Consider the following 736,753-nt stretch of genomic DNA (forward strand, 5'->3'; position numbering starts at 1 on the left):
ACTTTCCGGGCGCCATAATAGCGGCATGGTATTGGCCAGGCAGTGGGAGATGCTGGGATCGCTTTCATGCAGGCGTTCCGATACATACAGCGCGCGCCAGGACGGCGGATAGTTGCTCACGACAAAGGACGCCTCCGGTGCCGGCCAGTGAAAAGCCACCGTCTTTTCCGGCGCGACGCCGTAATACACATGCTCGTAGCCGCATTGTGCGCCGATGCTGAACAGGAGACGGGTCCAGTCCGCTTCGGTTTGGCATCGCACCAGGCTAAACAGGTCATCCAGCAGCAGCATGGAATACTCCTCGGGTTGATGATGGTGGTTCGTAACGCCAACATGCAAGACGCGTCCCGGCGATCACGGTGTCGTCGCAATCGCTGCCTGTCATCAGGCGCGGTGGCAGGGGCGGGCGCAGCATCACAATACGAAGGTTAAACGAAGGGCAGATTTGTATGTTGCAGGATTTGAGCATTAGCAACACCTAGTAAAAATAATAGTTTTCTAGCAATCGTTACATTGTCACAAGCAGAGGCCGTATAAGGTTTCTGATGATGCAAGTAATGCGGAGAAACCCCTCTTTTTGTCCCGCTCGCCGGTGAGAAAGCGTGATTATCTGGCCCATCGCCGGCCAGGCTCGCGCGGCGTGTCGCGGATACACCAAAGCCATGCCAGCGCAAACTGGCACATTTGTCAGGTGACTCGTGCCGCGCCAGCGTGGCTTAATGTCATTGCTGACCAATGCATTGTCAGTCGACTTGAAAAAACGGACGCGTGCAGTTCAACGAATTTTCACTCTTAGAGGAATGCATCATGACATCTGACTACAAGTACGCCACGGCGGAAATCAGTGTGCAAAACGCCCAGCCTGGCCAGCGCATCTCGGTCACACTGGACATCGAAACGAAATCGGACACCCTGTGCTGGAGCACCGGCGATCCATCGGAAGACAGCAATTCGGGTATCACCATTAACGCCTCGGGCGGCGTGGCCCTGCCGTTGAGCAGCCTGAGCGTCAATGGCGTCCTGATCGACCTGCAGATCAGCGCCGGCGGTTCGGATTCGGTAACCTTCAACATTTCGCCTTGCCTGACGGCCAATGGCAGCCTGTCGCTGCTGAAGATCAAGTCGACCAGCGATAGCGGTCCCGTGCTGACCTTCAATTTCGATGGCAAGAAGCCGATCACGCTGAGCCAGAACTTTGTCATCCTGGAGTGGCCGAATTAAGCCTTGCTGAAGCTGGCGCATCGGCACCCGTGTGAATGCCCGCCCGCGGCAGGGCATTCATCTTTTTTGGCTCTTCGAGGAATTACCGTGCAAGAATATTCGATCGCATTCATCTTTGAAGTCAGGTCCGACAATACGGTCCCGCTGAACGCCGTCCTGTCGATCACCGATGCCAACAGGATTTCGCTAACCGGAACACCGGTGCAGATCCAGCCCTGGGGCGGCGCGCCTGCCACGCCTCCGCTGGTCTACCTGAACGTGAAGGAAAATGGCATCAACCTGCAGGCAGGCGCCAATCCATCGGGCGACCAGCAAGCGCTGGAAGTGGTGGTCGGCGTGGTCCCGGCCGGCGCCAGCATGACCGTCAACTTCACCTATGTCGATGTGACCGTGCTGGGCTATTACAAATTTCTCGGCGGCAGTAGCCAGGTGCCCTTGAAAGTGGGCAAGAACACCATCACCTTCCCGGAATAAACGCGCGATGAGCAAGCGGACTACGGGCGGTACCGACCTGGCGGCGACGACGCTTGCGGAGCATACGCCGGCCGCCGCGCCGCGCAAGCGCTCCGCGTCCGTCAGCAAGCCGGCCGGCCAGGCGCTGGCGCAGGCCGAGGCAAAGCTGGTCATGGCGCGCATCCAGATCGATGCCCTGGCCTTGAATCCGCATGAATTGCAGCACCTGCAATCGCACCTGCTGAGCAACCCGCTGCACGCGCTCAACGAGCAGTGCTACCACGAGGTGACGACGTTTCGCCAGCTGAGCATCCGTTTTTTCCAGTTGCGTGCCAACAGCAAGGCCTTCCTGACCATCCGCCCCGACCAGAAGGCGATCTGGAGCGAAGGCGGCGAGGACAGCCGCATGGTGGGACTGTGCATGTCCAGCAACGCGCCCGCCATGTATCTGAGCAGCTTGCTCATCAATGCGCGCGAAATCATCCTCGAAACCTACCAGGACTGCGACGAGGTCAGCATCGAACTGTACGTGCAGACCAGCCAGCCGCAACTGCAGGGCCGGGTCGACCTGCCGCCCGGTGCCAGCGTCTGCCTGCAATCGCGCGGCGACCGCAGCACGGTCATCGGCCTGAGTTCATTTGCGATCGATCTTGCCTGATGAATACTCCAACGCTCCAGCTTGACACCGCACACGGTCAGCGCATGCAAGGCGACCCCTTGCCGGTCGTGCTGATATTCAAGAATATCGCGGCCGACTCGAACATCAATTTCACGTTCACCACTGCCGGCACCGAATGGTCGCTGGGCGCGCGCTCGGGCGACAGCATGGGTTTCACGGTGGTGGCCGATCAGAACGGCGGCCAGCGCCAGTCATGCATCCGCTCGGTTGAATTTTCCGGCGGCTTGCTGGCCATCCGCACCGCCAGCGGCGGCGCCGCGCTCAATGCCTTCACCATGACCCTGTTCCTGCGCGTGGCCCCCGGCGTCGATTATCTGCAAGGCTATTGCACGCTCAATAACGAAGCGAGCGTGATGGCGTTTTTCGGTTCGCAGCGCGCGATGGAGTGGCGCAACGGGCGCATCAGCGCAGTCCTGCGCGATCCCGACGCCAATTCGCGCAGCGTGATCGTGTCGGTGCAGAATGCCTATCCGGGCGACCGCATCGCCCTCGAACTGTCGACCAAGAAAGGTCTGGGACTGGCCACCTGGTGCCTGGGACCGGGAGGAGAAGAGTCGGGTGGCATCCGCCTGGCCGGCGCCCAGCCCAGCGTGCCGCTCAAGTTCTTTGCGTACGGCACCCGCGTGCTGGAATTCGAGACGAGCCAGAGCGCCGACGCCGGCGCCACGCTGGACTTTTTCATGCAGGCTTACCTGAGCTGGCAGCCGCACGATCTGCCGTACATCTACCTCAAGGCCACCTGCGACCCCAACGTGAGCCTGTTTGCCCACATCGGCAACCGCCAGCCGCAACTGGTCAGCCAGACCTTCACCGTGTTTACGCTCTAGCCATGGGACCGGCGACCATCGATTCCGGACAGGTGCTGCGCTGCGTGAGCGAGTCGCTGCGCTCGCTGATCCGCGCGCATATCCCGGAATTCGCAAACGAATCGGCGGTCGTGTTCGACTCGCCCGCCGAGATCGACAGCCAGGGCGCGACCATGCTCTCGCTCTACCTCTACAACATCGAGATTAATCCCTACCTGCGCAACCTGCCGCCCACGCTCAAGCGCAGCCAGGGCAGGGGCGGGCCGAACTCGCTGGCCGTGACGCCGCCGCCGCTGGTGTCGGACCTGCTCTACATGATGGTGCCGTATGCGCGCTCGGCCGAACTCGAACTGGTGCTGGTGGACAAGCTGGTGCGCCTGTTCCACGACGTGCCGGCGCTCGCGGGCGCCTGGCTGCACCCCCAGCTCAAGGCCAGCGGTAACGAATCGATCGCCATCGTGCCCGACGCCAGTCCGATCCTGACCTTGCACAATATCTGGAGCGGCTTTCCGAACAAACCCTACAAGCTTACCAAGCTGTACACGCTGTCGCCGGTGCGCATCGCCTCGTCCCTGCAGCCGAGCGCCGAGATGGTTGCCGACAGCACGCTGGACACGACGCGGCGCGCCATCGCCGGGGCGGGAGCGGCATGAAGCTGAGCGCCGTGATCCAGCTGATCGACGGTTTCAGCATGGCGCCGGCAGTGGGCGCGCGCGCGCATTTCCTGCTGAACGACAAACCGATTGTGCCGCAGGACAAGGCGCAGGCCTTTTACGCCTTTGCCGGCCTCGACGACGGCAGCTACCGGCTCGACGTGCTCAGTGCCGACCACCGCTACTTCGACCAGCAGCTGACGTTCGAGGTGCCGCTCAAGGAGCCGCTGGCGGACGCCATCGTCGCCTGCGTGCTGGCGCCCAGTCCCCTCTATCCGTATCCCGAGGGGACCACGCTGATCCGCGGCAAGATCGTCGACGCCGCCGCGCAACCGCTGGCCCAGGTCGCCATCAGTGCCGGCTACCAGGGCGCGCGCGCCAAGGCGCAGGCAGTGGCGGGCGAATCGTCCGGCTATGGCCGCTATGCGGGCCGCTACGCGCTGGCGCTGCGGGGTAAACTGGACGAGCCGACCACGGTCGCGCTTGGCTTTAGCAAGGCCGGCCACGCCAAGGTCAGCAGGCAGGTCAGCGTGCAACCAGGTTCCATGCTGTTCCTTGACATCGAGATGCCGTAATTCACACGAGAGACTTATTTTGGCCACTTATAACCATCCCGGTATTTATATTCAGGAAGTGCCAGGCACCCGCAGCATCCAGGGCGCTTCCACATCGACCCCGGCTTTCGTCGGCGTGACGGAAACGGGGCCGTACATGCAGCCCATCCTGCTCACCAGCTGGGCCGCCTACCAGCGCACGTTCGGCCAGCTGGCCTGGTATGCGATGGTGTCGTGGTCGGTCTACGAGTTTTTTAATGAAGGAGGGGCCGCCTGCTACGTGGTGCGCGCCAGCGACAAGGCAAGCGCCAAGTGCGCCAGCGCCAAACAGCCGCTGGCCGTCACGGCCGTCACACCGGGACCCTGGGGCAACGCCATCAGCATCATGATCAGCAACGCCAGCGCGACCGACCCGAGCATCACGCCGGCGCCCACCACGCCCGTCTTCAATGTCACCGTGATGGTGGCGGCGGCGCTGATGGGCACGCCCGCCGCGCCCGTGGTGGCGACCATGCCGAACCTGTTGCTGCAGCAATACGTCGTGCAAAACAGCCTCAGCCCGCAAACCTTCGGCACGGCCTCCTATTACGTACTGGAGCAGTTCAACGGCTTCACGGCCAACAGCATGATCAACGAGGCCAACAAGCCCAGCGCGCTGGCGACGCAGATCAACGCCAATTCCATGTTCATTCGCGTGGCGGTCAACAGCACCGCTTCGCCCACGCCGCCAGTGCGGCCACCGAATGGCGGGCCGACGGCGCTGAGCAACGGCGGCAATCCGAATTACGATCTGACCGATGCCACCAAGCTGCTCGACAAGGTGCAGGGCCTGAGCCTGCTGTCCGTGCCCGACACCGTCACGGCCACCGACAACAGCGGCAAGCAGTCGCTGGCGCTGCAGGGCACCCTGATCAATGCCGGCCTGATGTTCTGCATCGACAAACGCAACCTGTTCTATGTGATCGATCCGCCATTCGGCCAGAGCGTGCAGGACATCCTGTCATTCAAGTCCGGCCAGGGCCAGGCGCCGAAAGGCAATCCGAACGCGCTCAACTCCGACTTCGGCGCGCTGTATTACCCATGGGTCTACATCTACAATCCGATCGCCGGGGCCAACGTGCCGATCCCGCCGTCCGGTCCGGTGCTCGGCCGCTACGCGTATACCGATATCAATGTGGGGGTGTTCAAGTCGCCTGCCGGGGTCAATGACGGCGCCCTGATGAGCGCGGTGCTGCTCGACCAGTCCCTGACCGATGCCGACCAGGACTTGCTGAACCCCGAAGGCATCAACGCGGTGCGCAATTTCATCAACTACGGCAACGTGATCTGGGGCGCGCGCACGCTGGCGCTCAACACGGAATGGACCTATGTGAGCGTGCGGCGCCTGTTCATCTATGTCGAGCAAAGCCTGCGCCAAAGCCTGATGTGGGTGGTGTTCGAACCCAACGACCAGCAACTCTGGTCATCCATCTCGCGCGACGTCAGCGCTTTCCTGACCACCCTGTGGCAGCAGGGCGGCCTGTTCGGCGCGACGGCCGCCGAAGCGTTTTTCGTCACCTGCGACGAATCGAACAATCCGCTCGAGACGCGCATGCTGGGGCAGCTGTACATCGACATCGGCCTGGCGGCAGTGTATCCGGCCGAGTTCGTCATCCTGCGCCTGACCCAAAAAACCAGCGCGCCCGATTCCGGCAGCTGACCCCATCCACACCGATTGATTGCGGAGAACGCGCATGGCCACACAATTAACCGATCCCTACCGGGGATTCCGCTTCCGGGTCGAGATTGCCGGCATCCAGATCGCCGCGTTTTCCGAGGCGAGCGTACCCGACAGTACGATCGAGGCGGTCGAATACCGCGAAGGCACCGACCCGGTCTACAAGCGTTCGTTGTCGGGGCTCACCAGCTACGGCAAGCTGAGCCTGAAGAAGGGCCTGACCGACTCGATGGACCTGTACAACTGGTACCAGCTGGTGTCGACCCAGGGTTCGGGCGCGAAGGGGGCGCAAAAGAACGTTTCGCTGATACTCATGGATGCAGGCGGCGCCGACAAGGCGCGCTGGAACGTGATCAGCGCCTGGGCCAGCAAATACGAAAGCTCGGGCCTCAACGCGGCCAGCAGCGACGTGATGATCGAGACGTTCGAACTGACGATGCAATACATGACGCGCGTGTCGTAACGCGCACAAGGGGAAGCGGCAATGAGCGTGATCTGTACCGAAATCGAATTTATCCTGCCCTTGGGTTACCGCGACGGCGACGGCAACCTGCACCGCAATGGCGTGATGCGCCTGGCCACCGCCGGCGACGAGATCCTGCCGCTCAAGGACCACCGTGTCCAGAGCAACCCGGCCTACCTGATCATCATCGTGCTGTCGCGCGTGATCGTGCGACTGGGCAGCCTTGAAATGGTCAGCACCAAGGTGGTCGAGGAGCTGTTCGCGGCCGATTTCTTCCACCTGCAGCAGGTGTACAACAAGATCAACCAGGTCGACACCGACGACGCCGGCTTGCCGGGGGAGGCGCAGGGCGCCCTGGGAAAGCCGGGCTTGCTCCAGTTTCCGACCAGCTTTACGCAGAGATAGCCTTCCTCGCTTATCACTTTCACTGGTCCCATGAGGACCTGATGGCGATGGAACACGCCGAGCGGCGCCGCTGGTGCGGCGAAATCAGCAAGATCAACCAGACGATGAATGCCGATGAGCGGCACAAGTCGATGCATAACCTGGGAGCATGAGATGGTGGTCGGTGTCAATGCAGTCATGGGTGCCGCGCAGCGCCAGCTGGGCCTGCGTATCGACCCGTTCAAGGCCTACAATTTTTTCGTCGAAGTCGAAGGCATCCTGGTGGGCGGCTTCATGTCCGTCGATGGGCTCGAATCGAAGACCGAGGTGCGCACCGTGCGCCAGGGCGGCGTCAACGACATCGAGTACAAGCTGCCCGGCCAGGTGACCTGTTCCGACTTGGTGCTCAAGGCCGGCATCACGGCGCTCGACCCGATGTGGCTGTGGTACCAGTCGACGCTGAGCGGCGCCATCCGGCGCCGGAACGGCTCCATCTACCTGTTGGATGACCGCGGCTTGCCCAGCGTCTGGTGGGATTTCTACAATGCCTGGCCGGTGCAGTGGCAGGGGCCAAGCCTGGATGCGGGCGGCAGCCTGGTGGCATGCCAGTCGTTTACGCTGGCGCACGAAGGCATACGCAAGAGCCTCGCGAGCAGCGTGTATTCGGCAGCGGCGGGGATACTCTGATGCGCGCCATGCGCCTTGGCTGCGCCGGCCTGGCACAGCGCTTCCATGCGGCGCGCGGCGCGCCCCTGTGGCGTTTCGCCCATTCCGGCGCGCCGCTACAGCTGCGCATGGCACATGGCGGAGGGGCAGGCCGGCACACGACGTCGGTGTTGCACTATTGGCAGCAATTCCGTTCGGCCATGGGGCTGGTGGTGCGCATGCAGGGCATGGCGCGCAAGGCGGACATGGCCGAACGCATCGAGGTACGCCTGCTGGAATTGCGGGCCAAGCTGATGCAGGCGCACGCGCGGCAGCAAACCCTCGTGCGCCTGGTGCTGCCGCGCCTGGAGCGCGGCGTGGCGCAGGCGCAGCAGGCCAGGGCCGCGACCATCGCCTGGCTGACGCGCGGCGCGGAGCAGCCAGCCCTGGCGCTGGCCGTGCGCCATTTCACCGCGCAGCCGGCAGCGGGGCAGCGGGGCGCTGCAGCGTTGGCGCGTGCCGTCGCGCGTTGCGCCGGCCTGCGCGCCGTAGCGGCGGTGTCTTCGCCGGTGCCGGCCCGGACAGCCATCCGGCGCGCGCAGCCGGCGGCACACAGGGCGGCTTCGCAACCGGCCGCTGGCGGCATGACCAGACGTGCGCCGGCCCGCAATGGCGTTGCCGGGCCCGGCACGCCGTTCCTGCGTCCGGTATCGCATCCGGCAGCGTTTCCGCGCGCAACGCGCCCGGCCGCGCCAGCCCGGCAGGCAGGCGCCTGGCGCTCCCCGGTGCAGGCCGTGCCGGCGCCATTGCCAGCGCCGGCCGCGCGCGCTGCCATCGTCCTTGGACGCTACCAGGCCCGCCAGCCCGTGCGGCGCGACATGCGCCAGGCGCCGCCCGCTGCCGTGGCCGAGCTGCAAAGCCGCGTCGAGCACATTGTCGATACGCGCATGCTGGGCGTGGAACGCGCGGTGCAGACCCGGGTGGTGCATGAAATCGTCCATGGCGGGCAGTCGCAGGAGCAGTTGCGCAAGGTGCTGGCCGAGACGCTGTTTTCCGCGCCAGTGCTGGCCTCGCTGACCGACCGCATGGCAAGCGCCATGGCGCGCCGCAGCGCCACCGAACGCTATCGCCGGGGAGGCGCCTGATGCTGGAAATGGCCAAGATCGTCGTGCATGCGACGCGCGAGGAAATTCCCGTGATGTACAACCCGACCGAACTGTCGCTGAACAAGACCGTGATGGTGCAGGGCGAGGGCTCGAACATCCAGTTCCAGCGGGTCAATAATGACGATCTGACCGTGTCGCTGTTTTTCGATACCTACGAGCGCCAGGTCGACGTGCGCAGCAAGACCAACAAGATCGTCGCGCTCACCGTGCCCAGCGTGGGCACGAATGTGCGCAAGGAGCCGCCGGTGCTGGTGTTTACCTGGGCCGGCCCGCTGTTTACGGGCATTATCGTCAAGCTCGACCAGAAATTCACGATGTTCCTCAGTTCCGGCATTCCCGTGCGCGCCGAGCTGAACGTGACGTTCAAGTCGGTGCTGACGGAAGAGGAGGACTTGCAGTCGCGCGGCTATTTCAATTGCCGCCAGCTGTGGCAGGTCAAGCAGGGCGACCGCCTGTACCTGATCGCGCAAGCGACCCTGGGCGACCCGAACCAGTGGCGCCTGATCGCCGCCCAGAACAGCATCGAGGATGCCTTGAATTTCCCGCAGCGCAAGGATATCGGCCGCAATCTGGTCATTCCCGACGTGCATGCCGGTACCGCGGGAGCCGTGTATGCTTAGCGTCCAGACCGGGGCATTCAAGATACTGAAGAACCGCAGCCCCTTGCCATCCTCGATCGTAGCCGCCATCCACAACGTGCGCGTGCACGATGAAATCAATGTGCCGGCCATGTTCAGCTTCACGCTCGACATGGTGAAGGCGGACGGCGCCTGGCAGGACGTCGACCTCGACGTATTCAAGCCGGGCGACCAGATCACGATTTTCCTGGGCCTGAACCAGTTGCATCAACTGATCAGCGGCGATATCACGGCCATCGAACCGAGTTTCAGCACGGCATCCTCGGCCGCCACGATACGCGGTTTCGACCGCATGTACCGGCTCAAGTTCGGTACCCGCACCAAGACCTACAGCTTGCTCAACGATAACGAGATCGTCAGCGACGTGGCGCGCGCGGCACGTTTGCCTGTGAGCCTGGAGGGCCAGCCGGACACCATCAACCAGTACGTCATCCAGAACAATGTCTCCAACTACGCCTTCCTGATGGAGCGCTGCAAGCAGCTCGACTACGAACTTCTCATGGCCGACACGACGCTCGTGTTCCGTCCCTCGGCCGAGGGCAACGGCGCCATCAAGACGCTCAGTTATCCGCGCGACCTGAGTGCGGTGAGCCTGAACCTGAAAGTGCCGACCATGGGCCAGAAGGTGACGGCCATCGGCTACGACGTCGAAACGAATGCCGTCATCACGGCCGTGGCGCAGTCCGGCACCAGCCAGGACAAGATGGGCGGCAGCGAAACGGGCTACGAGGCGGCGGAAGACTTTCCCAGTTCGGAAATGACGCTGCAATGTCCCGGCATCAGCGACCCGGCCGCGCTGCAGGCGGTGGCCGACGCGCAGTTCCAGAGCCAGCTGCAAAGCTTTATCGAAGGCCAGGCCAGCCTGGTGGGCGACAGCGACCTGGTGGCTGGCGTGAACATCAAGATCACCGGACTGAGCGAGCGTTTTGACGGCACCTATTACGTCACCTCGAGCACCCACGACTATGACGACAGCAGCGGCTACAAGACGGACATCAACGTGCGCAGGACGGGTATATGAACGGCAACGCATCCGGGGTCGCGCTCGGCAAGGTCAGCAACACCGAAGACCCCAAGGGCCTGGGACGCATCCGTGTTTTTTTGACGCTGAGTGGCGTCACCATCGAGTCGGACTGGCTGCAGGTGATCAGCTTTTTCGCCGGCCCCGGCTATGGCGCCTTTTTCCTGCCCAGGAAAGACGATTCGGCCCTGCTGGCCTTCGCCGACGGCGACCCGAACCAGCCGTATGTGCTGGGCTTCCTGTGGAACGGCGTGCAAAAGCCGCCCGTCGAGGCGGCCCGGCAGCAGGAAGTGCGCATGCTCAGGACGCAGTTGGGCAAGACCATCGTGCTCGACGATAGTACGCAGGGCAAGATCACCATCATCGACGAAAAGAACAACCAGATCGAGCTCGATACCGCCAACAACAAGATCAGCATCAGCAGCGAAGGCGACCTGGCGATCAGCGCCAAGGGCACGCTGACCATCAGCGCGCCCCACGTCGTGCTGCAGACCACGGACGGCAGCGTCAAGGCCGATTTGTCGGCCGAGGGCATGCAGTTGCAGGGCGCAAAGGCGCTCAAGCTGCAAGCCGCCATGATCGATCTGAACTGATGGGCATGGGCGCAGCCAAGGCGGGCGACAGTATCGTCAACGCCGCCGACATCCACATCGTACTGGTGCCTAGCCCGGGCGGACCGGTGCCGACCCCGCAGCCGTTCCCGTTTTCCGGCAAGATCGCCAGCAATACCAGTCTGAACGTGCGCATCAACGGCAGGCCTGCGGCGACCGTCGGTTCGATGGCCAACAATGTGCCGCCGCATATTGCCGCCAGCGGCCAGTTCCAGGTGCCGCCCACCAATCTCGGGCAGGTGATGCTTGGCAGCTTGACGGTCCGCATCAACGGCAAGGGCGCCGCGCGCGCGGGCGACCTGTGCGAAACCTGCCACGACCTGCCGCCGGCCGGTCCGCAGGCGCCGCCGCCGACCGTGCAGGTGGCCGGCATGAGCACCGTGAGGATGGGCTAGCGATGGCCACCGGCGCCGATTTCCTGGGCCAGGGCTGGGTGTTCCCCGTGCAGACCAGCGGCGGGCGCGTGCTGTTCGCGGCCGGCGCCGACGACATCGCCGAAGCCATCCTGATCATCTTGCAGACGGCGCCAGGCGAACGAGTGATGCTGCCGGCCTTCGGCTGCCGCATCAATGAGCTGGTGTTCTCGGCCGGCAATGCCAGCGCCAGCAGCCTGGCGCAGCTGTACGTGAAGCAGGCGCTGGACCGCTGGGAGCCGCGCATCCAGGTCACCGGCGTGGCCGCCCTCATCGACGCGCAACAGCCCAATTGCCTGCAGGTGTCGGTCGATTACCTGATCCGCTCGCACAACCAGCCGGCCAATCTGGTCTACCCATTCTTTCTCAAATAAGCCAGGACATACGCATGGACATACAATTGATCAACGACCGTCTTGCCGAATTAAAAAGCAACGAGAGTGCGGGACAGGCGCAGCTGCAGGCGCTGCAGGACGAATTCAACGAGCGCAAACGCCAGCTCCAGGCAACCTTGCTGCGGATCAGCGGCGCCATCCAGGTGCTTGAAGAGCTGCGCGCGGAAGCGGCAGGCGAGCCGCGTCCATGACTTCCCCGACGCTCGACTTCCGCGATGCCGAGCAGTTTTATGCGCAGACGCTGGCGCTGGCCAAGGCCTACGTGCCCGAATGGAGCGGCTACTGGAATACGCTGCCGCCAAGTGCGTCGGACGTCGACCAGGATCCGGGACTGGTGCTGCTGAAGCTGTTTTCGCAGCTGGCCGCGTACACGGCCGATATCGAGAACGCCATGCCGGAGCAGCGCCGCCTGGGGTTTTTCCAGTTCATGAACATGCAGTTGCGCGCGCCGCTGGCGGCGCAGGCGCCGCTGCGCTTCCTGCTCAAGGCAGGCCAGCCGGCGGCGACGGTGCCGGCCCAGTGCGCGGTGCTCGATGCGCAAGACCAGACGATCCGCTTCCAGACCAACGAGACCCTGCTGGTGCTGCCCGCCACGCTGTCGGCGGCGCTGACGGTCATTCCGGCGCAGGACCAGTTCATCGATGCTTTGCCCAGCCTGCTCGGGGACCAGGCCGGGGTGCCGATCTTCGTGGCCAGCCAGCTGGTCGATCCGGCCGAACAGCCGCTCGGGCACTGGTTCATGATGGGCGATCCGACCCTGTTCAAGCCTGATGACGCGCTGCAGAGCATCACCGTCACTCTGACCGGCAAGCAGCTGTACCCTGAATATTTCGGACAATGGTTCGATGGCGCGCTGACGCCGCTGACGACACAGTTGACCAGTTCATCGTCGGAGCGGCAGCTCGACATCGTGCTGGGCATGCCGCCGCGCGCGGCCGCCGTGCCGCTGGCGCAGCTCCAGCGGCAGTTGTACCGGGCGGGCGAGCCGGGCGCCGGTTTCGACGCCGCACCCTTGAGCGGGCAGGATGGGGAAGCGCAATACTGGCTGCTGGTCAAGCCCGCGCCGCAAGTCAAGGTGCTGGCCTCGCTGGCCCAGCAATTGCCCGTCATCACGGGGTTGAACTGCACCTTCAAGGGCAAGGCCATCGTGCCGCAGCAGGCCGCCTGCAATGGCGTGCTGCTCGATATCGCGAATGGCGCCTATCCGTTCGGCGAAACGCCGAAAACCAACGATGCGTTCTATCTGCGCTCGGACAGCGTGTTCGCCAGGACCGGTGCCCTGGTGACGATCTATTTCACACTGACGACCTTGGAATACACCTTTCCGGTACGGCTGGTCTGGCAATTCTGGGACGGCTTGCAATGGAGCGCCTTCAACGCCACCACCACGGACGCCAGCACCTACCAGTTCGTCGACAGGATCAATAATTTTCAGTCCGATAGCCCGGACGGCCCCACCTGCATCCAGTTCGCCTGCCCGAAGTTCGGCCCGGGCACCGTGGCCGGTTCCGACGGGCTGTGGATACGCTGCGTGATCGCCGAAGGCGGTTACGGGCAGCAGGGCGGCATTTCCAGCACCAGCGTCAGCACCACCATCGACGCCATCCCCGCGGATGTGCTGGGCCAGGCGCAAAAACTGGGGGTGAGCAAATACCTCAACGACGTGGCCGGCGTCAATTTCAGCTACACGATTTCCCAGCCGAGCTACTACCCGCCGTTCGTGCTGTCGGCGCGTATCGAATACAGCTTCGCGGCCAAGCCGCAGAGCTTCTGGAGCTACAACGCCTTCACCCTGAGCCGTTTCCTGTTCAGCCCGTTCAAACCGGTCGACGCGCTGCTGACCGGCTTCTATTTTGCCTTCGACGATGCGGGATTCGCCGCCGCCTGCGTCGGCAACAAGCTGGTCCTGTATTTCTATCTGCAGCAGGAACAGGCCGCCCCCGGGCGCACCCTGCAGTGGGAATACCACGACGGCCAGCAGTGGCGGGCGCTGGCGGTGGACGATGCCACCTACGGCTTGAGCCGCTCTGGCCTGGTCGGCTTCGTGGTTCCGGCCGCGATGCAGGCGGCCTACCTGTTTTCGCAGATGGCATTCTGGTTCCGCATCAACAATGCCCATGTCGACCGTACCATCCGTCTGTATGGCATGTATCCGAACACGGTCATGGCGTCGAACCTGACCACCCTGGTCGATGAAGTGCTCGGATCGAGCAACGAGCAGATGTTTCAGCAGTTCACGCTCGACTATCCCCCCGTGCTGGCCGACCTGCTGCTGTGCGTGATCGAACCTGCCGGGCTGATGGCGGGGCAGGACCCTGGCGCGGCCGAATTTGCCGATGCGGAGCTGGCGGACGTGCGCGTGGGCGCCGGCGAGGTGGCGCGGCGCTGGACCCAGGTCGAGAACTTCGCCTTCAGCGGCCCGACCGACCGCGTGTATACGCTCGACTATGCAAACGGGCTGCTGACCTTTGGCGATGGCTACAACGGCATGATCCCGCCGCCTGGCCACAATAATATCGTCGCCATCCGCTACCACCATACGCAAGGGCTGGCGGGCAATGTGGGCGCTGGCGCGCTGACGGTGTTGCGTCCCGGCATCGCCAGCATCGCCGCAGTGGCCAATCCGGCCCCGGCGGCCGGCGGGGTCGGCTGCGCTACGCGGGCAGAACTGGCGGCCACCAGTCCCGCGCTGGTGCGTGCGGGTGGCTGGGCCGTGCAACTGCAGGATTTCACGGCCCTGGCCGGCGCCGCCAGCGCCCAGGTGGCACAGGCGCGCGCCGTGGAGGCCGAAGGCAATACCATCCGCATCGCGGTGCTGCCCCTGTCCACCGATCCGCTGCCGTACGCCAGCCCGGCGCTGCTGGACCAGGTGGGCGCGTATGTCAGGCAATACTGCCTGGCGGCGCTGGTCGGACGCATCGGCATCGAGGCGGCGCGCTATGTGCCGGTGTCCGTCACGGCGCAGCTGGTGGCCCGCATCGCGCCCGACCAGGTACAAGCCGAACAGGCGCGCATCGCGGCGCTGCTGCGCGCCTATTTCCAGCCGGTGTATGGCGGTCCTCCCGGGCAGGGCTGGCGTTTCGGCCAGACCGTGCAGGCGTCCGCCATCCATGTGCTGCTGCGCAGCCTGCCTGGCGTGACCGGCGTGCTTGGCCTGAACGTGAATGGGCGCCAGGATGGCAATGTCGTGCTGGCGCCCACCGAGCTGCCCGTCGCTGGCAGCATGCTCGTGTATATCTCGGCGGTGTAGCCATGGCCTTCGAGCTACCCGACCTCGACCGCAAGAGCTACCAGGAACTGGCAGCCGACCTGGTGCGCCGAATCCCGCAGTACACGCGCCAGTGGACGGACTACAACGATAGCGATCCGGGCATCACCCTGCTGCAATTGCTGGCCTGGCTGGACGAGTCGCTGCTGTACCAGGCCAATGCGATTCCCGTGCAGACGGACGAGAACTACCTGCGCTGGGTGCTGGGCCTGGCCTTTTCCGGCAACCAGACCGCCTACAGCCTGGCCGCCAAGGCCAACCATGACGCCGCCTTCCTGGCCTTGCAGCAAGTGCTGGCGCAGATCGAACAGGGCGCCGTGCTGAACAAGCCGACGCTGCAGCAATATGTGCTGGCCTATGTCGGCCGTCCCTACATGGCGCTGACCCTGCCGAACATTGACACGCTGGCGCTGGAAACCAACCAGGTCATCGCGCAGCAGGCTGCCGGCGGCACGGGCGCCACGCCGCTGCTGGTGCGGCGCGCATATGCGCAAAGCGCGGGGGAGGGCAGCGTTGCCTGGATACTCAGCGATGCGCAATGGCGCTACCAGTATCCGCCGTATCCGAACCAGGCCGGCAACGGCAAAAGCAATAGCGCCACGCGGCGCAAGGTGCTGATGATCGAGGCCGCCGACGACGCGGCCGCAGAGCGTACCTTGCTCGCGGCCGTGAACAAATACCTGGCCCCGCGCGTGATCGCCGGCAACCGGGTGCAGGCGCGTGCGGCGCAGTTCACCGACATCAACGTGACGCTGGTCGCCGGCTGCGTGCCGACGGTGCGCCTGGATGTCACGCTGGGCCTGCTGTTCGCGCGCCTCTTCGCCTACTTTCTGCCCTGCGAGGGAGGGCCGGCAGGCCAGGGCTGGCCATATGACGAGGCGCCCACCGAAGCGGCGCTGCGCCAGCTGGTCCTGGGCATGCCGGGCATCGATGCCATCGACGAGCTGGTCTTCGATTTCATCCCCACCCTGGCGCTCGATCGGATGGCCGTGCTGGACGTCAACGCCCAGCTTGCCGATCTGCCGCCCGGCACGCCCGCGATGTTTTACCGGGGATTGCCGCGCCTGCGCTGCCTCGATGTCAGCGTCAGGAGCAATGCCGCATGAGCGCGCCGTCAAGCTACCTGCGCTACCTGCCTGCCGTGTACAGCACCACGCAGCCGGCTTTTCTGGCGCAGTACCTGAAGATTTTCGAAAAAATATTGACCGGCATCGGCGACGCGGAGCTGGGCGGGCGCAAGGGCATCCATGAGCTGCTGCAGGCGGACGTCATCGGCAACCTGTTCTATCCGCGCCTGAGTTTCCTGTTTTCCCCCTCGGACACGAGTTTCATTCCGCCCATCTCAGACGCGTCGGCAAAGCAGGAAACGGCCATCCTGGCCGACCTCGACGCCTATATCCAGGTGCCCGCGCCCAACGATCCGCTGGCCGGCTACGTGGCCGCCGCGCCGGGTGCATCGGACCCGAACGCACCCATCGAAGCCTGGCTCGACGATTTTCTCGACTGGCTCGGCGGCTGGGTCGCGCTGGCCGTCGACAACGACTGGGACATCGACCAGAAGCGCACCGTGATCGCGGAAATCATGGCCCTGTACCGCATGCGCGGGACCTTGCAGGGCTTGAGCATGCTGGCCAACCTGCTGCTCGGGCTGCCCATGGCCATGCACGGCCAGCAACTGGACGACAGTGGCAAGTGGATTGCCATCGACGGCACCGTCTCGGTAAACATCAGCGCGCCGGCCGCGCCCGACATCGTGGCAAGCGACCTGGCCGGCAGCGCCTTCATCGTGCGCGACGCTTACGTTAGCGGCGCGCCCGTCGTGGCGGGCTACCTGCCGTGGCTGTTCAACGTGCAGATGGTGCTGCCGAACGCGCACAACCCGCTGTTCATCCTGACGGCTTCCAACGTGGCGCAGATCCAGGCGCTGTACGGCCGGCTCGAGCAGTTCCTGCGCGTCATGAAGCCTGCCGCCAGCAACTACATCATCACGATCGTGCCCAGCATGCAGTTGCAGGCGCAAGGCTATGCCAGCGCGCTGGGCGTCAATACCTTACTCGGCCAACAAGGAATCAATACATGAGCACCATCATCAAGGCGGACGTCGCCGACCACCTGAACTACCATACCGGCATGTTCCTCACGTCGGACTACATGACGCTCGAGCAGAATTACTTCAGCAACTGGTTCTGGCTGCAAAACCAGTACCTGTTCTCGTCCGGTGTGCTGAACGGCATGCTGGTGAGCCAGGCCGGCAATACGCTGGCCGTCAGCCAGGGCGTGGCCTTCGACGATGCAGGCCGTTTCCTGATCCTGCCGTCCGGCGGGACGCCGCTCACGCTGCCGTCGGATGCCAGCAGCCCCATGCTGGTGTACGCCTATTATCCCGACACCAGCGCGTCGACCGCCAACGTGGTAAGCGAGGCGGCCCAGCTGCTTGCCGCGAAGAGGGTGCCCGACAACGGCGTGCTGCTGGCCACCGTCACGCTCGACGCCCACAAGGCCATCGTCAGCGTGACGGACAGCCGGGTTCCGGTGACGAGCCTGCTGCCGGCCGCGCTGGGGGAGGTGAAGGCGAACGCCGCGCCCGACACCTTCCTGCAGGGCACGCTGACGGTGCCGGCGGCCCAGTTGCAAGGCGCGGGCGCCAGCACCAGCGTCACCGTCCATTTCTATGATACGCAACAGGATGCCTTCAGCGCGCCGCCCACCGTGATGGTGACGGTGGGCGGCAGCGTTCCGTACGCCACCGCCGTTGCCTCCGGCACGGCGCAGTTCGTCGTCACGCTGCTGGCGCTGCAGGCCGCTGGCGGTGGTGGCGATATCGCATTGTCGTGGATCGCTATTCCCGGCACCAGTTCCGTGTCCAGCGCCAGCATCCGGGAAAAACCATGAAACAGCCACGTGTCGAACGGCCCAACTATTTTTCGGGCGAAGCCTTGCTGACGGACGATTTCCGCTGCGAGCAGCAATATCAGATGGAGATGCTGGCGGCGCGCAATGTCAGCCTGTACCTGTACGGCATCGCGCATGGCCTCGAGGTTGCCGCCTCGGCGGATGGGCAGCCGAGCCAGCTGGAAGTGTCGCGCGGCATGGCGATCGACGCCCTGGGCCGGCAGATCATCCTGCTCGAGCCGGCCGTGCTGACGTTCGACAAGCTGGCCCCCGGCGCGACCTATTTCATTACCATTAACTATTTCGAGGTGTTCGCCGACCTCAGCGACGAGAGCGGCACGGCCGGCTACAAGCGCATCGTGCAGCAACCGCAGATCCAGTACTTGCGCAATCTCGACCAGCCCGGCACGAACATTTTACTGGCGGTCATTTCCCTGACCACCGAGGGCAGCATCAACAGCCTGACCTACAAATCCGGGCGCAACGAGCGCCGCTATGTGGGCAGCAGCGTCGGTTCGGTCAATTTCGTCACAGAAGGGGCGGGCGTGAACCAGGCCTTTTCCGCGCCATCCAACATTGCCGGCGCCACGGTGCCGGCGGACTACGCCAGCATCAGCGCGCGCCGCGAAGGCAGCCGCGCCGATGACTATTACCTGGAGTTCGACGCCCCGCGCGGGCAGTTCATGGGTTTGCTGACGGCGCGCAACAACCTCGGCGTGGGGACCGACAATCCGGTCGCCAACCTGCAGGTCGACGCCGTGACCATCAAGGGCAAGGGCACGATCAGCTGGGACAACCAGCTGGTCACCTTCTCGGATGCGCCCGCGCCGTTCCTGCAAGTGGGCGACCAGCTCATCGCGGACCCCTCGGTGCGCATGGGGACGGCCCAGTGGCGCACCGTCAGCAAGATCGTCCAGGATGGTTTGCAAGTCGAGATCGACGCTGCGTTTTCGCCCACCACGATGCCGGCGCCCGGATCGGGCTACACCTACATGCGTTCGGCCCTGGCCCGTTTTTCGCGCAGCGACGGCACCTTGCTGCAGGTAAGCCTGGACGGCACCGTCGGCCTGGGGGTGCAGGCGCTGGCCAAGGGGGGCTCCGCCAGCGCCGGGCCGAATGCGCTGGTCATCGGGCGGGACCGCAACGTCGGCATCGGCTTGAACGAAGGCGCGCCGCGCGCCGCCCTCGACGTGCAGGGGCAGATCCTGGCCGACAGCCTGACTGCCAGCGGCGCCATCAAGGCCCAGAGTTTCGAGGGTAACGGCTCCAAGCTGCAGGGCATGGCCATGCTCAGCTACTGGACCAAGGAGTCGCCGGGGCAGGCGGCGAGCCGGCTGTTCTACGATGGCGGCAACGTCGGCATCTTCGACCGCAGCCCGGCCGCCTCGCTGAGCGTGGGCGGCGGCAGCGCCTTTATCGGCAATGGCGTCATCAGCTCGATCAGCGCCGATGTCGTGCAGGGTTACAACACCACGTTCCAGGACCAGGTCAAGGTGGGTGACCTGATCGCCATCGGCACCCTGAACCAGCAGCAGGCGGTGCTGGCCAAGACGCCTGCCAGCGATACGGAACTGGTCCTGACGACGCAGTTTGAAATCCCCGTCATCAATTCGCCCTACAGCTACCTGGTGTCGGGCACGGTTGAACCGGTCACCGGCCCCGGCAAGGTCAGCAGTAACGGCACGACCATCACCGGCACAGAGGGCACCAAGTTTACCGCCTTGTCGGCCGGCGATACCCTGCTGATTCCCCGTTTCACTCCGGCGGCAGTGCAGGTACAGAGCGTCGCGCAGGTTGCCAGCGATACGCAACTGACCTTGTCCGCGCCGTACGCGGGGAAGGTCGACAGCCTGCCTTACCAGCTACAGGGGGCCGACGGCGTGAAGACGGACGGGGCAGGGACCATCAGTATCGATCCCGCCACGCCGACCGTGGTCACGGGTACTGGCACCGCCTTCCTGAGCGCGGCGAAGGCGGGCGACCAGCTGTTTGCCGCGGCCGATCCGCAGACACTGCCGCGGCTGCTGCGCGTCAAGTCGGTCGATAGCCAGACCCAGCTGACCTTGCTGGAAGGCGGTGCCGCCACGTCCCCGTTCGCGGCTGCCACGTCGGCCTACATGGTCAGCGCGGGCCTGCTGGCCCAGTTCAAGGCCAACGACGACAATGCCATCCTGGCACCCGCAGAAGAGGCGGGGCTGCCGCCGGCCATGCTCATCGTCAGCAATAGCGAGCCGCCCAACTACAACACGGTCGCCATCAATCTCGCGCTCACCGACGTCGACACGCAATACGCCCTGCAGGTAAACGGCCCCGTCAGTTTTGCCAGCGGCGCGGCGACCTTCAGCGATTTGACGGCCGACACCATCTGGGCCCAGGAGTCGGTGGCGATCGGTGGCACCGGCTTTGTCGCCGGCGCCAATCTGCTCAGCGTGGCTGCGGTGGGCGGCGCGGCGCCCACGCTGGCCGTTACGCCTGCGGAAGTGGCGGTGACTGGCAATATCAATGTCGCCGGCAACGTCACGGCGACGGGCACGCTGCAGGCGGGCATCCTGGCGGGCGAAATGCTCGGTGAGCGCGTGCAGTATCACAATCCGTCGTTTCCTTTCAAACAGCTTGCGGCGAGCGACGGCATCCTGATGGCTTTCATGGGAACACTGACGTTCGATCCGCGCCTACCGGCATTTTTTGGCATCTTGCAGGGCGCGACGGTTGACGCCAGCGGTCAATCGACCAGCGCCACCTATGTAACGGCTTTTACCCAGCCCGTGACCGTGAAAACCGGAAAAAAGGGCGTCACGACGTACCACGTTCCCGTTCCTGGCGTGTTTACGCTGCCGGTGAGGCAGGGCGAGACGTGGCAGGTCACGTTGGTCACCAATCAAGATGCAGGCGAAGCGCCGCCTGATGTCGTGCTGACCTGGGTACCAGCCGGTGCAGGCGCAGGGGCATTGGGCGCCGTCATGGCGGGGCCGGACATCAATCCGAACCGGCTGATGGCCGACTCGTTCCTGAACCTGCAGGAGCGCATGGCCAGCGGCCAGGTGCCAGGCACGGTCACCGCCACGGCCCAGGAAGTGATCGATGGGCGCGTCAACGACCTGACCCAGGTCTTTGGCGACCTTACCCACATGAGCGCGGACGAGGAAGAGCGGGCGCAGTTCGTGCGCGACCTGCAAAAGATCGTCTGCTCGCCAGCCTTGCCTGGCGAAGCGGAAGTCGTCAAGCCGCTCGATCCGCAGGCGGTCCAGGATTTGATCGACACCTTCGGCAAGGCCAGCGGCCACAGCTTTACCGACGAGCAACGCGGCCTGCTCCAGGCCGGCGTCGAGGCGCTGGTGCAAATCAATGACAGCGAGGCCAGCCGCGCCGACCTGGGATTGATCAAGAAGAATATCGGCATGTTCATCGGCAACGTGCAGCAGGTGCTGGGCATCGAGTTCAGCAGCACCGACACGCGGCTGCTGACACGGGCGCTGGTACGGCTGGTCGGCGATGGCAGCCAGAACGATATGTGAAGCATTTTCGCACTTGCCTGACAGGGCAAGACATTTTGATGTTGCATCCAACCATGGAGTTGTCATGAACCGTAAGCATAAACATAGCAATGACTTTGGCGCGCGCACCACTTATTCGCAGGCCGACCTGGTCGAAGGCGTTTTCAGCACGGTGGCCATCAGCGACGGCTTCGTCATGGCCAGCATCGGTCAGCCGACCATCACCGCCGCCTACCTGGGCATGCTCGAGGGTAGCACCATCGACGCTGGCGGCAGCGTGACCAGCCAGACCTATGCCACCGGTTGCACTCAGGCGGTCACCGCATCGTCCGGCAAGAAAGGAGCGCACACGTATTTCATCCCCATGCCAGGGAACTTCACGATGACGGTGCGGGCCGGCGAAACCTGGAAGATCCAGTTGACGGCCGAACCGGCGATCGGTCCCGCACCCCTGGTGGAGTTCGTCTGGACGCCGGAAAACGCCAGCTCCATCGCGCTGGAGACGCGTCCCAGCCCCGCGGCTGCGGCAATGGCGCAGTTGCGCGAGGAAGTCGCGTCGGGGCGCTTGCAGGAAAACCTGCTGGCCTCGGCCCAGCGCACGATCGATGAACGGGTGGGCGATTTTGCCCATGTGTTCGGCGACGCCACGAAGATGAGCAATGACGAGGGCGACCGGACGCGCTTCGTGCAAGGCCTGCAAAAAATCGTCTGCAGCGCCAGGCCGGCGGGCCAGCCCGTCGATAACCGGGTCGACGAGGCCGATCTGGTGGGTCTGGTCGCCGCCTTCGGGCAGGCTACCGGGCGCAACTTCGGCGTGGAACAGCAGGAATTGCTCAAGGACGGCATCCGCGCGCTGGTGAAAATCAATGAAAATGCGGCCAACCGGGGCGACCTGGGCCTGATCGATGCGAATGTCCGCCTGTTCCTCGACAATGTGCAGCACGCCACGGATATCAGCCTCGGCAATGCCGACCGGCGCTTGCTCACACGTGCCCTGGTACGCCTGGTAGGCGACGGACGCCACGGCTGATGCCCGTTCCGGCCTTCCCCTTGCTGGACGAGGCCGCCTGCGACGATTGGGTCTTGCGGGTGTCGCTGCTGGCCCGCCACTGGCGGCGGCGCCATGCCGAAGTGCCCTTTTACTCATTGGGACTGGCGGCCTACCTCGACGCCGGCGCGGGGCCGGCCGGCCTCTACTGGGACCGGCCGGAGCGCGAACGCAGCAACCGCCTGCTCGCGGCCCATTTTGGCGCGCTGCTGCAACTGGTGCTCGATTGCCTGGAGTTCCATTGCGGGCTGCCGGCCCGGTTGGCGCCCGAGGCCGCCTGGCCCGGCTTTCATATCTACCTGCCGCACCCGGCATTCGCCGAGCCGGTGGCCAGCGTGCACCGCGACTTGCAATACCGCGACGTGTTTGCAGGGCGGCATTTTGGCGCGCAGGACTTGCTGAGCTTTACCCTGCCGCTGAGCGTGCCGGCGGGCAGCGGCCTGCATCTGTGGCGGCGCGAGGATGGTCAACCCGACTTCATCGCCTACCGCCACGGACAGATGATCGTGCACGACGGGCTGGCGATACACCAGGCGGTGCTGGCCTGCGGCAAAGGCGGCCTCGAGCGCATCACCATGCAGGGCCATGCCGTCCGCCTGGATGGACAACTTCTTTTGTATTGGTAAGAGCATGAATCCTGACCACAGCGCTGAAGAGATCGCATCGTTCCACCTGCCCGTGCTGACGCAGCAGCAATGCGCGGACGTCGTCGAGCGCCTGCTTGACCTGGAACCGTTCTGGCTCAGGCGCACCCGGCATTTCCCGATCCACACCCTGGGCGCCACGTATTACTACGATATCGTGGGCATGCCGGCGCGTCCCTACGAGCGGCTGGCCCGCCAATATAATCCTTTTCTGCTGGATAATTTCGGCGAAGTCTATGACGCCTTGCTGGCATCCCTGGGCGCCGCGCTGGGCCAGCCTGTTGTTTACCATCCGGCGCTCGCCTTGCCCGGCTTTCACATGTTCGGCGGCCATCCCGCCCTGCGTGCCTCGGAAGACCTCGACCTGGTGCACGAGCAATGGCAGGGCGGGCGCGAGACGACCGACTTTCCGGGCAATCCCATCCACCTCGACCGCGGCCACCTGGCTGTCGGCCTGGGCGCGGCGCCGACGCTATCGGTAACCTTGCTGATCGCCGCTGCGGGGCGGGGCGCCGGCATGAAAATGTGGCCGTTCGGACTCGAACGCACGGGCAATCTGGATGAAAGCGAGATCCTGGCGCTGCTGCAGCGCGAACCGTTCGAGCAGATCCATTACCAGACGGGGGCCGCTTTCATCCATTCCGGCCGTCGCTATCACCAGGCCCGCGGCTTCGACGGCGCGCCCGGAGACTATCGCATCACCTTGCAGGGCCATGCCGTTTGGCAGGGCGGGCAATGGCAACTTTTCTGGTGACACCATGTTCTTTCGCAATGACCAGTTCTCCTTTACGGCCCGCCTCGAGCAAGGCTGGGAAAGCGTGCTTGACGAATGCCTGGCGCTGCCGCATGCCGAGTTCGACGCCTGGCCTGAAACGGGGCTGTACAACCGCGGCTGGGATGTCTACGGCCTGGTGCTCGAAGGCCGTCCGATGCTCGAGAACGCCATCTTCTGTCCGCGCACGCTGGCCTTGCTCGGCTGCATTCCGGGTCTGGTGACAGCGGGTTTTTCGCGCCTGGCGCCCGGCACCGAGATCGCGCCGCACGTCGGTTATACGGACCGGGTGCTGCGCCTGCACCTGGGCCTGCGCAGTTCTCCCGACTGCGCCTTGCGGGTGGGTACTGCCGTGCGCCATTGGCAGCCCGGGCGCTGCCTGGTCTTCGACGACACGCAGGAACATGCTGCCTGGAACCGGGGCGCCAGCGACCGCCTGGTGCTGCTCGCCGATTTCACCAAGCCGGACGGGGTGTGAAACGATGAGCGCCCAGCCAGCCACGGCCGCCACCGACAGCGGCGCCTATGCGGACAACGCGGCCCTGCTGCAGGCGCTGCGCACGCTGGCCGACAATATGATCGAGCTGGCCCTGCTGGCACGCCAGGCGGAGGCGTCCGCACCACCCGAAGCGGCGTCCGGCGCCACCCTCGAGCGCCTGTACAGGCAAGCCAGCCAGCTGGGCGCGGGGAGCGCGGGCGGCGCCGATGCGGCCGCGCGGCTGGGCGCGCGCATCGAACAGCAGTGGCAATCGCTGGGCCAGCGTGCGGCAGCCACCGTCGAGGCGCAGATTTTCATTCCCTGGATCCATGTCTGCGCGCTGTTCAACCTGGACCGGCCGCAACAGGAAGTCTTGCTGTTCGGTTTGCTCAGCGAAATCGAATGGCGCTATGGCGCCATCGTGCGCGCTTTTGGCAGCGCCGCCAGCGCCGAGGACAGCGAAGGCTGGATCGACCTGGCCGGCCTGGATGCCATGCTCGCCGCGTGCCGCGGCACGCGCCCGGGCTTGCAGCGCTGTCTGCTGGCCGATGCCGCCTTGATGCACTGGGAACTGATCGTGCTGGCGCCCAACACCAGCCTGGCCGGACTGGACGGCGGCTATCGCCTGAGCGAGCCGATTGCCGCGTATCTGCTGGCCCAGTCCGCGCCGCGCCTGTGTCTCGAGCGCCCGCTGACCAGTCTGGACAGTACGCTGGCGCTCGACGAGCACCTGGCCGATGCCCAGGCCCTCGCGCAGCTGGCGCGTTTCATCGGGCACTGCGGCCCGGCGCAGGCGCGCGCGGCCAGCCATGTGCTGCAATTGCAAGGGCCGGACCTGTGGCTGGCCCGCAGCCTGTGCGCGGCGACGTTTGCGACGATGGGCATGGCATGCGTCGAACTCGACGGCAAGGAAATCTGGCAAGCCTATCTGAATGGGCAAAAGAACCGCCGCACCTTGCTGGCGCGCCTGCGCCTGCTGTGTCGCGACGCGTTGTTGTGCAACCGCATTTTCGTGCTCCTGCATTGCCACTGGCTCGGCACGCAGGAGGGCGCCGACGACGACCTGCTCGACGAGGTCATGCAGGTACTGTTCGAGAGCCAGCCCTACCTGGCGGTCTTGAACGGTCCCGCGCGGCGGCTGTCCGACCTTGCTTTTCGGTATGCCCGGCACGAGGTGGCGGCCGTCCTGGTGCGCATCCCGGCGCCGGACAGCCGCTTGCGGCGCGCCAGCTGGCAGCGCCACGCGGGTACTTTCGGCGTGGACATCGACGATGCCTTGCTCGCCAGGCTGGTCAATCAATATCTGCTGACGCAGGAGCAGATCGTGCTGGCGCTGAAGGAAACGGCGAGCCGGCGCATGCTGCAGGACGAGGGTGAAGAGGGAAGCGCCGGCGAAATGCTGCTCGACGCCTGCCGCGCGCAGAGCAACCGTGAACAGATGAGCGTTGCGCATGAAGTCAAGACCACCTACCGCTTCGGCGATATCGTCCTGCCGGATGCCACGCGGCAGTGGCTGCAGGAAGTACTGCAATATGCGCAGCAGCGCCATCAGGTCATCGAGGAATGGGGTTTCAACCGCAAGAACGAGCATGGCAGCAACCTGTGCATCCTGTTCTATGGTCCGTCCGGGACCGGCAAGACCATGGCCGCGTCGATCGTCGCCAATGAACTGGGACTGGGCCTGTACCGCATCGACCTGGCCAGCATCGTCAGCAAATACATCGGCGAGACGGAAAAGCACCTGGCCCAATTGTTCGACCAGGCCGAGGCGATGAACATCGTGCTGTTCTTCGACGAGGCCGAAAGCCTGTTTTCGAAACGCACGGAAACGAAGGATGCGCACGACCGCTATGCCAACCTGCAAACCGGTTATTTGTTGCAGCGTATAGAAAGCTACACGGGGATCGTCATCCTGTCGACCAACCTGATGGCGAATATGGACAAGGCCTTTACGCGGCGCTTCAAGTTCATGATCGAATATCCGTTTCCCGGAGGCGCGCAGCGCCTGCAATTGTGGCGCAGCGCCTTTCCACCCGCCGTGCCGCTGGCCGGCGACATCGATTTCGAGCTGCTGGCCGAACGCGCGCCCCTGAGCGGCGCAAATATCAACAGCATCGCCGTGAGCGCCGCCTTTCTCGCGGCGGCCGAGCAGCAGGCGGTGGGGCAGCGGCACTTGCTCAAGGCGACGGAGCGCGAGTACCACAAGCTGGGCAAGGTGTTTGCGCCCGATGATTTTCGCTGGGACGATGATGCGTAGCGCGAGGGCGCCTGCGCGCGGGCGGCTGCCTGCCGGCATGCCGGAAGGGGGCGCAGCCGATGGAGCATGAGCGCCCGCGGCATAAACCGCGTTCGACGGCGCACACGGCAGCGCACGACAGGCCGGACACGCCGCAACTGCGCGTTGCCGATGGCGGCACGCCGATGCAGCAGTACCGCTATGCGCGCAGCCCGGCCAGCCTGCCACGGCAGCCAGGCCAGGCGGCGTCCATGGGGGCGCAGGGATCGTCCGCATTCCGGGCCATCGCGGCGGCGATGGGCGAGCAGCATGGCGTCGACACCTCGACGCTGCGCGCCACGCATAATTCCCCGTTTCCCGCCACCGTGGAGGCCGATGCAACCTTGCAGGGTAACAAGGTCCATTTCGCGCCCGGCAAGGATAGCGAGCCGAACATCAAGCACGAGGTCGGGCATCACATCATCAATGTCTTGCGGGGGACGCCGCCCCGGACCGATGGCCGCGTCAATGGGCAAGCCGTCAATACCAGCGATGAAGCCGGCGCTGATCGCCTGATGCGGCAGCCGCTGCAACGCAAGGCAGCGCCGCCCCAGCCGCTCGCAGCAAGCGGCCAGGAGCATGATAACGGCCCCGTGCAGCGCACCATCGGCTCTGCGAACCGCTACATCAGTGACAACGAGCTGTGGCGGAATGGCCGCAACGACGTGTTTTCCCTGCTGGCAGAGCTGTACTGGGAAGGATCTGACGAGTATGACGAAATCTACCGGGAGTTGATGCAGGACCTGCCTGAATTTCCCGGTCCGGCGACGGATGGCTGGGATCCCGTGACCTCTGTTGACGCGGAAATGTTCTTGGCGGAGGAAATCGAGAAATTGGGTGCCATGTATGGCGACATGCCGGAAGGCGTGCGCGACAGAGTCATTGAATGGAATGGCAAGGTTTCGCGGCAGGGACTGGCACGCAGGAAAGAAAAGAGCTCGGATGCCGCCAGAAAACGCTCCAAGGTGATGAATGCCGCAGGCGACAGCCTGAAGCTATACCATGCCAAGACCGCCCCGACGAAGAACAAGCAGCCGCCGGGAGGCCAGGGGAAGAGCGTTTTTTTCAATCAGAATCAGTTCGATTACTTCCGTTCCAGCGCAGCCAATGTACAAAGGGATATTCTTGGACTGACAGGAGATACCAAGCGTGGTGACGCAGCGTTTGTTAATCAGTTGAGTCAGATCTACAAACCCGCCAGTTCGACGCTTGCAAATGAAGAGGAAGAGCAATCGGCACTGCTGAAAGATGATGTCGAGCCGGATGAGGGCAGTCCGCTCGGTACCATCGTGTATCGGAATTCGGGTGGGCAAGGACATCCCGGTCCCAAATTGGGCGCCGAGGTCAACAGCTTTACTTACAATCTGCTGCTGAAAAACTCGACAACCAGGACTTACGCACCCGCGAAAAAAATCGGCGTTCCCAAGCAGTACCTTAATTCCAAAAAATACCGTACTGAGGCAAGGAAGCTGGTGCATCACGACTTCGATACTCCAGAAGACTATGAGGCGGAGTTGTTCAGGCATTATCGGCAAATCGTGTCCGGGGCAAAGCGGATTTACGGGGATAACGAGTGCATGTTCGATTCATATGCGTTGAAACTGGTGTATGCCGGCATGGCTGGCGAGACGAGTTTCTTTACTTATCCGGCCCTTATTTTTGAAATTCAGGACAAGAACAACCTTGGTATCGATGTTCCAAAGATCAAACAGGGGATTCTTGATAAATGGAATGCTGTCAGCGCTGTAACAATGACCGAGCGGCAAAGTTTTGGTTTTTTGTATCCCGCCATCAGCGACCTCGAAAAATCGATCCGGATATGGCCAGGGCAGTATGACATCGAGGCGTTTCTCGCCACGCTGCAGAAGGTGATATCACCTCACGCCGATGTGGCGCGCAGCCGCCGCAGGCGGGGCGGCCGCTTGTCTCTGCTGCAAAACACGCTCAAGCGCAGCATGAATCTTGCAAAGGGCGCAGTAAATCGGGTGGCAGTGGAAAACGACAAGGTCAAAGTTTTGCTCAATCGTATAGCGAGTAACTATGGCAAAGGATTGCAAATATTGCAGCAGTGGCGCAGCTGGCGGACCGACGTGTTGTTTGCAGAGGCGACGCAAGTCATTGAAAACCTCAATGAGGCGGCACTCCACCTGTCGACGGAGTATGAGCAGAGCGAGGCCAGGGGAAAAATGGAAGCCGCTGTCTTGCGCCATTACACGGGCCCCGTCCAGGGTGCTGGCTATACCATTGCATCGTTCTACCTTACCCACAGCGGGCAGCAAGGTTCGAGCAGCGCGATGATGTTTCACGGGGCCGACGCGGCCTTCGTGAAAAAAAAGGTCAAGGACAGGGGGCCGGTGTACTTTGAAACCATGACCTCCACGGCGGGCACCAAGTCGCTCAGCCTGGTCGATCCTGCCTATAACTTTACCACCAGAGAAGAACTGGCTGACTTTGGCAAGCAAAAAACCGGTGATGCGCAGATCTACGACATGACGAATATGGAGCCTGCCGCGCTGCCTGGCCTGTTGGGGAAAAATACGCATGCCAAGGTCACGCTGTATGCAAGCCTTTCGAAACACTTCCAGTTCGGAACCGACAGCACCAATCTGGGCTTCGTTATGCATTTGCAAAAGGCCGGGGATGAAGCGCCAGTCGGCAGCTATTTGCCGAAGGGCGCGGTGTGGGACATGGGGGCAACAAGGGTGTCAAAAAAACCAGCCTATGTGCCAGCCGTGCCGTCTGCGCTCTACCATCATGCATCGTTATTGCTCGATGCACAAACCGGCACGAGTAAGGTCGCAGGCAAGCGCAAGCGCAAGGAGGATTCGTGAAAATGCCCGCCAGCAAAGCTGACCATGACGCATGAACCATTGCGGCACAGGCCGCCCACGCAGCCCGCCACGGACACGCGCCGCGCGCTTCCTGTCGTCCAGCGGCACGGTGGGCACGGCGGCACCGCCATGGCGAACTTTCGCTATGTGCGCAGCCCGGCCGGCGGGCCTGCGCCCGATGCCAGGCGCGCGCCGCTGCCATCGGCGCTCAGGACCGGCATAGAGCAGCTGTCGGGCATGGCGATGGACCGGGTAACGGTCCACTATAATTCGCACCAGCCTGGCCTGGTGCAGGCGCATGCCTATGCGCAAGGCGGCGACATTCATCTGGGACCTGGCCAGGAAAGACACTTGCCGCATGAAGCCTGGCATGTGCTGCAGCAAAGGCAAGGCAGGGTGAAGCCCACGATGGCGGCGCATGGCATGGCGCTCAACGATGACCGCGCGCTCGAGCAGGAGGCAGACCGGATGGGAAGCCGGGCCATGAACGCGATGCCCGCGCGATCGGCAAGCCTGCAGGTTCCCGCGCCAGCCACCGCCGCGCCGGGGGCAATGGTGGCGCAACGGGTCATCTTCAATGGCACCGATTACAAGGACGATCCGAAACACAATAATAGAACGATCATCAGCGATGCGCTGGACGCCATCATCGAGGCACAAAATGGCACGGTGCTCGATCCGGACAGCTGGATCAGCTGGGTCGATTCGATCAATGTCAAGCTGCAGGCCAGTGGCCCGACCAAGGCGATATTGAAGGAAATCTCGCAGTTTTATCAGCAAGTGGCGGAGCTCAGCTTCAAGGTCAATCCGGTGCTGGCCGAGGCATGGCGGCGTTGCCGGGACGCCACGTCGAACTGGAAAGATTACAGCTTGGTGGGCGGAAAATTCAAGGACAAGTTTACTGAGTTGCTGGACGAAATCAGCACGGACTTCCCTACGCTGGCGGCCAAGGCAAGCACCGTCACGACCTTCAAGGTCAACAAGGAGCACATGGTCAACAAGGGCGCGAAATTCGGTGGCGGGCAAACCGATTTCGATAACCTGATGTATGCGGCCGCTCCACCAACAGGCTCGACAGCGACCTTGTCGGAGTTTCACAAGTCCCTCCATGCGATGAAACCAGGCACCGGGAAGGTGAACTACAATGCGCTGCATCCGGATATCCGCAAGGTGATCGAGGATGAACAAAAGAAATACAATGAACATCTGATGGGCAAATTTATTTAGATCGATTGGAAAGCGGCCTAGCCATGAACACCATCCCTTCTGACGTGGCGCTGGCGCGCCTGGATCGTTCGGTTCGTCATCTGACATCATTGGGCCTGCCGCTTCCCCCAGGCCAATTGCCTTTGCCACCGACATTGAGCGGTGCCGTGCGCAGCGCACGCGACACGGCAGGGCGCGCCATTTGCCTGTGCATGTGCGCCTCGCGCGCCGAAGGACTCGCGACGGAGCTTGCCTCCGACCTGATCGCGGACCTGGGCGCCGCGTCCGCATTACGTCCCCTCGAAGCCGCATTTCTCGACCCGCAGACCGATCCGGCACAGCGGGGACCCGTGTTCCAGTGGGGCTTCGAAGCGTGCTGGGCGCTGTTATGGGCCTTGGGCAAGGCTGGCAGTCTGGAGACGCCGACGGCCACTTGCGACCCGCAGCGCATCGCGGCCATGATCACGGGAGCCGGCTCGATCGATGCGCTGGCTGAGCCATTGCGCGGCGATGGGGAACTTCTCGATGCGCTTGACCTGAACACGCGCCTGCTGGCCGTGTGCCAGCAAGCGCGCTTCGTCGACGTGCCAGGGGGATTGATCGGGCAGGTCATCGCGCAGCGCCAGTTTGCCTTGCTGTGGCTGCTGGATCCGGCAGCTGTGCCGTGGGAGGAGATCGAAGTGGCTGTTTGACGTGGCTCACAGGCGCTTGCCTCAAGCGTCCGGTGAAACGCTTGCTCCATGGCGCCACGCCCGGCACCGCTGTTTTGAAACTGCAGCCCTGTTTCTAGCGGGCTTTTTTTATGGCATCCATTCCGGCTGCCATTGCCTGTTCTCCTGTCATGATACCGCCTGCTTGTTTTACTAGTGGTAATTGGATAGTTGAAAGACAGTTACCAAAGAGGTAAAGTTCTCAAGAAATAAATAAAGTTGCCGTGTAGAAATAATTAATTTATAATTTCCTTATGTAAATAATTATTTAAGGCAACATATGCACCTGCGCTTGACGCCATGGTGCGGTGTATTTTTGTTTAGCAGCACCCTGTGTGCCGCCGTGTCCGCGCAGACCCGTCCTGAAATCGCGCCGCCCCTTTCCAATACGCCTGGCAGCAGCCAGCGCGACGATGCCAGCCAAGAACTGATACGCCAGCAAGAACGCGAGCGCTTCCTGCGCCAGCAGCAGGAACGCACGCCCGACGTGCGCCTGCTCGAGGCGCCCGCGGCCGCGGCCGCCAACCGTCTGCCCGCAGGCGAGTCGCCATGCTTTACCATCGACCACCTGCAATTGCGGGGCGAGGACGCCGAATTATTCCAATGGGCGCTGGGCGCCGCCAGCCGCGATGACCTGGGTGCGCCGGACTCTGCGCTGGGTCGCTGCCTGGGCACGCAGGCCATCAATGTGCTGATGGGGCGGTTGCAGAACGCCATCATCGCGCGCGGCTATGTCACCACGCGCGTGCTGGCCGAGCCGCAGGATTTAAGCAAGGGTACTTTAACCCTGACCTTGATGCCGGGGCGCATCCGCCAGATCGGCTTTGCGCCCGGCACGAATCCCCGCGCCACCTGGTGGAATGCCATGCCGGCGCGCCCGGGCGATTTGCTCAATGTGCGCGATACGGAACAGGCGCTGGAAAACTTCAAGCGCGTGCCGACGGCCGAAGCCGATATCCAGATCATGCCGGCCGAGGGTGGCAATGCCAAACCGGGCGAGAGCGACCTGCAGATCCAGTGGAAGCAGGGCTTGCCATTCCGCCTGGCGCTGGGCCTCGACGATGGCGGCTCGCGCTCGACAGGCAAGCTGCAGGGCAGCGTGACCCTGTCGTATGACCATTGGCTGACTCTGAATGATCTGTTTTATCTGAGTCTGAACCAGAACGTCGACGGCGACCGCAACGGTCCGCGCGGCACTGCCGGCATGGTGGCCCATTATTCGATTCCCTACGCCTACTGGCTGCTGGCCTTCACGGCCAGCGACAGCCATTACCACCAGTCCGTGGCCGGCATCAATCAAGACTACAACTACAGCGGCGCGAGCCAGAATCGCGAAGTGAAACTGTCGCGCCTGGTCTACCGCGATGCGTCGCGCAAGACCACCGTGTCCCTGCGCGGCTGGCAGCGCGCCGCGCAGAACTCCATCGACGACACGGAAGTGGAAGTGCAACGCCGCCGCATGGCCGGTTGGGAACTCGGCATCGGCCACCGTGAATTCATGGGCCAGGCCACGTTTGACGTCAATCTGCAGTACCGGCGCGGCACGGGCGCGATGGATGCGCTGGCTGCGCCCGAGGAAGCGTTCGGCGAAGGTACTTCGCGCATGCGTTTGCTGCTGGCCGATGCGGCCCTGTCTGCGCCGTTCACGCTGGCTGGCCAGCCACTGCGCTACACAGGCAGCTGGCGCACGCAGCACAACCGCACGCCGCTGGTGCCGCAAGACCGCTTCGCCATCGGCGGGCGCTACACGGTACGCGGCTACGACGGCGAAAGCAGTCTGTCGGCTGAACGCGGCTGGCTGCTGCGCAACGAGCTCGGCGTGCCGCTGGGCAGCAGCGGCCAGGAAGCCTATGCGGGCCTGGATCACGGCGAAGTATCGGGGCCATCCGCCGAATGGTTGATCGCGCGCCGCCTGACGGGCGGCTTTGTCGGCTTGCGGGGGCAATGGCTGGGCGTGCAGTACGACGCCTTTGTCGGCTGGCCTGTGCACAAGCCTGAACTCTTTCGCACGGCCAGCCATACGGCCGGCTTCAGCTTGAACGCCAGTTACTAAGACGCAGCTACCCGCCAGCCGTTCTTTCTCCCTTTATCGCATCATTTAATTGTCATTAGGACATTTCATGAACAAGAACCTGTACCGCATCATCTTCAACAAACGCCGTGGCCAGTTGATGGTCGTCGCCGAAAACGCTTCCTCGCAAGGCAAGGCGGCCAAGGGCGAGGGCAGCCTGGCCTGCGGCGTGTTTGAAGGCGATGGCGGCGGCGGGCCAAGTTTCAGTGTGAATGGCCGCTTGCGGCCGCTGGCGCTGGCCGTGTTTGGCGCGCTGGGCATGGTGACTTTTGTGGCAGGGCCGGCCTTGGGACAGATCGTGGCCGATCCGAATGCGCCTGGGCGCCAGCGCCCGACCGTGGTGCAAAGCGCCAATGGCGTAACACAGGTGAATATCCAGACGCCGAGCGCGGCGGGCGTATCGCGCAATACTTATAGCCAGTTCGACGTGACGGCGAGTGGCGCCATCCTGAACAATAGCCGCGGCAATGTGCAGACGCAGACGGGCGGCTGGGTACAAGGCAATCCGTGGCTGGCGGGCGGCAGCGCGCGCGTAATCTTGAATGAAGTCAATTCGGCCAACCCCAGCCAGCTGCGCGGCTATGTCGAGGTGGCGGGGCAGCGGGCCGAAGTCGTCATTGCCAACCCTGCCGGCGTGAGCGTCGATGGCGGCGGTTTCATCAATGCCAGCCGGGTCGTGCTGACGACGGGCACGCCGATGCTCAACGACGGCAGCCTGGACGGCTACATGGTGCAGCGCGGCGTAGTGACCATCAACGGCCGTGGCCTGGATACGTCGCTGAGCGACTACACGGCCATCCTGGCGCGCGCCGCGCAGATCAACGGCGGCATCTGGGCGCAGGAATTGAAGGTGGTGACGGGCGCGAATCAGATCGATGCGGCGCATGGCGTGGCGGGCGCCGCGGCTGGCGTAGGGCCGGCCCCGGCATATGCGCTGGACGTGGCGCAGCTGGGCGGCATGTACGCGGGCAAGATTACCCTGATCGGCACGGAAGCGGGTCTGGGAGTGCGCAACGCGGGCGTGTTGGCGGCCACGGCCGGCAACCTGGTGCTGCAATCGAATGGTTGGTTGAGCAACAGCGGCAATATCCAGTCGGCCGGCAGCGGTAGCCAGACCAGCATTGCGGTGACGGGCGACGTGGCCAACAGCGGCACCGTGTATGCAGGCGGCGACAGCCAGGTGCAGGCGCAGGGCAATATCGCCAACAGCGGCGTGATCGGCGCGCAGAACAATGTCGAGGTGCACGCCACGGGCGCCGCCGCGCGCATCGACGGGGCGGCGGATTCCGTGCTGGCCGCAGGCCTGAATCTGGACAACACCTTGACGGCCAGCGGCAAGCTGAACGTTTCCGCTGGCGACACCATTGCCGTGCACGGCACGGCCGTGGCTGGCGGCGACAGCAGCCTGGCGGCGCGCCAGCTGGATATTACTGGGGCGCAGGTCTCGGGCGCGAATGTCGGCCTGGGCGCCAGCGCGGGCGACCTCGACGCCAGCCGGGCGCAGGTCAGTGCGCGCGAACGCTTGCAGCTGGACGCGGCACGGACCGTGCGCAGTGATGCGGCGCAACTGACGGGCCAGCAATTGGGCGTGAACGCGCACGACTTGTCGAACGTGGGCGGCCAGATCACGCAGCTGGGCGCCGGCGATCTGGCGATTCAATTGCCGGGTAGCCTGGACAACACGCGCGGCCTCATCGCCACGAATAGCCAGGCCTTGCGCCTGCAGGCGGCCAGTCTGAGCAACCAGGATGGGCACATTCAGCATGCGGGCACTGGCGTGCTGGAGATCGGTGCTGCCCAAATCAACTTGCAGCGCGGCAGCATCGTCAGCAATGGCTCCATGGCGCTGAGCGGGGAGCAGATCGACCACCGCGACGCCCGCACGGTGGCGGGGCAATTGAACATCGACGCAGGCAGCCTCGATAACCGGGGCGGCAGCCTGGCGCAGAGCGGCCAGGGCGACACGCGCGTACAGGTGCGCGGTGAGCTGGACAATCGCAGTGGCGCGCTGGAAGGCAATGGCGCCTTGAGCGTGCAAGCGGGCAATGTACAAAACCAGAAGGGTCGCATAGTCTCGGCCACGGATGTGGCGCTGTCGACTGGCGCGCTGGACAACACTGAGGCGATCTTGGCTGCCGGCGGCAAGTTGCGCCTCGACAGTGGCGACGTCGACAATACGCGCGGCCAGATCCAGGCGCTGGCGGGCGATGCGGCCTTGACGGTCGCAAAGTTGAACAATACGGCCGGCAGCGTGTTTGCTGGTGGCAATCTTACTACCAAGGCCAGCGAGGTACTCAACAGCGGCAACGTGTATGCGGCCGGCAGCCACGCGCTGCAGGTGAGCGGCGCGATCAGCAACAGCGGCGTCATCGCGGCGCAGGGCGATAACCGCATCGACGCCGACCGCATCGATAGCGCGACCGGCAGCCTGCTGGGCGCGGGCGTCCGCGCCGACGGCAGCCTGGCCGGTAGCGGCCAGTTGGCGCTGACGGCCACGCAAGCGATCAGCGCCCATGGCCAGAATTTGGCGGCAGGGAAAAGCAGCATGCACGGCACCGCTATCGACCTGAGCGGCAGCCAGACGGGCGGCGCGGCGATTACCCTGAACGCCAGTACCGGCCATGTCGTCACTGATAACGCACTGGTGACGACCACGGGTTTGCTGTCCGTGACGGCGGCCGGCAGCGGCCAGTCCCTGTCGAACGTGCGCGGCACCCTGAGCGCGGGCCAGCTGGAAGTGAAAACGGGATCGCTGGACAACCGCGGCGGCACTGTGATCCAGACGGGCACCGGCGATACGCAGTTAACAGGCAGCACCCTGGACAACACGGGCGGACGCATCGCCGTCAACAGTGCGAATCTGGCGTTGACGGCCGAACAGCTGGCCAACCGCGACGGCAGCATCGAACACGCGGGCACGGGCAGCTTGCATATTGAAGCAACGCGCTTCGATGATGAGCGCGGCAAGGTGACGGGCAATGGGCTAGTCGACATTCAGGCGGGCACGATCGATCACCGCCATGCCGTCACGTCCGGGCAGCAGGTCACCGTGCAAGCAGGCAATCTGGACAACCGCGACGGCACCGTGCAGCAGACGGGACCAGGACAGATGCGCGTGGACGTGGTGCAGGCGCTGGACAATACGCGCGGCAGCATTGCCGGCAATGGCGGCGTGCAGGTGCAGGCTGGCGTGCTGGACAACAGCAAGGGCCGCATCACCTCGGCGGCGGCCGCTTCTGTCGTCAGCAAAGATGCGCTGAATAATACCGACGGCGTTATTGCCGCAACCACTGGCCTGCAAGTGAGCGGTACTGCGTTGGACAACACGCGCGGCGTCTTGCAGGCGGACATGTTGAGTCTCGATGCGACATCCTTGCTGAACCGGCAGGGGACAGTGAGCGTCGGCACGGATTTGACGGCGCGCATCAGCGGTGATTTAACGAATGCTGGCCTGCTGTACGCGGGCCGCAACCAGCAACTGACGGTCGGTGGCTTGCTGAACAACAGCGGCTCCATTGCTTCCGTCAACAACACCCATATTGCCGCTGGTAAAGTCACCAGCAGCGGCCTGCTGGGCGCTGGCGTGAAAGCGGACGGCAGCCTGGGTACGGCAGGCGATCTGACGATTAATGCCGATGGCGTGTTGCAGGCGAGCGGACAGAACCTGGCGGCGGGCAGTGCGACGCTGATGGGTTCCAGTGTGGATCTGTCGGGTAGCCAGACGGGCGCGGCAAACATCACCATCACGGCAGCTACTGGTGATGTACTGACGAGTAAAGCCGTCATCTCGGCCAGCAATCTGCTGGCCATCACGGCCAACGCAAATAACGCCCAGTCACTGGTGAACAGCCAGGGCCAGCTGGTGGCCGGCCAGCTGCAGCTGAACGTGGCTAACCTGAACAACGCCGGCGGCGAGATCGTGCAAACGGGCAGCGGCGACACCGTCATCACTACAGGCAAACTGGACAACACGGCGGGCCGCATCGCCGCCAACAGCGCGAACCTGGCCCTGAACGCGTCGGTGCTGACGAACGTCAATGGCAAGCTGGAGCACGCGGGTGCCGGCGTGCTGGCCATCAACGCGGGCCAGTTCAACAACCAGTCCGGCAAGATCACGGGCAATGGCAAGCTGGATATCACGGCAGCCGCCTTCGACCACCGCAATGCAACGACGGTGGCCAATCAGCTGACCATCAATGCCAGCAGCCTGGACAACCGAGCCGGCAGCCTGGCGCAGACAGGAACCGGCCTGATGACGGTCGCGGCCAAAGGCCAGCTCGACAACACGGGCGGCAAGATCGAGGGCAACGGTGATGCGCTGGTCAAAGCGGGTACCTTGCTGAACAACACGGGCCGCATCGTGGCGGCGCAGGATGCCGAGCTTACAGTCGGTAGCCTGGACAATACGGAAGGCACGGTGGCAGCCGGGCGCCATCTGCAGCTGTCCGGTGGCGACATTGACAATACCAAGGGCCAGTTACAAGCCGTGGCCGGCAACGCCACCCTGAACGTGGCTGACCTGAACAACACCGCAGGCAACGTGTTTGCCGGCACCAACCTGAACGCGACACTGGCCAGCCTGAACAATACGGGCAGCCTGTATGCGGCAGGCAATCAAGCCTTGACCGCAACAGGTGCTATCACGAACACAGGCGTGATCGCCGCGCAGGGCAACACCAGCCTGACGGCGAAAACCCTCGACAGCAGCGCAAGCAGCTTGCTCGGTGCCGGCATGCAGGCTGATGGCAAACTGGGCACGGCCGGTGACCTGACGATCAGCACTACACAAACATTGGCCGCGCATGGCCAGAACCTGGCGGCGGGCAGCGCCAACTTGACAGGCGGCAGCGTGGATCTGGCAGGTAGCCAGACCAGCGCCGCGAATATCGGCCTGACGGCAACAACGGGTGACGTCAGCACGCACAAGGCGGTCGTCACGACGCCAGGCATGCTCAACATCACGAGCAATGCCACCCTGCACAACACGGAAGGTACGTTGCAGGCAGGCCAGCTCGACCTGCACGTGGGCAATCTGGATAACGTCAAGGGCACTATCTTGCAGACCGGCACGGGTGACACGGCCATCGTCACCGGCAATCTGGACAATACAGCGGGCCGCATCGCGGTCAACAGCCAGAACCTGAACATCGATGCCGTCACCGTTACCAACAAGGACGGCAAGATCGAGCACGCGGGTACGGGCCTCTTGAATCTGCAGGCAGGCGTGCTGGACAACAGCAATGGCCGCATTACGTCCGCCGCATCGGCTGACATCGTCAGTAAAAGCACACTGAATAATACCGATGGCGTGATGGCAGCGACTGCCGACTTGCATGTGGGTGGTGTGAATATCGACAACACGCGCGGCGTCTTGCAGGCGGATAATTTGCACCTCGATGCCGCTACCTTGCTGAACCAGCAGGGAACTGTGAGTGCTGGCACGGACCTGACGGCGAAAGTGAGCGGTGACCTGAACAACGCCAGTCTGCTGTATGCGGGCCACAACCAGCAACTGACGGTGGGTGGCGTGCTGAACAACAGCGGCTCCATTGCTTCCGTCAACAACACCCATATTACGGCAAGTAAAGTCACCAGCAGCGGCTTGCTGGGCGCTGGCGTGAAAGCGGACGGCAGCCTGGGCACTGCAGGTGACTTGACCATCAACACGGATGGCGTGTTGCAGGCGAGCGGACAGAATCTGGCGGCAGGTAGTGCGACGCTGACGGGTTCCAGTGTGGATCTGTCGGGTAGCCAGACGGGCGCAGCAAACATCGCCATCACGGCAGCTACTGGCGATGTCGTGACGAACAAGGCCGTGATTTCCGCCAGCAATGTGCTGGCCATCACCGCCAACGCAAACAACGCCCAGTCACTGGTGAACAGCCAGGGCCAGCTGGTGGCCGGCCAGCTGCAGCTGAACGTGGCCAACCTGAACAACGCCAGCGGCGAGATCGTGCAGACGGGCAGCGGCGACACCGTCATCACCACGGGTAAACTCGACAACACGGCAGGCCGTATCGCCGTCAACAGCGCGAACCTGGCCCTGAACGCGTCGGTGCTGACGAACGTCAATGGCAAGCTGGAGCATGCAGGCGCCGGCATCCTGGCGATTAACGCAGGGCAGTTCAACAACCAGTCCGGCAAGATCACGGGCAATGGCAAGCTGGATATCACGGCCGCCACCTTCGACCACCGTAATGCCACGACCGTGGCAAATCAGCTGACCATCAACGCTGGCAGCCTGGATAACCGCGCCGGCAGCCTGGCGCAGACAGGAACCGGCCTGATGACGGTCGCGGCCACGGGCCAGCTCGACAACACGGGCGGCAAGATCGAGGGCAATGGCGATGCGCTGGTCAAAGCTCAGGTATTACTGAACAGCACGGGTCGCATCGTGGCGGCGCAGGATGCCACATTGAACGTGGGTAGCCTGGACAACACGGAGGGCACCGTGGCGGCAGGACGCCATCTGCAACTGTCCGGTGGCGATATCGATAATACCAAGGGCCAGTTGCAAGCCGTGGCCGGCAATGCCACCTTGAATGTGGCGAACTTGAATAATACCGCAGGCAATGTGTTTGCCGGCGCCAACCTGAACGCGACACTGGCCAGTCTGAACAACACGGGCAGCCTGTACGCAGCCGGTAACCAGACCTTGACCGCCAGCGGCGCCATCGTCAACACGGGCGTCATCGCGGCACAAGGCAACAACAGCATCACGGCAAAGACGCTCGACAGCAGCGCCAGCAGCTTGCTCGGTGCCGGCATGCAGGCCGATGGCAAGCTGGGCACAAGTGGCGACCTGACGATCAGCACAACACAAACGCTGGCTGCGCATGGCCAAAACCTGGCGGCGGGCAGCGCAAATCTGACAGGTGCCAGCGTGGATCTGTCAGGCAGCCAGACCAGCGCCGCCAACATCGGCCTGACGGCAACCCAAGGTGACGTCAGCACGAACAAGGCGGTCGTGACAACGGCGGGCACGCTAAATGTGACGACGAGCACCTCCCTGCACAACACGGAAGGCACGGTGCAGGCGGGCCAGCTCGACCTGTATTTGGGCAACCTGGACAATGCCAAGGGTACGCTGCTGCAGACGGGCACGGGCGATACCGTCATCAATACAAGTAGTCTCGACAACACGGCTGGCCGCATTGCCGTTAATAGCAAGAACCTGAACATCGATGCCGTCAGCGTTACGAACAAGGACGGCAAGATCGAGCATGCAGGCGCGGGTACGTTGAATCTGCAGGCGGGCGTGCTGGACAACAGCAAGGGCCGCATCACGTCCGCTGCGGCGGCGGACATCGTCAGCAAAGGCGTACTGAACAATACCGACGGCGTGATTGCCGCGACTGCTGACTTGCACGTCGGCGGCACCGCGCTGGACAACACCCGAGGCGTATTGCAAGCGGATACCTTGCGTCTGGATGCGACGACCTTGCTGAACCAGCAAGGCACGGTGAGTGCCGGCACGGACTTGACGGCGAAAGTGAGCGGTGACCTGAACAACGCTGGTCTGCTGTATGCGGGCCGCAACCAGCAACTAACGGTCGGTGGCTTGCTGAACAACACGGGATCGATTGCCTCCGTCAACAACACCCATATTACCGCTGGCAAAGTCACAAGCAGCGGCTTGCTGGGCGCCGGCGTGAAAGCGGACGGTAGCCTAGGCACGGCAGGTGATCTGACGATTAATGCCGATGGCGTGCTGCAAGCAAGCGGACAGAACTTGGCGGCGGGCAGCGCCGTGCTGAAAGGCGATGCCATTGATTTGTCGAACAGCCAGACGGGCGCGGCAAACATCGCCATCACGGCAAATACTGGTGATGTACTGACGAACAAGGCGGTGATTTCTGCCAGCAACGTGCTGGCCATCACGGCCAATGCGAACAACGGTCAGTCGCTGATCAATAACCAAGGCCAAATGGTGGGCGGCCAGTTGCAACTGAACGTGGCGAACCTGAATAACGCCAGCGGCGAAATCGTGCAGACGGGCACCGGCGACACAGTCATCACGACAGGCAAGTTGGACAACACGGCTGGCCGCATAGCCGCCAACAGCCATAATCTGGCACTGAACGCGACGGTGCTGACGAACGTCAATGGCAAGCTGGAGCACGCGGGTGCGGGTCTGCTGGCCATCAACGCGGGCCAGTTCCTTAATCAATCTGGCAAGATCACGGGCAATGGCAAGCTCGATATCACGACAGTCACCTTGGACCACCGCAATGCGACGACGGTGGCCAATCAGCTGACCGTCAACGCCGGCAGCCTGGATAACCGCGCCGGCAGCCTGGCGCAGACGGGCACCGGACTGATGACGGTGAGCGCTACCGGCCAGCTGGACAACACGGGCGGCAAGATCGAGGGCAATGGCGATGCGCTGGTGAAGGCCACCACCTTGCTGAACAGCACGGGCCGCATCGTGGCGGCGCAGGATGCCACATTGAACGTGAGCAGCCTGGACAATACGGAAGGGACGGTGGCGGCAGGACGCAACCTGGTATTGACCGGTGGCGATATCGACAATACCAAGGGCCAGTTGCAAGCCGTGACGGGCAACGCCGCCTTGAATGTGGCGAACCTGAACAACACCGCAGGCAACGTGTTTGCTGGCGCCAACTTGAACGCCACCTTGGCTAGCCTGGACAACACCGGCAGCCTGTATGCGGCCGGCAACCAGACCTTGATCGCCAGCGGCGCCATCTCGAACACGGGCGTCATCGCGGCGCTGGGCAATACCAGCCTCACGGCGAAGACGCTCGACAGCGGCGCAAGCAGCCTGATCGGCGCGGGAATGCAGGCCGATGGCAAGCTGGGCGCGGCTGGTGACTTGACGATCAACACCACGCAAACGCTGGCCGCGCATGGCCAGAACCTGGCGGCGGGCAAGGCGACGCTGACGGGCGGTAACGTGGATCTGGCAGGCAGCCAGACCAGCGCCGCCAACATCGGCCTGACGGCAACTGAAGGCGATGTCAGCACGAACAAGGCGGTCGTCACGACGCCAGGCACGTTGAACGTCACGAGCAACGCGACCCTACACAATACGGAAGGCACCTTGCAGGCGGGCCAGCTCGACCTGCATGTGGGCAGTCTGGACAACGCCAAGGGTACTATCTTGCAGACGGGTACGGGTGACACGAGCATCGTTACAGGTAATCTGGACAATACGGCTGGGCGCATCGCCGTCAATAGTCAGGACCTGAACATCGATGCTGTCAGCGCCACGAACCAGGAAGGCAAGATCGAGCATGCCGGCACGGGTACGTTGAATCTGCAGGCGGGCGTGCTGGACAACAGCAAGGGCCGTATCACGTCCGCTGCCTCGGCGGAGATCGTCAGCAAGGGCGTGCTGAACAATACCGATGGCGTGATTGCGGGTACCCGCGACTTGCACCTCGGCGGGGTCACTGTCGACAACACGCGCGGCGTGTTGCAAGCGGATAATCTGCACCTCGATGCCGCTACCTTGCTGAATCAGCAGGGCACAGTGAGTGCAGGAACAGACTTGACGGCGCGTATCGGCGATACGCTGAACAACGCTGGCCTGCTATACGCGGGCCGCAACCAGCAACTGACGGTGGACGGAGTGCTGAACAACAGCGGTTCCATCGCCTCCGTTGGCAACACCAATATATCGGCTGGCAAAGTGACCAGCAGCGGCCTGCTGGGCGCCGGTGTCAAGGCGGACGGCAGCCTGGGCACTGCGGGTGATCTGACCATCAATGCGGATGGCGTCTTGCAGGCGAGCGGCCAGAACCTGGCAGCGGGCAATGCCGTGCTGACAGGCGCCAACGTAGACCTGTCTGGCAGCCAGATGGGCGCGGCGAACATCGCCACTACTGCGCGCAGCGGCGACGTACTGACAAATAAAGCCGTCATCTCGGCCAGCAATGTACTGGCCATCACCGCCAACGCAAACAGCGCCCAGTCACTGGTGAACAACCAGGGTCAGCTGGTGGCAGGTCAGTTGCAGCTGAACGTGGCCAACCTGAACAACGCCAGCGGCGACATCGTGCAGACGGGCACGGGTGACACCGTCATCACCATGGGTAAACTCGACAACACAGCGGGCCGCATCGCCGCCAACAGCGCGAACCTGGCCCTGAACGCGTCGGTGCTGACGAACGTCAATGGCAAGCTGGAGCATGCAGGCGCCGGCATCCTGGCGATTAACGCAGGGCAGTTCAACAACCAGTACGGCAAGATCACGGGCAATGGCAAGCTCGATATCACGGCAGCCGCCTTCGACCACCGCAATGCCACGACGGTGGCGAACCAGCTGACCATCAACGCTGGCAGCCTGGACAACCGAGCCGGCAGCCTGGCGCAGACGGGCACCGGCTTGATGACGGTCGCGGCTACCGGCCAGCTGGACAACACGGGCGGCAAGATCGAGGGCAATGGTGATGCGCTGGTGAAAGCGCAGACTTTGCTGAATAACACGGGCCGCATCGTGGCGGCGCAGGATGCCGAGCTTATAGTGGGTCGTCTGGACAACACGGAAGGGATAGTAGCCGCAGGCCGCAATCTGGCATTGAGCGGCGGCGATATCGGTAATGCCAAGGGCCAATTGCAGGCCGTGGCGGGCAACGCCACCTTGAATGTGACGAACTTGAACAATGCGGCAGGTAGCTTGTTTGCCGGTGCTAACCTGAACGCCACGCTCGACACCTTGAATAATAATACTGGCAGCCTGTATGCAGCCAGCAACCAAATCCTGAACGCCACCGGCGCCATCGTGAACACGGGCGTCATCGCGGCACAGGGCAACAACAGCATCACGGCAAAGACCCTCGACAGCAGTGCAAGCAGTCTGATCGGTGCGGGCGTGCAGGCCGATGGCAAGCTGGGCACGGTTGGCGACCTGACGATTAGCACTACAGAAACGCTGGCCGCGCATGGCCAGAATCTGGCGGCGGGCAAGGCCGCCCTGACGGGCGCCAGCGTGGACTTGTCTGGCAGCCAGACAAGTGCGACCAGCATTGCCCTGACGGCAATACAGGGCGACGTCAGCACACATAAAGCCGTGGTGAGTACGCCCGGCGCCTTGACAATCCATGCGCAAAACACCTTGCGCAATACGGAAGGACAACTCAGCGCCGGTCAACTCGATCTGCACGTGGGTAACCTGAACAACGCCAAAGGCACCGTGATCCAGACGGGAACGGGCGATACCGTCATCCAGACGGGCAATCTCGACAACAGTGCCGGGCGCCTCGCCGTCAATAGTAACAATTTGTCCCTGGGCGCGGCCACCTTGACGAATGCAGGCGGCAAGATCGAACATGCGGGTGCAGGTACCCTGGCTATTACGGCGGTCAATTTGCAAGGCGCCGGCGGAAGCATCGTCGGCAATGGCGCTGTCGATCTCAAGGCGAGTCTGTTAGACCACGCCAACGCCACCACCACGGGGCGCTCCCTGAGCGTGCAGGCAGACAGCCTGAGCAACCGGGGCGGCCATCTGCTGCAAACAGGAGCGGGCGGCATGACGGTCGCCGTCACAGGATTGCTGGACAATACGAGTGGCGAGATGGCCGGCAACGGCACCTTGTCGGTGCAGACCGGCAGCCTGGACAATACTAAAGGCAAGATCACCTCGGCCACATCCGCCGACATTGTCAGCAGCGGCGCACTCGTCAATACAGATGGCGTGATTGCGGCGGCAACCGATCTGCACCTGGGCGGCGCCATCGACAATACGCGCGGCTTGCTACAGGCGGGCACTGGCGCCTTGCGTCTGGATGCGGCCAGCGTGCGCAATGCGCAGGGCACGCTCAGCGCGGGCACGGATATCGCGGCCAAGGTCAGCGGCGACGTGCTCAACGCGGGCGTGCTGTATGCGGGACGTAACCAGAGCCTGGACATCGGCGGATTGCTGAGCAATACGGGTTCGCTGGCCGCCCTGGGCAATACGACGATTACGGCGGGCAGTCTGAGCGGCAATGGCGTGCTGGCGGCCGGCATGCGTGCCGATGGCAGCTTTGCCTCGGCCGGTGATTTGAGCGTGACGGCCCGTGGCGTCTTGCAGGCCGGCGGCCAGAACATGGCGGCCGGTCAGCTGCAGATGACGGGCGCGTCGGTCGACGTGGGCGGCAGCCAGACCAGCGCGGCGAATGTCGGCTTGACGGCTTTGACAGGCAATGTGACGACCAGCAAGGCGGTCGTGTCGACCAATGACCTATTGAGCATCACGGCCAATGCCGCCAATGGACAGGCACTGGTCAACCAGGGCGGCAGCCTGAGTGCTGGGCAATTGTCCCTGCGCGTTGCCAACATGGACAATGCCAAAGGCACCTTGATACAGACGGGTACAGGCGACACCGTCATCGAGACGGGCAAGCTGGACAACACGGGCGGGCGCATCGCCGTCAATAGCGCCAACTTGCGCTTGCAGGCGGGCGACCTGACGAATACGGATGGCAAGATCGAACATGCAGGCAAGGGTGTGCTGGAGATCCGCGCCACGAATCTGTATGGGCAGCGGGGCCAGCTCACGGGCAATGGCGCGCTGCAAGTGGCGGCCAATTACCTCGATCACCGCAATGCTAGCCTGCTGGCGCAGCAAGTGAACGTCTCTGCCGGCATCCTGGACAACCGCCAGGGGCAGATCACGCAGCTGGGCACGAGCGCGGCAACAGTGCTGGCCAGCACGCGTCTGGACAATAGCGGCGGCAAGATCGAGGCAAATGGCAATGTGCGCGTGGAAACGGGCGCCTTGCTGAACGACCATGGCCGTATTGCGTCCGCGCAAGATGTCAATGTGGCGGCGACGGGCAAGCTGGACAATACTTCCGGCGTGATCATTGCCGGGCGCGATCTGACGGTCGCTGGCGGCACGGTGGACAACACCCTGGGCCAGCTGCAAGCGGCGGGCGGCAATGCGCAATTGACGATGGACGAGCTGCTCAATGCACAGGGCAGTATCGTTGCCAGCGCTAATCTGACGACGACGGCGGGCAGCGTTCGCAACAGCGGCAGCCTGTTTGCTGGTGCAGAGCAGGTACTGACCGTGACGGGGGCGCTGGAGAACACCGGCGTGATCCTGGCCCAGGGCAACAACACGATCAGCGCCAATAGCGTCAATAGCAGCGCGGCCAGCCTGATCGGCGCGGGCGTGAAAGCCGATGGCAGCCTGCAGACGAGCGGCAACTTGCAAGTCACGGCGCAGCAGGTGCTGGGCGCCCATGGCCAAGTATTGGCGGCAGGCAATGCTTTCTTGGCCGGCGGCAGCGTCGACCTCGGCGGCAGCCGCAGCAGTGCTGGAAATATCAGCCTGACGGCCAGCGCAGGCGACGTCAGCACCAGCGGCGCCGTGGTCACCACGCCGGGAGGCTTGACGATCACGGCCGGTGCGAATGGCCAGACGTGGAACAACCAGCGCGGCGATATCAGCGCTGGTCAGCTGGCCGTTGGCGTGGGCAACCTGAACAACCAGCAAGGCAGCATCGTGCAAACGGGCACGGGCAACACCGTCATCGAGCTGACATCGCCAGCGGGCGTGCTGGACAACACGGGTGGACGCATCGCCGTCAACAGCGCCAACCTGAGCCTGAAAGCGGGTACGCTGACGAATACGGATGGCAAGATCGAGCATGCGGGTAGCGGTACCTTGAGCCTGCAAGCCGCGCAGTTGAACGACCTGCGCGGCCAGATCACGGGCAATGGCGCCCTGGTCGTCACAGCCGGCGCCATCGACCACCGCAACGCCAGCACCATCGCGCAACAACTGAGCGTGACGGCCGCTACCCTGGACAATGGAGGAGGCAACCTGACGCAGCTGGGTAAAGGTGATACCAGCATTCAATTGACGACCAGCCTGGATAACAGTGGCGGCACGATCGCCAGCAATGGCAACACCAGCATCGTGGCGCCGAGCCTGAACAACCAGGGCGGCAAGCTGCAGGCGGCTGGCACGGCCAACCTGACGGTGACGGCAAGCAATGTGCTCGACAACCGCCATGGCGGCGCCATCGCCGGCGGCGGCAATGTCGTGCTGGGTGCCGGAAATCTGCTGAACCAGGGCGGCAGCGCCACGGCAGGTGGCCAGTTGACGGCGAACGTGGCGCAGGCATTGAACAATGCGGGCGGCTTGCTGGCCGCCACGGGCAATATGACCGTGAACGCAGCCAGCGTCGACAACAGCGCCGGCGGCAAGCTGGCCTCGGTACAGGGCCAGTTGCAGGTGATTTCCACGGGCGCGACCCTCAACAATGGCGGCACCATGCAAGCGGGTGGCGATATCACCCTGCGCAATGGCGGCCTGTGGAACGCGCAGGGTACCATTGCCGGTGCGAACGTCACGCTCGACACGCATGGCCAAGTCTTCAACAACACCCAAGGCACGCTGGCGGGCACAGGAATCGTCAACCTGCAGACGGGCATCCTGGATAACGATGGTGGCTTGCTGCAGTCGGGCGGCGCCATGACCATCGACACGCACGGCAATGCTTTGCTCAACACCAATGCGGGCGCGTATGCCGTGCGCCATCCTGGCAGTGCCGGCGGCATCAGCAGCGGCGCAGGATTGACCCTGCAAACGGGCAGCTGGAACAATGCGGGCGGCTATCTGGGCGCGGCAGGCAACATCACGGGCAGCGTGGGCCAGCTGGACAATCGCGGCGGCCAGGTCGTCGGCAAATCGGCGCTGGACCTGACCCTGAGCGGCTTGCAGAACCAGGGCGGACAAATCCAGGTGCTGGGCAATATCGGCTTGAACGCGGGTGGCGGCAGTATCAACAACCAGCAAGGCTTGATCCGTTCCGGCGCGGCCGTCACCGTGAGCGGCGGCGCCATCGACAATGCCAGCACTCTGGGCGCCAACCAGGGCATCGAAGGCGTGCATGTGACCCTCAATAGCGCCAATGTCAGCAATGTGCAGGGCGCGGTGCGCGCCGATGGCAACCTGGCGATCAACAGCGCGGGCAGCGTCAACAATACCCTGGGCATGTTGAGTGCCGGCAGCACGCTGTCGTTGCAGGATAACGGCCCCGGCCGTGGTCTGGCCATCACCAACACGGACGGCACCATCATCGGCGGCCAGCGCACCGACATCCGCGCGGGTAGCCTGACCGGCGACGGCATGCTGCTGTCGCAGCAAGACTTGGCGCTGGACCTGGCCGGCAACTTTACGCTGAACGCGGGCGCCGAGATCATGGCCAATGGCAATGCCGGTATCACTATCGGCGGATTGCTGACCAATGCTGGCAAGATCCAGGCGCGCAGCACCCTGACCCTGGGTGCCGCCAATTTCGACAATACCAGCACGGGCGACATCAATGCGGGTACGACGCGCGTCAACGTCGGCGGCGTATTGAACAACCGTGGCGTGATCGACGGCATCAACACGGAACTGAACGTGGGGACGCTGAACAACGCGGGCACGGGCCGCATCTATGGCGACCATCTGAGCATAGCCGGCGGCACCGTCAACAACGACGTGGAAGGCGGTGTGGCGGCCACCATCGCGGCGCGCACCCGCCTCGATATCGGCGTCACCACACTCAACAACCGTGAGCACGGTCTGATTTTCAGCGGCGGCGATATGGCCATTGGTGGCTATCTGGACGGCAACCGCATCGCCACGGGCTGGGCGGGATCGGTGACGAACGCCAGCGCGACGATCGAGGCGTTGGGGAATCTGGATCTGGCGACTGGGCAGTTCAGAAACCTGAATACACATTTCAGGATCGAGACGCTCGATAGAGGGACTGAAAGTGTCATAGAGTACGGGAGTCTGCTCCCCGGCGAAAAAGACAAGCGCTTTCGAAGCGTAGGAGGTCAGGTTGTTGATGCAAATGGGATAGTGCAAAAAGAGTACGTAATCTACCGGCTGACGCGTACCTCACGTACAGAAACCGTGGTGGATACCGATCCGGCGAAGCTGCTGGCGGGTGGCAATGTGACGATTCGCTCCAGCGATGCGCGCAACGAGCAAAGCCATGTTATTGCGGGCGGGAGGCTGTTCATGGAAGGGGGCGCGCTTGTCAATCCGTCAATTGATCTGCATACCTACTCGAAGGAGACGGGAACATCCGAGAATGTCTTGTATATGCCTTCGAGCGCCTCGGGTGGTTATGTTCAGAAACCGATGGGAGAGCAAACCCTGACTCCGGTCGAACATAGCTCGGTGGATCCGGTCAAACAGATTTATCAAAAAACGCCAAACGCATCGCCATCGTCGGCAGGCGTGAGCGGCGTCAATGGCGGCACCAGTGGCGCCGGCGCCACCAGTGCAAATGTGATGCACACGGCAGTGAATGGTACACCTGGCAGCGTTGCAGGTGTAAATGCTGCTGGGGGGGCAGGCGCCGGGACAGCCAGTGGCACGGGGGCATTGAACGGCGCCAGCGGCACGGGCAATGTGGGGCAGGCGGGCAATGTCGGCGTGCTCAGCGGTTCGGCCGTCGCCGGTGCCACCGGTGCGGGCGGACAAACGGTAACGTCGGGTATCGACACTGGCCGTGCCACGATAGGTGTCGATGGCAAGAGCGCGGACGCCGTGGCAGTACAGGGCACCCAAGATGGCAGTGATCGGATTGGCAACGCGGGGAAAACAGCCGGTCATGGCGCGGTACAGGGCGGTTCCGCCGGCGCGGCCACAGGAAGCGGCGCCGTCAGCACGGTCGATTCGACCTTGCTGGCGCGTGACGCGCAGGGTGCTCCCGCCGTAGTCGGAGGGGGGGGCAGCTTGCAAGGTAGTGGGCGTCTCGGTAATGCCGGCCAGTCGGCTGGGCACGGGGGCGTACAGGGCGGCTCTGTTGCTACCGTTGGGGGTGCCGCTGGGGCTGGCACGGTCGATCCCGCCTTGCTTGCAGGTGGGACGCAAGGCGGACCCGATGCGGTAGGGGGGATCGGCGGCTTGCAAGGTAGCGGACGCCTTGGCAGCGGTGCCCAGGCAGCAGGCCATGGCAGTGTGCAAGATGGGGGCGTCGCCGCCGTCGGTGGAGTGGCTGGCGCCGGCAAGGTGGATGCGGGCTTGCTGGCGAAAAATACGCAAGGTGGCCCTGCCTCCGTGGACGGCGGCAACGGCTTGCAGGGGAGCGAGCGTGCCGGCAATGCTGGCCAAGCGCTCAGCCTGGAGGGCGTCAAGCAGGAATTTGCGGCAGGCGTGACGGGGCCGGGCAAGGCCACACAGTCCGGCATGGCCGCAGCGCATGGCGTCACAGTTTCGAGCGCCACCGGCGGCGCGGCGCAGGTTGCCGGAGTCGGCGGCGCGTCCGCGGGACGCATGACGGTCATCGGTCAGGTGGCCTTGGCGAACCCTTCCGGCCGCGCGCAAGTCGTGCGTACGACATCGCCTTCCACGCAAATTCCGAATGCCAGCCTGTTCAGGACGAGTCCCGGACCTGCATCGCGCTTCCTCGTTGAAACGGATCCACGTTTTGCCAATTACAAGGATTGGACGGGATCGGACTACCTGACCAGCAAGGTCCAGCTCGATCCGACGGTGACGCAAAAGCGCCTGGGCGACGGCTTTTACGAGCAGCGCCTGGTGCGCGAGCAGATCGCGGAACTGACGGGACAGCGCTTTGCTGGCGATTATTCCAACGATGACCAGCAGTATCGCGGGCTGATGGATGCCGGTGCCGCCTTTGCCCAAACCTGGGACCTGCGTCCCGGCCTGGCGCTGACGGCCGAGCAGATGGCGGCCCTGACCAACGATATCGTCTGGCTGGTGGAAAAGGACGTGACCCTCGCCGATGGTTCCACGCAAAAGGTGCTCGTGCCGCAAGTCTATGTGCGCGTGCGTGAAGACGACCTTGACGGCGCAGGCAGTCTGTTGGCAGGCAAAGAGGTCGATATCCGCTTGTCGGGAGACCTGGTGAATGGCGGCACCATTGCCGGCCGTGAAGTCGTATTGCTGAATGCCGAGAATGTCAGCAATCTTGGCGGCCGTGTCGGCGCCGATAACGTCGGCATCGCGGCGCGCAACGACTTGAATAATATCGGCGGCACTATCACGGCCAATAGCACACTGCAGGCGAGCGCGGGACGCGACATTCATATTTCCACCAATACGCTGGAAGACGGGCGCTATCTGGGGCGGGTGGCAGGGCTGTACGTGAGCGGCGATGCCGCCAGTGGCAGCAGCCTGGTGCTGTCTGCGGGAAGGGATGTCAGTATCGTCGGCGGTATTGTCAGCAATACCGGCCAGGGCGGCGTCACGGCAATCTCTGCCGGGCGCGACCTGAGCGTCGATACGGTGGTGGCCACTTCCGGTAGCGGCTTGTCCGCCAAACGTATTGAACAACAGGCGGGCGAAGTACATGGCGACAAAGTAGCGTTGATCGCCGGCAATGACATCAATAACCACGGTGGCAGTATTGTGGCGGAATCCCAGTTGCTGGCCAGTGCCGGCCGCGATATCAACGTGGTAAGCACCACCGTCAGCAATGCCAGCCAGGAAGGGGCGGGCTACACGTCGACCAGCACCACCATCGGTTCGACGGCAGGCATGTACGTGACGGGCACGGACCAAGGCAATGCCCTCGTCGTCCAGGCAGGGCGCGATGTGACGGTGACGGGCGGCGTCATCGCCAACGCGGGCGTGAATGGCCAGACCAGCGTGATTGCTGGCAATGACCTGACCCTCAATACCGTCACCGTGGCCTCAACCCAGAATGACATACGCAACGCCGATAATTACAGCAAGCAGAGCAAGACCAGCGAGATAGGCAGCCAGATCATGGGCGCCGGCAACGTCAATCTGCAGGCGGGCCATGATCTGACGGCGCGTGCGGCGGATGTGCAGGCGGGTGGAACACTGGGATTGTTGGCGGGCAATGACATCAGCCTGGTCAATGGTTTCCAGAATGAAGTGAGCGATGTCGCCAGCAAGTCGACGAAAAAGGGTTTCTGGAACAAGACCACGACGACCAAGCATGACGTGGTCGATACCACCACGGCAATCGGCACCTCGCTTGGCGGCAGCAGCGTGGTGGTGCAGGCAGGGCGCGATCTGCAAGTCACCGGTTCGAGCATCTTGAGCGACGATGCGACGCGATTACTCGCGGGTAACAACATCACGATCGACGCGGCCACCAATACCGTGTACGAACTGCACCATTCCAGCACCAAGAAAAGCGGTTTCATGAGCAGCGGTGGCATCGGCTTCAGCTACGGTACCAAGACCACCACGGTGGACCAGGAGCGCGACGCCACCTTGCAAAGCGGCGAGGCGCGCAGCTCGATCGGCGCCACGGGCGGTGCGCTGACGATGGTTGCCGGCAATAACGTGACGATAGGCGGCAGCGATATTCTTGCCGCCACCGATCTCGACATCATCGGCAAGAGCGTCACCATCAAGCCGGGCCAGGACAATGAGAAGGGGAAATTTGAAGTCAAGACGACGCAGGATGGTTTGACCCTGGCTCTGGGCGGCAGCGTGATCAGCGCCATCCAGACCCTGCAAACCATGAGCACGGCGGCCAGTACGGCCAAGGATGGCCGCGTCACAGCCATGGCGGCGGCCACGGCGGCCATGGCCGCCAACGACGCAGCCAAGGACATGATGAAGGAAGGCGGTCCAAGCATCAGCATCAGCTTGACGGCGGGCCATTCGGAAAGTATCCAGACGCAAAATACGGCCAGCACCACGCATAGCGGCAGTGTATTGACCGGCAATAATATCAACATCACGGCCCTGGGCGGCGGCAAGGATAGCAACATCAATATCCTGGGCAGCGACCTGAACGCGAAGAACGATATCCGCCTGCATGCCGATAACAACGTCAATCTGCTGGCCGCGCAGGACACGGAAAGCCAGCATAGCAAGAGCTCGAGCCTGAGCGCGTCGGCTGGCGTCGCGGCCAGCGTCAGCAGCAAGGGCATGTCCTTCGGTTTCACAGCCAGCGTCAGCGGCAGCAAGGGGCACGAGGACGGCGATGGCACGACGCAGCTCAATACGCATGTGAATGCGGGCGACAAGCTGGTCATCAGCAGCGGTGGCGATACAAACATCAAGGGTGCCGTGGCCAGCGCCAACCAGGTGATTGCCGACATCAAGGGTAATCTGAACCTGGAAAGCCTGCAGGACACGGCCAAGTTCGACAGCAAGAGCCAGAGTTTCTCCGCCAGCGGCACAGTCGGCTACGGTGCCAGTTTCAGCGCCAGTTACAGCCAGAGCAATATGCATAACGACTATGCCAGTGTGCAGGAGCAAAGCGGCATCAAGGCAGGCGATGGCGGTTTTCAGATCAAGGTGGGCGGCAATACGGACTTGAAGGGCGCCGTCATCAGCGCCACGGAGGCGGGCAAGCTGAACAGCAGTCTGATTACGTCGACTTTGACGCACAGCGATATTGCCAATCATGCGATATCGAAGGGGAGTAGTGTTGGGGTATCTGGTGGGATGTCCTTTGCTGGCACGGGAACGCGAAATGAGAACCTGACGGATGTCGCTGGCAAAAAAGATGCTACTACAGCGGGTCTGCCAGCGATCGTTTCCCTCAGCGAGAACGCTAGCAGTACTACGCGTAGCGGCATCAGTGGCGGCACTCTGGTCATCACCGATGATGCGGCTCAGCGCGCGGCGACGGGCAAGGGAGCGGACGAAGCTGTTGTTGGCTTGAATCGTGATGTGACGACCGGGGTGGATAGCAGTGGCAAGATCGGTAATAATTTCGATAAAGCCAAGTTGCAGGCGACGATGGATGTGACGGCGGCGTTTGCGGCTGCTGCTGCAGAGAAGCTGGGGACTTATGCTTCCGAGAAGCTGGACGAAGCGACTGCATTGGCAGCTGAAGCACATGATCTCCGTGAAACCGATCCTGAAAGAAGTAAAGAGTTGCAACGTCAGAGTGATGAGCTAACACAAAATTGGAAAGAGGGTGGGCTCGCGCGGGTCGCGTTGCACACGGCGATTGGCGGGCTTGCCGGCGGCACCAACGGCGCATTGGGTGCTGGCGCGGCGGCGTTGTCGACGGATAGCATCGCCAAGCAGTTGAAGCAACTAGATATGCCTGAAACGCTGCGTGATGCGTTGACGCTGGCCGCGGGCGCTGTGGTGGGGGCAGCCGCTGGTGGGGCGACGGGAGCGGCTACTGCGGCAAATGAGGTGGCGAATAATTATCTGAAGCATGCCGAAATTCTCGAAAAAGACAAACTGGCGGATGCATGTCGCGGAGGCGACAAAAGTTCTTGCAAAAAAGGTGAAGCTTTGGCGGCAAAAAGCGACGCGCGTGACGCAGAACTTCTTGCATGCAAAGGGGTGACTAGTGCTGCCTGTGAAAGCCTGTTCACGGAAGCACGGCGGGCATCTGTGCAAATTGCACAAGAAGGTCCAACTCGTCCAAACTTAAATTATTTGAATGAGAGCGACAGGACTTTTGACATGGCGTATGGTTACGATACGACGCCTGACACCAGTTTTGCCGGTTTATGGGCTAGGGAGCAACGCTACGGGGCGACAAATTCGATGAGCTTGTTGAATCCCAACACTTCGACAGTTGGTGGCTGGCTCGGGAGTATGCTTAAAAGTGGTTATGAAAACGTGGTTACTGGTATCCCAGACACCTTGGGATTTTTAGCCGAGGGAGCGGCTAACGCAAATCATATCGAGAGAATGGGTCGTACACCTGTGGTATCGCCAGGCTCGACATTCGGGAAGTTTCTGGCTGATGAACAGATATCCCTTGGGGAAAAAATTCTGATGGTCGGACGCGCGCCCTTGGATGCTCTGAATGGGGTATTGAAGGGTGATCCTGAAGCTGTTGGAAGTGTTTTGGCTGGCTGGGCTATTGGGAAACTTGTTATAGAGGTGGGAGGGCTGCCACGTAATAATTTTGGTGGCAATGGGGCAAAAACGTCGATAAATTCTACTGGAGTCGATGGATTAAAATTAGATTCGTTAAATACATCTGAACGTGGCCTAGGCAGTACTAGCGGGCATCAATTTACCACCGTCACCGAGGGTGGTAGTGGACAAGCATTGGCTGGGCATGGCGTAATGGAGTCAAATGCTACTATACTTGGTAATGGTCAATACGTTTCCCCACCAGGAACTACAGTAATTACGCCACGACCTGGAATTAAAATTGCGGATTCAACTGGCCAAATTTTGGAAAATGTTAAGTCTGTTGAGCATCTGGAAAGTATTTTGAGATCTGGAGTCGGCCCGAATGGACAAATCTTAGTGCCTCGAAATTTTGAAGATCTAGCCGGTTATAATGTTGTTGTTCCCGGCCAGACGGGATTTAATTACACGCTACTAAATCCTGCCTATGAAAATAAGCTATTGAATATTTTTAGTAATTCTACGACTACTAACGTTCCAACTCATCTTTCTGCCTTCTTAGAGCCAAACATGGGTTGTGTCTTTTGGGCCGCTTGCACGCAAGTTGTTCCGTTTATTCCGAGAAAGTGAAAATGACTGAAAAAAAATACTTTGAAGATTTGACAAACTATACGCATCAAATTACTCCATTTGTTATGGATGGAGTAAGAAATGTGGGTTGGTTAAATATTTTTGAGAAATTTCCAGTTGGGGATGTGCCTACATCGACGCTTCGAAAGCTAAAATTAGTGGCTGGCGGCATTGGTACATTTCAACCTCTAGTTGATCCGATTCGTGAATCGCCGATTTGTCAGCTTTGCGGGGAATTGGAATTGTTGGACGCAAATGGTAGAGTGTTGCCAAATGCGGAGATTTGGATTCCTTCTGATAAATGTATTTATGCATCACCCATTGAAATAATGCATCTGATTGAAGTTCATAAATATTGCCCGCCTGAAGAATATATTGCTGCTATTGATTCATTGGATGTAAATTCGTATTTTTTTGCGGATGCAGTCTACAGGGAAAAGCTGATAGAAAGCGGTTGGTTTAATAGGGTGAGATAAAAGAGGGGCTGCGGGACCCGGGGCAGGTCCGTCATTCGTACACGATCTCAGCCTTGGCCGTCTCGATTCTCAGTAAGTTGCGCTGAATTAAATGCAGATACGGCCCGACTCACTGTCCTGCTCGAGACGTGAAAAGCGGCGGCGATGTGAGGCATGGTAAAGCGGTAGGCAAATAAGCGTGTGCCATTGCCTCGTCTCTGTCGCTATAGAGGGCCTGAGATTGCGCTAGTGATAGCGCGACAGCGCGCGGCGTTGCTGCCTTGGCATATCCCTGAATGCTGCGGAACGCTGCGATTGCTGATGTGCCGAAACGAAGGCGTCGTCGCCCAGAAGAATCTGATGACAGGTGTGAGTGAGTGGACTTTCCTCTTCCATCCCGCCCGCGATAAACCGGCAATAAACAGGAATTGCCTCGTCACGGGTAACGCCAAATTGGATCAAGAGCCAGTCACGTGCCAACCAGTATGGAGGTACCGCGTCGTCCAAAAAAGTACCGATGACTGCTCCAGTACCAGTCATCGGGTAATGCCACCATGTGCGCCCTGACTGGACCTGTCAGGCAATGCGGTCAGTATCGCCCCGGTAATGGGGCCACGCTGATCAACACCATCCGCACCAGCATCGTCTTACTCATCTTTTTCAAAGATGCGGATCTTCGCGCCGCCCTGGTAGTCCTGCAGCTCCGCTTCGCCATCGATGCGTATGTCGCCCTTCAATATCACTTCCACGCTGATATCGACTTTTTTGATGCGAAACGTTTCAATGTCGGTTGGATGCACGTCGATTTCCATGGAAATCGAGGCGCCTGGCGCAATCGTGGTGAATTGCGTTTTCAGCGCCGGATTGGCCAGGCCACGGCGGGCGTAGGTGACGGCGCCGGTATCGGTATCGATGAATTTGACGATCGGGCCGGACTTGCGCAGGTAGTCGAGCGGAAAACCGATATCGCGGCTGCCATCGTTGCGGATGGTAACCAGCAGGTCGATCGGCTTGCGCTCATAGACGCAGCCAGCGTTGCCCAGGCATTGCAGGGAGATGGAGAGGGGCGCGTGGGTGCTCGTCATGGTGTTTGCTTTCAATGGTAGTGCCATCAGCATGGCATAGATAAGCAGGGTCAGACAATATCGCATCGTATTTTCCTGCCGATTTTTTTGCTCAGTAATTCCTGCGCCTCAATCGCGATATTCCAGCCGTGGCGTTTCAGGATCCGCGCACCTTCTGCGTACGACATGATCGATTGCGTCAGGTCTTCCGGCGAGGTGCCGTTGACGTGGCAGACGATGGGCTCGTCGAGCGTGCCGTCCGGCTTGAAATAGCGTACCGTTTCTTCGAATTCCGTGTACGAGTATTCGTCGGGCATGCCGACGCAATGCCCGAATTCATGCGCATACGTGGTCAGTGCCGTTGCCAGCGACACGTTCATCACGTCGCCGGTCACGTTTTCGCGGTCATAGCGCTTGTGGATCTGCAGCGTGTAATGCTGATTCTCGTCGACCCAGAGGACGCGGAAAACCACGGGCAACACTTTTTGTCCGCATTGCGGATCATTGATTTCAAGCCGGAACTTGTTGTTCCAGTTGCCTTCGATGCCGGCCGTCGCGTTTTTCTTCGCCAGCGCCACCACGTTGGCGCGCTGCTTGACGCGCAGCGCCGCCGATTCCGTACCCTTGTCGCTCTCTTCCAGCGCCTGTCCTGCGGCGTCCAGTACCGTGATGGCCTTGAAGCGCACTTCCACCACCACCGGACCGTCCGATTTTGACGGCACGTACAGCTTGAACCAGATCCTGTCCTTATATTTGTGCGGCGTGCCGTCGTGCTGGTAAGGCTGCGCATAGCGGCCATACGAGGGACCGGCGATTTCCTTTTCGTAGTCCTCGATCCAGCAGGCCGGCAGCTTGACCAGCACTTCCTTGCGGCGCTTGTTGGCCACCGGCGTGGTGCTGGAGTCGCCTGCCGGCTTGTATTTCGGTTCCGGCGGGGTGCTGGCCCTGGCTGCCGGCAGCCCTGGCGAACCTGGCACCGGCGCCGGTGCGGAAGAGGGGGCGGATGCCGGTGCCGGTGTCGAACCCTGGCCGCCCACGGTTTTCAGCAGCTCGATCACCAGCGCCTCGGTGGCGGCGGCCGCAATCACATGCGTCAAGCCCTTTTCGTCGGTCATGCCGCTCTCATAGCTGCCATCTTCGCGCTTGATGCGGTAGGGCTGGCGGGGCATCGCTTCGCCCGTGTCGCGGTCGCGGAGCACAAAGCCTTCATCGAACAGCTTGATGCGCGTGTCCGGCAGCGCCGGCAGCACGCCAGCCGCGCTGGCGCCGCCGTTGAACACGTGCTGGCCACCCTTCACCGTGAAGTTGCCGGGACACGTAAACGTGATATTGCCGCCTTCAAGCGTGATCGACGATTGCCCGGCCTGCAGCGTGATCTTCTGATTGGCCTTGATGTCGATGCAGTCGTTGACCGAGATCACGGTAATGGCCTTGTCGGCCAGGATTTCCAGTTGCCCCGTATGCGCCTGCAGCGATACGGGGCCGTTCGCGGCAATCGCCTGGATGCCGCCGGCGTGGGTAAACAGTCCTTGGGCGCTGGCCGACACGGATGAATAGGTGTGGCCGGCCGTCATGTGCAAGTCCGCTTGCGTCGTCCAGTGCAACTGCTGGGCGGCAAACACCACGGTCGAGCCGGGCGTGGCCCAGTTGATGCTGGCAGGCGCTTCCATCAGTACCAGCGGCTGGCCGAACTTTTCCACCGGCTGGTCGGCGGCCAGCTTGCGCTCGCCTGCACTGGCCTTCAGTGCTTCCTGACCGCCCACGCTCGCTTGGTATTTGCCATCCTGCTGCGGATCGATCTGCTTGATCAAGTCCAGCTGGGCCTGTTTCGCGTCCTGGCTGAACAGGGCGGTTTGTTGCTGTGCGGCCTCTGCCAGCGACGTGTTCAGTTCGGCCGCGCCTTTCAGCTGGGCCAGCGCTTCCATGGTGTCGAGCTGGGTAGAAGCAACGCCCGCGCCAGTCTGTGCGCGGGCGGTGGTCGAGATGAGCACGCCTTCGCCGCCGCGCAGCACCGTCCAGGCATCGGTGCGCAGTTCGAAACCGCTGCCGCGATAGCTGCCGCGCTGGGCCGTGTTGGGGCCCTGCTGTACCAGGTAGCCGAGGTTCAGCTGCGTGGCCGCGCTGCTTGTCGCCAGGCGGGTGCGCAACTGGCCCGGCGTGTCGTCGATCACCCACTGGTTATAGCCGCCGCCATCGAAATTGTGGCTGTGGATGCCGGAAATGACGCCGGCGTGATTGACGTCCGAGCCGACGCCGGCCGCATACGGCGGCGCGTCGCTGCCGGTATAGAGCTGGGCCACTACCAGCGGACGGTCCATGTCGCCTTCGATGAAGTCGACCAGCACTTCGGTGCCGATGCGCGGCGTAAATTGCGAACCCCAGTTCGGGCCGGCCAAGGCTTCGGCAACGCGCACCCAGGTGCCTGACGCTTCATTGCCGGGTGCGTTGCCCTGTTGATCCGTGTTGTGCGCCATGCCGCCCGGATTGGCGGCGCCGCCCCGTTGCCAGGCGAACTGGATGCGTACCTGATGGTCGCGCCCGGTGGTCGCCACGCTGTCGGGCAGGCCGACCACCAGCGCCGTTTGCGGCCCCAGCGCGCTGCTGGCCACGCGCGCGGCGGTGGCGAGCGGCACGATGGCCACGCTGGTCCGCGCGCAAGCAAAGGTATTGCGGTAGGTGCCGGCCTCGAGCTGGCCATCGAGCAGGCTGGCGACGTCGCTCAGGCTGGCCACTGCCGACAGTTTCGACAGTAGCGACGTCAGCGCGCCGCCGGCCGGCCCCAGGTTGTTGCGTGCCTCGTGCTCGACCCAGAGCACGGTGAACTGGTTGGCGCCATCGGCATAGTGTTCGTGCTGCAGCAGGTCAAAGGCGTGGCCGGCCGCCATGCGCCGCACCGCGCCAGCGCCCGTGAATTGCTTGTTCTCCAGTTCCAGCGCCTGCAGCATGCGCAGGCCGTGCGGATCGGCCGCCGTGCTGTCGGCATAGCGCCGTTCGCCGGAGCCGTCGTACAGGGGCAGGGGCGGCAGCTCGCCCGCCTGCAGGCTCGAACTGTGTTCGGCGGCCGGCGCCGCCAGTTGCTGCGGGTCCCAGCTGCTGATGCCGACCGCATTGGGCCGCACCTGGCGCCGCGCGCTGAAGCTGTCGATGGCGTCATCGGTATCGCTGGCGCGCACGCCGTGAAAGCGCAGGCCAGCCACGCCCGGCGTCGGCGGCGCGACTGCCTTGCTGTCGAAAATCACGAGCTTGTGTTTTGCCTGCTGCGCGTTCTGTTGTTCGCCTTGTTGCGCCGCGCCATTCTCCTGTTCGTGCTCGAAGCGCCAGTTCAGGCCTTCGAAGGCCAGCACGCGGGTCAGGAAGGCCAGGTCGCTTTCGCGGTATTGGGTCCAGACGGGGCGTGGCGCCAGTTCCTGGCTGACGTCGAATTCGAAACGGACCTGCGGATAGTCGCCGAGCAGCTCCGTGATGAGGTCGCGCGCGTTCTTGTCCTGGAAGATATAGCTGTCGCGGCGCAAGCCCAGCAAGGCCAGGGCAGGCTCGAGGCGCAGCCGGTAGCGCGCCACGCCGCCGTCGGCGCCGGCAAAGCCGCAGTCGGTGCACAGTCCGTGCCAGGCGCGCCAACTGCCGTCGGGCTGCAGCAGCTTGAGCGTGATTTCTTCCCCGAGAAAACTGGCCAGGTCCAGGCCCGCCGCCGTGCTCAAGGCATCGACCTCGAAGCGGAACAGCTCATTGATCGCCTCGCGGCCCGTCATCCGCTCGGCCATCAGCGATTCGGGCAGGTTCGATTCCTGCGCCGTGGCAAGCGTGATCAGCCGCGCATGCTGGGACAGGCCGGTGCCGAACACCCCCAGGGCGGCCTCTGTCGTTGCCGGGCCGCTCATTAAGGCAACGTGATGGTCAGGTTGGCCGTGCGCGGCGCCAGTTTGACGATATCGCTGTAGGCGTTCATCTGCTGTTCGGTGTTTTTGGCCAGCATGGTGCGCAGGCCCAGGTAACCGAGTGCACAGATCAGCGCGAATATCGAGCACAGCACCCACAGCGGCACGTCGTTGCGCAACTTGTGCGCAATCTGGTCGGGGCGTTCCGCATGTGGCGCAAAGCCGGCTTTCTTGCCCTTCATCTGGGCGATCTCGTCACCCAGGCGGGCCGTCAGGTAGGCCAGTTTTTCCGAGCCTTCCAGGATGTACCGCCCCTGGAAGCCGAGCAGCAGGCACATGTGAAACACTTCCAACGCCTGCAGGTGGGCGATGCCGCGCGCGCGCAGGGCTTCGAGACGGATGAAGAAATTCTCGCCGGCCAGCTGGTCGCCGAACAGCACCAGTTGCAGCGGGCGGCGCGCCCAGTCGTCGCGGATGGCATACGGCGAGCGCAGGATGATTTCGTCGACCGCCGCACAAAATGCATATTTGGCGGCATCGATATCGTCGGCCGAGGCCGCATGTTTTTTCGCCGCGTGCCCGAATTCGTCGAGAAACTGCGTCATCTTTCTGATGAAGTCGGCATTGTCTTGCGGGCCGCTGCCGTTTTTCAGCATGAACAGCGCGTAGAAACCGTCGTACATCAGGTCCGTCAGCGTGTGTTCCGTGCCCGGACCGGCAGGTACGCTCGATGCGTAAGCGGCGGAGCCGCCGGACATCAGGGAGGGGGCGTTTGCATTCATCGTTTATCTTCAGGAAGTAATGGCGACAAGTTCAAGTTTCAGATCCCGCATGCCGGACGGAACGTAGATCGAAATCGACTGGGCCTGCAGCATGCGGTCGTACATCTGGCCCTTCGCTTCGATGGTGAAGTAGTACGTATCGGGCCGCACGGGCACGGCGGCCGGCACTTGCGGCGTGTGCTGCAGGCGCACGCCGGGCAGGGCCGACAGCACGAATTTTTCCACATCGTCGGGCGCGCCGATCTTGAAGCGCAGCGGCACCACATCCACCAGTTCCACGCCCGGCAGGTCGGCCGAGACGCCCAGGTAAAACGCGGTCTTGTCGTCGATCTTGCCCGAATCGAGCTTGCCGTGATGGTAAGACGGCTTGATTTCGGTCAATGCAATGGCGAAATATTTTGACGAGATCACCGTGTCGAGCAGTTCGCGGATGATCGCGTGCAGGCGCGCGAACGACGGCCCCGGATCGGTGTGCTGATAAGCCGGCAGGTCGGCCAGCGCATGGGTTTTCGAGAACGTCATCAGCGCGCCGGCCAGGGCCAGCAGCGCTTCGTACAGGCGCTCCGGGTGCAGCGCCGGATGATGGAAATAATGGCTGAGCGAGGCGAAGGCCGAACTGGCCGTGTGCAGCAGCCAGAACGAGGACATGTCGCCGGAGCGAAATTCGATCACATTCTTGCTCGGCTCGCGGTGGTGGCCGTACAGGGCGTTGACCTTTGCCTGCAGCGCATCGATCAGGCGGCGCAGTTGCAGGAACAGCAGCGGGGCACTGCGGATCGACAGGCTCGGCGGCACGAACGACGGGTCCGGCTCGAAGCCGCCGGTCGACAGGCGCCGCAGGCGCAGCAACGGAAAATTCACATACGAATCGCGCGGTTCCGATTCGGCCACCAGGCGCAGCGATTTTTGCAGGTAGGCCAGTTCGGCCTGCGCCGCATGGGTGTACAGGTCGGGCGTTTCCAGGTTGGTCTGACCGTAGCGGGCTGCGCTGTTGGTTTGGTCGGGCGCGGCAAAGTTGCCGCCGAAGTGTTTGAAGGCGGGCAGGGCGGCATAAAACGTGACGGTTTGCTGTGATTGCAGCAGCTTGCTCAGGTCCAGGGCTTCGGGCAACTCGTCGGCGCCGGGCGCGTTGTAGATTTCGCCATCCTGGAACACCAGCGACAGTTCCAGCAGCCGCAGCGTGTTATTGCTCAGCGCATCGCGGTCGATCTGCACGTGGTTGACACCCCAGGCGTAGGGATGCAGCGCCTTGATGCTTTCGTGCAGGCGATGTTCATGGTACCGGTCTTGCTGCTGGAAGTGCTGGGGGCGCAGAAACAGGCCTTCACCCCATAACAATTTGCTTGTAATGCTCATCGATTGCCCTTTTTCCCGAGGAAGTAAAAGCGCGGAGAACGCTGCCGCTCCCGGGCTCTTTTGCAGCGCGATCGGCGCCTTGCAGGTGCATCCGATCATTCAATCTTTGCAATAAGAAATTATGTGCTTTTTTCGCAACTGCAACAACATTAACATTATCTGGAAGAAAGGCGCGTACGGTACGTTTCCCGCATGGTGCCTGCCTTTGCGGCCGATCGGATTGTGAGTTTTCGCGTATTTTCTATTGAACGGAGTCAATATTCAATCCGTGTTAGTCTCGCAAAAATAAGAATTTGGCAACTATAAATTGCAAGTTTTTTAATGACCGCGTCATCTTTTTTTTTGAGGGAAATCAGACCATGTCTCGCCAATTCACACTCCATTTTTTTGCCGCAGTCGCTTGCGCATTGACGCTCAGTGCCTGCAGCACCGCACCAGCGGTCAAGACGGCGGCGCCGCCGCCCTCGCTCGACGAGCTGATGGCAAAGGCGACCCAGGCTGCCAGTTCGGGCAACAACGAGGCGGCCATGGGTTTGTGGAAACAAGCCGCTGTCGAATTCCCAGCCGATAAGAATCCATGGGCCCGCATGGCGCAGACCCGCTATGAGGCGGGCCAGTACGGCGACGCCATCATCAATGCCCAGGAAGTGCTGGTGCGCGACCCCGCCGACAAACTGGCCAACAGCGTCATTGCGATCAGCGGACTGCGCCTGTCGACGCGTGCATTGGCCGACCTGAGCCGACAGAACAACCTGTCCGGCCCGCTGCGCACCGAATCGCAGGATCTGGCCAAGCTGTTGCGCGAAAGCCTGGGCGAAACCGTGCTGGTACCGGCACCGGCCGCGGCGCAGGCGCGCGACAAGCAGCCGGCGCGTCCGCCGCGCAAGGGACAGAGCAAGACTGCTGACAGCAGTGCCAATCCCTTCGATGGTTTGAAGTGAAGCTGAGGCAGTAGCAATCTACCAGGGCATCGCGGATGCCGCCGATTACTCGTGAAGGGATGTGTCATGTCAAAAAAAGAAAGTGTTCAAAAACGCCTGCAAAAGGTCCGGCCGCCACGCGTGCAGATGACGTATGACGTGGAAATCGGCGATGCGATTGAAAACAAGGAACTGCCCTTCGTGATGGGCGTCGTGGGCGACTTCGGCGGCAATTCGGAAGTCGAGCAGAAACGGCTGAAGGACCGCAAGTTCATCGGCATCGACCGCGACAATTTCGACGAGGTGCTTAAGGGCGTCGAGCCGCGCGCCGCGTTTGGCGTCAGCAATGAGCTCAGCGATGAAGGCGGCCAGTTGCGCGTCGACCTGCGCTTCAAGTCGCTCAATGACTTCCGTCCCGAGGCGGTGGTGGAGCAGGTGGCGCCATTGCGCCGCCTGCTCGAGGCGCGCACCAAGCTGGCCGACCTGCGCAACAAGCTGGCCGGTAACGACAAGCTGGAAGATATCCTGAACGACGTGCTCAACAGCACGGAAAAGCTGGCCCAGCTGGAACAACAATCCACCGCCAAGAAAGACTGATCCCATGTCCGCTCAACTGACCCCCGCGTCCGGCGCTGCCGCGACCACCGATATCGGCTTGCTTGACCAGATCGTCGAACAAAGCAAGGTTGCCAAATCCAGCGTCGAGCATGCTCGCGCCAAGGACCTGATTTCAGAACTGGTCAGCCAGGTGATGGAGGGCACCGTGGTGGTGTCGGACAACCTGGCGGCCACCATCGATGCGCGTGTTGCCGAGCTGGACAGACTCATTTCGCGCCAGCTCAGCGTCATCATGCATGCGCCCGAATTCCAGAAGCTGGAAAGCAGCTGGACCGGCCTGCATCACCTGGTCGATAACACGCCCACCGGCACCAACCTGAAGATCAAGCTGCTCAACGCCACCAAGCGCGAGCTGGTGCGCGATTTCCAGAGCGCGCTGGAATTCGATCAGTCGACCATGTTCAAGAAAGTGTATGAGGAAGAGTTCGGCACTTTCGGCGGTGCTCCATTCGGCGCGCTGCTGGGCGACTTCGAATTCACGCGCCAGCCCGAAGACATGTATTTCCTCGAACAGATGTCGCATGTGGCCGCTGCCGCCCACGCGCCCTTCATTTCGGCCGCATCGCCCGAGCTGTTCGGCCTCGAGAGCTATTCCGACCTCGGCAAGCCGCGCGACCTGGCCAAGGTGTTCGATACGGTCGAATATGCGAAGTGGAAGTCGTTCCGCGAATCGGAAGATGCGCGCTACGTCGGCCTCACGCTGCCGCGCTACCTGGGGCGGCTGCCGTTCAATCCGGCCGACGGCGCCACCGTCGACGGCTTCAACTTCGTCGAGGATGTCGATGGCACCAACCACCAGAAATACCTGTGGTGTAATGCCGCCTATGCCTTCGGCGCCAAGCTGACGGCGGCCTTCGACGATTACGGCTGGTGCGCGGCGATCCGCGGCGTGGAAGGCGGCGGCCTGGTCGAAGACTTGCCGACCCATACCTTCAAGACCGACGAGGGCGAAGTGGCGCTGAAATGCCCGACCGAGATTGCGATTACCGACCGCCGCGAAAAAGAGCTGAGCGACCTGGGTTTCATTTCGCTGGTGCATTGCAAAAACACGGATTACGCGGCGTTCTTCGGCGCCCAGTCGGCGCAGAAGGCCAAGAAGTACAACACCGATTCCGCCAACGCGAATGCGGTGCTGTCGTCGCAGCTGCAATACATCTTTGCCGTCTCGCGCATCGCCCATTACATGAAGGCGATGATGCGCGACAAGATCGGCAGCTTTGCCGCCGCGTCCAACGTCGAAGACTTCCTCAACCGCTGGCTGATGCAATACGTGCTGCTCGACGATAACGCCAGCCAGGAGCAGAAGGCCCAGTTTCCATTGCGTGAAGCATCGGTGCAGGTGTCGGAGGTGCCTGGCCGCCCCGGCGTCTACCGCGCCATTTCCTTCTTGCGTCCCCATTTCCAGCTCGATGAGCTGTCCGTTTCACTCCGTTTGGTCGCGGAGCTGCCGCAATCGACCAAATCCTGATTTTTTTAAACCACCGAAAGGAATGACATGGCAATCGACGTTTACTTGCAAATTGATGGTATCAAAGGCGAATCCACCGACACCTCCCACAAAGATTGGATCGAATGCAAGTCGGTCCAGTGGGAAGTACTGCAGCCGAAGTCCGCCACCGCCTCGACCGGCGGCGGGCATACCGCCGAACGTACCGAGCACAAGGATATCGTGGTCGCCAAGCTGGCCGACCTCGCCACGCCCCTGCTGCTGCAAAATTGCTCATCCGGTAAAACGATCCCGAAAGCCAAATTCGAATTCCTGCGTGCTGACGGCCAGGGCGAGCGCATCAAGTACTTCGAGATCGAACTGGAAAACGTGCTGATCAGCAGCGTGGCGCCGTCCGTCGCCGCTGGCGACATCCTCGGCGAAAATGTGTCGATCAAGTATTCCAAGGTCAAGTGGAAATACACGCAGCAAAAAGTCGGTGGCGGCTCAGGCGGCAATACCTCTGGCGGCTGGGACCTGTCGGCCAACAAGACGATTTGATCGGCAACGGCCCTTGCCGGATGAAGCCGTTCCGGCTAGCCGCCGACGGTGACTCCGGCTTGTGCCTGCGTGACTGATGCTCCTGAATCAAAGGGCCGCCGCAGGCCGCCCTTTTGTTCCTTCCCACTGCCAATGACGGGATACCGATGAAGGGTTTTACGCCGGGATTGTTCGACCGCCTGATGGACACGCCTGTCCAGGGCGCTTCCAGTAGCACCGTCTCGCGCCTGTCGCTGGAGGATTTGAAAGACACCGTGGCGCGCGACCTGGAGGCGCTGCTCAACACGCGCACCGTAATACCGGAAGCGCTGCTGAAAAAATTTCCCGAATGCGGCCGCTCGATTGTCACCTACGGCCTCAATGATTTCGCCGGCCTGAGCCTGTCGAGTTCCGATGACCGCGCATATATCTGCCAGTGCCTGGAAAAGGCCATCGCGCGCCATGAGCCGCGCCTGCGCAGCGTGCGCGCTTCGCTGGAAATCCAGGAAGGCTCGATCAACCGCCTCAATTTCGCCATCACCGCGCTATTGGTGGTGCACTCGGCCCAGGAACCCGTCAACTTCGACGCCATCCTGCAGCCGTCCAGCCTGCATTACACGATCAGCAAGGCGCGCCGTGCGGCGCAAGGAGCCTGAACTTGGAAGAATTATTGCCGTATTACGAACGTGAACTGGGTTTCCTGCGCCGCTATTCGCGCGAGTTCTCCGAGCGCTACCCGAAGATCGCGGGACGGCTGCTGATCGGCGGCGAAGTCTGCGAAGACCCGCATATCGAGCGCATGATCCAGTCCTTCGCGCTGCTCAATTCGCGCATTTCGAAACGCCTCGATGACGATTACCCTGAATTCACCGAGGCGCTGTTCGAGGTACTGTATCCGCATTACCTGCGGCCGTTTCCTTCGTGCTCGATCGCGCGTCTCGACTACAGCGGCGCGGCGGCGCAATTGACGGCCGCCACCGAGATTGCGCGCGGCACCGAACTGGCGACGCGCCCCGTCAAGGGCGTCGCGTGCACCTTCCGCACCGCGTATCCCGTCACCGTGGCGCCGCTGGCGCTGACGCATGCGGCGTTTGCCGCCATCATCGACGCGCCCGAGCAGGTGCAACTGCCGCCCAACGCCACCTCCAGCGTCAGCATCGTCATCGAAGCGACCGCCGATCAGATCAGTCTGGCGCAACTGGGTGTCAAAAAGCTGCGCGTGTTCATCGACGGCGAGCCTTCGTTTTGCGCGGCGCTGCGCGACGCGCTGTTCATGCGCACGCTCAAGGCCTATGTGGAAGCGGACGACAGCGGACGCTGGAGCGCGCTGGCGCAGATCCCCGTCAGCGCCGCCGGCTATGCCGAGGACGATGCGCTGATCCCGTTTTCGGCCCGTTCGCATCCGGCCTACCGGCTGCTGACCGAATACTTCTGCTTTCCCGAAAAATTCAATTTTTTCGACATCGACCTGGCCGCGCTGTGTGCGCCGCTGCCGTCCGGCTGCCGGCGCATCACCTTGCACCTGGCCCTGGCCGGGCTGCGCACGGATTCGAATACGGCGCGCATGCTGGGCACCATGTCGACGAATAACCTGCTGCTGGGCTGCACGCCGGTGGTCAACCTGTTCCGCCTGCGCGGCGAGCCGATCCGGCTGACGCATACGGCAGCCAGCTATCCGGTGCTGGCCGATGCGCGCCGCGCCTACGCCTTCGAGGTGCAGGCCATCGAATCGGTCAAGCTGGTGCGCCAGACCCCGCAAGGGGAGTCGATCACGGAATTTCGCCCATTCTATTCGCTGCGCCACGGCCAGATGCCGGCCAAGGATGGCCATTACTGGGTGATGCGGCGCGATGACACCATCAGCGAGAAAAGCCCCGGTTACGAGACCGAGATTTCCATCGTCGACATCGATTTCGATCCCGCCGCGATTGAAACCGATACCCTCAGCCTGGAGCTGAGCTGCACCAACCGCGACCTGCCGGCGCAACTTACCTATGGCCTGCGCGGCGGCGACCTGTTCCTGGAAGGCGGATCGAGCGTGCGCAGCATCCACTTCCTGCGCAAGCCGACGGAATCGCACCGCTTCGAGCGGGGGCGCGGCGCGCACTGGCGCCTGATCTCGCACCTGTCGCTGAACCATCTGTCGCTGTCGGGCAGCGGCCTGGAAGCGTTCCAGGAAATGCTGACCCTGTATGACTTGCCCCGCTCGGCGACCTCGCAACGGCAGATCAGCGGCATTGCTGCAATCGACCACAAGGCGGCCAACGCCTGGCTGCCCGGCAATCCCTTCGCCTGCCTGGTGCGCGGCCTGGAAGTGCGGCTGACGCTCGACGAGGAAGCGTTTGTGGGCAGCGGCATCCATGCGTTTGCCCATATCGTCGAGTGTTTTCTCGGCCTGTACGTGCATGCCAACAGTTTTACTCAACTGGTGGTGCTGTCGAAAAAATCGGGAGAGGAGTTGTTGCGATGCAAACCACGCAGCGGCGATTTGAGCCTAGTGTAATCGAGCGCCTGTTCGCCGAGCCTTACCGCTTCCAGTACTTCCAGGCGGTGCGCATGCTCGAACTCTGGCTGGTTCGCAACGGCATGGCGCGCGAGGGCGCGGTGGCCAACTACCTGCGCTTTCAAAATTCGGTGTCGCTCAATTTTGCGCCCAGCCAGCTTGAAGCGGTGCAGGCGGAACCGCGCGAGCTGGGCGCCCTGGCGGCCGACATGCGCGCGCTGGGCGAGGCCGTGCGGGGCGGCGAACTGAAATACGTCCGCATCACGCCTGCCTTTATGGGCTTTCTCGGCGTGGCCGGCGCGCTGCCGGCCCACTACACCGAACGCATCGCCGCGCACCAGCTGTACGAAAAGGACGACGGACCGCGCGCCTTTCTCGACACGTTTTCCAGCCGGGCGCTGGCGCTGTTCTACGAAGCGTGGCGCAAGTACCGCCTGGAACTCAAATACCAGCTCGATGGCAGGGACAAGTTCCTGCCGCTGCTGCTGTCGCTGGCGGGCCTGGGCCATGCGTCGCTGCGCCAGCGCCTGTACGACGATGGCGATGGCGTGCTCGACGAGTCGGTGGGGTTTTTTGCGGCCGCCATGCGGCACCGGCCGCCATCGGCGGTGGCGATCGGCCAGGTATTGTCGGCCTATTTCGGCCAGACCATCAAGGTGACCCAGTTTGTCGGCTGCTGGTACGACGTGCCGCCCGACCAGCAAAGCAGCCTGGGTGGCATGAACGCCATGCTGGGTTCGACCGCGCTGGTCGGCGCGCGCGTCTGGCAGCGCGACTTGCGTATGCGGCTGGTGGTCGGACCGCTGGCGCGCATGCATTTCGACGCCTTTCTGCCGGGCGGCGCGGCGGCGCGTGCGCTGGAAAAAATGCTCACCATGTTTACCGGCCTGTGCCTTGAATACGAAGTGCAGCTGGTGTTGCGCGCCGAGGATGTGCATGGCGTCACGCTGGAGCAGCCGCGCAGCGGCGGGCGGCTGGGCTGGGACAGCTTCCTGATCACCTCCGGCGCCGCGCAGGACCGTGGCGACGTGCGCTACGAACTGCATGCGCTGGCATGAACCATCTTTCTTTTTTATCCGTTTCCACACAAGGACCTTTGCCCCATGAGCATCAACCTCAAGACGCTGATCAGCAAGCTCAATGACACCAGCCGCACCGCCGCCACCCGCGCCGCCGGCATCTGCGTCGGCCTCGGACAGTACGAGGTCGACCTGGAACACCTGTTCCTGGCCCTGCTGGAACAGCCGGCCAGCGACTTTGCGCTGATCGCCCGCCACAGCGGCATCAGCGTCAGCATGCTCGAAGCGGACCTGCAGGCCGAAGTGGCGCGCCTGCAGACCGGCAATGCGCGCACCCCCGTGTTTTCGCCCAGGCTGCCGAAGCTGTTTGAAAACGCCTGGCTGATCGCGTCGCTCGACGTGCAGGCCGGCCGCCAGGCCAGCATCCGCAGCGCCCATCTGCTGCAGGCGTTGCTGACCGACCCGGAGCTGGCGCAGCTGGCTTACCGCGGCTCGAAACTGTTCAACAAATTCAAGCTCGACGACCTGAAGCACAACCTCGGCAAGATCACGCAAGGTTCGCAGGAAGCTGCAGGCGCCCCGGCTGCCGATGGCGAGGCGGGGGAGGGCGGCGATCCGGTCGGCGAACTGGAAGGGCGCGCGGCCGCGTCGAAAACCCCGGCGCTGGACCAGTTCACCACCAACCTGACGGCGCGCGCGCGCGACGGCAAGGTCGACCCGGTGATCGGGCGCGATGCCGAGATCCGCCAGGCGATCGATATCCTGATGCGCCGCCGCCAGAACAATCCCATCCTGACGGGCGAGGCGGGCGTGGGCAAGACGGCCGTGGTCGAAGGGCTGGCGCTGCGCATCGCGCAGGACGACGTGCCCGATGTGTTGAAGGACGTCGAGATCCATACGCTGGACATGGGCCTGCTGCAGGCTGGCGCCAGCGTCAAGGGCGAGTTCGAGAACCGCCTGAAAAACGTCATCGACGAAGTCAAGAAAAGCCCGCACGCCATCATCCTGTTCATCGACGAAGCGCACACCATGATCGGCGCCGGCGGCACGGCCGGCCAGAACGACGCGGCCAACCTGCTCAAGCCGGCCTTGGCGCGCGGCGAGCTGCGCACGATCGCCGCCACCACCTGGGGCGAGTACAAGAAATATTTTGAAAAGGACGCCGCGCTGGCGCGCCGCTTCCAGGTCGTCAAGATCGAGGAGCCGAGCGAGGAACTGGCCTGCGCCATGTTGCGCGGCATGGCGCCGCTGATGGAAAAGCATTTCAATGTGCGCATCTACGACGAAGCCATCACCGAAGCGGTACGGCTGTCGCACCGCTACATCATGGGCCGGCAGCTGCCCGACAAGGCCATCAGCGTGCTCGATACCGCCTGCGCCAAGGTGGCGTTGGGCCAGAACGCCACGCCGGCCCTGCTGGAAAACCTGGTCAAAAAGCTCGACCGCATCGACGCCGAAGTCGCCACGCTCGAGCGCGAGGAAAAGAGCGGCGGGAATCACCCGGTGCGCCTGAAAGACTTGCGCGCGCAGCGCAGCACGGCTGCCGGCGAGCATGCGTCGCTGGCCGCGCGCTGGGAAAATGAAAAGACCCTGACCGGGAAGGTCAGGGCGGCGCGCGAGGAGCTGGAAAGCGCCGGTGCGAAACCCGATGCCAGCCAGGCCGGCGACCTGCAGGCCTTGCTGAAGGATTTGCGCGCGCTGCAGGGCGAAACGCCGATGGTGCCGGTGCAGGTCGACGGCCACGTGGTGGCGGAAATCGTCGCCGGCTGGACCGGCATCCCGCTCGGCAAGATGGTCAAGGATGAAATCCGCACGGTGCTCAAGCTGAAGGATATGCTGGAAGAGCGCGTGCTGGGGCAGTCGCATGCGATCGAGGCGGTGGCGCAGCGCGTGCGCACCTCGCGCGCCAACCTGGACGACCCGAACAAGCCGAAGGGCGTGTTCCTGTTCGTCGGCCCGTCCGGCGTGGGCAAGACGGAAACGGCGCTGGCGCTGGCCGACGTGCTGTATGGCGGCGAACGCAAGCTGATCACCATCAACATGAGCGAATACCAGGAAGCGCACAGCGTATCGGGCTTGAAAGGCTCGCCGCCCGGCTATGTCGGTTACGGCGAAGGCGGCGTGCTGACCGAGGCCGTGCGGCGCAACCCGTACAGCGTGGTGCTGCTCGACGAAGTGGAAAAAGCCCACCCGGACGTGCTCGAACTGTTCTTCCAGGTCTTCGACAAGGGCGTGATGGAGGATGCCGAAGGGCGCGAGATCGACTTTAAAAACACCATCATCATCCTCACCTCGAACGTCGGTTCGAGCATCCTGATGCAAGCCTGCCTGAATGTGGCGGCGGCTGACCTGCCGACGCCGGAACAGCTGGAGGAAAAGATCCGTCCGCAACTGGTGAAGACCTTCAAGCCGGCCTTCCTGGGACGCTTGAAAGTGATCCCGTTCTATCCGATCTCGGACGATGTGCTGGTCAATATCATCGGCCTGAAACTGGGCAAGATCGCCCAGCGCATCGCGGCCAATCACAAGGCCGAATTCAGCCACGACGAGGCGCTGGTCGAGGCCGTGCTGGCGCGCTGCACCGAAGTCGATTCGGGCGCGCGCAACGTCGACAATATCCTCAACGGCACCGTGCTGCCCGAGATCGCCGAGTCGGTGCTGGCCAAAATGGCCGAAGGCGCAGCGATCACGAAAATCAAGGTCAGCGCCAGCAAGCAGGGGCAGTTCAAGTACACCATCAAGTAAGCATGCGCACGCGAAGCAATATGGCTGCGCCGGCAGGCGCAGCGTCACTCAAGGGAATGGACATGCATGGCTAATCCGGAGCAGGGAACAGACAATCTGTTTGCAGGGATCGGACAGCACGCCCGGCTGCTCAAGCTGGACACACCGCTGGGCGCCGATGTCTTGCTGGCGCAGCGCGTCCATGCGGTCGACTGCGTGAGCCAGGGATACGACTATGTCGTCGATCTGCTGTCGCTCGACGATGCGGTGGAACTCAAGCAGCTGATCGCCCAGGAAGTGACCTTGTGGGTATTGCAGCCCGACGCCAGCTACAGCCCCATCCACGGTTACGTGCATACGGCCAGGAAGCTGGGCAGCGATGGGCAGCTGTCGGCCTACCAGATCGCTTTTGCCAGCTGCCTGCACTTCCTCAAGTTCCGCAAGGATGCGCGCATCTGGCAGAACAAGGGCGCCGACGACATCATCGCCGACGTGCTGGGCGGTCATCCGCAATGCCAGGGCAAGTTCAGGTTCGACCTGAACCAGGCGGTGCGCCAGCGCTCGTATTGCACGCAATACGAGACGGACTGGCAATTCGTCATGCGCATGCTGGAAAGCGAAGGCTGGTACGGCTATGTCGAACAGGCGGCCGATGGCAGCGGCCATCAGTGGATCATCACCGATTCGGTACAATCGCTCAAGCCGCTGCAGCCCGGGCAGATTGCCTTTCACCGCGCAGCTGGCACCGAGGAACTGGACAAGATCGTCCAGTGGGGCGGCGCCCGCACGCTGTCGAACAGCCAGCTGGCGACCCGCACCTATGATTACAAGGCGCCCCGCAGCAATCACCAGGACGCCGTGCAGATATTGCCCGGGCACGGCAGCATTCCGTCGCAGCTCGAGGTCTACGAATATACGGGCGCCTACAGCAGCGCCGACACCGAGCATGGCGCGGAACAATCGCGCCTCAGGGTGCAGGAGTGGGAATCGCGCATCAAGCGGTTTTTTGGCACCTCGGGCGTGCGCCGGCTGCCGGTAGGCTGCTGGTTTACGCTGCTCGACCATCCGGCCCACGCCGAAGAGGCGGCCGAGGAGCGCCAGTTCGTCGTGCTGGGCGTGGAATGGGCGATCGAAAACAACCTGCCGCTGTCCAGCATGCAACAGGATTTTTCGGGCAGCCTGAAAGGCCGGCTGCAGCAGTTCAAGGAAGAGGCGGGCTTGAACCGTGCCGACCTGGCCCCGACCGGTACCGGCGATGAGCGCACCGGCCACTGCTTCAACCGCTTCGAAGTGCAGCGCCGCAGCGTGGAATACCGCAGTGCCTTTGTGCACGCCAAGCCGGCCATGCATCCGCAAACGGCCACCGTGGTCGGCCCGGCCGGCGAGGAAATCCATACCGATACCCTGAACCGCGTGAAGGTGCGCTTCCATTGGGACCGCCTCAATCCCGGCGATGAAAAGGCCTCGTGCTGGGTGCGCGTGAGCTATCCGAATGCCGGCGAGGGATATGGCGCCGTGCATGTGCCGCGCGTCGGCCAGGAAGTGATCATCACCTTTCTCGACGGGGACGTGGACCGGCCCATCATTACGGGCCGCATCTACAACGGCGAACAAGCGCCGCAGTGGCATACCGATGGGCGCATGTCGGGCTACAAATCGAAAGAATACAAGGGCGCGGGCTTCAACCAGCTGGTGATGGACGATAACACCGAGCAGAACCGGGTGCAGTTGTACAGCAGCAATACCCATGCACAGCTCAACCTGGGCTATCTGGTGGGGCAGCAGGGCAATCAGCGCGACGGCTTTTTCGGTTCCGGCTTCGCCCTCAATTCGGATGCGTATGGCGCCATCACCACGCAAAAGGGACTGTACATCAGCACCTACGGCCGGCCCGGCGGGCGCGGCTCCCAGCTCGACGTGCGCGAGGCGTACGATCAGCTGACGCAGGCGCACGAGCTGGCGCAAAACCTGTCGGACGTGGCGGAAAAGTCCAGTGCCGAGGCGTTGCCGGGGCAGCAGGCGTTCCAGCAATTCATCGACGCGACCCAGGCGCAATACGACGGCGCCGGCCAGCAGGGCGCCAACCGCTTCGCCGAGCCGGTACTGCTGGCGGCGTCGCCGGCCGGCATCGGTCTCGCCACGCCGAAGAGCACGCACCTGCACAGCGGCGAACAGCTCACGATGTCGACGGGCGAGGATGCCAACCTGGCTGTCGGTAAAAGCCTGATCGCCAGCGTCAAGGAAAAGATCAGCCTGTTTGCATACAACGCGGGCATCAAGCTGTTCGCCGCGAAAGGAAAGGTCGAGATCCAGGCGCACGGCGGCGACATCGACATCATCGCCGAAAAGGTATTGCGCCTGCTGTCAGCCACCGACCGCATTGAAATTTTCGCCAAGAAGGAAATCATCCTCGGTGCCGATGGCTCGGCCATCAGGATCAACGGCGCGGGCATTACCGACATGACGAGTGGCCAGCGCATCAGCCATAACGCCGACTTCTCGATGCCAGGCCCCAAGACGATGCCGTATGCGCTGCCGGTGCTGCCCAAGGAAGTCTGCCTGGAATGCCTGAAAAAGCGCGCAAAACAGCGTACCGCCTTCGTCAACAAAGGGTCGCAGCGATGACTTTTTCATCGCTGGAGTACATAAAGGATAGAACATTGTGAGGAACGACAAACGAGATCGGCTCGAGAAGTCATTGCAGCCACTGTTGTCAGGCCGGCGCAGTGTGCTGGGCTTGATCGGCCTGGGTGCGCTGATGCCGCTTGCTGCTTTCGGACAAAAAAATAAAACCACGAAAAAGGCGGCCGCAGCGTATGGGGGAGTACGGCGCCAGGAAGTTTGCCGTGAATGCCTGCAAAAGCGCGCAAAACAGCGCTCCGCCTTCGTCAACAAAGGACCTCAACGATGAAATTTTTACCTCTGGATCAGGCTTCGTTTGCAGCAAACCTGGCAAGCGCGCTCGACAATCGTGAACTGAGCTGTTATGCCATTGTCGACCAGGCGCAGGACGGCACGCTGCTGGCGCGCTTTGAAAAAGAGCAGATCAGCGTGCACAGCAAGTGCCTGCTGCCGGCGGCGCTCGGGTCCGATACGGAAGCGTACGCGCCCCATCTGGTGGCGTTGTCGCCACTGGCTGCCGATACCGAAGCGTGGCCGGACATCGTGCAAGGCGCCGCCAGTCATCCTGCCAGCTTTACGCTGCTTGCAAGTACTGATGATTTTGACACGCTGTGGGAAAGCCTGGCGGCGTTTACCGAGATATTGCTGCCGGACGGCACCGACATGATTTTTGCCTTCTGGGACCCGGCCATCCTGGGCACCCTGACGGGACAGAAAAGCGACCTGACTTTGCACGTGGGGGTGCAGGCGCTGACCGTTTCCCAGCGCGAGCGCCTGCTGCAAGGCATAGCAGCATGGTGGTACTGGGACCGCGACGGCCATCCCCAGCAGGTGCTGCCAGGGGAAAACGATCACGGCCTGCCTCCCCACCGGGTGACCTTGCCGCTCAAGCTGGCCCAGGTGCAGGTCGACATGCTGGTCGAAGCGGGCATGCCGGACCAGCTTTTGTCGATGCTGCAGGAAAATCAGCCGCAGCTGCTGATGGACATTCCACCCGCGCAACACTACCGCCTCGTGCAAAAATACCTGTTGGCCGCGCGCAAACTGAAGCTGTCCGGTATGCGCGACATTCTTAACTATACCTGCGCCGCTCTGATCTACGGCGACAAACTCCAGACCAACCCGGTCATTGCGTCACTGCTGGCGCAGGTCAAGGCCGGCGATATCAGCTTTGAGGCTGCCATGGACCAGTTTCCATGAGCATATGGGAACAGGAAGCAACGAAGTCAGGCCGGCGGCTGGCGCTCGGATTGATGGCGTGCGGTTTGCTACTGCCGCTGGCGGCTTGCGGCCAGAGAGTGCAAAAAGAAACAGCATTGAATGTAGAAGTGTTCTCCTACGTTGATCGGGTCATTACCGATATTTCTTTTAACGGCACCGGCCTGGGCGTGATGAACAGGTATGGTGGCACTGGGACCATTACTGATGTTTATATTCCGTTCGGGATTCAGGCATTGAAATGGACTTTGGGCGGGCCAAAAGGAACGCCACGCAATGGCGAGCGTATGACTCCGAAGAATCAACTTGTGATTTCGCCGGAGCAGATACCGCCGGGAACGCGTTATCTCGGCATACATCTTTACCCCGATGATACGGTCGAGCTCACCTTTGCGGATTCCGTACCTGAACGAACAGCTCTAGGAGAGAAAATTCTGGCAGCGAGGAAGAAATAACATGCGTGGCAAGGACGAAAAAAATTCAACCAGTAAAAAATTTGCACTTTCGTCGCCAGACAGGCGCCACACCATCAGGTTGATTGCGCTGGGTCTGTCAATGCCGCTGGTCGCGTGCGGTAGAGCGGTGCCGAAATATATAGTATTGGACGTGGTCATGTATTCGTATGTGGACAGAGTTATTACCGATATTATTTTTAACGACACTGATTTGGGTGTGATGAACAGGTATGGTAGTACTGGAACCATTGTCGGTGTCGGTATTCCATTCGGACTCCAGACATTGCAATGGACATTGGGTGGTCCCAAAGGTACACCACGCAATGGCGAGGTTGTTTATATTAATAGCAAATTAGCAATATCTCAACAGCAGATACCCGAAGGAACTCGATATCTTGGTTTACATCTTTATCCGGACGATACCGCTGAAGTTACATTCGATGCATTTCTCCCACAGAGAAAACAGCGTGAGAAGAAATATCATTAAAGAGAAATACAAATGAATGAGGATAATGAGCTGTTTAAGCTTGGATGCGTATTTCAATGCTGGTGGAAAGCAGTGATAGAACGAAAATGCTAAAACAGGCAGTTAATAAATAAAAAATAAGGATGCGTCATGAAATGCGATAAAGGTTACGGTTTGGGGAATGAAAAAATTTCCCCACATGCAACGCGGAGAAGTGTGCTTGGTTTTTTTGGATTAGTTCTTTTAATGCCGCTGGTGGCATGTGGGCAAGGAAAAAGAAAAATGAAGAATGAAATAGTGTTGAATGTAGTGATGAACTCTTACGTTGATCAGATTCATACTAATATTATTTTTAACAATACTGATTTGGGTGTGACAACCAAATTTGGAACTACCGGGACCATTGTGGGGGTTCGTATTCCGTTTGGGGCTCAGACATTGCGATGGGAGTTGGATGGCCCGAAGGGAACGCCACGTATTGGAGAGGTTGTGACTGTAAGGAATCAGTTGGTTATTCTGCCGGAGAAAATACCGCCTGGAACCAGGTATCTTGGTTTGCATCTCTACCCTGATGACACAGCCGAGATCACCTTCTCGGAATCTATTCCTGACATTAGTGCACGTGGTAAACAACTTCTTGCAGAGAGGAGATAACATGGCCGAGGTCGACAAGCTGGTTGCGGCCCGCGCCTGCAATCGTGATGCGCGCGTCGGTAAGCCTAATGCGGAACAAATTTGTTCTGATATCTTGAATATCAGTATATTCTTTGATGGAACTGGCAATAATAGGGATGAGGATGCTAAGACTGCTAGTTGGGCCAACCCTGCGCGAATGTGGCGATCGGCACAGTTTATCGCTCCCATCGGTGGCTCAAATTACGCCATTTATGTTTCCGGGGTGGGAACGCGCTTCAACAATGAAGCGACGGATTGGATAGATAGGAAGTTGATGAAATTGCAGGATACAGGCGCCGCTGGAGGCGGTCTCGGTGCTGGCGGAACACGTCGAACCGAGTTCGGACAAACTAGCGTTGATGATAGTTTACGTGCCGTCCTCATAAAAAATGCCAAGAAACTGAATATTCCGTTAACAGCTTACGCAAAAAAAGGAAAGCCGGAGAATATCAACGGCCTCGCTGCCGCGATCGAGGCGCATGGATTGATTAACATAATCAATCTCTCTATTTTCGGTTTTTCGCGCGGTGCAGCGCTTGCCCGGGCATTCAGCAACGATATGATGAAAGAGTGCACTACTGGAAAAGATGGCGTACTGCGTTACAAAGGGGTGCCCATACGCCTGCACTTTATGGGGTTGTTCGATACGGTCGCTTCGTTTGGCTTGCCATCGCTGAACGTCGATACACCCTTTAAGGAAAAGAACCTGGTGGTGCCGCATGCGATCGAGCGTTGCGTGCATTATGTAGCGGCCCATGAATTGCGCTTTTCATTTCCCGTCGATCTGATCCGAAAGAACGGTGTACTCAGGTCTGGTTGGACCGAAACTGTCTACCCGGGTGCACATTCCGATGTGGGGGGAGGGTACGAACCGAAAAACCAGAATATCTTGAATAACTATGCGCGTCTTCCCATGCGCGACATGATGCGCGAGGCTTTCAAAAGCGGCGTTCGTCTGGTTGACTATGACGATATTCCTAAGCATGGAATAAAATTATTTGAAGATCATTTTGAACTCAAGCCTGAAGTCGAAGCGTCTTATAAGCAATACATGGCAGCAATTGGTGCTCCCGCCACCGTCGAGCAAGCTGTTACGGCACACATGAAAGCCCTGTATTCCACATGGGGCACCATGACCAAGCGAAAAATCAAGACGCCGGACCTGATTGAAGCCGAGAGCGCAGGTGGCAGCAAAAAAGGTCATCCCGGCATTGCGCGTGAAGCCGAGTTGTTGCTGGATGCCGCCAAAGCAAAAGAATTTGCCGTGTCGCATATTCTGCCCACGGTATCGGCAGCAACGCTGCAGGTCATCGGCATGAAGTACAGCATGATCGTGCGCCCGGAAAAGTGGCGGCTCGATGCCTGGCAAGCGACGGCATCCGATCCCGTACTCAATTTCATCAAATCCGCGGTGCATGATTCCAAGGCCGGCTTCATGGGCGGCGTGGAACCGTTCAGTTATTTCCGTCCGCGCGGCATGACAGAATCATCGCGCAATGTGCTGGCGCAAGGCTTGGACTGGCTGGACGATACCGTCACTGCCATCAAGAAGGGCGTGATCAAGGTGTATCACCGGGCCGAGGGCGTGGTGGTGGAAACCTGGGAAGGCGGCAAGCGGGTGGCCACGCATACGTACAAGGTGGGTGAAAAATTTGTCGTCGATACCGTGCGTGCTGGCGTCACCTATACGGTGGAGGTGTATCAGAGCGGCAAGCAGGTCGTCATCGCTGCCGTGAAGCGCGGCCAGCAGATGGTCATTACCTCGGTCAACGTCGTCAAGAAAGAAATCACCGATGCCGCGACGGCCGTGCAGAAAAAGGCCGGCGAGGTGGCGGACGCAACCCAGGAGCTGGCGGCGGAGGCCGGGCGCAAGGTGCAAAGCGGCGTCAACCAGGCCAAGGACATGGCCACCGAAGCCGGGCGCAAGGTGCAGAGCGGCGCCAGCCAGGCCCGGGACATGGCCACCGAGGCCGCACGCAAGGTGCAGGGCGGCGCCAGCAAGGCGGCCAAGGCCATCAGCGACGGCGTCGATACGCAGGTAAAAGCGATTGAAGATGGCTGGAGTGCCTTCCGGCGCAATCAGCTGGGATTCTGACATGGCGCTCGCAATCATCCGGCTCGGCGACAAGACGACCCACGGCGGCGTCGTGGCAAGCGCCTCTCCCGTGCATACGATCCGCGGCATCGGCATCGCCAGGGTGGGCGACATGGTCGCGTGTCCATTGCCGGGCCATGGCAGCAATCCGATCATCGAGGGCAGTGCCGTATTCAGTATCGGCGGACGCAAGGTGGCGCTGCATGGGCATAAAAGCGCTTGCGGCTGCGCGCTGATCGCCAGCCTGCCCGTGGCCACGATAGGGTAGGCGGAGCATGAGCGATATTTCCTTGCCGCAAGCACCGCCCGTACACCGTCCGCGCCGCCGGCTGGTGTTCAGGATAATCTTGTGGATACTTGTGTTGGCAATTGTCGGCATTGCCTGGATTGCTCTGCTGGCAAGCGTGGCGCCATCGCGCCTGGATTTGTCAGGTGGGCGCGCGATACTGATGCTCTGCGCACCGCCCGTGCTGCTGGCCTTTCTGGGCTGGACAGGCCTGCAATTTCTGGCAACCCCAGGACCCGTGCCGTCTTTGCCTGCCAGCACGGCGATCCCGGCGCCGGCGCAGGAGCTGCCGCAGGAACCGCCGGCGCCGCCGATTCCCCTGGTGCGCCTGCATATCGGTGCCTGGAGCGCGCTGACGCCCCATGGCGCCGTGACCGAAACGGCCGAAGGCAGCAAGGCGCGCAAGCAAGTCTTCAAGCCTGACAAGGCCATCCTGCACCCGTCCGGCTACCCGGCCCATGCCGGTATCGTCGATCCCCTTGACCTCGGTGCGATGGGGCATGCCGCTGGTACGCGCCTGCGTGTCCCGCGCGTGATGACCCTGCTCGCCGCCATCCTTGACGACCTGCATGCGCAGCAGGGCAGCCTGGTTCGCCGCATCGATGGCCCGGTGAGCGTGTATTGGCTGGCGCCCGATGCGATATCCGGCGACGCGGCGCAGGGCGCAGTCTTTGCACGGGCATGGCAGCATTCGGCCTGGCGTGACATGCCCTATGTCTTGCAGCCGATGGCGGCCGGCGAAGCCTGTCTTTTCACCGTGCTGTCGGCCCTGCAGCACGGCATTCGCCAGCCTGCCGTTTGCGCGATCATCGTCGGCGCCGACAGCTTGCTGGACCCCGAGGAACTGGCGCCTGCCTTGGCGCTGGGACAGGTGTTTGCCGCCAGTGCGCCGCAGGGCTTCATTCCTGCCGAAGGCGCGGGCGGCATCGTGCTGTGGAACCCGGACAGGGCGCCGGAGCAGGGTTGGGCGCATGCCGCAATACTGGGACCGGTCAGCACCGTGCAGGGTGCCGCGACGCACGCCGCCGTGCATGGCGTGATGTCCGCCGCGCTCATGGCGTCGGGCATGGACGCCGCCGATATCGCCCATGTTGTCAGCGATGCCGATCACCGCCCGCAGGCAAGCATGGCCGTGGTTGCCGCCATGTTGCAGCTGCTGGCCGGTCTCGACCCGCTGGAACAGCGGATGAGCCCCATGGAATCGGCAGGCAGTTTCGGCGCTGCAGCCGATTTGGTCCATCTTGCGCTGGCGGTAGAACTGGCCAGTGAAAAACCGGCGCTGGCGCTCGGCACCACCGGTGGACAGTGCGCTGGCGTCGTGGTAATGCCCGCCTGAGCGGCAAGGGCGTACATGCAATGGTTTCAATCGCGCTCCTGCGATATACATTCCTCGCTACAATAATTGCAAAATATGCAAATCGTGGTAAACGACTGACGGGAATCGCATGTCATCCACCTCGACCGACAAGATTGCTGACGCACTGGCCGCTTTCACGAGCGCCACGCGGCTGTACGAGTTGACCTTCGGCGAGGACGCGGACAGCGGCTTGCTGGTCGAAGCCTTTGCCGCCGACGAACGGCTGCAGGAGGTCGGCGCGCGCGACATCATCGCCTTGTCCACCAGCGCCCATGTTGCGCTGGCGTCCCTGCTGGGCCAGCCGGCCAGCCTGCATATCAGCCTGGCGGATGGCACGCGCACGCAGTTTTCCGGCTATGTCAGCGAAGCGGCCATGCTGGGCGGCAATGGCGGACTGGCGCGCTACCGGTTGCGCATCACGCCTTGGTTGTTTCTGCTGACGCAGGTGCGTAACAGCCGCGTCTGGCAAGATCGGAGCGTGACGGCCATCGTCGACGAGGTATTGCAGGCGTATGCGCCATATGCGCTGTGGCGCTGGAGCGACGAGGTCGCATCTTTCATGCAGGAACTGGGCGAACGCAGCTATTGCTGCCAGTACCGCGAATCCGATTTCGATTTTATCCGCCGCCTGCTGACGGAAGAGGGCATCGCCTGGCGCTTCGAGGCGCACACACTGGTCCTGTTCGCCGATAGCAGCCAGCCCTGCGCCACGCCCGAGGACGCCAGCAGCGCACAGGCGGGCGGACTGCGCTTTCATGGCGCGCGCGTCGGCGAGCCGGGCGACAGCGTGCAAGCCTTGAGCGCGCGGCGCAGTCTGCAGGTGGGCCTGAGCAGCGTGCTCAGCTATGACTACAAGGCGAAAAAGGCCGTGGCCGCCAGCGTGCCGGCCAACATCGCGCTTGGCGGCAAGAACGCGCCGGTGCTGGAAAGCTACGACACACCGGGCCAGTACTGGTATGCGAACGGCGCTCTGGCGCAGCGTTACGCGCAGTTGCAGATGCAAGCCCATGAAGCGCGCGCCCAGCTGTGGCAGGCGCGTTCGACCGTGCGCACCCTGCGCGCCGGCACGCGCTTTACCCTGACGCAGGGACCGTTACCGCAGGCCGATGGTGCCGCGTCCGAATATGTCGTGCTGCGCGTGGCCAGCATCGGCGTCAACAACCTGCCGGCGCCGGCCCTGCAGGGATTGGCGGAACTGTTCGGCCCGATACCGGAATTGCTGGAAGAAACCGTGGCGGAGTGGGGCGCAGGATTTCCCGATGTCGCTGCCGCGATCGCCCAGGCGCAAACCAGCGGTTACGCCAACTGCATCGAGATGATCACCGCAAGCACCCCGTGGCGTCCGGTGCATGACAGCAACGATGCGCGCCAGCACGCCACGCCGACTGCCCTGGGCAGTCAGAGCGCCATCGTGGTCGGCGCCGATGGCAATGACGCGGCCGGCGGCGCCGATGAAATTTACTGCGACAGGCTGGGCCGGGTGCGCATCCGCTTTCACTGGCAACAGGAGACTGGCGCGACTTGCTGGGTGCGCGTGGCGCAGCGCGGCCGGCGGCGGCATGGGCAGCCAGTTCCTGCCGCGCATCGGCCAGGAAGTACTGGTGCAATTCCTGGAAAACGATATCGACCGGCCCGTCATCATCGGCGCGCTGTACAACGGGCAGGGCGAGGGCGGCACCAAACCGACCCCGGGCGGCGTCGGGGGCGAGCCAGGCGACGCCGGCGTGTTCCAGCCGGCACACGATCATGCGGTAGCGGGCCAGGGTAATCTGGCGGGCGGCAACAGTCCGCTGTGGCATGGCGCCGCAGGGGCCAGCGCGGCGCATCGGAATGCCAGCGCGCAATGGGGCATCCGCAGCAAGGAGTTCGGCAAGGCGGGCGGCATGGCCGGTTACAACCAGCTGCTGTTCGACGACACCGACAGCCAGGGTCGGGTGCAGCTGAAAAGCAGCCATGCGGCCAGCGAACTGAGCCTGGGGCATCTGATCCACGGTGCCGACAATTACCGCGGCAGCCTGCGCGGCGCCGGCGCCGAGTTGCGCACCGATGCGTATGGCGCGGTGCGCGCCAGGGCGGGCTTGCTGGTGACCAGCTATCTGCTCGGGCACGACGCGTCGCAACGCGATCCGGCCGGTGACAATGCCGGCGGCATCGCGCTATTGAAGCAGGCCGTGATGCTGGGCGACACCTTCAGCGCTGCCGCCAAAACGCACGAAACGGTCGCCTACGCCAGCCATGTGGGCGTCACCGCACCGAATGCCAGCGAACTCGACGAGCAGGCGGCGCCCCTGAAAGCCGTGCAGGCCAGCGTGGCGGGCATGCACGAACAATTGCCGCACACCAAGGACTCGCTGATCGCGATTGCCGCCAAGGCTGACCTGGGCCTGATCGCCGGGCAAGACCTGCAACTGGCCAATGGCGAGAGCGTCGTCCTGATGAGCGGGCAGGACACGCAATGGAGCAGCGGCGGCCAGTGGCGCCTGCACACGGGCCAGGCCATCGGCATGTTGGCCGGCGCCGTCAAGGCCGGGGAGGGGGATGCCGGGGTGCAACTGATCGCCGCCCAGGGCATCATCGACACGCAGGCGCAAGGCGATACCTTGCGGCTCCAGGCGCGCGACGAGGTCAGCGTCATCAGCGCCAACGCGCATGTCGACTGGGCGGCGGCCAAAAGCATCCGCCTGTCGACGGCGGGCGGGGCCAACATCACCATCGAGAGCGGGAACATCACCATCCAGTGTCCTGGCAAGATCACCGTGTTTGCAGGCAAGAAGAGTTTTGTCGGCCCCACGCGCGCACCGTATGTGATGCCGCCGCTGCCATCGAGCACGTGTAAAAGCTGCATTTTGAGCGCCATGCAACAGGGCGCAGCGGGAGTGCTGCGGTGACGCCCGGCAGCGTTTCGACATTGCACCACTGGGTCCGAGCCAGTCTTGAGCGGCAACGCCTGCCTTATCTGCTGCTCGACAGTGCGCAAGCCGAAGACAGCCACCTGACGCTGCAGCGCTGGAAAGTGCCTTATGCGTCGCTGTTCGAGGAAACCCACGAAGCGAGCCTGCCCGAGATCGCGCCCCTGCTGATACGGCTGTCCGGCCTTGCGCCGGCCATGCTGGAAAAAGTCTGCGACTGGGCCGAAAAGCTCGGTTATGGCGCGCCTTGCCTGAGCTGGATGGAAAGTCCATGGCCCTTGCCTGAACTGGCGCGGCATTTGCGCCAGTTTCACGCCGTCGGCCTGAGCGACGAGCAGCAGATGATGCTGCGCTGGTATGACACGCGCATCCTGCCGGTCTGGCTGGCCTGCCTGGAGCCGCTGCAGCGCGAGCAGTTCGTGGCTGGGCTGTTGAGCTTGCAGTACATCAACCGTTTTGGCGACGTTGCCGTCCTGCTGGAGGTCGATACTGCCGGTGCTGCACCGGACGCTGCGCTCATGGACTCGCCGCTCATCCACCTTGACGATGCGCAATACGGCATGCTGGTCGATGCCGGCGACGCCGATACGCTGATCAGTCATTTGCGGCGGGTGATCACGGACGAAACCAGCGATACCCCGCCCCGGCTGCTGTACGAGTTCGTTGCCCGCTACCAGCAGCGCGCGCTGGCCGCCGGCATCGACGACCTGGACCGCCAGACGCAATACCTGTTGCTGGCCCTGTATACGTCCGGCGCCGGCATTGAACATCCCGATTTCATCGCCCTGATGCAAGACCCACCCACCTCTATCGAAAGTTTTTATGAAGCCATGCAAGCCTTGTCCGACGACATATGGGAAGCCGGCCCACCTTTATGGGGCATACAAGTTGAAGCTTGACCGGCTGCCGGCGCTGTGCCTGAGTTTGGCCTTGGCCTTGGCGTTTGCTTGCGGCAACGTCGTGGCGCAGACAACGGTAAAAGCCGGGCCGCAAGCGTCAAGCACGGAGAAGCACGCCAAGCTGAAACCGGCCGACACCGCCAACCTGGTCAGCCATTTGCGGCGCGTGATCACCGATGAAACCAATGACACGCCGCCGCGCGTGCTGAACGCCTTTGTCGCGAAATACCAGCAGAGGGCGCTCGATGCCGGGATCGATGACCTCGACCGGCAAACGCAGTACGTCTTGCTGGCGCTATATACCTCCGGCAAGGCCATGGAACAGCCCTTGTTTATTGCATTCATGAAAAACCCACCCGCATCGCTCGATGCTTTTTACGACGCGCTGCAAGCCTTGCCGAAAACCGTTTGGGAAGCGGGGCCACCGTTGTGGGAGTCGTATGAGCCAAAGGGATAATGATTCTTGAAATTGATTTCATGTAATTTGAATCACAAGATTTATTTGGCCGGCGAATTTCAGGAGATCACATGATAAAAAAACTAATGCCGAAAAATTTACTCAATGTATTTTTATGTATTTTTATGGCATTTTCAAATATTGCTTGTAGCAAGGAATCAATGAAAACTAGCGTGAGTTTGACGGCATATAACCATACTGAGAGCGGCGTCGGAAGTTATATTGTGACACTGGCAGATGGAACTTCAGTAGAGGCTGGCTACCTGGCTCCTGGCGAAGGGGGGGGCGGGGAAACTTGCTGTCTTTCAATTCCTTCAGTATGGAAGCCCGGCATGAAAGCGACGATATCTATGCAAATATTAAAAAATGGTAAGCCGATTCGAGTGGAAAAGACTGTCTCTGTACCTCGTTACAATTCGTCCGATGCCGGCAGGTTTGTCGTTCATTTTCTTCACGATGGCAGCTTAAAGGTTTTTGTAACTAAATACTCGTTGGGACATCGAAAATATCCACTTTCTGGCAAGGAGGCGGAACTGGAGCCTGGCGTTCCACTAGAAATAATATGGGAATAGAAATTATAAATAATTCAGAGGTTTTGTAAAAATGTCTATTGTTTATACAGGAAGAAAAGCTCCTCTCGATGGGCGACGCAGGCTCACTCCCAAAGAATCGTCACAGCGTGCCAAGGCGATGGCTTGCGTCAGGTCGCCTCATAAAACAGAATGTCAGGGGCAGATTTATATCGGACTGTTTTATGATGGCAGTGGAAATAATCATGATTGGAAGCAGAAAGATCCGCTAGTCAATCCCAAGAACTTGACACAAAGGCAAAGAAACAAGCACAGCAATGTTGCCCGGCTTTGGGATGCACATCTTGATGAAGAAAAAAATGGATTCTTTCGTGCATATATGCCAGGTGTTGGTACGCCGTTCAAGGAGATTGGCGATACGGTCGAGGCATTAACTGATAATGCGGGTGGTGGCTTCGGTTACATGGGTGCCGATCGTATCAATTGGGGTATCACTTCATTGCTCAATGCAGTGCACCGTTATTTGACAGGTACACCTATGCTAGGTCGGGACGAGCAAAGGCTGCTGGTTAATTTGATGAGTTCGCAAATGCTGCTTGGGTTGGAAGGCGTGCAGCGTTGGACAATGCTGACGTCGCTTGAAGAAAAACTGGCGCGTGTCGTCAAAAATCATCAGCGCAAGCTCAAGCAAATCAACGTATCCATCTTCGGTTTTTCTCGTGGCGCGGCCGAAGCGCGCGCCAGCGCGCACTGGCTGCATCAGGTGTTCGAACGGGAAACCGGCGCATTTGAGCTGGCAGGCGTCCCCATACGCATAGGCTTCCTGGGAATTTTTGATACCGTCGCCGCCGTTGGCGTCGGTGACGTAACGCCGGTGACCTTCGGGCATATGGTCTGGGGAAATGGAACCCAGAGCATTCATCCCGTAGTTGAAGAGTGCACGCATTTCATCGCTTTGCATGAACAGCGCGCCAGTTTTCCGTTGGAATCGGCAACGGGACGGGGCAATGTTGGTTACCCCGGCATGCATTCTGACGTAGGTGGGGGATATTACCCTGGCGAGCAGGGCCGTTCCATGCCGGGCTGGGGGCCTTCGCCGCATCTGTCGCAGATTCCCTTGATCGACATGCATTTCGCCGCCCTGAAAGCCGGTGTGCCCTTGCGCACCCTGAATGAGATGAAAGAGGCCAGGCACAGTTTGCTATTGCTTTCCTTTGCCACCGACCCAAGACTGATCGCCTCCTATAACAACTGGCTGACCCATAACGGCATCAAGGGCGCAGACGTGAAGACCTTTACCGAGGCGCATACAAAACAATATCTGCGCTGGCGCGGCATGTTGCACGCGCAGGGAAAAACGCAATTGAAGAGCAAGCGCTTTTTCAAGGAGTCGGATAAGCCGGGCCAGAAAGACTTGCTGGAGGCCGACACCGATCTGGGGATATATTTGCGCTCCTGGCGCGAACGAAAGAAGGCCAACGCAACCGTGGCAGGGTGGCTCAATGAACGTGCCAAGAGTGTCTTGAATCGCGTCAGCCCGGCTGGCATGCTGTTTGTCGAAGACGGCAAAGACCCGTTAAGCGACTAGGAAGAGCGGTTTTTGAAAATCATGACGGAAGGCGCGCAGCCGCCGGCCGGCTGCGTCACGCTGTTTGAAGATTATGTGCACGATTCGCGCGCCGGCTTTCGCATCCTGGGCAAGCACGAACCGGTATGGCTGACCGGCGGCTATGGCCGCTTCCGCAACGTTTTCGTGCAAAGCGATGATTATTCGAACATGTCGAATATCGCCAATGAATCTTTGAAGGCCGTCAAAGCAGCAGGCGACGCGGCCGTGATCTACTTCCAGAAGCTGTATGGCTATACGGTCAGCACTTACCGGGCGGCGCGCAGAAAGGTTGCCGCGACCGCGAAGGCGGTGGCCGAGGCCGAAAAACGGCTGGAGCGGCAGGCGGTGGCAACGTACAGGGAAACGAGCCGGATGATCGTTGATGGCGCCACCCGCGCCGGTCACGAAGTGCATGATGCCGGGGTGGAGGCGGAAAAGAAATTGGACCGCGCAGTCAAGACCGCGAAAAACGCCATGCAGCAAGCCAGCCAGGAAGCCCGGCTTTACTATCAGGCCGAAAAAAAGGTCATCTTGAAATATGCGAAGGCAGAGGCCGAGTGGAAGGCGCAGCTGGAAAAGCGCTGGCGCGAGGAAGAGCGGGAAAAAGCGAAATAAGACCGCGCCAGGCACAACACCCTCGGCGACGGCAGATGCGCCGCCAAGGGGGAGGGGGCATCCGCTTAGCCATTGCCGGGCGGTTGCACGCCCAGCAGTTCTTCGATATGCGCGAGCGAATGGGGATCCTTGACCACCGTGCGCAGCCAGCTGTGCAAATCCTGGTCGGCCGCATTGGCGGCCTTGTCGGCAAAATAGGAGACGGGGCTGTGCGGCTCGCTGCGGCGGAAGAATTGCGCCACGGCGCGCAGTTGCTCGATCGCCTGCGCGCGCGTGGCGATGGCGCCGGGCGGGCCGGCCGGGACTGCAGGCAGGGCCGGCGCCATCGCGCTTTCTGCAATGGCCGTGCCGCCCGCCGCTGCGGCAGGCACGGCAGGCGCCGCGCCGGCACTGGCGGGCATCACGCGCAGCATCGCTTCGACGGCTTCGCGCGCCGTGGAGAAGGCCGGACTGTCGTTGCCCAGCCGGGCGTCGACGGCTCTTTCAAGCTTGCGCAGCGCTTCCAGGCAATCTTGCGCGTCGACGGCGAAGCTGGCGCAGAAGGCGGCCGAGTTGTTGCGCCGCGCCGCTTCCATATCGGACAACTTGACGCCCTCATGCTGTCTGGCGGAATCACCCGGGGCGGCCTGGCGCCGCGCCGTCTCGAAATCGATGGTGGAAAAGGCGCCGCCCGGGCCGCCCGTGACGGGCACCTCGCGCAGCAGCGCAGGAATGCGCGAGAGTATCCAGCTGAGGTTGCCAATGCGCTGCTCCTGGTCGCCATCTTCGGCTTCCGGGAACAGGCCCCGGTCCCAGAATTTTTCGCACAGCCCCGCCAGTACCAGCAAGCCTTCGGCCATGCCGCGCAAGTGGTGGCGCTTGGTTCCCGCTTCCGTCAGCCAGACGGCCAGGCGCAGATCCTTGCTGCTGCCGGCGAGCAAGCCGGCGCAGCTGCGCACGACGAAGTCCCAGTCGGCCTCTTTCAGGTCGGCGACCCATTCGCCCTGGTCGAGCGTGGGATCGTCGAACTTGCGCGCCAGGGTAATGGCGTCGAGTTCGGGCGAAAACGCCAGGTCCACGCCTGCCGGTTGTTCATTGCTAATTGGAAGTAATAATTGTTCGGCTGAAAACATGTGGTCCCCTGATGGATGATTATTGCGCCATGCGAAATTCAATGCGCCGGTTGCGGGCGCGCCCGTCCGCCGTGTCATTGCTGGCGATCGGCCGGTCGGAGCCCTGGCCCGACGCCGTCAGCAGGTCGCCGTGGATGCCTTTCGATGCCAGGTAGAATTTGACGGCCTCGGCCCGCGCCTGGCTCAGGCTCTGGTTACTGGCGCGCAAGCCCTGGTTATCGGTATGGCCGATGATTTCGACCTTGCGGCCGGCCAGCTTTTGCATGGCTGCCGCCATTTCATCGAGGATGGCGCGGCCCGATGGCGTCAAGGTGGCTTTGCCGCTTTCAAACTCGATGGTGCGGTTGGCCAGGGTGGTGTCGAGCACGCCTTGCTCGCTGGCCGACACGCGCAGGCCATTGTTGACGCTGTAGGTGGGATTGAGGCTGGTGGCGATGTCGCTGGCGATTTTTTGCCGCTGCGCCTCGTTGGCCACTTCGCCGCGCACGCTGACGACGCTGCCGTCGATTTTCAGCTGGCCGCGGCTGATCTGCTTGAGGTTGGGCGACAGCAGCTTTTGCACATAGGCGTTCCAGTTGGCAGGCAGCACCACCTGGCCGACGGCGATCTGGTCGACCACCTTGTCGGCGCCGTACAGTTCGCGCAGGCGCGCCAGCACGGCGGCCTTGCTCGCTTCGTCAGGCACGGTGCCAGCGGCCAGCACCTGGCCTGGTTGCGGCGTGGCGGCCGTGGGTACCGAGATGGGCGCTTGCGCTGAAGCGGACATGGCGGCCAGCGCCATGCCGAGGAAGAGAACGATCCGGGATACGCGCATGGTCAGGTTCCGATAAAGGCGGCGCGCAGGGAATCGTGCGCCGATTTGAGCGAGAGGTTGGCTTGCGCCAGATAGGTCGACACTTTCTTGATCGCGTAGTCGTTGCCGACGTGTTCCTCGACCCACTCCAGGTCGTCGAACGCGATATGGTGTTCCAGTGCCGCTTGCGGGTTCATCAGTACATGCAGGGTCTGCGCCGACGCGCCGGAAAATCCCAGCACCAGCGTCTGCCGGCCGCGCAGCCGCGTGATGAACAGCGCCAGCTCGAAGTCGGCACGCGCCAGGAACGGCGTGATCAGGTGCATCCAGAAAGCCGCCACCATGTTGCGGTACAGCGGGTCGGCCGGCAGCGGCAATTCGAGACTTTTCTCCAGCCGGCTGGAACTGCTGGCCATTACCGGCTGCAGCAGCAGGCCCAGTGCCAGCAGCACCTGCCGCACCGTCCCTGTGAACCCGGTGGGCGCCAGCAGCGCGTCGAGTTCGCCCACGGTCTGCATGTCGAGGAAATCGTTGAAGGTGGCTTCATAGGCGGCGGCACGCAGGTCGAGGTCGATGCTGGCATGGCTGGCCGCGTGCAGCGCGTTGCCCGCATCGGGGCCGCGCATGTCGTTGCTGAGCGCCTCGCAACGGTTCCACAGGCGCGACAGCACCAGCGGACTGTTGGCGACAAACGCGGCCGGCTGGTCCACTTCCATGGTGCTCATCATCAGGAAGGGGAAACGGCGCGACGACGCATCGCTGCTGGCGGCGATATGGCCGGCGATGGCGCGTCCCCTGCGCGGGCCGATGAAGGCGAAATGCATGGGCGGCAACGCATCGTAGGTCAGCTTCCAGCGCGCGTCGGCGCTGAGCAGGTCCATCGCCTGCGCCAGCCAGTCGTCGAGGATCTTCAACAGGGCCGGGTTGTCGCTGGCCTTGACGAAGTCGCCGCGGCTGGGCAGCTTGCCGAAATAGCCGATCGGGGTGGCGGTGGTGCGGCTCATGGCGCGACGGCGGCGCTGGCCGCATTGCCGGTGGCGGTGGGGGCGGCGCCAGGCGCATTCACGGCCGGTACGCTCTGGGCCACGACTTCCGGCAGCTTCAGGCCGCGGAAGCCCGCGGCGCCCGAGGCGGTGGCCGGTGCCGCGGGCGGCGCCGGCGTGGCGACGATCTTCAGGTTGGCCGCCACGCTCACGCCGCTGTTTTCCCAGCTCAATTCGAATACGCCGCCATCCTTGCGCTTGCGCTTGGCCGAATCGATCATTTTCTTCAGGCCGAAATGGCCGGGCTCGTTGAGCAACACGACCGTGCGGCCCTCCGGCGTGATGGCGCTGATGCGTGCGCCTGGCGTGCCTTGCGGATTCGGCCAGACCATATGGATCCACGGCTGCGGCTGGCCGCGCCAGCGCAGCGCCTGGCCATCGATCTCGATCGTGTACTCGGTGGCGCCGGTGGCAGCCAGCGCCTGCAGGTCGAAACGGGTTTGCGCTTCGCCGGCGCCGGCCGCCGTGGCCACGCCGTTGGCGCTGAGCGGAGCGATCCAGCCGGGGAAGCTGGCGACCACCGACGGCGCCAGGCCGATGCCCATGTTGGCCCAGGTCTTGGCGCTGAGTGAATCGCCGCGGCGCACCACCAGCGGGCCGATGGTGGTATTGAAGAACTTGGCGATGCTGCCTTCCGGTCCGAATACCTGGCCGATGTCGGCATTGCTGGCCTCGCTACCCGAGGCGGGCGCGAACGGATACTTGGGCGCCAGGGTTTTCTGGAACGGTTCGAGCACCTGCGCCAGCCAGACCTTGTTGATTTCCGTTTCGGTCGGCTTGATGATGACGGCGAACGTCTGCATCAGCGGACGCACCAGCAGCGGCCGGATCGCCTGCTTTTGCGCATCGGTCATGCCGGTCAGCATCTGTTCATCCACGTATTTGAGCGCATCGGCCAGTTCCGAGCCGGTGCCGTCCAGCGTCTGCTGCATGAACTGCTTGGCGCCGGGACCCGTATCGCCCTGGTTCTTGATCTGGTTGAAGCGGGCGCGCAGCTTCGATAGCGCTTCCATGTAGCCGCGCATCAGCGAAGCGTCCTTGTCCTTGGTAACCACCAGGCGGGCCACGCCGGAGAATTCGCGGCCCACCGGCCCCATCGGCAAGGCGCCGGCGGCGGGCGCGCCGCTGCCGATGTTGACGTTGATGCCGGAGGGTTTCTGGCGCAGGATGGTTTCCTTGAACCAGCCCATCACGCCGCGCTGGGCGCGCTGCAAGCCCTGGCCCAGCAGTGACGGGTTGTCCCACGAGGTTTCCTTGTACACGGTTTCGATCAGCTTGTTGATCGGCGAGGTTTGCGGATCGCCGAGCCGGTTCATGGCCGCCGCCGCATTGTCGAAGCCGTTCAACTCGCGGATGCTGACGCCCTGGATGAATTTCTGCCATTCCTTGGCGTAGTCCGTCTTGTACAGTTCGACCAGCGCTTTCTGGATCTGCTCCGGGCTGCCTTCCAGCGTCAGGTCGTCCTTCGACGCCGTTTTCAGCACCCAGTCGGCGCTTTGCAGTTCGCGGTTGGCCGCCTCCTGGAACGCTTGCTGGATGAATTGTTCCCATGCGTCGCGCGTGAAGGTGCCGGGAATGGCGTAGCTGCCCAGCACCAGTTCCTTGTCCTGCTCGCCGACGATGCGCGCCACCGTCATCGAGGCGAAGCGCGTGGCGGCGCGTGCCTTGACGTCGGCGTACACGCGTTCGCGCGCCGGCATGCCCCGCACCACGCGGCGCAGGCTGTCGCGCGACTGGTCGACCAGCGCCAGCTTGCTGTCGATCTGCGGCCAGGACGGGTCGTTGATCTGGGTGAGGTAAAACGAAATCATGCGTTCGGCGCTGCGTATCATCTGTTCGCGCGGCATGCTGCCGCGGTTGCTGTCGAGCCAGACTCTCCAGAAGCGGGTCAGCTGGTCATTCAAGTGGCTCGCTTCGGCGCGCGACTTGTCGCTCAGCATCAGATAGGTTTTCAGGGCGTTATAGGCGTCTTCCACATTCGCCGGCGAGGCATCCTTGAACTGCTGCGCGCCGAGGTTGACGGCGGCGGCCGTGGCTGGCGGCGCGGCGGCCGGGGCGCTGGCCAGGGCCGCCGTCGGCGTGGCGGCTACCGGTGCCGCCAGGGTGCCGGCCGGCGCGGGCAGGGTGGCGGCCGCGCTGGCCGACACCGCGCCCGACTGCGGCGTGCTGGCCATCGGCTGCAAGCGGCTGGCGCCGGCATTGACCTCGGCCAGGAAGGCTTCCAGCGATTGCGACACCGGTGCCAGCATCACTTCACGCACGCCCGAAAAATACTCTTCGCGCAGTTTGCGTTCCAGCAGGTCCCCCTGGTACAGGCCCAGGCCCAGCGAGACAGGCCGGCTGTTGCGGTAGGAATCGAGCTGCTCGATCCGGTCCTGCATGATTTCCAGCGCTTCGAAACGCGATTGCAGGTCGAGCCGCTTGTCCTGCACCTTGATCGCCTGATCCAGGTCGGCCTGCACGTTGGCCACGAGCTGGCGGTTGGCCATGTAAGACCAGCTCCAGCCGGCCAGCGCCAGGCCCACCAGCGCGGTGGCGGCAAAGAAAGTGGCGTAGCGCACGCGGGTCTTGGCCGGACTGGCGTACTGGGCGACCAGTTCCTTGTCGGCGAAGATCACCTTGCGGAACAGATTGAGCAGGAAATAGCCGTGCTGGTCCTGTACCGCGTTCTGTTGCTGCGGCTGCAATTTCAAATCGAAGCGCTGCGCCACCCGTTCCGACGAGGCCGATACCGACATGCCTTCCTGCAGCGCGCTGGTGAAATAGAAGCCGCGCATGACGGGCTTGAACTGGAACGGGTTTTCCTCGAACAGGGTAGCGATGAAGGCGCGCAGCGACCCCTTGATCGCGCTGAACTCGAGCGGGAAGGTAAACACGCCCGGCGGCATGCGTTCCTGCTGCTGCAGCGCCATGCTGGCCAGGCTCAGCTCTTTCAAGCCGTCATACAGTTCGTCGAAACGCTGGTCGAACTGCTCCAGCACGTCCTGCCTGGAACTGGTCTGGCTGTAGGGCAGGGTGGCGCCCCATACCCGGTCGCGTTCGCCCCGTTCCGTGTCCTGGAAAAATTCGTTAAAACCGGTAATCAGGTCGGCCTTGGTGAACACCACGTAGACGGGCGCGTGCACTTCCAGTTTTTCCGTCAGCTCCTGCACCCGCTGGCGCAGGTTCTTGGCCAGGTTGATGGCGAATTCGGGCCGGCTGCCGGTCAGTTCGGCAATGCTGACGGCGATGATGATGCCGTTGATCGGCGCGCGCTTGCGGTGTTTTTTCAGCAGCGCCAGGAAGCCGAACCATTCGGCACGGTCTTCGTCGTTGACGGAATAACGGCCAGCCGTGTCGAGCAGGATGCCGTCGGTGGTGAAGAACCAGTCGCAATTGCGGGTGCCGCCGATGCCTTGCACGATCTTGCTGTCGGCAAAAGGAAACTGCAGGCCGGAATTGGCGATCGCCGTGCTCTTGCCGGCCGCCGGATTGCCGATGACCATATACCAGGGCAACTCGTACAGGGCGGCGTCGCCCGACAGCTGGCCCAGTTTGGACGTCTTGATGGTGCCGATCGCTTCGAGCATGCGTTTGCGGATGGCTTCGGTTTCCTCGCGCTGCGTGGGCCCCGCCTTGGGTACCGCGCCGGCCGTCTGCTGTTCCAGCATGCCGCCGAAGCTGGCGGCGTCGCGCTGGCGGCGCCTGCGCTGCAGCCACCATACCGCGCTGGCGACCAGCAGGACCAGCGCCAGCGGCGGCACGATCCATACCAGCGGCCATTCAAAGATGACGGCGCAACTGACCAGCAGCGCGGCCAGCGCCAAGAAGCCGATGGCGAACAGGCTGAAACGGGTAGTAATGGAATGCCAGAATCGTTGCATCATAGTATGAGGGGCGAGAGGTTGATAGGCATGGTGGAGGAAGGGGTCATGTCGCGGCGAGGGATTCAGGGGCAAGGGCTTTTGGGCCCACCACCACGGCGGCCCGGTGGAAGGCGTCGAGGTTGCTCAGGCATAGCACCTGGCTGGCATTCTCGCCCGCCTCGTGCCGCGCCAGCACCAGCGCCGCCAGGGTGGCTACATGGCCACTCTGGCCGCAGGCCGCCGCCACGCTGAGTACATCGTTGCTGAGATCGATATCGGGCAGCAGCGTGCCGGCATTGTTCATCAGTTCGATCATGCGGCTGGAGCGCTGGTCGGCATCGGCGTAGAGCCGCGTGATCGCGTCCGGGGCGACAGACGCCGCCGACATCGCCTTGCCGCCCAGCTCGGCCAGCAAGGTGGCATCGCCATGGCCGCGGCCATCCGCCGACTGGCCGCGCACGGCCATGCTGGCATGGTGCAGCAGTACCGGCGTGTCCGCCTGCAGCGCCGCCGCCTGGGCCGCATCGGCCAGCAGCAGGCCGGCCGCGCCTTCGCCGGGAATCTGCCCGCCCGGCTGGCCGGTATTGAACAGCAGCCCGCGCGAGGTCCAGTCATGCACGGTCAGCTCGCCGATATGTGAACCGCAGGCCAGCACGATGGCCAGGCACGGCAGCTCCTGCAAGGCCGCCTGCGCGGCCAGCTGTTCGATCAGCGCCAGCGGCCCGCTGTCGCCGGCCAGGTGCACGCTGAGCTTGTCGGCAGGCCAGCCTTGCTGTTGCGCCTGCCCGTGCAGCCAGGCGGCGCCCGTGTCGCGCTGCGGCTTGTTCCAATCGGTCGGCAACAGCAGATGCAGTTGCAGGGTCGGCAACGGCAGCGCGGCGCGCGATCCCGGTTGTGCCGCCTGGTAGTCGTCGAGCTGCGCGTGCATCGCCGCTTCCTGCATCAGTTCGGTCAATACCTCGGCGCCCAGCGCCAGTGCGCGCAAGTGTTCGGCATCGAAATGCGGTGCTGCGCCCGGCGCCGTATCGGCCGGACGGGTCTGTAGCCAGTCGTCCAGCAGGGCTTTCTGGCCATGTTCATCGAGGTCCGCCACGCGGGCGCTCATCACCGGGTAGCCTTGCGCGTCGGTCAGTTCCGGATCGAGTTCGGGACGCTGCTGCTTGTCCAGCAGCGCGGCCGCCAGTTCCGGCGCCGAGGCGCCGCCCGGCATGCGCAGTGCGGCGGCGGCCAGGTGCAGCGGCGCGCGCGGCGCAGGGTCATTGCCGGGCGCCCCGGCGTCGCCGTCGGCGGCGTCAACCAGCGCCGGCACCGCAGCCGGCGCGGCCAGCCTCGTTACCAGTTTCTTGCCCAGCCACCAGCTGATGAGCAGCGCCAGCGGCAATGCCAGCATGCTGCCGGCCAGGTCGCCCGTCGATGGCATGCGCGTGCTGGTGCGCCAGTACCAGATCGCGCCGCCCCAGCATAAGGCGAACACGGCCAGTATCAGCAGGCTGCGCCGCAGCCACGGGCGCATCAGTGCGCTCCCTTGCAGTGGCGACCGGAGGTCATAGCTGATCCGTGGTGGCTTGCTGGCTGGCGATCAGCACCGCGCCACAACTGGTCTTGTCGCCCTGGCGGGCCACCGGCTTGCCATCGACGATCCAGCTGGCGTCGCCGCTGACGATGGGACAGATGCCATGGCCTGGCCGCGGGCACGACACCTTGTCGCCTACGCGCGCGATGCCGATGCCGCCGCTGTCCGTCACCGCCGAGGCCTCCAGCACGCTGCCGCCATGCGATGTCTTGTCGCCCAATCTGATTACGGGACCAGCCATGTGTGCTCCTTCCAGTCATCGTTGCTTTTTCATTACACCAGGCACGCGCAGTTCGGTGTGGCCGAAGTCCATCATTTTCCAGCGGCCACCCCACGTCATGCCGACCGATTCGGCCACTTCGCCATACAGCTGATAGCCGCGCATGGCCCACGGATCTTTCTCTGATATCACCAGCTTGCCGTCGCGCAAAAAGGCGCAATCGGCGGCCAGGCCATACTGATGCCAGCTCTGGAACGCGGCCGCATTGGTGACATTGCTGCCCATGCCGGCCAACATGTTTTGCCGTTCCGGACTGCGGTAACCTTCCAGGATGGCCATGTCGTAGCCATGTTTTTCCTTCATGATCTTGAACACCAGCAGCAGCCTTTGCGCGTATTCGGCATTGAGCAGCGTCCAGTTGCGGCTGGCCGATACCAGCATCGGCCGCACTTGCTGCACTTCCTCGGTGGCAAACACCAGCGGCGGCAGATCCACCGGCGGCACCAGCTGTTCCCCTTGCAGCAGGGCCGACACTTGCGTATTCATTTCGCGCGTCGAGACCTCGTAGCCGCCCAACACGTTCTTGCTGCCTGCCAGCAAGGCGATCGCCGGTGGCAGGCACATCACTGCCGCACCGCCCAGAAACAGCAGGTAATGGCGGCGCACGAACGCCGCGCTGCCGAGCAAGGTGCTGGCGCCGCCACGGCGCAGCGTGTCCAGTCCGGCGTTCCTGCGCCGGGCCAGCCGCTCGAGCCGCGCCCCGATGCCCCGTTCGGCCGTCGCCAGCGCCCGCATCACCAGTTCGCGGCCGGATGGAAACAGCACGAGCCAGCTGATCAGGCATGCGAGTAAAAAATAGAGTGCCACCGCCAGTAGAAACACGCCCACCCCGTTCCAAAAAAGGCGCCAGGCATGGGCAGTTGAATGCCGCTGTGCCAGCGTTTGCGCTAATATTGCCGCTGAGTATATCTTACTAACTTGCTAATTACGGGGGCTTAGTTTCAATTGTGCGCCGGGTGCACACTGTTGATTTCCTAACATGCGTCACGCTTTTTTTTATTGTCGTAAGGTATTGCAAATATTGACAGGAGTTAAGATTTTGCCAAGCAATGACGACAGCCCGCGGCCATCGACACGGCCCAGCTTATTGACGCCCGCGCAACAGGCCGAGGCGGACCGTAGCCGTATCCTCAACCATCTCGAAGGCGGCAAGCGGCCTGCGCCCGTGCCGCTTGGCGGCAGGCGCGCCAGCCGGTGGCCGGTCTGGGGTGGCATGCTGGCCGGCGCCTTGCTGTTGCTGGCCACCGGCGCCTGGCTGGGGCAACGCGAGACGGCGGCGGTGGAGGACCCGGTGTTGCGCAGCACGGCGCCAGCAGCGGAAACCCCGGCCGCGGCCACCGCTCCCGTCACCGCCGCGGCCAGCATACGCGAAGAGGAACAGCCGGCGCCGCCGCGGCAGAGCTTGAGCGAAATGCTGGGCGCCGACCTGCCAGCTCCCGTCCCGGCGCCGGTGCCCGGTCCCAGGGATGTGCTGAGCAAGGCACTGGAAAGCCCGCAGAAGAGTGCGCCCAAGCCGGCGCGCACGCCGCAGAAAAAACCGCCAGCCAAACCGCTCAATCCCGCTGATAAGGCCAAACCCGCCGCCACGCCGGAACAGGAAAGCGACGTAGCCCTCCTGGCCGCGCTGGTGTCGCATGCCCAGGCTGGCACGCCGCCCAAAAAAGCGCCGTCCAGCCTGCAAGCCCAGTTACAGCAATGCAGCAAGTTGAAACCGGCCGCCGCCGATAGCTGCCGGCAGAGAACTTGCGCCGGCCGTACCGGCAAGCCGCTATGCAAGGCCGCCAGGGCTGCGTCGAAAGGCGCGCAATGAGCGCAGCGCAGCTGGACCAGGTGGGCGCCGCGCTGGGAGCGTTCTCCAGCATCACGCGCTTGTACGAAATCAAGTTTGAAGGCGACAGCGCGCAGGATGCGGCCCCGCTGCTGGTGGAAGCGTTCGCCTGCGACGAGCAATTGCAGACGCCCGGCGCGCGCGATGTCATCGTGCTGTCGACCAGCGCGCAGCTGGCGCTGGCACCCATGCTGGGCAAGCTGGCCACGCTGCAAGTGAGCTTGTTTGATGGCAGCCGCGCCAGCTTCAGCGGTCATGTCAGCGAGGCGGCCATGCTGGGCAGCATGGGCGGCCTGGCGCGCTACCGGCTGCGCCTGACGCCCTGGTTGTGGCGGCTGGGCCAGGTGCGTAACAGCAGAGTCTGGCAAGACAAGAGCGTGATCGAGATCGTCGAGTCCGTGTTCCAGTCCTACGCGCCGGCGGCGCGGTGGCGCTGGAGCGATGACACGCGTCCGTTCATGGATGGCGTCGCTGCGCGCAGCTATTGCTGCCAGTACCGCGAGTCGGACCTCGATTTCGTCAGCCGCCTGCTGACCGAAGAAGGGCTGGCGTGGCGCTTCGAGGAACAGGACGGCGGCCATTGCCTGGTGCTGTTTGCCGACAGCAGCAGCGACAGCGCGGTGCCGGAAGACGCGTCCAGCGCGGCCGGCGGCGGCATCCGCTTTCATGGCGCGCGCGCCGGCGAGCAGGGCGACACGCTGCAGGCGTTCACCACGGCGCGTTCGCTGAACACGGCGCTGGCGACCGTGCTCAGTTATGACTACAAGGCCAAGCAGGCGGTCACGGCCAGCGTGCCGACCCGGACGGCGGTGGGCGGCCAACATGTGCCGTTGCTGGAAAGCTACGATACGCCGGGCCAGTATTACTATGCCGACTCAGCCCAGGCCAGCCGCTACGCGCTGTTGCGGATGCAATCGATCGAAGCGCGCAGCGAGCGCTGCGTTGCCCGTTCGACGGTGCGCACCTTGCGCGCCGGCACGCGCTTCAGCCTGACGCAGGGACCGCTGCAGGCGGCGGGCGGCGACGCGCCGGCCCCCGCTTATACGGTGCTGCGCGTTTGCAGCGTGGGCGTCAACAACCTGCCGGCGCCGGCCAGGCAAGGTCTGGCCGAACTGTTCGGGCCGATCCCGGAACTGCTGCAGGAAAGCCTGGGCACGCTGAACCTGGGCCCGCGCCACATCGAACATTTCGAGCAGGTGATCGCCCAGGCGGTGGCCAGCGGCTACGCCAATCATCTGGAAGCGATTCCCGCCGCTACGCCGTGGCGCCCGGTGCTGGGTGAGAACGGATTGCGCCAGCATCCGAAACCGACCGCCTTCGGCAGCCAGAGCGCCATCGTCGTGGGAGCCGATGGCAATGACGCGGCCAGCGGCGCCGATGAAATATATTGCGACAGCCTGGGCCGGGTGCGCATCCGCTTTCACTGGCAGCAGGAGACTGGCGCAACTTGCTGGGTGCGGGTCGCGCAGCGCGCGGCCGGCGGCGGCATGGGCAGCCAGTTCCTGCCGCGCATCGGCCAGGAAGTGCTGGTGCAGTTCCTGGAAAACGATATCGACCGGCCCATCATCGTCGGCGCGCTGTACAACGGCCAGGGCGAGGGTGGCGGTGCGCCCACGCCGGGCGGCGCCGCCGCTGCCCAGGCCGACACAGACAAACTGTTCGCGCCAGCCCACGACCATGGCGTCACGGCCCAGGGCAACTTGGCGGGCGGCAATAGCCCGCTGTGGCATGGCGCCGCCGGGGCCAGCGCGGCGCACCGCAATGCCAGCGCGCAATGGGGCATCCGCAGCAAGGAGTTCGGCAAGGCGGGCAGCATGGCCGGCTACAACCAGCTGCTGTTCGACGACACCGACAGCCAGGGCCGGGTGCAGCTGAAAAGCAGCCATGCGGCCAGCGAACTGAGCCTGGGCCATCTGATCCACGCGGCCGACAATTACCGCGGCAGCCTGCGCGGCGCCGGCGCCGAGCTGCGTACGGACGCGTATGGTGCGGTGCGGGCGGGCGCAGGCCTGCTGGTATCCAGTTATGTACTCAACCATGGCGCCGGCGCGCGCGACCCGGCCGGCGACAATGCGCCCGGCATGGCGCTGCTCAAGCAGGCCGCCAAGCTGGGCGAGACCTTCAGCGCGGCGGCCGTCACGCACCAGGGCGTGGCCTATGCGGCGCACCTGGGGGCGACGGCGCCCGGCAGCAGTACGCTCGATGCGAAGGCCGCGCCGTTGCCGGCTTTCCTGACTACTGCCTCGGGCATGCTGAGCCGCGACAGCGTGGCGGCCGCCAAGAACGATGCAGCCGGCAAGCCCGTCGCGCCGGCCGACGACAAGCTGCCGCACAGCAGCGACGCCATCATCGCCGTGGCGGCCAAGGGGGGCCTGGGCGTGGTGGCTGGCCAGGATATGCAATTGTCGAATGGCGAAACGGTAACAGTGATGAGCGGGCTCGATACGCAGTTCGCCGGCGGCGGCAAGTGGCGATTGCACACGGGCCAGGCGATCGGTCTGCTGGGCGGCGTGGTCAAGCCGGGTGAGGGCGAGCTGGGCATGCAGCTGGTGGCGGCCAGCCAGCCCATCGAGGTGCAAGCCCAGTCCGACGAGATCAAGGTGCAGGCGCGCGAAGAGGTCAATGTCGTCAGCGCCAACGCGCATATCGACTGGGCGGCGGCAAAAAGCATCCGCCTGTCCACGGCGGGCGGCGCCAACATCACCATCGAGGGCGGCAATATCACGATCCAGTGCCCCGGGAAGATCACGGTGTTTGCAGGCAAGAAAAGTTTTCTGGGGCCGACAGGACTCGGTTATCCATTGCCCCGCCTGCCGCGTTCCGAACTGGCGTTGCGGCCGTTGAAATTCTTGCTGCGCCTGGCCGACACGCCGGGGCTGAAAGGCCATGCGCTGGCGCACACGCCGTGGAAGATCACCCATGGCGCGCAGCCCGACGGCATGGATTTCATCGACGACGACAAGCTGGTGGCGCAGGGCAAGACCGATGCATCGGGGAATATCAAGCTCAGCGATGCGGAGGAAGAAAAGCTTGCCGCCGTCTATGCGAGCAATCCGGACCATACCTGGATCGTGTATCCGGGCCACAGCGTGCGGCTGAACGTGGAAACCGAATCGCCCGACTGGACCGACAAGGAAAAGCTGTTCCATGCGATGCAGGCGGCGGATTTCAGCGCCGGGCGCTATGCCACCATCTTCGAGGCGGCAGCCGCGCCGCAGGCGCGCTATGCGAAAGAAGCGCTGGCCTCGCTTACCCTGAAAAACATCCTGCCGAAGGTGAAAGTCTGATGCTGACGTTTTCCTTCCATGCAAGCCAACCGGCGACACACTGCGACATGCGTCATGACAAATAAAAATATCTCCCAGCTGACGGGCAAGGACGGTACGCCGAGCGCGCCGGCCACGTCGGCGCCTGGCTGTTTCGTGCACGATGGCGAAGAACTGCCGAATTTCCCCGAGCAAAAGTGGGGCAGCATCTTTTCTGAACAGCAAAAGGGCAACCAGGTCGAATTCTATGTCACCGGCGAAGAGTATTTCACGGCAGTGGCGAAAGCGATCGAAGGCGCCAAGAAATCGATTTTTATTACGGGCTGGCAAGTCAATTTCGATGTCGAACTGACGGCGGGCAAGACCTTGTTCGAATGCCTGGAAACGGCGATAAGCAATCGCCACCATCCGAAAGTGTATGTGATGCCGTGGCTGTCTCCCAAGGTCGGGGTCGATACGGGCGACTTCGAAACCGTGCTGGCGATCTTCCAGCTCAATGCAGGCGTCGGCGGCCCCGCCAAGGCGTTCGCCTTGCCGGCGATCGCCCAGAGCGACATGGAAGGCATGCTGGGCATCGGCTTTTCCCATCACCAGAAACTCGTGGTGATCGACAATGAGCGCGCGTTTGTCGGCGGCATCGACCTTGCCTACGGCCGCCGCGACAACGGCAAGTTCGCCCTCAGCCACGGCACGCGCAAGGGCAACGAGGTGTACAACACCTGCATCCCGGCCATCGAGCCGATGAACCATGAAGCGCAAACGGCCTACCTGACGCGCGCCGAACTGCTGGCCGGCTGCATCGGCGGAAAAGTCGGTGGCGCGGCCACGTTTGCCACCTCGGCCACGATCAGGCCGATCGCCGTCGCGCTCGACGTGGTGCAGGACGCCAAGGACGGCATCGCGCGGATATCGAGGAATATTTCCGCCAAATGGGATGCGATCGACCTGATGCCCGACTTTATCGGCAAGCTGCAAGACATACCGATCGATGTTGCGCAGGATATATCGCGCTGGGCTTACGGCCAGCTCGACAAAGGCTTGCGCGACAAGGTCGATGCCGTGCGCACCACGGGCAGCGCGCATGTGATTGACGGTGGCACGGCGCTGATGTCCTGGCTGAACGCCGGCTCGCTGAACAAGCTGCCGCCCGAATTGCGCAGCGGCACGGTCAAGCTGATCGAGACCTTCGTGATCGGCGTCCTCACTTATCTGTCGACCTTGGCCGACGCGCGTCCCACGCGCTATGAAAACCTGAAAAAATTGCGCAAGATCATGCCGACCGGGGCCAAGACCTTCGCCGCCACGCAGCCGCGCATGCCATGGCACGATGTGCATGCGGCCATCGTCGGGCCGTCGGTCAGCGACTTGAGCCGCAATTTCATCGAGCGCTGGAACGGCATTGCCCAGCGATATGAAAAATCGTACCAGGCCAGCATGCCGCCTTCGCTGATCAAGATGTTCCAGGCGCTGGGCATGTCCGGCACGCCCAGGCTGGTCTTGCAGCGCATCGCCGCCGCGCCGCCGCCCAAAACGCCTGCGAAGCCGGCGGGAGATGCTTGGGTGCAAGTGTTGCGCAGCGCGCCGATGAGGTTGCTCAATGACGAGCTGGCCGCACATGCGCGCGGCAGCAAACCCGCGGCCAGGCCGGAATGGCCGCAGAACAACTGTCTGAAGGCGATGTTGACGGCAATTAATGGGGCGCAGAAGTTCATCTACATCGAAGGCCAGTTTTTCCAGTCGGAATATGGCAGCGATGCGAGCAAGACCAGGCCGCTGTCCGGTCCGATGGCGGCGCTGCTCGACATCAGCAAGTCGCCGGCCTATGAAAAGTATGCGCGGCAGCTCGGCGTGTATGGCGTGCCGCCGGCAGACATGATCGACAAGCTGATCTGGTCGCAGATCGACGATGTCAAGGCCGACATTACCGGTGGCGGCAGCGATTTCATGGCCGATCTGTTCAATGTGATGAGCAACTACGCCGATATCACCTCAACCCGCATGATGGGCAAGGAAGAGCCAGGCATTCTCAATCCGATCGGCCTGGCATTGTCGCAGCGCATCGAGCGGGCCATCAACGATGGCTTGCCCTTCCATGTCTACATGGTGCTGCCGGTGCATCCGGAAGGCACGCTCGACACCCTCAATATCATGACGCAGCTGCATTTGACGATGCAGTCGCTGGTGTTCGGCAAGGATAGCCTGGTCAACCGGATCCGGCGCGCCATCCTGGTGCGGGATCTGCGCAAGAGCAAAAAACTGGGGGCGGAAGAGGCCAGGAAAACCGTTGCCGGCTACGCGCCGGACCGGCTGGCCGAACTGGCCGGCGACAAGTGGACCAGCTACCTGACCTTGCTCAACTTGCGTTCCTGGGAAACCCTGGGCACGCGTCACGTGACGGAGCAGATTTATGTGCACTCCAAGCTGTTGATCGCCGACGACAGGGTGGCGATCCTGGGCAGCGCCAATATCAACGACCGCAGCCAGCTGGGCGGGCGCGATTCGGAACTGGCGGTCGTCGTCAGGGATGACAATCAGACCGATGTCGAGCTCGATGGTGTCGATAGCGACAAGGTCAGCGTCAACGTGCATGACTTGCGGGTGCGCCTGTGGAAAAAACTGTTCGGCCTGACCGATGGCGCCACCCCGGCCAAGGGCTTGATCAAGCACCTGTTGCGTCCGGCGGCTCCGGACACCTGGGAGGCGATTCAAAAATTGGCGCTGGCCAATGCGGAAGCGTATGCCAAGGCCTTCGCTTTCCTGGCCCGTCCAAGCGGCAAGCCCAGTTCGATCTGGCCCACCTGGAATGCCAGGACGCGCAGCCTGGAGCACCACATGCCGTTCCACGAGCGCTTCTGGCGCGATGCCGATATCTTGCGCGACAAATCGCATTCCTGGGAGGCGCAAACGCGCGCGCCCGAATCGGCGCCGGTGGGTGTCGAGGGATTTATCGTGGCCTTGCCGGTCACCTGGACGGCCGGCGAAAACAATATTTCAGGCATGAATCTGACCCTGCTGGCCCATCAGGAGAAGAAACCGCCGCGCGATGCAGACCATCCATTGCCGCAAGAAACCTACGCCCAGGTTGAATCAGGCAAGCGCCCGCCAGCCGGGCAGGGCGAAAGCTCGGCCTGAAGAACAGTGTTTTTTTTGATTGGTAGCCATGATGATAGTTTGTCTTCCGCGTTTTGCCGCATGCCATCTCGCCACTCTCCTGCTGTTTGCCGGTGCGTATGGCGAGGGCATGGCTGCCAACCAGGCCGATCCGGCGGCGCCATCGCGCAAGCCCACGGCGCAGGAACTGATGCAGGCGACCGCGCCCGGGTACGCGACGCCGGCCGGCATGGCGCGCGAGTGCCTGGGGCGGCTGGTGTTCGACGTGCATGCACCGGTACAGTGGCCGACCCGCTACAAGGACGCGTCCGACACGGGCATCTTTTACCGGTCTTTCAGCGAAGACGTATTTCACCAGGGTGATGAGATACAGGTTGGAAATGTCCGCATCGGCGTGCTGGGGCCGCTAGACAAGGAAGATATGGCCGCCTTGCGGGAAGCCATGCCGCAACCCAGGATCGACCGCCTGCAGGCGCTGCTCAAGGACGATGAGGCGGAACTGGCCGCATTGAAAGGCCAGCCCGCCAACGCGAAGACCCGCCAGGCGAGCTATCTGGCGCAAAAGGCGCTCACCGGCCGGCAGGCGCAGATCAAGGAACTGCAAAGCAACTACCAGACATTTGATTCCGGCCTGCCCGACAGTGACGGTTACCGCAGCAGCGAAGGTTCGGGAACGGCTAACCCCACCCGCTATTCCATCTATCGCAGCCACCTGCAGCGCGGCGAGTATGTGTATGTGTTTGAATCCATGCAAGAAATTCGCGACAACAATAGCGAGGCGGCGCATGGCCAGCAGTTCATCCGCTTCCTGAAAAGCTTCCGCCCGCGCGCCGCCAATGAAGTGCCGAAAGAGCTGGGCCTGTGCATTCCGCATGGTTTTATCGCTGACGATGGCAAGACGGTCAGCGCTATCAAGCAGTCCTTGCGCTGGCCCGACGCGCCCGGCGTGTTATATACGATCAGCACCGGCAACGTCGATCCGCGCGCCTTGAAGGTGCCGCTGGTCCAGGCGGCCGCCACCGGCGGCATCGGCCAGTTCGGCAGCCGCGGCGAGCAGGAGGCCAAGCCTTTCATTGTCGAACGCATCGCGCCCCGTAGCGTCCGCATCGGCGCGCTGACGGCGCAGCAGGGCGGCGTGGCGCTGAAAGTGGAGCGGCCAGGCAGCGCGCCGTTTGAAACCTATACGGTATTCACCGGTTACGCGGGATGGCTGGGCACGGCGGTGCTGCCCTACATCCTGATCGAACTAGGCAGCCGCAGCATGGAGCAGGCACCGGAACTGAAGCAGAATCCGCCGCCTTTCAAGAGCAGCTACGCGCGCCTGGAAACCTTGTTGAAGAGTACGCATTTGCGGCCCACCGAACCGGCCATGCCGGAGTTGCGCGGTCTGAGCGGCACGCAATGATTGCTGAGCCGAAATTTCAATCGAAACACTCTTGCTATAAAAAAATTTCTAGGGTGTAATGGCTTCGATAAAAATGCTTATTTACTAATTTTATGCGGGAAGCCGCGTGATGGAGTTCCGGATGTCGATGTCCTTGCCCGCCAGTTTCACGCAAGCCAGCAGATTGCTACAGCTGACCACGCCCCTCGGTGCTGACCGCCTGTTGGCCGAATGCGTGCGCGGCGAGGAAGGCTTGAGCACGGGCTTCGTGTTCCAGATTGCGGCCTTGTCGACGGACGCCGCCATTTCCTTGCGTACCCTGATTGGCCAGCCGGCCCTGCTGCAATTGCTGACCGCTACCAGTGCCGACGCGCTGCGCCCGTTCCACGGCCATATCACCGCCGTCGAGCTGGTTGGCGCGAACGGCGGCATGGCGCGCTATCACCTGACCCTGGAACCCTGGAGCGCGTTTCTTGCCCACGGCCGCGACAGCCGCGTGTTCCAGGACATGACGGTATTCGACATCCTCGATGCGCTGTTTGCCGCTTACCAGGCGCAAGGCAAGCTGGCGCCGGTCTGGCGTTTCGATATCCTTGACCGCGCGGCATACCCGAAGCGCAGCCTGAGCACCCAGTACCAGGAAAGCGACTGGGCCTACGCGCAGCGCCTGATGCACGAGGAAGGGCTGTTCTATTACTACGAACACGGCGGCGATCCCGGCAGCCCCAGTCTGGGCAGCCACTGCCTGGTGATCGCGGACCATAACGGCGCGTTCAAGCCGAATGCCCAGAGCAGCATCAATTTCACGCAGCCGGGCGCCGTCATGAAGGTTGACAGCATCGACCGCTGGCGCACCGAATTGCGCCAGCAGACCAATGCCATCGAACTGGGCAGCTGGGATTACCGCTCGCTCGACCAGCGCGTCGCCAGCGCGGCAGGTCCGGTGCAGGGCGTGGAGCTGCTCAGCCGCGACGCGCCCGGGGCCTATGCCTATGCCTCGCGCGAGCAGGGCCAGCGCATCGCGCGCAACCAGTTGCAGGCGCTGGAAGCGGGCAAGGAAGTCCACGTGGCGGCCGGTACCGTGCGTACCTTGTCGCCGGGCACCACGTTTAGCTTGCAGGGGCAGCCGGTGTTCGACCAGGCGGGCAGCGACGACGAGCGCAGCTTCCTGATCGTGCGCACGGTCCACCTGATGCACAACAACCTGAGCGCGGATCTGCAGTCGTCCATTGTGCAAACGCTCAAGACGGGCTTGCTCGATGCGGCCATCCGCAAGGAGCAAGCCGGCAGCCTGCACCGCATGCCCGCGCTGCTGGGCGCCATTGCCGAGCGGCCCCTGTACCGCAACCGCATCGATGCCATCCGCAGTAATATTCCTTATCGCGCCAGCGGCAAGGACCAGCATGGCCAGCTGCTGCATCCGCGCCCGACCGTGCATGGCCAGCAGACGGCTGTCGTGGTGGGTCCGGCCGGCGCCGTGATTCACACCGACCGCGACCACCGCATCAAGGTGCAATTTCACTGGCAGCGCGGCGTCATGAGCCACAGCCGCCTCGACCATCCGCAAGGCGGCAAGCATACCGGCGCGCCAGGCGACGACAGTGCCGGCACCTGGGTGCGCGTGGCCTCCACGATGGCGCCGGTGGCGGGCGCCAACTGGGGCGGCCATGCCTTGCCGCGCATCGGCCAGGAAGTATTGATCGATTTCCTGGAAGGCAATATCGACCGGCCGCTGGTGATCGGTACCGTCTACAACGGCCAAGGCACGGCCGACGCCCAGAATAACCGCGTGGCCCATGGCGCCGGGCCGGCCACCGGCAATGCGCCGGCCTGGTTTCCGGGGGAAGCGGGCGCGCATGCCCACCCGGCCGCACTGTCCGGCATCAAGAGCCAGGCCATGCAAGCCAGCCAGCAGGGCGGCGCGGCGTACAGCCAGCTGGTATTCGACGACAGCCCGGGCCAGCCGCGCGTGGCCCTGCAGCGCCATGCCGGCGCACACCAGGGCACTGCCGAGCTGAACCTGGGACACTTGCGCCATCAGACGGACAACCAGCGGCTGGCCGCCGCCGGCTTTGGCGCGGAACTGAAAACCGAGCACAGTGCCGCGCTGCGTGCAGGGCAGGGGCTGCTGCTGTCGACCGACGGACGCACCAATGCCAGCGGCACGCAGATGGATACCAAGGAAGCCACGGCCCAGATCGAACAGAGCCTGGCCTTGCTGACTTCGCTTGCCGAGACGGCGCAAAAGCACAAGGCTGTGTTAGGCGGTGGGCAAGGCCAGGCCGAAGCGTCGCCCGATACGCTGCCGGCGCTGAAGCAATTGGCGAACAGCATCGAAATGCTCAAGGGCACGACGGGCACGGGCGACGGCCAGGTGACGGCCTATGGCGCGCCGCAGCTGCAATTGTCCAGTCCGGCCGGCATCGCCGCCACCACGCCGCTCAACGCCCTTTTCGCCGCCGGCAATACCAGCAGCATCGCGGCAGGGCAGGACATCAATTTCGGCGCGCAAGGCAACCATTTCCATGCGATCAGTTCCGGCATCAGCCTGTTTACTTATGGCAAGGCCAGCAAGCCCGACAAACCCAACCAGGAAACGGGCATCCGCCTGCACGCGGCCAGCGGCAAGGTCAGCAGCCAGAGCCAGTCCGATGAAACAAAATTAACCGCAGACAAGGCCGTGACCGTGGCCAGCGTCAGCAAAAGCGTCAACATCAGCGGCAAGCAGCATGTGCTGATGACGGTGCAGGGCGCCTATATCAAGCTCGAAGGCGGCAATATCGAGATTCATGGACCCGGCAAGATGGAATTCAAGGCCGGCATGAAGGAGCTCACGGGGCCGGCCAGCAGTAGCGCGGTAAAGCAATTGCCGGCGGGTGAGCTCAAGGGGTGCGAACAAGCAAGTAAGAATGCCAGCGCCACTCAGGCCGGATCACAAACATTGTAGCTCGGGGAATTTGTATGGAATCGACGGTCGAGGTCATTGTCAGCCAAGCATGGGAAGCACCACTTCAACTGCTCCATAAACAATTTCATGAAACGGCAAATGACCGATGTTTGTTATGGGTAAATCCTGCACAAGGAGATCCGTTTTCTTCGCATGCGATTGTGCAGCAACGAAAAATAGTCGTGCCCATTGCACATCCCCGTTTCGATCAGCAGTTCGCGCCATATCTGATCGAGTTGGCGCTGGATGAATATGCCGGCGCTGAACTATTCAAAATGAGTGTCGAACTTGCCTGGAACTCTTGGACAAAGGACAGTCTGTGGGCTGGTAACGGTCAAGCGATCGCTGGATGGGTTATCAGTGACGAAGCGCCGGAAAACATAGCACGCCATTGGGCCAGCCATTGCCATATTCATGCAGTTCAAGGCCTGGAGAAATTGCTCAGATTCCATGACCCGGGTGTCCGCGAATGGTTATGGCCGGCGATGACTGTCGAACAGCAGCGTCAGATGCTGGGGCCAGTAAGCAGTGTGATCGCATTTGACCGGCAGCAAAACCTGATGCGACATGGTCTGGATGACACCCATGCGCTTTTTCCTCATGCAGCGCTTGAACAGCGGCTGATCTTGAGTTCATCGCAGTGGGCGCAAGTGAATGATTATTCCACGCTTCATGCCGCGTGGCTAACGTGGGGAGAATCTGGGCCGAAGCAATGGGAACAGGCGGTTTTTTCAGCATTGGCACGCGCTACGCAATATGGCATCGTCGATAAAAAAGACCGTGAGTTATTTGCTTTGCATGTTTTGCAGCTAGGCAGTGATTTCCATGATGATCAGCGTCTACAGGCAGTGTGGAGCATGACCGGCGCCGGCGAATTTTATGGCGGTGCACTCGAAGAGGTGACTGGATGCCATGCTGATCAATTACAAGATTATTTTTCTAAAAAATAAGATAAAGACGCTCAGGAAAATTTATGGCTTGTACTAATCCCAAAAACCCAGAATGCGAAAACTGCAATAAGTCTGGACTGGCTATTCTGCCTGTTCGATATGCCGTTGTGCCAAATGATGTTGATGCAACACTACCCGATCCGCTAGGAAATAAAGTCACGGACGTGAAACTCAAGCATCACAAGTATGCATTGCGCACCTTGCGTAAAGGTTTTGTCTATCTTTTTTATGAAAAACATGCGCGTGGAAGTCAAATCAAATGGGAAGTGTATAGCGTCTCTGAGGCAGGGACATTGTGGAAACAATATTTTAACAGCGGTCTCAAGCCAATTAGCGTTGAGCCGGCCTGTTCGCGCGACGGGCATAATATACCTGCTTCAATCATATCAATCGAAAAACCCGAAAAATGTGGCAAAGTCTGGCTGGCATTTTCAGACCATGCATGGAGTAAAGAAACTTTCACTTTGTTTGCCAGCGACGAAAAATTGCGCGACAAACGTATGCAAACTTTTTTACCTTCGATATGGGTGACAGCTGGAGGTTACCGACACGGCCTTCCCGCTACCAAGAAAAATATCGAAAAGGTCATTGAGTATCAAGAGAATTTCAATTCAATAAGTCTCAGCGGGCTGCCACTTGGCGAAATCAGCAAGGTGGATGGTAGCTACAACGCTACAAAACTGAAAATGGAAAGTACTTGCCATGCTTTGCATCTGAGAAAGGGTGAAAGCGAAAAACTGGCTGGATTGATGAAAACAGTCGGTGAGGGAAAAAATACCAAGGGTAATGCTCCTGTCATTATCGCCCTATGGGATGCATTTGGCATTACCCATGAGCTCAACGGTTTCCGGAATGAACCTGCAGGTTGGATAAAAAAATACAGTGAAGAACGAGAACTGGAACTGACTGCATTGCAAGGTATAGAAGGCGTCAGAAAAACTCTGGAAAATACGGCTGTTGCGAACGAAGAGCAGCATCAGGAAGACACGCGAAATAATGCTCCTCAAATAAGCTCCACGCAGGAACGCCGTGATCGGGCATTAAAACTGGCGGAACCGCAAAGAGGCCGTGAAACCGAAGTATGTGATTTGTTGGACCAATGGGCTCGGGAGAAAGTGCCGGTTACCATGGGTTTTAGTGCGCGTCTTAATGATGCAAATGCGTATCCGGAGCCGTCGCGCAGCATCAAGATGGCCAAGGTAAAAGCCGATGCGGACAGCTTTATTGCGAGGAGAAGAGAAAATTCTCCAGCGATGATCGCCAAAGAAAAAGAACTATCTTGGGCGAAGTATGAGGAGATGCTGGAGCCAGGAGCTTATCAGGACTTCCGGAAGAAATATGATGCGATGCTGGATAACGCAAAAAATATTATCGACGAAAGAACACATGATCTGATCATGTGGTTGGAATCAAAATCATTGATTAATTACTTGAGCGAATTTAATGAGGAAAGTATCGAAGATGGCGTTGCCTTTGAGGATAAGATTGGTAGCGCAATAAACGGCATGAATTCAAGTATTCAAGGACAGAATAAAATTACCGAATGGGTAAAAGAAATGAAGGCGCATGAGCCGAATCTTCTTTGGCGAGCGCTGTCTTTGAATCAGAAAGCGCTTGGTGAACAATTTAATACTGCGCTGGCAGAAGCAGGAACAAGTTTCAGCGAGGTCGGTAAGGCCAGTATGGATTTTTTGGCAGTGCATATCAGAAAGGCCTGCGATATCTACAAGAAGGTCAATACCATGCAAAATACCTTGCTGAAAGCTGCAGATGCCTCCGAGGGTATTAAGGTCATAAAGGTGGTGGATCTTGATCGCTTGTTCATGACAATTGGAGATTTGCTGTTCAGGCCTTTTTTGAAGAGAGGCGCAGATTCCACCGCTGAATATGCTGTTCGAGGTTTGATGATGGCGCGTGCCGGAGTTGAACCTGGTCGCATCATCAGCGCAATAGAAATTCAGGCAAGGCAGGAAGGTTTAGCCAGAGCCGATATTGTACGTCGCTTGTCGACAGCAAAAAGCTTCATCGGATCGGGGAATGATTTAAAAAGCGAAAAATATGCAGCACTGGAAAAGAAATGGATGGAGGTAAAGGGGGATGCTACCAAAGGACCTACGGCACTGAAAGAAAATCGTTTATCGTTGCTTGTCGCGACACTTGAAGTTATTAATTTGGTAAAGATTGCTTGGGAATTCAAGGATGACAAAAAAACCTTGGGTGAATTGTGTGCGGCCATATGCTCGACGACTGCCGCGATTCTTGATATTGGCGCCAATGCAGCGAAACATTTGGTTGGCGACAAGGTGTCTGTGACATTTCAATATCTAAAAGTGTATGGTGGCGTTCTAAGTGCAGCAGCTGGTTATTACTCAGCAGCTAAAGAGGCGGAAACTGGAAGAAAGTATTTGGATAAGGAAAATTACAATCTTGCAGCTCTTTACTTTTTAAAATCCGTAGTGCAATTTATTGCGGTTACATTTGGATTGCTTTCGAGTTTATCTTACGCGGCACCGCTACTAAAAACTAGTAGTCAGAAAATCGTACAATGGACAGGAACGAGACTTTTATATTACCGGTTATTTAGCATGACTTGGGCAGTTCGCCTTAATATGGTGGGACTGGCTGTTACTCTAATTATATGGCTAGTAGTGCCAAATGCCTTAAAAGAATGGTGTGAGACATGTCCTTTTGGGAGGGATAAGGTAAAAGGTACAAAAAATCCGCAGGTATTATTGGAGGAACTTGGAGATGCTTATCAAAAAATATCATGAGGAAAAATATGCATGAATTATCTTATCAGCTAATTAGTGGAATTGTTGGTGGTTTGAAAACGTCTAACGTGAACGTGAATTATTTGAGGAATGGCGAGTCGTTCAAAAAAATGTCCAGCTTGACTGCGGTAGTTCAGGCGGCGGCGGGTGAGCCAGGAGCTGTTCATAGTGCGCAAGCGGCAGCAAGTGACGGAGATCCTGTCACAGGCTTCACTATGAATGTGGGCGGTAAGTTAGTTGCCGGAAGTTTTTGGGAGGTTGATTTTAGAGACGGAGACGAGGTTCAGGTTGTGGGGTATGAAAAAGGCAATGAGTTTTTCGCTGTCGCAGTCGTTGATGTAAAGGAAGAAAAAATATGGATGCAGCCACATTGTGAACGTGGAACAATTGCAAAAAAATATCATCTTTTAAAATGCTGTGGATATTCTTTTATTGGATTATGTATTTTTGAAATTTTATTGGGATTTTTTACTGGGTTTCCAATTTGGTTTGTTTTGATTTGCTCTGCTTTTATTAATCCAATTATTTTGTTTGTAACTGTTGGATTAAGCTGGAAGGATTTTATGAATTTTGCAAAAGAAATGAACAGGGTAGGAAAGGCGCTAGTGATCACTGAGCCGGAAAAAATTGATCTTTTTAAAAGTACGAGGAAATCCAGAAAATCAGGAAAGCCAGCTTTGCCGATGGGTGTGTATTATCTTTAAGCGCGAGGGCGCTACTCTGTAGAGATATTTGCAGACACCTTAGATATTGATGTAAATTTCATCCGTCGGTCAGCTCAGCCGACCGGACGCTTGTGTTTGCAAGTCATCTTTTCGATGCGCGACAGGAATCGAATCGACTACCTGTTGATACATGAATGGTCAACTGATACGTCGGCCTCTCCATCAATTATTGAAGATGGATATCTGATGTGGATCAGGAATGACGAATTGGCGAACCGGTTTCAAGCATGCAACTGGAGGAAAAGACGAGAGTGGCTTGACGAATGGCCTTTTGATTCTGTTGAGAAAATTGATGCAATTGCAGAAGGCCTTAAAGACGGTTCAACCATAATTCTTAGGAAGCGCATGGTGGCTGAAGAGAATAATGAAAATACATCTTCCGATAAGGATTTTTTCATAGTGGAAGGAAAAATCACAGAATTTCATATGGCTGCAACAAATGTGAATTTACTTAGTAAAATCGAAAGCAGCCTTGCGGAAAAGAATCTGGCTGGCGGCGTTGCCGCCGTCATCAATGGCATGCCAGGGGCATTGGCAAATGCAGCCATGCTGAGTTTTTACGATGGCGAAGATATGTACAATTTTGCCGGGTTGGTCAACGGGAAAGTAGTATGCGGTGTTTTTAGAGACGCTGACAAGATCAAGGATGGCGATATCGTCAAATTGGTGGTGACACAGAGAAAGGATGTACTGTATGTGCATAGTTTGCTCCGTATTGACGATAGTTTGTTGCTGATGCCACTGAATACCTATTGCGGAGAGCGAGCCTTTTTTTGGAATTGCATGAAATTTGCACGGAATATGATATTGTTTATGTGGGTTATGGCTTTTGCTGCATTTTTTTCCTATGTTGATATATCTGTTGAAAAAAAAGAATATATAATTTTGGCATGTAGCACTATACTCCTGGTTCCTTTGATTTTCTGGATTCCTTTCGAATATTGGAGCTTCAGAACCATGCGTGATTATTCGATATGTGCGACGGAAATTTTCGCTGCCCATGGTTTTCCAAGGCCAAGTGACTTTGATATGCGCGCTGGCGCTACTTTATTCAAGGATCATAGCGATGGTTTTATTGGATATAGTTGTGAATTGGCCTTGAAAAAACACATGTCGAAATACAAAATTCAATCTGCTTGATAATTTCCTCGATACATTTCCGTTACTTTTCAAGTTGGATCTGAGTCGCTTCCTCCCCGAAATTGATGGCATTGCTGTAAAGATATTGCCAGTTCAGCGATCGAGAAAATCATATGCATGAATTCTCCTATAAGTTGGTCAGCGGTGTTGTTGAGGATTTAAGAACTTCCGACATGCATGTGAATTATTTGAAGAGTGCCGAATCGTTCAAAAAAATGTCCGGTTTGACCTCGATCGTGCAGGCTGCCACGGGCGAATCAGGCGCTGTTCACAGTGCGCAGGCGGCCACAAGTGACGGAGATCCTGTCACAGGCTTCAGCATGAGCGTGGGCGGCAAGTGGGTTAGCGGGAGTTTTTGGGAAGTTGGTTTTAGAGCCGGGGACGAGGTTCAGGTTGTCGGCTATCAAAAAGGCAATGACTTCATCGCTGTCGCAGTCATTGATGTAAAGGAAAACAAGATATGGATGCAGCCACATTCTGAACGTGGCACTACCGCAAAAAAATATCATCTATTAATATGTGGTGGGTATTTTTGCATAGGATTATACATCCTTACTCTTGGAATGGGTTTTTTTGGGAATATTCCATTATGGTTGATGCTGATTACTGCGACTATAACAGCGCCGATTATTTTATTTGTAACAGTGGGATTGAGTTGGTCAGATTTTATGGATTTTTCAAAAGAAATGGATAGAGTAGGGAAGGCACTTGGGATCGCTGAGCCGGAAAAAATTGATCTTTTTAAAAGTATGAGAAAATCCAGAAAATCAGGAAAGCCCGCTTTGCCGATGGGCGTGTACTATCTTTAAATTAGATAAGTAAAATGTACGATCCCATTGATGTTCCTGATGAGCTGCTCCTCTCTGGGGTAGAAATGAAGCATCTTCATTTTTCTAGACAAGGATGGCGGCAGGTACTTAGAGTTCGATGCTCTGTCGGTCGTAATCGCGCGCCATCCCCCGCGATGCTGTAGCGCGATTACTGGCAGACAGTACCCCTGTTTATTCCGCTTGGCCCAGGCTGACCAGCCGTGCCAGGGTCTCTTGCGCGTTCATGCTCTTGGCCAGCGAGACGGCAGTCATGCCGCGGCTGTCCAAGGCATCGATGCGGGCGCCGTGCTGCAGCAGCAGGTCGAGGATGGCCAGGCGGTTGAACATGGCTGCCATCATCAACGGGGTCTTGCCGTCCGGGCTGGCGCCGTCCACCCTGGCGCCGTGCTGTAGCAGCAGCACGGCGATGTCCAGGTAGCCTTTATAGGCCACGCCGGCCAGCGGCGTCTGGCCCTGGTCGTTGGGGACGTTGGCGTCGGCGCCCGCTTCGAGCAGCAGGCGCGATGTTTCCAGGTGACCATGGTAGCTGGCCAGCATGATCAGGCTGTCGCCTTTTTCGTTGCGGAAGTTGACTGGCACGCCTTGGGCCACCATGGCGCCCAGCTGCTGCGTATCGCCTTCGCGTACCAGGGCAAACAGGCCCTGGATGAATTCCAGCGTTTCGGCATCCATCGTTGCGGGGATTTTTCGTGCATCGGTGTTCATCGTCTTCTTTCCTCGAGGGGGGGCTATGCCTGTAGTCTACTATGCGGCCGGCGCCAGCGCCTTTTGCCGCGAGGCCAGCGCCGCTCCGATGAAGAGGGCGATGGCCGAGGCGATCAAGCCCCGTTCCAGTCCGGCCGGGCCGTCGGCGATCCAGCCGACCACGATGGGGCCGACGATCTGCCCCAGCGCAAAGACCGTCGTGTAGGCGCTGATGCCGGCCGTCCAGGATTGCTGCGGCAGGTTATGCCGCACCAGGGCCGTGGTCGACGCTACCACCGACAGGAATACGGCGCCGAAGACCAGGCCGGAGAGGAACACGACGGGTGTGAAGCTCGTCAGCGCGGGCAGGATGGTCACCACGCCCAGCACGCCATTCAATATCGCCAGCGATTCGCCGCCCCTGTAGCGGTCCAGCATGCGCGCCCAGATGCGCGATGACGCCACCACCGCCAGGCCCAATAAAGTGTAGAACACGGTGACCAGGGTGGGCGGCATGCCTTGCTGCTTGAGCAGCGCGATGACAAAGGTCATGTAGCCGATGTAGCCGACGCCGAACATGAAGTAGCCGGCCAGGCTGGGGGTAAAGTCGCGCCAGGCGAAGCGCCGCGGCGTGTCGAGGGCGCGTGGCGCTTCGCCGATCGCTTTGGCCGGCAAGGCCATGATGGCGGTGGCCAGCAGGCAGGCGATGCCCAGTGCCAACCAGGGCCATTGCCACGCATGCGTGGCGCCGTGTTCCCGGGCGGACGCCAGCGCGGCCGGCACCAGCAGGGCCGACAAGGCAATGCCAAAGCCCGTGCCGCCGTAATACAGGCCGATGTAAAAGCCGGCGCGCTGGCTGTGCATGGAACCGAGCCGCGCCGCCAGCACGCCGCCGGCGATGAACATGAAGGCGCTGGCCACGCCCGCGCACACGCGCTGCAGGAACAGGGTGGTCGTGTCGCTGACCAGGCCCGACATCAGCATGAAGATGCTGGCCAGCACGGAACCGACGATCAGCAAGCGCCACACGCCCAGCCGGCGCATCAGGGCCGGCGTGGCCAGTGCGCCGAGAAAATAGCCGAGCGCATTGAAGGTGTTCATGGCCCCGGCCAGCAGGTAGGACCAGCCCAGGTCGGCACGCATGGGCGGCAGCAGCAAGCCATAGGAAAAGCGCGACAGGCCCAGGGCGACGGCAGCACCCAGCGAAAGCGCCAGCGCCGTGGCCAGCGGATGGGCCGGGGAATGATCGTGTGTCGGCATGGCCTGGAGACGCATCTATGTGAAAAGCTGCAGTGGAGTGGGCGCCGGGGTGAGGCAGGCCGGCGGGCAAGGTCTGTCGGTGGCAGTGGCATACGGCCTTCAACCCCGACCGTTTTTTACTGTCAAGTTAATGAATCGGCCCTGATAAGTCAAGCGGGCACCGCCTGAACAGCACTGGCAATAATGCAATCTTGTTATTGTTACTTTTGGATAGAATTGTGAGACATGCAATACCATATAATTGCAATTAGGAAATTAACTTGCCTAAAATCAATTTCGCAAGTTGCTCCTGATCCTCCATATCATAAGGGCACTATGAACAAGAATAAACCCGGCGCGTTGTTGATTGCAGCGCTGATTGGCGCGGCCTTGGCTGGCTGCGCTTCCGAAACCTCGCAAGCCGTGGCAGTCCCCACGGTTGCCAGTGCAGCCCGTCCCTACGTTGGTCCGCGCACCCTGATCGCTGTCGGAAAGTTCGACAACCGCTCGAACTTCATGCGCGGCATCTTTTCCGATGGCGTCGACCGCCTGGGCAGCCAGTCGAAAACGATCCTGATTTCGCACCTGCAAACGTCCAACCGTTTCAACGTGCTCGACCGCGATAACATGGCGGAACTCAAGCAGGAAGCCGAGTTCAAGAAGCAGGGCCAGAATATCAAGGGCGCCGATTTCGTCGTCACGGGCGACGTGACCGAATTCGGCCGCAAGGAAGTGGGCGACAAGCAATTGTTCGGCATCATGGGCCGCGGCAAGACGCAAGTGGCCTATGCCAAGGTCACCTTGAACGTCGTCAATATCGCTACGTCTGAAGTCGTGTTTTCGGCCGCCGGCGCCGGCGAATACAGCCTGTCCAACCGCGAAGTGCTGGGTTTTGGCGGCACCGCCAGCTATGACGCCACCCTCAACGGCAAGGTGCTGGACCTGGCCATGCGCGAAGCGGTCGAGCGCCTGGTGGCTGGTGTCGAAGCGGGCGCAATGCGCAAACAATAAGGTATCCCATGAAAACAATGATGAACAAGGGCGCAGCCCTGCTGGCGCTGCTCGCCTGTGCCGCCCTGACCGGTTGCGCCACGCAATCGAAGACCCTGTACCAATGGGAAGGCTACGAGCCGCAAGTGTACGAATACCTGAAGGGTGAAAGCCCTGAACAGCAGATCGCCGCCATGGAAAAAGACTTGCAAGTGATTGGCGCGAAGGGCAACCACGCGCCGCCGGGTTTCCATGCCCACCTGGGCATGCTGTACTCGATCGCGGGCAAGCCGGAACAGGTCGAAGCGCAGTTCGAAGACGAGAAAAAACTGTTCCCGGAATCGACGCCGTACATGGACTTCCTGTTGGGTAAAATGAAAAAAGGCGAGAAATTATGATGTCGCGCATGTTGAAAATGGCCTTGTGCCTGGGTCCCGCCATCTTCATGGTCGGTTGCGCCACCAAGCAGGCGGCCTACGATTACACCGCCTTCAAGGCGGCCAAGCCCCGCTCCATCGTGGTCTTGCCGCCGTTGAACAACTCGCCGGAAGTCAATGCCGGCAACAGCGTCTACGCGCAAGTGACGTATCCGCTGGCCGAAGCGGGATACTATGTGCTGCCGGTGGCCGTGGTCGGTGAAACCTTCAAGCAGAACGGCTTGACGAACGCTGCCGATATCCACGGCGTCGACGCGAAAAAGCTCAACGAGATCTTTGGCGCCGATGCGGGCCTGTACGTGACGATCTCCAAGTACGGCACGACCTATGCCGTGATCGACAGCGTGACGGTGGTGTCGGTCGATGCCAAGCTGGTCGACCTGAAGACGGGCGCCTTGCTGTGGCAGGGCGCGGCCAGCGCATCCAGCAACGAAGGCAACAACAGCGGTGGCGGCGGCCTGGTCGGCATGCTGGTGACGGCGGCCGTCAAGCAGATCATCAACACCAGCACCGATGCCAGCCATCCGCTCGCTGGCACGGCAAATGCGCGCATGCTGTCGGCCGGCGTGCCGAATGGCTTGCTGTACGGTCCCCGTTCGGAACGCTACCTGGCGCAGTAATCGTTCGCGAGTAGCGTGCCCAGGCCCTGCATCAGCCAGGGCATGAGCAGTGACAACCGGCGCCGGAGGAAATCGCGGACTCGTCCTCCGGCGCTGTCTTTCCTGAGTTCGTGCAGATTCCAGGCAGGGAGCAAGCGATGGGCATTCAATTCAACGTCCGCTACAACGTGGAAACAGACGATTTGCAAGGCAACTCCGTGCTGGTTTTCCTGAAGCTGCAAAACCCGCAGGGCCATTACCACAGCCATGCCTGGCAAGTGTTGACGGGGTCGGCTGGCGCCACCGAATCGTTTCACTACGAGGACAGGATCTCGACCGATGTGAACAGTTTCGGCATCACCGGGAACACCATCGTCTCGGGCCGCCAGGTCATCGCGCCGGGCCAGCTGCTGTCGGCAGTGAGCCCGCATGGCTTGTCGCCGCTGCTGCAGCCGGCCGCCGCCTCGCTGGCGCAATCGAAGCTGACGCCGGCGCAATGCGGCGTCATGAACGAGACCAGCCCATTCATCCCATTCAGTTGCAACTGGTACGTGAACGACCGGCCGGTCGCGACCATGCCCGATGTCGACGCCAACATGACGGTCGGTTTCGAATACCTGCCCAGCCTTTATTTTGTGGTCGCCATGCGGCCGGCAGCGGACCAGACCTACAGCCTGGAGAGTTTCCAGGACATGACGCAGTATGCGATGCCGGTTTCGGCTACCGAAGTGGACGTGACCTTGCACCGCAGCCAGGAAGCGTGGCGCTTCGACTTCGCCGCCCGCTAGCGCGCGCCGCGACCGGCACGGCTCACACTTCGACGGCCAGGTCGTCGAAGTCGGCCAGGGTGCCGCCATTGGCGATCAGCTGCTCGAAGCTGTGCTTGCGGCGCGCGTCGATGTGCGTATTGCTGACGCCGCGTTTCCAGTAGCCGGCCACCAGCACCTGTTCCTTGTCCAGGCCTGCATCGATGCGGAAGTGCTGGCGGATGGCGCGCATTTCATCGCGTTCGCCGGCGCCCCAGATTGCGTAACCGTGTGGATCTTGTAACGCCCTGGCCTGGGCGGCCAGCGGCCCGTCCGGCGCCACGTGGGCCGTGCCGAGGCGCTGCAATGCCAGGCCCGGCACCTTGGGCAATTCCTGGAACGCCGCTTCATCATCGGTCACCACCCAGCCGATGCCGCTCGCGTTGGCGGGCCATTGCTGCAACATGGCATACAGCGCGGGTATGCCCGTCTCGTCGAGGAAGAGGGCGAGCTTGCGCCCGCTGCCGCCTGGAACGGTGAATTGCGGGCGCGGCCCCGTCAGTCGGAATGCGTCGCCCACGCGCAGGCTGTCGCCCCAGCGCATCATGGGGCTGGCATGTTCATGCAGCACGATATCGAAGGTAAACGCTGACGCCGCCGCGTCATAGCTGCGTACGGTGTAGATGCGCGACGCGCCGCCATCGACGGCGCCGTCGAGATGGATGCGGAAGGCCACGTTGGGCAGCGCCCAGTGCGGATCGTCGCCCGAGCGGGCCAGGCCGGCCGTGACGCGCAGCACGCTGGGAACGGGGCGCACGATGGTGGCGACGGTGGCCGTGACTGCATGCAGGCTGCGGTCATGTTCGGCATTGCGCAAGGGGCCGCCCGATTGCGGTTCTGGGGGTGTTGCCATGGTAAGTACTCCTGTGTCTTGGGTAATTAGTTTCATCATGCTAAACTAATTGCTGAAAAACGACAACGCAGCAGCCGCCACGGAAAATAATGATGACTATCGCCACCGATACACCGCGCCCCGGGCGTCCCCCCAGCATCACGCGCGCGCGCATTGCCGACGCCGGCATCGCCATGGGCTTGCCCGCCATGACCTTTACGGGCGTGGCCGCCTTGCTCGGCGTCAGCCACGTGGCGCTGTACAAGCACGTGGCACACCTGGCCGCGCTCAAGCTGCTGGTAGCCGAGGAGATTTTTGCGCACTGGCAATTGCCCGCGCCCGGAGAGGATGACCTGGAGCACTACCTGCTGCGTTTCAGCGCTTCGCTGCGCCAGCTGGTCAAATTGCATCCCGGCCTGGCGCCCTATCTGCTGCGCCGGAAAGCGACGCCGCCGACCATGCTGGCGCGCATCGAGGCCCACCAGGCGCAGGTGGCGCACGGCTACCAGCTGCCGCTGGAGCGCACCCGCTGGCTGCTGTCGACCGTGGCGTTTCACTGCGTGGCCCTGGCCGACACCGTGTATGCGCCGGCCGGCGACGCCTGGGAAGCAGAGGACGATGCGCTCATCGAGGCCGAGTTCGACCTGGGCATGCGCGCGCTGGTCATCGGGGTGCTGACGATGCGGCCGTAATGGCGCGCAATCTTGCCATAGTTGCAACCTTGTCAGGCTCAGCTTGCTTGCATGGCCGACCTGCGCCGGCGCCAGAACGGCGCTGACGGCCAGCGCGTTTCCTGGCCGTAGCAGTACGCCAGGTGGCGTTCGTACGCCGCGCCGATGGCTGTCAGTTCCCCATTGTATTTATGATAGGCATTCACGTCGCCGTGCAGCGTGCGGTCGGCGGCCTCGGCCGCGGCCAGGCCCGTGTACAGGGCATTGAAGATGCCTTGCGATGACAGCGGATCGAAGCTCAGCGCGGCGTCGCCGACGGCGAACCAGCCTGGGCCGGCGCCGGCGTCCAGGGTCGCCGTATGCGCGGGCGTGGCCATGGCGAGTGTCTCGGCCGTGTAGCCTTGCTGCTCCAGCAATTCCCGCGTGGCGGGCAGGCGCCGCGCCGCTGCTTCCAGCCAGCCGGCATCGCGCAAGATGTTGGTGTCGAGCAAGTCCGCATCCGTATGCAGGGCCAGCACGCGGCGCTGGCCGGGCAGGGGCGCGCTGTACCACCAGCCGTCTTCGCACGCCTCGATGTGGGCAAAGCCCCGCGCGGAGGGCGTGCGATCCTGCCCGTATTGCCATACTGATACCAGCCGGTCGCTGCGCTGGCGCCGCGCCCCGATTCTGCGGGCCAGCCGGGCGTTGCGTCCCGTGGCGTCGATGATGATGCGCGCCGCCGCGTCGCAGGGGCCGTGCTGTGTTACCAGGCGTACTTTCCAGCCGCCGTCATCCGGAGTGATGCCCGTGACCTTGGCCGAGGCCAGCAGGGCGGCGCCGCGCCGGCGCGCCTCGTCGCGCAGCCACAGGTCGAAGGTGCCGCGCGCCAGGTGCCAGCCGTGCCCGTCGGGATCGCTGAGAAAATGGTGTTCCGTCCAGGCGCCGTTCCACCAGGCGCGGTTGCCGTGGTAGGGCGCATGGCCCTGGCGCAGGAAGGCGTCAAGCAAGCCCATGTCCTGCAACAGGCGCGCGGCGGCCGGCGGCAGCGATTCGCCGATGCGTGCCAGCGGCGCGGCCAGGCGCTCGACCAGCAAGACCCGGTGCCGCCCCGCCAGGTTCAGGGCGGCCGTGGCGCCGGCCGGACCGGAGCCGACGATGAGCACGTCGGCCTGCAGCAGGGTCACAAGCGGTGCCGTTGCAGATGGCGCGCTTTTTCCGTGCCTTCCAGGTCGACGTCGACGAACTCGTCCGGTATGCCCGCCGCCGCGTGCAACTGGTGCTTGCCGGCTATCGGTTGCGGCAGGTTTTCCACCTGCAGGAAGGCAGGGAAGCCCGTCACGTCCGTGGGGCCGGGGCGTACTTCCACCACGCCCACTTGCGCCAGGTCGGCGATCATGTTGTTGATCTGCTCTTCATAGCTGATGTTGCCCAGCGGACGTATCCACGCGGCGCGCCGGGCGAAGGCGGCCAGGCGGTCGTCGACGGGAACTTCGCGGTTCATCACCGTGTCGTAGGCGAGCTTGCTCATCACCTGGTTGGGCACGCGCGCGGGCCAGAACGTGGGCACGTAGGGATCGTAGTCGGACTGGTAGCCGGAGCGGCAGCTGGCCGTGTCTGTCTGCCATGGCACGGCCATCCAACGCGTCACGCCGCCGGCGATCTGCGCCGAGCAGGGGCTGCTGATATTGTCCGGTGTCAAGACGGCGCCGTAGTCGGGCTCCACCCAGCCGGGCGGCCGGTGCGCCAGGCGGAACGGTGCGCTGTACATGCTGGCCTGGCGCATGGGCCAGGTCATTTCGCAGCCGGGGTGGAAGGCGTCGGCCAGGCAGAATTCCATGGCCGCGCGCAGCAGGGTGTCCGGTTGCTGCGCCAGTTCCACGTCGGCCAGGCTTTGCGGCGGCGTCTTGCCGGGCGCGTAGTCGTCCGTGAACTTGCCGTCGGCCCATTGCTTGAGGAAGCGCAACTGCAAATTGCTCAGCGCGCAGTTCTGGCGTGGCGTGTCTGCCGGCGGGATGGCCATCGCATCGCCATACAGCCATGGCCACGGCGATGGCGCCCAGGCGTCGCGCTCGAACTGGCGGAACTGGTTATAGATGACGTTGCGCCACTCCTTGCGGTTGTCGGACGGGCTGGCCAGGCGCGCCATCCATTCGTCGCGGCTGAACGGCGTGCTGCCGTCCCAGCCAAAGGCGGCCGCAAAGCCGGCATTCACCCATTGCAGGTTGGACAGGCGCTCGAAAATGGGGCGGATATCGTCCTGGAACGAGGGAACGGCAGGCGCGGCAATTTTGCCTTCGGAAACAAACAAGTCGCGCATCAAGTCCCACATGGTGCGCACCGACTTTTGCTGCGGCGCATAGTCGGGCGGCGCGACGACCACCCAGGCCATGTCGACCGGCAAGGCATGGCCCTGGTAGTGCACCTTGGCGCAGACGGGGCCGTCGGCCGTGTCGTCATGCCAGCCTTCGTTGTTGGCAAAGGTGATGGCGCGCGCGCCATTCCACGAGGCCGACTTGCCATGGCCGCCCAGCACGATCAGCCGTCCCATGGCATCCGTGCGCAATTCGCCCAGGTAGACGGGCGTGCCCATGAAGCGGCCGCTGTCGAAGGCCACGCCTTGGCTGTCGCTGCCGCTGATCTTGCGCTCGCCCGGCGTGATGGACAGTTGCGCGCGGTCGGTGACGGCCATGTTGCGCAGGAACGAGGGCTGGGTGACATTCGCCTCGGGAATATCGAGCGCGATCTGGAACTGGTACCACGCCGCCTTCGTGTTGGCCAGGGTGACGGACCATTCGATGTCGGCATTGCCGGCGTTCAATTCGGCCACCGCCACGCCGGCCGCGTTCAGGCCGTAGATGCGAAAGCTGGCCGCCTGGCGCTTGATGGCTCCGGACGCATCGCGGTAATAACCGGCCGGCCGCGCCGCCGGTTCCGGCACCTCCGGTCCCAGAAAGTACTCGCTGGGGCTGTTGCCCACGCGTGCAATGCCGATGGGCGGATAAATCGCGGCCTTGACGATGACGGTATCCAAAGTGGGGGTGGACATGGCGGGCCTTTCCAGATGCGTGGAGGGAAGGAAAATATACCGCATAAAAAATGCGCCAAATGCGCACATAGTCACGCTGGCGTGAAATCGGGCGCCAGGCCGGGCAATTCAGTTGCTGCGGAGATTGACTTGTTGCCGGCACGCAGGTATCTTGGATCGGCATTGCCTGTTTATCAATATATAAGATAATGTATTGATCCGATATTTTTCTATGCAACCTTTGAGGAATGATATGAAAATCAAGGCTATTTTCTGTGTTGGCGCGCTATCCCTGCTGGCTTTTCTGCCGGTATCGCAAGCGGCCCAGCCTGGCGAGGCGCTCGCTGCGGCGGTACCGCTTGCGAAAGGCGTGGCCCTGTTTCCGCAAGAAGGCAATATCCCGCCGTTCCGCGGGTCCGGGCCCAGGTAAGGCCAACGCGGCAGCTTATGCGGCGCGGCGCCAGTCGAGGTAAGATGGCGGCTATTTCAAGACATTGAGAGGCCCGGGTGCGCGTGTTGCTGGTGGAAGACGATCCGATGATCGGGGAAAGCCTGGTCGAGGGCTTGCGCGGCGAGTGCTATGCCGTGGACTGGGTGCGCGATGGCCACGATGCGGAGCTGGCGCTGGCCGGCTTCGCCTACGATTTGATGCTGCTGGACCTGGGCTTGCCCGGCAAGGAGGGCATGGACGTGCTGCGCACCATGCGTGCGCGGGGCGCCGAGTTGCCCGTGCTGATCATCACGGCGCGCGACGGTACGCCGGCCCGCGTCGATGGGCTCGACAGCGGCGCCGACGATTACCTGGTCAAGCCGTTTGACCTCGACGAGCTGCTGGCGCGCATCCGCGCGCTGCTGCGCCGCCGGGTCAGCCGTTCGCGCTCCGTCATCGAGCACGGCGCGCTGATCCTCGACCTGGCCAGCCACGAGGTCACCTTCGAGGGCGAATTGATCAAGCTGCCGCCGCGCGAGTTTTCCGTGCTGCGCGCCTTGCTCGACCATCCGGGCAAGGTGGTGTCGAAGCGCCAGCTGAGCGAAAAGCTGTATGGCTGGGATTGCGAAGTGGAAAGCAATACTGTCGATGTGTACGTGTACCAGCTGCGCAAGAAGCTCGGTGCCGACTGCATCCAGACCGTGCGCGGCGTGGGCTACAAGATGCGGGTAGCATCTTGCTGACCATCCGCCGCCAATTGCTGCTCGGTTTGCTGGCCGCCACCTTGCTGTGCGTGCTCGGCGCCGGCATTTCGCTGTTCCGTTCGCTGCTGGAAGAAACCAATGAACTGGCCGATCTGCAGCTGCGCCAGCTGGCCGTGGCCTTGCCCGACGAATTCGAGACGCAGACGGGCCTGGCCGCCGCGCAAGACCCGGAAGAAGCGTTCGTGCTGCAGGCCTGGGACGAGGATGGCCAGCCATTGCCCGTCCTGCAGGGCCAGCCGGCACTGCCGCGCTATGCGCTGGCCGGTTTTGCCGATGTCGTGCTGCACGGCGAGGACTGGCGCCTGTACGGCGAAACGCGGCGCGGCCGCTACGTGCAGGTGGCGCAGGCGCAGGCCGTGCGCGACCAGCTGGCCTGGCAGATGACCATGCGCGCCGGCGCGCCCCTGCTGGTATTCGCGCTGATCCTGGCGCTGCTGATCGTCGCCGTCGTGGGGCGGGCGCTGGCGCCGCTGCACCGGCTGGCCGAATCCGTGGCGGGCCGTTCGCCGGACGCGCTCACGCCGCTGGCGGCCGACGACATGCCGCCCGAACTGCGGCCCGTGGCGCTGGCGTTGAATAGCCTGATGGGGCAGTTTGAAGCGGCGCTGACGGCGCAGCGCACCTTTGTTGCCGATGCGGCGCATGAATTGCGCTCGCCGCTGACGGCGCTGAAACTGCAGCTGCAGGTGGCCGAGCGGGCCGCCAGCGAGGAAGAGCGCCGCGTGGCGCTGGCGCGGCTGCATGAGCGGCTGGACCGCAGCACGCACCTCGTGCGTCAGTTGCTCAGCCTGGCGCGCCATGAAACGGCGCTGGCGGCCAGCCAGCTGCACACGGTGGACCTGGGACAATTGCTGGAAGCGGCCGTGGCCGACCACAGCGCGCTGGCCGACAGCCGGGAGATCGACCTAGGCGTGGTGGAAACGTTGCCGGCCAGGGTGCTGGTACAGGCCGATCCCGATGGCTTGCAAGTGTTGCTGAATAACCTGATCGACAACGCCTTGCGCTACACGCAGCAGGGTGGCAGGGTCGACTTGCAGGCGGCCGTGGAAGAGGGCCGGCCCCTGCTGCGCGTGTCCGACAACGGCCCAGGTGTTCCGCAACAGCACCACGCGCGCCTGTTCGACCGCTTCTTCCGCCCCGACGGCAACGACGCCTGGGGCTGCGGCCTGGGCCTGTCCATCGTGCGCCACATCGCCGAGCACCACCAGGCCGATATCGCGCTGGCCGAGGGGGGCGAGGGACGGGGCCTGCAGGTGACGGTGCGCTTTCCGCAAGCGGCCTGAACGGACAAAAAAAAGCGGATGCCGGCGAGGGCATCCGCTTTTCAATCACTGGCGAGGCGCTTACGCCAGCTCGGTGATGAATTGCTCGCGCGCAGGGCGCACTTTTTTCAAGTCCACCAGCCAGTCGCCTGCGTCGGCGCGGTAGCCGAGCGGCAGCATGACGACGGAACGCAGGCCTTTTTCACGCAGATTCAGGATTTCATCGACCTTGGCTGGATCAAACCCTTCCATTGGCGTCGAATCGACCTTTTCCTGGGCCGCGGCGATCAGCGCCGTGCCGACGCCGATATATGCCTGGCGCGCCGCGTGCTGGTAGTTGGTTTCCGCATCGCGTTGCGGATACGTGGCCAGGATTTGCTGGCGGTAGGCTTCCCAGCCTTCATTCTTGAAGCCGCGCACGGTGTTGACCAGGTCAAAGCGCGCGTTGATGCGTTCTGCCGTGTAATTGTCCCAGGCGGCGAACACCAGCAGGTGCGAGGCGTCCGTCACTTGCGACTGGTTCCATGCATGCGGCTTGATCTGTTCGCGCAGGGCCGGATTCGTCACGACGAAGACTTCATAAGGATGCAGTCCGCTGGAGCTGGCCGTCAGGCGCACGGCTTCCAGGATGCGCTCGACCTTGTCTTGCGGCACCGTTTTCGTCGGGTCCATCTTCTTGGTGGCGTAGCGCCATTGCAGTGTTTCGAGCAGTGCGGACATATAAATCCCTTTCATAATGAATAGTTCAGATTGGAAATGATAGCGGATTCAGGCATTTCAAGTGCGGCGGGCAAAAGAACTTGTATAGCCGAGCCAGGCACGGTTGTCTACAGGCCAAGCATGGCAAGCTCATGCTGCGGGTAGCGCGCGCCCTGCACGGCGGCGGGAGCGATGGCGGCGCCGATGGCGCCCAGCTCGGCTTTGCTCAGGGTGATACGCGCGGCGGCCACATTCTCTTCCAGGTGCGCCAGGCTGCGGGCGCCCGGTATCGGCACGATATCGCTGCCTTGGGCCAGCAGCCAGGCCAGGGCCAGCTGTGCTGCCGTGGCGCCGCGCGCCGCCGCCAGGCGCTGCAGTTCAGCCACCAGCTTCGCGTTGGCTGCCATCGCCTGCGGCTGGAAACGGGGCAGGCTGTGGCGGTAGTCGTCTGGCGCCAGTGCGGCGCTGGATGCGAGCCGGCCCGTCAGGAAGCCCCGGCCCAGCGGGCTGTACGGCACGAAGCCGATACCGAGCGCGCGGCAAGCGGGCAGCACCTCGGCTTCCACATCGCGGCTCCACAGCGAATACTCGGACTGGACGGCCGCAATCGGATGCACGGCGTGGGCGCGGCGCAGGGTGGCGGCCGACACTTCCGACAGCCCCAGGTGGCGCACCTTGCCGGCCCGCACCAGATCCGCCATGGCGCCGACGACGTCTTCGATGGGCACGGCGGGGTCCACGCGGTGCTGGTACAGCAAGTCGATGCAATCGATGCCCAGCCGGGACAGCGACGCTTCCACGGCCCGGACGATGTGTTCGGGGCGGCTGTCGACGCCCGCCATGCGTTCCACGCCCTGGCCGTGGGGCAAGATTCTGAAGCCGAACTTGGTGGCGATGCTGACCTTGCCACGCAGTTGCTTCAAGGCGCGGGCCACCAATTCCTCGTTGGCGTAGGGGCCGTAGACTTCTGCCGTATCGATCAGGGTCACGCCCAGTTCCACGGCGCGGTGCAGCACGCGCAGCGAGGTGGCCTCGTCCGCGCCGCCGTAGGCAAAGCTCATGCCCATGCAGCCCAGGCCGATGGGGGCGACGCGCAAGCCGGAGTTGCCCAGTGTTCTGTGTTCCATTTTTCACTCCTCTTCAAAAAAGATGCAAGGAGTATGGATGAAGCAACAGCATGCGATAAGATGGCTTATCCTGCATGCATTACTGAATTTTGTTCATGAATAATGGCTGACCTCAATGAATTGACGGCCTTTGCCGCCGTCGCCCGCCTGCGCAGCTTTCGCAAGGCGGCCCTTGAACGGGGCGTGTCCGCTTCCGCCCTCAGCCATGCGCTGCGGGCGCTGGAAGAGCGCCTGGGCGTGCGCCTGCTGAACCGTACCACGCGCAGCGTCACGCCGACCGAGGCGGGGCAGCAGTTGCTGGCGCGGCTGGCGCCGGCCATGCGCGAAATCGATGATGCCTTGCTGGACTTGAGCGCCTTGCAGGATGTGCCCGCAGGCAAGCTGCGCCTGAACGTGCCCCGTCCGGCCGCCCGGCTGCTGCTGGCGCCCATGCTGGCCAACTTCGTCGCCCGTTATCCGCGCGTGCAGGTCGAACTGGTCACCGACGACGGCATGATCGATATCGTGCGCGACGGTTTTGACGCGGGCATCCGCTTCGGCGAGCAGGTGGCGGCCGACATGATCGCCGTGCCCGTGGGCGCGCGCCAGCCTTTCGTGGTGGTGGCGTCGCCCGCCTATCTGGCGGCGCATGGGGCGCCAAGCACGCCGCGCGCGCTGCTCGAGCATGCCTGCATCGGCCGGCGTTTTCCCAGCGGGCGCCAGTATGCGTGGGAGTTCGAGCAGGCAGGCGAGGGTGTCAGCATCGCCGTCGGCGGGCCGCTGGTGTTCGACGACGATGAACTGATGCTGCGCGCGGCCCGCGATGGCGCGGGACTGGCGTATGTGTACGAAGCCGATGCGCGCGCCGATATCGCGGCGGGACGCCTGGCGTGCGTGCTGGAACGCTGCCTGCCGCCGCCGCCCCGTTACTTCCTGTACTACCCGAGCCGGCGCCAGATGCCGCCCGTGCTGCGCGCCTTTGTCGACATGCTGCGCGCGCCGGCGATATAGTCAGCCGGCGTGCGGCGGCGCGGCGTGTTCGACCGGCCACTTGATGGTGAACAGGCTGCCGCCCGCCTTGCCACGCGTGCAGACGGCGCTGCCGCCATGCGCGCGCGCAATGGCTTCGACCACGGCCAGGCCCAGGCCGCTGCCCGCGTTCAAGTCGACCCTGTCGCTGTCGCCGCGGCGGAATGCTTCGAACACGTGCGGCGCCAGCTCCTCGGCAATGCCGGGGCCTGCATCTTCGACGCTCAGGTAGTACTGGCCGGCCTGCACGCGGGTGCGCACGCGCAGCAGGCCCGGATGCGCATAGCGGCGCGCGTTGTCGAGCAGGGCCAGCACGATTTGCCGGATGCGCGCCGCGTCGCAGCAGACGGGATGGTCGGACAGGTGCAATCGCAGGGTGAAGCCGGCTGCTTCCATCTCTTGCGCCAGCAGCCGGCCCACTTCCTCGATTTCCAGGGTCAGGTCCGTCCATGCCATGCGCAGCTGCATGTGGCCGCTGTCGGCCAGGCTCAGGGTGCGCAAGTCCTCGATCAGGCGGCCCAGGTCTTCCACTTGCGACAGCAGGCTGGAAAACGGCACTTCCTCTGGCTTGAAGACGCCATCGACGACGCCTTGCAGGGTGCCGCGCAGTATGGTCACGGGCGTGCGCAGCTCGTGCGCGATGGCTGCATTCCACGTCAGGCTTTCCTGCGCCCCCCGCTGCAGGCGCTCGGCCATGCTGTTGAAATCGTCGACCAGCATGGCCGTTTCACCCAGGGTGCGGTCGCCGGCGAAGGCGCGCGCGGACAGGTCGCCATGGGCCACGCGGCGCACGCTGTCCATCACGGAATTGATCGGTTTCAAGATGCGCGCGGCCAGCTTGATGGCGAAGAAGGCGGCCAGGGCCAGGCCGAAGATGGTGATGGCAAAGATCCACAGCCACTCGACGGTGCTGGGCGACCAGTCGTCCGGCTCGGACAGCATGCCGGGATCGATCTTGAAGGCGATGGCGAAAAAGGTCCAGGAACCGATCCAGATGATCAGGATGCTGCACACCATCAGCACGGACATCGACAGGATGATCTGCCGGTTCAAGCCTGTGAAGCGCATCAGAGGTCGCTTTCCAGGCGGTAGCCCACGCCGCGCAGGCTGGCCGGCATGTTCATCACGCCTGCTTCTTCCAGCTTCTTGCGCAGCTTGCTGACGTGGCTGTCCACCGTGCGCTCCATCGAATTGCTCTCCGGCATGCACGACTCCAGCAATTCCAGGCGGCTGCAGACGCGGCGCGGCGTGCGCGCCAGGTGGGCCAGCAGGCGGAATTCCGTCAACGTCAGGCTGAGTGGCACGGGCGCGCCGTCGCGCAGCACGCTGGCCACGTACGTTTCCTGGTCGATCTCGATGGGGCCGCAGCGCAGGCGCTGGCCGCCGACGGGATGGTGGCGCACGCGCGAGCGGCGCAGTACGGCCGCCACGCGGGCCACCACTTCGGCCGGATTGAAGGGCTTGATGATGTAGTCGTCCGCACCCACGCGCAGGGCGGCCAGTTTATCGGCATCCTGGTCGCGCGCCGTCAGCATGATGACGGGCGTCTCGCCGCGCCGCCGTACTTCCGTCAGCACGCCCCAGCCATCGACACGGGGCATTTGCACGTCGAGCAGCAGCAGGTCCGGCGCCAGCGCCAGGTGCTGCTGCAGCGCTTCCTGGCCATCGATCGCGAAGGCCGTGCGGTAGCCGTCGCGCTCCAGGTAGCCGGCGAGGATGCGGGCGATTTGCGGTTCATCTTCGGCGATCAGGACGAGGGCGGAAGGCGGCGTGGTGGCAAGGAAGGAGGGCTGGCTGGCGCTGTGATGATAGTTCATATAAATAGTCTAGCATTCTTCGCCGTCTCCATCGAATCTCCACATTTCTTTGACGGAACATCCATCTTGGCCTTCTATGCTCCTGTTATCTGTCGACCGGACCGCCGGTTGGGATCTGCCATAGAGAAAGACCATGCATCCGAGCCACCTCACCAAGAAAAACATGTTGATCGCCGCGGCACTGCTCAGCCTTGCCGCCTGTTCCAAACCCGCGCCGGAAGAAGGTGCCGCGCCACCCGCCGCCGTTACTGTGCTCAAGCTGCAAGCGGCGCCTGTCGTCCTCAGCGATGAATTGCCGGGCAGGGTGGCCGCTTTCCGCACGGCTGACATCCGCCCGCAAGTGGGCGGCATCGTGCTGCGCCGCCAGTTCGAGCAGGGCGCCGAAGTGAAAGCGGGGCAGAAGCTGTTCCAGCTGAACCCGGCGCCATTCCAGGCGGACGTCGATTCGGCCGCCGCCGCCCTGCAGCATGCGGTGGCCACGGCGAACCGCGCCAGCAGCCAGGCCGACAGGTTGAAGCCGCTGGTGGAAGCGGACGCCATCAGCCGCCAGGCGTATGACGATGCCGTGGCCCAGCGCGAGCAAGCCGTGGCCACCGTGGCCCAGGCGCGCGCGGCCCTGGCGCGCCGCCGCCTGGACCTGGCCTTTGCCAGCATCGAGGCGCCCATTGCCGGGCGCATCGGCTCCGAACTGGTGACGGAAGGCGCGCTCGTGGGCCTGGCCGATGCCACGCCGATGGCGCGCATCCAGCAGATCGACAAGGTGTATGTCGACGTGCGCCAGCCGGCCGCCGCGCTGGCCGCGCTGCAAGCCTCCGGCACCGGCGGCGCGGACAAGCTGCCCGTGACCATTTTAGGCGCCGATGGCCAGCCGCATCCCGTCACGGGCCGCATCCTGTTCTCGGGCATCAGCGTCGATGCGGGCACGGGCGACGCCGTCATCCGCGTGCTGGTCGACAATCCGCAGCGCCAACTGCTGCCGGGCATGTTCGTGCGCGCCCGCATCGCCCGCGCCGTGCAGGCAGATGGCATGCTGCTGCCGCAGCAAGCCGTCTTGCACAGCAGCGGCGGCCAGGCGCAGGCCTGGGTGCTCGATGGCACGAACAAAGCAAGCCTTAAACCCATCAGCGTGGGCGACGTGATCGACCACCAGTACGTGGTCAACGGCGGCTTGAAGGCTGGCGAAACCGTCGTCATCGAAGGCCAGGAACGCTTGCAGCCGGGCGCCACCGCCGCACCGCAGCCATGGAAGCGCGCCGCAGCCGTTGCCGCCGCACCTGCCGTCAGCGCCGTGCGCTGACCCGTACATATTGAAAGTGTAACGACATGCCTCAATTTTTCATCAACCGCCCCGTCTTTGCGTGGGTGGTGGCGGTCTTCATCGTCCTGTTCGGACTGATCGCCATACCGCAATTGCCGATTGCGCGCTTCCCTTCGGTGGCGCCGCCCAGCGTCAGCATCAGCGCCAACTATCCTGGCGCCACGCCGCAAACCATGAACGATTCCGTGGTGGGTCTGATCGAACGCGAACTGTCGGGCGTCAAGCACCTGCTGTATTTCGAGTCGTCCACCGATACCTCGGGTTCGGCCTCGATCACCGTCACCTTCCAGCCGGGAACGAACCCGGAAATGGCGCAGGTGGACGTGCAAAACCGCCTGAAAGCCATCGAACCGCGCCTGCCGCAAGCCGTGCGGCAAAATGGCTTGACGGTGGAGTCGGCATCGTCCGGCTTCCTGATGATCGTCAGCCTGATTTCCGAGAATGGCCAGCATGACGAAGTGGCGCTGGGCGACTACCTGGCGCGCAACGTGACGGAAGAACTGCGCCGCATTCCCGGCGTGGGCAAGGTGCAGCTGTTCGGCTCCGAGCGGGCCATGCGCATCTGGGTCGATCCGGCCAAGCTGGTGTCGTACAACATCGCCATGGGCGAGCTGACGGCCGCCATCGCGCAGCAAAATGCGCAGATCGCCCCGGGCCGCCTGGGCGATTCGCCCGCCGTGCACGGCCAGCGCGTCACGATTCCGCTGACGGTGCAGGGCCAGCTGCAAACGCCGGCCGAATTTGCCGCCATCGTCCTGCGCGCGAATGCGGATGGCTCGAAAGTGACCATCGGCGACGTGGCGAAAGTGTCGCTGGGCGCGCAAAGCTTCAATTTCAGCATCCGCGAAAACGGCCAGGCCGCTTCGGGCGCCGCCATCATGCTGTCGCCGGGCGCCAACGCCGTGCAGACGGCCAGCGCCGTGCGCGCGCGCATGGCCGAACTGGCGCACACGATGCCGGCCGGGATCAAGTATTCGGTGCCGTTCGATACGGCGCCGTTCGTGAAGATCTCGATCGAAAAGGTCGTCGTTACCCTGCTGGAAGCGATGGTGCTGGTGTTCCTCGTCATGTATCTGTTCCTGCAAAAGATACGCTACACGCTGATTCCCGCCATCGTCGCGCCGATTGCCCTGATGGGCACCTTCACGGTGATGCTGATGGCCGGCTATTCCGTCAACGTGCTGACCATGTTCGGCATGGTGCTGGCGATCGGCATCATCGTCGACGATGCCATCGTCGTGGTGGAAGCCGTCGAGCGCCTGATGGCGACCGAAGGCTTGTCGCCGAAGGAGGCGACGTCGAAGGCCATGCGCGAAATCACCGGTGCCGTCGTCGGCATCACCCTGGTGCTGACGGCCGTGTTCATCCCGATGGCGCTGGCCAGCGGCTCCGTGGGCGCCATCTACCGCCAGTTCACCCTGGCCATGGCCGTGTCGATCCTGTTCTCGGCGTTTTTGGCGCTGACCCTGACGCCGGCCCTGTGCGCCACCATGTTGAAACCGATCGGTCCGCACGACCATGACAAGAAGGGCTTCTTCCTGTGGTTCGACCGCCAGTTCGAGCGCATGACGGCCCGCTATGAAAAGGGCGTGGTGGCGATGCTCAAACGCGCGGGCCGTTCGATGGTCGTGTATGGCGCCATCGTCGCGGCCCTGGGCGTGGCCTTCATGCAGCTGCCTTCGGCCTTTTTGCCGGAAGAAGACCAGGGCTACTTCATCACCTCGATCCAGCTGCCGTCCGACGCCACCATGGAGCGCACGCTCGATGTCGTCAAACTGTACGAGCAGCACGTGGCCACGCGGCCCGGCATCGAGGTGAATCAGTCGATCCTCGGCTTCAGCTTTTCCGGCGCGGGACCGAACGCGGGCCTGGCGTTCACCATGCTGAAGGATTGGAAACAGCGCAACGGCGCCACGGCGCAGGAAGAAGTGGCGCTGGCGCAGGAAGCCATGTCGCAGGCGAAGGAGGGCGTGATCATGAGCCTGATGCCGCCCGCCATCGATGAACTGGGCAACTCGTCCGGCTTTTCCATGCGCTTGCAAGACCGCGCCAACCAGGGTATCGCTGCCCTGCAGGCGGCGCAGAACCAGCTGCTGGGCCTGGCCGCGCAAAGCAGCAAGGTGGCGGGCGTGTATCCGGACGGCTTGCCGCCGGGCGCCAGCGTGCGCCTCGATATCGACCGCACCAAGGCGGAAGCGCTGGGCGTGTCGTTTACGGCCATTGCCGACATGCTGACGGCAGCCATGGGCTCGACCTATGTCAACGATTTCCCGAATGCGGGTCGCATGCAGCAGGTGATCATCCAGGCCGATGCGCCGTCGCGCATGCAGTTGAACGACGTGCTGGCCCTGCGCATCCGCAATAACGCGGGCGGCATGGTGGCCTTGGGCGAACTGGTACGCCCCGTGTGGAGCGAGTCGCCGCTGCAACTGGTGCGCTACCAGGGTTATCCTGCGGCGCGCATTTCGGGCAGCGCGGCGCCGGGCGTATCGAGCGGCGACGCCATGCTGGAAATGGAGCGCCTGGTGAAACAGCTGCCGCCCGGCTTCGCGCTGGCGTGGACGGGGCAGTCGCTGCAAGAGAAGGAATCGGCGTCGCAAGCGCCCATGCTGATGGCGCTGTCGATGCTGGTGGTCTTCCTCGTGCTGGCGGCCCTGTATGAAAGTTGGAGCATTCCCGTCTCCGTGATGCTGGTCGTGCCTTTGGGCTTGCTGGGCGCCGTGCTGGCCGTGATGATGCGCGGCATGCCGAACGATGTGTTCTTCAAGGTGGGCATGATCACGATCATCGGCCTGTCGGCGAAGAATGCGATCCTGATCGTCGAATATGCGCGCCAGCTGCAGGCGCAGGGCAAGGGACTGGTCGAGGCGACGGTGGAAGCGGCCCGCTTGCGTTTGCGTCCGATCTTGATGACGTCCTTGGCCTTCGCGCTGGGCGTCGTGCCGCTGATGCTGGCCACGGGCGCCAGCGCCGAAACGCAGCATGCGATCGGCACGGGCGTGTTCGGCGGCATGATTACCGCCACCGTGCTAGCCGTGTTTTTCGTGCCCGTGTTCTTTGTCGTGGTGCTGGGCGCCGTCGACAAGATGGGCAGCTATTTCAACAAACGCAGTAATCGCATCGCCGTCAAGGCGGTGGAAGGGGAGTTGTAATGCGTTGGTTTCATCTGTTACCGATCGCCGGGCTGTTGTCGGCGTGTTCATTGACGCCGCCGCTGGTCAAGCCGGCGGCGCCGATACCGGCCAGCTATGGCGCGGTTGCCGCGCCAGGCATGGTCGACACTGCGGCCGATCTGGGCTGGCGCCAGATGCTGCTCGATGCGCGCCTGCAGCGCCTGGTCGACATCGCACTGGAAAACAACCGCGACTTGCGCGCGGCGTCCCTTAACGTGGAAGCCGTGCGGGCGCAGTACCAGATCCAGGATGCGGGCCGCTATCCGGCCATCGGCGCGAATGCGGGCGGCGTGCGCCAGCGCGGCGCCGACGCGGTGACCCAAAACCAGTTCACTTCCGGCATCGCCATGAGCGCGTTCGAGATCGACCTGTTCGGCCGCCTGCGCTCCTTGTCGGACGCGGCGTTTGCGCGCTACCTGGCCACGCAGCAGGGCCAGCGCGCCGCGCACATGGCCCTGATCGGCGCCGTCGCCGATGCGTACCTGGAACAGCGGCTGGCCGAGGAGCAGCTGGCACTGGCGCGGCAAACCCTGCTTGACTGGCGCCAGGCTTTGACCCTGACGCAGCGCCTGCACGGCGCGCAGCAGGGCAGCGGCCTGGACGTGGCGCAAGCGGAAGGACAGGCGGCCACGGCGGAAGCGGACGTACAGGCCCGCGAGCGGGCCAGCGCCTTGGCCCGCAACAGCCTGGAACTGCTGCTGGGCGCGCCGTTGCCAACGGACTTGCCGGCGGGCCGGCCGCTCGATGGCCAGCCCGTGCTGACGCAGCTGCCGCCCGGCCTGCCGTCGGACTTGCTGGCGCGCCGTCCTGACATCCTGCAAGCGGAATACGCGCTGGTGGCGGCGAATGCGGAAATCGGCGCCGCCCGCGCCGCCTTCTTCCCCCGACTGTCGCTGACAGCGTCGCTGGGCTTTGCCAGCCCTGAGCTCGGCGACCTGTTCCGTGGCAGCGCGCGCAGCTGGTCGTTCGCGCCGCAAGTGACGCAGCCGCTATTCCAGGGCGGCCAGCTGCGCGCGGAATTGCAACTGTCGCGCCTGCGCAAGGACGTGGCCGTGCTGCAATACGAGCAGGCCATCCAGGCGGCCTTCCGCGACGTGCGCGACGGGCTGGCCGGCAGCGCCACGTATGCGCAGCAGATCGATGCGCAGCAGCGCGTGGTGGTTGCGGCGCAGCAGCGTCAGCGGCTGTCGCAACTGCGCTACGACGCGGGCCAGGACAGCCGCCTGGAATTGCTTGACGCGCAGCGCCAGTCGTATGCTGCCCAGCAAACCCTGCTCGACGTGCGGCGCGACCAGTTCAAGTCGTCCGTGGCCCTGTACAAGGCGCTGGGGGGAGGGCTGGAGGAGTAGCCCGCCTTGCGGGGGGCGGCCAGCCGGGCGTGGGCTTGCCAGGCTACGCGCCGGGCCAGTCGATCAACAGCGGTTGCGGCATCCACGGGTGCCGGATGGCAGCCAGGTTCCACGGCAAGCGGCTCAGCAGTACATCGAAGGGATTGCGCGCGACAGCCAGCGTGCATTTCCCGTCGCCTTTTTGCAGTCGGCCTTCGCGCTGCAGAAAGACCTGGCGCAATCCCTCGGGCGAGGTTTGTCCCACCGCTGGCCAATGGCGCATCACGGCGGCCAGCACTTGTTCGCACAGGGCCCTTTCTTCTTCTCCGAGGTCGACGGGTGGAGCAGGGAAGTCCGGTTCCAGGCCGCACAGCAGCTTGTTCAGCAGCAATTGCTGCTCCGGTGCATCGCTCCTGCCATCGACCAGGTATTGCAGCAAGTGAACGGCGTGCGCGCCGTGTTCGCCGCGCAGCTGCGGCCTGCCATCGCCGCCAGTGGCGAGCAAGTCCAGCCGCTGGAACATTGCCGGCAGGAACGGGTGGAGCAGCACCAGGCCGGCGTTCCTGATGCCGGCGATGTCAGGCGAATTTGCAGCGTCGTTCATGCGTTTATCCCGTCTGTTACGCTGTAAACGCCCCGATCGGGCGGTTGCGCGCCAGGCTCCAGCCTGTCGTGTGCTGGGTGCCGGGCTGGCCATCCGCCTGCTGCACGCTGTGGCTCCAGAGTATTTCCGTAAAGCTCAGCTTGAACTGCTCGGTGGGCATGTCGTCGGGATGGGTTTGCAGCTGGATTTCGCTGATCATGGCGTCGCGCAGGGCAATGGTGATGATGTTGGCCGTCTTGCCGCTCGAATAACGGGCGATGTACAGCCTGGTCGGCTGGGCCGCACCCCTGCCCAGTGGCTCGGCGCGCAGGCACAGTTCATACAGCTTGATGGACGTCTGGTCGACATATTTGACGCAGGTAAATTCCGTGATCACGGGCCGCCCTGACGTGCGCGCCGAATTGCTGACGTCCGTCGTCATTTGCTGTTTCATACCCTGGTGCAGCGAGACCAGCTCGATGCACGGGCCCAAGTCCTGCAGGGCGCCGGCATCGCGCCAGATGGCGTCGATGCCGGCGCTGCCACCGTCCGGCATCTTGCCGAACACGAGTTCCGGGTTGCCGGGTTCCAGCAAGATCAAATCCATGGCGATGCTTCCTTCAAGTCAGTGTACACGGGCCTTCATGCGCTACAGGTGGATATTGCGCGGGCGTCGCCCTTGCCAACCCTCCTCGCCATCGTCGTCGACAAGACAGACTTTTACCTGCGCCGTATTCGGTGACGTGAAGCGCACGATGACGGTGGCGCTCTGGCGGTCATGGGTGATGTACCACAGGGCGTCGCCTTGCGCCTGGCCGATGCTGTCCACGCGGCGCACCAGCAGGTCAGCCTGGCTGCGTTCCACCAGTGCCACGCTCAGCTGCGCTTCCTCCAACTTTGTTGTCTGATACACGATTGCCACGGTCCGCTCCATGTTGTTGATTTTCCTGCCCAAGACTATACACCGAAAAAGTTGCCTAAACACAACCAAAAATCGAGCCGAAATAACTTTTTTTGTGCCACTGCATCCAAACGCCGGCACGGCGCGTAGTACAGGGGTGCGCTCACCGCAACGGCGGCACGAGCGGCACTTCCACTCTTTCAGGGGCCACGATCATGCCGATATTACCGACCTTGCCATTTGCCAAGCTGCTGCTTGTTTCCGCCGTCGCCATGTCGCTCGCCGCTTGCGGCGGCGATGACCATGATGATGTCGTCGTCACGCCACCGCTGCCCGTGGTGGTGGCCGGCGATGTCTTCGTGCTCACCGCCAGCAACAAGCTGCTGTCGTTCGACCGCGCCACGCCAGCCACCATCCGCACCACGGCCACCGTGACGGGCTTGCAGGCCGGCGAAAACCTGCTGGGCATCGATGTCCGTCCCGCCGATGGCCAGCTGTATGGCGTCGGCAGCACGGGGCGCATCTATACCCTGAATGGCGTGACGGGCGCCGCCACCGTGAAAGCCACCCTGGCGGCCGATGCGGGCGACGCGACGGCGCCCTATACGGCGCTGGCCGGCACGGAATTCGGCGTCGATTTCAACCCCGCCGCCGACCGCTTGCGCATCGTCAGCAATACGGGGCAAAGCCTGCGCATCAATGTCGATACGGGCGCGACCACGACGGATGGCAGCATCAACGGCGGCGTGGCCAGCACCGCCATCACGGCCGCCGCCTATACCAACAGCTTCGCCGGCACGGCCAGTACCACTTTATTTGTCATCGACGCTGCCAACGCCACCCTGTACACGCAAAATCCGCCCAACAAAGGCACCCTGGCCAGTGCCGTGCCGCTGGGCGTGGCGGCGACCGGCGTGGCCGGTTTCGACATCGATGCACGCACGAATACGGGCTACGCCGTCATGACGGTGGCCGGCGTGCGCAACCTGTACACCCTGAACCTGGCGGCGGCTGCTGCGCCGGCGACCCTGGTGGCGGCCATCGGCGTGACGGAAGACCTGCGCGGCATCGCCTTGAACGCGCCGGCCGCGCCCATCGTCTATGGCTTGACGGACGACGCCCGCATCGTGACCTTCAAGACGGCCACGCCGAACACCCTGGACGCCAATGTGGCCGTCACGGGCCTGGCTGCGGGCGAACACCTGCTGGGTTTTGACATCCGTCCCAAGGATGGCCTGCTGTACGGGATTTCCTCGGCGGGGCGCATCGTCACCATCGATCCGGCCACTGGCGCGGCCACGGTCAAGGCGACGCTGGCCGCCGATGCGGCGGACGCCACCGCGCCCTACACGGCCATTGCGGGCACGGCCTTTGGCGTGGACTTCAATCCCGTCGCCGACCGCCTGCGCGTGATCGGCAACACGGGGCAAAGCTTGCGCATCAATGTCGATACGGGCGCCACCACCACCGATGGCGCCGTCAACCGCGCGGGCGCGACGCCGGCCGTGACGGCGGCGGCCTACACCAACAGCTTTGCCGGCACGACGGCCACCATGCTGTTCGATATCGACACGGCCAGCGCCAGTCTCGCCCTGCAAAATCCGCCGAATGACGGTACCCTCGTGAATGTGGGGCTGCTGGGCGTGGCTGTGGCGGGCGACGTGGGCTTCGATATCGCGGGCGGCGCCAACGGCCTGGCGCTGGCGGCCCTGCGCACTGCCGCCACGGGCCCCAGTTCCCTGTACCGCATCGATCTGGCGACAGGCGCGGCGGTGCTGAGCGGCGGCGCGGCCACGCCGGCGGCGTCCGTCATCGGCAACGGCACGGTGGGACTGGTGGATATCGCCATCGCGCTCAAGTAAGAAAATGCGCCGCAGCTTTGCTTTGATTCAATAATTCCAGTATTATGGAAATATTGTTGACATACGCAGGCTGCGGCGCACGGTGCCCGCGACGCCGCATCGAACGGGACCTCACCGCATGCTGACCGCTTTCCTGATCTTTCTTGCTACATTAACCCTCGTCATCTGGCAGCCGCGCGGGCTGGGCATCGGCTGGAGCGCTGTCATCGGCGCCTGTGTCGCCTTGCTGGCCGGCGTGATCCACTGGGGCGACATCCCCGTCGTCTGGCATATCGTGTGGAACGCGACCGGCACCTTCATCGCCGTGATCATCATCAGCCTGCTGCTGGACGCGGCCGGCTTCTTCGAATGGGCCGCGCTGCACGTGGCGCGCTGGGGCGGCGGCAGCGGACGAAAACTGTTCGTGCTGCTGGTCTTGCTGGGCGCGCTCGTTTCCGCCGTGTTCGCCAATGACGGCGCCGCGCTGATCCTGACGCCCATCGTCATCGCCATGCTGCGGGCGCTGAAGTTTTCCGCCAAGGCCACGCTGGCCTACGTGATGGCGGCCGGCTTCATCGCCGACACGGCCAGCCTGCCGCTGGTGGTGTCGAACCTGGTGAACATCGTCTCGGCCGATTTCTTCAAGATCGGCTTTGCCGAATATGCATCCGTGATGGTGCCCGTCAACGTCGTCGCCGTGGCCGCCACCCTGGGGGCCTTGCTGCTCTTTTTCCACCGGGATATTCCCCGCGACTATGCAGTGGCGCAACTGAAGCGCCCGGACGCCGCCATCCGCGACCTGGGCACCTTCCGCGCCGGCTGGCTGGTGCTGGCGCTGCTGCTGGTGGGATTCTTCTCGCAAGAACACCTGGGCGTGCCCATCAGCCTGATCGCCGCCGTGGGCGCCGCGCTGTTGCTGGGCGTGGCCGGCAAGGGCCACGTGATTTCCACGCGCCACGTGCTGCGCCATGCGCCGTGGCACATCGTCGTTTTTTCGCTGGGCATGTACCTGGTCGTGTACGGCTTGCGCAATGCGGGTTTGACGGCTTACCTGACGGACATGCTGAACCACTTTGCGCAGTACGGCGTGTGGGGCGCGGCCATGGGCACGGGCGTGCTGACGGCCTTGCTGTCGTCCGTGATGAACAATCTGCCGACGGTGCTCGTCGGCGCGCTGGCCATCGACCCGACGACGGCGCAGGGGGCCGTGCGCGAGGCGATGATCTACGCGAACGTCATCGGCAGCGACCTGGGTCCGAAGATCACGCCCATCGGCAGCCTGGCCACCTTGCTGTGGTTGCATGTGCTCGACAGCAAGAACATCCACATTTCCTGGGGATACTATTTCCGCGTCGGCATCGTGCTGACCGTGCCCGTGCTGCTGGTGACCCTGGCCGCGCTGGCGTTGCGCCTGGGGTGATGTCAGAGGGGAAGATAGTTAACTAGACGACCGGTCAGATTTTTTGCTATACTGGCTGCATGAGCAAAAAATCTTCCGCCGACATGCGCCAGCACCTGATCGACATCGCCAAGGCTTTGATGGCCGAGAAGGGCTATACGGCCGTGGGCCTGGCCGAACTGGTGGCGGCGGCCGGCGTGCCGAAGGGTTCCTTCTACTATTACTTCAAGTCGAAGGAAGAGTTTGGCCAAGCCTTGCTCGATGACTATTTCACCACCTATCTACAGACGGTCGACGCCTTGCTGGCGGGGCCTGGCAATGCCCGCGAGCGGCTGCTGGCCTATTTTGACTACTGGCGCGCGACGCAGGCCAGCAGCGCGCCGGAAGGCAAGTGTCTGGTGGTCAAGCTGGGCGCTGAAGTGTGCGACTTGTCCGTGGACATGGGCGCCGTGCTGCAGCAGGGCACGGGCGCCATCCTGGATCGCCTGACGCAGTGCGTGGAAGCGGGCCATCTCGACGGTTCCTTGGCGGCGGCAATGCCGGCGCGCGTGCTGGCCGAATCCCTTTACCAGTTGTGGCTGGGCGCGTCCCTGATGGTCAAGGTGGCCAGGAGCGGCGGACCGTTCGACGCTGCCATGGCGACCACGCAACGGCTGCTGTCTTAGCCGTTTTTTTGACCATTAACTAGACGACCGGTCAGTTATTTCCGGTTTTTTCTGACTTAACATGAAAGCAATACGATGACCGAACAGCATGAAAGCGATTTATTTTCCCCGGTCGATCTTGGCGCGCTGGCATTGGCCAACCGCATCGTCATGGCGCCGCTCACGCGCAGCCGCATGGGCGACGATGGCGTGCCGAACGCCTTGCACGCCGAGTATTACGCCCAGCGCGCCAGCGCCGGCCTGATCATCAGCGAAGCGACGAATATTTCGGCCCAGGGCCGCGGCTATGCCCTGACCCCGGGGATATGGACGGACGAGCAGGTGGCCGGCTGGAAGCTGGTCACCGATGCCGTGCATGCGGCCGGCGGCAAGATCGTTTGCCAGCTGTGGCATGTGGGACGGTTTTCGCATGCCAGCCTGCAGCCCGATGGCGCCGCGCCCGTCGCGCCATCCGCCATCCGGGCCGAGGGCAGCACCTACACGGCCAGCGGCATGCAGCCCGTGTCCATGCCGCGCGCGCTGGCAACGGGGGAAATCGCCGGCATCGTCGCGCAGTATGCGCATGCGGCCGCATGCGCGCTGCGCGCCGGTTTCGATGGCGTCGAAGTGCATTCGGCCAACAGCTACCTGCTCGACCAGTTCTTGCGCGACTCGACCAACCGGCGCACGGACGCTTATGGCGGCAGCATCGAAAACCGCGCGCGGCTGACGCTCGAAGTGACGCACGCCGTGGTGAACGTGTGCGGCGCGGCGCGGGTCGGCATCCGCCTGTCTCCCGTCACGCCCGACGCGGGCAACACGCCGATCGACAGCGACGTGATGGCCACCTATGGCTATCTGATCGAACGGTTGAACAGGCATGGACTGGCGTACCTGCACTTCGTCGAGGGCGCCACGGCCACCTCGCGCGATGTGCCCGATGGCGTCGACCTCGATGCGCTGCGGGCGCTGTTCAACGGCCCCTACATCGGTAACAACCACTATGACCTGCCGCTGGCGCAGGCGCGCCGCGCGCAAGGCAAGGTCGATGCGGTGGCGTTTGGCCGTCCCTTCATCGCCAACCCGGATCTGGTGGCGCGACTGCGCCATGGCGTGGCGCTGGCCATGGCGCCGCGCGAGGCGTATTACGGCGGTGGCGCCAATGGCTACACCGACTGGCCCGCCAGCCAGTTCTGATTTCTCTTCACCCACCCAAGGAGCGCAACATGAACAACCCTACGTATGTGCAGGATTACCAGGCGATTGTCGCCGTGCTGAATCAATACAATGCGGGCGGCGCGCAGGCCGACAGCAGCATCATGCGCCCGGCTTTCAGCAGCCAGGCCACCATTTTCGGCGTCGATGGCGGCGATAAACTGACGGGCGGGCCCATCGAAGGCCTGTTCGAAATCATCGACAGCGCCTTCCGGCCATCGCCGCAGGCGAAGGCGGCCATCGTACGCGTCGACATCGTGGGCACCGCGGCCAGCGCGCGCGTCGATACGGACGATATCTCGGGTTTCCGCTTTACCGACTTTTTCAATTTGCTCAAGGTGCAGGGCGAGTGGACCATCGTCAGCAAGATCTATCACACGCACGCGGGCGCCTGATGCACTGGCTGGGCGCCCGATGCTGTATCGTGTGGCGTCCAGCATGCGGGGAGAAGCAATGAAACTGATACTGATAGGCGCCACGGGCCTGGTGGGCCGCGAAGTGCTGCGCCTGGCGCTGAGTGACGCGCGCGTCACGGCCATCGTCGCGCCCGTGCGCAAAGCCTTGCCGGCGCATCCCAAGCTGGACGCGCCCCTTGCCGATTTCGACCGCTTGCCGGCGGATGCGCCCTGGTGGCAGGCCGACGCCGTCATCTGCACCCTGGGCACGACCATGAAGGTGGCGGGCACGCGGCAGGCCTTCCGGCGGGTCGATCATGGCTATCCGCTGGCCGCGGCGCGGCTGGCGCTGGCGGCCGGCACGCCCACGTATGCGCTCAATTCCGCCGCCGGCGCCAACGCGGCCTCGCGTTTCTTCTATAACCGCGTCAAGGGCGAGCTGGAACGCGACCTGGAAGCACTGGGTTTCAGATCGCTCACGCACGTGCGGCCGGGCCTGATCGGCGGCGAACGCGATGAAGCGCGGGCGGGCGAGGGCGCCGCCTTGCGCATCCTGCGCGTGCTGGCTCCCGTGCTGCCGCGCCGCTGGCGCATCAATCCGGCGCCGCGCATCGCCAGCGCCTTGCTGGAAGCGGCGATTGCCGCCGCCCCGGGCGTGCACATGGTGACGTCCGAGCACCTTTTGTGAACGCGCGCCCGTATAATTCTCGTTCATCTACTTGCGAGTACAGACAATGCAGACAGTACGTGTTTACCAGGCCAGCGACCGCGACGCCTGCCTGGCCCTCTTCGACGGCAATACGCCGCGCTTTTTCGACCCTTCGGAGCGCGTTCGCTTTGCCGCCTGGATCGATGCAGCGGCGCAGCCCTATCTTGTCATCGAGCGCGTCATCGATGGTGACGTGCGCATCGTCGCCTGCGGCGGCCACGCCATCGAGGCGGATGGCATGACTGCCAGCCTGTCCTGGGGCATGGTGGCGCAGGATCTGCACGGCCAGGGGCTGGGCCAGGCACTGACGCAGGCGCGCCTCGATGCGATCAGCGCCATGCCGCAGCTGACCAGTGTGACCATGAATACCAGCCAGTACACGCAGGGTTTTTATGCGCGCTTCGGCTTCGTGGCCGTGAAGGTGACGCCGGATGGCATCGGACCCGGCCTCGATCAATGGGATATGGTTTTGCCGCTGCCGCGCGCCGGGGGCGTTGATGGAAGCCGCTGACCACCATATCGCCCCGGTGCCGCTGGAAAAAGCCTACCGCCTGCTCAATCACGGTCCGTCCATCCTCGTTTCGGCCCGCCACGCCGGCATCGATAACGTGATGGCCGCCGCCTGGGCCTGCGCCCTCGATTTCGCGCCGCCGAAACTGACCGTGGTGCTGGACAAGGCAACGCGCACGCGCGCGCTGGTCGAAGGCAGCGGCACGTTTGTCATCCAGGTGCCGACGGCGGCGCAGTTGCAACTGACCCACGCCGTCGGCACGCACAGCCTCGATGCGCAGCCCGATAAGCTGGCGCGCGCTGGCGTGCAGCTGTTTCACTTGGACGGCGTTGATGTGCCGTTCGTGGCCGGCTGTTCCGCCTGGCTGGCCTGCCGTTTGATCCCCGAACCGCACAACCAGACGGCGTATGACCTGTTCATCGGCGAAGTGGTGGGCGCCTGGGCCGACACGCGCGTGTTCCGCGACGGGCACTGGCATTTCGAACAGGCCGATCCATCCTGGCGCAGCCTGCACTACATCGCCGGCGGGCGCTTCTATGCGATCGGCGAGGCGCTCGATGCTGCCCCGCGCTGACCCGCTGGCGGATCAGGCCACCACCGCGCCGCTCGTCATCGTCGCCAGCAGCGGCACCGGCGGCGACATGCAGCCGTTTATCGCACTGGCGCAGGGTTTGCAGCAACGGGGCCGGCGCGTGCTGCTGCTGGTGCCGGGCTGGCAGGAAGCGGCCGCGCAAGCCTCGCGGCTGCCATATCGCACCTTCGGCAGCGCGGCAGAGGGCCAGGCCATGCTGGGCGACCCAGGCCTGTGGGATGAGCGCAAGGGCTGGGGCGCGGTGTGGAATGGCCTCGTGCCGCACCTGGGCGCCGTGCGCGACGTCGTGCAAGGCTTGCCGGCCGATGAGGCTTGCGTGGTGCTGTGCCATCCCATCCTCGTGCCGATGGCGGCCCTGGCGCGCTCCGTGCGGCCGGACCTGCGCATCGTCGCGGCGTATCTGGCGCCATCGAACCTGTGCAGCAGCCATGATTTCCTGACGGCCGGCTCCTTGCGCATTCCCGCCTGGGTGCCGCTGGCCTGGCGCCAGGCCTTGTGGCGCATGATCCACCGCGGCATGATCGATCCGGTGATGCTGCCTGGCCTGAACGGAGCGCGCGCGCAGCACGGCTTGCCACCGGAAGCGCATTTTTTTGCACATATGCTGGCCGCGCCGGACGCGTCGCTCGGCTTGTTTCCCGCGTGGTTCGCCGCCCCGCAGGCGGACTGGCCGCCGCATTTCGCGCAAGCCGATTTCGCCGGCGCCGCCACGCATGGCGCTGCAGCGCTGCCACCGGAGCTGGAACGTTTTCTGGGCGAGGGCGAGCCGCCCATCGTGTTTACGCCCGGTACCGGGCACCAGCACGCGCAGCGCTATTTCAGCATCGCCCTCGCAGTCTTGCGGCGGCTGGGGCGGCGCGGCCTGTTCCTCACGCCCCATGCGGCGCAACTGCCGCAGCACATGCCGGCCAGCGTCATGTGGCAGGCGCACGCACCGTTTGCGGCGCTATTGCCGCGCGTGGCGGCCGTGGTGCACCATGGCGGCATCGGCACCAGCGCGGACGCCTTCCGCGCGGGTATCCCGCAGCTGATCGTGCCGTTCGCGTACGACCAGTTCGATAATGGCTGGCGCGCCAAACGGCTCGGTGTGGGGGATGTCTTGCTGGCCAGGCGCCTGTCGGCGGGGCGCATGCGGCGGCAGCTGGCGCGCCTGCTCGCCGCGCCCGAGGTCAAGCTGGCGTGTGGCGAGGTGGCCCGCCAGATGGGGCAGGGGCTCGAATCAGCGCGCCTGCTGGATCACGTCGAAGCGGCCCTGGCCGCTTAGTCTGCCTGGGGAATGCTGCGCTAGGTATCGTCGAGGGCGATGACCCGGTCGTTTGCGCCGGGCACGCAGCCGTCGGCGATCGGTTCCCAGCCCCGGTGCACCACCACCTGCTTGCCATCGTGGCAGATTTCCACGCGCTCGCTGGCCGGCAGGCGCTGGCGCGCGAACGCTTCCAGGCTGGCCGGCAGGCTCGTTTCCAGCTGCATCGTGCCGATGGCTTCCGGCGGGTGGTCATCCATGTGCACGAGCGGCACGAAGATCGAACCGAGCATCAGCCAGCGCGCACCCACGTCGACGGGGGCGGGTACATAGGGCGCGGCGCGCAGCCAGTCCTGGGCGCGCGCGCGCAAGTCGCTGCCGGCGGCCAGCTCACCCCAGGCCGAGGCCAGCAATTCCACCACCCACTGATTGCAATTCTGGTATTTCAGGCTGAAGGCATATGCATTGGCGCTGTAGCGGCCTGCCAGCAACTGCTGCACGCGCACGGGGTCGAGCAGGGCGCGGCGCAGGGGCGGCACGGTTTCGGCCGGCAGTTTCACGAGCGAGATGTAGCCCAGCGCCGGGTTTTCCGTGCCCATGGCGAAACCGGCCGTGCCCTGGTCGAAGATGCGTGGGCGGCCCTCGTCGCAGGCGTAGTACAGCTGGCGCGCGGACCAGCCGCTGTCGTTGTCGTGGCGCCAGGCCAGTGCCGCATGCGAATAGCGGATGCCGAAGCGGGCCAGGTCCAGGCCGGAGCGGCTGATCAGGGCCACGCTGCCTTCGCTGGCGGCCAGTTCCTCGCGCACGACGGCGGCAAAGCGCAACAGGCGATCCTGTTCCGTGGCCGTGAGCTCCTGTGCGCGGTCGCAAAAACGCGAGGAGGCGAGCGAGGTGCCCGCCTGGGCGGCGCCCATGCTGAAGATGGCGCAAACGCCCAGCAGCAGTGCCGGGCGGCGCGGGAGAAAACGAATCAAAGGCTGACGGGACGCGTGGCCATTTCGCCGTACCAGTCGTCGGCCAGCACGAGGAAGAAGGCGGCGCGCGTGTCGTTGCGCGAGAATTCGATGCCGTAGGCGCGGTTTTGCGCATGCACCACGTCGCCCTGCGCCAGCTGCTGCTTGTCGAGCGCCGCTTGTGGCAAGTCCAGCACCAGCGGCGTTGCCGTGGCGTCGGCCTGCATGGTCAGGCGCGTCATGCCGTCGCGGCCCGGCACGGCGGCCACGTCGATGATGCGGTAGGGGCCATTGGCCACCTTGTTGTCGCGCGAGGAGCTGTTGCTCGAACCGTTGAGCGAGTCGGAAATGCTGCCGCTCGACTGGGAGCCGGCGCTGGAGGCCGAGGAAACGAAGCTGTCGGCGTTGGCGTTGCACGCCATGGTCAGAGCTGCGGCCAGGCCGAGCATGCGTAAGGTGGAGGTAGTCAAGGCAGTTTTCCAGTGGACATCAATGAAAGCGGACCGGGTCCATCCCGGCCCGCGCCATCATAGCAGATCGGCCATCAGCTGAGCAGTACCTCGATCAGGCCCTTTGCTTCGGCCGAAGGCTGCGTGCGCAGCGCCTGCAGCACGGGATCGTGTTCCAGGTAGGCTTGCAGCTGCGCGCTGACGGTGATGCCGGCCTGCGGCAGCGGCGAAGGGACGGGGGCCAGCGCCTTGGCCAGCAGCAGGGTGTCGCGCAAGCCCTCGGGCGGCAGCATGATGGTCGAGCCTGGCAAGGCATTGACGGCATCGGCCACCGGCTGCGGCACGCCCAGCTGGCGCATCAGCGAGCGGCCTATCACTTCCAGGGCGGACGCCATCTGCGTTTCCAAGTGGGCGTACAGGCCCGGGGTCTTGTCGGCCTGGGCCAGCAAATAAAAGCCGGCCACTTCATGCACGATGCCGGCAAACAGCGCCGTATCGGCATCCGTATGCGTGACGGCGCTGGCCAGTCCATGCGCCAGCGCCGCCACGTGCACGGTGTGCGCCCACAGCTGGGTGGCGCGGGCGCGCAAGGCTTCGTCGCGGATGCCCGCGTTCAGCTGGCGGATGACGGCCGCCGTCGCCAGCGAATACAGGTTGCGGTGTCCCAGCCGCTCGACGGCGGCGCGCACGCTGGTGATGGCGGGCGTATGGCCGGGCGAGAACAGGGCCGAATTGGCCAGCGCCACAGCGCGCGCCGACAAGGTCGGTTCGCACAGCAGCAGCCGGCTGATGTCGGCCGAGTGGCAATCCGGGTTGGCCAGTTCCTTTTGCAGGAGCAGTGCCGTATTGATGCTGGTGGGAAAGGCCAGGGTTTCCGTTTCGGCGCTGGCCAAAAGTTGCGCCAGGCTGCTGAGCGTGTTGACGTGCATGGATAGGGGAGCGAGAAGTAGCAATGTCTGCATATTATCAGGCAATGCGGCCTGCATGGCGTCCGCCTGCCTTTCCTGCGAAACAAGTTGCGCATCGGCCGCGCATCGGTCCATTCATCAGCCCAGCTTATAGGCCCTAGTGGCTTTGTGCCGCTAATCAGCGCGGGCCAGCGCTGTTAAGCTTGGATTGCCAGGACAGGCGAAGCCGGCTGCCCGGCGGCACGCCCATTCTGGGAGCCGATCTTACCGGCAAGAAAGGAAAACACCCATGCATCGATACGCCGCGGCACTCTTGCCGCTTTGCCTGCCCGCCGGGGCCGTCTCTGCCTCCGCGTCTGCCGAGGCCGCTGCCACACGCGCCGCCGTCACCGTCACGCGCGCCGCCGCCATGCCCACCATTACGGGCGACGCCGCCTATTTCACGGGCACGGTCGAAGTCGACGCCATGTTCCAGCGGCCGTCTCCGGCCCGCGTGGGCGGCGGCATCGTCACCTTTGCGCCCGGCGCCCGCACGGCCTGGCATACGCATCCATTGGGTCAGACCCTGATCGTCACGCAAGGCAGTGGCTGGGTGCAGCACTGGCAGGGCCCGCTGCAGGCGCTGGCGGTCGGTGACGTGGCGTGGATACCGCCCGGCGTCAAGCACTGGCATGGCGCCACGGCCACGTCCGCCATGCGGCATGTTGCGATTGCGGAGGCGCAAGATGGCACGGCGGTGACGTGGCTGGAGCAGGTGGCGGATGACAGCTACCCCAGATAGTCAGGGCTGCCCGCCGGGCAGCAGTGCACGATGGCGAAGCTGCTAGCGCGGCTTTGGCGCGGGCTCGGCCGTGTCACTGCTTGGGGTGAGCGCCGTGCCGGCGAAGCGCGCCTCGCCGGAGACCAGCTTTTGGCCTATGCCGACGAAGCCGCGGATCTGCTCATCCGAATGGCCTTTCAGGTCGGAAAAGACAGCGCGCATCTGCTGCGGAGAGACGCCGGCTTTATCTGCCCGGTTGAGCGTGCTGAAGCCTTCGAGCAAGCGTGCCGTTCCCAGGGGACTGCGCAGTGAATCGATCAGTGTATCTAACATATTTGCCTCCTTATGGCGTTGGCGTTGAGACGGTGGACTACCGAGCAAAGTGTAGCGGCCCTGGCATCGGAAACTGGACCCGCATAATGCTAGAATTACGTACCTTGACATGGCGAGCAAAGACTGATAGTAAATATGATTGCAAAAAAAGAATTATTTCCAGGGCGCATACAGGCGGATCAAATTCTTGTGCATCAGTGCGCGATACGCCGCTTTCAGTCGCGGCACGGGCAGCAATTCCAGGAGCTGAGGAACTTGCGGAACAGCGTCATGGCGGCGATCGACGTGCGACCAAGTATGTGGCGCCTATTGTCAAACCAACGTGACAGGCACTTTGCCTTGCTCGATATCATGCACGTGCTGAATACGAGGAATGGACGAGCGGCCTTGCGGGAAGGGGCGTTGATGCCATTTGAGGATGCAATGCAGATGCCGCAGCTGGCGGCCTTCACGGCGCTGCATGAGGAATCAGCGAGAGAAGTATTGGACTTATTGCTGGCGAATCTGGATTTCATCGACGGTCTGGTTGAGACGTGTCGCATCTTCGAGATTTATAGTGTGCTTGCCGTGAGTGTGCGGGTGGATGCCCTGGAGCTCGTCAAGCGTTACTATCATACATACCACCGGGCAAGGAACTGTTCCCGCATCGAAAATTATTCTGATGTGGCGGAGGCGGACACCCGCTGGGCATTCATGCTGGAGACGGACGAGGCCACTGACGACCTGGCGCTGCTGCTGGGCACAGGCGTCATCACGCCTTATTTCCGCGGTGCTGGCATCGATATTTTTGATGATGACGCCAATTACGTGGTGCTTAATAATACAAAACAGAATGATGGCATCTATTTGCGCATAAAAATTGGCGACGAGGCTCCGCATCAGATTGACGCGGCCCTTATCTATTTAAGGGAAGCGTTATTGGGTAAGGCGCGCGACAAGGGGTTTGCCAGAGCGAATTATGCAAGGCGCCGTTTCGACGAGTCCAATTTCGTGAACGGACTGCGCCATCCGCTATTCTTTGATGTCAAGCGGGGCAGCTATCTGGCGCCATTGATGGGTCTTGCATGCTGGGATGAAAAAGAGTCGGGCGCCACAGTGGATCAGGTCTGCTTCAAGGTTGTTGCAGATGCCGAGGGGTATCGTCTCGACAATAAACTGCAGGGCACGGTGTATGAGGTTGATACCGTCAAAAAACATTATCAACACATCGCGGCTGCGATCAAGGCGCCGCTGGCAAAAAAAGCCGGACGCCTTGATGTCTTTCTCGCGGGCGTTACGGATGGCCCCGCTTTCTAGACCCGGGAAAAGCAAAGGCCGACAGCCGGCTCGATGGTGCGCGTGGCAACAAACTAGGGCAGCAGCAACGCATGCTGGCTGGCCGTATGGAAATCGCGCCACACGCGGTTGATGGCGCTGTCTTCGCGGGCCGCGTACAGGCCGCAATAGGGGTACAGACCATCGACGGCGGCGCGGCACACGGCGACCACATCCAGCGAACGGTCTTGCACGGCCTGCATGGCGTCCGCGTCGAGCGCCGCGCCGGCGGCAACCGTTGCCCAGCTGTCATCCAGCACGGCATAAAAACGGGCGCGGGCGGCAGCGCAGGCGTCTTGCTTGCCTAGCAGGAATGCGGCTACTTCCGGCACGTCCAGCAGCGGCAAGCCGGCGCGCGCATGGCGGCGGTGGCGCATGCATTCCTCTGCCAGTTGCATGAAATGCGCGGCCATGCCGGCCACGTTGGCGGCCAGGGTCACGTAGGCCAGCGAGTAAAACGGGTAGCGGTACAGGGGGCCGTCGGCCGTCGCGGTGTCGGGACTGATCGTAAAGCCATGTTCCTTGCTGAGCCACTGGCCGTCGATGCGGTAGCTGTGCGAGGCGCTGGCGCGCATGCCGATGCTGTTCCACGAGGGCACCAGTTGCACCAGCGCGGCGGGCACGAGGAAGGCGCGGATGCGCGGCTTGCCATCCGCATCGAGCAGGGGCTGGCCATCGCGCTGCAGCCGGGCGTTCAGGGTGAAGTGGGTGGCCATCGGCGCGCCGCTGGCGTAGTCCCAGCTGCCCGAGATGCGGTAGCCGTCGCCTTCCTCTTCCGCATCACCGGTGGCCGCGCCGCTGCCGCCCAGGCAGACCCGGGGCGTGCCGATGATGGCGCGCGCCATGTCGGGCGCCAGAAAGCCGGCGAACCAGCCGGCGCCCGCGCACAGGGTCAGCACCCAGCCCATGCTGCCATCGACGGCCGCCACGGCTTCTTCCAGACGCACCACTTGCGGCAAGGGCAGCTCGGCGCCGCCCGCGCTGCGCGGCGCCAGCATCGTCAGCCAGCCGCGCCGGTGCAGCAAGGCTTGCTGGGCCGGATGCAGGAAGCGGGCGGCGTCGGCCGCCGGCGCATGGCGCGCGATGCGGCGCGCATCGCGCCCGGAAAGGGTGGCAAGGGTAGCGAGGACAGCGTGCGGCATGGGCGGAATCCGGCAATGGCAGAGGCGGGCATTTTCGCACAGCGGGCACGCTTGCGGGGGAAGGACGAGTTCGGCTAGGTGCTGCGCCGCCGGTACTCGTCCGGCGTCTCTCCCGTCACCTTGCGGAACATGGTGATGAAGGCCGAGGAGCTGGCATACGCCAGGTCGAACGCGATGCTTTCGACTGTCTGGCCCGCTTCCAGCATGGCCATGGCCTTGATGACGCGCAGCCGCGCGCGCCATTGGGCAAAGCTCATGCCCAGGTCGCGCTGGCAGCGGCGCATCAGGGTGCGCTCGGTGGTGTTGACGGCCTGTGCCAGAGCTGCCAGCGGGCGGTGGTCGCCGGGGTTGCTGTCGAGCATGGCCAGTACCTTGCCCAGCATGGGGTCATCCGAGCTGGGCAAGTAACTGCCCACGGGCGTGGCGCGCGCCAGCTGGTCCAGCAAGACCTGCAAGAGGCGCTCTTCATGGATAGTCTGCGGCAAGCCGGGCGGGTGGGCGCGCAAGTGCTCGTGCATGGCGCGCACGAAGGGCGTGACGGCCAGCGCGCAGGGCGCGGGAGGCAGCGCCCGGCACAGTTCTTCGCTTACATACAGCGAACTGTGGAAGGCGGGATGGCGGTTTTGTCCCGTATGCGCCACGCGCGGCGGCAGCCAGATGCCGTACTGGGGCGGCACCAAATAGTGTTTTCCTGCCACCAGCACCTCCACCACGCCACCAAGCGCATAGACGAATTCGCCCCAGGAATGGCTGTGGCTGGGATACATGGCCGCAGCGGGCATGGCTGCGCTGCGAAAGCAGATGGGAGCGGGCAGGGCGCCGCTGTAGGGCGCGGTCAGCAAGTGTTTGGTAGCGGACATGAAAATGTTTGCGGGTGGCTGTATTGCGCGAGGTGCTGTCGGTTTCTCACTATATCAAGAAAAGCTGCACCCGCCATACTACCTGCTGCCGACTATCTGAAGGAATACTGTGGAAACGCGCAAGGCAATGGATGGGCAGGCAGTGGTCGTCATGACCCTGCTGTGCCTCGTATGGAGTTTGCAGCAGGTGGGTATCAAGGCGGCCGCGCATGACATGGCGCCCGTACTGCAGATCGCGCTGCGTTCGGGCCTGGCGGCCATGCTGGTGGGCCTGCTGATGCTGGCGCGCCGCGAAAACCTGGCGCAAGCGCGCGCCGCCTGGCGCCCGGGCTTGCTGGCCGGCAGCCTGTTCGCGCTCGAATACGTGCTGCTGGGAGCTGGATTGCAATATACGAGCGCCGCGCATGCCGTGGTGTTTCTCTACACGGGTCCGCTGTTTGTGGCGCTGGGCCTGCATTTCAGGCTGGCGTCGGAGCGCCTTACCCCGCTGCAATGGGCTGGCGTAGCGCTGGCGTTTGCCGGAATCGTCGTCGCCTTTTTGCCCGGCACCGCGCCAGCGGGCGCGCCGGTCAACCCGCGCGGCTTGCTGGGCGACCTGCTGTGCCTGGCCGCTGGCGCGGCCTGGGGCGCGACGACCCTGGTGGTGCGCTGTTCACGCCTGGCGCACGTGCCTGCCACGCAGGTGGTGCTGTACCAGTTGACGGCGGGCTGCGTGCTGTTGCTGGGCGCGGCAGCGTTGCTCGGCCAGCTGGACTTCGCGGCCACGCCCTTGGTGATCGGCAACCTGGTGTTCCAGTCCGTGATCGTCTCGTTTGCCAGCCTGCTGGCGTGGTTTCATTTGCTGCGCCGCTACCTGGCATCGCGCCTGGGCATTTTTTCCTTCCTGACGCCGCTGTTCGGCGTGCTGCTGGGCGCCATGTTGCTGGACGAGCATGTGTCGATGGCTTTTCTCCTCGGCGCGGCGCTGGTGCTGGCTGGCATCGTGCTGGTCAGTGCAAGCGGCCCGCTGACGCTGTTGTTCGCAGCGCGTCAGAAGCAGGGTAGAGTGGAGCCGTAGTCATTTTTCCCTGTTCACTTGAGAAAGCAGTCCGCCATGACCCGACTTCCCGATCCGCAATTCGCCGACAAAGTTCGCGCCAGTTTTGATTTGCAAAACGCCATGACCTTGATCCAGGCCAGCCTGCCCGTGGTGGCGCATGGCAGCACGGAAATCCATGTGCCGCATTGGAGCGGCATCGAGCAGCAGCATGGCTTCGTGCATGGCGGCGTGGTGGGCATGATCGCGGACTCGGCCGCTGGCTACGCGGCCATGACCATGGTGGCTGACGGCGCATCCGTGCTGACGGTGGAATACAAGATGAACCTGCTGGCGCCCGCCGACGGCGAGAAACTGATCGCGCGCGGCAAGGTGGTGCGCCCTGGGCGCACCTTGATCGTCACGCAAGCCGAAGTGTTCGCCGTGCGCGATGGCAAGGAAACCTTGTGCGCGCTGATGCAGCAAACCATCATGGTGATGCACGGCAAGTCCGAAAAAACTTAACTTAATGAAATGAGAAAGCATGCCCGCGCCAGACCACAATGCACACTTGCTGCACAGTAAACCGTTGACGGCGCCAGCCTTGCTGGCCATGCGCGATGCGGGGCAAAAGATTGCCGCACTGACTTGTTATGACGCCAGTTTCGCCAGCCTGATGAACGCTTGCGGCGTGGAGCTGCTGCTGGTCGGCGATTCGCTTGGGAATGTGGTGCAGGGGCAGAGCACGACCTTGCCTGTCAGCGTGGCCGACATTGCTTACCATACGGCAAGCGTTGCGCGCGGCAACCGTACGGCCGTGCTGGCGGCCGACATGCCGTTCGGCAGCTATGCCACGCCGCAAGCGGCGTATGCCAACGCCGTCCAGTTGATGCAGGCGGGCGCACATATGGTCAAGCTGGAGGGCGGCAGCTGGCTGTGCGACACGGTGCGTTTCCTGACCGAGCGGGGCATACCCGTGTTCGCCCACTTGGGCTTGACGCCGCAATCCGTGCATCAGCTGGGCGGCTTCAAGGTGCAGGGCAAGACGGCGGAAGGCGCGGCGGCGTTGAAAGCCGACGCACTGGCCCTGCAGGCGGCTGGCGCTGCGCTATTGCTGCTCGAAGCCATCCCTGCCACGCTGGGCCGGGAAGTGTCGGCACTGCTGGCCATTCCCACTATCGGCATCGGCGCCGGGCCCGATTGCTCGGGCCAGATCCTCGTCATGCACGATATGCTCAACGTGTTTCCCGGCAAGAAGGCGCGCTTCGTGCGCGACTTCATGACGGGGCAGGCCAGCATCGGCGGCGCTTTCACGGCCTATGTCGGCGCCGTCAAGGAGCGGTCTTTCCCCGCCCCGCAACACTGCTTTTAAGACGGCCGGGTCTATGCTTCCGCTGCCTGCGCCGCCTTGACGCTGTCGCGCTGGCCCACTCTCGCCAGGAAAGCTTGTACCTGCGCCAGCGCGGACAAATCCACGCCTACGCCTGGCGCCCAGCCCGTGATGACGAACAGGTAGGCGTCGGCGACCGTGAACGTGTCGCCGGTCAGGTAAGCCTGGCCTTCCAGGCGGCTGTCCACCCACTTGTATTTCTTGCCCAGTTGCTTGATGAACAGTGCCTTGGTGGCGGCGTCGATGCGGGGATCGAACAGGGGGCTGAACGATTTGTGCAGCTCGGACGTGATGTAGTTCTGCCATTCCAGCACCTTGTAGCGGGCAAAACTGCCCACGGGCGGCAGCAGGTCCTGTCTGCCGGCCTGTTCGGCGACGTACTGGGCGATGACGGGGCCTTCGCTCAAGGTCGTGCCATCGTCGAGCGCCAGCAGTGGCACCTGGCCTTTCGGGTTGAGTTCGTAGTAATTGCCGCCTTCCTGCGTCTTGTGCTGGCCCAGGTCGACCTTGACCAGGGTGAACGGCGTGCCCGTTTCGCGCAGGATGATGTGCGGTGCCTGCGAGCAGGCGCCCGGCGAGTAAAAGAGTTTCATGGCGATCCTTGAACAGGTGGGAAAGCAGCCACTATAGTCCTGCGCAGCCGCACGGTAAACGCGTGTTCGTTTGGTGACTGCGCATGCCCGGTGCGGGATTGCGCTGGCTCAAACCCGGGGATAGCGCAAGGTGTCGAGCAGCAAGGTAAACGCGGGAGAAGGGTGGCGCCGGCTCGGGTAATACAGCTTGTAGCCCGCGTATGTGGGGCACCAGTCGTCCAGCACGCGGACCAGGCGGCCATCGGCCACGTAAGGCAGCACCACGTCTTCGGCCATGCAAGCCACGCCCAGTCCATCGAGCGCCGAATGCAGGCGCATGGCCATGTTGTTGTAGATCATCTGTCCTTCCACCCGTACCTTTAGTTCCTGCCCATGCTTGGCAAACTCCCAGGCAAACAGGCCGCCCAGGGTGGGCAGGCGCATGTTGATGCAGTTGTGCGCCATTAAGTCCTGCGGCGTGGCGGGCGGCGCATGGCGGCTGAAATACGCGGGCGAAGCGACGATGGCCATGCGGAAATCGGGACCGATGGGCATGGCGATCATGTCCTTGGCCACTTGCTCGCCCAGGCGCACGCCCGCGTCGCAGCGCGCGGCCACGATGTCGGTCATGCCGTTGTCGACAACGACTTCGATGTTGATATCGGGATAGTCCGGCAGCAAACGGGCGATGGCCGGCTGCAGCACCGTCAGCGCCGAGTGTTCTCCCGCGCTGATGCGGATGTTGCCGGCCGGTTTGTCGCGCCGCTCGCTGAGCAGGGCCAGTTCCGCCTCGATCTCGTCGAAGCGGGGCGCCACCGTGCGCAGCAGCTGTTCGCCCGCTTCCGTGGGCGAGACGCTGCGCGTGGTGCGCACCAGCAGGCGCAAGTCGAGCCGTTCTTCCAGCGCGCGCACGGTCTGGCTCAAGGCCGACTGCGACACGCCCAGCTTGGCTGCCGCGCGGGTGAAACTGCCTTCGCGGGCCACGGCCACGAAGGCGAGGATGTCGTTGAAGTTGGTTTGTGCCAGGGCGGATGTCTTTCCAATTCATTAGTTGCGCTAATAAGTTCATGCGGACTTTAGCATCTATTCACGGTAATGCATACGCTTTACAGTGGTGGCATGAAAAATGTTTCCGCTCCCGCTATCCCCGCCGCGCCGCACAAGGCGGCCATCCTTGCCATCATCCTCGTCAGCTATGTGATGATCGTGCTCGACACGTCCATCGTGCTGACGGGCTTGCCGAAAATTCACCAGGAACTGGGCTTTACGGATACGGGCCTGGCCTGGGTGCAAAGCGCCTACACCTTGACGTTTGGCGGCTTGCTGCTGCTGGCCGCGCGCGCCGGCGATGCGTATGGCCGGCGCCGCCTGTTGCAGCTGGGCCTGGCGCTGTTCACGCTGGCGTCGCTGGCCATCGGTCTGGCGCAGTCGCCGGCCATGATGATTGCCGCGCGCGCCATCCAGGGCGTGGGCGCGGCCATCCTGGCGCCGTCGACCCTGGCCTTGCTGCAAACCACGTTTGCGGAGGGACGCGAACGCACGCGGGCCATCGCCCTGTACAGCGCCGTGGCGGGGATCGCCGCCAGTGTGGGGCTGGTGCTGGGCGGCGTGCTGGCCGAATGGCTGTCGTGGCGGGTCGGTTTCTTCATCAATCTGCCGATTGGCGCCGCCATGCTGGTGGCCGCGCGCCGCTATATCGCCGAAAGTGAAACCACCCGGGGCCGCTTTGACGTGGCCGGCGCGGCCAGCTCCACCCTCGCCATGTTGGCCCTCGTGTACGGCTTGATCCGCTCGGCCGGCGCCGGCTGGGGCGATGCCTTGACGCAGGGTGCCTTGGCGGCGGGTGTGCTGCTGCTGGCCGCTTTCATCCTGATCGAACGGCGCGCCGCGCAAGCGATCCTGCCGCTGCGCCTGTTTGCCGATGCGCAGCGCAATGCGGCGTACGGAGCCAGGGTGCTGTTCCTGGGCGCCATGATCGGGTTTTTCTTTTTCACCACGCAATTCCTGCAAGTGGTGCTTGGTTATTCGCCATCATTGACTGGCCTGGCTTTTCTGCCCATGACCCTGGTCAACTTCGGCGTCGCCCTGTGCGTGCCGCGTTTGACGCGCCGCCTGGGCAATGCGCGCCTGCTGGCCATGGGACTGGGATTGACCCTGCTGGGCATGGCATGGCTGAGCCGCGTCGATGCGGGCACGGCTTACTGGCTGGGGGTGGCCTTGCCCATGGTGCTGATCGGCGCGGGGCAGGGCATGGCCTTGAGCCCCCTGACGGCGGCCGGCGTGGCTGGCGTGCCGGCGCGGGATGCGGGCGCCGCCTCGGGCATCGTCAACGTGGCGCACCAGCTGGGCAGTTCGCTGGGGCTGGCGGCGCTGGTGGCCGTGGCCGGCCTGGGCGCGGGCCAGCTGGCAGGCGTGCCCCTGCTGGCGCACCGCGTGACGGTGGCCCTGGGGAGCGCGGCCGCCATGCTGGCGCTGGCCTTGCTGCTGGTGCTGACTTGTCAGGCGCGGCCACCCAAGCTGCCGCCCCCATCCACCGCCAGCACCTGACCTGTCACGTAACTGGCTTGTTCCGATAGCAGGAAGCCGACGGCGGCGGCAATTTCATGGGGCTGTCCCAGCCGCCGCATCGGGATTGTTCCAAGAATCTGGCGTTCCATCTCGCTGCCGACGGGACGGGTCTTGCGGAACAGTTCCGTTTCCACGGGGCCTGGCGCGACCGCATTGACCGTCACGCCGTGTTCGGCCAATTCCAGGGCCCAGGTTCTCGTGCAGCCGACCAGGGCGCTTTTGGCGGCGGAATAGGCCGTGCGGTTCACACTGCCGTGGATGGCACGGCTGCAGATATTGACTATCCGGCCATACCGGCGCTGCTTCATCGCCTCCACGAATTGCTGCGTCACCTGGATGGCGGCGCGCACGTTCAGATCGAAGACGTTCTGCAACGTGGCAAAGTCGATTTGGCCCAGTGGCTGGGGCGAGGCAATGCCTGCATTGTTCACGATGCCATCGATATCAAACTGTTGTTCAAGCGTCTTGAGAACATCCGCCGTCTGCGCCAGATCGGACAGATCGCAGGCCACCAGCGTGCCCGGAAAGTCCATGTCTTCGATGTGCCGCGCGATGCCGACGACCCGATGGCCTTGCTGATGCAGCAAGGTGCTGATGGCATAACCGATGCCGCGGGTCGCGCCAGTGACTAGAAAAGTACGAGGTTGCATGGGGGAGGATTTCCTTAGGCCAGAAAATGCAGCTTGAAAGGGTACACTTTTTTGCCATTGCATGCTTCGCTGCTGGGCTTGTTGTCTGCGCTGTCATGCCGCCGCAGCGCCTGACCACTCGCGCAGCAATTGTCCGAAAGCGTCGGCCGCCGCCGTGCTGCCGGCGGCGCGCCACAGCAGCTGGAACTGGGCGGCGGGCAGGGCGGGCAAGCCATGCTGGCCATCGATGACCACCATGCCCGCTTCCAGGTCGCCCTGTGGCAAGGCCGTGATGGCCAGCCCGGCCAGCACGGCGGCGCGCAAGCCCTGCTGGCTGGGCGAGGTGAACGCCACGCGCCAGTCGAGTCCGGCGCCATCGAGGGCGTCGACGCCCACTTGCCGGTGCATACAGGGCGCCGGTGAAAACGCCAGCGGCAGGGGCAGCGCGCCGTCATGCCGGAAGTCATGCGCCGCGGCCCAGACGAAGCGCGTGCGGCGCAGCACGGCCGCCTCATCTTGCCCGTCCGCCAGGACCATGACGACGGCCAGGTCCAGCGCATCGGCCGCGACCAGTTTTTGCAAGTCAAGATAGGTACCCACCGTGACATCCAGGCGCACGGACGGAAACAGGTGCGCGAACTGCGCCAGCAGGGCCGGCAGGCGCGCGCCCATGAAATTTTCCGGCACGCCAAAGCGCACGGCGCCCGCAATCGAGGAGCGCTGGAAGCGCCGCGACAGCGCATCCTGGGCCGCCAGGATCTGCCGCGCGTGGCGCAGAAAATCTGCACCATCTTCCGTCAGGCTCAGGCTGCGCGTCGTGCGCACCAGCAGCGCGGCGCCCGCTTGCTCTTCCAGGCGGCGGATCTGGTGGCTGATGGCGGACTGGCTCAGGTGCAGCCGTTCGGCGGCACGCGTAAAGCCGCCCGTTTCCTGGACGGCCACAAAGGCGCGCAGCAGGGCGGTGTCGAAGTCCATGGGGTTCCTGTGATTCATGATGAAAATGAATGAATTGTACAAAATTTTATCATTTCCCTCATGAGACGAGGCTTTCTAGAATGGCGGCTCGCAGTGCGCCGCCTTTACGCGCCCCTCCATGACTACCGATAACAAGGTTTCGATGTTACTGACTCATTCGCAACAAAATGCACTGACCCTGGCCACCGTCTGCCTGGCCTCGCTCATGTTCGGCCTGGAAATTTCCAGCGTGCCCGTCATCCTGCCCACGCTGGAAACCTTGCTGCATGGCGACTTCAAGGACTTGCAGTGGATCATGAACGCCTACACCCTGGCCTGCACCACCGTGCTGATGGCAACAGGTACCCTGGCTGACCGCTATGGCCGCAAGCGATTGCTGCTCGCCAGCCTGGCCCTGTTCGGCGTCAGCTCCCTCGCATGCGGCTGGTCCGGCAGCACGGGCGTGCTGATCGCCGCGCGCGCGCTGCAGGGCATGGCTGGCGGTGCCATGCTGATTTGCCAGGTGGCCGTGCTGTCGCAGCAGTTCCCGGCCGGCGCGGCGCGGGGCAGGGCGTTTGGCGCCTGGGGCATCGTGTTTGGCCTGGGCCTGGGCTTCGGCCCCATCATCGGCGCGGCCATCGTCGCGCTGTCAAACTGGCAATGGGTATTTCTCGTGCACGGCCCGCTTACCGTCGTTGCGCTGCTGCTGGCGGGCCTGGGCGTGAGCGAGTCGCGCGACCCGCAGCGGCGCAAGCTGGACGTGGCGGGCATCGCTACCCTGTCGCTGGCCGTGTTCAGTCTGGCGTGGTGCATCACGCAGGGGCCGGCGCTGGGTTTCAGCGATCCCCGTACGGTGGCCAGCCTGGCCGTGGCGCTAACCGGTTTTGCCGCGTTTGCCGTCATCGAACGGCGCCAGGCCGAACCGATGATCGACTTTTCCGTGTTCCGCATCCGCCGCTTCTCGGGTGCGCTGCTCGGTTCGGCGGGCATGAACTGCAGTTTCTGGCCCCTCATGATTTATCTGCCCCTGTACGTGCAGCACGGCCTCGGCTATAGCAGCCTGGGGACGGGCCTGACCTTGCTGGCCTACACCTTGCCCACCTTGCTCGTGCCGCCGCTGGCCGAGCGGCTGACGCTGCGCTACCGGGCCGATGCGGTGATCCCTGCTGGCCTGCTGGCCATCGGCACGGGCTTGCTGCTGATGTGCTGGGGCAGCCATGCAGACGCCGCCAGCTGGCTGACGATCCTGCCCGGCTGCCTGCTGGCTGGCACGGGCCTGGGCTTGACCAATACGCCCGTCACCAACACGACGACGGGTGCCGTGCCGGGCGAACGGGCCGGCATGGCGTCCAGCATCGACATCAGCGTGCGCATGGTCAGCCTGTCCATCAATATCGCGCTGATGGGCTTTATCCTCGTCGAAGCCATCCAGTCCGCCTTGCGGCAGCACTTGCCCGGGGGACTGGACGTGGCCACCTTGCGCGCCATGGCGGAGAATTTTTCGGCAGGCAAGGGCGCCGCCGCGCTGCCGGATGGCGTGGCGAAGCTTGCGCTGGCACAAGGTTTTGGCGCCGTGATGCTGTACGGCGGCGTGGCTGCCTGCCTGTTCGCCGTGGCCAGCTGGCTGGTGTTTGGCGCTGGACGGTCGCGGCAGGCTGCCGGCATGCCGGCGCGCTGAGATACAGGGGCAGGGGAGGCTATAATCTGGGCACGTTGACAAGTGTTGCTCAACGTCATTACGAGGCCGCCCATGCATAAACTGATTTCTGAACTCACCCGCCTGTATCTGTTCGATGAACAGCAGCAATACGTCGATGCGGACGGCGGCGCGCAGCCGCTGACGCCGGCCGTGCTGGCGCGCCATCTGTCGGGCGAGCAGACGGTAGCGGTGCAACTCGTGACCGGGAGTGGCCTGGCGCGCGCGCTGGTGCTGGAGTTTGGCGGCAAGGGCGGCGGTGAGTCGCACTGGAGCGCGCTGTGCACGATCGCCAACGCCGTGCAGCACGAGCTGGACTTGCCGGCGCCCGCCGTCAGCATCTCGGGTACGGCGTTCCAGTTATGGCTGTCACTGGCCACGCCCGTGCCCGCCGCCCAGGCGCGCCAGTTCGTGCAGCTGCTGCGTTCAACTTTTTTGCCTGCCTCGACCGACATTCTCGCCGTGGCGCCGCCCGCTTACGTGGAGCAGGTGGCGCTGCCGCCAAGCCTGCAGCCGTCCGGCAAGTGGGCCGCCTTCATCCACTCCAGCATGGGCGCCGCCTTCGTCGACGAACCGGGCCTGGACATGCCGCCGCCGCCAGCCGCCCAGCTGGGCTTCCTGGAAAGCTTGCGCAGCATCAACCCGGGACAATTCGCGCAGGCGCTGGCGCAGTTGCAGGGACATGCGGGCCTTTCGGAGTCTTCGCCAGCGCCTGTTCCCGTGGCCGCATCGCCTGTTACATCTTCCGCCACCGCGCCAGGCTTGCTGTTGCAGGACGCCACCCTGGAAGACATCGTGCGCTGGCTGCATGCGCGCAACATCGAACCGACGTTCCGGCACCGGCTGCCGTAGCCACGGCATGGCTGGCTTGAGGTGAACAAGCAATATATATCGACATTCAGAACAATTGAAATTTCGGATGAAAGGCAGCATTCAATGGATTTCCATGTAGTCGCAAATTCCTATAATTGCTACGGCGGTCACACAACGTTGTCTCCGATCGGGGATTTTCTTCTCGCGGGCAGCGGCAATTTTGGCGGCGCGATTCAGGAAATTGCAGTCACGCTTCACTTCAGGGACTCTGGTCCGGCAAAGAAGACGCTGGAATCTCTGTTGGAGACGCACAACAATTTCCGCGCAACGCTGCCCAAGGTCACTTATCGAAGAGCAAAGGGCAAGGTCGAGATTGCCATCGCCAGCGAATTGATGGAAGGCCGGGACTGGACGCATTCTTCAACATTATCTTTGCCACTTTTTAAAGCAGGTGTGGATGAAGTCATCCATGCATTAGGGCTATTGAGCAAACGATTGAAGCGCACTGATGATTTTAGCCTGGAGAAATTTCTGGACCACTGTGAAGCTGCGAGGAAACGCGTCCCGGATTCCGAGGAAGCCCTTCAACTCCTGGCATCAGGGCTGAAGGCAGCGGCACAAGCCAAGCGCGATGGCATGTCAGCCTGGGAGCAGTTGGGAATCGACTGGGAAGACTTTCATCCCAAGGCACGCGAGATGCTGGATGATCCATTTTTTTGGAACTGCACGGATGATTTCTCGCCGAACGGCAATGATACTGGAGCCGATCTTCTGGAGAGCTATCGCGAGTGGCACAAGACGCACAAGGATGTTACGCCAATTCGATTCCTCGAGAAACTGGCAAAGCAGTGGGGATACGCCGACATACACGCCATGGACGATGATGTGCGCTGCGAAGCGTCGATTGCTCTCGCATTTGCGGAGATAAAGTTAAGAGCGGCATGCAACCAACAGGCGCGACAACTGGCATTGGACGCTATCGGGCAGCAAAGAGCCCAGGCGCTGGCCGCCGGGGACTGGTCTCATCGCGAAGAAAAGCTACATGCTTTGAATCAGATCGAAGCAAAGTTGAAGCAAATGGATCACACCATGGTGCATTTGACGGACTGAGGCGCAGCGATTACTTTGACGTTGAATGTGATTTCGAGCGGCACAATGGGGCGGAAGCTGCCAACGACAGCGGTCGGCCAGAAGCGGTCATCCGAGATTCATGTTGATTTCTAATGAAAAGTATAAATACCTATGCCACTTTATTATGCGCACTTTGTAATCGTAGAGGAGGGCGTCTGGTGGAATCACAGCGCACCGAATGAAGTGGTTCGGAAGGAGGCACGGCATCGTGTTGCAACACATCTCTTCCTGGCTTTAGACGCACAGCATGCATACGTACGCGCTGTAGAGATGAGCGGCGGTTTCCACGATGCGCACAATGACGGTCCGGGGGACAGGACAAACCTCATGTGCCTTGGAATTCATGACCTAGATGAAGTCTATTTGGGAAGCGGAGCATTAACCGAAGAGTTAGCAGGTCCCTATGGAGTTGATGTCGGTATGGTGGACTTTGATGTCGGCGTGCCGAAAATAGTACCGCGCGAGTTACTATCCCTGTTTCGTTAAGTTACGCCCTAATTCGGGTGGCTGAATGACACAAATGTAGGCATATGCAGGCTGATAGCAGCAACCGGCCAAAAGCGGACTATCGATTGACACTACCCTAGATGAACCACCATGAAAATTCAGCGTTCAGTGTTCTACCGATACCAACACGTTACCGGCCCGGCATGTGTACTTGTTTCGCTGAAGTTTGGAATGATGCCTCCGGATGGTCCGCATATCCTACGGGTGCTTTCAGAAAAAACAGTCGATCCGGTTCCTAAGTTCGATGTGAAAAACCATGTCGAGGAGATCTTGGCAGGTGTGGAACGTGCAAACAGCGAGCTCAATGGCAACCTGCAAGTCGAGGCTATTGAAGTAGTCCCCCACGATTACCCAAGTAAGCTTCAGGCTAACCACGTTGCCTACAAGATCGCCTGTGCGGTTCTCAACAACGAGGTCTGAATGTCTGCATTGGGGCGGAAGCCACCAACGACAGCAGCGGGCCAAAAACGGACATTCTCCTTAGCAAAAATATTTTGTCGCTACCTGGAACTTGATGGTAGCGTTTTTCCCCTTTTACCTAAAGCGATGCACTAATGTTTCAGAAAATACTTGCCGCTTTCGGCATGTCTGCACTAAAGACACCTGCAGTAGCAACGGATCGCACAGCGATGGAATTCATTGAGGCCGCGAAACACGGCTTGATGCAGCAGACTTCAGCTCATGCAACTACCTGGCACCTAGGGGAGGAGGACCGTTGGTCTGCTGATCTGGATGACGGTACGATCACATTGCATTTTAAAAACGGTATGGTCGCGAGCGCGTCGATTCAGGTCGTTGGCACCTATAACAGGTCGGATGGGACGTTCCTTTGGGGATGGGATCATCCGTCGGTTCCCGAAAATTTACGTCACCACGCACAACTCGTGCAGGCGTGGGGCGATGAAAATAAAATAACGGCCTTTACTACACGGACAGTACAGTGCTCCGAAGACGACGCCTGGGCCTTTGCGGCAGTAGCGAACCGCTTAGGGAACGCCAATGGCGTATATCGTGGCCCAGATGACACCGCATTGGTCTTTATGACTTTCGGAGAAATCCAGCTTAAAACTTCTGATCCCTGTTAATTCATGAACTGGCTGTAGCCGGCCACAAGCGGACGTAGTGAGAATGAGGACAGATGGTTATGCTTCCAGCTATACAGATCTTCACAGCCATCATCAGTGCAGCGTGCGCCGTTATGATCGCCTTGTATGCAACGTGGTTGTTGATGCATCGGCTGAGGCAACGAGAGTCCAAACGCCTCGCGTTTAGAAATTGGCTTCGTCATCTCTTCGAGGCTGTTATGGGCCTCTAAGATTTATAGTGCTTGCAGCGGGGTGAATGGCCGCACGCGGAACCTGGTAACGGCGGCAACCGGCCGGAAGCGGGCATTCATTTACACGAGGATTTATGATTTATCTTGCAATTAGCGCCAATGGATTTCGTGAAATTTGCAAAGTTGCAAGCGACATTGGGGCAGTCGTATGGTGTGGTTGTGACGCGGTGACGGATGCTGATTTCGCTGAGCAGACAGATATCAATATATCTCGCTTCACGTATCCACTTGAAGGTGTAACCGAGGCAGTACTTCAGCGCGCGATTGACACCATAAGAGAGCATCATCCTGGAAAGTCGATTTGGGTAGAATCGAGTAGTTAGGTTCACATCAGCCGCTACCGGCCAAGAGCGGCCACTTGAAATTTTTGGAAAAAAGCGATGCATTTTAGTACCTTATTAATACACGACGCTACGCTTTCAGCCATCTACGTCAGCTGGGAGGCCGCCCGATGCGATATACGTTTACTGCCAGTTGGCTTGCCGCCTCATATGCTTGTATTTGAAGGATTTACAAGCATTGAACTTCCAAGACGCGAGAGTTGGGGACCGTCCTCATCTGTCAATAGTTCTGCGGAGTTAAAGACTGGGCAATTTGAAATAGAGCTGCAATCTGGCGATACGCTTAGGATTAAAGCTGCCCATTGGTCATTTCGGCCGGAAGTCGGCTGACGGCAAGCGGCCAGAAGCGGTCTTTCAACGTTCGAGGATTAAGAGCCACATGAAGAACATCATCCTTGAAAAAACTAGTCAAGTTCGCTGGTACACGAACATGCGCGACGTGTTCGAGGCCGCCAACATTGCGCCGCAAGACTATGACTGGTACGTCAGCGACATCGAAACTAACTGGAAGCCACCGGGGTTTGAGCTGGATGATCAATGGTTCACCGGCGACGAACTCGCAGGCTTTCTGCTTGCCAACGAGATTCAGTTTATCTGGGCGGTGTTTAGTGCGGTACCGAAGGGGCTTCGTCCGATAACTGCTCCGGCGCCATGCGTTGAGGACAACCCGCGATATTGGGACGGCACGGAACCGGGGCCGCAGCTAGAAGGCGCTTTGTTCGAAATTGCTTGCTGGGATAGTAGTGGAACGATTCTGATTAATCTGCCAGCGCGGGCCATCGATTCGTTCGTTACCCGATATCCAGACGCCAAGCCATTGCCCGCCGCCCGTTCCTAATGGATGCTGGAAGGTCCGCTTTGGGGCGAAAGCCGACGGTCGCCCAAGCTCCGAGTCTGCCTGCAGGCTGTGTCAACATTGTATTGAAACAGGGAAACGCCTGCGATGAAGAATCTCGTACTTTCCGTTGCGCTGTGTCTGGCTAACGGCGTTTCGCCAGCGGCGCTTGCCGCCGATGCCGCGCCCGTGGTCACCATCGAGAATGCGTTTTCTCCCGATGGCGGGGCGGAGGCGCTGGTGCTCAAGGTCATCGATAGTGCGGCATTGAGCATCCGGCTGGCGGCCTATTCGTTCAGCTCGCCCCATGTGGTCGAGGCCTTGCTGCGGGCGCGGCAGCGGGGCGTGGATGTCAGGGTGCTGGCCGATACGCGGCGCAACGCGCGCAAGAATAGCCGGGCCGCGCTGGACCGGCTTGTCGGCGCAGGCATTCCCACGCGCCTGATTTCCCGCTATGCCTTGCATCACGACAAGTACATCGTGGCCGATGGCGTGACCGTGCAGAATGGCAGCTTCAATTACACGGCCGATGCCGCCACCGCCAACAGCGAAAATGTGATCGTCGTGTGGCACAGTGCGCGCCTGGCGCAGTCGTACCTGGCGCACTGGGAAAACCGCTGGGCCAGCGGCATCGACTATGCGCGCGTGCCGCGGCCCTGATCATTGCCCCTGCGCCGCACCTTGCGCGCGCAGCCAGTCGAATACTTGCCCGACGATGGGCGAACGCGGGTGTTCCGCCACGCCCGACAGCCACCAGGTGGCGCCGGGCACGCGCGGATAATCGGGCAGGACGTGCAACTGGCCACGCGCCAGGCTGGCATCGGCCAGCAAGCGGGGCAGGCAGGCGATGCCGCGTCCATCCAGGGTGGCGTCGAGCAGCAGGCGCGCATCGTCATAGATGGCCCGCTTGCGAAAGCGCGCCAGCGGCCCCAGGAACAGGGGCGCCGTGGCGTCGCCCGTCAGGCTTTCTTCCAGGCAAACCAGATCCGCGTGCAGGTGATGCGCATCCTGCGGCACGCCGGCCAGCCGCGCAGCCAGCTCGCTGTTGGCGACCAGCAGCCATTCATCGCGCAGCAAGGGGATTTCCTGCAAGTCCGCTTGCAGGAGGGGGCGGTCGCTGATGGCGATATCGACGTCGATCTCATCGACGAAGCGGGCGCTTTCATCCACCGACAGCAGCAGACACAATTCGGGCAGCTGCGCTTCCAGCGCGCGCAGCCGGGGCTGCAGCCAGCCGTGCAGCACGGGCGCCGGACACACCAGCACGACCAATCCCGGATCGAGATAGGTGGCGATGCGCCCCAGGCCGCTGCGCAGTACGGTCATCGAGCGCTGCACGCTGCGCAGCAGCACTTCGCCCGCCACCGTCAGCTCCACGCCCCGTCCCGCGCGGCGGAACAGCGGCTGCTTGACCTGTTCTTCCAGCAATTGCACCTGGTGGCTGATGGCCGACTGCGTCACGTGCAGCTCGTCGGCCGCGCGCGAGAAATTGCCGTGGCGGGCCGCTGCCTCAAAGCCCATTAACAACTTCAGCGAAGGAATGCGATGCTCTGGCATATGAGAAAACATAATGAATTAAGGCAAATCATATCATTTGTTTTCATATCTTGATCCCGCCACAATGCCGTGCATGCCAACGCGCCGGCAAACGGTGCGCGGCACTCTGACTAACTAATCAAGGATGGATATGAATACACGTCGATATTTCTTGCGTCATTGCATGGTGGGTGGCAGCGCGCTGGCCATGGGCGGCATGCTGGCCGCGTGTGGCGGCGGTGCTTCGGAAGCTGGCCCCGTTACGCCCACGCCGCCCAGCATTAGCGGCGGTGGCGTCAATCAGGCCGACGGCTGGCGCATGCCCGACGAGGCCGAAGCGCACAAGGCGACATGGATGGCGTATGGCGCATCCAGCGCTGTGTGGACCCGCGCCCAAGTGCCGCAGGTGCAGCTGGCGCTGGTGCGCATCGCCAATGCCATCGCCGCGCATGAACCCGTCAACATGCTGGTGCGCCCGGACGAGCTGGCCAGCGCGCGGCCCTTGTTCGATGCGCGCGTGAACCTGATTCCCGCCGAGATGGATGATGTGTGGATGCGCGACACGGGGCCCGTCTTCGTGCGCAAGCCGAACGGCGAGCGGGCCGGCGTGAAGTTCAACTTCAATGGCTGGGGCAACAAGCAGCAGTCCGGCAAGGATGGGCAGGTGGCCGACGTGGTGGTGGCCCAGGCCCGGGTGCCGCTGCTGGCCACGCGCCTGGTGCTGGAAGGGGGCGCGTTGGAAGTCGATGGCAAGGGCACGGCCATCATCACGGAAAGTTGCGTGCTGAACAGCAACCGCAACCCGGGCTGGAGCAAGGCCGATTGCGAAGCGGAATTGCTGCGCCTGCTGGGCATCCGCAAGGTGATCTGGCTGCCTGGCATCAAGAACCAGGACATCACGGATGCCCACACGGACTTTTACGCGCGCTTCGTGCGCCCCGGCGTGGTGGTCGCGCACCGCGAGATGGACCCGGAATCGTACGATTACGCGCTGACCCGGCGCCACTTGGAGATCTTGCGCGGTGCCACCGATGCGGACGGCCAGCCGCTGCAGATCGTCGTCATCGACGGCCCCGAAAAAATTCGGCCTGGAAACAACCCGAACACCTTCGCCGCCGGCTACATCAATTACTATGCCACCAGCAACGCCATTTTCCTGCCGGAATTCGGCGATGCGCAGGCGGACGCCAGCGCCAGGGCGCAGTATGCGCAACTGTATCCGGGGCGCGCCGTGATCCAGATCAATATCGATCCCATCGCGGCCGGTGGCGGTGGCATCCATTGCACCACGCAACAGGAAATTGCATAAAGGAGATCAGCATGCAACGACGACTTTTTCTCTCTGGCGCCCTGGGCTTGGCGGCCGGCGCCGCAGCCGGTTTTCCGGCCCTGGCGGCGGGCGCGGGCTGGCGCATGCCCGACGAAGGCGAGCGCCACGCCGCCACCTGGATGGCCTTCGGCGCGAATGACGAGGTATGGGGCAAGCGCCTGAAGGCGGGCGCGCAGGCGGACCTGGCGCGCATCGCGCAGGCGATTGCCAGCGTCGAACCCGTGCACATGCTGGTCAACGAGGAAGATTACGACGTGGCGGCTCGCCTGTGCGGCAACAAGGTCAAGCTGCTGGTGCAGCCCATCGACGACTTGTGGATGCGCGACACGGGCCCCGTCTTCGTCAGGAAGGCGGGCGGGGCGCTGGCCGGCGTGAATTTCAATTTCAATGGCTGGGGTGAAAAGCAGGACTATGACGACGATGCGCTGGTGGCCCCTTTCGTGGCCGGACGCGCCGGCGTTGCCGTGCTGGAAAGCAGCCTGGTGCTGGAAGGGGGCGGCATCGAAGTCGATGGGCAGGGCACGGCCATCATCACGGAAAGCTGCGTGCTGAATGCCAACCGCAATCCCGGCGTCGGCAAGGCAAAGTGCGAGCTGGAATTGCGCCGGCTGCTGGGCATCGAGAAAGTCATCTGGCTGCCCGGCATCGCCGGCCAGGACATCACCGATGGCCACACGGACTTTTATGCCCGCTTCTGCACTCCCGGCGTCGTCGCGGCCGGCTTCGACAGCGACCCATCCTCGCCCGAGCACGCCGTTACCCGGCGCCACCTCGACATCCTGCGCAAGGCCACGGATGCGCGCGGCCGTGCGCTGCAGGTGGTGGCCTTGCCCGGACCTGGTTCAGTTCGTCCTCGCTATGAAAACAAGGATTTCGCCGCCGGCTACATCAATTTTTATGTCTGCAACGGCGCCGTGCTATGCCCGGAATTCGGCGATGCGACAGCCGACCGCAACACCAAAGCCATCCTGCGCGAACAATTCCCCGGGCGCGACATCGTGCAGCTGAACATCGACGCCATCGCGGCCGGTGGCGGCGGCATCCACTGCACCACGCAGCAGCAGCCGGCGTAGGCGCGGACAGCTGAGGGAAATTCGCTGCTTTCCTGACGCGCGCCTCGTGTAAGATTGGCCAGCCGCGCGCATGCGCTCACAAGAATGGGAAGAAAATGAATAGCTGGTCTCCTCGCACCGTCCGCGGACTGCTTTTTTTGGGTATCGGCATGTGTGCCTTTAAATTGCAGCCGGTGATGACCGCAGCCCTGGCCAGCTCATTGTTCTGGTCCGGCTTGTCGCAAGCGGGATTGAGCTTGGTCGGCATGGTCTGCCTGGCTGCTGGCGTTTATTTGCTGGCGACGCGGTATAAAAAATAGGACACGGGGCAGTCATCCGTCCACTGCCAGCCGTGCGAGGCAAGCCCACAGGCTGTCCTTGTAGTACGTCACCTCAACGCCATCCTGGAATCAGCGGGCCATTTCCCGCGCCAGTGTGGTCACCAGCTGCGCCGCCCCCATTTCCCGCGCCAGCGGCGCGCCCTGGCCAGCCCACTGGGCGGCAAATTCACTGTTGCCGTGCTGGCTGGCTGCCGCGTTCAATTGCTTGGCGGCATCGTAGGCGACGGGATAGTCGGCCGGCGGCGGGCTGCCCGGCGCTTCGCCATGTTCGATCAGGCGGTTCACCATGCCCCGCGCCAGGCGTCCCGAGAGGGCCGCCGTCAAACGCGTGGCCGCCGCCCGCTCGCTCTTGAGGTTGGCGCGGTAGCTGGCGTTGGCCGAGGATTCCGGGCACAGCACGAACGCCGTGCCCAGCTGGGCGGCAGCCGCGCCCAGGTCCAGCGCGGCACGGATGCCTTGTCCATCCATGATGCCGCCGGCGGCGATCAGGGGCAGGGCGGTGCGGCCCGCCAGCAGGCGCAGCAGCACGGTGGTGCTGTGGCGCTCGTCCGGCGCCTGCGGGTCGAAGACGCCGCGATGTCCGCCCGCTTCCACGCCTTGCGCCACGATGGCGTCGATGCCCGCCTGTTCGATGAGCAGCGCTTCGCGCAGATTGGTGGCCGTGGCCAGCGTGTAGATGCCGGCCTGGCGCAGGGCGGCAATCTGCTGCTGCGTCGGCAAGCCGAAGTGGAAGCTGACGGCAGCAGGGCGCAGTTCCAGCAACAGGGCAAACGCCGCCTCATTGCCGATAAACGTTTGATATATCTCGTCGAGTTGCACTGGCACGGCCGCGCCCAGCTCCGCAAACAGGGGCGCCAGGTGGGCCAGCCAGGCCGCTTCGCGCCGCGCATCCCTGACGGCTGGCGCATGGCAGAACACATTGATATTGAAGGGCTTGTCCGTCAGCGCGCGCGTGTCCACGATCATCTGGCGCGCCTGCGCCACCGTGCCGGCGCCGATGGCCAGGGATCCCAGGCCACCCGCGTTCGAGACGGCGGCGGCCATGCGAGGCGTGGAGACGCCCGCCATCGGCGCCTGGATGATGGGGCATTGCAGGCCGAGGCGGTCGAGGAAGGGCTGGGACGCGGTCATGGTATTTCCTTCACGAAGTTGAGGACGCTTGAGGATGCTGTGCATTATTCGTATTTGAAGAATATAATAGCATAATCATTTTTAAAAAGAGAATACGATGGAGTCGGAATCATTGCGGATTTTTTGCTCGGTCGCCGGTGAACTGAGCGTCACCCAGGCCGCCGCCCGGCTGGGCCGCGCGCCGTCCAGCGTCACCACGCGCATCCAGCAACTGGAAGCCGATATCGGCACCGAACTGTTCGTGCGCACAAATAAACGCATGGCCCTGACGGCGGCGGGCGGGCGTTTTCTCGAGTATGCGCAGCGTTTGCTTGCGCTGGAGGAAGAAGCCCGGCACGTCGTCACGGGCGGGCGCGAGGGGGGCACCTTGCGCATCGGCAGCATGGAAAGCACGGCGGCCAGCCGCTTGCCGGCGCTGCTGGCCGCCTATCACGCCCGCTATCCGGGGACGCGCCTGGAGTTGAGCACGGGGCCGTCGCGCCCCCTGATCGAGCAGGTGCGCACGGGCTTGCTCGACTGCGCCTTCGTGGCCTTGCCGCCGTCGTTCGGCGGCGCCGCCGCCCTGGCGGAGCTGGGCCTGGCATCGAGGGCCGTGTGGCACGAGGAGCTGTGCCTGCTGCTGCCGGCCAGCGAAGCGTCCGTGCGGCATGCCGCAGACGTGCGCACGCGCTCGCTGGCGGCCTTCCCGCAGGGCTGCACCTACCGCGGCATCGCGGAAGAGTTGCTGGGCGTGGCCGGCAGCACGCAGTGGCGGGTGCAGGAGCTGAGTTCGTATCACATCATGATCGCCTGCGTGGCGGCCGGCGCCTGCGTGACCTTGCTGCCGGCCAGCGTGCTGGCGCTGTCCGACGCGCCTGCCACCTTGACAACGCTGCCCGCAGGGCAAATTGACACTGTGCTGGTGTGGCGCGCGGGCTTCGACGTGCCCGCGTTCCAGCACTTGCTGGCGCAAGTCGCCAAGGCGGCGTGATGAGTGCGCCGGCCAGGCTGCGCGCGGCCCTCGCCGCAGCCGTCATCCTCGCCATCGGCATGGGCTTTGGCCGCTTCGCCTTCACGGCCATCTACCCGCATATGGTCAAGGAAGGCGTCTTGAGCTTGCGCGACGGCAGCCTGGCCGCCTCGGCCAACTATGCGGGCTATCTGCTGGGCGCCATCCTGGCCATGCGCGCGCGGGCCCACAGCGCACACCGGCTGAGCCTATGGTCGGTGGCCGGCACGGCCCTGTGCCTGGGCGTGCTGGCCTTGACTATGCCCGTCTGGCTCTTCGTGACGGTGCGGGGCGTGGCGGGCGTGTTCAGCGCCCTGGCCATGGTGGCCGCCTCGCTGTGGCTGCTGGAACAACGACGGCAGGCGCGCGGCGCGCCGCTACTGTACGCTGGCGTGGGCGCCGGCATCGCCGTCTCGGCCGAGTTGCTGGTGCTGGCTTCGCAGCTGGGCTGGCACAGCGCGGGCATGTGGTTGCTGCTGGCCGGCGTCACCGTGCTGGCGGGGCTGGCGGCCGCGCCCGTCATTGCCGCCGGCGGCCAGGCAACGCCGGATGCGCCGGCGCAACCGGCCGCATCGGTCTTGGCGCCCGTGGCGCCCTGGCCGCTGGTGCTGATCTACGGACTGGCGGGACTCGGCTACATCGTCACGGCCACGTATCTTCCCGTGCTGGTCAAGACGGCCTTGCCCGGGCTGAATTCCGCCCATGTGTGGGCCGTGTTCGGCCTGGGCGCGGCGCCATCGTGTTTCCTGTGGTACCGGCTGCATGAGCGCCTGGGCACGCGCCAGGCGCTGCGGCTGAACTTGCTGCTGCAGGCGCTGGGCGTGGCCTTGCCCGTGCTGGCCCCATCGGCCACCGGTTATTTGCTCAGCGCCATCCTCGTCGGCGGCACGTTTGTCGGTACGGTGACCATCGCCATGCCGGCCGCGCAGCGGGCGGCAGTCAAGGCGGGCAAGTTTGGTTCGAACATGATGGCCATCATGACGGTGGTGTATGGCATCGGACAGATCATCGGCCCCGTGCTGGCCGGCAGCCTGTATGCCCAGTCGCACAGTTTCAACAGCGCATTATTGGCGGCGGCCGGCGCGTTGCTGCTGGCCATCGTGGTGAGCCTGCGCCTGTAAACCTCAGAGGCCGAATGCGCAACGCATGAAGTCGCGCCGCAGTTCGTTGACCCGGGCGGAATCGCGCGTGTAGTACAGCTTGTTTGTCAGCAGCACCGCATAGCGGCCGCGCCGGGGGCTGAGCCACATGGCCGTGCCGGTGAAACCCTGGTGACACCAGACGTCGTCTTGCGGCCCGCTGCCTGCCGCAGGGTGCCAGAACAGGCCGCGTGACGGCTGCAGCGCACCCGTCTGCAGCGTCAGCGAATCACGCACCCAGCCGGCATCGAGTACAGCGCCATGCAGGCCCGGCGCCAGCATGGCCCGCAGGAAGCGTTGCAAGTCGGGCACATTGGAAAACAGCCCGGAGATGCCGCATACGCCGCCCAGCAGACGGGCCGAAAAATCATGCACTACGCCGCAAAGGTGGGCGCCCGCCTGCTCGCAATACTCGGTGGGCGCGACCAGCTGGCCGTGCCGTGCCGTCACAGGGCCGAATCCCGTGGCGGCCATGCCCAGCGGCCGCAGCACATGCTCGGCCAGGGCCTGGTCCAGGGGCATGCCCAGCAGCCGCTCGATGACAAAGCCGAGGATCAGGGCGGCGCGGTCCGTGTATTCGACAGCCTGGCCCGGCGTGCCTTCCAGCGGTTCGCGCAGCACGCCGCGCACGATATCGTCGTACACCTCGCCATAGCTGGCGCGCAGGCGGGCGCGCAGCGGCAATCCGGCCGTATGGGTAAGCAGCTGGAAAATCGTGATGGGCGCCAGTGCATGCCCCTGCGTGCCGGGCAACACGTCGGCCAACTGGCTGTCCAGGCGCAGGCGTTTCTGGCCCACCAGCCTGCCGATCAGCGACCAGACGCTGATGATCTTGGTCAGCGAAGCGATGTCGAACAGGGTGCCGATCTGCATCGCGGCGCTGGCGGGCTCGGGCGTGAGCCGCCCGGCCGCGCCCGCCTCGCCGTGGTGGACGGTGCCCATGGCCCAGGCCGCACCTGGAAAAATCTGTTCGTGCACGCCGGCTTGCACCAGTTCTGCCAGCTGTTCCGTTATCTGCATGATGATTGCGCTGTGTGTGTGCTGTCATGGCTTGTCGTTTCCACGCCCAGCCAACGCGCCACCGACTGCGCCACCCATGCCCCCTCGTCGAGCGGCAAATCGTGGCCCGCGTCGCGGTGGATCAGGCAATCGGCCTGCCAGGCGCGCGCCAGGCGCTGCGAGCAGCGGTGGTCGACCAATAGGTCTTGCGCGCCGGCCATCACCAGCACGGGCATGGGCGGGTGGATGAGGGGCGCGCGGTAGCGGGCGGCCGACAGCAGCTGGCGCAAGGCGTTGCGGCGGCTGACGGGGTATTCCTGCTGGAAACGGAGCCAGTCGGCCAGCAGCGCAGGGTTGCCGCCAGCATGCCGGCGGCTGGTCAGGCGCAATATCAGCGCTTCCTGGCTACTTTGGTTGCCCAGCAGCAGCTGGCGCAGCAGGGCGCCGTAGTTTTGCCAGCGCAGGCGCCGGTAAAACGGGCTATATGGCCGCATGCTGGTGTTGATGAGCACGCAGCGGGCGATTTCCTGCGGGTAGCGGTGAGCCCATTCCACGGCCACCATGCCGCCCAGCGACAGGGCCAGCAGGTGGTAGGGCGTAGGGATGCCCCGCGCCAGCAACTCCCGGCGGCAGTCTTCCACCATGGCGGCCACGCGGGTGGCGCTGTCGTGCGCGTGGCGCGTGCCATTGCCGGGCAAGTCGGGCGTGACGATACTGGCGCCGGGCAGGGCGCGCGCGAGGGTGGCGGGAAAGCTTCCCCAGTGGCGCTGTTCGCGCATCAGGCCGCGCAGCAGGACCCAGGTGGACGATCCGCTCATGATTCATACCATTGCGCCAGCGCGCGCCGGCGCTGGGCCTTGCGCAGCAAGCCTTCCGGCATCCAGCGGCCGTGGCTGCTGGCGGCGCGCATGAGGAAATCGAACCACACCAGGTGCCGGCGCAGCACGCGCTGCAGGCGGTGCGCGGCCGTGGGGTTGAAGATGCTGACCCGGTTGAACAGCTGGCGCGGGTTTTTCTTGACCCACAGCCACGAACCCATTTCCAGGGTCAGCGGCAGGAACACGCGCCCGCTGTAGCTGGTGCCGTTCAGGTACAGATAGTCCCACAGGTCGCCATGCGTGCGGTATTGCCGGCTTTGCGGCTCGAACACATAGTTGTGGTTCGGGTAGCTCTGGCTGAACAGCTCTTCCAGCGCGCTGATCTCGGCCAGGTGGGCTATCGGCACCTTGGTATGCGCATGGGGAAACCAGATGCGGTCGCGCAAGCCGAAGCCGGAATGGCAATCGAGGGCGATGCTGAACTGGCGCGACAGCAGTTCGCGCTCGACCAGGTCGCACACGGCCTGGCTTTCCTGCTCCATCGGGCCATCCGCCGCGCCCCGGTACCAGGGCAGGCGGGCACTGTAGCGCTGTCCGCCGAGCATGAACGGCACTTTTTCGCGCGCACTCAGCGGCGCATTGCGCATCAGGTCCACGCCCTGCGGATTGCAGCGCGTGGCTTGCCACATGCCGCCCGGATTAACCAGCGGCATGAACACGAGGCGCATGCTTTCCAGCTGCTGGTGCAGGGTGGCATCCCAGCGCAGGCGCGCGACCAGGCTTTCCAGGAAAGACAGGATGACTTGCGTGCCGATGCGTTCGAGGCCGTGAATGCCGCCGAAAAAGCCCAGCACGGGCACGTCGGGACTCGGATTGCCTAGCGCAATTGAGTACACGGGAAACTCGCGTCCATCCATGGCGATGCTGCAGGGCGCGGCCACTTCCAGGTGGCTGCCGCCCTCGTCGATGAGGCGCTTCAGCATGACCAGCTCGGGCAGATTCTTTTCGATCATCAGGCGTCTGAAAGGGAAAGTGACAGCCAGTGTAGCCGAAATCACTGCCGCGCCAGACGTCCCGCATGGCGAAATTTGCGCACGCTGGCCATGTCACGAAGCCGTCATTTTTTGTGTGTAGGCTATTGCAGTTGATACAAGAATTATCACTTGGCAATACCTCGTTTCCGCATATTTTCACCCTCACACGATAGCGACACGATAGCGATATGACAGGCAGCCCGGCATCCGTTCATGTGCTAGCGCTGGCCGGATACCTGGTACTGCTGGGTTTCCTGGCCGCGGTGGGACCCGTACGGGCGCAGCCGGCCGATGGCCCCGTGCTGCAGTTCGATATCGCCGCGCAAAACCTCGGCGACGCGCTGGACCTGTACAGCCGCCGCACGGGCATCGCCGTGCTGATGGACCAGCGCTACGCGCAGCGCCAGTCAGCCGCCGTGCGCGGCGCCCATGCGGCCGGCGCGGCCCTGCAATCCTTGCTGGAGGGTACTGGCCTGCAATCGCGCCTGTCCGATGCGCAAGCCGTCATCGTGTATGCCCCGGCGGGGACGGCCGCTGTGTCAGTGGACTTGCCGCAGGCCGCCGTCGTGGCCGCCGCCGACATACCGGGTGCCACGCAGGGCGGCGGCGACCATGCGGCCTATGTGAGCCGCTTGCAGCACGTACTGCTGGGGCTGCTGTGCCGCGCGGCGCAGACGCGTCCCGGCGGCTACCGCCTGGCGCTGCAGCTGTATCTGAACCGTGCCGGCGTGGTGGACCGCGTGCACCTGCTCGACAGCACCGGCTTGCGCGCGCGCGACACGGCCATCGCTCGCGTGGTGCTGGGCATGCGCGTGGGCGCGGCGCCGCTGCCGTCGATGCCGCAGCCCGTTTCCATCCTGCTGCTGCCGCAAGGGCCGGGCAGCGAAGTCGATTGCGCCTCCAGCATGCTGGGTAGCAACGCGCCATGAGCATGCCCGACCTGCGCACCAGGCTGAAACGCCATCTCAGTTCGCGCTATGCCGTGCTGCGCTGGCGCCTCGAACGGGTGGTCGGCTGCAAGCACCATGCGGCCGATGCGCTGCAGGAAACCTGGCTGCGCCTCGAAGCGATGGTGGCGCCTGGCCCCGCTGCCGCGCCCGTCCACAATCCCGACGCCTATCTGCTGCGCATGGCGGCCAATATCGCCACCGACGCGTATCGCCGCGACCGCATCATCGTCACCGAGCGCGAACGCGAAGAGCTGATGCACATGGCCGACGAGGCCGGCGACGACATCAGCGACCCGGCGCGCATCGTCTCGGCGCGGCTCGACGTGCAGGCGCTCGACGCGGCCCTGGCAGGCCTGTCGCCGCGCCGCCGCGCCATCCTGACGGCGGCGCGCATCGACGGCATGCTCAACGCGGAAATCGCCCAGCGCTTCGGCATTTCCGTGGCGATGGTGAAGAAAGAATTGCAGGCCGCCATGCAACACTGTAAAACGTGCATGGCCGATGCCGATGCCGCCCAGCGCAGCGATGTGTCGGGCCGCCGTAAATATTGATGAATCCCATGACTGCTCCTGACCGCGATCCACGCGACGTTTTTGAACCTGCCGACACGGCCATCGGCCAGCAAGCCGCTGCCTGGTGGGCGCGGCTGCGTGCCGACGATTTTACGCAGGCCGACGCCGACGCCTTGCGCGCCTGGTGCGCGCGCAGCCCTGCGCATGCGCGCGCCTGGCGCGAACTGCAACAGCTGTGGCAGGCGCTCGATCCCGCCCTGACCCGCGCCGCCGCTGCGCCACAGCGGGAGAATGTGCTGGCGTTCCCGGTGCGCCCCGGGCGGCGGGCTTTTCTGGGCGGCGCGCTGGCGGCCGGCGTGGCCGTGCTGGCCTTGCGTCCACCGCTGGGCGCCTGGCCTTCGCTGCAGGAATGGAGCGCCGACTACCGCACGGGCACGGGCGAGCAGCGGCAAGTGGCCCTGTCGCAGCAGATGACGGTGCAGATGAATACGCAGACGCGCATCAATGTGCGGGCGCCGGAAGCGATCGAGCTGCTGGGCGGCGAGGCGGAAATCCTCGCCAGCGGCGCGCGCCAGCCCGTGACGGTGGTGGCGGGCGCGGGGCGCTTGCTGGCGCAGTCGGCCCGCTTCAATGTGCGCCACACGGACGATGCCGTTTGCGTCACCTGCCTGGCGGGCGCCGTGGACGTCGTCTGGCAACAGCGCCGCCAGACTCTCGATGCGGGGCAGCAACTGGTCTACGACGACCGGGGCGTGCAGGCGGCCACGGCCGCACCAAAGGGCGAAGCGAACGCGTGGCGCACGGGCGCGCTGTCGTTCGTCGGCCAGCCGCTGGCCGTCGTCGTCGATGAAATCAACCGCTACCGTCCGGGCCGTGTCGTGCTGCGTAATGCCGAGCTGGGCCGCCGCCTCGTGCGCATGCGTTTTTCCATCGGGCAAACCGATGGCGCGCTGGCGATGATACGCGACCTGTACGGCGCGCAAATGACCAGTCTGCCAGGCGGCATCGTGCTGCTCAGCTGATTTCAGCTGATCCCGGTTTTCCCAGCGGCAGGGGATTGAAAATATTTTTCAAAAAACATTATCCCTTCCGCCGCCCAGCTACGTCATGGAGGCATGGACGCTTGCGCTACCGCCAGGCTCCGTTCCCTTCTCTCTAGCCAGGAAACCATTGCCATGACCAAGCTTCACACTGCCCAGCGCCCAGTCCCCACCGTTGACACGGGCGCGCAGCGGTCCTCCACGCTGGGCAGCCGCTTGCGGCTCACGCCGCTCGCCTACGCACTGACCACCATGCTGATGGCGGGCGCCTTTACCACGCCGGCGCGCGCGCAGCAGGCATTCAGCGGCGGCTGGTTCGCGGCCAAGGGCGCGGCGCAAAATACGGCGGCCACCTCGGGCCGCCTGCCGAATGGCCAGCCGCTGCCGCTGGGCAGCCGTCCCGAGGGCCAGCAACAGCAGGCGAACCAGCAGTTGCAGCGCTCGCTCAACAACCTGAACCTGGCTGCGCGCGCCATCGCCGCGCAGCAAGCGGCCCAGGCGCAGGCGCGCCAGGCGGCGAGCGGCGTGCCCGGCGCACCCGATGGTCTCGTAAAAGGCGGCTTGCAGGTCGACACCAACAGCCTGACGGCTGGCTGGCTCAACGCCCAGGGTCCCGTGCAGACAGTCGCGAACGGCAAGACGGCCGTGGTGGTGCAGCAGACGGCGGACAAGGCTATCCTGAACTGGGAAACATTCAACGTGGGCAAGGATACGACCCTGACGTTCCAGCAGCAGAAGGATTGGGCCGTGCTGAACCGGGTCAACGATCCGCAAGCGCGTCCCAGCCAGATCCAGGGCCTGATCAAGGCCGACGGCACGCTGTTGCTGGTCAACCGCAACGGCATCGTCTTCAACGGCACGAGCCAGGTCGACACGCGCAGCCTGGTGGCGGCCGCGGCGCGCATCAGCGATGCGCAATTCCAGAAGAACGGCATCTACAGTCCCGGCACGGCCGGCGCCACGACGTTCACGGATGCGGCCGGCAAGGTGCAGGTGCAGGCCGGTGCGCGCATCGCCTCCAATGCGCCCAAGGGCAGCACGGAAGGCGGCGGTTACGTAATGCTGCTGGGTAAAGAGGTGCACAATGCGGGCGAGATCGGCACGCCCAAGGGCCAGGCCCTGCTGGCCGCCGGCGACAGTTTCAGCATTAAAAAAGGCGTGGGCACGGATGGCAATCCGCTGTCGACCACGCGCGGCAGCGAAGTCACGCCGCAGTTCGCGGCCGGCAGCACGGCGGGCAAGGTCGTCAACACGGGCCTGATCCAGGCGCGCGAAGGCGACGTCACCCTGGCCGGGCGCACGGTGCAGCAGTACGGCGTGCTGCTCGCCACCACCACCACGGCCACGCGCGGCACCATCCACCTGAATGCCCTGGGCAGCGACGCTGCCGTTACCGTGGGACGCGGCGCCACCACGGCCATCCTGGTCGAGGATGACGGCAAGACGACGGCGCTCGACAGCCAGCGCGACGCCATGCGCGGCCCCGCCGTGACGTCCACGGAAAACATCCTTGCCGTGAACGACCGCCGCGACCAGTCGCGCATCGAGATCGGCAGCGCCGGCACGGTGGACTTCATGGGCGACTCGCTGACCCTGGCCACGGGCGGCCAGATCGCCGTCAACGCGGCCAGCCGCAGCCTCGTGCGCGACGGCGCCCAGCTCGACGTTTCCGGCGCCGTCGGCGTGAAGGTGGCGATGGAGGCGAACAATGTCGAGATCAACGTGCAGGGCAACGAACAGCGCGATGCGCCCGTCAACCGCGACGGCAAGGCCTTGATCAACAACAATATCTGGGTGGACCGCCGCAAGCTCGTGTTGGTTCCGAAAGGCACGAACGGCTACGACAGCGACCGCTGGTACACGGCCGGCGGCTTGCTGGAAGTGGCCGGCTACCTGGGCACGCAGGGCCACTCCGTCAGCGAATGGATGGCGCAGGGCGGCACGGTCAGCTTCGGCGGCAAGGATGTCGTCACGCAGCTTGGCTCCAGCATCAACCTGTCGGGCGGCACCCTGGACGTGCAGACGGGCGCGCTGCGCCAGACCTGGCTGAAGGGCGCGGACGGCAAGCTGTATGAAGCGGGCAGCGCGCCCGCCGACTTGCCTTACGCGGGCGTGTACAAGGGTTACGAGGAAGAACATGCGCGCTGGGGCAAGGATGCCAGCGCCTTCTATGCCAATCCATTGATCGCCGCGCAAAAGCGCCTTGAAAACGGCTACACGGTGGGCCGCGACGCGGGCAAGCTGGTGGTGGCGACGGGGTCGGCCGTGCTGGAAGGGGGCATCGCGGGCGACGTCTTCCAGGGCGAACGCCAGGCGCAGGCGCCGCAGGCGCTGCTGGACGGCTACCAGCAGTCGCAGCTCGCGGCCGCGCAGCGGGGGCAATTGATCGTCGGCCAGTATCAGCCGATGTTCGACAAGCGCACGGGCGTGCTGCAGCATGCGTTGTCGGCCGTCATGGACGAGGTGCGACTGACGCACGTGCAGGACGGCATCGCCGCCGGCCTCGACGTGGCCGACGTGTTGGCTGCAGAGCGTCAGGGCAAGCTGCTGCTCGATACCAATTTACTCAACAGCCAGCAACTGGGCGCCGTCCGCATCGCCGCGAAAGGCGCGATCACCGTCGACAGCGCGCTGCAGGTGGCCGATGGCGGCAATATCACCCTGTTCGGCAAGGACGTGGCCATCAATGCCAGCCTGCGCAGCCATGGCGGCAGCATCGCGGCCGGCAACGTGCTGAGTCAGATCGGCCCGCTGGGCATGCTCGATACCTACGTCAATCCGGGTGCGCCCCCGGGCAAACTGGTGCTGGCCGACGGCGTCACGCTCGATGCCAGCGGCTTGTTCAGCAACGTGCTGCGCGATCCGTTGGCCGCCGCCGGCCTGCCTTACGTGAACGGCGGCAGCGTGTCCCTGCGCGCGTTTGGCGACGTGCGCATCGGCAATGGCAGCCTGTTCGACGTGAGCTCGGGCGCAGCCATCCTGGCGCAGGCGAAACAGCAGGGCGGCAAGGGCGGCAACGTGACCCTGGCCAGCTATGGCGCCAAGGCCGACCTGGCGCTGGGCGAAGGCGCGCAAGTGCGCGGCCATGGCGTGCAGGGTGGTGGCAAGCTGGAATTGCAGGCCAACAAGATCCTGATCGGCCACATTGAAAAACCCGAGGCAGGAACCGTGCAGCTGGACGGCGGCTTCTTCGACAAGGGTTTTTCCACCTATAGCCTGGTCGGCAAGCAGGGCGTGACGGTGGCGGACGGCACGCAGGTGGACGTGCGCATGCCCGTGCTGCGCGTGGTGGAGAATGAAAAACTGGCCCTGTGGATGCCGGAACAGGTCACGGAAAATCCGCTCAAGGGTACCTTGACGCAGCGCAAGGGCGCCAGCCTGGCCCTGCAGGTGGGCGATATGCAGTCCGGCGCGGCCGACATGGCCACCGCCGAGCTGCTGGTGGGCAAGAATGCCGTGGTGAGCGTCGATGCGGGCCAGTCCATCAAGCTGTCCAGCGTGGGCCAGCTGACGGTGGAAGGCCGGCTGAACGCGTGGGGCGGCAAGATCAGCCTCGGTGGCGTGGGCGTCGACAAGCCCGTGTCCGAGGCGGTGGAGGCGGCCGGCCATGGCCGCTCCATCTGGATCGGCGACAACGCCGTGCTGGACGTGGCCGCGCGCGCCGTCAGCGCCACGGATACGCAGGGCCGGCGCTACGGCAAGGTGCTCGATGGCGGCAGCATCGTCGTCGGCGGCGAGATCGACCATGCACAGGGCAGCACTTCGGCGGCCAGCCTGTTCGTCGTCGTGCGCGACGGCGCCGTGCTCGATGCGTCCGGCGCGCACGCCGTGCTCGACGTAAATGGCGATGCCATCGACGTGGCCAGCGCGGGCGGCAGCATCGCGCTGGCGTCGAACAATGGCCTGTACCTCGATGGCCAGCTGCGGGCCAGGGCGGGTGGCGCGGGCGCGGCGGGCGGCACCCTGTCCGTGGCCACGGGCACACCCGAATACCTGAAAGTGCTGGCCACGCCCAAGGTGCTGCAGGGCCGCCAGCTGCGGCTGACGCAGCGCCAGGCGGCCAGCGACCTGGCTGACAATGTGACGGCCCGGGACGGGGCGCAGACGCTGCAGTACGGTCATGGCCGTTTTTCCGTGGAGCAGGTGGAGGCGGGCGGTTTCGGCAACCTGGCCCTGCTGGGCGCCGCCAGCTTCGATGGCGACGTGTCGCTGACGATGCGGCAAAGCTTCCAACTGTACGGTGCGCCGCTGCTGTCGCCCGGCAGTGAGCCCGGCGCGAAAGTCAGCGTGGCGGCGCCGTATGTGCGCCTGGCCAGCATCAAGCCGGCCGGCCGCGATTTCTATACGACGCCCGGCAGCGCGGGGGAGTCGCCGGTCGCCAGCCAGATCAGCATAGCGGGCGACTTGATCGACGTGCGCGGCATGGTCGACATCGTGGCCAAGGACGTGCGCCTGACCAGCAGCGGCGACCTGCGCTTCCTGCTGTCGCCGCTGGGCTGGGATGGCAACCAGCCGTCGACGGTGCTGTCTTCGCCTGGCGACATGACCCTCACCGCGGCCCAGCTGTATCCGGCCACGGGCGCCGGCGCCGCCGTGCGCGTGGGCATGGGCATAAAAGACGGCAATATCGTCTACGACCCCGAGCGCAGCCTGACCATCGCGCGCAGCACGGACAGCATTCCCGCCGTGCCGTACTCGGCTTTTGGCATGCTGCAGCTGGGCGCCGCCCACATCGAGCAGGGCGGCATCGTGCGCGCGCCGCTGGGCCTGCTTAACCTGGGCCTCAGCCTGCGCGCGGACGAGAATAGCCTGAGCATCAATTTCTTGCCTGGCAGTATCACTTCCGTCAGCGCCGCCGGCATGACCATGCCGTATGGCGGCACGGCCGATGGCCAGAACTGGAACGTCGACGGCAAGAAGACGGAGTTTCTCGGCGTCGGCGGCAGCAGCGCCAACGGCACCATGCGTATCGGCGTCGATATCGCCAGCGTGGCCGTGGCCGTCAAGCCGGGCGCGCTGCTGGACTTGTCGGGCGGCGGCGAACTGACGGGCGCCGGTTTCGTCGCGGGCCGCGGCGGCTCCACCGATGCGCGCTACCATCCGCTGCTGCAGGTAGGGGCGAACGGCGGCTTTGTCCTGCCGGGCCTGGCGACGAATCCCGTGTACGCCATCGTGCCGGGCGTGCAGGCGCCGCAGGCGCCCGTGGGCGGCGACCAGGGCGCTTCCGACCCGGCCGTGGGCCGGCAGGTGACGCTAGGCAGCGGCGTGCCGGGCTTGCCCGCCGGCACCTATACGTTGATGCCATCGACCTACGCCTTGCTGCCGGGCGCCTTCCGCGTGGAACTGAACGGCCTGGCGGGGCAGGCGAGTGGCGGCGCACCGGCGCAGCCGCTGCGCAACGGTTCCTGGGCCGCGCCCGGCACACTGTCGATCGCGGGCACGGATATCCGCGCGCCGCTGGCCAGCCAGCTGCTACTCACGCCGGCCAAGGTCTTGCGCACGTATTCGCAGTACAACGAAATGGGCTATACGGCGTTTGCCCTGGCCGACGCGCAAACGCGGGGCATTCCCCGCCCGCTGCTGCCGGCCGATGCGAAGACGTTCAAGCTGCAACTGGCGCCCGGCGCCGGCACCGACTCCTTCCATTTCGAGGGCACGGGCAAGTTCGGCGCGGCCACGGGCGGCTTCGGTGGCACCGTGTCGGTGATCGCGGGCGGCCCCGAGGATATTGAAATCATCGCCGACGGCGCGTCCGCCACGCCGGGTTTTGGCGGCGTCACGCTGCATGCCGGCAGTCTGAACGCGATCGGCGCGGCGCGCATCGTCATCGGTTCCACGCCCATCATCAATTACGGACAGGGCGGCAACTACATCAGTTTTGGCACAGAGCAGGCACATAATATCTACCTGCGGCGCGGCGCCATCCTGGCGGCGCCGGAAGTGATGCTGCTGGCGCGCGATCCCTGGAATACGGAATGGACCGCCGGCCTGATCGATGTTGCACCCGGCGCGGGCATCAACACGGTGGGACGCGGCAAGGCCGCCTATGACTCCAGCGACGGTTTTATCTACCAGAGCAACGAGGGCATCCACATGCTGGCCGCTTCGAACGGCTTGATGAATGTGGCTCCGGTCGGCGGTTCGGCGCGCGGCGGCATCAGCATCGGCGTGTGCGGCGACGCCTGCGCCGGCACGGCCAGCCTGTACTCGGAAGGCACCTTGCTGATGTCGACGAATGGCAGTTTCGAGCTGGACAACTCGGCCCGCTACGGCACGCGCAACCTGAGCCTGGCGGTGGGCGCCATCAACATGGGCAGCAGCGAGGCGCTGGCGGCGGCCCAGGCCAGCGGCACGCGTTCCAGCGGCCTGGCCATGAACCAGGGCGTGCTGGACCGCCTGCTGCGCGGCGACACCAGCACGGGCGCGCCGGCCCTGCAGGCGCTGATGCTGAGCGCGGCCGACAGCGTCAATTTCTATGGCGACGTGGTGCTCGATACCTACGACAAGACGACGGGCAAGTCCACCCTGGAGCGCCTGGTGCTGACCACGCCGGCCATGTACGGCCAGGGCGGCGACGGCGCGGTGGCCACCATCCGCACGGCCAACCTGATCTGGGGCGGCGCCCTGTCGCCGGCCGGCAATGTGATTACGCATGGCGCCGGCACGGGCAGCGGCACGCTGAACCTGGAAGCGGAGCGCATCGATTTCGGCTTCGGTCCGTTCACGCAGCCGGCCGGTGTCGCCTCGTTCGACCGCCTGGCGCAGGGCTTTGCCAATGTTAACCTGAAGGCCAGCGGGCAAGTCACGGCCAACCACAAGGGCAGCCTGTCCGTCTACCAGGCGCAGGACGGCTACGAGGCGGGCAAGGGCTACCAGTACAGCGGCGGCAAGCTGAACATCACCACGCCGCTGCTGACGGGCGACGCCGGTTCCACGCACAGCTACACGGCGGGCGGCGCGCTGACGGTGGCAGCGCCGGCCGGCGTGACGCCGGCCGCGTCCGTCAAGAACAACGATGGGCTTGGTGCTCAGCTGAGCTTGAAGGGCGACAGCGTGAGCGTGGCCACGGCCGTGGTGCTGCCGAGCGGCAAGCTCACCGTCAGCGCACAGCACGACATCACCGTAGCCGACGGGGCACGCATCGACATGGCCGGCCGCAAGAGCACCTTCTTCGACGTGGATAAGTACAGCTGGGGCGGCGACGTCACCCTGGACAGCCGCGCCGGCGACATCCGCCAGGCTGCGGGCGCCGTGATCGACCTGTCGGCCGAGCACAACCGCGCCGGCAGCCTGAAGGCCGTGGCGCTCGATGGCGCGGCCGGCATGGTGGATTTGCAGGGCAAGATATTGGGCGGCGCCAGCGGCAGCTACGACGCGGGCGGCACCATGGTGCCGTACAAGCCGGGCAGCGTGGACGTGCGCGCGCAAACCCTGGGCGCGGGCGGCAACCTGGACAGCCAGTTCGCGTCGCTGAACCAGCGCCTGACGGCAGGCGGCGTGACGGGCGGGCGCAGCTTCCAGCTGAAACGGGGCGACTTGACCATCGGCAATGAGGTCAAGGCGGGCGAGGTGCAGGTGTCCGTCGACAACGGCCGTCTCGCCGTCGCTGGCGTGATCGACGCCAGCGGCGAGCGCGTGGGCAGCATCCGCCTGGCCGGCAAGCATGGATTGACGTTGGCCGGCAACGCCGTGCTCGACGCGCATGGCACGGTCTTGCGCGTCGACAGCTATGGCAAGATCATCGACAGCCCGAACCGGGCCATGGTGGAATTGAACTCGGGCGAGGGCGCATTGAACCTGGCCGGCGGCGCGCAGATCGACGTGCGCCACGGCACGGCCGCCGTGGCCGGCAAGGGCAAGGGCGAACACGACGGCGCCGCGCGCGGCACGGTGGAACTGAGCGCGCCGCGCCTGGGCAGCGGCGGCGCGCGCACGGATATTGACGCTGCCACCTTTGGCGACATCGCCATCGCCGCCGGCGGCGGCTTGACCATCCGCGGCGCGAAATCCATCGCCGTCAATGCCATGCAGCGCTATGACGACGCGGCCTACGCCATGGCGCCCGACGCCAATGGCGTGCCGGTGCCCGACCTGTCGGTCGGCGGCCGCCCCTACCAGGTGATCAACCAGGCGTATCTCGACAGCAAGCACGGGGACAGCGCAGCCTTCATCGATGCGGCGCTGGCGAATACGGCCTTGCGCAACGGCAAGCTGGCTGGCCTGGCCACGGCCGCGTATGCCGATGCGCTGCACTTGCGTCCCGGCGTCGATATCGTCAGCAAGACGGCGGACGGCGACCTGGTGGTGCAGGGCGACCTGGATTTGTCGGGCATGCGCTATGCCAGCCTGAACCCCCGCTTCCAGCGGACGAGCGTGCGCGGTTCGGGCGAGGTGGGCAGCCTGCTGCTGCGCGCCGGCGGCGACCTGAGCATCTACGGCAGCATCAACGACGGCTTCGCGCCGCCGCCCGCCACCAAGGACGAAAACGGCTGGCGCCTGCTGCCGGGGCGCGACATCAATGGCAGCGACGTCATCGTGCCGGGCAAGGGCGTGACCGTGGCCGATGGCACGCTGTTCCCGGGCGGAATCGCGCTCAATTATGACTTGCCCATCAAGGGTTTCAATGTGATGGCCAATACGCGCCTGCCCGTGGCCGTGACCCTGGACCAGGCCATGATCGTGCCGGCCGGCACGGTGCTGGCGGCCGCCGTGCGCGACAGCGCCGGCAATATCGTCCACGCGGCCGGCACCTTGCTGGCCACGGAGCAGACCTTTACGGCCGGCATGCGTCTGGACGCCGGCAGCGTGCTCAAGCAAGCGGTGAAAGTGAGCGCCATGACCTGGCCCAAGGGCGTGCCGCTGCCTGGCGTGGCCGGTGAACGCTCGGTCTTTGTACTCGATGGCAACCTGGCGCTGGCCGTGGGCTCCCTGATCCCGTCCGGCACCGACGTCAAGCTGTTGCCCAATGTGGCGGCAATCGAGCTGCGTCCGGAAGTGGCGGGCAGCCAGGGCAAGCTGTGGGCCATCGCGCCCATGCTGGCCGAAGGTTCGCAAGCGTGGGGCATGCGCCTGGTGGCGGGCGCCGACCTGGACGGGGCCGACACGCGCAGCGTGCAGGCGCATCCCGCGCACGGCACCCTGCGCCTGGCCGACAGCCACTACGGCATGTATGGCGTGCTGGTGCCGCCGAAGGGCGTGCAGTACTGGAGCAAGGAAGCGGGAGAGCAGGGCATCGAAGGCATCGTGGCGGGCGAACCGATCTCCGAGGAATTTCTGAATCAGAACGGCACCACGATTGCGAAGTTCTGCGCCGAAACCGCCAGCTGGTGCGATCTGAGGGTGTCCTACGTGTGGACCAAAGAAGGCGCGGAAGAGTTTGCCGACCCCAGAACCAAGGAGGGCGACCTGCTCGATCCGGTGGCGCTGGGCTGGCCCACCATTTGCGAGGAAAATCCCACCTGGTGCGGCACGCCGAACCCCACGTTCGACTACAAGGCGAGCAGCCTGCGCCACAGCGTGCTGCGCACGGGCACGGGCGACCTGGACCTCGTCAGCGGCGGCGACCTGCGCATGGACAGCCTGTATGGCGTGTACACGGCGGGCATGTCGTCTTCGCCGACGGCGGCCGGCGATCCGTACAACCTGCCGCGCTCGCGCAATGCGAACGGTACGGTGCTGGGCAACCCCGACGGCGCGCATGAACGCCTGGTCGATGGCGGCGCCGACAGCATCTACCGGGCATGGTATCCGGACCAGGGCGGCAATCTGCTGCTGAAGGTGGCGGGTAACTTGAGCGGTTCGTTGATCAACGCGGCGAGCGCCAGCAACGAACGTCCCGTCAGCAAGGATGGCCTGGCCGATTCGGTGCCGGTGGGCAACTGGCTGTGGCGCCAGGGCAGCGGCGGCGTGGCCACGGGCGGCCCGGCCCAGCCGACGGCGTGGTGGATCAACTTCGGCAGCTATATGCGCCGCGATACCCTGGCCGACACCGTGCTGGGCTTTACGGGCTTCGGTACCCTGGGCGGCGGCAATGTGCGCGCCGAGGTGGCGGGGGATTCGGGCGTGCAGACCCTGCTGACAGGCAGTTCTTACAACGCCAGCATCAATCCCCGTTCGCAGGGCTTGCTGCTGGCCGTGGGCAGCACGGGTCGCGTGCAGGCCGACGGCAGCGTGCTGCTGACGGGCGGCGGCGACCTCGACCTGCGCGTGGGCGGTGCGCTCAATCCCGCCAGCACGCCCGGTGGCGGCTATCTGAATGGCGCGCTGGTCGACTTGCGGGGCCACGCGGAAACGTCGGCCGCACAGCTGGGCAGCCTGGCGCTGGAGTACGGTTCGCAGCCTACCCAGCACGTACCGCTGGAAACGCGGGCCTATGATGCCTTCACGGCCACGCGCGCCACGCCGCGCGGCGGCATGATCCTGGTACCCGGCGACGCCACCTTCAGCGTGGCGACCCTGGGCGACCAGGCGCTGCAGGATGTGGCCGACCCCGGCCGCGTGACCCTGCCCAATGCCACGCCATTCACCGGCCCGTCCGGAGAGCAGGGCTATGGCTACAGCTGGTTCAGCCTGTGGACGCCGCGCACGGCGCTCGACCTGTTCTCTGCCGGCGGCAATATGACTCCCCTGAGCGGGGCGCTTGGCACGGCCACCGACCTGGCCATCGTCTACCCGTCCATCGTGCGGGCCGCGGCGCCGCATGGCAGCTTGTATTACGGCAAGGCAGTTGTCGACTCGAATGGCGCCACCAGTTATGCTGATCCGCTGGTGCTGGCGCCATCGCCCAATGCGCAGCTGCAGTGGCTTGCCGGTGATTCCATCTATGCGGGCGGCTATGCCGTCAGCCAGTCCGGTGCCGCCGCCGACAGCATCGTTACACCGTTCAAGCCTGGCTTTACGGGCTGGGATATCAGGACTTACGTGACCGATCCCCTGGCTGCCAATGTCTCAAGCACGGGGGCGCCAGCAACGAGATGGAACTTCCCGCTGTTTGCCTTCGGACCGAATTCCTCGGCCGGCCCTGCGAACAGCGGTACGCAGGCCGCCCGCATCTATGCCGCCACGGGCGACCTGGTGGGCGTGAATAGCGGCCGCATCATCGAGTTCACCGATGCCGCGCATGCGGGCATCACCTGGTACGAGGGAGGGCAAGCCGTGTGGATGAAGGCGGGACGCGATATCGTCAGCAGCGGCACGGCGCAGCTGGAAGCCCAGGATGGCACCGCCACCGGGGAAAGGCGCTTCAGGATTCTCAGCAACCTTTTCGTGCACAACAATGCATATGACGTATCGCTGGTCTCGGCCGGGCGCGACATCCTGGGCAGTTCCTTCAACGTGGCCGGTCCCGGCACGCTGGACATCAGCGCCGGGCGCAACATATTGATGCAGGACAAGGGCAGCGTCGTCAGCCTCGGTCCCGTCGTGGCGGGCGACAAGCGTCCGGGCGCCGGCATCGCCATGCAGGCGGGCGTGGGCGCGGCCGGCCTCGATTACCTGCGCTTCGTCAAGCCGTATCTGGACCCGGCGAACGTGGCGCAGAAGGGCGTGCCGCTGGCCGACCAAGCGGGCAAGGTGGTGAAATCGTACGACAGCGAATTGGCAACCTGGCTCGCTGAGCGCTATGCCTTCAAGGGCACGGCGGCCGAAGCGCTGGCCTTTTATCTCGCCTTGCCCGAGCCGCAGCAGCGCGTGTTCGCCCGCACCGTGTATTTCGCGGAACTGAAGGCGGGCGGGCGCGAGTACAACGATGCGGGCAGCTCGCGCTATGGCAGCTTCCTGCGCAGCCGCAACGCCATCGCGGCCCTGGCGCCGGCCACGGACGCCAGCGGCAAGGCGATTTCGTATGCGGGCGATATCGTCATGTACCGCGGCACGTATGCCGCCTACAATCCGATTTCGCTGAACTTCGACCGCATCGTTCCCCGCAGCGGCTACGTGCACACGAATTTCGGCGGCGATATCGAGCTGCTGACGCCGGGCGGCAAGCAGGTGCTGGGTATCGAAGGCGAGGCGCCGCCGGCCACCTCGGGCGTCATCACCAAGGGCGGCGGGAATATCGACCTGTTCTCGCACGGCAGCATCCTGCTGGGGCAGAGCCGCATCATGACGACGTTTGGCGGCGACATTCTGGGCTGGTCGTCGCAGGGCGACATCAACGCGGGGCGCGGTTCGAAGTCGACCATCGTCTACACGCCGCCCAAGCGCGTGTATGACAACTGGGGCAACGTGACCCTGTCGTCCGACGTGCCGAGCACGGGCGCCGGCATCGCCACCCTGGCGCCGATCGCGGAAGTGCCGGCCGGCGACGTGGACTTGCTGGCCCCGCTGGGCACCATCGATGCGGGCGAGGCGGGCATCCGCGTCTCCGGCAACGTCAACCTGGCTGCGCTGAAGGTGATGAACGCGGCGAATATCCAGGTCAAGGGCGAAGCGAAGGGCATGCCGACGGTGGCTTCCGTCAACGTGGCGGCCATGACGAACGCCAGCGCGGCGGCGACACAGGCCACGGCGGCGCAGGAAGTGGTGCAGCGCGAGCGCGCCGCCACCCGTTCGGCGCAGCCCTCCGTGTTCACGGTGCGCGTGCTGGGCTTTGGCAGCGAAGCGCCGCCCGACAGCGCGCAAGCCACGCCGCAGGATGGCGCGCGCAGCGAGGCGGCCGATTACAACCCGCGCAGCGCCGTGCGCGTGCTGGGCCTGGGGCCGCTGCCGGAATCGGCCACGCGCCAGCTGACGGCGCAAGAGCGCAGCAGGTTGTCGCCATGATGGCCGGCATGACCCATGTGGCTGCTGTCTTGCCCTTGCGCATGGCGGGGCATACCGGCATGGCCTGGTGCCGGCCCGCTATCCGGCCCCGCCTGCAGGCGGCCAACGACGTGGCGCCCCTGCCAGTTCCGCCGCCAGGGCAGGGCGCCCGCCTGCAGGCGGTGCTGGAAGGCAATTACGCGGGACTGCACCGGCGCCTGGCGCGCCACCTGGGCTGCGCCGAGCTGGCCAGCGACAGCCTGCACGACGCCTGGCTGCGGCTGGGCAGCTTGGCGGCAGGGGATGGCGCGGCGCTGGCACACAGCCCCGTCGCCTATGTCTTCCGCGTGGCATGCAATGCGGCCATGGACAGCCTGCGCCGCAACCGCGCCTGGCTGTATGCGGACGAGGGCGGTGACGATGGCACCGCCGGCCTGGTCGATTTCCTCGCCGATACGGCGGCCGGGCCGGAACGTCTGGCCGAGCTGCAGGCGGATGTGCGGCGGCTGGCGCAGGCCGTCGACTTGCTGCCGCGGCGCCACCGGCAAGTGCTGGAAGCGTTGCGCGTGGATGAGCTGACCCGCCAGGAAGTGGCCGAGCGGCACGACATGTCCTTGCGCAATGTCGATACGGCCCTGCGCCAGGCGCTTGACCATTGCGCGCGCCACACGGGCTACGCGGCGCAGGGGGGCGTCGGCACGACCCGGCGCAGCCTGCGCCTGCGCCAGGGATAGGCGCTCACCGATGTTTTACGTTCGTTCGCGTACAGACGCGTAGGAATCCGGCAGTCAGACTGGTGTTTCGGGCATGCATGCGCCCACCCAGCCAGTCCACAGCCAGGAGGAAGCGCGAGATGACAGAGTGTAATCACATCAATGCCGGCAGGCGCGGTTTGCTGATCGCCGGCGCGCTGTCTGCCACGGCAGCGGCCGTGCCCGGCGTGGCGGGAGCGGCGGAAGCGGTGAATACGGCCACCCAGGCCGGTATTTCTCCGCCACCCGTCCTGATGCAAGTCAGCCTGGATGTCAATGGCCAGCGCCACAGCCTGGAACTCGACACGCGCACCACCTTGCTCGACGCCTTGCGCGAACAGCTGCACCTGACGGGCACCAAAAAGGGTTGCGACCACGGCCAGTGCGGCGCCTGTACCGTCATGCTCGATGGCCAGCGCATCAATGCCTGCTTGACTCTTGCTGTGATGCATGACGGGGCCAAGATCACCACCATCGAGGGACTGGGCACGCCCGACAAGCTGCACCCGATGCAAGCCGCCTTCGTCGTGCATGACGGTTATCAATGCGGCTACTGTACCCCGGGGCAGATCTGCTCGGCCGTTGCCGCGCTGTCAGAGATCCGGCAGGGCATCCCCAGCCACGTCAGCACCGACTTGAATGCGGCCCCGCAGGCGACGCCGGAAGAATTGCGCGAGCGTATGAGCGGCAATATCTGCCGCTGCGGCGCCTACTCCAACATCATCGAGGCCATCGCTGAAGTGGCGGGGAGGCCGGCATGAGAGTGTTCAGCTACCAGAAGGCCGCCACGCCGGCCGAAGCGGCGGCCGCCGCCCTGCACACGCCGGGCGCCCGCTTCATCGCGGGCGGCACGAATCTGCTCGATCTGATGAAACTGGAGATCGAAACGCCCACGCATTTGATCGACGTCAATGGCCTCGCGCTGGATAAAGTGGAAGAAACAAGGGACGGCGGCTTGCGCATCGGCGCCCTCGTGCGCAATACGGCCCTGGCAGCCCACGCCACCGTGCGGCGCGATTATGCCGTGCTGTCGCGCGCCTTGCTGGCCGGCGCCTCGGCGCAATTGCGCAACAAGGCGACGACGGCCGGCAACCTGCTGCAGCGCACGCGCTGCCCTTACTTTTATGATACGAACCAGGCTTGCAACAAGCGCCTGCCGGGCAGCGGCTGCTCGGCCATCGCCGGCTTCAGCCGGCCGCTGGCGATTCTGGGCGGCAGCGAGGCTTGCATCGCCACGCATCCCAGCGACATGGCCGTGGCCATGCGCGTGCTTGACGCTGCCATCGACACGGTGCGGGCCGATGGCGCCGTGCGCAGCATCCCCATCGCCGATTTCTACCGCTTGCCGGGCAACACGCCACAGCTGGAAACCGTGCTGCAGCCGGGCGAGCTGATCACCAGCGTGACCTTGCCCCGGCCCGCCGGCGGCACGCATGTCTACCGCAAGGTGCGCGACCGTGCCTCGTACGCGTTCGCGCTGGTGTCCGTGGCGGCCATCATCTTGCCCGATGGCACGGGCAGGCTGGCCCTGGGCGGCGTCGCGCCGCAGCCGTGGAGAATTTCTGGCGCCGAGCAGGCGATACCGAATGGCGCCACCGCCGTGGCCCGGCAGTTGCTGGCCGGCGCCAAACCGACTGACGACAACGCCTTCAAGGTGACCCTGGCGCAGCGCACGATTGCCGCGGTGCTGGCTGAAGCGCAAGCGAAGAAAGGCTAGGGCCATGAAATTCACGATACCTGCGACCACCAATCCCATCGACCAGCTGAAAGTCGTGGGCCGTCCCACGGACCGCATCGACGGCCCCCTGAAAACCACGGGCACGGCGCCGTACGCGTATGAACAGAACAAGGCCGCGCCGCATGCGGCCTATGGCCATGTCGTCGGCGCTGCGATAGCCAGGGGCAGCATCGCCTCCATCGATACCAGCGCCGCGCGGCGCGCGCCTGGCGTGCTGGCCGTGGTGACGGCGGAATCGGCGGGAAAATTAGGCAAAGGCAAGATGAACACGGCAAACCTGCTGGGCGGCCCCGACATTCAGCATTACCACCAGGCCATCGCGCTGGTGGTGGCGGAAACCTTCGAACAGGCCCGCTCGGCTGCGCAGTTGCTCGACGTCAAATATGTCGAGCAGAAGGGCGCCTTCGATTTGGCGAAAGCCAAGGGCACGGCGGCCAAGCCGAAGGACGGCAAGCCCGACAGCAAGACGGGCAACTTCGCCGGCGCCTTTGCCAATGCGCCAGTGCGCCTGGACGCCACCTATACGACGCCTGACCAGTCGCACGCCATGATGGAGCCGCACGCCTCGATTGCCGCCTGGGAGGGCGACAAGGTGACGCTGTGGACGGCGAACCAGATGGTGGACTGGGGCCGCGGCGACCTGGCCCGTACCTTGGGCATACCGAAAGACAAGGTGCGCATCGTTTCGCCCTACATCGGCGGTGGTTTCGGCGGCAAGCTGTTCGTGCGCGCGGAAGCCTTGCTGGCGGCCCTGGGGGCGCGCGCGGCGCAGCGTCCCGTCAAGGTGGCCCTGACGCGGCCCCTGATGTTCAACAACACGACGCACCGGCCCGCCACCATCCAGCGCCTGCGCATCGGCGCCACGCGCGATGGCAAGATCACGGCCATCGGCCATGAATCGTGGTCCGGCGACTTGAAAGGTGGCCAGCCGGAAACGGCCGTGATGCAGACGCGGCTGCTGTATGCGGGGCCGAACCGCATGACGGCCATGCGCCTGGCCGTGCTCGACTTGCCGGAAGGCAATGCCATGCGTGCGCCGGGCGAGGCGCCGGGGCTGATGGCGCTGGAAATTGCCATGGACGAGATGGCCGACAAGCTGAAAATGGATCCCATCGTTTTCCGCATCCTGAACGACACGAAAGTGGACCCGGAAAAGCCGAGCAGGCCGTTTTCCCAGCGCCGCCTGATCGACTGCCTGCGCACGGGCGCCGTGGAATTCGGCTGGAAGGAGAGATCAACGCAGCCGGGCCTGCGGCGTGACGGCCGCTGGCTCGTCGGCATGGGCGTTGCCGCCGCCTTCCGCAACAACCTCGTCATGAAGTCCGCCGCCCGCGTGCGCCTCGATGGCAATGGCGTGATCACGGTGGAAACGGACATGACGGACATCGGCACGGGCAGCTATACCATCATCGCGCAGACGGCGGCGGAAATGCTGGGCGTGACGTTGAACAAGGTGGTCGTGCGCCTGGGCGATTCGGATTTTCCCGTCTCGGCCGGTTCGGGCGGGCAATGGGGCGGCAACAGTTCCACGGCCGGCGTCTACGCGGCCTGCGTGCGCCTGCGCCAGGCCATCGCCGGCAAGCTGGGCTTCGATGAAAAAGAAGCGCGCTTTTCCGATGGGCAAGTGAGCCAGGGCGAGCGCAGCGTGCCGCTCGCGGCCGCCGCCTACCATGGCGATGTCGTCGCGGAAGACCATATGGAATACGGCGACCTCGATAAAAAATTCCAGCAATCGACGTTTGGCGCCCATTTCGTCGAAGTGGGGGTGGACAGCGACACGGGCGAAGTGCGCGTACGCCGCATGCTGGCCGTGTGCGCGGCCGGCCGCATCCTGAACCCGAAAGCGGCCCGCAGCCAGGTGATCGGCGCCATGACCATGGGCGTGGGCGCGGCCCTGATGGAAGAACTGGTGGTCGACCAGCGCCGCGGCTTCTTCGTCAACCACGACCTGGCCGGCTACGAAGTGCCCGTGCACGCCGACATCCCGCACCAGGACGTCATCTTCCTCGATGAAACGGACCCCATGTCCTCGCCCATGAAAGCCAAGGGCGTGGGCGAACTGGGCATCTGCGGCGTGGCGGCGGCCATCGCCAATGCCGTCTACAACGCCACCGGCGTGCGCGTGCGCGACTATCCGGTGACCCTGGACAAGCTGCTGGCGAAGTTGCCGGAATCGGCCCGTATTGCCTGAACGGGGCGGGCTATTGGTTTCTTGTATCTGCACTGCTATATTGTCGAAACATTATTCGATCGTATGGGAGAGGCATGAAGCGCACGCTGTTGCTGGTGGTGGGTCTGTTTAACTTGAATATGGCCGCCCAGGCCTCGTCCTTGCCCGATTACCCCTTTATTTTCCAGACAGGGACGGCGCAGGTGGAAGTGCCGCCGGACATGGCCGTCATGGAGATCACCGTTGCCAGCCGGGGCGCCGATGCGGCAAAGACGCTGGGCGTGGTCAATGCTGGTGCCGCGGAGGTCTTCCAGTTGCTGGGCAAGGTGAAAATAGCGCAAGCGGATATCCAGTCCTCCGAAATCATGCGCACGCTCGATTATTCCGGCAGGGAAAAACGCGATTCGCCGCCCATGTACGTCATCAACCGCAACCTGCGCGTCTGGGTACGGGACTTGGCGGCATGGACGCCACTGGTGTCGGAGCTGGCCGCCATGAAAAATATCACCCGGATGGACACGGAATTCAAGACCAGCGCGCACGACGCGCTGGTCGCCGAACTGGATTTGAAGGCTGCCAGGGATGCGGAGACGAAGGCGGCGCGCATTGCCAAATCGTTCAACCGGAAGATCGCGTCCGTCATGGCCATATCGGAAGTGTCGTTTCAATCGATCGAGCGCGCGCTGATGCGTTCGGGCAATGAGGGTTTCGCGCCGCCGCCCTTTATTCCTCCCACGGAGCCTTCGTCGGCCGTCCGCGCGCCGGGCAGCATCGCATTGGAGAAAAGCGTGAATGTCCTGTTCAAGCTGGAATAGGCGCAGCTGGCGGCATGGCAGGTCAATAAGCATAGCAAAATTGCGCGACATCTTCCGGTCTCTGCAATATAATGAGAATCATTATCATTAAAATCGCCGGATCCGCTCTTGCCTGCCTTGCCTTTCCCTTCGAATGACACGACCCTGGCCGCCAGCCTCTTCACGGGCCACCAGGGCTGGCTGCTGCAGCGCTTGCTGTTGCGCTTGCGTAACCGGGCCGAGGCGGAAGATGTCACTTCTGAAACGTTTCTGCGCGTATTGCATGCGGGGCGCCTGGCCGCCATCCGCGAGCCGCGCGCGTATCTCACGACGGTGGCGAAAAGCATCTTGCTGCAGCAATGGCGGCGGCGCGATATCGAGCAGGCGTACATCGACACCCTGGCGCAGCTGCCGGACGCCGTCCAGCCGTCGCCGGAAGAGCGTGCCGTGCTGCTCGAAGCGCTGGAGCGCCTGTCGCGCGCCCTCGATACCTTGTCCAGCAAGGCGCGCAGCGCTTTCCTGATGAGCCAGCTCGATGGCCTCACGTATGCGCAGATCGCTGTTGAACTGGGCGTGTCGGCCAGCATGGTGCGCCAGTACATGGCGCAAGGCTTGCGCTGCTGCCTGGCTGCGGCGGATGCGGCATGAGCATGTCCCCTGCGGTACAGGATGCGGCCATCGGCTGGCTGGTCGAGCTTAGCTCGGGCGAGGCGGACGAGGGCCAGCGCCAGGCCTTCGTCCGTTGGCTGGCCGCCGATGCGCGCCATGCGGCCGCATGGCATACTCTGGGACGCGCCGTCGAGCATAGCGTCGGCCCGCTGCAGGCGGCGGGCGGGGCGGGGACCGTCGGGCAAACCCTGGCGCGTGCCGCGCAACACGACAACAAGCGGCGCCAGCTGCTGCAGGGTGCCCTGTGTCTGGCGGGCGCGGCATTTGGCGGCGCCTGGCTGCTGCGCGGTAGCCCGTTTTTGCCGGACTGGAGCGCGGACCTGCATACGGCCACGGCCAGGCGGGGCCGCTTTGCGCTGACCGACGGCAGCGTGCTGACCTTGGATGCCCGTTCCTCTGCCGACACGGACGTTACCCATGAACACCGGAAAGTCACCTTGCGCCAGGGACAGCTGCTGGCCCGCGTGGCACAGCCGGCAAGCGCCCATCCCTTCCTGCTGCGCAGCACGCATGGCACGGTGACGGCGCAGGGCGGCGCACTGATGTTGCGGCGCGAAGCGCTGGGCACCGTCGCGCTGGCCGTGCAGGGCGACCTCGAAGTGCGCCCGGCCGGCAAAGGCCTGGCGCGCGTGCTGCGCCAGGGCCAGGCGGCGCGGTTTGACGAGGACCGCCTCACCATGTTGCCCGGCATGGCGGCAGGGCAGGCGACAGCGTGGGAGCAGGGCATGCTGCTGGCCATCGACCAGCCGCTGGGCGAAGTGGTGGCGGCCTTGCGTCCCTACCGCCACGGCTATATCGACATCACGCCGGCGGTCGCGGCGCTGCGCGTGTCTGGCAATTACTCGCTCGACGACAGCGGTGCCACCTTGCTGGCGCTGGCCGAAACCCTGCCCGTGACCTTGCGCCAGGGCCCCGGCGGCTGGTGGACGGGGCTTGATCTGAAGGCAAGCTGAAATATTTTTGCTCCAGCACTGTCACTTTTGGCGCGTCGCGGCTCATACCTGGTGTAGCCCCACTTTTCCTTCACCACCACGATAGAGTCCCAGCATGCCACCATTGTTGATGCGCCAGATTCCCCTGGCTGTAATGTTACTTTCCTGCGCCGTGCCTGCCGTCCTGGCGCAGACGCCATCGGTCCAGATCGCGCCAGCCACCGTGCGCTATGATGTGCCGGCCCAGCCCCTGAACGCCAGCCTGATCGCCATTGCCAGCCGTGGCGGCGTGCGCATCTCCATCGATGCGGACCTGGCGCGCGGCGTCAGCGGGGCGGCCGTGCAGGGCGATTTCACGCCGGAGCAAGCCTTGCGCCGCGCCTTGCAGGGCACGCAGCTGGCCTTGGTCAAGACCGGTAGCGGCGTCTATACGGTACAAGCAGCCGCACCACAAGCTTCCGCCGCCCAGCCGGAAGCGACCATGCCGGAAGTAATCATCACCACCAATTACCTGGGCCAGGTGACGGAAGACACGGGCTCGTACACGACGGGCGCCGTCAGCACGGCGAACCGCCTGGTGCTGTCGCCGCGCGAGACGCCGCACGCGGTCAGCGTCGTCACGCGCCAGCAGATGGACGATTTCGGCCTGGTGCAGCTGAGTGAAGTGCTCAGCCACACGCCCGGCGTGTACGTGCAGCACATCGACAGCGAGCGCACGATCTATTATGCGCGCGGTTTTTCGCTCGACAATTTCAGCTACGACGGCTTGCCGTGGACGCGCGACGCCTCGCTGAACCTGGGCGAATCCCTGGCCAACATGGATCTGTACGACCGGGTCGAGGTGCTGAAAGGCGCGAATGCGCTGATGAGCGGTGCCGGCACGCCGGGCGCCACCGTCAACCTGATCCGCAAGAAGCCCACGCGCGAACTGCGCGCGCTGGCCGACCTGTCGGCCGGATCGTGGAGCAATTACCGCGGCATGGTCGATGTGGGTGGCCCCCTGAACGACAGCGGCAGCGTGCGTGCGCGCGCCGTGGCCTCGTACCAGGACAAGCATTCCTTTGTCGACCGCTACCAGCGCCGCTCCGAACTGGCGTATGGCACGCTGGAAGCGGATCTGTCGCCGCGCACTTTGCTGACCGTGGGCGCCGACTATCAGCACACGGTGCCGCGCAATAGCGACTGGGGTGGCGCGCCCCTGTTCGACGCGGACGGCAAGCGCTTCACCATGCCCCGTTCGTTCAACGGCGCGCCCACCTGGAGCACGCAGCAGACAGAAGCCAAATCCGTCTTCGCTTCGCTCGAACACACGTTTGACAATGGCTGGCTGGCCAATTTGCGCCTGATCCACCAGGCCAATGCGCTGTATGCGCCCGTCGCCTACCTTGACGGCTTCCCGAAGGCGGACGGCAGCGGCACGTCCGTCACGGCGCGCCAGTACAACAGCGACGCCACCAGCAATGGCCTGGACATGTACGCCAAGGGCCCGTTCACCCTGCTGGGCCGCACGCATGAGCTGGTGGTGGGCGCGAACGCCTACCGCAAGCAGTCGGACGACGTCTTCAGCCCGTATTCCTTCATCAAGGTCGACAATATTTATACCTACCGGGGCATCGTGGCTGAGCCAAAATGGGAGCTGGACACGGCCCGCGAAGTCATCCGCCAGAAGGCCGTGTATGCGACGGGCCGTTTTTCGCTGCCGCAGGGCGTGCACGTGATTGTGGGCGGGCGCCTGTCGTCCTACGTCAATCCCACGGCCGACATCGACGAGTCGTCGATCTTCACGCCGTATGCGGGCCTGACCTGGGATTTTGCGCCGGATCTGACGGCGTTTGCCAGCTACAGCGATATCTTCAGTCCGCAAAACAGCCGCGACGTCGACAACAGGACCCTGGACCCGATGCTGGGCAAGAATATCGAGGCGGGCGTGAAGGGCGTGTTCCTGAATGGCCGTCTGAACGCCAGCGCGGCCGCCTTCGAGGTGCGCCAGGATAACTACGCGGAATACGTTGACGCGGTCAACAAGGTGACGGGCATGGATGCCTACCGCGCCATCGACGGCGTGCGTTCGCGCGGCGTGGAACTGGAAGTGTCGGGCCAGCTCATGCCGGGCTGGCAGTTGCAGGCCGGCTACACGCACAAGATCGCGCGCGACGCCAGCGGCAAGGTCAACACGCTGGCGCCGGAAGACCAGCTCAGCCTGTACAGCACCTGGCAGCCGATGCCGCGCCTGACGGTGGGCGGCGGCGCCCGCTGGCAATCGCACACCTGGCAGAAAACCCGGGCCGTGCGCGGCGGCACCACCACCGTGCACCAGGGCTCGTATGCCGTCTTCGACGCCATGGCGCGCTACCAGATCTCCGACCGCCTGGCCGTGTCGCTCAACCTCAATAATCTGGGCGACCGCACTTACTACGGCATCAGCACGGGCCGCCGGGTCAGCTATGGCGATCCGCGCAATGCGATGCTGAGCTTGAGTTACCGCTATTGATGCGTAGTCAGCGCAGACCGGGCGCATGCCGCCCGGCCTGCATGCGCATCAGAAGCGGTAGGTCAACGTCCCCCTGACACTGCGCGGCACGCCATACGTACCTTGCGCATAGGTGTTGATGTTGATGTATTTCTTGTCCAGCGCATTCTCCACGTTCAGCTGGGCTGTCAGCTGGCGCGACAGCTGGTACGTGGCCATCAGGCTCACCGTGCTGTAGGCTTCCTGCGTCACTCTTTCCTTGCCGTCCGGGCCTTCGTCGTCAAAGTAGAACTTGCTTTGCCAGTTGACGCCGCCGCCCACGGTGAGGTCGGGGCGTACTTTCCACGTGGTAAATAATCGCGCCGTCGAGCGCGGAGACAGGGTGTTGATGTCTTGCTGCTCGCGGTCCCTGGCGCGGAAGTGGCTGGCGCTGGCCGTCACGTTCCAGCCCGGCGCCAAACGGCCCGACAATTCCCCCTCGATGCCGCGGCTGGTGGCGCCCCGTGCCGCATAATACGCTTGCGTGGTGGTGCCGGGAATCCTGTGCGCGCCGTCCGGCTGGGCCAGCTTGTCCTGCTTGATTTCAAAGATGCCGATGGAACCGTTGGCCCGGCCCCCGGCCAGTTCGCCCTTCAAGCCCACTTCCATGCTTTGCCCCGTCAGCGGGTCCAGCCAGGCGCCCGCGCGATCCTGGTTTTCCTGCGGGCGGAAGATGTCCGTGTAGCTGGCATATGCCGAATACGTCTCATTGAGATCGATCACCACGCCCGCGTAGGGCACGAACTTGCTCTTGGCGAAGGCAAAGCGGGCGCTGCCGTCAAAGCCGATGCGGTCCTTGTCCCAGCGCGTCAAACGCCCGCCGAGGATCAGCTTGGTGTGCTCGGCAAGATTCAGGCGCGCCGCGCCGTAGGCGCCATATTGCTTGGTCGTGTATTTTTCCGACAGCACGAGTTCGCCCCAGGCCGGCTGCGGGTAGCTGCCATCCCAGGCGAGGAAATTGCCGATCGGTTCAGGGTCGAGCGCTTCCTTGACGCTGAAGTCGGCGTGCTGCAGCGTGTAGTTGGCGCCGACGATGACTTCATGCTGGCGTCCGCCCAGGGTAAATGGGCCGGACAGCTTCACGTCGGCGCTGCTCTGGTCGCGCGCGCCGATGTAGCGGTTCGGATAGCCGAGCATGCCCAGGCCCGTGATGCGGTCCGGCCGCTCGGCCAGGAATACCAGCGGAGTGTCTTCCGTATGCTTGCTGTACATGGCTTGCGCCTGCGCTTTCCAACCCTGGCCCAGCGCATGTTCCAGCGTGGCGTGCACATTCGTCTGTTCCGTGGCCCAGGCGGCCCAGCGGGGCGCCGTCGTGACGGAACGGTCGAAATCGGTGCGCGAGCCGTCGCTGTACCACAGGGGGAAGCCGCCCCAGTTGCTGCCTTTCGGGTCGTTCTTCTGGTAGCTGGCGCCCAGCATGGCCACGGTGCCTGGCGCCAGGTCCGCCTCGACGGTGGCGTAGACGAGTTGGCGCTGGTTCGAATAGCCATTGGTAAACGACTTGCGGTCTTGCCAGGCGCCCGCCACCCGGCCGCGCACGGAGCCGTCCCCGTTCAGCGGCGTGGCCAGGTCGAGCGTGCCACGGTAATCGCTCCACGAGCCGGCCGCCAGCGACCATTGCCCTTCGAATTGCCTGGCGCTGGCCCGCTTGCGCACCAGGTTGATCGAGGCGGACGGGTAGCCGGCGCCCGTCAGCAAGCCCGTGGCGCCGCGCGTCACCTCCACGCGGTCGTAGATCAGCGAATCCATTTCCGATTCGCCGCCCGAATACTGCACCTTATAGGCGGTGGGCACGCCGTCGTACTGGAAGTTGTCGACGTCGAAGCCGCGCGCGGAAAACGTGCTGCGCTCCGTGTCGAACTGGTTGACGGCGATGCCGGGCGTATTGCGCAGCACGTCGCGCACCGTCAGCAAGTCCTGGTCGTCCATGCGCTGGCGCGTGATGACGCTGACCGATTGCGGCGTCTCGCGCAGTGACAGCACCAGGCCCGTGGCGCTGGCCGTGGCCGGCGTCGTGTACGAGCCCGTGCCTTCCGTGCTCGTGCTGCGCTCGGCCGTGGCGCGCACGGCGATGCCGGGCAGGGTGGCCGCGTCGGCCGCCGATGGCAGCCTGCGCACGGCGTAGTGGCCACCGCCCTGGTCGACAGCGTATAGGCCGCTGCCATCGAGCAGGCGGGCGAAACCGTCGGCCACCTGATAGTTGCCGTTCAAGCCGCGGCTGTTCAAGCCCGCATACAGGCTGGCGGCGCCGGAAATGCTGACTCCGGCGTCGGCCGCAAACGCGGACAGGACGGCACCGAGGGGGCCGGCGGCCACCTGGTAGTGGCGCGCGGGCGCCTGCTGCGGGTGCTGCTGGGCGGATGCGGGCGCGCTCAAGGCCAGGCTGCCCAGCAGGGCCAGGGTGATGCTGGTGTGGCGGTAGTGCTTCATTGCTTGTTTCCCTTCGTTCATGTGTTGGTCCTGTGTGGATTGACGGGGCACATGACGGAAAGGGACATTGTTCTCAAAAATTTTTATGCGGGCTGGACGGAAATCCACCAACGGCTGTGGCGCCTTACGCGGATGGGCAGCGACGCTTGCAGCAGAGCCAGCAGGGCGTCCGTGTCGCGCAGCTGGTACACGCCCGACACCCTCAGCCGCGCCACGGCCGGATCGCAGCGCACCACGCCGCGGCGGTAGCGGGCCAGCTGCGCCAGCACCTGGTCCAGCGGCGTGTCGTCCGCGTACAGCAGGCCCTTGAGCCACGCGGACGCATGCTGCGCCAGCGGCTGCGGCGCGCCGGCGGCCGTTTCATCGAAACTGGCTTGCCAGCCCGCCTGCACGATGACGGGCTGGCCTTCGGCGGGCCGCACTTCCACGGCGCCCTGCGAAACGGCCACGTGAGTACGCGCGCCCAGCAGACGGTCCTCCTGGCGCACCGTGAAGCGCGTGCCGAGGGCGCGGATGCTGCCGTTGCTGGTGCGCACGATGAAGGGACGCCCGAGGGGATCGGGGCTGGTCGCCACGTGTATCTCTCCGCCGCGCAGGTGCACCAGGCGCAGCGCGTCGCTGAAAACGATGTCGGCGGCGCTGGCCGTATTCAGGCTCAGGCCGCTGCCGTCGGCCAGGGTGAGGTGGCGGATTTCGCCTGTCGCCGTGCGCAGCTCGGCCGTCCAGGCTTGCCATGGCGCCACGCGCAGCATGGCCCAGCCGGCTGGGCCGGCGACGATCAGCACGGCCAGGGTCTTCAGGATGGCGCGGCGCTGCGCGCGGGCCGGGCGGTCCAGCACTTGCCTGGACAAGGGCATGGCCAGCGGCGATGGCAGCATGCCAAAGGTGCGGCACACTTGCTCGGCGCGCTGCCACGCCGTTTCATGGTCGGGGTGGGCGGCGCGCCAGCGGGCCAGCCCCAGTTGCGCGGCAGCGTCCAGTTCGCCGCCTTGCAGGCGCATCATCCAGTGCGCCGCTTCGCGCGCGGCGCGCGCATCGAGGGCCGCGCTCATGTCAGGCCAGCAGCAGGATGCATTGTTCGAACGCCTGCACCATGTAGCGCTTGACGGTGCGCTCGCTGACCTTCAGGCGCGCGGCGATGTCCGCATACGCCATGCCTTCCAGCTGCGACAGCAGGAAGGCCGTGCGCACCTTTGCCCCCAGGCCGTCGAGCATGGCGTCGATCTGGTGCAGGGTTTCCAGGATCAGCATTCGGTCTTCCGCCGACGGCGTGACGGGGGCGGGCAGCTGCGCCAGGGTGGCCAGCCATGCCTGTTCCAGCGACTGGCGGCGGTAATGGTCGATCAGCAGGCGGCGCGCCACGGTGGTCAGGTAGGCGCGCGGCTCGCGCAGGGTGACGGCGCGCTCGCCGGGCGTGGCCAGCAGCTTGACGAAGGTATCCTGCGCCAGGTCGGCCGCGTGATCCGTACAGGACAGTTTGCCGCGCAGCCAGCGCAGCAGCCACGGATGGTGCTGGCCATACAGCAGTGCGACAGGATCGGCGGCGGGGGATACGGCAGACGTCAAGATACACTCCAGGTTGGCGCTGAAGTTCCCCCAGGCCGCCGGCAAGTGCAGGTTCTTCTTGAATGCGAATGGTTCTCATTTTACATTGGCGTGCCTGAATGTCAATGCGGCAGCCGGATTGGCATGGCAATCATGCTCTTTCCGCTATACTGGCCCCCCGGCACTGCCGCCATTCTTTGAAAATCATCATGGACTTGAGTACCCACGCCGCCGTCGTCAATGGCGAAGCCTATCGCGATGGCAGGAAGATCGCCCATTTCGATATCGACAAGGTGGGCGACTTCCTCGGCGATCCCGATTGTTTCGTGTGGATCGGCCTGGCCGGCCCCGACGTCACGGCCATGCAGGCGCTGCAAACGGCTTTCGGCTTGCACGAACTGGCCGTCGAGGATGCGCAGGGCGCGCACGAGCGGCCCAAGCTGGAAGAGTACGGCGACACCCTGTTCATGGTGATGCACACGGCCACCCTGGACGGCGAGGCCATCGTCTATGGCGAAACCCACGTCTTTCTCGGCCCCCGCTTCATCATCACGGTGCGCCACGGCGCCTCTGCCGGCTATGCGAAGTTGCGCGAGCGCAAGGAAAGCGTGCCCGAGAAGCTGGCCAGCGGCCCTGGCTACGTGCTGTATTCCATCATCGATTTCATCGTCGACCAGTACCAGCCCTGCATCGACCATTTGCAGGCCCGCTTCCAGCACCATGAGCTGCAGCTGTTCAAGCCCAGCTTGAGCGAAGACAAGCTGCAGGATTTCTATCAGCTCAAGACGGAACTGCTGAAGCTCGACGCGGCCGTCAATCCCCTGCATGACATCTGCACCCAGCTGATCCGTTTCCATGGCGATATCGTGCCCAAGGAAAACCGCATCTATTACCGCGACATTCTCGACCACGTCAAACGGGTCACGCACACGGCGGGGCAGATGCGCGAACTGGTCAATTCGGCCATGCAGGTGGCGCTGGGGCAAATTTCGATCCGCCAGAACGAGGTCGTCAAGCGCCTCGCCGCCTGGGCCGCCATCCTGGCCGTGCCCACCATGGTCTTCAGCCTGTACGGCATGAACTTCGAATTCATGCCGGAACTGAAGTGGCGCGGCAGCTATCCGGCCGTGATCGTCGTCATCATCGCCGGCTGCTGGTGGCTGCACCGGCGCCTGAAGCGCGAAGGCTGGCTGTAGCCGGCAAACTTACGCTGCGGCCAGCGCGCTTGCCGCCTCCAGTATCAGCGCCGCCACTTCCACGGGGCGCGAGGCCAGCGAGGCGTGGCTGGCGTTGAGCGTGATGACTTTGCGCGCTTGCAGGCGCGCGGCCATGCGCTCCTGGTTGACGGGGGCAATCATGCGGTCGGCAGTGGAAATCTGGTACCAGCTGGGTTTATGCTTCCAGGCCGGGTCGCTGACGGTGTCGCCGAAGGTGCTGGCCAGCGGCGCTTTCTGCACCACGCCCAGCACGGCGCCTTCTTCCGCGTCGAGGTCCTGGCAAAAGCTGTCATGGTATTGCCCGGGCTTGACCCACAGGTAGCCGTCGCTGTCGCCTTCCAGATTGGCCGCGCCGATGGGCGGGTGTTCCTGCGTGATGCTGCCCGGGCTTTCGCCCGCGTCAGGCGCGAAGGCGGCGATGTACACGAGGCCGACCACATTCGGCGCATTGCCGGCCACGCTGATGACGGCGCCGCCGTAGGAGTGTCCTACCAGTAATACCGGGCCATCGACCTGCGCCACCATCTTGCGCGTGCGTTCGGCGTCGTCGGCCAGCGACGTCAGGGGCAGTTCGACGGCGCGGATGGCCGTGTGGCCCTGGCGCCGCAATTCGAGGATGACGCGGCTCCAGTGGGCGGCGCCGCCCCAGAAACCGTGGACGAGGACGATGGTGGCTTGCTGGCTCATGCGGAACTCCTTGTGGTGTAGGAAAACAGCGTAGGCCGCGCGCGTGCCTCAAGGCAAGCGCGCGGCGGGCAGGTGCACGCTCATTGTAGACCTTCCCAGCGCATGGCCTCGATGGCGCCGACCACCGTGCTCTCGTATTCGATGAAGAAATCGCTGTGGAAGCCGTTGCGTATCACCAGATGGCTGCTGCCGGGCAGGGCGGCGGCCAGGCGGTCGCCGTCGGCCAGGCGCAGCGGGCGGATAAAGTCCAGCAGCGCTTGCGCGTCGGCCCGGCTGGCGGGATCGGCTTGCAGCAGCCATGGAAACAGGTTGCGCAAGGTGCCGGGATCGACGGTGATGACGAGTGCCGGCGCGCGCACGCGGCGGTAGTCGGGCGAAAAATTGTGCGCGGCCATGTCCATGGCCCTGGCGATGGCGGGCGGGGTATTCGGCCGCACGGTGCCGCCGGGCAGCACGTCCAGGGCGTCGCGCCAGTTCTCTTCCAGCGCCGGCCACCATTGTTTGTTGATCCGCCTGGCATAGGCGATCGAGGCGTCCAGCGATGCCATGTCGGCCGGGCCAGGTTGCGGTTCGTCGAAGGGCGTGGACTGGGGTTCCTCATAGCCGCCGCTGGCCAGGTAATCGAAGGTCGTGTCCAGATACACGAGTCCCCGCACGCGCTGCGGGTGCCTGCCGGCGAACAGGGTCAGCTCGTTGCCGGCGATGGAGTGGCCGGCCAGGATGATGCGCGGCACCTTCAGTGCGTCCAGCACGGCCAGCAGGTCGGCCACCAGGGTGGCGGGGGCATACGTCATATCGTTGGCGTCGTTGACGGGCAGCGGCTTGCTGGAAGCGCCATAGCCGCGCCGCGTGACGGCCAGCACGCGGTGGCGGCGCGCCAGCGCGGGGGCCAGGCTGTCGAAGGCGTGCGCATTGGCGCCCAGACCTGCCAGCAGGACGATGACATCGGCCTCGCTGTCGGTCGCGCTGCGCCAGTCGCGCACGTACAGGCTGACGCCGGGGGCGACGCCGATCTGCCGGTCGATCACCGCCGCGGCGCGCGGCCCGCTGCCGCCGCCGCAGGCGGCCAGGCCCGCCAGCGCGCCCATGCCGAACAGCAGGCGCCTGCGGGCGTGGAAATGGGGGATGGCATCGGTGGGTCTGGTCATGCGGTACTCCTTGCTGGACGGGGACATGGCCAGTATCGGCGCCGCGCATGAAGTACAGCTGAGGGGCGGGTGAAGGAAGGCTGAAGTACCCGCCGGCCGCGCTAGTGCGACACCAGCACCGGCAACGTCGCCTCCTGCAGCACGGTGCGGGTGACGCCGCCCAGCAGCGCTTCGCGCAGGCGCATGTGGCCGTAGCAGCCCATCACGACCAGGTCGCAGCGCCGCTGCGCGGCCATGGCCAGCAGGGCCGCGCCCACGTCCTGGCCCGGCGGCGTGTCGTGCTGCAGCACCTCGACGTTGACGCCGTGGCGCGCCAGGTACAGGGCCAGGTCGGCACCCGGCTGCTCGCCGTGCGCGGCCGCCTGGGCGTGCGAATTGACGACGGCCAGGGTGACTTGCCGCGCCCCTTGCAGCAGCGGCAGCGCATCGGTGATGGCGCGCAGCGCTTCGGCGCTGCCGTTCCAGGCCAGCAGCGGATGCTGCGCGATGCCCGCTGGCGCGGCGCAAGGCGCGTGCGGCACCATCAGCACGGGCCGGCCGCAATGCAGCATCAGGTATTCGGCCGTGCCGGCGATGACGCGCGACGGCGTATCCTGCGCATCCGTCTGGCCCAGGATCAGCAAGTCGCAATAGCGCGCCTGCAGCAGCAGCGCGCCTTGCGCGTCGTCGTCGACGAAGCGCGTTTCGTAGGCGCCCAGGCCTTCCTCGCGGGCGATGCGCTCGAAGTCGTGCAGCGCCTCGCTGGCCTGGGTGCGCAGCGCCTGCATCTGCGCCGGCGCAAACTGCAGCGCGTTCACGCCGCCGCCATACGCGTAGCGCGAGATGCCGCTCATGGCCGAACCGATCAGGTGGGCCCCTTCGGCGACGGCCAGGCGCACGGCCAGGCGGATGCGCTGGGCGCAGTGGCGGGAATTGTCGATGTGGACCAGCAGGGTCGTATAGGGCATGGCGTTTTCCTCGGTTGTCGGTTGTCAGGTCTGCAGCACGTAGCTGCCCGGTGCATCGCCCAGGGCAGGCCCCATGGCCGGTGGCGCCACTTGCGCGCCCGCGCGTTCTTCCAGCCACGCTTGCCAGGCGGGCCACCACGAACCGTCATGGTGCGGCACGTCGCGCTGCCAGCTGTCCGCGTCGACATAGGGCGCATCGTGGCCGTGCGTGGCCAGCTGGTAGCTGCGGCTCGGCTGGCCCGGCGGCGAGACCACGCCCGCATTGTGGCCGCCCGAAGTGAGCAAAAAGGTGACGTCCGTGTCGGTCAGCAGCTGCAGTTTGTACACGGAGCGCCACGGCGCCACGTGGTCCGTCAGGGTGCCGACGGCAAAGATCGGCGCGTCGATGTCGCGCAGGGCGATGTGGCGGCCCGCCGTGCGGTAGCGGCCTTCGGCCAGGTCGTTGTGCAGGAACAGGCGGCGCAGGTATTCCGCATGCATGCGGCAGGGCATGCGCGTGGCGTCCCCGTTCCAGGCCATCAGGTCGCTGTACTGCTCGTCCTGTCCCAGCAGGTAGTGGTTCAAGCGGCGCGACCAGACCAGGTCGTTCGAGCGCAGCAGCTGGAAGGCGCCCGCCATCTGCTTGGTATCGAGGTAGCCCTGCTTCCACATGGCCGCTTCCAGGAAGCTGACCTGGCTATCGTCGATGAACAGCGACAGTTCGCCCGGCTCCTTGAAGTCGACCTGCGAGGCCAGCATGGTGAGGCTGGCCAGGCGCGTATCGCCGTCGCGCGCCATCGTCGCGGCGGTGATCGCCAGCAGGGTGCCGCCCAGGCAGTAGCCGGCCGCATGCACCTGCGGCGCGCCCGTGATGCGGGCAACGGCGTCGAGCGCATCCATCACGCCCAGCTGCCGGTAGTCTTCCAGCGACAACTCGCGGTCTTCTTCCTGCGGGTTTTTCCAGGAAATCATGAACACCGTGTGGCCCTGGCCCACCAGGTAGCGCACCAGCGAATTGTGCGGCGACAGGTCGAGAATATAGAACTTCATGATCCAGGCGGGCACGAACAGCAGCGGCGTCGCATGCACCTTGGCGGTGGTGGGAGCGTACTGTATCAATTCGATCAAGTCATTGCGGTAGACCACCTTGCCCGGCGTGACGGCCAGGTTCTGGCCCACCTTGTAGCGGTGCGCATCGGGTGCATGCGCTCCCATGGCGGCGCGCTGCCAGTCGCCGGCCGCGTGGGCCATGCCGCGCGCCAGGCTGGCGCCGCCGCTGTCGAGGACCGCTTGCTGCACCACGGGATTGGTCAGCAGGAAGTTCGACGGCGCCAGCATGTCGAGCCACTGGCGCACGGTGAACGTGACGACATCTTCGTGGTGCGGCGAGACGCCGCGCACGCCCGTGGTGGCGCGGTGCCACCATTGCTGCTGCAGCAAGAAGCCCTGATAGACGAGGTTGTACGGCCAGCGCCGCCAGGCAGGGTCGTCGAAGCGCCGGTCCTGCGGCAGCGGCGCGATGCACGGCGGCTCAGTGGCGCTGCCGGCCAGCGCCGATTGCAGCGCGTACTGCTGCCAGCGGCCGATCTTCTTCCACGCTTCCTGCAGCAGGGTTTGCTGCTTCGATGGCGCCAGCGCCAGGTGGCTGAGCCAGTCGGCGTAGGCGTTGCCCAGCGCGGCAGGCGAAATGCCGCCCGTGAACTTGCCCAGCCAGGCGCTCAGCACCAGGTCCAGGGTGGCGCCTTCCGGCGCACTTTCCGGATAGTCGGGCACTGGTACGCCTTGCCAGGCGCTGCCCAGGCGCTCATGTTCAATGTTGTGTTCCGCGTCGCTCGGCTGCGTCTTGCTCATCCAGGGCTCCTGTCATTTTTTTACAGGGTAGCAAGAGCTTGTTCAAAAAATTATGATCTACATCAAGTTTGGCCGGATGCGTGCGGCAGGCGGCTTGCCACCTGGATGGCAGTTCGAATAAAAGCCATTTAAACGAATATTGCGATTAAAATGATTATATTGAATTTTAATCCATACGGGTTCGGGCATGGATGGCGTGAAAAGCTTGCTGTGAAGCATTTTTCACTATGACAGGACATATTTCCTCCATCGTTCCGCCTGTCGAGGAATAAGAAAAACGATTTTTTCGTGAATTTATTTGTTGTATTTGATAAATTTATGTAGCAAGATGTAGTTAAGCAAGAAGTGAAGCAAGATCGCTCACGGTGGATAGAGGAGATGGACATGCATACGAAAATGTCGGCAAGCGGCAGCGAAGAGGCGGGCAAGGGCTATCCACACGGGGCAGGCGCGGGTGCCGACAATGCGTCCGTGCGGCGCCTGAAGGCGATCGGCTACCTGGCCCTGTTGCTGGCCATATTGCCCGCCGCAACGTGCATCGCCATGGGGCGCGCCGGCGTACCGGCGCCGTTCAGCACCGCCTGCGGCGTGGTGTCGTGCGTCGCCGCAGGCCATGCGCTCTAGTACACTGCCTGCGCTTCCTCGCAGATCCATGCCATGAATGCCTGCACGGCGGGGCGCGTAGCCGCGTCGGGCCGCGCCACCAGGTAGTAGGCAAAGCGCGCGGGCCAGGGCAAGTCCAGCACTTGCACCAGGCGCCCGGCGGCGATTTCCTCCTGCGCGTACAGCTGCGGCACCAGGGCCAGGCCCTGGCCCGCCTCGGCTGCGCGTATCAATAGAAAGTCATCTTCGAAGGCCGAGCCGCGCCGCGCCCGCGCCGCATCCGTGCTGTCGTCCGGGGCGCCATGCGCGGCCAGCCACAATGGCCAGTCGGCGCGGTCCGTATCGTGCAGCAGCGGGTAGCGCAGGCAATCGGCCGGCGTGGCGATGGGCGGCTGGCCCGCCATCAGGGATGGACTGGCGACGGGCACCAGCACGGGCGCCATCAATCGCGTCACCTGCAAGCCCGGATAGTCGCCCAGGCCGTGGCGCAAGGCCACGTCGACCCGGTCGCGGCGCAGGTCGACCAGCGCGGATGTCGCTTCCACGCGCACCTCGATATGCGGATGGCGCTGGTTGAAGCGGCCCAGGCGCGGCACCAGCCACGCGGCGGCAAAGGTGGCGACCGTGCTGACGGTCAGCGTCTGGCGCGCGCCCATGTCTTCCAGCGCCTGGCTGGCGCCGGCGATTTGCGCGAAGGCGCCCAGCAGGGCGGGGTGGACCATGGCGCCCGCCTCGGTCAGGCGCAAGCCCTGGCGTTCGCGCGTAAACAGGGGCATGCCGACCCGCTCTTCCAGCAGGCGGATCTGCTGGCTGACGGCGCCGGACGTCACGTGCAGCGCCTCGGCTGCCGCCTTGATGCTGCCGCGCTGGCCCACTTCGACAAAGGCGCGCAGCGCCTGGAGCGGTAAAGGATGCTTCATCGATATAGTTTTTCTATAGTTGTACGCGAAAAATCATCGTTTCAGTTTCGCTCTGGAAAAACGCATTATAGGGGCATGCGGCGTTCTTTTGACGTCGAGTAAAACTATATCGATAGGATCTCCATGTTACTTTCACATCGGCAACTTTGCCTGGTGTTGCTGTGCACCACGCAATTCGTTGCCTTGCTCGATTTTTCCATCACCATGATTCCCTTGCCGCAAATCCAGCAGAGTCTGGGCTTTACGCCCGGCGGGCTGCAATGGGTGATCAATGCGTATGGCGTGGCCATCGCCGGCTTCCTGCTGCTGGGCGGGCGCGCGGCCGACATGTTTGGCCGCCGCCGCGTCTTCATCGCGGGGCTGCTGCTGTTCACGGCCGCCTCGCTGCTCGGTGGTTTTTCGCACAGCCCGGCCATGCTGGTGGCCACGCGCGCGCTGCAGGGCTTCGGCGCCGCCATGTTTTCGCCGGCTGCGTTCTCCCTGCTGCTGGCCGTGTTTCCCGAGCCGGCGCAGCGCAACCGGGCGCTGGGTGCCTGGACGGCGGTGGCGGCCAGCGGCTTTGTCGCGGGACTGATCCTGGGCGGCTTCATCACGGATATGCTGGGCTGGCGCTGGGTGCTGTGGATTAACGTGCCCGTCGGCTTGCTGGTGCTGGCCCTGTCGCCGGCCTTGCCCCTGGGCCGGCCCGATGCGGATAGCGCTGCCGCTGGCGGCGCGCTCGATGTGTGGGGTGCGCTGCTGGTGGCGTCGGGCGCGGCGACGCTGGTGTTTGCCTTTGCCAATAGCGAGCATGTGGGACTGGCGCATCCGCTCACGTTTGCCCTGGTCGCGCTGGCGCTGGCCCTGCTGGCGCTGTTCGTCTGGGTGGAGGGACGCGTGGCCGCGCCGCTGATGCCGCTGGCCGTCTTCCTGCGCCGCTCCACGGGCGGCGCGAATATCGTCTCCCTGCTGGCCAACACGGCCCTGGGTCCCACCTTTGTCGTCGTGGCGCTGGCCATGCAGGAAGTGCTGGGCTTCAGCGCCACGCGCACGGGGCTGGGACTGCTGCCCATGGCCGCCGCCTTTACCGTGGCCAGCGCGTGGGCCGGGCCGGCATTGATCGCCCGCTGCGGCACCAAGCCCGTCATCGTCGGCGGCATGCTGCTGTTCATCGGCGGGCTGGCCATGCTGGGCAGTTCGCTGGCCACGCTGGCTGCCTGGGGCGCCTCCATCCTGCCCGGTACCGTACTGGCCGGCATCGGCTACGGCCTGGCGTTTCCCGCCTGGACGGTGGCCGGCATCGATGGCGTGCCGGAAGCGGACCATGGCCTGGCGGGCGGCATGCTGACCACCACGCAGGAGGTCGGGTCCGCCGTGGGCCTGGCCGTGGGCGTGGCTGTCAGCATCGCCGTGCTGGCCGGCGGCGGCACGGCTGCGCAAGGCTACAGCAGCGCCATCCTCGTTTCCGCCTGCCTGGTCGTGGCGGGCCTGGCGTGCGCCATCGCCATCCTGCCCGGCAAGGCCGCACGCCAGGAGGCGGCGCCATGATGGAGCTCTACACCGACAGCTCGCCGAACGGTTTCAAAGCCACGATTGCGCTGGCCGAACTGGGCTTGCCATACCGGCTGCGCCATGTGCGCATCGAGCAGGGCGAACACCGGCTGCCCGCTTTCCTGGCCCTCAATCCGCACGGGCGCATTCCCGTGCTGGTCGACCACGAGACGGGCATCACCGTGTTCGAGTCGGCCGCCATATTGCTGTACCTGGCCGAGAAAACGGGGCGGCTGCTGCCGAAGGCTCCCGCGCAGCGCTGGGCCGCCATCACCTGGCTGCAATTCCACGCGGCCAGCATGGGGCCGATGCTGGGCCAGCGCGTGCATTTCGAGATCGCAGGCGGAGGCGCGAATGCGGCCGCCACGGCGCACTTTCGCCAGCTGTGCGACGCCGCCCTGGCCACCATGGATGGCCGCCTGGCGGACAACGCCTACCTGGCCGGCGACGGCTATTCCATCGCCGACATCGCCAGCTTCGGCTGGCTGCATATCGCCCGCATCGTCGGCTTCGAACTCGATGACTGGCCGCACGTGGCCGCCTGGTACGCCCGCGTGGCTGCCCGTCCGGCCGTGCAGCTGGGCATCTCCATTCCCGCGCCCGCCACGGGCGCCTGATTTTGATCAAGGAACAGCATGAGCATTGACATCATAGAAGGTGCTTCGTCGCAGGCTTTCACGCAGCACCGCGGCTACCGCCGCATGTTCGCGCCCGGCGCGCTCACCCTCGGCATTTATCTGCCGCTGCGTTTTTACCAGGGCGACATGCGGGCGCTGGCCGGCCAGGCCGACCTGGTCGCCGCCATGGACCGGCAAGGCTTTGCCGCCGCCTGGGTGCGCGACATTCCCCTGTTCGACCCGCGCTTCGGCGATGCGGGCCAGCTGTTCGATCCGTGGACCTATCTGGCGTATCTGGCGGCGCGCACGGATGCGCTGGCCCTGGCCACGGGCAGCGCCATTTTTACCCTGCGCCATCCCATCGACCTGGCCAAGGCGGCCGCCAGCATCGACCAGCTGTCGGGCGGGCGCCTGGTGCTGGGCACGGCGTCGGGCGACCGCGCCAGCGAATTTCCCGCGTATGGCGTGCCGCATGCCACGCGCGGCGCGCGCTATGCGCAGGCCGTGCACATGTTCCGCCAGTTGCTGCAGCCGGGCTCCGCGCATATCGACGGCCCGCTGGGCAGCCTGGCTGGCCTCGAACTGCTGCCCAAGCCCGTGGCAGGCGTCATTCCCCTGGTCGTCACCAGTTCCTCGGGCCAGCCGCTGGCGTGGATCGGGCGCCATGCCGACGGCTGGCTGACGTATCCGGAAGCGACGGATACGCCGGACGGGCCGCGCCGGCTGGCGGAAAAGATCCGCGCCTGGCGCGCCTGCATACCCGATGGCGGCTTTCGTCCGCACATGTGCAATGAGTGGCTGGACCTGGTGGACGACCCCGATTATCCGCGCACGCCCGTGCGCAGCGGCTATGTGCTGCGCACGGGGCGCAAGGGCTTGATCGACTTGCTGGGTGAATGGCGCGAAGCGGGCGTCAACCATGCGGCGCTGGGCATCCAGCATGGCCAGCGCCCGGCTGAGGAGGTGCTGCAGGAACTGGCCGAGGAGGTGCTGCCGCACTTTCCGTCGCATGCGGCGCCGTGCGGGGATATTCTTCGCTGGTAGTGGCGCTAAAACGCCTGGCTGACTGAATAAATCAGCAAGCCGGCCAGGCCGCCCACGATGGTGCCGTTGATGCGGATGAATTGCAGGTCGCGCCCGATGGCCAGTTCGATGCGTTCGCTCATTTCATCCTTGCTCCACAGGTCCAGGCGGGCGGCGATGAAGGCGCCCACTTCGCCCCGGTAGCGGCGCACCAGCGCGCCGCTGCCGGCGACGATGGCGTCGTTCAGCCATGCCCGCGCAGCTTTGTCCGTCTCCAGCACCTTGCCCGTGTTGCGTGCCAGGCCGGCGATGGCTTGCGCCAGCACGGGCTGGTCGGCGTGCAGGTCGGCCAGCAGGCGCGTGCTGATGTGCTTCCAGACGTCGCCCAGCATGGCTTGCACCGTGTCGCTGGCGACCAGCTGCAACTGGTAGCGGCGCACCGTTGCCTGCCACTGCGGGTCGGCCTTCAGGTGCAGTGCGCTGTCGGCGATCCAGCCGGCGATGCGCTGGCGCAGCGGGTGCTGCGGATCGACGCGCACGGCGAGGGCGAATTTTTGCAGCGAGGCGATCATGCGCGGCTCGTACGCCTTCACGGCTTTTTTCACCAGCGCGTTCTCGATCTGGAAGGCGCCCAGCACGAAGTCGCCGATGGCGGCGTGGTGACCTTCATCGTCCAGGTAGGCGGCGCTGCGGTCGAGCAGGAAGTCCAGCAGTTCCTGCGGCTTGCCGTCGGCGATCAGCGCATCGATGCAGTCGGCCGCCACGTCCGACAGATTCAATTGCCCAAGATAGCTGCTGGCCTGTACACGCAGCAGACGCCCCAGTTTCTCGTGATCGGCCATCGCCAGCAGCTGCCTGGCGACACTGGCGCTGGCCATGCCCAGCCGCTGCGCGTGGACCTCGTTACCGAGCCATGCGCCCAGCCGCGCGGCGGGGTCGGCCTGCACGATGCGCTCGGCGATGCCTTGTTCGGTAATGAAATGGTTTTCCACGAAGGCGCCCAGGCTGCGGCCGATGTCCGCCTTGCTGTTCGGGATGATGGCCGTATGCCACAGGGGGATGCCCAGCGGGTGGCGGAACAGGGCCACGACGGCGAACCAGTCGGCAATCGCCCCCACCATGGCCGCTTCGGCGAACGCTTCCACATAGCCCCAGGCAGGGTGGCCGCCCCGCTGCGAACGGGCCACGGCGAAGACCAGCGCGGCCAGCAGCAGCAAGCCAACGGCCAGCCACTGCATGTTGCGCAGGCGCGCGCGCTTGAGCTGGTCCGTGCTCTGGTCCAGCTGTGCGATGAGGTCGGGGGAAGGTTGCATGGATGGCGGCCTGCAGGGTTGCGAGACCGCCATCTTACTGCGATGGGGCAGTGACGGGATTACTGTTGCGGATGCAGCAGCGAACGGCGGCGCGCGTAGCCGAAGTAGATCACCAGGCCGATCACCAGCCAGATGGAAAAGGCCACCCAGGTGACCCAGCTGAGGAAGCTCATCAGGCCCACGCACAGGATCACGGCCAGCGCCGGCACATACGGCACGCCGGGGCAGCGGAAGGCGCGCGGCAGGTCGGGGCGCTTCTTGCGCAGCACCACGACAGCTATCGACACCATGGTGAAGGCGGCCAGCGTGCCGATGTTGATCAGCTCGGCGAGGATGTTGAGCGGGATCACGGCGGCGATCAGGCCGAAGACGATGCCGACCAGCCAGGTGGCGAAGAACGGCGTGTGGAAGCGCGGGTGCACGGTCGACAGGCGCTTTGGCAGCAAGCCGTCGCGCGACATGGCGAAGATGATGCGCGTCTGGCCGAAGGCCATCACGAGGATCACGGTGGTCATGCCGAGGATGGCGCCCAGGTCGACGAAGCCGGCGATCCAGTTTTCGCCCGCGTATTGCAGGGCCAGCGAGACGGGATGGTCGACGCCGAGGAATTTCTGGTATGGCACGATGCCCGTCATGATGGCCGACACCACCACGTACAGCACGGCGCACACGGCCAGCGAACCGATGATCCCGATAGGCAGGTCGCGCGACGGTTTCTTGACTTCCTCGGCGGCCGAGGTGACGGCGTCAAAGCCGATGAAGGCAAAGAAGACGAGGGCGGCGGCGCTCAGCATGCCGTGGTAGCCGAACGGCATGTAGGGCTGCCAGTTGGCCGGCTGCACGTGGCGCGCGCCGAAGATAATAAACAGCAGCACCACGCCCACCTTGATGGCCACCATGATGTTGTTCAGGCGCGCCGATTCGCGCACGCCCCAGCCCAGCATGGCCGTCAGCAGCAGCATGATGACGAGGGCCGGCAGGTTGATGAAGGTGGTCACGCCGGGCAGCGCGCCCGGCGCGGCGGTGAGCGCGACGGGCAGGGCGATGCCAAAGCCCGACAGCAGCGACTGGAAGTAGCCGGACCAGCCGACGGAGACGGCGGCAGCGGCCAGGCCGTACTCGAGCAGCAAGTCCCAGCCTATCATCCAGGCGGCCAGCTCGCCCAGGGTGGCATAGCTGTAGGTGTAGATGGAGCCGGCCACGGGCACCGTGGAGGCGAATTCCGCGTAGCACAGGGCGGCGAAGCAGCAGGCGACGGCCGCCACGACGAACGACAGCGACAGGGCCGGGCCGGCCGTCAGCGCGCCCGTGCCGGTGAGCACGAAAATGCCCGTGCCGACGATGGCGCCAATGCCCATGAGGACAAGGTCGAAGGGCCCCAGCACCTTGGCCAATCCTCCTGGCTTCTTGCTGTGGGCAATCATGTCATCCAAATTCTTGGTTCTAAATAAGCTCACTGTGTCTCCTGGTGGTTTTTGTCATGGCGCCATTGCCGCCTCGTGAGTAGCACGACGCAGCCAGATTCTAGCCCAGGCGCCCGTGATTCCTGAAGGAAAACCGTACGGTGCCGTGCGCGCCAGCCCTGTAAACTTGTCCGGCAGGCAAAAAAAAGCCCCGGGATGATGAACCGGGGCTGGAAAGGAGACTGCTACAAATGGTTACGTGGGTTTACTTTGAAAAATGCGCCTCGATCTCTTCCAGGGTCTTGCCTTTTGTTTCCGGGAGCAAAAACGCGGCCGCCAGGAAGTACAGCACGGTGCAGCCGGCGCCAAAGAAGAACAGCGTCGAGTAACCATGCAAGCCCACGGTCGGCAGGAAGATGGCGGCAATCACCGTCGAGACAAACTGGTTGACGAGCAGGGCGATGCTCATGCCGTTCGAGCGGATGCGGGTCGGCATCAGCTCGGACAGGGCCAGCCACACGCATACGCCAGGGCCGACTGCAAAGCTGGAAACGAACACGCAGATGGCAATGGCCACCAGCCAGCCGTGCGTGGACGAGGGCACGGGGCCCAGGCTGGCCTTCTCGATGCGCAGCGGCGCGTCGCGTCCGGCGGCCGGGTCGGCGAACGGGTTCAGGTGCAGCTTGCGGAAGAACACGCCGATCACGCTGTCGGCCTGCACGGCGTCTTCGCGGGCGATGGACACCTGGCGCAGCACGGGATCGTCGCTGCGCAGGCTTTTCACATTCGTGAACGGGCCGTAGGCGTAGGCGATGGTCAGCTGTTGCGGCGTGCCGTCGGCCGCCGCGCCCAGCGCCGTCAAGGTGGCCGCATCGAGGTGCAAGGACAGGCTGTCCGCTTGTACTTGCGCCGCGATGGCGGGGCGCACGTCGGCCAGGTGCGCTTCGGCGCCGCGGAACAGCAAGCCGGCCGCCAGCAGCGAGACGACGATGCCGCCCGTGCCCAGCATCAGCAGGAATTTGCGGCCCTTGCGGTCGACCAGCAGCACGGCCACCACCGTCATCACGGCGTTCAGTACTTTCAATAACACGTCCGCCATATTGGCCGAGGCGCCCGACAGGCCCGCCTGGTTCAGAATATTGACGACATAGGCGAGGATGGAATTGATGCCCGTCGCCTGCGTGCAGGCGAGGATCAGGCAGGCCAGCAGGAAGGGCAGCACGTAGCGGCGGCTCAGCAGCGGATCTCTGGCTTTGCCGCTTGCCTTGGCCGTATTCTCCGGCGTGTCCTGCATCTCGCGCAGTTCGATGTCAGCGGCGGCTGGCAAGCGCGTGCGCAGCAGCGACTGGCGCGCCTGCTCGATGCGGCCCCGTTGCGCCAGCCAGCGCGGCGATTCGGCCAGCAGCAGGGCGCCGATGGTAAATACGAGGCCCGGCGTCAGGCAGACCCAGAAGATGCTGCGCCAGGCGTGGTCCTTGGCCGTGAAGATGGCGGCGATGCGGCCCGCTTCCGGCAAGGCTTGCGCCGCCTGCGTGGCCGTTTCCACCGTCTGCGCCTGCAGCAGGCCGATCAGGGCGGCGGCCACCAGGCCGATGGTCAGCAGCAGCTGGAACAGGGCGGCACCGCGCCCGCGCTGTTGCGCGGGCAGGCATTCTGCCAGGTACAGGGGCACGACGACGCCGATCAAGCCGCCGCTGATGCCTTGCAGCAGGCGGCCCAGCAGCAGCGGCGTGTAGCCATCGGCCAGGGCGATCAGCGGGATGCTTGCGCTGAACAGGGCGCCGGCCAGGAACATCACCCAGCGCCGGCCGAGCAGGTCGGCCAGGGCGCCGGCGAACAGCGATGACAGGACGGAGCCCAGCAGCACGGCGGCAACGATAAAGCTCAGCTGCTGGGCCGTCAGTTTCCACGCCACGGAGGCCGTCGATTCCAGGTAGGGCAGGGCACCGGCGATGATGCCGATGTCTATGCCGTACAGCAATCCCCCCATGCCGGCAATAAATAGCAGGTAGCGCATGGCCCACACGGGGGCCTTGTGTGACGTGTCGTGCATGAAAACTCCGGGACGGGGTTGAGGTTGGGGGGCTGGGTCTAGAGACTGAATCTAGCGGGTGGAAAGATCGATGGCCGTGCCTTCGACGAAGACGGACACTGGCTGCAAGTTGGCATCGAGGACGACGATATCGGCCCAGGCGCCGGGCGCCAGGCGGCCCCGTTCGGATTCGCCCAGGTAGTCTGCCGGGTACAGCGACAGGCGGTTCGAGGCGTCGGCCAGGTCCAGGCCCAGGTCGACGAAATTGCGCAGGGCCTGGTCCATGGTCAGCACGCTGCCGGCCAGCGAGCCCGTTGCCAGGCGCACGCAGCCCAGGCATTTGTAGACGCGCTGCGTGCCCAGGCCGTATTCGCCATCGGGCATGCCGGTGGCCGAGGTGGCGTCCGTCACGCCGTACAGGCGCGGGATGGCGCGCAGGGCCGCGCGCAGGGCGCCCTTGGCCACGTGCTGTAGGTCGGGGATGATTTCCGCGTATTCCGCATGCGCCAGCGCCGCGCCCACCATGCCGGGGTCGTAATGCGTCATGCCCGTCATGCCGTTGTACAGGTGCGTAAAACCGGAAACGCCGGCCTGCAACGCCGCGACGCCTTCGTCATACGTGCCGGCGCTGTGGCCGATCTGCACGCGGATGCCCATCGCCGCCAGTTGCGGGATCAGTTCCAGGTGGCCGGGGATTTCCGGCGCCATGGTCAAGACCTTGATGGGGGCGATGGCGTGGAAGCGCTGCACCAGCGCCAGGCTGGCCTGCACCACGTCGGGCGGCTGCGCGCCCAGGCGGTGCAGGTTCAGGAACGGGCCTTCCAGGTGCACGCCCAGCATGCGCGCGCCGTTGGCCGGGCGCTCGGCGATGACGCCGGCCAGGCCTTGCAGGGCGCGCAGGATCGATGGCTCCTTGGCTGTCAGGGTGGTGCCCAGGAGGGCCGTGGTGCCGTGGCGCGCATGCACCTGCGCCACGGTGGCGCCGGCGTCGCCGCCCTCCATGATGTCGACGCCGGCCGCGCCATGCACGTGCAGGTCGATGAAGCCGGGCAGGATGGTCAGCGCGCTGTCGGCGGCAGGGTCTTCCTGTATCTGGACGATGCGCTGGTCAAAAGTGATGGTGCCCGTGATCCAGCCAGATGGGGTAAGGATTCTGCCGCTCAGCATGTGTTATTCCGCTATAAAAAGTTCGATGCCCAGCTTTTGCAGCCCTTCGCGGTACTCCTGGCTGATGCTGGCATCGGTGATGACGGTATCGACCCGGTCCAGCTGCACGATGCGGTGCAGGCTGACGCGGCCGAACTTGGAGGCGTCCGTGAGGACGATGATTTTCTTGGCCCGTTCCACCATCTTGTGGTTCAGGCTTGCTTCCGCTTCGTGGTGGGTGGTCACGCCAAATTGCAGGTCGAAGCCGTCCACGCCCAGGAACAGCTTGTCGAAGCTGTACGCCTGCAGGCAGGTTTCCGCCTGGCTGCCTTGGATCGACAGCGATTGCTTGCGCAGCAGGCCGCCGGTCAGGATCAGGTCCACGCCCGGCGCGTCGGCCAGTTCCCACGCGATGTTCAGGCCATTCGTCGCTACCGTCACGCCCGTCGCATCGCGCAGATGGCGCGCCAGCGAAATGGTGGTGGTGCCCGAGTCGATGATGATGTTGTCGCCCGGTTCCACCAGCCGCGCCGCATAGGCGCCGATGCGCTCCTTCTGCTCGTGGTTGATGGCATCCTTCTGGCGTATCGTGTGCTCGGGCGGCGGCGTGCGCGTCAGGGTCGCGCCGCCGTGGCTGCGCGTGGCCATGCCTTGCGCTTCCAGCGCATTCAAGTCGCTGCGGATGGTGACCGCGGACACGCCGAGCTTTTCCACCAGATCGGTCACCTGCACCGAGCCCTGCTGGGCAAGCATTTGGAGGATGGATTCACGGCGTTGGCTGGTATTTCGCATGGTGGCGGGCTCAGTAAAAAATGAAAAATACCGAGCTTAACAGATTGCCGCTTCGGCAATGACGGCCACTGCCGCATTGCGGTTGCAGGCGCGCGCATATTGCGCCAGCAAGCTGCCGATCTTGTGCTCGATCAAGGCTGGCGCCTGCGCTGGCAAGCTGCCCTGCACCACGGCCAGGTACTGTTCCGGCAAATGCTGGCTCAGCAGCGGCAGCGGAATGGCCACGGTGTCCAGATTGGCCAGCAGCTTGCCGACGGCGGCTGCCACTTCCGGCTCGCCCCAGTAGTAGCGGCAACGGTCGCTCAAGCCGTAGCGGCGCATCAGGCGCTGTTCTTCCGGCGTGCCCAGGTAATGCTTGATCCAGTTCTTCGGCTTGGCCACCATCATGTCGTCGAGCACCTGCATCAGCTGCGAGGTGGCGTGCGCCGGCAGCAGTTCTTCCTCGATCTGGCACAGGGCGAACAGCGCCTCGCGCAGGGCGAAGGTGGCGGCAGGCCCCACTTTCAGGATGGCGAAGTGGTCGCGCACCATGGCATGCAGGGCGGACTCGCGCTGATAGTCGGTGGAATGGGCTTCGAACACGAGGCCAGGCTGCTCGGCGACAAAAGCCGACAGCTCGGTGGCGGCGTCCGCGTCGTAATGCTGGATGCTGCTCTGGTCGAAATCGACGCCCGGCTGCACCACCATCGCGATGACCCGGCGCCAGGCGCCATGCAGGTCGTTCTCGAGAAACGCGCGGCGGTGCACGTCGAGGGTGCGGCGCGCCGCTTGCGGGCTGGTGACGGCGCCGGCCTGCGCCAGCGACGCTTCGCCGCCGGGAATCGGCACTTCCGTGCCGATCACGTAGACGGGTGGCGCGAAGCCGGCGGCGGCTGCCGCTTCCTCGGCGACGATGCACAGGCGCGCCGAACGGGCGGCCACGGTTTCATCGTCGAGCTGCAAGGGGTCATCAATGCAGCGCATGCTGCAATCGAGGTGGATCTTGTGGAAACCGGCCGACGCATACGCGGCGATCAGGGTTTCGGCGTGGTTCATCGCGGTGGCCGCATCAAGGTGCTGCCAGGCGTTCGGACCCAGATGGTCGCCGCCCAGCACAAGGCGGCTGGCGGGAAAACCCTGTTCGCGGGCCAGTGCCAGCATGGTGTCGCGGAAAACGGCCGGCGTCATGCCCGTGTAGCCGCCGAACTGGTCGACCTGGTTCGACGTCGCCTCGACCAGCAGCACGGTGTCGTACTCGCTGGCCACGCGCATGGCGGCGCGCAGCACGCTCGGGTGGCTGCAGCAGACGGCGTACAGTCCCACGCGCTCGCCGCGGCGGTGCGCCTTGATCACTTGCTGGATCGGGGACAGGGTAAAAGTCGGGTTTTCCGCTTGCTTCATCATGTTGACGCCTTTGTATGTTGTCGTATCAAAAGGGCCGCGCCGCGCGCGCCGCCGGCATCGCCAAAGCGGGGCGGTAGAATCGGCGGCACGTGCACGCCGGGGAACAGGTGGCGTTTCACCGCTGCCGGCAGCTTGTCGTACAGGTGCGGCAGCTTGGACAAGCCGCCGCCGAGCACGATGACGTGCGGGTCGTAGGCCAGCACCAGGCCGGCCAGCGCGTGGCCCAGCACATCGAGGTGCACGGCCACCGTGCGCTGGGCCAAGGCGTCGCCCATGTTGGCGCGCGCCACGATGGCCAAAGGCTCCGCGCCGTCGCCGCCAAAGTGCGCGTGGATTTTGCGCATGGCGGGGCCGGAGACATAGCGCTCCAGGCAGCCCGCCTTGCCGCACGGGCAGGGGTAATCGGCCAAGCCATGCTGCGCCAGCAGGGTGGCGGGCAGGCTCCAGTGGCCCCATTCGCCGGCCACGCCGTTAAAGCCGCGCAGCAGCTGGCCGCCCACGCAATAGCCGCCGCCTGCACCCGTGCCGAGGATGGCGCCGAACATGCTGGCGGCATTGTCGGCCGCGCCGCCTTGCGCTTCCGACAGGGCGAAGCACTGGCAATCATTGCCGATGGCGACAGGACGTTTCAAGGCCTGCTGCAGGGTTTGCGCCACCAGGCGGCCGTTCAGGGCCGGCACGTTGGAGCTCAGTTGCCGGCCGCTGGCGCTGTCGATCACGCCGGGCAGGCCGATGCCGACAGGCGCCGTGGTGCCCAGGGCGGCGTCGCCCCGCGCCACCAGGTCGACGATGGCTTGCACGAAGGCGGCAAAATCGTCGCCCGGCGTGGCCACCCGTTCGCGGAACACTTCCGTCAGCGCGCCGTCGCGGTCGGCAAAGGCGACCAGCTCCATCTTGCTGCCGCCGATGTCGATGCCGTGATAGCCGGCTGTGTGATTAGAATTGGTCATGGCCATAGATGGTGACGCCCTGCACGACACGGTTGACGATGCCGCCGGCGAATGGATTGTCGGGGCGCAGTTGCAGCAGCGCGGACTGGTGCAGCGCATATTGCTGCGCCATCAGCAGCCACAGCGGAGCCAGCCAGGCGTCGGGCCAGGCCGGCGCATCGGTTGACAGGTCGCCGCCGATGCCTACGGTCAGGCACGTCTGCGCCACGCTGTCGCGCTGCAGTTCTTTCAATAGGTCGTCTTCGTACTGGCGCCCCAGCGGCTTGCTGCTGCGCAGCAGGATCACCAGCGACTCCGTGGTGACGGCCGATTTCGGGCCGTGGCGGAAACCGAGCGGCGTATTCGCCATCGCCATCACGCGGCCCCCCGTCAATTCCAGTATCTTCAATGCCGCTTCCTTGGCCAGCGCTTCCAGCGGGCCGCTGCCCAGGTAGACCACGCGCTGCACGGGAGTCGAGCCCAGGTCCGCCACGGGGGCCGACCAGTCGCGCAAGGCTTGCGCGCCCAGCTGCGCCAGGGTCTCCAGGCGGTTCAGATCCGTGTCCTTTCCCAGTACCGACAGGGCTGCCAGCAGCATGCTGCTAAAGCTGCTGGTCATGGCGAAGCCGCGATCGCAGCTGCCTTCCGGCATCAGCAGGTTATACGTATTGCTGTCGTTCGCGCCCTGGCGCGCCAGCTTGCCGTCCGCGTTGCAGGTGATGTTCAGGAAGCGCGCGCCGGGCACGACCTGGCGCAGCAGTTCCACGGCCGCCAGGCTTTCCGGGCTGTCGCCGCTGCGGGCAAACGAGACGAGCAGGGTGGGGGCGTCCGCTTCCAGATACAGCTCATGGTGCGTCAGCAAAGTCGTGGTGGCGATGGCGCGGATCTGCGCAGGCCATGCCGCATTCAGGGTATCGACGACGATTTCGCCCACATAGGCCGAGCTGCCCGCGCCCGTCAGGATGACGCGTTGCTGCGGATTGGACAGCGCGTCGCCGAGGAAGGCGGCCAGGGCCGCTTGTTCGTTGCGCAAAATAGTGGCCAGCGCGCGCCAGATGGCTGGCTGGTGCGCGATTTCCTCGGCCGTGTGCAGGCCGCCGATGTCGCGCCAGGTTTGAATGTCACGCTGAAGAAGGGTAGTCATGAGAAGTCAGTAAAGTGTTTGTTGGAGAAAGCATAAATACTAAATTTCGAAAAGTCAAATACGAAAGTAAAACGAAAGTAAATAGTTGTGCGCCTTGCGAAATAATGTCGTTTTAAAGGCCGTGAAACATGCTGCGGTGCAGCGCAAAAGCATGTGGCGGCGCGGCCTGTCGCTGAAATGCGACGATAACGAAAGATTGCGCTATGGAATTTGAGTGAAACGTAAGATAAATTGGCTTATTTTAGGCATTTTATTAATAAATTAGCGCCATAACTTTCTTTTGGTTGACGATATTTATTTTTCTTCTTAAAGTAATTTCATTGAATCACTTCTGAAAGCCAGCAGATGAACCCTCTCCCGCTTCCCCGCCGCGTCCTTGCCGCCTGTGTCCTCGCCGCCCTTGCCGCCCTGGCTGCCCCCGGCCTGCATGCCGCGACTATCGGCAATCTGCAGTCGCTCTCCGCCGTGCGCGCGGCCGACGTGGCCAAGGGCGAGGCAGTGGGCTGGGATGTGCGCAGCGATACGGGCATGCAGCTGCGTATCAGCCTGCCGCAGGCGGACGTGCTGCGCATCCAGGCGGGCGGCAAGGGCGGCTTGACGGGGCCGGGCGACAAGGCCGCGCCCATCGTCGTGGGCCAGCCTGCCGCGCAGGTGGCGTACCAGATCAATGAACAGCCCGACCACATCCTGATCAGCACTGATGCTTTGAGCCTGCGCATCGACCGCAAACCGTTGCGCTTTACCCTGCTGCGCAAGGGCGACGCGGTGCCTCTGTGGCGCGAGGTGCAGCCGCTGTCGCTCGACGACAAACAGGGCGTGCAAGTGTTATCGAGCCTGCCGGGCGAGCGCTACTTTGGCGGCGGCCAGCAGAATGGCCGCTTCGAATTCAAGGGCAGGCAGGTGCCCGTGTCGTATTCGGGCGGCTGGGAAGAGGGCGACCGGCCGAATCCCGCGCCATTCCTGATGAGTTCACGGGGCTGGGGCATGCTGCGCAATACCTGGGCCGACGGCAATTACGACTTGCGCGACCAGGAACAGATCTCGCTGCAGCACGCGGAAGGCCGCTTCGATGCGTATTTCTTCGTCGGCAAGGATCTGCGCGACGTCGTCGCCCGCTACACGGACTTGACGGGCCGCGCGCGCATGCTGCCCCGCTGGGCGCTGGAATACGGCGACGCCGATTGCTACAACGATGGCGACAACGTGAAAAAGCCCGGCTCCGTGCCGAAGGGCTGGACGGACGGCCCCACGGGCAAGACGCCGGACGTGGTGGAAAGCGTGGCGCGCCAGTACCGCGAACACGACATGCCGGGCGGCTGGATACTGCCCAACGACGGTTATGGCTGCGGCTACACGAACTTGCCGGAAACGGTGAAGGGCCTGGCTGGCTATGGCTTCCGTACGGGCCTGTGGACGGAAAACGGCGTCGACAAGATCGCCTGGGAAGTGGGCCAGGCGGGCAGCCGCGTGCAAAAGCTGGACGTGGCGTGGACGGGCAAGGGCTACCAGTTCGCCATGGATGCGAACAAGTCGGCGTATGACGGCATCCTGAACAACTCCGACAGCCGCCCGTTCCTGTGGACGGTGATGGGCTGGGCCGGCATCCAGCGCTACGCCGTGGCATGGACGGGCGACCAGAGCGCCAGCTGGGATTACATCCGCTGGCACATCCCGACCCTGATCGGCTCGGGCCTGTCCGGCCAGGCGTATGCGTCCGGCGACGTGGACGCCATCTTTGGCGGCAGCCCGGAAACCTATCTGCGCGACTTGCAGTGGAAAAGTTTTACGCCCGTCCTGATGGGCATGTCCGGCTGGGCCGCGGCCGAGCGCAAGCATCCGTGGTGGTTCGAGCAGCCGTACCGCGACATCAACCGCCGCTATCTGAAGCTCAAGATGCGTTTGACGCCGTATATGTATACCCTCGTGCGCGAAGCCGAACAATCGGGCGCGCCGCTGGTGCGCGGCCTGATGTGGGATTATCCGCAAGACCCGGCCGCCTACACGGAAGCCTATAAATATCAATTCCTGCTGGGCCGCGACGTGCTGGTGGCACCTGTCTACCGCAGCCAGGCCGTCAGCGGCGGCTGGCGCAAGGGCATCCACCTGCCGCAGGGTACGTGGTACGACTACTGGGATGGCCGCCAGGCCACGGCGGACGCGCAAGGGCGCGACCTGGATATGCAGGTCACGCTGGACAAGCTGCCCGTGTTCGTGCGCGCCGGCGCCATCCTGCCCATGTATCCGGAAATGCTGTACGACGGCCAGAAGCCGAAGGACCAGCTCACGCTCGATGTGTATCCGCAAGGCGATTCCGACTACACCCTGTATGAAGACGACGGCAACACGCGCCAGTACCAGGGGGGCGCCTTCAGCCAGCAAGTCATCCGCATTCGCCAGACGGGCGCCGACGTGCAGGTCGACATCGGCGCCGTCGATGGCAAGTATCAGGGCCAGGAAGGGCGCCGCGGCTATGCGCTGCGCATGCTGGCCGGCCAGGCCCCGGCCGCCGTGCGCGCCGGCGAACGGCTGATCGCGGCATTCGCCGACCGTGCCGCCTACGACAAGGCGGCAGAAGGCTGGTTCTTCGATGCGGCCGATAGAAAAGGTACCCTACATGTGAAAGTGGCGGCGCAGGACATCCGCCAGCCTTTGATGCTGCAAGTCGCCGGCGCGCTGGCCGTGGCGCGAGCCGACGCCGATTTCCCGGCCGCCCCCGTGCCGGGCCGCGCCTTGCCGGCCGACGCCATGCAGGTGGTGGCGCGTCCTGCGGAAGAAAGCGGCTACCCGCTGGAAAACGCCTTCGATGGCAAGCCGGAGACGTGGTTCCGCACCGTGCGCAGCCCGTCCGTGAAAAGCGGTCCGCACGAATGGGTGGTCGGCTTTACGGAGCGGCGCCTGGTGGACGGCATCGAACTGGCGCCGCGCAACGACCAGCACTGGAAGCATGGCCAGGTGCGCGAATATGAAATCTACATCGGCGACAACAACGGGGAGTGGGGCGCTCCGCTGGCACGCGGCACACTGAAACTGCAAGAGGGGACGCAGACCATCAGCTTCCCCGCCACGGCCGGGCGCTTGCTGCGCTTCCGCGTGATGAGCACGCAAAATCCGGAAGGCGACGGCGCGGCGTCCCTGGACCCGATGGTGACGGCGGCGCAAGGCGCGCCGGTGGCGCGCGCGTTCGATGCGGCGCTGGCGACCGACGTGGCGCCCGTCACCTTGTCCGAATTCCGCGTGCTCGAACACCGCGTGGCCGAAGGCGCGGAGGTGCAGCGCTATCTGTCGGACCTGGCGCTGCCGAAGAATATCGCGAAAGACCGGCCAGCCGGCAAGGCGGCCGAGATGCGCATGAACGGGCTGTGGTTCCGCAAGGGCCTCGGCGTGGGACCTGCCAGCCGCATTGACTTGCAGCTGGCGGGCAACTGGAATCTGCTGCGCGCCGACCTGGGCGTGGACGATAGCTGCCGCAGCGCGGGCGGCTTGCAATTCCAGGTCTGGAGCGGTGAGCGGCTGCTGTACGACAGCGGCCTGGTCACGGCTCCCGGGGTGGTCAAACCCGAAATCGACGTGCGCGGCCTGAGCCAGCTCAGTTTGCGCACCCTGGGCGCGCGCGGCGCCCGAGCGGCCCAGGTCTGCGGCAACTGGGCCAATGCCGTGCTGACCGGCACGGAGGGCGCGACGGTCAAGCCGCGCTAGGCACTCAATCATTTCACTAAAAACGAGCCCCTCTTCGGACCGGGGAGGGGCTCTTGCAGCCTGACGAAAACAAATCACTTATAAAAAGGGAGATGGGAATGCACTTGAAAAAACTGATGGCCGCCATGGCGGCGGTAGGATTGGGCTCAACTGCGCTGGCATCAATGGCGCTGGCAGCGGAGGAGGAGAAACTGGCGCGCGTCGAAGTGACGGGTTCCAGCCTGAAGCGCATCAACGCGGAAACGGCGTCGCCGGTACAGGTGATCAACGCCAAACAGATCGAAAACATGGGCGCGCTCACCTTGCTGCAAGTGCTGGACAACCTGCCCGCGGCCCGTCCGGCGCAGCAGGACTTCCGCTCGATGTTCACGGGTTCCGATGGCGGCTCGCAAGCGAACTTGCGCGGCCTCGGTGCGCAGGGCACCCTGGTGCTGCTGAATGGCCGCCGCCTGTCGTTCTATGGCGCGCCGGCCGGCTTCCAGACCATGTTCGTCAATATCGACGCCATTCCCGCCGCCGCCATCGAGCGCATGGAGATTTTGACGGACGGTGCGTCGGCCGTATATGGCTCCGATGCCGTGGCCGGCGTCATCAACGTGATCACCAAGAAGTCGTATCAGGGCCTGGAAGCGCGCGCCAATGGCGAATTTTCGCCCAGCGTGAAAGCCTATGGCGAGCGCCAGGCAAGCGTGCTGTATGGCCTGGGCGACCTGGCCAGCGACGGCTACAACATCTACGGTTCCGTGAACGTCTACCAGCGCGACCGCATCGCGCTGGCCGATACCTGGCGCAAGCGTCCCGCGTATTTTTATGCGAACAATCCCAATTTCATCCCGAACATGCGTGTGGGCGTGGGCAGCGAACCGGGCACGATGAATCCCGGGACCTTTTTTGTCTTCGACAAGGCGAAGAACAATGCGCGCACCCAGCGTGCCGTCGCTGGCTGCAACAACAGCATCACCGAAGCGTCGGGCACGCGCTGCGTGTGGAATGCGCTGCCCAACCAGCTTGACACGGGGCCTACCTCGGAGCGCGCCACGGCTTACCTGAGCGGCCGGCTGAAACTCGGCGGCGACATGGAAGCGTTCGCGGAAGGCGCCTTCACCCACATCAAGATGCGCGGCGAGAATGGTCCGTCCAGCTTCAATAGCGGCAGCACGAATAACTGGTTCGCGCGCAATACGGGCAATACCCTGAATACCTTCGCCACGCCTTTCCTGAGCCCGAACAACGTCTACCTGAAAGGCAAGCTCGATGCCGATATGGTGGCGAAGATGGGCGGCGCGGCCGGCTTGAATTACCTGCTGCAGGATGCGACGGGCCACTTCGGGCAGAAGAATGTCGATGAAAACTACCGCGCGCTCGTTGGCCTGCGCGGCAGCATCGGCGGCGGCTGGGATTTTGAAACGGCGCTCAGCGTGGCAGGCAGCCATTCGACCCTGTTCCAGACGGCGAACATCAACATCAAGGGATTTGAACAGGCGTTCGGCCCGTTCACGAAAGATCCCGTCAGCGGCCGGACCTATATCTCCGACAATCCCGCCTACAAGTTCGGCGAAATCAGCGAGGCCAATGCGGCGCTGGTGCGCGCGGCCTACCCGACCTTCGCCATCGAATCGTGGACCAAGCTGATGACGTGGGATGCCAAGCTGGAAGGCACCCTGTTCAAGCTGGGCGAGCGCGAAGTGCGCGCCGCCGTGGGCACCAACATCATGCGCGAGAGCTTCCTCACGCCCGGCAACGCGGATGCGGCGAATGGCTTGATCACGCAGCAGGGCGGTTCCTGGTTCGATGGCCGGCGCACCATCGCGGCCGTGTTTGGCGAAGTGGTGGTGCCGCTCAGCGACACCCTGGAAGTCAACGCGGCCGCGCGCCTGGACAAATACCCGCACTTCGCCGCCAACCTGGCGCCCAAGCTGGGCGTGATCTGGCGCGCGCGGCCCGACCTGATGCTGCGCGGGACGTATTCGGAAGGCTTCCGCGCGCCCAACCTGGCCGAATCGGGAACGGGCGGCGTCTTTGCGCAGGTGGGCGGCATCCGCGACACCGTGCGCTGCGACGAAACGAATGCCATGGCGCGCGCCCTGATGAAGTCCGCGGTGGCGACGGATGCGGACCTGGGCAAGAGTTTGCTCAATTCGAACTGCTCCACGACGGTGGGCGGCCTGACGCCGCCGAACCAGAATCTGCGTCCGGAAAAGGCGAAGATATCGACCGTGGGCCTGGTGCTGCAGCCGGCCAAGGACGTGAGCATCTCCATCGATTACTGGTTCATCAACCGCCGCGACGAAATCGTGCGCCAGGACTTCAACGAGCTGTTTACGGAGCTGGTGGCCAAATACGGCCCGACCCTGGCCGGCACGCCCAGCGCCATCCGCAACGACCTGACGGATACGGACCGGGGCAACGTCGCGGCCGTGGCGGCCATGTGCGCCAATCCCGCCAATGCGGGCGTGTGCGCGGGCGGCGTGCCCGGCTACTCGGTGGGCAACCTGGGCGGCTTGATCAACTCGTATTCGAACCGTGGCCGCACCCTGATGGATGGCGTGGACATCGATGCGCGCACGCGCTTTGCGCTCGGCGACTGGGGCAAGCTGAGCACTGGCATCGCGGCCACCATCCGCAAGCGCGACACCCATGACAGCGAAGACGGCAGCGACATCAAGGGCAACACCGTCGGCTATTACGATTCGCCGCGCTACCGCGCTACCGTCAACGCCGACTGGAGCTACCGCAACTTCGTCAGCAGCGTCTTTATCAACTATTCGGGCAAGACGCGCTGGGCGTATGGTCCCTGGGACAAGGACAACACGCCGGAAAACTGCACTGCCGCCTCGGTGGCCTTGCCGGCCGGCCAGTGCAAGGGCGCGCCGTCATATACCACGGTGAACCTGGCCTTCAGCTGGAAGCCGCTGAAGAACCTGGACGTGGGCCTGAACGTGAAAAACGCGTTCAACAAGCAGCCGTACTACGACCCGAACGGCTGGGAAGGCTACAACCATAGCCAGGACCTGTTCGGCCGCCAGTTCGCCCTGTCGGCCAGCTACAAGTTCTTTTAGAGCGTGACGATGCCCCGGTCCGTCAGCCGGCATGGTGCGGGCCGGGGTATTGCCATGAAAAAGAAAATACAATACTCCAAAATGCACAATACGAAAGATAAACGTAAGTGAAAGAGGATAGGCATGTCTTCTTTCGCGGTGCTCTTTCCGGATTGCCACGCGGATTATCCGCTGCCGGATGACTCCTTGCCTGCGCGTGTATCTGTCATACCACGATAACGAAAGCTATCTGCCGCGAATCTCATTCAATCGAAAGATAAATACTCTTTATTTGCTCAATTTAGCGATAAATTTACGTTATAACTTTCTTTTTGTTGACGATACTTATTTTTCTTTTTAAAGTAATCCCAAGAAAAGAAAATCAGCCGATGCGGACTGATTTCCCGGAAGGTGCAACTGCCTGGCTGCACCGGCCGACGACCACCATAAAAATTGCATCCCCCCGACTTCGCCCTGGAGCGGGGAGGGCGCGCATAACCCTCGATATAGACGGAGAGACAGCATGCATACCACCCGACTCAAATTGCGCGACATCAGCCGCGCCGCAGCGATCGTGATCGCACTGGCGGCCGGCGTGCCAGGCCAGGCCTGGGCACAGTCGAACGCCACCAGCACCATTTTCGGTGAAGTGAGCGCGCCGGCCGGCGCCACCGTGGTGCTGGAAAACCTGGCGACGGGCGTGCAGCGCAGCCTGACGCCCGATACGTCGGGCCGCTACGTGGCCAACTCCATGCCGCCAGGCCGCTATGCGGTGCGCGTGCTGCGCGCCGGCTCGGTGGAAGCGTCGCAGGAAGTCGAAGCCCTGATCGGCGCGGGCGCGGAAGCGAACTTCGGCCCGGCCAGCGCCGCCGGCACGGTGGGCCAGGAGCAGACCGTCGTGGTGAAGGCGTCGCGCAATCCGATCGACGTGTCGAACACCAACAATGGCGTGATCTTCACGGCCAAGGAATTGAAAGCGCTGCCGGTCGGGAACGACGTCGCCTCCATCGTGCAGCTGACGCCGGGCGTGTCGCGCGGCACCAACAGCGTGTATGGCAATGCGCCATCGATCGGCGGCTCGGGCCAGTCCGAAAACGCCTTTTACGTCAACGGCTTCCCGATCACGAATATCCTGACCCAGGTGGGCGCATCGGAGCTGCCGTTCGGCGCGATCTCGAACCTGCAGGTGCTGTCGGGCGGCTATGGCTCGGAGTTTGGCCGCTCCACGGGCGGGGTGATCAACATCACCACCAAGAGTGGCGGCAACAAGGTCGAATTCGGCGGCAAGGTGTCCATCATCCCCCGTTCGCTGAAAGGCGAGCCGGAAAACACCTATTACCCGAACACGGGCGCCAATCCGAAGACGGATGGCAATCTGCTGTACTGGAACCGCGACAATGGCAGCACCAGCAAGGTGGTGGGCCTGTATGGCAGCGGCCCACTGATCAAGAACAAACTGTTCGCCTTCGTGGCGCTGGAACAGACGCGCACGGACAGCCAGGCCGTTGCCGCCACCGCCGACTCGGGCACGGCCCTGGCGCGCGGCTGGAGCACCAGCCAGAGCAAGGTGAACCGCATGATGGCCAAGCTGGATTACAACCTGACGGACGACCATCACTTCGAATACACCAAGCTGTATGACCGCACGAAAACGGATAGCCAGGCGTATGGCTACAGCTACGCCACGCATGCTAGCAATGGCGTACAGGCGGGCAAGGGCGAGACGACGGTCAACTGCTGCGGATCATCGGCCGCGCCGGGCGCCAACATCGACATCTTCAAGTACACGGGCTACCTGACGGACAACCTGACCGTGACGGCCATGATGGGCGAATCGCGCACGTCGCACACCCGCACGCCGAATGGCTACAATCCGCTGCTGGCGCAAACGTCGTCGAATACCTCGACCCAGGTGCCTGGCCTGACGTACGCCAATCCGCAAACGGTGACGGGCACTCTGGTCGACCCATCGTCGGAAGACCGCCAGAAGGCCAAGCGTCTGGACCTCGAATACAAGCTGGGCAAGCACTCGCTGCGTGGCGGCATCGACCGCATCGACGTGGAATCGAAGGTGGGCCTGAGCCTGGCGGGCGGCTACCGCTGGAGCTATCTGAAAGCGGACGATCCGAACCGGGCCATCAACGGCGCGTTCGAGACGCCGGCACAGGGTGGCGGCTACGGCGCGCAGGGCTATTACGTCAGCAAGGACTTGAATGCCAACCTGGCGCGTCCGACCAGCGTGCAGTCGGCGCAATACATCCAGGATCACTACCAGGTCACGGAACGGGTGCTGCTGGACCTGGGCCTGCGCCGCGAGCAGTTCACCAACTACAGCACCGATGGCGTGGCCTTCATTTCGCAGCGCAACATGATCGCCCCGCGCGTGGGCGCCACCTGGGATTACCTGGGTGACGGCACCCTGAAATTCTTCGCCAACGGCGGCCGTTACCACTTGCCGGTGCCGTCGAATTTGTCGAGCAACATGGCCAGCCCCTTCCTGGCCACCAGCGAGATGTACACCTACACGGGCGTCGATCCCGTCACGGGCGCGCCGACGGGCCTGCACGCGATCAGCAAGCCGTATTCGGCCAACAACGCGTACGGCCAGAGCCGCGATGCGCGCGAAGTGACGGCCGTTGGCTTGAAACCGCTGTCGCAGGATGAATTCTCGCTCGGTTTCGAACGCGCCCTGAGCAAGAAACTGGTAGTGGGCGCCAGCGTCCTGTACCGCAAGCTGAACGACACCAACGACGACGTCTGCGATGCGCGTCCGCTGCAAGCCTGGGCCACGCGCAACAGCGTCGACACGAGCAACTGGGGCGGCTTCCAATGCGCCATCATCAACCCTGGCCGCGAGAACAGCCTGATGGTGGACTTTGACGATGGCAAAGGCTTGCGCCGCGTGGATATTTCGGCGGCGGAGTGGGGCAATCCGCTGCCATCGCGCACCTACCGCGCCTTGAACCTGTTCGTCGAGCACCCGTACACGAACGGCTGGTACGGCAAGCTGACCTACACCCTGTCTGCGCTGAAGGGCAATATGGAAGGCCAGACGGACAGCATCGGCGGCGGTGACGTGGGTCTGACCGTCAGCGACGACCACAAGGAACTGATGTACAACGCCTATGGCTACCTGCCAGGCGACCATCGCCACGCGTTCAAGGCCTACGGTTTCATGCAGGTCATCCCGGACGTGATGGTCGGCGCCAACCTGTCGCTGACCTCCGGCGCGCCGCGCAACTGCATCGGCGCGCTGCCCGATAACCTGCGGTTCGAGAACGATTACGGCGATTCCTACTTCTATTGCAATGGCAAGCCGGCGCCGCGCGGCAGCCAGGGTCGCCTGCCTTGGCAAGCCCAGCTGGACATGAATCTGGCCTATACTCCCAGCGCCGTCAAGGGCCTGAGCCTGAAAGTGGACGTCTTCAATGTGTTCAACAGCCAGACCGTGACCCGCTATAACGAAACGCGCGAAGACCATGGCGCCATCGCCCGCAACTACCTGCAGGTGGCTGGCCGCACGGCGCCGCGTTCCGTGCGCTTCACGGCGGAATACACCTATTAAACTGCAGCCGGCCCGCTGCAAGGCGGGCCGGTGACGAACATTACCAATGGAAGCGAGAAGAGACCAATGACAACACAAATCAATCGACGCAATTTCCTGTCCGCCAGCGCCGCGCTGGCCGGTGGCGCCATGGCCGGCAGCGCCTTGCTGCCTGGCGACGCCAGCGCCGCCCCTGCGGCCGGCCGCGACAAGGTCCGCCTGGGCCTGATCGGCACGGGCATGCGCGGCCAGGTGCTGCTGGCTGAACTGGTGCGCCGCGATGACGTGGAAGTGGTTGCGCTGTGCGATATCGAGCCGATCATGCTGAAACACGCGCTGGGCCAGGTGGCCAAAGCCGGCAAGCCCCGTCCGCGCACGTATGGCGAAGACCGCGACCAGAAAGCCTACAAGCGCATGCTGGACGCGGGCGGCCTCGATGGCGTGATCATCGCCACGCCGTGGGAATTCCACGCGCCGATGGCGATCGCCGCCATGCAGGCGAAGATACCCGTCGGTTGCGAAGTGGTAGCCGGCATCACCCTGCAAGACCACTGGGACGTCCTGAACACCCAGCTGAAAACGGGCACGCCGTACATGTTGCTGGAAAACGTATGCTACCGCCGCGACGTGATGGCTGCGCTGCAGATGGTGCGCGCGGGCCTGTTCGGCGAACTGCTGCACCTGCAGGGCGGCTACCAGCACGATTTGCGCGCCGTGAAATTCAACAGCGGCAATCCGGCCAAGCCGTATGGCGGCGGCGTGGAATTCGGCGAAAAGGGCTGGTCGGAAGCCCATTGGCGCACGCAGCACTCGGTCGAACGTAATGGCGAACTGTATCCGAGCCACGGCATCGGCCCATGCGCCATGTACACCAACATCAACCGCGGCAACCGTTTCACGCGCATCAACGCCTTCGCCACCAAGGCGCGCGGCTTGCACGACTACATCGTCAAGCAGCCGGGCGGCGCACAGCATGCGAACGCCAAGGTCAAGTTCAAGCTGGGCGACGTGGTCACCACCACCCTGGCGTGCGAGAACGGCGAAACCATCATCCTGCAGCACGATACGAGCCTGCCGCGCCCGTACTCGCTGGGCTTCCGCGTGCAAGGCACGGACGGCCTGTGGATGGACCTGAACAATTCCATCCATATCGAGGGCGTCAGCAAGCCGCACCAGTGGGATGATTTCAAGACCTACCAGGACAAGTATGAGCACCCGGTCTGGCGCAAATATGCGGCGCAAGCGGAAGGCGCGGGCCACGGCGGCATGGACTTCTTCGTCATCCACGCCTTTGTCGAGGCGCTGAAGGCCAACGCGCCGATGCCGATCGATATCTACGATGCCGTGACGTGGAGCGCCATCACGCCGCTGTCCGAGCAGTCGATCGCCGCCAACTTCCAGACCCTGGACTTCCCGGACTTCACGGGCGGCCAGTGGAAAGCGCGCAAGCCTATCTTCGCTCTCGACGGCAAGTACTAAGCCTTCACGACCCGCTACCGCGCCTGCCGCCGTAGCGGGTTTTTTCCAGCCATCCCAGCTTTTCAAACCGCGGCGCACGCCGCAGGACTTCTTGCGCCTGTTGCACGCCGTACCACCAGGAGACGTTGATGAAACACAGAAGTTCATTACTCTACGCAGTCCTTCCCGCCATGCCATTGCTGCTGGCCGCATGCGGCGGCGCCACTGCCACCGCTACCCCCGACATGGGCGGCACCGCCTTGCTGGGTGCCAGCGTGGCCGCGCCGGCCACCACCGCCACCGTGGAACTGGCCGGCAACGCCTTCATCACGGGCGGGAACGAGGGCGCCGTCATCGGGGAACATGGCCTGGCAGGCTGGAGCAATCCGGCTGCCGTCGCCAGCACGTATTTCCGCGTCTCCGGTGCGGGCCCGGTCCAGGTGGCGCTTGACGCCAGTCTGGCCGATGGCGGCAACAGCAACATCCGCGTGAAGATCAACGGCAAGCCCTTCGACGTGAAGCTGGCCGGCAAGGCGCGCAAGACCTATGCCGTGGGCACGGTGAACGTGGCGGCGGCCGGCTATGTGAAGGTGGACTTGCAGGGGCTGTCGCGCGTGAAGGCCACGTTCGGCGACGTCACCGCGCTGAAGGTGACGTCGAACGCCGCGCTCACGTACGCCAATGACCCCGCCAATTACTACTGGTCGCGGCGCGGCCCGTCCGTGCACATGGGCTACACGGTGCCGGCCAATACCGAGTATTTTTATAACGAGATGACGATACCCAAGGGGCAGGACGCCATCGGCTCCTATTTCATGGCCAACGGCTTTGGCCAGGGCTACATGGGCATCCAGGTGAAATCACCGAGCGAGCGCTGGATACTGTTTTCCGTGTGGGACGCTGACAATGGCGCCAAGACCACCCTGGTCAGCAAGGGCGCCGGCGTGGTCGATAACGCCTTTGGCGGCGAGGGCACGGGAGGCCAGACCTATCTGTCGTATAACTGGGCAGCCGGCACGACGTACCGCTTCATCACGCGCGCGCGGCCCGACGGCAATGGCGGCAGCGATTACTCGGCCTGGTTCTTCGCGCCCGAGACGGGCAAATGGCGCTACATCGCCACCTGGAAGCGGCCGGCGATTTCCACGTATCTGACGGGCGTGCATTCCTTCCTCGAGAACTTCATCGATACCCTGGGCTACACGGAACGCCGCGTCCAGTTTGGCAACCAGTGGGCAAGGAATGCATCGGGCACCTGGTCGGAAGTGACGGCCGGGAGGTTCACCGGCGACGCCACGGCCACGAATGCGCAGCGCATGGATTATGCGGGCGGGCTGGAAAACGGCAAGTTCTACCTGCATAACGGCGGCTTCTTTGCCGATTACGTGCAAACCAGCCAGAACTTCACGCGTCCGGCCACGGGCCAGGCGCCCACCGTCGATGTGAGCGCCTTGCCGATGCAATAGGCACTGGTTTTCAGCCCGGTCGCTTGCCCACCATCGCTTCGATGCCGCGATAGTAGGTGAGCGGCCGGCCTATCGTCACTCCCATCAATGCGGCCGCCTGGATGATGTCGTTGGTATCGCGCCGGTACACGACCAGCGCATCCATTTCGTCGCTGCCGTTGCCATCGATCTGGATCAGGTCGTAGCCGCCTTCCTCCACGGCGCGCTGTGCCAGTTCCTTGTCCAGCCACTCGAAATAGGGTAGCGCGCTACCGTCGCTGTCCTTGAGCAGCTCGTACGGGAAGTCGGGGAATGCGTCGAACATGTCCTGTATCTGTTCGTGCAGTTCGTCGAGCTTGTCGCTCGACGCCATATAGCCGCCCAGGTGCCAGAGGATCGCCACCGCGTAGGCTTGCGCATCGCTGTCGATCCACTCGTCGCGTGGCGCGGAGGGCGCATCGGTGATGGCGGCGACGGCCGCGTCGAGTTCCTCTCCTTCCAGGTCACCGCAGGTCAGTTTGGTCAGCAGTTCAGACAAGAGCATGTTTGGCTTTCAGGGTAGGGCACGGCCAGGGGAAAGGCATGTGCAAGATGTTGTAAATACTATCATTTCTACGTGCTACGCGGCGGTTGCGCCAGCCGTGTCATGCCAGTTAGAATGCGAATCATTATTGTTTGCGTGTGAGGATTTTCCGTGCCGCCTGCCCAATCCGGCGTCCACCAGGAGGTGGGCAGCCTGTATCACCAACATCACCGCTGGCTGCAAGGCTGGCTCAGGCACAAGCTGGGCAATGCGTTTGACGCGGCCGACGTGGCGCACGACACCTTCATGCGCCTGCTCAATCGCGACGAGACCATCGCCGCGCGCGAGCCGCGCGCCTTCCTGACGACGGTGGCCAAGGGCGTGCTGGGCAATCTGTACCGCCGCCGCGACCTGGAAGCGGCCTACCTGGAAACCCTGGCCAGCCTGCCGGCGCAATGCGCGCCAGACCCGGAGGCGCAGGCGATCCTGCTCGAAGCCCTGTTCGATATCGACCGCCGCCTCGATGGCCTGGCGCCTGCCGTGCGCCGCGCCTTTCTGCTGTCGCAGCTCGATGGCATGCCGCAGGCGGCCATCGCGCTGGAGCTGAATGTCTCGCTGGCCACTGTGCAGCGCTACCTGGTCAAAGCCATGCACCAGTGCTTCTTTTCCCGGCTGGCGCCGTGATGGGCGCCCTCACGCCGGAAGCGGCCAGCTTGCAGGCTGTCGAATGGCTGGTGCGGCTGCAGGCCGGTGACGCCACGCCGGAAGTGGAGCAGGCATGGCGCGCCTGGCGCGGCAGCGACCCGGAAAACGAGCAAGCCTGGCAGCACGTGGAAGGCTGCATGGCGCGCATGCGCGCCTTGCCCGCGCCGCTGGCGCACGGCACGCTGGCCCGCAAGCCGCTGCACGCGCAAGCGAATACGGCGCGGCGGCAGTCTTTGAAACTCCTGGCGCTGCTGGCCGTGGGCGGCGGCGCCTGGCTGGCGGGTGGCGATGAGCAGGCGCGCTTCTGGCTGGCCGATTACCGCACGGGTACGGGCGAATTGCGCCACATCGTGCTGGCAGACGGCACGCGCATCGCCCTCAACACGGCCACCTCCATCGACGTGCGTTTCGATGCGGGCCAGCGCCTGGTGACCCTGTTAAAGGGCGAGATCATGGTCGCCACGGCACGCGACGTGGCGGGCCGGCCTTTTTTCGTGCGCACGAGCCAGGGCCGCTTGCAACCGGTGGGCACGCGCTTTGCCGTGCGAGCCGGCAGCGAAGCCACGCGCCTGGGCGTATTTGCGGGCGCTGTCGACATGCTGCCGGAACAAGCGCCCGATGCGGCGCGCAGGCTGCAGGCGGGCGAACAAGCGACTTTCACGGCAGGCAGCGTTGGCTCCGCCGAGCTTCTGCCTGCCGGCGCCGATGCGTGGACGGCCGGCATGCTGGTGGCGCACGACATGCCGCTGGCCGATTTTGTCGGCGAGCTGGCACGCTACCGCCATGGGCGCCTGGCCTGCGATCCGGCCGTCGCCCACCTGCGCGTGTCGGGCATCTATCCGCTGGCCGACACGACGCAAGTGCTGGACATGCTGACGCGTACCTTGCCCGTCGACGTGCGCCAGAGCACGCGCTTCTGGGTGAGCGTGGTGCCGCATCGGAAGCATCCATGATTATTTTCTGAAAATGTGAGGGTTTTTCGATTTTCGCGTGGCATAGCGAGTGAACCCCTCATTCACTTTCAGGAAAACAGTCCGCATGCCCAGCACAACACCTACTTACCCATCTTCCGCTTCCCGCACATGCCGCCGCAGCGTGGCGGCGCTGGCCGTCAGCCACGCCCTGTGGCTGCTCGCCGCCAGCGGCGCCTCGGCTGCCGCCCCCCTTGCCCAGGCAGCCAGTGCGGCGCGCATCGAGCTGGCGATACCTGCCGGCACCCTGGAACAGGTGCTGGTGCGCTTCGGTCAGCAGACGGGCACCATGATTTCCTACCAGGCCGCCACCGTGGCCGGCAAGCGCAGCGCCGGACTGACGGGCAGCTACAGCGTGCCCGAGGCGCTGGGCGCCATCGTCGCCGGTTCGGGCTTGCGCGCCGTGCCGCAGGCGAATGGCGGCTATGTGCTCGACGTGGCAGCGGCCGAGGGAGGCCAGACCATGCCGGAGATGAAGGTCAGCGCCAGCTTTGATGCGAATGGCGCGACGGAAGGCAGCGGCTCGTATACGACGCAGACCATGCGCTCGGCCACGCGCCTGGGCCTGTCCGTGCGCGAGACGCCGCAAGCCGTCAGCGTGGTCACGCGCCAGCAGATGGATGACCAGAACCTGCAAACGGTGGAAGAGGTGCTGCAAAACGCGGCCGGCGTGGCCATCAACCGCTACGACAGCGACCGTACCTCGTTCTTCGCGCGCGGCTTTTCCATCGCCAGCTACCAGTACGACGGCATTCCCACCACGGTCGACAATGCCTACAACGTGGGCGACAGCACCCTGGACATGACGGCCTACGACCGGGTCGAAATCGTGCGCGGCGCCACGGGCCTGCTCACTGGCGCGGGCGAACCGTCGGCCACCATCAACCTGGTGCGCAAGCGCGCGTCATCGAAGCAGATGGCCGGGAATGCCGCCCTGAGCCTCGGTTCCTGGCGCAATGCGCGCGCCAGCGCCGACCTCTCCACGCCCTTGAGCAGCGATGGCAAGGTGCGCGGCAGAGTGGTGGCCAGCTACCAGGACAGCGAATCGTATGTGAACCTGTATCACGGCAAGAAAGCCATGGCCTATGCCACCGTGGAAGCGGACCTGGCGCCCGGCAGCGTGCTGATCGCCGGCTATGAATACCAGGACAACCGCCCGCGCGGCGGCATGTATGGCGGCTTGCCGCTGTGGTATGCGGATGGCGAACGCGCCACCTTGCCCCGTTCCGCCACCACGGCCACCACCTGGAGCCGCTGGTTCAGCACCAGCCAGACGGCGTTCTTGCGCCTGGAGCAGGACCTGGGCAAGGGCTGGAACCTGACGGCCATGCTGAATCACGGCTGGGGCAATTATTCGGCGGCCGAGCTTTTCGCCAATACATGGCCGGACAAGGCCACGGGCCAGGGCGTGACGGGCTACACCGGGTTTTACTCGGGCACGCGGCGCCAGGACAGCGTCGACGCCTATGTGCAAGGGCCCGTGCAGCTGCTGGGGCGCACGCACGATCTGGCGTTTGGCGTATCCGGCAGCAACCAGTTCTCCAGCAACCCGGGCATCTCGGGTGGCAGCGTCGATTATGGCAATTTCCATCAATGGCAGGGCGTGACGCCGGAGCCGGACTGGAATGACGCGAATTTCTCGCGCTGGCAGCTGCTCGACACGGTGCAGCAGCGCGGCATCTACGGCACGGCGCGCTTTTCGCTGGCCGATCCCTTGAAACTGATCGTCGGTGCGCGCTACAGCCGCTACAAGGCGGACCACGTCGATGACTGGGGCGGCAGCTACGCCTATGCCAAGCATGCCGTCACGCCGTATGCGGGCCTGGTGTGGGATATCGACGCGCAGCATGCGCTGTACACCAGCTACAGCAAGATCTTCAAGCCGCAGGGTTACCAGGACCGGTTCGGCCGCTATCTCGATCCCGTACAGGGCAAGAATGTGGAAGCGGGCGTGAAGGGCGAGTATTTCGGCGGCCGATTGAACGCGGCGCTGGCCGTGTTCCGCATCGCGCAAGATGGCCTGGCGCAGGAGGATACGGGCCATTTTGTCGGCAATTCGCTGACGCAGGCGTATTACGCGGCGGCCGGCACCACCAGCAAGGGCGTGGAGCTCGATCTGTCGGGCGAGCTGGCGCAGGGCTGGAACGTCTCGGCCAGCGTGTCGCATGCGGCGGCCGAGGACAATACCGGCGCGCGCCTGAACAGCTATGTGCCGCAGACCCTGGCGCGCGTGTTTTCCACGTATCAGCTGCCTGGCGGCTGGCGCGCCTTGTCCGTGGGCGGCGGCGTGAACTGGCAGAGCGGCGCCTACCGCGACGCCACCGGGCCGAAGGGCACGCAGCGCGTGGAGCAGGGCGGCTATGCCGTGGCCAGCCTGATGGCGAAGTACGCGCTGTCGCGCCAGCTGTCGCTGCAGGCGAACGTCAACAACCTGTTCGACAAGCGTTACTACAGCCAGCTTGGCATGTATAACCAGGCTTACTGGGGCGCGCCGCGCAACGCCAGCGTCACCCTGCGCTACATGTTCTGATGCATCAGAGCGGCCAGGCCTGCTTGGTGACGGCCACCGCGACGATGTAGGCGAATACCAGCACGGCGAGCGCGAAGGCGGCGCCGCGCACGGCCGGCGTCTTGCCGCGTTTTAGTGCGATGGTGCCCAGCACGATGTAAGCCAGCAGCGCGCACAGCTTGGCGGCCAGCCACGGCTGGCTGCCCGGCGACTGGCCGCTCCACACGGCCAGCGTGATGGCGCTGGCCAGCAAGGCCGTGTCGACCAGGTGCGGCAGTACTTTCACCCAGCGCTGCTGCAAGGCGGGCGAGGCGCGCAGCATCCAGGCGCCGCGCAAGAGGAAAAGAAAGCCGCTGGCGGCGGCGCAACCCATGTGGAAATGCTTGAGGCTCAGATAATCCATGCGTGATGTGGTGGGCGTTGATTGATGGTGGCGCCAGCATAGCCGCCTTTGGCGCGCCGCGCCATACGCCGTCGGGAGGACGCGTGATCAGCGGCACCATTTCACGTACACCAGCTCCGGGTCTGCCTCGTCGAGATGGTCGATCCGGCCGCTGCGCACGAAGCCCGCGCTGGCGAACAGCCGTTGCGCGGCCAGGTTGGACTGGTTCGTCGAGGTGAACAGCTTGCCTGTCTGGCACGCGGCTTCGGCGGCGGCCAGCAGGCGCAAGCCCACGCCGCGCCGCTGCTGCCCGGGAGCGACCACCACCAGCGAGACGAAGCCGTAGCCGAAGAAGTCGTCGTGCGTGAGGACATAGCCGGCGACCAGGCCAGCCCGGATGGCCACCTGGCAGTGCCCCTTGCCGACGGCGGCGCGCACGGCATCGCCCCGGCTGGCGTGCACCTGCGCATACGCGTCGCAGGCCAGCATGGCTGCCACATCGCCGGTCTGGGCCAGGCGGGTGATGACGGGGTCTGTTTCGTGCCTGTTCTGCATGCCGCTCCTTTTTCTCCAGGCGCCGAGTGTGCCAAAAATACCTGCGTTTGTAAAACACCCGCCATCCAGGCTAGGTCCATCCTCCGCCATCTAGTCACTTTTGCCGATACGGCTATCCAGATTGCCTTTCCAGAATCACCCTGTGGCCGATAGTGCCTTTCCCCTCTGCCACGTAAGCTGGTCGGGACGGCTGGCCAGACGGCCAGTGCATTCATGGAGAAACATCGTGGCTACCCTAGATGGCACTAAGAACAACAGTAGTAACAAGGCAGTCGAACCCGGCATGCGGCGCAAGCAGGCGTCCGTGCTGATCAGCAGCACCTTCGCGTTTACCATCTGCTTTGCAGTCTGGATGATGTTTGCCGTACTGGGCATCCCCATCAAGACCAGCCTGGGTTTGACTGAAACACAATTCGGCCTGCTGGCCGCCATGCCCGTGCTGACGGGCTCCCTCGTGCGCGTGCCGCTGGGCATCTGGACGGACAAATACGGCGGACGCCGCGTCTTCTTCTGGCTGATGCTGGCCAGCGTGGTGCCGATCTACCTGATTTCCTACGCCACCGCCTACTGGCACTTTCTCGTGCTGGGCATGTTCGTCGGCCTGGCGGGCGGTTCGTTTTCCGTCGGCACGCCCTACGTGGCGCGCTGGTATGAAAAGGAGCGCCGCGGCCTGGCGATGGGCATCTTCGGCGCCGGCAACTCCGGTTCCGCGCTGACCAAGTTCGTCGCGCCCGGCATCGTCGCCGCCTTCGGCTGGCAAATGCTGCCCAAGGTGTATGCCGTGGCCATGCTGGCCACGGCCATCATCTTCTGGCTGTTCTCGTACACGGACAAATCGCATCTGGCGCCATCGGGCGAGAGCTTTTCGGCGCAGATGAAGGTGCTGAAGGATCCCCGCGTGTGGCGCTACTGCCAGTACTACTCGGTGGTGTTTGGCGGTTACGTGGCGCTGGCGCTGTGGATGACGAAGTACTACGTGGCCGAATACGGCTTCGACCTGAAACACGCGGCGCTGCTGGCCGCGTGCTTCTCGCTGCCGGGCGGCGTGCTGCGCGCCGTGGGCGGCTGGATCTCCGACAAATACGGTGCGGCGAAAGTCACCTGGGCCGTGATGTGGGTGTGCTGGGTGTGCTTCTTCCTGCTGTCGTATCCGCAAACGCAGATGGTCGTGGAAACCGTCACGGGTCCGCTGGCTTTCCATATCGGCCTGTCGCCGCTGTGGTTCACCGTGCTGCTGTTCATCGTCGGCATCGCCATGGCCGTGGGCAAGGCGTCCGTCTTCAAGTTCATCGGCGATGATTTTTCCGACAACATCGGCGCCGTCTCGGGCGTGGTCGGCCTGGCCGGCGGCCTCGGTGGCTTCATCCTGCCCGTGATGTTCGGCGCCCTGGTGGACTTCACCGGCGTGCGTTCGAGCTCCTTCATGCTCCTGTACGGCACCGTCTGCGTTTCCCTCATCTGGATGCATTTCTCGTTCAAGCCGCTGCGCGCGGCGACTATCAATCAACCTGCAGGAGCTAAAGCATGAGCCGCTACATGATCAATACGTGGGAGCCGGAAACTCCGAGCTTCTGGCAAAACACGGGCAAGGCCACGGCCGCGCGCAATCTGTGGATCTCGATTCCCGCGCTGCTGCTGGCATTCGCCGTGTGGATGGTGTGGAGCGTGGTGGTGGTCAACCTGCCCAACATCGGTTTTACCTACAGTAACAACCAGCTGTTCTGGCTGACGGCCTTGCCGGGCCTGTCCGGCGCCACCTTGCGCATCTTTTATTCGTTCATGGTGCCGATCTTCGGCGGCCGCCGCTGGACGGCCATTTCCACGGGCTCGCTCCTGATTCCCGCCATCGGCATCGGCCTGGCCGTGCAGGATGTGAACACGGGCTATCCGACCATGCTGATCCTGGCGCTGCTGTGCGGCTTCGGCGGCGGCAATTTCGCCTCGTCGATGGCCAATATCAGCTTTTTCTACCCGAAGGCGAGCAAGGGTTTCGCGCTGGGCATGAATGCGGGCCTGGGCAACCTGGGCGTGTCGGTGGTGCAGTTCGTCGTGCCGCTGGTGATCACGTTTGCCGTCTTCGGCGCCTGGGGCGGCGATTCGCTCACCTGGGTGAAAAATGGCGTGAGCAAGGACATGTGGCTGCAAAACGCGGGCTTCATCTGGGTGCCGTTCATCGCGCTGTCCACTTTGCTGGCCTGGTTCGGCATGAATGACCTGGCGTCGGCGAAGGCCTCGTTTTCCGAACAGGCCGTGATCTTCAAGCGCAAGCACAACTGGCTCATGTGCTGGCTGTACACGGGCACCTTCGGCTCCTTCATCGGTTATTCGGCCGCCTTTCCGCTGCTGATCAAGATCCAGTTCCCCGACGTGAATCCGCTCGATTATGCCTTCCTCGGCCCCCTGGTCGGTGCGCTGGCGCGCGTGGCCGGCGGCGTGATTTCCGATAAATTGGGCGGCGCCCGCGTCACCCTGTGGTCGTTCCTGCTGATGATCGGCGCCGTGCTGGGCGTGCTGTACTTCATGCCGCAAGCGGGCGTGGGAGGAAGCTTCAATGGTTTCTTCTGGATGTTCATGCTGCTGTTCGCCGGCACGGGCATCGGCAATGCGTCGACCTTCCGCATGATCCCGGTGATCTTTTTGACGGAGCACCAGCGCGCGGCCGCCGGCAAGGGCAAGGCGGAGCAGGAGCAAGCCATCGTCGACGCCAACAAGGAAGGCGCGGCCGTTCTGGGCTTTACGTCGGCCGTGGCCGCGTATGGCGCCTTCTTCATCCCGAAAAGCTATGGCACCTCGATTGCGCTGACGGGCAGCCCCGACGCGGCCTTGTGGTGCTTCATCGGCTTTTATGTGAGCTGCATCGCCATCACCTGGTGGTGCTATGCGCGCAAGAATGCGCCGATGCCTTGCTAGTTGGCGTCAGAACGCCTGGCAAGTCCTGGTTGCCGGGCGCTGTATAAAGTATTCGAGGTAGTCATGGAAGAACTGGAAAAATTTGTCAACGGCTTCAGCCTGTTTCAGCAGCAGTATTTCAGCGAGCCGCAAACCTTGTACGACAGCCTGCGCGACGGGCAGCGGCCCTCGACCTTGCTGATCGGCTGCTGCGATTCGCGGGTCGATCCCATGCTGCTGACGGGCAGCGACCCGGGCGACATGTTCGTCGTGCGCAATATCGCCAACCTGGTGCCACCGTGTACCCCGGACGCGCCGCCCGGCGTCAGTTCGGCCATCGAGTTCGCCGTCTGCAAGCTGGAAGTGGCCAGGGTCATCGTGCTCGGACATGCGCGCTGCGGCGGCATCCGCGCGCTGCTGGAACCGCAGCCGCGCGCGGAAGGCCAGGAAACGGACTTCGTGGGACAGTGGATGCGCATCGCCGAACCGGTGGCGCAAAGGGTGCGGCGCGAGCTGGCGCACCGCTCGTCGGCGGAACAGCACCACGCGTGCGAGCTGGCCAGCATCCTGCAGTCGCTGGACAACCTGCTCACCTACCCGTGGCTGAAGCGGCGGGTGGAGCAGGGGGTGTTGAAGCTGCATGGATGGTATTTCGACATCGACAGCGGGGCCCTGATGGCATATTCGGCGCGCCAGCAGCAGTTTTTGCCGCTGGTCTGCCCGATCGAACGGGCGCGTCATCTGCACGAGCGCCCTTGGCCGGATTCAGCTAAAACGTAACAAATCCCCGCTGCGGTCAAACGCCAGCAGGCTGTCGATGCGGCCTTGCTCGATGGCCATCACCATGGCGCGCAGGGGCGCCTCGCATTCCTGCGCCGCGGGCGGCTGGCCGTCCTGGCCAGCCAGTCCCGCCACGAAGACCACGTCCCAGTGCGTCTGCATCTGTTTCGACTCCTCTTTCAATGTCTCGAAGCTGTCCAGTTCCTCGGGCAGCTTGTCGGCGCACATCACGGGTGTGAGGGACTTGCCCTGGCCGCCAGGCTGGGCCTGCGCCTGGGTAAAGGTGAACAGCAGGCGTTGCGGCTGCTCCTGGTTGCGGGCGCTGCGCAGCAGGCTGGCGTAATCGGTAATCGGCATGGTGCTCTTTCTCTGGGTTGAACGATGACGACAGGTATACCGCAGCGCCGCCTTGCCGCCCATAGGCAATAGTGACTATCCGGGTGACTACGCGCCTATGCATTCCTGGTGCCGGAAACCGACTTCTTGCCAATACCGCCGGGCACGGCACATCGATAGACTGTTTGTATCGACGCTTGAGCCATCCTGCTTGCAGCGTTTTTTAAGACCTGGCGCCGCTGTCCGCGGCGCAATGTGGAGGTAGCATGAGTCACTTTCTGGACCGCCTGAAATTTTTTAGCAAGCCCGCCGAGCCGTTTTCAAACGGCCATGGCACCGTGGTCGATGAAGACCGTACCTGGGAAAACGCCTACCGCCAGCGCTGGCAGCACGACAAGATCGTGCGCTCCACGCATGGCGTGAACTGCACCGGTTCATGCAGCTGGAAGGTATACGTCAAGAATGGCCTGATCACCTGGGAAACCCAGCAAACCGATTATCCGCGCACGCGGCCCGACCTGCCCAACCACGAACCGCGCGGCTGCCCGCGCGGCGCCAGCTATTCCTGGTACGTGTATTCCGCGCAGCGCGTGAAATACCCGATGGTGCGCGGCCGCCTGATGGAAATGTGGCGCGAAGCGCGCAAGACCATGGACCCCGTCACGGCCTGGGACTGGATCAGCCAGGATCCCGTGCGCTCGCAGCAGTACAAGTCCATCCGCGGCCTGGGCGGCTTCGTGCGCGCCACCTGGGACGAATCGAATGAAATCATCGCCGCCGCGAATGCGCTGACGATCAAGAAATACGGCCCGGACCGCGTTGTCGGCTTTTCGCCGATTCCCGCCATGTCCATGGTCAGCTATGCTTCCGGCACGCGCTACCTGTCGCTGATCGGCGGCGTGGCCCTGAGTTTCTATGACTGGTACTGCGACTTGCCGCCAGCCAGCCCGCAAGTGTGGGGCGAACAGACGGACGTGCCGGAATCGGCCGACTGGTACAACTCGACCTATCTGATGGTGTGGGGCTCGAACGTGCCGATGACGCGCACGCCCGACGCCCACTTCTACACGGAAGTGCGCTACAAGGGCACGAAAACCGTGGCCATCTCGCCCGACTACGGCGAAATGGTGAAGTTCGGCGACATCTGGCTGGCGCCGAAGCAGGGCACGGATGCCGCGCTGGCGCTGGCCATGGGCCACGTCATCCTCAAGGAATTCCATTCGGAAGGGCAGAGCGCCTACTTCCGCGACTATGCGCGCCAGTACACGGACTTCCCCATGCTGGTGCTGCTCAAGGAGCATAACGGCACCCTGGTGCCCGACTACTTCCTGCGCGCTTCGCACCTGGACAACAACCTCGACGAAAGCAACAATCCGGAATGGAAAACCCTCGTCATCGATGAAACCACGGGCGCCATCACGGCGCCGGCAGGCTCCATCGGCTTCCGCTGGGGCGAATCGGGCAAGTGGAACCTGGAGCAAAAAGCGGGCGGCAGCGGCGAACCTATCGTGCCGATGCTCTCCATGATCAACGACAGCGACGCCGTCACGGAAGTGGGTTTCGCCTACTTCGGCGGCAAGGATGCGTCCGACATGTTGCTGCGCAAGGTACCGGTGAAAACCATCCGCCTGGCCGACGGCACGACGGGCCTGGTTACCACCGTGTTCGACCTGACGCTGGCCAACTACGGCATCGATCGTGGCCTCGGCGGCGAAAACGTGGCGGAAAGCTATGACGACGACGTGCCGTACACCCCCGCATGGCAGGAGAAGCACACGGGCGTGAAACGTGCCGACGTCATCACCGTGGCGCGCCAGTTCGCGGAAAACGCGGACCAGACGCGCGGCAAGAGCATGGTCATCGTGGGCGCCGGCCTGAATCACTGGTACCACATGGACATGACGTACCGCGGCATCATCAACATGCTGATGATGTGCGGCTGTATCGGCCAGTCGGGCGGCGGCTGGGCCCATTACGTGGGCCAGGAAAAACTGCGTCCGCAAACGGGCTGGACGCCTTTGGCTTTCGCCCAGGACTGGGTGCGTCCGATGCGCCAGATGAACGGCACCTCGTTCTTCTATGCCCACACGAGCCAGTGGCGCCATGAAAAGCTGGAAACGGGCGACATCGCCTCGCCATCGGCGGCCGGCGGCACGGGCGACCTGACCCTGCTCGACTACAACGCCAAGGCGGAACGCATGGGCTGGCTGCCATCGGCGCCGCAGCTGCAGACCAATCCGCTGGAAGTGGCCAAGGCCGCCAAGGCGGCGGGGCAGGCGCCGGCCGCATATGCGCTCGACCAGATCAAGGCGGGCCAGCTGCAGTTCTCGTGCGACGACCCGGACAACCCGGCCAACTTCCCGCGCAATATGTTCGTCTGGCGCTCGAATATCCTGGGCAGCTCGGGCAAGGGCCACGAGTACTTCCTGAAATACCTGCTCGGCACGCAGAACGGCTTGCTCAGCGACGAAGACGACTGCATCACGCCGAAGCAGGTGAAAGTGCGCCCTGCCGCCGAAGGCAAGCTCGATCTGCTGGTGGTGCTGGACTTCCGCATGTCGACCACCTGCCTGTACGGCGACGTGGTGCTGCCGACGGCCACCTGGTACGAAAAGGATGATCTGAATACGTCGGACATGCATCCGTTCATCCACCCGCTGTCGGAAGCCGTGCAGCCCTTGTGGCAATCGAAGTCGGACTGGGAAATCTACAAGGGCATCGCCGAGAAATTCTCGGAAATCGGCGGCGAGCTGCTGGGCACCCAGCAAGACATCATCCTCACGCCGCTGATGCACGACACCCCGGGCGAACTGGGCCAGCCTTTCGATCCCAAGGATTGGCGCGCCGGCGAATGCGACGCCATTCCCGGCAAGACCATGCCGAACATGACGGTGGTCGAGCGCAATTACCGCGACGTGTACAAGAAGTTCACCTCGATCGGCCCGCTGCTGGAAACCATCGGCAACGGCGGCAAGGGCATTTCCTGGAAAACGGGCCATGAAGTCGAGGTACTGCGCGGCGTCAACCGCACGGTGCTCGAAGAAGGCGTCTCCAAGGGCCAGCCGCGCCTCGATACGGCCATCGACGCGGCCGAGATGATTTTGTCGCTGGCGCCGGAAACGAATGGCCACGTGGCCGTCAAGGCCTGGGCCGCGCTGTCGGCCATCACGGGACGCGAGCATACGCACCTGGCGCTGCCGCGCGAGCATGACAGCATCCGCTTCCGCGACGTTCAGGCGCAGCCGCGCAAGATCATTTCCTCGCCCACCTGGTCGGGCCTGGAAAGCGAGGAAGTCAGCTACACGGCCGGCTATACCAACGTGCATGAACTGATCCCTTGGCGCACCCTGACGGGCCGCCAGCAGTTCTACCAGGATCACCTGTGGATGCGCGATTTCGGCGAGGGACTGTGCGTGTACAAGCCGGCCATCAACACGAAGACGACGGAAGCGCTGCTGGGCACCAAGCCGAACGGCAACAAGGAACTGGCGCTGAACTTTTTGACGCCGCACCAGAAGTGGGGCATCCACTCCACGTATTCGGACAACCTGCGCATGCTGACTCTGTCGCGCGGCGGACCGCACGTGTGGCTGTCGGAGACCGACGCGAAAACGGCCGGCATCGTCGACAACGACTGGATCGAAGTGTTCAACGTGAACGGCAGCCTGACGGCGCGCGCCATCGTCAGCCAGCGCATCCCGGCCGGCATGACGATGATGTATCACGCCCAGGAAAAGATCATCAACGTGCCTGGCGCGGAGATGACGGGCAAGCGGGGCGGCATCCATAACTCGGTGACGCGGGCCGTGCCCAAGCCGACGCACATGATCGGCGGCTACGCCCAGCTGGCGTACGGCTTCAATTACTACGGCACGGTGGGCTCCAACCGCGATGAATTCGTATTGGTGCGCAAGATGAACAAGGTCGACTGGCTCGAAGGCCCGTTGCAGGAAGAAGGAGCATAGTATGAAAATCAGAGCGCAAATCGGCATGGTGCTGAACCTGGACAAGTGCATCGGCTGCCACACCTGTTCCGTCACCTGCAAGAACGTATGGACCAGCCGCGACGGCGTCGAGTACGCATGGTTCAACAACGTGGAAACCAAGCCGGGCATCGGCTATCCGAAGCAGTGGGAAAACCAGGACAAGTGGAATGGCGGCTGGCGCCGCACGGACGCGGGCAAGATCGAGCCGCGTCAGGGCAGCCGTCTGAAAATCCTGGCCAACATCTTCGCCAACCCGAACCTGCCGGCCATCGACGAGTATTACGAGCCGTTCACCTACGACTACGAACACCTGCAAAGCGCGCCGCTGTCGCAGACGCCGCCGACGGCCCGTCCGATCTCCGTGCTGACGGGGAAAAAGATGGAGAAAATCGAGTGGGGCCCGAACTGGGAAGATGACCTGGGCGGCGAATTCGCCCAGCGCAGCAAAGATAAACTGTTCGACAACATGCAGAAGGAGATGTACGGCACGTTCGAAAACACCTTCATGATGTACTTGCCGCGCCTGTGCGAGCATTGCCTGAACCCGACGTGCGTGGCGTCTTGCCCGTCCGGCTCCGTGTACAAGCGCGAAGACGACGGCATCGTGCTGATCGACCAGGACAAGTGCCGCGGCTGGCGCATGTGCATCTCCGGTTGCCCGTACAAGAAGATTTACTACAATTGGTCGTCCGGCAAGGCGGAGAAGTGCACCTTCTGCTTCCCGCGCATCGAAGCGGGCCAGCCTACCGTGTGCTCGGAAACGTGCGTAGGCCGCATCCGCTACCTGGGCGTGCTGCTGTACGACGCCGACAAGATCGAGGCTGCCGCCTCCGTGCCGCAAGAGCAGGACCTGTACCAGGCGCAGCTCGATCTGTTCCTCGACCCGCACGACCCGGCCATCATCGCCGAGGCGCGCCGCCAGGGCATCCCGGACCTTTGGCTGGAAGCGGCCGTCAAGTCGCCCGTCTACAAGATGGCCGTCGAGTGGAAAGTGGCGTTCCCGCTGCATCCCGAGTACCGCACCTTGCCGATGGTGTGGTACGTGCCGCCCCTGTCGCCGATCCAGGCGGCCGCCGAATCGGGCAAGCTGGGCGTGAACGGCATGCTGCCGGACACGCAAAGCCTGCGCATACCCGTGCAGTACCTGGCCAATCTGCTGACGGCCGGCGACCAGCCGCCCATCGTCACGGCACTGGACCGCATGCTGGCCATGCGTGCCTACATGCGCAGCAAGACCGTCGAGAAGGTGGAGAACCTCACGGTTCTGAAACAGGTGGGCTTGACCAAGGCGCAGGTGGAGGACATGTACCACATCATGGCCATCGCCAATTACGAAGACCGCTTCGTCATCCCCAGCAGCCACAAGGAAATGGCCGAGGACAGTTTCAACGAGAAGGGTTCGTGCGGCTTCAGCTTCGGCAATGGCTGCTCGGACGGCACCAGCGAGCCGACCTTGTTCGGCAAGAAAAAGCACGGTTCGGCCATCTTCATGCAGATGCCGAAGTCGCGCAAAACGGCGCCAGGCGCCTAAGGAGCTCATATGGAACACGCTATGCATCACTACCAAGTCCTGTCTCGCCTGCTGCTGTATCCCGAGCCAGAGCTGATCGCGCACCTGCCGCAGCTCGGCGCCGCGCTGGCGGCCGTGCCGGAGCAGCACGCGCTGCTGCGGCCCTTGCTGGCGCACCTGGAAAGCAGCAGCCTGATCGACCTGCAGCAGCAGTACGTGGCCACCTTCGACCGCAATCCGTCGCACTCGCTGCACCTGTTCGAGCATATCCACGGCGAATCGCGCGACCGGGGCCAGGCCATGGTCGACCTGATGGAGGAATACAAGCGCCACGGCCTGCAAATGGTGGGCGACGACTTGCCCGACTTCGTGCCCCTGTTCCTGGAGTTTCTGGCACAGCTCGACGAGGAAGTCTCGGCACCGCTGCTGGGCGATGCCGTCCACGTGCTGGCGCACATCGGCCGCAAGCTGACGGCCAACGGCAGCCCGTACGCGCCCGTCTTCACGCTGCTCGAACGCCTGAGCCCCGTGGCGGCAGAAATGCTGGCCGAACCGCCGGTGCGCGACATGGACGAAGCGCTGGAAACCTTCGGTCCCGGTGCGGACGGCGTCGAGCCGTTGCTGCGCCAAGCGCCGGGCGGCGTCCATCCCGTGCATTTTCACCCGCAGCCGCGGCGCGCCGCTTGAATCGCGTCCGCATGAGGAGAGTACATCATGAGTAATTACTTGCATCAATTTGTGTATGGCATTTATCCATACATCGCGCTGGCCATCTTTTTCCTGGGTAGCCTGATCCGTTTCGACCGCGAGCAATATACGTGGAAGTCCGATTCCAGCCAGCTGCTGCACCGCGGCAGCCTGCGCCTCGGCAATATCCTGTTCCACATCGGCATCATCGGCCTGCTGTTCGGCCATGCGGCCGGCTTGCTGACCCCCGTCTGGGTATGGGATACCCTGGGCGTGTCGCATAGCCTGAAGCAGGGCGTGGCCATGGCGGCCGGCGGCGTGATGGGCGGCCTGTGCCTGGTCGGCATCCTGATCCTGCTGGCGCGCCGCTTCGGCAATGAACGGCTGCGCGCCGTCACCACGGCCGGCGACAAGCTGGTGATGGTGTGGATCTTGCTGACCTTGCTGCTGGGCCTGTCGTCGATCTTCGTCTCGGCTTCGCACATGGATGGCCACATGATGGTCTTGCTGATGAACTGGGCGCAGCACATCGTGACCTTCCGCGGCGACGCCGCCAGCTTCATCGTCGATGCGCCGCTGGTGTTCAAGCTGCACCTGTTCATGGGCATGTCGCTGTTCGTCATCTTCCCGTTCACCCGCCTGGTGCACGTGTGGAGCGGCTTCGGCGCCATTGGATATCTGGGCCGCGCCTATCAACTGGTGCGCCGCCGCTAAGAAAGGAGCTACATCATGGGAATCTCCGTCAATGGCATCGATATCGACGATGCCGACATCGCGCAGGAGCTGCCGCATCACGACGGCGCCGGCAATCCGCTGAAACAGGCCGTGCATGAACTGGTGCTGCGCCGGCTCCTGCTCGACGAGGCCGAACGCCTCGGCGTTCAGGGCGGCAGTACTGACGACCGCATCGAAGCGCTGTTTGCGCAGGAAGTGCGCGTGCCGCCCGCCGACGATGCGGCTTGCCGCACCTTTTATGCGCAGCGCCCGCAGCTGTTCAGCAGCGGGGCGCTGGTCGAGGCGCGCCACATCCTGTTCCAGGTGACGCCCGAGGCGCCGCTGGAGCTGCTGTGCACGACGGCGCAAGCCGTGCTCGATGCCCTGAAACTGACGCCCGAGCGCTTCGGCGAACTGGCGGCGCAGTATTCGAACTGCCCGTCCGGCGCCCTGGGGGGCAACCTGGGCCAGCTGTCGCCGGGCCAGAGCGTGCCGGAATTCGACGCGCTGCTGTTCCGCCTGGAAGAGGGCGCGCTGGCCGGCCATTTGCTGGAAACGCGCTTCGGGTACCACATCGTGCAAGTGCTGCGCCGCGTCGAAGGCCAGGCCATCGCCTATGAGGCGGTGCAGGCGCAGATCGCCGACCGCCTGTCGCGCGCCGCGTGGCAGCGCGCCGTGCACCAGTACCTGCACTTGCTGGTGGGGCGCGCCGAGATCGCCGGCGTCGAGCTGGAAGGCACAGCCAGTCCGCTGGTTCAGTAGGCTGAAAGGCGTAGTCCGAAAGGCGTAGGCCGCTAGGCCTTCTGGGGCACAGCCAGATCGTGCCCCAGCCTTTACAATCAAGAAAGAAACAGGAGTAGCGTCATGGGTAGCGTCAAGTTGCAGGACCGTTTTGGCCGTTCGATCGATTATGTGCGGCTGTCCGTTACCGACCGTTGCGATTTGCGCTGCAGTTACTGCATGCCCAAGGGCTTTCGCGGCTTCGAGGAACCGAAGGACTGGCTGACGTTCGACGAGATCGAGCGCCTGCTGGGCATCTTCGTTCGCCTCGGCACGCGCCGCGTGCGCCTGACGGGCGGCGAGCCCCTGTTGCGGCGCAACCTGCCGCAACTGGCGCAGCGGCTGACGGCGCTGCCTGGCCTGCAGGACCTGTCGCTGTCGACGAATGCCACCCAACTGGGCAAGCATGCCGTGGCCTTGCGCGCGGCGGGCGTGGACCGCATCAACGTCAGCCTGGATTCGCTGGACCGCGCCTGCATGCAGCAGATCACGGGGCGCGACAGCCTGCAACCGATTCTGGATGGCCTGATGGCGGGCAAGGCGGCCGGTTTCGACCCGATCAAGATAAATATGGTGGCCATGCGCGGCGTCAATGACGGCCAGATCGAGGCCATGGCGGCGTTCTGCATCGAGCAGCAGTTCATCCTGCGCCTGATCGAAGCCATGCCCATGGGCAGCACGGGCCGCAATGCCTGCTACATGCCCCTTGGTCCCGTGCGCGAGCGCCTGGCGGCCCGCTTTGGCCTGGTGCCGCAGGCGATGGAGCTCGGTGGCGGGCCGGCGCGCTACATGGCGACAGCCGACGGGCGCTCGAGCATCGGCTTCATCACGCCCATGTCGCAGCATTTTTGCGCCACCTGCAACCGCGTGCGCCTGTCCGTCGATGGTACCCTGTACCTGTGCCTGGGCCAGGAAGAGAAATTCGCCTTCGGCCCCATGCTGCGCGGCGGGGCCACGGATGCGGAGATCGAAGCGGCGATCCGCGCCGCCATCGAACTCAAGCCGCAGCAGCATGATTTCAATACGCAGCCCGATAAAATCATCCGGTTCATGGCACAGACGGGCGGCTGAGGCAGTTTGCATTTACATTCAAGGGCGGTATGAAATTCAAGGCGATGTTTTCCTCCTGGCAGAAGCTGTCGACCAAGATCGTCGGCGCGCTGCTGCTCATGCTGGTGCTGGCCCTGAGCGCCATCGGTTGCACCCTGTTCCTGTCGTGGCAGCTGGAAGGCAGTTCGGCCGCCATCAACGAGACGGGCCGGCTGCGCATGCAGACCTACCGCCTGACCCTGCTGCTTGCCAGCGATGCCAGCGATGCCCGCGAACAGGCGCGCCAGCAGGCGATGCTGATCGACGAGACCCTGGCCAAGATCGGCCACGGCGACCCGCAGCGCCCCTTGTTCCTGCCTCCCAGCACGGCCATCAAGTCGGAATTCGAGCGCATCGGCGTTGCCTGGCGCGGCGCCCTGCGTCCGGCCGCGCTGGCCGCCGATTCCATCGCGCGCGCGCGCCAGTTCGAGCATGACGCCGATACCTTCGTGGGGCAGGTCGATCAATTGGTGCGCCTGATCGAACACGATAGCGAACAGCGCACCTTCTGGCTGCGCGCCTCGCAGCTGATCCTCGTCGGCATGGCCGTCATCGGCACGGTCAGCATGATCTACCTGATGTTCATGCTGATCATCGAACCGGTGACGCGGCTGCGCCTTGGCATGCAGCGCATGAAGGAGCGCGATTTCAGCGTGCGCCTGGCAGTGGAAAGCAATGACGAATTCGGCCAGCTGGCCAGTGGCTTCAACCAGATGGCCGACCGCCTGCAGGCGCTGTACGGCAACCTGGAAGAGGGCGTGCGCAGCAAGACGGCCACCCTCGAATACCGCAACCGCGAACTGGCGCTGCTGTACGAAAGCGCCGCCTTTTTGCAGCGCCCGCAGCCCCTGGAAGACATTTGCGGCGGCTTCATGCAGCGCATCGTCGACTATTTCGAGGCCGACGGCTCCACCGTGCGGGTGCTCGACGCCGAGCGGGGCAACCTGCACATGGTGGTGCACACGGGCCTGTCCGAGGAGCTGGTGGCGTCCGAGCATTGCCTGAAGGTGGGCGACTGCCTGTGCGGCACGGCCGTCGAGATGAAGGTGGCGAAGGTGCACGACATGCGCCGCATCGACAAGGCGCACGAGCTGCGCTGCCACCGCGAAGGCTTTGCCACCGTCTCCGTCTTCCATATCCACGCGCACGAACAGCACCTGGGCTTCTTCAACCTGCATTTCCGCCATGCGCGCGTGTTTTCCGCGCGCGAACTGGCCTTGCTGGAAACCCTGGGCCAGCTGCTGGGCATCGCGCTGGAAAACCTGCGCCTGGCCGCGCGCGAGCGCGAAATGGCCATTTCCGAAGAGCGCAACCTGGTGGCGCAAGGCCTGCACGACAGCATCGCGCAAAGCCTCAATTTCCTCAATCTGCAAGTGCAGATGCTTGACGACTCCGTGCGCAACGCCCGTTTCGACGAGGTGGCGGGCATCGTGCCGGCCCTGCATGCGGGCGTGAAGGAAAGCTACGAGGACGTGCGCGAGCTGCTGGCGAACTTCCGCAGCCGCCTGATGGAGGATGACCTGATCGGCTCCCTGCGCGCGGCGGTGGACAAATTCCGCCGCCAGACGGGCATCGAGGCCGATCTGCTGGCCGACGTCGACGGCGCGCCATTCCCCCGCGAGCAGCAATTGCAGTTATTATTCATCGTGCAGGAAGCGCTGTCGAACATCCGCAAGCACGCCCAGGCCAGCCACGTCGAGGTGCGCCTCGCCGATCACCAGGACTTTACCTTGACGATCAGCGATAATGGCGTCGGCTTCGATGCCGCCGCCGTGCTGGAAAAGGGCGACAGCCATGTCGGCATCCATATCATGCGCGAGCGCGCACAGCGCATCGACGCCACGTTTGACGTGCTTGCCTGTCCCGGCGGCGGCACGACCGTCGAACTGCACCTGTCGCGCGAACAGCGCCGCGCCGCCTAAGTAACTACCTGAAAGTACAAAAAATGGAGACTCCCGATAAACCGATCACCGTCATGCTGGTGGACGACCACGCGCTGTTCCGCAGCGGCATACGCTCGCTGCTGCAGCGGCATACGGATTTTTCCGTCGTGGGCGAGGCTGCCGATGGCGTGGAAGGCATCAAGCGCGCCATCCAGCTGCAGCCCGACGTGGTGCTGCTGGACCTGAACATGGCCGGCATGTCCGGCGTGGAAGCGCTGCAACTGATGCAGCACGACTGCCCCGACACGGCCATCGTCATGCTGACCGTGTCGGAAGACGCGGAAGACCTGGCGACGGCCCTGCGCGCGGGCGCCTGCGGTTACCTGATCAAGAATATCGATGCAGACTACCTGGTGCGCGCCATCCGCCGCGCGGCCGCCGGCGAAGTCGTCATTGCCGAAGCCATGACGGGCAAGCTGGTGGCGCAGCTGCAGGCGGGTACGCGGCGCGAAGAACCCGTGTCGGAACTCGACAAGCTCACGCCGCGCGAAAAGGAAATCATCGATTGCCTGTCGCGCGGCGAGAGCAACAAGGGCATCGCCCGCACCCTCGACCTGGCCGAAAGCACGGTCAAGATCCACGTGCAGAACGTGCTGAAAAAACTCAACCTCACCAGCCGCGTGCAGGCGGCCGTGTATGCGGTCGAGCACCGCCAGGGCAAGTAGCCCGGTAGAAGGGTCTGGCCCGCCGGGTCGGACCCAGGCCCACTGCGATCTATTTCGCTAGTTCTTTTTGCCGATAGCCGTCCTTGTGCTTTTAAAGTAGTATATTGAATATATCTTTAAAAGCGAGTCCATCATGGCCATCACCCCGATCAGCGAACCATCTCCTTCTGCCGCCGCCCCTGGCGCGGCGCCCTGGCATGCCGGCCACGCCGTCTGGCAACTGGGTTTCCGCCCGTTCTACCTGCTGGCGGCCGTGTTTGCGGCCATCAGCATTCCACTGTGGCTGGCCAGCTATTTCGGCGTGCTTGCGGGCGGCCTGCACGTGGGGCTGGGCTGGCATATGCATGAAATGGTGTTCGGCTTCGCGCTGGCCGTCATCGTTGGTTTCCTCTACACGGCGGGGCGCAACTGGACGGGCTTGCCGACGCCGCACGGCGCCCAGCTGATGGCGCTGGCGGCGTTGTGGCTGGCGGGACGCGTGGCCATGCTGTGTGGCCCCGGCCTCGTGCCAGCGCTGGTCGACTGGCTGTTCCTGCCGCTGGCATCCTGGCCCCTGTACCTAGTGCTGCGCCGCTCGGGCAATACGCGCAACCTGTTCCTCGTCGGTCTGCTGGCCTTGCTGGCGCTGGCCAATGGCCTGTTCCACGCGTCCGTGCTGGGCTGGCTGCCGCTGTCGCTGTTCCTGCCCGTGCAGGCGGCCATCTTCATCATCGTGCTGATCGAATCGGTGATCGGCGCCCGCGTGATCCCCATGTTCACCCGCAATGGCGCGCCAGGCAGTACGCCCGTGGCCAGTCCGCAGCGGGCCTTGATCGCCGTGGCCTGCATGGCGGCGGCTGCGATCGCGTGGCTGGCTGGTGCGCCGTCCTGGCTGACGGCGCTGCTGGCCTTCTGTGCCGCCGGCGTGTCGCTGGCCAACCTGCTGGCATGGCAGCCACAGCGCACCTTGCGCGTGCCGCTGCTGTGGATCCTGCACCTGTCATATGCGTGGATCGGCATCGGCTTCGCGCTGCTGGCGCTGGCCAGCCTGCACCTGCTGCCTGCCAGCGCCGCGTTTCACGCGCTGACGGTGGGGTCGATGGCGGGCCTGATCATCGGCATGATGACGCGCACGACCCTGGGTCACACGGGCCGCCCGTTGAAAGGCGGCAGGGCGGAAGCGGCGATGTATTGGCTGATCCAGCTGGGCGCGCTGGCGCGCCTGCTGGCCGCCGTCGGTCCCGTTTCGCTCTCCATGCCGCTGCTGCTGGCGGCCGGCGCGTGCTGGTCGCTGGCCTTTGGCCTGTATGCGTGCGTGTATGCGCCGTACCTGTGGCGCGCCAGGGTGGATGGGCGCGAAGGCTAGGCTGGTATCAGGAAGGGCGCCAGACCAGCAGTTTCCTGATTTCCGGCGTCCAGTAGGACAGCGATTCGCCCACGACGAATAGCAGCAGGCCCAGCATCAAGGCTTTCAGCAGCAAATCCCTGCACCAGATCATGGCGTCTCCCAAATTTTCATATTGGCAAGTTTATCATTGGCATGCCCGGCCATGTTGCGTTTCTGATACTGCCGCCTGGCCGGACGGCGGCATCCGTGCCGTAAAGGCGGCGACGGCCTCGATGGCCTGCGCCAGCGCCTGTTCCAGTGCATCGAGGGCGGCGGCCGCATCGTCGCCGGCGTGCAGCAGCTGTTCCGCATGCTGGGCCGCATGCAGGGTGGCAGGCAGGGCCAGGCTGCCGGCCACGCCTGCCAGCTTGTGCGCCAGCGCGGCGGCGTCGCTGCGGGCATTGGCCGCCAGCAGGGCGCGCATGGCGTCCACCGTGTTGCGATAAGTGCTGCCAAAGCGCGACAGGTGCTGGCGGTAGGGCGCTGCATCGAGCCACTGCGCCATCCCCTGCGCCAGGTCGATCGCGGGCGCCGCGCCGTTTGGCGGTACGGGCATCGCCATTTCGGCCATGGACGGCGGCAGGGACGGCAGCCCTTGCGCATGGCGCCGGTGCGCGCGCGCGATCAGGGCTATGGTCTGCGGCACGTCGAACGGTTTGCTGATGAAATGGTTCACGCCCGCTTCCAGCGCCGCCGCGCGCTGTGTCTGGAACGCCCCAGCCGTCAGTGCCACTACGGGCAGGTCCTGGAATTGCGGCAGCTGGCGCAGCGCGCGCGTCGCCTGCAAGCCATCCATGACGGGCATCTGCACATCCATCAGCACGATGTCGACATCGGCGGGGTGCGCCAGCAGCCAGTCCAGCGCCTGCCGGCCATCGCAGGCGAAAGAGGGCACGGCCCCCTGGTCGCACAGGATATGCTTGACCACGTCGCGGTTGATCTCGCTGTCGTCGACCACCAGCACGCGCACGCCGGCCAGCTGGCGCTCTTCCAGCGGAGCAAGGCTGGCGTCCAGGCCGGCGGCCCTGGCGCGCTGCTGGCGCGCTTCCATCGTCGCGTTGTACAGGCTGGAAGCGGTCACCGGTTCGTTGAGGATGGCATCGGCGGCATTCGCCGGGTCGGTGCACCGTCGCGCGGGTGCTGTCGCCGGCGCGCCGCTGGCTGCCAGGATGACGACGGGACAGTCCTGCGGCGGCAAGTATTCGCGCAGCGCGCGCGCCGTGGCTTCGCCATCCAGCCCCTGCATGCGCGCGGCCAGCAGCACTACGCCGGGCCGCGCATCCCCGGCGCAGGCCAGCGCATAATCGAGTGCCGCCTGGCCGCCGGACACGGCATGCACGTGCCAGCCCAGGCCGCGCGCCACGACGCCCACCGCTTCGCGCGTGCCGGCGTTGCCATCGGCCAGCAAGACGCGCAGGTCCTGCATGCCCTGCATGTCGGGCGCTGACAGGGCGCCGGCGGGCAGCAGTTGCAGCGGCACCGTGAAACTGAATGCGCTGCCCTGGCCCAATGCGCTTTTCAGGTGCAGGGCGCCGCCCATCAGGCGCACCAGCTGGCGGCAGATGGTCAGGCCCAGGCCCGTGCCGCCGAAGCGGCGCGTGGTGGAAGTATCGGCCTGGGCGAACGCGGAAAAGATCGCTTCCTGCACTTCGGGGGCGATGCCGATACCCGTGTCGCGCACGCAAAAGCGCAGCACGGCGGCGTCGCCGTCCCGGCTCTCCAGCGCACTCGTCAGCTCGACCGTGCCTTGCGCGGTGAACTTGATGGCATTGCTGGTCAGGTTGACCAGCACCTGTTCCAGCCGCAGGGCGTCGCCCAGCACGTGGTCGATGCCATCGGGCAGCGGCCCGATCCGCACCTCAACCGGCTTGTCATGCGCGGCCACGCCCATGCTGGCGGCAATCTTTTCGATCACTTCGGCCAGGTGGAACGGCGCCTGCTCGATGGTCATGTGGCCCGCCTCGATTTTCGAGACGTCCAGCACGTCGTTGATGATGCCCAGCAGCGACTGGCCGGCGGCGCGGATCTTGCGCGTCATCAGCAGTCCTTCCTCATCCTGGCTGCCCCTTTCCAGCAGCCATGCCATGCCGAGGATGGCGTTGAGCGGCGAGCGGATTTCATGGCTCATGTTGGCGAGGAATTCCGCCTTGCTGCGGTTGGCCGCCTCGGCGCCATCGCGCGCCAGCAGCATGGCCGCCTCGGCCTGCTTTTGCGCGGAAATATCCTGGGCAAAGATCAGCGTGGCCGGCCCATCCTTGAGCATCACGCGCGTGCTGGTCTTGAGGATGGGCACGGGCCGGCCCTGCTTGTCCACGCCGACGGCTTCAAACATCTGTTCGCTGGCCGAATCGGCCTCGATCAGCGCTTCGTTGCTTGCCAGCGCCACTTGCGAGGCGGGCGTGAGCATGGCGCGCCAGGGCAGGCCGCTCAGGTCATCCTCGAGCGCGTAGCCGTGCAGGTGGCGGTAGCGGGGATTGGAATACACGAAGCGCCCATGGCGCAGGATGGCGATCGCCACAGGCGCATCTTCGATCAAGGTGCGAAAGCGCGTTTCGCTGTCGGACACGGCTTGCATGGCCTGGCGCTCCCTTTCCTGCTCCACCTGCCAGGCGGCTTGCTGCCGCCGCCGCCGCTGGCTCCAGAACAGCAGGCTGGCCGCGGCCAGGGCCAGCATGGCAAAGCAGAGGGTGTAGCCCAGCGCCTGCCGCCGCAGTGGGGCGGCGATGGCCGCTTCTTCGCGGCTCAGGCCGATGATCAGGGCGCGGTCCATGTGCAGCTCAGGGGGGGCGATGGTCGCCATGGCCATGACGCGGGGGGCGGCGGAGGCACCGGTCCCGGCAATCTCGACGCCGCTCAGCACGCCCGCCTGGTAGCCGCTGTCGCGGAAGCGCCGCAGGAAGCTGCCGGGCAGGTCCACATTGCCGCCATTGGCGCTTTTGGCCGGATAGTTCAGGAATTGCCGGCCGTCGCCATGCACCACCACGGCCCAGACATCGGCCGCATACATGGCGGTGCGGAACTTGGCCGTGAAGTATTCGCGGTCGAAGGTGGCCACCACGACGCCGGCAAAGCGGCCTTGCCGGTCCTGCACCATGCGCGACGCCGTGATGACCAGGTCCCGCCTGAAGGACAGGAAAGGGGCCGAGATATACAGCATGCGCGCATCGGGCGCGTCGCGCGCCGTCTGGAAGTAGCCGCGGCGCGAAAAATCCTGGCCGGCCAGCTCCGGGATGTTGGTGGCGACCGGCTTGCCGCTGGCATCGATGACCAGCATGGTGCGCACGCCCGGCATGGCGTCGACCAGCGCGGCCAGGCGCCGTGGCAGGGCTTGCCCGGCGTCGGGTGCGGCGCCGGCGGCAAGATAATCACGGATCACGCCGTCGAGCACCTGATTCGTCGCCGCCAGGTCGACTTCGATATTTTTTGCCAGCAGCGCTGTCAGCACGCTCAGCCGTTCACGCTCGGCCGCATCGTGCCGCGCCGCCTCGGCCAGGTGCGCGTAGGCGAGGGCGGCAGCGACGATCAGCAGCCCGAGGAGCAAGAACAGCCATTCGATCAGTCGCCTGCGCAACGCCGCCGCATCTGTGTGATAGCTCATGTGGCGATGCTATACCTGATATGCACGGAGAACAACTTTTACGCATGACTACGCAGGTGATAGTGTGGCCAATTTGCCGCCAGGCGGCAGCCGCCGGCTAGCGCGCCAGCCAGCGCTCGACCATTGCGCGCAGCTGGGCGGCCGTGAAGGGCTTGGCCAGATAATCGTCCATGCCGGCCGCCACGCAGCGCTGACGGTCGTCTGCGGTGACGCCGGCCGTGAGGGCGATGACGGGCAGGCGTGGCGCGCCGCTGGCCGCTTCGCGGGCGCGCAGGACCTGGCACGCCTGGTAGCCGTCCATGACGGGCATCATGCCATCCATCAGGACCAGGTCGTACTGTTGTTCGGCCAGCGCCTGCAGGCCCAGCGCGCCGTTCTCCGCCGTGTCGATGCTGTAGCCGCAGGTGCCCAGCTGCAGGCATACCAGCTGGCGGTTCAGCGCCGTATCCTCGACCAGCAGGATGCGCGCGCCCGGCGTCGGCGCCGGTGCAGATTCGGATGCGGATGGCGGCGCGGTCTCGGGCGCCGGCGGCTTGGCGGCATTTGCCGCTTCCGCGTGCGTCTGCAGCGCCAGCGCCATGGCCGCGTCGCGCTCCTGGCGTCGCAGCAGGGACATGATCAGGGCGATGGCCGCGGCCAGCACGAGCAGGCTGACCACGGCCGCGCCGCCCATGGTGCGCAGCATGCGCCGCCAGCCCGCCAGGTAGACCTCGTCCGTCACCGTCACGTTGATGGCCAGCGGATAGTCGCGTACCAGCCGTATGCCGGCCAGGCGGTTGACCGCGCGTCCCTGGTCGGCCACGCGCGGCGAGTCCACTTGCAGCACGCCATCGGTCTTGCCCTGTTCTAGCAGGCGATAGGTGCTGCCCGTCAGGTTGCGCTTGCCCATCATGGCGGGCACGGCCGGCCAGCGGGCCAGCAGCGTGTAGTCGCTGCGGTATAGGGAAAAGGCCGTGTGTTCGCCGATGCTGGTGCTGTGGAAGAATTTGCTGAAGAAGTCGCACGACAGGCCGACCAGCACCACGCCCAGGAAGCGGCCGTCCGGCCCGCTGATGCGCCGGCTGATATAGAAGGTCCAGGCGCCATTGCCCTTGTTTTGCACGGGCGCGCTGACATGCATGCCGCCGTCCGGATGGCGCCGGTGATACTCGAAGTAGTCGCGCTCGTCGAGGCGGATGGGAGGCGCGGGAAAGGCGCGGCTGAAGGCCAGCACGCTGGCATCGCTGCCGACGATGGACACCACATCCACTTGCGGCACGCCGCCGATCTTGTGCAACAGCATCTGGTGCATGGCCGGCGTGCCGGCGGCCGCGGCCAGCGCTTGCGCATCCACGGGGGCGGCGGCTTCGATTTCGTTGCTGACGCTGTCGAGCACCAGGCTGGCCGCCGTCATGCTCTGCGCCGTGTTTTCCGCCAGCAGCAGCGACAGCTTGGACAGGTCCTGTTTCCAGTCATCGACGGCTTCGTGGTGCAGCAGCACGCCGGAGACGACGATGCTCAGCGCCAGCAGGCCCACCAGCACCAGGCCCGCGACGGCCGCCGTGGTGCGTGGCCGGTAGCGGTGCGCCAGACGCAGGAGGGCCTGGCGCGCGTTCATGCCTGCGCGCCCGTGTATTCAAGCATGCTGCGGCGTACCTCCTGCTCCACTGCGCCGACCAGCGCTGCCGTTTCAGCGAGCCAGCCCGGCGCCGCCACGCCCCGGTGGCGCACCAGGTGCTCCAGTTCCGCGAGCCGCGCCACCAGGGTACTGGCGCCCAGCAGGACCACGGTGCCGCGCAAGGTATGGCAGCTATGCACGATGGCTTGCGCCGCGCCGCCGCGCACGGCCTGCTCCACGCGCGCAAACATGGCTGGCGACGTATCGAGGTAGGTCTGCGACAGGGCGCGGAACATCTCCAGGTCGCGGCCGGTGGCCTGGAACAGCACGGCAGGATCGATGTGGCGATAGGCTGGCATGGCGGCTCCGGGACGAGAGGGGAGGCGGTCGCGGGCTAGGCGGCCAGGCTGTTGCGCCGCGCATGGCCGGCGCAGCAGGCGCGCAGATAGCCGCGCAGTTCGTCGTAATTGACGGGCTTGGCAAAGAACACCACGCCGGGCGGTACGCCGCCCCGTTCCTCCAGTTCCTCCGGCGTCAGGCTCGACAGCATGGCGATGTGCATGTCCGCCAGCAGCGGGTCGGCCAGGATGGTGCGGATCACTTCGTAGCCGTCGATGCCTTCCATGATGATGTCGGCCAGCAGGATATCGGGCTGGTCGCGGGCAATTTCCATCAGCGCCTGGTAGCCGTTCTCGCAAAAGCGCAAGCTTGCCTGCAAGCCCCATGCGCCGATCTGCTTTTCATACAGCGCGCGTTCGATGGGATTGTCTTCGATCACCAAAATCGAGGGCGGGCGGCCCGATGGGACGGGGCGGCTGGCCCGCGCCGCGCGCTGGTCCTGGCCGGGCTGGCCGGGATTGCCCTTGTAAGCCTCGACAGCCGCGAGGGGAATGCGCCGGTGGCCGCCCTTGGTCTTCCAGGCTTCGATAACGCCGGCCTCGACCAGTTGCTGCACCGATGTGACCGAGATGCCGAGGATTTCGGCGGCCTTTTGGGTAGTGCAAACGTCTGCAGTGTGCATGATGGGTTCTATGGTCGCGGATGAAGTTAAAGGGAATGATACGCAATCGCGCTCAAGAAATCAATTTTAACGAATTAGATGAATTCACTAAAAACCTTGCATGTCGCGCACCGGCTCCTGATGCACGCTCATGGCCGGCTTGCTACGCCGCTGCAGTCATCGGCCCGCGCCACGTCCGCCGTTTGCAGGGCCGTGACGGCTTGCGACAGCGCATCGAGCGCCACCAGCAGTTCCGCGTGCAGGCGGCGCAGCGCGCCGATATCGTTGGAAAAGCCCGCATGCACGGCCTGGCGCGCCAGCGCCTGCAAGGGGAGCAAGCCCATGGCGTGGCTGCCGTCGAGAATTTCCTGCGCCAGCACTCTTGCCGGGGCCGTCCGCTCGCAGCGCAGCGCATGGGCGATGCCGGCCAGGCGGTCGCGCGACTCGGCCACGAACAGTGCCAGAATCTCGCCCTGCAGGCGCCGGTCGTGGCCGAACATGGCGTCCAGGCGGGCTGCCTCGAATGGCGGCGTGTCCGGCGCCTTGGGCGCTTGCGGCGGCGGTGCGCTGTCAGCCACTTTGGCCGGCGGCGCCGCCTTGCGCGTTTGCAGCAGCGCATGCAGATCGGCCGGCGTGCCGCCCGCGCCCGGCGCGCGGCCAGCCTGGTGCCAGCGGGTGCGGCGCCAGAGCAGGGCGGCCAGCAGCAACAGCAGGCCTGCCAGCGCCAGCGCCGGACGCATCAGCGACAGGTCTTCGCAGCGAAGGAAGGGGTGAATGGCAAGGAATGCGTTCATGGCAGTGCTCCAGTGCGGTCTGTGCAAGTGATCCTGCGTGATGGCTGACCTGAAATGCTTGGCTTGGATGTTTTCATTTTACGATAAAAAATCGTTTTATTCGAGAAATTTGTTGTTTATTTAGTTTATTCATTTTTTTCATCAAAAATCATATGGTTGTGGCAGGCTGGATGCTCAGCTCGTGTATAAAAAGCCACACGGCATGCATCGGGCGTTCTGGCGTGTGGCACGCTTTGCCAATTAGTGAAAAAATGCAATTTCCTTGATCGCCATCAAATACGGTGCGCAGGCGCGTGCCGCCGACTGACTCTTGTAAAGGAGCATCATGACTGCCTCTGCCCGGCCTGGACCCTTGCTTATCATCACCGCAGTCATCTTCATCGTGCTGGGCCTGGCGCTTGCCGGCGGCGGCGCCTGGCTCGTCAGCCTCGGTGGTTCCTGGTATTACGTCGTGGCCGGTATTGGCATGCTCATCGCGGGTGCGCTCGTGTGGAAGGGACGGCGCAGCGCCCAGCTGTTTCTCGCGCTGCTGCTGTTCGCCACCCTGATCTGGTCCGTGATCGAAGTGAAATTCGACTGGTGGCAGTTGCTGCCGCGCCTCGATATCTGGTTTGCCGCCGCCGTCTGGCTGCTGCTGCCGTTCATCGACCGCCGCCTCGATCCGCCCTTGACGGCCGGGGCGAAACCGCGCGACGCGGGCAAGAGCGCGCTGGCCGCCGCCGTGGTGCTGACGGCTGCCGTAGGCGTGTTCTCGCTGTTCCAGGATTACTACACCCTGCACGGCGAAGTGCCGGCCGAGAACATGGCCGCCACGCCGCAAGGCGATTTCGCGCCCGGCGTGGCGCCCAACGACTGGGCCGCGTATGGCCGCTCCGGCTATGGCGACCGCTATGCGCCGGCCGCGCAGATCACGCCGGCCAACGCGGCGCAGCTGAAACAGGCGTGGGTGTACAACACGGGCGACTTCAAGGGGCCGAACGATCCTGGCGAGATCGCCAACGAAGTCACGCCCCTGAAAGTGAACGGCATGCTGTACCTGTGCACGCCGCACAACATCGTCATCGCGCTGGACCCGGACACGGGCAAGGAGATCTGGCGCCACGATCCGAAGATCAACCGCGACGCGTCCAGCTACCAGCACATGATCTGCCGTGGCGTGGCCTATTGGGACGTCAACGCGGGCCGCGCCAAGGGCGACCCGGCACCCGAAGCTGCCACCATGGAATGCCCGCGCCGCATCCTGGCGCCCACCATGGATGCGACCCTGATCGCCGTGAATGCCGATACGGGCGAAGCGTGCAAGAGCTTTGGCGAAAACGGCGTGATCGGCCTGTACCATGGCATGGGCATGAAGAAGCGGGGCTTTTTGATGCCCACGTCGCCGCCGGCCGTGGCGCAGAACGTGGTGGTGATGGCCGCCAGCGTCACCGACAACTTTTCCACGGAAGAGCCGTCGGGCGTGATCCGTGGCTACGATCCCGTCACCGGCAAGCTGATGTGGAACTGGGATGCCTCGAACCCGGACGACACGGCGCCGATTGCCGATGGCAAGACCTACACGAACAACTCGCCCAATTCCTGGGGCGTGTCCAGCGTCGATGAAAAGCTGGGCATGGTCTATATTCCGATGGGCAATGAAACGCCCGATACCTGGGGCGGCAACCGCAATCCCCATGGCGAGAAATACAATAGCGCCATCGTCGCGCTGGATCTGGCGACGGGCAAGGTACGCTGGGTCTACCAGACCGTGCACCACGATATCTGGGACATGGACATCGGCGGCCAGCCCACCCTGGTCGATATCGACACGCCGAAAGGGAAAGTACCGTCCGTGGTGGCCACAACCAAGCGGGGCGATATCTATGTGATCGACCGGCGCGATGGCAGCCTGGTGGTGCCGGCGCCGGAAAAACCCGTGCCGACGAAGAACCCGGCTCCCGGCGACCGCTTGTCGCCCACGCAGCCATTCTCGGCCCTCACTTTCTTGCCCGAGAAAAACATCAGCGAAACGGATATGTGGGGCACGACGCCGTTCGACCAGCTGGCTTGCCGCATCATCTTCCGCCAGCACCGCTACGAAGGCCCGTTCACGCCGCAGACGGTGGCCGAAGGCAAGATCAAGGGCGCCATCATCTCGCCGGGCCCGCTCGGCATCTTCGAGTGGGGTGGGGCGGCTGTCGATCCCGTGCGTCAATTGCTGCTGGTGAACCCCGACTACATGGGCTTCCTGGAACGCCTGGTGCCGCGCGCGCAAGCCAATGCGAAGGGCGGCACGGGTTCGGAAATGGGCTTGCAGCCGCAGACGGGCGTGCCATTCGCCGTGGAAATCAAGCCCTTTTTGTCGCCGCTGGGCTTCCCGTGCCAGGCACCGCCGTGGGGCTATATCGCCGCCGTTGACTTGCGCACCATGAAAAAAGTGTGGATGCACAAGAACGGCACCACGCGCGACAGCGCCCCAGTCCCCATCGCCTTGCCGCTGGGCGTGCCCAGCCTGGGCGGCATCAGCACCACGGGCGGCGGCGTGGCTTTCCTCAGCAGCACGCTCGACTACTACATCCGCGGCTACGACGTGCGCAACGGCAAGACTGTGTGGAAAGCCCGCCTGCCGGCCGGCGGCCAGGCGACACCGATGAGCTATGTGTCAGACAAGACGGGCAAGCAATATGTCGTGGTGATGGCCGGCGGCCACGGTTCGCTCGGCACGAAGATGGGCGATAGCCTGGTGGCGTTTGCCTTGCCGGACGAGGTGGTGAAGGAGGCGGGGAAAACGAAATAATTACGCTCGCTTCGGCGCCGCCACTGCTGGCGGCGCCGCAGCGTCATTCATTGTCGGGCTGGCGAGTTTTCAAATTTGCATGTTGCTTGTGGGAATGCCGTTTGTTAGACTCAGGAGCGGACCCATATCGCATATCTGTGACTGACTTAATGAAAACGACGACCCTCTCAGTAATAACTGCCGCATTACTTTCCCTTGGTGCTTGTTCTCCTAAAACACCCAATGCCGAACTGGATGCGGCGAATAAAAAGATCGCCGCGCTGGAAGCCGAGCTGGCGCTTGAAAAGGCGAAAAACGCTCCAGTTCCCGTAGCCGGTGCCGCAGCCTCTGCGCCAGTGGCAAGCGCCGCTGCCGTGGCCGAAACAGTTGTGACGGGAAAACAGTGGAATTATGATGTGAGTGAAGACAAGATGGATGGCGGCACGACCTATTTCGCTAACGTGTATAGCACCAATAGCGTTAATTTTGACTTCCCCTACAGCGGATTACAAAACGCCAAATTGACTTTGCGGGCAGGATACCGTCAAGGTAAAGATGTGATTTTTTCCATTAGAAAGGGGCAGATATTGTGCCCCTCCTATCAAGATTGCACGGTGCTGGTGAGATTTGATGACGAAAAGCCCGTGAATTATTCCGCAGTGGCTCCTGCGGACAATAGTTCAGATACGATTTTCTTGCGCAATTATGAGAAATTCCTGGGAAAACTGCAAAAAGCGAAAAGAGTGCGGATTGCCGTGGATATTTTTCAGGAAGGCGCACCCGTATTTGAATTTGATGTCAGCGGATTTGACCGCCAACAATATCAGCCCAAGAAATAAATTCGCTTCCTGATAAAAGGGCGTTGTCCGCAAGCTTATTGCAGACAACGCCCTTTTTTATTTCGCTGCCAATCCCAGCTTCAAGCCCACCGGCTTGCCCGGCGCGGCCTCCGTTTTTTCCGGTGCGCCAGCGCTGACCCTGGCCGCCGGCGTGCCGTCCTGCTGCAGGGCTGCCAGGATGGCCGCGCTGCGCTGAGTGCCCAGCTTGCTCAATGCGTCGGCAGGCAGGGGCTGCTTGGCTTCCAGCTGCTCGCGCAAGCCGTTGTAGAAAGCGCCCGTGTCGGCCACTTGCGGCTCTCCTTCGATCAGCTTGCCCAGGCGTTGCAAGACGGGGATCTTGGCCACCGCCGGAGCGGAGGCGCTGGCGGATGCCGCCGCTGTGGCCGCTGTGGCTGGTACGGCCGATTCCGCCGCCTTTTTCTGCTTGTCCAGCTCGGCCTTGCCGAAGCGTTCGCCGTACAGGTCGCGCAGGGCGCCCCGTATCTTGCGTTCGCCCAGGTTCAACGGTCCCGGCTCCTCGCCCGCTTCCAGCTTGATGCCGGCCTTGGCGGCGACGGCGCGGCGCACGGCCTGGGCGCGCAGGGCGGCTGCATCCGTGTCGCTGTACTGACCGGGCACGGCCAGCTTCAGCTGTTCGCGCTTGGCCAGGATCTGCGCCACCTGCTTGAGTTTTTCCCGTTCCGGCGGCAGCAGCACGGCGCTGCCCGCATCGAAGTCGATGGATTCGAGCTTGTCGGCGCTGATGCCCAGCAAATTGCCCAGCGCGCGGAACGGCGCCGTGACGATTTTCGTCAGCACATTGCCCACGGCTTTCCAGATCAGGGCGCCATAGCTGAATTGCGGGTCGTTCATGTCGCCCGACACGGGCAAACCCAGGTCGATGCGTCCGTCCGAATCCTTGAGGATGGCCAGCGCCAGTTCCAGTGGCAGTTTCAAGGCGTCCGGACTGTCGATGCGCTCGCCCAGGGTCAGCTTGTCGAGCACGATCTGGTTCGTGCCGTCGAGCTGGCGGTTGCGCACCTTGTATTGCAAGTCCAGCGAAATCTTGCCTTCAGCCACCTTGTAGCCGGCGAATTTCATCGTGTACGGCGAGGCGGACACCATATCGACATTCTTGAAGACCACGTTCAGGTCCGTATTGTCGGTGGGCGCAAACGGATTGAGTTGGCCACGCACGCGGGCCAGGCCGAATTCGTCGATGCGGCCGTCAAGTTCAATCTGGCTGCGCGCATCGCGCTTCGTCGACAGGCCCGTGACGACGCCATTGAGTTCATAGATCTTGGCGGCGAACTGGGGCCGCAAGCTGAGGTCGGCAAAGTCCAGCTTGGCGTTTTGCAGGCGCACGCGGCGCACGCGCACGGGGAAGGCGGCGTCGGCGGCCGGCGTGGTGGCGGCAGGAGCCGGGGCGGGTGCAGTGGCTGGTTCCGGTGCCTTGACCAGCAAGCGCTGCGCGTTCAGGCTGCGGTCGTTTTCGATGATCAGCTGGGCGTTCGGTTCCACCACGCGCAGTTCGGGGATATCGACAAAATCGGGCCCCACGCTGGCCGTCAGCTTGTCGGCGCGCACGCTCTTCCACGAGGCAAAGCGCTTGCCATCCGTTTCATTGAGCACGAGGCCTGCGATATCCACGCCGCCCACATAGCGTACTTTCGGCACTTTCGGCGCGCCGCCGCCCGTTGTCAGGCGGCCGCTGCCGGAGAGTGAGCCGCCCGCCAGCTTCAGTTTTACATGCTGCGCCAGCAAGGGTTGCACAGGGGCCAGGGTCAGCTGTTTCAAATTCAATTGCGCATCGACGGCGCCCGTGCCCGGCACGAACTTGCCATTGGCCGTGAGTAAGCCGCCTTCGCGCAGGCCCACGCCCAGCTCGAAAGGCAGCGCCTGCTGCATGTCGTTGCTGACGTTTTGCAGGGACAATCTGGCATCCTGCAGGTTGCCCTTGATGCCAGTGCCCGCATCGTCGAAACGGGCGCCGAACTTGCTCAGCTCCACCTTGTCTACCTTGGTGGACCACGGCGCGGAAGGGGTTTCCTTGTCTGCGTCGGCTTTGCCGGAGGCAAACACGGGCAGCTTTTGCGCAATCGCAAATTCGCCCTGGCGGTTGCGCGCCAGGTCGATCTGCGCGCCGCTGGCCGTCACGGCGCCCAGGTGCACGGCATGCGCCGCCAGGTCGATCTTGCCTTCCGTAAAGCCCAATTGGGCCAGCTTGAACGGCGTTTGCGCGCCCCGCTGCATGGCGAGGTCGGCCAGGCTGAAGCTCGCGCCGTCGATCACGGTGGCCATGCCCGCCGAACCTTGTTGCAAGCCCAGTTGCAGCTGCAGTTGCAATTGTTTCGCGCTCAGCTGCAAGGCTGGCGAGACGGTTTCATCGATGGCGGACACGTCCACATTGGCCAGCGCCAGCTGTTTTAAATCCACCTTCCATTTGCCAGGTTTGGCTGGTGCGACTGGCGCGGTGGCGGCGGGTGCGGGATTGCCCGGCAGCATCAGGTTCGCCACGTCGATCTCGCCCTTGCTGTCGCGCCGCACGGCCACCTTGCCGCCGTACAGATTGATTTTATCCACCGTGACGTTCTGGCGCGCCAGGTCCACGTTCACGCCGGCGATGCCCAAGGTGTCCAGCGATGTGAATGGCGCGCCCTTGCCATCTTGCACCAGCGCCAGGTCGCGCAAGGCGAGGCCCGCGCCTTTGACGGTCGCTTCCAGCTTGCCGTCCGCATAGGAAAAGGCGTAGGGCAGGCGCGCCGACAATTGGCCGCTCGTGACTGTGGCGCGCGTATAGGCTTTCAGATAGGCGGCAAGGCCGGGCAGGGATGCGTCGTTCAGTATCAGCTCGCCTTCGCCACGGATGGGGCTCAGCGAGGCCGTGCCGCGCCAGTGCAGCTTGCCTCCGCGCGCCGCATCGGCGCTGAGGCTGTAGCTGCCGTTGGCGTCGGGCAGGGTCGAGATATTATCGAGCGTAAAGTTGATCGGCGTAAAGTTGTCCGCATAGCCCGCCTTCTGGTCTTGCCAGTCTACTTTGCCTTGTTCCAGGGCAAAGTGGGCGATGACGAGGCGCGGCATGCCGCCGTCGCTCTTTTCCGGATGGTTGCGTTGCCAGGTGGCCAGCACTTCGGCCAGGTTGAACTTGCCGTCCGGCGTGATCGTCAGCTGCGCTTGCGGCGCCGTGATGCGGATTTCCGCCAGGCTCCAGGCGCGGCGCACGATGGATTTCCATTCCAGCTGCACGGCCAGGGCACCGATGGACAGCAGCGGCGCGCCGCTCTTGCCATCCGCGCCGGGCGCTTCCTTGAAAGCGATCTGGTCCGCTTCCAGGCGCAAGGTAAACGGGTTGAAGCGCACGTCAGCGATGCTGGCCTGGCGCGCGAGTTCTTTCTCGGCAAATTTGGGTAACTGGTTTTTGATGACGTAGGGCACCAGCCAGAAGCCGGCCGCGCTGTAGGCGGCCAGGGCGCAGCCTGTGCCGACGGCCCAGCGCTGCCAGCGTTTCCAGCGAAATGTTTTCGTCTGCACGCTTTTGTTGTCGATTGTGTTCACGAACTTACCTTTAATATTCTTGTTAGGCGGCGCAATCTGCGCGCCGTGACTGTCAGTATGCCTCTTTGCGGCCACGTCTGCAAAATCCAAACGTGTTCAAGTGATAACAGGTGCTCCGGTGATCTTGTTTCTTCTGTAAAACTCACACAAACTCACCTTTTATTGATAATGATTCCCATTACCGGTATCATGGCCACTAACCGTAAGTTTCCATTTGCACATATTTTCTCATTGAAAGCCCGATGTCATGCCTGTCGCTTTTCCACGCACCCGTTTACTTCCAGTCGCCGCAGCTCTGTCGCTGGCCTTCGCTTCCCACGCCGCGTTGGCGGCCAATGGGGCCAGCGGCCAGGACGACCTGACGGCTGGCGATGAGAAAGTCATGCAAGCGGTGCAGGTGACGGGCGCCCGCGCGCAGGGCCTGGTGCCGCTCACCACGGAGGCGGGCAGCTTTCGTGGCGCCAGCATCATGGACGTGCCGTCGACCGTCAACGTGATCACGCGCGAATTGCTGGAGCAGCAAGCCGTGTCCGGCCTGTACGACGCCGTGCGTAATACGGCGGGCGTGACGCGCCAGCAAAACGGCGGCGAGACCTGGGATCAATTGGTGATACGCGGCATCGCCGTGGAAAACCGCACGAATTACCGCCTGAACGGTTCCATGCCCATCATGAACTTCTCGCAAGTGCCCATGGAGAACAAGGAGCGGGTGGAAGTGCTGAAGGGCGCCTCGGCCCTGTATTACGGGTTTACCTCGCCAGCCGGCGTCGTCAACTTCGTCACCAAGCGGGCCGGCAGCCAGCCCGTCACGAGCATGGGCCTGAGCGTCGACGACCGCGGCAGTGCCGTGGCGCATGTCGACGTGGGCCGCCGCTTTGGCGCGCAGCAGGAATTCGGCGTGCGCGTTAACGCAGCCGGCGGCACCCTGGGTTCCTGGCTGGACCATGTCGGCAACGGCAACCGCCGTTTCCTTTCCACGGCGCTGGACTGGCGCGTGACGAACAAACTGCTGCTGAAGGCGGACCTGGAATACGAGCGCCGCAGGGTGACGGAGCAGGCGGGCGTGGCCTTGCCCACGGCCGTGAAAGGCGTGATCAGCTTGCCGCGCGCCGTCGATCCGCGCAAGCTGATCGGCCCCGACTGGTCACATTTCGAGGCGCAGACGAAAAACGCGCAATTGCGCGCCGACTATGCCATCACGGATGGCTGGGCCTTGACGGTGGAAGCGGGCCACTCGGAAACGGCGCGCGACCGCCGCCTGGCCATCTTCCGCCTGAACAACGCGGCCGCGCTGGCCACTGGCGCGGGCCGCATCACGGGCAATATCCAGCACAGCGTGACGGCGTCGGACCTGCTGCGCGCGGAACTGGCTGGCAATTTCAATACGGGTTTTATCGCCCATGAACTGACCCTGGGCGCCTCGCGCACGGACAAGTCGCAAGATCCGATTTACCAGAGCAACTATACGATTGCCTCACAAAACCTGTACAACCCCGTGCCCGTGACGAATGTCGTATTCGGCCCCAAGCCGACGGCGCCCACGACGGCTGCGCTCGACACGCGCGACACGGGCTTGTACGCGCTTGACCGCATGGTCTTCAGCCCGCAATGGCAAAGCGTCATCGGCGTGCGCCGCAGCAGTTATCAAAGCGACCAGGGCGCCAGCCACTACGACGTCAGCAAGACGACGCCGATGGCGTCAGTGATCTACAAGGCCACGCCCGAGCTGTCGTTTTACGTGTCCACGGCGCGCGGGCTGGAGGAGGGGGAGACGGGGCCGACGGGCACCGCCAACCAGGGCGTCAAGATGGCGCCCGGAGTCAGCAAACAGAAAGAGCTGGGCGCGCGCTGGCTGACCCCAAGCGGCACCTTGCTCTCCGCCGCGTTGTTCGACATCACGCGCCCCGGCTACTACACCAACGCCAGCAATGTGTTCACGTCCGATGGCGAACAGCGCTACCGTGGCCTGGAGCTGTCGACCCAGGGCAAGCTGACGCGCCAGCTGTCGTGGCAGACGTCAGCCCAGTTCCTCGACCCAAGCTTTGCGCACATCAACGCCGACTACAACGGCAAGGCACCGGAAAACGCATCGAAACGCACGGCCAGCGCCTTTTTGGCTTACGCGTTTGACGCCGTGCCGGGCCTGTCCGTCAACGGCGGCGCGTATTACTACAGCGCCCGTCCCGTCAACGACCTGAACCAGGCTTTCCTCGGCGGCGTGAGCCTGTTCAGCGCGGGCGCCCGCTATGCGAGCCGCGTGATGGACAAGGGCGTCGTGTGGCAGCTCAACGTGGAAAATGCGGCCGACAAGCGCTACTGGGCCGGCGCCGGCACGCGCCTGGCGTCCGGCGCGCCGCGCGCCATCAAGCTGTCGATGAAGGTGGATTGGTAGGGAAGGCTTGACCTGGACCCTGTGCGCAGGGTGCTTGCCCTGATACAATGTTGCCATGTTCATCAGCAAAGGCAAGGCAAGCATCGTCCTGTGGATCGCGTGTATCGCCATCTTCCTGGCCACGCTCGCCCCTACGGTGTCGCGCGCGCTGACGGTCGCCAGCGGCCTGGCCGTGCCCAGCCTGGAAATCTGCTCGGTGGCGGGCGGCATGAACATGCTGCCCGCGGCATTCTCCACGGACGCGCCCGATACCTCCAAGGGCGGCATGCGCAAGGGCGATTGCCCGTGCTGCAGCATGCATGCGGCCACCCTCGATATTCCCCCCACGACCCTCGTGCTCGCTTCCGGAGAAATCCTCACGGGCTTGCTGCCGCTGCTGTTCTACCAATCCGCCACGCCCCTGTTCGCCTGGACACCCGTCCAGCCCCGCGGGCCGCCCGCCGCTTTCTGATCTGTCCCTTTCCCTGAACTGCCTTGCGCCGCGCGTGTCGTGCGCTTGCGTCTGTTCGTTTTACCTATACAGAATCTGAAAGCAGCACCATGAAACATTTACCGTTATTGATTTCCCTCGCCATCGCCATGCCCGCCGTGGCGCAAACCCGCACTGAAGAGGTCTTGCCCGAGATGAAAGTCATCGTCGCGGGCGTCAAGGAAGGCTACCGTCCTGCCGCCGACACGGCGCTGATGCTCAGCAGTACACCCGGTTACAGCGTGGCGGCCGGCGGGGGCGTGTCCGGCTTGCCAGTCGTCAATGGTTTCGCCGATGATCGCATCAAGATTCGCATCGACGGCATGGAACTGACGTCGGCCTGCGCCAACCATATGAATGCGCCGCTGTCCTATATCGACCCGCAGCAGGTGCAGCGCATCAAGCTGATTGCCGGCGTGACGCCCGTCAGCGCGGGCGGCGACAGCATCGGCGGCACCATCGAGGTGCAGTCAAACGCCCCCGTGTTCGCCCAGCCCGGCGCAGGGCTGCTCACGCAAGGCAGCTTTGCCGTGTCCGGCCGCAGCGTCAACAACAGCGTGGCGACCAGCGTGAATGCCTCGGCAGCCAATGATATGCTCAGCATCGGCTACAGCGGCGCCTACACGCGCGGCCACAGTTATGAAGATGGGCATGGCAACACCGTGCTGGCCAGCATGGTTGAAAGCATCAACCAGTCCATCGTGCTGGCGGCGAAACGCGATGGCCAGCAGCTGACCCTGCGCGCCGGCGTGCAGCACATCCCGTACCAGGGTTTTCCCAACCAGTACATGGACATGACGGATAACCACGGCCAGTTCGCCAACCTGGCTTACCAGGGCACATTTGCCTGGGGCGTGCTGGACGCGCGCGCCTACTGGCAGCAGACGGACCACGAAATGGGCTTTTTCACGCCCGAGCGCACGGGCACGATGCCGATGATTACGCATGGACGCAACACGGGCTATGCGCTGATGGCCAGCTTGCCGACCGCTGCGGGCGAGTTGCGCCTGGGCCAGGAGTGGCACGGTTTTCGCCTCGACGACTATTGGCCAGCCGTGCCCGGTTCCATGATGATGGGGCCGCGCACCTATCTGAACATCAACGACGGCAAACGCGACCGTACCGTGCTGTTTGGCGAGCTGGAGACGCGCCATGGCCAGGATGCGCGCTGGACGAGCGTGCTGGGCTTGCGCGGCGAATCCGTGCGCATGGATACGGGCGACGTGCAATCGTACGGCACCAACATGATGAACATGCCGGACGTGATGGCAGCCAGGGCGTTCAATGCGCGCAGCCGCAGCCAGCGCGACACGAATATCGATGCCTCCGCCCAGGCCACCTTCACGCCCGATGCGGCCAGCAGCTATGAATTCGCACTGGCGCGCAAGGTGCGCTCACCCAACCTGTACGAGCGCTACTCGTGGGGCCGCGGCTCGATGGCGATGACCATGACCAACTGGTTTGGCGATGGCAATGGCTATGTGGGCAGTATCGACCTCAAGCCCGAGACGGCTTACACGGCGGCGTTCACGGCCGACTGGCATGGCGGCGGCGAGGAGGGCTGGTTCGTGCGCGTCAACCCGTACTACAGCAAGGTCGACAATTACATCGACGTCGACGTGCTGGCATCTTTCCACCCGTACATGAAAATGGGCGCGAACGGTAATTTGCTGCGCTTTGCCAACCACGACGCCAAACTGTACGGCGCCAATGTGGCATGGCAGCTGCCGCTGGCCAGCAGCACGCGCTGGGGCAGTTTCATGGCCAGCGGCAACGCCGCATATACGCGGGGCAAGCGCAGCGATGGCGGCGACCTGTATCGGATGATGCCGTTCAACGCCTTGCTGGCCGTCGAGCACAAGCTGGGCGCCTGGAGCAACCGCATCGAGACGAAGATCGTGGCGCGCAAGGAGAAGGTCGACGCGCGCCGCTTCGAACCCGAAACGGGCGGTTATGCGCTCGTCAACCTGCGCAGCAGCGTGGCGCTGGGCAAGATGGCCAGCCTGAGCGCGGGCGTGAGCAACCTGTTCAACCGCGCGTATGCAGACCCGCTGGGCGGCGTGTACCTGTCGGGCTTGAAAACGAACGGTGGGGCGCTGCAAGCCTTGCCGGCCGAGGGCAGGTCGATTGATCTGGGGCTGCAGCTGAAGTTCTAAGGCTGGCAATCCGCGGGCGCCTTCCAGTTGCCGCTGCGGCAGGTGGAAGGCGCCTGCCGAATGCACCGCATCGGCGCTGGCCGGGTGCTTGTGAGAATGTATGGATGTTTCTTCTTGGTAATTTGTTATGCTGCATGGTCTCCTGTTTTCGGCGTTTGCCGCACAGGCGTGCGATGGCGAGGCTTGCGGGTGTGATATGAAGTGGGCGCCGTGCCGCTAAAACCGTAAGGAGAGTGGTTTTTCTCCTAGCCATCATCGTCCTGCTACACCCGTTCGTGCCATCGGAAACCTGTGAAATATCAAAAAATACTCGGCGAAGATGCCGCCGCCATCGTGCTGTCCCTCACTGTTGTCGCGTATGTGGCATCCCTGTTTTTAACGGCAATCGTGGATTCCCACGAAGTCTTGCTGGGTGGGGGCGTGTTATTGCTCGGCTGGCTAGGGCCGTTGGCCGGCAGTTTTGCCTGGTTTGCCAATCCGCTGCTTATTTTTGCCATGTACTTCTCGAATGAGAAGCCCAGTGCCGCGATGCTGGCCGCCTTTTTGGGCTTTGCGCTGGCACTGACTACCTTTGGCATTAAAATAATTCCCAGTGATAATGCTTCCTACACGGTGCTGGGATTCGGCGCCGGATGCTATCTTTGGCTGGCCTGTTTTCCAGCCGTGTTCATCGCCTCGTTCTTAAACAGCAAAAAATCCAGGGCGCTTGCTCCTGGCGAATAGCCTTGTTTTTTCTGTTGCGGCATGACAGGTGATCTCCCGTCACCCATTGCCTGATCAACCATCCTTTGCCAGCGGCGCCCGGATGCGGTCTAATCATGGCTTGTTCCTTCACGAGGTTGCCATGCTGCCCACTTCCGCCATCGCCGCGCTGCGCGAAAAATTTCCCCTGATTACAGAACTGATGGCCTTGCAGCCCTTGAGCTGGTTCAATCCCGCCATCGCGCCGGCGGCCGAGGCCTTGAGCGACGTGGGCTTGACGGCGGACGATGTGGCGGCCGCCAGCGCGCGCCTGGCGCGTTTTGCGCCCTATCTGGCCAAGGCTTTCCCGGAAACGCAGGCCAGCGGCGGCATCATCGAGTCGCCCGTCGTGCCGCTGCCAGCCATGCAGGCGGTGCTTGGCATGCCTGGCGGTCGGCTGTGGCTCAAGCAGGATAGCCATTTGCCCATTTCCGGCTCCATCAAGGCCCGTGGCGGCATCTATGAAGTGCTGAAACATGCGGAAATGCTGGCGCTGGACGCGGGTTTGCTGAAGGAGGGCGACGATTACAGCCTGCTGGCCAGCGACGCCGTGCGGGCCTTCTTTGGCCAGTATGCGATCGCCGTCGGTTCCACGGGCAATCTGGGCTTGTCGATTGGCATCATGAGCGCGCGCCTGGGCTTTCGCGCCACCGTGCACATGTCCGCCGATGCGCGCCAGTGGAAGAAGGACAAATTGCGCAGCCACGGCGTCACTGTCGTCGAGTACGCGACTGACTACAGCGTGGCCGTGGAAGCGGGCCGCAGGCAGGCGGAGAATGATGCGGCTTGCCACTTTGTTGACGATGAAAACTCGCACGATCTGTTTCTCGGCTACGCGGTGGCGGGCCAGCGCCTGAAGGCCCAATTCGCCGCAAGCGGCGTCACGGTCGATGCCGCGCACCCGCTGTTCGTGTACTTGCCGTGCGGTGTGGGCGGCGGCCCCGGCGGCGTGGCATTCGGCTTGAAGCTGGCCTTTGGCGACCATGTCCACTGCGTGTTTGTCGAGCCGACCCATTCGCCATGCATGCTGCTGGGCGTGCACACGGGCTTGCACGATCGGATCAGCGTGCAGGAGATCGGCATCGACAACCTCACGGCCGCCGATGGCCTGGCCGTGGGACGCCCGTCGGGCTTCGTCGGACGGGCCATGCAGCGGCTGATCGATGGCTACGCCACCGTCACGGATGAAGAACTGTACCGCTTGCTGGCGACGCTGGAGCAAACGGAGCAGCTGCGCCTGGAACCGTCGGCCGTGGCCGGTTTCGCGGGTATCCCTCCCGTGCTGGCTGCGCCGCAATATCAGCAGAATCTGGCGCAGGCCACGCATCTGGTGTGGGGCACGGGCGGCAGCATGGTTCCCGAGGCGGAAATGGCCGCCTACGTGGCGCGGGGCCGCGCGCTGCTGGCGGCCGGAGCCGCTTGATGCCGGCCGGCGCGGCGCTCACGGCCAGCCAGTTCGCCAACCTGCACACCTTTCTCGTGGCGGCGCGCCATGCCAGCTTCGCGCTGGCGGCACAGGAACTGGCGCTCACGCCCAGCGCCGTCAGCCACCGCATCGCGCGGCTGGAGGCGGGCCTGGGTCTGCGCTTGTTCCAGCGCCTGACGCGGCAAGTCAAGCTGACGCAGGACGGCGAGCGCATCTTTGCCGCCCTGCAGGCGGGCTGGGATGGCCTGCAGGCGGCCATTGCCGGCAGCGACACGCTGGCGGGCAGCGTCACCGTGCATGCTCGTCCCTCGGTGGCGCAATGCTGGCTGGTGCCGCGCCTGGCAGGGTTCGCTGCGCAGTATCCGGACGTGTCGATCGATTTGCGCGTGGGTAATGATAGCGTGGACTTTCGCGCCGGCCAGGTCGACCTGGCCTTGCATTATGGCGACGGCAGCTTTCCCGGCCTGGCCTCGCGCAAGCTGATGGATGAATGGCTGGCGCCCGTCTGCAGTCCCGCTTATGCGCGCGAACACGGCCTGCTGGAGACGCCACATCACTTGTCCAGCGCGACGGTGCTGCACGACACGCTGGCCTGGCCCGCCTGCGCGCCCGATGCGGAGTGGCGCCTGTGGCTGGATGGGCAGGCGCCAGACGTGAGTCTGCCCGCGCGCAGCCTGCGCTTCGACCGCGCCGACCTGTGCGCGCAGGCGGCCATCCACCACGCGGGCGTGGCCATGGGCCGGCGCCAGCTGGTACAGCCGTGGCTGGCCAGCGGCCAGCTGGTCTTGCCGTTTGGCGGGTTTGCCTTAGCCAGCCCGCAGGCGTATTACCTCGTGCACAGCGGGCGCGCCGCGCTGCCGGCACGGGTGCAGGCCTTGCTCGACTGGCTGCTGGGGCAGGCAATTTGATACACTGCGCGCCTTACCAAGCAACGCGCCAGAAAGCAGCCCCATGCAACCATCTCCCTTGACCTCCACCGCGCCAGCGGAATTACGCGCATCTGCGCTGGCCTGCCTGCTCGAACCGGACCCGGCGACCAAGGTGGCGATGGTGGCGGCCATGGCCGAAGCGCAGCTGGCGCTCGATGCGCAGGCGCCGCTGGTGCCGACCGGCCCCGTTCCGGGCCGCCCCGAGCGTCCGGAGCTGGTGCCGCCGCGCCTGGTGGGGCGGCGTTCGATGATCACGCCGGAAGGGCGCGCCATGCTCGTGCACGCGCTCGCGCACATCGAGTTCAACGCCATGAACCTGGCCCTCGACGCCCTGTGGCGCTTCCCGGACTTGCCGGCCGAGTACTACACGGACTGGCTGCGCGTGGCGAAAGAGGAAGCCACGCACTTTGCCATGCTGCAGGCGCACCTGCAGGTGCTGGGCCACACGTATGGCGATTTCCCCGGCCATGACAGCCTGTGGGAAATGGTCGACAAGACGCGCGGCGACGTGCTGGCGCGCATGGCGCTGGTGCCGCGCACCCTGGAAGCGCGGGGCCTGGACGCGATTCCGCCGCTGCGCGCCAAGCTGGCGCAGGCGGGAGACATGGCCGCCGCCGCCATCCTCGACATCATCCTGCGCGATGAAGTGGGGCACGTCGAGATCGGCAACCGCTGGTATGGCTACCTGTGCGATCAAAGGGGCCTGGAATTGCGCGCCACGTATGCCGAGCTGGCGCTGCGCTACGAAGCCCCGACCCTGCGCGGCCCGTTCAACCTGGAAGCGCGGCGCCGGGCGGGCTTTTCGGAGCTGGAACTGTCCGATTTGCCCGCCTGACGCCATCGCGGCGTGACTGACGGTCACGGGTGGGCCGTCAGGCTGATGTGCCAGTGGCTCAGGTGTCCCTTCTCGATATGGACTTTCATCGGCTTGAGCCACGCGCCCGCGCCGGGGATCTTGTCGGCCGGATCGGCGGAAAAGCGCCCGTTGACGAGCGCCAGCTTGACGAAGCTGGGGCCGATGTAGACGACGCGCGTCCTGGCCGGTAACGCCTCCTGGGCCAGCATGGCGCGGTTGGCCGCGATCCATGCCAGCAAGGCCGCCAGCTTCGGCTTTTGCGCCGGGTTGTTGACCACTTCCGCCTTTGCCGCGATGATCAGTTTCTCGATGTCGGCGCCATTGTTCTGGCCGCCCAGTGTATCCGTGTAGCCGCCCGCGCCGTCCGCATAGCGCAAGTCGATCTGCTGGCCGTCGCTGTGGCCGCTGTGGCCGAGGATAGAGCGGCCCGTGGCCGTCTGCGTCACGTGCTGGCCGCTGATGTCGTCGAAGCGGTAGGCATTGCCCGCCAGCCAGGCGATGGCCAGGCGCGTGGCCCACGAGTCGCCGCCCGCATCGCGCGCGCCATAGCGGCGCGCCGCCAGCGCCGCTTCATTATTGGCCAGATACAGGGGAATGTAGGCCGTGTCGCCCTTGAATTGCACTTGCCCCCCTTCGGCCGGGTCGGAGCTGGCGTCGGTATTGTCGATGCGGCCCTTCAGGCGCACCGTGACGACGGCTTTCTTGTCGAGCTTGGCGCCGGCAAAGACGGGCAGCACCAGGCTGGGAAATTTCACCTTGCCGGCGCTCTTGGTATTGACCTGAGACAATAAATTCACCGTGCTGAAGGCGGGATTGCCGCCACCGGCCGAAATGCCGATATTGACCTCCGTAATCGTCGCCGCCGCCGGCGTGTAGTGCAGTTCCAGCGGCAAGGTGTGGGTGGCCGTCGCTGCCCCTTGCGAGACCGATACATACGGTCCCGGCAGATTGCCCGTCAGCTTGATCGGCTGCAGCACGGGGTGGGCGGCCTTGTTGGGCGAGTTGAATTTCGCCTGAGTCACCTTCAAACCCTTGCACACGAGGCTCAGTTCCACCGTCGTCACGGTGGCCAGGGAGCTGTCGCCGATATTCGTGGCACTGACGTTGCCGCCCAGGCTCAACGCTCCGGCCTGGGTTTGCTTGCCGACATCGACGCATTCCGTCCTGACGATGCTGCCCTGCGTGTAGTGCGTCTGGTTGACGGCGCCCGTGGCGGCCAGGTTGACGCCGGGCAGTCCCGTCACGGCGTACGACCAGGTATCGTTGTACTGGCTTTGCGCCGTCGTATAGACGGGGTACTCGGCCGTGCTGACGGTGATTTTCACGCCCACGTTTTTCGTGCCTTTGGGTACCGTGTAGCTGACGGGCACGCTGATGGTCTGGTTTTGCGCGGCGGCCGTGGCCGTGAACGTTTTGCTGCCCTCGTCATCCTGCGGCGTCACGTCCGGCACGGCGCGGGGCGCGGCTGCCTCGGCGCGCGCGGGCGGACCGGCGCCATCCTGCGTGACAGTGGCGGCCGCGTAGCTTTGCGGCGCGGCGCGCTGGGCCAGGCCGGGGCCGTACGGATAGACGATGTCCACGTTGATGGTGGTGCTGTTGTCGAAGACGGCGGTGCTGACGCTGACCACGCCCGGGTGGACGAGATCGTTCAAGGTCAGCTGGTAGGTATCGGGCAGTACGCCATCGAAATGGAAGGCGCCCGTGGCGTCGACCACGGCCACCTGGCGCTGGTGGCTGTTGTAGCCGGCCAATAACATCTTCTTGCCGGCCAGCCCCGTGGCATTGCCGCCCGTGGTAGTGCGCAGCTGGCCTTGCAGCACGGTACCGGACTTGATGGCAATCAGGGCATAGCTGGCCGTGAATTCACCGTCCTGCGAAACGAAATTGAGGTTTATCTCGTAGGTGCCGTTGGGCAGGAGTATCAGCATCTGCTGCATGGCCGCGGCGCTGATGCGGAAACTGTTGCTGGCCGCATCGAAGACCCAATACTGCTTGAGGCTGACGGAAGCGCCGCCCGGCGTCGACAGCAGGCCATCGCTGTCGTCCTGCAGGGTCGTGGGGGCGGCGCCCATCAGGCGAAATTCCAGCGCGGTCGCCTGCAGCCGGTTGTTCGGCCCCAGTCCGGTGATGGCCAGCACGGGCGCCGTGGCGGGCACGTTGCCGTCGTCGTCCGGCTCCACATAGGTTTCCACGGCCGTGGGCAATTCCGTCTGGATCAGCAGGTCGAGGGTGGTGACGCTGTTGCCCTTGCTGAGGAAAAACTGCGCGTGCTGGTCCTCGCCCGTGTCGCCGGGCGTGGAAAAGCGCAGGCTGCCGTCCTGCAGCAGCACGTCCGTGACGGCGCCGCTGGCCTTGACGCTGTCGGCGCCGTCCGTGAAACCCAGCTCGGCCAGCGACAGCACGACCACCTGCGCCGGCCGCACGGGATCGAGTGCGATGCCGGCATTGGCGCTGAAAGTCCACGCCAGGCCGCTGCTCTGGAAGGCGATGTTGCGCTCGATGCGCAAGGTGATGGTGTCGTCGGGCGTGGCGGTGGCGCCCGCGTCGATGCTACCGGCCAGCACGTCGCCATCGATGATGGTGCTGCCTTCGGGCACGCTGGCCAGCACGGCTTGCACATTGCTGGCCGCGGCGCTGCTGTTGTTGCGGATATGCACGCGGTAGGTATAGTCCCAGGCTGTGCGGCTGGCGCGCTGTTCGGCCACCTTTTCCAGCTGTGTCACTTCGAAGTCCCCGGCGGCCTGGACGGCGGTTGCGGTGCCGGCCAGCATGACTTTCGGCGTCGGTGCTTGCGTGGGATCGTTCGGCCCGCCGCACGCGCACAGGCCGAGCGCCAGCAATGAGGCCAGCGCGGCGCCCGCCAATTGCCGGCGCCGCCGGCAGGCCATGGCCAGCATGCCCGCCAGCAGCAGCCAGGGCGTGGACGGCAGGGCGATGGCGGCCGGCTGCGTGATGCCCGTCTCGAGCTCGATGAAGGAAACGGGATCGAGGATGGAAAACGGCTGGGCGCCGGGGCTGCCCGCGCCCAGGTAATCGAAGGTGACGGAAAATCCCGTGGCCGTGGCGCCGGGCGCGATGCCGCCCGCCAGCGCCAGCGCGTCGAGGTAGCCGCTGGCGGGGATGGCGGGATCGGGCTGCACCAGTAGCACGTCCCAGCCGGGTGCAGTGGAGACGCTGTGCAGGTTGGCATACTGGCCCACGCTGAAGAACAAGGTGAATTCCTCGATGGGGATGGGCAGGGTGGTATTGCTGACCGTATAGTCGTAGCGCCACTGCGTGCCGCCCAGCGATGTTGCCGCGTAGCCGATGCTGGTGGCGTGCGCGGCAGACATTGCGCATAGCAGCAGCGCCAGCAGCGCCTGTTTGATAAAGCTCATGACCGTTCCCCCGTTGACTGGCGCCAAGCGTGCCCAGACAAGAGGTCAAGCAGGAAGCATTCCCGAACAATTTTTTCTGTAAAAACAAGGGCTTGGTCGAGGTGGGCCGGGGCAGGTGTCAAATCTGCCGACACGGGACGTTATGGCTGAGCCTGTCAGCGCTGTCCTACCCGTCTTGTCGAAACTGTCTGATTGTATGCCTTGCGGAAACACGCGATGATCGTGTTCATGCTGCAACAGCCAACCATTCCGACGGAGTATGCGATGCAAAAGCCAGACCAGTCCATTCACGTGAACAAGCCGTTCTTGCTGATCTGCCTGTTTACTTTTTCGACCCTGGCGGCCACTTTCGTCAATCCGGGCGAGGCGCCGGCCAGTGATGCCGCACCGGCACCCGTGGCGCGCGAAGCGGGCCATGGCTCCTTGCCCGTCTGCAGCACGGATGCCCTCAAGCTGTCGGCCCATTGCCAGCCCCAGCCCGGGCGCCAGGCTTGACGGGAACGGACCCTTGCAGGCGCTGCTGCAGCAAGGCCAGCACGGCTGCTTCTTCCGGCGCCAGCGCCTGTAGGTCGTCCTGCATTTGCTGCCGCGCCCGCGCGCGCATGCCTTCCAATAAGCTGCCATCCAGATACGATTCCAGTACGGCCGGGTGCACATAGCACTTGCGGCAGATCGTCGGCGTGTTGCCCAGCTTTTTAGCCACGGACTCGATCGCCTGCACGATGTTTTTCTTGGCTTGCGCATCGGAATCGACCTGTTCGAACGCTTGCAGGGCCAGCGCGGCCAGCAAGGTGCCGGACCAGGTGCGGAAATCCTTGGCCGTGTAATCTTCGCCCGTCACCTCGCGCAGGTAATCGTTGACGTCGCCCGAATCGATGCCGTGGCGCTCGCCCTCCGCATCCACATATTGAAACAGTTCCTGCCCCGGCAGCTCGCGCATGCGCTGCAGCACCCTGGCCAGGCGCCGGTCGCTCAGGCGGATATCGTGGCGCACGCCGCTCTTGCCCTTGAAATGGAAGGCCACGGCGCTCCCGTCGACCTGCACGTGGCGCGTGCGCAGCGTGGTCAGGCCGAACGATTTGTTTGTGCGTGCATATTCTTCGTTACCGATGCGCATCATCGTCAATTCCAGCAGGTGCACGATGGTGGCCAGCACTTTTTCACGGGGCAAGCCTGGCAACTGCATGCCGCGCGCGACGGCGGTGCGGATGGCGGGCAGGGCGCGGCCAAAGCTGAGCATGCGCTCATATTTCACTTCGTCGCGCACCTGGCGCCAGCGCGCATGGTAGCGGTACTGTTTTCGTCCGCGCGCGTCGCGTCCCGTCGCCTGCAGGTGGCCGTTGGCGTGCGGGCAGATCCACACGCCCGTCCAGGCCGGTGGAATGGCCAGTGCCTTGATGCGCGTCAAGATGGTGGCATCGCGCAGGATCGACCCGTCCGCGTCGCGGTAGCGGAACTTGCCGGGCTTGCCCAGCCGGGCGATGCCGCCCTGGTGGTCGCCCGTGTAGCGCAGGCCGGCGGCGCGGGCCGTGGTGGTGGCAGATATTTCCATGACGATAGCTTACCTTGCAGGCCGCACACCCGCCGCGCCGTTATGCTAAGGTGCGCATTCGTAACGCCGTGCGCGGCAGACAGGAGCAGCAGATGTTTGGCAGAAAAAAGAATCTGGAAGAAGACCACGCCCCCCAGGCCGACAAGCAGTATGAAAAGAAATACACGGATGACAGCTTCTGGGACAAGGTCGTCAAGTTCGCCAAGACGGCGGGACGCGAAGTCATCGAGAAAGCCCTGTGGCTGTACTACGCGGCACAGCAGCCGAATACCCCGCTGTGGGCCAAGACGGCGATCTATGGCGCGCTCGGCTATTTCATTTCGCCCATCGATGCGATTCCCGACATCACGCCCGTGGTCGGCTATGCGGATGACCTGGCCGTGCTGGCGGCGGCTGTCGCCACGGTCGCCACCTACATCACGGCCGAGGTCAAGGAACGGGCCGCCGAGAAACTGCACGGCTGGTTCGGCGTCTAGGCACCGGGAGCGGGCTGGCCCGGTTGGCCCTTGACTGCATTGCGGTAGCGGGCCCTGGCCTCGGCCCTCTTGACGGCTTCGCTGGCGATGTTCTGCGCCTTGATGCGGGCTTTTTCACTCTTGCTGCGCTGCTGCGCCACGTCCTTGTTGCCGATACGGTTAGTCATGCTGGTCTCCTCGTTGAGTGTCAAGTCTGACCAGCACAGCATACTTTCTTGCCCATGCGCCACCGTGCGTCCGCTCACACAAGCGGCATGCCTACCTCGCTGGCGCGCCGCTGCCGCCATGCGCCAGCAGGCGCAGCACGACTTCTTTCTGGAATGAGCGAAACTCCTTGTCGGCGCTGACGTTGGCGAAGGCCAGCACGGCAGTCTTGCTGGCCCGGTCGACGCAGACGACGGACGCGGCGCCCGGGTCGCCGCCGCTGTGCGTGGCCAGCGGCTTGCCGTCGACGTCGCGCAACTGCCACACCAAAGCCTGGCGCACGGATGCATCGGCAGGCACGACGGGGGCTGCTTGCGGGGCGAAAAACAATTGCAGAGTGGAATCTTGCAAGTAACGGTGGCCATCGACCCGGCCGCCATTGCTGAAGATGGCCAGGAAACGGGCAAAGTCATGCGCGGAGCTGCGCAGCAGGCCGGCCGGCCAGTCCGGATAGCCGACGGGCGGCAGCACTTGCAGGCCCGGCTCCTTGTGCGCATACGGCTGGGCGACGACGGCGCGCCGCGGCAAGCCGGCCAGGTTCCAGGCCGTGCTGTCCATGCCGAGCGGTTCGAACAGGTGCTCGTGCGCAAAGGCGTCCAGGCCATCGGGGTTCAAGCGGCCCACCAGATAGCCGAGCAGGGCGATGCCGACATTGCTGTAGCGCCATTCCGTGCCGGGCCGGGCTGCAAACGACACATCCGCGTCATACCAGGCGCCGCCGCGCGACAGATAGCCCTTGACGAAGTCGCGCAGGGGCAGTCGCGGGTCGCCCTGCACGGCAAACGCCGTCGTCTTTTCGTACACGGCATCGGAAATGCCCGAGGTGTGGCTGAGCAAATGCCGGAAGGTGATGGGCACATCGGGAAACTTCGGATGCATGAGCGGGAAGTCCAGGTGGGCCGCCACCTTGTCGTCCAGCTGGAAGGCGCCTTGTTCCAGCAGCATCATGATGGCCGTGGCCGTGACGAGCTTGCTGACGGAGGCGACATGGAACACCGTGTTGGCATCGGCTTTCTTGCTGGCCTGGATGTCGGCCCAGCCATAGCCGCGCGCGAATATGGTGCGCTCGCCGCGCACCACGGCCACGCTCATGCCCGGCGTTTCCGTGCGGGCCAGGCCATCGCGCATAAAGCCGTCAAATGCCGTTTCCCACGCCAGCCTGGCCGGATCGGTGGCGCAGCCCGTTTGCAGCAGGGCCAGTGAGACGCCCAGTCCCAGCACGCTTCTTCGTTTCATTGCTTCTCTCTTTTGCCATTTTGAATGATCTTAACAATATTTCTGCCAGCCATAGGGGCAATTGACAAAACATTGCTGCACAGCAATGGTAATGGGGGGGGCGGCGCCTATTTGCGCCAGTAGCGCTCCAGCAGGGGTTTGACCGTCAGGCCGTGCGCGACGATGGACAGGATGACGACGACCAGGGTGATGTCGGCCAGTTCGCGCGCCAGGCCGCGCGGCAAGCCATGCGCGATGGCATAGCTGAGGTAGTACAGCGAACCGATGCCGCGCACGCCGAACCACGCGGCCAGCCCGCGCAGGCGCATGCCGGTGCCCGAAGCCAGCAAGCCCAGCATCACGCTGGCCGGGCGTGCCACCAGCAGCAGGAACAGCGCTACGCTCCACGCTTGCCAGTTCCAGGCGGCGGCCGTGACGGCGCCGCCCAGCAACAGCACCAGGGTCAGTTCGGACAGGCGTTCCAGGTGTTCCTTGAAGACAAGGGATTCGCTGCTGACGGTCAGCGGCACGTCGCTGCCGTGCGGCTTGGTGGCGGACACGGCATGGGTTTCTTCCGCCTGCAGCAAGCCTTGCCGGTCTTTCGGCGCGCCGGCCAGCCGCAGTTCCGTCTGGCGCAAGGCCACGCCGGCAAAGAAGACGGCCAAAAACCCCCACGCGTGCAGCCAGGTAGTCAGGCCGTAGACGAGGGCGATCAAGCCCAGGGCCGCCAGATCGTCCAGCATCGCGTGTTTCGGTTCCTTGGCGCGCACCTGCCAGCCCAGCCAGGCCAGCAGCGCGCCGCCGGCCGCGCCCAGGGCCATGGCGCCCGCGCTGGCCCAGACCAAATCGCGCCACAGCCAGGTGGCGCCGTGCGGCCCCAGTTCATGCAGGCCCAGCAAGCCCAGGCCCAGCATGACGAAAGGAAAGCCGCTGCCATCGTTCATGCCCGCCTCGCTGGTCAGGATGAAGCGCAATTGCTCGCTGTCACCCGCATGGCGCAGCTGCACGTCGGTGGCCAGCACGGGGTCGGTGGGCGCGAGGATGGCGCCCAGCAGCACGCCGGCGCCCCATGGCAGGCCCAGCACCCAATAGGCGAACGCGGCCACCAGGGCCACGGAGACGGCCATCGACAGCCACGCCAGGCGCAGCGACGGCAGCCAGCGCGCCAGGCTGAATGGCACGGGCATCTTGACGCCGGCGGAAAACAGGGAGATGAGGACAGCGATTTCCGTCAGGGTTTCCAGCAGGGGCGCCTGCTGCACCAGGTCGAACGCAAACAGGCCGAGGAACATGGGGCCCAGCAGCAGGCCCACGCCCAGGTAAGCCATGGCCGAGGTCAAGGGCAGGCGCGCGATGCCGTCGGCGCCCAGGCCACGCGCCAGCATCAGGCAGCCGATCAGGATGAACCAGGCGGTGGTGCTCATGCGAACCATTGTAGCGGCGCGCGGGCAAGGGCAGCGCGCCGCAGGTTTTTCAAGCCTTGTGCAGCGACACGCTGTCGTTCTGCGCCTGCATGGCGTGCAGCTCGATGGGGTCGTGCGTGGAGCGCAAACGGGGCAGGCCGTGCGGGTAGTGGGCCGTAATAAATGCCAGCATCTGCTCGCGCACGATGCAGCGCAGCTCGAAGGCCAGGCCTGAATCCGCCGCGCTGATCAGAAAGCGCACGCGCACGGCGCGCTCGTTCGAATCCGTCGCCTGCACGGTGCAGACCCGGCCATCCCATTGCGTGGCGGATGCGCAGATGCGCGTCAGTTCCGCGCGCAGCGGTTCGAGCGGGATACTGAAATCGAGCCACAGGAACACCGTGCCCAGCAGGGTGGACGAGCTGTGCGTCCAGTTCTCGAACGGGTTTTCAATGAACCATTGCAGCGGCACGATCAGGCGGCGCTCGTCCCACACGCGCACGACGACATACGTGCCCTTGATTTCTTCGACCTTGCCCCATTCGCCATTGACGATCAGCACGTCATCGATGCGGATGGGTTGCGAAAATGCAATTTGCAACCCAGCAATGAAATTGCCGAGCACGGGACGGGCGGCGATACCGGCCACCAGGCCCGCCACGCCGGCTGAGGCCAGCAGGCTGGCGCCGATCTGCCGCGCGCCGGGCAAGGTCAGCAGCACGAAGGCCAGGCCCAGGATCACGACGATGGCGTGCGCGCTGCGCGTGAGCACGCGAGCCTGGGTGATCAGGCGGCGCGCGCGCAGGTTGTCAGCCACGTCGACGGGGTTGACTTCGGAAATCGTGATGGAAAGCGCCTGGATGCATTGCATGGCCAGCCAGGTCAGCGCGATGATCAGCGCCACGCTGGTGATATGCGACATGGCGACCAGCCCCGGCGTGTCGTCGGGCGCGCCGGCCAGCACCATGCGCAGGCCGAAGACGATCACGCACAGCTGGCTGGCGCGGAAGGCCACGCGCGTGGCATTGGTGGTGAATGGGCGGCCATTGGCCAGTCTTTTCAGCAGGCTGATGCCGGCCCGGTGCACGCCGATGGCGACCACGGTGACGAGCAGGGCGGAAACGAGCACGGTCAGTGCCGAGCGCAGCGGGCCTCCCATCAGCGAGTGGAACGTGCTGAGATCCATAGGCGAAAACTCCTTGAAATTGGTGGGGGGGGATGTCGGAAGCGGGTATTTTACGGGCAGATGGCGTAACGGGGGCGTGCGTTGCCGTACGGATAAGACCTGCATCAAGGTGGATACTGGAAGAAATTGCTGCGCTGCGCCACGTCACGTTGACGTTTCAATACGGAAAGCAAACGGGCGTCGCCGCAGTGGAAACATAGTCATACTTGCCATGCTTTTTGTTTTTGCAAAGGAAAACGATGATAGTACGATCACTCCGAATGTCCTTGCGCTTCATCCTGCCACTGGCTCTGGTGCTGGGATTGTTTGCTTATATTGTGGTACCCCTGCTCGACAATATCACCCTGCGCTGGTATGTGCGCGACCTCGACAGCCGGGCAGAATTGCTCGCCGGAACCCTCCGGCCCTCGCTCACCGAATACCTGCCCGCGCAAGATGCCAGCCGCATCGGCGAACTGTTCCAGGGCGCCACGCGCGACGAACGCCTGATCGCCATCGGCTTTTGCGACAACGCGGGCCACCTGGTTTACCAGTCCGCGCAATATCCCGCTTCCATCGGCTGCTGGAGCACGCCTTCCACGGGCGGCCTGTACAAATCCCTGGCGCAATTGCCGCAAGGGCAAGTCCACATCAGCGAAACGCCTGTCATGCAGGAAGCATCCCAGCTGGGCCGTTTGGTGCTGGTGCAGGACATGAGCTTTGTCGAGCGCCGCAATACGGATACCAAGCGCTTCATCTTTGCCTTCCTGGCCGTGCTGGCCGTATTGATTTCCCTGATGACCGTGTTCGTGGCCCATTTGAGTTGGCGCGGCTGGCTGTCGGCCGTGAAGGATATTTTACGGGGCGAATTGCTGCCGAAAAGTAATGGCGCAGTGGCCGCCGCCACGGCGCCCGCCGCCGCGCCCGCGCCGCCGCCGGAAATGCAGCCGCTGATCGGCGACTTGCGCGAGTTGCTGCAGGAATACCACCTGGAACGCCAGGGCGACAACGGCTGGTCGTCCGACTGGACGCCGGACAAGCTGCGCGCCTTGCTGGAAGCGGACTTGCAGGGCGACCAGGTGCTCGTCGTGTCGAACCGCGAACCGTATATCCACACGAAATCAGATGCCGGCATCACCGTGCAGCGTCCCGCCAGCGGCCTGGTGACGGCCGTGGAAGCCGTGATGCGGGCCTGTTCCGGCACGTGGATCGCGCATGGCGCCGGTTCCGCCGACCGCGAGACGGTGGATAAGCTCGACCACGTGCCCGTGCCGCCGGACAATCCCAGCTATACCTTGCGCCGCGTGTGGCTGACGGAAGAGGAAGAGCAGGGCTACTATTATGGCTTCGCCAATGAAGGCATGTGGCCGCTGTGCCATATCGCCCACGTGCGCCCCGTGTTCCGCTCGTCCGACTGGGAGCAGTACGTGAAGGTCAACCGCCGCTTCGCCGACGCCGTGATCGCCGAGGCGAAGACGGACAACCCCGTCGTGCTGGTGCAGGATTACCACTTTGCCTTGTTGCCGCGCATGGTGCGCGAAGCCTTGCCGAAAGCGACGATCATTACTTTCTGGCATATCCCCTGGCCGAACTCGGAATCGTTCGGTATTTGCCCTTGGCGCGAAGAAATCCTCGACGGCTTGCTGGGCAGCACCATCCTCGGTTTCCATACGCCATTCCACCGCAAGAATTTCCTGGAAACGGTGGACCGCTACCTGGAAACCCGCATCGAACCGGAAGCGTCGACCATTTCGTATGGCGGCGAGATGACGCAAGTCGAGGATTACCCGATTTCCATCGCCTGGCCGGAAGACGATCCGGCGCAGCCCGACGTGGCCACCTGCCGCGCGCAGATCCGCAGCGAGCTGGGCGTGGCGCCAGACCACTTGCTGGGCATCGGCGTGGACCGCCTCGATTACACGAAAGGCATCGTCGAGCGCTTCCAGGCCGTCGAGCGCATGCTGGAACAGCAGCCCGGCATGGTGGGCAATTTTACCTTTGTGCAGATCGCCGCCCCCAGCCGTGCTTCGCTCGATGAATATCAAAGCTTCGACGCCCGCGTGCGCAAGATGGTCGAGCGCATCAACCGCCGCTTCGGCAGCGGAGACTATGTGCCCATCCTGCTGAAAGCCGAACACCACGGCCAGGACGATTTGCAGCGCTATTTCCGCGCCTCGGAAGTGTGCATGGTGACAAGCTTGCATGACGGCATGAATTTGGTGGCCAAGGAATTCATCGCCGCGCGCGACGACGAGCTGGGCGTGCTGGTGCTGTCGCAATTTACGGGCGCCGCGCGCGAGTTGCATGAAGCGCTGATCATCAACCCGTATCACATCGAGCAGGGCGCCGATGCCCTGTACCGCGCCCTCGTGATGCCGCCCGTGGAGCAGCGCGAGCGGATGAAGAGCATGCGGGCCCGTGTGAAACATTTCAATGTCTACCGCTGGGCCGGGCGCATGCTGCTGGACGCGGCCCGCTTGCGCCAGCGCGACAAGGTCATGACCAAGATCGACGCCCACAGCCGCATCAAGCGGCGCAAGGGAATCTGATGGACGATACCCCTGACGATAGCGCAGCCTTGCTGCAACTGCTGGGTACGCCTGGCACAGCCGTCTTCCTCGACTTCGACGGCACCCTGGTCGACCTGGCGTCCACGCCCGATGGCGTGCGCCTGGAAGCGGGCGTGGTTGAAGCGCTGGCGCTGCTGGCCGAGCGCCACGGCGGCGCGCTGGCCCTCATTTCCGGGCGTCCCATAGTCCAGCTCGATGCCATGCTGGCGCCCTTGACCCTGCCGGTTGCCGGCGTGCATGGCGTGGAGCGGCGCGGCGCCGATGGCGTGCTGCATGTGGCGGCCACGCCCGATGTCTCGCCCGTGCTGGCGCGTGCGCAGGCGTTGGCGGCGAGATACCCCGGTTTGCTGGTGGAGCAAAAGCGCGGTGCCGTGGCCCTGCATTACCGGCTGGCGCCCGAACTCGAACAATTGTGCCTGCAGGAAATGACCTCAGCCGTGCAAGCGTGCCCGGGGGTATTGCTGTTGCATGGCAAAATGGTCCTGGAAGCCAAGCCGGCCGGCACCGACAAGGGCGGCGCCATCGCCGCCTTCATGCAGGAAACCCCGTTCGCCGGCCGCCGGCCCGTGTTTGCGGGCGACGACACCACCGACGAGGCAGGCTTTGCCTATGTTCAACTAGCAGGCGGGCAGGGCGTGAAAGTGGGCAAGGGCCCCAGCGCCGCCACCCTGCGCCTGGCCAGCCCGGGCGCCTTGCGCGCCGCGCTGCTGGCCGCGTCCGTATCCCCTTTCAAGGAGTAGCCGATGACCATATCCACTGAACAAGCTGATGACACCCCCGGCGGTGCGTCCGCGCCAGCATCCCTCAACTGCGGCGTGGTGGGCAATTGCGCCTTCAGCGCGCTGATCGACCAGGCGGGGCAGGTCGTCTGGTCCTGCCTGCCCCGTTTCGATGGCGATCCCGTCTTCAACGGCTTGCTGGACGCCACGGAAAACGGCAGCGTGTGGGCCATCGACATTGAGAACTTTGCCCGCAGCGAACAGTTTTATGAGCCGAACACGGCCGTGCTGCGCACGCGGCTGTACGACACGGACGGGCGCGGCGTGGAAATCACGGATTTCGCGCCCCGATTCCTCAGCCGCGACCGCATGTTCCGCCCGCTGATGCTGATCCGCCGGGTGCGGCCGCTCGACCATGCCGTGCGCATCCGGGTGCGCCTGCGCCCCCGCTACGACTGGGGCAAGCTGGCGCCGCAAATCACGCAGGGCAGCCACCACATCCGCTACGTAGGGCCGGAACAGACCTTGCGCCTGAACACGGATGTGTCGCTCAATTATGTGCTGAGCGAAACGTATTTCGTGCTGGGCGGCACGGCCAACTTCCTGCTGGGCCCGGATGAAACCCTGGCCGGCGGCATCGACGAAACGGCGCGCATCTTCGAGAAGGAAACCATCAACTACTGGCGCACCTACACGCGCCGCCTGGCCGTGCCGCTGGAATGGCAGGACGTGGTCATCCGCGCGGCCATCACATTAAAACTGTCTTTATATGAAGACACGGGCGCCATCATCGCCGCCATGACCACCAGCATCCCGGAAGCGCCCGGCAGCAGCCGCAACTGGGATTACCGCTATTGCTGGCTGCGCGATGCCTTCTTTGTCGTGCGTGCATTGAACAGCCTGTCGGAAGTGGGCACCATGGAGGAATACCTGCGCTGGCTGACGAATATCGTCGCCCGCTCGAAAGGCGGCCACATCCAGCCCCTGTACGGCATCGGCCTGGAAGAGCAGTTGCCCGAATCCATGCTCGACCACTTGCCCGGCTACCGCGGCAACGGTCCCGTGCGCGTCGGCAACCAGGCGCAGGAACACTTCCAGCACGACGTGTACGGCAACATCGTGCTCGGTGCTGCCCAGGCTTTCCTCGACCACCGATTATTCCACCGGGCGGGAAAAGCCGAGTTCGCCGCGCTGGAAGCCGTGGGCGACCAGGCCTTCAAATTGCATGCGGAACCGGACGCGGGCATGTGGGAACTGCGCACGCGGGCGAGGGTCCACACCTCGTCCATGCTGATGAGCTGGGCCGCCTGCGACCGCCTGGCGAAGGTCGCGCACAAGCTGGGCTTGCCGGACCGCGCCGACCACTGGAACAGCCGTGCCGTGCTGATCCGTGAACGCCTGCTGCGCGAGGCGTGGAGCGAGGAGCGCCAGGCGTTCGCAGAAAGCCTGGGCGGGCGCGACCTGGACGCGTCCGTGCTGCTGATGGCGGAAGTCAACTTCATCGACCCCATGGATCCCCGTTTCATTGCCACCGTCGACGCCCTCGAAGCGTCGCTGTGCGACGGCCCCTACATGCGCCGCTACGAAGCGCCCGACGACTTCGGCAAACCGGAAACGGCCTTCAACATCTGCACCTTCTGGCGCATCGACGCCCTGGCCCGCATCGGCAGGAAAGATGAAGCAAGGAAAATCTTCGAAACGATGTTGATGGCGCGCAACCACCTGGGCTTGCTGTCGGAAGACACGCATCCTGTGACGGGGGAGATGTGGGGGAATTTCCCGCAGACGTATTCGATGGTGGGCCTCATCAACTGCGCGGTGAGGTTGTCGGCGCCCTGGGATAGTGCTATTTAAGTGCGGGCCTGGATCGCGGGCCTGAGAAAATGCCCATGGCTGCGTTGCTTGGGCTTGCCGTACATTCGTACTGTCTGCGCCCGCGCGCCCGGTCTTATCCATTCGCTGGGCATTTTTCAGGTCCGCTGGGCCCGGGGAGCCCGGGTTGAGGGTTCGGGCCATGGTTTGCTTTGTCATTGTTGAGATGTTAAGTCAAAGTCTTGGGTAGAGCAGGCTCGCGCCGCCCATATAACCTGCATTCCGCCGCCAGCGCCAGCAGATTCGGGTCGCGCTCGCGGCTGCTCAGCATCAGCAGGGTGATTTGCTGGTGCGAGCCGTAGCGCGCGTCCAGCGGAATCAGTTCGATGCGGGAGCTGAAGGCGCGCACTCTGCCGGGCAGCAGGCTGTAGCCGATGCCGCCGCTCACCAGGTTGATCAGCGAGAAGATGTCGCCCACCCTCATGGCCGTGTCGGGCACGAATCCCGCCAGCTCGAATGCATGGTTGAAGCTTTGCGAGGTGACGAAACCTTCGTTGAGCGTGACGAACTTGTCGTCGCGCAGCGCCTGCAAGTCCACGGAAGCGGCCCCCGCATAGGGCGAAGCCAGCGGCGCGGCCAGGAAGATGTCGTCCTGGAACAGGGGCACGGCCACCAGCCCGGCATGCTGTTCGTCTTCCTGCACGCCGACGATGATGGCGTCCAGCCTGCCGTCGGCCAGGCTTTGCAGCAGTTCGCGGTTCGAACCCAGCGTCAGGTCGATGTCCAGGCCCGGCCGGCGCAGCTTCAGGGCGATCACCAGTTGCGGGATGCAGTGCAGGGTCAATGAATACAGGGAGCCGATCTTCAGGCGCACGGGATTGATGCCCGACATCTCCCGCACCTTGCGCACGCCTTCCTCGCACTCGGCCAGCGCGCGCCGCGCCGATTCGGCAAAGGTGTAGGCCGCATGCAGGGGGATCAGGCTGCGGCCCTCGCGCTTGAACAGGGGACAGCGCAAGCCGTCTTCCAGCGAGTGCAGGGCGCGGTGCACGCTGACCGTGCTCTGGCCCAGCGCATCGGCCACCCGCGCCAGGTTGTTCAATTCCATGAAGCTGAGAAAAACTTCCAGCTTTTTCAGGGTAATTTCTTCGTTGATGGCCATAATCACCGTGATTATCGTGAGTTCATTAACTTCAGGGTAATGAACATGGTAGCAGGTTGATTGTCGCGGTTCCGTTTTCGCTCTATCGTCGGGGTTCGATAGCTCATTCCGGAGGCATGATGTCAACCGCCACAGCAGCGCCAGGGCAGCGGCAAAAACAATGGGACACGCGGCGCACCGAGAAGCGCCGCCGCCTGGAAGCCGTGCGCCAGTACGCGAGCGGCCCCGTGCTGCAACAGGGCGACATGGTCGCCGTGCTCGAAGCGCTGCTTGCGCCGGGCGACCGCGTCGTCCTCGAAGGCAATAACCAGAAGCAGGCCGATTTCCTCGCCCGCATGCTGACCCAGGTCAATCCCGACAAGATCCACCATCTGCACCTGATCATGCCCAGCGTCAGCTTGCCCGAGCACTTGGACTTGTTCGAACGGGGCATCGCCCGCAAGCTCGATTTTTCGTTTGCCGGCACGCAAAGCCTGCGCATCGCGCAATTCCTGCAGGATGGCTTGCTGGAAGTGGGCGCCATCCACACGTATATCGAGCTGTATGCGCGCCTGTTCGTCGACCTGACGCCCAACGTCGTCATGGTGGCCGGCTACATGGCCGACCGCCAGGGCAATCTGTACACGGGCCCCAGCACGGAGGACACGCCCACCCTGGTGGAATCGGCGGCCTTCCGCGATGGCATCGTCATCGCCCAGGTGAACCAGATCGTCGACGACGTCAGCGACTTGCCGCGGGTCGACGTGCCCGGCTCGTGGATCGATTTCGTCGTGCAGTCCGACAAGCCGTTTTTCATCGAACCGCTGTTTACCCGCGACCCGCGCGTGATCAAGCCCGTGCACGTGCTGATGGCCATGATGGCGATCCGCGGCGTGTATGAAAAACACCAGGTGCAGTCGCTCAATCACGGCATCGGCTTCAATACGGCCACCATCGAACTGATCTTGCCCACGTATGGCGAGCAGCTGGGCTTGAAGGGCAAGATTTGCCGCAACTGGGTGCTCAACCCCCATCCGACCCTGATCCCCGCCATCGAGACGGGCTGGGTCGAGAGCGTGCATTGCTTTGGCGCGGAGCTGGGCATGGAAGGCTATGCGGCCGCGCGGCCCGACGTGTTCTTCACGGGCCGCGACGGTTCCATGCGCTCGAACCGCGCCCTGTGCCAGCTGGCCGGCCAGTACGCAGTCGACCTGTTCATCGGCGCCACCCTGCAGATGGATGGCCTGGGCAATTCGTCCACCGTGACGAATGGCCGCCTGGCCGGTTTCGGCGGCGCGCCCAATATGGGCCACGATCCGCATGGCCGGCGCCACCCGACGCCGGCCTGGCTGGACTTGATCGAGACGGACGACCCTCTGGCGCGCGGCAGGAAGCTGGTGGTGCAGATGGTCGAAACGTTCCAGGATGGCGGCCAGCCGACCATCGTCGAATCGCTCGACGCCGTGGCCGTGGGCCAGGCCAGCGGCATGCCGCTGGCGCCCGTGATGATCTATGGCGACGACGTCACGCACGTGCTGACGGAAGAGGGCATCGCCTACCTGTACAAGGCCCGTTCGCTCGACGAACGCAAGGCCATGCTGGCGGCCGTGGCCGGCGTGACGCCCATCGGCCTGCGCCACGACCCGAAAACGACGGCCAAACTGCGCGCCGATGGACTGATCGCGCTGCCCGAGGATATCGGCGTGCAGCGCGGCGCGGCGAACCGCTCGCTGCTGGCCGCGAAAAGCATCGCCGACCTGGTCGAATGGTCGGATGGCCTGTATCAACCACCCGCCAAATTCAGGAGCTGGTAATGATGACCACAATGACGACGACAGTGCCGGTGCGGGAACGCGCCGCCGCGCTGGGACGGCAAGTGCTGCAGGCGCTGCTCGATGAAGTGACCCTGACGCCGAAACCGGGCCTCGTCGATTTGCGCAGCCGTGGCGCCCATGCGGATTTGAACTGGGCCCTGATGTGCCATTCGGCGTGCGTGCTGCAGCCCGTGTTTGCCGCCATGGCGCACGCAGGCTGGGAAAGTGACGATGACGACGGCCTGCGCCAGCGCATCGGCGCCATCGGCCGCGATGGCGAAGCGCTGATGCTGGCAGCTACGGGCGGCGTGAACACGCACCGGGGCGCCATCTGGGCCCTGGGCCTGCTGGTGACGGCGGCGGCGCAGCAGGGGGCTCGGGGCGCATCGCTGGCACCGCAGGCCGTGGCGGCGCGGGCCGGCGCGCTGGCCCGTTTGCATGACCGAGGCGCGCCTGGCGTTACCGGCAACAAGGGCGAGCTGGCGTGCCGCCAGTATCGGGTCGATGGCGCTCGGGGCCAGGCCCGCGCCGGTTTTCCCCTGGTGACGGGCGCCGGGTTGCCCGCTTTGCATGCCTCGCGGCTGCGCGGCGACAATGAAACGACGGCGCGCCTGAACGCCTTGCTGGCCATTCTCAGCCAGCTGGACGACACCTGCGTGCTGTCGCGCGGCGGCGAGCCGGCCTTGCTGGAATTGCAAACGGGGGCGGCGCGGGTGCTGGCCGCCGGCGGCGCGGCCACGGCCGCCGGCACCGAGGCGCTGCTGGCGCTGGAAGCGGTGGCGCTGGCGCGCGGCGTGTCGCCGGGCGGCGCGGCGGACTTGCTGGCGGCCACCCTGTTCCTCGACCGATTGACAGAAGGAGAAGCACATGGAAACGCGTGAGTATACATTCCCGACCGGGCAGCCGGCATCGGGGCGCGCGCTGGCCGGCGTCGTCGGTTCGGGCGACCTGGAAGTGCTGCTGCAGCCTGGCGACGATGGCGTGATCCGCATCGTCGTCAACACCTCCGTCGATGGCAAGGGTGCCGTGTGGGATGCGCTCCTGCAGCGGGTATTCGGCGGCGAGCCGCTGCCGGCGGCGAGCATCGTCATCAACGATTGCGGCGCCACGCCGGGCGTGGTGCGCATGCGCATCGAGCAAGCGTATGAAGAATTGCAAGCGGGGAGGGCGGCATGAGTACATTGAAGCAATTGCTGGAGCGCGACAGCTTCATCGAACGGGGCGCGCGCAGCCGGGCCAAAGCCTTGCTGGACTCTGGCAGCATGCGCGAACTGCTCGACCCGTTCTGCGGCATCGCTTCGCCCTGGCTGCCGAAACAAGGCGTGACGGCGCAGGCGGATGACGGCGTGGTGGTGGCCAAGGGCCTGTTCGACGGCCAGCCGGCCGTGGTGCTGGCCATCGAGGGCGCCTACCAGGGCGGCAGCATGGGCGAGGTGGGCGGCGCGAAAATCGCCGGGGCGCTGGAACTGGCGGCGCGCGACAATCGCAATGGCGTGCCGACGCGGGCCGTGATCCTGTTCGAGACGGGCGGCGTGCGCCTGCAGGAAGCCAATCTGGGCCTCGCTGCCATTGCCGACATCCATGCCGCCATCGTCGACCTGCGCCGCTACCAGCCCGTCATCGGCATCACGGCTGGCACGGTGGGCTGCTACGGCGGCATGTCGATCGCGGCGGGCCTGTGCAGTTATCTGGTCGTCACGCGCGAAGCGCGCCTGGGGCTCAACGGGCCGGCCGTGATCGAGCAGGAAGCGGGTGTGGGCGAATTCGACTCGCGCAACAAGCCCTTCATCTGGAGCCTGACGGGGGGCGAGCAGCGCTTCCACAGCGGCCTGGCCGACGCCTATGTGGAAGACGACACGGCGCAGATGCGCGCCACCGTGGCCGCATTGTTCGCACGCGGCGTGCCGGCGCAGCACCGCAGCGACCAGGCAGACGTCTTCCTGGCCCGCCTGGCGCAAGTGGACGCGGGCCCGCAAGCCACGCCGGAAGCCGTGCGCAGCATCTACAGCAAAGGAGCAGCAGCATGAACGCCATCACCGACACGAGCCGCGGCGCCGTCTGGCTGGCGGCACTCACGAACAACGCTGCGCCGCTGGACGGCTATCCGCCTTCCGTGCGCGTGGTCGACGCGCCGCTGGCGGGCGCGCCGGCGCGCTACCTCGCCGTGCTGCCCGACCCGGACAACCGTTTTGCGCGTGCCCGCACGGGAGAAATCGGCCTGGCCGAGGCGTGGCAGCTGGCGCGCGCCGTGCAGCAGGTTGTCGATGAGGACCGCGCGCTGGCCGTGAAACGGCCCATCGTCGCCGTCATCGACGTGGCCAGCCAGGCCTATGGCCGGCGCGAGGAAGCGTACGGCATCCACCAGGCGCTGGCCGGCGCGGCGGCGGCTTACGCCGAGGCGCGCCTGGCGGGCCATCCCGTGATCGGGCTCATCGTCGGCAAGGCCATGTCGGGCGCCTTCCTCGCCCACGGCTACCAGGCCAACCGCCTGATCGCGCTCGACGATCCGCAAGTGATGGTGCACGCCATGGGCAAGGCGTCGGCGGCGCGCATCACCCTGCGCACCGTGGCAGCGCTCGAAGCGCTGGCCGCGACCATCGCACCGATGGCCTACGACATCAGGAACTACGCGACCCTGGGGCTGCTGTGGCAAACCTTGCAGGTGGCGCAGCCCGATGATCCGTCGGCGCAGGATACGGCCGCCGTCGACGCCTGCCTGCAGGCGGCTCTCGGCGATATCCGCGCCGACCCGCAGCGGGATCTTTCCAGCCGCCTGGGCGCGCCGCACCGCCAGGCATCGGCAAGAGTCAGGGAGGTATTGCAGCAGCAGTGGTAGGTGAAACAACAGAGAAGACATTAAGTCATTCCTATTCCTATAACGGAGACAATCATGATCATTTACGGAACCGCATTGCTGGCCCTGTGCCATTTGCTCGGCATCTTCCTGGGCGACCTGCTCGGGCAGCTGATGGGCGTCAAGACCAACGTGGGCGGCGTGGGCATCGCCATGCTGCTGCTGATCTGCGCCCGCCTGTACATGCAGCGCCGCGCATGGTTACCGCAGATGACGGAACGGGGTGTCGAATACTGGGGCGCCATGTATATTCCCGTGGTGGTGGCGATGGCGGCGCAGCAGGACGTGGTGGCGGCCCTGCGCGGCGGGCCGGTTGCCGTGCTGGCCGCCATCGGTTCCGTGCTCGTTTGCGGTGCCGTGATTTCGTTGATTAACAGGATGGAAAGTCCAGCCGCCGAAGCCGACTGCTTGCAAGCCGATTCCATGTTGATGAAGGAGCACCGTCATGCTTGAAATCTTTGAAAAAGCCGCCATCCACAATGGCCTGGTGACGGCCTTCGCCTTTGTCGGCCTGATCATGCTGCTGTCGATCGCCCTGTCGAAGTACCTGACCTTCGGCCGCGTGCACGGCTCGGCCATCGCCATCGTGATCGGTCTGGGGCTCGCTTACTGGGGCGGCGTGCATAGCGGCGGCCACAAGGGACTGGCCGATTTGTCGCTGTTCGGCGGCATCGGCCTGATGGGCGGCGCCATGCTGCGCGATTTTGCCATCGTCGCCACGGCCTTCGAAGTGCAGGCGACGGAAGCGCGCAAGGCTGGCCTGATCGGCTTGGTGGCGCTGATGCTGGGCGTGGTGCTGCCCTTCCTCGTTGGCGCCGGTGTCGCCTATGCCTTTGGCTATTCGGACGCCGTCAGCATGACCACCATCGGCGCCGGCGCCGTCACGTATATCGTCGGCCCCGTCACGGGCGCGGCCATCGGCGCCAGCTCCGACGTCATGGCCCTGAGTATCGCGGCGGGCCTCATCAAGGCCATCCTGGTGATGGTGGGCACGCCCGCCGCGGCGCGCTTCCTGCGCCTGAAAACTCCGCGTTCGGCGATGGTCTTCGGCGGCCTGGCCGGCACCGTCAGCGGCGTGTCGGCCGGACTGGCCGCCACGGACCGCAAGCTGGTGCCGTATGGCGCGCTGGTGGCCACGTTTCACACGGGCCTGGGCTGCTTGCTGGGACCGTCCTTGCTGTTCTTTGCCGTCAAGGCGGTGGTGGCCTGATGGAAGCCTGGCGCGCGCATGACTTGCTATGGGTATCCGGCCTGCCGGACGGCGCATCCTTGCCCGCCTGGTGCGATGCAGTGTGGCTGCAGGCGGCTCCGCTGGTGGTGCGGCGCGCCAGTAGCACGCCCGGGCGCATCCCCGTGGGCTTGCGCGGCCGGCTGCGCAGCGAGCGGCATGCGTGCGAAGTGGACGCGGCCGCCGTCGTGCGCAGCGTCACGCCGGAAATGCTGGCGCGGCTGGCGCACACCCCGTCGTCCGGTTTTGACTGTACTGCGCTCGATGCGCTGCGGGAAGTGGCGCCGCTGCTCGACGCCACGGGCTGGGCCTGGGGGCCAACGGGCGGCGTGGGATTCGCCCTGGCCAGCGGCTTGCCCGTGCTGCGCGCCGACAGCGACCTCGATCTCGTGCTGCGCATCGCCGCGCCGCCGGACGCCGCGCAGGCCGGTGCCCTGCGTACCATCGCGGCGACTGTCACGGCGTGCCGGATGGATCTGCAGATCGACACGGGCAGTGGCGGCTTTGCGTATGCCGAGTGGGCGGCGGGCCGGGGCAAGGTCTTGCTGAAAACGGATCACGGTCCCGTGCTGACGGCCACGCCATGGGAGATGGCATGAGCGTGCTATTTACCTTTCCCGGCCAGGGCGCCCAGTATCCAGGCATGCTGCATGCGCTGCCCGACGACTTGGCCGTTGCGGGGGCTTTGGCCGAAGCGGCGGGCGTGCTGGGCCACGATCCTTTGGCACTGGACACGGCTGCCGCGCTGGCGTCGACGCGGGCCGTGCAACTGTGCCTGCTGATCGCGGGCGTGGCCATGGCGCGTTCCCTGGCGGCGCGCGGCGCGCGGCCCGACATGGTGGCCGGTTTTTCCATCGGCGAGTATGCGGCGGCCGTCATCGCCGGCGCGCTCGATTATGCGGATGCACTGCGCCTGGTGGCGCGGCGCGGAGAGCTGATGGAGCAGGCATATCCCACCGGTTACGGCATGGCGGCCATCATCGGGCTTGATCTGGCGCAACTCGAACCCGTGCTGGCCGAGGTGCACGGCGCAGCTACGCCCGTGTATGTCGCCAACCTGAATGCGCCGCGCCAGATCGCCATTGCCGGCAGCGAAGTCGCCTTGCAAGCCGTGATGGCGCTGGCCCTGGCGCACGGCGCCAGCAAGGCCAAGCGCCTGGCCGTCAGCGTGCCGTCGCATTGCCCGTTGATGGAGGCCGCCGCGGGCGACATGGCCGCCGCCTTCGAGGGCGTGACCCTGCGCCGGCCATCGCTCGTCTATCTGAGCAGCAGCGCGGCGCGCGCGCTGTTCGACCCGGCCCGCATCCGCGACAGCCTGGCGGCCAACATGGCCCAGCGCGTACAGTGGAGCAGTACCGTGCGCCTGGCGTGGGAGCGGGGCGCCCGGCTGGCGCTGGAAATGCCGCCCGGCAGCGTCCTCACGCGGCTGACGGCGCCCGACTTCACGGACGGCGTGGCCATCTGCTGCGACGGCAACCGGGGCGACAGCCTGCTGGCGCTGGTGCGGCGGGAGCGCAACGGCGCCGTGCCTTAAAGCCTGGCGCTCAAGCCAATCTGGAATCCACGGCCCGGCAAGGGTGCGATGTATTTCAGTGGAGAATTGTGCGGCCGGGCATCGTCATCGAGCAGGTTGGTGCCGCTGATGAACACGTCGATGCCTGCAAACGGCGAGTTCGGCACCTGCAGCGCGCGGCTCACCTGGAAGTTCACCATGGTGTAGCCGTCGAGCGGTACTTCCTCGCTGACGCTTTTGCCCAGGTACTTTTGCTTGTCATACCGGGTGCCGGACAGCCTGGCCTTCCACCCCATGTTTTCCCACAGCAGATTCGCGCCATAGCGGTTGGTGGGCATATTGGGCAGATACGCGCCATCGTTGTGCGCGCGCAGCTTGTCGGGGTTGTCCGCCTTGTTCTTGACCAGGTCGGCAAATGCGGACAGGTTCAGTTTTCCGTAGCTGCCAAGCTGTATGACCTGGGAAGCGTCGATCTCGAATCCCTTGACCGTCGTATCGGTCTGCTTCCAATATTTCAAGGGCAGGCGATTGGCCATCTGGGCTCCCGAGTGGCCAAGGTAGAGATAGTTCTCGTACTTCATGACATAGCCCGTCGCCGACATGGCAAAGCCGCGATTGCCGAACAGGGCGGTGAGTTCGGTATTTCGAGCGCGCTCCGCCTTCAAGTCCTGGTTGCCTTCTTCCTGGGTCATGATCGAATAGTGACGGTTGCTTGCATACAACTCATTGACGTCGGGTGCTCTTTCCGAAGAGGCATAGCGCAGCTTCGCGCCGAACAGCTGGCCAAGCTTGGCCGAGGCGCCCAGGCTGTAGCTGTTCAGGCTGAACGACTTGTCCTCGAGTTTGGCATTTTTTGCATTCCTCGATGTCTTGAATCCGCTCTTGCGGATCTCGTGCTCCACTTTTTCATGGCGCAAGCCCGCGTCGAAGGTGGCCCAGTCGACATCGAGGCTTTCCTTGAGGAACAGCGCGCGGCTGGCCGTGCGCGCATCGGGCAGGTAAAGCTGCGGGCCGCTGCCGGCGATATCCCTGGTTTTATGGCTGAGGCCAAGCAAGCCGCTCAAGGGGCCTGCGCGCCGGTGCGCCAGCAGGAGCTCGGCCTGATTGGTGTCGAACTGGTAGTCATTCGCCTTGGCCGCACCGAGGCGTTCTCCCGAGGCATTGCTCACGCGGGACACGCGTAGTTGCGCGCTTTCAATGTACGCGACGGGGTCGAGCAGATTGGCTTCCAGCGCATATTTATCTTGCTGTATCACCACGCCGACGGGCAGCCCTTCGTCATAGTTCGCGCCGAAAGCCTTGTTTTCCATGGAAAAACCCGGCACGCCATACTCGCTATTCTTGGTATCGATGCTGACGGCCACGTAGCCACGGTTGAAAAAGTAGGTGCTGCCGACGGCAAAGTGGGAATTGCTGGCATAGCTGTTGCCCAGGGTTCCATGGTAGTTGGGGGTCACGTCCTTGTTGATCTTGTTCTGGGTCGTCGACGGCGTACCCGGCACGTAAGCGGGGTTGGCCGGATTGACGTAGGTCTTGCGCTGCCAGACGGACGTCGGCTGATTGGTATAGAAGGAAAAGTCTCCATCCGCCCAGTCCGGATTTTCCGTCATGAATTGGTCGATAAACGGTTGTGAAGCCTTGTTGTAGACTTGCTGGATCCTCGCTTCTTTCTGGCAACTGTCGGCCAGGAAGGTATTCACGCCACCCTTCAAGGGAAACAGCTGGCTGTTGCACACACTGGCCTTGCTGTTGCCGGGAATATCGTAATGCCCGATCTTTTGGAAGGACAGTTGCAGATTCGTCGAGGAGTGCTTGCCATCGTTGAAGTTCATGCGCAAGCCCTGGGCATTGGCATCGTTGAAACCCTTGCGCAGGACCAGTTCCACGTCCTTTTCCTTGCTTTCCATCTTCCTGGAAATGAGGCCGGAATCGACGTCGACGCTGCCGCCAATCGCATTGCCGCCGAAACGCACGGCGTCCGACGATTTGTTGACGGTCGCGCTGCGCGCAAACAGCGGATCGAACGGGATGTTGATGTCGCCGCTGAGCGCATTCATGCCGAGGATGGACTGGCCATCTTCGAGGATCTGCACGCGGCTGCCGCTCAGGCTGCGTATCACCGGCGCGCCCGCATTCGGCCCGAAGGCGCTGCTTTGCACGCCCGACACATGTTCTAGCATGCCGCCCAGGGTCCGGTTCTGGGCTTGCGTATTTTCGACGAGGACGACGCTGTCGATGCTGGAAGGCCGGTCAGCCCGGACCTTGATGGTTTGCAGGGTGACGTCGTCCGCCGCGTAAGCGAGCGGGGCAGTGGACAGCATGGCAGCTGCGAATACGTGATGGCGCATAGGACTTTCTAAAAAGGCGGAAGGTAGTGCTGGGCGCAGGCCCGGCGTGAAGGCGTAAATGCAATTGAGTTGCAATAATAGCTTGCGCCTGATGCTATTGCAAGTAAACTGCATTTAATGGCATTGGCGGACTGGCGCACGGAAGCTGCGCAGCGCAGACAGCCGGCATGTGCCGGCTACTGGGTTGTAAAGTGGGGAGGTGTGCTGGCCTTGCGCGTTGCGCGTGATCAGGCCGCTGGCAAGGTGTGCGGCGCAGACTGCATTGGTCCGCCTGCGCCGTGATGGAGTCGCTGCCTCAGGTGAAGTTTGCTGGCTTTTTCGCCTGCAGCCGGCGCGCGCGCCGTTTGCGCTCCCAGATGACGATGCCCGTCACGGAAAGCATGGCCACCATCACGCCCATGAAGGACATCATGATGCGCCCGGGCAAGCCGAGGATGCGGCCCGAATGCAGGGGGAACTGCAGTTGCACGAAGACGTCGGCGGCCGTGCCTTCCCACGGCTTGTGCTGGCCGATGATGCTGCCATCCATGCCGTCGACGTACAGGTTCGACAGGCCCATGCCGGCCGCGCCGAATTCGTCGGCGGGGTCGAAGAAGGAGACGTTGTAGAACGAATAGTTGCCGCCATAATAAATGCCGCCGATGGGCGAGGTGATGCCGCGCTGCACGGCCTGCTTTTTAGCGATCTCCACCGCCTGCTCGAAACCGATCACGGGCGTGATATACGTGCCGTAGGGCGCCGGCGTCTGGGTTTCGTACGGCCCCGGCGTGGTGGTGGAGACCAGCGACATGACGGGATAAAACACTTCGCGGTACAGGTTCAGCGAGAACGACGTAAACGCGACGACAATAATGATTATCCACACCCACAGGCCGCCCGCGCGGTGCAGATCGAAATTGAGCTTGTAGCCGCCAGCCGCCCAGCGCAGCACCCACGACGGTTTCCACCGTTGCCACCAGCTGGCGGCATCGCGGTGGCGCGGAGTTTCGTCTTGCGCGCGCGGGCGCAAGCGGCGCGGCGTGGTCAGGTAGAACGCCACCATGCTGTCGAGCAGCCAGATCAGGGCGACGCTCCCCATCAGCCAGTAGCCCCAGCGGTCCGTGCCCCAGAAGGCGGGGACGTGCAGGCTGTAGTGCAGATGGCGCAAGAACGGCATCAGGCTGCGGCGCGACAGGGAAATGGCCGTCGAATCGCGCGTGCCCGTGATCTGCGCCGTGACGGGGTCGATGTAGACGGTGTTGTAGTCGAGCACGAACGGTTTGTTCGTGGCCGGGTCGGTTAGCGGGCGCACCATGAAGGCGGCCGCATGGCCTTCTTCCAGGCCCAGGGTCATGTAATTGACTTCCACGCGCGGGTCGGCGGCAGCGACTTTTTGCGCCAGCGCAAATGGTTGCTGAAGGGGGCCGCGGCCCGGCGTGTCCATGATGTCGGCGTTGAGCCATTCATCCAGTTCATGGTCCCATGACGTGACGGCGCCCGTGAGGCCGGCAACGATGAGGAAGAGGGCGATGGTAAGACCGGCCCAGCGGTGTATGACAGTCCAGAAAGCGCGCATGCGGTACAAACCTTCAACATAAAACCGGCTTGTTGCCGCCAGCGGGCGCCACCGGGGCGCACAGGGAAAAGCCAGGCACGGGCCTGGTATTTTGATAATGGGAATCGTTCTCATTATCCGCCGTGGCGCAGCGTTTGTCCAGCGCCAATGGTGTTGCCCAATGTTAAATAGCGCATGCTAAGATGCTAGCAAGAAGTTAATTTACATTCCATGTGGAAATATTCAAGGCTGAAGCGGCATGCGCATAGAAGATAGGAACAATGTCCGCATTAGCGAACGCAGCGGTGCACCGCAGGCGGGCGCGGCAGCCACCATGGTGTTCATGCACGGCTTTGGCTGTGATCAAACCATGTGGCGCTACCTGGAGCCGTTGTTTCGTGCGCGCTACCGCACCGTGCTGTTCGACCTGGTCGGCAGCGGCGCTTCGGACCTGGCCGCCTATGATTTCGATACCTATGCGCGGCTCGACGCGCATGGAGCCGATTTGCGCCAGGTTATCCATGCGGTCGGCGGCGGCCCCGTCATTTGCATCGGCCATTCCGTCAGCGCCATGAGCGCCTTGCTGGCGACGATCGCCGAGCCGGATCTGTTCGCCGCGCAAGTCATGCTGGCGCCGTCGCCGTGCTATGTCGACGATGCGGCGGCCGGCTACCGGGGCGGCTTCAGCCGTGTCGATATCGATGACTTGCTCGATGCCATGGAGAGCAATTACCTGGGCTGGTTCGCCGGCATGGCGCCCGCCATCATGGGCGCGCCCGGCCAGCCGGCGCTGGGGCAAGACCTGGTGAACAGTTTTTGCCGCACGGATCCCGCCATCGCCCGGCATTTCGCGCAAACCACTTTTTTATCCGACCACCGCGCCGTCTTGCCGCACAACAGCACGCCGGCCCTGATCGTGCAATGCAGCGACGACTTCATCGCACCGCCGTTTGTGGGCGAGTACCTGCGCCAGATGCTGCCGTACAGCAGCCTGCAGGTGATCGAGAATGTCGGCCATTGCCCGCACATGAGCGTGCCCGACGCCAGCTACCGCACCATCCGTCATTTTCTCGATGGCCTGCACCTGTAATGCGCGACACGATGCCTTCCCTGCCTGATACCGGTACCCTGTTCCAGCACGCGGCCTGCGGCTTGCTGCTGTGCACGGCCGACGGCACCATCGTACAGGCGAACGCCACCTTTTGTGGCTGGCTCGGCTATGGCGCCGGGGAATTGCTCGGAAAAAAGAAATTACAGGATTTGCTGACCATCGGCGGGCGCGTATTCCACCAGACCCACTGGCTGCCCCTGATGCAGGTGCAGGGCAGCGTGTCGGAAATCTTGCTCGACATGCGCCAGCGCCAGGGGCAATCCATCCCCATGCTGTTCAACGCCGTGCGCCGCGTGCATGAAGGCGTGCGTTATGACGAGATCGCCGTCTTTGTCGCCAGCGACCGGCGCAAATATGAACAGCAGCTGCAGCTGGCGCGCAAGGAGGCCGGCGAGCTCAACGAGCAGCTGGCGGCCGCCGACCGGCGCAAGGACGAGTTCCTGGCCACCCTGGCGCACGAGCTGCGCAACCCGCTGGCGCCCATGCGCAATGTGCTGGAAGTGCTGCGCCTGGCGCAGCTGGACGACCCGCAACTGTGCTGGGCGCGGGACGTGCTGGGCCGGCAAGTGGGGCACATGACGCACCTGGTCGACGATTTGATGGAAGTGTCGCGCATCACGCAGGGCCGTCTGGAACTGCGCCGCGCCAGCGTGGAACTGGCGCCCGTGGTCGAAGCGGCCCTGCACAGCGTGGCGGAGCTGGCCGCGCAATCCGGCCACAAGGTGCTCGTGGAGCAATGGCCGCAGCCTATCTGGCTCGACGCCGATGCCACGCGCCTGGGGCAGATGATCGCCAACCTGCTGACCAACGCCGTCAAGTACACGCCCGCCAATGGCGTCATCGGGCTGGAGGTGGCCTGCACGGCAAACGAAGTACACATTACCGTGCGCGATTCGGGCATCGGCATCGCACCCGGGCACCTGGACAAGGTGTTCGAGCTGTTTTCGCAGCTGGAGCCGGCCCTGTCGCGGGCCCAGGGCGGCCTGGGCATCGGCCTGTCTCTCGTGCGGGGCCTGGCCGAATTGCATGGTGGCAGCATCAGCGCGCACAGCGATGGCGTGGGGCAGGGCAGCACCTTTGTATTGCGCCTGCCGTTGCCGGCCGTGCCTTTGCTGGCGCCGCCCGAGCCCAACCGCCGCTTGCTGGCCGGCACGCGCGAAGGCAAGGTGCTGGTGATCGACGACAGCGCCGACGCGGCCGAAAGCCTGGCGCTGGCGCTCGACATCCTCGGCTATGACGTGCGCACGGCCTACGACGGCACGGCCGGCATGGCGGCGGCGCACAGCTTCATGCCGCAAGTGATATTGCTCGACATCGGCTTGCCGCACATGAATGGCTACGACGTGGCGCGGCTGCTGCGCAGTGAACCCTGCGGCAAGGATGCCATCCTCGTGGCCGTCACGGGCTGGGGTCAGGACAAGGACCGCCAGATGGCGTCCGATGCGGGCTTTGATTTGCACCTGACCAAGCCCGTGGATTTTTATGAGCTCGATGCGGTGCTGCAAAAGATGCTGCAGGCGGGGTAAGCGATACATGCAGCATAAACAGCAATTGTTCCAGAGCGTGATACAGGAAAAATGGGATCTGCTTGACTTGTCCGATGACGCCCGCGCGCTACACGATGCCTTGCTCGATTATGAAGGCGATGGCGTGTATGCAGACCTGCTCATTCCCTGGTTGCACGATAATCCGCATGCGTTGGCCTGGCTGCGTTCATTTGCGCAAAGGCAAGGAAACCCTGTTCCGTCGGCGAGCAAAGAGGAGTTGTGGGCACTGCATGCGTTCAGCCGCATATGCCAGGTGCTGGTCCTGCCCCTGCAACAGGAGCGCGGCAATGGGGAAGGCTGGGCCGGACCGCCGCTGTTGCTCGCTGAGTATGAGGCGTTTGTCGAGGCATTGGGGATGACGGTATTGCGGCCAGCACAATTTTCGCCTTTTTATCATGAGATAGTGGAACTCAAGCCTGCTGAGTCTGCGCGTGCGCCTGCTGCGATCATGGCGTGGCGATGGCCGTGCGTCATGCTTGGCAACATGCTGTTTTCGCGTGGCGGCGTAGATGTCTGCGCTGGCAAGACAGTCTTCAAGCCAGGTATCGCCGATGCATCGACGCTGTACTGGGCTGACCGACGCAAGGGGCGACCTGTCAACGACCTGTCGCATGGGTGGGGTGGCAATTCGCAATGGCGCACGTCTTTCCGCCGCGACTATATCTTGGACGACACGCGATTTTACAATGTCGACGGCAAGCACGTTCTGACGGCAAAAACGGCAGATGCAGGGAGCTCCTCGGAGTTGACCTTGGTGGAAAGAGTTGAGCTGCTGACGCAGCGATGCTTGGTCAGCAGCACGAAAGCGCATGATGATCTGTGGCCCTATGACGACTGTTGGCGCGAATCTGCGGACAACGATGGCCTGCCGGGGAGATGGTCGCGCTGGCTGTCATTCGTGCGCGATAGTGGCATGCGCGCAAAAAGAGCTTGAGACATAGGGGGCGGGATGCAACTGAAATATGCTCGGTGTGACCGTTACCGGTAATAGATGGAAAGACATGGAACAACTGACAGAGCTTGAAATTGCTGTATTCCAGCTGCGCATGGGATTTGGCCATGCCGACAGGTGCGTAGACTGGGCCGTGGAGCGCTTGCGCCTGGACCAGGAGGGCGACGACCTGAATATCGTGCTGCTGGCCAGCGCCCGTGGCCGCGACGAGGTGCAGCCGCTGGCCGACGTGATCATCGAGCGTTACCGGGGCGTGCAGCGGTTGCCTGAGCAATTTCTGGCAGGCAAATATATCGTCGAGTTGCGCGCCGCCTACCTGGCGGGCCGGGAAAGCGTGTCGTCGCTCGATGCGATCTTTACCCGCCTGTATCCGGCGCTTGACTACCCGGACTGGCTGGTCATGCTGAGCCGCAATTGCGAATACGCGATCGACGTGGCCGATTTCGAGCAGCCGTTCGAGGAAGAATTTCACTATATCGCCAGCCTGTGGTCGCAGGCGGAGAGCCTGGCTGCATTGGAGCGCGAATACAGCCGCGCGACATCCAACCAACATGATGTGGCAAGCGTTTGATTGTGCCAAATGGCTGCAATATGAAAAAAATCGATATTTTTGTCTGTTCCGATGCCGAGATGCGCGCATGTGCCAGCTGGCAAGATGCCTTTGACTCCTTTCCCGTTACGGGCATTGCCTTGCCCGGCGAACTGGATTTTGCGTCGCTGGGGCAATTGCTGACCCACTCGGCAGCGCCTGTCATCAGGCCCGTGTCTATCCCGGGGCGTGAGCTTTACGTGTTTGCGCAGGCCATGGGACAGGCTATCGAGCGGCTGGCGGCCGACGACTTGGCCGATATCGCGGTGGCATGGGCGCAGACGGCGCCATGGGGCGGGCTGGATGTCAATCCCTTCGATCTGGCCGGATTTCTGATGGAGTTGCAATCGACCTGGCACCAATCCGCCACGCCGGACAAGGCGCTGTTTGCGTGGATCGACGCCTAAGGTCGGCATGCGCGTGGCGGGCGGCCGCTATCGTATAATTTGCACAATTCTTTTCGATGGGAATAATGTGCAAAACAAGACTATCGGTTTACTTGGCGGCATCGGCTGGGCCTCGACCCTGGAATACTATCGGCTCATCAATGAAATGCTGGTGGCGCGCATCGGACCCGCGCACAGCGCGCGCATCATGCTGGTCAGCATGGACCAGGCCGATTTCGTCGCTCACGCGGCACAGCCCGATTCGCATGCCATCGAGCAATTTCTGATCGGCGAAGGGCTGCGCCTGCAAGGCATGGGCGCGGATTTCTTCTTGCTGTGCGCGAACGGTGCGCACCGCTTCGCGCCGGCCGTCGTGCCGCGGATCGGCTTGCCTTTTATCAGCATCGTCGAGGAAACTGCGAAGCGGGTGCAGCAGTCGGGTGTGCGCAAGGTCGGCTTGCTGGGCGTTAAACAGACCATGACGGGCCGCTTTTATCACGATGCGCTGGAGAAGTTGGACATCACCACCGTGACGCCCGATGAGGCCGACCAGGAAATCTTGCACGACATTATCTACACGCAACTGGTGCAGAATATTGTTACCGACGCCAGCCGGAACATTTTCCTTGAGATCATCGAGAAACTGCGGCTGCAAGGCGTGCAGGGCGTGATTCTGGGCTGTACAGAGATTCCATTGCTGGTCAAGCCCGGCGATGTCGATTTGCCGCTATTTAATACCACGGCGATTCATTGCGAGGCGGCGGTGGCGTTTGCCACCGAAGACTAGATGCTCGCATATGAGCGGCGCCCGCAAGGGGGCCGCTCATTTACCATCAAGCCGGCTGCGCGCCGCTCACATTGCGGCTGCGATTTTCCACCAGCACGGAAATACCGAGCACGACGATGCCGCCGCAGGCCAGCATGGCGCCCACCCAGCCCGTCGACCGCAAGCCCATGCCCATGGCGATGGCGATGCCGCCGGCCCACGCGCCCAGCGCGTTGGCGATGTTGAAGGCGGAGTGGTTGAGGGCGGCGGCCACGGTTTGCGCGTCGCCGGCCACGTCCATCAAGCGCGTCTGCACGGCCGGGGCGACGGCGATGCCGGCGCCGATGGCGAACAGGTTGATCGCCGTCAGCCAGACATTGCTGCTGGTATAGGTAAAGGCGGCCAGGGCGGCCACGTTCCACAGCAGCACGCCGAAGATGGTCCACAGGCGCGAGCGGTCGGCCAGCCAGCCGCCGATCAGATTACCCACGGTCATGCCGATACCGATAATGGCCAGCAAGATGGAAATGACCAGGGGCGACACTTTCGTCACTTCCAGCAGGGTTGGCGTAATAAACGTGTAGACGGCGAACATGCCGCCGAAGCCGATCGCCACCATCAGCAGGGTCAGCCACACTTGCAGGCGGCGGAAGACGCCGAGTTCGCGGCGCGGGCTGGAATCGCCGGCGGCCACCATGGGCACGAAGATGCGCACCATCAGCATGGTCAGCAAGCCCAGCGCGGCGACCAGCAAAAAGGCCGAGCGCCAGCCCAGGGTCTGGCCGATATAGGTGGCCAGCGGAACGCCAAAGATATTTGCCACGGTCAAGCCCATCAGGACGCGGGCCACGGCCTGGCCGCGCCGGTCCGGTTCGGCCAGGGCGGCCGCCACCAGCGCCGCCACGCCAAAGTAGGCGCCGTGCGGGATGCCGGCCACGAAGCGGGCGACGACCAGCAAGCCGTAGTTGGGTGCGATAGCGCTGAGCAAGTTGCCGCCAGCGAACATCAGCATCAGACAGATCAGCATCAAACGGCGCGGCATGCGCGCCAGGAAGATCGTGATCAGGGGCGCGCCGATGACCACGCCCAGCGCGTAGGCGCTGATCATGTGGCTCATCTGCGGCAAGGTCGTGCCCAGGTCGTCGGCCACCACGGGCAGGATGCTCATGGAGGCGAATTCGCCCGTGCCGATGGCGAGGCCGCCGATGGCGAGGGCCAGGTCGGCATAGCCAGCGCCAAAAGGCGCGGTGACGCGCGGAATCAGGGGATCTACGGAGGCGTGCATGTTCTTGTTAGTTGGGTAAAGAATGACAGGGCGGAGGGGCGCGCAGTGGCCCAGCCGGAGGTGGCAATGCGCCACCAGAATCGACGGATGGCCGGTATTTTCGGGCTGGAAGAGCTGCCCAAAGACAACATTGTAAAAGATTCGGGCAAGCTCTGCAGGGCGCCAGCTAAAATTTGCTGCACCGCACACAACAGCGATGGCTCTTGTTGTTAACGATAACACGGAATCTGCGCGATTCCGCCACAGGGAGAGCGAAGAAAGCCTGGCTGTGGCGGAAATGGTCTTCCTTGCGTATTACTTCGCTAACGATTGCTGCAGCGCTTCCAGTCCCGCCACATAAATGCCGTGGAACAGCTCCGTCACTTCCTGCTCGCTCACGCCCACGGGCGTGAAGCGGCCCGACCAGGTGACCCGCGCGCCATCGCTGCCGGCAAGTGGTTCCACTTTCAGGGTCGACAGGTAATTGGTGGCGGGAAACGGCGCCTGCAGGATGGAATAGCTGTAGCTGCGCGCTGCATTGTCGTACGCTTCCAGCTGCTCGACGATGATGTCGCCGGCCGGGTTGGCCAGGTGGCGGATGCGGCCCCCTGCGCTTAACGTGCTGCTGGGAATATAGGGCAGCCAGTCGGGCAGCGAATTGAAGCCGCCAATCAGTTGCCACACTTGTGCCGGCGTGGCGGCGATGTCGATCGAAGTAGTCGTGTTTGCCATGATGAATTCCTTGTCTATATCAGAGAGTGTCGCCGGGCAGGGGCGCGAAGGCCGATACCAGTTGCTCGGCGCGCATGTCTTGCCAGAATGCGGCGGGGATGACGCTGTTCAAGGCTGCCAGGTCTTCGGCCAGGCGTTCCGGACGGCTGGCGCCGGGGATCACGGCGGCCACGGCCGGATTGGCCAGGGAAAATTGCAGGGCGGCAGCCTTGACGCTGACGCCATGGCGTGCGGCAATGGACTTGATGCGTTCGACTTTGGCAATGATCTCGGGCGAAGCTTTCTGGTATTCAAAGTGCGCGCCGCCGGCCAGGATGCCTGAACTGTAGGGGCCGCCCACGACGATGTCGACGTTCTGTTTTGCCGCGGCAGGCATCAGGCGCTGCAGCGCCCGTTCATGGTCGAGCAGGGTGTAGCGGCCGGCCAGCAGGAAGGCGTCCGGCTGGGCTTCGGCCAGGTCCAGGGTCAGTTCCAGCGGTTCCACCTTGTTCACGCCCACGCCCCAGGCCTTGATGACGCCTTCTTCGCGCAAGCGGGTCAGCACGCGGAAGGCGCCCGTGCGGGCAATCTCGAATTGCGCTAGCCAGTTGTCGCCGTGGAAATCCTGGGCGATGTCGTGGACCCAGACGATATCGAGGTGGTCCGTATCCAGGCGTTTCAAACTGTCTTCGATCGAACGCAGGGTGGCGTCGGCCGAGTAGTCGTCGACGATCTTGTTCTTGCGGCCAAATTCGAACAGGCCGCCTTTTTCGCCCAGTTCGCGGGCAGTGGGGTCTTCCAGTTCATCGAGGATCAGGCGGCCGACCTTGGTGCTGAGCACGTAATCGTCGCGGCGGCGCTGCTTCAGGGCGGCACCCAGGCGCAGCTCGGCCAGGCCGGCGCCGTAGAACGGGGCCGTGTCGAAGTAGCGGATGCCCGATTCCCACGCCGCGTCGACGGTCGCCAGCGCTTCCTGTTCCGGAATGTTGCGGAACATATTGCCCAGCGGCGCCGTGCCGAAACCCAGTTTGCCTGTTAGTAAGTGTTTGATTGTCATGATGTTTTCCTTCAATGTGTGGATCAGTGAAGACAGAATAGCTGGACAAGTTAAGCCTGTCCAAGACATAATTGGCGCAACTTGAGTCCTGAAAGGTCTGATATGCTGGACATACGCCAATTGCAATACTTCATCGCCGTCGCCGAGGAAGAACACGTGGGACGGGCCGCCGAGCGCCTGCATATTTCCCAGTCGCCGCTGAGCCGGCAAATCGCCCAGCTCGAAGACAGGCTGGGCCTGACCCTGTTCGAGCGCAGCGCCCAGCGCATCCGCCTGACGCGCGATGGCCATACCTTCCTGGCCGAAGCGCGCGCGTTTATCACCCACGGGAACCGTCTGGAAGCGCTGGCGAAACGGCTGGGGCGCGGCGACGAGGGTGGCCTGTGCATAGGCTACATCGAAAACGCCATGCATGCGGGCGTGTTGCCGGACGGCTTGCGCGCCTTGCGGGCCACGCGGCCGCAAGTGCACGTGGCCCTGTACAACCTGCATTCGGCCGAGCAGATCGAAGGCTTGCGCCAGCGCAGCCTCGATATCGCGCTGCTGTGCGAGCCGCCGCTGCCGAACGACCCGGACCTCGATTGCGCGCAAGTGCTGAGCGACCCCATGCTGCTGGCCTTGCCGGAAACGCACCCGCTGGCGCACAAGGCCGAGTTGAGTCCGGAAGATCTGGCGGGCGAGGAATGGATTGCCGTGCTGCACAAGGAAAGCGTGCTGAAACACGATAATTTCATCGCCGCCTGCGCGCGCGCCGGTTTTACGCCCGATATCCGCATGGAAGCGACGGAGCCGCTGACGGCGCTGGGCCTGGTGGCGGCCGGGCTGGGCATGGCCATGATCCAGCACAGCCTGCGCCAGCACGCGCCGGCCGGCGTCGTCGTAAGGGAATTGCCGTGGTTCAGCTACCGCACGCCCCTGTGGCTGGCCTGGCACAAGGTGAACTTGCGTCCGCTGGTGGGGATTTTCCGGGAAACCTTGCTGCAGCAGGCGAGCGCAGCCGCTTAGCAACACCTAACAAAACCGTAGCGAGCGGGATGAGTTGTGGCTGAGAAGCGGAGCTGTGCTTGAGCACAGTGAGCATCGGAGGCCGCAAATCGCGACGCGCAGTAGGTTTGGTTAGGTGTTCTAGATTTTCCTGGCGTGCTTCAGGTGCAAGGGCAGCCACCACCACATGCAAATGATGAGCGCACCCATCAGCACGCAGGCGATGATGCCGGCGACGTGGCCGAACACTTCCGACATCACCAGGTTGGTGCCTAAGATAAACGCCAGCGCCAGGGAAAAGGCGCCGCACATCATGATGCGGTCGGCCACGCGCTTGAAGCGTTCGCGGTCTTGCAGGGGGCGCATCACGCGGTGCTGGATGGCTGGCGCGCTGAGCAGCACCAGGCTGGTCATGGACAGGAAAAACGTCAGCAGGAAGACGATTTTTTCCGCCTGCACGATCTTCGCGAAGCCGCCGTTGAAGGGCAGGATGATGAGGAAAGCCGTCAGCATCTGCGCGCCCGGCAAGAGGATGCGCAATTCGCTGAGCAGGTCGGACAAGTCGCCTGCGTCGCCTGGCTGGTCATTTTCATCCTGGTGTTGCGCTGGTGGCATGGGACCGTCCTCGTGATGGTAATGGAAGCAGTCTACCCGGCAGGGCCTTGCCTGACTGTGGGCGGGCGCACCTTCAGAAGCATTGCATGCCGCGCCCAGGCAGGCGGGCGGCGTATTCGCGCAGCCGCCACAGCGGTGTCGAGACGATGGCCGTGGCGCTGTGCGAGGCGTCGTGGCCACAATGGCCGCAACTGTGGCGACGGTGCGGCACCAGCGCGAAGTCGCCCAGGTCCAGGTGCGGGTGGCTGCAGCGGGCGCAGTCGCTGCAGCCCAGCGGTGCGCCAGCCTGCAGCGCGGCGGCGAACGCTTGCGCGGCGGGCGGCGTGATATTCAGTTGCACTATGTCGGGAGGAAACAGGCCGGGCAGGGCGCGGCAGTCGATGGCCAGCGCGGCCGCGTCGCGCGCAAGCAGGGCGCCGCCGTCATTGGCCCGGGCGCGCAGTTGCAGCAGGCCATCCGTGCCCAGGCGCAAGGTGCTGGCGTGGAATTGCGTGGGGTCGAACAATTCCGGATACAGCACATAGCCCATGGGGCTGGCGTGCTGGCGGCAACGCATGGGCTCTGTTGCTTGCCAGCCGGCCAGATCGGCTTGCGTGCCCCAGTAGCACTGGTGCGTGCGGCACCAGTGGCGCGCCGCGCCGTTGCGAAATTTTCCAGCGGGCAGCAGATCGCACAGGACGATGGCGTCCAGCCCCGCACCGGCGCGAAAGTGGCCCGTGATGTGGGATGTGGTGACGGCAAGATGGCCTGTGCTCGCTTGCAGGGGCCAGCAGATGCCGGGCAGGGTCAGCGGCGTGGCCAATGGCGCCTCCCGGCGGCTATCGCCTTGCCAGCCGCTGGCTGTCTGGCATGAAAAAGCCCGCCGATTCGGGCGGGCTGTGCTGACGGGGATGCCAAAAGCATGGCCCGGTCTATTCTTCCGTATCGGCCAGGGTGACGATGGCGCGCGCCCATTTCGAGTATTTCAGGTTCGCCAGATCGCGCACGGTCTTGATATTGAATGCCTGCTTGAGCAGCTCCGCATCCTTCTCGCTCACGCCTTGCAGCGCGTCGACGGGGGCATCAGCGATTTCCTTGAACGTCTTTTTTTCGTAAGCCTTGTCTACCGCTTTATTGATGTTCATATGTTGATACTCCTCAGTAAGTAGGAAAATTAATTCTACACGTTTTTGCGCACGATCAATTTACGCTTGCAAGTTGTGCCGAACTAAATATGATGGAGGTGGGCACCTCGACAGTGAGGCCGTCTGTGCGTTCGCCTTGGGATTGTAATTATGTCACTGTTATTATTCATAGTATAATGATTTCCATGGCGGAGAATAGTCTGCGCCATACCGACGCCGCAGTCACGCGGCACTAATCGATAGCGTTCAGGAGAATACGATGAGTTTGCTAGACCAACTTGCAGGACAGGCGATGAGCGCTTTGGGCAATAAAAGTGCTGACGGGGAAGCCCCATCGGGATTGATGGCCAGCGTGATGGACCTGGTCAACCAGCATGGCGGCTTGCCCGGCCTGCTGCAGAAGTTCCAGGAAAGCGGCCTGGGCGACCAGGTGGCCAGCTGGATCGGCACCGGCGCCAATGCGCCCGTGTCCGGCGAACAGATCAAGGATGCGCTCGGCAGCGACACCATCACCCAGATCGCTGAAAAAGCGGGCGTCGCCCCGGACGCGGCCTCGGGTGGCCTGGCAGCCTTGCTGCCCCAGCTGATCGACAAGCTGACCCCGGATGGTCAGGTACCGGAAGGCAATGACCTCGTCAGCCAGGGCTTGAATATGCTCAAGGGCAAGATCTTCGGTTGATTCCCTGGTCTTACAAGTGAAAAACCTCGCAGCGATGCGAGGTTTTTTGTTTTCAGGCGGCGGCCATCATGCCGAAGTGGGGCTGCTCAGCAGTCAGCCGCGCCGTACTCCCCTCGACCAGATACGAGCAATACCGTCTCCGCTCGGCGATGCCGCCGCGCCGCTCCATCAGTTCACCCAGCATGGCGACGGCATCGGTGGCCATCTTTTGCACGGGCTGGCGCAGGGTGGTGATGTCGTAGCTGAGCCAGCCGGACGCTTCCAGCGCATCGAAACCGGCCACCGACATCTGCAGCGGCACCTGGATACCCATCTGGTGGCGCGCCGTGTCCAGGCAGCCGATGGCCATGATGTCGTTGCCGCAAATGACGGCATCCGGCACGCGGCCCAGGCGGTCGATGACCTTGCGCAAGCCGCGTCCGCCGCTGGCATAGTCGTAGTTGCCGCTGACGACGATGGGCGCGGGCAAGCCCAGGGTCAGCAAACGGTCCAGCATGCCGCCCTTGCGTTCCTGCGCGACGGCCGAGTCGCCGGGGCCGTCGATGATGGCAAACTGGCGGTGGCCCGCTTCGGCCAGGCGCGAGACGAGCAGGCGCGCCGCTTCGGCCTGGTCGCACAGCACGGCGTGCACGGCGTGCTCGCGCGGGCTGCGGTTGAACAGCACCAGCGGTACGTCGCGCCGGCCGAATTCAGCCATCTGCTCGTCCGACAGGCAGGCGGCCACGACAGCGCCGTCGACCTGGTATTGCCACACATCGCACAAGACCTTGCCAATGTCCGCTTCGCGCTCCAGGGTAAACAACAAGAGACGCTTGCCCAGGCGGGCGATTTGCTGGCTCAGGTCGGACAATACTTGCGGATAGTACAGATTGGCCAGGTTGGAAATGATGACGGCGACCAGGTTCGAGCGGCGCGTGATCAGGCTGCGCGCGGCCGCGTTCGGGATGTAGTCGAGGGTGATGGCTGCCTGCATGACCTTGGCATGGGTGGCGGGCGAGATGCTGGCGCCCGGCTTGAAGCAGCGTGACACGGCCGATTGCGACACGCCGGCCAGCAGGGCCACATCATACGAGGTCACGCGTCGTCCGGCGCCGGGTATGGCGCGGGTGGTGGTGATGGGTGTCCGGGCTACAGTATTCTTTTTTCGCATATTGGTCTGGCAAGCAACCTGTCTCAAAGTATTCCTGCAGGCCCGGCCGCTTGTGGCGGCCTGGGCGGGCAGAATGAGCATAGCGCAAAAGATTGCCTTATGGCAAGACTGCATGCTTATTCACGCTTATTGTTCATGTTGCAAAAAAATATGACTGAATGGCAAGTGCTCGGACAGCCCCTCAATCGCTGCTGTCGCACGGCCCGCTGCCATAGGGGCTGAGGCGTCCCGGCGGGTCCACGCGGCGGGCGCTGAAATCGCTGGCCAGGGTAGGCAATGGCCATTCCGCCGTGGCGCTCGCCTCCGTGCCGCTGACGCTGCCCCGCACAGTCAGGGCGACGTCCACCCAGGAACCGTAGTTGCGCGGATAGCTGACGGTGACGGTGGCCATGCCCAGCACGTCGCTCAGGCCGCTGGCGCTGACGGTCAGGGGGATGCCCGGGTCGAGCACGCCATTGCCGTTGCGGTCGTAGGCGGCGTCAAAAATGCCGTTGCGCAAGACGTCCTCGTTGGTGCAGCTGTAGTGGGGCAGGGCCAGGCGCCAGACGCCCGTGTCGGGGAATTCGGGCTTGTCCGCCTGCCACACGTAAGATCCCTTGGCATAGCGGCTGGGCCAGGCGGCGGCCGTGATGACAACGCCGGGCACGGCATTGCCGGCGCTGTCGGACACGAATACGGCAAAGTCCTTCTGCAGCACGCTGGCCGAATGCTCGCGCAGCAGGCTGCCTGTTCCCAGCTTGATCGACAGCGCTTGCCGCGCCACCGTCAGGCGCACGAGGGCCGTGGCCGCCGCTTGCGGCGCACCCTCGATGCGGGCCTGGATCAGCACGCCGTCGCGGCCGCTGTCGGCCGGCCCCGCCACATACACGGCGCGCGCCAGGCCATCGCTGCCCGTCAGCACCCGGCCCGCCTGCCGCAGATAGCCGCCGCTGGGGTCGCTCAAGATACTGAACAGCACGGGCGCGTTCTTGACCAGGTTGTTGACGGCGCCATCGCGCACGACGGCGCCGATGGTGCTGGTGCTGACGTTGTCGGCGGGCACGCCATTGCCGGGATTGGCCCGCAGCACTGCCGGGTCCGCTTGCACGGCCAGCTTGCTGGCAGGACTCAATGGCGCGATGAATTCCAGCCGCGTCTGCGCCGTGGGTCCGCCTGCCACGGCGGCCGTGACGGTCGCCACGCCCGCGTTGGCCGACTGGATATAGCTGCGCGGCAAGTTGCCATCGCTGAAAATCAGGCTGGCAGGCAAGGCCTGGCTGCAGGCACTGTCCGCAAACAGGCTGCCGCGCGAGGTCGACAGGCTGGCGCTGCCCGCTTGCGCCACGCCCGCCCTGTCATAGTGCGCGTCGATGGGCTGGCACGCCAGGGTGGCGATCTCCGGCAGCACGTCCGCGCCGCTGGCGTCCTGGCCCACGGCCGGACTCAGGCGCAGGTCGCTGCCGGCTACGGCATACGCCTGCGTGGTGGCGGCGCCCAGTGCACTGACGGACACGGCATCCTTGCCCAGGCTGCCTGCCGTCAGGCGCAGCACCAGCTGGCCTTGCGCATTGCTGAGCGCCGTGCCGCCATCCTTGACGCGCACGCCGTTGCCGCCACCCGTGCTGTAGGCGATGGCGGCGCCGGCCACGGGCTTGCGCGCCGAGTCGCGCACGGTGACGGTGAGGTCGGCGCCCTGGCCCAGCAGCAAGGCAGCCGGCCCCAGCACTTCCACGCTGCTGCCCGTGACGGCCACCGTGCCCTTGCCGCTGCGCGTGCCGACATGCGCCGTCACGGTGATGCTGCGGTTGCTGTTGGCGCCGCCGGTCCCCAGCAAAGCGCGCGCCTGGCCGTTCTTGTCCGTTACGGCGTCGACGCTGCCGAGGATGCCGGAATCGGCGGCAAAAGAAATCTTTGCGTTTGGCAAGGCCAGGTTGGCGCCATCCTTGACGAGGGCCGTGACGCCCACTTCACTGCCGGCCAGTCCCGCCGAGGCCAGTTCCGTGCTGGAAAAGACCAGGTTGACGGCGCTGGCCAGGCTGGCCGGCTCGGGCGGCGTGACCGGCGGAATCACGGGTGGCGTCACGGGCGGGGTGACTGGCGGTTTCACGGGCGGCACGGTGGGCGGCGGGCTGCCGCCGCAGCCTGCCATGCTGTGCAGTGAGCAGCCGGCGCCGGCCTGGGTATCGGCCGAACCGCCGCCGCAGCCGGCCAGGGAAACGAGGAAGGCCGCCAGCAAGGTAGCAGGCAGCAAGGCAGCGGGCAGGTGGCGCGGGTGGCGCAGGCGGGCGAGGGGCACGATGGGTCTCCGGGAGCTGGCCGAGTTGCTCGGCATCACTTCCAAGAGTAGCTTTTGCGCGCGGCCGCTACTTGATGCAAAGCAAGTTTATGCTGTTGACCCCGTCGAACGGGTTTTGCTGGTGCAATGGCCGGTCTTCTGATAACATAACGCCCCTTTATTCAGGGAAGGGTCGACATGGCCAATGCTTGCGGCGTCGATTTCGGCACGTCAAATTCCACGGTAGGCTGGGCACGTCCCGGGCAGAGCACCATGCTCGGCCTGGAAGATGGCAAGACGACCTTACCGTCCGTCGTCTTCTTTAATGCGGAAGACGAGGAAGTCAGTTTTGGCCGCGCGGCGCTGGCCGGCTATCTGGCCGGTTACGAGGGGCGCTTGATGCGCTCGCTGAAAAGCTTGCTGGGTACGAGCCTCATCGATGGCCAGACGGAAGTGGGTGGCCGCGCCTTGCCATTTCGCATGTTACTGGCGCAATTCATTGGCGAAGTGAAACGCCGCGCCGAGCAGTCCGCCGGCCGCGAATTCTCGTCCGCCGTGTTCGGCCGTCCCGTCTTCTTTATCGACGACAATGCACAAGCCGACCAGCTGGCGCAGGATACCTTGGCCGAAGTGGCCCGCTCCGTCGGTTTCAAGGACGTCGCCTTCCAGTTCGAGCCGATTGCCGCCGCGTTCGACTACGAGTCGCAAATCGGCAAGGAAGAACTGGTGCTGATCGCCGACATCGGCGGCGGTACCTCCGACTTTTCGCTGGTGCGGCTGTCGCCGGAACGGGCGAAAAAGACCGAGCGGCGCGACGACATCCTCGCCACCGGCGGCGTGCACATCGGTGGAACGGATTTCGATAAATACCTGAGTCTGTCTTCCGTCATGCCTCTGCTCGGCTACGGCAGCCGCCTGCATAATAATAGCGAAGTACCTTCCAGCTATTATTTCAACCTGGCGACCTGGCACACGATCAACCTGGCGTACACGAAGAAGATCTGGGTGCAGCTGGCCGACGTGTGCCGCGATGCGCGCGAGCAAGACAAGATGGGGCGTCTGCAAAAGCTGATCGACGAGCGCGCCGGCCACTGGCTGGCCATGAAAGTCGAAGAGGGCAAGATTGCCCTGTCCGACGCGGCCGAAGTGCAGCTGGAGCTGGACCGCCTGTCGCCCGCGCAAAGCCTGTTGCTCAAACGCACGCAGTTCGACGACGCCATCGGCCACCTGTGCGGTTCCGTGGAAGAAACCGTGCTGCGCCTGCTGCGCGACGCGGGCGTGGCGCCGGAAGCCGTCGATACCGTGTTCTTCACGGGCGGCTCCAGCGGCGTGCGCTTGCTGCGCGAAAAGATCGCCGCCCTGGTGCCGGCCGCGCGCAAGGTCGAGGGCGATCTGTTCGGCAGCATTGGCGCGGGATTGGCGCTGGACGCCGTGCGTAAATTTGGTTGATAATCATCACCCATTGCAGCACCCACGAAAGAGCGCCCCATGAATGTGTTTGACAAACCGATCGTCATGATCGACTTCGAGACGACCGGTTTATCGCCCGACATGGGCGACCGCATCACGGAAGTGGCGGCGCTGCGCATCGAGGGCGGGCGGATCACGGACCGCTATGTGACCCTGATCAACTGCAATGCGCGTATTCCCTCGTTCATTACGGGCTTGACGGGCATCACGCAGGCGATGGTGGACAAGGCGCCGCCCGTGGCCGAAGTGGTGCCGCAGCTGCTGGATTTTATTGGCAGCGATGCCCTGTCGGCGCACAATGCCAGCTTCGATGAGAAATTCCTGCGCGCGGAAAGCGCCAGGCTGAACCTGGCACCGGCGCACCAGTCGCTCGTGTGTTCCTTGAAACTGTCGCGCCGCGTGTTTCCCGGCATGGCCAGTTACAAGCTGGGCTTGCTGTCCAGCCAGCTGGGCATCGCCTTCAAGAGCGCCGCCCACAGGGCCGAGTCCGATGCGGAAGTGGCGGCGCAAGTGCTGATCCATATCGGCCGCCATTTGCGCAGCAGCTATGGCATCGCCGATGTCGACGCGGATTTGCTGGTGTCGCTGAACAAGCTGGCCGCCGCCAAGGTACCGCAATTCTTGCAAAAGCACCCGTCGCGCCGCTGAGCGCCATTCCCCTCTAAGCAGGCTCATCAAACGATATAATTTTGTTATTTCGTTTGAGCCTGCTCAAGTCCTTCCCCCGCATCGAATTTAAAATTTAAGCAACACACGATTTCGCCGCCCTGGGCCGCCGTTTTGCGCGTGCTGCCGGCAAGCGCAATGTGGATGGGGGCGCACATGGACAAGCACCATACTGCCAGAGATAGCCATCAGGCGTATATCTGGTTCCGCACGGCGGCCGAGCAGGGCAATGCCTACGCCCAGTTCAACCTGGGATTGATGTACAAGAAGGGCGAAGGCGTGGCGCAGGACGATGCGCGCGCCTTTGTCTGGCTACGCCTGGCCGCGTTGCAAGGGCTGGCCTTCGCGCAGAACCACCTGGGCGCCCTGTATTACCACGGCCGCGGCGTGGCGCAGAGCGACGAGGACGCCGTGCTGTGGTTTCGCCGCGCGGCCGCCCAGGGCGATGCCTCGGCCCAGCAAAACCTGGGGCAGATGTACCGCAAGGGACGGGGCGTGCTGCAGAGCGACGAGCTGGCCCTGGCGTGGTTTTACCGCGCCTCCGAACAGGGCGTGGCCAGCGCGCAATCGCTGCTGGGCGAAGCCTATGCGCAAGGGCTGGGGGCGAAAAAGAATGATGCGCTGGCCCTGGCCTGGTTCCGCAAGGCAGCCTTGCAGGGCGATGCGCAGGCGCAGCTGAACCTGGGGCTCGTCTACAAGCGGGGCCAGGGTGTGGTGCAGAGCGATGCGCAGGCGCTGGCCTGGTTCCGCCAGGCCGCTGCCCAGGGCCTGGCCGTGGCGCAGCGGCAACTCGGCGTGGCGTATGCGGAAGGCCTGGGCGTGGCGCCCGACCAGCTGCGCGCGTATGCCTGGCTGCAGCGGGCGGCCGAGCAGGACGACGCCGACGCCCAGTTCAACCTGGGCCTGATGCTGGCGCGCGGCCAGGGCGTGGACAAGGACGAGGCGCGTGCCGTCGTCTGGTACCGGCGTGCCGCCATGCAAGGCCATTGCATGGCGCAATACAATCTGGGCGGCATGTTTGCGGGTGGACGCGGCGTGGGCCGCGACTTGCGCCAGGCACTGGACTGGTACGCCAGGGCGGCGGACCAGGGCGCGTCGAATGCGCAGTTCAACCTGGGCGTGATGTATGCCAACGGCCAGGGCGTGGAGCGCGACGAGGCGTGCGCCGTGCGCTGGTATCGCACGGCCGCCGAGCAGGGCGATGCGAGCGCGCAGAACAACCTGGGCGTCATGTATGCGAACGGCCATGGCGTACCGCAAGACGATGGCCTGGCCGTGCAATGGTATGCGCGTGCGGCCGGCCAGGGCCATGCTCTGGCGCAATACAACCTGGGCGGCATGTATAACAGCGGGCGCGGCGTGGAAAAGGATCCCGTCTGTGGCTACATGTGGCTGGCACTGGCGGCCGAGGGCGGCGACAGCGGGGCTGCCAGGGCCAGGGAGGCGGCTGGCGCCAGGCTGGAGCCGGCCCAGCTGCAAGAGGCGCAGCAGCGCATGCGGCAATGGCACCAGGTGCGCTTCCCTGCGCGGCCTCCGCGCGACTGAAGCACAGGCACCGTGCGCGCGCGGACGCGTGCTGCATGCGATAATTGCCGGTAAGCATGTCGCGAAGGCGGCAAGGTTTTTGGCACAGTGAAAGGTGAACCATGGTAAGGCAGGCAGGCGAGGATGCATCCGAGCAAAAAGTCATCGACGACATCGCCACGCACGGCTGGCATGGCGTGCATATCGGTGCGGATGAAGAAGGTCCCGGCTATGCGTTCACGATAGGTGCTTGCCACAGTTTCGGCCAGCCTGAGTTCCTCATCATGGGCTTGCCGCGCGCCATGGCCCACCAGATACTCGATGTGGCGCTGGACGCCGCGCGCAGCGGCGCCATCACGGATTTCACGGCCACCACGGATGTCTTGCTGGAAGGCCATCAGTGCGCCTTCGTGCGCGTGCCCGTCGAGCAATACCGCAACTATGTCGGCTATGCGCGCTGGTATTACCAGGGCGATGATTTTACGCTGTACCAGATCGTCTGGCCGTCGCGCGATGGCCATTTTCCGTGGCAGGCGCAAGCCAGTGCGCAGTATGTGGAGAGCCAGCCCTTGCTGGGGCCGGCGCCGCTGGCCGCATGACGGCAGGCCCCGCCGTCAGCATTGTGACCGGCACGGCGACCGTGTGCGTGTTCGACCCGACGCTCTTGCGCCACAAGCTGGAAGAGGACTGCGACTGGTGGAGCCTTCCCAGTGCGGAACTGGCGGCCGTGAATGCGGGGCAGGTGGCATTTTTCAACGTGGGCGGCGACGGCGCGTATGAACTTGCCTTGCACGCCGAACTTGCCGAACCGCATGTGGAAGTGCATCTGGCTGTCGTCTCGGGCCGCGTCTTCATCGGTGCCGGGGAGGATGTCACGGGTGGTGGCCTTGAACCGGACACGGCATACGGCGGCCTCTTCGTGGACGTGCCCGTGGGCAGTTACCGCGTGCAGGCGCGCCGCGACGGCGGGCATATCAGCCTGGCATTCGTGCCCGATGCCTGCGGCAGCAATGCGTTTGGCGACCTCGTGCGTATTTGATCGTGCGTCTCCGATCCCCGTTCAGCTTCTGATTCTTGTCCCTGGCTACGCATCCATGCGCGCCGCGCCCCCACCTTGCCGCCGGTCCAGGAACAGGCTGTTGCCGTGGATTTTCTTTGCCTGCTTCTTTGCTTCGGCCGCTTGCGTGGCGATCTGATGGTGCGTGTAGTACTGGTGCGCCTCCACCTTGATGACGCCCAGCGATAGGCTGATCAATGAGTAAAACACTTTCTTGCCTTGCCGGTCTTCGCTGATGTAGCCGCCCCGTTCGCAGTCGCTGGTGCTGTAGTAGGCGAGGATGGCGGCCGCGAAGTCGTCCAGCATGGCCTGGCAGCGCGCTTCCCAGTCTTCGCTCTGGAACAAAATCATGAAATCGTCGCCGCCGATGTGGCCGATGAAGTCGCGGTTCGGGTCGCAATGGCCGCTGAGGATTTCTCCCGTCAGCTGGATCACGTCGTCGCCCTTGCGGTAGCCGTACACATCGTTGAAGGGCTTGAAGTGGTCGAGGTCGCAATAGCAGACCCAGAAGCGGCTGCCGCTGTGCAATAAGCGGTCGATATGCTCGTTGATGGGCACGTTGCCGGGCAGTTGCGTCAGCGGGTTGGCATAGCGGGCCGCGTTGATCTGCATCTGCGTGATTTCGCGCATCAGGTCGTGTCCCGTGCCCATGCCCAGGTAGCGGCCGTGTTCGGTAATGATGAAGCCGTTGAACAGGTGGTGGGCATCCGACTGCACCATGGTGTAGCTGAGTTCCTGCAAGCTCGTCTCGTGGTCGGCGATCAGGGGCGTGGCATCCATGAACAGGCTGCATGATTTCTTGCCATACAGTTCACGCTGGTAGGGGCGGGCGAAGTGGTCGATCATTTCGAAGCGGCTGATCAAGCCCAGCGGCACGCCGTCGTCGACGACGGGGATGATCATCAGCTTCGGGTCTTTCAGGAAGATGTCGTATACCTCGTTATTGTTTTTCTCAGGCGAAACGGCTATCACCCGGTGCAGCAGCTTGCGGATGCTGGCGCCATTCTTTTCCAGGCTGCTGCGCTGCGGATACACGGCCACGCCATTGCGCCCCAGCGCCTGCACCACTTCCGCCGGCAGGGCCCGTGCCGGCACCGCATTGGGCCGACCCAGATGATAGCCTTGTCCGAACGCCACGCCCAGGTCGCGCAAGACCAGCAATTCCGTCTGCGCTTCGATGCCTTCGGCGATCACCAGCGTGCCCGATTTCTCCGCGATTTCCTGGATCGAGCGCACGAATTGCAGTTTCACGGGGTCATTATTGATGCCCTGGATGAAATGCATGTCGATTTTCACGTATTCCGGGCGCAGTTCGGACCACAGGCGCAGGCTGGAAAAGCCTTCGCCCAGGTCGTCGATGGCGATCTGGAAACCCATATTGCGGTAATGTAGTACCGCTTCGCGCATCAGTTCGTAATCGTAGGTGGGCTGGTTTTCCGTCAGTTCGATGATGACACGGTCCGGATTGATGCCGATGTGTTCGATGTATTCCAGTGTTTCGCCATGGCGGGCATTGCGCAGCAGCAGGCATTCGGGGCTGACATTGAGAAACAGCTTGCCCGGCAGCTGCAGTTCGGCAAAGCGCTCGAGCACCACTTGCCGGCACAGGTGCTCCACTTCCAGGGTCAGGTCATGCGCGCGTGCCACCTTGAACAGATTCATCGGCGCGTGCAGGGGGCTGTCGGACGGTCCCCGTATCAAGCCTTCGTAGCCGATGATGTCGCCGCTGTGCATGTGGATGATGGGCTGGAACAGCGCGTTGAGCTTGCGGCCCGCAAGGATATCGTGCAAGGCATCCGTCCCTTCGATGCTCATGGTGGCCGATGGCGGCTTCAGGTAAGCCACATTCGATGGCGTCGGGCCGGGCGGCGCGGCGGTGGCGGCAGGGAGGGCGAGAGTGTGCATAGGCGGATGTGGCGGCAGGGCCTCTGGACGGGCCATGAACATGTTGCCGATAGTAAAGAAGATTTATGACAACTTGATGAAACGACTTTGTTTTTGATAATGTTTCTTGCATGAACGTCAGTTTGCCGATTCCGGCGAAAGCGAGATTTATCATGGTCATCCATGTAATTTACCCAAACAAAAGACGGCAAATCCATCCGATAACTGTGCTTTAAAAGTGGCAATCCGCGCTATGATTTCTCTTGGCGAAAGTCAACATAGGCAGCCGTGCTTGAGCGGTATGCTTTCCCCGACATCCAACAATGAGACGACAACCCATGCAATTACGTAGTGCAACCCTCATATTCAGCTTGATGGCCGCCTTCGGTGGTAATGCCCTGGCGCAAAGCGCCGCGACGCCATCGTGCCCGGCCGGCGACGGCGCTGCCGTGACGTATCCTGTCAGCAAAAAAGTCGACCAGCAAGACAGCTATTTCGGCACCACCATCGCCGATCCGTACCGCTGGCTGGAAGACGCCAACAGCGCGGAAACGGGCGAGTGGGTGACGGCGCAAAACAAGCTGACGCAGTCGTACCTGGGTACCATCCCGGAGCGCGCCGCGATCAAGCAGCGCCTGACCAAGCTGTGGAACTATGAGCGTTTCTCTACGCCAACGAAGCAGGGCGGCCGTTACTTCTACAGCCGCAATGACGGCTTGCAGAACCAGGCCGTGCTGTACACGGTGAAAAAACTGACGGACGAGCCCCGTCTGCTGCTCGATCCGAACACCCTGTCCACGGATGGCACGGTGGCGCTGGCCGGCACCTCGATCAGCCCGAACGGCAAGTATTTGGCGTATGCCACGTCCGCTTCCGGTTCCGACTGGAACGAGTGGAAAGTGCGCGACATCGAATCGGGCAAGGATTTGACGGACCACATCAAGTGGGCCAAGTTCTCCGGCGCTTCGTGGACCAAGGACAACACCGGTTTCTTCTACAGCCGCTATGACGCGCCGAACGAAGCCACCAAGCTGGCCGATATCAATTACTTCCAGAAATTGTATTTCCACAAGATCGGCACGCCGCAGAGCGACGACGTGCTGGTCTTCGACCGTCCTGACCAGAAGGAATGGGCATTTGGCGGCAGCACCGTCAGCGATGACGGCAATTACCTGATCATCACGGCCACGCAAGGCACGGAACGCAAGAACCGCATCTTCTACAAGGACTTGCGCCAGAAGAACGCCAAGGTGGTCGGCTTGCTGGAAGCGTTCGACGCTTCCTACTCCTTCATCGACAATGACGGCCCCGTATTCTTCTTCAAGACGGACAACAAGGCGCCAAAATCGCGCGTGATCGCCATCGATACGCGTAAACCGCTGCCCTCCGACTGGAAGGAAATCGTGCCGCAAAGCGCGGAAACCCTCGTTGCCGTCAACCTGATCAATAACCAGCTGGTGCTTGATTACTTGAAAGATGCGCAAACGCAGATCAAGATCGTCGACCTGAATGGCAAGCTGGTGCGCGAAGTGGCCTTGCCGGGCATCGGTTCGGCGGGCGGCTTTGCGGGCAAGCGTGGCGATACGGAAACGTTCTACTCGTTTACCAGCTTCACGACGCCAGCGACCATCTACCGCTACGACATGAAATCGGGCAAGAGCAGCGTGTACCGCCAGCCGAAGGTCGATTTCGACCCGAACGCCTTTGAAACGCGCCAGCAATTCTTCACCAGCCGCGACGGCACCAAGGTGCCGATGTTCATCGTCTCGAAAAAAGGCATGAAGCTGGACGGCACGAACCCGACCTATCTGTACGGCTATGGCGGCTTCAATATTTCACTGACACCGAGCTTCTCCGTGGCGAATCTTGCCTGGGTGGAAATGGGCGGCGTCTACGTGATGGCCAACCTGCGCGGCGGCGGCGAATACGGCGAAGCCTGGCACCAGGCTGGCACCAAGCTGAACAAGCAAAACGTGTTCGACGATTTTATCGGCGCGGCGCAATGGCTGGTGGACAACAAGGTCACCTCGCCATCCAAGCTGGCGATCGGCGGCGGCAGCAATGGCGGCCTGCTGGTGGGCGCAGCCATGACGCAGCGTCCGGACCTGTTCGCCGCGGCGATTCCGCAAGTGGGCGTGCTCGACATGCTGCGCTTCCACAAGTTCACCGTGGGCTGGGGCTGGGTGCCTGACTACGGTTCGTCGGACGATGCGGAGCAGTTCAAGGCGCTGGTGAAATACTCGCCGCTGCACAACCTGAAGGCGGGCGGCTGCTATCCGGCCACCATGATCACGACGGCCGACCATGACGACCGGGTCGTGCCTGCCCACAGCTTCAAGTTCGCCGCCGCCGCCCAGGCGGCGCAAGGCGGCGCGGCGCCCGTGCTGATCCGCATCGACAGCAAGGCGGGCCATGGCGCCGGCAAGCCGACGACCAAGCAGATCGAAGAAGTGGCGGATCGCTGGGGCTTCCTCAGCCGTTCGCTGAAGATGACGCCAGTCGCGGCGCCGGAACCGGCGAAAGTGGCGGCGCAGTAATCAGGTAGCGGTAGGTCGGATTAGCCCGCAGGGCGTAATCCGACACCACCAGCGCCAACAATGTGTCGGATTACGCGGCCTGCCGCCGCTAATCCGACCTACTCCGACCTGCCTCCGTAATCCTCGCCAGTACCCCCTCCCCAAACACGGCCTGGAACGGCAAATCCTTGCGCTGCGCATAGCCGATATAGCAATCGCACTTGAAGCGCGGGCAGGATTTTTCTTGCAGCATGTCAGCCAGGTCATCCTCATATAAATTCCCCAGCCGCTCGGGCACGAAGTGGCAGCGCGCCAGTTCGCCGTCGCCATCGACGGACAGCGACGTTTCGCCCGCCAGGCACGGTTTGCCGCGCGAGGAAGAGGGACGGCGGTTGTGCGCGAACCACGGGTCGACGGCATCAAACCAGGCCAGGTCTTCCTCGCTGTAGTAGTGGGGACCACGCCGGTCATACGCGTTCAGCCACAGGTACACGTGCGCGGGCAGGGCCGCGCGCAGGGCGCGGATGGCGTCCAGGTGCTCGTTCATCGCCACGACGCCGACGGAATAGCGCACGCCCATGGCGTCCAGGCGCGCGCAGCGTTCGAGAAAACGGGCCAGTGTCGTCTGGTCCGGGTGGTAGGTGCACCACAGGCCGATTTTTTCCAGCCCGTCCATCCCTTGCAGCCAGTTCAGGGGGCCGGACAGATTCGTCTGCAGCGCCACCTGGCGCACGTGCGGCAGGCTGGCCAGCGTCTGCATGGCCGCGCGGTAATGGCGCCGCACCAGGGCTTCGCCCCACGGCGTAAACAGGATGCCGATGTCCCGCTTTTGTGCCACCACCCAGCTGGTAAAACGCGCCACTTCGCGCGCATCGCGTGCCAGGGTGGCGCGGCTGTCGCGCTTCTTGGCAAACGGGCAGTAGCCGCAGGCGTAGTTGCAGCTCGCCAGAGTGCCCCGGTACAGCAGGGACAACGTGCCCGGCGGCGTTGTCAGCACGCCTGCCCCTCTTGCGCCATCAGCGCGCGCACGGTGTCTGAGGCCAGCCACGGGCCGATGGTGTCGGCGTAGCTGTAGCCCCGGTCGTTCAGGCGCAGCAGGGGGCCGCTTTCTTCCACCAGTTCCAGTGCGTGCAGTTCGGCCAGCTGCGGCAAGTCTGCTTCGCAGCGGCTGCCGAAGCGCGCCGTGTAGGCGTCGCGGTCCAGGCCTGGTTCCGTCAGCAGCGACTGGATCACGTAGCGGCGGCGCTGTTCTTCGTCATCGAGCTGGTAACCGTGTTCAGCCTGCGCGAAGCGCGCCTCGTCCAGCGCCAGGTATTGTTCGATGATGCCGATGGTCTGCGTGCGCGCCACCGCGTATTCGCTCGAATAATGGAGGCTGGCCGTGTAGGAGCGGGCGCCCGCGCCCAGTCCCACCATGCCATCGTTCTGGCAGCAGTACGAGGGGCCGTTCTGTTCCGGCGCATGCGGGGCGCGGAACATGCGCATCGATACCTGCTCATAGCCCTGGGCGCGCAAATGGTCGCGCGCGGCCGCGTACAGTGCCAGACGGCTGTCGCCGTCGCGTGCCAGCATGATGGGGTTCAGCGTGTCGGCGCCTTTGCGCCGCGCGATCTTGCCGAGGCCCGTCTGTTCGCGCACGTACAGCGGATACAGGTAGATTTCTTCCGGCTGGAAGGCCAGCGCGCTGTCGATGGACGCGAGCAGGCTGGCCACGGTTTGCCCGGCGATGCCGTAGATCAGATCCAGGTTCAGTGTGGGAAAGCCGGCCGCGCGTATCAGGCCGATGGCGTGGTGCACGGTGGCGTTTTGCTGGGGGCGCGCCAGCGCGCGCATCTCGCCGGCGGCAAAGCTCTGGATGCCCAGGCTGACCCGGTCGATGCCGTGCGCGCGGCACACGGCCAGGCGCTCGGCCGTGATGGTTTCCGGCGACGCTTCGATGCCGGCCGGCGTGGCTTGCAGGTCGATGCCGAGGATGTCGCGCGCGCCGCACAGCAAGGTGTCCAGCTGCGCCGGCGACAGATAGGTAGGGGTCCCGCCGCCGAGCGCGAAGCGGGCAAAGCGCCGTTCGCCCAGCGCTCCGTTGAGTGCGCGCATCTGCACCAGCACTTGCTGCACGTAGCGCTCGACCATGTCTGCACCGGGGCGTGCCATGGCGAACAGGTTGCAAAAGCCGCAGCGCATCTCGCAAAACGGGATGTGGATGTAGGCGAAGAGGGCGGAGCGGTCTTGCCGCGCCCACAGGGGCGCAAGCGGCGCCGCCTGTGGCAAGGCGCGATAGGCTGCCTTGTGCGGATACGAATATGAATACGCCTGATAGGGCGTGTGGCGCATGCGCTGCGCCAGGGTGCCAGGTTGTTCGGCTGGGTTCACGGTGGGGATTCCTTGGGAGGTGTATCGGTATCGGTCTCGGGGACGATAAAAAAGTGCGCGTACGGTACCTGCCACACGCTGTCGTGGGCGACCCTGTGGCCCCGGTAGCCGTCTTCGCCATACGCGCTGCCATGGTCCGAACAGACGATGGCAAACGTGGGCGCGCGCGCGGCGCACGCGGTAAACAGGGGCGCCAGCGCGCCATCCACATAGCGCAGGGCCGCCGCATGGCTTTCCAGGCAGTCGGCACGGCAGCCGGGCAGGTAGGCGCGGTTCGGCGTGTGCAGGGCGGCCACATTGATGAACAAAAAAGTGCGCTCGTCGCTGGCAGCCAGGCGGGCTATGGCCAGCGCCACCTGCTTTTGCGTCGAATGGCGGCTGGCCACGCCCATGCCGGCGCTCCAGTGGCTTTCCTGGAACAGCGACGGCAGCACCGTGCCCAGCGCCGTCTGTTTATTGAAAAAGCCCACGCCGCCGATGCAGATGGTGCGGTAGCCGCGCGCGGCCAGGGCGGCGGGAAGGCCCGCTTCCTCGAACGCAAACGTGTGCGGCGAGGTGGTTTCGCTGCCGGCAAAAGCGCTGGCGAACAGGCGCGGATGGCGGCCCGGCGCCGCGGGCGTGGGCAAAAAGCCGGCAAAAAAGGCCTGGTGCGCCGCATACGTGAACGTGGCGGGCGAGTGGCGCCGTTCCCAGCCGCCAGGTGGTAAAAAACGTCCCAGCACCGGCAGTTCGCCCGCCTGATGCAGCGCTTGCGCCACGTCAAAGCGCAGGGTGTCGAGCGTGATGAAGACGATGTCGTGGCTGCCCACGACGGCGCGCATGTCGGGGATGGCTGGTGTGTCTTTAAACATGTGTCAGTTGCGCTATATAGGTGTCCGCGCCTTGCCACAGCAGGCCTGGCAGCAGGTCGCCGAAGGCGTTCGCTTCGAGCACATGGGCCTGGCCCTGGCGCACCACGAGGTCGTAGCCCGTCACGTGGCTCTCGGGGAAGGCGCGCGCGGCCAGGGCGCTGGCCGCTTCCAGCGCCGCCAGGTCGGCTGCGTTCAAGAGGCCGGCCGCATCGCCGCGCCGGTTGTCGAGGTGCAGATTCGTCATCATCCGGTCGCCGATGCGCGCCACCCGGTGCGCGGGCTGGCCCGCCAGGGTCACGACTCTCAGGTCGTAGTGGCTGTCGCCGCAGCGCGGCTTGTTCAGCCATGCCTCCGCGTACAGCTGTTGCGCGGCCAGCGCGTCGACGAGGGCGGCGATGTCGTGTTGCGTCTCGTAGCGGGCCATGCGCTTGACGTTGAACAGGCGTGTCTGGCCGTCCGCCCGCGATAAGGTTGCAGAGGTGGTGGCTTGCTGGCGGCCAGCTCTGTTCCTGCGGTAGGCAACGACGCCCGACGCGGACGAACCGTAGCGCGGTTTCAGGTACACGCGGTCAAGCTGGTGTTCATGCAGCAGCGACTGGAGATGGTCATAGCCGTGCACGGGGCCGAGCAGGGCGGGAATGGCGATGCCGTGCGCGGCCAGATGGCGCTGGCAAGCCAGCTTGTCCGTCATGAGGGTGATGTCGGCCGGCGCATTGAAGACGCGCGCCTGCGGCAGCTCGGCCAGTTGCGCCGCCAGCGAGGCCATGGCAGAGGCAAAGCCCGCAAACCAGGCATCCATCGCCAGCAGCTCGCCATGCGCGGGCACCTCGACCGGCGGCCGGCCCAGCCGCTGGCAACCGTCATGCAGCAGCCGCAGGTGGGCGGCCGGATCGTCGCCGGGCGGCTCGATCTTGAACAGGCAGGGCTGGCGCAGGGCTTCCTCCAGCAGCGCCGGCCGCGCCAGCCAGTCGCGCCATTCCAGCACTTGCGCGGGCGACAGGCGCAGTTGCGCGCGCGCCGCCTGCATCAGGCGCACGCGCTTGCTGCCGCTGGTGGCCAGCAAAAGCATCCCTATTTATTCGCCGACGGCGACGTAGCGATAGACTTCGTCGTCGTCCTCGTCGTCTTCCTGCGGATCATCGAGCCTGACCGGGAAGGGCAGGGCCTTGAGTTTTTCCTGGTTCGCTTCCGAGATATAGTGATGCGACAGGTCCATGCGCTTCAGATTGCCCAATTGCGTGCCGTGCAGCAGTGCTTCGGCGCCGACGTCGCCCAGGGTGCCCAGCGACAGATCCAGGGTCTCGACCGTGGCCAGCAGCGGCTCGTTGGCCAGCCAGACGGCCAGCTCGTCGGCGATCTGCGCATCGCGCAAGCCCAGATAACGCAGGGTTGGCGTGGCCAGTTGCGCCAGTACTTTCTGATACAGCGCCACGTCGCCCGAGAAGCCGTAGTCCTCCGTGCCCAGCCACAGTTCCAGGTATTCCAGCTTGGGCATGCTCGACTGGGCCAGCGCCTGCGCGATCTTCTGATCGAGGCCGCCGGACTCGATGGTGAACTTGCGCAGATTCTGGTGCGCGAACGGTTCGATGATCAATTCATTGCCGCCACGGATGCGCAGTTCTTCCAGCTGCGGGAAAGCGTCCAGCAGCGGCTTGTAGCTGCCTTGCACGATCCACGAGATTTCGCATTCCTCGTACGTCATGTCGCCGATGAACAGGGCGCGCAAGTTCGGCAACTGCGGCGCGTGGCTGGCCAGCGCGGCGATCACCTCGTCGGCGCCTGCCTCGTACGGGTCGCCCCACATGCCGATGATCAGCGCTTCAAGCGCATGCTTGTCGGTTTTTTCCAGGAAGCCGGCGATCAGGTCCGGCATCTTGCGCTTGTCGTCATACTCGAGCGAGAGGCGGTAGACGATATCCTGCCCGGATTGCAGCGCAATATCAGGATCGTACTGGACGACCTTTTTTTGGTGGAAGAGGGTGGTGCTTTCGGAAATCGTCATTGCTAAGGCTCCATGAAAGACAGTGAAAATCTTGTCTAATCCAAAATCTTAGCATGGGCGAAAGAGCATATTGCACACCGCTGAAAAGCAACTATCTATGGATTACCACCAATAATGCCTTGCCTTCCGTCTTGCCCAGGTTGCGGATGGTATGCGGCTGGTCCGCCGGATAGCGTGCCGTGCCGCCATTCTTGACCTTTTTCTTCGCCGCGCCCACTTCCAGCTCCAGGTTGCCGTGGATCACCGTCAAATGCTCGGTGGTGCCCGGATCGTGCGGTTGCGACGCCAGTTCGCCGCCCGGCGCCAGCGTCACTTCATACCATTCGTATTTGCCGGCCAGTTCCATCGGCCCGAGGATGCGCAGCACGTAGCCCGCGTGGTCGCCGGGCAGGGTGGGGGTTTCGTGGGCGTCCGTGATGCGGATGGTTTCCACGGTTTTTTCCGCGCTGGACAGCAATTCGCCGATCTGCACGCCCAGGGCGTTGGCCAGGCGCCACGTGATGGCGATGGTGGGATTGGCTTTTTCGCGCTCGATTTGCGACAGCATGGACTTCGAGACGCCCGCGATGCGTGACAAATCCTCCAGTGTCAGGCCGCGCGCCAGGCGCAGCCGTTGCAGGGTGGCACCTACTTCAGGGGGAGAATTGGTCGAAACGCTGGTTTTCATCGGCAGGTGGCTTGCAAAGTTCAAAAGGCTTGGGTAATATCCACTATATTGAATTTCAGTTCGAAATAGTGGATTTTGAGGAAAAACACGGAAACGTGTAGACTTCAAACAGCGCTTCACGGTACAGCATACTGCGCGCACCGGTCAAGCGGCCGCTTTTCCCTATGGCGGCTGAGGTCACCCGGATACCACACATACAACAGGGACACACAAGGATCATCATGAGCGAGCAAGCGAAGAACACCTTTTTCAGCGGTCTGCAACAGAATCTCGATCAACTGCGCCAGCAGGGCTTATACAAGCCCGAGCGCGTGATCGCCTCGCGCCAGGGCGCCGAAGTGGTGTGCGACGATGGCCGTACCCTGATCAATATGTGTGCGAATAACTACCTGGGCCTGTCCGGCGACCTGCAGACGCAGGAAGCGTCTATTGCCGCCACGCAAAAGTACGGCTACGGCCTGTCGTCCGTGCGTTTCATCTGCGGCACGCAAACCGTGCACAAGGAACTGGAACAGGCGATTTCCGCGTTCCTGGGGACCGAGGACACGATTTTGTACGCGGCGGCTTTTGACGCCAACGGCGGCGTGTTCGAGCCACTGTTCGATGAAAACGACGCCATCATCTCGGATGCGCTGAACCACGCGTCCATCATCGACGGCATCCGCCTGTGCAAGGCTGGCCGCTACCGCTACCTGCATAACGACATGGCCGACCTGGAAGTGCAGCTGAAAGCGGCGATTGCCGCCGGCAAGCGCCATAAAGTCATCGTCACGGACGGCGTGTTCTCGATGGACGGCACGATTGCGCAGCTCGACAAGATCTGCGACCTGGCCGACCAATACGGCGCGCTGGTGATGATCGACGAATGCCACGCTTCCGGCTTCATGGGCGCGACGGGCCGCGGCACGCACGAGCACCACAATGTGATGGGCCGCATCGACATCATCACGGGCACCCTGGGCAAGGCCCTGGGCGGCGCCATGGGCGGCTTCACGTCGGCGCGCAAGGAAGTCATCGACACCCTGCGCCAGAAATCGCGTCCCTACCTGTTCTCGAACACGCTGGCGCCATCGATCGCCGGCGCCTCGCTGTCGGTACTGGAGCGCCTGGCCAAGTCGACGGAACTGCGCGACCGCCTGCATGACAACACGGCTTTCTTCCGCAGCGAGATCGAACGCATCGGCTTTACCATCAAGCCGGGCACCCATCCCGTCGTTCCCGTGATGCTGTTCGACGCTCCCGTGGCGCAGAAATTCGCCGCCCGCCTGTATGAACTGGGCGTGCTGGTGACGGGCTTCTTCTACCCGGTCGTGCCGATGGGCCAAGCCCGCGTGCGCGTGCAGCTGTCGGCTGCCCACACCCGCGAACAGCTGGTGCAAGTGCTGGCCGCCTTCGAGCAGGCTGGCAAGGAACTCGGTCTGCTGACCACTACCAATTAACAAGAAATCAGGATAAGAAGATGGAACGTATTTTAGTCATTGGCGCAAACGGCCAAATCGGTAGTGAGCTGGTGGGCGCGCTGGCGCAGCAGCACGGCGCGGACAATGTCATCGCCAGCGACATCGGCACGAACAACCTGTACCAGGCCAAGCGCTATGCGCAATTGAATGTGCTGGACAAGGACGGCCTGGCGAAGATCATCGCCGATGAAGGCATCACCCAGGTGTACCAGCTGGCGGCCATGCTGTCGGCCACGGGCGAAGCGGCGCCGCTGAAGGCGTGGAGCCTGAACATGGATGGCTTGCTGAATATCCTGGAACTGGCGCGCGAGCGCGGCGAGGCAGGCAAGCCGCTGCGCATCTTCTGGCCATCGTCGATCGCCGCCTTCGGCCCGAATACGCCGCAAGTCAATACGCCGCAAATGACGGTGATGGACCCGACCTCGATGTACGGCATCAGCAAGCTGGCCGGCGAGCGCCTGTGCGAGTACTACTTCAACAAGTACGGCGTGGACGTGCGCAGCATCCGCTATCCTGGCATCATCAGCTACAAATCGCCTCCGGGCGGCGGCACCACCGATTACGCCATCGCCATCTTCCATGCGGCCTTGCGCGGCGAGCGCTATGACTGCTTCCTCGATGCGAACACCACCTTGCCGATGATTTACATGCCCGACGCCATCCGCGCCACCATCGAACTGATGGACGCTCCTGTGTCGCAGATCAAGATCCGTTCGTCCTACAATGTGGCCGGCGTGTCGTTCAACCCCGAGCAGCTGGCCAAGGCCATCTTGCGCATGGTGCCGGACTTCAAGATCAGCTACAAGCCGGACAGCCGCCAGGCCATCGCCGACAGCTGGCCGCAAAGCCTGGACGACAGCAAGGCCAGCGCCGACTGGGGCTGGAAGGCGCAGATCGGCGTCGAGCAGATGGTCACGGACATGCTGGCCAATGTCGACGTGGGTCACGCCGCCAAGGCTGCCTGAAGCACGCCCGCGCATTTAAAAACATACTAATATAAAGAGACACTACATGGATATGAGCGTATTTGACCTGTTCAAGATCGGCATCGGGCCGTCGAGTTCCCACACGGTGGGGCCGATGGTGGCGGCGCGGCGGTTCCTGGTCGAATACGGTCCGCTGGACCAGGTAGTGGGCATCGAGGCGGCCCTGTATGGCTCGCTGGCGCTGACGGGCGTGGGCCATGCCACGGACAAGGCCGTCATTCTTGGCCTGATGGGCGAAACGCCGCAGGACGTGGCGCCCGATGCCGTCGACACCAAGCTGGCCGCCATCGAGGCGGCCGGCGAGATCGCCTTGCTGGGCACGCACGTGGTGCTATTCACGGCCGCCACGGGCTTGATCTGGCACAAGAGCGAATCCTTGCCCGAACATCCGAACGGCATGCGCTTTACCCTGAAACTGGCGGACGGCAGCCGGGTCGACAAGGTGTATTACTCGATCGGCGGCGGTTTTATCCGCGAAGCGGGCGAGGCGCAAGCCGAAGCGGCCGTGGAGTCGGCCGCCAGCGCACGGGTCGTCTTCCCTTTCGATACCATGGAGCAGTTGCTGGCGCATGGCGTGGAAAGCGGCCTGTCGATCCCTGAAATGCTGCGCGCGAACGAATGCGTCAAGCGCAGCGATGCGGAACTCAATGAAGGACTGGACCGCATCTGGCACGTCATGCGCGACTGCATCGCGCACGGCCTGGAAACGACGGGCAACCTGCCGGGCGGCTTGAACGTGAAGCGCCGCGCCGCGAAATTGTGGCGCCTGGCGCAGGAAGCGAAGGCATCCGACAACCGCGCCAACGACTTGCCGCACGATGCCGTGCACCTGGTCAGCCTGTACGCGATGGCCGTCAACGAGGAAAACGCGGCCGGCGGGCGCGTGGTGACGGCCCCGACCAACGGCGCCGCCGGCATCATCCCGGCCGTGCTGCGCTACTACGCGCAGGATTGCCGCCCCAGCGATCCGGTCGGCGGCGTGCGTCGCTTCATGCTGACGGCCGCGGCCATCGGCATGCTGTGCAAGCGCAATGCCTCGATCTCGGGCGCCGAAGTGGGCTGCCAGGGCGAAGTGGGCGTGGCGTGCGCCATGGCGGCTGCCGGCCTGGTGGCGGCATTGGGCGGCACCAACGAGCAGATCGAAAACGCGGCCGAAATCGGCATCGAACACCACCTGGGCATGACGTGCGATCCCATCGGCGGCCTGGTGCAGATTCCCTGCATCGAACGCAATGGCATGGGCGCCGTGAAAGCCATCACGGCCGCCTCGCTGGCGCTGAAGGGCGATGGCACCCATTTCGTCAGCCTCGACGAAGTCATCGAAACCATGCGCCAGACGGGCGCGGACATGCAGGACAAGTACAAGGAAACATCGCTGGGCGGCCTGGCCGTGCATGTAATCACCGTCAACCACGCCGCTTGCTGATGTGTTGCTGGTAGTGTCGGATTACGCGCGGAGCGCTAATCCGACCTACGATACGCCACGGTCGGCGTAGGTCGGCTTAGCGCAAAGCGCGTAAGCCGACATTGCCACGCTAGCCAGCAACTTCACTCCTCCTCGAACAACTGCTCCAGCCTCCTGGGGTAGTTATTCAAAAAATCGCGCGTCACGGCGAAGTGCTCGGTGTCTTCATATGCCACCTCGTGAATGCCGCCGCCCGTAAACATCAGGATTTTCGCGTTCGGGTAGGCCAGCAGGATGGGCGAATGGGTGGCGATGATCAGCTGCGAGTCGTCCTGCACCAGCTGGTGGATCACCGATAGCGCCGCCATCTGGCGGCTCGGCGACAGGGCCGCCTCGGGCTCGTCCAGCAGATACAAGCCCTTGCCGCGCAGCTTGTTGATCAGGGTGGCCATGAATGCTTCGCCGTGCGATTGCGCGTGCAGTGACTTGCCGCCGTAGCTGGCCAGGTATTCGGGCATGTCGTCCATGTAGGTGGCGACGTTGAAAAAGCTTTCGGCGCGCAGGAAATAGCTGTCCTCGGGCTTCTTGTAGCTCTTGCTCAGGCGCAAGTGCGCGTGCAAGCCCGATTCCTCGTCCGACGGCAGGGCGATGCGCACGTTGCGCGTGCCGCCATCCTTGCCGAAGCCCAGCGCCACGGCCAGCGCTTCGAGCATGGTCGACTTGCCGCTGCCATTCTCGCCCACGAAAAACGTCACGTCGCGGTGGAAATCCATGTGCACGAAGTCGCGGATGGCGGGGATGGTGAACGGATAGTGGTCCATGTCGACGACAGCGTCGGGGCGCAGCGCGGCGCTTTGCAAATACGGTTTTTTACTGATCGGCATGGCCGGTTTTCGACTCCATGATTGGCACTTTACAGGGCAGAAAGCACAGTGTGGCGCAAATCGGCGGCGCACGCCAGTACGCACGCCGGCCATGTTTGCCTGGCTTGATCTCGTGCCATTATGGCTGCATTGACAATATCCAGGCTCTCCAATTGTCACATCCTGACCTGGCTGGCGCCACGCGATTCGCCTTGGACGGCGGCTGGCACTATAATATCCGCTGCCATTCATGATTAACCGCTCTCAGCTCAACTGGACTCTTCAAATCTATGCATTACGTGTCTACCCGCGCTGATAAAGCGCCATTGCAGTCGCAACAGTCATCTTTGCAGCAATTTTCCGACATCCTCCTGGGCGGCCTGGCCCCCGATGGCGGACTGTATCTCCCTGAACACTACCCGCAAGTCACTGGTGCCGAGCTGAACGCCTGGCGCACATTGTCGTATGCCGACCTGGCCTACGAAATCCTGAAGAAGTTCGCCACCGATATCCCGGCCGCGGACCTGAAGGCACTGACGGCGAAAACCTATACCAAGGCAGTCTACAAGAACGCCCGCGCCGGCGAAAACGCGGCCGACATCACGCCGCTGCGCGTGCTCGAAGAAAACGTCGTCAAGGGCGGCCAGACCACCCTGATGCTGCAGGCGCTGTCGAACGGCCCGACCCTGGCCTTCAAGGACATGGCCATGCAGCTGCTGGGCAACCTGTTCGAATACACCTTGGCCAAGCACGACGCCGAACTCAATATCTTCGGCGCCACGTCGGGCGACACGGGCAGCGCGGCCGAATACGCGATGCGCGGCAAGAAGGGCATCCGCGTCTTCATGTTGTCGCCGCACAAGAAAATGAGCGCCTTCCAGACGGCGCAGATGTTCAGCCTGCAAGACCCGAACATCTACAACATCGCCGTCGAAGGTGTGTTCGACGATTGCCAGGACATGGTCAAGGCAGTGTCGAACGACTTGCCGTTCAAGGCAAAACAAAAGATCGGCACCGTCAATTCCATCAACTGGGCGCGCGTCGTGGCGCAGGTCGTGTACTACTTCCGCGGCTACCTGGCGGCCACCACCAGCAACGAGCAAAAAGTGTCGTTCACGGTGCCGTCGGGCAACTTCGGCAATATCTGCGCCGGCCATATCGCCCGCATGATGGGGCTGCCCATCTCGAAACTGGTGGCGGCGACGAATGAAAACGACGTGCTTGACGAATTCTTCCGCACGGGCGTCTACCGCGTGCGCAAGTCCGCCGAGACCTACCATACGAGCAGCCCGTCGATGGATATCTCGAAAGCGTCGAATTTCGAGCGCTTCGTCTACGACCTGGTGGGCCGCGACAGCGACCGCGTGCGCGCCCTGTTCACGAAGGTGGAAACGCATGGCGGCTTCGACTTGTCCGGCAAGCCTGGCAGCGACGGCGACGAATTCAAGCTGGTGGCCAAGTACGGCTTCAAGTCGGGCAAGTCCACGCACCAGGACCGCCTCGATACCATCCGCGACGTGGCCGACGACTACGGCATCACCATCGACACGCACACGGCCGACGGCATCAAGGTGGCGCGCGAGCACCTGGAGCCCAATGTGCCGATGATCGTGCTGGAAACGGCGCTGGCGGCCAAGTTCAACGAAACCATCCTCGAAGCGCTGGGCGTGGACGCGGAACGGCCAAAGGGCTTCGAGAACATCGAAGACTTGCCGCAAAAGTTCGTCGTGATGGATGTGGACGTGGAAAAGATGAAGGCGTATATCGCCGCCAACACGGGCTTGTGATGAGCGGGCCTGTGATGAACGATCCGACCGCACAACGCAAGCCGATGCTGTCCGTGGCCGAGGCGCAAGCCTTCATGCTGGGCGCGGCGCGCCCGGTGGCCGAGGTGGAGCTGGTCGACACCATGCGCGCCAACGGCCGCGTGCTGGCGGGCGCGCAAACGTCGACCCTGAACGTCCCCGAGCGCGACAACACGCAGATGGATGGCTATGCCGTGCGCGCGCAGGATTGCGCCAGCGGCGCGGCCAGCTTGCCCGTGTCGCAGCGCATCGCGGCTGGCCACGTGGGCCAGCCCTTGCAGCCGGGGACGGCGGCGCGCATCTTCACGGGCGCCCTGATCCCGGATGGCGCCGATTGCGTCGTGATGCAGGAGCAGTGCACCTTGCTTGACGGCGTGGTGACGGTCAATCACGTGCCGCAGGCGGGTGAATGGGTGCGCCGCCAGGGCGAGGATATCCGCGCCGGCGGCGAGATCCTCGGTGCCGGCCGCCGCCTGCGCAGCCAGGAAATGGGCTTGGCCGCCTCGGTGGGCCTGGCGCAGCTGCCGGTGCTGCGCAAGCTGCGCGTCGCCGTCTTCTTCACGGGCGACGAGCTGGCCATGCCCGGTGAGGCCCTGGCGCCGGGCGCCGTCTACAACTCGAACCGTTTTACCTTGCGCGGCCTGCTGGAAAATCTGGGCTGCGAGATCACGGACCTGGGCATCGTGCCCGACAGCCTGGAAGCGACCAAGGCCGTGCTGCGCCAGGCGGCCCAGGGCAATGATCTGATCATCACCTCGGGCGGCGTGTCCGTAGGCGAGGAAGACCATATCAAGCCGGCCGTGGAAGCGGAAGGGCGGCTGAACATGTGGCAGATCGCCGTCAAGCCGGGCAAGCCGCTGGCGTTTGGCGAAGTGCAGGATGCCTTCTTTATCGGCTTGCCTGGCAATCCCGTCTCCAGCTTCGTCACGTTCCTGCTGTTCGTGCGCCCCTTCATCCTGCGCCTGCAAGGCGTGGCGGGGAATCTGGCGCCGCGCAGCTACAAGCTGCCGGCCGCGTTCGAGCGCCTGAAGGCGGACAAGCGCAATGAGTTCTTGCGCGCCAAGGTCAATGAGGAGGGCGAGCTGGAACTGTTCGCCAACCAGAGTTCGGGCGTGCTGACGTCCACCGTGTGGGGCGACGGCTTGATCGATTGCCCGCCGGGGCTGTCGATTGCGCGTGGCGACATGCTGCGGTTTATTCCGTTTAACGAATTGCTGTACTAAGGAAGTAGCGATGAAGATCAATCTGCGATTTTTTGCCAGCGTGCGCGAGCTGGTGGGAACCGGCCATGAAGTGCTGGAAGTGAGCGCGGAGGCCGCGTCACGGCTGACGGTGGGCGAGGTGCGAAATTTCCTGATCGCCCGTGGCGGCAACTGGGAATACGCGCTGGCGCAGGGGCGGGCGCTGCGCATGGCGCATAATCAGGTGATGTGCGATGCCGCCACCGTGATAGGCGACGGCGACGAGGTGGCGTTCTTTCCACCCGTGACGGGCGGCTGATCCCGCTTCCCAAATGAGGCGGCCACTTCATCGAAGTGGCCGTTTTTTCATGAAGACTTGGTTTTCGGTTTGTCCCCGCTGCACGTGGCGCAGGCGATGGCTTTCTTGTAGCGCCAGTATTTCGAACCGATGAAGATGGCCGACGCCACCAGCGACCAGGCCAGCGCGCTGAGGATGTCGGCCTGGCTGGTGGTGCCCTTGCTGTACTCGACCACCGTCAGGATGATGAATAAGATCGAACTGGCCAGCAAATAACGGGAAATCCAGAATCCTGCACCCATGTGTTTCTCCTCTTGTCGTCTCGTTGTCTCGTGAAGTCAAAGTGCCGATCGCTGCAGCATGTTGGCGCAGTATGCATCATTTTTCGGCATTCTTGCCATCCCCGCGCCTTATCTCGACTAAAATGCCGGGGTTTTCACCGTCTTTCCAGCTTGCCATGACCCATTCCAGCCTTCCTCCCTTTCACATCGCCGTCATCGGCGGCGGCCCTGCCGGCCTGATGGCCGCCCAGGCTGCCACCGACCAGGGAGCCAGGGTGGAGCTGTTCGACGCCATGCCGTCCGTCGGCCGCAAATTCCTGCTGGCGGGACGCGGCGGCATGAATATCACGCATGCGGAAGACTACCAGTCCTTCGTCTCGCGTTACGGCAGGCCGGCCCGCTGGCTCAAGCCGGCGCTGGACCAGTTCGGCCCGCAAAAGGTGCGCGACTGGGTGCACGGCCTGGGCGTGGACACCTTTGTCGGCTCCTCGAACCGCGTCTTCCCGACGGACATGAAGGCGGCGCCCTTGCTGCGCGCCTGGCTGCACCGCCTGCGCGAAGCGGGCGTGCAATTTCACATGCGCCACCGCTGGACGGGCTGGCAAGACGGCCAGCTGGCCTTCGCCACGCCGGACGGCGAGCGGTTATTCGCTTTCGACGCCGTGATCCTGGCGCTCGGTGGCGGCAGCTGGGCGCGGCTGGGATCGGACGGCGCCTGGGTGCCGCTGCTGCGAGAGCAGGGCGTGGCCGTGGCGCCCCTGGCGCCGGCCAATTGCGGCTTCGACGTGGACTGGAGCGGGCATTTCAGCAGCCGCCATGCCGGCGAACCGCTGGCGACGGTGGCCATCACGGCGCGCGATATCGATGGCTTGCTCATCAAGCGCCAGGGCCAGTTCGTCATCACGGCGGGCGGCGTCGAGGGCAGCCTGATCTACGCGCTGTCGGCCGCGCTGCGCGAGCAGATCGCCGCCGAGGGCAGCACCACCATCTGGCTCGACCTGGCGCCCGACCACAGTCATGAACGCGTGTTCGAGGAAGTGACGCGCCCGCGCGGTTCCCGCTCCATGTCCAGCCACCTGAATAGCCGTCTGGGCATCAAGGGCGTGAAATCGGGCTTGCTGCGCGAATGCCTGAGCGCGGCCGACTTCGCCGATGAAGCCAGGCTGGCGGACGCCATCAAGCTGCTGCCCGTCCGACTTGTGCGTCCGCGCCCCATCGATGAAGCCATCAGCAGCGCCGGCGGCGTGGAATTCGACGGTGTCAAAGGCAGCATGCTGCGCGCCATGCCGGGCGTGTTCCTGGCGGGGGAAATGCTGGACTGGGAAGCGCCGACGGGCGGCTACCTGCTGACGGCCTGCCTGGCGCAAGGCAAGGCGGCCGGCGAGCAGGCGGTCAGTTGGCTGGAAGAGAACGTTAGTGCCAAGTAATTTCGCCCGAGCCGCTTTTCTGCGTCTCGCGCTGGCGCGGGTTGCCGTGGACGTGGATGTCGCCGCTGCCGCGCAGGGTCAGGTTGCTGGCGTCGCGCACGAAGACGGTGCTCGTGCCTGAGCCTTGCAGGCTGACGCTGGCCTTGTCGGCGGCCAGGTGCTCGGCATCGATATCGCCTGAACCGCTCAGGTCGGCACGCAGGAACTTGGTATTGCCGCTGGCGGCGATGCGCCCGGAGCCCACCATTTCCAGCACCACGCTGTCGCTGTTGCCGCCATTGATGTCGAGGTCGCCGCTACCGTTGACGGTGGCGGCAACCTGCTTGTAGCGTCCCGTGAAACTGACATCGCCCGATCCCGTCAATTCCAGGATGAAACTGTCGCCGGAAAATCCCGTGATCTTGCTGTCGCCATTGCCGTGTACTTCGACGCGCACGAGGGCGGGCAGCACCAGTTCCACCTGCAGGGGCTGGCGATGGTGGAACAGCATGCCTTTCGGGCCGATATGCAGGGTCGTGCCATCCTGCGTGGTGTCGACGTTGGACAGCAGACGCTGTTCGCCGCTGACCTTCAGCGATGGCGTGGCGCCGCGGCGCAGCACCAGGTCGATGGGGCCTGCCAGGTCGATGCTGTTGATATTGGGGGAAACCGGGCGCGTTTCACTGCGCACGGCGCGGCCGGCGGCGCTGCTGGGATTGCTGATTCCCTTGGCGCGCAGCGCCGCATACGACATGGCGATCAGGACCAGTGCCAGCAAGAGCATGGACAGGCCAACTTTGAGCAAGCGTTTCATGGCAGCCTTTCTAGTGACCTTTGAGCAGGGAAACATTCATGGCAACGTAGCGCTTGATGCCGATCAAGGTATAGCGCGTTACGACCAGACTGAGCAGGAAGATGGCGATGCCGCCGAGCAGCATACCCACGCCAAAGACGGTTTGCGTGGTGCGCGCATCGCGGTCCATGTCGGTGGAGATGCGGATGCCCCCGCCGGCCAGCGCTTCGGCCCGCTCCATCATGCGCGAGGAGGCGCCGGGCGCCCCGGGCTCGGACTCGGCCGGGTCATGCTGCAAGCGGCCGGGCAGGTGATCGACTTCGATGCCCGTGTCGCCGATGGTGATGCGCGTTTCGCGCCGTTCGCCGTTTTCGCCGCCGTCATCGTCGTGGATGAAGACGTGGCGCAGGGGACCGTCGAGCACCAGTTCGTTGGCGCCGGACAAACCGCTGGCCGTGATGGCGATGCCGGCCAGGTAAAAGCTCAGGCCGACGGCGTACAGGGTAGCAAGCAGGGCTGCATACACGGCGGCAGGCACGACCATGAACAGGTTGAAGATGGCCAGGCCCACCAGCGAGACGAGCAGGCGCAGCAGGTTGACGGGGGTTTTCTTTTGCTCGAAAGCCTGGCGGTGCGTGCTGTTGCGCAAGGTAAGGGCGATTTTTTTCGGGTCGCCCAGGTCGTCTGCGATCTCGTGCTCGCTGCGGCCGGCCGCAGCGCCTTCGATGAAGGTCTGTTCGTAATAGTCGAGCGTCTTGGCGACCAGGTCCGGTGGCAAACCTGCCAGCGCGCGCCGCAGTGCGTCGAGATAATCTTGTTTGTTCATCATATTCTTCCTGTCCGCCGCTTCAGCCCATGGCCGGCAGCAGCATGCTTGCCTGGCTCAGCAGCAATGGTGCCTGTGGCGCCTGCTGTGCGTGAATGACGATGAATGTGGCCAGCACCACACCAGCCAGCAGCGCCAGGGCTTTCAAGCTGTTTTTCAAGTGCAAGGTGGTGTGCATGGTATTCCCCGTGGCATGGCCGTTGTCGATGATCAGACTGTACCCAAGCGCACGCGGGCGCACCAGCGCGGTGCGACAGAATGCAATTTCGCGGGGGCGAGCGACACCAGGGGAGGATGCACCGTCAAGTCTACTTTGCCACCTTGCCCGTGGTAATGGCCTTTGCCGCTGCCACGCCGCTGCGCACGGCGGCCTCGATGGTGGCCGGATAGTCTTGCGTCCGGTCATCATTGGCCGTGTAGTCGCCTGCCAGCAGCAAGCCAGGCACGCCGCTGGCGTTGCCGGGGCGAGCCAGGTCGGGCGTGCAGGCAAAGGTGGCGCGCTTTTCCGTGATCAGCTGGGTCCACAGGGGCTGCGCCAGGGCAGGGCGCTGCAACACCTGGGCCAGCTGCGCCGCGATGGCTTGCGCCAGCGGTCCATGGCCTTGCTCGGCGGCATAGCCGGAGGCGCTGATGACGACGGCCAGCAAGCCCGCCTGGTTGCTGTCGAGCTGGCCCCGGTCGAAGACGAACTGGCCCCAGTGCTGTTGCTCCGGCGCATCGACGAGGGCGTAGAACGGCAAGTCCAGGCGCACCGAAACATCGTACTGCAGGTAGCAGGTGCTGATGGCTTCCGGCGTGAACGCTTGCATGCGCTCAATTGCATCGGCAAGGCGCGCATCGTGCAAGCCTTGCAGCAGGCTGGCCGCCTGCACGGACGAGGTGGCCACGATCACGCCGTCAAAGCTTTCGCCGTCATCGACGCCGTCATCAAGCCCCCAGCGGCCATCGGGCAGCGCCTGCAAAGCGGTGATTTTGGCGCCCGTGCGGACTGTACCGCCATGCTGCACCACGTAGCGGCTTGCCGCGTCGGGTAACAGGGCGCTCAGGTCCGCCTTCGGGATCAGCATGTCGGAGGCGCGGCGGCGGCTCGCGCCCAGGCTGTCGCGCAGCACGTTGAGGAAGACGCGGGCCGAGGCACGCTCGGGCGGGGTATTCAATGCGGCCAGGCACAGTGGGTGCCACATCAGCCGGTTCAAACGGTCCGTCTGGTCGAAGCGCTGCAGCAATTCGCTGACCGAGCAATCGTTATACAGCTGCCAGCCCATCGTCCGCATGGCGGTGGAAAAGCGCATCAGGGCCAGCTTGTCGGCGCGCAATAATCCTTGGGCGCGCAGCAGGGCCCACGCCAGGTGCAGGGGCGCGGGCAGGCGCGGGGCGATGAAATCCATGCCGCCCGAGCCGGCCGGATAGCGCATCTGCAGGGGCAGGGTGAGGATCAGCTCGTCCGGGTCTTGCCCCGCCAGCTTGATCAGGCGCAAGGTTTCCGTGTAGGCGCCCAGCAAGATGTGCTGGCCGTTGTCGAGCACCGTGCTTTCGCGTTCGACCCGGCGCGCGCGCCCGCCCAGGGTGCGCGCCGCCTCGAATACGCTCACTGCGTGACCGGCGCGCGCCAGTTCCATGGCCGCCGCGCAGCCAGCCCAGCCGGCGCCGATGACGGCGTAGCGCTGCTTCACGGCCTTGTCAGCCACGAACCCAGGTCTTCCAGGCCAGCCACAGTTTGCGGATCGGCGTGAGCGAGATGCGCTGTTTCAGCACGTGGTAGCCGTCGCGTTCGACTTCATTGAGCAGGGTGCGGTAGATGGCGGCCATGATCAGGCCCGGGCGCTGGGCGCGGCGGTCTTCTGCCGGCAAGAGCGCGAAGGCTTCGTCATACGCCTTTTGCGCGCGCGCCACCTGGAAACGCATGAGGTTTTCAAAGTTTTCGCTGTGGCGCGCATTCAGCAAGTCGGCCGCCGTCACATTGAATTGCTGCAATTCGCTGATCGGCAGATAGATGCGCCCCTTGCGCGCGTCTTCGCCCACGTCGCGGATGATATTGGTGAGCTGGAAGGCATGGCCCAGCTTTTCCGCATACAGCAGGGTTTCCGGGCGGGTCGCGCCGAAGATGCTGGCCGACAAGATTCCAACCACGCTGGCCACGTGCCAGCAATAGCGGCTCATGGCCTGGTAGTCGAGGTAGCGGGTCTGGTTCAAGTCCATTTCCATGCCGTCGATGATGGCCTGCAAATGCTTTTCTTCCAGTTTATATACGTCCAGGTGCGGCTGCAGCGCGCGCATCACGGGATGCGTGGGATTGCCCTCGTACATGGCCTTGACTTCCTTGCGCCACCAGACCAGCTTGGTGCGTGCCACGGCTTCGTCCGTGCATTCGTCGACCGTGTCATCGACTTCGCGGCAGAAGGCGTACAGGGCCGTGATGGCCTTGCGGCGCTCGGCGGGCAGGAACAGGAAGCTGTAGTAGAAGCTGGAGCCGCTCTGGGCGGCCTTTTGTTGGCAGTATTCGTCGGGAGACATAGTCAAAAGAGCAAGGGTTGCAGATCGAAGCCGCTATTCTATCGTCTTACAGAGTGGGCGACGGGGGAAAAGCCGTTTTTACTTGTGTCTCTTGATGCAAGCTTTTGCGCGACATGCGCAGGGCGCGCCAGAAAATGATCAGCCAGTCGCGTTTCTCCAGCTTGGGGCGGCGCCGGAACACGTCGTAATTGACGGCTTCGATGCACTCGAGTATGCGCAATCCCCCTTGCACCACCAGGCGCAACTCCCAGCCGATGCGCCCGCGCAAACGCAGGGCCAGCGGCGCGCCGGACAGCATCAGGGCGCGCGTGCGGGCCACTTCAAAGCGCATCAGGGCGCTCCACTTGCCGTGCGCCTCGGGCCGCTCGAAGGCGGCGGCGGAGACGGCAAAGCGGGTCAGGTCTTCCATCGGCAGGTAGATGCGCTCTTTTTGCTGGTCGATGGCGACGTCTTGCAAGAAATTAATTAGTTGCAAAGCTGAACATATGGCATCGGAATCGCGTACATTCTGTTCATCGGCCGCGCCATACAGGTGCAGCATCAGCAGCCCCACGGGGTTGGCGGAACGGGCGCAGTAATCGAGCACGTCGTCATAGCTGGCGTAGCGCGTCGTTTCCACATCCTGCTTGAAGGCGGACAATAAATCGTGGAATGGCTTCAGCGGCAACTGGTGTTTGGCAATGACGGCGGCCAGGCGTTCGAACATGGCGGCGTTCTCGCCCCCATGGCCTTCGTGGCGGGCGATGCGGCCCAGCGCCTCTTCGTAGGCGTGCAGGGCCGCCAAGCGCTCGGCCGGCGTGGCGTCGCCTTCGTCGGCCAGGTCGTCGGCGCTGCGGGCGAAGGCATAGATGGCTTCGACGGCGGGCACCAGGCGGCGCGGCAGTAAAAATGATGCAACAGGAAAATTTTCGTAATGGTCTACAGGCATGAACACACTTCTCTAGTCTTGCGTTTGTCCGGCACCTTCAAACGCTGGAATGTGGCCGGGCGTTGTACGTCTCAAGATTAATGACGCATAAGTCACTAAAAACTTTTACGCACGATTATAATTAATAACCAGAAAGTCATTAGGCGGAGAGCACTTCCGCCATGACCAAACTGATATTGTCACAAATTTAAGGATATCGCGTGCGAAAAAGTTTGGCCTGACCCAAAGGACAGGCAAAAAGTTTCTCCGCATAAAAATATTACAGCCCGCATAGTAAAGGAAAATACCTTGTTTGCCCTGAAAACCCTGCGCCGCGAGACCGGCGCTTCCGCACTTCCTGCCCTGCGGCTGATTGCCGCCGCCGCCTTGGCGACGACCCTGGCGGCCTGTTCCAAGCCTGCCGTCAAAGTGGAAGACGTGCGCCCTGTGCGCGCGATTGTGTTGTCTAGCAGTAATGTTGACGTGAGTGCCGAGCTGTCGGGCGAGGTCGTGCCCCGTGTCGTATCGCAGCTGGGCTTCCGCGTGGGTGGCAAGATTGTGGCGCGCAAGGTCGACGTGGGCGCCAGCGTGAAGAAGGGGCAGGTCCTGATGCAGCTCGATCCTGTCGACTTGCAGCTGTCGCAGGCGCAGGCCAAGGCCTCGCTGGTCAGCGCGGAGACGAGCCGCGACCTGGCGCGCGCGGAATTGAAGCGCTACCAGGATTTGCGCGAGAAGAACTTCGTCAGCCAGGCCGTGCTCGACGGCAAGGATGCCACCTACAAGGCGGCGCAGGCAAACGTGGAAGCGGCCCAGGCCCTGTACCGGGGCCAGGCGAACCAGTCCGGCTATGCCAGCTTGCTGGCTGACGTCGATGGCGTCGTCACGCGCATCGAGGCTGAAGTGGGGCAGGTGGTGGCGCCCGGCGCGCCCGTGGTGCAAGTGGCCAGGAGCGGCGAGAAGGAAGTCATGATCGGCATTCCTGAAGATAAGGTTGAAACCTTGCGTAGCGTCAAGGATGTGGTGGTGCGCCTGTGGGCCGACCCGAAACAGGCGTTGCCGGGCAAGATACGCGAAGTATCGCCCGTGGCCGATGCCGCCACGCGCACCTACCTGGCGAAAGTCAGCATCCCGGACGCGCCGCAGGCACGCCTGGGCATGACGGCCGTGGTGCAGTTCGCCTCGCAAACGACCACGCCGCAGATCAAGGTGCCGTTGACGGCCCTGTTTAATGAGAAATCGCAAAGTTCCGTGTGGGTGGTGGAAAATGGCGCCGTGAAGCTCGTGCCGGTGACGGTGGGCGGCGTCGCGGGCAATGAGTTGCTGCTGACCTCGGGCGTGAAGGAAGGCCAGACGGTGGTCACGGCCGGCGTCAACCTGCTCAAGCCGGGCCAGAAAGTGACCATTCTCGGCGCCGAACTGGCCAGCAAGCCTGAAGTGGCCGCTGCCCCCGTCAGCGTGGGTGCGGCCAAATGAAGGGCGGCTTCAATCTGTCGCGCTGGGCGCTCGAACACATCCCGCTGACGCGCTACCTGATGGCCGTGCTGCTGATCGGCGGCATGCTCAGCTACGCCAGCCTGGGCCAGGATGAAGATCCCCCGTTCACCTTCCGCGCCATGGTCTTGCAAGCCTACTGGCCCGGCGCCACGGCCTTGCAGATGGCCGAGCAGGTGACGGACAAGCTGGAAAAGAAACTGCAGGAAACGCCGTACATCGACGAAATCACCAGCTATTCGAAGCCGGGCGAAACCCTGATCCTGCTGGAGCTGCGCGAATCGGCGCCGCCCAAGGAAACGGCGGCCGCCTGGTACCAGGTGCGCAAGAAGATCGGCGACATCCAAGGCACCTTGCCGGCCGGCGTCGTGGGCCCGTTCTTCAATGACGAGTTCGGCGACACGTACGGCTCCATCTTTGCCCTGTCCGGCGATGGTTTTACGTACGCGGAAATGAAGGATTACGCGGACAAGGTACGCCAGGAACTGCTGGCCGTGGGGCAGGTATCGAAGGTGGAACTGTTCGGCGTGCAGGATGAAAAGATCAATATCATCTTTTCGCACAAGAAATTTGCCCAGCTGGGTATTCCGTTCGACGCCATCGTGCAGCAACTGTCCGCGCAAAACAGCATCAACGCCACCGGCGTGCTGGTGACGCCGACGGACAATCTGCAAGTGCGCGTGACGGGCGCCATGGTGACCGTCAAGGACCTGGAAAACCTGGAACTGCGCGCCAACGGCACGACTTTCCGCCTCGGTGATTTTGCCACAGTAAAACGTGAACTCGTCGATCCTCCCAAGGACAAGATGCGTTTCAATGGCAAGGAAGTGATCGGCCTGGGCGTGTCGATGGAAAAGGGCGGCAATATCATCGACATGGGCAAGGCCTTGCAGGCGACGGTGACGCGCATGAAGAGCGAATTGCCGGTCGGCATAGAGCTGCAGCGCGTATCGAACCAGCCGGAAGCCGTGTCCGCCTCCGTGGGTGAATTCGTGCATACCCTGATCGAAGCCATCCTGATCGTGCTGGCCGTCAGCTTTGTCGCGCTGGGCTTGCACACGAAACCGCTGCGCATCGACGTGCGGCCCGGCCTGGTGGTGGCGCTGACCATCCCGCTGGTGCTGGCTGTCACCTTCCTGTTCATGCGCCTGCTCGACATCGACTTGCACAAGATTTCCCTGGGCGCCCTGATCATCGCGCTGGGCCTGCTGGTCGATGACGCCATCATTGCCGTCGAGATGATGGTGCGCAAGATGGAAGAGGGCATGTCGCGTTTCGATGCGGCCACCTTCGCCTACACGTCGACGGCCATGCCCATGCTGACGGGCACCCTGATCACGGTGGCGGGCTTCTTGCCCATCGGCCTGGCCAAGTCGGCCGCCGGTGAATACACGTTCTCCTTGTTCTCCGTCAATGCGCTGGCCCTGATTATCTCGTGGGTGGTGGCCGTCGTCTTCACGCCTTACATCGGCTACGTCTTGCTGAAAGTGAAACCGCACGCGCACAACGACCATGAATTGTTCGATACGCCGAACTTCCGCCGCTTCCGCCGCGCCGTCACCTGGTGCGTGGAATGGCGCAAGACGACGATCGCCGCCACCCTGGCCATCTTTGCGCTGGGCATCTATGGCTTTAACTTTATCGAAAAGCAATTCTTCCCCGATTCCAGCCGTCCTGAACTGATGGTGGAACTGTGGTCGCCCGAAGGCACGACCTTTGCGGCGAATGAAAAGCAGGTCAAGAAATTCGAAGCGTTCGTCGGCAAGCTCGACGGCGTGGAAAGCGTGACCAGCTATGTGGGAACGGGCAGCCCCCGTTTTTACCTGCCGCTGGACCAGATCTTCCCGCAGACCAATGTGTCGCAAGTGGTGGTCTTGCCGAAGAGCCTGGCCGACCGTGAACGCCTGCGCCAGCAAATCGTCGATGTCTTCAAGAAGGATTTTCCGGAAGTGCGGGGCCGTGTAAAACTGTTGCCGAATGGGCCGCCGGTGCCGTATCCCGTGCAGTTTCGCGTCACGGGACCGGAAGTGGCCGGTGTGCGCGCCATCGCCGACCAGGTCAAGGACATCATGCGCGCCAATCCGAACACCCTGGGCGTGAACGACAACTGGAATGAATCGGTGAAAGTGCTGCGCCTGGACCTGGACCAGGACAAGATGCGCGCGCTGGGCGTCACCTCGAAAACGGTGATGCAGGCGGCCAATACGATTCTGTCGGGCACCGTCATCGGCCAATTCCGTGAAGACAATAAGCTGATCGACATCCAGGTGCGCCAGCCGCTGGAAGAGCGGGCGACGATTTCCGTGCTGAACGACACGAATATCCCGACGGCGACGGGCAAGTCCGTACCCATCTCCCAGCTGGCCCGCGCGCATTTCGTGTGGGAACCGGGTGTCGTCTGGCGCGACAAGCGTGAATGGGCCATTACCGTGCAATCGGACGTGATCGATGGCATCCAGGGCGCCACCGTGTCGACGCAGCTGGCGCCGCAGCTGGACGCCTTGCGGGCCAAGTTACCGGCCGGCTACCGCATCAATGTGAAAGGCGTGGCGGCCGACAGCGGCGAGGCGGAAGCGTCGATCTCGGCGAACTTGCCGCTGGCTATCTTCATCATCTTCACCTTGCTGATGCTGCAGCTGCACAGTTTCTCGCGTTCCCTGCTGGTGTTCCTGACGGGGCCGCTGGGCGTGGCGGGTGCCGCCTTTGCCTTGCTGCTGCTGCACCGCCCGCTGGGTTTCGTGGCCAACCTGGGCGTCATCGCGCTGTTCGGCATGATCATCCGCAACTCGGTGATCCTTGTCGACCAGATCGAGCAAGACATCCGCGATGGTTCGGCCCCATGGGACGCCATCATCGACTCGGCCGTACGCCGCTGCCGGCCCATCGTGCTGACGGCCGCCGCCGCCGCGCTGGCCATGATCCCGTTGTCGCGCTCCGTGTTCTGGGGGCCGATGGCCGTCGCCATCATGGGCGGCCTGATCCTGGCGACGGCCTTGACCTTGCTGTTCTTGCCGGCCCTGTATGCGGCCTGGTTCCGGGTCAGGAAGCCGGAGCCGGCGACGGCAAAAGAAGGCTAGCAGCCAGCGCCAGGGCGCGGGCATAAAAAAGGCGGCATTCCTCTGGGAAATCCAGTAGAATGCCGCCTTTGCTTTACCGAGGGCTTGCTCGTTGAGTCCGCGGTAGCCAGATCGCTCCCGAGTTGTTAAAATCAGGGAGTCCCTGTGGCGAGCAGTGCAAAGTAGTACAAAATGCGGATGTGGTGGAATTGGTAGACACGCTGGTCTTAGAAGCCAGTGCTTCGGCTTGGGAGTTCGAGTCTCCCCATCCGCACCAATCCGGGTTGTTCCAGCCCGGACGTGCAGCACCATCAAGTTGTTCTTCAGCCTCGTTGCAGGCGTCTTTCCTGTTTTTCCTGCTGCCTTTCCTGTATTTCCGTCATCCGGGCTGCCTTTGCTTGCGCCATTTTTCGCCAGAGATCGCGCGGCAGTGAAGGGCCCGGGCGGAGATTTGCCTGAAAAATGGCCAAATTGAGGTAAATCAAAGGTTTTTTGCCCGAAATCTTCGCTCTGGGCGCATTTCTTTGTTTCGGACGGGGCGCCAGTTCGCATATACTAATGAATGAAGCAGGCTGGAAAGCCTGTCTCTGGCGAAATAAAGAATGCCGGGGCAAGAGTAAAGACAGGGCACCCCCAGGCTGTGGCGATTCATTCGCCGCCGCTGGTATCCTCTGTGGCCGGGCTGCAAAGCCAGCCACTTTCCCGAAGTCCTTTGTTATAATGCCACGCTTTACCGAATGATGGCCGGCCCTGCATTTACTTAGAAGCAAGGCTGGACGCTCGGAGCCCTGTCGCAGTACTGGAAGCGGCGGATTGTTTGGTGCCTGGTGCGGGTTTTTCCCTCAGCCGGGTAGACCAGGTCCATTGTCCTGCTTGCAGTACTTTTACAGATGAATATGCGAGCGAGTGAAGCTGGACCCATGTCTTGTTGCCAGTGATGGCGCAAGGGGTCGGGTCTTCTTTTCTCGCACCAACAGTGTTTATTTTTTGGACGATTTTTTACATGGCAACTGCAGTCGAAACCTTGGGCAAACTCGAACGTCGTATCACGATCTCCTTCTCGCTGACGGACGTCCGCACGGAAGTTGAGAAGCGCCTGAAAGTGCAAGCCCGTACGGCTAAGGCACCGGGCTTCCGTCCGGGCAAAGTGCCGTTGAAAATGGTCGCAGCACAATACGGCTACCAAATTGAATCCGAAGTGCTGAACGACAAAGTCGGCCGCGCGTTCAACGACGCCGCCAACGAAAACAATCTGCGCGTGGCCGGTTTCCCGAACATCGTGCCGAAAGAAGAAGCAGCCGAAGGCCAGCTGGCTTTCGACGCAACGTTCGAAGTGTATCCGGAAGTCGCCATCGGCGACCTGACGGCCGTTGAAATCGAAACCGTGCAAGCCGACGTGTCGGAAGCCGAAATCGACAAGACCATCGACATCCTGCGCAAGCAGCGCGTGCACTTCCACACCAAGGGCGAAGCTGGCGAACACGGCGACGGCGGTGAGCCGATCGCTGCCAACGGCGACCGCGTGACCGTCGACTTCGTCGGCTCGATCGACGGCGTTGAATTCCCGGGCGGCAAAGCTGAAGGCTACGCTTTCGTGCTGGGCGAAGGCCGCATGCTGCCAGAATTCGAAGCAGCGACCCTGGGCCTGAAAGTAGGCGAGTCGAAGACTTTCCCGCTGTCGTTCCCAGAGGACTACCACGGTAAAGACGTTGCCGGCAAAACCGCTTCGTTCACCATCACGCTGCAAAAGCTGGAATGGGCGCACCTGCCGGAAGTCGATGCCGAATTCGCAAAGTCGCTGGGCGTTGCCGATGGCGACCTGGCCAAAATGCGCGAAGACATCAAAGTCAACCTGCAACGTGAAGTCGCTGGCCGCGTAAAAGCACGCAACAAGGAAGCCGTCATGGACGCGCTGATCAAAGTTGCTGAGCTGGAAGTGCCAAAAACGCTGATCGCTCAGGATTCCGAGCGCCTGGCCGAAATGACCCGTCAAGACATGGCGCAGCGCGGCATGAACGTCAAGGACGTGCCTTTCCCAGCAGAACTGTTCGCAGAAAAAGCCGAGCGTCGCGTACGCTTGGGCCTGATCCTGTCGCAACTGGTTGGCGACAACAAGCTGCAGGCTACGCCTGAGCAAGTCAAGGCGCAAATCGAAGATTTCGCCCAAAGCTACGAAGATCCACGCGAAGTGCTGAAGTACTACTACAGCGACCGTCGTCGTCTGGGTGAGATCGAAGCCCTTGTATTGGAAGAAAACGTCGTCACCTACGTGTTGGGCCTGTCGAAAGTCACGACGAAAGCAGTTGCTTTCGACGAACTGATGGGAAGCAACGCACAAGCGTAAACCAGTTGGTATTGGGATGCCGGCTCTTGCCGTAAGGTATTTGCGGTATCCCCTAACTGCTTCACAAGGAAATGAAATGACAGGTATGAACCGTAATCCGGCGCTGGACACAGAGATGCTCGGCCTGGTGCCGATGGTGGTGGAACAAAGCGGTCGCGGCGAGCGCTCGTATGATATTTACTCGCGCCTGCTGAAGGAACGCTTGATTTTCATGGTCGGCCCGGTCAATGACCAGATGGCCAACCTGGTTGTCGCCCAGCTGCTGTTCCTGGAAAGCGAAAATCCGGAAAAGGAAATCTCGCTCTACATCAACTCGCCAGGTGGTTCGGTTTCGGCCGGCATGGCCATCTACGACACCATGCAGTTCATCAAGCCGGACGTCTCGACCCTGTGCACGGGCATGGCTGCTTCGATGGGCGCTTTCCTGCTGGCCGCTGGCGCCAAGGGCAAGCGTTTCTCGCTGCCGAACTCGCGCATCATGATTCACCAGCCGTCCGGTGGTTCGCAAGGCATGGCGTCCGATATCGAGATCCAGGCGAAGGAAATCCTTTACCTGCGCACCCGCTTGAACGGCATCATGGCCGAGCGCACGGGCCAGACGATCGAACAGATCGCCAAGGACACCGACCGCGACCGTTTCATGTCCGCCGACGAGGCCGTTGAGTATGGTTTGATCGACAAAGTGTTGACCAGCCGCGCTTGATGAGCCCCTACCGGTATTGCTAAGTACGTAAGTTAACGCCCGGGCGCTCAAACGTTCGGGCGTTTCGCTTTTATTTCGGGTAGCATGGAGCTTGTGCGCGTTGTTGACTTGCGCCATGGCTAGCGGCCTTTACGGGCGGCAACCAACATCCGGCTTGCGATTTTGCAATATTGTTAATGCAGTTCCAACCAAAATGCCTTATGTCAGACAAAAAATCCTCTAGCGGCGAAAAATTACTGTATTGCTCGTTCTGCGGCAAAAGCCAGCACGAGGTGAAGAAACTCATCGCCGGCCCGTCCGTATTCATTTGCGACGAGTGCATCGACTTGTGCAACGACATCATCCGTGATGAAACGTCGAGCATCGAGACGGTGACCGGTACCAAATCCGACCTGCCGACGCCGCAAGAAATTGCCGCCTTGCTCGATCAGTACGTGATCGGCCAGCAGACTGCCAAGCGCATCCTGTCGGTGGCGGTGTACAACCATTACAAGCGCCTCAAGCACCTGGGCAAGAAAGACGACATCGAACTGGCCAAGAGCAACATCTTGCTGGTCGGTCCTACCGGTTCGGGCAAGACCCTGCTGGCACAGACCCTGGCGCGCATGCTCAACGTGCCGTTCGTGATCGCCGACGCCACCACCCTGACCGAAGCCGGTTACGTGGGTGAAGACGTGGAAAACATCATCCAGAAGCTGCTGCAAAGCTGCAACTATGACGTCGAGAAAGCCCAGCGCGGCATCGTCTACATCGATGAGATCGACAAGATTTCGCGCAAGTCCGACAATCCGTCCATCACGCGCGACGTGTCGGGCGAGGGCGTGCAGCAAGCCTTGCTCAAACTCATCGAAGGCACGATGGCTTCCGTGCCGCCACAGGGCGGCCGCAAGCACCCGAACCAGGATTTCGTGCAGATCGACACGACCAACATCATGTTCATCTGCGGCGGCGCCTTTGACGGCTTGTCGAAAGTGATCGCCAACCGTTCCGAAAAGAGCGGTATCGGCTTCTCGGCCACGGTGCGCAGCAAGTCGCAAAGCACGGCCAGCGAACTGATGTTGCAAGCGGAACCGGAAGATCTGGTCAAGTTCGGCCTGATCCCGGAACTGGTGGGCCGTCTGCCCGTCATCGCCACCCTGGCTGAATTGACGGAAGAAGCGCTGATCCAGATCCTGGTCGAGCCGAAGAATGCGCTGATCAAGCAGTATTCGAAGCTGCTGGAGATGGAAGGCGCGGAACTGGAGATTCGTCCGGCCGCCCTGCATGCGATCGCCAAGAAGGCGCTGGCGCGCAAGACCGGTGCCCGTGGCCTGCGTTCCATCCTGGAACATGCTTTGCTGGACGTCATGTACGAACTGCCGAGCGAACAAAATGTGGTGAAAGTCGTCATCGACGAAAATACCATCACCAGCGGCGCCAAACCTTTGTTGATTTATCAAGAGACTGCCAAGGCCTCCGGAGAAAATTGATTACTGCCGAGACAAATGCATAAAAAGGGTTTTGATTCCTTAATGCATGGCAGTACAATTTAAATCAATGAGTGCAGGCTTCAATCGGAAAGCCACTCGCGGCGCTTAGCTGCGCGTGGCTTTTTTACTGTGAAAACTGCATTTATTACCGTCATGCGGGTGTGTTTTGCGAAATAGACAGAAAAATGTTTGTTTCACAGAATTATTTATTCTCGCCGGTCTTGTGTTTTGGCAGCGAGCGCCAACATCGTAAACACGCTTTCTATAAGGTACGCCATGACAACTTCCAAATTAACTGAGCAAACTCAACTGCCGTTATTGCCGTTGCGGGATGTCGTCGTTTTCCCGCATATGGTGATACCGCTGTTCGTTGGCCGTCCAAAGTCGATCAAGGCGCTGGAAGCTGCGATGGAGCAGGGCAAGAGCATCATGCTTGCCGCTCAAAAAGCAGCCGCGAAGGACGAGCCGTCTCCTTCGGATATCTATGAAATTGGCTGCGTCGCCAATATTCTGCAAATGCTGAAGCTGCCCGATGGCACCGTCAAGGTGCTGGTCGAAGGCGCGCAGCGTGCCCGTATCAACCACATCAGTGATGCGCCGACGCACTTCATCGCCGACCTGACGCCGCTCGAGTCCGAGCCGGGCGACGAGTCGGAAGTCGAAGCCATGCGCCGCGCGATCGTGCAGCAGTTCGACCAGTACGTCAAACTGAACAAAAAGATTCCACCGGAAATCCTCGCTTCGCTGTCGGGTATCGACGATGCCGGCCGCCTGGCCGACACGGTGGCCGCGCATCTGCCGCTGAAGCTTGAGCAAAAACAAGTCATCCTGGAAATTTTCAGCGTGGCCAAGCGCCTCGAGCACCTGCTGGGCCAGCTCGAAGGCGAGCTCGACATCCTGCAGGTGGAAAAGCGCATCCGCGGCCGCGTCAAGCGCCAGATGGAAAAGTCGCAGCGCGAGTACTACCTGAACGAGCAAGTCAAGGCGATCCAGAAGGAATTGGGCGAGGGCGAAGATGGCGCCGACCTCGACGAGCTGGAGAAAAAAGTCGCTTCGGCAAAGATGCCGAAGGAAGCGCTCGACAAGGCTACCAACGAGCTGAAAAAGCTCAAGCTGATGTCGCCGATGTCGGCCGAAGCCACCGTCGTGCGCAACTACATCGACACCCTGGTCAATTTGCCTTGGAAAAAGAAATCCAAGGTCAATAACGACCTGGCGAATGCGGAAAAAGTGCTCGAGGGCGACCACTACGGCCTCGACAAGGTCAAGGAACGCATCCTGGAATACCTCGCGGTGCAACAGCGCGTCGACAAGCTGAAAGCGCCTATCCTGTGCTTCGTCGGTCCTCCGGGCGTCGGCAAGACCTCGCTGGGCCAGTCCATCGCCCGCGCGACGAACCGCAAGTTCGTGCGCATGGCCCTGGGCGGCGTGCGCGACGAAGCCGAGATCCGCGGCCACCGCCGCACCTACATCGGCTCGATGCCGGGCAAGATATTGCAATCGCTGTCGAAAGTCGGCGTGCGCAATCCTTTGTTCCTGCTCGATGAAGTCGACAAGATGGGCGCCGATTTCCGTGGCGATCCATCGTCGGCCCTGCTGGAAGTGCTCGATCCGGAACAGAACCACACGTTCTCCGACCATTACATCGAAGTCGATTTCGACTTGTCCGACGTGATGTTCGTGGCCACGTCGAATTCGTACAACATTCCGCCAGCCTTGCTCGACCGTATGGAAGTGATCCGTCTGTCCGGTTACACGGAAGACGAAAAGACCAGCATCGCGCAGCGTTATCTGCTGCCGAAGCAGATCAAGAACAATGGCTTGAAGGAAGAGGAAATCTCGGTGGCCGAGTCGGCCTTGCGCGACATCATCCGCTACTACACGCGGGAAGCCGGTGTGCGTTCGCTCGAGCGTGAAGTGTCGAAGATCTGCCGCAAGGTGGTCAAGATGCTGCTGCTGAAGAAATCCGACAAGAAAGTCATCGTCAACTCGAAGAACCTGGATAAATTCCTTGGCGTGCGCCGCTATGATTTCGGTGTCGCAGAGAAAGAAAACCAGGTAGGCCAGGTGGTCGGTCTGGCATGGACGGAAGTGGGCGGCGATCTGCTGACCATCGAAGCCGTGTCGATGCCGGGCAAGGGCGGCATCATCCGCACGGGTACCTTGGGCGACGTCATGAAAGAGTCGATCGAGGCAGCCCGCACGGTGGTGCGCAGCCGGGCACAGCGCCTGGGCATCAAGGCGGACGTGTTCGAGAAGAGCGACATCCACATCCACGTGCCGGAAGGCGCGACACCGAAGGACGGTCCTTCGGCTGGCGCGGCCATGACGGTGGCGATGGTGTCGGTCTTCACGGGCATCCCCGTGCGCGCCGACGTGGCGATGACGGGCGAGATTACCTTGCGCGGCGAAGTATTGCCGATCGGCGGCCTGAAAGAAAAGCTGCTGGCAGCCCATCGCGGCGGCATCAAGACGGTCCTGATTCCAGAGCAGAATGTGAAAGACCTGGCCGATATTCCGGACAACGTCAAGAACAAACTGGAGATCGTTCCCGTGCGCTGGATCGACAAAGTGCTGGAAATCGCCCTCGAACGCATGCCTGAAGCGTTGGCGGACGTCGCTGCGGTGGAGGCTGTCACGGCTGCCGCGGCCAAGCCTGACGCGGCCGGCGAGGTAGTAAAACACTAACGTTTTACCCCTGTTTTCCCCAAACAAGCGCTTTTAGAGCGCTTGTTTTATATTGAAACGTGAATTGCGCCCCCAAAGCGCTTGACACATATACAGTGTGGCTTGTTTAATACGCCTGCACATTTTTTTCGCCGGACAGCTGTGGTGCCAAAAGTGCCGCAACGATACGGTAAACGTTTTATACCTTTGTAATTGGGGATGCTAGTGAACAAGACTGAATTGATCGACCACATTGCTGAAAAAGCTGACATTTCCAAAGCCGCCGCTGCGCGCGCACTCGACGCTGTTATCGGCGGCGTGACGGAAACTTTGAAAAACAACGACAGCGTGACGCTGGTTGGTTTTGGCACTTTCTCGGTCAGCGAACGCGCTGAGCGTACCGGCCGCAATCCGCGTACCAAAGAAGCGATCACGATCGAAGCTGCAAAAGTTCCAAAATTTAAAGCTGGTAAAGCTTTGAAGGATGCTGTAAACTAACGGACTTCGGTGAGGTGACAATCACCGGAAACATTTGGCGGCGCCTTCGGGTGCCGCGATTTCAGGGTTGAAGTTCTTCGAATCGCAACCCTGGATACAAATGCAAGTAGTACTGTGTATTTTTCGGAGTGGTAGTTCAGTTGGTTAGAATGCCGGCCTGTCACGTCGGAGGTCGCGGGTTCGAGTCCCGTCCGCTCCGCCAAAAAAATACGCTCTTAAGGAGTGGTAGTTCAGTTGGTTAGAATACCGGCCTGTCACGTCGGGGGTCGCGGGTTCGAGTCCCGTCCGCTCCGCCAGAATATAGAAGCCCGCGCTGCTGAATAAGTAGCGCGGGTTTTTCTTTTATGCTCCCGATTATCTTTGCCCCCCTCGTTTTAATTCTGCCGCCATGCTTTTTCCGAATGGCCCGCGCGCGCATTTAAATCCGCTTTAAGCTTTGCCAGGTTTAATGTCCAGGCTGCCGCCTGGCCGGCCATGCGCCGCCAGGGCAGGGCGGGCGCCCTGATTTACTCTTGCTATAGCGCTATGGGCATTGTAGAATCAGGAGATAATGGCTTGGGCGTCAGAATCCTGCTTTAGTTCCAGCGCCAAGTTGTTGAATCTAAAGGGGAAGTGGACATCTGTCCCGTCCATTCCGCCGAAGAAATCAAGGCGAACGCATGTTCGCCTTTTTTTATAGTGATCCACTCATCCCGAATTGGCTGACCATGTTTGAATTTATTCGTACCCATCGACGCTTGATGCAGTTTCTCTTGATGCTGGTCATCGTCCCGTCTTTTGCACTGGTCGGTATCAGCGGCTACCAAAGCTTCGGCGATGGCGCGAACACCATCGCCAAGGTCGGCGACCAGGTCGTTACGCAGCAGCAATATGAAGAAGCGCAACGCCAGCAGATCGACCGCTACCGCCAGATGATGGGCGAGCAGTTCGACCAGAAAATGTTTGACACGCCGGAAGCACGCCAGAGCATCCTCGACAACCTGATCGCCGAGCGCGCCGTGGCCGCCGAAGTGGGCCGTAGCCACCTGGTCATCAGCGATGCCGTGCTGCAAAAGGAAGTGCTGGAAATCCCGGGCTTGACCTTGCCGGACGGTAAATTCGACCTGGAACGCTACAAGGCCATGCTGGCAGCCCAAGGCATGACGCCGCAGATGTACGATGCGCGCCGCCGCAGCGACCTGGCCCTGCAGCAACTGGCCGGCGCCGTGCAAGGCACCGCCTTCGCGCCGAGCACCGTCTCCAAGCGTTTGTCCGACATCACCTCGGAAGAGCGCGAAGTGCAGGAACTGCTGCTGCCGATCGCCCAGTATGTGCCGGAAGTCAAAGTGACGGACGCCATGATCAAGGCTTTCTATGACAAGAACAGCAAGTTCTTCGAGATCCCGGAACAAGCCAAGGTCGAATACGTCGTGCTGGACGACAGTGCTGCAGGCGAGCAAGTCGACGTGACCGACGCCGACGTGACCGGCTACTATGCGAAGAACCAGAAAGCCTACACGACGGAAGAAGCGCGCCAGGCCAGCCACATCCTCGTAGCCGTCAAGAAAGACGCCTCGGCCGCCGACAAGGCAGCCGCCAAGGCCAAGGCCGAAGCCATCCTGGCCGACGTGCGCAAGACGCCTGCCAGCTTTGCTGCCGTGGCGAAAGCCAAGTCGGAAGATCCGGCGTCCGCAGAGCAGGGCGGCGACCTGGGCGTGATTGGCAAGGATGGCTTGCCGGCACCGCTGCTGAGCGCTGTCGCGAAACTCAAGCAAGGCGAAATCAGCGACGTCGTCGCTTCCGATTTCGGCTTCCACATCCTGACCGTCACCTCGCTCAAGCCACAGCACGTGCGTGCGCTGGACGAAGTGCGCGGTGAAATCACGGCGGATCTGCGCAAGCAATTTGCCGCCAAGAAATACTCGGAAATGGCGGAAACGTTCACCAACACGGTCTACGAGCAATCGGACAGCCTGAAGCCGGTGGCCGACAAGCTGAAACTGAAAGTGGAAACCGTCGCCAACCTGTCGCGCACGCCGTCGCCAGCACTGGGCAAGGCGCCGTTCAACAATGCCAAGTTCCTGTCGGCCATCTTCTCGAACGATGCACTGAAAGACAAGCGCAATACGGAAGCCGTGACCGTTGCGCCGAACGTGCTGATCGCCGGCCGCGTGGTGGAATTCAAGCCGGCAACCAAGCGTCCGCTGGCCGAAGTCGAAGCGATGATCCGTCAGCGCGTGACCCTGGAAGAAGCGGAAAAGCTGGCCAAGAAAGCGGGCGAGACCAAGCTGGCAGCCTTGAAGGCATCCGGTGACGCCACCGGTTTCGGTGCGGCGCAATGGGTATCGCGCAGCAAGCTGGACGGCATCAACCGTGCCGCCATCGCGCAAGTCATGAAAGCGGACACGAGCAAGCTGCCAGCCTATGTGGGCGTGGACCTGCCAGCCCTGGGCTACGGCATCTACCGCATTGCCAAGGTGCAGCAGCCGGAGCAAGTGGACGCGGCGCGCCGCCAGCAAGAGAAAGACCAGATCGGCGGCATCCTGGCGCAACAGGAAATGTTCGATTATGTCGAATACCTGAAAGCCAAGGCCAAGGTGAAGATCGTCAAGCCGGTCACCGCCCCAGCCACCCCAGCGCCGGAAGCACCGTAAGATTTAGTTTCCACGCATAAAAATAGCCGCTCTTGAGCGGCTATTTTTTTTGTCTGCGAGTTGTGAGCCTTGTTTAACCCAAGGGCGCAAGACTGGGGTCGGACCCTCAGGGTCCGACCCCGGCAGTTCGGCCTACGGGGTGAAAATTGAGTGAGCTTCTGAGTCGGCTTACTTGGCCCCCAGCAACGGCGCCAGCTGTGGCCAGATGTTTTTCAGGATGGTTGGATGGGCTAGCGCATTCGGGTGCATGCGGTCGGCCTGGAACAGCTGCGGCTGGTCGGCGATGCCTTCGAACATGAAGGGCACCAGCGGCGCCTTCCATTCCCTGGCCAGCTTGCCGTACACGCCGTAAAACTGTTCGCCGTAGGCGCGGCCATAGTTGGGCGGCATGCGCATGCCCACCAGCACCACCTGCGCGCCCGATTTTTTGGCCGCCTCACCCATGGCGCGCAGATTCGCTTCGGCCGCCGCCACGGGCAAGCCGCGCAAGCCGTCGTTGGCGCCCAGTTCGATCAGCACGACATCGGGCTGGTGCTTGGACAGCAGGGCGGGCAGGCGCGCGCGGCCGCCGCTGGTGGTCTCGCCGCTGATGCTGGCATTGACGATGCGCGTATCGTTCTTTTGTGCCTGCAGCCGCTGTTCCAGTAGCGCCACCCAGCCCGTGCCCCGTGCCAGCCCATACTCGGCCGAGAGGCTGTCGCCGAGCACCAGCAGCGTTTTTGGTGCAGAATAGGCGTTCGTCATGCTCGATACCAGCAGCAGGGCTGCCGCAGGAAGCAGGGACAGCGTGCGCCGCCGCATGCGGCTGCTGCCCTTGACACTTATTTGTTCACGAAATTTTTTAAGATAGATCAGCATGCCCGAATTCCCTAAAGCGACTTCCACCAGTTTTCTCCCGTCAGAAGCAGCGGCCCAGCGGCCCGCCGCACCCCACAGCCAAAATGCCCAGCCGGCCATCGAAGTGGTCCAGCTGGCCAAGCGCGTACCCGATGCCGATGGTGAGCTGACCATCCTGCATCAAGTCGATTTTACCGTGCAAACGGCCGAGACGCTGGCCATCGTCGGCGCCTCCGGTTCCGGCAAGTCGACTTTGCTGGGCTTGCTGGCGGGCCTGGACACGCCGAGCGAGGGCAAGGTGATCCTCGACGGCACGGATATCTTCGCCCTCGACGAAGACGGCCGCGCCGGTTTTCGCAAGGAAAAGCTCGGTTTCGTGTTCCAGTCCTTCCAGCTGCTGGCCCACCTGACGGCGCTGGAAAACGTCATGCTGCCGCTGGAATTGCGCGGCGACCCGGACGCGAAGGAAAAGGCGCAAGCCATGCTGGGCAGAGTCAACCTGGGCAGCCGCCTGAAGCACTATCCGAAATACCTGTCCGGCGGGGAGCAGCAGCGCGTGGCCCTGGCCCGGGCGTTCGTGACGGAACCGCCGCTGCTGTTCGCCGACGAACCGACGGGCAGCCTCGATGCGGCCACCGGCGAGGCCGTGATCCAGCTGATGTTCGAGTTGAATCGCGAACGGGGCTCGACCCTGGTGCTGGTCACGCACGACAGCTCGATCGCGGCCCGCTGTGGCCGCACCATTACCATCTCGGCGGGCAGGTTGGTGTGATTGGTGCTGGTGATTGTCGGATTACGCGCTGGCGCGCTAATCCGACCTACTTGCCTGCCATCATCGCAGCCGTAGCCTGGATTAGCGCAGCGTAATCCAACACTCCCACGCCATACGCTTATGCCGACAAGGCATTGATCAACTTGCGTATCGCCGGGATCAATTCCCCCGCCGTCAACCCGATGGGGCCGCTGCCTGCGGCCACCAGCGCATCGGCGGCCGCGCCATGCAACCACACGGCGCCCAGCGCCGCCTCCCATTCGGGCCAGCCTTGCGCCAGCAGGCTGCCGCACAGGCCGGACAACACGTCGCCCGTGCCGGCCGTCGCCAGCGCGGGGCCGCCCGTGTTGTTGACGACGACCTGGCCGTCGGGCGCGGCGATCACCGTGCCCGAACCTTTTAATACCACGATCGCGCCCAGCTGCGTGGCCAGCTGGCGCGCCGCGCCCAGGCGGTCGGCCTGCACTTCGGCCACCGTCATGTCGAGCAGGCGTGCCGCTTCCAGCGGATGCGGCGTCAATATCGTCGCACCCGCGCCCGTGCGTACGGCCACCGCCGATTGCAGCTCCGGTTCGGCCGCCATCAGGTTCAGCGCGTCCGCGTCCAGCAGCAGGGGGCTGTCGCTGTCAATGGCGCGCTGCAGCAGCTCCACCGTATCGGCCTTGTCGCCGAGGCCGGGGCCGGCCACCAGCGCCGCGAAGTGCAGGCCCGAGAAATCCACGTCCCTGGCGTGCCGGCACATGAGTTCCGGCTGGCCGCTGTCGAAGGCGGGCGGTGCGTCGGGAAACGCGATATACACTCTTCCCGCGCCCGCATGCAGGGCCGTGCGGGCCGCCAGGATGGGCGCGCCGGCCATGCCTTGCGCGCCGCCGATGACGGCTACGCTGCCGTAGCTGCCCTTGTGCGTATTCTGGCGCCGTGGCTGCAGCTGGCGGGCGAACAGGTGCAGGCCGCCCAGCTGCGCCTTCGCCGCGGGCAGCAGGGCAGGGGCTATGGCCAGGGCCGCCACTTCCACTTCCCCCGCATGGTCGCGGCCATTCGCCGTGTGCAGGCCCGGCTTGTCGCCGATGAAGGTGAGCGTATGCGTGGCGCGGATGGCGACGCCATCGATGGCGCCCGTGTCCGCGTGCAGGCCGCTGGGCACGTCGAGCGCCAGCACGGGGCAATCGAGATTGTTGACCAGCTGCGCCATGTCGCGGCATTCGCCGTCCAGGGGACGCGACGCGCCGATGCCGAACAGGCCATCGATGACGAGGTGCCAGGGCGCCGCGCCCACTGCCGCAGACGCCATCGAGGTTGCCGCTTCCATGAAGCGGGCGGCGCTGTTGCGCGCGCGGCTCAGCGCCTGTTCGCGCTCGGGCGACGTGGCTTGTGCCTCGGGCGCCAGCCAGACGAGCACCTCGGTGCCGCTGCCGGCCAGGTGCGCGGCCGCTTCCAGCGCGTCGCCGCCGTTGTCGCCGGGGCCGGCCAGTATCAGTACGCGCCGGTGGCCCGCGCCGTCGCCATCTTCCTGGGCGTGCAGCAGCTTCAGGGCGGTACTGGCGGCAGCCTGGCCCGCGCGCTGCATCAGCAGCCCTTGCGGCAGGTCTTGCATGGCCGCTTGTTCGATGGCGCGCAGTTCGGCGATGGAGTACAGCGGTGTTGCAGAGTCGATCAGGGGCATGGAGCGTGTTCCGTTAGTCAGCATGTCTTCAACATAAGGCCGAAGCGGTCGAAAGGCAAGGCGCGCACGCCTGAATCGCGTCCCTGTTTGGCGGCTACAATAGCCATCTCACATAAGCGCGGGGGCAAGGCGATGGACTGGCAATTCTGGATCGACCGGGGCGGCACCTTTACGGACATCGTGGCGCGCCGTCCTGACGGCAGCCTGGCCACGCATAAGCTGCTGTCGGAAAACCCGGGCCAGTACCGCGACGCGGCGCTGGCCGGCATGCGCCAGCTGATGGGCCTTGCGCCTGGCGCGCCGCTGCCCGTGGAACAGGTGGGCGCCATCAAGATGGGCACGACGGTCGCCACCAACGCGCTGCTCGAACGCAAGGGCGAGCCCACCGTGCTGGCCATCACGCGCGGTTTTCGCGACGCCTTGCGCATCGCCTACCAGAACCGCCCGCAGCTGTTCGCCCGCCAGATCATCCTGCCCGAACTGCTGTACGGCGACGTGATCGAGATTGATGAAAGGGTGGGCGCCCATGGCGACGTCGTGACGCCGCTCGACGAGGCGGCCGCGCGGGTGGCGCTGGACCAGGCCTATGCGCGCGGCGTGCGCGCCATCGCGATCGTGCTGATGCACGGCTACCGTTACCACGCGCACGAGGCGCGGCTGGCGCAGCTGGCGCGCGAGGCCGGCTTTACGCAGGTGTCCGTGTCGCACGAGGTCAGCCCCATGATGAAACTGGTGGCGCGCGGCGACACCACGGTGGTCGATGCCTATCTGTCGCCCATCCTGCGCCGCTACGTCGACCAGCTGGCGATGGAGCTGCCCGGCGTGCACCTGCAATTCATGCAGTCGAACGGCGGCTTGACGGATGCGCGCGCCTTCCAGGGCAAGGACAGCATTCTGTCCGGTCCCGCGGGCGGCATCGTCGGCATGGTGCGCGCCAGCGCGCTGGCCGGTTTCGATAGAGTCATCGGCTTCGACATGGGCGGCACGTCCACCGACGTGTCGCATTACGCGGGCGAGTTCGAACGCGTGTTCGAGACGCAGATCGCCGGCGTGCGCATGCGCGCGCCCATGATGAGCATCCACACGGTGGCCGCGGGCGGCGGCTCCATCTTGCATTTCGACGGCGCCCGCTACAAGGTGGGGCCGGACAGCGCGGGTGCCAACCCGGGGCCCGCCAGCTACCGGCGCGGCGGCCCGCTGGCCGTCACCGACTGCAATGTCATGCTGGGCAAGCTGCAGCCCGCGTTCTTCCCCCGCGTCTTCGGCCCCGACGCCGATGAAGCGCTGGACGTGGCCACGGTGCGCGCCCAGTTCGAAGCGCTGGCGCGCACGGTGAGCTCCACCCCGGAGCAGGTGGCCGAAGGCTATATCGCTATCGCAGTCGGGAACATGGCCAACGCCATCAAGCAGATTTCCGTGCAGCGCGGCCACGACGTCACCGAGTACACCTTGACCAGCTTTGGCGGCGCGGGCGGCCAGCACGCCTGCCTGGTGGCCGACGCGCTGGGCATGCGCACGGTGTTCATCCACAGCCTGGCGGGCGTGATGTCGGCCTACGGCATGGGCCTGGCCGACCAGAGCGCCATGCGCGAACAGGCCATCGAGGCGGTATTGGGCGTGGATCTCGCTGGCGATTTCGCGCAACTGGGCGAACTGGCGCGGGGCGACTTGCTGCGCCAGGGCGTGGCAGGGGAGCGCATCGCGCTGGTGTCGCGCGTGCACCTGCGCTATGAAGGCACGGATTCGGCCCTCGTCGTGCTGTTCGATACGGCCGCCGGCATGCAGGCGCAGTTCGAAGCGGCCTACAAAAAACGCTTTTCCTTTTTGATGCCCACGCGCGCATTGATTGTCGAAGCCATTTCCGTGGAAGCCATCGGCGCTTCCGATGCGCCGCAAGCGGCCGCGCCGGCCCATGCGGCGCGCGCGGGCGCGCTGGCGCCCCTGCAGACGGTGGACATGTACTGCGCCGGAGCGTGGCGCGACAGCGGCCTGTATGCGGCGGACAGCCTGCGTCCCGGCGACGCCATCGATGGCCCGGCCATCGTCAGCGACGCCAATGCCACCACCGTCGTCGAACCGGGCTGGCGCGCCGACGTCACGGCGCATGGCCATTTGATCTTGCGCAGGGTGGCCGCCTTGCCGGAGCGGCGCGCCATCGGGACCAATGCGGACCCCGTGATGCTGGAAATCTTCAACAACCTGTTCATGTCGATTGCCGAGCAGATGGGCCTGCGCCTGCAGAATACGGCCCATTCCGTCAACATCAAGGAGCGGCTCGACTTCAGTTGCGCCATCTTCGATGCGCAAGGCCACTTGATCGCCAATGCACCGCACATGCCCGTGCACCTGGGCTCCATGGGCGAGAGCATCCGCACGGTCATGACGCGCAATGCGGGAACCATGCGGCCGGGCGACGTCTTCATGCTGAACGACCCGTACCAGGGCGGCACGCATCTGCCCGACGTGACGGTGATTTCGCCCGTCTTCGATGAAAAGGGAGAATCCATCCTGTTCTACGTGGGCTCGCGCGGCCACCATGCCGATATCGGCGGCACCACGCCCGGCTCGATGCCGCCCGACTCCACGCGCATCGAGGAAGAGGGCGTATTGATCGACAATTTCAAGCTGGTGGACGGCGCCACGGGTTTGTTGCGCGAGGAGGAAACACTGTCCCTGCTGGCGGGCGCCAGCTGGCCGGCCCGCAATCCCCGGCAAAACCTGGCCGACCTGCGCGCCCAGGTGGCGGCCAATCAGAAGGGGGCCGAGGAACTGCACAAGATGGTCGCGCATTTCGGCCACGCCGTCGTGCAAGCCTACATGGGCCACGTGCAGGACAATGCCGAGGAAGCCGTGCGCAGGGTCATCACGACCCTGAAGGATGGCAGCTACGCGCTGGACCTCGATAACGGCGCGCGCATCCAGGTGGCGATCAAGGTCGACGTGGCGCGGCGCAGCGCCGTCATCGACTTTACGGGGACCTCAAGCCAGCTGCCGAACAATTTCAATGCGCCGTCCGCCGTCTGCATGGCGGCCGTGCTGTACGTGTTCCGTACCCTGGTCGACGACGAGATTCCCTTGAACGCCGGCTGCCTGAAACCTTTGACCGTGATCATCCCGCCCGGCTCCATGCTCAACCCGCAGTATCCGGCCTCCGTCGTCTCGGGCAACGTGGAAACCTCGACCTGCATCACGAACGCCCTGTATGGCGCGCTGGGGGCGATGGCGGCCTCGCAGGGGACGATGAACAATTTCACGTTCGGCAGCGCCAAATACCAGTATTACGAGACGATATCGGGCGGCTCGGGCGCCGGCCCCGGTTTTGACGGCACGGACGTGGTGCAGACGAACATGACCAATTCGCGCCTGACGGACCCGGAAATTCTCGAGTGGCGGTTCCCCGTGCGCCTGGACAGCTACAGCATCCGCGCGGGGTCGGGCGGGGCGGGGCGCTGGCACGGCGGCAATGGCGGCGTGCGCCGGGTGCGCTTCCTGGAACCGATGACGGCGGCGATCCTGTCGAACAACCGGATTATTCCGCCTTTCGGCATGGACGGCGGCGAGGCGGGCGCGCTGGGACGCAATTACGTGGAGCGGGCGGACGGCACGGTGGAGCACCTGGCGCATATCGGCAAGACCGGCATGCTGGCGGGCGACGTGTTCGTCATCGAGACGCCGGGCGGTGGCGGTTACGGCAAGACGGAATAGGCCATGTCGGCACTGGCACTGGAACCGCTGAGCTGCGCGCGCACCTGGCCCACGTCGCGCATGGGCGCGCGGCCGAACTGGCGGCTGTATTCGCGGCTGAACTGCGATTCGCTGGCGTAGCCGACGCGGTAGCCGGCCGTGCCCGCGTCGATCTGCTCGACCAGCATCAAGCGCCGCGCTTCCTGCAGGCGCAGCAGCTTCTGGTACTGCATCGGCGTCATGGCCGTGATCGCCTTGAAGTGGTGGTGCAGCGACGACATGCTCATGTTCGCCATGCCGGCCAGGTGTTCGATGCGCAGCGGTTCGCAATAATTGTGCTTGATCCAGTCGATGGCTTGCCCCACCTGGTGCGACTGGCTGCTGGCCAGCGCCATGTGGCGCAGGCGCGCGCCGACAGGGCCGTTGAGCAGGCGGTAGGTCAGCTCGCGGCGGATCAATGGCGCCAGCGTGGCGATTTCTCCCGGCTTGTCGAGCAGGCGCACGAGGCGCAGCATGGCGTCGAGCAGTTCGGCCGACACGTCGCTGACGGAAATGCCGCGCGTGGCAGGCAGGATTTTCTGCTGCGCCGCGCTTTCGCTGTCGAGCAACGCGGCCACGTCGGCGATGTCGATTCCCAGCACCACGCACAGATGCGGCTTGTCCACGCTTGCCTCCACCACGCGCACCTGCACCGGCAGGTCGACGGAGGTCAGCAGATACTGCATGCGGCTGTAGTGGAAGGTTTCGCTGCCCAGGGTGACGTCCTTCGCCCCTTGCGCAATGATGGCCACGCTGGGGCGCGCCGCATGGAACAGCGATTCCGTGACGGACGACTGGCGGTGGAAGGTGAGGTTGCCGATGGCCGTCGTGTAGTCGCCCGTGCGCGGCGCGTGACGGCTGATCAGGGCGGCGATTTCATCTTGCGGCGGGATTGGTGTGGACAGTGTGGACATGTGGGCCAGTATGCGTCAGGTAGGTAAGGGCAGGGGCTGATCTTACGCAGATTTGGAGGATCGTGCAAAGGTCTTGCAGGATCGCGATAACGGCGGCCGGGCATCTCGGGCACACTTGTGCAATCGCATGCACTGCACGCGTCACCCCTCGTCACACACATATAGATACAGGAGTTTTCATGACCACCATCGCCAAAGGCTACGCCGCACTGGGCCCGACTTCCGCACTGCAACCGTTCACGTTCGAGCGCCGCGCCCCGCGCGAAGACGACGTGGCCATCTCGATCAAATACTGTGGCGTGTGCCATTCCGACATCCACCAGGCGCGCGACGAATGGGGCGGCGCCGCCTTCCCGATGGTGCCCGGCCATGAAATCGCCGGCGTCGTCACGGCCGTCGGCGCCAACGTCAGCAAGTTCAAGGTGGGCGACCATGTGGGCGTGGGCTGCTTCGTCGATTCCTGCACCACCTGCAAGACGCGTAACGTGGATCTGGAGCAGTACATGCCCGGCCTGATCCAGACCTACAACGGCCTGGAAGCGGACGGCAAGACGGCCACGCAGGGCGGCTACTCGGACAGCATCGTCGTCAAGGAAGGCTATGTGCTGTCGATTCCCGACAACCTGCCGCTGGACGCGGCCGCACCGCTGCTGTGCGCCGGCATCACCCTGTATTCGCCGCTGAACCACTGGAAGGCCGGCCCTGGCAAGCAGGTCGCCATCCTCGGCATGGGCGGCCTGGGACACATGGGCGTGAAAATCGCCCACGCCATGGGCGCCGAAGTGACGGTGCTGAGCCAGACCCTGTCGAAGCGCGAAGACGGCCTGCGCCTGGGCGCCAATCATTACTACGCCACCAACGATGCGGAAACGTTCAGCAAACTGGCCGGCACGTTTGACCTCATCATCTGCACGGTGGGCGCGTCCATCGACTGGAACCAGTACATCAACCTGCTGAAGGTCGATGGCAGCATGGTCATCGTCGGCATCCCGGACGGCGCCGTGCCGCCGATCAGCGCCTTCGGCCTGGTGGGCGCGCGCCGCAGCCTGTCCGGTTCCATGATCGGCTCGATCAAGGAAACCCAGGAAATGCTGGATTTCTGCGGCAAGCACAATATTGTGTCGGACATCGAGATCATCCGCATCCAGGATATCAATGAGGCGTTCGAGCGCGTGGTCAAAAGCGATGTCAGATATCGTTTTGTGATTGACATGGCGTCGCTGTAACACCCGGCGCGCCTGTGTTTGTTGGATTACGCGCTTTGCGCTAATCCAACCTACGCATATCCAGCGTTCCGGTAGGTCGGATTAGCTCGCAGAGCGTAATCCGACATCCCGCCAAATCACCCCATCTCCGCCAAAAATCAAGCTCCCCTGTCAATTTTTCTTTCCTTGCGTCAAAAATCGGCATAAAATGAAACCGTACAGTACAGTTTCACTACGTAGATTTAAAAAATCAGCCATCCCCGGCGCGTTGGCCTGGGCGGGGGAGGCGTCATGGATAAAAAATGGACACTTCAGCAAATAAGGGAGCGCCGGCGATCCCGGTGGTCTTCAGGGGCAAGCGGCTTGCCCTGACGGTTTTTGGTATTTTTCTCGGGTTTTCCGGCCTGGCCCTGGCGGCCGGTGGCATCGAATTGATTACCCTCGGCGGTTCCTGGTATTACCTGCCGGCCGGTCTCGGCCTGCTCCTCGCCGGCGTGCTGTATTTGCGCCGCAAGCCGCTGGCCAGCAGCATCGTCGCGGTGCTGGTCGTCGCCACCCTGGTCTGGGCCGTATGGGAAATCGGCTTCGCCTTCTGGCCCATGGTGCCGCGCCTGGCGCCGTTCCTCGTCATCGGCCTGGTGGCCGCCGTGCTGCATCCGTGGCTGGCGGGCCGCAAGCACAATGGGCAGTCGCGCGGCTTCGCGGCCCTGTTTGCCGTCGTGCTGGTGGCCGGTTTCGCTGCCATGTTCAAGCCGCACGGCGTGCTGGAATCCACCGCGCAGCCGCGGCAGGATGGCGTGACGGCCATCAATGACGGCAGCGCCAACTGGGCGCATTATGGCTATGGACCGCAGGGCACGCGCTTCGCGCCGTACACGCAGATCGACAAGGCTAACGTCGATCAGTTGCAGGTGGCGTGGACCTACCGCTCGGGCGAACTGGCCGAAGGCGCGTCCGAATCGCAGAATACGCCGCTGCAGATCGGCAACACCATCTATACGTGCACGCCGACCAGCAAGGTCATTGCGCTGGACGCCGACACGGGCAAGGAACGCTGGACCTTCGATCCGAAGCCAGCCAATACGAAGACGTGGAACCGCTGCCGCGGCGTCGGCTATTACGAGCCGGCGAAAGTGACAAAGCCGTTCCGTTTTGACGGCATGCAGGCGGCCAGCGCGCCGGTGGCGGGCGCGTGCGCCAGGCGCATCGTGCAAGTGACCATGGATGCGCGCCTGATCGAGATCGACGCGCAGACGGGCAAGCAGTGCGAGGGCTTCGGCGACAAGGGCTCCGTCGATCTTACCGTCGGCCTGGGCAAGGTCAAGATGAACGTGCCGTACTACGCCTACACGTCCGCGCCCACGGTGGCGCGCAACCTGATCATCCTTGGCGGCTGGGTCTTCGATGGCCGTTCCACCGATGAACCGTCGGGCGTCGTGCGCGCCTACAGCGCCGACACGGGGGAACTGGTGTGGGCCTGGGACCTGGGCAATCCGGCCATCACCAAACTGCCGCCGCAAGGGCAGACCTACACGCGCAGTACGCCCAACATGTGGTCGACCCCGGCCTTCGACGACGAATTGGGCCTGGTGTACCTGCCGACGGGGAACGAGCAGCCCGACTTCTGGGGCGGCAAGCGCCCGCCGCTGACGGAAAAATACGCGTCGGCCATCGTCGCCCTCGACATGGCCACGGGCCGCGAGCGCTGGACGTATCAAACCGTCCACCACGATATCTGGGACTACGACGTGGCCGCGCAGCCGGCCCTGTACGACGTCCCGGACGGCAAGGGCGGCAAGATCCCCGCGCTGGTGCAGCTGACCAAGCGCGGCCAGATATTCATGCTGGACCGCCGCACGGGCAAGCCGATCGCCGAAGTCATCGAAAAAGCCGTGCCGCAGGAGCACGCAGCCGGCGACTGGGTATCCAAAACGCAGCCATACTCCACCGGCATGCCGGCCCTGGGTGCGGAAACGCTGACGGAGCGCGACATGTGGGGCGCCACCTTCTTCGACCAGCTGGCGTGCCGCATCAGCTTCCGCAAGCTCAATTACCAGGGCGAGTTCACGGCGCCAAGCACGCAAGAGACCTTGATTTATCCAGGCTACTACGGCGGCTTCAACTGGGGCGGCGCGGCCGTCGATGAAAGCAATGGCTATATGTTCGTCAACGATATCCGCATGCCGCAAGTGGTCAGGCTGGTGCCGCGCGAAACGGTGGACGTGGCCAAGCTGACCTCGGGCCACGGCGTGGGCAGCACCTATCCGATGGATGGCACGCCCTTCGTCATCGACCACAAGGCGTTTAACTCTCCGCTGGGCATTCCCTGCCAAAGTCCGCCGTGGGGCGTGTTTGCCGCCATCGACCTCAAAACGCGCACGAAGGTATGGGAGCGTCCGGCCGGCACGGTGCAGGATGCCGTCATCAACGGCGTGCGCGCCCGGTTGCCTGTCCCGCTGGGCATGCCGACCCTGGGCGGCGGCATGAGCACGGCGTCCGGCCTGGTGTTTTATGCGGGCACGCAGGATTATTATTTGCGCGCCATGGATATCGCCACCGGACGCGAAGTGTGGAAGGCGCGCATGCCGGTCGGCTCGCAAGGCACGCCGATGACGTATGTGTCGCCCAGGTCGGGCCGCCAGTATGTCGTGGTGGTCGCGGGCGGCGCCCGCCAGAGCCCGGACCGGGGGGATTACGTGATAGCATACGCGCTTCCCAAGACACAGTAAGAGTCAGCTTCATGCCCCAGTTGCGCACCGTTCCAGCTTCCCCGACTACCCGAAGCGAGGAGCGGCGGCGCAAGCTGCTGGTGGCGGCAGCGCACCTCTTCCTCGCCTCAGGCTATGACGGCGTCAGCATGGACGCCATCGTGGCCGAGGCGGGCGGCTCGAAAGCCACCGCCTACCGCTACTTCGGCAGCAAGCAGGAGCTGCTGGTGGCGGTGGTGGAATACCTGTGCGCCGATTTCATCATCGACTTGCGCCGCCTCGATACCTCGCAAGCGGGCCTGGAACAGGGCTTGCAGCTGATCCTCGATGAACTGGTGGCCGTCGTCACCAGTCCCCGCCACGTGGATTTCTACCGCCTCGTCGTCACGGGCGCGGCCGCCGTGCCGGCCGTGGGCCTCACCTGGTACGAACACGGCCCGCAAGTGTGGCACGCGCTGATCCTGCGCCTGCTGGAACAACAGCGTACCCGGGGCCGCATCGCGCCCGACACCTCGTTTTCCAATTTGCCGCAAATCCTGTTCGATGCCGTCTTCTCGCACCTCACCACGCGTACCGTCATGCTGGGGCAGGGCGGCGATGCGGCCACGTTCCGGCCCTTGATCGCGGAGCTGATCGAGCTGGTGGTGGCGCGGGTGGAGCGTAGCCCGGATTAGGCCCGGAAGGGTTGCAAGCCGGCTGGCGTGATCTCGCGAATCGCACGCACGGATACGCTGCCGGTTGCGATGGCCTCCGCCGGCGTGACGCGATGCCGCAGCTGGCGGCGGCGCGCGCAAGCCGCGAGGAGTTCCAATATGCCGGCAACTCGCGCCATACATGCAGGCCGTCCGCCGCGCCGCTGTACCGTTCCGCCAGACTATCCCGAGCCATCCGGTTTTCATCTTGCATTGTTTGCAACTGGGACATTTTGTCTCAATGTATGGAAATTGTTTTAAAGTAGTATGCATCAAAGCGTGCAGCAACACCAACCTTGAGCAGACGCTGCTGAAGCAGTGTTTTGAGGTAGCGCTCCTCACGATAGATAGTGTCAAGTAATAGACTGGAAATACGCAAAATGATGGATTGGACCCCTATAGTCTTCGTTACGTTCAAGGCTCTCGTGCTCGGCACGGGCATGTTCTTCGCCATCAAGTGGCATTACGATCAAGGGAAGAAGGATAAGGATAAGGCGAAGCAGAACCGCGCGGTGCTGCGCGCGAGCGGCAAGGTGGTCGCAGGCTTCGTGCTATTGCTCATGGGCCTGGGACTCGTCACCTTCGTCATTGTGCGGATGGTCGGTCTGGACATGACCCTCCCATGAGGGCAGAGACTAATCGGCCGATATCCAGTGATGCGGCAGCCATTCCTCAGGACGTCTTCTGCGGGAGCTGTTCGGCAAGCCCGATGAGGATGCCTTCAGGGCCACGGATGTAGCAGAGCCGATACATGCTTTCGTACTGGACGACTTCGCCGGCCAGCTTCGCGCCGCGTTTGACGAGCCGGACGAGCGTATCGTCGATATCGTCGACGGTAAACATGACACGTAGGTAACCGAGAGCGTTCACTGGGGCGTTGCGGTGATCGGCGGCCACGGGCGGCGCGAGGAAGCGCGATAATTCGAGACGGCTGTGGCCGTCCGGCGTACGCATCATGGCAATCTCGACGCGCATGCCGTGCAGTCCGGTGACGCCATCTGCCCAGTCTCCTTCAACCGGGGCGCGCCCTTCGAGAGCGAGTCCCAGTTCGGTGAAGAACTCGATGGCGGCATCAATGTCTTCTACCACGATGCCGACATTGTCCATACGCTTGACTGTCATGTTGCCTCCTGGGTGCCTAACGTCAACTGGACGTCAAATTGACGCCTTACGCATGCAGCATGGATTCCCGTCGCCTGGAGAAATCGTCGGCCCCTGGCTCTCGCCGCACGATCCGACCGCGGCAGTCACAGGGTTGCGACAGCATCAGGTGGCAATACCGTACTTATGCTGGGTCGCTGCATACTGCTGCTTCAGCGACTCCAGTTTCGGATGCTTGGGATCGATCTTGCTAATCACCTGCATCTGGTGCTGCGCCTGTTCGGCCAGCGGGGCTTCCCAGCCCAGCATGTTGAGCTGGCGCAGGATGGCGTCGACGGAAGCGAACAGCACGGGCAGATTGCCCGGCGTCTTGCGCAGGGCCTGGCGCAGCACGAAGACGGCGCCCTTGAGCTCTCCGCTTTCCGATTTGCTGGCCGCATCCTGCATCAGTTCCTGCACCTGGTTGCTGATCTGCTGGCCCATGCCTTGCGCCAGGTCGTGGCGGCCCGCCTTTTCAAAGACATCGACGGCCGCTTCCATCGTCACGTCGCTGTCGGCTTCGTTGACGAGTTTCATCATGACGTCGGACGCCGCCTGTTCCAGATTGTTTTTCAGGCAGCTTTGCACGAGGCCCACCTTCAGCTGCGTCGACAGGCCCCGCGCCGTATCCAGGGCGGCGGCGGCCAGCTGCAGTTCGCTGGCGGCGGCGATGTCGTTGCCCGACAATTCATGCAGCATGGCCGCCGAGATGGCGCGGCACGCTTCCACGTTGGCGCCGCCACGCAGCGAGCGTTCCATATCGCGCAGCACGCCGCTCGCCTGCGGCGCGTCGCCTTTCTTGACCAGCGTCTTGACCAGGTTGACATGGTCTTCCGGATCGCGGAATTCGGAGTACTTCGCTTTCGTCACCACCTGCTTATATGCCCGTTCGGCCGCGCCGATGTCTCCCGTTTCATAGGCGATGCCGCCCAGGTGGCGCAAGCGGCGCACCATGTGCGGCGAAATGGCCACCGCGTCCTCGAGGATTTTCTTCGCCTGCAGCTGCTGGCCCATGGCTTCATGGTTTTGCGCCAGCAAGTCGTAGGCGGCCATGAAGCGGGGATAGACTTCCACCAGTTCCAGCAGCGCATCCTGCGCCTCTTCGTGGCGCTGCTGCTCGAACAGGGTGCGCGCCAGCCCCAGATGGGCCCAGGCCATGGGCCGCGTGGCCAGCATGTCGCCGTACAGCTGTTCCGCTTCCTTCCATTCATCGAGCGCGATGTGCAGTTCGGCGCGCAGGCGGGCGAAATCGGCCGCCAGGCGCGGGTGCTGCAGCTCGGCCGCGCGGCAGCTTTTCACGGCTTCGCGCAAGTCGCCCTTGTCGATCAGCTGATACGTGGGCAGGAACATGGCGCGCCGTTCGATGGCGCGCGCGATGCGCCCGCTCAGCACATCGACGGTGAACGGTTTCAATATGTAGTCGGACGGGGTCAGCTCGGCCGCGCTGATCACCTTGCTGTGGATGGCTTCCGATGTCAGCATGATGAAGATCGTCCACAGCCCGATCAGCTTGTGATGGCGCAAGTCTTCCAGCAATTGCTGGCCATCCTGGCCGTCCGTGCCGCTACCAAGATCGTATTCGCACAGGATGATGTCGAACGGTTTCTTCGTCAGCAAGCGGATGGCCGTGCCGGAATTGACGGCATATTCCACCTTGGTGATGGCCGCCTGGTTCAGCATATTGTGCAGATTGCCCCGCATGCTGGGGTTCGGGTCGACGATCAGGACAGATAAGTCGCTAGTTTCTGGCATGGTTCAGCTCTCGTTCATCTGTTCGGTCATTTGCGGGAACTCTTCTTATATGTATCTGTCTGGCAGTATTACTTTTTATCAGCATACTGCAAAGCCGGGCGACACTGCCAGCAAAATGCATGCAATCGGGCGCGGGGCAGGGCGCAGGGCGCGTCCGGTGGCGTGGGGCGTTGTATTTCATGGCGCGGCGGCCCTGCGCGCGGGTGCGGGCGACGCATATCCGAGCAAATAGTTGACTAGCATGATAGTATCCTAATTACAACTAGTGTTGAATGCCGCGCAATCTTGCGGCCAGGCATGCGCAAGGCTGTACCGGGCGCTTTTCTTCTTTCTGGTGTCGATACCCGTATGCGTATTCCTGACTTATCTTCCCTGCGGCGCATTGCTGTTCCCCTCGCATTTGGCGGCAACAGCGAACAGCAGCACACCTATTTTGCGGAGCTGCACCGGGTCGGCATGGTCACGCAGCTGCTGGGCATCATTGCCTACAGCCTGACCTGGCTGATGATGCCGGAGCCGTATCATCCGAACTTCTCGCACGCCGTGCTGGCGCTGCTGGGCATGTTGACGAGCCTGATCGTGCGCTACCGCTGCACCACCTTGCCCGTGCTGACCATTACGGGCGCCTGCGCCGTGCTGACCCTGACTTTTGGCCTGCGCACCATGGCCGACGCCGTCCATCACGCCAGCTTCTGGGTCTTGCCCGTGGGCGTCTTCATGACCCTGGCCATCGCCTCCATCTTCAATGGCGGCCTCAGCTACCTGGCCGTGGTGGCCGGCGTGTGGTGGAACGTGGGGCACGGCCTGTACCCGGTGAACGCGGGCTTGCCCGACCAGTCCTGGGCGCCGTTGATGATCGCCGTCAGCATCCTGTTCGGGCTGGCGCTGAATGTCAGCTTCAGCTTGTTGCGCTTGCGTAATTACCACTCCAAGCTGGAATTGACGCGGCTGGCCTTCCAGGACAGCCTGACGGGCTTGAATAACCGCCGCATGTTCACGCAGCGCGCCCAGCAGATGCATGGCGCGCCGCAAGGCGGCATGCTGCATTTCCTGATGATCGATATCGACGATTTCAAGATCATCAACGACCAGCAGGGCCACGATGCGGGCGACGAGGTGCTCGTGCGCACGGCCGCCATCATCGCCGACAAGGCGCAGGGCCATCTGTGCGGGCGCCTGGGTGGCGAGGAATTCGGCGTCGTCTACGCGGGCGACCGCGAGGCCGTGCGCGCCTTTGCCGGCGCCCTGGTCGCCGCCGTCAGCCAGGCGTTTCATGCCGCACAGTTCGTGTCGATCAGCGTGGGCGTGGCCGAACTGGACCGGGGCAAGGACCTGGGCCACAGCTACCGGCTGGCTGACGAGGCGCTGTACCTGGCCAAGCGGCAAGGCAAGAACCGCTACGTGATCGCCTGATGTCAGGCCGAGGGTGTTGTTGCCATGTCAAAAATGGCCGCTGTGCGGGGCAAAAGGGTGGCAAAGCCCCAAGTTCCGGTCATAAGGCAGGGGTAAAACGGGTATAATGCGCGCAAAGGAAATTTGCCGTACGAAAGATATTGTCATACCTACCTTTAACCCGCAGCCACGCTGCATCAACCACCTTCCAATCATGTTGATACTGCCGGGTTCCAATGCCCTGTCCCATTTCCGTAGCCACCGTCTGTTAAGCCAACTGCAAGCCGTCTCGCCTGCGATTGTTGCCGTACAAGCACGCTATGTCCATTTCATCGATGCCAGCGCGCCTCTTACCAACGACGAAAGCACGCGCCTTGGCGCCTTGCTGACGTACGGCGAGCCGGCCCACGCTGACAATACGGAAGGCGCTGCCGAAGAATTCTTCGTCATCCCCCGTTTCGGCACGATTTCGCCGTGGGCTTCGAAAGCCACCGACATCGCGCACAACTGCGGCATGGCGCACATCAAGCGCGTCGAACGCGGCATCGCTTTCCGCATCAACCTGAAATCGGGCATCCTGGGCAGCGCCATTGGCGCCGGTAAATTGACGGACGAGCAAGTGCAAGCCGTGGCCGACCTGCTGCACGACCGCATGACGGAATCCGTGCTGCGCAGCGCGGACGACGCCAAGGACTTGTTCCGCACCCTGGAAGCGCGTCCACTGGAATCGATCGACTTGCTGGGGCAGGGCAAGCGCGCACTGGAAACGGCGAACACGGAACTGGGCCTGGCGATGTCGGAAGACGAAATCGACTACCTGGACGCCGCCTTCACCAAGGCCGGCCGCAACCCGACGGACGTGGAACTGATGATGTTCGCGCAGGCGAACAGCGAGCATTGCCGCCACAAGATCTTCAACGCCGACTGGACCATCGACGGCGTGGCGCAACCCAAGTCCCTGTTCGGCATGATCAAGAACACGCATGAACTGCAGCCGAAGGGCACCGTCGTCGCCTACAGCGACAACTCGTCCATCATGGAAGGCGCGACCGTGTCGCGCTTCTACCCGCGCGGCGCCAGCCACGAATATGCGGCGTCAAACGAACTGACGCACACCCTGATGAAGGTGGAAACGCATAACCACCCGACGGCCATCTCTCCCTTCCCGGGCGCTTCCACGGGCGCGGGCGGCGAGATCCGCGACGAAGGCGCGACGGGCCGCGGCGCCAAGCCGAAAGCCGGTTTGACGGGTTTCACCGTATCGAATTTGTCCCTGCCGGACGCCGTGCGCAGCTGGGAAACGGCCGCTTCCGTGACGGCGCCATTGGCCTCGCGCACGGATGCGGACCAATACGGCAAACCGGAGCGCATCGCGTCGCCCCTGCAGATCATGATCGAAGGCCCATTGGGCGGCGCCGCGTTCTCGAACGAATTCGGCCGTCCGGTCCTGGGCGGCTACTTCCGCACGTATGAGCAGAACGTCGGCACGGACAAAGACGCCGTCTTCGGCTACCACAAGCCGATCATGATCGCTGGCGGCATCGGCAATATCTCGGCGCAGCACACGCACAAGAACGACATCCCCGTCGGCAGCCTGCTGGTGCAGCTGGGTGGCCCGGGCATGCGCATCGGCATGGGCGGCAGCGCCGCTTCGTCGATGACCACCGGCAGCAACACGGCCGACCTGGACTTCGACTCCGTCCAGCGCGGCAATCCGGAAATGGAACGCCGCGCCCAGGAAGTCATCAACGCTTGCTGGCAAATGGGCGCCGACAATCCGATCATCTCCATCCACGACGTGGGTGCGGGCGGCTTGTCGAACGCCTTCCCGGAAATCACCAACGATGCCAAGCGCGGCGCGATTTTCGACCTGCGCAAGGTGCCGCTGGAAGAATCGGGCATGGCGCCGAAGGAAATCTGGAGCAATGAATCGCAGGAACGCTACGTCCTGGCCATCGCGCCGGAAAGCCTGCCACTGTTCAAAGCCATGTGCGAACGCGAACGCTGCCTGTTCGCCGCCGTGGGCGTGGCCACCGAAGAGCGTCAATTGAAGCTGATCGACCCGGAACTGGGCAACGAGCCGGTCGACATGCCGATGGATGTCTTGCTGGGCAAGCCGCCAAAGATGCAGCGCGACGTGGTCCACGTGGCCAACGATTTCCCTGCCATTGATCTCACCGGCATGGACCTGGTTGATGTCGCGCAAAAAGTGCTGCTGCTGCCGACCGTGGCCGACAAATCCTTCCTGATCACCATCGGCGACCGCAGCGTGGGCGGCATGACCGTGCGCGACCAGATGGTGGGACCATGGCAAGTGCCGGTGGCCGACTGCGCCGTCACCACCATGAGCTTTGAAGGTTATCTGGGCGAAGCGATGGCCATGGGCGAACGCACGCCGCTGGCCGTCATCGACGCAGCAGCTTCCGGCCGCATGGCCGTGGGCGAAGCCGTCACCAACATCGCCGCAGCAGCCATCGGCGACATCTCCGACATCAAATTGTCCGCCAACTGGATGGCCGCCTGCGGCCAGCCTGGCCAGGACGCGGCCCTGTACGACACGGTCAAGGCTGTCGGCATGGACCTGTGCCCGGCGCTGGGCATCAGCATCCCCGTCGGCAAGGATTCGCTGTCGATGCGCACGACGTGGAAAGACGAGAGCACGGGCGCGGCGAAATCCGTCACGTCGCCCGTGTCGCTGATCGTGTCCTCGTTCGCGCCAGTGACGGACGTGCGCAAGTCGCTCACGCCGCAGCTGAAAACGGACAAGGGCGACACGTCCCTGATCCTGATCGATCTGGGCCGCGGCAAGAACCGCCTGGGCGCCTCGGCGCTGGCGCAAGTCATGGGTCAATTGGGCAATGAAACGCCGGACGTCGACAGCGCGGAAGACTTGAAAGGCTTCTTCGCCGCCATTCAAAAGCTCAACAGCGACGACAAGCTGCTGGCCTACCATGACCGTTCGGACGGCGGCCTGTACGCCACCCTGACGGAAATGGCCTTCGCCGGCCACACGGGCATGTCCGTCAATCTGGACATGCTGACCATGGAAGGCGAGCACTCGAGCGACTGGGGCGACGCCAAGAACTGGACGGGCCAGGTGGCGGAACGCCGCAACGAACTGACCCTGCGCGCCCTGTTCAGCGAAGAGCTGGGCGCCGTGATCCAGGTGCGCGCGGAAGAAAAGTCCCTGGTCATGGACGTGCTGCGCACCTTCAACCTGGGCGCCTGCAGCCATATCATCGGCAAATTGAACGACCGCGACGTCATCGAATTCACGCGCGACGCCAAGCTGATTTACACCCAGCCGCGCGCCGACCTGCACCGCCTGTGGAGCGAAACGAGCTGGCGCATCGCCCGCCTGCGCGACAATCCGGCCTGCGCGGACGCCGAGTACGACCGCCTGCTGGACGTGCAAGATCCGGGCATGTCGCCGATCGTCACCTTCGACCAGAACGACAACATCGCCGCGCCATTCATCGCCACCGGCGTGCGTCCGCGTGTCGCCATCCTGCGCGAGCAGGGCGTCAACTCGCACATCGAGACGGCGTATGTGATGCACCAGGCAGGCTTCACGGCCGTCGACGTGCACATGAGCGACCTGATCGCGGGCCGCGTCAAGCTGGACGACTTCCAGGGCGTCATCGCCGTGGGCGGCTTCTCGTACGGCGACGTGCTGGGCGCGGGCGAAGGCTGGGCGAAAACCATCCTGTTCAACGCCAGCCTGGCGGAACAGTTCGCGCGCTTCTTCAACCGCACGGACAGCTTCGGCCTCGGTATCTGCAACGGCTGCCAGATGATGAGCAACCTGAAATCCATCATCCCCGGCGCCCACGCCTGGCCCAAGTTCACGCGCAACAAGTCGGAGAAATTCGAAGGCCGCTTTGCCATGGTCGAAGTGATGGATTCCCCATCGATCTTCTTCAACGGCATGGCCGGCACCCAAGCCGGCATCGCCATCGCCCACGGCGAAGGCTACGCCGACTTCTCGCAAACAGGCGACATCACCCAGGTCACCAAAGCCATGCGCTTTGTCGACAACAAGGGCGCCGCCACCGGAGCGTATCCGTACAACCCGAACGGCTCGCCGGAAGGCATCACCTCCGTCACCACGCCAGACGGCCGCTTCACCGTGCTGATGCCGCATGCGGAGCGCGTGTTCCGCAGCGTTCAACAGTCGTATCACCCTGAAGCATGGGGCGAGGATTCGCCGTGGATGCGCATGTTCAGGAATGCACGGAAGTTTGTGGGGTAATTAGTTCGCTTGCAGGGCAGCGCTGGAATTAAAGGCGCTGTTGCTGGGGTAGGAATGAAAAAAAGCCGCTGTCGGGAGACAGCGGCTTTTTTTATGTATTATTTCATGTTGCTAATGATAAATTGCAAACCATGAAATCTTTGCTCGCTAAGAAATTTTATTTCACCAACACTTCCAAGATCAAAAATCTCGTCTGCTTTTTTTAGGCGACTAAGTAAGGGTATTGCAATTCCGTCTACTAAGTCGGCAAAGCCGATTAAGTCTGCATAGCTAGTTGGTATTTTATAACCTTTGGTTGAGCTAGCGATTACAACTTCATGGTCTCTCATTCTTGCAATTATATTTGAACGTAAGTATTGCTTAGTTATCTCATGAAATCCTTGATCTTTCAGATGCTCAAGTATGTCATTTGTTGATGTGAATGCTTTCTCAAAAGGAAATCTGGCGCGAAAGAGTAAGTAACTTAGAGTTGCGTATTGAATTTCTATTTCTGGATCTAACGAATTAAAATTTTTTCTTAAAAATTCAGATGCTCTATGAACTGAAATGTTGGAGATCTTAGAGTCAATGTCAGTGGATGAGTTGGTGGCAGCAAGTTCTGTTTCAAATTTCGGCGGCCATTCATCTATCCTTATTCTTTTATTTTGAATAAAACGTAGGAGATGCTCTCGCGACTCTCCAGAAACCTTTCCTTCATATAACTTTGCAGTAGTGCCAACCAAAAAATCAGCAAGCTGAACTAATATTTCGGCTCTGCTGTCAACAATTTCAATTTTTGATTCGAAAAAAAGATCGGGAACATGTGTTGTTGTAATGTAATTTTTAAAGCTATTAATGAAATCGGAGCCACCGTGGCCATCAGCATAAATTGTTATATTTTTTACTGAATTAAAAAGTTGATTGTATAGAAGGCCGTTTGTAAATTTTATGAAAGATTTTTTGAATTGCAATCCGCTATCTTTTATTATTCTGGCTTTATCTATGCAAACTGCATAAAATCTGAAATTTAAGGTTGATATTTCAGTTATTATTTTTAGTCTTCTCTCGTCGCTTAATTTGTTCGACTTTATTTCTCCATGGCTGAAATATTTTATTCTAATTTTTTCCATTGATGCTTCAAGGTCAGACCTTTTTTCAGTCGGAATTATTACTGCTAACACTATAAAATAATTTGATGCACCGTCCTTCTCGGTTGTTAAATCATGGTTTCCGGATTCATCGATGAAAGCAACGTAATCGCTCATTGGCAGTCCATAATAAATATGTATCATTGGATATTTTGAATATTCACAAGCCCTTCGCCACCCCCACAATCACCACCGCCGACGGCACCAATAAAAACTGCGCAATCAGCGTCCCCGCCAACCGGCTCCCCACCAGCCATACCACCGCGCGCCGGAATTGCGATTCTTCAATCTTGCCTTCGATGACGTCATCCGTCATGCCTGACATGTGCGGGTCGATAAAGACGGCCATCATGATGGTGGCGCCGCCGTTGATGATCGATGACAGGGTGCTGGAGGTGACGCGCACGCTCGGGTCCAGCACGCCCGCGTACAGGGCGGCGAAGACGCCTACCGTCCACAGGGCCGTGGCGATGACGTTCATGGCGGTCATGGAGATGGAGACGCCCGAATGTTGGCGCAGGCCCGTGACGTTGGCGGGCTTGGGCAGGCTGGCGGAGGTCTTGAGGTAGGACAGGCCGCCCTTGAAGACGGCGTGCAGCAGCAGTTTGGGCACGGACCTGTGTACCTGGAAGTGCTCGACGGCGCGGCAGAAGGCGCGCTGGAAGGTGGGGATCAGGATTGCGCCGAGTATCGTCGCCAGGCTGGCGGAGAGCAGCAGCCAGCGGAAGTCGAGCAGCAGGGTGCTGGCGGCAACATGCTGGTCGATACCCGTTTCCACGCGCTTGGCGAGAAATGGGCCGAGGAAGGAATTCGACGTGCGCGACAGCAGCATCAGGATGCTGAACAATGCCAGCGAGACGGCGATGCGGCGCGTGCGGATGCCGGCGATGCGCACGGAATAGGCGAGGGTGCCGATGATGTGGATGATGAACGTCAGTGCACAAATCAACAGCAATTGCTTGTCCATCACAACCTTGCAGTGAAGAAAATGTAATTCCATGCTGCCATGAAGTTACTTATTTTTCAACTGCAAATTATTTAACGTTGCGTGTGGCTCAATTGGTGTTGGATTGCAGTTGTTTTTCAGGGCAAGGCATGGCGATCGGCAAACGCGGCGCACTCAGTTGCGTGCTTGTTGCTCGTCCCTTGCTTGTATTTCAAGCTTGCACCCTCAACTATCCCTGGTGGCGGCCTGTCTTGCCGCTCGATATGCACCAACCAAACCGGAGGTACACCATGAGTTTCGATTCCTTTTTGTCCAAGCTGAAGTCCAAAGCCAGCGAGTTGAAAACCGAGGCCTTGAAGTACAAGAACAAGGATTTCCTGAACGCCGCGATGGCGGGCTCGGCCCTGATCTCGATGGCCGACGGCAGCGTCAGTGCGGAAGAGAAGCAGAAGATGGTGAAGTTTATTGAAAGCAATGATGCGCTATCCGTGTTTACCACCACGGACGTTATCAAGGCTTTCCAGGAATATGTGGGCCAGCTGGAGTTCGACAAGGATATCGGCGAAGCCAAGGCGTATCAGGCGCTGGGCAAGATGAAGTCGAATGTGGAGGCGTCGCGCTTGCTGGTGCGCATGATCATCGCCGTCGCTTCGTCGGATGGCAATTTCGACGCCAATGAGCAGCGCGTGGCCAGCAAGATCGCGCGCGAGCTGGGCTTGACTCCTGCGGAGTTCGAGCTGCAGTAAAGCCGGGCCAGCCGGCTCCGGCTGGCTTAACTCTTGTCCCACCACGGCGGCGTGCCCGACGACCACGGGCACGCCATCTCCACTTCGCGTATCCTGTAGCGGATCTCGATCACCTGGCCTGGGCTGAAGGGACCGCGTTTCCAGTCGCCGGAATCAAAGACGTAGCCTTTGCCCTTGATGCAAAGACTGGTCGGGTTGTTGCCGATGGGGCCGGTCGAGTGCAGGGTGACGCGCACTTCGCCGTTGGCGTCCAGCGGGGCGTCGCCGCCCATGAAGAGTGGATCCGAGCCGATGTCGCAGACAGTGGTGCTGCCTATCTTGCTGCAGCGCTTGATATACGTTTGCTGGCGCGCCTGGGCCAGGTAATCGTCATGCCGCATCGGCTTGCCATCGTCATAGGTAAAGCGCAGGATGACTGGCGTGGGCTCGCTGGCAGGATGGCGCGTGGTGCTGGTGCAGGCGGCGCTGACGAGGGCCAGCAAGGGCCAGGCCAGCAGGCGCAGGATGCCGCGCAGCAGCGCCGGGATCGGGTTGTTGCCGGATGGATGCTGCATGTGGCGTTGCCATTTGTCTCATGAACGGGGCGCCGATCATAGCATGCGAAGGCAGCGGTTCCGCTAGCACGCGCCGCGATTCAATTCCTGCAGCACTTTCTTGCACAACACCCCATAGCCCACACCCGTGCCCCGTTTGTGTGCGGCCAGGTCGTAGCCGGCGCTGATGTCGTCCCATGCCACGCTACCGGGCAGGGGGCGCAAGTCGTCGTCGAGGTCCATCTCGAAATGAATGAAGTGGCCATCGGCGCTCAGCAGCTTGCCGTACACGGCGGGCATGCCGGGGCAAGCCAGTTGCAGGTCCAGCATGAGGGCCGTGCCCAGCGCCACGCCATGGCTGGCCGCGCACTGGCGCAAGGCGTCGGGCAAGGGACGCGCGCGCCACCAGGCCGCCGTCTGCTTGATGGCGGCCTGGGTCAGTGCGTTTTGCTGCTGGACAGAATACTGTTTGCTCATGGCTGCCACCCATGCGGCACGCGGCTTGCCGCCCTAACGCGATGCCAGGCTCATGCTTTTTACATGGGCTGGCACGATCTCGCCGCTGGCCAGTTTTTCGGCCGGTACCCGCATCAGCACTTCGCCACCCACCCTACCGTCGTCGCGCAGGTCGATGCGCATGGCCAGTTGCTGGTCGAGCGCCACGAAGCTGTCGCTGCCGGTGGCGATGATGCGGTGTTCTTCCTGGTCATCGATGCGCGCATACATCATGGCGCCGATGCTGCCCGCGTTGCGCAGGTAGAGCACTTGTCCGTTCGACAGCTCATAGCCGCCGCGGAACGGGGCAAAACTTTCCGCACTCATGAAATGTCTGTGTGCCGGTAATTCGATCGTGTGCAGGCGTCCGCCGGGAACGACGACGGTCTGGCTGTCGGGCAGCGTTTGCGCATTTGCCAGCAGGGCGCAGACGCCCAGGGTGCCGGCCAAGATCCATGTTTTCATTTTTTTACCCATCCTTGAACTGTGGTGCCGTCCGCTGCCGGCGCGGCGATGTTGATGCGGGTGACAGGAAAACCGAACCGGCTGGTCCGCAAGCGCTGCTGTCACACTGGCAAGGCGTGGACTGCCGGTGTTGCCAGTGTAGACAGGCAAGATGCACCGCGCATCATCCGATCGGATGACACGGTCTCATGCATCGAGTACGGCCAGGTGCGCCGTGGCGCCGTGGATCAGGGCGATCAGCTCGCCCTGGCGCCGCGTATCCGTCTTTAAATAGGTGTGGTGCAGATGCGTCTTGACGGTGTTGACGCTGATGCCGCCCTGCGCGGCGATTTCTTCGATGGTGGCCCCTTGCGCCAGCGCCTTGCCCACTTGCGCCTCCGCTTGCGTCAAGTCAAACAGCTGGCGCAAGGCAGGGACGGACGTGCTTGCTTTGGTGGGATCGCGCGCGATCAGCAGCGCGCATGGGGGCTGGCAATCGGCAAGCGGGGTGACGGTCAGGGCCAGGGGCGCTTGCTGCTTGCGCGTCAGGCGCAGCGACTGGCATTGCGCCGCGCCGCCGGCGCTGGCGATCACCAGGCGCACGGCGCGCATCAGGGCGGGCGGGGCAGCGTGTTCCAGCTGCGCCGCATGCAGGGCATGGCCGGCGGGAGTGGCGAAACGCAATCCGAGGTTGGCGTCGAGCACCAGCACGACGGCGCCCATCGCGTCGAGCGCTGCCAGCGCACAGTGGCTGGCCAGTTGCGCTTCGCGCAAGCGCTGCTGCAGGCACAGGGCGCGCTGCAGATGCGGCAAGAGCTCCTGCCATTGCTGGCCGCTGAGGCCAGCACTGTCGAGCTGCGGCCAGTCGCCGATGCCGCAGGCCGAGTCGTACATGGCGCCGATCAGTTTGCCCACATTCATTGCCGTGCTCATGCTTGCCCCCAATCCTGATTACATCAGTGTGCCGCGGGCGTGCAGGTGCGGAACTGGGTAAGGGCAGTGTGGTACAGCGATTGGCCCCACCTTTGTAAGGAAGGGTTGGACGCTGCCATCTGGCCTGGGCATCTTTCAAGATAGTATAAATATGGCACCGCTGCAATGCGGTGCTGCAGCGGATTGCGGATATCCGCTACGTACTATCGGCAACCAGGCGTTCCAGGAGCATGCGGGATTTTGCATCCCTGGCATGAACACAAGGTCACCAAGCTTTTTTGGGCCGAGCGCGCCTGTGACGTTCGCGTGCAACGATCAAGTTTCCGCTCTGGCTGCAGTCAGTGCAACCTGGAATGGACCGGTGCCAGGGGCAGCAATGGTCAAAGCCAAATGCATGATGACTTGGCCGTTCATCGATACCGCATAGCTCGTGCTCGATAGGCTTGCGGTCGCACTGGCCGGCGTGACCATCTTCGATTGGTAGGTGGCCCCCTGGGTCTTCAAATAATCCAGAAAGCCGATCACCAGATTCCTGGTCATCGACGCGTCCAGGTCATTTGCAAAGACATTGCATGCGCTCTCGCCGATACTCGTCAGGACGAAGCGCGAGTTGTCGAGTTGCACGTTCCAGGCGTTACCAGAGTAAGCTCCCAAATATGCTGCCGCATCGATGCTTGATAGCTTTTGAAAACCCGGCCGTGCTAACCAGGCCTGGAATTTTTCCGGATAGGGGAAGTTCATAAAACAGCCTTGAACGAACTCGTCAACGACCTGCGCGGTAGCTAATTCGGACGCTTTAGGAGAAGCGCAAGCGGCGAAAGGGGAAACAAACAGCAGAAGTGCCGCAACGATTTTCTTCATGAATAACCTTAAATTTAGTTGCTATCTATCCGTTTCTGGCCGCTACTGGATGGCCGGAATAGTTCAGTGTACGAGGTTGTTGCTTTCAGGGCAAGTTCGTCAGATGCCCGATGGGCGAGGACAAGGAAACTGGCAGGCGGCACGGGCCGGGGACAAAAAAACCGGAAAAATGGCGATTTTGACCGCGTGCTATAGCATCCGAAGCAATCGGACACATGGAAAACATATCCATAGGGTAAGCTTCAGGCCTAAGCTATTTCGCAACTCTATCAAAATTACATGACCTCCATAATGATCCCCGACGTCGCCCTGGTCGACAATACCGAACAACGCACGCCGCTGGTGCTCGTGCTGGACTGCTCTGGCAGCATGGACGGCGAACCCGTTTCGCTGCTGAACGAAGGCCTGGCCTTGCTGGAACAGGAACTCAAGTCCGACGTGATCGCCGCCAAGCGCGTGCGCATCCTCGTGATTCAATATGGCGCCCACGATGAAGCGGTCGTGGCCAGCAACTGGTGCGATGCCATGGATTTCACGGCGCCACGTCTGGAAGCGAACGGCACTACGCCCACCGGCGCGGCTGTCGAGCTGGCCCTGGCCGAGATCGAGCAGGAAAAGCAGCGTTTCCGCGCGGCAGGCGTGGCGTATACGCGGCCGTGGCTGTTCCTGATGTCCGATGGCGAGCCGACGGACCGCTGGCAGCACGGCGCCGAACAGGCGCGCGCCGCCGAGCAGGCCAATAAAGTGGCGATCTTCCCCATCGCCGTGGGCGACCACGCAAACATCGATACCCTGGGCGAATTCTCCAGCCGCGGCGAGCGGGGCGTGAAGCAGTTGAAAGGCTTGCAGTTCCGCGAACTGTTCCTGTGGCTGAGCGCCAGCATGCAGGTGGTGTCGCAATCGCGTCCCGGCGCGCAGGCGCAACTGGCCTCGACGGACGGCTGGTCCGTCGTGAGTACGTGAAAGCCCGTTGATCCATGACGATAGTAAATAAGCATTGGCGCGTGTTCGGCGCCTCCGTCACGGGCAAGGCGCACCTGGATAAAGATATTCCTTGCCAGGATGCGCACGCACATGCCGTCGTGGACGATGTTTTGGTCGCCATCGTCTGCGATGGCGCCGGATCGGCCCGCCTCAGCGAGCAGGGCGCGCAGTTTGTTGCCGCGCACACCGTGCAGGCGCTGGCCGGGCGGCTGGAGCAGGGCGCCACCGTGCAGGATTTGGCGGACGGCGCGCTGGCCGGCACCCTGGCGCAGATCCGCGCCGCGCTGGACGACATCGCCCGCGCCGCCAACGCCACCCTCGACGACTACGCTTCCACCGTGGTGGGCGTGGTGATGGGCAACGACAACGGTTTCTTTTTCCACCTGGGTGACGGTCTGGGCGTGGCGCAGCTGATTGATGGCGGCGAACTGATCTCGCTGCCTGCCAACGGCGAATACGCGAACGAAACCTATTTCATCAGCGGCGAGCGCTGGCGCGAACAGCTGCGCCTGCTGCCGATTCCCCAGTCCGTGCGCGGCATCGTGCTGATGTCCGACGGCTGCATGCCCTTTGCCATGAGCAAGAACAATGGGGCCCTGTACGCGCCATTCATGGATGCCGTGCAAGCTTATCTGCGCACGGTCGACAGCGTGGCGCTGGGCAATGCGGCGCTGGCGTCCACCCTGGCCGACCCGCGCACGCACCAGATCACGGGTGACGACAAGACCTTGCTGCTGGCCTTGCGCGCATGAGCAAGAAGCAAGGCGTGACACCGGGCCTGAGCCCGGGTGGAAAAATTTGGCTGGATAAAGTCCGCAGCCTGGTCTTGGGCAAACTCGTCAAGAGCGGCGGCGCAGGCAGCGTGTATCTGTTGCCGGGCGCGCCGCGCAGGTCGCCAAGCTCTACCATCCGCACCTGGACCGCGCCGCCAACCGGCGCAAGCTCGAAGCGATGCTGGAACTGTCGCCCGAGCTGCCCGATCAACTGGAAAACGGCAAACGCTACGTCCAGATCGCCTGGCCGCAGGCGGCCGTGTTCGACGGCCAGGGCGGCTTCGCCGGTTTCGTCATGCCCTTGTTGGACATGGCGCAGACGGCCGAGCTGGAACAGATCATGCAGGAGCGCCAAGCGCGTGCGGCAGGACTGCCCACGGGACTCGGTCCCAAGCTGACCCTGGCCGCCAACCTGGCCGCCGTCATCGATGCGCTGCACCAGCAGCAGCATTACGTGGTCGATCTGAAACCCGTGAACCTGCGTTTTTACCGCGACTCGCTGTACATCGCCATGCTCGACTGCGACGGCTTCAGTATCCAGGGCCATGCGGAGCGTTTTCCTGCCGAGCAATTCACGGCCGACTACCTGGCGCCGGAATTCCAGCGCAAGGGCATGCCGGCGGGAACGGAAATGGCGCAAGACCGTTTCGCGCTGGCCGTCGTCATCTTCCAGTTGCTCAACTTTGGCATTCACCCGTACAGCGGACGGCCCGGCAATGCGCAAGTGGCGACCGACATTCCCGGGCGCATCCGCGACGGCTGCTACGCGTACGGCATAAAACGCCACAAGCAACTGGCGCCGAACGCCACCAGCGGCCACGCGCTGATGCCGCCCGAATTGCGCGCCATGTTCGACCGCGCGTTTTCCCCATCCCCCAAACCGCAGCGGCCATCGGCGGCCGATTGGGCGCAGCTGCTGCGCGGCTATGCGCAGCGCAGCGGCGGTAAACTCGTCGTATGTACGGCGAATCTCGAACACCAGCATTTTGCGGGCCAGGGTTGCGCTGCCTGCGCGCGCGACAAGGTCATCGCTGCGGCCGCGCAAGCTTCGGTGCAGGCACAGCAGATGCAGGTGCAACAGCCGCCACAGCAGCGCAGCACGCGCCGCACGGCGCCGGGGCAGGCGCCCGTGCGGCTGCCTGCTGGCGCGGCGCAGGCCAATGCGGGCGGCATTTCCGGCAAGGGCTGGGCTGTGGTGGTGCTGCTGATCGTGTTGTTCCTGATCGGCTTTACGGCCTGGACCTCGTCGCCGGACGAAGTCAAGGACAAGGCCAGCCTGCAGGCGCAAGCGGACCAGGCGGCGGGCCTGGAAGTATTCAGCTGGCGCCAGCGCAAGGCGGCCGGCTTCCAGCAGTCCGATGCGCGCAAGGCCGTGTACAGCCTGTCGCAAGCGATGACCAAGGGCGACGATGACGCCGTCACGCGCGGCTTGCAGCTGCTGTACCGGGCCGGCGAGGACAAGTCGTCGCGCTACGAGGGCGACAAGGTGCGCGCGCGCCTGCGTACCACCTTGATGGAAGGCTTGGGCGCGATGCCTGGCTACGCCCCCGAATTGGCGAAGACCTATCTTGACCAGTTGCAAGCCGACCCGCGCGACCACCTGGCAGCGGCGGCCATGGGCCGCATGCACCTGAGCCTGAACGAACCGCAAGCGGCGCGCCAGTACTTCGAACAAGCCGTGTGGGGCCGTCCCACCGATGGCGTGGCCTGGCTCGGCATCGCGGCCACGGCCCTGCTGCGTGGCGGCGATGAGCAGGATGCCGTCAACCTGGTGGCGCTGGCGCAGCTGACGTCTTACCGTTACGCGGTAGAAAACGCCATGCCGACGGAACCGGGCGAACCGTCCGACAATGGTGTCGCCGCCACGGAAAAACGCATGGACCGGGCCGCCAAGGTGCTGCGCCTGGCTCAGGGAGGCACCTACCAGAAGCGCTGGGACAAGGCGCTGGCCGATGGCGCGCTGCTGGCGGCAAAACTCAAGGCCTTGCCGCCCTTGCCGGACCAGCCTGCGGGCGTGCTGCGCGAGACGATGACGACGGTTGATTACGGCGTGCTCGACAAGCAGAATGCGACGGGCGAAAACCGCTTGACCCTGTCGATTGCCGCCGACGGCAGCCTGACGCATGCGGTGGCGGAAATGCCGATGGAACCCCAGTTGAACAAGGTCATGCAGGACAGCGTGAAGCGCTGGACCTATTTGCCGGCCGTCAAGCATGGCCAGTTGAGGGATGCCAAGGCGGAGGTGCTGGTGCGCTACCGCAATGGCCGGGTCAGCTTTGTGCCGGCCGAGCCGCGTGTCTCGCCGGACGATTAAAGGAATGACATGAAAATCAAGACCCTCTGCGCGCTGTTTGGCGCTTCCTTGCTGTGGCCCGCGCTGTCGCAGGCGGAAATCGTGCAGCGCCAGGTGCTGACAGCCATCGCCGCCGAGCAGGACAGCGAAGGCGGCGATGTGTTCACGATTGCGGCCAACACGGCCTGCGGCGGCAAGCAGATACGCATGGATGCCCGCTCGGTGAACCTGGACGAGGCGCCGTACGAGGCGCTGAAAGTCCAGCTTGCTGAACGCATGCGCGCCAGGACGCCCATGCTCGTCACCCTGAAAAAATGCCCGGAGGACGCGAGCGTGCCCATCGTGCGCCAGATCGCCGCCTGCACGCCAGCCGCCTGTGCCGATGGCCGGGCGCGGCTGTACCTACACCAACGTTTCTACCCCATCGAGCAGGAAAACGCGCCCAACGTGCTGCTGTTGCCCTTGCCGAAAGGCAAACTGCCGGGCACGTGGAAGGTGGAGATTTATAGCGTGGCGGGGCACAAGCTGCACCTGTCGGGCCAGGTCAACCGCGCCGACTATGCGCAGGGCGAGCTGGTGGGCGGCTATGTTTCGTATTACCCCGACGGCAAGATCGAGAAACAGGTGGCGCAGGATGGGCAGGGCCGGCAGGATGGCGTTACCAGCCTGTATCGTGCGGATGGCAGCCTGGAATCGCGTGGCAGCTGGCGTCATGGCTTGCCGGAAGGCACGCACCAGCAATATCACGCCACGGGCCAGCTGCGCGAGGCCAGCGTGTACCGCGAGGGCAAACGCGTTGACGGCCCCGTGCAGACGTTTGACGAAAATGGCAAGCTGAGCACCAGTTATGTGCTGCGCGATGGCCGCATGGAAGGCGAATTGATCGCGTATTTCCCGGATGGAAAAGTGTCGAACCGCACGCAAGTGAGCAAGGGCAAGTTCAATGGCAGCACCACGGATTACTATCCCGATGGCAGCATACACAGCAGCATGACGCAGCGCAACGATCTACCGGTCGGGGAAGCGCTGGAGTTTTATCCGGATGGCAAGGTGCAAACCCGCCAGCAGTATGGCGATGACGGTGGATTGCTGAGCATCCAGCGCTACAGCCCTCAAGGCGTGCTGGTACTGGAAAGACGTTGGGATGCAAAGTTGCGCGAGCAAGGCACGTCGCGCTCGTGGTACGAGAACGGCAAGCCCGAGCAAGCCATCGAGTACGTGAACGACCGTCGCGACGGTTGGAGCCGCAGTTGGCACGAGGATGGCAGCTTGAAGAGCGAATGCCGGTATGTGGCCGGCAAGGCCCAGGGCGCATGTGGTGAGGCGCCACCAGCGCCGGAATTGCAGCGCAAGGAGCAGGCATGGCGCGCACTTTGAAACATCTGTTTGGCGCCATGCTGCTGTTGCCGGCGCTGGCCCACGCCGAGATCGTGCAGCGCCAGGTGATCACGGCGATCACGGCCGCGCCTGGCAGCGGCGATATCCTGACCGTGGACGAGGACACGGGCTGCGGCGGACGGCAGCTGCGCATGGATGCGGCGTCAGTCGGACTGAACGAGGAGCAGTATGGCGTCATGAAGGCCGAGCTGGCCAACATGATACGCGACAAGAACCCCTTGCTCGTGCGCCTGCGCGCCTGCCCGGCGCCCGGCCGGACTGGGGCCGAGGCCAAGGCCATTCCCGTCATCCACATGCTGCGCGGCTGCGATGCGCACTGTGCCGATGGCAAGACCCGTTTATATTTGAACCACAACCTGTCGCGCGGCGAGGTGATGGAAGAGGCGCGCTATGCACTCGTGCTGCCGCTGCCGCCCGGCAAGACACCCGGCACCTGGCAAGTCAAGATCTATCATGTGCGCGAAGGGGAACCGAAGCGACTGATTGGCCAGGTCAACGATCCCGATTATCTGCGCGGCAAGCTGGTGGGCAACTACAGCATGTATTACCCGCATGGCCAGCTGGAAATGCAGGTGGAGCAGGATGGGCGCGGCGTGCAGGAGGGCGTGCAGGTCCGCTATTATCCGGACGGTCAGCTGTCCATGCGGACTACCTGGCGCAATGGCGTGCAGGAGGGGGAGGAGCAGACTTACCACCAGAATGGCAAGCTGATCGAGTCACGCACCTACCGCAACGGCGCCCGCGCCGATGGTGTGGTGGAAACGTTCAACAAGGAAGGCAAGCTGCGCACGCGCACGACCCAGGTCAAGGGCCGGACGGATGGCGAGCTGCTGCTGTTCTATCCGGATGGCACCGTGGAAAGCCGCAGCCGGCATGACAACGGCATCATGACGGGACCGAGCATCCGCTATTTCCCGGATGGCAAGGTGCAGCGCACCACCAACTACGTTGACGGCAAGCCAGTCGGCGAGAGCGTCGAATACTATCCGGACGGTAAAGTCGCCATCAAGCGCACGCACAGCGGCCACTTTGTCTTGCGCAGCACACAGCGTTTCAGCCGGACGGGCGTATTGATCGTGCACAAGCTGTGGAACGAGGGCGGCCGCGAGGAGGGCGCGCTGCGTTCCTGGTATGCGAATGGCAAGCCGAGGCAGCTTATCGAGTACGTGGATGGCGAACGCCAGGGCTGGACGCGGCACTGGCGGGAAGATGGCAGTGTGGAAAGCGAGTGCCGCTATGTGGCGGACGAACCGCAGGGCGAATGCACGGGCGAGTCGGCCAAGATGTCGTACACGGAGGATGGGATCGAGTTTGAGATGCCGGAGGCTTGATACTTGACCTGTATTCCAACGGTGCTGCGGCAGTTTGATACATACCGCATTTATCTAGATGATTGCATATTTACTACAGAAAATCAGTCAATTTCCTCTATTTGTATTGGAAAGAAATACTTTATTTTTTACCTATGAGAATTGGCCTATAGTCACCATACCAAAAAATATAGCCTCAAGGAAACGGCAATCTTTTTTGCGGGCGCAACGACACGCCACTATGCCGGAACCTGAAAGAAGTAAATGATCAAATACTTAGCGATATCAATGGTGTTGTTCACCAGCATTGCCAATGCCCAAGTGCATGTAAATGGGTACACGAAAAAAGATGGAACTTACGTGGCACCGCATCAAAGAACCGCACCTGACAGCACCATTTCGAATAATTACAGCACACAGGGCAATGTCAATCCCTACACGGGGAAGGCTGGAACTGTTCCAAATCAAGCAGATAGCCCTTACGGATATCAGCCTCAGGCAAAGCCAGCGCCACGCCAGGAGATTCAAGCACTGCAACCTCTACCGTCGTTACAACCAACGCAGCCACTGCCACAGCCGTCTGTGTGGGGAACGCAAAAATAAAAGAGAAGGGCGGTCTGATGAGCCGCAAGGGAGTATGCCGGTGAGGCATCTCCCCGATCACGAACAGTCTACCTATGCGGCGGCGTCAGCACGCTGGCTATCGCCTTCGGCAACGTTTCCGGATAATCGCGGCTGAAGTGCAGGCCGCGGCTTTCGCGGCGGGACAGGGCGCTGTTGACGATCATCGAGGCCACGTCGACGAGGTTGCGCAGTTCCAGTAAGTCGTGCGTGATGCGGAAGTTGCGGTAGTACTCGTCGATCTCTTCCTTCAAGAGCGCGATGCGGTGCTGGGCCCGTTCCAGGCGCTTGGTCGTGCGTACGATGCCCACGTAATTCCACATGAAGCGGCGCAGCTCGTCCCAGTTGTGGGAAATCACCACTTCCTCATCCGCATCCGTGACCCGGCTTTCATCCCAGTCGGGCAGGTATGGCGTGCCCAGCTTTTCCTTGCTTTCGATATCCTGCGCGCAGGCGCGGCCGATGACGATGCATTCCAGCAAGGAATTCGACGCCAGGCGGTTCGCCCCATGCAGGCCCGTGCAGGCTGTCTCGCCGACCGCATACAGGCCCGGCAAGTCGGCCCGGCCCGCCAGATCCGTCACGACGCCGCCGCACGTATAGTGGGCGGCGGGCACGATGGGGATAGGCTGCTTGGTGATGTCGATGCCCAGTTCCAGGCAGCGCGCGTAGATGGTCGGGAAGTGTTCGATGAGGAATTCGGCCGGTTTGTGGCTGATGTCTAGGTGTACGTAATCGAGGCCCCGTTTCTTGATCTCGAAGTCGATGGCGCGCGCCACCACGTCGCGCGGCGCCAGTTCGGCCCGTTCGTCGTGGGCCAGCATGAAGCGCTGGCCGGCCGCAGCACCCGCTTCGGGCGGCAGTTTCAGCAAGCCGCCTTCACCACGGATGGCTTCGGTGATCAGGAACGATTTCGCATACGGGTGGTACAAGCACGTGGGGTGGAACTGGATGAATTCCATGTTCGACACGCGGCAGCCGGCGCGCCAGGCCATGGCGATGCCGTCGCCGCTGGCCGTGTCGGGATTCGTTGTATATAAATACACCTTGCCGGCGCCGCCCGTGGCCAGCACGGTGTGCTCGGCGGCAAACGTCAGCACTTTACCCGTTTGCTCATCCTGCACGTACAGGCCGTGGCAATGGGGTTGGGCATTGCGCTGCGTGGGCTTCATGCCCAGCTTGTCGGAGGTGATCAGGTCGATCGCGCAATGGTGTTCGAACAGCGTAATGTTCGGGTGGGCGCGCACCTTTTCTTCCAGCGTTACTTGCACGGCATGCCCGGTAGCGTCGGCCGCGTGGATGATGCGGCGCTGGCTGTGTCCGCCTTCGCGGGTCAGGTGGAAACCCAGCTCGGCCGTGGCGTCGCGCGTAAACGGCACGCCTTGCTCGATCAGCCATTCGATGGCTTCACGGCCGTGCTCGACGATGTAGCGCGTGGCGCTCTCGTCGCACAGGCCGCCGCCGGCGATCAGGGTGTCTTCGATGTGCTGCTGGTGGCTGTCGCCCGAGTCCAGCACGGCCGCGATCCCGCCTTGCGCCCAGTTGCTGGCGCCATCGAGCAGCGCGCGTTTGGAAATGATCGCGACGGTGCGCGTCTCAGCTAAATGCAGTGCAACCGATAAACCCGCCAGGCCACTGCCGACAATCGCTACATCAAATTTCATGACATTTATCTTTTTTCAGGGGAAGCATACTATAGTCCATTTCACATCAATCGGTAATGTGTTGAGATAAATTCTGCCAGTGAAAGATAGCTGGGGCCGTAGCTTGTGGCGTATCAATGTCTTCGTGGAACAGTTCGCCATGATGGCAAGACCGGTGGCAAGCCGCCCTGTGCGCGGCGTGCCGCCTTTGCCGCAGGAGGCCCCATGATCCGCATCTTCAGCCATTACGTCTCGAAAACAGCGTTTATCTTGCTGTTGCTGGAAATCATGATCCTGCTGCTGTCGGCCACCCTGACGTCGCTGCTGTGGCTGGCGGATGGCAGCCGCGTGCTGCGGGTGAGCGAGGTTTACCTGTCTTCCTCTATCTTTGCTCTGGTCATCGTTTTCAGCATGAGCGCGCTGGGCATGTACCAGCACCGCTCGCGCGAAGATATCCGCAACACCTTATTGCGCATCCTGCCGTCGTTCGCCTTGGGTTTTGCCGTGCTGAGCGTGCTGATCCGTTTTATTCCTTCCTTGCATTTCGGACGCGGTAGCGTGCTGATCTTCGGCCTGGGCGCCATCGGCGTGCTGCTGGCGCGCCTGGTGGTGTTCAAATCCTCGCAATCGGCGCTGATGGAAGGCCGGCTGATCCTGGTGGGCGGCGGGGCGCTGGCGCGCGAATGCATGGAGCTGGCGGCGAGCAAGATCGGTTTCCACCAGTTTACGGTGGTCGGCTGCATCGATGTGGCGGGCGAGCGCTGCTGCGTGCCGGCCTCGGCCTTGCTGCCGGCCGAACCGTCGCTGCTGGCCATGGCCCAGCGCCATGCCGCGCATGAGATCGTCGTGTCCGTCAGCGACCGGCGCAATGGCGCGTTTCCTGCCAAGCAACTGCTGGAATGCGCGCTGGGCGGCGTCAAGGTGATCGACGCGGCCACGTTCTTCGAGCGCGAAGCGTGCCAGATCCGCATCGATTCCTTGCAACCGAGCTATCTGATCTATGGCGGCGGCTTCGACCAGAGCTTCTTCCGCGCCGCCTCGAAGCGGTTGTTCGACCTGGCTGCCAGCGGGGTTATCTGCCTGACGGCGCTGCCCGTGATGCTGGCGACGGCCCTGTGCATCCGCCTGGAAGATGGCGGCCCCGTGTTTTACCAGCAAGAGCGGGTAGGGCGCGACGGTTTGCCCTTCAATGTGCTGAAATTTCGCAGCATGCGCTGCGACGCGGAGCGCGATGGCAAGCCCATCTGGGCGCTGGACAACGATGCGCGCATCACGCGCGTGGGCAAGCTGATCCGCAAGCTGCGGATCGACGAGCTGCCGCAAATGCTCAATGTGTTTCGCGGCGAGATGAGTTTCGTGGGACCGCGCCCAGAGCGCGCCTATTTTGTCGAGCAACTGAAGGAGCAGGTGCCGTACTACAACATCCGTCACAGCATCAAGCCGGGCATCACGGGCCTGGCGCAGGTGCGCTATCAATATGGCGCTTCCGTCGACGATGCGGTGAACAAACTGCAATACGATTTGTATTATGTGAAGAATAATAGCCTGTTCCTCGACTTGCTGATCCTGCTCGACACGGTGCAGGTAGTGCTGTTTGGCAAAGGCAGCCGATGATACGGGCGCAGTCGGACTGGCTGGCAGCGGCCGACGCGGCGGCCCTCAGCCATGGCCTGGCGTCGCTGGCTTTCTTCGTGCTGGCGCTGCTGCTCATCAGCAACTGGCGCGCGCGGCAGAATGTGCGCGCCTTGCTGGTCGCTTGCCTGGCGACGGGCGGCTGGGCGACGGGCGCGGTGGTGCTGGTGCTGCTGGGACAGCGCACTGCCTTGGCCGGCGACGCGCTGGAACTGCTGCGCACCCTGGCCTGGCTGGTGTTTTTGCTGCTGCTGACCGAACCGTCGCGGCCCCGCCTGCGCCTCGTGCTGGCCGGCATCGCCCTCACGGCGCTGGCGCCCTGGCTGTTCTCCCTGGCTTCATCCTGGCTGGCATTGCCATTGCCTGCTCGCATCATTGCCAGTGTCTGCCGTTTGCTGCTGGCCGTGCTGGGCATGTTGCTGGTGGAACAGTGGTACCGCAACACGCCACCGTTGAAACGCTGGGGCATCAAGTTTGCCTGCCTGGGCGTGGGCGGGCTGTTCGCCTACGATTTCTATCTGTACAGCGACGCCTTGCTGTTTCGCACGGTCAACGATGACATCTGGGCGGCGCGCGGCATCGTCGACGCCCTGTGCGCGCCGCTGCTGGCCGTCTCTGCCGCGCGCAATCCGGGCTGGGCACTGGGCCTGTCCGTCTCGCGCCAGATGCTGTACCGCTCGGCTGCATTGCTGGGCTCGGCCATCTACCTGCTGGCCATGGCGGCCAGCGCCTATTACTTGCGCTATTTCGGCGGCACCTGGGGTTCCCTGATGCAGATGGCTTACCTGGGCGGCGCGGCCCTGCTGCTGGCGGGCGTATTGTTTTCAGGCAGCCTGCGCGCCAAGCTCAAGGTGACGATCAATAAACATTTTTACAATGCCATCTTCGATTACCGTGAGGAATGGCTGCGATTTACGCGCGCGCTGTCCGAGGATGGCCCGGCGCTGGGCGAACGCACGATACAGGCCATGGCGCAGCTGGTGGAAAGCCGCGCCGGCGCGCTGTGGATCTTGCGCGAGCAAGGGCAATTTGCCCCGGCGGCCAGCTGGAACTGGCCGCCGGGCACGTGGAGCGAGCCGGCGTCCGGTCCCCTGTGCCAGTTTCTGGAGGCAAGACTCTGGGTGATCGACGTGCACGATTGCCAGCAAAATCCGCGCCAGTACGGCGGCTTGCGCTTGCCGCCCGCGCTGCTGGCGCTGCCCGACGTGTGGCTGCTGGTGCCCTTGATGCTGCATGGCCAGCTGTTCGCCTTTGTCGCGCTGGCGCGCCCCCGCACGCGCATCGGCTTGAACTGGGAAATCCGCGACGTGCTGAAAATTGCCGGCAGCCAGGCCGCCAGCTACCTGGCGCACCGCGAATCGCTCGATACCCTGACGGTGGCGCGCCAGTTCGACTCGTTCAACCGCATGTCCACTTTCATCGTGCACGATCTCAAGAATTTGGTGTTCCAGTTGTCGCTGCTACTGAGCAATGCGGAAAAGCACCGCGCCAATCCCGCCTTCCAGGAAGACATGCTGGGCACCCTCGACCATTCCGTGCAGAAAATGAAGACCTTGCTGCAAAAACTGGCGCGCGGCGAGGCGCCGGAAGCACCGGCGCCGCTGCAGCTCGACGGCTTGCTGCGCCAGGCCGTGGCGGCCAAGGCCAGCCTGGCGCCGGCGCCCCGGCTGGAAATCGTCGATGGCGAGCTGACGGTCCTGGCCAACCGCGCGCGGCTGGAACGCGTGCTGGGCCATTTGATCCAGAACGCCATCGAGGCGACGGCCAGCGATGGCAAGGTGGCCGTGCGGCTGCGGCGCGTACAGCACACGGCCGTTGTCGAGCTCGACGATACGGGGCAGGGCATGAGCGAGCAATTCATCCGCGAGCGCCTGTTCAAACCGTTCGACACGACCAAGACGGCAGGCATGGGCATCGGCGTGTTCGAAAGCCGCGAATACCTGCGCGAAGTGGGCGGCAGCCTGGAAGTGCGCAGCGAGCCGCAGGTGGGCACGACGTTTCGCGTGATCCTGCCGCTGCATGCGGCATAGCAAAGGAGTGGGGTGCCATGGGCAAGCAAAAACTGCTGGTCATCGAAGACGATCCCGGCCTGCAAAAGCAGTTGCACTGGAGCTTTGACGGCTACGAAGTCTTGCTGGCGGGCGAGCGCGAGGCGGCGCTGGCGCTGGTGCGGCGCCACCAGCCGGCCGTGGTGACGATGGACCTGGGCTTGCCGCCCGATCCGGACGGTGCCACGGAAGGCCTCGCCACCTTGCGGCAAATCCTTGCGCTGGCGCCGGACACGAAAGTCATCATCCTGTCGGGCAACCAGGAGCGCGCGCATGCCTTGAAAGCCATCGCGCTGGGAGCCTACGATTTCCACCAGAAACCGTTCGAGGCCGACATGCTGGGCCTGGTCATTGCCCGCGCGTTTTATCTGCACGCGATGCAGCAGGAAAACCGCCGCATGCTGCAGACGCAGGCGGATTCTCCGCTGGCCGGCATCGTCAGCCGCGACCCGGGCATGCTGAAACTGTGCCGCAGCGTGGAAAAAGTGGCGCCCTCGTCGGCCAGCGTGATGCTGCTGGGCGACTCGGGCAGCGGCAAGGAACTGGTTGCGCGGGGCTTGCATGCGCTGTCGAGCCGCCATGCGCAACGTTTCGTGGCCATCAATTGCGCGGCCATCCCGGAGAACTTGCTCGAAAGCGAGCTGTTCGGTTATGAGCGGGGGGCGTTTACGGGCGCGGCCCGGCAAACCCTGGGCAAGATCGAACTGGCCCATGGCGGCACCTTCTTTCTCGACGAAATCGGCGACATGCCGATGGCGCTGCAGGCGAAATTGCTGCGCTTCCTGCAGGAAAGAGTCATCGAAAGGGTGGGCGGCCGTGCCGAGATCGCCATCGACGTGCGCATCGTCTGTGCCACGCACCAGGATCTGAAAGTGCTGGCGGAACAGGGGCGTTTCCGCGAAGACCTGTTTTACCGGCTCAGCGAAATTGTCTTGCGCATCCCGCCGCTGCGCGAGCGGGCCGGCGATTGCACCTTGCTGGCGCAGCATTTCAAGCACAAGTTCTGCGCCAGCGAAGGCCGCAGCAACCTGCATTTCAGCGCCGGCGCGCTGCAGCTGATCGAAAGCTATGGCTGGCCCGGCAATGTGCGCGAAGTGGAAAACTGCATCAAGCGGGCCGTCATCATGAGCGACGGGCCGCAGATCGCGGCCGATGACCTGGGCTTGCCCGCCAGCGCCCAGGCCCTCCCCGCCGATGAATCCATCAATCTGCGTCAGGCCCGCGAAGCGGCCGAGTACAAGGTCATGGTGCGCGCGCTGGCCCGCGCCGACGGCAATATCGCCAAGGCGGCCGAACTGCTGGGCGTGAGCCGGCCCACCCTGTATGACTTGATGGGGCACCACGGCATCAAGTAAGCCTTCTTACTGATATGGATTAAATATCAAGATTGTGTATGGCGTCGCACATACGCTGGCGCCGTCACGGCGCATCCTAGCCTCATCAACAACAAGGAGGGGTTATGAACGCGATCAATTTATTGATGAAGGACCACAAGGCCGTCAAGGCCCTGTTTGCGCAGTATGAGAACCTGAGCGACCGCTCCTTTGCCACCAAGAAAAAACTGGCCGACCAGATCTGCCAGGAATTGACCGTGCACACGCAGCTGGAAGAAGAAATCTTCTACCCGGCCGTGCGCCGCCCGATCCATGACGGCGACCTGATGGATGAAGCCGTCGTCGAGCATGCGAGCGCCAAGGAGCTCATCGCGCAGATTACCGCGATGGACCCCGCCGATGACCTGTACGACGCCAAGGTCAAGGTGCTGTCGGAGCAGATCGAGCACCACGTCAAGGAAGAAGAGGGCGACATGTTTCCCAAAGTGCGCCATACGGCCGTCGACCTCGACGCGCTGGGCAAGGAAATGGCCGCGCGCAAGGAACAGCTGACGGGCGTCGCCGCCTGAGCGGCTTAAAAAAATCAACAACCAAGGGAGTATTCCATGCAAGCTACACAATTGTCCGTGTCGGACCTGAACAATCCGGGCGTATCCTGGGGTGCCGTGCTGGCGGGTGCAGCCGCCGCGGCCGCCTTGTCCTTCATTTTGCTGATCCTCGGCGTGGGCCTGGGCCTGTCGTCCGTGTCGCCGTGGTCGTTCAACGCTACGGCCATCGGCGTGTCGACCATCGCCTGGCTGGCCTTCATGCAACTGGCCGCGTCCGGCATCGGCGGCTACCTGGCGGGCCGGCTGCGCGTGAAATGGAGTTCCATCCACACGGATGAGGTGCATTTCCGCGATACGGCGCACGGCTTGCTGGTCTGGGCCGTGGCCACCCTGATCACAGTGGCCGTGCTGGCCGGCGGCACGCGTGCCATACTGAGCGGCGCCATCGACGCGGGCAGCGGCGTAGCCGCTGCCATAGCCCCCGCAGCGGCAGCGGGCGCAGGTGCTGCTGGCGCTGCAAGCGCCAAGCAAGGCGAGGGCAGCGGCGCCAATCCGCTCGACTATTTCTCGGACATGCTGCTGCGCGCCGCGCCTGCCGCACCGGCTACCACTGCCACCGGCACCCTGGCGGCGCCTGCGGCCAATGCCAGCACCGCCGAGCAGCGCGTCGAAATCGGCAAGATCTTCGCCACCGGCCTGTCCACGGGCAGCCTGGCCGCAGATGACCGCGCCTACCTGGGCCAGGTCGTGGCCAGCCGCACGGGCTTGACGCAGGCGGAAGCGGAAGCGCGCGTCGACGCCGTCTACGCCCGCGCCGCCAAGGCTGCCGCCGATGCCAAGGCTGCCGCCCAGCAAGCGGCTGAAACGGCCCGCAAGGCCGGTGCCCACACGGCGCTGTGGATGTTCGTCTCCTTGTTGCTGGGCGCTTTCGTGGCCAGCCTGGCGGCAACGTTCGGCGGCCGCCAGCGCGACCATGAGCGCGTGCTGCGCCATGTGACCATTTAATTCACCGATCTAATCTAGGAGACTGCCATGCGTTCCATCCTCTTGCTGCTGCTGGGCATTCCATTGCCCATCGTCATACTGATCGCCCTGTTCGTGCATTAATAAGACGTTGACGTAAAAAAAACGGCGCCCGCCGCAAGCCGGGCGCCGTTTGTGTTGAAGCGGGTCCATGTGTAAGATGGCGCGATCTTTCCACCGAGACTATCCATGACCTTGACCGCCCTGCGTCCCTTGCTGAAAACCGCCGCCATCGCTGCCTTTGCCTGCAGCGTGCTGGCCTCGTGTTCCACCCTGATCGGCCCGCGCGACGTGAATGTGTCGCTGAGCAAGATGCAGCAAGGCCTGGAGCGCCGCTTTCCCATCGACAAGCGCGTGCTGTCCGTGCTGGATGTCAAACTGACCCACCCGCAACTGTCGCTGCAGCCCGAGCGCGAACGGGTTGCCCTGAGCGTGGACGCCAGCGTCTTGCCGCCCTTTATCCGCCAGAGCTGGCGCGGCAGCCTGGCCATGTCGGGCCGCCTCGTGCTCGACGCCCAGCGCAACGCCGTCTACCTGAGCGAAGCGAGCGTGGACAAGGTCGCCATCGATGGCATGGACGAGTCGCAGCAGCGCCAGTTCGCCAAGGTGGCCAGCCTGGTGGCCGACCAGCTCATGCACGAAACGCCGATCTATACGTTCAAACCCGACGAATTGCGCTATGCGGGCGTGCAATTCGTGCCCACGCAGATCAGGACCACGGGCAATGGGTTGACCGTGACTTTCGAGCCGGTGAAGTAGGCTAGGCCTCGAACGCGGGCGTGCCGATTTGCGTGGCCGTGTTATTGCGCGGCGTCGCCTCTTCGTGAAACAGGTCAGCCAGGTACTCGCACAGCGCATCGGCTTGAATATCGTCCGGAATAATGAAATCGGCGGGCCTGCGCTTGCCTTCCGCACCGAGATAGAAGGCGCGCCAGGCGCCCTGACTCTCCCGGACGCCAATCAGCGTGCCGAAAATATTGAATCTGAATTCCTGCATCAAACGTCTCCAGTGAAAGAGCCAGGCAAAAAGATGTGGCGAGCGACAGGTATGGCTATTGCTAGATGGTAACATTTGCTGATCATCGGCGCGGGCTTGAGGCGTGCTTCAGCGAACATCGGATCACAGGAGTTGTTCAACCGCCATTGTTGCCCCGCAAGCAGGCCGACTATAATCCTGCCTCTCATGCCTGGACACAGCATGTTCCCCAACATGAAGTTAAAACAATTAAAGGAATCTTCGTGAAACGCTCACTCATCAGCGCCGCCTGCTGCGCCTTGTTCGCCTTCTCCTCGCCCGCGCTGTACGCCCAGCAAGGCACTACCGCCGCCGCGCCCGTCTCCGGCATCGACCTGAAAACCCTGGACCCTGCGGTCAGCCCCAGGGATGATTTCTACGGCTACGTCAACGGCGTCTGGACGCGCACTACGGAAATCCCGGCCGACAAATCCGTCTGGGGCACGTATATCGAATTGCGCGAAATTGCCCAGGGCCAGTTGCGCGGCCTGATCGATGCCACCGTCAAGAACCCTGGCAAGCCCGGCAGCGAAGCGCACAAGATCGCCGACCTGTACACGAGCTTCATGAACGACAAGGCGCGCAATGCGGCCGGCTTCAAGCCCCTGCGCGCCGAACTGGCCCGCGTCGCCGCCGTCAAGGACAAGAAAGACTTGCCGGCGCTGCTGGCCTACCTGCAAGGCAATGGCGTTGCCACGCCGTTTTCCGCCTATGTGGCACCCGATGCGCAAGACCCCGAGCGCTACACGGTCAACATCAGCCAGTCCGGCCTTGGCTTGCCTGACCGCGATTACTACCTGAAGGAGGACGACGCCAAGCTGCAAGCCGTGCGCGCCAAATACCTCAAGCATATCGAAACCATGCTGGCCATGAGCGGCGACAAGGCCGCTGCCGCACACGCGGCGCAAATCCTCGACCTCGAAACGCGCCTGGCGGCGGTGCAGTGGACGCGCGTGCAGATGCGCGATCCCGTCAAATCGTACAACCGCGTCGATTTCGACAAATTCGCGGCACTGGCGCCGGCCTTCGACTGGAACGCCTACTTTACGGCCGCCGGCCTGGCGCCGAAGGCCTCCTCGGCCGTGGTGCGCCAGCCCAGCTTCATGACCGGCTTTTCCGAGACCGTGGCCGCCGTGCCGCTGGAATCCTGGAAGAGCTATCTGAACTGGCGCATCATCGAAAGCTATGCCTCCTTCCTGGACAGCGCCACAGTCAAGGAGCGTTTCGCCTTCGACGGCACGGTGCTGCGCGGCGTGCCGCAAAGCGAACCGCAGTGGCAACTGGCGCTGCGCTTCACGGATGGCGCCATCAGCGACGCCGTCGGCAAGCGTTACGTGGAAATGTATCTGCCGCCGGAAACCCGGCCCCGCGTGATGGCCATGTTCGACAATTTCGTCGCCTCGTTCAAGGATGGCATCGAGCAGCTCGACTGGATGGGCCCGGAAACCAAGAAGGAAGCCCAGCTCAAGCTGGCAGCCTTGAAGCCGAAGATCGCGTATCCCGATACCTGGCGCGACTACAGCAGCATGCAGACGCAGCCAAACGACCTGATCGCCAACGTGCGCGCCGCGCGCGCCTGGAGCCGCCAGCAAAACCTGGCCAAGCTGGGCAAGCCGGTGGACCGCGACGAATGGTCGATGACGCCGCAAACCGTGAACGCCAGCTACAGCCCTTCGCTCAACGCCATCACGATTCCGGCCGCCATTTTGCAGCCGCCATTCTTCAACGTGAAAGCGGAAGATGCCGTCAACTACGGCTTGCTGGGCATCACCTTCGGCCATGAAATCAGCCATGCCTTCGACGATTCCGGCAGCCAGTACGACGCCAAGGGCCGTCTGCGCAACTGGTGGACGGCAGAGGACCGCACGGCGTTCAAGGCCCTGGCCGCCGGCCTCGTCAAGCAATATGGCGCCTACAGTCCCGTGCCGGGCTACCATATCAATGGCGAACTGACCCTGGGCGAAAACATCGGCGACAATTCCGGCCTGTCGATCACCTACAAGGCGTACCAGCGTTCCTTGAACGGCAAGCCTTCGCCAGTCATCGATGGCTTGACGGGCGAGCAGCGCCTGTACATCGGCTTTGCGCAGAAATGGCGCGCGAAATTGCGTCCCGAAGCGGCCATCGCGCAGATCAAGAGCGACCCCCATTCGCCGGGCGAATTCCGAGCCAAGGGCACGGTCAAGAACCAGCCCGGTTTCTATGAAGCGTTCGGCATCAAGCCAGGCGACCCGATGTATCTGCCGCCGGAGCAGCGCGTGATCATGTGGTAAGCAGGTAGGGCAGTTGGGCAACCGCGCCGCGGACTATTCCTTGGCGTGGTTGAGCGTGTACCTGGGCAGCTCCACCGTCAGGTCTTCCTGGGCGAGGCGAGCCTGGCAGGACAGGCGCGAATGGGGCTGCAAACCCCAGGCCTGGTCGAGCATATCTTCCTCATTGTCGCCCAGTTCGTTGAGCGTATCGAAACCCTGTACCACGACCACGTGGCAGGTGGAACAGGCGCCCACCTGGCCGCACGCGTGTTCCATGTCGATCTTGTTGAGCAGCAATGCGTCGCAAATGCTCATGTTCTGCGGCGCGTCAAACACGGCGCCGTCGGGGGCCAGCTCGGGATGGGGCAGGACGGTAATTTTTGGCATGCGGGATTCTCCTTGATGTCGCTTGAATACCGCTACCTTGAACCTTCCCGCCTTGATAAGGTCAAGCGCAATGTTGCGCCTGAACGGGGGCTTTCCGCGCTTACATCTTCGATGCCGGATGTTCCGCCAGCGGGACAAACTGGCCGGTAGCCTCGTCGAGCGCGTCCAGTGAGCCATTTTCGATGTCATACACCCAGCCATGCAGGGTCAGGCGCTTTTGCGTGATGCCCAGCGCTACCGAGGGGTGCGTGCGGATGTTGTTGAGTTGCGCCACGACATTGGCGCGTACCATGCCGTCGATGCGGTCCTGTTCCGTGGCATGCTCGATCGATTCATTGATCATGCGCGCCGCATCCGCGTGCCGCAGCCAGTTCTTGACCGCCGGCATGTGATCGAGACAGGTGCAGGTGGCGATGGCCTTCATCGCGCCGCAATCGGAATGGCCGCAAATGACGATGTCCGTCACATTCAGGGCCGCAACGGCAAATTCGACGGACGCGCTCACGCCGCCCGGTTCCGGGCCAAACGAGGGCACGATGTTGCCCGCGTTGCGAATCACGAACAGTTCGCCAGGTTCGCGCTGCGTCACCAGTTCCGGCACCATGCGGCTGTCGGAACAGGAAATGAACAGGGCCTTGGGCGTCTGTCCCGTGGCCAGTGTCTTGAACAACTCTCGGCGTTCAGGAAAGACTTCCTTCTGGAAACGTAGAAATCCGGCAATGATGTCGCGCATAAATAAAAGAAGAGAGTGGTGTGAGCCCGTATTATCGCCGATGTCAGCGCGGCTGGCTTGCCGGCTGGCCGGTTTGAGGCCCTGTAATGCAGCGATCGAGATGCTCGATCAATTGCAGGAACACGCGTTTATCGGCAATGTGATTCATCGTGTTGCTCATGAAGACGTCGCTGGCGGCCGCTGCCACGGCACCGCGGGCTTGTGCGCAGGCGGCATGCAGTTGCGTGGGGTCAAGCTCAAGCAGCGCCGCGGCGACGCCTGCACGCGTGAAGTCGAAGGCATCGATGCCGCAACAGCCGGCGACGCAATGGGTTTCCAGGCGGCAGATCAGCGGCCACAGCCCCTCAAGGTGCTCGTCGATGCCGACGGCTTGCGCATAGCGCTCGCCGAGGTCGATGTGCTCGATCCATGCGTCTTCGGCAATCTGGATATCGTATTGATGGTCGCGTTGCGTCATGTTTGCTTTCCCGCATGCGCGGTGACTGTCTGATAGAGGCGCCATCGTACCGCAAGCGCGACGGCAGTTGGCACACCATGCAGCAAGACATGAAAAAACCGCCCGAAGGCGGTTTTGTGTGTGCACTGTATTGCCGCTTACTTCTTGTCAGGCAAGGCGTATGCCAGCACGTAGTCGCCACGGTCCGGCGACTGGCGCGCGCCGCCGGCGCTGACGACGATGTATTGCTTGCCCGTTTTCGGCGAGACATACGTCATCGGGCCGGACTGGCTGCCCACGGGCAGGCGCTGTTTCCAGATTTCCTTGCCGGTGGCGCTGTCAAAGGCGCGCAGGTAGAAATCCTGCGTGCCGGCAAAGAACAGCAAGCCGGACTGCGTCGACATCGACGCGCCCAGGGTCGGCATGCCGATCGGAATCGGCATTTTCATGCGGATGCCCATCGGACCCGTATCCTGCACCGTGCCGACCGGTACCTGCCACACGAGCTTGCGGGTTTTCAGGTCGATGGCCGACATGGTGCCGAACGGCGGCTTCTGGCAGGGAATGCCCGCTTTCGACAGGAAACGTTCGCGCATGGCGCCGAACGGCGTGCCTTCCTGCGGCACGACGCCCATCTCGATGCCGCTGGCGCCCTTCGGAATGGCGGCGCGCGGGATCATGTAGTTGGCCAGACCCAAACGCATGTCGTTGACAAACATGTAGTTGGTGGTCGGGTCGACGGAGACGCTGCCCCAGTTCATGCCGCCCAGCGAGCCTGGGAACTGCAGCGAACGGTCGAGGCCTGGCGGCGTGTAGACGCCTTCGTGGCGCATGCCCTTGAATTCGATACGGCACAGCAACTGGTCAAACACGGTGCCGCCCCACATGTCGGACTCGTGCAAGGTGGCGTTGCCGATCGACGGCATGCCGACGGAAAACGGCTGCGTGGGCGAATAGCGCTCGCCAGGCACCTTGCCTTGCGGTACGGGACGCTCTTCCACGGCCGCGATGGGCTCGCCCGTCACGCGGTTGAGAAGGAAGATTTCGCCTTGTTTCGTCACTTGCGCCAGCGCGGGCAGGGTGCCGCCTTTGCCGTCAGGAATGTCGTACAGCAGCGGCTGGGCCGGCAAGTCGAAGTCCCACAGGTCGTGGTGGGTGGTCTGGAAGGTCCAGCGCACCTTGCCCGTTTTCGCGTTGACGGCAACGATGGACGAGCTGTACTTGTCGTCCAGCGCCGTGCGCGTGCCGCCGAAGAAGTCGGGGGTGGCATTGCCGGTAGGCAGGTAGATGGTGTCCAGCTGGGCGTCGTACGACATGGCCGACCAGACGTTCGGCGTGCCGCGCGTATAGGTCTGGCCTTCCGGCGGCAATGTCGTGATGGCAGGGTTGCCCGGATCCCAGGCCCACACCAGTTCGCCGCTGCGCACGTCAAACGCGCGCACCACGCCGGGCGGCTCGCCGGTGGAGAAATTGTCGGCCACGCGGCCGCCGACGACGACCAGGTCGCCCGCGATCAGCGGCGTCGATGTTTGCTGGTAGTAGCCGGGCTTGACTTCGCCCATGCCCACCTTCAAGTCGACGATGCCGTGCTCGCCAAAATCGGCGCAAGGCTCACCCGTGGCCGCGTCGAGCGCGATCAGGCGCGCATCGATGGTCGGCAGCAAGATGCGCTTGCGGCAGGCGGCCGGGGCGGCGTCGCTGGAGGCGCTGGCCGGCAGCGGCTGCGCGGCGGGCGCTTCATGGTAGCCCAGGCCGCGGCAGCGCTGCCAGTTTGGCGCGGAACCTTGCGGGTCGTATTTCCAGCGCTCGGCGCCCGTATCGGCGTCCAGCGCCACGACCTTGCCGTAGGCCGTGCAGACGTACAGGGTATCGCCCACTTGCAGCGGCGTGTTCTGGTCTTCCGCTCCGGAACCATTGCTTTGCGGGATGTCGCCCGTGTGCGCCGTCCAGGCCAGTTTCAGCTGGCCGACGTTGCCCTTGTTGATCTGGTCCAGCGCGGCGAAGCGGTTGCCGGCCGTGGTGTTACCCCAGTGCAGCCAGTTTTTCTGCTGCGCGCCGGGAGCGACCGGCGTCACGCCCGCCACGACATCGGCTTCGATGACGGACTTGGGCAGGAAGAAATTGACGCCCGTGATGGCCAGGCAGACGGCGATCAGGCCGGCCAGCGCGAAGGCGCCTTTGCCAGCCGGCACGCCGGTGGCGCGGCGCAAGCCGGGATAGGCGAGGGCTACCAGGCATGCCAGCACGCCGAAGACGAACAGGCGCGACACCAGGGGCCAGAAGTTCCAGCCCGCGTCGATGGGGGCCCAGATCAGGGCAACGATAAAGGCGGCACCGAACAGCAGGGCGCCGGCCGGCTTGCTCCGCCAGACGAGTATGCCAGAGGCGAACGTGGCAATGCCCATCGGCAGGTAAAACCAGCTGCCGCCCAGGTACGCGAGGTAGGCTCCGCCGATAGCGAGGAAGAGGCCGGACAAGATGAGCAGCACGGCTGGCAGGTAGCGCAGCGGCGACGCTGCTTGACCCCGCGTTGCGGGTGTGGATGAACTGGAAGGGTTCACGATGATTCCTTTTATTGTTGACCGGGCGGCCAGGCGCCGCCAGGTGATGCTGAATAACCAAGACTCGGTTCCCCCGTTGGGCGAGGGGTGAGCTTCCGCCCGCTGGCGGGATGCTCAGACCGGGTTTGGCGTGGTGGATTTGCTGTCGAGATTGGCGATGATGCGGCTGAGCATGTCCAGCAAGGCGTGTTCTTCCTCGGCGCTGAAACCGGCGAGGGCTTCGCGGTTGCTGACATGAATCGCTTCCTTGATCAGGGGCGACTGCTGTAATGCGGCCGGGGTAAGGCCGAACAGGCTGCTGCGTCCATCGCTGGGATCGGGTTGGCGGCTGACCAGGCCGTCACGTTCCATGCGCGCCAGCGTGGCCGCCATGGTCGGCTGCTCGACGGCAGCGGCCACGGTCAGCGCTTTCTGCGTCAGCTGCGCGCCATTTGCCAGTTCGTAAAATACGGGCAACTGGCCCGGCGCCATGCCGATCAGCTTGAGCTTGCGCTCGATGACCCTGGCAAACAGGCGTGCAGCCCGGCTCGTCATGTGGCCTGCGGACTGCTCTTTCTGGAAGTCGATCACGAACATCCCCGGTGAAAAGAATATAGCATGCTATCATAATTTCGATGAACATAGCAGGCTATGTATTTATGCAGGCGTTCAGAAACGCAAAAACCGCCCGAAGGCGGTTTTTTTGGGTGAAGCCAGTGCTTAAATGAAATAGATCAGCGCGATGATGCCGACCACCAGCGCCACGCGGGTGACCTGGTAGGCCGTCTTGTTCCACGCCTTGAAGCGGCGGCGGTACTGGCCCATGGTCCAGGAAATCTGGAACAGCTTGCTCACGCCGCCTACCTGGTCGCCCAGTTCGTTCGGCGAGGCGGCGGCCGTCATCAGGGTGCGGCCCAGCCAGCGGTTCAAGCCTTGCGCCCAGCGGTAGCGCATCGGACGCTCGATGTCGCAGAACAGGATGATACGGTCGCTGTCGGCGTCGTTGCGGGCCCAGTGGATATACGTTTCATCGAACATCACGGCCTGGCCGTCGCGCCAGCTGTGGCGTTCGCCATCGACGTCGATGAAGCAGCGGTCGTCGTTTGGCGTCTGCAAGCCCAGGTGGTAGCGCAGGGAGCCGGCGAACGGGTCGCGGTGCGGGTTGAGCTTGCCGCCTTGCGGCAGTTCCGCGAACATGGCCGCCTTGATCGAGGGAATCGATTGCAGCAGCGCATAGGTTTGCGGGCACATCTGCTGTGCCGACGGGTGGTTCGCGTCATACCATTTCAGGTAGAAACGCTTCCAGCCATACTTGAAGAAGGAATTGAAACCCACGTCATTGTTCTTTTCCGCAGCCTTGATCTTTTTCATTTCCTGCATGCGCAGCGCTTCATCGCGGATGATTTGCCAGTTCTGCTGCAGCGGCGCCAGTTCCGGGAATTGATCGACGGAAAGGTATGGCGTGGCCGGCACCTTGGAAAAGGTGTGCATGAACAGGTTCAGCGGCGCCATGAACGAGGAATGATCGAAGATCTGGCGGCGAAACGGCAGGCGCACCTTGCCACGAAAATGAATATGTAAAACGGAAAACACAAAAATGCCCAGCAAGGCCCACTTCATACACAACCTCGTTTTTTAAGAATGGGGCAATTATAACCAGTTAATGCCATCGCCACCCCGGGCCACGGTGAAGGAAAGATGAAGCGGCGCACGGGAGAGCTCTGTCCTACAATGGCTGTTCTCCACACTGATACGAGGTAACAATGGAAATCTGGCACGCACCGCTCGACCTGGCCGCCCTCAACGCCGCCAGCGAGGGCACGGCCATGCGCCACCTGGGCATCGCATTCACGGCCTTCGGCCCCGACTGGATCGAAGCGACCATGCCCGTCGACCACCGCACCATGCAGCCATTCAAGCTGCTGCATGGCGGCGCTTCCGTGCTGCTGGCCGAAACCCTGGGCAGCATGGCCGCGAATGCCTGCCTCGATTCCAGCCGGCAGGTGAGCGTGGGCCAGGAAATCAATGCCAACCACGTGCGCGGCGTGCGCGGCGGCCATGTGACGGGGCGCGCCACGCCGGTCCACCGGGGCCGCACCAGCCAGGTCTGGGAAATCCGCATCACCGATGGTGATGGCAAACTGTGCTGCATTTCGCGCATCACCATGGCTGTCATCGACGCCCCGGGCGCGGGCTGATACGTTCCATCTTGACTTGCATCAAGGCATTAAAAGCGGCCGCGTGAAATCATAAATAACGCTGTTCGCTTATAATTCAGTGTGCTGTTGTATGGCGTGGGGGTATGCCCCGCGCGCCTGCATTGCCTGAAATTAGAAGCTGACTGCCCAAAAAACGCCAGTTAGAGACCCATCCTGCGCCATGCAGGAACGGCAACACGACGGCGAGCAGATCGCTGGTTTTTAGATAACCAGCAACAATCAACTTTATTACAGGGCAATAACAACAATGATGTCATTCAATCGTTTGACGATAGGCGCGCGCCTGAGCGCAGGCTTCGGGCTGCTGGTGCTGCTCATGCTGGTGCTGGCTGCCTTCGCACTGCTGCGCATCGGCGCCATCTCCGGCGCCATGGACGCGCAAGAAAAAGTACAACTGGAAAAACTCGAACCCCTGTACGTGGCGCGCGAAGCGCTCGACCAGACGGGCCTGGCTGCCCGCAACGCATATATCTTCCATGACCAGGCCGCCGCCGAAAAAGAGCTGGCCATCCTCGACAGCCAGAAGGCGCTGTACCTGGAAGCACTGGCCCGCCTGGCGCCGCAGTTCGCCGGCGATGCGCAATTCGAGAAAGTCAGCACGGGCCTCAAAACCATGGCGCGGGAATTGCAGCGTCCGCGCCAGTTCCGCGCCACGGGACAGATGGAGCAGTATGGCACCTTCCTCGTCGAGGAGTGCAGCCCTTTGCGGCGCCAGATCGTCGCCGATATCGACACGGTGCTGAAAAACGTGCAGCGCGAATCGGAGCAGGCCAGCGTGGCCGCGCGCGCCATCTACGGCCAGTCGCTGCGCTGGATCGGCGTGCTGGCCGCGCTCAGCGTGCTCATTTGCATTGCCGTGGCCACCGTCATCACGCGCGGCCTGCTGCGCCAGCTGGGCGGCGAACCGGCGTATGCGGCCTCGATTGCCGGGCGCATCGCGCTCGGTGAACTGGCCATCGACGTGCACACGCGCCACGGCGACGACAGCAGCCTGCTGTTTGCCATCAAGACCATGCGCGACAACCTGGCCGCCATCGTCGGCAAGGTGCGCCACGGCACGGAAAGCATCGCCATGGCCTCGACCGAGATCGCTACGGGCAACCGCGATCTGTCGCAGCGCACGGAGCAGCAGGCCGGCTCGCTGGAAGAAGTGGCGTCATCGATGGAGGAACTGATTTCCACCGTGCGCCAGAATGCGGACAACGCCCAGCAGGCGAACCGCCTGGCGCGCGAAGCGTCGAAGGTGTCGGAGCAGGGCGGCAAGGCGGTGGCCGAAGTGGTGCATACGATGGGCCTGATCAATGCCTCGTCGAACAAGATAGTCGACATCATCGGCGTGATCGACAGCATCGCCTTCCAGACGAATATCCTGGCCTTGAACGCGGCAGTGGAAGCGGCGCGCGCCGGCGAGCAGGGACGTGGTTTTGCCGTCGTCGCCACGGAAGTGCGCAGCCTGGCGCAACGCTCTAGCGCCGCCGCGCGCGAAATCAAGGCCCTGATCGACGATTCCGTCAGCAAGGTGGGTACCGGAACCTTGCTCGTCGAGCAGGCCGGCGTCACCATGCACGACGTGGTGGCCGGCATCGGCAGGGTGACGGGCATCATGGCCGAGATCAGCCACGCCACGCAGGAGCAGGGCGCCGGCATCGAGCAAGTCAACCGCGCCATCGTCGACATGGACCGCGTGACCCAGCAAAACGCGGCCCTGGTCGAGCAGGCGGCGGCCGCCGCACAGGAATTGCAGCAGCAGGCGGCGCAGCTGGAACAGGAAGTGGGCATCTTCAAACTGGCCAAGCCGGCCAACGGACCGCTGCGCTTGGCGGCTTGATGCCGAGAGCGCGGCAGCACGGCGCGCCATGCGCCAATAGTCGTATTCCGCGCTACAATGAGAGCTGGATCAACGCCAGGACTTCTCATGCAAGTGCGCCGCAGCCATGATCTATCCAGCCCGGACGACGACAAACCGGCGCCGCCCGTGCTGCAGCTGGCCCTTGCCGGCCTCGGCTGGGGTTTGCTCACCTGCATGCTGTGCTTTGCCATCCTGTTTGTGACCAAATGGCTGTTGCCGCCCGAATACTGGGGCGCGCACACGGGGCTGTCCAAGTTCAAGCGTGAAATGTCGCTGCCCCTGCTGGTGTTCTGGGTCGTCATCTATTCACCCATCCTGGAAACCTTCCTTGGCCAGCTGCTGCCGCTGGAAATCCTCCGGCGCCTGGGCGCCAGCCGCCAGCTGAGTATTTTTATCGGCACCATCCTGTGGGCCATCGTGCATTTCATCAGCGGCGGCTTGCTGCATGCCATCGTCGCGCTGGGGTCGGGTGCCATGTTCAGTTTTGTCTACCTGCGCTACCGCGGCCCCAGTGTCGCCGTTGCCTACGCGACAACGACGTTTGCGCGCGCCTGCAACAATATCGCCATTCTGGTGGCCGTGTTTTACGGCCTCGACGCCTAAAGCACCTTCCAAAACCTACTGCGCGTCGGTATAGGCGGCCTGCGATGCTCACCGTACTCTAGCACGGTTACGCTTCTCGACCACCTCTACCTTCCGCTCGCTACGGTTTTGTTAGGCGCTTTTCTTCCTTCCTGAGCAAATACGGCACCAGCGCCGCCAGCGCCACGGCCAGTAGCGCCAGGCCGTTCAGCAGCTGATGGAAGGCGGCGTCATAGCTGGCGCGCAGCAGCGTTTCCTGGCCACCCAGCAGCTGTGTCGCCTGTTGGAGATCGCCGAGCGCGGCGCGGCTGGCGGCGGCCAGCACGGGCAGGCCTGCCGGCAGTTGCCGCGCCAGCGCTGCACCGATCAGGCCGGCCAGCACGGCGCCGGCCAGGGCCAGCGCCACCCCGTCGGCGCTGATGCGCACGGTATTGAAGATACCCGTCGCCATGCCGGCCCGCTCTGTTTCCACCACGCTCAGGGCCATGCCATCCATCAAGCCCCACGGCAAGCCGATGCCCACGCCGATCAGCAGCAGGGGGCCGGCCAAGGTGCCAGCATCACCGCCGCCCAGCACCTGCGCCAGCCAGGCCAGGCCTGCCGCGGCCAGCAGCAATCCCGCCGCGCACAGGGCGCCGCTCCCCACCCAGCGCGACAGCAGCGCGGCCAGCATGGGCACGAGCAGCAATGGCGCGGCCAGGGCGATCATCAAACGGCCTGCGGCCAGCGCGGACATGTTGTCGATGCCGATGAAGCGCCCCGGCAGCATGACGATCAGCACGATGAACAGGAAGGCGGGCGAGGCGGCCAGTACTTGCACGGCGACAAAGCGGCGCTGGCGGAACAGCGACAAATCCAGCATGGGCCGCGCCGTCCTGCGCTCGATCGCGCCAAAGGCGAGAAACAGCAGCATGGACGAGGCGACGGACAGCAGCACGGCGCCGTTGCGCCAGCCGTGTTCGGGCGCCAGCAGCATGCCCAGGGTCAACAGGCCCAGCGCGGCGGTGAAGCTGAGGGCGCCGGGCCAGTCCAGCCGGCCCTTGCCGCGCGCCGGATCGGCCGGCACGCTGCTCCATACCAGCAGCATGCCGATGGCGCCCAGCGCGGCCGTGGCGTAAAAGATGGCGGGCCAGCGGGCCAGTGCCAGCATGGCGCCGGCCGCCAGCGGACCGAAGGCCAGGCCCAGGCCGAATGTCGTGCCCAGCACGCTCATCACGCGGCTGCGCGCCGCGCCGTGGAACAATGGCGCCAGCGAAGACATGGCGGCGGCGAATGCGGCCGCGCCGCCGAGGCCTTGCACGAAGCGCAGCGCGGCGATCCATGCCACCGATGGCGCGTGGGCAATGGCCAGGGTCGCCACACAAAACAGCGCCAGCCCCGCCAGCCAGACGCGGCGCCGTCCCAGCACGTCCGTCAGGCTGCCGGCCACCATCATGGCGCTGCCATAGCTGAGGATATACGCATTGATGACCCAGTTCAGGGCGGCGGCGCTGCCGTGCAGCTCGGCGCCGAGGGCGGGCAGGGCCACGGCCGGACCCGTGAAACACAGGGGAATCAGCAAGCCCGTCAGGCAAGCGGCCAGCACTTGCAGGGGGAGTGAAAGACGTGAGGAATGGGGCATGGGCGTCGGATAGGAAAGAAAGAGGGGCGAGTATGGCGCGCCCATCATTAAAGAAAAATGGGCTAAACTGATCAACATATCGGACAAAAATGTCTTGAATGGGGGAGGAATGGATAGCTTGGGCGGCATCGCCATGTTCGTGCAGGTGGCCGACAGCGGCAGTTTTTCGGCCACGGGCCGGCTGCTGGGGCTATCTTCGTCGGCGGTCGGCAAGAGCGTGGCGCGCATGGAGGCGCGGCTGGGCGCGCGCCTGTTCCAGCGCAGTACGCGGCACCTGGCATTGACGGCGGAAGGGGAGAAATTCCTGCAGCGCTGCAAGCGCATCCTGGCCGAGGTGGAAGCGGCCGAGCGCGAGCTGGGCGAATCGGGCGGCGCGCCGAGCGGCCGCCTTCGCATCAGCCTGCCACGCTACAGCGGCCTGTTCGAGCCGGCCATCGGCGCCTTCATGCAAGCCTACCCGGCCATCGACCTCGACCTCGATTTTTCCGACGCCATGGTCAACATCGTCAGCGACGGTTTTGACGCGGCCGTGCGCACGGGCGAGCTGGCCGATTCGGGCTTGATGCGGCGCAAACTATGTACATTCCGCCGCCTGCTGGTGGCGTCGCCCGCCTACCTGGCGCGCCATGGCCGGCCCGCCGATGGCGCCGGGCTGCTGCGGCACGCGCGCCTGGACTACCGCTTTCCCGCCACGGGCCGCCTGGAGCAGTGGCCGCTGATGGACGAGGCAAGCCCGCCGGCGCCCGGCATGGTCTGCAACAGCCTGGAAATGCGCGTCTTCTTGGCCGTGCAGGGGCAGGGCATCGCCTACCTGCCCGCATTTGCCGTGCAGCGCGAACTGGCAGCGGGGCAACTGGTCTCGCTGCTGGACGAGCATACGCAGGCGCGCACGGCATTCTGGCTGCTGTGGCCGGCCAGCCGCCACCTGCCGCCGCGCTTGCGCGTCTTCATCGATTTCCTGGTGGAGCAGTTACAGGATCAAACTTTTGGAGCTTTGCCATGACGCAGGATGTTTCCCTGACGCCCTTGCAGTTGCATGTGGCTGGCGCCACCGTGCGCCACGCGCATCCGTTTCCCATGCCGCAGCTGACCCCGCAGGAACCGCTGACGGCGGCCCTGCGCGACGGCTGGGTACGGCCTTTGTATATGGGCTTGCACCAGCCCCAGGCGCAGGCATGCCTGGCCCGGCTGGCGCAGGCCGACGATACCGTCATCGCCCGCCTGCTGGGGCGATTCGACTGGCGCAGCCGCACGGCGGGCGCCTATCTGGCCGCATTGATGCATCGTCCCGGCTTCACGGACCAGCTGGGTGGCCTGCTGCTGGCCAGTGAAGTCTGCTACGCGGGCAGCGCGTATTGTCTGGCGCTGGCCGCCTTCGACACGCCCGGCAGCCGCGATTATCTGCACCGCTATCTTGAACATTATTTGCGCCAGCCGCAGCTGCACTTTGATCAGGAGCAAGCCATGGCGGCCATTGCCTACCTGGATGGCCAGCAGGGCCGGGATGAGGCGGCGCGCCATGCGCCAGCCTGGGCCGATTTTACCGCCAGCCGGCCGGGCCTGGCGCTGGACGCAGCGCTCGCAGCATGGACTGGCCGCATGGCCACCTTGCGCGCCTTGCAGGCCGCGGCGCCAGGCAAATAGGCGCGATCCCCCTCAAACTTCGGCGCCGTTGGTATTGTTGGCGGCCTACTGCGCGCTTTCCATGGATTCGACGGTGTCGAAAAGATGCGCCAGCGCGCCTTCCATGGCGCCGGCCGTTGCGTCGCCGCTCTGGTTGGTGATGATGAAGACCCCAAGCTGGTATTTTGGAATGACGTAGGCGTAGCTTTGCGCACGCGGCACGCCGCCATGGTGTACATAATGCGTGCCCAACTGGCGATTGCTTCCGATATTCCAGAAATAGCCAATGCTGAAGTCATCCTGAAAGCGTACCAGCGGCTTGTGCGATTCGACGACCGCGGGATCGGAGCTCAATTGCAGGCGCAGGTATTTCGTCATATCCGGCATGCTCGACTTCAGGTTGCCGGCTGCGCCCCAAGGCAGTTGCGGCTTCGGTGTCGTCATGACGGGATTGTCGCTGTGGTAGCCGGGCGCCAGCCGGCCGGCATCCGTGGCTGTGAGTCTCAGCCTGGTATCGTGCATGCCGGCTGCGCGCGCGACGAATTGCGTGAGCAGGACTTCGTAGGGCAGTCCGTAGATTGTTTCAAGCGTGTGCGCAATGAGTTCGGTACCGGCGCTTGAATAGGCGTAGTCCTTGCCAAGCGGACCCTGGATGCTGACCGTGTGCAAGTCCTGCCAGAATTGCTGCTGGCCGTAGCTGGCGTAGGCTGCATTGAGCTTTGCCGGCGTGGCGTGTGCGGTGAAATCCTTCAATATGGTGTTCACCTGCAATGGCAGCATGCCCGGCATGGTGCTGGTGTGCGTGATCAAATGGCGCAAGCGAACTGGCTGTCCCTGTGACTGCAGGTTCGGGTAGGCGGCCGGCAGGTACTTTTGTATGGGATCGTCGAGCGCCGCCTTCCCATCCAGCACGGCGTTCGCCAGCAGCAGGCCAGCAAAAGTCTTGCTGATTGAGCCGATTTCATACAGCGTTGCATCGTTCGGCGGATTGCCTTTGCCGGTCTCCAGCTCGCCTTGATGCAGCATGAATTCCTTGCCCCGATAAACGACGGCAATCGAGGTCGCGTGCAGGAATTTTGACTGCAGCAGGGTGGTCGCGGTCTGGCGCATGGCCGCAGGAATGTCATGCGCAGGTGCCGTGGCTGCGGGCTTGCAAGCTGCCAGCACGAGTGTCATTACAGTGATGCTTGCGGCGAGTTTGCTTATCATGCGCACCATCCATCCAAGGGGGAGGGGCATTCTCGCACAATGGGTGCAGCAGTGAAAGAAATTGTGCTGCCCTGCGCCAGCCGCGCGCTTTTTTCCTCCTTTCCGCCACTCCGCCATTCCGCTTTTCCTTTTCTCTCCTCCATGCAGTGTGACATTTGCATGACAAACAACAGTGCTCCGCCCCCTTGAACGTCAGTAGGGGGTGCATGCGTGGCGACCACCAACCGCGCGCCGTCCATGCACCGAAAGTGCCGGACCGTTGAAGGTGCATGCTGAACTGCAAGTGGATGCGGCCGGGACTTTTGCCTTGCATGTCAGCTTGCGCCGACATATTCAATCTTGGTTTTGACGTTTAACGACAGGAAACTGCAACATGACTGAAAAATTTGCATCGCAAACTTCCACTTCCGCTGACGATGGCATTTCCGCCATCGAGGAATACCTGAACAGTGCCGCCGCCGTGGCGCTGCAGCGCTTCACCGGCACGCCGGATGCCGATGTGCTCAACGGCACCACGGGCGCCGACGTGCTCGAAGGCCTGGCCGGCGACGATACGTATTATGTCAACGACAGCGGCGACGTGATCGTCGAGCTGGCCAATGGCGGCACCGATACCGTGTATACCAGCGTCAACTACACGGTGGCCGACAACGTCGAGAACGTGCGCCTCGCCGCCAGCGGCCTGACGGTGACGGGGAGCGCCAACACCAACAATATCTTTCATGTCAGCGTGGCCGGCGGCAATGTGCTCGACGGTGGCGGCACGGGCAACTCGGTCAATTACCTTGGCTCCAGCGCGGGCGTGACGGCCACCCTGTCAGGGGCGAGTGGTCCGGTGGCGGCAGCGCCGGGCAGCGATGTGCTGGTCAATTTCGCCAGCATCGTGGGCAGCAAGTTCGACGACGTCCTGACCGGCAATGAACTCAAGAACCTCCTGGTTGGCGGCATCGGCAACGACACCTTGCGGGGTGGCAAGGGCGACGATACGCTGCTCGGCGCGGTGGGCGACGACACCTATATTTTTGCCCGCGGTGACGGCGCCGATATCATCGTCGAGGTGGTCGAGGGCGGCGGCCACAATGTCGTTTCCTTCCTGGCCGGCGTCAGCGCCGACCAGCTGTGGTTCCGCCAGGTGGGCGTGAACCTGGAAGTGAGCACCATCGGCACGACCGACAAGATCACCATCAATGGCTGGTTCAGCGCGGGCATCGTGCCTCGCATCCAGGAATTCCGTACGGCCGATGGCCGCGTGCTGCTGGGCAGCGACGTGCAAAACCTGGTGCAGGCGATGGCGGGCCTGGTGCCGCCGCCGGCCGGCCAGCTGACCCTGCCGCCGAACCTCGCCGGCATCCTGGCCCCGGCACTGGCGCAGAACTGGCGCACCGAGGGAGCAGGCACGGTGAACCCTGACATCATCAAGGGCACGGCGGGCGCCGATGTGATGATCGGCGGGGCCGGCGACGACATTTATTACGTCAACCATGGCAACGACGTGGTGACGGAACAGCCTGGCGGCGGCCGCGACACCGTCTACACGACGGTCAGCTACACCATGGGCGCCAACGTCGAAGAGCTGCATCTGAGCGCGGCCGGCCTGGTCGTAAGGGGCAACGGCAGCGGCAACGTCTTCCACATCGATGTGGCCGGCGGTCACCTGGTGCAAGGCATCGGCAGCAATAATTCAGCCACCTATGCGGGTTCTAGGGCGGGCGCCACGGCGGCCATCGCCTCCATCAGCGGCACCCCCGTGGCGCGCCCGGGCAGCGATGTGCTGGTCAATATTTCCAGCGTGACTGGCAGCGCGTATGACGACGTGTTGACTGGCAACGAACTGGCCAATACCCTGTCCGGCGGCCTCGGCAACGATACCTTGCAAGGCGGCAAGGGCGACGACTTCCTCGTCGGCGGGCTGGGTGACGATACCTATGTCTTTGCGCGTGGCGACGGCGCCGACATCATCGGCGAGCCTTCCGCCGATGCGAAGTACGACAGCATCGCCTTCCTGGCCGGCGTCAATATCGACCAGCTGTGGTTCCGCCAGGTGGGCGCGGACCTGGAAGTGAGCACCATCGGCACCACGGACAAGATCACCATCCGCGGCTGGAGCATTGCCAAGCCGAACATCGAGGAATTCCGCACGGCCGCCGGCCACGTCATGCGCGGTGCCGACGTGCAGTTGCTGGTGCAGGCAATGGCGGGATTGACGCCGCCGCCGCTGGGCCAGCTGACCCTGCCGGCCGGCACGGCCGCCGCCCTGGCACCCGTGCTGGCCCAGGCCTGGCATTTCAACGGTCCCACGCAGCCCACGGGGCAGCACTTTGTCGGCACGGCGGGCGCCGATGTCATCAACGGCAGTGCCGGCGCCGACCTGCTGGAAGGCCTGGGCGGCGACGACACCTATTACGTCAACCACGGGGGCGATTTCATCGTCGAGCGGGGCAACGGCGGCAGCGATACTGTGTACACCAGCGTCGACTACAAGGTGGCCGACAACGTCGAGAATGTGCGCCTCATCGGCTCGGGCCTGACGGTAACGGGCAGCGCCTACAACAACAATGTCTTTTATGTCGATACGCCTGGCGGCAACGTGCTCGATGGCGGCGGTACCGGCAATACGCTCCATTACTCCGGCGCCACGGCAGGCGTGACGGCCACCTTCGCACCGGTCGGCGGGTCGATGGCCGCGCGCCCGGGTGCCGACGTGCTGGCCAATTTCAATACGGTTTTCGGCAGCAAGTTCGATGACGTGTTGACCGGCAATGAGCTCAAGAACGTCCTCTTCGGCGGCTTCGGCAACGATACCTTGCAGGGCGGCAAGGGTGACGACACCCTGGCCGGCCTCATGGGCAACGACACCTATATCTTCGCCCGCGGCGACGGCGCCGACATCATCGCCGAGGGCGTGGAGGCGGACAGCCACGACGTCGTCTCTTTCCTGGCCGGCGTCAGCGCCGACCAGCTGTGGTTCCGCCAGGCGGGTGCGCACCTGGAAGTGAGCACCATCGGTACCACGGACAAGATTACCGTCAATAACTGGTACGCGGACACGCCCGTGCGCATCGAGGAATTCCGCATGGCCGATGGCAAAGTCTTGCTGGGCAGCGATGTGCAAAACCTGGTGCAGGCGATGGCGGGCTTGACGCCGCCACCAGCGGGCCAGCTGACCTTGCCGGCCGGTACGGCCGCCATCCTGGCGCCGGTGCTGGCGCAGAACTGGCGCGCAGCGCCACCAGCGGCTGGCGCCAGCCAGGGCGGCTTCGGCGGTTGGCCAGCGGATCCGGCGCAGCTGGTGCAAGCCATGGCCGGCTTTGCCGTGCCTGCGGCCGCATCGGCGCCCTGGTCGGCGCAAGGCGCTGCGTCGGCGCAGATCCAGCTGGCGGCAGTCCATTGACCGCCCGCGTTGCTAGCTAGTTAGCTTCACCATCACGCAGCCGGGCCGGGGTGAGCCGCCACGGCCTGGCTGCGCCATTGAATCTCTGATATTGCCCGATGACAGTCCTCTCATACCGCAACGATCCGCCCCCCATACAACCTGCGCCCGACACGGGCTTGCTGTCGCTGCTGCTGATGGCCAGCCTGCACGGCATCGCCGCCGACGGCGCCCAGCTCAAGCATGCCTTCGGCCAGGCCGTGTTCACCCGGCAAACCGTCCTGCTGGCCGCGCAACAGCTGGGCTTGACGGCCAAGCTGGTGCGCCAGGCGCCGGCACGGCTGGCGCAATCGCCGCTGCCGGCCATCGCCATCGATAGCGCAGGCCGTTTCTTTATTCTCGGCAAGGTCGAAACGGACGATGACGGCGTGAGCAAGGTGCTGATCCAGCATCCGGGCCAGCCGCCGCAAATCCTTGGCCGCGAAGCGTTCCTTGCCGCCTGGACGGGCGAACTGATCTTTTTCACCAGCAAGGCCAGCTTTGCGGGCGAAACGGCCCGCTTCGACTTCAGCTGGTTCATTCCCGCCATCGTCAAATACCGCAGGCTGCTGGGCGAAGTGCTGCTGATCTCCTTCGTGCTGCAACTGATCGGCCTGGCCACGCCCCTGTTTTTCCAGGTGGTGATGGACAAGGTGCTGGTCAACCACGCCATGAAAACCCTGCACGTGGTGGCCATCGGCCTGGTCTGCGCCATCGTCTTCGAGGCCGTGCTCAGTCTCATCCGTACCTATGTCTTCGCGCGCACCAGCAGCAAGATCGACGTGGAACTGGGCGCGCGCCTGTTCCGCCACTTGCTGGCCTTGCCGATCGCCTACTTCCAGGCGCGCCGCGTGGGCGATTCCGTGGCACGCATCCATGAACTGGAAAACATCCGTTCTTTTCTTACCGGCAACGCGATGACCCTGGTGCTGGACTTGCTGTTTTCCTTCATCTTCATCGCCGCCATGCTGTGGTACAGCGCCGCGCTGAGCGTGGTCGTGCTCGTTTCCATTCCCGTCTACGCGGCCCTGTCGATGCTGCTCACGCCCGTGCTGCGGGGGAGATTGAACGATAAATTCAACCGCAGCGCGGAAAACCAGTCCTTCCTGGTTGAAACCATCAGCGGCGTCGACACGCTCAAGGCCATGGCCGTGGAACCGCGCTGGCAGCAGCAATGGGAAAAGCAGCTGGCCGGCTATGTCTCGGCTGGCTTGTCGGCGAATAACATCGGCATGCTGGCCAGCGGCGGCGTTACCCTGGTCAGCAAGCTCGTGACGGCGGCCATCATGTGGTGGGGCGCCACGCTCGTCATCGACGGCAAGATGACGGTGGGCGAACTGGTCGCCTTCAACATGCTGGCAGGGCAGGTGGCTTCGCCCATCCTGCGCCTGGCGCAGCTGTGGAACGATTTCCAGCAAGTGGGCATTTCCATGAGCCGGTTGGGCGATATCCTCAACGCCCGCACGGAAGCAGGCAGCCAGAAGGCGCGCCTGCCGCGCATCGCCGGCGCCATCGATTTCCAGCAAGTGGGCTTCCGCTACCGGCCCGATGCGGCCGAGGTGCTGCGCAATGTGTCCATTGCCATTGCACCTGGCGAAGTGATCGGCATCGTCGGGCGTTCCGGTTCCGGCAAGAGCACCCTGACGCGGCTGGCGCAGCGCCTGTATATTCCCGAGCGGGGCAAGGTACTGATCGACGGGCAGGATATCGCCGTCATCGACACGGCCTCGCTGCGGCGCCAGATCGGCGTGGTGCTGCAGGAAAACATCCTCTTCAACCGCTCCGTGCGCGACAACATCGCCCTGAGCGACCCGGCGCTGCCCATCGATGCCGTTATCGCCGTGGCGAAACTGGCCGGTGCCCACGATTTCATTTGCGAGTTGCCAGAAGGCTACGACACCATGGTAGGCGAGCATGGCACGGGCCTGTCGGGCGGCCAGCGCCAGCGCATCGCCATCGCCCGCGCCCTGATCGGCAATCCGCGCATCCTGATTTTCGATGAAGCGACAAGCGCGCTCGACTATGAATCGGAAAAAATCATCCAGGGCAATATGCGCGGCATTTGCGCGGGTCGCACCGTGCTGATCATCGCCCACCGCCTGTCGGCCGTGCGCGAAGCGCACCGCATCGTGGTCATGGAGCGGGGGCAAGTGGCCGAACTGGGCACGCATGCGGCGCTGCTGGCGAATCCGGGCGGGATCTACGCCCATCTGTACAGCCTGCAGCAGGGCACGAGCGGGAGCGCCGCATGAGCGCCGGCCACCGTCTGGCCGCGTATGGCGAGCTGTTCAAACGCTACGGCCAGGTGCTGCGGCATAGCTGGCGCGACCGCGCCGCATTGCGCGGTCCCGTGCTCAGCGAAGACGAGGCGGCCTTCCTGCCGGCCGCGCTGGCGCTGCAGGAGCGGCCCGTGTCGCCATCGTTGCGCCTGACGGCCAGGGTGCTGATGCTGCTGGTCGGCTGCGTGGTGCTGTGGGCTGTCTTTGGCCAGGTCGACATCATCGTCAATGCGGCCGGCAAGATCATTCCGTCCGGCAACACCAAGACCATCGCGTCCGTCGACGTGGCGGCCGTGCGCGCCCTGCATGTGCGCGAGGGGCAAGCCGTGCAGGCGGGCCAGCTGCTGGTGGAGCTCGACAGCCGCGGCCCGGACGCCGAGCGCGACAAGGCCGCCGGCGACGCGGTGGCGGCCGCGCTGCAGATGGCCCGTTCGCGCGCGCTGATCGCCGCCATCGACACCTTGAATACGCCGAAGCTGGCGGCGCCCGATGGCGTTTCCGCCGTCCAGCGCGAGGAAGCGCAGGGCCACCTCGATGGCCAGTACGCCAGTTTCCGCGCCAGGCTGGCGCATCTCGACGGGGAAATCGCCCGCTATGCCCAGGCGCTGCCGCTGGCGGCGCGCCGCGCCGGCGATTACCGGGCCCTGCTGGCCACGCGCGACGTGGCCGAACACGCGTGGCTGGAAAAGGAGCAGGCGCGCATCGACCTGGCTGGCCAGCTGGCGTCGGCCCGCAGCGAGCGCGCGGCCCTGGTGGCGCAGACGCGCAAGGACGCCTACGACGCGCTGACGGAAGGGGCCAGAGTGGCGGCGGCCAGCGGCCAGGATGCGCGCCGCGCAGGTGCCCGCGGCAGCCTGCTGCGCCTGACGGCACCCGTCGACGGCACAGTGCAGCAACTGAAGCTGCATACGGTGGGCGGCGTGGTGCCGGCCGCGCAGGCGCTGATGCAGATCGTGCCGCGCCAGGGCAAGCTGGAAATCGACGCCGTGCTGGAAAACCGCGACGTCGGCTTCGTCCAGGAAGGGCAGGTGGTGGCCGTCAAGGTCGACGCCTTCGACTACACAAAGTATGGCACCGTGCCCGCCGTCGTCCGCAGCGTCTCGCGCGACGCCATCGAAGACGAGAAGAAGGGTCTCGTGTATGCCGTGAAAATCACGCTGCAGCAGCCGGCCATGGTCATCGACGGCAGATTGGTGCCGCTGTCGGCCGGCATGGCGGTGCGCGCGGAAATCCGCACGGGGACGAGAAGGGTGATCGAATATGTGCTCTCGCCGCTGGTGCAGCACCAGAAGGAGGCGCTGCATGAACGCTAGATGCCGCGCCGCCTTGCTCGCCGCTGGCCTGTGCCTGTGCGTGGCCGCCGCGCCAGTCCGGGCCCAGTCCCTGGACGCCGCGCCATGCCCATCCACGCATGATGCTGGTGTGCTGCTGACCATGCCTTTGACCCTGCCGGCGGCCGTCGACCTGGCCCTGTGCCATAACGCACAAGTGCATGGCGCCTGGGCCGGCATCCGGCTGCAGGCGGCCGGGCTGGGCGAGGCCAAAGCCGCCTATCTGCCGACCCTGAATGCGGGCGTGAGCCGGGTGCACGACCGCACGGCCTATCCGGGCTCCAGCACTGCTTCCGGCAGCTTGAACAGCAATACGGCCTCGCTGAATCTGTCCTGGCGCCTGTTCGACTTTGGCGGGCGCGCGGCGGGCCAGCGTTCGGCACAGGCATTGCTTGACGCGGCCCTGGCGAACCGTGACGCCGTGCTGCAAAAGACCCTGGCAGCCACCGTCAGCGCGTATTTCGAGGCGCAGACGGCACGCGCCAGCGTGCGGATGCGGCAGGAATACCAGGCGCTGGCCCATGAAACGGTGCTGGCCACGCAGCGCCGCGCCCAGCGGGGCCTCGGTTCGCACAGCGACACCCTGCAGGCGACGAGCGCCTTGGCCAAGGCGGCCCTGGGCGCCAGCCGCGCCGATGGCGAGTTCCAGAAGGCCCGGGCCGTGCTGGTATATACCCTGGGCTTGCCTGCCGATGCGGGCGTGATCCTGGACGACGATGCGGATGGCGCGGCGGCGGGCTTGCGCGAGGGTTTGCAAGATGAGTTGCAAGCCTGGCTGGCGCTGGCCCAGGCGCAACATCCGGCCATCCTGGCCGCGCAGGCGCAGCTGGCGGCGGCGCGCGAAAGGGTGGACGTGACCCGGTCGGAGGACCGTCCCAGCATCGACCTGACGGCCAATCTCTACCAGAACGGCCGGCCCAACCAGGGCTTGTCCGCCGCTTCCACGCGCGAAACCCTGGTGGGCATCTCATTGAACATCCCCCTGTTCGACGGTTTTGCGCGCCAATACAAGGTGCGCGGCGCATTGGCGCAGGCCGGGCAAAGGGAGGCCGAGGCCGAGGAAGTGCGGCAGCAGACCCTGATGGCACTCGTGAAAACGCATGCGGAGGCGAGCACGGCGCTGTCCAACCTGGCCGCCTCGCAGGCGTGGCTGGACGCGGCGCGCGATGCCCTGGCCAGCGTGCAGCGCAAGTTCGGCCTGGGCGCGGCGGATATCCTGGAAATGCTGAACACCCAGTCGGCGCTGCTCGAAGCGCAGCAGGAGCGCATCCGTTGCCAGGCGGAATGGCATTCTGCCCGGCTGCGCCTGCTGGCCAGCGCCGGCGTGCTGGGGCGGGACGATATCCCGGACGGTGGCGTTAAAAGCGGCGGCAAACTGCGCGCCTCGACGGCGCAATAATGACTATATTGGAGGCTGGCCTTCCCGCGCGGGGAGGTGTTGCGATCGACCAAGGGAGACATCATGCACAGCATACAAAAGATTACCCCGTGTTTATGGTTCAACGGCCACGCCGAGGCGGCGGCCCTGTTTTATACGGGGATTTTCCCCAATTCGAAGATCGGCCAGATCCTGCGCTATGGCGAGGAGGGCAGGGAAGTCCACGGCCAGGAGCCTGGCAGCGTCTTGACGGTAGCGTTCGAACTCGACGGCCAGACGTTCACGGGCCTGAACGGCGGCCCCCTGTTCCAGTTTTCCGAAGCGATCTCGTTCCAGGTCAATTGCGAGACCCAGGACGAGGTCGACCACTACTGGAACCAGGTGTCCGAAGGCGGGCCGCCGGAAGCCCAGCAGTGCAGCTGGCTCAAGGACCAGTTCGGCGTGTCCTGGCAAATCGTGCCCACCATCATGGTCAAGCTGTTGACGGCCCCCGATCCCGTCAAGGCCCAGCGCGTGATGAAAGCCATGATGGGCATGAAAAAGATCAACATTGACGAGATCAAGCGGGCCTACGCGGGCTAGGCTGGCCCATCGGGCGGGTGGAGCGGGGCGCACGCCAGCGGCGCGCCCTGTCCAAGATGGCCGGCATTTGCTATAGTCCCAGCCATCTTTCCATCCGCTTACAGACCCTGCCATGACCACAAGCACCAGCAGCACCATCGCGCCCCGCACCTTCGGCACGCCCCTGTCTTCCACCGCCATCAAGGTCATGCTGCTCGGTTCCGGCGAACTGGGCAAGGAAGTGATCATTTCACTGCAGCGACTGGGCGTGGAAGTGATCGCCGTCGACCGCTATCCGAACGCGCCGGGCCATCCGGTGGCGCACCGCTCGCACGTGATCGACATGAGCGACGGCGTGGCGCTGGCAGCCCTGATAGCCCTGGAAAAGCCGGACTTGATCGTGCCGGAAATCGAAGCCATCGCCACCGACACCCTGGCGGCGCTGGAAGCAGCGGGGCAAATCACGTGCATCCCGAATGCCCGGGCTGCCGTGCTGACGATGAACCGCGAAGGCATCCGCACCCTGGCGGCGGAAACCCTGGGCGTGGCGACGTCGCCGTACCGCTTCGCCAGCAGCCTGCAGGAGTTGCAGGCCGCTTGCCAGGAAATCGGCTTCCCGTGCGTCGTGAAACCCGTGATGTCCTCGTCGGGCAAGGGCCAGTCCAAGCTCGATAGCGCGCAAGACGTGGAAACGGCATGGGCGTATGCGGCCAGCGGCAGCCGGGTCGATACGGGCCGGGTCATCGTCGAGGGTTTCATCGACTTCGATTACGAAATCACTTTGCTGACGGTGCGCGCCGTCGGCGCCTCGGGACAGGTCGAGACGCAGTTCTGCGAGCCGATCGGCCACTTGCAGGTGCATGGCGACTACGTGGAATCGTGGCAGCCGGCCCGCATGGCGCCGCTGGCCCTCGAGCGTTCGCGCGACATCGCCCGCAAGGTGACGGACAACCTGGGCGGCCTGGGCCTGTTCGGCGTGGAGCTGTTCGTCAAGGACGACATGGTGTGGTTCTCGGAAGTGAGCCCCCGTCCGCACGACACGGGCATGGTTACCATGGCCAGCCAGGTGCAGAGCGAATTCGAGCTGCACGCGAAAGCCATCCTCGGCTTGCCCGTCAATGTGGCGCTGCGCTCGCCCGGCGCCTCGGCCGTCATCTATGGCCAGCTGGAAGCGAAAGGCATCGCCTTCGAAGGCGTGGCCGATGCCTTGAGCGTGCCGGGCGCGGACTTGCGCCTGTTCGGCAAGCCGGAATCGTTCGCCCGCCGCCGCATGGGCGTGGCGCTGGCCACGGCCGACGATATCGACACGGCCCGCGCGCGCGCCGTGCTGGCCGCATCCAAAGTGAAACCGGTCGCCCGCTGATGGCAGAGGCCAGCCTGCCGCAGGCCGACGCCGGCGGCGACGACGTCAAGCGCAAGCTGCGCGGCCACATCGCGCGGCGCAACCTGGCCGGCGCCGCCAACGACTGCAAGTGGAACGAACTGCTGGCCTTCATGCGCGGGCAGCCCGATTGGGCGCCGTCCTACCGTTACGGCTCCGTCACCGGCTATGTGTCGCGCTGGGATACTGAATGGGATTACCACCCGCCGTTCCCGTTCATGGGCGTGGAGTGGCTGGATATCAGCCTGTATTCGGAAGAACACGTGGCCATGCTGCTGCCCAGGAAGATCATCGACCACGGCGTGTGGATCGTGCCGGAACTGGAACGCATCGGCTTCGATTTCGAAGTGCGCGACCGGGTGGCGCGCATCTGGGGCTATTTGCCCCGTTCCTACGACGACTTTCCTCCCGCCGACTAATTCAAAGAGTATTCTCATGCCTGAAAACGCTATCCCCCAAGTACCGCAACCTGACGACGCCGTCGTCGGCAAGGAAGCGGGCGCGCAGATGCTGGCCACGGCCTGCGCCGCGCGCGACGCCTTCTATGCCACCCTGGGCGCCATGGACGCCGACGTGCTGGCGCCGCTGGTCAACCCGGCCTTCATGGGCGGCCCGCGCTGGCCATCGTTGCGCCAGGCCTGGAGGGTGATCCGACGGAGTGATTCCATCCTCATCGCCAGCGATGGCTTGAGCGATCCGTTCGAGGATGACGACGACGTGTTTGTCCCGCGCGGCCATCTGCTGGAAGTGTGCATCGAGGCGCCGCTGTCCGCCTTCGACGGCAAGGAAGTGGCGCATTCCTGGCTCTTCGACGTCATTTACCAGGTCAGCCAGAACGTGGCCGACCATGGCTCCATCGATTTGCTGGTGCAGCGTCACGGCAGCGTGTCGATGGCGCTGGACTTGCAGCAGGCACCGGAGGGACTGGAAGACGAAAACGAACAGGTGGCTGTGCTGCTGGCCCAGGGCGCAAGCAGCATTCCCCCATCCTTCGACACGCCGTATGGCGAAGTGCTGCTGCTGACGCTTACCGTGCTGCAGCCGGCCGAACTGGCGTACATCAGCGAAGCGGACGACAAGGCCCGATCGCGGCGCGACCTGGCCGCCGCGCTGGCCGTGTCGCCGACGGGCCACCTGAGCGTGGCCAGGCGGCCGGCCGTCATTCCCCGCTAGGCTGTTCGACGGGTGGCACGGCCGGTTCTTGTGGTGTTTCCTTCGCTTCCATGACGGCCGGCGGCGGCTCGCTCCACTTGCCCGCCGCCTTCAGCTTGTTCTTCAGCCCCGGCAGGGGAAAACCCAGCGCATAGGCTTTTTGCGCGTGCACGCTGGCCTTCTCGTATTCCTTCTTCTTCACATACATCAGGCCCAGGTTGTACTGGATGGTGGCCTGCTCGGGCGCCAGGCGGCTGGCCGCGTCCAGCTGTTCCAGCGCCGTCGCGTCCTGGCCCGTGGACAGCAAATAGCTGCCATACACCATGCGCGCCGTCACGTCGTGCGGCGCGAAGGCGATCGCCCGCTCAAAATAGCAGCTGACCGTGTAGCGGGCGCCGGGCGGCTGCGCGCTTTTCAGGCGCAAGCCCAGCTTGGCCATCGAGGCCAGCGCCCGGTGGTGATTCGGGAAGTGCTCCAATGTGTAGAGGAATTCCCGCTTGACCTTGAGGATCTCGATCATTTCCAGCATGCCGCGGCTGGCCGCGTATACCGCGCCGGACCACGACCAGGCGCGCGGATCGCCTTCGTCGCCGTACTGAGCCACCTTCGACAGGTCGACGGAACCGACCAAGTCGGCCAGGTCGGCCGTGGTGGGATCGTGCGGCGCATACGTGCCGATGCCGCAGCGGCCCGCCTCGGACAGGTGGATGCGCTCAACGGGCATGCGCAGGAAATCGCCTGCGTACTGTTCTTCCAGGCGGGCGCGGCAATGCGGGCACAGTTCGCCCTGCAGCTCGGCATCATAGCTGGCGCGAAAGTCGGCGCGCATGCTGTGCGGCACCAGATGCAGCGGCGATTCGTGCACGGGACAGCCGGCGATGCCGTACAGCGCGCCTTCGCTGCTGTGGCTGTATTCTTCCAGGCCCCGCTTGAGCAGGATCACCATGGTCGACTTGCCGCCCGATGGCGGGCCCAGCAACAGCAACATGCGCCGCCCCACCTCGGAACCGGCAGCGGCGGCCTTGAAATAAGCGGCAACCCGGTCGATTGCCTCGTCGATGCCGAACAGCTCGTCGTCGAACAGGCGGCAGCGGAAGCGCCCGTTGTCATCGGTCTGGCCGTTCCAGCGCATCATGTCCCACAGGTACTGGTGCGCGCTGCGCGTCAGCAGGGCCGCGCGACCGGGCAGGATCTGCTCGATGAAATCGGCAAAACTGCCGCCCCATGGGCGGATGCGGTGTTTTGCCGCCCAGGCCGCCATGCCGTGCACAAAACCCGCATGCTGGCCTGCTTGCTCGCCCGCAGGCGCGTCGTCGTGGCGTGTCATACCAGGGCTCGTCATTGTTTCCCCATCCATACCGTTGCTGCCGTGGAGCAGGCCCGGTTCCAGCCTGTCAGCCAAGTATACGGCGCCACCTCTGGCCGCACGCCTGATCTCGCTCAACCTTGACGAGGGAACTATTTTTATCCTCGCTGCCCCCGTTGGGGCAGGGCCGCCATGCGCCAGCGCAGTTCAATCCAGATCAATACCGGCCGGCGCGGTCCGTCCAGACTGGTGGTTTGCGGCGACCAACGAGGAGAACATGATGATAGGCAACGAGAATGGTTTCAGCGCCCCGCCTGGCGCCAGCGGCAGGGGACAAAGCGCGGACGATGAAGAGGCCGTCGGCCAATTTTCCGTCCCTGGCGAAGACGATAATACGATCGAGAGCGCGTCCGTCTCGGACGTGCCCGACGCCTTGAGCGGCGTCAGCATGGAATTGCTGGAAATCAAGCGCAGCATCGAAGACGGCATGCGCCAAAGCATTTCCCAGGCGGGCGGCGTGCGCGCGGCCGACGCCTTCAGCGACGGCGGCAATATCCAGGGCGTGTCCATCGGCCTGGGCGAGGGCGCTAGCGACAGCTCGTCCGGCGAGCCGGGCTTGCCGGCCCTGACCCTGTACGTGGCCGAGCCTACTTCCGTCGACCGCGCCAAGGCCGCCATCGTGGGGGCCATGGGCGTGCGCGCCGTGTCTAGCGACAGGGTGCCCGTCAACATCGTCGTCACGGGCGTGATCGATGCGCAGCCGCACCGTTTCCGCTTGCGTCCGGCGCCGGGCGGCGTGTCGGTCGGGCATTTCCGCATCACGGCCGGCACCATCGGCTGCCTGGCCGTGGGGCGCAGCGCGCCGCGCAACAGCCGTTTGATGATTCTTAGCAATAATCACGTGCTGGCCAATTCCAATGGCGGCGTGTTCAACGATTGCATCGTGCAGCCGGGCCCCATCGATGGCGGCCGCTGCCCGCAAGACCAGGTGGCCGTGCTCGAGCGTTTCGTGCCCATCAATTTCAGCGGCGGCGTCAATTTTGTCGATTGCGCCACCGGCTGGGCCTGGCCAGACCGCGTGCGCCCCGAACTGGTCTACCTGAGCGGCGGCGTGCCTGCGTACTTCCGCATCAGCAATGCGCTGGTGGCGCCCGCGCTGGGCATGATGGTTGGCAAGTCCGGTCGCACGACGCAACTGACGCAGGGCCGCATCACGGGCCTGGGTGCCACCATCAACGTCAATTACGGCGGCGGCAGGATCGCGTTGTTCCAGGACCAGATCGCCATCACGGGCGTCAGCGGCGCATTCAGCGCGGGCGGCGATTCCGGCTCGTCCATCTGGACGTGGAACCAGCAGCGCAATCCCGTCGGCCTGCTGTTTGCCGGTGGCGGCAATATCACGTTTGCCAACCAGATGCGGCGGGTGGTGGTGGCGCTCGACATCAATTTATACACCTGAGCACGCTGCAAGGGCATGGCGCGGCGGCATTGCGCCGCCTTGCATCACACTGTCTTTTGCACGATGATGATATGAGTCAAGGGCAGCAGCCACGCACGGTGCTGGCCGGCGAAGCGTGCTGCAACGCCGGATGGCCGGGTGTATCATGGAATGCATCAGGAGGGTCTGTCATGTCAAAGAGTAAATTCGCACAATCGCCCCATGCCGTCTTCGAGGACGCCGCCATGCCGTATTTGCCGGATGATGCCACTGGACAGGGAATGGGCGGCGCGGGCCAGGGATACTGCGCCCCTGCCGCCCCCCCGGGCCGCCTGGAAGCGGCAAAGCGGCGCAACGAGCGGGCGCTGATGGCCATCGATGGCGTGGAAGGCGTCAGCCTGGGGCAGACGGCCGTGGGCAAGGAAGCGCTCGTCGTGTATTTGCGCGACTCGTCCGTCAAGCGGCGCGTACCGTTGCAGGTCGAGGGCTATCCGGTGGAGACGAGCATCACGGGCCAGATCGACATCCAACGCTGGTAGGTAGGCGAGCCCGACGGCCAGGCCGCCGGGCTGCGCATAGCCGCAGGAAGACCTGTTGCCAGGCCTTCGGCTTCGCTTATCCGCCCGCCTTATTCGCTCAGGCGACCGATCGCTTCAGCCACGCCCGCGCCATAGGCAGGGTCGCACAGGGTGCAGTTGCCGATGTGGCGTTGCTTGACTTGTTCCGAAGCGCCCGAGATGGCGCGCGCCGTGTTGTCGAACAAGGCTTGCTGCTGTGCCGGCGTCATCAGGCGGAACAGGGCGCGCGGCTGCGAATAGTAATCCTCGTCGACACGGTGGTTCCAGTGGTCGGCCGCGCCTTCGATGCTCAGCGGCGGTTCGCGGAAATCGGGCTGCTCGGCCCATTCCTGCTCGCTGTTCGGTTCATAGCCCAAGGTTCCGCCCTGGTTGCCGTCGACCCGCATCTGGCCGTCGCGGTGATAGCTGTGGAACGGGCATTTCGGCGCGTTGACAGGGATATGGCTGTGGTTGACGCCGAGGCGGTAGCGCTGCGCGTCGCCATACGAAAACAGCCGGCCTTGCAGCATCTTGTCCGGCGAAAAGCTGATGCCTGGCACCACGTTGGCCGGATTGAAGGCGGCTTGTTCCACTTCGGCAAAGTGATTGTCCGCATTGCGGTTCAGTTCCAGCACGCCCACTTCGATCAGCGGATAGTCGCCGTGCGGCCATACTTTCGACAGGTCAAACGGGTTGAGGTGATAGGTGCCTGCCTCTTTTTCCGGCATGATCTGCACGTACAGGGTCCAGCGGGGGAAATCCTTGTTTTCGATGCTCTCGTACAAGTCGCGGTGCGAGCTTTCGCGGTCCTTGCCCACCAGTTCTTCGGCTTCGGCATCCGTCAGATTTTGAATCCCTTGCTGGGTCTTGAACGTGAACTTGACCCAGAAACGCTCGTTTTGCGCATTCAGGAAACTGAAGGTATGGCTGCCGAAGCCATGCATGTGGCGGAAGCTGCGCGGCAAGCCACGGTCGCTCATCACCACCGTCACCTGGTGCAGGGCTTCGGGCAGCGAGGTCCAGAAGTCCCAGTTGCTGTTGGCGCTGCGCAAGCCCGTGCGCGGGTCGCGCTTGATGGCGTGATTCAAATCGGGAAATTTCAATGGGTCGCGCATGAAGAAGACGGGCGTATTGTTGCCGACCAGGTCCCAGTTGCCTTCTTCCGTGTAGAACTTCAGGGCGAAGCCGCGGATATCGCGTTCCGCGTCCGCCGCGCCCCGTTCGCCGGCTACCGTGGAAAAGCGCGCGAACATCGGCGTTTTCTTGCCCACTTCGCCAAAGATTTTCGCCCGCGTGTAGCGCGTGATATCGTGCGTGACGGTAAACGTGCCGTGCGCGCCGGAACCCTTGGCATGCATGCGGCGCTCGGGAATGACTTCGCGGTCGAAGTGGGCCAGCTTTTCCAGGAACCACACATCTTGCAGCAGGGCGGGGCCGCGTGGGCCGGCCGTCTGGATGTTCTGGTTGTCGACTACAGGCGCGCCAAAGGCAGTGGTCAGCTTTTTCATTGGACTCTTTCTTTCATGGCTAGGCAGAGCAATGGACGCACCGGCGCTACTCAAACACTGGCTGGGTTGAATGAACACTCACCGGGGCTGGTCCAGAGTAAAATTTCTAAAATGCAATTTCAGTGTAAACCTTTTTGTGCGAGACGGCTTGCCACGCCGCCCATGCAAGCACAGGCGGCATCCTTGTATCATAAGCGCTGAATGGCTGCCGCTCCCGCACGCTTGCAAGTTACAAGTATATAAAGACAGGCCTAGCTTACGCCACTGGCCTTTTGTCCAGATTTTAAAACCCGGTTTTTTAAAAACGGTTCCAATTGTTATGCCGGTGCTCCGTCGCTTCCTTCATCAGGTGGCCGGCGCGCAGGGCGTCGTCCGCCTGCACCGTCATGGCCAGTTCCTGGATGGCGGGCGGGTATTCATGGTGGGCCGCTTCTTCCAGCAATTCGCGGCCTTTCGCCAGGTCGCGCGGCACGCCGCGGCCTTCGCGATAGGCGTTGTACAGCAGGAACATGGCGTGTGGATTGCCCAGCTCGCTCGACTTGTCCAGCCAGCGCGCCGCTTCACCTTGATCTTTCGGCACGCCTTCGCCATTCGCCGCCAGCAAGCCCAGCATCAATGCCGCCTTCGCATGGCCTTGCTGCGCCGCTTGCCGGTACCACAGCCAGGCCTGGGCCGGCGTGGCCGCGCGCAGCATCTGGCCCAGTTCGAAGGCCGCTTCCGTGTCGCCGGCGCGGGCAGCCTGTTCGAACAAGGCCAGGGCCTCGGCGCGGCGTTCGGCACGGGGCTGGTAGATCAGCGCCAGTTCGCGCTCGGCGACGGGCATGTCCTTGCCGGCCCAGCTGCGGACCTTGCGCTCGGCCTGGTGGTCGCCCGCCTGGCGCGCATGCATGGCGACGGCTTCAATTTCCGCCGCCGTGGGCGGTGGCGACGCCTGGCAGGCGGCCAGGGCTGCAGCCAGCACGACGGCGGGGAGGGAGAGTGCGTGTTTCATTGGGATTACCTTTCATCAAAACAGGCCGGAACTGCCGCGGTTCCGGCCCTCGGACCTTATTTGCTCAGGTCGATGCGGTACTTGGCAAAGCCGCTGGCGTCGAGGCCGCCTTCGGCCGCCACGTTGCTGATGCCGCTGCCTTGCGCCAGCGCCAGATGGCCCGGCGCCGAGCGCAGGATCACGGGACCGGCCGTGGCCGTCTTGACGAAGCTCCAGCTGCGCGCGCTGCCATTGGCCGCCAGCGTGACCTTGCCGCCTTTGGTGCTGAGCGACGCCAGGTAGTTGCTCACCACGGCCTGGTTCGCATCGGGCGACTTGATGATGGTCTTGCTGCCATCGATGCCAGGCACGGCGCCGCCGCCACCGGCGCGGTAGTCGTTGGTGGCGACGATAAAGTCATCGCCATCGGCCACCGCCGCACCCTTGTACGTGAGGTTGACGATGCGGCTGCCCGGCTTTTTCGTCACGTCGATCTGGTACGTCAGCGCATTGTTTTCCGCGTAGAACACGTCATAGTTATAGATCGTGCCATACGACGGCACCAGGTCTTGCTCGGCGCTGCTGGCCGGATCGATCTGGTTGAATTGTTTGGCCGACGTTTCCAGCCACGCCTTCAAGTCCGCGCCCTTGATCTTCACGGCTTGCAGGTTGTTATTGCTATACAAATACAGGTCGCCCGGATTGCGCACTTGCAAGCCGACCGGCGCGGCCGGGGAGGCGCCAGCGGCCACGTCCGTGAAGTCCGATGGCCCGTTGCGGCCCGCCTTGAACGGCGCGCTGCAGGAAATGACGGGGATGTTCTTGTAGCTGGACAAGGTGGCATCCGTGCTGGTGGCAATGAAGTTCTTCACGTAGTCGAGCTGCGCCTGGTTCACCAGCTGGATGGCGCTCACGTCGCCCACCAGTGCAAAATAGGCGGACATCTCGAAATCCGTGCTGATGCCCAGCGGCTGCTTGGCGTAGGCGATGGTGGCCGCGTGCTCGGTGGCCACCAGCGGTGCGATGGCCGGGTCGGCTTTCACGAGGGTCTTGCCATCCGTGTACTTGAAGCCGCGCGATTCCACCGTCGTCTTGGCCGGCTGCACCACCCATTTACCGCCCTGATAAGCCATCGTCAGCTTGATGATGCCCAAGCGCCGGCCCCAGCTTTGCGCCATGACGGTGGGCACGCCGTTCACAAAGCCGTTGACGGCGTCGATCTTCGCGCTGGCGGGGAAGGCGGTAAACGAGGCGTCCAGCGCGGCCGCGCCTTCTTCCTTGCCTTTCGGGAAGATCAAGTGCGAGTGGCCGATCATCAGCGCGTCGATGCCCGTGCTGGTCAAATGATAGCTGCCGTTTTCCATCTTCGGACTGTAGGCGCTCGTGTCCAGGCCGCCATGCGACAGGGCCACGACGAGGTCGGCACCCTTGTTGCGCAATTCCGGCACGTATTGTTTCGCCGCTTCCTGCACGCCCGTCACGCTGACTTTGCCAGCGAGCACTTTTTGATCCCATTCGAGGATTTGCGGCGGCACAAAGCTCAGCACGCCCACATTGATTTTCACGGTCAGCTTGCTGCCATCGGGCGCCGTGGCGGCGAAATCGCGAGGCAGCAGGGTGTAGGGCTGGAAGATGGGTTTGCCGCTGGACACGCCGACGACATTGCTCAGCACGGAAGGGAAGGCTGGCGCGCCGCACGTTCCCGTCGGCTTGGCCACGCCGGGAATGCCGAAATCCGTGTTGGTGATCTGGCTCAGGTAGGGCAAGCCATAGTTGAATTCATGGTTGCCCATGCCGCCCGCATCGTATTTCAGCGCGTTCATGGCCTTGTGCACGGCCAGCGTGCCGGAGCAGGGCACGGGCGCCGCCACGGCTTGCAGGTCGGCCAGCAAGGTACCCTGGATGACGTCGCCATCGTCGAGCAGCACATTGTTCGGATTTTCCGCGCGCGCCGCCTGGATCAGGGTCGACGTGCGCTCCAGGCCCAGGCTCGTGTCTTCGGCCAGTGCATAGTAGTTATAGCTGAGGACATTCGAGTGGATATCCGTGGTTTCCAGCAATGCCACGGTGACCGTCGTGCCTTCGGGAATGGCCGGCTCGGCCGGCGTATTTGAACTGCCGTTGCAAGCAACGAGACCCACACTTGCCAGCGCCGCCAGCATGACACAATTTGTTTTCATTACCGCCCTCGGAGAGATTCAAAGGACGCGACTGTAACGCCGCCATATGACGCGGCGATGACAGCCGTGCAAGGCGCATGGAATCAGGGCTGCGCGCAGGCGGTCGCGGCCGTGGCCAGCCAGGCAGCATCGACCGGTCCCAGGCGCCGGATGCAGATCCGATGTTCAGAATTTACAATCACTGTGTACGGCAAGCCCTTGATTTGATTGCCAAAGATGGGCAGCAAGGCGGGCGCGGCCAGGGCCTGGGGATAGCTGGCCGGGTGGCTGCGCAGGAACGCTTGCGCGGCCGCCCGCGTGTCGATGGCGATGCCGATGACGGGGAGTGTCGGCTGGCTGGCGGCGTGGGCGTTGAATATCGGCAACTCCTGGATGCAAGGCAGGCAATTGCTGGCCCAGAAATTCAGCACCACGGCCCGGCCGTGGAATTGATCAAGGCGCAGCTTGCCACCGGCATCCAGGCGGGGCAGGTCGAAGGACAGCGGTGCGGCAGCCGCATGGCCGGCCAGCAAAAGCAATAATGCCGGCCAGCGTGTCATTGCGGCACCACGGCCGCGTCCGTCATGCGGTAATACAGGCCCATGGGATCGCTGGCCAGTACCTTCAGCTTGCCTTGCACGATGAAGGGCGCATAGCTGAATTTCACGGGTGTCCGGCTCTTGATTTCCACCACGCCTTCCGGGCCGGCCGGCAGGCAAAAGGGACAGTTGGCCGAGGTGACGGTCAGCAGGAAGTGTTTCTGCTTCTGGCCAGGTTCCAGCGGCATCATGAAACCTTGCACTTTCACGTCAGTATTGTCGAGCGCGCTGATTTCCGGCGTGTATTTCGGCACCATGCGGCCCTTTTTCGCCTTCACCGTGGTGGCCTGACCCAGCAATTTCCACGAGACGACGCCGGGCAAGTCCGTCAAGGGGGCGAAGAACGACGGCGGCTCGTCGGCGGGGGCCGCTGCGGCGCTGCCGGTCAGCAGCAGTCCAGCGCCCAATAGCATGATTTTCAGCATGTCTTTCCTTTCAGGGACGCGCCAGGGTGGCCGCGATATCGGTGCGGTAGGCTCGCGCGGCGGGAATGGCGGCGGCCAGCAAACCCACTGCCACGGCGATGACGGGCAGCCACGCTTCGCCGGGGACAATGCGCCAGGCTTGCAGGTTCAGCTCCTGCATCGATGCCAGCCAGCCCAGCAAGCCGACGGCCGCATGGCCCAGCAGCCAGCCCAGCGCCGCGCCCGTCAATGACAGCAGCAAGCCTTGCGCCAGCAGCAAGCGCAGCAGTTTGGCGGGCGAGGCGCCCAGGGTGCGCAGGATGGCCAGGTCGGTCTTGCGCTCTTCCAGCGCGCCGTACAGCGCCACGAACAGCGACAGGGCCGCCACCAGCAGTACGCCGGCGGCAATCGCCCGCAGCACATCGATGCCCACGCCCAGCAGGTTGAACAGCCGTGCCGCCTCGAAAGCGGGCTGCGCCGCCTGCAGGCGGGCCTGACTGTTCACCCAGCGGGGCAGGCTGATCGCGGCCAGGGGAGATGCGTATTGCACCAGCACGGCAGTCAGTTCGCGCTCGGGCGCGGCGGCTGGCACGGCTGGCTGCTCATCGGGATCCGTTTCATGCACTTGCCATACGGAAGCGACGGGCGTGAGGATCAGCCGGTCCAGCACCGTGCCCGTGGGCGCCAGGATGCCCGTCACCGTGTACGGCGCGTGTTCGTGCACTTCGCCGCCCGCCGCCAGCCCGTGCGAGCCGGCAAAGCTGGCGCCAAGGGTGGCGCCCGTGTCGCGGGCGGCGCGGGCGCCGAACACGGCTTGCATGGCTTGCGTAAACAGTTTTCCTTGCGCCAGGTGCGCGCCATAGTGGTCGAGCAGCGCCGTCGTGCTGCCGACGATGCGGAAACCGTGGAAGTTGTCTCCCAGCGCGAGCGGGATCGCCGATTTCACCAGCGGCTGCGCGGCCAGCGCCGCCAGCGCGCCGTCGGGAATGTTACCGGTCGGAATATCGGCGTGATACACGGACGACAGGATCAGCTGCAAGGGCGAGCCTTTCGCGCCCACCACCAGGTCGATGCCTTGCGCATCGCGTTCGGCGTGCTCTTCCAGCTGGCTTGATACGCCGAGTATGAACGTCATCATGGCGATGCCGATGGCGACCAGCAGCAGGTTCAGGCTGGACGCCAGCGGCTTGTGGCGCAGGGCGCGCCAGGCCAGGGTGGCCGCGTTCATGCCGCACCCCTGGCACGGGGCAAGCGCAGCACGAGAGCATCGGGCAGGGCGGCCAGCACCCTGGCGTCGTGGCTGGCAATCACCAGCGAGGCGCCAACTTGCGCGGCCTGGCAAGCCATCAAGGTGACGACGGCGGCGCAGGCGGCGTCGTCGAGGTTATCCGTCGGCTCGTCGGCCAGGATCAGTTGCGGGCGCATGACGACGGCGCGCGCGATGGCGGCCCGTTGCCGTTCGCCGCCGCTCAGGGCATGCGGGTAGGCATCGAGCTTGTTGGCCAGGCCCAGCTGGCCCAGCAAGCTGGCCGCGCGGGCCGGATCGGGCCGCTGGCCGCTGGCGTAGGCGGGCAACAAGACATTGTCGAGCACGTTCAAACTGGGCACCAGCGCCAGTTGCTGGGGCAGCAAGCCGATGGCGCGGCCTCGCCAACTGTCGCGCTGGCGTGGCGTCAGTTCGGGCAGGGACGTTCCTGCCACGTCGAGGCGGCCCGCCTGGGGCGCCAGGATGCCGGCCAGCAAATGCAGCAAGGTGGATTTGCCGGAGCCGGACGGCCCCAGCAGCAACGCGTGGCGCCCGGCGGGCAAGTGAAAGGCGGCGATGTCCAGCACGGGGCAGGCTGGATCATAGCCATAGGTCAGGGAGGCGAGGTGGAGCATGGAATTCTTTCGGGTGGCTAGCTGGCAAAGATTGCCGCACAAATGCAACTGAGCTGCATTATAATTCAAACGCAATAGACTTGCATTTGAAATGCAGCCTCCTTGATTGCCAACCTGATCGCCCCATCCGAAAGATACACATGACCCAACGCAAACTCCCCGTCACCGTCCTGTCCGGCTTTCTCGGCGCCGGCAAGACCACCTTGCTTAACCACATATTGCGCAACCGCGAAGGCAAGCGCGTGGCCGTCATCGTCAACGACATGAGCGAAGTCAATATCGACGCCTCGCTGGTAAAAGACAGTGCCGCAGCGGCTGGCGCAGCCCTGTCGCGCACGGAAGAAAAACTCGTGGAAATGTCCAACGGCTGCATCTGCTGCACCCTGCGCGACGATCTGTTGCTGGAAGTGCGGCGCCTGGCCGCGGAAGACCGCTTCGACTATCTGTTGATCGAATCGACGGGCGTGGGCGAACCGATGCCCGTGGCCGCCACCTTCGACTTCGAGGATGAGCACGGCGACAGCCTGAACGACGTGGCGCGCATCGACTGCATGGTCACCGTGGTGGACTGCGCCAACCTGCTGGCGGATTTCCATAGCGAAGACAGCCTGGAGCAGCGCGGCGAGATCGCGGGCGAGGGCGACGACCGCCAGCTGGCCAACTTGCTGACGGAACAGATCGAATTTGCCAATGTCATCGTCCTCAACAAGGTCGACATGGTCGATGCGGCCGAACGCCTGCGCGTGCTGGCCATTTTAAAAGCCCTCAATCCCGGTGCGCGCATCATCGAAACCAACCAGTCCATCGTGCCGCTGGACGCCATCCTGGGCACGAACTTGTTCGACCTGGAGCAGGCGGCCAGCATGCCGGGCTGGGCCCTGGAATTGGCCGGCAGCCACACGCCGGAGACGGAAACGTATGGCATCAGCAGCTTCGTCTACCGGGCGAAGGAGCCGTTCCACGCGCAGCGCCTGCACGATTACATTGCCCAGCCGATCAAGGGCGTGGTGCGCAGCAAGGGTTATTTCTGGCTGGCCAGCCGTCCCGAATGGGTAGCCAGCCTGTCCGGCGCGGGCAAGCTGATGAATATCGAACCCGTGGGCCTGTGGTGGGCCTCCGTGCCGAAGGAGCGCTGGCCGACGGACTCCGCCTCGCTGGCGGAAGTCAAAGCGGGCTGGAGTGAAACGTATGGCGACCGCTACCAGGAGCTGGTTTTCATCGGCCAGGACATGGACCAGGCCGCCATCGAGGCAGACTTGAAGAAATGTCAACTCAACTATACGGAAACGCGCCAGGGCATGGCCGCCTGGCGCAAGCTGCCCGACCCGTTTCCCCAATGGCAACGCATGGAAGAACTTGAAGATTAACCATCGATAGGAAAGCAATATGACAGAACTAATCCCCGTCACCATCATCACGGGTTTTCTCGGCAGCGGGAAAACCACCTTGCTCAAACGCATATTGCAGGGCGAACACGGCGTGCGCATCGCCGTGATCGAAAATGAATTCGCCGCCGAAAGCATCGACCATGGCTTGCTGGTGCAGGACAGCGACGAGCAGATCGTGGAAATGAACAATGGCTGCATCTGCTGCAGCGTGCGCGGCGACCTGATCCGTATCCTGGGCGAGCTGCACGCCAGGCGGGCAGCCGGGGCAATCGCCTTCGACCACGTGATCATCGAAACGACGGGCCTGGCCGCGCCCGGCCCCGTGGCGCAAACCTTCTTTGCGGAGCCGTCCGTCAGCGAATTCTACATGCTCGACGCCATATTGACGGTGGTCGACGCGCGCCACGCGCAGCAGCAATTGACGGCGCACAAGGAAGCGCAGGAGCAGGTGGGCTTTGCCGACCGCATCCTGCTGTCGAAGACGGACCTGGTCAGCAAGGATGAGCTGGCCGCGCTACGACAACGGCTGATCGCCATCAATGGCCGCGCCAGCATACAGAAAGTGCGCTTTGGCAATGTGCCCCTGCGCGACATCCTGAACATCCGCGGTTTCAACTTGAATGCCATCGTCGAGCTGGAGCCGGATTTCCTGGGAGAATTGGGGCACCGCCATGGCGACGGCGTGCAATCGTTCGTCTACCATCAGTCCCAGCCCCTGGATCTGCTGCAGGTGGAAAATTTTCTCGATGCCGTGGTGCAGCTGTTCGGCACCCAGCTGATGCGCTACAAGGGCATTTTGTATGTTGCCGATCTGCCATGCCGGGCCGTATTCCAGGGCGTGCACATGCTGATGGGCTCGGAACTGGGCGCGCCGTGGCGCGACGGCGAGACGCGCGCCAGCAAGATGATCTTTATCGGGCGCGACTTGCCGCGGGATATGCTGACGCGGGGCCTGGACCGTTGCGTGGCCGGCGCCGCCAGCCCAGCGAGCATGATGGCCGAGGTGATGGCCGGGGAGGCGGCATGAGCGTGGAAGCGGGCTTGCCCGCCCTGGCGCTGATCTTCCTGCTCGGCATGCGGCATGGGCTGGAACCGGACCACCTGGCCGCCGTCGATGGCCTGACCCTGCGCAGCCAGGCCGCATCGCCGCGCTGGGCGCCGTGGATGGGCGCGCTGTTTGCGCTGGGGCATGGCGTCACGGTGCTGGCCATCGTGGCCGTGGCCGCCCTGGCCTCGGCGCAGTTCACGCCATCGCCAACCGTGTTTGGCTGGCTGGAATGGCTGCCCATCGTTTTGCTGCTGCTCATCGCCGGCATGAATGCGCGCAGCTTGCTGGCCGGCGCGCAACTGGCCGAGGTGCGCGGGCGGCTGTTGCCACGCTGGCTGCAGCGCGCATCCGGGCCGCTCGCCGCCATCCTCGTCGGCATGCTGTTCGCGCTGGTCTTCGACACGGCCCTGCAAGCCGCCGCCTGGGGCTATGCGGCCGTCGCGCTGGGCGGCATGCAGCCAGCCTTGCTGACCGGCCTGGTGTTTGCTGTGGGCATGGGCGTGACGGATACCTTCGATGGCTGGGTCACGGCAAAAGTCATGCGCACCGGCCAGATTGACCTCGTGCGCGCCTTCCGGCGCCGCCTGGGCTGGCCCATCGTCGCCATCTGCGTGGCCATGGCCGCCTACATGATTGCCGGCAAGCTCGATTCCGCCTGGTCGCTGCCGGAAAGCTGGACGGCGGCCCTGGGCGCGGCCATGGTGCTGCTGATGGCGACCCTGTACGGCTGGACCTTGCTGGGTTTGCGCCGCGTGCGTGCCTGAGGCGGGGGCGTGGGTATAATGGAAAAAAACTGCCGGATTCCACCATGCCCGCACCTGAAATCGTTATTCGCCTGCTGACGCCGGCCGACACCGCCGCCTTTTGCGCGCTGCGCCTGCGCGCCATCCTCGATTCGCCCAGCTCGTTTTCCTCGTCGCGCGAGGATGAGCTGGCGCGCACGCCTGAAGAACATGCGCAGCGCATCGCCGGCGGCCCGTTGCACCGGGCGTTCGGCGCCTTCGATGGCGAACGCCTGGTCGGCTTTGCCGGCTTGCGGCGCGAATCCATGCGGCAACTGTCGCACAAGGCCTTGCTGTGGGGGGTGTTCGTCGATGTGGCGCAGCGGGGCAAGGGCGTGGCGCGGCGTCTCGTGAACGCCTGCATCGAGCAGGCCGAGACGGATCCTGCCGTCATGCAAGTGCACTTGAGCGTGAATGCGGAAAACAATGCCGCCTTGCGCCTGTATGAATCGCTGGGATTTATCGCGTATGGCACGGAACCGCGCTCGATGCGCGTGGGCGACTTGTTTTACGACGAGCATCACCTGGCTTTATTGATCAGGTAATGCTGCTGCCGCTTACTTGCAGCGCGGGCACAGCCCCTTGATCAGGTAATCGACTTCGCCGCCGCTGAAACCTTCCGGCAACAGCACGGGCGGGGGCAGCTTGACTTCATTGAAGCAGGTGACGTTCGCGCATTTGGTGCACTGGAAGTGCGCGTGCTCGTGCGCCTGGTGGCCTGCGCCCGCGCTGAAGCGCCACACCTGGTCGGCACCGGCGATGCGGTGCACCAGTTCATTTTCCGTCAGCCATTCCAGTACCCGGTACAGGGTGACGGAATCGATATCGCTGTCCTGGGACAGCGCCTGCTGGATTTCATGGTGGGTCAGCGAACGGCTTTGCGCCATTAAAAAGTCGAGCACCTTCACGCGCGTCTTGGTGACGCGGGCGTTGGTGTTGCGGATCAGCGATTCGGCTTGCGGTGTAGAAGATGATGTCAACATGATAGGCCTGCTTGCGGGGGATCGGCTGGCGGCGTCATCGCCGTGCCTTTGCCACCCTCTGGGCCGTATCTTAGCATGCGTGCCGCACCGGATGGAACGGCGTCATGGTTTGAACGTCCAATAGCGGCCGGCCACCGTATCGACGGGGTCGAGAAAGCGCTGGTCGGCGCGCGCATGGTTGCGTATCAGATAGAACATGTCGGACAGGGCGGAGCGCTTTTCCGCGAAATACGCGTGTTTCATGAAGCTCGTGTCGACCCCGCTGGCATCGATGGTTTCCACGCCCGCCACGATCAGCATGCCGGCGCCGCTGTCGCCCGCCCGCCGGTAGCCGTGCACGGCTTTCGAAGCGGCCAGGGCCAGGTCTTGCGACGAGGCATACAAGGTGACGGGGTTGCGCGCGGCGGCCAGTTTCGGTGCGATATCGTGCTTGAAGATGGCGGCGTCGATATCGGGCGCGGACAAGATGATTTCCGTAATCTTTTGCGCCAGCTGCGGCTGCGCGGCCAGCAAGTCGCAGCTGGCGCGCGCCAGGCCGCGGCTGCCCATGCTGTGTCCGACCAGATACACTTGCGCCGCCTCCGTGCTGGCGAGAAAGTCGGCCAGGAAGCTGGTGAGGTGAGGCGTGCTCCACTCGATATTGTTTTCATCGATGGTGTAGCCGGCCACCTCACCGCGCGACGGCCAGCTGTAGAACACGGGCGCGCCGTCAAAGCCCAGGTCGTAGGCCATCTGTCCCGTGCGCCGTGCCGCATCCTCGAAACTCACGTTATAGCCATGCACGAAGATAAAGGTGCTCTTGCCGGCCGAGGCGCGGATCTGGGTCTTCAAGGCGGCAAAGAAGTTGTCGCGGTCTTGCACCTCGGCCGACAGCAGCACCACGTGCTTGGCCGGATCGTCGCGAAACTCCAGGCGCCACAGCGACGGCGATTCCAGCTGGCCCATGCGGTGGTCGCGGGGGATGCTGATGTCGCAGCTGCCATAGCTGAGCGGGCCATTGCCGCCCATGATGTTGCGTTCGCCGCTGAAGCGCTGGGCCGGCGGCTTGCCCACATCGCGCTGGCGGTCCGTGGCGAAATACACCTTTAGCACCGCATAATTCGAGATGACGGCGCTTTTATCGGCCGGGTCGGGCACGGCTTCCACGTCGGGAACCTGGGGGAAGGGCCGCTGCAGCGCATCGAGCAAGCCTTGCGCGGCAAACAGGGTTTCCATGTCATCGGGCACTTTTTCGCTGGACAGAGCGGCCGACAGGGCCAGTTGCAGCCGGGTATCGGCAGGGTCGGCTTCCAGCGCGGCGATGGCGGCGAGGATGGCGGCGGCGCTGTCGAACTTGGCGATGGCTTGCTTGAGCCGCGCATAGTGGCTGGCGACGGCTTCGGGAGCGCGGCCGGGCGCGCCATGCCCGATGGCTGCCACGACAGCGGAAGTGATCAAGTCCATGCGCCACCTGCCTTTCAGGTCAATCTGGATCGAATGTCAATCCATATTGCCATAAAAGCACGCGAAAAGCGATTTGTCCAGCGCCCCATGCAGCGGGCGCGGCTACGGTCAATGCTGCTTGTCGTCGCTGAACTGCTGCGCCAGCGACTGCAGGGGTGCTACCGTCAGGCCGCCGCGGCTCACGTGTTCGGGGATGGCCACGCGCACTGGCTTGCTGTGCATGTTGGTGGACGACAGCACATTCGTGGTGGTCTCCGGCGCCGCATTCCACACGGGGTCGACGATGCCTTCGAACACATGTTTCAATTGCTCGCCCCAGGTGTCGCGGATCATGCGGAAATACTGGTTCTTTTCATCGATGGTGACAAAGCGCGTGACGGCCAGGCTGCCCGTCTCGTAGACGAGCAGATCAAGCGGCAAGCCGACGGAAATGTTCGAGCGCAAGGTCGAATCCATGGAAATGAGGGCGCACTTGGCCGCCTCGTCCAGGCGCGTGAACGGGTTGATGACCCGATCGATGATGGGCTTGCCGTATTTCGCTTCGCCGATCTGGAAATACGTGTTTTCATCGTGCGATTCGATGAAATTGCCGGCCGAATACACCTGGAACAGCCGGCAGCGCTCGGCGCCGATCTGGCCGCCTAAAATGATGCTGACATTGAAATCGATGCCGCAGTCGGCCAGGGCCTTCGCTTCGCGCAGGTGCACGGTGCGCACGGCTTCGCCCACGATGCGCGCCGCATCGTACATGCTGGCCACGTTCCAGATGCTGCGTCCGTCCGCATCCACGTGTTCGGAAACGATCTGGCGGATCGCCTGCGAGATCGACAGGTTGCCGGCCGTCATCAGGACCAGCATGCGGTCGCCCGGGTTCTCGAACACGCTCATCTTGCGGAAGGTGCCCACCTGGTCCACGCCGGCATTCGTGCGGGAGTCGGACAGGAAGACCAGGCCTTCGTTCAGGCGCATGCCTATGCAATAAGTCATCGTCGTAAATCAAGTCAAAAGGGGTAGCATTCTACACCAGCCGGGCCTGGCAACCAGCTTGCAAGGCCCGGCCAGCCTCATTCCTGCCGTTTATACAGGCACGATCTGCACATCGACCCGTAATGTTTCTGTGCCGCCACCCTGGCGCACGCCGCGCACGGGGGCCGCTGAATCGTAGTCGCGTCCGATGGCCAGGCGGCAATACGCATCCGTCATCAGGCGCGCATGCGTGACATCGATGCTGACCCAGCCCGCGAAATCCGTGTCTTCCGTCCAGGCGTCGACCCAGGCATGGCTGGCCGCGTGACCCGTCGTGCCCGGATCGATATAGCCGGAGACGTAGCGGGCCGGGATGCCCCAGGCGTGGCAGCAGGCGAGGAACAGATGGGCGTGGTCCTGGCACACGCCGCGCCCCAGCGCCAGCGCGTCGCCCGCCGTGGTGGTGACCATGGTGGCACCGCTTTCATACGCCACCTTGCCGACGATGTGCTCGGCCAGGCGCAGCAAGTGGCCCGTGCCCGCCGTCACGCGCCGGTCCGGCAGGCTGGCGGCGCTCAGCTCGAGGATGGCGGGATTGGCCTGCGTCAGCGGTGTCGGCATGGTAAACAGCAGCGGCGACAAGGTATCGACCAGGTTCAGCCGTCCCTTGTGCGGGTAGATGGTTTCCACCACGCCATGCGCTACCAGGCTCAGGGAGTGATGGCTGCCGTTGATCGTCAGCATGTGCGACAGATTGCCGTAGGCATCCGTGTAGGCGTGGCACTGGCCCGGCGTGGTGATTTGCCAGGACAGGGCCCGCTGCTGCGGCTCGATACGCGGCGTCAGGTGCAGCTGCTGGATGGTGTAGGCCAGCGGCGCACTGTAGGCGTAATGGGTTTCGTGGCGGATGGTGAGCTGCATCAGGCCGCCAAGGGAACGAGGAAATCGCGGCTGACCCGGTTGCCCAGGTCATAGATGTTTTCCAGAAATTCCGTCAATGTATGGTGCAAGCCCGCCTTCATGATGTCGTCGATATGGCCGAATTTCAGCTCCGCGTGCAGTTTGCCAGCGAAACGCTCCGTATCGGCGGATACATCGTTGCGGATATGCTTGAGATTTTCCACCACGTCATCCATGCAGGCCAAAAGCGACCTGGGCATGTCGCCGCGCAGCATCAGCAATTCCGCCACCCGCGCCGGGGTGATGACGTCGCGGTACACCTTGCGGTAGATTTCAAAGCCGGAAACGGAGCGCAGCAGCGCCGCCCAGTAGTAAAAATCGCGCTGCGTGATGTCTTTCGACGTGTCGCGCGCGCCGTGGAACTTCACGTCGAGGATGCGCGCCGTGTTGTCGGCCCGCTCGAGGAAGGTGCCCAGGCGGATGAAATGGATCGCTTCGTCCTTGAGCATGGTGCCCAGGGTCACGCCGCGCGACAGGTGCGAGCGGTATTTGACCCATTCGAAGAACTGGCTGGGGTCCGTTTCCAGCAGATTGCTTTTCAGGCGCTTCTGCATGTCGAGCCAGGTGGCGTTCTGGATTTCCCATACTTCCGTCGTCAAGGTGCCCCGCACGGCGCGGGCGTTTTCGCGCGCGCCCGTCAGGCAGGCGAGGATGGACGACGGGTTGTTCGGATCGCGCACCATGAAGTCAAGCACGTCGCGCGTATGGAAGCGGCCATATTTGTGGTCATACGCGCTTTGCAGCTCGGAAATGCCCAAGGTGGCGCGCCAGCCCTGTTCCGCATCCTGCTCGGATTGGGGCAGCATCGAGGTTTGCATGTTGACGTCGAGCATGCGCGCCGTGTTTTCCGCCCGCTCCGTGTAGCGGGCCATCCAGAACAAATGATCGGCGGTGCGGCTCAGCATGCTTTTTCTCCTGCAAACACGGATGTTGGTTCCAGTACCCAGGTATCCTTGGTGCCGCCCCCTTGCGAGGAGTTGACCACCAGCGAGCCTTCGCCCAGCGCCACGCGGGTCAGGCCGCCGGGCACCATGGAAATTGTCTTGCCGGACAGCACGAACGGGCGCAAATCGATGTGGCGCGGCGCAATGCCGGCCTCGACATACGTTGGGCAGGCGGACAGGGCGAGCGTGGGCTGGGCGATGTAGCCGCCCGGATTGGCCAGCAGGCGCTGGCGGAAATCCTCGATCTGCGCCAGGCTGGACGCCGGCCCCACCAGCATGCCGTAGCCGCCCGCGCCATGCACTTCCTTGACGACGAGTTTCGCCAGGTTCGCCAGCACATACGACAAATCGGCGCTCTTGCGGCACTGATACGTCGGCACGTTGTTGAGTATCGGCTCTTGCGACAGATAAAACTTGATCATGTCGGGCACAAAAGGATAAATCGACTTGTCGTCGGCCACGCCCGTGCCGATGGCGTTCGCCAGCGTGACTCTTCCGGCGCGATACACGGACAGCAGGCCCGGCACGCCCAGCGAGGAGTCGGAACGGAAGGCCAGCGGATCGAGGAAATCGTCGTCGACGCGGCGGTAGATCACGTCGACGCGCTTGGGCCCGCGCGTGGTGCGCATGTACACGGAATTATCGTTGACAAACAGATCCTTGCCTTCGACCAGTTCCACGCCCATTTGCTGGGCCAAAAACGCGTGCTCGAAGTAGGCGGAGTTGTACATGCCGGGCGTCATGACGACAACCGTCGGGTCATCGACGCCCATCGGCGCGACGGAGCGCAGGTTGTCGAGCAGCATGTCCGGGTAATGGTCGACGGGGGCGATGCGGTTGCGGGCGAACAGTTCGGGGAACAAGCGCATCATCATCTTGCGGTCTTCCAGCATGTAGGACACGCCGGACGGCACCCGCAGATTGTCTTCCAGCACATAGAATTCGCCCTGGCCGGCGCGCACGATGTCGACGCCGGCGATGTGGGCGTAAATGTCGGAGGCGACGGAAATACCCTGCATTTCCGGGCGGTACTGGGCATTCTTGTAGATTTGCTCGGCGGGGATGATGCCCGCCTTGATGATGTTTTGCTCATGATAAATATCATGGATAAACATGTTCAAGGCTTGCACGCGCTGTACCAGGCCAGTCTGCATCTGCGCCCATTCCGTGGCGGGGATGATGCGCGGGATGGTGTCGAAGGGAATCAGGCGTTCCGTGCCGGCATCGTCGCCGTACACGGCGAACGTGATGCCGACCCGGCGGAACGTCAGGTCGGCTTCGGCCCGCTTGCGGGCGATGGTCTCGGGGGATTGCTGCTCCAGCCAGTTGCTGAATTCACGATAGTGTTCACGTACCTTGCTGTCCGTACCCACTTCATTTGCAGTCATTTCATTGAAAAAATTTGCCATGTTGTGATTTCCCTTGAGCCGTGTCTATGCATAGCTCAGCAGGAAGCGTGCCAACAAGGCGGGCGTGAACAGGTGTAAATATGACCACTTTTGTGGCGTCGCGCCATTCGCTGCACCATTTTCGTGCGGTTTGGATACCATTTTGGATCATTTTTTGCAACAACGTATGGCTATCAAAAATGACTATTTAGCAAATTCAAAGAACAACATTGCGCGCGGATTGTTGCATTATTGCAGAAAAGAAATTAAAATTCCAAAGACTATATAAATTTGCAATTCTATTTGCAAATATCATTTGCGATATTTATGAAATTACCTTAGAGGAAAAAATGCATTTAACTCCATCAGATCCAGATATCGCAACTCTCTACCGAAAAATTAAACAAGCACGTTTAGATTTGCAGCCAAATTTTCAGCGAGGTGAAGTTTGGGGTAAAGGGAAAAAACAACGTCTGATTGATAGTATTTTACGTGGATGGCACATCCCACCTATTCATGTAATTCAAATCCCAAATAGTGATAAACAAGAAGTACTTGATGGTCAGCAACGGTTGGCAGCAATTCGAGATTTCATGCAGAATGAATTTCCAATTAATGGCGAGCAGGCTCCGCTGGAATCCACAATCAAATCCTTAGATGGCTTTTTCTGGAATGATTTAACACAAGAATTACAGTCTAGAATAGAGGACTTCACTGTTCGACTGTTGACAATTTCAGACTATCAGCCAGGAGAGCCAGGGGAGTTGTTTTACAGACTGAACCAACCAACAAACCTTACCTCTGCAGAGCAAAGAAATGCATATTTTGGTGAGGCGAGACAGCAAGTCAAGGAGTTGGCTGAGTATATGCTCGAGCTTGGATTCACAAGTGAACTGATAGGTTTTTCCAATTCGCGCATGGCTTATGATGATGTGCTAGCTAAGTTCTTATTAACGTTAGAGATGGGAACTTTAACGGTGAAACATACTGCAAATAGTGTAACTGCTAGATATAGAGAGTCAACCGGGTTTGATAAGATGTTGGTGGAGGATGTCGCGCTTTGTTTAAATGCCTTGCGAGATTGCATTGGAATGCGAAATGATAAAACCAAATTAAATAAGGCAACAATATTTACTTGGTTAATATTTATATACGGTATACACAAAAAAACTGGAAGCTTTGACTTGGCAATTGAATATTTTGATTTTTTTGAAAGTTTGCGAGAGCAAGCAGACGGATTTTCTTTTGTTGACACAGGATTGAGTGGTGTTGCCTCAACGCAGACTTTTCAAACCATCCAAATTTATCAAGATAGGGCAAGTTCTAGAGTTGCGGATGTTTCCTCTGTTATTTTAAGAGACATAATCTTGTGGGGTATATTTTCCATAAAAAATAAAGATTTTTCCAATGGTGATACTAGGTTGTCATCTATTTCAAAAACATTTTATTACTTCATGTCTGGCGCTGCAAAAGGATCACCGGAAGATCAGTTATCTAAATTAATTGCAACTCTTGAGTGGGGTGTAATTCTGTGATTAATCTTCGCCGTGCACATTTAGACGATCATTGGAAAACAACATTTAGACGAAATTATTCCGCATCCATTTCAAAAGCAACATATGAGAATGGAAGTATATTAAATGGAATGTCTGTTAATTTCAAAAAGGGATTTAATGCTTTTGTCGGAAGGAATGGTATTGGGAAAAGTAATTTCATAAGATCGCTATATAATATATTTATATCCGATGATAGTAATAGAGCGAAATTTTCTATGCCGTTACTCGCAGAGGGTAAGGTTAAGATTGAAATGAAGGTCAATGATGTGGTTTCAGAAATTGATTTCACATTCGGAAATGATTCGATATCAATTGATGGTGTTGTGGGTTTTATGTTTGATCCCTGCACACTAATCCCATCAGTGCAAAAATTATTTGTCGATCAAGATAATTTGGAGGAATTACTGGAAAGCTATAGTCCAATACGTTGCAGTGATGACGATCTTCGTTTAATAAATTTCTTAACCCATGGCGAATACAGTGAAGTTCTAATTATTAATATTGAGGACGATTTTCAAAATTTCCCTAGACTTCCATTTTTTATTGTTAAGAATGGCTTTGCTAATTATGACAGTCGAAACATGGGGCTAGGTGAGTTGTCATTGTTTTACTTGTACTGGCTGGTCGATCATATGAAAAAATCTATCGGAAACAAAATCCTTTTCATAGAGGAACCCGAGAGTTTTTTGCCACCGTCAACTCAGGAACGACTTAGTGATGTGCTTGCAATGACAGCTGCCACAATGGATATATCGATTATCTTAAGCAGTCATTCGGAGCATATTTTGAAAAAGCTTCCGTTGTCTAATGTTCATATAATGCGAAGTACTCATGACGGAACAAGATGCTCTATGGCAGCAGACAATAGTGAGCCAATTAAATTGCTTGGACTAACTGCAAAAAAAATTGGGGTTTTATTATATGAGGATTATGCTGCAGAGTTGCTACTTAAATCTCTTTTGAAAATGTCTAGGAGAGTAAATCAAGATAATTTTTATTATTGCTGCTCTGGCTCTGATGGAGATATACTCCAAGATTTACTTAGATTCCCTAATAATATTTTGGATTTTTCTTTTGTTGGAGTATTTGATGGAGATTGCATAGGTAAGTATGAAGGGAAATTACATGAAAAGAAATATTGTTTTTTGCCAAGCGGTACAGCGCCGGAAGTGTTTTTGATAGATTATGCAAAGAGCAAAACAACACTTCAATTAGCTATAATTCTTGGAATTGGAAGTCAGGAAGTTTTAGCGGCTCAGGCATCGGCTGCAGGATGTGATCATCATGACTATTTTTTGGAATTTTCAAAATCATTAAATAAGAATTTATCTGACATTTTAAGCCGGATTTGTGATCATTGGGCCAATGCTCCGGAGAATAAGGATATTGTTTCTGATTTCTTAAATAATCTAGAAAAGTGTTGTTTTTAAATAAAATGGAAGTTAATTGAAAATAGTATTTTGTAATTAGGCAAATGCATAGATTACGAACTGTCATTTAACTAGGCACAAAGGGGCGGCAATCGACGGGCACGTCGAAGATGAAGCTGGTGCCTGTCTCGGCCGCGCTGTCGACGGCGATGCTGCCGCCGTGGCTTTCCGCCACGCTCTGCACGAAGGGCAGGCCGATACCCCAGCCTGGCGCGGGGCTGTCGTTCTCGCGGCGCAGGTAGTCAAAGATGCGTTCGGCCTGTTCCGGCGCGATGGGCCGCCCGCTATTGTGGACGGTGACGATCAGGCGTTCGTGGGTCGCTTCCACGTGCACGCTGATGGGCGCGTCGTCGCCATACTTGAGCGCATTGCCGAGCAGGTTTTCCAGCGCGCGCCGCAGCGAGTTCTCGCACCACCAGCCGATGACGGATTGCCCGCTGACCTGGCATTTGCCCGGCCGCTGCAAGTTGACCTGGCTGGCCACGGCGTGCACCAGCGGCAGCACGTCGAACTGGCTCAGCACCAGTGGCAATTGCTGGCCCTGGTGGTAGCTGAGGCCATCGAGCAATTCCTCGATCATGCTGTCGAGCCGCTTGCTGTGCTCGACAATCTTGTGCGCCAGCAATGTCACCCGTTCCGGGTCGGTTGGCCTGAGCAGCAGCTGGGCGCTGGTGCTGATCACGGCCAGGGGATTGCGCATGTCGTGCGACAGGCCGGCCGCGATACGGCGCCGGAAGCCTTCGTGCATGCTGGTAAATTCGCGTATCGATTCGCGGATGCCCGAGTCGATCGACACATTGATCACCTGCCAATCCTTGCTGCGCAGGGTGATGCCGGACTCATGCGCGGTGGCGGCGAAGCAGTCGCGGAAGATCTGGTATTCCTGGATCACCTGTTCCGGGCCGTAATTGGTCATGCGCGCCCGTTCTTTGCCATGCACGGCGGGCACGTTGCTGTTGCTGGCGGCGTTTTCGCGCGGGTGGCCCGGGGTGAGGGCTTCGGCCAGGTTGTCGAAAAAGGCGGGCAAGGTATTGATGAGTATGGGCGTGAGCAACTGGTCGGCGCCGCGCACCTTGGCGCGCACGCGCTGTTCCCAGGCGCTGAGGACGGCGTCGCGCATGGCAAAGATGCGCTGCGCGCGCTGCAATGGCTGGCGTGCGCTGGCCTGGCGACCCGCGTGATGATCCGTGGCAATACTCACCTGGACTCCTGACTGCAATGACTATGCTTGCGATAGTATGCGCCAATTCAGCCGCCGGGGAAACGCCTTATTGTCCAGTATCGGCCTGCCGCAGGGCCGCATCGAGGCGGGAAAGCGAGGCAGACCATTCGGCCAGCGAAAAGTTCTGTGGATCATCATGACCATTCGCAAACCCTGTATCGATGACGGCATGGAAGGCGGGGATCAGCCACGTGCCCCTGCGCACGCTGGCGGCGATATACAGCAGGGCAAGCCGCTCGTATTGCGCAGGCGTAAAGCCGGGATCGGGTGCCAGGCCATCGTTGCCCTTGCCGCCGCCGGGCACGGAGTTGCGCGGCTGCACCAGTTCCACGTGCAGGAACAGGCCCGTCAGCGACGGCTTGTCCTTTTCCAGCTTGCTGGCGTAGCTGGCCGTGCCAAAGTCGCGCACCTGCAAGGAACCGCCCAGGCGGTTCACGTAGACATGGCCTTTCGGGCCGCCGCCCAGCGCCGGATTGCGCAAGCTGAAGTCGTTGAAGTCCCAGCTGGCATCGTTGATGTGGCCGGGAATGGCGTCAAGCAGGAAATTCGGGTAGCTGGTGTCGTGGATGACGAAATAGCGGGCCATGGGCGCGGCCAGCCGGCCCACGGCGCGCGACAGGGGCGCGTCAACGGCGCCGCCCACGTCCGCCTCGGCGATGCCTTGTTCCGCCAGCCAGGCGCGCAACCGGGCCGGGGCGATGCCCGTGCGCTGGCCGATGCGGGCGGCAAGGAAGTCCGGCAGCGGCGCACTCTCGCCCAGGCGCGCATACAGTTTGACGGGGCGCAGCAAACACGTGGCTTGCGCCAGCGCATCGCCCTTGAAGCCGCTTTTCCAGGCAGCATACGGGCAGGCGGCTTGCTTTTGGGCCGCGGCAGGCAGGGACAGGCAGAGCAGGAGCAGCAGGGCAGGGAATCGTTTCATGCGGCATTGTCGCTGAAGCGCGGCTTGCGGCACAGGCGCGCACGCGGAAAAAAAGCTTCCCGAGGGCAGCTTTTCGAAGTACGACAGGGGCGCGGTCTTTAAAATGCCACGCTGGCCGATACGACCACGGTGCGCGGCGCGGCCAGGACCAGCGAGCCGATGTTGAAGGACGACACGGCCGAGGACCAGTAATTGCGGTCCGTCACGTTGTCCACGCGGGCGCGCAAGGTCACGTCACGGCCCGCCACTTGCGTCAGGTAGCGCGCGCCGATGTCGAGGCGGGTCCACGATGGCAGTTGCTTGGTGTTGGCCTGGTCCGCATACTGCGTCGAGGTGTAGATGGTGCGGGCGTTCAGGGTCAGGCCTGGCGCGCCCGGCACGTCCCATTCGCCGCCCACGCTCATCTGCGTTTCCGGTGCGCCGATGGGTTTCTTGCCATTATTCGCGGCCACGTCGGTATTGCTGAGCTTTGCATCGAGCCAGGTCAAGCCGCCCAGCAGGCGCACGCCCTGCATCGGCGTGCCGAAAATCGACAGTTCCAGGCCACGGTTGCGCTGCTCGCCATCGAGTTCGGCCCGCTTGCCGACCACGGCCAGCAACGGTTTGGCCGTGCTGAACAGGGCGGCGCTCATGCCCAGCTTGCCGCCGTCATACTTGACGCCGATTTCCTTTTGCTTCGATTTGTACGGCGCAAACACGTCGCCCATGTTGTCGACGTTGAGCTGCTGGCCGTTTTCCACGTACGTTCCCGTGGCCGCTGGGCCCTTGACCAGTGCCTCGATGTAGTTGGCGTACAGCGACACGTTCTGGTTCGCCTTGAAGACGATGCCAGCCACGGGCGTCGTGGCGCTCTCGTCATAGGCCTTGCCTTGCAGCACCGAGGTGTTGTAGTCGTAGCCGGCATCCTTGATCTGCTGGCGGCGCAAGCCCACGGTCAGCAGCAGCTTGTCGTCCAGGAAGGCCATGGTGTCGGCCAGGGCATAGCTGTTGAGGATGGTTTTCTGGGTGATGCGCGGGTCGCTCATGATGCCGCCCGTGTAGGGCGTTGGCGGCGGGGTCACGCTGATTGGCGCGTAAATGTTGGTGGCAAACTTGTCGCCGATCGCATAGGCGTTCTTCGCTTCATTCCAGTGCCCGGACCAGCTGGCCACCAGGGTGTGCTTGACGGCGCCCGTAACGAGCTTGCCGCGAATGCCCAGTTCGCCCGTGCGGATTTCCTGCTTGCGGGCATTGTCGAAGCGCGACACCGTGGCGTCGCCATTGATCGAGGTCAACGACGGCTCGGCCAGGCTGTTGGCTTCCCTGGTCGAACGGGAGCCAAATGCGGCCCAGGCCACGACATCCTTGGCCAGGTCCACTTCGGCGCGCGCCGTGCCGAACACATCGTGTTCCTTCGAATAGCTCCATGGCTGGGCAAAGTTCTTCGAGGCATCGGGTGCGGATGGCAGCACGGCCACGCTGCCAATGGCGACGGACGGGCGCGGCGATGTCAGGTTGAAATTCTGGTAGCCGGCATCGGCCGACAGGCGATAGCCGCGGCCGCGGTAATCGAGGCCCAGCGAGAACATGCCCACGTCGTGGTCTTCGCGCTTGACGCTGGTCTCGCCCTGGCGCTTGGCGGCGTTGACGCGCACGCCGAATTCCTGGTTCGCGCCAAAGCGGCGCGCCACGTCGATGGCCGCATAGGCGTGGCCACCCGATTCCACGCCCACCGTCAATTCCGTCAGCGGCGTGTTGCCGGCGCGCTTGGGCATCAGGTTGATGGCGCCGCCGATGCCGCTGCCGCCAGGCGCCGCGCCGTTCAGGAAGGCGCTGGCGCCCCGGAACACTTCCACGCGCTCGAGCAGTTCCGGCGACACATATTGACGGGGCAGCACGCCGTACAAGCCGTTATACGCCACATCGTCGGAATCGAGGGCGAAGCCGCGGATCACATACACTTCCTGGAAATTGCCATAACCGCGCGACATGCGCACGGCCGGATCGCTCTGCAGCAGATCGCCCACGCTGCGCGCTTGTTGGTCGGCAATGAATTGCTGCGTGTAACTGGTGCCGCCGAATGGCGAGTCCATCATGTCCACGGCACCAAGAATGCCCATGCGCCCGCCGCGCGCCACCTGGCCGCCCGCATACGCCTTCGACAAGCCTTCCGCCGACGCATCGGCGGACGCATTGACCACCACCGTCGGCATGCTTTGCGCGTCGCCGGCCGTCATGGCGGGAGTGGTTTGGGCTTGGGCGGCGGCGCTGGCCAGCAGGAAAGCGGCCAGGGCGAACGGGGTAGGGACGAGGTGGAAGGTGCGCATGGTGTTGTTTGGATATTAATGAGAATGATTATCATTATATTCCAGCGTGGCGCGCTGCGTGGAAAAGTGTGAGAAAGTGATAAAAAAGTCGCCATTTGTACAACAGCCGGTATGCCAAGGCACTGGAATCTGGCGGAAAAAGGCGCGCCAGGCGATACCTTGTGGATTTATTAATGCGCAAATCCAAGTTTCGCTAGAATGGGGCATCGCGCCCGGCGCCCACAGGAAACCGCATGCCATTGCAACACCATCTACAGTCCGCTTCCATGCGCATGCGGGAGGGCTTGAGCCTGAAAGGCGCTGCCGTCGCGCTGATCCTGGCCATGCACGTGCTGGGCCTGTATTTTCTGCTCCTGCCGCCGCGGCAACTCAAGCAATACACGGAAGTGGCTTTCATGACCTTGCTGCCGCCCCGGCCCACGCCGCAGGCGCCACCGATGGCCTTGCCTTTGCCCATGCCTGTGCCGCGCGCGCGGGCATCGGCGCCGCCCGCCGCGCCGTCCGCCATCCTCGAACCATCTCCCGTGATAGTGGAAGCCATCACCGTACCGGCCGAAGAGTTTCCCGCCGTGCCGGCCACGGCACCCTCGACGGCAGACTTGCGCACGCGCGCGCGGCTGGCCGCGGGCGCCGCCGACAAGGCCCTGCGTAGCGAGCTCAAGCAAGACCAGCCATGGCTGGCCTCTGCCGGCCTGAAGAGCGAAAGCACTTTCCAGAAACTGGTTGCCTCCGCCTGGCGCGGCGGCCCCGTCATCCGCGTAGAGGAATTCCTCACGGCCGATGGCCGGCCCGCCACGCGCGTCGTCAGTGCCGGCGGCGCCACGTGCTTTGGCATGGCCGAGAATCCCGGCTCTGGCGCCGACCCGGCCAGAACGGGCGGCAAGGTGAAACGCGTGCCTTGCCCGGGCTAAAGACCGCATTCGGCACAGGGTTTTCACGGCGATTGCGGGGCAGTCATCCCCGGCAGGGCGTCAAATATGCTAAGTTGCGTCTGCAATTCATGTGACACGACCCAGGACGCCCATGCTCCCCGAACTCCTCATCCTCGCTCCCAGCCCTTCGGCTGCCGTCAACGCGCAGCTGGAACAGCAATATACCTGCCATCACGCCTGGCAAGTGCCGGCGCACGAACGCCACGCCTGGCTGGCCGAACGGGCGCCGTCCATCCGCGCCGTTGTCACGACGGGCGCGCTGGGCTTGAACGCCACCGACATGGCCCTGTTACCAACGCTGGAAATCGTCGCCGTCAATGGCGTCGGACTCGATGGCGTGGCGCTGGACCTGGCGCGCGAGCGCGGCATCGCCGTCACCACCACGCCGAACGTGCTGACCGATGACGTGGCCGACGTGGCGCTGGCCTTGCTGCTGGCCAGCGCGCGGCACATCGTGGCACTCGACCGATTCGTGCGCGATGGCGGCTGGGAACGCCGCGAAGCCATCGCCCCCGCATCCAGCCTGCGCGGCAAGACGGCCGGCATCTTCGGTTTCGGCCAGATCGGCCAAGCCATCGCGCTGCGCCTGGCCGCCTTCGGCATCCACGTGCGTTACTTCCAGCCGCGCGCCATTGCCGGCACCAGCGTGCCGCGCGCCGAATCCCTGCTGGCCCTGGCGCAGGAAAGCGATTACCTGATCGTCTGCGCGCCGGGCACCCCGGCCACGCGCAAGATCATCGACCGCACCGTGCTCGACGCGCTGGGCCCGCAAGGCACCCTGATCAATATCGCCCGTGGCGCCCTCATCGATGAAGAAGCCCTGATCGCCGCCTTGCAGGATGGCCACCTGGGCGCGGCCGGCCTCGACGTGTTTGCCGACGAGCCGAGGGTGCCTGCCGCCTTGCGCGCCTTGCCGAACGTGGTGCTGACGCCGCACGTGGGCAGCCTGACCGTGGAAACGCGCCATGCGATGGGGCAACTGGTGGTCGATAACCTGGCCGCGCACTTTGCCGGTTTGCCGCTATTGACGCCAGTAAAATGATAACGCCCGGGATGAACCGTTTTAATCAAGCATGAATGAAAGAGTAGCTATGGAATTGACAAAATCGCTGTTGCGCACGCGCGGCGGGCAGGACAGCGGCAAGGTGGGCATGATCGAGCTGTTCTTCGATCTCGTGTTCGTGTTTGCCGTGACGCAACTGTCGCACGGCTTGCTGGCGCACCTGAGCGCCATGGGCTGGCTGCAGACGGGACTGCTGCTGATGGCCGTCTGGTGGGTGTGGATTTTCACGTCGTGGATCACCAACTGGCTCGACCCCGAGCGCATTCCCGTGCGCATCAGCTTGTTTGCGCTGATGCTGGGCGGCCTGATCATGTCCGCTTCGATCCCCGAAGCGTTCGGCACGAGGGGGCTGGCATTCGCGGGCGCCTACGTCGCCATGCAGGTGGGGCGTCCCCTGTTCGCCTGGTGGGCCGTGCGCCATGAAGCGCTGTCGCGCCGCCGCAATTTCCAGCGCATCGCCCTGTGGGCAGTGTTGTCCGGTATCTTCTGGATCGCCGGCGGCGTCGCGTCGCCCGAGCAGCGCATCTTCTGGTGGGTGCTGGCACTGGCGATCGACCTGGCCGGCCCCTGGATGCAGTTCGGCCTGCCGGGCCTGGGCCGCTCGACGACGGCCGACTGGGATGTCGATGGCGGCCACATGGCCGAACGCTGCGGCCTGTTCGTCATCATCGCCCTCGGTGAATCGCTGCTGGTGACGGGCGCCACCTTCGCCGGACTGGAATGGACGGCCAGCAACTGGCTGGGCTTCCTGTCGGCCCTGGTCGGCAGCATCGCCATGTGGTGGATCTACTTCGACACGGGCGCCGAGGCGGGTCATCACCGCATCGCCCACTCGAAAGACCCGGGCCGCATCGCCCGCAAGGCTTACACGTATATCCACGTGCTGATCGTCGGCGGCGTGATCGTTTCCGCCGTGGCCGATGAGCTGGCCCTCGTGCATCCGGACGAGGCGAGCTTCGCCGGCATCAGTGCCTTGCTGGGCGGCCCGATCCTGTATTTGCTGGGCAATGCGCTGTTCAAATGGGTCAGCAGCGAGCGCGCCGCGCCGCCGCTGTCGCATCTGCTGGGCATCTTGATCATCCTGGCGCTGATCCCGATGGCGTATGGACGGCTGTATGCGCCCCTGACCCTGGCCTGCATCACCAGCTGCGTGCTGGTATTGGTGGCAGTGTGGGAACATATGGCGCTGCGCCGTCCGCCACCGGATATCGATCCCTGACGTCGGTTTTCCTTCAGCCGGGCGGCGTGATGCCGTCCGGATCGCTGCGCGCATCGAGCTGCAGCTGCAGGAACGCCAGGTCCAGCCAGGCGCCGAACTTGGTGCCCACCTGGCGCATCAAGCCCACTTCCTCGAAGCCCAGCTGCTTGTGCAGGGCGATCGAGCCGGCATTGCCCGCTTCGATACCCGCCACCATCACGTGCTTGCCCAGGCCGCGCGCCCGCGCGATCAATTCCACCATCAAGGCCTTGCCGACACCGGCGCCGCGGCGATCGGCGCGCACATACACGGAATGCTCGACCGTATGGCGAAAACCCTCGAACGGGCGCCAGTCGCCAAACGCGGCGTAGCCAGCGACATTTCCTTCCGCATCGATGGCGACCAGCACCGGATAGCCGGCCCGCTGGCGGTCGGCCAGCCAGGCGGCGCGGTTGGCCGCATCGACCGTCCGTTCATTCCAGATGGCCAGGGTATGGCTGACGGCATCGTTGTAGATGGCCGTGATGGCCTCGATGTCGCCCGCATGGGCATCGCGTACCTGCATGTTGCTCTCCTTGCTAGTCGTCCACTATAATGGACAAATCATAGATTGCCTCTCACGCCTTGTCCAATAAAATCCGAATGGAAGCCGGAATGAAATCCAATATATGTCCACTAAACCAGACGAATTGAACCAGCGCATCGGCGCCAGGGTACGCCTCGAGCGGGAAAACCTGGGCTGGTCGCTGACGGAACTGGCGGCCCGCTCGGGCGTATCGCGCGCGATGGTGCACAAGGTGGAGCGGGGCGACTGCAGCCCCACGGCCACCTTGCTGGCGCGGCTGTCGGGCGCCTTCGAGCTGAGCATGTCCGAACTGATCGCGCGCGCCGAGATGCGTGCGGGGCGCTTGCTGCGCAAGGCTGAACAACCCTTGTGGATCGACCCGCAGAGCGGCTATGTGCGGCGGCACGTGTCGCCCGCGTCCGACATGCCGCTCGACCTCGTGCACATTACCTTGCCGCCGGGCGCCGTGGTGGCCATGCCGGCCGCCGCCTATGTGGCGCGGCGCCAGCTGATCTGGTCGCTCAGCGGCAGCCTCGTCTTCCTCGAAGGGGAGACCCGCCACGTGCTGGACGAGGGCGACTGCCTGGAACTGGGGCCGCCGGCCGACTGCGTGTTCAGCAATGAAACGGCCACCGCCTGCACCTACGCCGTGGCCGTATTGAAGAATAGCTGAAGTCAAGCCAGCGCCGCGGCGCGCAGCTGGGCAATGAAGGCGCGCGCGGCGGGCGCCTGTTCGTGGCGGCGGAAGGCCACGGCGATTTCCGAGCTGATCTGCGGCCCTGCCAGTTCGCGGAACACCACGCCGGGCAATTGCACGCTGGCCATCACCGAGTGGGGCACGATGGCGCAACCGACGCCCAGCGACACTTCCGTCAGCACGGCCACCAGGCTGCCGGGGCGCGACACCACCTGTGCCGCAAAACCGCCGCGCCGGCTCGCTTCCAGGGTTCCCAATTCCTGTTCCGGCACGATGAATGCCTGCTGCGCCAGCGCGGCCGGCACCGCCACATCCAACAGGGCCAACGGGCTGTCGGCCTGCACGGCCAGCACGAAGCGGTCGCGCAGCAAGACCACGCTGTCCAGTCCGTCCGGCAAGCGCAGGGGCGGGCGCACGAACGCCAGATCGACGCGGCCCTGGTCCAGCAAGCCGGGCAGGGTATCCATCGCGTATTCGCGCGCACCGATGTGAATGCCGGGGTGGCTGGCGCGAAAGCGGGCGAACTGGTCTTGCAGCACGCCTGAGTAGGCGGCCGAGGCCACGTAGCCGATTTCCAGCCGCCCCAGCTCGCCCCGTCCCGCGCGCCGCGCCACTTCCTGCGCCTGCGCCAGCTGCGCCAGCGCGCGCGCCGCCTCGATGACGAACAATTCCCCGGCGGCCGTCAGGGCCACGGCGCGCTTGCTGCGCTGGAATAAACGCGTACCCAGCAGCTGTTCCGTTTCCTGCACCTGCTTGGTCAGCGCGGGCGGCGAAATACCCAGTTCCGCAGCCGCCCGCGCGAAGTGCAGGCTGTGCGCCACGGCCAGCACGCAGCGGAAATGCCGCAGTTCCATATTTTTGACTATATTCACCATCAGTGAATTATAAGGCGATCATCTTATAACAGGAAATAATACAAGCCTGCTTACAATCGAGGCATGAAGAATACCAACTGGACCTTATATACGTGCTCGGGCGTGTGCGCCCTGATCATGCTCGACACCAACGTGGTAGCCGTCTCCTTGCCTTCGATCGCCCGCTCGCTCAACGCCAGCTTCGTCGACGTGGAATGGGTGGTCAGCGCCTACATGCTGGCGTTCGCCTCATTCCTGTTGCCCGCCGGGAGTATCGCCGACCGCCTGGGACGGCGCAGGGTGATGCTGTTCGGTCTGGCCGTGTTCGCGCTGGCGTCCCTGCTGTGCGGCCTGGCGTGGACGCCGTTCGTGCTCAACGTGGCGCGCGCCGTCAAGGGCCTCGGTGCCGCGCTGCTGCTGACCTCCGCGCTGGCCGTCATCGGCCACACCTTTCATGCGGAAAAGGAGAGGGCGCGCGCCTGGTCCGTGTGGGGCGCGGCCATGGGCGTGGCCATGACGGTGGCGCCCCTGCTGGGCGGCCTGATCACGAGCGCCATCAACTGGCGCTGGATTTTCTACCTGAACCTGCCCGTCGTCGCCATCCTGATGTGGCTGGTGCAGCGCCATGTGGACGAGTCGAAGGACGCCTCCAACGCCAGCTTCGACCCGGCGGGCGCGGCATTATTCTCCGCCGGCCTGTTCTGCATCATCTGGGGCCTGATCGACGCCAGCGTGGCGGGCTGGTCCAGCCGCGCCACCGTGCTGCGCTTTGTCGCGGGTGCGGCGCTGCTGGCCGTGTTCGTGCTGGTGGAGCGGCGCCAGCGCGCCCCGATGGTCGATTTATCCCTGTTTGGCTGCCGCGTGTTCGTCGGCGCCGTGCTGGGCATGTTCGGCTACGCCATCGCCGCGCAAGTGATGATGACCTTTTTACCGCTGTATCTGCAGAACGCCTTCGGCTTTTCCGCCGTGCTGGCCGGCTGCGCCATGCTGCCGTTTGCCGTCGCCATGGTGGTGCTGTCGCGGCTGGCGCCACGCGCCATGCGCCATCTGGACGACCGCGGCATTCTGGTGACGGGCTTGCTGATCGTCGCTGTCGGCAACGTGGCCACAGCCTTTGCCGCCGCCAGCCTGCAGTATGGCTGGGTGGCGGCCGGCATGATTGTCACGGGCGCTGGCGCGGGATTACTGAACGGCACGACGCAAAAGGCCATCCTGGCCTGCATCCCGCGCGAGCGCACGGGCATGGGCTCCGGCATCAGCACTACCACGCGCTTTGTCGGCATCGTGCTGGCCGTGGGCGCGCTGGGCGCCGTGCTGGCCATGCGCACGGCCACCTCGTTCGAGAAGCTGGCGTGGCTGCACGGCCTGAAGGCGTCGCCCGAGATGATCGGCCGCATCGTCGCCGGCAACGCGGCCGAGGCCTTCGGCCAGCTGCCGCCCGCCATGCAGGCTGTGGCGCAGGAAGCGGCGCGGCACGCCTTCATCGATGGTTTTGCCAGCGTGCTGTACCTGGCTGGCGGATTGGCGGCCATGGTGGCGGCGCTGGTGTTCGTGCTGGCGCGGCCGCTGGAAAAATTGTAACTGTTCAGCAATATTCAGGTACACGGCCTCTGCTTGTAATATGATGCCATCGAGCAATACATGGCAATCATATAACTACCGCAGGAATTGCATGCGCAGAAAACGCATTATCGTCACGAGCGTGCTGGTCGCAGTCATCGGCGTGGCCGCTCCCCTGAGCCTGGCCTTCTATCTGTCGTCCGTGCGCGCCGAGCAGGGCGAGCAAGAACGCCTGCGCCTGCTGGCCGGCTACGCGCTCGAGCGCGCCCACCGTTCGATCGCCTCGGCCAGCATGGCCCTGCGCAGCGCCGATGCGCTGGACCTGGCGCCGTGTTCGGAAGCCCATATCCAGCAATTGCGCCGCATCACCATCACCACGCGCAGCATCGACGATATCGGCTATGTGGAAAACGGCTTGCTCAAGTGCACCTCGACCGGACTCGAGGAAGAGCGCATCGCCATCACGCCCGCCGACTTCACGCTGGATAATGGCATGGGCATCGATTTCAACCTGCGCCCCGTCGTCAGCGGCGGCAAGCGCATGGTGGGACTGACTTACCGCGCCTATAAAGTGCTGATCGATCCCGTGCGCTTTTCCGACGTCATTGTCGACAGCGACATCCAGATGGCCGTGGCCATCGGCAAGGATGGCGTGCTCGACACTTTGCACCATCCGGATCCCGCGCAGGTGCAAGCCTTGCTTGCCGGCCTGCCGGCGGCGGACGGTGCCACTCCGGACGGCAGCATCCATGCCATGCTGTACCGCGATGGCTTGACGGCCGTCATGATCGAGCCACGTAGCAAGCTGAACGACAGGCTGCGGCGCGAACAGCTGCTGCTCTTGCCGCTGGGCCTGCTGATGGCCGCCTTCATCGTCGGCATCGTCGTGTGGCTGTCGCGACGCCGCCTGTCGCTGATGGGAGAATTGCGCATCGCCATCGACCGGCGCGAATTCTTTGTCCATTATCAACCCATCATCGCGCTCGATACGGGCGTGTGCGTGGGCGCCGAGGCGCTGATACGCTGGCGCCGTCCCGATGGCAGCATGATACGGCCCGACCTGTTCATTCCCGTGGCCGAGGAGGGCGAGCTGATCTTGCCGATCACGGACCAGGTCATCGATTGCGTCATCGCCGACATGCGCGCCGCGCTGCTGGCCGACCGCGAACTGCACATCGCCATCAACCTGTGCGCCAGCGATATCGAAACGGGCCGGGTGCTCGACGTGCTGGAACGCGCTCTGGACGGTAGCGGCATCGAGGCGCAGCAGATCTGGCTGGAAGCGACGGAGCGGGGCTTCATCAACGTGGAAGCGGCCCGCGCCACCATCGAAAAGGCCAGAGCCCGCGGCCATGCCGTGGCTATCGACGACTTCGGCACCGGCTATTCCAGCCTGTCGAGCCTGCAAAACCTGCCGCTCGATGCCTTGAAAATCGACAAATCGTTTGTCGACACCATCGGCACAGACGCCGCCACCAGCAGCGTCACGCCGCATATCATCGACATGGCCCGCACCTTGAACATGCTGATCGTGGCCGAAGGCATCGAAACGCAGCAGCAAGCCGATTATCTGCTGGAACGCAAAGTTGAATTCGGCCAGGGCTGGCTGTTTGCGAAAGCGCTGCCGGCCCTGGAGTTCCTCGCCTTCTACCGGGCGCGCCGCGCGCCATCTTCCACATGAAGCAGCCACGTTTTCCCTACCCATTGCAGCCGCTGCGCGTACCGGGCGGCTGGCACATCACCGTCAACACCCTGTTCGAAGTGGACCCGGGTCCGGAGACCATGCAGTGGTTCAGCAGCGCGCTGCTGCTGTGGGGAAGCTGCCGCGACACGGGTTACTGCTTCAATTCGCATTTTGAACCTGAGGACGATCCGCAAGGCGAATTCGTGCTGGAGATGGGCAAGGTGGCATACGACCGGCACGGCAAGATCGTCCAGGGCAGCGACGCCTTCCTCGGCGAGTTTCGCACGCGCAGCAAGGCGGCGTTTGTCGCCCGGGTCGAGCAATTCATGCAAGACCCGGCAGCCTGAGTTTTACGGTTTGTGCGGCAAGACCACGTCCTGTCCGCCTTGCTTGAGCACGGCGCTGGCGATTTTGCCCGCGGCATCGCGTGTAAACGCCAGGTCCGCGTCGATGGCGCGGAAGAAAAATTGGTCTTTCGCGCTGGCAAACAAGGGAGCGGAACCGACGCCCGTGCCGGCCGCTTCCAGGCCATGCTTGCCCAAGGTCACCGTCAACGTGAACTTCTTGTCCAGCGGATACTCGCCCACATACTCGGCCAGCGCGGCGCGCGGCACTTCGATGGCGGCTTGCGGCTTTTTCAGCGGCGGCAGGGGCGTGCCGGGCAGCAGGGCGGACAAGCCCAGCGCATCGACGTCGCGCGCCGTGTTCGTCAGCACCACCACGCCCCGCTTGCCGTCCGTCGTAAACGCCGCGTAGCTGGCGTAGCCGCCCGTCTGGCCGCTGTGCCAGGCGTAGGCATGGTCCTGTTGCTGCTCCAGCAGCCAGGCCAGGCCGATTTTCGTCTCGCTATCGGGCGCCAGCGGCAGCTGCGGCTTGATCGCCAGCACATACGGGCGCAGCGGCCTGTGCATGTACGCTTGCAGGTAGGCGATCATGTCGCGCGCGCTCGAATATACGCCGCCGGCCGGCGCCACCACATTCAAATCCCAGGCGGGCGTAAGCTCGCCCGACAGCAGGTGGCCGGGCGCCAGGCGCGCCAGCATGCCGGCCGAAGGCGTGTTCGTGGTGGAACGCATGCCCAGCGGCACGGCGATGCGCGAGTGCAGCAGGGCTTCATAGCTGGTGCCGGCCTGTGCTGCCAGGGCCGTGCCCAGCACGGCATAGCCGATGTTCGAATAGTCAAATGCCGTGCCCGGCGCATGGGGCAGGTGATAGGCGGCAAGAAACTGCCGCTGTTTTTCTGCCGTGTAATCGGCATACGGATTGGCCGGGTCCTTCGGCACGAAGTTGTCGGGCAGGCGCGGCAGCGAGGAATAGTGCGTGGCCAGGTCGAGCAGGCTGATCGTCTTGCCGTCGAAGGCAGGCACGGTATAGCCCGGCAATAATGCCGCCACGGGCTCGTCGAGCTTCACCTTGCCTTCGACGACGGCATCGGCCAGCAGCAAGCTCGTCATGGTCTTGGTAATGGAGCCGATCTGGTAGACGGTGTCGGCGCCCGGCTTGGCGCTCTTGCCGGCATGAATGCTGCCAAAGCCGTAGACGGCGCTGTCCTTGCCGTCAATCACGGCGATGACGATGCTCGAATGCAAGCCCGTGCGCGTCAGTTCTTCCGCGCGCTGGCGCACGGCGTTGTCCAGGGCCGGGGCGGCCAGTGCGGCGCTGCTGGCGAGGCAAAGGGGGAGAAGGGCGAAAGTGGGTGTCATGAGGAAACCTTGTCCAGAGTGGATCGAATGCACGCCGGCGCCTGGATAAGGTCTCTGGCATGCCTGGTGAAGGATACGGCCCCAACATGAAGGCTGCCTGAGTTTTATGGCTGCCGGTATGGCAAGGCTTGCGCTTGCTCAATGTTCAGCCAGTGGCGCTTCCAGCAGGCAGGCCAGCTGCGCGCGCATGCCGCTGGCCATGTTTTGCAGTAATTCACCGCGCCGGCGGGCATCGGCGCGTTTCTTCGACGGCACGTCGGCCAGGCCCGGCACCCGGTAGGGGGCGCAGGGCAGGTGATAATTACCGTCGCGCATGCGCAAGGCATGCAATTCCTGCCATGCCAGGTCGTAGTCGGCGGCGATATGGCGCCGGCGCCGGGCATTCAGGGCGATGCGGTTGTCATTGCTGATCAAAAACACGTTATTGCAGGCAAAAAAATCGCCGAAATCGCGCAAGGCTGTCACCATCAGGTTTTTCGGGCGGCAACCGTGCAGCGCCCGCGTGGCTTCCTTGACGGCCAGCTTGCCCGCTTCCGAGCGCAAGCCTTGCAGCGCGCCCAGCTGCAATGACACGCCATCGGCGCGCGGCACGAACAAAAAGCTGGCCAGGTAGAAGGGTTGGCCATCGCGCGTCAGGCGAAGGCACAGTTCGCCTTCGCGGTAGCTGTCGTGGATGGCCGTCAGCTGCAAGCGGTACAGCGCCGCATCCTTGCCTTCGAACGCGGCCAGCACGACGGGCTGGCGCGCGGCCCGCTCGACCAGCGCGCGGGCGCCCGCTTGCCACAGGAAACGGTAATGCCCTTCCAGCAAGGCCAGGCGATCCGTGCAACCGAGCTGGCGCGATGCGTACGGGCGATAAATCTTGAAGCGCAAACAAGGATGCAATTGGGCCAGGGAACTCAAGCCGGGCATGCTGCCCAGGAAGGCTTGCCAGCGCGTGCGCTGGCGGGGAAAGAAGAGGGCGCCCAGTGCCGCTTTCAGGCGGTGTCCGCTGGCAGGGTGTGGCAGGGCGGCGCCGTGGCGCAGGGGTAAAGCGATGTCATTCATGGTTCAGCCGGAAAATGGCAGGCGCTGCACAATGAGAGCCTTGCCAATCTGAATGCTACGTGGGCCAGGTGAATTTCATATTAAGAAACCTGATGCCGGCCCACCCGGGGCCAACATTTAGAGGATGACAACTAAATCATTGCCCGCTGGCGACACGGGCTTTATTCTGCTTGCCTGATTAATCACTGAGGCGCCCATGAATCACCGCCAATTGCTTGCCATTCCCATGCTGCTCGCCGCACTGGGCGTCCAGGCGCAAGACCGCACGGCCGATCCCCTGGGGCCCCTGGCGCAATGCATCAACCGCAGCCAATTTCAGTTCAGGCAGCAGGACCGCTTGCCCGCGCACGTGACGACGCGCAGCGTCAAGCTGGCAACGGGAGAGGGCCAGGTCTCGGTGGCCGATGGCTACCGGTTGATGTTGTTCCACAAGAGCAGCTTGCCATTCGTGAATCTGAAGATCGAACGCAGCGCCGAAGGCAGGTTTGCCGCCGACCGCGACACCATCGTGGCGCAAATGCAGCACATGTCGGCCACCAGCAAACCGCCACAGCTGGTGCCGCTGGAAACGGACACGCGCCAGGGCGTGGAAGTGCTAGGATTGAATAACCCGAATATCACGCAATCGTCCGGCGTGATCAGTCTGTACACGCTGCTGCATGACGCCAGCGGGACGGTCGCCACCGCCTATCTGCTCAATCAGCCGGCAGACAAGCGGGCATTCGCGACGGATGCGCAGTACCAGGCCTTGCGCGACCAATTCATCGCTACGCTGGTCGCCTGCATGGCCAGCCCTGCGCAGTAAGGCGTGTGCGCATTGAAGGAGATGCCAGCCATGAAAAAAGCAGAACCGGGCACGCCGCCCCATGAAGAGGCGCCCAGCACCGCATCGGCCGCCAGCCAGATCGACGCGAAGATCGCCTCGCTGGCGGACTGGCGCGGCAAAACCCTCGCCAGCGTGCGGGCGCTGATACGCCAGGCGGATCCTGAAGTGGTCGAGGAAGTCAAATGGCGCGGCGTACCCGTCTGGTCGCACGCGGGCATGATTTGCACGGGCGAAACGTATAAGCTGGCCGTCAAACTCACGTTCGCCAAGGGCGCCGCCTTGCCCGATCCGGCCGGCCTGTTCAATGCCAGCCTGGACGGCAGCACGCGCCGGGCCATCGACCTGCACGAAGGCGCGCACCTCGACACCGCGGCATTCAAGGCGCTGATACGCGCCGCCGTGGCGCTGAATACGGCGCCGAAACCAAAACGGAATTCTACTTGAGACATTATCTGTATATCTGGCACGATCCGGCCGAGCGCATGCTGGTCGCTTCCGGCATCGAATTCAAGGATTTTATTCCTGCCCTCGGCAAGGCTGGCGGCATCGTGCTGCGCAAGGGCAGCGCCGGGACGGCCAGGAAACCTGCCAGCTACCAGACCTTGGCGCGGCAGCAATTGCCAGCCCTGGTGCAGGAAGATATCTCTGCCTGCGGCAGCCATGCCTGGGCCGATTGGCAGGGCATGCCGCCCGCTTCCCCGGATACAGGCGTGGCCGCGATGCTGGACCACCGTGGCGCGCTCGCGCCGCTGCCAGCCTTGCGCAGCCGCTTTCTCGCCTTTGCCCACGACGACGGCTGGTATCTGAAACTGTCGTATGCGGCATGGGACGAGGTGGCGGCTTTGCTTGCCGGCGCCATCCCGCCGGCCTTGGGCACGCTCGATATGGATGCGCTGCGACGGGGAGGCGACGCTTATTGGCTGCAAGACGGCGTGGTCCAGGTCGAGCTGAAAACCCACGATATCGACAGCGTGCTGAACCGCCGCCTGTAAGGAATGGATAGTACGCCAGCCATGTGCCTGATTCGCCCCTACGCCAGCACGGACATGCAGTCCTGCACCGCCATCCTGGCCCTGGCCGGGCGCGACGCCTTCGGCCCTGTCGCCGGCAGCGCCACGTTCACGACGGCAACGCAGGGCGAAGTGCTCCTCGTTGCTGAATGCGGCGGCATCGTCACCGGTTTTGCCGCCGTGTACACGGGCGACGCCCCCGATTACTTCCTGCACCACCTGTACGTGCACCCGGCGCACAGCGGCATGGGCATCGGCGCGCAACTGCTGACGGCCGTCGTGGCGCGCTTCGGTCCCCGTCTGAGCCTGAAGACGCAGCTGGCCAATACGGGTGCGCGGCGCTTTTATGCGCGCGCGGGCTGGGTCGAAGATGCGGAAGACAGCGGCGTGGACGCCATCGGCGCGTGGATACGGGTGCGCTACCGGCGGTGAGGCATGCTGCGCATACTCGTCCCCGTCCGCCGTCATGGGACAGGCGAAATAATGCGGCAGGCCTTGAAAGCTGGCGATGCCCGTCCTGGGGCCATCATTTAGAGCCCAGGCTATTGGACGGGGTCAAACATCACGCTTTGCTATCCATAAGCAGGGCCAGCCTGGCCGCCATGCCGGCATTGTCGCGCAGCAAGCCATCTCTCTCCTGCGCCAATGCTTCCATTTTCTGCTGCGATGCTTGCCCATTTTCCGCCAGCATGTCGAGCTGCCGGTCTTGCGCGGCCAGCGCCACCTTGGCGTCGTTCAGCGCCAGCAGGGCCGTATCGAGCTTGGCCAGCAGGGCGTCGGCCGACGCGGCCGCCTGCAGATACTGAAATTCGAACTGGTCGCGCTCGGGGCGCACGGTGGCCAGTGCTTCGCGATCGGCCGCCGCGTCGTCAGCAAGGCGCGCGTGTTCCGCCTGCAGCTGCGCCAGGCGCATGTCCTGCTGTACCAGGGTCGCTTGCTGCCCCTGCAAACGCTGCTGCAGCTGCGCGTTATCCTGCTCCAGCCGGCTGATTTGTTGCTGCGCCTGCGCCCGTTCCTCGCTGCGTTGCGCGGCGGCCGCTTCCTGGTAATGGTCGAACTGCGAGCGCACCTGCGCCAGTTGACGATTGAGCGCCGCGATTTCCTCGCCCCGGTCGGCCAGGCGCTGCGTCAAACCTGCGTTATCGCTGTGCAAGGTGGCCAGGGTGACGGCGCGGAAATGGTGCTCTTCCTTTAGCTGCGCCAGAGCATGCTGGGTGGCGCGCAATTCCTGGGTGAGGGCGGCGCGCGCCTCCGTCAGTTTCAAGCGTTCGTTTTCCGTCTTCTTCAGTTGCGCCAAAGCCGCATCGAGTTCCGCGCGGTTCTGCTGCATGCCCGTTTCCAGCTGCTGCGCCACGTCGCGCTGCTGCTTCTCATAGACGCCGCGCATCGCCTCCATCAGCTCGGCCGGCAAGCCTGATTCCGTTTTCACGGCACCCGCGCCCTGGAACTCTTCCTTCCAGCGTTTCAGCAGGGGAGCGATGGTGCTCTTGCTGCCCGTGCTGCCCAGCGCTTCGCGCACGCTGTCGACCGTGGGATTGCGCCCGTCGGCCGAGACAATTTGGGCTGCTTTCATAACATCAGAGTACAGAATGCCGGTACGGGCCATAAAACCACCTATGAGCGAAATTTAGTAACGTATTACATGATACGTAATATCGCATAATATTACGATATAAATTTTCATGATTTTTGTAAAATATAAGTATCGATAAGATTGCTTATCGCGTGTTATGGGGGTGCTTTGCATGCTATTCTGTGACTCTCTTGGTACAAAACCCCGATTTCGCCGCCGCCATGCCCGATTTGCCCCTCCCGAAACGCCGTGCCGCCGTGCCAAAAAGCGCCGCCTTGGCTCCTGTGCCGTTACACGGCGCCCTGATCGATGCCGAACTGGTCGCGCGTCACCAGGCGTTTTTTCTTGCCGCTGCCACGTCCGACAACACGCGCCGCACCTACCGTTCCGCCATCCGCCACTTCCAGGCCTGGGGCGGGGCGCTGCCCGCCGACGAATCCACCGTCATCCGCTACCTGATGGCGTATGCGGACAGCCTGAACGCGCGCACCCTGGCCCTGCGCCTGACGGCCCTGTCGCAATGGCATGTGTACCAGGGCTTTGCCGACCCCGCATCCACGCCCACCGTGCGCAAGACCCTGGCCGGCATCGCCCGCCTGCACGGCAAGCCGAAGAAGAAGGCCAAGGCCCTGCCGTTGGAAGACCTGGAGCGGATCGTCGCCAGGCTGGCCGCGCTGGGCAGCGTCAAGGCCTTGCGCGACAGCGCCTTGCTGCAACTGGGATTTTTTTTGGCGGTTTTCGCCGCAGCGAACTGGTGGGATTGACTGTGGAAGACGTGAGCTGGGAGCCGCAGGGCATGGTGATCACCCTGCCACGCTCGAAAACGGACCAGCTGGGGGAGGGCATCGTCAAGGCGATCCCGTTCGGCGATGGCGTCTGTTGTCCGGCCACGGCCTTGCGCGCGTGGCTGGCCGCGGCGCACATACGCACGGGGCCGCTATTGCGCACCGTGAATCAGTGGGGTCATGTGAGCGTGAAAGCGCTGCACGCGAGCAGCATCAACACGATACTGGAAGGCTGCGCCAGGCTTGCGGCGCTCAATTACGTGCCGGAATTGTCCAGCCACAGCCTGCGCCGCGGCATGGCCACCAGCGCACACCGGGCCGGCGCCGATTTCCAGGCCATCAAGCGCCAGGGTGGCTGGCGCCACGACGGCACCGTGCATGGCTATATAGAAGAGGCGGGGCGCTTCGAGGAAAATGCGGCGGGGAGTTTATTGAAGGCGAAGAGGAAGCCGGCGGGCTGAGGGCGCCCGACAACCTCCGGTATTACGTAGATGCTACTTCGCTACGCTCCATTTCCAACTCGGTAGCGGAGCTTAATTGCGCCGCAATGAGAGCGCTCATATCAACGTCCGCACCGCCATCGGATACGTCCGCGCAGGTATCGATAATTAGCTGAAAACAGTTGTCGCGTATCTCCCGCGTGTCCAAATTCGGCGGCGGCGGCGCCAATAGCGCGATTTCCAGTCCAAGCGCGAAGGCGCGATACGCCGGGTATTCCTCGTATTTCCCTTCCTGGTCAGGCGAGAATCTGATACCAAGTGCCTCGGCCAGAACGATAACAGTTGCTTCGAATGACAGCGTTGGTCGAATGTTCAGACAAGCCGTAAAATAGCTTCCACTTTGAAAATGGCGCATGCAACCTCTGGTGTAAATTTAAAATGGATGACCTCTTGCCACGTCAGGTTCGGACGTCCGCTCCTAGTCGGCTGAAGCCGCCTCAAATGCCATACTTGTTTTGAACAGCGGCCTTAAGCTCAGCCTGCGCCAAGCCTCCTTGTTGCCAAAACACAAAAAGTACTCCAATGTTTCGGCAGAAGCGCCCATATCCATAGGATGCAAGACGCAGATGGCCGTTCTTATTTTCAAAACGTCTGGCTCGTCCGATTGATCGCGCCCTTCAATTGCTCGCCAGAGGCGTACACGCTCAGCAATGACTTCCTCAGCCGTCGCCGCGCCGGTGATGAATCGATTCGCCACAGCTGCGGCTGACTTGGCAACCTCAGGCAATTGTGAAGTCACGCTTCCTATCGCCTCAATCATGAATTGCTGAGCTAAAAAATTGCTCTGCAGGGTCATCCAAGTCCACCGCAGATGCGATAGCATCAAAAAGTCTCTTATTCAACATTTGCATTCAGTTGCAGTGATTGCTCGATGCCCACATCGGGGGCGCTTCTGGCCGGTTGCGGTCGGTGGCGACCATCCGAAATTATTCCTCGTCACGCAATTGCTCCCGAGCTTTTGACAGCGCTTGACCATATTCCATATTAAATGGAGCTACTGATTTCTTCTCAAAAATGCAGCACAAATTCCAGAGCGCCCTTTGTTCTGCTTGGTCTATTATGTTCAATTGACCTGAATCAGAGTAGCGCCTCAAAAAATCAAATAAAACAAGGGCCTCATCAGCAGTAAGTGTTATGTGAACTTCAGAATTTGTATGCTCGTTCATATGATGTAAATTCGCGCTTTATCTTTGTCTGTAAATGGCCGAGTGCCGCTGTTGGTGGGTGACGCATATGCCTTGTTTTTTCTGCTTTTGGCCGAACTCAGCCTAAGTCTTCAGGACAGCATTTCAAAGCAGTTCGCCAGTCTTGCCGAATATGTTTGCCATGTATGGCATTGTTGATTTTTTGAAAAGCAAAAAACAGGAAAGTGATTTTACGAGGCGCTCGAAGATAGCGGCTTGACGAAATGAATGCGCTCCCTGCTAGGATCGCCAAAGTGCTCCACCAGCCGGATCTGGTATCCATTGCGGATCAGCAAACGCAGCATGGCGGGATAGCGGTTCATCGATTTCACCGTGACGGCCGCAAAGCCATGTGCGTTGGCCCAGGCTTCCTGGGCTTCCAGCAGCCGCTGCGCCAGACCCGTCTTGCGGTGCGCGGGCAGCACGCCGCCGAGCCAGCTATACAAGGAACCATCCTCGGCGGCATATCCCAGCTTGCAGCCGACGGGCTGGCCGTCCGCTTCCGCGATGAGCACCAGCGCACTGGCGGGCAGCCGCTCCTGCAACTGCGCCAGGCTGCGCCGCTGGTCGAATTCGGGTATCGCCTGCAGCACGTGCCAGGCTTCCGCGATGCTGCCGGGCCGTATCATGCGGCCGCTTGTTCCCGGGGGCGGATGATCATGCAGGTGGCTGTCGCGTGCGCGTACACTTTACCGGCTTCGTCGCGGATCGTGCCCTCGGAAATGACCAGGTTGCGTCCCGCATTGATGACCTTGCCTTCAGCGAAGACCGTCACGTTGAAGGGCAGGGGACGGCACATCTTGATGTTGAGGTCCGTCGTGCCGTAGCTTTCGCCGGCCGGCAAGACCGTGTGCGTGGCGCAGCCCGTGACCGTGTCGAGCACGGTAGCGGCAAATCCGCCGTGCACGCCGCCCATGGGATTGGTGTGCGTTTCATTTGCCGTCGCCGTGAAGATGACACGGCCATGCTCGACCGTCTGCGCATCCATGGGCATGGTCTTGGAAATGCCGGGCCGGGGGAACAGGCCTTGCGCGAAAGCCTGCATCAGTTGCAAGCCGGTCATGTCGTTGGGGTGCATGGTAACTCCTGTGGTGGTGATGTGGGATGGGTCAGACGTCCTGCGCAAAACGCAGGCGCGAGGCGTGCAGCAGGAAGCGGGCGACGACGGCCAGTTCGTCTTCGCTGAAACCTTGCTTCAGTTGTTCATTCAGGCTGTCGAGCAGGGGGAGGGCAGCAGCCAGCACCTCGCCGCCCCTGGGCGACATGTGGAGGGTGCCGGCACGCGCGTCGAGCGCCGACTGGCCGCGCACGATGAGGCCGTTTTCTTCCATGCGCGCCACCAGACCCGTGACGGCCGAGTTTTTCAGTTGCAGCGCCCGCCCCAGATCCTTCAACTGGCAGCCTTCCTCGCCCTTCAGGGCAAACAGGGCGACGACTTGCGTGCCGGAAAATCCAAGTTCGCTGCTGAAGACGGCATCGGCCGAGCGGAACAGGTTCTGGCGCGCCAAGTTAAGCAGATTGAACAGGCGCGGCGAACGCTCACCCAGCGGGCAGGCGGCGGTTGTATCGAGGAGGTCAGTATTGGTACGCATGCGGAGTATACTACTACGTATGCGTAATAAATCAAGCAGATATTGTCAGTCCCGCTGGTGGCGTCCGATGTAGCGGGCTCGCGGCCGTATCAGGGCCGCGCTGGCGGCTTGCTCAGCGGCATGCGCGATCCAGCCGGCCGAACGGGCCAGCGCAAACACGCTCATGCCCGCGCCTTCTGGCCAGCCGAAAGCCAGCTCCATCGCGGCCAGCGCCAGGTCGGCGTTCGGCTTAGTATCGAGCAGCTCGCCTGCCGTGACGCACACGGCCAGGATGGCGCGCAGTTGCGGATGCGCGTGCGACAGCGCCGACAAGCGCTCCAGCAGATACGCGGCGCGCGGGTCGCCGTGGGGATACAGTGGGTGGCCGAAGCCGGCGAATTCCGGCGCAATGGCCGCGTAGTATTTGCCGATGGCGGCCCTGGCATCCCTGGCGTCTGGCGCGGCCAGCGCCTGCGTCAACATGCGCCTGGCGGCCGCACTGCCACCGCCGTGCTTGTCACCGGACAAGGCCGCCAATCCCGCACCCAATGCGGCCGGCAGGCTGGCGCCCGTCGAAGCGACGCAGCGCACGGCAAAGGTCGATGCATTCAATTCATGGTCGGCCAGCAGCACGAGCGCGGCGCGCAGCAATTCAGCCTGCTCCGCGTCGGCGTTCCACGCATTGGCCAACTGCTGGTGCAGCGGCAAGGCGGACGGCGCCGTCTGCAGCAGGGCGGCGGCCAGGATGCGCATCAGTTCGGGGCCATATTGCAACATGGCCGCTGGGGCGGGCTTGGCCCCCAGCATGGCCATGGCAAGCATGGCGCACGTCAGCGGCGTCGCATCGGGCGCGCTGGCCAACCCTTGCGGCAGGGCAGGCGCGTCTTGCCGGAAATAATCGCTTGCGCCATCGTCCCACAGCAGCCCTGCGGCCGCTTCCAGGGTAGCGTGCCGGGCCAGCGCTGTCGCATCGCAGCCCCGGTACAGCAATCGGCCATCGAGGATGTGGGAAATCCGCGTCTCCAGCACGGGCAAGCCCCAGTGCATGGCAGCCACGGCCGTCTGGCCGCCGCGCTTGGCGTCATTCTTGCGCGCCGCGAGGTGCAGCACGTCTTCCTGCGGATAGCGCTTGCGGCGCGACGTTCCATTGCTGACGGAAGCGAGCAAGCCCCGGCTCACATAGGAATACAGGGTGGGCAGGCTGACGCCCAGCAGGCGCGCCGCGTCAAGAGCGGACAGATCGTTGTTCATGGCGGCCATTGTAGCGTTTGTCACTTTATATTGATTGATGGAATCAAGATTGACGGCCCGGGTGGCGCGTCACTAGACTCATGCCTTTCCCGGAGTATCCATGAGCACATTTACCATACGCACCCTGCGTCCGGACGACGCCGCCCCGTTACTGGCATTCGAACAAGCCAACCGGGCCTGGTTCGAGCGCCATATCGACCGGCGTGCGGACGCTTTTTACAGTACCGACGGCATCCATGCCCACGTCGCGCAATTCCTGGATGAGCACGCACAGGGCCGCATGCACCCGTGCGTCATCGTCGGCGAGCAGGGGCAATTGATCGGCCGCGCCAACCTCAAGGACATTGACCGGCAGCAAGGCGTGGCCGAAGTCGGCTACCGCATCGGGCAACAGCAAGCGGGCAAGGGCCTGGCCACGGCCGCGCTGCACCACCTGATCGCCCTGGCGCAAGACGAATGGCGGCTGGCCAGCCTGTGCGCCTATGCCATCGACGGCAATGCGGCATCGATCCGCGTGCTGGAACGCTGCGGTTTCGTGCAGGGAATTGCCGTGCCCGATATTGCCATCGTGGAAGGCAACGTTGTCGATGGCCATGCCTATGCACTGGATTTGCAGGCGGCTGGGGTAGACTCTGTCCTGCTATAAAACCAAAGTTGCCAAACATGAATCACAAAACCCCAAAACGCATCGTCGTCATCGGCGCCGGCATCGTCGGCGCGTCGCTCGCCTATCACCTGGCCAGCAAGGGTGCAAACGTCACCGTGGTCGAGGCGGGCGGCATCGCTTCCGGCGTGACGGGCACCTCGTTTGCCTGGATTAACACGTCGTGCGCCGGACCGGACCCCATCGCGGCCCTGCGCGGTGGCGCCATCGCCGCCTGGCACCAGCTGGAAACGCAGGTGTCAGGCTTGACGGTGCGCTGGCATGGCGCCTTGTCGTATGGCACGCAGGATGGGCGCGTGTCGCCCGTATCCATGTTGGTAGATCGCGCGCACATCGCCCAGCTTGAGCCACATCTCAGGCAGCCGCCGGAACAAGCCGTTCACGAGCCGGAGCAGGGCGCCCTCGATGCCGTTGCCGCCACGCATGCGTTGCTGGCAGCGGCCCAGGCGCTGGGTGCGACCGTCCGCACGCACACGCCCGTGCTGGGCTTTGTGGTCCGGGACGCGCGGGTGACAGGCGTGGAAACGGCCACGGGCGTCATCGATGCGGATGTGATCGTATTGGCGGCAGGCACGGGTACCGCTGTGCTGGCGCAGAAACTGGGCGCCAGCCTGCCCATCCACGCCTCGCCCGCCATCTTCCTGCGCTACACGGCGCCGCCCGGCCTCGTGCGCGGCATCATCTCCAGCCATGCAATGGAAGTGCGGCAAGCCGAGGATGGCACCATGCTGGCGGCGGAAGACTATGTGGACGAGGCGGCGGAAAACCAGCCCGCCGCCATGGCGCAGCGCACGGCCAGCACGATCAGGAGTGAACTTGCGGGCGCCGATACCATCGCCCAAGAATTCGCCTGCGTCGGCCTGCGCCCCATGCCGGTCGATGGCGTGCCCATCATCGGTTACCTGTCGCAGGTGGAAGGAGCATACGTGTGCGCCATGCATCCTGGCGTGGTGCTGGCGGCCATCGTGGGCCAGCTTGCCAGCGAGGAAATCGTCGATGGACAGCCCGCGTCGGCCCTGGAAGCTTGCCGGCCCGCGCGCTTTCTGGCGTGCTGATTCCTACGGCACTGGCGCCACAAACACGGGCAGGATGAACGGTGCTTGCTCCTGCGCATCGCCTTCCTCCGACGGGGCCTGCATGAAATCTTCGTTGCGCCAATCCCCGTTCACCACCCGGTCGGCGATCAGCGACAAATCCTGCGTTTCGCGCAGCTCGCAGCGAAACGGCAGCCGCCCATGCGAACGCGACACCAGGCTGAAGCGCAACTGGCGGCATTGCGCATCGTGCCAGCAATAGAACAGCATCTCCTCGCCAACGAGCGCGCTGCTGCGGGCCGCGATCACCTGGCCGATGAATGCAACGATATCGGCCGCATGAATCTGGGGCGTTTCCTCGTCCGTGGGCGAAAAGCTCCACATATTGGTCAAGGCTTCGTGATTGATATTATCGGGATCAATCTCCACGGCATCGTCTTTCGCCATGCTGAACCAGTTGTTGACGACGGTTGAGTGCATCATGTAAAGCTTTCAGTACTTATTGTATTTATTTGCGTATCACCGGCTGGATGATGCCGACGCATCCATTCATCCGCGACATCGCCCATGGTTTTGGCGGCGCCATCGCCGCCGTGCCAATTGAAATCCATGCTGTTCCCTTTATTTCATCTTTTGGCTATATTCTCATGCCATCGAAATGCCCGCGCCAGCTTTTCCTTCATTTAATGACCAGGACGACCGCAGCACGCGTTAGCCCCGCGGCCCATCCGCCAGCAACTCCGCCAGCCTCGTCGTCAGCCACAGACTCGTCTCGCTGAGTTTCTTGCCATGAATCGACAGTCGCCGTACCGGCAGGCGCGACAAGGCCAGGGCAGGGCACGGCACTTCCTGCAGATACCCTTTGTAATTGTCGTAGTTGGCGATGTTCAGGGGCAGAATCGCCCAGCCCAGCTCGTCCGCGACCATTTCCGCGATGCTGTAAAAACTGTCGGAAAACCAGACGGCGGGGCTGAAGGCGTGTTCGCGGTTCAGCTCGGAATCCATGATCAGCTGGCGGTAGCGGGTCAGTTCGTTGCGGCTCACTTCCTGGCCGTGGGCCATCGCATGGCCTTTGGCGACGAATACGCCTTGCGCCACGCTGCCGATGTGCTGCTGTTCCAGCACGGGGGAGATGGGGCCGCGGTCGAAGTGGAAAGCCACGTCGGCTTGCTGCTGCTCCACGTATTGCGCCACCTCGGACGCCGTGGCGTTGAGCATCACCAGTTCCAGCGCCGGGTAGCGCGCCGCCAATTCCTTCACCAGGGTGCCGATGGCCAGGTAGGGCAGGGCTTCGTCCAGGGCCAGGGTCAGCTGGGCTTCGGGCGCGGCGCTCAAGAGCTGGGCGCGCAGCTGCAGGCGCTCGGCCTGGCGCAGCAATTCGCACGCTTCCAGGTGCATCACCTTGCCCGCTTCCGTCAGCACGGCGCTGCGGCGCGAACGGTCGAACAGTTCCACGCCGAATTCCGCTTCCAGCAAGCCGATCGAGGTGCTGACCACCGATTGCGCGCGGCCCAGCCGGCGCGCCGCGCCCGAGAAAGAGCCGGCCGCGACGGCCGCCTCGAAGTAGCGCATTTGTTCCAAAGTCCATTGCATGGCATCCACCTATCTGTTTTACAGATGGATTTTAACTTGAATGCCATTCAGGGGCGACATAAAATGCATTTACATTTTCAACAACACGAGATCCGCCATGAAAAACGCTCAAGCCCATACCCCCGCCATCAGCTTCAGCTGGTGTCACGACGCCACCGCCGAAGATGCGCTGTGCACGTTATATCTTGATAACGTCAGCGCCGACTATATCTCCCATTCGGAGCTGCAGGGCGAGCGCGCCGATGCGCCCGGCAACTGGCGCGCGGACTTGCCTGAGGTGATCCGTGGCGAAATCCGCGCCGCCCTGTCGCATGACTGGGCGCATGGCGATTCGACCCTGCTGGCTGTCGCCACTTCCGGCGACGATATCGTCGGCATGGCACTCGTCTCGATAGACACGCGCCAGCGCGCCTCGAAATCGTTCGCTGCGCTGGACGACCTGGTCTTGCTGCCCTCCGTGCGCGGCAGCGGCATCGGCAGCCAGCTGGTGGAGTGGGTAGCCGACGAGCTGCGCAGCCACGGCATCGCCCGTCTGTTCCTCGAATGCGGCGCGCACAACCTGACGGCGCAACAATTCTTCCAGGGCCGCGGCTTCAAGCAAGTTTCCGTCGTCATGCTGCGCGAACTCGACGCGCCGGAAGTGACGGCCGCCGTGGATGACAAGGATGGCGACCGTGGCTGACGCCCGCCGCCCCCGACAAGCCCAGGCCCGTGGCAGCCTGGAACGTAAATATTTGCGCAGCACCAAATTCATCCAAACCGATAGTTGTTAAAAGTTATACTAAAATCCATGAGTTGTTTATGCATCCAATGAAAAAATGGCTGACGCTGGCCATCGTCTCCAGCGCCCTGTTCCTGATCGTGGTCGACATGACCGTGCTCTACACCGCCTTGCCCGCGCTGACGCGCGACTTGCAAGCGACTTCTTCGCAAAAATTGTGGATCATCAACGTGTACGCGCTGGTCGTCTCCGGTCTGCTGCCCGGCCTCGGCACCCTCGGTGACCGCTTGAGCCACAAACCCGTTTTCCTTGCCGGCCTGGCCGTGTTCGGCATCGCCTCGCTGTGCGCCGCATTTTCGCCCGCGCCGGAATGGCTGATCTTTGCCCGCGTGCTGCTTGCCATCGGTGCCGCCTTGATGATGCCGGCCACCTTGTCCATCATCCGCCTGACCTTTACGGACAACCGCGAGCGCTCGTTCGCCATCGGCGTGTGGGCGGCCATCGCTTCCGGCGGCGCCGCGTTTGGCCCCGTGCTCGGTGGTTTCCTGATGGAACATTACTGGTGGGGTTCCGTCTTCCTGATCAACGTGCCCATCGTCCTGCTGACCCTGGTGCTGGCCGCCATCGTGCTGCCGAAACGGGCCGGTAACCGCGACAAGCCGTGGGATCTGAAGGGCTCGCTGCAAATCATGATGGGCCTGCTTGGTGGCGTATATGCGATCAAGGAGCTGGGCAAGTCGCAGCCGTCGTATGCGCTGGCTGCCGCCTCGTTTGCCGTGGGCGCCTTCTTCATGCTGAAGTTCGTGCGCCGCCAGAAGCGCCAGGCCAAGCCGCTGATCGACTTCGCCCTGTTCCGCGAACTGCCGTTTTCCAGCGCCGTGGCCGCCGCCATGGTGGCCTCGGCCGCCCTGATCGGTATGGAACTGGCGCTGAGCCAGCACATGCAGCTGGTGCGTGAATTGTCGCCGCTGGAAGCGGGCTTGCTGCTGCTGCCGCTGCCGCTGGCGTCCGTGTTTGCCGGGCCATTGACGGGTTTCATGCTGCCGCGCGCCGACAAAGCCAAAGTACTGTGGGGTTCGCTGCTGCTGTCCGGTATCGGCATGGCATCGTATCTGGTGCTGCATGACGCCGCCGTTTCGGCCCAAGTGGCCAGCCTGGTGATCCTGGGTCTGGGCCTGGGCGCCGTCATGACGGCCGCATCCAGCGCCGTCATGCTGAACGTGGCGCCACAGCAAGCCGGCATGGCCGCCTCGATCGAGGAAGTGTCGTATGAGCTGGGCGCCGTGATCGGCGTGACGGTGCTGGGCACCATCTTGTCGGCCGTCTACAGCGCCACCCTGGTCATCCCGGAAAGCGCGGGCTTGTTGCCGAATGCCCATGACACCCTCGATGCGGCGCTGCTGGCCGCCGAGCAATTGCCGGCCGAACTGGGCTTGCAAGTGTCGGAACTGGCCCGCTCGGCCTTTGACAAGGCGTTTATTGTCGTGCTGGCAACGGCTTCCGCCATTTTGATGCTGGCAGCCGCCACCATCCGCCACCTGCATCTGCGGGCACGCCGCGCGGTCTGCGCGATTTGATAGTTCAGCGCAACAGCTGCGGCGCCACCTTGTCGCGCAAGACCGTCCATTGGGCGTCGTGCACGGCCTGGTTGGGGTCGTGTCCGGCGCGTTTCACCAAGGTAAAATCCTTGGCCGGCGCCGTGATGCTGTTGAAGTAGGTGCGCGCGATGGCGGGCGAGGTCAGCAGATCCGCTTCGCCCATGATGAAAAACACGGGCAAGTCAAAGCGCGTGCCCAGCGCGGGCAGGTCGACCTTGGCGAACATGCCGTCCCCTTGCATGCCGATGAACTGGATGTACGAATAATCATCGGCTGCCTCGGCCGCTGCCAGGGCTCGCGGCGTGGCGTAGAACGGCGCCGGCTGCCACCAGTGTTTCGGCGGCGCATCCGTTGCCAATCCCTCATACTTGCGGTCGAAGCGGCGCAGAATGCCGAAGTTGTGCGGATCGCGCCAGGGCGGCGCACCGAGCGCTGTCAGCTTGTCCACCGTGGCGGTATCGCCGGCCGCTTGCGCCAGCGCAAGCACTTCCCGGTACATGCCGGTTTCGTTGGCCCGCGCATTGACCACCTGCGCCGTGCCGATATACGCGTGGAACAGGTCCGGCTGCGCCTTGGCCATGTGCACGCCCAGGATCGAGCCCCAGGAACTGCCCATCAAAATGACCTTCCGCTGGCCCAGATGCTGTTCGATATAGCGGGCCACGGCGATGCCGTCGTCGCGCATCTGTTCCACCGTCAAGCGCACATCTTCAGTGGGCTGCTGTTTTGCATACGTCATGCCTGCGCCGCGCTGGTCCCACTGCACCAGGGTGTAGTGGCGTTCCCAGCCGGCATAGATGGCATCGGCGTAGGGACTCAGCGCATTGCCGGGGCCGCCGTGGATGAACAGGATCACGGGATTGCCGCAGGCGGCGCCCGTGATCGTGATCCATTGCTCGATGCCATTGATGGGCACATAGCCTTGCTCGCGGACGGACTGTGCGGGCGAGGCGCAGATGGACGGCGAGGCGGGCGGCGCCGCTTGCGCCACGCCGTAACAAGATAACAGCAGCAATGCCAGGCCTGTGATGCGCATATCGTCCTCTTATATAGTTGGGGGGAACTGCAGTGTGCAATCCTGCGCCTGCTTGCCGGCGATAAAGCGGGTACTGGCCTGTGCAAAGCAGGCGGGCGCCGTCCAGAGCAGGAAATGCGGGGCGTTCTGCACGGTGGACAGGGCCACCTTGCCGGCCTTGCTCTGCGTCAAAGCCTGTACCTGCGCCTGCGCGCCCGCGTACGGCGTTTTCGGGTCCAGGGTTCCCTGCAGCACCAGAGTTGGCGGCACTTTCGCCGGCAAGGTGCCGAAAAAGGCATCGCGCGGGTAGGTGGGCAAGCCGCCGCCCAGCAGGATGCGGGGCAGGGGACTGGTAAACAGCAAGTCCGCCTCGTCGCGGTCGATGTCGGTGGCGGCCCAGCCGGGGCGCAACGAAGGCTGCAGATTGTTTTCCGAATTACTGATGATACTGACCAGAGGAATCGACAGCGGCGACTGGGAATAGCTGCCCAGGCTGGCCGCCGCCTGCGTCAACGTGGCGCGCGCGGACGCCAGTTCCGTTTCCTTGCCCTGGTCCAGCTCGCGCAGCAGATACGGGATGCGGGCGCGGGCGGCCGGCACGTCGAGCATGCCGCCCAGGAAATTTTTCAGGTTCTTGCCGGGAATCTTCGCCAGCAGGGCGGGATCCGCTTGCGTCTTGTCCAGCACGCGGCGGTACAGGGTTGCGGCCGGCTCGGCAATCGCCGCATGGCAGGCCGGGTCCGCGTCGCAGCGGGCCAGCACCTGCATGCCGACCGTGTTGACCACATGCGAACGCTGGCTCAGGTCCCAGCGCGCATCCGTTTGCGGCGGCACCAGCGAGTCGAGGATGACGCCCTTGACGGGCAATGGTCCCAGCTGCAAGGCGCGCAAGACCAGTTGCGTGCCGTACGACACACTGTATACATACACGGGCGGCTGTTTGCCCTTGGCCTTGCGTTCGCCTTCGATCAGGGCTTGCAAGTCGCGTGCCGCCATTGTGATGGAAAACTGGCCCGCGTATTCCGGCATCAAGTTGATGCCGGTAAAGCAGCTGCCCCACTCGGCACCAGCCAGCGCGCGGCCGCCGGGACTCTGTTCCGACTCTTCCACCTTGCACAGGCGGGAAGAATTGCCCGTGCCGCGGTGGTCGGGGATGAGGAATTCAAAGCCGGGAAAGCTGCGGCGCAAGGTGGGCAGCAAGTTGTAGAACGAAGCGCCCGATTCGCCGGGGCCGCCCGCCACCAGCCACAGGGTGCCCTTGGCGGGCTTGCCGACAGGCACATCGGCCGAAAACTTGCGCACGAAAACGTGCATGGCATCCGGATCACCGATGCCGCGGCCCTGAGCGTCGTAGCTGCCAGGCACGTTCAAGCCCGAACACAGGCTGCCGGGGGCGGCCGTATCGGAACAGGGCGTGAAGAACATCGGTTCAGCATGCAGCGAGGTGCCAACCAGCAGAGTGGCCAGCAGGGTCAGGCGGGGAAGAAAGGTCATCGGCTACTTTGGCAGAGATGGAGATCAGCCGCCAAAGTAGCGTTTTTTACAGCAATTGTCCAGATGGAAAGTTTTCCACGTGGATTTATTTGGCTTTACTGCCGCGCAGCAGCCTGAGGCCGTTCGCCACCACCAGCAGGCTGGCGCCCACGTCCGCGAACACGGCCATCCACAGGGTCGCCATGCCGGCCAGGGCCAGGCCAAAGAAGACGGCCTTGATGCCGATGGCAAAGCTGATGTTTTGCACGAGGATGCTGCGCGTGCGCTGGCTCAAGCTGATGAATTCGGGCAATTTCCCCAGTTCATCATCCATCAAGGCCACGTCCGCCGTTTCGATGGCCGTATCGCTACCGGCCGCGCCCATGGCGAAGCCGATGTCGGCCTGCGCCAGGGCTGGGGCGTCGTTGACGCCGTCGCCCAGCATGGCGACCACGCCGAACTGCTGCTGCAATGCCTTGATTTCATCGAGCTTGTTTTCCGGCAGCAATTCCGCCTTGACCAGGCTGACGCCCACTTCGGCACCGATGCGCTGCGCCGTCAGCAGATTGTCGCCCGTCAGCATCACGGTGCTGACGCCCAGCGCATTCAATCTGGCGATGGCGGACGCCGCCGTGGGGCGCAGCACGTCGGCCACGGCGATCACGCCCAGCGCGCCGTCCGGTGTGGCCAGCACCATGGCCGTGTAGGCTTGCTGTTCCAGCCGCGCCAGGACGGCTTGCAGTGCCGGCGTCAGGACATTCAATTCCGTCATTAGGCGCGCATTGCCCAGATAATAGGTCTGGCCGGCGATCGTGCCTTGCACGCCACGTCCATGCAGGGCGGCAAACTGGGTCACGGGCAAATGGCTGCCGGCGGGCGGGCCCGCCTTGACGATGGCGGCGGCCAGCGGGTGGGCCGAATTGGCGTCCAGGCTGGCGGCCAGTAGCAAGATGGCGTCGCGGTTGTTGCCTTCCAATGCCACCACGTCCGTGACGGCCGGTTTGCCCATGGTCAAGGTGCCCGTCTTGTCGACGGCGATGGCCTTGATGCGGTAGCCCGTTTCCAGGAATTGCCCGCCTTTCACCAGAATGCCGCGCCGCGCGGCCGCCGTCAGGCCGCTGACGACGGTGACGGGCGTGGAAATGACGAGCGCGCACGGGCAGGCGATCACCAGCATCACCAGCGCTTTATATACCCAGGCCATGAAGGGCGCGCCAAAAAGCAAAGGCGGCAGCACGGCGACCAGGATGGCGAACACGACCACGGCCGGCGTGTAGTAGCGGGCGAAATTGTCGACAAAGCGCTGCGTGGGCGCCTGTTTTCCTTGCGTTTCCTCGATCACCTTGACGATTTTCGCCAGGGTGCTGTTGCCGCTGTTGGCAGTGACGGTAACGTCGAGCAAGCCCCGTTCATTGATGGTGCCCGCATACACGACGTCGCCCACGGCCTTGTCCACCGGCATGCTTTCACCGGTGATCGGCGCCTGGTTGACGGACGACTCGCCACTGGCCACCACGCCGTCGAGGGCGATGCGTTCGCCCGGCTTCACGCGCATCAGCGTGCCGATGGCCACCGTGGCGACAGCAACTGGCTGCCAGGCGCCGCTGGCGTCGGCAACGGTCGCCGTGTCTGGCGCCAGTTGCATCAGGCTGTGCACGGCGTTGCGCGCGCGGTTCAGGGACAAACCTTCGATCAGCTCGGCGATGGCGAACAGGAAGATGACCATGGCCGCTTCCGGCCACTGGCCGATGGCGATGGCGCCAAAGACCGCCAGGCTCATCAGGAAATTGATGTTCAGGGTGAATGTTTTCAGGGCAATCCAGCCCTTTTTCAGGGTCGGCCAGCCGCCCGTGGCGATCGACAGCAGGGCCAGGGCGATGACGAGGGGCGAACTGTCTTCATGCGTGGTCCACGCCAGCGCTTCGGCGCCGGCAGCGGCCAGGCCGGAGACGACCAGCAAGCCTTTTTGCAAGCTGCTGAGGTTGCCTTCATTCGGATCGCGCCTGACTACCGCGTCCGCCTTCATGGGAATCGCCTGCATGCCGATGCCGTGCAGCGCCGCTTCCACCGTGGCCAGCGAGGGCAGGGTGTGGTGCACGTCGAGCACGCGGTTCATCAGGTTGAAATCGAGGCCCACGACGCCCGTCATATTGCCCAGCTTGTTGCGGATTAATCGCTCTTCCGTGGGGCAATCCATGTTGGCAATGCGGTATTTGGCCGTGTTGGCGCCGGCGATGGGCGTGCTGGGCAGGACTGGGCCGGTTGGGGCGGCAGGCGTGGACGAGCACGCATGCTGGCTGGAACAGCAGCTGGCCGCCTTGGGCGCATGCTCGTGCTTGTGGTCATGCTTATGCTCGTGGTCAGGTGCGTGGTTATGGCTATCGTGCGGCATCGCATCATCCTTCCGGTTTCGTGTATGCTTCCATTAGAAACCCTGTAGCCGCTACAGGGTCAAGCGGAATTTGCATGAAAGAATGAAAAGGGGATGCCATGCGTATCGGAGAACTGGCCAAACGGACAGATTGTGACGTGGAAACCGTGCGTTACTATGAAAAGGCGGGCTTGCTGCAGGAACCGGGCCGCAACAGCGCCGGCTACCGCGAGTACCGGGAAGAACACCAGGAGCGGCTGCAATTCATCCGCCATTGCCGCTCCCTGCAGATCGGCTTGACGGATATCCGTGCCTTGCTGGAATTTAAGAACAATCCAGCCGAAGGTTGCCAGAGCGTCAATGAATTGCTCGACCACCATATTCTGCGCATTGCCGAACAGATGGCGAACTTGCAAACCCTGCAGCAGCAACTGGTGACCCTGCGCCATCAGTGCGACCAGCCGCAGCCGTCGCAAGACTGCGCAATTTTGCAAAACCTGTCCGAGGCGGCCAGCGGCCACGACTGCGCCTGCCATACCGAACTTCATTGAACCGATTGCTTCATGTTGAAACTGTTGCCTAAAAAAACTTTATTGACTTTATCCCTGCTGTCGCCGCTGAGCCAAGCCGCCGATGCACCTGCCGCAGCCGGCCACTACCTGACTTTGTACGCCGTGCCCGGCGTGCCGCAAAACGATGATCCGTATACCTGGAGCACGGTTGGCGGCAAGCAGCTGACGAAAGGCGTGACCAAGGCGGACGGCCGTGCCTATGTCAAGGGGGAGGAGGGGGAAGACACGTATATTCTGAAAACTGTCAGCATGCGCTGGCAACTGAAGGTTCCCGCCGAATGCTGGCAGGGCGCCCCTGACGCCTTCCAGCAATGCATGCAACTGGCCAAAACCACGAGCCGCTATGATGAAGAGCAGGATGCGCTCAAGCTGGCGGAGCAGCAGAAGGAAGCCAGGATGCAGGCCGGGATCGCCGCCTACGCGGTGGCGGCCAGGGCCAACGACGATGCGCTGGCCTGGCTGGGGCGTTTGCCTTCGGGCTGGACCCTGGAAGGCTATGGCAAACGCCTGCTGGGCATCGGCGACAACATCGCCAGGCATATCGCCGACGAAGTCCCGCAGGATGGGCCGGATGCGCGCCAGTTCGTCTGCCGCGCGCCCGCCTACTATGGCCCCGTGCCGGACCAGGCCGCCGTCGAGGCCTGGATGGCCGCGCCGGCCGACGTGCGCAAGGTGCGGGCCGGCCCGGCCTGGGATGCGCTGGCGGAGGCAGGCGGGAAAGGCAACTGGATGGCCCGCCTGGAACTGTATTACACCTTGTCCAGCGTCAATGTCAGCGAATTGAGCCTGCTGGAACAGTACCGCATCGTGCAATTGATGGAATGGCTGCACAAGAAGAAGGTCGGCGGCCTGTACAGCTATTTCAGCGCCGCCATCCCGGCTGCGCCAGGTGGCAACTACCATGCCGCCTGGCGCAGGCAAGATCAGGTCTTCCTGTATTCCGCCCTGCTGGGTGATTACCATCAACAATACCGCATGGGCAATGTCTTGCAGCGGGACACGGACCCCGCGCTCGTCGAGGCAGGCAAGGCCATGCAGGCCTGCGCCCAGGCCGCCATGCCGCACCGCCGCTAACGCGTCAGCAGCGCCCGCGCCCCGTCGCCCAGGCGGAAGGCGTCGACCACGCGCAATAAATCGTGCGCCTGGTCCTGCATGCTTTGCGCGGCGGCGGCCGATTGCTCGACGAGGGCGGCATTACGCTGGGTCAATTCGTCCATTTCCGTGATGGCATTGTTGACTTCCTCGATGCCCTTGCTTTGGCGCTGGCTGGCCGCCGTGATGTCGTTCATGATTTCCGTCACTTGCTGGACGGAGGCGACAATATCTCCCATGGTGCGCCCGGCGCTGTCGGCCAGTTCGCTGCCCGTTTCTATCCTGGCAACAGAATCCTCGATCAGCTGCTTGATTTCACGCGCCGCCGTGGCCGAACGCTGCGCCAGGCCCCGCACTTCGGTGGCGACGACGGCAAAGCCGCGCCCCTGTTCGCCTGCGCGAGCCGCTTCCACGGCCGCGTTCAAGGCGAGGATATTCGTCTGGAACGCGATGCCGTCGATGACGGCGATGATATCGACAATGCGCCCGGAACTGGCCTTGATCGAGCCCATCGTTTCGACCACCTGGCCCACGACGCGGCCGCCTTCCAGCGCCACGTTCGAGGTCGACAGCACCATCTGGTTGGCCTGGTGCGCGTGACTGGCATTCTCGCGCACGGTATCGGTCAAGGCATGCATGGACGTTGCCGTTTCCTGCAAGGAATGGGCTTGCGACTCGGTGCGGGCCGACAAGTCGGCATTGCCGAGCGCGATTTCACTCGCTTCCACCGTGATGGTGGAGCCCGCCTGGCGGATGTCGCCCAATAATGTGTTCCAGTTTTTCAGCACGGTGGCCAGGGCGCGTGACAACTTGCCCACCTCGTCGTCACCCTGCGCCTCGATGCGCGTGGTCAGGTCGCCGGCGGCCAGCGATTCGGCGGCGCGGCAAGCATCATCGATGGGCCTCACCACGGAGCGCGCCACCCACGTGGCGATCAGGGCCAGCAGGGCAAAGCCGATGACCATGGTACCCAGCGACAGCCAGCCGGCCCGCTGGCCCGCATTCTTGGTATCCTGCAACGCATCGACTGTGCGGTGATCGAGGTTGAGCAGCACCTGGCGCAACTGCCCGCGCACTTGCTGGTAGTGCCCGGCGGCATTTTGCATCGCGGCCACGCCCGTATTCGGGTCCATGGATGCCAGGTCCAGCGCCTGCGCCACGCTGGCACGGTAGCGCTCGATGCCCGGCAGCGCCTGGTCCGCTTCCGTGGCGGCGCCCGAGAATTTCTGCAGTTCTTCAGCTTCCTTTCAAAGCCTTGCGCAAAATGGCGTTCAGCTGGCCATCCGTTTGCGCGCCGAATTGCTTGAACTGTTCGTCCGACAGGCTGGCCGCGATGGCAATCTTCGCGTACACGTCGGCGTGCACCTGGCCCAGGGCAATGGCTTGCTGGTTCGCAAGCCGTTCGGCCGTCAGGGTGACGTCTTTCAACTCGCGCATGCGCTGCTCGTTCTGCTGCATGGCGAAGTAGGACAAGGCCCCCATGGCCAGCAGGCAAGCCAGCGCGACCACAGGGACGATCAACATCTTCTGTGCGATTTTCATCGGAAGCCCTATCGTCAAGAGAGCGGAAAACCATCCCGGCGCTGGCGGCGCGGCGGCCGGCTACAGGTAGATGCCGCCGCAGACGACGGTCTCGGCCAGTTTTTCGCAATACATCACTTTCGGCTCGATTTTCTTGGTTTCCGGATTCGTGAATTTGTATTCCTGCCAGAACGTGCCCTTGCTCTTGGCTAAGTCGACTCGTTCCTTGACGAAAGCCTTGCCATCAATATCCTTCAATTCGATCAGGTTCTTGCCCACCATTTTCGGGTTGGCGCCATGCGCGACGACCGTGCCGTCGAGTTTATAGACGACCAGGTACAGGTCGTGCAGGATGAATTGCGGCGACTTGGCCGTGATTTCGCCATACGCCTTGGCGTCGCCAGCGCTCTTGATGTAGGCCACGCCTTTCTTGACCATGGCTTCGGCATCGGGGCGCGTGGCGCCGCCTTCCGCAGCGCTGGCGATACCAGGCAAGGTAGCGGCGGCAAGCATGAGCGGCAGGCAAATGGCAGGGGCGAACTTGGGCATGAAAATCTCCTTCACATTGCGGCAGAGGGACGCCGGCGGGGAACCGGTGCGGTAGGGAAAGTGCTGATGGTTCATGGTAGCGCGATGCCAGCGGGCATGCGCTGGTGCAACAGTTTTTTTTTGCGTGGGGCGTTTTTGCAACGCTGCGTGCAGCTTGCAAAAACGCTGTTTTCAGAGGAGAAACGGTGCTGAAGGCTATCGATACGCTAGTGTGGCATCCGCGCCGCGCGCTACCAGTCGGCCGGGTCTTCCGCCGCCGCGCGCGCCAGGTCGTCGCGCCAGTCCTGCTGCGCCAGTCGGTAGATATCGGCAAAGAAGGCGCGCGGGTCGTCCATCTCGTCCCACAGGGCCGGCAGCGCATGCGTGCTTTCGGGGTCATGTTCGAGGATGGCCTGGAAATCGTAAGCAGGGTCTTGCAAGGCCTGCGCCAGCACGGCCACCAGCGCGTGGCGGTGGCGGTAGCCGAGTTCCTTGTATTGCGACGTGATGTCGCGCCGTATCAGCGCCGCGCGCTGGGCGGGATCGTTCATGTCCCAGGTGTCCAGCTCCACGCCCAGGGTTTCTTCGCGGTCATACACGTCAAAGGGACCGAGGAAATGGTGCAAGGTGGGAAGGTAGGGGGCGTCGCTCCAGGGGCCGCGCAATCCTTTTTGCTGTTGCATGATGGCTCGCCCTTTTACGCGCACTCGGGCAAGGTCCAGCCTTCATACCCGAGGTCGGTCGGGTAGATGGCGCGGTTCTGGCCCCAGCGGGCATGGTCGAGGATGCCGTCTTCATGCATGTCCAGCACCCATTCCGTGCTTTCCAGCAGGGTGCCATCCTTGTGATACACGCGGAAGAAGGTGGATGTGCTGAGGGCGCGCACGATGTTCTGCGGCACGCCGTTGCCGTAGTGCGGCACATAGGTCTTGATCACGCACGTGCCCTGATCGTTCCACTGCTGTGCATAGACGGTGGCATTGCGCGCCGCGCTCACCTTGATGAATAGCCAGCCTGCCAACACAATGATGAGCAGGAAGGCGGCGGCGATCAGGCCGGTTTTCTTGAGTAGCTGCATGAGGTCATGGCATGGCCAAAAACGAAGTTGCCGCATTGTATGTCAAGAGCGGAAATACTTGCTGTACAGCACGTACTGCAAGTATTTCCCCGCGTATGGCTGTCTATTTCGCCAACGTCGCCTGCAGGGCGTTCGCCATTTCCAGGTGATGTTGCAGCGCTGGCAAGGTTTTGACGGCAAAGGCCTTGATGTCGGGATCGCTGGCTTTCTGGCTGGCGTCCGTAAACAGTTTCACGGCTTCCTTGTGCGCCGCCACGCCGATGCTGGCCGCATATTCCTTGTCGAAAAGCTGGCCTTCCAGGCGGCTCAGCCTGTCGATCTGCGCCTTGTGTTTGGCACCGGGCTGGTCGCTGACCTCGATTTGCTTGCTGCTGGCCAGCTGTTTCAGCTCCTCAGCCACCTTCGTGTGGTCGGTGACCATGGCGTCGGCGAATTTCTTCACTTCCCCATTGCTGCTCTTGCTTTGCGCCACTTTGCTGGCAGCAATTTCCGTGCTGCCAGCATCGGCGGCCTTGCTGAGGAATTGCTTGTCGTACGCGCCCGGCGCGGCAGCGGCGATGCTGTTGATGGCGATGCCGCTCAGGAGCGCCACGGCGGTGCCGATGGCCACGCTTTTCAGGGAGGGAGTACGCGAACTGGTGGTAGAGATAGGCATGGGAAATCCTTTCATATCATGAGTGCATGCGTGGTTTTTTCTATAAGCTGATGACAATGTTAAGCCCGCAGCCTGCGCACACCCATAGGACAGTCACGACCATGCCCGTAGGACTAGTCCTGTTCGTTAGCGCACAATTCGACTTGTTTGAGAGCAAACAAAGCGGCAATGCCCGCATCGCGGCGCCAGGCGGGCATGCCGATATCGAGCCATTCTGCCATCGCGTCCAGGTGCGAGGGTTCCGAGACGCTGTGTTCGAGTTCGTCAAGCACCGTGTCGCGGTCGATATACAGGCTGTCCAGCCAGGCGTCGAAGGATGGCGCCAGCTCCATCAGGCCGTGGGCCCGCTTGCCCGTCCAGTCTGGTAATTCCTGCACATAGGCCAGCACCCGGCCGCCGCCTTCCTCCGTCAGGTCCAGGTAGACCATGGAATTGCCGCCATCGCGGGCAAATGGCAGGATGCGCACCGGCATGTCCGTATTCTCGCGCTCGGAGCGGATTTCGCCCACCAGAGTTTCATCGCAGAAATCGCCTTCGTCGGCGCTGAAGAAGGTATTGAAGCCCATTTTTTCCACGCCGCCATTGCCGTCCGGCACATCGCAGGTGTAATCAAAATAAGCGCCATTGGCCACTTGCAAGAATGCGAGGAAGGCCGGCGGCAAGGGCGCTTCCAGCAAGGCTTCGATGGCGGCGATCTGCTGCGCCGTGGGGGCGGGCTTGGCGCCTTGCAGTGCCAGGTGGCGGTATTGCATGTAGTAGTTGCTCATTGATTATCCTTGTTATGTACTGGTGCCGCATCGTCGCAGCCCGTCTCCACCTTGGCCAGCGCATCGGCGAGGCCGGCGCGCAGCACGGCCATCGAGCGGGCCTTGTCATCGATCTGGGCAATTTTCGTTTCCAGCATCGCTCGTTTGGTGGCCGCATCGAGCGCGTTTTCCTGCCATACAGCAATGACTTCGGCGATTTCCTTCAAGGTAAAGCCCAGCGCCTTGGCGTGGCCGATCAGCTCGATGCGCCGCAGCGCCTGCGCCGAATATTCCTTGTAATTATTCGTCAAGCCCGGCTGCGGCGCTTCGTCCAGCAGACCCTGGCGCTCGTAAAAGCGCACCGTGTCCTTGCTCACGCCCGTCAGCCGGGTGATTTCTCCGATGCGCATATCTATTTGACTTTCTACTCATTTGCGTCCCACGCTTGACCGTGGACTAAGGTCGACAGTTTACAGTGAATTTCCCTTCACTACGATTCAATTGCCATGACCGCATTCAATTTCACCAAGCAGACCGTGCTGATCACGGGTGCCTCGTCCGGCATCGGCCGCGTCTTCGCGGAAACCCTGGCCGCGCGCGGCGCCCATTTGCTGCTGCTGGCCCGTTCCGGCGCCGTGCTCGACAGCCTGGCCAAGGAACTTTCCCAGCGCCACGGCATCCGCGCGCATGCGCTGGTGGCCGACCTGGGCCTGCCCGGCGCCGCAGCACAAGCCTACGCGCAAGCCTGCGCGCTGGGCATGGCGCCCGATGTACTGATCAATAATGCGGGTTTCGCCACGCACGGCCGCTTCGAAAGCATCGATCTCGCGCGCCAGGGGCTTGAGGTGGCCGTCAATTGCACGGCCCTCATGGAACTGACGCACTGCGCCTTGCCGCACATGCTGGCCCAAGGGCGAGGCGCCATCATCAATGTGGCGTCCACGGCGGCCCTGCAGCCCGATCCCTACATGGCCGTGTATGGCGCCAGCAAGGCTTTCGTGCTGTCGTTTTCGGAAGCCCTGTGGGCGGAAAATCGCAGCCGCGGCGTGCGCGTGCTGGCCCTGTGCCCGGGCGCCACGGAAACGGCCTTTTTTTTTCGACGTGGTGGCGGCACCCGAAGCGGCCGTGGGCAAGCGCATGGATCCGCAAGCCGTCATTGATGAAGCGGTGCGCGCGCTGGACCGGGGCCGCAGCAGCCATGTGGCAGGCAGGCCGAACCGGCTGCTGGCCTGGCTGCCGCGCTTGCTGCCGCGCCAGACCGTGCTGGGGATCGTGGAAGGCATGCTCAAGCCGAAGGCGGCGTAGGCTTCAGAAGGCCATGGTGGCGGACATGGCTGGCGCGGTCAGCATGGCTTGCCGCTGCGCATGGTGCCTATTTGATGGCGTCATTGACAAAAACGTCGTCGAGGTTGCGCGGTTCGCGCGCGACCTTGCCCGTGCGCTCGAAGCGGAAACGCGCAGACATCGCATACGCAGCCTTGCGCACGCGCATGATGGAACCGAGCGGCCGGTGCGCCAGCAGGCCATGCCAGGGGCTGAAGGCCATGCCGTCATCGACGGCACGCGACAGGGCTTCGCTCCAGCCCGCCTGCGGCTGGGCCGTGATGCGCGCCACGGGCAGATACGGGCTGTCTGCCTCGGACCAGGCGACGGAGGCGTCTTCCAGCGGCATGCTGGCAATGTCGCGGCACAGCTGGATACGCACTTCCCAGGTGGCCGCATGGCGGGCAAAGTAGGCCACGACGGCGTCGCGCAAGCCATTCGGCTTGCCGTCCAGCTCGACAGGCGCACCTTTCAGGGCTGACAGTTCCGGCAACACGGGCACCAGCGCCACCTTGGCCATGTAGACGCCATATAAAATGGGCGCCTGGCTATAGTAGGTTTCGCCCAGCACATGGGTTTCCGGATGGCCACCCAGGCTTTTCAGCGTAGCGCTTTCGCCGCCCACGGCTTCGAGCGCCTTTTCCGCTCCCTGCAGTACGGTCGACAGCGCCTGTTTCAGGCGCGGGACTTTATCCGTGGTGCTGGCCAGCAGCTTCAGGCTGCCGAGGAACTTTTTTGCGCTGGGTGCGAGGAAGGCGGGACCGTTGACGAGCACGAAATCCTGCGTGCTGGCGGGCTCCCTGCCATCGTCCGGTTCCAGGCTGGACAGCTGCGTGCCCGGTACGCCGATCAGTTTGATGGCCATGCCACGCGGCACGGACACCTTGTCGTCAAGCATGTCACCAGGGATGGTGGAGATGCGCATGACCACATCGTAGCTGGCCGGCGTGGCGAACAGGCCTTGCGCCAGCTCGGGCGCAAGGCCATCGAGTACCTGCAGGCGGGCGCGCAGCAAACCGTGGCTTTTCGCATGCACGCTGCGCGTGGCATGGCCCGAGTCGGCATAGGTAGTGGCGGAAATGCCGTGCAGGGTCTGCAGCAGCTGCGCGCACGTCTCCTGCTCGCCGTCCTCTTCAAACTCGTAGCGCGGCTCGTAGGGCAGGGGCGGGCGTGGAATGGCGAACATGGCTTTTCCTTGTGATGGGTGAGTGTGCCCCCATCATTGCCGCCAACGCCACATTCTTCTGTTTGCTGGCATACACTGGCCCCTAAATACCTGCCGATGCCGCCTTTTGCGCCACGAAAGCGGCCGTCCGGTACGGCACGCTGATGCTGTCCCGCCCGCGCAAGGCCGGCTCCGAGGCGATCATCTGGCGAATCTCGTCGTCGATGCGCTGGCGTTCCTGCGGCGGCAAGGCGGCAATAAAACTGGTGGAGCGCACGCGGTTGAACAGCACGTCTTCGGCCGTGCCCGTATGCTCCTGGGAAAATTGTGTTTCCTGCAAGTGCGTCAAACCCGCGTGGGGGAAGACGTGGCGCCAGGCGCCCGTGTAGTAGCGGGGCGTGTCGCCCTCGACACGGTTGACGATGGCGTCCAGGCTGGCCACCCAGGGCACGCTGGCGTCGCGCAGATTCCACACCAGGCCCAGCCTGCCGCCCGGTTTGAGCACGCGCAATATCTCGTCGAGCGCTGCCGGGGTGGCGAACCAGTGGAAGGCTTGCGCGCAAACCACGGCATCGACCGAGGCGTCGGGCAGGGGAATGGCCGTTGCCGTGCCTGGCAGGGCCTGGACTTGCGGCAAGGTTGCGGACAATGTCGCCAGCATGGCCGGCACGGGTTCCACGGCGATGACCGTGGCGCCCGTGTCCAGCAGGCGCGGCGTGAACTTGCCCGTGCCGGCGCCCAGGTCCAGCACGGTTGTGCCCGGCCCCAGGCCCAGGCTATCCTTCAGCCAGGCCGACACTTCCGGCGGATAATCGGGCCGGCCCTTGACGTAGCTGGCGGCTGCCGTGGCGTAACCGTCGGCTGCCGCGTGGTGAATGTTGCTGCTCATGCAAGACTCCTCGGATGGTCGTGGCATGAGCGTAGCAGATTCCGCAGTGGATGGCGCCTCAGTAGCGCGCATCCATGGGCTTGCCACCCTTCGGCCAATCCTTGACCTTGTCGGGGAAGTCCGGGCGCGGCATATGCGTAAAATACTCGGCCACGTCGACGGCATCCTGGTCGGACAGGTTGCCCTGGCCCAGCGGGAATTTCTGGCCGTGGCCCATCACCATATTGGCCTTGACGAAGCCGGCCGCCGTGTAGGTGCGGGCCATGCCGGCGCCGATATTGAAGGAACGGTCGCCCCACAGCGGCGGGAAGGCTACCACGCCATTGGCGCCCTTGATGCCCTCGCCATTCGCGCCATGGCAGACGGCGCATTGCTCGGCATATACTTTTTTGCCATGCACGGGATCGGGCAGCAGATTGCGGTCGATCTTCGCCACGCCGCGTCCCGCCACCTTGTCATTCGCCTGCGTGGCGCCCTTCATCCAGTCGATATAGGCGACCATCGCCTGCAGATCGGGGCCGTCCACGGGCAGCGGCTTGCCGTGCATGGAGCGGCGGAAGCAGCCATTGATGCGCTCGCCCAGGCTGATGATCTTGCCGGCGCGCGGCGCTTCTGACGGGAAGAAGGCGGAAATGCCGAGGAAGGGCGAACCGTTGGCCACCGTGCCGCCATTCAGGTGGCAGCTGCTGCAATTGAGGTCGTTGCCCACGTTTTGCGGCAGGCGCGCGCGCGTTTCCGTCATCAGCTGCATGCCATGGATCAGCTGGTTGGCATTCGGATCGGCCGTCAGGGCGGCGAAGCGGGGCGTGACGAAGCCGCCCGCGTCCGGCGCCTTGAGCTTGAGTTCCTTGCGCACTTTGGCGATCTGCGCAGGCGTGACGGGGGCGCCTTGATTGCCCCACTTGCCGCGCACAAAGGTGAGGATTTCCGCCAGTTCCGTGTCCGACAGGCGGTCATACGCAGGCATGCCGAAGGAGCGGGGCGAATGCTGCGTGACGGCCGATTGCCAGCCCGTCAGCGCGATATGGATGACGGAGGTGGCATCCTTCGACTGCACCGAGTCGTTCTGCGCCAGCGGCGGGAAGATGTTTTCCACGCCGCGGCCGTCGCGGCGGTGGCAGGTGGCGCAAAACTGCAGGTAGCCGAGGCCGCCGCGCGTGTTGTACAGGGCGTCATTGCTGGCCGCCACGAGGGGCGCCGTTTTCTTCGGCGGCGCGGCCGCCCCATTCTTGGCCGGCAAACTGTGCAGGTAATGCGCCAGCGCATCGAGGTCGCCATCCGTGAAGTACTGCGTGCTGTGCGTGATGACTTCCGTCATGCTGCCGGCCGCCGTGCCGAAGCTGTTGCGGCCCGTCTTGAGCAATTGCACGATGTCGCCCGGCGTCCACAGGCTGCGCAGGTTCACCGCATGCCAGCCGTCGAAGGTGAAGCCGGACAGGTAGTGCTTGCCGCTGCTGCCATCCTGGTCCATGGTCTTTTCCTGGAAGGCCACGCCGCGCGGCGTGTGGCAGGAGCCGCAATGGCCGAGCCCCTGGGCCAGATAGCTGCCCCGGTTCCACATGGCCGACTTGGCGCTGTCGGGCTTGAACGGCGCGTCGTCGAGGAAGACGGCGTTCCACAAGGACAGGCCCCAGCGCATGCTGAACGGCCATTTCATGTCCGTTTCGCGGTTTTGCTGCGCCACGGGCGCCACGCCGCGCTGCAAATAGGCGTACAGCGCTTGCATGTCGTCGGGCGTGATCTTCGCGTAGGAAGGGTAGGGCATGGCCGGATACAGGTTGTGCCCATCGGCCGCCACGCCCTTGCGCATGGCGCGGTCGAATTGCGCAAAGGTATATTTGCCCAGGCCCGTCTTGGCGTCCGGCGTGATATTCGTGCTGTAGATGGTGCCGAACGGCGTTTTGAGCTCCAGGCCGCCGGCCATGGCGGCGCCGTTCGGGCTGGTGTGGCAGGCCACGCAGTCGCCCAGGCGGGCGACATATTCGCCGCGCTTGATCAGCTCGGCCGAGGCGGCGGGCCTGGACGGCGCCGCGGCGGGCGCGGCCCAGGCACTGGCGCAGAAGGCCAGCATGCCCAGGAGCAGCAGCCAGGTAGTGATCGGAAAGAAGACGGCGGGAGGGCGGCGCGAGCCGCGATGCAGGATGGAAATGGCGTTCATGGTGACCCTTTATTATTACGCGCAAGCTTACGCAGTCGTCACCACGGCGGAAATTGGGAGTTTCTTTCGATCGACTAGGTAATTTTGCCTAGTGCATCACGGCAACAATTCGTGTATGCCCATGCATGCCTGCCACCTGCCGTTCACCTGCCTCAGGCCATGTTCGCATACTCGGGCAGCGCGATGGCATCGGCCTTGGGCGTCAGGAACCTGGCCAGGATCGTCTTGATAATTGGCACATTTGACATGCGCAACATGGCATGGCCAACGGCGATCCCGGCGCGCGAATGCGGCGAAGCCAGGCGCGGCGCGAAGGTGGGCACGTCCTGCGCCTGATCGACATAGGGGCGCATGATCGTTTCATACGCGGCAAATGCCTGCGTATGATCGTCGTGGCGTCCCAGTTCCCCGGCCAACACGTAAGCGCCGCACATGCCCAGGCTCGTGCCCATGCCGCTGATGGGCGAGGCGCAATAGGCGGCGTCGCCGACGAGGGCAATCCGTCCCTTCGACCAGCGCGGCATTTTGACCTGGGAAATCTGGTCGAAATACAGGTCGGTGGCGTCATCCAGGGCCGCCAGGATGCGCGGCGTTTCCCATTTCAGCGCGCCGAACTTCTGCTTCAGCAGGGCTTTTTGCTCGGCAATCGGCAGCTTTTCATAGGCGCTGGGCGCTTCCTGGAATGACAGCAGGGCGCGCGTGGTGCCCAGGTTATCGGGCCGCAAGCATACGCTCAGCCCGCCAGGGGCATTGAACCAGCGCATCTGGCGCTCATCGCCTGGCGCGCGCGGGATGGTGAAATAGGCCGTGTAGAGCTTGAACGAGCGGCGCTGGACTTCGTCTCCGAACACCAGCTTGCGCGTATGCGAGCCGACGCCTTCGGCGCCGATGACGAGATCGAACATTTCTTCGCCGCCCTGTTCGAAGCGCACCTTGACGCCATGCGGCAATTCTTCCAGCGCGGCGATGCTGTCGCCAAAGCGGTAGTCGACCGCGTCGCGGCCATGCCCGATCAGCAGCCTGGCCAGTTCCCCCCGCAAGATTTCCAGCTCGGCTATCGGGCCGTTGCCGCCAAAGGCGCCGATGCCGAATTCCGCCTGCGTGCGGTCTTGCGCATCGACAAACCGGATGCCATCTTCATGCGTGCTTTTGGCGCGGATGGCGCTTTCGAGTCCCATGCGCTGGGCCACCAGCTTGCCTGCGCCGCGCACGTCGATCGTATGTCCGCCATCGCGAAACTCGGGCGCGCGCTCGACAACGGTGACGTCCATGCCCAGGCGCGACAGCCAGTAAGCCAGGGTGGGGCCGGCGACGCTGGCCCCCGTGACCAGGATTTTTCGTTTCTTCGTCATTTGATTTTCTTTTCTGCTGTGGTTGGCAAGGTGGTCTGGTAAACCGTGATCACTTGCTGGAGAAAGTGTTCTATCGTCGTACGCTCGTCGGCGGACAAGCCGCTCAGCACGGCGTCCAGTCCGTTGAGCATCGGCGCGATATGCCGGTACGTTTGCGCCACCGAGGCCTGCACCGGATGCACGAGCACGCGGCGCTTGTCGTCCTGCTGGCGTACGCGCGTCACGTGGCCGGCCCGTTCCAGGCGGTCGATGACGAGCGTCACGCCCGCCGTCGTGACGGACAGGCGCGAGGCCAGCTCATTCGGAGACAGCGGACCGTGCGTGATCAACTGCTCCATCAGGGCCAGGTCGGTCTGGTTGATGCCCATGGCGGTGCTCAGGTGCATTGCCGTTTCGCGCGTCAGGATCGCGATATCCTGCAACTGGCGGCCGATGACATCGCCGGCGATGTGCATGCCGCGCGGATCTTCTGCCGCGAATGTATTCATATGTGTTTCCTGGTCATGCATGGCTTACCTCAAGTTTTGCAGCGGTGGGAAAGAAAAACGTCACGCCCATGAAGGCGATGAGTATGCAGGTCTGTATCGTCAGTGCGGCACCCAGCGCCAGGTCCGGCGTCATGGCGGGATGCGCGGCAAAGAATGCGCCGCTGAACACGGCCACGCCGATCGAAGCGGCAATCGATTGCACGGCAGACAGCACGCCGGAACCGGAACCGATCTGCTTGTCATCGAGGGCCGCCAGGATGATGCTGAACAAGGCTGCGATCACGAGGCCGGCGCCGATGCCGCAGACCAGCATGCCGGGCACCACATGCCAGACAGAAAATGCCGCGGTATTGCCCAGTTCAAATTGCAGCAGCGCTACGCCGGCAAGCTGGACCCCGGCGCCCAGCTGCAGCACCTTGCGGCCGAAACGCGCCGCCAGGAACGCGCCGCTCAAGGTGGCGCCGCAGGCCGTGCCCACGGCGAATGGCAGGTTGGCAATGCTTGCTTCGCCCGCCGTCAAGCCATGCCCGATCTGCAGGAAGAGCGTCAGGACCAGCTGCATGCCGACGAGCGAACAAAAGAACAGGGCAATGCCGGCCAGTCCGGCCGTGTAGGCGGAGCGCTGGAAGATCGACGTCATGATGAGCGGCGCCTGTCCGGCGCGCACCACCGCGGACTGGCGCAGGCCGAACAGGCCGAAGCCCAGCACGGCCATCGCGATCACCGGCCATCCCCAGGCTGGCCATGCGCCAGCCTCACCCAGCGGCAAGACCAGGAACACGGACGACAGCACCAGCAGGCTGGCGCCGGCGAGGTCGATCTTGACGGAGCGGACGCCCGGACGGCGGGGCAGGTAGCGCCACGCCACCAGGAAACAGGCGATGCCGATGGGAATATTGATCAGGAACATGGCTCTCCAGCCCAGGCCGAACAAATTCGCCTCGAGCAGCATCCCGCCCAGCACGGGGCCGAGGATGCCCGCCAAGCCCAGGATGGGGCCGAAGATGCCAAACACCTTGGCCAGATCCGGCCCCTGGTAGTTTTCACGCAGCAACCCTAAACCTTGCGGCAACAGCATCGCACCGGCCAGCCCTTGCAGCAGGCGACAGGCAATCAGCGCGGCGATGGTCGGCGCCACGGCGCACAGCAGCGAGGCGATGGTAAACGCGGCCAGGCCGTAGAGAAACATGGCGCGCCGCCCGAAGCGGTCGCCCAGCCGCCCGCCGAGCACCAGGCCAGCGCCCAATGCCAGCGCGTAGCCGCCGATGACCCATTGCATCTGGGCCGGGCTGGCCCCCAGCGACCCGATCAATGCAGGTCCGCCGACATTGACGATGGTGGATGCGGCAAGATCCATGATTTCGGAAACGATCATGACCAGTAAAATCGGCCAGCGAGGCAGTGCGGCAGTCTTCATTCGAATTAATAGCTAACTTAGTTAGCAATAAAGCGAGACAGTATACGGCCTGCCTATCTTTGTCAATGGCTCAAGCCGGCTTTTCATTCCACGCCATGATGCGCTCGCGCAGCCAGCGGTGGCCGGGCTCCAGGTGCATGCGCTCGTGCCAGACCATGGCCATCTCGTAGTCGGGCAGGCCGACGGGCGGCTCGCATGTGCGCAGGGCGCCCAGCGCATTCTTCAGCAGGCGCGACGGCAGCAGGGCCACCATGTCGGATGCGGCCAGCAGGGGAGGCACGATGAGGAAGTGCGGCACGGACAGCACCACCTTGCGCGTGCGCCCCAGCTGTTCCAGGGCCGTATCGACGTTGCTGCGAAAACCCCCGCCGTTGGGCGAGACGACGATGAATTCCAGCGCGCAAAACTGCTCGAGGTCGGGCGGCGTTTGCAGCAGCGGGTGGTCGCGGCGGCCCGCCAGTACATAGTGTTCGGTGAACAGGGTGCGATGGCGCAAGCCGGGCGGCGCTTCTTCCTGCGCCAGAAAGCCCAGGTCGACCTGGCCGCTTTCCAGGTCGTGCGCCATGCGCGCCGGCACGGCTTCGAAGACGGCCATGCGCGACAGCGGCGCCTGCGCGCGCAGGGCGGGCAGCATCGGCAGCAGGATCGCATACTCGGTGGCGTCGGCCGCCGCCAGGTTCCAGCGTATCTCGGCCGTGGCTGGCTCGAACGCCTGTTCCGGCTGCAAGACTTGCTCCAACTGGGCCAGCACGGCTTGCAAGGGCGCGAACAGGGCCAGCGCCCGCGCCGTGGGCAGCATGCCGCGCGGGCCGGGCAAGAGTAGCGGATCGTCGAAAGCGGCACGCAGTTTGCCCAGCTGCACGCTGACGGAAGGCTGGCTCAGGTGCAGCCGCGCCGCCGCCCGCGTGACATTGCGCTCGATCAACAGCGCATTCAGGGTCAGCAGCAGATTCAAGTCCATCTTACGCAAATTGTTCATGGCTATACCTTGTATATCAACTATTCATTTCCACTATGATAGCGCAAGCCCTACAGTAGTTCCTGTGATCTCCACTCCTCATCTATTACAGGAATAAACTGATGCAACTCCATGAATATACAAGCTTTGATGGTATGGGACTGGCCCAGCTGTTGCGCGAAGGCGACGTCTCGGCCGTCGAATTGCACGACGCGGCCGTACGCGCCTGCGCCGCCGTCAACCCGCAGATCAACGCCGTGGTCGAGCTGTGGCCGGCGGATTTGACTGCCATTGACAACACAGTCAGCACTGCGCCGTTCGCCGGCGTACCTTTCCTGATCAAGGACGTGGCCGTCACCATGGCCGGCAAGCGCAGCGAAGCGGGCAGCCGCCTGGGCGCCGGCCATGTCGCCGCGCTCGATTCCCACCTGATGACGCAGTTTCGCGCCGCCGGCTTGGCGACGTTCGGCCGCACAAGCACGCCGGAAATGGCCTTTGCCACCACCACGGAACCCGTGCTGTACGGCGCCACGCGCAATCCCTGGAATTTGGCATTGAGCGCGGGCGGCTCCAGCGGCGGCGCGGCAGCGGCCGTGGCAGCCGGCATCGTGCCGCTGGCCCATGCGACGGATGCGGCCGGTTCCATCCGCGTGCCGGCCGCGTCGACGGGCCTGTTCGGCTTCAAACCGAGCCGGGGCCGCGTCTCGAACGGCCCCGCCATGGACGAGATCTTCAGCGGCCTGGGCGTGCAGCTGGGCGTGAGCCGCACGGTGCGCGACAGCGCCGCCTTGCTGGACGCCGTGCAGGGAATACTGCCGGGCGAGCCATATCTGACGAGTCCGCCCAGCCACAGCTGGCTGTCGCAGGTGAGCGCGGCGCCGGGCAAGCTGCGCATCGGCGTGCAGCGTGCCGCCTGCAATGGCACCCATCCCGTGCCCGCCGTCGACGCCGCGCTGGACGCCACCGTGCGCCTGCTGCAAAGCCTGGGCCACCACGTGGAAGAAGTGCAAGCCCCGCTGGGCGTGTCGTGGCAAGCGTTCGTGCATGCCAATGCCAGTATCTGGTGCGCCAACCTGGTGCCGTGGATCGATGCCCTGGCGCAAGAAAGCGGGCGCGCCGTGTCGCTGGACAACCTCGAACCGGCGACCCTGGCCTGTTACCGCCATGGCCAGACGATCTCTGCCGTCGATTTCGTGGCGGCCCTCGACGTGCGCAATACCGTCACGCGCCAGGCTGGCGCCTTGTTTGGGCAGTATGACGTCTTGCTGACGCCGACCATGCCGGATGTGCCGTGGCAGCTGGGCCGCTATGGCGAAAAGGAGGAACAGCTTGACGGTGTTGGCTGGACGGCGCGCCTGTTCGAGCATTCGCCGTACACGCCGCTGGCAAACGTGGCGGGCTTGCCGGCCATGTCCGTGCCTTTGGGCATGTCGGATGAAGGTTTGCCGATCGGCATGCAGTTCATGGCGGGCTACGCCAAGGATGGCGTGCTGCTGCGCCTGGCTGGCCAGCTGGAGCGGGCGGCGCCGTGGGCACAGAGGCGGCCGCCCGTGTGGGCAGGTAATTAAGGAGGGGGATTACAGGGCGGCGAGGCGGGCCGCACCGCGGCTTTCCAGGCGAAAGCGGACTTTTTCCCACAGCCGGTCGTGGAAGGGCAGGATGATCACGTTGCAGATCGGCTCAACCACAGCCAGCAAGCCGCCGAAGGCCATGGAACCCGTGGCCCAGTACATGACGCCGAAAGCCACGCCCATGTGCAGCGCCGTCTGGCTGAGCTTTTCGCCGGCCAGGGCGGCAATGCCCAGGCGGCTGGCGGCGTAGCGGTGGCGGATCGCGTGCCAGGCTTTTTCATGCCATGGCAGCAGGGCCACGTTGATGACCGGTTCGATGATTGCGGCCAAGCCACCGAGCGCCAGGGATCCCGTCAGCAAGTAGGCGAGGCCGAAGGCGATCGACATATGCGTGCAGACCTGGCTGAATGTTTTGATGGCTGTGAACAAGGGACGCTCCTTTCTGTTGAATTCGCTTATCCTTGACTTAGATAGTAACGATTCTCATTTACAAAAGGAAGTAAAATATTTCAACTGAATCCATAGATTAAGACTATGGATTGAGAAATATCAATTGTCCTTACTGGATTATGGATGGCTTCAGGCACGCGCGGGGGAGGGGAGATGCTTCGCCAGGGCATGTGCTGCGCATGTGAGCAGCAAGGCTCCCATGCGCAGTTGGGCAAAGGCTGTTACGGCAGGGTTTTCAGTACATTCTTCGTCGGCACGGAGAAATTATAGTTGTCGTGGCGGTCCCAGTTGATCGACCACGTCATTACGCCACGGAAGTCCGGATACGCCTGCAGCGGCTTGATGGTGCCGCAGTTGAGCAGACGCGTCAGGCAATTCAGGGCATTGCTGACGTCGGCATTCGTCGTGAACCCGGAACCGGCCGAACTGCGCCCCGACGGCACGCCGAAGCCCACCTGGTCCGGTCGCAATCCGGCGAAGGTATTGCCGCCATAATTGAACCCCTCGATCAGCATGCGCGCCGTGGCCACCAGCTGGTCGGCCGAGCCCGCCTTGATGGCGCCCGTGGCGTACGGCGTGTAGATGTCGCCATTGTTGTAGTACTGCGGGTGCAGCACCGTCAGCTCGCTGCGCAAGGCATTGATGATGGGAATATAGGCGCCCCAGATGCTGCCATAGCTCGTGTATCCCCCTTCCACATACACCCATTCCGGCGCCATCGACAGGTAAAAACTGCTGCCGACCTTGGTTTTCAGGTTTTTCACGGCGATCGGCAGATAAGTCTGGATGGCCGCGCCTTGCGCCACGCCGTTTTCCAGGTCCAGGTCGATACCGTCGAAGCCATACTTGGTGATGATGGCGTACAGGCTATTGGTGAAATTCGTCGCTTCGGCCGTGTTGCCGACGGAAACGGAACCGTTTTGCCCGCCCAGCGACAGGATGACTTTCTTGCCTTTCGCGCGCTTGGCCGCCACGTCGGCGATGAATTGCGCTTCCGTGCCCGCGCCCGGATCGATGGTCAGGCTGACATTGCCGCCGCCCGCGTTGTCGCCGAAGGAGACGACGATCACGTCCCAGTCATCGCTGACCTGGCTGATCGGATACGTGGCGCCGCTGGGGTTGGTGAAGTTGTGCCAGTAGCCGATCAGCGCGTGCTTGGCCAGGCCGGTGGGCGTTGGCGTTGGAGTAGGCGTTGGTGTCGGGGTCGGGGTCGGCGTTGGTGTGGGTGTTGGCGTCGGTGTCGGGGTGGGAGTCGGCGTAGGTGTTGGGGTAGGCGTCGGGGTAGGAGTCGGCGTGCCGCAGTCTCCCACCGCCGTCCAGGGCTGGCCGCTGCCGGCGCCGCCACTGCTGGTCGATGGGTTATTGCCTTGCGTCCACCAGTTGGCCGTGTAATTGACGTTGTTGTAGCTGGCCTGGCCGCCGCCGTTGTAGGCGGTACCGCTGTTCCACGGCGTGTAGCAGGCCACTGCTGCGGTCGCGCCAGCCAACAACTGGCTCGCGCCGCCGCTGGATCCATCGCCGCCGCCACCGCCGCAGGCGGCCAGGGTGCCGCCGAAGAGGGTAAGGATGAGGGTATTCATGACTGTCCGGTTCACTTGCATCTCCTTGTGTGTTTTTAGTATGGCCGGGCGGCTGGACACCGTCCGCCGTTTCAGAGTGCAAGCATTACAAGTGGTAGTCAACTGGTTTTATTCATTGCGCAAGATCACAATACCAGTTGTGGCATTACCCCATGAGATGGGCGATGCGAGCCATACCAGTGCCTGTTTTCCAGTGCGCTGGTATGGTGTCCGGAATGGTGCCGGGAGCAGGGCGGGGAAGGGAGGAGGACGCCAGGCAAAGTCTATGGCACCGTTTCCTTGCGCAAATTGGCGTACAGCACGCGCGACGCGACAGGTCCAGCCGCATCTGCGTCAAGGCCACCGTCTGGCGCCAATACTTGCCACGGGCAATAACTTACCACCAGGCAAGGCGCTAAGTCCGCGCGCCTCATCAGGCAATGTCTTTTTTTCAAGGGTTCCATGTTCCGCTCCTGAAAGAAAACCTGTAACTTCCTGCATGGCAGCGTGTCATGACGAAAGCGGAAATAATGAAAAAGATATTGATACTGGGTGCAGGCGGACAGGTGGCGCAGTGGGTCATCCGCGCCTTCGCGGGCCGTGAGGACATCGCCTTGACGCTGTTGTTGCGCAATCCCGGCAAGCTGCCTACGCCAGTCCCGGCCAACGGCACGGTGCTGGCCGGCGACGTGCTGGACGAGGCATTGCTGCGGCAAACGATGCCCGGTCACGATCTGGTCTACGCCAATCTGGTGGGCGACGACATGGAAGACCAGGCCAACAGCATCATTGCCGCCATGCGGGCATCCAGTGTCGGGCGCCTGGTTTTCGTCCTGTCGATGGGCATCTACGATGAAGTCCCCGGCAAATTCGGCGCATGGAACAACGCCAGGCTGGCGGAACACCTGAAACCATTCCGCCGCGCCGCCGACGCCATCGAAGCGTCCGGCCTGGCATACACCATCGTGCGCCCAGCCTGGATGACGGACGAAGACGAAGTCGACTACGAACTGACGACGCGCCACGCGCCATTCAAAGGCACCGTGGTATCGCGCAAGAGCGTGGCAGACCTGATCGCCAGCATCATCGAAGCGCCAGACTTGCACCTGCACGCCAACCTGGGCGTGAACAAACCAAACACGGACGGGGACAAGCCGTATTTCATGTAGCTTGTCCAAGCGAAGATACCCAGTGGCCACGACAGCGGCACGCAGATGGGTGAAATCGCATTTGCGATTGGGGAGTTGGCGAAATGGGGGTTTTCTCAAATCCCTCTCATAATTTCGCATAATTTATATTATGTAAAATTGATGATGAGGAGTGGGAGATACTTTTAGTAGTATCTTCGTCCGTTGAAGTAAATGTGCTACGGCTTCTGAAGTGAATTTGCTACTCAAAGAATCGCGCCCGCCCTGCATGCGCGTTTGATTGATGAACTGGTACGATCGAGCCGCCTTGACCGGCATTCTGTTCATGCTCAAGACAGGATTGCCTTGGGAATATCTTCCTCGTGATCATGAACTGGGCTGTGGCATCGCATCGCATCGCCCGAGCGCCTTGGCAAATGGCGCTGGGTAGTCGAACGCACCCTGGGCCGGCTCCACCGTTTCCGTCGGCTGCGGATTCGCTATGAACGTCTTGCCGATACCCACCAGGCATTCCTCAGCGCTTTTATCAAATTTACTCTCATCCTTGCGGCCCATCGACTACGAATTCAGTAGGCTGGGCATACGTCAATTTACTCTCAAACCTCGCCGCACGCCTACTTTCACTTAATCAATGTAAGTTCCTCACCGTAGCAAGAAAAAAAAGAGACCTAAATAGAAGCTACACATTTTGTTATTTCCGCATTAATTTTTTCCACTTTTGCCTTATTCAATGAATCTTTCGCCTCCTCCAAAGAAATAGTTGACTCGACTTCCTGAACTCTGATTTTTGGCATTCCAGGATAGAGATCTAGCCTCTGACTAGAGAATAAAGAATTCCTATAGGTCAAATTAGCACTACCAACCACAACGTTTGCATTATCCAACTTTTTTAATGACGCTGTTAATTCATCTGTTTTTGGGGATAATAAATCAACGGAAATTTGCGCCTTCCTTAGCTTCCCTCTAACATCATCGATTTTTTCATTAATAAAAACAGGAGTATCACTCAAATATTTATTCTCTATTGATCTAAATTGCACTCCATTCCTATACATGCAGGCCATCGCATCACCGGCCTTTTCATAGTTGGCAGCTTGTATCTTAAGTTGATAGCGTTGTGAAGCGATTGATGCTCCCGCTGACAACACACCTCCCGAAACAGCTATCTCCACAGATTTAGCCACTCCCCCAACAATAGCAGCAATGCCACCGAGTAACGTCAAATCAGCGTTGTCGAATTCTGAGGAGCGTAAGTTATCAGCAGTTGAGTAATATGAATCAGTATAAATTTTTAAATTATTCACTGCCTGCAGGATGCTAGTGGCTGGAATTAACCCGCCCCTTTTAAAATCCGGTTGAGTTGGCATTTCCACACTTCCACCATTTGGCTCAACAATAGGCAATGGCCTTAAGTTATTACAGGCTGGCAGAGAAACCACAATAAATGAAACAAATAACGCTTTTTTCATTGCAGCCTCCAATTCACTTAAGATGACTTACGATAACATTGAAACATGCTGAAAATCAATTAAATAATAATTGTATTTTTAGCATTTATGAGTAATTATAAAAATTATTAATTTATCACCTAAATTAAACATAGCGCTCCCAGCCGATGATCAACATTTTTTGAGCTCGGCCGTCCAGTTCCTTGAGTGCTTTATGAATGCGAGCCTTCTGATCGTAGGCCGTTGCCTTAGCCACATTTAGTTCTTTCGCCGCCGCCGTAATTGACACCCCGCGCTCAAAAAAAATCAAATGATGGCTCCTCGCATGTTCCTTTTCGTCAGTCCAGTACAGGAACCAAGCACTAATTTTGTCAGCGTCACGATAGCTTCACGATAGTCAGGCAGCGGCATCATCGGGGTCTCTGCAAATCGATGATGCCTATTTTTCCACAACATATTGCACAACGTATTGTATGATCGGGTTTCACCGAGGAGTAACGTTAAAATGCGCTATCACTTATATCTGCTTCAAACGCTATCGGCGCTGTCCATAGTGTGCACATCGGGGGCGTTTGCCGAGGAACCGGGCATTTCACGAGATGAAAAAGGGGCGATCATCGCCTCCCTTGATAGCACCTTGAAGGCGAACTACCCGTTTCCCGACATCGCAAGAAAAATTGCGCCGGTGCTTCAGGAGCGTCTGAAAAAGGGAGATTATGATTCCGCGGCCACGAAGGCAGAGTTTGCGGGCAAGTTGACCGACGATCTCCTCAAAGTCAGCGGCGACCTGCATTTCTTCGTGGGGGCTGACGCAAAATGGATCGCGGAATTCAAGGCGAAGGCCAATCCGGCGCTCAAGGCCAAGATACGAAAAGAAGAATTGAGCACGCTGGAGGAGAGCAATTTCGGTTTCGATGAGGTCGCTCGCCTGAAGGGAAATATCGGCTATATACGATTCAGCTATTTTGCCGATCCGGAACTTGCCTATGATACGGCCGCGTCCGTCATGCGCTTCGTCGGCAATACGGATGCCCTCATCATCGATTTGCGCTATAACAATGGTGGACATCTGGAAATGGCGCAATTTCTAGCGAGCTATTTCTTTTCCAGCGAGAAAGACCAGCTGCTCTTCGACTATTACTATAATGAGGATGGCAAGCGTATCCAGCGCGGGCAATGGGTGCTGCCGGGCCTGCCTGGCAAGCGCATGGTGGACAAGCCGGTCTATATCCTGACCGGCTCCACGTCGTTTTCCTCCGCAGAATGGTTTTCCTATGCGATGAAGAAGCTCGGGCGAGCGACACTGATCGGGGAGCGGACCGCCGGCGGCGCGCATCCGGTTGCACGCAAGCCGCTCAACGACGATTTTTTCGTGCAGGTACCGATCGGCCAGATCCAGGATCCCGTGGACCGTGGCGATTTCGAAGGAGCCGGCGTCCAACCCGATATCCCAAGCCCGTCCATCCGCGCACTGCCTCTGGCGCACAAGCTGGCGCTTGAGAATCTGGCGAAGACCGATGACGCCAGGCGAACCGAATTTGCCTGGCTGCTCCCAAGCTTGACGGCAGCCATCGAGCGCCCGCACGTCGATGCCGGAATGTTGGCGAAAGCCGCCGGAAAATATGAAGGCCGCCAGCTCATCCTGGAGAATGGCACACTTTACTATATCTGGCGCGACCGGTTCCGCGTCGCCCTGGAGCCGATCGGTCCCGACCTGTTCGCGGTGGAAGGCGTGTCCGATTTTCGATACCGCTTGAATGTTTCGCGCGGAAAAGTGACGGCGCTGGAACGGGTGAATCAGGACGGCAGTATCCAGCGGTACCAGCGCCTTGACTAAGGGCACACCTGAGGGGACACATCACCCGGCCGCGATCGATGACGCCGTGTTTCTCGGCCGCGCTGTCGAACGGCTGAGCGTCCTGATCGCTGAGCAATCCCAGACTGTCTTCGATACGATGGGGATCGTCATCCCGGTTCGCTCGTGTTCGCTGATGACTGCTCTTGCAACGCTCGGCACGGCCTCCGCCTCGGATCTGGCGCGCGAACTCGGACATTCGCACCAGCTGGTCATGCAAAAGATACCCAAGCTGCTCCGTCTGGGCCTGATACAGTATCGGAATGATCACAATGATGCCCGGCGACGGATATTCATGCCAACCGATGAAGGCTTGTCGCAGCTTGCGAAATTCGAGCAGTGCACGGTGCTGATCCGGGCGGCCTATGCCGGCTTGTTTGCCGAGGTGGGGGACGTCAGGCAATTCGTAGATCGGGCCGCCGATGCGCTCAAGGAGAGGCCGCTGGACAAACGCATCAATTCTCCGGCCTGACCATGCCCTGAATTAAGGCTGCTGGCGCACCCGTCGCCTTCCTGCCGGAATACATTGATGTAGATCAATCAATTTTCCTACCGTGTGCAGCAGAATATGATCATTCGCAAGGCTCTGTCGAACAGACCATGGCAGAGCGCTTGGCTGGCACAACCATGCCCGACACATGCCTTGTCCCCAGCCCCACGCTCGCGCCTGCGCCCTGCCTACGCATGACCAACTTCACAAGGAATAACATGATCCCCACTACCATGAAAGCCGCCGTTGTCGAACAACTGGGCCAGCCGCTGGTGCTGCGCGACGTTCCCGTGCCGGTGCCAGGCCCCGGCCAGATCCTCGTCAAGACGGAAGCGTGCGGCGTGTGCCACACGGACTTGCATGCGGCGCGCGGCGACTGGGCCGTCAAGCCGACGCCGCCGTTCATTCCCGGCCACGAAGGCATCGGCCTCGTGGTGGCCGTGGGTACGGGCGTGACGGAAGTGCAGCTGGGCGACCGGGTCGGCGTGCCCTGGCTGTATTCGGCTTGCGGCCATTGCGAACATTGCCTGGCGGCCTGGGAAACCGTGTGCGCCGAGGCGCAGTTTGGCGGCTATACCAAGAATGGCGGCTTCGCCGAATACATCCTGGCCGACCCGCGCTACGTCGCGCATATTCCGGCGGGTCTGTCCGCCGTGCAGGCGGCGCCCATCATCTGCGCCGGCGTAACCAGTTACAAGGGCATCAAGGAAACGGGGGCGCGGCCGGGCCAGTGGCTGGCCGTGTCCGGCATTGGCGGACTGGGCCACCTGGCCATCGAATATGCGGTGGCCATGGGCTTGCGCGTGGCGGCCGTCGACATCGATGAAGGCAAGCTGGAGCACGCGCGCGCCCTGGGCGCCGAAGTGACCATCAATGCGCGCCAGGGCGACCCCGTCGCGGCCCTGCGCGAAGCGACCGGGGGCGGCGCCCACGGCGTGCTGATCACGGCGCCGTCGATCGATGCCTTCCAGCAAGGCGTGGCGATGACGCGCAAGCGCGGCACCTGCGTGCTGGTGGGCTTGCCGCCGGGAGACTTCCCGACGCCGCTGTTCGACGTGGTCGCCAATTGCGTGACGATACGCGGTTCCTTTGTCGGCACGCGCCAGGACATGGCCGAGGCGCTCGCCTTCGCCGCCACGGGCAAGGTCAAGGCCGGCGTGGAATTGCAGCCGCTGTCGGCCATCAACGAGATCTTCAGCCGGCTCGAACATGGCAAGGTTGCCTCGCGCGTGGTGCTCGATTTCAGCGGCAGCTGAACGACAGGCGGGCGGCGCGGTGTGTCGTGCGACGGCAATTTAATTGCCGTTGCTATGATGGCATCTCATAAGACACACCTAGGACACACCGATGAAGAAATCCCTCTCCGGCCTGCTGGCCTGCGCCGCCCTCGCCTTGTCCTTTTCGGCTGGGGCGGCCAGCGCGGCCGACCCGGCTGCGGCTGCGCTGCCCGGACACTATTACCTGCAAGGCGTCATGGAAACGGGTTCCGAACTGCTGCTGAAAAAAGACGGCAAGTTCGAATGGATGCTCAGCTATGGCAATACCGACGAGCAAGCCAGCGGCGAGTGGCGCGTTGCCGGCGACGTGGTGACCCTGGTGGCGGGCAACGGCGGCAAGGAACCACAGTTTCGCGTGTTCGAGGAATCGGAAATGCGCATCCAGAAACCCGCTGAAGCGGGCCTGTGGGTGGCCATCGTCGGCTTCCCCCGGCTGGGACCGATGGCCGGCGTGGAAGTAAAGTTCGAAGCGCAAAGCGGCAAGACGGCCACGGCCGTCAGCGTGGCGAACGGCGACGCCATCGTCCGCATGCCGGCGTCGGAAAGCTGGGTGCGCGCCGGCTTGCGCCGCCAGGGTTCAAAAGCCGACTATCAATGGCTGGCCGTGCCAGCCGGGCGGGCACAGGAACGCATCGCCGCATTCGCCGTTACCGATCCCCAGTGGTTGAGAGGCCAGGCATTCCAGAAGCTGTCCTTGCGCGTGGTCAAGGGCGGCCTGAAAGTGGACGATCCGGATCATGGCCTGGCCAGGGGCCTGTACGCCAAACCGGCATCGACGCAATAGCCTTCTTTCTCCGTCTCTCCATTCTCCCGGCACGTTGTCCTGGTCAAGAATAATGACCGGGGCAGTACGCGCACGCCCGTGCGCCGTTGACACCCCGCACGGTCTGTCCTATAGTCGCCGGGTTAACGACAAATGAGAATGAGAATCATGTTCAGTTCTATTAAGAAATGGCTCGTCTGCTATCCGCTCGTGGCCGCCAGCCTCAGCCTGTTACTGGCCGGAGGCGCGCAAGCGCAAGTGGCCGACCAGGCCGCCGGCGCCAAGCAGCTGTGGCAATTGATCGATTATGTTGCCGTCGATTACAGCGGCGCCGTCGAGCACGGTAAAGTGGTCAGCGAAGCGGAATACGCGGAAATGCTCGATTTTACGGACAACGCGACGACGCAGATCGCCGCCCTGCCCGCGCACGCTTCGCAAGCGGCCATCGCCGCCGCCATCGCCGACCTGCGCAAAGCCGTCGTCGCCAAGGCGGATGGCGCGGAAGTCAAGCGCCTGGCGCACCATGCGAACGGCTTGCTGATTGCCGCTTACCCAATTCCCGTGGCGCCGAAAGTGCTGCCCAACCTGGCGCGCGGCGCCGCCCTGTATGCGGCCCAGTGCGCCTCCTGCCACGGCGTGGCCGGCGGCGGCGACGGTCCGCTGGCGGCCAGCCTGGAACCGAAGCCGATCGCCTTCACGGATGGCGAACGGGCGCAGTCGCGCAGCCTGATGGCGCTGTACCAGGTCATTTCGCAAGGCGTGGCCGGCACCTCGATGGCCAGTTTTGGCCAGCTGTCCGAAAACGAGCGCTGGGACCTGGCGTTCTATGTCGGCGGTATGTCGCACGATGCGGCGGCAAGCGCGCGCGGAGAAAAGCTGTGGCAGGATGATCCGCGCAGCAAGAACTTGTACGCGGACCTGGCTGCCGTGACGACCCTGACGCAAGAAGCGGCCGCCGCCAAGCTGGGAGCGGACGAGGCGCAAGCCTTGACGGCGTACTTGCGCAGCAACCCTGGCAAGGCCGAGGCGCACAAGCCGGCCGGCCTGGCCCTGTCGCGTTTGCGCCTGGCGGAAAGCCTGGAGGCCATGCACGCGGGCGACCGCGCTGGCGCCACGCGCCTGGGCCTGTCGGCCTATCTGGACGGTTTCGAGCCGATCGAGCCGATGGTGGGCGCGCGCAACAAATCCCTGCTGCTGGCCGTGGAAAACGCCATGCTGGCTTACCGCTCCGCCGTGGCCAAGGGCACGGTGGCCGACGCCGACGCGGCCGGCGAAAAGCTGCAGCAACTGTTTACCCACGTGGAAGCGGAACTGGGCGACGCCAAAGCCGACCCGATGACGACCTTTGTCGGCGCCCTGACGATCTTGCTGCGCGAAGGCGTGGAAGCCTTGCTGATCGTCATCGGCATCATCGCCTTCCTGCGCAAGGCCAAGCGCAACGACGTGCTGCCCTATGTGCATGCGGGCTGGGCCAGCGCGCTGGTGGCGGGCGGCCTGACATGGGTGGCGGCAACGTATCTGGTGACCATCAGCGGCGCCAGCCGCGAAGTGAGCGAAGGCCTCGGTTCCGTGTTCGCGGCCCTGGTCCTGCTCAGCGTGGGCTTGTGGATGCACCAGAAGAGCAGCGCCGGACGCTGGCAGGAATACCTGCACGAGAAACTCACGGCGGCCATGACGCGGCGCTCCGCCTGGGGCCTGTTCGCCCTGGCCTTCATCGCCGTCTACCGCGAAGTCTTTGAAACCGTGCTGTTCTATTCCGCCCTGGCGGCGGACGGCAATGGCGGCGCCCTGCTGGGCGGCTTTCTGGTGGCCATCGTGCTGCTGGTCGTGATCGCCTGGGCCTTGCTGCGCACCAGCGCGCGCATGCCGATCGGCAAATTCTTCTCGTGGACGTCCGCCTTCGTGGCCGTGCTGGCCGTGATTTTGATGGGCAAAGGCGTGGCCGCGCTGCAGGAAGCGGGCTGGGTCGGCGTGAGCCCCGTCGATTTCATCCGCGTCGACCTGCTGGGCATCCTGCCGACCCTGGAAACCTTGCTGGCGCAGGCGGCCATCCTGGCCATCATCGTCGTTGGCTATGGCTGGAACCGCGTTTCTGCGGGCAAGCGCAAGCTGGCTTGACCTTGTAGAGCCGGCACGGGCAAGCTGCCAGTGCCGGCCATGGCGCGCCTGGTCAGGCGCGCCATCCCTCCCCCGCCATCGGCCCCACCTATTTTTCAAACACCAGCCACGACCAGCTCACGCCCGCGTGGCGGTTCTGCGCCTGGGCCGATAGCGCCTGCGTGCTCAACATGAACAGCAGGTGCATCCATGGAGTCGTCTTGTTTTGTCGATACGGGCGGTGTGGCGCTCCATTATTGCCCCGCGCCGCGCCGCCGATCAATTTTACAAACGATGCCATTCAGTGCAGCATCTTCCAGAATAAGATATGATGACCATCATGCAGAAATTACCCAACAACTCAGCTGCCAAGCCCTCGGCGCAAAGCCGCAAGGAAGCCACCCACGAACGCATTGTCGAGGTGGCCACGCGCGCCATCCGCCGTAGCGGCTATGCGGGCACGGGCGTGGCCGACATCATGAAGGAAGCGGGCCTGACGCACGGCGGCTTCTATGCCCACTTCGCTTCGCGCGACGCGCTGCTGGCCGAAGCGGGCGACCGCGCGGGCGCCGAAGCGGTGGCGCTGGCGGCCCGGGTGGCCGCTGCCGCCCCGCCCGGCCAGGCGCTGCAGGCGATGCTGGCCGCGTATCTTTCCCCCGAACACATCGCCGCCATCGAGGTGGGCTGCCCCGTGTCGGCACTGGGCTCGGAAATGCCGCGCCAGGCGCCCGAGGTGCGGCGCGCCGCCACCATCCATATCAAGGAAATGATCGACCTGTTCGCGCGCCAGTTGCCGAACTGGGGCCAGCCCGAAGCGCACGCGCAGGCCATGGCGACGGTGTGCGCCCTGATCGGCACCACCATCCTCGCCCGTGCCGTGGACGAGCCAGCCCTGTCGGAAGCGCTGTGCGCGGCCACCCTGGCGCAGTTTCAAGACACAAACTAGCCGTAACGCCCGTGGCGCTGATCCGTCCCGGGCTTTTTTTTCAACAAAAATATGATGATCGTCATATTCCATGTCCCAAGCTGTCAATCACTGAAGGAACTGCCATGAAAAACCACAAGATTGCCCTGGTCACCGGCGCCTCGTCCGGCATCGGCGCGGCCACGGCCCGGCGCCTGGCGCAAGCGGGCTACACGGTGTACGGCACCAGCCGCCGTGGCGGCCATGCGGCCGGAGCCGGCCATGCGATGCTGGCGCTCGACGTCACCAGCGATGCGTCTGTCGCTGCCGCCGTGGCCGAGGTGATGCAGCGCGAAGGCCGCATCGACCTGCTGGTCAATAACGCCGGTTTCGGTGTGGCTCCGGCAGGCGCCGAGGAAAGCAGCATTGAGCAGGCGCAAGCCATCTTCGACACGAATTTCTTCGGTGTCGTGCGCATGACCCTGGCCGTGCTGCCGCACATGCGGGCCCAGGGCGGCGGGCGCATCCTCAATATCGGTTCCGTCGTGGGCTTTTTGCCCATGCCTTACGGCGCGCTGTATTCCGCCACCAAGCACGCCATCGAGGGCTACACGGAATCGCTCGACCATGAAGTACGGGACTGGGGCATCCGCGCCAGCGTCATCGAACCGGCCTATACGAAAACCACGTTCGAAGCCAATCTGCTGGCGCCCGATGCGCCGCTGTCCGCCTACCGGCAAGTCAGCATAGCCGTCACGCGCCGGCTGCAGGAACTGATGGCCGGCGCCGATGAGCCTGGCGTCGTGGCCGACACGGTATTGGCGGCCGCGCAGGCACGCCAGCCCAAGCTGCGCTACACGGCCGGGCCGCTGGCGGCGCGCTTGCGCCTGATGCGCCGTTTCATGCCCGCCGCGCTGATGGACGCCGGCTTGCGCAAGGATCTGCGCCTGGCTTGATCGCCCCCTTTTCAGCCTTCAGAGAGAACACCATGCAAGCATTGCAACTCAAACAATACGGCGGCCTTGATCACGTGGCGTTTGCCGAACTGCCCCGCCCCATTCCCGGCCCCGGCGAATTGCTGGTGCAGGTGCACGCCGTGGGCTTGAACCCCATCGACAACCTGATTCCCAAGGGCGACTTCAAGCCGATATTGAAACTGCGCTTGCCGGCCACCCTGGGCAGCGACCTGGCCGGCGTGGTCGTGGCCGTGGGCAGCGCCGTCACGCGCTTCAAGGTGGGCGACGCCGTGTATGCCAGTATTTTCGACACGCCATACGGCAGCCTGGCCGAATTTGCCGTGGTGCCCGAACAGGCGGCCGCCCTCAAGCCTGTCAACCTCGATTTCGTGCAGGCGGCCTCGATTCCCATGGTGGGCTTGACGGCGTGGCAAGCCATGCATGAGCGCATGCAGCTCCAGCCGGGCCAGAAAGTATTCATTCCGGCCGGTTCCGGCGGCATCGGCACGTTTGCGATCCAGCTGGCCACGCACCTGGGCGCCCGCGTGGGCACGACCACCAGCACGGCGAACGTGGAGCTGGTGCGCGGCCTGGGCGCCGATGACGTGGTCGATTACAAGAAACAGCCGTTCGAGGACGTGCTGCGCGATTACGACGCCGTGCTGGGCACGGTGCGCGGCGACGGGCTGGAAAAGGCCTTGCGCATCGTCAAGCCTGGCAGCCATGTCGTCTCGCTGATCGGCCCGCCGGACGCCGCTTTCGCCCGTGCGCGTGGCATGAACGTGGTGCTGAAACTGGTGTTTGGTTTGCTCAGCCGCAAGATCATCGGCCTGGCGAAGCGGCGCGGCGCCAGCTATGCCTTCCACTTCGTGCGTCCCGACGGCGGCCAGCTGGCGCAGATCGCCGCCCTGCTCGAAGGGGGCACCATCCGTCCCGTCATCGACCAGGTGTTTCCTTTCCGTGAGGCGAAACAGGCACTGGCCTACCTGGCGCAGGGACGCGCGCGCGGCAAGGTGGTGGTGCAATTTCCCGCGGCTTGAGTCACATCTGCCGGAAATGCTGCAGATAGCTGCGGCTGACGGGCAAGGTTTCCTCGCTGCCACGCAAATGCAGCTGCGCCGTTTCATTCACGCCCCGCGTTACCTGGCTGACATACGCCAGGTTGACGATGACGGCGCGGTGTATTTGCACGAAGCGTGCCGGGTCCAGCTGTTCGCCCAGTTCCTTGATGCTGGTGCGTATCAGGGCTTCGCCCTCTTCCCACGCCACCAGCGTGTATTTCTCTTCGGCCCGCAGATAACGCACTTGCTCGACGGGAATCAGGCGCACGCTGCTGCCCACGGATGCCTTGATCCATTGCAACCGGGCCGGCGGCGCGACGCGTCCGCCCAGGCGGCTGGCCAGCTGGTCCAGCATGGCATCGAACGCGCCGCCATCGGCCGGTGGGCCGGGCAACTGGCGTTGCAAACGCTGCACGGTGTCGGCCAGGCGGGCCGGATCGACGGGTTTCACCAAGTAATCGATGGCGCCCTGCTCGAACGCCTGCAATGCGTACTGGTCATACGCCGTGACGAACACGATTTGCGTGCGGCGGGCCAGCGCGCGCGCCGTGGCAATGCCGTCCAATCCCGGCATGCGGATGTCGAGAAAGACAATGTCGGGTTGATGCAGCTCAAACAATTCAAGCGCTTCGGCGCCGTTGCGCGCATCGCCGATCACGGATAAGGCCGGCCACAGGGTGGCCAAATGGCTGCGCAGGCGTTCGCGCAGCAGCGGTTCGTCGTCGGCAATCAGCGCGGAAATGGTGTTCAAGGCTGTCCTCCAGAAAAATGCAGCTCGGCACGCACGCCATGCGGGTCGAGCGCGTGCAGTTCCAGCCGGGCGCTGGCGCCATACACGGCTTGCAGGCGGCTGCGCACATTGTTCAGGCCGGTGCCAGGCTGCGCCGTCTCGGCCATGCCCACGCCTGTGTCGCTGACCCAGACGCAGCTCTTGCCGCCGGCCGCATCCAGCGCCGCGCCCACCGTGATGCGCCCGCCTTCCATGCCGGGATCGATGCCGTGGCGCACGGCGTTTTCCACCAGGGTCAGCAGCGCCATGGGCGGAAAGCGCAGGCTGGCTGCCTGCGCGACGTGGGCTACCTCGAATTGCAGGCGGTCCGGCATGCGCACCCGCATCAGTTCCAGGTAGGCGCGCACCAGCTGCAATTCCTGCTCCAAGGTGGCGGCCTCATCGTTCAGGCGCGGCATGGCGGCGCGCAGATAGGCGATCAGGTGGCGCAGCACGGGCCCCGCATTGGGCGAGCCGGACGCCACCAGCGCTTCCACATTGGCCAGGGTATTGAACAGGAAATGCGGTTCGATCTGCGCCTGCAAGAGGCGCAGGCGCGCGTCCAGCAATTCACGCTCCAGGATGTTTTTCTCCAGTTCGGCCTGCAGGCGGTCGGCCCGTTCGCGCTCGCGCCGTTCGCTGCGCATGGCCAGCAGGGAAAACAGCACGCCGAAGACGACAGCCAGCACGACCATCAGGAAATGCCCGACGAGGGTTTGCGTTTGCGCGAGATAGGCAAGAAACTGGCCCCGCTGCGTGGCCAGCGCCGTGACCAGGGCGGCCACGGGCGCCATCAGCACCACGGCGCCCAGGCGCGCCGCCGCCAGCGACAGCCAGCGCGGCCGCAAGGCTCCCGCCGCCGAGTACGCCAGCAGCAGCGCCGCGCCAATGAAGCCGATGCGGCCAAACACGCCAAGATATGGCGTGCCGCTGAGCAGATGCAGCAGCCACGACAGCAGCAAGGTGAAGACCGTCACGACGAGCGCCTGCCGCGCGGTCGGCAAGAACGCTTGGGCGCGGCGGATGGTGACAGGGGCAGGCATCATGGCGTCACCATACGCGGGAAGCGGCCGCCGTTCAAGCCCTGAAAACCGCCGTTCGTCGCACCGTCCCCGCCTGTTCCCGGCCGCCCGGGAAGCGGAGGCCTATCTTGATGCTTCGTTCATGCCGCCAGGAGATACCGATGCCATCCGCCAGTTCCACCACCAGCCCCCTGCCCTCGCCGCGCCTGGCGTCATCGCGCCGATGGGCGGCCACGGCCCTGTCCGCCTCTGCCCGCTTCTGGTTCCTCGCCACCGTCACCGGCCAGCTCTTCTTTGCCGCCTACATCATCGCCCTGTATGGCGGCGCCGCGACGCGCGGCGATTTGCCGGGCTGGAATGCCGTCATGACGCATGGCCACGTGCCCGGCGATGGCGTGGGCAATGTGGCCACCGGCGTGCACCTGCTGCTGGCAGCCATCCTCATGCTGGGCGGCGCGCTGCAACTGGTGCCGCACGTGCGCCGCCACGCGCCCCGCTTGCACCGCTGGAACGGCAGAGTCTACCTGGCCGGTGCCGTGCTGGCTGCCTTGTCCGGACTGTATATGCTGTGGTGGCGCGGCGCCGTGGGCGATACGACGCAGCACCTGGGCATCAGCCTCAATGCCGTGCTGGTGCTGGTCTTCGCGGGCCTCGCCTTGAAGAACGCGTTGCAGCGCGATATCGCGGCGCACCGGCGCTGGGCGCTGCGGCTGTTCCTGGCCGTGAGCGGCGTGTGGTTCTTCCGCGTGGGACTGATGTGCTGGCTGGCAGTCAATGGCGGCCCGGCGGGTTTCGACCCCGCAAGCTTCACGGGGCCATTCCTCAGCTTCCTTGCCTTTGCCCAGTATCTGCTGCCGCTGGCCGTGCTGGAAGCCTATCTGCGCTGCCGCGACGGCGGCAACGCGATGCTGCGCCTGGGCATGGCGGCCGTGCTGGCACTGCTGACGGTGGCGATGAGCGCGGGCATCGCCGTGGCCGCGATGGGCATGTGGCTGCCGCGCATGCACGGCTGAGCGCCGCCCGGCATGCGGCAGGGCAAACGCCTGTTACCAGTAGCCAAGCACCTTCCACCAGGTGGTGCCGACGATGGCAAAGATCAGCAGTTCCACCACGCACATGATGAAGCCGACCCGCCACCAGTTGCCCATCGTCACGAAGCCGCTGCCGAAGATGATGGGCGAGGTGCCCGTCGCATAGTGCGTCAGGGTCATCATGATGGCCGAGCCGGCCGTCATCATCAGCATGAAGGGCACGTGGTATTCGGCCGGGATCAGGTGCAGGCCCACCGTCAGGAAGGCCAGCAGCATGGCGCTGATGTGGGCCGTCGTGCTGGCGAAGAAGTAATGCGAAAAGACAAACACCAGCACCAGGACGGCGGCAATCGGCAGCCAGTCCATGCCGCTGGCGACGATGGCGGCCTTCATGCCGGCCGAAAACCAGGCGATCACGCCCGTCTTGTTCAGCTGCTCGGCCATCATGACGAGCGCGCCGAACCACACGAGGGTGTCCCAGGCGCTCTTTTCCGACAGCACGTCGTCCCAGTCGATGGTGCCGGTAATGATGAGTACAAACAGGCCGACAAAGGCGACCACCGTCGCATCGAGCGAAAACGCGGGACCGAACAGTATGGCGGGCACGTTTGCCCACAGCAGCAGCAACAGGGCGAAGGTCCCCAGCATGACTTTTTCCGACGGCGACAGCGGGCCCATGCTTTTCAGTTCCGCCTTGGCGTAGGTGACGGCGTCGGGCGTGGCTTTCAGTTCCGGCGGCGACAGCCAATAAATAATCAGCGGCATGACCAGCAGGCAGACCAGGCCCGGCAGCAGCATGCACAGGGCCCAGGTGGTCCACGTCAGGTGAAAACTCTGGCCGCTGGCCTTGGCCACAAAGTCGACCACCAGCGGGTTCGGCGCCGTAGCCGTGAGGAACATCGCCGAGGTGATCGGATTGGCGTGGTAGTTGACGAGGGCCAGATAGGTGCCGACTTTCTTTTCCGTGCCCTTGGCCGGGTCCGAGTCGAAGGCGTTGGCGATCGATTTCATGACGGGGTGGACGATGCCGCCGCCACGTGCCGTGTTACTCGGTGTAAATGGCGCCAGCACCAGTTCGCAGATCGCCAGGCCATAGCCGATGCCCATGGTGCGCTTGCCCAGCAGGGAAATGAACAGCAGGCCGATGCGGCTGCCCAACCCCGTCTTTTTCAGGCCGCGCGAAATCAGGATCGCCACGACGATCAGCCAGATCAATGGATTCGAGAAACTGCTGAGCGCATCCGTGATGGCGCCCTTGGACGAGGTCGACGTCACTTGCGACAATGAAACGATGACGATGGCCATCATCGCCATCACGCCGATCGGCATGACCTTCAGAATGATCGCCAGGATGGTGGTGAGGAAAATCGCCACCAGGCCCCAGGCTTTGGGCGTCAAGCCGTCCGGCGCCGGCAGCAATAGCATGCTCAACAGCAAGGCTGTGCAGATCAGGGCGGGGACGAGGCGGAATGGGACGGCTTCCTTGAAATGCAGGAACAGGTCGCGCACTGTTTTATACATCTTTATTACCTTTCGCTGTGGGTCAGGCATCCTCGCGGTCGGAATCGTGCACGCAGATTCATGGGCCGGTAGGCACAAGAAGCGCGCCCGCAAGATGACAGATGCCCAACAATTCTGTTCGGCAATATCATACACGCAAGGCTGACGCGGCCCCGCCACGCCACGCCGCCCGCTTCAACTAACTTTCAAATCGTTGATCTGGGAGCGGCATGCGCAACAAAAACGCCTCTCGCCAAGCGTCAATGTGCTGGCGCGCCGCAAGCCGTTTTCGCATCGGCAGTACCGGCACGCGAAACTTTCCCCGCGCCTGTCAGAACCTGAAGTTCGACACGGCGGCCTTGCTCAAAACATGCGCGTTGCTTGAGCGAGTCCTTCATCTCGCCGCAGCCGCTGATGCCGTCGCGATCCAGGCGTATGTCAATCAATGCATCCGCCTCGCTGATCGATTTGTCGCGTAGCAGTTGATGGAACACGGTGCATGCTCTTTTGTGCGCCAAAACGAAATTACCCTCTTTTTCGCGAGGCATCGGGTCGGCAAAGCCCACGATAACTACTTTTTTCTCTTCGCCTTTTTTTGCCTGCGGCATGAATTTATCGACGTACGATTTTGAAATAGCCCACTGCCCTTCTTCGAACGTCTCTTTTCCAGAGCTGAAATAGATCCCGTTTTTCAGCTCCTGGCAAACTGCCTCTTTTCCCCCTCTTGAAACCTTGACGCCGGCGCTATCCAACTCAATACGCGTATCTGTTGTATCGGCGGCAGCAGTCCCTTTCAGTTCGATATAGCTGCGCAGGCCAACCCCATGCCACAGAACCCGGACATTACTGATCGAAAAGCTGTCGCCATCCATTTTGCAACTATGCAGCAACACCCCCTTGGCATCGGCTGCAGCTTGCATCGTGGCGAAATTCGTTTTATTGACGATCAATACGGCATCGGAGCGCAACCCGAGGCCACTCATCACATAATTAAAACTATGCTGGCCTGCCAGCAATGGAATATAGGCAAACAGGATTCCCACTGAAATACTGGCAAAAGCGCTCCGGGAGCTGGCGCTGAGGTTGGCCGTGGCGGGGCCGGGCGGAACGGGTGGAACGGGCGGAATGGGGGGCGGAAGCGGCATGAATGTGGAAAACATCGCCACGCCAAGACTTAAAAACATTCCTGAAAATAGCAACACCAAGGGTATTGCCAGGAAGTTAAAAACTCCACTGCCCGCATCAGGCTTGTTTAGGGCGGCAATATATCCCAGCATGGACGTGGAAGCAATCAATGGCATAACGTAGGCAACGGCAAACCAGCCATCTTCCGTCAATTTGCGAGCCAGGTACCAGTACACGCCAATGAGAACCACTGCTACGATACTTGACACGACAAATTGGCATCGACTGGCGGAGCCGGCGCCGTTGTTCAAAGCCTCAAAGAAAACCATAACCAGCAGCAGGGAAAGCAGCCAAAGACCAAGCAGGTATGCGGTACTCTTTAACTTCCCGGATGGGAGTATTTTTTGTGTAGCCCACGGAACAAAAGGCAAGAACCCCATGATGACCGATAAGGCACCGATACAGGAAAAAGCCAGCATGACAAAAATAAAGAATAATGTATCGCCAACACTTAACCCGGATGGAAAAAAACCAATCACGAAGAAACAATAGATAAAGACGGCAACCAGGCCAAAAGTAGAGCTCAGACCGGCACATAAACCACTGATGGTTTTCAGGCGTTCAATCCTGAGCTTTTTAATTTCGGCTATTTGCTTCTCTTCATCCAGTGTCATAATATTAGGCGGTGTATTGACGTTTAGATATTATAATGCAACCATCTTTCCTGAAGTCAATAAATTTGCAAGATTGGCATGGGCGGCGGAGTTCCGCCTGGGCGCCAGAAAACTGAGCCAGGTCAAGACTCTGCCTGTCACCCGCCTGTTTCAAGGGGTATTTCAGCCCAATCTTGCCAACCGCACTATAATGTTGGCACCGCTTGCGGCAGCAATGGCGGCGATAGACGGTAACAATTTCGTGTGGAGGCCGGTACAATAGCGTCTGGGCCTACACAGGGTTTCACTTTTGCCAGCAGTTGCCAGCAACTAACCATTTTTTTGACCAGCCAACAAATACTATGAGTTCGATGAATGAAGAGCGCGTTTTAAGCGTGCACCACTGGACGGATACCCTGTTCTCCTTTACCACCACGCGCGACCCGTCGCTGCGTTTCTCGAATGGCCATTTCACCATGATCGGCCTGCGCGTCGATGGCAAGCCCTTGCTGCGTGCCTATAGTATCGCCAGCGCCAATTATGAAGACCACCTGGAATTTTTCAGCATCAAGGTGCCGGGCGGTCCATTGACGTCGCGCTTGCAGCACTTGCAAGTGGGCGACACGGTCATCGTCGGCCGCAAGCCGACGGGCACCCTGGTGTCCGACTACCTGCTGCCAGGCAAGCGCCTGTACATGCTGTCGACGGGCACGGGCCTGGCGCCTTTCCTCAGCATCGTGCGCGATCCGGACATCTACGAGCGCTTCGACCAGCTGATCCTCGTGCACGGCGTGCGCCAGGTCGATGAATTGGCTTACCACGACTTGCTGGAAGAGCATCTGCCGCAGCATGAGTTCCTGGGCGAAATGGTCAGCGACAAGCTGCGCTACTACCCTACCGTGACGCGCGAAGACTTCCGCAACATGGGCCGCATCACCGAACTGATCGAAAACGGCAAGCTGGCCGAAGATCTGGGCGTGCCGGCACTGAACCCTGCCGAAGACCGCGTGATGATCTGCGGCAGCTCGGACATGCTGCGCGACCTGAAAGAAATGCTGGAAGCGCGTGGCTTCAAGGAAGGCAATACCTCGACGCCAGGCGACTTCGTTGTCGAGCGCGCGTTCGCCGAGAAGTAATCCGCAAAAGTCATCCGCAATACCCCAGGGGCCCGGCCCCGCCGCTTCCTGCGGCGGCGCCGGGCCTTTTCATTGGCGGCGGCTACCGCAATCCATTCATGAAGCGCTGCAAGGACGTAAAGGCTTCCTGTCATGGCCGGAAACGAACAGCAGCGAGGCCGCACGGTCGGTCTTGACCTTGCTTGATCTGTCGCAAACGTGGCCTGTAAAACCGCATTGGGATTCGGCCGCATGCCAAAATAAACACGGCCCCTGATGGCGGCGCATCAGTCACGCTCGCTCCTGACAGAAATTGTCAGTGCTTTTCATTATGCTTTCGGCACCAGCAGGCTAGCCAGCCTGTACTATCGATATCTCCACCTGCGACAGGACTTTTCATGACACGTGCCATCACCATTCTGACCGAGAACTTTGCCGATTGGGAAACCGCCCTGATCAATTCCACGGCGCGCCTGTACTACGGCTTTTACACGCAGTTCGCCACGCCAGGCGGCTTGCCCGTCACCTCGTCCGGCGGCATGCTGGTCACGCCGCAACTGGCGCTGGAAGATATTGTGCTCGATGAACTCGATTTGCTGATGGTATGTGGCGGCAGCCACTGGCAAAGCGGCAAGGCGCCCGACCTCTCCCCCTTGCTGCGCGCGGCCCGCGACAGGAATATCGTGCTGGCCGGCATTTGCGACGGCACGCGCGTGCTGGCGCAGGCGGGCGTGCTCGACACTGTGCGTCACACCTCCAATTCCGCCGACAACCTGAAGGATACCGGCTATGCGGGCGCCGCCCTGTACCAGGATGTGCCGTGGGCCGTGGCCGACCAGCGCGTCATCACGGCGCCCGGCACGGCGCCCGTCAGCTTTACGGCCGAGGTCTTGCGCGCCCTGGGCATAGCTGATGACAACCTGGCGGCTTACTTGGCCATGCACGGCAAGGCAGACCAGGCAGTGCGCTAGTTGGCATCCAGCACGCGCAGGCGCGCCACGGCGTGCGTGTTGCCCGGATCCAGTTCCAGCGAACGGCGGTAATGCGTGATGGCCAGCGCCTTGGCGCCGTCCGCCTCGTATGCTTCGGCCAGGCTGTCGTGGCCATTTGCCCCTTGCGGGTACAGTTGCACGCCGAGCTGGAAGACGGCCACCGCCTGTTTCGGCTGCTGCCGCCGCAGCAGACGGTAGCCCCAGGCATTCAAGTCATCGTCGGTGGGCGCAGAGAGCCCATGCTGGCGCCGGATGGCCGCCAGTTTCTTGTCCAGTCCATCGAAACCAGCGCTGGCCGCTTTGTTGCGCAGCAGGTGCGCGGCATACGCGCCGCCGCGCTGCTGGCGCAGGGCGGGAAGATAAAAGCCGGCGACGGTATCGATCAGCTGTTCCGGCTGGGCGCCGGCCAGGTTGCTCAGGATAACGACGGCCAGGCCATCGTTCGGATACACATAAAAGGCTGAGCGGGCGCCGCCGATGCCGGCCACGGCACGGTGTCCATCGCGGCCGATGGTGGGCCAGCCCAGCGCCCACGGCGCCGGCTTGCCATCATTCAAGCTGGTCGGCTGCCACAGCCGTTCCACGCTGGCGGACGCCAGCAGGCGCCCCGACTGCAGCGCGATGAGCCAGTTCGCCAGTTCGCCCGCATTGCTGTTGATGCCGGCGCCGGCGCGCATGAACACGGGAAAGTCTTCGATCACGTTGCGGTAGCCCTTGCCACCCCTGTCCAGCACGTAGGAACTGGCCTTGTTGACGACCACGTCCTTCGCGTCGCCAAAGCCGCTGTGCGGCATGCCCGCCACGTCAAACTGCCCGCGCTGGACGAAGGCGGTAAAAGGCTGGCCGCCTTGCCGCTCGATCAATTGCGCCAGCAACACGTAATTGGTCTGGTTGTAGCGGTAGCGCTCGCCAGGCTTGGCTTCCACGGGCAGCGCCTGCACGGCTGTCCACGCCGCATCGGCGTCGTCCGGCTGCGGCCCCACCAGTTTGCCGCTGCGCTGGTCCAGCACATCGGGCAAACCCGAGGTATGGTTGAGCAATTGCGTCACCGTCACGGCTTGCCATGCTGAAGGCAAGCCCGTCAGATACTGGCCGATAGGCGCGGCCAGGTCGATCTTGCCCTGCTGCACCAGTTGCATGACGGCCACGCCGGCAAACGCTTTAGTTGCCGAATTGATGGAAAACAGGCTGGCGTCCGTCACCGGCACCTGGTATTGCAGGCTGGACAGTCCAAAATTGCGCGCCAGTACGACCTTGCCACGCTGTATCACGGCCAGTTGCAGCCCCGGAATCTGGCGCTCCTGCATTTCGCTGCGCACGAAGGCGGCAATCTCCTGTTCCGCATTGGACACCTTCGGCTGGCTGGCGGCAGTGGCAGCTACGGCGCCAACGGGGACGGCGGCAAGCGCCACGAGGAGCAGGACAGACGGGAGACGTGGGTTCAAGATGTGGCTTTCGACAGGAGAAAACGGAACCGCAGCATCCCATACCTATTTATCAACGTCAACGACAATCTTGCCGTTCAGAAAGTTACTCTTCCAGCCACACGTCTTCATACCCTTCCCGGTCGAGAATGAACTTGGCGCCACTGGGCAAGGCCAGGTAATCGACCACCTGCGGCAGCAGTTCGTGCAGGTGTTCCGCATGCAGGGGTTGGTAAAAGCCGCTGGCATCGTCGTGCTCACCGCAATGGATGAACCAGCTGATGGTGCCGTTTTCCGGCAGCGCGATGCGCGTGCCGTAGATGGGCGACTGCGCCAGGCTGGCGATGGCCAGGGCCACCATGGGCTCGGGCGCTTGGGCCGGCAAGCCGAATTTGTCGCAGATGCGCCGTTGTGTTTCGCTGATCAGTTCAGTCATGGTGTTTCAGGATCCGATGTAGTGGTAGTGCAGGCGCAGCGCGCCGTCGTGGCCGGACATTTCCAGGTGCAAGGTCGCTTCGCCCGGCTTGCCGTCGGCCAGCAGCAGGCATTCCAGGCCCAGCGGTCCGGCGTCGGTGGCATACACATCGACGGCGGGACGGCCACCCTTGCCCGGCACGAAGGCTTGCGCCAGCGGCGCCAGGGACAATGTCTGGCTAGCCGCAAAATAACTGTCGAGCATCTCGATGATCTCGTCGGCCACGCCCGGCGACAAGCCCCAGTCGCGCTGCAGTGCAACAGGATCGCGCCCGTCCAGCGTCTGCACGAAGGCGGCGGCCTGCGCGTATGCCAGCTGCCGCAGGCTGTCTGTGATGGCCATTTCCATAGAGTACGTCGTGCCTTATCCATTCAACAGGCGCCATTATAGTGCGTCGCCGCGGGAATGCTCGATCCGTTTGCCATCAATAATTGAGCACCGTGCCGATTAATTAAAGTGCCGCGCTTATTATTTATCGCACTGCAATAACATAAATGGCTCGCGTGATATTTGGTGAGTATTTGAAAAATATAACCGCGGATACGATTGATTTTCAAGTTGACGCTTATTTATTCAGGCGCTAATATCGAATGGCCATATACCATGGCATACAGCGCAAGCAGTACTTAACCATCACAAGAGGATAGTACAATGCAAAACCAAACCAAATTGTTCGCATTCAAACTGGCTGAAAAACAGGTACAAAAACAGGAAGCGCCCGCCACCGCCTGGAAGGTGCGCGACGGCGTCGCCGTGGCCGGCTGCACCGCCGTTGGCACCCATGATCAATATCGCGACTCTTCGCGCCTCAAGCCCAACGACAGCGGCCAGTATTGCTGATACTCGGCACGTCATAACCCCCGCCCGGCGTGGGGGTTTCATATATTCCCCCATATTCAAATTGGCGCCGTGCGGCGCGGCTATTCCGCGCGCAATGCATATACAAACACCTTTCAATTAAAGTTTCCATTTTTAAAATAAGTATTTATCGGTAAAAATCGGAACACGACCATTAATAGAGGATCTCATGCACAAAGAAACCAAACTGTTCGCATTCAAACTGGCGGAAAAAAAGGAAGAAGAAAAGCCAGCGCATCCTGCACTCTGGAAAGTACGCGATGGCGTCGCCGTGGCCGGCTGCACGGCTGTCGACAGCGAGGAGCAATACCGCTATTCGCGTATCGGTTCGAGTGACGGCGGCGAGTTCTGCTGATACGTTCGCCAGCTGAAAGCCTTGCCACGGCAAGGCTTTTTCACCTTCCTTTACCGCAAGCCCACGACATGCACAAAAAGGTTTTGATTATCAGCCATAGCGGCGATCTGCACGCCGACCTGGTCGAAGCCATCCTCGCCGCCCGCGGCCATGCCCCCTTCCGTATCGACCTCGACGCCTTTCCCCGCGATTACCAGCTGTGCCAGCGCCTGCACGACGGCCGCGCCAGCGCGCGCCTGCGTCACTTGCCCGATGGCGACTGGCTTGACCTGCAGCAGGTGGGCGCCGTCTGGCTGCGCAAGGCGGCCGACTACGCCTACGCCAGCGCCGACCTGACGCCGCAGGAGCGCGCCTACGCGCAGCTGGAAACGGAACAAGCCATCTTCAGCGTACTGTACGGGCTCGATTGCTACTGGCTCAGCCATCCGCTGGCCCTGCGCGGCGCCCAATGGAAAGGCGAACAGCTTGCGCGGGCCGCGCGCATGGGCTTTCGCGTGCCCGCCACCGTGATCACCAACGTGCCCGACGACGTGCGCGCTTTCCGCGCTGCCATCAAAGGGCCCATCATTTTCAAGAGCATGTCGACGCCCAGCCTGGCCGCCGAAGCGGTCGAGGACGTTGACAGGGTCAGCGCCGGCATCGGCACCACCATCGTCGACGATGCCATGCTCGATAGCCTGGACGCCGTCAGCGAACTAAGCTGTCAGTTCCAGGAATATATCGCCAAGCAATACGAACTGCGGATCACCGTGATCGGCAAGCAATTGTTTGCCGCGCGCCTGTATTCCCAGGACGATGCGCGCACGGCCATCGACTCGCGCGACATGTCGGCCCCCATCCGCTATGAAGCATGCACCTTGCCAGCGGAAATACAGCAGCGCTGCCTCGCTTTCGTGCACAGCTACGGCCTCGAATATGGCGCGCTCGATCTCATCGTCACGCCCGGGGGTGAGTATGTTTTCCTGGAAAACAATCCTGTTGGTCAATTCTTGTATGTACAACAACTGGTGCCAGCCTTGCCCATGCTGGAAAGCGTGGCCGCAAGCCTGATCGAAGGAGCCGTATGCCGCAGCCAGACTTGAACCAGATTCCCGTCCGGCTGCGCGAACTGGAACAGGCGCGCGACAGCCGGGCCATCGTCCTGGCCGCCTCGCACCTGGACATGGAACTGCTCCCCGCCCTGTACGAGCTGTGCCAGGGCATCGGCCCTGTGGCGCGCCTCGACGTGGTGCTGCACGGCCGTGGCGGCATCGTCAACGCGGCGCGCCGCATCGCCATCCTGCTGCGCCAGCATGCGCGCCACCTGAGCTTTATCGTGCCCTTCCACTGCCAGTCGGCCGCCACCCTGCTGGCCCTGGGCGCGGACGAGATCATCGCGGGCGACCTGGCCCTGTTCTCACCCATCGACCCGCAGCTCGATGGCGCCGACGGCGGCTCGATGTCCAGCCTGGACATCAAGGTGTTCGGCGACATGGCGCAGCAGTGGTTTGGCGTCGATGCCAGCGAGGCGCGCCAGCAATCGCTGTCCCTGCTGTGCGGCAGCATCTTTCCCCCTTCCCTGACGGCCTTCTACCGCACCACCCTGGAGCTGGCGCAGATCGGCGAGGAATTACTGGCCTGGCAATTGCCCGATGCCACACAAGAGGCGCGGCGCGCCATCGTCGCGCAACTGGTGACGGGTTATCACTCGCACAACTATGCCTTGACGCGCGAAGAGCTTGCCCAGCTGGGCCTGAACATGGCGCGCGATATCCACGTCGAAAGGCTGGGCTGGGCCATCTCGACGCAATTGCAGGCAAGCATAGGCGGCGCCTTGCGCAGCGCGCCCGACGAGCCGTGGAACGATGCCCTGCTGGCGTCGCGCGACGGCGTGCAGCTGCGGCGCCAGCGGCCGGGCGGCTTCGCGCCCGTGTGGAGCGCACAATGCTGACGTCCGTGCTGGCCGCGTTACTGGCCGACATCGCGCGCTACTGTATCGCCTTGCTGCTGCTGGCGGCCAGCGTGGGCAAGCTGCGCAGCTACGCAGACTTTCGCGCCAACCTGGCCACCTCGTTCGGCATGCCGCCCACCGCAGCCCAATTCGCTGCGCCAGCCCTGGTGATGACAGAACTGCTGCTGGCCGGCTGGCTGCTGGCCGGCGGTACCCACACACCGATGCTGCTGTCGCTATTGCTGCTCAGCACGCTCACCGTCATATTGACTTACCGCTACTTCACGCACAGCGTGGTGCGCTGCAGCTGCTTTGGCGAAGCGGCACGGCCCGTGTCGCAGTACGACCTGCTGCGCAACATGCTGGCGGTCGGCATCAACGGCGCCTACTTTGCGCTGGCGCAGGAACCGGCCTTGCCCATCGCCACCTCCATATTGGCCGCCGGCCTGGCAGCCATCGTGTGCGTGGCCACGATTTCCCTGCACGAGATCGCCACGTTGGCAAAGGCAGACTGATGGATTCCACGACCTTGCAACTGGTGCTGGCGGCGCTGGCGTTTGCCCTCGCCGGCAATATCTGGCTCAGCCTGGCCGTGCTGCGCGCCAGCCGCCGCGAACGCATCGCGCCCACGGCGCTGGAGCCGGGCCAGCCCCTGCCTGCCGTGCAAGCCCGTCCGCTGGCTGGCGGCGCGCATTTCCAGCCGGGCGCCGGCGGCCAGGCAGCCGTGCTGCTGTTCCTGGCCAGCCGCTGTCCGAAATGCGGGGAAAAGCTGGCCGGCATCGAACAGTTGCTGCCGCTGGCGCGGGAGGCAGGCCTGGCCCTGTGGCTGATCAGCGAAGAGCCAGTCCGCCGCCTGCGCGCCTTTTTGCCCGGCAACACCTTGCGGGCGGCCACGGCACGGCTGACGCTGCGCGACTACCGGCGCGTGAATCCGCTAATGAGCTCGCCTTCCTATGTATTCGTCAATCACCAGGGCAGCGTGGAAGCTGCCGGCCTGATCGGCGATGAAGACTGGCTGGCCCTCGTCGAGCAACTGGCTGACGAGACGGCACAGGAGCGCGCCGCATGAGCCATCTGAATGTCGGCCCGCATCTTGAACGCCTGCGCCTGCTGTATCCCGTGCGCTGGCGCGTCGCCGCCGGCCTGGTGTGCATGGCCCTTACCGTGGGTGCGCAGCTGGCCTTTCCACAAGCCATCGCGTATTTCATCGACAACGTGGCGGAACTGACCCGGCGCGGCGTCACGCCGGGCATGGTGGCCGCCATGCTGGCCTTCAGCCTGCTGTATGCGCTGATCACGACCGCGCGCTTCTATTTGCTGCAATCGAGCGGCCACATGATCGTCATGGGGGTGCGCCGGCGCCTGTTTGACGTGGTGATCAACCAGCCCATCGCCTTCTTCGACAAGCACCATGGCGGCGAACTGAACAGCCGGCTCACGTCCGACGTGTCGGCCCTGCATGAAAGCTTGACCATCGGCGCGGCCAATGCCCTGCGCTCGCTATGCGTTTTTCTCGGCGGCATCGCCATGCTGCTGCATCTGTCACCCATGCTGAGCCTGCCGTTGGCCCTGTTCATCCCCATCAGCCTGTATCTCGGAAAGTTATCAGGCAGCAATTACCGGCAGCGTTCGCGGGCCATTTCCGCCACCCTGGCCGCCAGCGGCAAGGTGGCGCAGGAATACTTTGCCCATGCGCGCCTGGTGCAGGCGTTCAACCAGCAGGGTGGCGCCATGGCCCGCTATGCGCAAGCCATGCGGCAACTGCTGGAGGTGTCCCTGGCCGGCACGCGGCTGCTGGCCGTGTTCCAGGGCGCGCAAGGGCTGCTGGCTTTTGTTGCTCTGCTGACCACCCTGTGCTTCGGCGCCCACCTGATCGGCCAGGGCCGCTTGAGCGTGGGCGAGCTGACGGCCTTTGTCATCTATGCCAGCATGGTGACGGACACGGCCGGTTCCATCAGCGAATTCTGGAACACATGGATGCGCACCATGGGCTCGACCGACCGCATCTTCGAGATCCTGCGCAGCCACCGCGCCGTGCCCGAGGCGGCGCCGCAACCGCCGCTGGCCGGCCACATCGCGCTGCGCGACGCGCGCTTTTCGTATCCCGAGCGCACGCAGGTCACGGCCCTCGACGGCGTCAGCCTGTCGATACGGGCGGGCGAAAAAATTGCCCTGGTGGGCGCCTCGGGCGCGGGCAAGTCCACCATCGCCAGCCTGGTGCTGGGCCACTACCAGCTTGACGGGGGCAGCCTGCAATTCGACGGCATCGATGCGCACGTGCTGGGCGTGACGCAACTGCGGCGCCAGATGGCCGTGGTTGAACAGGAACCTGCCCTGTTTTCCGGCAGCATCGCGGACAATATCGCCTTTGCCGTGCCAGACCGCCAGGTGACGCGCGAAGAAATGCTGGCGGCGGCGCGTCTGGCGCATGCCCACGATTTTATTCAAGCTTTTCCTGACGGCTACGAGACCCTGGTGGGAGAACGGGGCGTGCAATTGTCCGGCGGACAGAAACAGCGCATCGCGATCGCCCGCGCCATCCTGCGCGCGCCGAAGATCCTCATCCTGGACGAAGCCACCAGCGCGCTCGACGCCGCCAGCGAACAGCAGGTGCAGCTCGCCCTCGATACCCTGATGCAGGGACGCACCACCATCATCATCGCCCACCGCTTTTCCACCATTGTGAAAGCGGACCGCATCATCGTCATGGACAAGGGCAGGATATGCCAGCAAGGCACGCACGCCGAGCTGCTGCGCGCGGGCGGCCAGTATGCGCGGCTGATGCAGCAGCAGCTGTCGCAATTCCAGCAGTTGCATGCTAGTGCGGCAACGCTGTAAGGCGGCAGCGTGCGCTGGCACTGTCCGACTTGCCTGAAAATCCGCTGCCGCGCCAGCCAAGTGGCGCGCGCAGCCAGATAAGCATGCGCACCCCGTTGTCTGGATCGGCATTCTGGGCGATAATTACGCCCATGAACGATACCACCACCTTACCCCCATTGCCCGATCGCCTGTCGATCGACCCTAGCAGCCCTTACCACGTTGCAGCCGTGTTCGAGAACGACGTCGGCATCCGCTTCAACGACAAGGAGCGTCTTGACGTGGAAGAATATTGCATCAGCGAACGCTGGATCAAGGTCGCTTCCACCAAATCCCTCGACCGCCGCGGCCGTCCGCTGCAGATCAAGCTGAAGGGCAAAGTCGAAGCGTTTTACCGTTAAGCAACACATTCAGTTGTCATCGAGGCCGATTTTCATCGGCCTTTTTTGCGTACGCCGCTTGTCTTTCAGGCATCGCAGATGACCAGCCCGGCCGCGGCCGCCAGCGGCAGCCACAGCATGGCATCCGCCAGTACCTCGTCCGGCGCTCTGCCGCTAGCCCGCGCCGCCTGCCCCGCGCACTGTGCCAGCCGCCCGCCGCCGGCCAGCGCCTGCAGACAATAAAACTGCCAGGGCTGCAATTCCTGCATGGCAAGCCGGTAATGCATGCGCGAAATGGCGACAAAGGCGGACCTGGCACCAGGCTGGGCCGGCACGGCGTCGCCGGGCGCGGCCTGCGCCTGTTGCCAGTAGTCGCACAGGGGGAAGGACAGGGCCAGCAGCCGCGTGCACGGCGCCAGGCGCCAGGCTGGTGCATTTCCCAATAGCAAGTCCAATCCGCACGGCAGCATGGGCGGCGCCAGCTTTTCCAGGCCGGGCGCCCTGCCCGCTTCGCTGCGCGCCCGCTCCAGCTGCGCCAGTTCGACGGGAAAGCGCAAGGCGGCGCCCTGCGCGCCGGCGGCATGCTGGCTGCCGGCGAGAAAATCGGCAAAGCCGGCGCCCAGGTCGTACAGGGTCGCGGATGCGGACGGGTGGCGCCAGACATAGGCGCGGGCAAAGAAGGCGAACAGCTCGTCACCCATGACCTTGCGCAACACGGGATAGTCGGCTTGCAGGCATTCGAGCAGGCGCTGCACATAGCCGTCCGCATGGATGTGCAGCGGCGCCGGTCCGCCCCGCGCCGGTTTCAGCACCTGCTCCTGCGTCAAGCCATGGCGCTCGCTGGCCAGCTGGACGCCGCGCGCCGCGCCGCCCGGCGCCGTCATCGCCGTCAGGAACCAGGCCTGCAATTGCGCCAGCGGTGCGCGGGCCTCGCCAGATTCGCCTGCTGCGGTGCTACGGGGCATGGGCCGCCTCCAGGTGAAAGCCCAGCGGCGCAGAGACGGCGCCCGCAGCGCCGGCCATGGCTGGCGATGCGTCGGCGAATTCTCCCCGCTCGGCCGCGCGCGCCTTGTCGAGCTCGGCCAGCAACTGCGGGTACGGGGGAATCTCCGCATCCCATTCCAGCAGGGCCGACACGCCGCCCGTCAGCTGCTGCGCCAGCGCGTACAGGCGCCACACGGCAGCCGGCACGGGGGCGTCATGGGTATCGATCAGCACGGCGCCGCACACGGTGGGGCCGGCCAGGTGGATCTGCACGATGTGCGCGTGCGGCAGCTGGCGGATGTAGTGGGCCGCGTCATAGCCGTGGTTATGCGCGCTGACGTGGACATTGTTGACGTCGAGCAAGAGTCCGCAGCCCGTGTCTTCGGCCAGGCGGCCCAGGAATTCCCATTCCGGCATGCTGGACTGGGCAAATTCCACGTAGCTGCTGGGGTTTTCCAGGACCAGCGGACGGCCCAGGAATTCCTGCACCTGCCGCACGCGCCCCGCCACGTGGCGCAGGCTGGCCTCCTCCAGCGGCAGCGGCAGCAAGTCGTGGCTGTTGAGCGAGGCGGCGCCCGTCCAGCACAGGTGGTCGGAAATCCACGCGGGCCGGATCTCCTCGGCCAGCTGGCGCAGCTTGCGCAGGTAGCCGAGATTGAGCGGATCGCTGCTGCCGATCGACAGCGAGACGCCATGCATGACGATGGGCACTTGCGCCGCCACCTGCTCCAGCACATGGCGCGCATAGCCGTGGTTGTCGATGAAGTTCTCGCTGATGATCTCGAACCAGTCCACCTGCGGCCCGTGGCGCAGGATGTGCGCATAGTGCGGCGGGCGCAGCCCCACGCCCAGGCCCAGGTTCGGCAAGCCCAGGCGTGGCGCCACCGCGTGCATGGCGTGCCGCATCAGGTCGACGGCGGCAAGGCCAGGCGCAGGTCGGTGGGCGGCGGCGGCGCTCCCACCGGCGTGCCGCGCGCCGCCATCACCTTGCCGTAGGCTTCCCAGGCCTTGTCGTAGACATTGTCGCCCAGCGCAAAGCTCATGGTCTGGCCCAGCGGAATGCTGCGGTGCTCGGGCGCGGGTCCGAAATCGTACAGGGTCATGGTGGCGGGCTCGGGCGGTTCCTTGCCCGTCGTGTTCGGATACAGCTGCGAGGCCGAAATCGGCACGGCGCAGCCGCCGAATCCGCCGCATTTGTTGTCGCTGGGCGCGCTGTAGACCTTATCGGGCTGCGGCGGCGGTGGCGGCACATAGCATGGCGTGCCCGGCGAGGCGGCAAGCTTGACCGAGTGGCCGCAGGACGAGCCGCCCGTGTCGGCCTGGGCAAAGCCGCAGCCGCCCTGGGCATGGCAGCCGTTGGAACCGCGGCAGGTGTGATAGACAGCCAGCGCAGCGCAGGTGGACGAGGCCTCGCCTTCCAGGTGCATGCCCTGGCAGGCGTGGTACAGCACGCTTTTCTCGGCCAGCGGCACGCCCGTCGCCAGGTTCGGCGCCTGGCCCAGCACGGCCCAGCAGATGGCCATGCGGTCGCCCGCGCCCACCATCGACGGATACGGGAAGTCCAGTTGCTGGTTCTGCCAGTACTTGTCCAGCACGGAAGTGATGCCGTAGATGGCGCCCGTGGCCACCGTGCTCAGCATCTCCAGGGTACCGCTGGCGTCCTTCAGGCGGTTCAGGGCACCCGCCACGGCCGCCGGCGCGGGGATATTCTGCGGCGCGCTGGCCGGGTTGTAGCGTTCGTTGGTCAGCATGGCCGCGCTCCACTGCTGACCCTGCTTGTGCCAGCTGGCCCAGGTAGTCACGGGCAGCATCGCCTTGACCTGGCCGAAACGCTCGTAGTGGTCGAACGGGGCGCTGTCGTGGCGCGCCTGCGCGTCGCGCGATTCGGCATCCTTGCCATTATTTGCGTAGGACGGATAATCGCACTTCAAGGCATCCAGGTCTTCGCGGTAGTCGGGCTGCACGGCCTTCAGGCGCAGTGCCGCATCGCGGCGGTAGCGCTGGATGGCCGCTTCGCTGCCCTCGCCCTGGTCCGTGATGGCCGCCATCATGTCGATGGCCTTGTTGAACGAGCCCGTCTGGCCGCCATCCTGGTCCTGCGGGCCGAAGCAGGTGTCGAATTTGGGAAATTCCGCCCGCGCATGGCCCTGGACCTGGCTGTTGAACATGTCCTGCTGCACCGAACCGTTGACGAACAGCTTTTGCCACAGGGTCTGGCCATCCGCATATTCGATGCTGATGTAGCGCGCATAGCATTCGTACATGTAGCCGATGGTGCCGAACAGGGGCAGATCATGCACGTGCTTGCCCGGCGTCCAGCCCACGAACGGTACCTCGGGGAAATATTTGGTGTGGTTGTGCTTGTCGAACTCGGCCAGCTGGGCGCGTGCCTGCTCCTCGGGTTGCTCGATGGCGAGGAACAGGTCGCACTGGTTGCTGTTCAGCTCTTCCAGGTTGACGCGCACGTGGCGGTAGCCAGACGTGTCCTGCAAGTCGACGATGTGCGGGATCACCGTGCAATCCTTGCCATAGCAGGTCCAGCCATGATCCTGCGATTGCAGCTCCGAGCCCGTGAAGCATGGCGCCGTGCCGATGGCCGTGGCCAGGTTGGCCGCCATCTGCAGGTGCAGCATTTCCTGGATGAAGACGCTGAAGATGATGTTGAAGGCCTTTTGCTCCTTCAGCTCGGGCCGGGCCGTGGTGCCCATGCCCGGCCACTGGCGGCCCTCATAGTAGGTGATGCCTTTCGAGTTGATCTGGTGCGTGCCGTGGATCGAGTACATGGTGGCCATGTACAGGGGAATGGTGAACAGCTCGACGCTGACGGCCGCCTGGGCGATGGCGCGCACGGCGGCCTTGTCGGTGTCCAGCATGTCGAGCGGGCGCCTGGTGATGGGGGCCTGGGTGCTTCCTAAAACGGGCATTTTCATTCTGTATCTCCACAGGAAGGATGCGTTTCGGATATCGGGCCGGTCCGCGCCATCTGCGTGCGCTGTTCACGGCAAGGAAATCATACGCCTGAGAAAGATACTTTTGCGGCAAGATTTATGCGCTGGCCGAGGGGCAATACCGTCAGCCCTGGGCCATGAAAATAGGCGTTTTCAGCGGCCATTCGATGACAATTGAATAGAATCGGCAAAACCTGCGCGTGTATAAGCGCCGCACCGGCAAGCGCCGGCGCGTGGCTTGCATGCTGATAGTCAGGCGCCGGGCGGCGGCTGGAAGGCGCAAAAACCGGGCCACTGGTCGCGGCTGTCGCACACTTTCAGGCAGCCTTTATCTTCCTTGAAGGTGGCGACGACCTTGATGGGGAAGCCATATTTTGGCGTGGTGGCCAGGAAGGCGGACGGGCAGCTTTGCTCGTTGCTGAAGCGGAAAGTGATTTCTTCGCGACGGCCCTTGCGCTCAAAACTCAGCATGAAGGTTTCATTGCTGTTCCACTGCGCCTTGCCCGGCACGCGGAAGCGGTAGCGCGGGCTGCCCTGTTGCTGGCCGTCAAGTTTCTGGCCGAAGACGCGGCTGCGGGCCGTGGCCGTCTCGACCTTGGCAACGGGATACACGACGGCAAAAATATACGTGCCGGCAAAACCCTGGTCGAAGCCGAGTCCCTTCTGGTAAAACGGCACGACGATGTGCGGCGCGCCCGCGTACTCCACGGTATTGCGGGCCGTCACGCTCGACGTCAGCTTGTCATCGGGCTCTTTGCCGAAGACCACGTCCAGTTCCACCAAGGCTTGTTGCTTGTCGATATCTTGCGCCAGATAATCCTTGGGGAACATTTCGCCATGCACGCAGCCGGCCAGCAGGGAGGCGGCGAGGCAGCCGGCGAGGAGTTTGGGTATTGTCATGGCTGTTTTCCTTCCGGCGGCGCGGAAATGAGGCCCAGCCCCGTCACCTGCAAGCCGTTCTTGCCCTGTTTCCATTGAAATTGCTGGCCGAACCAGGCCAGTTCCAGCTCGCGCCGGATGCGGTTCGAATCCGTGCGGCCCTGGCGCGCCTTGATGGCGGCGCCCGCCTGCTCGGCAGCAGCCTGCGACAAGGGCTTCAGCCACCGTTGATAGGTGTCGGGCGGCAAGGCCAGCACGCCTGCCACGCCGTCGTCGCGCGTGGCGACGACGACCTGCAAGCTGGTCAGCCTGCGGGTCAGATAGGCACCGCGCCGCCCGTCGGGCGAGACGGAGACCAGCATGGCGGGCGCGTAATCGCCCGTGACGATGCCCGGCACGTCAAACCACAGCAGCTCGCCCGTGTCCGTATCGAGCGCCCGGCCATCGCGGGCGAACAGCAGTATTTCGCTGCGGCCCGGCTGCGGCACGCCCCATTCGGGGTCGCGCTCCGTGCGCACCATGTCGTCGCGCTGCATGGGACTGACGGGGCGCATCAGCGGTTCGCCGTTCTGCACGCCGATCAATATCGTGCCCTGGCCCGTATAGCCCTTGGTAAAGGCCAGCAGCATGGGCTGGCCTTCGCGCCTGGCCTTGAGGGGACGCACTTCCACCACTTCGCGCGCGCCGCCGGGCCAATAGCCGTGCTTACGGAAAGACAAGTTGACGAGCGGGTCGTGGCGGTCGCGCGTGACGACAAAGTCGCCGTATTGCTGCATCACCGGCACGTATGGCGTTTGCGCCTGCGCGGCAGGCAGGACGGCGGCAAGCAAGCTGGCGGCGGCCGCCAGGCGGCATAAAGGTAGCAACAGAGGTAGGAACGGCATGGCATCCTGCAAGGGTCGCGCGGGGCGAAGAATCAGGATGATAAACGATTCCTCGTCAGCAACACTGTCCGATAGGAAACATCAACGGCGCTGGATTTCGATCAGTTCGATCTCGAACAGCTTGGGCCACAGCTTGCCCGTGACAAACAAGCGCTTGCCGCGCGCATCCCAGGCGATGCCGTTGAGCACGGCGTCGGGATTGGCCGTACCCCGCTGCGCGGGCGGCAGCAAGCCCGTCAGGTCGATCCAGCCGACGACCTTGCCGCTGGCCGGGTCGATGCGGGCGATCACGTCCGCGCCCCACACATTCGCGTACAGCTCGCCGTCGACCATTTCCAGTTCATTCAGGCGCTCGATGGGACGGCCTTCCGCCTTCACCTCGAAGCGGCGCACTTCGGCCAGGGTTTTCGGATTCAGCACGCGGATGGCGGAACTGCCGTCGCTCATGTAGACAAATTGGCTGTCGCTGGCCAGGCCCCAGCCTTCGCCCTGGTAGCTGAATGTGCGTTTCAGCTTGAACGTTTTCTGGTCAAACACATAACCGGTCTGCGACATCCACGTCAGGCCAAGGATTTCATCGCCCACGTCCGTGATGCCTTCGCCGAATACTTTTTTATCGAGCATGCTTTTCTGCAGCACCTTGCCCGTCGTCAATTCCACCTTGCGCAAGGAAGACTGGCCGTTCTGGCCCGTGCTTTCATACAGATGGCCATCCTTGAACAGCAAGCCCTGGGTAAACGCCTTGGGGTCGTGCGGATAGGTATTCTTGACGAAATAGCCATACACGGGAATGGCGGCCTGGGCATAACCCATCTCGCTCATCAGGCCGACGGTGCACAACAATCCCAGCAGCAGCGAGCCTGCCGTGCGTTTCAGACTTGTTTTACCGATATTTTTCATATTCTTGGCGGTGGTTGGCGAGCGCCTATTGTAATCGCCCGGGCTGCGCCATGCGCGCCCTGACGAGCTCCAGCCAGGCGCGGGCAGCGAAAGACAGCCGACCGCCGCGGCGCCAGGCCAGCATCAGATTCCATTCCACGGGCGGACCGGCCAGGGGAATCACGGCAAACTGCGCTGGCTCGAGCGTGTCGCAATACATCTTCGGCAACAGGCAGATGCCCACGCCCAGGCGGACCAGCGAGGCGATGAAATCCCACTGGCCGCTGCGGCCCGTGATGCGCGGGGCGAAACCGGCCCGCTGGCAGGCATCGAGCACGATGTCATTCAAGGCGAAGGCGGCACCGTAAAAGATGAAGGGACTGTCGGCCAGCTCGGCCAGGGCCACGGAAGAGCGTCCCTGCCACGGCGAACCGGGCGCGGCCAGCAGGCACAGCGGCGAGCGCACGAGGGGCAATGCCTCGAAATCCTGCCACGTGGCCGCGTTGCCCGGGTAATCGAGCATGGTGCCCAGCTCCACCATGCCGGTGCGCAAGTCGCGCTCGATGGCTTGCGTGCCGCTTTCATACATTTTCAGCTCGATGCCCGGATAGCGCTGGTGGTACTCGGCCAGCCACGGCGCCAGGGTGGAATGCGTCTGCGGCGACACGCCGACCCGCAACTCGCCCCGCTCCAGCTCTTGCAGGTCGCGCAATTCCACCTTCAGTTCCGCGTGCAGGGCCAGCAATGTATGCGCGCGCGCCAGCACCACCTTGCCCGCGTCCGTCAGGGTAAAACGTTTACCGGCGCGGTCCAGCAAGGCCAGGTCCAGCGACTGTTCCAGCTGTTGGACCATCTTGCTGACGGTGGGCTGCGTCACGTGCAGCCTGGCGGCCGCCCGCGTAAAACTGTTCTGTTCCACCACTTCGACGAAGTAGCGCAGGGAGCGGATATCCATGATGCATTCCAATATCGAATGATAATCATAAGTTTAAGTCATTTTATCTTTTGATGTGGCTTCCCTACAATGAAACCTTCCCCTGCCGTTTGAAAGCCTGCCGTGAAAGCCGCCCCCTATCCCGCCGCCCTGCCCTCCATCCCCGCCTGGCGCCAGCCCGCGCAGACCGTGTGGCAGGTGGGCGTGCTGATCGCCGCCTGGTGGCTGGCCGACGAGGCCGCTTCCGCACTGCACTTGCCGTTTTCCGGCGGCGTGGTGGGCCTGTTCGTGCTGGTGGCCCTGCTGCTGGCGGGTTGGGTGCGGCCTGCCGCCATCGAACTGGGCGCGAACTGGCTGCTGGCCAACATGCTGCTCTTCTTCATTCCGCTGGTTGTGTCCGTGGTGCAATTTACGCAGCTGTTGAAGTCGCAGGGCTTGATGTTGTTCGTAAACATCGGCCTGGGCTTTGCCAGCGTGATGCTGGCAACGGCCTTCACCGTGGAATGGGTGTGCCGCTATGAACGCAAGTTGCGCCTGCAAACACTGCTGCGCCAGCGCGCAGCCAGGGCGGCAGCATGAGCACCTTGCTCCTGCCCCTGCTGTTCTTGCTGCTGACCCTGGTCTTGTTCTATGCCAACCAGGCGCTGCACCGCCGCCATCCGCATTTCCTGCTGACGCCCGCCATCTGCACCTCGGCAATACTCATCGTCATCGTGCAGGCGACCTCGACGCCGTTCGCCACGTATTTCGGCGAAACGCGCTGGCTGCCGTGGCTGCTGGGCCCGGCCACCATCGCGTTTGCGCTGCCCATCTTCCAGGAGCGCAAGCTGATCCGCAAGCATTGGCTGGCCTTGAGCCTGGGCAGCTGCGCCGGCATCGTGGCATCGGTCGCCGCCACCCTGCTGCTGGACAGTGTTCTGGGCGTGCATGGCGACATGGCGCGCAGCCTGCTGGCGCGCTCCGTGTCGACGCCGTTCGCGCTGGAAGCGTCGCGCCACATGGGCGGCTCGGCCCAGCTGACGGGTATCTTCGTGGTGATGACGGGTTTGTTCGGCCTGATGCTGGGCAAACCGCTCTTAAAACTGCTGCCCTTGCGCATGCGCATCGCCCGTGGCGCCCCGTATGGCGCGGCGGCGCACGGCTTTGGCTTGTCGGTGGCGCGCCGGGTCGGCACGGAAGAAGGCGCCGTGGCCAGCCTGACGATGATTTTCTCGGGCGTCGTGACGGTGCTGCTGGCGCCGCTGCTGGGGCATCTGCTGGGCTAGCGGCCAGCTTGCAGCGCCTGCATGCCATGCACGATCAGGTCGATTCCTGCCAGGAAATCCTCGCGGTCGTCGTGCGCGCGCAGCTGCCCCACCACCTTGCGGGCAAATGGAAACGCCTGCGCGTCGAGGCGTGACCAGGCGCCCGCCATGGTGTCGAGGAAATGCGCGCGCTCCAGGCCTTTTTCCCGGGCGATGGCGGCATTGGCCGCATTCTGCCCGCTCACGCCCAGCAGATAATTGAGCAGCGTGCATGCCGCCAGCCATTGCTGATCCTGCGGCACGCCCAGCGCATCCACCTGCCGCCCCAGGCGTTCCAGGATGCGCACGGTAGGCAGCTGGCCCGGCGCGCGCGACAAGGCCGAGCCCAGCCAGGGATGCGCATCCATCGCCTCGAACATGGCCAGCGCCACGGCGCGGATGCCCGCCTGCGGCGTCTCGCACTGTAGAACGGCATCCATGGCGCGGGCGACGATGGCGTCGCTGGCGGCCGTGAACAAATCATCCTTGTCGGCAACATGCCAGTAAATGGCGCCCGCCCCCGTCGCCAGGCGAGCAGCCAGGGCGCGGAACGTCAGGCCGCCCTCGCCCGCCGTGTCGAGCAGGTCAATGGCGGCGTCGATGATGGTCTCGCGCGTCAGCGAGTCGGCGCGTCGTGGTGGGGGCGTTACGGTATGGGACATCGCCTATCTTGACACAGATGCCGGCATGCCGCAAAATTCTTGTGGAACATAGTTCCAGTTCCATTTTAAAACCACCTTCAAGGATCACCATGCATATCGCCATCATCGGCGCGGGGCTGGGCGGGCTGATGCTCGCCCGCGTGCTGCACGTCCACGGCATCGCCGCCGCCATCTATGAAGCGGACGCTTCGCCGCAGGCGCGCCGCCAGGGCGGTATGCTCGACATCCACGAGGACACGGGCCAGCAAGCGCTGCGGGCGGCCGGCCTGCATGAGGTCTTCCGCACCCTCATCCATACAGGCGGCGAAGCGAGCCGCGTGCTCGACCAGCACGGGACGGTCTTGCTCGACGAAGGGGACGATGGCACGGGTGGCCGTCCCGAAGTGCCGCGCGGCGAGCTGCGCCGCATCCTGCTCGAGTCCCTGCCCGCCGGCACGGTGCGCTGGGGACATAAGCTGACAGGCGTGGCGACATTGGATGGTGGCCGGCACAGGCTGCGTTTTGCGAATGGTGCCACGGCCACCGCCGACCTGCTGGTCGGTGCGGACGGTGCCTGGTCGAAGGTGCGGCCTCTGCTCTCCAGCGCCCAGCCCGCGTATAGCGGCATTGCCTTCATTGAAACGTATCTACTCGACAGCGACCGCCGCCACCCGGCCAGCGCGCACGCCGTGGGCGCCGGCGCCCTGTTCGCGCTGGCGCCCGGCAAGGGCATCCAGGCCCACCGCGAAGCCGATGGCGTGCTGCATGCCTACGTGGCCCTGAGCAAACCGGAAGCCTGGCTGGCTGACATCGATTTTGCCAATCCCGCCGCCGCCCGGGCCCGCATCGCCGCGCAATTTTCCGGCTGGGCGCCGGCGCTGACGGCCCTGATCACGGACGCCGACACGCCGCCCGTGCCCCGTCCCGTGCACTTGCTGCCCGTCGATCACCGCTGGCAGCGCGTGGCGGGCGCGACCTTGCTGGGCGACGCAGCCCATCTGATGGCGCCGGCCGGCGAAGGGGCGAATCTCGCCATGTTCGATGGCGCCGAACTGGCGCAGGGGCTTGCCGCGCAGCCGGACGACATGGAAACGGCCCTGCTGGCTTATGAAACGGCGCTGTTTGCGCGCAGCAGCGCGGCGGCGGCCGAGTCCGAGCGCATCCTTCGCCTGTGCTTTGCCGACGACGCGCCGCACAGCCTGGTGCGGTTCTTTGCCGGCATGCAAGACAGCGGCCCGGCGCGCGAAGTGCAGGCAGCGGCGCCTGAGCCCCACGCCAGCGGCGTTTATCGGGGATAATACGTCTTTCCCCATTCCAAGCAGCCGCGCTACGATGAAATACCCTGCAGTTCAGCCTTTCAGCGACATCCTGCCCAGCTTGAGCGAGTTCGATGCCATCATCGACGTGCGCAGCCCGTCCGAATTCGCGGAAGACCACTTGCCGGGCGCCATCAACCTGCCCGTGCTGGACGACGAGCAGCGCGTGCGCGTGGGCACCTTATATAAGCAGACCAGTGCCTTCGAAGCGAAGAAGCTGGGCGCGGCACTGATCGCCAAGAACATCGCGCGGCATATCGAAGACGGTTTTCTCGGCCACCCGCAGCATTGGAAGCCACTGGTTTACTGCTGGCGCGGCGGCAACCGCAGCGGCGCCATGGCGCACATCCTGGCGCGCATCGGCTGGCCCGTCACGCAGCTCGAGGGCGGCTACAAGGATTACCGGCGCCACGTGAACGCCGAGCTGGCCACCCTGCCCGAACGTTTCGACTTCATCAACGTGCTGTGCGGCCCCACGGGCAGCGGCAAGAGCCGTTTGCTGCAAGTACTGGACAGGCAAGGCGCGCAAGTGATCGATCTGGAAGACCTGGCGGCCCACCGCGGCTCCGTGCTGGGCGGCTTGCCGGAGGAAGACCAGCCATCGCAAAAAGCGTTTGAAAGCGCGCTGTGGCAGCAGTTGCGCCATTTTGACCCGACGCTGCCCGTCTTCATCGAGTCCGAAAGCAAGAAGGTAGGCCGTTTGCGCGTGCCCGATGCGCTGATGGACAAGATGCGCGCGGCTGATTGCACGGACGTGCGCCTGGACATCGGGGAGCGCGTGCAATTGCTGATGCAGGACTATGCGCATTTCGTCAGCGACCCGGCGCGCCTGAACGTGCAGCTGGCCCTGTTGACGCAGCTGCACGGCAAGGAAAAAATTGCCCACTGGCAGCAGCTGGCCACGGCTGGCCGCATGGCCGAGCTGGTGGAAGAACTGCTGGTGCAGCATTACGACCCCGTCTACCGTCAATCGATCGCCCGCAACTTCAGCCGCTACGCCCAGGCAACGCCGCTAGTCTTGCCCGATATTTCAGAACATGCCTTTGAGCAAGCCGCGCGCGCATTATGTGCTATCGTCGGCGAACACCGTCCCGCCAGCGCCGCGTAAGCGCCGGCGCAGCTTTTAATGACCTTTTCCAGCAGGATGACGACCATGTCCGATACCGCAGCACCATCCAATACCCCCATTCGATTGACCGAATTTGCCCATGGCGGCGGCTGCGGCTGCAAAATTGCGCCGGGCGTGCTGGCCGACATTTTAAAGGGCAGCGGCGGCTTTCCCCTGCCGAAGGAATTGCTGGTCGGCATAGAAACCTCGGATGACGCGGCCGTCTACCAGCTCAACGACGAGCAGGCGCTGATCGCCACGACGGATTTCTTTATGCCCATCGTCGACGACCCGTTCGACTTCGGCCGCATCGCCGCCACCAATGCCATTTCCGACGTATACGCCATGGGCGGCACGCCCATCATGGCGCTGGCCCTGGTCGGCATGCCGATCAACAAGCTGCCCGTGGAAACCATCGGCCTCATCTTGAAAGGCGGCGAAACCATCTGCGCCCAGGCCGGCATCCCCATCGCGGGCGGCCACACCATCGATTCCGTCGAACCGATCTATGGCCTGGTCGTGCTGGGCCTGGTCCATCCCTCGCAAGTAAAACGCAACGCGGGCGCGCGCGCCGGCGATAAACTGGTGCTGGGCAAGCCGATCGGCGTGGGCATCTTGTCGGCCGCGCTGAAGAAGAATGCACTCGATGCGGGCGGTTACGCCTCGCTGATAGCCAACACCACCAAATTGAATACCCCGGGCAAGAAGCTGGCCCTGCTGGACGGCGTGCATGCGCTGACGGACGTGACGGGCTTCGGCTTGCTGGGCCATACGCTGGAACTGGCGCGCGGCGCCAAGTTGCAGGCGCGCATCGCCATGGCTTCCGTGCCGCTGCTGCAGCAAGTGCAGCAACTGGCGCAAAATGGCAACATCACGGGCGCCTCCGGCCGCAACTGGCAGGGCTACGGCGCGCAAGTGGCGCTGGACGACAGCCTGAGCGCCATCGACAAGGCGATCCTGACGGACCCGCAAACGGCCGGCCCCCTGCTGGTAGCGTGTGCGCCGGAAGCCGTCGAACAAGTGTTGGCGATTTTCCGCGCCGAAGGCTTTGCCGACGCCGTCGTCATCGGCGAGATGCAGGAAGGTACGACCGGGGTTTCCGTAATCTAATGAATATTTTTTGCAAAGGCAGTCCCATGACCACATTCTCCAATTCATTCTCCAAATTCCCCGCCATCCTGGCCACCGTCGCCGCCACCCTGGCCATCCACAGCGGCCTGGCGCAGGCGCAGCAAGTGTTGCGCGTGTCCGCCATTCCCGATGAAGCGCCGACGGAATTGCAGCGCAAGTTCAAGCCGCTGGGCAGCTATCTGGAGAAAAAGCTGGGCATGAAGGTGGAATTCACGCCTGTCACCGATTACGCGGCCTCCGTGGAAGGCTTGATCAATAACAAGCTCGACATGGTCTGGTTCGGCGGTTTTACCTTCGTGCAAGCGAACGTGCGCAGCGGCGGCAAGATCGTCCCGCTGGTACAGCGCGAAGAAGACACGAAGTTCCGCTCCGTGTTTGTGACCACCAGCAAGGACATCAACCAGTTGTCCGACCTGAAAGGCAAGAATTTCACCTTCGGCTCGGAATCGTCGACGTCCGGCCACTTGATGCCGCGCTACTACCTGCTGGCCGCCAAGATCAATCCGGACACGGACATGAAGCGCATCGCGTTTTCCGGCGCGCATGACGCCACCGTGGCGGCAGTGGCCGGCGGCAAGGTCGATGCGGGTACCTTGAACATTTCCGTATGGGAAAAACTGGTGGAAGCGAAAAAAGTCGATCCAAGCAAGGTGCGCGTGTTCTACACGACACCGGGCTACTACGACTATAACTGGAGCGTGCGCGCCGACATGAACCCCGTCGTGCGCAAAAAGCTGACGGACGCCTTCCTGGCGCTGGACCCAGCGACGGCCGAAGGCAAGGAAATCCTCGAACTGCAACGCGCCACCAAGTTCATCCCGACCAAGGCCGAGAACTACAAGGATATCGAAGCGGCCGCGCGCGATGCGAAGTTGTTGAAGTAACTTGCATCGACGCGTTTTACCGTAGGTCGGATTAGCGGCGAAGCCGCGTAATCCGACACAGGCAATAATGCCAACAATGTTGTCGGATTACGGCCTGCGGCCTAATCCGACCTACTGATTTCTCAAGCATGACATTCCAACTTCACAAGGTCAGCGTCCAACACGCGGGCGCCGTCGGCAATGCGCTGGCCCTGCGCGACCTGGACCTGGACGTGGCCCAGGGTGAACAGATCGCCCTGATCGGCCCGTCTGGCGCCGGCAAGACCAGCCTGCTGCACACGCTGGCGTGCGCGCTGCGTCCCGAATCCGGCACCTTGGACATCCTCGGTACTTCTCCCTGGCAAATCGGCAGCGCCGAGCGACATGCCTTGCGCGCGCGCCTGTTCCTGGCGCCGCAAACGCCACCCTTGCCGCCGCGCCAGCGCGTCGTCAACGCCGTGCTGGCGGGACGCTTGCCGCAATGGAGCTTGTGGACGGCCATCCGTTCGCTGCTGGCGCCAGTCGACCCGCGCGCCGCGTGGGTAGCCCTGGGCAAGTTCAACCTGCAGGACAAACTGTATGCGCGTGTCGACCGCCTGTCCGGCGGCGAACGCCAGCGCTGCGGCATGGCGCGCGCGCTGGTGTCGGATGCGGAAGTCTTCCTCGTCGACGAACCCTTGTCCGCGCTCGACCCCACACTCGCTTTGCAGACAATCAATGTGCTGCAGGCCGAAGCGCAGGCGCGCAACGCCACGCTGATCTGCAGCCTGCACCAGGTGGAAATCGCCCGCGCCTGCTTTACGCGCATCGTCGCCCTGCGCGATGGCAAGATCGTCTTCGACCTGCCTGGCGCCCAGGTCAGCGACACCATGATCGCCGAGCTGTACCGCAACAAAGCCGATCCCGCGCCGCAGTTCGAGGCCGTGGAAACGAATCTGGATGCCGCGAGGCCCCTTTGCTGAAGAGCACCGCCATCCCCCGCGACCCCGCCTGGCGCGGCCGCCTGACCGGCGCCGCCATCGTGCTGCTCGTGCTGTGGCCGATGCTGGTGCAGGCCGAGTTCAAGCCGTGGATCTTATGGGATGCGCAAAGCCTGGCAGCCACCTGGCAATTCCTTGCCAGCTTCGTGCCGCCGGCCCACTCGCTGGAATTCCTGCAACTGGTGGCGGTGTCCAGCTGGGAAACCATTGCCATGGCCACGGCCGGCATGGCGCTGGCCATGCTGGGTGCCATCCCGCTGACCCTGCTGGTGACGGAGCGCCTGTCGATTTCGCGCATCGGCAGTGGTACCGTTTCACCGCTTGCCGCCGCCTTGCGCCATTGCGTGCGCGCGCTGCTGGTGCTGCTGCGCAGCGTGCCGGAACTGGTCTGGGCCTTGTTGCTGGTGCGCATAGTTGGCTTGGGTCCGACGGCGGGCGTCATCGCCATTGCCCTCACCTATTGCGGCATGCTGGGCAAGGTGTACGCGGAAATCCTTGAATCGTCGGATGCGTCCGCCTGCAACGCCCTGCTTCACAATGGCAGCGGCAGATTGAAGGCCTTGCTGTACGGCGCCTTGCCCGAGTCGGCCGCCGAACTGGTGTCGTACACGATTTACCGCTGGGAATGCGCGATCCGCGGCTCCGTCGTCATGGGATTTGTCGGCGCGGGCGGCCTGGGCCAGCGCATGGATGAGTCGATGAAGATGATGGCGGGCAGTGAACTGGCCACCATGCTGATGGTCTTCGTGCTGCTGGTGGCGGGCGCCGACGCCGTGTCCGCCATGCTGCGCCGGAGGCTGGCATGAAGCATCAGCATTTCGCCGCGCTGCCCGCGCCTGCTCCCGTGCGCTGGTCGACCTGGGCCTTGCTGGCCGGCTTGGTGCTGCTGGTCATTGCCAGCTTCGCCACCCTGCCCCTGAAATGGGGCGAGTTCTTCAGCGCCGACGCCGTGCGCACGAGCGCCGACTTCCTGCACGGTTTCGCCCCACCCGAACTGGCCAGCCCCTTCCTGATGAAAGTCGGTGTGGCCACGTTCGAGACCCTGGCCATGTCGGCCATCGGCACGGTGATCGCGGCAGTACTGGGCGCGCTGCTGGCCCTGCCCGCCAGCGGGCGTTTCGGCAATGTGGCGCGCAACGCGACGCGTGGCGTGTTGAATGTGCTGCGCTCTATCCCGGAACTGGTGTGGGCGTCGATCCTGCTGATCGCCGCCGGCCTGGGCCCGTTCGCCGGCACCCTGGCGCTGGCCCTGCACACGGTGGGCGTGCTGGGCCGCTTGTTTGCCGACGCCTTCGAGAATTGCCCGCCCCTGCCGGCGGCCACCTTGCGCATCAACGGCGCGCGCCCCGCCGTGGCCTTCCTATACGCGACCTTGCCGCAATGCAGCCCGCAAATGATGTCCTACACCCTGTACCGCTGGGAAAACAATATCCGCGCCGCCGCCATCCTCGGCGTCGTCGGTGCGGGCGGCCTGGGGCAGATGCTGAAATACCATCTGTCGCTGTTCCAGATGCAGAACGCCGCCACCGTCATCATCGCCATGCTGCTGATGGTGGCCGCCGTCGATGGCCTCAGCTACCTGCTGCGCCGCGCCATGACCCGTTAAATTTAACTTTTCACAAGGAACGCCCATGTCAGGCTGGTGGACCATTATCTCGTCAGAAACGCCGGAGCAGATGGCCGATATGACGAAAGTCAACAAGGACGCATTTCTCGCCACCTGGGAAGCAGGCCTGTTCGGCGCCGACTGGATCGCGCAATTGTGCGCACAAGGCAAGGCGACCCAGCTGGCCTTCAACGGCTTTCCCAACCGCTACACAGCCCTGGCGGACGACATCGTCCCCCTGCTGCAGGCGGGCATCGCCGAAGCGCAGGATGGCGAATTTCCACAGGACCGCCTGACGGGCTGGCCCGGCTGCATTACCGTGCACCGGGAACGCGTCGCCGCCTGCGTGCCCGGGCAACTGCTGAGCATCGAAGTGTGGGATCAGTCGTAAACAACTGGTGTGCGCACACGCCTTTTAAAAAGAGCTTTGCCGCACCGGGCCTTCAGGATAATCTTGAAGACTGTTCACTACTTTCCAGAGCCGCCATGAAAATCTTCGCTCCCGTATGTCTTGCCGTTGCCTTGTTGACGTCCCTGCCTGCCATGGCGCAGGAAGCGCAGGAAGTGGCGGCCGCTAAAATTGCTGCGGAAAGTTGGCTCAAGCGCATGGATGCGGGCGACGAGGCCGGCACCTGGGACGCCAGCGCCGCATCGCTGCGCAGCGAAATGTCGAAATCAAGCTGGAAGATGGTCATCACGGCCGTGCACTGGCCGCTGGGCGAGTTCAAGTCACGCAAGCTCAAGTCTGCCGCGCTGCAAAAGGCGACGGCTGGCAAACCAGGGCCGGACAAAGTCGTTATCGATTATGTGAGCCAGTACGAAAACAAGGCCAACGTGCAGGAAACCATCACGACGGTACTCGAAAAAGGTTCTAGCTGGAAAGTTTCCGGATATAACATCAACGGCTGATCACCTACCTCGAGGACCGCGTTCCCCACCGTGCAGGCGGACGACAAGCGGTAGCAGCCGCCTTAATGTCCCTGGCATCAAGAGCCGGCGTAATGCAACCTAAAATGAAAGCATTGCAAGATTGAACAACATTCTCATCCGCCCCACCACGGCCAGCGACTGGCCTGCCCTGAAATCCGCGCGCCTGGCCGCCTTGCTTGACGCCCCCACGGCCTTCGGCGCCAGCCACGCCAGCGCGACCGCTTTTTCCGACGCCGACTGGCAGCAGCGCGCCGTCAGCACGCCGCAGCGCACGTTTTTCCTCGCCTTCGATGGGGAGCAAGCCATCGGCCTCGCCGCGCAAGTCGTGGCAGGCAATGGCGAGTGCCATCTGATCGCCATGTGGGTACATCCGGAATATCGGGGCATGGCCGTGGCGCAGGGCCTGGTTGATGCCGTCAAACAATGCGCCGTCGGCAACGGCCATACGCGGCTGGTGCTCGACGTGGCGCCGGAGAACACCCGCGCGGCCGCGTTTTACCAGAAACAGGGCTTTATCTTCTTACCGGAATGGGAAGCGCTGGAAAGCCACCCGCATATCCAGGTGCAGAAGATGGAGTGGCTGGCGGCTGCATGAACTCAAGCAATTGGAACAGCCCGAGGATGAACTGTGCTTGACTGGATTTTTGATGCCATCGCCTGGATAGTTCGCCTGTTGCTCTATAACCTGTTAGGAACAGTCATCGAAAAGCTGTTCTATTGGCCGGGCTGGGCAATGCTACGGCTGCTCACGCTGGGCCACTACCCTCCAGCGAGGGGGACGCCTCACAATCACTTTGCCATCGCGCTGTTTGCTGCGACAGTCATTGCTTCCGGCTTGTTGATGGCATTGACGTAAATACTATTACGCGTATTGGGGAAATTCAGCGATTTCATACACTCCGTTCATCCAAATTTGCATTCTGTCTTAAACATCTGCCCGTACCTCTGTTTTTTTTCTACACTCACGTTTTCATTGATGAGTAGAAAGATAGGGTATGCGTGCAATCAAACAAGCTGGTCTTCTGCTGTGTTTATGCGCCGCCGCGGTGCAGGCTTACGCTGATACGGATCAAGCCGTGGAGCAAGCGGGCCAGGAGGCGGCGTCCGTCAATGTCAAAGGCATCCGGGATCCGGACTGGAAGCCCTACAGTGCCATGCTCAAGGGCGTCAAGCGCTTCGAGGAAAAGCACGGCCTGGCGCCTGGCGCCGAATTGCGCTTCATCCTGGAACCGCGCCGTGCCGATGTCGACATGCACGCCATCGCGCTGCGGCTGGAAAGCGACGAGGCGGGTATGGCGATATCGCTGGGGGAGCGCAATATCTTCAGCTTGCCCGTCGAGCCGGGTCCGCTGTATGAGAAGGCCGAGCTGACCGTGAACCGCAAGGCGGGGTCGGTCAGGTGGATCCCGTACGTCAGGAGCACCGAGACCAGCGACACGCTGCGCCGCCTGGGCGACCTGCGGCTGGCGTGCGAAGTGCATTGGGCCATCGACAAGGAAACCTTGCCTTTCGCCATGCGCACGGCGATGAGCGCATTGGGTGGACCCTGCAATTTCGTGTCGCAAAAGGGAACCTACAGCTTTTCCGAGCCGCGGCGCATTACGGCGGCAACGATCAGTTTTAATGGCAAGAGCGCGCCCGTGCCCTTCAGCGGTTCGTCGTTCACGCCGCCGCTGCGGGAACAGGACTGGAGCGACGACAGCGTGCTCGAACTGACGTTCGCCGACGACTAGCTGGCGCGGCGCCCTACTTCACCCGCTGCTTTTCCAGCTTGCGGGCCAGAGTGCGCCGGTGCATGCCCAGCCGTCTGGCCGTTTCCGAGATATTGAAATCCGTCTCGGCCAGCATTTCGTGGATGCGTTCCCATTCCAGGGTCTTGATGTTGGTGGCGCGGTTGGTCAGTTCGATATCGGCGTTGCCGGCAACGTGGCCGAAGGCCGCTTCGATGTCGTCCGTGTTCGACGGTTTCGCCAGGTACTGGCAAGCGCCCAGCTTGATGGCTTCGACGGCCGTGCCGATACTGGCGTAACCGGTCAGCACGACGATCAGCATCTCCGGGTCGTGCTGGTGCAGCATCTGCACGCAGGCCAGGCCCGAGGTATTGCCATTCAACTTCAAATCGACGACGGCGTAGTCGGGGCAATGCTGTTCCAGCAAGGCGCTCGCTTCGTCGAAATTGGTGGCCAGGATGACCTGGTAGCCGCGCCGCTCGAACGAGCGGCCCAGGGTGCGGGCAAACGCGGCGTCGTCTTCCACGATCAGTAACAGACGGTCATCCTGCATGGTGGTCGCTTTCTCTTTCCAGTTTGATGGCCGCCAGCGGCAAGGCCAGGTGCACCACCGCCCCGCCCTGCACCCTGTTGCGCGCCGTTACCGTGCCGCCCAGGGTACGCGCGACATTGACCACCAGGAACAGCCCGAGGCCGCCGCCGGGCTTGCCCTTGCTGCTTTGGTAGGGTTTGCCCAGGTGCGTCAGCATCGATGGCTCGAAGCCGGGACCCGCATCGGTAATCACCAGGTGCAAGGCGTCCGCTTCGCGCGTCGCTTCGAAGCGCAGCCACTCGGGCGACGCTTCCAGCGCATTGTCGAGCACATTGCAGATGGTTTGTTTCAGGGTCGAATCGAAGACGACGGGCACGTCGTGCTCGATGCGGTTATCGTACTCGAAATCCTGGATCGGGCGGCTGGTGCGCCACTCGTCGACCAGGTCGTTGAGGAAGGTGTTGATCGTCGTCTTGACGGACGATTCGCCGCGCGCCTCGCCCGCCGACAGCAAGATGCCGCTGACGATGCTCTTGCAACGCTGCAACTGCGCCTGCATTTCCGTGATTTCTTCCAGCAATTCGCTGTTCTTGCTCAGCTCCGGCATGCGGCGCCAGTCGCCGAGGATGACGGACAGGGTCGCCAGCGGCGTGCCCAGTTCGTGCGCGGCGCCCGAGGCCAGCAGGCCCATGCGGATGATGTGCTCCTCTTCCGCCGCGCGCTGGCGCAGGTCGGCCACCTTGGCGTCGCCGGCGCGCTGGTTGCGGTTGATGCGCGTGATGAACACCACCAGCAAGGCGGCGTTCAAAATGAAGCAGATCAGCAAGCCTTGCACGTACAGGCTGGAAAAACCCCGCTCGGGGTCGATCGGCAGGATCAAGGGGCCGGGCAGCAAGGCCAGGCCGGCCAGGCACAGGCTGGTAATGGCCACCATGATCCACGTCGACCATACTTCCAGCAGGACGGCGCTGAGGATGACTTGCAGTAAGTACAGGAAGGCGAACGGGTTGCTGATGCCGCCGCTCAGGTAGAGCTGGGCCGTCAGCACGGTAACGTCGACCAGCAGAGCGAGGAACAGGGCCGTGTTGGAGACGGGCTGGCGTTCGTGCCAGCGCAAGAGGCTGGCCAGGTTGAAGGCGATGAGGCAGGACAGCACTTCGAGCATGTAGGGCACGGGCAAGGCGATGCCCAGCCCGACGCCCACGCCGAAGATCGTGCTGATCTGGCCGATCACGGCCAGCCAGCGCAGCTGGATCAGCAGCTTCATGTTCTGGTGGCCGGCCGGATGTTCCATCTCGGCCGCCACCGCACCGCGCTCTAAGACTTCGCGGTTGGGCAGGATCTCAATCCTGCCCGGCATGGTCGCTTTCTTGCGATTGATCAAGGCCTGCCTTGCGTGCGCGGCGGCGCTTGTCCTCGCGCACGATCCACCACGTGATGCCGGCCACCATCAGGGCCAGCGCAAACCACGTCAAGGCATAAACCAAATGGTTGTTGTGGAAGGAAATCACGGTCAGGCCGCCGACGGGGGCGTCGCTGGCCGTTTCCGATTTTTCCTTCGCATCGACAAAATATGGCGCCACATTGGTCAGCATGTGCGAGGCGCCGATGGCGGCCACGTCGCGCGAATACCAGTGCTGCGTGGCGGGGCTGTTTTCGCGCAGGAAACCGCCGCCCGTCTCGCTGACGCGCAGCAAGCCGTCGACGTGCACGATGCCGGCCGGCGTGCTGGCGGCGATGCCTTCGCGTTTCGGCACGAAGCCGCGGTTGACCAGCACGGTGCTGCCGTCGGCCAGGCGCAATGGCGTGATCAGCCAGTAACCGCTGCCCAGTGCCGTCGTTGCTTGCACCAGGGTATTGAAAATGGGGAGATACGTTCCGGAGAGTCGCACATGGCGGTATTCATCCGTTTGCTGCGTGACACTGGCCCAGGCTGCGGGTCCAGGTGCGTCCGTTGCGGGCGCATGTACGCGTTGTTCGACGCGCTCGATCAGGTCAAGCTTCCAGAAGAGGCGCTTGACTTGCCAGGTGCCCAGGGCACAGAAACCGGCAAACAAGATCCCCGCCAGCAAGGCCAGTGCATACCGCACGACCATGCCGCGTGGGCCTGGCGCGGCATCTTGCGATGCGGCGCCAGGGGCGCGCCCGGTGTTGCTTGGGCGCGTTTGACTCATCATGGAGCCGTTTTCGTATGCATGTACTCAGGCATCAGATCCGGCATCATGTTGTGGTTCATGTGGTACATGACCCACAGGGAACCGGCCATGGCAATGCCCACGATCATGATCGTGAAGATCAGCGCCATCATGTTCCAGCCGCCTTCGGACTTGGTGTTCATGTGCAGGAAGTACACCATGTGCACGACCACTTGAACAGCCGCGAACGCCAGCAGGACCAGGCCCATGGTGCCCGAGTTGGTGATGGCTTTCGTCATCACCAGCCAGAAAGGAATGGCCGTCAGGATCACCGACAGGATGAAGCCGATGGCATAGCTTTTCAGGCTGCCATGATCGTGATTGTCATGGTGGTGGCTATCGCCGTGTGTGTGGTGGTCGCTCATGGCAGCACTCCCATCAGGTAGACAAAGGTGAAGACGCCGATCCAGATGACGTCCAGGAAGTGCCAGAACAGCGACAGACACATCATGCGACGGCCGTTTTCCGGGGTCAGACCATGCTTGTTCAACTGGAACATCAAGGTCACGAGCCAGATCACGCCGAACGTCACGTGCAAGCCGTGGGTACCGACCAGTGCAAAGAACGACGACAGGAACGCGCTGCGCTGCGGACCGGCGCCTTCGTGGATCAGATGAATGAATTCATACATTTCCAGCGACAGGAAGGCCAGGCCGAACAGGCCCGTGATGCCCAGCCAGACCAGGGTGCTGCGCAATTGCTTGCGCTGCATGGCCAGCATGGCGAAACCGTAGGTGATCGACGACAGCAGCAGCATGGCCGTGTTGACGGCCACCAGCGGCAGGTCGAACAGCGCGGCGCCCGTCGGGCCGTCCGCGTAGCTGCGGCCGACCACGGCATACGTGGCGAACAGACAGGCGAAGATCAGGCAATCGCTCATCAGGTAGAGCCAGAAACCCAGCAAACTGCCGTTTTCCGGGTGGTGCTCGCGCACAAAGTAGCTGCGCGTGCTTGGTGCGGCGCCAGCGGCGCCGGTGTTATGGGCGATGGTATCAGACATGGCTGCTCAGCAATTTAGTATAAGCGTCTTCGGTACGGACCACTTCTTCCGCAGGAATGTAGTAATCGCGCTTGTAGTTAAAGGTATGGACGATGATGGTGACCATCATGATCACGAAGCCAATGCTGGCGACGAGCCACATTTGCCAGATCAGGCCAAAACCGACCAGTGCGGACAGTGCGGCGATCACGAAACCAGCCCAGGTGTTCTTCGGCATGTGGATCTTCGTGAAACCGGACGTCGGACGCTGGTAACCGTGTTTCTTCATGTCAGTCCATGCATCGAGTTCGTGCACTTGTGGCGTGAAGGCGAAATTATAGTCTGGCGGTGGCGACGACGTCGACCATTCCAGCGTACGGCCGCCCCATGGGTCGCCGGTCACGTCGCGCAGGGCGTGACGGTTGCGGTAGCTGACATAGAACTGGATCAGCATGGAAGCGATACCCAGTGCGATCGAGACGGCGCCAAACCAGGCGATGATGGTCCAGATTTGCAGCGATGGATCTTCAAAGTGGTTGACACGACGGGTCACGCCCATCAGGCCCAGCACGTACAGCGGCATGAAGGCCAGGTAGAAGCCGACGAACCAGAACCAGAACGAGCACTTGCCCCAGAACGCGTCGAGCTTGTAACCGAAGGCTTTCGGGTACCAGTAGTTGATCGCAGCGAATACACCGAAGACCACGCCGCCGATAATCACGTTATGGAAGTGGGCGATCAGGAACAGGCTGTTGTGCAATACGAAGTCAGCTGGTGGTACGGCCAGCAGCACGCCGGTCATGCCACCGATGGTGAAGGTGACCATGAAGCCGATCGTCCACAGCATCGGCAGTTCGAAGCGGATACGGCCGCGGTACATGGTAAACAGCCAGTTGAAGATCTTCGCGCCCGTCGGGATCGAGATGATCATCGTCGTGATGCCGAAGAAGGAATTGACGCTGGCGCCCGAACCCATGGTGAAGAAGTGATGCAGCCATACCAGGTACGACAGGATCATGATGACGCAGGTGGCGTACACCATCGAGGCGTAGCCGAACAGGCGCTTGCTGCTGAAGGTGGCAACGACTTCCGAGAACACGCCGAACAGTGGCAGGATCAGGATGTAGACTTCAGGGTGACCCCAGATCCAGATCAGGTTGACGTACATCATGGCGTTGCCGCCCAGTTCCGTCGTGAAGAAGTTAAAGCCTGCAACGCGGTCCAGCGACAGCATGGCCAGCACAGCCGTCAGCACCGGGAAAGCGGCGACGATCAGGATGTTGGTGCACAGTGCGGTCCAGGTGAAGACGGGCATTTTCATCCAGGTCATGCCTGGCGCGCGCATCTTGACGATGGTGGCGATCAGGTTGACACCGGACAATAGCGTCCCGACCCCGGCAATCTGCAAGGACCAGATGTAATAGTCTACCCCCACGTCCGGACTGCCGACGATGCCCGACAGCGGCGGATAGGCCAGCCAGCCCGTGCGGGCGAATTCGCCGACGAACAGCGAAGCCATGACCAGGGCGGCGCCCATGGTGGTCATCCAGAAGCTGAAGTTGTTAAGGAATGGGAAAGCTACGTCGCGCGCACCGATTTGCAGCGGCACCACGTAGTTCATCAGACCCGTCACGAAAGGCATCGCGACGAAGAAGATCATGATCACGCCGTGGGCGGTGAAGATCTGGTCGTAGTGATGCGGTGGCAGGAAGCCGGCATTGTCGCCAAAGGCGACAGCCTGCTGGGTGCGCATCATGAGCGCGTCGGCAAAGCCGCGCAGCAGCATGACGAGGCCCAGGATCATGTACATGATACCGATTTTTTTATGGTCGATACTGGTGATCCAGTCACGCCACAGGGTACCCCAGACGCGGAAATACGTCAGTGCCGCAACGAGTGCGATACCGCCCAGGGCAACCATGGCAAAGGTCACCAGCAGGATAGGTTCGTGAAATGGAATTGCATCCCAAGTCAGACGGCCGAATATAAGCTTCGTCAGATCAATATGGTCTAGCATTGTTACTCTCAGAGAAAAAAGGGAGGCGCCAGGCAAGCGGCGCCAGTATCTGCAGCGCAATGCGCTGCGGGATTCATGCAGTCGTTACTTGGCTTGAACGCCCTTTTCAACTACTGCATCGCTAGCGACTACTGCCGTTACGGCCGCTACCGGGCTATTTGCCATCGTCAATTTGTATGGCTCGACCGGCGTCACGCACAGGGCGTCGGAAACGATGGTGCGGTTCAGGATTGCCTTGTACAGATCGCTAGGTACGGCGCTGTAGCGGCGGACCGGGTCGCGTTCGCTAGGCTGGGCCAGCGACAGGTAGTCGTCGCGGTTCAACGCGCCGCCACCGGCACGTGCCGATGCCACCCATTTGTCGAAGTCCGCATCATTCACGCCATGGAACTTGAAGCGCATGCCCGAGAAGCCGGCACCGCTGTAGTTGGCGGAGAAGCCCTTGTAGACGCCAGGCTTGTTGATGACGGCATTCAACTGCGTTTCCATGCCCGGCATGGCGTAGATCTGACCTGCCAGTGCGGGGATGAAGAACGAGTTCATGACGGACGACGCAGTGATCTTGAAGCGGATCGGACGATCGACGGGCGCGTACAGTTCATTCACGGAAGCGATGCCTTGCTCCGGATAGATGAACAGCCATTTCCAGTCCAGCGCCACGACTTCGACGATCATCGGCTTGTGGCTGGCAGGAATCGGACGGTTGGCGTCGATACGGCTCAGCGGACGATAAGGATCGAGGGTGTGGGTGCTGATCCAGGTCAGCAGGCCCAGCACGATGATGATCAGCAGGGGCGCGCCCCAGATGATCAGCTCGAGGCGAGTCGAGTGGTCCCAGTCCGGCTCGTATTTGGCCGCGGTGTTGTTTTTTCTATAGCGCCATGCGAAAAGCAGGGTCAGGGCGATTACCGGAACGATAATCAACAGCATCAGCAATGTCGAGATGACAATCAAATTGCCTTGCTGAACTGCGATGTCACCAGACGCATTCAGTACCACCGTATTGCAACCAGCCAACAATGCGAGAGGTAAAAGAAGCAGTCCGCGACGAACTTTTAATGAAAACATACAGGAAAGTCCAGTACAGGGGATGAAGATATGGTACTGTATTCTCACTGGAGCGCGTTGGCAATTGGACGTTTTGTCCTACCCCTTGCTCGGACTTTCACTGCGTAGACGCGGAGTTTTCCTACGGCTACCTGATGAATAGTCCTACTCCGGGCGTGAGACACCCGGAGTAAGTTACGCGTTGGCCGAACTCGAAACTATATTGGAGACGATCATCATGTCCAGCACGCGCACACACAGCGGGGATGTACCCGCCGACTTTTCCCCCCACTCCCTGCGCGACGCACGCGGGGCCGGCACGGTCGAATCGCATATCGACCCTGGTGAGATCGCCGTCGGCGTAATCATCGGCCGCGCTTCCGAATACTTTGACTTCTTTGTCTACGCCATCGCCTCGGTGCTGGTGTTTCCGCGCGTCTTCTTCCCATTTGAAGAACGCCTGGAAGGTACCTTATATGCGTTCCTGATTTTCTCGTTCGCCTTCATCGCCCGTCCCTTCGGCACCGTGATCTTCATGGAGATCCAGCGCCGCATGGGACGCAGCGCCAAGCTGACGATCGCCCTCTTCCTGCTGGGCGTGTCGACGGCCGGCATCGCCTTCCTGCCAACCTATTCGCACCTGGGCTTTGCCGCCATCATCTGGCTGTCCGTGCTGCGCATCGGCCAGGGCGTGGCGCTGGGCGGCTCGTGGGATGGCCTGCCATCGCTGCTGGCCCTGAACGCACCGGAAAACAAGCGCGGCTGGTACGCCATGCTGGGCCAGCTGGGTGCGCCCACCGGCTTCCTGATCGCCGCCGGCCTGTTCTGGTTCATGCTGACCACCCTGACGGATGAAGACTTCCTCGACTGGGGCTGGCGCTATCCGTTCTATGTGGCGTTCGCCATCAACGTGGTGGCCCTGTTTGCCCGCTTGCGCCTGGTGTCGACGAATGAATATGCGCGCCTGCTGGACGAACGCGAACTGCAGCCCGTGAGCGTGTTTGAAATGAGCCGCGGCCAGGGCCGCAACGTGCTGATCGGCGCCCTCGCCGCGCTGGCCAGCTACGCCCTGTTCCACCTGGTGACCGTGTTCCCGCTGTCGTGGATTTCCGTCTACCAGACGCGTTCCGCTTCTGACTTCCTGCAAGTGCAAATGATGGGCGCCGTGCTGGCTGCCATCGGCGTGGTGATTTCCGGCTTGCTGGCCGATAAGGTGGGCCGCCGCACTACCCTGGGCGTGCTGGCCGTGCTGATCGCCATCTTCAGCGCCTTCGTGCCGACCCTGATGGGTGGCGGCAACTTCGGCCAGGATGTCTTCATCCTTGTTGGCTTCAGCCTGCTGGGTTTGTCCTACGGCCAGGCAGCCGGCGCCGTGACGGCCAACTTCCCTGCCCGCTTCCGCTACACGGGCGCGGCATTGACGTCCGACCTGGCCTGGCTGGTCGGCGCCGGCTTCGCCCCGCTGGTGGCGCTGGGCCTGTCGGCCAACTTCGGCCTCGCCTATGTCAGCTTCTACCTGCTGTCAGGCGCCGTCGCCTCGCTGGCCGCCCTGAGCCTGAACCGGGCGCTGGAAATCCGCGACTGACATATATATAGAGGCAAACCGGGTGGCAGCGCGCTGCCACCCAGCCCTCCAAAAAAACGCCGGCTCCGTCCGGCGTTTTTTCATGCCCCGGCCCGTGTTACTGTATCGCCAGCTGCCGCCCGCCCGTACCTTCCTTCTTCGGCAAATCGAGCAGCAACACGCCATTTTCATAGCGGGCCTGCGCGCAGGCCTCGTCCACTTCATGCTGCAGCACGAAGCTACGGTATTGCTGGCCGTACTCGCGTTCACTGCGCACGACCTTGCCTCCGCCGTCGCGCGTCACCCTTTCATTCTTGAGTTCGGCGCTGATGGAGACGCGGTTGCCGTCGATGGAGACCTTGATGTCCTCCTTATTGACGCCTGGAATGTCCGCCTGCACCAGATAAGCTTGCTCGGTTTCGGCAATGTCGACACGCATGCGTCCATTGCCCACGTCGCGCGCGCGCAAGGCGGGCAACAAGAAGTCGCGCATCATGTCTTCCATGTCGCTGAACGGGTCAAAACGCCCCAAGGGATTGAGCGCATCGCGCTGTATCAAATGATTGGCCATGATGTCCTCCTGCATGGGCTCTGGCTTGCACACGGCGGCCGTCCGCAAGAACGCCACCACCTCCTGCATCTTAGGATGGCAACAGCCAATCTCGTTGATCTGTCTCAATCGTGGCCAACTTGATTTTTCCTTGACTTCCATTCGTGCGCTACCACGCTTTACACAGTCTTGTAAGTCGGAAATTGTCCCCAAGGCTGTTATGCTAGCGCACGCTATGCTTGACCACCAGAAAGCTTGCATTTCAATTAAAATTGATTTTTTCGCGACAGCCTTATACGGACATGATGAATACCAAGACCCCGATCGATTCCTTCAGCTTTCGCCGCATCCTCGCCCGCAATGTCACCTTGCCGCTGGTCATCGGGGTCATCACGGCCCTCGTGTTTGTCGGCCTCATCGCTTACCTGCTCTCGGCCCTGCGCTCGGTCGAGCATTCCGAACGGGTGATCGGCAATGCAAATGAAGTCATGAAGTTGTCGGTCGACCTGGAAACGGGCATGCGCGGCTACCTGCTGACGGGCGACGAAACGTTTTTGGCGCCATATAAATCGGGCAAGGCGAAGATCGCCGTCGAAATGACCACCCTGCTGGAACTGGTATCCGACAGTCCCATCCAGGTGGACCGCTTGCGCCGCATCCGCGCGCTGCAAGGCCAGTGGCTCGATTACGCCGAAGGCGTGATCGCCCAGCGCCGCAGCAACCAGGAATTCCTCGCGCGCGTGCGCCAGGGTGAAGGCAAGCTGGAATTTGACGAAATCCGCCGCGAATTCCTCACTTTCCTGTCCATGGAACAGCGGCTGCGCCAGGAAAGGGCCGATACGGCCGAAAGCCGCACCATGCTTGCCGTGGTCGTATTCCTCGTCCTCAGCCTGGGATTGTCGGGCCTGCTGGCCTATCTGGGACGGCGCGAACTGCTGCGCCTGTCCGATATCTACAACGATGCGCTCGAACAGCGCAGCAAGGACAACGACGTGCTGCAGGAGCAAGCCTGGCTGCGCACGGGGCAGACGGAACTGGCGGCGCATACGAGCGGCCAGCTGGGCCTGCCGCAGCTGGGACGCCACGTGCTGGACTTCCTGGCCCACCGCCTCGACGTGGCCGTCGCCACCCTGTACGTCGTCGACGAGGATGGCAGCCTGCGCCGCACGGCCGTGTACGGTTTCAACGACCAGGGCGTGAAGGACAAGCAAGTCTTCAAGCTGGGCGAAGGCCTGGTGGGCGAGACGGCGCGCGAAAAACGCCTCAAGCATATACGGCAAGTGCCCGACGATTACCTGACCGTAACGTCGAGCCTGGGCCGCGGCACGCCGCTGGAACTGGTCTTGACGCCAGTCAACAATGAAGGCGCCGTCAACGGCGTCATCGAACTGGGCTTTACGCATCCCGTCAGTGCCCGCGCCAAGGAATGGCTGAACCTGATTGCCGCCAATGTCGGTACCTCGCTGGAAGCGGCCCTGTACCGCCAGCGCCTGCAAAATGTGCTGGAAGAAACGCAGCAACTGAATGAAGAACTGGAAGTGCAGCAGGAAGAACTGCGCACTGCCAATGAAGAGCTGGGCGAGCAGTCGCGCGTGCTGGAACAGTCGCAAGCCCACCTGGAAGAGCAAAAGGCGGCTCTGGAGCAGTCGAACGAGCAGCTGGCCGTGCAGGCGCTGTCGCTGGACCAGAAAAACATGGCCATCGGCGAGGCGCATGCCCAGCTGGAAGCCCGCGCGGAAGAGCTGCAGCGGGCCAGCCGCTACAAGTCCGAATTCCTGGCGAACATGTCGCATGAGCTGCGCACGCCGCTGAACAGCTCGCTCATCCTGTCGAAACTGCTGTCGGACAATACCAGCGGCAACCTGACGCCGGAGCAAGTGACGTTTGCGCAAACCATTTATTCGGCCGGCAACGACTTACTCACCCTTATCAACGATATCCTCGACATTTCCAAGGTCGAGGCGGGCAAGCTGGAATTGACGCCAGAAACCGTTCCCTTCGACGAGTTGCTCAGCAGCATGAGGATGCTGTTTGGCGCCCAGGCGCAGCAAAAGAAACTGATTTTTGACGTCAAGGTGGCGCCGGACGCTCCGCCGTCATTCGTCAGCGACCGCCAGCGCCTCGAGCAAATCCTGAAAAACCTGCTGTCGAACGCCATCAAATTCACCGATGCGGGCACGGTATCGCTGCACGTGAGCACCGCTGCGGCCGGCCAGGTGCGCTTCCAGGTACAGGATACGGGCATCGGCATCGCCGGCGACCAGCAGCACAAGATTTTCGACGCCTTCCACCAGGCCGACGGCACCACCAGCCGCCGCTATGGCGGCACGGGCCTGGGCCTGTCGATTTCGCGCGACCTGGCGGCCTTGCTGGGCGGCAGCATCGAACTGGCCAGCACGCCAGGCCAGGGCAGCACGTTTACCCTCGTGCTGCCGGCCGCCATGCCGGAACACGCGGTGGTAGCGGCGGCCGTACCCACGGCCGCGCCGCAAGCACCCGCCGCGGCTGCCGCGCCCAAGGCGGCGCCCGCCGCCAAGCCCGTCCCGCTGCCCACCTTCCAGGATGACAGGAATAGCGTGCCGGCTGCCAAGACCGGCCAGCGTTCCGTGCTCGTGATCGAGGATGAGCCGTCGTTTGCCGGCATCCTGTTCGATCTCGCGCATGAAATGCAATACCGCTGCCTGGTGGCGCATGGCGCCGACGAAGGCTTGCGCCTGGCGGAAGAATTCCTGCCCGACGCCATCCTGCTCGACATGGGCTTGCCGGACCGTCCGGGCTTGCTGGTCTTGCAGCAGCTCAAGGAAAACCCGCTGACGCGCCACATTCCCGTGCACATCGTCTCCGGCAACGACCAGATCCAGGAAGCCATGCAGCTGGGCGCCATCGGCTACGCCACCAAGCCGCGCACGCGCGAGCAGTTGAAGGAAGTGTTCCGCAAGCTCGAATCGAAATTCACGCAAAAAATGAAGCGCATCCTGCTGGTCGAGGACGACGAACGCCAGCGTGAAAGCGTGGTGCACCTGATCAGCGACGACGACGTGGAAATCACGGCCGTGGCCCTGGGCGAGCAAGCGCTGGAATTGCTGAAAACGCAGATTTTCGACTGCATGATCATCGACTTGAAGCTGCCCGATATCCAGGGCAACGAATTGCTCGAACGCATGGAACATGAAGAGCTGTGCTCGTTCCCGCCCGTCATCGTCTACACGGGCCGCAACCTGAGCCGCGAAGAAGAAGCGGACCTGATGAAGTATTCGCGTTCCATCATCATCAAGGGCGCCCGCTCGCCCGAGCGCCTGCTCGACGAAGTCACCCTCTTCCTGCACAAGGTGGAGTCCGAACTGTCGAGCGAGCGCCAGGGCATGCTGCAGCAGGTGCGCAGCCGCGAACGCGTCTTTGAAGGGCGCAAGATTTTGCTGGTGGACGACGACGTGCGCAATATCTTCGCCCTGACGAATGCGCTGGAACAGAAAGGCGTGGTGGTGGAAATCGGCCGCAACGGCTTTGAAGCCATCAGCAAACTCAACAGTGTGGACGATATCGATCTCGTGTTGATGGATGTCATGATGCCGGGCATGGATGGCCTGGAAGCGACGCGCCTGATCCGCGCCGACGGCCGCTACAACAAGCTGCCCATCATTGCAATCACGGCCAAGGCCATGAAGAATGACCAGGAAGAATGCCTGCAGGCGGGCGCCTCCGATTACCTGGCCAAGCCGATCGACCTGGACCGTTTATATTCGCTGCTGCGCGTATGGATGCCGAAGATGGAACGCATCTGATGCAACGTCGCCTGCGCCACCGGCCTCTGCTGCGCCATCGATTGGAGCATCACTGATGTCGCTGCGTTACACGGATGCGCAACTGCAGGCGCTGATGGAAGCGATCTATCAGCGCTACAGCTATGATTTTCGCGACTACTCGCTGCCCTCGCAGCGGCGCCGCCTGAATCAGGCGCTCGAACGCTTCCATTGCGCCGACTTGCCTGCCTTGCAACAGCTGGTGCTCGGCGATGCGGCCGCCTTTGGCAAGCTGCTGCAGATTTTGACTGTACCGGTCACGCAAATGTTCCGCGACCCGGCGTTTTTTCTCGCCTTGCGCGAACAGGTGGTGCCCGTGCTGAAAACCTACCCGTCGCCGACGATCTGGGTGGCAGGCTGCTGCACGGGCGAAGAGGCGCTGTCGCTGGCCATCGTGCTGCATGAGGAAGGATTGCTTGAACGCAGCACGATTTACGCCACCGACATCAATCCTCAAGCGCTGGCCACGGCCGCGCGCGGCGTATATCCGCTGCACCGGCTCGATGAATATGGCGCCAACTACCTGGCCGCAGGCGGCCTGGGCCAGCTGGCCGACTATTACACGGTCGAGCATGTCACTGCGCGTTTCCAGCAGCACCTGCTCGACAGGATCAACTTTGCCGACCACAGCCTGTCCACGGACAGTGTTTTTATTGAAACGCAATTGATTTGCTGCCGTAACGTGCTGATTTACTTCAACAAAACCTTGCAGGAACGGGCCCTGGGCCTGTTCCACGACTCGCTGTGCCACCGGGGTTTCCTGGGCCTGGGCAGCAAGGAAAGCACGCATTTCACCCGCTTTGCCGCCGACTTCGAGCCATTGCCGGGTCCCGAAAAGCTCTACCGCAAGCGTGCGCCGTCGCACGCTGCTTCCCACTACGCTGGACGGCAAAGCCATGCCAGGAATGAAACATGATGAATGAAACAAGCACCAAACTGCTGATCGTCGACGATTTGCCGGAAAACTTGCGCGCGCTCAATGCGCTGATCCGCGAGAGCGACCGCAGCGTCTACCAGGCATCCTCGGGCGAAGAAGCGCTGGCCCTGCTGCTGGAGCACGATTTCGCGCTGGCCATCCTCGACGTGCAAATGCCGGAAATGGATGGCTTTGAGCTGGCGCAATTGATGCGCGGCACGGAAAAGACGCGCCACATTCCCATCGTCTTCGTCACGGCGGCCGGCAAGGAAATGAATTTTGCCTTCCAGGGCTATGAAAGCGGTGCCGTCGATTTCCTGCACAAGCCGCTCGACATCAATGCCGTGCAAAGCAAGGTCAATGTGTTCGTTGCCCTGCACCAGCAGCGCAGCGAAACGCGGCGCCAGGTGCAGGCCCTCGAGCACAGCCGCCAGCAGCAGGAAGCGCTGCTGAAGGAATTGCGCGCCACCCAGGCGGAACTGCAGCGCTCGCTGCGCCTGCGCGACGAATTCATGTCCATGGTGGCGCACGAACTGCGCACGCCCCTGAACACGCTGTTCCTCGAGACGCAGATGCGCACCGTCAACCTGGAACGGGGCAACCTGGCCGCCTTCGAACCGGAAAAGCTGGGCAAGATGGTGGCGCGCGACGGGCGGCAAATCCGCAGCATGGTGCGCCTGATCGACGACATGCTCGACGTCTCGCGCATCACCAGCGGCAAGCTGTCGATCCGCCGCGAAGCCGTCGACCTGACCAGCCTCGTGCGCCGGGTGGCGGACGACTTGGCGCCGTATGCGGTCACGACGGGCAGCGTGCTGGAAGTGCTGGCCTTCGAACCCATCCAGGGTTTCTGGGATGCCTTCCGCGTAGAGCAAATTGTTGTCAACCTGATCAGTAATGCCGTGCGCTACGGCCAGGGCCAGCCTGTGGAAATCAGCCTGGCGCACACGCAGAACAGCGCCGTCATCGAAGTGCGCGACCATGGCATCGGCATCAACGCGCGCGACCAGGAACGCATTTTCGATGCCTTCGAACGCGTCATCCACCAGGACCGCACTGGCGGCCTGGGCCTGGGCCTGTTCATCACCAAACAGCTGGTCGATGCGCACGGCGGCGCCATCACCCTGCAAAGCCAGCCCGGCAATGGCGCCCTGTTCAGCGTCACCCTGCCGCTGGCCGGAAGCTGAGGCCCGCATGACCACCTCCCCTGCCACCAGCAGCCAGGCCGGCGCCAGCGGCGTCGCCTTTTTGCTGCAACTGGAGCGCCGGCTGCGCCTGCTGCAAGACACGGGCGAGATCCTTTCCCTGTCGGCGCAGCTGCTGGGGCAGCGCCTGGGCGCCCAGCAAGTGGCCTGTTTCGATATCGACCAGGCACTGCAGTGCCCCACCCTCCAGCATGCGTGGAGCGATGGCCTGGCGCCGGGCGCCGCCGGCGAGTATTTCCTCGGCGATTACGCGGCAGGCCTGGCCGAGGCGCTCGGCGCGGGCCAGGCGCTGGCCGTGAGCGATGTGGCAAGCGACCCGCGCACGGCCATGCCGGCCGCACTGGCCACGTTTGCGCGCCTGGGCATCCGTGCCTTCCTGAACATTCCCATTGCCAAGGATGGCCAGCTGGCTGCCCTGTTCGTCGTGCACAGCCGCACGGCGCGCCTGTGGCATGCGGACGAAATCGAACTGGCCGTGCAAGTGTCGGAACGGGTCTGGTCGACCATTTTGCGGGCCCAGGCGGAAGCGCGGCTGCGCACCCTCAGTGCCAGCATGGAAACGCAAGTGGCCGAACGCACGCGCGAGTTCGGCCGCACCTGGAACGTCAGCCCCGATTTGCTGGGCGTGCTCAACCTTGACGGCTATTTCGAACATTCGAACCCCGCCTGGCAAGCCACCCTGGGCTGGTCGGCAGAGGAAATCCGCACGACGAAGTTCCTGGAACTGATCCATCCCGAAGACTTGCCGCGCACGCATGCGGCCTGGGAGGCGGCCAACCAGGGCCAGCCTGCCTTGCGCTTCGAAAACCGCTACCGCCACAAGCTGGGCGGCTGGCACTGGCTGTCGTGGGTGGCCGTGCCCGAAGGCGACAAGGTGTATTGCAGCGCGCGCGACATCACGGTGGAAAAGAAGCTGGAAGCGGACTTGGCCGCGCGCAACAGCGAGCGCGAACGGCTATGGCGCAGCGCGCAAGACCTGATGGTGGCCATCGATGCCGAAGGCTGCTTTGCCGCCGTCAACCCGGCCGCCGGCGCCATCCTGGGCTGGCTGCCCGAGGAAATGCTGGGCCGCAGCATCTTCGATTTCGTGCTGCCCGAGGACGCCGCCGCCACGCGCCAGGCCTTGCTGCAGGTCGGCAAGGAATCCATGCCCAGCTTTGAAAACCGCTACCGGCACCGCGATGGCGGCCACCGCTGGCTGTCGTGGGTGGCGGCGCCCGAAGGCGACCTGGTGTTTGCCACCGGGCGCCATGTCACACTGGAAAAAGAGGCGCAAAACACCTTGCACAGCATGCAGGAATCGTTGCGCCACAGCGAAATGGCCCTGCTGCAATCGCAAAAACTCGAAGCGCTGGGCAAGCTGACGGGCGGCGTGGCCCATGATTTCAATAACGTCCTGCAAATTATCTCCGGCAATCTGCAACTGCTGCAGCTGGGCCTGGACGACGACCCGCTGGCCGCCAAGCGCATCGCCAGCGCCTCTGCCGCTGTGGAACGGGGTGCCAAGCTGTCGGCCCAGTTGCTGGCCTTTGCGCGGCGCCAGCCATTGAAACCGCTGGTGACGGACCTGGCGCAACTGCTGCGCGCAACGGAAGAGCTGCTGCGGCGCGCCACCGGTGAAACGATCGAAACGCGTTTGCTGCTGGCCGACAATTGCTGGCGCGCCCTGGTCGACCCGCACCAGCTGGAAAACGTTATCCTCAACCTGGCCATCAATGCGCGCGACGCCATGGATGGCCAGGGCCAGCTGACCATCGAACTGAGCAACTGCGTGCTGGGCAACGACTACGCGGCCCGCCATGCGGACGTGACGCCCGGCGACTACGTGCAGCTGGCCGTCTCGGATACGGGCACGGGCATTCCCGCGGAGTTGCTGGACAAGATCTTCGAACCGTTCTTTACCACCAAGCGCGAAGGCGAAGGCACGGGCCTGGGCCTGTCCATGGCCTACGGTTTTCTGCGCCAGAGCGGCGGCCACCTGACGGTGGACAGTTTACCGGGCCATGGCAGCACCTTCCGCATCTATCTGCCGCGTTCGCTTGAAGCGGAAACGGAACTGCCGCTGCAACTGGGCGGCCCCGTGCTGGGCGGCAAGGAAACCATCCTTGTCGTGGAAGACGACGTGCAGGTGCAGACGACGGTGGTGGACATGCTGCGCGGCCTCGGCTATGTCGTGCTGCGCGCCAGCGATGGCGAAAGCGCGCTGGCCATCATCGGCAGCGGCGTCCCCATCGACTTGCTGTTTACGGACGTGGTGATGCCGGGCAAGGTGGCCAGCACGGCGCTGGCACGCCAGGCCCGCGTGCTGCTGCCGCAGCTGGCCGTGTTGTTTACCTCGGGCTACACGCAGGACGCCATGATGCAGGGAGGCCGGCTGGAACCGGGCGTCGAATTGTTGAGTAAACCCTACCGGCGCGAAGACCTGGCGCGGCGCATCCGTCACTTGCTGGCCAATGGCCGCCACGTGACGGCGCTGCACCAGTACCGCGCGCAGCTGGCGCCGCAGTCTCCCACGCCCGCGCAATCGGAGGCGCGACATATCCTATTGGTGGAAGACAATGCGGACGCGCGCGCCATGACGGGCGAGCTGCTGGACATGCTGGGACACACGGTGCTGGCCGTGGGCACGGCCGAGGAAGCCTTGCCCCTGCTGGGCACGCCGGGACTGGAGCTGTTGCTGACCGATATCAGCCTGCCGCAGATGTCGGGCGTCGAGCTGGCCGAGGTCGCGGCGCGCGACCATCCGCAGCTGGAAGTGGTGTTTTCCACCGGCCATGCGCCAGCCAATTCCGGCGTGCTGGACCCGCAGGCCCGCTTCCTGGTGAAACCATTTACCATGGAACAATTGCAGCAAGCCTTGCTGTCGCCGGACTAACCGTCTAGTAAACGTCGAGCCGACGCGCCTTCAGTGCGCCGGCCAGCTCTTCCAGGCCAAACGGCTTGCGCAGGAAGCGCGCGCTGGCGTCCTGCATCAGGCTGGCGCCCCAATCATGCCCGGAAGCAAATACCACTTCCAGCTGCGGCCAGTGCGCGCGCGCATGGCGCGCCAGTTCCAGGCCGGACATGGTGGGCAGGCTGATGTCCGTCACCAGCACGTCCAGGCCCGGCAAGGCCAGCAGGGGCAAGGCTTCCTCCGCGCTGGACACGCCGTGCACGGTGTGGCCCAGCATATTGAGCATTTCCGTCGTCATTTCGCGTGCATCGTCATTATCTTCCACCAGCAGGATGCGCCGCCCGGACGGGTCGGGCGCACCCACCAGGCGGCGGTCGGCCAGCAAATGGCGGATGCGCCGCGCCAGGTCTTCGCGCTGGTAGGGCTTGCTCAAGAGCTCCACGCCCGGGTCCAGCCGCCCGCCCTGCATGATGGCATTGTGCGTGTAACCCGAGGTAAACAGGATGGCCAGCTCCGGCAGCAGCAATTTGGCCTGCTGCGCCAGCTCCTTGCTGCTGACGGGGCCCGGCATGACCACGTCCGTAAACAGCAGGTCGATGGCCACGCCCGTGCCCAGCAGAGCCAGCGCCGAGGCGCCATCGTCCGCATGCAGCACGTCGTAGCCGAGGCCGCGCAGCATGTCGACCACGGTATGCTGCACAGGAGCATCGTCTTCCACCACGAGGATGGTCTCGCTGCCGCCCAGCACGGGACCCGTCAGGCCAGGTGGCGGCTCGGCCAGCGTTTCCAGCGAACGGGGCAGATAAATCTTGAACGTCGTGCCGGCGCCCGGCGCGCTGTGCACCTTGATGTGGCCCGCGCTCTGGCGGATGAAACCGTAGGCCATGGACAGGCCCAGGCCCGTGCCCTCGCCTTCGCGCTTGGTGGTGAAGAACGGCTCGAATATCTGGTCGATCACGTCGCGCGCCATGCCATGGCCCGTGTCGGTAATGGTCAGCAGCACGTATTGCCCCTCCAGCACGTCCGCATGCCGGCTGGCGTAGGCGGCATCGAGCGTGACATTGCTCAAGGTAAAAGTCAGGCGCCCGCCCTTCTGCATCGCGTCGCGCGCGTTGATGGCCATGTTCAGCAGCACGTTTTCCATCTGGTTCGGGTCGACCAGGGTATGCCACAAGCCTTCGCTGATGAAGGTTTCCTCGGTAATCGCTTCGCCCAGGGCGCGCCGGATCAGCTCATGCATGCGGCGCAGCAAACGCCCCAGGTCCGTCACCAGCGGCCGCAAAGGTTGACGCCGCGCAAAGGCCAGCAGTTGCGACGACAGCTTGGCGCCCCGCTCGACGGCCGATGCGGCCGATGCGAGACGCCTGGCCGCCTGCGGATTGTCGGCCACCGTCAGTTTCAGCAACTGCAGATTGCCCGAGATAATTTGCAGCACGTTGTTGAAATCGTGGGCCACGCCGCCCGTCAGCTTGCCGATCGATTCCAGCTTTTGCGCCTGCAATAAGGCTTGCTCGCTGCGCACCAGCGCCAGCCGCGCTTCCTTTTCATCGGTGACGTCGCGGCCGATGGCGTGGATCAGCTTTTGCGCCGGCACGGCCGTCCAGGAAATCCAGCGGTAGCCGCCATCGCGGCGCCGGTAGCGGTTTTCCATGCGCAAGGTGGGCGCGCCGTGGGCCAGGCGCGACAAGTCCTTCAAGGCGGCCATGCGGTCGTCGGGATGCACGAGGCTGATGAAATCCATGCCCAGCGACTCGATTTCCGGCCGGTCCAGTATCTGGCTCCAGGCGGGATTGACGGCGATGATCATGCCGGCCAGGTCCGCCACCAGCATGATGTCGGTCGACAGCCGCCACATGCGGTCGCGGTCGGCAGTGCGGTTGGCCATTTCCACTTCCAGCGAGGAATTCAGGTAAGCCATCTTTTCCAGCACGTTCTTCTGTTCCTGCACGTCCGTATTCGTGCCTACCCAGCGCAGCACCGTGCCCGCCTCGTCGAACAGCGGCAAGGCGCGCGCCAGGAACCAGCGGTAGGCGCCGTCGCTGGCGCGGCGCATGCGGAACTCGTGTTCATAGGCGCTGGCGGTAGCGACGGCCCGGTCCCAGCTCTGCTGGGTGGACAGCATGTCGTCCGGATGCACGCAGTGGCGAAAACCGCTGGTGACCAGCGACTTCAGCGATTGCCCCGTGTAGTCGCAGACCTGCTCGTTGACCCAGTAGGTGGCGCCGCTGCCATGCGCCAGCCAGGCCTGGTTCGGCATGGTGGAGGCGAGCGAACGGAACTGCGCTTCGCTGTCGAGCAAGGCATTGCGCGCCTGCCAGTGCTCGTCGATATCCTCGCACGAGCCATACCATTTCACGGGCTGGCCGCGCTCGTCCTGCCGGCAATACGCGCGCGAATGCATCCAGCGGTACTGGCCGTCCTGCCGGCGCACGCGCATTTCCTGGTCGAAAGGTTGGCCACTGCCCACCGCTTCGCTCCAGGCCGCCAGGGAATGGGGCACGTCCTCGGGGTGGATGGCGTCCAGCCAGCTGGTGCCCAGGCCGCTGCCGCCCGTCCATTCGCGCCAGCGCTGCGCCACATAATCGAGCTTGCCGTCGACGTCGGCCGTCCACAGCACTTGCGTGTTCAGTTCGATGGCGTAATGGAAGTGTTCGCGGCTGTCGTGCAGCGATTGTTCCAGCTGGCCCCGTTCGATGACATGCGCGGCCACGCGCGCGGCCAGCGCCAGCAATTCGATCTCGGGTTGCGTGGGATGGCATGGCGCCTGGAAAAACAGGCCCAGCACGCCCAGGATGTGCCCCTTGGCGCCAAACACGGGGGCGACCCAGCAGGCGCGGTAGCCGTGCAGCATGGCTTCCTTGCGTCCGGCGCTCCAGTTCACGTCGCGCGTGATGTCGCCGCAATACACGGGTGCGCCGGAAAAGGCGGCCGTGCCGAACGGGGATGGCTGGTCGCCGCCATGGCGCAAGGCCAGGCACAGGTCTTGTGGCAGACTGGGCGCGGACAAGCCGCAAAAGCGGTCGGCTTCGTCGATGAGCACCAGGCAGGCATGCGCGCCGCCGTCGGCCAGGTCTTGCAGCGCCTGCAACAAATGCTCCAATGCATGGGCCAGGTTGGCGCCTGCCGCGATGCTGCCCAGCGCAGTATGCTCGGCGTCCAGCAAGGAAAGAATGTTGTTTGCGTGCACCGTGTCGATAAGGGGAAAACTGATGCCCGAAATATACCATGGGGCACCCCTCTTGCAGGAGGAAAACAGCGCACCACTTGATCTCTGCGCCCACGCGGCCCTATGCTAAAGTGTTGCTCTCTTCTCAAGCGAATCCCAGCATGCCTACCTCCTTGCCGTCCTCCCTGATCGCCACCGCCCTGCTCGCCTCCGCCCACGGCGCCGTCGCCGCCCCCATGAGCCTGGACGACTACCTGGCCCTGAACGGCCCCCCGCCTACGGCGCAGATCGCGTATGGCCCCGCGCCATCGCAGTACGCGCAGCTATTCCGGCCCGAAGGCAGCGGACCGTTCCCCGTCGTCGTGCTCGTGCATGGCGGTTGCTGGACAGTGGCCTTCGGCGGCATCCAGCAGATGCGCAACGTGGCCGGCGCCCTCGTCGCGCAAGGCATCGCCGTATGGAATGTGGAATACCGGCGCGTGGACGAGACGGGCGGCGGCTATCCGGGCACTTACGAAGACATGCACGCGGCGCTCGACAGCCTGCAGCAGCACGCGCCCCGGTACCAGCTGGACGTGAACCGCATCGTCGCCATGGGCCACTCGGCCGGCGGCCAGCTGGTGCAGTGGATCGCAGGACGGGAAAAACTGCCGAAGACCAGCCCCCTGTACCGTGACAAGTTCCTGCCAGTGAAAAACATCGTCAGCCTGGGCGGCCTGGCCGACCTGCGCCATGAAAAGGACTTGATCAAGACCAGCTGCGAGCGCGACATCGCGCAACTGGCAGGCAGCGCCAGCACCGAGCGCCCCGACATCTACAGCGACACCAACGCGGCCGACCTGATGCCCAACGGCAGCCGCACCGTACTGATCACAGGCGAGCTAGACACCATCTCCCCGCCCCGCGTCGCGCACGACTATGCGGCCAAGGCCCGGCTGGCCGGCGACCATGCGGAGGTGCTGATCTTGCCAGGGGCCAGCCATTATGACGAGATTGCGGCGACGTCGAATGCCTGGGGGATGATTTTGCCGGTGGTTCGGGCGATGTTGGAGATGGACGCGCAATGATGACAGTGCTGCCTGAAGCAGGCGACATGACAAAGGTAGTGCCTCTTGCTAAGCCGTTCTGTTTTCAGCATCGAGAAGAATCCTCCAACCGCGGCGTTGTCCCAGAAGGTTCCGCGTCTAGTGATGACTTGGCAATCGTCTATCGAAGCAGTATTGGAGAATGCGTTGATTGGCACATACGAAATAACAGACTTGCACTCGGTAGGCATACCCGGAGTTGAAGTTGCCGGGAGGGAGTTTCACCTGCGCGACCTGCATGAGATGATTGGTATTGAAAGGAACATGACCAGTTTTATGTTTCGGCACAACAGCAAAGCTGAAACTGACTACGGACACATGGTCACCGGGGTTCTGTTCAACAAAGTTGACATGAACGAGCAAACAGACGACCTGGCGAATAGTAACTCAGACTCAGCTTATAACGATCTAGCGGTTCTACGCATAGACTGCAGAGATCCTGCGCTAACTGTTCAACAAAGAAAGACTTTAAAGTACAAGGGCGTCGGCATCAAGGACCTCCTTAAGATCTCTTACGCAGCCTTTAACCGCCACCCGCTCCGTCACCCAACAGGCAAGAAGATTGTACCGAACATTGTTTTAGTTAAAGCTGACTTTTCAAAGATAGACGCACAGAAGCTACTATTAAATTATTTGATCATGAAACATAACGGCGGAACTACATTGATCGATTATGAAAAAGAAGACCTAGTCGGAACAATGCTGGGGATGCGAAACAATATAATCGATAGTCGCATCCTTGAAACTTTTGGCTTTACTGTGAAGTCTGCAAGCGAGAACGTCAACGTTCAACTTGCATCGTTAAACGCGAAAGCTGCACGAAATGCTCTCACCAAGGAAGAGTTAGAAGCCAAAGCCAGCTATGAATTCGTTAAGCGAGTTGCGGCACTTGGCGCTGTATGCGCTGAGTTTGAGAGAGCGAAATTAGGAGACCAGCCATTAACGTTAGACAGTGATGCTGCGAAAAAGATACTTAATAACGCCATCGGGTTTAACCCGTCCGTTATACTGCACGGGAAAAAGCAAGTCTTCTGGGATTTGCAATCCTACCTGCACATCGTAATGCGACACATAGATGCCTATCAGGTTGGTAATTTCAAGGGGAAGACCGTCCTTCCTTATGAACTGGCGGACCTTAAGGGCCTGATCGAGAAAGTCTTAGATAGTATTCGCGAGGAGCTTGCTCTTCACTTCGCGACGAACTCGGGAGAGTTTGTCAGATCAGGGCGCATGGCAGTACTTTTCAATGGCGATTACTTCATCTTAAGGATCGATCCTAATGGTCGCCTTAGCCAGTTCTACAGTCCTTAGCACTTAGCAGCAAGGCAGATGAAATCGCACACAGTTTTCGAACATTAATTTCCATGCTCGACTAAGAGTAAATTGATCGGGCTCGCACAGGTAACCCGAAGCCAGGCGAGTTGGATCAATTCAATGTCCGGCTTAAGGTGTAAGCAGACCTTCCTCACCGCAAACTGCCGACAACAGCAAGACCACGCCCGTGCCTCGAGCAAAGGCTCCCCGGGCCAGCGGGCCTGAAAAATGGCCAGGGCAAGGCGCGCGGGCGAAGACAGTACGCATGTACGGCGAGCCCAAGCAACGCAGCCATGGACATTTTCTCAGGCCCGCGACTCAGGCCCGCTGTTCTTAAATATTACTGAACACGCGCCAGGTACTGTGCCAGTTGGGCGAAGGTCGCCTTGAACCCCTCCTTCATCGACTCAAACCCCTGCTTGAAAGTCTCATGCTGCTCATCCGTCGCCTTGTGCGGCGTGGACCGCAAGGTCATCGTCGTCTTGCCATTCTCTTCGGTAAGCGTCATGGTATTGAACGATTCCAAAGGCCAGGTGGCGCTGACCGGGTGCTGCACGGCATTGCCCTGCTTGTCGGCAAACGACAGGATCGACACGATGCGTTCAGGCGCTTCAATGGACTGGTAAGTGAACTTGCCCCACATCTCATAGCCATTGTCGGCGCGCATGCCGTAGTGGAAGACTCCGCCCGGTTTGAGATCCAGTGCCAGCACGCTCAATTCGAAGCCGACGGGACCCCACCATTGGGCCAGGCGCTCCGGCTCCACCCACGATTGAAACACCAGTTCGCGCGGCGCGTCGAAAGTTTGCGTGATGACAAAGTCGCTGCTGTCGCGGTGCTGTCCTTCCTGCTTCTGTTCTGCGGTGGTCATGGCGGTCTCCTCATGGTGATGGTCTGGCACTAATGTACCAGCGGCGCCGATAAACGGGAAGGCCTGTACGCCTGTCAAGCGCGCATGCTAGAATATTAGTTAGATACCTAACCATTAGACGACTCACCTTATGACTTCTATCGAAGAGCGCTTTTCCGCCGCCCTCCACAAGACGGCGCGCGGCTGGCGCCATGCCATCGACCGGCGCCTGAAAGACCTGGACCTGGGGCAAGCGAGCTGGATGTGTATCGCCATGATCGCCAAGTCGCCGCAGCCGCCGTCGCAAAGCGAGCTGGCCCATCAATTGGGCGTGGAAAACCCCACCATGGTGTCGATGCTGGACCGGCTCGTGAAATCGGGCTTCGTGCAGCGCCAGCCATCGGAAACGGACCGCCGCGTGAAACTCGTCGTGCTGACCGAGGCGGGCCTGCAGGTGTATGACACCGTGCGCAAGGAAGCGGATGGCTTCCGCAAGGAACTGCTGCAGGGAATTGATCCCGATCAACTGCGGGCCGCCACCGAACTGCTGGAAGCGTTACAGGCGGCCACGGAGAAATCCGCATGAGTTCGGCCACAGCCGGCGCCACACCGGCGCTGCCCGCTTCACAGGACCCCACCCTGAACCGGCGCATGATCACGATTTCGATCATGCTCGCCACCATCATCCAGGCGCTTGACGGCACCATCGCCAACGTCGCCCTGCCCCACATGCAAGGCAGCCTGTCCGCCTCGCAAGACCAGATCACCTGGGTACTCACCTCCTTCATCGTTGCCGCCGCCATTGCCACGCCCCTGACGGGCTGGCTGTGCGACCGTTTCGGCCAGAAGAACACCTTTCTCGTTTCCGTGGCCGGCTTCACGCTCGCCTCCGTGCTGTGCGGCTTGTCCGCCACCCTGTCCGAGATCGTCGCGGCCCGTTTGCTGCAAGGCGTATTCGGCGCGGCGCTGGTGCCGCTGTCGCAGGCGGTGCTGCTCGACATCAATCCGCGCGAAAAGCACGGCTCGGCCATGGCCATCTGGGGCATGGGCGTGATGATCGGCCCCATCCTGGGACCGACCTTGGGCGGCTGGCTGACGGACAGCTACAGCTGGCGCTGGGTCTTCTTCATCAATATCCCCATCGGCGCCATGGCCTTCTATGGCATCTGGCGCTACATCCGCAAGGACCCGCCGAACCGCCGCATGAACTTTGACATGTTCGGCTTTGCCACCCTGAGCCTGTCCATTGGCGCCTTGCAGATGCTGCTGGACCGGGGCGAGCAGAACGACTGGTTTTCTTCCACGGAAACGTGGATCGAAGCCATCGTGCTGGCCATGAGCTTGTGCTACTTCATTGCGCACACGGCTTTGCGCCCGGCCGGCAAGTCCTTCCTCGACTACCGCCTGTTGAAGAACTCGAACTATGTGAGCGGCTTGCTGTTCATCTTCATCGTCGGCATGGTGCTGTTCGCTACCCGCGCGCTGACGCCGTCGATGCTGCAAGGCTTGATGAACTACCCGGCGGCGATTGCCGGCCTCGTCACTGCCCCCAGCGGGCTGGGCACGATGCTGGCCATGTTGATCGTCGGCAAGCTGACGGGCCGGATCGACACGCGCATTCTGCTGGGCGTGGGCTTTTCGATCACCGCGTTCTCGCTGTGGCAGATGGCCAATTTCACCCTGGACCTGGTGCCGAAGACCGTCGTGTGGAACGGCATCATCCAGGGCATCGGCCTGGGCCTCGTCTTCGTGCCCCTGAGTGCGGCCACGTTTGCCACCCTGTCGCCGCAGATGCGGGCGGAAGGCACGGCGATTTACAGCCTGGTGCGCAATATCGGCAGCAGCATCGGCATCGCGCTCGTGCAGACCTTGTTGGTGCGCAATACGCAGATCGCCCATGCGTCCCTGACGGAACACATCAATATCGCCAACCCGGCCCTGCATGACCCCGCCATTGCCAGCGTCTACAACCTGGGTACGGCTTCCGGCATGGCCGCGCTGAATGGCGAAATCACGCGGCAGGCGTCGATGATCGCCTACCTCGACGACTTCTGGCTGATGATGTGGCTGACCATCCTCGTGTTGCCGCTCTTGCTCCTGATCAAACCACCGAAGAAGAACGCGCCCGTCGTGGTCGACCACGCGGCCATGGAATAACCCTCATGCATACACCTATGAAACTCTCCCTGCGCATATTGGCGCTCAGTTTGGCCCTGGCCGGCTGCGCCAGCATCCCGCCCGACACGCAGCAGTTGCCGCAGCAAGACCTGGCCACGATACAGCTGGCGGCCGACATCCACCTGGCCAGCGAAGGCTGGCCCGCCGCGCAATGGTGGCGCCAGTTCCAGGACGAGCAGCTGGACCAGCTGATTGAAAGCGCCCTGTCCAGCAGCCCGAACCTGGACGTGGCGAATACCCGCATCGGCTCGGCCCTGTCCGCGTTTGACGCGCAGCATGCGCAGCGCGGCCCCAGGATCGACCTGGGCGCAAATGCCAGCCGCCAGCGCTATTCCGCCAACGGCCTGATGCCAGCCCCCATCGGCGGCAATTACTACAATGAGGTGACCGTGGGCATGCAAGCCCATTACGACCTCGACTGGTGGGGCAAGCACAAGGCGCAGATCGCGGCCAGCCTGGGCGAAGTCAACGCCCGCCGTGCCGAATACGCGATGGCGGAACAGATGCTGGCAGCCGAGATCGCCCGCCACTACTTCAGCATGCAAAATGGCTGGGCCCGCATGGATAACCTGCATGCGCTGGTCAAATTGCAGCAGCAACTGGTGCTGGACAAGGAAAAGCGCATCGCCAACGGCCTCGGTGTCAGCGACGACCATTTGTCGGCGCAAACGCGTTTGAGCTTGCTGCAACAGCAGATCGCGCTGCTGGAGACGCAGGTCGTCACCGAACGGGAAGCCTTGCGCGCGCTGTTGGGAACATCCTTGGGTGCGGATGCCTCGGCCCTGGCCAGCCTGCAGCCGAAAGAAGCACAGGCGCTGCCGCACGCCCTGCCCGGCAAGCTGGACATGGAATTGCTGGCGCGCCGGCCCGACTTGCAGGCGGCGCGCTGGCGGGTGCAGGCAGCCATGAGCAATATCGAAGCGGCGCAGGCGTCGTTCTACCCCGATATCGACCTGAGCGCCTCGTTTGGCCTGGATGCGATAACACTGGGCAAGCTGCTGCAGTCCGGCAGCCGCACCCTGTTCATCGGCCCGGCACTGTCCCTGCCGCTGTTCGACAGCGGCCGCCTGCAGGCGCAGCTCGCTGGCGCGCGCAGCCAGCGCAATGAACTGATCGCCGACTACAACCAGAGCGTCTTCAATGTCGTGCGCGACGTGGCGCAGGCGGGCGCCAGGGTGCAAGGCGTGGAAAACCAGCTGCGCCTGCAGCAGGAAAACCTGCGCGCCAGCGAAGCGCAGTTGCGCAATGCGAATGCGCGACTCAAGCAAGGTCTGGCCGACCGCGCCACCCAGCTGAATGCGGAAATGACCGTGCGCGGCCAGGTCGACCTGGGCATGCAGCTGCAAAACCAGCGCCAGAACGCGGAAATCAACCTGACCGTGGCCCTGGGCGGCGGCTACCGGGGCGGCAGCGACTTTTCCGCCAACGCCACGGCCAAACAATAACCATCGATTACGGAATACATCATGAGCAGCGATACCACAGCCACCACCACCCAAACGGAACAGCCCGGCAAGCGCAAGGCCGTCCTCATCGCCATCACGGCCGCCTTCCTCGTGGCTGGCGCGGCCTGGGGTGCGTATTACCAGCTGGTGCTGGCCAAGGAAGAAGTGACGGACAACGCCTATGTGGGCGGCAACCTCGTCACCCTGTCCGCGCAAGTGACGGGCAATGTCGATGCCATCCGCGCCGACGAGACGCAAATGGTCAAGGCGGGCGCGCCCCTGATCACCCTGAACGCCATCGATGCGGAGCTGGCCCTGAGCCAGGCCGAGGCACGGCTGGGCAACGTCGTGCGCCAGGAGCGCGAGCGCTATGCCAATGTGGCGCAATACGACGCCGTCATCGGGCAGCGCCGCCTGGCGCTGGCCACGGCACAGGGTAACCTGGCGCGCCGCGCGCCGCTGGCGGCGGACCAGACGATTTCCGGCGAAGACCTGGCCCATGCGAAACAGGCCGTCGACGACGCGAAAGCGGCCTTGACAGTGGCCCAGCGCCAGGCCGAATCCGCCAAATCGGGCGTGGCCGACGTGAACCTGGCCAGCCATCCGGCCGTCCTGTCCGCCCGGAGCGACGTGCTGCAGGCGTGGCTGGCCGTGCGCCGCAATGCCGTGGTCGCGCCCGTCTCGGGCTATGTCGCCAAGCGCAGCGTACAGCTGGGCACGCACGTGACGCCGGGCACGCCCCTGATGTCCATCGTGCCACTGGACCAGTTATGGGTCGATGCCAACTTCAAGGAATCCGAACTGCGCAATATCCGCGTGGGCCAGGCGGCCACCATCGAAACGGACTTATATGGCAGCAAGGTGGTCTACCACGGCAAGGTGCTGGGCATGTCGGCCGGCACGGGCAGCGCATTTTCCCTGTTGCCGGCGCAAAACGCCACGGGCAACTGGATCAAGGTGGTACAGCGCGTGCCCGTGCGCGTCACGCTCGACGCCAGGGAACTGGCCGCCCACCCGTTGCGCATCGGCCTGTCGACCACGGTGACGGTCGATACCAGCCATGGCGAGGGCGCGACCTTGGACCAGCCTATGGTGGCGTCCACCGTCTACACGACCAAGGCGCTGGAACAGCCGGTGGACGAGGCGGAGAAGATGGCCGATGCGATCATTGCGCAGAATCTTCTGAATTGATGCGTAGGTCGGGTTAGCGCGACGTGCGCAAGCCGACACCACCAACGGCCTTGGCCAACAATGTTGTCGGATTACGTGGGGCTTTGCCCCGCTAATCCGGCCTACTTGGCTTTTCCCGCCGCCGCCACCTGGTCGAGTATATGCTTGGGCACGGCCGCATAGTGCTTGAATTCCATCGTGTAGGTGGCGCGGCCCTGGGTCAGCGAACGCAAGGTTGTCGAGTAACCGAACATTTCGGCCAGCGGCACCAGGGCCTTGACGATGCGCCCCGCGCCGCCGGGGATGTCGTCGACGCCCTGCACCATGCCGCGGCGGGCCGTCAAATCGCCCATGACGTTGCCCATGAATTCTTCCGGCGTTTCCGCCTCCACCTGCATCATCGGTTCCAGCAGCACGGGCGACGCTTTGCGCATGCCATCCTTGAAGGCGATGGAGCCGGCCATGCGAAACGCGTTTTCGTTCGAATCGACGTCGTGGTAGGAGCCGAACGTCAACGTGGCCTTCACGTCGACGACCGGGTAGCCTGCCAGCACGCCCGACTTGAGGGTTTCGGCGATGCCCTTGTCGACGGCCGGGATGAACTCGCGCGGCACCACGCCGCCCTTGATGGCGTCGACGAACTGGTAGCCGGTGCCTGGCGGCAAGGGTTCCAGTTTGAGCACCACGTGGCCGTACTGGCCCCGTCCGCCCGATTGCTTGACGAACTTGCCTTCCACGTCTTCCACCGCGCGCGTGATGGTTTCCCGGTACGCCACCTGCGGCTTGCCGACATTGGCTTCCACGCCGAATTCGCGGCGCATGCGGTCGACCAGGATTTCCAGGTGCAACTCGCCCATGCCCGACATGATGGTCTGGCCCGATTCCTCGTCCGTATGGACCCTGAACGACGGATCTTCCTGCGCCAGGCGGTTCAGGGCGATGCCCATCTTTTCCTGGTCCGGCTTGGTCTTCGGTTCGACAGCCTGGGAAATCACCGGTTCCGGGAAGATCATCTTTTCCAGCACGATGATGTGATCGATGGCGCACAGGGTGTCGCCCGTGGTGACGGCTTTCAGGCCCACGGCGGCGGCGATGTCGCCCGCATACACTTCCTTGATTTCCTTGCGCTCGTTCGCGTGCATCTGCAGGATGCGCCCCAGCCGTTCGCGCGCGCTCTTGGTGGGGTTGTAGACCATGTCGCCCGAATTCACCACGCCCGAATACACGCGGAAGAAGGTCAGCTGCCCCACGAACGGGTCCGTCATGATCTTGAAGGCCAGGGCAGAAAAATGCTCGTCGTCAGTCGGATGGCGTTCCACCTCGTTGTCGTGCTCGTCATGGCCCATGATGGGCGGCACTTCCATCGGTGACGGCAGGTATTCGATGACGGCATCGAGCATCGCCTGCACGCCCTTGTTCTTGAAGGCGCTGCCGCACAGCATGGGCACGATCTCGTTGCGGATGGTCCGCGCGCGCAAGGCTTGCTTGAGCTCGGCTTCCGTAAACGTGTCGCCATTCAGGTAGCGTTCCGTCATCTCCAGCGTGGCTTCGGCCGCGTTCTCGACCATATGGTCATGCCACTCCTGCGCCTGCGCCTGTAGTTCCGCGGGAATCTCGCCATAGCTGAACTGCACGCCCTGGCTGGCGTCGTCCCAGGTGATGGCGCGCATTTTCAGCAGGTCGATCACGCCCGTGAAATGGTCTTCGGCGCCGATGGGCAGCTGGATGGGCACGGCCACGCCCTTCAGGCGCTCGGCGATCTGCTTGCGCACGCGCAAAAAGTCGGCACCCACCCGGTCCATCTTGTTGATGAAGGCGATGCGCGGCACATGGTATTTATTCGCTTGCCGCCAGACGGTTTCCGATTGCGGCTGCACGCCGCCGACAGCATCGTAGACCATCACGGCGCCGTCGAGCACGCGCATCGAGCGCTCGACTTCAATCGTGAAATCCACGTGGCCCGGCGTATCGATGATATTGATCCGGTGTTCGGGGAAATTGCCTGCCATGCCTTTCCAGAAGGCCGTGGTGGCGGCCGAGGTGATGGTGATGCCCCGTTCCTGTTCCTGTTCCATCCAGTCCATGGTGGCGGCACCGTTGTGCACTTCGCCGATCTTGTGATTGACCCCCGTATAAAACAGGATGCGCTCGGTGGTGGTGGTCTTGCCGGCGTCGATATGGGCGCTGATGCCGATGTTGCGGTAGCGCTCGATAGGTGTTTTGCGGGTCATCACAATCTCCATGGCTAGCCCCGGCATCACTGGGTTTGCGCCGGTTTTCCAGTGTAGCAGACATCGATTTGGGCGGCACGGCAGCGTACCGTTTACCAAGCGCACAACACCAGCAGGCCCGCGCACGTCTGCGACGCGGAGGCTAATTGAGGATTCGGCTATACTTCCCAGACATTAATTTTTGAACTTTAATTCAACAAAGATTAATAAAAATCAATACGCATGGCATCCTGCCATGCAAGGCGACGCCGCCGGCATGCAGCCCAGGTGCGCACCGAACGACATGCCCTACTCAGCTTATGACTATCCAACTAAGAAAAATAATCCTTTCCTCCCTGCTGGCATCGCCGGCGCTGGCCATGGCCGGCGAACTGGAACAGCAAATGCAGCGTTGCGCCGTCCTCGGTGACGCCAGTGCCCGCCTGGGCTGCTTCGACACCCTGGCCAAGGCGGCGGAAAAGGCCACCATCGCCGCCGGCGGCGATCCCGTCACCGCGGCAGTGACCCTGGCTGCCGCTGCCGAGGTCGCGCCCCTCACGCCAGTCAGTCCGCCGGGCGTGGCCACGCCGGACGCCGTCAACGCCGCCATTCCCGCCATCGCGCAGGCTGGCGCAGCGCCACCGGAAGCGCCGATTTCGCGCACGCAGCAATCGTGGGAACTGAACGAAGCGTCCAAGCGCGGCCTGTTCAACTTCCGCCCGCACCGCGATACCTATCTGCTGCTGGCCAATTACAGCGACGCTTCGAACGACGAACCGTTCCAGGATTTCACGCCCGCCGGCATCAAGAGCCAGCATGTGGAATTGACATTCCAGCTCAGCTTCAAGATGAAGCTGCTGGAAGACATCGCCGGCACGCCCATCGACATGTGGTTCGGCTACACGCAGCAAAGTTTCTGGCAGGCGTATAACCGCAAGGCATCGAGTCCTTTCCGCGAGACCAATTACCAGCCTGAGTTGATGCTGATCTTGCCGATCAACAAGAATTTCGCGGGCGTGGAATTCAATTACCTGAACTTCGGCCTCGTGCACCAGTCCAACGGACAGACGTCGACCCTGTCGCGCAGCTGGAACCGCGTGTATGCCGAGCTGGGCATGGAGAAGGACAACCTGGCCGTCACGACGCGCGTCTGGCACCGCCTCGACAATGGCAAGACCGACAATGACAATATCGACATCACCGATTACATGGGGCATGGCGACTTGCGCGTCAGCTACCGCAACAAGGGCCACGAGTATGCCGTGACGGCCCGCCGCAATTTCAGCAAGAAGCATGGTTCCATGCAGGCCAGCTGGGCCTTCCCATTGAAGGCCAACCTGAAAGGCTATCTGCAACTGTTCTCCGGCTATGGCCAGAGCTTGATCGACTACAACTATTCGCAGAAATCGATCGGCGCCGGTTTCATGGTCGACCTGTAAGCCAGGCAGTACCGCAAACAAAAATGGCGCCAATGGCGCCATTTTTTATGGGAAATATCGGGTTTATCACCGGCCGCCGCCCAGCACGCGCGCCGGCAGCATGACGATGGCGCGCAGCAATTCGAACACGCCTTCCACGCCGATGCCGATCAAGCGGAATGGCAGCAACAGCAGCCAGGCCAGCGGATACAGCACGAGGGCCAGCAAGGCCAGGGGCCAGCACACCAGCAAGAGCAGCAGCCACAGCACGAATCCCAGCATCGCGTTCCCCCTAGAATGAAATGTGCGGAGCAAGCCGTGCTTGCCCCGCTACCGTGACAGCACTATATGAAAGCGCAGCGACGGCGGCAACGGCCATGCGATGAACTGCGCGCTGCGGGGATGAACGGTGCAAAAACGGGAATGAACGGGGACTTACTGGCCGACGCAAATCACTTTCGTGATGTATTCATGCGCGTTCGGCTTCTTGCTGGTGGCCCATTTGATGGCCTGGTTGGCATCTTCGATGGTCATGACGGTGGCCTTGTCCTTCGACTTGATGAAGGACACGCCTTCAAACACGCCTTCCTTGCTGCGCATTACCTTGGCAAACACGGGCGGCCGGGTCTCGCCATCGCTGATTTTGTTCTGTTGCACGAGGTAACGCTGATCGATCTGTTCCATGATAGTAAAGCTGTCCAGTGGGTAAAAGACGAAATATACCCTGAATGGACAAACGCCGCAGGATGAAATCGCTGCGGCGTTGCCTTGGAATTAACGATGCTTATGCATACACGGCGTTCTGCACCACAGGCTGAAGATTCACGTCATAGATCACCTGGGCGCGGATCGACGCTTCCAGCGAGGGAATCGAGCCGCCGGCGCGGTACTGGAAGCTCACTTGCAGCACGTCGCCCGCCTTCACGGCCACCGGCGTGGCCAGCGGCAAGCACATGTAGTGGTTCAGCCAGTCGATGGTGGTCGAGCGCTCGGGCACCACGGCCAGGATGTTCTTGGTGACGAAACGCAAGGCATTCAGGGTGCCGCTGCGCTCGACGACAAACTTGCCATCAAAGCCGAACACATTGTCCGTCGGCTGGCTGAAGTCGATGATGCTGTAGACGGAAGGCGGCGCCAGCTCCTGCACGCCAGGATGGATGGCCGTGGTTTCCTGGAATTGCACGATAGGCGCATAAAAACCCTCGAAATCGTATTCCTGCTGCATCGGCTGCACGGCCATGATGACGGCTTCGGGCAGGAAGATGGGCAGCGGACCGCCAAAGCGGGCCAGGTAGCGGCGCTTGAACGATTCGATCACTTCCACCTGCTTTTCGCGCAGCATGCCGACATGGATCATTTCGCAGATGACCACATCGACGGGCTCGGGCGGCAGGTATTCGAAGGCGTCCGCGTGGACGACTTCGACTTTTTCACCATTGGGATTGAGCGCCAGCATCTTGCGCGCTTCCTTGACCATGTCCGGATTGAACTCCACGCACCACACCTTGTCGGCGCGCGCGGCCGCAAACCACGACAGCACGCCCGTGCCGCCGCCCAGCTCCAGCACCTTCATGCCGGGTTTTACCGCGTAATCGATCGCCGACTTGAACCCGTGCATGCGGTTCTGGTCCATCAACATATTGTGGTGGTAATGGACGGGGATAAATTGCCCCAGGTAACAACTCTCGATTTCTCGTTCATTCAGCATGTCTGTCCTCTTGGAGTCTGGCTCCGATGGCCGATCGGTTTTGTCATTCCAGAAAGCAGTGATATCGCACGGGCTGCGCGAGGGGCGGCGACAATACAGCCGGCGCCTGACGGTGATGTGATGACCCATGCGACGTATCTCCTGATTAATGCGACACGATCATTATCGTTAATCGGCAGGGAGAACAAAGGGCTGAGGTGAGAGGCAATTCCATGCCAGTTTCAGCGCTGGCATGGAAAGTATTGAAATTAAAACATCACTTGCGGGCTGCGCGCGCTTTCTGTGCCGCTTCGATGATGGCGACCACGCCGGGCTTGTCGCCCGCCTGGGCAAACTGCACGGCTGTCCAGCCATGGCCGCTTTTCAGGCTGGCGTCCGCGCCCCAGGACAACAGCAGCGTGACGGCGCCCTCCTGTCCTTCGCGTGCGGCAAACATCAGCGGCGTGACGTTGGCGGGCGCAAGCGCATCGACCACGGCGTCGCGGTCGAGCAATATCTTCATGATGGGCAGGTCGCCTGCCGAGGCCGCATAGTGGAGCGCCGTCCAGCCGCTCTGGTTGACCTTGGCGCCCTTGGCCAGCAAGGCGTTCACGGCGTCCTGCTTGTGCTTGTAGGCGGCCATCATCAGTGCCGTGTTGCCATTGGCTGAACGGGCTTCCAGGTCGATGCCGGGAGCATCGAGCAGCACCTGGAACACCCGGTCCGCATCGTCGCGCAAGGCCAGCACGAGGGGAATGTCGCCCCGCTGCGCGTCAGGCTGGTTCGGATTCATGCCTTCCGCCAGCATGCTGCGCACGCCGCTGGCATTATTCACGGACACGGCGCGGAAGAAGGCGTCCGGTTCCGGCGCCGCCTGGCTGGCGGTGGCGCAGCACAGCAGCATCGCCAGGGCGAGTTTTTTCATCATATCTGACCTTAAGAAGTTACGGCAACTGATTGAATAACTTGAAGAAATTATCCGTCGTCTGCATCGCCACCTGGTCCAGCGGGATGCCTTTCAGGGTCGACAGGTATTCCGCCACGTGGGCCACATAGCCCGGTTCGTTCATGCGGCCGCGGAACGGCACGGGGGCCAGGTACGGCGAATCCGTCTCGATCAGGATGCGCTCGAGCGGCACTTCCAGGGCCACGGCCTGCAAGTCTTTCGCGCTCTTGAACGTGACGATGCCGGAAAAGGAAATATAGAAACCCATGGCGATGGCGGCGCGCGCCACTTCCAGGGATTCCGTAAAGCAATGCATGACGCCGGCCACGCCGCCGTCCGACACGCCCGCGCCCTCTTCGCGCATGATGCGTATGGTGTCTTCACTGGCCGCTCTTGTGTGAATAATCAAGGGCTTGCGCGTGATTCTTGAAGCTTTGATGTGAGTGCGGAAACGCTCGCGCTGCCACTCCAGGTCGCCCGTCAGGCGGAAATAGTCGAGGCCCGTCTCGCCGATGGCGATGATCTTCGGATGGTCGGCCAAGCGGACCAGGTCTTCCACGGACGGCTCAGGTGTGTCCTCGTAATCGGGATGCACGCCGACGGAAGCAAAGATATGCGGATACTGCTCGGCCAGAGCCAGCACCTGTGGAAAGTCCGGCAAGTCGACGGACACGCACAAGGCGTGCGTCACCTTGTTCTCGGCCATCTTGGCGAGGATCTCGGGCATGCGAGCAGCCAGCTCGGGGAAATTGATATGGCAATGGGAATCGATATACATAAGGCGGGATTGTACCGGAGCGGGCGGAATCTGGCAGGGGGAAGGCGCAAATCCGTGCTGCCGCTGACGACTCCCGCGCAGTCCGCCTACTGCCCCTGCGGCGGCTGCCACAGCTCCACCTTGTTGCCCTCGGGATCGATGACCCAGCCGAACTGGCCATATTCGGAATCGGGCGCCTTTTCCAGCACGTTGCAGCCCTCGTCGCGCAGGGCTTGCAGCAACGCGTCGAGGTCGTCGACGCGGTAGTTGATCATGAAGGAAGCCTTGCCGGGCGCGAATTGTTCGTTGTCATTGGCCGCGACGGACCAGATAGTGGTGCCGCCAGTGGGCTTGCCGTCGGCGTCCGCCCAGGTGAAGGCGGCGCCGCCCCACGGCTGCACGTCCAGGCCCAGGTGGCGCTGGTACCAGGCGCGCAGCGCGGCCGGGTCTTGCGCGTGGAAAAAGATGCCGCCGATGCCAGTGACTCGTTTCATGCACGCCTCCGTTGCTGTCCAGTGCCTTGACTGTAACACCGGGGACCAGGCGTGGCAAACGATGCGGCGAACCTGCTGGCAGGCCAAGAAATAGATAATTTACTTTAATTTAACAGTACAAGTAATTGATTTTATTGGAAAATTGATGCGTAGTCGAGCAACATGTCTTCCAGGAACAGCTTGGGCGACAAGGGGTGTTCGGCAATCGCCCGGCGCTCATTGGCAGCTTTGATCGCAGCCATCAACCGGCTCACGTTGATGCGTCCTGCCAGCGCTTCCAGTTCGCGCCGGTGGCGCGGGTAGTAGCGGATGGTGCCGGACAATTTGACGGAAAACACGTCGTACAGCCAGCGCTGGAGCGATGCCACCAAGGGTGCCAGCGGAGACTTCTGTAATTTGTCCGCCGCTTTCAGGGCCGCTTCCACGCCAGGGTTCGCCAAGACTTGCAGCAATTGTTCCGTTTCTTCGCGGCCGCCCGACTCGGACTGGGCCAGCGCTGCCAGCGGCGCGCCGCCCTGTTCGCGCAGCCAGCTGTCCGCATCGTTCAAGCCTTGTTGCTTGAGCCACGTCAAGGCCTGCTCGTGGCTGGGCATAGGCAAGGCGAATTTCCTGCAACGCGACAAGATGGTCGGCAGCAAACGGTCCAGGCTGTTCGAAGCCAGCAGGAACAGGGTGCCCGGCGGCGGCTCTTCCAGGGTTTTCAGCAAGGCGTTGGACGCGGGCGTGTTCAGCGCCTCGGCCGGGTACAGCACCACCACGCGCAAGCCCTGGCGGTGCGTGGAAATGTTCATGAAGTCGGCCAGGTTGCGGATCTGCTCGATCTTGATGTCTTTCGACGGCGTCTTGGTCTTGGCGCTTTTTTTGGCACCCTCGCCCTCTTCGCCGTCGTCGGCCACGTCGTCTTCCAGCGCTTCCGGACGGACCCGGCGGTAATCGGGATGGTTGCCCTGGCTAAACCAGCCGCATGAGGCGCACGCGCCGCAGGCATGGCCGTCGGCGCGCACGTCTTCGCACAGCAATGCCTGCGCGAAATGCTCGATGAAGTCGGCCTTGCCGATGCCCTGCGCGCCATGGAACAAAATGGCGTGCGGCATGCGCGGGCGCAAGGCTTGCAATTGCTGCCAGGCGTCCTGTTGCCACGGATAGAGAGGACTGTTCATTTTATTCCTTGTCAATCAGTGGCTTGCAATACTTTGCTCAAGCAATACATCAAGCAATTTTGCCAGCTGTACTTGAATATCGGCAATGCTTTGCGTGGAATCGATGATGCGGAAGCGTTCCGGGAACTGGGCCGCGCGGCGCAGATACTCGTTGCGCGTGGCGGCAAAGAAATCGGCCTGCTCCTGCTCGAACTTGTCGAGCGCACGCGTGGCGTCCAGGCGGGCACGGGCCACGGCCAGCGGCACGTCGAACAGGAAAGTCAGGTCCGGCTGCAAGTGCGGGTGCACCCACGCTTCCAGCGCTTCCATCTTGCGCAAGTCCATGCCCCGGCCCCCGCCCTGGTAGGCGAAGCTGGCGTCGCTGAAGCGGTCGGAAATGACCCACTCGCCCCGATCGAGGGCTGGCGCGATCACTTGCGCGATATGTTCGCGGCGGCTGGCGAACATCAGCAAGGCTTCCGTTTCCAGGTGCATTTTTTCATGCAGCAGCAGTTCGCGCAGTTTTTCGCCCAGGCTGGTACCACCCGGTTCGCGCGATGAAACGAGGCTGACGCCCCGCTGCTGCAGGTAGTCGGTGACAAAGCCGATATGCGTCGACTTGCCCGCGCCATCGATGCCTTCGAAGGTGATGAAGCGGGGTTGATAGTGTGGTGTCATGAAGCTTCTAGTTTGAAATAATTAACGCTGGTATTGATTCACGGCGCGGTTATGGTCGGGCAAGTTGGCCGAGAACTGGCTGGTGCCGTCGCCGCGCGCCACGAAATACAGCGCTTGCGTGCGGGCCGGCGCCAGCGCCGCCGTCAGCGATTGCGCGCCAGCCAGGGCGATCGGCGTGGGCGGCAAGCCGCCGCGCGTGTAGGTATTGTACGGGGTGTCCGCTTCCAGGTCGCGTTTGCGGATCTTGCCCTGGTAGTTGTCGCCCATGCCATAGATCACAGTCGGGTCCGTCTGCAGCAGCATGCCCGTCTTGAGGCGGTTGACGAACACGCCGGCAATCATGGCGCGCTCGGACTTTTGCCCCGTTTCCTTTTCCACGATGGAAGCCATGATCAGCGCTTCGTACGGGTTTTTATATGGCAAGGCGGGATCGCGCTTGTCCCACGCTTCGGACAGGCGGCCGATCATGGCCGTGTGCGCCTGCCTGAAAATCTGCATTTCGCTGGCGCCCTTGGCAAACAGATACGTATCCGGGAAGAACAAACCTTCCGGGTGCACATATTCCGGGCTGATTTTCGCCATCAGTTCCTTGTCGGACAGGCCTGCGGTATCGTGCTTGAGGCCGGGATGGTTGGCCATCGCCAGGCGCATCTGTTTGAAGGTCCAGCCTTCGATGATGGTCAGCGACTCTTGCGCGAATTCGCCGCGCGCCAGCTGCGTGATCAAACGCTGCGGCGTGGTGCCCGGTTTCAGTTCATAGGAACCGGCCTTGATCTTCGAGGTCTTGCCTTCGATGCGCGCCAGCATGTTGAACAGGATGGGCACGATGGGCACTCCCGCGTCCGCGATCTGCTGGCCGGCCGCATGCGCGCCGCTGCCCGGGCTGATCGTAAACGGAATCGCTTCTCCATCCGTGGTGATGGGCTGCTGCGCCCAGTACACAAAAGTACCGCCCACGCCGATGGCGGCGATGACTGAACTGACTACAAGTTTTTTAAAGAAAGCCATTGTTCCGATTCTTGTGATGCGGGCGCTGATGGCCAACGTCCGCTTGTTATGATCGTTCATTTGTGAAGCAAGTGCGCGCAAAGCGGCGCCAACACTGGCAATCTTGCCGTTGCCGACGCAATCTGCGCGACATCACTATAATGAACCCGTAATGATAATGCTTAATCGCTGATCTAATGGAAATTATGAATAACTGGAATCAATTTTTAACAGCCCAAGGCGCCCGCCCCGTTGCCATCGATGGCGCGCCTGACAGCACCGCCCCCATCACCGCCGTCCCTATCCATGATTTCGGCCAGTCCCTGACAGTGCCCCAGCTGCAAGAAGGTTTTGTCGCGGCCATCACGGACCAGGGCTTGATCGGCTTGAGCGGCGACGATGCAGCCAGTTTCCTGCACGGCCAGCTGACCAACGATGTGGAACACCTGAACCAGGAGCAAGTGCGCCTGGCCGGCTACTGCACGCCGAAAGGCCGGCTGCTGGCCAGTTTCCTGATGTGGCGCAACGCCACCACCATTTATCTGCAATTGCCGCGCGCCATACAGCCGGCCATCCAGAAGCGGCTGCAGATGTTCGTGCTGCGCGCCAAGGCCAAGCTGCACGATGCATCCCTTGATGCAGCCAATCAAGTTGTCCTGGGCCTGGGCGGCAAACAAGCCAGCGCGGCCCTGTCCGCCTGGTTCCCGGCGCTGCCCGCCACGCCGTTCAGCAAGGTCGAACACGCGTCCGGCACCCTGCTGCGCGTGGCCGATGCGTTCGGCAGCGCCCGCTATGAATGGCTGACGTCGGCCGCCACGGCGCGCGACGTGTGGCCGCAGCTGGCGCAAACGCTCGCCAAGGGCGGGATTGACGCCTGGCGCTTGTCGGACATCCACGCGGGCATCCCGCAGATCACGGCCGCCACGCAAGAGCAGTTCGTGCCGCAAATGGTCAACTTCGAGCTGCTGGGCGGCGTCAATTTCAAGAAAGGCTGCTACCCGGGCCAGGAAATCGTCGCGCGCAGCCAGTACCTGGGCAAGCTCAAGCGCCGCACCACCCTCGTCAGCATTGCCGATCCCTCGGTAGTGGCCGGCGGCGAACTGTTTGCCGTCAGCGACCCCGAGCAACCTTGCGGCATGGTCGTCAACGCGGCGCCCAACGGTGATGGCGGCATCGACGCCCTCGTTGAAATGAAGCTGGGGGCGATCGAAGAAGGTGCAAGTGCCGCCGGCGCCGTGCGCTATGGTTCGGCCCAGGGCGCTCACGTGCAGTTCCTGTCCATGCCTTACGTGCTAGACGCACTCGACTTGTGAGAATGCCATGAAAGATTTGTACATTTATTACCAGGTCAAGGAAGAGCACGCCCAGGCGCTGGAAGCCCGGGTCCGTGCCTTGCAGGCAAAACTGGCTGCCGCGTCCGGCGTGGCGCCGCAATTGAAACGCCGCCCTGACGCCAAGGATGGCTTGCAGACGTGGATGGAAATCTACCCCGTCGTCGGCGAAGGTTTTACGGAGCTGCTGGCCAGCGCGTCCGACGAAGCGGGATTGCTGTCCTTGACGGCTGGAGCGCGCCATACGGAAGTGTTCATGGATTTGCCTCCATGTGCCTGATCGTTTTTGCCTGGAAAGTCAATCCGCACATCCCGCTGATTGCCGCCGCCAACCGCGACGAATTCTATGAACGCGCCAGCGCCCCCGCCGGCGCCTGGCCCGAGCACCCGCAAGTGTATGCGGGCCGCGACCTGCAGGCGGGCGGTAGCTGGATGGGCATCACCCAGGCCGGCAGCGGCAGCTCGCGCTTTGCCGCCATCACGAATATCCGCAGCCCGCAAGACCGCAACCCGGACGCCCCCTCGCGCGGCGCCCTGGTAGCCGACTATCTGGCCGGCAATATGTCGCCACAGGATTACATCGCGCAAATCCGCCCCGGCTGCACAGCCTACAACGGCTTTAACCTGGTGCTGGGCGACGCGGACACCCTGATCTGGTTTTCCAACCGGGGCGATGGCGATGCGCGCAATGGCCAGCCATTGGAGCCGGGCATCTACGGCCTGTCGAACGCCCTGCTGGACGCGCCGTGGCCGAAGGTCCTGAAGACCAAGGCCCAGTTCGCCAGCCTGCTGTGCCAGGGTGCGCCCGACGAGGCGTATTTCGACATGCTGGCCGACACCACGCGCGCGCCCGATTTCCGCTTGCCGGACACAGGCGTGCCGCTCGACCTCGAACGCGTACTGTCCGCCGTCTGCATCGAAACGCCGGGTTACGGCACGCGCACTTCCACCGTCGTGAAACTGTTCCCGGATTCTCCCGGCGAATTGCATGAGCTGGTGATCCAGTAGGTCGGGTAGGTCGGGTTAGCGCGCAAGCGCGTAACCCGACAACACCAGCGCCCTCAAGCGGCATCACCGCCGTCCCCGATGTCGGATTACGCGCGCCTCCGGCGCGCTAATCCGACCTGCGCAAGCTTCCCCTGTCCTCATCGGCAACCCACCCGCCATCCGTCCGCAGAAAAAAGAAAGCGCTTGCGCAAGCGCTTTCTTTTGTTTACGATAGCTTCAATCGCGGCGACACAGCCGCACCCAATCGCAGTACACAATAATAAAAAAAACCTCAGGAGACACCATGGCCACCATGGAAGATGTAGCGCGGGCGGCGGACGTATCGCTGTCGACCGTCTCTCACGTAGTCAACGGCACCCGCAAGGTCAGCCCGAAAACCGTCGCCGCCGTCAACGCGGCCATGCAGCAGATCGGCTATGTGCCGAACATGCTGGCGCGCGCGCTGGCCGGCTCCTCGTCGGGCACCATCGGCGTGGCCATTTCCGCCTTCACCAATCATTATTTCAGCGAAACCGTGCGCGCCATCGAGGCTGCCTGCACGCGCCACGGCTTGATGATGCTGTTTTCCGATACGCATGACGATCCCGAGCAAGAGTTGAAAGTGGTGCAGAACTTGCACCAGCGCCGCGTCGATGGCATCGTGCTGGCGCCATCCGGCGATCCGCACAACCGCGCCCTCGACTATTTGACCAGCAACAAGATCGCTTCCGTGCTGGTCGACCGCATGTCGCCACAACCGTTCGACCAGGTGGGCGTGGAAAACATCGAAGCGACGGCCCAGCTCGTTAGCCATCTGATCGCGGCCCATGGCCACCGCCGCATCGGTTTCATCGCCGGCGCGCCCGGTCTCTCCACGACGGACGAGCGTATCGAAGGCTACCGCCTGGCCTTGCAGCGCGCCAATATTGCCTTCGATGGGGCACTGCTGCGTTCGGGCGACTCCAACCTGGAACGCAGCGGCGCAGCCACGCGCGAATTGCTCGCCCTGCCCGCCGCACAGCGTCCCACGGCCATCGTTGCCGGCAATAACCTGATGACCATCGGCACCATGCATGCCTTGCGCGATGCGCACATTGCAGTACCGCAAGACGTCGCGCTGGCCGGCTTCGATGATTTCGACTGGGCCGATTACTTCAGCCCCCGCCTCACCGTGATGGCCCAGCCGCTCGAAGAGCTGGGCGCCATGGCCGTCGACCTCCTGATCGACCGTATCGCCAATCCGGGCATCGCCCAGCACGTGCAGCGCTTGTCGCCAACCTTGCGCGTACGCAATTCCTGCGGCTGCCCCTGACCTTTACAGTAAACCAAACATGCATCCAGCGATTTCCCTCGGTATCGACCTCGGTACCTCCGAATTGAAAACCGTGCTGATGGACAGCTCTGGCAGCGTGCGCGGCCAGGCGTCCGTGCGCATCGACACCAGCCGCCCGCAAGCAGGCTGGTCCGAACAGGCGCCGCAGGACTGGTGGGCCGCCTGCGTCAACGCGCTGGGCCAGTTGCGCGCCGGCTGGCCGCAGGACTATGCCCGCATCGCCTGCATCGGCCTGTCGGGCCAGATGCATGGCGCCGTGCTGCTCGACGCCAACGATACCGTGATCCGTCCCGCCATCCTGTGGAACGATGCGCGCGCCGAGGCCGAAGCGGCTAGCCTGGCGCGCGACTATCCCGCGTATGCGGACGTGACGGGCAGCCTGCCCATGGCGGGCCTGACGGCACCAAAACTGCTGTGGCTGCAAAAGCATGAGCCGGCCGCCTTTGCCGCCATCGCCTGTCTGCTGTCGCCGAAAGACTATCTGCGCCTGCGCTTGACGGGCATCAAGCTGACGGACATGTCCGATGCGGCCGGCACCCTGTGGCTGGACGAGGCCAACCGTGCCTGGTTCACGCCCATGCTGGCCGCCTGCGGCTTGCACCCAGAACAGATGCCGGCGCTGGCCGAAGGCGACGCCGCCACGGGCAGCGTGCTGGCGTCCATCGCCGACCAGCTGGGCTTGCCAGCGGATGTGGTGGTGGCGGGCGGCGGCGGCGACAATCCCGTCTCGGCCGTGGGCATCGGCGCCGTCAATGGCGGCGACAGTTTTATCTCGCTGGGCACCAGCGCCGCCATCGTGTCCGTCACCGAAGCGCCTTTGGGCAACCCGGCCGGCGGCGTACACAGCTTTTGCCACGCCCTGCCCGGCCGCTGGTATGCGATGGGCGCGATCCTGTCGGGCGCCAGCTGTCTGCGCTGGGCGACGGGCGTGCTGGGCCAGCCCGACGAGGCAGCCCTGCTGGCGCTGGTGGAAGCGGGCTTGCCGCTCACTACGGCCATTACCCCTTCCGCACCCCTGTTCCTGCCGTACCTGTCGGGCGAGCGCACGCCGCATAACGACCCGCAAGTGCGCGGCGCCTTTTTGCAACTGGGCCACGACAGCACGCCGGCGCAGCTCGGCTACGCCGTGCTCGAAGGCGTTGCCTTTGCCTTGCGCGACGCCATGGCGGCCGTCACGTCGACGGGCGCCGTCGTTCCCCACTGCATGCTGGTGGGCGGCGGCGCACGCAGCCAGTACTGGGCGCAACTGCTGGCCAATGTGCTGGGACGCGAAATGCGCACCCTGCACAACAGCGAACTGTCGGCCAGCCTGGGCGCTGCCAAGCTGGGCTTTGCCGCCATCGGCGACACCAGCCTGCTGACGCAGGGCTTGCCCATCAAAAACATTTTCCTGCCCGATGCCGCGCACAGCGCAGCCTTGAGCATCCGTTACGGTCGCTACCGTAGCCTGTTTCCCGCCGTGCAAGCCTTGCACCAACTCAGTGATAAGGAATAGTAATGAATCAGCTGCAACAATTGAAGCAATACAGCACCGTCGTCGCCGACACGGGCGACTTTTTGCAACTGGCGCGCTTCGCGCCGCAAGACGCCACCACCAATCCGTCGCTGATTTTAAAGGCCGTGCTGCAGCCCGATTACGCGCCCTTACTGGAAAGCACGGTCGCCGCGCATCAATCCGCTGCGCTGGACGATATCGTCGACCAAGTGCTGGTGCGCTTCGGTCTGGAAATTTTGAAAGTCGTGCCGGGCCGCGTGTCGACGGAAGTCGATGCCCGCCTGAGCTTTGACCGCGACGCCACCGTCGCCCGCGGGCGCCGCCTGATCGCCCTGTACGAGCAAGCCGGCATCAGCCGCGAGCGCGTGCTGATCAAGGTTGCCGCCACCTGGGAAGGCATCCAGGCAGCGCGCGAGCTGGAAAAGGACGGCATCTTTTGCAACTTGACCCTGCTGTTCGCGTTTTGCCAGGCCGTCGCCTGCGCCGACGCGAAAGTGCGCCTGATTTCGCCGTTTGTGGGCCGCATCTACGACTGGCATAAAAAATCGCTGGGCGCGGCATGGGACGAAGCGGCGCGCAGCCTGTCCAATGATCCAGGAGTACAGTCGGTCACGCGCATCTTCAATTACTACAAACAACATGGCATCGCCACGCAAGTGATGGGCGCCAGCTTCCGCAACGTGGGGCAGATCACGGCCCTGTCCGGCTGCGACTTGCTGACCATCAGCCCGGATCTGCTGGCCAAGCTGGAAGCGGCAGATGCGCCATTCGAACGCGCTCTGGGCGGCGACTTGGGCGCGGCACAACCGGCCGTCACGTATGACGAAGCGGCTTTCCGCTACGCCTTGAACGACGACGCGATGGCGACCGAAAAGCTGGCCGAAGGCATCCGCGGCTTTGCCGTCGATGCGGGCAAGCTGGACGCCATGATCGAGAAGTTACGCAATCAATAAGTTTGCACCCCGTTTTTACCCGTAGCACCGTTTGTTTTTACAATAAAAACCCTTGGAGATCCTCATGAAAAAAGTCATTACCGCCTCCCTGCTGCTGTCCGCCGCCTGCGGTGCTTTCGCCGCTGACAAACCGCTGAAATCGATCGGCGTGAGCGTGGGCGACCTGGCCAACCCGTTCTTCGTGGCCATTGGCCGCGGCGCGGAAGAAAGCGCGAAAAAGCTGGGCGGCCCTGGCGTGAAAGTCACCACGGTGTCCAGCAAGTATGACTTGAACACCCAGGTGGACCAGATCGAGAACTTCATCGCCAACAAGACCGACATCATCATCCTGAACGCCGTCGATTCCAAGGGCATCGCGCCAGCCATCAAGAAAGCGCGCAATGCGGGCGTGGTCGTGATCGCTGTCGACGTGGGCGCCGTGGGCGCTTCGGCCACCGTGATGTCCGATAACACCATGGCCGGCGACGTGTCGTGCGCCTACCTGGCCAAGCAGATCGGCGGCAAGGGCAATGTGGTGATCCTGAACGGCCCGCCGGTCACGTCCGTGATCGACCGCGTCAACGGTTGCAAGAAAACCCTGGCCGCGTTCAAGGATATCAAGATCCTGTCCGACAACCAGAACGCCGGCGGCAGCCGCGACGGCGGCATGACCGTGATGTCGAACCTGCTGACGGCCCATCCGAAGATCGACGGCGTGTTCGCCATCAACGATCCGACCGGCATCGGCGCCGAACTGGCGATCAAGCAATCGAAGCGCACGGACGTGAAACTGATCACGGCAGTCGATGGCGCGCCCGATGGCCAGAACGCCCTGAAAAACAAGGCCGGCCTGTTTGCCGCCACCTCGGCACAAAACCCGTACCGCATGGCCACGGACGCCGTGCAGATGGGCTACGACATCATGAACGGCCGCACGCCGAAACAGACCATGGTGCTGTTGCCGACCCCGGCCATCACCAAGGAAAACGTCGCCACCTACACGGGCTGGGTAAAGAACTGATCTGCCTGACCTGAACCACGTGGCGCCGCCAGCCAGTTGGCAGGCGGCGCCAGTTTCACCAGCAAGGAAGGACAGTCATGAGCGACGATATTATTTTTGAAATGCGCGGCATCGAGAAGCGCTTTGGCGCCACGCGCGCGCTGCGCGGCGTGCACCTGACGGTGCGCAGCGGCGAAATCCATGCCGTGATGGGCGAGAACGGCGCCGGCAAGAGCACCCTGATGAAGATTTTATCCGGCGTGTACACGCCGGACGCGGGCGAGATCATCCTCGACGGCAAGCCGATTCGTATCCGCAACCCGGGCGAGGCACGCGCGCTGGGCATCAACCTGATCTACCAGGAACTGAGCGTAGCCAGGAACATGACGGTGGCGCAGAACGTCTTCATGGGCAGCGAGCCGCAAGGACCGTTCTGGACCGTCAAGGGCGGCGAAATGCGCGCGCGCACGAATGCCATCCTGGCCGACCTAGGTTCCCGCTTCGACGCCGATACCATGGTCTCGACCCTGTCGATCGCCGAGCAGCAGCAGGTGGAAATCGCCCGCGCCCTCGTGCACGAAAGCCGCATCCTGATCATGGACGAGCCCACTGCCGCCCTGTCCGACCGGGAAACCGAACAATTGTTCCGCATCATCGAAGAACAGCGCGACAAGGGCCTGGCCGTGCTCTACATCAGCCACCGCATGGCCGAGGTGGAACGCCTGGCGCGCCGCATCACCGTGCTGCGCGACGGCGCCTATGTGGGCGAACTGGGCAAAGATGAGCTGGATCAAAAGAAAGTCGTGCAAATGATGGTGGGCCGCCCCGCCGACGACTTTTATGCGCACCAGCGGCGCACCACGCGCGGCGCCGAGCGCCTGCGCGTGGAAAACGTGGGCGGCGGCAAGGTCAGGCCCGCCTCGTTCGCGCTGCATGCGGGCGAAGTGACGGGACTTGCCGGCCTGGTCGGCGCAGGCCGCACGGAACTGGCGCGCCTGATCTTTGGCGCCGACAAGAAGCAATCGGGGCAAGTATGGCTCGACGGCCAGGAAGTGCACATCCACCGGCCGCTGGCGGCCATCCGCCACGGCATCGGCTACCTGCCGGAAGACCGCAAGAGCCTGGGCCTGTTCATGCAATTGTCGGCCATGGAAAACATGTCGATGAACATCCTCTCCAAGCACTCCACGGCGGGCGTCGTCAACCGTGGCGCCCTGACCCAGCTGACGCGCGAGGCAATTGCCAACCTCAACGTGAAAGTGTCGGGACCGGAAGGCATCGTCGGCGGACTCTCCGGCGGCAACCAGCAAAAAGTCTTGCTGGCGCGCTGGCTGGCCATCGCGCCCAAGGTCCTCATCCTCGACGAACCGACGCGGGGCGTGGACGTGGGCGCGAAGAGCGAAATCTACAAGATCATCCACCAGCTGGCCGATGCGGGCACGGCCGTGCTGTGCATTTCCAGCGAACTGGCCGAACTGGTCGGCATCTGCGACCGCGTGATGGTGATGTGCGAAGGACGCCTGACGGGAGAAGTGACGGGCGACGACATTACGCAGGAAAACATCCTTGCCTATGCCACGCAGCTGGAAGCGGCATAAAAACACCTGTCAAAACCTACTGCGCGTCGCGGGTTGCGGTTTCCGATGCTCACTGTGCATCCGCACAGTTCCGCGTCTCAACCACAACCCACATCCGCTCGCTACGGTTTTGTCAGGCGTTTTAAGAATACGTCTTAAATAATCATTCAGGAGACTCATGATGACAACTAGCACCACCCGCGGCGCCGCGCGCGCCGGCGAACCCTTCAATGCCTCGAACCTGATGCGCCGCCTGGGCATGCTGCCCGTGCTGGTGGTGCTCTACCTGGCCATGTATGGCCTGACCGTGTACTTCTCGGCCGATGGCACGTCGACGTTCATGACCAGCAATAACACCATGAACATCTTCCGCCAGGTGTCGATCAATATCGTGCTGGCGTCGGGCATGACCTTCGTCATTCTGACGAGCGGCATCGATTTGTCCGTCGGCTCCGTGCTGGCCGTCTCGGCCGTGGCAGGCATGCTGATGTCGCTGTCGGCCCAGTTCGCCGGCTTCTCGATTCCCGCCTTCCTCATTGTCGGCCTGCTGCTGGGCGCGCTCAATGGCGTGCTGGTAGCCCTCGTCGGCCTGAACCCGTTCGTGGTGACTTTGGGCACCATGACGGCCCTGCGCGGCGCGGCCTACCTGTTCGCCGACGGCACCAGCGTGCTGAACACGGAAATCCCGAGCTTCGAATGGATGGGTAACGGCAGCTTCCTGGCCGTGCCCTGGCTGATCTGGCTGGCCGCGGCCGTCGTCGTGCTGACGTGGTTCATCCTGCGCAAGACCACCCTGGGCCTGCATATCTACGCTGTCGGCGGCAATATCCAGGCGGCACGCTTGACGGGCATCAAGGTCGGCCTCGTGCTGATGTTTGTCTACACGATCAGCGGCCTGTTCGCGGGCCTGGGCGGCGCCATGTCGGCCAGCCGTCTGTATGCGGCCAACGGCAACTGGGGCACGGGATATGAGCTGGACGCCATCGCGGCCGTCGTGCTCGGCGGTACCAGCCTGATGGGCGGCGTGGGCTCCGTCTGGGGCACCGTCATCGGCGCCCTCATCATCGGCGTGATGAACAATGGCTTGACGATTCTGGGCCTGTCGTCGTTCTGGCAGTACGTGGCGAAAGGTGTCGTGATCGTGCTGGCCGTGATTCTGGATAAATGGCGCCAGAGCCACGCGCAGAACTGATTGTGCTGGTGGTGTCGGGTGACGCGCTGCGCGCTAACCCGACCTACCGTTGACGTCGTAGGTCGGATTAGCGCTACGCGCGTAATCCGACAGCACCCTAGAACACCAGCCGCATCTCCACATGCGCAATCCCCGCCTCTTCAAACACTTCCCCCTGCTGCACGAAACCGTGGCGCGCATAGAATGGCGCGGCCACGGTTTGCGCATTGAGCACCACCGCCGCATCACCCCGTTCGCGGGCTTTGTCCATCAGCAAGGTCAGAATGGCCCCGCCCACGCCCGTGCCGCGGCCCGGCTGGCGCACGGCCATGCGGCCGATGTGGCCGTCTGGCAATAAACGTCCCGTACCGATGGCGTTGCCGGCGCCGTCGTAGGCAACGGCGTGCAGGCAGACGGCATCCATGTCGTCGAGTTCGATCTCGGCCGGCACTTTCTGTTCATCGACAAAGACTTCGAAACGGATGGCGGTGGCGTCAGGGCCCAGGGTGACCCAGTCGCCGAGGCGGATGGTGTGATTGGTCATGGATATGCGCTAGTAAGAGACGGGCCGCAATTGTCTCACGGCCCGCCTTGCGGAAGGAAGGTCAGGCCAGTTTCACCAATTGCTTGCCGAAGTTGCGCCCTTTTAAGAGGCCGATGAACGCTTGCGGCGCGCTGGCCAGGCCATCGGCCACGGATTCGCGGAATTTCAGCTTGCCCGTCGCCACCAATGTTCCCAGCTCCGCCAATCCTTGCGGCCAGAATTCCGGCTGTTCCGACACGATGAAGCCGCGCACGGTGAGGCGGTTGGTGAGGATCAGGCGCGCATTGTCGAGCGGCGTCGGCTCGCCGTTATAGCCGGCGATCCAGCCGCACACGGCCACGCGGCCAAACGCGTTGGTGCGCGCCAGGGCTGCATCGAAGATGGCGCCGCCCACGTTTTCAAAGATGGCGTCGATGCCATCCGGCGTGGCCGCCGCCAGGTCGGCCTCCAGATTGCCCGCCTTGTAATCGACGCAGGCATCGAAACCCAGTTCATTCACCACATACGCGCACTTGTCGGCGCCGCCGGCGATGCCGACCACGCGGCAGCCTTTCAATTTCGCCAGTTGCCCCACGACGCTGCCCACGGCGCCGCTGGCGGCCGACACGACCACTGTTTCGCCCGCTTTCGGCGCCATGATCTGGTTCAATCCATACCAGGCGGTCATGCCTGGCATGCCGACGGAACCCAGGTAGGCCGAGGCGGGAATATGCGTCGTGTCGACCTTGCGCAGCATCGTGCCGTCCGACACGGCCACTTCCGTCCAGCCCAAAGTCCCCACGACGGTGTCGCCTGCGGCAAACTTCGGATGCTTCGATTCCAGCACCACGCCCACCGTGCCGCCGATCATGGTTTCATCGAGCGCCTGCGGCGCCGCATAGCTTTTATTGGCGCTCATGCGCCCGCGCATGTAAGGATCGAGCGACAGATACTGGTTACGCACCAGCAACTGGCCATCCGCGATGGCGGGAATCTCTTTGGTTTCCAGACGGAAATGTGCCGGCTGCACTTCCTCATTGGAAGCGGGGCGCGAGGCGAGGACGATGCGTTGGTAGGTGGTCATGAATGCTCCTGTCATTTGTCAAATGAACCCCAGAGGCAAAGTCCGGGGTCAGCCCCTCAGGGTCTGACCCCGGCCCTTCGCTTTGGGGTTAACGGGTTTTCACACTTCGTAATCCATACATTGCCGTGCTTCCCGCACGGCCCCAAAGAATGGCTTGATTTTCACGTGCTCGGGATGGTTCTGGTAGGCGTCGAGCGCTTCGCGGCTGGCGAACTCGCTGTACAGGACGATGTCGTAGGTGGCTTCCAAGCCCGGCTGGGCCACGGCTGCCTCGAATTTCAGGATGCCGGGCACCAGGTCCGAACAGGAATCGAGCAGGGCTTTCAGTTTCAAGGCGTTCGTGGCGCGGTCGGCGCCTTCGGCGTGGTCTAACAGTTTCCAGAAAACGATGTGCTTGATCATGGTGGCAGGCTGGTTGTTTATTAATGAAGCATTACTGTACCCGCTATCGGCGCGCCTTGCAGGAAACGGGCGCGCAATGCAAACGGGCGGCCTTGTAAGCCGCCCGCAGATTGGACAAAACCTACCTTACAGCACTTCGAACAGGCCGGCCGCGCCCTGCCCGCCGCCGATGCACATGGTCACCACCACGTATTTGACGCCGCGGCGCTTGCCTTCGATCAGGGCATGGCCCGTCAGGCGGGCGCCCGAGACGCCATACGGGTGGCCGACGGCAATCGCCCCGCCGTTGACGTTCAGGCGGTCCATCGGGATGCCCAGGGTATCGGCGCAATACAGCACTTGCACGGCGAACGCTTCGTTGAGTTCCCACAGGCCGATGTCGGCAACAGTCAAGCCCGCCTTTTTCAGCAGTTTCGGGATGGCAAACACGGGACCGATGCCCATTTCATCGGGTTCGCAACCGGCCACGGCAAAGCCGCGGAAGATGCCCAGCGGCTGCAAGCCTTTCGCTTCGGCCACTTTCGCATTCATGACGATGGCCATCGCCGCGCCATCGGAAAACTGGCTGGCGTTGCCGGCGCTGATGACGCCGCCCGGGATGGCCGGACGGATCTTCGCCACGCCGTCGTAGGTCGTGTCGGCACGGATGCCTTCATCGGCGGAGATCGTCACTTCGCGCGACACCAGCATGCCGCTGGCCTTGTCGGCCACGCCCATGATGGTGGTCATCGGCACGATTTCCGCGTCGAACAGGCCGGCCGCCTGGGCCGCGGCGGCGCGCTGCTGGCTTTGCGCGCCATACACATCCTGGCGCTCGCGCGAGATCTGGTAGCGCTTGGCCACGGTTTCGGCCGTCTGCAGCATGGGCCAGTACACTTCCGGCTTGTGCTGCTGCAGCCAGACGTCGCGGTACATATGCGTATTCATTTCATTTTGCACGCAGGAAATCGATTCCACGCCGCCGGCCGCATAGATATCGCCTTCGCCGGCGATGATGCGCTGCGCGGCCAGGGCGATCGCCTGCAAGCCCGACGAGCAGAAACGGTTGACGGTCATGCCGGCCGTGGTGACGGGGCAGCCGCCGCGCAAGGCCACCTGGCGCGCGATGTTGCCGCCCGTGGCGCCTTCCGGAAAGGCGCAGCCGACCAGCACGTCTTCCACTTCCTCCGCCTCGATGCGCGCGCGCTCGACGGCGGCCGCCAGCACGTGGCCGCCCAGGGTGGCGCCATGCGTCATGTTGAACGCGCCCTTCCAGGACTTGGCCAGGCCCGTGCGGGCGGTCGATACGATGACGGCTTCATTCATGCTGTGTCTCCTTGTGGGGAATATTATGGGGTGGAATATCTGCGGAATCAGAATAGCACATTTAAGTACGATCGTTCGCAAAGTTCTGCCGCGCATCAATTTGTAAGCTTGGCGTAAGTTTCAAGCAAGCATGACGTAAGGTTCGGAGAACACACTCGCCTCCAGCTGTTGCAAGAATGGTCAAAAAGACCGCGGCACCAGTTCACTATAAAACATAGGGAGACAAACCATGGCATCACCATCCGGCTCGGCCGACGTACGGAAATTTTCCACCAAAGGCACTCCGATCACGCCTGAGGAACGCAAGGTCATCTTTGCATCATCCTTGGGCACCGTCTTTGAATGGTACGATTTTTACCTGTACGGTTCGCTCGCTTCCATCATCGCCAAGCAATTCTTCATCGGCGACCCTACCACCACCTTCATCTTCGCGCTGCTGGCCTTTGCCGCCGGCTTCATCGTGCGTCCGTTCGGCGCGCTCGTCTTCGGCCGCCTGGGCGACATGATCGGCCGCAAGTACACCTTCCTGATCACCATCCTGATCATGGGCGGCTCCACCTTCATCGTCGGCTTGCTGCCGGGCCACGCTTCCATCGGCATCGCGGCACCGATCATCCTCGTTTTCCTGCGCATCCTGCAAGGCCTGGCGCTGGGCGGCGAGTACGGCGGCGCAGCCACCTATGTGGCCGAGCACGCGCCTGAAGGCAAGCGCGGCGCGTTCACGGCGTGGATACAAACGACGGCAACCCTGGGCTTCTTCCTGTCGCTGATGGTCATCCTGGGTACCCGCCTGGCGACCGGCGAGAAGGATTTCGAGGCATGGGGCTGGCGCATTCCCTTCCTGGTCTCCGTCATCCTGCTGGGTATTTCCGTGTGGATCCGCCTGGCCATGAATGAATCGCCGGCGTTTGCCAAGATGAAGGCCGAGGGCAAGACCTCGAAAGCCCCGCTGACGGAAGCGTTCGGCAAGTGGAAAAACCTGAAGATCGTCATCCTGGCCCTGATCGGCCTGACGGCCGGCCAGGCTGTCGTCTGGTACACGGGCCAGTTCTACGCCCTGTTCTTCATGATCCAGACCCTGAAAGTGGACCTGGCAACGGCCAACGTGCTCGTCGCCATCGCCCTGCTGCTGGCCACGCCATTCTTCCTGTTCTTCGGCAGCCTGTCCGACCGCATCGGCCGCAAGTACATCATCCTCGGCGGCTGCCTGATCGCCGCTGCGACCTATTTCCCGATCTTCAACGGCCTGACCCACTTCGCCAATCCGCAGCTGGAAGCAGCACTGAAGAACTCGCCAGTGGTGGTGGTCGCCGATCCTGCTTCCTGCCACTTCCAGTTCAACATGACGGGCACGAAGAAATTCCCATCGTCGTGCGACATCGCCACGGGCTTCCTGTCGAACAGTTCGGTGAACTACACGAAGGAAGACGCACCGGCGGGCAGCATCGCCAAGGTACGCATCGGCACGAAGGAATTCACGTCGTTTAACGCCGTCATGACTGCCGATGGCTTGAACTTCGATGCGGAAAGCAAGGCCCACGAAGCGGCGCTGAAGAAAGAACTGGGCGCCGGCATCAAGGAAGCGGGCTACCCTGCGAAAGCCGATCCGGACCAGATCAACAAGCCGATGGTGGTCTTGCTGCTGTTCATCCTGGTGCTGTACGTGACCATGGTGTATGGCCCGATCGCCGCCATGCTGGTGGAAATGTTCCCGACCCGTATCCGCTACACCTCGATGTCCCTGCCCTACCATATCGGTAACGGCTGGTTCGGCGGCTTGCTGCCGACCACGGCCTTCGCGCTGGTGGCCTTCAAGGGCGATATCTATTACGGCCTGTGGTATCCGATCGTCGTCGCCCTGGCGACTGTCGTGATCGGCACCCTGTTCGTCAAGGAAACCAAGGACAACAATATCTACGCCGACGATTGATCTGATGCATGCCCCGGTCGCAAGGCCGGGGTTCGCAAAGCAAAACGCCGCTGACTCGTCAGCGGCGTTTTTTTATGCGGCGTATGCGGCGGCAAACTTGCCGAACTTACTTGTCGCTCTTGCCCTTTTTCAGCTGGTCGCGCTGCTGCACGTATTCCTGGTAGCTGGTCTGGTTGCGCTTGCGGCAGGCATTCCGGTCGTCAAAATTATTGAGGCTGTTGCAATACTCGCCGATCTTGTCCCGGTTTGCGTCATACAGTACTTCACAGCCAGTGATGGCCAGCAAGAAGGGAATGATCAGATATTTCATTGCTACTCTCATGGATAGGGACGGGATTGCGCGAAAAAACACCAGATTGCCCACTGGATAAGCGGGCAGCTTTATCTTAACGCGATCTTGACGAAAAGTACAAGCGCTCGGTATTACTTAATGGAAAGGATTGCCTGCGCGCCCGCCACTGCATGCTATGGTGGAAGTTTCTCCCAGCGGATTCGTACCAGGCATGCCGACCATTCCTCCCGCCCCCTGCGGCCCACTGCAGCAGCATTTCGACGCCTTGCTGCAAGACGTTTGCGCCAGCCTGGCTGCGCACGCCGGTAACTTGCTGGACGGCATATACCTGTATGGCAGCATCGCCCGCGGCGACGCCACGCCGGGCGTATCCGACCTCGACCTGACCCTGGTACTGCGCCATCCACCTACGCAGCAGCAGGCCAGCGCGCTGGAAGCGCTGCGCCGGGCCTTGCAGGCGCGCCACCGGGAAGTCATGAAGATCGATTTCGATATCGGCCACCGGACCCAGGTACTGGCGCCCGAACACCTGTACAGCTGGGGCTACTGGCTCAAGCACCAGTGCCGCTGCCTGTGGGGCGAAGACCTGGCGCGGCACTTTGCGCCGTTCGCGCCCTCGCGCGCCATTGCCCTGGCCGTGAATGGCGACTTTGCCCGCGTGCTGGACGAGTATGCGCAGCGCCTTGATGACGAGCGCGACCCTGCCGTCATCGCCCGCCTGCAGCGCGAAGCGTCGCGCAAGCTGATCCGTTCCTGCAACACCCTGCGCCAGGATGGCGATCCAGGCTGGCCCGCCAGCCTGGACGACCATGTCGCGCTGTTGCTGCGGCACTCTCCCGCCATGCAGGCGCCCATCGCGTATTTCCTGGCCCAGGCCAGGCCCGGTGCCGCGCCAGCCAGCGGTTTTACGCCAGCACTGCGCCAGTTCACGCTGTGGCTGGCGCAGCAACAGGCAAGCTAAACGCCCGGCTCTTCGTTCAACAAGGGATTATCCGCCGCAAACGCCGCCAGGTGCTCGAGCAGCACGCGCACGCGGGCCGGCAGGTAGCGCCGCTGCGTCCACACGGCATACACATGGCGCGGCTGCGGCATCCAGTCGGACAAGACGCGCACGAGGCTGCCCCGGGCCACTTCCTCGCGGCATTGCAAAAGCGGGCACAGCAGGATGCCGATGCCCGCGTCGGCCATCTCCACGGCCAGACGCATCTCGTTGACGCGCAGGCGCGCCTGCGGTTCGATCACCATTTCGGCGCCGTCGCCGGGCCGCCGCAGCCGCCAGTTGCGCAGCGGCTCGGCCACGATCAACTCGTGCTTTTCCAATTCCTGCAAGTCGCGCGGCACGCCGGCGCGCGCCAGATAGCCGGGCGCGGCCACCATCACCAGCGCGGCACTGCCCAGCCGGCGCTGCATCAGCGAGGAATCGTCGAGCGCGCCCACGCGGATGGCCAGGTCGGCGCCGCTGCCCACCAGGTCTTGCAGCAGGTTCGACAGTTCCAGCTCGAGGCGGATATCCGGATACTTCTGCATGAAACTGACCCAGGCCGGCGTCAGCAAGCCGCTGGCGAAGTTGACGGGCGCCAGCACGCGGATGCTGCCCGAAACGGCCGACAGGCTGGCGTCGAGCTGCTGCGTCGCCTGCCGCAAGGCATGCACGAGGGGGCGGCACTGCTCGTAGTATTGCCAGCCTTCCGCCGTCGGCTGGAGGCGGCGCGCGCTGCGGTTGAGCAAGCGGTAGCCGAGCTGGCTTTCCAGCTTTTGCAGCCGGCGCGTGACCGTCGCGGCGGGCAAGTCTTCCTTCACGGCCGCCGCATGCAGGCTACCCGCCTCGACAATGGCGACAAACAGGGCTAAGTCATCAAGCATGATTGCATTTTTGGAATTTGAAATTAAAAATATGGCTCTAGTATAGATTGCTGCAAGTCGTTACGCTGCCCTATCCTCATATCTTGAAAGTGCACCATGTCCGAAGCCCTGCGTTTGCGCTGCGTATTTGCCTTCCTGATGTCGCTGGTGATGACCCTGCTGATGAGCGCCTGGGTCACCTGGCTGAATATCGGCCTGCAGGCCGACTTCCTGCCCCGCTGGCGCCATGCGTTCTTTGCCGCCTGGCCCGTGGCCTTCTGCGCCGTGATGCTGTTCGCGCCCCGCGTGCAGCTGTTCAGCCGCACGATCGTGGCCCGCCTGGCGCGCCCGGCGCCACGCTGCCCCGCCTGCCCGGCCGATGCGCCATGTGCGTGCGCCAGCCGCCCTTAACCGGCAGTCGGCCAGCAACAGTATCACTCGGTCACTCACGCCCACGGCCGCCCTGATCCGGGCTATGCTATGGCCGTCCTTGTTTTTACAGCGGAGTGCCCATGCTCGATCACGTTTCCCTCACCGTCAGCGACCTGGAGCGCGCCGAGCGCTTCTACGACGCCATCTTTGCCGCGCTGAACGTGCCCAAGGTGGGCAGCGACCATGCCAACGCCTGGATAGGCTACGGCGAGCGCAGCGATGCGGACCATACCGGGCGCAGCTATTTTTCCGTGCGCCTGGGTCCCAAGCCCGACGACGCGCCGCGCCGCCATTGCTGCTTCAAGGCCCCCTCGCGCGCGGCCGTGGAAGCGTTCTGGCACGCGGGGCTGGCGCACGGCGGCATCGACCTGGGCGCGCCCGGCTTGCGCCACTATCACGCCAGCTATTACGCGGCCTTTTTGTTCGATCCGGACGGCAACCGCATCGAAGCCGTCTGCCATCGCGCCGACGCCGGCTGACAGGACGGTAAATCCGCCTCTGTTCGGCATTTCCACTTCGGCACGATTTGCCTATAATGGCTGGCAAGCCATACCGGTCCCCGGTCCGTGCACCAAGAAGGAGATTCATGCATCATCTATTCGTCGGCCGCCCCGCGCGCGCCATGCTCCTCTCCAGCGCAGGCTTGCTGCTGGCAGGCTGTTTTTCCGGCTGCTCCCTGTTGCCATCCACCCCGGTCATGCCAGGCGTGCCGGCCAACGCCGCCCTGCCCGACGCCAGCATCGCCTACACCCTGAGCGGCCAGGGCGGCTTGCCCGTGGTCTTCCAGTCGGCCATGGGCGACGGCAAGGATGTGTGGGCCAAGGTGGTGCCCGAAGTGGCCAGGCAGCACCGCGTGCTCGTGTACGACCGACCCGGCTACGGCGAGAGCAAAAAGACCACCACGCCGCGCGACCCCTGCACCATTGCTGCCCAGCAGCGTGCCCTGCTGACGCAAGCGGGCTTGAAACCGCCGTATGTGCTGGTCGGCCATGGCCTGGGCGGGCTGTACCAGTACGTGTATGCCAGGCTGTACCCGCAGGACGTGGCCGGCCTGGTCTTGCTCGATCCCACGCACCCGCAGCAATGGAACCGCCTGCAGACGGACGCGTCCACCTACGCCATGCTCGTCAAGACGCGGCGCAAGCTGATGTTCAACAGTACGGAATCGGCCGAATTCGATGCGCAGACGCAGTGCCTGCAACATGTCGACATGAGCAGCCCGCTGCGCGTGCCCGCCATGCTGCTGGTGCGCGACAAGTTCGGCATCGAGGAAATGGGCTCGTTTGAAAACGTCGTGCGGGCCCAGGAAAAGGAATGGCAGCGCCTGTCCGGCGCGCCAGCCATCGAGCGCATCACAGGCGCCGGCTACTACATCCAGAAGGACAATCCCGTCATCGTCAACGAGGCGGTCAAGATGGTGGCGAAGAAGAAATAACAACGTAGGTCGGATTAGCGGCATGCCGCGTAATCCGACACCGCTACGGCCAACAATGTTGTCGGATTACGCGAGGCGGAGCCTCGCTAATCCGACCTACATCTTTTCAACCGTGCCTCATCAGCTGTTGAAACCCTTGCCCTCGCCCGCCAGTTTCACCAGCAGCGGCGCCGGCGTCCACGCTTCGCCGTGGCGGCCTTTCGCATAGCCGGCGATCGTGTCGAGCACGTTCGGCAAGCCGACCGTGTCCGCGTAGAACATCGGGCCGCCGCGGAACAGCGGGAAGCCATAGCCCGTCAGGTACACCATGTCGATATCCGAGGCGCGCAGGGCGATGCCCTCTTCCAGGATGCGCGCGCCTTCATTGACGAGCGCATACACGAGGCGTTCGACGATTTCCTGGTCACTGATCTTGCGCCGTGCCACGCCGATGTCGGCGGAATGCTGGACTATCATGGCGTTGACCTGTTCCGACGGATACGCCTTGCGGTCGCCCGGCTTGTAGTCATACCAGCCGGCGCCCGTCTTCTGGCCGTAACGCCCCAGTTCGCACAGCAGGTCGGCCGTCTTCGAATACGTCACTTCCGGTTTTTCCACGTAGCGGCGCTTGCGGATGGCCCAGCCGATGTCGTTGCCGGCCAGGTCGCCCATGCGGAACGGGCCCATGGCGAAGCCGAATTTCTCGACCGCCTTGTCGACCTGTTCCGGCAGACAGCCTTCTTCCAGCAGAAAACCGGCCTGGCGGCTGTACTGTTCGATCATGCGGTTGCCGATGAAACCGTCGCACACGCCCGAGACGACGCCCGTCTTTTTCAGCTTTTTCGACAGCGCCAGCGCCGTGGCCAGCACGTCCTTGCCGGTTTCCTTGCCACGGACGATTTCCAGCAGCTTCATGACGTTCGCGGGGCTGAAGAAATGCGTGCCGATCACGTCTTGCGGGCGCTGGGTGAACGCGGCGATCTTGTCCAGGTCCAGGGTCGACGTGTTCGAGGCGAGGATGGCTCCCGGCTTCATGACGGCGTCCAGCTGCTTGAAGACGGTTTCCTTCACGCCCAGTTCCTCGAAGACGGCTTCGATGACGATGTCCGCCTGCGCAATGTCGGCGTAGGCCAGCGTACCGCTAACGAGCGCGATGCGCTGCTCGGCCTTCTCTTGCGTCAGCTTGCCCTTCTTCACCGTGTTCTCGTAATTCTTGCGGATGGTGGCCAGGCCCTTGTCCAGCGCTTCCTGCTTCGTTTCCAGCAAGATGACGGGAATGCCCGCGTTGGCGAAATTCATGGCGATGCCACCACCCATGGTGCCGGCGCCGACAATCGCCGCGCTGGCGATCGTGCGCACGGGGGTATCGGACGGCACGTCCGGCACCTTGCTGGCGACGCGTTCGGCAAAGAAGGCGTGGCGCAGGGCTTTCGATTCCGGCGACTGCACCAGCTGCATGAACAGTTCGCGCTCGTACTTCAAGCCTTCGTCGAATTTCATCGTCACGGCCGCCACCACGGCATCGACGCATTTCAGCGGTGCGGGGAACGGGCCGGACATGGCTTTCACGGTATTGCGCGAAAACTGCAAGAACGCTTCGTGGTTCGGGTAATCGACCTTGCGCTCGCGCACTTTCGGCAGCGGGCGCACGTCGCCCACTTTGGTGGCGAAGGCCACGGCGGCGGCCAGCAAGTCCGCGCCGGGCGCGATGACTTCGTCGAACAGGGCCGTGCCGGCCAGTTTTTCGGACGCGACGGGCGTGCCCGAGACGATCATGTTGAGGGCCATTTCCAGTCCCAGCACGCGCGGCAGGCGCTGCGTGCCGCCCGCGCCCGGCAAGATGCCGAGTTTGACTTCCGGCAAGGCCATCTGCGCGCCCGGCGCGGCCACGCGGTAGTTGCAGCCCAGCGCCAGCTCCAGGCCGCCACCCATGCAGACGCTGTGGATGGCCGCCACGACCGGCTTGGTCGATTGCTCGACGACGTTGATCAGGGTGTGGAGAGTCGGTTCCGTGAGCGCCTTGGGCGAATTGAATTCCTTGATATCGGCACCGCCCGAAAAGGCCTTGCCGGCGCCCGTAATGACGATGGCTTTGACGGACTCGTCCGCCAGCGCCTGGCGGATGCCGGCCACGGCGGCCGTGCGCGTGGCCAGACCCAGTCCATTGACGGGCGGATTGGCGAGGGTAATGACGGCAACGGCGCCGTTCACTTGATATTCAGCACTCATGTCTCTTCCTTATTGATTTTGCTCAGCGATGAGGTGGTTGCAAGGGATGAAGCTTCACTATACCGCATAAAAGAACGCTCGTATTATTTTTGTCGTGGCGTGCCCGGCGCCAGCATGGTACGCCATGGCACAACATCGTTTGCGGAAAGATTCTGCTGCAAGCAGCAAGCTCCCGTAGAAGCTATCACTTGGATATTCATTTAAATAATAAAAGCACAATAATAATAACGGCGTTTTATTATGCAAAGTAAAGGCTTTGTTATATGCGGGCATGGGCCAATTACGACATTTTTGACATTATTTATTTCCGCCCCTTGTTTTTCGCCAGATGCTGGGGAATAATCAAATTGTTGATTCAAATCAATACTCTACAATTTATCCACTATAAGGCAAACCGCAGGGCAAACACTGGCGGCCGTTGATCGCGCACATTCTCACCGATTATCACCAGATGTCGATCCATGCAATAACATCGCTGCCTTATATGGATAGCAGAAAAAATAATAACAGCAGCCTTATCGTTCCCATTCCTCTTCTCACCCCGAAGGAAATACTATGGACGCAGCCAGCCATGTCAGCCACTCCCAGGATCTGGACTTACAAGCGATAAATACTGCATTGAACCGTGTCCAGGCCGTCATCGAATTCGAACTCGACGGCACCATCCTGCATGCGAATGACAATTTCCTGCGCGTCCTCGGCTATACCCTGGACGAAGTGCAAGGCAAGCACCATGCCATCTTCTGCGACCCCGACTATGTGAAAACGGCCGAATACGCCACCTTCTGGGCCAAACTGGGACGTGGCGAGTTCGACCATGGCGAATACAAGCGCCGCGCCAAGGATGGGCGCGAAGTGTGGATCAATGCGTCCTACAATCCCATCCTCGATGCGGACGGCAAACCGTATAAAGTCATCAAGTTTGCCACCGACATCACGGCCAGCAAGCGCCGCAACGCCGATTATGAAGGCAAGATCGACGCCATCAGCAAGGCCCAGGCCGTGATCGAGTTCCGGCTCGACGGCACCATCCTCGACGCCAACGACAATTTCCTCAAGTCCGTCGGCTACACGCTCGACGAGATCAAGGGCAAGCACCACCGCATGTTTTGCCTGCCCGACTACGCCAGGAGCGACGACTATGCGCAGTTCTGGCAGAAACTGGGGCAAGGCCAGTTCGACTCGGGCGAATACAAGCGCGTCACCAAGGACGGCCGCGAAATCTGGCTCAATGCCTCGTATAACCCCATTTTCGATGCGGAAGGCCGGCCCTTCAAGGTAGTCAAGTTCGCCAGCGACATCACGGCCCTGAAAATGCGCAATGCCGAATACGAAGGCAAGGTCAGCGCCATCGGCAAGGCGCAGGCCGTGATCGAATTCGACATGCACGGCAATGTGCTGGACGCAAACGACAATTTCCTCGCCGTCATGGACTACGACTTGAGCGATATCCAGGGCGAACACCACCGCATGTTTTGCGAGCCCGAGTATGCGAGCAGCCCCGAGTACAAGAAATTCTGGCAAAAGCTCAACCGCGGCGAATTCGACGCGGGCCGCTACAAGCGCCTGGGCAACCATGGCAAGGTAGTGTGGATACAGGCCACCTATAACCCCATCCTGGACCTGAATGGCAAGCCGTATAAAGTGGTCAAGTTCGCCATCGACATCACGGAACAGGTGAACCTGGAAAACAGCATCCAGTCCAAGGCCGCCAACGACAGCCGCAAGGTCAATGCCCTGCTTGAATCGGTGGCGCGCGCGGCGCAAGGCGACCTGACCTGCAATATCGTGCCCGAGGGCGACGAGCCGATCGACCTGCTCGCCGGCGGCATCAGCAAGATGATCGTCGACTTGCGCGGCGTGATCGGCAACGTGGTGTCGGCCGCGAACGGCTTTGCCGACGCCTCGCACGCGATCGCCGAACGGGCCACGGGCGTGGCCGTGGGCACGCAGGCGCTGGGCGCCACGGTGGAAGAAATGAACGCGTCCATCGACGGTCTGACGTTCTCCATCAATTCCATCGCGGAAAATACCTCGAACGCCGATTACCTGGCAAAAGCCACGCAGCAGGAGGCGGAAGCGGGCGCGCGCGCCGTCGCCAAGTCGATCGAGGCGATGGACTTGATCAACCGCTCGTCGGAAGACATCGGCGAAATCGTCAAGGTGATCAGCGAAATCGCCAACCAGACAAACATGCTGGCCTTCAATGCGGCCATCGAGGCGGCCCGCGCGGGCGAACACGGCCTGGGCTTTTCCGTCGTTGCCGATGAGGTGCGCAAGCTGGCCGAGCGCTCCTCGCAGGCAACAAAAGAGATTTCCAAGCTGATCAACGAATCCGTCAAGCGCGTCTCGACGGGCAGCGAAATCTCGCGCCAGGCCAGCGACGCCTTCGACAAGATCGTCTCGGGCGTGGCGAAGACCACCCTGGCCATTTCCGATATCTCGAAGGCGGCCAATGAACAGCTGCTGACGGCGCGCGAAGTATCCACGGCCATTCAGTACATCGCCGAGGAAACGGAAAAGTCGGCCGCCAACTGCGACAGCATCGCCCGCTCGACGGATGGCTTGAACGAGCGCGCTGGCAGCCTGAACCAGACTGTCTCCGGCTTCGTGGTGTAAGCCATGAGCCACGCGGCCACCTTGACGCCCGAGGTGCTGACGACCCTGATCGCGCTGGTGCGCCAGCATACGGGCATCGCCATGACGGCGCGCAAGAGCGTCTTGCTGGAACGGCGCTTGCAGCCTCGGCTGCGGGCGCTGTCCCTGCACAGCTACCAGGCGTACCTGGAGCGCGTCAGCAGCGACCGCGACGAGGTGGCCCATTTCATCGACCTGGTGACCACCAACGACACCCTGTTCTTCCGCACGCCGTCCATCTGGGATTACTTCCGCGACCGCTACCTGCCCGCCTGGGCCCGCGCGCATCCGGACGGCTGCCTGTCCATCTGGTCGGCAGCGGCCGCCAGCGGCGAAGAGCTGTATTCAATCGCCATGCTGTGCGAGCAATTCAAGCTGCAAGCGCCCGCTTTCCGCTACCAGATCCTGGCCAGCGACATTTCGCAGCAAATCCTGGGCGCGGCGCGGGCCGGCCAGTACAGCGGCCGCTCCGTCGAACGCATCCGCCTGTCGCATCCAGACTTGCTGCGCAAATATTTCACGCCCTCGCCGCATGGCGTCAGGGTCAACGAGGAATTGCGGCAACACGTCAGCTTTGCCCAGCACAATCTGCTGGAAGCATTGCGCCCGGCGCGGCAGTTCGACCTGGTGTTCCTGCGCAATGTGCTGATCTATTTCGATGCCGAGCACCAGGAAACCGTGCTGCGCCAGGCACGGCTCAGCCTCAAGGACGAGGGCCGGCTGATCCTGGGCGAGTCGGAAACCATCGCCCGCCTCGGTACCGGCTATCAATTCGAGTTTCCCATGATTTATAAGGCGGGTAGCGCATGAACATCATCATCGATCCTAGCCTGCCGCTGCACCATGTTGGCATGGGGCAACTCAGCGTGGGCACGCATGGCGAGCAGCTGCAAGCCTTGCTCGGCTCCTGCATCGGCATCGGTTTCATCTGGAAGAATGGCCCCTGCTGCGGCCTGGCCCATTGCCTGCTGCCGGAAGCGCCGGGCACCGACAGCAGCCTGGGGGCACGCTATGTGAGCCAGGCCGTGCCCTCGCTGCTGCGGATGATGGGTGTGCGCCAGGCCGATTACGCCGATATCGAAGTGGTGCTGGCGGGCGGCGCCAGCATGTTTGGCCCGCGCAATGGGAGATTGCAAGTGGGCCGGCAAAATGCGGAAGCGGCGCAAAAATACCTGGACCAGTGCGGCTTGTCGGTGAGTTTTTGCGCGCTGGGCGGACGCCACGGGCGCCAGTTGCTGATCGATTGCGCCAACCACAGCTATGCCGTCACCGATGTGGTGGCGCAACCCGAATTAATTCCACGCAAGGAAGGCGCATATGGATATGCATGAAGCGACGGGCTTGCAAGCACAGGCCCATGGAGAAACGGCCGCCGAGCTGTTCGGCTCCTTCCACCTGGGCGACGATGAATTCGCCCTGCCCGCCAGCTGCATCCGCGAAGTCGTCAATTACCCCGCGAAAGTCACGGCCCTGCCCCTGTCGCCCGCCTACCTGGAAGGCATGTTCACCCTGCGCGGCAGCGTCATTCCGGTGGTCAACCTGGGGCGCTTGTTCCGCGCCGATGCGCCGCGCGCCGTGGCCACGGACAAGATCGCCATCCTCGACTTCCAGCAAGTGCTGGTCGGTATCGTCTTCCAGGATACGGGTGAAATCCTGCGCGTGCCCGCCAGCGCCCGCAGCGCCCTGCAATATGCGGCCAGCGACAGCCACGCCGTCATCGCCGGCACGATCCTGCTCGACGGCGGTGCGCGCCTGCTGCAGGTACTCGATCCGCATGCCCTGCTGCGCATCGAAAACGTACCCCATGTGCTGGCCCTGCAGGCGACGGGCGCCAAGCTGAGTTCGGCCCGCTACCATGCGCAAAGCGAACGCCGGCAGTGCGTCAGCTTCCATGCGGCCGGCGCCACGTTTGCCTTCGAAATGCTGGCCATCCAGGAAATCATCCGGGTGCCGGAACTGCACAGCTCCCTGCTGAACAGCGAACTGTGCCTCGGGCGCATGCATTTTCGCGGCAGCCAGGTGGCCGTCGTCGACTTCGGCGCCCTGCTGCAGGCGGCCGGGTCCGGCACGGCGGCGACCAGCGACCAGCGCATCATCGTCGTGCGCCTCGATGATACGACCGTGGGCTTCCTCGTCGACTCCGTCGACAGCATCGTGCATTTCTTTGGCGACGAGGTGCTGCCGATTCCCCTGCTGAGCAAGGCACGCGCCGCCATGTTTGCCGGCTGCATCACGAAAGAGGGTCTGGGCGACATCATTTTCCTCGACCACAAGGGCATCTTGTCGCAGGCGGAGATCGTCGAGATGCGCGACGGCCACGCGCGCCTGTACCCGACCGACACGGAAGCGGGCAGCGCCGCCACGCGCAAGGCGCAGCGCCGCGTCTACATCACGTTTACGGTGGAAACCCGCTTCGCCGTGGAAATCGGGCAAGTGCGCGAAATCATCGACTTCAGCGGCGCCATCACCACGCCACCGGGCATGCCGGCCTGCATGCGCGGCATGCTCAACCTGCGCCAGCAAATGATCAGCATCATCGACCTGCGCCAACTGTACGCCATGCCGCCGCTGGCGGACACGGGCGCGGGCAAGATTTTGATCGTGGAACGGGGCGCCGAGCGCTACGGCTTTCTCGTCGACCATGTCGACAACATCATGACCATCTCGGACAGCCAGCGCTTTGCGGCGCCGCAAATCATCCGCACGGGAGAGCATGACGACTTGCGCAGCGAAATGGATGAAATGATCGATATCGGCACGGATAAGCAGCGCCAGACCCTGTCCGTCTTCCAGTGCGACCATCTGCTGGAAAAGCTGGGCTCGGCGCTGCCGCAGGCGGCGTAAGTTTTTTTACAAGCCCGGCAGCTTGTGCCCCTTGAACTGGTCACGCAGCTTGTTCTTCTGGATCTTGCCCGTGGCGCCCATGGGCAAGGCGTCGATGAACAGCACGTCGTCGGGCGTCCACCACTTGGCGATCTTGCCTTCAAAAAAGTGCAACAGCGCTTCGCGCGTGACCGTCATGCCGGGGCGTAGCACCACGACGAGCACGGGACGCTCGTCCCATTTCGGGTGGAACACGCCGATGCAGGCCGCCTGCAGCACGGCCGGGTGCGCCATGGCAAGGTTTTCCAGGTCGATGGTGCCGATCCATTCGCCACCCGACTTGATCACGTCCTTGCTGCGGTCCGTGATCTGCATGTAGCCATCCGCATCGATGGTGGCCACGTCGCCCGTGGGGAACCAGCCATCCTGCAGCACCTCGCCGCCCTCGTTCTTGTAGTACGCGGAAATGATCCATGGCCCTTTCACCAGCAAATGGCCGTACGCCACGCCATCCCACGGCAATTCCTTGCCATCGTCATCGACGATCTTCATGTCCACGCCGTAAATGGCATGGCCCTGCTTGTGCAGGATATCGCGCTGCGCTTCCTTGTCCATGGCCAGGTGCTTGGTCTGCAAGCCGCCCGTGGTGCCCAACGGCGACATTTCCGTCATGCCCCAGCCATGGATGACTTCCACGTCGAACTTGTCGATCAGGGTATCCATCATGGCTGGCGGGCACGCGGCGCCGCCGATCACCGTGCGGCGGAAGGTGGAAAATTTCAGGTCATTCTGCAAGGCATAGTTCAGCAGGCCCAGCCAGACCGTGGGCACGCCGGCCGAGAAGGTCACTTTTTCCGATTCGAACAGTTCGTACAGCGACTTGCCGTCCAGCGCCGCGCCGGGAAACACCATGCGCGCGCCAGACAGCAGCACGGAATACGGCAAGCCCCAGGCGTTCACGTGGAACATGGGCACGACGGGCAGGACCGTGTCGGTGGCGCGCACGTTCAGTGCGCTGGGCATGGCCGAAGCATACGCGTGCAGCACGGTCGAGCGGTGCGAATACAGGGCGCCCTTGGGGTTGCCCGTCGTGCCCGAGGTATAGCACAGGGCGGCGGCCGAGTTTTCATCGAACACGGGCCAGGTATACTCGTCGGAATGCGTGTCGATCAGGTCTTCATAGCACAGCAGGTCGGGAATGCTGCTGCTGGCGGGCATGCGGTCGCGGTCGCACATCAGCACGAAATGGCGCACGAAGGTGCAGTCGGCGGCGATCTTTTCCACCACGGGCAGGAAGGTCAGGTCGAACAGCAGCACCTGGTCTTCCGCATGGTTCGAGATGTAGGCGATCTGCTCGGGAAACAAACGCGGATTGATGGTGTGCAGCACGGCGCCGGAGCCGGACACGGCATAGTACGCTTCCAGGTGGCGGTAGCCATTCCAGGCGAGGGTGGCGACCCGGTCGCCCATGCCTATACCCAGGCCGTGCAAGGCATTCGCCAGGCGCCGCGTGCGCTGGTGGCAATCGCGGTAGGTATAACGGTGCAGATCGCCTTCCACCCGGCGCGACACGATTTCGCCGCAGCCATAATGACGCGCTGCAAACTCGATAATGCTGGAAATCAGCAGGGGCTGATTCATCATCTGGCCCATCACTGGACTCAAGGGAAATGCCGACATCGTGTCTCCTGGTTTGGATACTCGGTTATTGTTGGAAGTTAAAGATTTTCCTTAGTTTCGTACGGTCGTGCGGAAATCGTCAACGCATTTCGATATTGCATTGCAGCATGGAATTTTTGATTCCGTTTTTTGCCGTATTGCTCCCCACGCCAGCGCCCGCCACGCGCCCTGGCGCTGTGCGGTAAAATCGCATTCTAGGCTGGCGCACCTTGCCGGTCCATCTTACTGACTGGAATTGCCATCACCGCTCATACCTTACCACTGGATAATGCCTTTGCGGCCTTGCCGCCCGCGTTCTATACGCGCTTGATGCCCACGCCCCTGCCCGCCCCATATTTCGTGGCCGCCAGCGCGCCGGCCGCCAGCCTGGTCGGCCTCGATGCGGCGCGCCTGGCCGGGCCCGATTACGTGGAGCTGCTGAGCGGCAACACGGTTGCCGAGCGCTCGATTCCCCTGTCGGCCGTGTATTCGGGCCACCAGTTCGGCGTCTGGGCTGGCCAGCTGGGCGATGGCCGCGCCATCCTGCTGGGCGACATCGCCACCGAACACGGTCCGATGGAACTGCAGCTGAAAGGCGCCGGCGCCACGCCGTATTCGCGCATGGGCGACGGCCGCGCCGTGCTGCGCTCGTCCATCCGCGAATTCCTGTGCTCGGAAGCCATGGCGGCGCTGGGCATTCCCACCTCGCGCGCGCTCTCCATCATGGGTTCGCAGCAAGGCATCATGCGCGAAACCGTCGAGACTGCAGCCGTCGTGACGCGCATGGCCCCCAGTTTTGTGCGCTTCGGCTCGTTTGAACACTGGTTTTACCGCAAGAAGCCGCAAGAACTGAAAATCCTTGCCGATTACATCATCGACGGTTTTTATCCCCATTTGCGCGCTGCATCAAATCCATATCAAGCCTTGCTGGCCGAAGTCTGCGTGCGCACGGCGCACATGATTGCGCAATGGCAAGCCGTGGGCTTCATGCATGGCGTCATGAACACGGACAATATGTCGATCCTGGGCTTGACGCTCGATTACGGCCCCTTCGGCTTCATGGAGGCGTTCGATGCCGAGCACATCTGCAACCATACGGACCAGCAGGGCCGCTATTCCTACGCCAACCAGCCGCAGGTGGGCCACTGGAACTGCTATGCGCTGGGCCAGGCCCTGCTGCCGCTGATCGGTGAAGTGGCCGAGGCGCAGGCGGCGCTGGACAGCTACCAGCCCGCGTTTGCGGAGAAGATGAATGCCTTGCTGCGCGCCAAGCTGGGTTTGCGCACGCAACACGACGACGATACGCAACTGTTCGACGGCATGTTTGCCCTGATGCAAGCCAACCACGTGGATTTCACCAACTTTTTCCGCGCGCTGGCGACACTGAAAATAGCCGCTCCCGAGCACGACACCGTGCTGCGCGACATGTTCATCGACCGCCCCGCCTTCGATACGTGGGCAGCGGCGTACCGCGCGCGCCTGCTGCAGGAGCACAGCGTTGATGCCGAACGGCAAGCGGCAATGAACCAGGTTAACCCGAAATACGTGCTGCGCAACTACCTGGCGCAAGTGGCCATCGAGAAAGCCCAGCAGCAGGACTACACGGAAGTGGCGAAATTGCTGGAAGTTTTGCAAAAAAGGCCAATTTGACGAAACAGCCCGAAACACCAGCACTATGCGGCCCTGCCGCCCGACTAGGGCCAGCCACCTTGAAAGTCAAGTTGACTCAATCCTGAGGAGTCATTATGACCACCAATACCAATAAAGTCAAAAAAACCGACGCCGAATGGCGCGCCATGCTCGACTCGATGCAATACGAAGTCACGCGCCACGCGGCCACGGAACGGGCCTTCACGGGCAAGTTCTGGGACCACCATGAACACGGCGTCTACACCTGCGTCTGCTGCAACACGCCCTTGTTTGCCTCGGACACCAAGTTCGACTCGGGCTGCGGCTGGCCCAGCTATTTCCAGGCGCTCGACCCGGCGAATGTGACGGAAATCGTCGACCGCAGCCACGGCATGCTGCGCACGGAAATCGTCTGCGCCGTCTGCGACGCCCACCTGGGCCACGTCTTCCCGGACGGGCCGCCGCCGACCGGCTTGCGCTATTGCATCAATTCGGCTTCCTTGCGCTTCGATCCGCAGCCTTGATCTGGCAATGGCTTGGGCGTTGCTCCTAAGCCATTCCTAAGATGATTCTAATAAGACCAGTGTAAAGTCTCGCCATGAAATTTCTATTCGACCTATTCCCCCTGATCGCCTTCTTTGCCGCTTTTAAACTGGGCGGCATGTATGAAGCGGCCACGCACGATTTCGTGCAGCAATATTTGTCCGGCTTCGTGTCTGGCGGCCTGATCAAGGCCGACCAGGCGCCATGGATACTTGCCACCCTCGTCGGCATCGTCGCCACGGCTTGCCAGGTCAGCTATCTGCTGCTGCGCGGGCGCAAGGTGGACGGCATGCTGTGGCTGTCGCTGTTCATCTTTGTCGTGTTCGGCGGCGCCAGCATTTACCTGCATGACGATTTCTTCCTGAAATGGAAGCCGACCCTGATCTACTGGCTGTCCGGCCTGGCCCTCCTGATCGCCTACGTGGGTTTCAAGAAAAACCTGATCCGCAAGACCATGGAAGCGCAAGTGCAGTTGCCTGATGCCGTCTGGAACCAGTTGCTGGCCGCATGGATCATTTTCTTTGGTGCCATTGGCGCACTGAACCTGTTCGTCGCCTTCGTGCTGTACAAGGGCGACATGGCCGCCTGGGTCAGCTTCAAGGCGTTTGGCGCGACGGGCATCTTCTTTGCCTTCATCGTGGCGCAAACCCTGTTCCTGGCCAAACATATCAAGGAAGACGCATGATGAGCTCCACCACCGAAAACACCGCGCCGGAAACGCGCATGCAGCGCATTCGCACCCGCCTGGAAACGGCACTTTCCCCTCTGGAATGCGTACTGGAAGACGACTCGGCACGCCACCGGGGCCATGCGGGCGCCGCCTCCGGCGGAGGCCATTACAATCTGCGGATTATTTCTAGTCAATTTGAGGGGCTCAGGCTCGTCATGCGCCATCGACTGGTGTATGATTCCGTGCACGATATGATGCATAATGAGATACATGCATTGGCGATTGTGGCACTGGCGCCATCCGAAGTAGTGTAAGGATGGCGTTTTTGGCGTACCGGGGCAACTTGGTATGCCGTTTGCTGCAAGCGCCATGCACGCGTTTTCTTTCCATGCGTTTTTTACGAAACTTTCCCTAACAGGATTTAATAATGACTTTTAAGCCAGCCCGCTTGCTGATCGCACTACTCGCCGTTGTCGCGGTACCTGTTTTTGCGCAAAATGTTGCCGTTGTTAATGGCAAGCCTATCCCATCGTCGCGCGTTGATGCAGTCGTCAAGCAAGTCGTCGCCCAAGGCCAGCAACCGGATTCGCCGCAACTGCGCGAAATGATCAAGAAGGACTTGATCGGCCGTGAAGTGCTGATGCAAGAAGCGGAAAACAAAGGTTTCGGTAAAGATGCAGCCGTCAAGCAGCAAATCGAGAACGCACGCCAGGCCATCGTCATCAACGCCCTGGTCGGCGACTACCTGAAAAAGAATCCCGTCAACGACGCTGAAATCAAGGCGGAATACGACCGCTTCGTGGCCCAGACCGGCGACAAGGAATACCACGTGCGCCACATCCTGGTGGGCACTGAAGCTGAAGCGAAAGACATCATCGCCAAGCTGAAAGGCGGCGCCAAGTTCGAAGACCTGGCCAAGCAATCGAAAGATAGCGGTTCGGCCGACAACGGCGGCGACCTGGACTGGGCAGCGCCATCGTCCTTCCCAAAAGTGTTCTCCGACGCCTTCGTGAAACTGCAAAAAGGCCAGGTTACCGACACCCCGGTGCAAACGCCTAACGGCTTCCACGTGATCAAGCTGGACGACACCCGCGCGGCAAAACTGCCTACCCTGGAAGAAGTCAAGCCACAGATCGCCGAAGCGCTGCAGCAAAAGAAATTGCAAGCGTATCAGGAAGAAATGATCAAAAAAGCGAAAGTTCAATAAGAACTGACCTCCCCGGCGCCCTTTTCGGCGCCGGTCGTGTATTCTGCGCCTGAACGCGAACTGCACGGCAGTCGCGATCTCTTGTATCAGTTTTTGTAAATTTATTAGGAATGAACATGATTTTGAAGCCAGCCCGCCTGATCTTAGCCCTGGTCGCCGTTGTAGCGATCCCTGCGTTCGCGCAAAACGTGGCCACCGTGAATGGCAAGGCCATCCCATCGTCGCGCGTTGACCAGGTCGTCAAACAAGTCGTCGCCCAAGGCAAGCAAGCTGATTCGCCGCAATTGCGCGAAGCCATCAAGAAAGACCTGATCGGCCGCGAAGTGCTGATCCAGGAAGCCGACAAGCAAGGCTACGGCACGCGTCCGGAAGTCAAGTCGCAGATCGACAATGCCCGTCAAAGCATCATCATCAACGCCCTGCTGGCCGACTACGTCAAGAAAAACCCCGTCAAGGACGCTGAAATCAAGGCCGAGTACGACAAGTTCAAGGCACAAGCGGGCGACAAGGAATACCATGCACGCCACATCCTGGTCGCCACCGAAGCCGAAGCGAAAGATATCATCGCCAAGCTGAAAGGCGGCGCCAAGTTCGAAGAACTGGCCAAAGTATCGAAAGACGGTTCCGCAGCCAATGGCGGCGACCTGGACTGGGCTAGCCCAGCTTCGTACGTGAAGCCATTCTCCGACGCCATGGTTGCCCTGAAACCAGGCCAGGTCACGCAAACGCCAGTGCAATCGCAATTCGGCTTCCACGTGATCAAGCTGGAAGAAACCCGTCCGACGAAGTTGCCGGCACTGGAAGAAGTCAAGGGTCAAGTGGCCGAGTCGCTGCAACAGAAGAAACTCGCCGCCTACCGCGACGAACTGATGAAGAAAGCCAAAATCCAATAAGAATACCCGATCAAACCTACTGCGCGTCGTGACTTGCGGCCTGCGATGCTCACCGTACCTTCGTACGGTTGCGCTTCCCGGCCACAATTCACTTCCGCTCGCTACGGTTTTATCGGGCATTCTGCCCGGGTATAAAGCGCTCCACGGAGCGCTTTTTTTACGCCTGAGAAAAGCGAGATGCGATGGATTTACATGCAGAACTGAAGGCCGCGCTGGAAGCGGCCGCTGAACCGGGCCGTGCGGCACCCATGCAGGCCTACATGCGCGAGCAGTTCATCTTCCTGGGCGTGGCCGCACCGCAGCGGCGGATGGCCGCCAAGGGCTTGCTGGCGGGTTTGAAGGGCATCGATCCCGCAACGCTGCTGGATCACGCGCAACGGCTGTGGCAGCAGCCGGAACGCGAATACCAGCACGTGGCGCTCGACATGCTGGCCCTGCACTGGCGCCAGCTGGGCACCGAGCACATCCCCGCCCTGCTCGGCCTGGCGCGCCAGCGCGCATGGTGGGACAGCGTGGACGGCATGGCGGGCATTGTCGGCGACGTGCTGCAGGCGGAGCACGGGCGCGGCGGCGATGGCCATGCGCACATGGACGCGGCCTTGCGCCATGACGATTTCTGGCTGCGCCGCATCGCCATGCTGCACCAGCTGGGCTGGCGCGCCAACACGGATGCGGCCTGGCTATTTGACGCGGCGCTGGCGCTGGCCCACGAAAACGAGTTTTTCATCCGCAAGGCCATCGGCTGGGCCTTGCGCGATTACGCGCGCCACGCGCCCGAGGCGGTGACAGCGTTTGCCAACGCGCACCGCCAGCTGCTCTCTCCCCTCAGCCGCCGCGAAGCGCTGAAGCACCAGCCACGCTGAAGGCCGAGCCGCCCAGCAGGCGCAGCGCGGCGTCGATGCGCGGCGCCGCATCCCAGGACGGCACGGGCGCCAGCAAGTCCAGCGCCATCTGCCGCAGCGGCTCAGCGATCACCATGGCCAGCAGCAATCCGGCCAGTTCCTGACCATCGTGCAGCACCAGATGGCCGCGCGCAGCCTGGCGCCGCAGCCACTCGGCCAGCAGGGCCGTGCCCCGCTCGATGCCGTTGCGCTGATACACGGCCAGCAGATCGGCGCGGGCGGGAAACTCCGTGCACAGCAAACGGAACAGGCCCACGGCGTCCGCCGTCAGCACGCGCGCCGCCATCGCCTGCAAGATCTCTTTCAATAAGGGCAGCACTTCGCCAGGCGCGGCCGCATCCTGCGCCATGGCCGGCAGGAAGGCATCCGTCCATCCGCGCACCACCAGGGCGACGAGTTCCTCGCGGTTGGCCGCATATTGATACAGTGACTTCTTTGCCATCCCTGCGTGGCGCGCCACCGCTTCCATGGTCGTGGCCGCATAGCCTTCGTGCAGCAGCAGCCAGGTGGCGGCCTGCACGGCCGCCTCGCGCGCTTCCTCCGGCGGGCGCGCCGGACGGCCCCGTCCACGCACAGCCTTGCTCTCATCTTCCCGCATGCCCGCTCCAAGCTTGATCGATAGGCGATTCTACACTGAATCCAATTTTGGAAACGCTATACGTTTCTTTAATATATAATTGTTTTACCCAAACAACGGAGAATGACATGACGCAGCATATTCAATTCCCATGGAACATCACCGACACGGGCGACTTGCTCGACCCATTTCCCCTGCACCTGGAAACGGGCATCACGCGCCTGCAAGACGGTTGCCTGCTGGTGGCGGCGCGCACCGAGCTGCACGGCTGCAGCGGACGCATGCTGGACTGGTGGTTTACGTTTTTCGAGACGACGCAGCATATCAAGTGGTGGCACCCGCACGATCACGTGGCCCATCACGGCTGGAACGGCGCATGGAAAAAGGGAGAGAGTTACTACGGTGCCTCGATCGAGGCAGTGGAATCCCTGGGCGACATTCCGCCCGTGAAAGCCAAGCTGAAGTTCCATGATCCGAAAGAGGTGTTCGATGCGGAGCAACTGCGCCGCGCACAGGACAGCGGCGCCCTGTCGGCCGCCGTCTGCGCGCGCATCGGCTTTGGCGATTACGTCGTGCTTGACCCGTACGGCGATCCGCTCGATGGCGAAATGCTGCACCTGGCGCGCGATACGCCCACGGGCTGCGTGCTGCGCAGCCGCTTCCTGCTGGGGCGCAACAGCCTCAACCCCGTGCGCGACGTGCCCGACGTGCTGGGCCTGAACTTGCTGCGCCATTGCTACAGCGAATTTACCTATCTGTCGCGTTTCCTGCCGTCGCTGTACTACGGCGAACACGCCAACGGAGAGCAAGCGCCGCTGCCGTGGTAAAGCGCCGCATCACAGCCGCTTGTGCATGCGCGCCAGCGGCAGCTTGATGTCATCGGGCAAGTCCAGGTGAAACTCTTCCGTGACGGCAAAGCCGCTGGCCAGGTACAGCGGCACGCCGGGCAAGGTGGCGGCCAGTTCTAGGGCGGTAAAGCCGGCGGCCAGCGCCTGGCGCTCGCAATGGCGCATCAGCATGCTGCCCAGGCCCTGGCGCGCGGCCGCGGGTTCCACAAAAAAAGCGCGGATGCGGCCCGGCTGGCTGGCCGGATCGAGCAGCGGGTCCGGCCCGCTCTTGGCGCGGTCGGCGCCATACAGGGTGGCGCGCTGGCTCCATCCGCCGCAGGCCAGCATGGCGCCATCGCGTTCGATCACGAAATACGTCCGGTCAGCAACGAGTTGCGTATCGACGCCGAACACGTGGCGCGTCACGGACTCGGCCTGTTCCTGCGTATAAAACCCCGCGCTCAGTTCCACGCCGGAACGGGCGATCAGCGCATTCATTTGCGGCACATCGGCCGGCTGCGCCACGCGCAGGCGCGTCAACGCGCCAAAGCTGAACCAGGCACGGCTGATGCGACCGTGCGTCACTTCATACGTCGCCACCAGTTCCTGGGCCGATATGCCATCATCCGTGTCGCCATGGACGATTTCATGGTCGATCACCAGCTTGCCGCAGGCGATGCGGTTCAGCAACTGCGCATGCGGTTTGCTGGCGGCGAAGCGGGCCGTGAAACGGGGACCGATCTGCGCGCTGCCCTGAGCCAGCAAGGTATCGGGGTGCTGGAATTGCTGCGCGTCATCGGCATAGATGGCCAGCAAGGCCGGCACGTCGTGTGCGTTATAGGCATCCAGTTGTGCCTGGACCACCGCCGTGGCCGAAATGAGTGTATCGTTGGCAAGCGCCATGCATGCACCTGTTGTGATGTGGTTGGAAAGTTGCAAAGCGTAACACTGTCGCTCCTGTCGCGGCGCGGTTTGCTGCGATAATTGTAAGATTCGTTATCAGATTCACCGCAAGAGACATCTTGCGGCGTCACCAATCAATCGCAAATCGCAGCAGGAGTAGATATCATGAAATGGGAAGGCAATCGCGAAAGCGACAATGTGGAAGATCGCCGTGGCGAAGACGGTGGCGGGGGCGGCGGTGGCGGCTTTGGTTTTGGCGGGCGCTCGATCGGCATCGGCACCATCGTCATCGCCCTCGTCGGCTCGTATGTGCTGGGCGTCAATCCCTTGACCTTGCTGAATCTGCTCAGCGGCGGTGGCGGCCAGGTCAGCACCCAGCAAAGCCAGGCACCGGCGCGCCAGCCGCCCGAATCGGACGAGATGGCCCGCTTCGTGAAAACCGTGCTGGCCGATACGGAAGACACGTGGGGCGCCCTGTTCAAGGCCGAGGGCGGCAGCTATGTGAAACCCAAGCTGGTGCTGTTTTCCGGCAGCACGCCAACCGCTTGCGGCACGGGCCAGAGCGCCAGCGGTCCCTTCTACTGCCCCGGCGACCAGAAAGTCTACCTGGATCTCGATTTCTTCAATCTGATGCAGCAGCGCTTCAAGGTGTCGGGTGAATTCGCCGAAGCGTATGTGATCGCCCATGAAGTGGGCCACCACGTGCAAAACCTGCTGGGCTTGTCCGAGAAGGTCGACAAGGCGCGCCGCACGCAATCGGAACGCCAGGCCAACGCCATGTCCGTGCGCCTGGAATTGCAGGCCGATTGCTTTGCCGGCGTGTGGGCGTATCACGCGAACGCCGACCGCAAGATCCTGGAACAGGGCGACGTGGAAGCGGCCCTGAAAGCGGCCACGGCCATCGGCGACGATGCGCTGCAGCGCCAGTCGCAAGGCCATGTCGTGCCGGACTCGTTTACGCATGGCACCTCGGAGCAGCGCGTGCGCTGGTTTACCAAGGGCATCGAAAGCGGCCAGATTTCCCAGTGCAATACGTTCGAGGCACGCCAGCTGTAGTGGCACCACGCATGCCGCCCTGGGGGCCGGCATGCGTATTCATCAGGGCACGGTGACGTCGTAGCGCTTGCCCAGTCTTTTCAGCTCGCCCGTCTCGATCAGGTTATTCAGCTCCTGGTCGAACTGCAGGCGCAGCTTGTCGAAGGTGGGCGAGCGGGGGAAGGCGAAATAGCCGTTTTGCAGTTCGATGACTTTGGGCAGGGGTTTCACCTGGCGTCCATAGCCGAGACGGGCAATCACGGGATCGGTGTTGCGGCGGTTGCTGACAAACACGTCGACGTGGTTGTGCACCAGCATCTTCAAGCCATTTTCCACATTGTTGGCCACGCTGACCTGCAAGCCGGGCCGCACGCGCTCCCAGTCTGCGCCATAGGCCCAGCCATTGAGCAGCACCACCCGGCGGTTCTTCAGCGCCGCGTAGTCGCCATCCCAGCCGAAGCTGGCATCCTGGCGCGTATAGAAGACCATCTGGTCCTGGTAGAACGGCTTGTCGGAAAACGCCATGCTGGCGATACGCTCGGGCGTCTTGTAGGGGCCGATCAGGATATCGGCCTGGCCTTGCACCAGCATGGCTTGCGCGCGCGCCCACGGCACCATGCGAAAACGCACGGTGTTACCCGTGCGCGCCGCCATCAGGCGCAGCAATTCCGCGCCCAGGCCGCCATATTCACCGCTATCTTGGTACTCGAACACGCGCTCGAACTGCGCCCCCACGGCCAGCAATTCCCGGGCTGGCGCCTGCGATGGCACAGCCAGCGCAGGCGCCAGCAGCGCCAGAGCCAGCAGGCGCCGCCCTGCTCTTCTCATCAGCCGACGATGCGCAAGGAGTAATCGGTGGCCCGCACATCCTTGGTCAGGCTGCCGATCGAGATGCGGTCCACGCCCGTTTCGGCAATGGCGCGCACGGTATCGAAATTGATGCCGCCGGACGCTTCCAGCAAGGCGCGGCCTTTGGTGATGGCCACGGCCTCGCGCATCATGTCGTTGCTGAAGTTATCGAGCAAGACGGAGACGGCGCCCGCATCCAGCGCTTCCTGCAATTGCGCCAGGGTTTCCACCTCGATCTGCACGGGCACGCCCGCGTCGAGATTGCGCGCGTTTTCCAGGGCCTGGCTGACGCCGCCCGCGGCCGCGATATGGTTTTCCTTGATCAGGATGCCGTCGTACAGGGCCAGGCGCTGGTTCTTGCCGCCACCGACGCGCACCGCATACTTTTGCGCCAGGCGCAGGCCGGGCAAGGTCTTGCGCGTATCTAAAATGGACGCCTTGGTGCCGGCGATCACGTCGACATACTGGCGCGTGGCCGTGGCCACGGCCGACAGCAGTTGCAGGAAATTGAGGGCGCTGCGCTCGGCCGTGAGCAAGGCGCGCGCAGGCGCTTCGATGGTGCAGACGACGCTGTCGGGCGTCATCATGTCGCCTTCGGCGTAATGCCAAACGATGTCGATGCTGCGGTCCAGGCTTTTCATGATGCCTTCGAACCAAGGCGCGCCGCACAGCACGGCTGCTTCGCGCACGATGACACGGGCCGTGACGATGTGGTCAGGCGGCACCAGCTCGCCCGTCAGGTCGCACTGGCCCACGTCTTCCAGCAAGGCGGCCAGCAAATTGCCTTCGAATGCGCGCGCCAGGGCGGGATCGAAAGGGGCGAAAGAATTAACGAGGGTACTCATGCTGGACCGATTCCTTGGAACAATGTGGTTTCTTTTGCCAGGTCCGCGCCTGGCTTGAGGCCCGCCTTCTTGGCGGCGGCAAAATCGAGCATGCGGTTGATCGAGCGCACGGCCAGTTGGCCGACGGCAGGATCGACGTGGATTTCGTTGTGCATGTTTTCCAGCGTCTGCGCCAGGTTCAGCAAGCCATTCATGGCCATCCACGGGCAATGCGCGCAGCTTTTGCAGGTGGCGCTGTTGCCGGCCGTGGGCGCTTCGATGAAACGCTTGCCCGGCGCGGCCGCACGCATCTTGTGCAGGATGCCGTTGTCGGTGGCGACAATAAAAGTGTCCGTGTCCATGGTTTGCGCTGCCGCAATCATTTGCGACGTGGAACCCACCATGTCGGCCAGCGCCACCACATTCGCGGGCGACTCCGGATGCACGAGTACTTTGGCTTGCGGATACTCTTCCTTGAGCAAATCGAGTTCGATGCCCTTGAATTCGTCGTGCACGAGGCAGCTGCCCTGCCACAGCAGCATGTCGGCGCCCGTTTGCTTCTGGATATACGAGCCCAGGTGCTTGTCGGGTGCCCACAGGATTTTCTTGCCCTGCGCATGCAGGTGGGCAACGATGTCGAGGCCGATGGACGACGTCACCATCCAGTCCGCGCGCGCCTTGACGGCCGCGCTGGTATTGGCGTAGACGACGACGGTGCGATCCGGATGGGCATCGCAAAAGGCCGTGAATTCGTCCACCGGGCAGCCGAGATCGAGCGAACAGGTCGCGTCGAGGTCGGGCATCAATACCGTTTTTTCGGGACTGAGGATTTTCGCCGTTTCCCCCATGAAACGCACACCGGCCACGACCAGGGTCTTGGCCGGATGGTCGCGCCCGAAGCGGGCCATTTCCAGGGAATCGGAGACGCAGCCGCCCGTGGCTTCCGCCAGGTCTTGCAGGTCGGCATCAACGTAATAGTGGGCAACGAGCACGGCTTCGCGCTCGATCAGCAAGCGCTTGATGCGCGTGATCACTTCGGCTTTTTCAGCCGGGGAAGGCGTCGCTGGCGTGCGTGCCCAGGCGTGGGCAGTGCAGCTGGCTCCGTCTTGTGGGTGTTCATACTCGACGGATTTGATGGCTAAAGTTTGCATGGCTGTGTCAAACAAAAACGGGATAGACCGGCACGATTGCAATAAAGCAGGTGCGCCGGAACGAAAGGACCGCGGCGCGTCGGTGTGGTGCTGGGTGGCCTCACTGGCCGGCATTGTCGGATTAGGCTGCGCCTCGGCGGCCCCGCTAATCCGACCTACGCGACCAAGCCGGGCAACTCACCCTGACGTAGGTCGGATTAGCGCACAGCGCGTAATCCGACGCAACGTTATTCCAGCAATTAATCAATACCTTGGCTCTTCAAATAGTCTTCGTAGTTGCCACGGTAATCGACCACTTCATCTTCCTTGATCTCGATGATGCGGTTGGCCAGCGAAGAGACGAATTCGCGGTCATGCGACACGAAGATCAGGGTGCCCGCGTATTTTTCCAGCGCGATGTTCAGCGATTCGATCGATTCCATGTCCATGTGGTTGGTCGGCTCATCGAGCATCAGCACGTTGTGGCGGCCCAGCATCAGCTTGCCGTACATCATGCGGCCTTTTTCACCACCGGACAGTACCTTGACAGCCTTCTTGACATCGTCGCCGCCGAACAGCAAGCGGCCCAGGATGGAACGCACGGCCTGGTCGTCGTCGCCCTCTTTCGTCCACTGGCCGATCCAGTCGGTCAGGTTCGTGTCTTTGGCGAAATCTTCCGTCGGGTCTTGCGGCATGTAGCCGACGTTGGCGTTTTCCGCCCACTTCACGCGACCCTGGTCAGGCTGCAGGCCGGCGATGTCGCCCGCGATGCAACGCAGCATGGTGGTCTTGCCGGCACCGTTGGCGCCGATGATGGCGATGCGCTCGCCCGCCTCGACCATGATGCTGAAATTCTTGAACAGCTGGCGATCGAAACCTTTCGAGATGTTTTCGACTTCCACGGCCAGGCGGTGCAATTTCTTTTCGCCGTCGAAACGTACGAACGGATAGGCGCGCGACGATGGCTTGATGTCGTCGACCTTGATCTTTTCGATCTGCTTGGCGCGCGATGTTGCCTGGCGGGCCTTCGATTTGTTCGCGGCGAAGCGGCGCACGAATTCCTGCAGCTCAGCAACCTTGTCTTTCGCTTTCGCGTTGTTGGCCAGCTGCTGGTTGCGCGCCTGGGTCGAAGCGAACATGTATTCGTCGTAGTTGCCCGGATAAATCTTCAGGGTGCCGTAGTCCATGTCGGCCACGTGGGTGCACACCTGGTTCAGGAAGTGGCGATCATGGGAAATGATGATCATGGTGGAATTGCGCTCGTTGAGCACGTCTTCCAGCCAGCGAATCGTGTTGATGTCCAGGTTATTCGTCGGCTCGTCGAGCAGCAGGATGTCCGGGTTCGAGAACAGCGCCTGCGCCAGCAGCACGCGCAGCTTCCAGCCTGGCGACACATTGCTCATCGGGCCCTGATGCAGGTCGATGGCGACACCGGCGCCCAGCAGCAGTTCGCCGGCGCGCGATTCAGCCGTGTAGCCGTCGTATTCGGAGACTTTGCCTTCCAGATCGGCGGCCTGCATGTAGTCGTCGTCGGTCGCTTCCGGGTTCGCGTAGATCGCGTCGCGCTGCTGGATGGCAGCCCACATTTCCGTGTGGCCCATCATGACGACGTCGAGGACGCGCATGTCTTCAAAGGCAAACTGGTCCTGGCGCAGCTTGCCCAGGCGTTCGTTGGTATCGAGCATGACGTTGCCGCCCGACGGGTCCAGGTCGCCGCCCAGGATCTTCATGAACGTCGACTTGCCGCAGCCGTTCGCGCCGATCAAACCATAGCGGTTGCCGTCGCCGAACTTGACGGAGATATTCTCAAACAATGGCTTGGCGCCAAACTGCATCGTAATATTTGCGGTTGAAAGCATTAGTGAGGTCTTTATCCAGTGAAAACAGGTAGTTAGGTACTTTTCTCCCATTATACAGCAACCACCATGAACCACTATCCTGACCACTACTCCTGGTGAGCTGCCTGAGCAGGCCGTTTTCACCGCTCATATCCTCGGGTTTCCGGCAGCTGGCCAGCGGGCTGTCAGCCGGTTTACGCCTTTCGGGCTTGTGCCTGGCCCGCTTGTTACGCTTGAGTACGGTCATTCTGTCTCCTTAATGGCGGCAGCCTCTCGCCAAATGAGCGCCGACAAAAAATCATTCACTCCCTGCATTCACTCCCTGTTATATCAGGATAGTTGTCGCGTCCCCTGATTTACCGTAGCATTGCCGAGTTTCTCCTTGCCGCCAATCTGAAATCGCCGCCCAGAACACCCTTTTGAGAAAAATAATGCGAAAACTTCGTTCCACGATTATTTTTACCATGCTGGCCAGTTTGGCCATGCCTGTATTGTCGGCGGATAAGCCGCTTTCTTTGCCGGACCGCCTGGCTGCCCTTCGCACGACTATCGCAATCGACCATGGAAAGATGGTTGGTTCCGGCGCGGCACCATTAATAAATGCGGGCCTGGAAAGCCAATTCGTACTCATCGGTGAGGACCATGGGATTACAGAAATTGCGAATTTTTCGGCGGCGTATTTTGAAGCATTGGCAGATCAAGGATTTACGACGCTGATTGTCGAAAATGGGCCGGCGGTTGCCGGCGCCTTGGAAAAAGCGTTGAAGTCCAATACTGGCGTCGCCGGCATAGGCGCATTTAACCAGACATATCCGGTCGCTACTGCTTTTTACAAGTGGCAAGCTGAGGCGCAATTCCTGGCCCGTATCGCCAAAGCTGCCGGGCCATCGTTCCAATTGGTGGGAATGGATCAGGAGCTCATGGGCGCTTCGAAATATTTGCTCGACCAAATGGCTGAGCAACCGCTTAATCCTTTGGCGAAATCAAAAATCGAGGCCTTCCGCAAGCTTGAAAGCGACAACTATCGCCGAGCGTCGGAGAGCGGAGACCCGAGAGAGCTCTTCATGGTAAAAATCCAAGAGGAAGAATTATTCGCGCTGCAGAAGCTGCTCACGGCCCCCAAGGAAATGCCCGCCTTGGCGATGTTAAATTCATTGATTGAAAGCCGCAGCATTTATACTAAAAACATGACTCCGGGACAAGGATATGGGTCGAATACACAACGTGCCAGGCTGATGAAACAGTATGTGGCCAGCCATTTGACGCATGCGCCTGCACAGCGCATGTTGCTGAAAGCCGGTGCAATTCATGTCTTCCGAGGCTATAACCCGCTTGGTGCCGGTAGCCGGGAGATCGGCAATTATTTGGCTGAATATGCGGAAGGCCGCGGACAAAAATCACTGCATGTGCTGGTGCTGGCTCTCAAAGGTCAGCAGGCGCAATTTGCAGGCATTGGGCGCGCGTCCGCCTCCACAGAAATTGAAAAAGTCGATAGCAAGTCCTCCATGGCTGGCGTATTGCCCTTCTTTGCCGCGGCGAAAGAGCATAAGGAATGGTCATTGTTCGATGTGCGTCCCTTGCTGGGATCGGCGAAAACTCTGGCGAATGGAGACAGCAGTGTCCAAGGCATGATTCAAGGCTACGATTTTGTACTGGTCATTCCCGAGGGAAACGCAACGTCGGACCTGTGACAATATCGCCATCGGCCCTCAGCTGCAGCGCGGCACTGCTGTGCATGCCGCGGCTCATACCAGGCATCTCCACGATCCAGGCATGCGTTCAATCGTTACCACCCGGATGCTTGCGCATCCTGGACTCAAAAAACTGCCACGCGGCTGCCGGCGTATCAACGTCATGGTTCATTTCACCGAGCAGCTTGCTTTCAGCAATCGCACGATCGATGAGGGCGGCCAGAAAAGCGACGTCGTTCGTTTGCGCCTTGGTCGTTGCGTCGGCGCGGCAATCATTCCAGGCCTGCTTGCCGTCGCTTGCACGATCAGCATTATCTTTTTGCTGCGGGCCCGATTGATCCAGTCCAGCGAGCGATATCCGCCGAACGTGTCCTGCCCCGGCATCCACGCGGCGCTTGCGCCATGACCGTGGAGCAGGCCAGCGACAAGCAGGGCACTTTTTTGCGCAGGGACATAGCGTCGCGGCCAGTTAGCCAGATCAAACAATGTAGTTGAATTATTGCCCATTTGAAATCAACAAGCCGTCCGCCGGCATTGATGCAACCATCGCCCCCGCAAGACGTCGACTGCCAGGACGCCCAGCCGCCGCATAAACCCTACTCAGAATTACAACAAATCAGTGACAATTGATTAGAATTATTGATATTCAACCAACTACAATTAGTAGGAATCATCCTACACGGTGAAGTAAATTCTCTATATTTGATTCAACTTTTTGGGAGGGAATATGAAATTTCATATGTTCTTGACGCTTCCAATGTTGCTCTCCCTGGCTGGCTGCGCAGGCATGATACGTACTCCACAAGATCAGGCAACTCAAATTGATTTCAGTGCGAGCTACATGAATTCCCTGTCAGAAAAATATAAACCCAACGATAAGCTAACCAGCTCGAACTTCCATCAGCAACTCATAAACTACGATAGCCTCGAAGGCAAGGATCTAGATGAGGAAGCCAGGAAGGCTGACGTTGGAATCAAATCACTTGCCCTTGTCGACATTCATTCATTGACAAATGGCTTGCACAGTATTGAGGCCGATATTTCGCGGCACTTGACATACAAGGCTATCGAAGAAAATCGTCTGAAATCCCTGGAAAAGGAATTTTCGGCACTCAACAAAAAAACACCGCCGTCTGACGTCGCAATAGCTGCGCTGCAAGATAAAATTGATGAAAGAAAAACAAAACTATCCGAGATTGCATCAACGTTGAGAAAATTTGAAGCGGATAAGTCATCGCAAATCTTGCTCATCGAGGAAAAAAAATTAATAGTAAAAACGATCGATGGGAAGGTTTACCAGACATCGGAAAAAGACCGAATGCGCATACGAAACGGGATAGTTCGCGACTTCATGGCCATCGCCGACCATAATTACATGCAATTCAAGAACGAATTGCTGGCTGGACGGGTGCGTACCGATACGATTGCGGACATCACTGAACTTCTGTTATCCACAGCCACCACGCTCACCGGTGGCCTGATGACCAAGACCAACCTGGGTGCGGCATCAACCCTGTTAAAAGGATCGCGGGCAACCGTAGACAAGAATTTCTTCGCGCAACAAACCATGCGGGCCATTATCAACTCCATGGAGGCAAGCAGATCTTCGGACAAGACCGTCATTATTTCAAAAATGAACAAGTCCACGAGTGTCTATCCTATTAGCGAAGCGATTTCCGATGTTCAGCGGTATCAAAGTCGCGCCAGCCTCTTCCTGGCGGTCCTGGATCTGGCGAACCAATCAGGCAAAAGCGCCGTTTCGTTAGAGAAGGACCTGAATACAGAAACCATGCAATCGATAAACTAGGGCAATGCTATGGAAAATTATCCATGCATCATGATTGCCTTGTCCGTCTTTAGCAGTTAGGCTGCGTGCTCGCCCGCCACCAGACATTGGGATTGTGCGGGCGCATCCCAACCCTACCGGACTCACAGGCATCACTTGAAAAAAACTACCATTGCCGCCACTGCGGCCATCATTGCCATCGCCGCCACCGCCTACGCTTCTCCGTATTACGCCTTGCACCAGATCAAGACGGCGCTGGCCGACCGCAATGCCGAAGCGCTGGCCGAACATGTGGACTTCCCCGCCCTGCGCGCCAGGGTCAAGACGCAGCTGGAGGCCAGCATGGCGCGCAGCATCACGGCGACCGCCGGCAGCGACAACCCGCTCGCCGCACTGGGCCAGTCGATCGCCAACGCCATGCTGGGCAAGATGGTCGACACCATGGTTTCGCCTGCAGGTGTCGTCGCACTGGCCAACAAGAGCGCCGTCAGCCCGCAAGCAAGTGACACGGCAGATACGCCCGCCGATGGCGCGCGCAAGAAGGCCGACTATGCGGCTGGCTATGCCGGCGTGAACACCTTCGTCGTGCGCGCGAAGGATGGCAATGCGCAGGAAGGCGCGCTGGTCCTGCTGCGCCATGGCGTGTGGGGCTGGAAACTGAGCTCGATCGAGATTGCGTCGGCGATGGCCGCACATTAGCAAAGCGCGCGCATGCGCCAGCAATCTGAGACACAATGCGGGTCATTTACATCAGATTGCAGGAAACTTCATGCTGAAACACACCGCCTGGGCGCTGACCATGGCCTGCGCCGCGCCAACCGCCCATGCCACGGATGGGATTGCTGGCGCCGAACGCAGCCACTCCGTCGCCGCGCGCATGCAGGCGGAAACGTCCAACGCTGCCGATCCGGATGCTCCCGCCCTGCTGCCCGTGCCCAGCGACATTTCTCTGGCCGAACTGGAGCGCCGCCTGGCACTGGGCCAGGCGCAGGCCGCTGAAAAACACTATACCAGCGCACTCGACCCGGCCGTTCTGAACGGCCTGGCACAGCAGATGGATTGCCTGGACATCATCGGCGTGCAGCCGTTCGGCTTCCCGCTCGATCAAACGCAGCCCACCGTCCTGAGCGGCGCACACCTGCTGGCCCGCTGCCCGGACAGGGCTTACGTAACGATCACGGCGATGTCGATGGCGGGCAAGACGGGCAAGCGCGTCAGCATTTCGCCGCAATCGTTCCAGCAGACCGTGGATGGCAAGCCCGCGCGGCGGCTGTATTACAAGGCGCCCAACGGGCGCCAGAAGGAATCGCTGACCATCGCCGATGGCAGTTATGTGTATGCGCTCGAATATTGGTCGCTCGATGACAGCCAGCAAAGCGGCATGGTCGGCAAGCGCAGGATGGAAACATTGACGTTGCCGCAATAAAATAGGCGCGAACAGGCGAAATACTGTATATTCATACAGTTATTAACTATCCCCTTTTCGAGCATGCCTGCACACCCGCACAAGGACTTACCCTACACCATCTGCATCAGCGCCACGATCGATGCGGAGGTCGAGCAAACCATCCTCGACGGCTTGAATGCCTATAACGATGCGATCACGGGATACCAGGACAGGCAGGTATTGAGCGTGGTCGTGCGCGACCGCGACAGCCAGCGGGTGCTGGGCGGCGCCATGGGCCGGACCTCGCTGGGCCTGCTGTTTCTCGATCTGTTCTATTTGCCCGCCGCCTTGCGGGGACTGGGTCTGGGCAGCCAGATACTGGCGCAATTCGAAGAGGAAGGACGCCGGCGCGGCTGCGCTTCGGCGGTGCTGTACACCATCAGTTTCCAGGCACCCGAGTTTTACGAGCGCCGCGGCTGGCGCCGCTTCGGCGACATCGCCTGCAGCCCGGAAGGCACGAGCCGGGTATTCATGAGCAAGACCTTGTAAGCCGCATGCGACAATGGCTGGCGGCAAACCTGCCGCCAGCCACGATCAACGGCAGTTGCTTACATGCCCAGGGACTTGAGCAGGTCGGCGTTGTCGTCGTCTTCCGGTTCCGCTGCAGGCGCCGGGGCGGCGTCCCGTTCGCGGTTCGCGAATTCGCCATCCATCAGCGAGTCGGCGTCGACTTCGCGTGAATCGAAATCGTGCAACTTGATGAACTCGGTACGGTCGATCGCCAGTTCCAGGTAGAAAATATTGTTCTTTTCCGTGTAGAAAGTGACGCGGCGCATTTCCGGGCGGTCCAGCGGCGTGTCGACGCTGAGCATCACCTGCTTGTTCAGCACCAGCATCTTCGGCTGGCTCTGGGTGATATTCGTTTGCAGTTCGCGCCGCACCTTGCCCGTGAAGTCGCCCACGATCTGGTTCATCAGCTCGCCCATGATGTTCGACACTTCGTCCGACGTGTAGAAACTGGCCAGCTCCGACTTCGGCATACCCATGTGCAACATGTAGCGCTCGTAGATTTCCATCGCCGTATCGGCGGCAAAATTGAGCACGACCAGGCCCGTGAAACCGCCATCGAACATCACGAAGCAGCCGATGTCCGGCTTCAGGCCCGTCTTGGTGATGCGCTGCACCATGCCCGAATAATTGACCTTGCTTTGTGTTGCAACGTTTAGCACCCGAACCACCGAGTTGCACAAACTCATCAACAAATCTTCTGTACCGTACACAACATCCTTTTCTGCATCCATGAGCAACCTCTCCTACTATTTTAAAGATGACAGCACTGTTCCCTGTCCGCTGCGAGCCGAAACACGACAGTTTCGCTCAGCAAGCGGACGACTTCACCTTTGCATGTCTGACCTTGCGTGGCAGCGCGCGCCGCGTTGCCGCCGGCACGAACCGCCCTCTTACCTTTTTCCGTATAGAAATAAGTATCAGATGCGCAGAATACCCAGATGTAACATTTCCGTCCAGCCATACCTGCATTTACTTGATGATCTGTGCAGAAATACCATATCCGGCCTGGGCACTGGCGTCAGCACAGGAAATAGTAACTAAAAATCAAGGGCGCGCAAGACCACGCCGCTGACCAGCAGATCGCGGCTCAGGTAGGCGAAGGCACGCTGGCCGATGCGCAGGCGGTGGGTGTCGAAGATGGCCAGCAAGTCGCCGTCCTGCCCCTGGTCCAGGCTGTGCAATGCCGTAATGGTGATACGGCACGTCTTTTCCGCCCCGAAAACGGTCAAATGGAAACGGATGGCGTCACCCGCCTGCTCGAGCGCGATGCTGTCGCGCAGGATTTCATAGGGCATGGCAGTTCTCCCCGCTGTGGGACGAATGCGCTGGCAGGGGGCGCCCGTTCATGCGGCGAACGTAGCGGCAGAATCGACATGCCGTGGCAAGTCGATGATGAAGACGCAACCATGGCCAACCACGCTCTCCACGCTCAAGTTGCCGCCATTCGCTTCCACGCTGCGCCAGGCAATCGACAGGCCCAGTCCCAGGCCAGTCTTGTTGGCACCGGCTTGCGTAAATGGCAGGAACATGTCATCCGCGGCCTCGGGCGACAGGCCAGCGCCGTTGTCTTCCACCTCGATCCTGATCCGTTCGCCATTCGCATACGCGCGCAGCACCACGGTGCCATTTGGCGCGCCAAACTTGAAAGCATTCTGCAGCAGGTTTCCCACGGCGGAGAGCAGCAAATCCTGGTCCGCATGGAGCTGCAGCAAGGGAGCGACCTCTTCCACGACCAGGGTGCAGCGCAGCAAGTTCGCTTCCAGGCTTGCCGAATAGCGCAGTTCATTGATGAAGTTACTCAGGAAGAAAACCGAACGCTGCAAGGTCAGGCCCGCCTCCACCCGCACCTCCGCCAGGGAGCGGTCGATCAGGGTGCGCAAACCCACGAGGCTGCGCTCGAGTACGGCCCCGGTCGCGCCCGTCACACCCATGCCACCCTGCTTGAGCGCGGCGACAGCCAGGCTGGCCGTTCCCAGGTGAGTGCGCAGTTCATGGGCAAAGTAGCCGATGCGCTGGCTCAGTGCCAATGCCTGTTCATTGGCAATCAGCACGTCGCGCCGCTGGGTAAATTCGGACACGGCTTCGGCAATGCCGTTGTCGAGGCAGCGGTTCAGCGTCCTGAATTCCTCGACGGCGAAATGCTCCTCCATGAGCACGGCAAGGTCGCTGACAGATTGGCACAGGTCGCCATAATCGTGCACCACCTGGCTGACGGAATAGCCGAGCGTCAGCAAGTGCCCGCCGTGCATAGTGGCGCTGTTGGCCAGTTCCGAAGTGCCACGCGCACTGCCATCGGCGGGACCGGAAATGGCCAGGCTTTGCGTCATCTGGCCTGCCTCTTCCGCCTGCAGCGTGCGGATCAGCTGATCCAGGAAGATGGGTATGCCGTGTTGTAACTGTTGCTCGGTCGGCAAGCGCATGGACCTCATGGCGACCTTTTCACGGCAACGGCGCTCAAGCTCGGCGCGATTTTCCACTAGGAATAAATGCATCATGACGTTTCCTGCTATCTGGAATGAGGGACAAGCAAGCAAGACTACCGGTAGCACACGCAAGCCACCGTCTGTTACCGAACACAGGTGCCTGCCCGCATATCCTTGCACGCGGGACGCGTCCGGCACCCCCATGTGCTATTGTCATCGGATACCTCACCAGGCAGGAGCCATGTATGCACAACATCGTTACCAGCGTCTCGTTCCGCTACATCGATCCGCGCCACAAAGAACCGGGCCCGAGCAGGGAATTCATCAATCAGAACATCCTGCTGCCGCCGGGCGCCCATCTGCCGCGCATGGGCGAGGCGATCGAACTGATGCACTGGGACTTGAACCGCGACATCAAATCCGGCGTCTATTCGGTGCTGTTTGTCCACACGCGCATTGCCTTGTTTGATGGCAATGACAAGCCGTCCGGCTGGCACACCACGATCACCGTGGGACCGCAGTCCGACGAAATCGACGAGCGCTTCCTCACCGCCCCCTCCTGACATCCGTGCGCCCCTTGTTGCGGCCAGGCCGGACCACCTAAAATAGTGATTTATATTAAACATGACTGTGACGGCAGCCGGTGGCACTGTCACGCGCAATGCAAGGAAGTCAATGAGCACACTTTTAGAACAGGCAACGACGGAAATGATGGCGACCGTAGAGGCGTGGTTTGTCGAGCGCCTGAAGCGCACCGACCTGGAAAGCGCAGTGAATCGGACCACCTTGCAAATGGGTGTCTTCAGTGATTTATTGCTTGACTACAAACCGGGACGCAGCACGGCCGACGATTTCCAGCTGACTAATGCCGATGAGTTCGCACCGAGGACACGATCGGGCCTCGATGAAGCCGTCGTGCGCGACAGCATCGCGCCCCAGCTGGTTGCCATGGTGCAAGCGAAGCTGGAAACACTGGCCGACACGCCCCTGATCGACTACCGCTTCAGCTTTCGCGGCAAATTCCAGACAGCACAGGGCACGCTGCACCTGGACCTGCTCGACTACGTCAACGAAGTCAAGCGCACAGTCTTGCTCGAGCGCATACACGGCTACGTCACGCAAAAACTCGAGCGCGGCAGCAGGCCGACGAAAAAGCTGGAAACTTTCTTCCTGGCGCGCCACCTGCTCGATCCCCAGCTGTTTCCGCAGCCCGATATCGCCTGGACCCTCGCACAATTCGAGCGCATCGAGCAGCTGAACAAGTCGCGGCCGCAAGCGCTGGCCGAACATCGCAGCGATATCATCCAGGCCGTGTCGGCCTGGGCGGAAAAGCAGTTCCTGCCGCAGTTCTATGATGTGCAGCAATCAGCCTACCGCAGCACGGAATACACCCTGAAGCCGGACGCGGCGCCCGATGCGCAGGCGCGGCAAGCGATCGATCTGCTGCTGTATGGCGCCGTGATGATATTGCGCCACGAACCGAGCTACGCCAAATCCAGGGGCCTCGAATTCCTGGAAAGCGCGCGCGAACTGGGCAGCGAACGGGCCGTGCGCATGCTCAAGGAAGGCAGCGGCACCTTCCCGGACGGCGATATCCACGTAAAAAATGCGCTGCTGGAATGCCGCGCCAACGATGTGTTTGCCACGATCAGCATCGCCATCGCCCGGGAAGAGGAAGGGGCGTATGGGCAGGCGCTGGCCTTCATCACGCATTTGCTGCAAAACGGTTTTCCGAAAAGCTACCAGATCAAGCTCAAATCCAAGGCCAAGACCTACCTGCCGATCAAGGGACTGGCGAAATCCGATACGCACCGCTTCTTTGCCAACGCCCTCGCCTGGCCCGCCCTGCAGCCGCAGCTGGAAGCGTATGCGCGCGCAGCCATCGAGCAATTCGAATTCTATGCCGACACGGAAGGCGAAAAGAATTGCATGCCCGGCAGTTACGCGACGTTTGGGCTGGGCTTGCTCGACTCTCGCTATTTCCCGCTGGTGCAGCACTACATGGCCAATGTCGATGAGGAACACCAGTCCGTGCAGGACCAGTTCACGGCAGCCTTCGCCGAACAATATGGCGTCACGCCCGCCTCCGCTCCCGTGCTGGCGGCCTGCCTGCGCGCGTGCACGGATAACGCAAAGGTGAAAATCCAGGCGGAACTGGAGGATGTGGAGAAACTGGAGCTGTTCTGCCAGCAACTGCAGGGGCTGGAAGGCTATCTGGTGGAGCACATGCTGTATCCGGTCTGGGGCAAGCTGGAAAAGCTGGCGGCCCTGGCGCGCAAGGCGCAAGGCCGGCGCAAGGAGTTGCTGCTGGGCTTGCTTGAAGCAGCCAGCAAGGCGGCCGCCTGAGGTGGACAACGTTGCGTGCGCAACGTTATGACTTTCACCATATATAATGCGGGCGCCGAAAATGCCACAAGGCATCTTTTGGCGCCTGACATTGAATCGTGGAGAAAATACATGCACCAAACACAACAAACATCGCGCATCGCCGTGCTCGCGACCGCCTTTGCCGCCACCATGGTGCTGGCCCAGCCCGCCATCGCCGCCGACGCCGTGGAACTGGCCCCGCTCGATGCGGCCAACCTGTACATCAAGACCATCATCAACCAGGATGAAGCCAGCGTCGCCAAGCTCAACGCCTACCTGCGTCCCACCCGCCTGGCCGGCCACCAGAGCGCCGAATACGCGTCGTACAGCGACATGAAGGAAGCGGACGCCAAATTCCCAACGGAAACGGGCAAGCTGATCGCCGACCTGTTCCCTGCCGCCATGCGCACGGCCGTGACCCCGGCAGCCGAATTGCTGGCGGCGAACGTCATCGCCGCCAAGAAGGGCGCCGCCTGCCAGGCCACCAAGGCGGACCCTGTAACGGTGGAAAACGGCATACAGACGGCGGCCGTCAGTTTCGAATGCCAGATCGTCAAGGTACCGCTGGCATGGGCACCTGCCGCCCAGCAACTGGCGAAGAGCGGCTGCAAGGTCGAGCAATGCAAGGCCGGCCTGCAAAAGATCGCTGCGACCTACACCAGCTCGTCGAAACAGACCTGGCGCGCCGTGTTTGCCGTCAGCCGCGAAAAGAACTCGGAAGCCTGGCGCAACGATTTCGCGCGTGAAACCTTCGATGAAATCTGGGAATATCTGTAATCCTTCACGGATTGATAAACTGCCGATGGATAAGCCCAAACTGACACCAGTCGCCCAGCCCGCAGGCCTGGCATTGCTGCACCTGCTCGCCCCTGAGCATGTGGAGGTCACGCTGGGCGCGCAAGTGCTGGCGCTGGATTTGCCCGCCCTGCACGGCAAGCAATTGCTGGCGCTGCTGCGCCGGCTGCGTGCCGCGCAATCCAACCAGCAGGATTATGCTGGCGCCAGCGTCGAGCAAGCCGAACAGCTGTTTGGCGCCGCCATCGCCGCCGTCAAGACGGAGCTGGCCACGCGCCCGCACATCCCCAACAAGCTGGAAGCGAAGGCCTTGCGCCAGGCGGCGGCAAAAAAGCGTTAATCGAGGCGCAAGCCGGCCTCCAGCACTGCCATCCCGTGCGCGCTGGCACGCCGGCGCCCTTCTATAATGGGAAGCTCTCTTGTTTCCGCTATTGAAAGACGCCCATGCCCACACGATTTTCCCGCCACGTATTGAACTGCGCTATTCTCGCTTTCTCAGGCTTGGCCGCCATGCAAGCGGCCCAGGCCCAACCTCAGCCGACAGGCCCCATCGACGCGCGCGCCGTGTGGCAGGAACGCTCGCTGTCGGCTTGCCGCAGCGAACAATCGACCTCCGCGCCCGACGTGTGCCTGCTGCGCACCATGCAGCGCTCCGGTGCCCGCCCGCAAGCCATCGCCGCCGCCAGGATGCTGGTGAAAGCGAACAATGCCGGCTTCATTTCCGCCTGGCGTCCGCTGGGCAAGGCGGCCCTGGCCACCGTCACCTATCCGTTTCGCGCCAACACGAATGAAGGCACCTTGCTGATCGGCAGCGATGGCGCAGCCATCGATGTCGACGAGAACTCCGTGCGCGAGGAAGACCGCGCCACACCGGCCTGGCGCGCGTTTGCCGCCGCCCATCCAGACTCTGTGCCGTTTGCGCCCGCCGACTTCGTCGGCAGCACGGCCACCAGCGATGGCGGCCAGAGCGTGCTGTTTTCCACGCCCCTGATCACCTGCCACGCCTGCGCCGAGGATGGCGCCCTGCTGGTTGCCTACACGATCGACAAGGCGGGAATCGTGCGCGAGCGCAAGCTATTGACGATCAAGTAATGCTGCACCAAAGATAAGATAGAATTGCTTGATGGCATGTCTATACGAGTACATGCCATCGATCCAAACTTACTTATTACAGGAAAACATGCGCCGCTCTTGCCTTGCACTACACCTCACCGCAGCCCTGCTGCTGTCCAGCCCCTTCCACCTCGCCACTGCCGCGCCCGCCGCTACCGCTTCCTCCAGCGCGGCCACGCCGCTCGCCATCGGCGAAAGTTTCAACATCGATTCACAGGCGCTGAAAGAAAAACGCCACATCAATGTGTACATGGCGCGCGCCTGGGATACGCCGCCCGACGCACCGCTGCCCGTGCTGTACATGCCGGACGGCGGCGTGGCCGAAGACTTTTTGCACGTGGCCGGCTTGCTGCAAGTGTCGGTAGCGAATGGCACGATGCGCCCCTTCATGCTGGTCGGCATGCAAAACACGCAACGCCGGCGCGATTTGACGGGCCCGACGGAGAATGCGGAAGACCGCAAGATCGCCCCCGTGGTGGGCGGCGCGGCCGCCTACCGGACCTTCATCCGCGATGAACTGATGCCGGAAATCAAGCGCCGCTACCGCACGACGGGGGAAACGGCCATCGTCGGCGAATCGCTGGGGGGGCTGTTCGTGGTGGAAACGTATCTGCTGGAACCGCAACTGTTCGACCATTACCTGGCCTTCGACCCCAGCCTGTGGTGGAATCGTGGCGCCCTGCCGCGCCAGGCGGCAGCCCTGCTGGCGAAAGGCGCGCCAGGCAAGCACAGCCTCTACATGGCGTCCAGCAGCGAAGCGGGCATCGCCATCGAAGTGCAGCGCCTGGCCGACGTGCTGCAAAAACAGGCGCCGCCCGGCTTGCAATGGCACCTGGAAAAGATGCCGGAAGAAACACATGGCACGATCTATCACCCGGCAGCCCTGAAGGCTTTCCGCAGCGTCTTCAAGCCGGCCACGCCGCCGCAATAAGGGGGACGGCTACGGCGCCGGCAGCGCCTGCCCCATCTGCTCGCGCAGCCAGCGCAGCAAGGTGGTGCGGCGCGCATCGCCATCGAATGGCAGCGGCGACAGCAGGAAATAGGCGCTGCCGTCGCGCCGGAACCCGAAGGGCGCGACCAGGCGTCCGCTGTCGAGGTCTTCGCGCGCCATGAAGACAGAGCCGATGGCCACGCCGAGGCCGGCGCAAGCCGCTTGCAGGCTCAGATAGAAGTGCTCGTAAGTCTGGCTGTCGCCCTGGCCGCCGCCGTCAGCGTCGGCGTCCTTGACGGCGGCGCGCCAGTGGGCCCAGGCAGCCGGGCGCGACGCCGTGTGCAGCAGGCGCTGCGCGGACAGGTCCAGCCGGCCTTGCCCCAGCAGGGCCGGCGCGCACACGGGCGCAATCCATTCATCGCACACCTTTTCCGCATGCAAGCCCGCATCCCACAGAAAATCGTTGCGGCGCAGCGCCACGTCCACCGCGTCGCGCTGGAACGCCACCGGCCCACCCGAGGCGAACAGGTGCAGCGGCACCTCGGGATGCCGCTGGTAAAAGTCGCCGAGGCGCGGTATCAGCCACTTCATCGCGATCGTCGGCTCGCACGACACCACCAGCGGCCCCTGGCGAACCGGCTGGCGCACGGCTTCGAGGGCAGCGTCGAGCCGCTCGAATGCTTGCTGGACGGCATCGCGCAGCTGCGCGCCCGCAGGCAGGAGGAACACGCCGCGGTTGCGGCGTTCGAACAGGGGCGTGCCCAGCGACGTTTCCAGCAGGCGGATTTGCCGGCTGACGGCCCCGTGCGTGACGTGCAGCTCCGCGGCCGCCTGGACGAAACTGCCCAGCCTCGCCGCAGCCTCGAAGAACCGCAAGGTGCCGAGCGCCGACTGCCTAGTCATAATCTGTCACTTTTTCTCACACATATCCGCAAGATATCATCGTTTTTCATGGAAGGCCATTATAGGGATAATTTGTCTTCCGGCAGCCCGCATGCGCGCCACGCCCTCGCCGCACAGGCGAGAAATAGTCACCGATGGCCGTGCGGGCGCCACCACTGTCCAAGGAAGACACATGATTGCATTGCTTGCCGTTGCCCTGATTACCCTGCTCGCATCCATCGTCCCCGGCCCCGATTTCGCGATGGTCACGCGCAACAGCTATCTGCATGGCCGCCGTGCCGGCCTGCTGGCCGCGCTTGGCATCGCGCTGGGCGTGCAAGTGCACGTGTTCTATACGATGTTTGGCGTAGCGCTGCTCATCGCCGGTTCGCCTGCGCTATTTACGGCGATCAAGCTGGCTGGCGCCCTCTACCTGGCCGTGATCGGCTGGAAAACCTGGGCCAACCGCGCCGGACTCGTCATCGACCTGCATGGCGGCGCCAGCGTGCCACGGCGTCAAATCCTGCTCAACGGCTTTCTGACCAATGCCCTGAACCCGAAAACGACCCTGTTTGTCATCAGCACCTATACCCAGGTGGTGCAGCCCGGCACGTCATTGACAGTCCAGTTCGGCTACGGGCTGTGCATGTCCGCCATCCACCTGGCCTGGTTCGCCCTGGTGGCCGTCTTTTTTTCGCAAGCGCGCTTTCGCATGCGCATGGTCAGCCACCAGCGGACCATCGACCGGCTGATCGGCGCGGTCCTGATGGCGCTGGGCGTCGCGCTCGCCTGCGCCAACATGGACAAACTGTAATCTGGCGCGGGACGTGCCCGCCACATCTGGCGGGTAAAATCGGCGGCCCTGCTTTTCCCGCCCGAGTTAGATACCCATGAGCTTCTTGCAATTATTAATCCTTTCCATCGTCCAGGGCTTCGCCGAGCTGCTGCCCGTGTCCAGCTCGGCCCACGTCATCATGGCGGAAAAATGGATGGGCCTGGACCCGACATCGCCGGAGCTGACCATGCTGCTGGTCATGTTGCACACGGGCACCATGTTCGCCGTCATCGTGTATTTCTGGAAATCCTGGCGCGCCACCTACTTCAGTTCGGCCACCGCCTTCCGCAGCAACGTCCTGCTGCTGGCGGCCGCCACGGCCCTGACGGGCATCGTCGGCTTTGGCTTGCTGAAGGGCATTACGCACGTCATGAGCAAGGATGCGCCCGGTTTTGAAATCGAACACCTGTTCGGCAACGCGAAACTGATGGCCGCCGCGCTGGCCGCCGCCGGCGTGCTGATCATTGTGTCGTCGCGCCAGCAAGCACGCCAGCATGGCACCTTGTCCATCGGCAAGGCGATGGCGATCGGCGCCGTGCAGGGCCTGTGCCTGCCTTTCCGCGGCTTTTCCCGCTCAGGCGCCACGATTTCCGCCGGCATCGCCATGGGCGTGCCGCAGCGCCGCGCCGAGGAATTCAGCTTTGCCCTGGCCGTCGTGCTGACGCCGGCCGTGCTGGTCAAGGAAGGCTGTCGCTTCTACCAGGCCGTGGCAAATGGCAGCCTGGACCATCTGGAACACGGCAACAGCCTGCTGCACTTGCTTGGCCCCAGCCTGCTGGGCATGCTGCTGTCGTTCCTGGCCGGCTTGCTGGCCCTGCGCTGGCTGTCGCGCTGGCTGGAACAGGGCCGCTGGCATTTCTTTGGCGCGTATTGCCTGCTGGCCTCCTTAGTGGTGCTGTACGTAGGGTAAAATCGCCGGGTTTCCAGCTATACACATCCCAGCCAGTTTTACTGAAAGCCAACGATGAATTTCGCCGCCACCGCCGCCCTCTCGCTTGCCATGTCCACCGATGCCTTCGCGGCGGCCGTGGGCAAAGGCGCCGCCCTGCACAAGCCGCAATGGCGCGAGGCGCTGCGCACGGGCCTGATCTTTGGCGTCATCGAAGCCATCACGCCCATCATCGGCTGGGCCCTGGGCAGCGTGGCCGCGCCGTACGTGGAAGCATGGGACCACTGGATCGCCTTCAGCCTGCTGGGTATCATCGGCTTGCTGATGATACGCAATGCCCTCAGCGATAGCGATGAGGAAGAAGAGCCAGCGCAGTCGCACTCGTTCTGGGTGCTGGCCGTCACCGGCCTGGCCACCAGCATCGACGCCATGGTGGTGGGTGCAGGCTTGGCCTTGCTGGGCGCCAACATCGTCGTGACGGCCGCCGCCATCGGTTTTTCCACCTTCGTCATGGTGACCTTGGGCGTGATGCTGGGCCGCGTGCTGGGCACGGTGGCGGGCCGGCGCGCCGAACTGGTGGGCGGCCTGGTGCTGATCGTCATCGGCTGCGTGATCCTGTACGAGCATATCGGCCATCCGGCAGCCTGAACCCCGGCACGCCGGCCCCGCCTTCCTTCTCGATAGCCGCAGACGGCCTGCCTGGCGGGCGCGCCGCGCACTGTTGCTGGCGTATAATGACGGGAATCAACTTAGCTCCTGCAGCCTGAAAGCAGCGATGATGCAATCGACTAAGCAATTCAAGGAAGGCGATACCGTACGCGTCAAATGTGGCGGTCCGGCAATGACGGTACTGTGCGTCGATGGCGATTACTTCACGGGCGAAGAAAACCGTACGGCTGTCTTTTGCGTGTACGAAAAAGACCAGTTCCTGTTCGAGCAAGCCTATCCCGAGTGTGCGCTCGACATCCTCGGCGACGCCTGACGGCAAGCGGCGCAGCCGGCGCCCCGCTTTGTGCTACATTCAATGTTCTGCATTCCTGTCTAGCAAGGTGACCATCATGGAAACTCTTGAGCTGCTTTTTGCCTCGCTGGTGCGCGAAACGGCCGAATCGATACGCGACCACCACGTTCCTTTTGCCATCAAACACGACGAGCGCGCCTATTTCGAGTGGATGGATGGGCATCCGATCAATGGCTATATCCAGGAAGCGTATCGGGAGATCGAGGAAACAGCCCAGCAGATCCGCGCCATTCGCGCTGGATGATGACGCTTGCGGCAAGCGTCGATACGGTCGTTAAGCTATGCAGTGAACGTATTGACTTAGATCAAACACTCAGCTGTTCCAATCGAATTGATAGCCCAAAGCCGGGACAATCAGGTCTGGAGGCGGGAGACATGGATCAGGAACAAAAACACCAGATCAGGGGCTATGAATTTCATGTTGCGGGGGCGCTGGAGAAGGATGGGCGTTACCGGGGCATGATTTTGATTAGCAAGCGTGGCGATACGCAGCAGGTGTACGCCAAGCCCGTGCTGATCGAAACGCCAAGCAGTTTCAAGTCCGTGCATGCGGCCTTGATCGAGGCATCGGCGTATGCCCAGGAACTCATCTATAACGGCGCCATCAAGGCACTGCTGCCGGCCGATGCGCCGCTCGCCGAAAAACAGGCGCCGCAGCCGCCGGATTTCGTCGGCAATTGACGCTGGCAAGCCGATCCGGGCACCTTGGGGACGCGTATAATGACGCGCTTTCCCGGATAAAAACTCAACACCATGGAATTTGTGAATTTACCGCTGGTCTTCCTGGTCGGCTGCGCGCTGATCGCTTTGCTGGCCAAGAAGAATGGCTACTCGTGGTACCTGTTTTTCTTCGCGATTGCCGTGCCCGCGCCCCTGTTGCTGCTGGCCTTGCCCCATGTGCTGGGCGTGGAAACCGCTTCGCTGACCGCCGTACGGCTGGGTACCGTCCTGTTCTTCCCCGTGGCCGGCTTGCTGCTGGCCCTGCGGAGAAAGAGCTGACCGGCAAGTTGCCTCAACCTGCCTGCACGCCATCGGCCAGGCGCCAGCCGACGGACAGCGCCAGTTGCTGCGCCTCTTTTTCGTTGCTGCAATCGTCGTAATCGCAGGTGTCCGCATACGCGCCGCATGCCTGGTTCTGGCTGACATACGAGCCGACCCAGCGGCCATCGCGGCGCTGGCTGGCCGTGGCGCTGATAATAAAACCTTTGTGGGTAGTGGGATTTTCAAACGACATAGTTCCTCCGGTGCAAGAAGCGTCAGGAAGCTGACTGGTCTCCACTGTGCGCCACCTGCCGCCCGCAGTCTGTACGTTTGACCACACACAGAAAGCACGCGCGCGCCTGCCTCGCGGCGCCGGGCAATCGGGTATGATTTCAGCATGTGTGGACGACTCGATCAAAATGACACGGCGCCCGTGCTGGCGTCATCCTTCGGCTGGACCGACGCGGTGTTCGACAGCGAGGCCGAGCCGCACCTGAACGTGTCGCCCGGCACTTACCGGCCCGTGCTGCATATCCAGGATGGCGTCCACAGGGTCGATGACGTCTTCTGGGGCTACCGCCCCGCCTGGGCCGCGCAAGCCGTGCCCGCCCCCGGCAAGAAAAAAATCCCCATCGCCATCAATGCCCGTCTGGAAAAACTCGCTGGCGCCTACTGGAAGCCCTTGCTACGCGCGGGGCGCGGTATCGTCAGCGTTTCCGGCTGGTATGAATGGACGGGAGAGAAAGGCAGCAAGCAACCGTGGCACATCCACCGCAAGGACCGCGCGCCCCTGTTCCTGCTGGCGCTGGCCCAGTTCGGGCCATACAAGCATAACCGCGAGGAAGCGGGCTTCGTGCTGGTGACGGCCGACAGCATGGGCGGCATGGTCGATATCCACGACCGCCGCCCCGTCGCCGTCAGCCTGGAAGACGCGCACCGCTGGCTCGACCCCGCCTTGACGCCGGAGCAGGCGCTGCATTTGGCGCGCACCTGCATGCTGGATGTAGATCTGTTTGAATGGCATGCCGTCGATAATCCGCTGGTGCCGTCTGCCAAACCCAAGCCGCCACCGCCGGCTGCGGCGCAGAGCGCGTTTGACTGGGGAACGGATTAAGGCAATCGCGCCAGCCGTCGCCATAGCGCTTCCATCGGCCCCTGGCGAAAATGCCGCAGCCAGTAACGGCTCAGCAGCACCTGCCCCGCCATGATCAACACCGCCAGGCCCAGCATCTCGGCCGGGCGCAGTGTCGCCCCCCAGCCCAGACCCGGCCCCTGCAGCAGCCAGGTGCCGATCAAGGATTGCAGCAGATAATTGCTCAGCGCCATGCGGCCCACGGGCGCCAGCCATGCGCCCAGCCAGCGCAGCATGAAAGGACCGGCCAGCATCAGCGCGGCCACATAGCCGGCCGCCAGCACGGGGCCGCCGGCAAACAGGCCCACTTCGAACAGGGCCGTGTCAAACACGGTTTGATACGGGTCGGCCACTTGCCAGGCGACAGCGCCCGCCGCCAGCAGGTTGAATGGCAAGCCCACGCCCAGCCCCACGGCGCGCACGCGGCGCCACAAGCGCTGATGGCGCTGCGGCTGCGTCAGCCAGCCACAACGCACGGACAAGATGCCCAGCAAGAACAACACGATGATATGCGGCAGCATGACGGCGGCGTACAGCAAGGAGACGAGGAAATCGTTGGCGCGCAGCTTGGCGACGGCCCACGCACCGCCTTGCGTGTAGATGGCGTAACGCTCCGCAAAACTGTGCAGGTCGCGCGCGATGTCCGGTGCGCCGCCCTGCTGGCCCACGGGAATGAGCAGGCACATGAACAGCAAAAAGCCGGCCGCCACCAGCCAGGCGCGGTTGCGCACGCGGCTGAGCCGGGCTGATGCCAGGGGCAGGATCAGCATGCCGGCGACGGCATACGAGGTCAGCACGTCGCCACTCCAGATGAGGAAACCGTGCAACAGGCCGAATGCCAGCAGCCAGCGCAGCCGGCGCCGATAAGCCGCTCGCGCCTGCTCCCAGCTACCCAGCTGGCGTTGCAGGGAGCGTGTCTGCAAGGCAAAACCGGCGCCAAACAAAAAGGCAAAGATGGGATAGAACTTGAATTGCGCCAGCGCCGCCACCAAAAAAATGACGAGCTGGTCCAGCACGGGGGGCTGCGCCGGCAAGGTGCCGTAGCGCAAGGAAATCGTGCCCCAGGCAAAGCCCCATATATTCACCAGCAAGATGCCGAACACGGCAAGGCCGCGCAGCACATCGAGCTGCAGCAACCTGCCGGGCCTGGCGGACATGGAGTTCAGGGGCGCGCCAGGGTGGGGTAATCGGTCACCCGCAGGCTGAAGCCGGACGCATCCGATTGCAGGCTCGCCTGGCCGCCGAACGGCAAGGTGACCCGGCGGCGGATGTGGCCAAACTCGAGCCCCGTCAGCACGGGTACGGGCAGGCGCTGGCGCACGTAAGCCAGCATGGCGTCGAAATCGTAGCCGTTATCCATGGGACTGAGTTTATACGCGGAAAAATCGCCGAGCACCACGGCTTGCTGGCGGCCAATCACGCCCGCGTGCAGCAGTTGCAGCAGCATGCGTTCGACCCGGTACGGGTGTTCGTTGACGTCTTCCAGGAACAGGATGCCGCCGTCGATTTCCGGGAAATATGGCGTACCGAGCAGATGCACGAGCATGGCCAGGTTGCCGCCCCACAGCTTGCCTTTCAGCTCGACCTGCGGATTGCCCGTTGCCGTGCCCGTGACCGTGTGCGTGGGGCCGGCCAGGCACGACCACAGCTGATCGAGCGTAAATTGCTCGGGCTCGTCGCGGATGAAATCGTCGCAGATCATGGGACCGGCAAAGCTGGCGCGGCCCGTTTTCGCCATCAAGCCCATGTGGAAGGCCGTAAAATCGCTGTAGCCGACAAACAGCTTGCCGCTGTCCGCCATGAGGTCGAAATCGATGTCGGGCAGGATGCGGCTGATGCCGTAGCTGCCGCGCAAGGCGATCACCACCTGCACGGCAGGATCGGCCGCGGCGGCATGGAGCTGCGCCAGGCGGCCCGCATCCGTGCCGCCGAAGCGCTGGAATCTATGTTCGTGATCGTAGTAATTGTGGACGGTGGCGCCTTGCGCCTGCAAGCGGGCGATACCGCGTGCCAAGGCCGCCTCGTCGGGCGCATAACCGCCCGGCGCGACGATGGCGATGCCAATCTCAGGTGTCTTCAAAATATGCCCGGCTAGTCAAGGGGTGGGCGCGCCTGGCTCAAGCTGGCTGGGAGCGCATCTGGGGCGCCATCTTACCTTGCAGATGCACATCGATCAAGGCGAGCAGGCGCTCGATCAGCTGGGGCGGCATGTCGTGTCCCATGCCTTCGATGACTTCCAGCCGGGCGCCCGGGATCAGCGCCGCCGTATCGATGCCGCAGGCGACGGGAATCAGGGGGTCGGCCGCGCCATGGATCACCAGCGCCGGACAGCTGATGCTCGGCAACAAGGCCGTGCGTTCGCCCGATGCGGCGATGGCCACCATTTGCCGCGCCACGCCTTCCGGGCAACTGCCACGCTGCAGCGCCGCCTCGATGCGCTGGTACAGCAGTTTTTCCGAGACAGGATAGGCGGGACTGCCGATGACGCGCACGGTGGCGGCCATGTGCGCCATCAGTTCGGCGCGGCTGGCGTTGCGTTTCGGGCGTTGCAATAAAGCGTTGCGCGCGGCCCGCGTGGGGCCGGGCAAGCCGCGCCGGCCGCTGCTCGACATGATGGACGTCAAACTGAGCACCTGCTGCGGCGCGCGCGCCGCCATCACTTGCGCGATCATGCCGCCCATCGACACGCCGATCACATGCGCCTGGGCAATGCGCAAGGCCGCCAGCAAGCCCAGCGCGTCTTCCGCCATGTCATTGAGGGTGTAGGAAGTTTTCAGGGGCCAGCCGACCAGGTTTTTCACATAGGCCAGCCGCAGATAGGGTTTGCCCGCCAGCGCCATCTTGCTCGACAGGCCGCTGTCGCGGTTGTCGAAACGCAAGACGCGAAACCCTTGCTCGACGATGCCTTCGACGAAGTCCGCCGGCCAGGCAATCAATTGCATGCCCAGGCCCATGACCAGCAGCACGCACGGATCGTTGGGGTCGCCGTGGCTCTCATAAGCTATGTTCAGGCCGTTCGCCATGATGGTTGCCATGATTGCCTCTCTTCCAGGAACCAGCACGCAGGCACGATCGCTGCGGCCTTGTAATCAGCATACCACTATTGTGCTTCAGACATGAGACCGGCACGCGGCACTCAGCTGAAGTGTTGCCGCGCCGGTACGGCGCGCGGCAACGGTGACGAATCAACGGTGCTTGCTTTTACTTTGGCTTTTTAGGCAAGGAATCGGCCAGTCGACCCAGCTTTGCGGCTTGCGGTTTTTTGCCCCGTTTTCGCGCACGCCGAAGAAGGAGACCACTTGCGTGCCTTCCTTGTCGAAGAACTCGACGGAAGTGACGCCGCCGCGCTTGACGACCCAGCCGCTGCGCAGGGCCGTGTCGCGGATGTGCAGGTTGAAGTCCGGGTCCAGCACGTTGAAGAAGCCGCCGGCGGCCATGGTTTTCTCGATCTTGCCACTGTAGATCTGCGTCAAGCCTTCGTTGCCCAGGAACACCATGATGGCGACCTTGTCCTTCGCCGCGTTTTCCAGCAGGGTGCGCAGCGCTTCGGGCGTCACGCGCTCGACCACGCCGGCCGGCGCCAGGCGCAGGGCCTGTTCGCGCGACAGGTGGAACTCACGCATGATTTGCGCAAACTGGTGCACATCCGTCATGTCTTTCCAGGCCAGCTGGAATTCCTTGACATCGATCTCGGCATCCGGCTTTTCCGCCGCTTTCGGCGCCACGGCCAGCACGTTCAGCTCCGCGCTTTGCTGCGGCAGGCGGAACGTCGCCACCAATTTATCGTAGACAGCCACGCCCGGCTCGTTGCGCAGGTAGATCTTGTGCACGGCCGTGCCGTTGGCGTCAAAAAACTGCAGGCTGCGCGTCGGCTTGCCATCGCGGCCCGCCTGTTCCACGGCAAATGCGTATTTCCAGTTTTCAAAGTGGAAACGCAGATCGATCTGGCCGCCCAGGTAGCCGCCAGCGATATTGCGCTGGCGCGCTTCCGTTTCCGGATCCTGCTTGGCGTCGGCCTGTTCCGACTTGTCGCCCGCCTGCTTGAATTTGCTGGCAACGCCCGTCGTTTCGATCACGCCGTTTTCATTGCGCGTGATGGCTTGCACGATGCCCAGATCCAGCGCGGCGCGCATGATTTCGCGCGGCTGGTTGCCGTCGGCCTGCAGGCGCGTGACGCCCTTGCCGATGTTGGTTGCCAGCAATTGCGCTTCGGACACGCCCAGCGCGCGCGCCGCGTCGCGGATCTGCAGCTTCGGCTGCTCCGTGCGCAAGGTGGACCAGCGTTCCGCCAAAGTGGCTGGGGCCGCGTATGCGTTTGCGATCAGCAGGCTGCCTAGCAGGGATAGAACGAGTTTGGATAACTTCATAGAGAGACCATTCAATCAAACATGGAAAAAAAGAGGGGCAAGCACCCCTCCCCGGTAAAAATCAATAGTTGATGCTGAGGCTGGCGGCGACGTTGCGGCCCGGTTTGGCGTAGCGCTCGATCTCCGCGCGGCTGGCCACCGTGGTGCCGGCGGACAGGCTGCGCGCAGCGGCGTAATCCCAGTACTTGCGGTCCGTCAAGTTGTACACGCCGACGATGATCTTGGCGTTCTTGTGCACGTTCCAGTAGGTCGACAGGTCGAAGATGGTGTACGACGGCACCTTGAAACGCGGCGCGGTCGTGCCCATCAACAGGTCGTTCGGCGCCTGTTTCTCGCCTGCATGCAGGGCCGTCAGCTCCAGGCCGAACAGCTGGTTCGCATGGTCGTAACCGAAGGTCAGCGCCGTCTTGGGCGGCGCCACCGAAGCCAGGCCGCCGCTCTGGCCCGTCTGGGTATTGAAGGAGCGGCCCTTGGCCACGCCCGTGGCCAGGTCGACGCGGTAGCCCTGCATGGCAGGCGACCAGGCACCCAGCTCCGCGCGCAAGCTCAGCTCGCCACCCCAGGTGCGGGCATCGCCGATGTTTTCCGGACGGAACAGACCCTGCACGATGGTGGGGAAATTGACCGGATCGTCTTCCTGCGCCACATACTCGATCATGTTCTTGTATTCCGTCTGGTAGACGGAGGCGTGCATGCTCAAGCCCTTGACGATGTCGCCCTTCAAGCCCAGCTCGTAGGCCTGGCTGGTTTCCTTGCGCAGATTCGCATTGCCCAGCACGGCATAACCGGTGCCCGTGCCCGTATAGCTGAAGGAGTCATAGGTGCCTGTGCGCTCGGCCGCCGTCGGCAGGCGCGTGCCGCGCGTGACGGTGGCATAGGCATTCATTTGCGGCAGCACTTCCACGGACAGGCTCAGGCTCGGCGTGAAATAGGTATCGCTTTCCTTGCGCACTTCCTTGGCGGCATTGGGCACGGCGATCACATAGTTTTGTAGGTTTTTCGGTTCCAGCTTGCGGTAGTCGGCGCGCAGGCCCGGCGTCAGCACGGCTTTCTTGCCGCCCAGGTTAAAACTGAGGTCGTCGCGCACGTACAGGGCCAGCTTGGTGCTGTCCATGTCGGCCATGCGGTTCTTGCGCGTGATCTGGTGCACGCCCGTGGCGATGATGGTGCGGTCTTCCACCCATGGACGGCGAGATTTGCTCTGCTCCAGCTGCACGCCGTACAGCAGCGCATTGTCGGCATTGACTTGCTTGAACGCTTCCGACGTCAGGCCGATGCTGTCATTCTTGAAGCTGGTATCGATGGTGCGCTGCGACGGACTGCCGAAGGTGTAGCGGCCTTGCGTCTGGTCATCGATTTTCGCATTCTGCAGATACACCTTCGACGTCAGGCGGTCGAACAGGGCGAAGTCTTTCAGTGCCACATCGTGGCCCAGGCTGACGCGCGTACGCTTGGTGGTGGAATCCTGCTGCACGCCCGTCGGATAATACGTGCTGACCTTGTTGCGCAGATCGCGCTTGTTCTTGCGCTCGAACATGTCGACCGTCAAGTCCAGCTTTTGTTCGCCCGGCAAGGCCCACACCAGCTTGGACAGCAAGGCGTTCGAATGCCAGTCGTCCGGATTGACGGGGGCGCTGCCGCGGCTGTCCGTCTGCTCGCCATCGCGGTGCACATACACGGCCAGGCCTTGCAGATTGGCGCCGATCTTGGCGGCACCCGTCAAGGTATGCGCATTGCTGCGGTCGGCCGTGGCGCGGCCGTATTTATACGCCACATAATGGTCCACGCCTGCGCCCAGGTAATCCTCAGGCGACTTGGTGATGAAGGCCACGCTGCCGCCCAGGCCAGGATTGGCGCCGCTGGCGGCCGTCGTGCCCGAATCGATGCGCACTTCGCGGAAAGTTTCAGGATCGAAATAGTCACGCCCCGTGCCGAAGGCGTTCAAGGTGGTGCCGTCCGGCTTCGGTGCCGCATCCGGCAGGGAAATGCCATCCACGTCCAGGCTGACCCGGTTGCCTTCCATGCCGCGGATGTTATAGCCCGTGTTGCCCGAACCATCCCACACGCTGCCGGCGCCCGATGCCGCCATTGGCGTGCTGATCAGCGGCTGGTAGCGCACGATGCCGGCCATGTCCGTCACGTTGCGGCGCTCCAGGTCGTCGCTGCGGATCACCGTCTTGGTGCCGGCGCGGCGCTCGTAGTCCTGCTTGGCATTGACGACGATTTCCGGGAAGACAGGCAGCTTGGCCGGTTCCTGGGCGGCCGTGCCCGCGTTGATGGCGGCCGTTTGGGCCACGGCAGGCAGCAGCGGCGCTGCAAACAGGCCCAGCAAGGCGGCGCGCAGCACCAGGTTATGGCGGCGGGCCGGCAGGCAAGATGAAGATACAACGGGCGCAGCGAAGCGCTGCAGAGGCACAGTAGTCATGATGATCCGGTCTAAGAGTAAAGGCTGGCTCTTGAACCCGGATCGATAACGATGCGCAAGGGAAGTTTGCTGGCGAAAACAATACTGTAACACGAATCATTCTCATTTGAGAATGGCGAAGTGGTCTAGACAGATGTTATTTCGCAACAGTTATAAAAATGCCAGCCTCGGTGGCTGGCAAGGAGGGCTGGCTGGGCAAGGCCATGGCGGCCCTGCCCTGTCAGGACTGGTGTCAGGCCTGCGGATTGGCCAGCTTGCGCGCTTCCGCCTGCGCGCGGCGGCGCTCGGCAAAGAAGCGCTTGAGGAAAGCGCCGCACTCGTCGGCCAGCACGCCGCCTTCGATGGCCGTCTGGTGGTTGAGTGCCGGCTGCTCGAACAGGTTCAGCACGGAACCGCAGGCGCCCGTCTTCGGATCGCCCGCGCCATACACGACGCGCGCCAGGCGCGCATGCAGCATGGCGCCCGAGCACATCACGCACGGTTCCAGGGTCACGTACAGTTCGCAGCCGGGCAAGCGGTAGTTGCCCAGCTTGTCGGCGGCCGCGCGCAAGGCCATGACTTCCGCGTGCGCCGTGGGGTCGTGGCGGCCGATGGGCTGGTTGTAGCCCACGGCGATGACTTCCCCATCCTTGACGACGACGGCGCCGACCGGCACCTCGCCCAGATCCCACGCGTGCTGGGCCTGCTCGAGGGCCAGCCGCATGTAGCGCGCATCCTGCGCGCTAGCGTGCGTTTCAGTCATCGGTCACTTCTGCCCAGCAATTCGGCGTTTCATGCAGCACCAGCTTATGCAGGTGCAAGCCCGTGCCGAAATGGTCGGTAAACGCCGCCTTCAGTATCTCGAAGGCGATGCGCGCCAGGTTTTCCACGGTGGGAATGCGGTCGATGACGACGGTTTTATGGTCGGGCAGGCTGGCCAGGAAGTCGCGCACGGCCGTATCTTTTTCATACACGAGGAAGGCATGGTCCCAGACATCGACCAGGTGCTGCTTGGCCAGGGTTTTCACGTCGGAAAAATCCATGATCATGCCATTGTCGGAATTACCTTCCGCTTCGATGACCTGGCCGACCAGGGTGATTTCCACCGTGTAGCGGTGGCCATGCAGGTTGCGGCACTGGCTTTTGTGGTCGGGAATGCGGTGGCCCGCGTCGAATTCGAGCTTGCGTGTGATAGTCAGCATATTATTTGATTAAGGTATTTGCAGGAGTTTATGGGTTTGCAGGCTCAGCTTCCACTTCGGGTTGCTTTTGCACGTCTCGATGGCCAGCTTCATGTTGTGCGCGGCCAGGGGGCCGTCCATCGCTTGCACGAAGAAGTTCTCGAAGTCCAGTTGTTCGTAGGCGGCCAGGTCTTGCTGGAACTGGGGAATGACCACCTTGATTTCATTACCCTTGTGCACCACCAGGGTGGAGCCCATCTTCGGGCTGACGCAGATCCAGTCCACGCCGGCCGGCACGGGCAAGGTGCCGTTGGTTTCGATGGCGATGGTAAAGCCCACCGCATGCATGGCGTCGATCAGGGCCGTGTCCAGTTGCAGCAGCGGTTCGCCGCCCGTAAACACCACGTATTTGCTCGGCGCGTAGCTGGCCGGCCACAGGCTGTCGATCAGCGCGGCCAGTTCCTGCGGCGTCTTGAACTTGCCGCCCAGTTCGCCATCGGTGCCGACGAAATCCGTGTCGCAGAACTGGCACACGGCCGTGGCGCGGTCGCTTTCGCGGCCCGTCCACAGGTTGCAGCCGGAAAAGCGGCAAAACACGGCTGGACGGCCCGCATGCGCGCCTTCGCCCTGCAGGGTGTAAAAAATCTCTTTGATGCTATAAGTCACTGTATTTCCTAAGAGCTGGCTGGCGTCATCGCGCAGGGCGAACGCATCGAGGCCGGCGCACTGCGCCGTCACCGCAAAAGCCGATTGACAACCCTCTATTATATGCCGCCACGACACTTCCCGTGCAAATGCCGTGCCTGCCACCTGCCGCCGCGGCATCCAGGGGGCAAGAAAGCCACACAGGCAGGCATAACGACGCAGCTTTTGCGTTTAGACAATATAAATAGCCCCAAGTTAATATATTTTCTGTAAGAGCATTGCCTGATGGAAAACATTTTTGGGGAGCATGGACATGCTGCAACGCTGGATACGTCCGCCGTACCGCCTGAGCATTCTGGCCTGCCTGGCGGCCGCTGCACTCGCTTCCCTGCACGCCGGCCATGCCGCCGGGCCGATGCTGCAGGCTGACGCAGCATCCCCTTCGATGCTGGCCTGCGCCGTCCTGCTCGGTGCGCTGGCGCTGCTGCTGTGGCGCCTGCGCCGCCTGGCACTGCGCCTGCAGGCGCTGGAACAGCTGCGCGCGGAAGCCGAACAGGCGCGCCTGGCGGGCGAGCAGAACAAGGCGCGCGAACAGGAGCGCCTGCGCATCGGGCGCGACATCCACGACGACCTGGGCCAGCATCTGCTGACCCTGAAAATCGACCTGGCCATGCTGCAGACCAGCACGCATGACGCGGCGCCCTTGCTGGCGCGCCAACTGGCCATGATGGCGCGCAATGTCGACCTGAGCATCGCGGCGCTGCGCTGCGTCATCCACGACCTGCGCCCGCCCGCCCTCGACGCGGGCCTGCAAGCGGCGTGCGACGGCTTGCTGGCGGACTTCAAGCGCACCACGGGCATCGATTGCAGCTGCGATTACCGGCTCGACGCCGCCGCCGGCAGCGCGCATGGCGCCCTGCTCTACCACGCGCTGCAGGAAGCGCTGGCGAACATCGCCCGCCATGCGCGCGCCACGCATGTCCAGCTATGCCTGCAGCAAACGGGTGCCACCCTGGCATGCCGCATCAGCGATGACGGCGTCGGGCTGTCGGGCTCACCGCCGCGCCTCGGTTGCGGCCTGTCCGGCATGCATGAGCGCGTGGCCGCCGCCGGCGGCAGCCTGCACATCGAAAGCCACAGCGGCGCCGGCACCACCTTGCGCGTGTCGCTGCCCCTGCCAGGCTGCCACGATGAGGCGACGCTCCATCGGTGAAAATATTGCTCAATATCAACACCATCGACTCTCCACATTGCATCATGGCCAGCGAGCCAGCCCCATTCACCCCGAGAAGGATGCTTACATGCCGGATAGCCATGCACATGCCAGCGCATCGCCCTGCGATGCAGCCCAGGGTTTCGCCGTCAAGATGATGGAATTGCTGGTGGTGCCCACCTTTGTCCTCGACGCGCATGGCCAGGTGATGATCTGGAACCGCGCCTGCGAGCAGTTGACGGGCGTGCCGGCGGCCGAAGTGCTGCGCACGCGCGAACCGGGCCGCTGCTTCTACAACGACGAGCGCCCCACCCTGGCCGACCTGCTGCTGGCCGGGCGCGGCGGCGACATGCGCGCCCTGCACGCGCAACAGCAATACCGCAGCAGCACGGGCAGCAATCTGTGCGCGGAAAACTGGTGCGACATGCCCCGCACGGGACGGCGCCGCTACCTGGCCGTCGATGCCAGCCCCATCTATGGCAATCACGGTGAACTGATCGCCGTCGTCGAAACCCTGCGCGACATGACGGATGAAAAACGCGCGCATGTGGAGCTGGAACGCCTGGCCACGCGCGACGGCCTGACGGGCCTGGCCAACCGGCGCTGCTTCGACGACACCATCCTTGCCGAATGGCAGCGCGCCCAGCGGCAAGGCCAGCCCCTGTCGCTGCTGATGGTCGATGTCGACAATTTCAAGGAATACAACGACAGCCACGGCCACCAGGGCGGCGACCTGTGCCTGCGCAAGGTGGCCGGCGCCGTGGCCAGCGAAATGCGCACGAACGACCTGGTGGCCCGCTATGGCGGCGAGGAATTTTCCGTCATCCTGCCGAACCAGTCGCTCAAGGGCGCGGCCATCGTGGCCGAACGCATCCGCCAGCGCGTGGAGCGGCTGCAACTGCCGCGCAAGCGCGCCGATGGTGCCAGTGCCTGCGCCTGCGTCACCGTCAGCATCGGCGCCGCCACGGCCCTGCCCGGCCCCGGCACGGAACTGGGGCAGCTGATCCACACGGCCGACTGCGCCCTGTACCGCGCCAAGCACCTGGGCCGCAACCGCATCAGCCTGCCGGAAACGACGCTCACCTAGGCAACACGGAAGCACGACCAAATTTGGTGTATATTTGGTCCTATCGTATTTTTTTCGCATTCGGAGCCGCCATGGACTTAAAGGAACGCATCAAGCCGATTTCCTACCTCAAGGCCAATACCACCGAGATCGTCAACAGCTTTGACGCGGGCCAGGACGAGCCCATCATCATCACGCAAAATGGCGAAGCGAAGATGGTCGTGCTGTCCATGCACGCGTATCAGGAAGGCAAGCGGCAAGCGCGGCACATGCAGGAGCAGCATGCATTCATGAAACTGATCGCCATGGGCAACCAGGACATCGCGCGTGGCGACGTGGTGTCCGAAGAAGACTTCCTGGCCAGCCTCGATCACGACTGACATGGCGCGCATCGCCGTGCTGAAAAGCGCGCAAGCCGATTTCAATGAACTGCGCAGCGACTTCAAGGCACGCCACACGGCGGCCGCCCATGCCCAGTTCATCGCGGCTTTCCGGCAATTATTTGCCGATCTCAAGACCTTCCCCGACAGCGGCACGCCCGTCGAAGCCGCCCGCGAAGTCGGCATGGATGTGCGGCAATGCCTGTGCGAAGATATCCGCGTCGTGTATCACCATGACCGCGCGCACGACATCGTGTGCATCCGCATGTTCCTGCCCACCAAACGCGACTTCCTCGCCCACTTGACGGCGCGCATCCTGCGGCCCGACTGTTAGCCCCTATGCAGGGCGGCACGAATATTCTATGCTGCGGCGTTGCACTTTCCACATTCCAAGAAAAGAAGGAGCCCCCGTGTCAAGAATCATGCCCGTTTTATTACCCGCTTTCGCCCTGGCCCTGTCGGCCATGGCTTCGTCGAACCTGGGTGCCGCGCCCGTCAAACCGGCCGCCGCCCACGGCGCTGCCGCCAGCAAGGCCGATTTGCTGCCGTTCAAGGCGACGGAAAAGACCCTGGCCAACGGTTTGAAGATCATCATCGTGCCGACCGGCTTCCCCAACCTGGTCTCGCTGCAGATTCCCGTGCAGACGGGCTCGCGCAATGAAGTCGAGCCGGGCAAGTCCGGCTTTGCCCACTTTTTCGAACACATGATGTTCCGCGGCACCAAGGCCTATCCGCCCGAAAAATACCAGGAAGTCATCACCCGCGCCGGCGCGCGCCAGAATGCGTATACGAGCGACGACCTGACGAATTACCACACGACGTTTGCCAAGCAGGACCTGGAAACCGTGCTGAGGGTGGAGGCGGACCGCTTCCAGCATCTCGACTATGCGGAAGACGCGTTCAAGACGGAATCGCGGGCCGTGCTGGGCGAATACAACAAGAACAGCGCCAATCCCGTCTCGAAACTGTTCGAAGTGATGCGCGACAGCGCCTATACGACGCATACCTACAAGCACACGACGATGGGTTTTATCCAGGACATCGAAGACATGCCGAACCAGTACGCGTACTCGAAGGTCTTCTTCGACCGCTGGTACCGTCCCGAGCGCACCACCATCATCATCGCCGGCGACGTGGAACCGCAGCAAGCCATCGCGCTGGTGGAAAAATACTGGAGCGCCTGGCAGCGCGGCAAGCAGCAGGCGGCCGTGCCCGTGGAACCAAAGCCGCGCGGCCCCGTCTACAAGCACGTGGCCTGGCCCACGCCAACCCTGCCGTGGGTCGCCGTCGGCTTCCACGCGCCCGCGTTTTCCGTGAAGGACAAAGACCAGGCCGCATTGTCGACCCTGCTGTCGCTGTCGTTCGGCCGCACCTCGCCTTTATATAAACGCCTGGTGCAGAACGAGCAAAAGGTCGACCAATTGTTCGACATGACGCCGGAGCGGGTCGACCCGACCCTGGCCGTGCTCGGCGCGCGCGTGAAAAACATCGATGACGCCGTCTACGTGCGCGACGCCATCCTGGCTACCGTGGCGCAGCTGCGCGATACGCCAGTGAGCGAAAAAGACCTGGCGGATGCCAAGTCGGCGGAAAAATACGGCTTGATCCGCTCGCTGGACAACACGGAGCAGATCGCCGGCACCCTGGCTTCCTTCGTGCATTTCGACCGCTCGTACGCCACCATCAACCAGTACTACCGGCTGATCGATACGCTCACGCCGGCCGACCTGCAGGCGGCCGCGCGCAAATACCTGACGGACGACGGGCTGGTAGTGACGACCCTGTCGCACCAGCCGATGGCGGCCGCCATCGCCACCACGCCGACACTGGCCAGCCTGCTGCCAGCCGCCTCGAACGCGAAGTTCGACGTGCTGGTGCAAAAGTCCGCGCTGCCGCAAATCCGCTACAAGCTGCTGTTTACGGCCGGTTCCGCGCAAGATCCGCAAGGCAAGGAAGGCCTGGCCGCGCTGACGGCAGCCATGGTGGCGTCCGCTGGTTCGTCCGAGCGCAAGATCGACGAGGTCAATCAGGCCCTGTTCCCGCTGGCCGGCAGTTTCAGCCAGCAGACGGACAAGGAAATGACGACGTTTACGGGCTCCATCCACAAGGATAACTGGGCGCAGTTCAACGCCATCGCCCTGCCCCTGCTGCTCTCGCCCGGTTTCCGCGAAGACGACTTCCGCCGCCTGAAGGATGCGCAAAAGAATGCGCTGCTGCTGGACCTGAAGGACAATAACGAAGAAGAATTCGCCAAGGAACGCCTGCAAACCAATGTCTACGCGGGCACGCCGTACGGCCACCCCGTGCTGGGCACGGTCGCCGGCATCGACGCCATCACCCTCGACGATGTGAAACAGTTCTGGAAGAGCGCCTACGCGCAAGGCGCCGTCAAGGTGGGCATTTCCGGCGATGTGTCCGACGCCATGACGGCCTCGCTGACGCAGGCGCTGGCCGCCTTGCCGGTCGGCCCAGGCTTGCCGGCCACCGTGAAACCCGCGGGCCGCAAGGCGCAGGGCCTGGAAGTGGAAATCATCGAGAAGAACACGCGCGCCACGGCGATTTCCTTCGGCTTGCCTTTGGAGGTGACGCGCACGCACCCGGACTTCCCCGCCCTGTGGCTGGCAAAAACGTGGCTGGGCGAGCACCGCGCCTCGAATTCCTACCTGTATCAGCGCATCCGTGAAATCCGCGGCATGAACTATGGCGACTACGCGTACATTGAAGCGTTCCCGCGCGGCATGTACCAGTTCTTCCCGAACCCGAACCTGGGCCGCAAGGCGCAGCTGTTCGAAATCTGGATCCGCCCCGTGGCGCCGGACAACGCCCACTTCGCCCTGCGCGTGGCCCTGACGGAATTGGGCAAGCTGGTCGACAACGGCCTGACGCAGGACGATTTCGCCACCACCCGCGATTACCTGATGAAGAACGTCTTCGTCATGACGTCGACACAGGACCAGCAGCTGGGCTATGCGCTCGATTCGCAATGGTATGGCACGCCCGAGTTCACCAAGCTGATGCGTGATGGCTTGTCGAAACTGACGGTGGCGGACGTCAACCGCGCCATCAAGCAGCACCTGTCGGCGCAGAACCTGTCCGTGGTGATCGTCGCCAAGGATGCTGCCGGCTTGAAGGAAAAGCTCGTCAGCGACGCGTTTTCGCCCATCAAGTACGACGGCAACAAGCCGCAGGCGCTGCTCGATGAAGACAAGGTCATCGGCGCGATGAAGCTGAACATCAAGCCAGCCGCCGTCACCGTCACGCCGGCGGCGCAGGCGTTCGCGAAGTAAGCGTTTTGCCAGATTAAGCTCGTCCGGCAAGCTGCATTGGACGAGGTTGATCTGGCATTCGGCGCGGCCAAACCCGCCTTCAGGCCGCAAATCCCGGTCTTGGTCGCAAAGTATCATCTTGGCAATCGGCTTATCCGCATACTGTTTTTCGACTCTTCCCGAGTGAAAACCATGACAAGGATAGCCATGCACCTGCTCCATCCCCACCTTTACGCCACTTGCATCCTCGCCGCTGCCGCCCTGCCAGGCGCCCTGTACGCGCAGGCGCCGGCCCTCGCCGGACAGTGGCAATTCCAGACGGCGACAGGCACGACCACGACAAATGGCGTCGAGGTCGACCTGATCGACACGGGCATCCTCGACATTACCGAAGAGCAAGCCGGGTGGCGCGCGACGATCGCATGGCTCGACGAACGGGGCCAGCTCACGCCGCCGCGCACGGTCAAGGGTACGCCAGGCCCCGCCGGCACCATTTTCAGGCACGGCGGCAAGCGCGTCAGCACGGGGCGCAACGGCCAGGACATCAGCACCGAGGTGACGATACGCTGGACCTTGCAAGCCAAAGGCGACGTGCTGAGCGGCGAACGCCTGGTCGAAACCGATGAGAACGAACCCAAGCCCGTAAGCGGCACGCGGCTGAAGGAACGCTATGTGCCGCCGGCACTGCCGGCCGCGACGCCAGTGGCAAGCGGCGCCGCGCGCGGCCCTTCCACGCCGGCCGAACGCGCGCGCGTGGTGCAGATGGCGCAAGAGGCGCAGCGCGATCCCCTGGCCGTGCAACAGCGCGACGGCGCCTGGCTGGGCGCATGGATAGAAGCGATTCCCGACTTCACCTTACCGGCCAGTGCGCTGGAAAGCTGGCTGTCCATCGCCAGCAGGCCGGCCATCCGCGAGGCAACGGTCTTTCAATACCTTGCCAGCGCGATGGCTTTCCAGATCGAACACCCGGACCAGGCCGGGCGGCAAAGCGCCAGCGACCTGGCGGGGATGCAGGGCGTGCTGCGCGCCTACGAAACCCTGCTGCGACAGGATAAGCTGCACCGTTCCGCCAAGCTGGACGCGGCGCTGGCGGCGCGCCGGGAAGACAGGCTGCCCGCCTTCCTCGCCACGCTGTCCGGCAGGGATGCTGGCATTGAAGCGACGACATCGCCATCCGGCGACGCCACGGCGCGCCGGATTGTGGCGCTGGGCACCAGCGAACCGCGCGCAATGGACTGGCTCGACATCCTGAGCAACCGCTTCGGCGGCCGCATGGCCGGCAGCGATGCCTACACGCATGCGGCACAATGGGCGCGCATGCAACTGCAGCAATGGGGTGTGCAAGCCGAGCTGGAAGAAGCGGGCCACATGCCCGTCGGCTTCAACCGCGGTCCCTGGTCGGGCAAGATGCTGGCGCCCCGGGAGCAGCCCCTGCGCCTGGCGACGCCCGCCTATACGGCCGGCACCCGTGGCGGGCAGCAAGGCCTGGCAATCGTGGGGCCGGCCACCCTGGACGAGGCGCTGGAGCGCGCCGCGCAATTCAAGGGAAAATGGGTGCTGACCGGCGGCGAAAACAGCGGTGGCGGGCGCGATGGCAAGACCGTCCACCAGCCCAGGGCCATCACCCGGGTGTTGATGCAGGCCGGCGCCCTCGGCACCATCCAGTCTGGCGAAGAACCGCTGTATGCCGCCAGCGCCGCGCCCGCCACCTGGGCGGCCCTGCCGACCTTGCCTGACATCAAGCTGGCCGCGCCACAATATGCCGACATCCGCCAGCGCCTGGCGCGCGGTGAAGCCGTGACCCTGGAGTTTGACATCCGCAACTGGTTCTATCCGGGGCCGGTGGCGTATCACAACGTCGTCGCCCGCATTCCGGGCACGGAAAAGCCGGAGGAAATCGTGCTGATCGGCGCCCACCTCGACAGCTACGATGGCGGCACGGGCGCGGCCGACAATGGCGGCGGCGTGGCCACCATGCTGGAGGCGATGCGCCTGCTGGCCAAGTCCGATGCCAGGCCGCGCCGCACCATCATGCTGCTGGCCTTCGGCGCGGAGGAAATCGGCCGCAAGGGTTCGTTCGCATTCGCCGAGCGGCATGCGGGGGAATTGCACAATATCGTCATGATGCTGAACCGCGACGGCCGGCCTGGCGCCATCGACGGCATTGCGATTCCCTCGGCCTGGAAACCCGTGTTTGGCCGGGTTGAACAGGCCCTGCAAGACATCCACCCCGTGTTCGGCTTCGCCACGACCATCAACGACGTGCCGCGCGATGCCAGCAAGGCGATGAGTGCGCGCGCCGGCAGCGATGACGCTGTCTTCAGCCTGCATGGCGTGCCGACGCCGAAGTTTACCGTGCTCGGCGATTTCGACTATGCGCGCGTGCATCACACGGTGCTCGATACCTACGACAGCGTGCAGCCTTTCAGCGCGGCGCAGCAATACTCGGCCATCGCCATCGCCTTGAGCGCGTATGAAGTGGCGAATGCGCCGGAAGAGATCAACAGGAACGGCTACTATCGCGCCGCCAAGGCGGCGCAGTAGACGTCCCCGCCAGCATCACTCGAAGGGATTGGCCACCGACGTCACTTCGGGCGGCGGCAGCTGGTCGGGCAGTTCCTGCTTTTCCAGCTGCGCCACCACGTCGCCCAGCAATTTTTGCAATTGCTTCGCCAAGGCCAGGCCCGGCTTGTCCAGGGTCAGGTCGATGTCGCCGCTGATGCTGATGCGGTCGATGCGGTTTTCGATAGTCAGGCTGCCAATGTCCAGCACATCGCTTTCATTGGCATACGGGATGAATTTCTTTGCGCACATGGGATTTCCTTTTTGACGATCTTATTTCTTGGACTTGCTCTTTACCTTGGGCAGACTCAGCATGCGCAACTTTTGCTGCCGCGTCAGCGACGGTAACAGATCGATGCCTATCCTGTCTTCCAGTTGCGCAATGCTCAACACTTCATACGTCTTGGTATCGACGTTTTCAATGAAGTAGGCGGCGCCGGCGCGCTGGCGCGGGCTGTAGACGGCCTTGTACAGATGGCTGGGCACGATCACCCGGCCCACCTTGCGCAGGTTGCCGCCAATAAAAGCCGGGCCCGTGATCACGTACAGGTCGCCTTCCTTCTTCGCCATCTTGCGCACGGCGCCCTCGATGCCGGCCCACACATAGCGGTTGTTGCGCGCATCCTGCGGCACCATGTTGGCGAGGGTGAAGCTGTCGCGCTGGCTCTGGCGGTCCGGCATGTCGCCGTTGGGCGCCATGTGGCCACGGTCGAAGCCGCTGCGCGCATAATCGGCCAGTTCCGCGCGCTGGGCGGCGGGCAGCTTGCGTTCGGCATGGAAAGAGTTTTCGCGCGACAAATCCTGTGCCGCTTCCAGGTTGTTCGCCGTCAAGTGTTCAGCCGACCACAGCGGCGTGCGCGTGATACCCGAGTGCATCACGCCAAACACGTTGTAGCACAGCTCCTTGGTGGCCACGTCCAGCTTGGGGTTGGTGATTTCCGGCTTGCGGCCATCGACGTAATGGGCAGGACAGGCATCGGCATGCGCCAGGTTCGCGGCAAAGGCAGAAGCCAGCAGGCCGCACGCCAGGGTCAGCCTGGCGATCGATCGTTGAATCATATTTCCCTCTGAAATCTTGCAGGCCAGCATTCTAGCGGACGCCGGCCCTCAGCACCAAGCTGCACAAACCTGGCGTGCGCGGCGAAAAACAGGCGTACAGGCGGCCCTGCGCAGAGCTGGCGCAAATAAAGGCCAACAGGCCGCGCACAGCCATTCATATCTGCTAAGATTGCCTTGATTTGTTCGCATCGACCATTCAAGATTTGGAGAGCATATGATCAAAAAAACCCTGCTGCTGATCGTTGTCGTCGTCGCCGCCATCCTCGGCTATGCCACCACCAAGCCCGACACCTTCAGTGTCCAGCGCGAAATCACCATCAAGGCCCCGCCCGAGAAAATCGCCGCCCTGATCACGGACTTCCACTACTGGGCCGCCTGGTCGCCGTGGGAAAAGCTCGATCCGGCCATGCGCCGCACGTTTACGGGTCCGGCCAATGGCCTGGGCGCGCAATATGCGTGGACGGGCAATGACAAGGTGGGTGCCGGCCGCATGGAAATCACGGAAGCGGCCCAGCCCGAACGCACCGTCATCAAGCTGGACTTCCTCAAGCCGTTTGAAAGCCATAACACCACCACCTTTACCATGGCGCCCGAAGGCGATGGCACCAAGGTGAACTGGACCATGACGGGCCCCAGCCCTTACGTCAGCAAGGTCATGACGGTGTTCGTCAGCATGGATACCATGATAGGCAAGGATTTTGAAAAAGGCTTGAACAACCTGAAGGCGGCGGCGGAGCGCTAAGCCCGCTCACCGCCACCAGACACAGGGCCCGCGCGGCCCTGTTTTAGTTGGCGCCGCCCCTTGCGGGGGGGGGGGGCGCATGCTTAGAACTGCTCGATCCAGGCCGCCAGGTGGTCTGGCGTGAGCGCCGGTTCAGCCTGCACCACCTTGCCTTGCAAGCCTTGCTCCGTCTTGCTGAGCTGCAAGGACCAGCCGCGCCGCGCCAGCCACAGCAAGCTGGCCAGCCAGAACGAGTGGATGGGCGAGACGGGCGTGGTGGTCGGCGTTTCCAGGAATTCCGTCAGCAGGCGGCCATCGAGAAACAGCGCCGTGCCGCCCTGGTTTTGCAGCGCCGCGCCGAACACGGGCAGCAGCATGTCGATCGTCTGTTCCACGCCGCGCCCCGGATAGTCGCGTTCGAGCGTGTCGAGCTGCTGGCGCACGGCGGCGGCAAAGGCCGTGCCGCGGAAGGCTTCCGAGCTGACCAGGTCGGCATAATCCATCAGCAGCCAGTCCGGCTCGGGCGGCGTGACGCCGGCCGTCAGGGCCGCCGACAAATACGCTTCCACGGGCAATTGCTGCTCCGGACCAGCCAGGCTGGCGCACAGGGCGTAGAGGGTACCGATGCGGTTGGCAACGGCTTGCCGCTGGCGCACCATCAGCTTTTCGCGCAGCAACTGGGCGTGCTCGTTGCGCAAGCGCGCCAGTTCCAGCGCCTGCTTGAGTTCCATGCGCAGGGCCGCGATATCCCACGGCTTCTGGATGTAGCGGTGGATCTGCCCCTGGTTGACGGCTTCCACCGTGTGCTCCAGCTCGGAATACGCGGTGGTCAAAATGCGCACGATGTGCGGATGGCGGTCCCAGGCGTACGACAACAGCTCGTTGCCATAAGCGCCGGGCATGCGTTGATCCGACACCAGCACGGCGATGCGGTCGGCCTGCTCGTCGAGGATGCGCTTGCCCTCCTCGACAGAGGTGGCCGTCAGCACGACGGCCAGCGGCGCGATAGCGCGCTGGAAATATTTGAGGGCGTTGGCCTCGTCATCGACATAGAGTATCGTCGGCAAGCCTTGCGCCGGCTCACGCTGAGCCGGTAAACGCAGATTGGCGTCAATCATGCTCGTTCCTTATATGTACTGGAAAATTCAGGGTTACCGTGGTGGAAGTGCCAAACTCGGTGGCGATATCGAGGTTGCCGCCAAACGACTGCATCATGCGGTGACAAAACACCATGCCCCAGCCCTTGCCTTCGCCGCCGCTGGCACTGACGGGGTCGATCAACAGCTGTTCGACGATCTCGGGGGCGATGCCGGCGCCATTGTCGCGCACCATGATGCGGCCGGCGTCGATGCGGATGCCGATTGCCGGATGGGCTTGCTCGCCGGCCGAGCGCAAGGCATTCGCCAGCACGGACGATAAAATCAGCGCAACGCAATTGGGCGACTCGGCAATGGAGAAATCGTCGCCCACTTCAACCGTGATGGCGGCGCGCTGGGCCGTGCTCAAGGGATAGCTGTCGAGCAAGGCGGCCAGCAGCTGGCGCGCGCTGCCGGCGCGGCGTCCGCCCTGCATGCCCGGCCCGGCACTGGCCAGGCGCACCGTGTCGATAAAGCTGGCCAGGACGGACAGACAATAGCGCGCATTGTCGTGCATCAAGGCGGCCGCTTCGCCGATCTCGGCCTGCGGTGCCGCGTCCGCCTGCGCGCGCCGCGCGATGCCGCGCGCAAAATTGGCGATGGCCGCCAGCGGGGTGTTCAATTCATGCGCGAGGAAAGCCAGCGATTCCTCCATCGCCACCAGGCCCTGGCGGCGCGCGGCGCGCTCGCGTCCCGTCTGCACGGCCAGTTGCAGCGCCGTTTGCATGGCGGGCAAATCGAGCGGCTTTTCCAGCAGGCGGAACACCGCGCCGCCGTTGATCAGCTCGAGCAGCACGTCCTTGTCCGCATACGCGGTCACCAGCATGCAGACGATGTGCGGATAGCGCTGCGCCACTTCCTGCAGCAATTCGCTGCCCAGGCGGTCCGGCATGCGGTAATCGGTGACGAGCACGTCGATCTGGCCGGCGTCGTCATGCAGCAGAGCGAGCGCCGCATCGACGCTCTGCGCCGTCAGCACGCGGTAGCGTGGACCGACGGCGCGCTCGAAATACTTGCAGGCGAGCGCTTCATCGTCCACGTACAGCACGCTGGCGCGGCTATCGTTATCCATGCTAGCGGCCCTCCCAATCGGAGCGCTGCAAGTCGAAATTCATGCTGGCCCACACGCCCAGCTCGCTTTCGGCGCTGAGGGTGCCGCCGTGGCGCTCGATCACGCCATAGCTGATGCTCAGTCCCAGGCCCAGGCCCTGCCCCACTTCGCGCGTGGTAAAGAACGGTTCGAACACGCGCGCCAGGTTTTCCGGTGCGATGCCGGGACCGTTGTCGCGCACGCTGATGCGCAGGCGGTTCTCGTCCCAGTGGGCCGTGATGCGGATCTCGAACGGCGGCGCATTGCCCTTGCGCATGGACAGCACGGCATTGCCCAGCAAGTTGATCAGCACGCCCACGATGGCCGCCTCGTCGCCGCGCACCAGGGTGTCGACGGGCAAGTCGTGGCTGATGCTGACATTTTTCGTTTCATGCCCCACCAGGCGGATGGCCGCGTCGAGCGCGCTGCGGAACTGGAAATGCCCCGTTTCCAGCTGGTTACCGCTCTTGCGGTAGGCAAAGGTCTTCAAGTCGGACACGATGTGCTGCACGCGCAGCATGCCCTGCTTGGCGTCGGCCAGGCATTCGCTGACCAGCGCGCTTTGCTGGGCGGCCGGGTCTTCGATGGCCACCTCGATGGCCATCATGCAGAAATTCACGGGGTTATTGACTTCATGCAGCATGCCGGCGGCCAGGGTGCCGATGGCGGCCATTTTCTCCTGCTGCAGCATCTGCCCCTTGATATCGGCCAGGCTCTTGTTGGTTTCTTCCAGCTGCGTGTTCTTTTGCGCCACTTCCGCCTTCAGCTGGAACAGCATGAAGCGGGCGCGCTCATTAAAATAGGTAAATACGGCGCTGATGCTGGCCGACATGATGAGGAACAGGCAGTTGACGACAAACGTGCCCGGCAAGTCGAAGCCGCCCGCATGCCAGGCGCAGGCGGCCACATACAGCAGGCAGGAGATGGCGCCGAAGACCATGTTTTGCCACAGGCCGAACGCCAGCACGATGCCCGACGAATAGATGGCCAGGGTCATGCCCACATAATAGATCGAGGTGGCGCCTTCCGTGACGGCGATCATCCAGGCGATCATGATTTGCGGCAGGATCAGCCAGACAAACGTCAGGCCCTGGATGCGGTCTTGCGCCCAGCGCGTGCGCATGGCCAGCACGACGCAAAAGATCAGCGCGGACACGACGATGCGCGCGCTGGTAAACGCCGATTGCTTGTCCGGGTACAGGGCCGAATCGAGGCCCATGCCCAGCAGGATCAGCACGATGCCCGTGTACGCCCCGCCGCGGCTGAATTCCAGGCGGAAGTCGCGCAAAACGGCCGTGTAGCCGGCGTGCAGGCCTGGAGTATCCATCAAGGAATGCTCACTTCCGCGAACACATTCACGCCCGTGGCGTCGACATAGATCAGCGGATCCGTTGCATGTTCGGGCAACAAGGCCGACAGGCCTTCTTCATTGCGATAGATCAAATGCCACTCCAGCAAATGCTCCATGCCGAACTTGCCCGGATTGTTCGCGTGCACATTGGTGACGAGCAAACGTCCGCCCGGCCCCACGCGCGAGGCGAAGTGCATCAGCAGGCGCGCACACACCTTGTCGGACAGGTAGTCGAACAGGCCGGCGCAATACACGGCGTCGAAACTGCCGGGCAAGCCCGTGGCGCCCGAGCCATGGCGGCGCTTGAGCAGGTTATGCACGGAATCGTGCACATAGTCGATCTCGACCACGCGCCCCGTACGCTGCATGATGGTGGTCAGGCGCGCGCGCGTCCAGTCCAGGGTCTCGCTGCTGAAGTCGACCAGCTCGAAAGCCAGCCATTGCGCATCGGGACAGGTTTCCAGGAAACGCTGTACTTCGATGGCCGGGCCGCAGCCAACGTTGAGCACCTTGTAGACGCGCCCGGCAGTGCGCGCCGCGGCCGCCTTCTGCGACAGGAATTCCGTCAGGATATCGATGCGGTTGCGGTGCGCCGTGGCGACAGCCGCCTGCAGGAAGGCCGCATTGACGATCTGAAAATAGGTGCTCGGGCCCTGGCGCGGATCGTCCAGCAGCTGGTTGACCATCTGGTAATCGCCCGCATAGCCGAGTGGTTTGGTAAACGTGCGGAAGACGAACGGTGCGCGCAGGATCAATGGATGCAGCGCCGCCTGGGCGAAGGCGCGGTGCGCCGGCGCCCGCTCTTCCTCGACCAGCGAGGCTTCCACCTCGAGCTGGCGCAGGTACAGCTGGGTTTGCTCCATCAGCGGCAAGGCCAGTTCATCGAAGATATCGGGGCGCAGCCGGCCGTTTTCCTTGGGCAGCGAGTCGGACAGGTCGACCTGTTCGACCCAGCGCGCCACTTCCGACAGGAAGGCGCGCATTTCGTTGACGACGATCTGGTAGTCGCGGCGGATGCGGAAACGCTCGCCCCAGCCGGCGACAAAGGCGCTGGACTCTTTCAACACGGCGCCCTTGACGACGACCACGTCGCTCAGCTCGCGCCACTCGTCGATCAGGGTCACGGAAACGATGGCGGTCAGGCCCGTGTTGACGCTGCTGATGACGACGGCCTTGCCCACGTAGGCGTTTTTCGCCCCCATGCGCACCGTCACGTCATTGAGCACCTCGCTGACCTGCACAATCGAGTATGGATTATAGATTTCCATGACCAGCGAATTGCGCTGCAAGTTGAAAATCGTGCCACGCACCGCCTCACCCTGGGTGTTGCGGAAACTGACGACTGGATCGATCTGCGATTGTGAATACACGATTGAGCATTATCAAGTTGCCCGGTTTCCGGCACACCACACGGGTGACGCCAGTTTCCAGGCTGGGTTAAGGCACGGCACACCGGTCGTCTGCCGCCGGCCCCGCCATCAAGATGACGGTATTGCGGCGTCGTTTGACGCCGTGCCGGAGCGCCTCAAAGCGCGTCTGTTCGCTCTCTGATCGAGTGTACTATGGATGTAGCAGAACGGGCAATTGTTCCCTCAGGAACGACTGTCCGTGGCGCTGGCGCGCAACGCCGGCGATCAACCAGCCACGAACAGTGCCAGCGCGTGACGCAATAGTTGCGGCGTCTGCCCCGTCCAGCGCTTGAACGAGCGGCGGAAGTTGGTGGCATCATGAAAGCCAAGGTAGGCGGCCACGGCATCGTTATCGTAGCCATGGGCCTGGAACAGGTAGATGGCCTTGTGTGCGCGCACCTGGTCCAGCTCGGCCTGGAAATGCGTGCCATGGCGCGCCAGGTGGCGTTTCAGGGTGGCGGGACTGACGCCGAATTCCTGCGCCGTGCGCTCCAGGGTCGGCGCGCAGCGGATATTGGCCAGCAGGTAATCGTACAGCGCGCCGAGCAGGCTCGCTGCCGGCACGGGCGCCAAGGCCGCCGCCCGCAAGGCCAGCGCGGCCGCCGTGGCATTGCCGCGCGGCCAGGGTTTGTCGAGCCAGCTGGAATCGATGAGCATGGCGTCGACCTGGCAATCGAAACGCAACGCCTGGCCCAGGTGCACCTCATGCTGCTCGACGTGGCGGGGCCGCGCGCGGTTGAAGCAGAAGCGCCACGGCAGGGACTGCCCGGCCAGCCAGCGGCACATGGCCGCCAGTGCCGTCATGTGCATTTCCACCAAAAAAGGCAGCTGGCTCGGCGCGCCGAATGCATCGACCCAATACAGCACATGCATGTCGCCCGCTTCGCGCAAGCGCGGCTGCAGCAGCGGACACAGCAAGGTATGAAAGCCGCACAGGATGCCCAGCGCCTGGCGCAGATTCTGCGCCTGCAGCAAGGCATGGCTGGCGGCGCCGTAATGGCCGGGCAGCATTTGCTGGCCCAGCATGAAGCTGGTGTCGGCACTGTCCAGGCCGCGCGCCACGTTGGCCAGCAATTGCAGGTATTGCGCGGCGCTGACCTGGCTTTCCTCGGAAGGCAGCGCGCCGCCATCGAGCCCCGTGCCCTTGAGCAGCGGCGCCACGGCCAGCTCCCGGCTGCGCGCGTAGTCGAGCACCAGCGCCGGCTGGTGATGGGCCGCGATGCTGGGGTCGCCTTGCTGGTTCAGCGGCATCAGGCAGGCGCGGCGGAACTGATTCCGGCACCGGAGCGCGGCGTTTCCACGGCCCTGCTCAACTCGGCCAAGACCACTTCCGGCACGCCATCGGTCAGCGAGCAGGCGTGCCGCAGGCTCAGGCGGATTTCGCGGTTATCGTTGGCGTGGTGGCGCATCTGCCCCACCATGGCGCACAGGTGGCGCGCCTTCACGGCCGCATCTTCGCGCGACACGCCCGGCATCAGCACGGCAAAGCGGTCGCCCGCATAGCGGCACAGCAAATCGTCATTGCGCAAGTTCAGCAGCAGCATGTGGCCCACGGCTTGCAGCACGCGGTCGCCTTCGCGGTGGCCGTATTCGCGGTTAATCAGGTGAAAGCTGTCGATATCGAGCAAGACCAGCGCGCAATCGAGGCCGGGACGGCGCTCCTGCTCCAGGCGCATCTGCGTGCGCAGGTAGCTGGCGTCGGCCAGTTGCGTGATGCGGTCGAAAGCGCGGTGGTCGCGGAACAGGCGTTCGCGCTTTTGCAGGTGTTCATTTAACCGGAACTGTTCCTGACGCCAGTAATACATGCCGATCGTCAGCACCAGCATGCCAAACGGAATCAAGGCTTCCAGCCAGTTATCCCACACGGCGCTCTTATCGACGGCAAAGAATTCATCGAGGCAATCGGCCCAGGACCCCAGCATGATGGCGCACAGGCCGCCGGCGATCAAACTCGTCACCAGCCCGCGGGGACGGCTGCTGAGGGTAAACAAGAACCAGATGCCCGCCATGACGGCCGTGCCGCCTTCGCAGACGATATCCATCCACTTCCAGATGGCAAACGGTTTAAGGTGCCCCAGTGTGGCATACAGGAACAAGAACAGGGGCAACGCGAGCGCGGCGGCAATCAGGCTGTTACGGTGCAACGGCAGCATGTGGGAAACCTTTAAAAGTGGTGCTGTCGCCACGATAGCGCCCGCCCATGACGGCACGATGACATGCCCCGCGCCCGTGCGGCAGGTGCAAACGGCTCATCATTAGTAGCGCAGCCGATGCAAATCCGGCAAGCCGCATCCCATGCGCCCCGCGCTGCCAGGTCATTTCAGCTCATGGCAGCGCCATTCCAGCCGGAAAGCGTTCGCATGCCGTTGTTTTCAGGGTGGCAAGCCCTTGCCTGTCACGCAACCGTCATATTTGCTGCCTAGAATCCGCCCGGTTCCTTCCCCCTAACCGAGCTCTTCATGAAAACCATGCACACATCGTTCCCCTCCCCGCTGCGCCTCACAGCCCTGGCACTCGGCATCATGGCCGTCTTCAGCGGCCAAAGCCATGCGCAAGCGCAAGATGCGGACGGCCAGCCGGCCGCCACCGTGGTCGTCAGCGGCCAGCGCGCCAGCCTGCGCAACGCCATCGCCGCGCAAGAGAAAGCCGACAACATCATCAGCGTCATCAGCAGCGACGATATCGGCGGCTTGCCCGACAAAAACGCGGCCGAGGCGCTGGCCCGCTTGCCGGGCGTGTCCGTGCAGCGCGACCAGGGCGAAGGCCGCTACATCACGGTGCGCGGCCTGGGTCCTGACCTGAACGCCGTCACCATCAACGGCGCGCTGGTGCCGTCGCCGGAAGCGGGCCGCCGCGCCGTGGCGCTGGACATCCTGCCAGCCGGCCTGATCCGCACCTTGGAAGTCTCGAAGACCTTGCTGCCGGAAATGGACGCCAACTCGCTGGGCGCCACCGTCGAAGTCAAATCGCTGTCCGCCTTCGACTTGCCGGGCAAGCTGCTGTCGGCCAACGTGGGCGCCAGCTACGATGAAAAGACGGGCAAGACCAGCCCCAGCGGCGGCGCCCTGTGGGCCCAGCGCTTCCTCGACGGCAAGCTGGGCGTAGCCGCCGGCCTGAGCGCGGAAAAGCGCTCGTTCGGCTCGGACGACGTGGAAACGGGCGGCGCCTGGAGCAAGGGTAAGTTGTCGGGCCTGGAATTGCGCGACTACCTGCCCGTGCGCAAGCGCGGCGCGGTGGCCGTCAACCTCGATTACCGTCCCGAAGCGGGCAACAGCTGGTTCCTGCGCTCCTTCGTCAGCGAATTTTCCGATGATGAAGTGCGCGACCGCCTGACCATCAGCAATATCGCGGGCGGCAGCCTGGCCGAAGGAGCCACGGCCAGCGCACGCGCCGAGCGCCGCATCCGCCAGCGCAAGTATACGCAGCAAGTGCGCTCCTTAGTCCTGGGCACGCAGCAGAAATCGGGCGACTGGACGCTGGACGTGAAAGGCGGCATGAGCCGCGCCACGGAAGACACGCCGGAGTCGCTGAACGATGGCCGTTTCCGCGGCACCAGCAATTTCGCCGGCATCAGCTTCACGGACACGCAGGAACCGAAATTGAGCGGCCCCCCCTCGCTGTACGACCCGGCCAGCTACGCGCTTAACGCCATCACCCTGCAAAAGCGCTATTCGAAGGACAATGAGCACCACGCGCGCATCGACCTGGCCCGCAAGTTCGACACCGCCACCCTGAAGTTCGGCGCGAAAGTCAGCCGCCGCGAAAAATCCAATGACACGGATCAATGGGCGTACAACAGCAGCAAGGCTTCCAGCGGCAATTACTGGGGCGCAGGCTCGACCTCGATGAGCAACTTCGTGCAAGGCCATAATCTCGACTACGACCTGGGCAACATCGGCGTGGCGCTGGACCCGGCCCTCATCCGCGCCCGCGTGGCGGGGCTGGACCGCGCCAAGGCGCGCCTGTCCACCGAGTCCATCATCAACGACTACCGCATGCATGAAGACATCAACGCCATGTATGTGCAGAACAGCTATGACTTCGACGCCTGGCACATCCTGGGCGGCGTGCGCGCCGAGCGCACCAGCTTTGAGGCGGCCGGCTCGCAAGTGGACAGCGCCGGCGTCGCCACGGCCTTGACGCGCGAACGCTCGTACACCAACTGGCTGCCAAACCTGCAAACCCGTTATGACCTGGATCAACATACCAGCGTGCGGGCCGCCTGGACGCAAGCCGTCGTACGCGCCAACTTCAGCCAGCTGGCGCCGGGCATCAGCCTGGCCAGCAACACGGAAGCCGTGATCGGCAACCCGGATTTGAAGCCCTTGAAGGCAAACAACCTGGACCTCGGTATCGAAAGAGTCCTGGGCAATGACGGCGTGATGTCGGCCTACGGCTTCTACAAGGACATCAAGAATTTTACCTATACGACGAACCTGGCCGGCACGGGACAGTGGGCCGGCTACACGACGGCAACCTCGTATGCAAACGGTGACGCAGCCAAAGTAAAGGGCATCGAACTGGCCTACATGCAGCCGCTGCGCATGCTGCCGGCGCCATTCAATAAATTCCTCGTCGGCGTGAACGGCACCCTGAGCACCTCGAGCGCGCAAATCGGCCGCTTTGACAAGGCCAGCAACAAGCAGATGAACCGCGACATCCGCCTGCCGGGCCAGTCGAACCAGGTAATGAACTTGATGCTGGGCTATGAAACGGGCCCGGTCAGCGCCCGCCTGGCCCTCAACTACAAGTCGCCGTATCTGCTGGAAATGGGCGGCGACATCCTCGACCAAAGCCAGGACCATATCGTCGCCAGCCAGAAACAGCTCGATTTCTCGCTGTCGTACCAGATCAATAAACAGTTCCAGCTGATGTTTGAGGCGGCTAACCTGAACAACGAAAAATACTATGTCTACCAGGGCACGAAGCAATACAACGTGCAGAACGAACAATATGGCCGCACCTTTAAAGTGAGCCTGAAAGCCAGCGCCTTCTGATGATGATTTCCAATAACATGAAAAAAACCGTACTCTGCAGCGCTTTGCTGGCTGCCTTTTGCATCATGGGCACGGCACAGGCCGCACCTGCCCAAGCTGTCCCCTCCTTCACGCAGGAAGCGGAAGAACTGGCGCGCCTGCCCGGCGGCGGCTGGCTGACCCTGGACAAGCACGGCTTGCGCCTGTTCGATCCTGCGGGCAAGGAACAGGACCGCATCGCCGTGCGCGCCAAGCAGCTCGACACGCGCATCGACGGCAACAAGGTGCTGGCCGTGTTCCTGGAAGCGGACACGCAGCGCCCCCTGCCCGTATCCGTCGATGTGCAAGCCGGCAAGCTGGTCAAGCTGGCGCCGTTCCCCATCCCGACCTTTTCCGTGGAAGCGTCGTGCCTGTACCGCGACGCGCAGCAGCTAACCCATCTGTTCTTGATCGGCAAGGATGGGCAAGCGGAACAGTGGGTGATGCAGGGAGAACAGCGCAGCCTGGTGCGCAAACTGGCCTTGCCGCCGCACGCCAAGCATTGCCGGGTCGACGATGGCGCCCAGCGCCTGCTGGTAAGCGAGGCCAACATGGGCGTCTGGGCGTATGACGCCGAATCCGAAGGCATGGGCAAACGCGAAGTGGTCGCCCTGCGCAAGCCGTACGGCCAGCTGGACGGCGGCGCCGGGGCGCTGGCAGTGCTGCCGGGCGGGGTGGCAGTTCTCGACGGCAAGGCGGAAAAGCTGCACCTGTTCGCCCATCAGGGGAGTCAATGGACGGCCATGCCGCCGCAAGCCGTCGCCTTGAACGTGCGCAAGGGCGACAGTCAGCTGGCACTCAATGGAAATTCGTTGATGTTACGCGGCAAGAATGGTTGGCAGGCGCGGCCCTTGAAATGGGCTGGCCAAGCGGAAACACAGCCTGCCGTGGCCATCATCGCCCCGCAAGCGCAGACGGAACCGATGGCGCGCCAGGGGGACGCGGCCGACGATCCAGCCATCTGGCTGTCCAGCAACGCCGCCGACGCACGCATCCTCGGTACCAACAAGAAACAGGGTTTATTGGTCTACGACCTGCAAGGCAAGCAGACCCAGTTGCTGGAAGTGGGTCGCCTGAACAACGTCGACGTGCGGCAGAACATCAGTCTTGGCGGCAGCAAGGTCGACCTGGCCGTGGCCACCCAGCGCGACGACAACAGCATGATGTTGTTCACCATCAATGCCAGCGGCGACGTGGCGGAAGCGGGCCGTTTCCCTACCGGCCTGAAAAGCATCTACGGCATGTGTTTGTACCAGCCGGCCAGCGGCGGCGTGGAAGCGTTCATCAACGACAAGGACGGCACCTTCCAGCAGTACAGCATCGGCCTGGAAGGCAACAAGTTCAGCGCCACCCTCTTGCGCAGCTTCAAGGTGGCCACGCAACCGGAAGGCTGCGTGGCCGACGATGCCAACGCCCGCCTGTTCCTGGGCGAGGAAACGCGCGGCATCTGGACCACCTCGGCCGACGCCGCCAAGCCGGACGCCCTGGCCATGGTCTTGCCGGTGGGAGCGCAATTGACGGCCGACGTGGAAGGCATGGCCATCTACCGCAAGCCTGGCGCCAAGGCCAATACGGGCTACCTGATCGTCTCCAGCCAAGGCGACAGCAGCTACGTGGTGCTCGACGCGCAAGCGCCCTACAAGGTGCGCGGCCGCTTCAAGGTGGGCTTCAATCTGCCGGCCGGCATCGACGGCACCTCGGAAACGGACGGCCTCGACGTCACCTCCGCCAACCTGGGCGGCGCGTACGCGCAAGGCATGCTGGTGATCCAGGACGGCTACAAGCGCTTGCCGGACGGACCGCAGAACTTCAAGTATGTGGCTTGGGGGGATGTGGCGAAGGCGTTGAAGCTGGAATAATCAGGCGGGGCCGGCCCGGCCGGGGGAATGCGCCTCAATGGGGCGCATTCCGATCCCGAGGAGCCCGGCCCCGATACTATCTGCGCGGCATATCGATATGAAATGGCAGGCGCTTGCTGCACAAGTCCACCATGCCCGACACGGCTAGTCGATCCGCCGACAATTCAATGATGTTGACGGCCGACACGTCACCATATTCCATCATATAGATACCCGATTCCTCTGCCTCGGGATGCATATCCAGCATCCCGATCGAAAACGCTCCTCCCTGCCCTTCCGGTATGCGCAAGCCATGCAGGAAAAAGGCCGGCGGATACAGTGCCCACGACCATTCCGCATCCTCCGGCTCGGTCAAGCGCATAAACACCTCATCGTCGCCATGGATATCGATATTCAGCTCCAGCATGCCGCTGCCATGCGCTTCCAGACTAATGCTTGATTTCGCTACATCCACTTCAAAATTGGTGTTGCCGATACTAAAAACAGTCATTCAATACTTCTCCTGAGTTACAAGCAAATAGACGGTGCGATAAACAGCAAGAAATGCAGGATTGCCGTGTCTTCACCATATTCATTCAACTATTGTCAATGCGCACAGCAATGACATTAAACTTTACCACCTTTAATAATGCCAATGAATGCAAGAAAGAGGCGTTTACTCTGTAAAACAGGTAAAACTTGTAATGTCCGCTTCCGCCCCGAAGCGGTTATTGCTACAGCATCGCGCGGGACTTTAAAAAATGAAATGCATTTCGATTATTCAGATGAAGACATTTCTGCAACACAGCCCATGTTTTGTTCATAATCACGTTGCGACGCGCAGATTTTCGTTCATTTCACCATTTTGGTGGAGAACGACTTTAACCACGGTATTGGTCGTATCGCGCACGAACTCCATGTGGACTAGTGTGTTTTTTATAAAGAATCCGTTGTTTGAATGGGGATGCACAGGGGTGACGTCGCCCCCGGTGCGAAGCATCAATAACTGGTCAGCATCACGCCAGAAAGTGCGTTGCTCAGTGGCATTCACGGTATAAACGCCGGCGTAGGCGTCGAGCAAGCTGGCGTCCAGATTGATCTCCTTGAAATCTTGGATCGGCTTGCCGATCGCAATCGCAGCAATTTTATGTGCGACATACTCTGGATCTACGATGCCGAAGTCAGCGTTGCTCAGAACTGCTATGAATAGCTGATCTTTCGGCAAACGCAGCCCAAAGGTCTGGAAGCCGTTGATAGCACCACCGTGCGCGAACATCGGTCGTTGCTGCAGCGTTCCGATTTCCCATCCATAGCCGTACGCGCAGGAGCTGCCGTCCACCAACCTGTAGGGTGTAAATGCCTTCGTCCAATTCAATGCGCTGATGAGCTTACCGCTAGCGACCGCATTCTCCCAACGCGCCAAGTCGTCCACGTTCGAGACCAGCGCACCAGCTGCATATGCCTGGCTGATGCTCATCAGATCACATGGGACGAAACTGTTATCGCAATATGTGTGTCCCGCCGCTGCTCGCTGCAGGCTCAGTTCATGGCCTTCGTAGTAGGTGCAATTCATACCGAGGGGTACAAATATGTGTTGTTCTACAAACTTTGCGTAAGACAGCCCCGAAATTTTTTCGATGAGCGCTCCTAGCAAGAAATATCCCGAATTGTTGTAGTTGAAAGCGGTACCCGGCGCGAATTCTAGCGGGTCATTTTTGAAACTGTCGATCACCTCGGTCACCGTAAGCTCGGTGGCAATGTTGGCGTCATAATCCTTCTTGTCCGTATAGCTGACGATGCCCGAAGTATGGGTCAAAAGGTGCTCGACTGTGATCTGACTACCTTGTGCAGGGTAGTCCGGAAAAAAATCTCCTACTTTGTCAGCGAGGGACAATTTTCCTTGTTCGATGAGCATCAAAATGGATACCGCAGTGAATTGCTTACTAATTGAACCAAGGCGCATCGTTGTTTCGGGCGTCATCATCTCCGGCTTCGCGATACTGGCCATGCCATAAGCTTGGCGGAACATCGTCCTGCCCTCCAGCATGACGATAACAGTGGCGCCTGGCTCATTGGTCTTGTAGAAAGAGGCAATAGTGGCATCGATCAAAGCGGCAAAACCGTTATCGGGGGCGACCGGAGAATTGGCCGTGGCAAGCGTGGGCATTTTATTCATTTTTTCTGTCGTGCTGGACGTATGTACTGATGCAGTTTTCAAGCACCATCGGCATTACGCGGTGATCTTCCGTGAGCATGGCATTCAATGCTGCCCTGGGCCGATCTCGGTCGTTTGCGAAGGACCGCTATTGGCCGGTTGCCGTCGTTGGCAGGTGCCGCCCCAAGGCAGTCGTACCCGAGCGAACCATGGCGTTAATCAAAGACCGTCCAGGGATTCATTACTGCCGGAGAGAACCAGGCTATTCCCTGTGCGGTCAAGATACGTTCTTGCTCAAACCATATTCGGTGACATTGACCACGATTGACTGCCGGTCCAGCAACGATCTTCGCTTCCTCCTTCGCAGCGCGAATTTGCTCCCACAGCGCTGGTTCATCTTCGATTGGGTCGTACAACTGGCTCTTTCCAGATTGGTTTAGTGCAGCCTTGAGTACTCTCGACCGCAACAAGGGCTCCATTGATAACAATGCTGTCTTTGCCGTCATCACTGGGCAGCCGGTTGCCTTGTGATACGCAATGAGATCCGAATTTCTGAGCGGTTCGTCGTTTGTCATGGGTTATAGATACAGGTCGTGCAATGTCCGCTTCTGGCCGATTGCCGACTCTTTTAGTCGAAATTCCGATTAGCATTGGTATCGGTCTTTGATGTGCTCATTGTAGTAAATACCCTTGGAGTAGGCACGCATGAACGCAGCATGCACATTTGCAGGTACTCGGCAAAAATCATAACTATGCCCCTGCTGGAATTGGATACGCATGCGAGCTGTTTGCTCGTCGTAACCAATTGCAACAATGGCGCTGGAATTTACCCGGACCATTTGCATGGCAGCTCCCGAAAGTGTTAAGACTCAAAATGGCAAAGGCTGTTCGATTAGGAGCGGCGAATTCTGACCATTCGTAAACAATTCCGCAACTGTAGCGTATTTTGCAACATGATATAGAAAAAGAAGCCGCGATGCACCAGTCATGTCAGCAACTACCTCGTTAAATTTCCTCGGCTTACCAATCTGCCAGCGACTGCCAGCCTCAGGCATATTAGAATACCGTCCCATGACCTCCCCCGCCTCGACCTCCGCCCTTCCCGACAGCATCCTGCTCCCTTCCCTGGCCGTACTGGGAGGGCAAATTTCCGTCAATCTGGGGGCGGCGATTGCGAAGAATCTGTTTCCTGTCATTGGCGTGGAAGGGATTACGGCGTACCGGGTGGGGTTTTCGGCGCTGATACTGCTGGCCATCTTCCGGCCGTGGCGCTATCGGCTGACGCGCAAGGATGTGCTGAACTTGCTGGTCTATGGTTCCGTGCTGGGGTTGATGAACTTGCTGATTTACCGGGCGTTTGCGCTGATACCGATCGGTATCGCCGTCGCCATCGAGGTAACGGGGCCGCTGGCGGTGGCCATGCTGTCATCGCGCCGTCCGCGCGATTTGCTGGCGGTGGCGTGCGCCGTGTTCGGCTTGTATTTACTGTTACCGCTGCAAGGCAGTCCGGGCAGCCTGGACCCCATCGGCGTGGCGTATGCGCTGGGAGCGGCGCTGTGCTGGGCGCTGTATATCATCTTCGGCAAGCGCGCCTCTACCTTGCAAGGCGGACAAGCCGTAGCCTGGGGCATGACGGTGGCGGCCATGGTGACGGTGCCCATCGGCGTCGCGTATTCGGGCTCGGCCCTGCTGGCGCCATCGATTGCGCTGATGGGCCTGGCCATTGCCATGCTGTCCAGCGCCCTGCCGTACTCTCTGGAAATCTTTGCCCTTCGCCGCTTGCCGCAAGGCGTGTTCGGCATGTTCAGCAGCGCGGCGCCCGCCGTCAGCGCGCTGGCCGCCATGGCCGTACTGGGAGAGCTGCTGAGCCTGACCCAGTGGCTGGCCATCGCCTGCATCGTGTTTGCATCGGCCATGGCGGCGCTCGGCGCACAGGGTGGCAAGCGCTAGCGGCATTCAGGCCATCCCGTATCGATTCCTGCGCGCTTCCTGCAGCTATTCCTGCACTGCTGCCTGGCATCACTGCGCCGCTGACGGACAGGTTTTGGTGCCCGCCTGTAAAATACGTCATTGCTTGCCATATCGTGCACTTCCGCCTCACCGATGACCTATCCATTTCTTTTTCGCTGGTTCTCCCCTCTCGCCGCCGCAGCCGTGCTGCTGGCGCCAGTCGTCACCGCACAGGCGGCCGCTCCTGCCGCACTCACGGGCAACGCCGAAGCGGGCAAGGCAGCCTTTCGCAAGTGCGCCTCTTGCCACCAGGTGGGGCCATCGGCGCGCGGCGGCTTCGGCCCCAAGCTGACGGGCGTGATCGGCCGCAAGGCTGGCTCCACCATCGACTATAAATACTCGGCGGCCATGAAAAACGCGAATATCGTCTGGACCGAGCAAAACCTGGCCGGCTTCCTGAAAGCACCGAGCGATTTCATTCCTGGCAATAACATGCGCTTCTGGGGCATCGGCAACGCCCAGCAAGTGGCCGACTTGCTGGCCTATCTGCGCACGCAGTAAGCGCATGCAATAAGCACATGCAATAACGTCAGCGTCCAAGCTGGCCGAGCGCCAGCCTGGACGCAGGCTGGCACATGCACGCGCACAAGGCGGCATCGGGCCCGTGACGCCAGATCAAATTCCCGGCGCTTGCAGCACGCCCTTCCGCTTCTTGTGCGCGCCTCCTAGTCGCGCAGACGATTCTAGGGCTTGGCTGGCAGCTTGCGCACGCACAGATAGATGGAATACAGCGCCGCCAGCCCCACCAGCACGTACACGCCGCGCGACGCCGTCGACATGGCACCGAGGATGCGGGCCACGATATCGATATCGAACAAGCCCACCAGCGCCCAGTTCAAGCCGCCCACGATCAGCAGGATCATCGAGATCCAGTCCACCACGTTCAGGCGCTTGGCCGTCATTTCCTCATTTGCCGCACCGTCCGATCCTGCCTGGATATTCGCCATGTCAGCCTCCTGTGAATAAGAAGAAAGACCCGCCGCCGGGTCCGTGCAAGGAACAGTGTAGACGCGGCGCCGGCATGCGCCAGTCGGACGATGCCGGGTATCGAGGTAGGATGCGTCTGCAATACGGCGGGTGATTTTATCTGGCAACATGCCATGCCGCTGTTGCTAAACAGGCAGTGACTAATTCCAATATGGAAATATTTATAGATTACTTAGTACCGCGCTGCTACACTCATTTCACCCCGGCAACTTCAGGGGACAAGCGCCGCGTCATGCCGCAGGCATGGGAACCGGCCACCATGGGACAACAGCTGAGGGGACATGAATATTTCAAACATACGTATCGGTGTGCGCCTGACCACAGGCTTTTTGCTCACTTCGCTGTTACTGGCCGTGGTGGTGGTCATCAGCACATGGCAGCTGTCGGCGGTAAGCGGGGAAATCGACAGCAGCGTGAACCAGCGCTATGCGCGCATCGCGCAATTGCAAGCCACGCGCAACAGCACGCAGGAACAGCCGGCCCTGCGCGAGCTCGACCAGCAGATCGCCACGCAATCGGTGCAGATGCGCACGGCGGCCGAGGCGGCCATGGCCCGCGCGCACGATACCAGCGTGCTGATCATCGCGCTGGGCCTGGTCGGCGGCGTGTTGAGCCTGGCGACGGCCTGGTTCATTAGCAGCGGCATCGTGCGTCCCTTGCGGCATGCCGTCAAAGTGGCGCGCAAGGTGGCCGGCGGCGACTTGAGCGAGCATATCCGCGTCGATTCCCGCGATGAAGTGGGGCAACTGCTGCAAGCCCTGAAAGACATGAATGCCAGCTTGATCACGATCGTGGGCGAGGTGCGCGGCGGCACGCACGAGATCGCGGGCGCCTCGGGAGAGATTGCCGCCGGCAACCTGGACTTGTCGCAGCGCACGCAGGCGCAAGCCAGTTCGCTGGAGCGCACGGCCGCCTCAATGGACGAGCTGACTGGCACCGTCAAGCAAAATGCCGATAACGCACGGCAAGCCAATCAGCTGGCACAATCGGCCGCCGCTGTGGCAGGCAAAGGGGGGACGGTCGTGGCGCAAGTGGTCGATACCATGAGCTCGATCAACGCTTCCTCGAAAAAGATCGTTGACATCATCGGGGTCATCGACGCCATCGCCTTCCAGACGAATATCCTGGCCCTGAATGCCGCCGTGGAAGCGGCGCGGGCCGGAGAACAGGGGCGCGGTTTTGCCGTCGTGGCCGCTGAAGTGCGCACCCTGGCCCAGCGTTCTGCCGGCGCGGCAAAAGAAATCAAGCAGCTGATCGGCGACTCCGTCGAGCGGGTCGATGCAGGCGCCCGCCTGGTCGACACGGCCGGCGCCACCATGCGCGAGATCGTGGCCAGCGTGCACCGCGTTACAGACATCATGGGCGAGATCAGCATGGCCAGCGGCGAGCAATTGTCCGGCATCGAACAAGTCAATGCCGCCATCGTGCAGATGGAACAGGTGACGCAGCAAAATGCGGCCCTGGTGGAGCAGGCATCGACGGCGGCGGCCAGCATGCAGCAGCGCGCCACGCTACTGTCAGGCACGGTGGGCATCTTCAAGCTGAGCCGCGACCAGGTGTCAGCCCAGGCCGTGCACGGCATCAGCCTGGTAGTCGGACAGGCTGCGCACGCCATTTCCGCGCCAGCAAACCTGTCTGCCGCAAGCGTTAGAGCGCGGCTGAAAGCCTGAGTTCCCCCGGCCATCGCAGCGCCGCCATAGAATCGCTATAGCTGCTTATACATTATGGTGGTGGCGTCCAGCCGGTCGCCGGCCGGCGCCAGCGCATAGCCGGGGATGCTGCCGGCCACCACATAGCCGAGCGACAAGTACAGCGGTTCCGCGTGGTCGCTGCTGCGCGTATCCAGGGTCAGCAGGCTGCGCGGCAAGAGGCGCGCCTGTTCTTCCAGCGCCTGCATCAGCTGGCGCGCAAGGCCGCGCCGGCGGAATGCGGGCGCGACCAGCAGCTTGCGCACTTCGGCCCGGTGTGCCTGGTTCGGATTGGTATCCCAGTCCAGCTGCACGGCGCCCGCCACCTGCCCGTCCACCTCGGCCACCAGCAACAGGCGCACGCCGCGCGTGACAGCCGGCAAGACGTTATCCGTCCAGAACGCCTGGCTGGCCGCCGTGTCGAAGGGCAAGATAAAACCGATGCTGGCGCCGTCGTGCACGCAGTTTTGCAGCAAGGCCCCCAGTTCCGGCAAGCGGTCACGTATATCAGTGGATGAAAAATGGCGTAGCGATACGGGCATGGCGACCTCAGACAAGAAAGAGAAAATAGCGGGCGCCGCTATCCGGCGGCGTCGTAAACGCGCTGGGCCCATGCAGCTGGTAGCGCAGGCAGTCGCCGGCCAGTAAATCGTGGGAGCGGCCGTCGACGGTCACGTTCAGCTTGCCTTGCTGCAGCAACAAATGGTGTTCCATGCCGGGCCGGGGCGAGGCCGCGTAGGCGATCGTCACGCCAGCGCCCAGCTCGCATTCGAGCGCTTCGCCGGCCAGCGCGCGCGCCGGGGGCGAGACGGAGCGGCGGATAAAGCCCGTGTCCGGGTCGCTCCACACGCTTTGCTCGGCCCGCCGCAGCATGGCGGGAAAGTCGTCTTCCACCATGCGCAGCAGGCGCGACATGGTCAAGCCATATGCGGCGCACAGCTTGCCCAGCACGCTTGTCGTCGGGCTGACTTCGCCGTTTTCCAGGCGAGACAATGTCGCGCGGCTGACCTGGCTGGCACTGGCCAGCTGGTCCAGCGACCAACCCCGCTCCACGCGCAACTGCTTTAAACGGGCCGCCAGCCGCTGTTCCGTATCGCTTTCTACGAATGTTGAATTTTCCATATCTGAGAATTTATTCCCAATATGGAAAACAGTCAAGCTGTTTGCCTGATCCCGCTAGCCCGCCATGCGTGTGGCGTGGCGGCACAGCTCCAGGAAACCAGCCAGGCGCGGGGAAAGGATTTTCCTGGACTGGCGGATCAGATAGAAATTGCGCTCCAGCGGCGGCAGCATGGTTTCCAGTTCCACCAGTTGCCCGCTGGCCAGCAAATCGGCCACGACGACGCGCGACAGGCAGGCGATGCCCAGCCCCGCCGCCGCGCCATATTTGATGGCTTCCGAATTGCTGAACTCGCCCGCGGCGCGCAGATAGTGCAGATACGGCACCAGCGCCTGCTCCACGGCTTCGCGCGTGCCCGAACCCGCTTCGCGCAACAGCCAGCCCGCCTGGTTCAGCTCCGTAAAGCTGAGCAGATGGCGCAATTGCGCCAGCGGATGCGTGGGCGCGGCCACGATCAGCATCTGGTCCGTCAGCCACGGCTCCACCAGCAAGCCCGCTTCGTGGCACGGCCCTTCGATCAGGCCGATATCGACACGGAACTCCGCCACGGCGGCGGCGATGTCGGCCGTGTTGGCAATCGTCACTTGCGGAATGCTGCGCCCGTATTGCTGCGCCGCCAGCGCCAGTATCTGCGGCAGCAAATAGATGCCGATAGTGGTGCTGGCGCCGATCTGCAGGCTGACGGGCACGGACGGGTCGGCGCCCGCGAACTGACGCTCGATGCTGGCGGCCCCGTCGCGCATCTGCCGCGCCTGTGGCAATAGCAGGCGGCCATTGTCGTTGAGCAGCAAACGCTTGCCTACACGGTCGAACAGTTGCGCTCCCAACAAGGCTTCCAGTTCATTCAGGGCCGCGCTGGTGGCCGATTGCGACAGCGCAATCAACTCGCCGGCCGCACTGGTGCTGCCCGTATCCGCCACGGCGAGGAAAATCTGCAGTTGCCGCAAGGTCAACGCCATTTTATCTACCTATCTAATCGGTTAAAGATACAAAAACAATCCGTTTTACCATTTAATCGACGAACTGTACAGTCATGTCATACGAACCAGGAAACACGGAGTACGGTATGTCATCCCTCTCAACAAGCAACACAACAAGTTTCAGCGACCGCTATGGCCGCCTTCTCCCCGGCCTGCTGCTCAGCGGCGTGATCGCCTGGGGCGCCATTCAACTGGGCCAGCTGGAATGGATGCAAAGCCACGGCATGAGCGCCCTGACCCTGGCCATCATGCTGGGCATTGTGCTCGGCAATAGCGTGTATGGCCGCCTGGCGCCCACGTGCGGCGCGGGCGTGACCTTTTCCAAACAGACATTATTACGGCTCGGCATCATCCTGTATGGCTTTCGTTTGACCTTCCAGGATATCGGGCAGGTGGGCTTGGCCGGCATCGCCATCGACGCGCTGGTGCTGGCATCCACGTTTGGCCTGGCCATGTTTCTTGGCACCACCGTATTCAAGCTGGAACGCAACAGCGCCATCCTGATCGGCGCGGGCAGCTCGATCTGCGGCGCGGCGGCCGTGATGGCGACCGAGCCCGTCGTCAAGGGTCGCAGCGAAGATGTCACCGTGGCCGTCTCGACCGTCGTGGTCTTCGGCACCATCGCCATCTTTTTGTATCCCTTGCTGTACCAGCTGAACCTGGGCTGGCAGGTTCTGGGCGCCACGCCCACCGCCTTTGGCGTCTACATCGGCTCGACCGTGCATGAGGTGGCGCAAGTGGTGGCGGCCGGAAAGTCGATCGGGCAGGAAGCGGCGAATGCGGCCGTGATCGCCAAGATGGTGCGCGTGATGATGCTGGCGCCCTTCCTCGTCATCCTGTCGGCGGTGCTGGCGCGCGGCAAGGCCAAAGGTGGCAACAGCGGCCACGACAAGGCCACCAAGCTGGCCATCCCCTGGTTCGCCTTCATCTTTATCGGCGTGGTGGCATTCAATTCGCTGGGCCTGCTGCCAGCGGGAACAGTCGCCACCATCACCGAGCTCGACACAGTCTTGCTGGCCATGGCCATGGCTGCCCTCGGCTTGACGACGCACATGTCGGCCATCCGCCGCGCCGGCATCAAGCCCCTGCTGCTGGCCGGCCTGCTGTTCTGCTGGCTCATCGCCGGTGGCGCCGCCATCAACCATGTGGTCGCCAGCCTGTTTGCTTAAGGCGCAGCTTGATACAAGCCGGGGCCGCTGACGCGGGAGTCGAAAACTTCGTACAATATATGTGTTTTGACTCTCAATCCGGCTTCGGCCCCACCCAGGAACACCCATGCATCTCTCGAACTGGCTGCTTTTCTGCAGCGTCGCCCTGCTCGTCACGTTTTCTCCCGGTCCGGCCGTCTTGCTGGCCATCTCGAACGCCATCGCTGTTGGCCCGCGCCGCGCAATGATCAGCAGCTTGGGCAATGGTTTTGGCTTGTTCATCATTTCCGGCGTGGCCATGGCCGGCATGGGCGTCGTGCTGGCCACCTCGGCCACGGCCTTCATGCTGCTGAAGCTGGCTGGCGCCCTGTATCTGGTGTACTTGGGCATCAAGCAATGGCGCAGCAAGACCAGCGTCGTGGCCGATGCGCCCGTGGTGGCCGGCACGGCGAATCCGAATTCGTTCTGGAAACTCTTCCGCCAGGGCTTGACTGTCGCGCTGACCAATCCGAAAGCGATCCTGTTCTTCTCGGCACTGTTCCCGCAATTCATCACGCCGGGCGAACCGGTGGCCATCCAGTTCACCGTGCTGACGACTTCGTTTGTCGCCTGCGCCATGCTGGCCCACCTGTTCTACGCCAACCTGGCGCGCCTGCTGAAAACCCAGCTGGCCACGCCGGGCCGCGCCAAGCTGTTCAACCGCATCACGGGCGGCGCCTTCGTCTTGCTGGGCCTGAGCCTGCTGCGCCTGCGCGCCAAGGCGGCGTAACTAGTTTTTTTCCTTCAAAAACGCCTCGATGCTGGCCGCCAGGGCCAGCGGTGTTTCATTCATCGGATAGTGTCCCGCATTGCCCAGCACCTCCAGCCGGGCTTGCGGGTACCACGACAGATACGTGCGGCGCATCAGGGCCGCATCAAAGCGAGGGTCATGCTCCCCCACCAGCGCCAGCAACGGCAATTCCACGCGCGCCGCCTTGATTTCTTCACTGAAATCCGTCTCGCTCCACGCGAGGAAATACGCGGCAAAGGCGGCTGGATCCGAACTTTCCCACGAATACTGTGCCTTCCAGTCCAGCCAGGTGGCTGGCAAGCGCCCGCCCGTGCTGCGGTCGATGATGGCGCGCCGCGCCGCCACGCTATCGGCGGCCGCGAGAAACGTCGCGCGGGCGGCCGCATCGAAGGCCACGCCGCAGCAGGGCACGGGCGCCACGGCCACCAGTTTGCGCAGGCGCAAGGGGGCCAGCAAGGCCAGCCGTTCCAGTGCCATGCCCCCCATGGAGTGGCCTACCACGCTGAAAGTGGCAAAGCCGAGCGCATCGGCCAAGGCCAGCGCGTCGCGGGCGACCTCGTCCATCGAATACTCACCCTCTGCGCCACGCATGCCGCCATAGCCGCGATTGTCCATGAAGACATAGCTGAAAGCGCCGCCGTCGAGACCCGCTTCCATCGGGGAAAAAGCGTTGGCGTCGCCAAACCAGCCGTGCAGGACGATGACGGCGTGCGGGCCATGGCCCACGCGATGACATGTGTTGTGCATGTTCACTCCTGAAAAGAGTGTGATGGTAAGCGGACGGCAAGCGGCCCGCTTTCGATGCCAGGTCAACTACTGTAGAGTATGGGCCATGGATAATTTTTATACGGAAGTACCGCGTCCATTGATCGCCACGGCACGCGACTATGCTTCTGGCGCAATGTTTCCCAGCCACAGCCATGCGCGTGGGCAATTTGCGTATGCAGCACGCGGTGTCATCAGCGTGCACACGCCGCAAGGCAACTGGCTGGTGCCGCCGCAACGCGCTTGCTGGGTACCTGCCCAGCTATTCCACGGCATGCGCATGCATGGCGCCGTGACCATGCACAACGTGTTTATCGACGCACCTGCCATCGCCGGGATGGGCTTGCCGTCCCACTGCCAGGTACTGGACGCTTCGCCGCTGCTGCGCCAACTGCTGGCCGAGGCCGTGACGGTCGATGGTTTGTATGCGGAACAATCGCGGGCCGGACGGCTGATGGCCTTGCTGCTCGATGAAATTGCCGCCGCCAGGCCACTGCCCCTGAGCGCGCCTCTGCCGCAGGAACCGCGGCTGGCACGGCTGTGCATGGACTTGCTGCGGCAACCGAGCCTGGACAGCAGCCTGGATGCGATGGCGGCGCAGGCCGGCATGAGCCGGCGCACCTTTACGCGCCAGTTCCGCGCCCAGACGGGGCTGGCCTTTGCCCAGTGGCGCCAGCAAGCGTGCCTGCTGGCGGCCATCGCGCGGCTGGCGGACGGGCAAGCCGTCACCCGCGTGGCGCTCGACCTCGGCTATGCCAGCCCCAGCGCCTTCACGGCCGCCTTCCGCCGCGTGCTAGGCCAGGCACCCAGCGATTATTTAGCCTAGGACATGATGGCAGCGATGCGCTGCGACAATGCCTGCGCCAGTTTCTGCACATGGTAGCCATCGACAAATCCATGGTGGGCTTGCGCGGAAAACGGTATGCGCATGCGGCCGTCCGCTTGCGCGGGGCCGAACTTGCCCCAGGTAAAGGTCGGTATGTCGGCGTCGCGGTGACGGTGGATCGGGTGTTCGATGGCCGCCAGCTCCAGCCATGGCAAACAGGTGATAAAGATATTGTTGCGCTGCTCGCGCTCACTTTCGCCCTCGCCCGTATTGATCAGCGCGGAACTGGCTTCGGCAATGCGCTTGGCTTCCAGGCTGCGCGCGATGAACAGGTCGAGCTGGTCCGTCATCGCGAAACGCGTGTAATTGAGGTTTTCATCGCCGTTGATGACGGTGTACGAAGCGGGAAAATCGTCGATCCGTATCACCTCGCCCTGATAGATGCGGTACATGAAGTTGTCGATGTCCCTGACCGTATTGAGCAGGCAAAACAGGAAAAAGTGAAACACGGGAATTTTCCGTTCCCTGCACCAGGGCCGGAAATCCGGCACGTCGAGCTGGAAATTGATGTTGACGAGGGGATTGTCAAACGCCCGGAACAAGTCATAGCGGTCGCGCCGCTTTTCAAAATTTTTCATGCGGCGAGTGTAGACGATGGGAGTGCTGGCGGGCAAGTCATGCCATAGGCGCATGGAATGTTTTTTTAATATTCGTTATTCGACAGTAAATGCGTTTTCATTCTTTATCTGAATTTGGCCACCGACCGGGATAAGCCGGTCGCAAGCCTCCCCGTATCGGGAGGCTTATTTCCGCCGGAATTACTACGCTTGATTAATCTCGTCATCTATCATATTGGCGAACAGGTCGAAACTCAGGATGCCCGTGCCGATGCATGAAAATACTGTCGTACCCGCCGCATCCTTGATCGTCAGTCTCTCGGTCCAGTCATTCTGATTCATGCACTTGAGGCTGGCGCCAGGCCAGGTGACGCCGTCCACATGCAAGCCCTGCGCAGACAAGGCCAGTTCCTGTGTCTTGAAATTCAGGAAATTACCGAACAAGCGCTTCTTGTACATGTCGCCGCTGCTGATATAGCGGAAAGTCACGCGCTCACCGTCCGCCAGCTGCTGCTTCAAGACGGGCATGCGGTATTCCAGGTAACGGGAGCGAAATTCGTCCATGAACTCGTCAAAGCGCTTGAGTTCTCCGGTAGCCCATATCCAGGGCTGGTCGGCGCCCGTGCGGTAGGCCAGGTTATTGATCATGCCGGTCATGGCGGTGGAACCGCCGGCAAACAGATACAGGTCTTCGATATCGGCAAAGGCGGCGTAGCTGCGAATGCCGTTCAATTCATGCACCACACCGTCTTCATGCAATTCAAAACGGCTTTTCCGCCGCTTGAGCATTACCGCGCGCATGACCAGTACCAGAACGGCGAGCAGCAATAGAAAAGCCGCCGTGCCATAAAGAATAGTCAAATTGCTGTGCGTACCCAGCTTGGCGCCATTACGCAAGGTCATGGCCTGCGTATCGGTCAGTGTTTTCTGAGGGATGGTCGTGCTCAGGTACAAGACAAAACCTGCCACTGCCGCCAGGATCGCCGCAAATACCGCAAACAGCATAGGCACCGTCTTGCCATGAAAATACACGGCGAGTGCTTTATTGGTTTGCGGGATACTAAAATTGCCCATGTAATCTTCCTGTTAAATGATAGGGAGGGTTTTACAACCCGAAGATCGAAATTTATTCGGCCCGGATTGTCTCCTATCTATTACAGGAATGGCCACACGCACGCACACTCAATACTGATTTCTTACAATAATGACCCTGATTACTGGCCGGCCACAGTTATTATCTGGTATTGCAGAATTTCCCGGGCCACCTCGGCCACGCCTTCTTCCAGTTCTCCCATTGTCGGTGCATGGGCGAAGCGTTGCAATTCCCCGTCCAATTCGAATGCGAGCTCCCGTGAATGGCGCACGATGCCCTGCAACACAAAGTACTTCCAATGTTCGTCATTACCGGCCAGCACCGTTTTTATATAGGGTGCGAGGCGCACACCGATGCCGGCCAGGTACGGCAGGAGCACGCCGGCCACGGGCCAATTGACATCTTGCATCCATTCCAGTATCTGCGGCATGGCTGGACGGACTTCCTCCCAGCTCAAGGCGATCAGGGCTTGCGCGTTCCGCGTATCGTGTTTATCGCGTGGCAATGGCAGGTGCATGCAAGGCGTTCCTGTATGGTTGATCCGTGTCATGCGGGGCCACCGTGCGCCAGGCCCCGCTGCACCTTCCACGCCAGCGGCAAGGTCAGCAGCAATACGGCTGCCAGCGCCAGCAGGGCTGTGGGCACGCTCGTCCGGTCGCCCAGCGCGCCGAACAGCACGGGCGACAGCGCCCCACCGCCGATGCTGCCCGTGTAGAACAGCGCGAACGCATGCTCTCGCTTGCCGGGCTCTGCCAGTTCCGGCACCACGCCGTACAGCACGGACGAGGTGCCATTGAGCGCCAGCCCCAGCAAAGGCAGCATGACCATGATGCCGGCCAGCGGCAGCCACAGGCCCGCCACGATCAGCAGCGAGGTCATCGATTCCGTCAGCCATACGGTCTTCATCATGCCGATGCGCGCACCCAGGTAGCCGCACAGCAACTTGCCGAAGGCGCCGCCCACGAACAGCAGCGATAAGGCCACGCCAATGCCGGCCGTGCCCGCGCCCTTGCTTTTCAGCAGGAATGGCAAAAAGGTCAGAAAACCCATGCGCACGGCGCTGTCCAGGGTGCCCGTGGCCAGCAAGGCGCGAAAACTTCCCTTGGAGCCGCTGCCGGCGATGCTCTTGCCCGCCTTCTTCGCGCCCGCCTGCAGCTCGCCCGGTTTCGGCAGCAGCCACCACAGCAAGCCGGCAGCCGCCAGGCCCAGCAAACCCAGCAAGGAGACGCTGGCTTGCCAGCTGCACACCAATAACAGCAAGCCCACCAGCGCGGGAATCAGGGTCTTGCCGATATCGCCGGCAAAGTTGTAGTGCGACAGCGCTTCCTTCACGCCCCCGCCCGCCTCGTGCGTGTCCGTGACGATGGACGAGGCCAGCGGATGCTGGGTGCTGGCGCCCAGGCCGCCCAGCAGCAGGGCGAACAGCAGCACGGCCAGTCCGCCTGCCTGCCCCGCGATCAGGTAGGCGACGCCGGCCAGTGCCGTGCCGCCCACCAGCATGCGTTCGCGCCCCCAGCGCTTCGCCAGGCGGCTGGCCAGCAACTGGAAACCGGCCATCATGCCCGAGTAGGAACCGCGCAACAGGCCCACCATGGCGTAACTGATGGCAAACTGCGCCTGCCAGATGGGCAGCAGCACATAGATCACGTCCGTCAAGCCGTCATGCACGGCATGCGCGCTGCAGGCGGCGAACAGCGAGCGGCGGCGGATCGATTTGTCGGAGGGGGGTGTTTCGGGGGAAAGCGCGGCAAGCGATGGTTCGGTCATGATTCTGCAAGCGGGGGAAAACGCGAGGCAGCCAGCTTACACCAATTGGCTGCTTCGCATCTTGAAGCGCGGCAAGAATAATAGTATTGCAAGATTAACATGACGCAAACGCAGGGGAAGCGCAAGCCAGGCCCGGCGCCCCCACGCAGGCGGCGCCGGACGCCCGTATTACTTGGCCATCGCATCCTTGGCCATGCCATCCTTTTTCATGTCATCCTTTTTCATGTCATCCTTCTTCATGCCGTCTTTTGCCATGGCATCTTTCGCCATGCCATCCTTGGCCATGTGGTCCTTCTTCATGTGCTTCTTCGCCATCGGCTTGTGCATGCCGTCCTTGCCCATGGCATCCTTGTGCATGGTATCGGCCGAGGCGTCCTTGGCCATGGCGTCTTTCTTCATGGCATCCTGGGCGAACGCGGCGCCCGACATGAGGATGGCGGAAGCGAGGATGGCGGCGAAGGTGGTGATCGTGGTTTTCATGATAAGTCCTTGTCTCTGGGTTAGTTGGGCAAATGCCCGGTGTGAAAGCGACTGCGGTGCTACGGGTGCTGCTTGCTGATAAATAATAGGAAGGCCGGGAGGTGGTCAGGGCCAGGCGCATTGCCGCAGGCAGTACGATTAGTACGACAAGGCAATGCAACGCCGCACTGGCCGCCTCTCCGGCCGTCCTAGGAACCGCCGAACCAGTTGTAGCCCTGATTCTCCCAATACCCTCCCGGATACGTATTCGTGACGAAAATGGCCTGGATGTGCTTGGGATTCTTGTAGCCCAGCTTGGTCGGCATGCGCAGTTTCATCGGGTAGCCGTACTTGGGCGGCAATTCCTGGCCGTCGTAGCTCAGGGCCATGATGGTTTGCGGATGCAGGGCCGTGGCCATGTCGATGCTGGTGAAATAATCGTCGGCGCACTTGAAGCCGATGTATTTCGCCGTCGTGTCGGCGCCGACCCGCTTCAGGAAGTGGGAAAACGGCACGCCGCCCCACTTGCCGATGGCGCTCCAGCCTTCCACGCAGATGTGGCGCGTGATCTGGGTTTCCTGCGGCAAGGCGCGCAGCTGCGGCAGGATCCACGGCTTCCTGTCGGCGATCAAGCCGCTCAACTCCAGGCGCCAGGCGTCGCCATCGACTTCTTCCACTTCATCTTCGCCGTAATACGCGTTGAAGGGAAACGGCCGCGTGATCATGGAGTCCGGGTAGGTCGGCGCCAGTTTGGTCGGGTCGAACAGCCAGCCCTGTACCCTGTCGTTGAAGCGCGACACGGCCGTCAGGGCTGTCTCGATGCCGGACGGGTCGCTGACGTTGCAACCCGTCAGCAGTGACAGGCCGCCCAGGGTCAGGCTGCGTTGCAGGAACAAACGGCGCGACGGCTGCTTGATCTGGCGCAAGGCATCGTCCAGCATGGCCTGGCCCTGCCTTGCCACGAGGATGGTTTTTTTCATGATCGTCTCCTTCAGCGGCCGCGCAGCATGGCGACCAGGGTGCGCGGCACCAGCGCCACCATCAGCAGGTGCACGCCGACAAAGCCCGTCAGCAGCGCCATGGCGATGAAGTGGACCCTGCGCGCACTCTCGTAGCCGCCGATCAGCTCACGCAGGAGGGGAAATTGCACGGACTTCCACAGCACCAGGCCGGACAGCACCAGCACGATGCAGTCGAGCATGACGAACAGGTAGGCGGCGCGCTGCACCATGTTGTAGTGGCGCGGATCCGCATGGGCCAGCTTGCCTTTCAGGGCAGCCATAAAATCGGCCAGCAGCAAGCGCGGCGTCAGGGGAAAGAACTGGCGCCGCAGCCGTCCCGAAACGATGTTAATCGCCAGATACAGCAAGCCATTGGCCACCAGCAGCCACATGGCGGCGAAATGCCATTGCAGGGCGCCACCCAGCCAGCCGCCCAGGGTCAGCGCGCGCGGCAGCTCGAAGGGGAAAAATGGCGCCGCGTTATAGATGCGCCAGCCGCTGGTGGCCAGCACCACGACGGCCACGGCATTGAGCCAGTGCGTCAGGCGCAGCCAGGCGGGGTGGATCACGCTCGCTTGTCCGTTCATCACATCACTCCCTTCGCGCAGGATGCCGTGCTGACGGCTTGCAGGATGGCGCTGCTGTCGGCCCGCTGCACGAAGGCGACCACTTGCAGCTGCTCCGGACGCCAGCTGGCGGGCAGGTTGACTGCGCGGCGCAGCTGGGCGCGGCCTTGCGCCAGAGACACCGGCCCCAGCCACAGGCGTACGGCTGCATCGTGATGCAGGGTGGCGCCGCGGTTTTCGCCGCGCAGCACTTTCGAGACGATGGCGCTTTCGCTGATGGCCACGTACAGCTGGCCGCCCGTCTGTGCGTCCGGCGCGCTGGCATTGGCTTCAAGCAATAATTTTCCACCAGGCCCCGGCGTGGCGGACAGGCTGACATTGACGGGTGCGGCGGTCGCGTTGATGCGGCGGATGGCGGCCGGCAGCTGCGTATCCCAACTGCGCAATTCCGTGCCGCCCACGAAAAACTGCGGCGTGTAGGCCACGTGGCGCGGCTGGTGGCGCAGCAGTTCGGCCTGGCGCGCATCGAATTGCGCCTGCGCCAGCGGGTCCGTCCAGCCGATCTGGTCCCAGTAGGTGACGTGCAGGGCCAGCGGCACGATCAGGCTGGCCGAGCCCGCTTCCTTGCGCAAGGCGCTCAGGCGCTGGTCGGCGGGCGGGCAGCTGGAGCAGCCTTCGCTGCTGTACAGCTCCACCAGCGCCGCCGTCTGCGGCCCGCTTTGCACGGCGCAGCGCTGGCCGGCGGCCAGCTGCGCCATGGCCGGGGATGCCAGGACCGTGCCCAGCACGGGGAAAAGCAGTGTTGCAAGGCGGTGCTTGATGTCCATGGTCTTTCACCGGTATATTGAATTAAGAAGCGTGCTTGCCAGTCAATTCGCCGCCGCAGGCCGATTGGTTACAGCCGCCAGCAAAATAATCCGGGATTTATTTTTTTCAATGCCTGTCACCAAAGGCCTGCATGCAACGAATACCTGTAAGCGAACACCTGCATGGCACGGAATTGCGGCTGCATGGCTTGATGCTGCGCGGGCTCGATGGCGATGCGGCGGCCTATCGCAGTTTCTTGCAAGCCACCAGCGGCCATTTGCGCGCGTTCCTGCGGCGCCGCCTGCAGCGCTGGCCGGACGAGGTGGAAGACCTGGTGCAGGAGTGTTTGCTGGCTATCCACAACCAGCGTCTGACGTACGATACGGGCGTGCCGCTGACGTCGTGGATCCATGCGATCGCGCGCTATAAATTGATCGACTGGCTGCGCCGGCATGCGCGGCGCGAGGCGCAGCACTTGCCGTATGACGAAGAAGATGGCGCGCAGGAACTGTTTTCCAGCGCCGACGCCGAGGCGGCCGAAGCGAGCCGCGACCTGGGCAAGCTGCTGGCCAGCTTGCCGGCACAGCAGCGCGACGCCATCGTGCATACCAAGCTCGACGGCTGGTCCGTGCGCGACACGGCGGCGGCCATGCAGATTTCGGAAGCCAGCGTCAAAGTGGCCGTGCATCGCGGCTTGAAGGCACTGGCGGCCAATTTAAGAACAGGCAATGAAGGGATTGCACCATGAAAACCGATGACTTGATCGCCATGCTGGCCAGCGGCCCCGACGTGGCTGCCGCGCCGCCACCGGGCGCCCGCTGGCGCGCCGCAGGCACTTTGGGCGCCGGCCTGCTGGCCAGCGTGGCGCTGATGGCCGTCCTGCTGGGCGTGCGGCCCAACCTGGAACAACTGGCCCAGCTGCCCGATTTCTGGATCAAGGTGGGCTTTGTCGTCTGCCTCTGCCTGGCGGCCTGGCATGTCAGCCGCCGCCTGTGCCTGCCAGGCGCCGCCACGCGCGCCCTGCCCTTGCTCATCGCCATGCCCCTGCTGCTGATGTGGGCGCTGGGCGCCATCATCCTGCAGGAAGCCCCGCCCGAGCAACGTGCCGAGCTGTTCTGGGGCGCCACCTGGCGCAGCTGCCCCTTGCTGATCGCGCTGCTCTCGCTGCCCATCCTGGCCGCCGTGCTGCGCCTGATGCGCCAGCTGGCGCCCACGCGCCTGCGCTTGGCGGGCGCCGCTGCCGGATTTGCCGCCGGCGGCATGGCCGCGCTCGTGTATTGCCTGCACTGCCCGGAGCTGGCGGCCAGCTTCGTCGGCTTCTGGTATGTGCTGGGCATGCTGGTGCCGACCGCCATCGGAGCGGCCATAGGGCCGAAAGTGCTGGCCTGGTAAGCCAATGACATCCTTTTCCCAGGAGTGAATCCGTTTTCTTCTTCCGCGCGTACAAGTGAGGCAGCCTGCAGTTTCTTGGACTTGTCTGTCAACGCTAACAAAAATCGGGAGAATCGAAATGTCTTTGTCACACTCGAAAACCGCACTGGGCGCCGCACTCCTGGGCAACCTGCTGGCCTTGGCGATCGCGCCAGCGGCCTATGCCTCCAGCCACCGCGAAGCGCCATTCATCACGCAAAACCCGAAAGTCGACGCCACCGACTTCTACATGTTCCGCAGCTATGAAGCGGGCCGCGGGGCCTACACCACGCTGGTGGCCGACTATATCCCCCTGCAAGACGCCTACGGCGGCCCGAACTACTTCGCCATGGACCCCGCCGCCCTGTACGAAATCCATATCGACAACAATGGCGACGGCAAGGAAGACCTCACCTTCCAGTTCCGCTTTACCAACACCATCAAGGATGGCCAGTTCACCGTGGGCGGCAAGAAAGTCTCGATTCCACTCGTGATCAACGGCGGCGCCATCGATTCCGTCAACCCGGCCGGCCTGAACGTGCGCGAAACCTACAGCGTGACGCTGGTGCGTGGAGACCGCCGCACGGGCACGAGGAGCGCCGTCACCAACGCCAGCGGCGGCGGCACGACCTTCGACAAGCCCGTCGACAATATCGGCAACAAGGCCATCCCCAACTACGCCGCGTATGCCGCGCAGCATGTGTACGCCGTCAACATTCCCGGCTGCGCCACGCCGGCGCGCCTGTTCGTCGGCCAGCGCAAGGACCCGTTCGTCGTGAATTTGGGCGAAACGTTCGACTTGATCAACATCAAGGCGCCCGCCACGGAGTTTGCCGCGAATGCGGAGTCCGCCGCCAAGGATGACCTGGCGCGCAAGAACGTCACGGCCATCGAGATGGAAGTACCGACCACCTGCCTGACGGCCGGCAGCGATCCTGTCATCGGCGGCTGGACCACGGCCAGCCTGCGCCAGGGCCGCCTGCTGAACCCGGCGCCGGGCACGGCCACCACGGCGTCGAAGGAAGGCGGCGCGTGGGTGCAAGTGTCGCGCCTGGGCATGCCGCTGGTGAATGAACTGGTCATCGGCCTGAAGGACAAGGACCGCTTCAACGCCAGCAAGCCATCGGGCGACGCGCAGTTTGCCGACTACGTCACCAACCCCACGGCGCCGGCCCTGGTGGAAGTGCTGTTCGGCTCGGCAGGCGCCAAGGCACCCACCAACTTCCCCCGCAACGACCTGGTGGCCACCTTTTTAACGGGCATCAAGGGCGTGAACCAGCCCGTCACCGTGACGGCGTCGGAAATGCTGCGCCTGAACACCTCGATCGCGGCCACCAATGTCGGCGCGCAAAACCGCCTCGGCGTCATCGGCGGCGATAACGCGGGCTTTCCGAACGGCCGCCGCCCCGGCGACGACGTGGTCGACGTGGTGCTGCGCGTGGCCATGGGCAAGCTGTGCACCCTGAACATCGGCTGCGCCCCGGCCGATGCCCCGGCTGGCACCCTGCACTTCACGGATGGCGCCTTCCTCGACGAAACCGCGTTCACGGCAGGTTTCCCCTACCTGAAAAATCCCGTGGCCGGTTCGCCGCAGCTGTAACGAGGAGAATGCGATGAAAAAGCTCCATGCAATCAGCGCCCTGGCGCTCACGGCCATGCTGGCCGGCTGCGGAGGCGGCGGTAGCAGCCACGGCGGCGACAACGGTGACGGCGGTGTCAACCCTCCGCCCGTGGTCTTGCTCGACGCCTTCTATGTGGCCGTCAGCAACGTCATTCTGACCACCAGCGATGACAAGGACGGCGTCGCCATCGACGCCATCATGGCGACCTCTCCGGAAAATACGGAGCCGGTACCGCTGTAACGCGCAGTAAGCAAGCGCGGGCGCCGGAGACCACGTTCTCCGGCAGCCCGCCCTTGCTGCCCCACTCCACCGTCGATGGCGTCCACGATGAAAACACCGATTGCCCTGCTGTGCGCCTGCCTGCCGATGCTGGCATGGGCCGCTCCCTACACGCCGAAAGACGGCAGCGCCGTCATCGAGCAGCTGCCGCGCCGCGCCGATGCCGCGCAGCTGGCCTTGCGCGGCTTGCGCCAGCAACTGAATGACACGCCGCGAGACCTGGCCCTGGCCACCAGCCTGGCCCAGCGCTACATCGCCCTGGCCCGCAGCGAAACGGACCCGCGCTACCTGGGCTACGCGCAAGCGGCGCTGGCGCCCTGGTGGCGGCAGGCGGCGCCGCCCGTCCCCGTGCGCCTGCTGCGCGCCACCATTTTGCAAAGCACCCACCAGTTCGGCCCGGCCCTGCAAGACCTCGAGGCCGTCATCGCGCAGCAGCCGCAAAACGCCCAGGCCTGGCTGACGCGCGCCACCGTCCTCACCGTGCAGGGCGACTACACCCAGGCGACCGCCAGCTGCGCCCGGCTGTCGGCATTGACGACACAGCTGGCCACCTTCACCTGCCTTGCCAATATCGCCAGCGTCACGGGCCGCGCCGCCAGCAGCGAGCGCCTGCTGGAACTGACCCTGCAACGCAGCGCCGGCGCGGCACCCGAGCTCGATAGCTGGGCCTTGACCCTGCTGGCGGAAATGGCCACGCGGCGCGGAGAGTCCACGCTGGCCGAAGCGCGCTACACCAGGGCGCTGGCGCAGCAGCCACGCGACAGCTATCTGCTGGGCGCCTACGCGGATTTCCTGCTCGACCGCAAGCGCCCGCAGGAAGTCGCCCGGTTATTGAAGGAGCAGCAGCGCATCGACGCCCTGCTGCTGCGTTACGCACTGGCCCTGCAAGCGTTGCCCGGCCAGCAGACGGCCTTCCAGGCGGCCAAGGCGGAACTCGCGGCCCGCTTCAACGCCGCCATGCAGCGCGGCGACACCGTGCACCAGCGCGAACAGGCCCGCTTCGCCCTGTTTTTGCAACAGGATGTGCCGGCTGCCCTGCAACTGGCGCAGAAGAACTGGGCCATCCAGAAGGAAGTGTCCGACATGCGCATCTTGCTGGAAGCGGCCCTGGCCGCGCGCAACTACGCCGCGGCGCAACCGGTGCTGGCCTGGGTGGCGGCGCATGGCGTGGAAGACGTGGCCCTGCAGCGGCTCTCCAGGCAGCTGGGGCCGCAGGATGCGCAAAAGCTTAGCGCCGCAAAGAAAGCAGGTGCGCTGTGAACACCCGCATGCTCGCGTTGCTGCTCACCCTGTCCGCCTGGCTGGCCCCCGCGCAGGCGCACAAGCCCAGCGACAGTTATTTGAGCCTGGCCGTGCACGGCCAGCAGATCGAAGGGCAATGGGACATCGCCCTGCGCGACCTCGATTTCGCCATCGGGCTCGACGGCAATGGCGACGGCGCCCTGACCTGGGATGAAATCCGCGCGCGCCACGACGCCATCGCCGCCTACGCGCTGCAGCGCCTGCAGCTGGCCAGCGACGAGGGCGTCTGCCCCTTGAAAGCCGTCGAACAGCTGATCGACAGCCACACGGACGGCGCCTACAGCGTGCTGCGCTTTGCGGCCGCCTGCCCCGGCAACGCCGCGCCAGCCACCTTAAGCATCGGCTACACGCTGTTCGCCGACCTCGATCCGCAGCACAAGGGCCTGTTCAAGATCGCCAGCGGCGGGGCCACGCAAACGGCCATCTTCGACCCGGATAGCCCACGCCAGACGATTTCCCTGGCCGCGCCCGACCGCCTGGCGCAGTTCGGCGCGTATGTGAAACACGGCATCTGGCATATCTGGATCGGCTACGACCATATTCTGTTTTTGCTGTCCTTGCTGCTGCCGGCCGTGCTGCTAAAAAGTCCAAATGACACGGACCGTTTAAACCCAATGGCGGAGAGCCGGGGTCGGACCCTGAGGGTCCGACCCCAGACTTTGCATCTGGGTTTGAACGCAGCGTTTATTGACGTTTTTAAAGTCGTCACGGCATTTACCCTGGCCCACTCCATCACACTGAGCCTGGCCAGCCTGTCGCTCGTCTCGCTGCCGTCGCGCTGGGTGGAATCGGCGATTGCCGCTTCCGTGATCCTGGCCGCGCTGAACAACCTGCTGCCCCTGTTCCACGGCAAGCGTCCCGTGGCCGCCTTCGCCTTTGGCCTGATCCACGGTTTCGGCTTTGCCAGCGTGCTGCGCGACCTGGGCTTGCCGCAAGGCTCGCTGCTGGCCAGCCTGCTGGGTTTCAACGTGGGCGTGGAACTGGGCCAGCTGGCCATCGTCGCCGCCTTCCTGCCGCTCGCCTGGCTGCTGCGCAAGACCTGGCTGTACCGGCAAGTGCTGACCGTCGGCTCGCTGGCCATCGCGCTGGTCGCTTGCGTGTGGCTGGTGGAGAGAATTGCCGATATCAAGCTGATCAGCGCATGAGCGGGGCGATTCATTAGCCTCGCTAATAAGACCATGCCGATTCCAACGGCTTATCAACGAGTGGCTGACGCCGTAAAGTAGCTCCTGTCAATGATTGAAGGAGCCAGCCATGAACCGCTTCACCCTGAATAACGGCATCAGCATGCCCGTCGCCGGCTACGGCGTCTTCCAGATTCCCGACCCCGCAGAATGCGAACGCAGCGTGATCGACGCCATCGCCGCCGGCTACCGCCTGATCGACACAGCCGCGTCCTATATGAACGAGGCGGCCGTCGGCAAGGGCATCGCCCACAGCGGCGTGGCGCGCGAAGAGCTGTTCGTCACCAGCAAGCTGTGGGTGCAGGACACGGGCTATGAACGTACGCGCGACGCCATCGAGCAGTCGCTGCAACGCTTGCGGCTCGATTATCTCGATTTATTCCTGATCCACCAGCCGTTTGGCGACGTGCACGGTTCCTGGCGCGCCATGCAGGACGCTTATCGCGGCGGCAAGCTGCGCGCCATTGGCGTCAGCAACTTCCAGCCCGACCGGCTGATGGACCTCATCGCCTTCAACGACATCGCGCCCGCCGTCAACCAGATCGAGATCAACCCTTTCCACCAGCAGGCGGACAGTGTGGCTTTCATGCTCGAGCACGGCGTGCAGCCGCAGGCGTGGGCGCCATTTGCCGAGGGCCGCAACAACCTTTTCCACAATGAGTTGCTGCTGGGCATCGCCGCCAGACACGGCAAGTCCGTGGGCCAGGTCGTCCTGCGCTGGCTCACGCACCGGGGCATCGCCGTGCTGGCCAAGACCGTGCGCCGCGAGCGCATGGCGGAAAACCTGGCCATCGACGATTTCGACCTCGATGAAGCGGACATGGCCGCCATCGCCACCCTGGAAACGGCTACCAGCAGCTTCTTTTCGCACCGCGACCCGGCCATTGTCCGGTGGATGGCCGAACGCACGCTTGATATTTAAGGGAAAGCACATATGCCAACAGAAGATACAAGCACGGGCCGCCGCGGCTTCCTGCTGGCGGCCGGCAGCCAGGCCGCCACGCCATTGATCAGCTCGGCGCAAGGCCAGGTGGTGCAAACGACAGTGGCCGGGCGCCGCAAGCTGGGCACGCTGGAAGTATCGAGCGTGGGCCTGGGCGTGCAAAACATGAGCCGTACCTACCAGACAACCGTGCCCCGCCGTCCGGAGATGCACAAGATTATCCGCACGGCATTCGAGCGCGGCGACACCTTCTATGACGCGGCCGAGGCGTATGGTCCGCACGAGGTGGAACGCATCCTCGGCGAAGGCGTGGCACCGTTCCGCGACCAGATCGTCATCGCTTCCAAATTCGGCTGGGATATCGACCTGGAAACGGGCGAGCGGCGTCCGGGCCGCAACAGCCGTCCGGCGCACATCAAGCTGGCCGTGGAAGGCATGCTCAAACGCCTGCGCACGGACCGCATCGACTTGCTGTACCAGCACCGGGTCGACCCGCAAGTGCCGATCGAGGACGTGGCCGGCGCCGTGCAGGACCTCATGCAAGAAGGCAAGGTGCTGCACTGGGGCTTGTCGGAAATGGGCTTGAACACCTTGCGCCGCGCCCATGCGGCCCTGCCCGTCAGTGCCGTGCAAAGCGAATACTCGATGCTGTGGCGGGGGCCGGAAGACGGCGTGCTGGCCCTGTGCCAGGAACTCGGTATCGGCTTCGTGCCGTGGAGCCCGCTGGGCGTGGGCTTCCTGGCAGGCGCCATCGATGCCCGAACGCGCTTTGCCGATGGCGACATCCGCAAGATCGAATCGCGTTTTTCACCGGAGAACCTGCCGCACAACCTGGCGCTGGCGGCCCTGGTGAATAGCTGGGCCACGCGCAAGCAGGTGACACCGGCGCAGATCGCCCTGGCCTGGCTGATGGCGCAGCGGCCGTGGATCGTGCCGATTCCCGGCACCACGCAGATGGCGCACATGCTGGACAATATCGGTGCGGCGGGTGTGCGCTTGACGGCGGCGGAGGTGGCCGAGCTGAACCAGGCCGTCGCGGCCATTGCTATCCGGGGCGCGCGCCTGCCCGACGCCGTGCTGGCCTATTCGGGCGTGGAAGCGCCCCTCAGGGAAAAGTGATGAAGGTCTGCGGCACGGCGTCAGTCAGCCATACGCCATTGTCGGACACATAAAACACGTGGCCCTGCGCCCGCATGGCGGCCGCATCCACCGTCAGCACGACGGGCTTGCCATGGCGCCCGCCGACAGCCACGGCCGTTTCGTGCTTGCTGGACAGGTGCACATGGTTGCGCGACCCCGGCAGCAGGCCGCCGGCGCGGATCGCCTCGACAAAACGGCTGGCCGTGCCGTGATACAGCATGGCAGGCGGCGTAGTGGGCGGCAAGGCGATATCGACGGCCGCCAGCGAGTGGCCCTGGTTGGCGCGGATGCGCAAGCCGTCGTCGCTGATGGCGTAGCGCGTCTTGCTGTCGTGCGCCACCACGTCATCCAATTGTTCACGGGAAATCCGGCGCCCATGTTGCGCCGCCAGCGCCAGCAGCTGGCCGATGTCGGCCCAGCCGTGGGGATCGAGCGCGAGGCCGATTTTTTCAGGCGCGTGGCGCAGGATGAGGGAAAGGAATTTGCTGGTATTTACCAAATGATCTGTCATGCCCCAGTCTACCGTTATCAGAACGCATATGACAAGGTCAGGCGCGCGGAACGGGGTTCCACCGGATGAAAATGCCGGTCATTCACCCCGTCCGCCCCCTCGCCGGGCAGGCGCGACGCATAGTAATAATCGATGTCGCTGGCGCGCTTGTTGAACAGGTTGAACACGTCGAGCGAGATGCGCGTCCTGCGGTTCAGCTGATACGCCACGCGCGCATACGCCAACGTGGTCGAGGCGGAGCGCACGCTATTGTCCTCGATCAAGGGACGGGGGCCGAAATAGCGCAGCTGGAAGGCGCCCGACCACGGCCCCTGGTCCGTCACCGTCACGCCAAATGAGGCCACCTTGTCGATTGAGCCCGGAATGAAATTGCCGGCCGTATCATTTTCCGTATAGCGCGAGCGCGAGGCGGCCAGGTCCAGGTCGAACAGCAGCCACGGGGCCGCAATATAATGGTTGTTCCACTCGATGCCGTGGCGGCGGCTGGCGCGGCTCGGCTCCGTTACGCCCGCATCGCCCACGAACAGCAATTCCGACGCGATATCGAGGCGCCACAGGGCCAGCGAGCTTTGCAGTCCCGGCAGCCATTCCGTGCGCGCGCCCAGTTCCATGCCTTTGCTCGGTACCAGAGGGGTGACGGGCGTGGCGGCCTCGCCATCGGGCAAGCGCGTCTGCGTCGTGCCGCGTGCATCGTTGCTATGAAAACCTTTTCCATAGTTCACGAAGAATTCCGTCTTGCTCCATGGGCCAAGGATCAGGGACAGCTTCGGCGAGACCACGTGATCGTTCGCCGCGCCGCTGTTGCCGGCTATGCTGCTGTTGACATTGAAACGGTAGGCGTCGTAGCGCAAGCCCGCCACCGAGCGCAGCCAGGGCAGCCATTGCACGGTGTTTTCGCCATACAGGCCGATGCTGGCCTCGCGCACCCGGTCTTCGCGCACAGTACTCTGCCGTACCCGTTCCACCGTGGTGTACAGGCCCACGGGCGACAGCCTGTCGTAGCGCGCCTGCACGCCGACCTTGTTGCGCATGGGCAGTCCCGCCAACTCCGTGCTCCAGCTTTCGGCCGCATTCACGCCCGCCACCGTGCGCCGCTCGTTTTGCTGGAACTGGTCGCCGGTGGCCGGGTTGGCCAGGAAGTAGGTGAAATCGCTGTTGAGTTCCAACTGTGAACGGATCAGGTAAGCGTCCAGCTCGAACAAGCGGTTCTGCGTGCGCTGGCGCATGGCGTAGGACAGGCTGGTGCGCGAAGTATCGCCGCCGTCGCTGGGCGCCAGGCTGCCGAAACGCCCGATCTGGCCCGATGCCACGGCGCGCAGCGGCACCTGGTCGGTGGCGTTCCAGCTATTCTTGTACGCCATCGCCGTCACACTGAAACCGTTGTCCGGCGTGCCCTGGCTGTAGCGCAGCACGCCGCTATATTTGCGCACCCTTTCCGGCACATCCCAGGGGCCGTTGTTGCGGTTGACTTCCAGGCCGTACAGCAAGGTGCCTTGTCCTGCTGCAAAGGAATCGGCCACGACGCCGCGCACATAGCCATGCTGGCCGACGGACACGCTGGCCTGGCCCTCCGGCAATTTGTCGGCCAGGCGGATGCGCGCGCTGCCTGCCGAGGAAAAATCACCTTCGCTGGCGAAATACGGCCCCTTCTTGTAGTCGATGCGCTGCACCAGTTCGGGAATGAGGAAATTGAGGTCGGAATAGCCTTGCCCATGGGCATGCGTGCGCATGTTGACGGGCATGCCATCGACATGCGTGGCGAAATCCGTCCCGTGGTCGAGGTTAAAACCGCGCAGGAAATACTGGTTGGCCTTGCCGTCGCCGCTGTGCTGGGTAACGATCAATCCCGGCACGAATTCCAGCAGCTCCCCCGTGCGCAAGGCGGGCCGGTTGACGATCAGTTCGCTGGTGATGACGCCCTGGCTGGCCGCGTCCGACGTGCCGACGGCGTTGTCGTAGTGGCCCGTCACGCGTACGGTGCGCGCTTCATTGGCAACGGCATCGGGCACCGCGGCGGCAAGCGGCTGCGCCCATGCGCTGGCCTGGATGGCCAGCCAGGCCAATGCCAAAGGGATTTTTCTGGATTGCATCTCTTCTCCCGTTCATCCTGAAAACAACTGCTTGTGGCCCGCCCCTGAAGATACGCAAAACACCGGCGTTCGGATTCAAACATTTGCGCAAAATCAAGCTGCAAAACACATGTTTTCAAACAACGAAATAAATCGAGGCGAGTTATCTTTAGAGAGAATGTCGCCATATAAAAAGTGCATACTACCTGTCAGAATCCGCGCACAAGACCGGCCCGCCAGCATCTCCTGCCATGCCTGCCGCTCTTTCGCCCGCGCCGCTCCGCCGCGCGCATCAGGGCTGTCGCTGTGATTTCGCCGTCTACGCGACGCCCTGCCATGTCGACCACGCAGGCTGGCGCAGCTGCGGCAAAGTCTTTGGTTTTTTCCATATTGTCAGACACCGGCACGCCTGCACGGCGCGGCCTGGCGACCACTTTGAACTGGAGAACTACATGACATTGTTCCTGCCCTCTTCCACTCTGCTGACACCGGGCGACAATCCGGATGGCCAGCGCTTCGTGCTGGCCTCGCAGCAATGGATCGACTTGCAGACGCGCATCCAGGCCGTGCTGGCCCTGCCGTCGGATATCGGCGAATACGAACAGCGCTACGGCGACGCTTCGTCCGGTTCGCAAATGAAGGAATGCTTCGACGCCATGCGCAAGCTGCGCCAGACGGCCGAGCGCTACGGCAGTCCCAGCAGCCTGCGGGCAAAGATCCTGCACGATCCGAATTTCCTGGCCAACGGCACGCGCCCGAAAAACGATGCCTTTTCCGCCACCGTCTGGACCGTGGAGCGGGCGCACCGCGATGCCTTTACGCTGTCGTCGACCTTGCGCAGCATCCCGGAAATGGCGCGCCACGAATCGGCGGCCGACGCCACGGCCGGTATCCGGAGCCTGTTCCTCGACAATGGCCAGATACTCGACAATATGCAGGACACCATCGCGAAAATCGGCGAGTTGATCGCGGAGTTCGAACACATCGAAACAGCGCTGGACGACGCCCAGTTGCTGATGCGCACCTTCACCGAACGCTCATCCAAGACGCGCACTGAACTCGACAAGGAAATCGGCGCCCTGGGACAGAAAATCGGCGAACTGGAGCGCGCGCGCGACGCCGCCTATTCGAAATGGCTGGCATTGACCATTTCTGCCTGCATCGTGCCCGCCGTCATCGGCATCATCGGCATTGCCATCATGGTGATCCTGGCCGTGCCCACGGGCGGCGGCAGCTTTGCCATCGGTTCGGCCGTCACGGGCGGCGGCGTGGCCCTCTCCGCAGCGGCGCTGGGCGCGGCGGCCGGCGTGGCGCGCGGCAAATACGATGGTCTGGTACAGGAAGTGCACGAGCAGAGCGCCTTCCTCGCCAAGCGCGCGTGCTATCGCAGCGACCTGGGCGCGCTCGATGAACTGATGAAATTCTCGCTGCCGGCATCCAACGGCATCCTGGGCCAGTTGCGCAGCGTGCAAGCGGCCTGGAGCGCATCGGCGCGAGAACTGGGCGCGCGCGCCAGCGATTTGAGCGTGGACAACCTGCACACCGGACCATGGCTGCGCGAAGCCGAGATGGTCAAGGCTGCCGATGGCTGGCGCACGCTCGACAACGCCTTGAAGGCGTTTGTTACCGGGTCCTTTGTCGATGCCAATCTGATCGGCTTTGGCGCCAGCTTGCCGCCAGACCAGCCCGACTGGCAGCAGCAACTGACGGCCAGGCTCGCCGCCTGACGCCAGCGTTTTCAGTAGCTGTTTTCCGTACTTCCACGCAGTCTGACCTGATCACTGAAGGGAACTACCATGAGTGTTACCGCTATTAATACCGCCGCCACGCCATCGATCGACCCGCCGCCAGGCTTGACCACGCCGGCCAATCCCCAATCCGGACAAAAGAGCCAGTTTGCCCTGTTCAGCGATAGCTGGATCGAATTGCAAGCCTATGTGGGCTCGGCCACCGAATTGCCCATCACCAAAGGCGATTTCGAAAGCAAGTACGGCGCCGTCGATGGCTCGCAGACGGTACTCGATTGCATCGGCGCAATGAAAAGCGTGCAAAACGCCTCCACCGAATTCGGCAACCCGAAAAGCCTGCGCGCGGCCCTGATCAAGAATCCCGGCCTGCTGGCCACGCCGACGCCGCCGACAGAAATCTACACGCACACAGTATGGCTGGGCCAGCGCGTGCATGACACCTCGACCAAGCTGGTGAGCGGCTATCAAAGCGTGCTGGATGAACTGCCGGGCCTGCCGCCCAAGGAACAGGTGGAGAACCTGAAAGCCTATCTGTTCGACCAGACCATGGGGCCGATACCGCTGGCGCAAAAAATGTCGGCCGAAGTGGCGGTACTGATCAAGAAGCTGGGTCTGTTCGAACAGAAAATGAATGAATACAACAGCAAGCTGCAGGCATTTACCAGCAGTTCGTCGACGATGATCGCCAATGTCAACCGCACCATCGGCGGCCTGGAAACGAAGATCGTGGAACTGGAGAAACTGCGCGATGCCGCCTACAAGGCCTGGCGCGACTTCACCATCGCCGCCGTCACGGCATCCGTCGGCTGCGCGCTGATCGGCGGCCTGCTGGCGCCGTTCACGGGCGGCGTCTCGCTGCTGGTGGGCGGCGCAGCCGCCATCGCCGCCGGCGTCGGGCTGGGCATCAAGGCGGCGCAGAACCGTGCCGCCTACAACGAATATTGCACGCAGATCAGCAGCCAGACGCAGGAATTGCAAAAGAAACAGCGGCTGCGCAGCGACCTGGGCGACTTCAACACGCAGATGGCGCGCGTGGGGCCGGCCATGTCCAAATTCCTCGGCAACCTGCAAACGGTGGAAGGCGTGTGGGTGCAGATGAATACGGACATGATCACGCTGGGCAACAGCATCACGGAATCGAACGTGGGCAGCATGCCTTTCCTCGTCAAGGCGAAAGCCAAGCTGGCCATCGATTCCTGGCAAGCCATCGATGACAGCGCCAAGCAGTTCACCGTGCAATCGCTGGTCGACTACGACAACCTCGCATTCGGCCAGCACCTGTCGGAAAACCAGCGCGCCGCTTGATGACAGTTGCCCTCCGGCTCAGGCACCGGGGGGCAAACATACCGATCGTTGGCTTCTAGAAAGGCAAACACCATGTCGAGACAATTCGGATATCCGCTGGCAGTGCAACAGGCGGCGCTGCGGCAAGCTGTTGATGAGGGCAATCCCCATCTGGCGTTTGAAGGCGGCAGCGCCTGGGATCACCTCACGTACTACCTGGTCCAGGCGGACAAGCTGCAGCCCGGCCCGGACCAGCCGCTGGCAGCGGCGGCGCAAGCCGTAGCGGACGAGGCGGCCCGCTTTGGCACGCCGCAAAGCTTGCGCGCCCTGCTGGCCACATCGCCTGACGCCCTGGCGCAGAATACGCCGCCGGCCATGCTGTACGCGTGCCTGGTGTGGTTTGTCTTGCGCCTGAAAAATGCCGCTGCCAGCATGCTGTCGTATCAGCAATCACTGCTGGAGGCGGGTGTTGGCGCCAGCGACAGGCGCGAAGTACTGCATGCGCTGGGACCGATGGTGGAAGAAGCGCGCGCGTCCATTGCTCCCCTGCTGCAAGGCTTGAACAAATGGAAGGATGGCGTCTTGCCGGCGAATGCGGCGCTGGCCCGGCTGGCAGCACAGACGGGCACCGATCTGCAGGCACAGCAAGAGGCGCTGGGGCGCTTGCTGGCATCCATCGCATCGATAGAGGAACAATTGGCGCACCTGGGCCTGTTCAGCGGGCACAAGAAAAAGGAACTGGAGGCGCAGTTGCACGCCTTGCGCGAGCAGCTGACGCGCGACACGGCGCTGTCCGAGCAGCTGCGGCTGCAACTGGAAGGCGTCAACCTGTTGCTGGCCAATGGCGGCTGGCTGGAAGCGGCTATCGATGAGCTGATCCACTGGCTGGATGGCTTGCGCACCGCGTGGAGCGCTCTCGGCTCCGGTACGACCCAGCTTGCGGCCGACGCCAGCGACGCTGAACTGGGCAACGACAGCTGGCTGGCGCAAACACTGGCCACCGCCATGGCCTTTCCCCTGTGGCAGGCGCTCATCACCGCCGCGCAACGCTACGCCAGCAACGCGCTGGTCGACTTCCCCGCGCCGCCTGACGCGACGGGACGGCAGCCATGAAGCGCGCCGCCGCACGCCTGCTGCATCTGCTGGCCATGGCCACCCTGGCGCTGGGGCTGCTGCATGCGCCCGCCATGGCGCAAAACAGCAACACCGCCGCGCTGGAAAACGCGCTGCGCCAACTGGCGCAATTCCAGCGCGAAGTGGCGAATATGCGCAATGCCGTGCGCCAGCCCCTGGGGCCGTACCCGCTGTACACGCAGTGCAGCTGGTGCAGCGAGCATGCGTGGTGGGGCCTGGGCATGTGCACCAAGACGACCACGGAAACATGGTCGCAGAATGTCGATTTCACATGGACGCGCAACCAGCTCGATCAAGTGCTGGCCCGCGCCGAACGCGATGCGGGCAACCTGGGCGCGGCATATGCTCCCACCCAGGCGTGGATAGACAGCTTGCCGGCCTTTAGCCGCGCCTTTGACGCGAACGCCGACCGCGTGCTGGCGGTGCAGGAGCAGATTCGCCAGGGGATCGGACCCAACGACCAGCAGCGGCAAACGGCGACGCAGGCGCTGCAACAGCTGAGCAGCGACATGGAGCGCAGTTCGGCCCAGCTGAAGGCGGGCACGCAGGCGCTGGCGGTGTCGCTGCAGCAGCAAAGCGCCTATCGCGAACAGATCCGCCTGGCCATCGAGGGTGCCGACCGCTCGGCCCAGGAAGCGCTGCGGCAGATTGAACAGGCGGCCCAGTCACATCACTGCCAGGATGGCTTGCCGCAAAAGTTCAATGCCATCCGCGACGACTTCAAGCGTTCGATCCAGAGCATTTCGGCAGCTTTCCAGCAGCTCGATAACAGCAGCCGCGGCGCCGAGACCGGCCTGGCAGCACTGCTGGGCGCTGTCGTCACCTCGCAGACCGACATGCAATCCATCCTCGACCTGCTCAAGGCGGCGCAGAACGACAAGCTGGGCAGTTTCCTCGAGCGGCTGCACCTGAATGCGGCGAAACAGCAATGGCATGACCTGGCCAATGCCTATACGCGGGTGGCGCGCGAAGCGGCGCTGGCGCAAGGAGGCGGCTGACAAAGACTGACACTGCCGGGATGCCGCCGCTTTGCGCTGTCTCAATGCCACGGCCGCCCTGTTTCCTATGATGAGCATATGCAGCTTGTGCAATGCCGCATCCATTGGGGGGGGGGGCCGGTGGGCAAATCGGATACCAGCAGCG

643 protein-coding genes, 3 tRNA genes and 3 pseudogenes (1 of these 649 running past the window's edge) are annotated in these 736,753 nt (G+C 63.1%); 384 read left to right on the forward strand and 265 right to left on the reverse strand.

From position 1 onward, the window contains the following. Positions 1–291, reverse strand: partial view of a LuxR family transcriptional regulator gene (locus JAB1_RS07330; protein WP_071653309.1) — the start only. Its footprint begins 450 nt before the window's first position; only the first 291 of its 741 coding nucleotides appear in the window; it begins with the start codon at positions 289–291; its stop codon lies beyond the left edge, outside the window. Between the two features lie 516 nt (positions 292–807). On the opposite strand from JAB1_RS07330, the gene JAB1_RS07335 reads away from it, so the two are divergent. From JAB1_RS07335 to JAB1_RS29460, 34 genes are all read left to right on the forward strand, one after another. Then, positions 808–1,221: a hypothetical protein gene (locus tag JAB1_RS07335; protein ID WP_139144458.1), complete on the forward strand. Its 414-nt coding sequence runs from the start codon at positions 808–810 to the stop codon at positions 1,219–1,221. 87 nt (positions 1,222–1,308) lie between these two features. Continuing rightward, positions 1,309–1,695, forward strand: a complete 387-nt coding sequence (locus tag JAB1_RS07340; RefSeq protein ID WP_070279318.1) for a hypothetical protein — start codon at positions 1,309–1,311, stop codon at positions 1,693–1,695. Positions 1,696–1,702: 7 nt separating this feature from the next. Continuing rightward, the gene (locus JAB1_RS07345; protein WP_052139826.1) at positions 1,703–2,332 is read left to right on the forward strand and encodes a hypothetical protein; all 630 of its coding nucleotides are present in this window, start codon (positions 1,703–1,705) and stop codon (positions 2,330–2,332) included. Between the two features lie 44 nt (positions 2,333–2,376). Next, positions 2,377–3,180: a hypothetical protein gene (locus JAB1_RS07350; protein ID WP_070257380.1), complete on the forward strand. Its 804-nt coding sequence runs from the start codon at positions 2,377–2,379 to the stop codon at positions 3,178–3,180. A gap of 2 nt (positions 3,181–3,182) precedes the next feature. Beyond that, entirely contained in the window at positions 3,183–3,812 is a 630-nt protein-coding gene (locus JAB1_RS07355) for a DUF4255 domain-containing protein (RefSeq protein WP_070279319.1), read from the forward strand. Further along, positions 3,809–4,387 (forward strand): carboxypeptidase-like regulatory domain-containing protein, encoded by a 579-nt coding sequence (locus tag JAB1_RS07360; protein ID WP_034777731.1) that lies wholly within the window; start codon positions 3,809–3,811, stop codon positions 4,385–4,387. Before JAB1_RS07355 ends, JAB1_RS07360 begins: the two co-directional genes overlap by 4 nt. Positions 4,388–4,406: 19 nt before the next feature. After that, on the forward strand, positions 4,407–6,065 hold the full coding sequence (locus JAB1_RS07365) for a phage tail sheath C-terminal domain-containing protein (RefSeq protein ID WP_254672001.1): 1,659 nt from the start codon (positions 4,407–4,409) through the stop codon (positions 6,063–6,065). Positions 6,066–6,099: 34 nt separating this feature from the next. Further along, positions 6,100–6,546, forward strand: a complete 447-nt coding sequence (locus JAB1_RS07370; RefSeq protein WP_034777734.1) for a phage tail protein — start codon at positions 6,100–6,102, stop codon at positions 6,544–6,546. A gap of 21 nt (positions 6,547–6,567) precedes the next feature. Further along, a complete protein-coding gene (locus JAB1_RS07375) occupies positions 6,568–6,951 on the forward strand; it encodes a hypothetical protein (protein WP_070279320.1) in 384 nt (127 codons plus the stop codon). Positions 6,952–6,989: 38 nt separating this feature from the next. Beyond that, entirely contained in the window at positions 6,990–7,103 is a 114-nt protein-coding gene (locus JAB1_RS30630) for a DUF6760 family protein (RefSeq protein WP_306508707.1), read from the forward strand. Between the two features lies 1 nt (position 7,104). Then, entirely contained in the window at positions 7,105–7,617 is a 513-nt protein-coding gene (locus tag JAB1_RS07380) for a phage tail protein (RefSeq protein ID WP_070257377.1), read from the forward strand. Then, a complete protein-coding gene (locus JAB1_RS07385) occupies positions 7,617–8,720 on the forward strand; it encodes a hypothetical protein (RefSeq protein WP_070279321.1) in 1,104 nt (367 codons plus the stop codon). The genes JAB1_RS07380 and JAB1_RS07385 overlap by 1 nt, the downstream gene beginning before the upstream one ends. Continuing rightward, the gene (locus tag JAB1_RS07390) at positions 8,720–9,361 is read left to right on the forward strand and encodes a peptidoglycan-binding protein LysM (RefSeq protein WP_070279322.1); all 642 of its coding nucleotides are present in this window, start codon (positions 8,720–8,722) and stop codon (positions 9,359–9,361) included. The genes JAB1_RS07385 and JAB1_RS07390 overlap by 1 nt, the downstream gene beginning before the upstream one ends. Continuing rightward, positions 9,354–10,400 (forward strand): phage late control D family protein, encoded by a 1,047-nt coding sequence (locus tag JAB1_RS07395; RefSeq protein WP_070279323.1) that lies wholly within the window; start codon positions 9,354–9,356, stop codon positions 10,398–10,400. Before JAB1_RS07390 ends, JAB1_RS07395 begins: the two co-directional genes overlap by 8 nt. Continuing rightward, entirely contained in the window at positions 10,397–10,993 is a 597-nt protein-coding gene (locus JAB1_RS07400) for a phage baseplate assembly protein V (RefSeq protein ID WP_070279324.1), read from the forward strand. Before JAB1_RS07395 ends, JAB1_RS07400 begins: the two co-directional genes overlap by 4 nt. A 5-nt stretch (positions 10,994–10,998) precedes the next feature. Beyond that, a complete protein-coding gene (locus tag JAB1_RS07405) occupies positions 10,999–11,406 on the forward strand; it encodes a PAAR domain-containing protein (protein WP_240317548.1) in 408 nt (135 codons plus the stop codon). A gap of 2 nt (positions 11,407–11,408) precedes the next feature. Continuing rightward, the gene (locus JAB1_RS07410) at positions 11,409–11,798 is read left to right on the forward strand and encodes a GPW/gp25 family protein (RefSeq protein ID WP_070279325.1); all 390 of its coding nucleotides are present in this window, start codon (positions 11,409–11,411) and stop codon (positions 11,796–11,798) included. A 14-nt stretch (positions 11,799–11,812) separates the two neighbouring features. Then, positions 11,813–12,010: a hypothetical protein gene (locus tag JAB1_RS07415; protein ID WP_034777761.1), complete on the forward strand. Its 198-nt coding sequence runs from the start codon at positions 11,813–11,815 to the stop codon at positions 12,008–12,010. Then, a complete protein-coding gene (locus JAB1_RS07420; protein WP_070279326.1) occupies positions 12,007–15,069 on the forward strand; it encodes a baseplate J/gp47 family protein in 3,063 nt (1,020 codons plus the stop codon). The genes JAB1_RS07415 and JAB1_RS07420 overlap by 4 nt, the downstream gene beginning before the upstream one ends. Before the next feature lie 2 nt (positions 15,070–15,071). After that, positions 15,072–16,193: a hypothetical protein gene (locus JAB1_RS07425; protein ID WP_070279327.1), complete on the forward strand. Its 1,122-nt coding sequence runs from the start codon at positions 15,072–15,074 to the stop codon at positions 16,191–16,193. Next, positions 16,190–17,167: a phage tail protein gene (locus JAB1_RS07430; protein WP_070279328.1), complete on the forward strand. Its 978-nt coding sequence runs from the start codon at positions 16,190–16,192 to the stop codon at positions 17,165–17,167. Before JAB1_RS07425 ends, JAB1_RS07430 begins: the two co-directional genes overlap by 4 nt. Beyond that, complete coding sequence (locus JAB1_RS07435; RefSeq protein ID WP_070279329.1) at positions 17,164–17,979, forward strand: hypothetical protein; 816 nt, start codon at positions 17,164–17,166, stop codon at positions 17,977–17,979. The genes JAB1_RS07430 and JAB1_RS07435 overlap by 4 nt, the downstream gene beginning before the upstream one ends. After that, positions 17,976–21,494: a hypothetical protein gene (locus tag JAB1_RS07440; RefSeq protein WP_070279330.1), complete on the forward strand. Its 3,519-nt coding sequence runs from the start codon at positions 17,976–17,978 to the stop codon at positions 21,492–21,494. Before JAB1_RS07435 ends, JAB1_RS07440 begins: the two co-directional genes overlap by 4 nt. Before the next feature lie 64 nt (positions 21,495–21,558). Further along, positions 21,559–22,503 carry a hypothetical protein gene (locus JAB1_RS07445; protein ID WP_070279331.1) on the forward strand — a complete coding sequence of 315 codons (945 nt, stop codon included), beginning with the start codon at positions 21,559–21,561 and terminating at the stop codon, positions 22,501–22,503. Beyond that, complete coding sequence (locus JAB1_RS07450) at positions 22,503–23,147, forward strand: hypothetical protein (protein WP_070279332.1); 645 nt, start codon at positions 22,503–22,505, stop codon at positions 23,145–23,147. Before JAB1_RS07445 ends, JAB1_RS07450 begins: the two co-directional genes overlap by 1 nt. Positions 23,148–23,151: 4 nt before the next feature. After that, positions 23,152–23,919 carry a hypothetical protein gene (locus JAB1_RS07455; RefSeq protein WP_070279333.1) on the forward strand — a complete coding sequence of 256 codons (768 nt, stop codon included), beginning with the start codon at positions 23,152–23,154 and terminating at the stop codon, positions 23,917–23,919. Between the two features lie 4 nt (positions 23,920–23,923). After that, positions 23,924–24,415: an aspartyl/asparaginyl beta-hydroxylase domain-containing protein gene (locus tag JAB1_RS07460; protein WP_070279334.1), complete on the forward strand. Its 492-nt coding sequence runs from the start codon at positions 23,924–23,926 to the stop codon at positions 24,413–24,415. A 4-nt stretch (positions 24,416–24,419) separates the two neighbouring features. Then, positions 24,420–26,672, forward strand: a complete 2,253-nt coding sequence (locus JAB1_RS07465) for an ATP-binding protein (RefSeq protein ID WP_070279335.1) — start codon at positions 24,420–24,422, stop codon at positions 26,670–26,672. A gap of 59 nt (positions 26,673–26,731) precedes the next feature. Then, on the forward strand, positions 26,732–29,521 hold the full coding sequence (locus JAB1_RS07470; protein WP_139144459.1) for a hypothetical protein: 2,790 nt from the start codon (positions 26,732–26,734) through the stop codon (positions 29,519–29,521). Positions 29,522–29,650: 129 nt separating this feature from the next. Then, entirely contained in the window at positions 29,651–30,748 is a 1,098-nt protein-coding gene (locus JAB1_RS07475; RefSeq protein ID WP_257217321.1) for a DUF4157 domain-containing protein, read from the forward strand. A 23-nt stretch (positions 30,749–30,771) separates the two neighbouring features. Beyond that, complete coding sequence (locus JAB1_RS07480) at positions 30,772–31,419, forward strand: DUF4272 domain-containing protein (RefSeq protein WP_099387495.1); 648 nt, start codon at positions 30,772–30,774, stop codon at positions 31,417–31,419. Positions 31,420–31,717: 298 nt separating this feature from the next. Next, positions 31,718–33,490 carry a ShlB/FhaC/HecB family hemolysin secretion/activation protein gene (locus JAB1_RS07485; protein ID WP_083299600.1) on the forward strand — a complete coding sequence of 591 codons (1,773 nt, stop codon included), beginning with the start codon at positions 31,718–31,720 and terminating at the stop codon, positions 33,488–33,490. A gap of 67 nt (positions 33,491–33,557) precedes the next feature. Further along, a complete protein-coding gene (locus JAB1_RS07490; RefSeq protein ID WP_070279339.1) occupies positions 33,558–55,880 on the forward strand; it encodes a filamentous hemagglutinin N-terminal domain-containing protein in 22,323 nt (7,440 codons plus the stop codon). Between the two features lie 2 nt (positions 55,881–55,882). After that, on the forward strand, positions 55,883–56,356 hold the full coding sequence (locus tag JAB1_RS29460) for a hypothetical protein (RefSeq protein WP_139144460.1): 474 nt from the start codon (positions 55,883–55,885) through the stop codon (positions 56,354–56,356). Positions 56,357–56,982: 626 nt separating this feature from the next. Here the strand turns inward: JAB1_RS29460 and JAB1_RS07495 are convergent. Genes JAB1_RS07495 through tssK form a run of 4 tightly spaced genes read right to left on the reverse strand, consistent with a single transcriptional unit; the run spans position 56,983 to position 63,412 of the window. Further along, on the reverse strand, positions 56,983–57,420 hold the full coding sequence (locus JAB1_RS07495) for a hypothetical protein (RefSeq protein ID WP_034777794.1): 438 nt from the start codon (positions 57,418–57,420) through the stop codon (positions 56,983–56,985). A 50-nt stretch (positions 57,421–57,470) separates the two neighbouring features. After that, positions 57,471–61,277, reverse strand: a complete 3,807-nt coding sequence (gene tssI, locus JAB1_RS07500) for a type VI secretion system Vgr family protein (RefSeq protein ID WP_083299601.1) — start codon at positions 61,275–61,277, stop codon at positions 57,471–57,473. Next, positions 61,277–62,056 (reverse strand): type IVB secretion system protein IcmH/DotU, encoded by a 780-nt coding sequence (icmH, locus tag JAB1_RS07505; protein ID WP_070279340.1) that lies wholly within the window; start codon positions 62,054–62,056, stop codon positions 61,277–61,279. Before icmH ends, tssI begins: the two co-directional genes overlap by 1 nt. A gap of 9 nt (positions 62,057–62,065) precedes the next feature. Next, positions 62,066–63,412 (reverse strand): type VI secretion system baseplate subunit TssK, encoded by a 1,347-nt coding sequence (tssK, locus tag JAB1_RS07510; RefSeq protein WP_070257341.1) that lies wholly within the window; start codon positions 63,410–63,412, stop codon positions 62,066–62,068. Positions 63,413–63,771: 359 nt separating this feature from the next. Between tssK and JAB1_RS07515 the strand changes: the two genes are divergently transcribed. The 22 genes and pseudogenes from JAB1_RS07515 to JAB1_RS07615 all read left to right on the forward strand — a co-directional run bounded on the left by JAB1_RS07515 (position 63,772) and on the right by JAB1_RS07615 (position 89,355). Then, positions 63,772–64,353, forward strand: a complete 582-nt coding sequence (locus JAB1_RS07515; RefSeq protein WP_070279341.1) for a hypothetical protein — start codon at positions 63,772–63,774, stop codon at positions 64,351–64,353. Positions 64,354–64,419: 66 nt separating this feature from the next. Next, positions 64,420–64,929: a type VI secretion system contractile sheath small subunit gene (tssB, locus tag JAB1_RS07520; RefSeq protein WP_070257339.1), complete on the forward strand. Its 510-nt coding sequence runs from the start codon at positions 64,420–64,422 to the stop codon at positions 64,927–64,929. 4 nt (positions 64,930–64,933) lie between these two features. Further along, complete coding sequence (gene tssC / locus JAB1_RS07525; protein WP_034777802.1) at positions 64,934–66,418, forward strand: type VI secretion system contractile sheath large subunit; 1,485 nt, start codon at positions 64,934–64,936, stop codon at positions 66,416–66,418. A gap of 27 nt (positions 66,419–66,445) precedes the next feature. Beyond that, on the forward strand, positions 66,446–66,937 hold the full coding sequence (locus JAB1_RS07530; RefSeq protein ID WP_034752191.1) for a type VI secretion system tube protein Hcp: 492 nt from the start codon (positions 66,446–66,448) through the stop codon (positions 66,935–66,937). Between the two features lie 146 nt (positions 66,938–67,083). Next, complete coding sequence (gene tssE / locus JAB1_RS07535; RefSeq protein WP_034777804.1) at positions 67,084–67,572, forward strand: type VI secretion system baseplate subunit TssE; 489 nt, start codon at positions 67,084–67,086, stop codon at positions 67,570–67,572. 2 nt (positions 67,573–67,574) lie between these two features. Continuing rightward, complete coding sequence (gene tssF, locus JAB1_RS07540) at positions 67,575–69,419, forward strand: type VI secretion system baseplate subunit TssF (RefSeq protein ID WP_070279342.1); 1,845 nt, start codon at positions 67,575–67,577, stop codon at positions 69,417–69,419. Next, positions 69,383–70,477, forward strand: coding sequence for a type VI secretion system baseplate subunit TssG (gene tssG / locus JAB1_RS07545; RefSeq protein ID WP_070279834.1), 1,095 nt, complete (start codon positions 69,383–69,385; stop codon positions 70,475–70,477). The genes tssF and tssG overlap by 37 nt, the downstream gene beginning before the upstream one ends. A gap of 45 nt (positions 70,478–70,522) precedes the next feature. Next, on the forward strand, positions 70,523–73,183 hold the full coding sequence (tssH, locus tag JAB1_RS07550) for a type VI secretion system ATPase TssH (protein ID WP_070279343.1): 2,661 nt from the start codon (positions 70,523–70,525) through the stop codon (positions 73,181–73,183). 66 nt (positions 73,184–73,249) lie between these two features. Next, the gene (locus tag JAB1_RS07555) at positions 73,250–75,787 is read left to right on the forward strand and encodes a type VI secretion system Vgr family protein (protein ID WP_070279344.1); all 2,538 of its coding nucleotides are present in this window, start codon (positions 73,250–73,252) and stop codon (positions 75,785–75,787) included. Positions 75,788–76,012: 225 nt separating this feature from the next. Then, complete coding sequence (locus JAB1_RS07560; protein ID WP_083299602.1) at positions 76,013–76,984, forward strand: DUF4123 domain-containing protein; 972 nt, start codon at positions 76,013–76,015, stop codon at positions 76,982–76,984. After that, entirely contained in the window at positions 76,981–77,457 is a 477-nt protein-coding gene (locus tag JAB1_RS07565) for a hypothetical protein (RefSeq protein ID WP_070279346.1), read from the forward strand. The genes JAB1_RS07560 and JAB1_RS07565 overlap by 4 nt, the downstream gene beginning before the upstream one ends. Position 77,458: 1 nt before the next feature. Beyond that, positions 77,459–77,944, forward strand: a complete 486-nt coding sequence (locus JAB1_RS29470; protein ID WP_139144462.1) for a hypothetical protein — start codon at positions 77,459–77,461, stop codon at positions 77,942–77,944. A 129-nt stretch (positions 77,945–78,073) separates the two neighbouring features. Beyond that, positions 78,074–78,577, forward strand: coding sequence for a hypothetical protein (locus JAB1_RS29475; protein WP_139144463.1), 504 nt, complete (start codon positions 78,074–78,076; stop codon positions 78,575–78,577). A 1-nt stretch (position 78,578) separates the two neighbouring features. Then, positions 78,579–80,693: a DUF2235 domain-containing protein gene (locus JAB1_RS28675; RefSeq protein WP_071653311.1), complete on the forward strand. Its 2,115-nt coding sequence runs from the start codon at positions 78,579–78,581 to the stop codon at positions 80,691–80,693. A 1-nt stretch (position 80,694) separates the two neighbouring features. Next, complete coding sequence (locus tag JAB1_RS07585) at positions 80,695–80,961, forward strand: PAAR domain-containing protein (protein ID WP_034788038.1); 267 nt, start codon at positions 80,695–80,697, stop codon at positions 80,959–80,961. Positions 80,962–80,968: 7 nt separating this feature from the next. Then, on the forward strand, positions 80,969–82,315 hold the full coding sequence (locus JAB1_RS07590) for a hypothetical protein (protein WP_139144464.1): 1,347 nt from the start codon (positions 80,969–80,971) through the stop codon (positions 82,313–82,315). Between the two features lie 109 nt (positions 82,316–82,424). Continuing rightward, positions 82,425–85,224: pseudogene (locus tag JAB1_RS07595) on the forward strand (type VI secretion system Vgr family protein). Beyond that, positions 85,221–86,144, forward strand: a complete 924-nt coding sequence (locus tag JAB1_RS07600; RefSeq protein ID WP_083299604.1) for a DUF4123 domain-containing protein — start codon at positions 85,221–85,223, stop codon at positions 86,142–86,144. Before JAB1_RS07595 ends, JAB1_RS07600 begins: the two are co-directional and overlap by 4 nt. A 61-nt stretch (positions 86,145–86,205) precedes the next feature. Continuing rightward, a complete protein-coding gene (locus tag JAB1_RS07605) occupies positions 86,206–86,601 on the forward strand; it encodes a hypothetical protein (RefSeq protein ID WP_139144466.1) in 396 nt (131 codons plus the stop codon). A gap of 71 nt (positions 86,602–86,672) precedes the next feature. Further along, positions 86,673–87,173, forward strand: coding sequence for a DUF3304 domain-containing protein (locus tag JAB1_RS28680; protein WP_081345622.1), 501 nt, complete (start codon positions 86,673–86,675; stop codon positions 87,171–87,173). Positions 87,174–87,204: 31 nt separating this feature from the next. Continuing rightward, positions 87,205–88,719 carry a DUF2235 domain-containing protein gene (locus JAB1_RS07610; protein ID WP_083299605.1) on the forward strand — a complete coding sequence of 505 codons (1,515 nt, stop codon included), beginning with the start codon at positions 87,205–87,207 and terminating at the stop codon, positions 88,717–88,719. Positions 88,720–88,731: 12 nt separating this feature from the next. Continuing rightward, positions 88,732–89,355: a hypothetical protein gene (locus JAB1_RS07615; protein ID WP_070279353.1), complete on the forward strand. Its 624-nt coding sequence runs from the start codon at positions 88,732–88,734 to the stop codon at positions 89,353–89,355. A gap of 65 nt (positions 89,356–89,420) precedes the next feature. Here JAB1_RS07615 and tssA read toward each other — a convergent pair whose 3' ends face one another. Genes tssA through JAB1_RS07650 form a run of 7 tightly spaced genes read right to left on the reverse strand, consistent with a single transcriptional unit; the run spans position 89,421 to position 98,823 of the window. After that, positions 89,421–90,467, reverse strand: coding sequence for a type VI secretion system protein TssA (gene tssA / locus JAB1_RS07620; protein WP_070279354.1), 1,047 nt, complete (start codon positions 90,465–90,467; stop codon positions 89,421–89,423). A gap of 19 nt (positions 90,468–90,486) precedes the next feature. Next, positions 90,487–91,281 (reverse strand): OmpA family protein, encoded by a 795-nt coding sequence (locus tag JAB1_RS07625; protein ID WP_070279355.1) that lies wholly within the window; start codon positions 91,279–91,281, stop codon positions 90,487–90,489. 2 nt (positions 91,282–91,283) lie between these two features. Next, a complete protein-coding gene (gene tagF, locus JAB1_RS07630) occupies positions 91,284–92,264 on the reverse strand; it encodes a type VI secretion system-associated protein TagF (protein WP_070279356.1) in 981 nt (326 codons plus the stop codon). Then, a complete protein-coding gene (gene tssM / locus JAB1_RS07635) occupies positions 92,261–96,166 on the reverse strand; it encodes a type VI secretion system membrane subunit TssM (RefSeq protein ID WP_083299672.1) in 3,906 nt (1,301 codons plus the stop codon). Before tssM ends, tagF begins: the two co-directional genes overlap by 4 nt. Before the next feature lie 46 nt (positions 96,167–96,212). Continuing rightward, on the reverse strand, positions 96,213–97,661 hold the full coding sequence (locus JAB1_RS07640; RefSeq protein ID WP_070279358.1) for a hypothetical protein: 1,449 nt from the start codon (positions 97,659–97,661) through the stop codon (positions 96,213–96,215). 31 nt (positions 97,662–97,692) lie between these two features. Next, complete coding sequence (locus JAB1_RS07645) at positions 97,693–97,962, reverse strand: PAAR domain-containing protein (protein WP_034788054.1); 270 nt, start codon at positions 97,960–97,962, stop codon at positions 97,693–97,695. Positions 97,963–97,977: 15 nt separating this feature from the next. Next, entirely contained in the window at positions 97,978–98,823 is an 846-nt protein-coding gene (locus tag JAB1_RS07650) for a M15 family metallopeptidase (RefSeq protein ID WP_034788266.1), read from the reverse strand. Positions 98,824–99,040: 217 nt separating this feature from the next. Between JAB1_RS07650 and JAB1_RS07655 the strand changes: the two genes are divergently transcribed. The 10 genes from JAB1_RS07655 to JAB1_RS07700 all read left to right on the forward strand — a co-directional run bounded on the left by JAB1_RS07655 (position 99,041) and on the right by JAB1_RS07700 (position 116,932). Then, positions 99,041–99,811, forward strand: a complete 771-nt coding sequence (locus JAB1_RS07655) for a hypothetical protein (RefSeq protein ID WP_139144467.1) — start codon at positions 99,041–99,043, stop codon at positions 99,809–99,811. Next, entirely contained in the window at positions 99,808–103,116 is a 3,309-nt protein-coding gene (locus JAB1_RS07660; RefSeq protein WP_083299606.1) for a type VI secretion system Vgr family protein, read from the forward strand. Before JAB1_RS07655 ends, JAB1_RS07660 begins: the two co-directional genes overlap by 4 nt. A gap of 54 nt (positions 103,117–103,170) precedes the next feature. Further along, the gene (locus JAB1_RS07665; protein ID WP_070279360.1) at positions 103,171–106,227 is read left to right on the forward strand and encodes a phospholipase; all 3,057 of its coding nucleotides are present in this window, start codon (positions 103,171–103,173) and stop codon (positions 106,225–106,227) included. Between the two features lie 109 nt (positions 106,228–106,336). Then, positions 106,337–107,611 carry a T6SS immunity protein Tli4 family protein gene (locus JAB1_RS07670; protein ID WP_070279361.1) on the forward strand — a complete coding sequence of 425 codons (1,275 nt, stop codon included), beginning with the start codon at positions 106,337–106,339 and terminating at the stop codon, positions 107,609–107,611. Positions 107,612–107,732: 121 nt separating this feature from the next. After that, positions 107,733–110,537, forward strand: a complete 2,805-nt coding sequence (locus tag JAB1_RS07675; RefSeq protein WP_139144468.1) for a type VI secretion system Vgr family protein — start codon at positions 107,733–107,735, stop codon at positions 110,535–110,537. Between the two features lie 14 nt (positions 110,538–110,551). Continuing rightward, on the forward strand, positions 110,552–111,487 hold the full coding sequence (locus JAB1_RS07680; RefSeq protein WP_070279363.1) for a DUF4123 domain-containing protein: 936 nt from the start codon (positions 110,552–110,554) through the stop codon (positions 111,485–111,487). A gap of 23 nt (positions 111,488–111,510) precedes the next feature. Beyond that, entirely contained in the window at positions 111,511–114,258 is a 2,748-nt protein-coding gene (locus tag JAB1_RS29480; protein WP_139144469.1) for a T6SS effector BTH_I2691 family protein, read from the forward strand. Positions 114,259–114,266: 8 nt separating this feature from the next. Then, positions 114,267–114,962, forward strand: coding sequence for a putative type VI secretion system effector (locus JAB1_RS29485; RefSeq protein ID WP_139144470.1), 696 nt, complete (start codon positions 114,267–114,269; stop codon positions 114,960–114,962). Positions 114,963–115,058: 96 nt separating this feature from the next. Beyond that, a complete protein-coding gene (locus JAB1_RS07695) occupies positions 115,059–116,123 on the forward strand; it encodes a hypothetical protein (protein ID WP_139144471.1) in 1,065 nt (354 codons plus the stop codon). A gap of 113 nt (positions 116,124–116,236) precedes the next feature. Then, entirely contained in the window at positions 116,237–116,932 is a 696-nt protein-coding gene (locus JAB1_RS07700; protein WP_070279366.1) for a putative type VI secretion system effector, read from the forward strand. Between the two features lie 192 nt (positions 116,933–117,124). On the opposite strand, the gene JAB1_RS07705 is transcribed toward JAB1_RS07700, so the two are convergent. After that, positions 117,125–117,658 (reverse strand): ankyrin repeat domain-containing protein, encoded by a 534-nt coding sequence (locus JAB1_RS07705; RefSeq protein ID WP_070279367.1) that lies wholly within the window; start codon positions 117,656–117,658, stop codon positions 117,125–117,127. Between the two features lie 39 nt (positions 117,659–117,697). After that, the gene (locus JAB1_RS07710; RefSeq protein ID WP_070279837.1) at positions 117,698–118,897 is read right to left on the reverse strand and encodes a YbfB/YjiJ family MFS transporter; all 1,200 of its coding nucleotides are present in this window, start codon (positions 118,895–118,897) and stop codon (positions 117,698–117,700) included. Positions 118,898–119,212: 315 nt separating this feature from the next. On the opposite strand from JAB1_RS07710, the gene JAB1_RS07715 reads away from it, so the two are divergent. From JAB1_RS07715 to JAB1_RS07730, 4 genes are all read left to right on the forward strand, one after another. Beyond that, positions 119,213–119,887 carry a CsgG/HfaB family protein gene (locus tag JAB1_RS07715; protein WP_070279368.1) on the forward strand — a complete coding sequence of 225 codons (675 nt, stop codon included), beginning with the start codon at positions 119,213–119,215 and terminating at the stop codon, positions 119,885–119,887. 8 nt (positions 119,888–119,895) lie between these two features. Next, positions 119,896–120,264, forward strand: coding sequence for a DUF4810 domain-containing protein (locus JAB1_RS07720; protein WP_230521897.1), 369 nt, complete (start codon positions 119,896–119,898; stop codon positions 120,262–120,264). 47 nt (positions 120,265–120,311) lie between these two features. Beyond that, on the forward strand, positions 120,312–120,923 hold the full coding sequence (locus JAB1_RS07725) for a DUF799 domain-containing protein (protein ID WP_225242261.1): 612 nt from the start codon (positions 120,312–120,314) through the stop codon (positions 120,921–120,923). 137 nt (positions 120,924–121,060) lie between these two features. Then, entirely contained in the window at positions 121,061–121,690 is a 630-nt protein-coding gene (locus tag JAB1_RS07730) for a hypothetical protein (RefSeq protein WP_070279369.1), read from the forward strand. A gap of 22 nt (positions 121,691–121,712) precedes the next feature. Here JAB1_RS07730 and JAB1_RS07735 read toward each other — a convergent pair whose 3' ends face one another. Beyond that, positions 121,713–122,561: an SIP domain-containing protein gene (locus tag JAB1_RS07735; RefSeq protein WP_070279370.1), complete on the reverse strand. Its 849-nt coding sequence runs from the start codon at positions 122,559–122,561 to the stop codon at positions 121,713–121,715. Positions 122,562–122,650: 89 nt separating this feature from the next. On the opposite strand from JAB1_RS07735, the gene JAB1_RS07740 reads away from it, so the two are divergent. After that, positions 122,651–123,232 carry a TetR/AcrR family transcriptional regulator gene (locus JAB1_RS07740; RefSeq protein ID WP_254672003.1) on the forward strand — a complete coding sequence of 194 codons (582 nt, stop codon included), beginning with the start codon at positions 122,651–122,653 and terminating at the stop codon, positions 123,230–123,232. A 38-nt stretch (positions 123,233–123,270) separates the two neighbouring features. Here the strand turns inward: JAB1_RS07740 and JAB1_RS07745 are convergent, their stop codons facing one another. Further along, positions 123,271–124,374: a tryptophan 7-halogenase gene (locus JAB1_RS07745; RefSeq protein WP_070279371.1), complete on the reverse strand. Its 1,104-nt coding sequence runs from the start codon at positions 124,372–124,374 to the stop codon at positions 123,271–123,273. Further along, a complete protein-coding gene (locus JAB1_RS07750; protein ID WP_139144472.1) occupies positions 124,371–126,236 on the reverse strand; it encodes a LodA/GoxA family CTQ-dependent oxidase in 1,866 nt (621 codons plus the stop codon). Before JAB1_RS07750 ends, JAB1_RS07745 begins: the two co-directional genes overlap by 4 nt. A gap of 232 nt (positions 126,237–126,468) precedes the next feature. Here JAB1_RS07750 and JAB1_RS29845 point away from each other — a divergent pair, with 232 nt between their 5' ends. The 3 genes from JAB1_RS29845 (at position 126,469) to JAB1_RS07760 (ending at position 128,692) form a co-directional block, all read left to right on the forward strand. After that, positions 126,469–126,645 (forward strand): hypothetical protein, encoded by a 177-nt coding sequence (locus JAB1_RS29845; protein WP_170846515.1) that lies wholly within the window; start codon positions 126,469–126,471, stop codon positions 126,643–126,645. Between the two features lie 77 nt (positions 126,646–126,722). Beyond that, entirely contained in the window at positions 126,723–127,388 is a 666-nt protein-coding gene (locus JAB1_RS07755) for a response regulator transcription factor (RefSeq protein WP_034788094.1), read from the forward strand. Then, complete coding sequence (locus JAB1_RS07760; RefSeq protein ID WP_034788095.1) at positions 127,382–128,692, forward strand: ATP-binding protein; 1,311 nt, start codon at positions 127,382–127,384, stop codon at positions 128,690–128,692. Before JAB1_RS07755 ends, JAB1_RS07760 begins: the two co-directional genes overlap by 7 nt. Before the next feature lie 60 nt (positions 128,693–128,752). Here the strand turns inward: JAB1_RS07760 and JAB1_RS07765 are convergent, their stop codons facing one another. Further along, the gene (locus JAB1_RS07765; RefSeq protein WP_034788098.1) at positions 128,753–129,391 is read right to left on the reverse strand and encodes an NAD(P)H-dependent oxidoreductase; all 639 of its coding nucleotides are present in this window, start codon (positions 129,389–129,391) and stop codon (positions 128,753–128,755) included. Between the two features lie 107 nt (positions 129,392–129,498). After that, positions 129,499–130,497, reverse strand: coding sequence for an aldo/keto reductase (locus tag JAB1_RS07770; protein ID WP_070279373.1), 999 nt, complete (start codon positions 130,495–130,497; stop codon positions 129,499–129,501). 102 nt (positions 130,498–130,599) lie between these two features. On the opposite strand from JAB1_RS07770, the gene JAB1_RS07775 reads away from it, so the two are divergent. Beyond that, positions 130,600–131,487, forward strand: coding sequence for a LysR family transcriptional regulator (locus JAB1_RS07775; protein WP_070279374.1), 888 nt, complete (start codon positions 130,600–130,602; stop codon positions 131,485–131,487). On the opposite strand, the gene JAB1_RS07780 is transcribed toward JAB1_RS07775, so the two are convergent. Beyond that, positions 131,488–132,573 (reverse strand): ATP-binding protein, encoded by a 1,086-nt coding sequence (locus tag JAB1_RS07780; protein WP_070279375.1) that lies wholly within the window; start codon positions 132,571–132,573, stop codon positions 131,488–131,490. It lies immediately after the preceding gene. Then, positions 132,573–133,322: a response regulator gene (locus tag JAB1_RS07785; protein ID WP_070279376.1), complete on the reverse strand. Its 750-nt coding sequence runs from the start codon at positions 133,320–133,322 to the stop codon at positions 132,573–132,575. Before JAB1_RS07785 ends, JAB1_RS07780 begins: the two co-directional genes overlap by 1 nt. Positions 133,323–133,455: 133 nt before the next feature. On the opposite strand from JAB1_RS07785, the gene JAB1_RS07790 reads away from it, so the two are divergent. From JAB1_RS07790 to JAB1_RS07800, 3 genes are read left to right on the forward strand one after another with little or no spacing between them, the layout of a single operon-like run. After that, positions 133,456–134,619: an efflux RND transporter periplasmic adaptor subunit gene (locus JAB1_RS07790; RefSeq protein WP_070279377.1), complete on the forward strand. Its 1,164-nt coding sequence runs from the start codon at positions 133,456–133,458 to the stop codon at positions 134,617–134,619. Between the two features lie 26 nt (positions 134,620–134,645). Further along, positions 134,646–137,792 (forward strand): efflux RND transporter permease subunit, encoded by a 3,147-nt coding sequence (locus tag JAB1_RS07795; protein ID WP_070279378.1) that lies wholly within the window; start codon positions 134,646–134,648, stop codon positions 137,790–137,792. Continuing rightward, the gene (locus JAB1_RS07800) at positions 137,792–139,162 is read left to right on the forward strand and encodes an efflux transporter outer membrane subunit (RefSeq protein WP_070279379.1); all 1,371 of its coding nucleotides are present in this window, start codon (positions 137,792–137,794) and stop codon (positions 139,160–139,162) included. The genes JAB1_RS07795 and JAB1_RS07800 overlap by 1 nt, the downstream gene beginning before the upstream one ends. Positions 139,163–139,205: 43 nt before the next feature. On the opposite strand, the gene JAB1_RS07805 is transcribed toward JAB1_RS07800, so the two are convergent. From JAB1_RS07805 to JAB1_RS07815, 3 genes are read right to left on the reverse strand one after another with little or no spacing between them, the layout of a single operon-like run. Further along, positions 139,206–139,745: a contractile injection system tape measure protein gene (locus JAB1_RS07805; RefSeq protein ID WP_034788123.1), complete on the reverse strand. Its 540-nt coding sequence runs from the start codon at positions 139,743–139,745 to the stop codon at positions 139,206–139,208. A 16-nt stretch (positions 139,746–139,761) separates the two neighbouring features. After that, positions 139,762–140,331: a type VI secretion system tube protein Hcp gene (locus JAB1_RS07810; RefSeq protein WP_034788125.1), complete on the reverse strand. Its 570-nt coding sequence runs from the start codon at positions 140,329–140,331 to the stop codon at positions 139,762–139,764. A gap of 42 nt (positions 140,332–140,373) precedes the next feature. Beyond that, positions 140,374–140,646 (reverse strand): DUF6150 family protein, encoded by a 273-nt coding sequence (locus JAB1_RS07815; protein ID WP_070256573.1) that lies wholly within the window; start codon positions 140,644–140,646, stop codon positions 140,374–140,376. 194 nt (positions 140,647–140,840) lie between these two features. Here JAB1_RS07815 and JAB1_RS07820 point away from each other — a divergent pair, with 194 nt between their 5' ends. From JAB1_RS07820 to JAB1_RS07860, 9 genes are all read left to right on the forward strand, one after another. Next, on the forward strand, positions 140,841–142,487 hold the full coding sequence (locus JAB1_RS07820) for a DUF4394 domain-containing protein (RefSeq protein ID WP_070279380.1): 1,647 nt from the start codon (positions 140,841–140,843) through the stop codon (positions 142,485–142,487). A gap of 118 nt (positions 142,488–142,605) precedes the next feature. After that, the gene (locus JAB1_RS07825; RefSeq protein ID WP_070279381.1) at positions 142,606–143,886 is read left to right on the forward strand and encodes an arsenic transporter; all 1,281 of its coding nucleotides are present in this window, start codon (positions 142,606–142,608) and stop codon (positions 143,884–143,886) included. A gap of 59 nt (positions 143,887–143,945) precedes the next feature. After that, entirely contained in the window at positions 143,946–144,530 is a 585-nt protein-coding gene (locus JAB1_RS07830) for a TetR/AcrR family transcriptional regulator (protein ID WP_034788134.1), read from the forward strand. Positions 144,531–144,605: 75 nt separating this feature from the next. Continuing rightward, on the forward strand, positions 144,606–145,706 hold the full coding sequence (locus JAB1_RS07835) for an alkene reductase (protein WP_070279382.1): 1,101 nt from the start codon (positions 144,606–144,608) through the stop codon (positions 145,704–145,706). 29 nt (positions 145,707–145,735) lie between these two features. Next, positions 145,736–146,119: a nuclear transport factor 2 family protein gene (locus JAB1_RS07840; protein WP_034788139.1), complete on the forward strand. Its 384-nt coding sequence runs from the start codon at positions 145,736–145,738 to the stop codon at positions 146,117–146,119. Positions 146,120–146,177: 58 nt separating this feature from the next. Beyond that, on the forward strand, positions 146,178–146,807 hold the full coding sequence (locus JAB1_RS07845) for an NAD-dependent dehydratase (protein ID WP_070279383.1): 630 nt from the start codon (positions 146,178–146,180) through the stop codon (positions 146,805–146,807). Between the two features lie 46 nt (positions 146,808–146,853). Continuing rightward, entirely contained in the window at positions 146,854–147,339 is a 486-nt protein-coding gene (locus tag JAB1_RS07850) for a GNAT family N-acetyltransferase (protein ID WP_070279384.1), read from the forward strand. After that, positions 147,326–147,913, forward strand: coding sequence for a flavin reductase family protein (locus JAB1_RS07855; RefSeq protein ID WP_070279385.1), 588 nt, complete (start codon positions 147,326–147,328; stop codon positions 147,911–147,913). Before JAB1_RS07850 ends, JAB1_RS07855 begins: the two co-directional genes overlap by 14 nt. Further along, a complete protein-coding gene (locus JAB1_RS07860) occupies positions 147,897–149,195 on the forward strand; it encodes a nucleotide disphospho-sugar-binding domain-containing protein (RefSeq protein WP_070279386.1) in 1,299 nt (432 codons plus the stop codon). Before JAB1_RS07855 ends, JAB1_RS07860 begins: the two co-directional genes overlap by 17 nt. Before the next feature lie 20 nt (positions 149,196–149,215). Here the strand turns inward: JAB1_RS07860 and JAB1_RS07865 are convergent, their stop codons facing one another. The 3 genes from JAB1_RS07865 to JAB1_RS07875 all read right to left on the reverse strand — a co-directional run bounded on the left by JAB1_RS07865 (position 149,216) and on the right by JAB1_RS07875 (position 151,505). Next, on the reverse strand, positions 149,216–150,088 hold the full coding sequence (locus JAB1_RS07865; RefSeq protein WP_070279839.1) for a DUF2145 domain-containing protein: 873 nt from the start codon (positions 150,086–150,088) through the stop codon (positions 149,216–149,218). 56 nt (positions 150,089–150,144) lie between these two features. Next, positions 150,145–150,576 carry a hypothetical protein gene (locus JAB1_RS07870; protein WP_034788152.1) on the reverse strand — a complete coding sequence of 144 codons (432 nt, stop codon included), beginning with the start codon at positions 150,574–150,576 and terminating at the stop codon, positions 150,145–150,147. A gap of 95 nt (positions 150,577–150,671) precedes the next feature. After that, a complete protein-coding gene (locus JAB1_RS07875) occupies positions 150,672–151,505 on the reverse strand; it encodes an HDOD domain-containing protein (protein WP_083299608.1) in 834 nt (277 codons plus the stop codon). Between the two features lie 268 nt (positions 151,506–151,773). On the opposite strand from JAB1_RS07875, the gene JAB1_RS07880 reads away from it, so the two are divergent. Then, positions 151,774–152,265, forward strand: a complete 492-nt coding sequence (locus JAB1_RS07880; protein ID WP_070279387.1) for a cupin domain-containing protein — start codon at positions 151,774–151,776, stop codon at positions 152,263–152,265. A gap of 42 nt (positions 152,266–152,307) precedes the next feature. On the opposite strand, the gene JAB1_RS07885 is transcribed toward JAB1_RS07880, so the two are convergent. Beyond that, complete coding sequence (locus JAB1_RS07885; protein WP_070279388.1) at positions 152,308–152,577, reverse strand: hypothetical protein; 270 nt, start codon at positions 152,575–152,577, stop codon at positions 152,308–152,310. Positions 152,578–152,847: 270 nt separating this feature from the next. Between JAB1_RS07885 and JAB1_RS07890 the strand changes: the two genes are divergently transcribed. After that, entirely contained in the window at positions 152,848–153,873 is a 1,026-nt protein-coding gene (locus tag JAB1_RS07890; RefSeq protein WP_139144475.1) for a hypothetical protein, read from the forward strand. A gap of 53 nt (positions 153,874–153,926) precedes the next feature. On the opposite strand, the gene JAB1_RS07895 is transcribed toward JAB1_RS07890, so the two are convergent. Together JAB1_RS07895 and JAB1_RS07900 are read right to left on the reverse strand one after the other, a co-directional pair. Continuing rightward, on the reverse strand, positions 153,927–155,033 hold the full coding sequence (locus tag JAB1_RS07895) for an acyl-CoA dehydrogenase (RefSeq protein ID WP_070279390.1): 1,107 nt from the start codon (positions 155,031–155,033) through the stop codon (positions 153,927–153,929). Positions 155,034–155,107: 74 nt separating this feature from the next. Further along, the gene (locus JAB1_RS07900; protein WP_070279391.1) at positions 155,108–155,893 is read right to left on the reverse strand and encodes a helix-turn-helix transcriptional regulator; all 786 of its coding nucleotides are present in this window, start codon (positions 155,891–155,893) and stop codon (positions 155,108–155,110) included. Between the two features lie 109 nt (positions 155,894–156,002). Here JAB1_RS07900 and JAB1_RS07905 point away from each other — a divergent pair, with 109 nt between their 5' ends. From JAB1_RS07905 to panB, 3 genes are read left to right on the forward strand one after another with little or no spacing between them, the layout of a single operon-like run. After that, positions 156,003–156,950, forward strand: a complete 948-nt coding sequence (locus JAB1_RS07905) for a DMT family transporter (protein WP_070279392.1) — start codon at positions 156,003–156,005, stop codon at positions 156,948–156,950. 36 nt (positions 156,951–156,986) lie between these two features. After that, complete coding sequence (locus JAB1_RS07910) at positions 156,987–157,433, forward strand: PaaI family thioesterase (RefSeq protein WP_070256458.1); 447 nt, start codon at positions 156,987–156,989, stop codon at positions 157,431–157,433. A 19-nt stretch (positions 157,434–157,452) separates the two neighbouring features. Next, positions 157,453–158,280 (forward strand): 3-methyl-2-oxobutanoate hydroxymethyltransferase, encoded by an 828-nt coding sequence (panB, locus tag JAB1_RS07915; protein WP_070279393.1) that lies wholly within the window; start codon positions 157,453–157,455, stop codon positions 158,278–158,280. 11 nt (positions 158,281–158,291) lie between these two features. Here the strand turns inward: panB and gstA are convergent, their stop codons facing one another. Both gstA and JAB1_RS07925 read right to left on the reverse strand, forming a co-directional pair. After that, complete coding sequence (gene gstA, locus JAB1_RS07920) at positions 158,292–158,891, reverse strand: glutathione transferase GstA (protein WP_070279394.1); 600 nt, start codon at positions 158,889–158,891, stop codon at positions 158,292–158,294. Between the two features lie 108 nt (positions 158,892–158,999). Next, on the reverse strand, positions 159,000–159,896 hold the full coding sequence (locus JAB1_RS07925; RefSeq protein ID WP_070256453.1) for a LysR family transcriptional regulator: 897 nt from the start codon (positions 159,894–159,896) through the stop codon (positions 159,000–159,002). Positions 159,897–159,989: 93 nt separating this feature from the next. On the opposite strand from JAB1_RS07925, the gene JAB1_RS07930 reads away from it, so the two are divergent. Continuing rightward, positions 159,990–161,417, forward strand: a complete 1,428-nt coding sequence (locus JAB1_RS07930) for an MFS transporter (protein ID WP_070279395.1) — start codon at positions 159,990–159,992, stop codon at positions 161,415–161,417. On the opposite strand, the gene JAB1_RS07935 is transcribed toward JAB1_RS07930, so the two are convergent. Next, positions 161,369–162,088 carry an SDR family oxidoreductase gene (locus JAB1_RS07935; protein WP_070279396.1) on the reverse strand — a complete coding sequence of 240 codons (720 nt, stop codon included), beginning with the start codon at positions 162,086–162,088 and terminating at the stop codon, positions 161,369–161,371. The genes JAB1_RS07930 and JAB1_RS07935 overlap by 49 nt on opposite strands. A 93-nt stretch (positions 162,089–162,181) precedes the next feature. Continuing rightward, a complete protein-coding gene (locus tag JAB1_RS07940) occupies positions 162,182–163,042 on the reverse strand; it encodes a LysR substrate-binding domain-containing protein (protein ID WP_070279397.1) in 861 nt (286 codons plus the stop codon). 142 nt (positions 163,043–163,184) lie between these two features. Here JAB1_RS07940 and JAB1_RS07945 point away from each other — a divergent pair, with 142 nt between their 5' ends. The 8 genes from JAB1_RS07945 (at position 163,185) to JAB1_RS07970 (ending at position 170,340) form a co-directional block, all read left to right on the forward strand. Then, complete coding sequence (locus JAB1_RS07945) at positions 163,185–164,699, forward strand: MFS transporter (protein WP_175445031.1); 1,515 nt, start codon at positions 163,185–163,187, stop codon at positions 164,697–164,699. Between the two features lie 72 nt (positions 164,700–164,771). Further along, on the forward strand, positions 164,772–165,569 hold the full coding sequence (locus tag JAB1_RS07950) for a hypothetical protein (RefSeq protein ID WP_070279398.1): 798 nt from the start codon (positions 164,772–164,774) through the stop codon (positions 165,567–165,569). 21 nt (positions 165,570–165,590) lie between these two features. Continuing rightward, complete coding sequence (locus JAB1_RS07955) at positions 165,591–166,640, forward strand: hypothetical protein (RefSeq protein WP_139144476.1); 1,050 nt, start codon at positions 165,591–165,593, stop codon at positions 166,638–166,640. A gap of 132 nt (positions 166,641–166,772) precedes the next feature. Beyond that, positions 166,773–167,147, forward strand: a complete 375-nt coding sequence (locus JAB1_RS29850) for a hypothetical protein (RefSeq protein ID WP_175445032.1) — start codon at positions 166,773–166,775, stop codon at positions 167,145–167,147. A 111-nt stretch (positions 167,148–167,258) separates the two neighbouring features. After that, entirely contained in the window at positions 167,259–167,588 is a 330-nt protein-coding gene (locus JAB1_RS29490; protein WP_139144477.1) for a hypothetical protein, read from the forward strand. Positions 167,589–167,722: 134 nt separating this feature from the next. Then, the gene (locus JAB1_RS07960; protein ID WP_217494271.1) at positions 167,723–168,253 is read left to right on the forward strand and encodes a DUF6882 domain-containing protein; all 531 of its coding nucleotides are present in this window, start codon (positions 167,723–167,725) and stop codon (positions 168,251–168,253) included. A gap of 971 nt (positions 168,254–169,224) precedes the next feature. Further along, entirely contained in the window at positions 169,225–169,683 is a 459-nt protein-coding gene (locus JAB1_RS07965) for a hypothetical protein (RefSeq protein WP_070279400.1), read from the forward strand. 105 nt (positions 169,684–169,788) lie between these two features. Continuing rightward, the gene (locus tag JAB1_RS07970; protein ID WP_083299609.1) at positions 169,789–170,340 is read left to right on the forward strand and encodes a phospholipase D family protein; all 552 of its coding nucleotides are present in this window, start codon (positions 169,789–169,791) and stop codon (positions 170,338–170,340) included. Here the strand turns inward: JAB1_RS07970 and JAB1_RS07975 are convergent, their stop codons facing one another. Continuing rightward, a complete protein-coding gene (locus JAB1_RS07975; protein WP_254672004.1) occupies positions 170,341–171,201 on the reverse strand; it encodes a LysR substrate-binding domain-containing protein in 861 nt (286 codons plus the stop codon). It lies immediately after the preceding gene. Between the two features lie 166 nt (positions 171,202–171,367). On the opposite strand from JAB1_RS07975, the gene JAB1_RS07980 reads away from it, so the two are divergent. The 3 genes from JAB1_RS07980 (at position 171,368) to JAB1_RS29495 (ending at position 173,918) form a co-directional block, all read left to right on the forward strand. Continuing rightward, positions 171,368–172,525, forward strand: a complete 1,158-nt coding sequence (locus JAB1_RS07980; protein ID WP_083299610.1) for an agmatine deiminase family protein — start codon at positions 171,368–171,370, stop codon at positions 172,523–172,525. Between the two features lie 11 nt (positions 172,526–172,536). Further along, complete coding sequence (locus JAB1_RS07985; protein WP_070279403.1) at positions 172,537–173,619, forward strand: agmatine deiminase family protein; 1,083 nt, start codon at positions 172,537–172,539, stop codon at positions 173,617–173,619. A gap of 95 nt (positions 173,620–173,714) precedes the next feature. After that, entirely contained in the window at positions 173,715–173,918 is a 204-nt protein-coding gene (locus tag JAB1_RS29495) for a hypothetical protein (protein WP_139144478.1), read from the forward strand. Positions 173,919–174,008: 90 nt separating this feature from the next. Here the strand turns inward: JAB1_RS29495 and JAB1_RS07990 are convergent, their stop codons facing one another. Next, positions 174,009–175,070: a nitronate monooxygenase gene (locus JAB1_RS07990; protein WP_070279404.1), complete on the reverse strand. Its 1,062-nt coding sequence runs from the start codon at positions 175,068–175,070 to the stop codon at positions 174,009–174,011. A gap of 97 nt (positions 175,071–175,167) precedes the next feature. Between JAB1_RS07990 and JAB1_RS07995 the strand changes: the two genes are divergently transcribed. Next, positions 175,168–176,040: a LysR substrate-binding domain-containing protein gene (locus JAB1_RS07995; protein WP_070279405.1), complete on the forward strand. Its 873-nt coding sequence runs from the start codon at positions 175,168–175,170 to the stop codon at positions 176,038–176,040. Continuing rightward, positions 176,040–177,179: a YbfB/YjiJ family MFS transporter gene (locus tag JAB1_RS08000; protein ID WP_070279406.1), complete on the forward strand. Its 1,140-nt coding sequence runs from the start codon at positions 176,040–176,042 to the stop codon at positions 177,177–177,179. The genes JAB1_RS07995 and JAB1_RS08000 overlap by 1 nt, the downstream gene beginning before the upstream one ends. 3 nt (positions 177,180–177,182) lie before the next feature. Here JAB1_RS08000 and JAB1_RS08005 read toward each other — a convergent pair whose 3' ends face one another. Genes JAB1_RS08005 through JAB1_RS08015 form a run of 3 tightly spaced genes read right to left on the reverse strand, consistent with a single transcriptional unit; the run spans position 177,183 to position 180,027 of the window. Then, on the reverse strand, positions 177,183–178,217 hold the full coding sequence (locus JAB1_RS08005; protein ID WP_070279407.1) for a serine hydrolase domain-containing protein: 1,035 nt from the start codon (positions 178,215–178,217) through the stop codon (positions 177,183–177,185). Beyond that, positions 178,208–179,014, reverse strand: coding sequence for an alpha/beta hydrolase (locus JAB1_RS08010; RefSeq protein ID WP_070279408.1), 807 nt, complete (start codon positions 179,012–179,014; stop codon positions 178,208–178,210). The genes JAB1_RS08005 and JAB1_RS08010 overlap by 10 nt, the downstream gene beginning before the upstream one ends. Further along, positions 179,011–180,027 (reverse strand): M14 family zinc carboxypeptidase, encoded by a 1,017-nt coding sequence (locus tag JAB1_RS08015; protein ID WP_070279409.1) that lies wholly within the window; start codon positions 180,025–180,027, stop codon positions 179,011–179,013. The genes JAB1_RS08010 and JAB1_RS08015 overlap by 4 nt, the downstream gene beginning before the upstream one ends. A 209-nt stretch (positions 180,028–180,236) precedes the next feature. Here JAB1_RS08015 and JAB1_RS08020 point away from each other — a divergent pair, with 209 nt between their 5' ends. The 12 genes from JAB1_RS08020 to JAB1_RS08075 all read left to right on the forward strand — a co-directional run bounded on the left by JAB1_RS08020 (position 180,237) and on the right by JAB1_RS08075 (position 204,837). Further along, positions 180,237–180,977, forward strand: coding sequence for a hypothetical protein (locus tag JAB1_RS08020; protein WP_139144480.1), 741 nt, complete (start codon positions 180,237–180,239; stop codon positions 180,975–180,977). Continuing rightward, positions 180,974–181,549 (forward strand): sigma-70 family RNA polymerase sigma factor, encoded by a 576-nt coding sequence (locus JAB1_RS08025; RefSeq protein ID WP_139144481.1) that lies wholly within the window; start codon positions 180,974–180,976, stop codon positions 181,547–181,549. Before JAB1_RS08020 ends, JAB1_RS08025 begins: the two co-directional genes overlap by 4 nt. 8 nt (positions 181,550–181,557) lie before the next feature. After that, positions 181,558–182,532, forward strand: a complete 975-nt coding sequence (locus JAB1_RS08030; protein WP_070279411.1) for a FecR domain-containing protein — start codon at positions 181,558–181,560, stop codon at positions 182,530–182,532. A gap of 153 nt (positions 182,533–182,685) precedes the next feature. Next, positions 182,686–195,312 (forward strand): filamentous haemagglutinin family protein, encoded by a 12,627-nt coding sequence (locus JAB1_RS08035; protein ID WP_083299611.1) that lies wholly within the window; start codon positions 182,686–182,688, stop codon positions 195,310–195,312. 8 nt (positions 195,313–195,320) lie between these two features. Further along, entirely contained in the window at positions 195,321–196,025 is a 705-nt protein-coding gene (locus tag JAB1_RS08040; RefSeq protein ID WP_175445033.1) for a sigma-70 family RNA polymerase sigma factor, read from the forward strand. A gap of 119 nt (positions 196,026–196,144) precedes the next feature. Continuing rightward, positions 196,145–196,804, forward strand: a complete 660-nt coding sequence (gene paoA / locus JAB1_RS08045) for an aldehyde dehydrogenase iron-sulfur subunit PaoA (protein WP_070279413.1) — start codon at positions 196,145–196,147, stop codon at positions 196,802–196,804. Then, a complete protein-coding gene (locus JAB1_RS08050; protein WP_070279414.1) occupies positions 196,801–197,760 on the forward strand; it encodes a xanthine dehydrogenase family protein subunit M in 960 nt (319 codons plus the stop codon). Before paoA ends, JAB1_RS08050 begins: the two co-directional genes overlap by 4 nt. 4 nt (positions 197,761–197,764) lie before the next feature. Continuing rightward, positions 197,765–199,972, forward strand: a complete 2,208-nt coding sequence (gene paoC, locus JAB1_RS08055; protein ID WP_070279415.1) for an aldehyde oxidoreductase molybdenum-binding subunit PaoC — start codon at positions 197,765–197,767, stop codon at positions 199,970–199,972. 74 nt (positions 199,973–200,046) lie between these two features. After that, positions 200,047–200,766, forward strand: a complete 720-nt coding sequence (locus tag JAB1_RS08060; RefSeq protein ID WP_070279416.1) for an SIMPL domain-containing protein — start codon at positions 200,047–200,049, stop codon at positions 200,764–200,766. A 108-nt stretch (positions 200,767–200,874) separates the two neighbouring features. Continuing rightward, on the forward strand, positions 200,875–201,393 hold the full coding sequence (locus JAB1_RS08065) for a sigma-70 family RNA polymerase sigma factor (protein WP_070279417.1): 519 nt from the start codon (positions 200,875–200,877) through the stop codon (positions 201,391–201,393). Continuing rightward, positions 201,390–202,367 (forward strand): DUF4880 domain-containing protein, encoded by a 978-nt coding sequence (locus JAB1_RS08070; protein WP_083299612.1) that lies wholly within the window; start codon positions 201,390–201,392, stop codon positions 202,365–202,367. The genes JAB1_RS08065 and JAB1_RS08070 overlap by 4 nt, the downstream gene beginning before the upstream one ends. A 94-nt stretch (positions 202,368–202,461) precedes the next feature. After that, the gene (locus tag JAB1_RS08075; protein ID WP_070279418.1) at positions 202,462–204,837 is read left to right on the forward strand and encodes a TonB-dependent receptor; all 2,376 of its coding nucleotides are present in this window, start codon (positions 202,462–202,464) and stop codon (positions 204,835–204,837) included. A 48-nt stretch (positions 204,838–204,885) separates the two neighbouring features. Here JAB1_RS08075 and JAB1_RS08080 read toward each other — a convergent pair whose 3' ends face one another. From JAB1_RS08080 to JAB1_RS08090, 3 genes are all read right to left on the reverse strand, one after another. Continuing rightward, complete coding sequence (locus JAB1_RS08080) at positions 204,886–207,306, reverse strand: TonB-dependent receptor (RefSeq protein WP_254672005.1); 2,421 nt, start codon at positions 207,304–207,306, stop codon at positions 204,886–204,888. Positions 207,307–207,368: 62 nt separating this feature from the next. Further along, positions 207,369–208,337 (reverse strand): FecR domain-containing protein, encoded by a 969-nt coding sequence (locus JAB1_RS08085; RefSeq protein ID WP_070279419.1) that lies wholly within the window; start codon positions 208,335–208,337, stop codon positions 207,369–207,371. 1 nt (position 208,338) lies between these two features. Continuing rightward, entirely contained in the window at positions 208,339–208,851 is a 513-nt protein-coding gene (locus tag JAB1_RS08090; protein WP_070279846.1) for a sigma-70 family RNA polymerase sigma factor, read from the reverse strand. A 188-nt stretch (positions 208,852–209,039) separates the two neighbouring features. Here JAB1_RS08090 and JAB1_RS08095 point away from each other — a divergent pair, with 188 nt between their 5' ends. Continuing rightward, positions 209,040–210,026 carry a magnesium and cobalt transport protein CorA gene (locus tag JAB1_RS08095; RefSeq protein ID WP_070279420.1) on the forward strand — a complete coding sequence of 329 codons (987 nt, stop codon included), beginning with the start codon at positions 209,040–209,042 and terminating at the stop codon, positions 210,024–210,026. Between the two features lie 9 nt (positions 210,027–210,035). Here the strand turns inward: JAB1_RS08095 and JAB1_RS08100 are convergent, their stop codons facing one another. The 4 genes from JAB1_RS08100 to JAB1_RS08115 form a co-directional block, all read right to left on the reverse strand. Next, entirely contained in the window at positions 210,036–210,734 is a 699-nt protein-coding gene (locus JAB1_RS08100; RefSeq protein WP_070256403.1) for an alpha/beta hydrolase, read from the reverse strand. Positions 210,735–210,814: 80 nt separating this feature from the next. Next, complete coding sequence (locus tag JAB1_RS08105; protein ID WP_070279421.1) at positions 210,815–211,882, reverse strand: alpha/beta hydrolase family protein; 1,068 nt, start codon at positions 211,880–211,882, stop codon at positions 210,815–210,817. A gap of 101 nt (positions 211,883–211,983) precedes the next feature. After that, positions 211,984–212,829, reverse strand: coding sequence for a universal stress protein (locus JAB1_RS08110; RefSeq protein WP_070279422.1), 846 nt, complete (start codon positions 212,827–212,829; stop codon positions 211,984–211,986). A 24-nt stretch (positions 212,830–212,853) separates the two neighbouring features. Continuing rightward, positions 212,854–214,659, reverse strand: coding sequence for an alpha/beta fold hydrolase (locus JAB1_RS08115; RefSeq protein WP_083299615.1), 1,806 nt, complete (start codon positions 214,657–214,659; stop codon positions 212,854–212,856). Positions 214,660–215,043: 384 nt separating this feature from the next. Between JAB1_RS08115 and JAB1_RS08120 the strand changes: the two genes are divergently transcribed. Continuing rightward, the gene (locus JAB1_RS08120; RefSeq protein ID WP_139144482.1) at positions 215,044–215,283 is read left to right on the forward strand and encodes a hypothetical protein; all 240 of its coding nucleotides are present in this window, start codon (positions 215,044–215,046) and stop codon (positions 215,281–215,283) included. On the opposite strand, the gene gcvA is transcribed toward JAB1_RS08120, so the two are convergent. Then, positions 215,280–216,182: a transcriptional regulator GcvA gene (gene gcvA, locus JAB1_RS08125; protein ID WP_070279424.1), complete on the reverse strand. Its 903-nt coding sequence runs from the start codon at positions 216,180–216,182 to the stop codon at positions 215,280–215,282. The genes JAB1_RS08120 and gcvA overlap by 4 nt on opposite strands. A 123-nt stretch (positions 216,183–216,305) precedes the next feature. On the opposite strand from gcvA, the gene JAB1_RS08130 reads away from it, so the two are divergent. Genes JAB1_RS08130 through JAB1_RS08140 form a run of 3 tightly spaced genes read left to right on the forward strand, consistent with a single transcriptional unit; the run spans position 216,306 to position 219,373 of the window. Then, positions 216,306–217,709, forward strand: coding sequence for an MFS transporter (locus JAB1_RS08130; RefSeq protein WP_070279425.1), 1,404 nt, complete (start codon positions 216,306–216,308; stop codon positions 217,707–217,709). Then, positions 217,706–218,329, forward strand: a complete 624-nt coding sequence (locus JAB1_RS08135) for a glutathione S-transferase family protein (protein WP_070279426.1) — start codon at positions 217,706–217,708, stop codon at positions 218,327–218,329. The genes JAB1_RS08130 and JAB1_RS08135 overlap by 4 nt, the downstream gene beginning before the upstream one ends. Before the next feature lie 18 nt (positions 218,330–218,347). After that, positions 218,348–219,373 (forward strand): LLM class oxidoreductase, encoded by a 1,026-nt coding sequence (locus tag JAB1_RS08140; protein ID WP_070279427.1) that lies wholly within the window; start codon positions 218,348–218,350, stop codon positions 219,371–219,373. A 5-nt stretch (positions 219,374–219,378) separates the two neighbouring features. Here JAB1_RS08140 and JAB1_RS08145 read toward each other — a convergent pair whose 3' ends face one another. From JAB1_RS08145 to JAB1_RS08180, 8 genes are all read right to left on the reverse strand, one after another. Further along, on the reverse strand, positions 219,379–220,665 hold the full coding sequence (locus JAB1_RS08145) for a DUF445 domain-containing protein (RefSeq protein WP_070279428.1): 1,287 nt from the start codon (positions 220,663–220,665) through the stop codon (positions 219,379–219,381). A gap of 59 nt (positions 220,666–220,724) precedes the next feature. Further along, positions 220,725–222,122, reverse strand: a complete 1,398-nt coding sequence (locus JAB1_RS08150) for an amino acid permease (RefSeq protein WP_070279429.1) — start codon at positions 222,120–222,122, stop codon at positions 220,725–220,727. A 211-nt stretch (positions 222,123–222,333) separates the two neighbouring features. Beyond that, entirely contained in the window at positions 222,334–224,121 is a 1,788-nt protein-coding gene (locus tag JAB1_RS08155) for an MFS transporter (protein ID WP_070279430.1), read from the reverse strand. Positions 224,122–224,172: 51 nt separating this feature from the next. Beyond that, entirely contained in the window at positions 224,173–225,267 is a 1,095-nt protein-coding gene (locus JAB1_RS08160) for an N-acetylglucosamine-6-phosphate deacetylase (protein WP_070279431.1), read from the reverse strand. A 3-nt stretch (positions 225,268–225,270) separates the two neighbouring features. Then, on the reverse strand, positions 225,271–226,038 hold the full coding sequence (locus JAB1_RS08165) for a DeoR family transcriptional regulator (RefSeq protein ID WP_034781637.1): 768 nt from the start codon (positions 226,036–226,038) through the stop codon (positions 225,271–225,273). A 36-nt stretch (positions 226,039–226,074) separates the two neighbouring features. Beyond that, the gene (locus tag JAB1_RS08170; RefSeq protein WP_217494285.1) at positions 226,075–227,418 is read right to left on the reverse strand and encodes a D-tagatose-bisphosphate aldolase, class II, non-catalytic subunit; all 1,344 of its coding nucleotides are present in this window, start codon (positions 227,416–227,418) and stop codon (positions 226,075–226,077) included. Further along, positions 227,418–228,371, reverse strand: a complete 954-nt coding sequence (locus JAB1_RS08175) for an ROK family protein (RefSeq protein WP_070279849.1) — start codon at positions 228,369–228,371, stop codon at positions 227,418–227,420. The genes JAB1_RS08170 and JAB1_RS08175 overlap by 1 nt, the downstream gene beginning before the upstream one ends. Further along, positions 228,358–229,494 (reverse strand): SIS domain-containing protein, encoded by a 1,137-nt coding sequence (locus JAB1_RS08180; protein WP_070279432.1) that lies wholly within the window; start codon positions 229,492–229,494, stop codon positions 228,358–228,360. The genes JAB1_RS08175 and JAB1_RS08180 overlap by 14 nt, the downstream gene beginning before the upstream one ends. Before the next feature lie 345 nt (positions 229,495–229,839). Here JAB1_RS08180 and JAB1_RS08185 point away from each other — a divergent pair, with 345 nt between their 5' ends. The 5 genes from JAB1_RS08185 to JAB1_RS08205 all read left to right on the forward strand — a co-directional run bounded on the left by JAB1_RS08185 (position 229,840) and on the right by JAB1_RS08205 (position 242,696). After that, positions 229,840–233,190 (forward strand): TIM-barrel domain-containing protein, encoded by a 3,351-nt coding sequence (locus tag JAB1_RS08185; protein WP_070279433.1) that lies wholly within the window; start codon positions 229,840–229,842, stop codon positions 233,188–233,190. A 98-nt stretch (positions 233,191–233,288) separates the two neighbouring features. Next, complete coding sequence (locus tag JAB1_RS08190) at positions 233,289–236,249, forward strand: TonB-dependent receptor (protein WP_070279850.1); 2,961 nt, start codon at positions 233,289–233,291, stop codon at positions 236,247–236,249. A gap of 502 nt (positions 236,250–236,751) precedes the next feature. Continuing rightward, entirely contained in the window at positions 236,752–239,793 is a 3,042-nt protein-coding gene (locus JAB1_RS08195; protein WP_070279434.1) for a TonB-dependent receptor, read from the forward strand. 66 nt (positions 239,794–239,859) lie between these two features. Next, on the forward strand, positions 239,860–241,251 hold the full coding sequence (locus JAB1_RS08200; RefSeq protein WP_205412530.1) for a Gfo/Idh/MocA family oxidoreductase: 1,392 nt from the start codon (positions 239,860–239,862) through the stop codon (positions 241,249–241,251). A gap of 128 nt (positions 241,252–241,379) precedes the next feature. Continuing rightward, positions 241,380–242,696, forward strand: coding sequence for a DUF3472 domain-containing protein (locus tag JAB1_RS08205; protein WP_070279435.1), 1,317 nt, complete (start codon positions 241,380–241,382; stop codon positions 242,694–242,696). Positions 242,697–242,706: 10 nt separating this feature from the next. Here JAB1_RS08205 and JAB1_RS08210 read toward each other — a convergent pair whose 3' ends face one another. Then, positions 242,707–243,219 carry a hypothetical protein gene (locus JAB1_RS08210; RefSeq protein ID WP_070279436.1) on the reverse strand — a complete coding sequence of 171 codons (513 nt, stop codon included), beginning with the start codon at positions 243,217–243,219 and terminating at the stop codon, positions 242,707–242,709. Between the two features lie 150 nt (positions 243,220–243,369). On the opposite strand from JAB1_RS08210, the gene JAB1_RS08215 reads away from it, so the two are divergent. The 3 genes from JAB1_RS08215 (at position 243,370) to JAB1_RS08225 (ending at position 247,404) form a co-directional block, all read left to right on the forward strand. Beyond that, on the forward strand, positions 243,370–243,882 hold the full coding sequence (locus tag JAB1_RS08215) for a sigma-70 family RNA polymerase sigma factor (RefSeq protein WP_070279437.1): 513 nt from the start codon (positions 243,370–243,372) through the stop codon (positions 243,880–243,882). Continuing rightward, positions 243,882–244,856: a FecR domain-containing protein gene (locus tag JAB1_RS08220; RefSeq protein ID WP_070279438.1), complete on the forward strand. Its 975-nt coding sequence runs from the start codon at positions 243,882–243,884 to the stop codon at positions 244,854–244,856. Before JAB1_RS08215 ends, JAB1_RS08220 begins: the two co-directional genes overlap by 1 nt. Positions 244,857–244,941: 85 nt before the next feature. Continuing rightward, a complete protein-coding gene (locus JAB1_RS08225) occupies positions 244,942–247,404 on the forward strand; it encodes a TonB-dependent receptor (RefSeq protein WP_070279439.1) in 2,463 nt (820 codons plus the stop codon). Between the two features lie 4 nt (positions 247,405–247,408). Here JAB1_RS08225 and JAB1_RS08230 read toward each other — a convergent pair whose 3' ends face one another. Together JAB1_RS08230 and JAB1_RS08235 are read right to left on the reverse strand one after the other, a co-directional pair. After that, a complete protein-coding gene (locus JAB1_RS08230; protein ID WP_070279440.1) occupies positions 247,409–247,786 on the reverse strand; it encodes a SirB2 family protein in 378 nt (125 codons plus the stop codon). Positions 247,787–247,873: 87 nt separating this feature from the next. After that, positions 247,874–248,320 carry a GNAT family N-acetyltransferase gene (locus JAB1_RS08235; RefSeq protein WP_070279441.1) on the reverse strand — a complete coding sequence of 149 codons (447 nt, stop codon included), beginning with the start codon at positions 248,318–248,320 and terminating at the stop codon, positions 247,874–247,876. A 283-nt stretch (positions 248,321–248,603) separates the two neighbouring features. Here JAB1_RS08235 and JAB1_RS08240 point away from each other — a divergent pair, with 283 nt between their 5' ends. From JAB1_RS08240 to JAB1_RS08250, 3 genes are all read left to right on the forward strand, one after another. Further along, positions 248,604–249,848: a nitrate/nitrite transporter gene (locus JAB1_RS08240; protein WP_070279442.1), complete on the forward strand. Its 1,245-nt coding sequence runs from the start codon at positions 248,604–248,606 to the stop codon at positions 249,846–249,848. Continuing rightward, positions 249,845–251,230 carry a NarK family nitrate/nitrite MFS transporter gene (locus JAB1_RS08245; RefSeq protein ID WP_070279443.1) on the forward strand — a complete coding sequence of 462 codons (1,386 nt, stop codon included), beginning with the start codon at positions 249,845–249,847 and terminating at the stop codon, positions 251,228–251,230. The genes JAB1_RS08240 and JAB1_RS08245 overlap by 4 nt, the downstream gene beginning before the upstream one ends. Before the next feature lie 63 nt (positions 251,231–251,293). Continuing rightward, on the forward strand, positions 251,294–251,989 hold the full coding sequence (locus JAB1_RS08250; RefSeq protein ID WP_034781617.1) for a carbonic anhydrase: 696 nt from the start codon (positions 251,294–251,296) through the stop codon (positions 251,987–251,989). Here JAB1_RS08250 and JAB1_RS08255 read toward each other — a convergent pair. After that, positions 251,975–252,346 (reverse strand): ribonucleotide reductase subunit alpha, encoded by a 372-nt coding sequence (locus JAB1_RS08255; protein WP_070279444.1) that lies wholly within the window; start codon positions 252,344–252,346, stop codon positions 251,975–251,977. The two genes, JAB1_RS08250 and JAB1_RS08255, sit on opposite strands and share 15 nt — an antisense overlap. A gap of 245 nt (positions 252,347–252,591) precedes the next feature. Between JAB1_RS08255 and JAB1_RS08260 the strand changes: the two genes are divergently transcribed. From JAB1_RS08260 to JAB1_RS08300, 9 genes are all read left to right on the forward strand, one after another. After that, positions 252,592–256,290, forward strand: a complete 3,699-nt coding sequence (locus JAB1_RS08260) for a nitrate reductase subunit alpha (RefSeq protein ID WP_070279445.1) — start codon at positions 252,592–252,594, stop codon at positions 256,288–256,290. Position 256,291: 1 nt separating this feature from the next. Next, positions 256,292–257,842 (forward strand): nitrate reductase subunit beta, encoded by a 1,551-nt coding sequence (gene narH, locus JAB1_RS08265; protein ID WP_034781611.1) that lies wholly within the window; start codon positions 256,292–256,294, stop codon positions 257,840–257,842. 9 nt (positions 257,843–257,851) lie between these two features. After that, entirely contained in the window at positions 257,852–258,508 is a 657-nt protein-coding gene (narJ, locus tag JAB1_RS08270) for a nitrate reductase molybdenum cofactor assembly chaperone (RefSeq protein WP_231958226.1), read from the forward strand. Positions 258,509–258,535: 27 nt separating this feature from the next. Next, positions 258,536–259,222 carry a respiratory nitrate reductase subunit gamma gene (gene narI, locus JAB1_RS08275; RefSeq protein ID WP_070256335.1) on the forward strand — a complete coding sequence of 229 codons (687 nt, stop codon included), beginning with the start codon at positions 258,536–258,538 and terminating at the stop codon, positions 259,220–259,222. A 15-nt stretch (positions 259,223–259,237) separates the two neighbouring features. Next, positions 259,238–259,984, forward strand: coding sequence for a peptidylprolyl isomerase (locus JAB1_RS08280; RefSeq protein ID WP_070279446.1), 747 nt, complete (start codon positions 259,238–259,240; stop codon positions 259,982–259,984). Between the two features lie 102 nt (positions 259,985–260,086). Further along, positions 260,087–261,073 (forward strand): GTP 3',8-cyclase MoaA, encoded by a 987-nt coding sequence (gene moaA, locus JAB1_RS08285; protein ID WP_070279447.1) that lies wholly within the window; start codon positions 260,087–260,089, stop codon positions 261,071–261,073. A gap of 44 nt (positions 261,074–261,117) precedes the next feature. After that, complete coding sequence (locus tag JAB1_RS08290; protein ID WP_254672006.1) at positions 261,118–263,013, forward strand: type IV pili methyl-accepting chemotaxis transducer N-terminal domain-containing protein; 1,896 nt, start codon at positions 261,118–261,120, stop codon at positions 263,011–263,013. 23 nt (positions 263,014–263,036) lie between these two features. Further along, positions 263,037–263,699 (forward strand): response regulator, encoded by a 663-nt coding sequence (locus JAB1_RS08295; RefSeq protein WP_034781594.1) that lies wholly within the window; start codon positions 263,037–263,039, stop codon positions 263,697–263,699. Positions 263,700–263,832: 133 nt separating this feature from the next. Beyond that, positions 263,833–265,044, forward strand: coding sequence for an NnrS family protein (locus JAB1_RS08300; RefSeq protein WP_083299617.1), 1,212 nt, complete (start codon positions 263,833–263,835; stop codon positions 265,042–265,044). 7 nt (positions 265,045–265,051) lie between these two features. Here JAB1_RS08300 and JAB1_RS30515 read toward each other — a convergent pair whose 3' ends face one another. The 6 genes from JAB1_RS30515 to JAB1_RS08325 all read right to left on the reverse strand — a co-directional run bounded on the left by JAB1_RS30515 (position 265,052) and on the right by JAB1_RS08325 (position 272,054). Further along, a complete protein-coding gene (locus tag JAB1_RS30515; RefSeq protein WP_275527765.1) occupies positions 265,052–265,177 on the reverse strand; it encodes a hypothetical protein in 126 nt (41 codons plus the stop codon). A gap of 33 nt (positions 265,178–265,210) precedes the next feature. Further along, entirely contained in the window at positions 265,211–268,663 is a 3,453-nt protein-coding gene (locus tag JAB1_RS08305) for a response regulator (protein WP_083299618.1), read from the reverse strand. 97 nt (positions 268,664–268,760) lie between these two features. Next, on the reverse strand, positions 268,761–270,260 hold the full coding sequence (locus JAB1_RS08310; protein WP_070279450.1) for a response regulator: 1,500 nt from the start codon (positions 270,258–270,260) through the stop codon (positions 268,761–268,763). Then, positions 270,257–270,619, reverse strand: coding sequence for an Hpt domain-containing protein (locus JAB1_RS08315; RefSeq protein ID WP_052140072.1), 363 nt, complete (start codon positions 270,617–270,619; stop codon positions 270,257–270,259). Before JAB1_RS08315 ends, JAB1_RS08310 begins: the two co-directional genes overlap by 4 nt. A gap of 35 nt (positions 270,620–270,654) precedes the next feature. Next, positions 270,655–271,281 carry a response regulator gene (locus JAB1_RS08320; RefSeq protein WP_070279451.1) on the reverse strand — a complete coding sequence of 209 codons (627 nt, stop codon included), beginning with the start codon at positions 271,279–271,281 and terminating at the stop codon, positions 270,655–270,657. 128 nt (positions 271,282–271,409) lie between these two features. Further along, a complete protein-coding gene (locus tag JAB1_RS08325) occupies positions 271,410–272,054 on the reverse strand; it encodes a hypothetical protein (protein ID WP_070279452.1) in 645 nt (214 codons plus the stop codon). A 325-nt stretch (positions 272,055–272,379) separates the two neighbouring features. On the opposite strand from JAB1_RS08325, the gene JAB1_RS08330 reads away from it, so the two are divergent. Together JAB1_RS08330 and JAB1_RS29500 are read left to right on the forward strand one after the other, a co-directional pair. Next, positions 272,380–274,830 (forward strand): membrane-bound PQQ-dependent dehydrogenase, glucose/quinate/shikimate family, encoded by a 2,451-nt coding sequence (locus JAB1_RS08330; RefSeq protein ID WP_070279453.1) that lies wholly within the window; start codon positions 272,380–272,382, stop codon positions 274,828–274,830. A 149-nt stretch (positions 274,831–274,979) separates the two neighbouring features. Continuing rightward, a complete protein-coding gene (locus tag JAB1_RS29500) occupies positions 274,980–275,648 on the forward strand; it encodes a hypothetical protein (protein ID WP_070256319.1) in 669 nt (222 codons plus the stop codon). Between the two features lie 57 nt (positions 275,649–275,705). Here the strand turns inward: JAB1_RS29500 and JAB1_RS08340 are convergent, their stop codons facing one another. Next, positions 275,706–279,182: a DUF748 domain-containing protein gene (locus JAB1_RS08340; protein ID WP_254672007.1), complete on the reverse strand. Its 3,477-nt coding sequence runs from the start codon at positions 279,180–279,182 to the stop codon at positions 275,706–275,708. Positions 279,183–279,429: 247 nt separating this feature from the next. Between JAB1_RS08340 and JAB1_RS08345 the strand changes: the two genes are divergently transcribed. From JAB1_RS08345 to JAB1_RS08375, 7 genes are all read left to right on the forward strand, one after another. Continuing rightward, complete coding sequence (locus JAB1_RS08345; protein ID WP_070279455.1) at positions 279,430–281,574, forward strand: TonB-dependent receptor; 2,145 nt, start codon at positions 279,430–279,432, stop codon at positions 281,572–281,574. 55 nt (positions 281,575–281,629) lie between these two features. Next, positions 281,630–282,025 (forward strand): DUF2946 domain-containing protein, encoded by a 396-nt coding sequence (locus JAB1_RS08350; RefSeq protein ID WP_070279456.1) that lies wholly within the window; start codon positions 281,630–281,632, stop codon positions 282,023–282,025. 89 nt (positions 282,026–282,114) lie between these two features. Continuing rightward, on the forward strand, positions 282,115–284,199 hold the full coding sequence (locus JAB1_RS08355; RefSeq protein ID WP_070279457.1) for a TonB-dependent receptor: 2,085 nt from the start codon (positions 282,115–282,117) through the stop codon (positions 284,197–284,199). A 291-nt stretch (positions 284,200–284,490) separates the two neighbouring features. Further along, positions 284,491–284,922 (forward strand): hypothetical protein, encoded by a 432-nt coding sequence (locus JAB1_RS08360; protein WP_070279458.1) that lies wholly within the window; start codon positions 284,491–284,493, stop codon positions 284,920–284,922. Between the two features lie 121 nt (positions 284,923–285,043). Then, positions 285,044–286,363 (forward strand): D-serine ammonia-lyase, encoded by a 1,320-nt coding sequence (locus JAB1_RS08365; protein WP_070279459.1) that lies wholly within the window; start codon positions 285,044–285,046, stop codon positions 286,361–286,363. Next, a complete protein-coding gene (gene dsdC / locus JAB1_RS08370) occupies positions 286,363–287,274 on the forward strand; it encodes a DNA-binding transcriptional regulator DsdC (protein WP_070279460.1) in 912 nt (303 codons plus the stop codon). The genes JAB1_RS08365 and dsdC overlap by 1 nt, the downstream gene beginning before the upstream one ends. A gap of 43 nt (positions 287,275–287,317) precedes the next feature. Continuing rightward, the gene (locus JAB1_RS08375; RefSeq protein WP_070279461.1) at positions 287,318–288,130 is read left to right on the forward strand and encodes a ferritin-like domain-containing protein; all 813 of its coding nucleotides are present in this window, start codon (positions 287,318–287,320) and stop codon (positions 288,128–288,130) included. Positions 288,131–288,153: 23 nt separating this feature from the next. On the opposite strand, the gene JAB1_RS08380 is transcribed toward JAB1_RS08375, so the two are convergent. Next, positions 288,154–291,528, reverse strand: a complete 3,375-nt coding sequence (locus tag JAB1_RS08380) for a hypothetical protein (protein ID WP_070279462.1) — start codon at positions 291,526–291,528, stop codon at positions 288,154–288,156. Between the two features lie 264 nt (positions 291,529–291,792). Between JAB1_RS08380 and JAB1_RS08385 the strand changes: the two genes are divergently transcribed. Next, positions 291,793–292,023, forward strand: a complete 231-nt coding sequence (locus JAB1_RS08385; RefSeq protein WP_139144483.1) for a hypothetical protein — start codon at positions 291,793–291,795, stop codon at positions 292,021–292,023. Here the strand turns inward: JAB1_RS08385 and JAB1_RS08390 are convergent. Continuing rightward, positions 291,977–293,080, reverse strand: coding sequence for a DNA topoisomerase IB (locus JAB1_RS08390; protein ID WP_070279464.1), 1,104 nt, complete (start codon positions 293,078–293,080; stop codon positions 291,977–291,979). The genes JAB1_RS08385 and JAB1_RS08390 overlap by 47 nt on opposite strands. Before the next feature lie 92 nt (positions 293,081–293,172). On the opposite strand from JAB1_RS08390, the gene JAB1_RS08395 reads away from it, so the two are divergent. Continuing rightward, positions 293,173–293,556, forward strand: coding sequence for a DUF1232 domain-containing protein (locus tag JAB1_RS08395; protein WP_070279465.1), 384 nt, complete (start codon positions 293,173–293,175; stop codon positions 293,554–293,556). Here the strand turns inward: JAB1_RS08395 and JAB1_RS29855 are convergent. The 4 genes from JAB1_RS29855 to JAB1_RS08410 form a co-directional block, all read right to left on the reverse strand. Further along, the gene (locus JAB1_RS29855) at positions 293,553–293,723 is read right to left on the reverse strand and encodes a hypothetical protein (RefSeq protein ID WP_162835753.1); all 171 of its coding nucleotides are present in this window, start codon (positions 293,721–293,723) and stop codon (positions 293,553–293,555) included. The two genes, JAB1_RS08395 and JAB1_RS29855, sit on opposite strands and share 4 nt — an antisense overlap. A 91-nt stretch (positions 293,724–293,814) precedes the next feature. Continuing rightward, positions 293,815–294,996 (reverse strand): serine hydrolase domain-containing protein, encoded by a 1,182-nt coding sequence (locus tag JAB1_RS08400; protein ID WP_070279466.1) that lies wholly within the window; start codon positions 294,994–294,996, stop codon positions 293,815–293,817. Between the two features lie 107 nt (positions 294,997–295,103). Beyond that, positions 295,104–296,399: a cation:proton antiporter gene (locus tag JAB1_RS08405; RefSeq protein WP_070279467.1), complete on the reverse strand. Its 1,296-nt coding sequence runs from the start codon at positions 296,397–296,399 to the stop codon at positions 295,104–295,106. A 49-nt stretch (positions 296,400–296,448) separates the two neighbouring features. Next, entirely contained in the window at positions 296,449–297,564 is a 1,116-nt protein-coding gene (locus tag JAB1_RS08410; RefSeq protein WP_070279468.1) for a mechanosensitive ion channel domain-containing protein, read from the reverse strand. Between the two features lie 260 nt (positions 297,565–297,824). Here JAB1_RS08410 and JAB1_RS08415 point away from each other — a divergent pair, with 260 nt between their 5' ends. Genes JAB1_RS08415 through JAB1_RS08425 form a run of 3 tightly spaced genes read left to right on the forward strand, consistent with a single transcriptional unit; the run spans position 297,825 to position 302,686 of the window. After that, on the forward strand, positions 297,825–300,092 hold the full coding sequence (locus JAB1_RS08415) for a trehalose-6-phosphate synthase (RefSeq protein WP_139144484.1): 2,268 nt from the start codon (positions 297,825–297,827) through the stop codon (positions 300,090–300,092). Then, on the forward strand, positions 300,092–300,853 hold the full coding sequence (gene otsB / locus JAB1_RS08420) for a trehalose-phosphatase (protein ID WP_070279470.1): 762 nt from the start codon (positions 300,092–300,094) through the stop codon (positions 300,851–300,853). The genes JAB1_RS08415 and otsB overlap by 1 nt, the downstream gene beginning before the upstream one ends. Positions 300,854–300,856: 3 nt before the next feature. After that, a complete protein-coding gene (locus JAB1_RS08425; protein WP_070279471.1) occupies positions 300,857–302,686 on the forward strand; it encodes a glycoside hydrolase family 15 protein in 1,830 nt (609 codons plus the stop codon). A 187-nt stretch (positions 302,687–302,873) separates the two neighbouring features. Here JAB1_RS08425 and JAB1_RS08430 read toward each other — a convergent pair whose 3' ends face one another. Beyond that, positions 302,874–303,806: a LysR family transcriptional regulator gene (locus JAB1_RS08430; RefSeq protein WP_070279472.1), complete on the reverse strand. Its 933-nt coding sequence runs from the start codon at positions 303,804–303,806 to the stop codon at positions 302,874–302,876. A 119-nt stretch (positions 303,807–303,925) separates the two neighbouring features. On the opposite strand from JAB1_RS08430, the gene mdcA reads away from it, so the two are divergent. From mdcA to mdcH, 9 genes are read left to right on the forward strand one after another with little or no spacing between them, the layout of a single operon-like run. After that, the gene (gene mdcA / locus JAB1_RS08435; protein WP_139144485.1) at positions 303,926–305,599 is read left to right on the forward strand and encodes a malonate decarboxylase subunit alpha; all 1,674 of its coding nucleotides are present in this window, start codon (positions 303,926–303,928) and stop codon (positions 305,597–305,599) included. Between the two features lie 11 nt (positions 305,600–305,610). Beyond that, positions 305,611–306,480, forward strand: a complete 870-nt coding sequence (locus tag JAB1_RS08440; RefSeq protein ID WP_254672040.1) for a triphosphoribosyl-dephospho-CoA synthase — start codon at positions 305,611–305,613, stop codon at positions 306,478–306,480. After that, positions 306,467–306,775 carry a malonate decarboxylase subunit delta gene (locus JAB1_RS08445; protein ID WP_070279475.1) on the forward strand — a complete coding sequence of 103 codons (309 nt, stop codon included), beginning with the start codon at positions 306,467–306,469 and terminating at the stop codon, positions 306,773–306,775. The genes JAB1_RS08440 and JAB1_RS08445 overlap by 14 nt, the downstream gene beginning before the upstream one ends. Next, a complete protein-coding gene (locus JAB1_RS08450) occupies positions 306,772–307,626 on the forward strand; it encodes a biotin-independent malonate decarboxylase subunit beta (RefSeq protein ID WP_070279476.1) in 855 nt (284 codons plus the stop codon). The genes JAB1_RS08445 and JAB1_RS08450 overlap by 4 nt, the downstream gene beginning before the upstream one ends. Further along, positions 307,623–308,435: a biotin-independent malonate decarboxylase subunit gamma gene (mdcE, locus tag JAB1_RS08455; RefSeq protein WP_070279477.1), complete on the forward strand. Its 813-nt coding sequence runs from the start codon at positions 307,623–307,625 to the stop codon at positions 308,433–308,435. The genes JAB1_RS08450 and mdcE overlap by 4 nt, the downstream gene beginning before the upstream one ends. Before the next feature lie 54 nt (positions 308,436–308,489). Then, on the forward strand, positions 308,490–308,906 hold the full coding sequence (gene madL, locus JAB1_RS08460; protein ID WP_070279478.1) for a malonate transporter subunit MadL: 417 nt from the start codon (positions 308,490–308,492) through the stop codon (positions 308,904–308,906). Next, complete coding sequence (gene madM / locus JAB1_RS08465; protein ID WP_070279479.1) at positions 308,899–309,663, forward strand: malonate transporter subunit MadM; 765 nt, start codon at positions 308,899–308,901, stop codon at positions 309,661–309,663. The genes madL and madM overlap by 8 nt, the downstream gene beginning before the upstream one ends. After that, positions 309,663–310,280 carry a malonate decarboxylase holo-ACP synthase gene (locus JAB1_RS08470; RefSeq protein WP_070279480.1) on the forward strand — a complete coding sequence of 206 codons (618 nt, stop codon included), beginning with the start codon at positions 309,663–309,665 and terminating at the stop codon, positions 310,278–310,280. Before madM ends, JAB1_RS08470 begins: the two co-directional genes overlap by 1 nt. After that, complete coding sequence (mdcH, locus tag JAB1_RS08475; protein WP_070279853.1) at positions 310,277–311,215, forward strand: malonate decarboxylase subunit epsilon; 939 nt, start codon at positions 310,277–310,279, stop codon at positions 311,213–311,215. Before JAB1_RS08470 ends, mdcH begins: the two co-directional genes overlap by 4 nt. On the opposite strand, the gene JAB1_RS08480 is transcribed toward mdcH, so the two are convergent. Together JAB1_RS08480 and JAB1_RS08485 are read right to left on the reverse strand one after the other, a co-directional pair. Further along, positions 311,212–313,515, reverse strand: a complete 2,304-nt coding sequence (locus JAB1_RS08480) for a TonB-dependent receptor (RefSeq protein ID WP_254672008.1) — start codon at positions 313,513–313,515, stop codon at positions 311,212–311,214. The two genes, mdcH and JAB1_RS08480, sit on opposite strands and share 4 nt — an antisense overlap. 322 nt (positions 313,516–313,837) lie before the next feature. After that, positions 313,838–315,097, reverse strand: coding sequence for a PepSY-associated TM helix domain-containing protein (locus tag JAB1_RS08485; protein WP_070279854.1), 1,260 nt, complete (start codon positions 315,095–315,097; stop codon positions 313,838–313,840). Between the two features lie 238 nt (positions 315,098–315,335). Here JAB1_RS08485 and JAB1_RS08490 point away from each other — a divergent pair, with 238 nt between their 5' ends. The 6 genes from JAB1_RS08490 (at position 315,336) to JAB1_RS08515 (ending at position 320,448) form a co-directional block, all read left to right on the forward strand. Then, positions 315,336–316,166, forward strand: a complete 831-nt coding sequence (locus JAB1_RS08490; RefSeq protein ID WP_070279482.1) for an alpha/beta hydrolase — start codon at positions 315,336–315,338, stop codon at positions 316,164–316,166. A gap of 11 nt (positions 316,167–316,177) precedes the next feature. Then, positions 316,178–317,713 (forward strand): ATP-binding protein, encoded by a 1,536-nt coding sequence (locus tag JAB1_RS08495; RefSeq protein ID WP_070279855.1) that lies wholly within the window; start codon positions 316,178–316,180, stop codon positions 317,711–317,713. 7 nt (positions 317,714–317,720) lie between these two features. Continuing rightward, positions 317,721–318,668 carry a hypothetical protein gene (locus tag JAB1_RS08500; protein ID WP_070279483.1) on the forward strand — a complete coding sequence of 316 codons (948 nt, stop codon included), beginning with the start codon at positions 317,721–317,723 and terminating at the stop codon, positions 318,666–318,668. 67 nt (positions 318,669–318,735) lie between these two features. After that, positions 318,736–319,257 (forward strand): hypothetical protein, encoded by a 522-nt coding sequence (locus JAB1_RS08505; RefSeq protein ID WP_070279484.1) that lies wholly within the window; start codon positions 318,736–318,738, stop codon positions 319,255–319,257. A gap of 20 nt (positions 319,258–319,277) precedes the next feature. Continuing rightward, a complete protein-coding gene (locus JAB1_RS08510; RefSeq protein ID WP_139144486.1) occupies positions 319,278–319,682 on the forward strand; it encodes a hypothetical protein in 405 nt (134 codons plus the stop codon). 67 nt (positions 319,683–319,749) lie between these two features. Further along, on the forward strand, positions 319,750–320,448 hold the full coding sequence (locus JAB1_RS08515) for an amino acid racemase (RefSeq protein ID WP_070279486.1): 699 nt from the start codon (positions 319,750–319,752) through the stop codon (positions 320,446–320,448). 46 nt (positions 320,449–320,494) lie between these two features. Here JAB1_RS08515 and JAB1_RS08520 read toward each other — a convergent pair whose 3' ends face one another. The 3 genes from JAB1_RS08520 to JAB1_RS08530 form a co-directional block, all read right to left on the reverse strand. Further along, positions 320,495–321,712: an MFS transporter gene (locus JAB1_RS08520; RefSeq protein ID WP_083299622.1), complete on the reverse strand. Its 1,218-nt coding sequence runs from the start codon at positions 321,710–321,712 to the stop codon at positions 320,495–320,497. Between the two features lie 294 nt (positions 321,713–322,006). After that, a complete protein-coding gene (locus tag JAB1_RS08525) occupies positions 322,007–322,423 on the reverse strand; it encodes an SRPBCC family protein (protein WP_070279487.1) in 417 nt (138 codons plus the stop codon). A 19-nt stretch (positions 322,424–322,442) separates the two neighbouring features. Next, positions 322,443–323,459, reverse strand: a complete 1,017-nt coding sequence (locus JAB1_RS08530) for an aldo/keto reductase (protein WP_175445034.1) — start codon at positions 323,457–323,459, stop codon at positions 322,443–322,445. 102 nt (positions 323,460–323,561) lie between these two features. Here JAB1_RS08530 and JAB1_RS08535 point away from each other — a divergent pair, with 102 nt between their 5' ends. After that, positions 323,562–324,464 carry a LysR family transcriptional regulator gene (locus tag JAB1_RS08535; protein ID WP_070279488.1) on the forward strand — a complete coding sequence of 301 codons (903 nt, stop codon included), beginning with the start codon at positions 323,562–323,564 and terminating at the stop codon, positions 324,462–324,464. Positions 324,465–324,584: 120 nt separating this feature from the next. On the opposite strand, the gene JAB1_RS08540 is transcribed toward JAB1_RS08535, so the two are convergent. The 3 genes from JAB1_RS08540 to JAB1_RS08550 all read right to left on the reverse strand — a co-directional run bounded on the left by JAB1_RS08540 (position 324,585) and on the right by JAB1_RS08550 (position 326,182). Continuing rightward, positions 324,585–325,058, reverse strand: a complete 474-nt coding sequence (locus JAB1_RS08540; RefSeq protein ID WP_034781452.1) for a DUF6328 family protein — start codon at positions 325,056–325,058, stop codon at positions 324,585–324,587. Positions 325,059–325,131: 73 nt separating this feature from the next. Then, positions 325,132–325,860 carry a hypothetical protein gene (locus JAB1_RS08545; protein ID WP_070279489.1) on the reverse strand — a complete coding sequence of 243 codons (729 nt, stop codon included), beginning with the start codon at positions 325,858–325,860 and terminating at the stop codon, positions 325,132–325,134. 109 nt (positions 325,861–325,969) lie between these two features. Next, positions 325,970–326,182, reverse strand: a complete 213-nt coding sequence (locus tag JAB1_RS08550; protein ID WP_034751103.1) for a hypothetical protein — start codon at positions 326,180–326,182, stop codon at positions 325,970–325,972. Between the two features lie 259 nt (positions 326,183–326,441). On the opposite strand from JAB1_RS08550, the gene JAB1_RS08555 reads away from it, so the two are divergent. Beyond that, positions 326,442–326,861, forward strand: coding sequence for a YidB family protein (locus JAB1_RS08555; RefSeq protein ID WP_034751100.1), 420 nt, complete (start codon positions 326,442–326,444; stop codon positions 326,859–326,861). A 52-nt stretch (positions 326,862–326,913) separates the two neighbouring features. On the opposite strand, the gene JAB1_RS08560 is transcribed toward JAB1_RS08555, so the two are convergent. Beyond that, positions 326,914–327,939, reverse strand: coding sequence for a LacI family DNA-binding transcriptional regulator (locus JAB1_RS08560; protein ID WP_254672010.1), 1,026 nt, complete (start codon positions 327,937–327,939; stop codon positions 326,914–326,916). 253 nt (positions 327,940–328,192) lie between these two features. Then, a complete protein-coding gene (locus JAB1_RS08565; RefSeq protein ID WP_070279490.1) occupies positions 328,193–330,286 on the reverse strand; it encodes an Ig-like domain-containing protein in 2,094 nt (697 codons plus the stop codon). Positions 330,287–330,463: 177 nt separating this feature from the next. On the opposite strand from JAB1_RS08565, the gene JAB1_RS08570 reads away from it, so the two are divergent. The 5 genes from JAB1_RS08570 to JAB1_RS08590 all read left to right on the forward strand — a co-directional run bounded on the left by JAB1_RS08570 (position 330,464) and on the right by JAB1_RS08590 (position 334,964). Further along, positions 330,464–331,714 (forward strand): Hsp70 family protein, encoded by a 1,251-nt coding sequence (locus JAB1_RS08570; protein ID WP_070279491.1) that lies wholly within the window; start codon positions 330,464–330,466, stop codon positions 331,712–331,714. A 39-nt stretch (positions 331,715–331,753) separates the two neighbouring features. Continuing rightward, positions 331,754–332,383 carry a 3'-5' exonuclease gene (locus JAB1_RS08575; protein WP_175445035.1) on the forward strand — a complete coding sequence of 210 codons (630 nt, stop codon included), beginning with the start codon at positions 331,754–331,756 and terminating at the stop codon, positions 332,381–332,383. Between the two features lie 174 nt (positions 332,384–332,557). Beyond that, positions 332,558–333,946 (forward strand): SEL1-like repeat protein, encoded by a 1,389-nt coding sequence (locus JAB1_RS30520; protein WP_070279859.1) that lies wholly within the window; start codon positions 332,558–332,560, stop codon positions 333,944–333,946. Positions 333,947–334,047: 101 nt separating this feature from the next. Continuing rightward, positions 334,048–334,524 (forward strand): DUF4262 domain-containing protein, encoded by a 477-nt coding sequence (locus JAB1_RS08585; RefSeq protein ID WP_034781444.1) that lies wholly within the window; start codon positions 334,048–334,050, stop codon positions 334,522–334,524. Continuing rightward, positions 334,521–334,964 (forward strand): DUF6386 family protein, encoded by a 444-nt coding sequence (locus JAB1_RS08590; protein WP_070279492.1) that lies wholly within the window; start codon positions 334,521–334,523, stop codon positions 334,962–334,964. Before JAB1_RS08585 ends, JAB1_RS08590 begins: the two co-directional genes overlap by 4 nt. A gap of 45 nt (positions 334,965–335,009) precedes the next feature. Here the strand turns inward: JAB1_RS08590 and JAB1_RS08595 are convergent, their stop codons facing one another. Beyond that, a complete protein-coding gene (locus JAB1_RS08595; protein WP_070279860.1) occupies positions 335,010–336,797 on the reverse strand; it encodes a GGDEF domain-containing protein in 1,788 nt (595 codons plus the stop codon). 407 nt (positions 336,798–337,204) lie between these two features. On the opposite strand from JAB1_RS08595, the gene JAB1_RS08600 reads away from it, so the two are divergent. After that, complete coding sequence (locus JAB1_RS08600) at positions 337,205–339,403, forward strand: prolyl oligopeptidase family serine peptidase (protein ID WP_139144490.1); 2,199 nt, start codon at positions 337,205–337,207, stop codon at positions 339,401–339,403. A gap of 88 nt (positions 339,404–339,491) precedes the next feature. On the opposite strand, the gene JAB1_RS08605 is transcribed toward JAB1_RS08600, so the two are convergent. From JAB1_RS08605 to JAB1_RS08630, 6 genes are all read right to left on the reverse strand, one after another. Then, entirely contained in the window at positions 339,492–340,379 is an 888-nt protein-coding gene (locus tag JAB1_RS08605) for an STM4011 family radical SAM protein (protein WP_083299624.1), read from the reverse strand. Then, the gene (locus JAB1_RS08610) at positions 340,373–341,752 is read right to left on the reverse strand and encodes an STM4012 family radical SAM protein (protein WP_217494272.1); all 1,380 of its coding nucleotides are present in this window, start codon (positions 341,750–341,752) and stop codon (positions 340,373–340,375) included. The genes JAB1_RS08605 and JAB1_RS08610 overlap by 7 nt, the downstream gene beginning before the upstream one ends. Continuing rightward, entirely contained in the window at positions 341,749–342,603 is an 855-nt protein-coding gene (locus JAB1_RS08615; RefSeq protein WP_070279493.1) for an STM4013/SEN3800 family hydrolase, read from the reverse strand. The genes JAB1_RS08610 and JAB1_RS08615 overlap by 4 nt, the downstream gene beginning before the upstream one ends. After that, positions 342,596–343,672, reverse strand: coding sequence for an STM4014 family protein (locus JAB1_RS08620; protein ID WP_070279494.1), 1,077 nt, complete (start codon positions 343,670–343,672; stop codon positions 342,596–342,598). Before JAB1_RS08620 ends, JAB1_RS08615 begins: the two co-directional genes overlap by 8 nt. Before the next feature lie 6 nt (positions 343,673–343,678). After that, the gene (locus JAB1_RS08625) at positions 343,679–344,605 is read right to left on the reverse strand and encodes an STM4015 family protein (protein WP_070279495.1); all 927 of its coding nucleotides are present in this window, start codon (positions 344,603–344,605) and stop codon (positions 343,679–343,681) included. Positions 344,606–344,696: 91 nt separating this feature from the next. Then, positions 344,697–345,272 (reverse strand): XRE family transcriptional regulator, encoded by a 576-nt coding sequence (locus JAB1_RS08630; RefSeq protein WP_034781438.1) that lies wholly within the window; start codon positions 345,270–345,272, stop codon positions 344,697–344,699. Positions 345,273–345,493: 221 nt separating this feature from the next. On the opposite strand from JAB1_RS08630, the gene kbl reads away from it, so the two are divergent. Genes kbl through JAB1_RS08645 form a run of 3 tightly spaced genes read left to right on the forward strand, consistent with a single transcriptional unit; the run spans position 345,494 to position 349,144 of the window. Next, a complete protein-coding gene (gene kbl / locus JAB1_RS08635) occupies positions 345,494–346,711 on the forward strand; it encodes a glycine C-acetyltransferase (RefSeq protein ID WP_070279496.1) in 1,218 nt (405 codons plus the stop codon). A gap of 20 nt (positions 346,712–346,731) precedes the next feature. Continuing rightward, complete coding sequence (locus JAB1_RS08640) at positions 346,732–347,697, forward strand: NAD-dependent epimerase/dehydratase family protein (protein ID WP_070279497.1); 966 nt, start codon at positions 346,732–346,734, stop codon at positions 347,695–347,697. A gap of 46 nt (positions 347,698–347,743) precedes the next feature. Continuing rightward, the gene (locus JAB1_RS08645) at positions 347,744–349,144 is read left to right on the forward strand and encodes an L-serine ammonia-lyase (protein ID WP_070279498.1); all 1,401 of its coding nucleotides are present in this window, start codon (positions 347,744–347,746) and stop codon (positions 349,142–349,144) included. 122 nt (positions 349,145–349,266) lie between these two features. On the opposite strand, the gene JAB1_RS08650 is transcribed toward JAB1_RS08645, so the two are convergent. Beyond that, a complete protein-coding gene (locus tag JAB1_RS08650) occupies positions 349,267–350,007 on the reverse strand; it encodes an AAA family ATPase (RefSeq protein ID WP_070256164.1) in 741 nt (246 codons plus the stop codon). A 269-nt stretch (positions 350,008–350,276) separates the two neighbouring features. Here JAB1_RS08650 and thrC point away from each other — a divergent pair, with 269 nt between their 5' ends. From thrC to moaD, 3 genes are read left to right on the forward strand one after another with little or no spacing between them, the layout of a single operon-like run. Beyond that, positions 350,277–351,773 (forward strand): threonine synthase, encoded by a 1,497-nt coding sequence (gene thrC, locus JAB1_RS08655; RefSeq protein WP_070279499.1) that lies wholly within the window; start codon positions 350,277–350,279, stop codon positions 351,771–351,773. Between the two features lie 14 nt (positions 351,774–351,787). Then, positions 351,788–353,014, forward strand: coding sequence for a gephyrin-like molybdotransferase Glp (gene glp, locus JAB1_RS08660; RefSeq protein WP_070279864.1), 1,227 nt, complete (start codon positions 351,788–351,790; stop codon positions 353,012–353,014). 10 nt (positions 353,015–353,024) lie between these two features. Beyond that, positions 353,025–353,291 carry a molybdopterin converting factor subunit 1 gene (moaD, locus tag JAB1_RS08665; RefSeq protein ID WP_070279500.1) on the forward strand — a complete coding sequence of 89 codons (267 nt, stop codon included), beginning with the start codon at positions 353,025–353,027 and terminating at the stop codon, positions 353,289–353,291. A 47-nt stretch (positions 353,292–353,338) separates the two neighbouring features. Here moaD and JAB1_RS08670 read toward each other — a convergent pair whose 3' ends face one another. Next, positions 353,339–353,572 (reverse strand): hypothetical protein, encoded by a 234-nt coding sequence (locus tag JAB1_RS08670; protein WP_034781412.1) that lies wholly within the window; start codon positions 353,570–353,572, stop codon positions 353,339–353,341. A 155-nt stretch (positions 353,573–353,727) separates the two neighbouring features. Between JAB1_RS08670 and JAB1_RS08675 the strand changes: the two genes are divergently transcribed. Continuing rightward, positions 353,728–354,978, forward strand: a complete 1,251-nt coding sequence (locus JAB1_RS08675) for a TIGR03862 family flavoprotein (RefSeq protein ID WP_070279501.1) — start codon at positions 353,728–353,730, stop codon at positions 354,976–354,978. On the opposite strand, the gene JAB1_RS08680 is transcribed toward JAB1_RS08675, so the two are convergent. From JAB1_RS08680 to hpnC, 6 genes are all read right to left on the reverse strand, one after another. Next, positions 354,965–355,771, reverse strand: coding sequence for a head GIN domain-containing protein (locus JAB1_RS08680; protein WP_070256157.1), 807 nt, complete (start codon positions 355,769–355,771; stop codon positions 354,965–354,967). The two genes, JAB1_RS08675 and JAB1_RS08680, sit on opposite strands and share 14 nt — an antisense overlap. A 10-nt stretch (positions 355,772–355,781) precedes the next feature. Next, entirely contained in the window at positions 355,782–356,579 is a 798-nt protein-coding gene (locus JAB1_RS08685) for a DUF1700 domain-containing protein (RefSeq protein WP_231958248.1), read from the reverse strand. A 19-nt stretch (positions 356,580–356,598) separates the two neighbouring features. After that, entirely contained in the window at positions 356,599–356,754 is a 156-nt protein-coding gene (locus JAB1_RS29860; RefSeq protein WP_161789615.1) for a hypothetical protein, read from the reverse strand. A gap of 130 nt (positions 356,755–356,884) precedes the next feature. Next, positions 356,885–358,264 carry a hydroxysqualene dehydroxylase HpnE gene (gene hpnE, locus JAB1_RS08695; protein WP_070279502.1) on the reverse strand — a complete coding sequence of 460 codons (1,380 nt, stop codon included), beginning with the start codon at positions 358,262–358,264 and terminating at the stop codon, positions 356,885–356,887. Continuing rightward, positions 358,257–359,090: a presqualene diphosphate synthase HpnD gene (hpnD, locus tag JAB1_RS08700; RefSeq protein ID WP_058050483.1), complete on the reverse strand. Its 834-nt coding sequence runs from the start codon at positions 359,088–359,090 to the stop codon at positions 358,257–358,259. Before hpnD ends, hpnE begins: the two co-directional genes overlap by 8 nt. 46 nt (positions 359,091–359,136) lie before the next feature. Then, positions 359,137–360,018 (reverse strand): squalene synthase HpnC, encoded by an 882-nt coding sequence (hpnC, locus tag JAB1_RS08705; RefSeq protein ID WP_034787618.1) that lies wholly within the window; start codon positions 360,016–360,018, stop codon positions 359,137–359,139. Between the two features lie 288 nt (positions 360,019–360,306). Between hpnC and JAB1_RS08710 the strand changes: the two genes are divergently transcribed. From JAB1_RS08710 to JAB1_RS08760, 11 genes are all read left to right on the forward strand, one after another. Next, positions 360,307–361,470, forward strand: coding sequence for an efflux RND transporter periplasmic adaptor subunit (locus JAB1_RS08710; RefSeq protein WP_083299625.1), 1,164 nt, complete (start codon positions 360,307–360,309; stop codon positions 361,468–361,470). Beyond that, positions 361,467–364,565 carry an efflux RND transporter permease subunit gene (locus tag JAB1_RS08715; RefSeq protein WP_070279503.1) on the forward strand — a complete coding sequence of 1,033 codons (3,099 nt, stop codon included), beginning with the start codon at positions 361,467–361,469 and terminating at the stop codon, positions 364,563–364,565. Before JAB1_RS08710 ends, JAB1_RS08715 begins: the two co-directional genes overlap by 4 nt. A gap of 173 nt (positions 364,566–364,738) precedes the next feature. After that, positions 364,739–364,821: transfer RNA gene (locus JAB1_RS08720), tRNA-Leu, on the forward strand. Positions 364,822–365,547: 726 nt separating this feature from the next. Beyond that, positions 365,548–366,888, forward strand: coding sequence for a trigger factor (gene tig, locus JAB1_RS08725; RefSeq protein ID WP_070279866.1), 1,341 nt, complete (start codon positions 365,548–365,550; stop codon positions 366,886–366,888). A gap of 76 nt (positions 366,889–366,964) precedes the next feature. After that, a complete protein-coding gene (gene clpP / locus JAB1_RS08730) occupies positions 366,965–367,591 on the forward strand; it encodes an ATP-dependent Clp endopeptidase proteolytic subunit ClpP (RefSeq protein ID WP_034787300.1) in 627 nt (208 codons plus the stop codon). 200 nt (positions 367,592–367,791) lie between these two features. Further along, complete coding sequence (clpX, locus tag JAB1_RS08735; RefSeq protein ID WP_034787303.1) at positions 367,792–369,060, forward strand: ATP-dependent Clp protease ATP-binding subunit ClpX; 1,269 nt, start codon at positions 367,792–367,794, stop codon at positions 369,058–369,060. 276 nt (positions 369,061–369,336) lie between these two features. Beyond that, entirely contained in the window at positions 369,337–371,748 is a 2,412-nt protein-coding gene (gene lon / locus JAB1_RS08740; protein ID WP_034787304.1) for an endopeptidase La, read from the forward strand. A gap of 204 nt (positions 371,749–371,952) precedes the next feature. After that, entirely contained in the window at positions 371,953–372,225 is a 273-nt protein-coding gene (locus JAB1_RS08745; RefSeq protein ID WP_010398442.1) for an HU family DNA-binding protein, read from the forward strand. 125 nt (positions 372,226–372,350) lie between these two features. Further along, a tRNA-Asp gene (locus JAB1_RS08750) sits at positions 372,351–372,427 on the forward strand. 17 nt (positions 372,428–372,444) lie between these two features. Next, a tRNA-Asp gene (locus tag JAB1_RS08755) sits at positions 372,445–372,521 on the forward strand. Positions 372,522–372,932: 411 nt separating this feature from the next. Next, positions 372,933–374,858: a SurA N-terminal domain-containing protein gene (locus tag JAB1_RS08760; RefSeq protein ID WP_070279867.1), complete on the forward strand. Its 1,926-nt coding sequence runs from the start codon at positions 372,933–372,935 to the stop codon at positions 374,856–374,858. 168 nt (positions 374,859–375,026) lie between these two features. Here JAB1_RS08760 and JAB1_RS08765 read toward each other — a convergent pair whose 3' ends face one another. Beyond that, complete coding sequence (locus tag JAB1_RS08765) at positions 375,027–375,659, reverse strand: arylesterase (RefSeq protein WP_070279868.1); 633 nt, start codon at positions 375,657–375,659, stop codon at positions 375,027–375,029. 160 nt (positions 375,660–375,819) lie between these two features. On the opposite strand from JAB1_RS08765, the gene JAB1_RS08770 reads away from it, so the two are divergent. Next, positions 375,820–376,467, forward strand: coding sequence for an ABC transporter ATP-binding protein (locus JAB1_RS08770; RefSeq protein ID WP_092606695.1), 648 nt, complete (start codon positions 375,820–375,822; stop codon positions 376,465–376,467). A 118-nt stretch (positions 376,468–376,585) separates the two neighbouring features. Here the strand turns inward: JAB1_RS08770 and JAB1_RS08775 are convergent, their stop codons facing one another. After that, positions 376,586–378,130: a bifunctional ADP-dependent NAD(P)H-hydrate dehydratase/NAD(P)H-hydrate epimerase gene (locus JAB1_RS08775; protein ID WP_070279504.1), complete on the reverse strand. Its 1,545-nt coding sequence runs from the start codon at positions 378,128–378,130 to the stop codon at positions 376,586–376,588. 132 nt (positions 378,131–378,262) lie between these two features. Between JAB1_RS08775 and JAB1_RS08780 the strand changes: the two genes are divergently transcribed. After that, a complete protein-coding gene (locus JAB1_RS08780; protein WP_070279505.1) occupies positions 378,263–381,835 on the forward strand; it encodes a hydantoinase B/oxoprolinase family protein in 3,573 nt (1,190 codons plus the stop codon). Here the strand turns inward: JAB1_RS08780 and JAB1_RS08785 are convergent. Beyond that, the gene (locus JAB1_RS08785) at positions 381,817–382,767 is read right to left on the reverse strand and encodes an AraC family transcriptional regulator (RefSeq protein WP_070279506.1); all 951 of its coding nucleotides are present in this window, start codon (positions 382,765–382,767) and stop codon (positions 381,817–381,819) included. The two genes, JAB1_RS08780 and JAB1_RS08785, sit on opposite strands and share 19 nt — an antisense overlap. Before the next feature lie 179 nt (positions 382,768–382,946). Here JAB1_RS08785 and JAB1_RS08790 point away from each other — a divergent pair, with 179 nt between their 5' ends. From JAB1_RS08790 to JAB1_RS08810, 4 genes are all read left to right on the forward strand, one after another. After that, positions 382,947–383,993, forward strand: coding sequence for an NAD(P)-dependent alcohol dehydrogenase (locus JAB1_RS08790; RefSeq protein ID WP_034787320.1), 1,047 nt, complete (start codon positions 382,947–382,949; stop codon positions 383,991–383,993). A gap of 281 nt (positions 383,994–384,274) precedes the next feature. Beyond that, a complete protein-coding gene (locus JAB1_RS08795) occupies positions 384,275–386,701 on the forward strand; it encodes a membrane-bound PQQ-dependent dehydrogenase, glucose/quinate/shikimate family (RefSeq protein ID WP_083299628.1) in 2,427 nt (808 codons plus the stop codon). Between the two features lie 11 nt (positions 386,702–386,712). Beyond that, complete coding sequence (locus JAB1_RS08800; RefSeq protein ID WP_080753695.1) at positions 386,713–387,354, forward strand: TetR/AcrR family transcriptional regulator; 642 nt, start codon at positions 386,713–386,715, stop codon at positions 387,352–387,354. A 398-nt stretch (positions 387,355–387,752) separates the two neighbouring features. Then, positions 387,753–387,998 (forward strand): hypothetical protein, encoded by a 246-nt coding sequence (locus JAB1_RS08810; protein WP_034787325.1) that lies wholly within the window; start codon positions 387,753–387,755, stop codon positions 387,996–387,998. 46 nt (positions 387,999–388,044) lie between these two features. Here the strand turns inward: JAB1_RS08810 and JAB1_RS08815 are convergent, their stop codons facing one another. Further along, entirely contained in the window at positions 388,045–388,494 is a 450-nt protein-coding gene (locus JAB1_RS08815; protein WP_070279509.1) for a VOC family protein, read from the reverse strand. A gap of 144 nt (positions 388,495–388,638) precedes the next feature. Continuing rightward, positions 388,639–390,264, reverse strand: coding sequence for a response regulator (locus JAB1_RS08820; RefSeq protein WP_070279510.1), 1,626 nt, complete (start codon positions 390,262–390,264; stop codon positions 388,639–388,641). Between the two features lie 348 nt (positions 390,265–390,612). On the opposite strand from JAB1_RS08820, the gene JAB1_RS08825 reads away from it, so the two are divergent. Together JAB1_RS08825 and purL are read left to right on the forward strand one after the other, a co-directional pair. Beyond that, positions 390,613–391,677: a GGDEF domain-containing protein gene (locus JAB1_RS08825; protein ID WP_170846247.1), complete on the forward strand. Its 1,065-nt coding sequence runs from the start codon at positions 390,613–390,615 to the stop codon at positions 391,675–391,677. A gap of 193 nt (positions 391,678–391,870) precedes the next feature. After that, positions 391,871–395,908 (forward strand): phosphoribosylformylglycinamidine synthase, encoded by a 4,038-nt coding sequence (purL, locus tag JAB1_RS08830; RefSeq protein ID WP_070279511.1) that lies wholly within the window; start codon positions 391,871–391,873, stop codon positions 395,906–395,908. A gap of 98 nt (positions 395,909–396,006) precedes the next feature. On the opposite strand, the gene JAB1_RS28695 is transcribed toward purL, so the two are convergent. Together JAB1_RS28695 and JAB1_RS08835 are read right to left on the reverse strand one after the other, a co-directional pair. Next, positions 396,007–397,152 (reverse strand): DUF3800 domain-containing protein, encoded by a 1,146-nt coding sequence (locus JAB1_RS28695; RefSeq protein ID WP_071653316.1) that lies wholly within the window; start codon positions 397,150–397,152, stop codon positions 396,007–396,009. A gap of 43 nt (positions 397,153–397,195) precedes the next feature. Then, a complete protein-coding gene (locus JAB1_RS08835; protein ID WP_070279512.1) occupies positions 397,196–398,002 on the reverse strand; it encodes a lipid II flippase Amj family protein in 807 nt (268 codons plus the stop codon). Between the two features lie 269 nt (positions 398,003–398,271). Here JAB1_RS08835 and JAB1_RS08840 point away from each other — a divergent pair, with 269 nt between their 5' ends. Then, positions 398,272–398,727: a tellurite resistance TerB family protein gene (locus tag JAB1_RS08840; protein ID WP_070279513.1), complete on the forward strand. Its 456-nt coding sequence runs from the start codon at positions 398,272–398,274 to the stop codon at positions 398,725–398,727. A 26-nt stretch (positions 398,728–398,753) separates the two neighbouring features. Here JAB1_RS08840 and JAB1_RS08845 read toward each other — a convergent pair whose 3' ends face one another. From JAB1_RS08845 to JAB1_RS08865, 5 genes are all read right to left on the reverse strand, one after another. Continuing rightward, on the reverse strand, positions 398,754–399,281 hold the full coding sequence (locus JAB1_RS08845; RefSeq protein WP_070279514.1) for a hypothetical protein: 528 nt from the start codon (positions 399,279–399,281) through the stop codon (positions 398,754–398,756). 63 nt (positions 399,282–399,344) lie between these two features. Continuing rightward, a complete protein-coding gene (locus JAB1_RS08850) occupies positions 399,345–399,737 on the reverse strand; it encodes a hypothetical protein (protein WP_034787338.1) in 393 nt (130 codons plus the stop codon). A 33-nt stretch (positions 399,738–399,770) separates the two neighbouring features. Then, entirely contained in the window at positions 399,771–400,220 is a 450-nt protein-coding gene (locus tag JAB1_RS08855) for a hypothetical protein (RefSeq protein ID WP_070279515.1), read from the reverse strand. 186 nt (positions 400,221–400,406) lie between these two features. After that, complete coding sequence (locus JAB1_RS08860; protein ID WP_083299630.1) at positions 400,407–401,132, reverse strand: helix-turn-helix transcriptional regulator; 726 nt, start codon at positions 401,130–401,132, stop codon at positions 400,407–400,409. A gap of 315 nt (positions 401,133–401,447) precedes the next feature. Continuing rightward, positions 401,448–401,993, reverse strand: a complete 546-nt coding sequence (locus JAB1_RS08865) for a hypothetical protein (RefSeq protein ID WP_070279517.1) — start codon at positions 401,991–401,993, stop codon at positions 401,448–401,450. Between the two features lie 279 nt (positions 401,994–402,272). On the opposite strand from JAB1_RS08865, the gene JAB1_RS08870 reads away from it, so the two are divergent. The 6 genes from JAB1_RS08870 (at position 402,273) to JAB1_RS29510 (ending at position 409,354) form a co-directional block, all read left to right on the forward strand. After that, on the forward strand, positions 402,273–402,956 hold the full coding sequence (locus tag JAB1_RS08870; protein WP_034787343.1) for a VWA domain-containing protein: 684 nt from the start codon (positions 402,273–402,275) through the stop codon (positions 402,954–402,956). A 14-nt stretch (positions 402,957–402,970) separates the two neighbouring features. Further along, positions 402,971–403,729 carry a PP2C family serine/threonine-protein phosphatase gene (locus JAB1_RS08875; RefSeq protein WP_034787344.1) on the forward strand — a complete coding sequence of 253 codons (759 nt, stop codon included), beginning with the start codon at positions 402,971–402,973 and terminating at the stop codon, positions 403,727–403,729. Positions 403,730–403,928: 199 nt separating this feature from the next. After that, positions 403,929–406,064, forward strand: a complete 2,136-nt coding sequence (locus JAB1_RS08880; protein ID WP_070279518.1) for a hypothetical protein — start codon at positions 403,929–403,931, stop codon at positions 406,062–406,064. 9 nt (positions 406,065–406,073) lie between these two features. Then, a complete protein-coding gene (locus JAB1_RS08885) occupies positions 406,074–407,420 on the forward strand; it encodes a toxin-antitoxin system YwqK family antitoxin (protein WP_070279519.1) in 1,347 nt (448 codons plus the stop codon). Then, on the forward strand, positions 407,405–408,772 hold the full coding sequence (locus JAB1_RS08890) for a toxin-antitoxin system YwqK family antitoxin (RefSeq protein ID WP_070279520.1): 1,368 nt from the start codon (positions 407,405–407,407) through the stop codon (positions 408,770–408,772). The genes JAB1_RS08885 and JAB1_RS08890 overlap by 16 nt, the downstream gene beginning before the upstream one ends. A 243-nt stretch (positions 408,773–409,015) precedes the next feature. Continuing rightward, the gene (locus JAB1_RS29510) at positions 409,016–409,354 is read left to right on the forward strand and encodes a hypothetical protein (protein WP_139144491.1); all 339 of its coding nucleotides are present in this window, start codon (positions 409,016–409,018) and stop codon (positions 409,352–409,354) included. A 68-nt stretch (positions 409,355–409,422) separates the two neighbouring features. On the opposite strand, the gene nadB is transcribed toward JAB1_RS29510, so the two are convergent. After that, a complete protein-coding gene (gene nadB, locus JAB1_RS08895; RefSeq protein WP_070279521.1) occupies positions 409,423–411,036 on the reverse strand; it encodes an L-aspartate oxidase in 1,614 nt (537 codons plus the stop codon). 204 nt (positions 411,037–411,240) lie between these two features. On the opposite strand from nadB, the gene JAB1_RS08900 reads away from it, so the two are divergent. From JAB1_RS08900 to JAB1_RS08925, 6 genes are all read left to right on the forward strand, one after another. Next, complete coding sequence (locus JAB1_RS08900) at positions 411,241–412,629, forward strand: TIGR03013 family XrtA/PEP-CTERM system glycosyltransferase (RefSeq protein ID WP_070279522.1); 1,389 nt, start codon at positions 411,241–411,243, stop codon at positions 412,627–412,629. Continuing rightward, positions 412,626–414,677 (forward strand): XrtA/PEP-CTERM system histidine kinase PrsK, encoded by a 2,052-nt coding sequence (gene prsK, locus JAB1_RS08905; protein WP_070279523.1) that lies wholly within the window; start codon positions 412,626–412,628, stop codon positions 414,675–414,677. Before JAB1_RS08900 ends, prsK begins: the two co-directional genes overlap by 4 nt. A gap of 17 nt (positions 414,678–414,694) precedes the next feature. Further along, positions 414,695–416,050 (forward strand): PEP-CTERM-box response regulator transcription factor, encoded by a 1,356-nt coding sequence (gene prsR, locus JAB1_RS08910; RefSeq protein ID WP_070279524.1) that lies wholly within the window; start codon positions 414,695–414,697, stop codon positions 416,048–416,050. 104 nt (positions 416,051–416,154) lie between these two features. Next, a complete protein-coding gene (locus tag JAB1_RS08915; protein WP_034787351.1) occupies positions 416,155–416,598 on the forward strand; it encodes a hemerythrin domain-containing protein in 444 nt (147 codons plus the stop codon). Positions 416,599–416,634: 36 nt separating this feature from the next. Then, the gene (locus JAB1_RS08920) at positions 416,635–417,582 is read left to right on the forward strand and encodes a hypothetical protein (RefSeq protein WP_070279525.1); all 948 of its coding nucleotides are present in this window, start codon (positions 416,635–416,637) and stop codon (positions 417,580–417,582) included. Between the two features lie 207 nt (positions 417,583–417,789). Next, complete coding sequence (locus JAB1_RS08925; RefSeq protein WP_034787354.1) at positions 417,790–418,359, forward strand: DUF1439 domain-containing protein; 570 nt, start codon at positions 417,790–417,792, stop codon at positions 418,357–418,359. A gap of 1 nt (position 418,360) precedes the next feature. Here the strand turns inward: JAB1_RS08925 and JAB1_RS08930 are convergent, their stop codons facing one another. Then, positions 418,361–418,597: a hypothetical protein gene (locus JAB1_RS08930; protein ID WP_070279526.1), complete on the reverse strand. Its 237-nt coding sequence runs from the start codon at positions 418,595–418,597 to the stop codon at positions 418,361–418,363. A gap of 242 nt (positions 418,598–418,839) precedes the next feature. On the opposite strand from JAB1_RS08930, the gene JAB1_RS08935 reads away from it, so the two are divergent. Beyond that, positions 418,840–420,888 carry a M13 family metallopeptidase gene (locus tag JAB1_RS08935; protein ID WP_070279527.1) on the forward strand — a complete coding sequence of 683 codons (2,049 nt, stop codon included), beginning with the start codon at positions 418,840–418,842 and terminating at the stop codon, positions 420,886–420,888. A gap of 33 nt (positions 420,889–420,921) precedes the next feature. On the opposite strand, the gene fdx is transcribed toward JAB1_RS08935, so the two are convergent. From fdx to lpxO, 6 genes are all read right to left on the reverse strand, one after another. Then, positions 420,922–421,254, reverse strand: coding sequence for an ISC system 2Fe-2S type ferredoxin (gene fdx, locus JAB1_RS08940; RefSeq protein WP_034787357.1), 333 nt, complete (start codon positions 421,252–421,254; stop codon positions 420,922–420,924). A gap of 100 nt (positions 421,255–421,354) precedes the next feature. Then, on the reverse strand, positions 421,355–421,987 hold the full coding sequence (locus JAB1_RS08945; protein WP_034787358.1) for a carbonic anhydrase: 633 nt from the start codon (positions 421,985–421,987) through the stop codon (positions 421,355–421,357). 43 nt (positions 421,988–422,030) lie between these two features. Further along, positions 422,031–422,444 (reverse strand): DUF6331 family protein, encoded by a 414-nt coding sequence (locus JAB1_RS08950; protein ID WP_070279528.1) that lies wholly within the window; start codon positions 422,442–422,444, stop codon positions 422,031–422,033. 137 nt (positions 422,445–422,581) lie between these two features. Beyond that, positions 422,582–424,912, reverse strand: coding sequence for a glucose/quinate/shikimate family membrane-bound PQQ-dependent dehydrogenase (locus JAB1_RS08955; RefSeq protein ID WP_254672042.1), 2,331 nt, complete (start codon positions 424,910–424,912; stop codon positions 422,582–422,584). A 186-nt stretch (positions 424,913–425,098) separates the two neighbouring features. Continuing rightward, positions 425,099–425,554 (reverse strand): MarR family transcriptional regulator, encoded by a 456-nt coding sequence (locus tag JAB1_RS08960; protein WP_217494273.1) that lies wholly within the window; start codon positions 425,552–425,554, stop codon positions 425,099–425,101. Between the two features lie 129 nt (positions 425,555–425,683). After that, the gene (lpxO, locus tag JAB1_RS08965) at positions 425,684–426,583 is read right to left on the reverse strand and encodes a lipid A hydroxylase LpxO (protein ID WP_034787360.1); all 900 of its coding nucleotides are present in this window, start codon (positions 426,581–426,583) and stop codon (positions 425,684–425,686) included. Between the two features lie 143 nt (positions 426,584–426,726). Here lpxO and JAB1_RS08970 point away from each other — a divergent pair, with 143 nt between their 5' ends. The 3 genes from JAB1_RS08970 to JAB1_RS08980 all read left to right on the forward strand — a co-directional run bounded on the left by JAB1_RS08970 (position 426,727) and on the right by JAB1_RS08980 (position 429,634). Continuing rightward, positions 426,727–427,161 carry a hotdog fold thioesterase gene (locus JAB1_RS08970; RefSeq protein ID WP_070279530.1) on the forward strand — a complete coding sequence of 145 codons (435 nt, stop codon included), beginning with the start codon at positions 426,727–426,729 and terminating at the stop codon, positions 427,159–427,161. Between the two features lie 268 nt (positions 427,162–427,429). Next, complete coding sequence (locus JAB1_RS08975; RefSeq protein ID WP_034787362.1) at positions 427,430–429,010, forward strand: methyl-accepting chemotaxis protein; 1,581 nt, start codon at positions 427,430–427,432, stop codon at positions 429,008–429,010. Between the two features lie 87 nt (positions 429,011–429,097). After that, a complete protein-coding gene (locus JAB1_RS08980) occupies positions 429,098–429,634 on the forward strand; it encodes a CPBP family intramembrane metalloprotease (protein WP_034787364.1) in 537 nt (178 codons plus the stop codon). 100 nt (positions 429,635–429,734) lie between these two features. Here JAB1_RS08980 and JAB1_RS08985 read toward each other — a convergent pair whose 3' ends face one another. Continuing rightward, the gene (locus tag JAB1_RS08985; RefSeq protein ID WP_083299632.1) at positions 429,735–431,234 is read right to left on the reverse strand and encodes an MFS transporter; all 1,500 of its coding nucleotides are present in this window, start codon (positions 431,232–431,234) and stop codon (positions 429,735–429,737) included. Between the two features lie 109 nt (positions 431,235–431,343). Between JAB1_RS08985 and JAB1_RS08990 the strand changes: the two genes are divergently transcribed. Then, complete coding sequence (locus tag JAB1_RS08990) at positions 431,344–432,237, forward strand: LysR family transcriptional regulator (RefSeq protein WP_070279532.1); 894 nt, start codon at positions 431,344–431,346, stop codon at positions 432,235–432,237. Further along, positions 432,234–432,878 (forward strand): DUF6000 family protein, encoded by a 645-nt coding sequence (locus JAB1_RS08995; protein ID WP_070279533.1) that lies wholly within the window; start codon positions 432,234–432,236, stop codon positions 432,876–432,878. The genes JAB1_RS08990 and JAB1_RS08995 overlap by 4 nt, the downstream gene beginning before the upstream one ends. 45 nt (positions 432,879–432,923) lie before the next feature. Here JAB1_RS08995 and JAB1_RS09000 read toward each other — a convergent pair whose 3' ends face one another. Beyond that, positions 432,924–434,183, reverse strand: a complete 1,260-nt coding sequence (locus JAB1_RS09000; protein WP_217494274.1) for a serine hydrolase domain-containing protein — start codon at positions 434,181–434,183, stop codon at positions 432,924–432,926. 256 nt (positions 434,184–434,439) lie between these two features. Between JAB1_RS09000 and JAB1_RS09005 the strand changes: the two genes are divergently transcribed. The 8 genes from JAB1_RS09005 (at position 434,440) to JAB1_RS09040 (ending at position 445,578) form a co-directional block, all read left to right on the forward strand. Further along, entirely contained in the window at positions 434,440–437,457 is a 3,018-nt protein-coding gene (locus JAB1_RS09005) for a calcium-binding protein (protein ID WP_070279535.1), read from the forward strand. A 98-nt stretch (positions 437,458–437,555) separates the two neighbouring features. Next, entirely contained in the window at positions 437,556–439,727 is a 2,172-nt protein-coding gene (locus JAB1_RS09010; RefSeq protein WP_070279536.1) for a type I secretion system permease/ATPase, read from the forward strand. Next, positions 439,724–441,067, forward strand: a complete 1,344-nt coding sequence (locus tag JAB1_RS09015; RefSeq protein WP_070279537.1) for an HlyD family type I secretion periplasmic adaptor subunit — start codon at positions 439,724–439,726, stop codon at positions 441,065–441,067. Before JAB1_RS09010 ends, JAB1_RS09015 begins: the two co-directional genes overlap by 4 nt. Beyond that, positions 441,057–442,484: a TolC family protein gene (locus tag JAB1_RS29515; RefSeq protein ID WP_175445036.1), complete on the forward strand. Its 1,428-nt coding sequence runs from the start codon at positions 441,057–441,059 to the stop codon at positions 442,482–442,484. Before JAB1_RS09015 ends, JAB1_RS29515 begins: the two co-directional genes overlap by 11 nt. 60 nt (positions 442,485–442,544) lie before the next feature. After that, positions 442,545–443,045, forward strand: a complete 501-nt coding sequence (locus JAB1_RS09025) for a VOC family protein (RefSeq protein WP_217494288.1) — start codon at positions 442,545–442,547, stop codon at positions 443,043–443,045. Positions 443,046–443,157: 112 nt separating this feature from the next. Further along, positions 443,158–444,387 (forward strand): formate-dependent phosphoribosylglycinamide formyltransferase, encoded by a 1,230-nt coding sequence (purT, locus tag JAB1_RS09030; protein WP_071653317.1) that lies wholly within the window; start codon positions 443,158–443,160, stop codon positions 444,385–444,387. Further along, positions 444,387–444,824: a DUF6678 family protein gene (locus tag JAB1_RS09035; RefSeq protein ID WP_070279540.1), complete on the forward strand. Its 438-nt coding sequence runs from the start codon at positions 444,387–444,389 to the stop codon at positions 444,822–444,824. Before purT ends, JAB1_RS09035 begins: the two co-directional genes overlap by 1 nt. 16 nt (positions 444,825–444,840) lie before the next feature. Further along, positions 444,841–445,578 (forward strand): hypothetical protein, encoded by a 738-nt coding sequence (locus tag JAB1_RS09040; RefSeq protein WP_070279541.1) that lies wholly within the window; start codon positions 444,841–444,843, stop codon positions 445,576–445,578. Here the strand turns inward: JAB1_RS09040 and JAB1_RS28700 are convergent. Then, on the reverse strand, positions 445,565–446,884 hold the full coding sequence (locus JAB1_RS28700; RefSeq protein ID WP_080753701.1) for a hypothetical protein: 1,320 nt from the start codon (positions 446,882–446,884) through the stop codon (positions 445,565–445,567). The genes JAB1_RS09040 and JAB1_RS28700 overlap by 14 nt on opposite strands. Positions 446,885–447,140: 256 nt before the next feature. Here JAB1_RS28700 and JAB1_RS09055 point away from each other — a divergent pair, with 256 nt between their 5' ends. Together JAB1_RS09055 and JAB1_RS09060 are read left to right on the forward strand one after the other, a co-directional pair. Next, on the forward strand, positions 447,141–448,322 hold the full coding sequence (locus JAB1_RS09055; protein WP_230521657.1) for a S1 family peptidase: 1,182 nt from the start codon (positions 447,141–447,143) through the stop codon (positions 448,320–448,322). Positions 448,323–448,492: 170 nt separating this feature from the next. After that, the gene (locus JAB1_RS09060) at positions 448,493–448,840 is read left to right on the forward strand and encodes a hypothetical protein (protein WP_070279543.1); all 348 of its coding nucleotides are present in this window, start codon (positions 448,493–448,495) and stop codon (positions 448,838–448,840) included. A gap of 89 nt (positions 448,841–448,929) precedes the next feature. On the opposite strand, the gene JAB1_RS09065 is transcribed toward JAB1_RS09060, so the two are convergent. The 7 genes from JAB1_RS09065 to JAB1_RS09095 all read right to left on the reverse strand — a co-directional run bounded on the left by JAB1_RS09065 (position 448,930) and on the right by JAB1_RS09095 (position 456,379). Further along, positions 448,930–450,366 carry a catalase gene (locus JAB1_RS09065; RefSeq protein WP_070279544.1) on the reverse strand — a complete coding sequence of 479 codons (1,437 nt, stop codon included), beginning with the start codon at positions 450,364–450,366 and terminating at the stop codon, positions 448,930–448,932. A gap of 298 nt (positions 450,367–450,664) precedes the next feature. After that, positions 450,665–451,357, reverse strand: coding sequence for a tetratricopeptide repeat protein (locus tag JAB1_RS09070; protein WP_083299635.1), 693 nt, complete (start codon positions 451,355–451,357; stop codon positions 450,665–450,667). Positions 451,358–451,413: 56 nt separating this feature from the next. Then, on the reverse strand, positions 451,414–453,516 hold the full coding sequence (locus JAB1_RS09075; RefSeq protein ID WP_070279546.1) for a bifunctional 2',3'-cyclic-nucleotide 2'-phosphodiesterase/3'-nucleotidase: 2,103 nt from the start codon (positions 453,514–453,516) through the stop codon (positions 451,414–451,416). Between the two features lie 83 nt (positions 453,517–453,599). Next, a complete protein-coding gene (locus JAB1_RS09080) occupies positions 453,600–454,055 on the reverse strand; it encodes a TlpA disulfide reductase family protein (RefSeq protein ID WP_070279547.1) in 456 nt (151 codons plus the stop codon). Continuing rightward, on the reverse strand, positions 454,052–454,519 hold the full coding sequence (locus JAB1_RS09085; protein ID WP_070279548.1) for a DUF3299 domain-containing protein: 468 nt from the start codon (positions 454,517–454,519) through the stop codon (positions 454,052–454,054). Before JAB1_RS09085 ends, JAB1_RS09080 begins: the two co-directional genes overlap by 4 nt. A 10-nt stretch (positions 454,520–454,529) precedes the next feature. Continuing rightward, positions 454,530–455,726, reverse strand: a complete 1,197-nt coding sequence (locus tag JAB1_RS09090) for an FtsX-like permease family protein (protein ID WP_070279549.1) — start codon at positions 455,724–455,726, stop codon at positions 454,530–454,532. Next, positions 455,723–456,379 (reverse strand): ATP-binding cassette domain-containing protein, encoded by a 657-nt coding sequence (locus JAB1_RS09095; protein WP_070279550.1) that lies wholly within the window; start codon positions 456,377–456,379, stop codon positions 455,723–455,725. The genes JAB1_RS09090 and JAB1_RS09095 overlap by 4 nt, the downstream gene beginning before the upstream one ends. A gap of 140 nt (positions 456,380–456,519) precedes the next feature. On the opposite strand from JAB1_RS09095, the gene zigA reads away from it, so the two are divergent. Genes zigA through JAB1_RS09115 form a run of 4 tightly spaced genes read left to right on the forward strand, consistent with a single transcriptional unit; the run spans position 456,520 to position 460,142 of the window. Then, a complete protein-coding gene (zigA, locus tag JAB1_RS09100; protein ID WP_070279551.1) occupies positions 456,520–457,746 on the forward strand; it encodes a zinc metallochaperone GTPase ZigA in 1,227 nt (408 codons plus the stop codon). Positions 457,747–457,765: 19 nt separating this feature from the next. Further along, a complete protein-coding gene (locus JAB1_RS09105) occupies positions 457,766–458,794 on the forward strand; it encodes a GTP-binding protein (RefSeq protein ID WP_070279552.1) in 1,029 nt (342 codons plus the stop codon). Beyond that, positions 458,791–459,579, forward strand: a complete 789-nt coding sequence (locus JAB1_RS09110; RefSeq protein WP_070279553.1) for a hypothetical protein — start codon at positions 458,791–458,793, stop codon at positions 459,577–459,579. Before JAB1_RS09105 ends, JAB1_RS09110 begins: the two co-directional genes overlap by 4 nt. Before the next feature lie 44 nt (positions 459,580–459,623). Continuing rightward, the gene (locus JAB1_RS09115; RefSeq protein WP_070279554.1) at positions 459,624–460,142 is read left to right on the forward strand and encodes a GNAT family N-acetyltransferase; all 519 of its coding nucleotides are present in this window, start codon (positions 459,624–459,626) and stop codon (positions 460,140–460,142) included. A gap of 12 nt (positions 460,143–460,154) precedes the next feature. On the opposite strand, the gene JAB1_RS09120 is transcribed toward JAB1_RS09115, so the two are convergent. The 6 genes from JAB1_RS09120 to JAB1_RS09145 all read right to left on the reverse strand — a co-directional run bounded on the left by JAB1_RS09120 (position 460,155) and on the right by JAB1_RS09145 (position 466,302). Beyond that, the gene (locus tag JAB1_RS09120) at positions 460,155–460,580 is read right to left on the reverse strand and encodes a transcriptional repressor (RefSeq protein ID WP_034787417.1); all 426 of its coding nucleotides are present in this window, start codon (positions 460,578–460,580) and stop codon (positions 460,155–460,157) included. A gap of 102 nt (positions 460,581–460,682) precedes the next feature. After that, on the reverse strand, positions 460,683–462,023 hold the full coding sequence (locus JAB1_RS09125) for an alpha/beta hydrolase (protein WP_070279555.1): 1,341 nt from the start codon (positions 462,021–462,023) through the stop codon (positions 460,683–460,685). Positions 462,024–462,131: 108 nt separating this feature from the next. Then, the gene (locus tag JAB1_RS09130; protein WP_034787421.1) at positions 462,132–463,010 is read right to left on the reverse strand and encodes a peptidase; all 879 of its coding nucleotides are present in this window, start codon (positions 463,008–463,010) and stop codon (positions 462,132–462,134) included. Positions 463,011–463,100: 90 nt separating this feature from the next. After that, entirely contained in the window at positions 463,101–463,910 is an 810-nt protein-coding gene (locus JAB1_RS09135) for a transglutaminase family protein (protein ID WP_070279556.1), read from the reverse strand. Beyond that, complete coding sequence (locus JAB1_RS09140; protein WP_034787425.1) at positions 463,910–464,854, reverse strand: alpha-E domain-containing protein; 945 nt, start codon at positions 464,852–464,854, stop codon at positions 463,910–463,912. Before JAB1_RS09140 ends, JAB1_RS09135 begins: the two co-directional genes overlap by 1 nt. Beyond that, entirely contained in the window at positions 464,848–466,302 is a 1,455-nt protein-coding gene (locus JAB1_RS09145; RefSeq protein ID WP_052140579.1) for a circularly permuted type 2 ATP-grasp protein, read from the reverse strand. Before JAB1_RS09145 ends, JAB1_RS09140 begins: the two co-directional genes overlap by 7 nt. A gap of 209 nt (positions 466,303–466,511) precedes the next feature. On the opposite strand from JAB1_RS09145, the gene JAB1_RS28705 reads away from it, so the two are divergent. Then, complete coding sequence (locus JAB1_RS28705; RefSeq protein WP_139144494.1) at positions 466,512–467,816, forward strand: DUF262 domain-containing protein; 1,305 nt, start codon at positions 466,512–466,514, stop codon at positions 467,814–467,816. Further along, on the forward strand, positions 467,813–469,267 hold the full coding sequence (locus JAB1_RS28710; RefSeq protein WP_139144495.1) for an AAA family ATPase: 1,455 nt from the start codon (positions 467,813–467,815) through the stop codon (positions 469,265–469,267). Before JAB1_RS28705 ends, JAB1_RS28710 begins: the two co-directional genes overlap by 4 nt. A 67-nt stretch (positions 469,268–469,334) precedes the next feature. Here JAB1_RS28710 and JAB1_RS09150 read toward each other — a convergent pair whose 3' ends face one another. The 3 genes from JAB1_RS09150 to JAB1_RS09160 form a co-directional block, all read right to left on the reverse strand. Next, a complete protein-coding gene (locus JAB1_RS09150; protein ID WP_083299637.1) occupies positions 469,335–470,468 on the reverse strand; it encodes a HAMP domain-containing sensor histidine kinase in 1,134 nt (377 codons plus the stop codon). A 67-nt stretch (positions 470,469–470,535) separates the two neighbouring features. Then, complete coding sequence (locus JAB1_RS09155) at positions 470,536–471,411, reverse strand: hypothetical protein (RefSeq protein ID WP_070279557.1); 876 nt, start codon at positions 471,409–471,411, stop codon at positions 470,536–470,538. Between the two features lie 98 nt (positions 471,412–471,509). Beyond that, positions 471,510–473,717 carry a TonB-dependent receptor gene (locus JAB1_RS09160; RefSeq protein WP_034787427.1) on the reverse strand — a complete coding sequence of 736 codons (2,208 nt, stop codon included), beginning with the start codon at positions 473,715–473,717 and terminating at the stop codon, positions 471,510–471,512. 233 nt (positions 473,718–473,950) lie between these two features. Between JAB1_RS09160 and JAB1_RS09165 the strand changes: the two genes are divergently transcribed. From JAB1_RS09165 to JAB1_RS09175, 3 genes are all read left to right on the forward strand, one after another. After that, the gene (locus JAB1_RS09165) at positions 473,951–474,628 is read left to right on the forward strand and encodes a hypothetical protein (RefSeq protein ID WP_139144496.1); all 678 of its coding nucleotides are present in this window, start codon (positions 473,951–473,953) and stop codon (positions 474,626–474,628) included. A gap of 112 nt (positions 474,629–474,740) precedes the next feature. Further along, on the forward strand, positions 474,741–475,691 hold the full coding sequence (locus JAB1_RS09170; RefSeq protein WP_070279559.1) for a 2-hydroxyacid dehydrogenase: 951 nt from the start codon (positions 474,741–474,743) through the stop codon (positions 475,689–475,691). Between the two features lie 49 nt (positions 475,692–475,740). After that, positions 475,741–476,931 (forward strand): low temperature requirement protein A, encoded by a 1,191-nt coding sequence (locus tag JAB1_RS09175; protein WP_070279560.1) that lies wholly within the window; start codon positions 475,741–475,743, stop codon positions 476,929–476,931. 13 nt (positions 476,932–476,944) lie between these two features. Here the strand turns inward: JAB1_RS09175 and JAB1_RS09180 are convergent, their stop codons facing one another. Then, positions 476,945–477,475: a GNAT family N-acetyltransferase gene (locus tag JAB1_RS09180; protein WP_070279561.1), complete on the reverse strand. Its 531-nt coding sequence runs from the start codon at positions 477,473–477,475 to the stop codon at positions 476,945–476,947. A 103-nt stretch (positions 477,476–477,578) separates the two neighbouring features. Here JAB1_RS09180 and JAB1_RS09185 point away from each other — a divergent pair, with 103 nt between their 5' ends. Next, the gene (locus JAB1_RS09185; RefSeq protein ID WP_070279562.1) at positions 477,579–478,148 is read left to right on the forward strand and encodes an XRE family transcriptional regulator; all 570 of its coding nucleotides are present in this window, start codon (positions 477,579–477,581) and stop codon (positions 478,146–478,148) included. 2 nt (positions 478,149–478,150) lie between these two features. Here JAB1_RS09185 and JAB1_RS09190 read toward each other — a convergent pair whose 3' ends face one another. After that, complete coding sequence (locus JAB1_RS09190; protein ID WP_083299674.1) at positions 478,151–479,026, reverse strand: LysR family transcriptional regulator; 876 nt, start codon at positions 479,024–479,026, stop codon at positions 478,151–478,153. 84 nt (positions 479,027–479,110) lie between these two features. On the opposite strand from JAB1_RS09190, the gene JAB1_RS09195 reads away from it, so the two are divergent. The 3 genes from JAB1_RS09195 to JAB1_RS09205 all read left to right on the forward strand — a co-directional run bounded on the left by JAB1_RS09195 (position 479,111) and on the right by JAB1_RS09205 (position 482,617). Further along, entirely contained in the window at positions 479,111–480,607 is a 1,497-nt protein-coding gene (locus JAB1_RS09195; RefSeq protein WP_070279564.1) for an MFS transporter, read from the forward strand. Positions 480,608–480,698: 91 nt separating this feature from the next. After that, on the forward strand, positions 480,699–482,267 hold the full coding sequence (locus JAB1_RS09200; RefSeq protein WP_070279565.1) for an EAL domain-containing protein: 1,569 nt from the start codon (positions 480,699–480,701) through the stop codon (positions 482,265–482,267). Beyond that, the gene (locus JAB1_RS09205; RefSeq protein WP_139144497.1) at positions 482,264–482,617 is read left to right on the forward strand and encodes a hypothetical protein; all 354 of its coding nucleotides are present in this window, start codon (positions 482,264–482,266) and stop codon (positions 482,615–482,617) included. The genes JAB1_RS09200 and JAB1_RS09205 overlap by 4 nt, the downstream gene beginning before the upstream one ends. Before the next feature lie 3 nt (positions 482,618–482,620). Here JAB1_RS09205 and JAB1_RS09210 read toward each other — a convergent pair whose 3' ends face one another. Then, positions 482,621–483,973, reverse strand: a complete 1,353-nt coding sequence (locus tag JAB1_RS09210) for a serine hydrolase (RefSeq protein ID WP_070279567.1) — start codon at positions 483,971–483,973, stop codon at positions 482,621–482,623. Between the two features lie 138 nt (positions 483,974–484,111). Continuing rightward, the gene (locus JAB1_RS09215; RefSeq protein WP_070279568.1) at positions 484,112–485,020 is read right to left on the reverse strand and encodes a DUF535 family protein; all 909 of its coding nucleotides are present in this window, start codon (positions 485,018–485,020) and stop codon (positions 484,112–484,114) included. Positions 485,021–485,216: 196 nt separating this feature from the next. Between JAB1_RS09215 and JAB1_RS09220 the strand changes: the two genes are divergently transcribed. From JAB1_RS09220 to JAB1_RS09235, 4 genes are read left to right on the forward strand one after another with little or no spacing between them, the layout of a single operon-like run. Further along, positions 485,217–485,825 (forward strand): hypothetical protein, encoded by a 609-nt coding sequence (locus JAB1_RS09220; RefSeq protein WP_139144498.1) that lies wholly within the window; start codon positions 485,217–485,219, stop codon positions 485,823–485,825. Between the two features lie 30 nt (positions 485,826–485,855). Continuing rightward, complete coding sequence (locus tag JAB1_RS09225; RefSeq protein WP_070279874.1) at positions 485,856–486,290, forward strand: DUF1801 domain-containing protein; 435 nt, start codon at positions 485,856–485,858, stop codon at positions 486,288–486,290. Continuing rightward, positions 486,287–486,838 carry a hypothetical protein gene (locus tag JAB1_RS09230; protein WP_070279570.1) on the forward strand — a complete coding sequence of 184 codons (552 nt, stop codon included), beginning with the start codon at positions 486,287–486,289 and terminating at the stop codon, positions 486,836–486,838. Before JAB1_RS09225 ends, JAB1_RS09230 begins: the two co-directional genes overlap by 4 nt. Positions 486,839–486,892: 54 nt before the next feature. Beyond that, positions 486,893–487,288 (forward strand): GNAT family N-acetyltransferase, encoded by a 396-nt coding sequence (locus tag JAB1_RS09235; protein WP_217494275.1) that lies wholly within the window; start codon positions 486,893–486,895, stop codon positions 487,286–487,288. Positions 487,289–487,418: 130 nt separating this feature from the next. Here the strand turns inward: JAB1_RS09235 and JAB1_RS09240 are convergent, their stop codons facing one another. After that, the gene (locus JAB1_RS09240) at positions 487,419–488,429 is read right to left on the reverse strand and encodes a DNA-binding protein (protein ID WP_254672014.1); all 1,011 of its coding nucleotides are present in this window, start codon (positions 488,427–488,429) and stop codon (positions 487,419–487,421) included. Between the two features lie 182 nt (positions 488,430–488,611). Here JAB1_RS09240 and JAB1_RS30250 point away from each other — a divergent pair, with 182 nt between their 5' ends. After that, the gene (locus JAB1_RS30250) at positions 488,612–489,193 is read left to right on the forward strand and encodes a hypothetical protein (RefSeq protein ID WP_254672015.1); all 582 of its coding nucleotides are present in this window, start codon (positions 488,612–488,614) and stop codon (positions 489,191–489,193) included. Next, positions 489,184–489,675 carry a site-specific integrase gene (locus tag JAB1_RS30255; protein WP_254672016.1) on the forward strand — a complete coding sequence of 164 codons (492 nt, stop codon included), beginning with the start codon at positions 489,184–489,186 and terminating at the stop codon, positions 489,673–489,675. Before JAB1_RS30250 ends, JAB1_RS30255 begins: the two co-directional genes overlap by 10 nt. A gap of 22 nt (positions 489,676–489,697) precedes the next feature. On the opposite strand, the gene JAB1_RS09250 is transcribed toward JAB1_RS30255, so the two are convergent. The 7 genes from JAB1_RS09250 to JAB1_RS09275 all read right to left on the reverse strand — a co-directional run bounded on the left by JAB1_RS09250 (position 489,698) and on the right by JAB1_RS09275 (position 493,744). Next, positions 489,698–490,069: a hypothetical protein gene (locus JAB1_RS09250; RefSeq protein WP_070279572.1), complete on the reverse strand. Its 372-nt coding sequence runs from the start codon at positions 490,067–490,069 to the stop codon at positions 489,698–489,700. A gap of 63 nt (positions 490,070–490,132) precedes the next feature. Continuing rightward, positions 490,133–490,510 carry a hypothetical protein gene (locus JAB1_RS09255; protein WP_139144499.1) on the reverse strand — a complete coding sequence of 126 codons (378 nt, stop codon included), beginning with the start codon at positions 490,508–490,510 and terminating at the stop codon, positions 490,133–490,135. A gap of 130 nt (positions 490,511–490,640) precedes the next feature. Further along, a complete protein-coding gene (locus JAB1_RS28715; protein ID WP_071653320.1) occupies positions 490,641–490,880 on the reverse strand; it encodes a hypothetical protein in 240 nt (79 codons plus the stop codon). Positions 490,881–491,089: 209 nt separating this feature from the next. Then, complete coding sequence (locus JAB1_RS09260) at positions 491,090–491,527, reverse strand: GNAT family N-acetyltransferase (protein WP_070279574.1); 438 nt, start codon at positions 491,525–491,527, stop codon at positions 491,090–491,092. Next, positions 491,524–491,976, reverse strand: coding sequence for a PaaI family thioesterase (locus JAB1_RS09265; RefSeq protein WP_070279575.1), 453 nt, complete (start codon positions 491,974–491,976; stop codon positions 491,524–491,526). Before JAB1_RS09265 ends, JAB1_RS09260 begins: the two co-directional genes overlap by 4 nt. Before the next feature lie 31 nt (positions 491,977–492,007). Further along, positions 492,008–492,490, reverse strand: a complete 483-nt coding sequence (locus JAB1_RS09270; protein ID WP_083299639.1) for a MarR family transcriptional regulator — start codon at positions 492,488–492,490, stop codon at positions 492,008–492,010. Between the two features lie 45 nt (positions 492,491–492,535). Further along, on the reverse strand, positions 492,536–493,744 hold the full coding sequence (locus tag JAB1_RS09275; RefSeq protein ID WP_254672017.1) for a citrate synthase: 1,209 nt from the start codon (positions 493,742–493,744) through the stop codon (positions 492,536–492,538). A gap of 76 nt (positions 493,745–493,820) precedes the next feature. On the opposite strand from JAB1_RS09275, the gene JAB1_RS09280 reads away from it, so the two are divergent. Beyond that, positions 493,821–494,366 (forward strand): GNAT family N-acetyltransferase, encoded by a 546-nt coding sequence (locus tag JAB1_RS09280; RefSeq protein ID WP_070279577.1) that lies wholly within the window; start codon positions 493,821–493,823, stop codon positions 494,364–494,366. A 17-nt stretch (positions 494,367–494,383) separates the two neighbouring features. Further along, the gene (locus tag JAB1_RS09285) at positions 494,384–495,439 is read left to right on the forward strand and encodes an FAD-binding oxidoreductase (RefSeq protein ID WP_070279578.1); all 1,056 of its coding nucleotides are present in this window, start codon (positions 494,384–494,386) and stop codon (positions 495,437–495,439) included. A 3-nt stretch (positions 495,440–495,442) separates the two neighbouring features. On the opposite strand, the gene JAB1_RS09290 is transcribed toward JAB1_RS09285, so the two are convergent. The 3 genes from JAB1_RS09290 to JAB1_RS09295 form a co-directional block, all read right to left on the reverse strand. Then, a complete protein-coding gene (locus tag JAB1_RS09290) occupies positions 495,443–495,901 on the reverse strand; it encodes a hypothetical protein (RefSeq protein ID WP_139144500.1) in 459 nt (152 codons plus the stop codon). Then, positions 495,898–496,029 carry a hypothetical protein gene (locus JAB1_RS30525; protein WP_275527766.1) on the reverse strand — a complete coding sequence of 44 codons (132 nt, stop codon included), beginning with the start codon at positions 496,027–496,029 and terminating at the stop codon, positions 495,898–495,900. The genes JAB1_RS09290 and JAB1_RS30525 overlap by 4 nt, the downstream gene beginning before the upstream one ends. A 100-nt stretch (positions 496,030–496,129) precedes the next feature. Next, the gene (locus JAB1_RS09295) at positions 496,130–497,011 is read right to left on the reverse strand and encodes a LysR family transcriptional regulator (protein ID WP_070279878.1); all 882 of its coding nucleotides are present in this window, start codon (positions 497,009–497,011) and stop codon (positions 496,130–496,132) included. A 97-nt stretch (positions 497,012–497,108) separates the two neighbouring features. Between JAB1_RS09295 and JAB1_RS09300 the strand changes: the two genes are divergently transcribed. Both JAB1_RS09300 and JAB1_RS09305 read left to right on the forward strand, forming a co-directional pair. Beyond that, a complete protein-coding gene (locus tag JAB1_RS09300; protein ID WP_070279579.1) occupies positions 497,109–497,693 on the forward strand; it encodes a GNAT family N-acetyltransferase in 585 nt (194 codons plus the stop codon). A gap of 128 nt (positions 497,694–497,821) precedes the next feature. Beyond that, complete coding sequence (locus tag JAB1_RS09305) at positions 497,822–499,309, forward strand: MFS transporter (RefSeq protein ID WP_275527767.1); 1,488 nt, start codon at positions 497,822–497,824, stop codon at positions 499,307–499,309. 4 nt (positions 499,310–499,313) lie between these two features. Here JAB1_RS09305 and JAB1_RS09310 read toward each other — a convergent pair whose 3' ends face one another. The 3 genes from JAB1_RS09310 to JAB1_RS09320 all read right to left on the reverse strand — a co-directional run bounded on the left by JAB1_RS09310 (position 499,314) and on the right by JAB1_RS09320 (position 504,210). After that, positions 499,314–500,366, reverse strand: coding sequence for an alpha/beta hydrolase (locus JAB1_RS09310; RefSeq protein ID WP_083299642.1), 1,053 nt, complete (start codon positions 500,364–500,366; stop codon positions 499,314–499,316). Between the two features lie 9 nt (positions 500,367–500,375). Further along, complete coding sequence (locus JAB1_RS09315; protein ID WP_083299643.1) at positions 500,376–501,839, reverse strand: alpha/beta fold hydrolase; 1,464 nt, start codon at positions 501,837–501,839, stop codon at positions 500,376–500,378. Positions 501,840–501,924: 85 nt separating this feature from the next. Then, positions 501,925–504,210 (reverse strand): heavy metal translocating P-type ATPase, encoded by a 2,286-nt coding sequence (locus JAB1_RS09320; protein WP_070279581.1) that lies wholly within the window; start codon positions 504,208–504,210, stop codon positions 501,925–501,927. Between the two features lie 98 nt (positions 504,211–504,308). On the opposite strand from JAB1_RS09320, the gene cadR reads away from it, so the two are divergent. Beyond that, a complete protein-coding gene (gene cadR / locus JAB1_RS09325) occupies positions 504,309–504,740 on the forward strand; it encodes a Cd(II)/Pb(II)-responsive transcriptional regulator (RefSeq protein ID WP_034787498.1) in 432 nt (143 codons plus the stop codon). 42 nt (positions 504,741–504,782) lie between these two features. Continuing rightward, positions 504,783–505,835 (forward strand): hypothetical protein, encoded by a 1,053-nt coding sequence (locus JAB1_RS09330; protein ID WP_139144501.1) that lies wholly within the window; start codon positions 504,783–504,785, stop codon positions 505,833–505,835. On the opposite strand, the gene JAB1_RS09335 is transcribed toward JAB1_RS09330, so the two are convergent. The 8 genes from JAB1_RS09335 to JAB1_RS09370 all read right to left on the reverse strand — a co-directional run bounded on the left by JAB1_RS09335 (position 505,832) and on the right by JAB1_RS09370 (position 510,791). Next, positions 505,832–506,986 carry a methyl-accepting chemotaxis protein gene (locus JAB1_RS09335; RefSeq protein ID WP_083299676.1) on the reverse strand — a complete coding sequence of 385 codons (1,155 nt, stop codon included), beginning with the start codon at positions 506,984–506,986 and terminating at the stop codon, positions 505,832–505,834. The genes JAB1_RS09330 and JAB1_RS09335 overlap by 4 nt on opposite strands. A 103-nt stretch (positions 506,987–507,089) precedes the next feature. Continuing rightward, complete coding sequence (locus JAB1_RS09340) at positions 507,090–507,395, reverse strand: hypothetical protein (protein WP_070279584.1); 306 nt, start codon at positions 507,393–507,395, stop codon at positions 507,090–507,092. 60 nt (positions 507,396–507,455) lie between these two features. Further along, positions 507,456–507,923, reverse strand: coding sequence for a cache domain-containing protein (locus JAB1_RS09345; protein WP_080753727.1), 468 nt, complete (start codon positions 507,921–507,923; stop codon positions 507,456–507,458). A 230-nt stretch (positions 507,924–508,153) separates the two neighbouring features. Then, a complete protein-coding gene (locus tag JAB1_RS09350) occupies positions 508,154–508,585 on the reverse strand; it encodes a hypothetical protein (RefSeq protein WP_070279585.1) in 432 nt (143 codons plus the stop codon). Between the two features lie 14 nt (positions 508,586–508,599). Then, complete coding sequence (locus tag JAB1_RS09355) at positions 508,600–508,980, reverse strand: hypothetical protein (protein WP_034787511.1); 381 nt, start codon at positions 508,978–508,980, stop codon at positions 508,600–508,602. A 103-nt stretch (positions 508,981–509,083) separates the two neighbouring features. Then, positions 509,084–509,635: a DUF4142 domain-containing protein gene (locus JAB1_RS09360; RefSeq protein WP_070279881.1), complete on the reverse strand. Its 552-nt coding sequence runs from the start codon at positions 509,633–509,635 to the stop codon at positions 509,084–509,086. Between the two features lie 113 nt (positions 509,636–509,748). Next, entirely contained in the window at positions 509,749–510,402 is a 654-nt protein-coding gene (locus JAB1_RS09365; protein WP_070279586.1) for an SMI1/KNR4 family protein, read from the reverse strand. After that, positions 510,399–510,791 carry a MerR family transcriptional regulator gene (locus JAB1_RS09370; RefSeq protein WP_070279587.1) on the reverse strand — a complete coding sequence of 131 codons (393 nt, stop codon included), beginning with the start codon at positions 510,789–510,791 and terminating at the stop codon, positions 510,399–510,401. The genes JAB1_RS09365 and JAB1_RS09370 overlap by 4 nt, the downstream gene beginning before the upstream one ends. A 96-nt stretch (positions 510,792–510,887) precedes the next feature. Between JAB1_RS09370 and JAB1_RS09375 the strand changes: the two genes are divergently transcribed. Beyond that, positions 510,888–511,541, forward strand: a complete 654-nt coding sequence (locus tag JAB1_RS09375; protein WP_343215981.1) for an SDR family oxidoreductase — start codon at positions 510,888–510,890, stop codon at positions 511,539–511,541. Next, the gene (locus JAB1_RS30635; RefSeq protein WP_343215982.1) at positions 511,519–511,686 is read left to right on the forward strand and encodes a hypothetical protein; all 168 of its coding nucleotides are present in this window, start codon (positions 511,519–511,521) and stop codon (positions 511,684–511,686) included. The genes JAB1_RS09375 and JAB1_RS30635 overlap by 23 nt, the downstream gene beginning before the upstream one ends. A 67-nt stretch (positions 511,687–511,753) precedes the next feature. Here JAB1_RS30635 and JAB1_RS09380 read toward each other — a convergent pair whose 3' ends face one another. The 7 genes from JAB1_RS09380 to JAB1_RS09410 form a co-directional block, all read right to left on the reverse strand. Further along, positions 511,754–512,890, reverse strand: a complete 1,137-nt coding sequence (locus JAB1_RS09380) for a catalase family protein (protein ID WP_070279588.1) — start codon at positions 512,888–512,890, stop codon at positions 511,754–511,756. A gap of 82 nt (positions 512,891–512,972) precedes the next feature. Further along, complete coding sequence (locus tag JAB1_RS09385; RefSeq protein ID WP_070279589.1) at positions 512,973–513,758, reverse strand: class I SAM-dependent methyltransferase; 786 nt, start codon at positions 513,756–513,758, stop codon at positions 512,973–512,975. A 58-nt stretch (positions 513,759–513,816) separates the two neighbouring features. Beyond that, positions 513,817–515,829 (reverse strand): c-type cytochrome, encoded by a 2,013-nt coding sequence (locus JAB1_RS09390; protein WP_070279882.1) that lies wholly within the window; start codon positions 515,827–515,829, stop codon positions 513,817–513,819. A 239-nt stretch (positions 515,830–516,068) separates the two neighbouring features. Further along, complete coding sequence (locus JAB1_RS09395) at positions 516,069–517,268, reverse strand: FAD-dependent monooxygenase (protein ID WP_070279590.1); 1,200 nt, start codon at positions 517,266–517,268, stop codon at positions 516,069–516,071. Next, positions 517,265–517,756: a MarR family transcriptional regulator gene (locus tag JAB1_RS09400; RefSeq protein ID WP_083299677.1), complete on the reverse strand. Its 492-nt coding sequence runs from the start codon at positions 517,754–517,756 to the stop codon at positions 517,265–517,267. The genes JAB1_RS09395 and JAB1_RS09400 overlap by 4 nt, the downstream gene beginning before the upstream one ends. A gap of 13 nt (positions 517,757–517,769) precedes the next feature. Next, positions 517,770–519,131: an MFS transporter gene (locus JAB1_RS09405; RefSeq protein WP_217494276.1), complete on the reverse strand. Its 1,362-nt coding sequence runs from the start codon at positions 519,129–519,131 to the stop codon at positions 517,770–517,772. Between the two features lie 112 nt (positions 519,132–519,243). Further along, the gene (locus JAB1_RS09410; protein WP_070279592.1) at positions 519,244–520,152 is read right to left on the reverse strand and encodes a LysR family transcriptional regulator; all 909 of its coding nucleotides are present in this window, start codon (positions 520,150–520,152) and stop codon (positions 519,244–519,246) included. Positions 520,153–520,253: 101 nt separating this feature from the next. Between JAB1_RS09410 and JAB1_RS09415 the strand changes: the two genes are divergently transcribed. Next, positions 520,254–521,699 (forward strand): amidase, encoded by a 1,446-nt coding sequence (locus JAB1_RS09415; RefSeq protein ID WP_070279593.1) that lies wholly within the window; start codon positions 520,254–520,256, stop codon positions 521,697–521,699. A gap of 9 nt (positions 521,700–521,708) precedes the next feature. Here the strand turns inward: JAB1_RS09415 and JAB1_RS09420 are convergent, their stop codons facing one another. Together JAB1_RS09420 and JAB1_RS09425 are read right to left on the reverse strand one after the other, a co-directional pair. Beyond that, positions 521,709–522,131 (reverse strand): DUF2061 domain-containing protein, encoded by a 423-nt coding sequence (locus JAB1_RS09420; RefSeq protein ID WP_071653321.1) that lies wholly within the window; start codon positions 522,129–522,131, stop codon positions 521,709–521,711. Between the two features lie 242 nt (positions 522,132–522,373). Beyond that, the gene (locus JAB1_RS09425; protein ID WP_254672018.1) at positions 522,374–523,732 is read right to left on the reverse strand and encodes a glycosyl hydrolase family 18 protein; all 1,359 of its coding nucleotides are present in this window, start codon (positions 523,730–523,732) and stop codon (positions 522,374–522,376) included. Between the two features lie 509 nt (positions 523,733–524,241). Between JAB1_RS09425 and JAB1_RS09430 the strand changes: the two genes are divergently transcribed. Then, complete coding sequence (locus tag JAB1_RS09430; protein WP_070279885.1) at positions 524,242–524,880, forward strand: SDR family oxidoreductase; 639 nt, start codon at positions 524,242–524,244, stop codon at positions 524,878–524,880. Between the two features lie 387 nt (positions 524,881–525,267). Next, positions 525,268–525,432: pseudogene (locus tag JAB1_RS28725) on the forward strand (transposase); the annotation flags it as partial. 95 nt (positions 525,433–525,527) lie between these two features. On the opposite strand, the gene JAB1_RS29520 reads toward JAB1_RS28725, so the two are convergent. After that, complete coding sequence (locus JAB1_RS29520) at positions 525,528–526,328, reverse strand: hypothetical protein (protein WP_139144502.1); 801 nt, start codon at positions 526,326–526,328, stop codon at positions 525,528–525,530. A gap of 124 nt (positions 526,329–526,452) precedes the next feature. Further along, positions 526,453–526,617: a hypothetical protein gene (locus tag JAB1_RS29525; protein WP_175445038.1), complete on the reverse strand. Its 165-nt coding sequence runs from the start codon at positions 526,615–526,617 to the stop codon at positions 526,453–526,455. A 195-nt stretch (positions 526,618–526,812) separates the two neighbouring features. Between JAB1_RS29525 and JAB1_RS09440 the strand changes: the two genes are divergently transcribed. The 5 genes from JAB1_RS09440 to JAB1_RS09460 all read left to right on the forward strand — a co-directional run bounded on the left by JAB1_RS09440 (position 526,813) and on the right by JAB1_RS09460 (position 532,810). Next, complete coding sequence (locus tag JAB1_RS09440; protein WP_070279595.1) at positions 526,813–528,144, forward strand: S41 family peptidase; 1,332 nt, start codon at positions 526,813–526,815, stop codon at positions 528,142–528,144. Then, positions 528,137–528,634 (forward strand): MarR family winged helix-turn-helix transcriptional regulator, encoded by a 498-nt coding sequence (locus JAB1_RS09445; protein ID WP_217494277.1) that lies wholly within the window; start codon positions 528,137–528,139, stop codon positions 528,632–528,634. The genes JAB1_RS09440 and JAB1_RS09445 overlap by 8 nt, the downstream gene beginning before the upstream one ends. A gap of 239 nt (positions 528,635–528,873) precedes the next feature. Beyond that, complete coding sequence (locus JAB1_RS09450; RefSeq protein WP_217494289.1) at positions 528,874–529,908, forward strand: zinc-dependent alcohol dehydrogenase; 1,035 nt, start codon at positions 528,874–528,876, stop codon at positions 529,906–529,908. Between the two features lie 91 nt (positions 529,909–529,999). Next, positions 530,000–530,713: a hypothetical protein gene (locus JAB1_RS09455; protein WP_070279597.1), complete on the forward strand. Its 714-nt coding sequence runs from the start codon at positions 530,000–530,002 to the stop codon at positions 530,711–530,713. Between the two features lie 147 nt (positions 530,714–530,860). Beyond that, positions 530,861–532,810: a cytochrome c/FTR1 family iron permease gene (locus JAB1_RS09460; RefSeq protein WP_139144504.1), complete on the forward strand. Its 1,950-nt coding sequence runs from the start codon at positions 530,861–530,863 to the stop codon at positions 532,808–532,810. 88 nt (positions 532,811–532,898) lie between these two features. Here JAB1_RS09460 and JAB1_RS29530 read toward each other — a convergent pair whose 3' ends face one another. Continuing rightward, positions 532,899–533,090, reverse strand: a complete 192-nt coding sequence (locus JAB1_RS29530; RefSeq protein ID WP_139144505.1) for a hypothetical protein — start codon at positions 533,088–533,090, stop codon at positions 532,899–532,901. A gap of 27 nt (positions 533,091–533,117) precedes the next feature. Here JAB1_RS29530 and JAB1_RS09465 point away from each other — a divergent pair, with 27 nt between their 5' ends. The 3 genes from JAB1_RS09465 (at position 533,118) to JAB1_RS09475 (ending at position 535,689) form a co-directional block, all read left to right on the forward strand. Next, on the forward strand, positions 533,118–533,735 hold the full coding sequence (locus JAB1_RS09465; RefSeq protein WP_070279599.1) for a TetR/AcrR family transcriptional regulator: 618 nt from the start codon (positions 533,118–533,120) through the stop codon (positions 533,733–533,735). Positions 533,736–533,839: 104 nt separating this feature from the next. Then, the gene (locus JAB1_RS09470) at positions 533,840–534,649 is read left to right on the forward strand and encodes an oxidoreductase (RefSeq protein WP_070279600.1); all 810 of its coding nucleotides are present in this window, start codon (positions 533,840–533,842) and stop codon (positions 534,647–534,649) included. A 32-nt stretch (positions 534,650–534,681) separates the two neighbouring features. Further along, positions 534,682–535,689 (forward strand): NADP-dependent oxidoreductase, encoded by a 1,008-nt coding sequence (locus tag JAB1_RS09475; protein WP_070279601.1) that lies wholly within the window; start codon positions 534,682–534,684, stop codon positions 535,687–535,689. A 1-nt stretch (position 535,690) separates the two neighbouring features. Here JAB1_RS09475 and JAB1_RS09480 read toward each other — a convergent pair whose 3' ends face one another. Both JAB1_RS09480 and JAB1_RS09485 read right to left on the reverse strand, forming a co-directional pair. Beyond that, positions 535,691–536,461, reverse strand: a complete 771-nt coding sequence (locus JAB1_RS09480; RefSeq protein WP_070279602.1) for a LytTR family DNA-binding domain-containing protein — start codon at positions 536,459–536,461, stop codon at positions 535,691–535,693. Further along, positions 536,458–537,525 (reverse strand): histidine kinase, encoded by a 1,068-nt coding sequence (locus JAB1_RS09485; protein ID WP_083299647.1) that lies wholly within the window; start codon positions 537,523–537,525, stop codon positions 536,458–536,460. Before JAB1_RS09485 ends, JAB1_RS09480 begins: the two co-directional genes overlap by 4 nt. A gap of 137 nt (positions 537,526–537,662) precedes the next feature. Here JAB1_RS09485 and JAB1_RS09490 point away from each other — a divergent pair, with 137 nt between their 5' ends. Further along, the gene (locus JAB1_RS09490) at positions 537,663–538,514 is read left to right on the forward strand and encodes a DUF2306 domain-containing protein (protein WP_070279603.1); all 852 of its coding nucleotides are present in this window, start codon (positions 537,663–537,665) and stop codon (positions 538,512–538,514) included. Between the two features lie 33 nt (positions 538,515–538,547). Here JAB1_RS09490 and JAB1_RS09495 read toward each other — a convergent pair whose 3' ends face one another. Both JAB1_RS09495 and JAB1_RS09500 read right to left on the reverse strand, forming a co-directional pair. Next, positions 538,548–540,053, reverse strand: a complete 1,506-nt coding sequence (locus tag JAB1_RS09495) for an anion permease (RefSeq protein WP_070279604.1) — start codon at positions 540,051–540,053, stop codon at positions 538,548–538,550. A gap of 239 nt (positions 540,054–540,292) precedes the next feature. After that, complete coding sequence (locus JAB1_RS09500; RefSeq protein ID WP_070279605.1) at positions 540,293–541,831, reverse strand: hypothetical protein; 1,539 nt, start codon at positions 541,829–541,831, stop codon at positions 540,293–540,295. A 341-nt stretch (positions 541,832–542,172) separates the two neighbouring features. Between JAB1_RS09500 and JAB1_RS09510 the strand changes: the two genes are divergently transcribed. Together JAB1_RS09510 and JAB1_RS09515 are read left to right on the forward strand one after the other, a co-directional pair. Beyond that, positions 542,173–542,946: a ferredoxin--NADP reductase gene (locus JAB1_RS09510; RefSeq protein ID WP_034786903.1), complete on the forward strand. Its 774-nt coding sequence runs from the start codon at positions 542,173–542,175 to the stop codon at positions 542,944–542,946. A 377-nt stretch (positions 542,947–543,323) separates the two neighbouring features. Beyond that, on the forward strand, positions 543,324–543,896 hold the full coding sequence (locus JAB1_RS09515) for a type 1 glutamine amidotransferase family protein (RefSeq protein ID WP_070279607.1): 573 nt from the start codon (positions 543,324–543,326) through the stop codon (positions 543,894–543,896). On the opposite strand, the gene JAB1_RS09520 is transcribed toward JAB1_RS09515, so the two are convergent. The 3 genes from JAB1_RS09520 to JAB1_RS09530 form a co-directional block, all read right to left on the reverse strand. Next, positions 543,893–545,362, reverse strand: a complete 1,470-nt coding sequence (locus JAB1_RS09520) for a serine hydrolase domain-containing protein (RefSeq protein ID WP_083299648.1) — start codon at positions 545,360–545,362, stop codon at positions 543,893–543,895. The two genes, JAB1_RS09515 and JAB1_RS09520, sit on opposite strands and share 4 nt — an antisense overlap. 85 nt (positions 545,363–545,447) lie before the next feature. Beyond that, positions 545,448–545,777, reverse strand: coding sequence for a hypothetical protein (locus JAB1_RS09525; protein WP_070279608.1), 330 nt, complete (start codon positions 545,775–545,777; stop codon positions 545,448–545,450). A gap of 6 nt (positions 545,778–545,783) precedes the next feature. Beyond that, positions 545,784–546,164, reverse strand: a complete 381-nt coding sequence (locus JAB1_RS09530; protein ID WP_052140544.1) for a hypothetical protein — start codon at positions 546,162–546,164, stop codon at positions 545,784–545,786. Between the two features lie 303 nt (positions 546,165–546,467). Between JAB1_RS09530 and JAB1_RS09535 the strand changes: the two genes are divergently transcribed. The 8 genes from JAB1_RS09535 to JAB1_RS09570 all read left to right on the forward strand — a co-directional run bounded on the left by JAB1_RS09535 (position 546,468) and on the right by JAB1_RS09570 (position 552,177). After that, a complete protein-coding gene (locus JAB1_RS09535; RefSeq protein WP_034786916.1) occupies positions 546,468–546,656 on the forward strand; it encodes a hypothetical protein in 189 nt (62 codons plus the stop codon). A gap of 187 nt (positions 546,657–546,843) precedes the next feature. Continuing rightward, positions 546,844–547,029, forward strand: a complete 186-nt coding sequence (locus JAB1_RS09540; RefSeq protein ID WP_034786919.1) for a hypothetical protein — start codon at positions 546,844–546,846, stop codon at positions 547,027–547,029. A 68-nt stretch (positions 547,030–547,097) separates the two neighbouring features. Further along, the gene (locus tag JAB1_RS09545) at positions 547,098–548,111 is read left to right on the forward strand and encodes an MvdC/MvdD family ATP grasp protein (RefSeq protein WP_070279609.1); all 1,014 of its coding nucleotides are present in this window, start codon (positions 547,098–547,100) and stop codon (positions 548,109–548,111) included. After that, entirely contained in the window at positions 548,093–548,959 is an 867-nt protein-coding gene (locus JAB1_RS09550; protein ID WP_070279610.1) for a hypothetical protein, read from the forward strand. Before JAB1_RS09545 ends, JAB1_RS09550 begins: the two co-directional genes overlap by 19 nt. Continuing rightward, entirely contained in the window at positions 548,953–549,474 is a 522-nt protein-coding gene (locus tag JAB1_RS09555; RefSeq protein WP_070279611.1) for a MauE/DoxX family redox-associated membrane protein, read from the forward strand. Before JAB1_RS09550 ends, JAB1_RS09555 begins: the two co-directional genes overlap by 7 nt. Further along, the gene (locus tag JAB1_RS09560) at positions 549,474–550,028 is read left to right on the forward strand and encodes a redoxin domain-containing protein (protein WP_070279612.1); all 555 of its coding nucleotides are present in this window, start codon (positions 549,474–549,476) and stop codon (positions 550,026–550,028) included. The genes JAB1_RS09555 and JAB1_RS09560 overlap by 1 nt, the downstream gene beginning before the upstream one ends. After that, on the forward strand, positions 550,025–551,797 hold the full coding sequence (locus JAB1_RS09565) for an ABC transporter transmembrane domain-containing protein (protein ID WP_070279613.1): 1,773 nt from the start codon (positions 550,025–550,027) through the stop codon (positions 551,795–551,797). The genes JAB1_RS09560 and JAB1_RS09565 overlap by 4 nt, the downstream gene beginning before the upstream one ends. Before the next feature lie 131 nt (positions 551,798–551,928). After that, complete coding sequence (locus JAB1_RS09570) at positions 551,929–552,177, forward strand: DUF3297 family protein (protein ID WP_010398340.1); 249 nt, start codon at positions 551,929–551,931, stop codon at positions 552,175–552,177. 65 nt (positions 552,178–552,242) lie between these two features. Here JAB1_RS09570 and JAB1_RS09575 read toward each other — a convergent pair whose 3' ends face one another. The 7 genes from JAB1_RS09575 to JAB1_RS09605 form a co-directional block, all read right to left on the reverse strand. Next, positions 552,243–553,121 carry a DNA-binding domain-containing protein gene (locus JAB1_RS09575; protein ID WP_071653322.1) on the reverse strand — a complete coding sequence of 293 codons (879 nt, stop codon included), beginning with the start codon at positions 553,119–553,121 and terminating at the stop codon, positions 552,243–552,245. Then, positions 553,111–554,034 carry a DUF692 domain-containing protein gene (locus JAB1_RS09580; protein ID WP_083299679.1) on the reverse strand — a complete coding sequence of 308 codons (924 nt, stop codon included), beginning with the start codon at positions 554,032–554,034 and terminating at the stop codon, positions 553,111–553,113. The genes JAB1_RS09575 and JAB1_RS09580 overlap by 11 nt, the downstream gene beginning before the upstream one ends. A gap of 11 nt (positions 554,035–554,045) precedes the next feature. Continuing rightward, positions 554,046–556,070, reverse strand: a complete 2,025-nt coding sequence (locus JAB1_RS09585) for a ferritin-like domain-containing protein (RefSeq protein WP_070279615.1) — start codon at positions 556,068–556,070, stop codon at positions 554,046–554,048. Positions 556,071–556,340: 270 nt separating this feature from the next. Beyond that, entirely contained in the window at positions 556,341–556,988 is a 648-nt protein-coding gene (locus tag JAB1_RS09590; protein ID WP_070279616.1) for a hypothetical protein, read from the reverse strand. Next, positions 556,985–557,851: a hypothetical protein gene (locus tag JAB1_RS09595; RefSeq protein ID WP_217494278.1), complete on the reverse strand. Its 867-nt coding sequence runs from the start codon at positions 557,849–557,851 to the stop codon at positions 556,985–556,987. Before JAB1_RS09595 ends, JAB1_RS09590 begins: the two co-directional genes overlap by 4 nt. Before the next feature lie 81 nt (positions 557,852–557,932). Then, the gene (locus JAB1_RS09600) at positions 557,933–558,751 is read right to left on the reverse strand and encodes a glutaminyl-peptide cyclotransferase (RefSeq protein ID WP_217494279.1); all 819 of its coding nucleotides are present in this window, start codon (positions 558,749–558,751) and stop codon (positions 557,933–557,935) included. A 25-nt stretch (positions 558,752–558,776) separates the two neighbouring features. Further along, the gene (locus JAB1_RS09605; protein ID WP_070279617.1) at positions 558,777–559,685 is read right to left on the reverse strand and encodes a LysR family transcriptional regulator; all 909 of its coding nucleotides are present in this window, start codon (positions 559,683–559,685) and stop codon (positions 558,777–558,779) included. Positions 559,686–559,787: 102 nt separating this feature from the next. Between JAB1_RS09605 and JAB1_RS09610 the strand changes: the two genes are divergently transcribed. Both JAB1_RS09610 and JAB1_RS09615 read left to right on the forward strand, forming a co-directional pair. Continuing rightward, positions 559,788–560,243, forward strand: a complete 456-nt coding sequence (locus JAB1_RS09610) for a CidA/LrgA family protein (protein WP_083299649.1) — start codon at positions 559,788–559,790, stop codon at positions 560,241–560,243. Continuing rightward, positions 560,240–560,929: an LrgB family protein gene (locus JAB1_RS09615; RefSeq protein WP_070279618.1), complete on the forward strand. Its 690-nt coding sequence runs from the start codon at positions 560,240–560,242 to the stop codon at positions 560,927–560,929. Before JAB1_RS09610 ends, JAB1_RS09615 begins: the two co-directional genes overlap by 4 nt. Here the strand turns inward: JAB1_RS09615 and JAB1_RS09620 are convergent. Next, the gene (locus JAB1_RS09620) at positions 560,926–561,609 is read right to left on the reverse strand and encodes a TetR family transcriptional regulator (protein WP_070279619.1); all 684 of its coding nucleotides are present in this window, start codon (positions 561,607–561,609) and stop codon (positions 560,926–560,928) included. The genes JAB1_RS09615 and JAB1_RS09620 overlap by 4 nt on opposite strands. Positions 561,610–561,698: 89 nt before the next feature. Between JAB1_RS09620 and JAB1_RS09625 the strand changes: the two genes are divergently transcribed. The 12 genes from JAB1_RS09625 to JAB1_RS09680 all read left to right on the forward strand — a co-directional run bounded on the left by JAB1_RS09625 (position 561,699) and on the right by JAB1_RS09680 (position 571,255). Further along, positions 561,699–562,886: an NAD(P)/FAD-dependent oxidoreductase gene (locus JAB1_RS09625; RefSeq protein WP_254672021.1), complete on the forward strand. Its 1,188-nt coding sequence runs from the start codon at positions 561,699–561,701 to the stop codon at positions 562,884–562,886. Positions 562,887–562,920: 34 nt separating this feature from the next. Next, positions 562,921–564,012, forward strand: coding sequence for a tRNA 2-selenouridine(34) synthase MnmH (gene mnmH / locus JAB1_RS09630; protein ID WP_070279620.1), 1,092 nt, complete (start codon positions 562,921–562,923; stop codon positions 564,010–564,012). Positions 564,013–564,057: 45 nt separating this feature from the next. Continuing rightward, complete coding sequence (gene selD / locus JAB1_RS09635; protein ID WP_070279894.1) at positions 564,058–565,122, forward strand: selenide, water dikinase SelD; 1,065 nt, start codon at positions 564,058–564,060, stop codon at positions 565,120–565,122. A 26-nt stretch (positions 565,123–565,148) separates the two neighbouring features. Further along, positions 565,149–566,027 (forward strand): putative selenate ABC transporter substrate-binding protein, encoded by an 879-nt coding sequence (locus JAB1_RS09640; protein ID WP_034788498.1) that lies wholly within the window; start codon positions 565,149–565,151, stop codon positions 566,025–566,027. Between the two features lie 128 nt (positions 566,028–566,155). Continuing rightward, the gene (locus tag JAB1_RS09645; RefSeq protein WP_070279621.1) at positions 566,156–566,968 is read left to right on the forward strand and encodes an ATP-binding cassette domain-containing protein; all 813 of its coding nucleotides are present in this window, start codon (positions 566,156–566,158) and stop codon (positions 566,966–566,968) included. Continuing rightward, a complete protein-coding gene (locus JAB1_RS09650; protein ID WP_070279626.1) occupies positions 566,962–567,792 on the forward strand; it encodes an ABC transporter permease in 831 nt (276 codons plus the stop codon). Before JAB1_RS09645 ends, JAB1_RS09650 begins: the two co-directional genes overlap by 7 nt. Continuing rightward, positions 567,789–568,592, forward strand: coding sequence for a phosphonate ABC transporter, permease protein PhnE (gene phnE, locus JAB1_RS09655; protein ID WP_070279629.1), 804 nt, complete (start codon positions 567,789–567,791; stop codon positions 568,590–568,592). Before JAB1_RS09650 ends, phnE begins: the two co-directional genes overlap by 4 nt. A gap of 25 nt (positions 568,593–568,617) precedes the next feature. After that, complete coding sequence (locus tag JAB1_RS09660) at positions 568,618–568,983, forward strand: hypothetical protein (protein WP_070279631.1); 366 nt, start codon at positions 568,618–568,620, stop codon at positions 568,981–568,983. 95 nt (positions 568,984–569,078) lie between these two features. Further along, positions 569,079–569,501, forward strand: a complete 423-nt coding sequence (locus JAB1_RS09665) for a DUF4019 domain-containing protein (RefSeq protein ID WP_083299650.1) — start codon at positions 569,079–569,081, stop codon at positions 569,499–569,501. 121 nt (positions 569,502–569,622) lie between these two features. Continuing rightward, complete coding sequence (locus JAB1_RS09670) at positions 569,623–570,117, forward strand: GNAT family N-acetyltransferase (RefSeq protein ID WP_083299651.1); 495 nt, start codon at positions 569,623–569,625, stop codon at positions 570,115–570,117. A gap of 33 nt (positions 570,118–570,150) precedes the next feature. Then, positions 570,151–570,378: a hypothetical protein gene (locus JAB1_RS09675; protein ID WP_217494280.1), complete on the forward strand. Its 228-nt coding sequence runs from the start codon at positions 570,151–570,153 to the stop codon at positions 570,376–570,378. 190 nt (positions 570,379–570,568) lie between these two features. Further along, on the forward strand, positions 570,569–571,255 hold the full coding sequence (locus tag JAB1_RS09680) for a hypothetical protein (protein ID WP_070279635.1): 687 nt from the start codon (positions 570,569–570,571) through the stop codon (positions 571,253–571,255). Positions 571,256–571,268: 13 nt separating this feature from the next. On the opposite strand, the gene JAB1_RS09685 is transcribed toward JAB1_RS09680, so the two are convergent. From JAB1_RS09685 to cyoA, 7 genes are all read right to left on the reverse strand, one after another. Then, positions 571,269–571,805, reverse strand: a complete 537-nt coding sequence (locus tag JAB1_RS09685) for a response regulator transcription factor (RefSeq protein ID WP_034788474.1) — start codon at positions 571,803–571,805, stop codon at positions 571,269–571,271. Beyond that, positions 571,795–573,144, reverse strand: coding sequence for an ATP-binding protein (locus JAB1_RS09690; protein ID WP_034788477.1), 1,350 nt, complete (start codon positions 573,142–573,144; stop codon positions 571,795–571,797). The genes JAB1_RS09685 and JAB1_RS09690 overlap by 11 nt, the downstream gene beginning before the upstream one ends. Then, positions 573,128–573,961 (reverse strand): SURF1 family protein, encoded by an 834-nt coding sequence (locus tag JAB1_RS09695; protein ID WP_070279637.1) that lies wholly within the window; start codon positions 573,959–573,961, stop codon positions 573,128–573,130. Before JAB1_RS09695 ends, JAB1_RS09690 begins: the two co-directional genes overlap by 17 nt. Beyond that, a complete protein-coding gene (gene cyoD / locus JAB1_RS09700) occupies positions 573,958–574,344 on the reverse strand; it encodes a cytochrome o ubiquinol oxidase subunit IV (protein ID WP_034788483.1) in 387 nt (128 codons plus the stop codon). Before cyoD ends, JAB1_RS09695 begins: the two co-directional genes overlap by 4 nt. After that, positions 574,341–574,979, reverse strand: coding sequence for a cytochrome o ubiquinol oxidase subunit III (cyoC, locus tag JAB1_RS09705; RefSeq protein WP_034788486.1), 639 nt, complete (start codon positions 574,977–574,979; stop codon positions 574,341–574,343). The genes cyoD and cyoC overlap by 4 nt, the downstream gene beginning before the upstream one ends. Further along, on the reverse strand, positions 574,972–576,975 hold the full coding sequence (gene cyoB, locus JAB1_RS09710; protein WP_070253477.1) for a cytochrome o ubiquinol oxidase subunit I: 2,004 nt from the start codon (positions 576,973–576,975) through the stop codon (positions 574,972–574,974). The genes cyoC and cyoB overlap by 8 nt, the downstream gene beginning before the upstream one ends. Before the next feature lie 84 nt (positions 576,976–577,059). Then, positions 577,060–578,043, reverse strand: a complete 984-nt coding sequence (gene cyoA, locus JAB1_RS09715) for a ubiquinol oxidase subunit II (RefSeq protein ID WP_071653323.1) — start codon at positions 578,041–578,043, stop codon at positions 577,060–577,062. 217 nt (positions 578,044–578,260) lie between these two features. Here cyoA and JAB1_RS09720 point away from each other — a divergent pair, with 217 nt between their 5' ends. Beyond that, complete coding sequence (locus JAB1_RS09720) at positions 578,261–579,607, forward strand: MFS transporter (protein ID WP_070279896.1); 1,347 nt, start codon at positions 578,261–578,263, stop codon at positions 579,605–579,607. Between the two features lie 97 nt (positions 579,608–579,704). Here the strand turns inward: JAB1_RS09720 and JAB1_RS09725 are convergent, their stop codons facing one another. Further along, positions 579,705–580,157 carry an Hsp20/alpha crystallin family protein gene (locus tag JAB1_RS09725; protein ID WP_070279897.1) on the reverse strand — a complete coding sequence of 151 codons (453 nt, stop codon included), beginning with the start codon at positions 580,155–580,157 and terminating at the stop codon, positions 579,705–579,707. Positions 580,158–580,441: 284 nt separating this feature from the next. Between JAB1_RS09725 and JAB1_RS09730 the strand changes: the two genes are divergently transcribed. Genes JAB1_RS09730 through JAB1_RS09745 form a run of 4 tightly spaced genes read left to right on the forward strand, consistent with a single transcriptional unit; the run spans position 580,442 to position 588,932 of the window. Beyond that, positions 580,442–583,918, forward strand: coding sequence for a response regulator (locus JAB1_RS09730; protein ID WP_070279898.1), 3,477 nt, complete (start codon positions 580,442–580,444; stop codon positions 583,916–583,918). A gap of 55 nt (positions 583,919–583,973) precedes the next feature. After that, positions 583,974–584,852 carry a CheR family methyltransferase gene (locus JAB1_RS09735; RefSeq protein WP_083299652.1) on the forward strand — a complete coding sequence of 293 codons (879 nt, stop codon included), beginning with the start codon at positions 583,974–583,976 and terminating at the stop codon, positions 584,850–584,852. After that, positions 584,849–586,039, forward strand: a complete 1,191-nt coding sequence (locus tag JAB1_RS09740) for a hybrid sensor histidine kinase/response regulator (protein WP_070279640.1) — start codon at positions 584,849–584,851, stop codon at positions 586,037–586,039. Before JAB1_RS09735 ends, JAB1_RS09740 begins: the two co-directional genes overlap by 4 nt. 7 nt (positions 586,040–586,046) lie before the next feature. Beyond that, positions 586,047–588,932: a PAS domain S-box protein gene (locus JAB1_RS09745; protein ID WP_070279642.1), complete on the forward strand. Its 2,886-nt coding sequence runs from the start codon at positions 586,047–586,049 to the stop codon at positions 588,930–588,932. Between the two features lie 4 nt (positions 588,933–588,936). Here JAB1_RS09745 and JAB1_RS09750 read toward each other — a convergent pair whose 3' ends face one another. Further along, positions 588,937–592,137 carry a PAS domain-containing protein gene (locus tag JAB1_RS09750; protein WP_254672023.1) on the reverse strand — a complete coding sequence of 1,067 codons (3,201 nt, stop codon included), beginning with the start codon at positions 592,135–592,137 and terminating at the stop codon, positions 588,937–588,939. Between the two features lie 140 nt (positions 592,138–592,277). On the opposite strand from JAB1_RS09750, the gene JAB1_RS09755 reads away from it, so the two are divergent. Further along, positions 592,278–593,183 (forward strand): alpha/beta hydrolase, encoded by a 906-nt coding sequence (locus JAB1_RS09755; protein WP_070279645.1) that lies wholly within the window; start codon positions 592,278–592,280, stop codon positions 593,181–593,183. Between the two features lie 45 nt (positions 593,184–593,228). Next, the gene (locus tag JAB1_RS09760) at positions 593,229–594,512 is read left to right on the forward strand and encodes a hypothetical protein (protein WP_070279646.1); all 1,284 of its coding nucleotides are present in this window, start codon (positions 593,229–593,231) and stop codon (positions 594,510–594,512) included. Between the two features lie 343 nt (positions 594,513–594,855). Here JAB1_RS09760 and JAB1_RS09765 read toward each other — a convergent pair whose 3' ends face one another. Further along, positions 594,856–595,386: an SRPBCC domain-containing protein gene (locus JAB1_RS09765; RefSeq protein WP_070279647.1), complete on the reverse strand. Its 531-nt coding sequence runs from the start codon at positions 595,384–595,386 to the stop codon at positions 594,856–594,858. A 130-nt stretch (positions 595,387–595,516) separates the two neighbouring features. On the opposite strand from JAB1_RS09765, the gene JAB1_RS09770 reads away from it, so the two are divergent. From JAB1_RS09770 to JAB1_RS09785, 4 genes are read left to right on the forward strand one after another with little or no spacing between them, the layout of a single operon-like run. Continuing rightward, the gene (locus JAB1_RS09770; RefSeq protein WP_070279648.1) at positions 595,517–595,951 is read left to right on the forward strand and encodes a MarR family transcriptional regulator; all 435 of its coding nucleotides are present in this window, start codon (positions 595,517–595,519) and stop codon (positions 595,949–595,951) included. After that, the gene (locus JAB1_RS09775; protein WP_070279649.1) at positions 595,948–597,522 is read left to right on the forward strand and encodes a DHA2 family efflux MFS transporter permease subunit; all 1,575 of its coding nucleotides are present in this window, start codon (positions 595,948–595,950) and stop codon (positions 597,520–597,522) included. The genes JAB1_RS09770 and JAB1_RS09775 overlap by 4 nt, the downstream gene beginning before the upstream one ends. Positions 597,523–597,539: 17 nt before the next feature. Then, positions 597,540–598,988 carry an efflux transporter outer membrane subunit gene (locus JAB1_RS09780; protein ID WP_139144506.1) on the forward strand — a complete coding sequence of 483 codons (1,449 nt, stop codon included), beginning with the start codon at positions 597,540–597,542 and terminating at the stop codon, positions 598,986–598,988. Positions 598,989–599,009: 21 nt separating this feature from the next. Continuing rightward, positions 599,010–600,179, forward strand: coding sequence for an HlyD family efflux transporter periplasmic adaptor subunit (locus JAB1_RS09785; protein WP_070279653.1), 1,170 nt, complete (start codon positions 599,010–599,012; stop codon positions 600,177–600,179). 101 nt (positions 600,180–600,280) lie between these two features. On the opposite strand, the gene fusA is transcribed toward JAB1_RS09785, so the two are convergent. Then, positions 600,281–602,389: an elongation factor G gene (fusA, locus tag JAB1_RS09790; protein WP_034784639.1), complete on the reverse strand. Its 2,109-nt coding sequence runs from the start codon at positions 602,387–602,389 to the stop codon at positions 600,281–600,283. A 359-nt stretch (positions 602,390–602,748) separates the two neighbouring features. On the opposite strand from fusA, the gene JAB1_RS09795 reads away from it, so the two are divergent. Continuing rightward, complete coding sequence (locus JAB1_RS09795) at positions 602,749–603,807, forward strand: phospholipase A (RefSeq protein ID WP_034784590.1); 1,059 nt, start codon at positions 602,749–602,751, stop codon at positions 603,805–603,807. 66 nt (positions 603,808–603,873) lie between these two features. Here the strand turns inward: JAB1_RS09795 and JAB1_RS09800 are convergent, their stop codons facing one another. From JAB1_RS09800 to mltG, 9 genes are all read right to left on the reverse strand, one after another. Then, the gene (locus JAB1_RS09800; RefSeq protein ID WP_070279655.1) at positions 603,874–604,068 is read right to left on the reverse strand and encodes a hypothetical protein; all 195 of its coding nucleotides are present in this window, start codon (positions 604,066–604,068) and stop codon (positions 603,874–603,876) included. A gap of 153 nt (positions 604,069–604,221) precedes the next feature. After that, positions 604,222–604,470, reverse strand: a complete 249-nt coding sequence (locus tag JAB1_RS09805) for a hypothetical protein (protein WP_034784592.1) — start codon at positions 604,468–604,470, stop codon at positions 604,222–604,224. Between the two features lie 100 nt (positions 604,471–604,570). Further along, positions 604,571–605,494, reverse strand: a complete 924-nt coding sequence (locus JAB1_RS09810) for a methyltransferase domain-containing protein (RefSeq protein WP_070253752.1) — start codon at positions 605,492–605,494, stop codon at positions 604,571–604,573. Positions 605,495–605,750: 256 nt separating this feature from the next. Further along, positions 605,751–606,401 carry an ankyrin repeat domain-containing protein gene (locus JAB1_RS09815; RefSeq protein ID WP_071653324.1) on the reverse strand — a complete coding sequence of 217 codons (651 nt, stop codon included), beginning with the start codon at positions 606,399–606,401 and terminating at the stop codon, positions 605,751–605,753. A gap of 16 nt (positions 606,402–606,417) precedes the next feature. Continuing rightward, entirely contained in the window at positions 606,418–607,197 is a 780-nt protein-coding gene (locus JAB1_RS09820; RefSeq protein WP_070279657.1) for a TatD family hydrolase, read from the reverse strand. 86 nt (positions 607,198–607,283) lie between these two features. Further along, positions 607,284–607,670, reverse strand: coding sequence for a VOC family protein (locus JAB1_RS09825; protein ID WP_070253753.1), 387 nt, complete (start codon positions 607,668–607,670; stop codon positions 607,284–607,286). Between the two features lie 131 nt (positions 607,671–607,801). Next, positions 607,802–608,830: a DNA polymerase III subunit delta' gene (locus JAB1_RS09830; protein ID WP_070279659.1), complete on the reverse strand. Its 1,029-nt coding sequence runs from the start codon at positions 608,828–608,830 to the stop codon at positions 607,802–607,804. 15 nt (positions 608,831–608,845) lie between these two features. Beyond that, positions 608,846–609,487, reverse strand: a complete 642-nt coding sequence (tmk, locus tag JAB1_RS09835; RefSeq protein WP_070279660.1) for a dTMP kinase — start codon at positions 609,485–609,487, stop codon at positions 608,846–608,848. Between the two features lie 21 nt (positions 609,488–609,508). Continuing rightward, a complete protein-coding gene (gene mltG / locus JAB1_RS09840; RefSeq protein WP_034784598.1) occupies positions 609,509–610,495 on the reverse strand; it encodes an endolytic transglycosylase MltG in 987 nt (328 codons plus the stop codon). 176 nt (positions 610,496–610,671) lie between these two features. Between mltG and JAB1_RS09845 the strand changes: the two genes are divergently transcribed. The 9 genes from JAB1_RS09845 to JAB1_RS09885 all read left to right on the forward strand — a co-directional run bounded on the left by JAB1_RS09845 (position 610,672) and on the right by JAB1_RS09885 (position 620,321). Beyond that, a complete protein-coding gene (locus JAB1_RS09845) occupies positions 610,672–611,787 on the forward strand; it encodes a folate-binding protein YgfZ (RefSeq protein ID WP_070279661.1) in 1,116 nt (371 codons plus the stop codon). A gap of 7 nt (positions 611,788–611,794) precedes the next feature. After that, positions 611,795–612,085 carry a DUF4936 family protein gene (locus tag JAB1_RS09850; protein WP_034784600.1) on the forward strand — a complete coding sequence of 97 codons (291 nt, stop codon included), beginning with the start codon at positions 611,795–611,797 and terminating at the stop codon, positions 612,083–612,085. Then, positions 612,076–612,813: an NRDE family protein gene (locus tag JAB1_RS09855; RefSeq protein WP_034784601.1), complete on the forward strand. Its 738-nt coding sequence runs from the start codon at positions 612,076–612,078 to the stop codon at positions 612,811–612,813. Before JAB1_RS09850 ends, JAB1_RS09855 begins: the two co-directional genes overlap by 10 nt. 283 nt (positions 612,814–613,096) lie before the next feature. Then, positions 613,097–614,104, forward strand: coding sequence for a LacI family DNA-binding transcriptional regulator (locus JAB1_RS09860; RefSeq protein WP_070279662.1), 1,008 nt, complete (start codon positions 613,097–613,099; stop codon positions 614,102–614,104). Positions 614,105–614,135: 31 nt separating this feature from the next. Then, positions 614,136–615,620 carry a xylulokinase gene (gene xylB / locus JAB1_RS09865; protein ID WP_217494292.1) on the forward strand — a complete coding sequence of 495 codons (1,485 nt, stop codon included), beginning with the start codon at positions 614,136–614,138 and terminating at the stop codon, positions 615,618–615,620. 2 nt (positions 615,621–615,622) lie between these two features. Continuing rightward, complete coding sequence (tal, locus tag JAB1_RS09870) at positions 615,623–616,573, forward strand: transaldolase (RefSeq protein ID WP_070279667.1); 951 nt, start codon at positions 615,623–615,625, stop codon at positions 616,571–616,573. Between the two features lie 64 nt (positions 616,574–616,637). Beyond that, positions 616,638–617,573: an ABC transporter substrate-binding protein gene (locus JAB1_RS09875; protein ID WP_077404737.1), complete on the forward strand. Its 936-nt coding sequence runs from the start codon at positions 616,638–616,640 to the stop codon at positions 617,571–617,573. Between the two features lie 77 nt (positions 617,574–617,650). Continuing rightward, positions 617,651–619,150 (forward strand): sugar ABC transporter ATP-binding protein, encoded by a 1,500-nt coding sequence (locus JAB1_RS09880; protein WP_070279669.1) that lies wholly within the window; start codon positions 617,651–617,653, stop codon positions 619,148–619,150. Between the two features lie 160 nt (positions 619,151–619,310). Next, entirely contained in the window at positions 619,311–620,321 is a 1,011-nt protein-coding gene (locus tag JAB1_RS09885; RefSeq protein ID WP_070279901.1) for a ribose ABC transporter permease, read from the forward strand. Between the two features lie 97 nt (positions 620,322–620,418). Here the strand turns inward: JAB1_RS09885 and JAB1_RS09890 are convergent, their stop codons facing one another. From JAB1_RS09890 to JAB1_RS09905, 4 genes are all read right to left on the reverse strand, one after another. Beyond that, positions 620,419–620,844 carry a GNAT family N-acetyltransferase gene (locus tag JAB1_RS09890; protein WP_070279671.1) on the reverse strand — a complete coding sequence of 142 codons (426 nt, stop codon included), beginning with the start codon at positions 620,842–620,844 and terminating at the stop codon, positions 620,419–620,421. A gap of 61 nt (positions 620,845–620,905) precedes the next feature. Next, entirely contained in the window at positions 620,906–621,907 is a 1,002-nt protein-coding gene (locus tag JAB1_RS09895; RefSeq protein ID WP_070279672.1) for an NADP-dependent oxidoreductase, read from the reverse strand. A 99-nt stretch (positions 621,908–622,006) separates the two neighbouring features. Next, positions 622,007–622,309, reverse strand: coding sequence for a Dabb family protein (locus JAB1_RS09900; protein WP_058048132.1), 303 nt, complete (start codon positions 622,307–622,309; stop codon positions 622,007–622,009). 126 nt (positions 622,310–622,435) lie between these two features. Beyond that, positions 622,436–623,614 carry an acetyl-CoA C-acyltransferase gene (locus JAB1_RS09905; protein WP_070279674.1) on the reverse strand — a complete coding sequence of 393 codons (1,179 nt, stop codon included), beginning with the start codon at positions 623,612–623,614 and terminating at the stop codon, positions 622,436–622,438. Between the two features lie 229 nt (positions 623,615–623,843). Here JAB1_RS09905 and JAB1_RS09910 point away from each other — a divergent pair, with 229 nt between their 5' ends. Continuing rightward, complete coding sequence (locus JAB1_RS09910) at positions 623,844–625,544, forward strand: MFS transporter (protein ID WP_034784609.1); 1,701 nt, start codon at positions 623,844–623,846, stop codon at positions 625,542–625,544. A gap of 106 nt (positions 625,545–625,650) precedes the next feature. On the opposite strand, the gene JAB1_RS09915 is transcribed toward JAB1_RS09910, so the two are convergent. Next, a complete protein-coding gene (locus JAB1_RS09915) occupies positions 625,651–625,854 on the reverse strand; it encodes a hypothetical protein (RefSeq protein WP_034784610.1) in 204 nt (67 codons plus the stop codon). 193 nt (positions 625,855–626,047) lie between these two features. On the opposite strand from JAB1_RS09915, the gene JAB1_RS09920 reads away from it, so the two are divergent. Further along, on the forward strand, positions 626,048–626,797 hold the full coding sequence (locus JAB1_RS09920; RefSeq protein WP_139144507.1) for a nucleotidyltransferase domain-containing protein: 750 nt from the start codon (positions 626,048–626,050) through the stop codon (positions 626,795–626,797). On the opposite strand, the gene JAB1_RS09925 is transcribed toward JAB1_RS09920, so the two are convergent. Beyond that, positions 626,794–627,699, reverse strand: a complete 906-nt coding sequence (locus tag JAB1_RS09925; RefSeq protein ID WP_070279678.1) for a LysR family transcriptional regulator — start codon at positions 627,697–627,699, stop codon at positions 626,794–626,796. The two genes, JAB1_RS09920 and JAB1_RS09925, sit on opposite strands and share 4 nt — an antisense overlap. 96 nt (positions 627,700–627,795) lie before the next feature. Here JAB1_RS09925 and JAB1_RS09930 point away from each other — a divergent pair, with 96 nt between their 5' ends. From JAB1_RS09930 to JAB1_RS09940, 3 genes are all read left to right on the forward strand, one after another. Continuing rightward, positions 627,796–628,089, forward strand: a complete 294-nt coding sequence (locus tag JAB1_RS09930) for a DUF2798 domain-containing protein (protein WP_070279679.1) — start codon at positions 627,796–627,798, stop codon at positions 628,087–628,089. 101 nt (positions 628,090–628,190) lie between these two features. Next, positions 628,191–628,589: a VOC family protein gene (locus tag JAB1_RS09935; protein ID WP_070279681.1), complete on the forward strand. Its 399-nt coding sequence runs from the start codon at positions 628,191–628,193 to the stop codon at positions 628,587–628,589. A gap of 107 nt (positions 628,590–628,696) precedes the next feature. Continuing rightward, positions 628,697–629,545, forward strand: coding sequence for an alpha/beta hydrolase (locus tag JAB1_RS09940; RefSeq protein ID WP_070279683.1), 849 nt, complete (start codon positions 628,697–628,699; stop codon positions 629,543–629,545). Between the two features lie 120 nt (positions 629,546–629,665). Here the strand turns inward: JAB1_RS09940 and JAB1_RS09945 are convergent, their stop codons facing one another. After that, positions 629,666–631,753: a 3-hydroxyacyl-CoA dehydrogenase NAD-binding domain-containing protein gene (locus tag JAB1_RS09945; RefSeq protein ID WP_070279689.1), complete on the reverse strand. Its 2,088-nt coding sequence runs from the start codon at positions 631,751–631,753 to the stop codon at positions 629,666–629,668. Positions 631,754–632,371: 618 nt separating this feature from the next. Between JAB1_RS09945 and JAB1_RS09950 the strand changes: the two genes are divergently transcribed. The 4 genes from JAB1_RS09950 to JAB1_RS09965 are packed head-to-tail and all read left to right on the forward strand — an operon-like array spanning position 632,372 to position 637,234. Continuing rightward, complete coding sequence (locus JAB1_RS09950; protein WP_225317323.1) at positions 632,372–634,372, forward strand: PAS domain-containing methyl-accepting chemotaxis protein; 2,001 nt, start codon at positions 632,372–632,374, stop codon at positions 634,370–634,372. Between the two features lie 3 nt (positions 634,373–634,375). Beyond that, positions 634,376–635,200, forward strand: a complete 825-nt coding sequence (locus tag JAB1_RS09955; RefSeq protein WP_070259470.1) for a protein-glutamate O-methyltransferase CheR — start codon at positions 634,376–634,378, stop codon at positions 635,198–635,200. Beyond that, positions 635,197–635,721, forward strand: coding sequence for a chemotaxis protein CheD (locus JAB1_RS09960; protein ID WP_052140344.1), 525 nt, complete (start codon positions 635,197–635,199; stop codon positions 635,719–635,721). Before JAB1_RS09955 ends, JAB1_RS09960 begins: the two co-directional genes overlap by 4 nt. Then, positions 635,708–637,234, forward strand: a complete 1,527-nt coding sequence (locus tag JAB1_RS09965) for a chemotaxis protein CheW (protein WP_254672026.1) — start codon at positions 635,708–635,710, stop codon at positions 637,232–637,234. The genes JAB1_RS09960 and JAB1_RS09965 overlap by 14 nt, the downstream gene beginning before the upstream one ends. Before the next feature lie 6 nt (positions 637,235–637,240). Here JAB1_RS09965 and JAB1_RS09970 read toward each other — a convergent pair whose 3' ends face one another. After that, positions 637,241–638,893, reverse strand: a complete 1,653-nt coding sequence (locus tag JAB1_RS09970; protein ID WP_070279691.1) for a 3-(methylthio)propionyl-CoA ligase — start codon at positions 638,891–638,893, stop codon at positions 637,241–637,243. A gap of 309 nt (positions 638,894–639,202) precedes the next feature. Between JAB1_RS09970 and JAB1_RS09975 the strand changes: the two are divergent. From JAB1_RS09975 to JAB1_RS10005, 7 genes and pseudogenes are all read left to right on the forward strand, one after another. After that, positions 639,203–640,637, forward strand: a pseudogene (locus JAB1_RS09975) (YdiU family protein). Continuing rightward, complete coding sequence (gene msrB / locus JAB1_RS09980; RefSeq protein WP_070279693.1) at positions 640,618–641,025, forward strand: peptide-methionine (R)-S-oxide reductase MsrB; 408 nt, start codon at positions 640,618–640,620, stop codon at positions 641,023–641,025. The pseudogene JAB1_RS09975 and the gene msrB overlap by 20 nt, the downstream one beginning before the upstream one ends. 74 nt (positions 641,026–641,099) lie before the next feature. Beyond that, a complete protein-coding gene (locus tag JAB1_RS09985; RefSeq protein WP_034784619.1) occupies positions 641,100–641,729 on the forward strand; it encodes a septation protein A in 630 nt (209 codons plus the stop codon). After that, complete coding sequence (locus JAB1_RS09990; RefSeq protein WP_225317325.1) at positions 641,726–642,028, forward strand: BolA family protein; 303 nt, start codon at positions 641,726–641,728, stop codon at positions 642,026–642,028. The genes JAB1_RS09985 and JAB1_RS09990 overlap by 4 nt, the downstream gene beginning before the upstream one ends. 113 nt (positions 642,029–642,141) lie before the next feature. Beyond that, complete coding sequence (locus tag JAB1_RS09995; protein WP_034784620.1) at positions 642,142–642,921, forward strand: peptidyl-prolyl cis-trans isomerase; 780 nt, start codon at positions 642,142–642,144, stop codon at positions 642,919–642,921. Between the two features lie 116 nt (positions 642,922–643,037). Then, positions 643,038–643,814 carry a peptidylprolyl isomerase gene (locus JAB1_RS10000; RefSeq protein WP_034756072.1) on the forward strand — a complete coding sequence of 259 codons (777 nt, stop codon included), beginning with the start codon at positions 643,038–643,040 and terminating at the stop codon, positions 643,812–643,814. Positions 643,815–643,996: 182 nt separating this feature from the next. Beyond that, the gene (locus JAB1_RS10005) at positions 643,997–644,677 is read left to right on the forward strand and encodes a DNA alkylation repair protein (RefSeq protein ID WP_070279695.1); all 681 of its coding nucleotides are present in this window, start codon (positions 643,997–643,999) and stop codon (positions 644,675–644,677) included. On the opposite strand, the gene JAB1_RS10010 is transcribed toward JAB1_RS10005, so the two are convergent. Then, positions 644,640–645,314 (reverse strand): TetR/AcrR family transcriptional regulator, encoded by a 675-nt coding sequence (locus JAB1_RS10010; RefSeq protein WP_034784622.1) that lies wholly within the window; start codon positions 645,312–645,314, stop codon positions 644,640–644,642. The genes JAB1_RS10005 and JAB1_RS10010 overlap by 38 nt on opposite strands. Before the next feature lie 107 nt (positions 645,315–645,421). Between JAB1_RS10010 and JAB1_RS10015 the strand changes: the two genes are divergently transcribed. Next, a complete protein-coding gene (locus tag JAB1_RS10015) occupies positions 645,422–646,120 on the forward strand; it encodes a hypothetical protein (RefSeq protein ID WP_034784623.1) in 699 nt (232 codons plus the stop codon). A gap of 9 nt (positions 646,121–646,129) precedes the next feature. Here the strand turns inward: JAB1_RS10015 and JAB1_RS30260 are convergent, their stop codons facing one another. Further along, the gene (locus JAB1_RS30260) at positions 646,130–647,023 is read right to left on the reverse strand and encodes a GNAT family N-acetyltransferase (protein ID WP_080753572.1); all 894 of its coding nucleotides are present in this window, start codon (positions 647,021–647,023) and stop codon (positions 646,130–646,132) included. 165 nt (positions 647,024–647,188) lie between these two features. On the opposite strand from JAB1_RS30260, the gene JAB1_RS10025 reads away from it, so the two are divergent. After that, positions 647,189–648,079: a neutral zinc metallopeptidase gene (locus tag JAB1_RS10025; protein WP_034784624.1), complete on the forward strand. Its 891-nt coding sequence runs from the start codon at positions 647,189–647,191 to the stop codon at positions 648,077–648,079. A gap of 42 nt (positions 648,080–648,121) precedes the next feature. Here JAB1_RS10025 and JAB1_RS10030 read toward each other — a convergent pair whose 3' ends face one another. From JAB1_RS10030 to JAB1_RS29535, 5 genes are all read right to left on the reverse strand, one after another. Then, positions 648,122–648,886, reverse strand: coding sequence for a transporter substrate-binding domain-containing protein (locus tag JAB1_RS10030; RefSeq protein ID WP_070279697.1), 765 nt, complete (start codon positions 648,884–648,886; stop codon positions 648,122–648,124). Then, entirely contained in the window at positions 648,886–649,752 is an 867-nt protein-coding gene (gene nadC / locus JAB1_RS10035) for a carboxylating nicotinate-nucleotide diphosphorylase (RefSeq protein ID WP_070279699.1), read from the reverse strand. Before nadC ends, JAB1_RS10030 begins: the two co-directional genes overlap by 1 nt. Next, positions 649,749–650,882 carry a quinolinate synthase NadA gene (gene nadA, locus JAB1_RS10040; RefSeq protein ID WP_070279903.1) on the reverse strand — a complete coding sequence of 378 codons (1,134 nt, stop codon included), beginning with the start codon at positions 650,880–650,882 and terminating at the stop codon, positions 649,749–649,751. The genes nadC and nadA overlap by 4 nt, the downstream gene beginning before the upstream one ends. Positions 650,883–651,121: 239 nt before the next feature. Next, positions 651,122–652,720 (reverse strand): ABC-F family ATPase, encoded by a 1,599-nt coding sequence (locus JAB1_RS10045; RefSeq protein ID WP_034784627.1) that lies wholly within the window; start codon positions 652,718–652,720, stop codon positions 651,122–651,124. Beyond that, positions 652,668–652,946 (reverse strand): hypothetical protein, encoded by a 279-nt coding sequence (locus tag JAB1_RS29535; protein ID WP_139144508.1) that lies wholly within the window; start codon positions 652,944–652,946, stop codon positions 652,668–652,670. Before JAB1_RS29535 ends, JAB1_RS10045 begins: the two co-directional genes overlap by 53 nt. 184 nt (positions 652,947–653,130) lie before the next feature. On the opposite strand from JAB1_RS29535, the gene JAB1_RS10050 reads away from it, so the two are divergent. The 6 genes from JAB1_RS10050 to JAB1_RS10075 all read left to right on the forward strand — a co-directional run bounded on the left by JAB1_RS10050 (position 653,131) and on the right by JAB1_RS10075 (position 658,112). Beyond that, positions 653,131–654,390 (forward strand): hypothetical protein, encoded by a 1,260-nt coding sequence (locus JAB1_RS10050; protein WP_070279701.1) that lies wholly within the window; start codon positions 653,131–653,133, stop codon positions 654,388–654,390. 82 nt (positions 654,391–654,472) lie between these two features. Next, positions 654,473–654,796, forward strand: a complete 324-nt coding sequence (locus tag JAB1_RS10055; protein WP_139144509.1) for a hypothetical protein — start codon at positions 654,473–654,475, stop codon at positions 654,794–654,796. 321 nt (positions 654,797–655,117) lie between these two features. Continuing rightward, a complete protein-coding gene (locus tag JAB1_RS10060; protein ID WP_139144510.1) occupies positions 655,118–656,197 on the forward strand; it encodes a hypothetical protein in 1,080 nt (359 codons plus the stop codon). A 135-nt stretch (positions 656,198–656,332) separates the two neighbouring features. Further along, positions 656,333–656,875 carry a DUF2939 domain-containing protein gene (locus JAB1_RS10065; RefSeq protein ID WP_070279706.1) on the forward strand — a complete coding sequence of 181 codons (543 nt, stop codon included), beginning with the start codon at positions 656,333–656,335 and terminating at the stop codon, positions 656,873–656,875. Positions 656,876–656,945: 70 nt separating this feature from the next. Then, positions 656,946–657,602: a hypothetical protein gene (locus tag JAB1_RS10070; RefSeq protein ID WP_070279707.1), complete on the forward strand. Its 657-nt coding sequence runs from the start codon at positions 656,946–656,948 to the stop codon at positions 657,600–657,602. Between the two features lie 63 nt (positions 657,603–657,665). Beyond that, entirely contained in the window at positions 657,666–658,112 is a 447-nt protein-coding gene (locus JAB1_RS10075) for a GNAT family N-acetyltransferase (protein WP_052140346.1), read from the forward strand. A 59-nt stretch (positions 658,113–658,171) separates the two neighbouring features. Here JAB1_RS10075 and JAB1_RS10080 read toward each other — a convergent pair whose 3' ends face one another. The 3 genes from JAB1_RS10080 to JAB1_RS10090 form a co-directional block, all read right to left on the reverse strand. Then, entirely contained in the window at positions 658,172–658,864 is a 693-nt protein-coding gene (locus tag JAB1_RS10080) for a DUF3334 family protein (protein WP_034784631.1), read from the reverse strand. Between the two features lie 306 nt (positions 658,865–659,170). Beyond that, positions 659,171–659,428: a DUF1488 family protein gene (locus JAB1_RS10085; protein WP_070279709.1), complete on the reverse strand. Its 258-nt coding sequence runs from the start codon at positions 659,426–659,428 to the stop codon at positions 659,171–659,173. Positions 659,429–659,476: 48 nt separating this feature from the next. Next, positions 659,477–660,628: a HAMP domain-containing sensor histidine kinase gene (locus tag JAB1_RS10090; RefSeq protein WP_175445040.1), complete on the reverse strand. Its 1,152-nt coding sequence runs from the start codon at positions 660,626–660,628 to the stop codon at positions 659,477–659,479. Between the two features lie 173 nt (positions 660,629–660,801). Here JAB1_RS10090 and JAB1_RS10095 point away from each other — a divergent pair, with 173 nt between their 5' ends. From JAB1_RS10095 to JAB1_RS10120, 6 genes are all read left to right on the forward strand, one after another. Continuing rightward, a complete protein-coding gene (locus tag JAB1_RS10095) occupies positions 660,802–661,119 on the forward strand; it encodes a hypothetical protein (protein ID WP_070279711.1) in 318 nt (105 codons plus the stop codon). A 112-nt stretch (positions 661,120–661,231) separates the two neighbouring features. Further along, the gene (locus JAB1_RS10100; protein ID WP_070279712.1) at positions 661,232–662,902 is read left to right on the forward strand and encodes a DUF6138 family protein; all 1,671 of its coding nucleotides are present in this window, start codon (positions 661,232–661,234) and stop codon (positions 662,900–662,902) included. Between the two features lie 111 nt (positions 662,903–663,013). After that, positions 663,014–663,700 carry a hypothetical protein gene (locus JAB1_RS10105; RefSeq protein ID WP_070279715.1) on the forward strand — a complete coding sequence of 229 codons (687 nt, stop codon included), beginning with the start codon at positions 663,014–663,016 and terminating at the stop codon, positions 663,698–663,700. Positions 663,701–663,725: 25 nt separating this feature from the next. Further along, entirely contained in the window at positions 663,726–664,058 is a 333-nt protein-coding gene (locus JAB1_RS10110; RefSeq protein WP_034785897.1) for a hypothetical protein, read from the forward strand. A gap of 170 nt (positions 664,059–664,228) precedes the next feature. Beyond that, a complete protein-coding gene (locus tag JAB1_RS10115; RefSeq protein WP_139144511.1) occupies positions 664,229–664,810 on the forward strand; it encodes a hypothetical protein in 582 nt (193 codons plus the stop codon). Between the two features lie 88 nt (positions 664,811–664,898). Further along, on the forward strand, positions 664,899–665,762 hold the full coding sequence (locus JAB1_RS10120; RefSeq protein ID WP_083299655.1) for an alpha/beta hydrolase-fold protein: 864 nt from the start codon (positions 664,899–664,901) through the stop codon (positions 665,760–665,762). A gap of 9 nt (positions 665,763–665,771) precedes the next feature. Here JAB1_RS10120 and JAB1_RS10125 read toward each other — a convergent pair whose 3' ends face one another. Then, positions 665,772–666,665, reverse strand: a complete 894-nt coding sequence (locus JAB1_RS10125; RefSeq protein WP_070279719.1) for a LysR substrate-binding domain-containing protein — start codon at positions 666,663–666,665, stop codon at positions 665,772–665,774. Between the two features lie 172 nt (positions 666,666–666,837). On the opposite strand from JAB1_RS10125, the gene JAB1_RS10130 reads away from it, so the two are divergent. The 7 genes from JAB1_RS10130 (at position 666,838) to JAB1_RS10160 (ending at position 670,388) form a co-directional block, all read left to right on the forward strand. Further along, positions 666,838–667,458, forward strand: coding sequence for a LysE family transporter (locus JAB1_RS10130; protein ID WP_034785902.1), 621 nt, complete (start codon positions 666,838–666,840; stop codon positions 667,456–667,458). Positions 667,459–667,534: 76 nt separating this feature from the next. Beyond that, a complete protein-coding gene (locus JAB1_RS10135) occupies positions 667,535–668,389 on the forward strand; it encodes an undecaprenyl-diphosphate phosphatase (RefSeq protein ID WP_070279721.1) in 855 nt (284 codons plus the stop codon). A 54-nt stretch (positions 668,390–668,443) separates the two neighbouring features. Then, complete coding sequence (gene mntP, locus JAB1_RS10140; protein ID WP_070279722.1) at positions 668,444–669,016, forward strand: manganese efflux pump MntP; 573 nt, start codon at positions 668,444–668,446, stop codon at positions 669,014–669,016. A 127-nt stretch (positions 669,017–669,143) separates the two neighbouring features. After that, positions 669,144–669,350, forward strand: a complete 207-nt coding sequence (locus JAB1_RS10145) for a DUF2158 domain-containing protein (protein ID WP_070279724.1) — start codon at positions 669,144–669,146, stop codon at positions 669,348–669,350. Between the two features lie 76 nt (positions 669,351–669,426). Beyond that, positions 669,427–669,633 (forward strand): hypothetical protein, encoded by a 207-nt coding sequence (locus JAB1_RS10150; protein WP_070259409.1) that lies wholly within the window; start codon positions 669,427–669,429, stop codon positions 669,631–669,633. Further along, positions 669,630–670,070, forward strand: coding sequence for a hypothetical protein (locus tag JAB1_RS10155; RefSeq protein WP_139144512.1), 441 nt, complete (start codon positions 669,630–669,632; stop codon positions 670,068–670,070). Before JAB1_RS10150 ends, JAB1_RS10155 begins: the two co-directional genes overlap by 4 nt. A gap of 72 nt (positions 670,071–670,142) precedes the next feature. Further along, entirely contained in the window at positions 670,143–670,388 is a 246-nt protein-coding gene (locus tag JAB1_RS10160; protein WP_070279726.1) for a hypothetical protein, read from the forward strand. A gap of 13 nt (positions 670,389–670,401) precedes the next feature. Here the strand turns inward: JAB1_RS10160 and JAB1_RS10165 are convergent, their stop codons facing one another. After that, a complete protein-coding gene (locus JAB1_RS10165; protein WP_070279728.1) occupies positions 670,402–670,623 on the reverse strand; it encodes a hypothetical protein in 222 nt (73 codons plus the stop codon). A gap of 144 nt (positions 670,624–670,767) precedes the next feature. Between JAB1_RS10165 and JAB1_RS10170 the strand changes: the two genes are divergently transcribed. Further along, complete coding sequence (locus tag JAB1_RS10170) at positions 670,768–671,484, forward strand: SOS response-associated peptidase family protein (protein ID WP_071653325.1); 717 nt, start codon at positions 670,768–670,770, stop codon at positions 671,482–671,484. Here the strand turns inward: JAB1_RS10170 and JAB1_RS10175 are convergent. From JAB1_RS10175 to queE, 8 genes are all read right to left on the reverse strand, one after another. Beyond that, a complete protein-coding gene (locus JAB1_RS10175) occupies positions 671,481–672,659 on the reverse strand; it encodes a DUF418 domain-containing protein (protein WP_070279732.1) in 1,179 nt (392 codons plus the stop codon). The two genes, JAB1_RS10170 and JAB1_RS10175, sit on opposite strands and share 4 nt — an antisense overlap. Positions 672,660–672,664: 5 nt before the next feature. Then, on the reverse strand, positions 672,665–673,582 hold the full coding sequence (ldcA, locus tag JAB1_RS10180; protein ID WP_070279734.1) for a muramoyltetrapeptide carboxypeptidase: 918 nt from the start codon (positions 673,580–673,582) through the stop codon (positions 672,665–672,667). A 37-nt stretch (positions 673,583–673,619) separates the two neighbouring features. Then, positions 673,620–674,537: an alpha/beta hydrolase gene (locus JAB1_RS10185; protein ID WP_070279737.1), complete on the reverse strand. Its 918-nt coding sequence runs from the start codon at positions 674,535–674,537 to the stop codon at positions 673,620–673,622. A 150-nt stretch (positions 674,538–674,687) separates the two neighbouring features. Further along, a complete protein-coding gene (locus JAB1_RS10190) occupies positions 674,688–675,869 on the reverse strand; it encodes a ChuX/HutX family heme-like substrate-binding protein (RefSeq protein ID WP_070279739.1) in 1,182 nt (393 codons plus the stop codon). 61 nt (positions 675,870–675,930) lie between these two features. Continuing rightward, entirely contained in the window at positions 675,931–678,294 is a 2,364-nt protein-coding gene (locus JAB1_RS10195; protein WP_070279741.1) for a TonB-dependent hemoglobin/transferrin/lactoferrin family receptor, read from the reverse strand. Positions 678,295–678,526: 232 nt separating this feature from the next. Continuing rightward, positions 678,527–679,036: a tRNA adenosine(34) deaminase TadA gene (gene tadA, locus JAB1_RS10200; RefSeq protein WP_034785918.1), complete on the reverse strand. Its 510-nt coding sequence runs from the start codon at positions 679,034–679,036 to the stop codon at positions 678,527–678,529. Next, positions 679,029–679,475, reverse strand: coding sequence for a 6-carboxytetrahydropterin synthase QueD (gene queD, locus JAB1_RS10205; protein WP_034785919.1), 447 nt, complete (start codon positions 679,473–679,475; stop codon positions 679,029–679,031). Before queD ends, tadA begins: the two co-directional genes overlap by 8 nt. A gap of 9 nt (positions 679,476–679,484) precedes the next feature. Continuing rightward, a complete protein-coding gene (gene queE, locus JAB1_RS10210) occupies positions 679,485–680,120 on the reverse strand; it encodes a 7-carboxy-7-deazaguanine synthase (protein WP_034785949.1) in 636 nt (211 codons plus the stop codon). A 286-nt stretch (positions 680,121–680,406) separates the two neighbouring features. Between queE and JAB1_RS10215 the strand changes: the two genes are divergently transcribed. From JAB1_RS10215 to JAB1_RS10240, 6 genes are all read left to right on the forward strand, one after another. Next, positions 680,407–681,312 (forward strand): sensor histidine kinase, encoded by a 906-nt coding sequence (locus JAB1_RS10215; RefSeq protein WP_083299656.1) that lies wholly within the window; start codon positions 680,407–680,409, stop codon positions 681,310–681,312. 88 nt (positions 681,313–681,400) lie between these two features. Continuing rightward, positions 681,401–682,399, forward strand: a complete 999-nt coding sequence (locus tag JAB1_RS10220) for a diguanylate cyclase (protein ID WP_070279743.1) — start codon at positions 681,401–681,403, stop codon at positions 682,397–682,399. Positions 682,400–682,470: 71 nt separating this feature from the next. Then, positions 682,471–682,758, forward strand: a complete 288-nt coding sequence (locus JAB1_RS10225) for a type II toxin-antitoxin system Phd/YefM family antitoxin (protein WP_070279745.1) — start codon at positions 682,471–682,473, stop codon at positions 682,756–682,758. 1 nt (position 682,759) lies between these two features. Then, positions 682,760–683,092 (forward strand): type II toxin-antitoxin system RelE/ParE family toxin, encoded by a 333-nt coding sequence (locus tag JAB1_RS10230; protein WP_070279747.1) that lies wholly within the window; start codon positions 682,760–682,762, stop codon positions 683,090–683,092. A gap of 76 nt (positions 683,093–683,168) precedes the next feature. Then, positions 683,169–686,045 carry a pitrilysin family protein gene (locus tag JAB1_RS10235; RefSeq protein ID WP_139144513.1) on the forward strand — a complete coding sequence of 959 codons (2,877 nt, stop codon included), beginning with the start codon at positions 683,169–683,171 and terminating at the stop codon, positions 686,043–686,045. A 186-nt stretch (positions 686,046–686,231) separates the two neighbouring features. Further along, the gene (locus JAB1_RS10240; protein ID WP_070279750.1) at positions 686,232–688,568 is read left to right on the forward strand and encodes a M20/M25/M40 family metallo-hydrolase; all 2,337 of its coding nucleotides are present in this window, start codon (positions 686,232–686,234) and stop codon (positions 688,566–688,568) included. 15 nt (positions 688,569–688,583) lie between these two features. Here the strand turns inward: JAB1_RS10240 and JAB1_RS10245 are convergent, their stop codons facing one another. Both JAB1_RS10245 and JAB1_RS10250 read right to left on the reverse strand, forming a co-directional pair. Continuing rightward, on the reverse strand, positions 688,584–688,838 hold the full coding sequence (locus tag JAB1_RS10245; RefSeq protein WP_070279751.1) for a hypothetical protein: 255 nt from the start codon (positions 688,836–688,838) through the stop codon (positions 688,584–688,586). 21 nt (positions 688,839–688,859) lie between these two features. Continuing rightward, entirely contained in the window at positions 688,860–689,645 is a 786-nt protein-coding gene (locus JAB1_RS10250) for a DNA/RNA non-specific endonuclease (RefSeq protein ID WP_070279907.1), read from the reverse strand. 214 nt (positions 689,646–689,859) lie between these two features. Here JAB1_RS10250 and JAB1_RS10255 point away from each other — a divergent pair, with 214 nt between their 5' ends. Then, entirely contained in the window at positions 689,860–690,387 is a 528-nt protein-coding gene (locus tag JAB1_RS10255) for an SRPBCC family protein (protein ID WP_034785934.1), read from the forward strand. A gap of 83 nt (positions 690,388–690,470) precedes the next feature. On the opposite strand, the gene JAB1_RS10260 is transcribed toward JAB1_RS10255, so the two are convergent. The 6 genes from JAB1_RS10260 to JAB1_RS10285 form a co-directional block, all read right to left on the reverse strand. Beyond that, complete coding sequence (locus tag JAB1_RS10260) at positions 690,471–691,484, reverse strand: response regulator (protein WP_052140444.1); 1,014 nt, start codon at positions 691,482–691,484, stop codon at positions 690,471–690,473. Further along, on the reverse strand, positions 691,477–692,574 hold the full coding sequence (locus JAB1_RS10265; protein ID WP_070279753.1) for a hybrid sensor histidine kinase/response regulator: 1,098 nt from the start codon (positions 692,572–692,574) through the stop codon (positions 691,477–691,479). Before JAB1_RS10265 ends, JAB1_RS10260 begins: the two co-directional genes overlap by 8 nt. Position 692,575: 1 nt before the next feature. After that, positions 692,576–693,919: a HAMP domain-containing sensor histidine kinase gene (locus JAB1_RS10270; RefSeq protein ID WP_070279755.1), complete on the reverse strand. Its 1,344-nt coding sequence runs from the start codon at positions 693,917–693,919 to the stop codon at positions 692,576–692,578. Next, positions 693,919–695,313: a class I SAM-dependent methyltransferase gene (locus JAB1_RS10275; RefSeq protein WP_070279756.1), complete on the reverse strand. Its 1,395-nt coding sequence runs from the start codon at positions 695,311–695,313 to the stop codon at positions 693,919–693,921. Before JAB1_RS10275 ends, JAB1_RS10270 begins: the two co-directional genes overlap by 1 nt. A gap of 264 nt (positions 695,314–695,577) precedes the next feature. Next, the gene (locus JAB1_RS10280; protein WP_034785941.1) at positions 695,578–696,603 is read right to left on the reverse strand and encodes an AraC family transcriptional regulator; all 1,026 of its coding nucleotides are present in this window, start codon (positions 696,601–696,603) and stop codon (positions 695,578–695,580) included. Next, the gene (locus JAB1_RS10285; RefSeq protein WP_070259375.1) at positions 696,603–697,505 is read right to left on the reverse strand and encodes a GGDEF domain-containing protein; all 903 of its coding nucleotides are present in this window, start codon (positions 697,503–697,505) and stop codon (positions 696,603–696,605) included. Before JAB1_RS10285 ends, JAB1_RS10280 begins: the two co-directional genes overlap by 1 nt. Positions 697,506–697,811: 306 nt before the next feature. Here JAB1_RS10285 and JAB1_RS10290 point away from each other — a divergent pair, with 306 nt between their 5' ends. Next, on the forward strand, positions 697,812–700,349 hold the full coding sequence (locus JAB1_RS10290) for a TonB-dependent receptor (protein WP_083299658.1): 2,538 nt from the start codon (positions 697,812–697,814) through the stop codon (positions 700,347–700,349). Between the two features lie 17 nt (positions 700,350–700,366). Next, a complete protein-coding gene (locus JAB1_RS10295; RefSeq protein ID WP_070279908.1) occupies positions 700,367–702,226 on the forward strand; it encodes a phytase in 1,860 nt (619 codons plus the stop codon). 76 nt (positions 702,227–702,302) lie between these two features. On the opposite strand, the gene JAB1_RS10300 is transcribed toward JAB1_RS10295, so the two are convergent. The 4 genes from JAB1_RS10300 to JAB1_RS28740 form a co-directional block, all read right to left on the reverse strand. Next, positions 702,303–702,716 carry a hypothetical protein gene (locus JAB1_RS10300; RefSeq protein WP_070279758.1) on the reverse strand — a complete coding sequence of 138 codons (414 nt, stop codon included), beginning with the start codon at positions 702,714–702,716 and terminating at the stop codon, positions 702,303–702,305. A 315-nt stretch (positions 702,717–703,031) separates the two neighbouring features. After that, on the reverse strand, positions 703,032–704,381 hold the full coding sequence (locus JAB1_RS10305; protein ID WP_244965225.1) for a serine hydrolase domain-containing protein: 1,350 nt from the start codon (positions 704,379–704,381) through the stop codon (positions 703,032–703,034). A gap of 194 nt (positions 704,382–704,575) precedes the next feature. Continuing rightward, a complete protein-coding gene (locus JAB1_RS29540) occupies positions 704,576–704,935 on the reverse strand; it encodes a hypothetical protein (protein WP_139144514.1) in 360 nt (119 codons plus the stop codon). A 69-nt stretch (positions 704,936–705,004) separates the two neighbouring features. After that, positions 705,005–705,205 carry a KTSC domain-containing protein gene (locus JAB1_RS28740; protein WP_071653326.1) on the reverse strand — a complete coding sequence of 67 codons (201 nt, stop codon included), beginning with the start codon at positions 705,203–705,205 and terminating at the stop codon, positions 705,005–705,007. 226 nt (positions 705,206–705,431) lie between these two features. On the opposite strand from JAB1_RS28740, the gene JAB1_RS10310 reads away from it, so the two are divergent. Together JAB1_RS10310 and JAB1_RS10315 are read left to right on the forward strand one after the other, a co-directional pair. Continuing rightward, positions 705,432–706,310: an EamA family transporter gene (locus tag JAB1_RS10310; protein ID WP_070279760.1), complete on the forward strand. Its 879-nt coding sequence runs from the start codon at positions 705,432–705,434 to the stop codon at positions 706,308–706,310. Positions 706,311–706,463: 153 nt separating this feature from the next. Then, a complete protein-coding gene (locus tag JAB1_RS10315) occupies positions 706,464–706,871 on the forward strand; it encodes a cytochrome c family protein (protein WP_083299659.1) in 408 nt (135 codons plus the stop codon). A 182-nt stretch (positions 706,872–707,053) separates the two neighbouring features. On the opposite strand, the gene JAB1_RS10320 is transcribed toward JAB1_RS10315, so the two are convergent. After that, positions 707,054–707,317, reverse strand: a complete 264-nt coding sequence (locus JAB1_RS10320) for a DUF378 domain-containing protein (protein ID WP_199534280.1) — start codon at positions 707,315–707,317, stop codon at positions 707,054–707,056. Between the two features lie 321 nt (positions 707,318–707,638). Between JAB1_RS10320 and JAB1_RS10325 the strand changes: the two genes are divergently transcribed. Then, positions 707,639–709,027 (forward strand): methyl-accepting chemotaxis protein, encoded by a 1,389-nt coding sequence (locus JAB1_RS10325; protein WP_083299660.1) that lies wholly within the window; start codon positions 707,639–707,641, stop codon positions 709,025–709,027. 35 nt (positions 709,028–709,062) lie between these two features. Here the strand turns inward: JAB1_RS10325 and JAB1_RS10330 are convergent, their stop codons facing one another. Genes JAB1_RS10330 through JAB1_RS10340 form a run of 3 tightly spaced genes read right to left on the reverse strand, consistent with a single transcriptional unit; the run spans position 709,063 to position 711,124 of the window. Continuing rightward, complete coding sequence (locus tag JAB1_RS10330; protein WP_343215985.1) at positions 709,063–709,539, reverse strand: GNAT family N-acetyltransferase; 477 nt, start codon at positions 709,537–709,539, stop codon at positions 709,063–709,065. A gap of 55 nt (positions 709,540–709,594) precedes the next feature. Further along, positions 709,595–710,167 (reverse strand): helix-turn-helix transcriptional regulator, encoded by a 573-nt coding sequence (locus JAB1_RS10335; protein WP_070279762.1) that lies wholly within the window; start codon positions 710,165–710,167, stop codon positions 709,595–709,597. A gap of 54 nt (positions 710,168–710,221) precedes the next feature. Then, positions 710,222–711,124: a LysR family transcriptional regulator gene (locus tag JAB1_RS10340; RefSeq protein WP_034786119.1), complete on the reverse strand. Its 903-nt coding sequence runs from the start codon at positions 711,122–711,124 to the stop codon at positions 710,222–710,224. 107 nt (positions 711,125–711,231) lie between these two features. Here JAB1_RS10340 and JAB1_RS10345 point away from each other — a divergent pair, with 107 nt between their 5' ends. Next, positions 711,232–712,314 carry a YeiH family protein gene (locus JAB1_RS10345; protein WP_070279763.1) on the forward strand — a complete coding sequence of 361 codons (1,083 nt, stop codon included), beginning with the start codon at positions 711,232–711,234 and terminating at the stop codon, positions 712,312–712,314. Between the two features lie 106 nt (positions 712,315–712,420). Beyond that, positions 712,421–713,062 (forward strand): LysE family transporter, encoded by a 642-nt coding sequence (locus JAB1_RS10350; RefSeq protein ID WP_070279764.1) that lies wholly within the window; start codon positions 712,421–712,423, stop codon positions 713,060–713,062. On the opposite strand, the gene JAB1_RS10355 is transcribed toward JAB1_RS10350, so the two are convergent. After that, positions 713,063–713,830 carry an alpha/beta hydrolase gene (locus JAB1_RS10355; protein WP_070279765.1) on the reverse strand — a complete coding sequence of 256 codons (768 nt, stop codon included), beginning with the start codon at positions 713,828–713,830 and terminating at the stop codon, positions 713,063–713,065. It abuts the gene before it with no gap. Between the two features lie 85 nt (positions 713,831–713,915). Here JAB1_RS10355 and JAB1_RS10360 point away from each other — a divergent pair, with 85 nt between their 5' ends. Next, the gene (locus JAB1_RS10360; RefSeq protein ID WP_070279766.1) at positions 713,916–714,674 is read left to right on the forward strand and encodes a helix-turn-helix transcriptional regulator; all 759 of its coding nucleotides are present in this window, start codon (positions 713,916–713,918) and stop codon (positions 714,672–714,674) included. Here JAB1_RS10360 and JAB1_RS10365 read toward each other — a convergent pair. From JAB1_RS10365 to JAB1_RS10400, 8 genes are all read right to left on the reverse strand, one after another. Then, entirely contained in the window at positions 714,671–715,366 is a 696-nt protein-coding gene (locus JAB1_RS10365; RefSeq protein WP_254672029.1) for a CatA-like O-acetyltransferase, read from the reverse strand. The two genes, JAB1_RS10360 and JAB1_RS10365, sit on opposite strands and share 4 nt — an antisense overlap. 129 nt (positions 715,367–715,495) lie before the next feature. Then, the gene (locus JAB1_RS10370) at positions 715,496–716,365 is read right to left on the reverse strand and encodes a hypothetical protein (RefSeq protein ID WP_070279768.1); all 870 of its coding nucleotides are present in this window, start codon (positions 716,363–716,365) and stop codon (positions 715,496–715,498) included. 140 nt (positions 716,366–716,505) lie between these two features. Further along, positions 716,506–716,901, reverse strand: coding sequence for a DUF5071 domain-containing protein (locus JAB1_RS10375; protein WP_070279769.1), 396 nt, complete (start codon positions 716,899–716,901; stop codon positions 716,506–716,508). A gap of 29 nt (positions 716,902–716,930) precedes the next feature. Beyond that, positions 716,931–718,151: an MFS transporter gene (locus JAB1_RS10380; RefSeq protein ID WP_070279770.1), complete on the reverse strand. Its 1,221-nt coding sequence runs from the start codon at positions 718,149–718,151 to the stop codon at positions 716,931–716,933. Positions 718,152–718,319: 168 nt separating this feature from the next. After that, on the reverse strand, positions 718,320–718,631 hold the full coding sequence (locus JAB1_RS10385) for a pentapeptide MXKDX repeat protein (RefSeq protein WP_070279771.1): 312 nt from the start codon (positions 718,629–718,631) through the stop codon (positions 718,320–718,322). 188 nt (positions 718,632–718,819) lie between these two features. Next, positions 718,820–719,590, reverse strand: coding sequence for a molybdopterin-dependent oxidoreductase (locus JAB1_RS10390; protein ID WP_070279772.1), 771 nt, complete (start codon positions 719,588–719,590; stop codon positions 718,820–718,822). Positions 719,591–719,601: 11 nt separating this feature from the next. After that, positions 719,602–720,198, reverse strand: a complete 597-nt coding sequence (locus JAB1_RS10395; protein ID WP_070279773.1) for a cytochrome b/b6 domain-containing protein — start codon at positions 720,196–720,198, stop codon at positions 719,602–719,604. Then, positions 720,198–721,004 (reverse strand): DUF1223 domain-containing protein, encoded by an 807-nt coding sequence (locus JAB1_RS10400; RefSeq protein WP_070279774.1) that lies wholly within the window; start codon positions 721,002–721,004, stop codon positions 720,198–720,200. The genes JAB1_RS10395 and JAB1_RS10400 overlap by 1 nt, the downstream gene beginning before the upstream one ends. A gap of 131 nt (positions 721,005–721,135) precedes the next feature. On the opposite strand from JAB1_RS10400, the gene JAB1_RS10405 reads away from it, so the two are divergent. The 8 genes from JAB1_RS10405 to JAB1_RS10440 all read left to right on the forward strand — a co-directional run bounded on the left by JAB1_RS10405 (position 721,136) and on the right by JAB1_RS10440 (position 728,843). After that, positions 721,136–721,732 carry a sigma-70 family RNA polymerase sigma factor gene (locus JAB1_RS10405; RefSeq protein ID WP_070279775.1) on the forward strand — a complete coding sequence of 199 codons (597 nt, stop codon included), beginning with the start codon at positions 721,136–721,138 and terminating at the stop codon, positions 721,730–721,732. Next, the gene (locus JAB1_RS10410) at positions 721,729–722,376 is read left to right on the forward strand and encodes a DUF1109 domain-containing protein (protein ID WP_070279776.1); all 648 of its coding nucleotides are present in this window, start codon (positions 721,729–721,731) and stop codon (positions 722,374–722,376) included. Before JAB1_RS10405 ends, JAB1_RS10410 begins: the two co-directional genes overlap by 4 nt. A 118-nt stretch (positions 722,377–722,494) precedes the next feature. Beyond that, positions 722,495–723,994 carry a DUF4331 domain-containing protein gene (locus JAB1_RS10415; RefSeq protein ID WP_070279777.1) on the forward strand — a complete coding sequence of 500 codons (1,500 nt, stop codon included), beginning with the start codon at positions 722,495–722,497 and terminating at the stop codon, positions 723,992–723,994. A 13-nt stretch (positions 723,995–724,007) separates the two neighbouring features. Continuing rightward, positions 724,008–724,256, forward strand: coding sequence for a hypothetical protein (locus JAB1_RS10420; protein WP_070279778.1), 249 nt, complete (start codon positions 724,008–724,010; stop codon positions 724,254–724,256). Positions 724,257–724,343: 87 nt separating this feature from the next. Further along, entirely contained in the window at positions 724,344–725,555 is a 1,212-nt protein-coding gene (locus JAB1_RS10425) for a hypothetical protein (protein ID WP_070279779.1), read from the forward strand. 8 nt (positions 725,556–725,563) lie between these two features. Next, positions 725,564–726,742, forward strand: a complete 1,179-nt coding sequence (locus tag JAB1_RS10430; RefSeq protein ID WP_070279910.1) for a HupE/UreJ family protein — start codon at positions 725,564–725,566, stop codon at positions 726,740–726,742. Between the two features lie 109 nt (positions 726,743–726,851). Beyond that, a complete protein-coding gene (locus tag JAB1_RS10435) occupies positions 726,852–727,703 on the forward strand; it encodes an aldo/keto reductase (protein WP_070279780.1) in 852 nt (283 codons plus the stop codon). 12 nt (positions 727,704–727,715) lie between these two features. After that, the gene (locus JAB1_RS10440; protein ID WP_070279781.1) at positions 727,716–728,843 is read left to right on the forward strand and encodes an aldo/keto reductase; all 1,128 of its coding nucleotides are present in this window, start codon (positions 727,716–727,718) and stop codon (positions 728,841–728,843) included. On the opposite strand, the gene JAB1_RS10445 is transcribed toward JAB1_RS10440, so the two are convergent. Then, positions 728,830–729,375 (reverse strand): RNA 2'-phosphotransferase, encoded by a 546-nt coding sequence (locus JAB1_RS10445; protein ID WP_070279782.1) that lies wholly within the window; start codon positions 729,373–729,375, stop codon positions 728,830–728,832. The genes JAB1_RS10440 and JAB1_RS10445 overlap by 14 nt on opposite strands. 17 nt (positions 729,376–729,392) lie before the next feature. Then, positions 729,393–731,465, reverse strand: coding sequence for a TonB-dependent receptor (locus JAB1_RS10450; RefSeq protein WP_083299662.1), 2,073 nt, complete (start codon positions 731,463–731,465; stop codon positions 729,393–729,395). Between the two features lie 431 nt (positions 731,466–731,896). On the opposite strand from JAB1_RS10450, the gene JAB1_RS10455 reads away from it, so the two are divergent. From JAB1_RS10455 to JAB1_RS10470, 4 genes are all read left to right on the forward strand, one after another. Then, on the forward strand, positions 731,897–733,171 hold the full coding sequence (locus JAB1_RS10455; protein ID WP_070279783.1) for an alpha-xenorhabdolysin family binary toxin subunit A: 1,275 nt from the start codon (positions 731,897–731,899) through the stop codon (positions 733,169–733,171). Positions 733,172–733,240: 69 nt separating this feature from the next. Beyond that, positions 733,241–734,497 (forward strand): alpha-xenorhabdolysin family binary toxin subunit A, encoded by a 1,257-nt coding sequence (locus JAB1_RS10460; protein WP_070279784.1) that lies wholly within the window; start codon positions 733,241–733,243, stop codon positions 734,495–734,497. A gap of 72 nt (positions 734,498–734,569) precedes the next feature. Then, positions 734,570–735,589, forward strand: a complete 1,020-nt coding sequence (locus JAB1_RS10465) for a hypothetical protein (protein ID WP_070279785.1) — start codon at positions 734,570–734,572, stop codon at positions 735,587–735,589. Then, positions 735,586–736,608, forward strand: coding sequence for a hypothetical protein (locus JAB1_RS10470; RefSeq protein WP_034782363.1), 1,023 nt, complete (start codon positions 735,586–735,588; stop codon positions 736,606–736,608). Before JAB1_RS10465 ends, JAB1_RS10470 begins: the two co-directional genes overlap by 4 nt. Positions 736,609–736,753 lie beyond the last annotated feature (145 nt).

The sequence above is a fragment of the Janthinobacterium sp. MP5059B genome, from assembly GCF_001758645.1.
Lineage (GTDB): Bacteria > Pseudomonadota > Gammaproteobacteria > Burkholderiales > Burkholderiaceae_D > Janthinobacterium > Janthinobacterium lividum.

What these genes read in the sequence shown, in the direction of transcription:
- JAB1_RS07515 (WP_070279341.1), top strand. Translation starts at nt 63,772, where the DNA reads ATGTCTCGCCAATTCACACTCCATTTTTTTGCCGCAGTCGCTTGCGCA.
- gstA (WP_070279394.1), bottom strand. Translation starts at nt 158,891, where the DNA reads ATGAAACTCTTTTACTCGCCGGGCGCCTGCTCGCAGGCACCGCACATC.
- JAB1_RS08095 (WP_070279420.1), top strand. Translation starts at nt 209,040, where the DNA reads ATGGACTTGAGTACCCACGCCGCCGTCGTCAATGGCGAAGCCTATCGC.
- JAB1_RS09640 (WP_034788498.1), top strand. Translation starts at nt 565,149, where the DNA reads ATGACCACATTCTCCAATTCATTCTCCAAATTCCCCGCCATCCTGGCC.
- JAB1_RS09310 (WP_083299642.1), bottom strand. Translation starts at nt 500,366, where the DNA reads ATGCGCATCACAGGCCTGGCATTGCTGCTGTTATCTTGTTACGGCGTG.
- JAB1_RS08670 (WP_034781412.1), bottom strand. Translation starts at nt 353,572, where the DNA reads ATGGGTGCAGGATTCTGGATTTCCCGTTATTTGCTGGCCAGTTCGATC.
- mdcE (WP_070279477.1), top strand. Translation starts at nt 307,623, where the DNA reads ATGAACGCCATCACCGACACGAGCCGCGGCGCCGTCTGGCTGGCGGCA.
- JAB1_RS09690 (WP_034788477.1), bottom strand. Translation starts at nt 573,144, where the DNA reads ATGCCGGGCAGGATTGAGATCCTGCCCAACCGCGAAGTCTTAGAGCGC.
- JAB1_RS09105 (WP_070279552.1), top strand. Translation starts at nt 457,766, where the DNA reads ATGACAGAACTAATCCCCGTCACCATCATCACGGGTTTTCTCGGCAGC.
- JAB1_RS09470 (WP_070279600.1), top strand. Translation starts at nt 533,840, where the DNA reads ATGAAAAACCACAAGATTGCCCTGGTCACCGGCGCCTCGTCCGGCATC.
- JAB1_RS07680 (WP_070279363.1), top strand. Translation starts at nt 110,552, where the DNA reads ATGGAATCGACGGTCGAGGTCATTGTCAGCCAAGCATGGGAAGCACCA.
- JAB1_RS07420 (WP_070279326.1), top strand. Translation starts at nt 12,007, where the DNA reads ATGACTTCCCCGACGCTCGACTTCCGCGATGCCGAGCAGTTTTATGCG.
- zigA (WP_070279551.1), top strand. Translation starts at nt 456,520, where the DNA reads ATGACCCAACGCAAACTCCCCGTCACCGTCCTGTCCGGCTTTCTCGGC.
- JAB1_RS09960 (WP_052140344.1), top strand. Translation starts at nt 635,197, where the DNA reads ATGAACATCATCATCGATCCTAGCCTGCCGCTGCACCATGTTGGCATG.
- JAB1_RS09195 (WP_070279564.1), top strand. Translation starts at nt 479,111, where the DNA reads ATGAAGAATACCAACTGGACCTTATATACGTGCTCGGGCGTGTGCGCC.
- JAB1_RS09855 (WP_034784601.1), top strand. Translation starts at nt 612,076, where the DNA reads ATGTGCCTGATCGTTTTTGCCTGGAAAGTCAATCCGCACATCCCGCTG.
- JAB1_RS07490 (WP_070279339.1), top strand. Translation starts at nt 33,558, where the DNA reads ATGAACAAGAACCTGTACCGCATCATCTTCAACAAACGCCGTGGCCAG.
- tssA (WP_070279354.1), bottom strand. Translation starts at nt 90,467, where the DNA reads ATGTTTTCAGCCGAACAATTATTACTTCCAATTAGCAATGAACAACCG.
- JAB1_RS08195 (WP_070279434.1), top strand. Translation starts at nt 236,752, where the DNA reads ATGCATACCACCCGACTCAAATTGCGCGACATCAGCCGCGCCGCAGCG.
- madL (WP_070279478.1), top strand. Translation starts at nt 308,490, where the DNA reads ATGATCATTTACGGAACCGCATTGCTGGCCCTGTGCCATTTGCTCGGC.
- cyoD (WP_034788483.1), bottom strand. Translation starts at nt 574,344, where the DNA reads ATGAGCGACCACCACACACACGGCGATAGCCACCACCATGACAATCAC.
- JAB1_RS09075 (WP_070279546.1), bottom strand. Translation starts at nt 453,516, where the DNA reads ATGAAAACAAATTGTGTCATGCTGGCGGCGCTGGCAAGTGTGGGTCTC.
- JAB1_RS08470 (WP_070279480.1), top strand. Translation starts at nt 309,663, where the DNA reads ATGGAAGCCTGGCGCGCGCATGACTTGCTATGGGTATCCGGCCTGCCG.
- JAB1_RS09720 (WP_070279896.1), top strand. Translation starts at nt 578,261, where the DNA reads ATGTCCAGCACGCGCACACACAGCGGGGATGTACCCGCCGACTTTTCC.
- JAB1_RS09935 (WP_070279681.1), top strand. Translation starts at nt 628,191, where the DNA reads ATGCTCGATCACGTTTCCCTCACCGTCAGCGACCTGGAGCGCGCCGAG.
- JAB1_RS08980 (WP_034787364.1), top strand. Translation starts at nt 429,098, where the DNA reads ATGCAAGTGCGCCGCAGCCATGATCTATCCAGCCCGGACGACGACAAA.
- JAB1_RS07790 (WP_070279377.1), top strand. Translation starts at nt 133,456, where the DNA reads ATGCATCCGAGCCACCTCACCAAGAAAAACATGTTGATCGCCGCGGCA.
- JAB1_RS07845 (WP_070279383.1), top strand. Translation starts at nt 146,178, where the DNA reads ATGAAACTGATACTGATAGGCGCCACGGGCCTGGTGGGCCGCGAAGTG.
- JAB1_RS08950 (WP_070279528.1), bottom strand. Translation starts at nt 422,444, where the DNA reads ATGACGCAACGCGACCATCAATACGATATCCAGATTGCCGAAGACGCA.
- mdcH (WP_070279853.1), top strand. Translation starts at nt 310,277, where the DNA reads ATGAGCGTGCTATTTACCTTTCCCGGCCAGGGCGCCCAGTATCCAGGC.
- JAB1_RS07840 (WP_034788139.1), top strand. Translation starts at nt 145,736, where the DNA reads ATGAACAACCCTACGTATGTGCAGGATTACCAGGCGATTGTCGCCGTG.
- JAB1_RS10455 (WP_070279783.1), top strand. Translation starts at nt 731,897, where the DNA reads ATGACATTGTTCCTGCCCTCTTCCACTCTGCTGACACCGGGCGACAAT.
- JAB1_RS10170 (WP_071653325.1), top strand. Translation starts at nt 670,768, where the DNA reads ATGTGTGGACGACTCGATCAAAATGACACGGCGCCCGTGCTGGCGTCA.
- JAB1_RS10265 (WP_070279753.1), bottom strand. Translation starts at nt 692,574, where the DNA reads ATGGATAACGATAGCCGCGCCAGCGTGCTGTACGTGGACGATGAAGCG.
- JAB1_RS07940 (WP_070279397.1), bottom strand. Translation starts at nt 163,042, where the DNA reads ATGGACTTCGACACCGCCCTGCTGCGCGCCTTTGTGGCCGTCCAGGAA.
- tig (WP_070279866.1), top strand. Translation starts at nt 365,548, where the DNA reads ATGGCAACTGCAGTCGAAACCTTGGGCAAACTCGAACGTCGTATCACG.
- JAB1_RS09370 (WP_070279587.1), bottom strand. Translation starts at nt 510,791, where the DNA reads ATGCGCATCGGAGAAATCACCCGGCTGACGGGCGTGAGCAAGGACACG.
- JAB1_RS09240 (WP_254672014.1), bottom strand. Translation starts at nt 488,429, where the DNA reads ATGAAAGCAGCCCAAATTGTCTCGGCCGACGGGCGCAATCCCACGGTC.
- JAB1_RS10190 (WP_070279739.1), bottom strand. Translation starts at nt 675,869, where the DNA reads ATGAAGTTATCCAAACTCGTTCTATCCCTGCTAGGCAGCCTGCTGATC.
- JAB1_RS08135 (WP_070279426.1), top strand. Translation starts at nt 217,706, where the DNA reads ATGATGGAGCTCTACACCGACAGCTCGCCGAACGGTTTCAAAGCCACG.
- JAB1_RS10465 (WP_070279785.1), top strand. Translation starts at nt 734,570, where the DNA reads ATGTCGAGACAATTCGGATATCCGCTGGCAGTGCAACAGGCGGCGCTG.
- purL (WP_070279511.1), top strand. Translation starts at nt 391,871, where the DNA reads ATGTTGATACTGCCGGGTTCCAATGCCCTGTCCCATTTCCGTAGCCAC.
- JAB1_RS09995 (WP_034784620.1), top strand. Translation starts at nt 642,142, where the DNA reads ATGACTTTTAAGCCAGCCCGCTTGCTGATCGCACTACTCGCCGTTGTC.
- JAB1_RS09625 (WP_254672021.1), top strand. Translation starts at nt 561,699, where the DNA reads ATGCATATCGCCATCATCGGCGCGGGGCTGGGCGGGCTGATGCTCGCC.
- JAB1_RS09210 (WP_070279567.1), bottom strand. Translation starts at nt 483,973, where the DNA reads ATGACACCCACTTTCGCCCTTCTCCCCCTTTGCCTCGCCAGCAGCGCC.
- JAB1_RS08795 (WP_083299628.1), top strand. Translation starts at nt 384,275, where the DNA reads ATGGACACTTCAGCAAATAAGGGAGCGCCGGCGATCCCGGTGGTCTTC.
- JAB1_RS09365 (WP_070279586.1), bottom strand. Translation starts at nt 510,402, where the DNA reads ATGAGCAACTACTACATGCAATACCGCCACCTGGCACTGCAAGGCGCC.
- JAB1_RS08200 (WP_205412530.1), top strand. Translation starts at nt 239,860, where the DNA reads ATGACAACACAAATCAATCGACGCAATTTCCTGTCCGCCAGCGCCGCG.
- JAB1_RS10255 (WP_034785934.1), top strand. Translation starts at nt 689,860, where the DNA reads ATGATCAAAAAAACCCTGCTGCTGATCGTTGTCGTCGTCGCCGCCATC.
- JAB1_RS08815 (WP_070279509.1), bottom strand. Translation starts at nt 388,494, where the DNA reads ATGACAGTCAAGCGTATGGACAATGTCGGCATCGTGGTAGAAGACATT.
- JAB1_RS07735 (WP_070279370.1), bottom strand. Translation starts at nt 122,561, where the DNA reads ATGGCAACACCCCCAGAACCGCAATCGGGCGGCCCCTTGCGCAATGCC.
- cyoA (WP_071653323.1), bottom strand. Translation starts at nt 578,043, where the DNA reads ATGTTTTCATTAAAAGTTCGTCGCGGACTGCTTCTTTTACCTCTCGCA.
- JAB1_RS07475 (WP_257217321.1), top strand. Translation starts at nt 29,651, where the DNA reads ATGGCGAACTTTCGCTATGTGCGCAGCCCGGCCGGCGGGCCTGCGCCC.
- prsR (WP_070279524.1), top strand. Translation starts at nt 414,695, where the DNA reads ATGGGCAAGCAAAAACTGCTGGTCATCGAAGACGATCCCGGCCTGCAA.
- JAB1_RS07495 (WP_034777794.1), bottom strand. Translation starts at nt 57,420, where the DNA reads ATGACGAGCACCCACGCGCCCCTCTCCATCTCCCTGCAATGCCTGGGC.
- JAB1_RS08860 (WP_083299630.1), bottom strand. Translation starts at nt 401,132, where the DNA reads ATGAGCACGGCAATGAATGTGGGCAAACTGATCGGCGCCATGTACGAC.
- JAB1_RS08630 (WP_034781438.1), bottom strand. Translation starts at nt 345,272, where the DNA reads ATGAAAACCAGCGTTTCGACCAATTCTCCCCCTGAAGTAGGTGCCACC.
- JAB1_RS10430 (WP_070279910.1), top strand. Translation starts at nt 725,564, where the DNA reads ATGCTCGCGTTGCTGCTCACCCTGTCCGCCTGGCTGGCCCCCGCGCAG.
- JAB1_RS08850 (WP_034787338.1), bottom strand. Translation starts at nt 399,737, where the DNA reads ATGAGCAAACAGTATTCTGTCCAGCAGCAAAACGCACTGACCCAGGCC.
- madM (WP_070279479.1), top strand. Translation starts at nt 308,899, where the DNA reads ATGCTTGAAATCTTTGAAAAAGCCGCCATCCACAATGGCCTGGTGACG.
- JAB1_RS09345 (WP_080753727.1), bottom strand. Translation starts at nt 507,923, where the DNA reads ATGCCCAAGTTCGCCCCTGCCATTTGCCTGCCGCTCATGCTTGCCGCC.
- JAB1_RS10095 (WP_070279711.1), top strand. Translation starts at nt 660,802, where the DNA reads ATGCACAACATCGTTACCAGCGTCTCGTTCCGCTACATCGATCCGCGC.
- JAB1_RS29495 (WP_139144478.1), top strand. Translation starts at nt 173,715, where the DNA reads ATGAATAGCTGGTCTCCTCGCACCGTCCGCGGACTGCTTTTTTTGGGT.
- JAB1_RS08110 (WP_070279422.1), bottom strand. Translation starts at nt 212,829, where the DNA reads ATGCCCTATACGACCCTGCTGGTCCACATCGACAATTCCCGCCACTGC.
- JAB1_RS09285 (WP_070279578.1), top strand. Translation starts at nt 494,384, where the DNA reads ATGAATCACAAAACCCCAAAACGCATCGTCGTCATCGGCGCCGGCATC.
- JAB1_RS08445 (WP_070279475.1), top strand. Translation starts at nt 306,467, where the DNA reads ATGGAAACGCGTGAGTATACATTCCCGACCGGGCAGCCGGCATCGGGG.
- JAB1_RS07775 (WP_070279374.1), top strand. Translation starts at nt 130,600, where the DNA reads ATGGCTGACCTCAATGAATTGACGGCCTTTGCCGCCGTCGCCCGCCTG.
- JAB1_RS09160 (WP_034787427.1), bottom strand. Translation starts at nt 473,717, where the DNA reads ATGCGCACCTTCCACCTCGTCCCTACCCCGTTCGCCCTGGCCGCTTTC.
- JAB1_RS07385 (WP_070279321.1), top strand. Translation starts at nt 7,617, where the DNA reads ATGCGCGCCATGCGCCTTGGCTGCGCCGGCCTGGCACAGCGCTTCCAT.
- cyoB (WP_070253477.1), bottom strand. Translation starts at nt 576,975, where the DNA reads ATGCTAGACCATATTGATCTGACGAAGCTTATATTCGGCCGTCTGACT.
- JAB1_RS08070 (WP_083299612.1), top strand. Translation starts at nt 201,390, where the DNA reads ATGAGCATGTCCCCTGCGGTACAGGATGCGGCCATCGGCTGGCTGGTC.
- JAB1_RS07470 (WP_139144459.1), top strand. Translation starts at nt 26,732, where the DNA reads ATGGAGCATGAGCGCCCGCGGCATAAACCGCGTTCGACGGCGCACACG.
- JAB1_RS07455 (WP_070279333.1), top strand. Translation starts at nt 23,152, where the DNA reads ATGAATCCTGACCACAGCGCTGAAGAGATCGCATCGTTCCACCTGCCC.
- JAB1_RS10460 (WP_070279784.1), top strand. Translation starts at nt 733,241, where the DNA reads ATGAGTGTTACCGCTATTAATACCGCCGCCACGCCATCGATCGACCCG.
- JAB1_RS08765 (WP_070279868.1), bottom strand. Translation starts at nt 375,659, where the DNA reads ATGCGGCGGCGCACGCTGTCCCTGCTTCCTGCGGCAGCCCTGCTGCTG.
- JAB1_RS07890 (WP_139144475.1), top strand. Translation starts at nt 152,848, where the DNA reads ATGGCGGCGATCGACGTGCGACCAAGTATGTGGCGCCTATTGTCAAAC.
- JAB1_RS09685 (WP_034788474.1), bottom strand. Translation starts at nt 571,805, where the DNA reads ATGCAGGATGACCGTCTGTTACTGATCGTGGAAGACGACGCCGCGTTT.
- JAB1_RS09615 (WP_070279618.1), top strand. Translation starts at nt 560,240, where the DNA reads ATGAGCACCTTGCTCCTGCCCCTGCTGTTCTTGCTGCTGACCCTGGTC.
- JAB1_RS09805 (WP_034784592.1), bottom strand. Translation starts at nt 604,470, where the DNA reads ATGGAACAGATCGATCAGCGTTACCTCGTGCAACAGAACAAAATCAGC.
- JAB1_RS07935 (WP_070279396.1), bottom strand. Translation starts at nt 162,088, where the DNA reads ATGCAACCTCGTACTTTTCTAGTCACTGGCGCGACCCGCGGCATCGGT.
- JAB1_RS10375 (WP_070279769.1), bottom strand. Translation starts at nt 716,901, where the DNA reads ATGCACCTGCCATTGCCACGCGATAAACACGATACGCGGAACGCGCAA.
- JAB1_RS07865 (WP_070279839.1), bottom strand. Translation starts at nt 150,088, where the DNA reads ATGGGCGCCGCCCAGGCGGGCACCTCGCTCGCCTCCTCGCGTTTTTGC.
- JAB1_RS09620 (WP_070279619.1), bottom strand. Translation starts at nt 561,609, where the DNA reads ATGTCCCATACCGTAACGCCCCCACCACGACGCGCCGACTCGCTGACG.
- JAB1_RS07795 (WP_070279378.1), top strand. Translation starts at nt 134,646, where the DNA reads ATGCCTCAATTTTTCATCAACCGCCCCGTCTTTGCGTGGGTGGTGGCG.
- msrB (WP_070279693.1), top strand. Translation starts at nt 640,618, where the DNA reads ATGACCACCAATACCAATAAAGTCAAAAAAACCGACGCCGAATGGCGC.
- JAB1_RS09400 (WP_083299677.1), bottom strand. Translation starts at nt 517,756, where the DNA reads ATGAATACATTCGCGGCAGAAGATCCGCGCGGCATGCACATCGCCGGC.
- JAB1_RS07945 (WP_175445031.1), top strand. Translation starts at nt 163,185, where the DNA reads ATGTTACTGACTCATTCGCAACAAAATGCACTGACCCTGGCCACCGTC.
- JAB1_RS09205 (WP_139144497.1), top strand. Translation starts at nt 482,264, where the DNA reads ATGAAGCAGCCACGTTTTCCCTACCCATTGCAGCCGCTGCGCGTACCG.
- JAB1_RS10045 (WP_034784627.1), bottom strand. Translation starts at nt 652,720, where the DNA reads ATGCTTTCAACCGCAAATATTACGATGCAGTTTGGCGCCAAGCCATTG.
- JAB1_RS10160 (WP_070279726.1), top strand. Translation starts at nt 670,143, where the DNA reads ATGGAATTTGTGAATTTACCGCTGGTCTTCCTGGTCGGCTGCGCGCTG.
- JAB1_RS08575 (WP_175445035.1), top strand. Translation starts at nt 331,754, where the DNA reads ATGAATGTGTTTGACAAACCGATCGTCATGATCGACTTCGAGACGACC.
- JAB1_RS10295 (WP_070279908.1), top strand. Translation starts at nt 700,367, where the DNA reads ATGAAAAAAACCGTACTCTGCAGCGCTTTGCTGGCTGCCTTTTGCATC.
- hpnD (WP_058050483.1), bottom strand. Translation starts at nt 359,090, where the DNA reads ATGTCTCCCGACGAATACTGCCAACAAAAGGCCGCCCAGAGCGGCTCC.
- tssG (WP_070279834.1), top strand. Translation starts at nt 69,383, where the DNA reads ATGCAAACCACGCAGCGGCGATTTGAGCCTAGTGTAATCGAGCGCCTG.
- JAB1_RS30520 (WP_070279859.1), top strand. Translation starts at nt 332,558, where the DNA reads ATGGACAAGCACCATACTGCCAGAGATAGCCATCAGGCGTATATCTGG.
- JAB1_RS09600 (WP_217494279.1), bottom strand. Translation starts at nt 558,751, where the DNA reads ATGAAAAATATCGGTAAAACAAGTCTGAAACGCACGGCAGGCTCGCTG.
- JAB1_RS09575 (WP_071653322.1), bottom strand. Translation starts at nt 553,121, where the DNA reads ATGCCCCGTAGCACCGCAGCAGGCGAATCTGGCGAGGCCCGCGCACCG.
- JAB1_RS07885 (WP_070279388.1), bottom strand. Translation starts at nt 152,577, where the DNA reads ATGTTAGATACACTGATCGATTCACTGCGCAGTCCCCTGGGAACGGCA.
- JAB1_RS10115 (WP_139144511.1), top strand. Translation starts at nt 664,229, where the DNA reads ATGCAAGCGGCCCAGGCCCAACCTCAGCCGACAGGCCCCATCGACGCG.
- JAB1_RS08490 (WP_070279482.1), top strand. Translation starts at nt 315,336, where the DNA reads ATGCGCATAGAAGATAGGAACAATGTCCGCATTAGCGAACGCAGCGGT.
- moaD (WP_070279500.1), top strand. Translation starts at nt 353,025, where the DNA reads ATGAAGATCAATCTGCGATTTTTTGCCAGCGTGCGCGAGCTGGTGGGA.
- JAB1_RS09125 (WP_070279555.1), bottom strand. Translation starts at nt 462,023, where the DNA reads ATGGACTTGATCACTTCCGCTGTCGTGGCAGCCATCGGGCATGGCGCG.
- JAB1_RS10090 (WP_175445040.1), bottom strand. Translation starts at nt 660,628, where the DNA reads ATGATGCATTTATTCCTAGTGGAAAATCGCGCCGAGCTTGAGCGCCGT.
- JAB1_RS09875 (WP_077404737.1), top strand. Translation starts at nt 616,638, where the DNA reads ATGAAAAAAGTCATTACCGCCTCCCTGCTGCTGTCCGCCGCCTGCGGT.
- JAB1_RS09315 (WP_083299643.1), bottom strand. Translation starts at nt 501,839, where the DNA reads ATGACCTTTCTTCCCCGCCTGACCCTGCTGGCCACTCTGCTGGTTGGC.
- JAB1_RS08005 (WP_070279407.1), bottom strand. Translation starts at nt 178,217, where the DNA reads ATGCAGATAACGGAACAGCTGGCAGAACTGGTGCAAGCCGGCGTGCAC.
- JAB1_RS10050 (WP_070279701.1), top strand. Translation starts at nt 653,131, where the DNA reads ATGCGAAAACTTCGTTCCACGATTATTTTTACCATGCTGGCCAGTTTG.
- JAB1_RS08140 (WP_070279427.1), top strand. Translation starts at nt 218,348, where the DNA reads ATGAGCATTGACATCATAGAAGGTGCTTCGTCGCAGGCTTTCACGCAG.
- JAB1_RS07970 (WP_083299609.1), top strand. Translation starts at nt 169,789, where the DNA reads ATGAAGAATCTCGTACTTTCCGTTGCGCTGTGTCTGGCTAACGGCGTT.
- JAB1_RS30515 (WP_275527765.1), bottom strand. Translation starts at nt 265,177, where the DNA reads ATGATCTGGTGCAGGGATTTGCTGCTGAAAGCCTTGATGCTGGGCCTG.
- JAB1_RS09175 (WP_070279560.1), top strand. Translation starts at nt 475,741, where the DNA reads ATGGAATTGACAAAATCGCTGTTGCGCACGCGCGGCGGGCAGGACAGC.
- JAB1_RS08355 (WP_070279457.1), top strand. Translation starts at nt 282,115, where the DNA reads ATGAAACATTTACCGTTATTGATTTCCCTCGCCATCGCCATGCCCGCC.
- JAB1_RS08310 (WP_070279450.1), bottom strand. Translation starts at nt 270,260, where the DNA reads ATGAACGCGCGCCAGGCCCTCCTGCGTCTGGCGCACCGCTACCGGCCA.
- JAB1_RS09885 (WP_070279901.1), top strand. Translation starts at nt 619,311, where the DNA reads ATGACAACTAGCACCACCCGCGGCGCCGCGCGCGCCGGCGAACCCTTC.
- JAB1_RS08375 (WP_070279461.1), top strand. Translation starts at nt 287,318, where the DNA reads ATGCAACCATCTCCCTTGACCTCCACCGCGCCAGCGGAATTACGCGCA.
- JAB1_RS08840 (WP_070279513.1), top strand. Translation starts at nt 398,272, where the DNA reads ATGAGTTTCGATTCCTTTTTGTCCAAGCTGAAGTCCAAAGCCAGCGAG.
- JAB1_RS10145 (WP_070279724.1), top strand. Translation starts at nt 669,144, where the DNA reads ATGATGCAATCGACTAAGCAATTCAAGGAAGGCGATACCGTACGCGTC.
- JAB1_RS10270 (WP_070279755.1), bottom strand. Translation starts at nt 693,919, where the DNA reads ATGGATACTCCAGGCCTGCACGCCGGCTACACGGCCGTTTTGCGCGAC.
- JAB1_RS08300 (WP_083299617.1), top strand. Translation starts at nt 263,833, where the DNA reads ATGGCCATCACCCCGATCAGCGAACCATCTCCTTCTGCCGCCGCCCCT.
- JAB1_RS09780 (WP_139144506.1), top strand. Translation starts at nt 597,540, where the DNA reads ATGAAACTCTCCCTGCGCATATTGGCGCTCAGTTTGGCCCTGGCCGGC.
- JAB1_RS10280 (WP_034785941.1), bottom strand. Translation starts at nt 696,603, where the DNA reads ATGCCGCTGAACCAGCAAGGCGACCCCAGCATCGCGGCCCATCACCAG.
- JAB1_RS09695 (WP_070279637.1), bottom strand. Translation starts at nt 573,961, where the DNA reads ATGATGAGTCAAACGCGCCCAAGCAACACCGGGCGCGCCCCTGGCGCC.
- JAB1_RS08320 (WP_070279451.1), bottom strand. Translation starts at nt 271,281, where the DNA reads ATGCACACTGCAGACGTTTGCACTACCCAAAAGGCCGCCGAAATCCTC.
- JAB1_RS07350 (WP_070257380.1), top strand. Translation starts at nt 2,377, where the DNA reads ATGCAAGGCGACCCCTTGCCGGTCGTGCTGATATTCAAGAATATCGCG.
- JAB1_RS08230 (WP_070279440.1), bottom strand. Translation starts at nt 247,786, where the DNA reads ATGGATTATCTGAGCCTCAAGCATTTCCACATGGGTTGCGCCGCCGCC.
- JAB1_RS08145 (WP_070279428.1), bottom strand. Translation starts at nt 220,665, where the DNA reads ATGCAACCTTCCCCCGACCTCATCGCACAGCTGGACCAGAGCACGGAC.
- JAB1_RS07750 (WP_139144472.1), bottom strand. Translation starts at nt 126,236, where the DNA reads ATGTCCACCCCCACTTTGGATACCGTCATCGTCAAGGCCGCGATTTAT.
- tssH (WP_070279343.1), top strand. Translation starts at nt 70,523, where the DNA reads ATGAGCATCAACCTCAAGACGCTGATCAGCAAGCTCAATGACACCAGC.
- JAB1_RS09250 (WP_070279572.1), bottom strand. Translation starts at nt 490,069, where the DNA reads ATGCGCCATTTTCAAAGTGGAAGCTATTTTACGGCTTGTCTGAACATT.
- JAB1_RS09155 (WP_070279557.1), bottom strand. Translation starts at nt 471,411, where the DNA reads ATGAAACGATTCCCTGCCCTGCTGCTCCTGCTCTGCCTGTCCCTGCCT.
- JAB1_RS08315 (WP_052140072.1), bottom strand. Translation starts at nt 270,619, where the DNA reads ATGCCAGCCTATCGCCACATCGATCCTGCCGTGCTGTTCCAGGCCACC.
- JAB1_RS08925 (WP_034787354.1), top strand. Translation starts at nt 417,790, where the DNA reads ATGACCTTGACCGCCCTGCGTCCCTTGCTGAAAACCGCCGCCATCGCT.
- JAB1_RS09280 (WP_070279577.1), top strand. Translation starts at nt 493,821, where the DNA reads ATGAGCACATTTACCATACGCACCCTGCGTCCGGACGACGCCGCCCCG.
- JAB1_RS08990 (WP_070279532.1), top strand. Translation starts at nt 431,344, where the DNA reads ATGGATAGCTTGGGCGGCATCGCCATGTTCGTGCAGGTGGCCGACAGC.
- JAB1_RS10185 (WP_070279737.1), bottom strand. Translation starts at nt 674,537, where the DNA reads ATGGCAACCATCATGGCGAACGGCCTGAACATAGCTTATGAGAGCCAC.
- JAB1_RS08800 (WP_080753695.1), top strand. Translation starts at nt 386,713, where the DNA reads ATGCCCCAGTTGCGCACCGTTCCAGCTTCCCCGACTACCCGAAGCGAG.
- JAB1_RS07400 (WP_070279324.1), top strand. Translation starts at nt 10,397, where the DNA reads ATGAACGGCAACGCATCCGGGGTCGCGCTCGGCAAGGTCAGCAACACC.
- JAB1_RS08600 (WP_139144490.1), top strand. Translation starts at nt 337,205, where the DNA reads ATGCAATTACGTAGTGCAACCCTCATATTCAGCTTGATGGCCGCCTTC.
- JAB1_RS09495 (WP_070279604.1), bottom strand. Translation starts at nt 540,053, where the DNA reads ATGTATAAAACAGTGCGCGACCTGTTCCTGCATTTCAAGGAAGCCGTC.
- JAB1_RS07850 (WP_070279384.1), top strand. Translation starts at nt 146,854, where the DNA reads ATGCAGACAGTACGTGTTTACCAGGCCAGCGACCGCGACGCCTGCCTG.
- JAB1_RS08345 (WP_070279455.1), top strand. Translation starts at nt 279,430, where the DNA reads ATGCCTGTCGCTTTTCCACGCACCCGTTTACTTCCAGTCGCCGCAGCT.
- JAB1_RS07765 (WP_034788098.1), bottom strand. Translation starts at nt 129,391, where the DNA reads ATGTCCGCACTGCTCGAAACACTGCAATGGCGCTACGCCACCAAGAAG.
- JAB1_RS08025 (WP_139144481.1), top strand. Translation starts at nt 180,974, where the DNA reads ATGAGCATGCCCGACCTGCGCACCAGGCTGAAACGCCATCTCAGTTCG.
- JAB1_RS07900 (WP_070279391.1), bottom strand. Translation starts at nt 155,893, where the DNA reads ATGTCCGCTACCAAACACTTGCTGACCGCGCCCTACAGCGGCGCCCTG.
- JAB1_RS07910 (WP_070256458.1), top strand. Translation starts at nt 156,987, where the DNA reads ATGACCCGACTTCCCGATCCGCAATTCGCCGACAAAGTTCGCGCCAGT.
- tssM (WP_083299672.1), bottom strand. Translation starts at nt 96,166, where the DNA reads ATGCAACGATTCTGGCATTCCATTACTACCCGTTTCAGCCTGTTCGCC.
- JAB1_RS07465 (WP_070279335.1), top strand. Translation starts at nt 24,420, where the DNA reads ATGAGCGCCCAGCCAGCCACGGCCGCCACCGACAGCGGCGCCTATGCG.
- JAB1_RS07825 (WP_070279381.1), top strand. Translation starts at nt 142,606, where the DNA reads ATGCTGACCGCTTTCCTGATCTTTCTTGCTACATTAACCCTCGTCATC.
- JAB1_RS09360 (WP_070279881.1), bottom strand. Translation starts at nt 509,635, where the DNA reads ATGCCTATCTCTACCACCAGTTCGCGTACTCCCTCCCTGAAAAGCGTG.
- JAB1_RS07640 (WP_070279358.1), bottom strand. Translation starts at nt 97,661, where the DNA reads ATGCGCCCGTGGCTGCGGCGCAGCCTGCTGATACTGGCCGTGTTCGCC.
- JAB1_RS07665 (WP_070279360.1), top strand. Translation starts at nt 103,171, where the DNA reads ATGACAAATAAAAATATCTCCCAGCTGACGGGCAAGGACGGTACGCCG.
- JAB1_RS08330 (WP_070279453.1), top strand. Translation starts at nt 272,380, where the DNA reads ATGACTGCCTCTGCCCGGCCTGGACCCTTGCTTATCATCACCGCAGTC.
- JAB1_RS07820 (WP_070279380.1), top strand. Translation starts at nt 140,841, where the DNA reads ATGCCGATATTACCGACCTTGCCATTTGCCAAGCTGCTGCTTGTTTCC.
- JAB1_RS09430 (WP_070279885.1), top strand. Translation starts at nt 524,242, where the DNA reads ATGAAAAAGATATTGATACTGGGTGCAGGCGGACAGGTGGCGCAGTGG.
- JAB1_RS08680 (WP_070256157.1), bottom strand. Translation starts at nt 355,771, where the DNA reads ATGAAACGCTTGCTCAAAGTTGGCCTGTCCATGCTCTTGCTGGCACTG.
- JAB1_RS09930 (WP_070279679.1), top strand. Translation starts at nt 627,796, where the DNA reads ATGTCCGAAGCCCTGCGTTTGCGCTGCGTATTTGCCTTCCTGATGTCG.
- JAB1_RS09535 (WP_034786916.1), top strand. Translation starts at nt 546,468, where the DNA reads ATGCAAAACCAAACCAAATTGTTCGCATTCAAACTGGCTGAAAAACAG.
- JAB1_RS10425 (WP_070279779.1), top strand. Translation starts at nt 724,344, where the DNA reads ATGAAAACACCGATTGCCCTGCTGTGCGCCTGCCTGCCGATGCTGGCA.
- JAB1_RS09130 (WP_034787421.1), bottom strand. Translation starts at nt 463,010, where the DNA reads ATGACTTATTGCATAGGCATGCGCCTGAACGAAGGCCTGGTCTTCCTG.
- lpxO (WP_034787360.1), bottom strand. Translation starts at nt 426,583, where the DNA reads ATGAAGTGGGCCTTGCTGGGCATTTTTGTGTTTTCCGTTTTACATATT.
- JAB1_RS09395 (WP_070279590.1), bottom strand. Translation starts at nt 517,268, where the DNA reads ATGACGAAGAAACGAAAAATCCTGGTCACGGGGGCCAGCGTCGCCGGC.
- JAB1_RS10420 (WP_070279778.1), top strand. Translation starts at nt 724,008, where the DNA reads ATGAAAAAGCTCCATGCAATCAGCGCCCTGGCGCTCACGGCCATGCTG.
- JAB1_RS10445 (WP_070279782.1), bottom strand. Translation starts at nt 729,375, where the DNA reads ATGACAGATCATTTGGTAAATACCAGCAAATTCCTTTCCCTCATCCTG.
- JAB1_RS09405 (WP_217494276.1), bottom strand. Translation starts at nt 519,131, where the DNA reads ATGATCGTTTCCGAAATCATGGATCTTGCCGCATCCACCATCGTCAAT.
- JAB1_RS09355 (WP_034787511.1), bottom strand. Translation starts at nt 508,980, where the DNA reads ATGCAGCTACTCAAGAAAACCGGCCTGATCGCCGCCGCCTTCCTGCTC.
- JAB1_RS08685 (WP_231958248.1), bottom strand. Translation starts at nt 356,579, where the DNA reads ATGATGAACAAACAAGATTATCTCGACGCACTGCGGCGCGCGCTGGCA.
- JAB1_RS10015 (WP_034784623.1), top strand. Translation starts at nt 645,422, where the DNA reads ATGACGCAGCATATTCAATTCCCATGGAACATCACCGACACGGGCGAC.
- JAB1_RS09005 (WP_070279535.1), top strand. Translation starts at nt 434,440, where the DNA reads ATGACTGAAAAATTTGCATCGCAAACTTCCACTTCCGCTGACGATGGC.
- JAB1_RS10325 (WP_083299660.1), top strand. Translation starts at nt 707,639, where the DNA reads ATGAATATTTCAAACATACGTATCGGTGTGCGCCTGACCACAGGCTTT.
- JAB1_RS07395 (WP_070279323.1), top strand. Translation starts at nt 9,354, where the DNA reads ATGCTTAGCGTCCAGACCGGGGCATTCAAGATACTGAAGAACCGCAGC.
- JAB1_RS07450 (WP_070279332.1), top strand. Translation starts at nt 22,503, where the DNA reads ATGCCCGTTCCGGCCTTCCCCTTGCTGGACGAGGCCGCCTGCGACGAT.
- JAB1_RS09080 (WP_070279547.1), bottom strand. Translation starts at nt 454,055, where the DNA reads ATGACACGCTGGCCGGCATTATTGCTTTTGCTGGCCGGCCATGCGGCT.
- JAB1_RS09590 (WP_070279616.1), bottom strand. Translation starts at nt 556,988, where the DNA reads ATGACAATACCCAAACTCCTCGCCGGCTGCCTCGCCGCCTCCCTGCTG.
- JAB1_RS09530 (WP_052140544.1), bottom strand. Translation starts at nt 546,164, where the DNA reads ATGGAAATGGCCATCACAGACAGCCTGCGGCAGCTGGCATACGCGCAG.
- JAB1_RS07390 (WP_070279322.1), top strand. Translation starts at nt 8,720, where the DNA reads ATGCTGGAAATGGCCAAGATCGTCGTGCATGCGACGCGCGAGGAAATT.
- JAB1_RS08405 (WP_070279467.1), bottom strand. Translation starts at nt 296,399, where the DNA reads ATGAGCACCACCGCCTGGTTCATCCTGATCGGCTGCCTGATGCTGGCG.
- JAB1_RS08450 (WP_070279476.1), top strand. Translation starts at nt 306,772, where the DNA reads ATGAGTACATTGAAGCAATTGCTGGAGCGCGACAGCTTCATCGAACGG.
- JAB1_RS09290 (WP_139144500.1), bottom strand. Translation starts at nt 495,901, where the DNA reads ATGATGCACTCAACCGTCGTCAACAACTGGTTCAGCATGGCGAAAGAC.
- dsdC (WP_070279460.1), top strand. Translation starts at nt 286,363, where the DNA reads ATGCCGGCCGGCGCGGCGCTCACGGCCAGCCAGTTCGCCAACCTGCAC.
- JAB1_RS09925 (WP_070279678.1), bottom strand. Translation starts at nt 627,699, where the DNA reads ATGCTTGATGACTTAGCCCTGTTTGTCGCCATTGTCGAGGCGGGTAGC.
- JAB1_RS09035 (WP_070279540.1), top strand. Translation starts at nt 444,387, where the DNA reads ATGGCAGAGGCCAGCCTGCCGCAGGCCGACGCCGGCGGCGACGACGTC.
- JAB1_RS10155 (WP_139144512.1), top strand. Translation starts at nt 669,630, where the DNA reads ATGATGACGCTTGCGGCAAGCGTCGATACGGTCGTTAAGCTATGCAGT.
- JAB1_RS09965 (WP_254672026.1), top strand. Translation starts at nt 635,708, where the DNA reads ATGGATATGCATGAAGCGACGGGCTTGCAAGCACAGGCCCATGGAGAA.
- JAB1_RS08255 (WP_070279444.1), bottom strand. Translation starts at nt 252,346, where the DNA reads ATGCCGATTACCGATTACGCCAGCCTGCTGCGCAGCGCCCGCAACCAG.
- JAB1_RS09165 (WP_139144496.1), top strand. Translation starts at nt 473,951, where the DNA reads ATGCCATTGCAACACCATCTACAGTCCGCTTCCATGCGCATGCGGGAG.
- JAB1_RS09385 (WP_070279589.1), bottom strand. Translation starts at nt 513,758, where the DNA reads ATGAGCAGCAACATTCACCACGCGGCAGCCGACGGTTACGCCACGGCA.
- JAB1_RS09880 (WP_070279669.1), top strand. Translation starts at nt 617,651, where the DNA reads ATGAGCGACGATATTATTTTTGAAATGCGCGGCATCGAGAAGCGCTTT.
- JAB1_RS07660 (WP_083299606.1), top strand. Translation starts at nt 99,808, where the DNA reads ATGAGCGCAGCGCAGCTGGACCAGGTGGGCGCCGCGCTGGGAGCGTTC.
- JAB1_RS08155 (WP_070279430.1), bottom strand. Translation starts at nt 224,121, where the DNA reads ATGCACGACACGTCACACAAGGCCCCCGTGTGGGCCATGCGCTACCTG.
- JAB1_RS08500 (WP_070279483.1), top strand. Translation starts at nt 317,721, where the DNA reads ATGCAGCATAAACAGCAATTGTTCCAGAGCGTGATACAGGAAAAATGG.
- JAB1_RS08130 (WP_070279425.1), top strand. Translation starts at nt 216,306, where the DNA reads ATGTTACTTTCACATCGGCAACTTTGCCTGGTGTTGCTGTGCACCACG.
- otsB (WP_070279470.1), top strand. Translation starts at nt 300,092, where the DNA reads ATGGACGATACCCCTGACGATAGCGCAGCCTTGCTGCAACTGCTGGGT.
- JAB1_RS07360 (WP_034777731.1), top strand. Translation starts at nt 3,809, where the DNA reads ATGAAGCTGAGCGCCGTGATCCAGCTGATCGACGGTTTCAGCATGGCG.
- JAB1_RS07675 (WP_139144468.1), top strand. Translation starts at nt 107,733, where the DNA reads ATGTCGATGTCCTTGCCCGCCAGTTTCACGCAAGCCAGCAGATTGCTA.
- JAB1_RS09890 (WP_070279671.1), bottom strand. Translation starts at nt 620,844, where the DNA reads ATGACCAATCACACCATCCGCCTCGGCGACTGGGTCACCCTGGGCCCT.
- JAB1_RS08845 (WP_070279514.1), bottom strand. Translation starts at nt 399,281, where the DNA reads ATGCAGCATCCATCCGGCAACAACCCGATCCCGGCGCTGCTGCGCGGC.
- JAB1_RS08645 (WP_070279498.1), top strand. Translation starts at nt 347,744, where the DNA reads ATGGATATGAGCGTATTTGACCTGTTCAAGATCGGCATCGGGCCGTCG.
- JAB1_RS08385 (WP_139144483.1), top strand. Translation starts at nt 291,793, where the DNA reads ATGCAAAAGCCAGACCAGTCCATTCACGTGAACAAGCCGTTCTTGCTG.
- JAB1_RS07730 (WP_070279369.1), top strand. Translation starts at nt 121,061, where the DNA reads ATGGGCATTCAATTCAACGTCCGCTACAACGTGGAAACAGACGATTTG.
- JAB1_RS08915 (WP_034787351.1), top strand. Translation starts at nt 416,155, where the DNA reads ATGAACGCGATCAATTTATTGATGAAGGACCACAAGGCCGTCAAGGCC.
- JAB1_RS09740 (WP_070279640.1), top strand. Translation starts at nt 584,849, where the DNA reads ATGATGAATGAAACAAGCACCAAACTGCTGATCGTCGACGATTTGCCG.
- JAB1_RS10380 (WP_070279770.1), bottom strand. Translation starts at nt 718,151, where the DNA reads ATGACCGAACCATCGCTTGCCGCGCTTTCCCCCGAAACACCCCCCTCC.
- JAB1_RS09525 (WP_070279608.1), bottom strand. Translation starts at nt 545,777, where the DNA reads ATGACTGAACTGATCAGCGAAACACAACGGCGCATCTGCGACAAATTC.
- JAB1_RS07895 (WP_070279390.1), bottom strand. Translation starts at nt 155,033, where the DNA reads ATGCCGCACGCTGTCCTCGCTACCCTTGCCACCCTTTCCGGGCGCGAT.
- tal (WP_070279667.1), top strand. Translation starts at nt 615,623, where the DNA reads ATGAATCAGCTGCAACAATTGAAGCAATACAGCACCGTCGTCGCCGAC.
- JAB1_RS08010 (WP_070279408.1), bottom strand. Translation starts at nt 179,014, where the DNA reads ATGAGCGGATCGTCCACCTGGGTCCTGCTGCGCGGCCTGATGCGCGAA.
- fusA (WP_034784639.1), bottom strand. Translation starts at nt 602,389, where the DNA reads ATGACCCGCAAAACACCTATCGAGCGCTACCGCAACATCGGCATCAGC.
- JAB1_RS08160 (WP_070279431.1), bottom strand. Translation starts at nt 225,267, where the DNA reads ATGCTGAGCGGCAGAATCCTTACCCCATCTGGCTGGATCACGGGCACC.
- JAB1_RS09815 (WP_071653324.1), bottom strand. Translation starts at nt 606,401, where the DNA reads ATGATGAAAAAACTCGCCCTGGCGATGCTGCTGTGCTGCGCCACCGCC.
- JAB1_RS10000 (WP_034756072.1), top strand. Translation starts at nt 643,038, where the DNA reads ATGATTTTGAAGCCAGCCCGCCTGATCTTAGCCCTGGTCGCCGTTGTA.
- JAB1_RS09910 (WP_034784609.1), top strand. Translation starts at nt 623,844, where the DNA reads ATGGCATCACCATCCGGCTCGGCCGACGTACGGAAATTTTCCACCAAA.
- JAB1_RS29540 (WP_139144514.1), bottom strand. Translation starts at nt 704,935, where the DNA reads ATGACAAACGACGAACCGCTCAGAAATTCGGATCTCATTGCGTATCAC.
- JAB1_RS07435 (WP_070279329.1), top strand. Translation starts at nt 17,164, where the DNA reads ATGAGCACCATCATCAAGGCGGACGTCGCCGACCACCTGAACTACCAT.
- JAB1_RS08120 (WP_139144482.1), top strand. Translation starts at nt 215,044, where the DNA reads ATGCATACGAAAATGTCGGCAAGCGGCAGCGAAGAGGCGGGCAAGGGC.
- JAB1_RS08550 (WP_034751103.1), bottom strand. Translation starts at nt 326,182, where the DNA reads ATGAACATCAATAAAGCGGTAGACAAGGCTTACGAAAAAAAGACGTTC.
- JAB1_RS09465 (WP_070279599.1), top strand. Translation starts at nt 533,118, where the DNA reads ATGATGACCATCATGCAGAAATTACCCAACAACTCAGCTGCCAAGCCC.
- JAB1_RS10110 (WP_034785897.1), top strand. Translation starts at nt 663,726, where the DNA reads ATGGATAAGCCCAAACTGACACCAGTCGCCCAGCCCGCAGGCCTGGCA.
- JAB1_RS10245 (WP_070279751.1), bottom strand. Translation starts at nt 688,838, where the DNA reads ATGTGCGCAAAGAAATTCATCCCGTATGCCAATGAAAGCGATGTGCTG.
- JAB1_RS10105 (WP_070279715.1), top strand. Translation starts at nt 663,014, where the DNA reads ATGCACCAAACACAACAAACATCGCGCATCGCCGTGCTCGCGACCGCC.
- JAB1_RS08000 (WP_070279406.1), top strand. Translation starts at nt 176,040, where the DNA reads ATGAGTGCGCCGGCCAGGCTGCGCGCGGCCCTCGCCGCAGCCGTCATC.
- JAB1_RS07700 (WP_070279366.1), top strand. Translation starts at nt 116,237, where the DNA reads ATGCATGAATTCTCCTATAAGTTGGTCAGCGGTGTTGTTGAGGATTTA.
- mnmH (WP_070279620.1), top strand. Translation starts at nt 562,921, where the DNA reads ATGAAATACCCTGCAGTTCAGCCTTTCAGCGACATCCTGCCCAGCTTG.
- JAB1_RS08715 (WP_070279503.1), top strand. Translation starts at nt 361,467, where the DNA reads ATGAAGGGCGGCTTCAATCTGTCGCGCTGGGCGCTCGAACACATCCCG.
- JAB1_RS09000 (WP_217494274.1), bottom strand. Translation starts at nt 434,183, where the DNA reads ATGGCGGAGTGGCGGAAAGGAGGAAAAAAGCGCGCGGCTGGCGCAGGG.
- JAB1_RS08280 (WP_070279446.1), top strand. Translation starts at nt 259,238, where the DNA reads ATGGGAATCTCCGTCAATGGCATCGATATCGACGATGCCGACATCGCG.
- JAB1_RS07725 (WP_225242261.1), top strand. Translation starts at nt 120,312, where the DNA reads ATGGTCGGTTGCGCCACCAAGCAGGCGGCCTACGATTACACCGCCTTC.
- JAB1_RS08185 (WP_070279433.1), top strand. Translation starts at nt 229,840, where the DNA reads ATGAACCCTCTCCCGCTTCCCCGCCGCGTCCTTGCCGCCTGTGTCCTC.
- JAB1_RS10435 (WP_070279780.1), top strand. Translation starts at nt 726,852, where the DNA reads ATGAACCGCTTCACCCTGAATAACGGCATCAGCATGCCCGTCGCCGGC.
- JAB1_RS08505 (WP_070279484.1), top strand. Translation starts at nt 318,736, where the DNA reads ATGGAACAACTGACAGAGCTTGAAATTGCTGTATTCCAGCTGCGCATG.
- JAB1_RS09595 (WP_217494278.1), bottom strand. Translation starts at nt 557,851, where the DNA reads ATGCCGTTCCTACCTCTGTTGCTACCTTTATGCCGCCTGGCGGCCGCC.
- JAB1_RS10370 (WP_070279768.1), bottom strand. Translation starts at nt 716,365, where the DNA reads ATGGGCAATTTTAGTATCCCGCAAACCAATAAAGCACTCGCCGTGTAT.
- JAB1_RS29460 (WP_139144460.1), top strand. Translation starts at nt 55,883, where the DNA reads ATGACTGAAAAAAAATACTTTGAAGATTTGACAAACTATACGCATCAA.
- JAB1_RS08325 (WP_070279452.1), bottom strand. Translation starts at nt 272,054, where the DNA reads ATGAACGCATTCCTTGCCATTCACCCCTTCCTTCGCTGCGAAGACCTG.
- nadA (WP_070279903.1), bottom strand. Translation starts at nt 650,882, where the DNA reads ATGCAAACTTTAGCCATCAAATCCGTCGAGTATGAACACCCACAAGAC.
- JAB1_RS07715 (WP_070279368.1), top strand. Translation starts at nt 119,213, where the DNA reads ATGAACAAGAATAAACCCGGCGCGTTGTTGATTGCAGCGCTGATTGGC.
- JAB1_RS07590 (WP_139144464.1), top strand. Translation starts at nt 80,969, where the DNA reads ATGAGCGATATTTCCTTGCCGCAAGCACCGCCCGTACACCGTCCGCGC.
- JAB1_RS09920 (WP_139144507.1), top strand. Translation starts at nt 626,048, where the DNA reads ATGCCGACCATTCCTCCCGCCCCCTGCGGCCCACTGCAGCAGCATTTC.
- JAB1_RS08555 (WP_034751100.1), top strand. Translation starts at nt 326,442, where the DNA reads ATGAGTTTGCTAGACCAACTTGCAGGACAGGCGATGAGCGCTTTGGGC.
- JAB1_RS09070 (WP_083299635.1), bottom strand. Translation starts at nt 451,357, where the DNA reads ATGAAACACGCACTCTCCCTCCCCGCCGTCGTGCTGGCTGCAGCCCTG.
- tssC (WP_034777802.1), top strand. Translation starts at nt 64,934, where the DNA reads ATGTCCGCTCAACTGACCCCCGCGTCCGGCGCTGCCGCGACCACCGAT.
- JAB1_RS09140 (WP_034787425.1), bottom strand. Translation starts at nt 464,854, where the DNA reads ATGCTGAGCCGCACCGCCGATCATTTGTTCTGGATGGCCCGCTACACG.
- JAB1_RS10315 (WP_083299659.1), top strand. Translation starts at nt 706,464, where the DNA reads ATGACCTATCCATTTCTTTTTCGCTGGTTCTCCCCTCTCGCCGCCGCA.
- JAB1_RS08415 (WP_139144484.1), top strand. Translation starts at nt 297,825, where the DNA reads ATGTCCTTGCGCTTCATCCTGCCACTGGCTCTGGTGCTGGGATTGTTT.
- mntP (WP_070279722.1), top strand. Translation starts at nt 668,444, where the DNA reads ATGAATTTCGCCGCCACCGCCGCCCTCTCGCTTGCCATGTCCACCGAT.
- thrC (WP_070279499.1), top strand. Translation starts at nt 350,277, where the DNA reads ATGCATTACGTGTCTACCCGCGCTGATAAAGCGCCATTGCAGTCGCAA.
- JAB1_RS08885 (WP_070279519.1), top strand. Translation starts at nt 406,074, where the DNA reads ATGAAAATCAAGACCCTCTGCGCGCTGTTTGGCGCTTCCTTGCTGTGG.
- JAB1_RS08785 (WP_070279506.1), bottom strand. Translation starts at nt 382,767, where the DNA reads ATGTCCACACTGTCCACACCAATCCCGCCGCAAGATGAAATCGCCGCC.
- JAB1_RS08165 (WP_034781637.1), bottom strand. Translation starts at nt 226,038, where the DNA reads ATGCGAAATACCAGCCAACGCCGTGAATCCATCCTCCAAATGCTTGCC.
- JAB1_RS09270 (WP_083299639.1), bottom strand. Translation starts at nt 492,490, where the DNA reads ATGCGTACCAATACTGACCTCCTCGATACAACCGCCGCCTGCCCGCTG.
- JAB1_RS07425 (WP_070279327.1), top strand. Translation starts at nt 15,072, where the DNA reads ATGGCCTTCGAGCTACCCGACCTCGACCGCAAGAGCTACCAGGAACTG.
- JAB1_RS10355 (WP_070279765.1), bottom strand. Translation starts at nt 713,830, where the DNA reads ATGCACAACACATGTCATCGCGTGGGCCATGGCCCGCACGCCGTCATC.
- JAB1_RS29860 (WP_161789615.1), bottom strand. Translation starts at nt 356,754, where the DNA reads ATGCACACCACCTTGCACTTGAAAAACAGCTTGAAAGCCCTGGCGCTG.
- mdcA (WP_139144485.1), top strand. Translation starts at nt 303,926, where the DNA reads ATGTCAACCGCCACAGCAGCGCCAGGGCAGCGGCAAAAACAATGGGAC.
- JAB1_RS09500 (WP_070279605.1), bottom strand. Translation starts at nt 541,831, where the DNA reads ATGACACTGGATGAAGAGAAGCAAATAGCCGAAATTAAAAAGCTCAGG.
- JAB1_RS09725 (WP_070279897.1), bottom strand. Translation starts at nt 580,157, where the DNA reads ATGGCCAATCATTTGATACAGCGCGATGCGCTCAATCCCTTGGGGCGT.
- JAB1_RS08040 (WP_175445033.1), top strand. Translation starts at nt 195,321, where the DNA reads ATGACCCATGTGGCTGCTGTCTTGCCCTTGCGCATGGCGGGGCATACC.
- JAB1_RS08245 (WP_070279443.1), top strand. Translation starts at nt 249,845, where the DNA reads ATGAGCCGCTACATGATCAATACGTGGGAGCCGGAAACTCCGAGCTTC.
- JAB1_RS08430 (WP_070279472.1), bottom strand. Translation starts at nt 303,806, where the DNA reads ATGGCCATCAACGAAGAAATTACCCTGAAAAAGCTGGAAGTTTTTCTC.
- JAB1_RS08050 (WP_070279414.1), top strand. Translation starts at nt 196,801, where the DNA reads ATGAGAGTGTTCAGCTACCAGAAGGCCGCCACGCCGGCCGAAGCGGCG.
- JAB1_RS08870 (WP_034787343.1), top strand. Translation starts at nt 402,273, where the DNA reads ATGACCTCCATAATGATCCCCGACGTCGCCCTGGTCGACAATACCGAA.
- JAB1_RS29530 (WP_139144505.1), bottom strand. Translation starts at nt 533,090, where the DNA reads ATGGCATCGTTTGTAAAATTGATCGGCGGCGCGGCGCGGGGCAATAAT.
- JAB1_RS08080 (WP_254672005.1), bottom strand. Translation starts at nt 207,306, where the DNA reads ATGAACGAAGGGAAACAAGCAATGAAGCACTACCGCCACACCAGCATC.
- JAB1_RS08115 (WP_083299615.1), bottom strand. Translation starts at nt 214,659, where the DNA reads ATGAGCAAGACGCAGCCGAGCGACGCGGAACACAACATTGAACATGAG.
- JAB1_RS10120 (WP_083299655.1), top strand. Translation starts at nt 664,899, where the DNA reads ATGCGCCGCTCTTGCCTTGCACTACACCTCACCGCAGCCCTGCTGCTG.
- JAB1_RS08030 (WP_070279411.1), top strand. Translation starts at nt 181,558, where the DNA reads ATGACTGCTCCTGACCGCGATCCACGCGACGTTTTTGAACCTGCCGAC.
- JAB1_RS09660 (WP_070279631.1), top strand. Translation starts at nt 568,618, where the DNA reads ATGTCAGGCTGGTGGACCATTATCTCGTCAGAAACGCCGGAGCAGATG.
- JAB1_RS10130 (WP_034785902.1), top strand. Translation starts at nt 666,838, where the DNA reads ATGATTGCATTGCTTGCCGTTGCCCTGATTACCCTGCTCGCATCCATC.
- JAB1_RS07950 (WP_070279398.1), top strand. Translation starts at nt 164,772, where the DNA reads ATGCATAAACTGATTTCTGAACTCACCCGCCTGTATCTGTTCGATGAA.
- JAB1_RS07375 (WP_070279320.1), top strand. Translation starts at nt 6,568, where the DNA reads ATGAGCGTGATCTGTACCGAAATCGAATTTATCCTGCCCTTGGGTTAC.
- JAB1_RS09145 (WP_052140579.1), bottom strand. Translation starts at nt 466,302, where the DNA reads ATGGCAAATTTTTTCAATGAAATGACTGCAAATGAAGTGGGTACGGAC.
- JAB1_RS10225 (WP_070279745.1), top strand. Translation starts at nt 682,471, where the DNA reads ATGGACTTAAAGGAACGCATCAAGCCGATTTCCTACCTCAAGGCCAAT.
- JAB1_RS09845 (WP_070279661.1), top strand. Translation starts at nt 610,672, where the DNA reads ATGGAAATTATGAATAACTGGAATCAATTTTTAACAGCCCAAGGCGCC.
- JAB1_RS07560 (WP_083299602.1), top strand. Translation starts at nt 76,013, where the DNA reads ATGCCTGCAAAAGCGCGCAAAACAGCGCTCCGCCTTCGTCAACAAAGG.
- JAB1_RS09040 (WP_070279541.1), top strand. Translation starts at nt 444,841, where the DNA reads ATGCCTGAAAACGCTATCCCCCAAGTACCGCAACCTGACGACGCCGTC.
- JAB1_RS10150 (WP_070259409.1), top strand. Translation starts at nt 669,427, where the DNA reads ATGGAAACTCTTGAGCTGCTTTTTGCCTCGCTGGTGCGCGAAACGGCC.
- JAB1_RS09775 (WP_070279649.1), top strand. Translation starts at nt 595,948, where the DNA reads ATGAGTTCGGCCACAGCCGGCGCCACACCGGCGCTGCCCGCTTCACAG.
- JAB1_RS09645 (WP_070279621.1), top strand. Translation starts at nt 566,156, where the DNA reads ATGACATTCCAACTTCACAAGGTCAGCGTCCAACACGCGGGCGCCGTC.
- JAB1_RS09570 (WP_010398340.1), top strand. Translation starts at nt 551,929, where the DNA reads ATGAACGATACCACCACCTTACCCCCATTGCCCGATCGCCTGTCGATC.
- JAB1_RS08590 (WP_070279492.1), top strand. Translation starts at nt 334,521, where the DNA reads ATGACGGCAGGCCCCGCCGTCAGCATTGTGACCGGCACGGCGACCGTG.
- JAB1_RS07445 (WP_070279331.1), top strand. Translation starts at nt 21,559, where the DNA reads ATGAACCGTAAGCATAAACATAGCAATGACTTTGGCGCGCGCACCACT.
- JAB1_RS08390 (WP_070279464.1), bottom strand. Translation starts at nt 293,080, where the DNA reads ATGGAAATATCTGCCACCACCACGGCCCGCGCCGCCGGCCTGCGCTAC.
- JAB1_RS07800 (WP_070279379.1), top strand. Translation starts at nt 137,792, where the DNA reads ATGCGTTGGTTTCATCTGTTACCGATCGCCGGGCTGTTGTCGGCGTGT.
- JAB1_RS09425 (WP_254672018.1), bottom strand. Translation starts at nt 523,732, where the DNA reads ATGAATACCCTCATCCTTACCCTCTTCGGCGGCACCCTGGCCGCCTGC.
- JAB1_RS08205 (WP_070279435.1), top strand. Translation starts at nt 241,380, where the DNA reads ATGAAACACAGAAGTTCATTACTCTACGCAGTCCTTCCCGCCATGCCA.
- JAB1_RS08365 (WP_070279459.1), top strand. Translation starts at nt 285,044, where the DNA reads ATGCTGCCCACTTCCGCCATCGCCGCGCTGCGCGAAAAATTTCCCCTG.
- JAB1_RS10350 (WP_070279764.1), top strand. Translation starts at nt 712,421, where the DNA reads ATGCATCTCTCGAACTGGCTGCTTTTCTGCAGCGTCGCCCTGCTCGTC.
- JAB1_RS08015 (WP_070279409.1), bottom strand. Translation starts at nt 180,027, where the DNA reads ATGATCGAAAAGAATCTGCCCGAGCTGGTCATGCTGAAGCGCCTCATC.
- JAB1_RS09215 (WP_070279568.1), bottom strand. Translation starts at nt 485,020, where the DNA reads ATGAATGACATCGCTTTACCCCTGCGCCACGGCGCCGCCCTGCCACAC.
- JAB1_RS07720 (WP_230521897.1), top strand. Translation starts at nt 119,896, where the DNA reads ATGAAAACAATGATGAACAAGGGCGCAGCCCTGCTGGCGCTGCTCGCC.
- JAB1_RS09015 (WP_070279537.1), top strand. Translation starts at nt 439,724, where the DNA reads ATGAGCGCCGGCCACCGTCTGGCCGCGTATGGCGAGCTGTTCAAACGC.
- JAB1_RS09785 (WP_070279653.1), top strand. Translation starts at nt 599,010, where the DNA reads ATGAGCAGCGATACCACAGCCACCACCACCCAAACGGAACAGCCCGGC.
- JAB1_RS07975 (WP_254672004.1), bottom strand. Translation starts at nt 171,201, where the DNA reads ATGGGCTTTGAGGCAGCGGCCCGCCACGGCAATTTCTCGCGCGCGGCC.
- JAB1_RS09090 (WP_070279549.1), bottom strand. Translation starts at nt 455,726, where the DNA reads ATGAACGCGGCCACCCTGGCCTGGCGCGCCCTGCGCCACAAGCCGCTG.
- kbl (WP_070279496.1), top strand. Translation starts at nt 345,494, where the DNA reads ATGAGCGAGCAAGCGAAGAACACCTTTTTCAGCGGTCTGCAACAGAAT.
- JAB1_RS09300 (WP_070279579.1), top strand. Translation starts at nt 497,109, where the DNA reads ATGAAAAACGCTCAAGCCCATACCCCCGCCATCAGCTTCAGCTGGTGT.
- JAB1_RS10300 (WP_070279758.1), bottom strand. Translation starts at nt 702,716, where the DNA reads ATGACTGTTTTTAGTATCGGCAACACCAATTTTGAAGTGGATGTAGCG.
- JAB1_RS07380 (WP_070257377.1), top strand. Translation starts at nt 7,105, where the DNA reads ATGGTGGTCGGTGTCAATGCAGTCATGGGTGCCGCGCAGCGCCAGCTG.
- JAB1_RS08775 (WP_070279504.1), bottom strand. Translation starts at nt 378,130, where the DNA reads ATGCCCCTGATCGACTCTGCAACACCGCTGTACTCCATCGCCGAACTG.
- JAB1_RS08480 (WP_254672008.1), bottom strand. Translation starts at nt 313,515, where the DNA reads ATGCTGTCCACTGCCCCGCTCGCTTACGCGGCGGACGACGTCACCCTG.
- paoC (WP_070279415.1), top strand. Translation starts at nt 197,765, where the DNA reads ATGAAATTCACGATACCTGCGACCACCAATCCCATCGACCAGCTGAAA.
- JAB1_RS08240 (WP_070279442.1), top strand. Translation starts at nt 248,604, where the DNA reads ATGCGGCGCAAGCAGGCGTCCGTGCTGATCAGCAGCACCTTCGCGTTT.
- JAB1_RS09335 (WP_083299676.1), bottom strand. Translation starts at nt 506,986, where the DNA reads ATGGACCCGAATACGGGCGTGGCCGCGATGCAAAATGCCGCCGGGCAC.
- JAB1_RS08395 (WP_070279465.1), top strand. Translation starts at nt 293,173, where the DNA reads ATGTTTGGCAGAAAAAAGAATCTGGAAGAAGACCACGCCCCCCAGGCC.
- JAB1_RS09115 (WP_070279554.1), top strand. Translation starts at nt 459,624, where the DNA reads ATGCCCGCACCTGAAATCGTTATTCGCCTGCTGACGCCGGCCGACACC.
- JAB1_RS07855 (WP_070279385.1), top strand. Translation starts at nt 147,326, where the DNA reads ATGGAAGCCGCTGACCACCATATCGCCCCGGTGCCGCTGGAAAAAGCC.
- JAB1_RS08035 (WP_083299611.1), top strand. Translation starts at nt 182,686, where the DNA reads ATGACCAAGCTTCACACTGCCCAGCGCCCAGTCCCCACCGTTGACACG.
- JAB1_RS10080 (WP_034784631.1), bottom strand. Translation starts at nt 658,864, where the DNA reads ATGGATGCAGAAAAGGATGTTGTGTACGGTACAGAAGATTTGTTGATG.
- JAB1_RS07625 (WP_070279355.1), bottom strand. Translation starts at nt 91,281, where the DNA reads ATGCGCGTATCCCGGATCGTTCTCTTCCTCGGCATGGCGCTGGCCGCC.
- JAB1_RS09235 (WP_217494275.1), top strand. Translation starts at nt 486,893, where the DNA reads ATGCAGTCCTGCACCGCCATCCTGGCCCTGGCCGGGCGCGACGCCTTC.
- JAB1_RS07740 (WP_254672003.1), top strand. Translation starts at nt 122,651, where the DNA reads ATGATGACTATCGCCACCGATACACCGCGCCCCGGGCGTCCCCCCAGC.
- JAB1_RS29470 (WP_139144462.1), top strand. Translation starts at nt 77,459, where the DNA reads ATGCGTGGCAAGGACGAAAAAAATTCAACCAGTAAAAAATTTGCACTT.
- JAB1_RS07440 (WP_070279330.1), top strand. Translation starts at nt 17,976, where the DNA reads ATGAAACAGCCACGTGTCGAACGGCCCAACTATTTTTCGGGCGAAGCC.
- JAB1_RS09665 (WP_083299650.1), top strand. Translation starts at nt 569,079, where the DNA reads ATGAAAATCTTCGCTCCCGTATGTCTTGCCGTTGCCTTGTTGACGTCC.
- JAB1_RS09065 (WP_070279544.1), bottom strand. Translation starts at nt 450,366, where the DNA reads ATGAAAAAGCTGACCACTGCCTTTGGCGCGCCTGTAGTCGACAACCAG.
- JAB1_RS08260 (WP_070279445.1), top strand. Translation starts at nt 252,592, where the DNA reads ATGAGTCACTTTCTGGACCGCCTGAAATTTTTTAGCAAGCCCGCCGAG.
- JAB1_RS29845 (WP_170846515.1), top strand. Translation starts at nt 126,469, where the DNA reads ATGAAAATCAAGGCTATTTTCTGTGTTGGCGCGCTATCCCTGCTGGCT.
- JAB1_RS10395 (WP_070279773.1), bottom strand. Translation starts at nt 720,198, where the DNA reads ATGAACGGACAAGCGAGCGTGATCCACCCCGCCTGGCTGCGCCTGACG.
- JAB1_RS09735 (WP_083299652.1), top strand. Translation starts at nt 583,974, where the DNA reads ATGTCGCTGCGTTACACGGATGCGCAACTGCAGGCGCTGATGGAAGCG.
- JAB1_RS10025 (WP_034784624.1), top strand. Translation starts at nt 647,189, where the DNA reads ATGAAATGGGAAGGCAATCGCGAAAGCGACAATGTGGAAGATCGCCGT.
- JAB1_RS10240 (WP_070279750.1), top strand. Translation starts at nt 686,232, where the DNA reads ATGCACCTGCTCCATCCCCACCTTTACGCCACTTGCATCCTCGCCGCT.
- JAB1_RS09135 (WP_070279556.1), bottom strand. Translation starts at nt 463,910, where the DNA reads ATGCAGCTCACCATCCGCCACGAAACCCATTACGCCTACAGTGCGCCG.
- JAB1_RS09940 (WP_070279683.1), top strand. Translation starts at nt 628,697, where the DNA reads ATGCATCATCTATTCGTCGGCCGCCCCGCGCGCGCCATGCTCCTCTCC.
- JAB1_RS08570 (WP_070279491.1), top strand. Translation starts at nt 330,464, where the DNA reads ATGGCCAATGCTTGCGGCGTCGATTTCGGCACGTCAAATTCCACGGTA.
- clpX (WP_034787303.1), top strand. Translation starts at nt 367,792, where the DNA reads ATGTCAGACAAAAAATCCTCTAGCGGCGAAAAATTACTGTATTGCTCG.
- JAB1_RS30635 (WP_343215982.1), top strand. Translation starts at nt 511,519, where the DNA reads ATGGATCCGCAAGCCGTCATTGATGAAGCGGTGCGCGCGCTGGACCGG.
- JAB1_RS08180 (WP_070279432.1), bottom strand. Translation starts at nt 229,494, where the DNA reads ATGACTACCCTTCTTCAGCGTGACATTCAAACCTGGCGCGACATCGGC.
- JAB1_RS09220 (WP_139144498.1), top strand. Translation starts at nt 485,217, where the DNA reads ATGAATCACCGCCAATTGCTTGCCATTCCCATGCTGCTCGCCGCACTG.
- JAB1_RS08930 (WP_070279526.1), bottom strand. Translation starts at nt 418,597, where the DNA reads ATGCAGGAATTCAGATTCAATATTTTCGGCACGCTGATTGGCGTCCGG.
- JAB1_RS09085 (WP_070279548.1), bottom strand. Translation starts at nt 454,519, where the DNA reads ATGCTGAAAATCATGCTATTGGGCGCTGGACTGCTGCTGACCGGCAGC.
- JAB1_RS08425 (WP_070279471.1), top strand. Translation starts at nt 300,857, where the DNA reads ATGACCATATCCACTGAACAAGCTGATGACACCCCCGGCGGTGCGTCC.
- JAB1_RS09550 (WP_070279610.1), top strand. Translation starts at nt 548,093, where the DNA reads ATGCCGCAGCCAGACTTGAACCAGATTCCCGTCCGGCTGCGCGAACTG.
- JAB1_RS07990 (WP_070279404.1), bottom strand. Translation starts at nt 175,070, where the DNA reads ATGACCGCGTCCCAGCCCTTCCTCGACCGCCTCGGCCTGCAATGCCCC.
- JAB1_RS08585 (WP_034781444.1), top strand. Translation starts at nt 334,048, where the DNA reads ATGGTAAGGCAGGCAGGCGAGGATGCATCCGAGCAAAAAGTCATCGAC.
- JAB1_RS08380 (WP_070279462.1), bottom strand. Translation starts at nt 291,528, where the DNA reads ATGAGCTTTATCAAACAGGCGCTGCTGGCGCTGCTGCTATGCGCAATG.
- JAB1_RS29500 (WP_070256319.1), top strand. Translation starts at nt 274,980, where the DNA reads ATGAAAACGACGACCCTCTCAGTAATAACTGCCGCATTACTTTCCCTT.
- JAB1_RS09120 (WP_034787417.1), bottom strand. Translation starts at nt 460,580, where the DNA reads ATGTTGACATCATCTTCTACACCGCAAGCCGAATCGCTGATCCGCAAC.
- JAB1_RS07785 (WP_070279376.1), bottom strand. Translation starts at nt 133,322, where the DNA reads ATGAACTATCATCACAGCGCCAGCCAGCCCTCCTTCCTTGCCACCACG.
- JAB1_RS07835 (WP_070279382.1), top strand. Translation starts at nt 144,606, where the DNA reads ATGACCGAACAGCATGAAAGCGATTTATTTTCCCCGGTCGATCTTGGC.
- JAB1_RS08970 (WP_070279530.1), top strand. Translation starts at nt 426,727, where the DNA reads ATGGAAATCTGGCACGCACCGCTCGACCTGGCCGCCCTCAACGCCGCC.
- JAB1_RS08170 (WP_217494285.1), bottom strand. Translation starts at nt 227,418, where the DNA reads ATGAAGCAAGCGGAAAACCCGACTTTTACCCTGTCCCCGATCCAGCAA.
- JAB1_RS10400 (WP_070279774.1), bottom strand. Translation starts at nt 721,004, where the DNA reads ATGGACATCAAGCACCGCCTTGCAACACTGCTTTTCCCCGTGCTGGGC.
- JAB1_RS09490 (WP_070279603.1), top strand. Translation starts at nt 537,663, where the DNA reads ATGCCATCCGCCAGTTCCACCACCAGCCCCCTGCCCTCGCCGCGCCTG.
- JAB1_RS10030 (WP_070279697.1), bottom strand. Translation starts at nt 648,886, where the DNA reads ATGAGAAGAGCAGGGCGGCGCCTGCTGGCTCTGGCGCTGCTGGCGCCT.
- JAB1_RS08825 (WP_170846247.1), top strand. Translation starts at nt 390,613, where the DNA reads ATGCGTATTCCTGACTTATCTTCCCTGCGGCGCATTGCTGTTCCCCTC.
- JAB1_RS08075 (WP_070279418.1), top strand. Translation starts at nt 202,462, where the DNA reads ATGCCACCATTGTTGATGCGCCAGATTCCCCTGGCTGTAATGTTACTT.
- JAB1_RS29520 (WP_139144502.1), bottom strand. Translation starts at nt 526,328, where the DNA reads ATGAAAAAAGCGTTATTTGTTTCATTTATTGTGGTTTCTCTGCCAGCC.
- JAB1_RS08875 (WP_034787344.1), top strand. Translation starts at nt 402,971, where the DNA reads ATGACGATAGTAAATAAGCATTGGCGCGTGTTCGGCGCCTCCGTCACG.
- JAB1_RS08995 (WP_070279533.1), top strand. Translation starts at nt 432,234, where the DNA reads ATGACGCAGGATGTTTCCCTGACGCCCTTGCAGTTGCATGTGGCTGGC.
- JAB1_RS09055 (WP_230521657.1), top strand. Translation starts at nt 447,141, where the DNA reads ATGATGATAGGCAACGAGAATGGTTTCAGCGCCCCGCCTGGCGCCAGC.
- panB (WP_070279393.1), top strand. Translation starts at nt 157,453, where the DNA reads ATGCCCGCGCCAGACCACAATGCACACTTGCTGCACAGTAAACCGTTG.
- JAB1_RS07345 (WP_052139826.1), top strand. Translation starts at nt 1,703, where the DNA reads ATGAGCAAGCGGACTACGGGCGGTACCGACCTGGCGGCGACGACGCTT.
- JAB1_RS10410 (WP_070279776.1), top strand. Translation starts at nt 721,729, where the DNA reads ATGAAAACCGATGACTTGATCGCCATGCTGGCCAGCGGCCCCGACGTG.
- JAB1_RS08890 (WP_070279520.1), top strand. Translation starts at nt 407,405, where the DNA reads ATGGCGCGCACTTTGAAACATCTGTTTGGCGCCATGCTGCTGTTGCCG.
- JAB1_RS08835 (WP_070279512.1), bottom strand. Translation starts at nt 398,002, where the DNA reads ATGGACAAGCAATTGCTGTTGATTTGTGCACTGACGTTCATCATCCAC.
- JAB1_RS08865 (WP_070279517.1), bottom strand. Translation starts at nt 401,993, where the DNA reads ATGAAGAAAATCGTTGCGGCACTTCTGCTGTTTGTTTCCCCTTTCGCC.
- JAB1_RS10060 (WP_139144510.1), top strand. Translation starts at nt 655,118, where the DNA reads ATGAAATTTCATATGTTCTTGACGCTTCCAATGTTGCTCTCCCTGGCT.
- nadB (WP_070279521.1), bottom strand. Translation starts at nt 411,036, where the DNA reads ATGAAATTTGATGTAGCGATTGTCGGCAGTGGCCTGGCGGGTTTATCG.
- JAB1_RS09440 (WP_070279595.1), top strand. Translation starts at nt 526,813, where the DNA reads ATGCGCTATCACTTATATCTGCTTCAAACGCTATCGGCGCTGTCCATA.
- JAB1_RS08620 (WP_070279494.1), bottom strand. Translation starts at nt 343,672, where the DNA reads ATGCTTTTGCTGGCCACCAGCGGCAGCAAGCGCGTGCGCCTGATGCAG.
- JAB1_RS10005 (WP_070279695.1), top strand. Translation starts at nt 643,997, where the DNA reads ATGGATTTACATGCAGAACTGAAGGCCGCGCTGGAAGCGGCCGCTGAA.
- JAB1_RS07870 (WP_034788152.1), bottom strand. Translation starts at nt 150,576, where the DNA reads ATGCTCGGCCTGGCCGCAGCTCTGACCATGGCGTGCAACGCCAACGCC.
- JAB1_RS29485 (WP_139144470.1), top strand. Translation starts at nt 114,267, where the DNA reads ATGCATGAATTATCTTATCAGCTAATTAGTGGAATTGTTGGTGGTTTG.
- JAB1_RS28715 (WP_071653320.1), bottom strand. Translation starts at nt 490,880, where the DNA reads ATGAACGAGCATACAAATTCTGAAGTTCACATAACACTTACTGCTGAT.
- JAB1_RS08900 (WP_070279522.1), top strand. Translation starts at nt 411,241, where the DNA reads ATGATCCGCATCTTCAGCCATTACGTCTCGAAAACAGCGTTTATCTTG.
- JAB1_RS09515 (WP_070279607.1), top strand. Translation starts at nt 543,324, where the DNA reads ATGACACGTGCCATCACCATTCTGACCGAGAACTTTGCCGATTGGGAA.
- JAB1_RS08530 (WP_175445034.1), bottom strand. Translation starts at nt 323,459, where the DNA reads ATGACAATCAAACACTTACTAACAGGCAAACTGGGTTTCGGCACGGCG.
- JAB1_RS09060 (WP_070279543.1), top strand. Translation starts at nt 448,493, where the DNA reads ATGTCAAAGAGTAAATTCGCACAATCGCCCCATGCCGTCTTCGAGGAC.
- JAB1_RS09415 (WP_070279593.1), top strand. Translation starts at nt 520,254, where the DNA reads ATGCAACTCCATGAATATACAAGCTTTGATGGTATGGGACTGGCCCAG.
- JAB1_RS08615 (WP_070279493.1), bottom strand. Translation starts at nt 342,603, where the DNA reads ATGTTTAAAGACACACCAGCCATCCCCGACATGCGCGCCGTCGTGGGC.
- JAB1_RS08190 (WP_070279850.1), top strand. Translation starts at nt 233,289, where the DNA reads ATGCACTTGAAAAAACTGATGGCCGCCATGGCGGCGGTAGGATTGGGC.
- JAB1_RS09825 (WP_070253753.1), bottom strand. Translation starts at nt 607,670, where the DNA reads ATGAAACGAGTCACTGGCATCGGCGGCATCTTTTTCCACGCGCAAGAC.
- tssE (WP_034777804.1), top strand. Translation starts at nt 67,084, where the DNA reads ATGAAGGGTTTTACGCCGGGATTGTTCGACCGCCTGATGGACACGCCT.
- JAB1_RS10215 (WP_083299656.1), top strand. Translation starts at nt 680,407, where the DNA reads ATGGACATGCTGCAACGCTGGATACGTCCGCCGTACCGCCTGAGCATT.
- JAB1_RS08760 (WP_070279867.1), top strand. Translation starts at nt 372,933, where the DNA reads ATGTTTGAATTTATTCGTACCCATCGACGCTTGATGCAGTTTCTCTTG.
- JAB1_RS07780 (WP_070279375.1), bottom strand. Translation starts at nt 132,573, where the DNA reads ATGCGCTTCACAGGCTTGAACCGGCAGATCATCCTGTCGATGTCCGTG.
- JAB1_RS29850 (WP_175445032.1), top strand. Translation starts at nt 166,773, where the DNA reads ATGCCACTTTATTATGCGCACTTTGTAATCGTAGAGGAGGGCGTCTGG.
- JAB1_RS09895 (WP_070279672.1), bottom strand. Translation starts at nt 621,907, where the DNA reads ATGACCACCTACCAACGCATCGTCCTCGCCTCGCGCCCCGCTTCCAAT.
- JAB1_RS28675 (WP_071653311.1), top strand. Translation starts at nt 78,579, where the DNA reads ATGGCCGAGGTCGACAAGCTGGTTGCGGCCCGCGCCTGCAATCGTGAT.
- JAB1_RS08810 (WP_034787325.1), top strand. Translation starts at nt 387,753, where the DNA reads ATGATGGATTGGACCCCTATAGTCTTCGTTACGTTCAAGGCTCTCGTG.
- JAB1_RS09555 (WP_070279611.1), top strand. Translation starts at nt 548,953, where the DNA reads ATGCTGACGTCCGTGCTGGCCGCGTTACTGGCCGACATCGCGCGCTAC.
- JAB1_RS10450 (WP_083299662.1), bottom strand. Translation starts at nt 731,465, where the DNA reads ATGCAATCCAGAAAAATCCCTTTGGCATTGGCCTGGCTGGCCATCCAG.
- JAB1_RS08440 (WP_254672040.1), top strand. Translation starts at nt 305,611, where the DNA reads ATGACGACGACAGTGCCGGTGCGGGAACGCGCCGCCGCGCTGGGACGG.
- JAB1_RS09755 (WP_070279645.1), top strand. Translation starts at nt 592,278, where the DNA reads ATGCCTACCTCCTTGCCGTCCTCCCTGATCGCCACCGCCCTGCTCGCC.
- JAB1_RS07880 (WP_070279387.1), top strand. Translation starts at nt 151,774, where the DNA reads ATGCATCGATACGCCGCGGCACTCTTGCCGCTTTGCCTGCCCGCCGGG.
- JAB1_RS08520 (WP_083299622.1), bottom strand. Translation starts at nt 321,712, where the DNA reads ATGCACGCCTCCGTAGATCCCCTGATTCCGCGCGTCACCGCGCCTTTT.
- JAB1_RS09225 (WP_070279874.1), top strand. Translation starts at nt 485,856, where the DNA reads ATGAAAAAAGCAGAACCGGGCACGCCGCCCCATGAAGAGGCGCCCAGC.
- tssK (WP_070257341.1), bottom strand. Translation starts at nt 63,412, where the DNA reads ATGAGCATTACAAGCAAATTGTTATGGGGTGAAGGCCTGTTTCTGCGC.
- JAB1_RS09580 (WP_083299679.1), bottom strand. Translation starts at nt 554,034, where the DNA reads ATGCACGCGGTGGCGCCACGCCTGGGCTTGCCGAACCTGGGCCTGGGC.
- hpnC (WP_034787618.1), bottom strand. Translation starts at nt 360,018, where the DNA reads ATGCCTGTAGACCATTACGAAAATTTTCCTGTTGCATCATTTTTACTG.
- JAB1_RS09110 (WP_070279553.1), top strand. Translation starts at nt 458,791, where the DNA reads ATGAGCGTGGAAGCGGGCTTGCCCGCCCTGGCGCTGATCTTCCTGCTC.
- JAB1_RS09410 (WP_070279592.1), bottom strand. Translation starts at nt 520,152, where the DNA reads ATGAACAATTTGCGTAAGATGGACTTGAATCTGCTGCTGACCCTGAAT.
- JAB1_RS09260 (WP_070279574.1), bottom strand. Translation starts at nt 491,527, where the DNA reads ATGATACGGCCCGGCAGCATCGCGGAAGCCTGGCACGTGCTGCAGGCG.
- JAB1_RS08920 (WP_070279525.1), top strand. Translation starts at nt 416,635, where the DNA reads ATGCAAGCTACACAATTGTCCGTGTCGGACCTGAACAATCCGGGCGTA.
- moaA (WP_070279447.1), top strand. Translation starts at nt 260,087, where the DNA reads ATGGGTAGCGTCAAGTTGCAGGACCGTTTTGGCCGTTCGATCGATTAT.
- JAB1_RS09605 (WP_070279617.1), bottom strand. Translation starts at nt 559,685, where the DNA reads ATGGATATCCGCTCCCTGCGCTACTTCGTCGAAGTGGTGGAACAGAAC.
- JAB1_RS09375 (WP_343215981.1), top strand. Translation starts at nt 510,888, where the DNA reads ATGACCGCATTCAATTTCACCAAGCAGACCGTGCTGATCACGGGTGCC.
- JAB1_RS09955 (WP_070259470.1), top strand. Translation starts at nt 634,376, where the DNA reads ATGAGCCACGCGGCCACCTTGACGCCCGAGGTGCTGACGACCCTGATC.
- JAB1_RS10405 (WP_070279775.1), top strand. Translation starts at nt 721,136, where the DNA reads ATGCAACGAATACCTGTAAGCGAACACCTGCATGGCACGGAATTGCGG.
- JAB1_RS08880 (WP_070279518.1), top strand. Translation starts at nt 403,929, where the DNA reads ATGCTGGAACTGTCGCCCGAGCTGCCCGATCAACTGGAAAACGGCAAA.
- JAB1_RS10470 (WP_034782363.1), top strand. Translation starts at nt 735,586, where the DNA reads ATGAAGCGCGCCGCCGCACGCCTGCTGCATCTGCTGGCCATGGCCACC.
- JAB1_RS09945 (WP_070279689.1), bottom strand. Translation starts at nt 631,753, where the DNA reads ATGAGTGCTGAATATCAAGTGAACGGCGCCGTTGCCGTCATTACCCTC.
- glp (WP_070279864.1), top strand. Translation starts at nt 351,788, where the DNA reads ATGAACGATCCGACCGCACAACGCAAGCCGATGCTGTCCGTGGCCGAG.
- JAB1_RS07930 (WP_070279395.1), top strand. Translation starts at nt 159,990, where the DNA reads ATGAAAAATGTTTCCGCTCCCGCTATCCCCGCCGCGCCGCACAAGGCG.
- JAB1_RS08235 (WP_070279441.1), bottom strand. Translation starts at nt 248,320, where the DNA reads ATGCAGAACAGGCACGAAACAGACCCCGTCATCACCCGCCTGGCCCAG.
- JAB1_RS07485 (WP_083299600.1), top strand. Translation starts at nt 31,718, where the DNA reads ATGCACCTGCGCTTGACGCCATGGTGCGGTGTATTTTTGTTTAGCAGC.
- JAB1_RS09800 (WP_070279655.1), bottom strand. Translation starts at nt 604,068, where the DNA reads ATGCTGGGATTCGTGCTGTGGCTGCTGCTCTTGCTGGTGTGCTGGCCC.
- JAB1_RS10220 (WP_070279743.1), top strand. Translation starts at nt 681,401, where the DNA reads ATGCCGGATAGCCATGCACATGCCAGCGCATCGCCCTGCGATGCAGCC.
- JAB1_RS07705 (WP_070279367.1), bottom strand. Translation starts at nt 117,658, where the DNA reads ATGAACACCGATGCACGAAAAATCCCCGCAACGATGGATGCCGAAACG.
- JAB1_RS08410 (WP_070279468.1), bottom strand. Translation starts at nt 297,564, where the DNA reads ATGGATCTCAGCACGTTCCACTCGCTGATGGGAGGCCCGCTGCGCTCG.
- JAB1_RS08650 (WP_070256164.1), bottom strand. Translation starts at nt 350,007, where the DNA reads ATGCCGATCAGTAAAAAACCGTATTTGCAAAGCGCCGCGCTGCGCCCC.
- JAB1_RS09095 (WP_070279550.1), bottom strand. Translation starts at nt 456,379, where the DNA reads ATGCTCCACCTCGCCTCCCTGACCTATGGCTATGATCCAGCCTGCCCC.
- JAB1_RS09190 (WP_083299674.1), bottom strand. Translation starts at nt 479,026, where the DNA reads ATGGAACTGCGGCATTTCCGCTGCGTGCTGGCCGTGGCGCACAGCCTG.
- prsK (WP_070279523.1), top strand. Translation starts at nt 412,626, where the DNA reads ATGATACGGGCGCAGTCGGACTGGCTGGCAGCGGCCGACGCGGCGGCC.
- JAB1_RS07830 (WP_034788134.1), top strand. Translation starts at nt 143,946, where the DNA reads ATGAGCAAAAAATCTTCCGCCGACATGCGCCAGCACCTGATCGACATC.
- JAB1_RS28680 (WP_081345622.1), top strand. Translation starts at nt 86,673, where the DNA reads ATGATAAAAAAACTAATGCCGAAAAATTTACTCAATGTATTTTTATGT.
- phnE (WP_070279629.1), top strand. Translation starts at nt 567,789, where the DNA reads ATGAAGCATCAGCATTTCGCCGCGCTGCCCGCGCCTGCTCCCGTGCGC.
- JAB1_RS10100 (WP_070279712.1), top strand. Translation starts at nt 661,232, where the DNA reads ATGAGCACACTTTTAGAACAGGCAACGACGGAAATGATGGCGACCGTA.
- JAB1_RS08495 (WP_070279855.1), top strand. Translation starts at nt 316,178, where the DNA reads ATGCCTTCCCTGCCTGATACCGGTACCCTGTTCCAGCACGCGGCCTGC.
- JAB1_RS10260 (WP_052140444.1), bottom strand. Translation starts at nt 691,484, where the DNA reads ATGATTGACGCCAATCTGCGTTTACCGGCTCAGCGTGAGCCGGCGCAA.
- JAB1_RS09295 (WP_070279878.1), bottom strand. Translation starts at nt 497,011, where the DNA reads ATGCAATGGACTTTGGAACAAATGCGCTACTTCGAGGCGGCCGTCGCG.
- tssI (WP_083299601.1), bottom strand. Translation starts at nt 61,277, where the DNA reads ATGAGCGGCCCGGCAACGACAGAGGCCGCCCTGGGGGTGTTCGGCACC.
- JAB1_RS10285 (WP_070259375.1), bottom strand. Translation starts at nt 697,505, where the DNA reads ATGCTGCCGTTGCACCGTAACAGCCTGATTGCCGCCGCGCTCGCGTTG.
- JAB1_RS09745 (WP_070279642.1), top strand. Translation starts at nt 586,047, where the DNA reads ATGACCACCTCCCCTGCCACCAGCAGCCAGGCCGGCGCCAGCGGCGTC.
- JAB1_RS09265 (WP_070279575.1), bottom strand. Translation starts at nt 491,976, where the DNA reads ATGCACCCCAACGACATGACCGGCTTGCAACTGATGCAGGCTTTCGCG.
- JAB1_RS08350 (WP_070279456.1), top strand. Translation starts at nt 281,630, where the DNA reads ATGTTCATCAGCAAAGGCAAGGCAAGCATCGTCCTGTGGATCGCGTGT.
- JAB1_RS09475 (WP_070279601.1), top strand. Translation starts at nt 534,682, where the DNA reads ATGCAAGCATTGCAACTCAAACAATACGGCGGCCTTGATCACGTGGCG.
- queD (WP_034785919.1), bottom strand. Translation starts at nt 679,475, where the DNA reads ATGCTGACTATCACACGCAAGCTCGAATTCGACGCGGGCCACCGCATT.
- JAB1_RS07530 (WP_034752191.1), top strand. Translation starts at nt 66,446, where the DNA reads ATGGCAATCGACGTTTACTTGCAAATTGATGGTATCAAAGGCGAATCC.
- JAB1_RS07710 (WP_070279837.1), bottom strand. Translation starts at nt 118,897, where the DNA reads ATGCCGACACACGATCATTCCCCGGCCCATCCGCTGGCCACGGCGCTG.
- JAB1_RS09770 (WP_070279648.1), top strand. Translation starts at nt 595,517, where the DNA reads ATGACTTCTATCGAAGAGCGCTTTTCCGCCGCCCTCCACAAGACGGCG.
- JAB1_RS10195 (WP_070279741.1), bottom strand. Translation starts at nt 678,294, where the DNA reads ATGACTACTGTGCCTCTGCAGCGCTTCGCTGCGCCCGTTGTATCTTCA.
- tmk (WP_070279660.1), bottom strand. Translation starts at nt 609,487, where the DNA reads ATGACACCACACTATCAACCCCGCTTCATCACCTTCGAAGGCATCGAT.
- JAB1_RS07370 (WP_034777734.1), top strand. Translation starts at nt 6,100, where the DNA reads ATGGCCACACAATTAACCGATCCCTACCGGGGATTCCGCTTCCGGGTC.
- JAB1_RS07415 (WP_034777761.1), top strand. Translation starts at nt 11,813, where the DNA reads ATGGACATACAATTGATCAACGACCGTCTTGCCGAATTAAAAAGCAAC.
- JAB1_RS10340 (WP_034786119.1), bottom strand. Translation starts at nt 711,124, where the DNA reads ATGGCGTTGACCTTGCGGCAACTGCAGATTTTCCTCGCCGTGGCGGAT.
- JAB1_RS10365 (WP_254672029.1), bottom strand. Translation starts at nt 715,366, where the DNA reads ATGCGCCTATGGCATGACTTGCCCGCCAGCACTCCCATCGTCTACACT.
- JAB1_RS07770 (WP_070279373.1), bottom strand. Translation starts at nt 130,497, where the DNA reads ATGGAACACAGAACACTGGGCAACTCCGGCTTGCGCGTCGCCCCCATC.
- nadC (WP_070279699.1), bottom strand. Translation starts at nt 649,752, where the DNA reads ATGAGTACCCTCGTTAATTCTTTCGCCCCTTTCGATCCCGCCCTGGCG.
- JAB1_RS09585 (WP_070279615.1), bottom strand. Translation starts at nt 556,070, where the DNA reads ATGAAAATGCCCGTTTTAGGAAGCACCCAGGCCCCCATCACCAGGCGC.
- JAB1_RS10305 (WP_244965225.1), bottom strand. Translation starts at nt 704,381, where the DNA reads ATGAATAAAATGCCCACGCTTGCCACGGCCAATTCTCCGGTCGCCCCC.
- cadR (WP_034787498.1), top strand. Translation starts at nt 504,309, where the DNA reads ATGCGTATCGGAGAACTGGCCAAACGGACAGATTGTGACGTGGAAACC.
- JAB1_RS08625 (WP_070279495.1), bottom strand. Translation starts at nt 344,605, where the DNA reads ATGACGATTTCCGAAAGCACCACCCTCTTCCACCAAAAAAAGGTCGTC.
- tagF (WP_070279356.1), bottom strand. Translation starts at nt 92,264, where the DNA reads ATGAGCCGCACCACCGCCACCCCGATCGGCTATTTCGGCAAGCTGCCC.
- JAB1_RS08220 (WP_070279438.1), top strand. Translation starts at nt 243,882, where the DNA reads ATGGGCGCCCTCACGCCGGAAGCGGCCAGCTTGCAGGCTGTCGAATGG.
- JAB1_RS09460 (WP_139144504.1), top strand. Translation starts at nt 530,861, where the DNA reads ATGTTCAGTTCTATTAAGAAATGGCTCGTCTGCTATCCGCTCGTGGCC.
- JAB1_RS08675 (WP_070279501.1), top strand. Translation starts at nt 353,728, where the DNA reads ATGACCCATTCCAGCCTTCCTCCCTTTCACATCGCCGTCATCGGCGGC.
- JAB1_RS10345 (WP_070279763.1), top strand. Translation starts at nt 711,232, where the DNA reads ATGTCATCCCTCTCAACAAGCAACACAACAAGTTTCAGCGACCGCTAT.
- JAB1_RS28700 (WP_080753701.1), bottom strand. Translation starts at nt 446,884, where the DNA reads ATGACACGCCACGACGACGCGCCTGCGGGCGAGCAAGCAGGCCAGCAT.
- cyoC (WP_034788486.1), bottom strand. Translation starts at nt 574,979, where the DNA reads ATGTCTGATACCATCGCCCATAACACCGGCGCCGCTGGCGCCGCACCA.
- JAB1_RS09255 (WP_139144499.1), bottom strand. Translation starts at nt 490,510, where the DNA reads ATGACCCTGCAGAGCAATTTTTTAGCTCAGCAATTCATGATTGAGGCG.
- JAB1_RS07555 (WP_070279344.1), top strand. Translation starts at nt 73,250, where the DNA reads ATGGCTAATCCGGAGCAGGGAACAGACAATCTGTTTGCAGGGATCGGA.
- JAB1_RS08595 (WP_070279860.1), bottom strand. Translation starts at nt 336,797, where the DNA reads ATGAGCATCGAAGGGACGGATGCCTTGCACGATATCCTTGCGGGCCGC.
- JAB1_RS29510 (WP_139144491.1), top strand. Translation starts at nt 409,016, where the DNA reads ATGATCAAATACTTAGCGATATCAATGGTGTTGTTCACCAGCATTGCC.
- JAB1_RS09820 (WP_070279657.1), bottom strand. Translation starts at nt 607,197, where the DNA reads ATGTATATCGATTCCCATTGCCATATCAATTTCCCCGAGCTGGCTGCT.
- JAB1_RS08020 (WP_139144480.1), top strand. Translation starts at nt 180,237, where the DNA reads ATGACAGGCAGCCCGGCATCCGTTCATGTGCTAGCGCTGGCCGGATAC.
- JAB1_RS10135 (WP_070279721.1), top strand. Translation starts at nt 667,535, where the DNA reads ATGAGCTTCTTGCAATTATTAATCCTTTCCATCGTCCAGGGCTTCGCC.
- JAB1_RS09985 (WP_034784619.1), top strand. Translation starts at nt 641,100, where the DNA reads ATGAAATTTCTATTCGACCTATTCCCCCTGATCGCCTTCTTTGCCGCT.
- JAB1_RS09180 (WP_070279561.1), bottom strand. Translation starts at nt 477,475, where the DNA reads ATGCAGGTACGCGATGCCCATGCGGGCGACATCGAGGCCATCACGGCC.
- lon (WP_034787304.1), top strand. Translation starts at nt 369,337, where the DNA reads ATGACAACTTCCAAATTAACTGAGCAAACTCAACTGCCGTTATTGCCG.
- JAB1_RS28740 (WP_071653326.1), bottom strand. Translation starts at nt 705,205, where the DNA reads ATGCAAATGGTCCGGGTAAATTCCAGCGCCATTGTTGCAATTGGTTAC.
- JAB1_RS07645 (WP_034788054.1), bottom strand. Translation starts at nt 97,962, where the DNA reads ATGGCTGGTCCCGTAATCAGATTGGGCGACAAGACATCGCATGGCGGC.
- JAB1_RS09185 (WP_070279562.1), top strand. Translation starts at nt 477,579, where the DNA reads ATGTCCACTAAACCAGACGAATTGAACCAGCGCATCGGCGCCAGGGTA.
- JAB1_RS09380 (WP_070279588.1), bottom strand. Translation starts at nt 512,890, where the DNA reads ATGTTCGCCATTCCACGCCCGCCCCTGCCCTACGAGCCGCGCTACGAG.
- JAB1_RS08250 (WP_034781617.1), top strand. Translation starts at nt 251,294, where the DNA reads ATGGAAGAACTGGAAAAATTTGTCAACGGCTTCAGCCTGTTTCAGCAG.
- JAB1_RS08975 (WP_034787362.1), top strand. Translation starts at nt 427,430, where the DNA reads ATGATGTCATTCAATCGTTTGACGATAGGCGCGCGCCTGAGCGCAGGC.
- JAB1_RS10440 (WP_070279781.1), top strand. Translation starts at nt 727,716, where the DNA reads ATGCCAACAGAAGATACAAGCACGGGCCGCCGCGGCTTCCTGCTGGCG.
- gcvA (WP_070279424.1), bottom strand. Translation starts at nt 216,182, where the DNA reads ATGAAGCATCCTTTACCGCTCCAGGCGCTGCGCGCCTTTGTCGAAGTG.
- narI (WP_070256335.1), top strand. Translation starts at nt 258,536, where the DNA reads ATGAGTAATTACTTGCATCAATTTGTGTATGGCATTTATCCATACATC.
- JAB1_RS29855 (WP_162835753.1), bottom strand. Translation starts at nt 293,723, where the DNA reads ATGACTAACCGTATCGGCAACAAGGACGTGGCGCAGCAGCGCAGCAAG.
- JAB1_RS09390 (WP_070279882.1), bottom strand. Translation starts at nt 515,829, where the DNA reads ATGCTGGCCTTCTGCGCCAGTGCCTGGGCCGCGCCCGCCGCGGCGCCG.
- JAB1_RS08175 (WP_070279849.1), bottom strand. Translation starts at nt 228,371, where the DNA reads ATGACCAATTCTAATCACACAGCCGGCTATCACGGCATCGACATCGGC.
- JAB1_RS07805 (WP_034788123.1), bottom strand. Translation starts at nt 139,745, where the DNA reads ATGAACGACGCTGCAAATTCGCCTGACATCGCCGGCATCAGGAACGCC.
- JAB1_RS10385 (WP_070279771.1), bottom strand. Translation starts at nt 718,631, where the DNA reads ATGAAAACCACGATCACCACCTTCGCCGCCATCCTCGCTTCCGCCATC.
- JAB1_RS28695 (WP_071653316.1), bottom strand. Translation starts at nt 397,152, where the DNA reads ATGAGCGATTACGTTGCTTTCATCGATGAATCCGGAAACCATGATTTA.
- JAB1_RS29515 (WP_175445036.1), top strand. Translation starts at nt 441,057, where the DNA reads ATGAACGCTAGATGCCGCGCCGCCTTGCTCGCCGCTGGCCTGTGCCTG.
- JAB1_RS09320 (WP_070279581.1), bottom strand. Translation starts at nt 504,210, where the DNA reads ATGCCGCACGATAGCCATAACCACGCACCTGACCACGAGCATAAGCAT.
- JAB1_RS08985 (WP_083299632.1), bottom strand. Translation starts at nt 431,234, where the DNA reads ATGCCCCATTCCTCACGTCTTTCACTCCCCCTGCAAGTGCTGGCCGCT.
- JAB1_RS08640 (WP_070279497.1), top strand. Translation starts at nt 346,732, where the DNA reads ATGGAACGTATTTTAGTCATTGGCGCAAACGGCCAAATCGGTAGTGAG.
- JAB1_RS10125 (WP_070279719.1), bottom strand. Translation starts at nt 666,665, where the DNA reads ATGACTAGGCAGTCGGCGCTCGGCACCTTGCGGTTCTTCGAGGCTGCG.
- mltG (WP_034784598.1), bottom strand. Translation starts at nt 610,495, where the DNA reads ATGGCTTTCTTTAAAAAACTTGTAGTCAGTTCAGTCATCGCCGCCATC.
- JAB1_RS09305 (WP_275527767.1), top strand. Translation starts at nt 497,822, where the DNA reads ATGAAAAAATGGCTGACGCTGGCCATCGTCTCCAGCGCCCTGTTCCTG.
- JAB1_RS09340 (WP_070279584.1), bottom strand. Translation starts at nt 507,395, where the DNA reads ATGAAAATCGCACAGAAGATGTTGATCGTCCCTGTGGTCGCGCTGGCT.
- JAB1_RS08525 (WP_070279487.1), bottom strand. Translation starts at nt 322,423, where the DNA reads ATGGCAAACACGACTACTTCGATCGACATCGCCGCCACGCCGGCACAA.
- JAB1_RS08060 (WP_070279416.1), top strand. Translation starts at nt 200,047, where the DNA reads ATGAAGCGCACGCTGTTGCTGGTGGTGGGTCTGTTTAACTTGAATATG.
- JAB1_RS10010 (WP_034784622.1), bottom strand. Translation starts at nt 645,314, where the DNA reads ATGCGGGAAGATGAGAGCAAGGCTGTGCGTGGACGGGGCCGTCCGGCG.
- JAB1_RS07960 (WP_217494271.1), top strand. Translation starts at nt 167,723, where the DNA reads ATGTTTCAGAAAATACTTGCCGCTTTCGGCATGTCTGCACTAAAGACA.
- JAB1_RS09990 (WP_225317325.1), top strand. Translation starts at nt 641,726, where the DNA reads ATGATGAGCTCCACCACCGAAAACACCGCGCCGGAAACGCGCATGCAG.
- fdx (WP_034787357.1), bottom strand. Translation starts at nt 421,254, where the DNA reads ATGCCAAAAATTACCGTCCTGCCCCATCCCGAGCTGGCCCCCGACGGC.
- JAB1_RS07965 (WP_070279400.1), top strand. Translation starts at nt 169,225, where the DNA reads ATGAAGAACATCATCCTTGAAAAAACTAGTCAAGTTCGCTGGTACACG.
- JAB1_RS09915 (WP_034784610.1), bottom strand. Translation starts at nt 625,854, where the DNA reads ATGAAATATCTGATCATTCCCTTCTTGCTGGCCATCACTGGCTGTGAA.
- JAB1_RS09830 (WP_070279659.1), bottom strand. Translation starts at nt 608,830, where the DNA reads ATGAACAGTCCTCTCTATCCGTGGCAACAGGACGCCTGGCAGCAATTG.
- JAB1_RS09810 (WP_070253752.1), bottom strand. Translation starts at nt 605,494, where the DNA reads ATGCTGAATGAACGAGAAATCGAGAGTTGTTACCTGGGGCAATTTATC.
- JAB1_RS09510 (WP_034786903.1), top strand. Translation starts at nt 542,173, where the DNA reads ATGAGTTCGATGAATGAAGAGCGCGTTTTAAGCGTGCACCACTGGACG.
- JAB1_RS10415 (WP_070279777.1), top strand. Translation starts at nt 722,495, where the DNA reads ATGTCTTTGTCACACTCGAAAACCGCACTGGGCGCCGCACTCCTGGGC.
- JAB1_RS08400 (WP_070279466.1), bottom strand. Translation starts at nt 294,996, where the DNA reads ATGAAACGAAGAAGCGTGCTGGGACTGGGCGTCTCACTGGCCCTGCTG.
- JAB1_RS07405 (WP_240317548.1), top strand. Translation starts at nt 10,999, where the DNA reads ATGGGCGCAGCCAAGGCGGGCGACAGTATCGTCAACGCCGCCGACATC.
- JAB1_RS10335 (WP_070279762.1), bottom strand. Translation starts at nt 710,167, where the DNA reads ATGGAAAATTCAACATTCGTAGAAAGCGATACGGAACAGCGGCTGGCG.
- JAB1_RS09200 (WP_070279565.1), top strand. Translation starts at nt 480,699, where the DNA reads ATGCGCAGAAAACGCATTATCGTCACGAGCGTGCTGGTCGCAGTCATC.
- selD (WP_070279894.1), top strand. Translation starts at nt 564,058, where the DNA reads ATGTCCGATACCGCAGCACCATCCAATACCCCCATTCGATTGACCGAA.
- JAB1_RS08510 (WP_139144486.1), top strand. Translation starts at nt 319,278, where the DNA reads ATGAAAAAAATCGATATTTTTGTCTGTTCCGATGCCGAGATGCGCGCA.
- JAB1_RS10085 (WP_070279709.1), bottom strand. Translation starts at nt 659,428, where the DNA reads ATGCCCTATGAAATCCTGCGCGACAGCATCGCGCTCGAGCAGGCGGGT.
- JAB1_RS29475 (WP_139144463.1), top strand. Translation starts at nt 78,074, where the DNA reads ATGAAATGCGATAAAGGTTACGGTTTGGGGAATGAAAAAATTTCCCCA.
- JAB1_RS29535 (WP_139144508.1), bottom strand. Translation starts at nt 652,946, where the DNA reads ATGACCGTACTCAAGCGTAACAAGCGGGCCAGGCACAAGCCCGAAAGG.
- JAB1_RS07995 (WP_070279405.1), top strand. Translation starts at nt 175,168, where the DNA reads ATGGAGTCGGAATCATTGCGGATTTTTTGCTCGGTCGCCGGTGAACTG.
- JAB1_RS09795 (WP_034784590.1), top strand. Translation starts at nt 602,749, where the DNA reads ATGGCCGGCGAACTGGAACAGCAAATGCAGCGTTGCGCCGTCCTCGGT.
- JAB1_RS08855 (WP_070279515.1), bottom strand. Translation starts at nt 400,220, where the DNA reads ATGAAAACATGGATCTTGGCCGGCACCCTGGGCGTCTGCGCCCTGCTG.
- JAB1_RS08535 (WP_070279488.1), top strand. Translation starts at nt 323,562, where the DNA reads ATGCTGGACATACGCCAATTGCAATACTTCATCGCCGTCGCCGAGGAA.
- JAB1_RS07980 (WP_083299610.1), top strand. Translation starts at nt 171,368, where the DNA reads ATGAATACACGTCGATATTTCTTGCGTCATTGCATGGTGGGTGGCAGC.
- tssB (WP_070257339.1), top strand. Translation starts at nt 64,420, where the DNA reads ATGTCAAAAAAAGAAAGTGTTCAAAAACGCCTGCAAAAGGTCCGGCCG.
- JAB1_RS07585 (WP_034788038.1), top strand. Translation starts at nt 80,695, where the DNA reads ATGGCGCTCGCAATCATCCGGCTCGGCGACAAGACGACCCACGGCGGC.
- JAB1_RS08210 (WP_070279436.1), bottom strand. Translation starts at nt 243,219, where the DNA reads ATGCTCTTGTCTGAACTGCTGACCAAACTGACCTGCGGTGACCTGGAA.
- JAB1_RS07460 (WP_070279334.1), top strand. Translation starts at nt 23,924, where the DNA reads ATGTTCTTTCGCAATGACCAGTTCTCCTTTACGGCCCGCCTCGAGCAA.
- JAB1_RS07565 (WP_070279346.1), top strand. Translation starts at nt 76,981, where the DNA reads ATGAGCATATGGGAACAGGAAGCAACGAAGTCAGGCCGGCGGCTGGCG.
- JAB1_RS10165 (WP_070279728.1), bottom strand. Translation starts at nt 670,623, where the DNA reads ATGTCGTTTGAAAATCCCACTACCCACAAAGGTTTTATTATCAGCGCC.
- JAB1_RS29490 (WP_139144477.1), top strand. Translation starts at nt 167,259, where the DNA reads ATGAAAATTCAGCGTTCAGTGTTCTACCGATACCAACACGTTACCGGC.
- JAB1_RS08100 (WP_070256403.1), bottom strand. Translation starts at nt 210,734, where the DNA reads ATGAGCCAGCAAGCCACCATCGTCCTCGTCCACGGTTTCTGGGGCGGC.
- JAB1_RS09970 (WP_070279691.1), bottom strand. Translation starts at nt 638,893, where the DNA reads ATGTCGGCATTTCCCTTGAGTCCAGTGATGGGCCAGATGATGAATCAG.
- JAB1_RS10070 (WP_070279707.1), top strand. Translation starts at nt 656,946, where the DNA reads ATGCTGAAACACACCGCCTGGGCGCTGACCATGGCCTGCGCCGCGCCA.
- JAB1_RS10230 (WP_070279747.1), top strand. Translation starts at nt 682,760, where the DNA reads ATGGCGCGCATCGCCGTGCTGAAAAGCGCGCAAGCCGATTTCAATGAA.
- JAB1_RS07875 (WP_083299608.1), bottom strand. Translation starts at nt 151,505, where the DNA reads ATGCACGTCAACACGCTCAGCAGCCTGGCGCAACTTTTGGCCAGCGCC.
- JAB1_RS08295 (WP_034781594.1), top strand. Translation starts at nt 263,037, where the DNA reads ATGGAGACTCCCGATAAACCGATCACCGTCATGCTGGTGGACGACCAC.
- JAB1_RS08290 (WP_254672006.1), top strand. Translation starts at nt 261,118, where the DNA reads ATGTTTTCCTCCTGGCAGAAGCTGTCGACCAAGATCGTCGGCGCGCTG.
- JAB1_RS09565 (WP_070279613.1), top strand. Translation starts at nt 550,025, where the DNA reads ATGAGCCATCTGAATGTCGGCCCGCATCTTGAACGCCTGCGCCTGCTG.
- paoA (WP_070279413.1), top strand. Translation starts at nt 196,145, where the DNA reads ATGACAGAGTGTAATCACATCAATGCCGGCAGGCGCGGTTTGCTGATC.
- JAB1_RS09900 (WP_058048132.1), bottom strand. Translation starts at nt 622,309, where the DNA reads ATGATCAAGCACATCGTTTTCTGGAAACTGTTAGACCACGCCGAAGGC.
- JAB1_RS07860 (WP_070279386.1), top strand. Translation starts at nt 147,897, where the DNA reads ATGCTGCCCCGCGCTGACCCGCTGGCGGATCAGGCCACCACCGCGCCG.
- JAB1_RS08225 (WP_070279439.1), top strand. Translation starts at nt 244,942, where the DNA reads ATGCCCAGCACAACACCTACTTACCCATCTTCCGCTTCCCGCACATGC.
- JAB1_RS09545 (WP_070279609.1), top strand. Translation starts at nt 547,098, where the DNA reads ATGCACAAAAAGGTTTTGATTATCAGCCATAGCGGCGATCTGCACGCC.
- JAB1_RS07610 (WP_083299605.1), top strand. Translation starts at nt 87,205, where the DNA reads ATGTCTATTGTTTATACAGGAAGAAAAGCTCCTCTCGATGGGCGACGC.
- JAB1_RS09170 (WP_070279559.1), top strand. Translation starts at nt 474,741, where the DNA reads ATGCTCCCCGAACTCCTCATCCTCGCTCCCAGCCCTTCGGCTGCCGTC.
- JAB1_RS08540 (WP_034781452.1), bottom strand. Translation starts at nt 325,058, where the DNA reads ATGCCACCAGCGCAACACCAGGATGAAAATGACCAGCCAGGCGACGCA.
- JAB1_RS29480 (WP_139144469.1), top strand. Translation starts at nt 111,511, where the DNA reads ATGGCTTGTACTAATCCCAAAAACCCAGAATGCGAAAACTGCAATAAG.
- JAB1_RS10360 (WP_070279766.1), top strand. Translation starts at nt 713,916, where the DNA reads ATGGATAATTTTTATACGGAAGTACCGCGTCCATTGATCGCCACGGCA.
- JAB1_RS30260 (WP_080753572.1), bottom strand. Translation starts at nt 647,023, where the DNA reads ATGGCGCTTGCCAACGATACACTCATTTCGGCCACGGCGGTGGTCCAG.
- narH (WP_034781611.1), top strand. Translation starts at nt 256,292, where the DNA reads ATGAAAATCAGAGCGCAAATCGGCATGGTGCTGAACCTGGACAAGTGC.
- JAB1_RS09730 (WP_070279898.1), top strand. Translation starts at nt 580,442, where the DNA reads ATGAATACCAAGACCCCGATCGATTCCTTCAGCTTTCGCCGCATCCTC.
- JAB1_RS08945 (WP_034787358.1), bottom strand. Translation starts at nt 421,987, where the DNA reads ATGCGCGACATCATTGCCGGATTTCTACGTTTCCAGAAGGAAGTCTTT.
- JAB1_RS10055 (WP_139144509.1), top strand. Translation starts at nt 654,473, where the DNA reads ATGCGTTCAATCGTTACCACCCGGATGCTTGCGCATCCTGGACTCAAA.
- clpP (WP_034787300.1), top strand. Translation starts at nt 366,965, where the DNA reads ATGACAGGTATGAACCGTAATCCGGCGCTGGACACAGAGATGCTCGGC.
- narJ (WP_231958226.1), top strand. Translation starts at nt 257,852, where the DNA reads ATGGAACACGCTATGCATCACTACCAAGTCCTGTCTCGCCTGCTGCTG.
- JAB1_RS08085 (WP_070279419.1), bottom strand. Translation starts at nt 208,337, where the DNA reads ATGAGCGCGGCCCTCGATGCGCGCGCCGCGCGCGAAGCGGCGCACTGG.
- JAB1_RS10075 (WP_052140346.1), top strand. Translation starts at nt 657,666, where the DNA reads ATGCCTGCACACCCGCACAAGGACTTACCCTACACCATCTGCATCAGC.
- JAB1_RS08305 (WP_083299618.1), bottom strand. Translation starts at nt 268,663, where the DNA reads ATGAGCTATCACACAGATGCGGCGGCGTTGCGCAGGCGACTGATCGAA.
- JAB1_RS07430 (WP_070279328.1), top strand. Translation starts at nt 16,190, where the DNA reads ATGAGCGCGCCGTCAAGCTACCTGCGCTACCTGCCTGCCGTGTACAGC.
- JAB1_RS09850 (WP_034784600.1), top strand. Translation starts at nt 611,795, where the DNA reads ATGAAAGATTTGTACATTTATTACCAGGTCAAGGAAGAGCACGCCCAG.
- JAB1_RS09905 (WP_070279674.1), bottom strand. Translation starts at nt 623,614, where the DNA reads ATGAATGAAGCCGTCATCGTATCGACCGCCCGCACGGGCCTGGCCAAG.
- JAB1_RS07810 (WP_034788125.1), bottom strand. Translation starts at nt 140,331, where the DNA reads ATGGATTTGATCTTGCTGGAACCCGGCAACCCGGAACTCGTGTTCGGC.
- JAB1_RS09010 (WP_070279536.1), top strand. Translation starts at nt 437,556, where the DNA reads ATGACAGTCCTCTCATACCGCAACGATCCGCCCCCCATACAACCTGCG.
- JAB1_RS08820 (WP_070279510.1), bottom strand. Translation starts at nt 390,264, where the DNA reads ATGCCAGAAACTAGCGACTTATCTGTCCTGATCGTCGACCCGAACCCC.
- JAB1_RS09455 (WP_070279597.1), top strand. Translation starts at nt 530,000, where the DNA reads ATGAAGAAATCCCTCTCCGGCCTGCTGGCCTGCGCCGCCCTCGCCTTG.
- purT (WP_071653317.1), top strand. Translation starts at nt 443,158, where the DNA reads ATGACCACAAGCACCAGCAGCACCATCGCGCCCCGCACCTTCGGCACG.
- JAB1_RS09540 (WP_034786919.1), top strand. Translation starts at nt 546,844, where the DNA reads ATGCACAAAGAAACCAAACTGTTCGCATTCAAACTGGCGGAAAAAAAG.
- JAB1_RS08105 (WP_070279421.1), bottom strand. Translation starts at nt 211,882, where the DNA reads ATGACCAGACCCACCGATGCCATCCCCCATTTCCACGCCCGCAGGCGC.
- JAB1_RS10290 (WP_083299658.1), top strand. Translation starts at nt 697,812, where the DNA reads ATGAAAACCATGCACACATCGTTCCCCTCCCCGCTGCGCCTCACAGCC.
- JAB1_RS08790 (WP_034787320.1), top strand. Translation starts at nt 382,947, where the DNA reads ATGACCACCATCGCCAAAGGCTACGCCGCACTGGGCCCGACTTCCGCA.
- JAB1_RS09350 (WP_070279585.1), bottom strand. Translation starts at nt 508,585, where the DNA reads ATGCAACAGCAAAAAGGATTGCGCGGCCCCTGGAGCGACGCCCCCTAC.
- JAB1_RS10390 (WP_070279772.1), bottom strand. Translation starts at nt 719,590, where the DNA reads ATGAAAAAAACCATCCTCGTGGCAAGGCAGGGCCAGGCCATGCTGGAC.
- JAB1_RS07985 (WP_070279403.1), top strand. Translation starts at nt 172,537, where the DNA reads ATGCAACGACGACTTTTTCTCTCTGGCGCCCTGGGCTTGGCGGCCGGC.
- JAB1_RS07480 (WP_099387495.1), top strand. Translation starts at nt 30,772, where the DNA reads ATGAACACCATCCCTTCTGACGTGGCGCTGGCGCGCCTGGATCGTTCG.
- JAB1_RS07335 (WP_139144458.1), top strand. Translation starts at nt 808, where the DNA reads ATGACATCTGACTACAAGTACGCCACGGCGGAAATCAGTGTGCAAAAC.
- JAB1_RS09860 (WP_070279662.1), top strand. Translation starts at nt 613,097, where the DNA reads ATGGCCACCATGGAAGATGTAGCGCGGGCGGCGGACGTATCGCTGTCG.
- icmH (WP_070279340.1), bottom strand. Translation starts at nt 62,056, where the DNA reads ATGAATGCAAACGCCCCCTCCCTGATGTCCGGCGGCTCCGCCGCTTAC.
- JAB1_RS10175 (WP_070279732.1), bottom strand. Translation starts at nt 672,659, where the DNA reads ATGTCCGCCAGGCCCGGCAGGTTGCTGCAGCTCGATGTGCTGCGCGGC.
- JAB1_RS07355 (WP_070279319.1), top strand. Translation starts at nt 3,183, where the DNA reads ATGGGACCGGCGACCATCGATTCCGGACAGGTGCTGCGCTGCGTGAGC.
- tadA (WP_034785918.1), bottom strand. Translation starts at nt 679,036, where the DNA reads ATGACTGAAACGCACGCTAGCGCGCAGGATGCGCGCTACATGCGGCTG.
- JAB1_RS09560 (WP_070279612.1), top strand. Translation starts at nt 549,474, where the DNA reads ATGGATTCCACGACCTTGCAACTGGTGCTGGCGGCGCTGGCGTTTGCC.
- JAB1_RS08780 (WP_070279505.1), top strand. Translation starts at nt 378,263, where the DNA reads ATGGACTGGCAATTCTGGATCGACCGGGGCGGCACCTTTACGGACATC.
- JAB1_RS10320 (WP_199534280.1), bottom strand. Translation starts at nt 707,317, where the DNA reads ATGGCGAATATCCAGGCAGGATCGGACGGTGCGGCAAATGAGGAAATG.
- JAB1_RS10250 (WP_070279907.1), bottom strand. Translation starts at nt 689,645, where the DNA reads ATGATTCAACGATCGATCGCCAGGCTGACCCTGGCGTGCGGCCTGCTG.
- JAB1_RS08485 (WP_070279854.1), bottom strand. Translation starts at nt 315,097, where the DNA reads ATGCGCGCTTTCTGGACTGTCATACACCGCTGGGCCGGTCTTACCATC.
- JAB1_RS09485 (WP_083299647.1), bottom strand. Translation starts at nt 537,525, where the DNA reads ATGATGCCTGCCCCTGTCACCATCCGCCGCGCCCAAGCGTTCTTGCCG.
- JAB1_RS30525 (WP_275527766.1), bottom strand. Translation starts at nt 496,029, where the DNA reads ATGGATTTCAATTGGCACGGCGGCGATGGCGCCGCCAAAACCATGGGC.
- JAB1_RS07410 (WP_070279325.1), top strand. Translation starts at nt 11,409, where the DNA reads ATGGCCACCGGCGCCGATTTCCTGGGCCAGGGCTGGGTGTTCCCCGTG.
- JAB1_RS07670 (WP_070279361.1), top strand. Translation starts at nt 106,337, where the DNA reads ATGGCTGCCAACCAGGCCGATCCGGCGGCGCCATCGCGCAAGCCCACG.
- JAB1_RS10310 (WP_070279760.1), top strand. Translation starts at nt 705,432, where the DNA reads ATGACCTCCCCCGCCTCGACCTCCGCCCTTCCCGACAGCATCCTGCTC.
- JAB1_RS09765 (WP_070279647.1), bottom strand. Translation starts at nt 595,386, where the DNA reads ATGACCACCGCAGAACAGAAGCAGGAAGGACAGCACCGCGACAGCAGC.